The sequence below is a fragment of the Streptomyces sp. NBC_00461 genome (assembly GCF_036013935.1).
Taxonomy (GTDB): Bacteria; Actinomycetota; Actinomycetes; order Streptomycetales; family Streptomycetaceae; genus Streptomyces.
On record NZ_CP107902.1, the window covers coordinates 8273358 to 9196103 of the forward strand.

The following is a 922746-nucleotide window of genomic DNA, read 5'->3' on the forward strand; positions in this document are numbered from 1 at the left end:
CCGGCTCCCGTACTGTGGCGATTGCCGTTTCCATCAGAGAGCTCGTTGCCGACCTCGAAGGCCGCCTTCCCCTACGCCTCTTGCCGGGTGCGGAAGTCCGCGGCGACTCACTGATCGGCCGGACTGATGCGCCGCCCCGTCAGGCGCCTGGGCCGGATCGACACCCACATCTCGCGCTCGCCCCCCGCCCACGGCTCCGTATGGGCCCGATCGGTCAGCCTTCGCACCTCGTCGGGGTCCGTGACAACCCGGGCAGGACCGACGGCGAGCACACTCCAGCCCTGGCTCATGACCTGGTTCACATGGTCGACCTCGAAGGCGACATCCGCTCCCACGGCCGCCGCCGGCGCCGAGCCCGGCGCGGTCCGGAAGACGATGGCGTCGTCGACGACCTCGTAGTTCACGGGGACCACGGCCGGGCCATCGGGTGTCGACACCGCGACGCGCCCCACGCCGTGGGTGGAAAGCCTGGCACGGCATTCGTCGGGCCCGAGATCCTGCAGTTGCGGGCGCAGGAGCGCAATGCCCTGTCCCGGTGGCAGATCGATGCCGCCCCCGCGCAGGGCCGCGGCGCTCGTGCCGAGCGCGTCGGCCAGCCTGATGAGGCTCGCCAGGCTCGGGTCGGCCGGGTGTTCTTCCAGGTACGCCAGGTAATCGGGCGCCATTCTGGCGCGCCGGGCAGTTTCTGCCCGCGTCATTCCCTGCCGCCTGCGCTCGGCGGCAACGCGTCGCCCGATGTCACCCGGGTTGGGCGCTGGGCCCGGCGGTGTCCTGCCGGACAGAGCACCGGCCTGCTCACCCGTTCTCCCGGGCTGGGGCTCGAGGTGACGGATGTGCGCGTCCGGGCCGGGGAACACGAGCGTCACCTCGTCCGTGTCCGACCAGCGCACGTCGTAGGGAGGGGTCCCGTCCTCGTGGTGCAGTCCGACAATCTCGCCGTCGCGCTTGGTTGCGCCGGTGGCCGGGCTTTCGACAACGAGTTGATCGCCGAGTTGAGCTTGCATGATCGCCACCGCTTCCTCGGAATGGTGCTCTACCCAACGTGCCACGCGCGGCGTGTCGCCGCACGGTATGAGAAGCACGCGTCCCGGGGACCAGGACCGGCCGGTCCAGGTCCGAGCGGCCCCCGGCGGGGGCGCGCCGTCAGCTCGTCTTGTGCCCCCACCGCGGACCGACCAGATCCCACTGCCTGCCCCACTGGTCAATGCGCCGCCGGTCGAGCCACCAGCGTGCGGCACCGCCGGCGCCGAAGGCCACGCCGGTCACGGCGAGGGCTGACGCGGCTCCCAGGAATCCCGCTTCGACTGCCGCATCCGTGCGGCTCGGCGGTTGGGTGGTGGGGTCGCCCTGCGTGTCTGTCCACAGCACGATCCTGGATCCGGCCTTTCGTCCGCCGTCCACCAGGGTCTTGCCGGTGTGGGTGGAGCCGTCCGAGAGGGTCCAGCGGACCTTCGCGAGGGCCCGGTAGCTCGTCGCCGCCGCGCGGGGTGCGTCCGTGAGGAGTACGGCCTGTACGGGGGTGCGCTCGGCGCGCTGCTGCGCGAACACGTCGGCGCTCGCGAGGCAGCGGTATCCCGCTTCACCATGGCCGAGTTGCGGGAGAAACACCCCGAAGTCGGCGTCGAGACCAGCACAGTTCGTACGGGGCCGGCGCACGCCCTGCTGGGTCATCGGCGCCCAGCGCCGCCCCGACCGGCTCGGCCCGCGCCTGGGCCCGGTCGCCCACACCTTGCTGCACCGTTCCCACTGCCCCGTGGTCGTCGTGCCGGCCCGATGACCTGTCGGCGGCTGAACAGGCCCGCACTGCAGGGACGTTCGGCCCTGCAGTGCGGGCCGCGCAGCCCCTGCGAGGCCGGTTGACGAAGCGGGACATTAAAAGCGCCACGAGCGATCAATATCCAGCGCGTCACCCCTTGAAAGGGATGAACATCATGGCAGTTCACGAACAGCCCCACCGTCACGTGCGGTTCCACATGCCGTCCGTGCGCAAGGCCGGTGCGGCCCAGCGGCCCGCCGACGGGACCGCCGCCGTCGTCATGGCGGCGACCAGCGCACACGTCCTCGCCGGGCTCCGGGTCCTGACCGGGTTCGTCTTCCTTTGGGCCTTCCTCGACAAGACCTTCGGCTTCGGCTACGCCACCCCGTCCGGCAAGGGCTGGACCGACGGCGGCTCGCCGACCAAGGGCTTCCTCGGCTCGGTCGCCGCAGGGCCGATGGAGTCCACCTTCCACGACTGGGCCGGGGCCGGCTGGGCGGACTGGCTGTTCATGCTCGGACTGCTCGGCATCGGCGTCGCCCTGGTCGCGGGCATCGGTCTGCGGCTCGCGGCCGTGGCCGGCACCGCGATGATGGCGCTGATGTGGGTGGCCGAGTGGCCGCCCGCCAAGCACCTGTCCGACGGGTCGCCGAGCATGTCGACCAACCCGTTCGCCGACTACCACCTCATCTACGCCGTCGTCCTCATCGCCCTCGCGGCCGCGGGCGCCGGCGCCGTCTGGGGGCTGGGCAGGATCTGGGCACGCCTGCCCTTCGTCAGCCGCAACCGCTGGCTGCTCTGACCTCACAGTGCCGACCGTCCCGGACCGGGGCACTGCCGCAGCGCTGCCACAGTGCCCCGGCCTTCTTCCTGTGTCGGAGCAGGGCGGAGTCCCGGACCCGTTGGTCCCGTCCGGCTGTGCTCCGGGGGGCCGACCGGCCCAAGCGCACCCAGCCCAAGCCGGACAGCTGGATCCGAGGTGCAATCCGGGCGCCGAGTCGGCGACCGACCGGACGAGAGGAAGTGACGGGTCATGAGGGAACAGGCACGGTCCCAGGCAGTGGAGGGACCTCCGCTCGGCGATCTCGGGCGCCGCATCGCCGCCCGCCGCACGGAACTCGGCCTGACCCGGAGGGAGACGGCCACCCGGGCCGGCATGGCACCGGGCTACCTCCAGTACCTCGAGGAGCGCCCCGGTGCCGCACCGGGGCGAGGCGTCCTCCTCAGACTCACCGCGGTTCTGGGCACCACCGTGCGGGACCTCACCGGCGGCGACACCGAGCTGCCGCGCGGGCTGGGACAGGCCGCCCGCAGCCCCGGCTTCGGAGAACTGAGCGTCCCGGAGTGCCGGGCCCTGCTCTCGACGCACGGCGTGGGGCGGATCGCGGTGCCCACCGCCTCCGGGCCCGTCGTCGTGCCCGTCAACTACAGCGTCGTCGACGGCGCGATCGTCTTCCGGACCGAGTCCCGCTCCACCCCTGCGCAGTCGTCCGGCTGCCAGGTCGCCTTCGAGGTCGACCGCATCGACGACGCGTTCAGCCGGGGCTGGAGCGTGCTGGTGCGGGGCCACGCCCGGACCGTGACGGACCCCGACGACATACGCCGCCTCGCCGATCGGGCGCGCAGCGCACCGTGGGCGGGCGGGGACCGCGACCAGTGGGTGCGCATCGATCCCCTCGTCATCACCGGACGCTGCATCACGGTGTGACCCGGGACGTTCTCCGGCCCGTCCGGGACCCTTGGCCCCTCATCACAGGCCCTGGCCCGGCGGAGGATGGAGACAACGCTCCAACGCTGTACCCAGGTGAGAGACGGGCCGGCCCATGTACCCGAACGACGGTTTCCGCGAACTCGAACGGCAGGAGTGCCTGCGTCTGCTGGCGAAGGCGCCCGTCGGCCGTATCGTGCACACCCGTCACGCACTGCCCGCGGTGCTGCCCGTCAACTTCTGCGTGGACGCCGACGGCGCCGTCGTGTTGCGCACCTCGGCGGCCTCGGAGCTGGTCCGCGCGGTCGACGGCGTGGTGGTCGCCTTCGAGGTCGACGAGGTCGATGCGGTCGCCCACTCCGGCTGGAGCGTAGTCGTCACCGGATCGGCGACAGTCGTGACCGATCCGGACGAGCACCAGCGCCTGCTCCGGACCGGCCCGCGCTCCTGGGCACCCTCGCCCGAGGAGGTCTTCGTCAGCATCGAGCCCGAACTGGTCACCGGCCGCGAACTCGTGGGCGGACACAGTCTCTACGGGGTGGACCTGTCGTCCTGACATCATCACCGGTCCGGCAGGCCGCTCACGCGCGGGGCGGGCGTGAAGCCGAGCGTCTCCGATCACGCGTCGGGACGGACCGGGAGAGGGGCGACCGGCCCCGACCCGGGGCCGGTCGGCGCCTTGCACCGAGGGCGCCGGCATGTTGAGCTCGGCAGGTGTCCGGAGTGAGGAGGACGCGATGCAACAGACACAGCTCGACGAGAGCACAGTGATCGCGCTGGTCGCCGAGGCCACGGCAGCCCCGTCCATGCACAACGCGCAGCCCTGGCGCTTCCGCTTCGAAACCGCTGAGCGCCTCCTTCTGCTGCGCGCCGACCCGGAGCGGGCCATGCCCGCCTCCGACCCCGACAACCGGGCGCTGCACATCGGCTGCGGTGCGGCCCTCTTCAATCTGCGCGTGGCCGCCGCCCACGCGGGTCTGGGCGCGCAGACGCGGCTGCTGCCCGAGCCGGGGGACCCGTTGCTGATGGCCGCCGTCCAGCTGGTCGGCCCCGCCGGAAAACCGGACCTGGAGGACGATCTCGTTCGGCTGCACCCCGCGATCAGGGAGCGGCACACCAGCCGTCACCCCTTCGCGGAGAAGGACGTCCCGGAAGATGTACAGGCCGGGCTGCAGCAGGCCGCGGCCGCGGAGGGCGGCGTGCTGCTCTTCGCCCGCCCCTGGCACGTCGAGACGTTGCTCGACCTCGCCCACGACGCGGAGAGCCGTGACGCGCTGGACGCCGATATGCGGAAGGACCTCGAGCGCTGGACGCGGCTGGGACCGGAGGCGGACACCGCCGTCGACGGCGTCCCCGAGTACGCGTTCGGGCCGCGCAAACGGGACGGCAAGGCTCCCCTGCGGGACTTCGCGGCCCGCCGGGCGGTGGCCGACCGCGGCAGCACCGTCTTCGAGCACACGCCTCACCTGGCCCTGCTGAGCACCTCCGGCGACGGGCCCGCCGACTGGCTGCGCGCCGGTCAGGCTCTGGAGCGCGTCCTGCTCGAAGCCACCCGGGCCGACCTGGCCACCTCCCTGACCTCCCATCCGCTGGAAAGCATCGACCTGCGCCGACTGGCCCGCGACCCGGTGCAGGGCACCGGCCAGGTGCAGATGGTGCTGCGCCTCGGCTACGGTCCTCACGGTCCGGACACACCCCGTCGGCCCGTGGCCGACGTCCTCGACATCGTGTGACCGCGCCGCGGTGGATCCCGCGGCGCGGTCGGTGTTCGGTGATGCCCTCAGTGTTTGGTGAGGTCGGCGCCCTCGGCGCGGAGCACCTGCAGACGGCGCCGGTACTCCTCCTCGTCGATCTCGCCGCGCGCGAAGCGTTCCGCGAGCAACTGCTCGGGCGAGGCCTGCGTGGGCGGTGCCCATGGCGGGCGGTGCGGCCCTGTCGGCTGCGGGCGGTCGAAGGCGCGCAGGAGCAGCACGAAGGCGGCGATGATCAGCCCCCAGAAGACGATCATGCCGAGGGATGCTCCGAACCACCCCCAGCCGCTCATGTGGTGGTCGTACCAGAACATCATGGTGATCACTTCCTGACGGCGAGGACCATTGAGGACCGGAGTCGGGACACGGCTGCACCGGGGTGCCCGGTCACCACCACGCTCCCGCTGCCCGGCAGGCATGTGCAGGGGCCGGGTTGCCCATGGCGACGGACAGTGGTCCCGGTCGTGTCACCGGGACCACGGTTGTGGCCGTCGCAGCCGTTCGGGGCAGGGGCCGCCGGGGTCACCTCATGGGCCGGGTGGGCCGTTTCTCGGCCCACTGCCGAGGACCGGCAGTTCGACGCACTCCGCCGTGCGGACCACGTACTTGAGCGCGACACCGAACAACCACGGCATCCCGCGAACGCCCTCCTCGATCGGAACGATCCTCGGGCACCCAGTTCCAGCCGTTCATCCCCCAGCCTCATCCGGCACCTCCCGGCAGCCCGGATGTTCTTCAACCAGTCGGACTCCCGCCCGAGTTGACGCCGATCACGGCCGTGTCGCCTGTGCGGAAGGCACGCAGCGGCGTGTGGCGCACCTTGCCGGAGCTGCGGCCGGGGTGTTCGAGATCGGCGAAGGCGAGCCGACCGGCGAGCCGGAGGGTCGTCCGGTTGATGCGGCCGCGTGTGCGGTGAGCGAGGACTCGGGGGAAGGGCACGTGGACCGGGCCTCCCAGGAACAGGGGAATGCGGATGCTCCCATGACGCGCTCCCGTGCATGCCTTCCGACAGATGCCGAGGGCCCAGTCGGGTCCCGCGCTCGACCTGACCGGGGCGACACACCGGCGCCGAGGGTCCCTGTTCCACGTACTGGCCCTGGTGGGCAACCGGCTCCGGGACCAATGGGCCCGCACCGGGGACTTGTGGCCGCTCACCGCCGCCGGGGCTGCGCCAGAAGGATCGATCCCGGATCGACCGATCCCCAGCCACCCGCACAAGGAGCGCAGCCATGTCGAGAACCACACGGAGCGGAGCGGGACCCGCTCCCCCGGCACTGGGGCTGCCTGCCGCATCCGCCCTCGTGATCGGCAGCATCATCGGCACCGGCGTGTTCGCCCTGCCATCGGCGCTCGCGCCGTACGGGCCGATCTCGCTGGTGGCGTTCGTCGCCGTCACGGTGGGCGCGCTGGCGCTGGCCGTGACCTTCGGGGCGCTGTCGAAGCGGGTACCGGCGAGCGGCGGGCCCTACGCCCATGCGCGCGAGGCCTTCCGGGAGTTCGCGGGATTCCTGAACGCCTGGTCGTACTGGATCACCGCGTGGGCCGGGAACGCCGCGATCGTGGTGGCCTGGGTCGGGTATGTCGAGGTGTTCGTCAACACCGGTCACAGGACAGGGATTTCGGTACTCATCGCGCTGGTCGGGCTCTGGATCCCGGCCGCGATCAACCTCACCGGAGTGCGGAACATCGGCGTCTTCCAGGTGATCACCACCGTGCTATCTGCGCAAGCAGGGCATCGAGATCGTCACCATCGCCGGGGCCGAGCTCGGCCGCGGCCGGGGCGGCCCGCGCTGCATGAGCTGCCCGATCGAACGCGACCCGGTCGCCTGATCCCACACCACGAGGACCCGTCATGGCCATCGCCCCGACCGTCGACCTGCGAGGCCGCTCCTACCTGAGCGGACCGGTGACGCACGCGGCACTGCAGCACGCCTCCGCGCCGGTTGCGGTGGTCCCGCACGATTGACGCGCGCGCTCAGCAGACGTCAGTACACGGAGGCCGGCCAGGTGCAGGCCACCGCGACGACAACGCCCACGTCCAGCAGCACGCCGACACTGAGCCACGGGTCGAACCAGACAGCCTTCAGCAGAAGCCCGGTCGAGGCGGCGACCAGAGCTGCGGTGGGCCACCATCCGGTGCCCGCCAGCACTCCGGCACCGGCGATCGCGTACACGACCGCCGTGGTCCAGGCGGCTGCAAGCGCCATGGCCGTGGGCGTCCCCGGGGGCACGCGGGCCACCGTGAGCGCCCACGAGTACCCGGGGACGAACGCGGCCGGCGTGCCGGGCTGCTGCGGAGCCGTCCAGACGCCCGGGTACTGACCGACCTGTGCGTGGTTCTCGAACGGGACGTGACCGCGGACGAGGTCAACGCCGCCTTCCGGGAGGCCGCGGACGGTCCACTGAAGGGAGTCCTGCGGGTCTCCGACGCCCCGATAGTCTCCCGCGACGTGGTCGGCGACCCGGCCTCGTGCGTCCTGGACGCCCCGCTGACCCAGGCGCACGGCGACCTGGTCAAGGTCTTCGGCTGGTACGACAACGAGTGGGGCAACACCAACCGCCTGCTCGACCTCACCGAGTACGTCGCCGCCCGGCTGCCGCGCGGCTGACAGGCGACCGACGCCCGCGGACCCTCCGGATCCCATACCGTCCTCTGCGCTGGACCGTTACCGTGGCACATGACCGACGTGCTCGGCTGTCGGTACAGCATGGGGATCTGGAGGATCACCGGTGGGAAGCCCTGAGCAGCCCTGGGAAGCCCGCGTCCGGCTGCCGCAGCTGAGGCTGGACGAGCTGTTGGAAGAGCTGCAGGCGCGCCTCGACGCGGCCCGCGGTACCCGCGACCGGGTGCACAGCCTCCTGGAGGCGGTGCTCTCGGTCGGCCGGGATCTGAACCTGGAACAGGCGTTGTACAGCATCGTCGAGGCCGCGGCGACCCTGGTGGACGCCGAGTACGCGGCCCTCGGTGTGATCGGCCCCGGCGGCAGGCGGCTGTCGGCCTTCCACACCATCGGAGTCAGCCAGGAGCAGATCGACCGGATCGGTCCCTTCCCGGAGGGACACGGCATCCTTGGGGAACTGATCAACCACCCCGAGCCCCTGAGGCTGGTAAAACTCTCCGAACACCCCTCCTCGTACGGCTTTCCGCCCCATCATCCGCCGATGAACACCTTCCTCGGCGTTCCCATCCGAGTGCGCGACCAGGTCTTCGGCAACCTGTACCTGACCGAGAAGCGCGGCGGGCTGCAGTTCGACGAGGAGGACGAGTCGGTGCTGGCGACCCTGGCTGTGGCGGCCGGTGTCGCGATCGACAATGCCCGCCTGTACGAGGAGTCCCGGCTGCGTGAGCGTTGGCTGCAGGCGAACGCGGAGATCACCCACAGTCTGATGTCCGGCCGTTCACGCACCGAGGTCCTCGGCCTGATCGCCGAGCGGGCCGGTGAGATCACCGGATCGGCCCTGGCGGCGGTCGCGCTGCCCATGGAGGACACCGGGACGCTCGCCGTGGAGATCGCCGTCGGCATGGACGCCGAGGCGCACCGGGGGCTCGTGCTGCCCATGGACCGGAGCCTGATGGGTCTGTCGTTCTCCGCCGCCGCACCGGTCACCAGCGTGGACGTCGGCCACGACGAACGGATCTCCGTGGAACCTCCGCGCTTCGGGGGACTCGGCCCCGCCGCGGCCGTGCCCATCGGCACGCACGAGGCGGGTGTACGAGGCGTGGTCCTGCTGGCGCGAGAAGTCGGTCGGCCCGCGTTCTTGGCGACGGAGACCGAGACCTTGCAGGTGTTCGCCGCGCAGGCCGCCGTCGCGATGGAACTCGCGGAGCGCCGCCAGGATGCCGAGCAGGTCGCGGTGCTCAAGGACCGCGACCGCATCGCCCGGGACCTGCACGACCTGGCCATCCAGCGGCTGTTCGCCACCGGCATGACGCTGCAGAGCGCCGGCCGCTTCATCGAGCACGAGGAGGCCGCAGAGCGCGTGGCGCGCGCGGTGGACGATCTGGACGAGACGATCAAGATCATCCGATCGACCATCTTCGGTCTGCGCGCCCGTGAGGGCGGCGCCGGGACCGGGCTGCGGGCCCGCGTGGTGCGGGTAGCCGGCGAGACGGCGCAGGCGCTGGGCTTTGCTCCCAGCGTGCGGATGGAAGGCCTGCTGGACACCGACGTGCCGGTAGAGGTCGCCGACCACGTCGTCGCCGTCCTCTCCGAGGCCCTGACCAACGTCGCCCGGCACGCCCGGGCGGGCCGCGCCGACGTGGCCCTGGAAACCGACGGACGCGAGGTCCGGCTGACCGTCTCCGACGACGGCGTGGGCATCCCGCCCGACGGCCGCCGAAGCGGCCTCAACAACATGGCCGAACGGGCCCGGCAACTGGGCGGAGCACTCGAACTCGGCGGTCCGCCCGAAGGCGGCACCGTGCTCGTGTGGCACGTGCCGGTGTCACCGAAATAAGAGGCGCGGCACCTCCCCGTAACGAGGACCGTCCTCCCGTCCCGTCGTCCTTCCCGAAGCCCAGGAGGCCCTGCCACAAGGGCCGTTCGGCCTCTGCAGCCCGACCCGGTGCCCGGGCGAGGCTGGTGCGACGGGATCGGAGGACGGCATGCGGGAGGTGCCATGGACGCTTCCACCGCCGCCTCGACATACGCGCTGCGCACCGCACACGAGCGATTCGTGGCCTCGCCCGAAGCACACCGGGGCGTGCGCAGCCTGGTGGCCGAGTCATGGCAGCGCTGTGCGGCGTCGGGGGTACGCCTCGACGGCGACCGTCTGCCGCCCCTGCGCACGACACCCGAGGAACTTCGGACCCGTCCTCTCCGTCATCACCTTCAAGGACGAGGCCGAGGCCCTGGAGATCGCCAACGACACGCTGTACGGCCTCGGGGCCGGCGTGTGGAGCCGCGACACCGGCCGCACCTACCGGATGGGCCGCGCCATCAAGGCGGGCCGGGTCTCGAAGGCGAAGGCGAGCAGTTCCTCGCACGGTTGCGCGGTGTCCACACCGACCACGACGTCGCGGTACGGGGTGCGCGCCGACGGCCGGCCCTCTTCGTCGGGCGCATGGTCGTCCTCCGCGGTCCGGTCGGCGCGAACGAGAACGACGGGCCGGGTCACGCGGGCCACGGTCGCCAGCGCCACCGAACCGGCCAGGAAGCCGCCCAGTCCGCTGAACGCCCGACTGCCCAGGACCAGCAGCTCACCGTCGCCACCCGCTGCGACGAGCGCGTCGGCCGCGGGCCGTGCGATCTGCTCAGCGCTGAGACGGACCTGCGGGTGGCGCTCGTTCAGCTGGTCCATGGCTCCGCGCAGTATGCGCTGCGCCCAGTACCGCGGCGCCTCGAGCTCGGGCAGTGACGACGCGTCGGGCGACAGGCCCTCCCACGCGTGTACCAGGCGCAGGGGACGGCCGCGCCGCAATGCCTCGCCGGCCGCCCAGTCGGCGGCGGCGAGGCTCTCACGTGAACCGTCCAGGCCTACGACAACGGGGCGCAGAACGGCCAACACCTCCCCGGATCGATGTCCGCACACCTTCTGGCGGACCTGTGCACCACCAGCGTTCCGGCGAAGGCCCGTGCCCGGGCACGGGCTGCACGGCCTCGGCAGCGGGTCGAACGGCCCTCTGCGCCTGCTCGGGCCGTGTCCGGCGGACGAGCCCACCGGAACCCGGAATGGGGCCACTCGGCCCATGCCACCGACGGGTCCGTGCCCGAGGCTGAAGGTAGTGCGCGCCACGAGCACACTGCACGCCGCAAGCACACGGGAGGATGCCATGCACGGCACTCCGCACATCGTGAGCGATGTGATGACCCACACTGTCGTCGCCCTCGGCCGCGGAGCGACGTTCAAGGACATCGTGAAGACCATGCAGCGGTGGCGGGTCAGCGCCATGCCGGTGCTGGAGGGCGACGGCCGGGTTGCCGGGGTCGTCTCCGAGGGCGACCTGCTGCCCAAGGAGGCGTTCCGCGATGGCGACCCGGATCGGTACACCCAACTGAGTCGTCTGGCCGACCTGGTGAAGGCAGGCGCGGTGACCGCGGAGGAGCTGATGACCGTACCGGCACTGACCGTCCCGGTGTACGCGTCGCTCGCGCAGGCCGCGCGGATCATGGCGCTCCACAAGGTGAAACGCCTGCCCGTGGTAGATGACGACGGCGCGCTGCAGGGCATCGTCAGCCGGTCCGACCTGCTGAAGGTCTTCCTGCGGGACGACGAGGACCTCGCCGCGGAGATCCGACGCGATGTCGTCGCCCTCCTGTTCCCCGCACCGCTCGATCCGATCCGTGTGCAGGTCCACGACGGAGTCGTGAAACTCACCGGAAGGATCCCGGACACCACCCTCGTGCCCATCACCACGCGCATGGTGCGGGCCGTCGAAGGCGTCGTGGACGTCGACTGCGCGCTCATGGGCCCGCACCGCCGACCCGACCTCGACCCGGACCTGCCGGACGGCGAGACGACCGCGCCGCCATCCGGAGTCGGTGGTGTGGCATGACGCGGTGCCCCAACCGACAGCTGCCGGAAGGACGTTGAGACGCCAGGGCCGGCCGGCCCCCGTAGGGCACCGGTCGGCTCACGCGCGTCCCGCCACGGCGCGGGACGCTGGAAGTGGCGAAAGAGGAGGAGGGAGAACATGACTGGCATGATCGAGCGGCTGCCGGGCTGGCCCACCCTGCCCGACCTGTTCGGCTGGGTGGAGACCGGCTTCCCCGGGGCGCACACCGTCCCCGGGCTGCACGGCATACGCATCGAAGAGCACCTGGCGGACGAGAAGTATGTGCTGCGGGCGGAGCTCCCGGGCATCGACCCCGCCAAGGATGTCGAAATCACCGTCACGGAAGGCGTTCTGACCCTGCGGGCCGAGCGCAGTGAGGAGACGACGCAGAAGCACCGCACGGAGTTCCACTACGGCACCTTCGCCCGCTCGGTGCGGCTGCCGGCCGGCGCCAAGGGCGACGAGGCCACTGCTGAGTACAAGGACGGCGTTCTGACCGTCACGATCCCGGTGCCCGAGACGAAGACGGGCACGAAGACCATCCCGGTGCAGCACGGCTGAATGCGCTTCCGCGCGCAGCGGCACCCGGTGTGCGCGGCCGGTACACCGGCCGCGCACACGTCTGCCCGGACCCGGACCCGGACCCGGACCCGGGCAGACGCAGGGAGAGGAACCATCGGAGTGGCCCGAGCGGTGCTCTCCCGGCTACGGGAGAACGCGGAGCCGGCCGTCGTGCTGGAGCCCTCCCCCGCCCGTCCGAGCCGCCCCTGCCGCATCCACCGCCTCGAACCGGGCACCGCGGCGCTGCAGCGGGCGGGCACGAAGCGTCCGCGCGGCCCGGGCGAAGCCGTCGACGGGGCACGGAAACGCTGGGCCGCCTGCCCGGTCGCCTGGTGGCGTATGCCGTCGACGGCGCGGACACCTCGCAAGGCCGGGGGCTGTCCGAGCCGGTCGCTTCCACGGTCGGACATCTGGCCGAACGAGTCGAGGCGGAACTCGTCCGCCACCGGGTCGCGGCGGCGCGGGACAGGGCCGACGGCGCCCGCGCACGAGTGCCGGGAAGGACCCCACCCGCTTCTCGCGGATCCTGATTGCGCGGTGCACGGCCGCCAGCCGTTTCTCCGCGTCCTTACGGGTCCTTCCCGTCACCTCCAGGACACCACATACACCTCGGGCAGGCCAGGGCCGAACGGCCCCGTCCGGGCCGAAACCTCCGATGAGGAGGCCGTCAGGACCGTGAACGAACCGCGCCCGGCGCAACGCGGGGAAGCGCACGTCAGGCCCGCTCTGCTCAGCTTCCTGGGCGGCATGGGAACGGTGGCTCGACCGGCGCGGTCTGCCCTGCGACGCCGCGGACGTCGGGGCGGTGGCGGTCACCCACGCCCACCTGGACCACCGCGGGTACCTGCCGGCTGCAGATGGAGGCCGCCCTGCACGCCAACGACCACGGAGAACGCCTACTCGTCCGGTGACCGGCGCGGTCGGGACGGCCGCCGCGGAAGACGCGGTCACGGGGCGAGCGAGAAGTAGTTCTCCTCTTCCTGCGTGAAGTGCAGGCGCAGCACGGTGTGCAGCCCGTACAGACAGGCACGCAGGTCGTCCAGCTGCTCCGCCGCGAGACTCCCGTCGGCACTGAGCGCGAGGTGGGTGGCGATACGCCGCGAGAGCCGCTCGATCTCGGCATGGGTGCGGCTCATGGTGGCGGTGGACTCGGGACCGCCGAGGGTGGGAGCGAGCGCCGGATAGAGCTGGTGCTCCTCGGCGTACTCGTGGGGAAGGAGCCGTTCGGTGAGCAGCCGGTGCGCCTTGCCCACCGCGGCGAGGGCCTGCGGGCCGGTGTCGGCCGAAAGGCGGTCGGCAGCACTGCGTACGGCCTCCAGGACGTCCTGCAGGTCGTCGTGCTCGGCCGCGAAGCGGTGGATGAGCGCTTCGGTGGCGGGGGCGAGGGCGGGCCGCGCCGACCGGTCGACGCGCAGGGCACGCAGCGCGTTGAGGATGACGGCGGCGTCGATGCCCTCCTGGAGCAGCGCGCCGACGGCGGGCGGGAGCAGGCCGAAGGCGGCCGCGGCCATGGCGGCGAGCGACATCAGCATGCCGCCGAGGGCGCTCTGCACGGCGATGTGCCGGGCGCGTACCGCGATGGCGACGGCGTCGGCCAGGCGGTCCACGCGGTCGGTGGTCAGGACGATGTCGGCGGCCTCGGAGGAGGCGGTGGATCCGCGTGCCCCCATGGCGACGCCGACGTCGGCGGCGGCGAGCGCGGGGGCGTCGTTGACGCCGTCGCCCACCATGACGGTGACCGCGCGGTCGCGCTCGGCGCGGACCGCGGCGACCTTGCCCGCGGGGCTGAGCTCGGCGCGCACACCGTCGAGGCCGAGGACGGCGGCGACCTCACGGGCGGGCTCGGGGCGGTCGCCGGTGAGCATCAGCAGCCGATCGATGCCCGCCGCTCGCAGGTGGCGCACGGTTCGTGGAGCGTCGGGGCGCACCGGGTCGCGCAGCAGGACGGCGCCGACCGGCCGACCGTCGACGCTGAGCCAGGCGACGGCCGCGTCGTCGAGGAGTGCGCGATTGCCGACGGCCCGGACCCAGGGCGGCTGTGCGCCCGGGGTGTCGAAGCGGCCGACGGTGATCCGGTGCCCGTCCACCGTGCCCAGGGCGCCCCGGCCGGGTTCCTCGGTGACGTCCGAGGGAATCGACAGGGCCAGCCCGCGTTTCCGGGCCGTGTCGACGATGGCCTGGGCCAGCACGTGCGGCGAGTACTGATCGAGCGAGGCAGCCAGGCGCAGGACCTCCGGAGCTGTCCAGTCCGGTGCCGCGGTCACGTCGAGTACGCGGGGGCGGCCGCCGGTGAGGGTGCCGGTCTTGTCGAGCAGCAGGGTGCGGGCCCGGCCGAGATTCTCCAGCGCGCCGCCGTCGCGGATCACGACGCCGACCCGGGAGGCGCGGGACAGGCCGGAGACGATCGCCACCGGCGCAGCCAGCAGCAGGGGGCACGGCGTGGCGACCACCAGGACCGCGACCGCCCGCACGGCGGAACCGCTGATCAGCCAGGCGAGCCCTGCCACCGCGAGGGACAGGGGCAGGAACCAGGCGGCGTAGCGGTCGGCCAGACGCACCACGGGTGCGGATTCCGCGCCCGCCTGCCGGGCCAGGCGGACGATTCCGGCGTAGGTGCTGTCCTGCTCGGTGGCGGTGGCCCGCAGGTCGAAGGCACCGCCCGCGTTGACCACGCCGCTTCGCACGGCTTCACCCCGCGGCCGCTCCACCTGCAGGGGCTCACCCGTGAGCACCGACTCGTCGAGGACGGCCGCGGTGCTCTCCACCAGGCCGTCGACGGGGACCACTTCGCCCGGTCCCACCACCAGCAGATCACCGACGGCGACCTCGGCCAGCGGCACCGTACGCACCTCGGAGTCGATGCGGCGGCGCGCGGAACGTGGTGCGTGCTCCAGCAGGGCGCGCAGGTCGTGGGAGGCGCGCCGCTGGGCCGCGGCTTCGAGGGTGCGGCCGGTGGCGAGCATGAGCGCGATCAGGGACCCGGCCAGGTACTCGCCGACGGCCAGGGTGCCGCCCAGGGCCAGAACGGCGATCAGGTCCACTCCGGCGTGGCCGCGGCGCAGTGCCGCCAGCACCCACACGACGGCGGGTACGACGGCGGAGACCGTACCCAGGCCCCACAGCAGGTCGGCAAGGCCGTCGGCCCCGGCCAGCCAGGCGGCGCCACCGGCCGCGAGGGCGGCTGCCGTGACGGTCAGCAGTACGGGTTCGAGCCGCGCGGACGCGGCTGCCGCCCGCAGGCGGCGCAGCGGTGCTGCGCGAGTGGCAAGGCCCATGGCACACCTCGGTCGTCAGCTGCGGTCCCCGTCCATCACACCGCCCTGCCGGGCACGGGCGGCAGGGGACGAACGGCCCGTAGTCAGGGCCGAACAGACGGGTTGGACCCGGCCGTGCGGGTCATTGCGGTGTGGGCTCGGTGCGCAGGGCCAGGACGGGACACGCGGCGACGGCACGGCGGGCGTGGGCCTGCAGGCGTGTGGGGACGGTCGCTTGTCCGAGGACGGGGTAGCCCCATTCGTCGAGGTCGACGAGCTCGGGGAGGAGCTCGGCGCACAGGCCGTGGCCCGTGCAGGCGATCCGGTCGATGCGCAGGGTGCGGGTGCGGGTCATCGCCATGCCTCCGGGGGCTCTGCGGGTGGCACGGAGAGCACGGCCGGCCGGTGGGCGGCCGGGCAGGCGCCGTGCGTCAGGTGGTGGTCGACGTCGTCGGCGAAGGATCGCAGGGCGGAGGCGGCGAGTCGGGCGGCGCCGTCGGGGTGGCGGCAGGCGCCCCGGTCCGGCAGCAGGCCGGTGCGGCGGCGCAGGCGGGACAGCAGGGCCGGGTCGGCCCGTCCGGCGGCCAGGGCGGTGAAGTCGTCGGCGACCGCGGGCAGTCCGAGGCGGCAGGGGCCGCACTGACGGGCGCTGTGCGCGGCCAGGAAGGCGAGGACCCGGGCCGTCTCGGTGAGCCCGCAGGCGGCCCGTGGAAGCGCGACGATCACGCCCGCGCCCGGCGCGGCGCCCAGCGGGGCCAGGTCGCGCCGGGTGAGGGGAGTGCCGAGGTGTTCCGCCGGGAGCCACACACCGGCGAAGCCGCCCAGCAGGATCGCCTGCAAGGGCTCGGCGGGCCCGCCGGTGCGGTCGAGGACCGTGGCGAGCAGTGTGCCGAGCGAGATCTCCAGGACACCGGGCGCCGCGACCGCGCCCGAGACGGTGACCAGCGTGGTGCCGGGCTCGTCCGGCGTCCCGGCCTGCCGGAACCAGCCGGGCCCGTAGCGGGCGACGAGGGCGAGATGGGCGAGGGTCTCCGCGTTGTGGACGAGCGTGGGGCGGCGTCCGACACCCCGTTCGTGGCTGCGCGGCGGGGTGCTCTGCGGGCGGGCCTCGCCCCCGTTGAGCCAGCGCACCAGGGACGTCGACTCGCTGGAGACGTACGCGTGCGGAAGGCCGTGCAGCCGCAGGGAGACGGCGTCCAGGCAGGCCCGCCTGCGCTCGTCCATGGCGGCGCTGAGCTGCCAGTACTGTGCGGAGCGGGCGCGCGGCACGCAGACGTGCACGATGTCTGCGCCGACCGCCTCCGCGGCCAGGACGGCGCCGTCCAGGACGAGGTGGGGCGCCACGGCGAGCAGGAACTGGTCCTTGTGGCTGGCCGGTTCGCTCTCCATGGCATTGACGACGATCACGGCGCGGCCCCGCCCCCCGGCGACCGCGCGCAGCTTCTGTGCGGTCGGGAAACCGGCGCCGCCGCGGCCGGTGAGCCCGGCCGCCTCCAACGCCCGTATCACCGGCGCGGAGTGGCGGTTGCCGCGCGCCGCGGTGACGGGCGGTGTTCCGTACCGGCGCAGGTGGTCGGTCAGGTCGGCGGGCCGGCCGGTGGCGTACCAGCCGGCCAGGAGGCGGGTGTCGACGGCCACACCGGTGGCCGTAGGAGCCGAGGAGTTCACCGGCCGCCTCCGAGGTGAAGTGCCGTCGTGGCGGCACGCTGGGCCCAGCCGGGCTGCAGTGGCCCGGCGGCCAGGAACGCGGTGAGCACCACCGGTACGGCGCCCGTGGTCACGGCGGCGACGAGGCGTCCGGCGGCCCGCCCGGGACCTGCCTTCGCCAGCCGCCACCACACGGCGACCACCACGGAGGCCAGGCACCCGGCGTAGAGCCACAGCTGCAGGGACAGGCGGGTGTCGGTGCCCGTTCCGACGCCGTGGAAGAGGGCGAAGGGCCAGGCCGCGTAGGCCAGCCAGTGCACGGCCTTCCAGCGGCGCACCCCGATCCTCAGCCGCAGCGCGCTGGTGACCAGCACCGCCAGCAGCAGATCGAACGCGACCGTGCCGAGCCCCAGCCACAGCGGCCGGTAGGAGCCGCCGAACGGCATCACCGTCACCGCCCACCCCAGGTGGACGAACGGATCGAGCACCGCGGTGACCACGTGCACGACGAGGAACACCAGGGTGAGCAAGGACAGATTGCGGTGCAGCAGGCCGATCTCGAAGCGGCCGATGCTGCGGGGTGCGGCGCGTCCCCCGGAGGCGATCCCCAGCACCACGGTCGCGGTGAGCAGCAGCAGCGCCAGGGTGCCGCCGGCACGACTGGCGTACCAGAGCGGGCTGCCCGTCAGGGCCAGGGCCGTCATCGCGCGCCTCCAGGAGCTGCGGCTTCGGTTGCGGGGGCATCGGCCGGCCAGCCGCCGAGACGTACGACTCGGCCGTCCGGGTCGACCAGGCGGGCGGGGAGTCCGGAGCCTCGCAGCCAGTCCTCGGCCGCGTGACCCAGCACGATCGCCGCCGTGCTGGCGGCGTTGGCGTCCACACAGGTGGCGGCCGCGACGGTGACGGTGCGCCAGACGGGCGCGGCGGGTTCGCCGGTGACCGGGTCCACGATGTGGTGCACGGCGCGTCCGGCCCGCCGCCAGGTGCGTACCCGGACACCGGAGGTCGCCAGTGCGCCGGTGGTCACCGCGACGGCGGGGCAGTGGTCCGGCACAGGCCGGGAGTGGTCGTCGGCGAGGGCGATGCGCCAGCCGCCTTCCGGCGGAGTCCCGGCCACCGCCAGATCGCCGCCCAGGTTGACCACCACGCCGCAGCCGGCAGCGGCAGCGGCCCGGCGCGCGGCCCGGTCGGCGGTGAGGGCCTTGGCGGATGAGCCCAGGTCGAGGTACGTGTCCGGAGGCAGGCGCAGCCGCCGGGTGCGCCGATTCCAGCTGATGCTGCGCCAGCCGGGAGCCGGCCTGAACACCGGCAGGGGGCGGACGTCGTCGGGGCGCAGGGAGGAGAAGGTACGGTCGTAGCCCAGCGCGATCACCGCGCGACCGACGGTCGGGTCCACTGCTCCGCCGGTGAGTTCGGCGCTGCGCAGCGCGGCCTCCAACGCCTCGGCGAAACGCTCGCCGACCGTCACCGGGGTGCCCGCGGCCAGGTTCACCCGGGTGAGCTCGGAATCCGGCCGGAAGCGGCTGCACGTCGCGTCCACGGCGGCCAGCTCGGCTCGCAGGACCGCCTCCGCGGCGGGCAGGGCAGGTGGTTCGGTCACGAGCAGCACGGCCGTTGTGCCGAGGGCGGGGAACACCACCTCGGCGGCCGCGGGTGTGGGGGACGGGGGCACGGTCCGGTTCGTCATGACGCCCCCGTCGTGGACTGGGGCTGCTGTTGGGTGGGGGTGGGCGACTGCGCCGGACCCTGCAGGGCAGGCTGTGCGGTGCGGGCCGTCCCCTCGCCTTCGTCGTCATCGCCTTCGCGGTTGCCGGAGTCGTCGCCGCCGCTCCCGTGGGCGGCCGTGGGGGAGGGGGCGGCCGGGTTGTGCACGACCGGTGCCGCCGGGGTGGGCGGCGTCGAACTCCCGGGCAGCAGATGGGTGTAGACGGCGCCGAGGGCGGCGGTGCCGGCGAGGGCGGCGACGGCGATCCACCGGGTGAGGCTGCGGACCCGCGTCACACCGCGATCGCGTGCGCGCGCCGCACCACCGGGCGGGGCGCCCTGGTCGAAGTCGTGAGGCGGAAAGGACATGGCTGCGGCTCCTGGAGGATCGGCGGCCCGAACTCGGCTGCGTTCATCTCCAGGCTGTGCCACCGACCCCCGGGAACCTGCTCACCTCTTCTTCAGAACCGGTAAAGATCTCGGCCTCTCACGCACCGTCCTCCGGCACGGACGCCGCCCGCCGCCCGTGCTCACCTCGCGGCCACAGCGGCAGATCCAGTACGACCGTCAGTCCGCCTCCCGCAGTGTCCTCCAGATCCACGCTGCCGCCGTTGACGGTGACGAGCCTGTGGACGATGGCCAGCCCCAGGCCGGTGCCCCTGGCTTCGGGATTGCCGAACCGGTGGAACGCGACCGCCTTGGTCCCGGCGTCCATGCCGGGACCGTCGTCCCTCACCCGCACCCTGGCGAAGCGGCCGGCCGCCCGATGGGCGACCGTCACGCTCCCGCCATCGGGAACGGCGTCCAGGGCGTTCGCGATCAGGTTGTCGAGGATCTGCTCCAGGTGTCCACCGCCCAGCGAGACGGTCAGGGCGGATCCCGGGGGCGTGGTCAGCAGCACGTCGCGCTCCTCGGCCACGGGCGACCACGCGTCCACGCGTTCCGCCACCACCTCGTCGACCCGGACGGCGACCGGACGCGGGGTCGCCTGTTCGGCGCGTGCCACCGCCAGCAGCCCGTCGACCAGTCGGGACAGCCGGGCGATCTCCCCCTGAGCGGCGGCGAGTTCCTCAGCGGTCTCGCCCTCGGCCCCGGCCGCCAGGACGTCGAGCCGCAGCCGCAAGGCGGCCAGCGGAGTGCGCAGCTGGTGCGACACATCGGCGATCACGGCCCGGTGGCCGTGCACCAGAGCTTCCGTACGGCCCGCCATCGTGTTGAACGTCGCCGCCAGTCGGCGCACCTCCGGCGGCCCCCCGTCGACGACCGCGCGCTCTCCGAGGGCACCCTCGCCCAGCCGCTGGGCGGCGGAATCCAGGGTCGACAGGGGGCGGCTCACCCAGCGGGCGAGGCGCACCGACAGAAGCACGGACGCGGCGAGCCCCAGCAGGCCGATCCCGGCGGACCAGCCCCAGATCGCGGCGATCCGGGCATCGCGGGGCGCGGCGGAACGAGCCAGCACTACGGCACCCGCGGGCCGCCGGACGTCACCTGCCGGTTCCGCGGACAGCAGCCGGCCCTCCATCTCCGGCGGCTCCGGCTCATGCCCGGCCAGCACCCGATCCACCAGCTCGCGTGCCTCCTCACCCTGAGCGGCGGTGCACTCCGTGCTCGCCACCAGCCGCGCGGACGCGTCGTACGCGGCAGCACAGTCCCCGGCCTCGGCCGCGGCGCTCAGTTCCTTACGCATGGCGGTGGCGGACCTGTGATCGGAGAGGTGTTCCTCGGCCGCCGCGGCGATCACCCGGGTGGCTGCCTGCTGGTCGTCGCGGAAGGACACGCGCTCCCGGGCCGTCATCAGCACCCCGAGCGGTACGACCGCCAGCACGAGCAGAACGGTGGTCAGGACGAGGAGCGTCAGGGCGATCCGGCGGGTCACGACTGCTCCTGGAGCCCGTCGACCGCCCCGAGTCGGAACCCGTGCCCGTACACCGTCTCGATCAGCCCTGGCGCGCCGAGCTTCCGGCGCAGCGCCGCGACGTGCACGTCCAGCACCTTCGTGGGGCCGTACCAGTGGGCGTCCCAGGCCCGTTCCAGGATCTCCTGCCGGCTCACCACCCGCCCCGGATCGGCGGCCAGGCACTCCAGGATGCAGAACTCCTTGGGCGTCAGCGCGACCGGGCGGTCGTCCACCGCGACCTGCCGGGTGCGCAGATCGACCGCCAGCGGCCCGTGACGCAGGATCTCCGGCCCGGCCGGGCGCCGGCGGCGCAGCACGGCGCGTATCCGGGCCAGCAGCTCGGCCAGCCCGAACGGCTTGACCAGGTAGTCGTCGGCGCCCTCGTCCAGGGCGAGCACCCGGTCCGCCTCCTCACCCCGCGCCGTCACGGCGATGATCGCGGCGTCCGACCGGGCGCGCAGCCGTCGGCACACTTCGACCCCGTCGATGTCGGGCAGTCCGAGATCGAGGAGGACGACGTCGCAGGACGCGGCCGCCAGGGCCGCCCGGCCGGTGCGGACGCCCTCGACTGCGTATCCGGCCTGCCGCAGGCCGCGCACCAGGGACTCCGCGATGCCTCGGTCGTCCTCCACGACCAGCACTCGCGTCTCTGCGGACGGCCCTGGGGCCCGGCCGTTCATGATTGCGATCCGCCTCCTGGACGGTGTGGTCCGCTGCGTCCGTACAAGATTGCGTCTGCGCCGCCCACGGAGCCCGTCGGCAGGGCCGTTCGACCCACCCTCAGTCGTGCGGAACCACTGCGACGGGGCCCGGCACGTGGTGCAGCGCCGCGTGCGCGACGGGCCCGAGTTTCCAGGTGAGGCGGGACGGGTGCTGCCGACGTCCCACGACCGTGAGCTGACCGTGCGTGGCGGCGGACAGCACCACCTGCGCGGCGGGGCCCATGGTGACCTGCTCGACGACGGGGACGTCGGGGAACTTCTCACGCCACGGCGCCAGCCTGGCCGTGAGCTGCGCGCGTGCCTCCACTTCATGGCGGCCGCTGTCGTGGCCGACGGGCACCGCCTGCGGACGGAACAACGGAAGAGCGCGTACGGCGTGCACGCGGGTTCCGTGCAACTCGGCGGTGGTGAAGGCGAATTCCAGCAGGGGGTCGGCTGCTGCTGCCGGCTCTTGCACGCCCACGACGACCTCGTTCCGCCCGGCTGCCGCCGGGTGTCCCCACCCGGCCTCGACGGCAGGGTCGTCGGCCCGGACCGTGACGGCCGGACACTGGGTCAGGCCCAGGACGTGCAGGCTGATGGAGCCGAGCAGGAAGCTCGCCGCCGAGCCGTGTCCGCGAGAGCCGAGTACGAGCAGGGCCGCGCGCTCACTGTGGTCCAGGAGGGCCTGCGCGGCGGGGGCCTGTACCAGTTGCGTCGTGACGGCCAGACCGTCGTAGCGGTGGACGAGTTCGGCTTCGGCCCGCTGCAGCACTTCCCGTCCGTGCTGCTGTTTGCTGCGAGCTTCTTGGGCGGTGGGCACGTTGAGCGGCTGGGTGGTCCACGAGTGGATCAGAAGAACGGGCAGATGCCTGTCCAGGGCTTCGCTTGCGGCCCACCACGCGGCCGTCATGCCGGCGGGGGAACCGTCGACTCCGACGACTACAGGTCCGGTCATGGCGCACCTCCACTGTCGGCGCGACAGGAACGCGTCGAAAGGGGCGCGGCGCCGCGCGAATGCGGCCCGCTTCCGTCTCTTCCAGGGTCGTCGACGGACCACCTGCCTGGGGAGGGCCGGACGGTGCGCGGATGGGGACCGTCCGGCCCTGTGTGGAGAGGTCGGCCGGAAGGAGGCTGAAGCCGAGAATCGAAGCGAGGCCGACCGGTCGATGCGACCGGGCCGGGAGCCCCGTCGTGCGGCGCTGCCGTCGTCTCCCTCCGTATCGAGCGCGGCTGCGGTTCCCCGGGACGGCGGCCCCAGAGGGGAGAACCATGATGAGCAGCCCGGTTGTCGTGGGAGTGGACGGCTCGCCGTCGAGCCTCGCCGCGGTGGAGGCGGCAGCGTGGGAGGCCGGGCTGCGTGGCGTCGGACTGCGGCTGGTGCATGCCTTCGGGTGGCCGTCGATCCATCTGCCCCATGGAGGGCCGCCCTGGAATCCGGGCACAACCGGAGCTGCGTGAACTGGCCGCCGACATGGTGCTCACCGACGACGACTTCTCGACGATCGTGCGGGCCGTTCGTGAAGGGCGGTCCGTCTACGACAACATCGTCAAGTTCGTCCGCTTCCAGCTGGCCACGAACATCGGGGTCATGCCAGCCCTGCTGGGCGCCTCCCTGGCCGGACTGCCCGCCCCGCTGACAGCGGCCCAACTGCCGTGGATCAACATCATCATGGACGGGCCGCCCGCCATGGCCCTGGCCGTCGACCCCGCCCGCGACGACGTCATGCGCCACCCGCCGCGGGACCCTGAGGAGCGGATCCTGAACGCTCGTCGGTTGTTCGCCATCAGCCGGGCCGGCGCGGTGATGGCCCTCGGCACCGTGGTCCTGCTCGCCCTGGCCCGCCCGGCCTGTGGCACCGACACTGCGCTGACCATGGCGTTCACCGCGTTCGTCCTGTTCCAGTTGTTCAACTCCCTCAACTCCCTCAACGCCCGCGCGGACGACGGCCCCGTGCTCGGCCGCCACCAGTTCCGCAACCGGACCCTGTGGCTGTGCCTGGCCGGTGTCCTTGCCGTGCAGGTCGTCGCGGTCCATCTGCCCTGGGCACGCACGGTCTTCGGCACCGTGCCGCTGGACGCGACGCAGTGGGCCCTGTGTCTAGGCACCGCATCCACGGTGCTCCTGGCCGAGCTGGCCGAGCTGGCCGTACGCGCCGCGCAGTCGGCGCTGCGTGGGTCCGACCGGGCGGTGTGACCGTCGTTCGGGAGGGTTTGGGAGCATCGGGAGCCGGGCCGCTTCTGCCTCGCCCGGGGGGATCTCGTCGTCCCAGGGGCTGGTGGGGCGCCTGCCGGCCCCTGGGCAGCGGCTCGCGGAGGTGTGACCCGCTGTCGGCAGACCGTCACGCTTGGGCGGGACCTGCCAACTGGACGATGCACGGCATGGCAGGGGCGTTCGGCCCCGGTACGGGACCCATGAGCACCTGTCGGCGGCTGTGCAGACACCTCGGGCGAACGTTCCCGTGATCCCAGGATCAACCAGCCCTGTGGCCGCCCCACTGCGGGCCGACCAGGTCCCACTCCTTGCCCCACTGGTCGAAGCGCCGTCGGTCGAGTTGCCACCGTACGGCTGCCCCGGCACCGAGCGTGGCACAACAGACGGCGAGGGCGGCAGCGGCACCGAAGAGGACAGCCTCGGCGGCCGCCACGGCCGGACCCGTCGGCTCGGTGGTGAGGGCTCCGCGGCGGTCCTGCCAGACGGTGACCCGGGATCCGGCCTGCAGACCGGTGCTCACCCGGGTGTATCCGGTACGGGTGACGCCGTCGGGGGCCGTCCAGCGGACCTTCGCCAGGGTCCGGTGCCCCGTTCCCTTGACCGCCGGCACATCGTGTGGGATGGCGCTGACCATGATGGCCTGGACGGAATGCCGCTCGGCGCGCTGGTGTGCGAACTCCTCGTCGGCCGCGTGGGCCGTCACCAGCCCCGCGATGGCGCCTCCCACTGTGATGACGACCCACATCGCCAGGACCATCCAGGCTTCGACGATGTCGTCGTGCCGTCGCAACGGATTGCTCCGCCACCGCCACAGTCGCTTCCTCGTTCCCCTGCTGCCGCGCATCGGTCCGCCCTCCTCGGCCCTCCTCGTCGTCGCCACCCTCCGAAGGTGACGCGGGGCAGCGAGGTGGGACAGGGGCCGACCGGGTGGGATCCGGGGCCGGTCGGCCTGTGCTCGGCCGATCCCCGCTCACCCGTGGAAGGCGCCGGTCGGTCGCCCAACGGGGCCGACCGGCTCGGTCGATCACTTGACGGGGCCGACCGGCCCATGCGGATCCCGCGGACCCAGGACAAGCTGGACGTGCGGGGCAAACCCGGTGACGCGTCGGATGCTCGATTTTCTTGCGGGCCGACGGCGGGTCGCGGGTCAGAGATCCCGTAGGCGATGAGGAGGGCGAGGCGCGACATGAAAGGCTACGTGTTCCACGGCCCCGGGCAGGCCGCCTGGGAAGAGGTCCCCGACCCCGGCATCCAGGAACCCACCGACGCGATCGTGCGGGTCGGTGTCGTCACCATCTGCGGAACGGACCTGCACATCCTCAAGGGCGACGTACCCGAGGTACGGCCCGGCACAGTACTGGGGCACGAGGCGGTCGGCGAGATCGTCGAGGTCGGCAGCGACGTGCGCACCGTACGGCCCGGAGACCGGGTCCTGGTCTCCTGCATCAGTGCCTGCGGGCGGTGCCGTTTCTGCCGTGAGGCCATGTACGGCCAGTGCCGAGGCGGCGGGGGCTGGGTCCTCGGCCACCTCATCGACGGCACGCAGGCCGAGTACGTGCGCGTCCCGTACGCCGACCTCTCCGTCCATCCGTTGCCCAGTGCGGTGGACAGCGAGGACGCCGTGCTGCTGGCCGACATCTTCCCGACGGCCTACGAAGTGGGCGTGCTCAACGGGCACGTACGTCCCGGAGACACCCTCGCCGTCGTAGGGGCCGGGCCCATCGGCCTGGCCGCGATCGCCACGGCTCGGCTGTTCTCGCCCGAGCGCATCATCGCCGTGGACCTGGCGGCGGCCCGCCTGGACGCAGCCGGCAAGCTCGGCGCCGACGCCGTGGCCGACGCCCACGAGGCCCCCGAGCAACTGGTCGCCGACCTCACTGAGGGACTCGGTGCCGACGTGGTCATCGAGGCGGTCGGCGTGCCGGAGAGCTTCGAACTGTGCACGCGCATGGTGCGGCCCGGTGGGCACGTCGCCAACGTCGGAGTGCACGGCAAGCCCGCGACCCTGCACCTGGAAGACCTGTGGATCAAGAACGTGACCATCACCACGGGGCTGGTCGACACCCACTCCACGCCCACCCTTCTGCGGATGGCGGCGTCGGGTCGGCTGCCGACCTCGCAACTGGTCACCCACACCTTCCCGCTCGACCGTATGGAGGAGGCGTACGAGGTCTTCGCCCACGCGGCCGACACCGGAGCGCTCAAGGTCGTCCTCGGCGGGCAGCAGCGCGAGGTCGTCGCCGTGCACGCGGCATGACGGGGGGAAACCACGTCCGCCCGTTGCTGACGCGCGCCGGCCACGCCCGCCGGTGCCGGCCCGCGTCAGCCCTGGGCCAGCACGTCGGCAATCTCCGACGCCCATTGGTCGATCGCTGCCCAGTCGCGGTAGTCCCCGAAGCGGCCTCCGACGAGCCGGAACATGATCCGCCCGGCGCGCGGCAGATGGGCCCGGGTGATGACGCCGGAGAACAGCCGGTGCTCGCGGAAGGAGAGACCGGGCAGACCCTTCTCGATCACCGGGATCTCCTTCGGAGCGATGCGCCGCCACGGCCCGCGCAGGGCGGCCGGCATCCCGACGCTGAACAGCCAGACGGGGCGCGGACCCAGCACATCGAGGTTCTCGCGCACGAAGTCCCTGGCCGGGTCCAGCCAGGCCTGTCCGTGCACGGCACTGCCGAGAACGAACGCCTTGTAGGCGTCCGCGTCGTCCACGGCCTCCATGGGCCTCGCCTCGGCTTTCAGCCCCACGGCGCCAAGCCCGGTGGCCAGGCGCTCGGCGACGCCTCGGGTCGATCCGTGTGCGGTTGTGTACCCGACCAGCACGTCCATGACGTCACCTCGGCATTTCTCGTGTCCCCAAGCGCACAGCCCGTCCCTGATAACCCCTTCTTCACGTCCTGTAGTGCCGATGGTCGTCGAAGGGGTCTGCCTCGCGAAGGCCCGTCTGCCATGGGGACCTGCTCTCCATTCCCCTCAAGCGTCCGGCCGGGACGGCGGACGGCCCAGGGGCTGAGCGGGCGGGCAGCCGGGCCGAACGGCCCTCGATCCCCGTGCGCGCGGTCCTCTCTCGCGCATCCGCGCCTCCCCGGGACGCCGCGCCATGGGCCGAACGGCCCTGGCCGGGGCCGAGTCACCCCTGCTGCCGCCCGGCCGCGGGTGCGACGGTGAAGGTGGAGCCCTGTGCGGGGCTCCCGTACAGACCGACGAAAGGCGGTGGGGAAGATGGAGCTGCCCCTGGTCGTGGGCGTCGACGGATCGGACGGGAGCCTCGCGGCGGTCGACTGGGCCGTGGACGAGGCGGCCCGGCACGGTCTGCCCTTGCGGCTGGTGTACGCCTCGAAATGGGAACGCTATGAGCGTGCCGTTCCGTCCGACAGCCTCGAACGCCCCTCTGAGCGGGTGATGGCAGAGCATGTGGTCGCGTCCGCCGCGGAACGCGCCCGGCTGCGCAACCCGGAAGTGAAGGTCACCGCCGAGGTGGTCGCCGAGGAAGCGGCGTCCGCCCTGCTCCGTGAAGGCCGCAACGCCTCCGTGCTGGTGACGGGTTCACGCGGCCGAGGCGAACTGACGGGTCTGCTCCTCGGCTCCGTGGGACTGGCTGTCGCGGCCCGTGCGCACGGGCCCGTGGTCGTGGTCCGCGGCGACAAGGCCGGCCTGGAGGCCACTCACGAGCGGATCGTGCTGGGTGCGGACGAGCCGGCGACCGGCGGTGAGGCGGTGCGGTTCGCCTTCCGCGAGGCCGAGGCACGCGGATGCACGCTGGACGTCGTGCGCGCCTGGCGCTGCCCCGCCCACGAAGGCGCCGACCACCCCAAGCTGGCCGAGGACCCGGCGCATCGCCACGAGGAGCGGGCGGCCGCCCTGCTCGACGCCCTGGTGGAGGAGGCGGTCGCGGACCATCCGGGGGTCCGGGTGCGCCGCAGCACGGTCGAAGGACCGGCGCGCAAGGTGCTGCTGGGCCGGTCGGCCGCCGCAGACCTGCTGATCGTCGGAGCACAGCGTCGGACCGGTCACGTCGGCCTCCAGCTCGGCCGGGTGGCGCACACGCTGCTGCACCACTCCGACTGCCCGGTGGCGATCGTGCCGCAACAGGCGTGACCGTGCATCGCCCTCCAACCCCCGACACGTCCCGCAGCACGCTCGCACCGGTGCTGCGGGACGTGCACGCCGTCGTCTTCGACACCGACGGAGTGATCACCGACTCGGCCCTGGTACACGCGGCGGCGTGGAAGAAGGCCTTCGACGCCTTCCTGCGCGCCAGCCCGCCCCAGGACCCCGGCCGGCGCCGCCCGTTCGACGTACGGGACGACTATCTGCGATACGTTGACGGCAAGTCCCGTCTGGACGGCGCCACGGCCTTCCTGCACTCACGCGGCGTCGACGCCTCGGCCGAGACGGTGAGCGCGGTGGCGGCGGAAAAGGAGTGCCTGTTCACCGAGCGGCTGCGTGCGCACGGGGCCGACGCGTACCCCGGAACGGTACGGCTGGTGCGTGCCCTGCGCCGGGCCGGAATACCACGGGCGGCGGCTTCCGCGTCCCGCCACGCCGGCGAACTGCTTGCCCACGCGGGGGTACTCGACCTGTTCGACGTCCTCGTGGACGGCGGTGAGGCGGCCCGCCTGGGCCTGCCGGGCAAGCCGCAGCCCGACCTCTTCCTGGAGGCCGTCCGCCGCCTCGGTGTCCCACCCGGTCGCGCCGCGGTCGTCGAGGACGCCCTGGCGGGCGTGGAGGCGGGACGTCGCGGCGGATTCGCCCTGGTGATCGGTGTGGACCGCGCGGCCGGTCCGGACATGGGGGAGAGCCTGCTGCAGCACGGAGCCGACATCGTCGTATCCGACCTCGGAGAACTGGTCGCCCAAGGAGCGTCGAAGTGACGGGCTGGACCTGGGAGTACGAGGGCTACGAGCCCGCCGACGAACGCCTGAGAGAGTCGCTGTGCACGCTGGGCAACGGCTACTTCGCCACACGGGGGGCGTTGCCCGAGTGCGCCGCGGACGAGGCGCATTACCCGGGGACGTATGTGGCCGGCTGCTACAACCGGCTCACCTCCGGCGTGGCGGGCCACCAGGTGGAGAACGAGGACATGGTCAACGTGCCGAACTGGCTGCCGCTGCGCTTCCGCCTTCCCGGGCAGTCGTGGGTCACCCCCGACACCGTGACCGTGCTCGAGCACCGCATGACCCTGCACCTGTCCGCCGGGCTGCTGGAGCGACGGACGCGCTACGACCTCGACGAGGGACGGGTGCTGACGGTCCGTCAGCAGCGCCTGCTGCACATGGCCGACGCTCATCTGGCCGCGCTGCGAACCGAGTTCACGGCAGAGGGCTTCTCCGGCGGGCTCGAGGTCGAGGCGGCACTCGACGGCGGCGTCACCAACGCCGGTGTGTCGCGCTACCGAGATCTGGACGGCCGCCACCTCACCCATGTGCACACGGGCACGGCCGCTCCGGACACCGTGTGGCTGCGCTGCCGTACCCGGACGTCGGACATCCGGATCGGCATGGCGGCCCGCCTGAGCGTCGACGCAACCGTCACGGTCCGCCACGAAGTCCCGCGCGCCCTACAGTTGTTGCGCCTGGACCTGGCCGACGGCCGCACCGCGACCGTCGACAAGACCGTCGCCCTGCACACCTCGCGCGACCCGGCGATCAGCGACCCGCTGTACGCCGCAATCGACCGAGTGACCCGCGCCCCGGGCTTCGACGAACTGGTCGAGTCCCACCTCACGGCCTGGGACCAGCTCTGGCGCCGCGCGGACCTCGATGTCGGCGGAGAGGCCGGCCCCATCCTGCGGCTGCACCTCTTCCACGTCCTGCAGACGCTCTCGCCGCACACCGCCGACCTCGACGTCGGAGTGCCCGCCCGGGGACTGCACGGCGAGGCCTACCGTGGTCACGTCTTCTGGGACGAGCTGTTCGTCCTGCCCTATCTCAACCTGCACTTCCCGGAGGTCTCGCGCGCTCTGCTCCGCTACCGTCACCGGCGACTCGAACAGGCCTGCACCGCCGCCCGGGAGATTGGTCGCCGCGGTGCGCTGTATCCCTGGCAGAGCGGCAGCGACGGGCGCGAGGAGACCCAGCGACTGCACCTGAACCCGCGCTCGGGACGCTGGCTGCCCGACCACTCCCGGCTCCAGCACCACGTCGGCTCGGCCATCGCGTACAACGTGTGGCAGTACTGCGAGGCGAGCGGCGACACCGAGTTCCGGCACACCAAGGGCGCCGAGATGCTGCTGCAGATCGCCCGCTTCTGGGCGGACTCGGCCGTCTACGACGCGGCCCTCGGACGGCATCGCATCAAGGGCGTGGTCGGCCCCGACGAGTATCACGACGCATACCCCGGCGCGCAGGAGCCCGGCCTCGACGACAACGCGTACACGAATGTCACGGCTGCCTGGGTGCTGACCCGCACGCTGGAGTTGGTGGGCTCCCTTCCCGAACCCCGGCGGCGCGAACTCGTCGAGCGCGCAGGGCTGGACGGCGGTGAACTCGAACAGTGGGAGGACGTCTCGCGCACCCTCCACGTCCCCTTCCACGACGACGTCATCAGCCAGTTCGAGGGCTACGGCGACCTCGCCGAACTCGACTGGGACGGCTACCGCGCGCGGTACGGCGACATCAGGCGCCTCGACCGGATCCTGGAGGCGGAGGGCGACACCGTCAATCGTTACCGGGCCTCCAAGCAGGCCGACGTACTGATGCTGGGATACCTCTTCGCACCGGCCGAACTGCAAGGCGTGTTCCGGCGGTTGGGGCTGCGGCTCGACGAGGACACCTGGCGGCGCACCGTCGACCACTACCTGCAGCGCACCAGCCACGGCTCCACGCTCAGCGGCCTCGTCCACGGCTGGGTCCTCGCCCGTGACCGGCGCGCGGAGGCGTGGAAGTTCTGCCAGGAGGCCCTCCGGGGTGACATCGCGGACGTGCAGGGCGGCACCACCGGCGAGGGAATCCATCTGGGCGCCATGGCCGGCACGCTCGACCTCGTCCAGCGTGGGCTGACCGGCCTGGAGACAAGGGGTGGGGCGTTGTGGCTCGACCCCGTGCCGCTGCCGGAACTGTCCTCGTACGGGTTCACCCTGCGCTACCAGGGGCACTGGGGAGTGCAACTCAGGCTGGAGCGCGGTCTGCTGGAGATCGCGGTGCCCTCCTCGGACGGCTCACCGATCGACGTACGACTGCCGGACCGGGCGGTCTGCCTGCAGCCGGGGGAGACGGGGCGGCTGATGCTCGGAGGCTGACGGTGAACTGCGGCCGAGCCCGGCTGGGCATGCCGAAGGGCCGGTCGGTGGGCCCTCGGGGCCCGTACGGCCCAGTGCGGCAGGGGACCGGCGGGAGAAGGCTGGGACCACCTGAAGGGAGGGCTGCCATGAACGGTCCGGTTGTGGTGGGAGTTGACGGCTCGCCGTCGAGTCTGGCGGCTGTGGAAACTGCCGCGCGGGAGGCAGAACGGCGAGGGGTGGGCCTGGAGTTGGTGCATGCCCTGGCGTGGTCCTCGGGTCCGGTGCCGCCCGGTGTCGCGCCTTGGGATCCGGACGGCGCCGGGTTGCGGGACCGGGTGAACGAGGTGTTGACCGATGCCGAATTCCGGGCCCGCAAGGTGGCGCCGCACCTGGCCGTCACACGTGAAGTCCTCATGGGCGAACCGGTGTCGGTGCTGGACTCCGAGGCACGTGCCGCGTCGCTCGCGGTGGTGGGGAGTCATCGCGTGAGCTGGTTGCGGGGTCTGCTGCACGGCTCGATTGCCGGGCATCTGACGGCTCACGGGTCCTGCCCGGTGCTGGTCGTGCGCGGCAGGCAGAACCAAACCGGTCCTGTCGTACTGGCGGACGTGTCGACGGCGGCCCGGGAAGCGGCCGGATTCGCCTTCGCCGAGGCCTCCGAGCGCGGCGTGGATCTGGTGGTCCTGCACCACCGCCATGACCGGCGTTCGTCCGCCGGCTCCCTGTTCGGCCTGTGTGAGAAGTACCCGGAGGTCACCGTGCGCCCTCGGGCGGCCCGGGGCCGCCGTCACCGCGCCCTCGCCGAGGCCAGCGTCAGTGCCCAGCTCGTCGTGGCGGGAGTGCGGCGGTGGCGCGGCACGGCGGCCGCGCTGTCGGCCCCGGACGGCCGTGCGATCGTGCGGCACGCACACTGCTCTGTCGCTCTGGTCCCCTCCGGGAAGCGGTGACCGCTGAGGTCGTGGCGGCGGTGGCCGCGAAACAGGCCCGGCGGAACACACCGCCGGGCCGCCAAACGTCGTGAATCACCGCGCGGGACGGTCTCCCGGTTCGGGCTGTTCCAGGTGCGTGGCGAGAACGGCGGCCTGGACGCGGCGCTGGACGCCGAGCTTGGCCAGCAGCCGGGAGATATGGTTCTTGACGGTCTTCTCCGAGAGATAGAGCCGCTTGCCGATCTCGCGGTTGGTGAGTCCGTCGCCGATCAGCGCGAGGATCTCCCGCTCGCGTGGGGACAGGCCCGCCAGTTCGGGGGCGAGAGCCGGCTCCTCGGTGGGCTCGGCGCGCAGGGACCGCATCAAGCGGGCGGTGGTCGCCGGGTCCAGCATGGACTGGCCCGAGGCGACCGTGCGTACCGCCGAGACCAGGTCCGTACCTTTGATCTGCTTGAGTACGTAGCCCGAGGCCCCGGCCATGATCGCGTCGAGCAGTGCCTCCTCGTCGTCGAACGACGTCAGCATCAGCACGGCCAGCTCCGGCATACGGCTGCGCAGCTCGCGGCAGACGGAGATGCCGTCCCCGTCCGGCAGGCGTACGTCCAGGACGGCCACATGGGGTCGCACCGCCGGAGCCCGGACGAGCGCGTGCTCGACGTTCTCGGCATCGCCGACGACGGAGATGTCCGGCTCTGCCTCCAGCAGGTCGGCAATGCCCCGTCGGACGACCTCGTGGTCGTCGAGCAGGAAGACGCGGATCGGGTCCTGCGCCGTGAACGTGTGTACCTCGGTCATGTCGACCCCTTGTTCCACGGAGGTGTGACGCACGGACTGCGGACCGTGCGTCACGACGATCATCACTCGCCGGGGCCGGACGCACTAGGGCCGACCGGCCCCACTCCTGTCCGCGGCGCGCCCTGACCGGTATCTGCCCGCTCAGGGCCGGTTGGCCCCTCCCATGGGCGACGTCGTGGTGAGACTTTTTAGGTGTGTCCGTGCCCATTACGCCCGTATGGAGGTGCGACCGATGCGGAAGGCCAGACACGTGAAGGTCCTGGGATGGCGCTGGCGGAGCAATCCGCTGGCGGAGCAATCCGCTGCGGAGGCACAGCGACGTGGTGGAGGCGTGGATCGTGCTGGCCGCCTGGACGGTGGCGACGGTGGGGCGGTCGCCGCCGGGGTCGTCGGGGCGCAGGCCGTCGAGCACGCGGTGGAGCAGGATCGGGCGGGACGTCGTCCGGTGGTCGTGGTGCTCGTCAAGGCCGTGCCCGGCAGTGGCCGGGACGTGGTCACCGGTATCAGGTACGACCGGGTGCGGGGGACGGTGCACTGGACCGATGTCAGAGACGGGAAGCGAACCGTCCGTACGGGAACGGTGGACGTGAAGCCCTCGGCGAGGCCGGGGAGCGAGGTGCCGGCGTGGACGGACGGGCGGGGCCGGCTGGTGAGCGCACCGGTGACGTCCGTCGAGGCGTCGACCCGTGTGGTGCTGGCCGGTAGTGGAGTTGGGCGCCGGCCACCGGGCTGGTGGTGCTGGGCGGCGGGTGCCTGGTGAGGTTGCGTGTGCAGCGGCGGGCCACCGAGCGGTGGGGTGCCGAATGGGAGCGGGTCGGGCGGGAGTGGGAGCACACGACCGGCTGAGGCGAAACGGGCCGGTCCGCGGACACCGCGGACCGCTCCTGCACGTCTCAGGCTGTGGTCGAGTCCGGTCCGCCAAGTGCGAACTTCACGTCCACGACCCCCTCGACTGCCCGGACCAGGCGCGCGGCGACGGGCACGAGGGAGGTGTCGCGGACCCGGCCGCCGAGCGTCACGACGCCGTCCCGGACCTCGACCCGTACCGCGGACGAAGGTGCGGGGAAAAGGTACGACACGACTTCCCGCCGGACCTCCTCGGCGATCTCCTCGTCATCACGCAGGAACACCTTGAGCAGGTCCGCCCGGCTGACGATGCCCTCCAGACACCCCGTCTCGTCGACGACGGGCAGACGCTTGACCCGGGCCCGCGCCATGGTTCGCGCGGCCTGCGCGAGTGTGGCGTCCGCGCGGACGGTGAGGGCGGGGGAGGTCATCAGCTCACCGGCGGTGACCGAGCCGGCCTTGGCGAGGTCGGACAGCCGCCGCAACTGCGTGTACCGGTCGGGATCGCTGTCGCGGAACTCCTCCTTGGGCAGCAGATCCGCCTCGGAGACGACGCCCACGACCTGGTTCCCGGTGTCCACGACGGGCACCGCGCTGACCTTCCGGTCCTGCAGGGTCCGCACGATGTCCTTGAAAGCCGCCCCGCGGCGGACGGCGGCGACGGTGCGGGTCATCACGTCACTCACGATGTGCGGGGACGCGTTCACCGCAGGCTCCCGCTGCCGTAAGGGGCATACAGGTCCAGCAGCCGGATGCGGGCCGCCTGGAGGCGGTGGGCCACGACCTCGCCCACCCACCGGGCGACGCTCCGGCCGAACGCGGGATCCTCCCGGCACAGGTCCCGCACGGCGGTGGCGTCGAACTCGTACGTCCGCAGCGGCGTAGCCGCCTCGGCGCCGAGGTGCCAGGTGTACGGGGGGAACAGCCAGGACCAGCCGACGAGTTCGTTGTGCCCGAGGGACTCGATGACGGCGGCCCGGCGGCCGGGCACACGCATGTCGAGGTCGACCGTGCCGGTGCGGATGATCCAGAACCGTTCGGCGCGACCGCCTTCCTCGAAGAGCCGGGTGCTCTGGGGGAACGAGACCTCCCGGGCGATCCGCATCAGCTGCTGCCGGTGCTCGGCAGGCAGCGCCCGCGGCATGCTCGTGGTTGCGGGAGCGTTCATGGCGTGCCTCCAGTAAGGCGTACGGACCTACCAGTTCCAGCGTGTGCGCGAGGCCCGGAACAGACCATGGGCCACCCGACCCCAAGAACGGGCCACCCGGCGGCCTGCTCCACCCCGGTGGCACCCTGTGCCACCCGCCGACCTGCGGTTCGATGGTGGTGAGAGCCACTGGGCAGAGCAGAAGCCCAGAGCGGAAACCCAGAGCAGAAAGGGGTGGAAAACCATGGGTACGAGCCTGACTCCGGAGTTCTGGCGGCAGTTCGCCGTTCTCCTGGTGATCGCCATGGCCGTCACCTTCGTGCTCAGTGCAGCGCTCGACGCGCTGTACCTGCGGTCGCAGCAGCGCCGGGCCGCGCGGCGGGCGTCGGGCACCGGGACGACCGGGGCGCCGCGCCGGCCGGAGCGGCCTGTCGTGCGCACCCCCGTGGGGCGCTGAAACGGCCGGCCCTCACGGCACCATGCGCCCGGGTACGCGGCCACGGCGGTCGGCAGGGCGGGAAAGATCAGCTGCCTGCCCACCGCTTCAGCGAGCCCGTACGCCTCCAGGTCGTCCAGGAGGTCCTGTTCCACCCGGGCGAGGGCGAACACGATTCCGCGGCGGGTGAGTTCGCGGCGCAGGTCGTCGACCGCGTCCAGGGCGGTGATGTCCACCTCCACAGTCGCCGCGGTGTTGAGGACGAACCAGTGGACCGTGCCCATCTGTTCGTAGATGGCGGCGGGCGGACCCCGCCCACCACCTCGTTGGGCCGGTCGGCACCCGGTCGGGGACCTGCGGCCCCTGCAGCATCGACCCCTGTGGCGCCGAATCTGGAAGCACATCCCCGATGAGGAGGCACAACCATGGTGCGCACCGTTGCCGCAGGGCTGGACGGCTCGTCCGAAAGCCGCGCCGCGGTGGAGTGGGCGGCTCGCGAGGCGAAGCTGCGCGGCCTGCCGTTGAAGATCGTCAACGTGTGGGAGCCCGTGCCGGACCCCATGGCCCAGGCCCCCCTGCTCGGAGCCGAGACCCAGCAGCACTGGAGCGAACGCATTCCCCGCGAAACCCTCGAGGGCCTCCGCCTGCGTCACCCCGGCATCGAGGTGACCATGGAGCAGTCGAGCGGCCAGCCCGCCGAGGTCCTGGTCAACGCGGCCGAGGACGCCGAACTGCTCGCCCTCGGCTCCCGCGGCTTCAGCGGCATCGGTGGGTTCATGGTCGGCTCCGTAGGCCTGGCCGTCGTGGCCCACGCCGAGCGCCCAGTGGTCCTGGTCCGCGCCGGTGAGCAGGCGGCGGACGAGCACCAGGCGGACCCGGTGGGCATTCCGTCGGCGGCCGCCCCGTACCGGCCCGTCGTGCTTGGCCTGGATCCCGACGGCCCGGACGACTCGGTGATCGAGTTCGCGTTCGACGCGGCCATCCGGCGCTCCGCGGTCCTGCGGGTCGTCCACGGCTGGAACCTGCCGCCCTACTACACCTACGGCCTGTCCGTCGACCCGGAGTTCCATGACGAGATCGTCCGCCAGCAGTCCGCGGCCCTGGCCGCGGTCGTGCGCCCTTGGCGCCAGAAGTACCCGGACGTCGAGGTCGTGGAGGAGTCCCGCGCCGGAAGCAGGGCCAACCACCTGGTCGACGCCTCGCGAGAGGCCAGTCTGGTCGTCGTCGGCCGGCGCATCCGCCGCAGCCCGCTCGGCGCCCACATCGGCCCCGTCACACACGCCGTACTGCACCACGCCACCGCCCCCGTTGCGGTCGTCGCCCACAACTGACACCCATTCCTGAAGGAGTTGAACCCATGAAGGCAGCGGTCGTACGAGCCTTCGGTGAGCCCCTGGTCATCGAGGAGCGCCCCGACCCCGAGCCCGGCCCCGGCCAGGTCAGGATCCGCCTCGAGGCCTCCGGCCTGTGTCACACCGACATCCACGCCGCCCACGGCGACTGGCCCGTCAAGCCGAACCCCCCGTTCGTGCCCGGCCACGAAGGGGTCGGCCTCGTCGAGAAGCTCGGCGACGCCGTCACCCACCTGAGTGTCGGGCAGCGGGTCGCCGTGCCGTGGCTCGGCCGGGCCTGCGGGCGGTGCGAGCACTGCCTGTCCGGCTGGGAGACGCTGTGCGAGCAGCAGATCAACACCGGATACGGCTGCGACGGCGGGTACGCCGAGAAGATGCTGGCCTGGGCCGACTTCGCCCAGCCGGTTCCCGAGGGTGTCAGCGCCGTCCACGCCGCCCCGCTGACCTGCGCCGGCGTCACCACGTACAAGGCGCTCAAGGTCGCAGGCGTGAAGCCGGCCCAGCTCGTCGCGATCTCCGGCATCGGCGGACTGGGCCATCTGGCCGTGCAGTACGCCAAGATCGCCGGAGCGACCGTCGCGGCGATCGACGTCACCGACGAGAAGCTCGAACTCGCCGCGGAACTCGGCGCCGACATCGTCATCGACGCCCGCAAGCAGGACGTCGGCCAGGTGCTCAAGGAGCACGGCGGCGCTCACGCCGCGATCGCCCTTGCGGTGAACGAGGCCGCGTTCACCGCGGTCAACTCCGGGTTGCGGCGCGGCGGCAAGCTCGTCATGGTGGCATTGCCGGCCCACGGCACGATCCAGGTCCCGATTTTCGACACCGTCCTGAACGGCACCTCGGTGATCGGCTCCATCGTGGGCACCCGGCAGGACCTCGCCGAGGTGTTCCAACTGCACGCGGCCGGCCGCACCAGGGTCATTCACGAGACCCGTCCGCTCGCCGCCGTCAACGAGTCCATCGACGAGGTGCTGCGCGGCCAGGTCAAGGCCCGCATCGTGTTCGACTTCGCAGCGGAAGGGTGACGACGATGGAACAGCCCCTGGTCGTGGGCACGGACGGCTCCGAGCCCAGCCTGCGTGCCGTCGACTGGGCGGCCGACGAGGCCGCGCTGCGCGGGGTGCCGCTGCGGGTGGTGTACGCCTCGCTGTGGGAGCGCTACGAGGGCACCGCGCTCGCTGAGGACCTCGGGAGGCCGTCCGAGGAGGTGCTGGCCGACGACATCGTCGACAGCGCGGCGGGGAGGGCGCGCCGGCGCCATCCGGACCTGAAAATCACGGCCGAGGTGCTGCCGGAGGAGCCCGAGTACGCCCTGGCGCGGGAGGGGCGCTACGCCTCGGCGCTGGTGATGGGCTCCCGCGGCCGCAGCGGTCTCACCGAGCTGCTGCTGGGCTCCGTCAGCCTGTCCGTGGCCGCCTACGCCGAGTGCCCGGTGATCGTGCTGCGCGGCAGCCACGACAACCGGGCGACGCCCGGGAGGCGCGGTCGCGTCGTCGTGGGCGTCGGCGAGGACGGGAAGGAGTCCCCGGCCGTGCGTTTCGCGGTCGAGGAGGCACGACGCCGCGGAGTGCCTCTGGAGGCCGTACGGGCCTGGCGGTGCCCCGCGCACGAGAGCACCGATCACCCGCTGATGGCCGGAGAACCCGCCCGGCTGCACCGGGAGCGGGCCGTGGAGGCGCTGGAGGGCGCGTTGCAGGACGTCCCGGGCGACGTCGAGGTGCACCGCCGCACCGTCGAGGGCCATGCCCGCCGGGTGCTGGTGGACGCCTCGTCCCAGGCCGACCTCCTGGTCGTCGGAGCCAAGCGCCGCGGCGGGCACTTCGGGCTCCAACTCGGCCGCGTCGCCCACGCGGTGCTGCACCACTCCGCCTGCCCCGTCGCCGTCGTCCCGCAGCGGGTGCCGGCGCCGTGACCGGATACAGGCTCGCCGCGTGATCGGAGACGTAGGTCTGCAGATCGCGCGGCGGGCGCCCGTAGCCCGTCGACGGCGCTCGACGGTGCCGCCCTCGCCCGCCGCGTCCCGCCCCGCGAACACGACGACCAGGCGTGCGCCCTCCGCGCGCACCCACTCCTGCAGCTTCACCAACTCCGTTTGCAGGCACAGCAGTTCCTCTCGTACGTCATGCGCGGGACTGTCGCCGCCTTCTTGCAGGCCATGCCGTCTCCACCGCCCGTTGACCCACGTCGATGACTTCCGGAGTCCCTCATGCCCAAGGTCGAACACCTGGATGCCACCGCACTTTCCGACGATGAGCTGCGCACCCTGGACGCCCACTGGAGGGCCGCCAACTACCTGGCCGCCGGACAGATCTACCTGATGGCCAACCCGCTGCTGCGCGAGACCCTCCGGCCTGAGCACATCAAGCCGCGACTGCTCGGCCACTGGGGCACCTCGCCCGGCCTGAACCTCGTGTACACCCACCTCAACCGCGTGATCAAGGCACGCGGGCTGGACGCGCTGTGCGTGTGGGGACCCGGCCACGGCGGCCCCTCCGTACTCGCCAACTCCTGGCTGGAGGGCACCTACAGCGAGACCTACCCGAACGTCGGCCGGGACGCGGCAGGCATGGAACGGCTGTTCCACCAGTTCTCCTTCCCCGGTGGTGTGCCCAGCCATGTGGCACCGGAGACGCCCGGATCGATCCACGAGGGCGGCGAACTGGGCTACTCGCTGTCGCACGCCTACGGTGCGGCCCTCGACAATCCGAACCTGCTGGTCGCCTGCGTGATCGGCGACGGCGAGGCGGAGACCGGGCCGCTGGCCGCCTCCTGGCACTCCAACAAGTTCCTCGACCCGGTGCATGACGGAGCCGTCCTGCCGATCCTGCACCTGAACGGCTACAAGATCGCCAACCCGACCGTGCTGTCCCGGATCCCCGAGGCCGAACTCGACGAGCTGCTGCGCGGATACGGCCACTCCCCGATTCACGTCACCGGCGACGATCCGATCACCGTCCACCGGGCGATGGCACTCGCGATGGACGACGCACTGGACCGCATCGCCGCGCTGCAGCAGTCGGCCCGCGAGGACGGCGTCGCCGAGCGCTCGCACTGGCCCGTGATCGTCCTGCGCACCCCGAAGGGCTGGACCGGCCCCGCCGAGGTCGACGGTGTCCCGGTCGAGGGCACCTGGCGCGCCCACCAGGTGCCTTTGTCAGCCGTACGCGAAAACCCCGAGCACCTGCGGCAGTTGGAGGCATGGCTGCGCTCGTACCGTCCCGAGGAACTGTTCGACGCCGACGGCCGGCCTGTCACCGACGTCCTCGCCTGCGTCCCCGACGGGACCCTACGCCTGGGCGCGACCCCGCACGCCAACGGCGGCCTGCTCGTGCGCGACCTGCCGGTCCCCTCCCTCGACCGGTTCGCCGTGCCGGTGGACAAGCCGGGTACCACCCTCCACGAGCCCACCCGGATCCTCGGCGACCTCCTGGAACAGGTCATGCACGACACCTCGGCCCGCCGCGACTTCCGGGTCGTGGGGCCCGACGAGACCGCCTCCAACCGGCTGCAGGCGGTCTTCGACGCCAGCGGCAAGGCGTGGCAGGCCGAGCACCTTCCGGTGGACGAGCACCTGGACCGGCACGGCCGGGTGATGGAGATCCTCTCCGAGCACACCTGTCAGGGCTGGCTGGAGGGCTATCTGCTGACCGGACGGCACGGGTTGTTCTCCTGCTACGAGGCGTTCGTGCACATCGTCGACTCGATGGTCAACCAGCACATCAAGTGGCTGAAGACATCGAGGCAGTTGCCGTGGCGTGCCCCCATCGCCTCCCTCAACTACCTGCTCACCTCGCACGTGTGGCGCCAGGACCACAACGGCTTCTCCCACCAGGACCCAGGCTTCGTCGACCACGTCCTCAACAAGAGCCCCGAGGTCGTACGGGTCTACCTGCCGCCGGACGCCAACACGCTGCTGTCGGTCGCGGACCACGCGCTGCGCAGCCGCGACTACGTCAACGTGATCGTGGCCGGCAAGCAGCCCTGCTTCGACTGGCTCTCCATGGACCAGGCCCGCGCCCACTGCGCCCGTGGTGCCGGCATCTGGGAGTGGGCAGGCACGGAGAACGGCGGGGAGCCGGACGTCGTCCTGGCCTGCGCGGGCGACGTGCCCACCCTGGAGGTGCTGGCCGCCGCTCAGCTGCTGCGTCGGCATCTCCCCGAGCTCGCGGTCCGCGTGGTGAACGTCGTCGACATGGCCCGGCTGATGCCGCGCGAGGAACACCCGCACGGCATGAGCGACTTCGAGTACGACGGGCTGTTCACCCAGGACAAGCCGGTGATCTTCGCCTACCACGGCTACCCGTGGCTGATCCACCGCCTCGCCTACCGCCGCACGGGCCACAAGAACCTGCATGTGCGCGGCTACAAGGAGTCCGGCACCACGACCACGCCGTTCGACATGGTCGTCCGTAACGACCTGGACCGCTACCGGCTGGTCATGGACGTCATCGACCGGGTGCCCGGCCTCGCCGTGCGCGCCGCCGTCGTGCGCCAGGCGATGGCCGACGCCCGCACCCGCCACCAGGCGTGGATCCGGGAGTACGGCACCGACCTGCCCGAGGTCGCGGACTGGACCTGGAACGCGTGAGCGCTCCGTCGGGGATGTGGCGACGGGCAGTGCCGCGACAGGTCGTCTGTCGGCCGCGGGCTTCGGCGGGGCTGGTGGCGCCCGCGTGGCGGAGCCGCACATCGATGCAGCCCCGCGCCCTTTCACGGGCGCTGCCGTCCCGGCCTTGAGGGCCGACCGGCCCTCCGGCAGCGCCCGGTCAGCCCCTGTGGCCGCCGTCCGTTCCGTTGGACGCTCGAAGTGTCGAGAGACCTGGAGGAGATCCGTGATGACGGACGACGCGCTGACCCGGCCCATGACCCACGCCCTGCTCGCGGACGGCACGACCGTGTGCATCCGCCCGGTGACAAAGGCCGACCACGAGCAGGTGCAGGGGCTCTACGAGGAGATGTCCGCGGAGAACCTGCGCCTGCGGTTCTTCTCGTCGAGCCGGCGGTCCGCCGCCCTGGCTGCCGACCGGGCCTGCGCCGCGCCGCACCCCGGCTACCGGGCCCTGCTGGCCGAGGCGCCGAACGGGATCATCGGCCTCGCCGAGTACGACACCGGCGGGTCCGGAACCACGGCCGAGATCTCGATCGCGGTCGCCGACGGACTGCACCACCGTGGAGTCGGCACGCTTCTCATCGAGCACCTCGTCTCCGCCGCCCGCACCGAAGGCGTCACCACCTTCACGGCCGACGCGCTCAGCGAGAACCGCGAGGTGCTGCGGCTCTTCGCGGACCTCGGCCTGCGCACTGCCCGCCGATTCGAGGGACCCGAGGTGCGCTGCACCATCGCCCTCGACGCGAGCGACACCTACTTCACGGTCGTGGAGGAACGCGGCCGGGCAGCCGACGTGGCGAGCCTTGTGCCGCTGCTGCGACCCAAGGTGGTCGCCGTCGTCGGCGCCGGGCGCAAACCGGGCTCCGTGGGCCGGGCGATCCTGCACCACCTGCACACGGGTGGCTTCGCCGGGCGCCTGTTCGCGGTCAACCCCGCGGCCACGGCGATTCTCGGTGTGCCGTCCCACCCGTCGGTGGGCGCCCTGCCCAGGACGCCGGACCTGGCGGTCCTGGCCGTGCCCGCCGGCGCGGTCGCGGACACTGCCGAGGAGTGCGGCAAGGCAGGCGTACGCGCTCTCCTCGTCGTCACCGCCGGAGTGGACGCCGATCAGGCCCGGGCGCTGATGGCAGCCTGCCGCACCTACGGGATGCGGCTCGTCGGCCCCAACTGCCTGGGCGTCATCAACACCGACCCGGCACTGCGCCTCGACGCCACCTTCGCCGCCGGCCATCCGCGCCCTGGCACTGCGGGCGTCGCCGTCCAGTCCGGCGGAGTCGGAATCGCCCTGCTCGACGGGCTGTCCCGGCTCGGCATCGGCGTCTCCTCGTTCGCGTCCCTCGGCGACAAGTTCGACGTCAGCGGCAACGACATGCTCCAGTGGTGGGAGAGCGACGGCCACACCGACCTCGCCCTGCTGCACCTGGAGTCCTTCGGCAATCCGCGTGCGTTCTCCCGCACCGCCCGGCGTGTCACCCGCCGCATGCCGTTGCTCACCGTCGACGCCGGCCGCACCGATGCCGGCCGACGCGCGGCCGCCTCGCACACCGCGGCCGCCGCCACGCGCACCATGACCCGCGGCGCGCTGTTCACGCAGGCCGGCATCACCGCCACCCGGTCGGTCGGCGAACTCCTGGAAACCGCCTCCCTGTTGCACGCCCAGCCGCTGCCCGCCGGCTCCCGCGTCGCGATCGTGACCAACGCGGGCGGAGCGGGCGTACTCGCCGCCGACGCCTGCGCCGAGGCCGGGCTGAGCCTGCCGCCGCCCACCCCGGAACTGATCGACGACCTGCTCGCCGTACTGCCCGACGGCGCCGCCGTCGGCAACCCCGTCGACGCGACCGCCGCCGTCACCGAGGAACAACTCACCGGCTGCGTGGACCGGATCATGCGGCACAACGGCGTCGACGCCGTGCTGGTCGCCCTCGTCCCCACGGCGGTCGCCGAGGCGACCGGCGAGGACCTCGTCCGTGCCCTCACCCGCGCCCCGGCCCGACGGACCAAACCGATCGCGGCCGTACGGCTCGAACAGGCCCTGCCCGTCGAGCTGTTGCCCTCCGACGGTGGCACCGTCCCGTCCTACGCCGAACCCCAGGCGGCGGCGCGGGCCCTGGCCCATGCTGCCCGTCGCGCGGCCTGGCTGGCACGGCCCGCCGGGACCGTCCCCGACCTCGAAGGCGTCGAAACGGCGCGCGCTCACGCCGTCGTGGAGACCTATCTCGACGCCCACTCGGACGGCGGCTGGCTCGACCCGCGCGCGTGTGCCGAACTCCTGGACTGCTACGGCATTCCCCAGTCGCCGTGGGCCTGGGCCGAGACCGAGGACGACGCCGTCCTCGCGGCCGACGGGCTGCGTGGCGCCGACGGTCGGGTGGTCATGAAGGGCCACTGGCCGGGCCTGCTGCACAAGACCGCGGAGCACGCCGTCCATCTCGACCTGCGCGGCGACTCCCAAGTGCGGGCCGCCTTCCGGGACCTGGAGACGCGCTTCGCCGGCCTGCTCACGGGTGTGGTGCTGCAGCCGCTCGCCGACCGCGGCACCGAACTGTTCGCGGGCGTCGTCCAGGACGAGGTGTTCGGGCCGTTGGCCCTGTTCGGACTCGGCGGGACCGCGACCGAGGTGCTCGCCGACCACGCGGCCCGCCTCGCCCCGCTCACCGACCACGACGTGCACGACCTGATCACGGCCCCGCGCTGCGCCCCGCTGCTGTTCGGCGCGAACGGCGCGCGGCCGGTCGATCTCGAAGGCCTGGAACAACTGCTCCTGCGGCTGTCCCGGATGGCGAGCGACCTGCCGCAGCTGGCCGAGGCCGACTTCAACCCGGTTCTCGCGACACCGAGCGGAGTCCGTGTGCTCGATGCGCGTGTGCGCCTGTTGCCCCGCAGGCCCCAGGACCCCTACCTGCGCCGACTCCGCTGAGAAGGGAACAGCCATGAAGCACAACAAGGTCGGCTCCGTGATGACCACCGAGGTCGTCCGTGCCGAGTACGGCACCCCGTTCAAGGAGGTGGCGCGACTGCTCGGCGAGCACCGCATCAGCGGACTGCCGGTGGTCGACGAGGACGAGAAGGTCATCGGCGTCATCTCCGAGACGGACCTCATGATCCGGCAGGCCCAGACGCCGGACCCGTACGAGCCGAAGAAGCACCACCGTCTCGCCGTTCTCAGCCGCGACGCCAGGACGCGGGCCGTGAAGACCCGGGCCCGCACCGCCGGCCAGCTGATGACCGAGCCGCCCGTCACGGTGCACGCCGACAACAGCATCGTCGAGGCCGCCCGGACCATGGCCCAGTACCACGTCGAGCGGCTGCCCGTCCTCGACGAGGAGAACCGGCTCGTCGGCATCGTCACCCGCCGTGACCTGCTGAGTGTCTTCCTGCGGCCAGACCAGGAGATCCGCAGGGAAATTGTCGAAGAGGTGCTGGTGCGCGCACTGTGGCTGGCGCCCCGCAGCGTCGACGTCTCCGTGGTGGAGGGCGTGGTCACCCTCTCCGGCCACATGGAACGCAAGAGCGAGACGGAGATCGCCGCCTCGATGACCCGTCAGATCGACGGGGTGGTCGCCGTCGTCGACAAGCTCACGTGCCGCCTGGACGACTCGCGCATCCGGCCCGACGAGCAGGCACTCCATGGGGTCGCCGACGACTGGCTGCGCCGGCTGTGAGCTGAAAGGAGGCGGACCGCCATGCCCGCCAACGTGCTGGTCGCCTACGGGACGACCAATGCTCAGGCCGGGGGCGGCGACGGACGGCCCATGTGCCGTGGACCGGCGTGCGCGGAGGGTGAGAGTGGACGGTTCGCGAAAGGCGGGATCCATCATGTCGGTCACCCACGAGAAGCCCGGCCGCGCCGTACTCCACCTGGCCCGCGTCGCCTCCCTCGCGCCCTCGCCGCACAACAGCCAGCCCTGGTTCTTCGCCGAGGAGGGCCACGACCACGGGTTCGAGCTGCATGCGGACGGCGGGCGACGGATGATCCTTACCGACCCGGGCGGCGGGGAGACCGTGATCGCCTGCGGCGCCGCTCTGTTCAACGTGCGGATAGCCGTACGACGCCTCGGCTTCCGGCCCGTCGTTGCGGTCCTCCTCCAGAACGGGCAAGGGCGAGGCCGCGGCGTGCGCGGGCAGCTTCCAGGCGTACACCGCGTGCAGCCGCGCGCCGCGCAGTCGGGCCGCCTCGAAGGCGAAGTCGAGTGCGCTGCCCGCCGGGGTCCGGACGTCGACACCGACGGTCACGTCGGCGGAGGGGCGCGGGGGACCGTTGTCGGCGAGCGTGCCGGGGACCAGGACCACCGGCCCGGCGGAGGCCGTGGCCAGGACCGCCGCGGTCGAACCCACGGTCACTCCGGCGTGCCCGCCCTCGCCGCGCAGGCCGACCACAAGCAGCTGTGCGCCGTCGCCCGCGGTGGGCAGGACCGGACCCGGTGTCCCGGCCAGGATCTTCCCCCGGACCGTCAACGCCGGGTGACGGTCGACGAGTTCGGCCACCACGTGTTCCGCCACAGCCTCGCCGCGGTACGGCCACCGGTGCACCGGATCCGGGGCGTCCGGCGGCACGACGTGCAGCACTCGCAGGGGCAGTCGACGCAACAGTGCCTCGCGCGTGGCCCAGTCGGCCGCGGCACGGCTGCGAGCCGACCGGTCGACACCGGCGATGATCATTCGTTCCATGGTGCGCCGCCTTCCGGGCCGTGGGCCTTCCACGCTGGGCCGTTCCCTCCGGCCCGCGCAGGGGCCGAACGGACCCGGTTGGTGACCTGGCGGCCCATACCTGCCGGTAGCCCACGGGACGACGCTGGTAGTGAGGAGCAGACCGAGCGCAGGAGGTGCCCACCATGCTGGCGCCCGTCATCGCCGGAGTCGACGGTTCAACCGAGAGCCTGGCCGCCGCGGTGGGGGTACCTCCCACGCCCTTAAGGCAGTGGGGGAGGGCCGCCCGCGAGGCGGTACGCCGTGACCGGCCACAGCGGCTCCTGCACGCCTGGAACTGGCACCCGCGCCAGGAGGACGGCGAGATCGCTACGGCCGCCCAGCGGCACCTCGCCCGGCGCGCCCTGCGCCAGCCGGAGGACCGCATTCGCCGCAGCTGCCCCGACACCCGCGTCGAGGACGAACAGGTCGAAGGCCCCGCGACGGCTGCCCTGCTGAAGGCATCCGAGCAGGCCGACCTGCTCGTGCCGGGCTCGCGCGGTCTCAGCAGTTTCACCGGTTTCCTGGTCGGCTCGGTCGCGCTGGGCGTGGTGGCGCGGGCGCCCCGGCCCGTCGTCCTCGTCCGGGCCGGCGAGGAGGCCGCCGACGAGCGCCTTCCGGACGGCCAAGGCAACGCCTCGATCCGCACCGGATACCGGGACGTGGTCTTCGGCATCGACCTGGCCGACCCTTGCGACGAGGTGATCCGGTTCGCCTTCGAGGAGGCCCGGCTGCGGGGGGCGCGCCTGAAGGCCGTGCACGCCTGGCAGCAGCCCTCCTTGATCGGACTCGGCCCCGGCGACCTCGGCCTCGTGGGCGGCCCGGAGCGGGCCGAGGAGCGGCTCGGCTTCCTGACCGCCGTCCTGGAGGTCTGGCGCGAGAAGTACCCCGGCATCGAGGTCGCCGAGACCGTCACCGAGGGCCGCCCCCAGTCCGCGCTGCTCCGAGCCGCCTCCGGCGCGAGCCTGCTCGTCGTCGGCCGCCGCACCACCGACCGGCCCACCGGCCCGCGCACTGGCCCCGTCGCCCACGCCGCCATCCACCACGTCGGCTGCCGTGTGGCCGTCGTACCCCACGACTGAGAGGCCATGATGAGCAAGCCGACGAAGTACGTGTATGAATTCGCCGAGGGCGGCCGGGACATGGCCGCCCTGCTCGGCGGCAAGGGAGCCGGACTCGCCGAGATGACGAGGATCGGCCTGCCCGTCCCGCCCGGATTCACCGTCACCACCGACGCCTGCAAGGTCTACCTGGAGACCGGCGCGGAGCCGCCCGAGCTGGGCGTCGAGGCGGCCCAGGCCCTGGCCGGCCTGGAGCGGGCCATGGGCCGCACGCTCGGAGCACCCGACGACCCCCTGCTGGTGTCCGTGCGCTCGGGCGCCCGCTTCTCCATGCCCGGAATGATGGAGACCATCCTCGACATCGGGCTCAACGACCAGTCGGTGATCGGCCTCGCCAAAATCTCCGGGCAGGAGCGCTTCGCCTGGGACTCCTACCGGCGCCTCACCCAGATGTTCGGCCACACCGTGATGGGCGTGGACGGCGACCTGTTCGAGCAAGCCATCGCCGCACACAAGGCCGACCGGGCGGTCGCCGACGACCACGAACTCGACACCCACGAACTCGCCCTGCTCACGGAGGAGTTCAAGGCCATCATCCGCAAGGAGACCGGCGAGGACTTCCCCCAGGACCCCGCCGACCAGCTCTCTCGCGCCATCCGCGCGGTCTTCGACTCCTGGAACACCGAGCGCGCCCACGTCTACCGCCGCCGCGAACACATCCCCGAGGACCTCGGCACCGCCGTCAACGTCCAGGCGATGGTCTTCGGCAACCTCGGCACCACTGTGACATGTGGAAGCAGCGGCACCGGCGTCGCCTTCACCCGCGACCCCGCCACCGGCGAACGCGGCATCTACGGCGACTATCTGCCCGACGCACAGGGCGAGGACGTCGTCGCCGGCGTGCGCGACGCGCTGCCCCTGAGCGAGCTCAAGTCGCTCGACCCCCGCGCCTTCTTCGAACTCGGCGACCACCTGCGCACCCTGGAGAGCCACTACCGCGACCTGTGCGACGTCGAGTTCACCGTCGAACGCGGCAGGCTGTGGATTCTGCAGACCCGGGTCGGCAAGCGCACCGCCGAGGCAGCCTTCCGCATCGCCCACGACCTGCGCCAGGAACAGACGATCAGTGAAGACGAGGCACTGGTCCGCGTCGACGGCGCCGAACTGACCCGGCTGATGTTCCCCTGCTTCGAGGTGAGGCCCACCGACGTGCCCCTCGCCCATGGCGTGCCCGCCTCGCCGGGCGCCGCGGTGGGAGCTGTCGTCTTCGACTCGGCGGAGGCGGTACGACGTGCCGCGGCCGGCGAACAGGTGGTCCTCGTCCGCCGCGAGACCACCCCCGACGACCTCCCCGGCATGATCGCCGCCCAGGCGGTCCTGACCAGCCGGGGCGGCAAGACCAGCCATGCCGCCGTCGTCGCACGCGGCATGGGCAAGGTGTGCGTGTGCGGCGCGGAGTCACTCGGTGTCGATTTGGCCGCCCGCGAATTCGCCACGGAATCAGGAGTGGTCGTACACGAGGGCGACACCGTCTCCGTCGATGGCACCGCCGGCACCGTCCATCTCGGCGCACTCCCGCTCACCGCGTCCGACGTCGGCCGCGCGCTGGAGACCGGCATCGCTGAGGGCCCGCTCACCGAAGCGGTCCTGGGCGCGCTGGCTCACGCCGACTCCGTACGCCGCCTCGAGGTGCGCGCAAACGCCGACACTCCCGAGGACGCAGTGCGCGCCCGCAGCCTGGGCGCCCGGGGCATCGGCCTGTGCCGCACCGAGCACATGTTCCTCGGCGACCGCAGGAGACTGGTCGAGGCGATGATCCTGGCTCGCGACGACACCGCCCGTGAACAGGCCCTCGCCGCCCTGCTGCCCCTGCAGCGCGAGGACTTCACGGGCATCCTGGAGGCGATGGACGGACTGCCGGTGACGATCCGGCTGCTGGACCCGCCGCTGCACGAGTTCCTGCCCGACCGCACGGAGTTGGCCGTCCGTGTGGCCTCCGCCGCGCACTCGGATCCGCACGATCGTGAACTGCTCACCGCCGTCGAGCGTATGCACGAGCAGAACCCGATGCTCGGCCTGCGCGGTGTCCGCCTGGGTCTGGCCGTGCCCGGCCTGATGGCCATGCAGGTTCGGGCCGTCGCCGAAGCAGTGACCCGCCGCCTCCGCGACGGAGGCCGACCACGCGCCGAGATCATGATCCCGCTGGTCGGAACGGTCGAGGAACTGCGCCTTGCCCGCACGGAGACGGAACGCGTCCTCGCCGAGGTCATGGGCGAGACCGGCATGTCCTTCGACTGCCCGATCGGCACGATGATCGAGCTGCCGCGTGCCGCCCTCACCGCCGCCAGGATCGCCGGGGCCGCCGACTTCTTCTCCTTTGGTACAAACGACCTCACCCAGACGACCTGGGGACTGTCCCGCGACGACGCGGAGGCCACCTTCTTCCCGCTGTACCTGGAGAAGGGCGTCTTCACGGTGTCGCCGTTCGACTCGATCGACCAGGAAGGCGTCGGACGGCTGGTGGAGTTGGGCGTCGAGGCCGGACGGTCGGTCAATCCCCGCCTGGAGACCGGCGTGTGCGGCGAGCACGGGGGTGACCCGGACTCCATCCACTTCTTCCACCGGGTGGGCCTGGACTACGTCTCCTGCTCGCCGTTCCGGATCCCGGCGGCCCGACTGGAGGCGGGACGCGCCGCGCTCGAGGACGGCACCGGGACCAGCGACAGCCGCTGACGGTCCTGCGCAGGCCCAAGGACGGCATGGCCTGACTCCCTCATGGGATGGAGACCGTGCTGGCCCGGACGCGCGTAGGAGCGCCACGGCGCAGGCCTCTCGTGTGGCCGGCCGCCTGTCGGCCACGGCCCATACGCCGGCCACTGGTGACGAGGCGTGTGTCAGCGCGCTGCACACCGAGGGGGGCGATCCTGCTGGGACGCAGCAGCGCGCGCGTTCTCGCTGCGCTGAGTCGCCGGAGTTGGTGCGGGCGGTGATGGACAGTTCCTCGCCGACCACCCGGCACCACACCCTCACGCCGGTGTAGCCGGGCGGGGTCGAACAGCGCACCGAGTTGAGGCTGATGGTGCGGTCGGAGCCGACCAGTCTCGCCTCGCCCAGCGCGAGCGCGAGCGGCTCGCCACCGTGTTGCGGAAGGCCGCGGCGTCAGCCCGCAGCAGATCGCCCTGGCCTGGCTGCTCGCCCACGCCCCGGCCGTGATCCCGGTACCGGGAGCCAGCCGCCCAGTCTCCATCACCGACTCGGCCCAGGCCGCCTACCTCACACTGAGCACAGAGGAACTGACACAGCTTGAGGACGCTCTGCCGGGCGGCGACGGGTCACGCGTCGCCGCATGCCGACCTTGATCCGTGTCCGGGCGGGAACGGGGCCGGCGCCGACCACATCTCAGCTGTCGAAGTCGACGGTGAGCCTGTCGGAGACCGCGAAGGTCTGGCAGGTGAGGACGTAGCCGGCGGACACCTCGCCGGGTTCCAGTGCGTAGTTGCGGCGCATGTCGGCGTCACCGTGGGTGACGAGGGCGCGGCAGGTGCCACAGACACCGCCCTTGCACGCGAACGGCAGGTCGGGGCGTGCCTGCTGGGCACTGTCGAGGACGCTGCGGTCGCGCCGGGCGGAGAATGAGGTGGCCCGGCCGTCGAGGACCACGGTGATCTCGCTCTTCGGGTCGCCGCCTTCCGCGCTGTCACGGTCGGTCGCCGACGATGGGGCGGGCGGTTCGTCCTCCGCGTGGAACAGTTCCCTGTGGACACGGTCGGCCGGGACGCCGAGGCCGGAGAGGGCCTCGCAGGCATCGCGAACCATGCCGTGCGGGCCGCACAGCCACCAGTGGTCGACGTCACGGATGTCGACGAGGACGTCGAGCAGTGCGGTGAGCCGGACGGTGTCGAGGCGACCGGAGAGCAGTTCGGCTTCGCGCGGCTCGCGGGACAGGACGTGGGCGAGCTGGAAGCGGGCCGGATACTGGTCCTTGAGGTCGGCCAGTTCGTCCGCGAACATCACGGTGCCGGTGCGCCGGTTGCCGTAGATCAGTGTGATGCGTGAGGCCTCGTCCGCGCCCAGGACGGACGCGGCTATGGAGAGCATGGGTGTGACGCCGGATCCGGCGGCGATGAGCACATGGTGGCCGAGGGGACCGGCATCGCTGAGATCGGGAGTGAAGGCGCCGGCCGGGCCCATGACGTGAAGGGTGTCGCCGGGACGCACGTCGTGGACGAGCCAGGAGGAGAAGAGCCCCTCCGGTACGACGCGCACGCCGATGCGGGGCGGTGTTCCGGCCGGTGAGCAGATGGAGTAGGAACGGCGCTCGTCGCGTCCGTCGATCTCCCGGCGAAGGGTGAGGCATTGGCCCGGGAGGAAGGCGAACTCGTCGGCCAGATGGTCGGGAATGTCGAGGGTGAGGGCGGCGGCGTCGGAGCACAGCGGCTCCACGGAAGCCACGCGCAGAGCGTGAAAGGCCGGACGGCGGCGGGCCCGAACGGCAGCGGGGGGTGCGGGGTTGGTCATCAGAGGTCCTTGACGTGCGGGAAAGGCTCCAGGCAGGCGCGGCAGCGCCGAAGAGCGGTGCAGGCGGTGGCGGCGAAGCGCGAGAGCTCCTCGGTGTCGATGGAGGCGCAGCGGGGGCAGGGCACGGCTGCCGGGTCGGGGGTCAGGGACAGCCAGATCCGGGTCGGCGCGGAGTCCGCAGGCCGCCGCGCACCGGGCGGCGCGATGCCGTGTTCCACCAGCTTGCGGCGGCCCTCGGCGGTGATCCAGTCGGTGGTCCAGGGCGGGTCGAGCACCGTGACCACCCGCACGTCGGGAAAGCCGGCGGTGCGCAGCCTGGTGGCGACCTCGGCGCGCATCTCCGCCATGGCGGGGCAGCCCGAGTACGTCGGGGTGAGTCGCACGACGACGGTTCCGTCCTGTTCCACCTCGATGCCGCGGAGCACCCCGAGGTCGGAGAGCGTCAGCATCGGCAGTTCGGGATCCGGGACCTCTGCGGCGATGTCCCGGGCGTGTTCCGCCCGTTCCCCGCGCTGCTCCGCTCGCTCCGATGCCGTCACCATGTGGCGTCCGGGTGGGCGCGGGCGACGCTCTGCAGTTCGGTGAGCAGGGGCGCCAGATGCTCGGTGTGGTCTCCGTTTCGGCCGGAGCCCGGGACGCAGGACGCGAACATGTCGTCGCGCGGCATCGCCCCGGACCGGTGCAGTCCGGCCCGGGCGAGCGCGTCGGACAGTTCGAGTCGGGTCCGGTCGGCGACGGTGGCCGGGTCTGCGCCGAGGCGCTCCGCGGTGCGGTCGGTCATCAGTTCGTCCAACCAGGGGGCGATGTCGCCCAGGGCGGCTTCGAGGCGGGCCCGCGACTCGCTGGTGCCGTCACCGAGACGCACGGTCCACCCGGCGGCGTAATGGGCGTGGTAGGCCAGCTCCTTGACGCTCTTCGCGGCGATGGCGGCCAGCACCGGGTCGGGCGCGGCGGTCAGTGCCTCGCACAGGGCCAGCCTCCAGGCGGACATCACCAGCAGGCGGGTGACGGTGAACGCGAAGTCACCGCACGGCAGTTCGGCAAGCCGTACATTGCGGAAGTCGTCCGGGTCGCGGAAGTAGGCGTATGCGTCCTCGCCTCGGCCGGTGCCGTCGGCCTGCCCGGCTCTGGCGTACAGAAGACGGGCCTGGCCGAGCATGTCCAGGCCGATGTTGGCCAGGGCCAGTTCCTCCTCCAGCTCCGGGGCGCGGGTACACCACTCGGCGAGCCGCTGCGCGGACACCAGGGCGTCGTCGCCCAGCGCCAGACAACAGGCGACCAGGTCCGCGGCGTCGACACCGTCGGGTACCGCCTGGTCGACGCCGTGCAGCGGGTCGGTGAAGCCCGTACCGAACGCCCATCGAGCGTTGTCGGCGTCGACGTACAGGTCCTCGTCGCTCATGTGCTCGCTCCTAGATGTGGGGGACATCGTCGGGAATGGTGTAAAAGGTCGGATGCCGGTAGACCTTGTCGCCGCTCGGCGCGAAGAAGGGGTCCTTCTCGCCGGGGGTGGACGCGGCGATGGTGTCCGAGCGCACGGCCCAGATGCTGACGCCCTCGTTGCGCCGGGTGTACAGGTCCCGGGCATGGGTGAGGGCCATGTGGTCGTCGGCCGCGCGAAGGGAGCCGACGTGGACGTGGTTGAGGCCGCGCTTGCCCCGGACGAACACCTCGTACAACGGCCATTGCGCCTGGGTACGAACAGCGGCTTGCGCCGGGACTCCGTCGGTGCCGCTCATGCCGCCGCTCCTTCCCGCACCGGGGCGGCCTGCTTGCGGGCGTGCGCGGCCGCGGCTTCCCGCACCCAGGCGCCTTCCTCGTGCGCGGCACGGCGCCGGGCGATGCGTTCGGCGTTGCACGGTCCGTCGCCGGAGATCACCTGCTTCAGCTCCTCCCAGTCGGGGGTGCCGAAGTCGTGGTGTCCGCGCTCCTCGTTCCACCGCAGTTCCGGGTCGGGCAGGGTGACGCCGAGCTTCTCGGCCTGCGGGACGGTCATGTCGACGAAGCGCCGGCGCAGTTCGTCGTTGGAGTGCCGCTTGATCTTCCAGGCCATGGAACGGACGGAATTCGGAGAGTCGTCGTCGGGTGGGCCGAACATCATCAGCGAGGGCCACCACCAGCGGTTGACGGCGTCCTGCACCATGTCCCGCTGTTCGTCGGTGCCGCGCATCATGGTGAGCAGCAACTCGTAGCCCTGGCGCTGGTGGAAGGACTCCTCCTTGCAGACGCGGACCATGGCGCGTCCGTACGGGCCGTACGACGTGCGGCACAGGGGCACCTGGTTGCAGATGGCCGCACCGTCCACGAACCAGCCGATCACGCCGACGTCGGCGAAGGTCGGCGTCGGGTAGTTGAAGATGGAGGAGTACTTCTGGCGGCCGTCGATCAGGCGCTCGGTCAGTTCCGTACGGTCCGCGCCGAGGGTCTCGGCCGCCGAGTAGAGGTAGAGCCCGTGACCGGCCTCGTCCTGCACCTTCGCGAAGAGGATGGCCTTGCGGCGCAGCGAGGGCGCTCTGGTGATCCAGTCGCCTTCCGGCTGCATGCCGATGATCTCCGAGTGGGCGTGCTGGGCGATCTGCCGGATCAGCGTGGCTCGGTAGCCGTCGGGCATCCAGTCCCGGGGTTCGATGCGCTGGTCGCGGGCGATGGTGTTCTCGAAGGCGGACTCCGGGCTCTGGGGCCCGGGTGACGTGCCGGTCGGGGTGTTCATGGTGTGTGTCCCGGTGTACTCGGTGGGTGGGTGGATCAGCGGCCGTGGAAGGCCGGATCGCGGCGTTCGAGGAAGGCCGTGACTGCCTCCTGGTGGTCATCGGTGGCGCCGAGTCGGCGCTGGACGACGGCCTCGCGCTCAAGGGCCGCGGGCAGGGGAATGGAGGCCGCCGACCGGAGCAGCGCCTTGATCTCCCGGTAGGCGGCGGTGGGTCCCCCGGCCAGGGAGTGGGCCAGAGCCAGCCCTTCGGCGGCGGCGGAGCCATCCGGTACGACGCGGTGGACCAGGCCCCAGCGTTCGGCGTCCGGCCCGGAGAAGTGTTCTCCCAGGAGCATGATTCCGGCGGTCCGCGAGGGCCCGAGCTGGCGGGCGAGGGCGCGGACGACCCCGGAATCGGAGGCCAGGCCGATGCCGGTGAACGCGGTCGCGAAGCGGGCGCCCTCGGCGGCGACCCGCACGTCGGCGCAGAGCGCGATGCCGAGCCCGGCCCCGACGCAGGCGCCCTCGACGGCCACGACCAGCGGGATCTGCAGTGCGTGCAGCTCTTTGACCAGCGGGTTGTAGTCGTTGGGAAGGTTCGCGAAAGCCGTGGCCGGTGCTGTCTTCAGCAACCGGGCGTGTTCCTTGAGGTCCTGGCCGACACAGAAGTGTTTGCCACGCCCCGTGATCAGGGCCGCGCGTACGCCGCGTGCGGTGTCCGTCGTGAGGCGCCGTGCCGCCATGAGGAGCGCGCTGCGCATGTGCGCGTCGAGCGCGTTGCCGCCGGCGGGTCCGCGCAGCTCGATGACGGCTACGGCGTCGGTGATGTCGTAGGACACCCCATAGGGAGCAGGGTGTCCCGGACTGCTCTCCTGAGCCGGAAGGGCCGGGTGGTCGTTCACTGCCATCGGTGGAACCCCTGACCGGTCTTGCGGCCCAGTTCGCCGCGGGCGACCTTCTCGCGCAGCAGTCGGGGCGGCGCGAACCGCTCCCCGAGCGTGGCGTGCAGGTGTTCGGCGATGGCCAGCCGTACGTCGAGCCCTACCAGGTCGGTCAGGCGCAGCGGGCCCATCGGGTGCCGGTAGCCCAGGCGCATGGCCGTGTCGATGGCGTCCGGGTCGGCGACCCCCTCCTCCAGCATCCGGATCGCCTCCAGACCGAGGGCGAGGCCGAGGCGGCTGCTGGCGAACCCGGGCGAGTCCTGGACGACGACCTCCTGCTTCCCGAGGGCGTGCGTCCAGCCGACCGCCGCATCGAGGGTCTCACTCGTGGTCTCGGGAGCGAGGACGAGTTCGACCAGAGCGGAGACGGGCACGGGGTTGAAGAAGTGCATCCCCAGGAAGCGTCCCGGTCGGGTCAGTGCCGCCGCGAGTTCGGTGACCGGAAGGGAACTGGTGTTGGTGGCGAGCACGCACCTTTCTCCCACGGCTTGTTCGGCGGCGGCGAGCAGCCGGGCCTTGAGCGCGGCGTCCTCCGGTACGGCCTCGACGACCAGATCGGCATGGTGGGGCAGTTGTGCCGTCGAGGACACGGCGGTGACCTGGCCCGACACATCGCGGGCCGCGAGTTCGCCGAGCCCCCCGCGCTCGGCGGCCCGCTGCAGCCCGGCGGCGATCCGGTCCAGGGCCACGGCCGCGGTCGCGTCGTCGTGCTCCACGACGACCACGGTGGACCCGGCGGCCGCGAAGGACTGGGCGATACCTGCGCCCATCCGGCCGCCGCCGATCACCCCCACGACGGCGGGTGGTGCTGATGCCGAGGTCATGCCCGGCCTCCGTTCTTCTCCAGGAAGTGCGTCATGCGCTCCGCCTTGTCCCGGCTTTCGAACAGCACGGCCTGGGCGAGGTCGTCGGCCACCGGATGGGCCCCCGGAGCGTCCGTGACGAGCTTGGTGAGCCGCAGGGCGAGCGCCGAGGAAAGCGCCATCCGGTCGAGCAGGGCGTTCGCCTCGGTGATCAGCCGGTCCGCCGGTACGACGTCCATGACCAGCCCGCGGGTGAGCGCGGCAGCCGCGTCGAGGTTCCGCCCGGCGAGCAGGATCTGTTTGGCCACCGACTCACCGACCAGTTCCTTGAGCCGCCAGCACGCACCGGCTCCGGCGAGAATGCCCAGGCCCGGTTCGGGGTTGCCGAAGACCGCGTCCGGTCCGGCGATCCGTAGGTCGCAGGCGTACGCCAGTTCGGCACCGCCACCCAGTGCCCAACCGTCCACGGCGGCCACGGTGGGCAGGGGCAGCCTGCGTATCCGCTCGAACAACCGACTGTTGATCCCCTGCAGCGCGTCGTCCCGGCCACGCCGGCGCAGTTCGGCGATGTCGGCTCCGCCGGCGAACACGCCGCTGTACCCGGTGAGCAGCATCAGCTTCGGCTCGCGCTCCAAGTCCTCGCACACGCGGTGCAGTTCGGCGATCATGCGACCGCTGATCGCGTTGCGGGCCTCGGGCCGGTGCAGGGTGACGACGACCCGGTCGGCGCGCTGTTCGACCAGCAGGGTCTCGTACGCCATGTCCTCCCGCGTGCTCATACGCGCTCCACGAGCATCGAGACGCCCTGCCCGACGCCCACGCACATGGTCGCCAGGCCCCGCTGGGCGTCCTCGCGTTCCATGCGGCCGAGCAGGGTGAGCACGATGCGGGCGCCGGAGCAGCCCAGCGGGTGGCCGAGGGCGATGGCGCCGCCGTCGGCGTTGACGCGGTCCTCGTCGAGCTTCAGCCGGCGGACGACCGCCAGTACCTGGGAGGCGAACGCCTCGTTCACCTCGACCGCGTCGAGATCGTCGACCGTCCAGCCCGCCCGCTCCAGCGCCCTCGCGGTGGCCGGCACGGGCCCGAGTCCCATCAGGCGAGGGTCGACCCCGGCCGAGGCGGTGGTGACGACGCGGGCCCGGGGGGTGAGCCCGTACCGTTCGACCGCCGCCCCGCTCGCCACCACCAGGGCCGCGGCCCCGTCGGACAGGGGGGAGGAGTTGCCCGCGGTGACGATCCCGTCCCTGCGGAAGGAGGTCCGCAGCCCGCCCAGTTTCTCCAGCGAGGTGGCCGGCCGAGGTCCCTCGTCCTGGGTCACCTCGCCCTCCTCCACCGGCACCGGGACGATCTCCTTGTCGAAGCGGCCTGCCTTCTGGGCGGCCTCCGCGCGCCGGTGGCTGCGCAGCGCGAAGGCATCCGCTTCCAGGCGCGTGATGCCGTCCAGGGCGGCGAGTTCCTCGGCGGTCTCGCCCATCGACAGGGTGGTCGCGGCGGGGAAACGCGGGTTGGTGAACCGCCAGCCGAGCGGGGTGTCGTACGTCTCGCCGGGCGGGGCCCATGGCGTGCCGGGCTTGGCCGTCACCCAGGGGGCGCGGGTCATCGACTCCACTCCGCCCGCCACGACCAGGTCGGCCTCACCCGCCCTTATCGTCTGGGCGGCTGACGCGACGGCTGTCAGCCCGGAGGCGCACAGCCGGTTGACGGTGTATCCGGGCACGGTGTGGGGCAGACCGGCCAGCAGCACCGCCATCCGGGCCACGTCCCGGTTGTCCTCGCCGGCCTGATTGGCGGCGCCGAGGATCACCTCGTCGACGGCGTCGGCCGGGACACCGGAGCGCCGTACCGCCTCGCCGACGACGAGAGCGGCCAGGTCGTCGGGGCGTACGGAGGCCAGGGCACCGCGGTGGCGGCCCTGCGGGGTGCGGGCCCCGTCGATCAGATAGACCTCGTCAGGCATTGACCTGCTCCTCGGCGGTGGCGTGACGGCGGGACTGAAGGACCGAGAAGCGTCCAGTGACGAACGCCGGGTCGGTGAGGGCGGCGTTCGCGGCGGGGTTGGCCGCTGTGCCGTGGAAGTCGCTGAACGCGGCGGACTGGTTGACGAACACTTGGCCGGTCAGGTTCTCCGACAGGTGCACGCCCGCTTCCAGGGCGGTCGTCCGCGCCGCCTCCAGCACGGCCTCGTCGGTCGCGTACACGGAAGCGGTCAGCGCGCCGTACTGCCGCACGCAGTCGTGAAGCAGTCGCAGACCGTGCGCGGTGGAGTCGGTGCCGATGACGAAACAGACCGGCCCGAACCACTCACTGGTGTAGGCGTCCTGGTCGGCCTCGGCCTCGGCCTCGAGCCGGACCACCAGCGGGGAACGGACGACCGCGTCCTGGAAGTCCGGGTGGGCGAGTTCCCCCGACGGATGCGCGGTACGGCCGAGCGCGGCCGCCTCCTCCACGCGCTTGAGTACACCCTCGTTCACGATCGCGCCGAGGGTGGCGGCCGCACGCGCCGGGTCACCGAGCAGCTTGTCCAGGGCGGCGCCCAGGTCGGCGGCGAACGCGTCGGCCGTACGCCGCCCCTGGTCGGTCGGGAAGCCCTCGCGGGGGACGAGGATGTTCTGCGGGGTGGTGCACATCTGGCCGCTGTAGAGCGACAGGGAGAACGCCAGGTTGCGCAGCAGCCCCGCGTAGTCCTCCGTCGAGTCCACGACGACGGTGTTGAGACCCGCCTTCTCGGTGTGGACGACGGCCTGGCGGGCGTTGGTCTCCAGCCAGTCGCCGAACTCGCTTGAGCCGGTGAAGTCCACGATGCGCACGTCGGGGTGGGTGGCCAGGGCGGGAGCGGTGCGCTCCTCGGGCTTTTCGGCGGCGAGCAGCACCACATCCGGATCGAAGCCGGCCTCCGCCAGCACCTCACGGGCGATCCGCACGGTGATCGCCAGGGGAAGCACGGCGCGTCGGTGCGGCTTGACGACCACCGGATTGCCGGTGACCAGGCTCGCGAAGAATCCTGGATACCCGTTCCAGGTGGGGAAGGTGTTGCAGGCGATCAGCACTGCCACACCCCGCCCCACGGGGGTGAAGGTCTTGTCCATGACGAGCGGGCCGCCCTTGCGCTGCGGCTTGCTCCAGCGGGCCGCGACCGCGTGGCGCTTCTGCTCGTTCCACGCGTACGCGACCGCTTCGAGGCCCCGGTCCTGGGCGTGCGGACCGCCGGCCTGGAACGCCATCATGAAGGGCTGGCCGGTGGTGTGCTGGACGGCGTGCGCGATCTCGAAGCTCGCCGCGTTCAGCCGTGCGAGGATCTCGGCCGCGACGCCGGCCCGGGTGTCGGGGCTTGCGCGGCGCCAGGCCGCGGCGGCGGCCTTGGCCGTCGCGACGGCCACCTCGGGCACCAGTGCCGGGTAACTGACGCCGAGCGGGAAGCCGTAGGGCGAAACCTCGGTCGCGGGAACAGTGCCGGTGGTGGGGTGCCCCTCAAGGGAGAAGGGGTGGTCGAGGAGGTCGCGGAAGGCGGCCTCGCCCAGGTCGGGCGCCCCGGCTCCGTACGCGGAGGCGCTGGGGGCTTCGGGGTACGGCGTCCAGTAGCCGCGGTCGGCGGCGCCCGCCACCGCCTGGTCGAGCAGTTCCGCGTGGCGGACGAAGAAGTCGGGGTGTTGATCGGTGGTCACCAGGAGCTCCAGGCCGAACGTTCGGTAGGTGAATGGGTGTGGTGCACCCGGACTGACGTGAGGGAAACAGGGGTGGATCAGGCGTCGGCGAGCAGGATCGCGGGGCGTTCCACGCAGTCGGCCACGTAGCGCAGGAACCCGCCGGCCACACCGCCGTCGCAGACCCGGTGGTCGAAGCTGAAGGAGAGCTGCATGACCCTGCGCACGGCCAGCGCGCCGTCCACCACCCACGGCTTGTCCACGATGCGACCCGCTCCGAGCAGCGCGGCCTCAGGGTGGTTGATGATGGGCGTGGATCCGTCGACGCCGAACACGCCGTAGTTGTTGAGGGTGAAGGTCCCACCCGTCAGACGATCGGGCGGCAGGCTTCCTGCGCGGGCGAGCTCGGTCAACCGGGCCAGTTCGAGGGCCAGTTGTACGGTCGTCATGAGATGGGCATCGCGGACGACGGGGACGACCAGGCCGCGCTCGGTCTGGGCGGCGAAGCCGAGGTGCACCTCGTTGAAGCGGAGGATCTCCCGCCGCTCGGTGTCCACCGTGGAGTTCAGCTCCGGGAAGCGTCTCAGCCCGGCAACGCAGATGCGCGCCAGCAAGGCCAGCAGCCCGATGCGGCGGCCAGGTTCGGCGGCCTCAAGTGCCTTCTTGGCCTGGAGCAGTCCGGTCGCGTCCACATCGACCCAGGTGGTGGCGTCGGGGATCTCGGTCCGGCTGCGGGAGAGCTTGTCCGCCACGGCGCGGCGCACTCCGCGCAACGGGATGCGTTGCGGGCCGTCCGCCGCCGGCCGCCCCTGTGGTGCGGGGGTCAGGTCCGCCGACGCCTGCTGGGCAGGAGCGACCGGTGCCGCCTCCGGGTCCGTCGACGTTTGCCGGACCCGCGCGACGGCCTGCTCCACGTCTCGTCGCAGGACGATGCCTGCGGGACCGGAGGGCGCCACCCCGGCGAGATCGATCCCGTGCTCCCGTGCCATCCGCCGTACGAGGGGCGAGACCACCCGGGGAGCGTGCGGCCCGAAGGGCTGCGCCGCCTCCGTGCCCGTGCCGCCTCCTGTCGCGGCACCCGTGCGTCGGCGGCGGCGACGCGGTGCCGGGCCGTGGCCGGTGCCGTAGCCGATCAGAACGTTGCCGGACCCGGCCTGTTCCTCCTCGCGGTACCGATCCGCGGCGGGGTCTGCCGACGCGGATCCGGCGGCGGGCCCGCCGGGCGACGGATCGCCCGAGCCCCCAGCCGTGCCTTCGGCCTCGCCCGGGACTCCGGCACCCACCGTGATCAGTGGTTCTCCCACCGCCAACGCCGTGCCCGCCTCCGCATGCAGTCGCAGCACCGTGCCCGCGTACGGGACCGGCACCTCGACCGCGGCCTTGGCGGTCTCGACCTCGATGACGATCTGGTCGATCGTCACCGTGTCACCGACCGCGACCTTCCACTCGACGATCTCGGCCTCGGTCAGGCCCTCGCCGAGGTCGGGCAGCCGGAACAGCTGCTCCTGGAGCGTTGCGGTGGTCATGCGACCGCTCCCTTCAGCAGATGCCGGGTGTCCGGCTCGTCGTCGAGCTGGAGGCGGTCGACGGCGTCGAGGATCCGGTCGACGCCGGGCAGGTGCGCGTGCTCGAGCTTGGGGGGCGGATACGGGATGTCGAAGCCGGCGACCCTCAGGACGGGTGCGGCCAGCGAGTGAAAGCAGCGTTCCTGTACACGCGCGGCGATCTCGGCCCCGACCCCGGCGAAACCCTGGGCCTCCTGCACGACCAGGCAGCGCCCGGTCCGGCGTACGGATGCCGTCACCGTCTCGTCGTCGAAGGGCACCAGCGTCCGCAGGTCCACGACCTCGAGTTCGATGCCCTCGACCGCCGCGGCTTCGGCGGCGGCCAGGGCCACCGGAACCGACGGCCCGTACGCGACGACCGTGGCGTCGCGGCCCTCCCGCCGGATCGCCGCCCGCCCGAACGGCTGCGCGGCGCGCTGCTCCAGGTCGGTGTCCTCCTTGGACCAGTACAGCTTCTTCGGCTCCAGGAAGATGACCGGGTCGGGGTCGGCCACGGCGTCGCGCAGCAGCCAGTACGCGTCCTCGGGCGTCGCCGGGGTGACGACCTTCAGTCCCGGGGTGTGTGCGTAGTACGCCTCGCTGGAGTCGCAGTGGTGCTCGACGCCGCCGATCCCGCCCGCGTACGGGATGCGGATCACCATGGGCAGCGTGAGCCGCCCCCGGGTCCGGTTGCGCAGCTTGGCGACATGCGAGGCGATCTGCTCGAAGGCCGGGTACGCGAAGGCGTCGAACTGCATCTCCACCACAGGCCGGAAGCCGCCCATGGCCATGCCGACGGCCAGTCCGACGATGCCGGCCTCGGCCAGCGGGGTGTCGAAGCACCGTTGCTCGCCGAAGTCGCGGGTCAGCCCGTCGGTGATCCGGAAGACGCCGCCGAGCCGACCGACGTCCTCGCCGAAGACGAGCACACGCTCATCCTCGCGCAGTGCGTCACGCAGTGCGGTGTTCAGCGCCTGCGCCATCGTGACCTTGGCCATGGCCGTCAGCTCTCCTGGGTGTGAAGTACGGGGGAAGCGGCGTCTTCGGCCAGCTCGGCTGCCAACAGGGCGCGCTGCTCGCGCAGTTGAGGAGTCGGCTCGGCGTAGACGTGGTCGAAGAGTTCCAGCGGGTCGGCGACGGACTCCGTGTTCATGCCCGCGCGCAGTTCGGCGGCCCGGGCCTCCGCCTCCTCCCTCACCGCCGTGATGTACTCGTCGGTCAGTACGCCGCGGGCCCGCAGGTACGTCTCCAGGCGGTCGACCGGGTCGGCGGCCCGCCACCGCTCGACCTCACCGTCCTCGCGGTAGCGGGTGGCGTCGTCGGCGTTGGTGTGCGCGTCCATCCGGTAGGTGTGCGCCTCGACGAGTACGGGACCGTGGCCCGCCCGGGCGTGCTCGACGGCTGCGGTCAGCACGGCCAGCACGGCGACCAGGTCGTTGCCGTCGACCTGCTCGGAGCGCACCCCGTAGCCGATGCCCTTGTACGCGAGTGCGGGCGCCGCGGTCTGCCGGGCCAGCGGCACGGAGATCGCATACTTGTTGTTCTGCACGAAGAACACGACGGGGGTGCGGAAGACGGCGGCGAAGTTCAGCGCCTCGTGGAAATCCCCCTCGCTGGTCGCGCCGTCGCCGACCAGGGCCATGGCCACGCCGTCCCCACCCGTGCGGCGCAGGGACTCGGCCACGCCGGTTGCATGCAGCACTTGGGTGGCCAGCGGGGTGCACTGGGGCGCGACACGGGTGGCGGCGGGGTCGTAACCGCAGTGCCAGTCGCCGCGCAGCAGCGTCAGCACCTCTAGCGGGTCGATGCCGCGGGTCACCAGAGCCACGGAGTCGCGGTAGGTCGGGAACAGCCAGTCGTCGGGGCGCAGTGCCAGCACGGCCCCGATCTGGCAGGCCTCCTGACCCCGGCTGGACGGGTAGACAGCGAGGCGGCCCTGCTTGGTGAGGGCGGTCGCCTGGGTGTCGAACCGGCGGCCCAGGATCATCTGCCGCCAGGCCTCGACCAGGGCCTCGACCGGAGGCTCGGCGTAGTCGGCCGGCTGCCTGGCGACGGGCGTGCCGTCCTCGGCCACGAACCGCACCGGCACGAGGGACGGCAAGAGTCCCTGGACCGTCTGGCGGAGGCTCTTCACGGACATGGAGGGCACTCGCTTTCTCTGGACACTTGACAGGAGAATGGTGACTACCGCGGAATATGTGTTCAATAGCTCCGCCGAACTGGCGATGAACTGCCGAACATCAGGGTCTGGGAGGACAAAGTGTCCGAGGAAAACTCGCCGTCGGCGGCCGTGGCCGGACGAACTGCCGTCCCGCTCGACGACATCGACCGGCAGATCCTGAGCCGGCTCCTCGATGACGGCCGGATCTCGGTCCGCGCCCTCGCCGAGCAGGTACACATCTCCCGGGCGAACGCCTACACCCGCATTGGCCGGCTCGTGGCCGAGGACGTCATCACGGGCTTCACCGCACAGCTCAACGCCCAGCGGGCGGGCCTTGGCACAAGCGCCTACGTCATGCTGGGAATCGAGCAGAACGCCTGGCGCGACATCTCCCGCGAGCTGTGCAAGATCCCGTACGTGGAGCATGTCGCCCTCGTCACCGGCGACTTCGACGTCCTGGTGGTCGTGCGTACCCCGGACAACCTGGTGCTGCGCAAGGTCGTGCTGGAGAAGGTCCAGGGGATCCCCGGAGTGCGCTCCACCCGCACCTGGCTCGTCTTCGACGAGGTGCGGGGCCTCGGGGCCACCTGGACCGACTGAACGCGCCCGCCCCGGTCATACGTCGACCAGCGTGGCGGCGAGGCCGGAATCCGGGAGGGGAACCACAGACGGGTCCGGGATCGGAGCGGCCGGCGGTGCGTGCCGCCGGGAGCCCACCACCCGGAACCGGCCGGTGATGAAGTGGGCTCCCGCGTCCGGCAGTTCGGCGCGCGCCGAGGACGGGTCGGCGGGCAGGTCGTCTAGGTTCTCCACCAGATGCACACCGGCGTCCAGCGCCGCCGTCTCGGCCGCCGCCAGCACCAGCGGGTCGGTGGAGTGCACCGAGGCGTACAGCGCGCCATGCCGCGCCACCGTACGGCGCAGGATCGCCAGGCTGTGCGAGGTCGACTCGGTGCCCACCAGGAAAGAGACGAGCCCGGGCCACTCGCGCGTGTAGACCTGCTCGTCCGAGGCGCGCAGCCGCACGAGCAGCGGGCTGCGCAGGTCGGCACGCGCGTGGTCGGGGTGGGCCACGCGACCGGAAGCGTGCAGGACGGGGCCGTAGCGGACGGCCTCCGCCAGGACGTCACGCACCTCGCCGGCGTGGATCGCACCCAGCACCCTCGCCGCGCGTGCGGGATGCCCGAGCAGCCGGTCCACGGCATCGCCGAGGTCGGCGCCGAGGTCCCGCAGCGTCTTGTGCCCCTCGTCGGTGCTGAAGCCTGACTCCGGCACCAGGATGTTCTGCGGCGTGGTGCGCGCCATTCCGTTGCACCGGCACAAGGAGAGGCCGAGACCCCTGACCAGGCCCCGGTAGTCGTCGGTCGAGTCCATGACCACCGTGTTCAGTCCGGTCCGGTGGGCGAACACGACGGCCTGGCGGGCGTGTTGCTCCAGCCAGTCGGCGAAGCGCGCGCAGCCCGTGAAGTCGACGATGCGCACTGCCGGGTCCGTGGCCAGCCGCCGGTGCACCTGCCGTTCCGGTTCAGCCACGGCCAGCGTGACGAGATCCTGGGAGTGACCGGCCTCCGCGAGCACCTGCCGGGCGACCCGCACGGCGATCGCCAGCGGCAGCACCGAGCGTGGGTGCGGAGCCACCACGACCGGGTTGCCGGTCACCAGGCTGGCGAACAGGCCCGGAAGGCCGTTCCAGAGCGGGAACTCCGAGCAGCCGACGAGCAGCGACACCCCGCGGGGCGCCAGGGTCGAGGTGCCCCGCAGTGGTTGGCCGCCGCCTTCGGCGCTCGCCCAGCGCAGCTCGGTCGGGACGCGTTCCGACTCGGCGAAGGCCTGGGCCACGGTCTCCAGGGCGCGGTCCTGGGCGCGCGGCCCCGCGGCGCGGAAGGCCGCCTGGAGGGGCTGACCGGTGGTGTGGTGCACCGCGAGGGCCAGTTCGTGGCTGCGGGTGTTGAGCCGGCGCAGAATCTCCACGGCGAGCCCGGCGCGCTGGTACAGCCCGGCCGCCCGCCAGCCGGCCGCGGCCCGCCCGGCCGCCGCGACCAGCTCCCTGGGATCACAGCGCGGGTAGTCGATGGCGAGATCGACTCCGTACGGCGACGACTCCGTTCGCACGCGGCCGAGTTCGCCGGGCTGCCCCAGTTCGAACGGCCGCCCCAGCAGCGAGCAGAACACCTTCCCCGCGGTGCGGGTCGACCTCATGCCCGCGTCGGCCGCGTCCTGACTGGTCGCCTCGGTGAAGGGGCGACGGCACTCACCGGCGTCGATCGCGCGAACGACGCTCTGCAGCAGCTCGCGGTGACGCTCGTAGGGACCGGGGCGCACGGCCGTCAGCCTCGCCAACTCGCGGCGAGCGAAAGAAGGGCGTCGTTCTCCTCCGGCACCCCGATCGTCACCCGGACCCCTTCGCCGAGGAACGGGCGGACGATGACCTTCCCGTTCATGCAGTGCAGGGCGAAGTCCCCACTGGTGTCGCCGAGCGGCAGCCAGACGAAGTTGGACTCGGAGTCGGGCACGTCGTGGCCCATCTCCCGCAACCGCCCGGTGACACGCCCTCGTTCGGCGACCGTGAGGGCGGCCCGCCGGGCGACCTCCGCGCCCTCGCCGAGGGCGACGACAGCGGCCCGCTGGGCGAGCGCGCTGACGCTGAACGGCACCTGCGTGCGGCGAACGTGCGCGGCGATCCCGGGCGGCGCGACGCAGTAACCGACGCGCAGGCCGGCCAGTCCGTACGCCTTCGAGAAGGTTCGCAGCACCGCCACGTTCGGCCGGTCACCGAGCAGCGCGAGGCCGTCGGGGACCCGCTCCGGATCGGCGTACTCCCGATAGGCCTCGTCGACGACGATCAGCACGTCCCGCGGCACCCGGTCCGCGAAGTCGGTCAGGGCCCGCGCGCCGACCGCCGTGGAGGTCGGATTGTTGGGGTTGCACACGAAGACCAGCCGGGTCCGGGCGGTGATCGCCGCGGCCATGGCGTCCAGGTCGAGGGCGTGGTCGCGCAGGGGCACCCGAACCGCCGTACCGCCCGCCACCGAGGTGAGGATCGGGTAGGCCTCGAACGACCGCCAGCCGAAGACGACCTCGTCACCAGGCCCGACGACCGTGTGCAGCAACTGCCCGCACACTTCGGAGGAACCCGCGCCCACCGCGATCCGGTCCGGCTCGACCCCATGGTGCGTGGCCAGGGCCTCGACGAGCGAGGCGGCGTGCAGATCGGGATACCGCGAGACGCCACTGGCGGCCTCCGCGAGTGTTTCGGCCACCCCCGGCAGCAACCCGTGCGGTGATTCGTTGCTCGCCAGCACGATGGCCCCGGGCAGCCTGCGGCCCGGAACATAGGCGGGCAGCTGGGACAAAGACGCACGGACACGCACCATGCCGGTCTCGCTTCTGCAGCGCTGGGACCCGAGGCCTGGCCGTCGGGCACTTGACAGGCAAATCGTGAAGAAAGGACGAGGAGCACTCAACCGTTTGGCGAATTCGGCTACGAATCGCCGAAACAGGACAGCTCTTCGGCAAACCGTCTTCCGGTGAGTCCCTCCGGCCCCCCGCTACGAGACGAACAGCGCGCCCTGCGTCGAGCACCGGTTCGGCGCCTTGATCACAGGCCGGACACAGCGTGCAGCCAAGGCGGCCGCCGTGGGCGAAGTGCCAGCAGACTGCTCGCCGTCCGGACCATGCGATGTCCGCGTTCCGCGTACCGTCCCGTACCGATCGAGGGAGACCATGCACAGCACCCAGACCCGCCTCCGCCACGGAGCCCTGGCGGCGAGCGCGGCGGTCCTCGCGCTGCTCGCGGCCGGGTGCTCGAAGGCGTCCGCGGGCGCCCAGGCCGGTGGCTGCCGCGCCGACGTCCACTGGCCGGAACGGGAACAGACCGCATGGCTGCGCACCGCGGTGACCTTCCGCGATACGGCCGACGGGGACAACGCGTCGTACGAAAAGGCGTCGGTCGTCATTGGGGCACAGCCGACGGGTGATGTCCGGCCGCTGTGCCGACCACTGGCCGTGCAGGTGGAGTTCTGGACCCTCACCGCCACCGCGGCGGGATCCGAGATGTCGTTCGTCATGCGCTACCAGCTGTCCACAGACGGCAGCAGAACCCGTACGGTCGGCTTCCCCGTCGGCCTTCCCACCGTCCGGGACGTCACCTGCACCCGGGTCCTTGTGGCGGCGTACCCGGGCCCGCCCCTGACCGACGGCGAACAACCACGGACGACACGGGACCCGGCCGCCACCGGGGACACCGGCGTGCGCTTCGGGACGAAGCGGATCGGCGCTTACCGGCTGCTCCCGGCCCGGGGCCCCGCCCAATGCGACGCGGACCGCTCGACTCCGAGCCCCTCACCCACCGGGACGACGGGCTGGAACATCTACCATCCGTGACGCCGTCACGGCCGGATGGTCGGCCGTAACGACGGTCACAAGAAAGAGGTGACCACGCAGGCATGATCATGCGATCAGGTGAGGAATGGACCACCATGTCGATGAGCGTACGAAGCATCTCCAGGGTGCCCTCGAATCCGGGCTCTGAAGAGGCCGCTGAACAAGGGCAGTTCGAGGGATGGCGCCCGGTGCAAGCCCATGATGCTGGTTGACACCCCGCTGGGCGAGCCGGCCCCGGCCTTGAGCGAAGTCAGCGTCTTCCAGGGCCAGTTCCAGGGGTTGACGGGTGTGCAGGGTCAGCGCCTGTAGCCCGGCTTCGGCTTCTTCCCGCGCACCCCATCGGCCCCGCCGGCCTGACCCATCACGACGACCTCCCCCTCGGCACCCGGCTGTCTGTCCGCTACAGCCCCGAGGACCCCGCGACCTTCGACTTCGCCCCACCCTACGATTCCGATCCTCACGGCAGGGTGATCGTGTGGATCGTCGTGACGATGGCCTGGGGCGCGATCGTCACGCTGGCCAGCTTGCACGCTCTACTCTGAGACCTCCAAGACGGGCCGGGCGGCCGGGCAGTGCGCAGTCCGTGGAGGCAGGGCACGCAGTCCGGTCCCTGAAGTCCCATGAGCGCGCGGTACTCGTGGTGCAGCCGTTCCCGCTCGATCGCCTACCGTCTGACATCGGCCCGCGCACCGGCCGCCTCGTGGAACTGTCCGAGCCGTCCTACGCCTGCAGGCTCGCCGCACAGGTCGTGGCCCTCGACGGCTGGGTCACTGTCCTGCCACTCCTGGAGCGGATCGCGCCCCGCGCAGTAGCAACCGTCGCCGATCAGATGACGAGCTGATCCGCGGCGACGTACGGCACCCTGCCGAGCCGCACGGCACCTCGTGTGCCAGGCCACGGCATCTCAACGCGGGCGCCGGCCGGATCGCTGGGAGCAGCAGGCCCCCTCCCTGTCACCGACGATTGCGAGACTCACTCCATGATTCCGAAGCTGCCCCTGCACGACCCCCGTTGGCGTGACCTTGAGGGTGTGACAGCCGACGAGGTGAGAGCACTCCTGGGGCAGATGGCGTCCACGGCTGCCACTGGGACCGGTGATGAATGGAGGCGGACCTGGACGCACCTGACCGGCGGCCTGATAGACGGCGGAGTCGTTTCCGACGGGGCCTATGCGTCCCTGCCGCATCTCGTAGAGGCGGCAGCGGCCCTGCCTCCGGGGCAGACCGTGGATTTCTGGGTGGACATGGGCTTCATGATGACCGCGGATTACAGGCCCCCCGTCCCGGCCGACCTCGGGGCGGGGTTCAGCGCCGCGCTGCGTCTGGCCGAGCGGGCGGCCACCCGAAGCCTCCTTGCCGCACCCGCGCAGATGTACCCCCACCTCGCGCTGTCCTGTGTGGCCTTCACCGGTCACCACATCGCCCCAGCGCTGCAGCGGCTTCCCGATGGCCAGGAAAGTGAGCTGCTGCTGGTGTGCCCCGGGTGCGGAAGCGATACCGAGATCCCCGAGTTCTTCGTGAACCCGGTGCGTCCGCCTGTCGAGGCTCCACAGCTGCCTGATCCCGCCCCGGTCCGCCAAGGAGAGCATCCCTGGGGTGAGGTCGCCGCGGCTTTGGAGCAGGAGACGCCGGGGGAGGGATGGGAGCCGTTCCTGCGGGTGGCACGCGAAGTCGCGGCGGCGGGCGTACCCCCCGAAACACCGGGGCAGGCCGTCCTGTGCCTGGTCGCCGGCCTGGTCGCTCTCAAGGGCGCCCCGCACCGGGCCGGGAGGGAATGGGCCCGCCGACTGATGTCGCTCACCGGATACTTCCGCTGCTGGGACTGTGAGCGGACATGGACGATCGCTGACGGTCTGGCGGAGAATCCGGACGGTGCGCTCCCCCGGAACCATCTGGCGGAAGCGTGGACGGACTCCGGCTGGTCGGCTGTTACGGGAGAATCGGCGTCGCCGTCGGCGGGCGGAACAGGTGAAGCGGCGACCCGGTTCCGGCGGGAGGGGAACGCTCTGCTTGCGGCCGACGGCACATGCTGGGGCCGTATATCGGTGTTCTCCGATTCCGCGCCCGGTTCCATCGGGGGTGTCGACTCACTGGCGGTGGTATCCCGTTCCGGTCAGCCTGCGCTCGTGGCCGGTGCCGGCGACAGAGGCATGCTGTGCCTGTGGGATGCGGCCGACGGCCGACTCGTCCATGGACCGCTGGCAGGACATCCTGACCGTATCCGCTCGATGACGGTCCTGCCCCGCCCCGACGGCCGCGTCCTCCTGGCAAGCGGCGGCGACACCGGGACGATCGCCGTGTGGGACCCCGTCACCGGGCGGCCGGTTCGCGAACCGGTCGGCAACTGGCCCGGCGGGGTGACCGGGATGTGCGCCGCGACCGTCCCCGACGGTGGGACCCTGCTCGTCACCGCCACCCCCCGAGGCGCGGTCCGGCTGTGGAATCCGGACACCGGTGAGGCCGTCGGGCGCCTCAACCCGTATGGGAGTCCGATCCGTTCGATCGCAGCCGTCCCGATCGCCGCCGGCCATACCCTGATTGCGGCCGCGGACACCGGGGGCCGCATCCACGTGTGGGATCCGGCCGTCGACGACCCCTGGGATCCGGGCGCGGTCGTGCCGCTGAGCAAACGCGCCCTCAGCGATGCCGACCACCGGGCGGCAGCCGTGGCGGTTGTGCCGACACAGGACCGTACCCTGCTGGCCACCGGAGACGACCGCGGTGTGGTCATGCTGTGGGACCTCGCGACCGGTGACCCGGTCGGGGACGGCCTGCCCTCCTCGACAGGCACCGCCGGACTTCCGGTCATGGCCGCCACCACACTGCACGACGGGCGCTCCGTCCTGGTCACCGGCAGCAGACTGGGGCGCCGCCTGCGGGTATGGGAACCGGAGAGCGGCACGGTGCAGCACATCGCCGTCGATGTGGCGGTCACCTGTCTGGCCACTGCAGGACCCGACCTGATCGTCGGACACGACCGCGGAGTCCTCCGACTACCGCTCACACGGCAGTGAACTGTCCATGTGCCGCAGGGCCTGTCCGGGCACGTGCTCCCGCACCACCGGGCCACAAGGACCTGGTCGCGTACGTGCACCGGGGACTACGTGGTTTCACGGATGTGCTCCGAGCACGCCGCATGTCAGGGTCCTGTGTGTCCCGTCCTGCGCGGCGCGCCTGCCCGCGGGATGTCAGCGAGAGCGCGAACGGGCGAGCGGTACGCGGCGAGGGGGAAGCGATGGACGGTGGGCACGTCAGCGACAGGACACTGTGGCGGGTGCCCGGCGGGGGCATCCTCTACCGGACACCCGCGCTGTCCGACGGCACGGTCTACGTCAACGACGGCCTTCTGCGGCTGGCGGCGATCGACGCGGACACCGGACAGCGACGCTGGACACTGAAGCACGACGCCGCGATCGAGTCGTCGCCGGTGGCCGACGCCGGGGCGGTGTACTTCACCGACCTGTACGGCCATCTGACCGCGGTGGACGCGGCGAGCGGCGAGGTGCGGTGGAAGTGGAGATCGCGGCAGTCGAAGATGTCGCTGCCGACGGTCGCGGACGGCATCGTGTACGCCGCACAACGCCACCGGATGTGGGCGGTGGACGCGGTCACCGGCCGACCGCTGTGGAACGTCCAGGTCCACGACCATCGCACCTATCTGAATCCACCGCCGACGGTGGCCGGCGGGGTCCTGTACGCGGTCGAGGGCGGGCACGTGCTGGCGCTGGACATCGCCACCGGAGACAGACGATGGGACGTCTTTCCCCACGGCGGCGGTCAGCAGACCCCGGTGGTGGCCGGCGAGAGCCTGTACGTGGGCAACGGCAAGGGCGTCGTCGCGATGGACGCGGCCACGGGCGAGGAACGCTGGCGGCTGGCCACCGGGGGCACGGTATGGGCGACGCCCGCGGTGGCCGAGGGCATCGTGGCCGCTGGTGTCCGCGGCTGGTACCTGATCGCGGTGGACGCCGAAACGGGCCGGGAACGATGGAGGCTCAAGACCCGCGGTGAGATCCACGGGACGCCCGCGATCGCCGACGGCACGGTGTACGCGGGCAGTCACGACGGGCGCCTGTGGGCGGTGGACGCGGTCACCGGCGAGGAACGCTGGAAGGTCAGAACCACCGAACCGGTGCACTCCGCCCCCTTGGTACGCGGCGGCACCGTGTACATCGACAGCCTCGACGAGCACCTCTACGCCGTACGCGCTCACCAGCCGGGCGAAGCACCCGCCAAGGACGACCGGGCCTCGTCCGCCCACCCGATGCGAACGAGCACCGGCCGAGCATCCGCTCCGGCTCACCCCGCCCCGATCACCGGCACCGTGCGCTGGCGGGCGCCGGCCCCGGGCGCGGGGTACCTCACGCCGGCCGTGGCCCACGGTCTGGTCTACCAGGGCACCTACAGCGCCCTGTTGGCGCTGGATGCCGCCACCGGCCAGGAACGGTGGGAACTCACGACCGGCTACTCGTTCGACTCCATACCCGTGGTCGTCGGTGGAACCCTGTACACCGGCAGCGGGGGGCGCCTGTGGGCCGTGGACGCGGTCACCGGCCGCACCCTGTGGAAACGCAGGACCGACTACGTGAGAAGTACGCGCCCGGCAGTGGCCGAAGGCACGGTGTACACAGCCGGCCGTAACGGATTCCTCTGGGCCACGGACGCGGCCACCGGCCGCAAACTGTGGAAGCGGCGACTGCGGCCGCGCCGCCCGAAGTCCTACACGCAGTTCACCTCCCCGACCGTGGTCGACGGCTTCGTCTACGTCGCCTTCCCGTACGACTCCCTGTGGGCGGTCGACGCCGCCACGGGAAGCAGGCGCTGGGAGATGAAGATCCACCCCGCGTCCTCCACGTCACCCGTGGTGGCCGACGGCACCCTCTTCATCGCCGGCAACCGCGACGACCTGATCGCGATGCACGCCGCCACCGGCGGGACACTGTGGCGGCGGAACCTCGGCAGGTCGACGTATTCCACACCGGCGGTCGTCGACGGGACCGTGTACATGGGCAGCAACCCCTGGTACCTGTGGGCCGTTGACGCGGTCACCGGCGAGGAACGCTGGAAGCAGGAGACCGGAGCCAATCGTCAGTCGTCGCCGACGGTGGCGGACGGGACCGTGTACATCGGCAGCGAGGACATGTCGCTCTGGGCGGTGGACGCGGTCACAGGAGAGGAACGCTGGCGGCTGGAAACCGGCGGGGAGGTCCACTCGACGCCCGTGGTCGCAGACGGGACCGTGTACGTCGGCAGCACGGACGGCTTCCTGTATGCGATTCACGCCTGATCCTGATACTCGAACCGCACCTGGGGCCCTCCTCCGCGACGGACGGCGCTACGAACTCACCCCGCCCACGGCTCCCGCAGCTTGACAGACCGCATCAGGAATCAGTGATTGCATAGTCAGGCTGCCCTCCCCCTGAGCCGCCCACCGGGTGCCTAATCGGAAATGGCGGCGCGCCTTTGCCTGTAGGTGTAACAAGCGTGCGGATCCCGGCTTACCCGTAGCGGCGTAATCAACGATGATGGTGAACGCGAAGTGAACTTCGACGGCACTACTTATGGGTAGCGTTCCCGAACGATCGGTCGGCTGTAATTCTCGGAACGGACGTCATCCCCGTGTCGAGGAGAACGAGAAATGAGCATGACTGGTCCAGCCCGGATGTCCGGCGGTCGTACTGGAGGCGATGGCGAGGCCCCTTTGATGGAGTGCGCCGAGGTCCGTTTTCTCTCCGCGGAAGACGTGGAATCCCTCGTGACGCTCGAAGAAGGCAAATGGGATGAGGATCAGGCCGCTTCCGCGGCGGAGCTCGCTGCCCGTATCCAGGCGTACCCGCAGCTCTGTGTCGGTGCCTTTACCGCCGACGGTGTGGCGCTGGCCTCGCTCTTCATGAAGCCGATCACGGTCGGGGAGTTGCGCGCATCAGCCACCTGGTCCGACTGTGCCGAGGTGCGGACCTCAGACCAGGCAGGTACACGGTCACTGTTCGGTATAAGTCTGAGCAGCATCGACGCGACGGCGGTGATGGCCATATTTGAGTTCTTCTGGCCTTACGCGCTGAAGAGCGGATGGCGTGACATCTATCTCGGCTCGCCCATGCCGGGCCTTCGGGGCTGGAAGATGTCAAATCCGGAAGGGTCGCCGACTTCGTATATGCGCGAGAAGCGTCATGGGATGCCACGCGACCCGCAACTGCGCTACTACTACAACAAAGGCTTCAGGGAAATCCTGGAATGCAAGCCAGGGTATTTTCCCCATCCGGCCTCACTCGACCACGGAGCGTTGCTCCGCGGGCGTATCCCATTGGCCGCCGGCGCCCCGCTGTGGCGTCTCGTGCCGCTGCCCTGGCTCCAATTGATGCGGAAAACTCTTTTCCGGCTCGTTTAGCGGCTTCGGACAACCGTTCAGTCAGAAGAGCAGACAGGAAGAAGTGAACGTGAACGAGGCCGACAGCCGTACCGGGACGACCGCGGATTCCGTGGTCATAGGGGCGGGAATGGCGGGACTGCTGGCCGCGGCCGTCCTGAGCGGATCCGGTCGTACCGTCACCGTCCTCGAACGTGACACCGCCACCACGGTCCCCGCACCGCGCGACGGTGTCCCCCAGGGCCGCCAGCCGCACGTGCTCCTGCACCGGGGACTGTGCGAGATCGAGGAGCTGCTTCCGGGGCTGCGTCAGCAGTTGATCGCCGCGGGCGGGGTGCCACTGGACACGGGCAACCTCGCCTGGCTCGGCGAACGCGGATGGGCCCCCTTCGGCACTCCTGCCTTCGAGCTGGTCTCGGCCACCCGCCCGCTGGTCGAGCACCTGGTGCGGGAGAGGGTGACCGCACTTCCCGGGGTCGCACTGCTGGGCGGCGCCCGCGTCCGCGGCCTGAACCGCCCCGCGAGCGGCGCGGGATGGCTCGTCGAGCGCCATGGTGCCCCGGCCGTCAGGACGGACCTCGTCGTGGACGCGACCGGACGTGGATCCCGTATGCCCCAGTGGCTGGCACAACAAGGGCTCGGTGAGGTGCCCGCCACCTCGGTCGACGCCGGATTCGGCTACGCGGGACGCGCCTACGCCGCACCACCCGGCCATCTCGGCCGTGTCGCGGGCGTTGTCCTGTTGCCCACGGCGGGCTGCCCGGCCGGGGGAGTGGCTCTTCCCGTGGAGGGCGGACGGTGGTTGGTCGCCGCCGTGGGCGCGGCGGAACACCGCCCGCCACGGGATCCCGAAGGCTTCGACGCCTTCCTGGCCCGTCTCCGGGACCCGGCCCTCGCCGACTTCACGGCAAGCGCCCGCCCACTGGGCGACATCGCCGTACACCGCCGCACCGGCAACCTGCGCCGGCACTACGACCGCATGGCATCGTGGCCCGACGGCCTCCTGGTGACCGGCGACAGTCTCTGCGCCTTCAACCCGGTGTACGGTCAGGGCATCACCGTGGCGGCGACCCAGGCGCTGCTCCTGCGACGGGCGTTGGCCACCACCAGGCCGGGCTGGGAGCACCGGCTTGTGCGACGACTCGCCCGTGCCGCCGACCTCCCCTGGGCCATCGCGACAGGCGAGGACCTACGCCACACCGGCGGTGAACGCCGCTCGGGAGTGGACGCGCTGTTCGGCCGCTGGTCGGGCGAGGTCGACCGGCTCGCCGCGCACGGGGACGTCAGGGCCCAGCGCACCCTCGACAGCATCTACCATCTCGTCGGCTCACCGGCCAGGCTGTTCGACCCCGCGCTGGTCGTCTCCGCTGTCAAAGCGCGCCTCATGGGTCTGCCCGCCCCCTCGCCTCGTCCGCCCCTCACCTCCTCGCTCGGCAGAGCAGGTTCACTTCAGGAGAAGACCGGATGAACGTCGCCGTGACCGGACTCGGTGCCACCACACCCCTGGGCGGGGACGTGCCCAGCACCTGGTCCGCCCTGCTGGCAGGAGAGTCGGGGGTCTCCCCGATCACGGAGGACTGGGCGAAGACGCTCCCGGTGCGGATCGCGGCCCGGCTGCGGGTCGAGCCGACCGAGGTCCTGGACCGGGTGCAGGCCCGCCGACTGGACCGCTGTGAGCAGGTCGCCCTGATCGCCGCCCGTGAGGCCTGGGCCCACGCCGGCCGCCCCAAGGTGGACCCGGAGCGACTGGCCGTGGTGATCGGCACCGGCACCGGCGGCGTACTCACACTGCTCGGCCAGGACGACGTCCTGGAGCGCTCCGGCGCCCGCCGGGTGTCCCCGCGTGCAGTGACGATGCTGATGGCGAACGGGCCGGCAGCCGTGGTCAGCCTGGAACTCGGTGCTCGGGGCGGCGCCCACACACCCGTCAGCGCCTGCGCCTCCGGCGCGGAGGCCATCGCCCTGGGCCTGGACCTGATCCGGCTCGGTCGCGCCGACGTGGTGGTGGCGGGCGGCGCCGAGGCCTGCATCCATCCCCTCGTTCTCGCCGGCTTCGCTCAAGCCACGGCGCACTCCACCCGCAACGACGATCCCGCGGGGGCCTCCCGGCCGTTCGACGCCACCAGGGACGGGTTCGTGATCGGAGAGGGGGCGGCCGTGGTCGTACTGGAGCACGTCGATTTCGCGGCCGCCCGCACCGCCTGCCCGTACGCCGTCCTGGCCGGCGCGGGTGTCACCTCCGACGCGCACCACCTGACGTCCGGACACACCGATGGCCAGGCCCGCGCCATCCGCCGGGCACTCACCGACGCCGACCTCGGTGCCGACGACATCGACGTCGTCCACGCCCACGCCACCTCCACGCCGCACGGTGACCTCACTGAGGCCGAAGCTATCGGTGACGCCATCGGCCTGCACGCCGTCGTCACCGCCACCAAGTCCATGACCGGCCACCTCTTCGGCGCCGCCGGTTCCCTCAACGCCCTGGCAGCGATCCTGGCTCTGCGAGACCAGGTTGTTCCACCGACGATCAACCTGCGGGAGCAGGATCCGCAGATCAAGCTGGACGTCGTCACCGGCGGCCCCCGCGCGGGCCGGGTCGGCGCGGCGCTCGTCAACTCCTTCGGTTTCGGAGGTCACAACGCCTGCCTCGTCTTCCTGGCCGGCGCCGGTGGGGGGCAGCGATGATGTCATCACCCACTCCTTCGTTGTCGGCCCGGAACGCGCGCCGCCCGGTGCCGTGGGTGGACCGTGGGGCTGCGGCGCACTGGCCGGCGATCCGGATCTGGCGTTTCGACATACTCGCGGAGATCGTCCCCGAGCTGCCCGTGACGCTCGTGGTGGGCGAACGGGAGCGAGGACAGACCCGGTTCCGAACCACGTCCCTGCCCGCATACCTGCGCGGGCTGGGCACGGACGAGGACAGCCTGCACGGGGCGTATCTGAAGGAGTTCGACCTCCTGCGGGCCGTTCCCGCGCTCCGGGACGATCTGTGCCCGCACGAGTTGTTCCCCCGCCGTGCCGTGACCTCCAGCAGTGCCTGGATCGGGCCGACCGGCGCGCGCACCGGCCTGCACCACGACCTTCTGGACAACGTCGCTGTGCAGTTGGTGGGCCGCAAGCGGTTCCGGCTGCTGCCGCCGGGAAGCGTCCAGCGGGTCGGCGGCCGGTCACCGCGTTATGACAAGTGGGCGCGGCTGTCCCGGCTGACCGCCGACGAGGTGACGGAACAAGCCGCACATCGGGCCGCGGGCGGACCGGACGTGCTCACGGTCGATCTCGACCCGGGCGATGTGCTGCATGTGCCGGCGGGGTGGTGGCACGAGGTGGTGAACCTCAGTCCGGGGGTGCTGCTGAGCGGGTTCCACGGTGTCCAGCCCGCGGTCGGCCTGCTGTGGATGAGGGAATCCGCCCGCCACGCCGCTCACCGTCTGGGTGTCGTCGGCCGCAGGGGCTGCACCTGTCACCCCGAGGCCGTGCTGTAGCTCCCCAGGGCCGGTGGGGTCGGGTCCGGTTCATGACGCTCCCTGGTCCTTCCCCGGTCCCCGACGGTGAAGTACGCCCATCCCACCCCGTTGGGGAGGTCAAGTCCTCGGGCCGTTTGGACGATGGCCGAGCGGGCCGGACACTTCTCGCCGGACGGGATCCAGAAGTTCCAGGGGGAGGCGTTGTGGAGCGGTCCGCCTGCTGGGCGAGTTGGGCGGCGCTCAGGCCCCGACAGCGGACCGAACGCCGTCTACCCCACCGCTCATGATCTGCGGCCGTGGTACGAGGCAGAGCTCGGCCACTCGGGCGATGCCTGTGCGGTCTTTCGACTCTCAGTGAAACTACGTAATTTCCAGTGCGACGGTTCACGCTTGGGTGTCCGGTGCGCAACTGCCCTGGGCACGTTTGCGCAGGGCAGCGGCGATGTTGTCGTGGCCGGTGAGGTGAAGGGCGCCGGCGGCCAGATCGCGCGAGGCTGCCATGGCGTGGGGCGCGGTCCCGGTGCGTATGGGGGGCGTCTTCGGCGAAGGTGTTGGCGGGTGATCTTGCCGGTGGTCACGGGTCCGCACTGACCATCAATCGCTCCGCTGGATCTGATGGCGGGGTGCGGGCGCGCCGGACCGAGGAGGTCCTCGGCCTCGGTCAGGGGCATTCGGCAGCGCTGGTGTTCGCGGATGGCCCTACTGACGCCAACCTGCTTCCTGGTCAGGCCCGGACGGCCAGCAGGCGCCCGTTCTGGAGGCCGAAGTGCAGTACGCCGTTGGCCACCGCCGGGGTGGAGAAGACCGGGCTACCGGTCTCCGCCGTCCACTGCTCCTCGCCCGAGACGGCGTTCAGCGCCACCATACGGCCGTCGTTCGTACCGACGTACAGCGTGCCGTTCGCCACCAGGGGCGCCCAGCGCACCCAGACACCGACCTTGTGCCTCCACCGTCTCTCGCCGGACACCGCGTCGACCGCCCAGAGGTACCCGTCGCTGGTGCCGAAGTAGACAAGGCCGTGGGCCACCGCCGGCGTCGATTTCACCCAGGTGCCGGTCGGTAGCTTCCACCGGACGTGGCCCGATGCCGTGTCCACTGCCCACAGGTGCCGGTCGGGGCTGCCGACGTAGAGGAGACCGTCGGCCACCACTGGTGACGACCAGAGCCCGCTGTGTGTCTTGAGCCGCCACCGAACCTGGCCGGAGGCCGTGTCCAGGGCCCACAGGAAGCCGTCGTTGCTGCCGATGTACACCGAGTTCCCCACCACCGTCGGTGAGGAGCGCACGCCCTTGCCGACGCCGGTCTGCCACCGGCTCTCACCGGAGGCGGCGTCGACCGCCCGGAAGAAGCCGTCGTTGCTGCCGAAGAGGACCATGCCATCGGCCACCACCGGAGTGGACCGCACCAGGCCGTTCGTCCTGAACCGCCACCGCTCCCGGCCCGAGACGGCGTCGACCGCGTACAAACACTTGTCCCAACTGCCGATGTAGACGATGCCGTCGGCGGCGGCCGGCGACGCGGCCACCACACCGCTGGTCCGGAACCGCCAGCGTTCCTCGCCGGTAGCGGCGTCGACGGCCCACAGGAGGAAGTTCCAACTGCCCACGAAAACCGTCCCGTCGACCACTGCCGGGGACGACTCCTTCACCGCTCCACCGGTGTCCAGCTGCCAGCACAAGGCGCCGCGTCGCTGCCCTTCCTCCTCCTGTTGCTCGCCGTCGGCAGCGTCGGTCGGGGCGGAAACGAGGACATACGGTTTCACGACGACCGGCAGGTAGGCGAAGTAGCCCATGACCTCGATCGCGTTGAAAATCCCCAAAGGCACTACGACCAACGCCCACCACGGCGTCAGCTGGCCCACGACGATCGATATCAGCGCAGCAGCGCAGCCGAGCCCTGAGCAACTGGCCACGAAAAGCTCGGTAGTTCCTTTGGCGCGAAGGCCTCGAAATAGCATGTCCGACAACATATGATCGCTCCGCTACCGAATCGGTCAAGATTGCGGAAAACGTCAACGCTGCTTAACCGGGCGGAACTTCGGTACGCACGACCCGTGCTGGGAAGGCCGGGCGGTCAGTTGGCGGACCAACACCGCGACGTGCGTCCGGTCGGCGGTTCCATTGTCTCTGGCAGCCCGGTGGTTCAGTCAGGGCGGCCGGGGGCCTGCGGCGCAGCAATGCACGCAGCCGCAACACCAACTCCCGCAGGGCAAACGGTTTGACCAGATCCGGTACCGCCGCGTCCGGCGCTGCATCCCGCAGGGCGGCCCAGTGCGCTGCAGCCGTCGTCGGCCACCACCACTGAGAAGTGGATCGCACGCTTCGTCTGGGCGGACGCTACCGTCTGGAACAGGCCCTGTGCCAAGGGGAGATGGAGGGGTTATGGCTGGCGCGTGACTGAGCGCATTGCCGGCGGCAGTCGAACACAGGAAAACGCACCGCATTCACCTCACCCGGCAAGATCACCCTTATGAGGTATCTGTCGGTCACGCCGCTACGAGTGATCGCGGGCAACTCTACGATCGGTCGCTCCAAGCAAGCGGTCGGGGGCGGTTCGGCATCAGCGCCGGGATGCTCACGACGCGGACTGGGGGCGCGCGCCGGTGGCCGACGACAGCATCGACAACCATCATGAAGCGGAAGTCATCGTCATCGGGGCCGGTCTCTCCGGCCTGGCCGCCGTGATCGCGCTGCGCCGGGCCGGCTTCGACGACGTTGTCGTGTTGGAGAAGTCCGTCCGCCTCGGCGGGACTTGGCGCGACAACACCTACCCCGGATGCGGCTGCGACGTACCGGCGGTGCTGTACGAGTACTCCTTCGCACCCCACGCGTGGAGCCGGGGCTTCGCCGACCGGTCCGAGATCCTCGACTACCTCGACACCACCGCGGCAACACACGGCGCGCACAAGGCGATCCGCTACGACACCGAGGTGCTGGGTGCCCGCTGGGAGCCGCAAGCGCACCGCTGGAACCTGCGGACCACCTCGGGCACGTACACCGCCCGCGCCGTGATCGTCGCCACCGGCCCCTGGCACCGGCCCCGCCGTCCCGACATCCCCGGCCTCGACACCTTTCCGGGCACCGCCTTCCACTCCGCCCGCTGGAACCACGAAGTCGACCTGACCGGACGGCGTGTGGCAGTGGTGGGCACCGGAGCGTCCACCGTCCAGTTCCTGCCCGAGATCCAGCCGCGGGCGGCGCATGTCGACGTCTTCCAAAGCACACCGCAGTGGGTACTTCCGAAACCCGACTACACCATCCCTCCGGGGCTCCACCGGTACTTCGAACACCACCCGGCAGCGCGCCGCGCACTACGCGGCCTGCACCACTGGACCCAGGAAGCCATCGGATTCCCCCTGCGCCACCCCCGCCTGCTGTGGCCCCTGGAGGCCGTGGCCCGTCTCTATCTGCGTGCGTCGGTACGGGATCGCGCTCTACGCCGGGCCCTTACTCCTGACTACCCCCTCGGCGGCCGCCGCCTGATCACCTCAGGCACCTACTACACCGCCCTCACCCGCAACAACGTACGGCTGCACCCGACCCGCGTGACCGCTGTGGAGGGCTCCGACGTCATCGGCGCCGACGGCACCCGCACCCGCGCCGACATCATCGTCCTCGCGACCGGGTATCACGTCGGTGACATCCCGCTGGCCCCCCAACTGCACGGCACCGACGGCACACTGGCTGAGGCCTGGGCCGACAACCGCCGTGCCTACCTGGGCACCAGCGTCAGCGGATATCCCAACCTCTTCCTGCTCATCGGCCCGAATCTCCTCACCGGCACCACGGCCGTCCCCACCGTCCTCGAAGCCCAACTCCGCTACATCACCGCGGCTCTCAACCACCTGCGCGCCGGCGGGGCGTCCGCTCTGGAGGTCAAGCCCGAGGTCGAAGCAGCCCACCAGCGGTCTCTGCGCGAGGCGCTGCCCAACACCGTCTACAACGCCGCCGGCAGCACCGGTTACTACTTCGGCCTCCCGGGCATCAACACCTTCTGCTGGCCCTGGTCGACGGCCAGGCTCGTCAAGCGCCTGCACGCCTTCGACCCGGACGTCTACACCTGGTCGTTGCCGCTGCCGGCCCAGGCTCAAGCCGACCGCGACGGTGTACCCGCCCACCCCTCGGACCGGCTCCGGTAGGCCCCGGTCACGCGCTCGATCCGGACCCTGTGCCCTGAACGCCCTCACCGCCGGCCTTCACGAGCCGTGTATCGCCCATGTACGGGGGATGTCTAGCCTGGCGCCCGGCGCTGACGTGCCGATGGAGTGGACGGGCCGATGGAGACGCCATGCACGGGATGATCACCGGCCAGCTGCGACGGCAGTCCGTACGGACCCTGACCCTGCTGCTCGGTGTGCTCGTGGCGGCGACCGGGTTCACTCTGCTGACCGGCTCCGTGGCGACGTCGCGGCTTCGGGTGGAGGCTTCGGCGGACGCCACCTTCCGGGCCGCGTACGACATTCTGGTGCGGCCCGCCGGGGCGCGGTCGGCGCGGGAGGCCTCGGCGGGCCAGGTGCGTCCCAACTTCCTGTCCGGGCAGTTCGGGGGGATCACCTCCGAGCAGTGGCGGCAGATCGCGGGGATGCGCGGGGTGGAGATCGCCGCGCCCGTCGCGATGCTCGGCCGTGTCCAGGCCCGTACTCATGCCCGGGGCGATGTGACCGGGCAGATCGATGCCGCCGCCGACCGTCAGGTGCTGCGGCCGCGCAACACCTGGCGGACCGACCGGGCGCTCAGCGTGGCCCAGGAGCCCGGCGCCACGTACGTCTATCTCACCGGAAACCCCGTCGTGCCGCCGGATGCCGGCAGCACCCGCCGGTATCCGGACTGGTCGCACCTCTACACGTACAAAGGGCGCGCTCTGACCGATGTCGGCCTCGCCATCACCGGGGGTGCGACGCCTGCGTTGAAGCGCCCCCGGACCCGGTGACCGGCGAGCCGCTGGACGACGTGAACATCCGCCACCAGGTCATCACGTTCCTCATCGCAGGGCACGAGACCACCAGCGGTGCCCTGTCGTTCGCCCTTCACTACCTGACCAAGCACCCCGAGGTCCTGGCCCGCGCCCAGGCCGAGGTGGACGCCCTGTGGGGCGACACGGACACGCCCGACCCGACTACGGGGACATCGGCAAGCTGACCTACATCCGCCAGGTGCTCAGTGAGAGCCTGCGGCTGTGGCCGACGGCACCCGCCTTCGCGGTGGAGCCGATCGAGGACACCGTCATCGGCGGCAAGTACACCGCGCGTGAGGGCGAGATGCTGATGGTGCTCACCCCGGCCCTGCACCGAGACCCCGCCTGGGGCGAGAACGTCGAGCTGTTCGACCCGGACCACTTCACACCCGAGCAGGAGGAGGCGCGTCCGGTCCACCTGTTCAAGCCGTTCGGCAACGGCGAACGCGCCTGCATCGGCCGCCAGTTCGCGCTGCACGAGGCCACACTGCTGCTCGGCCTGCTGGTGCCCGCTAGCGGCTGATCGACCACAGCAACTACGAGTTGAAGATCAAGCAGTCGTTGACCATCAAGCCCGACGAGTTCACCCTCAAGCTCGCCCGGCGCACCAGCGGCGAACGCCGTCTGCCCGCCGTCGCCGCGAACAGCGCCACCGCCGGCCGGGACAGGTCCGTGGTCCGACGCACCACCGGCACCGCACTGCCCCTCCTGCACGGCTCCAACCTCGGCACCTGCGCGGGTATCGCCCGCGATCTGGCGGCGGACGGCGACGAGCACGGCTTCGCCCCGTCCGTCGCCCCTCTCGACGACGCCGTGGGCCGGGTCACCGCCGACGCGGGACCGGTGGTGATCGTGGCCGCCTCCTACAACGGCAGGCCCACCGACGACGCCGCGGAGTTCGTGACCTGGCTGGAGGGACTGGAGCCCGGCTCACTCGACGGTGTCCAGTACGCCGTACTCGGCGTCGGCGACCGCAACTGGGCGGCCACCTACCAGCGCGTCCCCACGCTCGTCGACGAGCGTCTTGCCGCGGCCGGAGCCACGTCACTGCTGGAGCGCGGCACCGCCGACGCCTCCGGGGACTTCGCGGGCACGGTGGCGCTGGACGGGCGACCTGTGGACCGTCCTGCTGGAGCGGTACGGCGACTCGGCGGCGGGGGCGGTGGTGGCCGCCGAACCGGAGGGGGACCGGGGCCTGTACGAACGCGCGACTCCGCCTTCGCGAAGCCGTCGCCGACCGGACGCCGCCGCCCCTGTCAGGGCACGGTCAGCAGGTGGCCACGCCCGGCAGCCACTCGGGGCCCTTGATGTAGATGACCGTCACCCACGAGCCGTCGGTCAGCTTCGCCCAGGCGTCGTTGGTGTAGCCCTCGGCCGTCACCTGCTGGGCGTGCGCCTGGCACACCACGTTGACCGTGGTCGGCTGCGCGAAGTAGTCGACCACGCCCGCGTTGACGTTCGGCTCGCTGTGCGTGCGCACCCCGGTGCCCCAGGTCTGGAACGCCTTGCTGCCGCCGCTCGGGGGCGGGGTGCTGCTACCCCCGCAGTCCGGGATGCCGGGCAGCGAGGCCGGGCCCTTGATGTAGATGTTCGTCATCCACGAGCCGTCGGAGAGCTTGGACCAGATGTCGTTGGTGTAGCCCTCGGCGGTGACGGTCTCCGCGTGCTCCTGGCACTGGACCGACACCTGGGTCGGGCCGGCGAAGGTGTCCACGACGGAGGAGCGCGTGCTCGGCGTGGTGTGGGTGTGCACCCCCGTGCCCCAGGTCTCGAAGGTCGAACCGCCGTTCGCGGGCGGGGGAGTGGGCGTGCCGGACCCGCTGACCCGTATCGCGCCCGCGTAGTCGCCGCCGGTGCGCACGGGTGCGACCCGGATGTGGGTGCCCGACTCGTACGCCTCCGCCATCTGTCCGCCGCCCAGGTACATGGCGACGTGGTGGATGTGGCCGCTGCCCCAGAACATCAGGTCGCCCGGCAGCAGCGGGGCCGTGCCCTGTGAGGCGGAGAAGCGGGCGGAGGCCTGCGAGCTGTGGAACTGGTCGTCGGACGTGCCGTTGAGCAGGTCCTTGCCCGTCGCCTTCCAGTACGCGTAACGCATCAGACCGGAGCAGTCGAAGCCCTTGCGTTCGTTGTCGTGCAGGCTGTCCGGGTCGGAGCCGTCGTAGTAGCCGTAGGTGGCACCGGGCGTCGCGCCGTGGCCGCCGCCCCAGCTGTACCAGACGCCGATCTGCGAACAGGCCGCGTTCACGGCGGCCTGCGCGGTCGCCGAGGCACCCGGCGAGAGGACGCCGCAGGCGGTGTCCTGGGCGGCGGCGTGGGCCGGCGCCGAGAAGAAGGCGGTCAGGGCCAGGACCGAGGCCCCCAGGAGCCCGCCGCTGGTCCGGCGGCGCGCACTGCTGATCTTCACGGAAGTCTTCCTTCGTCGACGTGACGTCACCGGGCGGCCCGGCGACAGCGGTTGGAGACGGTACGTGCCACTCCCCACCCCCGTGGGGGAGCGGCCGGGGCACTAGTTGTCGAGCGCGGCGCGCATCTTGGCCAGGCCGCGCATGCGGTTGCGCTGGACCGTGCCGCGATGGGCGCCGAGCCTCTCGCCGGCCGTGTCGTGGCTGAGGCCCTCCAGATCCACGAGGATCACCGCCGCGGCCTCCTTCTCGGAGAGCACGCTCAGCAGCGCCAGCGTGGTCGAGGACGCCTCGTACGAGGCCAGTCCGCCGTCCCAGCCCGCCTCCGGCAGCCGGTCGGTGGTCTGCTCCCGGCGGGAGGGGTGCTGCCAGGAGTCGCGGAGCAGGTTGAGGGCGACGGTGCAGGCGTAGGCGTACGGGTGCTGCTGCCGCGTCAGGTTCTGGGCGCGGGCGCGCCGGGAGAGCCGTAGATACGTCTCCTGGAGCAGGTCGTCGGCGTCGTGCGGATTGCCCGTCAGCGCCAGCAGCCGACGGCGCAGCCGCGGCATGTCGGCGGTGAAGGAGGCGTCGAAGTCCCCCGCGCTCATCCGGTCGGCGTCCGTGCGCGACGGTGGCGGGCAGGCTGCGCTGCTGATCTCCAATGCTGTTCCCCCTCGGTCGTACGGTGTGGTCGTGCCGTGCCCGGGCCGGCGGCTGGTCAGGCCGTCGGGCCGGGTGGGGTGGCGGGTCCGTAGCGGGCGGCCGGGGCCTGGCGCAGCAGGGCCCAGTACCGGTCGCCGTAGGACCAGTGCCACCATTCGGTCGGGTAGTTGACGAAGCCGGTCGCGGTGAGGGCCCAGCTCATCAGGGCCCGATTCGCACGCGCCTCGGCGCTGATGCCGGGCGCCTCGGTGCGGCAGGCACCCTCGCTCTCCTCCGGGGTGGCGTTGACCTCGGTGCCGAGCGGCAACTCCTTGCCGTCCTGGTCGCAGAGTGTCAGGTCGACCGCCCCGCCGCTGACGTGCGGCGCCACCTCCGGCGGAGAGATGTAGGCGCTGGCCAGCTCACGGATCCGTTCGGGCGCCGCGTCCGGGTGGGCCAGGCGCATCGTCTGCGCGTACTGCTCGAAGTACCGCCGCTGCAGGTCCGGCGGGCGGTACCCCTCCACCACCAGGAACCGGACGCCGGCCGGCAGCAGGCGCTGCGCCCGGACGAGCCGGCGCAGCGCGCCGGACCGCAGCCGGGCGTAGCTGCCGTCGTCGTCGGCCTGCCGGTGGTCGAGCCGCAATTGGCCCGTGCAGCGCAGGTCGACCAGCGGTTCACCGCATTCGGCCGCCGCGACCGCGGCGACCCGGGGGTCCGAGAGCGTGATGATGTCCGTCACGCACACCAGAGTGGCGGGGACCGCTGCAAATGCTCTGCAGGTTCCCTGCAAGCGGCTCACCAGCACTTCTGCAGCCGGCCCGGGTCACTCGCCGGCGCCCGGCTCTCGTGCTTCGCGGCAGTCCGGTTCCTGGAAGACGGCTGTCGCTTCGGTGTGGGCTGCCAGGGCGGCGGTCTTGTCGCCGTAGGCTGCCCGGACGTGGGCCAGGTCCTGGAGTGTGCGGGCGTGCCAGGGGGTAGGTGCAGGGTCTTCCGTATGGCTGGTGCCTGCTCTGGCACTTCTGCGGCCGGCCCGGGTCACTCGCCGGCGCCCGGCTCTCGTGCTTCGCGGCAGTCCAGTTCCTGGAAGACGGCTGTCGCTTCGGTGTGGGCTGCCAGGGCGGCGCTCTTGTCGCCGTGGGCTGCCCGGACGTGGGCCAGGTCTCGGAGTGTGCGGGCGTGCCACAGGGGTAGGTGCAGGGACTCCCACATGGCCAGTGCCTGCTCCAGTGGCTCTCGGGCGGCGGTGGGATCGCCGGCCGCCAGGTGCCACTCGCCCAGGGTGCGCAGTACCAGCGCCTCGCCGAACCGGTCCTGGCGCTCCCGGGCCACCGCCAGGCAGCGGCCGAGCCGTACCCGAGCAACGTCCGGTCGGCCCTGCCGCAACTCCGTCTTCGCCAGGGACTGTTCGGTGTACATGATCCCGAACGTGTCCTGCAGGCCGGTGAAGATCCGCAGCGCCTCGTGCAGCAGACGCTCCGCCTGGGCCAGGGCGCCCTCGGCCCGGTGGCACAGGGCCAGCGACCGCAGGGTCAGTCCCTCGCCGTGCCGGTCGCCCGCCGCGCGGTACAGCTCCAGCGCCCCCGAAAGGGCGTCCAGCGCCTGTGCGCCGCGCCCCTGTTCCCGGTGCACATAGCCGATGCCGTACAGCACACGGGCACGCGCGCCGCGGTCCGCGGACTCCCCGTACCGCTCCAGCGCCGCGGCCAGCAGCTCGGACGCCTCGGCGTACCGGGCCTGTTCGCGTCGGGCCGTACCCATCCCGGCGAGCGCCAGCGCCGCGCCCCACGGCACGTCGCCACGTGCCTCGAACAGGCGCAGGGCGTCACCGAAGTAGGCATAGGACTCCTCGAACCGGTCCTGTTCGTAACGGAGTTGGCCAAGGCCGGTGAGCAGCCAGGCCTCGCCCTCGCCGTCCCCGCTGCGGCGCATGGCCGCGATGGCCGCGGCGTGCGAGCGGGACCAGGCGTCGAACTGGTTGTACAGCGCGGCCGAGCTGGCGATCAGCGCCCCGGCCAGGTCGCGGGCGGCGCGGTCCATCCCGTGGTCGGCGCAGTACTCCACCGCGGCCAGCAGACAGGCCTGTTCGGCGGCGAACCAGGCCGCGGGCCGCTCCAGCAACTCGTCCTCGGCCCGCGGGTCGAGAGCGTCGAGCGGCCGTACGGCAGCAGGTTCCGGGAAGTACCTGGCCGCTCCGCCCGGACCGCGGGCGGCCGCCTGCTTCGCCAGTCCCAGCCAGCACTCCACCAGCCGCAGCACGGCCGTCGTACGCTCCTCGGCGCTCTCCTCCGACAGACAGCGCTCACGGGCGTGCTCGCGGGCCAGATCGTGGATGCGATAGCGACTGCGCCCGGTGTCGTCGACGCCGATCACGTCGATGAAGTGGCAGTCCACCAGCCGCTCCACGGCCTCCTCGGCCTCCTCCGTGCCGATGTCGAGCAGCGGGGCGGCGATCCAGGCCGCGAAGTCGGGCAGGTCGAGCAGGGCCAGTCGGCGCAGTGCCCGCCGCTCCTGCGTGTCGAGGTCGGCGTAACCGAGTTCCAGGCTGGTGCGCAACTCCAGGTCTCCGGCGCGCAGTTCGTTGAGCCGGCGCCGTTCGTCCCGGAGCCGGTCGGCGAGCCGGCCGGGCACCCAGTGCGGGCGGGCGGCGAGCCGCGCCCCGGCGATGCGCACGGCCAGCGGCAGCCGCCCGCACAGCGAGACGATCTCGGCGGCCCGTTCCGGATCGGCGCCGGTGCGGTCCCGCCCGGCCACGCGGCGCAGCAGTTCGAGCGCCTCGGCCGGGTCCGGCACGGTCAGATCCAGGTGGGCGGCGCCCTCCAGCGCGACCAGCCGGCGGCGGCTGGTGACGAGGACGGCGGAGCCGGGGCCGGGCGGCAGCAGCGGCCGTACGTGGGCCTCGCCGGCAGCGTTGTCGAGGATCAGCAGGATGCGCCGGTGGCCGATGTGGGTGCGGTACAGCCCGGTCAGCTCCTCGACCGACGTCGGCAGCGTCTCCGGTTCGGCGCCCATGGCGCGCAGCAGTCGGGCGAGGGCGTCGGCGGGTTCCAGCGGGGTCGTGTCGGCGGCCCGCAGGTCCACGAACAGCCGCCCGTCCGGGAAGAGTTCGGCGGTGCGGTGGCCGACGTGCACGGCGAGTGCGGTCTTGCCCGTTCCGGACCGTCCGGAGATCACCCCGATCGGCGGCGCGGTACGGCCCGTGTCGTCGACCCCGCCCAGCAGCGAGGTGGCCCAGTCGATCTGCTCACGACGGCCCACGAAGTCGGCTATGTCCGGCGGGAGATGGGAGGGCGCGGGCCGCGTGCGCGGCACCGGCGTGCTCCGGCTCGCGCCCTCCCGCGCCCTGGGATGCCCGGCCGGTCCGTCCGTCGTGCTCCGGGGGTCGGGGCCCAGCAGTTCCGGGTCGTTGGTCAGCACCGCCTTGTGCAGCGCCCGCAGCTCCGGCCCGGGGTCGATGCCCAGCTCCTCGCGCAGCGCCTCACGGCCCTCCTGGTAGGTGCGCAGGGCGTCGGAGACCCGGCCGGTGCGCGCCAGCGCGGTGATCAGCTGGCCGCGCGGCCGCTCCCGGAGGGGATGCGCGGCGACATGTGCGAGCAGGGGAGCGATCGTCCGGTCGGCGCGGCCCAGTTCCAGCTGCAGCGCGAAGGACTCCTCCTGGCCGACGAGCCGCAGTTCCGCGAGTCGGGCCGCCTCGATGCGGGCGAACGACTGGCCGAGCCCCTCCAGAGCCTCCTGGCCACGCCACAGCCCCAGCGCCTCGGACAGCAGCTCTGCGGCCTCCTCGGGGCGTCCCCGCGCGGCCGAGGCCCGGCCCGACGCGAGCAGTTCCTCGAACCGGCGGGCGTCGACCCGGGAGGGGTCGAGGTCGGCCACATAGCCCGGCGGCCGGGTCCGGATCAGCTCCGCCTCGCAGACCCTGGCCAGGGCGCGGCGCACGGCCGACACATGGGTGGCGACCAGCGCGGCGGCGGTCGCGGGCGACTGCTCGTCCCAGACGCAGTCCACGAGCCGCTCGGTGGAGAGCACCTCGCCGAGGTGGACGACCAGCGCGGACAGGACCGCCAGGGGTCTGATGCCGCCGAGCGGGGCCCGTCTGCCTCCCGCCCACACCTCCACCGGACCGAGCAGACGCACTTCGAACATCGTTCCCCGATCGCCGTACCATCCGCCCCGCGGATCACGGCGAAAGATATCGGCGAACATGCCCACGACACGGCGACAGCCGGACCGTCGTGTCCGAATCCGGACGGTCCGGTGTACTCGTGTCGCCCACCCGCGACATCGCTGTTGGTAATGCCTGTTGCCCGTCGACCGGTCGGTCGCGTGCGGCTCTCCGCCCCCCTCACCACTTGGCTGGATTCCGTCCCCCGGGAGAACCGGGTCGCATACAGGGAAGACGGTTCGCCCGCCGCCCTCGTATGACCCCGACCGCGAGAAATAAACCTGCGATTCGAGAGGCATACGGACGGCCGTCCCGAGGCGTCAACGGCTCGAAAGAACAAGCAAGTTCGACCACGCCGGTTCGACCACTCCGGTTCGACCACGCCCCGGGAGCATGCCGATGAAGCGCACCGACGACCCACGCCGGACGGTGGTACCGAGGCAGCGCAGCATGCGACGCACCACCGCCACGGTGGGCGCGATCGCCGCGCTGGCCTCGCTCGTCCTGACCGCCTGCACGGCGGGCACCGACGCGCCCCAGGGCACCTCGCCGGCCGCGCGGGCCGAGGCCGCCGCACACGTCCGGGACCTCACCTACGCACAGGACCTGCGGATCTCCGACGCCGAGCAGAGCCTCATCACGACCTGCATGACGAAGCAGGGCTTCCGCTTCTGGTCGGAGCGGCCGCTGAACCTGGAGGAGAGCCGGCCGGTCGGCTACGTCCAGGACGACATCGACTGGGCGCGCACCCACGGCTACGGCAGCAGGATCATGGCGAAGGAGGACCGCGCCCGCCTGGGCAACCCCAACATCTCCTACCGCAAGTCCCTTTCCCGCTCGCGGCAGCGCGCCTACGACACCGCGATGGACGGCGGCCGGGACGCCGCCGTACTGAAGGCGCGGGTACCGTCCGGCGGCACCATCACCAAGCAGTCCGGCGGCTGCGCCGGCGCGGCCGAGAGGACGCTGTACGGCGACGCGGCGGCCTGGCTCCGGGCCGACGCCACCGTCAGCAACCTGCGGCCGCTGTACGTGGGCAAGCTGCTGCGCGACAAGGAGTTCAAGAGCGCGGTGGTCGCCTGGTCGCGCTGCATGAGCAAGGCCGGCCACCCCTTCCCCGACCCTGACGCGGCACGCCGGGCCACCCGCGACCACAGCGCGGAGCAGACCCGGGCCCAGGAGGCCAGGACCTTCGCGGACGAGACCCGGATCGCGGTCGCCGACGCCACCTGCGCCCGCTCCGTCTCGCTGCGCCAGGTCGGTGAGCGGCGCGAGGCCCACTACGTCGGCGAACTGGCCGGCACGTACGGCGACGCCCTCGACGCCCACCGGCGGATGCGGCAGCACGCCCTCGCCCGCGCCGAGCGGATCGTCCCCGCGCGGGCCTGATCCGGCCGGCGCCCGCCCCCTGATTTCCGTGACCCCGCGTCACGGACAGTTCCCCGCGACATCGCTCGCGGATCGTCACCACGCCCACGCCTCCCACGAGGCGGAAGCAGAACAGGAATCCCTCATGCGCAAACTGACCGTCTCCCTCGCCACCCTGGGCCTCGCGGCCCTCGGCCTCGCCATCCCGGCGACCGCTCACGCGGGCCCGGGCTGCAACGCCAACTGGAACTCGCACGGCCGCGACGGCAACGTCCGCGCCTGGGACGGCACCGACTGCGGCGGGACGCTCCTCGGCGTCACCCCCGGCAACGACCCCGAGTGGGGCGACGGCGACGGACCCTTCCAGGGCTCCGACGTGAACAGTGCCTCGTCGGTCATGAACAGCGGTTTCGTCGGCGGCAAGGACGTCGTGGCCTTCTACTGGCGCGGGCACTACGACGACACGTCGTACGGCTGCCTCAAGCCGGGCGAGAAGTACGTGGACGACCTCAGCCGGAACCGCTACACCAACAACGCGAACATGAACAACTCCATCGAGTCGCACGCCTGGGTGACCGCGAGCGCCTGCGCCCCGGGCTCCTTCATCAGCTGACACCAGGCTGCGGTCGACATCGGGGTGCGGCCACGGCCCGCCGGCATCGTGCCGGCGGGCCGTGCCGTCAGCGGCGCAGCTCGGTGTGGGCGGTCTCCGGCAGCCGCAGGTACACCAGCGAGGACAGCAGACACAGCGTGGCCACGTACCAGGGGAACAGGCCCGCCTGCCCCAACTCCTTGAACAGCGTGCCCACATAGGGAGCGGTGCCACCGAACAGCGCGACCGTCAGCGAGTACGGGAAGCCGATGCCGGCCGCGCGCACCCGAGGCGGGAACACCTCCGCGTTCACGGCCGCGCTGATCGAGGTGAAGCCGGTCAGCAGGACCATGCCCGCGCACTGGACGAGCAGCAGCACCGCGAACGAGTCGCGCAGCGCGTGCAGCAGCGGCACGCTCAACAGGGCGAAGCCCACTCCGAAGAAGAGGAGCAGCGGGCGACGGCCGTAGCGGTCCGAGAGCAGCCCGCCCAGCGGCTGGAGCAGGCCGAAGAAGGCAAGTGAGATCGTGCCCGCGAGCAGTGCGTCCGACGCGGCGACGCCCGCGTTGAGTTGGGCGTACGTCGGCAGATACGACGTCCAGGTGTAGTAGGCGATCGTGCCGCCCGCCGTGATCCCGCAGATGAGCAGCGACTCGCGCGGGTGGCGGCGCAGGGCCTCCAACAGGGCCGGGCGGGGCGCCTGTTGCTGCTCCTCGCTGCGGGTCTCCTGGGCGCCCTGCCGGATCCAGAAGCCGACCAGGCTCAGTACGGCCCCGAAGGCGAACGGAATCCGCCAGCCCCAGCCGTTCATGGAGCCCTCGCCCAGCGTGTCGACGAGCAGGGTCGCGATGCCGGACGCGACGAGCTGGCCGGCCGTCGTGGAGACGTACTGGAAACTGGAGAAGAGACCGCGCCGGCCCGGTCCCGCCGACTCGACCAGAAAGGTCGTCGAGGCCGCGAACTCCCCGCCCACGGACAGGCCTTGGAGCAGACGGGCCAGCACCAGGACCACCGGAGCCAGCACGCCGACCGCCGCGTACGTCGGTGTCAGGCCGACCAGCAGACTGCTGCCGCCCATCAGCAGGATGGTGACCGTCAGCGCCGCCCGCCTGCCGTGCCGGTCCGCGATCGCGCCCATCAGCAGCCCGCCGACCGGGCGCATGAAGAAGCCCACCGCGAACACCGCGAACGTCGACAGAAGCGGTACCAGCGAGTTGTCCGCGCCCTTGGGGAAGACCGCGGCGGCGATGTAGGTGGCCAGGAACGTGTAGGCGTACCAGTCGTACCACTCCACCGCATTGCCCACCGAGGCGGCGAAGAGTTGTCGTACGGGCCGCTTCGTCGACGAGGCGGGTGTCTGCGTCTCTGTCATGATCGCGACCCTCCCCGCGGGGCCGGGGAGGCACACCTCACGGCCGTGGTGGCACACCTCTCGTACCGACGACTTTCACATGGGCGCCACCGGACCCTTCCCTGACGTTTGTTGCTCTTGGAACACTCGCACCGCGCGCAATCCGTCACGTTCCGGCCATCCGTCCTCAGGATGAGAGGCACTCACCCATGTCCGAAGTAAACCGGCGCCGATTCCTGCAACTCGCGGGCGCGACCACCGCGTTCACGGCCCTGTCCAACAGCATCGAGCGCGCCGCCGCGCTGCCCGCGAACCACCGCACCGGGTCGATCAAGGACGTCGAGCACATCGTCGTCCTGATGCAGGAGAACCGTTCTTTCGACCACTACTTCGGTTCGCTCAGAGGCGTCCGCGGCTTCGGTGACCCGCGCCCGGTGACCTGGCCGAACGGCACCTCCGTCTGGCACCAGAAGGACGCGAGCGGCAAGGAGATCCTGCCTTTCCACCCTGACGCGGACGACCTGGGCCTGGCCTTCATCCAGGACCTCCCGCACGGCTGGAACGACGGACATGACGCCTTCAACGGGGGCAAGTACGACAAGTGGGTCCCCTCCAAGGGCTCCACGACGATGGCGTACCTGAACCGCGACGACATCCCCTTCCACTACGCGCTCGCCGACTCCTTCACCATCTGTGACGCGTACCACTGCTCGTTCATCGGCTCCACCGACCCGAACCGCTACTACATGTGGACCGGGTACACGGGCAATGACGGACAGGGCGGCGGCCCGGTCCTCGGCAACGACGAGGCGGGCTACGGCTGGACCACCTACCCCGAGCGCCTGGAGAAGGCCGGCGTCTCCTGGAAGATCTACCAGGACGTCGGCGACGGGCTCGACGCGAACGGCAGCTGGGGCTGGATCCCGGACGCCTACCGCGGCAACTACGGCGACAACTCGCTTCTCTACTTCAACCAGTACCGCAACGCGAAGCCCGGCGACCCGCTGTACGACAAGGCCCGCACCGGCACCGACGCCCGCAAGGGCGAGGGCTTCTTCGACCAGCTCAAGGCCGATGTGAAGGGCGGCAAGCTGCCGCAGATCTCCTGGATCGTCGCCCCCGAGGCCTTCACCGAGCACCCCAACTGGCCCGCGAACTACGGCGCCTGGTACGTCGCTCAGGTCCTCGACGCCCTCACCTCCGACCCGAAGGAGTGGGCGAAGACGGCCCTGTTCATCACCTACGACGAGAACGACGGCTTCTTCGACCACCAGATCCCTCCGTACCCGCCGGGCTCCGCCGCGCAGGGCAAGTCCACCGTCGACGTCGGCCCCGACCTGTTCAAGGGCAGCAGCTCCCACCCGGCCGGCCCCTACGGACTGGGCCAGCGCGTGCCGATGATCGTCGTCTCGCCCTGGAGCAAGGGCGGATACGTCTGCTCCGAGACGCTCGACCACACCTCCATCATCCGGTTCATGGAGACCCGCTTCGGCGTGCACGAGCCCAACATCTCGCCCTGGCGGCGCGCCATCTGCGGGGACCTGACCGCGGCCTTCGACTTCTCCCACAAGGACACCAAGCCGGTCGCCCTGCCCGACACCGACGCCTACCGGCCGCCGGACAAGGACCGCCACCCCGACTACGTGCCGACCCCGCCTGCCAAGGGTGCGCTGCCCAGGCAGGAGCGCGGTCTGCGCCCGGCGCGTCCCCTCAAGTACGCCCCGCACGTGGACGGCTCGGTGGACACCGCCTCCGGGAAGTTCACGCTGACCTTCGCCTCGGGCGCGAAGGCGGGCGCCGCCTTCCTGGTGACCTCCGGCAACCGCACCGACGGTCCCTGGAGCTACACCACCGAGGCCGGCAAGACCGTCTCGGACGCCTGGAACTCGGCGTACTCGAACGGCTCGTACGACCTGACCGTGCACGGCCCGAACGGCTTCCTGCGCACCTTCAAGGGCCCGAACAGGACGGCCGGGCCCGAGGTCACCGCCCGCCACAGCGGCGAGCACGTCGAGCTGACCTTCACCAACAAGGGCTCCGGCACGGTGCGTCTGAAGCTGGCCGGCGGATACGGGTGCCACCCGCGGACCTTCACGGTCCGGCCCGGTGCCACCGTCAGGCACACGGCCGACCTCGCGGCGAGCGGGCGCTGGTACGACCTGACGGTCACCTCCGAGGCGGATGCGGCGTTCCTGCGGCGATTCGCCGGACATGTCGAGAACGGGCGGCCCGGCGTGAGCGACCCGGCGATCATCACGCGGTGAACTGCCGGGTAAAAGCTGAAGAATGGTGCCTCGCGGGGGCTGGCGAGGTGATGGTGGGACCGGGGTAATGTGCCCCGGTGACCACGCATTCGAACACTCCTGCAGGCTGGTACCCGGATCCGCACGGAGCGCCTCAGACCCTCCGTTACTGGGACGGCGCTCAGTGGACCCAGCACACGAACACGGACCAGCAGCAGGCGCAGGCTGCCCAGCAGCAGGCATCGCACCAGGCACCGCAGCACGTGCCGCAGCAGGCCGCGGGTCCGGATCCGCGCGTGCAGCGGCAGGTGCAGCAGCAGGCCGGGGTCGCCGCCGGCGGCCCCGGCGGCGGCAGCCTGTTCACCGAGCCGGTCCTGGTGGTCAACCAGAAGGCCAAGCTGATCGAGGTGACCAACGAGTACACGGTCATGGATCAGAACGGCAACCAGATCGGCTCGGTCACCGAGGTCGGGCAGAGCGCGCTGAAGAAGGCGGCGCGCCTTCTCACCAGCCTCGACCAGTTCATGACCCACCGGCTGGAGATCCGCGACGCCCACGGTCAGCCGCAGCTGCTGCTGACCCGGCCCGCGAAGATCCTCAAGTCGAGGGTCGTGGTGTCGCGTCCCGACGGTTCGCAGGTCGGCGAGATCGTCCAGCAGAACATGATCGGGAAGATCAACTTCGCGATGAACGCGAACGGCCAGAAGGTCGGCGCGATCAAGGCGGAGAACTGGCGGGCCTGGAACTTCGCGATCGTCGACCACGCGGACAACGAGGTCGCCCGGATCACCAAGACCTGGGAAGGCCTCGCCAAAACGATGTTCACGACCGCGGACAACTACGTCCTGCAGATCCACTACCAGCTGCCCGAGCCGCTGCTGAGCCTCGTCGTCGCCACCGCCCTGACTGTCGACACGGCGCTCAAGCAGGACTCGCGCGGCCTCGGCTAGCGGAGGCCGGTGCGGCGGGTCACAGCGGCGTGAGATGACCCGGCTCGGCGGACGGCTGGGGCACCAACGCCGGTTCGGGCGTGGCCGTTTCCGGCCTCAGGGCCAGCACCGCGGCCACCGGGTGCTCCTCGTCGGCCGGAGCCAGGTCCGCAGCGGGCGCCACCCGGGTCAGCAGGACGACACCCCACGAGGCGAGCGCCGCGCCCGCGAGGGCCAGAAGCACACCCGTGGCGCCGCCGCGCAGTCCCTGCCCGAGCAGCGTGAGCCCGATGACCGAGGCCGCCACCGGGTTGGACAGGGTCACCACCGCGAGCGGGGCGCCCAGTCCGCCGCGGTACGCCATCTGGGACAGCAGCAGTCCGCCCACGGCGAAGGCCGCCACCAGCACCGCCACCAGGACGACTTGCGGGCTCAGTGCGGACCCCGAACGGTCCGTCGCGGACACCGTCACGGTCTGCGTGAGCGCGGACGCCACTCCCGAGGCGAACCCGGACGCCGTGGCGTGCCGGAGGCCGGGCCGGGCCCCGGGCCGGGCCAGCATCCCGATCAGCGCGGCCGTGGTTCCCGCGACCGCCACCGCCTCGGTCAGGCTCAGCACCTGCCGGGGCGCCGACCCGGACGCGGTCACCAGCAGTGCGGCCAGCCCGGCAAGCGTCAGGGCCGTACCCCGCCACTCGGTCGCGCTGACCCGCCGCCCGGCCGCCCGCGCCCCCATCGGCACCGCGGCGACCAGGGTGAGCGCCCCCAGCGGCTGTACGACGGTGAGCGGGCCGTACTTGAGGGCGACGACGTGCAGCAGGGCCGCCCCGGCGTTGAGCCCGACCGACGCCCACCAGGCGCCCGAAGCCAGCAGCCGCAGCATGCCGGTGTCGCCGCTGCGGGCGGCGAGCCGCTCCTGGGCGACCGCCGCGGCCGCGTAGGCGACGGCGGAGACCAGCGAGAGGGCGACGGCGACGAGGGTGGCGGTCATCGGCCCGCTCCGACCAGGACGTGCTCCTCGGCCGGACCTTCGGCCGGACGACCTTGGGCCGGTACGAGCTTGTCGGCGCCGCGTCCGGCGGTGCTGACGGTCCGTTGCGGCCGGTGGATCAGCGCGAGCGCGATGCCGAGCATGGCGGTCGCGGCGATCGCGTCGAGCCAGTAGTGGTTCGCCGTCCCCACGATGACCAGCAGCGTCACCAGCGGATGCAGCAGCCACAGCCAGCGCAGACGCGACCGGGTCGCGGCGATCAGGCCGATCGCCACCATCAGGGCCCAGCCGAAGTGCAGTGACGGCATCGCCGCGAACTGGTTCGAGAGATGGTCCGAGGACGGCGGGCCGTACACCGAGGGGCCGTACACATGCGCGGTGTCGACGAGGCCGGTGGCGGCCAGCATCCGCGGGGGCGCGAGCGGGAGGACGAAGGGCAGCACCAGGGCTGCCGAGGTGACCGTGGCCAGGACCCGGCGGGCCCACACGTAGTGCGCCGGGCGCCGCAGGTACAGCCAGACCAGGAAGGCCACGGTGGCGGGGAAGTGGACGGTCGCGTAGTAGGTGTTCGCGATGTGCACCAGCGTGTCGCTGTGCAGGAGGAGGGACTGCACCGACCCCTCGCCCGGCAGACGGAGTGTCCGCTCCAGGTCCCACACGCGATGGGCGTTGTGGAGGGCCTCGCCGGTGTGCCCGGTCGCCAGCTGCCGACCGAACTTGTAGACGAGGAAGAGCCCTGCGACGAGCAGGAACTCACGGACGAGCGGAGGCCGCGCTATCGCGTCGGTCTCACCCTCTGCAGGCTCGGTGCGGGCATTCATCCCCCGGCCCCTTCGCTGACGTGGTGCTTGTGGCGGTACGAGTCGAGACCCCCGGCGTGCCGGGAACTCATCGGTACGCGTCCGTCCCGAAACGAAAGCGTTCCGATACGGCAGTGTACCGATACGTTGGCGTTCCGGTACACTGGCGTATCGATTGAGGTACGACACACTGGATTCAGGGAATAGAGCGGGACTCGAGTGAAGGGGAAGAGCAGATGACGTCGCAGGCCGCGGACGGACCGGAGACGGTCGCCGCCTCGCGCCGCTCCAAGATCACGCCCGAGCGTGAGCGGGAGTTCTTCGACGCCGTGCTCGAACAGATCCGGGAGTGCGGGTACGACGCCGTCACCATGGAGGGGATCGCCTCCAGCACCCGCTGCAGCAAGTCGACCCTCTACCGGCAGTGGAAGACGAAGCCCCAGTTCGTCGTGGCCGCCCTGCGCTCCCGTCGCAAGGCCCGCTTCGGCGACATCGACACCGGGTCGCTCGCGGACGACCTGCGCGAGGCCGCGCGGGCCGTGGGCCGCTGGTCACTGAACGACACCAAGCTGCTGCAGGCGCTCGGACACGCGGTCACCCAGGACGCGGAGCTGGCCAAGGCGCTGCGCGAGGCGCTCGTGGAGCCGGAGATCGCCGCGCTGAAGGAGATCCTGCGGCGCGGGGTGGAGCGCGGCGAGATCGCCGGCGACCATCCGGCGCTCGAGTACATCCCGGCCCAGATGTTCGGCGTCGTGCGCGCCCGGCCCGTCGTGGACGGGGAGTACGCCGACCCCGCATACCTGGTCCGTTTCGTGGAGGCCGCCGTGCTGCCGGCACTGGGCCTCACCTGAGACTCGGGCCGCCGTCCGCGGGATGACTGGACGGTGACCTGATCGCGCCGCACCGTGGGGACGGGGGCGGCGCGCACCCCCCGGCCGGGTGGGACTCCTCTTGAGCGGAGGGAGTCCCGCCCGGCCGACTGTCGTCCTGGGCGGTGTCAGACCGTCTGGCCGTTGCCGCTGCCGGTCGACACCTTGATGCCCTGGGTGATCGTGTCGATGAGCGACTGCTTCTCGCCGACGTCGACACCGAAGCGGACCACCACGATCTGGGCCGCGTTCGCTGGCGAGGGGAACGCGAGGGACTCGACATAGCCGTCCGAACCCTTGCTGGTGACCGCCTTCCAGCGGACCAGGTAGCCCTTCTGCCCGGCGACCGTCACCGCCTTGGACTCCAGTTCGTCGTGCGAGGTGATCGCACCGTAGGTCTTGCCGCCGTAGGACTCCTCGGCGTTCGCCTTGATGTCGGCCTTGGCGACCGCCTCGGCCGTGGAGCCGGGGGTGCGCAGCGCGAGGGCCGGCGCCGAGTACGCGCCGCCCTTCGAGCAGGGCTGGGAGGGCTCCCCGGGGCACTTGTAGGAGTCGTTGGACGTGATCTGCGCGCCCGCCTGGAGTTGCTGGCCGTACCAGCCGTCCGGGATGGGCAGGCTGATGCCGCTCACCGCGTCGGTCACCGAACCTCTGGTGATCTTCGGCGCCTCGGACTGGCCGGGCGCGGGCGACCCGGAACCTCCCGATCCGCCGGACCCGCCCGAAGAACCGCCGTTGCCGCCGTTGCCTCCGTTCGAACCGCCCTGCCCACCGGGCCCGCCGCCCTGACCGCCCGGCCCCTGCGAGCTCGCGCTGCCGCCGCCCGAGCCGCCGCTGTCCGTCAGCGCCCACACGCCCACGCCGATGCTCGCGAGCACCGCAACGGCCACCGCGACGGCGATGCCCGTGCGCAGCCCGCGTCGCGGGGAGGCCGGTGGTTGCGCGGGAAACGCCGGATATGCCGGATACGCCGCTTGGGCCGAGTACGCCGGATCGGCCCCGGCCCCGGCCGTCGGCGACTGCGCCGGGGGACCCCATACGGCGGCCGACCCCGCGGGGCGGGTCTGGTCCGTCCATGCCTTGCCGTCCCACCAGCGCTCGCCGGCGGGACCCTCACTCGTCTGCCCCGGGTCGGGATACCACCCGGGAGGAGTCACCTGCGTCATGCCCCCACCGTATGAGGCGTCGGTGAAAGCGGGATGAGAGGATCCGGACTTCAGCCGAGGACCAGCCGCACGGGCGGCTCCGCGAGCGGTGCCGGCAGCCGCAGCCCGCCCCGCCCGGGCGTGATCGAACCGAGCACGCTCGGGTGCCGCGCCCCGGTGCTCGCGGGCTCGGTGCCCGGCAGACCGTGCCAGGTCAAAAACCCGAGCACCGCGAAGGCGTACGCCTCCTTCGCGTCCGCCGCCAGCCCCAGCTCGTCGGACGTGCGCACCGCCACCCCGGGCAGGCGCTCGCCCAGCATCCCCATGAGCACCGGATTCCGGGTCCCGCCACCGGACACGATCACCTCGGTGGCGCCGAGCGCGCGCACGGCGTCCGCGACCGTCCGGGCCGTGAGCATCGTCAGCGTGGCGACCACGTCCTCGGCCCTGAGCGTCCCGAACCCGGCCAGCGCGTCCCGCAGATACCCCAGGTGGAACAGCTCCTTGCCGGTCGTCTTCGGCGCGGTCAGCGCGTAGTACGGCTCCGCCAGCAACCGCTCCAGCAAGGGCTCGTGGACGCTGCCACGACCCGTACAGCCCCGCCGGCCCGGCGGCGCGAACTCCGTCACCACCGCCACCGCACCACCGAACTCACCGCCCGCGGACAGTCCCTGAAGCACCCTCAGAAACGTCAACAGCCACGGAGCCAGGGCCCCGACGCCGACGTACGTCGGCAGTGCCCCGATCAGCGTCGTCGCGACGGTCATCAGCACGATCACCAGGATCAGCACCGGACGGCGGCCGATCCGGTCACCGAGCCGCCCGAACAGGGCCGCCCCGACGGGCCGGAAGAAGAACGCCAGCGCGAACGACGCGTACGTCCTCACCAGCGCCTCCGCCTCGCCGCCGCCCTCCGGCGTGAAGAAGCGCGCGGCGATGACGGTCGCGAAGCAGCCGTAGGCCCCGAACTCGTACCACTCGACGAAGTTGCCCACCGAACCCGCCGCCAGAGCCCTTACCGTGGACGCATCCCGCACCGCCCGGCGTTGTCCGAAAAACAGCGTCATTTCAGCGCCTTTGACTGTCGGTTACCTTCACACACGCAGATCACAGGCTCCATGCGTCGCCCGCCTGCACCCGCTGTCACCCATCACGGCAACAGGTACCCGGACCGGCCTCCACTTCCGCGAGAGGACGGCTACGCTCGAGATCTGTACGTCGTTCGGGCGACTTGGGGAGGTAATGGGATGACGGAGGTCCGGCCCACGGAGGCCGCCTCGGCCTCCCTGTGGGAGCGCGACGAGGAAGTCGCCGCCGTCGTACAGGCGGTCGAGAACCTGTGCGCCGACCGCTCGTCCTCGGGCAGCCTGCTGGTGATCCGGGGCGAGGCGGGAATCGGCAAGACCGCCCTGCTGGCCGAGACCCGACGTATCGCCGAACGGCGCGGCTGCACCGTGTGGTCGGCCCGCGGCGGCGAGACCCTCAGGTCCGTCCCCTTCAACGTGGTACGCCAACTGCTGCAGCCCGCACTGCTGTCACTGCTGCCGGAGGAGGGACGCGAATACCTCGGCGACTGGTACGACATCGCCGGCCCCGCCCTCGGCCTCACGGAGCCCGGCGAACGCCAGGCCGACCCGCAGGGCGTGTGCGACGGCCTCGTCGCCGGGGTGCGCAGACTGGCCCGCCGGGACTATCCACTGGTCCTGCTGGTCGACGACGCGCACTGGGCCGACGGGGAGACGCTGCGCTGGCTCGCCGCGTTCGCCGAGCGGCTCGACGACCTGCCCGTCCTGGTCGTGGTCGCCAGGCGGCCCGGCGAGGCCAGCGGCGAGAGCGCCCGCCACCTCGAAGCCGTCGCCGCCGCCGCGGGCGGCCCCGACGCCACCCTCAGCGCCCTCACCCCGGACGCCACCGCCGGCCTCACCCGCGCCACCCTGGGCGCCCACGCCGACGCCCCGTTCTGCCGCGAGGTCTGGGCCGTCACCGGCGGCAACCCGTACGAGACCGTGGAACTCCTCGCCAAGGTCCAGGACAGCGAGCTGGAGCCGACCGAGAGCGCCGCCGCCGAACTGCGCGCCCTCAACCGCGCGGCCCGCGGCGGCGGTCTCGTCGCCCGCCTGGAGGAGCTCGGCATCGACGCCACCCGGTTCGCCTGGGCGGCGGGAATCCTCGGCACCGGCATCTCCGTCGACCTGGTGGCCAAGCTCGCCACCATGGGCCACGGCGACGCGGTGCGCTGCGCCGAACTGCTCAAGGACGCCCGCATCCTCACCGAACCCGACCCGGTGAGCGCCCAAGCCGCCGACGGCGAGCTGGAGTTCGTGCACCCGCTGATCGCCACCGCCGTCTACAACTCCATCCCGGACGCCCTGCGCACCGCCATGCACGGCATCGCCGCGCAGGTCGTCGCGGACTCCGGACTCGGCGCCGCCATGGCCTCCCGGCACCTCCTCCAGGTGCACCCGGACGACGACGAGGAACTCGTCGAGCAACTGCGCGAGGCCGCCCGCGAACACCTCGCCGTCGGCGCCCCGGACGCGGCCCGCCGCTGCCTGGAGCGCGCCCTGCTGGAACCGCCGACCTCCGACGTCCACGCGCGCGTGCTCTACGAACTCGGCTGCGCCACCCTGCTCACCGCACCCTCCACCACCATCGGCCACCTGCAGTCCGCGCTCGGTATGCCCGGCCTCGACGGCCACACCCGTGTCGACGCCGTCTTCCGCCTCTCCCAGTCCCTCCTCCACAACGACCAGATGGAGGAAGCCGTCCGCACGGTCGAGGCGGAGGCCGCCCGGCACGAGGCGGGCCCCGCCAGGATGCGGCTGCAGGCCGTGCAGTACATGTGGGAGGGCATCCACGCCGGCGAGTCGACCTCGCCCGGTCGCTCCCGGCGCCTGGCCGACCTCGCCAGCACCTGCACCGGCCGCGACAACTCCGAGCGCGCCCTGCTCATGCTGCGCGGCTTCGACGCCCTGATCCAGGGCGAGAACGCCGAGGAGGTCGTCGAACACTGCGACCGCGCCCTCGTCAACGGCCGCCTCGCACCGGGCCTCGGCTGGACCGACACCGAGTGGGGCATCGAACTCCTGCTGATGCTCGCCAACTCCTACGCCTTCAGCGACCGCCTCGACCGCGCCGACGCCCTCTACAACGAGGGCCTGCGCGCCTACGAATCGGCCGGCTGGAGCGGCGGCCACCTCTCCCTCGCCCATGCCTACGTCGGCCTCGGACACCGCAGGCGCGGCCGGCTCCGTGAGGCGGAGGCGTCCCTGCGCGAGTCGCTGCGCATCGCCGAGCGCGTCGGCCGCCGTCTGCCCCTGTACTGGACGGCCACCTGCAACCTCGTGGATGTCCTGCTCGCCCGCGGCCATGTCGAGGAGGCCTGGTCGATCGCCGAGCAGTACGGCTTCGCACCGCCCTACCCGTCCACCATCGTGATGCCGGACCCACGGTCGGTGCGCGGCAGGCTGCTGCTCGCCGTCGGCCGCACCAAGGACGGCATCAACGAACTGGAGGAGGCCGAGAGGGCGGCCGCCGCGCGTGGCCACCACAACCCGGTCGTCGTTCCCTGGGCGCTCGACCTCGCCCGCGCCCTCGCCACGGAGGATCCGGCTCGCGCGGCCCAACTCGCCACGGATGCCCGTCTGCAGGCCGAGCGGTTCGGCACGGACACGGCCATCGGTGAGGCGCTGAGGTGTGCCGCGGCGCTGGAGACCGGGCAGCGGGCGGTGCGGCTGGCTTCGCAGGCCGTGGCGTATCTGGAGGCCTCGCCCTGCCAGTACGAGCATGCCGCGGCCCGCGTCGAGTACGGCATCGCCGCACGGTCGGTCGCCGAGCTCAACCGGGGTCTGGCGCTTGCCCGTTCGTGCGGTGCGGATGGACTGGTGGCGCAGGCGCGGGAAGTGCTGGAGACCGGGCGAGGGCTGCGCTGATCGACACAGCCGCACAACGACGCGGCCCCGCCCCGTCAAAGGGCGCTACAGCGCCAGCAGTTGCTCGGTGACCGTCGACAGGCGTTTCTGCACTTCGTGGTCGTACGTCGACTCGTGCGCCCTCGACCGGCTCGTGCCGTCGAAGTAGCCGCCCGTGCCCCGGTCCTGGGTCGCGAGGGCCAGCACGCCTGGCGCCCCGTCGGCGACCGTGTTCCAGGGGGTGACGCCGCCCTCGCGCACCATCGCCGTGTCCATGAACGTCGCCGGGTGCAGGACGTTCACCGAGACACCGGTGTCCGCCAACTCCTCGGCAAGGGTGAACGTGTGGGCCGCCAGGGCGAACTTGGCGCGGCAGTACGCCGCGAAGCCGTCGTAGCCACGCCGGAACTCGACGTCGTCGAAGGCGAGGGGCTCCTGGCCGACCGAGCCGACGTTGACGATGCGCGCGGGAGTGTTCGCGCGCAGCACCGGCAGCAGGGCACGGGTCAGGACCACCGGCGCCAAGTAGTTCACGGCGAACCGGAGTTCGTGTCCGTCGGTGCTCAGCTCGCGCCCGGTGCCGGGCGCGCCCGCTCCGACGCCCGCGTTGTTGATCAGCACATCGAGGTCGGGATGCGCCTCGGCGACCTGCGCGCCCAGCTCGCGCACCTGCGTCAGCGAGGCCAGATCGGCGACGAACGGCTCGGCGTCGCCCTCGGCACGCAACTCGGCGACCAGCTCACGGGTCCGGCCCGGGTCGCGGCCGTGGGCGAGGACGACATGGCCGGAGCGGACCAGCTCGAAGGCGATGTACCGGCCGAGGCCGGAGGTGGCGCCGGTGATCAGGATGGTGGACATGCCTCCACCGTAGGCACGCGGGAGAGGCATGTGCGAGGTGCTGCTGAAGCTACGACCAGCAGGGTCACCCTCAGAGGTCGTCGTCCTCCGCCAGCACCCGCTGGGCCGCCGCGAACGCCGAGTTCGCCGCCGGGACCCCGCAGTACACGGCCGTCTGCAGCAGCACCGCACCGATCTCCTCGGGCGTGAGGCCGTTGCGCCGCGCCGCCCGCACGTGCATGGCCAGCTCGTCGTAGTGCCCGTGCGCGACCAGAGCCGTCAGTGTGATCATGCTGCGTTCACGGCGCGAGAGGGTGGGGTCGGTCCAGATCTCGCCCCAGGCGTAGCGCGAGATGAAGTCCTGGAAACGGGCGGTGAAGGGCGTCTGCCGGGCCTGCGCCCGGTCCACGTGCGTGTCACCGAGCACCTCGCGCCGCACCTCCATGCCCCGCTTGGCGCCCCCGCCGAGGTGCGTACGGAGGGCCGTCAGCACGGCCTCCGGGCACTGGGCCGGCGCCAGGTGCGCGGCCCCTGGCAGCTCCACGAGCGCGGCACCCGGCACCGCGTCCGCGATCTCCCGCAGATGGGGCGGCGGGGTCGCCTGGTCCTCGCGCCCGGCGATCAGCAGCGTGCGCGCGGAGATCTCCGCGAGCCGGTCGCGCACGTCGAAGGCGGCCAGCGCGTCACAGCAGGCGGCATACGCGTCAGGGTCGGCGTCCCGCTGGTCCCGCACCAGCTCCGGCACGGTGAAACCGGGCGTGAACCACCTGGCGTCGGCGCTCTCCACGAGCGACCCCACCCCTTCGCGCCGCACCAGCTCGGCCCGCTCCTCCCACGGCTTCGAGCCGTTGAAGTGCGCCGACGAGCAGATCACGGCCAGCGACGACACCCGCTGCGGGTGATGCAGCGCGAGATGCAGGCCGACGGCACCGCCGAGGGACACACCCGCGTAAGCGAACCGCTCGATGCCGAGCGAGTCGGCGAGCGCGAGCACCAGGTCGGCGAGGTCACCGACGGTCGCGCCCGGCCCGATCAGTCCGGGCGCCGAACCGCCGTGCCCGGGCAGGTCCCAGCGCACCACGCGGTGGGCGATGGACAGCTCGGGCGCCACCCTGTCCCACAGGGCGTACGACGTCCCGAGCGAGGGCCCGAGCAGCAGCGGAGGAGCGGAAGTGGGCCCCTCGGCACGGTGGTTGAGGAGTTTCTCGGTCAACGTCGCTCCAGAGCACGGTCGGTGAGGGCTCCGGCGGAGCCGGTGTAACGGGCGGGATCGGTGAGCTCGGTAAGGTCGACGTCCTTCAACTCGGGCTCGTCGGCGAGCAGTTCGTGCAAGTGGCGGCCCTCGGAGTAGGTGCGCCTGGCCAGCTCGGTCAGCAGCGTTCTGGCGCGGGCGCGGCCCAGCACGGCGGCCAGCTCCGCCGACAGTCGCTCCGAGACGATCAACCCGTGGGTGAGGCCGAGGTGTTCACGCATCACGTCCGCGTGCACCCGTAGCCCTTCGGCCAGTTCGGCGGCGTCCCGGGCGGCACCGCCGACCAGACGCAGCAGATCCCTGAGCGGCTCCCACTCGGCGTGCCAGGCCCCCGCCGGACGCTCGTCCTCGGCGGTCATCGACCCGTACAGCGTGGCCGCGAGCTGCGGTGCCCGCCGGGCCGCGGCGACGATCAGTGTGGACCGTACGGGATTCGCCTTGTGCGGCATGGCGGAGGAGCCGCCCCCGCTGCCCTCCGTGACCTCGGCGATCTCGGTGCGCCCGAGGACGAGCACATCCGTCGCGATCTTGCCCAGGGCTCCGGCCGTGAAGGCCAGGCAGCCGGCGAGATCGGCGACCGGGGTGCGTAGGGTGTGCCAGGGGAGGAGCGGTGCGCCGAGGCCGAGTTCGCGGGCGAAGGCCGCTGTGAGGTCCGCGGTGTTCCGGCTGCCGTAGGCGGTGAAGGCCGCCAATGTCCCGGCCGCACCGCCGAGTTGGACGGGCAGGCCGCTCCGTACGCCGATGACTCGGTCGCGTGCGTCGAGCACCAGCGACCGCCAGCCGGCCGCCTTCACCCCGAACGTCGTCGGTACGGCGTGCTGGGTGAGCGTCCGTCCAGGCATCGCGCTGTCGCGGTGGACGGCCGCCGACCGGGCCAGTGCCCGTTCGGTGCGTGCGAGGTCGGCGAGGATCAGGCCCAGGGTGCGCACGGCGACCAGCATCGTCGCCGTGTCCATGATGTCCTGGCTGGTCGCGCCCCGGTGGACGTAGGGCCCGTACTCCTCGCCGACCGCCTTCGTCAGATCGGCGACCAGGGGGATGACCGGGTTGCCGCCCGAGCGGGCCCGCTCGGCGAGGGAGCGTACGTCGAAGCGGTCGGCGTGCGCCGCCTCGGTGACCGCCGTCGCCGCCTCGGCCGGGACGAGCTCGCAGGCTGCCTGGGCCCGAGTGAGGGCGGCCTCCGCGTCGAGCAGGGCCTGCAGATACGCCGTGTCGGCCGTCGCGGAAGCGGCAGGAGAGCCTGCCCACCCGGGGGCGAGCAGGCCGGTGTCGTCAGGATCGACTGGGGGAGTCACCGGAACTCCAGGAAGACCGTCTCGCCCTCGCCCTGAAGTCGGATGTCGAAACGGTATGTGCCCCTGCCCTCGTCCTTCGCGATCAGCGTGTCGCGTCGCTCCTCGTCCAGCCCGGCCAGCAGCGGGTCGGCGGCGAGTGCCGCCTGGTCACCGGGCAGATAGATCCTGGTGAACAGGTGCACCAGCAGCCCGCGCGCGAACACGCACACACTGAGGTACGGGGCGCTTTGCCCGCGCGCGCCCGGACGCAGCGTCCGCGCGTACCAGTGGCCGTTGGCGTCCGTCTGGATGCGCCCCCAGCCGGTGAACTCGACGCCGTTGCGGCCCAGGTAGCCGCCGCTCGCCGGGTCGCGCCGGATCGAGCCGTCGGTCTGCGGAATGTTGCCGTCGGGGTCCGCGCCCCACAGTTCCACGAAGGCGTCGGGCAGGGGCTTGCCCTCACCGTCGTACACGTACCCCTCGACGGTGACCGTGTCCGGGTGGCCGACCGGGGCGATGTCGCCGCCGCCGGGGAAGGGCAGGGCGTGGCCGTAGAAGGGGCCGACCGTGTGCGACGGGGTCGGCAGGACGGTTTCCGGACGGCTCGTGTCGATCTTCGTCATGGCAGGTCAGCGCCCTTCTTCGATCCAGGTGGCGTGCGGCCCGTCGAGCACGATGTCCCAGCGGTAGCCCATCGAGAACTCCGGCACCGACAGGCTGTGGTCGTACGTGGCGACCAGCCGCTGGCGGGCCGCGTCGTCGGTCACCGACTGGATGATCGGGTCGTACGGGAACAGCGGGTCGCTCGGGAAGTACATCTGCGTCACGAGCCGCTGCGTGAACGCCGAACCGAACAGAGAGAAGTGGATGTGGGCCGGCCGCCAGGCGTTGAGGTGCTGACGCCACGGGTACGGGCCCGGCTGCACGGTCGTGAAGTGGTAGTGCCCGTCGGCGTCGGTCAGCGTGCGGCCGACACCCGTGAAGTTCGGGTCCAGCGGAGCGTCGTGCTGCTCGCGCTGGTGGGCGTAACGGCCCGCCGAGTTCGCCTGCCAGATCTCGACCAGCTGGCCGCGGATCGGGCGGCCGTCCCGGTCGAGGAGCCGGCCGGAGACGGTGATGCGCTCACCGATCGGCTCACCGGTGTGCTGGCGGGTGAGGTCGTTGTCGATCTCGGTGATGTCCCGCTCGCCGAAGGCGGGGGAGGACAGCTCCACCAGCTCCGGGTCCTTGCTGACGTCGATGGAGACCGGCGGCTGGTGGGGGTGGCGCAGGACGGAGGAGCGGTACGGCGCGTAGTCGCGGCGCGGCTGGTGCTCTACGGGCGCGCCGTCGGCGATCCGCTTCTCGTACGCGGCGTGCTCGGCCGCGATCTCCTGGTCGATGTCGTGCTGGGTGAGAGTCATTGGGGTTCCTCGGGGGTTCCGCGGGGGGTTCTCAGCGTTCCAGGACGAGGGCGAGGCCCTGGCCGACGCCGATGCAGAGGGTGGCGACGCCGGTGCCGGAGCCGCGGCGGGCGAGTTGGTGGGCGACGGTGCCGGCGAGGCGGGCACCGGAGGCGCCGAGCGGGTGGCCGAGGGCGATGGCGCCGCCCTGGGGGTTGAGGATCGCCGGGTCGAACTCGGGCCATTCGGCCACGCAGCCCAGCACCTGGGCGGCGAAGGCCTCGTTCAGTTCCAGGACGGACAGGTCGTCGAAGGTCCTGCCCGCCTTGGCGAGGGCGCGGTTGACGGCTTCGACGGGGGCGAGGCCGAAGTAGTCCGGGTCGACTGCGTGCACACCGGTGGCCGACACACGGGCCAGGGGTTCGCGGCCGACCGCTTTCAGGCCCTCCTCGTCGACCAGCAGGAGGGCGGCGGCGCCATCGTTGAGCGGCGAGGCATTGCCGGCCGTCACGGTGCCGTTCTCGGTACGGAAGGACGGCTTGAGCCTGGCCATCGCGGTCAGGGAGGCGTCCGCGCGCACCGACTCGTCGGCGCCGAGAACGACCGGGTCGCCCTTGCGCTGCGGGATCGCCACCGGGGCCAACTCGGCGTCGAACAGGCCCTGTTGCTGAGCCGTCGCCGCCTTCTGGTGGGAGGCGAGCGCGAACTCGTCCTGCTGCTCCCGGCTGATCTTGTGCTTGTCGGCGATCCGCTCGGCCGACTCGCCGAGCGGGATGGTCCACTGCGGGTTCATCGCCGGGTTGACCATCCGCCAGCCCAGGGTGGTCGAGTACAGCTCGGTGTGGGCGGCGGGGAAGGGCCGGTCGTTCTTGGGCAGGACATAGGGGGCGCGGGTCATCGACTCCACACCACCGGCCACCGCGATGTGGGCGTCGCCGACGGCGATGGCGCGGGCCGCCTGGATGACCGCCTCCAGGCCGGAGGCGCACAGGCGGTTGACGGTGACGCCGGGCACGGAGGTCGGCAGGCCGGCGAGCAGGGCGGCCATGCGGGCGACGTTGCGGTTCTCCTCGCCGGCGCCGTTCGCGTTGCCGAAGTACACGTCCTCGATCCGGGAAGGGTCCAACTCCGGTGTACGGGCGAGGAGTTCGCGCAGGGCGTGGGCGGCCAGGTCGTCCGGGCGGACGCCCGAGAGGCCGCCGTTGTAGCGGCCGATCGGGGTACGCACCGCCTCGACGATGTAAACCGTGTTCACAGCAGGTCCTCCGCGATCGTCAGCTTGGCGGCGGTCTTGGCGATGACGTCGTCGACGCGCACTCCGGGGGCGACCTCGGTCAACACGAGCCCGTCCGGTGTCACGTCGATCACCCCGAGATCGGTGATGACCCGGTTCACACACGCCTTGCCGGTGAGCGGCAGCGCGCACTCCTGAAGGATCTTCGGTGAACCGTCCTTGGCGGTGTGGGTCATCACCACGATGACCGTGCGGGCCCCGTGCACCAGGTCCATCGCTCCGCCGATCCCGGTGACCAGCTTGCCCGGGACGGCCCAGTTGGCCAGATCGCCCGTCGCCGAGACCTGCATCGCGCCCAGCACGGCCACATCGATGTGCCCGCCCCGGATCATCGAGAACGACAGCGCCGAGTCGAAGAAGGACGCGCCCGGCAACACCGTCACCGTCTCCTTCCCGGCGTTGATCAGATCCGGGTCGACCTGGTCGTCCGTCGGATACGGACCCGTGCCCAGGATCCCGTTCTCCGACTCCAGGATCACCTCCACACCCGGCGGGAGATAGTTCGGGATCAGCGTCGGCAGACCGATGCCGAGATTCACGTACTGACCGTCGGCCAGCTCCCGGGCGGCCCGCCCGGCCATCTGCTCGCGGCTCCAGGCCATCAGCTGCTCACCGTCCGCTGCTCGATCTTCTTGTCCGCCGCCTGCCCGGGAGTCAGGGCGACCACCCGCTGCACGAAGATCCCCGGCAGATGCACGTGATCCGGGTCGATCCCGCCCGGCTCCACCAGCTCCTCCACCTCGGCGATCGTCACCCTCCCGGCCATCGCCGCCAGCGGATTGAAGTTCCTGGTCGACTTGTTGAACACCAGATTCCCGTGCCGGTCCCCGCGCGCGGCCCGCACCAGCGCGAAGTCCGTCCGGATGCCCCGCTCCAGCACGTACTCGGTGCCGTCGAACTCCCGCACCTCCTTGGGCGGGGAGGCCAGAGCGACGCCTCCCTCACCGTCGTAGCGCCAGGGCAGCCCGCCGTCGGCGACCTGGGTACCCACACCCGCGGGCGTGTAGAAGGCGGGGATGCCGGCTCCGCCCGCGCGCAGCCGCTCGGCAAGGGTGCCCTGCGGAATCAGCTCCACCTCCAGTTCGCCGCCCAGATACTGCCGGGCGAACTCCTTGTTGCCGCCGATGTAGGAGCCGGTCACCCGGGAGATCCGCCCCGCCGCGAGCAGCACCGCGAGACCGCTCTCCATCGCCCCGCAGTTGTTCGACACGACTCTGAGCCCCGCCACACCCCGCTCGTAGAGCGCCTGGATGAGCACGTTCGGCACACCACTCAGCCCGAAACCGCCTACCGCCAGCGACGCGCCCTCCGGCACATCGGCCACCGCCGCACCGGCCGTGGCCACCACCTTGTCCATCCGTGAAGCCCCATCCCGTCCGAGCGCCCGGTCACGAGTTAATCAGGGCACTGAGTATTTCGGTGAAGTTTCCTTCACGCTGTCACTGTCGCGGCGAAGCGTCAAGACCCCGGAGAATTACAAGGTCAGAGGTGCGTGCAGGACTGGAGACAGTCGACAGGACGTCCAGGTATCGTTCAGTGCACCAACGAATTCGACCTCGGGAGCGCACATGGCCGCGGTGGACCTCACCACCCACCCCGGGCACCTGGCCCGGCGGCTGCAGCAGGCCCACTACCTGCTGTGGAACACGATGGTCTCGGAGGAGATCACCTCGCCGCAGTTCGCGGTCCTGAACGCGCTCGTCGCCGAGCCGGGCCTGGACCAGCGCACGGTGGGCGAGCGGGTGGGGCTCGACCGGTCCACGATCGCCGAGGTGATCAGCCGGCTCGGCCGCCGCGGGCTGCTGGACAAGGTGCGCGACCCGCAGGACGGCCGTCGTTTCCTGCTGCGCCTCACCGACGACGGCGTGCGCACCCACCGCAAGCTGACCGTGCGCACGGCCCGGATGAACCAGGTCTTCCTGGCGCCGCTGTCCGCGAAGGAGCAGGCGGTCTTCTTTGATCTCATCCGACGGGTCGCCGACGCGGCCGAGGGGCTCCGCAACCCGGCGGAACCCCTCGTGGCGCAGGGGTGAGCGCGCCGCGCTGATCACGAGGCCTGTGCCAGCACCACCCACACCTGGCCCTTCGCGAAGTTGACCGGCTTGCCGTCCTTCGTCGTGAACTCGGTGCCGTCCGTGGCCTTCCCGCGCTCCCAGTTGACGTCGTAGGCCCGCCCGTCGCGCAGGACCTGCGCCGTCCCGGAACCGACCGTCTCGGTGTAGGGCGTGTTGTTGCCGAGGACGTCGTGGAAGGCCGACTTGTGCATCCTCACGTACTGCACGACGACCGTCGCCGGGGTCACGCGCTTCCCCTCGGCCGTCACGGTGGGCGTCCCGTCCATCGCCACCAGGTAGCGGTGGAGGTTCGCGGACCAGGTGAACGTGAAGCCGGCGGCCGGGTAGCGGACCGTGCGGGTGTTCGCCGACTTGCCGCCGGCGGGCGCGGCGCCGTAGCGGAAGCCGGTCGTGAGCGCGTCCGCGCCGGGCGCCGACTTCATCAGACGGGCGGGGCGCAGATAGAGGTTGTGCGGGGCGGCCCTGCCGGGACCGCGGAAATAGGCGTCCGACACCTTCGCGGGCGTCTCCGCCTGCAGTGGCGCGTCGTCGATGAGCGGCAGCAGCTTGTGCTGCGCTCCGGAGAAGGCGAGCAACGGGTCGTGGAACTGGCGCAACAGTTCCAGATCCGACTCGCGGGCACTGCGCACCGGCCCGACGACCCTCGGCAGCGTGCCGGCGTACACCGCCATCAGACGGCTCAGCCCGCCCTCGACCTGTTCCGCGTACACGACGTCCGCCGCGTCGAGCCCGGTCTGGGGCCGGGCCCCGGGCGCGTTGTCGATCTTCACGGCGAGTACGGAGCCCTTGGCCACGGGGCTCTTGCCGACGGCGCTCCTGTCCGGGGCCGGGGTCGGCGTGTGCGCGCGTCCGTCGTCCGCCGGGCCGTGCCCTCCCGTGCAGCCTGCCGCCAGCACGGCCGTCACCGTGGCGGCCAGCATGGCCACCGTCGTCGAGGCGCGTCGCGGGCGCCCCTTCCGTCTCATGCTCACCGTGGCATCACATCCCGTGTCAATGATTGTGCGCTTATACGTTCATTGGTGGCCATACCCGCTCGGTTCTGATTGCGCGCGTTGAATACGCCCATTGGCCCCTGAACCTGCTTCGGGATGCGGCCGCCCGGGTACCCGGGGCGGCACCGCAGGACCGGACACACCGACGCGACAGAGGGAGCCCGACGCGATGAAGGCTGTGACCTGGCAGGGAAAGCGGGACGTACAGGTGGAGGACATGCCCGATCCGAGGATCCAGGAGCCGACCGACGCGGTCATCCGCATCACCTCGACAGGCCTGTGCGGCTCCGATCTGCACCTGTACGAGGTGCTCACACCGTTCATGACACCGGGCGACATCCTCGGACACGAACCGATGGGCATCGTCGAGGAGGTCGGCGCCGGGGTCCCGGACCTCGCCGCGGGCGACCGGGTCGTGGTGCCGTTCCAGATCGCCTGCGGCGACTGCTGGATGTGCCTGACCGGGCTGCCGACGCAGTGCGAGACGACCCAGGTGACCAGTGAGGGCATGGGCGCCGCCCTGTTCGGCTACACCCGTCTGTACGGCGCGGTGCCGGGTGCCCAGGCCGAGTACCTGCGCGTGCCGCAGGCGCAGTTCGGCCCGATCAAGGTCCCGGACGGGCCGCCCGACGACCGTTTCGTGTACCTCTCCGACGTACTGCCCACCGCCTGGCAGGCGGTCGAGTACGCGAGCGTCCCGGAAGGCGGCAGCGTCGCCGTGCTCGGCCTCGGGCCGATCGGTGACATGGCCTGCCGGGTCGCCCAGGTGCGCGGCGCCGGACAGGTGTTCGGGGTGGACCTGGTGAGCGAACGGCTGCGCCGGGCGCACGGGCGCGGCGTAGAGACGTTTGACCTCAGGAGCTTCGACAACGAGAAGGAGCTGGTCACGGCCATCCGCGACCGGACCGACGGCCGCGGCCCGGACGCCGTGATCGACGCCGTCGGCACCGAGGCACACGGCAGCGCGGCCGCACGCCTGGCCCAGCAGGCCTCGGCCATGCTGCCCCGGAAGATCGCCGGCCCGTTCGCCGAGCGCTTCAGCATCGACCGGCTCGCCGCCCTGCACACCGCCATCGAACTGGTGCGCCGGGGCGGCACCATCTCGCTCAGCGGCGTCTACGGCGGCACGGCCGATCCGCTGCCGCTGCTGACCCTGTTCGACAAGCAGATCCAGATCCGCATGGGCCAGGCCAACGTGCGCCGTTGGAGCGACGAGATCCTGCCGTACATCACGGACGAGGACCCGCTCGGCGTCGACGACTTCGCCACCCACCGGCTGCCCCTCACGGACGCGCCGCACGCGTACGAGATGTTCCAGCGCAAGCAGGACGGCGCGGTCAAGGTGCTGATGACGCCCTGAGTCACGCGGGGGAGTTGAGGATCTCGTCCAGGTCGTAGCGCACCGGCTCTTCCAGCTGCGCATAGGTGCAGCTCTCGGGGGTCCGGTCCGGGCGCCAGCGGCGGAAGCGCGCCGTGTGCCGGAAACGAGCCCCGTTCTCCATGTGGTCGTACGCCACCTCGGCCACCCGCTCCGGCGTGAGCGGCACCCAGGACAGGTCCTTCTTGCCCGACCAGCGGCTGGGGGCGCCGGGCAGCCGGGCCGTCTCGTGTGCCGCCTCGTCGGACCAGGCGGCCCACGGGTGGCCCGAGGCGTCCTGAAGGCGCAGCGGCTCCAGCTCCTCCACCAGCTCCGCGCGCCGCTTCATCGCGAACGCGGCCGACACCCCCACGTGCTGCAGGGTGCCCCGGTCGTCGTAGAGGCCGAGCAGCAGTGAGCCCACGACCGGGCCGCTCTTGTGGAAGCGGTAGCCGGCGACGACGACGTCCGCCGTGCGCTCATGCTTGATCTTGAACATGGCGCGCTGGTCCTGGAGATAACGCAGGGTGAGCGGCTTGGCGATGACACCGTCCAGGCCCGCTCCCTCGTACTGCTCGAACCACTGCCGCGCCACGTCGATGTCGGTCGTCGCGGGCGCCACATGGACCGGGGCCGTGACGCCCTCCAGCGCCCTGACCAGGAGGCCGCGCCGGTCGGTCAGGGGCACGTCGAGCAGCGACTCGCTGTCCAGCGCGAGCAGGTCGAAGGCCACGAGCGACGCCGGGGTCTTCCCTGCGAGCATCCGCACCCGGGAGTCGGCCGGGTGGATGCGCTCGGTCAGCGCGTCGAAGTCCAGCCGCCCCTCCCGAGCGATCACGATCTCGCCGTCCAGCACGCAGCGCTCGGGCAGCCGCTCCTTCACCGCCGTCACCAGCTCAGGAAAGTACCTGGTCAGCGGCTTTCCCGTACGGCTGCCCAGCTCGACCTCGTCGCCGTCGCGGAAGACGATCGCCCGGAACCCGTCCCACTTCGCCTCGTACTGCATGTCCGGCGGGATCTTCGCCACCGACTTGGCGAGCATCGGCTTCACGGGCGGCATCACCGGGAGATCCATGCCTAGATTGTGCTCGCATACGCGATGAATCGCCCGGTATGCGAGGTGTACGAGGTGCGCCTACCGTGGCCGCATGGGCGAAGCGGTGGAACTGGAGGCGGGCGGCCGCACCGTCCGGCTGTCCAGCCCGGACAAGATCTTCTTCCCCGAGCGCGGTTTCACCAAGCTGGACCTCGCCCGGTACTACGTCGCCGTGGGCCCCGGCATCCTGCGCGCCCTGCGCGACCGGCCCACCACCCTGGAGCGCTACCCGGACGGCGTGACGGGTGAGAACTTCTTCCAGAAGCGGGCGCCCAAGAACATGCCCGACTGGATCCCGACCGCCCACATCACCTTCCCCAGCGGTCGCAGCGCGGACGAGATGTGCCCCACCGAGGAGGCCGCCGTCGTGTGGGCCGCCCAGTACGGCACCCTCACCTTCCACCCCTGGCCGGTGCGGCGCGCCGACGTCGACCGCCCCGACGAACTCCGCATCGACCTCGACCCACAGCCCGGCACCGACTTCGACGACGCCGTCCGCGCCGCCCACGAACTGCGCGCCGTCCTCGACGAGTTCGGCGGCCTGCGCGGTTTCCCCAAGACCTCCGGCGGCCGCGGCCTGCACGTCTTCGTGCCCATCGAGCCGCGCTGGACCTTCACCCAGGTCCGGCGCGCCGCCATCGCGGTGGGCAGGGAACTGGAGCGGCGGATGCCGGAGCAGGTGACCATCAAGTGGTGGAAGGAGGAGCGGGGCGAGCGCATCTTCGTCGACTACAACCAGACGGCCAGGGACCGCACCATCGCCTCCGCCTACTCCGTACGCCCCCGCCCGCACGCCCCCGTCTCGGCGCCGCTGCGCTGGGACGAGGTCGGGGTCGCCCATCCGCAGGACTTCGACATCGCGACCATGCCCGCGCGCTTCGCCGAACTCGGCGACGTGCACGCGGACATGGACGAGCACCGGTTCTCACTGGAGGATCTGCTCGAACTCGCCCGCCGCGACGAGCGCGATCACGGGCTGGGCGATCTGCCCTACCCGCCGGAGTACCCGAAGATGCCGGGCGAGCCGAAGCGGGTGCAGCCGAGCAAGGCGAAGAAGGCCTCCCCGAAGAAGGCCTCCGCGAAGGAGGCGCCCCCGGCCGAGGCGCCTCCGTCGGGACCTACAGCTCCTTGATCCGGATGTCCCGGTAGGAGATCACGTCCGTCGTGCTGTGCACCTGCAGTCCGATGTAGCCGGAGGCGAACCGCCGCCCGTCCGTGCCCGGGTCGTCCGAGCGCGGCGGAGAGAAGTCCTGGCCGCCGGTGTTGTCGAACTCGTTGATCAGCACGCCGTCGCGGTAGACCGAGTAGTGCTGGTCGACCACGCGGATCTCGTAGTCGTTCCAGGTGCCCTTCTGGGTCACGCCCGCACCGGCGAGCCCGACCCGGTCGAAGCCGTAGACCGAGCCCGTCTTGTACATGTCGCCGTCGGGCCGGTCGAGCACCTGGACCTCGTGCCCGTACTTGATGGCCGCCCACTCCGGCCGTGACTCCTCCGGATGGTCGTGGATCCAGGGGAAGCGGACGAGCACGCCCGAGTTGGCGTTGCCCGTGCCCGGAGCGTCGTCCCGCCACTGGAGGCGGAGGGAGAAGTCCCCGTACTTGCGCTGCGGGAACCACAGCATGCCCAGGCCGTCCGTGGCGGTGCCGCTGGTGATCGAACCGTCGGCGTTGAGGCCGAACGAACCGCCTCCCACCTGCTCCCACTTGGCGAAGGAGGCCGCGCTCCCGTCGAGGATCGGGCGGTAGCCGTCGGTCTGGCCGGGCTTGCCGATCCCGGACTGTCGGGCCGCCTTCCGGACGGCGTCGTACTCGCGCCGGTCTACGACCCCTTCCCTGACCAGCTTGTCGAGGACCGTCTTCACGTGCTTGAGGAACAGCGCGTTCGACGTCCACTCCTTCTCGTCCTCGATCAACTCGTTGATCCGGCACCGGTTGTCGGTCACCCGGTTCGGCACACCCGAGTCGACCGTGCCCACGAAGACCGTCAACCGCTCGTCGTGCTCCGGGCAGTTGGGTGCCGGGACCCCGCCGCCGGGCACGACCGTGAAGCTCACCGTGAGCGCCGCCGACGTGTTCCCGGCCTTGTCGCCGGCCCGGTAGGCGACGCTGTGGGTACCGGCCCGGTCGACGACCACGGGCGCGCTGTAGGCCAGGTAGGGCCCGCCGTCGAGCGAGTACTCGACGCCTGCGACGCCCGAACCGCCCTCGTCCGTGGCGCTCACCGTCACCTTGGCGCTGCCCACGTACGCCCCGTCGGAGTTGCGAGTGCCGCCGACGGTCGCACCGGTCACCGGCGGGGTCGTGTCCTGCGCGGGAGCCGCGACCACCGTGAACTCGACGCTCTTCTCGGCCGACACGTTGCCCGCCTTGTCGGTGGCGCGGTAGCGCACGGCGTGTGTGCCGGGCTGGTGCACCATCACGGGCATGGTGTACGGCTGCCAGGAGCCGGAGCCGACCGCGTACTCGATCGTGTTGACGCCGGACCCGGTGTCGGAGGCGGACACGGTGACGGTGGCCATGTCGACATACGCCCCGTCGGCGTTGCGCTCACCGCTGACCGTCGCCGAGGTCTGCGGCGCTGTGGTGTCGTCGGTCGGTGGTGCGACGACCGTGAACTCGGCGCTCTTCTCGGCGGACACGTTGCCCGCCTTGTCGAGGGCCCGGTAGCGGACCTTGTGGCTCCCGACCTGATCGACGACGACCGGGGCGGTGTACGGCTGCCAGGCACCCGTGTCCCCGATCGCGTACTCGATCCGGTCGACGCCGGAGCCGCCCGCCTCGTCGGTCGCGGTGATCGCCACGCTCGCCGACCCTACGTACTCGCCCTGCGCGTTGCGCGTGCCGGTCACCTGGGCTGTCGTCCCGGGGGCTGTGGTGTCCTCGCCGCCGCCCCCGGTCACCACCAGGATGCCCTGCATCTGCCCGTGACCGGGGATGGTGCAGTGGTAGAAGTAGCGGCCCGGGGTGAGCGTGACCTCGGCGGTGTGGCGGCCGCCCTGGTCGTCGTTCGGGTTGGCGAGGATGTTGAGCCGGACGTCGTTGTTGTACTCCGGGTCCGACGTCTCGAACGTCAACGTGTGCGGCATTCCGGTGGTGTTGCCGGTCGCCGCGCTGTTCTCGAAGACGATGGTCGCCGTACCCGCGACCGCCGTCGTCGGCGCCGAGACGTACTGGGTGATGCCGTCGCCCGCGGTCCAGGTGAGCACCTGAGCGGCAGCGGCGGCGGGGGCCGTCCGTTCGGGCTGTGCGCCGGCGGTCGTCCGGAGCCCCAGCATCATGAGCAGGCCGGCCAACAGGGCTGTCAGGGCTCTTCGCTGCCGCGTCACCGGCCTCATGACCGGCCTCCTCTCGCCAGCTGACCTGCGGCCGGAGTGGGCCCGCCGCCCGTGTAAGTGACCCGCCACAGCGCCGACTTGGAGTCCGAGGTGAAGAAGCCGCGCCCGTAGTCGAGGACGTACAGCGCCCCGTCCGGACCGAACTTCCAGTCCATGAGGTTCTTGATCCCGTCGTTGCCGATCGGCACGATCTTCTTCAACGACTCCGAGTGCACCGGCAGACCGCCCTCGCCCTGCGTCCTCGGATCGGTCACGACCGCGTTGCGCGGCTGGTCGGCGTCGTAGAAGTCACCGACGAACCACTTGCCGTCCCAGTACGAGGGCCACTTGGCCGAGCTGGTACTCGCCGCGTCGTAGCGATAGACCGGTCCGTTCATGGCCGCCTGGCCGCCGCCCTTGAGCCACGGCAGCAGATAGGTGGCCTCGTCCTGTTTGTAGGAGGGGACACCGTTCGCGTCGCGCGGATAGTCCGGGGCGCCGCCCTGGGGCGAGTACCAGATGTTGTTGCCGGTGACCGGGGGGAGCTGGACGAGGCCGTCGTTGTTCGGCGACTCGTTCCTCGGGTGGTCGCAGTCGTACCAGCCGAGCGGCTTCGACGGGTCCGGCAGATTACGGTCCCGGTAGGGCTGCTTGTTGCCCATGCAGTACGGCCAGCCCCGGTTGCCCGCCTTGGTGATGACGGCGAACGTGTCGTACTTGGCCGGCCCCCAGGTCGTCGACGGCGCGCCCGCGTCCGGACCGACCCAGCCCGCGTAGAGGGCGTCCGTCTGCTTGTCGACGAAGATGCGGGCGGGGTTCCTGACCCCCATCACATAGATCTCGCCGCGCGTCTTGCCGCCGCCCTCGTCGGTCTCCCTGCCGGTGAAGAGGTTGCCCGCGGGGAGGGTGTACGTCCCGTCGGGCTCCGGGTGGATGCGCAGGATCTTGCCGTTGAGGTTGTGGGTGTTGCCGGCCGTGCGGCGCGCGTCGGCGAAGGACACGCCCTTGTAGCTGGGCTGCGGGTTGTTGCCGGAGTAACCGTCGCTGAAACCACTGGAGTTGTTGTCACCGGTCGCGATGTACAGGTTGCCCTTGGAGTCCCAGGTCATCCCGCCGCCCGCGTGACAGCAACTGTGCACCTGCACCGGCCACTTGAGCAGCACCTTCTCGCTGCCCAGGTCCAGCCTGTTGGTGGCGAGGTCCAGTGTGAAGCGGGAGACGCGCCGCTCGGCGGTCTGTGTGTCGCGGTTCAGCTGCGAGTGGGGCGTGTAGTGCAGATACACCCAGCCGTTCTGCTCGAAGCCCGGGTCGAGCTCGATGCCGAGCAGACCCTCCTCGACCTTGGTCAGCTCGTCGCCGCCGCCCTTGTTGCCGAAGACGGTCAACTCGCCTGCCAGGGTCACCTTCTTGGTCTTCGGATCGTAGACATGGACCTGTCCCTTGCCCTTGCCGACGTCCGGGTTGTTCCAGTCGGTGATCACGGGCTGGGAGGAGTCGGCGCCGCCGCGCCCGATGTAGAGCACGCGTCCGTCGGGCGCGGTGACCAGGCCGTGCGGCTCACCGATCTGGTCGCTGAGGCCGGGCCGGTTGGGCTGGGTGAGGCGCTCCGCCTTGTAGTTGGCGTTGATCGTGGCCTTGCAGTCGGCCTGCACCAGCCGGGTCGTCCACAGCAGCGCACCGCGCAGATGGTCACGGAAGTCCGTCTCGTCGTACGACGCCACCGTGCCGCCCATGCCCGTGTAGAAGGAGCGCCCGCCGTCATAATCACGGCACCAACTGACCGGATGGTCCCAGCCGTTGGCGCTCGCACCCGGCTTGTACGTCGACTCGCGCACCCGCGCCACGGTGTGCACGTCGCCGGACGGGTTCTTCACCCAGTTCGGCCACAGATCGGGGCGCTTCCATTGCAGCGGCAGGTCCTTGGTCGCCGGATGCTGCCGGTCGCCGACCTCGACGACCGCCCGCTGCACGGCGGTTGGACTGGAAGCGGCCGGCCTGGCGCCGACCAGACCGGTGAACCAGTCGGAGTACGGCTCCGCGCGCGCCGCGTCGTGGACACCGACGAACCCGCCGCCCGCCTCCATGTACGCCTCGAGTCCCGCCTCCTGCTCCGGGTCGAGGATGTCCCCGCCGCCGGTCAGGAACACGATGGCGTTGTAACGGCCCAGCCTGGTCCCGTCGGTGAAGACCTCGGCGTCGTCTGTTGCCTCGGTGCTGAACCGCTGGTCCGCGAGCCCCGACAGGCCGATCTTCTCGATCGCCTCGATTCCGGCGTTCACGACCGGTGACTCGTCCCCGGCCGCCGCGGAACCGTAGAAGACCAGCACCCGTACCTGCGCGCCGCCCGGAGGCGACGTGACGGACATCGTTGTCGCGGACGGCTCGGGCGCCGGGCGCGCGTTCGCGACGGGGCCCGACAGCAGCCCGGCGCCGAGGACCCCGGCCGTCACGGTGGCCGCCCAGGCCCGTCTTCTCGTGTGTCTCGTACTTCCTGCGCTCAACCCTCGTAAGTGCATGGGCACCTCCTCGGTCACAGCAACAACGCCAAGGAAGCTAGACCCCTTTGCATGACTCGCCAATACCTATGACCGCAGTGGCACGAACTTTGTCCCCGGTGTGGATAAACGGCTCGGCGGCCGGTACCGTCTCACAGGTTCATCACAGGTACGTCTCCGCACATCCCGTAACGACGTGGGGAGTTGGGTTCCGCATGGACAGACCAGGCTTCGATCGGCGGCGTGTGCTGCTGGGAGGTGCGGCCGTCGCGACATCGTTGTCGCTGGCCTCCGAGGCCGCCGGCGCCCCCGTGCCGGCCAGGACCGCACCGGCCGGGGGAGAGGTCAAGCGCATCAGGCTGTATGCCGAGAAGCTCGCCGACGGGCAGCTGGGCTACGGCTTCGAGAAGGGCAGGGCATCGATCCCCGGCCCACTCATCGAACTCAACGAGGGCGACACCCTCCATATCGAGTTCGAGAACACCACGGACGTGGCCGCCAGCCTGCACGTCCACGGTCTGGACTACGAAGTCTCCAGCGACGGAACGAAGTTGAACAAGAGCGACGTCGAACCCGGCGGCACCCGCACCTACACCTGGCGCACCCACACCCCCGGCCGCCGCTCCGACGGCACCTGGCGGGCGGGCAGTGCGGGCTACTGGCACTACCACGACCATGTCGTCGGCACCGAACACGGCACCGGCGGCATCCGCAAGGGCCTCTACGGCCCCGTGATCGTCCGGCGCAAGGGAGACGTCCTGCCGGACCGCACGTACACGATCGTCTTCAACGACATGACGATCAACAACCGGCCGCCGCACACCGGACCCGACTTCGAGGCCACGGTGGGCGACCGGATCGAGTTCGTGATGATCACGCACGGCGAGTACTACCACACGTTCCATCTGCACGGACATCGCTGGGCCGACAACCGCACCGGCATGCTCACGGGCCCGGACGACCCGAGCCAGGTCATCGACAACAAGATCGTGGGTCCGGCCGACTCCTTCGGCTTCCAGGTGCTCGCGGGGGAGGGCGTCGGGGCGGGCGCGTGGATGTACCACTGCCATGTCCAGAGCCACTCCGACATGGGGATGGTCGGGCTGTTCCTGGTGAAGAAGCCGGACGGCACGATTCCGGGATACGAGCCCCACGAGCACGGGGCGGCGCACCGGCACTGACGGGCTCCGGCGGCCGCCCGCCGGGCCGAGAGCGCTCTCACCTCCTCGCCCACGCGGAGCTATCCTGATCCGCAGCCGCCGAGGAGGAGCCCGAAGTGACCGACACAGCGCCGCGCCCCACGCTGGAGGCCGTGGCCGCCAGGGCGGGTGTCTCCCGGGCCACCGTCTCACGTGTGGTGAACGGCGGGGACGGGGTCAGGGAACCCCTCGTCGCCCGGGTCCGGCGCGCGGTGGAGGAACTCGGGTACGTGCCCAACCAGGCCGCCCGCAGCCTGGTGACGCGACGACATGACGCCATCGCCGTGGTCATCGCCGAGCCGGAGGCCCGCGTCTTCGCCGACCCCTTCTTCGCGCTTCAACTCCGCGGCATCAGCAAGGAGTTGACGGCCCAGGACAACCAGCTCGTGCTCCTCCTCACCGAGGGCCGGGACGATCACGTCCGCGTCGGCCGCTATCTCGCCGGAGGCCATGTCGACGGCGCGCTCGTCTTCTCTCTGCACCTCGACGACCCGCTGCCCGGCCTGATCCAGCATGCCGGTGTGCCGACCGTGTTCGGCGGCCGGCCCGGCTGGAGCGACGGCCGCGACGGCCGCGGCAGCGCGGTGTACGTCGACTGCGACAACCGCGGTGGCGCCCGTGAGGCCGTACGCCATCTCGTGGGCCTCGGCCGGACCCGGATCGCGCACATCACCGGCCCCCTCGACCAGACGTCCGCGGCGGACCGGCTCGACGGGTTCCGGGACGTCATGGTCGACGCCGACCCCAAGCTGATCGTCGAGAGCGACTTCACCCCGGGCGGGGGTGAGCGGGCGATGCGGCAACTCCTGGACCGCCGGCCCGACGTGGACGCCGTGTTCGCCGCCAACGACCTCACCGCCGCGGGTGCACTGCGTGTGCTGCGTGAGCGGGGGCGTGGGGTGCCCGACGATGTCGCCGTGATCGGGTTCGACGACATGCTGCCGGTCGCCGAGCAGACCGATCCGCCCCTCACGACGGTCCGTCAGGACATCGAGGAGATGGGGCGGTTGATGGCGCGGCTGCTGCTGCGGCGCGTGGGCGCACGTGTCGGCGCCGGGGCGGGGGAGCAGGGTGTCGCTGAGGCGCCGGCCAGCGTGGTACTGCCGACGACGCTGGTACGGCGCGCCTCCGCGTAGCGCTCCGCTGGTGGGGCCGCGATGGGCCGTCTGCCGTCTGCCGTCTGCCGTCTGCCGTCTGCCGTCTGCCGTCTGCGGGTCCGTGGTGGCTGGTTGCGCAGTTCCCCGTGCCCCTGGGGGGTTGTGGTGCGGCGTGTCTCCTTGTGGCGCTCTGTGGGTGGGGGCGCGGTGGGGCGGTTGTCGTCTGCGGGTTTGTGGTGGCTGGTCGCGTAGTTCCCCGCGCCCCTAGGGGGTTTTGGTGCGGCGTGTCTCCTTGTGCGCTGCGTTGAGGGGGCAGCGATGGGTCGTCGGATCGCTGCTGGTCGCGCCCTCGCGGCGGAGCCGCGTATCGATACAGTCCCGCCTGCCCCGTGGCGGAGCCGCATATCGATGTAGTCCCGCCCCCGTGGCGGAGCCGGGTGTCGATACTGTTCCGCCCCTAGAGGGACGCGCTCTTGATCACCGCGAACCTTGCGCCGTGTGGGTCGGTGAGTTTGGCGATGCTTCCCACTCCCTCGATGGACGTGGCCGGCATGCGGACCGCGGCGCCCAGGTTTCGTGCCTTGGTCACGGTGGCCTCCGCGTCGGCGACCTCGAAGTACGGCAGCCAGTACGGGCTGTTCTCGACCGGGTCGTCGGCCAGGGGGACGATGCCGCCGAACATGGAGTCCTCGCCGCCCCCGGCGGGGTTGAGGGTGGTGTACGTGCCCCCGGGGAAGGGCACCGCGGCCGTCTCCAGGCCGAGTGTCTCGTGGTAGAACCAGGCCGCCGCGGCGATGTCCGGGGTGTACAGCTCGACCCAGGTGAGGGTGCCGGTCTCGCTCGCCACGTCGATGCCCTTGGTCCGGCCCGGCTGCCAGATGCCGAACGGCACGCTCGCCTTGTCGGCGATGATCGCCATGCGGCCCTCGCCCATCACGTCCATGGGCCGCATGAGCACGCTGCCGTGCGCCTGCTCGGCAGCCTTGGCGGTGGCTTCGGCGTCCGCGCTCTGGAAGTACACGGTCCAGGACGGCGGGCCCTGCTCGGGCGTGGTCTGCACCCCGCCCGCCACGGTCCTGCCGTCCAGCTGGAAGAAGCCGTAACCACCGGCGTCGGGGCCCGCCGACTGGAAGGTCCAGCCGAAGAGACCGCCGTAGAAGGAGATGGCGCCGTCGATGTCGGATGTGCCGACGTCGAGCCAGTTGGGAGCGCCGTTGACGAAACGGGTGGTGAGCATCCTTGCCCTCCTTGGAAGGGTCCCGTCCTCTGCACTGCCGAGTCTTGCACCGCCCACTGACAATCGCTGCCGGAACGGCTTTCGCCTCCTTCCGCGCGCCGCCGTGTGCCACGGTGTGCGAGGGCGGCACCATCAGGGTGGCCGCGGACCCTGGGGCGCGGCGTTGATTCCGCGTTGATCGAACGTTTTTCGCCGCGCGCCAGGATCTGGCTCATGCACATCGACACGATCACCCCGGCCGACCTCGCCTGGCAGGCCCAGGCTCTGTGTGCGCAGACCGGGGCGGATTTCTTCTTTCCCGAGCCGGGCAGCTCGGTGCGTGAGGCGAAGCGCATCTGCGGCATGTGTGAGATGCGGCCCACCTGCCTCGAGTACGCGCTGCGGAACGACGAACGCTTCGGCGTCTGGGGCGGGCTGTCGGAGAAGGAACGGCTGGAGCTCAGGCGCACGGCGCACTGACGCACCGCGTCCCGGCGGGCGCCGTCGCCGCATCCGTACGCGACGACGAGGCCGGTACGCACGCGCGTACCGGCCTCGTCGTCATCCGCAGTCGGTTGTGCCGTCAGCCGGCAGCGCGCGCCGCCATCCGCGCCTTGCGTGCCGCCAGCTTCTCGTCGAACTTCAGGGCCTCCGCGTCCAGCCCGCCCATGTACAGGCCGAGTTCTTCCTGTGCCTGAAGGCCCTCGGGGCCGAGGCCGTCGATCTCCAGGACCTTCAGGTGGCGCAGCACAGGCTGGAGCACGTCGTCGTGGTGGATGCGCATGTTGTAGACCTCGCCGATCGCCATCTGCGCGGCGGCCCGCTCGAAGCCGGGCATGCCGTGGCCGGGCATCCGGAAGTTGACGATCACGTCGCGCACGGCCTGCATGGTGAGGTCGGGCGCGAGGTCGAACGCCGCCTTGAGGAGGTTGCGGTAGAAGACCATGTGCAGGTTCTCGTCGGTCGCGATGCGGGCCAGCATGCGGTCGCAGACCGGGTCGCCCGACTGGTGGCCCGTGTTGCGGTGCGAGACGCGGGTGGCCAGCTCCTGGAAGGCGACGTAGGCGACCGAGTGCAGCATCGAGTGACGGTTGTCCGACTCGAAGCCCTCGCTCATGTGGGCCATGCGGAACGCTTCCAGCTTGTCGGGGTCCACCGCGCGCGAGGCGAGCAGGTAGTCGCGCATCACGATGCCGTGCCGGCCCTCCTCCGCGGTCCAGCGGTGCACCCAGGTGCCCCAGGCGCCGTCGCGGCCGAAGAGCGAGGCGATCTCGTGGTGGTAACTGGGCAGGTTGTCCTCGGTGAGGAGGTTCACGACCAGCGCGATCCGGCCGAGCTCGGTGACCTTGGACTGCTCCTTGTCCCAGGCCTCGCCGTCCTCGAAGAGACCGGGGAAGTTACGTCCGTCCGACCACGGCACGTACTCGTGCGGCATCCAGTCCTTGGCGACCTTGAGATGCCGGTTGAGTTCCGTCTCGACCACTTCCTCCAGGGCGTACAGCAGTCGGGCGTCGGTCCAGACGGAAGTGCTGCCGAGGTGCGGGGAAGTGATCGTCACAGGAGCTCCAGGGGACGTACGGCAAAGTGGAACAATCCGGCGAGCGGTGCCGGAACTTACGAAAGCGTAGGCTACGAAACCGTAGGTTACGTTGCCGTAGGTTAAGTGCCCTGTAAAGATCCCTGATCAGCACATGTTTCCTAGGGCATCCAAGGATCTGCCGGAGCCTCAGGGAGCGCAGGTCCCAGGGGTGAAAGGGTGAGTCGATCACCCGTCAGGCGTACAGGTCCCTCAGGCGGACCGAGAGGCATGTCACACAGCCCTCGAGCTTCTCGAACTCGCTGATGTCCACCACGACCGGCTCGTGACCGAGATCGGCGAGCAGTTCCGCAGTCTTCGGGGCGCTCGCCGCCATCAGCAGCTTGCTGCCCCCGAGGAGCACCACATGGGAGCCGGCCTCCTCGGGCACCGACAGGAAACGCGGGAACAGCGCCGGCCGGTCCACCTTGGGGATGTGCCCGATGACCGTCCCGTCGGGCAGCGCCGTGACCGCCGACTTCAGGTGCAGCACCTTGCTCACCGGCACGGCGACGACGCGCGCCCCCAGTGGCTCGAAGGCGGCCCGCAGCTGCTGCACGCCGGCCGCGTTGGTGCGCCCGCCCCGGCCGACGTAGATCGTGTCGTCGATCTTCAGCACGTCTCCGCCGTCCAGGGTGCCCGGCTCCCAGATCCAGTTCACCGAGCAGCCGAGGCGTGCCACGGCCTCCTCGACCCCGGCCGTCTCGTCGCGACGGGAGGAGGCGCCGGGCCGGGTGATCAGCGCGACGTTCCGGTACATGACGACCGTGTCCTCGACGAACACCGAGTCGGGGCAGTCGTCCTCCGGAGCCACCTCGACGGTCTCCCAGCCGTGGGTGCGCAGCGCCTCCACGTAGGCCTCCCACTGCTCCACCGCAAGAGCGGTATCGACCTTCTCCCGCTCGACGTGCGTCACCAGACCCTCGGCGAGGCGCGGGCTGGGGCGGCGGACGAGGGCCTTCTTGCTGGGCACGAGGGGCCTTTCGTGTAGGCGGAACGGCGGACCGGGTAGGCGGAACGGCGAACCGGGCCCTTGTGGGGCCCGGTCCGCCATCATGCAGCGCGGATCCATGGACACAAAACCCCCCGTTGCCAGGCTGTGCCCCTCCCGAGATGCGCTACCCCACCTCCTCCGGAGCCGTCTCCCGCAGCTCGCCGTCGAGCAGCAGCCACCGGGTGATGCCGATGGACTCCAGGAACGGCAGGTCGTGACTGGCCACGACCAGCGCTCCCTCGTAGGACTCCAGGGCCGTGGTCAGCTGCCGGACGCTCGCCATGTCGAGGTTGTTGGTCGGCTCGTCGAGCATGAGCAGCTGCGGTGCGGGCTCGGCCAGCATCAGCGCGGCCAGCGCCGCCCGGAAGCGTTCGCCGCCGGACAGCGTGGCCGCTTTCTGGTCGGCGCGGGCGCCCCGGAACAGGAAGCGGGCCAGTCGGGCCCGAACCCGGTTGTTGGTGGCGCCCGGCGCGAACCGGGCCACGTTCTCCGCGACGGACAGTTCGCCGTCGAGCACGTCGAGCCGCTGCGGCAGGAAGCGGAGCGGCACATGCGCGTGCGCCTCGCCCGACACCGGCTCCAGCTCCCCGGCGATCGTTCGCAGCAGCGTCGTCTTGCCCGCGCCGTTGCGCCCGATCAGCGCGACCCGCTCCGGGCCGCGCAGGTCGAGCCCGCCCGCCACGCGCGCCCCGTAGGCGAGCTCCAGGTCCATCAGGGTGAGGACCGTACGGCCCGGCGGTACGGCCGTGTACGGCAGGTCGACGCGGATCTCGTCGTCGTCCCGTACGGCGTCCACCGCGTCGTCGAGCCGCTCCTTGGCCTCGGTGAGCTTCTCCTCGTGCATGATGCGGTGCTTGCCCGCGGACTCCTGCGCCGCGCGCTTGCGTGCCCCCATGACGATCTTCGGCTCGCGTTTCTGCTCGAACATCTTCTGCCCGTACCGCTTACGGCGGGCCAACTTGACCTGCGCGTCGACCAGTTCGCGCTTCTGCTTGCGGAAGTCGGCCTCCGCGACGCGCACCATCCGCTCGGCCGCCTCCTGCTCGCCGGCCAGAACCTCCTCGTACGCGGAGAAGTTGCCGCCGTACCAGGTGACCTCCCCGGAGCGCAGATCGGCGATCTGGTCGACCAGTTCCAGGAGTTCACGGTCGTGGCTGACCACGACCATCACCCCCGGCCAGGACGCGACGGCCGCGTACAGCCGCCTGCGTGCGTACAGGTCGAGGTTGTTCGTCGGCTCGTCAAGGAGCAGGATGTCCGGGCGGCTCAGCAGCAGTGCCGCCAGCCGCAGCAGCACCGACTCACCGCCCGACACCTCTCCGATGGTGCGGTCCAACTCGATCTGGCCGAGCCCGAGTTCGCCGAGTGTGGCGAGGGCGCGTTCCTCCACGTCCCAGTCGTCGCCGACCGTCTCGAAGTGCTCCTCGGCCACGTCGCCCGCCTCGATGGCGTGCAGCGCGACCCGCTGGGCGGCGATGCCGAGCACCTCGTCGACACGCAGCTGGGTGTCGAGCGTGACGTTCTGCGGGAGGTAGCCGACCTCGCCCGCGACGCGGACGGTGCCGTCGGCCGGCGTCAGTTCACCGGCGATCAGCTTCAACAGGGTTGATTTCCCTGATCCGTTGACGCCGACGAGCCCGGTGCGGCCGGGGCCGAAGGCGACGTCGAGACCCTCGAAGACAGGGGTGCCGTCGGGCCAGGTGAAGGCAAGGGACGTACAAGTGATGGAAGTAGACATGTGGCCTCGCGGTTGCTTGATGCGGTCAGGGGCAAACGCGTATCGAGACACCGCAGACCAGCAGACCAATGGCGGGAGAGGAGAGCCCTGAAGCACGGAATGAGCCCTGCTCCGTCAGGACGGCTCGACTGCCGAGGTCGCACGCGGCGGACACACCTCACGGGTGTGACGCGGTGTCTCAGACCTCAGACGAGCAACGTCCCTCTCCAATCGACGGCAACAGAACCGTTGTACACCGTAGGAGAGGGCCGGGACGGCTGTCAACGAATTAACGTGATCCCCGATCCGCCCTCGCTAAGGAGGCCCCGTGCCCCACGGCTCGCTCTCACTGCCCGCCCGGCTCTGTCTGCTGGCCTGGGACACGGAAAGTACCAAGGTCACCGGTGCCGCCCGCCTCCCCCAGCTGGTGCGGGCCGGTGCCCTCACCGAACTGGCCCAGCGCGGTCTGCTCACGGACGAGGACGGCATCGCCACACCCGTCGACATGGACTCCGCCACCGGGGACGCAGCCCTCGACGGCCTTCTGGAGCTGATCCGGGAGTCCCGGCCGCACCGGTGGCGGACGTGGGTGACCCTCCACGCGCGCGTGACCCTGGACGCCGTACGGGAGCAGCTGACCGCACAGGGATATCTGCGGGCGGTGAAGAAGCGGGTCCTCGGGGTCTTCCCGAGCGTGGAGCACGTACTGGAGCAGCCCGCCGTCGTGGACGCGCTGCGCGTGGAGGCGCGGCGGGTGCTCGACGGCCCGGTGCCGGGCGCCGAGGTCTGCGACCGGGATGCGGCCGTGGTCGCCCTGGCCGCCGCCGCGGAGCTGCCCGCGCTCGTGCCGGCCGGCGACCGCGAACGCCACGCGGCGCGCGTGGAGGCGCTGACCGAGCGGGCCGGAGCGGCGGCGCCCGCGCTGCGGAAGGTCGTCACGGAGGTGCACACGGCCCTGACCGCGTCACTGACGGCGGTCGCGGTGGCGACCGGCGAGTGAGGCGCTTGTGGCGCCTCCCGTACATGCCGTGCCCCGAAGGGGCGCGGGGAACTGCGCGACCAGCCACGACGGCCGCGCAGCCGACACACGGCGCATCGCGCCCCCACCAGCGGAGCGCCACGCGCCACGCGTCACGCCTCCCGCATCAGCTCCGCCAGGTCGTGGTCCAGGTCCAGCTGCAGGTGCTCCAGGCCGACGGGGACCAAATTGTTCGTGGCGTCGAGGAAACGGCGAATCTCGTCCGAGCGGACGTGGACGACGGCGGTGCCCTCGGGGGCGTGGAACTCCAGGACGATGCGCTCGTAGCCGTACGGCCGCACACGCACGTCGCCCTGGCCCTCGGGCTCCTCCAGGCCGGCCGTGAGGAGTTCGCGCGAGAAGGTCCAGCAGACGTCCACGCCCTCCAGGGTGGCCGGGGCGGGGAAGGTCATGCGGACTGCGAACGGGTCGCGTCGGTCGTAGTGCAGCTTCGCCGGGATGCTCGACATACGAGGCGCGGCGGCGACGAGACGGGCCTCTACGGGCTGCTCGATGACGGTGGACAACGCCTGCTCCCTTGTGACGGCTGGACGGGCTTCCGGGCGGATCGGTCCGGCACTGCTAGAGACGCTGGAATCAGCCAATCCGTGCATCTGAAATCCGAGTGACCTCCGTCACCGCATCCATTCACAGGAGTGACAAGGTCCACTTACCGTTTCCCGATGGGCACTTGTGGCGACCGCGGCCATCTGGACGGCGCCCGGGCGGTCGGCTAGCTTCGCCCGCCATGAGGCGCTTGGGGAACACGCGACGAATGAGACGTACGTTTCGCACGGTGGCCGCGGGGGCGGTGTGCTCGGCGGCGCTGGCCGCCCTGACCGCCGTACCCGCGCAGGCGCAGGAGCCGGGGAGCCGGGCGCCGCACTGGGAGCTCAAGGACACCGGCGCGGGCGACGTGCGCTTCCGCGGGCTGTCCGCCGTCAGCCGGAACACCGCGTGGGTGGCCGGAACCGGGGGCACCGTGCTGCGCACCACGGACGGCGGGGCGAGCTGGCGGAACGTCTCGCCGCCGGGCGCCGCCGACCTCCAGTTCCGGGACATCGAGGCCTTCGACGCGCGGCGGGCCGTGGTGCTGGCCATCGGCGAGGGCGAGGCGTCCCGCGTGTACCGCACCGATGACGGCGGCGCGACCTGGACCGAGTCCTTCCGCAACACCGACGCCAAGGCGTTCTACGACTGCCTCACCTTCTTCGACAGCCGCCACGGCCTCGCGATGAGCGACCCGGTGGACGGCAGGTTCCGCATCCTGTCGACCGGCGACGGCGGTCGCTCCTGGAAGGTGCTCCCGAGCGACGGCATGCCGGCCGCGCTGGACGGCGAGGCGGGCTTCGCGGCGAGCGGCCAGTGCCTGGTCGCCTCCGGCCCGTCGGACGCCTGGCTGGCCACCGGCGGTGGCGCACACGCGCGCGTGCTGCACTCCCGCGACCGCGGCAGGACCTGGACGGCGGCCGACACACCGATCCCGGCGGGCGATCCGGCCAAGGGCGTCTTCGCACTCGCTTTCCGCGACCGCACCCACGGGCTCGCCGTCGGCGGAGACTACCGGCCCGACCAGCCCTCGCCGCAGGCCGCCGCACGTACCGGCGACAGCGGCCGAACCTGGCAGCCCGCCGCCGAGCCGCCGTCCGCCTACCGCTCCGGTGCCGCCTGGCTCCCGCACAGCCGCACCGCGGCCCTCGCGGTCGGCCCCACCGGCACCGATCTGACCACCGACGGCGGCCGCACCTGGCGGACGGTCGACACCGGCTCGTACGACACCGTGGACTGCACCGCCGACCTCGGCTGCTGGGCCGCGGGGGAGCAGGGACGGGTGGCGCGCCTGGAACGGTGACGCATAAAACGCGAATACGGGTACTCGGTCGCCGGCTGCGGCAGTGGTGACCGTGACGGTCGTGACTGCGGCAGTCGTGACGGCGAGAGGAGTGAGCGACCATGCCCGCAGGCTCGAACTCCAAGCGGGAGCGCCAGTACGAGCACATCAAGGAGAGCGCACAGGACCGGGGCGAGAGCGCCGGACGCGCCAAGGAGATCGCGGCCCGGACCGTCAACAAGGAACGGGCCCGGTCCGGCGAGTCGAAGAGCGCGAGCCGTACGTCGACCCAGGACATGTCGTCCGGTAAGCGGGGCGGACAGCGCTCGGGTCAGGGTTCCCAGGGCCCGACCCGCGACCAGCTGTACAACGAGGCCAAGCAGCGCGGCATCGAAGGCCGTTCGAACATGAACAAGGACCAGCTGCAGCGCGCGCTGAACGCGAAGAAGGGCTGAGCCGCGCGGTTCAGCCGGACGTCGCGCGGTACTGCTCCAGCGCCGGGGCCGTCCGGGTCGCCTCGAACTCGATGATGCGGTACGTGCACACGCCGCCGGTCGAGAACGGGTCTCCGGCGGTGATCTCCTCGGCCCGTGCGCGGTCCTTGACCATGGCGAGGATGATCCCGCCGTCGCGGGGCTCCTTGCGCCCGGCCGCGAGGAAGACGCCCTTGTCGAACTGCTCGTCCAGCCACGCCACATGGGCCTCAAGGAGTCCGTCGACGGCGTCCAGCGGGGCGGTGTAGGTCAGCTCCAGTACGAACATGATCGCGAGCCTACGCCGGCCGGTGCGGGCCCGTACGACCGTCCCCGTCGTGACGACCGTACGCTCGTCCTCATCATGACGACCGTACGCATTCCCGCGGGCTGGCCCGCGACCGAGGACGAGGCCCGCGCCGTTCAGGACGAGCTGCGGGGGCGGGTGGTGCACGACGAGCCGGGACCGCCGCCCGGTACGGGCCATGTCACCGGCGTGGACGTGGCGTACGACGACGAGCGGGACGTCGTCGCGGCCGCGGCGGTCGTATTGGACGCGGCGAGTCTGGAGGTCGTGGCCGAGGCGACGGCCGTCGGCCGGATCTCCTTCCCGTACGTGCCGGGCCTGCTGGCCTTCCGGGAGATCCCCACGGTCCTCGCCGCCCTGGACGCCCTTCCGTGCCCGCCCGGCCTGGTCGTCTGCGACGGGTACGGCCTCGCCCACCCGCGCCGCTTCGGCCTCGCCAGCCACCTCGGCGTCCTGACGGGCCTGCCCACGATCGGCGTCGCCAAGAACCCCTTCACCTTCGCCCACGACGATCCGGGCACCGCGCGCGGCAGTACGACACCGCTCCTGGCGGGCAGCGACGAGGTCGGCCGCGCCCTGCGCACCCGGGACGCCGTCAAACCGGTCTTCGTGTCCGTCGGCCATCGGGTGAGCCTCGACAACGCCTGCGCCCACACCCTGGCGCTGACCCCCGCCTACCGCCTCCCGGAGACGACCCGCAGAGCGGACGCGCTGTGCCGCCGGGCGCTTCAGGAGGCGACGCCGCGCCACTGACCCGCGTGCGCGCCCGGTGCCGTCTGAGTACGTGGACTGAGTACCCGTACGGATGTGGGCGCGGTCCGGCGGTCGGCAGGCTGTGCCGCATGACGACGCACCGAGCCCCGAAGCCCCTCGCCGACCCCAACCGTCCCGTCGAGCGCGCCGTCACGGCCGCGCTGGTCCTCGCCGTGCTGGCGGGGCTCGGCTGGATCGGCGGGATGATCTACACGGTGGCGGGGTGGTCGCTGTAGGTCGGGTTCACCGGCTCGCGACGACCCGGAAGGTGATGCCGGCCCCGCGCAGACGCTCGGTCAGCGCGTCGCCCATCGCGACCGCCGTGGTCACCTGGCCGGCCGTCGGCGGAAGGTCGTCGAAGGCCAGCGACAGAGCCGACTCGGCGAACATCCTGGCCGTCTCGTCGTAACCGGGGTCGCCGCCCGCGACCTCCGTGAACACCCGGCGCCCGCCGCCCTCGCCCACGAAGCGGACCTTGAACCAACTCTTCGCACGCTTCTCGGCGCTCGGGCCCTCGCCGGGCTTGAGCCGGTCCGACAACCAGCGCCGTACGGGCGGCAGTTGGGCGGCCGCGAAGATGCCGCCGACGGCCGCGATCCCGCCCGCCGCGACGGGCAGGTGCCGCACCGCCGCGTAGTGCCGGTAGCGGAAGTCGGGGCCGTACCGCTCCAGGGCCTTCGCCGAACGGCCCACGATCTGGGCGTCGATGGTGGGCAGCGGCAGCGCCCACGCGCCGATCTCCTTCGCGAACCGGGGCAGCCCCGTGGGAGCTGCGGCCCGCCTGCCCACCAGACGCGGCTCGTTCCGCTTGCGGTCCCGCTCGGCCGCCAGCATCGGGCGCACCCGCGAGAACTGGTTGAGCGCCGACGCGAACGTACCGCCCGAGAACGTGGCGTCCGCCGTCACGAACCCGTCCACCGTCAGCGGCACTCCCTCCGGCAGCTGCCGGACGGTGAAGTACGCGCCCAGGTCGTGGGGGACGGAGTCGAAGCCGCAGGCGTGCACCAGCCGGGCACCGGTCTCACGCGCGCGTGCGTCGTGGCGGACGTACGTCAGGTCCGCGAACTCGGGCTCACCGCACAGATCCAGGTAGTCGGCCCCGGTGTCCGCGCAGGCGGCGACCAGCTCCTCGCCGTACGTCACGTACGGCCCCACCGTCGTCGCCACCACGCGCGCGTGCTCGGCGAGTGCGCGCAACGAGGCCGGGTCGGCCACGTCCGCCCGCTCCACCCCGACGTGCTCACCGCCGGGCAGCAGCTCGCGCAGCTGCTCCAGTTTCCGCTCGCTGCGGCCCGCGATCGCCCAGCGCAGCCCCTCGGGCGCGTGCTCGGCGAGGTACCGCGCGGTGAGCGTCCCGACGAAGCCCGTGGCCCCGAAGAGCACGATGTCGTACGGGCGGTCCGCCCCATTCAGCCTGCTCATGACACCCCTCGTCCGCAGCACGCGCCGTTGTCGGTGGCCGAGGCTAGCGTGAGGGGTGCGGAGCCCGACGAGGAGCCCGGAGGTAAGCGGTGACCGTGACCGAAAATGCCCTGAAGAAGTGGGAGAAAGTGCGCGAGTTCGCTCTGGGGCTGCCGGGTGCCGTCGAGCCACGCGGCGGAGCCGCATATCGATACAGCCCCTGGGGCGAGAGCGTCGCGAAGGTCAACAAGAAGGTGTTCGTCTTCCTCGGGGTCGACGACGGCAGCTGTCCGCTCGGCGTCACGGTGAAGCTCAAGGACGACGAGGCTCATGCCCACGCCCTGCCCCCCCCCCGGCGCCGAGCCCGCCGGTCACGGCCTGGGCAGGGCCGGCTGGGTCCGCATCCCGCTGGAGGAGAAAGGGGCTCCGGCGGCGGAGCTGCTGTGCGACTGGGTCGAGGAGAGCTACCGGGTGATCGCCCCGAAGCGGCTGATATCGGAGCTCGACGCGAGCTGAGTGCCGGGGCGCGGGTCTTGCGGTGAGCCAGGCCGCCTGGCTTCCTGTAATTGGCTAAGCGCTTGCTCGCTCAGGGCTTGTGCTGAATGGAACGTGTTCTTAGCATCACTGGTGTTACATCAGTTGTGTCACATCGCTGGGGGCTGGATGACAACGGCTAGGACGCCGCCCGGGCAGGGTCCGCTCACCGGCGTGCGCGTGGTCGAGCTGGCCGGCATCGGGCCCGGCCCGTTCGCCGCCATGCTCCTCGCCGACCTGGGCGCCGACGTGGTGCGCGTGGACCGCCCCGGCGGTGTCGGCCTCGCGATCGACCCGGCGTACGACGTCACCAACCGCAACAAGCGCTCGGTGATCGTCGACCTGAAGTCCGCGGACGGCCCCGCGCGCGTCCTCGACCTCGCCGAACGCGCCGACATCCTCATCGAGGGCTACCGCCCCGGAGTGGCCGAGCGCCTCGGCGTCGGCCCCGAGGCCTGCCACGCCCGCAACCCCCGGCTGGTCTACGGCCGGATGACGGGCTGGGGCCAACAGGGCCCGCTGGCCGACCGCGCCGGCCACGACATCGCCTACATCGCACTCACCGGCACCCTCGGCATGATCGGTGCCCCCGACGCCCCTCCGGCCGTCCCCGCCAACCTCCTCGGCGACTACGCGGGCGGCTCGCTCTACCTGGCCGTCGGCGTCCTCGCCGCCCTCCACCACGCGCGCGCGGGCGGCACCGGCCAGGTCGTCGACGCAGCCATCGTCGACGGCACGTCCCACCTCTCCGCCATGATCCACGGCATGCTCGCCGCCGGCGGCTGGCACGACCGGCGCGGCGCCAACCTCCTGGACGGCGGCTGCCCGTACTACGGCACGTACGAGACGGCCGACGGCAGGCACATGGCGGTCGGCGCCCTGGAACCGCAGTTCTACGAGGAGTTCGTGACCCTTCTCGGCCTCCCGGAGCACACCGGCGCCCGCAAGGACTGGGCCCGCTGGGGCGAGCTGCGCGAGGCGGTCGCCGCCCGCTTCAAGTCGCGCACCCGCGACGAGTGGACGGCAGTCTTCGAGGGCTCCGACGCGTGCGTGGCGCCCGTACTGACGCTGCGCGAGGCCCCCGGCCACCCGCACCTCGCCGCCCGCGGCACCTTCACCGACCACGGCGGCATCACCCAGCCCGCGCCCGCGCCCCGGTTCTCCGCGACCCCCACGGCCGTACGAACCGGCCCGGCCCGGCCCGGCGCGGACACCGCGGACGTGGCGCGCGACTGGGAGGTACCCGACCTCATGAAGGACCGGGAACCCATGAATGACCGGGAACTCGCCGATCGGCGAAGTGCCGACCGGGAACTCGCGAACGACCGGGAACACACGGACGACCAGGAACACAGGGACGACCAGGAACTCGCGAAAGGCCCCGAATGAAGCGGCAGATCTTCGCCCCCGAGCACGACGCGTTCCGCGCGACCGTGCGTGCCTTCCTGGCCAGGGAGGTGCTGCCGTACTACGAGCAGTGGGAGAAGGACGGCGTCGTCTCCCGGGACGCGTGGCGGGCGGCGGGCAAGCAGGGCCTGCTCGGACTCGCCGTGCCCGAGGAGTTCGGGGGCGGCGGCACCACCGACTTCCGCTACAGCGCCGTACTGGCCGAGGAGTTCACGCGCGCGGGCGCCCCCGGGCTCGCCCTGGGACTGCACAACGACATCATCGGCCCGTATCTCACCGGCCTTGCCACCGAGGAGCAGAAGCGGCGCTGGCTGCCCGGCTTCTGCGACGGCTCGCTGATCACCGCCATCGCCATGACCGAGCCCGGCGCCGGCTCCGACCTGCAGGGCATCCGGACCCACGCCGAGGACAAGGGCGACCACTGGCTGCTCAACGGTGCCAAGACGTTCATCTCCAACGGCATCCTCGCCGACCTGGTGATCGTGGTCGCGAAGACGACCCCCGAGGGCGGTGCACACGGACTGTCGCTGCTGGTCGTCGAGCGCGGCAGGGACGGCTTCGAGCGCGGCCGCAACCTCGACAAGATCGGCCAGAAGGCCCAGGACACGGCCGAGTTGTTCTTCAACGACGTACGCGTGCCGAAGGAGAACCTCCTCGGCACGCTCAACGGCGCGTTCGGCCACCTGATGACGAACCTCGCGCAGGAGCGTCTGAGCATCGCCGTCTCAGCGATCGCAGCCGCCGAGCACCTGCTGGAGATCACCACCGAGTACGTCAAGGAGCGCGAGGCGTTCGGCCGGCCGCTCGCCGCCAAGCAGCACGTCCGGTTCGAGATAGCCGAGATGGCGACCGAGTGCGCCGTCACGCGCACCTTCCTCGACCGCTGCATCGAGGAGCACGCGGACGGCTCGCTCGACGCCGTGCACGCCTCCATGGCCAAGTGGTGGGCGACCGAGCTGCAGAAGCGGGTCGCCGACCGCTGCCTCCAACTGCACGGCGGCTACGGCTACATGACCGAGTATCCCGTGGCGCGTGCCTTCACCGACGGCCGCATCCAGACCATCTACGGCGGGACCACCGAGATCATGAAGGAGATCATCGGCCGTTCCCTGCTGGGCTGACCCTCACCCCCGAAAGGCTTATCCGTGAGCACCGAAGCGTATGTGTACGACGCGATCCGCACCCCGCGCGGCCGCGGCAAGGCGAACGGCTCCTTGCACGGCACCAAGCCCATCGACCTGGTCGTCGGACTCATCCACGAGATCCGCGACCGCTTCCCCGGCCTGGACCCGGCCGCGATCGACGACATCGTGCTGGGTGTCGTCGGACCGGTCGGCGACCAGGGCTCCGACATCGCCCGGATCGCCGCCGTCGCCGCGGGGCTGCCGGACACGGTGGCCGGCGTCCAGGAGAACCGCTTCTGTGCGTCGGGCCTGGAAGCCGTCAACATGGCCGCCGCCAAGGTCCGTTCGGGCTGGGAGGACCTGGTCCTCGCGGGCGGCGTCGAGTCCATGTCCCGGGTGCCGATGGCCTCCGACGGCGGCGCCTGGTTCAACGACCCGATGACCAACCTGGCCGTCAACTTCGTGCCGCAGGGCATCGGCGCCGACCTGATCGCCACCATCGAGGGCTTCACGCGCCGGGACGTCGACGAGTACGCGGCCCTCTCGCAGGAGCGGGCGGCGACGGCCTGGAAGGAAGGCCGCTTCGACCGTTCGGTCGTGCCGGTCAAGGACCGCGGCGGACTCGTCGTCCTCGACCACGACGAACACCTGCGCCCCGGTACCACCGCCGACTCCCTCGCCAAGCTGAAGGCGTCCTTCGCGGACATCGGCGACCTGGGCGGCTTCGACGCGGTGGCGCTGCAGAAGTACCACTGGGTCGAGAAGATCGACCACGTCCACCACGCGGGCAACTCCTCCGGCATCGTGGACGGCGCCTCCCTGGTCGCGATCGGCTCCAAGGAGGTCGGTGAGCGGTACGGCCTCACCCCGCGCGCGCGGATCGTGTCCGCTGCGGTCTCCGGCTCCGAGCCCACGATCATGCTCACCGGCCCCGCCCCCGCCACCCGCAAGGCGCTCGCCAAGGCCGGGCTGACCATCGACGACATCGACCTCGTGGAGATCAACGAGGCCTTCGCGGCGGTCGTCCTGCGCTTCGTGCGGGACATGGGCCTGTCCCTGGACAAGGTCAACGTCAACGGCGGTGCCATCGCCCTCGGCCACCCGCTCGGCGCCACCGGCGCCATGATCCTGGGCAGCCTGATCGACGAACTGGAGCGCCAGGACAAGCGCTACGGCCTCGCGACCCTTTGCGTCGGCGGCGGCATGGGCATCGCGACCATCGTCGAGCGCATCTGAACCCCCGGCGGAACCAAGAGACTTCAGAGACTTCTACGGAGACCCCCGTCATGACTCAGAGCACCACCATCCGCTGGGAACAGGACCGCACCGGCGTCGTCACCCTCGTCCTCGACGACCCGAACCAGTCCGCGAACACCATGAACCAGGCGTTCCGCGACTCCCTCGCCGTGATCACCGACCGCCTGGAGGCCGAGAAGGACTCCATCCGCGGCATCATCTTCACCTCCGCCAAGAAGACCTTCTTCGCGGGCGGCGACCTGCGAGACCTCATCCGGGTCACGCCCGAGACGGCGCAGGAGCTGTTCGACGGCGGCATGGCGATCAAGCGCAACCTGCGCCGCATCGAGACGCTCGGCAAGCCCGTGGTCGCGGCGATCAACGGCGCTGCCCTGGGCGGCGGTTACGAGATCGCCCTCGCCTGCCACCACCGGGTCGCCCTCGACGCGCCCGGCTCGAAGATCGGCTGCCCCGAGGTCACCCTGGGCCTGCTCCCCGGAGGCGGCGGCGTCGCCCGTACCGTACGCCTGCTGGGCATCGCCGACGCACTGCTGAAAGTGCTGCTCCAGGGCACCCAGTACACCCCGCAGCGCGCCCTGCAGAACGGCCTGGTCGATGAAGTCGTGGCCACCGGCGACGAGTTGCTCGCCCGGGCCCGCGCCTTCATCGACGCCCACCCCGAGTCGCAGCAGCCCTGGGACAAGCCCGGCTACCGCATCCCGGGCGGCACCCCCGCCAACCCCAGGTTCGCGGCCAACCTGCCCGCCTTCCCGGCCAACCTGCGCAAGCAGACGAACGGCGCCCCCTACCCCGCGCCGCGCAACATCCTGGCCGCGGCCGTCGAGGGCTCCCAGGTCGACTTCGAGACCGCGCAGGTCATCGAGGCGCGCTACTTCGTGGAGCTGGCCGCCGGCCAGACCTCGAAGAACATGATCCAGGCGTTCTTCTTCGACCTCCAGGCCGTCAACTCGGGCGCGAACCGGCCCAAGGGCGTCGAGCCCCGCCAGGTCCGCAAGGTCGTCGTCCTCGGCGCCGGGATGATGGGCGCGGGCATCGCGTACTCGTGCGCCCGCGCGGGCATCGACGTCGTCCTGAAGGACGTGTCCCTGGAAGCTGCCGTCAAGGGCAAGGGCTACTCCGAGAAGCTCTGCGCCAAGGCGGTCTCCCGGGGGCGTACGACCCAGGAGAAGGCGGACGCGCTGCTCGCCCGGATCACGCCGACCGCGGATCCGCAGGACGTGGCCGGCTGCGACGCGGTGATCGAGGCCGTCTTCGAGAACCCCGAGCTCAAGCACAAGGTGTTCCAGGAGATCGAGCACATCGTCGAACCGGACGCGCTGCTGTGCTCCAACACCTCGACGCTGCCGATCACCGTGCTGGCCGAAGGCGTGGAGCGCCAGGCCGACTTCGTCGGGCTGCACTTCTTCTCACCCGTCGACAAGATGCCGCTCGTCGAGATCATCAAGGGCGAGCGCACCGGGGACGAGGCGCTGGCCCGCGCCTTCGACCTGGTCCGTCAGATCAAGAAGACACCGATCGTCGTCAACGACTCGCGCGGCTTCTTCACCTCCCGCGTCATCGGCCACTTCATCAACGAGGGTGTCGCGATGGTCGGCGAGGGCATCGAGCCCGCGTCGGTCGAGCAGGCGGCCGCGCAGGCGGGTTACCCGGCGAAGGTCCTCTCCCTGATGGACGAGCTGACCCTCACGCTCCCGCGCAAGATCCGCAACGAGTCGAAGCGGGCCGTCGAGGAAGCGGGCGGCACCTGGCCGACGCACCCCGCCGAGGCCGTCGTCGACCGCATGGTCGACGAGTTCGGGCGCCCCGGGCGCAGCGGGGGAGCGGGCTTCTACGCGTACGGCGAGGACGGCAAGCGGGCCGGACTGTGGCCCGGACTGCGCGAGCACTTCACCAAGCCGGGCCACGAGATCCCCTTCGAGGACATGCAGGAACGCATGCTCTTCTCGGAGGCCCTCGACACGGTCAAGCTCCTGGAGGAGGGCGTCCTGACATCCGTCGCCGATGCCAACATCGGCTCGATCTTCGGCATCGGCTTCCCCGGCTGGACGGGCGGTGTCCTCCAGTACATCAACGGCTACGAGGGTGGCCTGCCGGGCTTCGTGGCACGCGCGCGTGAGCTGGCCGAGCGGTACGGGGAGCGGTTCGACCCGCCCGCGCTGCTGGTGGAGAAGGCGGAGAAGGGGGAGCGGTTCGCCGACGCACGCTAGGCCCTGAAGGGCCTTGTCCTCAAACGCCGGACGGGCTGAAAATGCAGGTACTTCCAGCCCCTCCGGCGTTTGAGGAGCGGGGTCCGGGGCCGCCCCCCCCGGAACGGAACGGGTAGGGGCGGCGGGGGCGCATCCCACGACCACGACGTAGCGTGGTGCGCATGGCCGGAGAAACCGATCTGAGCAAGCTGCTGAGCGGCATGCGGCCGGAGCTGAATCCGGGCCGCTACGTGTTCACCACCGTCGAGGGAGACATCCCCGCAGGCGTCGCCCCCGTCGTCACGGTCGCCGAGCCGGAGGGCCTGACACTCGTGGTGCGGCAGGAGGAAGCGGACGCGGCCGGGCTCGCCTACGACTACGTGGCCGGGTGGATCACCCTGCGCGTCGTCTCCGCGCTCGAAGCGGTGGGCCTGACAGCGGCGTTCGCACGGGAACTCGCCGAGGCCGGCCTGAGCTGCAATGTCGTCGCCGGGTACCACCACGACCACATCTTCGTGCCCCATGAGCAGGCCGAGCAGGCGGTGGCGGCGCTGAACGACCTGGCCCACCGGTCCGGTTGAGGGACGACCGCGGGACGCTCCGGCGACGTGTCAGGCGGGCCGGCCGTCGTCCGAGGCGGCCAGCCACTGGTGCACCTCTTCCTTGAGCGACCGCTGGAAGGTCGTCAACAGGGCCTGCACCACGATGGGCTCCATGTGCGCGGACAGGGACTTCACGTCCTCCTCGGCCCGCTCGGACACCTCGCCCCTGAACAGCTGCGACAGCTCGTGCGCGGCGGCCCGCGAGTGCTCGATGAGCACCTTGCGCGCCGCGAGGATCGCCTCCTGCGACAGCGGTACGTCGAGAAGCTGGACGGCGAGCCGGAGCAGGCCCGAGTCCACGCGGTGGGAGTCCCCTTCCGGGCGGACCACGTTCATCGCCGCGAGCCGTTCCAGGTCGTCCTCGCCCAGCGGCCGTCCTGCCCGGCGCTGCAGTTCCTCCGCCGTCACCGTCTCCACGCTGTCCGGCGCCCAGGACGCCACCACGGCCCGGTGGACGGCGAGGTCGCCGTCGCTCAGGTCCGGGGGCAGCTGCTCCATGTAGCGCTCGATCGCCGCCAGGGTCATGCCCTGGTGCTGCAGCTCCTCGATCAGCGCCAGCCGGGCCAGGTGCTGCCTGCCATAGTGGCCCACCCGCCGCGGACCGATCACCGGCGGCGGCAGCAGTCCCTTGGTGCCGTAGAACCGGACCGTGCGGACCGTGATGCCGGCCCGCGCTGCCAGTTCGTCGATCGTGAGCGCCGGCTCCCCGGTGTCGGTCGTCATGTGCAGCAGTATCGCTGTCTCACCAACACTGTGAAACCTGTCGGGACGCGATGGCCCTCATGGTCGGACGGGACCGCTGGGAGAAGCACCGCTGTGTGACATGAGCCACCGCATGCCCGGTGCGCCCTCCGGGAAGGGGACCCCTTGGTCCGTGCCGCGAGCAAGGTGGCACGGACCTTGGCACGTACGGACACCGGGCACACCCCGCCCGGGAGCACCAGAGAGTGGTACCACCGTGAGCAAGGACGCCGTACGCACGGCACAGGCCGCCGCCCACCCTGAGGCGACCGTGACGCCCGCCGACGCGGGTGACGCCGGATACAGCAAGGACCTCAAGGCCCGCCACGTCAACATGATCGCCATCGGTGGTGCGATCGGCACCGGACTCTTCCTCGGCGCCGGAGGACGCCTTCACAGCGCGGGCCCGGCGCTCGCGCTCGCGTACCTGGTGTGCGGGATCTTCGCCTTCTTCGTGGTCCGCGCCCTCGGTGAGCTGGTCCTGTACCGCCCGTCCTCCGGGTCCTTCGTGTCGTACGCGCGCGAGTTCCTCGGCGAGAAGGGCGCGTACGTCGCCGGCTGGATGTACTTCCTGAACTGGTCGACGACCGGCATCGCCGACATCACCGCGATCGCGCTCTACACGCACTACTGGAGCCTGTTCACGGACATTCCCCAGTGGACGCTGGCCCTCGTCGCGCTCGCCGTGGTGCTGGCCGTGAACCTCATCTCGGTGAAGATCTTCGGTGAGATGGAGTTCTGGTTCGCGATCATCAAGGTCGCCACGCTCGTCGGCTTCATGCTGATCGGCATCTTCCTGCTGGCCACCCAGCACGAGGTGGGCGGCCGCACCCCGGGCCTGAGCGCGATCAGCGACCACGGCGGCGTCTTCCCGCACGGCGTGATGCCGGTCGTCCTCGTCATGCAGGGCGTGATCTTCGCGTACGCCGCTCTGGAACTCGTCGGCGTCGCCGCGGGCGAGACCGCCGAGCCGGAGAAGGTCGTCCCGCGCGCGGTGAACTCGATCATGTGGCGGGTCGGCCTCTTCTACGTGGGTTCGGTGGTCCTCCTCGCCCTTCTCCTCCCCGGCTCCGTGTACTCGGCGGACCAGAGCCCCTTCGTCACGGTCCTGTCGAAGATCGGCGTCCCGGCGGCGGGCGACGTGATGAACCTGGTGGTCCTCACGGCCGCGATGTCCTCCCTCAACTCCGGCCTCTACTCCACGGGCCGCATCCTCCGCTCGATGGCGATGGCGGGCTCGGCCCCGAAGTTCACGGCGCGCATGAACCGCAGCCAGGTCCCCTACGGCGGCATCCTGCTCACCTGCGCGGTGTGCGTGCTCGGCGTCGGCCTCAACTACCTCATGCCGAGCCAGGCCTTCGAGATCGTGCTGAACGTCGCCTCCCTCGGCATCGTCAGCACCTGGGTGATCATCATGATCTGCCACCTGGTCTTCGTCCGGCGCGCGAAGGCGGGCCTGCTGACCCGCCCGTCCTTCCGCCTCCCCGGCAGCCCGGTCACCGAGTTCACCACCATCGCCTTCCTCATCGCCGTCCTGGCCCTGATGTGGAACGACCCCGAGGTCGGCCGCAAGACCCTCCTCCTCATCCCGGTGATCGCCGTGATGCTGGTGGGCGGCTGGTTCGGGGTCCGGCGCCGGGTTGCGAAGACGGAGGACCGGGAGCTGGCCGAGCTCGCGGAGTAACCAGCGCCACTGTCAGTGGTGACCTCTATGGTGGCGTCATGTCGGAGATCACTTATGTCCGGGGTGACGCCACCGTTCCGTCGGTGAAGGGCGTCAAGGTGATAGCCCATGTGTGCAACGACATCGGGGGATGGGGCAAGGGCTTCGTGGTGGCCCTCTCGCGCCGCCGGCCCGAGCCGGAGGCGGCGTACCGGGCCTGGCACCGCGGGCGCGCGACGAACGACTTCGGGCTGGGCGCGGCCCAGTTCGTGAGGGTCGAGCCGTACATGTGGGTGGCCAACATGGTCGGGCAGCGGGGGATACGCACAGGCAGCAAGGGCGTCCCGGTGCGCTACGAGGCGATCGACGCGGCCCTCGGGCGGCTGGCACAGAAGACCACCGAGCTCGGCGCCTCCGTGCACATGCCCCGGATAGGGTGCGGACTGGCCGGGGGCGCGTGGGCCCGCGTCGAGCCGCTCATCACCGAGCGGCTCGTGCGGCGGGGGATCTCCGTCACGGTCTACGACCATGGGGAGGGCCGGAGTTGAGCTGGACGTCGGTATACAGCCAAGGGGAGGGCTGGAGTTGAGCCGGGACATCGACGTGCTCGTGCTGGGCGGCGCGGGCGTGGACACCATCGTGTACGTGCCGGAGCTTCCGCTGCCGTACGCCGACAGCTACATGATCGAGGACGGGATCCGTACGCGCGCCGGGCAGACCGGTGACTTCGTCGCGCTGGGCCTGGCCGCCCTGGGCCTGCGCACGCACCACCTCGACATGCTCGGCGGCGACCCGGAGGGCGACCTCGTGCGCGCCCTGCACCATGACCACGGCATCGCGCTCACCGCCGTCCCCCAGCCCGCAGGCACCAAGCGCGCGGTGAACCTCGTCAGCCCCGACGGCAGACGGCTGTCCCTCTACGACTCGAGCCGCGCCCGGGACGAGGACCGGTTCCCGGAGCCCCTGCTCCAGGAGCTGGCGGGCGCCTGCCGCCACGCCCACGTCTCCATCACCCAGCCCTGTGCCCACGCCCTGCCCGTGCTGCGCGAGGCCGGCGTCACCCTCTCGACCGACCTGCACAACTGGGACGGTGAGAACCCCTACCACGAGCCGTTCGCGTTCACGGCGGACATCGTCTTCCTGTCCACGGCCGCCCTCACCAACCCCGAGCGCACCATGCGCCGCATCGCCGCCCGCGGCCGGGCCGAGGTGGTCGTGGCCACGGCCGGAGCGAAGGGCGCCTACCTCCTGGCCGACGACGAGCTGACCCACGTACCGCCCGTCACGCCGCCCGCACCGGTGGTGGACTCCAACGGTGCGGGCGACGCCTTCGCCGCCGCGTTCCTCTACGGCTGGCTGAACCGCGAGGCACCTCAGCGCTGTGCCCGGTACGGTGCGATCTCCGGTGCTCACGCCTGCACGGTGCCGTCCACGCAGACGCAGCCCATACGCCGAGAGGAACTCCTGGCAAGGTCGGCCGGGTCGCCCCTCTAGGAGCGCGGGGCGGAACCCGGCAGATCCTCGGTGCACGTTGTTCGTCAGTGCACGCTGTTCGTCGCAGCGATCTTCTTCCAGGACTTCGGCTGCACCGGAGCCTTGGACTCCTTCGCGAGGGACACCGCGTGCGCCGCGGGAGCGCTCGGCTTGGACGGCTGGAACAACCACGCATCGAACAAGGGGCTCAACGACTTCCCGGACACCCGCTCGGCGTACGCCCTGAAGTCGGCGACCGAGGCGTTGCCGTACGCGTGCTCCTGAGGCCACCCCTTCAGAATGGCGAAGAACGCGTCGTCACCGACGGCGTTGCGCAGCGCCTGGACGGCCAGCGCCCCCCGGTCGTAGACGGCGATGTCGAACTGGTTGTCCGGACCCGGGTCACCCGGCGCGACCTTCCAGAAGGCGTCGTCGGCCGGATGCGAGGCGTACACGTAGTCGGCGAGTTCCTGCGTCGTGCCCTCGCCCTCGTGCTCGGACCACAGCCACTGTGCGTACCGCGCGAAGCCCTCGTTGATCCAGATGTCCTTCCAGCCCTTCAGCGACACGCTGTCGCCGTACCACTGGTGTGCCAACTCGTGCACGACGACAGAGGCGTTGGCGCCGTTCGCGAACTGCTTCGGGCTGTAGTACACGCGGGTCTGCGTCTCCAGCGCGTACCCGGTGGTGGTGTTCGGGACATACCCGCCGGCGGAGCTGAAGGGATACGGCCCGAAATAGCCGCTCAGCCAGTCGACGAACTCACCGGTGCGCTCGACGCTCGCCCGCGCGGCCCCGTCGTTGTCGCCGAGGTCCTTGCTGTAGGCGTTCACGACCGGCACCCCGCCCTCCGAGGTGCTCGTCGTGATGTCGAACCTGCCGACCGCCAGCGTGGTGAGATACGTCGCCTGCGGCTTGTTCTCACGCCAGTTGTAGCGGGTCCAGCCGAGCTGTGAACTCGTGGACTGCAGCGTGCCGTTGGAGATGACCTGGGTGCCGTTCGGCACGGCCACGGACACGTCGTACGTCGCCTTGTCCAGCGGGTGGTCGTTGCTCGGGTACCACCACCAGGCCGCCTCGGGCTCGTCGGCCGCGATCGCCCCGTCCGGGGTGCGGTGCCAGGTGTTGAAGCCGTACGCGCTCTTGGTGGAGGGCACCCCGCTGTAGCGGACCACGACGGTGATCGGGGTGCCCTTGGCCAGGGACGCCTTCGGCGTGATCACCAGTTCGTGCTGGCCAGAGGTGGTGAAGGAGGCCTTGGCGCCGTTGACCCGCACTTCGCTGACGTCCAGCAGGAAGTCCAGGTCGAAGCTCGACAGGTCCTGCGTGGTCTTCGCCAGGATCGTCGCCGTCCCCTCCAGCCGATCGGTCGAAGGCTGGTACTTCAGGCGCAGGTCGTAGTGGGAGACGTCGTATCCGCCGTTGCCGTAGGCCGGGTAGTAGGGGTCGCCGATGCCCGGGGCGCCGGGGGAGTAGCTCGCGGCCGACGCCGGGATCGCCAGCATCAAAGACGCGGCAGCGAGTGCGCCCGGCGCGATGATTCTGCGGTGCACGAAAGCTCCAAGTCGTAGGGGCACGAAGTCTGTCTGAAGCCTATTCAGTCCCTGTGGCCCCGGGCATGTCCATGGCATCGCCTGTCACACGATCGCCATTCGGCCGTCACGAGGAACCGTCCCCGTCACCCCCACCCGTCCCGCCGGCGTCCGATTCCCCTCTTCTGCACAGGAGTTGACCCCTGTACCGTCCCGCGCATGCCCATACGCATGCGCTTCACGACCTGGCGACCGCCCGCGGCGGCGGCCGTCGCCGCCCTCATGGCGGCCTTCCTCACCCCGGCGGCAGCCCACGGGGCCCCGCAGAAACCGCGTGAGAGTCAACCCGTCTACTCGTACGCGAACGCCGTCCGCGAGGCCGTATGGGTGGACACCGGACTCGACGGAGACGGCGACGGGAAGACCGACCGCGTCGCCGTCGACATCGTCCGCCCCCGCGAACCCGCCCAGCAGGGCCGCAAGATACCCGTCATCATGGACGCCAGCCCGTACTACTCCTGCTGCGGCCGCGGCAACGAGAGCCAGCTGAAGACGTACGACGCCAAGGGCCACGTCGTCCAGATGCCGCTCTTCTACGACAACTACTTCGTGCCCCGCGGCTACGCCTTCGTCGGTGTCGACCTCGCCGGCACCAACCGCTCCGACGGCTGCGTCGACGTCGGCGGCCGCTCCGACGTCCAGTCCGCGAAGGCCGTCGTCGACTGGCTGAACGGCAGGGCCAGGGCCTACACGACACGCGCCGGCACCAGGACCGCCAAGGCGACCTGGACCAACGGGAAGACCGGCATGATCGGCAAGAGCTGGGACGCCACGATCGCCAACGGCGTCGCCGCCACCGGTGTGAAGGGCCTGAAGACCATCGTGCCGATCAGCGGTATCTCCTCCTGGTACGACTACTACTTCGCCAAGGGCGCCCCGCTCTACGACTCCGGCCCCGACGGGCTCTCGAACTACGTCGACAGCCCCGACGCCCAGGCCAAGTGCGCCGCCGTGCAGCAGAAGCTCGTCGACGGGGCCCCGCGCACCGGCGACTGGACGCCGTTCTGGACCGAGCGCGACTACGTCAAGGACGCGGGCAAGGTGCGGGCGAGCGTCTTCCTCACCCACGGCATGCAGGACCTCAACGTCCGCACCAAGCACTTCGGCCAGTGGTGGGACGCCCTCGCCAAGAACGGCGTCCACCGCAAGATCTGGCTCTCCCAGACCGGCCACGTCGACCCCTTCGACTTCCGCCGCGGCGCCTGGGTCGACACCCTGCACCGCTGGTTCGACCACGAACTCCTCGGCTACGACAACGGCATCGACCGCGAGCCCATGGCCGACATCGAGCGCCACCCCGACCAGTGGGTCACGTCGAGGGTCTGGCCGCCGAGCGGCACGCACACCACCACCCTGCGCCCTGACCGGGGCACCCAGGCGGGCGTCGGCACCCTCGGCCTCACCAAGGGCGACGGCACCGAGACCGTCACCGACAACCCGCAGCTGAGCGAGACCGACTGGGCCGCGAAGATCGGCACCCCGACCCCCGACAAGGCCGGCTTCGTGACCCGGCCCCTCACTCACGACCTGCGCCTGTCCGGCTCCTCCACGGTCACCGTCACCGCGACACCGACCACCCCGACGGCCCACCTGTCCGCCGTTCTGGTCGACCTCGGTCCCGACACGATCCGCGACTACGCCGACGGCGGCGAGGGCATCACCACGCTCACCGACCGCAGCTGCTGGGGTGCGAGCACGGCAGGTGACAGCGCCTGCTTCAAGACCACCCAGGCAAAGAAGACGGCCGTCGACTACACGGTGTTCAGCCGCGGCTGGGCCGACCTCGGCAACTACGCCTCCGACCGCAAGGGCGTCCCGCTCACCCCCGGCAAGGCGTACACCATCACCCTGGACCTCGCGGCCACCGACCACGTAGTCCCGGCCGGACACCGCCTCGCACTGATCGTCGCGGGCACCGACAAGGACCTCATCGACCCGCCGGCCGACAAGCCGACGCTCACCGTGGACCTGTCCCGCACCCAGGCCCGCGTCCCGCTGGTCGGCGGCGCGGCGGCGTTCGCCAACGCCACCTCGGGCAAGCCGCCGGCCGCACCCGCGGCAACGACGCTGAAGGGCGTCCGCGACCCGAGCGCCGCCCACCGCATCCCCGGAGAAGCCGGTTAAGAAGGGCGTGCGGCAGCGTCCTTAAGGGGGGCGGCGCTGTGACATCAGCGGCTCCGCCGCGGGGCGCGACCAGCCACGACGGCGCCGCAGACGATATCGCCGCACCCCCCGCGGAGCGCTAGGCGGCCGGACAAGCCAACCCGGCCGCCTCCTCCGCACACCCCCACGCCACCGTCACACCCGCCCCGCCGTGCCCGTAGTTGTGCACCAGAACCCGCCCGTCCGGCAGGACTTCACGCTCCAGCCGCACCGCGTCCCGTACCGGCCGCAGCCCCACCCGGTGCTCCAGCACCCGCGCCCCCGCGATCTCCGGCCGCAGCGCCGCACACCGCCGTACGATCGCCTCGGCCACCGCCGGATCCGGCGTCGTCGACCACGCGTCCTCGTCGGCGGTGCCGCCCAGCAGGAGCCGCCCGGGCTGCGGGAAGAAGTACGCCATCTTCCCGTCCGCTCCGGTGGTGACGAGCCAGGTGCGGATCCCGGGGTTCTCGACGACGACCAGCTGCCCGCGCACCGGACGCACGGAGGCGTCCGGCACCAACTCGCGAGCCCCCAGCCCCGTGCAGTTGACCACCACCGGCGCCTCGGCCTCCGCGAGGTCGGACACCGTCCGCTCCTCGACCACTCCGCCCGCCGCCAGGAGCCTCTCCCGCAGCCACGGCAGATGAGTCGACATGTCGATGAGCGGCAGCCGTGCCCACAGCCCGGTCCCGGCGTACTCCTCGGGTGTCGAGGCCCGCAGCCCCGGGAGCCGGGCGGCCGCCCACATCACGGCGCTGTCCAGGTCGGTTTCACCCTGTACGCCCTCGACCATGCGTACGCCGGTCGTATCGGGCCGAGCCGCCAACTCCTCGTACAGAGCAAGGGATCGCAGCGCCCAAGTGCGCGCCGCCGCGGCCGGCTTGATCCGGTACGGCCACCACAGCGCCCCCGCAACCGCCGAGGTCGTCCGCTCGACGGGCTCCCGCGTCCACACCCGCACCCCTGCGCCGCGCTCGGCGAGAACGACGGCCGTCGTCAGCCCGATGACCCCACCGCCGACCACGATGACATCGTTTTTCCGTGTGCTCTTCACGCGGGGACGTTAGCGGAATATGTCATGCCGTGCTCAGAGTGCTCCCAGTCTGGGGATACTCACAGCATGTCTGCCGAATACGCGACCTTCGGCCTGGCACCGGCGATGCGTGCCGGTGGAGTTCTCGCCAACGGTGACTACCAGGTTCACCGGGACTTCGTGGACTTCATCGTCGAAGGACGCCCGCTGCTGTTCCAGCTCTCCGACCTCGACGCCGTCTCCCCGCTCGCCTCCGACGTCCCACCCGCGATCTTCACCGAACAGGTCCGCGGCCTCCTCCTGGAGGCGGATCCACCGCTTCCGGACGGCCGTTACATCATCTACGGCTGCCCCGAGTGCGCGGACCTGGCCTGCGGCGCGGTCACCGCGATCATCGAGCGGGAGGGCCAGGAAGGCGAGGACTACGTCTGGCGCGACTTCGCCTGGCAGACCACCGAACACGCCGACCTGGAACTCAACGGCTACCACGGGATAGGGCCCTTCCGCTTCCGGGGCGCCGAGTACCGCGAGGCCCTGGCGGCTCTGCTCGACGGCCTCTCCCGGGGCACGCGTCGCCGGGTCCTGCTGATCGGCGCCCGGGTCGCCCTGCTCGCGAAGCTCGCCGCCGCCCTGCGCACCATCGGCATCGGCGCCGACATCGCCCACGACGTGAACGGCGTCCACGCCGACGAACTGCGCGGCTACGGCGCGGTCGCCTTCGGCCGCACGGTCACCCAGGAGGAACGCGCCGCCGTACGCCGCTCCTTCGAACAGGCCGGCGTCGAGGTGGCGTACGTCGAGGGCCTCGCCCCGATCGTCCCCCTCCTCGTGGCCCAGATCGAACACGCCCTGGACCGCAGCCCGGTGGAGCTGCGCCGGCTGACCCGGCTGGTGGCGGCCGACGGCGAGGCGGGCGTCGAGGTCACCTCGCCCTGCCGGGTCCGCCTGACCGCGTACCGACTGGACCGCCTCTACCGCACCCATGCCCACGAGGTCTTCGACGGCGTCCTCGAACCGGGCCGCCATCGCATCGCCCTGGAGGCCAGGGCGGTGAAGGGGGAGGCCTTCGTGGTGGCGCGGACGGCGGGGAGTGTGCTGGTGGAGGCCATGGCACGCTGAAACGCCGAGGCGGAGAGCGTGCGGTGGCCGGTTAGGATCGACGTCCTGATGACTGCCACTCTCGTCGCCAAGAACCTCGCCGCCGGACACGGCGACCGCTCCCTCTTCGCCGGGCTCGACCTCGTCGTCGCGCCCGGCGACGTGATCGGGCTGGTCGGTGCCAACGGCGCGGGCAAGTCCACGCTGCTCAGGATGCTCGCGGGACTGCTCGCGCCCGAGCAGGGGGAGCTCAGGCTCTCCCCGCCGACGGCGACCGTCGGCCACCTCCCGCAGGAGCCGGACCGCCGCCCCGGCGAGACCGTCCGTGAGTTCCTGGCCCGCCGCACCGGCGTCGCCGAGGCCCAGCGCGTGATGGACGAGGCCACGCAGGCCCTGGTCGACGGCGCACCCGGGGCCGATGACGCGTACGCGACGAGCCTGGAGCGCTGGCTCGACCTCGGCGGCGCCGACCTGGAGGAGCGGTCGGAGGAGGTCGCGGACTCCCTCGGTCTGGCCGTCGACCTGGACCAGCCCATGACGTCCCTGTCCGGCGGGCAGGCGGCCCGCGCCGGTCTCGCCTCCCTCCTCCTGTCCCGCTACGACGTCTTCCTCCTCGACGAGCCGACCAACGACCTCGACCTGGACGGCCTGGAGCGCCTCGAACGCTTCGTCTCCGGCCTCCGCGCCGGCACCGTCGTCGTGAGCCACGACCGCGAGTTCCTCACCCGCACGGTGACCAAGGTGCTCGAACTCGACCTGGCTCAGCAGCAGATCACCCTCTACGGCGGCGGCTACGAGGCCTACCTGGAGGAGCGGGACGTGGCCCGCCGACACGCCCGCGAGGACTTCGAGGAGTACGCCGACAAGCGCGCCGCCCTCCAGGACCGGGCCCAGACGCAGCGCTCCTGGATGGACAAGGGCGTCAAGAACGCCCGCCGCAAGGCGAACAACGACAACGACAAGATCGGCCGCAAGTTCCGCAGCGAGGCCAGCGAGAAGCAGGCCGCGAAGGCCCGCCAGACCCAGCGCATGATCGAACGGCTCGACGTGGTCGAGGAGCCCCGCAAGGAGTGGGACCTGCGCATGGAGATCGCGTCGGCCCCGCGCTCGGGCGCCGTCGTGGCCACCCTGCGGGACGCGGAGGTGCGACGCGGCGACTTCACCTTCGGCCCGGTCACTCTGCAGATCGACTGGGCGGACCGGGTGGCGGTGACCGGGGCGAACGGCGCCGGCAAGTCGACCCTGCTGGGCGCCCTGCTCGGCCGCGTCACGCCCGACGCGGGCCACGCGGCCCTCGGCTCCGGCGTCCTGGTCGGCGAGGTCGACCAGGCCCGCAAGCTGTTCCACGGCACGGAGGCCCTGCTCGACGCGTTCGGCGACGCGGTGCCCGACACCGAACCGGCCGAAGTGCGCACCCTGCTGGCCAAGTTCGGCCTCAAGGCGGACCACGTCCTGCGCCCGGCGGCGACCCTGTCCCCGGGCGAACGCACCAGGGCCGCCCTGGCCCTGCTCCAGGGGCGGGGCGTCAACCTCCTCGTCCTCGACGAACCGACCAATCACCTCGACCTGCCGGCCATCGAGCAGTTGGAGTCCGCCCTCGACGCCTACGAGGGCACGCTCCTCCTGGTCACCCACGACCGGCGCATGCTGGACGCGGTGCATGTGACCCGCCGCCTGGAAGTCTCGGCAGGAAAAGTTACGGAGCGTTAGTCTCACTCCGGGCGCCCGACTCACCCCTCCGTCTGCCGCGTACGCTGACGGCGATTCTTCGTGGGCTACTGGTCAGGGAGTGGTGATGGGCGCCAAGGCGAACCGGTCGGGTGTGCGGATCATGCACGAGGAGGCCCTCTTCGCGCGGATACGCGGGACCCAGGACCGGATCGCGGACGGGATCACCGCCTTCGCCGGAACGATGCAGTTCGTGTATCTGCACGCCCTGTGGTTCGCGGTGTGGATCGTGTGCAACGAAGGGGTGTTCGGCGACGGGGCGGTCTGGGACCCGTACCCCTTCGGACTGCTCACCATGATCGTCAGCCTGGAGGCGATCTTCCTGTCCACCTTCGTCATGGTCAGCCAGAACCGTCAGGCCGCCCGCGAGAACGTACGCGCCGACCTGGACTTCGAGACCAACGTGCGCTCGGAGGTGTGGTCCATCCACATGGGCCGCGCCCTCGGCGTCGACCCCGCGGAGGTCGAACGGCGTGTTCAGGAACTCCTCACGGAAAACCGCGCCCTGATGAACGGCACCGCCCGGCCCTCGGACTGAACATGATCACGCTGCGGTCGCCACCCGGATGTGCGCGCCTGTGTCAGCGTCGGCGCGTGGCCAGACTCGGGTAGTCGAGGACGAATCCGTCGCCGTCGAACTCCAGGTCACTTCTGAAGGCGCCCGAGGAGTAGCGGACCCGGGTGCCCCGCTCGGTGGGACCGAGGTGGGTGTACGTCTGCTGTGAGGGCTGCACGGCCAGGTCCGGCACCGACACCCACGCCATCAGGAACTCCCGTTCGCCGGGCGTCTGATGGAGGCCGTGTCGCAGCACCGGCATGGTGTTGGTGAGCGGGCACAGACCCAGGTCGCAGTCGAGTGCGCCGTCGACGTCCGGCAGCGGCTCGCCGTCCGCGGTCCACCGGCCATGACCGTCGTGCCGCAGGTCGAGGGTGCGGGTACCGGTCCCGGTCTCTGCCGTGACGCTCAGCCGGCGGGTCACGAAGTCCTCGCCCGCATCGAGTTCGTACGAGATCCAGTACGGCTCCGGCACGACCCCGACCGCCCGTCCGCGGGCCCGCAGGGAGCCGTCGGAGAGTTCGGCCCAGGCGGTCTCGTATCCCTTGCTCTCGATGACGTCCCAGGTGATGACACGGGAGATGGCCATGCCGATCACTCTAGGCCTGAAAGGGCGCTGCACGCCCTTTCAGGGGCGCGGGGAACCGCGCGACCGGCCACAACCGGCCCGCGGTTCCCCACGGACTTCCCGCCCAAGGCTCAGCGCTTGCCGTTCTTGGGGTTCAGCAGCCCTGCCTTGCGCAGGGCATCGGCCATCGCACTGTTGGCCGGCGGCGCCGCCTGGCGCGACCCACCGCCCTGACCGCTGCGGCCGCCACCCTGACGCTGCCCTTGCCCTTGCCCTTGCCCTTGCCCTTGCCCTTGCCCCTGGCTCTGACGCTGCCCCTGCCGCTGCTGGGGCGGGCGCCCACCCCGCTGCCGACGGTCACCGCCGCCGCCCTGCTGCTGATCCTGCGCGGCCGCCTCGTCGTCCAGCCGCAGCGTGAGCGAGATCCGCTTGCGCGGAATGTCGATGTCGAGGACCTTCACCTTGACGATGTCCCCGGACTTCACGACGTCCCGCGGGTCCTTGACGAACGTCTTCGACATGGCGGACACATGGACCAGACCGTCCTGGTGGACGCCGATGTCCACGAACGCGCCGAAGGCCGCCACGTTCGTGACGACGCCCTCCAGCACCATCCCGGACGACAGGTCGGCGATCTTCTCCACGCCCTCCTTGAAGGTGGCCGTCTTGAAGGCCGGCCGCGGGTCGCGACCCGGCTTCTCCAGCTCCTTGAGGATGTCCGTGACGGTCGGCAACCCGAACGACTCGTTCACGAAGTCACCCGGCTTGAGCGAGCGCAGCGTCGCCGTGTTGCCGATGAGCGCGGCCACTTCCTGCCCTGACGTCTTCACCATGCGCCGCACGACCGGGTACGCCTCGGGGTGCACGCTGGACGCGTCCAGCGGGTCGTCGCCGCCGCGGATGCGGAGGAAGCCCGCGCACTGCTCGTAGGCCTTGGGGCCGAGCCGTGCCACGCCCTTGAGCTGCGTACGGGACTTGAACGGTCCGTTGGCGTCGCGGTGCGCCACGATGTTCTCGGCCAGCCCGGCGGTGATGCCGGAGACGCGCGCGAGCAGCGGGGCGGAGGCCGTGTTGACGTCCACGCCCACGCCGTTCACACAGTCCTCCACGACCGCGTCCAGCGAGCGCGACAGCTTCACCTCGGACAGGTCGTGCTGGTACTGGCCGACGCCGATCGACTTGGGGTCGATCTTCACCAGCTCGGCGAGCGGGTCCTGCAGCCGGCGTGCGATCGACACGGCGCCGCGCAGCGACACGTCCATGTCGGGCAGTTCCTGCGAGGCGAACGCGGACGCCGAGTACACGGACGCGCCCGCCTCGGACACCATCACCTTGGTGAGGTTCAACTCCGGGTGCTTGGCGATGAGTTCACCGGCGAGCTTGTCGGTCTCGCGGGACGCCGTGCCGTTGCCGATCGCGATCAGGTCGACCGCGTGCTCCTTCGACAGGCGGGCCAGCTTGGCGATCGCCTCGTCCCACTTGTTGGCGGGCACGTGCGGGTGGATGACGTCCGTGGCGACCACCTTGCCGGTCGCGTCCACGACGGCGACCTTCACGCCCGTACGGAATCCGGGGTCCAGGCCCAGCGTCCCGCGCGTGCCGGCCGGGGCGGCGAGCAGCAGGTCGCGCAGGTTGGTCGCGAACACGTGGACGGCCTCGTCCTCGGCCGTCGTGCGCAGCCGCAGCCGCAGGTCGATGCCGAGGTGCACGAGGATGCGGGTGCGCCAGGCCCAACGGACCGTGTCCGTCAGCCACTTGTCGCCCGGGCGACCGCGGTCGGCGATCTGGAACCTGTGGGCGACGATCCCCTCGTACGACGAGGGCCCGTCCGTCGGCTCCTCCGGCTCCAGGACGAGGTCGAGGACCTCCTCCTTCTCGCCGCGCAGCATCGCGAGGATGCGGTGCGAGGGCAGCTCGGTGTACGGCTCGGCGAAGTCGAAGTAGTCGGCGAACTTGGCGCCCGCCTCCTCCTTGCCGTCCCGGACCTTCGCGGCGAGGCGGCCGCGCACCCACATGCGCTCGCGCAGCTCGCCGATCAGGTCCGCGTCCTCCGAGAACCGCTCGGTCAGGATCGCCCGGGCGCCGTCGAGGGCGGCCTGCGGATCGGCGACGCCCTTGTCGGCGTCGACGAACGCGGCGGCGGCCGCGAGCGGTTCGACGGTCGGGTCGCTGAGCAGGCCTTCGGCCAGCGGCTCAAGACCGGCCTCACGCGCGATCTGTGCCTTGGTGCGCCGCTTGGGCTTGAACGGGAGGTAGATGTCCTCCAAGCGCGCCTTGGTCTCGGCGCCCCGGATCTGCGCCTCCAGCTCCTCGGTGAGCTTGCCCTGCTCGCGCACCGACGTCAGGATCGCCGCCCGCCGCTCCTCCAGCTCCCGCAGATAGCGCAGCCGCTCCTCGAGCGTGCGCAGCTGCGCATCGTCGAGCATCTCGGTCGCTTCCTTGCGGTAACGGGCGATGAAGGGCACTGTCGAACCGCCGTCGAGCAGTTCCACGGCAGCCTTGACCTGCCGCTCCCGCACGCCGAGCTCCTCGGCGATCCTGCCTTCGATGGATCCCACGTTGATGGATCCGCTGGACCCGGGTGTCGTCACGATCCCCTACCGCCTTCTCACTGAGGTTGCGCGGCAATTGTGGCAGGTAGCACCGACAATCGTGGATCAGGGCGGCACCCGGGCGGGCCGCGGCGGCGGAATCAGGCCCTGCGGCCGCCCGCGGAGTCCGAGGCCCCGCCGAAGAGCCGGGCCAGGGCCCGGAAGGGCAGGGTGACGACGGTGGCGATAGCGCCACCGATCTGGCGCAGGACGTCGGCCATTGCACGGAACACGAGCTTCCCCTTTCCTCTCCCGGCCGCGGTGACCGGCGGAGATCCGGGTACCTCAGCTGCGGCGGAGCAATCTTCAGCCCTTGCCGATCAGGCCGTCGGGGAACGCGCCCGCGACGGCCGCGGCCCGCGCGAACCCCGCCCCAAGCTCCGTCAGACGAGCGACGCCCTCGGCGCCCAGGTGCTCGTACGGCGCCCGGTCCAGCCGGTCCGTCTCCGCCTCGATCTCAGCCCGCAGCGCGACGCCCCGCTCCGTCAACTCGCCCGCCGCGTCCAGCAGCCCGCGCTCCCGCAGCCGCCCGGCGGCGGCGTCCCACTCCTCCTGGCTCCAGCCGCGGCTGCCGAACACCCACTTCGGCGCCATGCCCTTCCCGGTTGCGGTATGGCTCACGATGGCCTCCAGCCCGTCGAGCTCCGCCGACATCAGGACGGCGAGATGTCCGTCGCCCCGGTGCTCACGCAGCAGCGTGGCGGCGTGGAAGTACGCCAGGTGCGGCTCCTCGGGCACGGGCAGGTCGGCATACGCGGAGTACAGCGGCCGGGCCGAACGCCCACAGGCCTCGGCGGCCCGCAGTGCCAGCCGTGCCGCCTCGGCCATCTCCTCGGACGCGACGGCCTCCTCGCCCAGCAGGCGACGCAGGGTCGCATCGATGGCACGCGCGCGTGCGTCCAGGATCTGCCCGGGCGTGGCGGTCTCCCACACGGCGGGCACAAACCGTGCCACCAGCTCGTACTTGTAGTTGTAGAACGTCGCCGCCACCATGCCCGCCCCGACCGGCCCCAGGGCGGCCGCCCGCGTGGCGAAGTTGACGGCCCTCGGGTGGGTGATGCCGACGGCGCCCATTTCCCTGCCCAGATCGGGCGAGAAGTAGTACGTCGCGTGCAGGGAGTTGAGGGCGTTGTGGCAGCGGCGGCCGGCGTGCGGATCGATGGCGGCAGTAGTCATGACCGGAAGGTTACCGACTGGTTGGTACGGACTCCAGGGGGCCGCGGGATCGGCAGGAAGGGGTGGCAGGACGAGTGGCAGGAAAGGTGGGGTCCTCGTCATTGCGGCCATCGGTCGGACCGCCAAGAATCGAACGCATGCAAACCGTCCTGGTCGTCCTCTTCGACGACGTGCAGAGCCTAGACGTCACGGGCCCGGTGGAGGTCTTCAACGGCGCCGAGCTGCACTGCCCAGGCACGTACCGCATCCGCACCGTCAGCCGCGACGGCCGGGCCGTGCGCACCTCCAGCGGCCTCACCCTGGTCCCGGACCACTGCTTCGCCGACGCACCGCCCGCGCACATCCTGCTGGTCCCGGGCGGTGCGGGCACCCGGCGCCCCGACCCGGGCCTGGTGGCCTGGCTGCGGGAGAACGGCCCGCGGGCCGAGCGCCTCGTCTCGGTGTGCACCGGAGCACTCCTGCTCGCCGAGGCGGGCCTGCTGGACGGCCGACGGGTGACGAGTCACTGGTCGGTGTGCGAGAAACTCGCCCGCGACCACCCGGCCGTGGAGGTGGACCCGGACCCCATCTTCATCCGTGACGGACAGCTCGCCACCTCGGCCGGCGTCACGTCCGGCATCGACCTGGCCCTCGCGCTCGTCGAGGAGGACGTCGGCCGCGAGATCGCCCTCTCCATCGCCCGCCATCTCGTCGTCTTCCTGCGGCGACCGGGAAACCAGGCCCAGTTCAGTGCCCAGCTCGCCGCACAGACCGCGCAGCGGGAGCCGTTGCGCCAAGTCCAGCAGTGGATCACCGAACATCCCGGCGCGGACCTGTCGGTGGACGTCCTCGCGGCCCGCGCCCGGCTCTCGCCCCGCCACTTCGCCCGGGCCTTCCAGACCGAGACCGGCATGACGCCGGGCCGCTACGTCGACCGCGTCCGTCTGGAACACGCCCGCCGTCTGATCGAGGACACCTCCGACGGCATCGAGGAGATCTCCCACGCCTGCGGCTACGGCACCCCGGAGGCGATGCGCCGGGCCTTCGTACGCACGCTCGGCGCGGCGCCCAACGAGTACCGGCGCCGATTCCGCCCGGCGCCCACCCACTGAGCACCGCCCACCGAAGGGGGAACCCATGCAGATCGCGATCGTCCTCTACGACGGCTTCACCGCCCTCGACGCGGTCGGACCGTACGAGACCCTCGGCCGTCTGCCCGACTCCGAGACCGTGTTCGTCGCCGAGCGGACCGGCCCGGTCCGTACCGACAGCGGGAACCTCGCGCTCACCGCCGACAGGACCCTGGACGAGGTGCCGAACCCCGACGTCGTGGTCGTCCCGGGCGGCCCGGGACAGACCGCGCAGATGGACAACAAGGCGCTGCTCGACTGGATCCGCGCCGCCGACGCCACGAGCACCTGGACGACCTCGGTGTGCACCGGCTCCCTGCTGCTGGCCGCAGCGGGGCTCCTCGACGGCCACCGCGCGACCTCGCACTGGCTGGCCCTCGACGAACTGAGGAAGTTCGGCGTCGAGCCCACGGGCGAGCGGGTCGTCACCGACGGCAAGTACGTCACCGCGGCCGGCGTCTCCTCCGGCATCGACATGGGGCTCGCGCTGCTCGGCCGGATCTCGGGCGACGTGGTCGCCCAGGCCGTACAGCTGGGCATCGAGTACGACCCGCAGCCGCCCTACGACGCGGGATCCCCGCAGAAGGCGCCCGCGGACGTCGTCGAGCTGATCCGATCGAGGAGCCGGTTCATCCTCGGTCTGGAACCGACCACGTGAACCGCGGCTGACGGCGCTCCAGGAAGGCGGCGACGCCCTCGGCGGTGTCGCCGCTGCCGCGCGCCTGCTCCGTCCAGTACGTGTCCCGGTCGCCGCGCCCGCTCGCGAACTCCTTCGCCGCGGCCTGGGTGAGCTGCGAGCGGGACACCAGGATCCGGGTGAACTCCGCGACCCGCTTGGCGAGTTCGCCCTCGGGCAGAACCTCGTCCAGCAGGCCGGTGCGCAGCGCCCGCCCGGCGTCGATCAACTCGCCGGAGAACAGCAGGTACTTCGCGGTCGCCGGCCCCACCAGCGACACCAGCCGCCGGGTGGAGGACGCCGGATACACGATCCCGAGCTTCGCCGGGGTCACCCCGAACAGCGACCCCTCCTCGGCGAACCGCAGGTCGCAGGCGGCCGCCAGCTGCGACCCGCCGCCGACACAGTGCCCGCGGACCGCGGCCAGCGTCGGCTTCGGGAAGGCGGCAAGGGCCTCCTCGGCACGCACCGCGAGCGTCTGCGCCTCCTCCGGTGAACCCCGCAGCGTGGAGATGTCGGCCCCGGCGCAGAACGTCCCGCCCTCCCCGGTCAGCACCAGCGCCCGTACGCCCGGGTCGGCCGCGAGGGAGTCGAGCAGCGGCGGCAGGGCTGCCCACATCGCGGCCGTCATGGCGTTGCGCTTGGCCGGGTGGTGGACGACGACGGTGGCGACCGCGTCGGTGACGCCGTGCAGCAGCTGGGGCTCCATGACCCGGATGCTAACCGCACCCCGCGAACACACGATCAAGGAGCCGGCCGCGGGCCCCGCTGGCCGCGACGGCCCGCGGTATGAGTCGGCACCGAGAAGGCGGCCAAACCCGTACAACCCGAATAGTTCGCGAAGGCGGCTGAAGGGGGACAGGAGTAGTCCCACAACTGACCGTGTCATACGCCAACGGTCATAAGTGCTCGATACCTGCTGACTTCTGTTCAGGCATCCGGGGTGGAGCGGGTCGTTATCAACACTCGACGTGTGGTGACAATCGAGCGCAAGGGTGGCGACCGGACGATGGACAACCACGGGCGCGGGTCAGGCCCACGCCCAGAAGGCGACGCCGACGCCGACGAGCCCCGTGACCCGGGGCCTGCGGACCCGTTGCCGTACGAAGGTGTCTGGCGGTTCACCGCTCCCGCCGTCGACGCCTCCGTCCCGCAGGCGCGACACGCCGTACGGGACCTGCTGTACCGCCAAGGCGTGCCCGTCTCCGACGACCTCGTGCACGGTCTGCTGCTGATCGTCTCGGAACTGGTCACGAACGCCGTCAGGCACGCGGCTCTGCTGTCGCCGGTACTCGCCGTGGAGGTCGCCGTCGGCGCCGAGTGGGTGCGGGTGTCCGTGGAGGACAACCACCCTTACCGCCCCACCGCCCTGGAGGCCGACCACGGCCAGACCGGGGGGCGAGGACTGCTCCTGGTGAGCGAGGTCACCCGGGAGGCGGGCGGGGTGTGCGACGTCGAGCACACGTCGAGCGGCGGCAAGGTGATCTGGGCCGCCCTGCCGCTCAAACCCGTACGGGTGCCCTGAAGGGGATCACCAGCCGGCCGACGGGCCGGTCAGCTCCTTGACCGCCGGACGGGCGGCGTCCAGCACGGTCATGAACCAGGACGAGAACGTGTCCTTCGCATGCCGCTCGGCCAGTTCCTCGGGGGTCACGAAGGCCGTCGCGCCGACCTCCTCCGGGTCCGGACGCAGCGCGGACTGCACCAGCCCGACGAACAGGTGGTTGTACTCCTGCTCGACCAGGCCCGACTCCGGGTCGGGGTGGTTGTAGCGGACGGTGCCCGCCTCGGCGAGCAGCGAGGGCGACACACCCAGCTCCTCGTACGTCCGCCGGGCGGCTGCCGCGAAGGGCGCCTCGCCGGGGTAGGGGTGGCCGCAGCAGGTGTTGGACCACACGCCGGGGGAGTGGTACTTGCCCTGCGCCCGCTGCTGCAGCAGCAGCCGCCCGCGCTCGTCGAAGAGGAAGACGGAGAAGGCGCGGTGCAACTGCCCAGGCGGCTGGTGGGCGGCGAGCTTCTCCGCGGTGCCGATCGTGACGCCGTCCTCGTCGACCAGTTCCAGCAAAATCGCGTCTGCGGTGCCGTTCGACGGACTGTGCGTCGCGGTGGCAGGTGTGATCGGCATACCCATCCTTCACATCGGTCTTCGCGCCCCAAGTGTGCCGCACGAATCCGGCACTCCCGGCACTTCACGACGCGCCCGCATGTCCCGCGCGGGGCGCGGGACGCGGCCGTCACCGGTCACATGCCGGAAGAGGGGCCCGGTAGTTGATCGTGCCCGGTGGGATCGGCGGGGAACCGTCCGGGCAGCGCTGTGAGGCTTAACGACGCAGGGTCGCGCCGGAGGGCTGCATTCCGGCCGGGGGGCACCTCATCTGCCTCAATGACACACCTTCGCCTCGTGCTCCGCGTGCCCGCCCGGTTCCAGCTGGAAGGTGCAGTGCGCCACGTCGAAGTGGTCGCCCAGGCACCCCTGGAGCTCGTGGAGCATCTTCTCGTGGCCGATCGCGCTGAGGACGTCGGAGTGGACGACCACGTGCGCGGACAGCACCGGCATGCCGGAGGTGATCGTCCAGGCATGCAGGTCGTGTACGTCCTCGACGCCGTCCAGGGCCAGGATGTGAGTCCGTACGTCCGCCATGTCGACGCCCCTGGGGGCCGCCTCCAGCAGGACGTCCAGGGTCTCGCGCAGCAGCTTGAACGTACGCGGCACGATCATCAGGCCGATGACCAGCGAGGCGATCGGGTCGGCGGTCTGCCAGCCGGTGGCGAGGATCACCAGTGCCGAGATGATCACCGCGAGCGAGCCGAGCGCGTCCGCGGCCACCTCCAGGAACGCCCCGCGCACGTTCAGGCTCTCCGACTGGCCACGCACCAGCAGCGTGAGCGAGATCATGTTGGCGATCAGACCGATCAGACCGAACACGATGGTCAGCCCGCCCTCGGTGTCGGCGGGCGTGACGAACCGCTGGATCGCCTCGTACAGGACATAGCCGCCGACGCCGAGCAGCAGCAGGCAGTTGGCGAGCGCGGCGAGGATCTCGGCGCGGGCGTAGCCGAAGGTGCGGTTCCCGGTCGGGGGGCGGTTGGCGAAGTGGATGGCGAACAGGGCCATGCCGAGGCCGAGCGCGTCGGTCGCCATGTGGGCGGCGTCCGCGATCAGCGCGAGCGAGTCCGCGAGCAGACCGCCGACGATCTCGACGACCATGACGCCGAGCGTGATCGACAGCGCGACACGCAGCCGCCCGCGATACGCCGCCGCAGCGGTGCCGGTGGGCGGCGCATGCCCGTGCCCATGCCCGTGATCGTGCCCAGCCCCCATGACAGCCGCCCTCCTGTGTTCCGCCCGGGATCACAGTGAACTACGGGCGGGGGGTACTGGGCAACGCGGCACTGAACACCGTTGTCATGTGCCCTGACCTGCGGAAACGATATGCAGGTCAGGGCGCCCTCAGTTCTCTTGCCGTGGTGTCACCGGCCGTGGTGCAGCAGCCAGCCCCGCCATGCCGACTCGACCATCTCGCGCACCCCGCGCCGGGCGGTCCAGCCCAGCTCCTCGGCGGCCAGGGCGGCGGAGGCGACCGCGCGGGGCGCGTCCCCCGGGCGGCGTGCCTCGACGAGGGGCGGCCTGCGGTCGCCGCTGACCTCGCCGATGACGGAGATCAGCTCGCGGACGGAGACGCCCTCGCCGCGCCCGATGTTCACCGTGAGGTCACCACTGCGGTCGGCGAGCCGCCGGGCCGCCGCCAGATGCGCCTCGGCCAGGTCGGCGACATGGATGTAGTCGCGGACGCACGTGCCGTCCGGCGTCGGATAGTCGTCGCCGAAGATCCTGGGGGCCTCGTCCCGGGTGAGCCGGTCGAAGACCATGGGCACGATGTTGAAGACGCCCGTGTCGGCCAGCTCGGGCGCGGCCGCCCCCGCCACGTTGAAGTAGCGCAGGCAGACCGTCGAGATGCCGTGCGCCCGCCCCGTCGCCCGGACCAGCCACTCGCCGGTGAGCTTGGTCTCGCCGTACGGGTTCACCGGCGCGCACGGGGTGTCCTCCGTGATCAGGTCGACGTCCGGGTTGCCGTAGACGGCCGCCGACGAGGAGAACAGGAACTTCCTGATCCCGGCCTCCGCGACCGTCTCGAGGAGCGTGGCGAGACCGCCGACGTTCTCCCGGTAGTAGCGGGTGGGCTGCGCCACGGACTCGGCGACCTGCTTGCGCGCCGCGAGGTGGACGACGCCACTCACGCCGTACTCGGCGAAGACCCGCTTCAGCAGGTCGCCGTCGTGCGACGAGCCCTCGACGAGCGGGACGCCCGCGGGCAGTCGTGCGGCGAATCCGGCCGAGAGGTCGTCGAGCGCCACGACGCGCTCCCCGGCGTCGGTCATGGCCCGCACCACATGGGCCCCTATGTATCCCGCTCCGCCTGTGATCAGCCATGTCATGGTCGCCCACCCTATGTCCAGGCCGCACGGCGTTCCTCAATGTCCCGGATGCCTGATGTGGGCACCGCGGTTTGTGGGCGGGACCCCGAATAACCGATGATGATCGCGGCAAAGGCCAGTGGAGGCGGCGTTGATCGGCCCGTGAACGGGCGGTGAACGGCACCCTCCGGGCATCCGATAGCCTCTGCCGACATGCCGCCCGACTGGTGCAGCCAACGGGGCGCCCCCACCATGCACATGACCGGCGCCAGCGCGTCGGCACCCAGGGAGTGAGTTCGGTTGTCGACCGCCATCCTCACCGGTCAGCCGGTCCCCGGATCGTCGATCGAGGGTGATCTGCGGTCCCTCGGCTTCGACGTACGGGTCGCCGCCGACGCCGCCGATGCCGAGACGCTCCTCGCCCAGGTTCCGAGCGACCAGCGGGTCGCCGTGGTCGACGCCCGCTTCGTGGGCCACCTGCACGCACTGCGCCTCGGTCTCACCGACCCCCGCTTCCCGCTCGCCGCGATCCCGGGCGCCGTCACGGCCCAGGCGGCCGGCCGCCAGGCCCTGACCCGCGCGATGGCCCGCGACAACTCCGCGGGCGGCGGTACGGCGGTCGCCGTGGACAGCCTCGCCGACCGCATGGTCACCGCCCTCGACGCCGACGGCGCCGGCGTCCACCGCCCCGAGCTGGGCAGCCTGGTCGCCGAGGTCCCGGCCGACCCGCAGGCCCGCAACGAGGCACGGCAGGCCGTGGCGAACGTCGACGAGGAGGCCGTACGCCTGAAGTCGGCCGTGAAGTCCCGCGACGGCTTCTTCACCACGTTCTGCATCAGCCCGTACTCGCGCTACCTGGCCCGCTGGTGCGCCCGCCGGGGCCTGACCCCGAACCAGGTCACCACCGCCTCCCTGCTCACCGCGCTGATCGCGGCGGGCTGCGCGGCCACCGGCACCCGCGTCGGCTTCGTCGCGGCCGGGATCCTGCTGATCTGCTCGTTCGTCCTGGACTGCACCGACGGCCAGCTCGCCCGCTACTCCCTGCAGTACTCCACGCTCGGCGCCTGGCTCGACGCCACCTTCGACCGCGCCAAGGAGTACGCCTACTACGCGGGCCTCGCGCTGGGAGCGGCCCGGGGCGGCGGTGACGACGTATGGGCGCTCGCTCTCGGCGCCATGATCCTGCAGACCTGCCGGCACGTCGTCGACTTCTCCTTCAACGAGGCGAACCACGACGCCACCGCCAACACCAGCCCCACCGCGGCGCTCTCCGACAAGCTGGACAGCGTCGGCTGGACGGTGTGGGTACGGCGCATGATCGTGCTCCCGATCGGCGAGCGCTGGGCGATGATCGCGGTCCTCACCGCCGTCACGACCCCGCGCATCACCTTCTACGTCCTGCTCGCCGGCTGCGCCTTCGCGGCGACGTACACCACGGCCGGGCGGGTGCTGCGCTCGCTGACGCGCAGGGCGCAGCGCACGGACCGGGCGGCGCAGGCGTTGGCGGACCTCGCGGACAACGGCCCGCTCGCCTCCCTCGTGGCGCGTGCCACCCGCGTCCGCCTCGGCGCCCCGCTGCTGGTGGCGACGGCCGGGACCGCTGTCCTCGCCGTGTCCCTCTTCTCCGGCGTGACCTGGGCGCCCGTCGCGGGCGCCGTCGTCTACACCGTCACCGCCGGTCAGGCCCTGTACCGCCCCCTCAAGGGCGCCCTCGACTGGCTGGTCCCGCCGCTGTTCCGGTTCGCCGAATACGGCACCGTCCTGGTCCTCGCGGCCAAGGCGGACGTGAACGGCGCCCTCCCTGCGGCTTTCGGGCTGGTGGCTGCCGTCGCCTACCATCACTACGACACGGTGTACCGCATCCGCGGCAACGCCGGAGCGCCCCCGGCCTGGCTGGTGCGCGCCATCGGGGGGCACGACGGGCGGACGCTGCTCGTCACCGTTCTGGCCGCGGTCCTCACCGCCTCGCAGTTCAAGGTCGCGCTCACGGCGCTCGCCGTGGCCGTCGCCCTGCTGGTGCTCGTCGAGAGCATCCGCTTCTGGGTGTCCGCTGGGGCGCCCGCCGTACACGATGAAGGAGAACCCGCATGATCGGCCTCGTGCTGGCGGCCGGCGCCGGACGGCGTCTGCGCCCCTACACCGACAGCCTTCCCAAGGCTCTGGTGCCGGTGGGCCCCGCGGGCATAGAGGGCGAGCCCACGGTTCTCGACCTGACGCTCGGCAACTTCGCCGAGATCGGGCTGACCGAGGTCGCGATCATCGTCGGCTACCGCAAGGAGGCCGTGTACGAGCGCAAGGCGGCCCTGGAGCAGAAGTACGGTCTCAAGCTCACCCTCATCGACAACGACAAGGCCGAGGAGTGGAACAACGCCTACTCCCTGTGGTGCGGCCGTGACGCCCTCAAGGACGGCGTGATCCTCGCCAACGGCGACACCGTGCACCCGGTCTCCGTCGAGCGGACGCTGCTCGCCGCCCGCGGCGACGGCAAGAAGATCATCCTCGCCCTCGACACCGTGAAGTCGCTGGCGGACGAGGAGATGAAGGTCGTCGTCGATGCCGAGAAAGGCATGACGAAGATCACCAAGCTGATGGACCCGGCCGAGGCGACCGGCGAGTACATCGGCGTCACCCTCATCGAGGGCGACGCCGCCCCCGAACTGGCCGACGCCCTGAAGGCGGTCTGGGAGACCGACCCGCAGCAGTTCTACGAGCACGGGTACCAGGAGCTGGTGAACCGCGGCTTCCGGATCGATGTGGCGCCGATCGGCGACGTCAAGTGGGTCGAGATCGACAACCACGACGACCTCGCCAAGGGACGGGAGATCGCGTGCCAGTACTGACCCGGCTCATCCCCTCACCCGTCGTCGTGGACATCCGCCCGGGTGCCCTCGACGATCTCGCGTGCGTGCTGGCCGACGAGCGGATCTCGCAGTCGGGCAAGCTCGCCATCGCCGTCAGCGGCGGTTCCGGTGCCCGGCTGCGTCAGCGGCTGGAGCCGACGTTGCCCGGCGCCACCTGGTTCGAGGTCGGCGGCGGCACGCTCGACGACGCCATCCGCCTGGCCGGCGACATGAAGGCCGGGCACTACGACGCGGTCGTGGGACTCGGCGGCGGCAAGATCATCGACTGCGCCAAGTTCGCCGCGGCGCGCGTGGGCCTGCCGCTGGTCGCCGTACCGACGAACCTCGCGCACGACGGCCTGTGCTCCCCGGTCGCGACGCTCGACAACGACGCGGGCCGCGGCTCCTACGGTGTGCCCAACCCGATAGCGGCCGTCATCGACCTCGACGTGATCCGTGAGGCCCCGGTGCGGTTCGTGCGCGCGGGCATCGGCGACGCGATCTCCAACATCAACGCGATCGCGGACTGGGAGCTCGCCAACCGCGTCAACGGTGAGAAGATCGACGGGCTCGCGGCCGCGATGGCCCGCCAGGCGGGCGAGGCGGTGCTGCGGCACCCGGGCGGGGTCGGCGACAACCACTTCCTCCAGGTGCTCGCCGAGGCACTGGTCCTCACGGGCGTCGCGATGTCGATCTCGGGTGACTCGCGCCCCGCCTCGGGCTCCTGCCACGAGATCAACCACGCCTTCGACCTGCTCTACCCCAAGCGCGCCGCAAGCCACGGCGAGCAGTGCGGCCTCGGCGCCGCCTTCGCGATGTACCTGCGCGGAGCCCACGAGGAGTCGGCCTACATGGCCGAGGTGCTGCGCCGGCACGGGCTTCCGGTGCTGCCGGAGGAGATCGGCTTCACGGTGGACGAGTTCGTCCGCGCCGTGGAGTTCGCCCCGCAGACCCGGCCCGGCCGCTACACGATCCTCGAACACCTCGACCTGAAAACCAACCAGATCAAGGACACCTACGCCGACTATGTCAAGGCCATCGGTAGCTGAACTCCGCCCGGTCGTCCACCCCGCGGGGGTCAAGGACCGGCGCAGCGGTGAGCACTGGATGGGACGCCTCTACATGCGTGAGGTGTCCCTGCGGATCGACCGCTACCTGGTGAACACCAGGGTCACCCCCAACCAGCTCACGTACCTGATGACCGTGTTCGGTGTGCTCGCGGCCCCGGCCCTGCTGGTGCCGGGGGTCCTGGGTGCGGTGCTCGGTGTGGTGTGTGTCCAGATGTACCTGCTGCTGGACTGCGTCGACGGCGAGATCGCGCGCTGGAAGAAGCAGTACTCGCTGAACGGCGTCTACCTGGACCGGGTCGGCGCCTACCTCACCGACGCCGCCGTCCTCGTCGGCTTCGGGCTGCGCGCCGCCGACCTGTGGGGCAGCGGCCGTATCGACTGGCTGTGGGCCTTCCTCGGCACCCTGGCCGCGCTCGGGGCGATCCTGATCAAGGCCGAGACCGACCTGGTCGGCGTCGCCCGGCACCAGGGCGGGCTGCCGCCGGTCAAGGAGGCCGCCGCCGAGATGCGCACCTCCGGCATGGCGCTGGCCCGCCGCGCCGCCGCCGCTTTCAAGTTCCACCGGCTGATCCTCGGCATCGAGGCGTCGCTGCTGATCCTGGTCCTGGCGATCGCGGACCAGCTCCGCGGCGACCTGTTCTTCTCCCGGCTCGGCGTCGCGGTGCTGGCCGGCATCGCACTCCTGCAGACCCTGCTGCACCTGGTGTCGATCCTCGCGTCGAGCAGGCTGAAGTGAGCGCCATGAAGGTCGGCGCGGTGATCATCACCATGGGCAACCGCCCCGACGAGCTCCGCGCCCTCCTCGACTCGGTCGCCAAGCAGGACGGCGACCGTGTCGAGGTCGTCGTGGTCGGCAACGGCTCGCCGGTCCCGGACGTCCCCGAGGGTGTCCGCACCATCGAGCTGCCCGAGAACCTCGGCATCCCCGGAGGCCGCAACGTCGGCATAGAGGCCTTCGGCCCCAGCGGCCGCGACGTCGACGTGTTGATGTTCCTCGACGACGACGGCCTCCTCGCGGGCCACGACACCGCCGAGCTGTGCCGCCGGGCCTTCGAGACCGACCACGAACTCGGCATCATCAGCTTCCGCATCGCCGACCCCGAGACGGGGGTCACCCAGCGCCGCCACGTCCCCCGGCTGCGCGCGGCCGACCCGATGCGCTCCTCCCGGGTCACCACCTTCCTCGGCGGCGCCAACGCCGTCCGCACCCAGGTCTTCGCCGAAGTCGGCGGCCTCCCGGACGAATTCTTCTACGCCCACGAGGAAACCGACCTGGCATGGCGGGCTCTCGACGCGGGCTGGATGATCGACTACCGGTCCGACATGGTGCTGTACCACCCCACGACCGCGCCCTCGCGGCACGCGGTCTACCACCGCATGGTCGCCCGCAACCGCGTCTGGCTGGCCCGCCGCAACCTCCCCGCGCTGCTCGTCCCGGTCTACCTCGGGGTCTGGTTGCTGCTCACCCTCGTTCGCCGCCCCTCGCGGCCCGCCCTCAGGGCGTGGTTCGGCGGGTTCCGCGAAGGCTGGACCACCTCGTGCGGACCGCTCAGGCCCATGAAGTGGCGTACGGTGTGGCGGCTGACCCGACTGGGCCGGCCCCCGGTGATCTGACAAGCTCGTTCCTGTTCACGAGGTCTTGCCCTTGCCCGCACGGGCTGCGCATCCCGAAGACGAAAGTTTCCACCAGTGAGTGAGTCAACGCACGACGGCACGGTCACGCTGAGCGTGGCCGTATCGCCCGACGAGGGCCTCGCGGCGCGGCAGCTCGCCGCCAAGTACGGGCTGACCGTGAGCGGCGCCCGGCCCTCCCTCGTCGAGTACGTCCGCCAGCTCTGGGACCGGCGTCACTTCATCCTCGCCTTCTCGCGGGCGAAGCTGACCGCTCAGTACAGCCAGGCCAAGCTCGGCCAGCTCTGGCAGGTGGCGACCCCGCTGCTGAACGCGGCCGTCTACTTCTTCATCTTCGGCGTCATCCTGAACGCCAGCCGGGGCATGTCGAAGGACGTCTACATCCCGTTCCTGGTCACGGGCGTCTTCGTGTTCACCTTCACTCAGAGCTCGGTGATGGCCGGGGTACGGGCGATCTCCGGCAACCTCGGCCTGGTCCGCGCCCTGCACTTCCCGCGCGCCTCGCTGCCGATCTCCTTCGCGCTGCAGCAGCTCCAGCAGCTGCTGTTCTCGATGATCGTGCTGTTCGCCGTGGCCATCGGCTTCGGCAGCTTCCCGGACCTGTCCTGGCTGCTGATCGTGCCGGTACTCGCGCTGCAGTTCCTGTTCAACACCGGCCTGGCGCTGATCATGGCCCGCGCGGGCGCCAAGACCCCGGACCTGGCCCAGCTCATGCCGTTCATCATGCGTACGTGGATGTACGCGTCCGGCGTGATGTTCTCGATCCCCATCATGCTGGCCGACAAGCCGCAGTGGGTGGCGACCGTCCTGCAGTGGAATCCGGCCACCATCTACATGGACCTGATGCGCTTCTCGCTCATCGAGGACTATGGCGCCGAGAACCTTCCCGATCACGTCTGGGCGGCCGCGGGCGGCTGGGCCGCGCTGTGTGCCCTCGGCGGCTTCGTGTACTTCTGGAAGGCGGAGGAGAGGTACGGCCGTGGCTGAGCAGAACCCCGAGCAACCGCAGGGCGAGCGGATCCCCACCGTCATCGCCGACGAGCTGCACATCGTCTACCGCGTCCATGGCGCGAAGACCGGCAAGGGCAGCGCCACCGCCGCCCTCAGCCGCATCATCAAGCGCGGCGAAGAGCGCGGCGTGCGCAAGGTGCACGCCGTCAAGGGAGTCTCCTTCGTCTCCTACCGCGGCGAGGCCGTCGGCCTGATCGGCTCCAACGGTTCCGGCAAGTCGACCCTGCTGCGCGCCATCGCCGGTCTGCTCCCGGCAGAGAAGGGGCGCGTCTACACCAACGGCCAGCCCTCGCTGCTGGGCGTGAACGCGGCCCTGATGAACGACCTGACGGGCGAGCGGAACGTCATATTGGGCGGGCTCGCCATGGGAATGTCCCGCGAGCAGGTCAGGGAGCGCTACCAGGAGATCGTCGACTTCTCGGGCATCAACGAGAAGGGCGACTTCATCACCCTCCCGATGCGCACCTACTCCTCCGGCATGGCGGCCCGTCTGCGCTTTTCCATCGCCGCCGCCAAGGACCACGACGTCCTGATGATCGACGAGGCGCTGGCCACCGGTGACCGCAAGTTCCAGAAGCGCTCCGAGGAACGCATCCGCGAGCTGCGCAAGGAGGCCGGCACGGTGTTTCTCGTCAGTCACAACAACAAGTCGATCCGCGATACCTGCGACCGCGTCCTGTGGCTGGAACGCGGCGAGCTGCGCATGGACGGGCCTACCGAAGAGGTCCTCAAGGAGTACGAGAAGTTCACGGGCAAGTAGTCCACCCCGACCTGGACGGACTGGCCAGGACGCTTCGCAGGGCCCCGCCGGAACTGACCCGGCGGGGCCCTGCGTCTGCAAAGGAAACGTCAACTGGCGCTCGCCCCAGGAATCTTGACGCCAATCGGTGTGTTGTTGTGATGTGCAGGACACCCCAGGGAAGCGCACCGCGTTGTACAACGTAAGCTGTACCGGTCCCGAAACGCGGCAAACTGGGGCGATAATGCGCGACACCCTCAAGCGGGACAGCCGCGCGGGCTGCCGGGCGGCGTGTCCGAAATAGTATGCATTGGGACAACAGTGTAGAACGGGAGATGTGACGGCAATGGCTACGGAAACTCCCCAGCTGTGCGCAGCATGTGCCGTCCCCGCCCCGGGTAGTCACCGGTGACGGGAACCGGCAGGCCGCACACCGGTGACCCGGAGCGCGGCACGCTCGACAAGGCCGCGGGTGAGAACTTCCCCGTGGCGCCGTTCTTCCTGCCCAAGGCCTGGCGCGCCGACCTCATGGCCGTGTACGGCTTCGCCCGCCTCGTCGACGACATCGGCGACGGCGATCTGGCCCCCGGCGGCGCCGACGCGCGTCTGCTCGGCGTGTCGGCCGAGGAGGCCGAGAACCGCCTGCTGCTCCTGGACGCCTTCGAGACGGACCTGAACCGGGTCTTCGACTCGACCCCGCGCCACCCCCTGCTGCGCCGCCTCCAGCCGACCGTCCGGCGCCACACGCTGACCCCCGAGCCCTTCCGCGGCCTGATCGCCGCCAACCGCCAGGACCAGCTCGTCAGCCGCTACGAGACCTACGACGACCTGCTCGCGTACTGCGAACTGTCGGCCAACCCCGTGGGCCGCCTCGTCCTCTCCGTCACCGGCACCTCGACCCCCGAGCGCATCCGCCTCTCGGACGCGATCTGCACCGCCCTCCAGATCGTCGAACACCTCCAGGACGTCGCCGAGGACCTCGGCCGCGACCGCATCTACCTGCCCGCCGAGGACATGAAGCAGTTCCATGTGCAAGAGGCGGATCTCGCCACGCCGACCGCGGGCGCATCGTTGCGCGCACTGGTCGCATACGAAGCGCAACGCGCCCGCGATCTCCTGAATGAAGGCGCCCCCCTGGTGGGTAGCGTCCACGGCAGGTTGAAGTTGCTGCTCGCCGGGTTCGTGGCGGGGGGAAGGGCGGCGATCCGTGCGATCGCCGCCGCGGAATACGACGTACTTCCCGGTCCGCCCAAGCCCGGCAAGGTCCAGCTGCTGCGCGAGGTGGGCGTGACTCTGCGAGGAGAGGGGTGATCCGGACCGTGGAGTCGGAACAACACGTGTCCGCACCGGTACTCGCCGCCTACAGCTACTGCGAGGCCGTCACCGGACAGCAGGCACGTAACTTCGCGTACGGCATCAGGCTGCTGCCGACGCCCAAGCGTCGCGCCATGTCGGCCCTGTACGCGTTCTCCAGGCGCGTCGACGACATCGGCGACGGCGCGCTGGCGGTCGACGTCAAGGCGGCACGACTCGAGGACACCCGGGCGCTGCTGGCCCGGGTGCGCGAGGGGGTGGTCGCCGAGGACGACATCGACCCGGTGGCCGTCGCCCTCACCCACACTGCCGAGACCTTCCCGGTCCCGCTCGACGGACTGGACGAGCTGATCGACGGCGTGCTGATGGACGTCCGCGGTGAGACCTACGAGACCTGGGACGACCTGAAGGTCTACTGCCGCTGTGTCGCGGGCGCCATCGGGCGGCTCTCGCTCGGCGTGTTCGGCACGGAACCGGGAGCGCGCGGCGCCGAGCGCGCGCCGGAGTACGCCGACACGCTGGGGCTGGCGCTGCAGCTCACCAACATCCTCAGAGACGTCCGCGAGGATGCCGAGGGTGGTCGTACGTATCTGCCCTCCGACGACCTCGCGAAATTCGGGTGCTCGGCCGGGTTCAACGGGCCGACCCCGCCGGAGGGCTCCGACTTCGCGGGCCTCGTGCACTTCGAAGTGCGACGGGCCCGCGCTCTTTTCGCCGAGGGCTATCGGCTCCTCCCCATGCTCGACCGGCGCAGCGGCGCGTGCGTCGCCGCCATGGCCGGCATCTACCGCCGTCTGCTCGACCGCATCGAGCGCGACCCCGAGGCCGTGCTGCGGGGCCGGGTCTCGCTGCCCGGGCGGGAGAAGGCGTACGTCGCCGTCCGCGGCCTGTCCGGGCTGGACGCCCGGCATGTGACGCGGAGGACCATCAGGAGGCGCGCCTGATGGACAAACAGGGCCAAGGTGATTCCACCGACGAAAAGCGGCACGCAACCCTCCATGCAGGGACGGCGTCCCTGACTGCAACGGCCTGCTGTTGTGCACGGTTCAACCACGGCGGTCGCGCAGGGGAGGATGCACGATGAGCGACGTCACGCGGTCCGACGATTCGCCCGCGGATCCGGCGGGGCGCTCCGCAAGGGACGCCGTCGTGATCGGTGGCGGGCTCGCCGGCATCACCGCCGCGCTCGCGCTCGCCGACGCCGGAGTGCGTGTCACCCTGGTCGAGGGCAGGCCGAGACTCGGTGGCCTGGCCTTCTCGTTCCAGCGCGGCGAGCTGACCGTCGACAACGGACAGCATGTGTACCTGCGCTGCTGCACCGCCTACCGCTGGTTCCTCGACCGCATCGAGGGGACGGCGCTGGCGCCGCTGCAGGATCGTCTCGACGTGCCCGTACTCGATGTCGACAAGCCCGAGGGGCGACGGCTCGGCAGGCTGAGGCGCGACGCGCTGCCCGTGCCCCTGCATCTGGGGCGCAGCCTCGCTACGTATCCGCATCTCTCCCTAGCCGAGCGGGCCAGAGTGGGGCGTGCCGCGCTCGCGCTCAAGGGGCTCGACCTCGCCGATCCGACCCTGGACACCCAGGACTTCGGCAGCTGGCTGACCGCGCACGGTCAGTCGGCGCGTGCCGTCGAGGCCCTGTGGGACCTGGTCGGGGTCGCCACTCTCAACGCGGTCGCGGGCGACGCCTCGCTGGGGCTCGCCGCGATGGTGTTCAAGACCGGTCTGCTGTCCGACCCGGGCGCGGCCGACATCGGATGGGCGCACGTCCCGCTGGGCGAACTGCATGACCGTCTCGCCCGCAAGGCGCTCGACTCCGCGGGCGTCCGTACCGAGGTCCGTACACGCGTCACCTCCATCTCTACTGACGAAAACGGGCGCCTGCGCGTTCAGGTTCCCGGCGAGGAGCTCCGAGCGGACACGGTGGTGCTCGCCGTACCCCAGCGCGAGGCCCACGATCTTCTGCCGGCAGGCGCCCTCGACGCCCCTGACCAGCTGCTCGACATCGACACCGCGCCGATCCTCAACGTGCACGTCGTCTACGACCGGAAGGTGCTGAACCAGCCCTTCTTCGCGGCCCTCGGCACCCCCGTGCAGTGGGTCTTCGACCGCACCGACGCCTCAGGCCTGCGCGAAGGCCAGTACCTCGCGCTGTCCCAGTCGGCCGCCCACGACGAGATCGACGAGCCGGTCGCCGCGCTGCGCGAGCGCTATCTGCCCGAGCTGGAGCGGCTGCTGCCGGGCACCCGCGACGCAGAGGTGAAGGACTTCTTCGTGACCAGGGAGCGCACGGCGACGTTCGCTCCGACCCCAGGCGTCGGGCGGCTGCGGCCCGGCGCCCGCACCAGGACCCCGGGCCTGTACCTGGCCGGAGCGTGGACCGCCACAGGGTGGCCCGCGACCATGGAGAGTGCGGTCCGCAGTGGCGTGAGTGCGGCGGACGCCGCGCTGAGCGCCCTGGGCCGGCCCCGCCCGAGTCACCTCTTCGACTTCGAGGAGGCGGCCTGATGCTCGATCAGCACGCGGCAGGCCCCCGCACCCCCGGTACCGCAACAAGAGGAGAGACTGTGCCCACTGTGCCCCCGGCCGAGACGGCTGCCGACGCGGTGGACGTGACCGCGCTCCTGGAGCGCGGCCGGACCCTTGCCACACCGGTACTGCGGGCGGCCGTGGACCGCCTGGCACCCCCCATGGACACCGTTTCCGCCTACCACTTCGGCTGGATCGACGCCGAGGGCAACCCCGCGGACGGGGACGGCGGCAAGGCCGTGCGCCCCGCCCTCGCGGTCCTGTCCGCCGAGGTCACCGGCGCCGCCCCTGAGGTCGGCATCCCCGGAGCCGTCGCCGTCGAACTGGTCCACAACTTCTCGCTGCTGCACGACGACCTGATGGACGGCGACGAACAGCGCCGCCACCGCGACACCGTCTGGAAGGTGCACGGCCCCGCCCAGGCGATCCTCGTCGGCGACGCCCTGTTCGCCCTCGCCAACGAGGTCCTGCTGGAACTCGGCACCGTCGAGGCCGGCCGTGCCACCCGCCGCCTGACCACCGCCACCCGCGCCCTGATCGACGGCCAGGCCCAGGACATCTCCTACGAACACCGCGACCGCGTCAGCGTCGAGGAGTGCCTGGAGATGGAGGGCAACAAGACCGGCGCCCTGCTCGCCTGCGCCAGCTCCATCGGCGCCGTGCTCGGCGGCGCGGACGACCGCACCGCCGACACCCTGGAGAAGTACGGCTACCACCTCGGCCTCGCCTTCCAGGCCGTCGACGACCTCCTCGGCATCTGGGGCGACCCGGTCTCCACCGGCAAGCAGACCTGGAGCGACCTGCGCCAGCGCAAGAAGTCCCTGCCGGTCGTGGCCGCGCTCGCGGCGGGCGGTGCCGCCTCCGAGCGGCTCGGCGAGATCCTCGCCGCCGACGCCAAGAGCAGCGACTTCGAGAACTTCTCCGAGGAGGAGTTCGCCTATCGCGCCGCCCTGATCGAGGACGCGGGCGGCCGCGAGTGGACGGCCCAAGAGGCACGTCGTCAGCACACCATCGCCATCGAGTCCCTGCACGCCATCGACATGCCCGACCGGGTACGGGACCGGTTCACGGCGCTCGCGGACTTCGTCGTCGTACGAAAGAGATGATCGTTATCGGTCGAATAACCCTCGCGTAGTCGCCGGCCGGTGTCGCGGGAAGACAGCACCGGCCGACGGCGGACCCACAGCAGCACGATTCGCACGACTGCACTAAGGGGAAGCCATGACAGCGACGACCGACGGAAGCACCGGGGCCCTGCCGCCCCGAGCTGCCGCGGCCAGCGAAACCGCCAGTACGAACCCCGTGGCGGCCGGGGTGCACGACGCCGCCGTACACGCCGTACAACGCTCCACCGACTTCCTGCTGTCCACGCAGGACGCCGAGGGCTGGTGGAAGGGCGACCTCGAGACCAACGTGACCATGGACGCCGAGGATCTGCTTCTGCGGCAGTTCCTGGGCATCCTGGACGAGGCCACCGCGCAGGCCGCCGCCCTGTTCATCCGCGGTGAGCAGCGCGAGGACGGTGCCTGGGCCACCTTCTACGGCGGACCGGGCGAACTCTCCGCCACCATCGAGGCGTACGTCGCCCTGCGCCTGGCCGGCGACGAGCCGCAGGCGCCGCACATGGCGAAGGCCTCGGCCTGGATCCGCGAGCGGGGCGGCATCGTCTCGGCCCGCGTCTTCACCCGGATCTGGCTCGCCCTGTTCGGCTGGTGGAAGTGGGAGGACCTGCCCGAACTCCCGCCGGAACTCATCTACTTCCCCAAGTGGATGCCGCTCAACATCTACGACTTCGGGTGCTGGGCCCGGCAGACCATCGTGCCGCTCACGATCGTGTCCGCGAAGCGGCCGGTGCGGCCCGCGCCCTTCCCCCTCGACGAGCTGCACGCCGATCCGGACAACCCGAATCCGCCCAAGTCCCTTGCTCCAGCGGCCAGTTGGGACGGTGCCTTCCAGCGACTCGACAAGGCGCTGCACCAGTTGCGCAAGGTCGCGCCGCGCAGACTGCGCAAGGCGGCCATGAACACGGCGGCCCGCTGGATCATCGAGCGGCAGGAGAACGACGGCTGCTGGGGCGGCATCCAGCCGCCGGCCGTGTACTCGGTGATCGCGCTGTATCTGCTGGGCTACGACCTCGAACACCCGGTGATGCGCGAGGGGTTGGCGTCGCTGGACCGTTTCGCCGTGTGGCGCGAGGACGGGGCGCGGATGATCGAGGCCTGTCAGTCGCCCGTGTGGGACACCTGCCTCGCCACCATCGCGCTCGCCGACGCGGGCGTGCCCGCCGACCACCCCCAGCTCGTCAAGGCGGCGGACTGGATGCTCGGCGAGGAGATCGTCCGCCCCGGCGACTGGTCCGTGAAGCGGCCCCAACTGCCGCCCGGTGGCTGGGCGTTCGAGTTCCACAACGACAACTACCCCGACATCGACGACACCGCTGAGGTCGTCCTCGCCCTGCGCCGAGTCAAGCACCACGACCCGGAGCGGGTGGAGAGGGCGATCGGGCGCGGGGTGCGCTGGAACCTCGGGATGCAGTCGAAGAACGGTGCCTGGGGTGCCTTCGACGTCGACAACACCAGCCCCTTCCCCAACCGGCTGCCGTTCTGCGACTTCGGCGAGGTCATCGACCCGCCCTCCGCGGACGTCACGGCACACGTGGTGGAGATGCTGGCAGTCGAGGGCCTCTCGCACGACCCGCGCACCCGGCGCGGCATCGAGTGGCTGCTCGCCGAACAGGAGGCGGACGGCTCGTGGTTCGGGCGCTGGGGCGTCAACTACGTGTACGGCACCGGGTCCGTCGTACCCGCCCTCGTCGCGGCCGGCTTTCCCGCCGCGCACCCGGCGATCCGGCGGGCCGTCTCCTGGCTGGAGTCGGTCCAGAACGACGACGGCGGCTGGGGCGAGGACCTGCGCTCGTACAAGGACGTCAAGAAGTGGAGCGGTCGCGGAGCCTCCACCGCCTCGCAGACGGCGTGGGCGCTGATGGCCCTGCTGGCGGCGGGCGAGAAGGGCTCCAACGCCGTCGAGCGCGGTGTCGAGTGGCTCGCGGCCACGCAGCGCGAGGACGGTTCCTGGGACGAGCCGTACTTCACCGGGACCGGCTTCCCGTGGGACTTCTCGATCAACTACCACCTCTACCGGCAGGTGTTCCCGCTCACCGCACTCGGCCGCTACGTGCACGGAGAACCCTTCGCCAAGAAGCCGCCGCTCGCCGAGGTCAAGGGGGGCTGATGAGCACACAGCCCGCCTCGGCCCCGCTGCTGATCGCCTGCGCGCTCGGCATCGAGCACCTCGCCCTGCGCACGAGCGACCGAGGGGGCGCCGGCGGTCCTGTCACCGTTCTGCGCACCGGCATGGGGCGCGAGGCGGCCGAGCGGTCCGTCACCCGGCTGCTGGCCGACCCGGCCCTGCGTGATGCAGCCGTGCTGGCCACCGGCTTCTGTGCCGGGCTCGCCCCCGGGATGCACCCCGGCGATCTGGTCGTCGCCGAGGAGACCCGGGATCCGGACGGAACCGTTCCGTGCGTCGGGACCGACCTCCTCGTCAAAGAGCTCGCGCGGGCCGTGCCCGGGCGTGCCGTCCACACAGGGCCGCTGACCGGCTCTGATCACGTCGTCCGCGGTCACGAACGGTCGGATCTGCTCGCAACCGGCGCGATCGCGGTCGACATGGAATCCGCGGCGACGCTCCTCAGCGCCGTACGCACAGGTGAGCGCCCGGTTGCGGCCGTACGAGTGGTCGTGGACGCTCCTGAACATGAACTCGTCCGGATCGGCACGGTGCGCGGTGGAATATCAGCTTTCCGCGTCCTTCGTTCCGTTCTTCCAGCTTTCTTCGAATGGCACCGTTCTTTGCTGCTCCCCCGGAGGTGAGCCAGATGGCCATGCCGCTGCGCCAGTCCATCAAGGTCGCTACGTACTTGGTTGAACAGAAGCTCCGCAAGCGGGACAAGTTCCCGTTGATCGTGGAGCTGGAACCTCTCTTCGCATGCAATCTGAAGTGCGAGGGCTGCGGCAAGATCCAGCACCCGGCGGGTGTGCTCAAGCAGCGCATGCCGGTCGCGCAGGCCGTGGGAGCGGTGCTGGAGTCCGGCGCGCCGATGGTGTCGATCGCGGGCGGCGAACCCCTGATGCACCCTCAGATCGACGAGATCGTGCGGCAGTTGGTGGCGAAGAGGAAGTACGTCTTCCTCTGCACCAACGCCATGCTGCTGCGCAAGAAGATGGACAAGTTCAAGCCCTCTCCCTATTTCGCCTTCGCCGTGCACATCGACGGGCTGCGGGAGCGGCACGACGAGTCGGTGGCGAAGGAGGGCGTGTTCGACGAGGCCGTGGAGGCCATCAAGGAGGCCAAGCAGCGCGGCTTCCGGGTGACCACCAACTCGACCTTCTTCAACACGGACACCCCGCAGACCATCATCGAGGTGCTCAACTTCCTCAACGACGACCTCAAGGTCGACGAGATGATGATCTCGCCCGCCTACGCCTACGAGAAGGCGCCCGACCAGGAGCACTTCCTGGGCGTGGAACAGACCCGCGAACTGTTCAAGAAGGCCTTCGCGGGCGGCAACCGCAAGAAGTGGCGGCTCAACCACTCGCCGCTGTTCCTTGACTTCCTCGAGGGCAAGGTCGACTTCCCCTGCACCGCCTGGGCGATCCCGAACTACTCGCTCTTCGGCTGGCAGCGTCCCTGCTACCTGATGAGCGACGGGTACGTGCCGACGTACCGCGAGCTGATCGAGGACACCGACTGGGACAAGTACGGCCGCGGCAAGGACCCGCGCTGCGCCAACTGCATGGCGCACTGCGGCTACGAGCCCACCGCCGTCCTCGCCACCATGGGGTCCCTGAAGGAGTCCCTGCGCGCCATGCGCGAGACGGTCTCCGGAAACCGGGATTGACGTCGTGACCGCCATTTCCTTGGGCGTCCCCGAGGTGCCGGCCCGTCCGATCGCCGAGCGGCGCCTGTCGCGGCAGATCCATGTCGGGCCGGTGGCGGTCGGGGGCGGGGCCCCGGTGTCGGTGCAGTCGATGACGACGACCCGTACGTCGGACATCGGTGCCACCCTCCAGCAGATCGCCGAGCTCACCGCGTCCGGCTGTCAGATCGTGCGCGTGGCCTGCCCGACGCAGGACGACGCGGACGCGCTCGCCACCATCGCCCGCAAGTCGCAGATCCCGGTGATCGCCGACATCCACTTCCAGCCCAAGTACGTCTTCTCGGCGATCGAGGCCGGCTGCGCCGCGGTCCGGGTGAACCCGGGCAACATCAAGCAGTTCGACGACAAGGTGAAGGAGATCGCGCGGGCCGCGAAGGACCACGGCACGCCGATCCGGATCGGGGTCAACGCCGGCTCGCTGGACCGGCGTCTGCTGCAGAAGTACGGCAAGGCGACCCCGGAGGCCCTCGTCGAGTCGGCCCTGTGGGAAGCCTCCCTCTTCGAGGAGCACGGCTTCCGGGACATCAAGATCTCGGTCAAGCACAACGACCCGGTCGTGATGATCGAGGCGTACAAGCAGCTCGCCGCCCAGTGCGAGTACCCGCTGCACCTCGGGGTGACCGAGGCCGGTCCGGCCTTCCAGGGCACGATCAAGTCGGCCGTCGCCTTCGGCGCGCTGCTGTCGCAGGGCATCGGCGACACCATCAGGGTCTCGCTGAGTGCCCCGCCCGCCGATGAGGTCAAGGTCGGCCTCCAGATCCTGGAGTCGCTCAACCTCAAGCAGCGGCGGCTGGAGATCGTCTCCTGCCCGTCGTGCGGCCGCGCCCAGGTCGACGTCTACAAGCTCGCCGACGAGGTCACGGCAGGCCTTGAGGGCATGGAAGTGCCCCTGCGCGTCGCGGTCATGGGCTGTGTGGTCAACGGCCCCGGCGAGGCCCGCGAGGCCGACCTCGGCGTCGCCTCCGGCAACGGCAAGGGACAGATCTTCGTCAAGGGCGAGGTCATCAAGACCGTACCCGAGTCGAAGATCGTGGAGACGCTCATCGACGAGGCGATGAAGATCGCCGAGCAGATGGAGCAGGACGGGGCCGCATCGGGCGCCCCCACCGTCTCGGGAAAACCGGCAGTGACGGTGAGTTGAAGCAAGGCACGGACCGAGAGGGGGCCCGAGCGTGACGATGCTGGAGAACATCCGGGGACCACGCGACCTGAAGGCGCTGTCCGAAGCGGAACTCGGTGAACTGTCCGAGGAGATCAGGGAGTTCCTGGTACACGCGGTGGCCAGGACCGGCGGACACCTCGGGCCCAATCTGGGGGTGGTGGAACTCTCCATCGCGCTCCACCGGGTCTTCGAGTCGCCGGTCGACCGCATCGTGTGGGACACCGGCCACCAGAGCTACGTACACAAGATCCTGACGGGCCGTCAGGACTTCTCCAAGCTGCGCGGGAAGGGCGGCCTGTCCGGCTACCCCTCGCGCGAGGAGTCCGAGCACGACATCGTCGAGAACAGCCACGCCTCCACCGCGCTCGGCTGGGCCGACGGCCTCGCCAAGGCCCGCCAGGTGCAGGGCGAGAAGGGGCATGTCGTCGCGGTCATCGGCGACGGCGCGCTCACCGGCGGTATGGCCTGGGAGGCGCTGAACAACATCGCGGCCGCCAAGGACAGGCCGCTGATCATCGTCGTCAACGACAACGAGCGCTCGTACGCGCCGACCATCGGCGGCCTGGCGAACCACCTGGCCACCCTGCGCACCACCGACAGCTACGAGAAGGTGCTCGCCTGGGGCAAGGACGTGCTGCTGCGCACGCCGGTCGTCGGCAACACCGTCTACGAGTCGCTGCACGGCGCGAAGAAGGGCTTCAAGGACGCCTTCGCCCCGCAGGGCATGTTCGAGGACCTGGGCCTGAAGTACGTGGGCCCGATCGACGGGCACGACATCGGGGCCGTCGAGTCGGCGCTCCGGCGCGCGAAACGCTTCCACGGTCCGGTCCTCATCCACTGCCTCACGGAGAAGGGCCGCGGCTACGAGCCCGCCCTCGCCCATGAGGAGGACCACTTCCACACCGTCGGCGTGATGGACCCGCTCACCTGCGAGCCGCTCGCGCCGTCCAACGGCCCCTCCTGGACCTCGGTGTTCGGGGACGAGATCGCCGCGATCGGGGAGGAGCGGGAGGACGTCGTGGCGATCACGGCCGCCATGCTGCACCCGGTGGGCCTCGGCAAGTTCGCCGCACGCTTCCCGGACCGTGTGTGGGACGTCGGCATCGCCGAGCAGCACGCGGCGGTGAGCGCGGCAGGCCTGGCGACCGGCGGTCTCCACCCCGTCGTCGCCGTCTACGCCACCTTCCTCAACCGTGCCTTCGACCAGCTCCTGATGGACGTGGCGCTGCACCGCTGCGGGGTCACCTTCGTCCTGGACCGGGCCGGCGTCACGGGCGTCGACGGCCCGTCCCACAACGGCATATGGGACATGTCCATCCTCCAGGTCGTGCCGGGGCTGCGCATCGCCGCTCCACGCGACGCCGACCAACTGCGCGCCCAGCTGCGCGAGGCCGTCGCCGTCGACGACGCTCCGACACTGGTCCGCTTCCCCAAGGAGTCGGTCGGTCCGCAGATCCCGGCGATCGACCGCGTGGGCGGACTCGACGTCCTGCACCGCGGCCCGGACACGCCCGAGGTGCTGCTCGTCGCCGTCGGCGTGATGGCGCCCGTCTGCCTCCAGGCCGCCGACCTGCTGGAGGCTCGCGGCATCTCGTGCACCGTCGTCGACCCCCGCTGGGTCAAGCCCGTCGACCCGGCGCTCCCGGGCCTCGCGGCCGAACACCGCCTGGTGGCCGTCGTCGAGGACAACAGCCGTGCGAGCGGGGTGGGAGCCGCGGTGGCGCTGGCGCTCGGCGATGCCGAAGTCGATGTACCAGTACGACGGTTCGGCATCCCGGAGCAGTTCCTCGCGCACGCCAAGCGCGGAGAGGTGCTGGCCGACATCGGGCTGACGCCGGTGGAGGTGGCCGGCCGGATCAGCGCGAGCCTCGCCGTCAAGGAGGCCGAGGACACCCTGGCCGTCAAGGAGCAGGAGAACGGCCCAGTCAAGGAGAACGCTGAATGACCAAGGAGTTCGACCTCGGCGCTCTCCTGGCCGAGCGCGGAGCCGAGCGCTACGAGCTGCACGGCAAGTACCTGAACCACCAGCTCCCGCGCATGCTGCACACCATCGGCTTCGACAAGGTCTACGAGCGCGCCGAGGGTGCCCACTTCTGGGACGCGGACGGCAACGACTACCTGGACATGCTGGCCGGGTTCGGGGTCATGGGCCTGGGGCGCCACCACCCCGTCGTCCGCAAGGCGCTGCACGACGTCCTCGACGCCCAGCTCGCCGACCTCACCCGCTTCGACTGCCAGCCGCTGCCCGGACTGCTGGCCGAGAAGCTGCTCAGGCACAGCCCGCACCTGGACCGGGTGTTCTTCGGCAACAGCGGTACGGAGGCGGTGGAGACCGCGCTGAAGTTCGCCCGGTACGTCACCGGCAGGCCGAGGATCCTGTACTGCGACCACGCCTTCCACGGCCTGACCACCGGATCGCTGTCGGTCAACGGCGAGGACGGCTTCCGGGACGGCTTCGCCCCGCTGCTGCCCGACACGGCCATCCCGCTCGGTGACCTCGACGCCCTGGCGCGGGAGTTGAAGAAGGGCGACGTCGCCGCCCTGATCGTCGAGCCGATCCAGGGCAAGGGTGTGCACGAGGCCCCGCCCGGCTATCTCCGGGCGGCCCAGGAGCTCCTGCGCAAGCACAAGGCGCTGCTCATCGCCGACGAGGTGCAGACGGGCCTCGGCCGCACCGGGGACTTCTACGCCTACCAGCACGAGGACGGCGTCGAGCCGGACCTGGTGTGCGTGGCCAAGGCCCTGTCCGGCGGCTATGTGCCGGTCGGCGCCACCCTCGGCAAGGACTGGATCTTCAAGAAGGTCTACTCGTCCATGGACCGGGTGCTCGTTCACTCGGCGAGTTTCGGTTCCAACGCCCAGGCCATGGCGGCCGGCCTCGCCGTGCTGTCCGTGATGGAGAACGAGCAGGTCGTGGCGGGCGCGCGGGTGACCGGCGAGCAGCTGAGGACCCGGCTCGCGGCGCTGATCGACAAATACGAGCTGCTCGCCGACGTCCGCGGCCGGGGCCTGATGATCGGCATCGAGTTCGGCAGGCCCAAGTCGCTGAAGCTGCGCAGCCGTTGGACCATGCTGCAAGCGGCGCGCAAGGGCCTGTTCGCGCAGATGGTCGTCGTACCGCTGCTGCAGCGGCACCGGATCCTCACCCAGGTCTCCGGAGACCATCTGGAAGTCATCAAGCTGATCCCGCCGCTGATCATCGGAGAGCAGGACGTGGACCGGTTCGTCGACGCCTTCACGGCTGTGATGGACGACGCGCACAGCGGTGGTGGCCTGATGTGGGACTTCGGCAAGACACTGGTGAAGCAGGCGGTCGCCAACCGATAGGCATAGCGGCGGGTCTTTTGCCTCTGAGGCAAGAAATTTGCCGCAGAGGCAAATCTCCGGCTGAATGGAGAGCATGAGCTCTCCCGAGACAGAGACAGAGGCCGAGCCGGAGCCCGGGCGCGCGGCACCGGGCTCGTCGGCCGGGCCGGAGGAATTCCTGCCCACCGTCGCACCACAGCTCCGCGCGCTGCGCCGCCAGGCCTCCCTCACCCTGGAGGCCGCGGCCCGCGCCGCCGGACTGTCACCGGCCCATCTCTCCCGGCTGGAGACCGGACAGCGCCAGCCGTCGCTGCCGATGCTGCTCGCCCTCGCCCGTATCTACGGTACGACCGTCTCGGAGCTGCTCGGCGAGACGGTCGCCGACCGGGACGCCGTCGTACGCGCCGCCGACATGGAACCGACCGTGGCGGGCGGCTGGACCTACTGGCAGGCCGGCGCATCAGGCCGCGGCATGCAGGCCCTGCGCGTCCACGTACCGCACGGCTCGCAGGGCGACATCGTGCGCGTGCACCCCGGCGAGGAGTGGCTGTACGTCCTCAAGGGGCGGCTGCGGCTGCGCCTCGGGGACGCCACGCACCGGCTCACCGCCGGAGACAGCGCGCACTTCGACTCGCTGACCCCGCACCGGATCGCCGCCGAGGACCCCGACGGGGTCGAGCTCCTGTTCGTCCACACCCTTCTGCAGAGCCCCACGGCCACGCTGTGCCTGGGCCCGATCACCGGAGACATGGCATGAGCGACAGGAACATGGAGGAGAAGTTCCCTCGCGCCCTGTGGGTGCGCCTGATCGTCTACATCGCGGTGGGACACCTCTTCGCCGCCTTCATCTACCTGCTGTTCTCGGTGGGGGCGAAGTAGACGGAGCGGGCGAAGATCAGTGAGGCAGTGAGGCAGTGAGACAGTGAGGTAGTGAGGTAGTGAGGTAGTGAGGTAGTGAGGTAGTGAGGTAGTGAGGTAGTGCGACAGTGAGGCGGGCTCACCCGTTCAGTCGAGGAGCCGCTCGCGCAGGCCCTCGCGGAATCCCGGGGTGAACTCCAGGCCCTGCTCCAGGTAGGTGTCGACGTCGCCCCACGTCTCCTCGATTGTCTCGAAGGCCGCAGCCAGATACTCGGCGCGCGCCTCGAACAGAGGGCTGAGCAACTCCATGACCTCGGGGGAGTAACCGGCGGCGGAGCTGCCGCTGCGGTGCACCTTGTAGCGGCGGTGCTTGGCGTTCGACTCCAGGTAGTCCGCGATGATCGCCTCGCGTTCCACGCCCAGGGCGAGCAGCGTCACGGCTATCGACAGGCCCGCACGGTCCTTGCCCGCAGCGCAGTGCATCAGCGCGGGCACGCTGTCCTTCGCGAGAGAGCGCAGTACGCGCGCGTGCTCGGCGGTGCGCTCCTTGATGATCGTGCGGTAGGAGACGATCATGCGGTTGGCCGCCTTGCCGTCGCCGAGGATGCCGCGCAGCTGGTCGATCTCGCCGTCGCGGACCATCTTCCAGAACTCGGCGCCGTCCGCGGGATCGGTCAGCGGAAGGTTCACGTTCCGTACGCCCGGCAGCTCGACGTCGGGGCCCTCCAGCTTCTGGTCCGCCGCATTGCGGAAGTCGAAGACCGTGTGCAGGCCCAGGGAGGTCAGGAAGGCGGCATCCTCCTCCGTCGCGTGTGCGAGATGGCCGCTGCGGAACAGCACCCCGTACCGCACCCGCCGTCCGTCCGAGGCCGGGAGCCCACCCACATCGCGGAAATTGCGGACTCCGGCCAGCTCCGGCTCGGTCGACGGGATCTGCTGCGTCACGGGGGCTCCTCCCAGTCAGCCAGGCCGACGGGCTCGTCGGCGGGCACGCTTTCGACGATACGACATGGATTCCTCAGGCAATGAGTTGTCCACAGGCGTTGCCGACAGGCCCCGAAGCACTTGATGATGTTGGCCATTGATCGCACCTGTTCGAATGTGTGAGGGCTTGATGCTGGAGATCTCCGCCAACGGCCGTACGTGGCTCCTCTCAGGGCCGACCAGCAGTTACGCCGTCCATCTCACCGAGGGCGACGAACTGCTGCACCTGCACTGGGGCCCCCGGCTCGCGCTCGCCGACGCCGAGGCGCTCGCCGTCCGCCCGCTGCCCGACTACCGGCCCTTCGAGTCGCAGCTCGACGGCCACGAGGAGTACCCGGTCGAGGGCGGCCCCCGCTTCGCGCGGCCCGCCCTGTCGGTGCGCACCGACGAGCGGCGCGGCACCGAGTGGCACTTCGAGGCGTACGAGGCCGACGGCGGAGACGACGGCGAGCTGCGCCTGCGCTTCCGTGACGGCGGGCTCACGCTCACCCTGCACTACCGGATGCGGCACGACGTCGTAGAACGCTGGGTGACTCTCGACAACGAAGGGGCCGCCCTGGAGCTGCTGCGGGCAGACTCCGCCACCTGGACGCTGCCCGAGCGCGAGGACTGGCGGCTGTCCCAGCTGCATGGACGCTGGGCCGCCGAGTCCCGGCTGACCAGTTCTCTTCTCACCTACGGCGAGAAGGTCCTCGGCAGCCGCCGCGGCCACACCGGGCACCAGCATCTGCCCTGGGTCGCACTCGACACCGACGCCACCGAGGAGCGCGGCGAGGTCTACGGCTGCGCGCTCGGCTGGTCGGGCTCCTGGCGGATCGCAGTCGCGCAGCTCGCGGACGCGCGCGTGCAGATCACCGGCGGCGCCGGATACGACGACTCAGGGCTGCTGCGCCTGGACGCGGGGGAGTCGTACGCGACGCCCGTCTTCGCCGGCCTGTGGAGTGACGGCGGCTTCGGCGGCGCGAGCCGCGCCTGGCACGCCTACCAGCGCGCGTACGTCATCCCGGACGCGGACCGGGACCGGCCGGTGCTGTTCAACTCCTGGGAGGCCACCGAGTTCGACATCTCCGAGGAGCAGCAGGGGACACTCGCCCGGCGGGCCGCGGCGATCGGCGTCGAGCTGTTCGTGGTCGACGACGGCTGGTTCGGCAAGCGCACCAGCGACCGGGCCGGACTCGGCGACTGGACCCCCAACCCCGACCGCTTCCCGAACGGCCTGAAGCCGGTCGCGGACTATGTGCACGCCCTCGGCATGCAGTTCGGCATCTGGGTCGAGCCGGAGATGGTCAACCCGGACAGCGAGCTCTATCGCGCCCACCCCGACTGGGTGCAGTTCCAACCGGGACGAAAGCGGACGGAATTCCGCAACCAGCTCGTACTGAACCTGGCCCGGGAGGACGTCCAGGAGTACCTCTGGGGGCAGCTCGACGGGCTCCTCTCCAGTGCCCCGATCGACTACGTCAAGTGGGACTTCAACCGCTGCTTCACCGACGCGGGCTGGCCCGACGACCCCTACCCGCAGCGGCTGTGGATCGACCATGTCCGGGCGCTGTACGGCCTGTTGGATCGGCTGCGCGCGGCCCACCCGGGCGTTGCCTTCGAGTCCTGCTCGGGTGGTGGCGGCCGGATCGACCTCGGGATCCTGGGCCGTACGGACCAGGTGTGGACCTCCGACAACACAGACCCGCTCGACCGGCTCGCCATCCAGCACGGCTTCAGCCAGATCCACCCCGCGCGCGTGATGGCCGCCTGGGTCACCGACAGCCCCAACACCCAGCTCAACGGGAGGGTCAGCTCGCTGCGCTTCCGCTTCGTCAGCTCCATGGCCGGCGTGCTGGGGGTCGGCGGGGACCTCGCCCAGTGGACCGAGGAGGAGCTGGCCGAGGCCGGCGAGTGGGTGGCCCTCTACAAGGAGATCCGTCCGCTCGTGCAGCACGGAGACCTGTACCGGTTGCGGCCTCCGCGGGGCGGGCTCAGTGCGGTGCAGTACGTGCGTGGCGACGAGGCGGTCGTCCTCGCGTGGCTTCAGGCGCAGAGCTACGGGGAACCCGTGCCGGCGCTGCGATTGCAGGGCCTCGACCCGACAGCGTCGTATGAATGCCGCGAAACGGGCGAAGTTCACAGAGGTGCCGTACTCCTGCATCACGGACTGCGCACCGGGTTGCGCGGTGACCTCGACGCGGCAGTTTTCCGCCTGCGTCGCATTTGACCTGTCTGTCCGAAGTGGCATCTTGATTGAACTTCTGCCGCCTTTGGCCATCTTTAGTGCCGTTCGCTCCTCTTCGCTCCCTTGTGTTCTCTTTTACTTCCCTTCATTCCAACTCGCTCCGGAATAGGGGCTCCTGGGCTGAGGGTGCGTGAGGAGCGTCATATTCGTGACCGAACGTGGCGCGTCATGTCCACGTAATTCACTTGCTTTACAAGGGGGTTTGTCCAAAGGGGCGACCTCGGAATTCACACACGGTCACCGGGATTTCTCGCAAGGGATCAACAGAAACGCATTCGCAGGGAACCATCACTTGTCCCTTTGCGTCCCGGTCGCTTACGTTCGCCACCAATCCGGACGGACGCCCAATCCTGCCGCCGCCCGGTGCCCGCACAACTCACCCGTGAACGGCAGGAGCGGGGGACCCACAGGTATCACTGCCTGTTCCGGTCTCCGGAACGGCTTGGGGTAAAGCCGCGTCAAATGCGCGGCCGGGCATCTCCAGCTCGCACCCGACAGCTCACCTCGTAGGCGCCGGAGAGGAATTCGTCATGCCCGCGAAGGGTAAGCACCGCCGCCCGAAGCCCCAGCGCTTCACCCGTTCCATCGCCGTCGCCGGTACCGGTGGCGCCGCACTCGCACTACCGCTCATGGGTGCCACCGGCGCCCATGCCGCAACAACGCAGTCTGTTTCCCAGTCGGTTTCGCAAAAGACCGTCCAGTCCCTTCCGGCCGTGGAGAAGAAGGCGGCCGAGAAGAAGAGCGCCGCGCACCACGCGGGCGTGCGGACCTATTCGGTGCGGGGCGGCGACTACCTTTCGAAGATCGCCGACCAGCAGCACGTCGCCGGCGGCTGGAAGAAGCTCTACTCGGACAACCGCCGGGCCGTCGGCGGCGATCCGTCGCTGATCCACCCGGGCCTGAAGCTCACGCTCGGCAAGAAGGCCACCGCGACCACCAAGTCGTCGTCCCGGCCGTCTTCTTCGTCCGCGCCCAAGGCGTCCTCGTCCTCGAACAAGACGACCGCCACGCAGACCTCCACCGCCACCGGCTTCACCCTCCCGGTGTCGGGCGCCACCATCGGCACCGGCTACCACGTGCCTGGCAGCATGTGGTCCAGCGGGTACCACACCGGCGTCGACTTCGTCGTCCCGACGGGCACCCCGGTCAAGGCCGTCGGTGCGGGCACGGTCGTTTCCGCGGGCTGGGGCGGCGCGTACGGCAACCAGGTCGTCATCAAGCTCGCCGACGGCTACTACGCGCAGTACGGCCACCTCTCCCAGCTCTCCGTCTCGGCCGGCCAGACCGTGACCGAGGGGCAGCAGCTCGGTCTCTCCGGCGCGACCGGCAACGTGACCGGCCCGCACCTGCACTTCGAGATCCGCACCACGCCGGACTACGGCTCCGACGTCGACCCGGTCGCCTACCTCCGATCCAAGGGCGTAGCGGTCGGCTGACCCACCGCCGACCGCTCCCGCGCGGCTTCGCCAGTGCGTGGGGACGCGGCGCCCGTCACGCCGCCGAAGGCCGGACCCCGATCCCCGGGTCCGGCCTTCGGTGCGTCCGGCTACGCCCGGCCACGTCTGGCTCCGCCTCGCCGCCGGTGCCGCCCTGGCCGCGCGGTTCGCCCCTCAACATCCCTGATCGGAGGCTTATTCCGGGCTTGGCCAACACTTAGACGTGGCTTATCTCACCGTCCGTCAACCCTGTATTACGGTCGCGTAGGTCACATTCGAAGGTGAATCATGGTCGATGTGGCAGACGATTCGAAGAGTGACAGCAGATCAGTGATCGGGTCGTACGTTGCGGTGGGGGACAGCTTCACCGAGGGCGTCGGCGATCCCGGCCCCGACGGTGCGATGGTCGGCTGGGCCGACCGGTTCGCGGTGCTTCTCGCGGACCGGAGGCCCGAGGGCGACTTCGGCTACACGAACCTCGCCGTACGCGGCAGACTTCTCGACCAGATCGTGGAGGAGCAGGTCCCGCAAGCCGTCGAGCTCGCCCCGGACTTGGTCTCCTTCTGTGCGGGCGGCAACGACATCATCAGGCCCGGCACCGACCCCGACGAGGTCGCCGAGCGTTTCGAGCGGGCGATCCTCCGGCTCACCGAAGCCGTGGGCACCGTCATGGTGACGACCGGCTTCGACACCCGTAACGTTCCCGTGCTCAAGCACCTGCGCGGCAAGATCGCCACCTACAACGGTCATGTACGGGCCGTCGCCGACCGGTACGGCTGCCCCGTGCTCGACCTGTGGTCCCTGAAGACCGTCCAGGACCGCCGGGCCTGGGACGACGACCGGCTCCACCTCTCGCCCGAGGGGCACACGCGCGTGGCGCTGCGCGCCGGGCAGGTTCTCGGCCTGGAGGTCCCGGCCGACCCGGACCAGCCCTGGCCGCTGCTCCCGCCGCGCGGCACCCTCGATGTCCGGCGGGACGACGTGCACTGGGCGCGCGAGTACCTGGTGCCGTGGATCGGCCGTCGGCTGCGCGGTGAGTCGTCCGGGGATCACGTCACGGCGAAGGGCGCGCTGTCGCCGGACGACATCAAGATGCGGATCGCTTCGGTCGCCTGAGCGCGGTTGCCGGACGGTGGTGTGCGGGTTGCTCGAGGGTGTGAAAGCGGTTCGTCTGCCGGTAGTGAGTCCTCGCCCAGTGCGGCGAGCTCACTGCTCGGAGGTGGTCAACGCCGCCCGCTCCAGGCCCAGTTCCCGCGCCAGCGCCTCCTCCACCCACTCCTGCGCCCGCGCGCGGGACACCGCACCGGCGTACGACGTCATCTGAACGGCGAGCCCGTCCAGCAGGGCCGTCAGTCGCAGAGCCGTACTCTGCGGGTCCGGGCAGCGGAACTCGCCCGCGGCCACGCCCTCAGCTATCACCTCGGCGATCGCAGCTTTCCACTCCCTGTCGAGGTCCCGTGTGACCTCCTGCAGCGCGGGCTCGCGCAGCGCAGCCGCCCAGCCCTCGATCCACAGGCGCCAGCCCTTGGCCTGGCCCGTCGGCGCGTACCAGCGCACGGCCGACCGCAGTCGCCGCAGCGCCGTGGTCCGGCGGCCGAGAAGCTTGCGCAGATGCCCGAGGTCGTCCTCGGCCGCGAACGTGAACGCCGCGGCGACCAGCTTCTCCTTCGTCGAGAAGTGGTACAGCACCAGCGCGTTGCTCACGCCGAGCGCCGAGGCCACGTCGGCGATCCTGACCGCCGCCACGCCCCGCGCCTCGATCTGCCCGATGGCGGCCCGCAGCAGCTCCTCGCGCCGCTCGGCCACGCTCAACCGCACTCTCGCCACGCGGTCACCCTATTCCGTCGCCGCTCACGGTGCCGGGCGAGGTCATTACTTGGCGAGTTCGGCCGGGTACAGATCGGGCCACGTGATCGCCGCATCACGCCTCCCCGCATCCGGCATCCCGCTCAGGGCGGTGGGCCGTTCGGCGGCCATGAAACCGTGGGTTGTCTGAAGGCCTCCCAGAGCCGGGGGTGAACAGAGCCGAGGACAGCGGTTGGCGGCCCGTCGTCAGCGGTACCAGCCGAACCGTTCCGCGATCACCGGCAGCCGGTCCGCGACGATGGCGTGCGCGGCCGCGCGCGGGGTCGTTCCGTCGGCCTCCGCGCGGGCCAGCATCTGCTCGATCAGGGCGCGCATCGAGCGGCGGGTGTGGGCGAACGCCTCGTCCGCGTCCGGGCCGATGTCGCCGAACAGGGTCCACCACCACCAGGCGTTCGTACCGGAGTTGACGACCACGTCGGGCAGCACGGTCACCCCGCGCGCGGCCAGCAGCTCCTCCGCCTCGGGCAGGACGGGCATGTTGGCCGCCTCGACGACCCAACGGGCGCTGATCTGCTCCTGGTTGGCGACATCGATCGCGTACGAGACCGCCGCCGGCACGAGCACCTCCGCCTCGGCCGACAGCCAGGCGTCGCCGGGCAGTTCGCGGTCGTCGGAGCGCAGGACCGTGCGGTCCACGGTGCCGTACGCGTCCCGCGCGGTGAGCAGCGCCTCGACGTCGAGGCCCGCCGGGTTGGCGATCGTGCCCTTGATGTCGGCGACGGCCACGACGGTGAGCCCCGCGCGCGTGAGGAAGCGTGCCGTGGCCCCGCCCATCGTGCCCAGCCCCTGCACGGCGACCCGCGCCCGCGCATACGGCACGCCCGCCCGGTCCAGGGCCGCCAGCGCCGACTCGGCGACCCCGCAGCCGCCGGCCAGCTCGTCCAGGCCGATGCCGTCCACCTCCACCGCGAACGCGTCCGCGAGCCGCCGCCGCGCCGTCGCCTCGTCGTCCAACAGCGGATACACGGCCTGGATGGACGACACAAGACCCGCTTCCACGGCCGCCCGGTCCACCAGGTCCTGGGTGAGCCCGAGATCCTCTCCGGTGGTCCAGAGGCTCTCGATGTACGGCTTCATGGCGCGCAGGTAGCGCACCAGGAGTGTGTACGCCCCCGGGTCCTGGGGATCGCAGTCGATGCCTCCCTTGGCGCCTCCGAGGGGGACGTAGCGGCCCTCGGGGTTGTAATGCAGCGCCTCTTTCATGGTCATGCCGCGGGCGAGCCCGGCGACCTCGTCCAGGGTGCAGCCCTCGCGCATGCGCAGCCCGCCGCTGGAGACGCCGCGCACCAGCCGGTCGACGACCAGGAAACCCTGGCGGCCGGTGAGGTGATCGGTCCACGTGAGCGACATCAGGGGGGCGGTCATGCGATCTCCTCGCGGATGGTGATCAGGGTGGAAGGTCCGAGGGTGTCGAGGGCCCAGGTGACGCGTGCGCTCGCATGCGAGGAGATCCGCCCACGCGGCCGCTACCCCGGCGACGGCGAGCTGCAGTTGAGGTCGGACATGGTGCCTCCATCAGGCCGTGGGGGTTGCTCACCGACTGACGACTACCGAATCGTACTGAATGCTCATTCAGTATCGGAAGCGGGGGCACTCCCTGTCAACGTGCTGAACGGATCATCAGAAGCCTCCGGTGCGCATCGTGAAGGGAATGGACGACGGCGGTCCGCGGTTCACCAAGCGGCGGGCCCGGGTTCCTGCGGGAGGTGGGCGCGGTGGCGTGCGGGGTGAGCCGGGAGAGCGGCACGGGACCTCTACTTCTACTTCGTAGAGGTCGTTGGTTGTCGCATCTTTGGGCTTTCCTTGGAAAGTGGCCGCCGAGCCCGGACGACACAGGTGTTGTCGGAGGCGCCGACCATAATGGAATGCCTCACCCACTCCACCTGGAGGTACCGTGTCCGGTTTCCGTTCCCTGAGCTCCGGGCTCCGCGCGCTGCAGCCCGCGGCCTTCGGCGCGGACCCGAGCGGTGAGCGCCTTGCGCGCATCCGTAGATCGCCCCACTTCAAGGACGGGGTCTTCCAGAATCCCGGGGGTACCGCCCGGACGCGGCCCTCCGGTTCGGCGGTCGACTTCGCGAAGGTCTTCTTCGACAAGGACGAGCGACCCCGGCGTGCCCCCAAGGGCACGGTGCCGGTGCACCCCACGACGCTCGCCGACATCGCCAGGCCGCCCGTCACTGGGCTGCGGCTGACCTGGATGGGGCACTCCAGTGTGCTCGCCGAGATCGACGGTCAGCGGGTGCTCTTCGATCCCGTGTGGGGTGAGCGCTGCTCCCCGTTCTCCTTCGTCGGGCCCAAGCGGCTGCACCCGGTGCCGCTGCCGCTCGCCGCGCTGGGCCCGGTGGACGTCGTCGTCATCTCGCACGACCACTACGACCACCTGGACCTGCCCACCATCAAGGCCCTGGCCGGCACGGACACGCTGTTCGCCGTGCCCCTCGGCGTCGGCGCCCACCTCGAACACTGGGGCGTCTCGGCCGACCGCGTGCGCGAGCTGGACTGGCACGAGGCGACCAAGGTCGGCGGCCTCACTCTGACGGCCACCCCGGCCCGCCACTTCTGCGGCCGCGGCCTGCGCAACACCCAGCACACCCTGTGGGCCTCCTGGGCCGTCGCCGGCGCCGAGCACCGGATCTTCCACAGCGGTGACACCGGCTACTTCGACGGCTTCAAGGACATCGGTGCCGAGCACGGGCCGTTCGACGCCACGATGATCCAGATCGGCGCCTACTCCGACTTCTGGCCCGACATCCACATGACGCCGCAGGAGGGCATGCGCGCCCACCTAGACCTTCAGGGCGGTGAGCCGCACGGCGTGATGATGCCGATCCACTGGGCCACCTTCAACCTGGCGACGCACCCCTGGGCCGAGCCCGGCGAGGGCACGGTCGCGGCCGCACACGCCACCGGCTCCCGTGCCGCCCTGCCTCGCCCCGGGGAGCCCTTCGAGCCCACCGCGGAGACCATTCCGTCCGAGCCGTGGTGGCGCGCCGTGGCCCAGGCCCCGGCAGGCGGCTGGCCGGCCGCGGACGCCCTGACGGAGGCGGCGACGAAGACGGCCGTCGCCTCCGCCGCCCGCGCCCGGACCGACGCGGATGGCACGGGGCAGGGCAAGTCGGCAGAGGGTACGGGCGAGCCCGAGACCGTGCCGGCGGGCTGACCTCGTCGCGGAGAGCGGCCACGCGCTGACCGGGCGTGCCGGGGCGGGTCATATGTCGTCCCGATGTGCCGGGGGAGCCGTCCGCCCTGGCGCGCTGCGGGGCGACGTGCCGTTTCAGGTGTGGTGGGGGTCGGGTCTCAGTCCGGTGCGGGTCCGTCGACGTTGAACGTGGACTGTCCGGTCCCGGCCCTGGTGACGATGATGTCGGCGGGCTCCGGGGAGGGGTTGCTCTCCCGGTGCACGGCGCCCTTCGGTACGTGGAGGAAGTCCCCGGGACCGGCTTCGACCGTGCGCGAGCCGCCCGGGCCGAACTCCATCCTGAGGGACCCGGTGACGACGTAGATCACCGACTCGTGGTCGCCGTGGTGGTGCCAGCCGGAGACCGCCCCGGGTTCCGTGCGGACGAATCCCGACCACATTCCCTCGGTCGCGAAGGCCTCCTGCCGGTCCATCCCCTCAGTGCCCGGTCCGGGCCTGCGGTCACCGGGACGGGCCACGCGAACCTCGTCGCGTCCCTGGTCCATGACGGCTCCTTCCGCTCGGGCCGTCGAGCGGCGGCCACGTCTCGTCGCCAGGCTAGTCCCGGGCTGCCGGCACCGGAGGAGAGGCACTCGCGGAACCATGGTGTGATGGCGGCGTGAGCCGCGCCGCCGAAGAGACCAATCGCCGCATGCTCAGGGCCCGGGACGCCATGGACCGCGCCTACGCGCAGCCGCTGGACGTGCCGGCCCTGGCGCGGATCGCCCATGTGTCCCCGGCCCACTTCGCGCGCACCTTCCGGGCCACGTTCGGCGAGACGCCCCACCGCTACCTGCAGCGCCGACGCGTCGAGCGCGCCATGTTCCTGCTGAGGGAGACCGACCGCAGCATCACGGACATCTGCTTCGAGGTCGGATTCGGCAGCCCGGGCACCTTCAGCCGCACGTTCCGCGACGTCGTCGGCCGGTCGCCGCGGGAGTACCGCAAGCAGGCCGTCGCCCTGGACGTCCCCACCTGTTTCACGATGGCGTGGATGCGGCCGAGCGCCTGAGAGTCCGCTCGCCCTTCGGCCGGCTGAGCAGTTTTGGATAAGTTTTCGCGGTGCCGGGCTCGTAGCGTGATGCACATGTTCACAGCAATCACGCACTCACAGATCTACGTCCTCGACCAGGACGAGGCACTCGACTTCTACGTCGGCAAGCTCGGCCTGGAGGTCAACACCGACGCCGACCTCGGCTTCATGCGCTGGCTCACGGTCAACGTCCCCGGTCGGCCGGACCGCGAGGTCCTGCTGGAGCGGCCCGGCCCGCCGCGGCTGTCCGAGGAGACCGCGGAACAGGTCCGCGACCTGCTGACCAAGGGCGCGACAGGCGGGTTCCTCATCTTCAGTACCGATGACTGCCGCAAGACGTACGAGACCCTCAAGGCCAAGGGCGTCGAGTTCACCGAGGAGCCCACGGAGCGCCCGTACGGAATCGACTGCGGTCTCCGCGACCCCTTCGGCAACAGCATCCGCTTCACCCAGCCCAAGGGTTGATCGATACGCTGAGTGATGTTCGGGGGATGAATTCCGGGGATGCGGAAGCGCCTTGAAATGGCCCCGGCGGAGCGACGGCGAAACAGAAAAGGGCATTCGGTGAGGGCCGGGGAGCAATCGTTCCCCGGCCCTCACCGTTTTTCCGTGACCGCTTCTGACCAGCTCTGATCGATCCCGCGCCTGCCGAGATCGCGCACCCGCTGGGTTTATCGGTCTGTCGTACGAAGCCTCATACCAGAGCAGGACGCTGTGCGTGGGACTTTGTCAACTGCCCACCGCACATGATGGGTTGACGACTACTGTGAGTGTCCATCGGGCGATGCCTGCCCGTACCGCGCAGCCCGCGCCCCAGGCACCGACGGAACCAGTACGACGAGGACACCGATGTCTCACCTTCGCGCACCGGCCGCACGCGCAGACCGCCGCGAGGGCGGGCGGCACGGACGGCCGGTCGCCCGACCCGTTCCCTCGCTGCCCGAGACCCGCATTCGGCCCCAGCTGATGCGGCTCGCCGTGCTGCCGCCGATCGCGGTCGCCCTGAGCGCCGCGGCGGCGGTCCTGTTCACCGTCCGCTCCACCGGAGCACGGCCCGGCCTCACACTGTGGGGCGTGCTCGCCGGCGCCGCCTCGGTGACCCTCGCGGGCATCCTGATCGCCACCGTGGCCGCCGACCGAGCCGCCAAGTCCGTGAGCGACCGCATCGGCGCCCTGCGCCGCAGCAGCGCCCGCGGCGAGGCCGATCTGCGCGCCCTGGTCGAGTCGCTGCGCCACGGCGAGGCCCCGCCCCGGCGCAAGCCGCGCAGCGGCCCGCCCGACGACGCCGACGACTTCGAACTGCTCGCCGCCGATCTGACCCGAGCGCACGACGGCGCCGTCACCGCCGTCGTACAGGCCGCCCAGCTCTCCAGCCAGGCGGGCAGCGAACAGAAGCTCGAGGTGTTCGTGAACCTCGCGCGGCGGCTGCAGTCCCTGGTGCACCGGGAGATCTCGATCCTCGACGAGCTCGAGAACGAGATCGAGGACCCCGATCTGCTCAAGGGCCTCTTCCACGTCGACCACCTCGCCACCCGGATCCGCCGCCACGCCGAGAACCTCGCCGTCCTCGGCGGCGCCGTCTCCCGTCGGCAGTGGAGCCACCCCGTCTCCATGACCGAGGTACTGCGCTCCGCCATCGCCGAGGTCGAGCAGTACTCCCGGGTCAAGCTGGTGCCCCCGATCGACGGCACCCTGCGCGGCCACGCCGTCGCCGACGTCATCCACCTGCTGGCCGAACTCGTCGAGAACGCCACGGTGTTCAGCGCCCCGCACACCCAGGTTCTGCTGCGCGCCAACCTCGTCACCTCGGGACTCGCCGTCGAGGTGGAGGACCGCGGACTGGGCATGCCGGTCGCCGAGCAGAAGAAGATGAACGCCCTGCTCGACGACCCCGACCAGGTCAATGTCGCGAGCCTGCTCGCGGACGGCCGCATCGGACTGTTCGTCGTCTCACAGCTCGCCCGGCGGCACGGCATCAACGTCCGCCTGCAGACCAACATCTACGGCGGGGTGCAGGCCGTACTCGTCGTACCGCAGGGGCTGCTGGGCTCGAAACCGGGCGTTCCCGGAGTCGCGCCCCAGCCGCAGGGTGTCCCAGGGGCGATGGGCGCGGCCGGTTCGCCCGTGCCGCCGCGATCCCCGCAACCGCCCCTCCAGGCGCCGCCCGCACCCGAGATCGTCACACCGCGCGTCCCGCCCGAGCCGCCCGCACCGCGCCGTCCGCAGCACGGGGAGGCCGCGCGCCCCGCGGCTCCCGCGCCGAACGGCAGCACGCAGGGCGGCAGCACGCAGGGCGGCAACGTGCTCAACGGCAGCACGCCGGGCGGCGCCGGACCGGCACCGCTTCCCATGCGCGGCACCCACCAGGAGCGAGCCAACCCCTCGGAGGCCCTGCCGGGCATCAGGCCGGAGGACCGGCACCTCGTCGCGGACAACGGGACCGCGCCGCCCACGCCCCGCACCGGCACCGTCCGCGGCACCATGGGCAAGCCCCAACTGCCCCGTCGCCGTGCCCAGGAACACATCGCGCCCCAACTGCGCGACGGCCCGGCACCACGCCAGGACAGCGAGTACCTCGTCGGCCACGACCCGGGTCTGATGGCGGCCTTCCAGCGCGGCATCGGCCTGGCAGAGGCCCAGCAGAGCCTGGAGTCGGAGCACACGGGGGAGATGTACACAGCGTCGGAGCACACGGGGGCGATGCACACAGCGTCGGCATACGTGGAGCCGGAACATACGACGGCCTCGGCGCACCTGGAGCCGGAGCCCATGGGACAGGCGCCGCGCATCGACCTGCGCCCCCTCATGGACCCCGCTCACACGGAGCTGTCACCCATGCTCCCGACCTCGTCCCTGGACGCTCGCCACACGGACGTCACCGCCACTTCCCGGCCGTCCTCCATCGACGTACCGCACATGGACCCGGCCCACATAGCCGAGGCGCGCCCCGCGTCCGCGCGTGGCATCGACCACCCCACCCGGCACGACGGGAGCGCACCAGCCGGATGACCACCTTCGCTTCCACCCCCCTCCCCACCCCCGTTCCCACCCCCACCGCTCCCGCAGACCTTCGTACCCCAAGGAGTCGATCCACCATGGCGAGCGATGCGCCGACCGGCCATGTATCCGATCTCGACTGGCTGATGAGCGGCCTCGTGCAGCGCGTACCCCACACAACCAGTGCGGTGCTCCTGTCCTGCGACGGGCTCGTGAAGTCGGTCCACGGCCTCGACCCGGACAGCGCCGACCACATGGCCGCACTGGCCTCCGGCCTCTACTCCCTCGGCCGCAGCGCCGGGGTCCGCTTCGGCGAAGGCGGAGACGTCCGCCAGGTCGTCGTCGAACTCAACTCGACCCTGCTGTTCGTGACCACCGCCGGCTCGGGCACCTGTCTCGCCGTACTGGCAGGCCGCGAGGCCGACGCGGCGGTCCTCGGCTACGAGATGGCGATGCTGGTCAAGAGCGTCCGCCCCTACCTGGTCACCGCGCCCCGCCAGCACTCCGTCGAACCCTCGGCGATGAGGCCTTGAGCGTGGCGACGGTCGGCGACGGGCCATGGCTCGACGACGCGGCCGGTCGGCTTGTGCGCCCCTTCACGGTCAGCAACGGCCGCACCCGGCCCACCATCGCGCTCGACCTCCTGTCGCACGTGATGGCCACGGGAGCCACGCCTCTCGGCTATCTCGGCCCCGAACACGCGCATGCGCTCGACCTGTGCCGCGCGCCCGTGTCGGTCGCCGAGGTGGCCGCCCAACTGAAGCTGCCGGCGGTGGTCACCAAGGTGCTTCTGTCGGACCTCGTCGACTGCGGGGCGCTCACCACCAAGCCCCCCGAGTTCCACCACAACCCGACTGACCGGGCCCTTCTGGAGGCAGTGCTCGATGGACTACGACGACAGCTCTGACCCCTTCCCCACCGCACTCAAGATCCTTGTGGCGGGCGGGTTCGGAGTAGGCAAGACGACCTTCGTGGGCGCGGTCAGCGAGATCGCGCCGCTCAGCACGGAGGAACTGCTCACCACGGTCAGCGCCGCGACCGACAGCCTCGAAGGGATCGAGAACAAGGTCGAGACGACGGTGGCCATGGACTTCGGCCGCATCACGCTCGATCCGGAACACGTGCTGTATCTGTTCGGCACGCCCGGGCAGGAGCGGTTCTGGTTCATGTGGGACGAACTCTCCGAGGGCGCGCTCGGCGCCGTGATCCTCGCCGACACCCGGCGCCTGGAGGAGTGCTTCGCCGCTGTGGACTTCTTCGAGCAGCGGGGCCTCGGCTTCATCGTCGCGATCAACGAGTTCGACGGCTCCTACCGCTACGACCCCGAGGAGGTCCGTGCCGCCATAGACCTGCCCCCGGAGATTCCCGTCGTGCGCTGCGACGCCCGGATCTCCAGCTCCGGAGTCCAGACCCTGCTCACCCTCGTCCGGCATCTCATCGCCCACGCCCCCGCACACGCGCCGAGCCACGGCGCCCACATGTGATCCCCGCACACCGCCACGGAGCCCGTATATGCCCTGCGTCCACAGTGACGGAGCCCGCCCATGACGTACGACCCGGCGCGCCCGGCCGGTCGTCTGCTGCTCACCCCCGAGGACAAGGAGGCCCCCGCCCGGGCCCGGCGCCTGAGCCGACTGGGCCTGGGAGAACACCCCGACCCCGCCCTCGACGCCTACGCGGACCACCTCGCCGAGCTCACCGGGGCGCCGTACGCCATGGTCAACTTCATCGACGAGAACCGGCAGTTCTTCGCGGGCCTGCACCTTTCGAACGTGGCGCGCCCCGTGGTGAAGCCCGATGGCACCACCCCTGTCCTGGGCCGTGAGTTGGCCCGCGACCACGGCTTCTGCCCGCATGTGGTCGTGCGGCGCAAGGCCCTGGTCCTGGAGGACGTCTGCGACTACCCGCGGTTCGCGGGCAATCCGGTCGTCGACGAGTTCGGCATCCGCTCCTATCTGGGCGCGCCGCTGATCGACAGCACGGGGATGGTGCTCGGCACCGTGTGCGTCGTCGACATCGAGCCGCGGCCCTGGGGGAAGCCCGGCCTGGAGACCATCAAGGCGTCGGCGGCGGATCTGGTGGCCCGCCTGGAGCGCAGGGAGGCGGACGGGCTCCCGCTGCTCTGACGGGCAGCCGCCGCTTGCTAGCCGACCGGTCTAGTACTTACGTACACTTGCCGTGTGGGACGCACCAGTGACGCCAGGCAGAAGATCCTCGGTGCCGCGCGCTCGCTCATCGAGGGGCGCGGCTACACGGGCCTGGGCGTAGCCGAGATCTGCAAGGCGGCCGGCGTGCCGAAGGGCAGCTTCTACTACTTCTTCGAGTCGAAGGAGGCCCTGGCGCTCACCGTCGTCGACGAGCACTGGGCCGCCCAGCAGCGCGACTGGGCCCGCGTCCTGGGCGGCGACGCGCAGCCGCTGCAGCGGCTGCGCACGCTCTTCGAGGAGACCGAGGCCGGCCAGCGCGCCGGTCAGCAGGGCTGCGGCACCGTCTCGGGCTGTCTGTTCGGGAATCTCACCCTGGAGCTGAGCAACCAGACCGAGGCCGTCCGCGGGAGACTGCAGGAGATCTTCGACGCGCAGGTCGACATGGTCGAAGCGGTGATCGCCGAGGCCCGGGAGCGCGGCGAGGTCACCGTGGCCGACCCGCGGGAGTCGGCCCGGGCGGTGGTGGCCCAGCTGGAGGGCCAGGTGATGTTCGCCAAGCTCTACAACAGCACCGGCCGGCTGAGTCCCCTGTGGGACAACTGCCGGGCTCTGCTCGGGGCCACGGTCTCCTAGTAACCGCGCCAGACGTTGTCGAAGGCGGCATCCTCGATCTGCCGCCGCTGGCGTACGGCTTCCAGCTCCATCACCGCGTCGCCGACGGCGGCCAGTACGGTCGTGACCGCGTCACCGGCCAGTTCGGCAGCGTCCTCGGCCGGGTCGTCGTGGATCCCGGCGGTGGCGGCCAGGGCGGAGAGAACCGGTTCGCCCGCCGCCCAGCGCTCCTCGGCCCGGCGCCGGGCCGGAGAGTCGACCAGCTCGGTCCGCGCGGTGCGCAGAGGGATGCGGCGGCCACGTGCCCGGGCCGTCACCCCGATCCGCTCCAGGTCGTCGACATAGGCCGAGGACAGTCCGCGGCCCCGCCGCCAGAGCCAGTCCTCGACCGACTCGTAAGGCTCCTGCCGTACGAGCGAGGCGGCGGCCTCGTCCAACAGGCGGTCGCCCGTGGGCGACTGGGCGCTGGGCAGGATGCGGTCGTCCTCCAGCGCGAGCGCCAGCGCCTCGATGAGGTCGAGCATCTCGGCTCCGGCGAGCGCGAGCGACAGGTCGCCCTGTTCCACCGGACGGCTGGGCGCCACGTCCAGGGCGACGATCGCGAGGTCCCGTGCGGTGTTCATGAGCGGCTCCACGTCAGTTGGCCGAGTGCGGGGCGAGCGTGTCGGCGCCGGCCTCTGCGGACCGGGTGTTCTCCGCCGATTCTCGCTGCTGCTGCGGTGCTGTGTGTCGTACTACGACCATGTGGTGCGGGAAGCCGATCCGCAGCACGGCGGCGGCCGCCGCCGCGGCGAGAACGACGAGGGCGGCCAGCAGCAGGGCCTGATGGTAGCCGTGGTGCAGCAGCGGGGCGACGGCCAGGGGGCCCAGGATCTGCCCGACGGAGTATCCGGCGGTCAGCAATGCGACCGAGCGAGGGAAGCGCAGGTGGGCCCCGGTGGCCAGGGCGATGGTGCTGACGCCGATGAAGGTGGCGCCGAAGAGGACCGCCGAGACGAGCGCGGCGGCCGGTGTGCCGATCAGGGCGGGCAGGCCGATGCCGACCGCCTGGACCACGAGCGCGGCGAACAGCAGACCGGGGCGGGACCAGCGGCGCCCGAGCCGGGCCCACAGCGCCGCCGACGGTGCGGCGGCAAGCCCCACCAGTACCCAGGCGCCGCTGCCGACCCAGCCGGGGGAGCCCTGCCCGATCGCCGAGACCAGGAAGGTCCCGGCGACGATGTAGCCGACGCCCTCCAGGGTGTAGCTCACGAACAGCGCACCGAACCAGCGGTGCGTGCGCGCTGCCGTGGCCCCCGATGCCGGGGCGGCCGCCGGTACCACGGCTTCCGGCCACAGGTTCCACGAGCCGGCCGTGAGCAGCGCGGCGAGTGCGGCCGACGCCCACCAGGCGGTCCGCCAGTCGGCCACGGACCGCAGGACCAGCACCAGCAGGCCGGACAGCGCGATGCCGACGCCCACACCGCCGAACGCCCAGCCGGACAGGTGCGGCGGATGTTCCCGCAGATGGTGCAGGAGGGACCCGGCCGCGACGACGAACACCAGGGCGCTCGCCACCCCGGCCACCAGCCGCAGCAGGCCCCACACCGCCGTGCTGTGGGTGAGCGGCATCGCGGCGAGAGTCGCGGTCAGCAGGAGCAGCGAGCAGCGCAGCACGGCGCGGGACCGCACCAGCGCGGGGAGCAGGATGCCCGCGACCGCTCCGATGAGATAGCCGACGTAGTTGGCGGTGGCCAGGTGCGCGCCTGCGCCGGCGGACAGACCCGCCTGGGCGTGCATCAGAGGCAGGATCGGGGTGTAGACGAAGCGGCCGACGCCCATGCCCGCCGCGAGCGCAGCCGCGGCCTGGGCGACGTGGGCCCAGGGGGAGGGGGCACTCATCGCGTGCCGTCGACCCGCCCCGGGTCGTTGGGGTGGGATTCGAGCGGGGTGACGGCGACGGTCATCCACGGGCGCAGCGGCAGCGTGCCGAGCACCTTCTCGTGCAGCTCCGCCTCGTCGGCGGCGCGCCACACGCCGATGCTGCGCAACTCGCCCACGGGGCGCCACAGTCGGGCCAGATGGCCCGTGGCGGCCAGCTCCTTCGCACGGACGGCTTCGGCGGCGCGGCGCCGGTCGGCCTCGTCCTGACCGGTGCCCTCGGGAATGGTGGTGGTGATCTCGACCAGGAACTCTCGCATGATCTCTCTCCGTTGCTCCGTCACTCAGAGGCTCAGTGGCTCAGTCCTCAGTGGCATTCGGAAGTCCGCCGCGACCCTCATCGTGCGCCCGTCACCAGCATCGATGCCACGACCGGCTTCCTCGCTGCTGATAGGCGCAGCCTCCCAGCGCGCGTAGCATGACGCGCGTGGAACTGCGCCAGCTGCGGTATTTCGTCGCGGTCGCCGAGGAACTGAACTTCGGCCGGGCCGCCGAGCGGCTGCTCATCGCGGGCCCCTCGCTCTCCCAGCAGATCAAGGCGCTCGAACGGGACCTGGGGGTACGGCTGTTCGACCGGGATCGCCGCTCGGTGTCCCTCACCCCGGCCGGAGCCGCCCTGCTCCCGCCCACCCGCGCCCTGCTGGACCGGGCCGACGACCTCAAGCGCCGGGCGGGCCGACTCTCGGGCTCCGAGTCCGTACGGCTCGGTTACGTCAACTGGCTTCCTCCGGACTTGACTTCGCGCACGGCCGCGGTGGCACGGGTGCATGTCGACGCATGGGTCGCCCCCTCGCACACCCAGGTCGCCCGGGTCGCTGACGGCAGCCTGGATCTCGCCGTGTGCTGGGTGCGCACCGAGGACCTGGAACGGCTCGGGCTGCGCGCCCGCCTCCTCGGCGCCGACCGGCTCTACGCCGTGGCCAAGGGCGGCGACAGCAGTGACGTACCGGATGTGGCGGCCCGGGACAGCGACGTCCTGATCGACGACGACGTCACCTCCTGGGCGTCCTGGAACGGGTACGCAGAGGAGCTGGCGCAGGTCACCGGGGCCCGTACGGTACGCATCTCCGACGGGGCGATCACCGGCCCCGCCTTCTTCGACCACGTCCGCCGCTGCCACCGCCCGGTCCTCAACTCGCCCAAGGGGCAGACCACTCCGCTCCCGCCCGACCTGGTCCGCCGCGAGATCGTCGCGCCGAAGGTCTACTGGACCTGGTCCCTGGTGTGGCGCGAGAGCGAGGACAGGGCGGGGGTCCTCGCCGCCGTGGACGCCCTTTGCGACGGGGTGGGAGACCTCGGGATCCACGCCCCGGACGCCTGGCTGCCCGCCGACGATCCGTACGCGATCCCGGGCTGACCTGTACTGGGAGGCTGCGCCTCCCGCACAGAAGGAAACCGATCCTTCCGCCTCCGGTCCGCCCGACCTACCTTCCGAATAGTCGACCGGTCGTCTAGTCGGTCCTCCACCGATTCATCGAGGAGAAGGTCACCATGAACGAGGCCACCATGAGCAAGGTCGCGATCATCACCGGCGCGTCGCAGGGCATCGGCGCCGCCCTCGTCGAGGGCTACCGCAAGCTCGGCCACGCCGTCGTCGCCACGTCACGCACCATCGCCCCCGTCGACGACGCCGGCGTCCTCACCGTGCAGGGCGACATCGCCGACCCGGCGACCGCCGAGCGGGTCGTCGCGGCCGCCGTCGAGCGGTTCGGCCGTATCGACACCGTGGTCAACAACGCGGGCATCTTCGTCGCGAAGCCCTTCACCGACTACACGGCCGAGGATTTCGCCGCCGTGACCGGCATCAATGTCACCGGCTTCTTCCACCTCACCCAGCGGGCCCTGCCGCACCTGCTCGCCCAGGGCGGCGGTCACGTCGTCAACGTCACCACCAGCCTGGTCGACAACGCGGACGCCAACGTGCCTTCCGTGCTTGCCTCGTTGACCAAGGGCGGTCTGCAGTCCGCCACCAAGTCCCTCGCCATCGAGTACGCCACCCGCGGCGTGCGCGTCAACGCCGTGTCGCCCGGCACCATCAAGACGCCCATGCACCCGGAGGAGAGCCACGAGTTCCTTGCCGCCCTGCATCCGATGGGCCGGATGGGCGAAGTGGGCGACATCGTCGACGCCGTGCTCTACCTGGAGACGGCCCCGTTCGTCACCGGAGAGATCCTGCACGTCGACGGCGGTATGAGCGCCGGACACTGAAGCACTCGACATCACTTGAGGAGAGAAACCCGCGATGAGCACCGCGACGGACAACGAGACGATCCTGCGTGACGTCCTCGACCGGTGGAAGTCGGCCGTCGACGCGCACGACCCGCAGCGGGTCGCGTCCGCCTTCACCGAGGACGCCATCTTCCAGGGCCTGCACCCCTACAGCGTCGGACGGCACGGCGTCGCCGAGTACTACGACTCCCAGCCGCTGGGCATGAAAGCGGCGTACCGCGTTCTCGAAACGCGACGGCTCGCGGACGACCTGGTACTCGGCTACCTGGACGTCGACTTCTCGTTCACCGACCGGCCCACGCTCCCCGTCAAGCTCGCCGTCCTGGTGAAACGAGGCGACGAGGGCTGGGCGATCCTCCACTACCAGGTGTCCCGCCTGGACTAGCCGTCCGGCCGTCCGGACCGAGGCGCCGGGCACGGCGGTGCGGATCCGCTGATCGGCGACGAGTTCCTGCCGTCCGTACGGGAGGGAGGGCGCACCGACACCTCGCCCGTGGCCGCACGGAAGGCGGTGGCGGCCGGGTTCGGGGCGACCGAGTCGCTGCGTGCCGGCGGTGTCGTACGGGAAGTGCCGTCGCTGGACCCGCAGCCGGACGCCTGCTTCGAGCGCGGGCAGGTGTGAAGCGGAGCTGCGGCGCGGCTTAAGAAATCCTCGATGGACCCCGGGCGGTGCCGTACGGCAGATTGCTGGGTGATTCCACCCCCCTCCCCGGATGCGGACCGCTTCGGCGTGCCCGCATCCGGGACCTCACGCACAGGAGCCGTAGCGTTGAAGGCGCTGGTCAAGGAGAAGGCGGAGCCCGGGCTGTGGCTCGCGGACGTCCCGGAGCCCGCCGTCGGACCCGGCGACGTGCTGATCAAGGTGCTGCGCACCGGCATCTGCGGCACCGACCTGCACATCCGCGCCTGGGACGGCTGGGCGCAGCAGTCGATCCGCACCCCGCTCGTCGTGGGGCACGAGTTCGTCGGTGAGGTCGTGGAGACCGGGCGCGATGTCGCGGACATCGCCGTCGGCGACCGGGTCAGCGGCGAGGGCCATCTGGTGTGCGGCAAGTGCCGCAACTGCCTCGCCGGGCGGCGGCACCTGTGCCGGGCCACGGTCGGGCTCGGCGTGGGACGGGACGGTGCCTTCGCCGAGTACGTCGCCCTGCCCGCCGCCAATGTGTGGGTGCACCGCAGTCCGGTGGACCTCGACGTCGCGGCGATCTTCGACCCGTTCGGGAACGCCGTGCACACGGCGCTCTCCTTCCCGCTGGTCGGCGAGGACGTCCTGATCACCGGCGCCGGGCCGATCGGCCTCATGGCCGCCGCCGTCGCCCGGCACGCGGGCGCCCGCAACGTCGTCGTCACCGACGTCAGCGAGGAGCGGCTGGAGCTGGCCCGCAAGATCGGCGTGAGCCTCGCGCTGAACGTGTCCCAGGCCGAAATCGCCGACGGACAGCGGGAGTTGGGCCTGCGGGAGGGCTTCGACATCGGCCTGGAGATGTCCGGCCGCCCCGAGGCCATGCGCGACATGATCGCCAACATGACGCACGGCGGCCGGATCGCCATGCTCGGCCTGCCCGCCCAGGAGTTCCCGGTCGACTGGGCCCGGATCGTCACCTCGATGATCACCATCAAGGGCATCTACGGCCGCGAGATGTTCGAGACCTGGTACGCGATGTCGGTGCTCCTGGAAGGCGGCCTCGACCTGTCGCCCGTGATCACCGGCCGGTACGGATACCGCGACTTCGAGGCGGCGTTCGCCGACGCGGCGAGCGGCCGCGGCGGCAAGGTCATCCTCGACTGGACCCTCTGACCTCCACAAGGGATTGATGATGTTCGACTCCGTGCGCGACGACCTGCGCGCCACCCTCGACGAGATCCGCGCCGCCGGGCTGCACAAGCCCGAGCGCGTCATCGGCACCCCGCAGTCCGCGACCGTCGCCGTCACCGCGGGCGGCCGCCCCGGCGAGGTCCTCAACTTCTGCGCCAACAACTACCTCGGCCTCGCCGACCACCCCGAAGTGGTCGCCGCCGCCCACGAGGCCCTGGACCGCTGGGGCTACGGCATGGCCTCCGTCCGCTTCATCTGCGGCACGCAGGAGGTGCACAAGGAGCTGGAGGCGCGACTGTCCGCCTTCCTCGGCCAGGAGGACACGATCCTGTACTCCTCCTGCTTCGACGCCAACGGCGGCGTCTTCGAAACGCTCCTCGGCCCCGAGGACGCGGTCATCTCCGACGCCCTCAACCACGCGTCGATCATCGACGGCATCCGCCTGTCCAAGGCCCGCCGCTTCCGGTACGCCAACCGCGATCTGGCCGATCTGGAACGGCAGTTGAAGGACGCCTCCGACGCCCGGCGGCGCCTCGTCGTCACCGACGGCGTGTTCTCCATGGACGGCTACGTGGCCCCGCTCGCCGAGATCTGCGACCTCGCCGACCGCTACGACGCCATGGTCATGGTCGACGACTCGCACGCCGTCGGCTTCGTCGGCCCCGGCGGCCGCGGCACCCCCGAGCTGCACGGCGTCATGGACCGCGTCGACATCATCACCGGCACCCTCGGCAAGGCGCTCGGCGGCGCCTCCGGCGGCTACGTGGCCGCCCGCGCCGAGATCGTCGCCCTGCTGCGCCAGCGCTCACGGCCCTACCTCTTCTCGAACACCCTCGCCCCGGTGATCGCCGCGGCCTCGCTGAAGGTGCTCGACCTGCTGGAGTCGGCGGACGACCTGCGCGTGCGGCTCGCCGAGAACACCGCGCTGTTCCGCAGCCGGATGACCGAGGAGGGCTTCGACATCCTCCCCGGCGACCATGCCATCGCACCCGTGATGATCGGCGACGCGACGAAGGCGGGCCGCCTCGCGGAGCTGCTGCTGGAGCGGGGCGTGTACGTGATCGGCTTCTCGTACCCGGTGGTGCCGCAGGGCCAGGCGCGCATTCGCGTGCAGCTGTCCGCCGCGCACTCGACCGAGGACGTGAACCGCGCCGTGGACGCCTTCGTCGGGGCGCGGGCGGAATTGGAAGGCTGAGCAGGAGCACACGGGGGCAGTCACGTGGGCATTTGAGACAATCGTTCCCATGATCGAAGCGCGGCGGTTGCACATCCTCCGTGCGGTGGCCGACCACCGCACCGTGACGGCGGCAGCCGCCGCGCTGTACCTCACCCCCTCCGCCGTCTCCCAGCAGTTGACGGCCCTGGAGCAGGAGACCGGCCACCGCCTGGTCGAGCGCGGCGCCAAGGGCGTACGGCTGACCCCGGCCGGCGAGATCCTGCTCAGCCACACCAATGCGGTCCTCGCCCAGCTGGAGCGGGCCGAGGCGGAGCTCGCCGCGTACAGCTCGGGCGCGGCCGGCACGGTCACCGTCGCCTCCTTCGCGACCGGCATCGCTCAGGTCGTGGCCCCCGCGATCGCCCGCCTCGCCGAAACGGCGCCGGGCATCCGCATCCGCGTCCAGGACGCGGAGGGCGACGCCAGCCTGCCGATGGTCCTGGACCGCCAGGTCGATGTCGCGGTCGCAGTCGAGTACCGCGGGGCGCCCCCCGCCGACGATCCGCGCCTGATCCACGTGCCGTTGTACGCCGAGCCCTTCGACGCGGTCGTCCCGGTGAGCCATCGGCTGGCCGACGCCGCCGAGGTCCCGCTGGCCGAGCTGGCCAAAGACCCGTGGATCGGCCCCTACCCCGGCAACCCCTGCCACGAAGTGGTGGTGCTGGCCTGCGAGAGCGCAGGCTTCCAGCCCCGCCTCGAACACTCCTCGGACGACTTCCGCGCCGTCGTGGCCCTCGCCTCCGCTGACGCGGGCGTGGCCCTCGTACCGCGATCGGCCCTGCGCGGAATGGACCTCAAGGGCGTGGTCGTGCGCCCCGTGGACGGAGTGGCTCCCACACGGCGGGTCTTCGCGGCGGTGCGGCGCGGTGCTGAGGAGCACCCCCTGATCCGTCCGGTCCTGGCGGCGCTGGAAGAAGCAGCCCGCACATAAGCTCACTCGCTGCCTCACCCGCTGTTTCATTTATGGGATAGATTCCCGGATATGAAACAGACGACGCGAGGCGACGCGGAGTCCGCCCCGGACCCCGTCGACACCCGCCTCGGCGCGCGCCTGGCCGAGCTGCGGGCCGAACACGGCTGGTCCCTGGGCGAGTTGGCGGAGCGCAGCGGCTTGAGCCGCTCGACCCTCTCCCGGGCCGAGCGCGCGGAGATCAGCCCCACCGCCGCGCTGCTGAACCGGCTCTGCCACGTCTACGGACGCACCATGTCCCAACTGCTCAGTGAGATCGAGGCCGAACAGGCCCAGCTGGTGCGGGCCGCCGGGCAACAGGTGTGGCAGGACACGGCCTCCGGCTTCCTTCGCCGCTCCGTGTCGCCGCCCCACGCCGGGCTGCGCGGCGAGCTGGTCGAGGGCCGGCTGACCGCGGGCGCCGACATCGCCTACGACCGGCCGCCCGTGCCCGGACTGGAACAGCACATCTGGGTTCTGGAAGGAGCGCTCGAGGTGACGGCACAGGACGTGGAACACCACCTCGACACGGGGGACTGCCTGCGGCTGCGAGTGTGGGGGCCGACGCGATTCAGGTGTACGGACCCCAGGGGCGTGCGCTACGTACTGGCGGTGGTGCTGCCGTGAACGTGAACCGGCTGGACCGCGGTGAACTGCACGCGCGTGTGGAGGAGTTGGCGGACCTCCTGGTCGACACCGTGGACGACGGCGCCTCCGTCGGCTTCCTCGCACCCCTCGACCGCGCGGAGGCGCGCGCCTGGTGGAAGCAGCGCGCCGTGGGCGTCGCCGCCGGGCAACTCGCCATGTGGGCGGCGTACGACGGGCACCGGGTGGTCGGCACCGTCAGCCTGGCCTTCCCGGACAAGCCCAACAGCCGCCACCGCGCCGAACTGGTCAAGCTGATGGTGCACCGGGGCGCCCGAGGACGGGGTCTCGGCCGCAGGCTCCTGGCCACCGCCGAGGACGCGGCCGCGGCGGCCGGCATCACGTTGTTGCACCTGGACACGGAGACCGACAGCCTTGCCGAGGGGCTGTACCGCTCGGCGGGCTGGACCCGGATCGGCGCGATACCGGACTACGCGGCCGCCCCGGACGGTGTGTTGAGGCCGACGTCGATCTACTTCAAGCAACTGAACTCCGACGCTCTCACCAGGTGATTGTCAGTGGGAGCGGCTACGGTGCGAGGCATGTCGGATGCCGAAGACGTACGCCGTATCTGCCTTGCCCTGCCGGACACGACGGAGAAGATCGCCTGGAGCATGCCCACGTTCCGGGTCGCGGGGAAGATGTTCGCCACGCTGCCCGAGGACGAGACCTCCATCGCCGTGCGCTGCCCCAAGGAGGAGCGCGACGAACTGGTGCTGGCCGAACCGGAGAAGTTCTGGATCGCCGACCACGAGGCACAGTTCGCCTGGGTGAGAGCCCGGCTCGCCTCGATCGACGACGAGGGCGAACTGCGCGACATCCTCGCCGACTCCTGGCGCCAGGCGGCGCCGCCCCGACTGCTCGACGCGCACCCGGAGTTGGGCCTCCCGGGGCAGAGCTGAAATCCCGCGAACCCGTCCCGCTTCACCCGCCCCGCCCCGCTTCACCCGACCTGCACAGCCGCCCGCCGTCCGCCGGAGACGAACCCGCCGATCCGCTCCCGCAGCGACCGGACGTCCAGGCCGTGCGCGGCGATGTGCTCCTCGATTCGGCCGTACCGCCGCAGCTCGCGGCGCCCCACGCCGAGGCCCAACACGCGGTGGGGAACATCGGAGAGTGCGTCGTTCGCGGCCGCGGTCGATGTGCCCGCAAGGTACGGCTCGACGAGGACGACGTCGGTTCCTGCCGTCTCCGTGGCCCGGCGCAGCGCGGCCGAGTCGAAGGGCCGTACGGTCGTCGCGTACAGCACGGTCACATCGAGCCCTTCCGTGGCGGTGAGCACGGCATCCAGCGTCGGCCCGACGGCCACGACCACGCCTGAGCGTCCCTCGCGGACGGTGAGGAACCGCTCCCCGTCGACCGCGAGACCGGCCGGGTTCGACTGCGTGGACAACCGCACATACACCTTGTCGTCACCCGCGGCGACCGCGTGCCGCAGCAGGGTCTCGGCCTCGTCGGGATGCCCCGGCACGTGCACGGTCCAGCCGTCCAGGGTGTCGAGGAGGGCCACATCGCCCGGAGCCATGTGCGTGTACCCGCCGGCGGGCCAGTCGAAGGACGCGGCGGCACTCACCAGCACCGCGCCCACGTCCTGATGCCCCAGATCCAGTTTGACCTGCTCGAAGGGCCGCTCGACGAGGAAGCTCGCGAACGTGTGCAGCACGGGCCGCATCCCGGTCAGCGCCAGTCCCGCGCCGGTCCCGATCAGCAGCTGCTCGCGGATGCCGACGTTCACCACCCGGTCCGGGTGCCGCCGCCGCGCCTCGGTGAAGCCGTCCTTGCCGATCTCGGCGAGGACGACGGCGACGCGTGGATCCTCGTCGAGCAGCCGTGAGACGACGGGAGCGAAACGGTCACGCATGGTGTCCATGGAAGGTCGGGCCTTTCTCGTGGTCGAAAGAGGTGCCGTACGCGGCAGGAGCGGAATACGGCAGGTGCGGTACGGGGCCGGGCTCGGACGTGGGCGGGGGGCTCAGACGTTCTTCGGCTCCACCCGGGCCACGACGACGTGCGGGCGGTCCGGATGCGGAGCGGTGAAGGCGGCGTACAGCGCCTCGTGGTCACGGCCGTCGACGGTGACCGCGGACCAGCCCGCGGCCTCGAAACGGGCGGCGATGCCGCCGGGTCGCGCATGACTGGCGGAGGAGTTGTCGACGACGACGGTGTGCAGCTGCTCCAGCCCGGCGGGCCCGGCGAAGGCGATCGCCTCGTGGTTGCTGCCCTCGTCCAGTTCGGCGTCCCCGATCAGCACCCAGGTCCGCGGCTCACGCAGTCCCTGGGCCCGCAGACCCAGCGCCGTACCCACACCGATCGGCAGCCCGTGCCCCAGCGACCCGCTGCCGATCTCGGCACCCGGAACGAGCACACGGTCGGGGTGGTGCCCGAGCGGAGAGTCGTACGAGCCGAACCCCGGCAGCCAGTCCACGGGTACGAAGCCCTTGGCGGCGAGCACCGCGTAGTACGCCATCGGCCCATGCCCCTTGGAGAGCAGGAACCGGTCCCGCTCCGCGTCGCCCGTCCGCTCCGGCCCCACCCGCAGCACACGGTCGTACAACACCCACAACACATCCAGCGTGGACGTCGCCGCCGGGCCGTGCTTCTCGTCGCCCGTCATCAACCCCATGAGCCGGGGCAGGTCTTCGTAGGCGTAGCCACGCCGCTGTTCCTCGGTGATCGCGTCAGTCATCGTCATACGGACGATCGTGCAACCTCAACCAAACTTCAGGTCAAGCGGACAACTCTCCCCGCCCAGCGATGAATTGGCTTGCCTGCGGAGAAAGGGCTGTGCGAGCCTCGTACCTCATCTCTCTGAAAGGGCTGGTCGTGACGCTCGGCATGGTTCTAGGCGACTCCTCCTCTCGCGCTTCGACGCGGGAGCGGTAGCCCTACCTGCCCTGACACACGCGCCCGTGCTGCGGCACGGGCCGTTTGCCCTGCTCCTCGTCGAAGTGCTCTTCGTGCCCCTGCACGTTCGATCACGAGGAGTACCTGGTGTCCACGATCCACTGGACCGAGATGAACACCCCCCGTTCTGCCCGCTGGCATTCCGAGAGCGCGACACCGCCTCCCAGCCGGGTCATCGCGGCGGACGACCGTATGAAAGCCGACTCCGCCTACCGTCTGGCCTGCGAAGGAACCGCCTTGCTGTGGCGGGGTGACTTCCACAACGCGCGTCAACTGCTGCAAGCGATGGGCCGCCGCATCAACCGCAAACCTTCCCGGCAGAGCGACAGCCCGGCACACTCCTTCCATCTGCACCGCAGGGCCCGCAGCGACCGCGCCCGCGTGCTCGGCAAGCTCCTCGTCCGGCTGGAAGCGGACTACGGCCTGAACCTCCGCAGGGCCCCCGATGTGCGCCAGGCATGCACCGAGGCGTACGGTCCGCCGTCCGAGCCGATGGCTGTCCCGCTCACGGAACTACTGGGCGTGATCGGAGCGCATCAATGGCGGGTGAAGGGCGTGGAGGTGCCGGCCCTCGACGCTCGTATTCACCCGCACTACGGCGTGTTCTCCCCGGTCAGGGGCGAGTACGTCGACCTCGTTGCACATGCACCGCTTCCCGCGCCGGCGGGCCGCCGCGCGAGGCGCCGTGCCGCAATCGACGTCGGGACGGGGACAGGAGTGCTCGCCGCCGTCCTGGTCCAACGGGGGATCGACCACGTCGTGGCCACCGACATCAGCCCGCGTGCCCTGGCCTGCGCACGCGAGAACGTCCGCCGACTACAACTCACCGGGCGCGTCGACATCGTGGGCCCCGGCCTCTTTCCGGACGGGAGGGCGGGCCTCGTGGTCTGCAACCCACCCTGGATTCCGGCCCGGCCCACCTCCGCCGTGGAGCAAGGTGTCTACGACCCGGGCAGCAGCATGCTCCGCGACTTCCTGGACGGACTCACCGCGCATCTCGAACCGGGAGGTGAAGGATGGCTCATCCTGTCGGACCTGGCCGAGCGCCTCGGACTCAGGACGCGCGGCGAACTTCTTGCCGGCATCAAGGCAGCGGGCCTGCACGTGGTGGACAGGATTGACACCCGGCCGCGGCATCCACGAGCGAGGGACGCCGATGATCCCCTCCACGCCGCCCGAGCCACGGAAGTCACTTCGCTCTGGCGTCTCGCCGGCACGTGACGATCAGCGCCGGCTGTCTCCGGGGGCGATCAGGCTGGTGACCTCGGCGATCGCCTCCGGGGAGGGGGAAGCGGAAGTGAGCTGACGGTTACCAGCCCAGCAGAGGCTCGCCGAGAGCCAGGCCGGTGGCGGCGAGCCACTCCTCCTGCACGTCCCGGTTCCTGGTCCCGATGGAGAGGTAGACACCGTGCGTACCCTGGGCCGGTTCGGCGGACTGGGAGGTCCAGACGCTGTTGAGGCACAGCTGGACACCGCACAGCTTGCTGGAGGGCAGTCCGCGCAGCGCGGCGTACCAGCCCACGTCGAACGACAGCGGGCCGACGTCCGCGACCAGGGCGTCGATGTCGGCTTCCCTGCAGTTCTCCTCCAGACGGGAGAGCACGAGCGGCGGCCAGGCGTCACGCCACGGTTCCAGACATATCTCCGGGGGAAGCGGCCAAAGCCCCTCCAACTCGGGTATCAGCTCCACCTGCACCTCGTACGGACTCTCGCCACGCGGCACGCCCAGCGCGTGCAGCCGCCTCCAGAAGTCCTCCAGGCCCGTCTCGGGAAAGCGCATACCGGCCCGTGTCATGAACCGGCCCTCGCGAAAGAACGTGAGCGCGTGAACGTACTGCTCCGCCGTCACGACCTGGCCGATCTGAGGGATGTCCGGGTCGTCCGCCCAATCGGCGAACTCTCTCAAAAGCGCGCGTGCGCGACGCAGAGCGCTCTCCGCGTCCGGTAGCGGCTCCAGTACCTCGTACAGCAACGACATCCCCATGGGCGACCTCCGCGGGCAGCCTAACGACGACCGAGCAGCCCCATCACTTCATTTGACGCGACCGTCGACGCATGGCCTTCCGCGCCGCGCTCGACATGGACGACGCCACCTGGATGCGGGGCCGCGGCTGGGCCCTGGCCACCGGGTTGAACGCCTGCACCTGCTACGCCGCCGTCACCCCCGGGTTGCCGCGCAGACCACCCGGCAGATCACCGAGGCGCTCATCGGCCAGGCAATCAGGAATGCAACGGAAGGCCGAGGGCTCGTCGCCGTCATTCCGGTGGTCAGGCCTGTCGCGCAACCCTGGTCGGCGCACGCAAAAGCCATGCGCGACCATCGACCCGAGTGCGGTATGGTTTCCATGCACGTTCGGCCGGGGGAAACCCCAGGTCAGACGGGCATCGGGACGTGGCGCAGCTTGGTAGCGCACTTGACTGGGGGTCAAGGGGTCGCAGGTTCAAATCCTGTCGTCCCGACCAGCTTCATGGCAGGTCGGAGGCCGTTTTCTCAGTGATGGGAAAGCGGCCTTTGTCGTGCGCGTGAGCGGGCGGTCGCGGGGCAGGGTGATCGCGACGGAATGTCTTGAGCTTGAGCTTGAGCTCGGGCGAGACCGCCAGGCACATGCCCACGCCTCTGCCCGTCCCCGATGGCCGCGCCTCGGCGGAGGCCCTAGCGTCGACACCATGCACTCGCCCCGCAGCGAGCCGGCCGTGGACACGGTGCCCGCTCTGTCCGCCGGGCCGGTCGCGCTGGCCTGGCTGACGCAGTTCCTGGTGGGAACCGATCTCTTCGTGGTGGCGCCGCTGCTCCCTCATATCGCCACGTCGTTCGATGTCTCCGCAGCCAGTGCCGGCCTGCTGGTCACGGCCTTCTCCATCGCCTACGTGGTGGCCTCACCCTTGGCCGGCTGGGTCTCGGACCGATGGGACCGCGCCACGGTCCTGGTCGTCGCTCTGGTGCTGTTCTCCGCCTCGAACGTCGGCACCGCTCTGGCGCCGGGTTTCGGTGTGCTGCTGGTCGCCCGGGTCGTGGCGGGCCTTGCCGCCGCCGCGACCGGCCCGACGGTGTACGCCCTGGTCAGCACCCGTGCGCGGCCTCAGGCACGGGCGCAGGTGCTGGCTGTGGTCGGATCGGGTCTGCTGACCGCCCTGTGGGTGGGCGCGCCGGCCGGGTCGCTCCTGGGGCGGTACGTGGGCTGGCAGGCCGCATTCGTCATCCTGGCGGCGGGCACGTTCCTTCTGGCCTTCCCGCACGCGTTCGTCTGGCGCGCGCTTCCGGTCCCGGCGGCCCTCTCCCCGCCCAGCGCACGGCAGGGGGCCGGGCGGCCCCGTACGGGGATCGCGGTGTCCGCCGTAGCGGTGACGAGCCTGTGGGCGTTCTCCGTGTACAGCCTCTACACCTTCCTCGCCGTCGCCCTGCATGCCGACGGCAGGGCCACCGCGGTGACGTGGCTGCTGGTCGTCTACGGCGTCGGTGCCGTCGTCGGCGGGCAGGTCGGGGGCCGGATCGCGGACCGGGCCGATGCCGTACGGGTCACCGGGGCGGCGCTGGCGCTGACGGCAGCGCTGGAAACCGTCGTGGCCCTGGTGTTCTCCGCCACCTGGGCGCTGGCCTGCGCGTTGGCCCTGTTCGCGTTGGCTGCCTACGCCTTCTTCCCTGCCCAGCAACGCCACTTGGTCGACATGTTCCCCGAGCGGGCGACCGCGATGCTGTCGTGGAACAACAGCGCGCTGTTCGTGGGCCTGTCCCTGGCCGGCGCCGCCGGTGGCCAGATCGTGCGTGCCCTGGACTACCAGGCGTTGCTGTACATCGGCGCCGCCGTGGCCGTGCCGGCGTGTCTTGTCGCCCGTGGCCGGCCGGCCCGGCCCCGTGGGAACGAGGGACGGCCATGAAGCATGAAGGAGAGGCCGTTCCGGGCACGTGCCGTGCGCGCCGCCTGACAGCCCGGGCCGGGGCCCAGCGGTGACAATTTCGCTTGCCGGAGAGTGATCACCACATCTACGGTCGGTCGCATGGCGGACGACGAACTCACGCGCGCGGCACGGCTGCTGGACGCCCAGGCCAAGGCCGAGCGGCTCTTCGCGGAGATCGAGGAGCGCGGACTCGTCGCGCCGGGTGAGGGGGAGCGGGCGGTCAGCGACCGGATCCGGGACCTGGCCAACGAACTGTTCGGCACGACCCGGCACTGGCACAAGCGCATCGTGCGCTCGGGGCCGAACACGCTCATGCCGTACCGGGAGAACCCGCCGGACCGGGCGATCGGCACGGACGACATCGTGTTCGCCGACTTCGGCCCGATCTTCGAAGAATACGAGGCCGACTTCGGACGGACCTTCGTCCTCGGCGACGACCCGGACAAGGGGCGGCTGAGGGACGACCTGGCGGAGATCTTCGCTGCCGCCAAGCAGTACTTCAGCCGCGATCCGGAGATCACCGGGCAACAGCTGTACGCCGAGGTCGAGCGGCTGGCCGCCGAGTGCGGGTGGCAGCTGGGCGGCTGGCACGCCGGGCACCTGGTCGGCGAGTTCCCGCACGAGACGATCGACGGCGCGGACACGGAGTCGTACATCACCCCCGCCAACGACACCCCGCTGCGCCGCACCGACAAGGCCGGGCGCCGCTGCCACTGGATCCTGGAGATCCATCTCATCGACCGGGAGCGGGAGTTCGGCGGCTTCTACGAGGAACTGCTCACCCTCGGCTGAACCTGCACGGGCGGTGTCCTGGATTCACAGAGCGCTTCCCCCTTGATCCCGGACCGAGCCCGGGGACCGTGCCGAGCCCGGGGACCGTGCCGAGCCCGGGGACCGCCCCGTACTCAGCCCAGCCCCCGGGCTCATGCTCTGCTCAGGCTCTGCAGAGATCCCGCTAGTCCACGTCCACCGGGCCGTCGTCCGTCTTGCGGTCCTTGCCCGAGCGGAGCTGGAGCAGCCCGTTGGCGCTGCTCTCATCGGGGCGGCGGTTTTCGTTGGCGTCCTGGTTGCCCAGGTTCTGCCGGACCGAATCGAGGATGGTCAGGCCCTGGGACACCAGGCCCGCGGCGATCTCGCCCAGGCCGTCAGCGCCGTTGAGGACGTTGACGTTGGCGCCGGCCAGACCGCCGGCCGCCTCCTTGACGATCTGCGGGAGCTGGTCGATCAGCATCCGGTCGAGCGCGACCCGGTCGTAGGAGGCGGCTGCCTCCGCCTGGATCTTCATGCGCTGCGCGTCGGCGGCGGCGAGCACCTTGATCCGCTCGGCCTCGGCCTCGGCGGGCTTCACGATCTCGGCCACCAGCTGCTGCTGGCGGAGCTTGGCCTGGCGCAGAGCCAGATCCGTCTGGGCGTCGAGCACCTCCTGCTGGGCATGAGCCTGGGCCAGCGGCCCGGCCTGGGAGGCCTTCGCCTGTGCGCGGTCCACCTCGGCCGAGTACTCCGCCTTGACCACGGCGGTCTGCCGGGCGTACTCGGCCTGGTTGCGGGCCGCCGCCTGCTCCGCCTCGACGGAGGCCTGGGTGGCCTGCGCCTGGGCGATCTGGGCCTGCCGCTGGATGGCCGCCTTGTGCGGCGCGGACATGGCCTCGATGTAGCCGACCTCGCCGTCGTCGATCGACTGGATCTGCAGTGAGTCCACGATCAGGCCGATCTTCGCCATCTCGACCTTCGAGGTGTCCAGGACCTCCGCGGCGAGCTTCTGCCGCTCCGTGACGATTTCCTCGACCGTCATCGAGCCGATGATGGCGCGCAGGTGGCCCGCGAAGATCCGGCCGGTCAGCACCGACATCTGGTCCTGGTCGGAGAGGAACCGCTGGCCGGCGTTGATGATGCTCTCGGTGTCGTTGCCGACCTTGAACGCGATGACGGCGCGGACGTGCAGTGCGATGCCCTGCTTGGTCACACAGGTCTCGGTGACCTCGGCCTCACACATCGACAGGGTGAGGAAACGGGTCTTGCGGAAGATCGGGAGCACGAACTTTCCGTGCCCCGTCACCACTCGGAACGGCGCGCCCCCCAGTCCCCGTCGCCCGCCCGAGATCAACATCGCCTCGTCGGGAGCGGGAACGCGGTATCCGAACATGCTGCTTACTCCTCAATCTGCGCCCGCGGCGTCGCCGCCGAGCGCGTCCAATGGATCCACCCACTCGATGACGCCGACCTCACGACATCCACGCGACTCGATCACGAGCACCGTCGCCCCCGTGGGCAGGGGATCTTCGGACCAGGCGAGAAAGGTTTCGGTACCGCCCCTGACCCGGACCAGGACCTCGCCGGGGCCCGCGGATCCGCGGGTTCCGATGAGTACTGTGCCGGTGCAGCCGATCACTGCCTCGTCCTGCGGCATCATGGCCGCTCTTCTATGTTCTGGCCCACGATTCAGACGATAGACCTACCTGGGGCGGGGACCCAACGGGCCCGCCGGTTCCGACCTCGTCACAGGGACGTATCGTCTCTGTCCGGCGGGGAGTTCGGCCCGCGCGCCATGATCGATTCCTGTCCACGACGGCTTCCGTCACCCGTGCGTCAGCTGCTTGTGTCCTGCCTCTGGCCCCGGGGACATACCGAACGGTATACAGGCTCCGTCGCGTGTGACGCCCGCGCCCCTTGGTGCCGGCTCCGCGCGACGTCCATGTCTCAGGGGCCTCAGGGGGAGGATTCGCATGGCGGACGACACGGGTTCGGGCACAGCTGCGAGACGTCGGCGGCGCGGGATCGCGATGGGGGCGGCACTCGGGGGCTGTGCCCTCGTCGCCGTATCGACGACTCCTGCCGCGGCGCACGGCGGGGGAGGTGGCCGCGACACGCGCTACGTGTCGCTCGGGGACTCGTACACGGCGGGCCCTCTCATCCCGACGCAGGTGGACGCGAACTGCGCCCGCTCCGACCACAATTACCCCTCGATCGTGGCGGCGGAGCGCAGCGTGACCGCGTTCAAGGACGTGAGCTGCAGCGGAGCGACGACCGAGAACATGTGGAAGGCGCAGGGCACCAACGACCCGCAGCTGAACGCCCTGCACCGGGACACCGATCTGGTGACGGTCCAGATCGGCGGCAACGACGTCGGATTCGGCTCCATCATCGCCACCTGCGCTCGTCTCGGCCCCCAGGATCCGACGGGGGACCCGTGCCGGCGCTACTACGCCTCCTCCGGGATCGACCAACTGGCGGTCAACATCGCGCAGACGGCGCCGAAGGTCGACGCGGTGCTGCGGGCCGTGCACACCAGGGCGCCGCACGCGCGGGTGCTCGTCGTCGGCTACCCGGACCTGCTGCCCGACGACGGCAGCGGCTGCTTCCCCTCGGTGCCGTTCGCGGCGGGGGACTTCCCCTATCTGCGGGACACCGGCAAGCGGCTGAACCTGATGCTTCGCCTGGTCGCCGAGTGGAACCGAGCCGAGTACGTCGACACGTACGGCCCCACGCGGGGCCACGACATGTGCAAGTCGCCCGCGGACCGCTGGATCGAACCACTCCAGCCGGCCTCGCCCGCCGCCCCCGCGCACCCGAACGCCAAGGGCGAACAAGCGATGGCGCGTGCCGTGCTCGAACGTCTGGGCAAGGGGCACGGCCGTCACTGAGCGGTGTGCCGCCGATGTTCGTCGGCATTGGTGTGACGTTGGGTACGGGACGGAATGAAAGGTGCTGAACGGGCAACGTTCCCCTTCATGCCCCGTTTCACGCCCCGTACTCACAGCCCCCGGCAGGTGATTCGATGACGACGGCGACCAGGGCGCCCCGGCCGCCGTCCGCCACCGAAACCGCCGCCACCGCCACCACCGAGAGTCCTTCGCCCGCCGCGGCGCCCTCACTGCCCTCCCTCACCGGGCTGCGCTGGGTCGCCGCGCTGCTGGTCTTCGGACTGCACGTGAACAACTTCCGCTATTTCGACGGCACCGCCGGCCGCACGGTCAACTGGGCGTTCGGGGCCGGCGCCACAGGCGTGTCGTTCTTCTTCGTGCTGTCAGGGTTCGTCCTGACCTGGTCCGCCCGTCCGGGCGACCGCGCACCCGCGTTCTGGCGGCGGCGCATCGCGCGCATCCTGCCGGTGCACCTGGTCACCGCCGCGATCGCGCTGCTCATGGCCTACACGCTGGCCCACCAGACGAAGCCGACCCTGCGCCAGGGACTGGCCAACGTCCTGCTGGTGCATTCCTGGTGGCGCCCGTGGTGGCAGACCCTGGACCCGGTCAGCTGGTCACTGGCCTGCGAGGCCTTCTTCTACGCCGCCTTCCCGCTGCTGGCCCTCCTGCTGCGCCGGATCGGCGGCCGGGGAGCGGCGGCGCTGGCCGGGGCGTCGGTGCTGGGGGTCCTGGCACTGGCCTGGGTGGACACGCACCACCTGCTCGGCCAGCCGATCGACTCCCTCCCCGCCGCGCGTCTGCCCGAGTTCGTCCTCGGAGCCGCCGTCGCCCGGCTGGTGCTGCTCGACCGGTGGCGCGGACCCGGCCTGGAGGCCTCGCTCGCCCTGGCGATCATCGGCTACTTCCTCGTCCCGCAGGTCACCGCCGGCTACCCGGCCACCACCTGCACCGTCATCGGCTTCGCGCTGCTCATCCCCGCGGCGGCCGTCGCGGACCTGCGCGGCCTGCCGTCGCTGTGGCGCCACCGGCGACTGGTACGGCTGGGAGAGCTCTCGTTCGCCTTCTACATGGTCCACCTGCTGGTGCTGCGGGCCGGGACCAACGTGCTCGGCGTCAAACCCCGGTACGGCGTGACGGAGGGCCTGGCCGTCACCGCCGTCGCGTTCACCGTCTCCCTCGGCCTGTCCTGGATCCTGTACGAGGCGGTGGAACGGCCCGCGAGACGTCTGCTGCTCCGAGGCCGCCGCCGCACCGACACGCGCCGTCCGGCCGCCCGGCAGCCGGACGCCTAGCGCGCAGCCTCCGGGCGCGAGGTTCACCATGGCGGCCCACGTCGCCGTCGTCGCGGTGGCCCCGGTCGCCGTCGCCTCGGAGGCCCCAGTCGCCGCCGTACTCAAGGCGACCGGGCTTGTCAGCGACGGCCGGACGGCCGCCGTGGCGCGGCTCAGACGCGCGGACGGGCAGCCGGTCCCGGCGACACCGTGACCTCTCGCGGGGAGAGCGCCGTGTGGTCGTCGGGGCACTCGACCACCACCCGGACCGGGGCGCCGCAGTCGCGGTGCCGGATGTCCAGGACCGGGCCCTCGGGATCGCCGACGTAGGTCTCGCCCCACTGCCGCAGGGCCACCAGGACGGGCCACAGGTCGCGGCCCTTGGGTGTGAGGCGGTACTCGTGCCGGGTCCGGCTGCCGCGGTCCTGGTAGGGGACGGCGGCCAGGATCCCGGCCGCGACCAGCTTGCGCAGCCGGTCGGCGAGGACCGCCTCGGAGAGCCCCATATGGCGGCGGAAGTCGTCGAAGCGACGGACCCCGTTGAAGGCGTCGCGCACGAGCAGCAGCGTCCACTTCTCGCCGACCAGGTCGAGGGTGCGCTGGACCGTGCAGTTCTCGGTGCTCGTCTCGAGCCACTTCATACCGCCCATCGTAGGGCACCTGGCTTCATCATTGACAGTCAGCGGAGGAGGCAGCTAGCTTCGAGAAGCAGAGTCAGAGGCCAGGGAGGAACGACAGCCGCATGGAACGCTCTCGTACGTACGACTGGGACGACCCCGCGATCTCGGCGGCCGCCGTCGGGCAGGGCTCCGGCCTGCACTTCCTGCGGGAGATACTCGCCGGTCGGCTGCCCGCGCCGCCGATCGCCGCCACTCTGGGCATGGACCTCGAAGAGGTGGACCACGGGCACGCCGTGTTCTCCATGGTGCCGGGGGAGGAGCACTACAATCCCATCGGCAGCGTCCACGGAGGGATCTACGCGACGATGCTCGACTCGGCGGCCGGCTGTGCCGTCCAGTCCACCCTGCCGCAGGGCATGGCCTACACCTCGCTCGACCTGACCGTGAAGTTCCTGCGCCCGATCACGGCCGACACGGGCAAGGTCCGCGCCGTCGGCAGCGTCCTCAGCAGCGGCCGGCGCACCGCCCTCGCCGAGGCCAGGCTCCTCGACCCGACCGACCGCCTGCTGGCCCACGCGACCAGCAGCTGCATGCTGTTCCCGGCACCGGCTGTCTGAGCCTCGACTCCCGCCGGGCTCGGCCCTGTTGCCGCCGTTCGTCCATGCCGGACATCAGGGCGTCCGAGCATCCGACGGACAGGGAACCCATCCCTCCGCCGCCCACCCATTGCGGGCGTGCCCGGTACGCCAGAGTCTGGGAGCAGTGCCGGGCCGGCAGGGCCAGGCCCAGGGAGGCGGCGATGGTGTCGGACAGCGGTGCGGCGGGTGCCGAACGGCAGCGGCTCCAGGAGGCCGACGTGGCCCGCGCGGCCTGGCGCCGGTGGGGCCCCTACCTCAGCGAACGCCAGTGGGGGACCGTCCGGGAGGACTACAGCCCCGACGGTGACGCCTGGTCGTACTTCACCCATGACCAGGCCCGCTCCCGCGCCTATCGGTGGGGCGAGGACGGCATCGCCGGCGTAAGCGACGACAAGCAGCGGCTGTGCTTCGCGCTCGCCCTGTGGAACGGCCGGGACCCCATCCTCAAGGAACGGATGTTCGGCCTGACCAACGCCGAGGGCAACCACGGCGAGGACGTCAAGGAGTACTACTTCCACCTCGACAGCACACCCACCCACTCGTACATGAAGTACCTGTACAAGTACCCGCAGGGCGAGTTCCCCTACGCCGACCTCGTCGACACCAACAGGGCCCGCGGCCGCGGCGAATTCGAGTACGAGCTGCTCGACACCGGCATCTTCGACGAGGACCGCTACTTCGACGTCTTCGTCGAATACGCCAAACAGGGCCCCGAGGACGTGCTGGTCGAGATCACCGCGCACAACCGGGGCCCCGACGAAGCCACCCTCCACCTGCTGCCGACCCTCTGGTTCCGGCACACCTGGTCCTGGGCCGGCCCCGCCCCCGTACCGAGCCTGCACCAGACCGAGGACTCCGTCCGCGCCGATCACGAGGAACTCGGCCCGCGCCGGCTGTACGTCGACTCCGACGCCCCCGTCCTGTTCACCGAGAACGAGACGAACAACGAGCGCATCTTCGGCAGCCCGAACAGCACGCCGTACGTCAAGGACGGCATCGACCGGTACGTCGTCCACAGCGAGAGCACGGCCGTCAACCCCGCGCGGACCGGCACCAAGGCCGCCGTCCATCACGTGGTGGCGATCCCCGCCGGCGGCAGTACGACCCTGCGGCTGCGGCTGTCCGACACCGAACTCGCCGACCCCTGGGCCGAGTTCACCGCCACGATGGAGGCACGGCGGGCCGAGGCCGACGCCTTCTACGAGGACGTCGTCCCGGACGGCATGGGCGAGGACGAGCGCCGCCTGGTGCGGCAGGCGCTGGCCGGGATGCTGTGGAGCAAGCAGTACTACTACCTCGACGTCGAGCGATGGCTGGCCGAGCACGGCGTCGACCCGCTCGCCGCCGACCCCGGCGTCCGCAACAGCTCCTGGTACCACATGGTCAACGACGAGATCATGTCGATGCCGGACACCTGGGAGTACCCGTGGTTCGCGGCCTGGGACCTCGCCTTCCACACCGTCGCCCTGTCCATGGTCGACATCGGCTTCGCCAAGGGCCAGCTGGAGCTGCTCCTGCGCCGCCTCTATCTGCACCCCAACGGCCAGATCCCCGCGTACGAATGGAACTTCGGCGACGTCAACCCGCCCGTCCACGCCTGGGCGGTCCTGTTCGTCTACGAACTCGAGAAGCACCGCACGGGGCGCGCCGACCGAGCCTTCCTGGAGAACGCCTTCCAGAAGCTGACGAAGAACTTCACCTGGTGGCTCAACCGCAAGGACGTCGACGGCAACAACGTCTTCCAGGGAGGCTTCCTCGGCCTGGACAACATCGGCGTCTTCGACCGCAGCGCCCCCCTGCCGACCGGCGGCCACCTCGACCAGGCGGACGGCACCGCCTGGATGGCGCTGTACTGCCAGAACCTCCTCGACATCGCCATCGAACTCGCCGTGGACAACCCGGTCTACATCGAGCAGGCGCAGATGCTGTTCGAGCATTTCGCCTGGATCGCGGTCGCCATGAACCGCATCGGCAAGGACAACGCCAGCCTGTGGGACGAGGAGGACGGCTTCTTCTACGACGTGCTGCGGCTGCCCGACGGCAGCGCCACGCGGCTGAAGGTGCGGTCCCTGGTCGGCCTGATACCACTGGCGGCGACCAGTGTGATCGGCGGCCGAGCCAACCGCACCTTTCCCGAACTCGTGGAAGGGGCACGGGAGTTCATCCAGCGGCATCCGGCTGTCGAGGCCTTCGTGACACAGTATGCCGCCCCGCACCAGGGCGCCGACGGACGCTATCTGTTCGCGCTGTTCGGCGAGGACCGGCTGCGCCGCATCCTGGCCAGGATGCTCGACGAGGAGGAGTTCCTGGGCCCGCACGGCATCCGGTCCCTCTCCCGCCACCACGCGGAGCACCCGTACCACTTCGAGGTGAACGGCCAGACCTACGGCGTCGGTTATCTGCCCGCGGAGTCCGACTCCGGCATGTTCGGCGGCAACTCCAACTGGCGTGGCCCGGTCTGGTTCCCGATGAACCTCCTGCTGATCCGCGCCCTGCTGAACCTGCACGGCTATCACGGCCCCGGCTTCACCGTGGAATGCCCGACCGGCTCCGGCCGGCAGCTGAACCTGTACGAGGTCGCCCGCGAGATCTCCGACCGGCTCACCGCGACCTTCCTCGTCGGTCAGGACGGCCACCGGCCGGTGCACGGCGCACAGCCCAAGTTCGCCAAGGACCCGCACTGGAAGGACCTGATCCTCTTCTACGAGTACTTCCACGGCGACAACGGCGCGGGCCTCGGCGCCTCCCACCAGACCGGCTGGACCGGACTGGTCGCGGCCACCGCGACACTGTTCCACGTGGTCAGCGCCGACGACTGGCAGCGCGGCGGCCGGGACTCCCTGCGGCCGGTCGACGAACGCTTCACCGGCTCGGGTGACGAGGAGCCCCTGTCATGACGGTCGTGTACGAGATCAACACCCTTGTCTGGCTGGGCGAGTTGAGCGGACGATACGGGCGGCGGGTCACCCTGGGCGACGTACCCGCCGAGGTCTGGGACGAGGTCGCCCGGCCCGGCGTCGACACGGTCTGGCTGATGGGTGTGTGGCAACGCAGCCCGGCCGGCCTCGCGATCGCCCTGCGCGACGAGCCCCTGCGCGCCTCGTTCCGCGACGCCCTGCCCGACCTCACCGAGGCGGACATCGCCGGATCCCCGTACTGCGTACGCGACTACGTCGTCGACGCGACCCTCGGCGGTCCGGCCGGGCTCGCCGAAGCCCGCTCGCAACTGGCCGCCCGAGGGCTGCGGTTGATCCTCGACTACGTCCCCAACCACGTGGCCCCCGACCACCCGTGGCTCACCGCACGCCCGCACTGCCTGGTCCGCGGCACGCGCGACGACCTGGCCGGCGCGCCCGACGCCTTCGTCGAGGTCGACGGGCAGATCTACGCCCGCGGCCGCGACCCGTACTTCGCACCCTGGCCGGACGTCGTCCAGCTCAACGCCTTCAGCGACGACTTGCGCACGGCAGCCGTGGACACGCTCACCTCCCTCGGCGACCAGGCGGACGGTGTGCGCTGCGACATGGCGATGCTGATGATGAACGACGTGTTCGCCAAGACCTGGGGGGACCGGGCCGGACCCCACCCCGCCGAGGACTTCTGGCCGTACGTCATCGAGCGGGTACGAGCGCACCACCCGGACCTCCTCTTCGTCGCGGAGGCGTACTGGGACCTCGAATGGGCCCTGCAGCAACAGGGCTTCGACCACTGCTACGACAAGCGGCTCTACGACCGGCTCCTCCACGAGGACGCCGCCTCGACCCGCGCTCACCTCCAGTCGGACCTCACCTACCAGCGCGGCCTGGTCCGCTTCCTGGAGAACCACGACGAGCCCCGTGCTGCCGCTGCCCTCCCCGACGCCCGCCACCGCGCCGCGGCCGTCACGGTCGCCACCCTGCCCGGCGCGACGCTCTGGCACGAGGGCCAGTTCGAGGGTCGCAAGGTCCGCCTGCCGGTGTTCCTCTCGCGCCGCCCGCAGGAGCCCGTGGACGATCAACTCCGCGCCTTCTACAGCGAGTTGCTGCCCGCGGCAGCCGCCGTATGCGACGGCGACTGGCGTCTGCTGGACACGACCGGCTGGCCGGACAACGACAGCCACCGCAACCTGCTGGCCTGGAGCTGGACCGGCGCCGACACCCGCCACGTGGTGATCGTCAACTGCTCCGACAGCCCGGCCCAGGGCGAAGTGCCCCTGCCCTGGCCCGACCTGGCCGGCCGCCCCTGCCGGCTGACCGACCTGCTCTCGGCACAGACGTACGACCGAGGCGGCGACGAGCTGCTCGCCCCGGGCCTGTTCGTCGACCTGCCCGGCTGGCATACCCACGTACTTTCCCTGATCTGACCGGCGGCCGTGGTAGACAGCGACCATGACCTACGCACACACGGCCGGCGGTCCACGATGACCGCCGGCGTCGACACCCCGGACCGCCGCGGCCGCACCGGCCTGGACCGGACCGGCCTGGATCTGACCGGCAACCCCCGCGTGAAGGTGCGGGACGTGAAGCTGCTCTCCAGCCACTGGTACGTGGAGCGCGCCACCACCTTCGAACTCCAGCGCGCCGACGGCACCTGGAGCACCCAGCAGCGCGAGACGCACGACCGCGGCAACGGCGCCACCATGCTGCTGTACGACGCCGACCGCGAAACCGTCCTGCTCACCCGGCAGTTCCGCTTCCCGGTGTATGTCAACGGTCACCCCGACGGCATGCTCGTCGAGACGCCGGGCGGACTCCTCGACGACGATGACGAGCACCCCGAACTGGCCGTGCGACGCGAGGTGGTGGAGGAGACCGGGCACACCATCGGCGAGGTCCAGCACGTCTTCGACGTCTACATGAGTCCGGGCTCGGTCACCGAGCGCGTGAGCTTCTATGCCGCGGCCTACGGCCCCTCGACCCACACCCACGAGGGCGGCGGCCTCGACGAGGAGGGCGAGGACATCGAGATCGTCGAACTGCCCTTCCGCCGGGCCCTGGAGATGATCCGCAGCGGCGAGATCGCCGACGCCAAGACCATCATGCTGCTGCAGTGGGCGGCCCTGGACGGACCGTTCGCCGCATAGCCGCGCACTCCCTTGACTTCGCGTGCGCTTCAACATGAAGACTCCCGTTCGTACCCGGACACCCGGGTGCGAACGGGAGGACACCCATGAAGTACCGCACGATCGGAACCGACCCGAACAACCGTCGTGAGGTGAGCGCCCTCGCCCTGGGCGCGATGCTCATGGGCTCGCGGACGGACGAGGAGACGTCGTTCGCCCTGCTCGACCGCTATGTCGAGGCCGGCGGGAACTTCATCGACACCTCGGACAACTACGCCTTCTGGGAGGACGGAAGCCAGGGCGGCCAGAGCGAGGAACTCCTCGGGCGGTGGCGGCGCAGCCGCGGCATCGGCGACGAGATCGTCATCGCCACCAAGCTCGGCGCCCGCCCGCTCGCCCCCGGCACCAGCTACACCGACAACCCGGAAGGCCTGTCCGCCAAGGTGATCCGCGAGTCCGCCGAACGCAGCCGGGAACGGCTCGGCGTGGAGAAACTGGACCTGCTCTACGCCCACATCGACGACCCCACCGTCCCCCAGCGCGAGACGGTCGAGGGCTTCGCCGAACTCGTCGCTGAGGGCACGGTCGGCCTGCTCGGCGTGAGCAACCAGGCCGCATGGCGGGTGGAGCGGGCCCGCGCGATCGCGGCAGCTGCCGGTCTGCCGGGTTACGAGGTCCTCCAGTACTCCCACAGCCACCTGCGCCCACGCACCGACGTACCCAGCGACCTGTTCCCGGACGGCAGTCTCGGCCACGCCGGCCCCGACCTGCTCAGCTACCTGCGGTCCGAGCCCGGCCTGACCCTGGTCGCCTACTCACCACTCCTGAAGGGAGCCTACGTCCACGAGGACAGGCTCCCCTCCGACTACGACCACCCCGGCACCCAGGCCCGCCGCACCGTGCTGCACGAGGTGGCACGCGAGACCGGAGCAACCGTCAATCAGGTCGTCCTGTCCTGGCAGCTGACCGGAGACCTTCCGATCATCCCCCTGGCCGGCGTCTCGTCCCTGTCCCAGCTGGATGAGAACCTGTCGGCGATCGACCTGGAACTGACGCCGGAACAGCGGGAACGGCTGGACGCGGCACACTGACCGGACGCGGGGCCGGCGGCAAAGGCCCAGCCCTCGTCGATCCACTCGCCGAGCGCTTCGTCCTGCGTGACGGCGGACGAGGCGACCACGACCCGGCCGCGCATCGGGCGGCCCGTCATGTCGAACAGACGGGCTCCGGCCGGGCCGGCGCGACGGCCATGTTCCCGCGGAGCAGGAAGGGCGATACCGCCGAACGTAACCTTCTCGGCCACGGCGGGATCGGCGGCCAGGCGCTGCCGGATCCGTTCGGCGAGTCCTTCGCCGTACGCCGTGAGGGGCCTCGATCCGGGCGCGCGGACGAGGAAGGGTGCCGTCATCGCCCGCTCCTGCGGTAGCGCGTGTGGACGAGGGGGCCCGCCTGCTCGGCCGACTCGCACTCCAGGTGCACGGGCGGGCCGCCCGCGGGGAAGAGTCGGTCGCCGGTGCCGAGGAGCGTGGGGAAGGTGATCAGACGGTACTCGTCGACCAGGTCCTCGGCCATCAGCATGTGGACGACGCTCAGGCTGCCGATGACGATCACGTCGCGCCGCTCCCGCTTGACCGCGTCCACCACGTCGCCGTCGAGGATCCGGGAGTTCGCCCAGGCCGAGACGTCGGTGAGGGTGCGGGTGGCGACGAGCTTCGCGGCGGCGTTCATGCGTGCGGCGAACGGGTCGTCGCGTCCCGGCCACAGCTGGGAGAACTGCTCCCAGGTGGTGCGGCCCAGCAGCATGACCCCGTCGTCCAGGACGGCCCCGAGCCGGAACTTGTCCCCGGCGACCGCCTCGGGGCCGTGCCGGAACATCCAGCCGCCGCCCGGTGTGCCCCCGCGGCCGTCCGGGTCGGTCACGATGCCGTCCAGCGTGGTGAATGCGATGACGATGACGCTCATGGCGATGTCCTCTCGATCGGTGGTCACCGGTATGTACCGGCGCCACCGGCCGGACTCATCGCCCGCGAGCGGATCCGTTCGAAGAAATCTCGCCGGGCAGGTCGAACGCCTCGAAGACCCGCGGGTCGGCGAACACCACGTTGTGTGCGACCTGCCCGCCGCTGACGGTGAAGACCTGGAGGGTGTGCAGGTGATGGGCGCCGTCCGGAGCCGGCGCGTACGCGGCGAGCGCCGGCTGACCGCCCGCCGTGAGCTGTCGCGTGACCCAGCCCGTCCCGCGCAGCGCGAACACCCGCTCCATGAACAGGCCGTAGTCGCGCCGGCCGCGGTACCACAACGGCACCGGCGGCATCTCCAGCACGGCCGCGTCGGTCAGCAGCCGTACGAGTGCGGGTACGTCGGCCGCCTCGAAGGCCCGCGCGTACCGCTGGACGGCCTCCCGCGCCTCGGCGTCGTCCGGTTCGGAGACCGAGCCCGGACCACCCACGTCGGCAACCGCCGCCCGGGCCCGCTGCAGCGAGCTGTTGACGGCCGCGACCGTCGTCCCGAGCTGCTCGGCGACCTCCGCGGCACTGAACTCCAGCACCTCCCGCAACACCAGCACCGCCCGCTGCCGGGCCGGCAGCACCTGCATCGCGGCCACCAGCGCCAGCCGCAGGTCGGCCCGCGCCTCGACGTCGTAGCGGGCGTCGGGGAACGGCTGGAGCCACGGAATGTCGAAGGCCGGCGTGAGCGGCGCCCCCGGGTCCTCGCTCGGCGCCCCGAGCCCCGACGGCAACGGCCGCCGCGCCCGCCCCTCCAGCGCGGTCAGGCACACATTCGTCGCGATCCGGTACAGCCAGGTCCGCACCGACGCGCGCGAGGCGTCGTACCGCTCACGGGCCTTCCACGCCCGCAGCATCGTCTCCTGCACCAGGTCCTCGGCCTCGTGGAACGAGCCCACCATCCGATAGCAGTACGCCACCAGTTCGCCCCGGTACCGCTCAAGGTCCATAGGCCCATCATGGCGCACCCCTGGCGGGCTCCCGCCCGCTGTGCCTGACTGGAAGCATGAGCCCACTTCCCACAGAGCGGTCCCTGAGCACCACCCCCGAAGGCCTCACGTGGGAGCCCAGCGAGCGCTGGGTGCGCGGCCGCAAGGGCGATGTCACCGTCGTCGACAGCCGGCACCCCGTCCTCGTCTGGGAGCCCGACCTGCCCGTACCGCAGTACGCCTTCCCGCGCGCGGACGTCCGCGCGGACCTTCTGCGCCCCGCCAAGAACCCGCACATCGGCACACACACCGGATCGCAGGTCTTCTACGATCTCGAAGTCGAGGGCGAGATGCTGGCGAACGCCGCCTGGACCTTCGCGGCCGACGACCTGGCCGACCACATCGCCTTCGAGTGGTTCCGGCGCAGCGGCAGGGGACTCGACCACTGGTACGAGGAGGAGGAAGAGATCTTCATCCACCCCCGCGACCCCCACAAACGCGTCGACGCCATGGCCAGCAGCCGCCACGTCCAGGTCGAGATCGACGGCATGCTCGTCGCGGACACCCGCCACCCGGTGCTGCTCTTCGAGACCGGCCTGCCCACCCGGTACTACATCCCGCCCGAGGACGTCCGCCTCGACCTGCTCGAACCCACCGACCACCGCACCGGCTGCCCCTACAAGGGCACAGCCCAGTACTGGTCGTGGCATGCCGGGACCGACGTGCCGCCCAACCTCGTCTGGAGCTACCCGGAGCCGCTGCCCGCGGTGGGCCCCGTCCAGGGGCTGCTCGCCTTCTTCAACGAGACGGTCGACATCACAGTGGACGGGGAACGGCTGGAGCGCCCCGTCACACCGTTCAGTGCGATGCTCAGACCGCGCAGCCCACGTGGGCAAGCGCCTGCTTGAGCAGCACTCCGTGGCCGCCCGGCATCTCGCTCTCCACCGCGGGCGACACGGCCTCCTGCGGGCTGAACCAGACCAGGTCCAGAGCGTCCTGCCGGGGCCGGCAGTCGCCGGTGACCGGGACGACGTAGGCCAGGGACACCGCGTGCTGGCGCGGGTCGTGGTACGGCGTGACGCCGTGCGTCGGGAAGTACTCCGCGACGGTGAAGGGCTGCAGGGACGCCGGGATCCGGGGCAGCGCCACCGGGCCGAGGTCCTTCTCCAGGTGCCGCAGCAGGGCGTCACGGACCCGCTCGTGGTGCAGCACCCGCCCGGAGACCAGCGTCCGGCTGACCGTCCCGTCCGGGCCAATGCGCAACAGCAGGCCGACGCTGGTGACTTCGCCGCTGTCGTCGACGCGCACGGGCACGGCCTCGACGTACAGGATCGGCATACGGGCGCGTGCGAGTTCGAGGTCGTCGGCGCTCAGCCAGCCCGGCGTGGTTTCGGTCATGTCAGACATTGCTTGATCATACTTTCAGGTGGTGCCGGACAGGCGGTAGACCCGGCGGGCATTGTGTGCTCCTGCCCACTCGGCGATGCGCAGTGCGTCGGGCAGGCTCAGTTCGTCGGCGTCCACCCGGTCCTGCAGCAGACCGGCCAGACCCTGGCGGAAGGCGAGCGCGCCCAGACAGTAGAACTCGGCAACACCGTACGCGTCCGAGCTGTACAGCAGCTTGCGGAACGGCGTGATCTCAAGGGCCTCCTCCAGGACGGCACGGGCCCGCACCGGCCCGACGTAGTGAAGGGTGAGGCCCACATCCAGGTACACGTGCTCGAAGACCGCGGCCAGGTAGGCGGCCTGGCGCTGGTAGGGCCAGCAGTGCAGCAGGAGCACCGGGATCGTGCCGCTGGTCAGATGCAGCCAGTCGGTGAGGTGGGTCGGGTCGACCCGGTGCAGACGGATGTCGTTGTCGCCGAAGCCGGTGTGGAGCTGGAGAGGGAGGCCGAGGTCGACCGCGGTCCACAGCAGATGCCGTACGAGCACCGGATCGTCGAGCCGGCCACCGCGCGCCGACCAGCGCCGGGCGGCCGCGGTGACCTCCGCGTCCGAGGGGCGCACGGGGTCCAGGTCGAAGCCGGTGCGGTAGGCGGCCACGGACTTGACCGCCACCACACCCGGCCGCCCCACGGCCTCCCGCGCGGCCGTGCGAAACGCGTCGGCGTACTCGTCGGGCTCGACCCCCTTCGCCGCCACCGCCTCGGCGACGCCCTCCAGCCGTACGACCTCGTACGCCGTGCCGCCGGCGATCCCGGCCAGCTGCGCCGGAGTGGTGAGGCCCTCCGGCGCGTACCCGGTGTCCACGCAGAACGTGCCCGTCCCCGAGGCGGCGAGGAAGCGGCGCTGTACCTCGTGCCGGCCCAACTCGGCCCGCCGGGCCAGGTACACGTCGGCCGACGCGTGCCGCGGCAGGTCGAGCAGCGGGGCGCAGTGGCGGCGGACGGCCACGCCGACGGGGCTGTCGAAGGGCGAGATCCCGGGCCATGCGGCACCCTCGGTGATCAGCTCCTCGAAGCCCTCCCGGGTCAGGTCCGCCGTGACCACACCATGGCAGTGGTGGTCCACCAACGGCAGCGCGGCGAGCGCCTCCCGGACAGCCCCGCCGACCGCGCCCACGTCAGTACTTCCAGCGGTACGCCGCCGCGACCCGCTCGTCGTCCAGCCCGTGGACCGCCGCGATCTCCCCGTGCCGTACGGCGATCACCGCGTCCGCGAGGACCGGCCCGAGCGCGGCCCGCAGCCGTTCGTCCTTGCGGAACTCCTCGACGGACTCGATCAGCGAGGTCGGCAGGCGCCGTACGCCTCGGGCGGCCGCCTCCGTGGGGTCGAGACGGGCCGGATCGCCGGTGATCTCCTCGGGCAGGGGAGCGGACGACGTCAGGCCCTCCAGCCCGGCCGAGAGGAGACAGGCGAGGGCCACATACGGGTTGGCGGCCAGGTCGACCGGCTTCACCTCCAGGTTCGCGGCCTGGTCGCGCAGGCCCGCCGTCCCCGTGACGACCCGCAGCGCGGCCTCGCGGGTCTCGCGGCCCCACGCGGTGAACACCCCGGCCCACTGGGAGGGTTTGAGCCGCAGATAGCTCGCCGGGCTGGGCGCGGTCACGGCCGTGAGAGCCGGGAGGTGACCGAGCACTCCGGCCGTGAACGACTCGGCGTCGGCCGTCATGCCGTACCGGCCCTCACCGCGGGCGTGCAGGTTGACGCCCTCACGCCAGGCGGAGAGGTGGACATGGCCGCCGTTGCCGACTCCCTGGGCGAAGACCGCCGGGGCGAAGGAGACCACGAGCCCGTGGCGCCGGGCCACCGCCCGGATCGTCTGCCGTACCAGCACGCTGCGGTCGGCCGCCGCCACCGGGTCGAGGGCGCCCACCGAGATCTCGAACTGCCCGGCCGCGTACTCGGGATGGATCTGCTCGACGTCCACACCCTGCGTGGCCAGCGCGGCCAGCAGGTCGGCGGTGCAGTCGCTCAGTTCGACCTGGCGTGTCGCGCTGTACGCGGGCCCCGAGAGCGCGGGGACGAACTCGCCGCCCTCCGCCGGGCCTTCCCCGACGGCCCACTCGATCTCGATGGCGGCCTTGAAGGTGAGGCCGTGCCGTTCGGCGGCATCGGAGACGATGCGGCGCAAGGCGGTGCGGCTGCACCCGGGATGCGGCTCGCCCTCCTGCGTGATCCGGTCGACCGGCGCCCACGCCCAGCCGGGCTGCCCGGCCAGGGCGACGAGTTGGTCGAGGTCGGGGTAGAGGCGCAGGTCGCCGTCCGGGGAACCCAGGACGTCGGTGGAGACGATGGAGTCGTTCGCCAGGAACGTGTCGAACACCGGTGACATGCCGACGCCCCAGGCAGCGGCCGAGGCGAGCCTGGCCGTCGGGACCGACTTCACCCGGGCCACACCCGCGGTGTCGACATAGGACAAGACGACGCCGTGCACCCCTTGCCCGGACAGCTCTTCCGCGAGCGCCCCGGCCCGCTCGACGTCACCGGGGCGTCCGCCGGGGACGGGGTCGGCAAGGGTGGTCATACATCCTCCACTGGCACGTCGGCGACGGTCGGCACGTGTGTCAGGGTTTCACGGCCACCGCGCCGAACTGCGGTACCACGGCGGGCGATTCGGAATCGGCGCGCCACCGCGAGCACGACACAAGGCCCGGCTCCAGGAGGTCCAGCCCCTCGAAGAACGCCGCGATGTCCTCGCCGCTGCGGGCGGTGATCGGCGGGGTGGCGTTCTCGTTCCAGAACTTCATGGCCGGGATCTGGCCCGCACCGCCGAGGTCGGCGTCGAAGGTGGGGTGGGTGAGCACCAGGAAGCTGCCCGAGGGCACCTCGGCCATGACGTTCGCCACGATCTCCCGCGCCTTCTCCGTGTCCAGCACGAAGTTGAGGATGCCCAGCATCATCACCGCGACCGGCTTGGTGAAGTCCAGGATTCCGGCGGCGCGTTCGAGGATCGCGGCCGGGTCGTGCACATCCGCGTCGACGTAGTCGGTGACGCCCTCGGGGGTGCCGGTCAGCAGGGTGCGGGCGTGGGCCAGGACGATGGGGTCGTTGTCGACGTACACGATCCGCGCGTCGGGTGCGATCCGCTGGGCGATCTGGTGGGTGTTGTCCGCCGTGGGCAGGCCCGTGCCGATGTCCAGGAACTGCCGCACGCCGCGCTCCTCGGCCAGGAACCGCACCGCCCGGCCCAGGAACCAGCGGTCCGCGCGGGCGATGTCCCGGATGATCGGGAACATCCCGGCGACCTGCTCGCCGACCTGCTGGTCGACCTGGTAGTTGTCCTTGCCGCCGATCCAGTAGTTCCACACGCGCGCGTTGTGCGCCACCCCGGTGTTCAGCCTCGCCGACCCGCCCGGGGTGTGGCTCTCACTCACGACTCAGCTCCTTCGCACGCACCTGTGACCGTCGTCGCCATTGTGCCGCCCGGTGATCACGCTGTCCCGGGAATCGGCTGATCAGGTGTGCGGAATCGGCTGTGCCGATCGCGTCGGCCGCGTCAGCGGGTTCGGCCTGGGCCCGCGGCCGGTGTCTTCCCGGAGAGGACGTCCTTCAGCCGCGGGGTGCCCTTCTGGACGGCCTGCTCGGTGGACTGGTGCTCGTCCCCGTCGAGCCCGCCGGCGGTGACGGTGATGGCGTCGTCGCCGACGCGTACGACGGCGACGTCCAGGGAGAGGGTGGCGGGCGAGCCGTTCGAGGTGCCCTGCACCGTCACGTGCAGATCCTGCCGGGCGTCGCCCACGTCGGGCAGCGAGCCCTGGGTCACCTGGACGGTCCGCTTGCCGCCCTTGGAGTCGATCGCGGTGAACTGGTCGCACTTGACCGGCAGCGTCTTCAGCCAGGCCCAGGAGGCGTCGAGGCGGGCGTGGTCGTAGGCGGCGACCTGGTAGAGGAGGCGGGAGTCGTCCTGCTCGAACCCGGTCAGCGCGGACGCGCCGGACGGTTTGCCCAGCAGGTCGTCGTCGTAGAGGGCGTCGAGGAGTTTCTGGCAGTCGGCGCCGTTCGCCTTCGCGGTGAGCAGGGCGGCGACGTCGACCTTGCCGATGAGGAGGGTGTCGCCCCACTTGGCGGCGTCCTTGACCTGGTTCCAGTCGTCCTCGATGTCGCCCTCGGTGATCAGCGCGGCCTGTGCGCCGGCCTCGGTGAGGCGGGCCGAGGCCGAGGGAGAGGGCGTCTTCGCGGCAAGGGGCGAGGCGGGCCTGGACTCCTCGGCAAGGGGCGACGCGGCGGCGTCGGAGGCCTTGGCACCGGAGCTGTCACCGTCGTCCGAACAGGCCGCGGTGGTCAGCAGCGCGGCCGCGGCCAGCGCTGAAGCCAGCACGCGTACGAGGAGGGACGGACGTCGGGTCATGGCGGATGCCTCCAGAGAAGCCGCGTCAGACAGGGGCTCTCCTCAGCGCACCATCGGCGGCTCCGGCCCACCAGCGCACCGGGCCGTTCGGGGGAGTGCCCGGCCAGGTCGGGGCGGACGTGGGCTGGTCAGGGCGACTCAGGGGGTGGCCCGGCAGCCCGCACCTGTACCCGTCGTCCGCCGCACTCGGGGCAGACCGCCTCCGTGAGCGGCGACCGGACGGCGCGGCCCGCCTCGTCCACGTACTCCTGGGTGGTCAGGCCCAAGGTGTCCAGGGGGTCGGTGAAGAACATGACCCGGAAGCCGGCCTCCCAGGCGTGACCGCAGTTCCCGCAGGCGAACGCGAAGGTCTCCGCCACCTCGCGGGGTTCCGCCGCCATGGGACCGCCCTCCTGCCGTGGCCCGCCGGTTCCTGTCCTCAGCCCACAACGCCGCAGCTCGGACGGCAACTCGAACGCCCCGCCCGGCATGCCCGCACACCCGCCCCCGACCACACTGACCCCATGCCGACGTATCCCAAGGAGTGACCATGCTGCCCGGATTCCTCGCCAGGGCGGTCGAGTTGCTGCTCGGCCGGGAGGGCCGCTCGCTGCATGTGAAGGCGGCGGGCGCCGCGACGGCCGTCCTCGGCGTGGTGATGCTCATCGGCTCGTGGGCCGTCGTCGTCGCCGAGCACGCCGCACTGCGCGCCAATCTGCGGACGTACCCGCAGGCGCTGTGGTGGTCGATCGAGACGGCGACCACCGTGGGGTACGGCGACTTCTTCCCGGTGACCTTCGGCGGCCGGGTCATCGGCACGGTCATGATGATCGTCGGGATCACGACATACGGCATGGTCACCGCCGCACTGGCGACCTGGTTCGTCGGGCGGGAACAGAAACGCCGTCACCATCTCGCCCATCGCGCCGAGGAGTTGACCGAGGAGACCGTCCACGCCCTGCACGAACGCTTCGACCGCATCGAGCGGATGATGGCCGGGAAGGACGAATGACGGCCGGGAAGGACGAGCGCGAACGAGGGCTTGGGCACGCCTTGCTACCGGCGAGTACCCCGCCCTGTCACCTCCCTGACACCTGAGGTACGGTCCCTCCCGAGTCCGCAAGCACCCACAGGTCGCGGACCGTTACGGACGGTGTGGACGGGGGCGGCGGAAGCATGGGATTCCACCTGGTCGACGAGGGCGGCGAAGGGCGCGCGGAGCCCGACGGCACGCCGCTGGAGGCCCTCGCCCCCGAGCCCCTGCTGACCCGGGACTACGAGACGCGCCCAGGGCTCGTCTACGAGCGGCTGCGCGAACGCCACGGCCCGGTCGCGCCGGTCGATCTGCTGGGCGTGCCCGCGTGGCTGGTGCTCGGCTACCGCGAGTCGCTCCAGGTCCTCCAGGACGACGCCGGCTGGCCCAAGGGACTGGAGAACTGGCGGGCTCGCACGGAGGGCCGGGTGCCCGCCGACTGGCCGCTCGGCCCCTCCCTGGAGGTCAACCACGTGCTGATCCAGGGCGGCCCCGGCCATCGCACCCTGCGCGGCGCCTGGGACGTGGCCCTGCGCCCCTTCCAGGATCCGCGCAACCCGCAGGCCAAGCGGCTCAAGTCGGCCGTCACCGGCTGTGCCGACGAGCTGATCACCCTCCTCGCGCAGGGCGGCCGTACGGGCCTGGCGGACCTGTCGGCGCAGTTCTCCCGTCCCCTGCCGCTGATGGCGGCGAGCCATCTGCTCGGCTTCCCCGGCTCGCAGGGCGACGAGGCCCTGATGGACATGTGGCGGGTACTGGACGCCGGCCCGGACGCGGAACCCGCACTGGCACGCCTGCTGGTGACGCTCTCCGAACTGGCCGCCGCCAAGATCGAGAAGCCGGGCGACGACTTCCCCTCCCACCTGCTCGCCGCCCACCCGGACCTCTCGGTCGACGCGCTGGCCCGGGAACTGTTCATGCTGCTGGGCATGACCTCCGACCACGTCGGCATCCTCATCTCCAACACCGTCGTCGAGGTGATCTCCGGGGACGCCGACGGCGGAGTGCGTACCTCCCAGTCCGCCGGCATGGTCCGGGAGACCATGAACCGCGTGGTCATGCGCAAGCCGCCGCTGGTCAACTTCGTGCCGAGGTTCGCGGCCGAGGACAGCCGGCTCGGGAACTACACCATCCGCGCCGGTGACCCCGTGTGGGTCTCGCCCGCCGGCGCGCACGCCGACCCGCTCTTCGCCGGCCGGATGGCACCGGGCTCCAGCATCAGCAGCCGGGCCCATCTGTCATGGGGTGCGGGACCCCGCCAGTGCCCGGCCCGCGAGCTGGCGTCCACCATCGCGGCGGCGGGCGTGAGCCGCGTCTTCGAACGGTTCGGGCACCTGGAGCTCGCCCTGCCCGTCGACCAACTGCCGTGGCGCTCCTCGCCGTTCATGCGGGGACTGCGCTCGCTGCCCGTGCGCTACGAGCTCTCCGGACCGGCGCTGCCGGTACCGACGGCGCCCGCCCCCGGCCTGCCCGACGCACCCGCCGCACCGGACCAGGCCGCCAGGCGGCGATCCTCGCTGTGGCGGTACCTCGCGGGACTGATCCGGTCCTGAAACTGACTGACTTCGGGCTCACCTGAGACTCTGGCGCCACGGACGGCCCCGGCTGTTCAATGGTGTTGAACATGTCCGTCGCGGAGAGGAGCCGCCGTGTCTCCTGCCGCCGTGCCGCCCGTCGGCGCGCGCATCCGGCAGGCCCGCCTCGCGAAAGGCGTGAGCCTGCGCGCCCTCGCGCGGGAGGTCGGCGTCTCCGCGAGCCTGGTCTCCCAGATCGAGACCGGTAAGAGCCAGCCGTCCGTGAGCACGCTGTACGGCATCACCACCGCGCTGTCGATATCCGTGGAGTCGCTGTTCGACGCCTACGAGGACGAGATCGCCGCGCCCCCGGTCGTGACCGCGTCCGCCGGATCCGGCGCTCCCGCTGTTCCGGCCACCGTCCTGCACGCCCTCGCCGCCTTCGCCGCCGACCCGGGGCGGCGCATCGGACCGCTGGTCACGCCGGGGGAGCGGGAGGTGCTGGAGCTGGACTCGGGGGTCGTGTGGGAGCGGCTGGGGCATGTTCCGGGCGCGGACGTCGACTTCCTGCAGGTGACATACCGGCCCGGTGGCTCCTCCTCAAGCTCCGGCGGCCTGATGCGCCACGCGGGCACCGAGTACGGCTGTCTCACCTCCGGCGCGCTCGTCCTCACCCTCGGCTTCGACGAGTACACGCTGGGTCCCGGCGACGCCGTCTGCTTCGAGTCGACCACCCCGCACCGCTACCGCAACGACGGCGCCGAGCCGGCCGTAGGAGTGTGGTTCGTGTTCGGCCAAGGGGCCGGCCAAGACGTTCAGTAGCACTTGACACTCGCGCGGCACGGTCGTCTACTCCGAAGTGGGGGTGGTCGCCATGGCGATCCGTACGTTCGGACCCAATGCAGTCGACTGGGAAGAGCGCATCGACCTGGACCGGCTCCGCAAGGAGCGGCTGGCCAGGCTCCACGAGACGCTGAACGGCTCGTCGCTCGGCGCCGTGCTCAGCTTCGACTTCGCCAACATCCGCTACATGACCGCCACACACATCGGCACCTGGGCGATCGACAAGCTGATCCGCTTCGCCCTGCTGGTGCGCGGCGGCGAACCGGTCGTCTGGGACTTCGGCTCCGCCGCCCGCCACCACCAGATCTACAACCCCTGGCTCGACTACAGCGACGGCAAGGACGGCCCGCCCACCGGCGCCCGGGCCGGCATCTCCACTCTGCGCGGCGCCTTCCACCCGGACGCGGGGATCGCCGAGGACGTGGCCCGCAAGATCGCCACCGAACTGCGCGAACACGGTCTCGCGGGCGAGCCGCTCGGCATCGACGTCGCCGAGATGCCGATCCTGGCCGCCCTGCGCGCCGAGGGCATCGACGTCGTCGACGGCCAGCAGGTCTTCCTGGAGGCCCGCCGCACCAAGACCCGCGACGAGATCTCCCTGCTCACCCAGGCCTGCGCGATGGTGGACGCGGCGTACGAGGAGCTGTACGGCTACCTCCGCCCGGGTGTCCGCGAGAACGAGTGCGTCGGACTCGTCAGCAAGGTCCTCTACGACCTCGGTAGCGAGTACGTCGAAGGCGTCAACGCCATCTCCGGCGAACGCTGTTCACCCCACCCGCACGTCTACAGCGACCGCCTGATCCGCCCCGGCGACCCCGCCTTCTTCGACATCCTGCACAGCCACCTCGGCTACCGCACCTGCTATTACCGCACCTTCGCCGTCGGCAGCGCCTCGCGCGCGCAACGGGACGCCTATGTCCGCTGCCGCGAGTACATGGACCAGGCCATCGCCCTCGTCCGGCCCGGCGCCACCACCGCCGACATCGTCCAAGTCTGGCCGTGCGCCGAGGAGTTCGGCTTCGCCGACGAGACCGCCGCCTTCGCCCTGCAGTACGGCCACGGGGTCGGCCTGTCGATCTGGGAGAAGCCCATCTTCAGCCGTCTGGTCTCCCTCGACCACCCCGAAGTCCTCCAGGAGGGCATGGTGTTCGCCCTGGAGACCTACTGGCCGGCGGCGGACGGCTGGTCGGCGGCCCGTATCGAGGAGGAGCTGGTCGTCACCGCCGACGGCTGCGAGGTCATCACCAAGTTCCCGGCCGAGGAACTGCTGGTCGCGGGCCGCAAGTACTGGACGGTCGGCGGCGAGCTCAACACCCGCCGCGAGTCCCAGTCCCACCTCAACACCCGTACCAACGGGAGCACTTGATGGTCGACCGCGACGAACTCCTCACGCTCTACGAGCAGATGGCCGTCATCCGCCGTACGGAGAAGGCCGCCCACGACCTGTTCCTGTCCGGTCTGGTCAAGGGCACCACCCACCTCGCCGCCGGCCACGAGGCGATCGCCGTCGGCACGAGCGCCGCCCTGCGCCCCGACGACTACGTCTTCGCCACCTACCGCGGCCACCACCACGCGATGGCCCGCGGCGCCACCCCCGAGGAGTGCCTCGCCGAACTCATGAGCCGCGCGACCGGGTTGTGCAAGGCCAAGGGCGGCTCCATGCACCTCACCAAGGCCGACGCCTTCATGCTCGGCTCCTACGCCATTGTCGGCGCCCACCTGCCGATGGCGGTCGGCGCCGCCTGGTCGGCCCGGCTGCGCGGGACACAGCAGCTGGCCGTCGCCTTCTTCGGCGACGGCGCCACCAACATCGGCGCCTTCCACGAGGCACTCAACCTGGCCGCCGTATGGAAGCTGCCCGTGCTGTTCGTCTGCGAGAACAACCTGTACATGGAGTACACCCCCATCGCCGACGTCACGGCGGTGGCCCGGCCCGCGGCCGACCGCGCCCCCTCGTACGGCATCCCGGGCGAGGTCGTCGACGGCAACGACGTGGTGGCTGTCCGGGACGCGGTGGCCGCCCTCGCACGGCGGGCCCGGGCCGGAGACGGGCCCGCCCTCCTGGAGGCCGAGACCTACCGCCACTTCGGGCACAGCCGTGCCGACCCGGCCACCTACCGCCCGGCCGAGGAGGTCGAACGCTGGCTCAAGCACGACCCGTTGGACCTCGCGCGCGGACGCCTCGTCGAGCTGGGGGTGCCCGAGGAGACGGTCACCGCGGCCGACGAACGCGCCCGTGACGTCGTACAGAAGGCGGTCCAGGCGGCGAAGGCCGCGCCGCCGGCCGATCCGGGTGAGGCGCTGACCGACGTGTGGGCGGACGGGGGTGCGGCGTGGCGGACGTGATCAGCTATCGGGAGGCGGTCGCCGAGGGCATCGCGCGGGAGATGCGCCGGGACCCGGCCGTCGTGTGCCTCGGCGAGGACATCGGCGAGGCGGGCGGGGTGTTCAAGACGACCGCCGGGCTGCTGAAGGAGTTCGGGCCCGAACGGGTGTGGGACACGCCCATCTCCGAACAGGCCATCGTGGGTGCGGCGATGGGCGCCGCGATGACCGGGATGCGGCCGGTCGCGGAGATCATGTTCTCGGACTTCCTGGCCTGTTGCTGGGACTACCTCGCCAACGAGATACCGAAAGTCCGTTACATGACGGGTGGTCAGGTCACCGTCCCGCTCGTGGTGCGCACCGCCAACGGCGGCGGGCTCGGCTTCGGCGCCCAGCACTCGCAGGCCACGGAGAACTGGGCGCTGACCGTCCCGGGGCTGAAGATCGCCGCCCCCGCCACGCCCGCCGACGTCATCGGCATGATGGCGGCGGCGATCCGCAGCGACGACCCGGTCGTCTTCTTCGAGCACAAGGGACTGCTGGCGAGCAAGGGAGCCCCCGCGCCGCCGGGGCACGTGGTCGAGCTGGGGCGGGCGGCCGTCGTGCGCGAGGGCGCCGACGTGACGCTGGTCGCCCTCGCCTCCATGGTGCCGCTGGCGTTGAAGGCCGCCGACGTCCTCGCCGGCGAGGGCATCGGCGTGGAGGTCGTCGACCTTCGCTGTCTCGTTCCGCTCGACGTCTCCACCGTCCTCGCCTCTCTCGACAGGACCTCGCGGCTCGTGACCGTCGAGGAGAACCCCTACCAGGGAGGCTGGGGCGCCACCCTCGTGTCGGTCGTCGCCGACGAGGGGTTCGCACTGCTGGACGCGCCCGTGCGCCGGGTGGCGGGGGAATGCGTGCCGCTGCCGTTCGCCGACGTACTGGAGGAACAGGTCATCCCCACCGTGGACAAGGTCGTGGCGGCCGTCCGGAGTCTCGCCGCGTACTGAACACCCCTGACACCCCCGAGGAGGAAGCGCGATGACCGATCGGATACTGCTGCGCGCGGGGCACGTGATCTCGATGGATCCCTCCGTCGGGGAACTGCCGAAGGGAGACGTCCTCATCGAGGACGGCAGGATCGCGGCCGTGCGGCCGGAGATCAGTGCTGACGCCGAGGTCCTCGACATGACCGGGCGCATCGTGATCCCCGGCTTCGTCGACACCCACCGCCACACCTGGGAGGCCCCCATCAGGGGCGTCGCCCCGGACGCCACCCTGGACGACTACTTCGTCGACATCCTCGACACCTTCGCCCCGCTGTACACCCCCGAGGACGTGTACGCGGGCAACCTCGCCGGCGCTCTGGAGTGCCTGAACGCCGGCATCACGACACTGGTCGACTGGTCCCACATCAACAACACACCCGAGCACCCGGATGCCGCGATCCAGGCGCTCGGCGAGACCGGCATCCGCGCCCAGTACGCCTACGGCAGCGCCAACACCTCCCTCGCCGACTACTGGTTCGAGAGCAAGATCGCGATTCCCGGCGACGACGTCCGCCGTATCCGTGCCAAGCACTTCGCCTCCGACGACGGCCTGCTGACCATGGGACTCGCCACCCGTGGCCCCGGATTCTGCGTCAACGACGTCGTCACCTCGGAGTGGACCCTCGCGCGCGAGCTGGACATCCCGATCACCGTGCACGTGGCGATGGGGCGGCTCGCCGGCCGCTTCGGCATGGTCAGGCAACTGCACGACCTGGGGCTCCTCGGCCCGGACACCACCTACGTCCACTGCTGCTACCTCAGCGAGGAGGAGTGGCGGATGGTCGCCGACACCGGTGGCACGGTGTCGATCGCGCCACAGGTGGAGACGCAGATGGGGCACGGCTGGCCGCCCGTGATGAGCGCGATCGAGCACGGACTGCGGCCCTCGCTCAGCATCGACGTCGTCACCACCGTGCCCGGCGACATGTTCACCCAGATCCGCGCGGCCTTCGGCGTCGAGCGGGCCCGGGTCAACGCGGACTGCTGGCAGGCCAACATGCCGGTTCCCAGCACCATGTTGACGGCACGTCAGATGCTGGAGATCGCCACGAGCAACGGCGCGCATGTCGCGGGACTGGAGCACCGCACCGGTTCCCTGACCCCCGGCAAGCGCGCCGACGTCGTCGCCCTCGACGCCACCGCGCTGAACATGGCGCCGGTGCACGACGCGGCCTCCGCGGTCACGCTGTGCGCGGACGTCTCGAACGTCGAGACGGTCATCGTCGACGGCGTGGTCCGCAAGCGCGACGGCAGGCTGACAGCCGACGTCGCGAGGGCCCGACGGCTCGTCGAGGAGTCCCGCGACCGGCTCCTGGCGGCGAAGGAAGCCAAGGCGCAGGAAGCGGTGGCGAAGGACGAAGCGGAGGCGAAGGAGGGGAAGCCGACCGTATGACCCGGCATCTGGTGCGGCGGGCCGCCGACGTGGCCGAGCCGCCGTACGACGCACACGGCTACCGGCGCCGCACGCTGGTCGGCGAGGACGACGGCAGCGTGCACACCGGCTTCGGTCTTTGCGAACTGCGGCCGGACGGTGGGGTGTCGGCGCATGTGCACTCGTACGAGGAGAGCTTCCACATCCTCGACGGGACGGCCGTCCTCGACGCGCCCGACGGCTCGTACCTCCTCGAAGAAGGCGACTACGGCATCCTCCCGGCCGGCGTCCCGCACGCCTGGCGCGGCGCCGGCGACACGGCCGCACGCTGGGCGGACATGCTCGCGCCGGTGCCACGGGCACGCTACGGGCACGACACGCAGCCCGTGCCCGACCTGCCGGCGAGGCCCCCCGCGCGCATCGACGTCCGCGACCCGCGCACCCGCTCCTTCGGCCACTTCGAGCCCGCCCAGATGGACCCGGGCAAACAGTCCCAGGATCTCCTGACCGTCTCGGCGAGCATGCGCACCGCGCTGCTCGTCTACAGCGGCATCACGGTCAGGATGATGGTCGACAGCGACCTCGGTGCGGTCGCCTCCACGATGTTCATGGTGCAGTACGCCCCCGACGGCGTCGCCGGCACGCACGACCACCCCTTCGAGGAGACGTACCTGTTCCTCGACGGCGAGGCGGACGCCGTGTTCGACGGCGAACGGTATCGGCTCGGGCCCGGCGACTGCGCCTGGGCGGGCGCCGGTTGCGTGCACGGCTTCGCCAACGCCGGTCAGGGGCCGCTGCGTTGGCTGGAGACACAGGCGCCGCAGCCGCCGCCGCGTCACTCGTACCGGTTCACGCGCGACTGGGAGTACCTGAGGGAGGCCCTGGAGTCATGAGCAGCGTCCTGGTCGTCGGCGGCACGTCCGGCATCGGCCGTGAGCTCGCCCTCGTCCGCGCCGAGCAGGGCGACGAGGTCGTCCTCACCGGCCGCGACCTCGGTCGGGCCGACGCCGTCGCCAAGGAACTCGGCGCCCGCGGCCTCGCCCTCGACCTGTCCCGACCACGCGAGATCGCAGGGGCGTTGGCGGACGTCGGACACGTCGACCACCTGGTCCTCGCGGGCGTCTCCCGCGACGAGAACCGGGCGACCGACTACGACATCGCCGCCGCCCTCGAACTGGTCACCCTCAAGCTCGTCGGCTACACCGAGGTCGTGCACGTGCTGCGGCAGCGGATCACCGACGACAGCGCGATCGTGATCTTCGGCGGCCAGGCCAAGGAGCGCCCCTACCCCGGCGCGACGACGGTCGCCACGGTCAACGCGGGCGTACGGGGACTGGTGAACACCCTCGCGGTCGAACTCGCGCCGATCCGGGTCAACGCCGTCCATCCCGGTGTCGTGGGCGACAGCCCCTACTGGCGGGACAAGCCGGAGCAGGTGCTGGCCGGTCTGCGCGCCAGGACCCCGACCGGTCGGCTCGCCACCATGGCGGACGTGGTGGACGCCGTGGACTTCCTGCTGCGCAACAGGTCCGTCAATGCGGTGGAGTTGAGTGTGGACGGGGGGTGGCTGCTGGGGTGAGCGGCACGGAACCGCGCATGGCGATGAGCGACACGGAACCGCGTGTCGCGGTGATCGGCACGGGCCGGATGGGCGCGGCCATGGCGGTGCGGCTGCGCGCGGCAGGGTGCGCGGTGACGGCGTACAACCGTACGCGCGCCAAGGCCGAGGCCACCGGGGCCGCCGTCGCCGGCACGCCCCGCGAGGCCGTCGCGACGGCGGACGTCGTCCTCGTCTCCCTCGCCGACGACACGGCCGTGCGGCAGGCGTACGGCGGGGAGGACGGCATCGCCGCCGGGCTGCGCCCCGGCACGGTCGTCGTGGAGACCAGCACCGTCGCCCCGGACACGGTGACCGCCCTGGGCCCGCTCGTCGACAAGGCGGGCGCGGCCCTGCTGGACGCACCTGTCTCCGGCAGCGTCAGCTTCGTAGAACAGGGCAGGCTCACCGTCATGGCGGGCGGGGACCGGTCGGCCCTGGAGCAGGCCCGCGCCGTGCTGGACGTCCTGGCTGCCCACGTCGTCCATGTCGGCCCCGGTGGCACCGGCGCGGCGATGAAGCTGTCGGTCAACTCCCTTCTCCTCGGCCTCAACCAGGCCCTCTCCGAGGCCCTCGTCCTCGCCGAACGCGCCGGTGTGTCCCGGGAGTCGGCGTACGAGGTGTTCGCGTCCGGCGCCGCGGGTGCGCCGTTCGTGCAGTACAAGAGGGACGCGTATCTGCACCCCGAGGACGCCACGGTCGCCTTCACCCTCGAACTCGTAGCCAAGGACCTGGACCTGGTCCTCGCCCTTGCCGAACGACTGGGGGCACCCATGCAACAGGCCGCCGTCAACCGTGGCGTGGTTGCCGATGCCGTGCAACAGGGCTTCGGCGAGCGGGACTTGAGCGCCCTGGCCGACTTCCTGCGCTTCCGGGCCTGACAACGGCCCCGGTGGCCCGATGCCCGGGGCCCTTCCGGCCGGTCATGGTTCAGGTCGTGGTTACGGTCATGGTTTGAGCGGATCGTGGCCGATCGTCATCAGCAGGTGACGGCGGTCGGAGTCCTCGGCCACCGGCTCGTTCTCCAGGTCCGCCTGCTGCTCGACGGTGTCCACGACCTCGTACATCACTCGGAGGTCGTCGTCGGTGAGGTCCGTGCGCCGTTTCTGCAGGATAGCGAGGACGTGCTGCCCGACGGGGCTGCCCGCCTGGTCGGGCAGGGGCTCCGTCACCTCGCCGGCGTCACTGACCCGCAGCCAGGCCGCCAGCTCCTGTGAGGTCATGTTCACCACGCGGTGGAAGTCCTCCCACAGCGCGTCGAGTTCGAGGGCGTCGGTCATCGTGTCCCCCTTTCCGTACGTGTGCGTATGTGCTTCTGCGCTTCGCCGGTCAGCTGTCGCGCGGCCGGTACGGGCCGGCTGGTGCCCGCAGGTACTCGCGCGAGTGCCCAGGGCGAACCAGCGCAAACGCGACGCCCGGCTGCCGACGCGGTCTCACCTGGTCTCAGTCCGTGGACGCACCGTTCGGCTCGTGGGCACGCCGTCCAGGAACCGGGTCAGGTCCGCGAAGACCTCCGCCCTGTTCGTCTCGTTGAAGACCTCGTGCCGGGCGCCGGGGTAGATCCGCTCGGTGAGGTTGCCGCCGCTGAGCTGTTCGACGCCGATGCGGCTGCCGGCCAGAGGGACGAGCCGGTCGTCGTCGCCGTGCAGCCACAGCAGCGGAAGCCGGCCGACGTCGCCACCCTCGGCGACGGTCTCCAGAGTCCGCGCGAACGCCTCCACGGTCGGCCGCTTCATCGGACCGTGCCAGACCAGCGGATCCACGGCATACGCCGCCCCGACCGCCGGGTCCCGGGAGAGCGAGGCCGGGCTGATGGGCGTGTCGGGGATCTCGTCGAGCGCGAGCAGCCGTTCCGGCAGCTCCCAGGCGCCGATCACCGGCCCGGACAGTACGAGGGCTGCGAGCCCCGCGCCGTGGCGCTGGGCGTAACGGGCCGCGATCAGTCCGCCCATGGAGTGGCCGATCAGCACGACCGGCAGGTCCGGGTGGGAGGACCGGGCCAGCCCCGCCACGGAGTGCACATCGCCGACCACGTCCTCGAAGTCCTCGATCAGCACCCGCTCGCCCGCCGACCTGCCGTGGCCCGTGTGGTCGGGCCCGAAGACGGCCGCGCCGTGCCCGGTCAGGACACCGGCCAGTTCCTCGTACCGGCCGATGTGCTCTCCGTAGCCGTGGGCGACCAGAGCGATGTACCGCGGCCTTTCGTGAGGCCACTCGCGGACGGTGATCGAGCCGCGGGTGCCGGGCAGGACGTGCTCGTGGGCGTCGGCCATGTGTCCTCCAACTGCGTCGGTGGAAGGTTCCGGCGATCTTCCCAGGGGGCGGGGCGGAGGTCTATAGTCCAAAACTAGCAGCGCTAATTAAGTTCCTGCGGGTCCGCGCCACCGAACGGACCCCGCAGGTCGAACAGCCCCTACAGCCCAATACAGCCTCGGTACAGCGCGTACGGCCTCGTAGAGCGTCGTCGGTCAGGAGTCCTGTCGTGCGTCCCGTCCACTTCGCGGCCGCCCGCCGCACCCCCATCGGCAAGCTGCGCGGCGCCCTGTCCTCCGTGCGGCCCGACGACCTCGCCGCACACGTGATCCGCGCCCTCGTCGCGGACGTCCCCGCCCTCGATCCGGCCCGTGTCGACGACGTCTACTGGGGCGCCGCCAACCAGGCCGGCGAGGACAACCGCAACGTCGCCCGCATGGCCGCCCTGCTCGGGGGCCTTCCCGAGTCCGTCCCCGGGGCCACGGTCAACCGCCTGTGCGCCTCGGGCCTGGAGGCGGTGACGTCGGCCGCCCGCACCATCGCCGCCGGGGAGGCCGACATCGTCCTCGCGGGCGGCTCGGAGTCCATGAGCCGCGCTCCCTTCGTCCTGCCCCGCCCCGACGAGGCCCTCCCGCACCGCATCGAGACCGTCGACACCCGCCTCGGCTGGCGCCTGGTCAACCCGGCGATGAAGGACCTGCACGGCCTGTTGTCCATGGGCGAGACCGCGGAGGAGGTCGCCGCGCGCCACGGTGTCAGCCGAGAACGCCAGGACGCGTTCGCCCTGCGCAGCCACCAACGTGCCGCGGACGCCCGCAAGAACGGCCACTTCGACGACGAACTCCTGCCCGTGGAGCGCCCGGACGGCGTGCTCGTCGACGCCGACGAGTGCGTTCGCGAGGACACGTCGTACGAGAAGCTCTCGCGTCTGAAGCCCGTCTTCCGCGCCGGCGGCACGGTGACGGCGGGCAACGCCTCGCCGATGAACGACGGCGCCGCGGGCCTTCTCCTGGTCAGCGAGGAGGCCCTCGACGACCTGGGTCTGGAGTCACTGGGCCGCTATGTCGCCGGCGCCTCGGCCGGAGTCCACCCCGACGTGATGGGCATAGGCCCCGTCCCCGCCACCCGCAAGGCCCTGGCCCGCACCGGCTGGAGCATCGGTGACATCCAGGAGGCCGAGTTCAACGAGGCGTTCGCCGCCCAGGCCCTGGCCTGCGTGGACCAGCTCGGCATCGACCCGGACCTGGTCAACCCGAGCGGCGGCGCGATCGCCCTGGGGCACCCGCTCGGCTGCTCCGGAGCCCGGATCCTCACGACACTGCTGCACCGCATGCGCCGCACGGGGGCGGAGCGAGGGCTGGCGACGATGTGCGTGGGGGTCGGGCAGGGCAGTGCGGTGCTGGTGGAGAGGCACTAGAACGCGCGGCTCGTGAGGCGCCTCAAAAGGACACTGCTCGACGCCGGTCAGGGCAATTCGGCCCGTCCGGCGTTTGAGGACGAGGCCGTCCAGGCCGAAGCGGGGGCCTGGGGCGGCTGCCCCGGCACGCCACCGCCGAGTGCCACCCAGCGAGACGGTACTTACACGCCCCGTTGGCTGCACATAGCATCGGTCCCCGCATGAACACGATGACGCTCTGGCACATATCCGGCTGGGAGTTCGCCGCCCTCGCCTTCGCGGCCCTCCTCGTCGGCTTCTCGAAGACCGCGGTGAGCGGGGCCAACACGGTGAGCCTCGCCGTCTTCGCGGCGGTCCTGCCCGCCCGCGCCTCCACCGGCGTACTCCTGCCCATCCTGATCGTCGGCGACGTCCTCGCGGTCCTGACCTATCGGCGGCACGCCCACTGGCCCACGCTGTGGCGGCTGTTCCCGGCGGTCGCGGCGGGCGTGGTCGTCGGCACACTGTTCCTGGTGTGGGCCGACGACGGAGTCGTACGGACGTCGATCGGCGCGATCCTGCTGCTGATGGCGGGCGTGACCGTGTGGCGGCGGCGTACGGCGGAGCCCGACGAGGAGCCGGACTCGGTGGCGACGAAGTCCGGCCGCGTCAAGGCGCGCTCGTACGGCGTCCTCGGCGGCTTCACCACGATGGTCGCCAACGCGGGCGGCCCGGTGATGTCGATGTACCTGTTGTCGGCGGGTTTCCGGAAGCTCGGCTTCCTGGGGACGTCCGCGTTCTTCTTCCTGATCGTGAACGTGTCGAAGGTGCCCTTCAGCGCCGGCCTCGGCCTGATCGACGGCCACTCGCTACTCCTTGACGCCGCACTCGCGGTGTTCGTCGTACCTGGTGCGTTGTTCGGCAAATGGGCTGTGAACCGAATCAACCAGCGCCTCTTCGAACAACTCGTGATCGCGGCGACGATCGTGGGTGGCCTGCAGCTGCTGCTGCGCTAGCCGCCCTCTGCGCACCGCCGTTTTGCGTCGGCCACTGCTCCGCCGGTGGGCGGGAATGCGAGGGCGGCATGCGTTGTTGCACGGGATGTGATTGACATGCTCGGATCAAAGATCCGTGGTGTGGGCGAAGGGAGGACCTCATGGCACGCAGCACCGCGCGCCCCGTCGTCACGCTGAAGTCGACGGCCGGAACCGGTGTCACCTACGTGACCCGCAAGAACCGCCGGAACCACCCCGACCGGCTGGTCCTGCGCAAGTACGACCCGGTGGTGGGCGAACACGTCCCGTTCCGCGAGGAGCGCTGACCCAACCTGCGCCATTCCGGCGCAGGGCTCCGAGGAAGGAAACCCCATGAAGCCCCGCATCCATCCCGACTCCCGGCTCGTGGTCTTCCGCGACCGCGCCGCGGACGTCGCGTTCCTGACCCGTTCCACCGCCGACTCGTCTAAGACGATCGAGTGGGAGGACGGTCACTCGTACCCCCTGATCGACGTCGAGATCTCCTCGGCGTCCCACCCCTTCCACACAGGCAACACGCGGGTCATGGACACCGCGGGCCGGGTGGAGCGCTTCGAGCGTCGCTACGGCCGTGCCATCACGCGTGACTAGGAGAGCAGAACCATGAAGGTGCGCAAATCCCTGCGCTCACTGAAGTCCAAGCCCGGGGCCCAGGTGGTCCGCCGACGCGGCGTGGTCTTCGTCATCAACAAGAAGGACCCCCGCTTCAAGGCCCGCCAGGGCTGACGAGGATCCACACATCAGGACGGCCGCCGGGCACCCCTGCCGGGCGGCCGTCCCGTCATGTGCTCCCCTCGGGGCGGGCCCTGCACGTCCGCCCCCGCACGCGACCTCGTACGCTCGCCCCATGTCCCCCCACGTGCTGATCCTCGGCGGCACCGCCGAGGCCCGCGAACTGGCCGCCGTGCTCGCGGCACGCCCCGGCGTGCGGGTCACCACCTCCCTCGCGGGGCGCGTGACACGACCGGGCGCCCTGGCGGGAGACGTGCGCGTCGGGGGCTTCGGCGGGGCGGCAGGGCTGGCCGACTGGCTGCGTGAACAGCACGTGGACGCCCTCGTCGACGCGACGCACCCCTTCGCCGAGACGATCACCGCCAACGGCGCGCGGGCCGCGGCGGCCAGTGGAGTGTCGTCGGTGGTGCTGCGCCGCCCCGGCTGGCGGCCGGGCCCCGAGGACCGCTGGCACCTGGTCACGTCGCTGAGCGCGGCGGCCGACGCGCTGCCGCGGTTCGGCTCCCGGGCATTCCTGACCACCGGCCGCCTCGGCCTGTCGGCCTTCGCACACCTCGCGGACATGCACTTCGTCGTACGGTCGGTGGAGCCCCCCGAGCCGCCTGTGCCGCCGCACACCGAAGTGCTGCTCGCACGCGGGCCGTTCACGGTCGCCGACGAGACGACGCTGCTGCGCGAGTACCTGATCGACGTCCTGGTCACGAAGGACAGCGGGGGAGAGGCGACGGCTGCCAAGCTCACGGCCGCACGCCAACTCGGGCTGCCCGTCGTGGTCGTACGTCGACCGCCCCTGCCGAGGGGTGTGAGCGCGGTGTCGGACGTGGCGGGTGTCCTGGTCTGGTTGGGCTTCAACTCGTAGAGGGACAAGGGAGAAGGGAAGTCGGACACAGGCCAAGCGCCGCTTGGGCTCACTCCCTTGGGCTCACTCCCTTGGGTTACGGCGCAGCAGATACGTGTCCATGATCCATCCCTTGCGCTCCCGGGCCTCGGCCCGCAACCGCTCGATCCGCGGAGCGGCCTCGCCGATCGGCCCGGAGACGAGGATCTCGTCCGGAGTGCCTATGTACGCGCCCCAGTAGATGTCGATGTCCTGGTCGGCGTACTGCCGGAACGTCCGATGGGCATCCAGCATCACCACCACGTCGTCCACCCCTTCCGGGAAACCCTCGGCGAGCCGGCGCCCGGTGGTGATCTGGACGGGCCGGGCGACCCGGTTGAGCCCCGTACGATGCCGGGCGACGAGCGCGGAGACGCTGCTGATCCCGGGCACGACGTCGTACTCGAAGGTCACGCTGCCGCGCCCCAGGATCTCCTCCAGGATCCCGAGCGTGCTGTCGTACAACGCCGGATCCCCCCACACCAGGAACGCGCCGCTCTCGTCCTCGCCCAGCTCCTCGGCGATCAACTGCTCGTAGATGTCGGCACGGGCACTGCGCCAGTCACCGACGGCGGGGGAGTAGGCCGCACCCCCCGCGCTCCGGTCCCGCTCCGGATCCCGTGCCTCGACCACCCGGTACGACGCCCCGTCCGGGAGGTGCGCGTCGAGCATGTCCCGGCGCAGCCGCGTGAGATCGTCCTTCACCTCACCCTTCTCGAGGATGAAGAACACGTCCGTACTCCGCAGCGCCCTGACCGCCTGCAGGGTGAGCTGGTCGGGGTCGCCCGCGCCGATACCGATGACATGAATCTTTCGCACACCCCGAGTCTGCCGCACGCCACTGACAGTCCGTACACCGCGTCGGCACCGAGCGAATACGGCACGGGCGCGGCATGGCCGCAGCACGGACGCGGGCCCTGCGGCGCAGGTGTTGCTACGGCACCTGCCCGCGCAGCCTCGGCGCCCGCGCCCCGGCATCGACGGCCCGGCCGCCGCCCTCCACGTCGTCCGCCAGCTCTCGCGCCCAGCCGACCAGCCCCACCAGATCCATCCCAAACGGCCGCTGCCGCCCCGACTCCGCCGCCCACTCCGTCACGGCCCCGGCGCCCCGCCGCAGCAGCCGGGCGCCGCCCGTCACATTGCCCCGGGCGGCATGAGTGAGCCCCACGGAGACCTGCGCCAGGCCCCGCCACAGCCCCCGCTCCTCCTCGGGCCCGGACTTCCAGGCATCCTCGAACACCTCGTGCGCATGGAAGGGCTGCCCCGCGTCGAGCAGCTCCTGCGCCTCGGCGACGCTCTGCTCCGGCGTACGTACGACACCCTCGGGCTGCCGGGCCACCCCCTCGGCGCCGTACGGCAGGGGCCGCCCGAGCCCGTCCCGCGGCCGGGCATTGCGCGCCCGCCCCTCGCCGTCCCGGTCCCGCGCCCCGGCCACCCGGCCCGACGGCGCGCTGCTCCTGCGTCCCGTGCTGCCCATACGTCGATTGTCCCGCGCCCCGGGTCCGCTTCGGCGCCAGCCCGGACGTGGGGTAAAGTGCAGTCCGCGCGATCACGCGGTTCACCGCGGAAGCGCACCGGGACGTGGCGCAGCTTGGTAGCGCACTTGACTGGGGGTCAAGGGGTCGCAGGTTCAAATCCTGTCGTCCCGACTGGAGACAGTCGCAAGGTCAGGGCCGGTTTCGGAGGCATCCGAAACCGGCCCTTGATCATTCTTGGGGACCAGTTGGGGACCGGCGTCCTTGACCGAGGTCAGCGGGTCGTTCCAGTTCTCTTGTAGTCCGTCTATGAACGCGCTCCGCCGACCACTCAATTACTTCACATCGGGTGCGGAAAAGAGGACCTCCGCTTGTGCGACTGCCATGCTCACAAGCGCCGAAGGAGGTGGCTGTGACCTCGATCGCGGAGACCCGGGAATCGCCCGCTCTTGCTGTGGATACAACGGCGCAACGGCTCGCGGACCTTGCCGCTCGACAGCGGCGGGCCCTGGCCGGTGGATCCGCGCAGGCGGTGGCTCGGCAGGCGGCGCGCGGCCGCCTCACGGCCCGCGAACGCCTGGCTCGGTTGCTGGATCACCGCGGTCCGTATGCCGCGGGGGCGGCCAGGCTGAACTGATCGTCCGGCGTATCCGGCCGGTCCGGGACTCTGTGGGCAACCGGATCCCTTCCCCCGGGGCGTGCCCCGGTTCACCCAGGTGGCACCCGCGGCATCAGGGGTCATCGGCACCGCGGCGGCCGCTGTCTTCCTCGCGCCGCGGCGGGTGCAGCGGCGCCTGAGCGCATTGGGCCCTGGCGCCGGCACCGCTCCCGATGAATATCCGGGCCCCGCAACGCCTGGATAGTTGGCGGGTTGAGCGCTTCCGGCTCCTGATGTGTGCGAAACGTGAGCCTCCCGGCAGAACTCCCAGGTGGACAGCCGCGACGCGTGAGGCATCCTGATCCGAACGGCGTCCGTTCTGCCCGGAAAATGCTTGGACTCCGTGGGGGCCGGCGCGGGACACTCCCATTCCCTGGCCTGCGCGTACTCGCGCGATGACGTCGCCGCGAGCCGAGCGAGGGCGCTCACTCGACCGACCTCTTCCGCCGAAGCACGCGTGGGCCGCCGTACGACCACACGGGATCGGGATGGGATTACCTGAATCGCGCGAGGATGCGCCGCGCAGGGGCGCGGTACTCCTCGCACTGCGTTATTACGGACGGGAGTTGGCCCGGCTCCGGCGCATGGCGCTGCCCGCCATGCTGCTGCCGGCCCTGGGCAACATCGGCCTCAACTACATCGCGCCGCTGGTCGTCGCGAAGCTCGTCGGCCGGATCGCCGACGACTCCGGAATCGGTATCCGCTCCACGCTGCCCTACGTCCTCGGGTTCGCCGGCGTCCTGCTGCTGTCGGAGGGGGTGTGGCGCATCGGCCTCCACTGTCTGAACCGCCTCGACGCCCTCGGCATCGAGCACCTGTACGTGATCGGCATGGACGAACTGTTCGCCAAGGACGCCGCGTTCTTCCACGACAACTTCGCCGGGGCACTGACCAAGCGGGTGCTGAGTTTCGCCTCCCGCTTCGAGGAGTTCGCCGACACCCTGACCTTCAACATCGTGGGCAGCCTGGTGCCGCTGGCATTCGGCTCGGTGGTGCTGTGGCGCTACGAACCGCTGCTCGTCGTCGGGCTGTTGGTGATGATCGCGCTGACGGCGCTGTGCGTCGCACCGCTCATCCGGCGCCGCCAGGCACTCGTCGACCAGCGCGAGGAGGCCATCGCCCGCGTGTCGGGCCACGTGGCCGACAGCCTCATGAACATGGACACGGTCCGAGCCTTCGCCGCCGAGCACCGCGAGGCCGCCGAACACCGTACCCGCGTCGCCAACTCGCGCCGCCTCATGCTGAGGGCGTGGGACTACGGCAACCTGCGCATCGACACGCTCGTCGCGCCGATGTCCGTCCTGACCAACGTGCTCGGCCTGCTGCTCGCGGTCGCGCTCGGCGGGGGCGAGCACGGCGTCGAGGCCGTCGTGGTCGCGTTCACCTACTACACCAACGCGACGAAGATCATGTTCGACTTCAACCAGATCTACCGCCGTCTGGAGAGCTCGATGACGGAGGCCGCACAGTTCACCGAACTGCTGCTGGTCCGGCCGACCGTACTCGACCCGGCGTCTCCGGAGCCGCTGCTTCCGGCGCCCGCCGACGTCCACTTCGAGCAGGTGACCTTCGCCCACGGGGGCGGAGATCCGCTCTTCGAGAGCCTCGACCTCGCCGTCCGCAGCGGGACGAAGATCGGTCTCGTCGGTCGGTCCGGCGGTGGCAAGACCACGCTGACGCGGTTGCTGCTGCGCATGACGGACATCGACGGAGGCCGGATCCTGATCGGGGGACAGGACATCAGCAGGATGCGCCAGGCCGACCTGCGAGGTCTGATCGCCTACGTGCCGCAGGATCCGGCGATGTTCCACCGCACGCTGCGGGACAACATCGCATTCGCCCGCCCGGACGCCACGGACGCCGAGATCCGCCGTGCGGCCGAGGCGGCGCACGTCACGGAGTTCGCCGATGCGCTGCCGGACGGTTTCCACACCATGGTGGGCGAGCGCGGCGTCAAGCTCTCCGGCGGCCAGCGCCAACGCGTCGCCCTCGCCCGGGCCATCCTGCGCGACGCGCCGATCCTGCTGCTCGACGAGGCGACCAGCGCCCTGGACTCCGAGAGCGAGGTCCTCGTCCAGGAGGCGCTGTGGCGGCTCATGGAGGGGCGCACGGCGCTCGTGGTGGCCCACCGGCTGAGCACGGTCGCCGGCATGGACCGGCTCATCGTCCTCGACCGCGGACGGATCGTCGAGCAGGGCACGCACCAGGAGCTGCTCGCGACGGACGGCGCCTACGCGAAGCTGTGGCAGCACCAGTCCGGTGGCTTCCTCACGGACGGTTCCGCCGACGAGAGTCCCGTCACCGACAGTTCCGTCACCGACGGTTCTGTCGCCGACAGCCCAGCCGGCGCCGACCTGCTCTGAACCGCCCCGAGGAACCCGGACAAGCTCCCACCGTGGACGGCGGGTTGGTCCCCGCCGTCCACCCGGTGCGCCGGCGTCATCCGCCGCCGTCGAGGTCGGCGCGCCGGCGCAGCACCCGTAGTTCGTGGCCGGCGAGCCGCATCTCGTACAGCTTTCCGCGGGCGTTGTCGAAGGGGCGGTGGAGGATCATCATCAGCCGGTCGTCGAACGTGCGGAACAGCATGCCGTGACCGCTGTCGTCGCGGACCAGCGGCCGTTGCTGCTGCCACGGGCCCGTGATGTCACCGGACTCGGAGACCGCGTAGGTCTGCACGTAGCCGCCGCTGATCGTGCCGTCCGCGCCGACCACGTTCTTCTCGTACGTCGACCAGAGCATGAGCAGTGACCCGTCGGGTGTGCGGTACAGCTGGGGGCCGTCGGTGATGTAGGGCGGGAGCTGGTTCGGGGCGCCGGCCGGGATCTGCTCGCCGAGCCAGGACGCGTCCGAGGCCTTGAACAGGAAGACCGGATCTCCGACCGTCCGTGACAGGTCCGGGGCCAGCCGGATCGCCTCCATGGTGCCGTCGACGGTCTGCAGCCACTCGTGCGCGTACACCATCCAGGGCTGCCCGGACGGGTCGACGTAAAGCGTGCCGTCGAGGGTCATGAGGTTCTCGGGCGGTGTGGGGCGGGCCGGGTCGACGACGGTGAAGGGCCCGAGCAGCGAGTCGGAGACGGCGGTGATCGTGCCGCGCATGTAGTTCGCGACCTGGAACGGAGTGCCCCACTGGTTGGCGGGCGGCACAGGAAGCGGTCTGTCCTCGTTGTGCAGCGTCGTGAACAGGTAGTACCTGCCGTCCCGTTCGTGCACCTCCGGCGCCCATCCGCCGTCGCTCGCCCAGAGTTCGCGCTGCTCGGACGCCAGGAAGACCACGACGGGGCGCGTCCAGTCGCGCAGGTCCCGGCTGCGGTAGACCATCGTGCCGGTGCCGTCCACGCCTGACACGGATGGCTCGTTGGACGTGTAGAGGTGGTACGTACGGGTGCTGTCGTCGGCGACGACGAAGGGATCGTGCAGCGGCATGCCGGGAAGCCGCATCAGCTCGTTGTCAGCCACCGTCGAAGAATACGGTCACGCCGTACCGGCGGAACCCGGGGCTCCCCTCCCGGCGATCTCGGTGAATCGGTCGAGCAGCGCGTCCAGCCCCACGGTCAGGCCCTCGGGTCCGCCGGGCTCGGTGAGGGTGGGGGCGGCTGCCCGGAGCCCCGGCAGTTCCTGGGGCGGCATGCGGTGCAGGCCGAGACGGAACGCCGGCTCCTGCTCGTCGGGGTTGTCCACCACGGGCCGCAGCTCCACGGACACATAGCCGAGCAGCCACGCGGTGAAGGCGCGGAAGACGGCCGCCGTGCCGGCGTCGTCGAGCCCGGCCTCCCGGAGCAGGGCGAGCACCCTCTCGTGGTCCTTCAGCACGGCGAGCGGGCGACGCGCGAGCGGCACGGCCAGCATGCGCGTGGTGAGCAGCGGGACCGCCTGGGGGTGGGCCAGGCAGACGTCGTACGTCGCCCGGGCGATCCGGTGGAGTCCGGCCCGCCAGTCGGGCGAAAGGGCGTCCGCGGAGCCGGCTTCGGAGTCCGTGGAGCCGGCTTCGGAGTCGGCGGCCAGGCGCTCCTCGAGTTCGAGATAGAGCGCCTCGACCAGGCCGTCGAGCAGCGCGTCCTTGCCTGCCGCATAGCGGTAGAGCGCCATCGCCTCCACCCCGAGGTCCGCACCCAGTCGGCGCATGCTCAGCGCCGAGAGGCCTTCGCGGTCCACCAGTTCCAGTGCTGCGGCGAGCACGCGCTCACGACTGAGCCTGCCGTAGCGCCCGCGGTCGCTGGCGCGACGCGTCGGGCCGGGATCCGAGCCTTGCGCCATCTCGCGTCTCCTTGCCATACGACCGCGGGACCTCTCGTGGGTGACGGCATCCGTATACGACGTAAACACGGATGCTACTCGGAAGCGGCGCCCTCCCTCCGTTCCCGTCTTGACCCGTATGTCCCGCGCGTCTAATGTACGTATACATCGTAAATATACGGACAAGGCTGTGTGAATTCTCTGTCCAGAGCCGCGACTCCCCAGGGCGTCCTCATCGAGGAGGGCCGAATGAACCGTCCACTGCGCGTCACGGTGGTCACCAACGCCGGAGTCCTCGGCGGTGCGGAACTCTGGCTGCTGTCGCTGCTCGACTCCACCGACCGGTTGGACGTGGACGTGGTGATGCTGGGGGAGGGCCCGCTGGGTGATCAGTTCCGCCGACGGGGGGTGCCCTGCGTCACCCTGCCGACGGGCCGGACCGGAGCGGCGGTCGCGGCGTCCGCGATGTCACTCGCACGCCGGTTGCGGGCCGGCCGGCCGGACGTGGTCCTCGCCAACGGGATCAAAGCGGCATGCGTGTGCGCCCCGGCCGCGTGGCTCACCGGAGTGCGCTGCGTGTGGGCCAAGCACGACTACACCCACCCCCGTCTGATGAAGCTCCTGGCCACGCTCACCGACGACTGCGTGGCGACCGCGGAGGGACTGGTCCTCGCCTCGCTGCACCCGCGGGCCGTACTCGTACCGTTCCCCGCGCCGGAGGGCACCGCGCTGCCCCGCGAGGCCGCCCGCCGGGAACTGCTGCGACACGGTGCCCGGCTCGGAGCGGGCCCCGACGAGTCGCTGTTGCTCACCGTCAGCCGTCTGGTCTCCAACAAGGGCGTGGACGACGCGATCGAGGCCTTGGCGAGGCCCGGGGGAGAGCGTTGGCGACTGGCCGTGGTCGGAGGTGAAGCGCCGACCGAACCGGGCGAGCAGAGCCGGCTCGCCAAGCTGGCCGCCGAGGCCGGAGTGAGCGACCGCGTCGACTTTACGGGCTGGATACCCGACGCCTGGCGGATCATCCCCGCGGCCGACGCGGTCGCGGTGCTGACCAAACCCACCCCGGCCATGCCCTATCCGGAAGGGTTCGGCGCGGTCGCACTGGAGGCCATGCGCTCCGCGGTCCCGGTGATCACCACACCGGGGCCCGTCGCCGACCGGGTCGCGCAACCGGGTGGGGCGCACGCCGGGATCGCCGTGCCGCCCGGCGACTGCCGCGAAGTGGGCCTGGCGCTGCGTCGGTTGACGGACGGCGACACCCGCCTTGCCATGGGCTCGGTGGGACAGCGACTGACCGCTTCCCACCCAGGCCCCGCCGAGTGCGCCGGCCGCTTGGCGCAGGTCCTGTCCGAGGCTGCCCGACTGCCCGGGACGGGGCTGACCGGGACCGCGCCGGTCTCGGTGGTGACCACCGTGCTCAACGAGGCCGGCACGATCGACCGGCTGCTCGGCCCGCTGGTCGGCCAACTCGTGGAGGACGGGGACGAGATCGTGGTCGTCGACGGTGGCTCGGCCGACGACACGGCCGACCGCGTCGAGGCGTGGGCGTCGAAGGACGCCAGGATCCGCCTGCTGCGGCTTCCCGGCTCGGGCATCCCGGCCGGCCGCAACGCCGGTGTGAAAGCCGCCCGCAACTCGCTGATCGCCTGTACCGACGCGGGCTGCCAACCCGGTCCGGACTGGCTGGCCCGGCTGCGCGCGGCGGCGGCGGAGCCCGTCCCGGCCGGCCTCGTCACCGGCGTCTACCGGGTGGACGGCCACGGAGCACTGGCCCGCGCCATGTCGGCGGCGGGCTATCCGGTCCCCGAGGAGGCCCGGCGTCCGGGACCGTGGACACGCGTGTCGGGCCGGCTCTTCGGCCGGGGGTTCGACGCGACCATGCCCACCGGCCGCTCGGTGGCCTTCACCCGCGCTGCCTGGCAGGACGCCGGGGGCTTCCCCGAGCATGTGCGGGCCGCCGAGGACGTGCTCTTCGGCCGTGCCGTCGCCCGGGCCGGTCACCGGGTCGTCCTGGCCTCCTCCGCCGAGGTCCGCTGGGAGCAGCGGCCGACGCTGCGCCGGACCGTGGCGATGTACTTCCGTTACGGCGAGGGCGGCGGACGGTCGGGGGACCCGCGCCTGCTGGGCCGGGACGCGGCCAGAGCGGTCGCCTACGCCGTCGCCCTCGGTGCGGTGGTGACGGGCCCGCGCGCCCGGTCCGTCGCGGCCACGGCGTTCGCGGCGTACGTCTCGCTGCCGCTCGCCAGGGCCGTCCGCCGACGTCACTGGGAGGCGGTGCCCCTCGTCCCCTTCGCGGCGGCCGTGCGCGACCTTGCCAAGGCGGCCGGGGCCGGGCGCGGGCTGGTCCGCCGGGACGGACCGGAGAGGGCCGCCCCGGGCGGTCGGGACGCGGACGGGCGGGAGGCGGATCGTCCGGACGAGGAGGGGCCCCGATGAGTCGCGCTGCGGCGGCCGTGCGACCGCTGGTGCTGATGTACCACGGTGTCGGCACACGCACCGCCCGTCGGGACCCGTTCTGCCTCTTCGTTCCGCCGGACACGCTCCACAGACAGCTGCGAGGGCTCCTCGACCGGGGCTGGACGCCCCTGACCCTCAGCCGGTACCTGCGGGGTGACTTCCCCGCGCGCAGCGTGCTGGTGACGTTCGACGACGGCTATCGGGCCCTGTTGGACGAGGGGGTGCCGGTCCTGCGCGGGCTGGGGTTTCCCGCCACCGCCTTCGTGCTCGGCGGCATGCTCGGCGCCACCTCCACCTGGATGGCCGACATGCCCGACGAACCGCTGCTGGACGCGGACGGCGTGCGCGCACTCGCCGATGCGGGGCTGGACGTCGAATGCCACGGCTGGGACCACACCGACCTGGTGAACGCCGACGCCGCCACCCTCACCCGTCAACTCGGCCGGGCCGCCGCGGTGTTGGCCGACATCACCGGCAGGCGGGCCCGCGCGTTCGCCTACCCCTACGGGGCGCACGACGCCGCCGCACGCAGAGCCGTGGCCGAAGCCGGATTCTCCCTCGCGTTCAGCGTGCACGACGGCGCCGGGCGTTACGCCGTCCCGCGCGTCGACATCAACGCCACCGAGACCGACGCGACCTTCCGGCTCAAGACCTGGCGGGGCTACCCCACAGCCCGCCGGATGTCCGGAGCGGTGCCGTCACTGCGCCCCGCCCTGCACGCCCTGATCGGCCACGCCCACCGACCCTGACCGCGACTAGGGAACCGACGCGTCGCCCGTGGTGCGTTCCATGGAGTCAGGGCCCGCGGACCAGGTGCGGCGGGCGTCGTCGTACACCGTGTACATGCGCTCGACGACGTGACGTACGTCGTGGTGGCGGCGGATGTGCGTCCGGGCCTCCTCGCCGAGGGCGCGGCCGGTCGCGGGATCGGTCAGCAGGCGTGACAGCGCGGCCGCGAGCGCGACCGGTTCCTCCAACGGCACGATGGCGAACGGCACATGACGGGGTGGGAGGAACTCCCGCGCTCCCGGCACGTCGGTGACGACGACGGGGCGGGAGCAGGCCATGGCCTCCAAGGGGGCGAGTGCCATACCCGCCTCCCAACGAGAGGCCAGAACCACGAGATCGGCCGCGATGTACCAGTCGTGAGGGTCGACGACGGCTCCGGCGAAGCAGACACCCGGGGACGCCCGCGCCGCCAGGACCGCACGGTCCGGCCCGGCGCCGACCAGGACCAGCCGCGCCCGAGGGATCAGGTCCTCGATCCGGTCCCAGGCGTCGAGCAGCACGTCCTGCCCCTTCTGACGGCAAAGACGCGCCACGCACACGGCCAGCGGCCCACCGAAGGACACGCCCAGCCGGTGCCGCGCGGCCGCATGCGACGAGGCGTCCGAGGGGTGGCACCAGTCGAGGTCCACCCCATTGCGTACGACGGCGTAGCGGCAGCGGATGCCGGTGGCCAGCCCGTGGGCACGCTCACCCTCGCTGACGCACACCACCCGGTGCGCCCATCGCGCCCCTGCCCGCTCCCACTGCACGACGGCGGTCCGCAGGGCGGCGGTCGCGGCGTCGAACGACCAGGCGTGCGGCTGGTAGACGGTGGGCAGCCGCCCGCGTATCGCCAGCCGGCCGGCGAGTCCCGCCTTCGCACTGTGCAGGTGCACCACGTCCGGACGCACCCCGTCCACGATGCGCCGTACCGCGGCCACCTCGCGAGGCAGCGCAGGACCGGGAGAGCGTACGGCGTCCCACCGCATCACCTGGGCCCCGCGTTGCGCGGCCGTACACGACAGTGTGCCGTCGGCCGGGCACGCCACGACGACCCGGTCGCCGTGTGCGCACTGCCCGGCGGCCAGGTCCGTGACCACCCGGGCGACGCCCGCGTCGCTCGGCTGCGCGATGTGCAGGACGGTCCGCGTCATGGCGCCGCCCCGCCCGAAGCGACCCTGGTGCGCAGCGGTTTGGTGAGCCGCCGTGCCACGGTGCCGCTGAAGCGCACCGCCTCGGCGACCGCGGGCACCGGGTCGTCCCGGCTCAGCCAGGCCCGTTCAAGGTTCCGCCGGGACAGTGCGGCCGGGACCCGGCGTTCGCGCCAGGTGTCCACCGTGACCGACACCGCGTCCAGGTTGCCCACGATGAAGCCCCGGCCGTGGATCTGCGCCCCGTCCGTGATGGCCTGACCCGTCAGGTCCAGGTACATCGCGCGCACCACGTCCAGTTTCCGTGCGGTGGTGAAGAGGCGGAACTGCTGTCCGAACCGCGGGTTGAAGTCCACCAGTTTGTAGCGGCCGTCGCGCCGGTCGAACCGCCAGTCGAGGTCGGCGATCCCGCAGTAGCCGATCGCCCGGCACAGCTCGGCGGCCAGCGTCGCGAGGACGGTGTTGGGCCGGGCCCGTGCCCGGGTGGTGAGGCCTGACCCGGGTGGCCACGAGCGGAGCTTGTGCCCCGTGAAGACGAGCCGGGGCCTGCCTCCCGCACCGCAGTAGAGATGGGTGAACCATTCCTCGGCAACTTCGAGCGGGATGTACTCCTGCACGATGACGGAGGGAGACTCGGCCGCCCCGCACCGGGCGAGCAGCTCGGCCTCGTCGTGGACGACCGTGGTGTGCCCCATGGCGGAGTCGTTCAGCTTGGTGAACGGCTCCCTGTCCTTGAGCACCACGGGGAAACCCCACTCACGGCTCACCGCCGCCAACTCGGCCCGGTCGACCGGCGATCGGGTCCGGGGAGTGGGCACCCCGTACTCCTGGCAGACCCGGTGCAGCCCCTCCTTGCTGGCGAGCGTGCGGGGCAGCGCGGGCGGCACGGGGGGCAGGACGAACCATTCGGCCAGGCGGTCGGCGTTCTCCGCCAGCAGTACCGCCGCCTCGTCCCCCTCCGCCACGGCAACGGTGGGGCGCCCGATCTCCCGGCCGATCCGCACAAGGGCCGACACCAGTTCCGACGGGTCCTCGCGGCCGGTCGTCGGGCGGACGAAGCGGCCGGCGAGATGGCGGGAGAGTGCGGCCGGAGTGAGGGGGTCCTCGACCATGGCGTACGCCGGGACCCCCATGCGTCCCAGGGTGCGCACCACCCCGAGCCCGCCGTGGAGTTGGGGGAAGCGTCCCAGCTTGACGAGCAGTGCCGGTGTCCGGTCGCTCATGAGGTCACCTCAGCATGCGCCGGTCCGGCGCACGACCGCGGACGGCGTCCGCAGCAGGATGGACAGGTCCAGGGCGGGCGACCAGTTCTCGACGTAGCTCACGTCGAGCCGGTCCCGCTCCTGGGTCGGCAGGCAGGAGCGGCCGCTGACCTGCCACAGTCCGCTCATGCCCGGCTTCACCAGCAGTCGGTGACTCGCGTCCTCGCTCAGTGCGGCGACCTCGTCCTTCACCAGCGGCCGTGGACCGACGAGGGACATGTGGCCGGCCACCACGTTGAACAGCTGCGGCAGTTCGTCCAGTGAGGACGAGCGCAGGAACGACCCCGCCCGGGTCACGCGCGGATCGTCGGCGATCTTGAAGAACCGGTTGCTGCCGTAGCGGTTGAGGTGGGCGAGTTCGGCCTTGTGCCGGTCCGCGCCGCGGTGCATCGTCCGGAACTTCAGCAGAGTGAACTCCCGGCTGCCGCGCCCGATCCTGCGCTCCCGGTAGAACGCGGGGCCGGGACTGTCGAGTCGTACCCATGCGGCGACAGCCGCCATCAGCGGAGCCAGCAGCAGGATGCCCAGCAGCGCCAGCAGACGGTCGGTCAGCTCCTTGGGGATGCGGGGCGGTGCGGAGAGCCGGGGGGCGCGCAGGTGCAGCAGGGGCACCCCCGCGACCGGACGCACGGCCAGCCTCCCGGCCGCGACGTCGGCGAGGACCGGTGCGAGCATCAGGTCGACGCCCGCCGCCCGCAGTTCCCAGGACAGCCGGCGCAGTGTGTCGGGGCCCAACTCGGGGCCGGGCAGCGCGACGACCGCGTCGCAGCCGCTCCGCCGAACCGCCTTGAGCACGTCCACGGCACCACCGTCGCGGGCGGCCGGCGTCGTGCGGCAGACGCCGACGACCTGCGGTCCGACACCGTGCCCCCGGCGCAGCGCCGCGATCAACTCGGCGGCGGAGGCGGCGGGTCCGAGCACGAGCACCCGGCCGTCGTTCCGGCCCTCACGGGTGCGCCTCCTCGTCAACCAGCGCAGCCCGAGCGTCATCGCGGCGGCGAGCGGCACCGCGATCATCGCGTCGTGCAGCATCTCGTCGCGCGGTACGAACCACCAGACGGCGCCGGCCGCGGCGGCGGCGAGACAGGCCGCCCGAGCGACCCGGCGAAAGCACTCCGCGTCGGCATCGGGCCCGTACGCCCGCTGCGACGCCTGCAGGAGGAGCCACGCGGGGACGAGCACGGCCGGGACGAGCCAGCGGTGGAGGAGCAGCTGGACCCCGCCCGCGGCGAGGACCGCGGCCACCGCGTCCGTCGCGAGCAGGACCGGCACGGAGGAACCGCCGCGACGGCGCCCGTGCGCGCCCCCGGTCCTCGCCGGTCCGGTGCTGATCGTTTCCTTGAGGACGGCCACGGCTCGCTACCTCACCTCTTGGCCGGTCTTGGCAGACAACCTCTTGATTGCCCGAATGTGTATGTTTACGATGTATATATACATACGCCGGACATGGGGCAGTAGTCAAGAAGTCGCTGATGGGAAGGGCGCCCAGACCATGAAGCCGTCAGGAGACGCCGCAGTCGCCGTGGTGGGAGCCGGTCCCTACGGGCTCTCCGTCGCCGCCCACCTCCAGGCCCGCAAGGTGCCGTACCGGATCTTCGGGGAGCCGATGGAGGGCTGGCGCTCGCACATGCCGCGGGAGATGTACCTCAAGTCGTCCCCGTTCGCCTCGTCGATCTCCGCCCCCGCTCCCGGGCACGGCCTCGGCGAGTTCCGCGCTCAGGAGGGGCGCCATCCGGGCCGCGAGCGGGAACCGGTGCCGCTGTCCGAGTTCGTGCGCTACGGACTCTGGTTCCAGCACACCTGCGTCCCCGAGCTGGAACGGACCGCGGTGCGCCGCGTCGACCGCCCCCACCGCGACCGGTTCCTGCTCACGCTGGACGACGGGGAGGAGTTCGCCGCCCGTGCCGTCGTCGTCGCCACCGGCGTCACCCCCTACGCGTACGTACCGCACGAGTTGACCGGGCTGCGGGAGCACGGCCTCGTCTCCCACACGGCCGACCACACGGACCTGTCGGCGTTCGCGGGCCGGCGCGTCGTGGTGCTCGGCGGCGGCCAGTCGGCCCTGGAGACCTCCGCTCTGCTGTACGAGGCCGGAGCGCAGCCCACCGTCATCGCCCGCACCCGTCCGTCCTTCGGCCCGCCTCCCGAGGCCGACACGGCCCGGGACCGTCCGCTCCACGCCCGGCTGCTGTGGCCGGAGGCCGCGATGGGCACCGGATGGCCACTGGTGCTCTGCAGCCGCGGGCCCGCGGCCATCCGCCACCTGCCGGCCCGCATCCGTGCCCACGTCCTGCGTACGGTCCTCGGACCGTCCGGCGCGTGGTGGCTGCGGGAGCGCGTGCAGGGCCGTGTCCCGGTGCTCTCCGACCGCAGCCTCCGCTCGGCGGCGCGCGCGAACGGCGGGGTGCGGCTGGAGGTGCAGAACCCCGGCGGGGACCTGGAGAGCCTGTACGCCGACCATGTCATCGCGGGGACCGGATACCTGGTCGACACCGACAGGGTGGAACTGCTGAGCCCCCAGCTGCGCCGGTCGGTGCGCAAGCGGGTCGCCGAGCCGCCTCGGCTGGCCGGTGCGCCGGAGCTGTCGGCCGACTTCCAGGCATCGGTGCCGGGTCTGTACTTCGCGGGGCTGGCCGCTGCCGCCACGTTCGGGCCACTGCTGCGATTCGTGTGCGGCACGGGTTTCACGGCCCGTCGGATCAGCGCTTCCCTGGCTGCCGTCGACGCGTCCTGGGGTCCTGGCGTCCCGGCGTCCTAGGAAGCGCCGGCCGTGGCGCGGAAGTCCCGGAAGAGCAGCTCGGTGTTGTCCGCCCTCAGTCCCACGCCGCCCGGCCGGCGCAGCGGGCCGGGGGTGCGGTCCTCGACCGTGAGGACCGTCTTCCCGTCGATGCCCAGTCGCAGCCGCACCGCGCCCGAGGGCTGGTTGACGGCGCTCGCCTCCACCTCGTGCCAGGTGCCGTAGGAGAGGGCGTGCCTGCCCTCGGCCAGGGTCGAATAGCCCTCGTTGTCCTCGTCCTGGGGGCGGCCGACGCCCGCGATCTTGCGTTTGATCACCACCGCGCCGTCGCGGCGGCGGAAGCTGAGCGCGTACAGCTCCCGCGGGCTGCGGTAGCGCAGCCAGACATGCCCGCCGTCCCAGTCCCGGGCCGGAGTACGCGGCGTGGTGACGGGCCGGTCCAGCCGGACCCGTACACGCACCGTCACCGGCCCGAAGTCACGTCGGCGGGTGACCAGCCGGAAGACGGCCGAGTCGGTGTGGCGGGCGGAGTCGGGGCCGGTGTCGTCGGCGTCGGGCACGCCCGTCCAGCCCGCGCCGTCCTTGGCGAAGAGGGAGCCGCTGGTGGTGATCCAGTCGCGGGAGAGCTTCGAGCGCGGTTCTCCCGGGTGGAGGAAGGCGAACTCGTTGGTGACGAGGCCGCTTTGGGCGAAGCGCGGCGCGAACGGGGCGGTCGTCGGCCCGATCGAGGCCACGGCCTTCGGCGATTCCCCCTCGGCCGCGTTCACGAACAGGGCCGTCCCGGTCCCGACGACCGTCGCGGTGACCAGCAGCAGGCCCCAGACGCGGGTGCGCCGGGAGAACCTCCGGCCCTTGGGCCGGTGGCTCGTCCGGCGCTTCGGCTCCCGCTCGTCGCTCATCACTCCGCCACGGGTACGACCTTGAGATGGGTCAGGGGCGGCCAGGAACTCCGGGTGGTGTCGCGGTACGCGGCGTAGGCCACGCCTCCGGTCTCTCCCGCCGCGGGCAGCGTCATCCGGACCGTGCCGTCCACACGGATCACCGTGGACCGGGCGGTCGCCGTGACCGACACGTCGTGCGAGTCGGCCGCCCGCAGGGGACGCGTGCCGACCAGGCGCCGACTGTCGGCGTTCCCGGCGAGCACCTCCAGTCGGCTGTGGGAGACCTGCGCGCAGATCCCCCGCCAACTGCCCACTCTGACCTGAATTGCACCTTTCACTCGCGGATCGTGCAACTTGGAGATGGTGCCGCTCACCGTGTAACCGGTCCACTCCCGCGTACGTGCGGGCTCGTACGCCCCGTAGCCGGACAGGGCGACACGGCCCACCGGCGTGATCACACCGTCCTCGATCTCGAGCGGCGCCCGCACCCCGGACCTGCTCTCCCAGTACGCGGTGGGGGCCGACGGCGCCGAATCGGCCAAGGCCTGCCGGTTGCCGCTCGGCGCAGGGGTCTTCGGGGGCAGCGGGGAGACGTGCAGTGCGCCGAAGGCGGGTGGCGGGGCTCCCGGCCGGTTGCTGCCGACCCGGATGCCGAGGCCCCCGGTGAGCTGGGTGGCGGGGATGCCCTGGGCGACCCAGCCGAGTTCGGTGCTGCCGTCCACCAGGGCCGTGGTGGTGGCGCCCCGCACGGTGACGCTCAGCGTGTGCGAACGCCTCGGCGCAAGCTTGCGTACGACCGCCTTGCGTCCGCCGTGCTCCAGCGTGGCCGTGCCCTGGCTGACGCTGACCACCACCTCGTCCTTGCTGCGGTTGCGCACCGCCACGGACGCCTGGTTGGTGCCGTCCCCGAAGCCGGTGACGGTGGCGTCGACGCGGTAGTCGGTCCAGTCCACGCTCCCCAGGGCGCGATACTCCGCGGAGGCGTAGCGCTGGTCCTTGCCGGGGAAGGGCCGGTGCCCGGTGAAGTCGTCGACCCCGCGCCGGAGGGTGCCGTTGTCACGCGTCCACAGCGCGGGCCGGGTCAGGGGGTCGGTGGCGACGGGCGGTATCTGGGTCCACTGGGAGAGCTTGGAGAGCAGTTCGCCGGTGGTGGTCGAGCGCACCAACTCGAGCCGCTGGACGGTGCGGTCGGCCGCGGCACGGCGGCTGGCGGCGACGGGCGGCAGCAGCGGGTTGGGGGACTTGTTGGACATCGTGGCCGCGTAGTACCGGGTCAGCAGTTCCTGCAGCGTCAGCCCCGGTGGCAGATTGCCGCGCTCCGTGGCCTCGCTGAAGGGATAGGCGAACAGCCGGGGCCTCGGCAGACCGTGGCTTTCGAACTCGTGGAGGTTCTTCCTGACATCGGCGGTCACTCGCGCCCGGTACTCCGAGCGGTTCTCCAGGCGGTGCCGATCCGGCAGCCACAGGCGGTTGGAGAGAGCGGAGTCGCGGTGCCCGCCGGCGGTCGTCTGCGCACGATGGTGCAGGTCGTGGGTGTGGGCCTGGAAGTCCCAGCGGCCGGAGTGGGCCATCCGCCCGATCTCCCGCCAGGACAGGTAGTAGGGACGGTCGTCCACCCGGGAGGTGATCAGGAAGACGGTGCCGTGCAGGTGATGGCGGGCCAGGATGCGGTCGGCGTTGACCCACAGGCCGCGCGGCCCGTCGTCGAAGGTGATGAGGACCGACCTCGGCGGGGCCGGGCCGCCCTTGAGGTAGGTGACGAACTCCTCGGTGGTCATGCTCCGGTATCCCGCCTTCTCCAGCGCGGCCATCTGGGCGTCGAAGGCGGCGGGCGAGACCGCGTACCTGCTGGGGCTGCCGGTGTCGATGTCGTGGTAGGTCAGCACGACGGGGGCCGTGGCGGCAGGCAGGCTCCTGTCCATCCGCGCCGCTGCCGAGGCGGCGGTGGCGTTGACGCGGGGCGCCGGCGGATCGGCCTGCCTGCTCAGGTACTTCTGGTTCAGGTAGTACTGCGTGGCCGCGTAGAACGGCAGCAGGAGCACGGCCAGGGCGAGCGCGATCAGCCCGGTGCGGAGCCACCAGTGGGTGAGCAGGCGGGCGCCTCGCCGCGCCCGGCCCCTCAGGCCGTCGAGCAGAGGTCCCAGCCTCGACAGGGCGCCGGCTGCGGTCACGGCAGGATGCCCCCTCGGGTGAGCACCATCGCGTACAGGAAGGCGACCACGGCGAACGACAGCAACAGCCCTAGCGCGCGCCCGAGTCTGCGCACGTCGAACTCGCGCGGCCTGTTCATCAGGTGGCACTCCTCGACCAGACACCCCGCCGGATGGTGGCGAGGGAGTACGGCAGCATCCAGGCCAGCAGCAGGGTGGAGAGCAGGCCCATCGCCGGCCGGTAGATCCAGTGGTTGTCACCAGGGTTGTCGATCTTGAAGGCGAGGCCGTAGGCGCAGCCCTTGAGGATGATCCCGCACAGGTAGAGCAGGGTGAGGAAGGCCTCCCCGTGGGCCGGCGCCCAGATCATGTGCCGGAACGCCATGAACGGCGCGGCGCTCACCCACAGGACGTGGCCGTAGTAGAGGGTCGCCGGCCCCGGACCCATGTGCCACATGAACGTACCGGTGAAGCACAGATTGCGGATGAAGCTCTTCTTCCAGCGGATCTGCTGCTTCATCAGGGGCCTGAAACGGGGCGGGGCGTTGGTCCACACCTTGGCCGAATAGACGTAGCCGACCCGCCATCTGCGCTCCGGGTAGTCTCGCTCGGTGACGAACGGCGAGTCGGCGTACTGGTGCTTGAGCGCCTGGCCCTTCCACTTCTGCCCGAGGACGTAACCGGTGAGCTGGCGGTCGGTGGAGAAGCGGAAGGGGGCGCCCATGAAATGGTCGTTGGCCCAGGCGGGCAGGTAGTTGAAGATGGCCTCGCGCCGGAACACGGCCAGCGGCCCGGAGACGCAGGTGACGGTCCCGAAGGTGGCCTCGGTCGCCTTCACCACCCGGAACTGGCCCTCGAACCAGACGTCCTGGGCCTTCGTCCAGAAGCTGAAGTCCGCGTTGAGCGCGCGGGCGTGACCGCTGACCGCACCCAGCTCGCGGTGTGCGACGAGTGCCCGCACACAGCGGGCGAGGGCGTCCGGGGCCAGGAAGCAGTCGGAGTCGGTCATGGCGATGATGTCGCCGTCGGCGTCCTCGCAGGCGCGGACCAGGGCACCCTTCTTGCCGAGGTTCCTGTCCAGGCAGATGACCTTGATGTCGAGTTCCGTCTCCAGCCGGCGCAGCACGTCCTGGGTGCCGTCCTCGGACAGGTCGTCGACCACGACGACCTGGAGGTCCGGGTAGTCGCTGGTGGCCATGGAGCGCACACAGTTCTCGATGCACTCCACCTCGTCCTTGACCGCGAGCAGGAAGCTCACCTTCGGTGTGGTGGGCAGTGCGGGAAAACTGTCGCGGTCCTTGGGCCGCTTGCGCATGGGGCGTTCCGACGGATCGTCGTAGCGGGTGTAGGCGAGGTAGAACATCGTGATGGTGCCGAGCAGGACGGTGAAGCCGTAGCTCAGCAGCAGCGGATCGCGCGGCAGTGCGTACGCCCCGCGCGCCAGGATCAGCAGCAGCGGCAGCAGACAGATGAGGACCAGCACGCGGCGTGCGTCGTAGCGGATGTCCGGGTCCATCCGGTCCAGCAGACGGCGCACCACCCCTGGCCGCTGCGGCCGCGCCGAGCGAAGGGGTGGCAGTGGCGGCGGTGCCGGCTTCTGTTTCGGCTTCGGCTGGGTGAGCACACCCCGGCCCGGCCCGGAGTGCTCCGGCAGCGGACCACGGGGCTGCCCCGCGGACGCCCCCGGCCGGGGCGGGGCCGAGGCGGCACCCGCACCGGGGTGCCTGCGGCCGGTGTACGCGGCGCTCACAGGACCGCCTTGGCCTTGAGCGGGCCGAGTCGGTAGGTGGCGTCCAGCACGGACGGCTGATCGGCGAGCCATTCCAGCTCGGTGCCCGGGTGCACCGTGTGCACCACGACCAGGTCCCACGGCTCCGCCTCCGGTTCGGCGACGCCGTCGAGCGTCAGGGGGCCGAGCGTGAGCGTGGGGATCAGCGGGTCCGTGAAGTGCACCTTGGCGCCCTCCGCGGCCAGTTCCGCCAGGATCTCCAGGGCAGGCGACTCGCGCAGGTCCGCGACGCCCGACTTGTAGGAGACGCCCACCAGCAGGATCCGGGCGCCCGAGGTGCTGGTGCCCCGGTCGGCGAGGATGTCGCGCACGCGCCGCACCACCTGCCGGGGCCGGGCCGCGATCGCGGACATCGCCGTCTCGACGAGCGGGGAGGCGACGCGCATGGCACGCAACTGCCAGAGCAGATAGTGCGGATCGCAGGGGATGCAGTGGCCGCCCACGCCGGGCCCGGGATAGTGCGCCACGAAACCGTAGGGCTTGGTCGCCGCCGCCTCGATGATCGGTCGTGGCTGCAGGCCGAGGGCCCGGCAGTCCTCGGCGAACTCGTTGGCCAGCGCGAGGTTGACGGCCCGGAAGGTGTTCTCCCACAGCTTGGTCATCTCGGCTTCCTCGGCCGAGGAGAGCACGTGCACGGCGGGTGCGGTCCGGCGCAGAACGGCCGCGGCCAGGCTGGTGCTCAACTCGCCCATGCCGCCGACCACGCGCGGGGTGCGGTCGTGCGGGTGCTCCGCACGGCCCGGGTCGATGCGCTCCGGCGAGAAGGCCACGAACACGTCGCCGCCGACCTGGAACCCGCGCTCCGTCAGCGGCTGCGCCAGCAGATCGCGGGTGGCGCCCACATACGTGGTCGAGGTGAGGATCAGCAGCTGACCGGGCACGGCGTGCTCGACCACCGAGGTGCACGCCGCGGCGAGGGCGCGAAGGTCGGGCACGAGGTGGCGGTCGATCGGCGTCGGCACACAGATCACGACGGTGCGGGCCCGGGCTATCGCGGCGTGCTCGGACGTGATGGTGAACCGCGGGTCGTCCGCATGGGCCGCGAGGCGCTCGTGGTCGGTGGGCAGCAGATCCACCTCGCCGCGGCGGATGGCGTCCAGCCGGCCCTCGCTGACGTCGACCCCGACGACCTCGTTGCCCGCGGCGAGCAGGGCGAGGCTGGTGGGCAGACCGACGTATCCGAGGCCGACGACGGCGACGGCTGCCGAGGCGTGGTCGAACTGCGCGGACTCGTCCTCGGGCCCGGGGGCGAGATCAAGGACCGCCGTGATGGGAGAGGCGCTGTTCATGCCGATGCCTCCGGGTTGCAGACATGGTGGACGCTATATATTTACGACGTATACGTACATTTTGCCCCATGTGTGCACGGCGTCAAGTGGGCCGAGTTGACTGAAATGTTCTATGAGTTGAAGATGTACGTATACATCGTAAATACTCGACTGCGTCGTGAATGTGCGACTGGCGGCGATCATGAGTGCCCCCATCGAGGACTACGCCCTCATCAGCGACCTGGAGACCGCGGCCATGGTGGGCAGGGACGGTTCCGTCGACTGGCTGTGTCTGCCGCGGTTCGACTCGCCCGCCTGTCTGGCCGCGCTGCTGGGTACGGAGGGCAACGGCTTCTGGCGGGTGGCTCCCGTCGCCCACCGGCTCTGCGCGCGACGGGCGTACCGGCCGGACACGCTGGTCCTGGACACATGGTGGGAGACGGCGACCGGGACGGTGCGTGTCACCGACTTCATGCCCCGGCGGACCGGGTCACCGTGCCTGGTCCGGGTGGTCGAGGGCCTCTGCGGCGTCGTGTCCGTGCGCAGCGAGCTGCGGCTGCGCTTCCACCAGGGCCGGGTCGTGCCCTGGATCCGGGCCGTCGACCGGTGCACCGTGGCGGTCGCCGGCCCGGACGCCGTCTGGCTGGGCGCCGACGGGGCCGTACCGGCGGGCCGCGACGACGCCACGGTCCACGACTTCGCCGTCCCGGCCGGACGGCGGCTTGCGCTGACCCTGGTGTGGTCGCCCTCGCATCTGCCCGAACCGCCCGCGCCGCTGGGCGTCCCGGCCGAGACGTTGCTGAAGGAGACCGCCGACTTCTGGCGGAACTGGACCGCCCGGTGCCGCTACGAAGGCCCATGGCGGGACGCCGTGGTGCGGTCCCTGATCACGCTGAAGGCGCTCACCTACGCCCCCACGGGAGGCATCGTCGCCGCGCCGACGACCTCGCTGCCCGGACGCATCGGCGGGGAGCGCAACTGGGACCACCGCCACTGCTGGCTGCGCGATTCCGCGCTCACCCTGCCCTGTCTGCTGCGCAGCGGCTACCGGGAGGAGGCGACGGCCTGGCTGGACTGGCTGGTGCGGGCCATCGCCGGTACCCCCGCCGACCTGCAGACCGTGTACGGCGTCGGCGGGCAGCGGCTGCTGCCGGAGACCGAGGCGCCGTGGCTGCCCGGCTACGAGGACTCGCGCCCCGTCCGCTTCGGCAACCGTGCCGCGAACCAGTTCCAGCTGAACGTCTACGGCGAAGTCCTCGACACCTTCTGCCGGTCATTGCGGGCCGGGATCCCGATGCCGCCCCATGTGTGGAACCTGGTGGAGGCGATGATGGGCTTCCTGCAGCGGCACTGGCGGGAACCGGACCAGGGACTGTGGCAGGTGCGGGGCCCGCGGCGGCAGTTCGTGCACTCCAAGGTCATGGTCTGGGTGGCCGCCGACCGCGCCCTGCGGATGGGGCGGCTGTTGGGCCGCGACGGCTCCTTCGGCGCATGGCACGCCCTGCGTGACGAGGTGCACCGCCAGGTGTGCCGGGAGGGCTGGGACCCCGGCCGGTGTTCCTTCGTGCAGTCCTACGGCTCCTCGGCCCTGGACGCCTCGGTGCTGCTGATGCCGCGGCTCGGCTTTCTGCCGGCCCGGGACGAGCGGGTGCGTGGCACGCTCCGGGCCATGCGCCGGCTGCATCACGGCGGCTTCCTCCGGCGGTACGCGCCGGACGGCGACGGTGTGCACGGCCCGGAGGGCGCGTTCGTGGCGTGCTCCTTCTGGTATGCCGACGCCCTCGCCGCGACCGGCCGCCTCGCGCAGGCCCGCGAGGTCTTCGAACGTGTGCTCGCCGCCCGCAGCGACCTCGGTCTCCTCTCGGAGCAGTGGGACCCGGACGCGGGCCGCCAACTGGGCAACGCACCCACGGCGTTCAGTCACATCGCGCTGGTGGAGACGGCGTTCGCGCTGGGGGCTCCGGGTCGCGACCGCAGCACCCCGGGCGTCAGTTGTTCGAGTACGGGCGCCGTGCGGCCCCGGCGTACCCGTGCGGGTTCAGCTGCTGGAAACGCCAGGCGTCCCGGCAGATGTCCGCGAGGTTCCGGGTGGGGCGCCAGCCCCAGGCCCGGGTGACGGCGCTCGCGTCGGCGACCAGTGCGGCAGCGTCGCCGGGACGGCGGGGCCCGATCTCGAACGGAAGGGGCTTGCCGCTGGCCTCGGAGAAGACGGCGACCACGTCCAGGACCGAACTGCCCTGCCCCTGGCCGATGTTGAACACGCGCATGCCCGTCCCGTCGGCCAGCCGGTCGAGCGCGACGCGGTGCGCCTCGACGGTGTCCATGACGTGGATGTAGTCGCGGATGGCGGTGCCGTCGGGGGTCGGATAGTCCCCGCCGAAGATGTGCAGCCGCTCCCTGTCACCGACGGCGACCCGCGCCACGTACGGCATGAGCCGGTCGGGGACGCTGCGCGGGTCCTCGCCGAGCAGCCCGCTGGGGTGCGCGCCGGCCGGGTTGAAGTGCCGCAGGCACAGCACGGTGTACTCGGGGCGGTGACGGCAGACGTCGGCGAGGATCTGCTCGCAGATCCACTTCGAGGACGCGTAGGGCGTGGCCGGCCGGACCGGGGTGGCCTCGTCGAGCAGACCGGCGGCGGCGTCGCCGTAGACGGCACACGAGGAGGGGAACACGAGCCGGTGGACGCCGTGCTCGTGCATGGTCCGCAGCAGCGCGGTGGTGCCGCCCACGTTGGTGTCGTAGCACTCGACGGGCGAGGCGGCCGACGCGTGCGCGTATCTGCGTGCGGCGAAGTGCAGGACGGCGTCCACGGAGTGCCGGTCGAACACCGCCGACAGGGCGCGCCGGTCCCGGAGGTCCAGCTCGTAGACGGCGCCGACGAACCGGCCCGCGATCCGCTCCACCCGGGCGAACACCTCGGGTGTGCTGTTCGCGTAGTCGTCGACCGCGATCACCTCGTAGCCGTGGTCGAGGAGCTCGACACAGGCGTGGCTGCCGACGAAGCCCGCCCCGCCGGTGACAAGGATGGTGGACGCGGCCCAGCCGGCCCCCGGACGCGCACGTGCTCGCCGCTCCTTGTCCACGGTGCCTCACCGATGTGCGGAGGTGACGTCGTATGTTTACGACGTATATGTACGACTGTGCGCGCCTCGCTCCCCGGAGTCAAGCGGACCCTGGCGGCGGACCCCCAAGCGGATCCTTCACGGCCTGACGAGCAGCTGGAAGTCGAACGCGTACCGCGACGCGCGGTAGATGTGCGTCCCGTACTCGACCGGGCGGCCGGTGTCGTCGTACGCCGTGCGCTGCATCGTCAGCACGGCGGCGCCCTCCTCCTCGTCGAGGCGGGCCGCCTCCTCGGCGGTGGCGGAGCGGGCGCCGATGGTCTGGCGGGCACTGTGCAGGGTGATGCCCGCGGTGCGCATCATCCGGTAGAGGCCCGTCGACTCCAGGCGTTCGGTGTTGAGGTCGAGCAGTGTCGCGGGCAGGTGGTTGCACAGGAGGGCGACCGGCTGGCCGTGGGAGAGGCGCAGTCGTTCCAGGACGATGACCTCGCTGCCCTCCGCGATGCCGAGTGCGGCGGCGACGTCGGGGGGTGCAGGTCTGTGCTCGTTGCGCACCACCCGGGTGGTGGGGCCCTGGCCGGCCGCCTCCAGGTCGTCGTAGAGGCTGCTGAGCTCCAGCGGGCGCTTGACCTGGCTGTGCACCACCTGCGTGCCGACGCCGCGGCGGCGCACCAAAAGCCCCTTGTCGACCAGGGACTGGATGGCCTGGCGGACGGTCGGTCTGGACAGGCCGAGCCGGGTCGAGAGGTCGATCTCGTTGCCCAGGAGGTTTCCCGGGGCGAGGACCCCGTGCTCGATCGCCGCCTCCAGCTGCTGGGCGAGCTGGTAGTACAGCGGCACCGGACTGCCCCGGTCCAGGGCGAAGTCCAGCGAGTCGAGTGCTGCCGTCGTGGCACGTGGGCCGGCGCCGGTCCTCGCCATGGGATACCTCCCTCTGATGAGCTGACGAATCGTCAGGAGTGGTTGGGGGAACCGAGGTTGATGCCCGCGTCGGACCGGCGGGTGAGGGTCTTCATGGTGCGAGGGCCTTTCAGGTGCGGGGAGTTCAGAGGTGACGGCGCCGGTCGACGACCTGGCGGTCGTACTCCTCGCGGGCGTTCGACGCCGCCTCACGGGAGGCGACCTCGGCCACCGGCACGTCCCACCAGGCCTCGGCCGGGGGAGCGGTCGGGGTGGCGGTGTCGGTCTCGACGTAGACGCAGGTCGGGCGGTCGGAGGCGCGGGCCGTGGCGAGCGCCTCGCGCAGCTCGCGCACCGTCTTGGCGCGCAGGACGTCCATGCCGAGGCTGCCCGCGTTGGCGGCCAGGTCGACCGGGAGCGGGGCACCGGAGAACGTCCCGTCGGCGGCCCGGTAGCGGTAGGCGGTGCCGAAGCGCTCGCCGCCGACCGCCTCGGAGAGGCCGCCGATGGACGCGTAGCCGTGGTTCTGGATGAGCACGAGATTGACCGGCAGGCCCTCCTGGACGGCCGTGACGATCTCGGTCGGCATCATCAGGTAGGTGCCGTCGCCCACCAGGGACCAGACCGGGGTGTCGGGAGTGGCCTGCTGGACGCCGATGCCGGCCGGAATCTCGTAGCCCATGCAGGAGTAGCCGTACTCCAGGTGGTACTGGCGGGGGCTGCGCGCCCGCCACAGCTTGTGCAGGTCGCCGGGGAGCGAACCGGCCGCGTTGATCACGACGTCGTCGTCGCCGACGACCGCGTCCAGGGCGCCGAGCACCTGCGTCTGGGTCGGTACGGCGTTCTCGTCGGGCGCGCTGTAGGCCGCCTCGACCACCTGCTCCCAACGCGCCCTGCCGGCCCGGTACTCGGCCTCGAACCCGTCACCGACGTGGTGGCCGGCCAGCCCGTCCAGGAGCGCCTCCAGACCCGCCCGCGCATCGCAGACGAGCGGGCGCGCCGCCAGCTTGTGGGCGTCGAACGCGGCGATGTTGAGGTTGACGAAGCGGACGTCCGGGTTCTGGAAGAGGGTGTGGGAGGCGGTGGTGAAGTCCGTGTAGCGGGTGCCGACGCCGATCACCAGGTCCGCCGTGCGCGCGATGTCGTCGCTGACCGCCGTGCCGGTGTGGCCGATGCCGCCGAGGTCGGCGGGATGGTCGTGGCGCAGCGAGCCCTTGCCCGCCTGCGTCGAGGCGACCGGGATGCCGGTGGCGTCCACCAGGGCCTTCAGCGCCTCCTCGGCCCGGCTGTGGTGGATGCCGCCGCCCGCGACGATCAGCGGACGCTCGGCGGCCCGGATCGCCTCCAGCGCCTTTGCCAGCTCGAACGCGTCGGGCGCGGGACGCCGTACATGCCATACGCGCTCGGCGAAGAACTCCTCCGGCCAGTCGTAGGCCTCCGCCTGCACGTCCTGGGGAAGGGCCAGCGTGACCGCGCCGGTCTCGGCGGGGTCGGCGAGGATCCGCATGGCGTTCAGGGCCGAGGGGATCAGGGCCTCGGGGCGGGTGACGCGGTCGAAGTACCTCGACACCGGGCGCAGGGTGTCGTTGACGGAGACGTCCGCCTCGGTCGGGTGCTCCAGCTGCTGGAGCAGCGGGTCGGCTGCACGCGTGGCGAAGTAGTCGCCGGGCAGCAGCAGGACCGGGAGGCGGTTGATGGTGGCCAGGGCGGCGCCGGTGACCAGGTTCGTGGCACCCGGGCCGATGGAGGTCGTCACCGCCTGCGCGGACAGGCGGTCGAGCTGCCGGGCGTAGCCGACGGCCGCGTGCACCATCGCCTGCTCGTTGCGCCCCTGGTGGAACGGCATCGCTGCGCCTGGTTCGATGCCTGCCTCCATCAGAGCCTGGCCGAGGCCCGCCACGTTGCCGTGGCCGAAGATGCCCCAGGTCCCGGCGATCAGCCGGTGGCGTACGCCGTCGCGCTCGGTGTACTGGACGGACAGGAAGCGCACCAGGGCCTGGGCTGTGGTCAGGCGGCGGGTGGGGGTGCTCATCAGGACTTCTCCGGGGCCGTGTAGAGGGGGAGGCGGGGGTCGACAGGCTGCTCGGGCCAGCTGTCGCGGACCCAGGCGTGGTCGGGGTGGTCGCAGATCAGCCAGGCGCGCTCGGGCTCGGGGCCCGCCATGACGTTCAGGTAGTACATGTGGTGGCCGGGCACGGCCATGGACGGCCCGTGCCATCCGTCGGGGATCAACACGACGTCTCCGCTGCGGACCTCGGCCAGGACGTCCGTGTTACGGCCCTGCCCGGACGGGGAGACGCGCTGGTAGCCGAGACCGGGGGTGCCGTCGTGGTCGGCGAACTCGAAGTAGTAGACCTCTTCGAGGACGGACTCCTCGCCGGGCCGGTGCTCGTCGTGCTTGTGCGGCGGGAAGGACGACCAGTTGCCGCCCGGCGTGATCACCTCGACCGCGATCAGCTTGTCGCAGTCGAAACCCTGTCCATCAGCGCCTCCGGCGCGGGCGGCCGCGCCGAAGTTGTTGACCTGGCGGGAGGAGTTCCCCGTGCCGCGCAGCTCCACCGGTACGGCCGATGCCGGTCCGTAGCGGGCGGGCAGCCGCCGGCCGCAGCGCGCCCCGGTGAGCGCGAACCGCCCGCCGCCGTCGGACGTGACCGTCGTACGGGCGTCCCTCGGCACGTAGGCGAAGTCGCTGACGCCACTGAACACGCTGTCGCGGCCGGTGAGTTCGAAGGTGTCGTGGCCGAAGTCGTCGGCGGCCGACACCGTGCAGCCGCCGCTCAGCGGCAGCACGATCCACTCGCTGTCGCCGGTGTCGAAGGTGTGCGTGCCGCCCGGCGGCAGCTCCAGGACGCGCAGGCTGGAGTAGCCCCAGCCGGCCTTCTCCGGCGTGATGTCCACGACGTAGGGGCCGCCGAGGGCCTTTCCGGCGGGAAGGTGATACGTCATTGCGTTCCTCCGTGTCACGACAACCACGTCACAGCAGGCCTACGGCCGTGTCGACCGCTGCTTCCACACTGCCCCCGGCCGGGTAGAGCAGCGACCGGCCGACGACCAGGCCCTGCACGGTGGGGAGCTTGAGCGCCTTGCGCCAGCGCTCGTACGCGCCGTCCTGTTCCGCCGCGGACTCGCCCACCTCGCCGCCGAGCAGGACGGCCGGCAGCGTGGAGGTCTCCAGGACCTCGCCCATGTCGTCCGGGTCGTCGGTGACGGGCAGCTTCAGCCAGGTGTAGGCGGAGGTGCCGCCCAGGCCCGAGGCGATGGCGACGGACCTGGTGACGGCCTCGGCGGACAGGTCGTTGCGGACCCGGCCGTCGACGCGGCGGGAGACGAACGGCTCGACGAACAGGGGGAGCCGGTGTGCCGCCATGGCGTCGACGGCGCGGGCGGTGGACTCCAGGGTGGTCAGCGAGCCCGGGTCGTCGTAGTCGATACGCAGCAGCAGCTTGCCCGCGTCGAAGCGCAGGCGGGCGATGTCCTCGGCGCGGTGGCCGGTGAAGCGGTCGTCCATCTCGAAGGCGGCGCCCGCCAGGCCCCCGCGGTTCATGGAGCCCATGACGACCTTGTTCTCCAGCACCCCGAGCAGGAGGAGGTCCTCCAGGATGTCGGCGGTGGCCAGCACCCCGTCGACGCCGGGCCGCGAGAGCGCGACGCACAGGCGCTCCAGCAGGTCCGCCCGGTTGGCCATGGCGAGTGGACGCTCGCCGACGCCGAGCGCACCACGGGCCGGGTGGTCGGCGGCCACGATCATCAGGCGGCCGCTGTCGCCGACGAGCGGGCGCCGGACGCGCCGGGCGGCCGCTTCGGCGACGGCTTCGGGATGGCGGGCCCTGACCGAGACGAGGTCGGGGATGCTGATGGTCAACGAAAGGCTCCGTTCAGGCAGTGGCGCGCGCGAGGAGGTCTTCGACCTCGGCCTCGGTGGGCATCGCGGAGGAACAGGCGAGACGGGAGGCGACAAGGGCACCGGCCGCGTTGGCGTACCGCACGATTTCAGCCAACTCCCATCCGGACAGCAGCCCGTGGACGAGTGCGCCGCCGAAGGCGTCGCCCGCGCCGAGGCCGTTGGCCACCTCGACCGGCACCGGCTCGATCTCGGCGGTGGTGCCGTCGCGGTGCACGGCGAGCACGCCCTTGGGGCCCTGCTTGACGACCGCCAGCTCCACACCGGCCGCCAGCAGCGCCTCGGCGCAGGCTCGCGGCTCGCGGACGCCGGTGGCCACCTCGCACTCGTCGAGGTTGCCGACGGCGACCGTGGCGTGCCGCAGCGCCTCCGCGTAGTACGGGCGGGCCTCCTCCGGGTCCCTCCAAAACATGGGCCGCCAGTCGAGGTCGAAGACGGTCGTGCCCGCCCTGTCGCGCGCCTTGAGGGCGGCGAGGGTGGCCGAGCGGCTCGGCTCCTCGCTCAGCCCGGTGCCGGTGATCCAGAAGACCCGGGTCGCCCGAATGGCGAAGAAGTCCAGCTCCTCGGTGTGTATCTCCAGGTCAGGGGCTTTAGGCTGCCGGTAGAAGTAGAGAGGGAAGTCATCCGGAGGGAAGATCTCGCAGAAGGTCACCGGTGTCGGGTAGGCGGCGACGGGCGCGACCCAGCGGTCGTCGACGCCGAACTCCTTCAGCGCCTCGTGCAGATAGGTGCCGAAGGGGTCGTCCCCGGTACGGGTGATCACCGCGGTGGAGCGGCCGAGCCTCGCGGCCGCAACCGCCACATTCGTCGCCGAACCGCCGAGGAACTTGCCGAAGGTCTCGACCTTCGCCAGGTCCACGCCTGACTGCAGGGGGTAGAGATCCACCCCGATACGGCCCATAGTGATCAAGTCGAAGGGCTGGGCTGACTCGGCCATGCGCGACGCTCCTCGTGTGGGGGTGCGGGTCCCGGAGGGCCTGCCGCCTCCCAGGTGTAGGCCTCGAAGGGCGATGCTGTCAATAGTTTGTACTTACATTCGGACCTGTACGTGAAATGATGTCTTAACAAAGTATTGACAGCGGGCGCGGCCGGGGGTTTGATCCCGTCCCAGGCCAACCGCCGCGTTTGCGGCCGACGACCCGGACATGCCAAGATCCCGGGCCCTGGATCTTCGTGATCCCCCTCTCCCTTTCCCCCCGCAACGCACAGTGAGGTGCCAGGAAAGATGGACCGCTCTTCTCACCCCCGCTCCCGCAGACTCGTACCCGTCGTGGCGGTGGCCGCAGCAGCTGCCCTGACCCTCGCCGGCTGCTCCAGCAGTTCGGGGGGCAAGAAGTCCGAAGAGGGCGGAGGCAACGCCTCGGCCGGCAAGGCGACCACGCCCCGTATGACCGTCGCGCTGGTCACGCACCAGGCTCCCGGGGACACCTTCTGGGACATCGTCCGCAAGGGCGCCCAGGCCGCCGCGGACAAGGACAACATCAAGCTCATCTACTCCGCCGACCCGAACGCGGGCACCCAGTCCAACCTGGTGCAGAACGCGATCGACCAGAAGGTCGACGGCATCGCCGTCACCCTTGCAAAGCCTGACGCCCTGAAGGGCGTCATCGGCAAGGCGAAGTCGGCGAACATACCCGTGGTGGGCCTCAACTCCGGTCTCAGCGACTGGAAGAAGCTCGGCCTGATGGAGTTCTTCGGCCAGGACGAGACGGTGGCCGGTGAGGCGCTTGGCAACAAGCTGAACGCACTCGGATCCAAAAAGGCCCTCTGCGTCATTCAGGAGCAGGGCAACGTCGGCCTCACCCAGCGCTGCGACGGCGTGGAGAAGACGTTCTCCGGCAAGCTGGAGAGGGCCTATGTCAACGGCACCGACGCGCCGTCCGTGAAGTCGACGATCACCGCCAAGCTCAAGCAGGACAGCGCGATCGACCACGTGGTCGCCCTCGGCGCCCCGATCGCGCTGATCGCCGTGCAGTCGGTCGGCGACGCGGGCAGCAAGGCCAAGGTCGCCACCTTCGACCTCAACAAGGAACTGACCGGGGCCATCAGCAAGGGCACCATCGAGTTCGCGGTGGACCAGCAGCCGTATCTGCAGGGCTACCTGGCGGTCGACTCGCTGTGGCTCTACAAGAACAACGGCAACTACAGCGGCGGCGGTGAGCAGCCCGTCCTGACCGGGCCGGCGTTCGTCGACAAGTCGAACGTCGACGTGGTCGCCAAGTTCGCCGCGAAGGGCACTCGGTGATCCGTATGACCCAGCACGCCGAGCCGGCGGTGAAGACACCGCCGGCCCCCGGCCCCAAGGGGAGTGACGGCCGTACGGCCGAACGTCCCCTGATGGTCAGGGTGTTGGCCCGTCCCGAGGTGGGCGTCTTCCTCGGCGCCGTCGCGGTGTACGTGTTCTTCCTGATCGCGGCGCCACCGGTGCGCGACGGCAGCTCGATGGCGAACATCCTCTACCAGTCCTCCACGCTCGGGATCGTGACGATCCCGGTGGCCCTGCTGATGATCGGCGGCGAGTTCGACCTGTCCGCCGGTGTCGGGGTGATCACCTCGGCGCTGACCGCGAGCATGATCAGCTACCAGCTGACGATGAACGTATGGGTCGGCGTGATCGCCGCGCTGGTCGTGTCGCTGGGCATCGGGTTCTTCAACGGCTGGATGGTGGTCAGGACCGGCCTGCCCAGCTTCCTGGTCACCCTGGGCACCTTCCTGATCCTCCAGGGCGTCAACCTCGCGGTGACCAAGATGGTCACCGGCAACGTGGCCACCGACGACATCAGCAACATGGACGGCTTCGACCAGGCCAGGAAGGTCTTCGCCTCCAGCTTCGACATCGGCGGCGTCCAGGTGAAGATCACCGTCTTCTGGTGGCTGCTGTTCGCCGCGATCGCCTCGTGGGTGCTGCTGCGCACCAAGTACGGCAACTGGACCTTCGCGGTCGGCGGCAACAAGGAGTCGGCCCGCGCGGTCGGTGTCCCGGTGGCCTTCACCAAGATCTCGCTGTTCATGCTGGTCGGCTTCGGCGCCTGGTTCGTGGGCATGCACCAGCTGTTCTCGTTCAACACCGTGCAGTCCGGCGAGGGCGTCGGCATCGAGCTGATCTACATCTCCGGGGCGGTGATCGGCGGCTGTCTGCTGACCGGCGGCTACGGCTCGGCGATCGGCCCGGTCTTCGGCGCGTTCATGTTCGGCATGGTGCAGCAGGGCATCGTCTACGCCGGCTGGAACCCCGACTGGTTCAAGGCCTTCCTCGGCGTCATGCTGCTCGGCGCCGTCCTGATCAATCTGTGGGTCCAGCGCGCCATGACCAGGAGGTGACCCGATGACAAGCAACAAGACCGGAACCCACGGAGCCATCCTCCAGGACACCGTGCCCGAGGGCGAGGACGGCCCGATCGTCGAACTGCGCAACGCGGGCAAGTCGTACGGCAACATCCGTGCCCTGCACGGGGTGAGCCTGCAGGTCCGCCCCAGCCAGGTCACCTGCGTGCTCGGCGACAACGGCGCCGGCAAGTCCACCCTCATCAAAATCATCTCCGGGCTGCACCAGCACACCGAGGGCGAGTTCCTCGTGGACGGTGCCCCGGTGCGCTTCTCCACCCCGCGTGACGCGCTCGACAAGGGCATTGCCACCGTCTACCAGGACCTCGCGACCGTCCCGCTGATGCCCGTATGGCGCAACTTCTTCCTCGGCTCCGAGATGACCAAGGGCCCCTGGCCCGTGCGCCGCCTCGACATCGAGCGGATGAAGAGGACCGCGGACGAGGAACTGCGCAACATGGGCATCGTCCTGGACAACCTCGAACAGCCCATCGGCACCCTCTCCGGCGGCCAGCGCCAGTGCGTCGCCATCGCCCGCGCCGTCTACTTCGGCGCCCGCGTGCTGATCCTGGACGAGCCCACCGCCGCGCTGGGTGTGAAGCAGTCCGGCGTCGTGCTCAAGTACATCGCCGCGGCCCGCGACCGGGGCCTGGGCGTCATCTTCATCACCCACAACCCGCACCACGCCTACATGGTCGGCGACCACTTCAGCGTGCTGCGCCTGGGTACCCTCGAACTCTCCGCCGAACGCAGCGACATCACCCTTGAGGAACTGACCAACCACATGGCGGGCGGCGCCGAACTCGCCGCACTCAAGCATGAGTTGTCCCAGGTCAGCGGTGTCGACGTCGAGGAACTCCCCGAAGCCGCCGACCTCACCGGCACCGTGGCGAAGACTCCGGAAGGAACCTCCTGACATGGCCGGCGCCCTGGACCGGATCCGGGTCGGATCGGCGCCCGACTCCTGGGGCGTCTGGTTCCCCGACGACCCCCGGCAGGTGCCCTGGGAACGCTTCCTCGACGAGGTCGCCGAGGCCGGCTACCCGTGGATCGAGCTGGGCCCGTACGGCTATCTGCCGACCGACCCGGCCCGCCTCACCGACGAGATCGCGAAGCGGGACCTGAAGGTCTCGGCGGGCACGGTCTTCACCGGACTGCACCGCGGCCCGTCCGTCTGGGAGTCCACCTGGGAGCACGTCAGCCAGGTCGCCGCGCTCACCCAGGCCATGGGGGCGAAGCACCTGGTGGTCATCCCCTCCTTCTGGCGGGACGACAAGACCGCCGAGATCCTGGAGCCGCCGGAGCTGACCCACGAGCAGTGGGCGCATCTGACCAAGGGCATGGAACGGCTCGGGCACGAGGTGAAGGAGACGTACGGCCTCGACATCGTCGTGCACCCGCACGCCGACACCCACATAGACACCGAGGACCACGTCGAGCGCTTCCTCGACTCCACCGACGACGAACTGGTCAGCCTCTGCCTGGACACCGGGCACTACGCCTACTGCGGCGGCGACAGCGTCAAGCTGATCGAGACCTACGGCGAACGCATCGGCTATCTCCACCTCAAGCAGGTCGACCCGGAGATCCTCGCGGACGTCGTGCAGAACGAGGTCCCCTTCGGCCCCGCGGTGCAGCGCGGAGTGATGTGCGAACCCCCTTCCGGTGTGCCGGAGTTGGAGCCGGTGCTGGCCGCGGCGCAGCGGCTCGGGGTGGAGCTCTTCGCGATCGTCGAGCAGGACATGTACCCCTGCGAACCGGACAAGCCGCTGCCGATCGCCGTGCGGACACGCAAGTTCCTGAGGTCCTGCGGCGCCTGACCGTCCAAGGGGGACGACCATGGCTCAGCCCGGAACACTGCAAGTCGCCGTAGTCGGTACCGGCAAGATGGGCGCCGACCACGTACGCCGTATCCAGGAGGTCACCAGCGGGGCCAGAGTGAGTGCCGTCGTGGACGTGGACGCGGAACGCGCCAAGGCCGTCGCCGCCCGCGTCGACGGCTGCACCGCCTACACCGACCCGGCCGCCGCCATGGCGGCGGCCGATGTCGACGCGGTACTGGTCGCCTCCCCGGGACCCGCCCACGAGGCGGCCCTGCTGGCGGCGTTCGAGCACGATCTGCCCGTGCTGTGCGAGAAGCCGCTCACCCCCGACGCGGCGTCCGCACTGCGCGTGCTGGAGGCCGAGCAGCGGCTGGGCCGGCGCCTGGTCCAGGTCGGCTTCATGCGGCGCTACGACGCCGAGTACATGAAACTCAAGTCCCTGCTGAACACAGGCCAGTTGGGCCGCCCGCTGATGCTGCACAACCGGCACCGCAACGTCGCCTCCCCGCCCGGGTGGAGCAGCGAGATGCTCATCAACGACTCCGTCGTGCACGAGATGGACGTGACGCGCTGGCTCCTCGACCAGGAGATCACCTCCGTCACGGTCCTGCGCCCCACGCCGTCCGCCAACGCGCCGGACGGGATCCAGGACCCGCAGTTCGTCGTCTTCGAGACCGACGGCGGCGCCGTCGTCGACGTCGAGATCTTCGTCAACTGCGGCTTCGGCTACCAGGTCCAGGCCGAGGTGGTGTGCGAACGCGGCACCGCCCGCATCGGCGACGGCCACGCCATGGTCACCAACATGGCCGGCCGCTGGGGCGGGACCATCGCCCAGGACTTCGTCGAACGCTTCGCCGACGCCTACGACCGCGAGGTCCAGGCCTGGGTCGACGCCACCCGCCGCGGCGAGGTCACCGGCCCGAGCGTGTGGGACGGCTACGCGGTGGCGGCGGTGTGCGAGGCGGGGGTGCGGGCGCTGGAGCAGGGCGGCCGGGTGGAGGTGCGGCTGGTGGAGCGGCCGGCGCTGTACCGCTGACGTACTCACGTCTCCGCACGGGTGAAGACGACCCGGGGCTGACCGGGGCCGTTGTACTCCTCCTCCACACGGACATCGAAGCCCAGGCTGCGATGGAAGGCCGTGGAACCCTCGTTGCCGACGGTCGTGATCGCCTTCAGCCGGACCGCGCCCTGACGCCGCGCGGCCTCGGTGAAGGCCGCGTACAACGCGCGCCCCAGACCGATGCCGCGGGCATCGTCCCTCGTCGCGACCAGATGCACGTACCCGGTGCCGTCGGGCGTGACGAAGCCGATGAGATAGCCGAGGATGCCGTCGTCCGAGCGGGCGACCAGACACGTCGACCCGAACTCGTGCACCAGGGGCAGGAGATGGAGGGCGCGCAAGTCGCGCTCGCCCCAGTAGCGGGCGTGGTCCGCCAGGACCTGCTGGATGTCGGTGACATGGGCGGGAACGATCCGTGCGGCCATGGCGCCGATCATGACAGAGTCGGCCGGAGGCGGGTTCAGGCGGTCGCCGTGGTCTGCTCGGCCAGGGCCGCGAGCAGCCAGTCGTGCGCCGATCCGGGGGTCGGCTCCGGACGGCGGCCCGGAGGGGTCACCACCACCGTCACCAGCTCCCAGTAGCGGTCGATCCGCGGGTCGGCCGCGAGCTGCCGCGCCAGCCGCCGGCGGAAGTCCGGGGTGTCCCGGGTGCCGTACGCGCTCGCGTACGCGGAGACGAAGGCGTCCAGCGCCTCGTCGGGGCACGGGGCGAGGTCCCGGCGCAGTCGCACGCCCGCCAGGTCGTACGCCTCGGCGAGGCCCGCATACAGGACGGCCGACCCGCTGGCGCCCGCGGCCCGGTGCGCCTCCGGCTGCGGCTGCCCGGCGCCGCTGCACGGGCGGGTCGTGAGGGCGTGCAGCCGGGCGAACGCGAACACCTGGGCCGGGTCCGGATCGTCCGGCGGCTGCGGGACCGCCACCTCCAGGAACGCCTTGACCGAGCGGGCCGGCATCCGCACCGGCAGCCAGGCACGCCAGAACCGGGCCAGCGGGGCCGTGCTCGGCGGGGCGCTCACCGCACCGATCAGACGCAGCCGGTCGGCCCGCTCCTCGGGCGGACACTCCTGCACCAGCCGCAGCGCGGCCTCCCGCCAGCGCAGGGCCCTCAGCTCGGAGCCGAGTGCGCGCAGCCGGCCGGCCACCGCGTGCTCGAACGCACCGCCCGGCTCGCCCTCCGCCTCGTCGAGGACGCGGCGTACCTCGGGCAGCGGCAGGTCGAGGCCGCGCAGGGAACGGATCAGCCGCAGCCGGTCCAGGGCGCCGTGGCCGTAGCGGCGGTGTCCGCCGGCGCTGCGCGAGGTCTCCGGCAGCAGACCGCGGTCGGAGTAGAAGCGCACGGTCTTGACCGTGACGCCCGCATGTTCGGCAAGCTCCCCGATGCTCCACAGGCCGTCGTAGGACATGGACGGTTGAACCTCCCTCAGGGGGAGTTCCTACGGTACCGGCGAGCGCGGACCTGGCGGAGGGGGCCAGGTCCGCGGACGGCGACGTACTGGAGGAGAGGCTCATGACCGTATTCGTTCTGGTGGCAGGCGCGTTCACCGGCGCACACGTGTGGCAGGAGACAGCCGCGCGGCTGGCCGCGTCGGGCGCGGAGGTGCACTCGGTCGCCCTCACCGGACTCGACGGGTCCCGGCGCGGCACGGGGGTCCGCATCGACCTGGAGACACACATCGCGGATGTGATCGCGGCGATCGACTCGGTGGACGCGGCGGCCGGTGGGGACATCGTGCTGGTGGGCCACGGCTACGGCATCCATCCCGTGGTGGGCGCCGCCGACCGGCGGGCGGAGCGCATCGCCCGGATCGTCTGCCTGGACACGGGGATGCCGAAGGACGGCATCCCTGCCCTGGCCGCGGTGCCCGACCCGGACCTGCGCGCGCAGGTGGCCGAGCGGGCCGGGTCGGAGGCCGGGACGGAGGGGGCCGACGGGGCGCGGGCGCCCAAGTCCCGTGCGGAATGGCAGCGTTGGGGCAGCACGGCCGGCGTGTCCGACACCGCGATGGACCGGCTCGTCGCGCTGGCCGCACCGCAGCCGACGGCCACCCTGCTCCAGCCGCTGCGGCTGACCGGCGCGGTGACCGCGGTCCCCACCACCGGCGTGCTGTGCACCAGGAACGGCGCGAGCATCGCGCTGGTCCAGCAGCTGGTGAGCCTGGGCGACCCCGACCTGCGGTTCCTGGCCGATCCCCGGGTGAGCTTCTTCGAACTGGCCACCGGACACTGGCCGATGCTGTCCTGCCCGACCGAACTCGCCGTGGCCCTGCTGCGGGCCGCGGCCGGCGAGGGACAGCGGCTGAAGCCGGCCGACGACACCCAACCGCCCCCGCATCTGCGGCCGTTCCCGCTGGACGTGCCCGAACTGCCGCGCGAGCGCAGGGGCAACGTCGACCTGTACCTGCCGCCCGACGCCGAGGGCCCGCGCCCGGCGGTGGTCTTCGTGCATGGCGGCCCGGTGCCCGCCGGGGTCCGGCCGACCCCGCGGGACTGGCCGACCCTGATGGGGTACGCCCGCCTCGCGGCAGCGCAGGGTGCGGTGGGCGTCACCCTGGACCACCGTCTGCACGACGTGGCCGACTACGAGCGCGCCGCCGAGGACGTGGCCGCCGCGGTGGAGCTGGCGCGGGCGGACCCCCGGGTGGACGCGGACCGGATCGCGCTGTGGTTCTTCTCGGCGGGCGGGCTCATCATGGCGGACTGGCTGCGGGCTCGACCGGTGTGGCTGCGCTGCGTCGCCGCGACCTATCCGATCCTGGCGCCGATGCCGAACTGGGGGCTGGCCGGCAGCGGCTTCCTCCCCGCCGAGGCGGTGGCGCACGCGGGCAACCTGCCGGTCGTGCTGACCCGCGTGGGCCTGGAGATGCCCGAGATCGCCGTCACCGTCGAGGAGTTCCTGGCAGCGGCCAAGGACGCCGGGACGGACGTCGAGGTGGTCGACGTACCGCACGGCCGCCACGGCTTCGAGACGCTCGCCCCCGTCGAGGAGTGGCGTGACGCCGTCCACCGCGCCATGGGGTCGGTGCTGGCGCGTCTGACGCCGACGGCGTTCGCCTACCCGCCCACGGCCGAGCGCGGCCGCGGCTCGAACCCAGCCGCCCGGTAGCACGCGTCGATCAGCGTCATCGTCGCCACCGCGTCGTCCGCGTCCAGTGGCAGCGCGACACCCTCCCGGACCCGCGCCGCGAACGCCTCCAACTGGTACGTGTACGACGACCGGGTCCCGAGGTGCTCCGTCCGCTCACCCTGTGCCGTACGGATCACCAGCCGGTCGTCGAGCTGGGGGAGGACGAAGTTCGGGGCGTGGACCTCGCCCCGGCTGCCGACGATGCGGCAGCTCATCTCCAGCTTGTCGTACGCCATGTGGCAGCGCGCCGATCCGGTGGCCCCGCCCGGGAACTCCAGGTCGGCGTCGAGCCATTCGTCGATGCCCGGTGCGCCCGCCCGCTCCCCGCCGCGCGCGGAGACGAGTCGCGGCGCGCCGCCCGCCCACGGCGCCAGCATCCGCTGGGCGTGCAGGCTGTAGCAGCCCAGGTCCATCACGGCGCCGCCGGCGAGCGGCAGGGACCAGCGCGGGTCGGTGTCCGCGGGGGCCTGTATCGCGACCGTCGTCTCCACCCGCCGCAGGTCGCCCAGTTCACCGCTTTCGAGGAGCTCGTGCAGACGGCGGGTGAGCGGGTGGAAGAGGTAGTGGAACGCCTCCATGAAGACCGTGCCGGCCTTCGCCGCCGCCTCCCGCACCTCGGCGGCCTCCTCCGCGTTGCTCGCGGACGGCTTCTCGCTCAGGACGTGCTTGCCGGCCGCGAGGGCCGCGCTGTTCCACGGGCCGTGCAGGCCGTTGGCGAGCGGGTTGTAGACGACCTCGACCTCGGGGTCGGCGAGCAGGTCGGCGTACGAGTGAGCGACCCGCTGCACGCCGTGCGCGGCGGCGAAGGCCTCGGCGCGGGACCGGTCGCGGGCGGCCACCGCGACCAGGCGGTGGCCGCCCCTGCGGGCGGGGTCGATCAGGGCGCGCTCGGTGATCCGTGCGGCGCCCAGGACGCCGATGCGCAGGGGTTCGCGGACCGTGTCGCTCATGACTTCGTTCCTCCTCGATGCGTTACTGGTCGTAGGCCCGGCCGTCGACGTGCACGCTCTGGAACTTTCCGGCCGCCGTCTCCTGCTCCTCTGGGACGGTCACCCGGTGTCCGGTGCGCTCCGGATCACGGGCGAAGGGCGAGCCCGCTCGGCCCGTGCCGATGGCGATCACGCTGCGCAGGGTAACTCCTCGCGGGAGACGGCGCGTTCACGAGGTGTGTCGCATACCCGTGATACTCGTGTTCCGGGCGCCGGAGGCCGCCCCGCGCCCGGAACACGAGAACGGTGGGCACGGTCAGGCGGTGCGGACCTCGGCGATCGTCACGGGCCGGTGCTCGTGCAGCGACAGGGTGCACGCGTCGGCGATCCAGCCGGCCTCCAGGGCGTCCGCCACCGTGCAGGGCGAGGGCCGGGTACCGGCGACGACCTCGGTGAACGCGGTGAGTTCGGCACGGTAGGCCTCGGTGAAGCGGTCCATGAAGAAGTCGTGCGGGGTGCCGGCCGGGAAGGACACGCCAGGCTCGACCGAGCGCAGCGGCAGCTTGTCCTCCAGGCCCACCGCGATGGAGTCCTGGAATCCGTGGATCTCCATGCGGACGTCGTAACCGCGCGCGTTGTGGCGGGAGTTGGACACCACGGCGATCGTGCCGTCGTCGAGGGTGAGGATGGCGCCGGTGGTGTCGGCGTCGCCCGCGTCCTTGATGTAGTCGGCGCCCCGGTTGCCCCCGACCGCGTACACCTCGACGACCTCGCGGCCCGTCACCCAGCGGATGATGTCGAAGTCGTGGACGGAGCAGTCGCGGAAGATGCCGCCGGAGGCGGCGATGTACGCGGCCGGCGGGGGCGCCGGGTCCAGCGTGGTCGACCGTACGGTGTGCAGTTTGCCCAGCTCGCCGCTGTGCACGGCGGCGCGGGCGGCGACGAATCCGGCGTCGAAGCGGCGGTTGTAGCCGATCTGGATCGGCACGTCGCTGCCCTCGACGGCCTTGAGGACCTCGACGCCCTCGGCCATCGTCCTGGCGACGGGCTTCTCGCAGAAGACCGGGACACCGGCCTCGACCCCGGCCAGGATCAGCCCGGGGTGGGCGTCCGTCGCGGCCGCGATCACGATGCCGTCCACACCGGCGGCCAGCAGGGCCTCCGGCGAGTCCACGACCTCGCCGCCGAAGCGCTCCGCCGCGGACTTGGCGGCGTCCGCGAACGGGTCGGTGAGCACCAGCGACTCGACCGCGTCGAGTCCGGAGAGGGTCTCGGCATGGAAGGCGCCGATGCGGCCGAGGCCGAGGATTCCGATACGCATGAGCTCCGCTGCTTTCCTGTTTCCTGGTGTGTGGTTGCTGTCCGTTGCCGGGGCTCCGCCCCGGACCCCGATCGCCCTTCGGGCTCGTCCTCGAACTCCCCCGGAGGGGGCACCCCCGGACGGGCTGGAACGGGCATGGATCAGTCCAGGCCGCCCAGGACGTTCTGGTCCCAGTCGATGACCGAACCCGTGACGACGCCCGAGCGGTCCGACAGCAGGAAGACCGCGAAGTCCGCGATCTCGTCCGGCTGGCCGAGCTTGCCCATCGGGAGCCTGGCGGCGGCCTCCTCGCGCCAGTCGTCCTCGGCGTCGTGGAACTTCCGCTGCGTGGCGTCCTCGCCCTCGGTCGCCGTCCAGCCGATGTTGAGGCCGTTGATCCGGATCCGGTCCCAGCGGTGCGCGTGCGCCGCGTTGCGGGTCAGGCCGATCAGGCCCGCCTTCGCGGCGACGTACGGCGCCAGGAACGGCTGCCCGCCGTGCGCCGAGGAGGTGATGATGTTGACGACCGTGCCGGACGCCTTCCGGGAGACCATGTCCGCGACGGCGGCCTGCATCGCGAAGAACGGCGCCCTCAGGTTGATCGCGATGTGCTGGTCGAACAGCTCGGGCGTGGTGTCGAGGAGCGTGCCACGCGAGGTCAGCCCGGCGGAGTTGACCAGGCAGTCGATCCGCCCGTACGCGGCGACCACGTCACCCACGGCGGTCCCCGCCTGCTCGGCGTCCGAGAGGTCGGCGCGCACGAACATCGCCTTGCCGCCGGCCGCCGTCAGCTCGGTCACCAGCGCCTCGCCCGGTGCCGGACGCCGCCCGGTCACGGCCACCACGGCGCCCTCACGGACCGCGGCCCGCGCGATGGCGGCGCCGACGCCCTGGCTGCCGCCGTTGACGAGGACGACCTTGTCGTCGAGAAGTCCCATGACGTTCCGGGTCCTTTCAGCTTTCACGGCGCTCGGCGCCGGCCCGCAGTGCGTCCCGAAGAACCTCGGGCGTCCATGACTCGCGCAGTGCGCGCCGTACGACGTCCGCCTGCGCGGGCGGGGCAAGACCGTCGACCGGCGGATCGCTGTCGAGGTTGGTGGGGAAGGGGTAGCTCTCGGCGCTCGCGGCGATCACGTTCTCCAGCCACTCCTCACCGACCCCCTCGGCGCCGCGCCTGAGCAGCACGGGGAACATCGCGTTCGCGACGGCCTCGCGGTCCACCGTCTCCATGGCCCGCCCGAAGGCGGAGGACACCTGCAGCAGGTTGGCCATGCGGCGGATGTCCGCCGAGCGGTTGGTGCCGGCCGCATGGAACAGCGCGGGGTTGAAGAAGGCCGCGTCGCCCTTGGAGAGCGGGAGTTGGACGTGGTTGGCCTCGAAGTACGCCTGGAATTCCGGCAGTCGCCAGGCCAGGTAGCCGGGTTCGTACCGCTGCGAGTACGGCAGGTACATCGTCGGCCCGGACTCGACGGGCATGTCGCAGTGCGCGACGGCGCCCTGGAGGGTGAGCACGGGGGAGAGGGCGTGCACATGCGCCGGGTAGGCGGCCGCGACCTCGTTGGACAGGAAGCCCAGGTGGTAGTCCCGGTGCACGGTCTGCGCCGCGCCGCCCGGGTTGACCACGTTGACCTGCGAGGTGACCTGGTAGCCGGGGCCGAGCCAGGCCGCCGAGACCAGCGCCAGGATGTCGCTCGCGTAGTAGTCGGCGAACGCCTCGGGGTCGTACAGGGCCGCCTTCTCCAGCGCGTTCCACACACGGTCGTTGGCGCCCGGCCTGGCGAAGTGGTCCCCGGCGTTCGCGCCCGAGGCGCGCTGTTCGGCGATCAGGGCGTCGAAGACCGCGCTGAGCCGGTCGACGACGGACGGGTCGGGGAACGCGCCCTCGAAGACAACGATGCCGGGGCCGTCGGTCAGGGCCCGGACCAGCTCGGCCCGCACGGGGCGCCGCTCGGCCTTGCGCAGCCGCTCGCTGTCGTAGACCAGGACGCCCTGCTCGACGGCGGAGGCATGCGGGTAGTCCGCGAGGTCGGTGGTCCGCTCGACGAGTTCTCGGAAGTCGGCCAGGTCGCAGTCCCGCTCGGACAGCCAGGCGCGGTGGTCCACGGGGGTGGCGGACATCGGCGTCCTTTCGGTCGGGGGGGACGGCACGGCTCTCGGTGACACCGTCGGGCCGCGCTGCCATTCTTGTCATGACAAACCCGTCGAACAACCGGCACGCGGCCATCAAAAACCCCTCAAGGAGCCACCGTATGGGCCATCCCTTCCCGATCCGGGAGATCGCACGTCAGGCGGGCCTCAGCGAGGCGACCGTCGACCGGGTCCTGAACGGCAGGGGTGGCGTCCGTGAGAGCACCGCGCGGGAGGTCCGGCAGGCCATCGCGGACCTGGACCGGCAGCGCACCCAGGTCCGCCTGGTCGGCCGCACCTTCATGATCGACATCGTGATGCAGGCGCCGGAGCGGTTCTCCACCGCCGTACGCGCCGCCCTGGAGTCGGAGCTGCCCTCGCTCCACCCGGCCGTCGTCCGCTCGCGCTTCCACTTCCGCGAGACCGGCCCGGTGGCCGAGCTGACCCGGACCCTGGACCGGATCGCCCGCCGCGGCTCGCAGGGCGTGATCCTCAAGGCCCCGGACGTCCCCGAGGTCACGGCCGCGGTCGGCCGGCTCGCCGAGTCCGGCATCCCCGTCGTCACTCTCGTCACCGACCTGCCCGCAACCGCCCGCCTCGGCTATGTCGGCATCGACAACCGGGCCGCCGGAGCGACCGCCGCGTACCTCATGGGCCAGTGGCTGGGCGAGCGCCCCGGCAATGTGCTCACCAGCCTCAGCAGCGGCTTCTTCCGCAACGAGGAGGAACGCGAGATGGGCTTCCGCAGCGCCATGCGCACCCACCACCCGGACCGCACGCTGGTCGAGATCGCCGAGGGCCACGGCCTGGACGCCACCCAGTACGACCTGGTCCGCGCCGCCCTCGCACGCGACCCGGACATCCGCGCCGTCTACTCGATCGGCGGCGGCAACATCGCCACCCTGCGTGCCTTCGAGGACCTGGGCCGCGAGTGCGCGGTGTTCGTCGCCCACGACCTCGACCACGACAACACCCGCCTGCTGCGCGAGCACCGCCTCTCCGCCGTCCTCCACCACGACCTGCGCCAGGACATGCGCGAGGCCTGCCACATCGTGATGCGCGCCCACGGCGCCCTGCCGCCCGCGGGGCCTACGCTGCCGTCGGCGATCCAGGTGGTGACGCCGTACAACATGCCACCGCAGGCGACGAGTCGAGGAGACGGGTGACGAGGAGACGGGTGACGAGGAGACGAGGAGACGAGTGTCGAGGAGACGGGTGACGACGAGGACCGAGCACGTGGAGATCGAGGGTGTCCGCCTTCTGGCCACGCTCACGACGGGCGGCGAGACGGGACTTCTCGCGCTGCACGGCAGCAACGAGGGCGGTACCGCCGAACTCGCGCGCTCCGTGGCCGAGCGCTGCGGCGCCACCAGCCTGGTCTTCATCCAGCCCGGCGCGCGGGAGCCGGTGCACATCCCGTCCCCGCGGATGGCCGTGGAGCACTGCGCACTCCTGCGGGTGTTCCTGTCCCACGTAGCCGTCACGGTCTCGCTGCACGGCCACATGAGACGGGCGACGCCACGGTCCATCTTCCTCGGCGGGGGCAACCGCCCCGCAGCGCACCTCCTCGCCTCGGGGCTGAGCGCCCTGCACCCGGAGTTCGACCCGGTCACGGACCTCGCGGACATCCCCGCCGCCCTGCGGGGCATGCACGCCAGGAACCCGGTGAACCTGACCCGCGGCGGCGGCGTCCAGGTGGAGCTCCCGCTCTCCGCCCGGACCCGGCGGCCGGGCTGGGACCCGGAGGTCCCCGACACGCCTCCGCCGGCCGTCGTCGACGCCCTGGTCACCGGCGTGGAACTGCTGGCGACCCGGTCCATCACCCGACGCTGACCCACGCGCCGCTCTCCGCCGAGCGCACCATCGCCTCCAGTACGGCGGCACCGTGCACGGCGTCAGCGAGCGTGGCCCCCTGCGGCCTGCCCTCCGCGATCGAGCGCAGGAACCGGTGGGCCTCGATGACCTTCAGGTCGTCGTAGCCCATGGCGTTCGCCGCGCCCGGCTGGAAGGCGCCGTACTCCCCGTCGCCCGGGCCGACGTACACCGTGCTGACCGGCTGGTCCTGGTATGTGGTGCCGCGGCTGACGCCCAGCTCGTTCATCCGGCGGAAGTCCCAGAACACCGCGCCCTCGGTGCCGTGCACCTCGAAGCCGTAGTTGTTCTGCTCGCCGACCGAGACCCGGCAGGCCTCCAGGACGCCGCGGGCGCCGGAGGCGAAGCGCAGCAGACAGTTCACGTAGTCCTCGTTCTCGACCGGTCCCAGCTCGCCGCCCGTGGCGCGGGTGTGGCCGGCGGTCGCGGCGGTGGGGCGGGCCCGCTCGGGGATGAACACGGCGGTGTCGGCGGTCAGGGAGGCGATGTCGCCGAGCAGGAACCGGGCCAGGTCCGCGCCGTGCGAGGCGAGGTCGCCCAGTACTCCGCTGCCGCCGCGCTGCTTCTCGTAGCGCCAGGTCAGGGCGGATTCGGGGTGGGCGGCGTAGTCGCTGAACAGGCGCAGGCGGACGTGGGTGACGGTGCCGATGGCGCCCGAGGAGATGAGCTCACGGGCGGCCTCGACAGCGGGCGCGTTGCGGTAGTTGAAGCCGACGGCGCCCTGCACGCCCGCTCCGGCCACCGCGTCGGCGACCGCCTGCGCGTCCGCCGTGCTCAGCCCGACCGGCTTCTCGATCCAGATGTGCTTGCCGGCCTCCGCCATCGCGACGCCGATCTCACGGTGCAGGAAGTTCGGGGCGGTGATGCTGACAGCCTGGACCCGCGGATCCCTGGCCACCTCGCGCCAGTCCCGGGTCGTCGAGGCGAACCCGAACTGTGCGGCGGCCTCCTCGGCCCGACCCGGCACCTCCTCGGCGACCGACACCAGCCGCGGGCGCAGGCCCAGCCGCGGGAAGTGGTGCGGGACGCGGGCGTACGCCTGGGTGTGCACCCGGCCCATCCAGCCGAACCCGACGACGGCGACACCGAGCGAATCCACCATGACAGCCCCTCTTTGGACCGGTCCACAACCTGTCCAGGCCACCCTGAAGCCCATGCTCAGGGGCTGTCAACCCTCACCGGAGCATCACCGGACCCTTTGACAAGCCATGGCAGCCCATGGAACGGTCCACAGCATGAGAGCGCCGACGATCCGCGACGTGGCCGAGCGGGCCGGGGTGTCCAAGTCGCTGGTCTCGCTCGTGCTGCGCGGCGCCGAACAGGTGCGGCCCGAGAAGCGGGAGGCCGTGCTGCAGGCGGTGCGGGAGCTCGGCTACCGGCCCAACGCGGCCGCGCGCAGCCTCAGCGAGCAGCGCACCCGCACGGTCGGCGTGCTCCTCAACGACCTGCGCAACCCCTGGTTCGTCGAGCTGCTCGACGGCCTCAACTCACTTCTGCACGACCACGGCCTGCGGATGCTGCTGGCGGACGCCCGCCTCAACCGCCGCACCGGCCAGGACCCCGCCGACCCGCTTCTGGACCTGCGGGTGGACGGCCTGGTCGTCGTCGGCACCCTGCCCGACCCGGCAGCCCTCGGCAGGGCCGCCGAGCGCATCCCGGTCGTCGTCGCGGGCGCCCGCGAACCGGCCCCGGCGGGCGTTGACGTCGTGGCAGGCGATGACGAGCACGGCGCGCGACTGGTCACCGAGCACCTCATCGGGCTCGGCCACCGGCGCATCGCGCACATCGCGGGCTACGGCGCCGTCGGCGAACTGCGCAGGCGGAGCTTCGAGGCGACGATGCGGGCGCACGGCCTCGCGGACCGGGCGCAGGTCGAGCCGAGCGACATGACCGAGGAGGGCGGCTACCGCACCGCGGTGCGTCTGCTGAGCCGCCCCGGCCGGCCCACCGCCCTCTTCGCCGTCAACGACATCGCCTCCGTCGGCGCGATCTCGGCCGCCGAGGAGCTGGGTCTGCGCGTCCCGCACGACGTGTCCGTGGTCGGCTACGACAACACGAGCATCTCCCGCCTGCGCCACGTCTGGCTGACCACGGTCGACGGCGCCGGCCACGAGCTGGGCCGCCGCGCGGCCCGCTGCCTCCTGGACCGCTTCGAGCGGCCCGGGGGCCAGGGCCGACTGAGCCTGACGGCACCGACGTTGGAGATCCGCGGCACGACGGCCGCACCGCTCACGGACTGACGCCGTTCACGGCTTGACGCCGTTCCGAGGCTGATGGCATTCAGAGGTTGATGGCGTACGCCTTCCGCAGCGTCTCGTGCACCGTCCACTTCGTACGGTCGCCCTCGCGCAGGACGGCCATGTCCCCGGGCCCCACCGTCAGCGTGGGCCCGCCCTCGACCTCGACGGTCGCCGACCCACTGATGACGACGAACAGCTCGTCGGCCTCCGTGTCGGTGACGACGCCCGGCGTGATCTGCCAGACGCCGCGGATCTGCTTCCCGTCCGCGGACTCCCAGACGACCTTGCCGGTCACCTCCGGAGTCCCGGACACGATCTGCTCCGGGTCGAGGGGCTCGGGCCGGAGCTCGGCGTCCGGGATGTGCACAACGAAGCTGTGGGTCATGGGCCGACCCTAACGAGATCGCCGGGCGCCGTGCGTGGACACTGTGTGCGCTGTCGGCCCAGGCGGGAGGACACTTCGTCGCGACTGGCGGCCCCGCGGACGCCGGGTGATCGTGGAGGGCATGGCGCAGACCACGACGGCCGCCCCCGGGCCACGGCAGCACGACACCCGCGAGGCCGTCCTCTTCGGCGGTGTCTACGGCTCCGTACTGGCCTGCTCCATGGTCGCGGCGCTCAGCCAGTACGGCCACACGTCCCGGGCCAGCCGCCGCTACGACGCGCTCTGGCTGCTGGTGACCGCGCTCGCCTCGGCCCTCGCCCACGGCTACGCCCACTACATCGCCGAACGTGAACCGCACCGTCGCTGGGACGTCCTTCGCACCCTCGTCGACGAGTGGCCCCTGGTCACGGCCGTGCTGCCGACGGTGCTGCTGCTCGCGGGGGCGGGCTGGGGCTGGTGGCCGCCGAAGGGGGTGGAGTACGCGGCGTTCGTCCTGAACATCGTCCTGCTGTTCACGCTCGGCCTGGTGACGGCGCTGAGGTCGCACCGCTCCTCGCCCGTCGCCGTTCTGACCGGTCTGGTGGACGCTCTGCTGGGCGTGATCGTCGTCGTGGCCAACGCGATCATCAAGTGAGGGCGCCAACTACCCCTTTCCTGCCTTAGGGTCTGCGCGTGGGGACGGACATGGACGGCGCCATCGAGCGCCGAGACGCGGACGGGTACTGGCAGTTGGAGGTCGATCTGCTGGACTTCCGGCCGCCGCGGGACTACGTCGCCTGGGATTGCCTCTTCGGCGTGCGCGGGACAGGAGACGTGGAGCGTCCACTGTTCGCCGACCGCGGACTGCCGGACGACGTCTCGGAATCGGTACGGGAAGCAGCCGTCGGCGACTACCAGCACAGCCACACCTACGTGAGCTGGGCCGAGGCCGCCGCGGCCGACTGGGACGCGCCGCTCGCGGCCCGGCCCGCCTGGTACTGGGCGCACAGGTCGGATCCGGCAGGCGAGCACCTCGTACGGGTGACCCCTACCCTGCGCGAGGCCGCCGCCCGCACCTTCGGATCGGACCTGCTCCTCGCGCCACCGGAATGGCCTCCAGGTGCCGAGGTGCCTCTCGACGGCGCGGTGTACCGCCCGGTGGTCCTCACGGCGCGGATGCTCGCCCCGCCGGACGAGGGAACCTGGGCACAGGTGTGGAGGGCCATGCGGGACCTGTCGGCCGGGCACGGCGACGAGGACGTCCGGCTCGTCGTCTGGTTCGGTTGACCCAAGCACCAGGGAAGGGAGCCGACATGACCACAGATGCCACAGACGCCACAGAGGCCACGCGTGCCACCGACACGACGGTCACGGACGAGGCGGTGAGCAGCCTCGACGGCACCGCCGATCCGCGCCTGCGCGAGCTGCTCACCGGCCTGATCCGCCACCTCCACGCCTTCGCGCGCGAGACGCGGCTCACGCAGGAGGAGTGGGAGCGGGCCGTCGGCTTCCTCACGGCCACCGGGCAGTCGTGCACGGACACCCGGCAGGAGTTCATCCTCCTGTCGGACGTCCTGGGCCTGTCGATGCTGGTCGAGACGATCAACGGCGACCGCACCCCCGGCGCCACCGAGTCGACGGTCCTCGGCCCCTTCCACATGACCGAGTCCCCGGTGCGCGAACTCGGCGCGAACATCGACCTGGTGGGCGGCGGCGAGCCCTGCGTGGTCAGCGGCCGTGTGCTGTCCCGCGACGGAACCGCGTTGCCGGGCGCCGTAGTCGACGTCTGGCAGGCCGACGGGAACGGCTTCTACGACGTCCAGCGTCCCGACGAGCAGCCGCCGGGCAACGGCCGCGGACTGTTCACCGCGGACGCCGAGGGCCGCTTCCGGTTCCGCACCTGCGTCCCGAGCCCGTACCCGATCCCCACGGACGGCCCGGTCGGCGACCTCCTGCGCGCGACCGCCCGCCACCCCTACCGCCCGGCCCACATCCACTTCATCGCCTCGGCCGCCGGTCATGTGCCGGTCACCACGCACATCTTCGTCGCGGGCAGCGACTACCTCGACTCGGACGCGGTGTTCGCCGTCAAGCCGAGCCTGGTGCAGGACTTCACCGAGACGGACGATCCTTCGCTGGCGAAGGAGTTCGGAGTCGCGAACCCCTTCCGTCACGCCCGCGTCGATCTCGTACTGGAGCGATCGTGAGGGACGTCCTCGACTTCTCCTACGAGTCCCGGCCCGTACGGGTGGTCTTCCGGCCCGGCGCCGCCACCACCGCCACGGCCGCCGAGGCCGCGGGGCTGGGCCTGCGTCGGCTGCTGGTGGTGTGCGGCAGCCACGGCGCTGACACCGCGCGGGCGGTCGCCGACTCGCTCGGTCCCGCCTGCGTGGGCCTGCACGACGGGGCCCGGATGCATGTGCCCGCCGAGGTCGCCGACCGGGCCGTGGAGGTGGCCCGGGCGGCGGGCGCCGACGGCTGCGTGGCCGTCGGCGGCGGTTCCTCGATCGGCCTGGGCAAGGCGATCGCGCTGCGCACGGGCCTGCCGCTGATCGCCGTACCCTCCACCTACTCCGGCTCGGAGATGACCCCCGTCTGGGGCCTGACCGAACACGGCGTCAAACGCACCGGCCGCGACCCCGTCGTCCTCCCGCGCAGCGTCGTCTACGACCCCGCCCTCACCCTCTCCCTCCCCGTACCGCTCTCCGTCACCAGCGGCATCAACGCGATCGCCCACGCCGTCGAGGCGCTGTACGCCCCCGACACCTCACCCCTGATCGCGCTGATGGCGGAGGAGGGCGTACGGGCCATGGCGGCGGCGCTCCCCGCGCTGGCCGAGGCCCCGGACTCCCTTCCGGACCGCGGCCGTGCCCTGTACGGCGCCTGGCTGTGCGGCTCCTGCCTCGGTGCCACCACCATGGGCCTGCACCACAAGCTGTGCCACGTCCTCGGCGGCACCTTCGGCCTGCCGCACGCCGAAACACACACGGTGGTCCTGCCGTACGCCCTCGCCTACAACGCGCCCGCGGCCCCCGAAGCGGCCGCCACCGTGGCCCGCGCCCTGGACACGACCGACGCCCCGAACGCCCTCAGAGACCTGGCCGAGAGCCTCGGCGCCCCCCACTCCCTCGCCGAACTGGGCCTGAAGGAAGCCGACTTGACCAAGGCGGCCACCCAAACCGTGGGCCAGGCATACGCCAACCCGCGCGAGGTGACCGTGGAAGGGGCGCTTGCCGTGCTGCGGGCGGCCTTTGAGGGCGGCCCGCCGGAGTTCTCCGACGTCTGACTCCTCCAAGATGAGCTGCTTCAGGCCCGAGGTGCTCCTCGAAGTCGGGCGCACCGACCGGCAACCGGCCCCCGTAGAGGACGCGGGGCCGGGACACTGAAGGCATGCACGACACACCTTTCGCCGGCGGCGCCGGTTCCGGGACCGGCGACCGCGCGGCCGAGGACGCGGCCGCGCCCGCGGAGGACCGGGCCGCACCAGGCGCCGCCGCGGCGGCCCGTGGTACTCGGGCCTCCGGGGTGACCACCGCGGGGCGGCGTCCGGTGGGAGTCGGCGTCGGCCGGTTGCGGTCCGTGCTGGTTGCCCCGTTCACCCGTCGTGCCTGGGCCGAGGCCGCTTACTGTCTGGCCGGCTTCCCCGTCGCCGTAGTCGGATTCGTCCTCGTGCTTGTCCTGCTCGCGCTCGGCACCGGCCTCACCGTCTCCCTCATCGGTGCCGTCCTCGGGCTGCTGCTCGTCGTCACGTCGGCCGCTCTCGCCCGCGCCTTCGCCGCCGTGCACCGCGGGCTGGCCGCCAAGCTGCTGGGGGAGAGGGTGCCGGCACCGCCGCCCCTCAGGCCCGCCGGCAGGGCCTTCGCACGGTTGGACGCGCGGCTGCGGGACGCCGCCGGATGGCGCTCGGTGGCGTACGTACTGGTCAAGCTTCCTGTCGCCGCGCTGGAGCTGTACGCCGTGGCCTGGTGGTTCACCGGCCTGCTCAACCTGTCGGCGCCGCTGCGCTGGGCCGCCTTCGGCCGGCGCCCGCAGCACGGCATGGAGGGCGCGCCGACCATCACCCCCATCCCGGTCGGCGACGGTGCCCCGCACAGCACCACCTTCGCCGGGACCTTCGTGCCCGCCGCGATCGGCGTCGCCACGCTCCTCGCGGCGCCCTGGTTCACGCGCGGCATCGTCGCCGTGGACCGCTGGCTGGTGCGCGCTCTGCTGGGACCGGGTGAACTCGCCCAGCGCGTACGGAACTTGGAGGAGACCCGCGCCCTCGCCGTGGACGACTCCGCGGCCCAGCTGCGGCGGCTGGAGCGGGACCTGCACGACGGTGCGCAGGTACGACTCGTCGCGCTGGCCATGAGCCTCGACATGGCGAAGGAGCGGCTGGGCGCGGAGGGCGAACCGGTCGCCGACCCCGAGCGGTTGCGCCGGCTGATCGAGACCGCCCACAGCAACGCCACCGAAGCCCTCACCGAGCTGCGCGACCTGGCCCGCGGCATCCACCCGCCCGTGCTGGACGACGGCCTGCCCGACGCGCTCGCGACGCTGGCGGCACGCAGCACCGTACCCGTGGAGCTGGCCGTGGACGTCCCCCGGCGGCCCACGCCGGCGATCGAGACGATCGCCTACTTCTGCGCCGCCGAACTGCTCACCAACGTCATCAAACACAGCGGTGCCCGCCGCGCGGTCCTCGGCGTCAGCCACGAGGAGGGCCTGTTGCGGCTGCGGGTCACGGACGACGGCCGAGGCGGCGCGACGCTCGGCGCGGGCAGCGGTCTGGCGGGCCTGCTGCAGCGGGTGCGCACGGTCGACGGCACCCTGGACATCACCAGCCCGGAGGGCGGACCGACCGCGGTGACGGTGGCATTGCCCCTGCACGCGTGAGCAACGATCACGGAGCGAGGCCGTGAGAGCATGCCCCTATGCGCGTCGTGATCGCCGAAGATGCCGCGGTGCTACGGGAGTTGCTGGCCGCGATGCTCACCGAGCGCGGCCATGAGGTGTGCGCCGCCGTCGGTGACGCCGACGCGCTGCGAGCGGCCGTGGCCGGGCACCGGCCGGACGTCGGGGTCATCGACATCCGGATGCCGCCCACCCACACGGACGAGGGCCTGCACGCGGCCATCGACATCCGGCGGGAGCATCCCGGTACCGGGGTGATGCTCTTCTCCCAGTACATCGAGACCAAGTACGCCATGAGGCTGCTGGCCGCGGGCTCGGCCGGCGTCGGCTATCTGCTCAAGGACCGGGTCGCCAACGTGGCCGAGTTCACCGACGCCCTGACCAGGGTGGCGGCGGGCGGAACGGCCCTCGATCCCGAGGTCGTCACCCAACTCGCCGGTGCCGGCCGCCGGATCGAGGCACTCGAAACGCTGACGGCACGCGAGCGCGAGGTGCTGGCGCTGATGGCGGAGGGCCGGTCGAACGCCGCGATCGCTCACACGCTGACGGTGTCGGCCGGCACGGTGGAGAAGCATGTGGCCGCCGTCTTCGGCAAGTTGGGCCTCCCGGCGTCCGAGGACGCGAACCGGCGGGTGCTGGCGGTACTGCGCTACCTGGGCGCATGAGCAGCCGGACCTGATGGTCCGAACCCAACTGGTTCTCGGCTGAGAGATGTTCGCGCGTCCAGCTGCTGAGGCGCCGGTTCACCCCAGCTCCTGGGCGCCCCCACCCGCCGGCGGCCGGCAGGCTCAGCGTCCGGCGCGCACCCCGTCCAGCGCGATGGCAAGCACCCGGTCCCGCTGGGCGTCGTCGCCGAAGACCGTCCCGGTGACGCCCGCGACCAACCGCAGCAGGTCGCTGAAGTCCATGTCCTTGCGGGCCACGCCCGCCTCCTGCGCCCGCTCGAAGAGCGGGCCGCCTGCCGCGTACATCGACTCGCGGCAGGCGTCGAAGATCTCGGACTCGTCGTCGAGCGCCTCGCGCACGGCCCGCTTGGTCACCATGTAGCCCGTGAACCGGGCCAGCCAGGAGGTCAGGGCCTCCCACGGCTCCAGGTCGGCGACCTCCTCGGCGACCCGGACGAGTTCGTTGACCTCGTCCGCGTACACGGTCTCGAACAGTTCGCGACGGGACGGGAAGTTCCGGTACAGCGTGCCGATGCCGACCCCCGCGCGACGCGCGATGTCCTCCAGGGACGCCTCGGCGCCGTGCACGGCGAACGCCTCGCGCGCAGCGGTCAGCAGGGCGTCGTAATTGCGCGCGGCGTCCTTGCGATGGGGGCGCTTGGACGCCACGAGCTCACGGACGGGGAACGGCTGGGCCGACACTGCTGCCTCCCGGGGCGGTACGAGGTTGAACCGGAGGTGTGCCTCCGGTACAGTGGAGGGGTACCTCCACTTTAGCAGTGCGGGTGCGCTCGCCGTGGATGCGTGCGGCCGCACGCATCGGCGACGCCTTCACCTCTGCCTCCATTTCCAGCTCCATCTCCACCACCTTTCCGCGACCGCTCACCACCGCGGCCGTCGGCGTGCCCGCTGCCGTCCCATCGGCACTCCGGGTCCGTACGACCGTGGCCCGAGATCCTCGGCCGCACCCCGTTCGTTCGGAGAGGCCCTCCATGCCCCGCAAGTCCGCCCGTCTCACCTTCGCGGTCCTCGCGACCGGTGCCGGTGTATTCGCCATGCTGCAGTCGCTGATCGCGCCGGCCCTGCCGACCGTCCAGCACGCCATGCACACCTCACAGTCCACAGCGACCTGGGTGATGACGGCCTATCTGCTGTCCGCCTCCGTCTTCACCCCGATCCTCGGCCGCGTCGGCGACCTGATCGGCAAGAAGCGCACCCTCGTCGCCGTCCTGCTCGTCGTCCTGCTCGGCTGTCTGCTCGCCGCGCTCGCCCCGAACATCGGTGCACTGATCGTCGCCCGCGTCGTCCAGGGCGTCGGCGGCGCGCTCTTCCCGCTCTCCTTCGGCATCATCCGGGACGAGTTCGCCGCGTCCGAGGTCCCGGGCAGCATCAGCAACCTGTCCGCCGTGATCGCCGCGGGCGGCGGCGTCGGCATCGTCGCGGCCGGCCCGATCGTGTCCGCGCTCGACTACCGGTGGCTGTTCTGGATCCCGGTCGCGGTCGTGGCGGTCACCGCTCTGATAGCCCTGCGCTATGTGCCCGAGTCGCCCAACCGGGCGGAGGGGAAGGTCAGTTGGCTGGGCGCTGGTCTGCTGTCGGCCTGGCTGGTGGCGCTGCTGCTGCCGCTGAGCCAGGCGAGCGTGTGGGGCTGGGGATCGGTGAAGACCGTCGGCCTGTTCGCCGCGGCGGTCGTCCTGTTCACCGCATGGCTGCTCGCCGAGGCCCGCTCCCGCACCCCGCTGATCGACCTGCGCGTCATGCGGCTGCCGGCCGTGTGGACCACCAACGCCGCGGCCCTGCTGTTCGGCGCCGGCATGTACGCGCTCTGGTCCTTCCTGCCCGGCTTCGTCCAGACGCCGAGCTCCGCGGGCTACGGCTTCGGCGCGAGCGTCACGGCCTCCGGGTTGCTCATGCTGCCCATGCTGGTGGCGATGTTCTTCTCGGGCATCCTGAGCGGCCGCCTGGCGCCTGTCGTGGGTGCGAAGGCGCTGCTGACGACCGGTGCCGCACTCGGCGCCCTCGCCCTCGGCCTGCTCGCCGCCCTCCACGACCAGCAATGGCAGATCGCCCTGGTCTCCGGCGTGTTCGGCCTCGGTATCGGCCTGGCCTTCGCCTCCATGGCCAATCTGATCGTCGGCAGCGTCCCGGCCTCCCAGACCGGCGCCGCGACCGGCATGAACGCCAACATCCGCACCATCGGCGGTTCCCTCGGCGCCGCGGTGACCAGCGTCCTGGTCACCGGCCACCTCCAGCCTTCGGGCCTGCCGTACGCCTCCGGCTACACCCACGGCTTCGCCCTGCTGGCGGTCCTGTGCCTGGCGGCGGCACTGGCGGCGCTGCTGGTGCCGGTACAGCGCCCGGGCCGCCTCGCGGGGACACCGCGGGCCGCCTCCGAGGCACCGGCGGCTCCGGAGCCGGTGGCGCCGGGCACCCGAGGCTGACGTCCACGGAGGCGACCCGGATCCACCGGGCCGCCTCCGCCGCGGAGGTCCGGCCGCAGGGACGGTCACAGGGCCTGGTGAGAACACCGGTGTACGTACGGTAAAGTTGACCTGCGCGATCACGCGGTTCACCGCGGAAGCGCACCGGGACGTGGCGCAGCTTGGTAGCGCACTTGACTGGGGGTCAAGGGGTCGCAGGTTCAAATCCTGTCGTCCCGACTGGAGACAGTCGCAAGGTCAGGGCCGGTTTCGGAGACATCCGGAACCGGCCCTTGACCATTGTTGGGGACCAGTTGGGGACCAGTTGGGGACCGGCGTCCTTGACCGAGGTCAGCGGGTCACGACGATCGGACTCGGCAGTGAGCGTGGTGCGCGCAGCACGCTGAGGTGCGCGGAGAGCGCCGCCCCGGCGGCCGTGATCTTGTGTACGTCCGGGTGCAGGTAGCGCTGAGTGGTGGTCAGGGATCCGTGGCCGGCGATGCGTCGCAGGACGTGGACCTGCACGCCTGCGTCGGCGAACCAGGTCAGTCCGGTGTGCCGGAGGTCGTGGCGGCGCAGGTGCTCGTAGCCGAGCTTGGTGACCACGTCGTCCCAGTGTGTGGCGTCGCGCAGGACGGCGGTGGAGATGCGTCCGCCGCGCGGGCCGGTGAACAGGCGGGCGTCGGGATTCGGGGCGGCGGACAGGACGCGCTGGGCGACGAGGGGGCGGATCTCATCGACGAGGGAACCTTGCGGGCCCGCTTGCCCTTGGTGCCCTTGTCGGTCAGTCCGCCGGGCGCGGGTGTGGTCTGGCGTCGAACGGTCCAGATCCACTGGGTGGTGTCGATGTAAGCGCCGCGACTGGCTCTGAGCCGCCCGGCGCCCGGCACATGGCTCGTACCCGTCCGTGTCATGGCGTGTTCAGAGCGTCACTTGATCGGCACTGTTTCAGCACCTGCCCCGCCGTACGATCGACCGCCCGTCAAGTGACCGTCGAAAGGCAAGAGCCCCCGGCATGGCGTACACAGCTCAAGAGCAACAAACCGCGTCCCTGGCAGATCTGTCGTTCGAGGCTTTCGGTGTGATGACGGCTCGGCGCGGGGCCGAGCAGGTGCCTCTCGGTCCTCCACGGCACCGGGCCGTGCTGGGACTGCTGCTGATCCGGCTGGGCCAGGTGGTGCCCGCCGATCAGCTCGTCGACGAACTGTGGGGCGACAGCCTCCCCAGACGCCCGCAGGCCACCCTGCAGACGTACCTGTCCCACCTGCGGCGGGTGCTGACGGGGCGGCACGGGCCGATCGCCCCGCTGCGCTACCAGGCCCCCGGGTACGTCCTGACGGTGGAGCCGGGCACGTTCGACCTGTCCCGGTTCGAGAGCCTCGTCTCCCAGGGGCAGCGCCATGTGGCCGACAGCCGGCTCCAGGACGCCCGCGACGTGTTCGACAAGGCGCTGCGATTATGGCGGGCCGACCCCTTCCTGGACCTCGCGGCCTACACCCCGCTCGCGGAGGAGGCCGCCCGCCTGAGCCTCCTGCGGACCACCGCCGTCGCGGCCCACGCCGACACGCTCCTCGCGCTCGGCGAGGCCGGTGACGCCGTCGCGCTGCTGCGCCGCGAGGTGTCCCTCCAGCCCACCGACGAACGCCTGGTCGGCAGCCTCATGACGGGCCTGTACCGCCTGGGCCGGCAGGCCGAGGCGCTCCAGCTGTACGACCGGACGCGCGCCTACCTCTCCGAGGAACTCGGGGTCGCCCCGGCCCGCGAGCTCCAGCGCGTCCATCTCGCCCTGCTGCGCCACGAACTCGACGACCAGACGCCCGCCCCGGCCGCCGTCGAGGTACGCGTCCGGCCCGGCACCGTGGCCGAGCGGGAGGCGGAGGGGCCCGCGCCGGCGGACGGTCCGGCGGCCGTCCCCGAGGCCGGACAGCGGGATACGGCACCGGCGGCCTGGTCCGCCTTCCCCTGCCGCGACGACGCCCTCGACGCTTTGCGGTCGTCCATCACCGGCGCCCTGCGCGGCAGCGGGCACACCACCGCCGTCGTCGGCGAGGCGGGCGTCGGCAAGACCGAACTGGTGGCGCGGGCCACGGATCAGGCGCAGCCGCCGCACCCGCAGGCGGAGGTGATCCGCGTCAACTGCCGCGGCAGCGAGGGGATGCCCGCCGGCTGGGTGTGGCAGCAGGTGCTGCGGCGGCTCGAAATCCTGTACGGGGTGTCCTTCGACGACCTGCGCAAGCAGTGCGCAGAACGGCATCCGATGACAACGCTGTCGGTACCCCCCTCGGACCAGATGGACTTCCTCGCCCAGGACGTGCTGTGCGAGGCGATCCTCCAGTGCGCCGACGACAGCCCGCTTCTGCTCGTCCTCGAAGACGTGCACCGGGCGGACCGGCTCACGCTCGACGTGCTGGGACTGTTCAGCAGCCGCACACAGGGGCGGCCCGTCAGCGTGGTGATCACGGTCCGCGAACCCGGTCTCGGGGCCGGGCCCGACACCGACGGCCCGCTCGTCGACCTCCTGGCCGACTCCCGCACCAAGGTCGTGCACCTGGACAACCTGACCGAGGACTACGTCCGGGCCGCGGTCACGGCCCAGGCCGGGCCCGGCGTCGACGCGTCCGTCGTACGGGCGCTGTACGAGCGCAGCGCCGGCAACCCCTACCTCCTCGACCAGTTGCTCGCCGACGCCGGCGGGGCGCGGCGCCTGCGCGACCCCCGTGCCGCCGACGTCGTCCGCGCCGGGATCCCGACGGGCGTCCGCAGCATGCTGCGCCGGCGGTTCGCCGAGCTGCCCCCGCGCGTCCTGCACCTCCTCCAGTGCTGCGCCGTGCTCGGCGGCGAGGCGGCGCTGGCCTCGCTGACCGCCATGCTGGACGACGGCGGGGCCGGCCACGACGTCCTGGAAGAGGTCCTGGGGACCGGGCTCATGCGCAGCGACCCCGACGACCCGCACCGGCTCGTCTTCCGCTACGGCCTCATCCGCGATGTCCTCCTGGCGGAGCTGCGCTGCCAGGAGCGGGCGGCCCTGCACGCGCGCGCCGTCGGCGTGCTCGGCGCCCGCCACGGCGGCTCCCCCGAGGTGAGCGAGCAAATGGCCGAGCACGCCTGGCAGGCCGTGCTGGCCCTGCCGGCCGAGGACGTGCTGCCGCACCTCAGGCGCGCCGGCGAACAGGCCATCGGCGACGGCGACTACCGGCGCGCGCAGACCTGGTTCGAGCACGCGCACACTTTGCTCTGCGCCTCGCCCCGGGACGGTGACGCGGCAACCGAGCAGACGCTGGACCTGCGCGCCACGCTCCTCTACACGGTGAGCATCACCCGCGGTTACGGCGACCGGCAGGTGGAGGCCGAGGCCGGGCGCATCCGGAAGCTGTCCGCCGCCACGGCGGGCCGGACCACCGAGGAGGGCGCCATGCTGCTGCAGCAGTTCGCGGCCGAACTGGTCACCGGCCGGCACGCCGAGGGCGCCCGGCACGTGGAGCAGCTGCGCGCCCTCGCCGAGCGGTCCGGCGCCCCGGAGATCCGGTTCTACGAGCGGATCGCGCGCGGGCTGATCCAGCTGCCCAGCGAGACCGCCGACGCGCTCACCTCCCTGACCGAGGCGGAGCGAATGGCCGAGAAGCTGACGCCCGAACAGCGGGACGGCATGATCCGCCGCTCCCAGCACGACCCGCGGTTCCTGGCCACGAACCATCGCGTCCTCACCCTGTGGCTGCTCGGCGCCACCGACGAGGCGCGGGCGCTGTGCGAGGAGCTGCTCGTGGCCACCGGCCGGGACGGCACGCCGGTCGACCATGCGAGCGCGTACTACTTCCACTCCCTGATAGCGGCCCTGGGCGAGGACCCCCACGGGGCGGCGGCCTCCAGCGGCCGGGGCCTGGACATCGCCCGCGCCCACGGGCTGAGCCACTGGACCGCCATGCTCCAGGTGTGCCGGAGCTGGGCGCTCCAGCAGACCGGCGAGGCCGCCGCGCTCGACAGCCTGGAGTCGGCGGTCGCCGAGCTGCGCGAGCGGCGGCTGCTCATCCGGCTGCCGCTCCACCTGGGCCTGCTGGCCCACGCCCAGCACAGCAGCGGGGCGGTCGAGGACGCCAGGCGGACGCTGCGGTCGTCGGCCGCGGAGGTCAGGTCCCGCGGGGAGTTCGCCTATGTGAGCCGCACTCTGCCGTTCACCCGGCTGTGTCCCCTGACGTCCGTTTCGTAGCGGCCGGGTCGTCGGCTCCTTCGCCTCTCAGCCGGGCGCGGGCCTGTCCGGCCTCGGGGTGGCCGAGTCCGTCGAGGATCCGCACCGCCTCCCGCCACAGGGGCAGGGCGGCGGCGCGGTTTCCCCGGGCCTCGTGGGTGTCTCCCATGTGCAGGAGGGTGTCGGCCTCCAGGTAGCGGTCGTTCATGTGCTGGTAGAACTTCAGGGCGCGCTCGTAACAGCGGAGGGCTTCCTCGTGGTGGCCCAGGTGGTGGTGGGCGTAGCCGAGGCTGTCCCAGGCCGCGGCCTCGCCGGTGGCGTCGCCGCTCCCCTTGTGCAGGGCCACCGCCTTGGCGCACACGGCCACGGCCTGCTGGTAGGCGCCGTTCAGGATGTGGGTCCAACCCGTCTCGTTGAGGACGAGCGCCTGTCCGGTGCAGTTGCCGACCGCCCGGTACAGGTCGAGGGCCTGCGCGTAGTGGCGCAGGGCCGCGTCGTGGTCGTCGCGGACGTTGGCCAGGAAGGCCAGCGACCGGTGCGTGCGGGCCTGGCCGCCCTGATCGCCGAGTCCGGTGAACAGGGCCATCGCTTCCTGGAGTTCGGTGTGGGCCCGGTCGTCCTGGGCGAGGCGCCCGTACGCGAATCCCAGGGCCCGGCGGGCCTTCGCCTCGCGGCGCCGGTCCTGGAGCGCGAGGGCGGCGTCCACGGCGATGGACTGGACGTCGATCTGGTCCTGCCAGCGGCCCCTGCGGTCCAGGTACAGCTCCAGGGTCTGGGCCAGCAGCCAGGCGCGGTCCGGGTAGCCCGTGCTCCCGGCCCGCTCCACGGTGGCCAGCAGCACGGGCAGTTCCCGCTCCAGCCAGGCGGCGGCCGAGGCCGGGTCGGTGAGGGGCTCCAGTTCGACGCCCGGTTCGGCGGGGGCGTCGGGGGCGGCGTCGATGCGGTCGGGGGTCAGTGCGGTCGTGGCGGCGTGGGCGCCGTGGACGTAGTGGTCGAGCAGCCGCCGTACGGCTGCTGCGCGCGTGTCGGCGTCGTCGTGGTCCTGGAGCTGCTCGGACGCGTAGATCTTGAGCATGTCGTGGAAGACGAAGCGGTTCGGCAGCGGCCGGATCATCAGGTGGGCGTCGGCGAGTTTGGCCAGCAGCGTCGTGGTCCGGCGCGGCGGCAGCGCGGCCAGGCTCGCCGCGGCCGAGGCGGACAGGTCCGGTCCGGGGTGCAGGGACAGCAGCCGCAGGAGCCTGGCCGCCTCGGGGCCGAGGCCGTCGAGGGACCAGGAGAAGACGGTGCGCAGGTCGGTGTAGGGGTCGTCGTCGGCGAAGGCGTCGAGGCTGTCGTGGTCGGCCCGGAGTTCGGCGGCGATGGAGGCGAGGGAGAAGCCGGGCAGGGTGGCCGCGCGCGCCGCGATGACCGCGAGGGCGAGAGGCAGGCGGTGGCAGAACTCCACGATCGCGTCGACGGCCTCGGGTTCGGCGGCGGTGCGGTCCTGGCCCAGGTGGCGCGCGAGGACCTCACGGGACTCCGCCTCGCTGAGTGGGCCGAGGATCAGGGGGGCGGCTCCGTGGGTGGCGACGAGGCCGCGCAGCTGGGTGCGGCTGGTGATGACGACGAGGCAGGTGCAGCTGCCCGGCAGCAGGGGGCGTACGTGCTGCGAGTCGCGGGCGTTGTCGAGGACGATCAAAACCCGGCGGTCCGCGAGGATGCTCCGGTACAGGGCCATCTGGGAGTCGAGGTCGGCGGGCAGGTGGCGGGCGGAGACGCCGAGGGCGATGAGGAACGAGCGCAGGGCCTCGGCGGCGGTGACGCAGGGTCCGCTCGCGTCGAAGCCGCGGAGGTTGACGTAGAGCTGGCCGTCGGGGAACCGGGGCGCGAGGCGGTGGGCGAGGTGCACGGCGAGGGTCGTCTTGCCCACGCCGGCCATTCCCTCGATAGTGTTGATCACCGCCGAGCTGGTCGCGGAGGCTTCGTCGAGCTTGTCGAGGGCGCTGGTGATCCGGGCCAGTTCGTCCCGGCGGCCGACGAAGGTGCGTAGGTCCAGCGGGAGTTGGGTGGGACGGACCGTAGCCGGCGCGTTCGGCGGCGCGGGGTTCTCCGCCGGCGGGGCTTCCCGGCGCTCGTCCTTCGGTGTCGCGGCCTGTTCCGAGCTGCGCAGTAGGCTCGCGTGGGCAAGGCGGAGCTCGCGGCCCGGCTCGATGCCGAGCTCGTTCTTCAGCCGCAGGCTCATCTCCTGGAACAGGCCGAACGCCTCCGCCTGACGCCCCGTCCGGGCGAGCGCCTGGATCAGCCGGGCGTGCACCGCCTCGTCCAGCGGGTACTGCGCGATCGCCCGTTGCAGCAGGGGCAGGACCGGGGCGGGTGTGCCCAGCGCCAGCATCAGGTCGGCGCCCTCGCGCAGGGCCGCCAGGTGTTCGCTGTCGACGGCGGAGAACAGGGGGTGCACCCGGATGTCCGGGGAGACTCCTTGCGCTGCTTCTCCGCGCCAGAGGGAGAGGGCCTGGGTGTAGAGCTCGGCGGCGGCGCTCACCTCGCCGTCGTCGGTGGCGTTGCGGGCGCGGGCGAGAAGTTCACGGAAGCGCGGCAGGTCGAGGGTGGTGGCGTCGGCGTCGATGCCGTACCCCCCGGCGCGGCGCACCAGCACGGCGCCCGGGGCGCGGGGCGGGAGGTCGGGCTCCAGCAGTTTCCGCAAGGAGCCGATGTGGCGGTGGACGACGTTCACGGCGCTGTTCGGAGGGTCGCCGTGCCACAGGACGTCGACGATCTGGCTCAGGCCGACGGTCTCTCCGGCGTGCAGCAGGAGCAACGCCAGTAAGGCGCGCTGCTTCGGTGGTCCGAGGGGTAACTCGGCGCCTCGCCGCCACACTTTGACCGACCCCAGGACCGCGAACCGCACGTGATGATCCTGGTCTTCTCTCATCTTCACTGGTCCCGGTAGGAGGATCTCGAACGCTCCAACCCTAGTTCGTGATCTTCCTCGCCGTGCGGCCCGTCAACGAGGGTGGCTGGTCCGGGACGGGTGGTCGTAGCGCCGTTCGTTGTAACTGAGCATGTCGAGGAGGCCCCGGGCGGTGAGCCGCTGCCGGTTCCTGGCCAGATCGCGCGCCCGGGGAATCGGCACCCCTGCGGGGTCGGCCCAGGTGAGCCGGCCACGGTCGTCGATGCGGGCCCGGCAGCGGTTCGCGTTGTCCTGGTGTAGGCAGAACGGGATGTCGAGGTGCCCGAGGGCGAACGCGCGGACGAGCGCCTTTCCGACATCGCTGCCGAGGGTCAGCGTGTGCGTGATGATTGCCTGGGCCTCCTCGTAGATCCCGGAGTCCGGAATTCCGGCCGGTTCGGCCACCGCCTCCCGCTCGGCCGCCCTCGCGGCGCGTTCCAGGGCGTCGACGTTCTCCGTGATCGACGGGATTCTGCTGGCCTCCACCGCGGTCTTGACGATCAGCCGCTCGGTCCCGGATCTGGCGGCGAGCCTCGCACTCGCTTCGAGCAGCCCGTACGCCCCCTGTCGGCTGCGGGGATAAACGCCCATGTAGGTGTACAGGACGGCGTGCCAGTCGGTGTCTCCGAGCCATTCCTTCGCCAGCGCGCGCAGGGCGTGGATCGCCTCGATGTCCTGTTGCTGATTCGTCTGCTGGGCGTAGCTGACGGAAATGTCCCGCAGTCCGTGTTCGCGGAAGAACAAGCCTTCCAGAATGCTCAGGGAGATCAGCAGGCTCGGCGGGCACAACTGTCCCAGCATGCAGCCGCCGAAACTCTCCAGATGCACCGGTTCGCTGATTCCCGCGAGCATCTCGCAGCATTCCGCCCAGGCGTCGACGGCTTGTGCCAGAGGGGCGCGGCTGTACGGCAGACAGTAGGAGACAGGGCCGCCTTCGGTGGCGTCGGCGCCGGCCGCCACCAGTCCCTCGAACAACTCGCGGGGCAACGCCGAGCCGTGCCTCACCTGCACCGGGAAGTCGTCGCCCGCGATCCCGGCGAGCACCTCGCGGGTCACCGCCGCGCCGTGGGCCACCAGCGGGAACCCGTTGAGGTCCGCGCCCTTCTCCAGAGCGAGATGGGCCGAGGCGTGATCGTTCACCCGTGTGTAGCTGTCGACGGTGATGGTGCCCACTGTGGCCGCGTCGACGTTCCTGACCGCATCGAGTCCCGCGCGCATCTGCTCGACCGTGCCGAACCCCATGCGCGGCTGGACGACCAGTTTCCCCTCGCTCGACGCCCGCCGGACGAACCGGGTGAAGCGTCCGGGTCCGGTAGGAGGTGCCATCAGGTACTCCGGATTTCCGTAGAGGCGACGCGTTTCGGCGCGGGCGTGCCCAGTCCGAGGCAGTCGAGGAACCGGTCGAGATCGGCGTCCGCCTCGAACACCGCGTCGAAGCCGTTCGCGACCAGTTCCGCCCGGGACCCCGCGTGCCGGGAACCGTGGACGCCGAGCTTTCCCCCGATGACGACTTTCATGGGGGCGAGCCCCGAATGCCCGCGAATCTTTCTGATCAGCCGTAGGCCGTCGATATGGCCGTGCCCGTTGACCGTGCTGATGACCAAGGCGTCCGGACGGATTCTGAGGCATTCGGACATGACCAGTTCGTCCGGAGTGCACGCGCCGAGGTTGACCACCTGTCCGCCGTTCTCCTCAAGCAATAACTGGAGAAAAACGAGGTTCCACATGTGGGAATCCGACGAAACACTGGTCACGACGAATGTCCTTCCGTTTCCACGGGAAACGGAATTCACGGGCGGTTCATCTCGGCCGCTGCCAGGAACGCGTCATTGTCCTCCGCGGTTCCTGTCGTCACGCGCACGCCATCACCCGGATAGGGCCGTACGTCGACTCCGGCCGACGCGCACGCGGCGGCGAACTCCTGGGCACGAGCGCCGAGCGGCAGCCAGAGGAAGTTCGCCTCCGAGGGCGGCACGTCGAATCCCAGGGCGAGCAGCGCGGCGCGGACGCGGTCCCGTTCGGCGGCCGTGTCCTGGACGCGGCCGAGGAGCTCCTTCTCCGCCGCCAGCGACGCGACGGCGGCGGCCTGGGCGACGTCGCTGACGCTCAACGGCATGACCATGCGCTGGACGCGGGAGATCAGGCCGGGCTCCGCGAGCAGGTAGCCGACGCGCAGGCCGGCGAGGCCGTACGCCTTGGAGAAGGTGCGGGCGACGATCAGGTTCGGCCACGAGGTGAGCAGGCGGGCACCGAGGCCGGGGTCCCGCGCGTATTCGCAGTACGCCTCGTCGAGCACGACCAGGCACGTGCGCGGGACGGCGTCGCGGAACCGCAGGAGGTCGGCCTCGCCCGACGCGGTGCCGGTGGGGTTGTTGGGGTTGCAGAGCAGCACCAGGCGGGTGTGCTCGTCGACCGCCGCGGCCAGGGCGTCGAGGTCGTGCCCGTCGTCGGCCAGCGGGACGCGTACCGTGCGGAATCCGGCGAGGTCCGCGAGCACCTCGTAGCCGTCGAAGGACGGCCACGAGTAGGCGACGGCTGCTTCCGGTTCGACGGTCACCGTGAGCAGTGCCTGGAGGAGCGTGATCGATCCGGCGCCCACCGCGACGCGGTCCGGGGAGAGATCGTAGTGCCGGGCGAGTGCGGCGCGCAGCGCTCCGCAGGCCGGGTCCGGGTACCGGTTGGCCTCGGCGGCGGCGCGGGTGATCGCGTCCAGCACGGACTCGGGGGGCTGGAACGGGGTTTCGTTGCGGGCGAGTTGGTGGGCGGGGGCGGGGCGGTCGGGGTGGAAGCCCTCCTCGCCGCCGAGCAGCCGGGCGAGCCCGGCGTCCTGGGGAGCTCCCCCTCCGATGCGCTTCTCCAGGAACTCGGCGATGTCCGCCAGTGTCTTGAGGCCGAACAGGTCCTCGTCGGCGATGGTGACGCCGAGGCGCTGGCTGAGCGCCAGGGAGAGTTCGAAGGTGGCGAGGGAGTCCAGGCCCGCGTCCTCGCGGCTCGCGTCCGGGGACACATGGTCGGCCTCCACCTCCAGCTCCTCGATCATGATCGTCTTCAGCAGTTCGTACACGGGTCCTCCGGTCCGATCGCCGGGCCGCTACGCGTCGGCCGGCTTCCTTCGGGGCGTCTTCCAGCGCTCGGGCACCGCGTTGGTCCGGTGCTCCCAGACGACGTTGTCGTCCCACCACTCCTCGATCCGCCGCAGCTCCGCCCCGGTGTCCGGCTCGGTGAGCCGGAAGACCATCTCGGCGACGGGCCGGCCGAGTCCGGGGGAGCTGCCGTAGAGGCGTCCGACGTCGCCGCAGGGCCGGTAGCTCACCGTCCCCGGCAGCGGGCACGTGTCGGGCAGCGCGCGCAGGACTCCCTTGGCCGGCGGGAACCAGACGAAGCCGAGCCGTTCGCCGGTCGGGCGGATCTCGACATGGTCACCGCGTCCGGCCTGGCCGAGCAGGCTCGCGCCGTAGAAGTTCATATCCAGCACGGCTTCGTGGACGTCGGTGACGAGGGCCGCGCCCGCCCGGCAGGCGATCTCGCAGACGACCACGCGGTCGTCGGCGGTGTGGAACAGTTCGAGGTGGAAGGCGCACAGGTCGGGTACGGCGGGCAGCGCGGCCACGACCTGCCGCGCGGTGCTGCGCAGCCGCTCGGACAGGGGGTGCTCGTCGGGCATCATCCCCGTCATGGTCGGGGCGTCGTAGGCGACCGAGAACCAGTCGGAGTACAGGTTGCGGGAGGGCACCGCCAGCACCACCTCGCCGTCCTTCATGAGGCCGTTGACGTGGTAGAAGTCGCCCTCGACCCAGGCTTCGGCCAGCCGGGGGGTTCCGGTGGCACGCTCCGGGAGGGCGCGCAGGTCCTCTTCGTCCATCAGGACCACGGTGCCGTTCGACGCGCCGGAGTCGAGTTCCTTGACGACGACCGGGAAGCCGACCTTCCACGTGAACTCGGCGAGTTCGTCGTTGGACCGGAACTTGCGCATGGGGGCGACGTCGATGCCCGCCGCCGCCAGGGTCGACTTCATGACGTGCTTGTCCCGGTACGCCGTGGCCGAGTCGAGGCTCTGGCCGGGCAGGCCGAGTTCGGCCCGCATGCGCGCCGCGCGCAGCACCTCGCGCTCGCCGAGCGACAGGATCCGGCGTACGCCGAACCGCCGGGCGAGGTCCAGGAGTTCGTCGTCCGGCAGCTCCCAGAGGTTGGGCACCACCTCCAGGTGGAGGAAGCGCTGTGCGTACGCGGCGATGTCGGCGGAGGGGATGTCCGCTCTCGTGGTCACCACGACCAGCTCCCGCGCGGCGTCGGGGAACCACTCGTGCAGGCGCGAGACGATCTCCTTGGTGTTCAGCAGGAGAAACGGCCCCTGTTCGGCCTTCATGTGCATCCTTCGATCAGTCGTCGTTTCACGGTCTTCCAGGCCGCTCGGGGAAGCCGGCCGCGCACGCGTCAGGCGTCCGTGCCGAAGTAGCGGTCCCCGAAGTCCCCGATGCCGGGCAGCATCCACGCGTCCTCGGTCAGCCGCTCCTCGATGGCGGAGGTCACGATCCGCACCCGCGGGTACTGCTCGCTGACGGCGGTGATGCCCTCGGGGACGGTGATGAAGTTGACGAAGACGATGTTCTCCTCGGGCACGCCGAGGTCCGTCAGCACCCGCAGCGCCGCCAGCGCGGTCCCGCCGGTCGCCATGACCGGGTCGAGCAGCAGGACGTGCCGCCGGGCGATGTCGGCGGGCAGGGCGGTGTAGTAGAGGCGGGCCTCTTTGGTCGTCTCGTCCCGCTGGATGAGGATCTTCCCGATCCTGATCCCCGGGCAGACGTCCCGCAGTTCGCCCTCCATGCTCTCCCCGGCGCGCACCACGGTGACCCCGCACAGCCCGGAGGCGAAGCGCAGCCCCTGGTAGGCGGCGCCGGTCGGGGTGCGGACCTCGTGCGGCTCGAAGGGCAGCAGGTCCATGCCCGCCTCGATCAGCAGGCGGATGATCCGGCGCGAGTAGCGGACGAAGTCCTCGCGGCGGGCGTCCCGGTCGCGGATCGCGGTGTGCAGGGCGCGCAGTTGGTCGGTCTGGGGCAGCAGACGGACGTTGGTGCCGAGGTACTTGTCGATCGAGGGGGCGGTCGGCGCGGTCATGGGGCAGCTCTCCTCAGGCCCTCGGAACGAATTTCACGGGAAGCGAGTCGAACCCCCACAGCAGGTTCGAGCGCAGGCGGCGGACCTGGCCGGCGAGTTCGGCGACCTCGACCCGCGCCAGGAGTTCCTCGAACATCACCGTGAGTTCGAGCTTGGCGAGCGAGGAGCCGATGCAGTAGTGGTTGCCCTGGATGAAGCCCAGATGGCGGTTGGGTTCGCGCTCGATGTCGAAGCGGTCGGGGTCGTCGAAGACCTTCTCGTCGCGGTTGGCCGAGGGCAGCCACGCGACGACGTGGTCCCCGGCGCTGATCAGCTCGCCGCCGAACTCGACGTCCTCGGTCGCGGTGCGCAGCGCGTGCATGACGGGCGAGGTGTAGCGCACGATCTCCTGGATCGCGGAGGGCATGAGGGCGGGCTCGTCGCGCAGGCGGTGCCACTGGTCCGGGTTGTCGATGAGGGCGAGCAGTCCGCCGACAGTGGCGTGCCGGGTCGTCTCGTTGCCGCCGGAGACCAGGGCGTCGCAGTTGTAGAGGATCTCCTGGTCGGTCAGCGGGGCGCCGTCGATCTCGCCGCACACCAGGGCGCTCATGAGGTCGTCCTTCGGCTCCCGCCTGCGCTGCGCGGCGAGGTCCTGGAAGTGGAGCAGGATCTCGGTGTGGGCCTGGATCTTGCGCGCCTCCTCGGCCTCGTCGAGGGCGGTGGAGCTCCAGGCGAAGCGGGTGCGCTCGACCATGAAGTCCCAGTCGGCGGGCGCGACGCCGAGCATGTCGCAGATGACCGAGACCGGCAGTTTCTGGGCGACGCTCGTGAACTCGCACTCCCCTGCGGCCAGCGCCTCGTCGATGGCCTTGGCGGCCGTCCTGCGCATGGTGGCCTCCAGCCGGCTCACCATGCGCGGGGTGAACGCCGAGCTGACGACCTTGCGGATCTTGTCGTGCCGGGGCGGGTCGGTGATGTTGAGCATCTTGCCGGCCGCGGCGGCGAGGACCTGCGGGTCGGAGTCGAGGCGCATCCCGTTCTGGGAGCTGAACACGCGGGCGTCGGTCAGCATGTCCGTGCACAGGCCGTGGGTCATCACCGCCCAGAAGTGCTCCCCGTTGGCCCGCTCGTTGCGGTGGACGGGGTGTTCGGCGCGCAACCGCGACCAGACCGGTCCGGGGTCGGAGTCCCGGTACAGGAGCGGATCGGACAGGTCAACGTTCATCAGCTCTCCCGGTGTCGATCGTGGTGGCGGGACGGAGGACCTCGCGCAGGGCGTGCAGGACGTCGTCCGGGTGTTCTCCCAGGTAGAAGTGGCCGCCGGGGAAGGTGCGGAGCGTGAAGCGGCCCCGGGTCGCGCCGGCCCAGGCGCCCGCGTCGCCGACGCCGACCGCCTCGTCCTGGCGGCCCACGAACGCGGTGACGTCGGTCCGCAGGGGCGGGCCGCCGGCGCGCGGGACGTAGGACTGGACGATGCGGTAGTCGTGGCGGACCGCCGGCAGGAAGGCCGAGCGCATGTCCGGGTCGTCCAGCGGGCCCGCGTTGCCGGAGCCCAGCTCCTTGAGGAGGGCCACGAGCCGGTCGTCGTCCAGGAGGTGGGCGCCTTCCTGTCCGGCGAAGGGGCGCACCCGGCGGGGGGCGCCGCACCCCGAGACCACGAGGTGGCGTACGGCGCCGCCCCGGCTGCCGGCCGTGAGGCGGCGCAGGACCTCGTAGCCGACGACGGCGCCCATGCTGTGCCCGAAGAAGACGGTGGGCCGGTCGAGGAGTCCGCACAGCTCCTCGGTGACCCGGTCGGCGAGGGTGTGCAGGTCGGGCGGGAACTCCTCCCGGATCCGGTTCTCGCGGCCCGGGTACTGGACGGCCCACACCTCGGCCCCGGCGAGGTCCCGGCCGCCCCAGTCCCGGAAGTAGCTGGCCGCGCCCCCGGCGTGCGGGAAGCACACGAGCCGGGCCGGGGCCGAAGGCTCCGGCGGCCCGAAGGTGCGCAGCCAGGGGCTGTCGGGCCGCGCGGCGGCGATCTGTCGCGGTGCCACCGCCGGTCAGCTCCGCCCGGCGCGGTCCGCCGCGCCGTCGCCGGTCGCCCGGGTGACGGCTTCGGCGAGCCCGGCGATGGTCGGGGACTCGAACAGCACGCGGGCCGTCATGGCGACGTCGAACCGGGCGCGGATGCGGGCGATGAGGCTCGCGGCGAGCAGGGAGTGTCCGCCCACCTGGAAGAAGTCGGCGTCGACGCTGATGCCGCGGCGGCCGAGGATGTCCTCCCAGATGTCCGCCAGGACCGCCTCCACGGGGGTGCGCGGCGCGATGTGGACGGCCTCGCCGTCGTCGTCGGGTTCGAGGGCGAGCAGGGCGGTCCGGTCGATCTTCCCGTTGGGGGTCATGGGGAAGGCGTCCAGGACGTGGACCGCCGTCGGGATCATGTACCAGGGCAGCCGGCTCCGCAGGTGGGCGATCAGTTCGGCGGCCGGCGGTGCGGTCCGCTCGTCGGCGGTCACGAAGCACACGAGGGTGCTGTCGGGGCCGTCGCCGGTCACCTGGGCGACGCACCACCGGACGTCCCGGTGCGCGGCGAGCACGGTCTCGATCTCGCCGAGTTCGATGCGGTAGCCGCGCAGTTTCACCTGGTGGTCCCGGCGGCCGAGGAACTCCAGGCAGCCGTCGGCGTCCGCGCGCACGAGGTCCCCGGTGCGGTAGAGCCGGCTGCCGGGCACGCCGGAGAAGGGGTCGGGCAGGAACCGTTCGGCGGTGGTCTGCGGCGCGTTGAGGTAGCCGACGGCCACGCCCGCCCCGCCGATGAACAGCTCGCCCGGCGTTCCCGCCGGGACCGGCCGCAGGGCGTCGTCGAGGACGTACGTGCGGACGTTGTCGATGGGGCGGCCGATCGGGACGGAGCCGTACTCGCCGGCCTCCCAGTCGGCGCCCGGCTCGTGGACCGTCGTGGTGATGGTGCCCTCGGTGGGGCCGTAGACGTTGAACCAGCGGATGTCCTCGCCGACCCGTTTCTTCCAGGTCAGCAGCGCCTGGCGGGCCGCCTTCTCGCCGGCCACGATCATCGTGCGCAGCGCGGACTCCGTGGCCAGCCGCAGCAGACAGTCCTCCTCCGCGACCCAGCTGTGCCAAAAGGCCGTGGGCACGCTCAGGAAGGTCGTGCCGGTGTCGATGACCTGCTGGGTCAGGGCCCGGAACGTCTGGCGCAGGGGGTCGCTGCCGAGGACGAGGGCCGCGCCGTGCAGGAGCGGCGGGAAGATTTCCTCGGCGGCGGCGTCGAAGCTCAGCGGCCTGCACTGCAGGACGCGGTCGCCGGGGGCGAACGCGAAGTGCCGGTTCACGGCGGAGCTGTGGTTCGCCAGGGAGCGGTGCGTCACCAGGACGCCCTTGGGGCGGCCCGTGGAGCCGGAGGTGTGGATGACGTAGGCGGCGTCCGCAGGAACCGGGACGGGGCTGTCCGGCGCGGGCGCGGTGGGCAGGGCGTCGATGTCCTGCCGGTGCTGGTCGAGGCAGACGATCTCGCCGTCGTAGTCCGGGAAGAGCGGGCGAAGCGGCTCCTGGGTCAGGAGCAGGCGTGCGCCCGTGTCGGACAGGACGTACCGCAGCCGCTCGACCGGGTACTCGGGGTCGAGGGGCACGTAGGCGGCGCCGGTCTTCAGGACGCCGAGCAGGGCCGTGATCATCTGCGGCGACCGCTCGACGCACAGGCCCACGAACGCGCCGGGCCCGACGCCGCGCTGCCGCAGGTGTGCGGCCAACTTGCTGGAATCGTCGTCGAGTTGACGGTAAGTCAGCTCCTGGTCCCGCCAGATCAGGGCCAGCGCCTCGGGGGTGCGCGCGGCCTGGGCGGCGAACAGGTCGTGCAGGCAGGCGCCCGCGTCCTTCCCGGCGTCCGGGAGTCTCGCGGGCCGGATGTCCGGCCAGTGGGCGCCGATGTACTCCAGGCACTCCCGGCGGCTCGCCGCCCGGTGCGCGACGCGCCAGCCCGGCGGTACGTCGAGGCCGCCGGCCCACAGAGCGTGCCGGTTCTCGCTGTTCACCAGGACCAGAGAGACACCGTTGTCGTCATGAATCGGGTTGACCACGGCTCGCAGTCCCCTTCGGATGCTAAAGGTGCGGCGTACGGACTGGCGTTGTAGCGGGGGAAGCCCCCCGGGGTGGTGCCCGCACAGCATGTCGCCGCGTCCCTGCAAGGACCTCGCCGCCTCGCTTGCCCCGCCCGCGGCGGCGACCGGTCAGCGCGACGGCGAGCCGTCGGCAAGGCCCCGGTTCCAGGCTGTGCCGCGTAGGGACCACCGCCGCCGGCCTCCGCGGGCGGTCCCAGGGCGGATCACGCCGCACCTTGACGGAAAGGCGACCGTACATGCAAGCAACTGGACGGCTGTCCGTATCGGTCCTCGGCGCCGGACTCATCGGTATGGACCTGGCGACCAAGATCATGCGCTCAGACTGTCTCGACCTGCGGCTCGTCGCGGGGCGGCACGACGCCGCCGAGCTGCGGCGGGCGGCCCGGCGCGGGCTGCCGGTGGCGACCGGGGGCATCCAGTCCCTCGTCGACGCCGAGGAGGACTTCGACGTGGTGTTCGACGCCACCAACGCGTCGTTCCACGCCGAGCACGCGGAGAAGCTCGCGGCGTCCGGGGCGATGATCGTCGACCTGACGCCCAGCAGAGTCGGGCAGATGATCGTCCCGACCGTCAATCGGGAGGACATCGGCTCCCACCGCGACATCAGCATGGTGACCTGCGGCGGGCAGGCGTGCGTACCGATCCTGCACGCGATCGCGAGAGTGCACGAGATCGACTGCGTCGAGGTCGTGACCACGGCCGCCACCCTGAGCGTCGGCCGCGCCTCGCGCCTGAACCTCGACGAGTACGTGCAGACCACGCAGGACGCGATCCGCTGGTTCACCGGCGTCGAGGACGTGAAGGCGCTCGTCAACATCAGCCCCGCCCGGCCCGCGGCCACCTTCAGGGTCGCCATGTACCTGCGGGGCCGGGACCTCACCACCGACTCGGTGCGCGCGCTGGTGACGAGAGCGGCTGACGAGATCCGTACGTACGTCAAGGGATTCGGCGTCAGCGTGTGCACCGTCAACGACTCCACGGCCTTCGTCTCCGTGGAGGTCACCTCGTCCGGCGACCGGCTGCCGCACTACGCCGGGAATCTCGACATCATCAATTCCGCCGCGATCCAGGCCGCCGAGTGTTACGCGGCGGACCGGCTCGCACGGGCAGGCAGGGAGACGGCATGAGCCAGGAAGCGGGCAGGCCGGTCCAGATCCACGACCCGACGCTGCGTGACGGCCAGCACGCCGTGCGGCACAGCCTCGGCGCGGAGCAGTTCCGCGCCTATCTGAAGGCCGCGGACGCCGCGGCCGTCCCGGTCGTCGAGGTCGGCCACGGCAACGGGCTGGCCGCCTCGTCCCTCCAGGTCGGCCGGGCCCGGCTGAGCGACGACGAGATGATGTCGATCGCCCGGGAGACCCTGACGACCAGCAAGCTCGGGGTCCTCATGTTCCCGGGCTGGGCCACCACACAGGACATCAAGAACGCCCTCGCGTACGAGGTCGACCTGGTGCGCATCGCGACGCACTGCACCGAGGCCAGCGTCGCCGAGCGGCATCTTGGCTTCCTGCGCGACGAGGGCGTGGAGGCGCACGGCATCCTCCTGATGACGCACATGGCGAGCCCCGACCAGCTCGCCGAGGAGTGCGCGCGCCTGGTCGGGTACGGCGCCACCGGCGTGGGCATCCTCGACTCCTCGGGGCACTTCCTGCCCTCGGACGTCATGGCCCGCATCGGGGCCATCTGCGCCGCCGTCGACGTGCCGGTGATGTTCCACGGGCACAACAACCTCGGCATGGCCGTGGCGAACTCGATCGCGGCGGCTCAGGCGGGGGCCGGCATCCTCGACGCGTGTGCCCGGGGCTTCGGCGCCGGCGCCGGCAACACCCAGCTGGAGGTCCTGGTGCCGGTGCTGGAACGGCTGGGGTTCCGGACGGGCATCGACCTGTACCGGCTCCTGGACGCCGCGGACATCGCCGGGCGGGAGCTGATGCCGGCGCCGCCCACCATCGACTCCGTCTCCATCGTCAGCGGGCTGGCCGGCGTGTTCTCCGGGTTCAAGAAACCGGTGCTCGACATCGCAGCGCGGGAAGGGGTCGACCCGCGCGACGTCTTCTTCGAACTCGGCAGGCGTCAGGTGGTCGCGGGCCAGGAGGACCTGATCGTGGAGGTGGCGCTGGCCCTGCGCGCCGCCCGGGACGGGGGAAGCCCGGCGGGCCGTGGGACCGGCTCATGCTGACCGTGAACGAGAACTCCCGGTACTTCGTGCCGGCCCCCGCTGTGGGAAGCATCCTCGGGGAGGCCGAGCTGGCCGCGCTGGGCGAGGTCGTCCGCTCCGGCGAGAGCCTCTCGCAAGGGCGGTGGCGGGACGCGTTCGAGCAGGCGATGCGCGAGCACGTCGGCAGCCGGTACGCGATGACCGTCACCAGCGGAACCGTCGCCGTCGCGCTCGCCGTGCACCTGCTGGACCTCGCCCCCGGTGACGAGGTGATCGTGACCCCGCAGACCTTCAAGGCCACCGCCGACCCCTTGCTGGCCCACGACGTGACGGTCCGCTTCTGCGACGTGGAGCCGGACACCCTGAACGTGGACGTCGACTCGTTCGAGTCGCTGATCACCCCGCGGACCCGGGCCCTGATCCTGGTCCACTACGGCGGCCGGCCGGCCCGCATGGACGAGATCATGCGGGTGGCCCGCCGGCACGGCGTCCGGGTGATCGAGGACTGCGCGCACGCGCTGGGCGCCCTCTACCGCGGCCGGCGGCCGGGCGTGCTCGGCGACATCGGGTGCTTCAGCTTCCACTCCAGCAAGAACATCACGACGCTCGGCGAGGGCGGCATGCTCACCTTCGACGACCCCGAGTGGGCCGAGCGCGTCGACCGCATCCGCTCCAACGCCGCCGACGGGGTCCTCGTGCCGTCACCGCTGCTGGCCGGGCCGTACGACCGCTCGGAGCCCTGGATGATGTGGGCGGGGGACTCGTACGAGAAGGAGTGCCTGCGTATGCGGCACCCCGGGAGCAACGCCACGCTCAGCGAGGCCGGGGCGGCCGTGGGGCTCGTCCAGCTGGAGCGTCTCGGGGAGCTGGCCGGGCGGCGGCGGTGGATCGCCGGGCACCTCGCCCAGACGCTGGCGGAGTTCCCGCAGGTGCGGCTGGCCGACGTGCCCGAGGACATCCACCACCCCTACCACCTGTTCACCTTCTTCGTCCGGCCGGGGCAAGGGGTGAGCCGCGACGAGGTGATCCACGCCCTCGAGGACGCCGGGGTCCAGGTGCAGGTGCGCTATTTCCCCCTGCACCTGCGCCCCGAGTGGCGGGGCCGGGGCCACCGGCTCGGCGAGTGTCCGGTCACCGAGCGGCTCTGGTTCCACGAGCAGGTCAACCTGCCCTGCTACCCGTCGATGACCGACGGCCAGGTCGAGCACTTGGTGCTGGCCCTGAAGTCCGCGCTCACCGGACGGCGGGACACCGGCAAGGGCGGCACGTCGAGTTACGAGGAGGCCCGGGCATGACGGAGTCCTATGACGTGGTGGTCGTGGGAGGCGGGCCCGTGGGCCTGGCCACCGCCTGGCAGGTCGCCGAGCGCGGCCACCGGGTGCTGGTCCTGGAGCGGCACACGTTCTTCAACGAGAGCGGGGGCACCAGCGGCGCCGAGCGGCACTGGCGGCTCCAGTACACCCAGGAGGACCTGTTCCGCCTGACGCTGGAGACCCTTCCGCTGTGGCGTGCGCTGGAGAGCCGCTGCGAGCGCCGCCTCATCCACGAGATCGGCAGCCTCTGGTTCGGGGACACCGACGTGGTCACCAACGAGGGCCAGATCTCGGGGACCGCCGCGATGATGGACAAGCTCTCGGTACGCTACGAGTGGCTCAAGGCCACCGACATCGAGCGGCGGTTCGGGTTCCGCGGCCTGCCCCGGGACTACGAGGGGTTCCTCCAGCCCGACGGCGGGACGATCGACGTCAGGGGGACGCTGGCGGCGCTCTTCACCCTCGCCCAGGCGGCCGGCAGCGCCCTGCGCGCCGGTGAGACGGTGACGGAACTCGTGCCGGACGCGGACGGGGTGAGCGTCACCACCGACCGGGGCACCTACCGGGCCGGCAAGGTGGTGCTGGCCTGCGGCCCCTACACCAACGACCTGCTGGAACCGCTGGGCGCGCGCCTCGCGTACTCGGTGTACGAGCTGGCCATCGCGGCCTACCGGCAGGCCCAGCCGGTGGACGAGGCGCCGTTCTGGTTCGCCTTCCAGCAGCCGACGCGGGAGGACACCAACCTGTTCTACGGGTTCGGCCACAACCCGTGGGCGCCCGGGGAGTTCGTGCGCTGCGGGCCGATCTTCGAGGTGGACCCGCTCGACCACCCGTCGGCGGCCACCGGCGTTGCCGACCGGCGCCAGATGGACCGGCTCTCGGGCTGGCTGAGGGACCACCTGCCCACGGTCGACCCCGACCCGGTGCGGACCTCGACCTGCCTGGCCGTACTGCCCACGGACCCCGAACGGCAGTTCTTCCTCGGCACCGCGCGGGACCTGATGACGCACGGGGAGAAGCTCGTCGTCTACGGGGCGGGCTGGGCGTTCAAGTTCGTCCCGCTGTTCGGCCGGATCTGCGCCGACCTGGCCGTGGAGGACTCCACCGCGTACGACATCTCACGGCTCGCCCCGCAGTCGGCTCTCTGACGTGGCCGCGCGAAAGGAAGGTGACAGGGCGTGAGTTCATTCCGTCCCGAGGATCCCGGCCTCCCGAGGATTCCGCCGGATCGCGCGCGGGAGTACCGCGACCGCGGGTGGTGGCGTCCCGAGCGGGTCGACCGGCTGGTGCTGCGGCACGTGGACGAGGATCCCGAGAAGGAGGCCGTCCGCGGCCCCGGCGGCCGGCTGACCCGGCGCGAGCTGGCGGACGCGGTCGCCGGCGCCGCCGCCCGGCTGGCCGGCCTCGGGATCGCGCGCGGGGACCGGGTCCTGGTCCAGCTCCCGAACGACCTGGAGCTGGTCGTCCTGCCGCTGGCGCTGATGCGGCTGGGCGCCCACCCGGTGATGGCGGTGCCCACGCTGCGCCGCCGCGAGCTGCTGGCGGTCGTGGCGGCCACCCGGCCCACGGCCGTGGCCGTACCGCGCCGCTGGCAGCGCTTCGACCATGTCGCGCTGGCGAGGGAACTGCGGGAGAGCTGCCCGAGTATCCGGCGCATCCTGGTCGCCGACCGCACGTCGGACGCCGTTCCCGAAGGCACCGAGGACCTGGTCGAGCTGTGCCGTCCCGATCCCGGGGCGAGGCCCCTGCCGGATCTGGGGCCGCCGCTGGCCGACGAGCCCGCCGTCTTCCTGCTGTCCAGCGGGACCACCGGCCCACCGAAGGCGATCGCGCGCGCCCACGAGGGCTACGGCTACATGATCCGGACGGCCGCCCGGTGGGCAGGGCTGTCGCCGGACACGGTGTACCTCGCCGTCATGTCGGGGGCGCACGGGTTCGTCCTCAACTGCCCCGGAATGTTCGGCGTCCTGGCCTTCGGCGGCCGGGTGGTCCTGGGCTCGCCGGGAGATCCCGGGGCGGCGCTCGACCTCATCGACCGGGAGGGGGTGACGCACACGACGCTGGTGCCCGCGCTGGTCACCCAGTGGCTCAGCGAGGTCGGGCAGCGGGGCCGCGGGCCGACGTCGCTGCGCGTGCTCCAGGCCGGCGGCGCCCGTCTGGAGCCCGCCCCGGCGGCCGAGGCGCACAAACTGCTCGGCTGCACGGTGCAGCAGTGCTACGGCATGAGCGAAGGGCTGCTGACCTACACCGCGCTGGACGACCCCGGTGACGTCATCGCCCACACCCAGGGGCGGCCGGCCTCACCCGGCGACGAGATCCGCATCGTGAACGAGGACGGCACCGTGGTGGCACCCGGCGCGACGGGAGAGCTGCTGACCAGGGGCCCGTACACGGTCGCCGGGTACTACGCGGCGCCGGAGGCCGACGCGCGCGCCTTCACCGACGACGGCTTCTACCGCACCGGCGACCTGGTACGCCTCCACCCGTCGGGCGGGCTGGTGGTGGAGGGCCGGACCGGCGACGTCGTCAACCGCGGCGGGGAGAAGATCTCCGCCGGGGAGATCGAATCGCTGCTCGCCGAGCACCCCTTGCTGCGGGCGGTCGCGGCGGTCGCGATGCCGCACCCGGTGTGGGGGCAGACGGTCTGCGTCTTCGCCGTCCCCTGCGACCCGGAGAAGCAGCCGACGCTGCTCGGCCTGCGCCGCTTCCTTACCGAGCACGGAGTTGCCACGTACAAACTGCCCGAGGAATTAAGGGTGGTGGACGCCCTCCCGATGATCGGCGTCGGCAAGATCAACCGGGTCGCGCTCCGCGCGGCGGCAGCGGACCGGCAGGCCCGAGAGGAACGGGAACCCATCCCATGACCGAGACGCTCGACCACGACATTCCGTCGTTCCCGATGGCCCGCGCGTGCCCCATGCACCCGCCCGCCGAGTACCGGGAGCTGCGCGGGCGGGAGCCGGTCAGCCGGGTCCGGATGCCCGACGGCCAGGTGGCCTGGCTGGTCACCAAGCACGAGCTGGCCCGCAAGCTGCTCGCCGACCCGCGGGTCAGCGCCGACCGCCTGCACCCGGCGTTCCCGGGGCGGCTGACCGCCGAGCAGCGCGCGGCAACCGAGCGCGTCCGCCGGCTCAGCACCCGGCGGTCCATGATCCACCTGGACGGGGCCGAGCACGGGGCCCACCGCAAGATCCTGACCGGCGAGTTCTCGCTGCGCCGGATCGCCGCGCTGCGCCCGCGTGTCCAGGAGATCGTCGACCGGACCATCGACGAGATGCTGGCCGCGCCGCAGCCGGCCGACCTCGTCGAGCACGTGTCGCAGGCGGTGCCGTCGCTGGTGATCTGCGAGCTGCTGGGCGTGCCCCACGAGCAGCGCCGCGACTTCCACGAGTGGGCGGGCATGCTGGTCAGCCGGTCCGTCTCGATACGGGAGCGCGCCGCGGCCTCCGACGCGCTCAACGACTTCCTGGAGGACCTCGTCACCGAGAAGGAGCGGGGCGAGCCCACCGACGACCTGATCGGCCGGCTCATCGCGCGCAACCGGCAGACGCCGGTGATGACACACGACGAGATCGTCGGCACCGCCGTCATGCTGCTGATCGCCGGGCACCAGACCACCGCGAACATGATCTCGCTGGGCGTGGTCGCGCTGCTGGAGAACCCGGAGCACAAGGCGCGGATCGCGGCCGACCCCGCGCTGCTGTCCCCGGCGATCGAGGAGATGCTGCGCTACTTCAGCGTCGTGGAGAACGCGCCCGCCCGGGTCGCCACCGAGGACATCGAGATCGGCGGCGTCACGATCCGCAAGGACGAGGGCATCGTCGTGTCCGGGCTCGCCGCCGACTGGGACGACGAGGTCTTCGAGCACCCGGACCGGCTCGACTTCGAGCGCGGCGCGCGCCACCACGTCGCCTTCGGGTACGGGGTCCACCAGTGCCTCGGGCAGAACCTGGCCCGGGTGGAGCTGGAGGTCGTGTTCGAGACGCTGCTGCGCCGGGTGCCGGGCCTGTCGCTGGCCGTGCCGGCCGAGGAGCTGCCCTACAAGGACGACGCCGGGATCTACGGCATCTACCGGGTGCCGGTGAACTGCTGAGGAGAGGGGCACGCCCGTGCACATCACCGCGGACAGGGAGCGGTGCGTCGGCGCCGCCCAGTGCGTCCTGGCGGCGCCCGCCGTCTTCGACCAGGACGAGGAGGGGCTGGTCGCGCCGCTGACGGTGGATCCGGCCGGGGCGGACGGGCCGGCCGTCCGTCAGGCGGTCCACCTGTGCCCGTCGTCGGCCCTCCGGATCGACGAGGAGTGACCGGGAGGAGCGACGGGAGGAGCGAGGGGCTCCACCGACGGAAGCCGCCGTCCGAGACAGCTCGGGCGGCGGCTTTCGTCGGTGTTCGGCTGTCGGTGTCCGGCCGGGGTTCGTCGGCTACTCGAAGAAGCTCATGGTGACCGACTGCCGCACCAGGCCCCGCCCCGCGGTGACCGGCGCCATCTGGTGCCAGGACGAGGGCGACGCCGAGTAGAACCAGGCGGTGCCTCCCGTCGGGGGCATCGTCGAGGCGGGGCCGGCCGACCTGTCCGGGCCGGACCAGTACTCCTGTTCTCCGCCGCCGTCGGCCGGCCAGTGCTCGTTGGTGTGCAGTTCGAAGGCGAGTCTCTTGTGCTGTTTGCCGGTGTTGAGGTCCTCGAAGTCGCCGTCGACGTGGTGGTAGATCTCGGCCCGGCGGTGGAGCCCGGTGGTGTCCACCCCGGTCTCGCGGCGGAGCCAGTCGGCGAACTCCTCGGACAGCAGGTCGGTGACCAGTTCGCGCCACGGCGCCGCCAGGGGGATGTCATCGGGGGTGAGGCCGGTCTTGTTGTCGGAGAACGGCAGGACGGACGAGCGGTAGCGGCGCCGTACGTCACCGGTCGAGGTGTCGATCCGCTGGAACAGGCCCGCGTCCGGCGCGGTGGCGCCGAGATCGGCCAGGTCGCGCGCGGAGAGCAGACCGGCGCCGCGGAAGTGCCGGAACGGGTGGTCCCACGTTTCGAGCCGGACGTCCAGGTTGATCAAGACTCGCACCTCTCAGCGGCCGGCGTGTGCACCGGTTCGGGTATCAGGGCTGCCCCGCCAGTGTCACCGTCCTGCTTGCCGTGCGATGGCGCGCCGGTTTGCGAAGACCTTGCCGATCCCCGGAAGCGGCCGGGCAGCGAACCGACAAGGGGTCGGCAGGGGCCCGCGGACAGGCTGTGGCCAGGTCGGGTCCCGGCCGTCCGGGGACCCCCGCATCGACCCCAAGGAGGCACCGTGGTGCTGACGCTCGACTCGGCGCTGGAGGAACGTACCCAGCCGTTCCAGCTCTTCCGCGGCCGTGACCTGCTCGACGACGGGCAACTGAAGGAGTTGCTCGCCACCATGCCGACCGCCGACGTCGCGAAGATCGCGGTCGAGGACCCGAAGCACGAGAAGCAGTACCGGATGAACCTCGTGGACCTCATCGTCCTCGAAAAGGAAGCCCCGGTCCTCCCTCGGCTGCCCGCGATCTGGCGCGACCTCGTGGAGGACCTGCGCGGCACCGAGTTCACCGCCTGGCTGGAGAAGTCGACCGGGATCGAACTGGCCGGCCTGCAGCGCAGCATCGGCCTCTACACCCATCGCAACGGCGACTACCTGTCGGTGCACAAGGACAAGCCGACCAAGGCGATCACCGTGATCCTCTACCTGAACCGTGACTGGCCCATCGAGGCGGGCGGGCAGTTCCAGATCTTTGCGTCCCCCAAGGCGGGCCCGACGGAGGAGATCAGCCCGGTCGGCGGCCGGCTGCTTGCCTTCCCGCCCACCGACAAGTCGTGGCACGCGGTCTCGAAGATCGAGCACCCGGAGGGGACCGAGCGGATCACGGTCCAGATCGAGTACTGGCTGACCACCGGGCTCGCCGGCTCCGCGTACCGGCCGCAGAACTGACCGTCCGGCGCCCGGCGCCCACCGTGCCGGAACCGAAAGGACCCCCCATGGGAAAGATCGTGGACGAGCCCGGGAAGATCCTCGTGATCTGGCCCCCGCAGGTGCTCAGCTACTTCAACGCGGGGCACCACCTCGCGCTCTACCAGGTCGCCGGTCACCTGCGCGCCGCCTACCCGGGTGCCCAGGTCACCGCGATCGACGCCAGCGTCGAGCGGCTGACGTGGAAGGACCTCGGCAGCAGGCTCTTCCAGGAGCGGTACGACGTGATCGCCGTGATGAACGAGTTCGACGGCATCGACGGATTCCGCCGGTTCGTCTCCTACGCGCGGGCTCTGGACCCGGACGCCCCGATCGTCACGTTCGGCCGGCTGTCCGGGGTCAACCCCCGTTTCTTCGAGCGCTTCGACATCGACGCGATCGTGGAGAACGGCGACTTCGAGACCGGCGTCGGCGCCGCGATCGAGACCTTCCGCGGCCGTGCGGCCGACGCGGCGGGGGTGCACCTGCGACGCGACGGCTCCTGGGCCGCCCCGAAGCGCCGCGGTGATCTGCTCCCGGCGGAGGACTGGTACCTGCCGACGCCCGACGAGATCCCGTACGCGCACTACGACGCCCTCTACTTCGACGACGCGAACAAGTTCTGCGGCATCCCGCGCCGCCGCGAACTGGTCGTACCGGCGGCTCGCGGGTGCCCGGTCGGCTGCTCCTACTGCGAGGTGCCGCTGATCTACACGCGGAAGGAACGGCGGCTCACGGTCGAGCGGACGCTCCAGTACATCGATGAGTCGTTCGCCGCGGCGCCGTTCGAATACGTGGCGTTCTACGCGCCGACCTTCACGCTGGACAAGAAGTGGATGGAGGAGCTCTGCCGGGAGCTGACCGGCCGGGGGTCCCCGTACCCGTGGAAGTGCGCGACGACGATCCACCACCTCAGCGAGGGGATGATCCGGTCGATGGGGGCGGCCGGCTGCGTCCGGATCAGCGTCGGTCTGGAGACGCTCGACCCAAAGGAAGGCGCGTTGCTGCCCCGTCCGAAGCAGAAGTCCGCGACGGACCTCGACCGGCTCTCGGCCTGGTGCAGGGAATCGGGCATCGAGCTGAACTGCTTCGTCATCGTCGGGCTGCCCGGCACCACGATCGAGGGTGCCGAGCGGACCATCGAGGCCGTCCAGGAGCGCGGCGGCCGGGCCCGGCCGACCGTGTACGCCCCCTGGGAACTCGCGGGCCCCGACCTCCTCGACCACGAGATGGCCGCGTTCAACCGGCAGTTGTTCGTGCCGGGCACCCACGCGCTGACCGACGACGAGCTGGCCCGCGGCTACGACATCGTCTTCGGCAGCCAGCCGGACGTCACGCAGGTGTTCGAGAACATCCCCGCCCGCGCCGCCGGCCCGGCCCTGCGCCCGGTATGAGGGACGAGACGCTCGTGACGGCGCGGGAAGGAACGGGCTCCCCCTTCCTGCGGGAGAGCGCCGGCCGGTTCCGCAACCGGCGTGTCCGGGTCCCCGACGAGATCAACCTCAAGAACTGCGGGCTGCTCGACAGCCGGGCGGCGGAGGTGCACCGGGCCACGCTGGCCGAGTTCGATCCGGACGACGTGCTGACCTACCCCATCCTGGGGCCGGTCTACGGGATGCTGGCCGACCGGTTCGGGGTCGACGTCGACTCCCTCGTCCTCACCGCGGGCAGCGATCCCGGGCTGAACCTGCTGACCCGGGCGTTCCCGGAGGTGTCGCGGATCGTCCTGCACCAGCCGAACTTCGACGGCTGGGCGAAGTTCGCGGCGATCTCGGGCTGCGTCCTCGACCCGGTCGCCCCGGACCCGGGGACGGGGCTGTTCGACCTCCGTGACCTGGCGCGGCGGCTGCGGGCGGGAGCGCCGGCGTTCGTCGTCGTCACCACCCCGCACAGCTTCACCGGGCAGGTGCACGGGGCACAGGAGCTGGCCGATCTGGCGGACGCCGTGGCGGAGCACGGCAGTCTCCTGGTCGTGGACACCGCCTACCTGGCGTTCACCGAGGGCGGCGAGGAGCTGGTGCGCGGGCTCGCCGGTCTGCGGCACGTCGTCCGCGTCAACACGTTCTCCAAATGCTACGGCCTGTCGGGCGCCCGGATCGCGGTGACGGTCGCGCACCCGGCGACCGCCCGCCACCTGTTCGACCTGGACCCGGAGGGCTCGGTCTCCGCTCTGGCGGTCGCGCTGTTGCGGCGGTCGCTGGAGGAGCAGGCCGTCTTCACCGGGATCTGGGCCGATGTCCGGCGGCTGCGGGAGCGGTTCGCGGCCGAGATCGAGCGCGCGGTGCCCGGTTGGCACCCCCGGCCGAGCGGCGGGAACTTCGTGACCTGGGACGTCCCCGGCCCGGAGGCCGCCGAGGCCGCGAGCCGGCACCTCCTGGAGCGGGGGATCGTCGTACGGGACCTGTCGGGCGCGCCGGGGCTGCCGGCCGCCGTACGTATCGCGGTCGCGAACGAGGCCGTCGTCCGTCAGGTCGTCGCCGCCCTGAGTGACCGGTACCGCGAAGGGGTGGCATGAACACCCGGAGGATCATGGTCCCGGGCCTGCCCAACGTGCGCGACCTGGGCGGGCTGCGCGGTCCCGGCGGGGGGTACCTGCGGCGGGGACTCCTCGTCCGGGGGCCGGCGCCGTCACCGGAGACGGCGCCGGCGCTCGGCGGCCTGGGCATCCGGACCATCGTCGACCTGCGCCTGGAGGACGAACGCCGGCAGTACCGGGGGCCCGAGTGCACCGGCGCGAGGGTGCTGCCCCGGCCCGTGGCCGGCGACATGAGCCGCATCCGGGGCAACGTGCGGCCCCTGCCCAGCGACTACCTCGCGAACTACCGCGACATGCTGGCCAGGGCGGCGCCGGTCGCAGCGGAGATCGTGGACCTGCTCGCCGACGGGGCGGAGGTCCCCGTCTACATCTGCTGCGCGATGGGCAAGGACCGCACCGGCGTCGTCAGCGCCTTGGTCCTGCGGGCGCTCGGGGTGCGGACGGCGGACGTCGCCCGGGACTACGCCCTGACCGCCCGCGCCTACCGCGCCCTGCGCAGCGGTGACGCCCGCCCGGGCTGGACCCGCGAGGACACCCTCGCGCAGCTGCGGCTGCGGACCTCCACGCCGGCGGCGACGATGCGCTCACTGATCGCCGGGATCGAATCCGAACACGGCAGCGTCGCCCAGCTGCTCAGACTCCACGGCCTCCGGGAGGAGACCCGGCTGCGCACGGTCGCCGGCGCGTTCACCCACCCTGTCCACCTGTAAGGAAGAAGACGTGTCCCTCGTCGACATCGAGACCATCAGCCGGGCCGAGCTGGAACAGGACCCGTTCGGCCACGCCGTGATCCCCCGCTCGTTCGTCACGGACGCCGTCGCCGAGAACCTGCGCGGCGAGTTCAGTGACGCCGGCTTCGAGGAGTCCGAGCGCACGGACCTGAACCGGTCCGACAAGCAGTACCGGATGTTCAACCGCAACCTCGTCACCGCCGGTGCGGTCGACGAGGACCAGGTGCGCACGCTCCCCGCGAACTGGCAGCAGCTCGTCGCGGACGTCGTCTCCCAGCCCTACCGCGAGGCGCTGTCCGCGCTCAGCGGCGTGGACCTGGAGCGGTGCCTGGTCGAGGCCCGCATGACCCGCTACGCCCGGGGCTGCTGGATCGAGCCGCACACCGACCGCCCGGACAAGGCGGTGACCCACCTCTTCTACTTCAACGACGGGTGGGACCCGGAGTGGAGCGGTGACCTGCGGCTGCTGCGCAGCGCCGACATGGACGACTGCGCGAAGCGGGTGGCGCCGACCACTGGGACGTCCGTCGTGCTCGTCCGCTCGGACCGGTCCTGGCACGGCGTCCCGCCGGTCGCCGACACCTGCCCCGTGGACCGGCGGGCGCTGCTCGTGCACTTCGTCCGCCCGTGACCCCGTTCCGGATCGGCCGGGGGCGGGAGACGCCCGGGAAGCGCATCTACCTGGTGGCGCTGACCGTCGACTGCGTGGGCAACGGCCTGTGGACGCCGGTCGCGCTGATCTTCTTCACCCGGGCGCAGCACCTCCCCCTGGCGCACGTCGGTGCTGCGCTGACGGTCGGCGGGCTCCTCGGCCTGCTGGCGGGACCGGTGAACGGCCTGCTGGTGGACCGGTGGGGTCCGGCGAACGGGGCGGCCCTGAGCTACGCCGTGCGCACCGGGGCGTTCGCGCTGTTCCCCTTCGTCTCCGCCACGTGGCAGGTCGGCGCGCTCGCCGTCGTCGCGGCCGCCGCGGACCGGCTGTTCTGGACGGCCAGCACACCGCTGCTGGCCCGGCTGGTCCCGGCCGAGGCGCTCCTCGGCGTGCTGAGCACGGCGAGCGTGCTGAAAGTCAGCGGGTGGGCGGCGGGCGGCGCGATCGGCGCGACCGCCGGGGGCCTGCTGATCGACAGCGGTACGGGACTGCACCTGGTCGCCTACGCCAACGGCCTCACCTACGCGGCGGCCATGGTCCTGGTGCTCACGGTGCGTCGGCACGTCCGGCCCTCCTCCGCGGCCGAGCCTCCGGCCGACGGGGGGGCGTGGCGGTGGCGCGACCTGCGTGACGACCCCGGCTTCCTGCGGCTGTGCCTGCTGACGCTGTTGCTGGCGTTCGTCTCCGACTGTCTGACGGCGATGCTCCCGGTGGTCGTCATCGTGGTGCTCGGGCAGCCGTCGTGGGTGCCCGGGGTGGTGATCGCCGTCGCCTGCGTGTCGATGGCCGTGGCCCGGCGCCCCGCGGTCGCCTACGCGCGGCGTGTCCCCGCCCCGCGGGTGCTGCGCCTGGCGTGCTGCTTCCTCACCCTCGCGGTCCTCGTCATGGCGCCGTCCGGCTGGGCGGGGCCGGCCACCACCGCGGTCGTCCTGTGCGCGGCGCTGATCGGCACGCTCGGCGACGCGCTGTTCGCCCCGGTCGTCACCACGACGGCGAACGCCGCCGCGCCGCCCGGTCTGGAGGGCCGCTACAACGCGACCTTCCAGACGTCCTTCGGGATCGCGGGCGCAGTCGCCCCGGCGGCCGGGACGGCGCTGCTGGCCCACGGGAACACCGTCCTGTGGCTCGGCTTGGCCGTCGTCTGCGCGGGGACGGCCCTGTCGGTCGGGTTCCTCACGCGGCCCCCCCGGCCGGTAGCGGCGCCCGCACCCGCGCCGCTGCGGCGGATCGTCGTCGGCGGGATCTCCGGCGCGGGCAAGACCACGCTGGCCGCCGCCCTCGCCGGGGCGCTGGACATCCGGCACATCGAGATGGACGCGCTCTACCACGGGCCCGGGTGGACCCACCGGGCGGAGTTCGCGGACGACGTGGAGCGCGCCACGCGAACACCGGCGTGGATCTGCGACGCCCAGTACCACTGGGTCGTCGGCGACCTGCTCGGCGAGCGCGCCGACACGTTCGTCTGGCTCGACCTGCCCCGCCGGACCGTCATGAACCGCGTGCTGCGGCGCTCGGTGGTCCGGGCCGCCACCGGCCGCGAGCTGTGGCACGGCAACCGGGAGACCTGGCGGTCGATGCTGCGCAACCCGCGCCACCCGCTGCGCTGGGCCTGGTCCCAGCACGCCACCCGGCGGGCCGAGACGGCCGCTTTCCTCCGCCTGCACCCCGGCCTCGCCGTCGTCCACCTGACCAGTGCGAGTCAAGCGCGGCAGTGGCTGCGTTCGATCGAGCACCGGCCCCTTTCACCCGCCCCGTCACCACTCAGCGCAGGAGGTACCCCCATGCAGGACCGTCGGCGAGAACCAGCTCCCCCGGGCGAGCCGCTGCTGGAGATCCACGGCGGGAGCCGGCTCTCCGGGTCCGTCCGCACCTCCGGGTTCAAGCACTCCCTGGTCACCACGGTGGCCGCCGCGGCCACCGCGAGCGCGCCGGTGCGCATCGGAAACTGCCCGGACATCGTCGAGACGACGGTGCTGGGCGAGATCTTCCGCGCGGCGGGCGCGCACGCGCACTACGACGGGCCGGCCGAGACGTTCACCGTCGACGCGTCCGCCTGGGACCGCGCGGAGCTGCCGGCCGATCTCGTCGGCCGCATCCACGGCTCGCTCTACTTGCTGCCCGCCCTCGTCTCGCGCAACGGCGTGGCCCGGCTGCCCGCGAGCGGCGGCTGCACGATCGGCGAAGGCCCGCGCGGCAGGCCAGTCGAGCACATGCTGGACGTGATGGGGCGGTTCGGGGTCACCACCCGGCTGACGGCGGACGGCTCCGTGGACCTCACCGCGCAGCGGCTCACGCCGTGCACCATCGACATGCTCGACTACACGCGCAACAAGGCGCTCATGAGCGGGCCCTGCTACAGCGGTGCGGTCAAGACCGCGCTGCTGATGGGCGCGGTCACACAGGGGACGACCACGCTGCACCACCCGTACCTCAAGCCCGACGTGACCGACATGGTCACCGTGCTCCGTGACCTCGGCGCCGACATCGAGTTCGCCGGGCCCGAGACGTGGGTGGTCCACGGGCGGGGCCCGCAGGCGCTGGACCGGCCCGCCGACGTCACGCTGATCCCCGACCTGATCGAGGTGGTCACCTGGATCTGCGCCGGCGTCCTGCTGGCGGACGAGCCGCTGCGGATCACCGGCCCGGGCATCGACCGCGCGGTCCACGCGCTCGCGCCCGAGTTCGACCTGCTGGACCGCATGGGGGTGCGCGTCGACGTCGGCGCCGACGAGGTGACCGCGCACCCGCTGGCGAAGCCGTTGCGGCCGGTGGAGTTCACCGCCATGTCGCGCGGCGTGTTCAGCGACAGCCAGCCCTTCCTGGCCCTGCTGGCGGCGTACGCCGAAGGCCCCACCCACATCAGGGAGGCCGTCTGGGAGCACCGCTTCGGCTTCGCCCCGGAGCTGGAGGCGCTCGGCATGCGGACGGCGGTCGACGACACGGTCCTGCGCGTCGACGGCCCCTGCCCGCCGTACCGGCCCGGCACCGACCTCCACGCCACCGACCTGCGCGCCGCCGCGGTCCTGCTGCTCGCGGCGCTCGCGGTACCGGGCCGGACCACGCTGCGCAACCACCACCACCTGGCCCGCGGTTACCGCGACCTGGTCGAGGACCTGGTGAAGCTGGGCGCCGACATCCGGCACACGACGGCGCCGGACGTCCGGCCGAAGCTCACGGCGGGGGCCGGTGCGGACCCGGCCTGACGTCCTGAGCCGCGACCGCGACGGGGCCCTGCTGGAGTAGGGAGGCCCTGGGCGCGCTCGCCACCACCGCCCGTCCGGGCGGGCGCGTCCCAGCCTCATGAGTCCAGGAACAGCTTCCCCACGTGGCGCCGGGGTCGGGGGGACGTACGCGAGCGCCGACGCACGGTGTTCCGTGTACGGCTCTGGGGACCAGTGTTCGGTGCACGGATCTGCCTCGTAGCGTCGGCCGTGGTGAAGATCTGTGCCCAGAGCGAAGATGTCGCCCTCGGGGGACGGGTAGCTGTACGGCAGTGTCCGCAGAGGTCCGGCCGGTCCATCCTGGTCATGGCGTCGACGCGTCTCACGGAGCGTCTGGCATCAGAGCCATGCCCGCGAGTGGGGACCAGTTGGGGACCACACGGTATGCGCGATGGTGCACGAGGGAGCCTTCCGCTCACCTCCTGCATCATGATTAAGTCTGCTATATCCAGAAAATGGCTTTGACGCTCACTCCTGGGGGTCAAGGGGTCGCAGGTTCAAATCCTGTCGTCCCGACGGTGCGAAGGGTCTTCGCGGGCGAGAGCCCGCGGGGCCCTTTTCGCGTGGCGCGCGGACCACGGACTGCGGGCGGGGGAGTGCCGACCGCGGACAGGTTCGGCTGGCTCAAGGGCTGCTCGGCAGGGCGACGGCACCGTATCGGCTCCGGTCTCGCTCGGGCCGCAAGATAGTAGGGCGTCCTAGTATCTGTGCTCCTCCTCACACTGCCAAAAATACTTGGACGTCCTACTATTTTTCCAAGAGTGCACTCCGATCTGTACCTGGGAAGGCCCCGCCGTGAGCGATCTGCACCGTCCCGTGCATCCTGTCCGCCTGGTCACCGCTTCGGCCCTGTTCGACGGGCACGACGCGTCGATCAACATCATGCGGCGGATCTTCCAGTCCCAGGGTGCCGAGGTGATCCACCTCGGTCACAACCGCTCGGTGCAGGAGGTCGTGGACGCGGCGCTGGAGGAGGACGCGCACGGGGTCGCGGTCTCGTCCTATCAGGGCGGACACGTCGAATACTTCGAATACCTGGTCGAATCGCTGCGTGCGCGGGGAGCGGAGCACGTCCATGTGGTGGGCGGGGGAGGCGGCGTCATCGTCCCCGAGGAGATCACCCGGCTCCGCAACAGCGGGGTGACGATCTTCTCTCCGGAGGACGGGCAGCGGATGGGCCTGGCCGGGATGGTCAACTCGGTGGTGCGGGACTGCGACTTCGACCTGTGGGACGGCAAGCCGGCCGAGGCCGCGGCCGTGGTGGCGGGCGATCGGTTCGCGGTCGCCCGCGCCATCACCGGTGCCGAACTGGGCAAGCTGCCCGCGGAGTTCCTGGCGCAGCTGCGTGCCGCGGCCGGGGCACGGGTGGTGCCGGTGCTGGGTATCACCGGCACCGGCGGTTCGGGGAAGTCGTCACTGACCGACGAGTTGGTGCGCCGGTTCCGCGTCGACCAGCAGGACAAGCTGCGGATCGCGGTGATCGCGGTCGACCCGACCCGTCGCCGCGGCGGCGGCGCCCTGCTCGGCGACCGGATCCGGATGAACTCCCTCGACGGCAACCGGGTGTTCTTCCGGAGCCTCGCCACCCGCGGCAGCCGCGAACTGCCCGAGCACCTGACCGACGTGATCGACGTCGTGAAGGCCGCCGGCTTCGACCTGGTGGTCGTGGAGACGCCGGGTATCGGCCAGGGCGACGCGGCGATCGTGCCGTTCGTCGACACCTCGCTGTACGTGATGACGCCGGAGTTCGGCGCCGCCTCGCAGCTGGAGAAGATAGACATGCTCGACTTCGCGGACGTCGTCGCGATCAACAAGTTCGAGCGGCGCGGCGCGAAGGACGCGCTGCGCGACGTCGGCCGCCAACTGGTGCGCAACCGCGAGGCGTTCGGCATGCGGCCCGAGGACATGCCGGTCTACGGCACCTCGGCGGCCACCTTCAACGACGACGGCGTCACCGCGCTGCACCAGCACCTGAAGACCGTCCTGGCCGAGAAGGGGCTGGTGCTGTCGGAGGGCGCGCTGGCGCCGGTCGACGTACGGCACTCCTCCGGAATCCGGCAGGTGGTCCCCGCGGACCGGGTGCGCTACCTCGCCGAGATCACCGACACGGTCCGCGCCTATCACACCGAGACCGGCCAACTGGCCGAAGCGGCACGGCGGGTGCAGCGTCTGGAGACGGTCGAGGGAGAGTTCGTCGACGCCGGCTTCGACACCGAGAACGTGCGCGCACTGCTGGAGAGCGCCCGCCGGCACCTCCCGTACGAGATCACGCAGCAGATCGAGAACTGGCCCGCCGTCATCGCCTCGTACTCCGGTGACGAGCAGGTGGTGAAGGTGCGGGACAAGGAGATCCGCACCAAGCTCACCCGCGAGTCCCTGTCCGGCAACAGGATCCCCCGCGTGGCCCTGCCCCGTTTCACCGATCACGGGGAGCTGGTGCGGTTCTGGCGCGGGGAGAACCTGCCCGGCCACTTCCCCTTCACCGCCGGGGTGTTCCCCTTCAAGCGCGACGGCGAGGACCCGGCCCGTATGTTCGCCGGCGAGGGCGACCCGTTCCGCACCAACCGCCGCTTCAAGCTGCTCTCCGAGGGCCAGCCCGCCACCCGCCTGTCCACCGCCTTCGACTCCGTCACCCTCTACGGCCGCGACCCGGACGAACGCCCCGACATCTACGGCAAGGTCGGCACCTCCGGCGTCTCGGTGGCCACACTGGAGGACATGAAGACGCTCTACGACGGCTTCGACCTGGTCGCGCCGACCACCTCGGTCTCCATGACGATCAACGGGCCCGCTCCGACCATCCTGGCGTTCTTCCTCAACACGGTGATCGACCAGCAGATCGACCGGTTCCGGGCCACCGAGGGCCGTGACCCCTCGCCCGAGGAGACGGACACACTGCGCGCCCACGCGCTGGCGAACGTGCGCGGCACGGTGCAGGCCGACATCCTCAAGGAGGATCAGGGCCAGAACACCTGCCTGTTCTCGACCGAGTTCTCCTTGCGGATGATGGCCGACATCCAGGAGTGGTTCATCGCGCACAAGGTCCGCAACTTCTACTCGGTGTCCATCTCCGGCTACCACATCGCCGAAGCCGGCGCGAACCCCATCAGCCAGCTCGCCTTCACCCTGGCCAACGGCTTCACCTACGTCGAGGCCTACCTCGCGAGGGGCATGCACATCGACGACTTTGCCCCGAACCTGTCGTTCTTCTTCTCCAACGGCATGGACCCCGAGTACTCGGTGCTGGGCCGCGTGGCCCGCCGTATCTGGGCGGTCGCGATGAAGGAGAAGTACGGCGCGGGCGAGCGCAGCCAGAAGCTGAAGTACCACGTCCAGACCTCCGGCCGCTCGCTGCACGCCCAGGAGATGGACTTCAACGACATCCGCACCACCCTTCAGGCACTCATCGCGATCTACGACAACTGCAACAGCCTGCACACCAACGCCTACGACGAGGCCGTCACCACCCCCACCGAGGATTCCGTCCGCCGCGCCCTGGCCATCCAGCTGATCATCAACCGGGAGTGGGGCCTGGCGATGAACGAGAACCCGCTGCAGGGGTCGTTCATCATCGACGAGCTCACCGACCTGGTCGAGGAGGCCGTCCTGGAGGAGTTCGAGCGGATCAGCGAGCGCGGCGGCGTGCTCGGCGCGATGGAGACCGGCTACCAGCGCGGCCGTATCCAGGACGAGTCGATGCTCTACGAACAGCGCAAGCACGACGGCACCCTGCCCCTCATCGGCGTCAACACCTTCCGCAAACCCCACGCCGACACCGCCGAGCCCGGCGCCATCGAACTGGCCCGCGCCACCGAGGAGGAGAAGCACTCCCAACTGGAGCGCGTCCACGACTTCCAGGGCCGCCACCAGGAGCCGGCCCACGCCGCGCTGGCCGCCCTCAAGGACGCGGCGGTCAGCGGGGAGAACGTCTTCGCCGTCCTCATGGACGCCGCCCGGGTCTGCTCACTGCAGCAGGTCACCGACGCCTTCTTCGAGGTCGGCGGCCAATACCGCCGCAACGTCTGACCGAGTCACCGCGGGCGCTCCTTCTCGTCCTGCGCGCGAGGGAGCAGAGGGCGGTGGTCGCCTGCGGCCATCCGGGTCACCACCTCGGCGAGCTGGGCGCAGGCCCGCGCGATCTCCCGCTGGGTCTGGTTCCGCTCGCTGACCACCGCCGCGAGAAGCAGCGCGGTCAGTGACGCGGAGCCGTTGAACGCCTGCAGGGTGATCATCTCGGTGAGCAGGTCGTGGCCGGAGAACGGGCCCGATTCCCGGCCGGCGGCGATGATCGCAAAGGTCGACACGGCCAGTGCGCAGGGCGCCGCCCCGGCCAGCTGGAAACGGAAGGCCGCCCAGATCAGCAGCGGGAAACCCAGGAACAGCAACGGCGCGCGACCGGTCTCCACGACGCCGATGCCGACCGTGGTGGCCACGAGGAGCAGCCCTTCCAGCCACCGGGCCGGCGAAGCGTCCCGCGGGCGGTGTGCCGAGCGGAGGACGAGCAGGACCGGCGCGACCACCATGACGCCCATCGCGTCCCCGGTCCACCAGACCCACCACGTGGGCCAGAAGTCACCGACGTCCAGCGCACCGGCCAGGACCAGGCTCGACGTGCCCGTCGTCGCGCTGACCAGCATCCCGGCCAGTGCACCGAGAAAGATCAGCGCGAGCGCGTCACGAAGCCGATCCAGAGCGTTGCGGAAACCCGCTCGGCGCAGCAGCGCGTACGAGCAGAGGGGCGCGACGGTGTTTCCCGCCGCGATCGCGAGCACGGCAGGCAGGGACGGCCCCAGCGAGACGTTGACCAGGAACGCGCCCAGGGCGATGCCGGGCCAGACCCGCCGGCCGCGCAGGAGCAGGCTCGCCACCGCGATACCGCTCGGCGGCCAGAGCGGGGTGACCTGGCCGCGCACCAGCTGCTGGAGCAGTCCCAGCTTGGCCGAGCCGAAATACAGGGCGGCGACGGCACAGATCTCCAGGGCGGCAAGGGCGCCGCCCCGCAGCCGTTCGTGCCGCTCGACAGCCATCGGGCGACCTCCGTGTCGACATCGCCCCGGAGCCATCATCCGTCGGATCCTGCGGATCCTCCACATTGCCGGGATCGGCCGGGCTGCCGGCCGGTGTCATCCACGTTTGGAGGATGTCGTGGCTGTCCGCGTGGTCGAACCGCTGCCGACCGCGCCCTGTGGACCCCACCGCCGCCGGGGCAGCGACCGGCGGCGCATATGTTTGACCGGCCCGAAGGGAAGGGTGCCTCGGACCGACCTGCTGATCCCCGGAAGACGTGAGAGAACTGCTGCACATCCACCCGTCGGGCCTCGGCTCGGCGCTGCTGCTCCTGGCGGCCGGGATCGCCTCGGGCCTCGCCGGTTCCATAGCCAGTCTGGCCTCGCTGTTCAGCTATCCCGCGCTGCTCGCCGCCGGCCTCGGCCCTGTGGCCGCCAACGTCACCAACACCGTGGCCCTGTTCTCCAACACGGTGGGTACCGCGGCCGGTTCACGGGTGGAGCTGCAGGGGCAGCGCAGGCGCCTCGTCCGCCTGGCGGCCACGGCGGCGCTGGGCGGGGCGATCGGCGCGGCCCTGCTGCTCAGCACCCCGTCGTCGACCTTCCAGCTGGTCGTACCGTGGCTCATCGCCCTCGGGTCCGTACTGATCCTGGCCCGCGACCCACTGCGGAGCCTGACCGCGAGATACCGTCCCGACTCGGCCTCCTTGCCTCAACTGCCGCTCGCCTGCGCCGTGTTGTTGGTCGGCCTCTACGGCGGATACTTCGGCGCTGCGGCCGGCGTGCTGATGCTGGCGGTGCTCTCCCTGTCCGCGACGGAGCCGTTGCCGGTGACCAACGCCGTCAAGAACATCGCCACCGGCGCGGCCAACGTCACAGCCGCCGTCGCCTACGCCTTTCTCGCCCCGGTCGACTGGGGCGCCGCCGCGGCACTCGGCCTCGGCTGCTTCGCGGGCGCCTGGCTGGGGCCGGTGATGGTACGCCGACTGCCCGAGAAGCCGCTGCGCATAGCCATCGCTCTCGCCGGACTGGCGCTGGCCTGGAGCCTGTGGCGGGACGCGGTCGCGCGCTGACCCGGGCCGGCCGGGGAGGACCAACGGCACTCCGCCAGGGGCAGGTTGTCGGGCAGTCGGCAGCAGTACGACCGTATCGGCGCAACCCTGCCTGAGCGGGAGCTGACGCAGGTTGGTGGCGGTGTTTCTACTGTCGCCTTCTCCAGCCGGTTTCTGCGCTCGCTTTCTGCGCTCGCTTTCTGCGCTCGCCTTCTACGGTCGGTCGGTACGGCGGCGGCGAACCACCAGGATGGCGCCCGTCCCGACGACGACAGCCGCGGCTGCCGCGCCCGCGATGGGCAGGGTCGCGCCGGACCCGGTGCTCGCCAGGTCGCCGTCGACGGTGGTGGAGCCGGAGGCGCCGGTGGCGGAGCCGCCCCCGGTGGACGTGCTGCCGCCCGTGGAGCCTTGGGTGGAGGAGCCGGTGCCTCCGGTGGACGTCGTGGAGCCGCCGTCGCCGCCCGTCGAGCCGGTACCGCCGGTCGAGCCGGTACCGCCGGTCGTACCGCCGGCGGAGGCGGTGAGCGTGATGTCGGCCGTGTCGTCGGCCTTGTTCTTGTCGAACGGGCGGGGCTCCCCGGCGAGCGCCACCGAGCCCTTGGCGCCCGGCACCGCCTTGTCGATCTTCAGCTTGAAGGTGTACGTCTCGCCTTCGCCCTCGTTCTGCCAGGACTCGCTGGTGCCGCACTCGTAGGTGCCGGTGGCCACCTTTTCGCAGAAGCCATGGCCCTTGGTCACCGTCGTACCGGCCGGCATCCTGATCCTGACCTTGGTCGCCGAGATGTCGCCGTCCCGCAGCACCCAGGCCGGGCCCGCGTTGGTGAACTTCACCGAGAGGTCGACCGTGTCTCCGACGGCACCCTTCAGTTGGGCGCCCGTCACCTTGAAGTCGGCCGTGTTGTCCGCGGTGACCTTCACATAGGCGTCGTCCCAGTCGGGGTGGGAGCCGTCGCCGGGAGCGGCGGGGGTGGCGTCGGGCTGCTCGACGAGCTTGACCGCCGGGCCCGTTCCACGCACGGGCTCACTCGCGTTCTCGTCGAGGCCCGGCTCGGTGGTCTCCACCACCACACGCAGCCGGTCGTAGAGCGCACGGTCGAGGGCCTTCAGCGTCAGCGCCTTCTCGGGGGCGTAGACCGAGCCGGGCTTGACGGTCTGGTCGAACTCGCAGACCGCCTCCGACTTGCTCGGTGCCTCGTCGTAGGAAGGTATCTCGTAGCGAAGGCAGTTGGAGGGCAGCCCGGTGTGGCCCAGGCCGCGCGTGACGGTGTACGAGAGCCAGACCTTGTCCGCCGCCGCGGTGCCCGTGTTCGTGAAGGTGACCGGCGGTTCGAAGGTGCTGCCCGGCTTCACGCCGTCGATGGGCGCGATCTTGCCGAGCGTCACGGCGGCCGAGGAACCGTCGTCCGCGACGGCCGGCGCGGCGCCCAGCGAGATCAGGGCGACTGCGCCGAGCGCGCCGGCGGTCTGTCGGAGCGGACGAAGGCCGGAAGAGCTCAGGAGCATGTGGGGGGTCCTCTGGTGAACCATCAATGACGGACGAACGAACTGTGCGGGAACGTGAGTTCCGCTACAGGAGACACGTCCGGGCGTCGGATGGTTGCACTGGGAACGCAGATGCGACGGTGTCGCGCGGGGCCTGTGTGCGGGCTCGTGCCTGGCGCCGTGCCCGGCATCGATGTCCCCCCGGTCCACCAACCTGTCCGCCATGCGGGACGGCCCTCTTGACGTCGTCCCGGGCCGGACCGACACTCACCTAGGAAATCCTAGTGAATAGGTAGGGAAATATGAGGCGTCCGGAGTCGGTCATCGTCCCGGTGAGCCGTACGCCTCTTCTGACCTCCCGCCGTCACATCGATCTGCAGCGAGTCTGCAGTGCGATCAGCCCCCAGGGCTGAGTTGCCCGACGTCGCTTCCGCCGCGCGTACGTCCGCGCCCTCACCCGGGGAGAACCATGTTCGTCACGCCTCTGGCCGCCCACTCGTCCGACCGGTCCACGCCCGCCTTCCGCGGCCGGATCGGCAGCGACGCCCGCAGCGGCCACTACGCCGTACCGGGTCGCTACCGACTCCATCTGTCGACCGCGTGTCCCGACGGCCTGCGTATCGCCGTCACCCACGGCCTGCTGGGCCTGGACACCGTCTGCCCGGCGACCTTCCTGGCCGCCGTCCCCGACACTCCCGAGGGCAGCCACTGCGCCCTGCGTCCGCTGTACGAGGCGAGCGCCCACCGCTACACCGGTCCGGCCGTCGCGCCGGTGCTCAGCGACGACTGGTCCGGACGGATCGTCAGCACCCACGCCCCGGACATCATGCGCGACCTCGCCCGCCGCTTCGGCAGCGACCACCCCTCGCCCTACCCGTGCGGCGCGGAGTCCGAGATCGAGGCCGTCGAGCGCATGTGCCGGCAGGGCATCGAGGGCGCCGCGCAGCGCGCCGGATCGGCCGGCGGCGAGCAGGCGGAGCGCGAGGCGGCACTTGAGGAGCTACTGGAGGCGCTCGGCGCGCTGGAGCGGTGGCTCGTCGGGCGTACGTACATGATCCGTGACGACATCACCGCCGCGGACGTCGAGTTGTGGGTCGCGCTGGTCCAGCTCGACACCGTGCACCGCAACCACCTCGACGCCTCCGCCGTGCAGCGCATCGCCGATCACCCCGTGCTGTGGGCCTACGCCCGCCGTCTCACCGCCCACCCGGCCTTCGGCGCCCACCTCGACCTCGACGGCATCGAGCGCCGTCACCACGCCCGCTGTCAGGGCCTGGAGGCTGCCGGAGCGGCCGTCCAGATCCTGGACTGGGCGGCCCACGCCGCCCACTAGCCGTTCCATTCGATGGACCGGCGTTGACATTCGTTCGGACAACTGTCTTAACTGACGGCTCAGTTTCAGCAAGCGCGAGGCCCACAGGGCCGGAACAGCGACGGTGACGCGATGTACACAGCTCCCAGGACGGCCGCGAGCCGCCTCCCGGGCTGCGTACGGCCGTACGCGAACCCGCTCGTCGCCGACCGCGCCGTCGACCTGCTCCGCGTGAACAGCGCACTGTGTACCGCACCGGGCTGTGCCCGCTGCCAGGGCTGACACCTCTCCGCAGCCCTCGCATCCCCTGACGATCACCGCCCGTGCGGTGTGCCGTCGTCATCCAGCCCCCGGTTCACGTGCACCTCCGTGCGCTACGTCCTGCCGTAGCGCACGGCCGTCGCGGCCCGGGGTGTCCGACTCCGCCGGAGCCCACCATGAGTGAACCCCCAGGCGCCGCCGTGTCCCTCGCCGAGGCACCGCCCGCCGACACCCCGTCAAAACCCCTCACCGCGCAGCGGGTTCTGCCACTGCGGCGGCCGGGGCGCTGGATCGCCACCGCCCTCGTTCTGGTCCTCGTCGCCCAGTTCGTGCACGGCCTGACGACCAACCCCTTCTACCAGTGGGACCGCTTCGGGTACTGGTTCCTGCGCCCGAACATCGTCGACGGCCTGCTCATCACCCTCGAAGTGACCGCCTACAGTGCTGTGTCGGGCCTCCTCGGCGGCATCGTCCTCGCCCTGGCCCGGCTGTCGAAGAGCCCGGTGCTGCGCGCCGTCAGCTGGACCTACATCTGGGCGCTGCGCTCCATCCCGCTGATCGTGCTGCTGCTCTTCCTCTACAACTTCAGCGCCCTGTACAAGACGTTGAGCGTCGGCGTCCCCTTCGGGCCGGCCTTCTTCTCCTTCGACGAGTCGAAGCTCGCCACCGACATGGTCATCGCCGTCATCGGCCTCAGCCTCAACGAGGCGGCCTACGCGGCCGAGGTCGTCCGAGGCGGAATCCTCTCCGTCGACCAGGGCCAGCACGAGGCCGCCTCGGCGCTCGGCCTGCCCAGGAGCTACCAGTTCACGAGGATCGTCTTCCCGCAGGCGCTGAGGTCGATCACCCCGAACTACGTCAACCAGCTCATCGGCCTGATCAAGAGCACCTCGCTGGTCTTCTACGTGTCGCTGCTCGACCTGTTCGGCACCGCGCAGTCCATGGGCGCCACCTACCCCGGCGACATCGTGCCGCTGCTGCTGGTGTCCACCGTCTGGTACCTGATCCTGACGAGCGTCGTCTCCGTCATCCAGTTCTACGTCGAGCGGTACTTCGCCCGGGGCGCCACCCGCACCCTGCCGCCGACGCCGTTGCAGAAGCTCCGCACCGGTCTCACCGACCTGCGAGCCCGTATCCGCAGGGAGGCCGCCGTATGACCGCGAAGACTCTCGATCCTCTGGCGGACGTCGAGGCCGCCACCGTCGAGGTGCACGACGTGCACAAGTGGTACGGCGCCCACCGGGTGCTGAACGGCGTAAATCTGACGGTGCGTCCGGGCGAGGTGACCGTGATCCTCGGCCCGTCCGGCTCCGGCAAGTCGACCCTGCTGCGGGTCGTCAACCACCTGGAGAAGCCGGAGATCGGCCACGTCAGCATCAACGGCGAGCTGATCGGCGTGAAGCGGCAGGGCGACCGGCTCAAGGAGCTGAGCGAGCGGGCCATCCTGACCCAGCGCGGCCGGATCGGTTTCGTCTTCCAGAACTTCAACCTGTTCCCGCATCTGACGGTCCTGGACAATGTCGCCGCGGCCCCGGTCGCCACCGGCAGGCTCAGCAGGCCCGAAGCCCAGGAGCTGGCCCGCGAGTTGCTCGTCCGGGTCGGTCTCGCCGACAGGACCGGCGCCTACCCGCGGCAGCTCTCCGGCGGCCAGCAGCAGCGCGTGGCCATCGCCCGCGCGCTCGCCCTGCGCCCCGGCGTCATCCTCTTCGACGAACCCACCTCCGCCCTCGACCCCGAGCTCGTCGGCGAAGTCCTCGCCGTCATCAAGGACTTGGCGACCAGCGGCACCACGCTCGTCATCGTCACCCACGAGATCGGCTTCGCCCGCGAGATCGCCGACCGGGTCGTCTTCATCGACGGCGGAAAGATCGTCGAGCAGGGCCCGCCCTCCGAGGTCCTCGACAAGCCCCAGCACGAGCGGACCAGGGACTTCCTGAGCAAGGTCCTCTGACCCGCCCGCCCGGCCGCCCCCACGGCGCGCCCAAGACCCCCCCACACACACCGCCCTCATCACCCTCCCTGAGCGACAAGGAACGGCCATGTCCATCCACTTCACCCGACGCAGCCTGATACGCGGCATCACCGCGGCGACCGCCGTCGCCACCCTCGCCACTGGGCTCGCCGCCTGCGGTGGAGACAGCGACGCCGCCACCAGGACCTCCGACGCCGCAGGGAGCGTGACCGTCGGGCAGCTCTCGAACGGCGCCGCCAAGCAGACCAGCCTCAAGGTCTCCGAGGTGAAGTCGATCAGCGCCGAACTGCCCAAGTCCGTGAAGAGCAGCGGCAAGCTGGAGATCGGCATCGGCGCCCTGCCCGCCGGTTTCGCGCCGCTGGCCTACGTCGGCAGCGACCAGAAGACCCTCACCGGCGCCGAACCCGACCTCGGCCGCCTCGTCGCCGCCGTCCTCGGCCTCAAGCCCGAACTGAAGAACTTCACCTGGGAGAACCTCTTCGTCGGCATCGACAGCGGCAAGGTCGACGTCGGGGTCTCGAACGTCACCGACACCGAGGAACGCAAGAAGAAGTACGAGTTCGCCTCCTACCGCAAGGACAACCTCGGCTTCGAGGTGCTCAAGTCCAGCAAGTGGAGCTTCGACGGCAACTACGAGAACCTCGCGGGCAAGACCGTCTCCGTGGGCGCCGGCACCAACCAGGAGAAGATCCTCCTGGAGTGGAAGAAAAAGCTCGAGGGCGAGGGCAAGAAGCTCACCGTCAAGTACTACCCGGACCGCAACGGCACCTACCTGGCGCTGAACAGCGGCAAGATCGACACCTTCTTCGGGCCCAACCCGGGCATCGCCTACCACGTCACCCAGTCCGCGAACACGCCCGGCCCGACGCGCAACGCGGGCACCTATTCCGGCGCCGGCGCCTCGCTCCAGGGCCTGATCGCGGCCACCGCCAAGAAGGACAGCGGCCTGGCCAAGCCCGTCGCCGACGCCATCAACTACCTGATCAAGAACGGTCAGTACGCGAAGTGGCTGAAGGCCTGGAACCTCTCCAACGAGGCCGTCGCCAAGTCCGAGGTCAATCCGCCCGGACTGCCGCTGGACAACTCCTGACCCGTCGTCGGAAGGGGAGCCCGCCCTCGCCCCACCGCGGGCTCCCCGCCCCGAGCCATCAGCACCGGAGCCGTCACCCGATGTCCTCCCACGTCCTGGACAACCCCGCGTGGGCCGCGCTCGCCGGCCCGCACGCCCACTTCGCCGAACGCGTCGGCCGCGCCGCGCGCTATCCGGCCGACATGGCCCCCTTCCATGCCCTCGCCGAAACCGACGACCCCCAGGCCTGGGCGGACCTGGCCGCCCTCGTCGGCCCGGGCGGCACCGCGTCCGTACGCGGCGTCCCCAAGGCGCCGACCGGCTGGGAGACCGTACGCACCGGTCACGGCGTGCAACTCGTCGACACCGGCCTGCGCGCCGGACCCGACCCCGAAGCCGTGCGGCTCGGCCCCGACGACGTACCCGAGATCCTCGACCTGGTCGACCGCACCGAACCAGGCCCCTACCTGCCCCGCACCGTCGACATGGGCACCTACCTCGGCATCCGCCACCACGGCCGGCTGATCGCCATGGCCGGCGAACGGCTGCACCCGCCCGGCTGGACCGAGATCAGCGCCGTGTGCACCGACCCCGCCCACCGCGGCCGGGGCCTGGCCACCCGCCTGGTCCGCGCGGTCGCCGCCGGCATCAAGGAGCGCGGCGAGCGGCCCTTCCTGCACGCCAGGGCCACCAACGCCCTGCACGCCAGGGCCACCAACGCGAACGCGATCCGGCTCTACGAGTCGATCGGCTTCACCCTGCGCAGCCGTACGGTCTTCTCGCTCCTGCGACCCACCGGTGTACCGGCGGCGGCAGTCCTGGAAGAAACGGCATGACCGTGTGGTTGTACCCGTTGAAGGCGATCGACCGGACGGAGGTGCGGAGGGTGACACGTGTGCTCCGCCTCCGTGTCCTGAACCCGCGCCGCTGCGTCCGCCTCACCTCCCGGCCCTATATCGACCTTCAGCGCGTGGCCGGCGCGCTCTGTTGCTCCTGACCCTCCCCCAGCCTTCGGCCGGGGGGACCCCCATCTCCCTGCGGTCGCCCACAGCCGTGCGCCCACGCCCGCGCGCCGGCGATCTCGTACGGACCTCCAGGAAGGCACCCTCGTGTCCTCAACTCCCGTTTCACCTTTGCACCTTGCCGTCGCACTCGACGGCACCGGCTGGCACCCCGCCTCCTGGCGCGAGCAAGTGGCCCGCCCCCGCGACCTGTTGACCGCCGGACACTGGGCCGGCCTGGTGGCCGAGGCCGAGCGCGGACTGCTCGACTTCGTCACCTTCGAGGACGGGCTCGGCCTGCAGTCCTCGCACTACGGCGAGCTGGACGGCCGTACGGACCAGGTGCGCGGCCGTCTGGACGCCGTACTGACCGCGTCCCGCATCGCGCCCCTGACCCGGCACATCGGCCTGGTGCCGACCGTGATCGCCACCCACACGGAGCCGTTCCACATCTCCAAGGCGATCGCCACCCTCGACTATGTGAGCACCGGCCGCGCGGGCCTGCGCGTACAGATCAGCGCCCGCCCGCACGAGGCCGACCACTTCGGCCGCCGCACCTTCCCGCCGATCAGCCTGAAGGAGCTGCGGACCCCGGCCGGACAGCAGCGACTCACCGAACTCTTCGACGAGGCCGCCGACCACGTCGAGGTCGTGCGCCGGCTCTGGGACAGCTGGGAGGACGACGCCGAGATCCGGGACGCCGCCACCGGCCGTTTCATCGACCGCGACAAGCTGCACTACATCGACTTCGAGGGCGAGCACTTCAGCGTCAAGGGCCCCTCCATCACCCCGCGCCCGCCCCAGGGCCAGCCACTTGTCACCGCCCTCGCGCACCAGACCGTCCCCTACCGTCTGGTGGCCCGCCAGGCCGACCTCGGCTACATCACCCCGCAGGACGCCGATGACGCGCGCGCGATCGTCGCCGAGATCCGCGCCGAACAGGAGGCCGCCGGCCGCGCCGGCGAACTCCTGCACGTCTTCGGCGACCTGGTGGTCTTCCTCGACGACGACCAGGCCGCCGCGGAGGACCGCCGCGCACGCCTCGACGCCCTCGCGGGAGAGCCGTACACGAGCGACGCACGTATATTCGCCGGTACGCCCACCCAACTCGCCGATCTGCTGCAGGAGTTGGGGCAGGCGGGGGTCACCGGCTTCCGGCTGCGGCCCGCCGTCGCCGGGCACGACCTGCCCGCGATCACCCGGGGCCTGGTCCCCGAACTCCAGCGCCGCGACGCCTTCCGCACCGCCTACGAGGCCGACACCCTGCGCGGACTGCTGGGCCTGACCCGCCCCGCCAACCGCTACGCCGCAGCCGCCGTCTGAGCCGGAAGGACCACACCGACATGAGCAAGCCGTTGAAGCAGATTCATCTGGCCGCGCACTTCCCGGGCGTCAACAACACCACCGTGTGGAGCGATCCCAAGGCCGGCAGCCATATCGAGTTCGACTCCTTCGTCCAGTTCGCGCGGACCGCGGAACGCGCCAAGTTCGACTTCCTGTTCCTCGCCGAGGGCCTCCGCCTGCGCGAACAGGGCGGAAAGATATACGACTTGGACGTCGTCGGCCGCCCCGACACCTTCACCGTCCTCGCCGCGCTCGCTGCCGTCACCGAACACCTCGGCCTGACCGGCACCATCAACTCCACCTTCAACGAGCCCTACGAGGTCGCCCGCCAGTTCGCCAGCCTCGACCACCTCTCCGGTGGCCGCTCCGCCTGGAACGTCGTCACCTCCTGGGACGCCTTCACCGGCGAGAACTTCCGCCGCGGCGGCTTCCTCCCGCAGGACGAGCGCTACTCCCGCGCCAAGGAGTTCCTGGCCACGACGAACGAGCTCTTCGACTCCTGGCACGGCGACGAGATCATCGCCGACCAGGCCACCGGAACCTTCCTGCGCGACGCGAAGGCCGGCTCCTTCGTGCACAGCGGCCAGCACTTCGACATCCACGGCCAGTTCAACGTCCCGCGCTCCCCGCAGGGGCGCCCGGTCATCTTCCAGGCCGGTGACTCCGACGAGGGCCGCGAGTTCGCCGCCTCGTCCGCCGACGCGATCTTCAGCCGGTACGCAGCCCTGGACGCGGGCCGGACCTTCTACAAGGACGTCAAGAACCGCCTCGCCAAGTACGGCCGCCGACCGGACCAGTTGCTCATCCTGCCCGCCGCGAGCTTTGTCCTCGGCGACACCGACGCCGAAGCGGAGGAGCTGGCCAAGGAGGTACGCCGCCGGCAGGTCAGCGGCGCCACCGCCCTCAAGCACCTGGAGTTCGTCTGGAACCGGGACCTGTCCTCGTACGACCCGGAGGGCCCGCTGCCGGACGTCGACCCGGTGGTGAGCGAGGAGCACATCTCCCGTGGCCGCGCCCAGGTGCGCATGTACCGCGACCCGCTGGCCACCGCCCGCGAGTGGCGCGAACTCGCCGCCGCCAACAACTGGTCCATCCGCGATCTCGTCATCGAGACCGGCAACCGCCAGAACTTCATCGGCTCCCCGGCGACCGTCGCGCGGACCATCAACGACTTCGTACAGGCCGACGCCGGCGACGGCTTCATCCTCGTCCCGCACATCACCCCCAGCGGGCTCGACGTCTTCGCCGACAAGGTCGTCCCACTGCTGCAGGAACAGGGCGTCTTCCGTTCCGAGTACGAGGGGCCCACCCTCCGCGACCATCTGGGTCTCGCACACCCCGACGAGGTGGGCGCCGGCCGGCGGGCCGCCTCGTGAAGTTCCTCGCGATCACCCTGATCGTGCACCGTCCGGACCCGGTCACCGGTGTGCAGAAGCCCACCCACGACCGTTTCCGGGAAGTCCTCGACAACGCCCTGCTCGCCGAGGAGCTGGGCTTCGACGGCTTCGGCGTGGGGGAGTGGCACGAGCGGCCGTTCATCTCCTCCTCGCCGCCCATCGTCCTCAGCCATGTCGCCGCACTGACCGAGCGGATCCGCCTGTTCACCGCCGTGACCACGCTCAGCCAACTCGACCTCCGTGCGAGTCGGCCGCACAACGCCAGAAGCCCCGTCCCGCGCAACTCGGGACGAGGCTTCCATGCGAGCGCTGGGCAGGCCTTGCACCTGCATCTCCCCGCAGGAAGCGGGGCGTCTTTCCTTGGACCACCAACGCATGAGCGGCGACCAGGAGTTGTGGTGACCGGCTCAAGATCAAGTGTAGCGCACTCCTGGAGCTGAGCCGAGCTGCGCTGAGGCCGCGGGCGGGGCTCACTCGCGCCGGCCCCCGGCATGGGCCGGGGACGGTCTCCCTCCCCCGAAGGTGACCGTCCCCGACCGCTCCCCCGGCGCCGGACTGTGGTCCAGCCGACCGCGTGGTGCGGATCCGTGCTGTCACCAGCACATGACCGCTGTCTCCCCCGGACCCACGCGGAGTGCAGACGGACTCGGACGACGTAGCGCCGACTGCCGCGCGAGGGAGCCATAGCGTCCGGTCATGCGCACAGACTGCCGCGACCAGGGCCACGGGCGCCTGAGTCGGGGTCTACTCAAGTCCCCCTGTATCAGGAATGAGTACTCGCACTCATACTCCCGTGACGACCTTTGAACGCGACGCGAAGACCCTTGAACTGCCCTGGCGGTTCACCGGACGTGAGGACGAGCTCGAGCTGATCCGTCGGTCCCTGACCGCGGGCCACCACGGCATCGTGGTGACCGGCCCGGTCGGCTGCGGCAAGACCCGGCTGGTCACCGAGGCCGTGCGGGGCAGCGACCGCGCCCGGGCGGCCGGGACGCCCGAGACCCGGCACATCCCCTTCGCCGCGTTCGCCCACCTGCTGCCCGAGGCTGTCTCGCTGCACCGGGCGGTCCAGCTCCTGTCAGGGGTGCGACTGCTGGTGGTCGACGACGCGCACCTGCTGGACGATGCCTCGGCCGCCCTCGTGCACCAGCTGGCCGTGCACGGCCGCACCCGGCTGGTCGTCGTCGCTGCGGACGGCGGCCCGTACCCCGGCGCGATCTCCCGCCTGTGGACCGGGGAACTGCTCCCGCGCCTGGCCCTGGAGCCATTGCCCCGTGAGGACACGGAACAGCTGCTCGCGGCCGGCGTCGGCGGCAGCCTGGAGCCGCTCACCCTCAACCGCCTCCACCAGCTGAGCCAGGGCGATCTGCGTCTCCTGCGCGACCTGGTGGACGCGGTGCGCGAGCGCGGCCTGCTCACACGCCTGCCCGAGACGGACGCGTGGGCGTGGCGGGGCCCCGTGCCGGTCACGGCGACCGTCCGCGAACGCACCGTCGACGTCCTCGAAGGCCCCAGCCCCGCGGAGCGCAGGACCCTGGAACGCCTCGCCTTCGGAGAGCCGCTGGCCCTGCACCTGGACGACTTCGCCGTGCGAGACCTCGGCGACCTCGAAAACCTTGAGGCCGGCGGGCTGATCCACATCGACGACGACGGCATGGTCCGCCTCCTCCACCCCCTGCACGGCCCGGTGCTGCGCGCCGCGGCAGGCCGACTGCGGGCGAGGCGGACGGCCCGCACCCCGGACCAGTGCGCCGCGGCCCTCGCCGCCGAGTCCGCGGCGCTGACCGGACGGATCGAGCAGGCGGACGTACGGTCGCTGCCGACGCCCGTGGGGGAGTGGCTCGCGCAGGAGGGCGCACCGGTGCCGGCCGGGTACGCGTCCGTACGCGCCCGGTTCGCGCGGCTTCGGGGGGAGCTGCGGGAGGCGGCGGCCTGGGCGAGGGAGGGCCTGCGGGACGCTCCGGACGACGCGTCCTGCCGCGCCGAACTCGCCCTGGCCGCCGCGCAGTCGGGTGACTCGACGACGGCACAGGAGGCCGTGACGGGCTGCCCCGGCCTGGACGAGCCGTCCGCATGGCTGGTCGCGTCCCGCGGAGACATCGACGGAGCACTGGCGGCGATCGGCGAGGCGACGGACGGCATGGAGCAGAGGTACGGCGGGGGCGGCGATCGTATGGCGGGGATCGGCGCCGTCGATGGCGACCTCGGGGTGGGGATCGGTGTCGCCGGCGGCGACCGTGGGGTGGGGGCCGGTGTCGCCGACGTCGATAGCAGGGCGGGGATCGGCGCCGCCGAGGACGACCGTACGGCGGAGACCAGTGTCACCGACAGCGACCGTGGAGGTGCTCCGGGAGGCGCGCGGGGGAGTGGTGGGGCCGAAGCGGGGGCGGCCGTGGGCGGGGGTGGGGTCGTCGCGACGATGGGTGTGGAGGGTGGTTGTTGGGCCGGGGCGGTGCGATCCGATGCTGGAGGCGCGGTCGAACTCGCCTGTGCCGAGGCCGCGTTCGCGCTCTACGACCTCGTACGGCTCGGGGCCCCGGAGAAGGCCGTCGAGCGTCTTCCGGCGGACGGCGTGTTCGCCCGGCATGCCGACGCGCTGGCCCGTGGGGACGGTCCGGCGCTGGACCGGGCGGCGGAGGAGTTGGAGGGGCGAGGGTTCGTGCTGTTCGCCGCAGAGGCGCATGCGCAGGCCGTACCCGCGCACCGCGACCCGCGCGCCGCACGCACCTCACGCACCCGTGCGGTGGCCCTCGCCCGCCGCTGTCAGGGCGCCCGCACCCCGGCCCTGTCCGGCCTGGTCCTGGGTGAACTGACCGCCCGCCAGCGGCAGATCGTCACGCTCGCGGCCGCGGGCCTGAGCAACCGGCAGATCGCGGAGAAGCTCACGCTGTCCATCCGCACCGTGGGCAACCACCTCTACAGCGCCTACGCCCGGCTCGGCGCGAGCGACCGCAGTGCGCTGCCGTGGCTCGTGGAGCTGCCGGACGCGCAGCCGGCCTGAGCCGCGCCCATGAACCGGCGGTCTGACCCCCAGTATTCGGGGGAGGGGTCAGGCCGCCCAGTCATGCCGCAACGCCGCTACGTCGCCTGCGACTTCAGGCCGCTCCGAACGCGGTGAACGCCCACCCCGTCGCCTGATGCAGCGCATCCCCCGGCATCGCGGCGCGTGCGTCGCGCAGGGACTCCGCCAGCGACAGGCCCGAACTCAGTCCCTTGTGCAGGGCGAGCATCAGGGGCACCACCGCGGCGTCGTTGACGGGTGCGCTGCTCGCCACCACTCCCGCCGTGCCGAGCGGCAGCAACGCGGTGACCAGGCCGAGGAGTTCGTCCGCGCCGACCGAGGCGAGGCGGGCGGTGTCGCAGCTGGAGAGGATGATCCGGTACGGGCTGCGGTCCAGGCGTTCGAAGTCGTGGACGATGAGCGGGCCGTCGGCCATCCGCAGCGAGGAGAACAGGGGGCTGTCGGCGCGGAAGGTGCCATGCGCGGCGATGTGGGCGAGCGTGGCACCGTCGAGTTCGTGCAGCACGCGCGGCACGCCGGCGTCGTCGTGTTCCAGGAGGGTCGGCCTGCCGTAGCGGTCGGCGAGTTCGGGCACCTCCGCGCCGCCGGTGGCCAGCCCAGGCCCGCGGACCAGGACGTGCCGACCGCCGGGCGGGGGCTCGGTCTCGTGGGCGCGCAGCCAGCTGCTCGCCGACGGCGACACGCTGAGCACCCGCTCCCGCAGGGACGGCAGCAGCGCCCACGGCACACGGTGCAGCCGGCTCGGCGGTACGACCACGACCGGCCCGGAGCCCAGGTGCGCGGCGGCCGGACCGAGCAGCAGCTCCTCCAGGCGGCGCCCCATCGCCTCGACCACCGGAAGCCGGCCCTCGGCCCCCGGGTGGGCCAGCCGTCGCAGCCCGGCCTGCACATGTTCGGCCTCGGTCTCGGCATCGGCGAGCAGCCCCGTCTCGAACCGGCGCACCCGCCCCTGCCCGCACAGCAGCACCTGGACCCGCCCGTCGAGCACGGCGAGCTCCACCAGCCGCATCTCGCCCAGCCGTTCGAGGAGCCGGGCGGGGTCGAAGCGGCGCTCGGCGCCGGGTGCGTCGCCGCGCATGTGCAGGGTCCGGGAGCGGATCTCCCGCTCCAGCCGGCGTTGTTCACGCTCCAGGGCGGGGATCGACCGGCCGTCCCAGCGGGCCTCCTCCGCGCGGGCGGCGATCTCCCGGAACGCGGTCAGGTTGCCGAGGAGGGCCGGGTCGGCGGGCGGCCGAGTGGGCGGTGCGGACAGCACGGTGGCCCGCCAGCGTTCACTCCAGGTCAGCAGCCGGCGCGGGCTGCCCGAGTCGAGACTGGCCTGCTGGGCCAGCGCGGCCAGCTCCGCGCCCTGCTCGGTGGCCCGCGCCCGAAGCTCCGAGGCGCCCAGCGTCATCCGGTGGTCGTCGAGCACATTCAGCCCGCGCCGACAGGCCTCCAGCACGCCCCGCCCGGAGCCGGACGCGCGGGCCCGCAACGCCTGCGCGGCCCAGCCCGTCATGCGCGCCAGTGGCGGCCCGCTGTGCCGGCTGCGCGCGGCCACGGCCAGATGTCGCTCCGCGTCCGCCGTCCAGCCCAGGCCCAGCGCGATCCGGCCCGCCAGCAGCGACGCCTCCGGGGCGGCCGGCGCGCCGAACGAGGCGAGCCGTTCGGCGACCGCCGCCGCGTCCGCGACCAGGCGTCCCGAGCCGCGCCCGGCGGCCACCTGCGCCTCGATCAGCACCAGTCGGGCGTGCGTCTCCCACCATGGGCGCCGTTGCCCGGCGAACAGCCGCACCGCCAGTGCCGCTCGCGCGATCGCCGTGTGCGCGTCGCCCGCGAGACGGGCCGCGCGCGCTGCCACCAGCAGCAGTTCGGCCTTACGCGTGGACTGGCCGCCGATCTCGTCGAGCGTCCCGATGGCGGTGTCCGCCTCGGCGAGGGCCTCCTGGGCGAGTCCGGCGGCCATCAGGACCTCGCAGCGCCGGATGTACAGCATGAAGGACGGCGTGCCGAGCTTGGCGTACCGCTCCTCGGCCTCGTCGAGCAGGCGCAGCGCGACGGGAATGTCACCCGACCGGAAGGCGGCAAGGCCCCGGCTCTCCACCACGTCCGCCTTGTCGTGCTCCTGGCCGGTGGTGTCCCACTGCGCATGAGCTGCGGTGAAGTCGGCCTCCGCCCGGTCCACCGCGCCGAGCGCCAGATGCACGGTGGCCCGCAGGGTCAGCGCCCGCGCCGTCCAGATGACGTCGTCCGCCTGCCGCAGCACCGGAATCGCCCGGCGTACGTCCTCCAGCGCCTCGCGGTGACGGCCCAGCACCCAGGACGCGTAGGCCCGCCGGAACAGGACACGCGCGCGGGTGTGGCCGCTGCTCACCGCGACACCCCGCTCCAGCGCTGCCAGGCCCTGCCGTGTGCGGCCCGCGTGCACGAGTGCCACGCCGAGGGCGGCCAGGACGTCCGCCTCCCGGTCCGGCGACTGCGCTCGCGCGGCCAGGTCACGGGCCCGGCGCAGATGGTGCAGCGCGACCTTCATGTCGCCCCAGTCCCGCTGCCAGATACCGATCACCTGGTGGGCGACGGAGGCGCGCCACGGTGACGGATCGGCGTCGAGAACGCCCTGCGCCCGCGCCACAGCCTCGCCCGGGTCGGCGAACACCATCGGCAGCAGTTCGAGAACCGAGTCGCTTCCCGCTGTCACTCCACGGATGGTAGTGGCCCTGGTTGCGCCCCACACCGGTTTGGTGCTGTATCAATCGACTGCCCCGAGACTCTGATTGACGACTGTCGCCTCAACGGGAGGACACGCCATGGCACCTCAGCGATTCCACGAGCAGTTCGACCAGATCCAGCGTTCGATGCCCGACGTCTCCCTGGCCATGGGGCCCGACGACGCGGCGGAGTTCATCTACGAGAAGGGTGTGGTGCTCGCCCGTGACGGTGAGGAGGCGCGCCTCGTCGAGGACACCGTGCGCACGCACTTCACCGAGGCGACCGGACTGACCGCCGACCGTGTGCAGCGGGTGAGCCCGGAGACCAACCGCTCGGGCATCACCCGTATCCAGGTCGGCGACCCGGGCCACGGCGACCGGCGCGGCGACCGGGCCGTCGCGCACGCCCTGCGGGCCCTGCGCGCGCAGGAGGGGCGCGCCGAGCGCCGGCTGGTCAGCCGCAACCACGTGGTGTCGATCGCGGTCAACTCCTGTCCGGGCGACGAGCCCGTGCCGGCCCCGCTCACCCAGGGCACCAACCCGGCCGCGGCCGAGGCCGGCCATGACGCGGACACCGCCGTCGGCGTCCTGGTCATCGACAACGGCCTTACGCACGACTACGGAATGGTCCCGCTGCTCGCCCACGTCCAGGGCGACCTGCACGGCGTCGAGACCGACGAGCAGGGCAACCTGCTGCAGTACGTCGGCCACGGCACGTTCATCGCCGGGCTGCTCGCGGCCGTCGCACCCAACACGAACGTCACCGTGCGCAACACTCTCAACGACGCGGGCGCCATCCTGGAGTCCGACTTCGGTCAGCGGCTCTTCGACGCGGTCGACGAGCACGGCTGGCCGGACATCATCAGCCTGTCCGCCGGCACCTCCAACGGCCGCACCGACGGCCTGCTCGGCGTGGAGAGCTTCATGCAGGCACTCCGCGGGCAGCGCACCCTGCTGGTCGCGGCGGCCGGCAACAACGCGAGCGCCACCCCGTTCTGGCCCGCCGCCTACGCCTCCCTGCCCGACTACTCCGACGTCGTGCTGTCGGTCGGCGCGCTGCGCGGCGACGGCGAGTACGGTGCCTGCTTCAGCAACCACGGCTCCTGGGTGAACGCGTACGCCCCCGGCGAGCGCCTCACGAGCGCTCTGACCGGCTTCGACGCGCCCGTGCCGTACCTCTACCAGCACTCCACGTACGAAGCGTGCCGGTTCGGCTTCGGGTACGCGTGCACCTGCCAGTACCCGCGCCACACCGGTGCGTTGAGCGAGGCGGGCACCCCTTCGTCCGCCAAGGCGGACCAGGTGATGTTCGAGGGCTACGCGCACTGGAGCGGCACCTCGTTCTCCGCTCCGGTGGCCGCAGGCATGGTCGCCGCCTACATGACCGCCAACAAGATGAGCGACGCCCGCGCCGCCCGAGTGCAACTGCTCGCGGCGAACACCGGGTTCGCGGAAGTACGCGGGGCGCACGTACCGGCGCTCCGCCCGGCCGGCTGGCGCCCGGGCCCGGTCGTACAGCTCTCACCCGGAGCATGAGGTCCGGAACGGCCCCCTCCACGGCGTACGATGACTTGCCGTACACGAGGGGTGGGGCCGTGGACCGAGCAGATGTCGGCGCGTTGGTCCGGACGGCCGTCGACGGTGACGCGGCGGCCTGGAAGGCGCTCGTGGAAGGGCTGAGCCCACTGGTGTGGTCGGTGGTGCGCTCGCACCGGCTCTCCGACGCCGACGCGCACGAGGTGTACCAGACGGTGTGGTTCCGCTTCGCCCAGCACCTGGGGCGGATCCGCGAACCGGAGAAGGCGGGGGCGTGGCTGGCGAGTACCGCGCGCCACGAATGCCTGAAGGTGCTCAAGAGCTTAAGGCGGCTGACCCCGACGGACGATCCGCAGCTGCTCGACCGGGTCAGTGAGGACCGTACGCCCGAGCAGTCGTTCCTCGATCTGGAGGACGCGGCGGCCGAGACCGAGCGGATCCGGCATCTGTGGCAGGAGTTCGAGGAACTCGGCGATCGTTGCAGGCAGTTGCTGCGGGTCCTGATGGCCTCGCCGACGCCCAGCTACCAGGAGGTGTCCTCGGCGCTGGGCATCGCCGTGGGCAGTATCGGACCGCTCCGCCAGCGCTGTTTGCGGCGCCTGCGGGCACGACTGGAAGCACGGGGGGCGGTGTGAGGGACATGGACGACGACATGAGTGACATGAGCGGCGAGGACGCCTTCGACGGCGAGGACCTGGGTTTCGACCTGCTGGAGGAGGAACTCCGCCGGGCCGCGGCCATCCTGGACCCGGTGCCGCCGGAACTGCGCCGCCTCGCCGTCGAGGCCTTCGCGCTGCACGACCTCGACGCCCGCATCGCCGAGCTGACCTTCGACTCGGTGGTGGACGCCATCCCCGTGCGCGGCGCGACGGACGTACCGCGGATGCTCACGTTCCACGCGGGCGGGGTGACCGTTGACGTCGAACTGACCGCGCAGGGCCTGATGGGGCAGGTGCTGCCGCCGCAGACCGCCGCCATCGAGGTGCTCAGCGGCCCGCAGGCCGGTTCGCCGCTGGAGACCGACACCATGGGGCGCTTCACCTACGACGAACCCCCCGCCGGTCCCTTCGCCCTGCGGCTGCGGACCGGCGAGGGAGTGCTCGTCACGGACTGGGTGACGGCCTGACCGCGGATCCCTCGGCCGCGCCCGGGCGGCTGTCGCGCGGGAGTGCGCCGGGCCGAGGTCAGCCCGACACGGCGTCGACGAGCGTGGCGAGCGCCGAGGCCAGCCGGGTCAGTCCGGGGCCGGTCGGCCCGCCCGGCTCGGTCATGTACGTGTCCCGGCGGATCTCCACCATCAGCGCATCGACGCGCGGCTCCTTCCCGTAGAACTCCAAGGGCACGTACGTTCCGCTGAACGGGCTGTCGAGCCCCGTCTCCCCGCACGCGTCGAACGCCTCGCGCGCCGCCGTCGACAGCTCGGACGGCGTGTGGAAGGAGTCCGTGCCGAGGCAGACCGGCGGACGGGGGCCCGCGCCGTGCAGCTCGTAGGGCAGGGGCGCGCTCGGGTAGGAGTGGACGTCGATGATCACAGCCCGGCCCGTGGCCGCCAGCCGGTCGGCCACCGCCTCGGTCATGGCCCGCGCGTACGGCCGGAAGTAGCGGTCGATCAGCGGCTCGGGGTCGGCGTCCGCGGGCCGCAGCACGTCCCGGTGGGTGGTCCGGGTGTAGACCGCGCCCATCCCGACGGAACTCATCTCCTCCCGCTCGTCCGGGAAGCGCTCCGGGTCGACGACCAGCCGAGAGAGCCGGTTCACGAACCGCCACGGCGCGACGGCGCACCGCTGCGCCGCGGCATCCGCCAGCTCGGCCGTGTGCGCGTCGGTGATGTGGTCCAACTCGCGCTCCAGCGCCGCCTCGTCGAGCACGATGCCGGCCCGCACCTCGGCCGGTATCCGACGCGCCGAGTGCGGCACGTGCAGGATCACGGGGGAGTGGGGGGCGCCGGGCAGGAGCTGGAAGGGCGGGGTGTCAGGGGTCATGCGGCAGGCTCCCGGGCGGGCGTTGTCAGTGGCGTGGTGCACGATCAAGGTGTCACATCGGACGTCCAGGAGGGCGGGGGACCAGCGTGCCCGTCAGCAACCAGCAGGTGCTCACACACCCGTTTCTGAAGGCCCTGTACCGGGACGGCTACTACCAGGACCACCTCGTGGACCGCGGCAGGGCGGTCCTGCTCGCGCTGTGCGAGCGCATCGAGGCCGAGGGACCGGCCGACCTGGAGGCGCTGTACGTCCTGACCCAGGCAGCCACCGAGGAGTTCAACACCCTGCAGGACGCGTTCTGGGAGGCCGACAGCGACATCGAGACGGTGGCGCGCGAGGAGATAGCCGAGGACTTCTGGTTCGTCGCTCAGGCCTACGGCTTCGAGGGCGCCGACGTGGAGGAGCTGATCGCCACCCGAGACTGGTAGCCGATCGCCTCCCGGGACCGGGGAGGGCACGGCTCATTGTCAGACCCGTCGCCTAGCCTCGTTCGCATGACCGTCCACGAGCTTTCGCGCACCGACGCCCGCCGCATCGCCGTACGCGCCCAACTCCTGGACGGCTCACGGCCGGGCGGGCTGCTGGAGCTGGTGCGCGGGCTGACCCTGCTGCAGATCGACCCGATCGCCGCCATCGCTCCCAACGCGGACCTCGTCGCCTGGAGCCGGCTCGGCTCGTCGTACGCACCGGCCGAGCTGAGTGCCGCCCGCGAGAAGCGGTCGCTGCTGGAGCTGCAGGCGATGATCCGGCCGGCCGAGGACCTCGCGCTCTACCGCGCCGAGATGGCCGAGTGGCCCGAGCGGGGGACGCCCTCGTCCTGGCGCGAGTACCACCGCACATGGGTGGAGGCCAACGACGCGTGTCGGCGAGACATCCTCGAACGGCTCGGTGCCGAGGGGCCGTTGCCCTCCCGGACCCTGCCGGACACCTGTGCCGAGCCGTGGAGGTCGAGCGGCTGGACGAACAACCGCAATGTCACCAAGCTGCTCGAACTCATGGTGCAGCGGGGCGAAGTGGCCGTCGCGGGCCGCACCGGAGGCGACCGGCTGTGGGACCTGGCCGACCGCGTCTACCCCGGCATCCCCCCGATCCCGGTCGAGGAGGCGCTGCGCATCCGCGACGAACGGCGGCTGAGTGCCCTTGGCATCGCGCGCGCCCGCGGACCCGAGTGCCAGGTCGAGCCGGCGGACGTGGGCGAGGCGGGTGAGGCCGCTGTCGTCGAGGGTGTCCGGGGCAAGTGGCGCGTGGATCCTGCCCAGTTGGGCCTGCCCTTCGAGGGGCGGGCAGCACTGCTGTCACCCTTCGACCGCCTCGTCCACGACCGCAGGCGCACGACCGAGCTGTTCGAGTACGAGTACCAGCTGGAGATGTACAAGCCGTCCGCCAAGCGCCGCTGGGGCTACTTCGCGCTGCCGATCCTGTACGGCGAGCGGCTGGTCGGGAAACTCGACGCCGCTGCCGACCGCAAGGCCGGGGTGCTGCGCGTCAACGCCGTCCACGAGGACGTGCCGTTCACCGAGGCCATGCGAGCCGAGATCAGCCAGGAGATGGCGGACCTGGCCCGCTGGCTGGAGCTGGAGCTTCTCCTGCCGGCTTGAGGGCTGAGCAGGCCCACTCCCACGCCCGGTGCCCCGGCGGGAACCCCATCGTCGTCAGGGCGCCCAGCAGCATCCCGCAAGCCATGAAGGCCGAGGTCTCGGTGGTGTCGGCACCCAGTGGCGCGTGCACCGTCTCCCACAGCCCGGTCCAGCCGGCCCGGATCGCCTCGCCGAGCGTGTGGTCCCCCTCCGCCTCGGCGGCGGCCACGGCGACGTAGGACTGGAGTTGCATCGCCAGCCGGTCGGGCCGCTCCGTGATCAGCCGGGTGTAGGCCTGCGCCATGGCGCGGCGGGCCTCGGCGCCTTCAAGGCCCCTGGCCGCCGCCTCCATGACCAGGCGGGTGTCCTCCAGGGACCTGAGCGCGGCGGCGACGAAGATCGCCTTCTTGTCGGGGAACAGCCGGAACAGATACGGCTGCGAGACGCCCACGCGCCGGGCGATAGCCCCGGTCGAGGTGGCGTGGTAGCCCTGTTGCGCGAACTCGGCCAGAGCCGCGCGCACCACGGCCTCCCGTCGTTCCGCCGCGCTCATCCTCACCATGCGGACGGGTTCACCCCTCCACGTCCGCCGGGCGGGGCCGGCGCGGGATGCCGAGGGCGCACAGCGCGCCGCCGAACACCACCGCCACGCCGACCCACACCGCGTGGTGCAGCCCGTCGATGAACTCCTGCGGGCTCTGCGTGCTGCCGTACGTCACGAACACCGTGCTCAGCACCGCGATGCCGAGCGCGCCGCCGATCTCCCGCACCGTCGTGTTGGCGCCGGACGCCTTGCCCGCGTGTTCCTGGGCGACCGAACCGAGCACGACGGCCGCCGTCGGCGCGAACACGAAGCCCATGCCGATACCGGCGACGACCATGGGGCCGACGAGGGAGGAGTACGCCGTGTCGGTGTCGGCGACCAGGTTGATCCAGCCGAGGCCGACACCCTGAAGGAACAGCCCCAGCGCCATGAGCCGGCCGCCGCCGACCTTGTCCGTCAGCAGCCCGGCGACCGGGGCGACGAACATCGGCATCAGGGTCCAGGCGAGGGTGCGGACACCCGCCTCCAGCGGGGTGCGCGAGGGCACGATCTGGAGGTACTGGGCGAGCAGGAACAAGGAGCCGAAGACGCCGAAGTACATGGTCGCGGAGACGATGTTGGTGAGCGTGAAGGCGCGTACCTTGTAGAAGGAGAGGGGCAGCATCGGCTGCGGGGTGCGGGCCTCCCAGACGACGAAGGCCGCCAGCAGTACGGCACCGGCCGCGAACGCCCCCAGCACCTTCGCCGAGGTCCAGCCGTCGGTCTCGCCGTGCACGATGGCCCACACCACGGCGCACAGGCCGGCCGCGGCCAGCAGCATGCCCGCCAGGTCCAGGCGCACGGCGGGCAGGGAGCTCTCGCGCAGGGCGAAGAGGACCAGCGGGATGGCGATCACGCAGACCGGCACGTTGATCCAGAAGATCCACCGCCAGTCCAGGCCGTCGACCACCGCGCCGCCCACCACCGGGCCCATCGCCACGGCGAGCCCGCTGACCCCGGACCACACGCCGAGTGCCATGCCGCGCAGCCGCTCCGGCACCGCGTGGGAGAGCAGGGTCAGCGACAGCGGCATGACGGCCGCCGCGCCGAAGCCCTGGATCGTGCGGAAGGTGATCAGCTGCGTGCTGGTGTCGGCCAGGCCGCAGCCGATGGAGGCCAGCGTGAAAACGGCGATGCCGAGCACGAAGACGCGGCGGCGGCCGAACCGGTCACCGAGGGCCGCGCCGGTCATCAGCAGACAGGCGAAGCTGAGGACATAGGCGTTGACGAACCACTGCAACTGCTGGGTGGACGCCTTCAGGTCGACGGCGAGGGTGTGCAGGGCGGTCGACACGACGAGGTTGTCGAGCGCGACCATGAACATGGGCACGCTGCACGCCACGATCGCCAGCCAGAGCGGGATGCGGCGGGCGGCGGGTGCCGCCGGTGTGTCGACCGGGTCGGCGACGGCCGGGTTCTGTTCGGACAGGGTCATGGTGGGATCTCTCCTGGGAGCCGGTGGGGGGGATCAGGCGTCGGTGGGCTGCTGCTCGGCGAGCCGGCGCCGGGCGTCCGTCCAGTCGATGGGCAGGTCGGCCGCCTTGACCTGCCAGAAGGTGAAGACCGAGTCCTTCATCGTGGAGCGCAGCCCGGTCATGATCGAGCGGTGCGGCTCGGTCTTCGCGTACGTGTACAGCGCCTCCTTGTCCTGCCAGGCCGACAGGGTCCAGAAGGTGCGCTTGAACGGCTCCGCGATCAGTGAGGCGCCGTACGCGCCGGGCGCATTGGAGACCTGCCTCCACGCGGCCAGGGACTTGAGGAAGAAACGCGGCACGTCCTTGAGAGAGCGCACCTCCAGACGGGAGGCCATGACGAACGCCTGGGCGTCCGGTGCGGGGGTGGAGACGGTGGTCCAGGGCAGAGTGGGCATGGCTGCGGCCTTCTCCGGCTGCTCGGAGGGATAGAATTAGATACCTCTACTATCCAGACTAGACAGTGAAGGTATCCAATTTCCAGAGCGGAGTCGATTCCGATGCGCATGTCCGAACTGAGCCGCCGTAGCGGCGCCTCGGTCACGACGATCAAGTACTACATTCGCGAGGGCCTGCTCCCGCCCGGACGGCAGACCGCCGCGACCCAGGCCGAGTACGACGATCAGCACCTGCGCCGGCTGCGCCTGATCCGCGCCCTCGTCGGCGTGCGGGGCCTGCCGGTGAGCACCGCCCGGGACGTGCTGAACGCCCTGGCCGAGCACACCGACGACACCCACCGCGTCCTGGGTCTCGCCCTCGGCGCGATCCGGCTGGCCGAGGAGCCCGCGGAAGGCTCGCCGGAAACGGTCGAAGTCGACGAACTGGTCAAGGAGTTGAACTGGAACGTGCACCGGGCGGCACCGGCCAGGGCCGACCTCGCCGAGACCCTGACCTCGCTGCGCACCCTCGGCGCCCCACTGGACCTGCGCACCCTGCTGCCCTACGCCCGCCTGGCCGAACAGACGGCCGCTCTCGACCTCGACCAGCTCGACGGCATTCAGGACCCGTTGGAACTGGCGGAACGGGCGCTGCTGCTGACCGTCCTCCTGGAGCCCGCGCTGCTGGCACTGCGGCGCATGGCCCAGGAGAACGAGTCGGCGCGACGGCACGGTGAGCACTGAACCGCCCCTGGAATCCGTCCGGTTCAGCCCAGTTCGCGCAGCAGCTGGGCCGCCGCCTCCGCGCCCGCCGCGAACGCGGCCTCGTGCGAGCCGATCTGGTCCGGGCCCAGCTGCTTGGAGTGGAAGTAGGACCCGCACAGCTTCACCCGGGTGCCCTCGTTGGCGTCGTAGATCACCGACTGCCGCTCGCGCAGAGCCATGTCGATGACCGGGTGGGTGTAGTCGAACTCGGCGAGGACCGAGGCGGCGTCCACCGGGCCGGGCGGGTCGAGGGTGACGAAGTAGTCCCGCTCGGCCGTGAAGTCCTGCAGCTGGTTGAGGTAGTAGGTGACGAAGCAACGGGTCTCGCCGTCCACCTGGCGTTTGCCGTAGTTCCAGGACATCCAGCTGTCCCGGTCCGTGGGCATCAGGGACGGGTCGGTGTGCAGGACGACCCGGGAACTGCTGTACCGCACCCCTTCCACCGCCGCCCGCTGGGCGTCGGTGGGCTTGTGCAGCAGGGCGAGGGCCTCATCGGCGTGCGTGGCGAGCACCGCGTAGTCGAACCGCTCCGTACCGGACGCCGTGGTCACGGCGACGTGATCCTGCTCCTGCCGCACGGCGACCGCCGGAGCGGAGACGCGCAGGTCGGGGCCGGTCGCCGCGAGGGCCTTGCGGACGTAGGAGATCGAACCGCCGCCCACCGTCCGCCAGTCGACCCGCTGCCCGCCGAGACCGCCCTCGTCATGGCCGACGAAGAATGCGATCACCGTCGCCGCCGGCATCTCCCAGATCAGCTCGGCGGGCACCGACCAGACCGCCGAGCACAGCATGATCAGGAACGAGTGGCGGAACTCCTGGCTGTAGCCGCCCTGGTCGAGGTAGGCGCCCAGCGACATGTTCGCCCGGCCGCGCACGAAGTCCCGGCGGCTCTCCTGGTGGAAGCGGCGCGCCTCCCGCCAGACCGTCGGGAAGGTCGGGTGGTCGGCGGCGTAGCGCTCCTCGATGGCGGACTCGTCCCACTCGAGTTCCTCGGTGCCGAACTCCAGGCCGCTGTCGAGGTCGAAGAACGTGAAGCCGCCCGGGTGGGCAACGGTCTCGACACCCAACTCGTCGAAGAAGGCGGTCAGTTGCGGGTAGTAGCGGCGATTGCAGACGATGAACGCCGTGTCCAGGCCGATGGTCCGGCCGTTTTCCTCGACCTCCACCGTGTTGGCGTGGCCGCCGGGCCGGTGCTCGCGCTCGAAGATCGTGATGCGGGCGCGGTCGCGCAGGTGGTAGGCGGCGGACAGGCCGGCGGGGCCGGCCCCGATCACGGCGACGTTCAGCGGGGTGTGCTCGGGCATGGCAGGTCTTCCTTCCGGGGGAGATGCGGCATGGGGGGCGTGGTCTGCCGGCCCCAGGCGGGGGAGCGGTGGCGAAGGGTGCCGCCGCCCTCGGTCGCCACGGCGATGAGGTGGTTCGGGTAAGGGCGCAGCAGCTGGAGCTGCCATCCCGCGGCGGTGGCCGGCCGGCGGTGGTCGGTGACGGAGAACCGTCCGGCACCGGTCCGCCGGAAGTGCACGCCTGCCGGGCCGTCGGCCAGTCCGACACCGAGGCCCTTGAGATAGGCCTCGGTGAGCACCCATCGGTTGGTCGGGTCGAGGTCCGAGACGGCGGACCGGTAGGGGCCGGACCGGTCGGCGGTGTCGAAGTAGGCGCTCACGAAGCGCGTCTTGTCGGGGTCGAAGGGGACGCGCTCGACGTCCACCCCACAGGCCCGGCCCTGCGTGACCACGCACACGATCAGGCCATCGGTGTGCGACAGGTTGAACCGCAGTCCGTGATCCGGGCGGGGCTCGGGCCGGCCGGTGCGGGTGAGGGCGAACTGCCAGGTGTCCGGCGGCAGTTCGGCGCGGATGCTGAGGGCGAGTCGGCTCAGCAGGCGCCCGCCGAGGAAGCGCCGCCGGGAGGCCGGGCGGCGCAGCCGGTCGTGCCGCTCCCGCTCCGTGGAACTCAGCAGCGCGGTCCCGCCCATACGGGAGGCCAGCTCCGCCACCCCCTGCTCGGGCAGTGTCCACACGTCGATCGCCCGCGTGTCCTCGCTCACCGGGCTTCCGCGCACCGGGCCCCCTCGGCGGGGGCGGTGCGCTCCGCCAGGGTGATCGGCCAGTGCGACAGCAGCCGGTTCTCGCCATGCAGCCGCGTGAGTACGGTCAGGACCTCGTCGGCGGCGGTCGGGTCGCGGTAGGGCTCGTACGGGTGGAACTGCCGGTTCAGCCGCTCCAGTTGGAGCAGCAGCAGGGCGGCACTAGGCAGCGGGACGACCATCGACTCCTGCGAGTGGACATAGGTGTGCACGCACGCGGCGGCCGCGTGCACCAGGCAGTACTCCTGCGCCAGGTCGAACAGCTCGGCCGAGGTGGCGTACCCGCGGCCCAGCTCCGCCCGCAGCCGCTGCGCCTGCTCCTCCAACGGGCCGAGCCTGCCGAGGAGCCCGCCGGCCACGTCGGCGGCGAGCAGCAGCCGGTCGCGGTCCTTGTCGGCCGCCCGGTCGGCGAGCACCCGCAGCCGTACCAGAGCGTCGGGTGCGGCCAGGATCGCGTCGTCGAGGCCGCGGCTGGACAGCTCCTGCAAGTGCGGCCGGTAGAGGGGAAGTTCGGCGTCCATGGCGTAGAGCACGGCGGTGCGCTCCGCGGCCTCGCGGCGCAGCTCCGGGCTCGCCGCACGCGCCCTCTCCAGGAGGGAGGCCAGCTGGTGGCCGATATTGCGCAGATTGACGACGGTGTTGCCGTCGGCGACGTTCGTGACCATCAGGTCCCGCAGCATCTTCTGGTGCATGCCGAAACGGGGATGCGTGCGCAGGAACGTCCGCGCACCGAGCACCACGCTCAGCCGGGAGTGCGTCTGCTCCAGCAGCGTCGGCACCACGTACTTGGCCACCGACGACCACACGCTCACCTGCGCCGGCGAGGCCTGCACGCTGCGCACCGCGCCCAGGCACACCGCGTCCGCCACCATCAGGTCGGCGAAGCACTCGGCGAGTTGGCGCCCGGTGTACGGGGACTCGATCACCGGGGTGTTGAACAGCACCCGGTCCTGCGCGAACTCCAGCGCGGTGCGCAGCGAGGTGTCCACGCCCGACAGGGCGAGGCTGAGGATCACCACCCGCGCCGTCTGACTGGTCTTCAGGGCGATCTCCAGTCCCTGCCCCTCGGCCCCGATGCGGTCGGACTCGGGCACGAACACCCCGTCCATCCGCAGGCCGCTGAGATCCAGGGCCCGCACGCCGTGCAGCTTGAGCAGCGGCGTCTCGCGCAGCGTCTCGGCCTCGGCCCGCCACTTGTCGACGACGAGGATCGAATAGTCCCCGGCGCCCCCGCGCGGCCCGGTGCGGGCGAAGACGACCATGCGGTCGGCGAACGTGGCGTTGCCGATCGGCCACTTCTCACCGGTCACCCGGTAGCCGCCCGGCACCTTCTCCGCGACCACCTCGTTGCTCAGCAGATCGCTGCCGTGCGCGGCCTCGGACAGCCCCCACGCGATGCTGACGCCCCCGTGCACGTCGTCGATCTGCCGGCGCTTCTGCTCGTCGGTGCCCGCGATCCACACCGGCGTGAACGCGGCGTTGGTCAGACCCAGCGCGATCGCGGTCGCCCCGTCCCGGCGTGCGACCAGCCGCATCAGCGTGAACCCGGTCTCCGGGTTGCCGGCCTTGCCGCCCTGCTCGGCGGGCAGCCCGTAGTCGAGGAAGCCCCAGCGGTGCAGCATGCTGACGAAGGCGTACGGGAAGCTGTCGCGCTCGTCGTGGTCCAGTACGGCGGGGAACGACATCCGGCTCGCCGGGTCGCGCGGATCGCCGAGGTACTGTTCGAGCCGCTCGGCGAGTTCGGTCAACTCGGCCTGGGACATCAGGAGTTCTCCATCCGGTGCGAGGCGGGAGCGAGAGGGACGGGCAGGGCGGTCAGCAGCCGGTTGTCGCCGGTGAGCGCCAGGGTGGTGTCCAGGGCGGGCAGCAGGTCGGCGCCCGCGCGGCGGGGATCGACGCCGTCGGCGCGGGCCAGCAGGAAGGCGAGGGCCGCGCGCAGCCAGCCCGGGTCGCCCGGCTCACCGCCGTACAGCGAACGGCCGCGGTTGGCCCACCACAGGTGCACACACGCTGCGGCCGCGTGCAGCCACGCGTAGCGCTCGGCCAGGTCGACCAGGGCGGTGGGGCAGGCGCCGGGCCGCCGTACCGCGGCGGCCTCGCGCTCCAACATGGCCAGCGCGTCGCCGAGTTGCCAGACAAGGGCCGCGGTGCGGTCCTCCAGGAAGTCCGAGACGTCGGGCAGTTGGCCCGTCACGGGATCCGCGCCACGGACGACCAGGTCCAGCCGGGCCGGCTCGTAGGGCGGCAACTCGGCGTCAAGGTCGAAGATCTGACGCAGGGCGTCCTGATCCGCCGCGTCCGCCCGCCTGGCGAGCGAGGGGATCTGCGCCGCGTACGCGCGCAGGTTGGCCAGCGGGCTGGCGTCGATCACCCGGACCACGGTCACATCACGCTGGAGCTTCTGGAACAGCCCGGCGCCCGGCGCCTGTTCGCGCAGCACCGAGCGGGTGGCGAGGACGCCGGCGCAGCGCCGCACCAGTTCGTCCGTGGACTCCGCCACCACATGCTTGGCGGTGAGCGCCCAGACGCTGAACGACCCCGGGGCGACATGGATGCCCCGGGCGGCGGCCAGCGCCACCGCGTCCGCGGCCAGCAGTGCCGCGGAGGCGATCGCCAGGTCCCGGCGTGCGTGCGGTGATTCGGCCAGCGGCCGACCGGCGACCCGCCGCTCGGCGGCGAAACCGAGCGTCAGTCGCAGGGCGGTGTCCGCGCAGCCGAGGCTGCCGGCCATGCTCATCAGGCGTACGGCCTGCTGGGCGAGGACGGCCACTTCGAGCCCCTCACCCTTCTTGCCGACCAGCGCGTCGTCGGGAACCCGCAGCCCGGTGAAGCGCAACCGCGCGGTGTCCACGCCCCGCATGCCCCCGGTGCGGGCGCCGGGTTCACGGACCAGCCCCTCACTCTCCGGGTCCAGCAGGAACGCCGAGAACGCCCCCGGGCCGCGCTTGCCGGTGCGGGCGAGCACATAGACGGCCTCGCAGCGCAGGCCGTTGCCGACCATCCACTTCTCGCCGTACAGCCGGCCGTCCTCGTCGAGCCGCACCTCGCCCGACAGCAGATCGCTGCCGTGGTCGGCCTCGGTCAGCGCGAACGCCACTGAGCCGCCGCGGGTCAGGATGCCCGCCACCCGCCGCCGCTGCTCCTCGCTGCCGTGCAACTGGAGGCAGGTGGCGGCGATGATGCTGAACATGGTCCCGGGCATGACGTTGACGTCCCGGCGGGCCGCGGCGCGCACCAGGGTCATGCTGTCGGCGAAGGAGGCGAGGGTGCCGCCCCACTCCCTGGGCAGGTAGTTGAGGTGGAAGCCCGCCGAGACGAGCGTGCGGCACAGCTCGTCCGGGTGGGCGTCGGCCTCGTCGCGGGCGACGGCGGCCGCGAAGCCGTACGGATTGGCAGGGTCGTCGGGATTCCCGAGGAGCTCCTCGACGGCCTGTGGCGTCAACTCGTTCATCGGGCGGCCTCGGTGAGGGCGGGCAACTCCAGGGGCACGGGCTGGTAGTCGGCCGCGGCGGACGGGATGGTCACGCCCGCGGTGGCCAGCTGGGCGAGGCGGGTGTGGAAGGCGGCGCCGCGCATGAGGTGGTGCGCGACGTCGGCGACCGTGCGGTTCTCGGGGGAGCTGAGGTAGCTGCCGGCGACCCAGGCGTTGAAGCTGCCCATCGAAGGGCCGCACCAGATCTGGTAGTCGGCCGTGCGGTCGGCCTCGCCGGTCACCGCCCAGCGCGAGGCCATGCCCAGGTACCAGCGGAACACCAGCGCCATCCGGCGCTTGGGGTTGTCCGCGGCACGCGCGAGCTGGTCCGGGTCGCGGCGGCTGAAGTACGCCACGCACTCCTGCCAGATCGCCTCCAGCGGGCGGCGGAACAGCTGCGACTCCAGCCGCGCCCGCTCCTCCGCGGGCAACGCCTCCAGGCCGTCGTAGGCCTGGTAGAGGCGGTACAGCTGCTGGGCCCGCATCCCGAACATCGAGCCGCGGCGGAGCACTTGCAGCTCCACACCCATCTCGAACATGTCGGCCGCGGGCGCCATCACGCAGTCCGTGACCTCCGCCTGGGCGAGCAGCGCCCGGGCGGCCGGTGAGGTCCCCGACTCCAGGCAGGACTGGTTGACGGAACCGGTCACCACGTAGGCCGCGCCCATGGTGAAGGCGGCGGCGACGGCCGCCGGGGTGCCGAGGCCGCCCGCCGCACCGACCCGGATGGGGGTGGCGTAGCGGTGTTCGCGCTGGATGTGGTCGCGCACGCGCAGGATGACCGGGAAGAGGGCCGGCAGCGGACGGCGGTCGGTGTGGCCGCCCGAGTCGGCCTCCACGGTGATGTCGTCCGCGAGCGGCACATGGTGGGCGAGCTGCGCCTGCTCCGGGGTGACGAGTCCCTCCCGCAGCAGGGTGTCGACCAGTGCGGCCGGGGCGGGGCGCATGAAGCGTTCGGCGGTCTCCGCCCGGGACACCTTGGCGATGACCCGGTGCTCGGCGACCACCCGGCCGGACGGGTCGCGCCGCAGCCCGGCCAGCCGGTAACGGACCAGGTGCGCGGTTAGCCCGAGGTACGCGGAGGCCTCCACGCACCGCACACCGTGCCGCAGGAACAGCTCGACCGCCTCGCGCTCCAGCCGTTCCTCGCTCGGGCTGTGAATGAGGTTCACGGCGTAGGGCAGCCCGGGGATCTCGGTGGCGAACCGGCCCAGCACCTTCGCGATCGTCTCCGGCAGCAGGCCCGCCGCGCCGAAGGAGGCGAGGAAGCCCTGCCGGGCCAGTGCGATCACCAGGTCGGCGGAGGCGATCCCGCCGGCCATGGCGCCCGCCATGTACGACTGCCGTACGCCGTGCGCGGACCGGAACTCGGCCGAGCCGAGCCGCTGCGGCGGCAGGGCGGGTACGGCGGCCAGGACGGCGGGGCCGTTGCCGCCGGGGCCGGCCGTGCCGCCCGCGACAGCGCCGATCCCGCGCGCCGTCGAGACGATGAACCCGGGCTGCTCCACCTGGGCCAGGGCCTGGTGGATTCCGGCCGGGTCGACGCTCGGACATCCGTGTCCGGACCAGCGGAGAGGGTCCTGTGTCGTGCTCATGGGTAGTCAAACTCCTCGGCTGGGGCGACGTCAGTCGGCTTCGGGACGGACTTCGATGGCTACGTCGGTGAGTTCGTAGATGCGCAGACCCGGCTTCCACAGGTCCGCGTCGGCGATCACCAGCAGCCGGCCGGCCTCCCTGCGGACCTCCTTGACGTGCACGTCGAAGAACAACTCGCGGTCGTCGCGCAGGATCTGGCCGCGGTACTTCCACTGGGTCTCGACGCCGGTGGCCATGGCGAAGCGCGGCCGGGCGATCCCCTCGGCGAGGTTCCCGTCCAGGACGAACAGGCGCATCGCCTGCAGCACCGCTTCGACGCCCAGCGAGCCCGGCATCACCGGGTCCCGGTGGAAGTGGCAGTCGAAATACCACTCGTCGGGGCGGAGGCTGCGGTGCCCGTGCAGATATCCGGCGCCGTAACGGCCGCCGTCGGCAACCAGATCGACCCGGTCGACCAGGTCGAACCGACCGTCGGGCAGACGCAGCTGACCGCCCGCGGGATCGCGGAAGACCGGCGAGTCCTCGCCCAGCTCGATCCGCTTCACCCGGTCGGCCGCCGGCTGCTCGGCCTCGATCCACGTTTTGCGGTACGTGCCGTTGTCCAGGCCGACCTGGTTGGACAGGGCGGCGGCGTTGAAGTAGCCGAAGAGGGACTCGCCGGTGTAGAACACCTCCCCGTCGGCGCTCAGTTCGTACGAGAAGTTCTGCAGTACCGCACCGGAGATGACACTTGTCATCAGCAGCTTCGAGTGGTGCCGGATGGTCTTGCCGCGCAGGTCGATGTCCTTGACCAGGGTCGCCCGGCCGTCGAGGTTACGGATGGCGTACTCCTCCTCGGGCTGGCGGAGCGTGGCGCCCAGGTAGTAGCCGAGGAAGATCGCCGCCTGCAGCGAGCTCTCCATGTAGACGCAGTTCGGCATGTACGGCGAGGAGTTCTCGCGGTAGTACCAGGCGTCCTCCGGTGAGTCGTACTCGGTGGCCATCTCCGCGCCTGGACTCAGGTCGCCGCGCTCTCCGGTGAGGGACATGACCCGGTCGACGAACTGGAAGTCGCCGTTGGGGATGTAGGGGGCGCGGGTGGTGCGGTAGATCTCGAACTCCGGGCCCATCGCCATGTCCAGCAGGCCCTTGGCGGAATGGGCCAGATGGAGTTCGTTGATCATGGCGGCTTCGCCGTTGCGGTTACGACGGCCCAGGAACTTCGGCACGCCGCCGATCTCCGGCCGGTACGGCGTGCCGGGCTTCTCCACGATCTGCAGACCCAGGTTCTGCATCCGCACCACCGGCTTGTCGCCGAGGTAGACGAGGACGTCCGCGATCACGGTCGGCCGCGGCAGCAGCGTCAGTTCGGTGACCTCGACCTCGTAGCGGATCTCGGCGTCCTTCGGGGTGACCTGGCCGCGCACCTGGACGTCGATCCGGCGCCCGGTCACCGTCTGGAAGCGGGCGTCCGGGAGCGTGAGATGCATGCCCTGGTGCATCAGGTAGATCTGCAGCAACTGGACCGCGCCCTCGGCGATCAGCGAGCCGGCGAGCACCGGGTCGTCCGGGAAGTGGCAGGTGAAGTACCAGCCGTCCGGCTGAAGGCGCTTGACCGCGCCGATCGAACCGAGCTCGCAGGGGCCGCCCTTGCGGTCGATGGTGACCTCGTCGACCATGCGCAGCCGTTCGTCCGGCAGCCGCAGCGCCGGGTTGATGCCCGGGTCCTGCGCGTGGTCGGGGCCGAAGACGTCGCCGGGCCGGCCCTGCGCCAGGAGTTCCAGGTCGTGTGCGTCGAGTTGGTGCTTCCGGGCGTACGCCAGCGGCTTGAAGGTGCCCTTGGGCAGCGCTGCCCTCCGGGCGCGGTCCTTGTCGTTGAGGACGACACCGAGCGGGGTCTCCAGCTCCCGCTTGCTGAAGAACCCGGCGCAGGCGTCCTTGAGTTCGAGGATCAGCTCCCCGTCGGCGTAGCAGTGGTAGCTGAAGAAGAAGATCGTGGTGTCGCCCTGGTGGACGAACCGGTCGATGGAGATCTCGTAGCGCAGGGTCTGCCCGGTCGTGGGCAGTCCGCCGTGGAAGATGAGCGAGCTGTCGAGCAGGCGGTAGACCCGCTCGCCCTTGTTGCGGAAGTCGATGCCGAGATAACTGACCAGCAGCAGGTCGCACTGGCCGGACTCCACCGTCACGGCCGGGGGCACCCCGCCGTCGACGGCGTACCAGGCGTCCTCGGGGACGTCGTACTCGGTGGTGATGCGGGACGGCTCCAACACCCCTGGCCTGGCGTCCAGTTCGGTGACGCGGGTGACGAAGTGGTAGGGCGGCGCGGGCAGCCGCACCCGGGCACCGTACGTGTCGATCTCGGCGAAGTCGGGGCCGAAGACCTTGGCCACGGAGCCGGTGGCGAACTCCAGCAGGGCAGCCTCGTCCCAGACGACGCCCTCGTGGACCGTGGGGGGCTCCTGGGCGGGGGGCACCTGCGTCGGGGGCGCCTGAGGGAGGGCCGGGGCTGAAGTGGGCGTGGCAGGAAGGGGGTTGTGGGAGGCCGGCCGGTCGAGGGGAGTCTCGGTGCGGCGGGGAGCAACGGTGCGGCCGAGGGGAGTCCGGGTGCGGCCGAGGAGGGTCTCGGTGCGGTCGAGGGTGGCCTCCTGGAGCACCCGATGGGTTTCCATCACCACCTCGTGGGCGGCCAGCATCTCGCGCCGCAGGTCCCGCACCAGGTCGGCGACGGGGCCGCGGTCGGCGGTGGTGGGGGCGGAAGGCGCAGGCGGACCGGCGAGCGGGGGCGCGGTCACGGCCGGGGTGGCGGCCACCGGCGGCTGCGGGCCGCCCCAGGCGAGGACCGTGACCGGATCGCCGTCGAAGGTGATCACGTCGGAGACTTCCAGGGTCGGGTCGGCGGGCATGTCGGCGGACTCCTCCGGCGGGACGGAAAGGACGGGCACGGGGGGCAGATTCGGCGCGGTCGCCGGGACGGCGGGGGCGGCGGACGGTGCCGGGGTTGCCGGGGCGGCGGGTGTGGGCGTGGTGGAGGGCGGCGGGGCTGGCGGGGCGGCGGAGGCAGGGACCGTGGGCGTCTTCGAGGCCGTCGGAGCGACGGAAGTCGCGGCGGACGGTCTCGCGGTCGCGGGAGCGACAGGTGCGTGGACGACAGGTGCGCGGACGACGGGTGCGTGGATTACGGGCGCTTCGGCGCGGCGGGCACTCGGTGGGGCGGCCGTCTCGCGGGGCGGGTGAGCCGGCGTCGTGCGCTCCGGGCGGCCGGTTCCCGACAGCGCGGCCACGGCTTCACGGGCGATGCGCTGCGGGATGGCCTCTCCCTGGCCCACCCGGATGGTGGGCAGACGGCGGGCCTTCGCGGGCTCTGCGGCCGGCCCGAGCAGGGCGGTCAGGTCCACCGGCAGACCGTGGCCGACGAGCCGGGCCGCCAGGTGGGCCAGCGGTGTGGTGGCCGGAACGCCCCGGCGGTCCACGCAGGCCGCCACGTGCGGGGCGTCGCCCAGGGTGTCCCGGATCCAGCGCGAGCAGGTGGCGCCCGGGCCGACCTCGATGAAGTAGCGGTAGCCCCGCTCGTAGGCCGCCCGCACCAGGCGCGGGAAGTCGATCTCGGAGCGCAGGGTGTGCGCGATGCGCCGGGGGGACTCGGCCAGTCGGTCGGCGTGCAGGGGCTGGTAGTCGTAGGCGCTGAACAGTTCCAGGCCGCCGATCGAGCCGAGCGGATAGTCGTTCATGCGGGCCAGGGCGTCGAGTTCGGGGTCCACGACCGGGCAGTGCATGACGACGTTCACGGGAGAGCGGGCGGCCGGGCAGCCCAACTCCGCGATGAGCGCGCGGCATTGGGTGGGGTCGCCCGCGATCACCAGTTCCTGCGGGGTGTTGACGTGGGTGAGGTGGACGCGGTCGTAGCGGGTGAGCGCCTCGTGCACCGGCTCGGTGGGGGACAGGAGCACATGGGACGCCCACACCTGGGCGTCGGGCGTCTGCTCGGACAGACCCCACGACTCCCGCACCGTGCGCCGCGGTCCGCACAGCCGGTCCTGGAAGACCGGGCTGTCGCTGATCAGGGCGTCACTGCGGCCGGACGGGTCCCAGCCTCCCGTCGCGAACAGCATGCTCGACTCGCCCAGGCTGTAGCCGAACCCGCCGTGCGCGGTGACGCCGAGCACCTCCCGCACGAGCGCGGTGTAGAGGATCGAGAAGCTCGTGCCGGTGGCGAGCATGAACGGGACGTCGTCGCCGAGCCGTTCCTCCAGCCGCATCAGGCCACGCCGGTCGAGTGCTTCCAGCGTGCGGGGGTAGAGGTGGGCGGCGCGCAGCATCCGGGCCGGCTCGGCGGCCTGCCGCTCGAAGCGGTCGAGCAGGCCGGGGAAGGCCCGGAACAGGTCGGCGCCCAGGCCCGGGTAGCTGTTGAAGGCCCCGGGGTAGACCAGCGCGACCTTGCCGGAGGGGCCGATGGGCCGCGGCGTGAAGAAGGAGCCGGCCGGAGTGGCCCACTCCCTGCCCTCGGCGTGAGCTGCCGGAACATCGCGGATCGCCAGCTCCAACTGCCGTATCAGCGCTTCGCGTTCGCCACCGACGAGCACGATGCGCAGCGCCCGTGCCTCCAGATTCTCGGCGGCCTCGCGCGCCAGCACCCGCGGGTCGGCCCCGTCGGTGAGCAGCGCGCGGTGCCGCTCGGCCTCGGCCAGCAGCCCGTCCGGTGTGTCGGCGGCCAGCGCCAGCAGTACGGGACCGCCCGCGCGCTGCCAGTCGGCGGCGGGACGGGGACGTTCGGCAGCCGGTACGGAGGACAGCACGACGTGGGCGTGGGAGCCGCTCGCGCCCACGATGTCCACGGCGGCGTGACGACGGTCCTCGGACCGCTCCCGCAGCCAGGGACGCGAGGCGTCGGGCACGTAGAACGCGGAGTCGGCGAAGAGCTCGGTGAGGTCGTCGGCGGGGCGGCGCCAGCCGGGCGTGCCGGGCAGATAGCCGTGCCGGACGCACAGCGCGGCCCGGATCAGACCGGCCAGCCCGGCGGCGCAACCGGTGTCGCCCAGCTGGGACTTGACGCTGCCGAGCGCCGTGCTGCCGGATCCGTGCCGGTAGACCCGCGACAGGGCGGCGACCTCTCCGCGGTCGGCGTCGGCGGTGCCACCCGCGTGGGCCTCCAGGTATCCCACGTCGGCGGCGGCGACCCCGGCCTCCTCCAGTGCCGACGTCGCGGCCTCGGCCAGGGCGTCGGGTGTGTCGCCGTAGCGCACCGCGACCGCGTCGATCCGGGCGTGCACCCGGCCCGGCAGCGCATCGGCGCGCGTGACGACCATGGCGCCCGCACCGTCGCCGACCCGCCGGCCACGGGAGTCCTCGTTGAAGGACAGCCCCGCCTCGGCGGCCGGCAGGGGGCTTGCCAGCAGGCTTTCGGCTGAACCCGCCAGATCCACGGCGCCGACCAGCACCGCCTCCAACTCCGGGTCGAGCAGCAGCAGTCGGGCGACCTCCAGAGCCTCGGCGGTGCCAGCGCCCTCGGCCGAGAGCGTGAACGAGGGGCCGGTGAGGTTCCACCGGGACGAGATCCGCCCGGCCATGACATTGCCGATGTAGCTCAGGACCTCGTTCGCGCCGATCGGGTCCACCACGGCGTCCCGGGCGACCTCGGCGAGTGCCGCCCGCTGCTCCTCGGTGAGCTGGATCCCGGCCCGGTCGAACTCGGCGCGCAGGAACGCCGCAAGGCCGTACCGGCTCAGCCGGGCGTGCGTGTACGGCTCCAGTTCCGCGGCCACCACGACTGCCACCCGGCGTGGGGCGGGCGTGTCGCGACCCCCGGTGCCGAGCCGGAACCCGGCGTCACGCAGGGCCTCGTCCGCGACCCTGGTCATCAGGGCGTGCTGCGGGTTGTAGATGCGCAAGTCGGCGGGAGGAACGCGGAGTTCGGCGGGGTCGACCTCGACACCGTCGACGAACGCGCCGTGCGGTGCGGTGAGTCCGGCCTGGTCGAGGGTTCCGCCCTCGGTGGCGTCCAGGCCCCGCCAGCGCCGCTCGGGCAGCGGCCGTAGTGCGTCCTCGCCGCGGTGGACGGCGCGCTCGAAGGCGTCCAGGGTCTCCAGCGAGCCGTAGGAAGCCCCGAGGCCCACGACGTCCAGCGCGGGCAGCGTCCTGGGCTCGGCGCCGGCGTGCTCCGCCGTGTCGGGCGCGGCGGAGAGCACGATGTGCGCGTTCGTGCCGCCGAAGCCGAAGGCGGACACCGCCGCCCGTCGGGGACCCGGGGTCTCGGGCCACGGGCGCGGGGAGCGGACCAGGGTCTGGGCGCCGACCTTTCCGTCCGGGGAGCTGATCGGCTCCGCCACTCCGACGGTCGGCGGGATGGTGCCGTCCGCCATGGCCAGCACGACCTTGAGCAGGCTGCTCAGTCCCGCGACGGTGAGCAGATGCCCGATGTTGCCCTTGACCGACCCGAGCAGCGGCACCGGGCCGTGCGCGCCGAAGAACTCCGCGACGGACTCCGCCTCGGTCGCGTCCCCGATGGGCGTGCCGGTGGCGTGGCACTCCAGGTAGTCGACGTCGGACGGGTCGACGCCCGCGTCGGCGTACGCCCGGGCCAGCGCGTCGAGCTGGCCGTTCTTGCGCGGTACGAGGGGGTGGCGGCCGGCGCCGTCGTTCGACAGGCCGATGCCGTCCACCACGGCGTGGATGCGGTCGCCGTCGCGTAGCGCGTCGGCCAGCCGCTTCACCGCGACCATGCCGGCGCCCTGCCCGGTGACGATGCCGCCGGAGCGGCCGTCGAGGGGCTGGCTGAAGCCGTCCTCGGGGTAGGCGTGCAGGTCGGAGAAGGACAGGTGGATCAGGGTCGGGTCGGGTGCGCAGACGGCGCCCGCCAGCACCACGTCCGCCCGGCCGGAGGCGAGGTGACCGCAGGCGAGGCTGAGGGCGTACAGCGCAGACGAGCACGCCGCGTCCAGGCAGTAGCGCGGTCCGCCGAGACCGAGGGCGGCGGCGGTGACCGCGGCGGGCGATCCGCTCACCCGCAGGTTCTCGGGAACGATCGCGTCGCGGCCCACCAGCGGGCGCGCCCCCGGCAGCCCCGCGAGCTCGGGCAGCCCGGCCCGGCGCAGCCCGGCCAGCACGGCCTCCTGCGCCAGCGGGACGCTGACCTTCGCCGAAGTCGGCGTAGGGAACGAGTAGTTGCCCATGACGAGGCCGGTGCGGGCCAGGATCTCGGGGCGGTCGGCCAGGCCGCAGTCGCGCAGTGCCTCGCGGGCGGTGTGCATCGACCAGTGGAAGAGGCGGTCGAGACGGGAGAGGCGGTCGGCGTCCAGGCGGTAGCCGGCCGGGTCGAAGCGGAAGTCCGTGACGAAGCCGCCGCGACGGGAGGTGATGCGGTGGCGGGGGTCGAGGTCACGCTCGTCGAGCGATGCTCCGAAGACCTCCTCGCCGCCGTCACGCCGGCTGTCCGTGCCGGCGCGGAGGTTGTGCAGGAAGTCGTCCGGGGTGTGGGCGCCGGGGAACAGGCAGGAGATCCCGACGATGGCGAACTTGCTCATTGCAGCTGTCTCCTCCAAGGGGCCGGGTCCGGCGGGCGGTCGGGGAAGGCCGTCCGCCGGACCCGGCGGTCCGTAGGTCGGTTCAGCGGCTCGCGAACTTGGCGGCCAGCTGCGGGGTGGACACAAGGGAGACGCCGGTGAACCGCATCAACACGCGTCCGTCGGGCGCGCACGCCGTCACGGTGAGCGCCGCGCTCCGATCGTTCGTCGACTCCGGCTCCACCACCACGAGGAACGGCTCGCCGTCGGGCAGCGCCTCGAACAGGTCGACCCGTGCCACGGCCATCGGCAGGCTCGCCGTCTCCAGGTTCAGCCGCATCCACACCAGCGCGGCCTGCAGCAGCAGGTCGGCGGTGCCGGGCGCGTACCGCTCGCCCCCGAACGCCCCACCGGCGGGCCGGTGTTCGGCCAGCGAGCACTCGATGACCAGCCGCGAGGACTCCGACTCCAGGACCCGGCGCAGCCCGCGCAACGACTCGCCGTGGAACAGAGTGCCGTCGGCGTAGAAGTCCCGCGCGTCGCTGCCGCCGCCGAGGACGGGCAGTCCGGACAGGGACTGCGGCCGCTCGGACGCCGCACCCAGGCTCACCCGGGCCGCGAAGTGCGGCCGCAGGGCCCCTTCCCCGTTCACCGACCGGATCGAGACGTCGGCCTCGGTCCCGTCCGGCGTCGGATTGACGGACAGCTGGAACCGGCAGGCGTCCAGGCCACCGTCGAAGACGACACCCTTGTGGACCGAGAAGTCCCGTATCCGGGCGACGACTTGACCGGTCAGCCGCTCGATGGCGCCCACCGCCCAGCCCAGGGCCGCCGCCGCGGGCAGCACCGGTGCGTCGCCGATGACATGGTCGGCGACCAGGGGATCGGTCACGAGGCCGGACAGGTCACGTTCGACGACGGTCGGCGCGGTGGCTACGGAGTGCTCCGGCGCGGACAGGGGAGTGGTCGGCCCGAGGACGGTGACCACGTCACCCGACCGCTCGGGGGCGAACTGCTCGGTGAACAGCCGCACTCCGGTCCCCTCCGGGATGAGGGTGATGCCGCGCTCCTTGAACACCGCCTTGATCTGCGGCGACACCATTCCGCTGTCCCAGGCGCCCCAGTTGAGCGCGGTCACATGGGCCTCGGGGTGGCGGCGCTTGTAGGCGGTGGCCCAGGCGTTGAGTACCTCGTTGGCCATCGCGTAGTCCGACTGGCCGCGGTTGCCGAAGAACCCGGCCACCGACGAGAACAGCATCACGTGCCGCAGCGGCCGGTCGCCCAGGGCCGCGAGCACCGAACGCAGCCCGCCGAGTTTGACGGCGAACACCCGCTCGATCTCGGCCGCCTTCTTCGCGGAGATCAGCTGGTCCGCGAGGACTCCGGCACCGTGCACCACACCCGTGATGCGGTCCCGGTACGGCGCCAGCGCGGCGGCCGTGGCGGAGACGTCGGTGATGTCGACCGCCAGGTACTCGACCTCGCTGCCCGCGGTCCGTATCTCCACCAGGGTCGCCCGGATCTCGCGCTCGCCGACGACCGACTGGTAGAGCTGCTCGACGCGCTTGGGCGTCGGCTTCTCGCCGGCCTGCCGCAGTTGCTCCACGGCCGCGGCCTTCAGCGCCGCCGCATCGGTGAGGCCGGCGGCCCACGCGGGCTCCGCGCCGAGTGCGGTACGGCCGAGCAGCAGCAGCCCGGGGCGGTGCGTGGCGGCGAGCGCGGCGACGCAGCGGGCGGTGATGCCGCGTCCGCCGCCCGTGACGACCAGCAGATCGTCCGAGGCGAGCACGGGGGCGCCGGTGGCCGGGGCGGCCGGCTCCTCGCCGAGCGTGAGGGCGACCCTGCGGGTGCCATCGTGGCCCACCTGGACCGAGGTTGCGGAAGCGTCGTGGATCTCGGCCAGGACCAGTTCGGCGGCCTGCGCCGGGCTCAGGGCGGGCGCGAGATCCACGGCCCGGCAGAAGACCTCGGGCGCCTCCACGGCGAGGGTCTTCACCAGGCCGCCGACACCGCCGGCCGGGGCCGCCTCCTCGGCCTCTCCGTGCAGGCCGAGGGAGCCGTCGAGCCGGGTGGCGGTCACGAACGCGGCCCGCTGCCCGGTGCCGGCGGCGGCTGTCAGCGGTCCCACGACGTGCTTGGCGACGAGCAGAGCGTGCGCGAGCCGGCGTACCCCCTCCGCCCACGGCAGATTGTCCGCGGCGGCGAAGAAGGCGACAAGACGCAGCGACTCGGCGGCCAACTGCTCGATGTGTGAGGCGAGTTCCTGGGCGCCCCAGCCGGTGAGGGCCGCGTCCACGGCACCGGTGATCCGCTGCGGCACACCGGGCAGGCGCAGCACGCGCACCTGCCAGCCGGCCGCCACGAGTCCGGCCGCCGCGGCCTGTGCGACCTCGCTGCCGTCGTCCACGACGAGCGCGACGGCACCCTGCGGGTAGGCACCCACCAGCCGGTCGGGCACGGGCAGTTCCACCAGCGCGGCCTGCCCACGGCCCAGCGCACCCGGCGCGGGGGCGTCGGCGACAGCGGTCTCGGACGGCGCGTGGGAGCGCTGCGGTTCAGTGGTCGTCGCGCCGGTGAGTCCGCCGACGAAGCCGACGATGTCGCCCAGGGTGCGGAGTTCGGCGAGTTGTTCGGGGCCGACGGGGGTGGGGCTGGGGAACTTTTCCTGGAGGACGCCCATGATCTCGACGCGTTTGATGGAGTCGATGCCGAGGTCGGCTTCGACGTCCATGCCGAGGTCCAGCATGTTGGCCGGGTAGCCGGTCTTCTGCGAGACGACCTCCAGCAGGGTGGCCTTGACGTCGTCGGTGGAGGCGGCGGAGGTGGTGGGCGCGGCGGTCGCCGCCGGTGCGGCGGACGGCGCAGGCGTCGCGGCAGGGCTCGCAGTCACGGCCGTACCGGGGCCGTTGAGCTCCAGGACGAAGCCGACGATCTCGTTCAGCGTGCGGAGTTCGGCGAGTTGTTCGGGGCCGACGGGGGTGGGGCTGGGGAACTGCTCCTGGAGGACGCCCATGATCTCGACGCGTTTGATGGAGTCGATGCCCAGGTCCGCCTCGACGTCCATGTCGAGGTCCAGCGTCTCCGCCGGGTAGCCGGTCTTCTCCGAGACCACGCCGAGCAGTGCGGCGGCGATGGCGCCGCTGTCGACGACCTGAACCGCGGCCGGCGCCGCCACCGGCTCCGGACGGCCGTTCCTGACGCCGCCCAGGCTCAGCACGAAGTTCACGATCTCGCTGAGCGTGCGGAGTTCGGCGAGTTGTTCGGGGCCGACGGGGGTGGGGCTGGGGAACTGCTCCTGGAGGACGCCCATGATCTCGACGCGCTTGATGGAGTCGATGCCCAAGTCCGCCTCCACGTCCATGTCGAGGTCCAGCATGTCCGCGGGGTAGCCGGTCTTCTGGGACACGATCGCGAGTAGCGCCGCCTCGACGCCGTCGGCCGCACCGCCGGTGGCCGTCGGCTCTTCGGTCACGGCCGGCGGCTCCAGGGCCGCGGGTGCCGGGGCGGCCGGAGACGGGGGAAGCGCGGCCGGGGCAGGCGGTGCCACCAGCGATGCCGGAGGAGGCTCGGGAGCGAGTACGGAAGCCGGCACCGCGACGGGAGCGGGTGCCACCGGGGCCGACGCCACCGGGGCCGATGCGCCCAGCTCCAGGGCCGCCATGTCCCGCAGGATCTCGTTGGCCCGCGTATGCGCGCGCCCGATCGCCAGCCCGTGCTCCTTGACGGAGGCCACACCCGGCAGCACCGTGTCGATGCGGCCCTGCTCGTCGGCCCGCTCCAGCAGGCCCATCATGCGCTGGGCGCTGGTGAGCTGGCCGGTGAGGTAGTCGTCGTGCAGCGCCAGGTGGTCGGAGATCAGGCTGGTGAGCCGGTCGTCGGACGACGGGGCGGGGGCCAGGGGTTCGTCTTCCATGAACTCGCTCTCCAGGAAGTCCAGTTGGGCGGACGGCGCCGCTGCCACGAGCGGCGGCGGGGCGGCGGGCGTCTCGGCTGTGCCGGGAAGCGGCGACGGGGCCGCGGCGGCGGGCACGGGGGTCGGCTGCGGAACCGTCACGGGCTGCTGCGGCGCGGGGGCGGCCGGAAGGGAGACGCGGTAGCCGTTCTCCACGGCAGCCCGATACGCGGCCTTACGGGCCTCGGGCACATGGTTGATGCCGTTCAGCGGCACGGTCATGCCCTTGGCCGGCTCGGCGGGCGCGGGCTCCGCCACATAGCGGTCCGCGGTGGCCAACGGCAGGCCCAGTACGGCGAGTTGGGCGAGGGCTCGCTTGAGGGCCGGCTCGGCGTCCCCCTTGTCGCCCGGGTCCAGCTGCACGGCGAAGTGCTCGCGCTCACCGAGGATGCGGCGCACCAGCTGGGTCAGCACGCCCTTGGGGCCGAACTCGACGAAGGTGCGGAAGCCCGCCGCGTACATTTCCTCCACGCGGTCGGCGAACTCCACCGGACTGACCAGCTGGTCGACCAGCGTGCGCCGGTTGGCTTCGACGTCCGGACCGTACGAGGCGCCGGGCGAGTTGGCGTACACGGGCAGGCGCGGGTCGCCGATCTCGGCCTGTGCCACCGCCTGCCCGAACTTCTCCACGGCGTGCGCGACGAACGGTGTGTGGAAGGCGGCCGACACCGGCAGCCGCAGCGCCCTGATCCCAGCCGCCCTCGCGGTCGCCACCAGCCGCTCCACCGCGTCGGTGGCACCGCCCACCACGATCTGGTCGGCCGCGTTGCGGTTGCAGACAATCAACTCCGGGTGCTCGGCGAGGAGTTGGCGCACCTGTTCCTCGGGTGCGGACACGGCGGCCATCGCCCCGGCATCGAAGTCCGGGTCGGCGGGCGGGGCCATCGCCGCGCCCCGGGCGCGGGCCAGCGCGAAGAACGTGTCGTCGTCGACCGCCCCGGCCGCCCACAGCGCCGCCAGCTCGCCGAAGCTGTGCCCGAGGAGCCCGTCGGCGTCGAAGCCCAGTTCGCTCAGATAGCGGTAGTGGCCGGCCGCCAGCGCGCCGATCGCGGGCTGCGCGTACTCGGTGCGGCGCAGTTCGCTCTCCTGAGCCGCACGGGTCACCTCGTCGAAGGCCGGCGGGGGGAAGGCGACCCGGGACACCGGCCGCTCGTGCTCGCCGAACGCGGCGTTGGCCCGGTCGAAGGCGGCCCGCAGCGGGGGCAGCGCGAGCACCGCCGTGCGGCCCGGTTCGACGTACTGACTGCCCTGCCCGGCGAAGAGCGCGGCCACCTTTCCGGTGGGGGCGGCACACGCGCGGAAGTAGATGCCCTTGGGGTGCGACCAGGCGTCGGCGGTGGGCTTGGCCTGCAGCTCGGTCGCGGCCAGGGCGCGCAGTTCGGCGAGCTCGGTGTCGTCGCGGGCGACCAGGGCGAGCCGTGGGTGGCCGGCCGGGGCGGGGTCGGTGCGCGGGTCGGCTCCGTCGGCGACGGCCCGGACCAGGCTATTCATGTCAGGTTCATGCCATGCATAAACCCGGCTCACCGGGAACAGGACCTGAAGGTCGCCGCCGTCGCCGTGCTCCTCCAGCACCACATGGAAGTTGGTGCCGCCGAAGCCGAACGACGAGACGCCTGCCCGCCGTCGGGGACGGCTCGGGTCGAGGACCCAGGGGCGGGTGCGGGTGCCGACGTAGAACGGGCTCTCGGTCCAGTCGACGGCAGGGTTCGGTCGGTCCACGTTGATGGTGGGCGGCAGCAGCCTGTGGTGCAGGGCGAGCGCCAGCTTGATCATCCCGGCCGCGCCCGCCGCCGCCTTGGTGTGGCCGATCTGCGACTTCACACTGCCGACGGCCGCGAACTGCCGCTCCTCGGTGAACTCGGAGACCACCGCGGCCAGTGCCGACAGTTCGGTCGCCTCGCCGACCGCCGTCCCGGTGCCGTGCGCCTCGAAGAGCTCGACGGAGGCCGGGGAGCAGTCGGCGTCCTCGTACGCCCGCCGCAGGGCCGTCATCTGGCCCTCCTTGCGCGGGGCGTAGATGGACTTGAAGCGGCCGTCGCTTGAGGAGCCGATGCCCCGGATCACCGCGTAGATCTGGTTGCCGTCCCGCTCGGCGTCGGACAGCCGGCGCAGGGCCAGCATGCCGATGCCCTCGCCGATGAGGGTGCCGTCCGCGTCCGTGTCGAAGGGGCGGATGCGGCCCGCCTTGGAGAAGGCCGGCGTCTTGCTGAAGCACAGGTACATGAAGATGGTGTTCTCGGCGTCGCAGCCGCCCACCAGCATCATGTCCGAGCGCCGTTCCAGCAGGTCGCTGATCGCCGACTTGACCGCGCCGAGCGAACTGGCGCAGGCCGCGTCGATCGTCATGTTGGTGCCGCCCAGGTCGAGGCGGTTGGCGATGCGGCCCGCGACGACGTTGCCGAGCATGCCGGGGAAGGAGTTCTCCTCCCATGGTGCGAAGGCCAGCTTGAACTTCTCGGCGATCTCCTCCGCGTCCCGGTCGCTCAGCCCGCAGGAGCGCACGACCTCCTTGAGGACCGGCGTCTGCAGCCGGGCGGTCAGCGGCTGGGTGAGCTGGTTGGCGCCGGTCACCCCGAGGACCACGCCCGTGCGGGAGGCGTCGTACCAGTCCTGATCGGCACCCGCGTCCTTGAGCAGGTCGCGCGCCACCACGAGGCTGAGCAGCTGGAGCACGTCGGTGACTTCGAGGGTGTTGGGCGGCAGCCCGAACTCCAGCGGGTTGAAGTCGACGGTCGGAATGAACCCGCCCCGCCTGGCGTACGTCTTGTCGGGCACGGACGGGTCGGGGTCGTAGTGCTCCGACAGGTCCCAGTGGGTGGCTGGGACGTCCTCGATGCAGTCGGCGGCCGAGACGACGTTGCCCCAGAACTCCCGCAGATCACGCGACTTGGGATACAGGGCGGACAGGCCGACGATCGCGATGGGATCCCGCGCGAGCCGGCGGTCGAGGTCAGAAGGATGTGAAGCGTTCACGGAGAAGCTCTCTTCGTCGTACGGCGGGCGCTGGAGCGGCCCGGGGCCGGTCGGTGGCCCTTCGGATGACGTACGGGGATGCGAGCAGGGCAGGGCGGAGCGACGCGCGGACACGCGGAGGGGGGTGAAGGGACGAAGCGGTGGGGATCAGGCGGGGGCGAGCAGGGGAGCGAGCACGCTGAGCGCGTCCGGGCGGTCGAGCATCGTGTAGTGATCGCCCGGAGCGGTGCGCGTGGTGAGGCCGTGCGGGGCGAGCGGCTGCCAGCCGAGCGTCGGGTCGCCCGGGATCAGGCTGCCCTCGGCCTTGACCAGGGTGAGGGGGAGGGGAGCGGGAGCGGGACGGTGGGGAGCCGTCAGGCGGTTGTTGCGCAGCAGCCCGTCGACGTACGTGTCGTAGAGCTTGCGCAGTCCCGGCAGCGGAGTGTCCGGGAGGAGAGCCCCGGCGGCGATACCCGCGTCGAGGACGACGGTGAGCCCCTCGTCGACGCCGAGGCCGGCCAGCCGCCCGGCGGGAACCGGGACGGGACGGCCGCGCTTGGCCCCGAGGTACATCGCGAACCAGCGGAGGAGCAGGTCGGGTTCGAGCGCCTCGTCGGGCTGCTGGTACTCCTCGGTCGGGGCGATGCTGTCCAACAGGACCAGCCGCTCCGGCAGTTGGTCGGCGGGCAGTTGCCCGGTCATGGACAGGGCGAGCACACCGCCGAAGGACCAGCCGACAAGCGTGTACGGCCCCTCGTGCGGCCCCATCGCGGTCAGCAGTACGGCGGACAGGTCCTCCACCGTGGTGGCGGCCCGGCCTCCGGTGAGCGCCGCCTCCGCGTACTCGGGCACCGAGCCGAGGTCGAGCACGGTCAGCCCGGCGCCGGCCGGCAGTGCGTCGGCCAGACCCTGGTACACGGAGGCCGCGAGGGCGCCGGGGTGGACGAGATGCACCGTCCGCCCGCCGGAGGCCGCGGCCCTCAGGACCCGGGCCACCGGCGGCCGTACGTCACGCGGTGGCCGCACGCTGTCCGCTCTCCTCGGCGAGATACGTGGCCAGGTCCTTCACCGTCGGGTGGTACCAGAGGGTGGTCGTGCTGAGCTCGAAGCCGAGCCAGTTCTCCAACTCGCCTGCCAGGATGAGGGCTTCGGTCGAGTCGAGGTCCAGTTCGTCGAAGTACACCTCGCGCGAGACCTCGCCGGTGGCCACGCCCAGACGGTGGGCGATCTTCTCGATGAGCCAGGTCTCCGCCTCGGCGGCGGTCACTGCGGCCATGATGTGTCGTCCTTTCCTGAGTCGCTCCTGGGGGGCGCAGGCGCGCGCCCCAGGAGCGTGCGGTCGGAGATGAGGGCATACGTCGTCGTCGACGGTGGCGCCCAGGGTGATGACGCGTGTTTTGACGCAGGGCTTCGCGGGACGCCGGTGGGGAATGGGGGCGATCGCACCGGAATCAAAAACTCGGTAAGCAGTAAGGGGCGAAGCCGATTTCTGCGAAACGCCGCTACGGTGCGGCGAATGACAACGTGTCAGTAATACGTGGTCTGGTCCATCCCGTGCTCGATCGGTTAAGACTTGCGGGCCCGCAAGCCTGCGATGCTTTTGGTTGGTCGCCCGAAGCACGCAGGCCACAGTCTTGCCAGGTTCTGGAATCTTTAACAACAGGCCTTCCGGCCAGTGGAAAGAAATCCACGTTTACGGGCGTGCGGGTGCCGCGTTCCAAAGTTACGGGGAAGTTAAAAGCCGCCCATGGGCGGCGGGTTACTACTGGTTACCCTTCGACTCACGCCGGAAGGCGCCCGGTGTCATACTCACGCGGCGCGCGAAGAACTTGCCGAAGTTGGTGACTTCGGAGAATCCGAGCTGGCGGGCGATGGCCGTGATGGGCAGATCCGTGTGGGCCAGCAGACGCCGCGCCTCCAGTGCGACCCTGGCGTCGATCACGTCCTTGGCGGAGGTGTCGGCGACGGTCCGGCAGGCCCGAGCCAGGGCACGCGTACTGCAGTTGAGGGCGTTGGCGTAGTCCTCCACCAGCCGCGTGTCGCGGTAGTGCCGGTCCAGTTCATGGCGGAAGCGGAGGAAGAGCTCGCTCTGGTCAGTGCTGAGGGTGCTGGCCTTCATCTGGTGGTGGCGGCTGCGGCAGAGCTGGTCGATGTGGAGCAGTACCACGGCCAGCAGGTGTCTGAGCAGTTCTTCGCCGAACCCTTGGTCGGGTCGCGCGAACTCTTCCTTCAGGACGCTCAGGACCCGCTGGAACACGGGCAGTTCGACAGGGCAGAGCTGCCAGTGCGAGGGGCGCAGGACATCGTCGAGCATGCCCATGTGGACGGTCATCTTGAGCGGGAACGCCTCGGTGAACATGATGACGTCAGCGTCCATGTCCGGCTGGGGGCGGAATCGGATCACCTGGTTGGGCCGGGTCCACAGCAGCGTGCCGGCCTTGCACTCCAGCGGTGTGGAGTCGATCTCGTACGTTCCCCTCCCCGCGGTGACCAGCACGATCTGGTGGAAGTCGAGCTGGTGGGGAGAGGCGAGGAAGTCCATGCCGCCGATGCCACGCAGCTCGCCCAGGCTCGCCATCGCAATGGCGAGGCCCGGTCGGCAGACAGGCATGTAGGGCACGACAGGGATTGGTAACGATGCGAAATCGACCATGAGCGTTCCGGAATCGACCTTTCAGTGTCAACTTTCGGCTTGAATCATAGAGGTGGTCGCCCAACACAGGTAATCCCTGCTCAGCACGTGTCAACGCCGCTCTGCAGTGCATGCGAAGGGACTCTGAACGGGATGATCACCCCCCACTCCGCCGCTCCGGAGCGGTCCGTCGTCGACCGGACGCTCACCATCCTCGGCGCCTTCGACCGGGACAATCCGACGCTGACCCTCAGCGACATCAGCCGGCGCGCCGCACTGCCCCTGGCCACCGTGCACCGCATCGTCAGCAAGCTCCACACCTGGGGCGCCCTGGAGCGGTGCGCCGACGGCCTGTACAGCATCGGACTGCGCCTGTGGGAGACGGCCGTTCTGGCGCCGCGCTCCTCCGCGCTGGTCGAGGCTGCGCAGCCGCATCTGATCGCCCTGCACGGGCAGACCTCGGGCGCCGCGGTGATCGCCATCCGCGACGGCGGCGAAAGCGTGTGCCTGTCCTTCGTCTACGACGACCCCGGATTCCCCCACTGCAGCCCCCAGGGCAGCCGCGTTCCCCTGCACGCCACCGCCGTCGGCCTGGTGCTGCTCGCCCACGCCGACCAAATCGTTCAGAACGAGGTCTGCGATGGCCCCTTGACCGCCTACACCCCGCTCACCCTGACGGACGGCCCCGCACTGAAACGCCTCTTGGGCAGGATCAGACGTGAGGGGCACGCGGCCGTCCACGGCACGCTGGCCGAAGGGCGGGGCGGATTCGCCGTCCCCGTACGCGACGGCCGCGGCGCCGTCGTCGCGGCCGTCGGGGTCGTGGCCCCCTCCGGCATGGTCCACCAGCCGGCCCGGCTTGCCCACCACGTCCACGCCGCGGCCAACGCCATCTCGCAGAGCCTGCGAGCCGTGCGGTCGGCTGCGGCGGAGGTCGGGACATGAGGGGCGACCGAACGAACGCCTGTCGGCACCAGGGCGGGTGACGGTCCGTCAACTTGCTGTCGGCGGCGGCGCTCAGCCGTTCACGCCGACGGCGGCCGGGCCGGGCGGAGCACGGGACGAGTCCGCCCCGGCAGGCGCGATGCCTGCCGGGGCGGAATCAGGAGCGGGCCGTCAGGCCTGCCGCGTCAGCCCAGGGACGCGAGCGCCTCGTTCCAGGTGGCCGAGGGGCGCATGACCGCGGCGGCCTTGGCAGGGTCGGGCTGGTAGTAGCCGCCGATGTCGGCCGGCTTGCCCTGCACGGCGAGCAGCTCGTCGACGATCTTCTGCTCGTTGGCGGCGAGCGTTTCGGCGAGCGGGGCGAAGGCCTTCGCCAGGTCCGCGTCGTCGGTCTGCGCGGCCAGCTCCTGCGCCCAGTACAGGGAGAGGAAGAAGTGGCTTCCGCGGTTGTCGATGCCGCCGACGCGACGGGTCGGCGACTTGTCCTCGTTCAGGAAGGTCGCCGTGGCGCGGTCGAGGGTGTCGGCCAGGACCTTGGCACGGGTGTTGCCCGTGGCCGTGGCGTACTGCTCGAAGGAGGGGACGAGCGCGAAGAACTCACCCAGCGAGTCCCAGCGCAGGTAGTTCTCCTTGACCAGCTGCTGGACGTGCTTCGGCGCGGAACCGCCGGCGCCCGTCTCGAACAGGCCGCCGCCTGCCATCAGCGGGACCACCGACAGCATCTTGGCGCTGGTGCCCAGCTCCAGGATGGGGAAGAGGTCGGTGAGGTAGTCACGCAGGACGTTGCCGGTCACCGAGATGGTGTCCTCGCCGCGGCGGATGCGCTCGATCGACAGCTTGGTGGCCTCGACCGGGGCCAGGACGCGGATGTCCAGGCCCTCGGTGTCGTGCTCGGTCAGGTAGGTGTTGACCTTGGCGATCAGGTTGGCGTCGTGCGCGCGGGTCTCGTCCAGCCAGAACACGGCCGGGTTCCCGGTGGCGCGGGCACGCGTGACGGCCAGCTTCACCCAGTCCTTGATCGGGGCGTCCTTGGTCTGGCAGGCGCGGAAGATGTCGCCGGGGGCGACCGGCTGCTCCAGGACGACGTTGCCGGCCTGGTCGACCAGGCGAACCGTGCCGGCGGCCTTGATCTCGAAGGTCTTGTCGTGGGAGCCGTACTCCTCGGCCTTCTGCGCCATCAGGCCGACGTTCGGGACCGAGCCCATCGTCGACGGGTCGTAGGCGCCGTTGGCACGGCAGTCGTCGAGGACGGCCTGGTAGACGCCCGAGTAGGAGGAGTCCGGCAGGACCGCGAGGGTGTCCGCCTCCTGGCCGTCCGGGCCCCACATGTGGCCGGAGGTGCGGATCATGGCCGGCATCGAGGCGTCGACGATCACGTCGGACGGGACGTGCAGGTTGCTGATGCCCTTGTCGGAGTCGACCATCGCCAGCGCGGGACCGTCGGCCAGCTCGGCGTCGAAGGAGGCCTTGATCTCGGCACCCTCGGGCAGGGCCTCCAGGCCCTTGTAGATGCCGCCCAGACCGTCGTTCGGGGACAGGCCCGCCGCGGCGAGCGTCGCGCCGTACTTCGCGAAGGTCTTCGGGAAGAAGGCGCGCACCACGTGGCCGAAGACGATCGGGTCGGAGACCTTCATCATCGTGGCCTTGAGGTGCACGGAGAACAGGACGCCCTCCGCCTTGGCGCGGGCGACCTGCGCGGCGAGGAACTCGTTCAGCGCGGCGGCGCGCATCACGGAGGCGTCGACGACCTCACCCTCGAGGACCGGTACGGACTCGCGCAGCACGGTGGTGGTGCCGTCCTCGCCGACCAGCTCGATCTTCAGCGAGCCGGCCTCGGAGATCACCGCGGACTTCTCGGTGGAGCGGAAGTCGTTCTCGCCCATGGTCGCGACGTTGGTCTTGGAGTCCGCGGACCAGGCACCCATGCGGTGCGGGTGGGTCTTGGCGTAGTTCTTGACCGAGGCGGGGGCGCGTCGGTCCGAATTGCCCTCACGCAGGACGGGGTTCACGGCGGAACCCTTGATCTTGTCGTAGCGGGACTGGATCTCCCGCTCCTCGTCGGTTTTCGGGTCGTCCGGGTAGGCCGGCAGCGCGTAGCCCTGGCCCTGCAGCTCGGCGACGGCGGCCTTCAGCTGCGGGATGGACGCCGAGACGTTCGGCAGCTTGATGATGTTGGCCGCGGGCGTCTTGGCCAGCTCGCCCAGCTCGTGCAGGGCGTCGGGGATGCGCTGGTCCTCGGTCAGGTACTCCGGGAACACGGCGATGATGCGCCCGGCCAGCGAGATGTCCCGCGTCTGGACCGCGACGCCCGCCTGCGAGGCGTACGCCTGGACCACCGGCAGGAAGGAATACGTTGCCAGGGCCGGGGCCTCGTCAGTGTGCGTATAGAAGATGGTCGAGTCAGTCACCGGGTGCTCCGCTCCACGTCTGCAACATTGCTCGACATCAAGATATCTCGTGATCCCGTCCGGCTCGACAGGGGCCCGGCCCCGCGTCCCACACTCCGGGACCCGATCCGCTGCCCCGCCGTGCAACCAAAGCCGCCGATCTTTGGTCCTGGAAAGAGATCGTGCACTGATCGTCGACGGCCGGAACTGACCTCCCGGCCGCCCGAGCGAAAGCTGACCATGAGATATCGCAGCAGAGTGACGGCCCCTGTGGCCGCCTTGATCGGTACGGCCGCGGCAATGACCACGGGGTCCGCGGCGTACGCCAGTCCTTCGGCCCTGAAGGACGGCGGCACACCCGGCGCCGAGACCCTGGGTGACTCCGTCTTCCCGAGCCTGGGCAACGACGGCTACCGGGTCTCGTCCTACCACCTCGACTTCGCCTACGACCAGACGACGAAGCTGGTCGACGCGGTGGCGACCATCGAGCTGACGACCACTCAGGCCCTGAGCCGCTTCTCCCTCGACGCCCTCGGCCTCGACATCCGCACGGTCCGGGTCAACGGCCGCAACGTCGCCTTCAGGCAGTCCGGCGAGAAGCTGCGCGTCACGCCCGCGACCGCCCTGGCCGCGCAGGCGCAGGCCAGCGTCATCGTGACCTACACCGTCGACCCGCGCGGCACGCTCGCCCACACCGCCTGGGTCGCCACGCCGGACGGCTTCGCGCTGTGCCCGCAGCCGAACTCCGCGCACACGGCCTTCCCGTGCAATGACCATCCCCTGGACAAGGCGGACTTCTCCTTCTGCATCACGGTCCCCAGCGGGCTGCGCGGTGTCGCGAACGGCGTGCTCACCGGCACCAAGAGCCTGTCCGGCGGCCGGACGGCCTACTCGTACAAGTCCCGCTCGCCGATAGCCACCGAGCTGGTGCAGATAACCGTCGGCGACTACGTCATCAAGGACCGGCAGGGCCCGAACGGGCTGCCGCTGCGGGACGTCGTGCCCACCGCCCGCGCCGCCGCTCTCGAGCCGGCGCTCGCCCTCACCCCGAACCTCGTCCAGTGGATCGAGGCACGGCTCGGGGCCTTCCCGTTCGAGACGTACGGGCTGCTGCCCTGCAACTCCGACGCCGCCAACGCCTTCGACTTCACGGGCCTGGAGACGCAGACCCTCACCCTGTACAAGCCGAACTTCCTGCTGCAGGCGGAGAAGAACATCGGCTCGCACATGATGCACGAGCTGGTGCACTCCTGGTTCGGCAACCTCGTCAGCCCCGCCAACTGGGCCGACCTGTGGCTGAACGAGGGCCACGCCGACTTCTACGGGCTGCTGTACCGCTACGAGCGCGGCTGGACCGACTCCCTCGGCCTGACCACGATGGAAGCCCGGATGAAGGACACGTACGCCCGCGGCGACCAGTGGCGCCACGACTCGGGCCCGGTGGCCGCGCCCAACGAGGCCAACCTGTTCGACAGCCAGCGCTACCTGGGCGGCGTGCTCGTCCTGTACGCCCTGCGCCAGGCCGTCGGCGAGGACGTCTTCACCAGGATCGAGCAGACCTTCCTCGCGCGTTACCGCAACTCCGCGGCGACGACGGAGAACTACATAGCCGTCGCCTCGGAGGTCTCCGGCCAGGACCAGTCCGGTTTCCTCAAGGACTGGCTGTACGGCACGAAGACGCCGCGGATGCCCGGCCACCCGGACTGGACGGTCACGCCGGTGCAGTCGGCGCTGGCCTCACCGCACAGCCGCAGGGGCGGGCACTACCACGAGAACTCCGCGACGCTCTGACCGCGGTGACTCGCTGACCCGGGGCGGCCGTTCAGTCGAGGCGGGCGGGGGAGATCTCGCCCGCCTCGACGACCGCCGCCTCGGGGCTGCGCTGCTGCGGGATGGACACCGGCCCCTGCTGCAGCGCCACCGTCCGCGCGGGCGCCGGGATGCGGATGCCCTCCTCGCGGTAGCGCTTGTGCAGTGCCTTGATGAACTCGTGCTTGATCCGGAACTGGTCGCTGAACTCGCCCACGCCCAGGATCACCGTGAAGCCGATCCGGGAGTCGCCGAAGGTGTGGAAGCGGATCGCCGGCTCGTGGTCCGGGACCGCGCCGGTGGTCTGGGTCATCACCTCGGCGATGACGTCCATGGTCACGCGCTCGACGTGCTCCAGGTCGCTGTCGTAGGCGACCCCCACCTGGACCAGGATGGTCAACTGCTGCTCGGGACGCATGAAGTTGGTCATGTTCGACTTCGCGAGCTCACCATTGGGGATGACGACGAGGTTGTTGGACAGAGCGCGCACGGTCGTCTGACGCCAGTTGATGTCCTCGACGTAGCCCTCCTCACCGCTGCTCAGCCGGATGTAGTCGCCGGGCTGCACGGTCTTGGAGGCGAGGATGTGGATGCCCGCGAACAGGTTGGCCAGCGTGTCCTGAAGTGCGAGCGCGACCGCCAGACCGCCGACGCCCAGGGCGGTGAGCAGGGGTGCGATGGAGATGCCCAGCGTCTGCAGCACCACCAGGAAGCCGATCGCCAGGACCAGGACCCGGGTGATGTTCACGAAGATCGTGGCCGATCCGGCGACCCCGGAGCGCGACGCGGTGACCGCCCGCACCAGACCGGCGACCACCCGGGCCGCCGTCACCGTGACGACGAAGATGAGCACCACGGTCAATGCCTGGTTGACGTGGTTCTGGACCGTTCTGGTCAGCGGCAGCGCCGCGCCCGCCGAGGCGGCGCCGCCGACGACCGCGGCCCACGGCACGACGGTGCGCAGAGTGTCGACGATGACGTCGTCGCCGCTCCAGCGGGTGCGGTCGGCGTGCTTGCCCAGCCAGCGCAGCAGCATGCGCAGCAGGAACGCGGCCAACAGGCCCGCCGCCAGCGCGATTCCGGCAATGACCAGGTCGTCCACGGTGAGTGCTCGGTTCACCGGTCGCCCCCGGGGAGCCGATCTGCGGCGAAGGCCGCCGCGGAATACCGGATGTGAAGTCGCGTCACGTTGCCACCTGCTCGACGATTGCGGAAAAGTGCGACCGCTCATCCTGCCGTATACGGCACAGGGGTTCGAACGTCGAGGGCTCCCGGACGACGCGGTTCGGACACTCCACGCGTCCTTACGGGGGGCGGCTCAGATCACCTTCAGCCGGACCAGCGCGCCCAGCGTCAGCGCCCCCGGCAGCAGCGGCAGCCACACCGTGATGATCCGGTAGGCGAGCACCACCGCCGTCGCCACGGCCACCGGGCTGCCGGCCGCCACCAGAGCCACGACCAGCGCGGCCTCCACCGAGCCGAGGCCGCCCGGTGTCGGGACCAGGGCGACCGCGACCGTCGCCGCGAGATACGCCACGGCCATGTGGACGGGCGGCACCGGCAGCCCCAGTGACAGGCCGACCAGGACCAGTCCGGCCGCCTGCAGCGCGGGGAAGGCGAGCGAACCGCCCCAGAGGGCGAGAGCGCGGGAGGGACGGGTGTGCACCGAGCGCAGCTCGCTCAGCGCCGTGCGCAGGAACGACAGGACGGCGGTGCGAAGCCGTCGTACGAGAGCGAGGACGGCCACCGCCACGACCACGACGGCGCCGACGGCGATCAGCAGCGGAAGCACCGACCCGTCGGGCAGCAGCGTGCCGAACCGCAGGGCGCCCGGGGAGGCGAGCAGCAGCCCTGCCAGGAGGCCCAGCCTGGCGACCGACTCCGCCAGCAGGTAGAGGGCGAGCGCGGCGGAGGAACGGGCGAGCGGAATCCCGCACACGGTCATGAACCGCAGGTTGACCGCGCCCGCGCCGAGGCCGGTCGGCAGCAGGTGGTTGGCCGAGCCCGCCGCGAACTGGGTGGCCAGCAGGCGCCTCTTGGGCAGCCGGTCCACGACCGCGCCCTGCCGTGTGCAGGCGGCCGCCACCCAGGTCAGACAGGTCGCGCCGACCGCCGCCAGTAGCCAGGGCCACTCCGCGGCCCGCAGATGTCCGAAGCCCTCCACGAGGACGGACCGGTGCTGCACGGCCACGACGGAGACGAGCAGGAGCGGAAGCAGGCACAGGATCTGCCGGATCACGCGGGCCGGGACGCGTCGGGGGAATCGTCCTGGGGGGAGGGGTCCTCGGGGAAGGTGTACAGCGGTCACATCCCGAGAGGGTTTCCAGTCCGCGCCAACGGCGGGTTGCGGAAGCGGGGACAGCGGCTGAAGGCGGGACAGCGGCTGGAGGCGGGACGGCGGCTTGCGTACGGTCATCGGGTCCTTCGAGCGGGGGGACGTCAGGAAAGGATTGACCTCAATGTTGCTTGAGGTTCTAAGTTCTCTCTCATGAGCATGGAGACCACGGCCTGGACACAGCTGCACAGTGTCATGAACGCCGAGCAGGAACGCCGCCCCTTCGCCCGCGCCACGCTGCGCCGCATCGCCGCCTTCGCCCGTCCGCATCGCGTCCGCATCGCGCAGTTCGTGGCGCTCGGGGTGGTGACCGCGCTGCTCGCCGTCGCGACCCCCGTACTCGCCGGACATGTCGTGGACGCGATCGTGTCGGGCGGCGACGAGGGCGAGGTCGTACACCTGGCCCTGCTCATCGCGCTCATCGCGGTCGTGGAGGCGGCCCTCGGCATTCTCGGCAGGCGGCTTTCGGCGACGCTCGGGGAAGGACTCATCCTCGATCTGCGGACGGCTGTGTTCGATCATGTGCAGCGGATGCCGGTCGCGTTCTTCACACGCACACGTACGGGCGCGCTGGTCTCCCGTCTCAACAACGACGTCATCGGCGCCCAGCGTGCGTTCAGCAACACACTGTCCGGAGTGGTCAGCAACCTGGTCACCCTCGTGCTCACCCTCGCCGTCATGCTGACGCTCTCCTGGCAGATCACCCTCCTCGCGCTGGTGCTGCTCCCGGTGTTCGTCGTGCCCGCCCGGCGCATGGGCAGCCGGATGGCCCGTATGCAGCGGGAGGCGGCGACCCTGAACGCGGCGATGGGCACCCGCATGACCGAGCGGTTCTCCGCACCGGGAGCCACGCTGATCAAGCTCTTCGGGCGCCCGGGGCAGGAGTCCGAGGAGTTCGCGGCCCGCGCGCGCCGGGTCCGTGACATCGGCATCCGCACGGCGACCGCCCAGTCCGCCTTCATCACCGCGCTGACCCTGGTGTCGTCCCTGGCGCTGGCCCTGGTCTACGGCCTCGGCGGCTGGTTCGCCCTGCGCGGCCGCCTCGAACCGGGCGCGGTCGTGTCGTTGGCACTGCTGCTGACCCGCATGTACGCGCCGCTCACCTCGCTGGCCGGCGCACGCGTCGAGGTGATGAGCGCCCTCGTCAGCTTCGAGCGCGTCTTCGAGGTGCTCGACCTCAAGCCCCTCATCGAGGAGAAACCGGACGCGCACGCCGTGCCCGACGGCCCGGTGTCCGTCGAGTTCGACGACGTCCGCTTCGGCTACCCCTCCGCCGACAAGGTCTCCCTGGCCTCCCTGGAGGAGGTGGCGTCCCTCGACACCCGAGGCGGCGCCGAGGTCCTGCACGGCATCTCCTTCCGCGCCGAAGCGGGCCAGACGGTCGCCCTCGTCGGCTCGTCCGGCGCCGGCAAGTCGACCATCGCGCAACTGCTGCCACGCCTGTACGACGTCGACGAGGGCGCCGTACGCCTCGGTGGCACCGACGTCCGCGACCTGACCGCCGCCTCCCTGCGCTCGACCCTCGGCATGGTCACCCAGGACGGCCACCTCTTCCACGACAGCGTCCGCGCCAACCTCCTCCTGGCCGCCCCCACGGCCACCGAGTCCGAGCTGTGGGACGCGCTGCGCCGCTCCCGTCTCGACGATCTCGTACGGTCCCTGCCCGACGGCCTCGACACGGTGGTCGGCGAGCGCGGCTACCGTCTCTCCGGCGGCGAACGCCAGCGCATGACCATCGCCCGCCTCCTGCTGGCCCGTCAGCGCGTCGTCATCCTCGACGAGGCCACCGCCCACCTCGACAACACCTCGGAGGCCGCCGTCCAGGAGGCCCTGACCGAGGCCCTGGAGGGCAGGACGGCGGTCGTGATCGCCCACCGGCTGTCCACGGTGCGGGCGGCGGACATGATCCTGGTGATCGAGGGCGGCCTGATCGTGGAACGCGGCACCCACGAGGAACTGCTGACGGCCGAGGGCCGGTACGCGGAGTTGTACCGAACGCAGTTCGAGGAGCCGGCGGGAGAGGTGACGGAGATCGCCTCGGCGGGGGAGGCTGTGGCGTAGTCCTTGCCAGGCCCCGCACAGGGAGAGTCACGTGACCGACCTCGGCCGTATCCGGCTGTTCCACACCGTCCGCGGACCGGTCGACGCTCCCGTCCTGCTGCTGGTGCACGGCTGGGGCGGTGACGGCCGGGAATGGTCGGAGCATGCCGAGGCGCTGGCGGGCCGGTTCCGGGTGGTGGTGCCCGATCTGCGCGGGCACGGCCGCTCCGAGGTGCCGGCGGAGGGCAACACCCCGGTGGAGATGGCGGCGGACCTGGCCGCGCTGACCGAGGCCCTGGGCACCGGTCCCGTGATCGCGGTCGGCCACTCCATGGGCGGCCAGGTCGTCAACCTCCTCGCCGTCCACCATCCGCACGCCGTACGGTCGGTGATCGCCCTCGACCCTGCCCACGGCGCCCACGGCGAGGAGGTCGAGCAGATCCCCGCCAGACTGGCCGCCTACCGTGAACGCGGCGCACAGGCGGCGGCCGCCTTCGTGGCGGCGGCTTTCGGGCCGGCCGCGCCGACGGGCCTGAGCACCGCCCACGTACGCACCATGCTCGGCACCCCCGGCCACGTCATAGCCCAGGCCTACGCGGGCATGTACATCGACGACGGCGCCGTCGGCATCCGCCCGGCCAGCGAGGCCCACCTGCGCCGCCGCACACAACCGGCGCTGACGGTCTGGACGTCGGCCGAAGCGGCTGCATGGGAGCGCGGCACCCTGCGCACAGCCGCATCCCGCGTCGACCACTGGCCCGGCACCGGGCACTACCTGCACGAGGAACATCCGCGCCGCACGGTCCGCCTGATCGAGGACTGGGCGGACGGCGGGCTTGCTTAACGTGCAACCTGTTGGTTGCGCATCTACTCGGGAACGTGCAACCTGTCGGTAGCGCATCCGGCTGTGACGCAACGATGAGACGAGGCTGCCGTGATTCCCGACACGATCGAACGCACCATCGTGATCAACGCGTCCGTGGAGCGGGTCTGGACCGTACTCACCGAACCCGGATTCCTGGGCCGCTGGTTCGGCAGCGGAGAGCCGGTCAAGATCGACCTGCGCCCGGGTGGCCTCCTCGTCTTCGACCACGGAGTCCACGGCACCATCCCCGCTCGCATCGAGACGGTGGAACCGTCGCGCCTCTTCTCCTGGCGGTGGTCCCAGGGAGCCGCGGGAGAGGAGCCCGACGAGGTCAACGCCACCAGGGTCGAGTTCACCCTGGCGGAGGATGCGACGGGGGGTACGCGCCTCACCATGGTCGAGAGCGGATTCGCGCGGCTGGGACTGCCGGACGACGAGGCAGCCGTACGCCACCGCGCCAACAGCCGGAACTGGCCCGGCAAGCTCGACCGCCTGCGCGCGGACTGCGAACGGATCGCACCGTGACCCGTACCGCCGAGGCCGCCGCGTCCCCGGAGGACGTCCTGGTGGCCGTGGCCGATCCGATCCGCCGGGAGATCCTCGCCGCCCTCACTCGCGAAGGCGGCGCGACGCCGACCTCCTTGGCGGCAGGCCTTCCCGTCACCCGGCAGGCGGTGGCCAAGCACCTGGCCGTCCTCGACCGCGCGGGCCTGGTCCGCGCCCACCGGTCGGGACGTGAGGTTCGCTACGAGGCCGATCTGCGCCCGTTGAAGCATGCGACGAGGTGGCTGGACGACCTCGCCGCCCAATGGGGCAACCGCCTGCGGGCGATCAAGGAACTGGCCGAGAGTGATGCCTCGCCCTGAGGTCGACGGGACGTAACGCCGTAGCCGCCGCCTCTCCGGATCGCCGTCGAGGTCGTGCAACTGGCCGTTCAGACAGAGCGGTTACGGGCTGCCGGCGGCAACCGCCGGTCCCCGGTCGACGCTCTGCCGGCCGAAGCGGTCAGCGGGGGGATCACCCCGCGCCAACCCGGTCGGCAGCGCGACCCGGTCGTCCGCTCCGGCGCCATAAGCCCTTCGAATGTTTCGGAGTCACTCGCGAATATTGCGAGAAGTATTGACGCCGTTCACCGGTTCCCCAATCATCCAAATTGCTCGACACTTCGGCTCCTGTTCGATGTGTCGAACGCGCCAGAGCCGCTCCACTCGCACAGCAGGGCAACTCCGGACCGGGTCACGCCCACCGCAACGACCGAGCCGCAAGGAGCATCCGCACGTTGCACATGTCATGGCCTCATCATTCCTTCTTCAGTCGTCGCGACCGTGAAGCCGTAAGCCCGGACAGCCCCAACAGTCCCCAAAGCCCGGACGGCCTCTGACGGACCAACCCGGAAGCCGCCTACTCAAGGATTACGAGGTCCCCATGCGCAGACGAAGTTTGTTCAGCCGCGGACGTCTGTCCGTGGTGCTCGCCGCGGCGGTCGCGGTCCTGGCCACGTTGGCGGCGATGCTCGTCGCCGGCCCGGCTCAGGCGGCAACCAGCGGCGCCTTGCGCGGAGTTGGTTCCGGCCGGTGCCTCGATGTGCCGAACGCCGGCCAGACCGACGGCACGTACCTGCAGACCTGGGACTGCTCGGGCGGGACCAACCAGCAGTGGACGTCGACGGACAGCAACCAGCTGACCGTGTACGGCAACAAGTGCCTGGATGTTCCGGGCCACGCCACCGCGGCCGGTACCCGGGTGCAGATCTGGAGCTGCAGCGGCGGTGCCAACCAGCAGTGGCGAGTGAACTCCGACGGCACGATCGTCGGCGTGGAGTCCGGGCTGTGCCTTGACGTCACGGGCTCCGGTACGGCCAACGGCACGGCGGTGGAGATCTGGACGTGCAACGGCGGCAGCAACCAGAAGTGGACCGGCCTGTCCGGGACGACCCCTCCCGGCAATTGTTCTCTTCCCTCGACGTACCGGTGGACGTCGACAGGTGCGCTGGCGCAGCCGGCGAACGGGTGGGTCTCGCTGAAGGACTTCACCAACGTGGTGTACAACGGCAAGCACCTGGTCTACGCCTCGAACGTGTCGGGATCGGGGTACGGCTCGATGGCGTTCAGCCCCTTCACGAACTGGTCGGACATGGCGTCGGCCGGCCAGACCGGGATGAGTCAGTCAACGGTGGCGCCCACGCTGTTCTACTTCGCGCCCAAGAAGATCTGGGTGCTGGCGTCCCAGTGGGGTGCGTCGCCCTTCATCTACCGCACGTCGAGCGACCCCACCAACCCCAACGGCTGGTCCTCGCCCCAGGCGCTGTTCACCGGCAGCATCCCCAACTCCGCCCCGATCGACCAGACCCTGATCGCCGACGACCAGAACATGTATCTGTTCTTCGCCGGTGACGACGGCAAGATCTACCGGGCGAGCATGCCGATCGGGAACTTCCCGGGCAACTTCGGCTCGTCGTACACGACGGTCATGAGCGACACGGTGAAGAACCTGTTCGAGGCGCCGCAGGTCTACAAGGTTCAGGGGCAGAACCAGTACCTCATGATCGTTGAGGCTCGGGGTGCGAATGAGCAGCGCTTCTTCCGCTCGTTCACCGCCACCAGCCTCAGCGGTTCGTGGACCCCGCAGGCCGCCAGCGAGAGCAACCCCTTCGCGGGCAAGGCCAACAGCGGTGCCACCTGGACCAACGACATCAGCCACGGTGACCTGGTCCGCAACAACCCCGACCAGACCATGACCATCGACCCCTGCAACCTGCAGTTCCTCTACCAGGGCAAGTCCCCCACCGCGAACGGCCCCTACGACCAACTGCCGTGGCGGCCGGGCGTCCTCACCCTGCAGCGCTGACCGCCTGATGCACGGTGATCGCGATGCGGTGCGGTCGGTCCGCCGACGCGTAGTCGAGCGGTTCACGGCGCAGGCAGACTCCATCTGCTGACCGATACTCACCGCATCAAGGGACCCCAGCCGTGTGTCGGCTGGGGTCTTTCCTCCTCTGACGCACGACCACGCGCGACCTTGTCCAGTGCAACGCGAAAACACCGCCGAGCCGCGGTGGTTGCCGGCTCCTGCCTTCCCGCACGTCACAAGTCGTGCAATGTGATGGCCTAATATCCGAATCGACAACAGAAGGCGTCCTGGCTCGTGTGCACATCCGAGGGAAGGGAGAGGAAACTTGCCCCCCAAGGATCCGGCCCATCAGAACGGCGCTGCTCTCGTCGGCAGACACACTCAGATCGGGTGTCTCTCCGCGGTCGTAAAGGATCTGACCGACGGGCGGGGAACGGTCCTGGAGGTCACCGGCGAGCCGGGGATCGGCAAGACCGCCCTGCTCGCCCTGCTCGCCGAGCGGGCAGCCGGGACAGGGGCCCTGGTGGCGCGAGCCCACGCCGCGCGCACGACGACGCAACCCGGCCAGGTCATCAGAGAGGTGCTGGATGTCCTGGACGCGAGGGACTCCCCGATCGCCCATGGAGGGCTCGGCGCCGGGGCGGGCGCCGAGGTGCGGAGCGTGCTGGGGCGCTGGGCGGCGCGGCAGGGCGGCGTGCTGGTTCTCGACAACGTTCATCTGTGCGACGAGGAGTCGGAGAGACTGATCGCGCAGCTTGTGCGGACACCTCCGCCGGGCCCGTTCGTCCTGGCGTTGGCGCACCGCCCGCGGCAGTCCGGCCCGGTCCTGAGACAAGCGCTCGAAGACGGAGTCGAGACCGGCTCGGTCATCCGCCTGGCCCCGCCCTCCTTGGACCTCCCGGCGATATCCGCTCTGCTCGGCGACGGGGGGTCCCGGGGGCCCCAGACGGACACAACATCCCGGCACGCCTTCTCCCACTCGGCGCAAGACCATGCGTACACCGACTGGCGCGACTCCCCGGCCCCCGTGGTCGACGCCACATACGCCGAGCAGTTGCACGCCGCCTCCGGCGGCAACCCGCGGATGCTGCGGATCCTGGTCGCGGCGCGGTGGGACCCGGACGTGTGGCCGCTGAGCGCCGGACCGGACCGGGACGGCATGCGCCGGGAGGCCGTCTCCGTCGTCACCGAGCTGGACTCCATCACCGCTGACGCCGCACTCTCGGTCCAGGTCGCCGCCGTTCTCGGCGATCCCTTCCTGCCGGACGACGTCGCCGCGGTCTCCGAACTCGGCCTGGAACGAACCCTCGCAGCGTTCACCGAGCTCGTCGAAGCGGACTTGATACGGCCGCTGTCCTGGGGCGGCGGCTACGTCTTCCGACACCCGGTGCTCGGCCACGTCGCCCTGGAGCACGCTTCGCCGTCCCTGCGCGTCAACTCCCACAGGCGGGCCCTGGATCTGCTCACCAGGCGAGGAGCGCCGGTGCTCCGACGTGCCCGGCAGGCCGAGCACCTGGTGGGCGCGGGCAGTGCGCAGGCCCGGCAGGTGCTGGTCGACGGCGCCGCGGAGGCGATGGCCAAGTCCCCGGCCGTCGCTGCCCGTTGGCTGCGCCTGGCACTGGACCACCTGCCCGCCGGGGAAAGGATCAGCGCCCCCCGGGTCGTGCTGGTGCTCGACCACTGCCGGGCGCTCAGTGCCGTGGGCCGCCTGCAGGAAGCCCGTTCCCTGGTGCACGATCTGCTCAGGCATCAGTCGGATCTCTCCGTGGACCTTCGGCTGAGCGCCTACGCCGTCTGCGGAGAGCTGGAGCGGTTGCTGGGCCGCCACCAGGAGGCCGAAGCGGTGGTCCGGACGGCACTGGACCTCGTACCCCGCCCACTGCCGGTTCCCTTGCCGGCGCCGGCGGCCGAACTGATCACCGCATACGGGCGAGTGCAGTTGTTCCGCGGCGCCTACGGCGAGGCACGTGACGTGGTCCGCGAGGCGGCGGAGGCTGCTGAGGCCGGCGGCCCGGCGGCGCCCTACCTGCGTGCCCTTGGCGCCCTCGGCGACACCCAGCTCGGGCTGCTGCCCGAGGCGGTCGCCGAGGTCACCGAGTGCGCGCGGATCGTGGACGCCCTGCCGGACGCCGCTGCCGTCACCATGCCCGACGTCCTGGCGATGCTCGGTTGCGCGGAGCTGTTCCAGGAGCGCTTCCATGACGCCTACCGGCATCTGGAACGAGGACTGCAGGCAACCACGGGTGCCACCCGCAGGTTCATCCGGATCAACCAACTGGTGGCCCTGTGCCATCTCGACCAGCTGACGGGGCGTCTGGAGTCGCTCTGCCGCCGTGCCGGGGAGGCCGAACTGCTCGCCCGGACGAGCGGGGTCGACGAAGCCGCCGGGGTCGCCATGATCCTGCGGGCGACGGGGCTGCTGTGGATACGTCCACGGCGGGACACCGACCGGCTGCTCGAACTCGCCGGGGAAGGGCTTTTCCTCGCCCTGCGCAAGAGGGGCTGGCGGGCAACCGTGGCGGTCGGCCTGCGCGCCCACGCCCAGTTCCTCGGCGGGGATCCGGCAGGTTGTCTGCGCACCCTCGTCGAGGAGGGCGGCCCGCGGCTGCAGCGGCTGCTGCGGGCGTGGCAGCCCTCTCTTCTGGCGCTCGCCTCCGTCGCGGCACTGCGGTGCGGTGACATCGACGCCGCACGCGACTGGGCCAGGGCGGGGGAGGCCGTGGCCGAGGAGCTGGGGCTGTCGCTGCAACAGCAGTACGTGCGCAGAGCCCGCGCCGCGCTCCACGCCGCCGAGGGAGAACACCACCTGGCGGCAGGGCTGTTTCACGAGGCCGCGGAGTCGTTCCGCCGTGCGGGGCTGCCGGTGGAACACGCCTGGACCCTGGTGATCGGGGCGCCTTCGGCCCACGCGGCCCATGGCAGCCAGCAGGCGCTGGAGTGGCTCGACACGGCGGGAAAGGCCGCTCGGGCCTGTGGCGCCGAGCGGATCCGTGAGGAGGCGGCAAGGGTCAGGACCCTGCTGCCCGCGTCATGCGTCGCCACCGGTGCGGCGGTCGCAACGGCGCAGGACGCGAGCGCCCCGGCGACGGTGGTCCTGCTCACCGAGCGAGAGCGGGAGATCGCGGAACTGGCGGCAGAGGGCAAACGCACCAAGGAGATCGCGGATCAGCTCTTCGTCAGCACCAGGACGGTCGAAACCCACCTCGGGAGGATCTACCGCAAGCTCGACATCCCCTCCCGGGCGGCACTGCCGCGCGCACTCGGCCGAGTGGTCCACCGGCCGGCCGTCTGACCGGTCGCAGTGGTCCCACCCAGCGGGCCGCCGACGCCCGGACCGTCCGCCGTGCTGCGGTCAGGAACGCAGCTCGGGCAGCAGTGCCCGGACCGTCGCGGCCATGGCCGGCCAGGCCGCCGCGACCTGTTGATCCGTCAGCGGCGCGAGGCTCTGCACCTCGACCCCGGACACCGGTGTCCTCACCGCACTGCTCGTGGGCGTGATCGCCGAGGCGGCCGCCAGGTGAAGGCGGGTCGGCCGGACGGTCAGGCGGCGGACTGCTCGTGCAGGCGGTGAGCGACGGCCAGGAACAGGTGCAGGTTCGTGATGTCCTTGGCCGCGTGGTGGGACCAGCGGACGGGGTCGCCCGTGGAGCCGGTGGTCATGATGCGGACCAGGCCACCCGAGGCACCGACCTCCCTGACCTTCGGCCAGGGCAGGCTGCCTTTCCCCTGGGCGCTCACGGCCGTGCGGGAGAGCGAGAGCGCTCCGAACGGGACCGTGCCGCCCTCGCGAAGCGTCTCCAGCACGGCCGGCCCCTGTGCGCGCACCACCGCGTCCTGCATCCGGGCACCCCAGACGTCGGGATCCTCGTAGAACTCCGTGATCCGCACCGAGCCATGGCCGGGGGCGCTTGCCGAGTAGACGTACTTGGTCGGTGCGGGGACGCCGTTGATGACCAGCTGGACGATCTCCTGCCGGAGGCGCAGGGAGTCCCAGCGCAGGGCGACCGGCTCGCCGCCGGACGGCGGGTGCACGACCAGCCCCGCCTCGAACAGGTGCAGCCGCTGGGCGGCCCGCTTCCGGCTGAAATCGGGGAAGCGGCGCATGGAGAACCAGTAGTACAGCAGCCCGGGGACCAAGAAGAACGCCATGAGCATGAGGCAGTTGAAGACATGGGCGGCGTACACCGCCCGACGCAGGCGCTTCGGCGCGAACACGCCCTGGAGCGCCCCCAGCCGGTGGCGTACGGCCAGGTCGGCGACCTCGGGCGACGCGGGGGTGAGTGGAGTCATGAGGACGAGCCTCCGAGCCGCGCCCAGACGTGACAACCGTGGATCTACGTAACTCGGTTACGTATCTTCCGCGCGCCGGGCGCCGGCCCGCCTGCTGAGGCTTCGCCTCAAGCGGAGACCGGGGGCCCGACGGCATCCCGGTGATCGAGACAGGACAACCGCCAGACCTGCTTCCAGTGCGAGGCGTACCGCCCGACCGATGCTGAGTGGGTACCGGCGCGAGCTCGGCTGGGGCAGGGGCTGGGGCAGGGGCAGGGGCAGGGGCAGGGGCAGGGGGAGGGTGCTCGCTGCCCGCACCGCGGTCGCGCCCGAGCACCCCGACTGAGCCAGGACCAGGAAAGTCCAGGTACCGGATTACGTCCGCCGGAGAGCGGTCAGTAGCGTCCCTGCCGGCTTTCCGAACCCCGGAACCGGTGGCCGTCGTGGCGACGGCCCACAGGTCGTGGCCGGTGTCGCGGGTGCCCTTGGCGTGGTTGTAGCCGAACTGGAAGTAGAAGGTTCCGGGGTCCAGGGTGATGCCCTCGTTGAGCGTCACGACGTAGTCGGCTCCCCCGTCCGAGGCCTTTGCGGCATGCACCGTGGCCTTGTCCCCGAGCGACGTCGACACGCCGGTGTTCGCCACACCGCCAGTCTGGGCTATGTGCACGACGACCTTGAGCGCGCTGAGCTTCTTGATGCTCGTGACGGTGAGGTTGCTCTGGCTCCAGTACACGTTCGTGGAGTTCACGGACGTCTGGACGGAGAGATAACTGCTCTGCCCGGTCCCCGAGGACGTGACGGTCGCCCGCTGCGGCGAGGCACCGGTGGTGTGCGGCGGCGGCGCGGCGGGGTGATCGTTCTGGGCCTGGGCGGGCAGCAGGCCCGCGGCGGGCAGTGCCGCGGCCTTTGCCGCAGGGTGGCCTTTCGCCGGTGCCGGGGACGGAGCCGGAGTCGGAGTCGGAGCGGTGCCCTTGGAGACCAGGGCCTGCCGACCGCCTGAAGCCAAGGCCCGACGCCGGTGATTCGCCGACATCGAGTCACCTTGAACTGAGCCGCCGAGCCGCCGAGCCGCCGTGCCGCCCGAGCCGGTGATCGAGGAGGCGTGCGAGCGGATGCGCCGCGAACGCGGGTGTTGACCTTCGAACGGGCGATCGGCGGGGTTCATCACGATTAGGTGAATCGCGCCGATTGGCTGCAACCACACACGGCCTTTACAAGTCACACACCTCGCAATTACTGAACCAGGCCTCAGGGGATCCCATGAACGACCAGCAGTACCCGCCGCAGCAGCCCGGATGGGGCGGACCTCAGCAGCCGTACGGGCAGCCTCCGTTCCCCCCGCAGCCGCCGAAGAAGCGCAGCGTCGGAAAGGCCGTAGGCTTCGGCTGTCTCGGCATCGTCGGCCTGTTCGTAGTGATCGCGATCATCGCCGCCATCGCCGGCGGCGGCGACAGCAAGTCGAACAAGTCCAGTAGCCCCAACGGCGTCAAGGCCAGTGCGTCCTCGAAGAAGGACCAGCCCGCTGGCGCCGGCACGGCCAAGAGCAGCGAAACGAAGGCGGAGACGAAGCCCGCGAAGCAGGTCGTCACCTTCAAGGCGTGGGGCACCGCTCCCGCCGGCGCCCTGGGCGGTCTCGACATCGGATACGGATCCGACTCCGACACCCGCAAGGGCACCTTCAAGAACGGCAAGTTCGAGGCCACCCTGCCCCTGAACAAGGACGCCCTGTACTACAGCCTTACCGCACAGCTTCAGGGCTCGGGCGACATCAACTGCTCGGTCACCGTCGACGGCCACACCAAGAAGGGCCACGCGTCCGGCGGCTACAACATCTGCGACGCGCAGCTCAACTCCGGGCTGCTCGGCGGCTGGGACTGACCGCGATGCGCCGCCTCACCGCCGTTGCGGCACTCGCTGCCGCCGCGCCGGCGCCGGCCGGCTGCTCCGGGTCGTCCGACGAGAAGCCTGCAAGGACCGTGACCGTCACGGTGAAAACACCCAAGCTCTCCGCAGCCGAGCAGCAGAAGGCGTGCGTCGACGCGTGGACAAAGCCGCTCCACGACAACGCAGACGCCGGCGTCGACGATGCACCGGCGGAGTGCGCGAAGGTGCCCAGAAGTCACAGCTGAGACATGCCGCCTTCACGTCACCCCCACGGCCACACGATTCCCCCAGCACGCGGTGGGCGGACTCGGACGGGAACTTCGACGAGTCGAAGATGCTGGACTCGTTGGACAAGTAGGGGGAAATCCGTGGGGCCCCGCCTGGTTGGGCGGGGCCTTCGTCATGCGATCGTCAGCGCGCAGCAGTCAACGCCGCGTCGAGTCGGTCACGGAGCAGCCGTGCGGTGGCTGGTGACAGAAGCGCGTCGGCGTCCGCCCCGCCGTCGAACGGCGCGAGCCGGATGTGATCGTCGTGGCTGGTCGTGGCTGGTCGTGGCGACGTCGATGGTGATCGTCGCTTCGCCTTCTGCCCGGTGGTTGGCCGCGTCGTCGGCTCCGTTGACGGCGAGGATGTCGGGTCCGGGGATGCTGGACCAGATGCTCATGTGGTGGGCTCCTCGCCCGGGCGCTCCGTGTCCGCGCCGTAGAAGCCTTCCAGTTGTACGTTCAGCTCCGCCAAGTCCGGATGTTCAGCAAGGTCACGCACCTCTGCCTCCGTGAGCATCTCGGTGAGGCGCCGCATGGACCGGCTGGCCAAGGCTGCTTCGGCCGCCTTCTCCAACTCGGCAGCACGCTTGCGGTGCAGGCCCGCCAGAATGCGGAGCTGCCGCGCTCTCAGTTCGTATCGGTCGGGCTGCTCGCTCATACGCTCTTCTCCTCGCTGCATCCCCGATCATGAGCTCAGTGTGGCCGCGGTGCGGCCCGAGTACGACCCGAATCGAGGAGCCCGGGCCAAGAGCCACCGCAGATAGGTGCCCTCGACGGCCGACTTCAGGATCTTGGCGCTTCGGGCAGAACCGGGAGATGCCGTCCTCGAACACCATCTCCCCGTCGTCCTTCACCAGCTCCTTCGCCGCCAGCCACTGCGCCGGCGACATCCCCCTCCATCTCCTGCTCGCCCAGCAGCCCGCAGCCCGCAGTACCGCTTCATCGCGTGCGCGGCCGTCGCCGTGCCCTGCCCGTCGAAGTGAAACGACGTGCCTGCCTACCCCTCATCGGCCTCCTGGGCGGCGGCTTCGTTGGCGCGGTCGATCTCGGCCATGTGCTCCTCCGCCCAGGTCCGAAGCCCCGCAAGCGCGGCTTCCAGGGACAGCCCGAGTCCGGTGAGTCGGTAGAAGACCCGCGGCGGCACGGTCGGTTCGACCCGGCGCGCCACCAGCCCGTCGCGGGTCAGGCTTCGCAGCGTCACGGACAGCATCTTCTGCGACACGCCAGGCATCCGGCGTCTCAGCTCCGCGAAGCGCACCTCGTCCGGTGCGGCATCGGCGAGCGTCTTGACGGCCATGGACGTCCACTTCGTACCGATGCGGTCCAGCAACTGCCGCGTCGGGCAATGGGGATCGAACAGATCGCCGCGTACCCCGCGACCGGAGGTCTGGGCTCCTCGGGTGGTCACCTGTGGCTCACCACCTTCCCTGAAAGTGCCGTCTAGGAAGCGGTCGGTCAGTTACCTATCGTTCTGTGGTCACCAATGGTAACCATCCGGAGGAGCCGCCATGCCCGTCACCACCGCACACCACCTGCGCCGCATCGCGACGAACGGCGTCCAACTCAATGTCGCAATCGCCGGGGACGGACCCGCGGTTCTCCTGCTGCACGGCTTCCCGCACACCTGGCAGCTCTGGAGCGGCATCATGGGCCGACTGGCCGGGCAGTACCGGGTCATCGCCCCGGACCTTCGAGGCTTCGGTGCCAGTGCACGCGCCGTCGAGGGTTACGACGCAGGCACCCTCGCCGCCGACGCCGAAGGGCTGCTCGACGCACTCGGCGAGCCCTCGGCAGCGGTGGTCGGCATCGACGCGGGCACCGCCCCCGCCGTCCTGCTCGCGCTGCGCCGGCCCGGCCTCGTCCGGCGCCTGGTCGTGATGGAGGCACTGCTCGGCCGCCTGCCCGGAGCAGAGCACGTCGTCGCGGGCGGTGCCCCGTGGTGGTTCGGCTTCCACGCCGTCCCCGGCCTCGCTGAGACCGTCCTGGCCGGCAACGAGGCCCCGTACGTCGACTGGTTCCTCGACTCGGGGACGCTCGGGCGAGGAGTACCCGAGGACATCCGCGCGGCCTTCGTCCACGCGTACACCGGGGGTGAGGCACTGCGCTGCGCGTTCTCCTATTACCGGGCCCTGCCCACCAGCGCGCAGCAGATCCAGGACGCAGTCGCGACGGCTCGGCTGACCATGCCCACCATGGCCGTCGGCTCGCATCCCGTCGGCACCGGGCTCGAACGCCAACTCCGTCCCATCGCCGATGACCTGGTCGGACACCATCTCCAGGACTGCGGCCACATCATCCCTCTCGACCGCCCCGACGCGATATTCGCGCTCCTTGCTCCCTTCCTCTCCGCCGATCTGCCGAAGTGACCGGAGCGGGGCCGAAGGATCACGGTCGGCGGTTCGGGCGTTCGTCCCCACGGTGAGTTGTCCAGGACCGCCGGATCAGTTGTCCCGTGACCCTGGAGACAAGCACATCGACCACCTCGTTGCTGAGGTCGTACTGCCATCGCACTCCGGGCTGGTACTGCAGCGGTAGGCGAGCCCTGCTGTGGCGATCGTCACGAGCGTCTTCGAGAGGCGTTGCGTACGCTGATCGCGGCCGTTTGTGAGGGGCACCCCGGGGCGTGAGGACGACCCCGAGTTCCCTTTCCGGCGCCTGATGCACCGTCAGAATGGTCAGCATTCGGTCAGCGTGAGTCCTGAGAAACCCAGGGAAAGCTGCCCGAATATGCGACTCGTTGTAGGGTGTGAAAATAGCCCTTGACCTGCAAAAACGCAGGCAGGGAGCCTACTTTTGGGAGTGCCCCGATGCTGCGCACGATGTTCAAGTCCAAGATCCACCGAGCCACCGTCACCCAGGCCGACCTGCACTACGTCGGATCCGTGACCATCGACGCCGATCTGCTCGACGCCGCCGACCTGTTGCCCGGCGAGCTGGTGCACATCGTCGACATCACCAACGGCTCGCGCCTGGAGACGTACGTCATCGAGGGTGAGCGGGGCTCGGGCGTGATCGGGATCAACGGAGCAGCGGCCCATCTCGTCCACCCCGGCGATCTGGTGATCATCATCAGCTACGCTCAGGTGACCGACGCCGAGGCGCGGGCACTCGAACCCCGGGTCGTGCACGTGGACCGCGACAACCGCATCGTGGCTCTGGGCGCCGACCCCTCCGAGCCGGTGCCGGGCTCGGACCAGGAGCGCAGCCCGCAGGCCGTGCCCGCCTGACCGCCGAACATCAGGAGCGTGCTCATGAGCGACATCGAGATCCGCGACGACCGGGCGGCGGGCCGCCTGGAGGCTTACGACGGTGCCGACGTCGTCGGCCACGTCGAGTACTTCGTCCTCGAATCCCCCGAGCGCGCCCTGGTTCCCGTGCACACCATCGTGGAACCGGCCCACGAGGGGAAGGGCATCGCGGGCTCGCTCGCCCGTGAGCTGTACGGCATCGCCCAGCGCGAGGAAATCGTCGTGGCCCCGCTGTGCCCGTACGTCGTCAAGTGGGCCGAGCGCCATCCCGACGAGGCCCCCGCGGCCGACCCGGAACTGCTGCGGGCGGCGAAGCGCTGGCTGGTGGCGCACCCGGACCGGTTCTGAGACCGGTACCCGTCTCCCTCGAAGGCTCGAAGGCTCGAAGACTCGAAGACTCGAAGAAAGGCCTCCGCCCGCATGCTGGCCCTCCTGCACACCTCGCCCCTGCACGTCCCGGTCTTCGACGCCCTGCGTGACGAGGACCACCAGGGCCTGGACCTGCGGCACTTCGTCGACGAGGAGTTGCTGGCCCGGGCCCGCCACGAGGGTCCGGAGGCGGTGGCGGACGAGGTGCGGGCGGTGCTGGACAAGGCCGTCGGCGAGGGCGCGCGGGCCGTTCTGTGCACCTGCTCGACCATCGGCGCCATCGCGGAGGCGGCAGCTTCCGGGGCCGGGGTGCCGGTGGTGCGCTCCGACCGTCCGATGGCGGCCGCCGCGGTGGCCGCCGGCTCGCGGATCGTCGTCCTGGCCACCGTGGAGAGCACGTTCGGTCCGACGACGGATCTGGTCGAGGACGAGGCCCGTCGCGCCGGGAGGCCCGTCCAGGTGCGGACCCAGCTCGTCGAAGGCGCCTGGACCCGCTTCGAGGCGGGTGACACCGAGGGCTGCGCCCGTCTTGTGGCAGCCGCGATCGACGCGGTCGCCGACGCCGACGCGATCGTTCTGGCCCAGGGCTCCATGGCCCCGGCGCAGCACCTCACGACGACCACGGTCCCGGTGCTGTCCAGCCCGCGCGCGGGCCTCGCCGCAGGCGCGGTGGCGGTGCGCACCGCTTAGGCCCACCGGCCCTTTGCCGACCTACGGGCGCGTGAGTACGGGGCGGGTGGGTGAGTGGGGAGACCGCTGTCGGGTACGCGGGGAAGTAGTCCAGAGCCGACGCCGAGCGACTCGCCGGAGGACATCATGACCGACCCGTACCCCGACCCCGTACCTCCCGCACCCGGCCCGGACCCCCGGCCGCCGGACCCGTATCCGTCCCCGGTCCCCACTCCGCAACCCCCGTCCCCGGAACCCACTCCACCGCCGCCTCCGCCATCACCGCCGACCCCGACGCCGGACCCGGGTCCCTCCCCGTCACCGGTCCCACCGGGCCCGGAACCAGTCCCGAGCCCGCAGCCGGGACCTCCGCTGACCTGACCCGACCTGAGCTGGGTCTCACGGAGGGTGAGATTTCGTTACTGCGGCCCGCCGGGGTCGAGCGGATCAGCGGAGACAACAAGGCGGGTCTGTACCGCGCCACCGATCCTGATCACGGGCTCGTCAGGGACGAACACGGGCGCCCGGTGGTACAGCTCGTGCGCGAGGCGTACGACTGGACGCGCCTGACCATCGGCGGCGCGTGGCGTGCGCTGTGGCTGTTCGTGCTGCCCTTCCTGCTGGTCAACCTGGTGGCATGGATGCAGCCGCGCCGGCCGTGCGGCACGGACAAACTGCATACCAAAGTGGCCGGGGCGGTCTACGAGTTCGGCGCCCGCCTGCTACCCCTGTCGCTCACCGTGCTGGTCGTGGGGACGTTCGGCCAGTTGGACCAGTTCGCGCGGCAGTGCGCGCGTGACACCACCGCGGTGTCCTGCTCTTCGCCGTGATCCTCGCGATGGCCCTCGGCGTGATCCTCTCCGTGCCGTGGCTGCACAACCACTTCGGTCTCCGGCTGTCCGGCACGTCCCGTCGCGCACAGTGGCTTCTGCGTGTGCGCCGTCTGCCGGGGCGGGACACGCCGCCCCGGCGGACCACCGAGCCGTCACCCCACGGGTGCGCCGGCCAGTGCCGCAGGGAGGAGCGGCCCGCCGGACATCCTGCGGACCGCTCCTTCGGCGGGTGAGGCCGTGTCGTGTCCTGGGCGGACTAGGCGGACACCTCCGACCGGTCCCCGCCCCACAGCGTGTGGAACGCGCCGTCCCGGTCCGTGCGCCGGTACGTGTGCGCGCCGAAGAAGTCCCGCTGCCCCTGGGTCAGGGCCGCGGGCAGGCGCTCGGCGCGCAGGGCGTCGTAGTACGCGAGGGCCGCGGCGAAGCCGGGGGTGGGGACGCCCTGGCGGGTGGCGGCGACCAGGACCTCACGCCAGTCGTCCTGGGCGGCCGCGATCTCCTGGGCGAACGTCTCGTCGGACAGCAGGCTCGGCAGGTCGGCGCGAGCGTCGTAGGCCGCGCGGATGCGGTCCAGGAAGGCCGCGCGGATGATGCAGCCGCCGCGCCAGATGGAGGAGACGGCGCCGAGGTCGATGTCCCAGTCGTACTCCTCGCTGCCTGCCTGGATCTCGTGGAAGCCCTGCGTGTAGGAGACGATCTTCGACGCGTACAGCGCCTGCTCGACACGGTCGGCGAAGGCCCCCGCCTCGGCCTCGGACAGCGGGGACGCCGTCGGGCCCGCCAGGCCGCGGGACGCCTCGCGCAGCGCCGCGTGACCCGACAGGGACCGGGCGAAGACCGCCTCCGCGATACCGGAGACCGGGACGCCCAGGTCGAGGGCGATCTGGACGGTCCAACGGCCGGTGCCCTTCTGCTCGGCCTGGTCCACCACCACGTCCACGAACGGCTCGCCGGTCGCCGCGTCCACGTGGGACAGCACCTCGGCGGTGATCTCGATCAGGTAGGAGTCGAGGCGACCCGTGTTCCAGGTACGGAAGATCTCGGCGATCTGGGCGGGGGAGTATCCGGCCACGTCCCGCAGCAACTGGTAGGCCTCGCCGATCAGCTGCATGTCGGCGTACTCGATGCCGTTGTGGACCATCTTCACGAAGTGCCCGGCACCGTCGGGGCCGACGTGCGTCACGCACGGCGAGCCGTCCTTCGCCTTCGCGGAGATCTTCTCCAGCATCGGGCCGAGGGAGTCGTACGACTCCTTGGGGCCGCCCGGCATGATGCTCGGGCCGTTGAGCGCACCCTCCTCGCCGCCGGAGACACCCATGCCGACGAAGTGGATGCCCTGCTCGCGCAGGTCGTGCTCGCGGCGCCGGGTGTCCGCGAAGTGCGCGTTGCCGCCGTCGATGATCATGTCGCCGGGCTCCAGGAGCGGGGCGAACTCCTGGATCACCGCGTCGGTCGGGTCGCCGGCCTTGACCATGATGACCAGGCGCCGCGGCCGCTCCAGGGCCGCCACGAACTCCTTGGCGGTCTCGGCCGCGATGAAGTCGCCCTCGTCCCCGAACTCCTTCACCAGGGCGTGCGTGCGCGCCGCCGTCCGGTTGTGCAGCGCGACCGTGTAGCCGTTGCGCGCGAAGTTGCGGGCGAGATTGCGGCCCATGACCGCGAGTCCCGTGACGCCGATCTGGGCTGAAGTGCTCATACGGTTTGGCTCCTAAAGGATCCGGTGTCGGTGGTGCCGGTCGTGCCCGTCAGTATCGACCCACCGACCATCCTTGCCTGCCGGTTCGCCGAGCGCATGTCCGGGGTGCCCGACGTGCCGCAGGCAGATACGCACGACGAGCCCCACCCGCCTCAGCCGATCTGCAACTCCCGTGCATTCCTGGTTGCTTGCGGGACAGGGCGGCCGATTGCCGTCTTGTCATGGCCTGTTCGGGGCGCTTACTTTTGGCCCTCGGACGCATGTCGAGGGGGATCTTCATGGCCGTACGCGGCCGGCACCGCCGGTATCAGCCGAAAAGGATCAACCGCGCCTCACTCACCATCACGGTCGGCGGCGCCGGCATGGCAATCCCGCTGATCGGCACCGGCACCGCCCACGCGGCCGACGTGTCCACCTGGAACAAGGTCGCCGCCTGCGAGTCGACCGACAACTGGAGCATCAACACCGGCAACGGCTTCTACGGCGGACTGCAGTTCACGCAGTCGACCTGGGAGGCGTACGGCGGCACGGCGTACGCGCGGCGCGCGGATCTGGCCACCAAGGACCAGCAGATCGCCGTCGCGGAGAAGGTCCTGGACGGGCAGGGGCCGCGTGCCTGGCCGGTCTGCTCGGTGAAGGCCGGACTGACCCGGGGCGGCGGCACCCCGGACGTCCGTCCCGCCGGGGGCACCTCCGAGGGCGGGAGCACCGCCAAGAAGACCTCGGTGCGGGACGTACAGCCGCAGACCACGCCCCAGTCCCGGGCGGGTGCGGCCGAGATGTACACCGTGGTACGCGGTGACAGCCTCTCCGAGATCGCCGACAACGAGCGTGTGCGAGGCGGCTGGCGGCAGCTGTACGCGGCGAACCGCAGGACGATCGGGGCGGACCCCGACCTGATCCTGCCGGGCCAGCGGCTGAAGCTGCACCAGAAGGCCCACGAAACGACCCGCGGCGACTCCAAGTCCTCGACGGAGAAGGCCTCTTCGGTCACCGAGGAGAAAACCTCTTCGGCCACCGAGCACAAGTCCACGACCGGCAGTCACTCCCTCGTCGCCCCGGTCCACGGCTCGCTCGGCACCGCGTACCACGTGGCCGGCTCCTCCTGGTCGAAGGGCTACCACACCGGCGTCGACTTCCCGGTGCCCACCGGCACCACCGTGAAGGCGGTCGCGGCGGGACGGGTGGTCAGCGCCGGCTGGGGCGGCAGCTACGGCTACCAGGTGGTGATACGGCACTCCGACGGCCGCTACAGCCAGTACGCCCATCTGTCGGCGATCTCCGTGAAGGCCGGGCAGGGCGTGGGCAGCGGGCAGCGCATCGGCCGCTCCGGCTCCACAGGCAACGCGACGGGCCCACATCTGCACTTCGAGGTGCGGACGGGGCCGGGTTTTGGTTCCGACATCGACCCTGTGGCCTATCTCAGGGCCGGCGGCGTCAGGATTTGACGCGCTCCCGGTGCCGGTCGTGACCCGGCATCGGGACGTACGAGCCGCCGTAGAAGGGGCCGTAGAAGCGATACCTGGCCGGGTCGGTGGGCTCCGCGTCGTCCTGGTCGTAAGGGTCGTAGGCCACCGCCAGGATCGTGGGGCCCGCCTGCGCGGGGACCAGGACCTCCTCGCGCAGGGCGGCCGTGGCCGGCTGCTCGGGGATCATGGCGAGCAGCTCCTCCACGGGGGTCGGTCCGGCGAGTTCCCCGACGGGCGTCGGTCCGGTGACGGGCTCGGCCGGCTCCTCCGGTGCGGCGGCCTGCACGGCGGCGCGCGCCATGCGCTCCGTCGTCAGCAGGATCAGGCCACCCGCCGCCACCACGCCGCAGCTCAGCGCGAGCGCGGTGCCGGTGGTGCCGTAGCGGAAGGTCTCGCCGAACATCGTGATGCCGACCGCGGCCGCCACCACCGGATTCACGACGGTCAGGGTGGCCAGTGGAGCCGTGAGTCCGGCGCCCCGGTACGAGGCCTGGGACAGCAGCATGCCGCCCGTGGCGAAGACGCCGATCACGGCCAGGGAGGGCAGGTCGGTCGAGGACACGCCGTCGGTCCAGTCGACCGCGACGGTCTTCGTGAACACCGAGGACATACCGAACGCGATGCCGGAACCGGTCGCGAGCAGCATGCTGCGCACCGCCGGGTGCCGGTGGGCTGCCCGGCCCGCGATCATCAGCGTCAGGACCACGCCGCCGGAGACCACGGCCACGCCGACCCGCTGGGCCGTGTCCAGCGACTGTGACTCGGAGGAGCCGACCAGGGACAGCAGACCGGCGAGGCCCACGGTCGCCATGATCGCGCCCCGCCAGGCGGTCGCGCCGGCCTTGCGGCCCACGAACAGCGCCGCCATCGGCAGGGCGAACACGATCGTCAGCGCGCCCAGCGGCTGCACCAGGCTCAGCGGGCCGTACGCCAGCGCCACCACGTGCAGCAGTCCGCCCAGGCCGTTGAGCGCCACCGCGGCCCACCAGGTCGGCCGGCGCAGCGGCGCGTACTCCTGGTCCGGGGAGGACACCGCGACGTGCTCCTGTACGATCGCCCCGCCCGCGTAGGCGACGGCGGAGACGAGCGACAACAGCACGGACAACGCGAGGGCACTCATGAGCTGCTCCTCTGCGTGCGGCGGGGGCGGTGCGCCCTGCGCGACGAACGGTCGGCCTTCATAAGCAACACGATGCCTTGTGGATCTGTTCCCGTCGTCGTCCCTGAGCAGGCAATGGGTCCTACTGCCGATGGAGTACGAATCGGGCGCCGTCCTACCCAAGGTGGGCGACACGGGGTGGAGGCCCCCCAATGGGAACCCCTAGGGCCCTTGGTACTACTGCTCCTCGTGGACCTCGATCAGGATCTCGCCGCCCTCGGACCGCTCGGCGGCTTCTTCGTACTACGCACCGGCGGAGCACCGCATGCGCCCCTGCCGACGCTGGCGGCCGCGTACACGGCGTACACCGACTCGGCGTACACGACACACACGCAGACGACGTACGCGCCATACGCGGACGAAAACCAGTTTTCTGATGCTTTTAGAAATCCTATTACTTTCCGGGTCATAAAGGTCGCGCATTCCCTCCGCGCTCCCGAGATGCGGGTCGCTGCCTCCGTGGCCCAGCAGGGGCTCGCTGCCCGGCTGTGGTCGGTGACGCTCGCCTGCGCCGTCCTCTACGGCGGCATTCCCGACCTGGACCCCGGGCTGGTGCACTGGGACCCCGACGCCGGCGCCCCCGACGACCTGTGGCTCTCCGAGATCCGCCCGCTGCCCGCGGACTCCGCGACCGTCGCGGACGTCGTGCTGGAGGGCCACCTCGAACCGCTGGCGGCGGCCCTGCGCGCCCGCCACCGCATCGCCCCCGGCCTGCTGCGGGGCAACGCGGCATCCGCGCTGGCGGGCGCCGCCCGGCAACTGGACCAGTGGGCCCGCGCCCACGGACACCCGCGGGCCGCCGCGCACACCCGCTCCCTCACCGTCGAGCTCCTCGCGCACCCCCTGCTGTCCGGCACCGGCACGCTCACCGGCACCTCCTTCCGCCGCCGCAGCTGCTGCCTCTACTACCGGGTGCCCGGCGGAGGCTTGTGCGGTGACTGTTGCTTCACACGACCGCCGCGCTCTTCCGCGCACGACACATCTGGGTGACCATGAGAGAACCGGTCGCCGAGAGCTGGGGGTTGCGGGTGCGAGTGGGACTGCTGACCCGGGAGTACCCGCCGGACGTGTACGGCGGCGCGGGTGTTCATGTCGAGTTCCTCGCCCGGGAGTTGACGTCCCTGGTCGACCTCGAAGTGCACTGCTGGGGCGAGGGCCGCGGGGTGGGCGTCATACGCCACCGACCGTGGGCCGCCCTGGACACCGCCAACGACGCGCTGCGCACGTTCTCCGTCGACCTCGCGATGGCCGCCGGGCTCGAAGGCCGCGACCTCGTGCACTCCCACACCTGGTACGCCAACCTCGGCGGCCACCTCGCCAAGATGCTGTACGGCGTACCGCACGTGATGACGGCGCACTCCCTGGAGCCGCTGCGCCCCTGGAAGGCCGAGCAGCTCGGCGGCGGATACGCCCTCTCCAGCTGGGCGGAGCGCACCGCGATCGAGACCGCCGACGCCGTGATCGCCGTGTCCGGCGCCATGCGCGAGGACATCCTCACCTGCTATCCGACGCTGGATCCGGCCAAGGTCCACATCGTGCACAACGGCATCGACACCACCCTCTACCGCCCCGACAGCGGCACCGACGTGCTGGACCGCCTCGGCCTCGACCGGAAGCGCCCGTACGTCCTGTTCGTCGGCCGCATCACCCGCCAGAAGGGCGTGCCCCACCTGCTACGGGCCGTGCGGGGCATCGATCCGGCCGCGCAGGTCGTGCTGTGCGCGGGAGCGCCCGACACCCCGGAGATCGACCGGGAGTTCCGCGAGCTCTACCAGGAGCTGAGCCGTGTGCGTGAGGGCGTGCACTGGATCCCGCAGATGCTGCCGCGCCCCGAGGTGATCCAGCTCCTCACGCACGCCGCCGCGTTCGCCTGCCCGTCGGTGTACGAACCCCTCGGTATCGTCAACCTGGAGGCGATGGCCTGCGGGACTCCCGTCGTCGCCTCCCAGGTCGGCGGCATTCCCGAGGTCGTGGACGACGGCAAGACGGGGCTGCTCGTGGCCGTGGACGACGACTTCGAGGCGGGCCTCACACGGGCACTGGACCAGGTGATCGGCGATCCGGAGGCTGCCCGCCGGATGGGCGAGGCCGGCCGGGAGCGCGCGGTGGGGGAGTTCGGCTGGGACGCCGTCGCCCGCCGTACGGTCCGTCTTTATAAGGACACCCTCAAACTGGGCTAGAACACTCTGGACTGGAAAGGAACACAGCGGCAGGGAGTTCCTCGAACAGGCTTACACCCCCCTGTGCAGGGGCAGGCATGGATCAACCACGGTGAGGGGAGCGGCCATGCGTCGTGGCGGACCTTCGGTGCTCGGGATCGTACTGGCGGGCGGAGAAGGCAAACGCCTGATGCCCCTGACCGCGGACCGGGCGAAACCAGCGGTCACCTTCGGCGGCACGTACCGCCTTGTCGACTTCGTCCTGTCCAACCTCGTCAACGGCGACATCCTGCGCATCTGCGTCCTCACGCAGTACAAGTCGCACTCGCTGGACCGGCACATCACCACCACCTGGCGGATGTCCAGCCTGCTCGGCAACTACGTCACCCCGGTCCCGGCACAGCAGCGGCTCGGCCCGCGCTGGTACCTGGGCAGCGCCGACGCCATCCTGCAGTCCCTGAACCTCGTGCACGACGAGGCGCCCGAGTACGTCGTCGTCTTCGGCGCCGACCACGTGTACCGCATGGACCCCAGCCAGATGCTGGCCCAGCACATGGAGAGCGGCGCGGGTGTGACGGTCGCGGGGATCCGCGTGCCGCGCACCGAGTCCTCGCAGTTCGGCGTGATCACCCCGGGCTCGGACGGGCTGACGGTCGATGGCTTCCTGGAGAAGCCGGCCGACCCGCCCGGCCTGGCGGACGACCCGGAGTGCGTGTTCGCCTCGATGGGCAACTACATCTTCACCACCAAGGCCCTCATCGAGGCCCTGCAGCGGGACGCCGAGGACGAGCACTCCGTGCACGACATGGGCGGCTCGATCCTGCCCCAGCTCACCGAACGCGGCGAGGCGCAGCTGTACGACTTCAGCGCCAACCACGTGCCCGGCGAGACCAGCCGCGACCGCGGCTACTGGCGTGACGTCGGCACCCTCGACGCGTACTACGACGCCCACATGGACCTGATCGCCGAGCGCCCGGCGTTCAACCTCTACAACCGCCAGTGGCCCATCTACACCCACGCCAACCAGCTCTCCCCGGCCCGTTTCAACGCGGGCGGCATGGCCAGTGAGTCCATCATCAGCGCGGGCTGCCTCATCCGGGGCCAGGTCACCCGGTCCATCCTGTCCCCCGGCGTCAGAGTCGACCCGGGCGCCGTGGTCCAGGGCTCCGTCCTGCACGACAACGTCCACATCGGCCGCGGCGCGGTGGTGCGCGGGGCGGTCCTGGACAAGAACGTCGAGGTCCCGCCGGGCGCCACGATCGGCGTCAACCCGGACCGGGACGCGGAGCTGTACACCGTCTCCAAGGGCGGGGTGATCGCCCTGGGGAAGGGGCAGGTGGTGTCGTAGCCGACGGGCCGGTCAGCCGGCTGCCTCCTGCATCGCCCGGAAGTTCTTCATGATGGCCTCGCTGGTGGGCCGCACGTCCTTGGTCGGGCTGAACTGCAGGGCCTCGGTGCCCGGCGCAGTGCGCACGGGGACATGTCCGGGCGGTGCGTAGTACGCGTCGCCCTCCTCGTAGACCTCGTCGTGGTCCGCGTAGTGGAAGATCAGCTGCCCCTTGAAGACATAGCCCCAGTGCGGGCACTGGCACCGGTCGTCGGGCAGTCCCCTGAGCAGGAGCGTGTGATCGACGTTCTCGCGGAAGGTGATGAAGTCCACCGTGTAGTCGTCCAACTCCTCGGACCGGTCGAGAACGATTCCGAAGTCGCCGCCCTGGGTGGCCGTCTCCCTGGATACCTTCGACATCTCCCTCGCCCCTTTCTGCTGAGGGTGCCGTCGCAGCCGACTCGCGCGACACAGGGGTGTCGTCCCCATTCTTCGCCGGTGGCGGTGAGGGGGCCACTCGCGGCCACTCGCCGGTTCCTGCCGCGGCTCGTCACGTCCCGTCCCTTTGTCATGTCCCTGGACGCAATCCGGAATCCGTGTTGTCATGCCAACTGCTGTCCATGACAACGTTGTTATGGGAGGTTCCGTGCACACCAGACGTCTCAGAGACCGGCTCGCCCTCCTGCTCGCAGCGGCGCTCGGCGCGGCCGGGCTGGCCGCCGCGCCCTGTGCGACCGCGGCCGACGACCCGGTGGAGGTCCACGGTCTGAAGGGCGAGTACTACACCCAGTCCGCGCCCGGCGCCTTCGACTTCGACCAGCTCAAGGCGACCGGCTTCGATCCGAATCTCGACTTCGACAACCTCGAACCGAGGCTCGCCCTCGCCACCGGGCAGTCGGACGACGTCAGCGTCCGCTGGACCGGGAAGATCGTCCCGGAGAAGTCCGGCCCCCACACCTTCTCGGTCATCGGCGACAACGGCTTCCGGCTGTGGGTCGACGGGAAGACCGTCATCGACCACTGGGTGGACGACTGGGACCGCGAACAGACCGGTGAGCCCGTCGAGTTGACCGCGGGCAAGGCCTACGACATCAGGGTCGAGTACTTCGAGCACTACGGCGGCTCCAACCTCCATCTGCGCTGGACCGAGCCCGGCGGCAGCAAGGAGCCCGTCCCGCAGTCGGCGTTCCGGCTGCCCGACGGATTCGACTACGACGGTGCCATCGCCACCACCGTCCTCGGCACGGGCCGCACCCTGAAGCTCGACTTCGCCCGGCGCCTCGCCGCACCCCCGGCCGGCCTCTCCGACCACCTCGAAGCGGTGATCGGCGGCGCCAAGTGGCCGCTGGGGACGGCGAAACGGGACCCCGCCGACCCACGCTCCCTCCTCGTAGCCCTCAAGGAACCCGTCGTCGGCAACAAGACCGGCACCGCACACGGCACCGCCGACGTCCGCTACGACGGAAGCGGCGGCCTCACCGGCACCGACGGCAACGTTGTCAAGGGTTTCTGGAGCAGCGGCCCCAACCGCTCCACGTACGAACTGCGCACGAAGTGGGCCGACCAGGTGGGCCCGGACAACGCGCACCCCGAGTACCCGCGCCCGCAGCTGACCCGACCCGACTGGCGCAACCTCAACGGGCGTTGGCAGTTCGCCGCCGCCACGGCGGGCGAGCGGCCGCCCGTCGGCAGGAACCTCGCCGAGCGCATCCTCGTCCCGTACCCCGTCGAGTCCCAGCTCTCCGGCCTCGAACGGCACGAGGACCGGATGTGGTACCGCCGCACGTTCACCGTCCCCGCCGACTGGAGGATCGGCTCCGGCAAGCGGCTGCGGCTCAACTTCGGCGCCGTCGACTGGCGGTCCGAGGTGTACATCAACGGCACCGCAGTGGCCCAACACCAGGGCGGCTACGACAAGTTCAGTGCCGACATCACCGACGCCCTGAGACCCGGCCGCACCCAGGAGCTCATCGTCGGTGTGTACGACCCGACCGACGCGGCCGCCGGCGAGAACCCGCCGCTCGGCAAGCAGCGCCTGGACCCCGGCGGCATCTGGTACACGCCGACCTCGGGCATCTGGCAGACGGTGTGGATGGAGCCGGTGGCGACCGACCACGTCGACTCCCTCAAGCTGACCCCCGACGTCGCGGGCAGCCGACTCACCGTCGAGGCGTGGGGAGTTCGCGACGGCGTGCCGATCACCGCGACCGCGTACGACGGACAGCGCAAGGTCGCCACGGTCCGCGGCCGCACCGGCGCCCCGCTCACCCTGACGATCCACGACCCGCACCTGTGGTCGCCGGACGACCCGTTCCTCTACGACCTGAAGGTCACCGTCGGCGCCGACCGCGTCGGCAGCTACTTCGGGATGCGTTCGATCGCCGTCGAGAAGGTGAACGGCGTCCCGCGCACGGTGCTCAACGGCAAACCGGTCTTCATGATGGCCACCCTCGACCAGGGCTTCTGGCCCGACGGCCTCTACACGGCCCCGACTGACGAGGCCCTGGCCCACGACCTGAAGGTGCACAAGCAGCTCGGCTTCAACGCCGTGCGCAAGCACATCAAGGTCGAGCCCGACCGCTGGTTCTACTGGGCAGACCGGCTGGGCCTGATGGTCTGGCAGGACATGCCCGCGATGACCGCCGGGGTGACCCCGAGTGCCGACGCCCGCGCCGAGTGCGAGCGCGAGATGAAGCAGATGATCGACGAGCACATCAGCAGCCCGTCGGTCGTCATGTGGGTCACGTTCAACGAGGGCTGGGGCCAGTTCGACATGGCCCGCGTCGCCGACCAGGCGAAGGCATGGGACCCGACCCGGCTGGTCAACTCCATGTCCGGGCTCAACCTCGGGGGCCGACGGCGGCACCGGCGACATCATGGATGAGCACGGTTACCCGAGCCCCGCCCTGCCACCCCGTCCGGACGGCCGACGCGCCCTGGTGAGCGGCGAGTACGGCGGCCTCGGCCTCGCGGTCCCCGGGCATGCCTGGTCCGTTCAGCAGTCGTACGTCGATGTCGACCCGGCCACCTACACCGACGACTACCTGGCCCGACTCGCCGAGGTGCACGCCCTGGCCTGCAAGGGCGGCAACGGCGCGGTCTACACCCAGATCTCCGACGTCGAGGGCGAGCTCAACGGCCTGCTGACGTACGACCGCAGGGTGCTGAAGCCCGACGTGCAGCGCGTGAAGGCGGCCCAGCAGGCCCTGATCCGCGACGCGTCCCAGGCGACTCCCGCAGGCTGCCCGACCACCTGAACCCCAGATGCGCATCCCACTGCTCCGGAGGTCTTACCGCATGAGATGGACCCGGCGCCTGCGCCTGTGCCTGGCAGGGGCGGTGGCAGCGTCCGCGCTGTCCGCCGTACCCGCCACCGCGCAGGCCACCGAGCCGAGCGACGCCCAACTCACCGATCTGGTCAACCCGTTCATCGGAACCGAGAACGAGGGCAACACCTATCCCGGCGCCGCCGTGCCCTTCGGCATGGTGCAGTTCTCGCCGGACACCGGCCACAACACCGGCTACGACTACTCCCAGAACCACATCCGCGGCTTCTCCCTGGTCCATCTGTCGGGCGTCGGCTGCGGTCTCGGCGGCGACCTGCCCGTACTGCCGACCACCGGAGACGTCACACAGACCGACAACGCCAGGTACGAGGCCGAGTTCAGCCACGACGACGAGAGCGCGAGCCCCGGCTACTACCGGGTCGGCCTGAAGAGCGGCATCAAGGCCGAGCTGACGGCGACAGCGCGCACCGGCGTGCAGCGCTACACCTTCCCGGCCACCGACAAGGCCAACGTCCTGCTGAACGCGGCCCAGTCGCTGCACACCGGCGTCTCCACCAAGGCCGAGATCCTCGACAGCCGCACCGTGCGCACCGCCATCACCGGGCGCGGCTTCTGCCAGGACACCAAGCCGTACACCGTCTACACGATCACCCGCTTCGACCGGCCCTTCACCGCGTACGGCACCTGGGACGGCACGACCGTCACCTCGGGCTCGAAGAACGGACGCGACGGCGCCTACGTCCGCTTCGACACGACCAGGGACCGTACGGTCGAGGCGACCACCGCCCTCTCCTACGTCGACGCGCACGGCGCGGCGGTCAACCTCCGTGCCGAGGGCGGCCGTTCCTTCGACGCCGTACGCCACCAGGCGCAGCGGACATGGGAGAACCGCCTCGACGACGTGCGCACGCGCGGTGGTGAGGAGAGTCTGCGGCGGACCTTCTACTCGTCCTTGTACCGGTCGTTCCTGGCACCGAACATCGGCAGCGACGCCGACGGCCGCTACACCGGCTGGGACCAGAGGATCCACCGCACCGACGGCTTCACCTACTACCAGAACTGGTCCCTGTGGGACACCTACCGCACCCAGTCCCAGCTGCTGTCCCTGCTCGCGCCCCGCGAGGCCCGGGACATGGCGATCTCGGTGATCAAGATCGACGAGGAGAGCGGCTGGCTGCCCAAGTGGGGCTACGGCACGGTCGAGACGAACATCATGACCGGCGACCCGGTCACCCCGTTCCTCACCAACGCCTACCAGCAGGGCCTGCTCAAGGGCCCCGGGGGATACGAGGAGCGTGCCTACCGGGCCCTGAAGCGGAACGCCGACGGGGTGCCGCCCGCGGACTCGCCGGCCGTGGGCCGGGAGGCGAACAAGGAGTACATCGCCGACGGTTTCGCCCCGTACGTCAAGGGCCGCCCGCATGCGAAGCCGGGCGACTCGGACTACGACCACGGCGCCTCGGCGACCCTGGAGTACGCCCTGTCGGACGCGATGCTCGCCCAGATGGCCCGCGAGCTCGGGCACGGTGCGGACGCCGGCCGCTATGCGGCCCGCGCCCAGAGCTACCGGAACGTCTTCGACCCCTCGACCGGCTTCTTCCGCGCCCGGGACGCCTCCGGTGCCTTCACCGGGCCGGCCGACCCGGCACAGAGCGAGGGCTTCCACGAGGGCACGTCCTGGCAGTACCAGTGGCTGGTGCCGCAGGACCTGCCGGGCATGGTCGGCCTGATCGGCGGCGGGCAGGCGGCCAACGACCGGCTGGACTCGTTCTTCGCCTACGACCGGCTGCTGGCCGACCCGGCGAGGACGGCCCGCGAGGTGTGGGTCAACGGCCCGTACGACTACTACAACGCCGACAAGTACAACCCGCAGAACGAGCCCGACCTCATCGCCCCGTACACCTATCTGTCGACCGGGCAGCCGTGGAAGACGACCGACGTCGTGCACGCGGCGCTGACCCTCTTCACCGACGCGCCGACCGGGATGACCGGCAACGACGACCTCGGCACGATGTCCGCCTGGAACGTGCTGTCGTCGATCGGGATCTTCCCTGTGCAGCCCGGCTACGACACCTGGGGGCTGTCCACACCGGTCTTCGACCGGGTCGACCTGACGCTCGACGGCCGCTACTACCCGCACGGCGCCCTCACCGTCACCGCTCCCGGCACCTCCGGCACCGACCGGTACATCCAGTCGGCCCGCACGGACGGGAAGGCGTACGACCGCACGTACCTGACGACCGGCGGCTTGCGCTCCCTGCGCTCGCTCGCGTTCACGGTCGGCCCGCGCCCGTCTGAGTGGGGAACCTCGGCACAGGCGGCGCCGCCGGCGCTGAAGTGACCTCAGGTGTTGCTTGAGTCCCATCCCTCACATGGGGGTGGGACTTAATCTGCTGTTAACTGTGCGTAGCTTGATCGTACTTGACCGTAATCGCCCTGGGGGGGTTGACTGCTTGCTCACCCTTCGGCGACGCGAGGCAAGCAATTGACTTCTGACCTGCTCGCTCCTCTCGACCTGGCGTTCTGGAACATCGAGTCCCCCGAACACCCCATGCACCTCGGTGCACTCGGGGTCTTCTCGGCCCGCTCACCCACCGCGGGCGCCCATGCCGCCGATCTGCTCGCGTCCCGGGCCGCGGCGGTGCCCGGTCTGCGGATGCGGATCCGGGACGTATGGCAGCCGTTCTCGTTCCGGCCGCTGGCCTTCGGCGGGGCCACCCGGGAGTCCGACCCCGCGTTCGACCCCCTCCACCACGTGCGGCTGCACGCCCCGACAGCGAACTTCCACCAGGACGCGGGCCGGCTCATGGAGTGCCCGCTGGAGCGCGGCCGTCCGCCGTGGGAGGCGCATGTGCTGCCGGGGGAGGACGGCCTCTCCTTCGCCGTGCTGTTCAAGTTCCACCACGCCCTGGCCGACGGGCTGCGTGCGCTGACGCTCGCCGCCGCCGTCATGGACCCGATGGACCTGCCGGCCCGGGGGCCCCGCCGCGAGGAGATCAAGGCCGGGCTGCTGCCCGACGTGCGCAAGCTGCCGGGCCTGGTCCGCGGTGCCGCCTCCGACGTGGCCCGCGCCCTCGACATCGGCGCCTCCCTGGCCGTGTCCAGCCTGGGCGTGCGTTCCTCGGTCGCGCTCACCGCCGAGCCCACCGGCACCCGCCGCACCGCCGGCGTGGTCATCGACCTCGACGACGTGCACCGCATCCGCAAGTCCGAGGGCGGCACGGTCAACGACGTCCTGATCGCCGTCGTCGCGGGCGCCCTGCGCCGCTGGCTGGACGAGCGCGGCAACGGCAGTGACGGCGTCCGGCCACGCGCCCTGATCCCCGTCTCCAAGCGCCGCCCGCGCACCGCCACCCCACAGGGCAACCGGCTCTCCGGCTACGTGATACGGCTCCCCGTCGACGACCCCGACCCGCTCGTCCGGCTCGGCACGGTCCGCGCGGCCATGGACCGCAACAAGGACGCCGGCCCCAACCGGGGCGCGGGCGCCGTCGCCCTGCTCGCCGACCACGTGCCCCCGCTCGCGCATCGGCTCGGCGGCCCGCTGGTCAGCCAGGCGGCCCGGCTCTGGTTCGACATCCTCGTCACCAGCGTCCCGCTGCCCAGCCTCGGCCTGAAGCTCGGCGGAAACCCGGTCACGGAGGTCTATCCGCTCGCCCCGCTGGCCCGCGGTCAGGCGCTGGCGGTGGCCGTTTCCACCTACCGCGGACACGTCCACTACGGGCTCGTCGCCGACGCCAAGGCCGTACCGGACCTGGACCGACTGGCCGCCGCCCTCAGCGCGGAGGTGCAGACGCTGATCACTGCCTGCGGTTCCTGATCAAGACGGGTTTGGAGGACGGGCCCGGCGCTCCGTAAAATTCGCCCTTCGACAGCGGGTGCGATCGGAGCGCCGCTCGGGTGATCAGGGAAACGGCAGCGCGATGACGGTGACAGAGGACGGCCCGGCGGCCATGGACGAGGTCGTGTACGGGCCCGGCATCGACCCGGAGCGGCTCGCCGTCTGCCTCAGTGTGCTGGAGGAACTCGACGAGCTGGAGGTCGACCACCCGGACGCGATCGCCGTGCGAAGGGCCACCGCCGGCGTCTACCGCACGGTCAAGCAGCGCCGCCGCCAGGAGCGCCGGGCCGCCAAGACCGCCCACGACAAGGCGGTCACGGAGTCCACGGCGACCGGCTCCGCCCAGCGCATCGACGACGAGACCGAGGGCATCCTGCCGTCGTCGGTCACCGAGGAGGGGCAGATCGCGGGGATACTCCAGCGCCCGCGCTCCTGCTACACCTGCAAGACCCGGTTCGTCGAGGTCGACTACTTCTACCACCAGCTCTGTCCCGACTGCGCCCGCCTGAACCGCGGCAAGCGCGACGCCCGCGCCGACCTCACCGGCAAGCGCGCGCTGCTCACGGGCGGCCGCGCCAAGATCGGCATGTACATCGCGCTGAGGCTGCTGCGTGACGGCGCCCACACGACGATCACCACCCGCTTCCCCAAGGACGCCATCCGCCGCTTCAAGGCCATGGACGACTCCGCGGACTGGATGCACCGCCTGGAGGTCGTCGGCATCGACCTGCGCGACCCGGCACAGGCCGTGGCCCTCGCCGACCAGGTCGCCGAGGCCGGCCCCCTCGACATCCTCGTCAACAACGCCACGCAGACCGTACGCCGCCTGCCCTCCGCCTACGCCGCCCTGGTCGACGGCGAGAGCGCGCCGCTGCCCGCCGGGGCACTTCCCGCCCACCACGTCATCGGCGCCTTCAACTCCGGCGCGGTCCATGCCCTGACCGGGTCGGCCGCGCTGCCCGCCGGCGTCAGCGGTCTCGACGCCCAGCAGGTCGCCGACCTCGCGCTGGTCGCGGGCAACGCCAGCGTCGCGCGGCACCTCGACGGCACCGCCATCGACGCGGGCGGCCTGGTCCCCGACGTCGTCGACACCAACACCTGGGTGCAGACCATCGAGCAGATCTCCCCGGTGGAGCTCCTTGAGACCCAGCTGTGCAACTACACGGCGCCGTTCATCCTGATCAGCGCGCTGCGGCCGGCCATGGCCGACGCGGCGAAGAAGGCGCCCAGCAAGCGTGCCTACGTCGTGAACGTCTCCGCGATGGAGGGCGTCTTCGGCCGCGGCTACAAGGGCGCGGGCCACCCGAACACCAACGCCGCCAAGGCCGCGATGAACATGGTGACCCGGACGAGCGGCCCGGAGATGTTCCAGAGCGACGGCATCCTCATGACCTCGGTCGACACCGGCTGGATCACCGACGAGCGCCCCCACTACGACAAGCTGCGCCTGGCCGGCGAGGGCTTCCACGCCCCGCTCGACCTGGTCGACGGGGCCGCACGGGTTTACGATCCGATTGTGCGCGGCGAGCAGGGCGAGGACCTGTACGGCGTCTTCCTCAAGGACTACGCGCCCGGCAAGTGGTGATCCACCTGCCGTGACGTGTGGCCCGGCGCCCGTGGGGAACCCGGTTCCTGGTGACACACCGCGCCAGGGAGTGACCATGAGCAGTCACGGCATTGATCCGCGAGCGCACGACGATCCACGCAACCGCTACCCGAGTGACGAGCAGTTCTACGGAAGCGACCGTCCGGACCGCGCCCAGATACCGGAGGACCGCCCCCGCGGAGGCAGGGGAGGAAGCCCGGCGAAGCACCGCGGAACGTGGGCCACGGTCGCGCTCGTCGCAGGCATCATCCTCCTGATCATTCTGGGGATCGCACTGTTCCCGTGAGGGAGCCACTGCCGCCGCCTTGAGGAGGTGGTGCGTATGAGCGAAGACGGTCGTCGACGGCGTACCCCCGAGCGGGGTGCGCCGTCCTGACCCGGGTTCCCCCGTCCACCAGCAGATCGGCGCCGGTGACCCACTGAGCCGCGTCCGAGGCCAGCCACAGCACGGCCCGCGCGACGTCCTCCGGCTCTCCGATCCGCCCGAGCGGCAGCCCGGCGGCCAGCTGCTCCTCGCCCGGCTCCCACACGAACCGCGCCATCTCGGTGCGGACGAGTCCGGGGGAGACGGAGTTGACGCGCACCTTCGGCGCCAGCTCGCCCGCCAGCTGCTGGGTCAGGTGCAGCAGCGCCGCCTTGCTCGTGCCGTAGGCGCCGACGTGGGGCCCGACATGCCCGGCGCCCTCCGTGCAGATGTTGACGACCGAGCCGCCGTGCTCCCGCATCCACGCCCGCCACGCGCACTGCACGAGCCGCAGCGGTGCCTCGACATTGATCGCGAACGCCTCCCGCCACGCCCCCGGATCGGCATCCATGAGCGGCCCGTACGGCTGGTTCGTGGCCGCGTTGTTGACCACCACGTCGATCCGGCCGAACGCCCGCAGGGCCAGCTCCGTGACCTCCCGCAGATGAGCCGGATCACCGACGCTGCCGGCCAGACCCACGCCACCCAGCTCCTCGGCCGTGCCGCGCACCTCGTCCGCGTCCCGGGCGGTCACGCACACCAGCGCCCCCGCCGCGGCCAGCTGCCCGGCGACCGCGCGCCCGATCCCGCGCGTCGCCCCGGTGACGACGGCGGTCCTGCCCTTGAGTCCGTACGACGACGTCATCGCCGTACCGTCTCATGACGGGCCGTCAGTCAACAGCCCCGAGGCGGGAGTTGCGTGCGGCGACGAGTTCCAGGATCGTGCGCCAGTCCTCCAGTACCCCCGCGTCGAAACCGGCGCTGCGGCCCTCCTCGTCCGCCTGGCGCAGGCGCAGCAGATCGTCGTCGTGGGGTGTGTCGGAGCGGTGGTGCTCGCGGACGAGCCGGGAGACCCGCTCGCCGAGCAGGGGCCGTACGGCGTCGGCCGCGCAGCCCGGGTGGGCGGACTCGTCGCCCGGTCGCAGGAGCGGACCGATGACGTGGACCAGGCCCGCCACCTGCAGCTCCTTGTCGGCGGGGCGACGGCGCCGCAGCAGGGCGGCGGTCTGCAGCGCGTGCTGGTGCAGGTCGACCCGGCGACTTCGCAGGCCCGGGGCGTCCCATGAGCCCCGGCAGGCGTACAGCAGATCCATCAGCTCTTCGACACTGCGCAGCTCCATGCGCCAGTCCTCCCGCCGGACAAGCCGTTGCCGTCCGAAAGCAGATCATGGCCGCCTTGCGATTCGGCCAACGGGACTTGAACTGCGTGGCCTGTCCCGCGCTCGCGGCCAGGGTTCTGGCCCCGGCGGTGGCGCTCAGCTCACGGGTGATGTGTCCGCGTCCTCCGGGAGCCGCCGTCCCGTAGAGGCCGAGAAGCAGTGCACGGCGTCCGCGCGGATGGCCACCCGCAGCACTGCCCCTCTGCCGTGGGCGGGGCGTCCCGGGAGCCGGATGACGAGGGCGGCCAGCCCCTCGCCGGTCCACGCGGTGGCGTGGAGGTAGACGACGGCGCCGGTGTCCTCGACCGTCTCGACGACCAGGTCCAGTCCGGCAGTCTCCCGGTCCTCGGGCGGAAGCAGCTCGAATTGCTCGGGCCGGACGCCGAGCACGATCTCGTCGGCGCCTCCGGCTGCGGCCGCCCGCAGGGTGGCGCGGGTCAGCGGTATGTCCAGAGCGCCCAGCCGGGCCCCGTCCGCGGACAGCGGAAGCCGGAACAGGTTCATCGCGGGCGAGCCGACGAAACCGCCCACGAAGGTGTTGGCCGGGTGCGCGTACACCTCCTTGGGGGTCCCCACCTGCTGCAACACGCCGTCCTTGAGTACGGCCAGACGGTCGCCCACCGCCATCGCCTCGGTCTGGTCGTGGGTGACGTACACCGTGGTGATGCCGAGGTGGTTCTGCAGCCGGACGATCTCCGTCCGGGTCTGTGCCCGCAGCCGGGCGTCGAGGTTGGACAGCGGCTCGTCCATCAGATAGACCCGCGGGTCCCGCACCAGCACCCGCCCCGTCGCGACGCGCTGCCGCTCACCGCCCGCGAGTGTCCTGGGCCTGCGGCCGAGGTACTGCTCCAGGTCGAGCACGGCAGCGGCGTGGTCGACTCGCTGCCGGGCGCGCACCTTTGACATGCGGGCGATCTTCAGGGCGAAGCCCATGTTGTCGGCAGCCGACAAATGTGGGAGGAGGGCGTAGTCCTGGAACACCATCGCGATGTCGCGGTCCCGGGGCGGAAGATGGGTCACGTCCCGTACACCGATCAGGACCGAGCCCGAGTCGACCGCCTCCAGTCCGGCGAGCATGCGCAGGCAGGTCGACTTCCCACAGCCGGAAGGACCCAGCAGGACCATGAACTCACCGTCCTCGATCTCGAGGTCGAGCGAGTCGACGGCCGGCCGCTCCCTCGACGGGAAGCGTCGGGTGGCCTTGTCGAAGGTGACAGACGCCATGACATCCCCCTCCCGGACAGTCCCTCGAACCCAGCATGGAACGGGTGTTGCCCTTTCGGCAGGCCTGTACGCCGAACGAGTGACAGAAAAGGGCTCTGAAGTCGGACAATTTACGACAGTAGGCCCAAGTTTTGAGCCCCATAGAGCGGACGTCTGCTCATTTGGTTAATCTGGAGGGGACGGGCAGCATCACCGGGTCCCACCCACACCCACGTCCGTCCCGGGGCAAGCCGGTTCACAGCGGCCTGTTCACGCACGAGTTACCGGCGCCACCGCGTCCGAACTGCTTTCGACTCACACCCGAGCGGGCGTCAGGCGCCGGACCGCAGAGTGACCGGCCAGCCCCGAGGGTGACCCGACACATAAGGAGTGCGCGGTGACACCAGAGAAGACGAATCGCGAACAGCGCCCCAAGGAACGCACGGAGCGCGGCGCCGGCCACCGGCCCGGCGAGATCGGCAGCCTGGACGTGTGGGCCCGGTCCGCCCCGATCCGCCTGGCAGGTTACGAGGACGACCTGGCCGAGCCTCACATCCTGCCCAGCGTGGACTGAGCCACCGGCAGGACTCTCGCGATCGCCGACGGCATGGGCGTGCGACACTCACGCCCATGCAGATCAGAGAAGCCGCGTCCGACGACTGGCCGCGGATCTGGCCTTTCTGGCACCGCGTCGTCGCCTCCGGCGAGACGTACACCTGGGACCCGGACACCTCCGAGGAGGCTGCCCGGGTCCTTTGGATGAATCCGGCCAAACGCGTCTACGTCGTCGAGGACGACACCCGCGCGATCGTCGCCTCGGCCTACGTCACCCCCAACTACGGAGGCCCCGCGGCCCGCGTCGCCAACGCCGGCTTCATGGTCGACCCCGACCGGGCCGGCCGCGGCATCGGCCGCGCCCTCGCCGAGCATGTCCTGACCGCCGCCAAGGCCGACGGATACGACGCGATGGTCTTCAACGCCGTTGTCGAGACCAACCCCGCCGTCCGGCTGTGGACGTCGCTGGGCTTCACGATCCTGGGCACGGTGCCGGACGCGTTCGAGCATCCGCGGCACGGCCGGGTGGGGCTGCACATCATGTACCGGGCGCTCTGAGCGGGCCAAGAGCGCGGCACGCGTGAGCACGACGGTCGGGCCCGGGACGACTCAAAGCCGGTGCACGGATTGAGATCAAGCTAGTCCAACGGTGCCGTCCGCCGCCACGGATGCAGCTTCTCCAGCTGCTCCGCGAGGTCCAGCAGCAGTGCCTCCGCGCCCGGGCGGCCCACCAGTTGGACGGCGCAGGGGGCGCCGGACGGCAGGGCGCCGAAGGGGAGGGACAGGGCCGGCCAGCCGGTGAGGTTCCACGGCGGGGTCAGGGGCGAGTACGTGGTGTTGGCGAGGAGATTGGGAAGCCAGCCGCGTTCGTGCCAGGCCACGGACTTGGGGGAGCGGCGGGCGAGCGTGGGCGTGAGCAGGACGTCGTACTCGGCGAGGAACGGCTCCAGGCGGCGGCGCAGTCGGTCCCGGCTTTCGCTGGTGCGGACGCTGCTCACGAAGCGGCGGCCGACGGCGGCGTGCACCCGGGTGCGGCGGGTGAGCAGGCGCGGGTCCAGGCCCGCCGCGTCCACCGCGGTGCCCGCCGTCCAGTGGGCGAGGGACGTCGTGCTCAGGGAGAGCGGGTAGGGCGGGTCGGCGCGGCGGACCTGGTGCCCGGCCTTGATCAGGGCGGCGCCCGCGTCACGGGCCGCGGTCGTGTACGGCTTGGTGATCGTGACGCCGAGCAGGGGGCTGCGCAGCGATACGGCGATCTTGCGCATGGCGGGCTCGGACGGTCGTACCGCGTCGGTGCCGGCGTCCGCCAGGATCGACAGCATCAGGCGGGCGTCCTCGACCGTGGTGGCGAGCGGACCGTTCTCGGACATGCCGAACCAGTCGCCCTCGCCGATGCCCGCCGGGACCACGCCGTGGCCCGGCTTGATGGTGACGAGACCGCAGTTGGCGGCCGGGATGCGCAGCGAGCCCATCCCGTCGTTGCCGAGTGCGATCGGCACCAGCCCCGCGGCGACCGCGGCCGCGCTGCCGCCCGAGGAGCCGCCCGCCGTGCGTGTCAGGTCCCAGGGGTTGCGGGAGGTCCCGTGCACACCCTCGGTGGTGCCGAAGACGCACAGCTCGGGCACGTTCGTCAGACCCACGACCACCGCGCCCGCCGCCCGCAGCCGGGCCACCGTCACGTGGTCCTCATCGGCGGGCTTGTCCGGCGTCGCGGCGGAGCCGACGCGGTTGGACTCGCCGCGTACGGCGAGGTTGTCCTTGACGGCCACCGGCACGCCGGCCAGCGGCAGTTCGGCGACATCGGCGCGGGAGGCCACCTCGTCCGCCTCGGCGAGCGCCGCCCGGGCCCGCACCACGCGGAAGGCTCCGACACGGGCGTCGAGCCGCTCGATCCGCTCCAGGTGCTCGGCCACCACCTCCCGCGGCGTGGCCCGCTTCTCGCGTACGGCGGCGGCGATCTCGGCAGCGGTCCGGCCGACCCAGCTGGTCACGGGGGCTCCTCGGGAGTGCGGTGAGCGGGCTACTCGTGAGTATGGGAGCACTCTGCCCGGCGGCGGCCCCGCCGTCGAGACCATCGGGTCTTGGACATTCGGGCGGCTCTTCTTGGACTTTTCGCGGGGTGGCTGCGGGGCGCTCGCCCCTGACCTGTAGGTCATCCGATCACTGGGGCAACTGCTGTGCGTGCACGCCTCATTGACAGGACTTCACCGCTCACTCAATGATCAGACATCCGATGAATTGGAGCCGCTCATGAGTCCGTATCCAAGACGTCAGGTCCTGGGCGCCGCAGTGGCGGTCACCGCCTCGACCGCCCTTCCCCTCACCACGGCGACCGGGGCGCATGCCGCCGAGCCCGTCGACGCCCAGGCCGCCGGACGGCACTGGGTCCCCGTCCCCGACCCGGTCCCCGTTCCGCTCGACAGCCTCTACGACAACGACGGCATCGACACCGCCTCCGCCCGCGGCGGCGACTTCGACGGCTCCGGCTACACGTTCCCGGGCGAGGAACTCCCCACGGGCCGCATCGAGGTCGACGGGATCCCCTTCCTCTTCCCGGCCCCGACGGCGGGCGCCAAGAACAACGTCGTCGCGCTCGGTCAGCGCATCGACCTGCCGAAGGGCCGCTATCTGTCGGCCGTCTTCCTCACCGCCGGCAGCTACGGCGACGCCACGGGCCGGGCGACCGTCCACTACGCGGACGGCTCGACGACCACCGCCGGCCTCGGCGGCGCCGACTGGTACGCGGCGGGCGGCTCCCTGTCCGCGCCCTACCGCTACAAGCCGGACGGCACCAAGGACGAGCACGCCGTCGGCATCGGCACCTCGGAGGTGTGGACCGACCCGAAGCGCGAGGCCATCGCCATCACCCTGCCGGTCACCGGCCCGGCCGAGGCCGGCAAGGTCTCCCTGCACGTCTTCGCGCTGTCCCTCCAACCCGTCGCCCAAGGACGGGCGTTGGCCCTGCGCGACGCCCGCTCCACCAACTCCCTGATGGAGTCCACCGGCGCCCAGAGCGTCGAGGCCACCGTGGTCAACGCGGGTACCGTCGCGATCCTGACCGGCGACGACGTGTCCGTACGCGTCGACGTCCCCGGCGCCCGCACCGTCGAACCCGCCCGCATCCACCGCCTCGACCCCGGCGAACAGGCCCGCGTCCGCGTCGGCATCCGCAACCGCACGGGCACCGCTCCCGGAACACAGCAGGACGGCTCGGTGAGCGTCAGCGGCCGGGGCTCCCAAGCGGCGGCGCGAAACAGCCGGTTGACGCTCGGCGTCGCCGACTACCGGCCCACCGAGGCCTCCCTGGCCGGCCACCAGGCGCCGTACTGGTTCAACGGCGCCAAGTTCGGCATCTTCATCCACTGGGGCGTCTACTCGGTGCCCGCCTGGGCGCCGGTCGGCAAGCAGTACGCCGAGTGGTACTGGGACCAGATGCAGGACCCGGTCAACCCCACCCACGCCCACCACCGGGACACCTACGGCGAGGACTTCGGCTACGACGACTTCATCCCGCGCTTCACCGCCGAGAGGTTCGACCCGCGGGCGTGGGTCGAGCTGTTCCGGGACGCGGGCGCGCAGTACCACGTGCTGACCTCGAAGCATCACGAGGGCTTCGCCCTGTGGGACACCAAGGTCTCCGACCGCAACGCCGTGAAGCTGGGCCCGAAGCGGGACCTGGTCAAGGAGCTGTTCGAGGCGTCGAGGCGGTACGCCCCCGAACTCCACCGCGGTCTCTACTTCTCCATGCCGGAGTGGTTCAACCCCGACAACCCCTGGATGGGCCACGCGCCGCGCAACCCCTACACCCTCGACCCGGTCCCCTACACGGGATACACCGCGGGCAAGGACTATGTGAGGGACTACCAGGCCCCGCAGATGCTGGAGCTGATCCACGGCTACGACCCGGAACTCATCTGGTGCGACATCGGCGGCGTGAACGACAGCCTCCACGTCCTCGCCGAGTACTTCAACCACGCCAAGAACCGTGCCCGTCCGACCGACGTGACCGTCAACAACCGCTCGGGCATCGGCTTCCACGACTTCACGACACCCGAGTACACGACGTACGAGAACACGGTCGTCGCCAAGTGGGAGTCCAGCCGCGGCCTCGATCCCTTCAGCTACGGCTACAACCACGAGACCCCCGACGATTCCTACATGACGACCGAGGAGGTCGTGCACAGTCTCGTCGACATCGTTTCCAAGAACGGCAACTTCCTGCTCGACATCGGTCCGCGCGCCGACGGCACCATCCCGGAGATCATGCAGACCCGGCTGCGCGAGACGGGCGCCTGGCTCGCGGTCAACGGCGAGGCGATCTACGACACGACGTACTGGTCGCGGATGGCGCAGCTCGGCGACGACCTGCGGTTCACGGTCCGCCCCGACAAGGCCTTCTACATCCACTCCCTGACCCGGCCGGGCGCGAAGCTCACCGTCGAGGCGCCGGTGCCGGTCCGCGCCGGCGACCGGGTGACGATGCTGGGCCACGACCGGCCCCTGACCTGGACCGTCAGCAACGGGGCACTGGTGATCGACGTACCCGAGGCAGCCCGTAGGGCGGGACGGCACGTGTGGGTGTTCGAGGTGCAGTGGCATGGCTGAGTTCAGAAAGAGACTGGTGCGGCTGCTCGGCCTCGCGGCGGCGCTGACGCTCCTCGTGGCGCCGACCTCGGCGGTCGCGCAGGACCAGGACAAAGCGCCGGTGACCGTACCGGCGCTGACCAACTGGACTGCTGAACAGGGAAGTTACCAGTACGGCACGAAGTCCCTGTACGACCAGAGTTGGGACCCGCGCGGCTTCGAGGGCGAGAAGCTCGCCTCCAGCAGGGGCGTCACCGGCGCGAAGATCAGCCTCTGGCCGGACAACGGCCGTGGCGAGACCGAGAACGAGGTCGCCGTCGGACTCTGGCCCGCGCTGCGGCACATCGCGCAGGCCACCTGGGGTGATCCCCGTCCCGACGCCACGTATGCCGGGTTCACGGCGCGCGGCACGGCCGTCGGGCACGCGCCCGGGTGGCGGGATCTGACGCGGCTTTCGGTGGCGGACGGCAGGTACACCTTCCGTACCGCTGGCAGGTCCTTCGAAGCGCAGGTCACCCGCACCGCCGACGGATACGCGAGCGTGCGTACGGCGGACGGCTGCCTGGAGGTGGGCGGCGGCAAGCTCACCCTCAACGTGCCGCTCCAGCCCGGCGTCGAGGCGACCGGGAAGACCTGCGACCCGGCCGACACCCTGCAGCGCTGGCAGTTGGCGCCCGCGTCCGGCGGCTTCCACCTGGTCGACGCGATCACGCAGATGGCGCTGACCGTGACGGACGACGGCCGGCTGGTGCACTACCCGCCGGACCGGGGCACCTCGGCCGTCTGGCACCTGACCGAGCCTGATGTGGGGAGTTGACCGGGGAGTCCGGGACGCCGTGCGGATCGCGTGGTGTGAGCCGTACCGATCAAGGGTCTGAGGGGGTATCAGCAACGAGGCGGTCACCGGGGTGTCGTCGCTCCGGTGACCGCCTCTTCGCCGAACGGTGCTTCAGGTGCGGGAGCGCCGGTGCCGGCGGATGCGCCAGACGACGAGAGCCACCAGGACGAGGGCGGCCGTGACCAGGGCGAGGGTTCGTCCGACCAGGCCCGCGGCGCGCTCGTAGGCGGCCCCCGCGGCATAGCCGACAAGGACGTTGCCGACGCCCCAGAGCAGGCCGCCGATGGCGTTGTAGAGCAGGAAGCGGCGGTACGGCATGTTCGACGCGCCCGCCAGTGCCGGGACGAGGGACCTCAGGAAGGCGAGGAAACGGCCGACGAAGACCGCGGCCGGACCGCGCCGGCGGATCAGGTCCCGTGCCTTGTCCACGCTCGCTGCCCGTCGGCGCAGGGGGCGGCTGCTCAGCAGCGGCGGTCCCAGGCGCCGGCCGATCTCGTAGCCGACGGTGTCCCCGGCGATCGCTGCGAGGACCACGGCGAGCGTCAGCCAGGCCAGGTCGACGTTGCCCCGCCGGGCCAGCACACCGCCGACGATCACGGCGGTCTCGCCGGGCAGCACGAACCCGAAGAACAGCGCGTCCTCGGCGAACACCAGGGCCACGATCACGACGTAGACCACGGGTCCGGACAGATCGGCGAGCCAGTCGACGAGCGCGTGCATCTGCCGCCTCCCTTCCGTTCCGGTGACGGGTCCGGTGACGGGTCCGCTTACGAGTACCCTTCGGAGGCGGCCTCGTCCGGGGCCGTCCGGCGCAGCACGAAGGTGACCGCGGTCATGGTCAGGACAGGCTCGCCGTGCTGGTTGAGCACCTCGATCCCGGTGTGGACGAGTCCGCGGTCCGGCTTGGAGCGGGAGACGCGGGCTCCAGGACGGTCACCGGGGCAGGTGTGCCGGCCGCCGGCGATCAGCCCCTGGTAGGGGCCCCGCAGCGCGGCCTGCGGATCGGTGTGGATGCCCTGCGGATCGACGGCGCGGGCGAAGCGGAGGATGTCCTCCTCCGTCATGGCGATGCTGCCGAGGAAGTAGACAGCACCCGGCACATAGTCCTCGAAGCGGCGGTCCTCGATGGGCACGGCGAAATCCACGTCGCCGATCGTGTTGGTCGTCGGTGCTGTCATGCGCGGCACGATAGCCGCCGGGCGGGGCGATCCCGGGGCACGACGGGCTCAGGTCGCGACGAGCTCAGGTCTGCTTCAGGACCTGTTCCAGGAAGGTCACCGAGTCCGCGGCCGGTGAGGCGACCAGGCTGAGGCGGTCCATGACCGCGAGATAGTGGTCGACCTCCTCGGGCTTGTCCAGGTACAGGGCGCTGGAGAGCTGCTCCAGGTAGACCACGTCGGGCAGGTCGGGCACCGGGAAGCGCAGCACGGTGATCGGGCCGCCGGCCGCCGCGTGGCCGCCGACGTGGAAGGGCAGCACCTGGAGGGTGACGTTCGGCAGGGCGGCCACCTCGATGAGGTGCTTGAGCTGGTCCCGCATCACGTCGGACCCGCCGAGCGGACGGCGCAGCGCCGCCTCGTCCACCACGACCCACAGCTTCGGCGAGCCAGGCTTGGCGAGCAGCTGCTGCCGGGTCATGCGCAGGTCGACGCGGCGCTGGATCGCGTCCGGGTCGGCGATGGCGTGGCCGAGCCGGATGACGGCTTCGGCGTACGCCGGGGTCTGCAACAGGCCCGGGATGAACTGGACTTCGTAGGTGCGGATGAGGGACGCGGCCTCCTCCATGCCGAGATGCTGCTCGAACCAGCTCGGGAAGGCGTCTCCGTACGCCCGCCACCAGCCCGGTTCGTTGGCGCGCCGCACCGAGTCGAGGAACTCCTGGCGCACGTCCGGGTCCTGGACGCCGTACAGGGTGAGCAGGTCGGCGATGTCGCGCTGTTTGAAGCCCACGCGGCCCAGTTCCATGCGGCAGAGCTTGGCGTCCGAGGCGCGTATGGCCGAAGCGGCCGTGTCCCGGCTGATGTTGAGGGATTCGCGCAGGCGGCGCAGCCGGGTGCCCAGCATGATGCGCTGCACGGTCGGCCCGCCCCGCTGCAGGCTCAGAACATCGGGAACGGAGGGAGCGGGTGCTGGTTGAACTGCCGTCATGGTCATCCCCTTGGCCGCCGCACCGGCTGCGTGTGCATGTGTTCGGGACTCAACCATGGAGGGTAGCACCGTGCCGCCGAACGGCTGCGGTGCGTGAAGTGGCCGGAAGGCGCCGATCGTTGACCAGCGCCTTCCGGCCGTCCGCGAGCGCTGCCCGACTTCAGCGGCCGGGGAGTAGGCCGTCGAAGTCGCCGTCCTTCACGCCGCGGACGAACGCGGAGATCTCGGCGCCCGTGTAGACGAGCGCGGGACCTTCGGGGTGGCGGGAGTTGCGTACGGCGACGCTGCCGTCCGGAAGTGTGGCGAGTTCGACGCAGTTGCCCTCGGGGTTGCTGTGATGGCTCTTGCGCCAGACCACTCCTCTGAACTCGGTGGCAGGCATGCCGTTGCTCACGTGCTGCATCTGAAAGCCTCTTTGAGACGAAGTCGCGGCTGGCTCTGCAATTGCATCTTCAATTGCATCCACGGGTGGTGTGCGGGACGATAGCGCCCGGCCCCCACCCTCGCAAGATCATCTGCAATTGCAGCGGTAATTGCCGATGCACTTGCGTGCGGACTGCTGGACGTAGCACGATACTTCGCACAGGTGTAGCGCTCGGTAGTTCTCTCCGCAGGGGTCCCAGGGGTCGCGATGTCCGCAGAGCAAGTCGCAGAACCGGCGAACCCCCCGCGTATCGAGGCGACTTGGGAATGGCTGTGCCGAGCCGTGGATCACATCGGCAGCCCCGCGCCCGGGCTCAGCTTTCCCCTCGCTCCCGCCTCCGCGGACGGCCTTGGGCCGGCCCACTGTGCGGTGCTCGTCGTCCCGCCCGTTCCCCAATCCGCCCACATCGCCCGCGACTTGATCAGACGGACGCTCGTCGACCGGGCCGCGCACGAACGCGTCGAGGACGTGGCGGTCACCGTGTCGGAACTGGTGAGCAACGCTCTGCGCTACGGCCGGGCGCCGGGCGCCGAGGGGGAGTTGCACCCGGCGCTGTGGCTCGCGTACTGGGACCACTGGTCGTGCGCGGTGTGTGCGGTGACCGACGACAGCGACCTGGTCCCCGTCCCCGTGGAGGCGGACGAACTCGCGGAGTCGGGACGGGGACTGCAGGTCGTCTCGGCGCTGAGCGACAGCTGGGGCTGGAACCCCCGGGCCGACGGCGGAAAGGTCGTCTGGGCCCTGTTCGGGCTCTGACGCCGCGGTCGGGATCCTCTCAGGCCTTGCGGCCGATACCGCAGATCGCGTCCACCTCGGAGGGTGAGCGGCCCACGTCGATGGGCTCGGGGTGCCACTGCGAGGTGGGAACGACCCCCGGTTCCACCAGTTCCAGCCCGTCGAAGTAGGCCGCGATCCGCTCGGGCCCGCGCAGATGGTACGAGCTGGCCGAGTTGGCGTTGTAGACGGAAATGGCCTGGTTGAGCGCCTCGTTGGTGTCGGTGCCGTCGCTCAGGGCGAGGTAGCTGCCCGCAGGCAGCGCGTCGAGGAAACGGGCCACGACGGCGCCCGGCTCGTCGGAGTCGGGGATCTGGCCCAGGATGCCGAGCATGGTCAGCGCCACCGGCCGGCTGAAGTCCAGGGTCCTGGCCGCCTCTTCGAGGATCCGCTCGGGCTCGCGCACATCGGCGTCGAGGTAGGCGCAGGCGCCCTGTGGGGTGCTGGTGAGCAGGGCCTGGGCGTGCACCAGCACCAGCGGGTCGTTGTCGACGTACACGATGCGGCTCTCGGGAGCGACGCGTTGCGCGACCTCGTGGGTGTTGTCGACCGTGGGCAGGCCGGTGCCGACGTCGAGGAACTGGCGGATCCCCGCCTCGGCGGCCAGATGGCGCACGGCCCGGACGAGGAAGCGCCGTTGAAGACGGGCGAGCAGCGCGATGTCCGGGAACATCTGGAGGATCATCTCGCCGGCCTGGCGGTCGGCGGCGTAGTTGTCCTTGCCGCCCAACAGGAAGTTCCACACACGGGCCGAATGCGGCCGGTCCAGCTGCAGCCGGTCGGCCAGCGGGTCTTCGGAGGTCATGGGCAAAGCCTCACATGAAGTAGGCGCCGGTGTCCGGCCGTTCATGCTGTTCGGCCCGCGGGCGCGCTGAGTCCGTCTCGCCGTCGTGCCGCCCCGGCCGGTGCCACCGCGTCAAACGGTCCGGAACGCTGTCGATACCGTGCCACTGTGAGTCTTGATGAGCTGATGGAAGAACAGACCAGTCTTCGCGATGTCCCGTCACCAGCCGCAGGTTCGTCGGTGGCGGGCGCACGCACGACGGCCACCCAAGGGCCGCCCGCGGTGACGGCGGAGTCGTGTTTCCGTATCGCGTCGCTGACGAAGGTCTTCACCTCCACGGCGCTGGTCCGCACGCTACGGGACAAGGGCGTCCCGTTGGGCACACCCGTCGTCGAACTGCTTCCCGCACTCGCGCCGGACTGGCGGGCCGATAAGAGCCTCACCATCGAGCAGATCCTCGTGGAGCGGCCCGCTCACGCCCCGACCTGCGCCCGCAGCCACTCCTCCACTTCCCCTACATGTGCGGCCGCCGCCGCTCGGGCCGCCTCCGGGTCGTGGGCCACCAGGGCCCGGTAGATCGCCGCGTGCTCGCGGCGGGTACGGGCGAAGGCGCCCTCCTCCTGGTAGCCGCGCCACACGCGGGCGCGGAAGGTGCGTGAGGACAGGCCCTCCAGGATGGCGGCCATGGTCTCGTTGCCCGCGGCCGTCGCGATCTCGCGGTGGAAGGCGAGGTCGTGGGCGAGGATCTCCTCGGGGTCGTCGGTGGCATTCATCGCCGTGAGGTGCTTCTCGACCTCGGCCAGCTGGTCGGGCGTGATGCGGGCCGCCGCCAGCGCGGTCGCCGTCGACTCCAGGATGCGGCGCACCTCCAGCAGCTCCACCAGGCGCGGGCCCCGGGAGAGGTCGGCGACCACGCCGAAGGTCTCCAGCAGGTCGCCGGCTTCCAGCTGGGTGACGTAGATGCCGGAGCCGTGCCGGGCCTCCAGGACGCCGAGCACGGTGAGGGCGCGGATCGCCTCGCGCATCGAGCTGCGGGAGATGCCCAGCTGCACCGCGAGGTCGCGTTCGGTGGGCAGTCGCTGGCCGGGCTCCAGACGGCCCCCCGCGATCATGGCCTTGATCTGCTCGATGGCGCGCTGCGTCACCGTGCCCTTCTGCGGAGCGGGCCTGGTCTCGGTCTCCCCGGCCAGGGTCTCGTCCATGCCCACTCCTTCAGTCGCCGGTGCGCCGCAGTCTAACTGTGAAGGTGGTAGGACCACTATGGCTCGAAATCGCGAAAATCCGGCGCCGGCGGGTGTTGTTCGACGGAAGTGGTCTGATAAGTATGCGTGCAACTGCTCGATCACCGTCAATCTCGATCACGCTCGACGAGGAGCTGACAGATGCCCGGCAGCACTGCGCGGAACAACGGACGACACGGCAGGCGACTCTCCTCGTGGGCGGTGCGCACGACGGCCACGGCAGCCGTGGCCACCCTCGCGCTCACGGCATGCGGTAGTACGAAGGACACCGGTTCCGGCAGTACGGGAGGCGGCGGCACCGGCAAGGTCGGGGTGATCCTGCCCCTGCTGACCTCGCCGTTCTGGCAGTCGTACAACGACTACGTGCCGAAGATGGCGAAGTCGCAGGGCGTCGAGACGCTCAAGACGGTCAACTCCAACAGCGACCCCTCGCAGCAGATCACCGACATCAACAACCAGCTCAACCAGGGCGTGAAGGGCCTGGTCGTGGCCCCGCTGGACAGCGCAGCCATCGAGGCCGGCCTCGACCAGGCCGATCGCAAGGGTGTGCCCGTGGTCGCCGTCGACGTGGCACCGGACAAGGGCAAGGTCGCCATGGTCGTACGCGCCGACAACGTCGCGTACGGCACCAAGGCCTGCGACTACCTCGGCGGGCACATCACCAGAGGCAAGGTCGTGCAGGTCATGGGCGACCTGGCCTCGGTCAACGGCCGGGACCGCTCCGAGGCCTTCCGTGCCTGCGTGAAGAAGAAGTATCCGGGGCTCAAGGTCCTGGAGATCCCCGCCAAGTGGGAGTCGGACACCGCGGCCTCCAAGCTCGACACACTCCTCAACGCCAACCCCGACATCAAGGGCATCTACCTGCAGGCCGGCGGCGTCTACCTGGCGCCGACCCTGCAGACCCTGAAGTCGAAGGGGATGCTGAAGAAGACCGGCACCGCGGGCCACATCACCATCGTCTCCAACGACGGCATCCCGCAGGAGTTCGACGCCATCCGCAAGGGCCAGATCGACGCGACCGTCTCCCAGCCCGCCGACGCCTACGCCAAGTACGGCCTGTACTACATCAAGGCGGCGATGGAGGGGAAGACCTTCAAGCCGGGCCCGACCGACCACGACTCGACGATCGTCAAGCTGCCCAACGGCATCCTTGAGGACCAGCTGCCCGCCCCGCTGGTCACGAAGGACAACGTCGACGACCCCAAGCTCTGGGGCAACACGGTCAAATGAGCCTCCAGGAAAGCCAGTTGGTGCCCCTGGTCGAGGCGCGGGGCATCGTCAGGCGCTACGGCCCCATCACCGCCCTCGCGGACGGCCGGCTCACCGTGCTGCCCGGCGAGTCACACGCCCTCGTCGGACGCAACGGCGCCGGCAAGTCGACCCTGGTCAACGTCCTCACCGGGCTCCAGGCGCCCGACGAGGGCACGGTCCGCTTCGACGGCGAGCCCGCGCCCCCGCTCGCCGACCGGGACGCCTGGCGCCGCAAGGTCGCCTGCGTCTACCAACACCCCACCCTCGTTCCGGAATTCACGGTTGCCGAAAATCTCTTCATGGCGGAGATTCACACCGCCAAGTCGACAAGGTTCAGATCCAGGGGCGGCCGGGGGTCCGGGGGTTGTCCCCCGGATGAACACAGCATCAACCGGCAGCCGCTCAGCCGCGGCTTCATCAGCTGGCGCCGGCTCAGGACCGAGGCCGCCGCGCTCCTCGACACCTGGGACGTGCGCGTCGACCCGGAGGCACGCACGGCCGACCTCAAGGTCGAGGACCGCCAGATGGTGGAGATCGCCCGGGCGCTCAGCTTCGGCGCCCGCTTCATCATCCTCGACGAGCCGACCGCCCAGCTCGACAACCGCGAGATCGAGCGGCTCTTCGACCGTATGCGCGCACTGCAGGACTCCGGCGTCACCTTCCTGTTCATCTCGCACCACCTCCAGGAGGTGTACGAGGTCTGCCAGACCGTCACCGTGCTGCGCGACGCCCGCTGGATCACCACGGCGCCCGTCGCCGACCTGCCCAGGGCGGCCCTGGTGGAGGCGATGGCGGGGGAGAGCCTGGAGACGATCGCCGAACAGGCCGTGCAGGAACAGATCGTCGACGACGACGCCCCCGTCCTGCTCGACGCCCGCGGGCTCACCTCGGACACGTACGAGAACGTCGACCTGACCGTCCGGCGCGGCGAGGTGCTCGGGCTCGCCGGCTCCAGCGCCAGCGGCAAGATCGAGTTGGCGGAGGCCTTCGCGGGCCTGCGCACACCCACCGGAGGAACCGCCCGACTCGACGGCGAACAGCTGCAGTTCGGGTCGGTGCAGGCCGCCCTGAAGGCAGGAATCGGCTGCGTCCCGCGCGACCGGCACGGGCAGGGCCTGGTCCGCGGGATGACGATCGGCGACAACACCACCATGAGCGTCCTGGACCGGCTCGGCCGCTTCGGCTTCATCGGCACCGACCGCAAGCGGGGCTTCGCCACCGAGCTGATCGACCGGCTCGACATCCACGCCGAGGGCCCCGAGCAGCCGGTCTCCGAGCTCTCGGGCGGCAACGCGCAGAAGGTCGTCATGGCCCGCGCCCTCGCCTCCGACCCGCGGCTGCTCGTCCTGATCAACCCCACCGCGGGCGTCGACGTGAAGTCCAAGGAGTCCCTGCTCGCCCGCGTGGACACCGCCCGTGAGGACGGCACCGCGGTCCTGGTCGTCTCCGACGAACTCGACGACCTCAGGCGCTGCGACCGCGTCCTCGTCCTCTTCCACGGCCGCGTCGTCGCCGAGCATCCGGCGGGCTGGCGCGACCACGAGCTGATCGCCTCCATCGAAGGAGTGGACCATGGCTGACACCAAGGCGGCCGAGCCCCTCTCGCCGTCGAAGGCTCCCGCTGCGCGGTCGGCCAGGACGGTGCTGCTGCGCCGGGCCCGCGAACTGGCCCTCGTACCGGCCCTGTTGGCGCTGTTGGTGCTCGGCGCGGTGGTCAACGACTCCTTCCTCACCGAGCGCAACCTGATCTCGATCCTGGGCGCCTCCGCCGCGCTCGCCATGGTCGTCCTCGCCGAGTCCCTGGTGTTGATCACCGGCAAGTTCGACCTGTCCCTGGAGTCGGTCGTCGGCATCGCGCCCGCCGTGGGCGCGCTGCTCGTCCTGCCCGCCGCGCAGTCCGGTTGGGGCACCGAACTCCCCTCCTGGCTGGCCCTGTTGGCGATCCTCGTGGTGGGCGGGGCGGTCGGCGCCTTCAACGGTGTCCTGGTCGTCAAGTTCAAGCTGAACGCGTTCATCGTGACCCTCGCGATGCTGATCGTCCTGCGCGGACTGCTGGTCGGCGCGACCAAGGGCAAGACGCTGTTCGGCATGCCCGACAGCTTCTACTCCCTGGCGACGAGCACCTTCCTGACCGTCCCGATGTCGGTGTGGCTCGCGGCGGTCGCCTTCGCCGTCGCCGGGGTCGTGCTGAAGTACCACCGCGTCGGACGCGCCCTGTACGCCATCGGCGGCAACGCGGACGCCGCCCGCGCGGCCGGCATCCGCGTCGAGCGCGTCATGCTCGGCGTGTTCGTCGTCGCCGGCGTCCTCGCCTCGGTCGGCGGGATCATGCAGACCGGGTACGTCGGCGCGATCAGCGCCAACCAGGGCAACAACATGATCTTCACCGTGTTCGCGGCGGCGGTCATCGGCGGCATCAGCCTGGACGGCGGCAAGGGCACCATGTTCGGCGCCCTGACCGGCGTACTCCTGCTGGGTGTCGTACAGAACCTGCTCACCCTCGCCCAGGTGCCGTCCTTCTGGATCCAGGCCATCTACGGCGGAATCATCCTGGTCGCCCTCATGATCGCCCGTGTGACGACGGGACGGGCCCAGGACTGACCCCCTCCGCCCGACCTGCCACCGACCGAAAGGCCCCCTGTGTCCCTGACGCCCGGCCCCTCCTGCCGCATCCTGGCGGTCGACACCTATGACGTCCGTTTCCCGACCTCGCGCGAACTCGACGGCTCCGACGCGATGAATCCGGACCCCGACTACTCGGCCGCGTACGTCGTGCTGCGTACCGATGCCGAGGAGGGGCCGGAGGGGCACGGCTTCACCTTCACCATCGGGCGGGGCAACGAGGTCCAGGTCGCCGCGATCCACGCGCTGCGCCACCATGTGGTCGGACGGTCCGTCGACGAGGTGTGCGCCGACCCGGGGGCCCTGTACCGGGATCTCGTCGGGGACAGTCAGCTGCGCTGGCTCGGACCCGAGAAGGGCGTGATGCACATGGCGATCGGCGCGGTGGTCAACGCCGCGTGGGACCTGGCGGCCAAGCGGGCGGACAAGCCGCTGTGGCGGCTGCTCGCCGAGGCCGACCCCGAGTGGCTGGTCGGGCAGATCGACTTCCGCTACCTCACGGACGCGCTCACGCCCCAGGAGGCGCTGGAGATCCTGCGCCGGGGCAGGCCCGGCGCACAGGAGCGCACGGCCCGACTGCTGGAGCGCGGATATCCCGGCTATACGACCTCTGCAGGCTGGCTCGGCTACAGCGACGAGAAACTCACTCGGCTCGCCGCCCAGGCGATCGCCGACGGCTTCACTCAGATCAAGCTCAAGGTCGGCGCGGACCTCGACGACGACATACGCCGCTGCCGGGTCGCCCGCTCCGTCGTCGGACCGGACATCCGTATCGCGATCGACGCCAACCAGCGCTGGGGCGTCGACGAGGCTGTCCGCTGGACCAAGGCGCTGGCCGAGTTCGACCCGTACTGGATCGAGGAGCCCACCAGCCCCGACGACGTCCTCGGTCATGCGGCGATCCGCAAGGCGGTCGCACCGGTCAAGGTCGCGACCGGCGAGCACGTGCAGAACCGGATCGTGTTCAAGCAGCTCCTGCAGGCCGGTGCCCTCGACGTCCTCCAGATCGACGCGGCCCGCGTCGGCGGCGTCAACGAGAACCTCGCGATCCTGCTGCTGGCCGCCAAGTTCGGCGTGCCGGTCTGCCCGCACGCGGGCGGCGTGGGCCTGTGCGAACTCGTCCAGCACCTGTCGATGTTCGACTACGTGGCGGTCTCCGGCACCATGGACGACCGGGTGATCGAGTACGTCGACCATCTGCACGACCACTTCCTCGACCCGGTGGTGATCCACGAGGGTCACTACACGGCACCCACCGCGCCGGGCTTCTCGGCCGCCATGCGGCCCGAGTCCATCACGCGCTACACCTTCCCCGGCGGCACCTTCTGGGCCGCCGACCTCGACCACAAGAACGGACGGGCGGCATGAGCGACTTCGAGGGGCTCAAGGCCCTGGTCACGGGCGGAGCCTCGGGCATCGGACGGGCGACGGCCGAACTCCTCGCCGCCCGCGGCGCCCAGGTAGCCGTCCTCGACCTCGACCCCACCTCGGTCGACAAGCCGCTGCTCGCCTACCGGGCCGACGTCGCCGACGACGCGGCGGTGCGCGAGGCGGTGGCGGCCGCCGCGGCCGAACTCGGCGGCCTGGACGTCCTGGTCAACAACGCGGGCGTCGGAGCCCAGGGCACCGTCGAGGACAACGACGACGCCGAATGGCACCGCGTCCTCGACGTCGACGTCGTCGGCATGGTCCGCGTCGCCCGCGCCGCCCTGCCGCACCTGCGCCGCTCCGAGCACGCGGCCATCGTCAACACCTGCTCCATCGTCGCCACCGCGGGCCTGCCGCAGCGGGCGCTGTACAGCGCGGCCAAGGGCGCGGTCTACTCCCTCACCCTCGCCATGGCCGCCGACCACGTCCGCGAAGGCATCCGCGTCAACTGCGTCAACCCCGGCACGGCGGACACTCCGTGGGTCAGCCGACTGCTCGACGCCGCCCCCGACCCCGCCGCGGAACGCGCAGCCCTGGAGGCCCGCCAGCCCACCGGCCGCCTCGTCAGCGCCGCCGAAGTCGCGGGCGCCATCGCCTACTTGGCGAGCCCGCTGTCCGGCGCCACCACCGGCACCTCACTCGCCGTCGACGGCGGCATGCAGGGCCTGCGCCTGAGGCCGGTGGGCCGGTGAAGCGCCTCGGCGGCAGCGGGGTCGAGGTCAGCGCGCTGGCCTTCGGCGGCGCCGGCATCGGCAACCTCTACGCGGAACTGAGCGACGAGGAGGCCCACCAGGCCATCGAGACCGCCTGGGACGAGGGCATCCGGTACTTCGACACGGCCCCGCACTACGGCCTCGGCCTGTCCGAACGCCGCCTCGGCGCCGCCCTGCGCACTCGCCCCCGTACCGCCTACACGATCTCCACCAAGGTGGGCCGCCGCCTGGAGCCGTCCGACGCGGGCGGCGACGACCTGGCGGACGGCTTCGCCGTGCCCGCCACCCACCGCCGCGTGTGGGACTTCAGCGCCGACGGCGTACGCCGCAGCCTCGACGCCAGCCTGGAACGCCTCGGCCTCGACCGCGTCGACGTCGTCTACCTCCACGACCCCGACGACCACGCGGAACAGGCCTTCCGGGAGGGCTATCCGGCGCTGGAGAAGCTGCGCGCGGAAGGCGTCGTGGGCGCGATCGGCGCCGGCATGAACCAGGCCGAGATGCTCACCCGCTTCGTCCGGGACACCGACGTGGACGTGGTGCTGTGCGCCGGCCGCTACACGCTGCTCGACCAGCGGGCCCTGACCGAACTGCTGCCCGCCGCCCAGGAGCGAGGCACCTCGGTGGTGATCGGCGGCGCCTTCAACTCCGGCCTGCTGGCCGACCCGCAGTCCGCGGCGACGTACGACTACGCCGTGGCGCCGGCCGAGATACTGCAGCGCGCCCTGCACCTGCAGTCCGTGGCCGAGCGCCACGGCACGCACCTGCGCGCCGCTGCCCTCGCCTTCTGCGCCGCCCATCCGGCGGTGGCCGGCGTCCTGGTCGGCGCGCGCACCCCGGACCAGGTCCACGACTGCGCCGAACAGTTCGCCGCACACGTACCCGCATCCTTCTGGCAGGAGCTCCGCGACACCGGCCTCCTGCCCGCCGCCGCCCCCGTACCCGTCGAGGAACCGTCATGAGAGTCGCCCTGCACACCACGGTCCGCGCGGACCGGATCGCCGAGTACGAGGCCGCGCACCGGGAGGTCCCGATGGAGCTGACGGACGCGATCCGTGCGGCCGGCGTCACCTCGTGGACGATCTGGCGCAGCAGTACCGACCTCTTCCATGTCCTGGAGTGCGAGGACTACGGCCGCCTCCTGGCGGAGCTGGAGAAGCTCCCGGTCAACGTCACCTGGCAGGCGCGGATGGCGGAGCTGCTGGACGTGGTGCACGACTACTCCGACGAGGGCACGGCCGCGGGCCTGCCCGTCGTGTGGGAGCTGCCATGACGGTGGACGCGCACCACCACGTGTGGGACCTGTCGGTCAGGGACCAGTCCTGGATCCCCGAACTCAGCCCGCTGCGCCGGAACTTCACCCTCACCGACCTCGTCCCCGAGGCACGCGCGGCCGGAGTCGACCGTACGGTCCTCGTCCAGACCGTCACCGTGCCGGAGGAAACCCCGGAGTTCCTGGAACTGGCCGCCTCGCACGACCTGATCGCCGGCGTGGTCGGCTGGACCGACCTCACCCGCCCGGACATCGCCGAGGAACTCGCCCGCCTGCGCGAACTCCCCGGCGGCCGGCACCTCAAGGGCATCCGCCACCAGGTCCAGGGCGAGGCCGACCCCCAGTGGCTGCTTCGCCCGGACGTACTCCGGGGCCTGGCAGCCGTGGCCGAGGCGGGCCTGGTCCACGACCTTGTCGTCCTCCCGCACCAGCTGCCCGCCTGTGCCGAGGCCGCCGCCACCCTGCCCCAACTCGCCTTCGTCCTCGACCACTTGGGCAAGCCGCCGATCGCCTCCGGCGCCCTGAAACCCTGGGCCCCCGACCTCCACGCCCTCGCCGCTCTCCCCAACACCTACGCCAAGCTCTCCGGCCTGATCACCGAGGCGGACCCCGACTCCTGGAGCGTGGAAGACCTCCGCCCGTACACCGAGACGGCCCTGGAGGCCTTCGGTCCGCACCGTCTGATGTTCGGCTCGGACTGGCCGGTGTGCACCGCGACGGCGACGTACGGCGAAGTGCTGTCCCTGACAAGGGAGTTGACGAGAGGTCTCGACGCGGAGGAACGCGCGGACGTCTTCGACGGCACGGCGACACGGGTGTACGGCCTTTGATGCGCGGTGGCCCGTCGCGCCGGACTTCAGCCGCGCCGGGCCACCCCCTCAAGCCGCGTCGGCGGAAGATACTCCCGCACATACGTCCGCTCCCAGCAGGCGCCCGTCTCCCGTAGCTCGCGCCAGCTCGTGTACCGGTAGCGGAAGAGGCGGGCGCGGATGTAGCGGGGCGGCGCGTCGGGCGGGAACGGGGACCGGCGCAGCAGCCGCAGCGTGTCTCGGTCGTTCTCCAGCAGCCGTTCCACCAGGGCGCCGAACCACGCCCCGGCGTACGAGGGCGAGAGCGCGGCGAACCACATCAGCCAGTCGAGGCGCAGGTGGTACGGCGCGAACTGGCGCGGCCAGCGCCGTGGATCGCCCGGCTTGCCCTTGAACTCGTACTCGCGCCAGTCCGATTCCTCGTGCGGCACGGCGTCGTCCGTGCCCTCGATCACCACCTCGTACCGCTGCCGGCTGACGCTGCCGAACGCGCCGTAGGTGTTCACCAGGTGGAGTGGGTCGAAGGAGCGGTTCATGACCTGGCGGCGGGAGAGCATGTTGCGGACCGGCTGGTAGCTGAGGGCGAGGAGCAGCGCGGCGACCGCGAGGACCACGACCTCGTACCAGAGGGGGGCGCCGGGCACGGACGGCGCGTCGGCCGGGAGCCCGAGCGCCGAGACGGCGAGTACGACGGTGATCCAGTTCAGCCAGGCGAAGTTGCCCGACAACACCAGCCACAGCTGGGTGACGATCATCAGGGAGGCTGCGGCCGTGGCGACCGGCTGGGGAGTGAACAGCAGTACGGGGACGAGGAGTTGGGTGACGTGGTTGGCGGCCACCTCGACGCGGTGCAGGGGCCGCGGGAGGTGGTGGAAGAACCAGCTCAGGGGACCCGGCATCGGCTGCGTCTCGTGGTGGTAGTCCAGGCACGTCAGCTTCCGCCAGCACGCGTCGCCGCGCATCTTGATCAGGCCCGCGCCGAACTCCACCCGGAACAGGATCCAGCGCAGCAGGAACAGGACCACGATCGGCGGGGCCACGTCGTCGTTGCCGAGGAAGACGGCCAGGAAGCCCACTTCCAGCAGCAGGGACTCCCAGCCGAAGGCGTACCAGGTCTGGCCGACGTTCACGATCGACAGGTACAGCGCCCACGGGATCAGCCACAGCGACATCCCCGCCCCGAGGGGGAGCCGGGAGTCCAGCCCGGCGATCAGCGTCGCCGAGACGGCGCAGCCCGTCCAGCAGCAGGCCGCGAAGAAGCGGTCCGAGTAGTGGAGTTGGAACAGGCTCGGCGCCTGCCTGAAGCGGACCCGGTCGACGAAGCGGGGGACCGGCAGCATGCCCCGCTCACCGATCAGCGCCCGGAACTGCCGCGCCGCCGTCAGGAACGCCACGAGGTACAGGCCGGCGAGAGCCCGCTGGAAGACCAGCCGGCTCCACCAGTACTCGGGTGCGGTGAACCAGTCCACGGCCGTGCGCTCCTCACTCCACATTGTCGCGCCGAACCCTATGTCACGCTCCGTGTGTCCCCCTTCCGCTTCCGTAACCCAGGGGAGCGAAGCGGCCACCGGTGTCGTGGACGGCTGACCACCGATGCGCGACCGGGGAGCCTGGAATTTCTCCCTGCTCCCCGGTCGAAGAATCGGGTGAAGCCTGGCAAGGTGGGCCCATGGTTGATCGGGGCGTGAGCGCCCTGCCTCTCCCGGACGACTGGCCCGCCCACCCGGATCCGATCCTGGCGCTCAACCTCATGGGCAGCTTCGACTGGGACCTGGACAGCGGTCTGTTCCACATGGACGCCCAGGCCCACGAGGTCTTCGACCTGCGCCCGGACGAGTACGACGGCCACCCCGACTCCCTTTCCGTACGGGTGCCCAGATCCGAGGGCTACCGGCTCGACGGGCTGGTCGCGCAGGCCATGAAGGACGGCAGCGAGAACTACGGCGCCTACTTCCGCATCCGCCGCCGCGACGGCACCCTGCGCTGGACCCACACCCAGGGCTACATCCGGCGCGACGAGACGGGCCGTCCGCGCCGCATCATCGGCATCGTCCGGGACGCCACCCAGGAACTGGGCGACAGCGAGGCCCGCCGCGAGCAGGCCGCCCAGGACGCGGCCCGGCGCGAGCAGACCAACGTCGTCCAGCTCACCACGGCCGCCCTCGCGCACGCCCGCACCGTCCAGGACGTCATCGACGTGGTCAAGGACACGCACGGCCTCACCCATCTGGGCGCCACCAGCCTGGTCATGGGCCTGGTCGAGGCCGGCCGCATCCGGCTGATCGCGGAGGGCCCGGCGGGCAGCTTCGTCCCCGGCACTCTCATCACCCGCATCGACGAGCCCTACCCGATGAGCGAGGCCGTACGGACCCTCACGCCCTGCTTCATCGAGTCGCCGGAGGAGTTCGCCGAGCGCTATCCCCTGCTGTGGCCGCACATCACCGACCTCAAGATCACCTCGGCCGCCTATCTGCCGCTGATCGTCCAGGCCCGGCCGATCGGCGCGATGGGCCTGCTCTACAACGACCGGCGCGGTTTTTCCACCGAGGACCGCAACGTGCTGCTCGCCCTCGGCAGCAGCATCGCGCAGAGCCTGCAGCGGGCCACCTTCTACGAGCAGGAGAAGGACCTGGCCACCGGTCTCCAGCAGGCGATGCTGCCGCGCACCATCCCGAGCGTCCGCGGCGCCGACGTCGCCGTCCGCTACCGCGCCGGTACCGCCGCGGGCTCCCTGGCCCGGGACATCGGCGGCGACTGGTACGACCTGATCCCGCTGCCCGGCGGCAAGGTCGGCGCCGTCATCGGCGACGTCCAGGGCCACGACACGCACGCCGCCGCCGTCATGGGCCAGCTGCGCATCGTCCTGCGCGCCTACGCCGCCGAGGGGCACACCCCCGCCACCGTCATGGCCCGCGCCTCCGTCTTCCTCCACGAACTCGACACGGACCGCTTCGCGACCTGCCTGTACGCGGAGGCCGACCTGTCCACCGGGGTGGTCCAGGTCGTCCGCGCCGGACACATCGACCCGCTGATCCGGAGCACGGACGGCAGTTGCCGTCGCGTCGCGGTCCCCGGCGGACTGCCGCTCGGTCTGTCCGCCGAGTTCGGGAGCCTCGAGTACCCGGTCGGCACCCTGGAGCTCGACCCCGGCAACACGCTGCTGCTGTGCACCGACGGCCTGGTCGAACAGCCCGGCGCGGATCTGGACGAGGGCGTGCAGGTCCTCACCGCGCTCATCGCCTCAGGACCGGACGACGTACGGGACCTCGCGGACTGCCTCATCGACGTGGCCGAGGAACGCGGCGGCGACGACGACGTGGCGCTGCTCCTGCTGCGCCGCCGCGCCCTGGACACCGCGCAGCCCGGCGGCCGGCTCCAGCAGCACGTGGCACCCGGCGACCCCGAGGCCCTCACCCAGGCCCGGCACATGATCCGGGCCGCGGTCCGTGCCTGGGGCGCCAAGGAGCGCGCCGACGAGATCGAGCTGGTCGCCGACGAGATGATCACCAACGCGCTGATGCACACCGAGGGCTCCGCGATCGTGACCCTCAGGGTCCTCGGCGGCAGCGACCGCCGCCTGCGGGTCGAGGTCGAGGACTCCTCCAGCGCCCTGCCGCGCCGCCGCGAGGCGGGGGAGTCGGGCGTCTCCGGGCGGGGTCTGCTCCTGGTCGACCTGCTCACGGACGTGTGGGGCGTGGAGGCGCGGGGCGGCGGCAAGTGCGTGTGGTGCGAGTTCATGGTCCCCGGACTCGACTGACCCCCCTGGCACTGTCGGTGCCGGATGGCACTCTGGACGTATGCCGGAACTCCCCGAGGTCGAAGCACTCAAGGACTTCCTCACCGAGCACCTGGTCGGTCACGAGATCGTGCGGGTGCTGCCCGTCGCGATCAGCGTCCTCAAGACGTACGACCCCCCGCTCACGGCCGTCGAGGGCCGTGAGGTCACCGCCGTGCACCGGCACGGCAAGTTCCTGGACCTGGAGACGGACGGCGGCCCGCACTTCGTGACCCACCTGGCCCGCGCGGGCTGGCTGCACTGGAAGGACAGACTTCCGGACGGCCCGCCCCGCCCCGGCAAGGGACCGCTCGCCCTGCGCGTGGCCCTGGAGACGGGGGCGGGCTTCGACCTCACGGAGGCGGGCACCCAAAAACGCCTCGCTGTGTACGTGGTCCAGGACCCCCAGGAGATCCCGGGCGTGGCCCGCCTCGGCCCCGACCCGCTCGCGGACGACTTCGACGAGAGACGCTTCACGGAACTCCTCGGACCCGAGCGACGCCAGATCAAGGGCGCCCTGCGCGACCAGAGCCTGATCGCGGGCGTGGGCAACGCGTACAGCGACGAGATCCTGCACGCCGCGAAGATGAGCCCCTTCAAACTGGCCGCATCCCTCACCCCCGAGGACACCACCCGTCTCTACGAGGCCCTGCGGGCCACACTCACCGAGGCGGTCGAGCGCTCCCGGGGAGTGGCGGCGGGCCGGCTGAAGGCGGAGAAGAAGAGCGGCCTGCGCGTCCACGGCCGCACCGGTGAGCCCTGCCCGGTGTGCGGCGACACCATCCGCGAGGTCTCCTTCAGCGACTCCTCGCTGCAGTACTGCCCCACCTGCCAGACGGGCGGCAAGCCACTGGCGGACCGGAGGATGTCACGCCTGCTCAAGTAGTCGCCGACGCCCCGGAGGGGCGCGGGGAACTGCGCGACCGGCCACGACGGCGCCACAGACGAACGACGGACCCTCGCGGCACCACCAGCTGAGCGCTCAGCCGTGCTGGAGCGTCACGAGGTGCTCCCCGTCCGCGGTGCGCACCTCGTACCGGGCGATCTCACCGGTGTGCATGGCCGAGCTGCCCTGGACGGTGATCGGGCGGGCGTCGTGACGGGGGACGGTCCAGTTGCTGACGATCTGTTCGGAGCCGTCGCGGCCGACGGCGATCAGACGACAGGAACGCGGTCCCGCGCCGTCCTTCACCTCCAGCTTGACCTGGCTGCCCGAGTACTCGTCCTGGGTCGTCACCTGGGCCCACACGCCCGACTTCGCGTCGGTCGCCGCCATCCGTACGGCTGCCTCGCGGGTGCTGCCCTCCGCCATCATCGTGAGCCCGGGCCCGGCCACCCCGATCACCAGGGAAGCCGCCACGGCGTACAGGAAGCGCCGGCGTCCGGCCCGGTGCCGGGTCGCCACCGCGGCCAGCAGCCGGTCCAGCAGCTGCGGGCCGGGCCGGGTCAGGGGACTCACGAACCGTGGCGTCGACCGGCGGTACAGCATCATCTGCCGGGTGATGGGCCCGAATTCGGTCACGGAGGCCGCGCAGCGCGTGCACTCCATGAGGTGGTCCTCGAAGCGGAAGGCGTCCGCCTCGTCCAGCACGCCGAGCGCGTACGCGGCGACGTCGCGATGCCTCTCCTGGGACCTCATGCCGAATCCTCGTGCCGTTGGGTGCGGGTGGGGTTACTCCTTGCTCCCACCGGTACGCACCAGGCAGCCGAATCACTCAAGGCACCTACAGAATCGCAAGCAAGTGATTCGGAGCCGTCAGGGCCGCGGATTGGTCCGAATCTCAACAAGGCTAAAAAAGGTGGATGGCGAGGTGGCCGAGCGGCAGACCCAGTTGCCACGCCTTCGTCCACACCTTCGGACCCTCGTCCTCGCCGACCGCCCCGGCGCCGCCCGGCACCGCGTTCAGGTCGGGCGCGAGCAGCTCGGTCTCCTCCAGCCAGCGCCAGGCCGCCTCGGCAAGTTCCACGTCCGGAGCGGGCCCGCCGGATTCGGCCGCCTCGGCGGCGACCGCGGTCATCCGCTCGCGCACCCAGTCCTGCCACGGCTGGTCGTACGCCGTCAGCGACAGCCAGGTCTCCAGCTGGGTGACCACCCGGATGCCGGGGAGTTCGCCGTCCGTGTCCGAGAGGAAGACGGTCAGCGCCAGGGCGTCCCGCCCGGCGCGGAACTCGAAGGACGTCGGTGGCATCAGGTCGCCCGTCCGCAGCAACTCGTCGGCGATGTACTCGGCGTACAGCCAGGCCATGGGGACGACCAGTTCACCGCCGCCGGTGCCGTCCGTGCTCTCTTGACCTCTGTGCAGCATCCCTTCCTGCCTTCCTCCGGTGCGTGCGCGTCGCCCGACTCCGGGCCCCTGTGTCGGGGCCCCCGAGCCCCCAGTCCGGAACACGGATGAGGACAGCTGATTGCTCAACCGGGGTCCTCAGCAAGGCGCTTTACGGAGGTTTGACTCAGCCGTCGGTTTCACCGCAGGTCGGCTGCATATCCCGGAAGCACCCGGCGCAGGGCGCGCAGCGCGTAGTACGCGCGGGACTTCACGGTACCGGCAGGGATTCCGAGGGTTTCGGCGGCTTCCGCAACACTCGCCCCCTGGAAGTACACGAGCACCAGGACTTCACGGTGCTCCGGAGTGAGTGTCTTCACAGCCTCGCGTACGTCGAGGGCGGCTGCCGCACGCTCGGCGTGGTCGCCGATCACCCGGGCGTTCTCCAGGATCGCGTCCCCGACCTCGGGCGGCCGCGCCTGCCGGGCCCGCCGCGCGTCGATGGCGAGCCGTCGTCCGACGGTCATGAGCCACGGCCGTACGGACTCGAAGTCGTCGGCGCGCAGTGCCTCGGGATGCTGCCAGGCGCGCACGAGGGTCTCCTGCACGAGGTCCTCGGCGCGCTGCCGGTCGCCGTCGCAGAGCCGGAGCAGGAGCGCGAAGAGGGGCCGACCGTGCTCCCGCTGCAGTGCGGCGAGCTCGTGGTCGGCGGTCAGCCCGTTCGTGAGGGTGGTTCCGGCCGTCATGGGCGTATGGCATCGCAGGGGACCGATTTGGGACAGGGGCCGCACCGGGCTCTGCGGCGGACGGTCGATCGCGTCGACGAACGGTTCGACGAACGGTTCCGGACACCGCCGGACGCGGTCCGGGAGACCTCTTCACGGGCGCCGGACGGGCTAATCGGTGGGCCGGGGTTGTTTGGGGGCGCTTGGAAGTTCGTACCTATTTGTCCGTAAATAGGACCACAGTGGGGTGAGCTGATGATTGCACGCAGACGACAGGTGGCCCTGGCCCTGACGGCCCTGCTGGCAGCGGGCGCCGCCTGCCAGGCCCGGCACCACCAACCGTCCACCGCCGGACGGCCGGCCCCGGCCCCGGCCCAGTCCGCGGCCGGCGGATTCACACTGGTCGCCTCCGGCGACATCATCCCGCACAGCACGGTCATCGACCGTGCGCGCTTCGACGCCGGCGACACCGGCTACGACTTCCGTCCGATGCTCTCCGGCGTCGAGCCCGTCGTCTCCCGCGCCGATCTGGCGCTGTGTCACATGGAGACCGTCTACGGGGCGAACGGCGACTACACCGACAACCCCGTCTTCAAGGCGCCGCCCGAGATCGCCCAGGGCCTCGCCGCGACCGGCTACGACGGCTGCTCCACGGCCTCCGAGCACAGCCTCGACGACGGAGTCGACGGCGTCCGCCGCACTCTCGACGCCCTCGACCGCGCGGGCGTGCGGCACACCGGTTCGGCGCGCACCGAGGCCGAGGCGCGCACCGTCACGATCCTGCGCGCGGGCCCCGCCAAGGTCGCCCACCTCGCCTACACCTTCGACACCAACGGCCATCCGCTGCCGCAGGGCCAGCCGTGGGCCGTGAACCTGATGAACGAGAACAGCATCGTCACGGACGCCAGGGCGGCCCGGCGGGCGGGCGCCGACGTGGTGGTCGTCTCCCTGCACTGGGGCACCGAATGGCAGGACGCGCCCGACCCGCAACAGCTCGCGCTGTCCCAGCAGCTGACGGCCTCCCGCACGGGCGGCCGCCCCGACGTCGACCTCATCCTCGGCACCCACGCCCACGTCCCGCAGGCGTACGAGAAGGTCAACGGTACGTGGGTCGTCTACGGCATGGGCGATCAGATCGCCGGCGAGATGACCAACAACGCCGGAGCCCAGGACCCGCGCGGCAACGAGTCCACGCTCGGCCGCTTCACCTTCACCCGGCCCGCCCGGCCGGGAGGCCGCTGGGAGGTCACCAAGGCGGAGTTCGTTCCGCAGATGTTCGACGTCGACGCCGGACGGGTGGTGAACCTCAACCAGGCGCTCACCCAGGGCGCGGAGGTGAAGGCCGCACGCGACGCCATCCGGGACGTGGTGCTCAGCCGGGGCGCCGCGAAGGACGGGCTGACGATGGGGCAGTAGGCCGGCCCACGCCCACGCGGGCCGCCTCTCAGGACGGGCTCGGGGAGGCCGATGCCGACGAGCGGCCCGGCGCGGGCGACGCGGGCGGGTAGCTGGGGTGCAGCGAGGGGGAGAGCGGAGCCAGCGACCTGCACATCGAGGTCGGGAAGGCCGGTTCCCTGCGCTGCACGGTGCGGCAGCCTTCGGCGATCGGTACCCAGCCGGACTTCTCCGCCTTGAAGAACCAGCGGTCGCCGAGCCGGGACGAGCAGCCGGGGGCCGCGTCGCCGTCGCAGGCCGGCCCCGTCCGCCAGGAGAAGTCCATCACCATCCACCTGCCGTCGCAGTCCTGGGAGTCCCGGTAGGTGTGCTCGGGCGCATCGACCGCGATCAGCGCCTGGTCGTAGGAGGCGGCCGTGCAGCCGGTGGCCGGCGGCGTGCAGCCCAGCCGCCCGCACAGCCTGAGCGCGGGCGGCCTGGCGCCCTCGGCGGTGAACTGCACGTCGTTGTCGACGACCACCTCCCGGCCGCCCAAGGGACCGGACAGCCGGACCTTCGTCGTGGCCGACTTCTCCTTGGTGCATCCGGAACGCGTGTCGCCCGACGGCGAGGAGAAGGTGATCTGCACCCGCACGCTGTTCTCCACGGGTTCGGTGAGCACCGCCTTCAGCCCCCGCACGCACGGGCGTGCACCGCTGGGCACCTGAGCGTCGAGGAGCAGCGTGCGGCCGTCGCCGGAGAGACGGGCACCGGTGACGGCCGAAGGTTGCGCGAGGGTCCACGGGACGGGGCCGGTCGGCGATGCCGACGTCCCCCGGCCCGCCACCTGCGTCCCGCACGCGCCGAGCACCAGTACGGCGACGGCACCGAGCACGGCGCTCACGACCGCCCCGCGCGTTCCACCCGATCGCATCCCTGCTCAATCCCCCCGTAACGCACCGGTGTTGCCCCGGATCACGGCAGACTCTAGCGGCGGGCCAGTTCCGACCGCCTGCAGGAGTACCCGAAGTAGATCCCGAACCCGATCAGGAACCACACGGCGAACCGCACCCAGGTCTGCCACTGCAGATACGTGATCGGCCAGATCGAGGCGACGACACCCAGCGCCGGCACGAACGGCATCCACGGTGTGCGGAAGGTGCGCGGCAGATCCGGCCGTCGGTGGCGCAGCACGATCACCGCCGTGCACACCACCACGAACGCCAACAGGATGCCGATGTCGGTGAGTTCGGCCGCCTCGCCGATCGGCAGGAATCCGGCGATGACCGCCGACGCCACCCCGATGATCCACGTCACGCGTGTCGGCACCCGCCACGAGCCGGCCTTCAACGTCGTGGCCCGCCCGCTGTGGGGAGGTGACGCGGCCGAGTGCATCCACTACGGCACGCATTTCAGCTCGATGTTCCGCAGGTGCTGTCCCGACCGCACCACGACGAAAAGGATCGACGCGGACAACCGTATGGCCGTGCTCGCGAAGCTGCGTGAGGAAGCCGTGTCCCGGTGGCCGGGGCCGTGACGCCTACGGCACCACGGTCACCGGCCACCGTCCGGCCTTCACCAGCCGGATGGCCACCGACCCGACGATCCGGTGCCCCGCCTGCTCCGAAGCGCCCACCACCACCGCGTCCGCCTTCAGCTCGTCGGCCGCCTTCACCAGGCCGCCGTACGGGTCACCGCGGAACGTGTGGAACTCCCAGCGGACCTCGAATATCCCCTTCGTCCGCTCGGTCGCGTCCCGGATCTGGGCGACCAGGTCTTCGGCGATCTCGTCCGTCGTCTCCGCGACCGGCACCCCCATGGCCGCACCGGCGGCCATCACCGGCTGTACGTACACCACGGCGAGCAGCGCATGCTGGCGCCGGGCCAGGCCACCGGCATATGCCGCGGCGCGCAGTGAGGAGTCGGAGCCGTCCACTCCGACCACGATGACCTTGGGCCCGTCAGTGCCCCGCTCGAACTGGTGCGAGTGCTGTTCCGTCACGGCTGCGAGGCTATCGGAAGCCCCAGGTCCCCCCGTCATGCGGGACCTCTCGACGGGCGCGGCGGCCGCGCTCTTCCTACAGTCGGAACCATGAGTGCCACAGCGGAGGCCTTGCCGCCCAAGGACACCACCGGCCGGACCCGGCCGCCCGGCCACGGGCCGATGAGCAAGGTGCCCGAGGCCTTCGCGGCGTTCTTCGGCGCCCTCGGACTGCTCTGCGTGCTGCTGGCCCTCATCCCACCGCTGCGCGCCCTGCTGCGCCCGGTGGTCCGCTTCCTCGATCTGCTCATCGTGCCGGTCAGCGCCAATCTCGCCTACGCCGTCTTCCTCTTCCTGCTCGCCGCCGCGACCGCCGCCCGCAAGAAGATCGCCTGGTGGCTGGTCGTCGTCTACCTGGGACTGCTGGTCCTCGACGACGTCCTCGGCGTCCTGGTGGGCCTGTACGCCGAGTCCATCCCCTCCCTCGTCGTCTGCTCCCTCGCGCTGACCCTGCTGATCGTCGCCCGCCGGGAGTTCTACGCCGCCTCCCGCCGCGCCGCCGTCCGCCGCGCCCTGCTCGTGCTGCTCGCCGGACTCGCCGTCGGCATCCTCGCCGGCTGGGGCCTGGTGGAGCTGTTCCCCGGCACGCTCCCACGCGGCCAGCGCCTGCCATGGGCCGCCAACCGGGTCCTGGGCGGCCTGGTCTCGGGCCATTCCTTCGACGGGCACCCACCCCGGGCCCTGTTCTTCCTGCTCGGCCTGTTCGGCGCCGTCGCCCTGCTCAACGCCGCCTCCACCCTGTTCCGTTCGCAGCGCATGGAATCCGCCCTGCACGGTGACGAGGAGCCCCGCATCCGCGCCCTCCTTGGGGCCTACGGCGAGCAGGACTCCCTCGGCTACTTCGCCACCCGCCGCGACAAGGCCGTCGTCTTCTCGCCCAGCGGCAAGGCCGCCGTCACCTACCGCGTCGAGGCCGGCGTCTGCCTTGCCAGCGGCGACCCCGTGGGCGACCGGGAGGCCTGGCCGCACGCCATCGCCGCGTGGCTGGACGTGGCCCGCCGGCACGCCTGGGCCCCCGCCGCGATGGGCGCCTCGGAGGACGGCGCCAAGGCCTTCGCCCGCGCCGGACTCGGCGCGCTGCAACTCGGCGACGAGGCGATCCTGAACGTCGCCGGCTTCGACCTCGACGGCCGCGACATGCGGGTCACCCGGCAGGCCGTGCACCGGGTCCGCCGCACCGGCGCCCACTGCCGCGTCCGCCGCCACGCCAACCTCACCGACGAGGAGATGGAGGCGGTCGTCGACAAGGCCGACGCCTGGCGCGACACCGAGACCGAGCGCGGCTTCTCCATGGCCCTGGACCGCCTCGGCGACCCGGCCGACGGAGACTGCCTCCTCGTGGAAGCCCTCAGTGAGGACGGCCGCCTCCTCGCCCTGCTGTCCTTCGTGCCCTGGGGCCGCGACGGCGTCTCCCTCGACCTGATGCGCCGTGACCGCAGCGCACCCAACGGGGTCATGGAGTTCATGGTCGCCGACCTGTGCGCCGCCGCCCCGAAGCTGGGCGTCCGAAGGATCTCCCTCAACTTCGCCGTCTTCCGCTCGGCCTTCGAGGAGGGCGCCCGCATCGGCGCCGGACCCGTCCTCAGGCTGTGGCGGCGCCTGTTGCTGTTCTTCTCCCGGTGGTGGCAGCTGGAGGCCCTGTACCGCTCCAACGCCAAGTACCACCCCGAGTGGTATCCCCGCTTCATCTGCTACGGCGACACCGGCTCCCTCGCCCGCATCGGCCTGGCCTCCGCCATCGCCGAAGGCTTCGTCTCGGTACCGTCCCTGCGCAAACTCTGGGGAAAGGGGCACCCGAAGGGCGCGTCCAGGCCCGCGACCACCGAGGGCCTGCCGTCGCTGTCGGCGCTCGGCCTCGCCGGAGGGGACGAGGCCGGGCCCGGCGACGGGCATGCCGGCCTGCCCGAACAGGTCCGCATCCGGCACCGCACGCTCGACCGGCTGCGCGCCGACGGCACCGACCCCTACCCCGTCGGCATCCCGCAGCGCACCCACGCCCTCGCCGACGTCCGCGAGGGCGAGAAGGTCACCGTCGCGGGCCGCATCATGCTGGTCCGTGACTTCGGCGGCATCGTCTTCGCCGTTCTGCGCGACTGGTCCGGCGACCGCCAACTCGCCCTCACCCGTGAGGACTCCGGGCCCGCCCTCGACTGCTTCACGGCCGACACCGACATCGGCGACCACATCAGTGCCACCGGCCGCGCGGGCATCAGTGACAAGGGCGAGCCCACCGTCTTCGTCACCTCCTGGCAGCTCATCGGCAAGTGCCTGCGCCCGCTGCCCGACAAGCGCGGGGGCCTCGCCGACCCCGAGGCCAAGGTCCGCATGCGCTACCTCGACCTGGTCTCCAGCCCCGATGCCCGCGCGGTGATCCGCGCCCGCTCCACCGCCGTACAGGCCCTGCGTCAGGGCCTGTTGGAGCGCGGCTACCTCGAGGTCGAGACTCCGATGCTGCAGCAGATCCACGGCGGCGCCAACGCCCGCCCCTTCACCACCCACATCAACGCCTACGACCTAGACCTCTACCTGCGCATCGCCCCCGAGCTGTATCTGAAGCGGCTGTGCGTCGGCGGGATGGAGAAGGTCTTCGAGCTGGGCCGCACCTTCCGCAACGAGGGCGTGTCCTACAAGCACAACCCCGAGTTCACGATGCTGGAGGCCTACCAGGCCTTCGCCGACTACGACGTGATGCTCGACCTCGCCCGGGAACTGATCCAGGGCGCGGCCACCGCCGCCTTCGGCTCGCCCATCGCCCACAAGGACGGCACGGTGTACGACATCTCCGGGTCCTGGCCGGTCAAGACGGTCTACGGCGCGATCTCCGAGGCGCTGGGGGAGGAGATCGACGCGGACACGGACCTGGAGGCGCTGCTGGGGCTGTGCGACCGGGCCGGCGTCCCGTACACCGTCGACGACGGCCGCGGCGACGTCGTACTCGAAATGTACGAACGCCTCGTCGAGGAGAAGACCCAACTTCCCACGTTCTACAAGGACTTCCCGACCGACGTCTCCCCGCTCACCCGCCAGCACCGCAGCGACCCACGGCTGGCCGAGCGGTGGGACCTGGTCGCCTTCGGCACGGAACTCGGCACCGCCTACTCCGAGTTGACCGACCCCGTCGAACAGCGCCGCCGCCTCACCGCCCAGTCCCTGCTGGCCGCCGGGGGAGACCCCGAGGCGATGGAACTCGACGAGGACTTCCTCGACGCCCTCGAATACGCGATGCCGCCCACCGGAGGCCTGGGCATCGGCGTCGACCGGCTGGTCATGTTCCTCACGGGCCTGACGATCCGCGAGACGCTGCCGTTCCCGCTGGTACGCCGCCGCTGACCGCTCACGCCTGCGGTGCGCGCCTCCGGCGCCACCCCCGGAACCCCCGCACACCGAGCGCGAGTTCGCGCCGCGGTGCCGGCGACACGCCGTGACCGGCCGGTTGCTTGGGCCAGGCAGGTGGATTTCTGCCGCCGCTTCGGTGTTGCCGGGGAGCGTCGGCCCGCGGGCGGGCGACTGATGAGTCATGAAGAACGATCAGTTGCTCACACGGCGCCGGGCGTTGATCGCCGCCGCAGCCGTTCTGGGCGCGGCAGGCGCCGGAAGCGCCCTCGCGCTGAGTGGGGGCGAGGAGCCGGTCCGGCCCGCCCCCGCCCCTGCTGCCCCCGCCGCCGGCCCCCGGGCCGGCTCCGCGCTCAAGCCGTCCGCCTACCGTCTCCAGCCCCTGACCGGGTACGGCGGGCCGCCGCGTGCGGCACCCGGCAGGACGCCCGTACGGCACGAGCCGTTCCTGCGCATGTCCGGCCGCGGCCGCACGATGGTGCTGACCTTCGACGACGGCCCCGACCCCCGATACACCCCGCACATCCTGGACACCCTGGCCGAGCACGACGTACGCGCCATGTTCTTCGTGTGCGGGGAGATGGCCGTCGACAACCAGGACCTGCTGGCACGGATGGCCGACGACGGCCACATCGTCGGCAACCACACCTGGACCCACCCCCTGCTGACCCGTCTGAGGCGCTCCCGGATCCGCTCCGAGATGGAGCGCACCAGCGACGTCATCGAGAAGGCCTACGGGGAGCCGCCCGTGTGGTTCCGTGCCCCCTACGGTGCCTGGAACCGCGCGGCCTTCCAACTCGGCGCCGAGATGGGCATGGAGCCCCTCGCCTGGACCGTCGACAGCCTCGACTGGACCACCCCCGGCACCCGCACCATCGTCCACCGCGTCGAGGACGGCGCCGCCCCCGGCGTCGTGGTGCTCTCGCACGACGCCGGGGGCAACCGTTCCCAGAGTGTCCGGGCCCTGCGCACCTATCTGCCGCAACTACTGGATTCCGGCTACCACATCACCCTGCCGAGAAGGCGAAACGCATAACCGGATTCCGCCCGCCCGGTCGGGGAAACTCTCAGCGGGTCTCGACCAGGCGGGCGAAGACGACGACGTTCCCGTCGTAACCGTGCTGCTTCGAGAAACCGCCCCCGCAGGTGATGACCCGCAGTTCCGGTCCGCCTTTGGACGCGTAGACGCGGTCGCCGGGGAAGTTGTTCTTGTCGAAGACCTCGATGCCGTAGATCTCGAATGCGGCCGTCTTTCCGTCCTTGCGGGCGACCTCGACGCGATTTCCCTTCTTCAGGGCGCCGAGGTTGTAGAAAACGGCGGGGCCCTGTTTGTTGTCGACGTGGCCGACCACCACCGCGGTGCCCTTCTCGCCGGGAGAGACGCCGCCGGTGAACCAGCCCGCCAGATTCGGGTCCTCCGGGGGCGGCGCCGCGACCCAGCCGTCCGAGTCCAGGCCCACCGGCAGGACCGGTGCGTCGACCCGGATCGTGGGGATCCTGACCCGGTCGGGCAGGGCGTACGGCAGCGGCTGGACGGTGCCCGTGGCGCCGGGGACCCGGCTGTCGGCGGCGGCCGCGGAGGCGGGCTGCGGCGGACCCACGTCGAACTCTCCCGAGCCGTTCCGAATGAGCGCGAGGCCGGTCAGCAGAACAAGCGCTATCACGCCCCAAGGAGCACGCTTCTTCCGCCGCTCCTCCTCTTCAGCCAGTTCGGCCAACTCGGACGCAGACATTCGTTTCCCCTCTCGACGCGGCCGTCGCCCCGCCATTCGCGCATGAGGACAACGCTAAATGCCGCGGGGGAAACCGGCGACGGGACAGAAGCGAACGGGTGGCTTCCACGCTTCGGTGCGCCATCCGAGTCGCGGCGGACCAGAATTTTCTGACGGTCCGTGACCTGCGGCGATATCCGATTGCGCGGCAATAGCCCGGCGTGTCCTCTCACCAGGACGGACCATCGCCGAAATGCGGGCGAGTCCAGCGCAACTGAGGGTTTTTCTGGGAGACGCTTTCTCGCCGACAGACCGGGGACGGGCCCCGGGGCGTCTTCCGCGGAGGATCACATGAGTACTCATCGTGCCCTGGCGGTCTCTGCCGTCGCGGTCGCCGCCCTCGGCCTCGCCGCGCCGGTGGCCGTCGCGCGGGACGGCATGAACATCAGCCCGACCAACATCGTCGCCCTGCCCAGTGTCATCGCCCGTGGCGGGCAACTGACCATCACCGTCGACGGCTGCCCCGGCGGCGGCACGGCGACCTCGGAGGCGTTCCAGCCCACGCCTCTGACCCCGGTCAGAAACACCAACACGGCCAGGGGCACCGCGACGGTCAACAGGAACGCGCGGACGGGCTCGCACAGCATCACCGTCAACTGCAACGGCAGGACCCTGACGAACCCGGCCGCCTTCACCGTCATCGGAGGCGTCCAGGGCGGTCTCGGTGGCAGCAACTCCAGCGGGGCGACGCCGACCGACGTGGCCATCGGTGGCGGTCTCGTGGCCGCGGCCGTCGTGGCCGGCGGGGTGTTCTGGTTGCGCCGGAGGTCCGAGAGGCGCATCTGACCTTCCGACATGCCTTCGCCCCGGAACCTGTTGAGGGTTCCGGGGCGAAGGCATGTCCTCAGGCGTCGTCCTCGCCGTTGCGGCGGCGCGAGAAGTGGTACGCCGCTCCGACCGAGCCCGCGATGAGCGCCGCGCCCATCCCGATCTCCTTGAGGTCGAACCCGGCGATGCTGCCGCCCTCACCGGCGTGCACGCCGCGGCTGGGAGTGACGGGCACCACCGTGGGGTTGACCGGTACGGGTGTCGGGTGGTGCGGGTGGCCGCCGGCGATGGTCAGATCCGTGGAACCGCTGGCGCCGTCACAGGTGAACGTCACCCGGTACACGGCGCCCGGCTTGGCGTCCCAGTCGACCTTCGCCTGTGCCCAGGAACTGCCCGGCCGGATGGTGACGGTGTCGAACACCGCCGATCTGACCGTCGCCGGTCCCTTGCAGTCGCCGTCCCGGTTCACATGAAGCGTGACCTGGGCACCGGCCGCGACGGTCGAGGGCAGCACGCTGAAGGCGAAGGGTGTGATGTTGTGGCCGTCGCCTCTGGCGACGGCGGCCGGTGCGGAGAGGGCCAGGGCGCCGAGGCCCAGCAGTACGGCCGAGGCGACGCGTATCGCGCGCATGGTGTTCCTCCGGTCCCCGAGGAGCAGCTGCGGACCCTTTCCGCTTTCAGGGGAAATGCACCTCGATGACCGAAACGCTAGGAACAGGTGTGCGTGCGCGCGATCGGAGTAGCGCGAATGGGGCAACCGTGTGGGCCGGCCAGGGGACGGTGACGGCGTGGCGCGCGTCCCCCGGCGCTTCGTCGGGTGAGGGCCGCTCAGGACTGGATGTGCGGGAAGAGGTTCAGGAACGGTGACGCCGAGGCCGTGATGCCCCGGGTGTACGGCGCGTCGAAGTCCCAGATGAGGAACAGCAGGAAGGCGATCAGGGCGGAGAACAGCCCGGCGAGGATCAGTTCGCGCATGGTGCGCCGGATCTGCAGCGCGAAGATCATGCCGATGGTGACCACGGCCCCGGCCAGCAGCCCGAACCACACCACGCCCGGCATGGTCGCCCCCATGGAGTCGGCCCGGGCACTGCGGGCCTGGTCCGCCGCGGTGACCTGGTCCAGGAGCGGCTGGTACGCCTGGGCCTCGAAGTCCGTCTTCGGCTGGTAGTCGGTGACGTCCTGGCGGACGCGGGCGAAGAGTTCGGCACCGCGCGAGGTGAGGCGGCCGTCGTCGGCCATCGTCTTCCACTCGGTGTTGACGACCTGTCCGACATAGGCGTTGACATCGTCCCGAATCCGGTCACGGACGTCGGCCGGATAGACCCGTACCCGCTCCGAGATCTCGTGCAGTGCGACGGCCTCCGCCTGTACGTGGTCCTGGGCGGCGCTGCGCCCCTCCCACACGCCGGCGATGGCCAGGCCCAGGACGATGGCGTACACCACGCCGATCCACATGGTCATGTACTCGATGACGTCAGGGGTGTCGTTGGGGTCCTCGTCCTCGGGCGCGGCCCGGTGTCGCACGAAGGTGATGATGACCACGACGGCGCAGGCGGCCAGCATCGCGAGGGTGAGAACAAGCCATTCCGGCAAGAGATGCCTCCAGAAATCAGCGCGGCCGCAGGGCGGCGACGGCGATCACGGCGGGCGCCGTGATGATCAGGACAAAGACGATCGGTGACGCAGTGCCGTGCGACGGACTCTTGCGTACCGGCGTCCGGTAGTGCGGGTAGGTCACCGGGGCCGCGACCGGACGGGGGGTGGGCTTGGCCGACAGCTTCGGGGTGGGGGGCGGAGCCGGAGGGGTCGGCGCGGGCGGGGGAGTCGGGCTCGGGGTCGGGCGAGGTGGCGCGGGCCGCGCAGGCGCCGGAGAGGGCGAGGCGGGCGGCGGTTCGGGTTTCGGGGTCGGCTTCGGTGTCGGTTTCGGCTTTGGGGTGGGGGTGGGTGTGGGTGTGGGCGCCGGAGGGGGCGGCTTCGGCTTGGGGGGTGTCGGCGAGGGCTTGGGTGTCGGTGTGGGGGGCGGTGTCGGCGTGGGTGGGGGGCACACCGGGGGAGTCGGCCAGGAGAGGTCTCCGGCGACCGCCACCGCCTGTATCCCGTCCGGGCCGGCCGAGGCGTATGCGCAGGCGTCGGCCGTCGCCGCGCCGGCCGGTGCCCCCACCAGCAGCCAGGTCAGCGTCACCAGCGCCAACGCCCTTGCGGCGAAGGTGGTTTGGGTCGGTTCGGGTCCATGCACGACGAAGATCATGAGCCTTGGCGCGCCGAGGCGCGCCGGAGCGCGCCGGGATTGGTCCGAACGGGGGATGAAGGGCGTGCGGTGGTTTGACCGGCGTGCACCCGGGGGGCCGTAAATGCGCACGTATGTGCGAGATGGAGTGCCGGTGTCACGGGTTCCGGAAAGAAATTTGTGAGGCGGTTGAACACAACCGCGGGTCCCATTCGTACCCATGCTCGTGCAGCGGAGCAGCAGGGCGCTGCAACACCGTTGTGATTATGGGGAGTTGTTGACGATGAAGACCTCCTGGCGGAGCGCCTCGTATGTGGTGGGCGCCGCGGCCATGCTGGCCCTGACGACGGCGTGCGGCCAGGACAGCGGCACTTCCTCCGTGGGCAGCCAGAACGTCGGGGCCACGGCCGCGGCGGGCGATTACGGCAGCGTCGCCGCCGGCGGCACGACCGCCGCCAGTCCCAGCAACGGCTACGGGGCCGACGGGCAGGGCTCCGCGGCCCAGCCCTCGGCCGCGGGCAAGCTTGCCGTCACCCAGAACGCCGAACTCGGCAAGGTGCTGACGGACGGCGGCGGTCTGACCCTGTACCGCTTCGACGCGGACACCGCCGAGCCGCCCAAGTCGAGCTGCGACGGCGACTGCGCCAAGACCTGGCCGCCGGTTCCCGCGGACGACGCCACGGCCGGCGCCGGCATCGACAAGGCCCTGCTCGGCGAGGTCACCCGGGCCGACGGCACCAAGCAGCTGACCATCAGCGGCTGGCCCGCGTACCGCTACGCGAAGGACTCCAAGGCCGGGGACATCGCCGGTCAGGGCGTGGGCGGCAAGTGGTTCGCGCTCGCCCCCGACGGCAAGAAGGCCACGCTCGCGAGCCTGCCCGGTCTGTCGGTGCGCACCGACCCCACGCTCGGCAAGATCGTCGTCGACAAGAACGGCATGACGGTCTACCGCTTCCTGAAGGACGTGGCCTGGCCCGACCCGATCTCCAACTGCACCGGTTCCTGCCTGGAGAAGTGGCCGGCCGTCGCCCCGGTCGAGCCCAACGACACCAAGGGCGTCGAGAAGAAGGGCCTGATGGGCTTCACCCGCCCCGACGGCGTCAAGCAGATGACCGTCGACTGCTGGCCGGCGTACACCTTCTCCGGTGACAAGGCGCCCGGGGAGACCAACGGCCAGGGCGTGGGCGGCACGTGGTACGCCATGGCGCCCGACGGAAAGCCGGTCGGCGCGCCGAAGAAGTAGCCGTCACCTCCCCAGGGTTGACTGCACCGGACAGCGCGTACGACCGTGGTCCGCCCCCTCCGCACCGCACGGAGGGGGCGGACCCCTTTGCGTTGTGCCCCTGGAGGGACGGGAGTTGGCCCCGGCGCGGCGCAGTACCGGACGAATGCGGCAAGTGCCACAGGCAGTGACCGGGAACGGACGGTCAATTTCCGTTTCAGCTCGCCCCGTTGGCAGGCGATCAGTAGCCTCAGCTCGAACACCGGATCGCCAACGCCTTGGAGAGATAGATGGAGCGTCCCGCCTGGGCCCCACGAAGCATCGACATCTCGGTGCCCAGTGTCTCCCGCATCTACGACTACTACCTGGGCGGTTCGCACAACTTCGAGGTCGACCGGGACGCGGCCCGCAAGGCGATGGAGTTCATGCCGGGGCTCCCCAAGATCATGCAGGCGAACCGTGCCTTCATGCGCAGGGCCGTGCGCTTCGCCGTGGACGAGGGCATCGACCAGTTCCTGGACATCGGTTCGGGCATTCCCACCTTCGGCAACTCCCACGAGGTGGCCCAGGCGGCCCGGCCCGGCGCGCACGTCGTGTACGTCGACCACGACCCGGTCGCCGTCGCGCACAGCGAGGCGGTCCTCGCGGGCAACGAGGGTGCGGGCGTCGTCGCCGCCGACCTCCGCAAGCCCCAGGAGATCCTCGCGAGCGCCGAAGTGGAGCGACTGATCGACCTGAACCGGCCAGTGGCGCTCCTTCTGGTTGCCATACTGCACTTCGTGGAAGACGAGGACGACCCGTACGGGGCCGTGGCCGAACTGCGCGAGGCGCTCGCGCCCGGCAGCCTGCTGATCCTCACCCATGCCTCGTACGAGGGAATCCCGCTCCCCGCCGAGCGGGCGGCGGGCACGGTGGACGTGTACAAGGACATTCGCAACCCGCTGATCATGCGTTCGCGCGACGACATCGCGCGGTTCTTCGAGGGGTACGACATGGTGGAACCGGGACTGGTGTCGATGCCGCACTGGCGGCCCGAGACGGCACCGGAGGACGAGGATCCTTATGCGTTCTCCGGGTTCGCCGGCGTGGGGCGTACGGCGTGACCGCGGAACCGGACGGGCCTTTCGACAGACTGCGCAGGTTCGCGACGATCTGGAGCCGGGCGGTCTTCCCGGTGACCTCGACGTCGCTGACCCGGCCGGAGTTGGAGCAGCAACTCCTGCCACTGGCCCGGCGGTTGAGCGAGGCGCTGCACACCCGGACGCTCGACGCGGACGAGGGCAGGGCGGTCGGCGCGGCCCTCGTCGGAGCGCACTGCACCGACCCGGAGGCGCTCACCCGCACCCTGGACTGCGTCGACGCCTACCTGGTGCTCTACTGCGGCGAGGACGGCGACCGGGAGGAACTGCGGGCGCGTTCGGCGCGGTTGCAGCACGCCATGGCCGCCGGGTTCGCACAGGCACTGCGCGAACGGACGCTGGCCGAGCAGGAGGCAATCTCCGCGGCGGCCCTGAAGGCGCAGGGCCTGGTGGCGCAGGCGCTGCACGACACCGAGGCCCGCTTCCGCGCGGTCTTCGAGGGCGCGGCCATAGGAATCGGCATCGCCGACCTCGATGGCAACGTCCTGCAAGTCAATGGCGCCCTGCTGCGCATGTTCGGTCTCACCGACCAGATGATCCGCGGCCGCAGGGTCCAGGAGTGGACCCACCCCGAGGACGCGCCGCAGACCTGGACGCTCTACGACGAACTCGTCCGCGGCGAGCGCGAGCACTACCACCTGGAGAAGGCGTTCTACCGACCTGACGGAACGGTCCTGTGGACCAACCTGACGGTCTCGCTGCTGCGCGACGCCGACGGCACCCCGCAGTACCAGCTGGCCCTCATGGAGGACACCACCGAACGCCGGCTGCTCAATCTGCGGCTGCGCTACGAGGCCACCCACGACGCGCTCACCGGCCTGCCCAACCGCACCTTCTTCTTCGAGCGCCTGGAGAAGGCGCTGGGCGCGGGCAGCGGCCAGCGCTTCGGCCTGTGCTACCTCGACCTGGACGGCTTCAAGACCGTCAACGACAGCCTCGGCCACGCGGCCGGCGACCGGATGCTCGTCGAGGTCGCCGACCGGCTGCAGGCGTGCACGACCGCGCCCGGCGAGATGGTCGCCCGGCTCGGCGGCGACGAGTTCGTGGCGCTGACCACCGGCGCCGACACCCAGCACGAGGTCGACGAACTCGCCGCCCGCATCATGAACGCGCTGGTCACCCCGATCAGCGTCGACGGCCGTGAACTCACCGTGCGCGGCAGCATCGGCATCGTCGAGGGGCCGGCGGGGGAGCGCAGCCCGGCGGAGGTGCTGCGCAGCGCCGACATCACCATGTACCGGGCCAAGTCGGCGGGCGGCAACCGCTTCGAGCTCGCCGACGAGGAGGCCGACGCCCGCGCCATCACCCGGCACGGGCTGACCACCGCGCTGCCGACGGCGCTGGACCGGGGCGAGTTCTTCATCGAGTACCAGCCGCTCGTCCACCTCGGCGACGGCAGCGTGCGCGGCGCCGAGGCGCTGGTGCGCTGGCTGCACCCGCAGCACGGCGTCCTCGGCCCGGACCGCTTCATTCCGCTCGCCGAACACACCGGCCTGATCGTCCCGTTGGGCCGCTGGGTCCTTGAGCAGTCGGTGCGCCAGGCCCGCGAGTGGCGAGAACGGTACGACGATGCGGGCCCGCTCCGCATCAACGTCAACCTCTCGCCCTGCCAGCTCACCCACCCCGGCCTGGTCCAGGACACCGTCGACATCCTGGAGCGCGCGGGCGTCGCACCGGACGCGCTGTGCCTAGAGGTCACCGAGTCCGCCCTCATCGGCGCCGACGACGACCTGCTCAAGCCGCTGCGCCGGCTTGCCGAAATGGGCGTGGACATCGCCCTGGACGACTTCGGCACCGGCTACTCGAACCTGGCGAACCTGCGCCGCCTCCCGGTCAGCATCCTCAAGCTGGACCGCTCCTTCACCCAGAGCATGCAGCAGTTCCCGGCGGACCCCGTCGACCTCAAGATCGTCGAAGGGATCGTCTCCCTCGCCCACAGCCTGGACCTCGCGGTGACGGTGGAGGGCGTGGAGACCGGCGCCCAGGCCGAGCAGTTGCGGATACTGGGCTGCGACACGGCGCAGGGCTGGTACTACGCCCGCCCGGGCCCGCCGGACCGGCTGCACGAGTTGGCGCTGGTGGACGCGACGGGCTGAGTCACAGGCACCGACACGGGCTCACCGTTCCAGCAGCATCCGCTGGAGTTCGCGGGCGGCCCGGGGCGGGGCCACGTCGCTGCGGTGTGCCAGGGCGATCGTGCGGTGCAGTCCGGGGCGGGCGAGCGGGGTGACCCGTAGACCCCGCCCGGACCGCGTGGCGACCATGCGCGGGACGACGGCCACGCCCAGGCCCGCCCGGGCGAAGCCCAGCACCGCGTCCATCTCCCCGCCCTCCACCGCGAAGTCGGGTTCGAAGCCCTCGGCACGGCAGGCGGCCACGGTCAGTTCGCGCAGGTCGTAGCCGTGCCGGAACATCACCAGGCGCTCTGACTCCAGATCGGAGACGCGGACCGTGCGTCGGCCCGGACCGCCGGGTGCGGGTGCCTCCGGCGATGACACCACCACCAGGTCCTCGCGCAGCAGCTCCACGGTCGTCAGCGCCGGCGAGGGCGTCGGCAGCGGCAGGACGACCAGGGCGAGGTCGAGGGCGCCGCGGGCGAGTTCCCGTACGAGATCGTGGGAGCCGCCCTCCTCGATCAGCAGCTGGATGCCCGGGTAGCGGTCGTGGAAGGCGCGCAGCACGTCCGGCAGCAGCCCGGTGCAGACACTGGGCGTCGCGCCCAGCCGGACCCGGCCGCTGCGCAGCTGCACCAGCTCCTGCACCTCGTGCCGGGCCGTGTCCGCGTCGGCCAGGATGCGGCGGGCCAGCGGCAGCAGCGCCTCGCCCGCGTCGGTGAGCGTGATGTTGCCGCGCGCCCGCAGGAACAGACCGGCCCCTAGCTCCCGCTCCAGTGCCTTGATCTGCTGGGAAAGGGAGGGCTGCGCGACATGGACGAGCTCCGCGGCCCGGGTGAAGTGCCGGGTCTCCGCGACCGCGACGAAGTACTGGAGCTGCTGGAACTGCATGCCCCGATGATAGCCACAGCCTATGGAATCAAGCCGGACCATGTCTTGGACCGATGAGGCTCTTCGGCCCTAGCGTCTTGAGTCATGGCTCTGGCAACGCGGACGGACCGACGGCCGTCGATGGCGCGCACGGTGTGGGACAGCTCCGTCGGCAAGAAGACGGTGATGGCCGTCAGCGGCGTGATCATGCTGCTGTACCTGGTCGCCCATGTGATCGGCAATCTGAAGATCTTCTTCGGGGCAGGCGAGTTCAACCACTACGCGCACTGGCTGCGCACCGTCGGCGAGCCCTTCATGCACTACGAGTGGACGCTGTGGCTGATCCGGGTGTTGCTGGTCGTCGCGGTCGTCGCGCACGCGGTCTCCGCTTACCAGCTCAGCCGCCGCGACATCAAGGCGCGGCCCAGCACGTACGTGCACAAGAAGGCGGGAGCGAGTTACGCGACGCGCACCATGCGGTGGGGCGGGATCATCCTCGGCCTGTTCATCGTGTGGCACATCCTCGACCTGACCACCGGCACCGTGCACCCGGGCGGCTTCCAGGAGGGCCACCCGTACCAGAACGTCGTGGACACCTTCTCCACCTGGTACGGCAACGTCATCTACATCGTCGCGATGCTCGCCCTCGGCCTGCACATCCGGCACGGCTTCTGGAGCGCGGCCCAGACCCTGGGCGTCGGCAGCCGCGCCCGCGACCGCGCCCTGAAGACCTCCGCAAACGTCCTCGCAGTGCTGCTCACGGCCGGCTTCATCGCCGTACCGGTGGGCGTCATGACCGGAGTGGTGAGCTGACATGACTTCTTATGCCGACTACGGGACCGGAGAGCCGGTCGTCGACGACAAGGCGCCCTCCGGCCACGTCAACGAGCGCTGGGACAAGCGCCGTTTCGAGGCCAGACTGGTCAACCCGGCCAACCGGCGCAAGCACACCGTGATCGTGGTGGGCACCGGCCTCGCGGGAGGTTCCGCGGGTGCCACGCTGGCCGAACAGGGCTACCACGTCGTCCAGTTCTGCTACCAGGACTCCCCGCGCCGCGCCCACTCGATCGCCGCGCAGGGCGGCATCAACGCGGCGAAGAACTACCGCAACGACGGCGACTCCGTCCACCGGCTGTTCTACGACACCGTCAAGGGCGGCGACTTCCGGGCACGGGAGTCGAACGTGCACCGGCTCGCGCAGATCTCCGTCGAGATCATCGACCAGTGCGTGGCGCAGGGCGTGCCGTTCGCCCGTGAGTACGGCGGCCTCCTCGACACCCGGTCCTTCGGCGGCGTACAGGTCTCCCGGACCTTCTACGCCCGCGGCCAGACGGGCCAGCAACTGCTGCTCGGCGCCTACCAGGCCCTCAGCCGGCAGATCGCCGCGGGCGCCATCGAGATGCACCCGCGCACCGAGATGCTCGACCTGATCGTCGTCGACGGGAAGGCCCGCGGCATCGTGGCCCGGGACCTGGTCACCGGGAAGATCGACACGTACTTCGCGGACGCCGTCGTACTCGCCAGCGGCGGCTACGGCAACGTCTTCTACCTGTCGACGAACGCCATGAACTCCAACGCCACCGCGATCTGGCGCGCCCACCGGCGCGGCGCCTACTTCGCCAACCCCTGCTTCACGCAGATCCACCCCACCTGCATCCCGCGCACCGGCGACCACCAGTCCAAGCTGACCCTGATGAGCGAGTCGCTGCGCAACGACGGGCGGATCTGGGTGCCCAGGGCCAAGGGCGACGACCGGCCGCCGAACAGGATTCCCGAGGACGAGCGCGACTACTACCTGGAGCGCATCTACCCCTCCTTCGGCAACCTGGTGCCCCGCGACATCGCCTCCCGCGCCGCGAAGAACGTCTGCGACGAGGGGCGGGGCGTGGGCCCCGGCGGACAGGGCGTGTACCTGGACTTCGCCGACGCCATCGAGCGGATGGGCCGCAAGGCGGTCGAGGAGAAGTACGGCAACCTCTTCGACATGTACGCGCGGATCACCGCCGAGGACCCGTACACGGTTCCGATGCGGATCTACCCCGCCGTGCACTACACGATGGGCGGCCTGTGGGTGGACTACGACCTGCAGACCACCATCCCCGGCCTGTTCGCGGTCGGCGAGGCCAACTTCTCCGACCACGGCGCGAACCGCCTCGGCGCCTCCGCCCTGATGCAGGGCCTGGCCGACGGCTACTTCGTACTGCCGGCCACCATCAACGACTACCTCGCCCGCAACCCGCACCACGAGCCGGTCACCGACCAACACTCGGTCGTGCAGGAGGTGTTGGCGGAGACCGAGGACCGCCTCCACCTGCTGCTGTCCGTCGACGGCGACCGCACTCCCGACTCCTTCCACCGCGAAGTCGGCGAACTCATGTGGGAGTTCTGCGGCATGGCGCGTACGGACTCCGGTCTGCGCAAGGCCCTGGAGCGCATCCCGCAGATCCGCGAGGAGTTCTGGCGGCGCATCAAGGTGCCCGGCACCGGCGAGGAGTTCAACCAGTCGCTGGAGAAGGCCAACCGCGTCGTCGACTACCTCGAACTCGCCGAGCTCATGTGCCTCGACGCACTGCACCGGGCCGAGTCCTGCGGCGGCCACTTCCGCGAGGAGTCCCAGACCCCGGACGGCGAAGCGGCCCGCAGGGATGACGAGTTCGGCTACGCGGCGGCCTGGGAGTTCACGGGCACGGGCGAGGCCCCGACCCTGCACAAGGAAGACCTGGTCTTCGAGTACGTCCACCCCACTCAGCGGAGCTACGCATGAAGCTCACCCTGCGCGTCTGGCGGCAGCGGAACGCCGGCGCCGACGGCGCCATGTCCACGTACGAGGTGGACGGCATCTCCTCCGACATGTCGTTCCTGGAGATGCTCGACACCCTCAACGAGGAGCTCATCCTCAAGGGCGAGGACCCCGTCGCCTTCGACCACGACTGCCGCGAGGGCATCTGCGGCGCGTGCAGCCTGGTGATCAACGGTGACGCGCACGGTCCCGAGCGCACCACCACCTGCCAGCTGCACATGCGGTCCTTCAAGGACGGCGACACGATCGACATCGAGCCGTGGCGGGCCTCCGCCTTCCCGGTGATCAAGGATCTCGTCGTCGACCGCTCGGCCTTCGACCGCATCATCCAGTCCGGCGGCTACATCACCGCCCCGACCGGCGCCGCACCGGATGCGCATGCCGCCCCCGTACCGAAACCGGACGCCGACTTCGCGTTCGAGCACGCCGAGTGCATCGGCTGCGGGGCCTGTGTGGCGGCCTGCCCGAACGGGGCGGCGATGCTCTTCACCTCAGCCAAGATCAACCATCTCAACGTCCTGCCGCAGGGCGCGCCCGAGCGTGAGACGAGGGTGCTCGACATGGTGGCGCAGATGGACGAGGAGGGCTTCGGCGGCTGCACGTTGACCGGGGAGTGCGCCACCGCCTGCCCGAAGGGCATCCCGCTGGTGTCCATCACGAGCATGAACAAGGAATGGCTGCGGGCCACGCGGAAGGCGGCCAAGCGGTAGCGGACCGTTCGCCGGTCGGTGCGGACGGGCGGGGCCGGGAGTGGTGCTCCCCGGCCCCGTCTCGCATGTGTGGGGTCTGTAGTGTTCGTGGACGGGAGACCTCATCCTGGAGCGGGCTCGGCGAGATGGAGGCCCGCGGATGGCTGGAGCGCTGCGCACCGGTGAAATGACGGACACCTTTTGACCGTTCGGGCCATGGCCGAGGCCTCCGCCCGAGCCGTTCAACAAGCTCACACCCGTTCTCTCTGCGCCGGACACGTCAAGGTCAGTCGGCATCGGAAGAACAGGGGCGGCGGACCGCATGACACCGCGTCGCCGCCCCCGTCTCGCCGACCCGGCCCGTGACCAGGAGTAAGCCATGACCGGCGTATCCACGCTCGACCGTCCCCCGCAGCCCACGGCACCCACCCGCTACACCGTTTCCCTCGCCCGTGACGAGGCCGACGTGCGTGCCGCACAGCGGCTGCGGCACGACGTCTTCGCGGGAGAGATGGGCGCCCTGCTGGCCACCCCGCAGCCGGGCCACGACATCGACTCCTTCGACGCCTACTGCGACCACCTGCTCGTGCGCGAGGAGGTGACCGGGCAGGTCGTCGGCACCTACCGGCTGCTGCCGCCGGAGCGCGCCGCCGTCGCCGGACGGCTGTACTCCGAGAGCGAGTTCGACCTGACCGCGCTCGACGCGATCCGGCCCGGCCTGGTCGAGGTCGGCCGCTCCTGCGTCCACCCCGACCACCGCGACGGCGCCGTCATCGGCCTCATCTGGGCGGGGATCGCCCGCTACATGGTGGACCGCGGCCACGAGTGGCTGGCGGGCTGCTGCTCCGTCCCGCTCGGCGACGGCGGCGCGCTCGCCTCCGCGACCTGGGAGCGGGTGCGGGGCAAGTACCTGGCCCCCGAGGAGTACCGGGTGCAGCCGCTGCTGCCCTGGGTCCCGAACGCCGCCGCCTCGGCCACCCCCGCCTCGGCCGAACTGCCCGCCCTGCTGCGCGGCTACCTCCGCCTCGGTGCATGGGTGTGCGGACAGCCCGCGCACGACCCGGACTTCGGGGTCGCCGACCTGTACGTGCTGCTGTCGATGCGCCGGGTCAACCAGCGCTATCTGCGGCACTTCCTCTCGCTCGTGCCGTCCTGATGAGCGTCTGGCTGCCCAGCGCGCCCTGCACCCCGGGGGCGTGCATCGAGCCGACGGGGTCCGCCACGGCCGTACCGCGCGCCGTGCTGCGGATGGCGGCAGTCGTGGTCCTGGTGCTCGCCGGGATCGTGCTGTCGCCGCTCGGCGGGCGCATCCCCGCCGAGCTGGTGAGGCGGTGGAGCCGATGGGTCGTACGGGCCGCAGGGGTCCAGATCCGCATCACCGGCGCCGCCGCGCCCACCGGCGGACTGCTCCTGGTCGCCAATCACATCTCCTGGCTGGACATCCCGCTGCTCGCCGCCGTCCGCCCGGCCCGCATGCTCGCCAAGGCCGAGATCCGGCACTGGCCCGTGGCGGGACCGGTCGCCGCGCGCGCCTCCCTGTTCATCGACCGCGACCGGCTGCGCGCCCTGCCGGACACGGTCGCCCGGATTGCGGACGAACTGCGCGACGGGGGCGCCGTCGCCGTCTTCCCCGAGGGCAGCACCTGGTGCGGACGCGCCCAGGGCGACTTCCGCCGGGCCGTCTTCCAGTCCGCCCTCGACGCGGGCGTTCCCGTCCAGCCGGTCCGTCTGCAGTACCGCATCGCCGGGGGCACGCCCAGCACGGCGCCCGCCTTCATCGGCAACGACTCGCTGCTGGCCTCGGTGTGGCGGGTGGTGACGGCGCGGGGGCTGGTGGCCGAGGTCGACGTACAACAGCCCATCGCACCGGGCAGCCACCACGACCGCCGCTCGCTCGCCCGCGCGGCCCAGCCCGCCGCCACGGCCCAACCGGGTTGGATCCACACGGCGTTGGTGGCCTAGCGATTCGGTTCGCCGGGCATCACCAGGGTCAGGTGACCGGTCCGACGCCCAGGTCAGGGACGGCGACGTCGACTGGCTGCCCGAGGAACTCCGAGGCCGTCTCCCGGGCGAGGGCGACGTCCGTGCCTGGCCACAGGTGGGTGATCAACAGTCAGGCGGCGCCCGCCTGTTGGGCATCCCGACCGGCAAGCCCCGCGGTCAGCGGGCAGGGCGCGTCGGCGGCCGGCATCCGGTTGGGGGTAGGTGGCCTCCCACAGGAACAGATCCGCGCCCTCCGCGAGGCGCGGAATGTCCCGGCTGGGGCCGGTGCCGCCGGTGGGGCGAGCACGCCGCGCGGCGTGCCGAGCCGGATGCCCGCATACGGAGCAGAGGGTTGAGGTCGACGCGGTGGTCCGGGTGCCCATGGCCGATCAGCATGGCGTCGACCGCGTCGACGGTGCTGTGGCGCAGCAGGCGGGGCAGGGTGACGTAACCGGCATCGACCGGCAACCGGAATCCGCCGCCATGGATGGACAGCCGCTGCACGCCCGGACCGCCGAAGGCCACGCCCCGCAGCCGCCGAGAACCGTCAGTCGCATGGCCTGAGACCCTGGCGCCCGAAAAAACCCGGCGACGGGCCGGCGGCCCCCTGTTAGCGTGGCTTCCATGAAGGTCAGGACCTGTTGCAGGCACACCGCAGCCGCGCGAGCGACCAGCTCGCCGGCTGCCGACGCCTGACCTCTCCACCTCTCCCCGGCGGCCGGAAACGGACCGCCGGGTTGTGCTTCCCCTCTGCGCACGTTCGCAGTCTGCTCCCGCGGTGCGGTTTCCGGTCCCATGACCCGAAGGAACCCCGCCATGAACACCGACGAGACGAAACGGACGTTCATCGACTTCTACCGGGAGCGCGGCCACCAGCTCATCACCGGAAGCACCCTGCTGCCGCCGCCCTCGGACCCGGTGCTGTTCACCACCTCCGGCATGCACCCCCTCACACCCCACCTCCAGGGGCGTCCGCACCCCCAGGGACGGCGCCTGATCAACGTCCAGCGCTGCCTGCGCACCACCGACCTCGACGAGATCGGCGACCTCACCCACCTCACCGTCTTCGAGATGCTCGGCTCCTGGTCCCTCGGCGACTACGGCCATTCGCAGAGCCTGCGGTGGGGATACGAGCTGCTGCGCGACGGGTTCGGCATCCCGCGGGAGCGGCTGTACGTCACCGTCTTCGGCGGTGACGGCCGGCTCGGCCCGGACACCGAATCGCTGCGCACCTGGCAGGAGTTGGGGCTGCCCGTGGAGCCGACCGACGACGAGAACTGGTGGTCCAACGGGCCCGTCGGACCCTGCGGACCCGACTCGGAGATCTTCGTCTGGACCGGCGACCCCGACACCCCACCGGAGGGCACCCCCACCACGGACCCGCGATGGGTGGAGATCTGGAACCACGTCAACATGCGCTACCGCCGTCACGAGGACGGCAGCCTCGAACCCCAGCGGCAGCCCGCCGTCGACACGGGCATGGGCCTGGAACGGCTGACGACCGTCCTTCAGGGACACCGCTCGGTCTACGAGACGGACCTGTTCGAACCGTGGATGCGGCTGCTTGCGCCGCTGTGGCGCCTGGACGGGCCGTCGACGCGACTGGTCTGCGACCACCTGCGCTCAAGCATCGTCGTACTCGGCGACGGCGTCCGCCCGTCCAACACCGGCCGCGGCTATGTCCTGCGCCGCCTGATCCGCCGCCTGCTCACCACACTGCGGCGCGAGAACCCCTCGCACACCCTGACCGACCTGCCCGTGGAACTCGTCGGGCACACGCTGGACCACTTTCACCAGTCCTGCGGGTCCGGCACGGTCCGCGAGCTGCTCCTGGACGAGGAAAAGCGGTTCACCAAGCTCCTCGAACGCGGTCAACGGGTGCTCTCCCGGCCGGAGTTCGGCGACCCGCTGAGCGAGGAGGACTACCGGTACCTCCACGACACCCACGGCCTGCCCCGCGATCTGGTCGCCGGTCTGCTCACCACCGACTGACGCCCGTTCCGGGTCTTTCCGGCTTTCCGCACTCGGGAGCCGGAAAGACCCGGAACAACGCGGAACAACACGGAAAGTCCCGGAACGACTCGGTGGCTAGGCTTGCCTCATGTCCGATCATGATCACGTTGACGTTGACCTGGTTCACCTGCGCCCGATCGCCGAGGACGATCTCGATCTGTTCGAGCGTCTTCACGAGGACCGCACGGAGGCCGGGGAGCTCGGCTTCTTCGGCTACCGCAACCCGGGGCAGCTTCGCCGGCAGTGGGTGGAGCACGGTTTCCTCTCCGCTCAGGGCGGGCGGCTCGCCATCGCCGGGGACGACGACACGTTCGTCGGGGAGGTGCAGTGGCACGAGGTGCTGCAGGGCCCGGCATCACCCTGCTGGAACATCGGCGTCTCCCTGCTGACCGCCGAGCGCGGCAAGGGCTACGGCAAGCACGCTCAACGTCTGCTCGTCGAGTACCTGTTCGCCCACACCCGGGTCAACCGTGTCGAGGCGAGCACCGAGGTGACGAACATCGCCGAGCAGCGTGCCCTGGAATGGGCGGGCTTCAGCCGCGAGGGCACGCTGCGCGGCGCCTGTTTCCGCGCCGGCGCCTGGCGCGACATGGCGATCTACTCGATTCTGCGCGCCGAGGTCGCCGCGCAGCCATGAGCCCGCAGCGGGGTGTGCAGCGGATCTTGGTGGTGGGCGTCACCGGCGCGGGCAAATCGACCCTCGCGCAGGCCGTGAGCGCGCGTCTGGACATGCCGTACCACGAGATGGACGCCCTGTACTTCACCGGCCCCGACTGGGCCGTCAACGACAAGCTGACCGAGACGGTGTCGCCGCTCGCGGCCGAACCCCGCTGGATCATCGACTCCATCGGCTATCCGGAAGTCCGTGACCTGCTCTGGGAGCGGGCCGACACCGTGCTGTGGCTGGACTACGCCAAGCGCGTCGTCCTGCCCCGCGTCCTACGCCGCTCGCTGCGACGCACGCTCACCCGCGAGCCGGTCTTCGGCGGCAACACGGAGACCTGGGCGGGCTGGCTCAGCAAGGAGCACCCGGTGTGGTGGGCCTGGTCCCAGCATGCGGGCCGCCGCCGGGAAATCGCCCACCGCACGAGCGATCCACGCTTCGCGCCGCTCCGGACCCTGCGCTTTACGCGCCCCGCCGACACCGCGGCCTGGTTGGCCACGCTCACGCCTGTCGCGGCAGCACCCGGCTCAGATACGGCGCCGTAGCGCTCGCCTCCGCTCCCGCGACCTGTGTCGGCGTGCCCTCCGCGACGATCCGGCCGCCCGCGTCCCCGCCACCCGGGCCCAGGTCGATCACCCAGTCCGCGCCGGCCACCACCGACATGTCGTGCTCGACGACGATCACGGTGTGGCCGGCGTCGACCAGACCGTGCAGTTGGCGCATCACGACCTCGACATCGGCCGGGTGGAGACCGGTGGTCGGTTCGTCGAGGAGATAGAGCGTGTGGCCGCGGCGGCCACGCTGCAACTCGCCGGCCAGCTTGATGCGCTGGGCCTCGCCACCGGACAGTTCGGTGGCGGGCTGGCCCAGGCGCAGATAGCCGAGACCCACGTCGAGCAGCGCGCCGAGACTGCGGGCCACCGCCGGAGTGTCCGCGAAGAACTCCGCCGCGCTCTCCACCGTCAGGTCGAGCACCTGCGCGATGTTCCGTCCCCGGTACGTCACTTGGAGCGTCGCGGGGTTGTAGCGGGCCCCGCCGCAGTCCGGGCACGGCGCGTACGTACTCGGCAGGAACAGCAGCTCGACGCTGACGAACCCCTCGCCCTGACAGGTCTCACAGCGCCCTCCGGCCACGTTGAAGGAGAAGCGGCCGACGCCGTAACCCCGGCTGCGCGCCTCGTCGGTGGCCGCGAACTCCCTGCGTACGACGTCGAAGAGGCCGGTGTAGGTGGCCAGGTTGGAGCGCGGGGTGCGGCCGATGGGCCTCTGGTCGACCGACACCAGCCGCGCCACCCCCGCCAGGTCTTCGGTGATCTCGCCGATGAGCGTGGACTTCCCGGACCCCGACACGCCGGTGACCGCGGTCAGCACGCCGAGCGGGAACTCGGCCGTCACCCCGCGCAGGTTGTGCCGGATGACCGGGCCGACCTTCAACTGGCCGCGCGCGGTGCGCACTTGGCGTACGGGGGCGGGGGAGCGGTCGAAGAGGAAGCGGGCCGTCGCCGACCGCTCGACCGAGGCCAGCTCCGGCACCGGACCACTGTGCAGCACCTCGCCACCGTGCTCGCCGGCCAGCGGACCCACGTCCACCAGCCAGTCGGCGCCGCGCATGACGTCGAGATGGTGCTCGACCACGAACACCGAGTTCCCCGCCGACTTCAGCCGCTCCAGGACGGTGAGCAGGGCCTCCGTGTCCGCCGGGTGCAGACCCGCGGACGGTTCGTCGAGCACGTAGACGACACCGAACAGTCCGGAGCGCAACTGGGTCGCCAGGCGCAGTCGCTGCAACTCGCCCGCCGAGAGAGTGGGTGTCGAACGGTCCGGACTGAGGTAGCCGAGGCCGAGTTCGAGAATCGGCGCGATACGGGAGCGCAGGTCCTCGGTGAGGACGCGGGCGGCCTCGGACGTGGCCTCCAGGGCGGAGGCGAGGTCCGCGACGGGCAGCGCCGCCAGCTCGGCGATCGTACGGCCCCCGAAGGTCACCGCCAGTGCCTCCGGGCGCAGCCTGCTGCCGCCGCACGCGGGGCAGGGCGCGCTGCTGAGGAAGCGTTCCGCCTTGGTGCGCAGGGTGGGGCTCTTGGAGTCGGAGAAGGTCTTCATGACATACCGGCGGGCACTCATGTACGTGCCCTGGTACGGGCGTTGGATCCGGTCCGCGTCGCGTACCGGGTGCACGGTCACCACCGGCTGCTCGTCGGTGAAGAGGATCCATTCCCGCTGTTCGGCGGACAGGTCGCGCCACGGGCGGTCGACGTCGTGGCCGAGTGCGTCGAGGATGTCGCGGAGGTTCTTGCCCTGCCAGGCGCCCGGCCACGCGGCGATGGCACCCTCACGGATCGACAGGGCGGGGTCCGGAACCAGCAACTCCTCGGTCGTACGGTGGACTTGCCCCAGACCGTGGCACTCGGGGCAGGCACCGGCAGCGGTGTTGGGGGAGAAGGAGTCCGAGTCGAGGCGCTCGGCACCGGGGGGATAGTCGCCGGCCCGGGAGAACAGCATCCGCAGGGAGTTCGAGAGGTTGGTGACGGTGCCGACGGACGAACGAGACGTCGGTGCCGAGCGGCGCTGCTGGAGGGAGACCGCCGGCGGGAGCCCGGTGATCTCGCCGACCTTCGGCGCGCCGACCTGATGGATCAGGCGGCGCGCATACGGTGCCACCGATTCGAAGTACCGGCGCTGCGCCTCGGCGTAGATGGTGCCGAACGCGAGCGAGGACTTCCCGGACCCGGACACACCGGTGAACACGGCCAGCACGTCCCGCGGGATGTCGACGTCCACGCCCTTGAGATTGTGCTCACGGGCGCCGCGGACGCGGACGTAGGGGTCGTGTGGGTCGCGCATGAACAGGAACTCCGTACGGGTCTGCGGCCGGGGCGGGACAAACTCCGCGAGTGTATGCGAACGGGCCGCAGCGCGCGCCGGCGCTGCGGTCGCCGTGGGGTTCGCCTCGGCGCAGTGATCAGTCGCTCAGGTCTGGCACTGCTTCGTGGATGCGGGGGACCAGCCGCTCCAGGCGGCGCCGTCGGCCCGGGCGTGCACCCGGATCTCGACCCTCACGGGGGCGCAGATCCGGGTCGTGCTGCCTACCTCGACAGGGCCGATCTCCTGGCCTGCCCCGACGTAGGCGCGACCGCTGCCCACTTTCGCCCAGGAGCCACCATCGGGACGCGAAAACGCCTCGTAGGAGACGTTCAGGCCCCTGGTGCCGGTGTTGCGTGCCTTGATGTACGCCGTCATCTCTCGGGAGGGGAAGCGGCCGACCGACCCGCGCTGAGCACTGATGCAGCCATTGACGGCCACACGGCCGGTCGACGCACCCCCGCCACAGGCGATCCCCACCGCGTGAGCGTTGGCCGGAAGTGTCAGCACCGCGAGCGCGGCCGCACCCAACACCATTCCCGTACGCCTCAAATGCACTGCCATGTCCCTTCTTTGACCGTCTGTACGCTGAAGAGACCATGGTTCGCCTCGCGGCGCGGCATGCAGAGTCACCGACTTCTCACCCGGATGGGTGCGGACCGGGCCCGCAGACCCCTCGCATGCCGCGCCGCCGGCCAATTCGCCTACGTCGCGCGCCAGATCGTCATGTCCACCATCAGGAAGCTGATCCCGGGGGTGTCCCACAGTGCGGTCGACTTCACCTGGACCACGAGCAGCGCGATGTCACCGTTGCGGTGCTTGACGCAGAACTCGCTGCCCGTCGCCGCGGCGGCCAGCGGGAAGCTGTGGGCCGTGGCGCCTCCCATGAGGATGCGGCAGTCATCGAGGGTAGCTCCCGTCATGCCCATCAGCTGGGAGATCGTGCTGGTGTCGCTCTCCAGCGCACAGCCGATCTTCTTGCAGACGAAGCGGAGGTCGCCCCTGCGGTTCTTGAGTTGCGTCCCGTCCTTGAAACTCACCGAGTTCTTCTCGTCCAGCGTCAGTTGGGGGTACGGCTCGGCCCGCGGCGTCCTGGGCGCTGCCGGGGAAGGGTTCGACGCCCCAGGCTTCCCGCCCTCGGAGCCCGTCGTCGACGCGGATGCCGACGACGATGCCGACGACTGTGCGGAAGCTGTCCCACCGGTCGTCGACGAGGCACCGGAGTCCCGGTCGCGGGACCGGTCCCTCGCGTCCATCACCGTCCATGCCAGGCCCGTCAGCAACAGCACGCCTGCCGTCACGGCGGCCGTGAGCAGCGCGGTGCGTCTTCGGCGGGCCCGCCGCTCCGCAGGCACCGTCGGCCGCATCTGCAACTGCGGCTGCGCGAGCAACGGCCGCGCGGGCACCAGGTGCGTGTGCACCGGTTGCGTATGCGTCCGGGTGGGGTCGGGGGCCGGAGCCGGGACCGTCACCTCCGGCCCCGTGACCTGCTGCCAGACGGCAGGCCCCCCGCCCGCGTCGGCATCCCGGCCCAGCCGCTGCCGGCACCACGCGACGACCTCCGCCAGGGTCGCCCGTTCCGTCGGATCGGCGGCCAGGCACCGGGCGATCAGCGGACGGAGCTGTTCGGGCAGCAGGGTCAGGTCCGGTTGCGAGTGCACGATCCGGTAGAGGACGGTGGCAGATGGGCCGTCCCCGTACAGCGGCTCGCCCAGTGCGGCGAACGCCGCCGTCTGACCGAGCGCGAAGACGTCGGTCGCCGACGTGACCTCATCCGCTGTCGCCTGCTCGGGAGCCATGAACTGAGGCGTGCCGACGGCGGAGCCCGTGGCCGTGTGCGAAGTGGCGTCCGCGGCCAGCGAGATACCGAAGTCGATCACCCGCGGCCCGTCGGCGGCCAGCAGGACGTTCGACGGCTTCAGGTCCCGGTGCACGATCCCCGCGCCATGGATGGCCTGCAGCGCCTCGGCCACCCCCGCCATCAGCCACAGCACCGCCGGCACGGGCAGCGGTCCGCTCCGGGCGACGGCCTCCGCCAGCGAGGGCCCGGGCACATAGAGCGTGGCCAGCCACGGCGGTACACCGTCCGGATCGGCGTCGATCAGCTCGGCGGTGTACGCGCCCCGGACCCGCTGGGCTGCCTTGATCTCCCGGCCGAACCGCCGCCGGAACGCCGGGTCGTCGGCCAGCTCCGGCCGCACCACCTTGATCGCCACCGGCCGGCCGCCCTGCGTGTGCGACAGATAGACCCGCCCCATGCCACCGGCACCGAGCCGGGCGGCCAGACGATAACCGGCCACCATGGGCGGATCGTCCGCCTGCAACGGCTGGAACACCTCAGTCGCATGGTTCATCGGCCCTCGTCCCCCTGATCCACTGGCCCGCTGGTCATCCGATGGGTTGACCAACCACAGAACCTTAAAGGCTGTCCTGTGACTGCTGATCGGAAACGGGGTGAAAGTCGGAAACGGGGTGCGAGGGGGGAGCCGCCGGCTCGTCTGCTCGGGCGTCAGGGTGACAACCGAGGGCGGCTCACGCCGGGTACGGAGTGGTGTCGCGTGCCGACCGGAGCGCGCCCGCCCACCAGGCCAGCTGGTCGAGCACCGTCTTGGCGTAGCCGGTTGTCTCGGGGTCGAGGGGGCGGCCGTCCTGCCATGTCGTGAAGTAGTTCGGGAAGGCGAGGCCGTCGCGGACCGTCACCGCGTGCAGTTCGGTGAGCACGTTCTCCAGGTGCAGCACCGCGTGCCGGCCGCCCGCCGCACCGCCGTAGCTGACGAAGGCGACGGGCTTGGCCGTCCACTGGCTGAAGTGCCAGTCGATGGCCGCCTTCAGCGACGCCGGATAGCTGTGGTTGTACTCCGGCGTGACGACGATGAACGCGTCGGCACCCTCCAGGGCCGAGGTCAGTGCCGCCATCCCGGCCGGACGGGGGTATGCGTCGCCGGCGTACTTCGGGGACGCGGCGGGCAACGCCAACGGAATGTCGGAATCGGCCAGATCGACGACCTCCACGTCGAAACCGCCGTGCGTGGTGGCCTGTTCGGCGACCCACGAGGCCACCACCGGGCCGAACCGGCTGTCCCGGACACTCCCGACGATGATCGCCAGCCGGTGCCGGTGCTGGTGCTGGTGATCGTTCGTGTTCTCGTTCTCGTTCTCGTTCTTGTCCATGCCCCTCACGATCGGGCTGCGCCACGACAGCAGCCAGACCGTGCTCAGGCTGGCCCCCACAGGGCCACGCTGAGCCCCTCGCGATCAGCGGGCGGCGAATTATGCTCTCCCCATGGGTACGCCGTTGGGGGACTTCATCCGGGCCAGGCGGGACAGCGTCCAGCCGGAATCGCTGGGGCTGCCGAATCACGGGCGCCGTCGGTCCCCGGGGCTGCGCCGCCTGGATCTCGCCGCGCGGGCCGGCATCAGCGTCGAATACCTGACCCGCATGGAACAGGGCCGTGACCGCAATCCGTCGGTGGCGGTGGTGAACGCGATCGCCGACGCGCTCAGCCTCGACCCGGCCGAGCGCAACCATCTGCGCTACCTCGCGAAGATCACCGGCGGCGAATGCGTCGCCCACGCCCGGCCCGCTCCACCCAGCCGCGACGTCCGCCCCTCGGTCCTGGAGACACTCCGCCTCCTCGAACCGGGCATCGCCGTGGTCACCAACCGGCTCGGCGACATCCTTGCCCACACCAGCGATTACGAGGCGGTGGTGAGCGAGACGGGACTGCTCGACGCCGGCTCCCCGAACCTCACCCGCTACGTGTTCACCGATCCCCGCGCCCGGACGTTCTTCGCCGACTGGGACGACGTAGCCGACCAGCAGGCCTTCGACGTGTGGCTCGCACCGTCCGCCGAGAGCTCCGAGTGGTTCAGCACAGAGCTCGCCCATGCCGCGGGCCTCGACTTCACACGCCGCATGCACCGACACCTCGTTCCGAAACGGGGGGTGCTCCGCCTCCACCACCCGTTCGGCTGCGAACTTCAGCTGGTCCGCGAGACGCTCGAACTCTCCGAGGACGCCCAGCAGTTGATCGTCTTCCTCCCGGCGGACGAGGAGACCGCCCAGGCAGTCGACCGACTCCGGCGCAGGCGCCACGGCCGGCTCCGGGCCATCTCGTAGCCCGTTATCTGCTGGGTATCTGCCGGGCGTCTCAGGGGTATCCGACGGGAATCTGCCCTCGCCTCCGGGCCGCGGCGACATTCGCCGCTCGGGCACCGGGAGTCACTGCCGCGTGGGCAGCTGCCGCAAACCGTTCTCCAGCAGTGCGAAGGCGTGTTCGGCGTCGGCCTCCGCTCCCGGGTACCGCTCGTCGACCGACTCCCCGTATGCCAGGCGTTCGGCGTTGTCCAGGGCCAGCGCCCAGTGGACCGCGACGATTTGGACGGCGGCGAGTCGCGCCGTGAGTTCCGGAGTGTCCGCGGTTTCCCGCAGTGCCTGAGCGAGTGCGCGTTCGCCACCGGTCCTGAACCGTTGCATCCGGGCCACGAGTGAGGGCGTGTCGAAAATCATCCGCACGAGCCTGCGCACCTGGGGGTGGTCGTTGAGCCCGGTGATCGGGTCCCGCTCGCACAGTCCCTTGAGGAAGTGTTCCCGCACTGCGGCCAGCGGGGCGGTGCCGTCCGGGCGGGCCCGCACGACGCGCGCGATCTCGGTCTCGTGGTCGGCGAGGCGATGGACCACGAGGTCCTCCTTCGCCGGGAAGTAGGCGAAGAGTGTCCGCTTGGACACCTCCGCCGCCTCGGCCACCTGGGCCACCGAGACCTGGTGGAAGCCGTGTTCGAGAAACAGCGTGATCGCCGCGTCGGAGATCGCCGCGTGGGTCCGCTGCTTCTTTCGTTCCCGTAGCCCTGGCTTGCCGTCCACGGAGCCACCGTAACAGAAAACTGCCCCCAGGGGATTTCTGCACCTGGTATACATTTACTCCGAGGTGAGAGATGGGATGGAGTGAGGGTGTTGACGTTGACGGAGAGCACGGCCGACGTCGTTGTCGCGGGCGCCGGCCCGACCGGACTGATGCTGGCCTGCGAACTGGCGCTGGCCGGGGTCGAGACCCTGGTCCTGGAGAAGCTGCCCCAGCGCATCGAGCAGGTGAAGGGCGGCGGCATCCAGCCCCGCACCGCGGAGCTGCTGGAGTCGCGCGGGCTGCTGGAGCCGCTGCTGAAGCGGGCCGTGCCGCGTGACCCGGTGGGTGGTCATTTCGCGGCCCTGCCCGTGCCCCTGGACTGCACGCCCTGGCGCACCAGGCACCCTTTCCCGATCGCGATCCCGCAGTGGGAGATCGAGGAAGTGCTCGAAGAGCGGGCGCTCGCCGCGGGTGTGCTGGTTGTGCGTGACACCGCCGTCTCGGCAGTCGAGTCCGATGACGACGGCGTGGTCGTGACGGCGGACGGTCTGCGGGTGCGCGCGAGCCATCTGGTGGCATGCGACGGCGGCCACAGCACGGTGCGCAAGCTGCTCGGGCTGCCGTTTCCCGGCAGGCCCGGCACCCATCAGGCGGTGGTGGCCGACATCCGCCTGTCCGCCGTATCGGCGCACGTGCCGCGGCAGATGGGGCACATGAGCAGCCTGACCCGCCACGCGGGCGGCTACTGGGCCATGCTGGTCCCGCTCGGCGACGACCGGTACCGGTTCACCTTCGGGCGCGCGGACCAGGCGGACGGCACCCGCGACATCCCCGTCACCGCCGAGGAGATCACCGCCGCGCTGCAGACCGTGTACGGCCCGGAGACCACCCTGGGTGCCGTGGACCACTCCTCCCGCTTCAGCGACGCCACCCGGCAACTGGAGCACTACCGCGCGGGCCGGGTCCTGTTCGCGGGCGACGCCGCACACATCCACCCGCCCCTGGGCGGCCAGGGTCTCAACCTCGGCATACAGGACGCCTTCAACCTCGGCTGGAAACTGGCCGCGGTCGTCAAGGACCGCGCCCCGAGCGGCCTTCTGGACAGCTACCACAGCGAACGGAACCCGGTCGGAGCCCAGGTCCTGCACCACACGTCGGCGCAGCGCGTCCTGGCCGACCCGAACCCGGGCGAGGACGTCGCCGCCCTGCGCGACATCGTCATCGACCTGCTGCGCCTGCCCGACACCAACCGCCACCTCGCGGGACTGATGTCCGGCCTCTCGCTGCGCTACGAGCTGCCCGGCGAGCATCCCCTCACCGGGCAGCGCATGCCGGACGCCGACCTGGTGACCGAAGCAGGCCCGACCCGGCTGTCGGCCCTGTTCGGCTCGGGGCACGCCGTCCTGCTCGATCTGACCGCGACCGTCCCGGCCGACCTCCCGCTCCCCCCGCGAGTCGACCTCGTCCGTGCCACCTGCGCCGACGACCTCGGCGCGGCAGCCCTGCTCATCCGCCCCGACGGCTACGTCTCCTGGGCCGCGGACACCTCCACCGCCCGCGCCGACACCCTGCCTGCCGCGCTCGCCGCGCTCACCAGCGGCCTTGCGCAGGTGCACTGAGCGAGGCGGGCGCGCACGGCGGCACGCCACCAGAATGGGCCGTATGGACGCCGAAGCGAAGAACTACATCGACGGGATCGCACCCGAGCACCGCGCACTGTTCGACCGCGTGCACCGGTTGATTCTTGAGGCGTATCCCGAGGCGAACGTCGTGCTGGCGTACGGGTTGCCGACCTACCGGGTCGGCAACCGCAAGCTGCACGTCGGAGTGTGGCAGCACGGGGTCTCGGTCTACGGGTGGGACAAGGACGCGGGCGCGGGCCTCACCTCCCGCCATCCGCATCTCGTCAGCGGCAAGGGGACCATCCGACTGCGCTCCCAGGACGCGGAGGGCGTCACCGACGGGGAGTTGAGCGACCTCATCCGAGCCTCGCTGGGGCCTGGAACCACGCCGTAGCGGCCTCGCGCCGCCGCGTGGACCGGGGCGCCGAGAAAGATCTCGGGCGGCCATGTCGAGAACCCGAGACGGGCTCCGTCCCCGAGGTGAACGCGACCACAATGGGCGCACCAGTACCGAGGAGAACGACGATGGCCAAGTACCTGTTGCTCAAGCACTACCGAGGCGCTCCGGCTCCGGCCAACGACGTGCCCATGGACCAGTGGACGCCGGAGGAGATCTCGGCCCACGTGCAGTACATGCAGGACTTCGCGGCACGCCTTGAGGAGACCGGCGAGTTCATCGAAAGCCAGGGACTGGCCCCCGGAGGGACGTTCGTCCGGTACGACGGTGAGGGGCGACCGCCGGTCACCGACGGCCCGTTCGCCGAGACCAAGGACCTCATCGCCGGCTGGATGGTGATCGACGTCGACACCTACGAGCGCGCCCTCGAACTGGCCGGGGAACTGTCGGCCGCCCCCGGCGCGGGCGGCAAGCCGATCCACGAGTGGCTCGAACTGCGCCCGTTCATGACCGAGCACTGCACCATCACGGAGTGACCTCACCGATGAACGGGGCCCTGCTGAGGAGCCTCACACCGAGCGTGCTCGCCGTCCTCGTCCGCCGGGGAGCCGACTTCGCGGCGGCCGAGGACGCCGTGCAGGACGCGCTCATAGAAGCGGTCCGCGGGTGGCCGGCCGACCCGCCGCGGGATGCGAAGGGCTGGCTGGTCACCGTGGCGTGGCGCAAGTTCCTGGACGCGACGCGGGCGGACGCCGCCCGCCGCCGGCGTGAGGACCGTGTGGACGAGGAGCCGCAGCCCGGGCCCGCGCCCGCGGTGGACGACACGCTGCAGCTCTATTTCCTGTGCGCCCACCCGTCGCTGACGCCGTCGTCCGCGGTGGCGCTCACCCTGCGCGCCGTCGGCGGGCTGACCACCCGCCAGATCGCCCAGGCCTACCTGGTGCCCGAGGCGACCATGGCGCAGCGCATCAGCCGGGCCAAGCGCACCGTCTCCGGTGTGCGCTTCGACCGGCCCGGTGACGTCGCCACCGTGCTGCGGGTCCTCTACCTGGTCTTCAACGAGGGCTACTCCGGCGACGTCGACCTCGCCGCCGAGGCCATCCGGATCACCCGTCAACTCGCGGCCGTGATCGACCACCCCGAAGTGGCGGGACTTCTCGCCCTGATGCTGCTCCACCACGCCCGGCGCGCCTCCCGGACCGCGCCCGACGGCAGCCTGGTGCCGCTGGCCGAGCAGGAACGCGGCCGATGGGACACCGAGTCGATCGCCGAGGGCGTCGAGATCCTGCAGGCGGCCCTCGCCCGTGACCGGCTGGGTGAGTTCCAGGCCCAGGCCGCCATCGCGGCCCTGCACGCCGACGCACTCACCGCCGAGGAGACCGACTGGGTGCAGATCGTCGAGTGGTACGACGAACTCGCGCACCTGACCGACAGTCCCGTCGTGCGGCTCAACCGCGCGGTGGCCGTCGGCGAGGCCGACGGACCCCGCGCCGGGCTGGCGGCACTCAAGGAGCTGGACGAGTCACTGCCCCGCCACACCGCGGTGGCGGCCCACCTCCACGAACGCGAGGGTGACCTGGCCACGGCGGCGCGGCTGTACACCGAGGCGGCCCACAAGGCACCCAACCTCGCCGAACGCGACTACCTGACCCGTCAGGCCGCCCGGCTCAACGCCCGCCGACGGCACTGACGGGCCGGGCCCGGCCTCGGGGCGCCGCCGCCGACGGTGATCACCACAGCCGGGCAAGGCGCCGGTAGGAGTCCAGCAGGGCCTCGCGGTCGTAGGTGCTGGTGGTGACCAGTACCTCCTGCGCCCCCGTCTCCTTCAGCACCGTCTCCAGTTCGTGCGCGACCTGCTCCTCGGTGCCGGCCAGGTGGCCGGTGAGCCCGGCGTCGTAGAAGCCGCGTTCCCGTTCGGTCATCGTGAGGTGCTCGACGCGCTCGGCGGGCGGCAGGGGCGGAAAGGCGCCGTGGGTGCGGGAGTGGGCCATCGACCAGGCCTCCGGGATCAGGAGCCGCCGCGCCTCCTCGGGGGTGGCGGCCACGACGATCGTGCCGGAGATGACGACGTACGGCTCGGGAGCCCAGGGCGAGGGGCGGAAGTGGGCCCGGTAGTGGTCGATGCCGCGCTGCATCCTCTCCCGGTTGCGGAGGTCGCCGATCACCATCGGCAGGCCCGCGCGGGCGGCGATCTCGGCGCCCTCGCCCATGGCCAGCACGAACGGCGGCACCGTCAGGCCCTCGGCCGGCCGCGCATGCACCCCCGTCGGCGAGGTGCCGCGGAACCAGCCGAGCAGTTCCTGCAGCTGCCCTGCGAAGTCGTCGGCGTCGTCCTTGTCGCGCCCCAGCGCCCTGCGCACCCCGCCGGTGAAGCCGACGGACCGGCCGAGACCCATGTCGATACGGCCAGGGAACAGGGACTCCAGCACCCCGAACTGCTCGGCCACGACCAGCGGTTGGTGGTTGGGCAGCATCACACCGCCCGTGCCGACCCGGATCGTCCGCGTTGCGCCCGCGACGGCGGCGGCCAGCACGGTCGGCGCGGACCCGGCGACCCCGGGCACCCCGTGATGCTCGGAGACCCAGAACCGGTGGTAGCCGGCGTCCTCCAGCTCCTGTGCCAGCCGTACCGTGTCGCGCAGCGCCTCGGCGTCGGTGTGACCCTCGCGGGTGCGCGAGCGGTCGAGGACGGAGAAGCGTGTCGAGGCGATCGCGGAGCTCATGGAAGGTTCAACACCTGCGAGCCCGCAGGATTCCTCACGGCCCGATGTCGTGGTGAGGACCGAACGGATCCCCCTACGAGAATGGCGAGAGGTTCAGCGACGACTCCGCACGCGTGCGTCCCGCGGCGGCCGGATGAACTGCAGCTCAAGCGTCACCGGTGGCTCGGCGACACCCGGCCCGCCCGCCGCCGCCCAGCCCGCGATCTCCTCCGTGCAGTCGTCGTCCATGGCGAACCCGACCCAGGTGGCCCGGCCGCCCGCCCGGCGCCCGGCGGCCGAGGGCTGGACGACGATGACGTTCGCCTGGTCGCAGGGGCCCAGGCAGTCGGTCGTACGGACCTGGAAACCGTGCTCGGCCGCCAAGGCGCGCAGCCGGTCCAGCTGCCAGACGTGGTCGGTGCCCGGGTGCTTGCGTGGATCGCCGCAGCAGCAGCCCCGGCACACGACGAGCGTGCAGGGGCGCTGCTGGGCCGCGCCGATCAGGGTGTGGCGGGGGGAGGGAAGAGCGGATGGCATGGCCCAAGCATGATCCATACGCCCGCTGCCCGATGCCACCGGGTGGAGCCCGCCGGACCTGTGGCCTCGTATGCCGTTCCAAGTGCCGCCCGGATCGGGCGAGTTGTCCGTCGGTGCCGGTGGTTCACGCGGACACGGACGGTCCTTCTGCGCCGGCCGCCTCGAAGAGCATCTTCGCGGCCACCGACGTTCCGTCCGTGCGGATCGTGCCGGCCACCGCGTTCGCCCGTGCCCGGGTTCCGGAGGCCAGGGCGGTGGCGAGTACGGCCGACAGGGACTCGACGGTCGGCGTCGGGCCGTCGTGCGCCGCGCCGATGCCCAGCTCGGCCACCCTGGCGGCCCAGGACGGCTGGTCCGCGATCTGCGGAACCACCACCTGAGGCGCGCCGGCCCGGGCGGCCGCGGTCGTCGTGCCCGCGCCGCCGTGGTGCATGACGGCGGCCACCCGGGCGAACAATGCCTGATGGTTGACCTCGCCGACCACGAAGCAGTCGTCCCGGTCGTCCACCGGAGCCAGGCCGGCCCAGCCGCGGGCGAGCAGGACACGGCGGCCGTAGCCACGGACCGCCTCGATGGCCACCCGCGCGAGGTCCTTCGAGAGGTGCAGGGCCATGCTGCCGAAGCCCACGTACACCGGCGGAGCACCGGCGTCCAGAAAAGCCTCCAGCTCCTGCGGGAGCGGGCGTTCGTCCGGCAGGAACCATGCCCCCATCTGCACGATGTCGAGATGCGAGACGTCCTGCCAGGGGCCCAGGACCGGATCCGCCGCCAGCCACGGCCGGTCGGTGAAGGTGTGGTCCCGGACGCTCCGCACCGGTGGCAGGCCGATCGCCGCCCGATGGGTGTTCTCCGCCTCGCCGTACAAGGCGTTCACACGCTGGTCGTCCTGCTCCCACAGCACCTTGAGGTCGCTCTCCTCCTGCGGCGACGGAGTGCCCGGGCGCGCCCCCGGACGGAGGTGCGGCGACGGCAGCCCGAACGGATGGAAACACGCGTACACGTACGGGATCCCCAGCTTCTCGGCCACCGAGCGTGCGCCGGCCGGCATCAACCCGGTCGCCACCAGCACGTCACATCCCTCGGCCGCCGCGGTGAGCGTGTCGAACCGCGCGGCGACCAGCTCGGGCGCGAGCCGGAACGCGTCCGCCGCGGACGGCGGCCTGGTGCCGGTCACCACCGAGCGCACCGTCGGGCCGAGCGGCACCAGCGGCACACCGGCACGGTCCAGCAGCGCCACGAACTCCTCGTCCGGAGGTGCGCACACCCGGACCTCCGCGCCCAGTTCCCGCAGCCGCACGGCAAGCCCCGCCAGCGGTTCGACATCCCCGCGCGATCCCCACGTCGACAACAGCACACGCATGGTTGAATCCCCCATTTCCGCAGGTCCTGGCTTCGGCCGCCCATCCTGCGGTACACCCCGGGCCTTGCCGCAAGCCCCCCGGTGCGCTATACGTTGAAGAGGGCAAGGAGATGGATCCGATGGATCTCCTTGCCGTTTCCTTTGCCGCCTGGTCGTCGGCCATCTCGTGCAGGTACGCCGGTGTCTAGGGTGGGCGGGTGACCGACAGCAGCAAACGCCCGCTCGCCGTGTTCGATTTGGACAACACGCTCGCCGACACGGCGCACCGACAGCGGTTCCTGGAGCGCAAGCCGCGCGACTGGGACGCTTTCTTCGCCGCCGCACCTCACGACCCGCCGATCCCGGAGGGCATCGCGCTGGTGCTGGAGAGCGCGAAGGAGTGCGAGGTCGTCTATCTCACCGGCAGGCCCGAGCGCTGCCGGCGTGACACGCTCGACTGGCTCACCGCACAGGGACTGCCCGACGGGCGCGTGTACATGCGGCGCAACGACGACCGCCGGCCGGCCCGCCGCACCAAGCTGGAGATCCTGCGCCGTCTCGCCCGTACCCGGGACATCCGTGTGCTCGTGGACGACGACGAGTTGGTGTGCGAGGACGCGCAACGGGCCGGCTTCACCGTCGTACGGGCACGCTGGACGGCCCCGTCCGCCGCGCTGGAGGCGGCGCAGGAAGGAGAGGGGCGGACCTGAAACGCCCGCTGGGGGACGGGCCCGTCAGGTCGGGGTTCTGCGGCCGGCCGGTCAGTCCGACTCGTCCAGTCGGAAGCCCACCTTCAGGCCGACCTGCCAGTGCGCGATCTGCCCCTCCTCGATCTGGCCCCTGACCTGGGTCACCTCGAACCAGTCCAGGTTGCGCAGAGTCTGCGAGGCGCGGGTGACACCGTTACGGATGGCCTGGTCGACACTGTCGGGCGAGGTGCCGACGATCTCGGTGACCCGGTAGGTGTGGTTCGACATGCGGGTGCTCCTCTCCGCCGTGACACCTGCGTCACGCGTCACTCCACCGTGCCCCAAGGCGCGGCCGAGCGCGACACGTCGGGGCCTTGCTCCTGCCCGCGTTTGCGCCGCGCGTGCCGTCGGGAGACGGGCCCCTTCGTCCGCGGCGGGCCACTGTCCTCGCCGTGGCCGGGCGGTGGGGTGGTTCCTCGCTGGGTCCAGGCTTCGTGACCGGCCCGCGCTTCCGGGGAATCCTGCCCGGGGAAGGGACCCGCGGCGGCGGCGGCGGTGCGTCGCGGCGACGGGGCGTCCCTGACGGCGGCCAGGGACAGCGTCTCGGCGTCGGGTTCGTCGCTGGGTGTCCGATACGTGATCGTGTCGGGCAGCATGACGAGGGCCGTCGTGCCGGACGGCTCACCTGCGGGGCGTGCGGGGCGCAGCTGGACGCGGATGCCGTGCCGGCCGGCCAGTCTGCCCACCACGTACAGGCCCATGTGCTGGGAGATGTCGGCGTCCACGGTGGGCGGGTTGGCGAGCCGGTGGTTGATCGACGCGACGTCGTCGGCCGGCAGGCCGATGCCGCTGTCGTGGATTTCGAGCATGATGCGCCCGTCGGGCGGGACATCGGCGGTCACCCGGACCTGAGAGTGCGGGGAGGAGAACGAGGTGGCGTTCTCCAGCAACTCGGAGAGCAGGTGGACGAGGTCCGTCACGGCACGGCCGTGGATCTCGGCCTCCGGTATGCCACAGAAGGCGACGCGCTCGTACTGCTCGACCTCGGAGGCGGCCGCGCGGATGACGTCGACCAGGGGCAACGGCTGATCCCACTGGTGGGCGGGTTTCTCACCGCCGAGCACGAGGAGGTTCTCGCCGTTGCGGCGGACGCGCGTGGCGAGGTGGTCGAGGCTGAACAGGTTCGCCAGCTGGTCCGGGTCGGTCTCGTGGTCCTCCAGGTCGGTGATCAGGGCGAGTTGACGCTCGATCAGGGACTGGTTGCGGCGCGAGAGGTTGCTGAAGACCGTGTTGATTTCGCCGCGCAGCAGGGCCTGTTCGGTGGCGAGCCGTACGGCCTCGCGGTGGACGAGGTCGAAGGCGCGCGCCACCTCGCCGATCTCGTCGGTACTGGTGATCGCGATGGGCACGGCGAGCCGGGAGTCGACCTGGCCGGGGGCGGTTCGTGACAGCCGGGCGATCAGTGCCGGCAGCCGTTGCCCGGAGATCTCGATGGCGGCTGCGGTCAGATGGCGCATACGGCTGCTCATCGTGCGCGCCACCCAGGAGGCGAGGAGGAAGGCGATCAACAGGGACGCGAGGACGAGCGCCGCGTTGACGACGGCGTCGCGGCGGGCGTCGTCGGCGATGCCGCGCGCGCCGGCGAGCGCTGTGTCGGTGAGATGGACCTCGACGCCCCGGTAGGCGTCGAAGCCGAGCGTGGAGGCGGCGAAGAACGACTCGGGGGTGATGCCCTCGGCGGCCAGCCGCGCGGGCGTCTTCCCGTCGGCGATCTCGCTGATCATCTTGTCCATGCCGGGTGGCGCGACGTAGGTCCGGCCCGCCGCCCTGGCGTTGGCGGCAGCATCGGCGCTCCGCTGTTCACCCCGGCTCCGCGCGTCGGCCAGCGCCTTGCGCAGCCGTGCCATGTCCTCGGCGGTGCCGGCGCCCGCGTACTCCTGGAGCGCCACGGGTTCGAGGTAGGCGTACGAGCGGAAGGACGCGAGCTGCGACTGGAGTTCACCGGCGGCGAGGGCGCCGCGGTCCTCGACCAGCAGATGAGTGCCGATGGAGCGGGTCAGGGACTTGGCCGCCTGGGTCAGGGAGATGGCGTAGAGCGTCCGGCCGAAGCTGGCCTGGTTGGTGCTGCCGAAGCCCAGCTCGTTCGACATCTCCATCAAGGGGTGCTGGAGCAGGTGGTAGCTCTCCTCCGACCGCACTCCGGACAGGCGTGAGGTGAAGGCGTTCGAGCGTATCGTCGGCAGCTGCTTCTCGCCGGTGCGCACCAGTTGGACCCGCCGCAGGAGGCCGGCGGCCTTCGGCATGTGGCCGACCGCCCGGTCGAAGGCCTCGGCATCCGCGTCCGTGACCTTGCGGGCCCGCACGACCGCGGCGGCGTTTCTCTCGTCCTTCAGCAACGGAACGACGGACACGTCCCGTTCGTTGATCGCGTCACCTGCGTACCTGTTCGCCGCCTGGACCAACTCGGCGACGCGGACCGCGTCGTCGGCGGCCCTCCAGGTGTCCACCGAATGCCTTACTCGTAAGCCTCCCAGGACGAGGGCGACGAGTACCGGGATCAACAGCACGGCTCTCAGGCGCCTGGCCACGGGCCAGTTGCCCGTCAGGGACCGTCGCCGGGCGGCGTCTGCGGTTGGCTGTAACGCGGAGTTCGGCAAGATCGTCCCATCGGTGCTGGATCGCCTCGCGTTCGACGCAGGCCGTGCACCCTCTTAACGTCCCGTGGCAGGGCCATCGTTCAGGCGGGCCTGTGACCTGCCTGAACGATGGCCGCCGCGCGCGTCTCTTCGACTGCCCACCATCCGCGGGGCGGGCGGCTTCGGCACAAACGGCTGATCCTGGTCGTCGACGCCGAGCGGACCGTACGGCGCCCGCGGGCAGTGCGGTGTGCGCGGTCCCGAACGGAGCGGCGCCTGTGGTACGCGTCACCCCCGCGTGTCCCAACCTGGGCCGGAGTGCGAGATGTCCGGGGTGTCGCGAGGATGCCCCTTGACCTCCCGCATTGGTCCATACCAAAATCCGGCACACCCGTACGAGCCGTGCGCTCGTCCCCCCACGTCGGGACCCTTCCCCTGTCCGCCAGGCAGAACAGGACCCCTCGTGAGACGTCGTCGCCTCCTCGCCCTCACCTCCGTCGGCCTCGTCAGCGCATGCGGACTCGAACCCGGCGGATCCGGCCGGCGCACCGTCACCGCCTGGCTGATGAAGGACAGTGCCTCGCAGAGCTTCCTGAGCCGTTTCACCGAGGCGTTCGAACGCGACCACCCGAACCTCCGGCTGGACATCCGCATCCAGCAGTGGACGGGCATCGGCCAGAAGGTGCAGCACGCGCTGGACGCCGACTCCGGGAACGGTCCCGACGTCATCGAGGTGGGCAACACCCAGGTGCCGCAGTACGTCGAAGGCGGCCGACTGCTCGACCTGACACTGGAGTCGTCACTGCGCTGGGGGAGCGAGCGCTGGCTGCCCGGTCTCGCCGAGCCGGGACAGTTCCTGTCCCACCAGTACGGCATTCCCTGGTACGCGGCCAACCGGGTCGTCATCTACCGCAAGGACCTGTTCGCGCAGGCCGGCATCAGGAAACTGCCCCGCACGCGTGCGGAGTGGCTCACCGTGACCGAGACCCTCAACTCCGGTGGCAACCAAGGCATTTACCTCGCCGGGCAGGACTGGTACACGCTCGCGGGCTTCATCTGGGACGAGGGTGGCGACCTGGCGGACGACGGTGACGGCGAGGGCTGGCGCGGCACACTGGACACCCAGGCCGCCCAGCGCGGCATGGACTTCTACCGCCGCCTGCACGCTCTCGGCGACGGACCATCCCGCGCGGACGAGGAACACCCGCCCCAGGCAGGCGTCTTCGCCGCGGGAAAGGTGGCGCAGATCGTCGCGGTCCCGGGGCTCGCCCGCACCGTCGTCCAGCAGAACCCCGATCTGAAGGACACGTTGGGCTTCTTCCCCGTGCCCGGCCGGACCGCCGCCCACCCCGGAGCGGTGTTCACCGGCGGCTCCGACCTCGTCGTACCGAACAACACCCGCGAACGGGACGGCGCCGTCGCCCTCGTCGGCGCACTCACCGGCGCCAAGTGGGACACGGAACTGGCCCGCACCATGAACTACGTCCCCAACAAGAGGTCCCTCGCCAGAGCGGTGGACGGCGAGGAGGGCGTCGCGGCCATGGCGGCCGGGGCCGCGCAGGGCCGGGCAACGCCCAGTACACCTCAGTGGGGTGCCGTCGAGGCGGACAACCCGATCAAGGACTACATGACACGGGTGCTCACCGGGGCCGACCCGGCGACGGAGGCCCGTAGGGCGTCCCGGCGCATCACCGAGGTTCTGAACAGGCTGAACTGAACGCCTGGCGCGGCGGCCGGGAGGGTGCCGCGCCAGGCGCTGCTGCGGCCGGTCGGACGTGTCCGACCGCCTGCGCAGAGACGTTCCGTTCAGGACCCGCGGTTCACGCCCCCGTCGGGGCCACGGCACGGCCCGTCTGCGGGGAGATCGGGCCGGCGCACAGATTGCGGGCGGTCAGCCCCTGCGCGATACGGGGGATCGCGGCGACCGTGTTGGCGGGCCAGTCGTGCATGAGGATGACCTGGCCGTTGGTGAGCCGGCCGGCCGCCGCCACGATCGCGTCGGTGGAGGCGCCGTTCCAGTCCTGCGAGTCCACGTTCCAGATGATCTCGGTGAGCCCGTACCTGGCCTCGACCGCTTTCACCGTCGCGTTGGTCTCGCCGTACGGCGGGCGGAACAGTTTCGGCGTACCGCCCCCGGCGCTCGCGATGGCCTGCTGGGTCCGGGAGATCTCCGAGTCGATCTGAGCCTGGCCGAGCTGGGTGAGATGCGGGTGGGTGTAGCTGTGGTTTCCGACCCACATGCCAGCGGCGACCTGGGCCTTCACCTGGGCCGGGTAAGCGGTGGCGTACCGGCCCTCGTTGAACATGGTGGCCCGCAGCCCGTTCTGCTTCAGCGCGTTGAGCAGTGCGGGCGTGTTGCCGGAGGGACCGTCGTCGAAGGTGAGACCGACGTAGCCGCTGCAGGTGGCGGCCTGCGCCGGAGCGGCGTGCCCGACGAAGCTCCCCGCTGCGGCCAGCGCGACGACGGTCAGTGCCGTCGACAGACGACGTAACGGGACACTCGACGCGGCACTCATCCGGCCACCGTGATGGTGGAGCTTCCGCTGCTCTGGTATCCCTCGGTCGCCATGATCATGTAGTACTTGAAGCTGCCGAGGTTCATGCCGGCGCGGGCCCATGCGTCGAAGTGGTTGCCGGTGGTGATGGTGCCGCCCGTCCGCTTCGATTGCCGCACGCTCCAGTACTGGTTGAAGGTCCTGGTGCCTTCGACGGACGGGGCGTTGTACCGCGTCGTCTGGTAGATGTCGTACGTCCCGCCGTCGCTGCTGACGGCGCCCTTGTACGTTCCCGTGGGCCGGTAGGTGCCCCAATTGTCGACGATGTAGTACTCGACGAGCGGGTTCGACGTCCATCCGTACAGCGCCAGGTAGGCGTTCCCGGACGGGTTGAAGCTGCCCGAGTAGGACACGTTCCGGCGGGCGCCGTTGCTCCAGCCCTTGCCGGCGACGAAGTTCCCGGTGTTCCTCCAGTTGGTTCCGTAGTTGCCGCCGGAGTCCAGGGTCATGGAGACCGTCCCCTGCGCGTCCGTCCAGAACGAGTAGTAGAAGCCGTTGTTGGTGCCGGTCTGGTTCGTGGTGATGACCGTGGCGGCGCGAGCGGTGCCGGGGAGCGCCAGCGCCGACGCCGTCCCCAGCAGCAGGCCGCAGGCGGCCCGGCGGCTCATCGGGTGTGCGGGTGTGAGGTCCATGAGCGGGGTTTCCTCCTCGTGGTGCGAGGGCGGGTATTGGTCCGACAGTGTTGGCCTGTCCCCGTCAAGCGTCAATAGTTTCGGCATTGATCGCGAAACATTCGACTCCTTTTGGACGCCTGATGGGCACTCATTGTGCCGCTCTACCAGGAGAGTTGTTGGTTCTCGTCGAGGGCGATGACTTATGACATTCGATTGAGATCATGAGCCGGTGAGAAAATCTCCGAATGTTTCGATGCCATTCCGGACGACGGGTTTTGGCCTCGCGCGGCCGGGGGCAGCCGATACGCTGGACAAAGGCCGTGAACCGGGGGCGGGGGGCCATGGATCCACGGATGCAGTTGCCGGTGGGCGGGTACGTCTGTGAGCGCGAGCTCGGCCGGGGCGGGCAGGGTGTGGTGTGGCTCGCCCGGGACCGGACGGGGCGGCAGGTCGTGGTGAAGTTCCTGCTGCCGGGCAAGGAGTACGACGAGGTCGCGCTGGCCCGCGTACGCCGGGAGTTCGGTGCGGCGAGCCGGGTCGGTGAGCTGGCCACGGCGCGGGTCCTGGACGCCGACCTGTCCGGACGGCACCCGTACATCGTCAGCGAGTTCGTCCCCGGCCCCACGATCCACCAGCATGTGGCCGCAGGTGGGCCGTTGCCCTCGGGGCGGCTGCAGTCCCTGGCGCTGGCCGTCGCGCACGCGTTGGCGCAGGTGCACCGGGTGAGGGTCGTGCACCGGGACATCAAACCGTCCAACATCCTGCTCTCCGCGGACGGACCGCGGATCATCGACTTCGGTATCGCCCGCGACGACCGGCTGCTCGAGTCGGCGCTCACCACACCGGGCAGCGTGCTCGGCTCGCCCGCGTACATGTCGCCCGAGCAGGTCAAGTCGCTTCGGGTCACCGCCGCCTCCGACGTGTTCTCCCTCGGCGGCACGCTGTACTTCGCCGCCACGGGGCGGCATCCCTTCGAGGGGGAGAGCGACTACGAAGTGCTCGTCGCGGTGTGCGAGCGCGACGCGGATCTCACGGGGGTGCCGGAGCCGGTCCGTTCGGTCATCGCCGACTGCCTGCGCAAGGACCCGGCGGAGCGTCCCACCGCGGCCCAGCTCGTCGCCCGGCTCGCGGGGGCGGCCAAGGAGGCGCCGGAGGACGGGCAGACGCAGTCGGGGGTGGCGTCAGGCCCGCCGCAACTGCCGGCGTCCGGGCACGGGAGCGGCGCCGCCGGCCCCCGCCCCCGTACGAGCGCCAAGCAGCTGCGGCTGTGGGGGTTCGCGGCAGGCAGCGCCGCGGTGGCCGTGCTGCTGGCCGTCGTGCTCAGCACCACCTCGGGGGGATCGCCGACGAAGGGTGGCGGCCCGCGGGTTCATGGCTCGGCCTCCCCGCCCGTCTCGTACACCGATGACCTGACCGACTCGGGCGACTGGTCGCACAAGGACCCGTCCCTCGGGAGGATCACGCACGACGGCGGGACCATGCTGGTGGATCCCAGGCCCGAACTGGAGGTGTGGCCGCAGGCACCCTTCGAGCCGTCCTCCTTCCAGGTGCGGCTGAGCACCCAGGCGGAGTGGTACGGGGGCGAGGGCGGGGTCGGCCTGTGGTGCAACGGCTCGGGGGACTACGAGAAGGGTTCCCGCTGGGCGACCTACCTGACTACCGATCAGGAGGCCCTGATCGTGCGCGAGTTCCGCTTCAAGGGGGCTTTCCAGCATGACCGGGTCGTCGAGGTCGACCTCGCGGACAAGGGTCTGAGAGTGGAGAGTCGGCAGCTGGTCGACATGTCGATGACCTGTTCCTCGGCCGGCCAGGGCCGGGTCAAGGTGGAGCTCGCCGTCGACGGCACCCGGGTCGCCTCGTACACCGGAGCCGCCTTCGACGAGCGGGGCTGCGGTGTGGCCGCCTTCCACTACAGCGCGACCGACCCGAAAGGCACGGCCTTCCACGCGGGCTTCGAGCGCTTCACCGCGTCCGAGCCGTCGGCGTGATGACAGCACACTGACTGCGCACTGACTACGCGCCGATTACTCACTGACTACGCACCGGCAGCGCGAGCAGCTCGCCCGGCTCCTCCGGCGGCGACGAAACGGAACCTGGCCCTCGGGGTATTGCGCGATCGGGGACGTGCAGCCATTATCAGGAATCCTGTTACTTTAACCTTTAAGCGATAGGCGCCCTGCCATGCCACTCAGCCCCCGGACCAAGGCCAGAGGGGTCCAACTCCTCCTCGGCCGCATGATGAGCCGCGTGCACAAGGATCTCCGCTTCACCGACATCTCGAAGCGAACCGAGACGCTGCGGGTGGAGACCGGAGCCGGGCCGGTTGCCTGTACGGTCTACCGCCCGCCGGTCACCGCAGCGACCCCCGCCCCCGTCTACATCAACTTCCACGGCGGCGGTTTCGTGGTGGCCCGCCCCGAGCAGGACGACCACATCTGCCGCTACATAGCCGCCACGGCCGGCTGCGTCGTCATCAACGTGGACTACGCCGTCGCCCCGCAGCAACCGTTCCCCGCGCCCGTCACCCAGGCGTACGACGTGACCGCGTGGGTCGCCGCGAACGGCGCAGCAGGCGACTGGGACGGTTCGCGCCTCGCCGTGGGCGGACACAGCGCCGGGGCCACCCTGACCGCCGCGGTCTGCCGGATGGCCCGAGAACGCGGCACGTTCACGCCCCGGCTGCAGATCATCGACTCGGCGCCGCTCGACCAGGTCGCCGATCCCGCGACCAAGCAGTCCCTCATCGCCAAGCCGCTGCTCACGCCTCAGCTCATGCGGATCTTCACCGCCGCCTACGTGCCGGACCCTGCCGACCGCGCCGATCCCCTCGTCTCGCCCGGGCTGGCCGACGACCTCGCCGGACTCCCTCCGGCCCTGGTCATCACCGCGGAGAACGACCGCCTGCGCGACGAGGGCGACGCCTACGCCAAGGCCCTGGAGGCGGCCGGCGTTCCGGTCACCCACCGTGTCTTCGAGGGCGTCGACCACTACTTCACCCACACCGGCCCGGTGCCGACCGGGAAGGAGGCCATCGACCTGATGGCCACCGCTCTGCGCACCGCGCTGAGCGACTGACACCCGGAACGCCGAGGACATCGGGTGCCGGCGTCATCGCCCGCCGGCACCCGATGTCCCGCGACGCCACCTGCCTGTCAGGGCTGGGTCAGCGCTGCCCCGACGGTCACCGCGCCACGCTCAGCGACAACGCGAATCGGCTCTCCCCATCCGTCCACCAGTGGGCCAACTCCAGCCCGGCCGAGGACAGTTCACTGCGTACGCGCTCCTTGCGGAACTTCGCCGAGATCTCCGTGCGCAGGTCCTCGCCCTCGGTGAAGTCGACGGCGAGGTCGAGTGCGGGAACCTTCACGGTCTGCGCGGTGCGGGACCGCAGGCGCATCTCGATCCACTCGTTGTCGGCGTCCCAGAGGGCGACGTGGTCGAAGGCGTCGGCATCGAAGTCGGCGCCCAACTCGCGGTTGACGACGGTCAGGACGTTCTTGTTGAAGGCCGCCGTCACTCCGGCCGCGTCGTCGTACGCCCGGACCAGAACCTTCTCGTCCTTGACCAGGTCCGTGCCGAGGAGCAGCGCGTCGCCAGGGGAGAGAAGGGAGCGGACCGAGGCGAAGAACGCGGCCCGTTCGGACGGGAGCAGGTTGCCGATCGTGCCGCCGAGGAAGGCGATCAGCCGGGGACCCGGCGTCTCCGGCAGCGTCACGCTCGCAGTGAAGTCGGCGATCAGTGCGTGGACCTGGAGGCCCGGGCGCTCGGCGATCAGGGCGTGCCCGGCCTGGGTGAGCGCGCTGTCGCTGACGTCGACCGGGACGTAGGTGTGCAGGTCGGTCAGCGCGTCGAGCAGGTACCTGGTCTTCTCGGAGGAGCCCGAGCCGAGCTCGATCAGGGTGCGCGCGTGGGTCGCCTCGGCGATCTCGGCGGAACGGGCGATGAGGATCTCCCGCTCCGCGCGCGTCGGGTAGTACTCGTCGAGTTCGGTGATCTGCTCGAACAGGTCGCTGCCGTGGGCGTCGTAGAACCATTTCGGAGGCAGTGTCTTGGGCGTGCCGGCGAGGCCGTGCCGGACGTCGGCGCGCAGCGCGGCCTCCGTGGCGTCCTCGGGCAGGGTGCGGGTGAGAAGGAACGGGCTCACGTACGGGGCTCCTTCGGCAGTGCGGGTGCCAAGGCGTCGCTCGGCTCTTTGAGAGGCTCCTTGAGAGGGGTGAGCAGCACGTCCGTGCGGCTCGCCGCGAGCAGTGTGCGGTCGGGGACCTCCTGCCAGTGCGGGTCGTCGTCGTAGGGCTCGGAGGCGACGACGGTGCTGCGGCCGGGCCGGGACAGGTACCAGAGGGTGTCGCCCCAGGTGGTCGCGGTGATCGTCTCGCCGTTGGTGAGCAGCAGGTTGAGCCGGGAGCCGGGGGCCGCCTCGGCGACCTCCAGGACCGTGTCGGCCAGCGCCTGCCCCTCGTCGTCGCCGCGGCGCAGCCGCGCCAGGACCAGTGCCCACACGAGCGCCGAGTCGTTGCGGGCCTCCAGCGACAGCATGTCGACGGCGGGCAGAGTCGCCACGAGGGGGGCGAGCGAACCCGGCCATCCCTTCACGGCGCCGTTGTGGCTGAACAGCCAGGGCCCCGCGGCGTACGGTGCCGCCGCGGCCTCCGCGTCGGCGCCCGACAGGGTCGCGTCGCGTACGGCGGCGAGCACGGCGCCCGAGCGCACGACGCGCGCCAGGTCGGCGAAGGACAGGTCCGCCCAGATGGGCCCGGCGCGGCGGTACCGCGCCGGCACCGGGTCACCCTCGGCGTACCAACCCACCCCGAAACCATCGGCGTTGACCGTCCCGTACCGCTGCCGCCGCGGTGCCCACGACTGCCGGTACAGGGCGTGCGCGGGCTCCACGAGGAGGCTGCCGAGCGGCTCCTCGGGCCCCAGGTACGCCAGATGACGGCACATCAGATATCTCCCGCGGACCGGGCGGTGCGGAACCCGGAGAAGATCTGCCGCCGGATCGGGTAGTCCCAGTTGCGGAACGTTCCCCGGCAGGCCACCGCGTCCACGGCGAACGAACCGCCGCGCAGCACCTTGTACTCGGGCCCGAAGAACACCTCCGAGTACTCCTTGTACGGGAAGGCCTGGAATCCCGGGTAGGGCTGGAGGTCGCTCGACGTCCATTCCCACACGTCGCCGATCAACTGCCGTACGCCGAGCGGTGATTCGCCCTCCGGGTAGCTGCCGGCCGGGGCCGGGCGCAGATGCCGCTGGCCGAGGTTGGCGTGCTCCGGCGCCGGGTCGGCGTCGCCCCACGGGTAGCGCATCGAGCGCCCGCTCGCCGGGTCGTGGCGGGCAGCCTTCTCCCACTCGGCCTCGGTGGGCAGCCTGCGCCCGGCCCAGCGGGCGTACGCGTCGGCCTCGTACCAGCACACGTGCAGCACCGGCTCGTCGGACGGCACGACCTCCGTGACCCCGAAGCGGCGCCGCAGCCACTGCTTGCCGTCACGGCGCCAGAACAACGGGGCGTTGATGGAGTGCCGGCGGATGTGCGCCCAGCCCTCGGCCGTCCACCAGCGCTCGTTGTCGTAGCCGCCGTCGTCGATGAACGCCTGGTACGCGCCGTTCGTCACCGGCGTCGTGTCGATGTGGAAGGACGCCACCTCGCGCCGGTGTGCCGGGCGTTCGTTGTCCAGCGCCCACGGCTCGCTGGAGGTGCCCATGGTGAACGGGCCGCCGGGGACGAGGACTTCGGCCGGTCCGCCGGCCAGCGGTGCCGGTTCCGGGTCCGGGGCGGTGAGGGCCGGGGGGCCCTTGCGGAGCTGATGGGTGATCAGCATCGTCTCGTCGTGCTGCTGTTCGTGCTGAGCGATCATCCCGAAGGCGAAGCCCGCCTCCGTCAGCCGCGTGCCGTGGAAGTCGGCGCTCTCCAGCAGGTCCATCACCCGCCCGCGCACGTCCGCCGCATAGGTGCGGGCCTCGGCGGGCGGCAGCAGCGGCAGCGAGGGCCGTTCGGAACGCGGGTGCTCGAAGGCGTCGTAGAGGCCGTCGATCTCGGGCCGCATCGCCTCCCGGCCGGCGACCGCCCGCAGCAGCCACAGCTCCTCCTGGTTGCCGATGTGGGCCAGGTCCCACACCAGCGGGGACATCAGCGGCGAGTGCTGTGCGGTCAGGTCGGGCCCCTCGACACAGCTGGTCAGGAGGGTGGTGCGGGCGCGGGCGGTGGTGAGCGTCGTCAGCGCCCGCCGGCGGAGTGCTTCCGCGTCGATGAAGGTGCCCTCCATGACGGTGGCGTCCCTGACGGTGTCGTTCACGGAGGATTCGTCGATGGCGGGGTCGTTCATGTGCGCAGGTCCTTCCCGTGCGGCTTGGGGGTCCCTCCGGTCGGGCGAAGCCGGGACTGGGGGAGGTCCGTGCCGCGCACCCGGTCCAGCAGGTCGTCGGCGGGGCATCGACCCTGGATGACATAGCGGTCCAGATACGCCGCCACGGCGTCCGCGACCGGTGTGGTGGCCCCGAGCCGCGGCAGGGCTTCGAGCGCCGCGGTGAAGCACACGACGGCTGCCTCCTGCAGCTCGGGGTCGGCCAGGCCGTACCGGGCCGCGTCGGTCCACAGCGGATTGTGCGGCGCCGGCAGCCCGAGCGCCCGCTCGGCCAGCGGCTTCACGGTGCGATACGCGGTCTCCGCGGCCTCCGGATCATCGAACAGCGCCGTCGCCACGGCGAGCGGGACGATCCAGCCGTCGTCGCCGGGCTGCGCGTCGATCATGCGCAGTTCCAGGAAACCGCGTGGTCTGACCGGCGGGAACAGCGTCGTGATGTGGTAGTCGAGGTCCTCGCGGGTGGGCGGCCTGGGCGACTGCGACCTGGTCCACTCCCGGAAGGTGAGCCCCTCCGGGACGTCCCAGGGCCCGTCGTCCCGTCGTACGCACATCACCGACGAGTCCATGACGTGCCGGGCCCAGGTGCGGCGCGGGTCGCCGTCCAGCGGGGGCGCGCCCGCCCGGTCGGCGCCTATCTCCATCCACAGCAGCTGGCGGGTGGAGCGCCAGCCGGTGGGCTCACCTCCGGCCAGCGGTGAGTTGGCGAACGCGGCCACCAGGACCGCGCCCAGCTGGTGCGACAGCCACCAGCGCCGCCCGTGGCCGAGCGGCCCTGGCTCCTCGTATCCGGCGTCCAGGCAGACCTGGACGGAGGCCGAGGTGCACATCATGCGGCGACCGGCCGGACCGTTGCGGTCCAGACAGGCCTCCAGGGCGTCGTAGCGCGGTTCGTGCAGGAACCGGCGCGGCCGATGCCAGGGGTCGTGGCCGAAGCCGACGATGCCGAGACCGTGCTCGCGCAGCGCCGCGCGGACGGCGTCGAGGTCGGCGGAAACGGTACCGATGCACTCCATCAGGGAGGTGGCGGGCGACGAGCTCAGTTCCAGCTGGCCGCCGGGCTCAGTGGTGAGCGCCGACCTCAGGGGCACGGTCCGCAGCGAAGCGTAGGCCGCTTCGAGTCGTTCGGGTGTGACGGGGAGCTGCGGTGTGCGCAGCTCGTGGACGAGCCATTCCACTTCGACCCCGACATTTCGGGGTGGGCCGGTCTTGAAACAGATGCCCCGGACCAGTGCCTCCACCTCGGGTGAGGTGAGGGGGGTGCGGGGCTCCGTACAGTCGCTCGCCGGAGCGATGCTCGGCGTATCGGACATGGTGGGAACCTCCTGAGATTCGACTGTGCCGCCGACCGGCCCGTCAGGTGCCCGGACGGCAGCACTCGTCCTACCCAAGACCCTCCCGCCGTATCGCACAAGGGTGCGTATCGGCACGTTCCGGCTCGGTAATCTCCTCGTTCCGAGCGTTTGCTGCGGATTTCCTGGGCGTTCGCGGACGCGGAAAACTCTGTTGCACCGCGTGTCCAGCATCGCCCAGGATCGGTGCATGAGCACGACGGGGGAGCGCGCGGGGCGCGCGAGCATGGCGCACACGGGGGTGGCGCCATGAGCGCGCGCCTGCGTGGCATCGCGCGGCAGACGGAGCAGATCGTGGCGGCCGGGACCTATCGCGCGCCCGACGGGCGCGAGGTCTCGATCGCCACGGCGGTCGAGGCGGCCCGGGCCGGCACGCGCATGCACGGGCCAGATCCGCTGCGGATACCGGCGACCGCCCTCGTCGACACGTTCTTCGAGGTCACGGGCGAGAGCAGCCTGGAGGCCGCGCACCGGCTCGGCGGCCGGACGGCGGTACTGAACTTCGCCTCGGCCCGCAATCCGGGCGGCGGGTTCATGAACGGCGCACAGGCCCAGGAGGAGGCCCTGTGCCGCGCCTCCGCCCTCTACCAGTGCCTTCTGCAGGCCCCGGAGTTCTACGACCACCACCGCGCACACCGTGGCCCGTTCTACACGGACCGTGTCATCCACTCACCCACGGTGCCCGTCTTCCGCGACGACCGCGGCCGCCTGCTCGACGAACCCTGCACGGCGGGCTTCCTGACCGCCGCCGCTCCGAACGCGGGAGTGATCAGACGTACGACGCCGGAGCGCACCGGTGAACTGCCGAAGGCCCTGGGCGTCCGCGCCGAGCGGGTGCTGGAGACGGCCGCGGCCCACGGCTACCCGAGGTTGGTGCTGGGCGCCTGGGGCTGCGGAGTCTTCCAGAACGAGCCGGAGCAGGTGGCGGGCGCCTTCCGCGCGCTGCTCGGTCCGGACGGTCGCTTCTCCCGCACCTTCGAGCACGTGGTGTTCGGAATCCTGGACCGCACGCCGGGCAACACGGTCCGCGGGGCGTTCGTACGGGCGTTTCCTGAGCGTCAACTGCAGCCGTAGGGCCGCGGCGTCGGCCTCCTGAGCGTGCCTGCATTCGCTCGGCTGCCGGGTGGAGAGGCCCCCGCGGACGGGGGGATGCCGCGGGGGACTCTCGCACAGGAAGAGGGAGGAAAGACGGCCCGCGTTCCCGGCGAGGCGTTGTTCTTGCTTCGGCTTCGGCTTCGGCTTCGGCTTCAGCGGGCGCGGCCGATCCGCATGCCGGGGCGGCGGCGGTGGACTGTCAGGTAGGCGAGGCCCTCGGCGCCCGCGGTGAGGCTGCGGGTGGAGCCGTGGGGGAGCCAGAGCAGGGTGCCCGTGGTGAGGGACTGCTCTTCGTCTCCCGGGGTGCCGCCGAGGACGCCGTCGCCCGAGACGACGAGCAGCAGCACGTCCAGGTGAGGTTCCGCGTGCGGGGCGACATGGCGGCCCGGTGCCAACCGGACGACATTGGCGTCGAGTTGGCGTCCGCTCTCGGTGAGCTTCCACAGCACGCCGACATCATCCCCGGCGGCGGTCACGGCGCCGGTGTCGCACAGGATGCGCGCGGTCGCCGCCTCCGGTTGCTCACCGGTGGGTGTCCCGGCCTCGGTCATCGGCTCACTTCCCGCGCCCTCAGTTCCAGCCGTAACGCTCGTGCAGCCGGTGCCGCACCAGGTTGAACCGTCCCCGGTCCAGGGCACAGGCCTCCCGGCGCATGCCGTCCTCGTGCAGCCGCAGGACCCGGTCCACGTCGACCCAGGAGTCACGCCCGGACCGGTCCCACGGGCCGCTGCCGATCGCCACCCACTCCCGGTCGTCGTCGTGCCGCTTGCTGGACAACTGGACGGCGAGCAGGGTGCCGGCCGCCTCGCGGGCGACGACGAGGACGGGACGGTCCTTGCCACGGCCGTCGTTCTCCTCGAAGGGCACCCACGTCCATACGATCTCGCCGGGATCCGGGTCGCCGTCGTGCGCGGGGGAGTACTCGGTGCGCACCGTTCCGACCTCGCGGGGGTGGGCCTCGGTGGTGGCGGTGGGCCCGAAACGGCCCGGGACGTTCTCATCGGTAAACGCAGTCACGCAGGCACCATAGAGGACCCGTCAGCCGGCGGAGTCCCTGCCCTCTTCGCCCAGGCGCTCGACCACGTCCTTGGCCTTCTCCACGCCGGTGTCGATCTGCTCGCTGTACTTGCCGTCCGTCTTGTCGTCGACGAGATCGCCCGCCTTCTCCAGCCCGTCGCCGATGGCCTCGCCGTGTTCCTCGGCGACGTCCTCCGCCTTGTCCTTGAGGTTCTTGAGGGACTCGAACATCAGGGCCTCCCTGCTCGGAGCCGCGCGCAATCGCGCGCCGTGCGCAATCGCGCACAGAGGCGATGCTTCCCCTGCGGAACACCGCCGGGCAAGAGGGCGCGCGAAGCACACCGGGGCACACGGACGCCGGGAACCCCCGAGATCGAGGGCCCCCGGCATGCCGTCCGGCTGTACGGCCTTCTCCTACACGTCCTTCTCCTACACGTCCTTCTCCACCGGCACCTTCTGCGACGGCGGCGCCGCGATCCCGTTCAGGGACGGCGAAGTCCCGTTCGGGGTCGGTGCGTTCTGGTTCATGGAGGCCAGCAGCTGGCGGGCCAGGCCGAGGCCGGTACCGCCCATGGTGAGCGCCTTGGCGAGCATCTCGGCCATGCCGTCGGCGCCGTTGAGCACCACCATGTTGTCGACGCTGCCGAACGCGGACGCGCCGGCCTTGACGATCTCCGGCCAGTTCTCCGCGAGTTGCTGGGCGACGACGGCCTCCTGGTTCTCGGCCAGGGCCGAGGCCCGTGCCTTGATGGCCTCCGCCTCGGCGAGGCCCTTGGCCTTGGTGGCCTCTGCGTCCGCCAGGCCCCTCGCCTGAGCCGCGGCCGCCTCGGCCTCACCGGTGGCCCGCGTGGCAGCCGCCATCGCGGAACCGCGCGACTTGGTCGCCTCGGCCTCGGCACCCGCGGCCGTCTTGACCCGGGTCGCCTCGGCCGCCGCCGCGAGCTCCGTCTCCTTCGCCTTGGCCTGCGCTGCCGAGATACGCGCGTCGCGCTCGCCCTCGGCCAGCGTGCGCTTCTCGTAGGCCTTGGCATCCGCGGGCTTGCGGACGTCCGCCTGGAGCTGCTGTTCGCGCCGGTGCGCCTCCAGTTCGGCGACCCGGGTCTCCTGGACCACGACCTCCTGCCGGGCCGCGGCGTCGGCGAGCGGACCGGCCTGGCGCGCCTTCGCGCCCGCCTTGTCGCGCTCGGCCTGGTAGCCGGCCTGGAGGATCTCGCTGTCCCGGGTGGCCTGGGCCATCCGCGCGAACGACTGCTGCTCGGCCTCGGTGGCGAGACGGTTCGCCTCCGCCTGAGCGATCCGGGCGTCCCGCTGGACGGCCGCCGCGTGCGGCATCGCCAGATTCTGGATGTACCCGGTCGGGTCCTCGATCTCATGGATCTGCAGGGAGTCGACGATGAGCCCCAGCTTCTCCATCTCCGTGCCGCAGGCGGCCCGGGTCTGCCCGGTGAGCTTCTCCCGGTCGCGGATCATGTCCTCGACCGTCAACCCGCCGACGATGGACCGCAGATGACCGGCGAAGACGTTGTGCACCCTCTCCGACATCATCTTCTGCTGGTCGAGGAAACGGCGCCCCGCGTTCGCGATCGACACGAAGTCGTCGCCCACCTTGAAGATGACCACGCCCCGCACCTTGAGCGGAATGCCCTGGTGGGTCACGCAGTCCACATGCAGTTCGGTCTCGTTCAGGTCGAGCGAGAGCTTGCGCACCGCCTGCACACCGGGCAGCACCAGCGTGCCCCGCCCGGTGACGATGCGGAATCCCATGCCCTCCTCCAAGCCCTCCGTGCGGTGCTTGGAGCCGGAGATGATCAGTGCCTCGTTGGGTTCCGCGACACGCCACATCATCTTGAACAGACCGATCAGAACGGCGATGGCAACAACCGCCACCCCCGCAACGACGCCGACGATCATCGGCATACGCCCCCTTTGCATGGTGCCCTTTCGGCACCGAACGAAGGGAGTGTGCTCCTGCCCGAGGCCCGGGTGAAGACGCTGGCCAATCCTTGTCACGTTCTTGACGCAAGCGCTCTCACCTGGGGCTGAGCACGCTCAACTGTCGTACGCGGCCGTGACGTAGACCGTCCTCGGTGGCAGGTACTCCACCACCATCACCACCGTGCCCCGCTCGATCCGGACCGTCCCGGTGGCCGGATAGGCGAGGAAGTGCTCCGCCCCGCCCCGCACCCGGACGATCACCTCGCCGACGAGCCCGGGCCCGACCGTTCCGGTGACCCGCCCCATGAGCCCGACCATCGACGCATCGTCCATGGCCACAGGGTAAGTGCCGAACCGGCCTAGGCCGCCGGGAAGTCGGTGGCGATCTGCTGCGCCGGCCACGCCTCGTGCCAGCGCAGTTGCGCCTCCAGCTGCGCGGCCAGTGAGATCAACAGCGGTTCGCTGCCGTCCGGTCCGAGCAGTTGCGCCCCGACGGGCAGCCCGCCGTCGACGAATCCGGCCGGGACGTTCACGCCGGGCCAGCCCAGCACGTTCCACGGCCAGGCGTACGGGCAGGCGGCGATCATCGCGCGGTCCGTGGCGAAGCCGCTCAGCTGCAGCATCGAGCCGATGCGCGGCGGGGGCGCGGCCGTCGTCGGCGCGAGGACCACGTCGTACGACGCGAAGAAGCCGCCGATACGACGGTGCAGCACCGCCTCCGCCCGCCGTGCCGCCCTGAGCGGCGCCCCGCCGAGCAGCCGGCCCAGCCGGGCGGCGCCGTGGGTGCGCCGGTCGAGCAGCGCGGGGAAGGGCGCCTCGCGGACCCGTTCGGCGAGGCCGACGGTGGCACGGGGGACGAAGGTGAGCCCGATCCGGCCGTACGGCGGGTCGGCCTCCTCCACGACGTGCCCCAACCCGCTGAGTTTCTCGGCGAGTTGGAGTACCTGGGTGCGTACCTGCGGCTGGAGGCGCGCGGGCAGGGCGGTGAACGGCGGCTTGAGGGCGAGCGCGATGCGCAGTCGGCCGGGCTCACGGCCGGCCGCCTCGGAGGCGTTGATGGCGGGGGGCCGGTGCGGGTCGTGCTCGTGGTTGCCACTCGCCGCGTCGAGGAGCAGTGCCGCGTCCGCGACCGTACGGGCCAGGGTGCCGTTGACGGTGATGCCCTGGAAGGACTCGCCGCGCGGCCAGGTGGAGATGCGGCCGCGCTGCGGCTTGATGCCGATGAGATGGGTCCAGGAGGCGGGGATGCGCACGGATCCGGCGCCGTCCGAACCGAGGGCGGCCGGCACGAGACCGGCGGCGACGGCGGCGGCCGACCCGCCGGACGAGCCGCCCGGGGTGTGTTCCGGGCTCCAGGGATTGCGGGTCGCGCCGAACGCGGGTCCCTCGGTGAATGGCCACTGCCCGAACTCGCAGGTGTTGGTCTTGCCGACGATCACGGCGCCGGCCGCCCGCAACCGCCGTACGGCCTCACTGTCCTCGGCGACCGGCGGGAACTGCCCGTCGCAGCCGAAGGCGGTCGGCTCACCGGCCACGTCCGTGTCGTCCTTGACCGCCACCGGGACGCCGAGCAGCGGCCTGCGCACCCCGGCCGCCAGTTCCTTGTCCGCCGCCTCGGCCTCGGCGAGGGCGGCCTCGGCCCGCACGAGCCGGAAGGCGTTGAGGGACGTCTGCGTCGCCTCGATCCGCGCCAGCGTCCGCTCGACGAGCGCCTGGGAGGTGACAGTGCCGTCGGCCAGCGCACGGGCGGTCTCCAGCAAGCCTGCGGAACGGTCGGGCGTCATGCGGCACACCTCCGGGACGGCATCGTCTACCGAACGGTAACGTCCGAAAGCGCTTCGCCGGAACGCCGTGCGGGCGCCTGCAGCCGGATGGGTGTCTACAACGGCGCCGGTGAAGAAGCACCGGCGATGAGCAGACGGGGCGTGCCTGTTCCGTCCGCGCGCACGCTCCACAGGTCGCTGCGGCCGACCTTGCCTTCCGTCGGCAGGGCGTAGGCGACGGTGTGGTTGTCGAGCCAGGTGGCCTGGTCGTCGACGCTGTGGCGTTCGGCCAGCGCCGTCTCCTTGAGGGTCCTCAGGTCGAGGACGTACTCGTGCCAGAGGTCGGTCCGGGACAGGATCCGTTTCTTGAAGGCGACGCGGGTCCCGTCGGGGGACAGGGAGGGACACTCCACGTTCTCGGCCAGGGTCGTCACCGTGCGCCGGGAGAGCGAACCCCGCACCAGGAAGGTCTTGTTGGCGGTGTTGAGGGTGGCGTAGAACGTGTCGTCGTCGGAGGCGAAGGTGACGCCCCAGAAGTTGATGTCCGAAGCGTGGTAGGGCTTGCCGTCCCGGACGACGGTGAAGGTCTCCAGGCTGGGAGTCAGCCGCATGGTGCGGGTGTCCAGGATCGAGGTGCGGGTGGAGAAGAAGGCCGAGGAATAGGACTCGCCGGAGACGAACACGGTCCAGGCGACGAGGCGGCCGCTGGGTGAGACCCGGGCTCGGCTGGGGGTGCCCGCGAGCGGGAAGGTGCGCCGGGTGCGGAGGTTCGCGTCCACGAGCAGGGCTCGGTTGCTCTGCTTGAGGACGCCGGTGGTGGACTGGAGGCAGACGCCCGTGCCGGCGGCCGCGTAGAAGCGCGCGCACTTCAGGTCCGAGGCGATGCGCCTGCCGTCGGGGGCGGCGGAGGGAACCGAGGCGACCGCTGTGCGGTGCGGACCGGCAGCCCCATTGACAAAGACCAGGCGGCTCTTCTGATCGAGCGTCAACGTGCCCGCGCCGACCGCGGGTCCGCCCGCCTGTGGCCGGTTGGCGCGGTCCGCGCGGGCGGCGGCGTGCAGGACGACGCCGGTTCCCACGCCCGCGAGCACCAGGACCGCCGCGACGAGTATGAGCAGGCGGCGGCGCGTGGATGTCATCTGGATCCTTGTGGTTCTTGTCGTTGAGGTGGTCATCGGCTTGATTCGGCCGGTCGCAGCACGATGCTCGCGACGCCCGCGCAGCACAGCAGGCCGATCGCCGAGCCGGCCAGGGCCGGGCCGTCTCCCCACACCGTCCAGGCGGCGCCGAAGGCAAGCGAGCAGCAGAACCGGGCCAGCGCCTGGCTGGTGCCGACGAGGGCCAGGCCGCTGGCGCGCAGACGGTCGGGCACGACGGCGGCGAGGGCGGCAGGGAGCACGCCGTCCGTGGCCGCGTAGAACGTGCCGTGCAGGGCGAGTACGGCAACGGGCAGGGCCGGCGTGGCCGGGGCCCACAGAAGGAGGGCGTAGCCGGTGAGCAGAACCGCGTGCCCGGTGAGGAACACGGTGCGGCGCCCGACCCGGTCGGCCAGGGCGCCGACGGGCACGGCCAGCAGCAGGAAGACGGCGGCGGTGCCCAGCGGCAGCAGCGGGAACCACTCCTCACCGATGCCCGCGCGCCGCTGCAGAAGCAGGTAGACGAACGCGTCGCTCACGGTGGTCAGGCCGAGGAGCGCGGCGCACCCGGCGAGCGCCCGGAGTTGGGGCAGGCGCAGCAGTGCCAGCGCTTCGCGTACGCGGACGGGCTGCCTGCCGTCCGCCACAACTGCTTCGTCAGCCGCGTCGTCAGCCGCGTCACCAACTGCTTCGTCCGTCTTCGGGCCGTGGCGTCTGCCCGGCACGAACAGCACCAGCACGAGCACACCGACGGCGGCGACGCACGCGCTCACGCCGAACACGGCGTCGTAGCCGTCCACCGCCGCGCGCAGGATGAGGAAGGCCGCGAGCGGGCCGAGCATCGCGCCGGTGGTGTCCATCGCGCGGTGCACGCCGAAGGCCCGGCCCTGCCGCGCGGCCGGAGTGGACAGGGAGATCATCGCGTCGCGCGGGGCGGTGCGCAGGCCCTTGCCGGTGCGGTCCAGGGCGAGGACCGTGCCGAGTGCGCCGATGCTGCCCGCGAGCAGGAGCAGAGGCTTGCACAGCGCGGACAGGCCGTAGCCGAGCCCCGCCATCAGCTTGTGGTTGCGCACCCGGTCGGCGAGGTGGCCGCCGGTCAGCTGGACCAGTGCGCTGACGCCGTTGTAGACGCCGTCGAGGGTGCCGAATCCCAGCGGGCTGAAGCCGAGCGTGGTGACGAGGTACAGCGGCAGGACGGCGGTGACCATTTCCGAGGATATGTCGGTGATCAGGCTGACCGTGCCCAGCACGAGGACGACCGGGGCGACCGTGCGCCCCGGTCCGCGTCTTCGGGGCCGGTCGGTGCCCGCCTTCACAGGCGCGGAACGGTCGGTGAGGTACAAGAGGTGGCTCCTGGTGCGGTGGGATCAGTTCTGCCGGCTGCTCTCGTCCCGTAGCCAGGTGCCGAAGTCCTGTGCCCGGATGGCCTTTCTGGCTCCCCGCCGGGCGGCGACCGCTGCCGCGAGGAAGACCACGACGCTCGCGAACAGTTTCGGTTCGCCGCGGACCAGGGCCACGAGATCCGCCTTGCTCGTGCGCGTCGGGACTTCTTCCGGTTCTTGGTGCGGATCGACGGGTTCCTGACGTGGATTGGCCGGTTCCTGATGCCGCTCGACCGGTGTCTGATGCTGTTCGACCGGTGTCTGATGCTGTTCGATCTGGGCGGTGGACACCGCCGCCCGGATCCGTCGCTTGATCAAGTCCCGCCAGGTGCGCGGCGGTTGGATCACGACACGGGCCTCGGCGACCACGAGCCGCTCCTTCGGGGCGAACGCCAGGGAGGCGGCCAGGTCGTCCGCCATCAGCGGCGGCAGCGCCGCGATCCGGGTGTGCCCGGCCTTGGAGACCGCGATGACGCCCCGGCCGAACAGCCCCTCGCGTACGGCGGGGAGACGCCGCCACGCCTGGTAGTAGGCGCGTACCCGCCATGCGCAGGCGGCGAGCGGAATCTCTCGTTCGGGGGCGGTGGCGAGGATGCCCGAGGCCTCGTCCCGCAGCGGCTCGGCCAGCACCCGCACCCCGGCGCCCGTGATCACGACGTCCGCGTCCACGTAGATGCGGGGAAAGCCGCGCGCGTGGTCGTCACCCGCCCGCAGAGCGGCGTGCTTGGACGGGACGGGGATCTCCAGCACCCGCACGCGCGGCCCACGGGAAGCCGCGATCCGCGCGGTGCCGTCCGTGCAGCCATTGCATACGACAAGGATGTCGGTGTCGTCCTCAGGGGCGGAATCGGCCAACAGTGAATCGAGGAGTCTGCCGATGACAGGCGCCTCATTGTGGGCCGGGATCACGATGCTGGTCACGCGGGCAGTATGCCGTCGGTGTCACTAATGCGACATGTGTTTCGTCCAACTGTTCCCGAGACCGCGCCCCGTGGTCTAGATTGACGATCGCCGGACCGGTTTGGGTGGGGAACAGGTTCTTGATGGCATCTCACGGTACGGCTTTGTGAATGGATTTGATCAGACAGGCCAGCATGCTGGAAGCCTGAGGCGGTTGGGGAACTGCCGAAGCTTCCATCACTTTCCAGTGCCGCTTCGTCGAGGGCGCTTCGGTCAGGGGTAGCCGCGCATGTGGTGGGGGGCGCATGACCATTGAGGTCACGCATGAGCAAGTGGTTGTGGAACACAGGCGTCCACAAGGTCGCCGAAGACGTTGGGAACGGAAGTATCGGATCGTTCTGCTGGTCGCGGACGGCTTGGCAGCCGCTGCCGCGGCCTTCCTGATCCACGCTGCCTACGGCCGCTGGGCGGTGGCCCTGGTACTGCCGCCGACCTGGATCCTGGCCATGCTGGCCCACCGCTCCTACGACCGCAGCACGCTGGGTCTGGGCACCGAGGAGTACCGACGGGTGCTGCGAGGCGCCGTCGCACTGCCGGCGCTGGCCGCGGTCGCGCACTGGCTGTTCACCCATGACTCGGGCCTCCTTCATGACATGACCATGGCCGCGATCCCGGTGGCCGCGATCGCCCTGCCGGTCCGGTACCTGCTGCGCCGCCGGCTGCACAGACGGTGGGCGAGGGGCCGGGACCGCAGCGCGACGCTCCTGATCGGGCCGGCGAACGGCATCGTGGAGCTGGTCCGAGTGCTGCGGCGCGGCGGCACGCACGAACTGCAGGCCGTCGGCGTGTGTCTGAGCGACCCGGAAAACGCCGCGGAGGTACGCAAGTTGGGCCTCCCCGTCCTCGGCGGCTTCGGCGACATGAACGACGTCGTCCACGCCCTCGGCGTCAGCACCGTGGTGGCGCTGCCGGTTCCCGACTCCGATTTCTCCGCCCTGCGCCGGATGTCCTGGGCGGCGGCCGCACAGGGCGTCGACTTCCTGCTCGCCCCCGTACTGGCCGACGTGTCCACCTCACGCCTGGCGGTACGGCCCACCAACGGGGTGCCGCTGGTGCGGATCAAGGCCCCCGACCTCTCGCGGACCTCCCGGGTGCCCAAGGAACTGCTGGACCGTTCCTTCGCGGGGGCGCTCCTGCTGCTCCTCGCGCTGCCCATGCTGCTGATCGCCCTGATCGTCCGGCTGGACAGTTCCGGGGCGGCACTCTTCCGGCAGCAGCGGGTGGGCCGGTACGGCGACCACTTCACCATGCTGAAGTTCCGCACGATGCGGCCGGACTCGGAGGCCCTGAGGGCAGAGCTGGAGCACCTCAACCAGAACAGCGACGGCCTGTTGTTCAAGGTGAGGAAGGACCCGCGGATCACCCGGGTCGGCTCGTTCCTCCGCCGCAGCTCGCTCGACGAACTGCCCCAGCTCATCAACGTCGCCCGGGGCCACATGTCGCTCGTCGGCCCCCGCCCGCCGCTGCCCGAGGAGGTCGAGGAGTACACGCCGGACGTCAAGCGCCGGCTGCTCGTCAAGCCAGGGCTCACCGGACTGTGGCAGGTCAGCGGTCGTTCCGACCTGCCCTGGGACGAGGCGGTCCGGCTCGATCTCGGATACGTGGACAACTGGTCGATGGGCCTGGACCTGTCGATCCTGGCGCGCACCGGGTCCGCGGTGGTGCGAGGAACGGGGGCCTACTGATGGACCGAGAGAAGAAGAGGAACCAAGTGACTGAGACCACGCAGCCGTTGGGGGTCGCGGTCGTCGGGGCCGGCTACTGGGGCCCCAACCTCGTACGCAACTTCCAGGCCAGCGACCGGTTCCGGCTGCGCTGGCTGTGCGACCTCGACGTGGACCGGGCCCAGCGGGTCCTCGGCGGCTACTCGACGGTCCAGGCCACCGCCGACTACGCGGCCGTCCTCGCCGACCCCGACGTGGCAGCCGTCGCCGTGGCCACGCCCGCCGGCACCCACCTCGACATCGCCCTGGCCGCCCTGCGCGCCGGCAAGCACGTCCTCGTGGAGAAGCCGCTGGCGGCGACCTACGCCGACGGGATGCGCCTGGTGGCCGAGGCGGAGGAGCGCGGCCTCACCCTGATGTGCGACCACACCTACTGCTACACGCCCGCCGTGGGCCGCATCCGGGAACTGGTCCGCTCCGGCGAACTCGGCGAGATCCACTTCGTCGACTCGGTCCGCATCAACCTCGGGCTCGTCCAGAAGGACATCGACGTGATGTGGGACCTGGCCCCGCACGACCTGTCGATCCTGGACTTCATCCTCCCCGACAACGTCGAGCCCGTCGCCGTGGCCGCCCACGGGGCCGACCCGATCGGCGCCGGCCAGGCCTGCGTGGCCTACCTGACGCTCCAGCTCAACACCGGGGCCATCGCCCACGTGCACGTCAACTGGCTGTCGCCGACCAAGGTGCGCACCACCATGGTGGGCGGCTCCAAGCGCACCCTTGTCTGGGACGACCTCAACCCCGCCCAGCGCGTGGCCATCTTCGACCGGGGGGTGGACCTGGCCTCGCCGCAGGAGATCGGCGCGGACGAGCGCCGGGACATGCTCATCTCGTACCGCTCCGGCGACATGGTCGCGCCCGCCATCGGCGAGAAGGAAGCGCTGCGCAGCATGGTCGACGAGTTCGGCGACGCCATCAGAGCGGGCCGGGCGCCGCTGACCGACGGGCGGGCGGGCCTCAGGGTGCTGGACATCCTTGAGGCGGCGTCCCGGAGTCTCGAATTCAAGGGCGCGGTCGTCGGCCTGCGCGCCGGGCGTTGACCGATCCGAACAGCTGAGAGGTAAGTGCAGTTGAGCAGCGTACGAGGCAAGAAGATCCTGGTCACCGGGGGAGCGGGCACCATCGGCTCCAACCTCGTCGACCTCCTGGCCGAGGGCGGCGCCCGCGAGATCGTCGTACTCGACAACTTCGTGCGCGGACGGCGGGCCAACCTCGCGCGGGCCCTGCCCAGCGGCGTCGTGGAGGTCGTCGAGGGCGACGTCCGGGACGCCGAGACCGTTCGGAAGGTCACCGAGGGCGCCGACCTGGTGTTCCACCTCGCCGCCATCCGCATCACCCAGTGCGCGGAGGAGCCGCGGCTGGCCAACGAGGTCCTGGTCAACGGCACCTTCAACGTCCTGGAAGCGGCCGCGGAGGCCGGGGTCGCCAAGGTGATCGCCTCCTCCTCGGCGTCCGTCTACGGCATGGCCGAGACCTTCCCGACGACCGAGCGCCACCACCCGTACAACAACGACACCTTCTACGGCGCCGCCAAGGCCTTCAACGAGGGCATGCTGCGCAGCTTCCACGCCATGTACGGCCTGGACTACGTGGCGCTGCGCTACTTCAACGTCTACGGCCCCCGCATGGACATCCACGGCCTCTACACCGAGGTGCTCATCCGCTGGATGGAACGCATCGAGGCGGGCGAGCCGCCGCTGATCCTCGGCGACGGCACACAGACCATGGACTTCGTCGACGTCCGCGACATCGCCAGAGCCAACGTGCTGGCCGCCGAGTCGGACCTCACCGACGAGGTGTTCAACATCGCCAGCGGCACGGAGACCTCGCTGAAGGAACTCGCCGAGGGGCTGCTGGAGGCGATGGGGGCCCAGGGCCTGGAGCCGGAGCACGGGCCCGCCCGCGCGGTGAACGGCGTGACCCGCCGCCTCGCGGACACCTCGCACGCCGCCGAACGCCTCGGCTTCACCGCGCAGATCGACCTGCGCACCGGGCTGCGCGATCTGGTCGAGTGGTGGCGCGCGGAGCGGGAGGCGGCCAAGTGAGCACCGACCGCATCCCGGTGATGATCCCCTGGCTCGGCGAGGAGGAGGCCGCCGCCGTCTCCGAAGCCGTCCTGTCCGGATGGGTCGCCCAGGGGCCGAGGGTCGCCGCCTTCGAGAAGGCCTTCGCCGAACGGGTGGGAGCCGAGCACGGCATCGCCGTCAGCTCCTGCACCACCGCCCTGCACCTGTCGCTCGTCGCACTCGGCCTCGGGCCCGGCGACGAGGTCGTGGTGCCCTCGCTGTCGTTCATCGCCACCGCCAACGCCGTCCGATACGTCGGCGCCGAGCCGGTGTTCGCCGACGTCGAGCCGGCCACCGGCAACCTGACTCCGGCCACCGTGGACGCGGTGCGCACCCCGCGTACCAAGGCCGTCCTCGCCGTCCACCAGGGCGGTGTACCGGCCGACGTGCACGCCCTGCGCGCCGCCTGCGCCGACTGGGACCTGCGCCTGGTCGAGGACGCGGCCTGCGCCATCGGCTCGACGGTGGGCGGCAAGCCCGTCGGCCACGGGGCGCTGCTCGCCGCCTGGTCCTTCCACCCGCGAAAGCTCGTCACCACGGGCGAGGGCGGAATGATCACCACGGACGACGCCGAGTGGGCGGCCCGCCTGCGCAGGCTGCGTGAGCACGGCATGAACGCCTCCGCGGCGGACCGCCACGCGAGCAACAAGCCGGTCCTGGAAAGCTACCTGGAAGTCGGCTTCAACTACCGGATGACCGACGTCCAGGCCGCGATCGGCCTGGTCCAGCTGGGCAGACTCGACGCGATGATCGCGCGCCGCCGCGAACTGGCGGCCCGCTACGACGACTTGCTGCACGACGTCCCCGGCCTCACCCCCGTACGCGATCCCGAGCACGGGCAGTCCAACTTCCAGTCCTACTGGGTGCTGCTGGACGAGGACTTCCCCGTCGGCCGGGACGACCTGCTCGCCGCGCTCGCCGAGGCCGGCGTCTCCGCCCGCCGCGGGATCATGGCCGCGCACCTCGAACCCGCCTACGCGGACCACCCGAGCGCACCGCTGCCGGTCACCGAACGGATCACCCGCCGCTCGCTGATTCTGCCCCTGTTCCACACCATGACCGAGGCCCAGCAGGACCGCGTCGTGACCGCACTGCGCGAACAGGCCCGAAGATGAACGAACTTGTCATCGTCGGCGCGGGCGGCTTCGCCCGGGAGACCGCACAGGCCGCCGCGGACGCGGGCGAGTACAAACTGCTCGGGCACCTCGACGACAACCCCGCCCTGCACGGCACCGAGGTGGACGGCGTGCCCGTCCTCGGCGGCTGCGGCCTGGTCCACGACCTGCCCGAGGCCCGGGTGGTGATCTGTGTGGGCAACCCCGGGGACTACGCGGCCCGCGCCCGCCTGGTCCGCAGGCTCGCTCTGCCCACGGACCGCTGGGCCACCGTGATCCATCCGACGGCGTCGGTGTCCGCGACGTCCGAAGTCGGCCCCGGCTCGGTGCTGCTCGCGCACTGCGCCCTGACCGCCGCCGTGCGGGTGGGCGCACATGTCGCCGTGATGCCCCATGTCGTCCTCACCCATGACGACGTGGTCGAGGACTACGCCACGCTCGCCTCCGGCGTCCGCCTGGGCGGGGGAGCGCGGCTGGAACAGGGCGCCTATGCGGGCTCCGGAGCCCTGGTCAGGGAGGGTACGACGATCGGCGCCTGGTCGCTGGTCGGGATGGGGAGCGCAGTTCTCGGCGATGTACCGCCGGGCGAGGTCTGGGTGGGGAGCCCGGCCCGACGGCTGCGCGCCGCGCCCGCGCCCGCGCTGGACGAACTTGCGGCTGAACAGGACATGCGACGCGAACAGGACTCGCGACGCGAACAGTGGGGGGACCGCTGACATGAACCACATTCCGCTCGTGGACCTCAAGGCGGCCCACGAGGAGGTCGCCGACGAGGTACGCGCCGGATTCGAACGAATCCTGGCCAACACCGCGTTCGTAGGCGGCGACGAGGTCCGCCTCTTCGAGCGCGAATACGCCGACTTCGGCCGCGTCGGACACTGCGTGGGCGTCGCCAACGGCACCGACGCCGTCGAACTCGCCCTGCGCGCAAGCGGGGTCGGCCCCGGCGACGAGGTCGTGGTGCCCGCCAACACCTTCATCGCCACCGCGGGCGCGGTGGCGAGAATCGGTGCGCGACCGGTCCTGGTGGACTGCCTGCCCGACACCTTCCTGCTCGATCCGCAGGCCGCACTGGACGCGGTCGGACCCGCCACCCGCGCGGTCGTCCCCGTCCACCTCTACGGGCAGATGGCCGACGTGACGACGCTGACCGCCCAACTGCCCGGCCACGTACGGATCGTCGAGGACGCGGCCCAGAGCCAGGGCGCGGCCCGGGACGGCCGGACGCCGGGCAGCGGCGGCATAGCGGCCACCAGCTTCTACCCGGGCAAGAACCTGGGCGCTTACGGCGACGCGGGCGCCGTGCTCACCGACGAAGAGGAACGCGCCGGCCTGGTACGCGCGATCGCCAACCACGGCGGAGTCGCCAAGTACCGCCACGACGTGCCCGGTTTCAACAGCCGCCTGGACGGACTGCAGGCCGTCGTCCTGCGCGCGAAGCTGGCCCGGCTGGCGGACGGCAACGCGGCCCGGCGGGCGGCCGCGGCCCGCTACGACGAGCTGCTCGCCGGCCTCGCGGCCACCGGCCGGATCGTGCTCCCGGCCACGGCACCCGGCAACCTCCACGTCTGGCACCTGTACGTCGTCCAGATCGCCGACGCCGACCGCGACGACGTCGTCGGCAAGCTCAACGCCGAGGGCATCGGCGCCGGCGTGCACTACCCCGCCCCGGTCCACCTCACCCCGGCGTACCGCCAACTCGACTACTCCCGCGGTGACTTCCCGAACGCCGAGAAGGCGGCGGACCGGATCCTGTCGCTGCCGCTGTACCCGCAGATCACCCATGACCAGCAGCAACGCGTCGTGGAGTCGTTCACCGCCGCGCTCGGAAGCTGACCGGTCCCCGGCGTTCCACGCACCATCCCCGGCTCCACGGGCCGGTCCAGCACAGCACCGCTGAGAGGTACACATGAAAAGTTGGGGCAGACGGATCCGGGGCGGGCGCCTCGCCGTCGTAGCAGGACTGATATTGGCGGTGCTCCCGCTGGCCGGGTCGGCGCAGGCGGCGTCCGATCCGTGCGGGTCGGGCTCGAACCCCGTCGTCTGTGAGAACTCCAAGCCGGGCACCCCGAAGACCGACTGGTTCTCGCCCAACGCCTACGGTGACATCAAGGGCTTCTCCACCAAAGAGAGCGTCCAGGCGGGTGACACCGTCCAGTTCAAGGTCCAGTCGAAGACCTCGTACCACGTCGAGATCTACCGTCTGGGCTGGTACGGCGGCGACGGCGCGCGCGAGATGTCGACCGCGGCCCAGGCGGCCGTGACCTACCCGGCCAACTACACGACCAAGCCCGCCAGTTGCACCACCAAGAGCGGTACCGGCCTGGTCGACTGCGGCAACTGGCCCGTGACCGTCAACTGGACCGTGCCCAGCGACGCCGTGTCCGGTCTCTACATCGCGAATCTGACACAGACCGACGGCGACGGCCTGATGCCGTACCCGTTCGTGGTCCGCAAGGACTCCAGCACCTCCGACGTCGTCGTGCAGACCAGCGACGAGACCTGGCAGGCCTACAACGACTACGGCGGTCAGGACCTCTACGGCGGCACCGGGCCCGCCCCTGACGGCCGCGCCTACGAGGTCAGCTACAACCGGCCGCTGGACATCGGCGGCGACAACGGCATCTACGGCTCCGAGTACATGATGCTGTCCTGGCTGGAGCGCAACGGCTACGACGTCAGCTACACCTCCGGGGTGGACGTGTCGTCGTCGAGCGGCGCCACCCTGCTGAAGAAGCACAAGGTGTACCTGTCCTCCGGCCACGACGAGTACTGGACGCAGAGCCAGTACTCCAACGTCCTGGCGGCCCGCAAGGCAGGCGTCCGGCAGGGCTACTTCAGCGGCAACGAGGTCTTCTGGAAGACCCGGCTCACCCCCAGCATCGACGGCACGAACACGGCCGACCGCACCCTGGTCTGCTACAAGATGACCAAGATGGCGCAGAACAACGGCATCGCCGACCCCAGCGGCATCTGGACCGGCACCTGGATGGACCCGGCCAGTACCGGCTACGGGCAGGACTACCAGCCGCCGAACATCCTCACCGGCTCCATGTTCACGGTGAACGGCTACCGCAGCGACGCCATCACCGTCCCCGGTTCCTACGGCAAGAACCGGATCTGGCGCAACACCTCCATCGCGAACCTGACGTCGAGCCAGACCGCCACCTTCCCGACGGGCACGCTCGGCTACGAGTGGGACAGCGACATCGACAACAGCACCCGGCCCGCCGGGGCGATCGACGTGTCCTCCACGACGGTGGACATCAACGACGCCAAGCTCCGCATGGACTGGGGCAACGTCTACGGCAACGGCACGGCGACGCACAACCTCGTCGAGTTCCGCGACCAGGACTCCGGCGCCCTGGTGTTCGGGTCGGGGACCGTGCAGTGGTCGTGGGGCCTGACCAACGTCCCGACCTACAACCCCGACGACACGGTGGTCACCGAGGACTCCCGGATGCAGCAGGCCACGCTGAACGTCCTCGCCGACATGGGCGTCCAGCCGCTGACCCGGCAGAGCAACCTCGTCGCCGCGACGGCCTCCACCGACACCACCGGCCCGTCCGTCACCGTGACGAGCCCGGCCTCCGGGGTCACCGTCCCGGCGCTGAAGCCGGTCACCATCAAGGGCACCGCCTCCGACTCCGGCGGTGCGGTGGCCCGCGTGGAGGTGTCCACGGACGGCGGATCAACCTGGAAGGCCGCCACCGGCCTCACCTCCTGGAGCTTCAGCTGGACCCCGACGACGCCGGGACCGGCGTCGGTCAAGGTCCGCGCGGTCGACGACAGCGTCAACATCGGCTCCGTCACCACCGTCCCGCTGGCCGTCGGCCCCCAGGCCTGCCCCTGCACCGTCTGGCCGGCCTCGGCCGTGCCCGGCACCGTCAACGCGGGTGACGGCAGCTCCCTGGAACTCGGCGTCAAGTTCCGCACCACCGTGGCCGGTTCCATCACCGGTGTCCGCTTCTACAAGTCGCCCGCCAACACCGGCACTCACACCGGCAGCCTGTGGACCGCCTCCGGCACCCGCCTGGCCACCGGCACCTTCAGCGGCGAGACGGCCTCGGGCTGGCAGCAGCTGAACTTCGCCACCCCGGTCACCGTCAAGGCCAACACCACTTACGTCGCCTCCTACTTCGCCCCCAACGGCGGATACTCCTACGACGGCGGCTACTTCAACGACGGCGCCGCGGGCCTGGCCCCGCTCACCGCACTCAAAACCGGCACCGACGGCGGCAACGGCGTCTTCCACTACGGCTCGACCAGCGCCTTCCCGTCCTCGCAGTCCTCGGGCAGCAACTACTGGGTCGACGTGGTGCTGGACACCTCGACGGCCAGTACGACCCCGCCCACCGTCAGCTCGACCTCCCCGACGTCCGGGGCGACGGGCACATCGATCACGGCACCGGTCTCGGCCACCTTCAGTTCGGCGGTCGACCCCGACAGTGTGACGTTCACCGTGAAGGACCCGGACGGCGCCACCGTGCCGGGGGCGGCCACGCTGCCCGCGTCGAACAAGGTGACCTTCACTCCGTCGACGGAGCTGGAGCTGCACACCACGTACACCGCCTCCATCCAGGCCTCCGACGTGTGGGGCAACGCCATGGCGGACCCGGTGACCTGGTCCTTCACGACCAGTTCCACCCCGCCCGCGGTCACCTGCCCCTGCACGCTGTGGAGTTCGTCCGCCGTGCCGGCCACACCCGACACGACCGGTGACACCAACTCCCTGGAGCTGGGCACTCGCTTCACGTCCTCGGCGGACGGCTGGATCACCGGCGTCACGTTCTACAAGGGCACCGGCAACACGGGCACCCACACCGGCAGCCTGTGGACCGACGGCGGCACGCTGCTGGCCGGCGGCACCTTCACCAACGAGACGGCCTCCGGCTGGCAGACGCTGACCTTCGCCACCCCGGTGGCCGTCACCGCCGACACGCCGTACGTCGTCTCCTACCACGCGCCCCACGGCAACTACGCGGTGGACGGCGGCTACTTCGCGGCAGCCCACCAGTCGTATCCGCTCACGGCCACGGCCGACACCACCGCGCACCACAACGGGCTCTACCGCTACGGCAGCGACTCGGCCTTCCCCAACGGTTCCTACGGATCCGCGAACTACTGGGTGGGCCCCGTCTTCACCGCCGAGAACCCGAGCGCCTCCCTGGCGTCGGCCACCGCCTCGGAGGTGACCGCGGCCTCGGTGGCGCACACCGCCGACGCGGCGAACGCCCTGGTCATGACCGTGGACAAGAACGCCGCGGTGTCGTTGGTGAAGGCGACCGTGACCATTGTGAAGGGGTCCAAGGCCGCCAGGAAGCTCCACGTGACGGCCGTCGTCTCCTACAACCGGGCGACCCACAAGGCGACCGTCGCTCTGTCCGCCCCGTTGCCGGACGGCACCCGGTTCAAGATCACGGTCAAGGCCGAGGACAAGCACCACCACACGGTGAAGTCCGACAGCTGGACCCTGACGAGCAGGACCGTCTTCAAGAAGACAAAGAACTGACCCGTCCGACCGCACCGTCGGTGGTCCGCGCCCAGCCGGGCACGGACCACCGACGGGGATTGGCTTCCCACCGATGAGCAGCGTCAGTGTTGTGATCCCCTGCTACAAGTACGGCCACTTCCTCGCCGACTGCGTGAGCAGCGCCCTGGACGAGCAGGACGGCGTTGACGTCCGCGTGCTCATCATCGACGACGCCTCGCCCGACGACTCGGCCGAGGTCGCGCTCAAGCTCGCCGCCTCCGACCCGCGCATCGAGGTCCTCGTCCACGAAACCAACAAGGGCCACATCGCCACGTACAACGAAGGCCTCATGGAATGGGCCGACGGCGACTACGTGGCCCTCCTGTCCGCCGACGACCGGCTGGTGCCGGGCGCGCTGGTCCGGGCCGCCCGGCTCCTGGACGCCCACCCCGAGGCGGGATTCGCCTACGGGCGCCCCCTGCGCTTCCAGCACGGCGGGCCACTGCCCAAGGCCCGCACCCAGAGCACCGGTTCGGTCGTCTACCCCGGGCAGTGGTGGCTGGAGCGGCGCTTTCGCGAGGGCACCGGCTGCATCACCTCGCCGGAGGTTGTCGTCCGCACCGAACTCCAGCGGAAGGTCGGCGGCTACGACCCCGCCCTTCCCCACGCCGGCGACATCGAGATGTGGATGCGGCTCGCCGCCCACGCCGACGTCGGCTACATCCGCGGCGCCGACCAGGCCTTCTACCGCGTCCACGGCAAGAACATGTCCACCACCGACTTCGGCGGCCAGCTGGACGACCTGCGCCAGCGCCTGGTGGCCTTCGACTCGGTGCTCGCCAAGTGCGGCGACGGGCTGCCCCACGCCGACCGCCTGGCCGACCAGGTCCACACCCGCCTCGCCCGCTTCGCGCTGCGCCGGGCCTACCGGGCCTACGACCGCGGCCGCACCGGCGTCGTACCGGTCGACGCGTGCGTGGAATTCGCCGAGCAGTGCCTGCCGGGATACGCGGCACTACCCGAGTACCGCGCGCTGCGGCTGCGCAGACGCATCGGGCCGCAGGCCATGCCGTATCTGCAGCCGCTGGTGTGGTCGGCCGTGGCCGAGCGAGGGCGGGAGTGGCTGTGGTGGGAGTCCTGGAAGCGCCGCGGCATCTGATGCGGGATCAGTCCGACTCAGTTGGCCACGGGGACCGCACCGGTCTGCCTGCGGCGGCCCGCAGGGGTCTGCCGGCGGCTCATCGCGTACCGGTCGAGCCACAGCGCGCCGACCACTCCGCCGGCCAGACCCAGCAGAGCCGTGCCCGCAAGGCCCCGGCTCTTGGCGCCCTGCACCTCGGCGACGCTCGGGGAGGTGAGGACGGAGGCGGTGATCCGCCCCGCGGCCGGCACCTGCTGGGCGGTCTGCATCTGCTCGACGTGCCGGGTGTAGACGTCGATGACGCGGCGCACCGCCGTCACCGCCGCCTCGGGGCCGGAGGCCTGCGACTGCACCTGCAGGGAGGGGATCAGATAGCGGGGCGTCGCGCTGGTGCCGCTGTTGCGGGGCACGAGATGGTAGGCCCCGTGAACGCCCGCCGCCCGCAACTCCTTTGCCCCGGTGGGGGATTGCAGCTGCTGGACGACCGCGTACGAGACCACGGCGAGCGGCGGCTGCAGATTGGTCAGCTGGTTGGGCTGGTTCTGCGTCACCGGCGGCTTGAGGACGACGACCGCGGAGCCGACGTACTGCGGGGTGGGCCGGACCACGTAGTACGCCCCGGCCACCGTCAGCAGAAACGCGACCACCACGACGTACCAGCGGCGGAGCAGCGCGTCGGCGACGTTCCCAGGCGACATACGAGTTCCTTCCGTCACTCCCGATACTGGCAGGACGCGCGGTGGGATGCCACCGAAAGGAGGGACGCATCATGAGTCTTGGTGAGATATGGGCAATTCTGCGCCGACGGTGGTACTTCATGGTGCCCTTCACCGTGCTCAGCCTGATCGGCGGCGGATACCTGTACGTGACCGTCCCCGTCTCCTACCAGTCGCAGAGCTCGGTCGCGCTGCTGGACTCCTCGGCCGTGGCCCGGCTGGCCCCCACCTTCGGCAACCCCATCTCGAACGCGGGCGGTTCACTCATCGTGACGGCCGACGTGCTGATCAGGACGCTCGAATCGGCCGACGCCGCGAAGGAGTTGCACAACCGGGGCGTCACGGACCCCTACACCGCCGGCTTCGCGCCGGCCAGCGACAGCCCCCTGCTCGTGCTCGGTGTCACCGGCACCGACCGTCAGAAGGTGCTCAAGGAGACCAACACCCTGACGGCCTTCGCAGGTGAGCAGCTCAATGCCCTGCAGGCCGCCGCCAAGGTTCCGCCCGCGTACGCCGTGCAGACCGCTCCCGTCGTCCTGCCGCAGACCCCGGTGGCGAAGTCCAAGAGCCGTTACCAGGGCGTCGCGGCCGTCATCATCCTCGGCGTCGTCAGCGCGTTCCTGCTGTCCATCCTGATGGAGGGCGTCTCGGTGGTCCGCCGCCGGCACCGGGTGGCCCCGCGACGCAAGCAGGCCCGCACGCCGAAACGGGTCCGCGCGGGCATGCTCAGCCGGAGGCTCGACGCCACCGCGGTCCTCACCGTCTACCTGGTGCTGGCCTTCTTCATCCCGTCGAACCTGGCCCTGCCCGCGCTCGGCGGCGTGGGCACCCCCGCCAACGTCTTCGCCCTGCTCGGCCTGATGTGGTACCTGGCGACCTGGCTCGGCGGCCGCATCCTGCCCGCGCCCGGCACCCGGCTGGTGCGGGTCACGCTGTGTCTGCTCGGGGTGGCCGTCCTCGCGGCCTACGTCGCCGACGCGATGCGCGAGAGCTCGCACGAGGAGGTCCTCGGTGCCGACCGAGGGCTCATCGGGTTCCTGGTGTGGGTGTCGCTGGTCGTTCTGACATCGGCGGCCGTGCAGGAGCGCGGCCGGCTGGACGTGCTGATGCGCCGGGTGGTCGTCCTGGCGTCCGTCGTCGCCGCGATCGGCTTCTACGACTTCTTCGCGGCGACCAACATCGCCGACTCCATCCACATACCCGGCCTGCAGACCAGCGTGGCCCAGGTCAGTGTCATGGACCGCGGCGCCTTCACCCGGCCCCGCGCCACCACGGCCCAGCCGCTGGAGTTCGCCGGCATGCTGGCGATCCTGCTGCCCTTCGCGATCCAGCAGGCCGCCGACCCGGTACGCCGCCACCTGCACGTACTGCGCCGCTGGGGCCCCGTGGTCCTCATGGCCGGCGCGCTGCCCCTGTCGGTGTCGCGGACCTCGATCATCGGCGTGCTGCTGGTGGCCGTGGTGATGGTGCCGCGCTGGAAGCCGGCCCGGCGCTGGGCCGCGATCGGTGTGATGACGGCCTCCGTGGCCGTGTTCAAGGTGCTCGTCCCGGGGCTGATCGGCACGATCACGGGCCTGTTCGCGTCGTTCCTGTCCAACTCCGACAGCAGCACCCAGGCCCGTACCGTCAAGTACAGCGCGATCGTGCCCTATCTGAAGGAACACCCGCTGTTCGGACGGGGCTTCGGCACGTTCACCCCGGACCTGTACTTCTTCACGGACAACCAGTACATGCTGGGCCTTGCCGAGATGGGAGTGCTCGGGCTCGTCGCCCTGCTCGCCCTGTTCATCACCGGCATCCACCAGGGCGGTGCGATCCGGCGGCTGGCCCGTACCGAGGCCGACCGCGAACTCGGGCAGGCGTTCTTCGCCTCGGCGCTGGTCGCCCTGGTCATCAGCGCCACCTTCGACTCACTCAGCTTCCCGATGTTCGCCGGCATGTTCTTCCTCATGCTGGGGGCGGGCGGCAGCTATCTGGGCTTCGTCCGGCGCGAGGCGGCTGCCGCCGCCGTCCCCGGCCCCCGTACGACACCGGAAGTCCGCCTTCCCCAACTCGTGGAGTCCCGATGAGTCCCGTCGCCGTCATCGTCGTCACCTGGAACAGCGCCTCGGTGCTCCCCGGGTTCCTCGCCGCGCTCGACGACGGCATGGCCGGCCTCGACTGGCGGCTCGTGGTCGCCGACAACGACTCCGCCGACGACACCGTCCAGGTCCTCAAGAAGCTGGCCCCCGACGCCACGGTCGTCCAGACCGGCCGCAACGCCGGATACGCCGCCGGCGTCAACGCCGCGCTGGGTGCCGCCGGTGACGTCGGGGCCGCGCTCATCTGCAATCCCGACATCCGTATGCGGCAGGGCTGCGCCAAGCGTCTCCTCGACAGCCTCGGCGACGGCGTGGGCATCGCCGTACCCCTTTTGTACGAAGAAGGGCGGGACACGCCGCACCACTCGCTGCGCCGCGAGTCGAGCGTGCTGCGGGCCCTCGGAGAGGCGGTCATCGGCAACCGGCGGGCCGGGCGCTTCCCGCTCCTGAGCGAGCTGGTGACCGACCCCGCCGTGTACCGGCGGCCCACGCGCGCGGACTGGGCCACCGGCGCGCTGATGGCCCTCTCGGCCGACTGCCTGGCCGCCTGCGGTGCGTGGGACGAATCCTTCTTCCTCTATTCGGAGGAGACCGAGTACTGCCTGCGGGCGCGGGACCACGGGTACGCAACCCAGCTGGAGCCGACGGCCGAGGCCGTGCATCTGGGTGGCGACTCCCAGGTCTCGCCCCGGCTGTGGACCCTGCTCACGCTCAACCGCGTGCGGTTGTACGGGCGGCGCCACGGCGCCGTCGCCACCGCCTGCTTCCGGGGCGCCGTGTTCCTGCGCGAGGCGTCACGGGCCGCCCTCGGCAGGAAGGCCAGCCGCGCGGCCGCGGCCGCCCTGCTCCGGCCGGGCGCGCTGCGGGCCACACCCGAACCGTGACCCTCAGCCGGACCAAGTGGTGTAGAAACTCTCGGGGTTGACCAGGTACCGCACCGTCGGGTGCGGCACATGGCGCACGCGGTGGCCGCGGCTGTAGCGGTACACGAGCTCCCAGTCCTCGCGCGGAAGCACGTCCGGTGTCCGGCGCAGACGGCTGAAGTGCAAAGCCCCGTTGCGCCGCGCGACGAACGCGTTGGTGTCCAGGAAGGACTCGCGCGCGGCCCGGCGCCGGTCGAACGGCACGGACAGGATGTCGTGTTCGGTCCCGTCCGGCAGCAGGCGGCGCAGCGCCGTGTAGACGCCGTCGGGACCGCTGGGGGACTCCAGGACCGCCAACGCCCGTTCCAGATGGTCGGGTTCCCACAGGTTGTCGTCGTCCAGGAAGGCCACGTACCGGGAGCGGGTGAGGCGGATGCCCACGTTGCGCACGACGCCCGCCACACCGGTGTTGCGCGCCAGCGAGACGACGAACAGCCTTGGATCGTCCGGGAGTTCGGGCAGTCCGGCGCCGTCGTCGACGACGATGACGACCTGGTCGCGAACGGTCTGGGCCAGGGCCGAGCCGACGGCCGCCCGCAGTGCGTCGGGGCGGCGGTGGGTGGCGATGACCGTGGCGACGAGGGCGTCGGGCACAGGGCCGGCGGCAGCCGCGAGCCGGCGGGTCTCGGCGGTCTCCAGGCGGCGCAGCCGCAGTGCGGAGGGAGCGAGGAGGACCTTGTTGCGGAGCTCGAAGAGGACGATCCAGCCGAAGGCGCGCTTGAGAAGCTCCCAGGGGGCGCGGGCGATGCGGTGCATGATCCTCTTCCTCAGCCGGCCGGCTCGGGGGTGACCGGGGTGCCGTCGGCGAACCGGTTGCCGCGCCAGACGTTGCCGGAGCCGGCTGTGTTCCAGGCGGTGACGGCTCCGTAGTTACCGGAGTTGGAGTGGTAGCGGGTGGAGAAGACGTTGTCCGTGACCGTGATCCCGGTGGCCCCGTCGCCGCCGCCGTAGAGCGCGTAGGCGCCGCCGGCCAGCAGGTTCTTGTCGATGACGGTGTTGGATACATGGCCGGTGTCGGCGAACAGGCCGATGCTCGCGGACGCTCCCCGGTCGACGGCGACCGGGTTGAGTAAGGTGTTGTGACGGATGATCAGTTCGCCCGTGTTGCCGCCGCCGCTGATCACCGCGTCGGTGTGCTGCCACTCGCCGCCGGCGTTGCGGAACGGGACCAGGTCGTGGACGTAGTTGTCGTGGATGTGCCCCTGGCCCATGGAGAGGGCGTTGCCGAACACGGAGACGTCGCACCAGCCGACCTCGACGGAGCTCGTGCCCATGTTGGACACGGCGTAGTCCACGCCGCCGTTGTCGGGGCCCTTGCCGGGGACGGCGGTGATGGTGGTGTGCAGGACGCGCAGTCCGCTGTGACCCGGGCGCAGGTTGACCCCCCACCAGTTGGTGGAGGTGATCCTGGAGTCGATGACGGTCACGTTGTTCGCGTAGATGTCGAGCGAGCCGGTGATGTCCCAGCCCTTGATGACCATGCCGTCGGTCCTGATGCTCAGGTTCCCCGTGGCGTGCGGGGTGAGGCGGATACGGGGGCCGGTGGTGCGGGCGTTCGGGAAGTCGGCTTCCCGGGGTGCCGTGGTGGTGGCGCGAGGCGAGTTGTGGGGGCGGGGACTGCCAGGACTGCCGGAACCGCTGGGACTGCCCGGATCGCTGGGGCTGACGGTGGCCTGGGCCGAGGTGCGGGTGCTGGAGGGTTCGGCGGCCGGGGACGACTCATGAGTGCGGGGAGCAGGGGCGGCCGGGGACGAGCCGGCGGCCCCGGAGCAGCCGGCGGTCAGTACCAGGGCCAGGCAGGCGAGCAGACGGCGCAGCCGTGTCATACGGCCTCCGGTGTGCGGGAGCCGAGCAGGAAGCGGCGACTGGGCAGCACGCACACCACGTAACTGGCCAGCGCGGCGGTGCCGATGACGAACAGGGCGAGGGCGCCGTCGCCGACGAGCCACTTCGCGGCGAGGATCACCAGGGTCATCACGGCTCCCCCGAGGAAGGGCCAGGCGCAGGCTCTGGCGATGTGGGCGAGGCTGATCCCGGCCCGGCCGAGTGCGTGGAGGAACACCGGCACGACCAGCACCGTGGCGACCAGGACATGGCCCTGGGAGACGCCGACGATGCCGCCCAGGCGGGCGCCGACGATCAGGGCCGGGACGAGGGCGACCACCCACAGCCCCTGGACGAGGATGAGGGAGCGGCGCCGGCCGACGGCGACGAGGCAGTCGTAGGCGAGTTCGCAGCCGATGCGGATCAGTCCCAGCGCCATCAGCCAGGGCAGGGCGTTCGCGGCGGGCAGCCACTTGCTCCCGTACACGAGCTGGACGACGGGGCCGGCGAGTCCGCCGAGCAGGACACAGAGGGGGACGGTGCCGGTGACCAGCACCCCCAGGGCGCGGCTGAAGCCCTGGGCGAGGGCCTGGGGGGAGTCGGCGAGGCGCGAGAAGCCGGCGAAGGAGACGCGTCTGGCCGCCTCGGAGATGACCCGGACCGGCCAGCCGGACATGTTGAACGCCAGGACGTAGAAGCCGAGGGCGACTCCGCCGAGCGTCGATCCGACGACCATGGTGTCCACATTGACGACCGCGAGGGCGAGCAGGCTCGCGCCGGCCAGCGGGAGCCCGAACTTCAGCAGCGCGCGGGCCTGTTCGGGGTCCCAGCCGAATCGCAGGGTGCCCGGCGCGGCCAGGGCGGAGCCGACGAGGGCGGCGATGTTGCCCGCGACCGCACCCCAGGCGAAGCTCATCGCCCCCCAGCCGGCGAAGGCCAGCACCAGCGTCACCGCGGTGCTCAGAACGAAGTTGAGCGCGTCGATGACCATCCGCCTGCCCTGCGCGAACTCCCGGGTCAGGAACCCGGCGGGCACCTGGGCCACCCCGTCGATCAGCAGACACAGGCACATCACCCGCAGCACGCCCGAGGCATGGGGCGAGTCGAGCAGCCCGGCGACCGTCGGTGCCGAGACGAACAGGGCGACGTACAGCAGGCCGCTGGACGCGGTGGACAGGGTCAGCACGGTCGGCGCGAAACGGCGGGGATCGCCGTCCCAGCGGACCAGGGCCAGGCTGACGCCCAGCTCGTTCGCCGAGAGCAGCACCAGCAGCACGGTCTGGGCGATGCCGTAGACGCCCCACTCCGCCGGCCCCAGCGCGAAACGCGCCAGCAGGATGCCCGTGGCGAAGTTGCCCAGGCGCATGACCACGGTGTTGATCAGGCTCCAGCGGGCTGCCGAACGGACTTTCCGGCTGAGGGAGTCGGGAGCGACCGCGTCGCTCGTCCCGGCGCTGTCGGGCGCCTCGGATCTCTCGCCCGGCTCGGCTCTCTCACTGTCCGGTGTGCGAACGCTGTCCATGAGTCGATTCCTCTTCCAGCGGCTCGGTGGCGGGTGCCACGGCCGTGGCGGACCGCCCCGTCCTCGGCTGTGCGGCACGTCCGTTCCCGTTCGACCGCGACCAGGCGGGAGGCCGCCGCAGGGCGATCGTCTGTTCCGCGACCGACTCCCCGGCCGGCGGCTCGGCGGCGGTGACCGGCTGCGCGGTTTCGTCGCGCTGCGCGGGCTCCTCCGGCTCCGCCGGCGTACGCGGCCGCCGGCGCGCCTCCACGTAGAAGACGGCGAGCAGGCTCAGCACCAGGCCCAGGGCCCCGGCCATGACCATGTACTCGATCCGCGTCTTCGTCTGCGCCACCGGGTTCTGCGGGGGCACGATCGTCGTCATGCGGATCATGGCCTTCGGCACCACCGACTGCTGCTTCTGGAACTGATCAAGCCGGTCCTTGGCATACGCGGTCAGGATCTTGTTCGAGGACAGGACGGCGGCCTTGTCGGTTCCGGTGACCGTGAGCCACATCAGCGGCCCCTGTGCGTTGTCGGCGAGCTTGGCCTCGAACGTTCCGGTGGCGCCGCGGGACTTGAGCTCCCGGAGCGAGACATCGGAGTTGAGGTTGCGGGCCAGGCTGTCGGCCATGCCGGTGAGCGAGGTCTGGGTGCTCAGGAAGGGATTGCCGTCGTAAGCGACCGTGGCCTTCTGGGAGTTCAGAAGAACCACCGTGCTCTGCGACTGGTAGCCGATCGGCACCAGCAGCACCACGCCGACGATCAGGCCGGCGGTCAGCAGCAGGCCCGGCAACAGGACGTACCAGCGCCTGCGCATGACCCGGAAGATCTCAGCGAGATCCATGGTGGTCCCCCCTAGCGACCAGACGTTCGACGAGCATATGTTGCGAGCGGATCATATGGGGAACGTTCGTTTCGTGGGTCTCGGCTGTTCGATGGTGCTCGGTCGGATGCCGGTGCTCGGCCGGTCGGTCGGTCTCGGCCGGGTGGTCGCGGTGCCTCCCTCCAGCAGCACGTCGGCGATGCGGTCGCTCGCGCGGCCGTCCCACAGGTCGGGCCGGCGCGGCGCGGGCGGCACGTCCAGCACCGCGTTCACGGTGGCCACGATCCGTGCTGGATCCCGGCCGGCCAGCACGTTGGTGCCCTGCTCGACGGTGATGGGGCGCTCGGTGTTGTCCCGCAGGGTCACGCACGGCACGCCCAGCGCGGTGGTCTCCTCCTGCACACCACCGGAGTCGGTCAGCACCACGCGAGCGGAGTCCTGCAGGGCGATGAAGTCCAGATACCCGGCGGGCGGCACGAGGCGGACGCCCCCGGGCACACCGATCTCGGCCAGCCTTCCGGCCGCGCGCGGGTGCACGGGCAGCAGGAGCGGGCAGCGGCCTGCGATCTCGCCCAGGGCCTTCAGGAGCCCGGCGAGCACCTCCGGATCGTCCACGTTGGCGGGCCGGTGCAGCGTGACCAGGCCGAACTCGCCCCTGGACAGGCCGTATCGATGGAGGATGTCCGAGGCGCGGGCCCGTTCCAGGTTGGCCAGCAGCGTGTCGATCATGACGTTGCCGACCAGATGGATCTGGTCCTCCCGGTACCCCTCCGCGCGCAGGTTCACGGCGGCGTCGGGGGAGGGGGCCAGCAGGTAGTCGCTGACCCGGTCGGTGGCGACCCGGTTGACCTCCTCCGGCATGCCCCAGTCGCGGCTGCGCAGACCGGCCTCGACATGGGCCAGCAGCGGCCCTGCCTTGGCGGTCACCAGGGCGCAGGCCAGCGTGGAGTTGATGTCACCGACCACCACCACGATGTCCGGCGACAACTCCTCCAGGAGCGGCTCGAACGCGGTCATCACCCGCCCGGTCTGCTCGGCGTGGGAGCCGGAGCCGACCCCGAGGAAACGGTCGGGCGGGCGGATGCCGAGGTCGGTGAAGAACACGTCGTTCATGGCCGGGTCGTAGTGCTGGCCGGTATGGACGAGGAACACCTCGGCGCCCCGGCGTTCCAGGGCGTCCATCACCGGTTTGATCTTCATGTAGTTCGGTCGCGCCCCGGCGACGCACACGATGCGCGGCATGGCTCAGAGCACCTCGATCGTGGGTCCGGACGGCAGCCGTCTGCGGCAGTCGAGAACGAAGGGGGCGTGCTCGGCGATGAGTTCGTAGTCGAAGCTGTCGTGGTCGGTGAGCAGGACCACCACGTCGGCGGCCGCCAGCTCCTTGGGTGTCGGTTCGACCCGGACCAGCCGGTTGTCCACCGGCAGGCCCTCGACGACATGCGGGTCCGCGGCCCTGACCTGGGCCCCCATGTCGAGCAGCAGCCGGGAGATGCGCAGGGCGGGCGACTCGCGGGCGTCGCCAGTGTTCTTCTTGTACGCCAGACCGAGCAGCAGGATCCGCGAGCCGTTCACGGAACGGCGCCGGTCGTTGAAGAGGTCGCCGATCCGGCGCGCCACGTACTCGGGCATGTGGTTGTTGATGTCGTTGGCCAGCTCCACGAAGCGGAAGCTCTGGCCGAGTTCGCGCTGCACGCGCCAGGAGAGGTAGGAGGGGTCGATCGGCAGGCAGTGGCCGCCGACACCCGGTCCGGGCGTGAACTTCATGAACCCGAACGGCTTGGTGGAGGCCGCGTCGATGGCCTGCCAGACGTCGATGTCCAGGTGGTGGGCGAACATCGCGATCTCGTTGACCAGCGCGATGTTCACATGCCGGAAGGTGTTCTCCAGCAGCTTGGCGAGTTCGGCCTCCTTGGGCGAACCCACTGGCACGACGGTGTCGACGAGTTGCCCGTAGAAGTCCTGAACGGCCTTGAGGGACGTCTCGTTGACACCGGAGACGACCTTCGGGGTCTGCTGGAAACCCCACACGGCGTTCCCGGGATCGATCCGCTCCGGGCTGTAGCCGAGGTGGAAGTCGCTGCCCGCGACCAGGCCCGAGCCCTCCTCCAGGATCGGCGCGAACAGCTCCTGGGTGGTGCCCGGGTAGGTCGTCGACTCCAGGACGACCGTCGCTCCGGGGCGCAGGTAGCGGGCGAGGGTGACCGCCGACTCCCTGATGTACCGCAGGTCCGGCGTGCCCTCGTGCAGCGGGGTCGGCACGGTCACGACGGCGATGTCGAAACCGCCGCAGTCGCGCGCCGATTCGCTCGGGCGGTAGCTGCCGTTGTCCAGTGCCGCCCGGATCCGCTCGGACGACACGTCCTCGACGAAGGACTCACCGGCGGCAAGGCTCTTGATCCGCCGGGCGTCGACGTCGTAGCCGATCACCTCGTGTCCGACCTCGGCTGCCCGAACGGCCAGGGGCAGGCCGACGTATCCCTGTCCGACCACGACGACACGCATCAGTGACTCCTGTTCGCGGGGGCGGCCGACGGGGTGGGCCGGATCAGCTCGCGCGCCGTCATGAGGAGGAAGGAGAGATTGGTGGTGAGGTAGCGCCGGCCCAGGCGGCGCGGCTCCTGCAGCGCGCGGTAGAGCCACTCAAGGCCCCACCGCTGCCAGGAGACCGGAGCCCGCTTGGTGACCCCGGCCAGGATGTCGAAGGAGCCGCCGACCCCGTGCACCACGCGGGCGCCCGTGCGGGCGCCGTGGGCGGCGGTGAAGATCTCCTTCTTCGGCGAGGTCATGCCAAGGAACAGCATGTGGGCGCCGCTTCGCGCGATGCCGTCCGCGATCGGCTCCTGCTCCAGGTCGTCGAAGTAGCCGTTGCGGCTGCCGGCCACCTTCAGGCCGGGGAAGCGGTCGGCCACCTGGAGGAGCATCTGCTCCAGCACGTCCTGCTTGGCGCCGAGGAAGTACACGGGGATGCCCGACGTCTCCGCCTCGGCCAGCAGCCGCAGGAACAGGTCGATTCCGGCCACCCGCTCCGGCAGGGGCGCACGCAGCACCCGGCCGGCCCACACCACGGCCTGTCCGTCGGCGAGGACGAGATCACAACCCGCCACGGCCTTGGCGAGCCGGTCGTTGCGCCGCATGTTCACCAGCTTCGCGGCGTTGACCACCCCGATCTCCAGCTGCCGGCCGTCCCGCACCGCCGCCAGGCAGCGCTGCACGGTCTCGTCCATGGTCAGCGGGTCCAGCTCGACCCCGAACAGCGTCCGACGCCCGCTCATATTCGGCCCCCCTGCCAGGCGTAGAGCATCCAGCCGAACTCGTACGGCCGGCATTCGCGATCCACGGACAGCGGGCGGTACACCCGGTCCAGGGACTTCAGCCGCAGGCCCGGAGCGACCCGGGTGGACAGACCCCGGGCGGCGCGTACGGCCTTCTTCGGGTCGCCCCGGTAGACCTTGCGCCAGGTGGCACCGAGCTCGTCGAGGATCATGGGCTCCCGGTGCTGCGAGCCGGCCAGTTCGGGTACGTCCGTCATCCAGCGCAGGCCCTTGCGGATCGCCGCGCCGAAGTCGGTGCCGCCGGCGTCGGCGAGGTCGAACAGCGCGGTCGGCGCCATCGCGTGCTGGTGGACGCTGTAGACCGGGTAGCCCTCCACGACACCGCCGGTGCGCGCGTCGTAGTGCCACCACCACTGGCCGCCTTCGCCCTGCAGCTCGCAGATGCGCGCCGCGCACGCCTCGGACGCGGCCAGCGCCTCCGGGTCGCCGTCCCCGCTGGCGTGGGCGCGGGCCAGGGCCTGCAGCGGATAGGTCTGGTCGGCGAAGCAGCTCACATGCGCCCGGTACCAGGGCACCAGACCGGGTGCGGTGGCGTGCGGGAACAGCGGACTGTTTCCGATCCGGGCTCGCAGCAGACGGTCCCGGGCCGCGGTGAAACGTCTCTCCACGTCGACCGTGTCACGAGCCGCCGCGAGGGCGGACAGCACCCACGCCGCCTCGACGGTGTACTGGGGCTGGCCCGCCACGTTCAGTGCCTCGACCCGGTCGAGGGCGTCGGACAGTTTGGGATGTTCGGTCTCGGCGGCGGCCCAGGCGATGAGCGCCGCGTCGCCGAGGTTGGTCACCGCGGGCAGCGACTCGACGAGCAGACCCGCGAACTCCTCGGCCGTACGCCCGCCGAGCACCGCGCGCTGGCGGTCCTCGGGGAGGTACCGGGCACCCAGGACGGTGATGGCGGCGTAGCGGGTGCTGGTGCCACGCCGTTCCAGGGTCCAGGAGCCATCGGGGGCTTGCCGCCCGGCCATGGTGTGGACGAAGGCCTCCCCGCCGGGGAGCAGCATGGACGGCAGCCCCGACTCGGCGACTGCGAGCAGCCGTTGGGCGAGTGCGAGCAGCGGCGGGTCCTCGTCACCGAGTGCCGCGAGACGTGTGTTGGTCATCGGTTGGACACACCAACCCCCTGATTTCGCGCAGAGTTGTGAGCGCCGCGACACGGACGGCCGGGCGGTGGAGGCAAGGCGGACGTCAGGCCTCGGAGCGGATGCCGCTCCTCGTTTCAGACACAGGTGTTCCCACCCGGTAACCCCCCCTGGGCACTACTGGTTCGTGTGCCCATTGTGCTTGGGCTGCACAGTTCGTACACATGTTATGCCGGTGAATGTTCGAAGATTTGCGATTTGGCGGAAACCTGAGTCATGCGCGTTCGACGAGTTCGCCGTCCTTCTCGTCGTGCAGCGCGCCCGTCTCGGGGCACTCCCACGTACCCGGTTCGCCGTCCCGCTCGACCAGTCGTACGCCGGCCCGGCCGACCCAGCCGATCCGGCGCGCCGGAACCCCGGCCACCAGGGCGAAGTCCGGCACGTCCCGGGTGACCACGGCACCTGCCGCGACCATCGCCCAACGGCCGACACGCACCGGCGCGACACACACCGAGCGGGCCCCCAGCGAGGCTCCCTCGGCCACCGTCACCGCCACGGCCTCCCAGTCGTCACCGCGCTTCAACCTGCCCTGCGGGTCCACGGAACGGGGGAAGTAGTCGTTGGTGAGGACGGCCGCCGGGCCGACGAACACCCCGTCACCGAGGACCGCGGGTTCGTATACCAACGCGTAGTTCTGGAGCTTCACGTGATCGCCGATCCGGACACCGGGGCCGACATACGCCCCGCGGCCCACGATGCACCCGCTGCCCAGCCGTGCGTCCTCCCGGATCTGGGCCAGATCCCAGACCGTCGTTCCGTCGCCGACCGTGGCACTGTCGTCGACCTGGGCGGTCGGCTGCATCTTGAAGCTCACCGGGCTGAACCTTTCTTCTCGTCGAGCAGAACCGGAGACGCCGCCGCGGGCGCCTCGCGCAAGGGGCGGATGCGGTCGATTCCTGCCAAGCGCAGGTGCTCGTGCCGCACGTGCGACTCGGCGGCGAAGTGGACGACCTGGTCGTGTTCGGCCGTCAGTTTTCCGGCCAGTTGGGGGTCGCAGATGTCGCCCTGGACGAACGCGAAGCCGGGGTGGTCGCGTACCTGGTCGAGGTTGGCCGGGTTGCCGGCGTAGGTGAGCTTGTCCAGGACGGTGATCGCCACATCCCCCGGGCCCTGCGGGCCGAGCAGGGTGCGGACGTAGTGGGAGCCGATGAAACCGGCACCGCCGGTCACCAGGATTCTGGTTGTCATGAGGAGATCTGCACCTTGCTGTGATCGCCGAGGACGAAACGGTGGGCGGCCGGCCTGCGAGGCGCGGGAGTCACCTCGACGTTGCGGCCGATGAGCGAGGCCTCCACCCGTCGGACGCCGCTGACCGAGGAATCACGCAGCATGATCGAGTACTCGATCTCGCTGTCCTGGATCCGGCAGTCGTCGGCGATCGAGGTGAAGGGGCCGACATAGGAGTCGGTGATCACGGTGTTCGCGCCGACGACAGCCGGGCCCACGATCCGGCTGCCCGTCACCTTCGCCCCGGCTTCCACGCGCACCCGGCCGATGAGTTCGCTGTGATCGTCCACCGTTCCGTCGACCCTGCGCTCCAGGGTCTCCAGGACGGAGCGGTTGACCTCCAGCATGTCGCTGACGTTCCCGGTGTCCTTCCAGTACCCGGAGATCATCGTGGAACGCACATCACGTCCGGCGTCGATCATCCACTGCAGGGCGTCAGTGATCTCCAGCTCGCCGCGCCCGGACGGCTTGATCGAGCGCACGGCCTCATGCACGGCCGGGGTGAAGAGATAGACGCCCACCAATGCCAGGTCGCTCTTGGGGTGCCTGGGTTTCTCCTCCAGGCCGACCACCCGGCCGGCCGCGTCCAGCTCGGCCACCCCGAACGCGGTCGGGTTCGCCACCTTCGTCAACAGGATCTGCGCTTGAGGCCGCTCGGTGCGGAAGCCGTCCACCAGATCCGTGATGCCACCGACGACGAAGTTGTCACCGAGGTACATCACGAAGTCGTCCTCGCCCAGGAACTCACGGGCGATCAGCACCGCATGGGCCAGCCCCAGGGGCGCGGTCTGCGGGATGTAGGTGGCGTCGAGGCCGAACGCGGAACCGTCGCCGACCGCCTCCCGGATCTCCTCGGCCGTGTCCCCGACGATGATCCCGACCTCCGTGATGCCCGCCTCTGCGATCGCCTCCAGACCGTAGAAAAGCACCGGTTTGTTGGCGACCGGTACGAGTTGTTTCGCCGACGTATGAGTGATGGGGCGCAAACGGGTACCTGAGCCACCGGACAACAGGAGTGCCTTCACGAGATCACCATACTTTCGACGAACTCGCCGAAGGAAGCATTCCGTTTGTGGGCGGCTTGAACGGGCGCCCGACCACGCCTTCTTCCCCCGGGCCGACGACACCGCTGACCCCGTCATCCCCAGCGCGCCGTCCATCGCCCCGCAGTTATCAGGTCAAGCGTCCCGGACTCTTGACTCGTAAGGCGCCCGCCGCGATTCTCTCCATGCATTGCGCGGGTCATGACAACCTCATGGGTCGGTCTACCCGCCATCCCGCCGACCGAGGGACGTGGGCCGTGACGCTGACTCGACGCTGGTACCGCAGACGCAAGAACGTCACCGTGCTGTCGCTGCTCCTGCTGGTGCTGGCCATGGCCCTCGGCCCCACACCGAGTTCGGCTGCCGCCGGTGACTGGTGGATCCCGACCGCACGCCCCAACCCGGACTCCCGGATCGACGTCACCGGCGAACCGTTCACCGGCACCGACTCCGCGGGCAAGGTCCGCGGGTTCGTCGACGCGCACAACCACCTGTTCTCGAACGAGGCCTTCGGCGGGCGGCTGATCTGCGGCAAGGTGTTCTCCGAGGCGGGGGTCGCCGACGCCCTCAAGGACTGTCCCGAGCACTACCCCGACGGCACACTCGCGATCTTCGACTACATCACCCACGGCGGCGACGGAAAGCACGACCCGGTCGGCTGGCCCACCTTCAAGGACTGGCCGGCGTACGACTCGATGACGCATCAGGCGGACTACTACGCCTGGGTGGAGCGGGCCTGGAGAGGCGGGCAGCGAGTCCTCGTCAACGACCTCGTCACCAACGGCGTGATCTGCTCCGTCTACCCCTTCAAGGACCGCAGCTGCGACGAGATGACGTCGATCCGGCTGCAGGCGAAGCTGACCTACGACCTCCAGGCCTACATCGACAAGATGTACGGCGGCACGGGCAAGGGCTGGTTCCGGATCGTCACCGACAGCGCGCAGGCCCGTGAGGTCATCAAGCAGGGCAAGCTGGCCGTCATCCTGGGAGTCGAGACCTCCGAGCCGTTCGGCTGCAAGCAGATCCTGGACATCCCGCAGTGCAGCAAGGCCGACATCGACAAGGGACTCGACGAGCTGTACGCGCTGGGCGTGCGCTCGATGTTCCTGTGCCACAAGTTCGACAACGCGCTCTGCGGTGTCCGCTTCGACTCCGGCGGCCTCGGAACGGCCATCAACGTCGGGCAGTTCCTGTCGACCGGAACCTTCTGGCAGACCGAGAAGTGCACCGGCCCGCAGCACGACAACCCCATCGGCAACGCGTCCTCCTCCGCCGAGAAGGACCTGCCGGCGGGCGTGGACGTCCCCTCGTACGGCGGCGACGCCCAGTGCAACAAACGCGGGCTCACCGATCTCGGCGAGTACGCCGTGCGCGGCATGATGCAGCGCAAGATGATGCTGGAGATCGACCACATGAGCGTCAAGGCGGTCGGCCGGGCGCTCGACATGTTCGAGGCCGCCTCCTACCCCGGCGTGATCTCCTCGCACAGCTGGATGGACCTGAACTGGACCGAGCGGGTCTACTCCCTCGGCGGCTTCGCCGCCCAGTACATGCACGGCTCGGAGGGGTTCGTCGCCGAAGCGAAGCGCACGGAGGCGCTGCGCGACAAGTACCACGTGGGCTACGGCTTCGGCACCGACTTCAACGGCGTCGGCGACCATCCCGCCCCGCGCGGCGCGGACGCCGCGAACAAGGTGACGTACCCCTTCAAGAGCGTCGACGGCGGCTCGGTCGTCGACAAGCTGACGACCGGTGAGCGCACCTTCGACATCAACACCGACGGTGGCGCCCACGTCGGCATGATCCCGGACTGGATCGAGGACATCCGGCGAGTCGGCGGACAGGACGTGGTTGACGACCTCTTCCGTGGCGCCGAGTCCTACCTGGACACCTGGGGGGCGACCGAGCAGCACCAGGGGTCGGTCGACCTCGCCAAGGGACGGACGGCGACGGCCAGTTCGTCCGAATGGAATCCGTTCACCAGCTACCGGCCGGGGCGGGCGGTCGACGGTGACGGCGGCTCCCGGTGGGCCAGTGACTGGAGCGACGACCAGTGGTGGCAGGTCGACCTGGGCGCCACGAACCTGGTCGGCCGCGTCACGCTGGACTGGGAGCGGGCGTACGGGAAGGCGTACCGCATCGAGCTGTCCACCGACGGCACGAACTGGCAGACCGTCTGGTCCACCACCTCAGGAGACGGCGGCCTGGACACCGCCAGGTTCACCGGCACCCCGGCCCGCTATGTTCGGGTCCACGGCCTCGACCGCGGTACCGACTGGGGATACTCGCTGTATGACGTGGGCGTTCACAGCGCCTGACCGAGGTCGCGACACCCGAGGACACACATGGCACGCATGCCGTCGGCTCAGCGGCGCAGGCAGCTGACGGAAGCGGCGATCAGGGCGATGGCCCGGGACGGCGTCGCCAAGACGACGACCCGGTCCATCGCCGCCGAAGCGGGCGTGTCCCTGAGCGTCTTCCACTACTGCTTCGACTCCAAGCAGGCCCTCGTCGAGGCTGTCATCACCGCCCTCACCGACCACTCCGTGACCGTGGTCAAGCAGGCCCTGCGGCCCAGGACCACACTCGTGGAGACCGTCCGGGCAGGCTTCGAGGCGTACTGGGACCATGTCCGCGCCCATCCCGACGAACACATGCTGACGTACGAACTGACGCAATACGCCCTGCGCGAGCCGGGGTTCGAGCACCTGGCCCGACGGCAGTACGAGCTGTACGGCGACGCCTACACCGAACTGATCGGCCGGCTGCGCGGCAGCATGGACCTCCGACTCCGAGTGCCAGTCGCCACGTTGGCCCGCTATCTGGCCGCCATGACCGACGGCCTGACCCTCAACTACCTCGTTCTCGGCGACGAGTCAGCCTGGACGGACATCCTCGACACCGTCATCGACCACATCGCCGGGCTCGTCCGGGACGACGCCGAGGGGTGACCGTCTCACCGCGAACACGAGGCGCGGCGGACGAGGGCAGTCACTGGCCGGTGGCGGCGGGAGGGTGGTCTCGGTCCCACTGCCATCTCCACATCGCGGAGAGGCGGTGGTCGTGCTCGAAGCCGGGGCGGGAGAAGGAACCGACCCGCTCGATCGCCTGCCCCGTGCGCGGGTCGTCCCGCCTCAGGAGGCCGTAGGCGGCATTGAGCCGCGTACTGAAGTCGTCCTCGTCGAGCAGGGGCACGAGCGCGTCGGCGAGAGCCGCTGTACGGTCCCGGCCCTCCGCGACGGCCTCCGCGACGCCGGCCCGCACCCCGGCCACCGGATCCCGGAGCAGCCCGACGACGGCCTCCGTCACCTCCGGGCTGGAGTCGTGTGCCGCACTGAGCGCCCGGCCGGCCGCGACCCGCACACCCCAGTCCTCGTCGCCGGCCTGCACCAGCAGTGCGGCACGGGCCGTCGCGCTGAAGGAAGCCCGGGAGGAGGCGTCCCAACCGACGAGGAGGCCGGGAACCCGGGCGCGGACGCCGGGGTCCGGGTGAGTGGCGTGCCGGAGTCCGACGGCCTCCGCCTCCCGGTACTCCGTTTCGCTCAGGACATGGAGCACCTCGGCGAGGATCTCGGGGTCCTCCTCGCCTTCCGCGGCCCAGGCGGCGAGCAGTTCGGCCGCTTCCGTCTCGTAGGAGTTCCGCCAACTGCCCTGGGACAGCAGGTAGGAGAAGAGGACGTCGAGGACGAAGCGACGGTGTTCCGGATCCGGGCTGTGCCGGTACGCCATGACGGCCGACCACGTCTGTCTGCTGCGGCGTTCGCTGAGCACCCATCGGGCGGACGCCCATGCGACATGGTCCCGATCGTGCTGCTCCACGGCCCTGGCCACCAGCTCCTCCACCGGCGTCAGGATGCGGAAGGCCCACTCCAGGTCCGTGAGGATCGCGCTGTGCCCGGTGCGCACGGTGCGGTCGCCGAGCGTCAGCTGGGACACCTGGTTGTACTCGTCGTCCATGACCCGGGTCCGATGGGCGGGGCCCGACTCGCCCGTCCTGCGCCGAAGTTCGTCCTCGGCGCCTGGCTCGAGCCACTGCCGGGCCACGGCCAGCAGCCGCTCCCGTTCGGCCTCGGGCAGGCGAAGCCGCGGCTCCCGGCCCAGCACGGCCTGCGTCACCGCTGGTGAGCCGCCCTCTACAGCCCGTACCAGCGGGGTGGTTCCGTCCGGCAGCACTCGGTCGGGATCCGCCCCGCCCTCGACCAACTCATCTGCGACGGCGGCGTCATAGGCGGCGACAGCGAGACACAGCACGGGCAGGCCGTCGGCCGTGACCGTGTCCGGGGCGGCTCCCGCCTCCAGCAGCGCGCTCACGGCCTCTGCGTCTCCCCGCCGGACCGCCGCGACGAGCTGTGCACCGTCCACGCTTCGCTGTCTCCCCGTCTCGTACCGGATGCGCCGGGCGGCAGACGAACAGGTGGTGCCGGCTCAGATGAGGGTAGTTCGGCGGGTCCCTTGTCGCGACCGGATAACACCGACTCCGACTGACTCACAGCCACGGCAGGGGCCGGGCGGTCGGGCTTGGCGCCGGGCCTGCCGCTGGTGACGACGATCGAGGCCGGCTCGCCGGTCGCGGCGCGGCCCAGCCGGACGACGCCGCCTGACTCCACTGACAACCGCTCACGCCCGGCTGCGTCACTTGTTGAGGTCCTGGTCGACGTCACGCTCCAGGACGCGGCGGGCCGCCTCCGCCTCCGCGGCCGGTGGCGACAGTTCGTCGAGGGTGTCGAGGTCGTCGTCCGTGTCCAGTTCCTGCTCCCAGGCCGCCGCCAGGCGTTCCTGCTCCTCGCGTGGCCTGGCACTGACAGCCTCCCGGTGCTCCGGGTCCAGGGCTGTCAGGAATCGTCCGACCGGGTTCGTCGACATGCTGGTCTCCTTGTCATGGAAGGAATGTGCCGTTCTGTCCCAGCATGGCTGAATGCGTTGAAGTCGGACACCAGGAGTGCCCCCACCGAGACGATCAACGCCTCCGGCTGCCGCCACTGTCCGTGGTCGGAGCCGATGCGGCCCGTCCCGGTCCTGGCCGAGCTGCACCACCACGCTTCCCGCGGGACCTGCGGGGGATGCCCGGGTGTCCGGCTCACGCAACGGATGTCACCGGTGCGTCACAGCCCGCTCGGGCCCCACAACTTGAACCGGGCCCCTCGTGTCGAACCCTGCGTTGGCACCGAGACCAGTGCTTTCCGATACCAGCGCCTTCCGAATAACTGACGCATCATCAACATCCAACGGGGGAACCAGACATGACCATCGCCGCGCGCACCACTCGTCGTACCGCAGGCTCCGCCGCCGTCGCAGCGGCCTCGTTCCTGCTGCTGGCGGGAGCCGGCATCCTGGCCGCGCCGACCGCCTTCGCGGGCGTCCCCGGCGGTACCTCCGCCGTCGACCGCAACAGCGACTTCGACGGCGACGGCTACGACGACGTCCTCACCGGAGCCTCGGAGGGCACCGTCGACGGGAAGGAGGGCGCCGGGTACGTGACCGTCCAGTACGGCGCCCCCAACGGCATCGGAACCAACACCACCGTGCCCAAGGGCGAAGTCCAGGTCATCAGCCAGTCGACCAAGGGCGTGCCCGGAACCTCCGAGACCGGGGACCGCTTCGGACAGGCCGTCGCCACCGGAGACCTTGACGGTGACGGCTACGACGACGCCGTCATCGGCGCGCCCGGCGAGGACGAGGGCACCGTGGAGGACGCGGGCCGGGTGACCGTCCTGTACGGGTCCAAGGCGGGCCTCGGCGCCGAGCGCACATCGAGCATCACTGCCGCCCAGCCCACCGAGGGCGCCCGGTTCGGCCTCGCGGTGGCCGCCGCCCGGTTCTCCGGGGACATCGACGGCGACCAGCTCGTCGTCCTCGACCAGAAGGCGGGCCTGCACGTCTTCACCTACCACGCGGGCGTCCTGCGACAGGTCGGCACCCCGAAGTCCACCGGGCACACCCTCCAGGGGGCCTACCTGACCACGGGTGACTACGACCGCGACGGCTTCGCCGACCTGGTCGTCTCCGGCTACAGCCCCGACGACGACTACGTCATGGGCTGGTCCGCCTACTACGCGGGCGGCGCCGAGGGCCTGAGCTACGGGCGCGACCTGCACGGCGGCCTGGGCACGGCCTCCGGTGACATCAACGGCGACGGCTACGACGACCTCGTCGTCGGCCAGCTCAGCGCCGTGGACGAGGCCACCGGTGACGCGGACGCGCCCGGCGGCCTGGTCGGCGTCTACTACGGCGGCGAGGACGGGCCTGCCGGCACCCAGGGCCCCGGCACCGCCCCGCAGTGGTGGTCGCAGAACTCCCCGGGCGTACCCGGTGCGGCGGAGCAGGGCGACGCCTGGGGCAACGACCTGTCCGTCGCCGACGTCGACGGTGACGGCAAGGCCGACGTGGCCGTCGGCGCACCCGGCGAGGACGCGGACGGCGAAGCCGGTGCGGGCGCGGTGTGGCTGCTGCGCGGTTCCGCCAAGGGCCTGACCGGTACCCACGCCCAGTACTTCGACCAGAACACACCCGGTGTCCCCGGCACCGCCGAGGCCGGCGACGGATGGGGCGCGCAGGTGCGGCTCGTGGACACCGACGGCGACGGGCGGGCCGAGCTCGTGGCGGCCGCGCCCGACGAGAACGCCGGCGACGGCGCGGTGTGGCTGCTGCCCGCGAGCGGCAACGGGCTGCTCGCGGAAGGCTCCCGGTCGTACGGCGCCGCCGCCCTCGGCGGCAACGCCCACGGCGCCCACTTCGGCGCGGTGATCGACGAGTAACCCTTCGCGACCTCTGGACGCGCGAACACGGGCTGCCCGCCACGGGACCGGGCGGGCAGCCTGAGCACACCCGATGCGCCCCGCACCGCCACCCGTCCGGCCGTGCTCGTCAGGTGCCGGACGCGGAGGCCTCCGAACCCTGGGTGGCCCTGGCCGCGCGGCGCCGGGTCAGGCGGGTCCGCAGGCCCAGCCGTCCGCCGGTCACCACGAGGGCGATGATCAGGACGATGCCGGTGAACAGGCTGGGGGCCCACTGAGCGGAGGTCGCCAGGCCGAGGCCCACCGTTCCGGTGCCGAGCAGCAGCACGGCGATGACCGTGCCCCATGAGTTGAAGCGGCCCGCACGCAGCTGGGTGGCACCGACGAAGGCGGCGGCGTAGGACGAGAGAAGGTACGGCGTGCCGGCCTCCGGGGAGCCCGAGCCGATCTGGGACGCGAAGACGACGCCCGCGAACCCCGCGATCGCCGAGGACGCCACGAGCGTGAGGAAACGCAGACGGTCGGTGGGCACCCCCTGCAGGCGTGCCGCGTCCGCATTGAAGCCCGTCGCGTACAGGCGTCGTCCGGTGGCGGTGTGCTCCAGGACGAACCACAGCGCGGTGGCCACCAGCAGGAGGTAGAGCACCGGGACGGTGAAGCCGCCGGCGCCCTTCTGCGCGATGCCGGCGAAGGATTCGCGCAGGAGTTTCACGCCCGTGATCGACGTTCCGTCGGTGAACATCGTGATGAACGCCTGGATGAGCGACCCGGTCGCCAGGGTCGCGATGAACGAGTCCACCCGCAGCGTCACCACGACGAGTCCGTTGATCACGCCGATCACCAACGCGGTGCCCATGGCGAGGGCGATCGCCCCGCCGGCTCCGATGTCGGTCGACACGATCACCTTGGCGGTGATGACTCCGCTCAGCGACATGGTGTAGGCCAGCGACAGGTCGAAGACGCGCGCCGCCAGCGGCGGCACCACGCTGAGCGCGACCAGTCCGGTCACCGCGTTGCTGTTCAGCACCTGCTGGAAGGTCGACCAGGTGGGAAACGTGTCCGGCGCCCAGAACGAGAACACGACGATGATCGCGATCCATACGTAGACCGCGCCGATGTTCGTGAACGACAGGGACGTCAGCGCGCGCCGGCCCGTCGAGGGGCGGGCCGGCGGGAGGGGCGGCTCGCCCGCGGGTTCGCCGAGGTCCGGGCCGGTGCCGGTGGGGCCGGTGGTGGCGGTGCTCATGTTTCGGTTCCTTCCATGGCATGGACCAGCGTCGGCTCGGTGATGGCGTCCCCGGCGATCTCCCGGACGACCCGGCCGTCGCGCAGGACGAGGACACGGGTGCACAGCGCGAGCAGATCGCCCACGTCCGACGAGGAGACGATGACGCCCAGTCCCTGGGCCGCCTGCTGCTTGATCAGGTCGTAGAGCTGGAGCCGGGTGGCGATGTCGACACCGGCGGTCGGCTCGCACAGCACCAGCACCTCGGGTTCGAGGGCCAGGCAGCGGGCCATCACGACTTTCTGCTGGTTGCCCCCGCTGAGCGTGGTGATCGGGGCGTCACGGCCGGCCGTACGGATGCCGACCCGCTCCACCCAGCCGTCGACGAGCGCGTCCTCCTGACGGGCGTCGAGCGGACGCCGGCCCGAGCGCAGCCGGGACAGCAGCGGCAGCGTGAGGTTCTCGGCCACGCTGAACTCGCCGACGACACCTTGTCCGGCCCGGTCGGCAGGCACGAGCGGGATGCCGAGCCGGGCCGCACGGGAGACGTCGGTCCACTCGTCGGAGCGGGCGGGGCACCGCAGTTGGCCGTGCACCTCACCGGTCCAGGCGCCGGTGACCACGTACGGCAGCATGTCGTGCCCGGAACCGGCGAGCCCGGCGATGCCGAGCAACTCGCCGCGGGCGAGCGTGAAATCGAGGCCCCGCAGCGGGCCGGCCGTCAACTCCCGCGCCTCCAGCGCCATTTCACTATGGAAGGAAGCGGTCGCTGCAGTCTTCGGGCGAGGGGTGGCCGCCGGTCCCGTGTCCTCGCCTGCCATCAGCGACGCGAGAGTCTGGGGTGTCAGGGCGCCGACCGGGCGAGTCGCGATCCGCCCGCCGCCGCGGATGACGGTCACCCGGTCCGCGATCTGGAAGACCTCGTCCAGCCGGTGCGACACGTACAGCACGCTCGCCCCGCCCCGCCGTACTTCGCGCACGATGTCCAGCAGCTTGGCCACCTCGGTCGGGGGCAGCACGGCCGTGGGCTCGTCCAGCACGAGCAGGCCCTGGCCGCCGTCCCATCCCTGCAGTGCCGCGGCGATGGCCACGACCGTGCGCTGCACGGGGGTGGCGTCGACGAGCGGGCGGCGTACGTCGATGTCCAGGCCGAAGCGGTGGACGAGTTCGACCGTACGGCGCTCCTGCTCGCCCCACCGGATGTTGCCGAAGCGGCTCCGGGCGAAGCCCCGGCTCAGGGCCAGGTTGTCCATCGCGCTCAACTCGCCGACCAGACCCAGCTCCTGGTGGACGAAGCGCAGCCGGTCGTGCTCCGCGCCGAGTTCGAACGGCTCTCCGTCCAGCCGCGCCTCGGCTCCGGGATCGGCCTGGTGGTAGCCGGCGAGAATCTTGATGAGGGTCGACTTCCCCGACCCGTTGGGGCCGATCAGGGCGTGGATCTCGCCAGGGGCGATCTCCAGGTCGACGTCCTGCAGTGCCTGGGTTCCGCCGAAGCGCTTGGACAGGCCGGTGATGCCGAGCACCGGCCGGGCCGGCGCGGTGACCGGTTCCCCGACCGGCGCGGAGCCTGTCTCGGGGCCGGTCATGATCCGCTCCGTACGGCCATGCCGCCTTCGGGGTGGAGGTAAAGCGTGGGATCGGTCAGCTGGACGGACATGTGCGGATTCCCATCTGCGCCTCGTCGCGCTTGCGGGTCGATAACCAAGCTGAAATGACTTCAGTTATTGCGGTGGTGGGTGCCGAGGCGTGCCGCGGCACCCACCGTGACCGTCAGCTCTTGCCCCAGAGCTTCTTGAACTGGGCCTGGTAGTCCTCGACGAGCGGGAACTGCGTCTTGGTCGAGATCAGGTTGTCCTTGGTGATGACCATGAACGGCAGCTTCGCGTCCTGCGTGACCTTCATCGACTGGCCGGTGAAGTGCCGCGCCAGCCCGTCGGCCTGTGCCCACGCGTTCTCGATGTGGTTGAACGCGATGGCGGCCTGCGTCTGGCCGGAGTGGATGTACTCGTAGTTGGTGGCCTCGCCGACGTTGACGACCGTGTGCACCTTGTTCTGCAGCCCGGCGGCCCGCAGTGCGGCCGGCACGCCCACGTTCATCAGAGCCAGCGAGAAGGCGACGTGGGTGACCTTGGGGTGCGAGCGGAGGTAGGACACGACGCGGTCGGGCATGTCCTTGCCGATGGAGCTGATCGGCACGTCGACCTTGTCGTACCCGCAGCCGGAGCACCATTTCTCGTACTCGCTGCGGAAGGTGGAGGCGACGGGCTTGAGGATGCCGTACGTCGGCAGGTCGAAGTAGACGGTGTCCGCCTGGCCGTTGCTGTCGGAGGTCACCCAGGAGGCCATCAGCTTCCCCTCGATGGCCACCACGTCGGGTCCGTCGATCAGCATGCTGATGCCGTCGCCGGCCGTGTCGTCCGTGGAGGACTCGACGACGGGGATGTTCATGTCCATGAGCTGCCCCAGCTGCTTGGCGAAGACGCTCCGCGGGAAGCCGGAGGCGATCACCGCGTCGGGCTTGTCACGCACCGCCTGCGTCCAGGCGGCCTGGACCGACTGCGGGGTGCCCTGGGTGGGGATCTTGTTGACGGTCCAGCCCAGCACCTTGGCGGCCTGGCTGAAGTAGTTCGCCAGATCCTGGCAGGACTGCACGCCGCACAGGATGAAGTCGATCTTCCTGTCGGTCGGGATCGGCTTCCCGACGGGCTGGGTGATGCCGATCTGCGTGGGCCGCTTCGAGTACTGGGCGAGCACCTTCCGGGCCGCGTCGACACCGGCTGACCCGCCGCCCGCGGCCTTCGCGGAACTGTCGGCACCGGCGCTGCCGCCGCACGCGGCCAGGGCGAGCAGCCCGGCGGCGGTGAGCAGAGCGGTGGCGACCCGGGTGCGGCTCGCGGGGGTGGTTGTGCGACTCATGGCACTTCTCCTGTCGACCGGGCGGCGGCTTGAGCCGCGCCTCCATGCCGTGCAACCTGAGTTCAATTCAGGTGAATGTAAGCGGGCGGGAGCCGCTAGGCAACAGTCGTGCGTGGCTTTGGTCGAGGATCGGTCCCGGGGCGCGTGTACGCCTCTTGACATGTACGCCGACCCGGGAGAGGCCGGCGCCCGTCGGCACCCCGGAACGTGTACCGCTCAGTCGGGCACCAGCACCGCCCGCCCCCGCACCCGCCCCCGTCGCAGCCGGCCGAACGCTTCGAGCGCCGCCGACAACGGCAACCGCTCGATCTCGACGTGCAGTGCCCCCGACCGTGCCAGGGCGATGACCTCGGCAAGTTCGGGGCGGGTGCCCCAGAAGGGCAGCGAGAGCCGGAAACCGGGCGGGAGGAATCCCGGCTTGCGTACGGCGACCTGACCGCCGCCGCTGCCGACCAGCGCGAGTTCTCCGCCCGGGCGCAGGAGGTCGACGGCCAGTCGGAGGGTGGCGTCGTTGCCGACGAAGTCCAGTACGGCGTCCGCGCCCACGCCCGCGGTGGCCGCCCTCAGCACCCGTGCGGTGTCCGCCCGCATCAACGTGCCGTCGTGCGCCCCGGACCGGTGGGCGACGGCGAGGGCCTCCTCGCGCACATCCACGGCGAGCACCCGGCTCGGAGTGGTCGCGCGCAGGATCTGGACGGCCAGGTGTCCCAGCCCGCCCACGCCGATCACCACGGCGGTGCTTGCCTCGCCCAGCGCGCCGCGCAGCCCGGCGACGGCGTGATACGACGTCAGGCCCGCGTCGGAGAGCGGTGCCGCCTGATCGGACGGCAGGTCGCCGATCGGCACCAGGTGGCGGGCGGAGGGGACGAGAACGTACTCGGCCATTCCGCCGTCCTGGCCGAGCCCGACGCCGTGCCGGCCGAGTTCGCCGCGCCGGTCGCAGTAGTTGTCCCGGCCGGCCGTGCAGCGGGAGCAGTCGCCGCAGCCCCACGGGCCGTAGATCGCGACACGCTCGCCGATCCGGAGTCCCTCGGCGTCGAGGCCGAGGGCCGCGATGTGCCCGGCGACCTCGTGGCCGAGTGTGAACGGCAGCCGGTAGGGGAGTGTGCCCGGCGCCGAGTCGATCACATGCAGATCGGAGTGGCACAGGCCCACGGCCTCCACCCGCACCAGCACCTCCGCTCCGCGGGGTTCGGGGCGCTGGACGTCGCCGATCGTCGGCTCCCGGCCCCATTCCCTCAGTCGTACAGCCCGCATGTTCACCGTCCCGGGTCTTGTCAGGTAGCCGCCGGGGACGATAACAGAGATGAAGTCAGTTCAAAATCATTGCGTCGAGAGGTTGTGCACGGATGTGTGCGGATGGGCAGCAGGCCAGGTTCCGGGACAAGGTCGCGATGGTCACGGGTGCCGGCTCGGGCATGGGTGCGGCCGTGGCCCGGCAGTTGGCGGCCGAGGGTGCGGGAGTGGTGGTCCTCGCCGATGTGAACGGTGAGAGCGTCGCCGCCCTGGCCGAGGAGTTGCCGGCCGGGCGGGCGATGCCCCTCGACGTGGCGGACGCGGTCGCGGTCGACAGGGCCGTCGAGAACGTCCTGCGCGCATACGGGCGACTCGACGTCGTGGTGCACGCCGCGGGCGTCGACGACCCCGAGGCCAAGCGGTGGATCGCGGACGCGCTCGACGAGGGCCGCCCGCCCGAGGTGACCGACCGGCTCGCCGACGCGGCCTGGCGGCGCGTGATGGCGGTCAACCTGGACGGCACCTTCCATGTGCTGCGCGCCGCGGTGCGGGCCATGCGGCCCGCGGGTTCAGGCGCCATCGTCGTCATCGGCTCCTCGTCGGCCTTCGACACCCCCGTCGGCTATCCCCACTACGCCGCCTCCAAGGCGGGAGTCCACGCGCTGAGCCAGGCCGTCGCCAAGGAGGTCGTGGCGTCCGGGATCCGGGTGAACGTCGTCGCACCCGGTCCGACCGAGACCGGCATGGCCGCCCGCACACCCGCAGCGCTGCGTACCGGCTTCGCCGACCCGCGCGTGCGCCCGTACGCGACAGCCGAGGAGATCGCCGACATCGCCCTGTTCCTGGCCGGTGAAGCCGCCGCGAACCTGGTCGGCGCCGTGCTGCTGGCCAACGGAGGCCGATTCACCGCCTGACCGCCTTACTACCTGACTGCCTGACCGCCCGTCTGCCGGACCCCTGTCGCGGCAGGCGATCCAATGAACACCCGCCGAGGTATTGCCACCCTCGGCATTGCATGCCTACGGTTCATGAATTGAGTTCAGTTTATGTTGTCCGGGTGTTCCTGTGACGTCCGGGCGCCCGGAGCGAGGAGTCGGTCGACGTGGATCAGTTCCTGCTCATCCTGGTGAGCGGTCTCGCCAGCGGCGCGGTGTACGGCCTGATGGGGCTCGGCTTGGTGATCATCTATCGGGCGACGGACGTGGTGAACTTCGCTCTCGCCAGCCTGGCGACCGTCGGCCTGTACGCGGCTCTGGCCCTGTACGACCGCGGACTGCCGCTGCTCCTGGCCGCCGTGGCCGCGATCGTCACCACCGCGGCGGTCGGCCTGGTCGCCCGCGAGACGGTGATCAGACCCCTCGCGCAGGGGGAGCTGCTCTCCGCGCTGGTCATGACCATGGGCGTCTCGCTCATCGCGGAGAGCGTCATCAGCACCATCTGGGACGATCAGCCACGTCTCTTCCCGAGCCTGGTGCAGGGGTCGGTCTCGCTCGGGGGCTCGGCGATCCCCACACAGAGCCTGCTGACCATCGCGGTGGCGGCCGTGGCGATGGCACTGGTGGCGTACCTGTTCGGCCGCACCACCATCGGCACCGCCATGCGCGCCGTCGCCGAGTCCGCCGACACCGCCCAGATCCTCGGTCTCGGTTCGCAGCGCATCGCCCGGATCGCCTGGGCACTCGGCCTCGCCCTCGCCGCGCTCGGCGCCTTCCTGTACGCGCCCCGGGCCGGACTGGTGCCGACGGTGCTCAGCGCACCCCTCTTCCGCGCCTTCGCCGGGATCTTCCTGGGCGGCCTGACCAGCATGTACGGGGCTGTGATCGGCGGGCTGACGGTCGGCGTCCTGGACAACCTGGCCGCGAGCTACGTGTCGGCCGGCTACCGGGACACCTTCGTGTTCTCGTTCACCATTCTCGTGCTGCTGTTCCGCCCCCAGGGGCTGTTCGGCGTGCGCACCTTCCAGCGGGTCTGAGGGAGCGGTCCATGTCCGTCGTCAGTCGTACCAACCTCGCCAAAGCGGCACTCGGACCGCTCGCCGCGGCCGTGCTCATACTCGTGATGAACAGCGGGGCCATCCCGCTCTACCAGGCGTACTCGGTAGGGCTCGCCGCCGTCTACACCGTCCTCGTGCTTTCCGTCAGCCTGCTCGCCGGATGGGCCGGGATCTGGTCGATAGCCCATCCCGCCTTCTTCGCCCTGGGCGCCTACTTCGCCGCGTACGGCAGCACCCATGGCGGGTCCCTCGAACTCGTGGTGCTCGGCGCGACCGGGTGCGCCGCGGCCTTCGGCGCGTTTCTGGGGTTGGCGGGCGCGCGGTTCTCGATGCTCTACGTCGCCCTGCTCACCCTCGCGTTCACCATGGTGTCGCTGGAGGTGATGGGGCAGTGGACCGGCGTGACCGGCGGCGACCAGGGCATCCCGATGGACAGGCTGCACAGCGCCCTGGGCCTCGGCACCGTCGCCAGTGCCGGCACACAGGCGCAGTACCTCGCCGTCGCCACGGCCGGAATCGCGCTCGCGGTCGCCGCACTGGCGAAGCCCAGCGCACTGCGGATGCGGCTGGTAGCCGCCAAGTCCCATCCGCCGGCGGCCCGTTCCATCGGCATCGCACCCGAGGCCCAGTCGGCGCTCGCCTTCGCGGTCAGTGCGGTGTTCGCCGCGCTCGCCGGCGTGCTGCTGGCCCTGGTCGTCGGATTCGTCAGCCCCGACCCGTTCTCGCTGATCCTGGCGATCGCGCTCGTCTCGGCGTGCGTGCTCGGCGGGGCAGGCACCCTGCTGGGCGCGGTCGTCGGCGGCGCCTACCTGACCTGGGCACCCACGGTCGCCGAGAGCGCGGGAGTGGCGCAGCCGATCCTCCAGGGAGTCGTGCTCATCGTCGCCCTGCTGTTCCTGCCCGGCGGAGTGGTGCTCTTCCTCGGACGTACCGCACGCCGACTGCTGCGACGCACCCCGCCGCAGGCCCCCGCCCCCGTGGAACTGTCCGAAGAACCCCCGCAGCGCGTACCCCAGCCCGCCCCAACAGCCCCGGAATTGCTGCGACTTGACAAGATCGCGGTCACTTTCGGCGGCCTGAGGGCACTCGAGGACGCCTCACTGTCCGTGCGGGCCGGCGAGACCCTGGCCGTCATCGGCCCCAACGGCGCGGGCAAGACCACCCTACTGAACGTCCTGTCCGGGCTCGTCGGAGGCGGACGGGTGGCCGGCAGCGCACAGTACCGCGGCACATCGCTGCTGAGGACACGATCCACCGCCCGCCGCAGGCTCGGCATCGGACGCACCTTCCAGCACGCGGAGACCTTCCCCGAGCTGACGGTCCTGGAGAACGTACTGTGCACCCGCCGCCGCGGCACCGCCCACAACCGTGCCAGAGCCGCCGAACTCCTCGACCGCGTCGGCCTCGCGCACGTCGCCGACCGCTACCCGGCCGAGCTTCCCTTCGGCCTGCACAAACGCCTCGACCTCGCCCGGGCGCTCGCTGAGGAGCCCGAACTGCTCATCCTCGACGAGCCGTTCGGCGGCCTGGACGCCACCGAACGCACCCTGCTCGCGCGACAGATCGTGCGACAGCAGCGGCGCGGGACGGCCGTCGTCATCATCGACCACGTCCTGGACGATCTGCTCGCCGTGGCCCACCGCGTGGTCGCCTTCGACTTCGGCCGGCCGATCGGAGAGGGCGCGCCCGACAGGATCCTGGAGGATCCCCGGGTGCGCTCCTCCTACCTCGGAGAGGGCGGAGCACGGGACGAACTCCCCGGCCGCGACGGCGCCGAGCGCGCCGCCGTGCACCTCGACGCGGTGCATCAGGCTTACGGCGGAGTCACCGCCCTGCGCGGGATCAACCTGGCCGTTCCCCGGGGCAGCGTCGTCGGCGTCGTCGGCGCCAACGGCGCGGGCAAGAGCACGCTGGGCCGCATCCTGCACGGCACGCTCCCACCCACCCACGGCCGACGTACGACCTCGGGCGACCTGCGCACCGCGCTCGTGCCCGAGGGACGTTCCCTGTTCAAGACCCTCTCCCTGCGGGAGAACCTGGAGGCCGCCGCGTACGCCGCGGGCATCAGGGGAGCGGATCTACGTGCGCGGCTCGCGGAGACCACCGCCTGGCTGCCGCCGCGGCTGAGCGAGCGGATGGGCGTCGCCGCCGGCGGACTCTCCGGAGGCGAACAGCAGATCCTGGCCATCGCCCGGGCTCTGATGGCGCGGCCGGACCTGCTGATCGTCGACGAACCGGCACTCGGCCTGTCACCCGCGATGGTCGACGAGGTGTACGCCCGCCTCGGCCGACTCGCCCACGAGGGGATGACGGTGGTCCTGCTGGAGCAGTCGCTCGGCCGTGCCGCATCCGCCTGCCACGAGGTGGTCGTGCTGCACGAGGGCTCCGTCGCCGTCCGCGGCGAGCCCGCCGACCCGACGTTCCTCGCCCGCGCCGAACAGGCCTACTTCGACGGACAGGCCGACTTCGACGGACAGGACGACGCTCCGGTCGCCGCGCACGGCTGAGGCAACCCGGCACACCCACCACCCGCACGACCCGAGCACGATGGAGACTCCCATGCACTCCCGTCACCCGGAGATCGATCCCCAGCTGCTGTCCGAGACCGACGAACAACGGGAACTCCGCACAGTGCTGCGCGACTTCTTCACCGAAGTGAGCGGCCCCGAGGAGGTCCGCAAGCACCAGGCCTCTCCCCGCGGGCACGACGAGACGGTGTGGGCCCGGCTGGCGGGTGAGATCGGCGTGCACGGCCTGGCGATCCCCGAGCAGTACGGCGGATCGGGATTCACCTTCGCCGAACTCGCCGTGGCCCTGGAGGAGTCGGGCCGTGCGCTGTGCTGCGCGCCGCTCCTGCCCACCGTCGTCCTCGCCGCCCACGCCCTCCTGCACAGCGCCGACCGCCAGGCCTGCGAGCGCCACCTCCCGCGGATCGCCGACGGCACGCTCACCGCGACCGTGGCCGGATTCCACGACGACGCAACGGACGTCCCGGCCGGCCCCGGCGTCCTCGCGGAACACGGTGCCACGGGCTGGGTGCTGCGCGGCGCCGCGGACTTCGTGCTCGACGGAGCCGGCGCGGACCTGATCCTGGTCCGGGCCCAAACGCCGGACGGCACACGGCTGTTCGCGTGCGAACCGAGTGCGGACACCTGTACACGCACACCGCGCCGCGTCCTGGACGAGACGCGCCGCCAGGCCCTGGTCGAGTTCCGCGGAGCACCGGTCCTGCCGGTGGGCGAACCGGGTGCGGTCACCGCGACGACGCTCGACGCGGGGCGGGCCGCGCTCGCCGCCGAACAGCTCGGCGGAAGCGGTCACGCCCTGGATGCCACCGTCGAATTCGTCAGGCAGCGCAGGCAGTTCGGGCGGCCGATCGGCTCCTTCCAGGCGGTCAAGCACCGCCTGGCCGACGTGCTGGTGGCGCTGGAAGCCGCGCGCTCGGCGGCCGCGTACGCGAGCGCCTGCCTGGCCACGGCCTCGCCGCAGCTGCCGGTGGCCGCGAGCGCCGCCGCCGCGGTCTGCTCGGAGACCTTCCACCTGGCGACGGCCGAGTACGTGCAGCTGCACGGCGGGATCGGCTTCACCTGGGAGCACCCGGCCCACCTGTACGTGCGCCGGGCCCGCAGCAGCGAGGTGCTCTTCGGCACCACGGACCACCACCGCACCCGCCTCGCCGACCTGACCGGCCTGCGATCCGAAAGCGCCGCGTGACACCACACACGGGCCGCGCGCTCACCACGTCGTTTCGCTTCTGCGACGGGCCTGCCGCCCGCCGCAGAGGCGGGGCCCACGCTTCGCGGCGTCTGCGCATCGGGCAGGGTGCAGCCCATGCCCGCACTGCTGTTGGCAGCCGGGAGCGGGTCGGCCGGCCGCGTCAGGCGCAGTTCACAGCGCGGCGGCCCGACTACGTACCAGGAGGTTTTGCGTCCCCAGGCCGATCGCCAGATATGCGTAGAGCGAGACGGTCCCCAGTACGCCGGCCCCGGCCGCATGGTCAATCCACAGGCCCAGCCCGAGGTGTACGCCCACCGAGGCCAGCCACAGTCCGGTAGTGGCCGCTGTCCCCTTGCGAAGCACCCGGCCCTCAGGGTCACGCCAGACCCGCACGGTCCGCGCCCTGACAGCGCCGAGGCACGCCGCGACGGCCAGGCTCACCACCAGGAGGATGACGGGCAGCGCGGTCAGCGACTGATCCCTGACGACTGACCAGACGCCCAACGCGATCCCCGCGACACCCAGGACGCCCAGGCCCCCCGGGGCGATCAGCGAACCGATGCGCCGTACCGGACGGGTGCGCAGTTGCCGACGTATCACCAAGCCGACCACGGCCAGGAGTACAACGACAGCGGCCTCGCCATGCACCTTGTGCACTTCAACTCCCCCGGTGGCTCTGCGCTCGTGCGGCGCAGTACTGCCTGCCCCATTGTGCGTGGGTGTCCGCGGAGCCAATACAGCGGCCCCTGGCGTCAGTTGGCCGCCATGCACGTGGGGTCCGGCCGAAGGTGTGCCCTCCGAGACCGTTGATGCGATGTGCATCACTCTCTGGGTGCCTCGGGTCGGGCATGCGCGATCATGACTGCAATGGACGCTCGTTTCCTTGGTATCGCTGATGTGGTCGAAGCCCCGTCCGTGGCGGTCGTGGTCGACGTCATGCGTGCTTTCACCGTGGCTGCCCGGGCCTTTGCCCAGGGGGCGGAAAAGATCGTTCTTGCCGGGTCGCTGGACGAAGCTCTGGCGCTGAAGGCTCGCCACCCGGATTGGGTGGCGCTCAAGGACGGTCCGCCCGCGCCCGGGTTCGACATGGTCAACTCGCCGGGCCTGCTGCGGTCTGCTGACCTCGGCGGACGGACCGTCGTGCAGAAGACGACGGCAGGGACGGTCGGCGCCCTGGCCGTCAGGGAGGCGTCGCTGGTGCTGTGTGCCGGCTTCGTGGTGGCGGAGGCAACTGCTCGGCTCCTGCGGACACACAAGAGCGACAGCGTCACGTTCGTCGTCACGGGCGAGGGCGGACAGGCTGATGAAGATCTGGCGTGTGCTCAATACATCGCTCGGAGAGTCACCGAGGCGGGGACGGACGCTGCCGAGTTCCTCCGCCGCGCCGCCGAGTCACGAGCCGCCGCCGAGCTGGCGGAGGGGGTGCGTCAAGGAGTCCATCCCGATGACGTCGCACTCTGTCTTGAACTCGACCGGTTCTCCTTTGCCATGGTGGCGGCCTTGGAAGATTCGCTCATGGTCCTCCGTCCGCGCGCGGTACCGTCGCTGACCGACGGCACCCCGATCTGATCTGCTCAGCTCTCGTACGTGTAGAAACCGCGACCGCTCTTACGTCCCAGGTGACCCGCGGCGACCATCCGCTGCAGCAGCGGGGGAGCGGCGTACAGCGGTTCCTTGTACTCCTCGTACATCGACTCGGCGACCGCCTGCGCCGTGTCGAGGCCGATCAGGTCCAGTAGCCGCAACGGCCCCATGGGGTGGGCGCAGCCCAGTTCCATGCCGCGGTCGATGTCCTCCGGGCGAGCCGCACCCGATTCCACCATGCGGATCGCGGCGAGCAGATACGGCACCAGGAGCGCGTTGACGACGAAGCCGGAGCGGTCGGGGGCCTGCACGACCTCCTTGCCGAGCCGGTCGGCCGCGAAGGCGCGGGCGCGGGCCAGGGTGTCCGGGCTGGTGGTGAGGGCGGGGATGACCTCGACCAGCTTCTGGACCGGCACGGGGTTGAAGAAGTGCAGCCCCACGACCTGGGAGGCCCGGCCCGTGACGACGGTGAGATCGACGACCGGGATGGAGGAGGTGTTGGTGGCCAGGACGGCATCCGGGGCGTCGACCACCTTGTCCAACTGCCGGAAGACCTCGACCTTCACCTCCCGGTTCTCGGCGACGGCCTCGATGACGAACTGCCGGTCTGCCAGCTCGCCCAGGTCGTCCGTGAAGCGGAGCCGGGCCATGGCCTGATCACGCTCGGCCTCGGTGAGTTTGCCGCGCCTCAGGCCGCGGTCCAGTGAGGCCACCACGCGGCTGCGCCCGGCGGCTGCCAGCTGCGGAGTCGACTCGGCGACGATGACGTCCAGTCCGTGCAGTGCGGCGACTTCGGCGATGCCGGAGCCCATGAGGCCGCAGCCGATGACGCCGAAGCGGGAGATGTCGGTCATGAATGTCCTTCGCTGGAGGGGGCGGAGTGCGGAGCGCGGGGTGCGGATGCGGGTCGGTCTGTGCTCCCTCCATCCTGAACCGAGGTAGGTGCACCTTTCAAGCAGTCTATTGAAGTCAGTTCAGTTCGGTGGCAATCTCGGAGTGTCGGAAACGGAACGGCACCCCGGAGGGACGATGCTGGCCGCCAGGCTGTACGGAGCCAAGGATCTGCGGATCGAGGAGATGCCCGAACCCGAGCCGGGGCCGGGCGAGGTGAAGATCCGCGTGGCGTACGCGGGGATCTGCGGCACCGACACGCACGAGTACTTCGAGACCCCGCGTGCCACCCACCAGCCCAACCCGCTGACGGGTGCGGTCCTGCCGCAGACCCTGGGCCACGAGTTCGCCGGAACAGTGGTGGCCTGCGGGGAAGGGGTCGACCGGGTCGCACCGGGCGTCCGGGCCTGCGTAAGGCCGATCCGCACCTGCGGGGAGTGCCCCCGCTGCACGGACGGGCTGCCTCATCTGTGCACGTTCCTCGCGGCGATCGGGGTGACCTCGCCCGGCGGCGGACTCGCCCAGTACGTGCTCGCCCCGGCCGACTCGGTCCATCCGCTGCCCGACGGCCTCTCGCTGGAACAGGGCGCCCTGGTGGAGCCCATGGCCGTGGCCCTGAACGCCGTGGAGCGAGCCCATGTGCCCAGGGGTGGCAGCGCCTTGGTGACAGGCGCCGGCGCGGTCGGCATGGGGGCGCTGTTCGCGCTCAGGGCGCACGGCGTCCGTGACGTGTTCGTGTCCGAGCCCTCGCCGTCCCGACGTGCGGCGGCCGAACGGCACGGCGCCCGCGTGCTGGACCCCGGCGAGGTCGACGTGGTCGAGGAGGTGATGGCCGGCACCCGCGGCCGGGGCGTGGACGCCGCCGTCGAGTGCGCGGGGCGACCGGACGCCCTGAACGCCGCCATCCGGTCGGTGGCCGCCCAGGCGCCGGTCGTGATGGTGGCCCTCTACTCGGGGCCGGTCGCCATCGACGCCTCCGTGGTGCGCCTGGCCGAACTCGCCCTGCTCGGCGCCGAGGCGTACCCCGACGGCGTCTTCGAGCGGGTCGTCGAGCACATGGCCGCCGGGCACTACCCGACGGACGGCTGGCTCGACCACATCCCGCTCAAGGACACCGCCGCGGGGCTGCGTGACGTCCGCGAGGGGCGGCGGCTCAAGGTCCTCGTCGACCTTCCCGGGGGACTCGGGAGCCCGACCGCGGCGCGAGCGTAATTGAACCGATCTCGGTCCGGGGGTTGACAGTGGATCAACCACTCCCGAGACTGTAATGAATTCAGTTCAGTTTGGAGGATCGAAGATGGCAGTGGAAGACGAGATCCAGTTCGAGCGTGACGGTCATGTCGCCCGTGTCTGGCTCAACCGACCCTGGAAGAAGAACTGCGTCACGGTGCCGATCCTGGACCGGCTCGACGAGATCATCACCGAGGTCGACGAGGACCCCGAGCTGCGGGTCCTGGTGGTTCGCGGCCGCGGCGGCACGTTCTGCTCGGGCTTCGACCTGGACAGCCTCAAGGCGGAGTACGTGGGCAGGTCGAACGCCATCGACGTCGCGGTCAAGTCCGCGAAGGTGTGCGACCGCCTGTACTCGATGAAGACCCCCTCGGTCGCGGTCCTGGAGGGCCATGTCACCGCGGGCGGCTTCGAGATCATGATCTCCTGCGACTTCGCCATCGCCGTGGACGACGCCAAGATCGGCGACTTCCACATCCGGCGTGCGCTGTTCGGCGGGGCCGGCCCGATCTACCGGGTGCCGCGCATGATCGGCATCCGCAAGACCAAGGAGCTGATGCTCACCGGCAAGCTGCTGTCCGGCATCGAGGCCGCGGACTTCGGCCTGATCAACAAGTCCGCGCCGGCCGACAAGCTGGACGCGACGGTCGAGGACTTCATCTCCGACCTCACCGACAAGAGCCCCTTCACGATGTGGCTCACCAAGATGACCATCGACCGGAGCCTGGACGCGGACACCCAGTCGCTGATGGTGATGGAACACCTGGCCGTCGGCGTCGCCCTCAACTCCGAGGACGCCAACGAAGGTGTCTCCGCGTTCCTGGAGAAGCGCGAACCGAAGTGGCAGGGGCGCTGATCCGGATGACCGGCCATCCGCGGAGTCCGGACGACGGCCTCCAGGGCTCACACTGCTCCGGCTGCTCGGTGACGGTCTACCCCGCGGACGAGGCGTGTCCGCGCTGCGGAGGGCCGGCCCACCCGGCGGCCCTGTCCGGCGCGGGCACGCTCTGGACCTGGACGGTGCAGCGCTACGCACCCAAGTCCCCGCCGTACCAGGCCCCCGCGGACGGCTTCGCGCCGTTCGCGCTCGGCTACGTCGAACTGCCCGAGGGCGTACGAGTGGCGGCCGTGCTCGACATCGAAGACCTCGACCGGGTCCGGATCGGCATGCCCCTCACCGTGAGCGTCGGTGACGGCGTGCCGCGGGCCCGGCCCACAACTGTCCGGGAGGAGGATTCATGAGCACCGACGTCCTGGTCTGCGGCGCCGGACGCACCCCGTTCGGCCGCAGCGAGGCGAGCGGCCGTCAACTGGCGGTGAGCGCGGTGAACACCGCGCTCACCGACGCCGGCATCGACTGGTCGCGGGTGGGGGCGGCCTTCGGCGGCAGCGACAGCGCCGGTCTGGCGGACACCCTGGTGGCCCAACTGGGGCTGACCGGACTGCCGTTCGTCAATGTCAAGAACGGCTGCGCGACCGGCGGCAGCGCGCTGCTCTCCGCCGTGAACGCGATTCGCTCGGGCATGGCGGACGTCGTCCTCGCCGTCGGCTTCGACAAACACCCGCGCGGCGCCTTCGATCCACGGCCCGAGGACTGGGGGCTCGGCACGGAGTACGGCAGCGACGGCCTGATGGTGACCACACAGTTCTTCGGCATGAAGATCCAGCGCTACATGCACGATCACGGCATCACGCCGCAGACCCTCGCGCTGGTCGCCGAGAAGGCCTACCGCAACGGCGGCCTGACCCCCGACGCCTGGCGCCGAACACCGGTCTCCGCCGCCGAGATCCTCGACTCCGGCATGGTCAGCGACCCCCTGACCCGTTACATGTTCTGCTCCCCGGGCGCCGGAGCGGCCGCACTGGTGCTCTGCTCGCCCGAGGTCGCCCGCACCCTGGACGGCCCGTCGGTCACCCTGCGCTCGGCCGCCGTACGCACCCGGCGCTTCGGATCCTTCGAGGTCTTCAGCCCCTGGATCCCCGCGGGCGAGCCGGCCAGTGTCAGCCGTGACGCCTCGGCCGCGGCCTTCGAGGAGGCGGGCATCGGACCCGGTGAAGTCGACGTCTGCCAGCTGCAGGACACCGAGAGCGGCGCCGAGGTCATGCACATGGCCGAGTGCGGGTTCTGCGAGGACGGCGAGCAGGAGCGTCTGATCGCCTCAGGCGCCACGGGGATCGGCGGCGCACTGCCGGTCAACACCGATGGCGGCTGCATCGCCAACGGCGAACCCATCGGAGCCTCGGGACTGCGTCAGGTCTACGAGGTCGTCCAGCAACTGCGCGGCAGAGCCGGCGAGCGTCAGGTCCCCGGCAAACCCAGGACCGGGTTCACCCATGTCTACGGCGCCCCGGGCGTGAGCGCCTGCACGGTGCTGTCCCGCTGAACGGAGGTGGAGAAATAACCATGAGCGGTATCCCGGAACCCGAGGAGTTCCGCGCCCGGGCCCGCCAGTGGCTGGCCACGGTCGCCCGGCCGCGCGCCGCCGGCGGACAGTGGGGCAGCGGCTCCGACTCCGTCGCCGTGTTCGAGAACTGGACCGAGCAACAGGAGCGCGACCACACCGCCCGCACCCGGCAGTGGGAACGCACTCGCCACGACCAGGGCTGGGGCGCACTCAACTGGCCGTCCGCATACGGCGGACGCGACCTGCCCGCCTACTACGAGCAGCTCTACCGCGCCGAGGAAGCCGCCTTCGACGTACCGCACCGCACCGAGGTCTTCCCGGTGACCCAGCAGCTCGTCGCGCCCGCGATCGGTATCTGGGGCTCCGAGGAACAGAAGCGCCGCTGGCTGCGGCCCATGCTGCGCACCGACGAACTGGCCTGCCAGCTCTTCTCGGAGACAGAGGCGGGCTCCGACCTCGCCGCGGTGCGCACCAAGGCGGTGCGGGACGGCGAGAACTGGGTGCTGGACGGCCACAAGGTGTGGACCTCCGGAGCCCGCGTCGCCACCTGGGGCGTCGCGGTCTGCCGCACCGACCCGGATGTCCGCAAGCACGCCGGCATCACCGTCTTCCTGGTGCGCATGGACGCGCCGGGTGTGACCGTCCGGCCCATCCAGCAGATGACCGGCGGCGCCAGCTTCAACGAGGTCTACCTCGACGGTGTCGTCGTGCCGGACACCGACCGGCTCGGACCGGTCGGCGAGGGCTGGCGGGTCACGCTCAGTGTGCTGGCCGCAGAGCGGCTCGACTCCGGCAACCTCGGCCTCGACAACGCCGACCGGGCCCTGGAGCTGGCCAGGCACCTGCCCCGTCCGCTCACCGGCTCCGAACGGCAGCGCGCCGCCGACCTCTACCTCCGCACCCTCGTGCAGCGGCTCATCGGCCTGCGGGTGACCGGCGCCCTCGTCGCCGGACGTGAACCCGGCGCGGAGGCCTCGGTCGGCAAGCTGTACGCCACCGAGACCATGCGCCGCACCAGCGACCTGGTGTCGGAGCTGCTCGGCCCGAGCCTCGTCGCCGACACGGGGGAGTGGGGCACGTACGCCTGGACGGAGCACGTGCTCGGCGCGCCCGGCTACAGCATCGCGGGCGGCACCGACGAGATCCAGCACAACATCCTCGCCGAGCGCGTGCTCGGCCTGCCCAGGGAGCCGGTCCGATGAGCCCGGCCGCGGAGGTGTCGGACCTGGCTGCCCGGGTCCGCCACCGACTGGGCGCGTCCACGGGGGAGTTGACGACCCTGCCGGGCGGCCACTCCGGGCTGACGTACTCGGTCTCGGCCGGGGACACGAGGCACGTCGTCAAGGCCGTACCCCCAGGACAGCGGCCCGTCGGGCGCAACGACGTCCTGCGCCAGGCCCGGGTGCTGGCCGCGCTCGCCGGTTCCGCGGTGCCCGTGCCGTGCGTGACCGCCGTCGACGAGGCCCAACCGGCGTGGTTCGCCATGGAGTTCGCGGCCGGGGAGGCCGTCGAGCCCGTGCTCGACGAGCCGGAGCTGTCCCCCCGGACCGCGCGGGCCCGGATGCTGGCGGTCGCCCCCGTGCTACGCCGGCTGCACGCCACCGACATCCGCACACCCGGGCTCGACCCACCCGAACCGCTCGACGCGGCAGGTGAGCTGGAACGCTGGAGCCGCACCCTGCACGCCGTACCGGCCGAACTGCGCCCGGGAGGCGAGGAATTGCTCAAGCGCCTCGCCGACGAGGTGCCCGGCGGCCTCCCGCCCGTCCTCCTGCACGGCGACTTCCGGCTCGGCAACGTGCTGTGCGTCGGTGAGTGCGCGGTGGCCGTCGTCGACTGGGAGATCTGGAGCGTCGGCGACCCCCGTATCGACCTGGGCTGGTTCCTGCTCTTCGCCGACCACCGCAACTTCCCCCGACTGGGCCGCGCGGTGCCCGGACTGCCCACCGAGGCCGAACTCCTCGACGCGTACGGCGACGGCGGGCCCGCGCTGCCCGACCTGGACTGGTTCCGCGCCCTGGGCCGGATGAAGATGGCCGCGATCATGGGCCACAACCTGCGTCGGCATCGCGAGGGCAAGCATCACGACCCGGACCAGGAGCGACTGCCGCCCACCATCGCCGCGATGATCCGCACGGCGCGCGACATCCTCGCCTGATGCCTGACCGAAGGAGCAATCGTGGATTTCGGATTCTCGCCGAGGGCGAGTGAACTCCAAGGCCGTATGCGGTCGTTCATGCAGGAGCACGTCTTTCCCGCGGAGGCCGTCTACGACCGGCAACTGGCCGGGGCCGACGACCCGCACGCCCTGCCGCCGGTGATGACGCAGCTCAAGGAGAAGGCGCGCGCCAAAGGCCTGTGGAACCTCTTCATGGCACATGGCGACTGGGGCGCGGGCCTGACCAACCTCGAATACGCGCCGCTCATGGAGCTGGCGGGCCGCTCCATCATCGGCCCCGAGGTGTTCAACTGCTCCGCGCCCGACACCGGCAACATGGAGCTGCTCGCGCTGTACGGCACCCCCGAACAGCAACAGCGCTGGCTGCGACCCCTGTTGGAGGCCGAGATCCGCTCCTGCTTCGCCATGACGGAGCCTGAGGTGGCGAGTTCCGACGCCCGCAACATCCGTACGCGTATCACCCGCGACGGCGACCACTACGTCGTCAACGGCCGCAAGTGGTACACCTCCGGGATCCTCGACCCCGACTGCCGGCTGATCATCCTGATGGGCAAGACCGACCCGGACGCGCCCACCCACCGGCAGCAGAGCATGCTCCTCATCCCCCGGGACACTCCCGGCATCACGATCCTGCGCGACCTGCCGATGTTCGGCTACACCGACCGGCTCGGCCACGGGGACGTGCTCTTCGAGGACGTCCGTGTGCCGGTGGAGAACATCCTCGGCGGGGAGGGAGAGGGCTTCGCGATCGCCCAGGGACGGCTCGGGCCGGGCCGTATGCACTACGCGATGCGAGCGGTCGGATTCGCCGAGCGTGCCCTGCAGTTGATGTGCGAGCGCGCCACCGAACGTGTCGCCTTCGGCGGCCCGCTCGCCGACCGGGGCGTGGTGCGCGAGTGGATCGCCCGCAGCCGCATCGAGATCGAGCAACTGCGGCTGCTGGTCCTGAAGTCGGCCTGGCTGATGGACACCGTCGGCAACGCCGCCGCCCGGATGGAGGTCGCCGCCATCAAGGTGGCCGCCCTGGAAGTGGCCCACAAGGTCGTCGACCGCGCCGTCCAGACGCACGGCGCGGCAGGCGTCAGCGACGACACCGTACTGGCCCGGCTGTACTCCATCACCAGGGCATTGAAGATCGCCGACGGCCCCGACGAGGTGCATCTGCGCACCGTGGCCCGCCAGGAACTCGCCCCGTACAAGAAGAAGTCCGACACGAAGGCAGGGGCAGCGTGAGCGCCAACTCCCTCGACGGCAGGGTGGCCGTCATCACCGGCGGATCCCGTGGCATCGGCCTGGGCATCGCCACCGCCTACCGGACGGCCGGCGCGCACGTGGTCATCGCCGCCCGCAAGGCGGCCGGACTCGCCGAAGCGCGCGAGCAGTTGCTGCGGGTCAAGGGCGACGGAGACCTGCACACGGTCGTCGCCAACGCCGGCGAACCCGACCAGGCCGAGGCCTGCGTCGAGGAGACCATGTCCCGCTTCGGGCGGGTCGACATCCTCGTGAACAACGCGGCGACCAACCCTTACCACGGAGACCTGCTCGACCTGGACCTGCCGCGTGCGGAGAAGACCGTACGGGTCAACCAGTACGGGATGATCGCCTGGACCCGCTGCGCCTGGCGCGCCTGGATGGCCGAACACGGGGGAGCGGTCGTCAACATCGCGTCCGTGGGCGGCCTGATCGTCGACCCGCACATCGGTTACTACAACGCGACCAAGGCCGCCATGCTCCACATGACCCGGCAGCTCGCCTACGAACTCGGGCCGCGGGCACGGGTGAACGCGATAGCCCCCGGGCTGATCAAGACCGAACTGGCGCGTGCCGTGTGGGAGGTCCGCGAACCCGTCCTCACCGCCAAGCTGCCGATGCGGCGCCTGGGCACGGTCGAGGACGTCGCCGCCGCGGCACTGTTCCTCGCCTGCGACGCCTCCTCCTGGATGACGGGCCAGACTCTGGTCCTCGACGGCGGAGCGACCGCCCTGCCCATCGGGGTGGACGAATGACCGCGCCCCGCCCCGCTGCCGGACTCTTCTCGCTGGAGGGCAGGACGGCGATCGTCACCGGGGCCTCCGCCGGGCTCGGCGCCCGTTTCGCCGTGGTCCTCGCACAGGCCGGCGCCACCGTCTTCGCCGCCGCACGCCGCATCGACCGCCTCAAGGAACTCGCCGACACCGACGCCCGCATCCACCCGGTGGCCTGCGACGTCTCGCTGGAGGCCGACCGGACGCGACTGGCCGAGACGGCGCTGAGCACCACCGGCCGGATCGACGTGCTGGTCAACAACGCGGCCAGCCCGGGCGAGACGCGTGCGGCGGACGAGTCCCCGGACGCCTTCGCCGGGGTGCTGGACGTGAACCTCACCGCCCCCTTCCACCTGGCGAGGCTCACCGCCGAGGCGCCGGCCCCGGCCGGCGCCAGGAGCATCATCAACGTCGCCTCCATCCTCGGCCTGGTCTCGGCCGCACCCCTCGGCGGCGCGAGCTACTCGGCGTCCAAGGCCGGACTGATCGGCCTGACCCGTGAGCTGGCCGGACAGTGGGGCCGTGACGGCATCCGCGTCAACGCTCTCGCCCCGGGCTGGTTCCGCACCGAGATGACCGCGGACCTCTTCGGCGACGAGCGCTCCAGCCGCTGGGTGGAACGCAACACCCTGCTGCAGCGCGGCGGCGACGGTCACGAACTCGACGGCGCCCTGCTGTTTTTGGCCTCGGATGCCTCCTCGTACTGCACCGGGCAGGTCCTCACCGTCGACGGCGGATGGACCGCGCGATGACTGTGACCCTCGACATCCGGTACGACGGCCTCGCCCGTGTCACCCTGCGCCGCCCCGCCGCGGGCAACGCCATCGACCTGGAGACCGCACACGGACTCCTCGACGTGGCACGAGCCTGCGAACGCGACGCCGTACGGGCCGTGCTGCTCACCGGTGAGGGCAGGTCCTTCTGCGTCGGCGGCGACCTCAGGGAGTTCTCCCGGCTCTCCGGCGAGGCCCTGGAGAAGCACCTGATCGCGGTCACCGACGCCCTGCACGACGCCCTGCGCACCTTCGCCGCGATCGACGCGCCCCTGGTGGCCGCCGTACAGGGAGCGGTCGCGGGTGCCGGCATCGGCCTGGCCGCGGCCGCCGACATCACCCTCGCCGCCGACAACGCCTCGTTCACCGCCGCCTACACCGGCATCGGATACTCGCCGGACGCCGGAGTGAGCTGGTCGCTGCCCCGCCTCATCGGCCCCAAGCAGGCCCTCGACCTGCTGTTGACGAACCGCAGGGTGCCCGCGGCGGAGGCCGCCGCGCTCGGACTGGTCAGCCGGGTCGTCGCCGCCGACCAACTGGCCGCGGAGGCCGCGCGCACGGCCGGGACCCTGTGCCAGGGCCCGACCGCCGCCTTCGGCGCCACCCGCAGGCTCGTCGCCGCCGCCCTCACCTCGGACCTCTCCTCGCAGCTGGACCGCGAGGCCCGTGCGCTCGCCGCGGCCGCCGTTTCCGAGGCGGGCCGCGAGGGCGTGGCCGCCTTCCTGGCCAAGCGGGCGCCCCTGTTCGCACCCACCCCCTTCACGTAACCCCGGACCCCAGGGAGATCCCGTGTCGCAAGCATTCGTCGTCGGCGCCGTCCGCACGCCGGTAGGCCGCCGCAAGGGCACACTCAGCGGCGTGCACCCCGCCGACCTCGGCGCGCACGTCCTGCACGCCCTGCTCGAACGCACCGGAGCCGATCCCGGCAGCATCGACGACGTGTACTTCGGCTGTGTCAGCCAGATCGGCGCCCAGACGGGAAATATCGCCCGCACGGCCTGGCTGTCCGCCGGGCTGCCGCAGCACGTGCCCGGCACCACCATCGACCGGCAGTGCGGCTCCTCCCAGCAGGCCGTTCACTTCGCCGCCCAGGCGGTCGGATCCGGCGCCGCGGACCTGGTGATCGCCGGCGGCGTCGAGGTGATGAGCCTGGTGCCCATGGCCAGTCCCATGTTCGTCGGCGAACAGGCCGGTATGGGCAGCCCCTACGCGGGCGGAGGCTGGCGTGCGCACTTCGGGGAGCAGGAGGTCTCGCAGTTCCGCGGAGCCGAGCTGATCGCCGAGAAGTGGGGCGTCTCGCGCGAGGACATGGAGCGGTTCGCCCTCAGCAGCCACCAGCGGGCCCTCGCCGCACAGGCCGCCGGCGCCTTCGACGAGGAGATCGTTCCCGCCTTCGGTCTCACCGCCGACGAGGGACCGCGCGCCGACACCACGCTGGAGAAGATGGCCGGCCTGAAGACGCTCACCGAGGACGGCCGGCTGACGGCCGCCGTCTCCAGCCAGATCTCCGACGGCGCCGCCGCCCTGCTGATCGCCTCCGAGGAGGCGGTACGCCGGCACGGCCTGACCCCGCTGGCCCGCGTGCACAGCATGGCCGTGGTCGGCTCCGACCCGGTCCACATGCTGACCGGTCCGATCCCGGCCACCGAGAAGGTCCTCGACCGGGCGGCCCTGTCGGTCGACGAGATCGACCTGGTCGAGATCAACGAGGCCTTCGCCTCCGTCGTGCTGGCCTGGCAGAAGGAGATCGGTGCCGATCAGGCCCGGGTCAACGCCTTCGGAGGGGCCATCGCGCTCGGCCATCCGCTCGGTGCCACGGGCGCCCGGCTGATGACCACGCTCGTCCACCAGCTGCGCAGGACCGGTTGCCGCTACGGTTTGCAGACGATGTGCGAGGGCGGCGGCATGGCCAACGCGACCGTGCTGGAGCGGCTGTGACCGGATCCGGCTGGTAACTGAGTTCAACTTGGGTTTACCCTCGGGTACGGACACGGTGAGTGACGGCCATGGAGAGGGAGTATGACGAGGATCGTTGAACCGGAGGCCGGACCGAGGTCCAAGCGCGCCGCCATTCTCGCGGCCGCGGTGGACTGTTTCGGCGAGACGGGCTTCGAGGCCACCAAGTGGTCCACGGTGGCCGAGCGGGTCGGCATCGGACAGACCGCGCTCTATCACTACTTCGAGTCCAAGACGCACTGCCTGCTCACCATCATGCGGATCGAACTGGAGCGTTCGCACGACCGGTTCGTCGAGGCCACCAAGGACGCGGCGGACCCCGTGGAGGCGCTGCGGGCCGCGGTCCGCGCGGCGTACGACGTCTCTCCGCACGAGGTCCTGCAGATGCGCATCCTGCAGAACCACATGGACCTGCTGTCCGGTTCCCGCAGGTCCAAGCGCGAGGAGGCGGAGCGTGTCGCGGCCCGCCAGCTGGTCCAGGTGGTCGAGCGGGACTGGATGAACCTGCTGGTCAAGGGCATGGCTCAGGGTGCCTTCCCGCTGCGGGACGCACAGCTGCTCGGCGCGAGCGTGCTCGGCCTGATCGTCAGCGTGTGGCGGTGGTACCGGCCGTCCGGACCGACGCCGCTGGCGGAGATCGGCGAGCTGATCGAAGGCGCCTGCGTACGGATGGTCGCCACCTGACGTACCGGGAGACCTCGGCTTTCGCGGCCCCCGACGGATGTCCGTCGGGGGCCGCGCCGTTCCCGGGCCGATGTCGGGTGATCGGTTTCGTGTCGGGCCATTGCCAGGCGCGTTTCCCCGGGATTAACATCGGGAACGTAACTGAATTGAACTCAGGTTGATCCGAGGAGGGGTCTTGCGACGACGCACGACACGCTCGCTCACCGCCGCCGCAGCCCTGCTCGCCGTCGTGGTGAGCGCCTGCGGCACCACCGGCCCCTCGGCGTCGGCGGACGACAAGGTCATCAGGATCGGCGCCTGGTTCCCGCTCACGGGGGCGGTGGCCTCCTTCGGCATCCCCGAGCGGGCCGGCGCCGACGCGTACTTCAAGTCGGTCAACGCACGCGGCGGGATCAACGGCCGCAAGATCGACTGGATCGTCAAGGACAACGCCTTCGATCCGCAGCAGACCGTGCAGGTCGCCCGCCGACTCGTGGACCAGGACGGCGTCGTGGCGATCGTCGGGGCCAACGGCACCGCGCAGTCCCAGGCCACCTTCCCCTTCGTACTCGGGCAGCGGAAGGTGCCGGTCCTCAACCCCCTGGGCGGTGACGCCTCCTGGTACGAGCCGCCCCGCGAGGGTCTGTACGGACTGCAGACCCTCTACGAGGACCAGGCCGCCGCACTCGGCGAGTGGGTGGCGCGCGACGGGGCGAAAAAGGTACTCGTCGTCCACAGCGACCCGAAGGCGTTCGTGAACGTCGCCAAGGACATCGCCCCCGCCGCCCACAGGACCGACCCGTCGATCCGCGTGAAACGACTGCCGGTCAAGTTCCAGACCACCGACTACAGCCCCGTCATCAGCAAGGTGAAGGCCGAGAAACCCGACGCCGTCGTCCTGATCCTCGCCTCCGCCGAGGCCGCGTCCTACCTCAAGGAAGCCAAGCTGCAGCACCTGTCCACGCCGGTGTACGGCTACGCGCCCGTGGCGGGACAGTCCACGCTCACCCTGGCCGGCTCGGCGGCCGAAGGCGTCAGGGCGGTGCAGCTGGTCAAGTCGCCGCACGACGACGACCCTGCCATCAAGGAGTTCCGCGCCGCCCTCGCCCGGTACGAGCGGGGACAGCCGGCCGACTTCATCACCCTGTGGGGCTGGGCAGCCGCGAAGGCGTTCGTGGAGATCGCCAAGACCATCGACGGGCCGGTCACCTCGCAGTCGCTGACCGCCGCCTACGCCAGGGCCAAGGCGGTCGACACCGGTGTCGGACCGGTCCTCAACTTCTCCGCGGACAGCCACAACGGCACCCGCGACGTACAGAAGGTCGTCGTCAGGAACGGCCGCTGGGAGTCACAGGGGGACTTCTTCACTCCGCCCACCAGAGACTGACCCGCCATCCGCACCAGCGAGAGGAACCTCAATGACCAGCGTGCTGCGCGCCTACATGGCACGGATGGACAGCGGCCGTCCCGAGCAGGCACTCGAACTGCTCGTGCCGGACTTCCGCTTCCTCATCGTCCTGCCGACGGGAGAGGCCACCGGGCGCTCCAAGGACGATTTCGCCGCCTACATCGCGGGCCGCAACGCGGTCGAGCGGGCCCACGAGATCCTCCGCCGCAGCAGTGACGGTGACCTGGAGACCGTGTACGGGGTGGTGACCGAGTCCGGCAAGACCATCGGGTCCTTCCTGTCGGCCGCCGTGGTCACCCCCGACGGGCGGATGGCCCGCTACCAGTCGTACTTCACCACGACCTACGACCTCATCGACCGGCAGGACTGAGCCATGACGGCACAGACGCAGGTGGACGTCGTCGTCCTCGGCGCAGGCCTCGCCGGACTGAGCGCGGCCGCGACGGCGGCGGCGGAAGGCGCCTCGACCTTCGGCGGCATCGAGGTCGCCGCCGAAGGCACGGTCGTGGACGCGTCCGGCCGGCCGGTACGGGGCCTGTACGCGGCGGGCGCCGACATGGGCGACGCCTACCACGAGGGATACGGCGGCGGACTGTGCCTCGCGGTCGTCTCGGGCAGGCGCGCGGGCCGCCTGGCCGCGGCCCGGACCCGACGACGTACGCCCGTCCCCGCGGCGCACTGACACAGACCAGCAGACCTTCCGAACCAGGGAGCCGAGATGACCGACACATCCACCGCGACCGCCCCTTTCCTAACCGCGTGGTTCGAGATCCTCGACAGCGACGAGCCCCACCGGATCCTGGACCTGATCGGCGACGACTTCACCCTGTCCATCCTGTTCTCCACCGGCGACGGCAACGCCACCGACTTCGCAGGGGACCGCGCCGCGCTGGTCGGCTACCTCGAACAGCGCGAGAGGGGCACGCGCACCCACCATCTGCTGTCCGCGACCACACTGGGCCAGGACGAGCTCTTCCTCGGCGAGGTGCGGCGCGCGGGTGTCCCCGAGGCGAGCTTCGTCGCCGCCGGACGGGTGAACGCGGCGGGCAGGCTGCAGCGTCTGCTGATCGGCCGCTCGTCCCAGATCCGCTTCAACTGAACACGTACGGAGAACAGCATGTACAACCTCGTCCTGCTGGCAGCACGGCCCCCGGAGTGGACGCACGAGCGGTTCATCGACTGGTGGCGCGGCGACCACGCCGAACTGACCTACCGCCTGCCCGGCCTGCGCGCCTGGCGGCACACGGAGATCGACCGGGCGATGGAGCCGAGGTCCGAGGGCTGGGACGGGATCTCCGTGCTCGGCTTCGACTCCCCGGAGGATCTGAAGAAGGCCCTGGCGAGCCCGGAGTGGGCGGCGGCCGTGGCACAGGTGGGAGACATGAAGGGCCGCCGCATCGCGGTGATGGGCCATGAGGCGGAGATGTTCACCGCCTGAGAGGGCCCGTCCGGGGGCCGTCCGGCAACGGCACAGCATGCGAGAAGCAGGGTTCATCACGGCGTCCGGCACAGCGTAGCGAGGAAGATGTATGCGACAGGTAGTTCGGGAGTTCCAGCGAAGGGCCGAGCAGGCGGACTTCGTGGCCGTCGTGGACGACACCGGCAGCCACACCGCGCGTGAACTGCTCGCCGAGGCGGCCCGGCTGGCCGAGGCGATGTTCCCGCGCGGGGCCGGCGGCACCGTCATGCTCCAGGCCGACAACTCATGGCGGACCGTCGCCGCCAGCCTCGCCGTCGGCCTCGGCGGCGGTGTCCTCGCAGTCGTCAACCGGCACACCACATGCGCCGAGTTCGCCGCGGCCTTCGAGGACATCCGGCCGGACGTCGTCGTCGCCGAGCCGTCGGCGCGGGACGAATGGGCAGTGCCCGAGCTGTTGCCGGGCCGGACAGCCGCCGTGCTCGACGGCTGGACCTGCCAGGCCGCACCCGAGCAGCGTGACGTGGCCCGCTGGTCGGGTGGCGTCCTCATCGGACTGACCTCCGGCTCGACCGGGCGGCCCAAGGGCGTGGTGCAGTCCGAGGAGGCCCTGCGCTACGCCGGCCGGAGCACCATCGACATCAACGGCCTGGCCCGCGGCGACGCGGTGGCCGCGATCGTGCCGCTCTCGTCGACGGCCGCCTACTGCTTCGGCGTCCATCTCTCCCTGCTGCTGGGCGGCCCGCTCGTGCTGACGGCGAAATGGGACCGGGCCGTGGCGCTGCGGCGGATGGCCGAGACCCGGGCCCGCTGGACGATGTGCGTCCCGACGATGGCGCTGCAGATGGGCGCCGAGGCGGCCGGCTCGGGCATGCTCGCCGGAGTCCGCGCCATCACCGTGGGCGGCGGACCCATGGACCGCGGTGCCCTCGCCCGCGCCGAACAGTCCCTCGGCACGAAGATCCTCCGCGTGTTCGGCATGTCCGAGTGCCTGGGCCACACCTCGCCCAGGCCCGACGACCCCGAGGAGATCCGGCTGGGCAGGGACGGCCGCCCCTTCCCCGGTACGGACCTGCGGGCCCTCACGCCCGACGGCTCCGAGGCCGGAGCGGGGGTCACCGGACCGGCGCAGGTACGGGGTCCCTCGCTCTTCCTGGGCTACGCCCGCGACGGCGCGGTCGAAGCACCGGAGCTGACCGCGGACGGCTACTTCCCCACCGGTGACCTGCTGTTGACCCATGAGGACGGCACCGTCAGCATCATGGGCCGCGAGAAGGACATCATCATCCGCGGCGGCCGCAACATCGACATCACCGAGATCGAGCGGGCGGTGGCCGGCTACCCGCGTGTGTCCCAGGCCTGCGTCGCGGCCGTCCCCGACGAGGTGCTGGGCGAACGGGTGGCACTGCTCGTCGTCACCGAGGACGGCGGCGGCATCGACCTGGCGGAGGTCACCGGACACCTGGAGGGCGTCGGCCTCGCCAAGGCCAAGTGGCCCGAATTCGTGTACGCCGTCGAGGAGTTGCCCCAGACCAAGGTCGGCAAGCTCGACCGTTCCGGTGCCCGCGCACTGGCGCACCGGCTGCGCGGGCGGGCACCCGACCCGGCGGCCTGACCCGGGGCGCACCGATCCACAGCAGTACACCAGAGCAAGGGAGAGTCATGACAGCGCGGTTCGATCAGGGCCCTTGGGCCCAAGCCGGAGTCCAGACCGTCCAGCCCGGAGTGCACCGCGTCCCCCTGCCCCTGCCCAACGACGGGCTGCACGCCGTCAACGTCTATCTGCTGGAGAACCTCGCCGACGACGACGGCATCGTCATGATCGACGGCGGCTGGGCGATCCCCGAGGCCCGCAAGGCGCTGGAGGAGGCGCTGGCCGCCATCGGCCGCGACCTCGGCGACATCAGCCACATCCTGGTCACCCACATCCACCGCGACCACTACACGAACGCCGTGGAGCTACGACGGCTGCTGGGCTCGCGCGTGTACCTGGGCGCGGGCGAGCGGCCGGGCCTGGAGATGCTCGACCGGCTGCGCAGCGACGAACCCGCCGGCTCCCTGCAAACGCTGCGCCGGGCGGGTGCCGTCGAACTCGCCGACCGCATCCAGGCGATGGACCACGGCGGCTACGACCCGAGCGTGTGGGAGGCTCCCGACCACTGGCTCGGCGCGGAGACCCTCCGCTTCGGCGAGCACGAGCTGCGCGTCGTACCAACTCCCGGACACACCAAGGGACATGTGGTCTACCTCGACGAACAGCGCGGTCTGCTGTTCTCCGGGGACCACGTCCTGCCGCACATCACGCCGTCCATCGGCTTCGAACTGGCCGAACCGGGCGGCCGCCCGCTCGCCGACTACCTGGACTCGCTGCGGCTGATGACCCGGTACGCCGACACCCGGCTGCTGCCCGCGCACGGGCCGGTCGCCGACAGCGCCCACACCCGCGTGGCCGAGCTGCTCACGCACCACGACGACCGGCTGGCCAAGTCCCTTGCGGAACTCGGCGAGAGCACCCTCGACGCGCACGCCGTGGCCCGCGGGCTGGGCTGGACGCGGCGCGAAGTGCCCTTCGCCGAGCTGAGCGCGTTCAACCAGATGCTCGCGGTCAACGAGACGGCCGCGCACCTGGACGTCCTCGTCCTGCGCGGACGGGCCACGGTGGCGTTCGCGGACGGGGTGAACCGGTACACGCGGGTGCGCTGACACCACCACGGGAAAGGCCGGAGGGGCGCGGCGACGGCCGCGCCCCTCCGGCCTTGTCAGCGCGCCGTCCAACCGCCGTCCACGTACAGCTCGGAGCCGGTGACGAAGCTCGCGTCCTCGGAAGCGAGGAACGCCACCGCCCCCGCGACCTCCTGCGGCCTGCCGAGCCGCCCCATGGGGGTGCCCTCGACCATCGCCGCGTGCCGAGGAGTGCCCCGCCACAGCTCGCGCGACAGCGGTGTCTCGATGAAGCCGGGATGGACGGAGTTGACGCGGACACCGCGCGTGGCCCAGTGCAGTGCCGCGTTCTTCGTCATCAGCCGTACGGCGCCTTTGGCCGCGTGGTACGAGAACTGGCTGCCGAATCCGCCGACGGTACCGAAGATCGACGCGATGTTGACGACCGAGCCGCCGCCGGAGCGCTCGATCGCGGGCCCGCCGTGTTTCATGCCGAGCCAGACACCGCCCTGGGTGACGGCGATGACCTTGTCCCAGGACTCCCGCGTCTCCGTCTCCACGGTCCGCATCTCGGCGATGCCCGCGTTGTTGACCAGCACGGACAGGCCGCCGAGTTCGGCCACCACCCGGTCGACGGCACCGCTCCACGCCTCCTCGTCGCTGACGTCCAGCGCAAGGCCGAGGGCTCGCGCCCCGTCGGCCGTCAGATGCTTGGCCAGCTCCTCGCAGCGGCCGGCGTCGACGTCGGTCACCACCACGGTCGCGCCCTCGGCGGCCAGTCGCCGCGAGACGGCCTCGCCGATGCCGCCGGTGGCGCCGGTGACCAGGGCGATCCGTCCGGACAGTCGTTGTTGCACGGCCTCTCCTTCGTTCGGGGCGTCAAGGGTCACGGCAGTAGCTCAAGTCCCGAGCGCAGCAGCGCGGGAGGAGCGGTGCCGAGCTGCTCGAAGCCGGTGCCGACGGTCTGTCCCGCGAGATAGCGGGCATGGATGCCCTCCGCGATGACGGCGAGCTTGAAACAGGCCAGTGCCTGGTAGTACGGCAGCACGAGGATGTCCCGGCCGGACTTCTCGGCGTAGCGCTCGGCCAGTTGGCGTCCCGAGGGGAAGCCGGGGTTGGCCGTCGGGACGTGGCGCGCGCCGAGGACCGGTTCGCAGGCCGGATCCCAGTACATGAGCAGCATCCCGAGGTCGGCGAGGGGATCACCGAGTGTGGCCATCTCCCAGTCGACGATCGCCGCGATCCGCCCGAAGTCACCTACCGCCACAAGGGTGTTGTCCAGGCGGTAGTCGCCGTGCACGATGGCCGGGGCGCCGCTCGCCGGCAGGGAGCGGACCAGGCGGCCGTACAGCTCGTCGAGGTCGTGCAGCGGACGCGTGGCGACCTTGTCCCACTGCCCTCGCCACCGCCGCACCTGACGCTCCAGATAGCCCTTGGGCCGGCCGAACCCGCCGAGCCCGACGTCGTGGGCGTCCACCGAGTGCAGCACCACCAGGGCGTCCACGAGAGCGTCGGCGGCACGGCGCGCGTCGGCGCCGGGCAGGGCGGCGGCCTGGTCGCCGTCGCGCAGCACCACGCCCTCCACGAACTCGACGACGCTGAACGGCGCCCCGATGACCTCCGCATCAGTGCAGGACAGCACCGCACGCGCGACCGGTACGCCGGTGCCACCGAGGGCGGCGACGACGCGGAACTCGCGGTCCATGTCGTGCGCGGTGGGCGTCAGCACCCCCAGTGGCGGCCTGCGCAGCACCCAGCGGTGCGTCCCGTCGGTCACCTCGTAGGTGAGATTGGAGCGCCCGCCCTGCAACAGCCGCACCCGCAACGGCCCTTCGCACTCCGGTACCCGGCGGGCGAAGTAGCGCTGCAGCGCGGGCACGTCCACGCCGACCACCCCCGCCTGTGACGCGGTCACTGCGCGACCGCCCGCTCCCGCGCCGCCCGGACCGCGCGCTTGGCGATGGCCCAGCGGTGGGTCTCGGAGGGACCGTCGTAGATACGGAAGGGGCGCACCTCCCGGTACAGCCGCGACAGCGGGGCGTCGCCGGAGATGCCGAGCGCGCCGCACACCTGCACGGCCCGGTCGACCACCCGGCCCACCGCCTCGGAGACGTACGTCTTGGCGATCGAGGTGTGCTGCGCCGCGCCACGGCCCTGGTCCAGCTCCCAGCAGGCGCGCCACAGCACCGCCCGGCCGGTCTCGATGTCGATCTCGGAGTCGGCCAGCATCTGCTGCACCATGCCGAGTTCGGCCAGTGGCCGGCCGAAGGCGGAACGCCCGGCCGCGCGCTCCAGCGCGATGTCCTGGGCCCGCCGTGCCACCCCGAGCCAGCGCATGCAGTGGGTCATCCGCGCGGGTCCCAGGCGCACCTGTGCGTACCTGAAGCCCTCGTCGACCTCGCCCAGCACGGCGCCGTCGTCGACCTCGCAGTCCGCGAAGACGACCTCGCTGTGCCCGCCGAACAGGCCCTGGTCCAGGGTGTCGATGTTCCGGACGATCTTCATGCCCGGGTTGTCCGCGTCGACGAGGAACATGGTCGCGCCGCCCGGGTCCCCGGGGCCTCCGCTGGTGCGGGCCATGCAGATGGCGAACGTGGCCCCGTCCGCGCCGCTGATGAACCACTTGCGGCCGTCGATCCGCCAGCCGCCCTCGATCCTTGTCGCGGTCGTGGCGAGGGCCCGCGGATCGGATCCGGCGCCCGGCGCGGGCTCGGTCATCGCGAAGCAGGAACGCACCTCACCGGAGGCGAGCGGACGCAGCAGACGTTCCTTCTGCTCCTCGGTGGCCACCCTTTCGAGCAGATGCATGTTGCCCTCGTCGGGTGCCGCGCAGTTCAGGGCGAGCGGCCCGAGCAGCGAGTAGCCCGCCGCCTCGAACACCACCGCCTGCCCGCACAGGTCCAGTCCCAGACCGCCCCACTCGGCGGTGACGTGCGGAGCGAAGACCCCCGCCCCACGGGCCGCGTCCTGAAGCCGTCGGCGCAGCGGCTCCGGCCCGGAATGCACGTTGCCGTCACACGCCTCCTCCTCGGGCACGACCACATCCCGTACGAAGTCGGTGGTGCGCCGCGCTATGTCGGCGACCCTCTTGTCGATCTCGAACCCGATGGCCACGCTTACTCCCGACCTTGGCTACTGACCATTAGCCATCACAAGGGCGTGAACACCCTTATGTCAAGAGTGGCGGCTATAGTGACAGTCCAGCCATGGCCGCATCGGCTAATCATCAATAGCTTCAGGAGTCCGGGTGAGCCCAGTCCACGGGGGGCCGTACGAGCGGTCGCACCGGCCCGCACGACCGGAGGGCGTGCCCACGGCCGACCGTCGGTCGGCGATCCGGCAGTCCGCGCTGCGGCTCTTCGCCGAACAGGGCTACCGCTCCACCACCATGGCCGACATCGGGGCGGCCGTCGGCATCCGCGGCCCGAGCCTGTACAAACACGTGGCCTCCAAGCACGAGCTGCTGGCCGAGATCATGATCGGCACGATGGAGCAGCTCATCGCCGACAACGTCGCCGCCGTCGCGAGCGCCGACCACGTGCGGGAGCAACTGCGCCGCTCCGTCGAGGCGCACATCCGCTACCACGCCCGGCACCGCCTTGAGGCGTTCGTCGGCAACCGGGAGATCGGCAGCCTGGAGGCGCCCGACCAGGAGCGGGTGCTGCGCGGCCGCAGCGACTACGAGCGACGCTTCCGTGAACTCATCGAGCGCGGCGCCGCGGAGGGCGCCTTCCATGTGCAGTCGGCCAGAATCGCCTCGTACTCGATCCTCGACATGGGCATCGGCGTGGCCAGCTGGTTCCACGAGGACGGCGAGTTCTCCGTCGACCAACTCGCCTACCAGTACGGCGACATCGCGCTGCGGATCGTGGGAGCGCGGCCCGAGGAAGGCGTGCGGGCGCAGGACGCACCCGAGCGGCGCTGAACCCCTCCTCCGCCGGGTCTGGGCTACCAACCTGAATTCAGTTAGAGTGCGCCTCATCGCCTAGGAGGTCGCATGTCCTTCGTTCTCATCCACGGTGCCGGCTTCGGGGCGGACTGCTGGGACGAGTTGATTCCTCACCTGAGCGCGGACGCGCTGGCAGTCGACCTGCCAGGTCGCGGAACAAGGTCCGCGATCGCACCCGGCACGGTCACCCTCGCGGACTGCGCCGACGCCGTCCGCAAGGACATCGAGGCGGCCGACCTGCGGGAAGTGGTGCTGGTCGGCCACTCCTTCGCCGGGGTCACGGTGCCGCGCGTCCTGGACCTCGTACCCGAACGGATCCGTCAGGTCGTCCTCGTCTCCGCCGTCGTACCTCCCGACGGATCCCGCGTCCTCGACCAGATCGACCCCGGCGTACGGGAACTGGTAGAGCAGTCCATCACCGCCGGGGTCTACCAGCAGACCCGCGAGGGCGCCGCCGCGATCCTGTGCAACGACATGGACGAGGCGACCGCCGCGTCCGCCCTGGACCGGCTGACCGACGACTCGGCCGCTCTCCTGAACGAACCCGTGGACCTCAGCGGCTACCGCTGGGGCATCCCGCGGACGTATGTGCACCTCACCCGCGACCAGTGCTACGTCGAGGAACTCCAGCAGCGATCCATCGCCCTGCTCCGGGCCGACGTCGTCGACCTCGACACCGGTCACATGGCGATGATCAGCGCGCCGCAGAAACTTGCCGCCGTCCTGAACGCCCTGCACGGCTAGGCTGTGTCCGGCGGATCTTGTGACTGCCGCAGCCTTGGTTCGTTGGCATGCTCATGGGGCGCGGAGATCTCACAAATGAAGAATGGGCCCGGCTGAAGCCGCATCTGCCGAACTCCGGTCAGCGCGGGGGCCATTGGGAGAGTCATCGCAGGGTGATCAACGGGATTCTGTTCCGGCAGCGCACCGGGGTACCGTGGCGGGATCTGCCTGCGCGTTTCGGTCGGTGGAAGACCGTGTACGAGCGGCATCGGCGTTGGTCAGCGGATGGCACATGGGACAAGCTCTTCGCGGCTGTACTCGCCGATGCTGACGCGGAAGGCCGCATCGACTGGTCCATGGTGAGCGTGGACTCCACCTCCTGCCGGGCCCACCAACGCGCTGCGGGAGCACGTAAGAAACCCCCGCGGCTTCCGGGAAAAGACACACGCCCCTGCAGCACCGCCCCGATGAGGGCCTGGGACGCTCACGGGGCGGCCTGACCTGCAAGATCCACCTTGCCGGTGAGGGCGGACGCCGCCCACTCGCCTTGCTGATCACCCCGGGGCAGTGGGGCGACGCTCCGCAGCTCATCCCGGTCATGGAGCGTGTCCGTGTCGCCCGCCGGGATGGCGGGCGACCGCGGACTCGGCCTGGCCACCTCGGCGGAGACAAGGCTTACTCATCCCGCCGCAACCGCCGCTACCTGCGGCGACGCCAGATCAAGCACACGATCCCCGAACCGAAGAACCAGCGGGCCAACCGACAGCGCAAAGGCAGCAAGGGCGGTCGGCCCGCCGGCTTCGACAGGACGATCTACAAACGCAGGAACGAGGTGGAGCGGACGATCAATGCCCTTAAGGGCTTCCGGGCTGTGGCGACGAGGTTCGACAAACGCGCCTACGTCTTCTACGGCACCGTCACCGTTGCCTCGATCCGACTTCGGCTCCGGTCGTGACCCACCGGAGAGAGCTAGTAGTACCCCTTCGCCCCGTCAGGCAGCTCCCTCACGATGTCCGCGTGCCCCGCGTGCCGTCCGGTCTCCTCGACGAGATGGATGAGCACCCAGCGGAGGCCGGCGTTGCCGGACCGGCAGTCGGGGTGGCGGCCGACGTCATCCAAAGCGGCCGCGGCCACGATCTCGTTGCTTCGAGCGCACTGGGCCTCGTACGACGCACACGCGCGGCCGGGAGTGCGCCCCATCGCTTCGAGGGAACCGGATGCGCACCACCGGCCGTCGTTCAGGCCCGGGTGTAGCCGCCGTCGGCGAAGAGTTCGGCGCCGGTGACGAACGACGAGGCGTCCGAAGCCAGGAAGAGGGCGGCCTCGGCGATTTCCTCGGCGTCGGCCAGTCGTCCCAGTGGCACGACGGCCTCGGCGAACCGGTCGACGTCCGGCCCCGCGGCGCGCAGCAGGGCAGGGGTCCGCGTGGGTCCCGGGCTGAGGACGTTGACCCGGAATCGACGCTCTCGCGATTGCCGGGCCCAGTTGTGCACGAGGTTGCTCAACGCTGCCTTCGAGGCGCTGTAGACCTCGAGGTGCTCATTGGGGCGCACGCTGTTGCTTGAGCCGATGACCAGGATGGAGGCGTTCTCCGCCAGCAGCGGAAGCGCCTTCTGGACGGTGAATAGTGGGCCCTTGACGTTGACGGCGAGTGTCAGGTCGACGTTCGCCTCGGTGTGGGCGCCGAGTGCGGCGTCCGCGACGATTCCCGCGTTGGCCACCAGCACGTCGATGCGTCCGGCCTCCTCGCGGACTCGCGCGTAGAGCGCGTCCAGGTCGGCCAGGATCGAGACGTCGGATCGTACGCCGGTGGCCGCAGGACCCATCTCCTTGACTGCCGCTTCGAGGCGGTCGATGTCCCGGCCGGTCACGAAGACCCGTGCGCCCTCCCGGACGAAGCGGTGGGCGATGGCCAGCCCGATCCCGCTGGTCCCTCCGGTGATCACGGCCACCTTCTCCTGCAGCACGCCTGGCATGTCGAACCCCTTCAGTTGTGGAATGGATCGTCCATAACATAGCCAGTAATGGACGATCGAGTCAAGAATGGATAGGCTGAGACCATGCCGAGACCACGCGCATTCGACGAACGCCAAGTCCTGGAGCGGGCCCGGGAACAGTTCTGGGCGACCGGCTATGCAGGAACCCGGATGGACGACATCGCCCAGGCGACCGGCCTGGGCAAGGGCAGCCTGTACGGCGCATTCGGCGACAAGGGCAAGCTGTTCCACCGCGTGTTTGGCGACTGGTGCACCGCAGTCGTTGAGGTGGCCGAAGGGCGGCTGGCAGGTGGCCCGGACGCAGAGGCCTTGGCCCGGCTGTCGGGATACGTGCACCTAATGGCGGAGAACACCGCCTCCGACACCGAGCGCCGCGGGTGCCTGTTGGCCAAGGGCGCGGCGGAACTGGCCCAGCACGATCCGACGGTCGCCGGACGGTCGGCCGAGACCATGACGGCACTGCTGACCCTGCTGCGGACAGAGATCAGCGCAGCCCAGCGCCACGGCGACATCGATAGCGCTGCGGATCCGGAGCGGTTGGCGGCACTGCTGCTGACGGTGGTCCGCGGTATCGAGGCGGTAGGCAAGGCCGGCCTGGCCCCGGAGACGCTGCGGAACATTGCAGACACCGCACTGGCGGTCCTGCCCATGCCCGAGGGGCAGAAACGCCTCGCAAGCGGGCGCAGTCCGGCCCGCGAGAACTAACTTGGTGCCATCACGGCCACATGATCCGCCGGACGGGCCCTAGCTAGAGGAGCGGGCGCGCCTCACGACCGGCTGCCCCGCGGGGGCGTGCGCAGGGCGAGGAGGGCGACATCGTCCTTGCCGGGTGGCTGTACGCGGCGCAGGAGCTGGTCGGTGAAGGAAGCCAGGGGGCGGTGGGCGAGGGCGGCGGCGTGTTGCCGTAGCTGGTTCAGGCCCTCGTCGAGGGTGTGGCCGGGGGCTTCGATGAGGCCGTCCGTGTACAGGAGCAGGGTGGACTCGGGCGGCAGGAGGATGGTGGCGTCGGGACGCGGTGTGGTGACCCCGGTGCCCAGCATGAGACCGTGGCCGTCGGTCAGGTAGTGCGCCAAACCATTGCGGGCGATGAGCAGGGGTGGGGGGTGGCCCGCGTTGGTCCAGGTCAGCTGCCAGTGCCCGTCCCCGGTGTCGGTCACCCGGCCGAGGACGAGGGTGGCCATGGTGACGTCGGTGATGCGCATGATCGCCCCGTCGAGCCGTTCGACGATCCGGCTGGGGGGTTCCAGCTGGGACCAGGCGTAGGCGCGGAGCATGTTGCGCAGCTGGGCCATGCCGGCCGCGGCCTCCAGGTCGTGGCCGACTACGTCACCGATGGCCAGGGCGGTGGAGCCGTCGGAGAGAGTGAAGGCGTCGTACCAGTCGCCGCCGACCTGGGAGGCGTCCGGGGCGGGCAGGTAGCGGACGGTCATCTGCAGTCCGGGCACGCGCGGCATCTGGGGCAGCAGGTGGTTCTGCATGGTTTCGGCGACCTTGCGCTGGCGCTGGTAGAGACGCGCGTTGTCCAGGGCGAGGCCGGCACGGCGGGCGATGTCCTCGATCAGGGGAAGGTCGGTGGTGGCGAAGTCCCCCGGCTTCTTGGCGCGGCCCAGGGTGAGGGCTCCCAGGACCGCGCGGGTACTGCGGATGGGGGCGATGGCCGCGGAGTGGATGCCGGTGGCCTCGAACAGACGACGCTGCTCGACGGCGATACCGGAATCCGGAACTCCCTGGTAGGTCTCGGGTCCGGCCAAGGTGGAGGCGATGCCGCGCAGGGCCCGGGACAGAGGCATCGGCGACTCCTCCGGCACCGGTGGCATGGGGCCCTCCAGGTCCTCGTGGGACGTCAGTGTGCCCCCCTCGGCTTCGACCACGGTGGTGCGCCAGACCTCGTCCCGTTCGGTGATCAGATCGATGACGACCCAGTCGGCCAGCCGGGGCACGACCAGCGTCACCAGCCGCCGCAGCGCCTCGTCGGCGTCGAGGGTGGAGGTCAGCTGGGTGGTGGTCTCGGCCAGCAGAGCCAGTCGTTGGAGTTCGCTCAGCGGCGGCGCGGCCTGTTCCGGACGAAGATCGGGCCGGTGTTCCTGACCAGGGACGTGGAAGACGACGAGCGTGCCGGTGCCGTGGCCTTCGAAGGCGTACGACGTGATCAGCCAGGAGATGCGGAGCAGGGAGCCGTCGGCGTGGGCGAAGTAGTCCTCGTCGGCCTGGGCGGGACGTCCGTCGTGGAACGCCTGGCGCATGCTGCACTGGCTCGCGGGCAGCGGCTGACCCTGGGGCCCGCGGTGCAGCAGGTCGTGGGCGTCGTGGCCGACGAGGTCCGCGGCGGGCCGGCCCAGCAGGTGTGTGGCGCGGCTGTTGGCGGCAACGATATGGCCCTGCTCGTCCACGACGTAGGCCCCGGCCCCGATGGCCTCCAGCGCTTCGGCGACCCCGGCGGGCGGAAGGTGGGGAGGCTGCCTCTGGTCGGTGTCGGTGCTCTCGGCTGCTGCCATGTCCTCGCCTCGCCTCCTGCGTGATCGACTGTTGCCCCGGGCGCCGCTCCTACGGTCGTCGTCGCCTGCCGTCCTCACGTGCCTGGTTTCCCGTATGCCCCGTTGCCCGCGGAGAATCCGCACCATCCGGTGCCTCGGACGGTCCGCACCCGGAGCGGGCCGGCGGGCGCCGAGGGTGGCGGGCGGGTGCAGGCTGGGCATCGCCCACTGGGAGACCGGCGAGCCGCCCCGGATCGCTGCCCCACTCGGGCCATCCAGTCCAGCGCACCGCCGCTGTCGCCGACGGGCACGGGAACCGTGCCCGTCGGTGCCCGACCGCATCACGAACTCCCGTGCGCCGGACCCGCCTGACGGGGGCGCGGCTGATCGGGGACCAGGCGCACGCGAGCGGTGACCTGCTTTCCCCCAGGGCGCGCGGCGGTGTCGAACCGGTCGCAGAGGGCGCGCACGAGGTGCAGCCCGTGGCCGCCGACACGCTGCCGATCACGCGGCTGTGCCACGGGTTGCTCGCGGGACGTGTCCCACACGGTGACGGACAGGTCGGTGGCGGACAGCTCCAGAACCAGACCGCAGGGCCCCGGAGCGTGCAGCATCGCGTTCGTCAGCAACTCGCTGATCACCAGCTGCGCGTCCATGACCGTCGAGGACGGCAGCGGTACGTGGCCCAGGCGGGCGGCGCGGTCCAGGAGGGCCTGGAGCGCACGACGCCCGTCCACCGCGCGCGCAGCGCCCTCGGCGAAGGCCACGCTGAAGCGCAGTGTTCGGTTCCCAGCCACGCGATGCTCATCTGCCGATCCCATGTGATGAAGTCGATGCACCGTCCGGATACCCCTCACCGGGAAAGCCAGGCGCCGGGCCCCGAGGCGCGTGTGCCGCCGACCGGACGCCCCACTCTCGCGCCCCACCTGCTCAGCCCAGACCGGGCGACGGCTTGCCTCCCGCAACGTGCGCCGGTGTCGACCGCGGTGACGCGGCGGGGGAGAGCAGCGCCGAGGTGGCCCTGGCGTGCAGGGAGTCCAGTACCTTGATCTGCCGCTCCGCCCGCCGCAGCAGCTCCTTCAGCCGGGCGGAGTCCAGGCGCTGCTCCTCCGCGGAGGCCGACAGCAGAGTGCGCCAGAGCATCGACTTGCCGCCGACGCCCGTGCGTATGGCTTCGAGCTCGATCAGCACCGTGAGACCGGAACGACGCACCAGACGGCCATTGGGCTTCACCCGTGCGAGCTTCTCGCCCAGCCATGCCCCGTAGACCTTGTATCGCCTCGTGGGGACGTTCAGGTCCGCCATCAACCTGAGCAGGGCCTGCCGGTCCTGGGAGATCTCCGTCGCCAGGCTCCGCAGTTCCGGGCCGTAGACCGAATCGCCGTGCTCCTGGACCATGCGGTGCACCAGTTCGGCACCGCCCGTCGCGCCCGCCAGGTGGTCGTTGAGATAGATGCCGAGGATTCTCCGCGACCCGTTACCCTCGCCGGGATTTCGTACGGGAGCATTCACGGGAGTATTCATCGTCTTCCTCCGCGCTCCGGGGTTTCTGGACGATGAGCGAGTGCCCCTGTCGGCGCGGTCAACCGCGTGGTTCGGTGCCAGGATCGCGAGCGCCGAGCACGAACTCGGCAGGCCAGAGCTTCTGCACCACCTTGCTCAGCAGCGGGTGACCGGACTCGACCACCTCGCAGTAGCGCATCGATCCGTCCTCGTTGCTCTGCCGGCCTTCCAGGACGACAGGCGCGCGCAGCACCTCCTCGCCTCACGGCCCGATCGCGTCGCAGAGCAGACCCTCGAAGCGGTGTCCCGCCAAGGTGTCGGCGCACCCTCTCGACGAACTCCTCGATCACCGGGGCCCGGAGGTGGACCCAGGCCAGGTGGACCACGGTCCGTCCGTCGTCGAGTCGAACCGGGAGACGCACCTTGAGGAAGTTGCCGACTCCGTCCCGCGACCATGATCACCGGCCCTGGACGCCCGCCGGGCCGTCGACCGGCACCCTTGATGGCCGGGCCGCGGGGTGGGCGGCGCACGACCGGCCGAGCCCGCGCGGTCCCGCCGACAGCGGTCGCAGCACAGGCGGGACATCGAGCGCCGGTGCCGCCGTCGTCACAGGCGGACGACGATCAGGGCGATGTCGTCGCGAGCTCCGCCGGACAGGCCGAGGCGGGCCAGCAGGGAGTCCGCGAGGCGTTGCGGGGACTGGGTGCTGCAGTGGCCGAGGACTTCGAGCAGGCGGGCCAGCCCTGCCTCGATGTCCTCGTCGCGGCGCTCGATCAGGCCGTCGGTGTAGAGCACGAGGGTGTCGCCGGGGGCGTACGGCTGGCCGGCCTGGGGACGGGGGACATGGTCGGGGCGGGCGCCCAGGGGCGGGTCGGTGGCCTTGTCGAGGAGCTCGCAGCTGCCGTCGGGGTGCACCAGGACGGGTGGCGGGTGGCCGGCGCTGCTGTAGATGATCAGGTGACTGCGGGGGTCGATCAGGGCCTTGGCGACGGTGGTGTTCAGCGCCCCCTCCACCGACCGGGCGTACAGTCCCAGGACCTCCAGGGCCTGGGCGGGACGCTCCAGCGCGCGGATGGCGGCACTCAGCGCGCTGCGCAGCATGCCCATGACCGTGGCGGCCTCCAGCCCGTGGCCGACGACGTCACCGACGGCCACCGCGAAACGGCCGTCGGCCAGGTCGACGAGGTCGTACCAGTCGCCGCACACGTTCAGCGACCCGGCAGCGGGCAGGTAGCGCACCGCGACGTTCTTGTGCCGGACCAGATCCGGCGCCTGCAGCATCGCCTCCTGCAGCGCGACGGCCACCTCACGCTCCCGGGTATGGGCCAGCCGCAACTCCTCGTTCAGCCGCTGCAACTCGCGTGCCCGCGCATAGAGTTCGGCCTCCAACGCCTCCCGCTCGGTCAGCTGTTCCGTTGGCGGCCGCCGTCCGGCTGTGCGCGTCTGCACGAACGCGGTCACGTCCTCCACCCGGTGGATGATCCAGCGCACCTTTCCGTCCGAGCCGAGGATCGGCGTGTTGATCGGCGACCACCATCGCTCCTCGAACGCCCCGGCCGGGCCGCTCACGGGGATGTCGTACTTCTGCAACGCCATCGTGTCCGGTTCCCGCGCGGCCAGGACACGGTGCAGCGAGGCGCTGAGATTGCGCACGCCGTCGGCCTCCGGATCGGCCGGGTTGTCCGGGAAGGCGTCGAAGATGTGCTGCCCGAGCAGGTCCTCGCGCGTGCGGCCGGTCGCCTCCAGGTAGGCCTGGTTGACCTCCACGATGACCAGGTCCGGGCCCAGTACGAGGTACGGGCTCGGCGTGGCGGCGAACAGCGCCGCGTAGTCCATGTCCACCAGCGCCACCACCTCTGCACCCGGCACCGGCCCCACGCGCCCGGTCGGCGCCCACGGCTCCCGCCGCCCTCTCCAGAGTGCCCCCTCTGCGATCGCGAGCACCAGGCATAGGCACCGCGGGGGAGCCGCTCGGCCTTCGTCACCGGCCGATCGGCGCGTGAGGACACCGCAGTGTGGATACCCGGGAGCGCATGACCCGAGATATCACATCCAGCCACCTCCATCGCAAGGCACGCCGTGACCCGCCACCCGATCGGGCCGACGAGCAGGCCGACGATCGGGCCGACGAGCAGGCCGACGATCGGGCCGAGCCGCGTTCGGATGCCCCCGAAGAGCGGTTCGGACCGGACCCGCAGGTGGAGCAGCGTGCCCCGGACACGCCCATCGACCTGCCCCGACGTTCGTGGGGCGCCGTGCTGAAAGGCAGCTTGCGGGAGTTCAAGGACGACGAGCTGACCGACCGCGCGGCGGCCCTGACGTACTACGGCGTCCTGTCCCTGTTCCCGGCCCTGCTGGTCCTGGTCTCCCTGCTGGGCCTGTCCGGCGCGTCGGCCACCGACAAGGTGCTGACCAACCTCCGGCAGCTGGCCCCCGGCTCGGCCCGGGACATCCTCACGCGCGCGGTCGAACAGCTGCAGGGCGGCGGCGGCCTCGGCTCGGCCATGGCCGTCGTGGGCCTCGTCCTGGCGGTGTGGTCGGCCTCGGGCTACGTCGCGGCGTTCATCCGCACGTCCAACGCCGTCTACGACATGCCCGAGGGGCGCCCCGTCTGGAAGATCCTCCCCATCCGGGTCGGAGTCACCGTCGTGCTCATGGTGCTGGCCGTGGCCAGCGCGCTGATCGTCGTCTTCACCGGCGGTCTGGCCCGCCAGGCGGGCAAGGCGCTGGGCATCGGCGACACGGCCCTGACCGTCTGGTCGATCGCCAAGTGGCCCGTCCTGGTCGTCCTGGTCACGGTGATGATCGCGATCCTGTACTGGGCGAGCCCCAACGCCAAGGTACGCGGCTTCAAATGGATCACCCCGGGCAGCTTCCTGGCCCTGCTGATCTGGCTGATCGCCTCCGCGGGCTTCGCGTTCTACGTCGCCAACTTCGCCTCGTACAACAAGACTTACGGCACCATGGCGGGCGTCATCGTCTTCCTGGTCTGGCTGTGGATCGGCAATCTGGCCCTGCTGCTCGGCCTGGAGTTCGACGCGGAGACCGCGCGGCAACGGGCCGTGGCAGGCGGGCATCCGCCCGGGGAGGAGCCGTACGTCACTCCTCGCGACACCCGCACATGGGACGACGAGGACCGGCGCCGCCTGGCCGGCCCCTGACCACCGCCGGCGGCATCCTTTCGCCTCCCCCACGCGGGTGCCTGATCACTGGTGGACCGACGCGGTGAGGCGTCGTAGTGCGCCGCCCAGCCGCGAGCGCGCCGCACGGTCGCGGCGTCCGCGCTCGGCCCGTAGGTCTCGTGGGAAAGTTCGGCGGCGCCGTCCGTCAACTGGATCCACGCGGCGGCCAGGTCGACGGCCGGGTCTCCGGCGAAGAGGTCGCCGAAGTCGATCACGCAGCAGAAGGCGCCGTTCGAGGTCAGGACGTTGGCCGGGTGCAGGTCGCCGTGCAGGGCCCGCGGGCGCCCCGTCGGGGGCAGGGCGGTGGAAGGCGGTCAGGAAGGCGGCCAGGGTGACGGCCGCCTCCCCTGCACGCGTCGCGGGGGCGCGGCCGGCGGGCTCGCCCGGTACCCAGGTGGTGACGAACCGTAATCTGCAGCGGAAGGCCGGGAGCGAGGGTGGGCCGTTCGGACTGCGAGGTCGTCGCCGAGCCGCCACACCTGGTGGCCCGTCGCGCGTGACCGCCTGGCGGGGGTCAGGCGAATCCGCCGTTGCTCATCAGGAGCTGGCCGTTGATCCACTGGCCCTCCGGCGAGCAGAGGAAGTCGACGAGGTGGGCGGTGTCCTGCGGGGTGCCGAGCCGGTTGAGCGGCGTCTGGCGAAGCACGTGTGAGCGCCCTTCGTCGGTCATCCAACCGGTGTCCACCGGCCCTGGGTTGATCACGTTGGCGGTGACGCCGAGGTGGGCGAGTTCGTGTGCGGCGGCCAGGGTGATGCGGTCGAGGGCGCCCTTGCTCGCGCCGTAGGGCAGGTTGCCCACGGTGTGGTCGCTGGTCAGGCTGATGATCCGGCCGCTGCCCGGCGCGGCGGCGAACCGCCGGCCGTACTCCCGGATCAGCAGCCAGGTGGCGCGGGCGTTGACGGTGAAGTGCCGGTCGAAGCTTTCGACGGTGGTGTCGAGAAGACCGGAGGCGACCGATTCGCAGTGGCACATCACCAGGGCGGAGACGCTGCCCAGGCTGCGCTCGACCTCGTCGAAGACGCGGGCCGGAGTGTCCGGGTCGGCCAGGTCCGCCTCGACGGCCGCGGTGGCGGCGCCGTTCTCTTTGAGGGCGTCGGCGATCGCGTCGGTCGCGCCGGACTCGCGGCCCCAGGTCATGCGCTCGTCGTAGGGGGTCCAGTAAGTGAAGGCGATGTCCCAGCCGGAGGCGGCCAGCCGGCGGGCGATGCCCGCGCCGATGCCGGCGGTGCGACCTGCACCGGTGACCAGGGCGAGCGGGCGGACCGACGGATGGGGCGGCTCGGGAGTGGGGTCTCCTTGGCCGAGGTGTCCTTGGCTGCTGTTCGTCGTCACAGTCCGAGATCGTCCGTGATCGGAACCGCTCGCGGCAACTGCCTTTCTCCCGGAAGGAGTTGGCCCGCTGGACTACCGTGCCTGCCATGACCACGGACAACTGGCAGGCAGACACCCGAACGTCGTACGACACCGTCGCGGTCAGCTATGCCGAACAGGTGCGCGATGCCATCGCCGGACAGCAGTACCTTCGTATGGCTCTGGCGTTGTTCGCCGACAGTGTGCGCGCCGCGGGTGGCGGGCCGGTGGCCGATGTCGGCTGCGGCCCCGGCCACGTCACCGCCCATCTGCACCGGCTCGGTGTCGACGCGTTCGGTGTCGATCTCTCCCCGGGGATGATCGACCAGGCCCGGCGCGACCACCCCGGCCTGCGGTTCGAGGTGGGCTCGATGACGGACCCGGGTCTCCCGGCCGCCTCGGTGGCCGGCCTGGTCGCCTGGCAGTCGCTGATCCACGTCCCCGACGGCGAAGTGCCCACGGTGTTCCGGCACTTCCACCGGGCTCTGCGTCCAGGCGGACCGCTGCAGCTGCTGTTTCACGTCGGCGACGGGTCGCGGTTGAAGACAGAGGGCTACGGCGGTCACCCGATGAGGGTGCATGTCCACCGCCGACGGCCGGACCGGGTGGCAACCTGGCTGCGTGAGGCGGGGTTCGAGATCGAGGCCCAGCTGCTGCTCGACCCGGATGGTGCAGCTCCACAAGCGTTCCTGTTCGCACGCCGGGAGCCTCGCCGGTAGGTCGGAGATCGCGCCCGGACCCGGCGCTACAGCAGGCCGATGTTGGTGAGCGGGAAGTTCCAGTCGTTGCTCTCGACATCGCCGCGGCCGTCCTGAGCCGCGGCCGGTACCGCGAACAGGATCAGCCCGGCGACGACGGCGGCCAGAGCGGCGATCACGCGACGCTTCACGGTTCCTCCTCCACGACGGCAGCAGCGACCACCCTGTGCCGAGCGGGCGGCCCCGCCCGCCCGGACACGCCGCTCGGCCCGTGGATTCAGCCGACCGGTGGCGGCGGCTCTTCGCGACGGCCTCCGTTCGGCAACCGAGCAGCCGGTCGCCGACCAGCACCGCGCAGGCCCCGACGGTCAGCAGCCCGCCGGAGAGGAAGGTGCCCCGCACGCCGGCGAGCGGCAGGACCAGTCCTCCGAGTGCGGCGCCCGCCGCGATACCGGCGTTGTAGGCACCGGAGTTCGCCGCGAGCGCGATGTCCGTGCGGCCCGGCGCGCACTGCAGCATCGCGTTCTGGGCGGTCATGAACACCGGCCCGAGCGCACCACCCATCAGCGCCAGGAACACCACGGCAGCCACCGGGTCGGTACCGGACGCGTACAGGCCGAGCATGCCCACCGCCTGCGTGGCCACGGCAGCGGTCAGTGCGGACCGTGGGAAGCGGTCCAGGAACATCCCGGTGATGCTCACCCCGGCCAGACACGCGACACCGAAGGCCACGAAGAGGACGCTGACCGTGCCCGGGGAGAACCCGCTCACCTCGCCCAGGAACGTCACGATGTAGGTGAAGCCCGCGAACGCCCCGGTGGCGGACAGCGCTCCCGCCGCCAGCACCGTCCCGAACCGGCGGACATCGGGCCTGGTTCCGTAGGCGGCGGGCTCCTTCTCCGGACGCGAGGTCGGCAGCAGGACGGCGACCGTGACGAGTGAGACGAGCCCCAGCGCCGCCGGCGCGCCGATGGGCACCTGCCAGTGGCTCTGCCGGCCCAGCCAGGTCCCGGCGGGGACACCGAGGACGAGGGCGAGCGAACCGGCGACGGACAGCGCCCCGACCACCCCGCCCTTGGACCTCGGGCCCGAAAAGGCCCACCGCGACCGGCCCCGTCACGGCCCAGAACAGCGCCTGGGCCACAGCCGTCAGCAACCGCGCCGCAAGGAGCACCCCGTACGAGGTCGCCGGCGCCGCCACCAGACTGGACACGACCAGCGCGGCCAGCAGTCCGGTGAGCACATGACGTCGGGGCACGGCCCGTGGGACGTGGGCGAGCGGCAGGGACGCGACCGCCACCGTCAGGCCGTAGCCGGTGACCAGAAGACCGACCGCCGGCAGGGAGACCCGCAGGCTCTCGGAGATGAGGTCCAGCAGACCGATCGGCAGGTTCTCCGCCGTGTTGAACGTGAAGGCGGCCAGCATCAGCGCGCCGAGCACCGTCGGCCTCCGCCATGGAGCCGGCGGCCGCCCGACCTCACGGCTTCTTCCCGCGCCCGTCCGTCGCGCCTGTTCTGTGACCCCTTCCATGCAACAAGCGCAACGGACTCACGGGTTCCTCCGCAACCGAATTCATCGGCCGCCTGTCTCAGCCGTCGGACTCCGGCGACGGGATGTAGGCGCCCGGCACGTCGTCCGGCGCGAAGACCTTGCTGTCACCGGGGTACGGCTTGGTCCAGTTGTGCGTCTGGTACCACGTGTAGCGGTTCATCTGCGTGGGGTTGGCGTAGTCGGGCACGGCGCCCGGCCCCGTCAGCCGCTGGTGCTTGGCCCAGGTCTTCCACTGCGCGGCGAGGTTCTGCCTGGCCTCCGGCACCGAGGTGGACGTCGGCGCGGCCGCCGCCTTGGTGTCCTGGGGCGCCGGGGTGTCCGAACCGCAGGTGGGCTGGGGGCTCACGCCGAGGGTCAGGGAGGTCCGGTTGGGCACCGCGGTGAACGGTGTGGTGTTCGCCTTCGGGGTGAACGCGCCGTACATCGGGGTGGCCGCGCTGTCGAGCTGGTTCATCGGGTGCATCCCGAGGATCTGCTCGATGGTGCGGACCATCGTGATCTGCGAGTAGTAGTGGTTGTCGACGGTGCCGTGCTTGGCGTACGGGCTGATCACCTGGACCGGGGCACGGTGGCCGTCGACGTGGTCGAGGCCGTTCTGCGAGTCGTCCTCGACGACGAAGATCGCCGAGTCCTTCCAGTACCTGCTGTGCGAGATCTCGTCGACCATCCTGCCGACCGCGAGGTCGTTGTCGGCGACCTCGGCGGACGCGTTCGCCGGACCGCCGGTGTGGTCGTTGGAGAACCAGAACATGTTCAGGTTCGCCGGACCGTTCTTCTCGAAGTCCTGCTTCCAGATCTGTTCCTTGTAGATGTCCGGGACATCGAGGTCGAACAGCGGGAAGCCCTGCACCGACACCTTGTTGAGCGAGGGGATCGCCGAACCCGTCTTGATCGGGTACGCCGTCTGCTGCCCCGTCGCGTCCATGTTCTTGGTGTCGCAGTACAGGTTCTGCCAGGTCGCGCCGGCCGGCTTGGTCTCCAGCGACTGGAACTCGCCGAAGTCCTTGACGGACTTGCCCGCCGCCTGCGCGCCGGACCAGATGAAACCGGTCTTCTGGTGGCCGAGGGCGTCGTTCTCGGTGTCGTAACTGCGCTGGTACTCACCGGCCGAGGACTCGGTGTACTCCGGGTTGTCCGACTGCATCAGCCAGTTGTGGCCCTCGGCGGAGTTCGTGCCGACGTCGTAGAAGTTGTCGTAGAGCCCGAACTGCGCGGCCAGCGCGTGCTGGTTGGGCGTCACGTTCTCGCCGAACGTCGTGAGCGACGAGTCGCCGTTGCCCTGTGGCAGGTCGCCGAAGACCTGGTCGTAGGTCCGGTTCTCCTTGACGAGCAGGAAGACGTGCTTGATCGTCGAGGGGTCGCCGAGGCGCACCGGGACCGGCAGCGCCTTCGCGTGGCCCTTGCCCTTGGCCGTCAGGACCGAGCCGGGCGTCCAGCCGTTCTGCCTGAATACCTTGGCGGTCTGGGCCCTGATGACGCTGTCGTCCGGCAGCTTGAACTGCGTCAGGCTCGACGTCGTGTCGTGGGTGCCGTGGCCGGCGCCGGCGGTGGGGCGGCGGGCGTCGATGCCGCGGGTGTTGGAGACGACCACCTGCTTGCCGACGGTGGCGATCTCCGAGGGGAAGTAGTCCGTGGGGAGCAGGCCGACATAGCGGGCCGGCTGCTGCGGGGAGGTGTAGCGGTAGACGGCGACCGCGTTGGCGCGGCCGAGCGTCACCAGCAGACGACCGTCGTCGGTGAGCGTCACGGCGTTGGGCTCGTAGCCGACCGACGCCTCGGGCCACGGCTGGGTGGCGATGGTCTGTACGACCCTGTCCTTGGCCGTGTCGATGACCGAGACGCTGTTGTCGGCGGTGTTGGTGACGAACACCGCGCCCTTCTTGGCGTACACCGCGGTGGGGTGCAGACCGACGTCGATGCTCGCGACCGCGACGGACGGGTCGGCCAGGTCGATGACGCTGACCGTGCCGGTGGTGGTGGCACCGGTGTCCGGGTCGGCCGGCACGTCGGTGCCGTAGGAGTTGATCGTGGTGTCGCCGACCCGGGCCGGGCGCCCGCCCTCGTTGCTGACGTAGAGCTTGTCGCCGACCATGGCCAGGCCGCGGGGGGCGGTGCCGACGGCCCAGCTCCGCTTGACGGTTCCGGTGGCCGCGTCGATGGCGACCACCCGGTTCTGGCCGTTGACCGCGGAGTACACGGTGGAGCCGTCGGCCGAGAACACGGCCGCGCCGACCAGCGCGTGCTTGGCGCCGTCGGCCGGGATCGAGACGGTCACCGGGTTGGAGAGCGTGCCGTCCGCGCCCACGGTGAACCTGGTGTAGCCGTCGGTCTGGCCCAGCCACAGCTGCTTGCCGTCGGGCGAGTACGCCGGGCCCTCCTGGCCGACGGAGCCGTTCTTGATGCGCAGGTCGTCGGCCGCGTTGGTGCCGGCCTTCTGCTTCACCTGGCCGGTCGCCAGGTCCATGACCACCAGCGACGCGTCACCGTCGGCGACCGCGGCCGTGAGGTGGGTGCCGTCCGGGCTGACCGCCGACGACATGATCTTGCCGTCGTTGATGACGGTGCGGCTGCCGTACGGCTTGATGTACTGGTCGCTGGAGATGACCTGCCCGTTGGCGGTCTCCTGGGCGACCTGCTGGGTGCCGAAATGCCACGTCGAGGCGACCGCGGCGCCCGTGACGCCGAGCGCGACCGCGATGCCTGCCGTCACCAGCATGGCGCGACGGCCGACGCGTCTGCCGAAGAGGTCGATCCGGTCCTTCTGCTCAACCCGGCGCTGCCGTGTTACCTGCATGGACTATCCCTTCGAGGTGGTGTCAAGCAGGTCGACGCTTCCGTCGAACTGCCAGAGCGGGTTGGGTGCGTCGCCTGTCGAGGTCCGCAGCAGGAAGTAGCCGTTCACTTCCTTCGGCCCGTCGCCGTCGGCCACGAACCGCCCGTCCGAGGTGATGTCGAGCTGGTAGATGGCGGTCCCCGCGACCGGTGCACTGGGGAGATGCCAGGTCACGACGCAACGCCAGTCGTTGCCCGCGCCCTCCTGGGCGGCTCGGCCGTCGCTCTTGGTGCAGGCGGCCGTGGCGCGCAGCTGCGCCTCGGTGACGGCGGGCCGGTGCAGCTGCCGGGTCTGCAGGCGGTAGAGGTGGGCGAACGCCGTGGCGAGTGACCGCTGGACCTTGTCCCGCTCGATGCCCGAGCCCAGGGAGGGGGTGGCCGCGGCGACCGCGGTGACGGTGAGGGCGGTCAGTGCGACCAGCGGCAGCAGCCCGACGGTGAGCGCGCGGCGCCCGGCACCGTCGTAGGCCGGGTTGGTGAAGTCGCGTCGCAGGAACAGCAGAAAGGCCAGCGCGGTCGCGAGCGCAGCCCACACCAGGCTGACCACGACGCCGGTCAGGAGTGGGGCGAGCTGCGCGGGGCCGGTGAACAGACCGTTCCAGGAGATGAAGGCGTAGCCGGGCAGGGCGAGTCGCACGGCGACGGGCAGCGGCAGCATCTGGGCGACCGACATCGCGAGCGCGACGAGCGGGGGCAGCAGCAGCCCCATCGGGGACCGCCCCAGCGCGACCGATCCGAGGAACCCGATCGCGGCGAGGGCCAACGTCGGAGCGAGGGCGCAGCCCCAGGCGAGCAGGACCCGAACGGCCGCGTCCCCCGGCGCCAGCAGATGCCCGTCGAGACCGACCAGCGGCTGGTTGCCGACCGCCACGAGACCGCCGGCCGTGCTGGAGGCGGCGAGCCCCGCCATGAACAGCAGGACGACGGTGAGGCTGGCCAGCGCCTTCGCCACGAAGATCCGCCGGGGCGACCGGACCGCCACCAGCAGATGGCGCCAGGTCCCGAGCCGGTCCTCGACGGCGAACACATCGCCCGCCACCACCGAGGTCAGCAACGGCAGCGCCCAAGTGCCCGCGAAACCGAGCATCACCAGCGGCCCGGCCCACCCCGTGGCGTGCATCCAGCGACCGAATAGGGTGTCGGACGGGAGCGTGCTCTGCCGGCTCACCCCCGCGACGAACAGCGCCGGCGCGATCCAGCAGGCGAGGACCAGCAGGCGGATCCGCCACTGCGAGACCAGCTTCACCAACTCGAAGCGATAGCCGCGCGAGACCGGGACGCGGCGGGCGACGGCGGCCTTGTCGTCGGCGACGGTCGCGGTCATCGGCCGGCCTCCTGCTGGTCCGTGAGGGCGAGGAACGCGGCCTCCAGAGGCGACACCACGGGCGCGAGTTCGCGCACCGCGATGCCCGACCGCACGAGCCCGGCCACCAGTTCGTCGAGGGCGGGCACCAGCGCGCGCACGACGAGCAGCCCGGCGTCCTGCCGTATGCCGGTGCCGTCGACGACCCGGATGCCGGCCGTGTCGGCGGCCAGCCGGCGTGCGGCAGGCAGGTCGGAGGTGCGCAGCCGGTAGTCGAGTTCACGGTTCTCGGCGGCCAGCTTGCTCAGCGGGCCGGAGAAGACGACCCGTCCGGTGGCGAGGATGGTGACCTCGGAGCACAGTGCCTCAAGGTCGTCCATGCGGTGGCTGGAGAGCACGACACCGGTTCCGTCCGCGGCGAGCCGGGTGAGGACGGCGTGCACATGTCTCTTGCCCGCCGGATCAAGGCCGTTGGAGGGTTCGTCGAGCACGAGCAGCCGGGGCTTGGTGAGCAACGCGGCCGCGAGACCGAGTCGTTGACGCATTCCGAGGGAGAAGCCGCGGGTCCGGTCGTCGGCGACATCGGTGAGCCCGACCTCGTCGAGTACGTCGTCGATCCCCGCCGTCCGTGCGTCGTGGCCGCGGAGTCCGGCCAGCGCCGCGAGGTTCTGCCGGGCCGTGAGCGAGGGGTAGAGGCCGGGCGCGTCCACGAAACCGGCGACCCCGTCGGGCGCGGCGAGCGCCCGCTCGACCGGCGTCCTCAGGATCTCCAGCCGGCCGCCGTCGGCGACGGCCAGGCCCAGCAGCAGGCCGAGCAAGGTCGTCTTGCCGGCGCCGTTCGGTCCGACCAGGCCGTGGATCTGACCCTGCGTCACATCCAGGTCGATGCCGTCGAGTGCGACGACATCGCCGAAGCGCTTGGCGATCCCACGGGCCCGGACCGCGAGGAGTCTGTCCATAGTCCCTTCTCCTGCATCTCTCAGGGAACATAGGGACCACGCACAGCGCGGGCGGGGACGGCTGGTTGAACGCCCATGGAACGGATCGTCAAGGCATCGGCAAATGCGCGTGACGGACCGGCCGCTATCGGGCCAGACTTGGGCAACACCGCAGGCCTCGGAGCCCGTACGCAACGCCACTTCTCGTAGTGACCGGGCCGCCCTTCTCGTTCGACATGCACATGGACGACATGGCGCTGAGCGGCAGGCGCGTGAGTGGGTGCGGCTCGTGATCCGTCCAGGGCAGCAAGCCTGCCCGGCCGTTACCCCCAGGGACCTTCCGTGATGCCCTGACCGACGTGATGCTGGGTGCGGACCTCGCTGTCGGAACCACCGGAACGACCGGAGATGCCATGCGCGTTCAGGAGCCCGGCCGGGATCGCCGTGACCCGGAGCGGCCGACGCGGCACTCCGCGCCCGCCGCCCACGACCGTCTGGACCCGGTCACTTCGGAGGGCGCCGGCCCCGCGCGCGTCCCGGGGACGTTCTCTCCGCAGCGCCTCGTCGCACTTCAGCGCGCCGTCGGCAACCGGACCGTGGCCGCGATGCTCGCCGAACGGCACGGTCGCGGCGAGGACCCGCACGCTCACGAAGAGGATCACGCGCACGCCGAACACACCCACGGCGAGCCGGTCCAGCGTGCCGCCACCGTGGACCACGGCCACGAGGAACCCGTGCAGCGTGCCGCCGCGCACACCGTGCTCCGGTCGGCGGGCCGGGCGCTGGAGGCGCCGCTGCGCACCGAGATGGAGGCCCGCCTCGGCGCGGACTTCTCCGGCGTACGTCTGCACACGGGCGCCGTCGCCCAGCGTTCGGCGCAGGAGCTGGGCGCCCGTGCGTACACCTCGGGAGAGAACGTCGTCATCGGTTCGACGGGTGTCGACAAGCACACCCTCGCCCATGAGTTGACGCACGTCATCCAGCAGCGGAAAGGCCCCGTCTCCGGCACCGACCACGGCGACGGACTGCGGCTCAGCGACCCGTCCGACCGCTTCGAGCGGGCAGCCGAGGCGAACGCGAAGCGGGTGATGGCGGCGCCGCCATCACACTCGCACCGGACGGGGGACGAGGGGCAGGCGGACTCGGCCGGTTCGCCCTCCCGCGGAGCGCGGGACACGGGCGGGGCCGGGACCCCCGACGTGCAGCGCGCGGTCGGGTTCGAGTTCGAGGCGCAGTGGAACGTGCGCAGGATGGAGGACGACTCGGAGGATGTCCGCGCACAGCGGTCCCAGGAACGGCAGCAGCTGATCGACGCCAGGATCCTGGAGATCTTTCTCTCCTCCCATTCTCCGTACCACCGGCGGCTCAAGCCGCAGGAGCAGGCGCAGGTGGCCGACGGCAACGCCGACGCGCTGCGGGCCCAATGGTTCGGCCACGACGGCCAGTTGACCGCGGCCGGTGCGCAACGCCTCGCCGATCTCGACGTGACCGACTCAGAGCGCCAGGGCCTGGTGACCACCCTGCTGGTCAGGGGGCAGGTGTCCGAGGAGCCCCTGGCGGGCGAGAACCTCGGCAAGGGGCGGGTCGACGGGCTCGTCGTGGCGGGCAACAAGTTCGACCTGACGGCGGACGCCAGCCCCACAGGCGGCTCCAACCTGGAGTGGATCACCGACCCGCTCACCTCGCTCGCGGAGGTCGGGACGGTCATGGACAACCTGACCGCCATGGCCCGCTACCTCGACGGCCGTCGCGGCGATGCGTACATCCCCTCCGAGGACGTGACCGCGGGCGGCGGGACCCCCCAGTCCCGCCTGCGGATCTACCCGGACGGAAACCCTCTCAGCTTCGCCCCGCAGGCGACGCTCGGGGCGCGCCTGGAGCGTCTGCCGAAACTGATCGACTATCTCGCGAACCGCGAGCCGATGAGTGTGATGGAGCGCGTGCCCGTGCTGGGGGCGGGGCGGGTCAAGGGGCGCGCGCAGGCGTCCGCCGACCTGTCGGCGGGCGGTCTCGGTGAGCTCCCCGCGGCCCGGGCCGGTGCCGACGCCGCGATCACGGCGCTGCTGCCCCAGCTCGGCTTCCAGCCGTCGAGGTCCGACACCAAAGCGCTCACCGGCCTGGTCATGCATCTTGCCGCGTACCTGATCCAGGGTCAGAACCTGCAGCCGGGTGCCAACGCCAAGTCGATCGCCGGGGCCCTGATGGCCCGTACGGACTTCGCCCACGCCTTCAGCCTGCTGTCGCCGAACCTGACGGGCCACTTCCAGGCGAACCGTGACGAGTTCGTCGCTCTCGTCCTGCGGGCGGCGGGGATGACCGGCCGTGGCGGCGAGCGGGTCTTCGGCAACGAGGTCGAGCGAGGTCTGGCCAACGACCGGACCCGGACCACCGTCGAACTGACCCGCAACGCCTGGCTGAGCGCCCTGCCGTCCGGCTCCGACCTGCTCAAGAACTGGGACCACCTGACCGTGGACGAGCGGGACGTGGTGGACGACGAGGACGGCGCCCGAGCCGTCCACAAGTCCCTCGGCGCCCTCGGCGCCCAGCAGAACCTCGTCGGCCCCCAGGGCAACCAGGAGGCGGTCGTCGCCGAACTGCGCCGCATGAAGGACAACGTGCCGACGGCCAACCTGAAGCAGCTGGCCGTCGCCGTCTTCACCCTCGTCGAACAGCTCAACGCCCAGCAGACGTTGCGCTACGAGAAGAGACGTTGACCGCGGCTCTTGGCCGGGGTGTCTCGGGGCCCTGCCCGAGCACGTGCGCCTGCACCTGCGCTTCGTCGAGGCCGTCCCGGCGCCGGGCGTCACCCACCTCCGCTACGACCGACAACGTCGTGGACACCCTCAGCTCGCGCGGCGAGCCGTGGCGGCACCGCGCAGTCCGTGGCCCGATCGGTGGCGGCGACCGTCACCGGCAACGCGGACAGCCGCACGCCCACCTGCGACGGCCCGACCGCGGTGGCCATGCGAGACGCGATGTCCGCCGTCCGCATGGACTTCGCCGAGGCCAACAAGTGGGTGTTCTACGGCATGGCCATCGCCCTCGGCATCGGATACCTGTGCGCCCTGCGCCATCCTGGCGGCCGCGCACAGGACCGCGTCGAGGAGAAGCCCGCACGGGACCCCGTCGAGCGGTGAGGTCCTCAGTTCCTCGACTTCTCAACTCCCCGATGTCTCGCACGCCTTCGCCGCCCCGGAGCACGAGCAGACGTCGCGGGGGTGACGGCGCGCCCCGGGTGGCCGAAGAACGCCTCAGGCCGCGGCGTGAGCCCCCGTATCGCGCTGTGACACGGCCACGTATCCCACGAACCCGATGATCGCGACCGTCCACGCCAGGGTGACCGGCGCCAGACCGAGGCCGAGGCCGCCGCGGGCGTGGCCGAGTGCCATCCAGTCGGCGAGCGAGGCCCCGAGGGGGCGGGTGATGACGTACGCCGTCCAGAAGGCGGTCACCGCGTTCAGGGCGCCGAAGCGGTGGGCCAGGGCGGGCACGCAGATGCCGGCGGCGAAGAGGGCGACCGAGCCCAGGTAGCCGAAGCCGACGGTGGCGGTGAGGTCGCCCGCGGCGGTGCCGAGGGCGAACGTGGCGAGGACGGCCGCCCAGTAGAACGCCTCGCGGCGGCGGGTTTGGACGGTGTGGATGGACAGGGTCCGCTCGCTCGCGTACCAGAGGACGAAGACCGTGGCCAGTACGGCGAGGAAGGCTGGGGCCGACACCCCGTAGGGCACACCGAGGCCGACGTGCAGGACGTCGGCGGCCATGGTTCCGAACACGCTGACCATGACGACCGCGGTCCAGTACGCCCGGGCGACGTACCGGCGGAAGGAGAACTGGACGGCCAGGGAGACCACGAGGCCGAGGCCACCGAGCGCGACCGCCGGAACCGGGCCGAACGTATGGGCCAGAAGGTCCGACGCCGTCTCGCCCATGCCCGTGGTCAGCACCTTGATGATCCAGAAGCAGGCGGTCACCTCCGGCACCTTGTTCGCCAAACGGCGTACGGGGACGAGGGGACGGTCGTCGAGAACGTGCTCTGCGGTCATGATCCGCACGATGGCACTTCGACCCTGAACGCAACCTGAACGGTGCGCGGGGAAGCGACGGCACGTAGTACCGCGGTACGACCCGACCTGCGTGGATCAGTCCCCGGTACCACCGGATCGGGACGTTTCGCCTCCTAGCGTGGTCGGTGAGGCGTCAGGGGCCACGGACGGGCGCCGGTGTCCGACAGGAAGAAACGCGAATGATCGACGCACAGCAGCTGACCAAGAGGTACGGCGAGAAGGCGGCCGTCGACGGGCTGGACTTCACCGTCGAGGCGGGCACGGTGACCGGCTTCCTGGGCCCCAACGGCGCGGGGAAGTCCACGACCATGCGCATGATCGTCGGGCTCGACGCTCCGACGAACGGCTCCGTGACGGTCAACGGTCACCACTACGCCCGGCACCGGGCCCCTCTCCAGGAGGTCGGCGCCCTGCTGGAGGCGAAGTCCGTCCATCCGGGCCGCTCGGCCTACAACCACCTGAGGGCGCTCGCGCTGACGCACGGGATTCCCCGTCGCCGGGTCGACGAGGTGATCGACCTCGCGGGGCTCGGCAGCGTGGCGAGGAAGCGGGCCGGAGCCTTCTCCCTCGGCATGGGCCAGCGGCTCGGCATCGCGGCGGCGCTGCTGGGCGATCCGCAGACGGTGATGCTGGACGAACCCGTCAACGGGCTCGACCCGGAGGGCGTGCTCTGGATCCGCAATCTGCTCAAGGCCCTCGCCGACGAGGGCCGGACCGTGTTCGTGTCGTCCCATCTGATGAGCGAGATGGCCCTGGTGGCGGACCATCTCATCATCGTGGGACGCGGGCGGCTGCTGGCCGACACCACGGTGCGGGACCTCGTTCGCGAGGCGGGCGGCGACACCGTGAAGGTGGCCACGCAGGACCCGGCCCGGCTGCGGGACGTACTCGCGGGCCCCGGTGTCGACATCACGGGCCGCGCCGGCTCCGAGGAGCTTCAGGTGTCCGGACTCACTGCCCGCGAGATCGGCCTGAAGGCGGCCGAGCACGGGATCCCGCTGTTCGAACTGACCGCACGGACCGTGTCGTTGGAGGAGGCGTTCATGAACCTGACCAGAGACGCCGTGGAGTACCACGGCTCCACGACCGGCATCGACACTCTTCTGGCCGACGGGAGGGCGGCATGAGCACCCTCACCGCGACCGTCGAGACACCCTCGGCCACTTCGCGCCGTCCCGCCTACCGGGTGACGGGACGGCGCGTGCTGTCCTCGGAGTGGGCGAAGCTGTGGTCGCTGCGTTCGACGTGGATCACCCTGGGTCTCGGCCTGCTCTTCCTCGTCGCCTTCGGGCTGATCGCCGCGAGCCGCTACAAGTCGGGGATCGACTCCGGCGACATCGACAAGCACTTCGCCGACTCGACGGCCGTGAGCCTGTCCCTGTTCGGCACCAACTTCGCCCAGCTGGCCCTCGGCGTGCTCGGCGTGCTGGTCACGGCGGGGGAGTACTCGACCGGCATGATCCGCTCGACGCTCGCGGCCGTACCGCGTCGGCTGCCCGTGCTGTGGTCCAAGGCGGCCGTGTTCGGTGTGGTCGCGCTGGTGGTCGGCACCCTGGGCGCGTTCGTCGCCTTCGGGTTCGGCAGCGGCATCGTCTCCGGCACCCCCGCCGCGATGAGCCTGACGCACGCGGGAGTTCTACGAAGTCTGCTGGGCGCCGGACTCTACCTCGGCCTGGTCGGCGTGATCGGCACCGCCCTCGGCGCACTGCTGCGCTCGGTGGCCGGCGGCATCTCGGTGCTCGTCGCCGCCCTGATGCTGATCCCGGGGCTGATCTCCCTGCTGCCCAGCTCCTGGCAGGACAACATCAGCCCCTACCTGCCGAGCAACGCTGGCGAGTCGATGTTCGCCCTGACCCACGACGCCACCAGCCTGTCGCCCACGGCCGGGCTGCTGGTCTTCCTCGGCTGGACGGTGCTCGCACTGGCGGGCGCGGCGTACCGGCTGGTGCGCAGCGACGTCTGACCGGCCGCACCATGGGCAGGTGACCACCTTGACGACCACCACCGAAGACGTCACTGGGATGGGACCGCTGGTCGCCCGGCTCGCCCGGGGCGGCCAGCGGCTGCGGCAGGCGGACCGGGCCCGCCCCTGGGTGCTGGACACCGCGGTGGTGGCGCTGGTCTTCCTGATGTTCTGCCTGCCGGACCTGCTGCACGGGGGTGCCGGGGACGGCGACGGTCCACGCCGGTTCCGGCTCGCCGTCACCCGGCTGCCCCTGGCGGCCATGCTGGTTGTGCAGGCCGGTCTGGTGCTGCCGCTGCTGTGGCGGCGGCGCCGGCCCATGGCGGCCTTCACCGCCGTCGCGGTCGTGTTCGTCGTGCAGTGGTCACTGGGCGCCGCGCTGCGTGCGGACATCGCCCTGTTCATCGCCCTGTACAGCCTGGCCCTGCACGGGCATCCACGGCAGTTGCCGTACGCCTGCGGGGTGATGGCGGCGGGAATGGTTCTCGTCGCGGTGCGCATCTCGTCGGCCGTGTCCGTCTGGGACGCGCTGTTCTTCCTGCTCAGCACGTCGATCGCGGCCCTGGCACTGGGGCTGATGGTGCGCATCCGGAGGGCCCAGCTCGCCGGGTTGCGGGAGCGGGCGGCGCGCCTGGAGACGGAACGCGACCAGCGCAGCAGACTCGCGGCCGCCACCGAACGCGCTCGGGTGGCCCGCGAGATGCACGACATCGTCGGCCACAACCTGTCCGTCATCATCACCCTCGCCGACGCCGGCGCGTACGCCACCGACGCCGCTCCCGAACGCGGCAAGGAAGCCCTGCACCTCATCGGCGATACCGGCCGGACGGCCCTGGGTGAGCTGCGACGGGTGCTCGGCGTGCTGCGGGAGGCGTCCGACGTCCCCGCCACGACGCCCGAGCTCAGCCCGCAGCCCGGCCTCGCCGACATCGAGGCGCTGTGCGACGGGGTGCGCACGGCCGGCCTGGAGATCGTGTACCGGACCGTCGGTGAGGTGGACGCCCTGGACCGGGGCATGCAGCTGACCGTCTACCGCATCGTCCAGGAAGCCCTCACCAACACCCTGAAGCACGCCGGAGCCGGAACACGGGTGACACTGTCGGTCATCGTCGAGGACGACCGGCTGGTCATCCGGGTCCAGGACAACGGCCGGGCCGGACGCCCCGGACCATGGAACGAGGAAGGACACGGCTTGGTGGGCATGCGAGAACGCGCGGCGCTCTACGGAGGCGACATCAGCGCCGGCCCCGCGACCGGTGGCGGCTGGACCGTGCGGGCCACCCTCGACCTGACACCCCAGGCAGGTGCCCGGTGACCACGGTGCTCGTCGTGGACGACCAGCCGCTGCAGCGCTACGGCTTCCGGGTGCTGCTCGACTCCATCCCCGAGACGGAGGTGGTCGGCGAGGCCGCGCACGGCGCCGAGGCCGTCCGCAAGACCGCCGAACTGCGCCCCGACGTCGTCCTGATGGACGTACGGATGCCGGGTATGGACGGCATCGAGGCGACGCGCCGGATCACCGCCGCCGGCGGCCGCTCCCGTGTCCTCGTACTGACCACGTTCGACGTCGACGAATACGTGCACGCCGCCCTGCGCGCCGGAGCCAGCGGCTTCCTCCTGAAGGACGCGCGCCCCGAGGAACTCCTCGCCGGGATCCGCGCGGTCGCCGCGGGCGACGCCGTCATCGCACCGGCGCTCACCCGCCGCATCCTGGACGAGTACGCCGAGCACGTGTCCGCCGGCCGGAGCGACGCGAGCGAGGACCCGCGGCTGACCTCCCTCACCGACCGCGAGCGTGAGATCCTCGTCGCCATCGGCAAGGGCTGGACCAACGGCGAGATCGCGGCCCGCTTCGTCGTGTCCGAGTCCACCGTGAAGACCCACGTCGGCCGGGTCCTGGCCAAGATCGGCGCCCGCGACCGCATCCAGGCCGTGATCTTCGCCTACGACTTCGGACTGGCCCGACCGGGCACCGGATGACGGGACGGCGGAGGCGGGCCCGCCGGTAGTCAGGATGCGTTCAGGTATCCGGTGGCACGGTCGGGCCTCATGACATACGAGACGTCACAGACCTCCGCGTCCTAGGCGGCCGGAGCCCAGGCGGAGTCCTCCGGTCGACGGCCGCACTGGAACAAGGTGCCCGAAGTCACCGTCTACTTCTGGATCATCAAGGTGCTGTGCACGACGGTCGGTGAGACGGCGGCCGACCTGCTCAACGAGAAGGCCGGTCTCGGTCTGACCGGTGTGTCGGTGCTGATGAGCGCCCTGCTGGCCGTCGTCCTGGTCGTCCAGTTCCGCACCCGCTCCTACCGCGCGGGCGTGTACTGGCTCGCCGTCGCCCTGATCAGCGTCGTCGGCACGCTGATCAGCGACAACCTGACCGACCGCGACGATCAGCAGGCCCGCGGTGAGGGCCGCCGTGGTGGTGTGCCCCGAGGGGAACGCCCAACCGCTCGCCTGCGCAGCCCAGTCGGCATGCGCCGGGCGCGGCCGGTGGACGGCGGCCATCACCCCGTAGCGCACCGCCTGCCCGGCGCCCAGACAGGCAAGGGCCAGGCATCCGTTCCGGTTGCCACCGAATCGGGGAATGCGTGGCCTTACATGTCGAGGACGATGTCGGTGTCGGGACGGGCGCAGCAGATGAGCACCTGGCCGTCGTCGGGAGGCTCCAGCGGGCTGGGGGAGTAGGTGACCTCGCCGGACAGCAGGGGCGTGACACAGGTGTGGCAGACGCCGGTACGGCAACTCCAGCGGGCGGGGACGTCGCAGGCGTCGGCGAGTTCGAGCACGCTGCCCCGGGAGGCGGGGTAGGGCGTGGTGATGCCGCTGCGGGCGAAGGTCACCGACGGGCCGGTTGCGAGCGGGCCGGGCGGCAGGTGCGGCGGCCGTTCGGACTGCCCCGTCAGACCCGGAGTGATGGAGGGCAGCGCCCCGAACAACTCGGTATGGACGGCCGCGGAGTTGACCCCGGCCGCGGTGAGGGCGGCCCTGACGTCGGCCATGAACGAAGCCGGTCCGCAGACGTAGGCGGACGCGTCGGCCGGGATGGCCAGGGCGATCAGCTTGTCCGTGGTGAGGCGTCCGGGGGTGGCGTGGGTGCGGCGGTACTCGTCGGGTGTGGCGGCGCTGTAGAACACGTGCTCACGGGCGTGCGGCAGCGAGGCGACCAGGGCGTGTGCCTCGGTGGCCAGCGGATGTTCCCGGGGACTGCGGGCCGTGTGAATCCACCGGACCTCGCGGTCGCTGCCACTGGCCGCGAGCTCGTGCAGCATGGCCAGTACCGGAGTGAGGCCGATGCCGGCGGAGACTAGGAGAACCGGGCCGGTCCCTTCGTCGAGGGTGAAGTCGCCGCGTGGTGCTGCCGCTTCGAGGACCGCGCCCGGCCGCAGCCGGGAGGTCAGATAGCCGCTCGCCGTGCCGTGCGGCTCCCGTTTGACGCTGATCCGGTAGCAGCCGTCGCCGTCGCCATCCGGGCCCGAGGACAGCGAGTAGCTCCGCACAGGAGCGGGGCGGCCGGCCTCGGGGACCCGCAGGGTCAGGTACTGCCCGGCCCGGGCGGCCGGGAGCGGGGTGCCGTCCGTGGCGGCCAGATGGATCGAGAAGACCGTCGTGCTCTCGGGAACGATCTTCGTCACCTGCAACGGCCGGAACCCCGGCCACGCGGGCTCGTCGTGCGAGGGCACTCGACCGGCGGTGCCGTTGGTGCCGTCGGTGGCGTCGGGGCCGTTGGTTTCGGCGGCCTTGACCAAGTCGCGGAAAGACTCCTGCCATCCCGGGCTCAGCGCGGGGATCCGGGTCGCGAGGCGCAGTTTGGCCGGGTCGCGGGCGGGGAGGTAGAGCAGTGCGTCGGTGTCGGCCACGGTCAACGCGCCGGGCCCGGTCCGGGTCCTGATGATCCGGTCGCCGGCCTCGATCCGTCCTTCGCGGACGACACGCATGTAGAAGCCGGGGCGATGGTGGCTGACCAGCAGAGCCGGCAGCTGGGGCTCGCCGAGGCGCAGGCCCACGCGGTAGCAGGTGACCCGTGGCTGGGTGACCTCGAACTCCGCCTCGCCGATGCGGTAGCGGTCGCCGATGCAGACCTCGTCGTCGGGCAGACCGTCGACGGTGAGGTTCTCCCCGAACTGGCCGTAGTCGAAGTCGTCGCGTCCGAAGTGCTGTTGCCAGTGCCGGTAGGACTGGATCTGGTACACCAACACCGCGCGCTGCTCACCGCCGTGTCCCTGGGTGTCGCCCTGGCCGTCGCCGTCGATGTTGAGCCGGCGGACCATGGCCGGGCCGGACACGGGCCGCTTCCACACGCCGGTGTAGACGGTTCTGCCCTGCCAGGACACGTTCTGGGGCAGGCCGACGTTGACCGCCAGCAGGCTCGGCGCGCCGGGCGTTCCCTCGTCTGCGAGGGCGGCTGCGAGGGGGATCACGGGTGCCTGCCGAGAGCGGCTTCGTCGAGTGTGAGGTCGCGGTCGACGCCGTGCGAGATCACGTTCTGCCCCGGTTCCAGGCGTAGTCGGGTGCCGTCGAGACACACCTCGACCTTGTCCGGTTCGAACGACACCATTCTGGAGACGCGCCCGACCTCACTCCATGCGTCCTCGTACGACCATGCCCCGCGCCGTGCCGCGTCGACGTCGTAGTAGCTGGCCAGGCCCTTGTACGGGCAGAAGGTCCGGCCCTCGGCCGCGGTGAGCGCGGACTCGTCGACGTCGGCGCGCGGGACGTACCAGCGGGGCGCGAACCCTGACTCGTACAGGACCAGCGGGCGGGTGCTGTCGGCGACGACCCGGTCGCCGACGCGGACGACGAGGTGGCGGCTGGTGCGGCGGATGTCGATGCGGTGGTAGGTGTCGGCGGCGTGGCCGACGATCCGCTCGTCCTCCTCGTAGAAGGCGTCCATGGCCCGCCACGCGAACGCGACCCGCCCCTTCAACTCGCCTGCGTGTAGCGGCAGTTCGGTGTACTGCCAGGCCGCGCGCGGTGCGCTGCGCTCGCCGGTCCGCACGGTGTACCAGGCGGTCGGTCCGAGGTCGCGGTGCCGGGTGGTGTGCTCGCTCGGCTGCAGGGCACCCTCAGCCGTGTCGCCGAGCGGGAAGTAGGCCACCGGGTAGCGGCCCGGCTCGTGCAGCAGTACGACGTCTTCGCTGTCGGCGATCCAGGCACCGCCGTACCGGACCCGCATGCGCCGGCGCGACGGTTCGGCGAACAGCATCCGTTCGGGCAGCGGGTCAGGAACCAGGAACCGGCCGATCGCTCCCGTTGCGAGCGGTCCTTGCTGCCAGGAAAGGCCCATGGTGTCGCTCCTTTCGCGTTCCGTCCGGGCGTACGACGGTCCGGGCGGGAGGGGGGTTGCCAGGTCAGCCGCTCACGCCGCTCAGCTCCGTCCTCCGGTCATGACAGCGACCTTTCGAGGAAGCCGCGGATGGAGCGGGCGGCAGTGTCGAGGTGGCTTTCGAGCAGGAAGTGGCCGCCGTCGAGCAGGCTGATCTCGGCACCGGGGGAGTCGTCGGCGAAGGCGAGCGCGCCCTCGGGCAGGAAGATCTCGTCGTTGCGGCCCCAGACGGCCAGCAGCGGCACCCGGCTGTCACGCAGGTAGGCGTGCAGCTTCGGATACAGCGGAAGGTTGTTGGCGTAGTCGGCGAACAGGGCCAGCTGCACCAGGTCGTTGCCGGGCCGGGAGACCAGGGCGAAGTCGTGGTGCCAGGTGTCGGGGCTGACCAGGCTCTCGTCCGGCACGCCGTGCAGGTACTGCCACCGGATGGCTTCCAGGGTCAGCGCCTGGCCCACCGCCGCCTCGGTCTGCGGGGTCCGGTCCTGCCAGAACTCGCGTACCGGCTTCCAGAACCCCGGCGCGAGTCCCGCCTCGTAGCCGTTCCCGTTCTGGGTGATGACCGCCGTGATCGCGGTCGGGTCCTTCAGCGCGAGCCGCCAGCCCACGGGGGCGCCGTAGTCCTGGACGTACATGGCGTAGCGGGTGACGCCGAGCTGCCCGAGGAGGTCGGACGTCAGGTCCGCGAGGGCGTCGAAGGTGTAGTCGAACTCGTCCGCGGGCGGCGCGTCGGACAGACCGAAGCCCAGGTGGTCGGGGGCGATCACGTGGTACCGGTCGGCCAGCAGCGGGATCAGGTTCCGGAACATGTACGAGCTGGTCGGGAAGCCGTGCAGCAGCACCACGACCGGCGCCTCCTTCGGCCCCGCTTCCCGGTAGAACAGCCGCTGTCCGCGGACGGTGGCGTAACGGTGATGGATGGTCGTCATGTCTGCTCCGCTGGGTGCCGGGCCGGTCACTGCCGACCTCTAACCGTTGTCTGAGTCGTAAGTGGTTACGACTGGAGCCAACCATCAGGCCCATAACCTGTCAAGTGCAAGTTAGTGGTTAGATTGACAAGGTCGCAGAAGCGGCACCCCTGCCCACGACCAACTGACTGCCCGTACGGGAGGCCCAGATCGCCCAGATGCCCCGCGATGGACTGTCCATCGCGGAGATCGCACCCGGTTGTGCCTTGGCGTGAGCCGGCCGCTCAGCCGTCACCGGAGCCAGAGCCAATGTCTGCGCCTGCGCCGTAGAGCGCGGCGATGTCCTTGGACATCGCCCAGCGGCTGTACGTGGGCGACTGGGGCCAGCCCTCGGGTGAGTCCTGCCATTCCTCCTGACGTCCGTACGGCAGGAGGTCGATCAGGGCGAAGCTGTGACCGAGCTGCTCCGTGCCCCGGCCGGCCGTGTGCCAGGTGCGATAGACGGTGTCGCCGTCGCGCAGGAACACGTTGACCGCGAAGCCGCCGTCGGGCGGTGCGCCGACGTCGGCCCCGAACGAGCTGTTGGCGGTCGAGTACCAGGTCATCCGGTTGCCCACGCGCCGCTTGTACGCGAGTGCCTCTTCGATCGGGCCCTGGGTGACGATGACGAATCGCGCATCGTAGTTGTCCAGGAACTCCAGGCGGGTGTATTGCGAGGTGAACCCCGTGCAGCCCGGGCACTGCCATTCCTTGCCGGCGAACCACATGTGGTTGTAGACGATCAGTTGCCTCTTGCCCGCGAAGACGTCCGCCAGCCGAACCGGTCCCTCCTCGCCCTCAAGGGTGTAGTCCGGCATCTCGACCATCGGCAGGCGACGACGCTCGGCGGCGATGGCGTCGAGCTCACGGGTCGCGGCCTTCTCCCGGGCGCGCAGCGCATCGAGCCGGCCCTCCCAGGTTGCGACGTCGACGACGGGTGGAAGTGCGTGGGTGGTCATGGTCCCCTCACAGAGTTCGTGCGCAGCTGTCGCTTGTGGACAGGTAGACCCCACGGGGCCCGGGAACTCATCGGTCGCCACGACCCGTCGAACGGGTCGCCGTGGTCAGCGTGGTCAGCGTGCGATGCGGTGTCTTCTTCCGCCGCGGCGGAAGCGCAGGGCGACGTAGGCGAGATCGGCGAGCAGCACGACGACGCCGATGACGAAGAGATAGAACAGGCCGTGTGCGACGAATCCGATGATGCCCAGGACGAGGGCCACGAGAACGAGGAACAGAAAGAGACTCATCGGCTCTCCCGGCGGCTGCGGTGGCTCAGCGGCGGGCGAGGCGGCGTTCGCCGCCGGCCCCTGGCACGTAGTCGAGTTCGTAGTGCGCGAAGATTCCCGGTTCGTCGGTGGCCGGCAGCTCACCGTCGGTGTCGATCGCGGGTGCCTTTTTGACCACGTCCTTGAGGTGCGCGATCTTGAGATATCCCGGTCCGACGGTCGCGCCGGGCAGCGGCACGAACACCAGACGGCGACGGGTGGGAAGACCCACCGTCACCGTCGCGAAGAAGGGCAGGTCGGTCGCGGTGTCCACGTACACCGCCTCCAGGACACCGATCTTGTGACCGTTGGGGTCGACCACGTCGTGGCCACGCCATTCACGGATGTCGCCCGCCTTGAACATCATGAACCTCCGCAATGAGGTGTACCCCCTATCGCGTTCCTGATGTCCTCGAACGGTGCCGGTCGACGACGTCCGGCGGCTCGTCCGCTACGGCCTCGGAGGCTTGACGGCGATGTCGAGGTAGAAACTGTCGATGCTGCGGACCGCCGCCTCGAACTCCTCCAGGTTCACCGGCTTCGTGACGTAGGCGTTGGCGTGCGGCGGAGGGCAAAGCCACGTTCGACTCGCTGCGCGGGGCCATGACCCGCCAGCAGTCCCACCTGGAGAGCGAGCGGGCGGCGGCCGGCCGGGACCTGCGGGACGCGGTGGCCCTGCGGAACTGGATGTCCGCCGTCATCGCCGGCGTGATCGTCCTGGTGGCGTTCGCCGTCTTCGAGGGACTGCGGCGCGGCATCACCGACCCGCTCAGCCGGCTCGGCGCCGACGCCCGTGAGGCCGGGCGAGGGCACTTCGACCGCCCCATCGTCGGCACCGGCCCGGCCGACCTGCGAAGGCTGGCCTCGGACGTGGAGTCGATGCGCCTGCGCATGGTGGAGGAACTGCAGTTCAGCGAAGAGGCACGCAGCCTGCTGGACGAGCAGGCGGCCGATCTGAAGCGGTCGAACACGGAACTGGAGCAGTTCGCCTACGTCGCCTCCCACGATCTGCAGGAGCCGCTGCGCAAGGTGTCCAGCTTCACCCAGCTCCTGCAACGACGCTACGGAAACCAGCTGGACGAGCGGGCCGACCAGTACATCGCCTTCGCCGTCGACGGTGCCAACCGTATGCAGAAGCTCATCAACGACCTGCTGGCCTTCTCCCGCGTCGGCCGCGTGCACAACGACCACCAGACGGTCGACCTGGACGCCGTCCTGAACAGGACCCTGGACGACCTCAGCGTGGCCGTGGAGGAGAGCGGCACCGAGATCACCCACGACGGGCTTCCCACGGTCGTCGGGGACACCACGCAGCTGACCATGCTCTGGCGGAACCTGCTGTCGAACGCGATCAAGTTCCGCGACCCCGACCGGCCGCCGCGCATCCACGTCGGCGCCACCCGTGTCGACGACCTGTGGGAGTTCGCGGTGAGCGACAACGGCATCGGCATCGATCCGGAGTTCCAGGACAAGGTCTTCATCCTCTTCCAGAGGCTGCACACCAAGGACACCTATCCGGGAACCGGCATCGGTCTGGCGATGTGCAAGAAGATCGTGGAATTCCACGGAGGCACGATCAGGATCGACCCCGACCACCGGCCCGGCACCCGTGTCGTCCTCACCCTTCCCGCTGTCGGCGACGAGTCGACGGCCCCGGAGAGAGGCCCAGCCGTGACCGACCCGGCCGCCGGCCGCGCAGAGCAGTACCACGTTCTGCTGGTGGAGGACGACGACGGAGACGCCCTCCTGGTCGAGGAACTCCTCTTCGACACCGATCTTCCGCACACACTCGCGCGATGCCGTACGGCCGCCGACGCGCACACGGCACTCGAAGCGGGCTTCGTCGACTGCGTCCTGCTCGACCTGCACCTGCCCGACGCCTCCGGAGTGGAGACCGTCCAGGCGATCCAGACGGACACACAGGCCGCCATCATCGTCCTGACCGGGCTGGACGAGCCGCAGGCGGGAGTCGAGGCCCTCGCCGCCGGCGCGCAGGACTACCTGATCAAGGGCAAGGTCGACCCGGACCTGATCCAGCGGGCCGTCCGCTACGCCGTCCAGCGAAAGCAGGCCGAGCGCGCCAACGCCGCCCTCCAGATCGGCCGGCTGCGGGCCGAGGAGAACGCCCGCCTGGAACGCGGGCTGCTGCCCCAACCCCTGTTGTCGTCCTCGGCCGTCACCGCCTCCAGCCGCTACTACCCGGGGCGCGCGCAGGCTCTGCTGGGGGGCGACTTCCTCGACGTCGTACAGACCGACGACGGGCAGGTGCACGCCATCATCGGGGACGTGAGCGGCCACGGCCCCGACGCCGCCGCCCTCGGTGTCTGCCTCCGCATCGCCTGGCGCGCCCTGACCCTCGGCGGCCACCGCGACCAACATCTGCTCCACCTGCTGGAACAGATACACGTCGCAGAACGCACCCAGAGCAACCTGTTCACCACCTGCACGCTCATCACGCTGAACCCGGACCGGGGCATCCTCACCCTGCACCTGGTCGGCCACCACGAACCCCTCCTGGTCACCGCCGACGGCGCGCGAGAGGTCAGCGCGGCCCACGGAATAGCCCTCGGGATCGCCCCCGGGCTGCGCATATGGCCGGCCTCCACGCTCACGTTGCCCGTACGGGGCGCGCTCATCGCCTACACCGACGGCCTCATCGAGGGCTTCGCGGACACCAGCACCACCCGGCTGGGCGTGGAGGGCCTCCTGCAGATCATCGACGCGATCCGGACGCCGGATCCAGGTCTCCACCTCGACCACCTCATCGCCCGAACCCGCACCCTCAACGCGGACCGGCACACCGACGACCTCGCCGTCCTACGACTGGACTGGGACACCGGCACCGACGACGCCCAGTAGACGGCCCGCTGTCACCGGCGCCGCCACTGCGGCGGCCTGTTCGGCGTCCGACGGTAGAGCCGCCACCGCCCGGCGGGCCGCTCGCCCCTGTACCGTACGGCGAACAGGGCCAGCTGCTCGGGGAGCCCGCGCGGGTCGGCGAGGGCTTGGCGGAGCAGGGCGCGTCCCGGGGGCGGCACAGTCCGTCAGTATCGCAGGGCGGTGCCCACCTCGGCCTTCACCTCGCCCGACAGCTTGTGGGTGCTGCGGGCCGTCGCCTCACCGGACTTGCCTGCCGCGACGTCGGAGAGCGTGACCACCACCACGTCGAGGAGGTTGCCGCCGGCGTCCTCGAAGTTGACCTGGATGGCGAAGGACTTGGCGGAGGACGCCGTGTTGTCGGCACTCACGCGCACGGTCGTCCGCCCGTCGCCGTCCGTCGTGGGCGTGCCCAGCTTCACCGAGGCCTTGGCGTCGACGCCACCCTTCGCCTCGTCCAGTTTCCGACCCGCCTCAGCGGTCGCGGACGCGAGTGCCTCGGAGGCGCGCGAGGCGAGGGACGTCGCGGCCGATGCCGCCTTGCTGACCGCGGAGGACGGGTTGGTGTCGTCCGAGCAGCCGGTCAGACTTGCCGCGACGACCACTGCCAGCACCGCACCTGCCTTCCAGCGAGCCATGACGTCTCCTTCGCACTCGGTCCCCCTCTCCCTCCCTCCCGGTCCCAGTGAAGTGCCTGTCGGTGGCGCCCGCATGCCGACGTCACCCGAACGGCAGGGGAGCGCCGCAAGGCCCCACCAGCCGCAATGCGCTCGTCCGGCCTGCCCTATCATCCGTCTCCAGGAGCCGGCAGCCGGCAGCCGGGAGCCGTCGAGGGGGCGCAGGGATGGTGGCAGTACGCATGGCAGCGGCGGTGCTGGTCACGTGGGCTGCGCTGATCGTGCTCCTGCTCGCGCCGTCGCCCCTGCCGGAGCACTGGCGCTACTACATCTACTCCCCGGCGAGCGTGGGTCTGTGGATGCTGGCCATGCTCGTCGCGCCTGTCGTGGTCTGCTTCGCGAAATGGCCATGGATCAAGTCGGGCGGCAGCTGAACCGCGTTTCACCGAGCACGGTGAGCCCCCGAGCCGCGGGCGACGTACGCGACTCGGCATCCTCGGCAGACCTCGCCCGGAACGGGCACGGGCTTTCCCGGAGGCTGGCTGAAAGCTGACGCTGGGCCTTCTCCCACCCGGCCCGCAAGGTCTACTGCAACCTGCCCATCACCGGCCTGTCGGTCGCCGTGGCCCTCTTCATCGGCACCGTCGAACTGCTGGGCCTGGTCGCCGAGAAGGCCGGCCTGCACGGCGCGTTCTGGGACTGGGGCTCCGGCCTGGACCTCAACATCATCGGATACGTCATCGTCGGAATGTTCTTCGCGACCTGGGCGATCGCACTGGTGGACGGCGGGTCTGGCACAGGGACCCACCCCCGCCGAACAGGGCGCCGAGTAGCCGCGCCGCCCATCTGGCAGGTGCGGCCGCGCGAGCCGGGGTCGTACGGAGCCGACACGATGCCGATGCCGACGCCCTACGGCCTCACGCTCACTCCACCTCGCTCGCGATCGCGTTGATTGCCGCGGCGGCGATGGCGCTGCCTCCGCGTCGGCCACGGACGATCAGGTGTTCGAGGCCGGACGGATGCTCGGCGAGTGCGTCCTTCGATTCGGCGGCGCCCACGAAGCCCACCGGAACGCCGATGACCGCGGCCGGGCGGGGCGCTCCCTCCTCGATCAGCTCCAGGAGGCGGAACAGGGCGGTGGGCGCGTTACCGACGGCGACCACCGCACCCTCCAGCCGGTCCCGCCACAGCTCCAGCGCGGCGGCACTGCGCGTCGTGCCCAGCTTCGCGGCCAACTCGGGGACGCCGGGGTCGGAGAGGGTGCACAGCACGTCGTTGTCGGCGGGCAGCCGATTGCGGGTCACGCCGCTGGCCACCATCCTGACGTCGGTGAAGATCGGTGCCCCGGCGCGCAGGGCCTCGCGGGCGCGGGCCACCACGCCGGGCGTGTAGGACAGGTCCCGCACGAGGTCGACCATCCCGCAGGCGTGGATCATCCGAACCGCGACCTGGCTGACGTCGGCGGGCAGGCCCGCGAGGTCCGCTTCCGCGCGGATGGTGGCAAAGGACTGGCGGTAGATCGCCGCGCCGTCCTTCTCGTACTCGTACACCGTGCTTCTACTCTCTCTTACCGGTCATGCATGCGGGCCGCGGCCGGATCGACGGCGACCGTACCCACCATCTCTCGACCGGCGGGCGCATGGCGGCGAGCATACCGACCGGCTCTCGACGGGCCGTTGCCCCACCGCCCGTCGGCCGGGCCCGGGTCCGAGTAGGGGTCCGAGCCCGGGTCAATCCTCCGGTCCGCCGAACGCACCCAGGATGCGCTCGGCGGCGAGTGTCGCCGTCAACTTGCCGTCCCTGACCTGCTGTTCCAGGCTCGGCGCGAGAGCTCGCACGGCCGGGTCCGAGTGGAGGCGGCCGAGGAGTTCGTCGCGGACCATCGTCCAGGCCCAGTCGACCTGCTGGTCGCGGCGTTTGGCGGCGAGGCGGCCGGTCGAGTCGAGGAGGGTCCGGTGCTGTTCCAGCCGCTCCCAGACGGCGTCCAGGCCGGTCGATTCGCGGGCGCTGCAGTGCAGCACCGGCGGAGCCCAGAACGCGTCCTTGCCGTGCATCAGCCGCAGCGCGCCCGCCAACTCCCGTGCGGCGGCCTGGGCGTCGCGCTCGTGCGGACCGTCCGCCTTGTTGACGGCGATCACGTCGGCCAGCTCCAGGACGCCCTTCTTGATGCCCTGCAGCTGGTCACCCGTGCGGGCCAGCGTCAGCAGCAGGAACGAGTCGACCATGTTCGCGACGGCGGTCTCCGACTGGCCGACGCCGACGGTCTCCACCAGCACCACGTCGTAACCCGCCGCCTCCATCACCACGATCGACTCACGGGTCGCCTTGGCGACCCCGCCGAGCGTGCCCGCGGTGGGGGAGGGCCGTACGAAGGCGGAAGGGTCGACGGCCAGGCGTTCCATGCGCGTCTTGTCGCCCAGGATCGAGCCGCCCGTACGGCTGGAGGACGGGTCCACGGCGAGCACGGCCACCCGGTGTCCGAGCGAGGTCAGCATCGTGCCGAATGCGTCGATGAACGTCGACTTGCCCACGCCCGGGACACCACTGACGCCGATCCGCCGGGCCCGGCCGCTGTGTGGAAGCAGTGCGGTCAGCAACTCCTGGGCCAGCACCCGGTGTTGGGGCCGGGTGGACTCGACGAGCGTGATGGCGCGCGCGATGATCGCCCGCTTCCCGACGAGGACTCCCTTCACATAGGCGTCGACATCGATCACAAGTCGTGCCCGAGGCCGGTCGCGAGCCGCTGCACCAGGTCGTGGGCCGCGTCCGGGATCACCGTCCCGGGCGGGAACACGGCCGCCGCACCCATGTCCAGCAGGATCGGCACATCCTGCGGCGGGATCACACCGCCCACCACGATCATGATGTCCTCGCGGCCCTCCTCGGCGAGCTGCTCGCGCAGTGCCGGTACGAGGGTGAGGTGACCGGCGGCCAGGGACGAGACACCGACGATGTGCACGTCCGCCTCGACGGCCTGGCGGGCGACCTCGGCCGGGGTCTGGAACAGCGGGCCGACGTCGACGTCGAAGCCGAGGTCGGCGAACGCGGTGGCGATCACCTTCTGGCCGCGGTCGTGGCCGTCCTGGCCCATCTTGGCGACCAGGATGCGAGGGCGGCGGCCCTCGGCCTCCTCGAAGGAGGACACGAGCGTGCGGGTGCGGTCCACGGACGGGGACTCGCCTGCTTCGTTGCGGTACACGCCGGAGATCGTACGGATCTGTCCCGCGTGCCGCCCGTACACCTTCTCCAGGGCGTCGGAGATCTCACCGACCGTGGCCTTCGCGCGGGCCGCGTTCACGGCCAGCTCCAGCAGGTTGCCCTCGCTGCCGGCGGCCCGGGTGAGCGCGTCGAGCGCGTCCTGGCACACCCGCTCGTCCCGCTCCGCCCGCAGCCGCCGCAACTTCTCGATCTGCTGGGTGCGCACGGAGGAGTTGTCGACCTTGAGGACGTCGATCGCCTCGTCGCTGTCGACGCGGTACTTGTTGACGCCGATGACCGGCTGGCGTCCGGAGTCGATCCGGGCCTGAGTGCGGGCCGCGGCCTCCTCGATGCGCAGCTTGGGGATGCCGGCGTCGATCGCCTTGGCCATGCCGCCCGCCGCCTCCACCTCCTGGATGTGCTGCCAGGCGCGGCGCGCGAGGTCGTAGGTCAGCTTCTCGACGTAGGCGCTGCCGCCCCACGGGTCGATGACCCGGGTCGTGCCGGACTCCTGCTGGATCAGCAGCTGGGTGTTGCGAGCGATGCGCGCGGAGAAGTCGGTGGGCAGCGCCAGTGCCTCGTCGAGGGCGTTGGTGTGCAGCGACTGCGTGTGGCCCTGCGTCGCGGCCATCGCCTCGACGCAGGTACGCGTGACGTTGTTGAACACGTCCTGCGCGGTCAGCGACCAGCCGGAGGTCTGCGAATGGGTGCGCAGCGAAAGGGACTTGGCGCTCTGCGGGTCGAACTGCTTCACCAGCTTCGCCCACAGCAGCCGGGCCGCCCGCAGCTTGGCGATCTCCATGAAGAAGTTCATGCCGATCGCCCAGAAGAACGAGAGTCGGGGAGCGAACGCGTCCACGTCCAGGCCGGCCTCACGGCCCGCGCGGATGTACTCCACGCCGTCCGCGAGCGTGTACGCCAGCTCCAAGTCGGCTGTCGCACCCGCCTCTTGGATGTGATAGCCGGAGATGGAGATGGAGTTGTATCGGGGCATCCGCTGGGAGGTGAAGGCGAAGATGTCGGAGATGATCCGCATCGACGGCTTCGGCGGGTAGATGTAGGTGTTGCGGACCATGAACTCCTTGAGGATGTCGTTCTGGATGGTCCCGGCCAACTTCTCGGGCGCGACGCCCTGTTCCTCCGCCGCCACGATGTACAGCGCCAGCACCGGCAGCACGGCACCGTTCATCGTCATCGACACGGTCATCTTGTCCAGCGGGATGCCGTCGAACAGCTGCCGCATGTCGTAGATGGAGTCGATGGCCACACCCGCCATGCCGACGTCACCGGTCACGCGCGGGTGGTCGCTGTCGTAACCCCGGTGCGTGGGAAGGTCGAAGGCGATCGACAGGCCCTTCTGGCCGGCCGCGAGGTTGCGGCGGTAGAAGGCGTTGGACTCCTCGGCGGTGGAGAAGCCCGCGTACTGGCGGATCGTCCAGGGCTGGTTGACGTACATCGTCGGGTACGGGCCGCGCAGGTACGGCGCGACGCCCGGGTACGTCTCCAGGAAGTCCAGGCCCTCCAGGTCACGGCCGGTGTAGAGCGGCTTGACCGCGATGCCCTCCGGCGTCTCCCAGACGGGCTCGGCCCCCTGCGTGGCGTTCTTCACGGCCGTACGCCACTCGTCGGCGCCGCCGTCGGTGGTCGGGGTCCCCAGCTCGATGCCGGTGAAGTCGGGGATTCCCATCAGGACACTCCCATGCGGTCGAGGGTGGCGGTGAGCACGGCGACGGCGTCGCAGCCCGCGAAGACGTAGGAGTCCACGTCGGTGTACTGCCCGGGCCGGCCGGCGAGGAACACGTGCCGTGCGCCCGCCGCCCTGAGGGTCTGTACGACGCCCTCGGCCTGTTCCTCGTACAGCGCGTCGCTGGAGCACAGGCAGACCTCGGTGGCGCCGCTGTCCTCGAACGTGCCCTCGGTGACGGGCTCGACACCGCCGGCCTGGAAGAGGTTGGCGGCGAAGGTCGTGCGCGCGGTGTGGGCGGCGGCGGGGCCGATGGTGGCCAGGAAGAGACGCGGCCGGGATCCGGTCGCCGCGAGGTGGGCGTCGGAGCGGGCGCGCAGGGCCTCGTACGCCTCGTCGCGCCGCACGCGCGGCAGGCCACCGGAGGATGACGGGGGCGCGGGGGCGCGCTCCACGGGCTTCTCGCCGAGGTGCGGGAACTCGCTGACGCCGGTGATGGGTTCGCGGCGCCTGGCGAGCTTCGCGCTGCGCGCCTCCCACGTGGCCGCCAGGTCCGCACCGAGCCGGCCCGAGCGCAGGGCGGCCGCCTGGCCGCCGAGTCCCTCGATGTGGCGGAAGAACTCCCAGCCCGCGTGGGCGAGTTCGTCGGTGAGCCGCTCCACGTACCAGGAGCCGCCCGCCGGGTCGATCACCCGGGACAGATGCGATTCCTCGACCAGGATCGTCGAGGTGTTGCGCGCGATGCGGCGCGCGAAGGCGTCCGGCAGACCGAGTGCGTGGTCGAAGGGGAGCACGGTGACGGCGTCGGCGCCGCCGACTCCGGCGGCCAGCGTGGCGATCGTCGCGCGCAGCATGTTCACCCAGGGGTCGCGGCGCGTCATCATCACCGGCGAGGTCACCACGTGCTGCAGCTGCGCGCCGGCGCCCGGCGCCCCGCACACCTCGGCCACCCGCGCCCACAGCCGGCGCGCCGCCCGCAGCTTGGCGATGGTCAGGAACTGGTCGGCCGTCGCCGCGTAGCGGAACTCCAGCTGCGCGCAGGCCTGTTCGACGCTCAGCCCCGCCTCGGTCAGCTCACGCAGATAGGCGACACCACTCGCCAGTGAGGAGCCCAGCTCCTGCGCCGCCGAACCGCCCGCCTCGTGGTACGGCAGCGCGTCCACGGTCAGTGCCCGCAGCCCCGGGTACTCCTCGGCGCAGCGCAGGGCGAGGGAGGCCACCGGAGCGAAGTCCGACGCGCTGCCCGTACGAGCCTCGTGCCCCAGCGGATCGGCGCCCAGACTGCCGCGCACCGCCTCCTTGGCGACGCCCCGCTCCTCGTAGATCCGCAGCAACTCCCGTGCGGCGGGCTCGACTTCGCTGCCCGCGTCGAGAACGACAGGCGCCAGGTCGAGGTACACGCCGTCCAAGACCCGGCCGAGCGACGACACCGGGATGCCGCCCTCGCTCTCGCCCAGGACCAGCCAGAGCGAGGTGACGCCGTTCTCCAGGTCCGTGAGTGCCGCGCCGTTGTCGGCGACCGTGTGCCGCTGGCGTACGTCCCAGCCGCCGGCGGTGTTCCCCTCGGCGCGGCTCGCGCGCACGAACGGCGCGAAGCCGGGGAGACCCGGGTCGGGTGCGGCATCGAGCGCGGTGTAGAGGGGGCGGGTGCGCAGCCCGTCCTCCAGCGCGGTGGACAGGGCGTCTTCCGCCGCCGCGCCGGAGACTTCCTTGCCCGACTTGCGCAGGACGCCGGCCACCAGGCCGTGCCACTGTTCAAGGTTCGCGTCAGGGAACTCGGCGGCCAGCGTGAGCCCGTCGTCAGGCAGGACCGTCATGCTCGGATGCTAGGACAGATCGACAAAGGAGCAGCAGAGGGCACGGCTGTGACCTTGCCCTCCATCACATTGTGACCCCGGTCTCTCACCCCCCGACCTTGATCCTCCGGTGGGGTCACGACGGACATCATCCAGGTCATGCGCCCTTGGCCATGTTCCCGTCAGACGGTACTGTCACGGGGTTGTTGACGACGACAGAGCGGAAGCCGGTGAGAGTCCGGCACGGTCGCGCCACTGTGAACGGGACGGCCCCCCGTACGGGCGGAACGCCTCGCGAGTCAGACCCGCAGCTGTCGTCATGTGCACCACTGAGATGGGACGCGTACTCCCGAGGAGGTTCTGCCATGGCGCAGACCGTCGCCCAGCCGACACCCGCCACCCCTGTCGTACCCGCCAAGCTGCCGCTGAACGCGATAGCCCCCTGGGCGGTCTTCTTCGGCGTCCTGATGCTGGTCCTGCTCTATTTCGTCGGCGCCGAGCAGGGCGCCACCTCCGTCGTCTCCGGCGAAGGCGTACACGAGTGGGTGCACGACGCCCGTCACCTCCTCGGCTTCCCCTGCCACTGACGGAGACACCGCACAATGGGGGCAGGCAACTCCCGTACCCCACTGAGTGGTTGAACCACCCACCGCCTTGAGGGCCCCCGGACCATCGGGGGCCCTTTGGCGTCTTCCCGGCACCCCTGTCCGCGTCAGTGTCCGCCCTCGGGCTCCCGCGCTCCGAGCGTCTGCCCCAGCCGCAGGTTCCAGCGCCCCGAGCGTCCACTGATCTCGGTCGCCGTCAGGGGAGGCACATCGAGCCGCCAGAACGTGGCCTCATGCGCCGCGAGGACCCTCACCACCGTGGCCCGCACGATCTCCGGCTCCACCACGACGAGCGTGCGGCCGTCGGTCTGCGCGGTCGCCTCCAGCCACCGGCCGACGCGTTCGCAGAGGGCCCGCACGGACTCCCCGCCGTGCGGCGCCGCGGCAGGGTCCGCCAGCCAGTGGGCCACCTGGTCCGGTTCTTCGGCACTGACCTCGCCGAGCGTCCGGCCCCGCCAGCGGCCCATGTCCATGCCGCCCAGCTCGGGCGCCTCCACGGCGACGAGACCGAGGGCCGAGGCCGTCTCCCGGCAGCGCACCGTGGGGGAGACCAGGACCCGGTCGGCCGCGGACAGCGTGCCGGCGGCCGACCGGGCGCGAGCTGCGCCACCGGCGTCGAGCGGACTGCCGTCGTCGAACCGGGCCTCCCGCACGGATCGGTTCATGGCGGGTGAGACGAAGGTGACGCGGCTGGTCACGCCGTGACTCCTGTTCTGCCTGTTTGACTACTGCGGGGCGACGGACGGCGGACGGCGGGGCGACGGGGCGCCCGTAGGGCACCCCGGTGATCACGCGGAGCGGGAGAGCTGTGCGCGTACCCACTCAGGATCGGGATTGGTGTGCGGCCGGCCCGCCACGACGACGGTCGGCACGGTCTCGTTGCCGTCGTTGGCCGCCCTCACCGCTGTCGCCCCGGCCGGGTCCCGCCAGATGTCGACCCAGTGCAACTGGCGGGCGCTTCGGCCCAACCGGAGGCGCAGGCGGATGCAGTACGTGCAGCCAGGCCGCCAGAAGACGACCGGCCGGCCGTCGACCGCGCTGCGGCGTTGTGCCTCCATCGCACCGACCGACTTCGGGAAGATCAGCGGTGAGTTGATACCCGCGAACAGCACAAACACGACCAGGAGCGCCGCGGCTGCGGTCGGGGCCCCCGCGACGAGCAGAGCAGCCGCAACGAACGAGCCGCAGAGCACGAACAGCATCGGGAGGATCCAAGCGCGCGTCATGAGGACAAGGCTATCGACGAGCCGACACCCGGCGAACGCCGGCCGATCTTCCGGACGGTCACCGGGTGAATCACTTGAGGCGTCGTTCACCGGACCGTGTTCATGCGTGGCCCGAATCCGCCCGGAAGAGCGTGATGGTGAACAGGCTGCGCAGCAGCCGGTCGGCAACTGGGAGGAAAGCCCGGAATCGGAGGGGGAGTCGAGTGCGCAGTGCGTGGGGCGGGCGAGTGACGGAGGTGACCTCGATCGCTCGCAGCCCGTACCGCTCCAGGGAGCGTGGGTCGTCGCAGGCCCACGCCCAGCGGGCCTCCATGTTCTTCTTCACCGCCTGCTGGTGCTGCTTCTCCAGGAGGCTCCTGGGATACGTGTCGACGGCGACGAGCGCGCCAGGGAAGCCTCGCGCGATGCGCGTCAGCGCCTGCGCGGCCTCCTCCTCGGGGAGGTAGACGAGCACGCCCTCGGCGACGAAGAAGTAGGGCCCGGGACTCTCCTCGACCGTGCCCAGCCAGTCCTCGTCCAGGACCGAGGCGGCGATCATCCGGCGGCGCTCGGTGTCGGTGAAGAACCTCCGGCGCAGTTCGATCGTGTCCGGCAGGTCGAGGTCGATCCAGTGCACGGTGCCGTTGTCGACTCGCTCGAACCGGGTGTTGAGCCCTGTGCCGATCTCGACGACCGTCCCCGCCGGGTGCTCGGCCAGGAAGGCCCGCACCCACGTGCCGACGATCGCCGTACGCAGTACCGTGATCGCCGACCCCGGGCCGGGCCCGTACTTGTCACTCGCGTAGTCGATCGCGCCGATCATCTCGACGGCTTTCGGATCCCGCAGCAGCGGCCGCTTCCTGGCGGACTCCCGGGCCCGCGCGGCCAGCGGAATGAACAGCGTCTCCTGAACGGGGCCGAGCCGCACCCGGTGCTTGGGGCCGTTCGTGTCGCTCATGTCAGGCATGGTTCCCATGACAGCCCGCCGGGCGATGGAGCGGTCCGGGCAATGGGCGGTCTGGTCATCCGTGACGACCAGACCGCCACCACGGTCCCTAGGCGACGATGCCGCTGTCCTCGATGACGATCTTCTTGGCCGTGGAGCCCGAGCGGCTGCCGAGGGCCTCGACGGCCTTGACGACGTCCTCGCCCTCGACGACCTCGCCGAAGACGACGTGCTTGCCGTCCAGCCACGGGGTCACCACAGTGGTGACGAAGAACTGCGAGCCGTTGGTGCCCGGACCCGCGTTGGCCATGCTGAGCAGGAACGGCCGGTCGTGCTTCAGCTGGAAGTTCTCGTCGGCGAACTTCTCACCGTAGATGCTCTTGCCGCCGGTGCCGTTGCCGTTGGTGAAGTCACCGCCCTGCAGCATGAACTCCGGGATCACCCGGTGGAAGGGCGAACCCTTGTAGCCGAAGCCGTTCTGACCGGTCGCCAGCTCACGGAAGTTGCGTGCGGTCTTGGGCACGACGTCGTCGTACAGCCTGAAGACGATGCGACCGAGGTCCTCGCCATTTGCCGAAACCTTGAAAAACACGTTCTCACTCATGGCCACGATTCTGCACAACAGGCGCGGCCAGGTCGAACCGGGGCGGGCCAGGGGGTGTGACCGCCGGTCACGGTCGACCTGCCCGGACGCCCGCCCCGCGGTGTCAGCCCTGCATGCGCAGCGCCTGCAGTTGCTCCCCGAGCGGGCCCAGACCGACATCGTGGCGGCGCTCGTCGACGCTCTGCGGATGGCGGATGGGGTACGGGTGCAGCGTCGCCGGATTGATCCGAGTGCCGTAGTACTGCGGCTGGCCGAGGTCGACGGCGCACTGGTCGGCGATGTAGGCGAGGTGGATGGCCGGCGTACGTCCGTCCGCGGTGTCCTGGGCGATCAGATCGCGGCACCTGAGCCGGAAGTCGAGATCGGAGGCGTGCAGCAGGATCATCAGGGCCGCGGTCGACGCGGGCGAGCCGACCAGGTCGGCGTTGGGCCAGCCGTAGCGGCGGACGATCGTCGCGAGGGCCTCGGCGTTGTCCTGGTGGCACTGGGCGATACGGCGCGTGCGCTCCGGCGTGGGTTCCGCCCCGCTCTGGCGCATCAACTCCCTGTCCCGGTCCGCCCTGCGCAACAACTCGGCGGCCAGCGCCGAGGCCGTCGCCGGAGACGCGGGTACCGCCGTGGCCGCCGTTGACATGCAGCCAGAGCGGCCGGAGAGACCGTTTCCGCCACCGTCCAGGCGGCCCGCCGTGCCCTTCACGGGGCCGCCCCCAGTCGTGTGATCGTGAACCACACCCTCTTCCCCGGGGTCCCCGGTTCGGGTGGCGCCGTGCCCCAGCCGTCGGTCAGTGCGCTCACGATGGCCAGTCCGCGTCCCGATTCGGCCGCCTGGTCCACCGCCCGCGGCCGCGGCAGCACGGGCGAGCGGTCGGCCACGACCACGCGCAGCGTGTGCTCGGTGCACTCGATGACGACCGCGACGGTGTCGCCGGGGCCACGGCTCGCGTGACTGACGGCGTTGGCGAAGAGTTCGCCGGTCGCCATGGCCGCGTTGTCGAGTTGCTCGGGATGCGGCAGCAGCTCGGCCAGACGTTCGGTGACCGTGCGCCGTACCGCGGCGGCCCAGGACGGATCGGCCGGAAAGGTGGAGCGGAGGAGTTCGTTCGCACTCGTGGGCACACCTGTGTCGGCGAGCTTCGCACCCGTCTTGGCGAGCAGGACGTGACCGGTCGGCAGGTCGGCGACCGCTCTGTTCCCGTCGTGTGCCGGCGAGGGCGACGGCGCGTGGCGCTGTGCCCTGGATGCCGTCATCGAACCTCCTTCGTACGCAGCCCGGTTGTGGGGTGGCTGCTTCAACGGGCAACCGCCGCAGCGACGATCCGACCGTGGGCCGTCAGGGCCGTCAGGTCGCACGCGTGCAGGGGGGTCAGCCGGCGGGCGGGTCGGCAGGAAGGGATCCGCGGCCGGCGAGGAGCGGCGCCGACGACGGCGCCGACGAATGACGGATGCCTTGGTGGATGCGTTGACTGATGCCTTGTCACAGCCGGTGGCCGGGGCATGGGCCCGCGTCTGGGCCTGCACGCGGTTCGGCTCGGCGGTGCGCGGAGCGACCAGGGAACGGGACATCAGTTCCCTTGGTGTCCAAGGAAGTTGGACACCGTCCAAGCGCAATGTGCGACAGGTCACAGGATCACTATGGCCGCCAACAAACACAGCCCGCAACCTTCGTTCCGATAATTTCAGAACTATCGGCAACGTTCTGTCCGAGTCGTCGGAAGCGTGGCACACTGCACGCTGTGACGGCCTTTCAGGAGGTTGGACGTGAGCGATAACCGCTCGGGCGGCAGCGCGCCGACCGTCCTGCGGATCGTTCTCGGCAAACGTCTGCGGACCCTGCGCGAGCAGGCCGGAGTGTCGTTCGAGGACGCGGCGCGGGTCATCGACGTGACCCCTCTGACGGTCCGCCGTATAGAGAAGGCCGAGGTAGGCCTGCGCATCCCGTACGTGCGGGAACTCCTGCACACCTACGGTGTCCCGGCGACGGAGATCGACGACTTCCTGGCCCTGGCCAGGGAGGCCAACCAGCCGGGGTGGTGGTACAAGTACCGCGACGTGCTGCCCGAGTGGTTCAAGGCCTACGTGAGCCTGGAGAGCGAAGCCAGCGTCATCCGCCTCTACGAACCCCACTACGTCCCAGGCCTGTTGCAGACGCACGACTACACCACCGCGCTCATGCGCGTCGGCTTCCCCAGCGAGTCGAAGGAGGAGATCAGCCGCCGAGTGTCCCTGCGCCTCAGGCGCCAGGACCTCCTCGCCAAGCCGGACGCCCCGACCGTCTGGGCCATCCTGGACGAGACGGTGCTGCGCCGGCCCGTCGGCGGGACCGAGGTGATGCGGGCACAGATCGACCAGTTGATCGAGTCTCTGGCGATGACCAAGGTCCGGATCCAGATCATGCCCGTGTCCGTGGGAGCCCATCCGGGCGCCTTCGGTCCCTTCCACCACTTCCGCTTCGGATTCTCCGAGCTGCCCGACGTCGTCTACGCCGAGAACCTCACCGGCGCCGTGTACGTCGACCGGCCGGAGGAAGTCGTCACCTATCTCGAAGTACTGGACCGGATGGCCGTTCAGGCGGAGCCGGTCGCGCGAACCAGGGACATCCTGGCTGAACTGCGTAAGGAGCTGTGATCCATGGGATCCAACGGCCGTATCTACAGCGGAATGCCCGCCGTCGACCTGGGAAGCGAGGGCTGGCACAAGCCCTGGAGCGGTACCAACGGCGGCAGTTGCGTGGAGGCCAAGCGACTGCCCGACGGCAGCGTCGCCTTCCGCCAGTCGACGGACCCCGACGGGCCCGCACTCGTCTACACCCGCAACGAGATGATCACGTTCCTGGAGGGTGCCAAGGCCGGCCAGGCGGACTTCCTCGTCGCCTGAGCGCCCACCACCACGAGCCGACAACCGAACCACCCGCACGACGGCTCCCGCCGTGCGGGTGCACCGTCCACGCCGAGGAGTCTCCTCGCCGTGCAGGAGGTGGTGCGCGCAGTGCGCCTTCACCCACGAGCGCGTCAACTGCGCGCCGGCGCACGGGAGTTCCCGGATGGTCGTGATCCACGGGTACGGGTGCTTTCAAGTGGTGAACTCCGGCCCCACACGCAGAAGTTGTCGTTAGGTTGGTTACGTACCCCGTGACGCACGGCAGGAGAATCTCCCATGGCAGACAGCCAGTCGACTTCCGACCAGGACGCACTGTCCAAGATCGACACCTCGGTGCCGCACTCGGCTCGCATCTGGAACTACTGGATGGGCGGAAAGGACAACTACGAGGTCGACCGGATCGCCGGCGACGCCTACCGTGAGGTCGCTCCCAACATCGAGACCATGGCCCGTGGCTCCCGCCACTACCTGATCCGCGCCGTCACGCTCGTGGCGGGCGAACTCGGCATCCGCCAGTTCCTCGACATCGGCACCGGCCTGCCGACCTACGACAACACCCACCAGGTCGCCCAGCGCATCGCACCCGAGTCCCGCATCGTCTACGTCGACAACGACCCCCTGGTGCTGCGTCACGCCCAGGCCCTGCTCACCAGTTCGCCCGAGGGCGTGACCGAGTACATCGACGCCGACCTGCACGAGCCCGAGAAGATCATCGAACGGGCGGAAAAGGTCCTGGACTTCGACAAGCCGGTGGCGCTGATGCTCATGGGCATCCTCGGCCACATCCAGGACTACGACGAGGCCAAGTCCATCGTCCGCCGCCTTCAGGCCGCCCTGCCGTCGGGCAGCTACTTCGTCCACTACGACAGCACGGACACGGACGCCTCGCTCAAGGACGCCCAGCAGGGTTACGACGACACCGGCGCCATCCCGTACGTGCTGCGCAGTCCGCAACAGCTCGCCGCGTACTACGACGGTCTCGAACTGCTGGAGCCGGGGATCGTCTCCTGCCCGCTGTGGCGCCCCGAATCCGGCACCACACCCGAACCCACGGACATCTACGGCGGCGTGGCCCACAAGCCCTGAACCGTCACCCGCGATCCCCGAACCGCCACCAGCGGGCCGGGACCCGCCACCCCGGCCCCTGAACAACTCATTCGTTCGGCGGCACAGCGGAGGAAGCGGAGGATCCCGGGTCGGCGGGGGAGCCGACCTCGTCCGCGCGATGGCAGGGCGCCGACGCCTGCCCGTCGCACATCAGGCTGCCGTTGCCCGACGCGGCAGCCTGGCAACGCAGCGGGACGCGGTTGCCGCGCAGCACCTCCCGCACGTCCAGGATCAGGGGAAAGACCTCGTGGTTGCGGTCCTCGCCCTGTTCGTCCCAGGCCCGCTGCTCGGCTTGGACGGCCATCCGGTCCTCGGCGAACACCCTCTCGGTGAAGCGCCTGATGAGGGGCCAGGCGAGATGAAGAGCGCCGGGGATCCCGGGCTTTTCGATCATGAGTAATCCGTAGGCGTGACATCTGCGCTGCTCGGCGTCCTCGGGCACGTACACGGCCCAGAGCCTGAAGGCCGGGCGTTCGGCACCCTCCGGGACCAGATCCAGTGTCTGGTACGGGCATTCGGTGCGGATGGTCATGACGTCACTGGAGTCGCTGCCCCTGAGACCCTCGGCGGCCAGCAGACCGGCGGCGCGATTCTGCTTCCCTCCGGCGTGGGTGAACAGGTACCTGGCCTCCACCGACCGGCCGCGCCCTGCCTGGCGCGTTCGAACGGTGACGACCGGAGGAGGGTCAGGGGAGGACCGCGGCCCCGCCCCAACGTGATCGATTGATCGCTATCATGGAGGTCGTCGCACGAAACCGATCGTGCGAAAAGCGAACGTGCGAGGTGCCGTGCGGCCATGCCCCGGCGGGCGGCCGACGCGGACGGGAGCGGTGGGACATGCGGGAGTCGGCGGAGACACGGCAGGCCCGGATCGCGGAGGTGGTGCGGGAGCGGGGGGTCGCGCGCATCACGGATCTCGCCGACGAACTCGGCGTCTCCGTCGTGACCGTGCGCCGCGACGTCGAGGAACTCGCCCAGCGCGGGGAGGTGCGCCGCGGGCACGGGGTGGCGCGTTCGCTGCGCCCGATGCCCGAGGAGGCCGCCTCCGGGAACGACGCGGTCGCCATGATCGTGCCCGAGAGCAACACCTACCTCACCGAGGCCGTCCAGGGCGCGCGAGAGGCAGCGGAGAAGGCCGGCCTGCGGCTCGCCCTGCACATCACCGCCGGCCACGGCGGGGCGGAGCGCGAGGCCGTGCGGCAGGCGCTGGACGACGGGGCCCGCGGACTGCTCCTGTCGCCGCACTGGCGCACCCAGGAGGAGGCGGACGCGGACCAGTCCTGGCTGTCCGGCCTGGACGTTCCCGCCGTCCTCGTCGAACGGCGGCCCCCCCGGACCAGCGCGATCTACCAGGTGGACTGCGTGCGCACGGACCATGCCTACGGCGTCCATCTGGCCCTCGGGCACCTGGTCGACCTCGGCCACCGGCGGATCGTGCTGGCGGCGCGCGACGACAGCCCCACGGCGCGCATCATCCGCGGGGAGTTCGCCGGACAGACGGCTGCTCGGGGACTGGCCGACGGATGCCGCGCGATCCTCAGTTCGCCCACCGCGGGCCCCGACCCGCTTGTCGCCGACCCGCGCGCGGTCGACCTGGCGGAGCCGGTCGCCGAGTGCGGTGCCACGGCGGTGCTGATCCACAGCGACATGGACGCGCTGGTGCTGGTGCGGGGGCTGCAGGCCGCGGGGATCTCCGTCCCGGGACGGTGTTCGGTGGTCGCGTACAACGACGTCGTCGCCGACATGGGGTCGGTCCCGCTGACCGCCGTGGCGCCGCCCAAGGCGGAACTCGGCCGCACCGGAGTCGACCTGCTGCTGCGGCGGCTCGACATGGCCCGGGGCGGGCTGCGCCCCGGTGCCACGCGCCATCTGGAGCTGCTGCCCGACCTCGTGGTCAGGGCGTCCACCGCACCACCGGCGGTCTGAATGCGACCGGAGGGGCCATCGCCGTTCTTCACGCAGATGTTCGTTTGAGCGTTTGAGTTTCTTCTGTTCGATCTCTTGACGTGTTTTTCGCTTGGCGCCCAGGATGCCCGTAACCCAGCAAAGAAGCGGGAGGGCCCATGCGACATACCCGCAACTCCGTACCGGCGCTGCTCACGATCCTCGCCATGCTGCTCACGGCCTGCTCCGCCTCCGGTGGCAGTGGCACAGCCCAGGCCCGACAGCAGGTCCACCTCACCTTCTGGTCGGCGCTGCGGGGCACCCAGCAGGTCGTCGACGAGTACAACCGCGTCCAGAACAAGGTCAGGGTCGACTTCCAGCAGGTCCCCTCCGGAGCCCAGGGCGGCTACGCCAAGCTCAGCAACGCGGCCCGCGCCGGCAACGCCCCCGACGTCGCCACCATCGAGTACCCCCAGCTGCCCGGCTTCGCCATCGACGGCGTACCGCGCGACCTCACCAGGCTGCTGCCCCACTCGGTGCGCCGCAAGATCCTCCCGCAGGCGCTGGACCTCACCACCCTCGACGGGCACACCTACGCCGTGCCGGTGGACATCGAGCCGATGATGTTCTTCTACCGCAAGGACGTGTTCACCAAGTACGGCATCCAAGTCCCCAAGACCTGGGCGGAGTTCGAGAGTTCGGCCCGCAAACTGAAGAAGGCGCAGCCCCGCTCGCGTATCGCCAGCTTCTTCACCAACGGCTCCCTGCACATGGCCGGGTTCGCCTGGCAGGCCGGCGCCCAGTGGTATCGGACCTCCGACGACACCTGGCGCATCTCCATGGCCGACGCCCCGACCCGCAAGGTCGCCGCCTTCTGGCAGCACCTGGTGGATGAGGACCTGGTGCGCGTCGAGCCGGTGGACAGCCAGCAGTGGCGGGCGCACCTGCAGAGCGGCGAGACCGTCGGCTACACGGCGGGCGCCTGGGCGGCCGGTTCGCTGATGAACTCCACACCCACAGGCAAGGGCAAGTGGGCCGTCGCGCCGCTGCCGCAGTGGGATCCGACCAAGCCGTCGCTCGGCACACAGGGCGGCTCGACCTTCGCCGTCACCAAGGACAGCGGGCACCCCAAGGAGGCGCTGGACTTCATCTCCTGGATGGTCACCAGCCCGGACGCCCTGCGCGCCAAGCTCTCCAGCGGCATCAGCAGCGCCTACCCGGCCGTGCCCTCCCTCGTCCCCGTCGCCCGCAAGGAGATGGACACCGGCTACTACTCCGGCCAGGACATCTTCGGCCTCTTCCAGCAGCAGGCCAAGCTGATCTCGCCCCGCTGGAAGTGGGGGCCACGCATGACCTCCACCATCACCTCCGTCGAGGACGGCTTCGCGAAGGCCGGCGCCGGCAAAGGAACCATCATCGGCGCGCTCCGCGAAGGACAACGCCGGACGCTGCCCGACCTCAAGAGCCTCGGCCTGTCGGTCACTACCAACTGAGGTGCACCCGTGAGCACAGTGATCTCTCCAGGGAAAACGCGAAAGCGGACGGGGACGGCACCGCGGACCGCGAGCGGGGCCCGCCCCCGAAAGGCCGGACGCCGGCAGCAGGCGCTCGCCTGCGTCACGCTCCTGGCTCCGTTCACGGCAGTGCTCGTCGCCGTGTTCCTCGTCCCCGTCGGCTACGCCATCGGTCTCAGCCTCTTCTCCGAGGACCACAAGGGCCTCGGCTTCGGCGGCGGCACCACCGTCTTCACCGGACTGCGCAGCTACCTCGCGGTGCTGACCGACCCGAGCTTCGTCTCCGGGTTCGGCGTCATCGCCCTCTACTGCGTCATCTTCGTACCGGTCGTGGTGGCCGGCGCCCTCGCGCTCGCCCTGCTCCTCGACTCCGGACTGATCCGGCTGCGGCGCACCGCCCAGATGCTGCTGTACGTGCCGCACGCCGTGCCCGGCATCATCGCGGCCGTGATCTGGCTGTACCTCTACACCCCCGGCCTCAGCCCGGTCATCAACGTCTTCGCCCGGGCCGACATCACCATCGACTTCCTCGGACTGCACAGCGTCCTGCCGTCGATCGTCAACATCGCCCTGTGGAGCGGCCTCGGCTACAACATGGTGATCTTCTACGCCGCCCTGCAGGCCCTGCCCCGCGAGGTGATCGAGGCGGCGCGGATCGACGGCGCCGGCGGCATCCGTACCGCCCTCATGGTGAAGGTGCCCATCATCAAGGGCTCGGTCGTGATGGTGTGCATGTTCGCGCTGATCGGTGCGCTGCAGCTGTTCACCGAGCCCATGCTGATGAACCAGGCCACCCCGATGGTCAACTCCCGCTTCACACCGAACATGTACATCTACGACGCCGCGTTCCGCCGTAACAACTACGGCCTGGCCTCCGCGGCTTCCGTCATCCTCCTGATCGTCACCTGCGCACTGTCGTTCGCCGTCACACGCTGGGCGGGCCGCCGGGAACGGAGCACGCGATGACCACGACCCAGCTGACCACCGCCAATAAGCCGACGACCAGGCGCAGTTCGGCGAGAACGAGCAAGCTGACCAGCCGTGCCGTCGCCAACACCGTCGTCGTCCTCGCGGCCCTCTACGCGGTGTTGCCGGGCCTGTGGCTGCTGCTCGCCTCCACCAAGAACGCCGACGCGCTCTTCGGCAGCGACATCCTCTCCCTCGGGAACTTCTCCCTCTGGCACAACCTCAGCGACCTGTTCACCATGGAGGACGGCGTCTACGGCCGCTGGTACCTCAACAGCCTGCTGTACGCGGTCCTCGGCGCCCTCATCGGCTCGCTGATCAGCGTCGCCGCCGGCTACGCCTTCGACAAGTACGAGTTCCCGCACAAGGAGAAGCTGTTCGGGCTCGTCCTGACCGGCGTCATGGTCCCGCCGACCGTCCTGGCCCTCCCGCTCTACCTGGTGGCCTCCGGCATCGGCCTGGTCAACACCTTCTGGGCGGTCTTCATCCCCGTCCTGTTCAACCCGTTCGGCGTCTACCTCGCCCGCCTGCTCAGCAGCGGGTACGTGCCCAACGAGGTGCTGGAGGCCTCCCGGGTGGACGGCGCGGGCGAACTGCAGACGTACGTCCGGGTCAGCCTGCGCATGCTCGGCCCCGGCTTCGTCACCGTCTTCCTCTTCCAGCTCACCGCCATCTGGAACAACTTCTTCCTGCCGATGGTGATGCTCTCCAACCAGCACCTGTATCCGCTCAGCCTCGGCCTCTACACCTGGAACAGCTCCGCCACCGTCTCACCCGAGTACTACCCGCTCGTCGTCATCGGCTCGCTGCTCGCCGTCGTCCCGCTGATCGTCGCGTTCCTCACGCTGCAGCGCTACTGGAAGTCCGGCCTGACCGCAGGGAGCGTCAAGTGACCCACCCCGACGACCAGTTCCGTCGCCCCCCGCGCACCGTGCTCGCCATGGCGCACAGGACCGCACGACAGGTCCTCGACCCGGAGGTACGGGCCCGGCTGGCCGCCCTCACCGACATCGACCCGCAGCTGGTCCTGGACGATCTCACCACCCCCGTCGCGCGGCGCGCGCTCGCCGACGCCGAACTGCTCATCACCGGCTGGGGCTGCCCACCCGTCGACCAGGCGGTGCTGGACTCGGCGCCCCGGCTGCGCGCGGTCGTCCACACCGCCGGGACCGTACGCCACCACATCACCCCCGCCTGCTGGGAACGCGGCCTCGCGGTGTCCTCCGCCGCCGCGGCCAACGCCGTGCCGGTCGCCGAATACACCCTCGCCATGATCCTGCTCGCCAACAAACGCGTCCTCGACACCGCCCGCGCCTATCGCACCGAACGCCGCCGCGTCGACTGGTACGAACGCCACCCCGACGCCGGCAACTACCGCCGCACCGTGGGCATCCTGAGCGCTTCGATCATCGGACGCCGCGTCATCGACCTGCTGCGCCACCACGAACTGGACGTGCTGCTGCATGACCCCTACGTCTCGGACGCCGAGGCGCGCGCGCTCGGAGCGGAGCCGGTCGGCCTGCCGGAGCTGTTCGCCCGGAGCGACGTCGTCAGCGTGCACACGCCGCTGCTGCCCGAGACCCGCGGCCTGGTCAGCCGCGAGCTGCTGGCCCGGCTGCGCACCGGCGGCACACTGATCAACACCGCGCGCGGTGCCGTCGTGGACCAGCGGGCCCTCACGGCCGAGGTGGTGTCCGGACGCCTGAACGCGATCCTCGACGTCACCGAGCCGGAGGTACTGCCCGCCGACTCACCGCTGTTCGACTGCTCCAACGTCGTCATCACCCCGCACATCGCCGGCTCGAAGGGCGGAGAGCTGCGACGCCTCGCCGACCTGGCACTGGCGGAGGTCGAGTCGTACGTCCGTGGCCGGCCCTTCGCCCATCCCGTACGGCCCGAAACCCTGGCCCGCCTCGCCTGACACCTGCAGCCGCTGACGAAGACCGCCGCAACGAACAGGAGACGTGGCCCCGCCATGCCCGACCGTCCCCTCGCCCTCCCCGCCGACGACCGCACCCTCAGCCCCCGCACCGGCTACACCCGCGCCCACTGGGAGGCCGCCGCCGACGGGCTGCTGACCGCGGCCCTGCGCTACGCCACCCCCGGCCACGCCCTGATCGACCTGCCCGGCCCGCCGTCCAGGTCCGGGGTGCGCTCGGACGGCCTGGAAGGCTTCGCGCGTACGTTCCTGCTGGCCGCGTTCCGCACGGCCGGAGCGTCCGGCAAGGACCCGCACGGCTTCCTGGAGCGGTACACCGCCGGTCTCACGCGGGGCACCCGCACCCCCGGGCGCGACGACGCCGAGTCCTGGCCGGAGATCGGACACCACGGGATCCAGGGCCAGCCCATGGTGGAATCCGCGTCCGTGGCGCTGGCCCTGCGCCTCACCGCGCCCTGGACCTGGGACACCCTGCCCACCGCCGACCAGGACCGCGTCGAGCACTGGTTGCGCGGCGCGCTGCGGCACACGCCCGCCCCCAACAACTGGTACCTCTTCCCGCTGACCGTGGCGGGCTTCCTCGAAGCAGTGGGGCGCGGCGACGCCGAGACACAGCGTGCCATCGAGCGCGGGCTCGTCCTGCTGAACGGCTGGTACCAGGGACAGGGCTGGTACTCGGACGGCGACGGCCGCTCCTTCGACCACTACAACGGCTGGGCCCTGCACTTCTACCCGCTGCTGCACGCCCACCTCGTCAAGGACCGGACACTGCTCGGCCAACTGGGCCCGCGGCTGAGGGAGTTCCTCGAAGGCTTCGCCATGCTCTTCGACGCCAACGGCGCCCCGATCCACCACGGACGCTCCCTGACCTACCGCTTCGCCGCCGGCACCGCCGTGGCCCTCGGCGCCCTCACCGGCGAAACCCCGCTCGCCCCCGGCGCCACCCGCCGCATCCTCAGCGGGGCGCTGCGGCACTTCCTCGACCGCGGCGCGCCCGGCGCGGACGGCATCCTCAGCCTCGGCTGGTACGGCCCGCACGCGGCGACCCTGCAGAACTACTCCGGTCCCGGCTCCCCGTACTGGGCCTCGAAGGGCTTCCTCGCACTGCTGCTCCCGCCCGGGCATCCGGTGTGGACGGCCACCGAGGAGAGGGCACCCGTCGAGGGGCCCGACCGCACGCTCGCCCTTCCCGCGCCCGGACTGCTCATCCAGACCACAGGCGCGGACGGCCTCACCCGCCTGCACAATCACGGCAGTTACAAGCTCGACTCCCGCGAGCCGGAGCGCGCGCCCGGCAACCCGCTCTACGCCCGCCTCGCGTACTCCACCCGCACCGGCCCCACCGGTGCCGCCAACGTCCCCGACAACCACATCGCGCTCCAGGCACGCGGCACCCGCAGCGCCCGCCTGCGCATCAACCCCCTGGCCGCCGGCCCCGACTGGCTCGCCTCCTGGCACCGGCCCGTCTTCCCCGACGGCGGCCCCGTCCTCCCCTCGGCCCGCATCGAGAGCTTCACGCTGACCCGCGGCAGACTGGAAGTACGCGTCCACCGCACGGTCGGCGTCCCGCCGGGAACGACGATCCACCACACCGGCTGGGCCGTCGCCCTGTCACCCGAACTCGCCGCCGAAGCAGAACAGACACCGGAGACACAGCTCAACGGTGCAGAAGTGACAAGTCAGTTGCTCGGCCTGCACGGCTGGCCCGCGCAGCGCACGGTCCGCGCCCCCCAGGGCACCGCCTACGGCCCCTGGGCCCTGGTCCCCGAGCTCACCGGAACCGTGGGCGAGTCGGACTCCGGCACGGTGTTCGTCGCCCTGGCCTCCCTCACGGGTGAACCGGACCCGGCCCCCCTCGCCGGACAGGCCACCGCCGAGGCGAACGGCCTCGCCGTCACGATCCGCTGGGCCGACGGAGCCCGTACGGTCATCGATTTCGGCACCCACGACGGTCCCTCCGTCACCGAGGAGCCGTCATGACGCTCCGCCTGGGGCTGTGCTCCGTCACCCTGCGCCACCTGGACGCGGCCGGCGTCATCGAGGCCGCGGCTGACGCGGGCCTGGAGTGCGTCGAATGGGGAGCCGACATCCACGTACCCGCCGGGGACGAGGCCGTCGCCGCCGATGTCCGCGCCGCCACCGAGAAGGCGGGCCTGGCGGTCGCCTCATACGGCTCCTACTACCGGGCCGGACACACCGACCCGGCTGCCTTCGGCGGCGTCCTCCGCTCGGCCGTGCGGCTCGGTGCGCCCCGCATCCGGATCTGGGCCGGCGCCGCGGGCACCGAGGAGACGTCGCCCGACGGGAGGGCGGCGGTCATCGCGGACACCCGTCGCGCGGGGGCGCTCGCGGCCGACGCGGGCATCCACCTCGCGTTCGAGTTCCACCGCAACACCCTGACCGACGGCGCCGACCGTACCCTCCAGTTGCTCGACGAGATCGGCCGCCCCGATGTCCGCACGTATTGGCAACCGCCGCTCGACGTACCCGACGTGGACGCGCTGGTCGGCCTCGACGCCCTGGCCAACCGTGTCGCCGCGGTGCACGCCTTCTCCTGGTGGCCCGCAACCACCCGGCACCCGCTCTCCTCTCGCGCCGCACTGTGGCGGGCGGCCCTCGACCACCTGCGTGGGCAGGGCCAACCCCTGGACGTCCTCCTGGAGTTCGTCCCCGACAACGACGAGAAGGTGCTCGCGCGCGAAGCCCGGACTCTCCGGTCACTCGCAGCCCGATAGATCGATAGATCGGACCTCTCGCACCTCATTGACGCACCACACCCTCATCCCTATGTTGCAACGCGGAATAGCTCCGATGAATCGCTGAGTCTGCTTGGAGGCAACGTGTCCTGCCCCTCCGCTCCCGACCCGTCCAGACGTACCGTCCTCGCCACCGGATCCGCCCTCGGCGGCGCACTGCTGACCTCCGGCCTGACCACCCCGGCGAGCGCGGCCGAGCAGGCCGACCAGGTCGACGAGACCACCACTTCACTCCAGGACCCCTGGCGGAGCGTGCTCGACGACGCCGACATGGTCTGGCAATTGATGCCGACGGACTGGTACGAAGGCCCGTTCCTCGGCAACGGCTTCCTCGGCTCCGGCATCTACGCCGAACCCGGTGCCGCATCGACCGCGGTGCGCTTCAACGTCCAGCACTCCGAAGTGCAGGACCACCGCCCCGAGTTCGGCTCCCTCTTCGGCCTGGCCCGGCTGCCGATCGGACACTTCACCCTGGAGCCGGTGGGCGCGATCACCGGCCTGGACTGGCGACTGTCGCTGCACGACGCCGAGTTGACCGGCACCCTCACCACCGAAAAGGGCACCCTGAGCCTGCGTGCTCTGGTCCACAACGACCGTTCCGTCCTCGCCGTGGAGGTGACACCGAGCGAGGGCGAGCGGGGATTCCGCTGGGTGTTCCACCCGGCCGAGGCGATCAGCCCGCGCGCCGCCTTCAAACCACTGCCGGACGGCTACCAGGGCAACCCACCGGCGCGGGTCGCCGACCATGACGGGGTGAGCGCCGCCGTGCAGCCCCTGCTGGCGGGCGGACAGCACGTCACCGCGTGGCGGGAGCGGACCAGGGGCAGGTCGCGGACACTGTACGCGCACGTGGCGTACTCCCACCCGCAGACCACGGCCCTGGACCGGGCGCTCAGGACGGTCCGCACCACGGCCCAACTCCCGTACTCCGCACTGGCGGTGACCCACCGCGCCTGGTGGCACGCCTACTACCGCAAGAGTTTTCTGTCCGTCCCCGACGCCCGTATCCAGCGCTTCTACTGGATCCAGCTGTACAAGGCCGCCTCCGCGGCCCGCCGCGACGCACCCGTGATGGCGACCAGCGGCCCCTGGCTGGAGCCGACCCCGTGGCCCAACACCTGGTGGAACCTCAACGCCCAGCTGGAGTACTGGCTCATCCACGGCTCCAACCACCTCGAACTCGACGCCATCACCCGGGCGTTGAGCGAATTTAGGGACAACCTGGCCAAGGAGGTGGCGGCGCCGTACCGTGCCGACTCGATCGGCATCCCGCGGACCACCGACCCCCATCTGGTGAACGGCGCGGCCGGCACCCTCACCGGCTACGGCGTCGGCATCCCCGGCCAGGACCCGCCGACCCCCGAAGTCGGCGACCTCACCTGGGCGTTGCACAACGTCTGGCTCAGCTACCGCCACACCATGGACCAGTCGATCCTCCGGGACGTCCTCTTCCCCCTCCTCCGCAAGGCGATCAACTACTACCTGCACTTCACCGAGCCCGGCCCGGACGGCAAACTGCACCTGCCCGCCACCTTCTCCCCGGAGTACGGCGGCGACTCACGCGACTGCAACTACGACCTGATGCTCCTGACCTGGGGCTGCCGCACGCTCATCGAATCCACCGAACTCCTCGGCATAGAGGACCCGTTGGTGCCCCGCTGGCAGGAGGTACTGGCGAAGCGGACGCCGTATCCGACGGACGCCAACGGCTTCATGATCGGCGCCGACATCCCCTTCGCGAAGTCGCACCGCCACTACTCGCATCTCCTCGCCGTCTACCCGCTGTACGAGCTCACCGGCCGCACCCCCGACGAACGCGCGCTGATCGAGAAGTCGCTGGCGCACTGGGTGGGCTTCGAGGGCGCCCTCCAGGGCTACACCTTCACGGGCGCCGCCTCGATGTCGGCGCTGCTCGGCAAGGGCGAGGACGCGCTGAACTACCTCGGCGAACTCATGACCCGCTTCATCAAGCCCAACACCATGTACCTGGAGTCGGGCCCCGTCATCGAGACCCCGCTGTCGGCGGCCCAGTCCCTGCACGACATGATCTGCCAGTCCTGGGGCGGCGTCATCAGGGTGTTCCCCGCGCTGCCCGCCGCCTGGGCGGACCTGGCCGTGCACAACTTCCGTACCCAGGGCGCCTTCCTGATGAGCGCGCACCGCCGAGGCGGCACCACCCGCTGGGTGGAGGTGTTCAGCGAGGCGGGCGCTCCCTGCGTCGTACGGCACGGCATCGCGGGACCGCTCGACGTACGGGACCGACGGGGCCACCCCCTCAGGTACACCGACGCCGGCAGCGGCGCGATCCACCTCACCCTCCGCAAGGGGGAGTCGGCGCTGATCACCACCAGGGGCGACCGGCCCGACCTGACCGTCGCACCCGTACGGCCGAACGGGGACGCGCCCCGCTGGGGGCTGCCGGTCGCCTGAGCACGATCGCGCGGTGGCGAACTGGAACAATGAGGCCTCGCAGTCGTCGCCGACCTCGGCACCACCTCCACCCGCGACCTCCTGCACCGGGCCGAAGAGGTGCTCGGCTTTCTGCCCCGGCTGCGGCGGACCACCGAGGACATCCTGAGCAGCAACCCGGGCATCACCGCATAGCAAGGGAGGGATTCCCAGGGATTCCCAGGGATTGATCCCGCATGTGGTATCGATCGATACCGTTTCAGATGCATGGACGGCTGTAACCTGGCCCCATGAGCGCCGACGGTCCCCCCAGAACCACCACCCCGCGCGCGACCGACCGCCCCGGGGACGCATCGCCCTTCGCGCTCGGCCTGCTGCTGCGCCGGGCGCACTGGCGGGCCGCCGCGGTGATGGGGGAGGCGCTCCGGCCGCTCGGCATCGAGCTGCGGCACTTCGCCGTGCTGATCGTGCTGGTCGACCAAGGGCCCACGGTGCAGCGGGACTTGGCGGCGGCGACAGGGACCGACAAGGCCGGAATCATGCGCGTCGTCGACGACCTGGAGCGCAAGGGGCTCGCCGTACGCAAGTCCGTTCCCGGGGACCGGCGGGCGCGGGCGGTGGAGATCACGCCTCAGGGGCTCGAACTCTTCGACGCGGCCCATGCGGCGGCGCAACCGCAGTCCGAGCGCCTGGTCGCCGGCCTCGGGTCGGGCGATGCGGAGAAGCTGACGGAACTGCTGACCCGGATCGCCCACTCTGGGGACGAAGAGGCGTGAGCGCGCCCACGGAGCGGTTGGCTGCCGCGCGGGCGCGCCGCGTCTGATCCGGCCCGCCCGGTTATGCGGCGAGGCGCTCCGCGAGTTCCTTCGCCTTGGCGCTCGCCTGCTCGAAGGCGCGCTCGCGGGACGCCTCGTAGAGCGGGAGCAGTTCGGACATCGCCGGGTTGCGGGACGCCATGGTGAGTTCCGGGACGATGAACTCGACGTCCAGGCCGAGGGTGTCCTTGAGGACCGCCTCCAGGTAGTTCTGTACGAAGTCGAAGCCCTCGCGCGGGCTGCCCGGCGCGTAGGAGCCGCCGCGGCTGGCGACGACCACGGCCGGAGTGCCCTGCGCCGAGGGGTGCTCGCCCGCGGTGCGGCCGAGCAGAAGCACGCTGTCCAGCCATGCCTTGAGGGTCGACGGGATCGAGAAGTTGTACATGGGCGCGCCGATCAGGACGAGGTCGGCCCGCTCCAGTTCCTCGATGAGCTTCACGCGCGCGGCGAACGCGGCGGACTGCTCCGGGGTGCGCTCCGACGGGGAGACGTAACCGGCTGACCAGGCGGCGGCCGTGATGTGCGGGACAGGGTCGGCGGCGAGGTCGCGGTGGATCACCGTGCCCTGCGGATGCTGTTCCTTCCAGGCCTCGCGGAAGGCGGCCGTGACCGAACGGGACGAGGACGCCTCGCCCGGGAACACGGACGAGTCGAGGTGCAGCAGCGTGGCCATCGTTTTCTCCAGAATGCCGAGCCCGGGGCGGGACGCCGAGGGCTGAAGGGTCGTGCTCAACAATAGTTAAACACGAGAAGGTATCGAGTGATACGATCTTGATCGCAACCAAAGCGGCATGTGTCGAGCGGACGAGGGAGCAGGGGAGCATGGACGTCTACGAGGCGGTCACGAGCCGCCGGGCGGTGCGTGGATTCACCGACCGGGAGGTTCCGAGGGAGACGCTGGAGCGTGTCCTGTCCGCCGCGGCCTGGTCGCCGTCGGGATCGAACATCCAGCCGTGGCACGCCTATGTGCTGACCGGCCGGCCTCTCGCCGAGGTCAAGAAGCGCGCCGGCGAACGCCTGGCCACAGGCGACCCCTGGGACGAGCCGGAGTACGAGCAGTACCCGCCCACACTGAAGTCCCCCTATCGCGAGCGCCGGTCCGCCTTCGGCGAGCAGCGCTACGGCTCACTCGGCATTTCGCGCGAGGACCTGGAGGCGCGTCAGCGAGCCGCCTCCGCGAACTGGGACTGCTTCGGCGCGTCCGCGGCCCTGTTCTGCTACATCGACCGCGGCATGGGCGCGCCGCAATGGGCCGATGCCGGCATGTGGCTGCAGACCGTCATGGTGCTGCTGCGGGCCGAAGGGCTGCACAGCTGCCCGCAGATGGCGTGGGCGAAGTTCCACCGGAGCGTCGCGGAGGTCGTCTCGCCGCCCGGCGAACTCATGCTCTTCTGCGGCATGTCCATCGGGTTCGAGGACGTCACGGTCCATGACTCCCGTACGGGACGGGCGCCGCTCGACGAGACCGTCACGTTCGTCGACGGCTGCTGAGGCCCCGTCCTCCCGGCCTGTGTGCGGCCTGTTTCCTGCCGCGCCCCATAAGTGTTCTTATGTCATATTGCGCACAAACCCCCGACGAAAGGCATGTCATGAAGTTCGCGGTCATCGGCGGTACCGGACTGATCGGTTCGCAGGTCGTCAAGAACCTGAAGGCCGCCGGGCACGAGGCGGTCCCGCACTCGAAGTCCACCGGAGTCGACGTCATCACCGGCCAGGGACTGGACGCGGCGACGGCGGGAGCCGACGTCGTCGTCAACCTGACGAACTCGCCGACCTTCGACGAAGCCTCCCCGGCGTTCTTCCAGACCTCGATGGACAACCTCCTGGCCGCGGCGCACAAGGGCGGCGTCCGCCACTTCGTCATCCTCTCGATCGTCGGCACGGACCAGGTGCCGGAACTGGACTACTACCGCGCCAAGGCGCTCCAGGAGCACATCCTCGCGGACGGGCCGGTCCCCTACTCGATCGTCCGGGCGACGCAGTTCATGGAGTTCATGGACGCCGTCCTGTCCTGGACCACGGAAGGCGACACCGTCCGGCTGCCCGCCACGCCGATCCAGCCGATCGCCGCCAAGGACGTGGCCGAGGCGGTGACGGAGGTCGCCACCGGCGCCCCGCTGAACGGCATCCGCAACATCGGCGGCCCCGACATCTTCAGCCTCGACGAGCTGGGCCGGCTCACCCTGACCCGCAAGGGCGACAGCCGTACGGTCGTCACCGACCCCACCGCCGGCATGTTCGCCGTCGTCAAGGGCGACGTCCTCACCGACAAGGAAGCCCACCTCGCCCCCACCCGCTACACCGACTGGCTCTCCTGACGCGCGGACCGCGGTGCCGGTGACCGGTGCGGTCGCTCCGGGCCCCGGCCGGACGGCCGGCGCCCGACCGGCGACATCCCTCCGGGGGTGCCGGATGATCAGATCGGCTCCGCGCCCCTCGTACCCTGGTCCCCGTGCCGTCCTCCCGCCTCCATCGCGTCGCCGTCCTCGTGCTCGAAGGGGCGAAGCCGCTCGATGTCGGCATCCCGGCGCAGGTGTTCACGACCCGCGCGAGCATGCCGTACGAGGTGCGGGTGTGCGGTGCGGCCCCCGGGCTCGTGACCGGCGGCGACGGCCTGGCGTACCACGTCGCCGACGGCCTCGACGCGCTCGCGTGGGCCGACATCGTGTTCGTGCCCGGCTACCGGTTCCCGGACCGTGAGGACCCGCCGTGGGCCGTCGTCGACGCGCTGATCGCCGCCCACGACCGGGGCGCGCGGCTCGCGGCCATTTCCACGGGCGCCTTCGCGCTCGCCGCCACGGGCCTGCTCGACGGCCGGCGCGCCACGACGCACTGGCATTACACGAAGGCACTGGCGGACAGGCATCCGCTCGTCCAGGTCGACGAGAACGTCCTGTTCGTCGACGCGGGCAGCGTGCTGACCTCGGCCGGTGCCGCCTCCGGCATCGACCTGTGCCTGCACATCCTGCGCCGCGACCTCGGCGTGGCCGCCTCGAACCACGCGGCCCGGCGCCTGGTCGCGGCCCCCTACCGCAGCGGCGGCCAGGCGCAGTACGTACCTCGCAGTGTGCCCGAGCCGCTCGGCGAGCGGTTCGCCGCCACGCGTGAGTGGGCCCTGCACCGGCTCGACGAACCCCTGGGTCTCGAAACCCTCGCCGAGCACGCCGCCGTCTCGCCGCGCACCTTCTCGCGTCGCTTCGTCGAGGACACCGGATACACGCCGATGCAGTGGGTCATGCGCGCCCGCATCGACCTGGCCCGGGAGCTGCTGGAGCGTTCCGAGCGGAGCGTCGAGCAGATCGCGAACGACGTGGGTCTCGGCACCGGGGCGAATCTGCGGCTGCACTTCCAGCGCATCCTCGCCACCACGCCGAGCGAGTACCGGCGCACCTTCACCCAGGGCGAGTAGCCCGCCGTCAGGACGCTCCGGCGGCTTGGCGCGATCCTTGCGAACCATGGCGCTCACGCCACGGCCACGGCCGGACCCCGCGCGCGAGGCTGGTGTCATCAAGGCCTGACGCACAGACATCAAGGGGCATTCATGACTCGCATCGCCATCAACGGTTTCGGTCGCATCGGCCGCAATGTGCTGCGCGCCCTGTTGGAGCGCGACAGCGACCTGGAGATCGTCGCCGTCAACGACCTCACCGAGCCCGCCACCCTCGCCCGGCTCCTCGCCTACGACTCGACGGCCGGCCGGCTCGGCCGCCCGGTGAGCGTCGACGGGAACACGCTCGTCGTCGACGGCCGACGCATCACGGTGCTCGCCGAGCGCGAGCCGGCGCAGCTGCCGTGGGCCGAACTCGGCGTCGACCTCGTGCTGGAGGCGACCGGCCGCTTCACGTCGGCCAAGGCCGCCCGCGCCCACCTCGACGCGGGCGCGAAGAAGGTCCTCGTCAGCGCGCCGTCGGACGGCGCCGACGTGACCCTCGCGTACGGGGTCAACACCGACGCCTACGACCCGGAACTGCACACGATCGTCTCGAACGCCTCCTGCACCACCAACGCGCTCGCGCCGCTCGCCGCGGTCCTCGACGAACTCGCCGGCATCGAGCACGGCTTCATGACCACGGTGCACGCCTACACGCAGGAGCAGAACCTCCAGGACGGCCCGCACCGCGACCCCCGCCGTGCCCGCGCCGCCGGCGTCAACATCGTGCCGACCACGACCGGCGCCGCCAAGGCGATCGGCCACGTGCTGCCCGGCCTCGACGGCAAGCTGTCGGGCGACTCGATCCGGGTACCGGTTCCGGTGGGCTCGATCGTCGAGCTCAACACGACCGTCGCCCGCGACGTGACGCGTGAGGACGTGCTGGCGGCCTACCGTGCCGCCGCGGACGGCCCGTTGGCCGGTGTCCTCGAGTACTCCGACGACCCGCTGGTGTCGTCCGACATCACCGGCAACCCGGCCTCGTCGATCTTCGACTCGGCCCTCACCCGCGTCGACGGCCGCCACGTCAAGGTCGTCGCCTGGTACGACAACGAGTGGGGCTTCTCCAACCGAGTGATCGACACGCTGGAACTCCTCGCCGCCCGCTGAGCCGGACGGACGGTGAGCCGGCCGTCGTCATCGGCCCGGCAACACCCGTCCCAGGCGGGCGAGCGGAGACAGAGCCATGAGCACGGGTGACAGCAGCATGCCCGCCGCTGTCACCAGCAGGCCGGTACGTGGCCCCCACTCCTGCGCGAGGAATCCGCCCAGCAGGGAGCCGAACGGGGTCAGGCCCATGCCGACGAACGTGATCGTCGCCGCGGCACGGCCCTGCATTCCGTCCGGAGTCACGGCCTGCCGTACGGCCATCACGGTCACGGTCACCAACTGACTGCCGGTACCGAACAGGAAGTTGGCCGCCAGCAGCGCCGGAACCGTCACCGTGGCGGAGCCGTGCAGCGCGGGCACGCACAGGAACACACCGTCGCCGAGCGCTGCCGCTGACACGAGCACCGCGCCGTGCCCGAACCGGCACGGCAGCCGGGCGGCCAGCATCGAGCCAAGGAGCGCTCCCGGTCCCGTCGCCGCGAGCGCCAGCCCGACAGCGGCGGGGGATAGGTGCAGCTCCCGCGGCAGGAAGAGCAGATAGACGGTCATCGTGGCCGCGAAGGAGAACTGGAACGCGGCCGAGGCGAGACACACCGTCCGCAGCGAGGCGTCGCCCGCGACGAAACGCAGGCCCTCCTGGATCCGCCGCCCTACCCGAGAGGGTCGTCGCGAGGTCTCCGGCACCGGTTCACGGCGACGGATCCGCCGGATCGACAGGAACGACAGCGCGAAGAACAGTGCGCCGACGGCCGCAGCGATCGGCGCGGACGCCAGTGACACCAGCGCACCGCCGAGAGGGGGTCCGCCGATCTGCGCCGCGGACCGGCTGCCCTCCAGCGCGCTGTTGCCCCGTACCAGCTGATCGCGTTTCACCAGCCGTACCAGAGACGCCTGGTAGGCCACGTCGAAGAACACGGACAGAGCCCCGACGGCGAACGCGACCACGAACAGCGCCGACAGCCCGAGCCGGCCGAGAAGACCGGCCGTGGCGGCGACGCCCAGCACCAGGGTCCGGCCCACATCCGCCAGCACCATCACCGTGCGGGTTCGCCATCCGTCCACCCATGCGCCGACGAAGAGCGAGAGCAGCAGGATCGGCACCTGCCCCACCGCGCGCAGGACGCCCAACTGGCCGGCGCCTGCGTGGAGCGTCAGGACCGCGAACAGCGGCAGCACCACCAGACTCGCGTGTTCGCCGAGTTGGGAGACCGTCTGGCCCACCCACAGCCTGCGGAAGTCGCCGTCCCGCCACAGGCTGGGCGGAACAGGCCGGCCGGAATCGGACACGGCGGAGGAGACGGACGGCATGGTGACCCCTTGGAACGCCGGCAACGAGGCCCGCCCCCCGGCGCTCGACAGGCGCACCGACGGTTCGGGCAGGGAAAGGCTCGCCGTGCCGCGGCATCACAGGCAGCACGCGATGACCGGCCCATCACGGACCAGGACGTCAACGCGTGCGCGAACGACCGACCATGTCTCCTGCTCCTTGGCCATGGCACGCTCCTCGCACGTGCCTGCGGGCAGGCGACAACGTAGCGGGTGATCCCGGCACGGGCCACCGAATTCCCGCTTGCAGTACCGGAGTTGCCTACCTGGCCGGTGGCGGCCCGCTGCTCTCCCGCACCACCAGCTCCGTGGCCACCTCCACCCGCGTCGTCTCCGGCTCCTGTCCCGACAGCAGCCGCAGCACCATGCGGGCGGCCAGCGCCGTCATGTCGGCTATGGGCGTCCGCATGGTCGTCAGACGGGGCGTCACCCAGTCCGCGAACGGCAGGTCGTCGAAGCCGACCACACTGACGTCGTCCGGAATGCGCAACCCGCGCTCGGCCGCCGCCCGGTAGGTGCCCAGTGCCTGATGGTCGCTGCCCGCGAAGATCGCCGTGGGACGGTCGGCCAACGCCAGGAGATCCAGGGCGTGTTGATGGGCGAGAGAGTGGGTGAAGTCGCCGTAGCGGACCAGCTCCGGGTCGAAGGGGAGCCCGGCCTCCGTCAGCGCCGAACGGTAGCCGTCCACGCGGGCACGCGAGGTCAGCCGGCGCTCCGGGCCGCTGATGACGGCGATGCGCCGGTGGCCGAGCTCGATGAGATGGCGTGTCGCGGCAAGCCCGCCGGGCCAGTTGGTCGCCCCCACCCACGGAATGCCGGGCGCGGGCTCGTCGACCGGCGCGACCAGGGCGTACGGGATCCCGAGACCGGCGAGGTCGGCCTGCTGCTCCGGAGCGAGTTCGGGTACGACCAGGATCGCGCCGCGGGTGGGGCGCGTGGCCAGCGAGTCCAGCCACTGCCGCGCCCGCTTCTGCCGCCCGTGCGTCGCCGAGACCACCAGCCCCATGCCCGCTTCGTGCAGCACGTCCTCGGCGCCCCGGATCAGCTCCACCGCCCAGGGGCTGTCCAGCTCGTTGATGACGAGATCGATCAGCCCGCCGGGCGGTGCCGCGGTGGCTGCGGCGCGCGGCCGCGCGAGATAGCCGTGCTTCTCCAGCAGGCGCTGCACCTTGGCCCGAGTCTCGGCCGATACATCGGATCTGTTGTGGAGCACCTTGGAGACGGTGGAGACCGAAACCCCTGCCTCATCGGCGATTTCGGCCAGCGTGCGCCGCCTCGCTTCGCCGGATCCTGTCCGGACCGTTGACGTCATCGGATCAATCTCCTACGTTTCCGGAGCGGTCGCAGATTGCGAAAACTATCGCAATCCAATCCTCCGGCGTAGAGGTGGCAGGTGGTTCTCGATGGAGAGACGGCGTCCGGGCCGGAGGCATCTGCCGGTACTGGCCACGGTGGCAGCGCTGTTGGCCTTCCCCGTACAGGCGCAGGCAGCGGGCCAGGGCCGCATCTACCATGTCGCCCCCTGGGGCAGAGACCACGCGTACGGCTCCCCGTCGAAGCCCCTGCGCACCATCGGCGACTGCCTCTCCCGCGTTCGCCCGGGCGACACCTGCCTCATCCACCGCGGCACCTACCGCGAGCAGGTGACCCCGCCCTCCGGTACGAAGGACGCCCCGATCAACCTCGCCGCGTACGGCGACGGCCCGGTGACCGTCGACGGGACCGAGCCGGTGGCCGGCTGGAAGGACGCCGGCGGCGGACTGGTCGCCGCCGACACGAACCTGCCGACGGACCCCGAGTTCAACGCGGTGTTCCTGGACAACGGGCGTGCGGCGGAAGGCCGTTGGCCCAACTCCGGCTCCGATCCGCTCAACACCACCTGGGCCGAGGCCGACTCCACCTCCACCGACCAGCACATCGACGACACCGACCTGCCGGACGCGGACTGGGCCGGCGCGACCGTGCACCTGTGGGCGGGCTCCAACCCCTGGGCCCAGCAGACCGGCACGGTCACCGCCGGCTCGCCCGGCAAGCTGGACTTCAAGGGCGGCAACCACCGCTGCCCGCCCCTGTGCATGGGCAACCAGAACTACCGCAACTACTACCTCGTGGGCTCCAAGGCCGCCCTCGACCAGCCGGGGGAGTGGTACTACGACACATCCGCCCACCGGCTCTACCTCGTCCCGCCCAAGGGCGGCATGGCCAACCACACGGTGACCGCCAAACACCGCCTGTGGGGAGTGGACCTGTCCAACGCCTCGTACGTCACCGTCCGCGGAATCGACCTGTGGGGCACCTCCCTGCGAACGGGCAGGATGAGTACGGGAGTTGTGGTCGACGCACTGCATGCCACGTACATCTCGGAGTTCTCCACGCTCCCCATGCCGCCGGACGGCGACCTCGCGATCCCGCCCTCCGAGGGGCACATCGTGGCCTCCCGCATCCTCGACTCCGGTGTGCAGATCCTCGGCACCGGCAACACCCTGGAGAACAGCGAGATCTCGCAGTCCGCCGGCGACGGTGTCCTGGTGCGCGGCACCGGCAACACGGTCACCGGCAACTACGTCCACGACGTCGGCTGGATGGGCAGCTACACACCCGGCATCGAGATCAACGGCAACGACCACACGGTCACGCACAACACGGTCCGCCGCACAGGCCGCGCCTCCATCGACACGGCCTGGCAGCTCAACGGCACCGAGTTCCACGGCAACCGCATCGCCTACAACGACCTGTCCGAGGCGATGCGCACCTCCCGCGACGGCTCACCCCTGTACGTCTGCTGCAGCCTGGACGGCACCGGCACCTCCGTGGACCACAACAGCTCGCACGACGCCGACGGCCAGGTCGGCTTCTACGTCGACAACTACTCGGGCCACTTCCTCCTGCACCACAACGTCGCCTGGAACACCGGCACGCGAGGCACCTTCTTCAACGGCCACACCGGCCCGAGCATCGCCAACCAGGACCACAACTCCAGCTACGGCGTGGGCATCAACGGCAACTCCACGCTGCTGAGCGGCGCCACCGACGCCTCCGGCTCGTACTTCAGCAACATCGTCGGACCCATGCCGGTCAGTGCGACCGGGACCGGCGACCCGCGGCCGGTGGTCCGCTCCAACCTCATCACCGACAAAGCCGGCTACACGGACCCCGTCAACGGTGAGCTGTGGCTCACCGACGTCTCACCCGCGATCGACACCGGTGAGACGCTCGACGGCATCACCACCGAAGTCCGCGGCACGGCTCCCGACATCGGTGCCTACGAACACGGCGAGCCGATCTGGTCGACGGGCTGCGACCTCCCCGGCTGCCAACAGCGCGTCCGGCACGGCGCCTGGACCGCGGCCGCGAGCGACGGCTCCGACGCCTTCGCCGCCGTCGACGGAGACATCAACACCCGCTGGACGGCCGCCGCCGCGCAGGCCCCCGGCCAGTTCCTGACGGTCGACCTGGGCGAGCCGAAGACCGTCGGCCGACTCTCGCTCGACGCGGGCCGCGACACCAGCGGACAGCCGTACGGCTTCTCGGTGTCGGTGAGCCGCGACGGCACGCACTGGAGCGGGAGCCTCGCCCGGGTCTCCGGCCGGTCCTTCACTCAGGACGCTGCCTTCCCCGCCCGGACGGCCCGGTTCGTCCGCATCACCCTCACCGCGAGCGGCCCCGTCCCCTGGGTGGTCAACGACCTGCGTCTGTACAGCGACGGGCCCGATGCCTCCGCCACGCTCCAGGCCGAACAGGCGACTTCCATGCACCGGGCGGCACGCACCACGGCCACCACCGGGGTGCTGGGCTCCGGGGACTGGATCGCCTTCCGTCGCGCGGCCGTGCACGGCGACCACCTCACCGTACGGCTCGCCTCCACCTGCACCACCGGCTGCGCGCTCCAACTCCGGCTCGACACCCCGCGCGGCCCGGTGGCCGCGACCCTCCCCGTGCACGCGACCGGCGCCACCACCTGGCAGGAGCAGTCGGTCACCCTGCCCCACCGCGAGACCGGTGTCCACACCCTCTACATCGTCGCGAAGGGCGGCCCTCGCGTCGCGTCCCTCGACTGGCTGACGATCCGGCCATGACGCTCGCCGCTCCGCGCCGGACGCCAGGGAGTCAGCCGGGGAGTCAGAAGAAGCGGGCCTCTGGATATCGAGCCGACGACCCGTCCAACAGGCCGTCGTCGTCCCGGCCGCGCAGCCAGCGGTCGAAGAAGGCGGCGAGACAGGCGCGTTCGGCGGCGATCGCATGCCTCGGCATGATCGTGCCGATGTTCTCGACGACGGTCTTCCGCGGAAGTCCCAGCTGACGGGCGATCTGCGGGACGAGCGCCTCGGCGTCGGTGTACGTCGCGTGTTCCGCACCTCGCAGGCTCAGGCCCCGGTGCCAGCCGCGGCTGTTCCGCCACAGGGCGTCCCAGGACGGCACCGTGCTCAGGTCGTTGCCGTCCTTGCCGATCAGCAGGAAGGGGCGGTCGACGCCGTCGGCGGCAACGGTGGAGAGGTTGCCGACGGTGTCGTCCTCCTGGACGTACGCGAGAACCCCGTCGAGATCGGCCGCCGCCGCGATGCGCGAATCGTCGTGCATGGCCTGCAGGGCGGTGAAGCCACCTGCCGACTGGCCGAACATGCCGATGTGGCCGAAGTCCAGCATGCCGCGCAGCGCCCCGGGGAGCGCACGGGGCAGTTCGTCGAGGACGAAGCGGATGTCGGCCACCCGCACGGCGAGCGTCTTCTGCAGCAGCGCCTTGATGCGCCCCGGGTCCGGGTAGGCCTTGTCGAACTCTGCCGGCAGCACGGAGCTTTCGACACGGCCGCCGGGAAACTGGACGGCCGAGGCGTCGTAGGTGTGATCGACGGTCACCACGGCGTACCCCCGGGAGGCGAGGTCGTCGCAGAGCGTGGTGCCCAGGGAACGCGGGTCACCGGCACCCGGCGAGTAGCAGACGACGGGGAGCGGGCCCATGCCCCGATCGACAGGGGCGCCTTCGTGGGCATGGGTACGCGTGGCCGACCAGTCGACCCGGTTGCCGGGCACATCGGTGAAACTGTTCAAGGCGGCGAATCCGGTGGCCTCGCCGGGGAGCATCTGTGGAGCGGCCGGGTAGCCGCCGACGGCTCGCGCCGGATAGCGGATGCCGATCATGAGTTCCCGGTACGGCTGCGCGGTGATCCAAGGATCGGACCGCGACGCATCGACCAGGTGCAGCGAGACCGTCCCCACCGGGTGCGGTCCGCTGGGCGCGGGCAACGTCAGCCGCACCGGCCCGGCCTTGCGCGATGCGGCGGAGACGGCGGACGAGGCGCGTGCCGGGACGGCGGACAGGGCGACGGCGGCAGCGGCCGACAGGATGACAGAGCGACGGGTCTGCATGACTGAACCCCTTTGGTCTGCACGTGTTCTGCTGTCTGTACGTGTTGAGCGATCACGTACAGACTCGCGGCCCGACATGGCCGCCCACCATCCGGCAAACCGGTCGACGCGTCTGGGGGATTGCCCCCATCGCCGCACTCCATCCCCGGGTGGAGACCGCTCCATCGACCCGTGGGTGGTGGTGATCCACTACTACGCGGAGCACGCTGGAGGCATGGAACCTCTGCGCTCGGCACTTGTCGTTGTCACCGACGTCTGCTTCCTGGTCTTTGTCGTGTCCTGGATCGCGGGTGCCGTCCACTTCGGCGCGAAGAGCCAGGCGGGCCTGCACGGCTGGGTGCGTGGACTGCGTCGCACACTGCCTCGCCGGGTGTTGCTGATCGCAGGCGTCTACGTCCTCTTCACGCTGGTCGGACACTCGCGGGGCTTCTGGCGCCATCTCCAGTACTGGCAGCCCGAGCTAGCACTCCTGGGCGGGCTGCTCGCCATCGCCTCGACCGCTCTGCTGCTGTGGGCCCGCTGGGTCCTGGGCACGATGTGGGCCAGCGTCCCGACGGTCCAGGAGCATCACGAGCTGCGCACGGACGGCCCTTACCGGCTCGTCCGTCACCCCATCTACACGGGACTGCTCGGCCTGCTCCTCGGCGCCACGCTGGCCTGCGGATTCGGTGTCTGGACGGCGTTCCTGGCGGTCGCCGTCCCGTGGCTGCTGCGCCGTGTGCACGTCGAGGACGGGCTCATGGCGCACCAGTTCGGCGCGTCCTACGACTCTTACCGCGCCCAGGTCCCGGCACTGATCCCAAGACTGCGCCCCACCCGGGCGGGCCCCCGCCCGGTCGGCCATGAGCGGCAGTAGCCGCGTTGGCCCGGTTCGGTGGGGCGGCGGATCGCTCAGCCGCCCCACCGAACCGGGCCTGGTGCCCTCGCCCCGAGGTCAGAAGGCGCGGAACTGCGGGCCGTAGTTGCCCGGTGCGTCGGGGATCGGGCGTTCCATCAGCTCCACCGCGGGAGTCTCCAGCCCGCGCATGATGTGGATGGCCGCGTGCAGGGAGCGGTGGCCGCCGCCGGCCCAGGCCGTCTCAAGGGTGCGGAGGAGGCTGTTGTAGGTGGTGTCGAAGCTCTCCAGGAGCCGCCGCACCTCTCCCGGCGGGTTGGGCCACCCGCCTTCCGGAACCGGCGCCATGGGGCGCGCGTCGGGGAAGCGCACGGGCGCGCCGTTGAACTCCCAGTCGCCGTCGTTGTCGCGCAGACGTCGGCCGTGGTAGATCTCGCCGAACGCGTAGTAGTGCGCCGGGTAGTCGTCGTCGAAGGCCGTGGCGGGGGAACTGGCGGTGCCCTCGCCCTGTTCCTTGATGATCTCGATGGCGCGTTCGACGTCGTCGGGAGTCTCCACCGGCTCCAGCACGTCGGAGCCGATGCGCGTGGACAGCTGTCCCCGCGCCGACAGTTCCGGCGCCACGCTCCGGAACGTCTTGAGGATGTCGCTGTAGAAGGTGCCGACGCTCGGCGAGGTGTCGATGCTCCGGGCGAGCGGACGGTGAGGGACTTCGATGCCCATCATCACGTCGTGCACGTACGTCTTGGTCAGGCCCGACAGATAGACGGTCAGCCCGGCGTGCACACCGCCGGGCAGCGGGCCGGGGTAGGTGGGCGCCGCATCCCTGATCCGCGGCCGCCCGCCGATGGCCACGAGCAGGTTGCAGACCACGCCCAGGTGGAACATCTCGTCGCCGACGATGCGCCGGATCAGCCGCGCGGCCTCGCTGCCGCGATCCCTGATGGACCACCAGCCGCACAAGTAGGGCGGGATGGTGGCGAGTTCGAGCGCCACGGCGACCTGGAGGGCCGATCTGAGCCAGTCGTCCCGGCGGCTCTCCTCGGGCACGGCCAGCAGACGCGCCACCGACTGGTGGCCGGGCGCGGCAGCCGGCCCGCTGGCCGACTGCACGGCTGCCTGCACCGGACCGCCGGCCGCCACCGGCGCACCGGCCGCCAAGGCAGCCGACGCCAGGAAGCTCCTGCGCTTGAACGGGGCAACCGTCGGCCTGTCCGAATCATCCCTCGTACCAGTCAATTTCGCCTCAGCTCATAGCAATGGCCCCGCCAGTCTTCGGACGAACGGGACCTTTCCGACAGTTGTGGAAGCTAGCAGCCATGACCGCCGTTCCCGGCGCGCACGGGCCCGGGCGACGTGTCGACCACCCTGTCAGTCCAGCGAGTGGGAGGACCGCCGGGCCACCGGCGGAGGGGTCGGGGGCGGGGTGCCATAGGAACTCCCTATAGCTCCTGTTGACATTTCGTCTTTGCCTCTGATTCCTTTCCGCGCCTACGGTGAAACAGCTCGACGAGGTGCTCACACGTGAATTCTCCGAACATTCCCAGTGTGCGCACGCCGATGATTCTTCCGTCGAGCGAGCAAACATGCGATGGAGAGGACCGGTGGCATGAGCGCGATCGAGAATGGATCGGAAAAGCGTGAACTCGTGGGCAAGCGGGCCCTGGTCACAGGTGGGTCCCGTGGAATCGGCGCGGCCGTGGTGCGCCAACTCCTCGACGCGGGCGCCGAAGTGCTCACGACTGCCAGGTCGGCGACGAGCACGGTGCCGGAGGGAGCCCTCTTCGTGGACGCCGACGTGCGGACACGGGCAGGAGCGCAGGCGCTCGCCGAGGCCGCGCAGAAGGCGCTCGGCGGGGTGGACATCCTGGTCCACAACGCGGGTGGGGCGCGACCTCACCAAGACGCCTCGGTCATCCCCGACGAGGAATGGCAGGACGCGCTGGACCTCAACTACCTGGCGTCGGTGCGGTTGGACTCGCTGCTGGTGCCGGGGATGCGGGAACGCCGTTCGGGGATGATCGTGCACATCTCCTCGGCCGCGGTCCTCGCCCCGTTGGGACAGTTCCTGCACTACACGGCGGCGAAGGCGGCGCTGGAGAACTACAGCCGGGGAATGGCCTCGGAGCTGGCTCCGTTCGGGATCCGGGTCAACACCGTGAGTCCTGGCCGAACCGCCACCCCCGGCGGCGAAGCGACACGGGAGCAGTGGGCGAATCTGAACGCGGCGCCGGGCCGGACCAACGCCGGCGACACCCCGCCGCTGGGGCGCGACGGCCGGCCCGAGGACATCGCCGACGCGGTGCTGTTCCTCGCGTCCGACCGGGCGAGCTGGCTGACCGGGAGCAATCTCATTGTGGACGGCGGTGAATTCCCCAGGGGCTGACGCCGATGCGCCGACGGAATTCCGGAACGCGACTTTCCGTAAGAGGAATTCGTCGGCGCCCGCTTCCTTCCAGGCCTTCAGGACACCGGTGAGAAGGAAGCGGACTCGGACCAGGTTTCCTCACGCAGGAGTTCGAGCAGCGCGGTTTCCGCCGGGCCCGCGCCCTGCCGGACGACGGCGATGACGGGCTGGGACACGACCGGGAACACCGGGCGAACGAGGTGCTCGTGACCGTGGGGCACCGCTGAGGCCGGGACGAGCGTCATCCCCAGCCCTTGGGCCGCCCAGCGCACGGCCGTCGCCGTCTGGGACACACGGGCGGCCGTGGTAGGGGTCAGCCCGTTGTCCCTCAGCACGTTCAGCAGCACGCCGTCGAGCGCGCTGTCGCGGTCGAACCGCACCCACGGCTCCCCCTCCAGATCGCGCAACTCGACCCGCTCCGCGGCCAGTTGCCGATGCCCGGCACCCAGCACCACGACGAACTCCTCGTCGCCGAGGTGGTGGGCGTCGGCGGGACTCCGCTCGCACGCCGCCATCAGGGCGAGATCCAGCACGCCCCGGCGGCACAGCCGATCCAACTCGGCGGAGCTCGGCTCCTCGAAGACACTGACCTCCAGCCGCGGGAAGCGGCGACGCAGCGTGCCGAGCGCGCCCGGCAGTTGCCGCGTGCCAAAGCCCAGCTGCGCCGAGACCACCAGCTCGCCCACCAGCTCGTCGGCACCGGCCCGCGCCGTCGCCCTCGCCCGCCGCGACGCGCTCACCGCGACCTCCGCCTCCCGCAGGAACGCCCGGCCGACCACGGTGGGCACCAGCCCGGTCGGTGTGCGGGCGAACAGCTCCACGCCGAGTTCCCGCTCCAGGCCGCGGATCTGCTGGGACACCGACGGCTGAGCAACGCGCAGCAGCTCCGCCGCTGCCGTCACCGAGCCCTCCTCGGCAACGGCCAGGGCGTACTCGTACTGACGAAGGCTCATCGGCTCCCGTCCCCTCCCTGCGGTCCGACCCCGTGCTGATCGTTGTAAGCAACCCGGTTCCGCCGGCGAAGATTCCCCCGGACACGGCCGGAGCCGATCTGCTCCTGTCCGCGAACAGTGCGGAGACCACCTGCGGAACCGGCATGAGGGCCGGTTAGAGCGGAACCGGCATGACGGCGCAGCGCACCGGCTTGGCGTGCGCCGGGTCGAGGGCGTTGAGGACGAGCCGGTTCACGTTCGGGTCGTAGATGCCACCAGCGTGACCGGTGAGGTCCAGCGGACATACGTTCTGCAGCAGGATGTTGTGCACGGTCGCGCCGGATCCGGCCTTCAGGAACTGGTTGGTGTACGGGGTCACGACCAGGTCGGTGCGGGTGACGATGGTGGTGTAGGTGACTCCGGGCTCGGTGTCGCCGTTGGCGTACAACTGCTGGAGCACCGAGGAGCCGATGGTCTGCTCCTTGGCCGCGGGGCTGTCCAGGCCGAGCGGCTTGCCCACCTTCCCCGCCACGTCCAGTCCCGCGTCGACCAGGTGGGCCAGGCCGGATGCGTTGGTGCCGTGATTGCTGGGGTTGATGCCCACCAGGTGGTGCACCTTCGCGGCGCCGTTCTCGAAGCGCAGGTACCACTCGGGCGTCAATCCGCCGCCCTGGCTGTGTCCGACCAGGTCGACCTTCGAAGCGCCCGTGGCGGACAGCACCTTGTCGACGTAGGCGGCCAGTTGTTTGGCCGAGTCGGGGATGTGGCCGGTCGCCTTCAACAGGGCGTGGGGTGTGCTCTCGCCGTAGTTGAGGGCGAAGACGCAGTGGCCGGCGTTCTTCAACACCGGGGCGAGGCCGCTCCAGCTGGCGAAGGCGTTCGTGAAGGTGCCGTGGACCAGCACCACCGGGTAGGGGTGGGTCGCGGACGGCTTGCAGGTGAAGTCGTTGGTGCCGGCGGGCGAGCGGTCGGGGTCGGGCAGCGAGGCGAGCGCGGCCAGACCTGTGCTGACCGCCCCCAGGTACCCGAACTGGTCGGCCTGGTCGGCGCGCAGGGCGGATGGGGCCTCGGCGGCGACGGGCCGCGGTCCGGGGGGTGCGGCTGCAGCGGCGGGGACGGCGGCGGCGAGACAGGCCGCCGCTGCCAGGGCGGTTCCTGCGGCCTTGAGGATTCGGCGCATCATCGTGCGCACCTCCTGGTGACGGGTCGTCAGCGGGCTCGGAGCGGGCCCAGCTTGGACAGCCGTCACTCCGTGCTCGCGCACGGCGCGCCACGTGCGCCCGTTCGGCGCACGCGCGGTCAGCCGGGCGAGCGGACGGCCCCGGCTACCGGAGGAGGGGGAGAGGACAGGGGGAGGACGGGGAGAGGAGAGCAGGCGCGATGCCGTGCTTTCGGAGGTGCGGCACTGGCGTCTCGTCGCGGGCCGGCGGCCCGAATGCCGACCAGGTGCCGGACCCGCACGCCCCGTTGGCGTCGGCGCGCGTGCCCGCCCGGGGACGAACGGGGTGGATGGGCACCCCGCGCGTCCCCGCCTGCTACGCGGTGGCAGGCAGTACGTGGTCTCCGATCTTGTCGGTGCTCAGGCACAGTGAGCAGACCACCGCGTCGTGGGTGGCGCACGCGGTCACGTCGGGCCGCTCGTAGGGCTGCTGGCAGACGTGGCAGTCGTACGTCGTGGCGCTCGGATTGCCCTCCGCGTCGAGCAGCGGCTCCTCGATGCCGTCGTCGGCGCGGCGGAGGTAGTACCTGCCCTTGGTGACGACGGCCATCAGCGGGGTGAGGACGAAGGCGATGACGGCCGCGGCGACCGGGGAGTACGGCTGCAGGCCGTCGCCGAGTGCATGGAAGTACATGGCGATCGAGAGGCCGGAAGCGGCCACGAAGGCGACGACACCGACCGGGTTGACCGCGTGGAGCATGCCGCGGCGGAACTCCGGCTGGAGCGGGGAGAGCTTCAGCAGGTACTTGTTGATGCCGATGTCCGTGGCCACGGTGACGACCCAGGCGATCGCGCAGTTCGAGTAGAAGCCCAGGATGCTGTTGAGGAAGCTGAACATGTCGGCTTCCATCAGAGCCAGCGCGAAGCCCAGGTTGACCAGTACGAAGACCATGCGGCCGGGGTAGCGCCCGGTGACGCGGGTGAAGGAGTTGGTCCATGCCAGGGAACCGGAGTACGCGTTGGTCACGTTGATCTTGATCTGGCTGATCACGACGAGCGCCACGGCGAGCGGGACGACCATCCAGGACGGCATCATCGCGTCGAACGCGCCGCGGAACTGCTGGATCGGCTCGGGCGCCGCCGTCGGACCGACCTTGGCGAGGATGTAGACGGCGAGGAAGACACCGATGGCCTGCTTCAGCGCGCCGAGCACCACCCAACCGGGGCCGGCCATGACCACCGCGGTCCACCAAGTGCGCTTGTTGGCCTCGGTCTTCGGCGGCATGAAGCGCAGGTAGTCGATCTGTTCGCCGATCTGCGCGATGAGCGAGAGACAGACGCCGGCGCCCAGCAGCACGGAGGCGGTGTTGACGCCGCCTTCGCCGTCGGTGCCCGTGTAGGCGAGGAAGTGGTCGACGGTGCCCGGGTCGGTGGAGATCAGGTACACCAGCGGGGCGACCATGAGCAGCAGCCAGATCGGCGTCGTCCACACCTGGAGCTTGCTGAGCGCCTTCATGCCGTAGATCACCAGCGGGATCACCATCAGGGTGGAGATGGCGTAGCCCAGCCACAGTGGCAGTCCGAGGCCGAGCTTGAGGCCCTGGGCCATGATCGAGCCTTCGAGGGCGAAGAAGATGAAGGTGAAGCTGGCGAAGATGACGCTGGTGAGGACGGACCCGTAGTAGCCGAAGCCGGAGCCGCGGGTGATCAGGTCCAGGTCGATGTTGTAGCGGGCGCCGTAGTAGGCGAGCGGGAAGCCGGTGATGAAGATGACGACCGCTGCGACGGCGATGGCCAGGAGCGCGTTGCCCGTGCCGTGTGCCAGTCCGATGCCGGCGCCTATGGAGAAGTCGGCCATGTAGGCGATCCCGCCGAGCGCGGTCGTCGCCACGACCATCGGGGTCCAGCGGCGGTAACTGCGGGGCGCGAAGCGGAGGGTGTAGTCCTCCAGGGTCTCCTTGGTGGCCTGGCTGGTGGGGGAGTCCGACGCTGTGGCTGTCTGTGGGGAGTGGGTTGCACTCATGATCGACCCTTCGGGGATGAGGTGATGCTCCGGTGGGGGGCGGGCGAGCGGGGGTGTGGGTGCGGTGAGTGGTGGGCCCCGGGTTGGCGTCGTCGGCAGTCGGGGAGGCGCAGGAGGGGAGTCGGAGGCTGGGGCGAAGTCCCCGGATTTCTCGGGCGGTTGGCGTCCTCAGAAACGGCCGGCGTGCAGGGCCATCTGGGTCATGGCCCGCCGGGCGTGCTCCGTCACCACGGCCATCGAGTCACCGACATGGGCGTGCAGGGCCCGCAGTCCCTCGTCGAGCCGTCCGTCACGGACGAGTTCCAGGATCTCGATGTGTTCGGTGATCGTCGTCTCCACTCGGTCCTGGGTGAGGAAGTCGTACCTCCGCACCCGGCGGATCCGTTCGCTGACCGCCACGAGGGCGTCGGTGAGCGCGGGATTGCCGGAGGCACGGGAGAGCTCGGCGTGGAATCTCTCGTCCTGGACGACGAAGCTCGGATCCGGCTCCGGAGGCTGCTTGTGCATCGCGTACCAGTGCTCCAACTCGGCGGCGACGACTGCCGAATCGTGCCGGACGGCCGGATCCTCGATCGCACGCGCGATCCCACGCAGTTCGAGGGTGACCCGCAGCTCGTAGAAATCCTTCAGCTGGGCCAGATTGGGGACCGTGACGAAGAAGCCGCTGTCGCCGCGCTCGATCAGCCCGTCGGCCAGCAGCCGCGCCAGCGCCTCGCGCACAGGCGTCCGCGAGACCCCGAACCGTGCGGCCAGCCGCAGTTCGACCAGCCGTTCACGCGGGCCGAAATCGCCGTCGAGCACGGCCGCGCGCAGCTTCGCGTAGACCGACTCGCGCAGCGACAGCCCGCCTGCCGCCGCCGGACCCGACACCGTGCCCGGCGGCGTATACAGCTTCGAATCCATGGGGGGACACGCTAGAAACCGGTTGTTTCCCGAAGATCCATCGCGTCGTGAACGGCTTGTTTCCGAGATCTCACGCGCCTGGTCGCGGAGGATCGGCCCGCGGCGGGGGATCACCGGCCGGGCGAGTCGACCGTACGACGATCTTGACAGTCTCGGGGAGCCAGTCGAGCCACATCCGAGGCCAGGGAGTCCGGTGCGAATCCGGAGCTGACGCGCAGCGGTGAGGGGGACGGGCGGGGCATGTGACGTCACTGGGAGGAGCCCGTGCCGGCCGGAGGGCCGATGGGGGCGAGCACCGGGAAGGCGCCCCGGCCGGACGAACCCGCCGACTCCGGCTATCCGCGCTCGATCGACAACTGCGGCCGCAAGGTGACCCTGAAGTCGGCCCTGAAGCGCGCAGCCTCCCTCAACCAGGGCACCACGGAGATCCTGCTCTCCCTCGGCCTCGCCGACCGTATGGCAGGCACCGCCACCTGGACCGACCCGGTGATGAAGGGACTGGAGAAGGCGGACTCCGAGGTGCCGCGCCTCGCCGACAACAACCCCTCCTTCGAGAAGGTCCTGGACGCCGAACCCGACTTCGTCACCGCCTCGTTCGTCTCCACGCTCGGCAAGGGCGGCGTGGCGGCCCGCGAGCAGTTCGAGAAGCTGGGCGTGCCGACGTACGTCTCGCCGTCCGACTGGTCGGCCGGCAAGGACAATGACAGCGGCGGCGGCGGATTGCGCAGCAGGCCCCTCACCCTCGACGCCGTGTACGGCGAAGTACGCGGCCTGGCCCGCGCGTTCGGGGTCGAGGCGCGAGGCGGGAGACTCTGAACTCCTCGACCTGATCGCGGCCCTGGCGGTCACCACCGTCCTCGCCCTGCACGACCTCAACCTCGCCGCGATGTACTGCGACCGCCTGCTGGTGCTCGCGGACGGCCGCGCCGTCGCGGAGGGGACTCCGGCCGAGGTGCTGACTTCGCCTCTCATCGAACGGGTCTACGCCGTCCAGGCCGACGTCACCAACGGCCCGGGGTACCCGGTGATCCGCTACCTGCGCCGGGTCAACGAGCCGTAGAGGCCGCCGATGTCGCAGTCATCGCCGTGTCCGATCGCGTCATCGGTCTCCCGCGTCTCCCACGAGTGGTCGGCGGGGGTGTAACCGAGATCGCGGCGCGCCGCGGAGATGTCGAACCAGTGGGCCCGCGTCAGCTCGGCCACCAGGAAGCGTGTCAGCAGCGGACGTTGTCGTCGTCGGGCTGCCTTCGCGGTGACTTCGAGGAGTACGGCAGCGGCTCGTGCGGCCGAAGCGGGGACTCTCCGGACCTCCACGGCGTGGCCGTCGTGCGCCAGTAGCCCCCGGACGGTGTCGGCGAGGGTGCAGGGCCGGCCCTGAGTGATGAAGTAACTGGCGCCTGCCAGCGGAGAGTTCGCCGCCAGTTGTTCCACGGCCAGCACGTGTGCCTCGGCCGCGTCGGCGACGTGCACGGTGTCCACGAGTTGGGAGCCCGCTCCCGGCAGCAGCAGTTCTCCCTTCCGGACCGCGGCGCGCAGACCGGGCAGCAGATGCGGGTCGCCGTCACCCCAGATCAGGTGGGGCCGCAGGGACACGGTCGCCAGACCAGGGCCGTTGGCGGCAAGGACCATCTGCTCCGCTCCGGCCTTGGACCAGGGATAGGGGGCAAGGAAGCGCCGGGGCATGGCGACGGATTCGTCCACGCCCTCCAGGTCCTTCCCGGCGAAGACCACACTGGCACTGGAGCAGTTGACCAGTCGGCGCACACCATGGCGTCGGCAGGCGTCGAGGACGGCCGCGGTTCCCCCGATGTTGATGGACGCGAAGTCCCGTCGCGGCCCCCATACGTCGGCCAGCGCGGCCGTGTGCACGACGGCGTCACACCCGCGTACCGCATCCGCGACGGTCGCGGTGTCGCGGATGTCGCCCAGCACGGCTTCGGCCCCGCCGGGCGGCAGGGCACGGCGGCCGCGTTGCAGGGAACGCACCTGGTGTCCGCGGGCCGCGAGACGCCGGCAGATCTCCGCGCCCAGGAAGCCGCTGCCGCCGGTGACAAGGATCTTCACGCGCGTTCCTCCGCTGCCTGGGCGGCAGGACTCTTCGCTGCCAGCCGGCGACGCGCCCACTCACCGAGGGCGCCCCGTTCGATCTTCGCGTTGTGCCGGATGTCGACAGGGAATCCGGGGTGGAAGACGATCGTCCGGACTTGAGCCCCGCCTTCCAGCGCGGCAAGCGTGCGACGCAGGTCGGCGACGATCCGGCCGCGCTCGGCCCCGCGGCGCGGCCCGTCGGTTTCCACGCACAGGGCGGGCAGAGCCAGCCGGTCACTGCCGGCGTCGACCAGGGCCGTGCGCCGGACACCGTCGACCGCGTTGCACGCCGGCTCGATGCATTCGGTGAACAGGGGGCCGTCGGGACTGGGCACTGCGTGCGCCTTGCGTCCGCAGTACCAGAGGTTCCCCTCGTCGTCCGTGCGGCCGAGGTCGCCGGTGCGGTGCCAGACGTCCGGCCCGTCGGGGATCTTTGCCTGAGCGTCGGCGTCCGGGCGGCCGTAGTAGGTGCGGCTCACCAGCGGGCCGCGCACCGTGATCTCGCCGATCTCGTGTGCGGGCAGCGGTTCGGCCTCCGGCCAGTGGTCCACCGGTCCGGCGTCGGCCGGGATGACGGCCACGGACGTGGCAGGCACCGTCCGGCCCACACAGCGGCCGCCACCTCGTTCGGACGCGGCGCGCGCGTCACGCAGGTCTTGGCCCTCGATCGCACTCACCAAAAGGCACTCGGTGGCGCCGTACACGCTGCGGATCACGGCCTGGTCCGGCAGCGTGCCGGTGAGACGGTCCAGAAGGCCGTACTCCAGCGGAGCGCCGAAGGTGGCGACCGACCGCACGGCGGCAAGAGCCGGTTCCCTGCGGCCGTCGCCGGCGAGCACGGTCATGAGGGCCGGAGAGCCGAGCAGGCTGGTCGCGCCGGTCCGCGCCGCCGCGTGCAGCAGGTCCGCACGACGAGCCCGGCCCGGATGGCGAAAGTCCATCCGGGGGATGACGACGGTGATGCCGAGGGCCGGACCGCCCAGGGCGAAGGGCAGGAAGCCGACGAGCGCCACGGCTCCTGGCCGCGTCCCGAGAACGCCTCCCGTGGCGGCGCACTGACCCACCAACTGCTCGTTGGTGTAGACGACGCCCTTCGGTGTCCCCGTGGAGCCCGAGGTGTAGGCGATCAGCGCCGAATCGTCGCCGGTGGCGTCCAGCGTGGCGCGCGGTGCCGCGCGAGCGAGCGCGGCGAGCGTCGGCCAGGGACCCGGGCCACGGCCGGTGGAGATCACCGTACGCACACTGGCGGGTGTCCACCCGCACAGCACGCGTGCCACATGTGCCGGCGGCTCTCCCACGAATGCCTGCGGAGCGGCCTCCCGCAGACAGGTGCGCAGGGCGTCACGGGGCAGTCCGGGGTCGATCAGCACGGCGCAGGCTCCGAGCGCGGACAGCGCGTACACCGTGGCGATGAGGTCCAGTGGGCGGCGCGTCATGACCACCGTGCGCGTGCCCCGGCCGATGCCCGCGGCGGCCAACGCGTCGGCGGCACTCAGGCATCGGGCGTAGAGGCCGGAGTACGTGACCCGTTCCCGGCGCCGGCCGCGGAACGTGTCGAGGGCGACCGCGGCGGGCCGGGACCGCTTCCCCTGCGAGAGCTGTCCCAGCAGCCCGACCTGCGTGTCGGCCACGGCCGTCACCACGACGCTCCCGTCCCTTCCGTGTGCCGACCCAGGAACTCCCTTACGCACGCCACGACTTCCTCACGCGCGTCCTCCTGTACGAAGTGACCGGCGCGCGGAAACAGATGCGCCTCGGCGGAGGGGAAGCGCCGTAGCCATTCCGCGAGGAAGCGGTGGTCGAAGACCCGGTCCCGGCCGCCCCAGCACACCAGCATGGGCAGGGACGTCAACTGCGGTGCCTCGGCGGGGCCCACGTCGATGAGCGGCCACGCCGGGTCGGCGGCGGTCAGTGGAATGTCCTGGATGAAACGCAGCACCGCCAGCCGCCGGTGCAGGCCGCGATAGGGGCCCACATAGGCGCGGCGTACCGGCCGGGGCAGTGCCGAGGCGACACCCAGGTGGGAGGCGGCCACGGCGAAGGCGTTGGTACGGTGCACCAGCCGGGCCGATGTGCTGCCTCCGCTGCGGATCAGGCGCAGGTACCACGGCAGGCGGTAGCCGAGCGGCATCGGGAAGGCCGCGGAGTTGAGCATGACGATGCGGGCGAGCCAGTCGGGTCGGCGGCGCGCCCACGCCATGCCGATGATTCCGCCCCAGTCGTGCCCGATCAGGGTCCAGCCCCGGTCCGGCAGACCCCGCTCGGTCACCAGGTGCTCCACCAGCCGCTCCAGATCCGCCAGGCGACTGGGCGCGGTGTAGGAGTAGGCGGACTCGTCGGGGCGGTCGGAGCGGCCCATACCGATGTGGTCGGGGACGATGCACCGGTGGTCGGAACGCAGGTCCCGCACCAGGTTGCGCCACATGTAGCTCCAGGTGGGATTGCCGTGCAGCATGAGCAGCGGCGCACCCGTCCCCTCGTCGAGGTAGTGCTGACGCACGCCCCCGTGTTCGAACCAGTGGGGGGCGAAGTCGTAATCGGGATAAGGAAGTTGGGCCTCGGTCAACGACACGGGAGCAGTGTCCGCCCTGGCAGATCCTCCTCGTGCCGCGCGTAACCCCGAGGGATGAAGCCGCCGACCATGATCACTCCAATGGGTGCATGCGGACCGGCTCCCGTTTGCGGTGCGCTGCCCCAACTCCCTTCACTGGCCCGCACCGTCACGCCCGGAACCCGGCAGGAGAACAACACCACTTCCATGACAGAGCCCCGCTGCACCACGATCCGTCGCGTCGCCGTCCATGTTCCCGCGGACCGTCAGACCGGCGCGGAGATCGAGGACGAGGTCCGCTCCCGACACCCCGGCCTCCGCCTGATGCCCGGGCTGCTGCGCCAGATGTACGGCTTCGAGGAGCGCCGTGTGGCGCCTGCCGATGCCTGGCCCTCCGACTTGGCGTCGGCAGCCGCCCGGAGCCTTCTCGACGAGTGCGGCCTCGGCCCCGACGCCGTGGACCTGCTCGTCTTCGCCTCCGCGAGCGAGGACATGGAGGAGCCTGCCACCGCCCACGTCGTGGCTGACAAACTCGGCGTCACGGCACCGGTCTTCGACGTCCAGAACGCCTGCAACGGCGTCCTCAACGCCCTGGAGATCGCCGACGCACTGATCCGAGCCGGCCGCTACCACCGCGTGCTCATCGTCACCGGGGAGCGGGGCACCATGCTCTCCCGCCTCCCGGCACGCGACCGCGACGAACTCGCCCTGCTCCTGCCCGCCCTCACCCTCGGCGACCTGGGCGCCGCGCTGCTGCTGGAGGGGAGCGACCGGCCAGGGCTGCTGGGCACCCGCTTCTCCAGCAACTCGGCCGGTTGGCGGGCCGCCACCGCGACCAACCCCTACTACTCGCCCACCAGCCCGGTGATCTCCCTCCGCTTCGACTCCCAGGCGCTGGCCGCCTCGTTCCAGGGAATGGAGAAGGACATCCTCGACGCGCTGGCCGAGTGGGACCGCAAACCCGGTGACCTCGACCTCGTCTGCGTACACCAGGCATCCGTACCCTTCACCGGCGCCATCCTCGACTCCGTCGGCATCGCCCGCGACCGGGCCGTGGCGACCTTCCCCCGCTACGGCAACGTCGCCACCGCGAGCCTGCCCCTGCAACTCGTCGAGGCCGCACGGGAAGGCAGGCTGCACCCGGGTGCGCAGGTGGCCCTCCTCGGACTCGCCAGCGGAGCCTCCGCCGGAATCGCCCTCGTCGAGTGGCGGCCCGGGCCCGCCTGACGGCGCAGCCACCCCCAGGACCCGCCCCCTACGCAAGGAACACCCCATGCACACCACGACCGACACCTACGGCGTCGTCTGCGCCGCGCTCACTTCCACCTTCCGTATCCCCGAGGACGAGCTGACACCGGAAGTCACCCTGGAACAGCTTGAGTTGGACTCCCTCGCGCTGGCCGAGTTCGTCCTGGTCCTCGAAGAGAACCTCGGCGTGAAGGCCGAGGGCGAGCGCGCCAACCGGAGCACGACGCTCGCCGAGGTGACCGCCTATCTCGACGAGCTGCGCGCCGCCGGGGCGGAGGCCCGGTGACCCGGGACAAGCAGCCGATCGCCGTCACCGGCCTCGGGCTGATCACCCCGGGAGGCCAAGGGGCCGAGGCCGCCTGGGAGGCGGTGTGCGCCGGACGCTCCCTCGCCGCGCGCGACCCGGCCCTGGAGGGGCTGCCGGTGGACTTCTCCTGCCGTCTCCCGCTCTCGGAGGACGACGTCGACCGGTGTGTCGGGCGCAAGTCCTGGCGCATGGGCCGGATCGCCAAGCTCGGTGTCCTCGCCGCACGGGAGGCCGTACGCGACGCGGGCCTGGATCCGGCGAGGTGGCAGGGAGCCCGGGTGGCCACGATCATCGGCTGCGGCATGGGCGGTACCGAGAAGTGGGAGGAGCAGCACCTGCGGCTCGAACGGCGCGGACCCGACCAGGCTTCGCCCCTCTCCATCCCCATGATCATTCCGAACCTGGTGGCCGGTGAGGTGTCCATCGACCTCCACGCCCGTGGTGTGAGCCTGGCGCCGGCCACCGCCTGCGCCTCCGGCGCCACCGCGATCTCGCTGGCCCGCGTCCTGCTCGGCGCCGGCCTGTGCGACATCGCGGTGGCAGGGGGCGTCGAAGCCGCCGTCAGCCGCCTGACCACGGCCGGCTTCTGGCGTATGGGCGCGCTGTCCGAACGGAGCCACGCGGTCGCCGAGGCGTCCCGCCCCTTCGCCGCCGACCGGGACGGCTTCGTGATGGCCGAGGGCGCCGGCGTCCTGATCCTGGAACGCGCCGCGGACGCCGCCGCCCGAGGGGCACACCCCCGCGCCCTGCTCGCCGGGTGCGGGAGCACCTCCGACGCACACCACCCGACCTCTCCGCCGGAGGGCGCCGAAGGAGCGGAAGCGGCTCTGCGCACCGCCCTCGACGAGGCGGGCCTCGCCCCCCAGGACGTGGACCACGTCAACGCCCACGGCACGTCCACACTGCTCAACGACGCCACCGAAGCCACGTTGATCGCCCGCGTCCTGCCGCACCGCCCCAGTGTCACCGCGGCCAAAGGCGTCCTCGGCCACACCCTCGGCGCCGCGGGCGCGATCGAGGCCGCCCTCACGGTCCTGACCATCCAGCACCGACGCGTACCGCCGATCGCCAACCTCCAGGCTCCCGCGCCCGAGTTCGACATCGACTGCGTCACCAAGCAGCCCCGCCCTCAGGACGTACGCGCGGCCGTCAGCCATTCCTTCGGCTTCGGCGGCCACAACGTCGTCCTTGCCTTCACGGCGGCGTGATCACCGCGAACGGTCCCCGGTGTGCCTGAGGGGTGGCCGGCGGACGGCAATGAATTCCCGCCGGCCCGGGGCCGACCTCGACGGCGGCACGCGCACCGCCGCGGAGGCCTGCGGCTCGCGTCCGGGCGTGGTGATCGTCTGAGGCGCGCGCTGGGTTCGGTCCGACTGCAGTGCCGTAGCAGCCGGTTGGTGGCCCTCCGGGCGGGCGTCCTACGAGGGTGATGACGCGAGTCGGCTTGTCAGGCGCCGAGCACCGGGGTGGCAGAGGTGTGGAAGTAGTGGCCCTTGTCGAGGTCTTCGAGGAGGCCGGGGTGGGTCGGCTGCCAGTCCAGCAGTTCGCGGGTCACGGTGTTCGATGCCGGGCAGTCGAGTCCGAGGAAGCCGCCCAGCCAGGAGAAGTGCTCGGCCGCGGCGTCGGGAGCCACGGACGTCACCGGCACATCGAGATGGCGGCCGATGACCTCGGCCACGTCCCTGAGCGCGACGCCTTCCTCCGCGACGCCGTGCAGCACCGTCCCCGCGGGAGCCTTCTCGAACGCCAGCCGGAACAGCCGTGCCGCGTCGAGGCGGTGGACGGCCGGCCAGCGGTTGGCGCCGTCGCCGACGTGGCCGGAGACCCCCTTGGCGCGGGCGATGGCGACCAGGGTCGCCATGAAGCCGTTGTCTCCATCGCCGTGGCAGGTCGGAGAGAGCCGCACCACGGATGAGCGCACGCCGCGCGAGGCGAGTGCGAGTACCGCCATGGCGGTGGTGGCACGCCGGGTGACCGGCGAGCCGTCGACCGCGGCCATGTCCCGCTCGGTCGCCACCTGCCCCGGCTTGAGGCCGGCCAGGCCCGAGGCGAGGACGAAGGGCCGGTCGCTGCCCGCCAGCGCGTCCCCGAAGGTGTCGACGGCGCGGCGGTCGGCCTCGACGGCACCTTGGAAGTCGCCGGTGAACGCTATGTCGTGCTTGAAAGCCAGGTGAATCACCCCGTCCGACGCGGCAGCGGCGCCGCCCAGGACGTCGAGGTCGTCGAGGGTGCCGCGGACCGCTTCCGCCCCGGCGGCGGTGAGTGCGGTGGCGGAGGCGTCGGAGCGGGCGAGCCCCACTACGTGGTGCCCCGCGTCGATGAGTTCGGGAACGAGGGCCGAGCCGATCCAACCGGACGCGCCGGTCACGAAAATGCGCATGGGAAAGCTCCCCGGACTGTCGATGTCAGTGACTGTCATCGAAGCTAACATATGATGTCAGTTGCTGTCATCACGTAGGATCTGCCCATGGGTAGATGGGAGCCGAACGCGCGCGAACGTCTGGCGAAGGCGGCGTTGGAGCTCTACAGCGAGCGCGGCTACGAGCAGACGACGGTGGCGGAGATCGCCAAACTGGCCGGCCTCACCGAGCGCACCTTCTTCCGGCACTACGCCGACAAGCGCGAGGTGCTGTTCGGCGGTTCGAGCGCATTGCAGGAACTGTTCGTGAACGCGGTCGCCGAGGCTCCCGAGGCCGCGGCGCCGATCGATGCCATGGCGGCGGGACTCGCGGCGGTCTCCGAGGTGTTCGTGGACCGCCGCGAGTTCGCCCGGCAGCGATACGCCGTCGTCGCGGCGCACGCGGAACTCCAGGAGCGCGAGCTGATCAAGCTCGCCTCGCTGTCCGCCGCGCTCGCCGACGCACTGCGCGGACGCGGCGTCACGGAGCCGGCGGCGAGCCTGACCGCCGAAGCGGGGGTCGCCGTTTTCAAGGTCGGCTTCGAGCGCTGGATCGCGGCGTCCGAGCAGCGCACCATGGCCCAGGTGGTACGGGAATCCCTGGACGAGCTCAAGGCCGTGACAGCGGGCTCCTAGGGCCCGTTGCCGCTCCTTTATGGGCAAACGTTGCCCGCCGGGGCACTAGCTCGTGAGGATGACCAGTTGGCGGGTCGCCCGGGTCATCGCCACATAGCGGTCGACCGCGCCTTCGACGCCGTCGCCGAACGCCTCCGGGTCGACGAGGACGACCAGGTCGAACTCGAGCCCCTTCGACAACTCGGGGGACAGGGACCGCACGCGGGGCGTCGCCCGGAACGTGGGGTCGCCGATGACGCAGGCGATCCCCTCGGTTTCCGCGGCGAGCCAGGTGTTGAGGATGGACTCCAGATCCGCGGCGGATCCGTGCAGGACGGGGATGTTGTTGCTGCGGATGGAGGTCGGGACGTTGGCGTCAGGCAGCGCGGCCCGGATGACCGGCTCGGCCTCGGCCATGACCTCTTCCGGCGTACGGTAGTTGATGCTCAGCGAGGCCACGTCGATCCGGTCGAATCCGACCCGCTCCAGGCGCTCCTGCCACGACTCCGTGAACCCGTGCCTGGCCTGGGCGCGGTCCCCGACGATGGTGAAGCTCCGGGACGGGCAGCGCAGCAGCAGCATCTGCCACTCCGCGTCGGTCAGTTCCTGGGCCTCGTCGACGACGATGTGTGCGAACGGGCCGGCGAGCAGGTCGGGGTCGGTTTCGGGTGGGGTGTCCGCGTCGACCAGGCTGTTCTGCAGGTCCTGCCCGGTCAGCATCGACATCAGCATGCCCTGCCAGTCGTCATCGGTCCTGATCAGGTTCTCGGTGACCTGGGCCCGGTAGGCGCGTTCGGCGGCGACCGAGGCCTCGTGGCGGCGCTTGCGCAGGGACGCCCGCGAGTCGCCGAGCCGCTGCCGTGCCGCGTCCAGCAGCGGCAGGTCCGACGCCGTCCACGCCTGGGCGTCCGCGCGCTGCAGCTTCCGTACGTCGTCGGGGCCGAGCCAGGGAGCGCACATGCGCAGATAGGCGGGCACCGACCACAGGTCTCCCACGAGGTCGGCCGCTTCCAGCATCGGCCACGCGCGGCCGAGCGCCGCGTTCAGCCCCTCGTCGCGCCGCAGCACTCTGCGGAACAGCTCGGGCGGGACGTCGCCGGTGTACTTGTCTCGCAGGATCTCGACCAGCTTCTCCCAGACCTGGTCGCGCGCCTCGTTGTGCGGGGTGCCCGGTTCCGGGGCGTCGAAGGCCTCGGCCCAGTCGTTCGCGCTCAGCGGGATGTCGCTCAGGTCGACCGTGACCGTCAAGGGCTCGGTGGGCGGTTCCTCGTAGAACCTGACGGCCTTCTCGATCGCTTTCACCATGCCGGCGGACGACTTCAGGCGGGCCACGTCCGGGTCGGTCTCGACCGTCGCCGAGGCCCCTTCGGGGACGAGGTCCCGCAGGATGCAGGTCTGCACACCCTCCTCTCCGAGGCTGGGCAGGACGTCGGAGACATAGGCCAGGTAGGGCCGGTGCGGACCGACGAACAGCACACCGCCGCGACGGTGACCGAGACGAGGGTCGGCGTACAGGAGGTGGGCGGTGCGGTGCAGGGCGACGACGGTCTTGCCGGTGCCCGGGCCGCCGTCGACGACGAGGGCGCCGCGCGATCCCGCCCGGATGATGGCGTCCTGGTCCGCCTGGATGGTGGCGAGCACGTCCCGCATCCGGGACGACCGGTTGGCGCCGAGGCTGGCGACGAACGCGGACTGGTCGTCGAGCGCCGCGTGCCCTTCGAGGCCGTCGGCGGTGAACACCTCGTCCCAGTAGTCGCTGATCCGGCCGCGGGTCCAGCGATACCGGCGGCGGCTGGCCAGCCCCATCGGACTGGCGTGGGTCGCCGCGAAGAAGGGCGCAGCCGCCGGGGAGCGCCAGTCGATCAGCAGTCGGCGGCCCTCGCTGTCGGTAAGGCCCAGTCGTCCGACGTACACGGGCTCGGGGTCGTCCGATGGGACCATGTGCCCGAGACACAGGTCCAGGCCGAAGCGGCGCAGGGTACGCAGCCGACTGTTCAGCCGGTGGACCTCGATGTCCCGGTCCATCGCCTCCTGGCCCATACCGGCGGGCGCCCTGAGCTCGGCGTCGAGGCGGTCGGACAGTTCGGCGATCGTCTGCTCGAGGCACTGGGCGATGGCTGCGAAGTGCTGCTCGTCGCGGCCGGTCAGCGCCGGGTCGGCCTTGGCGGAGAGGCGGTCGGGAAGATCGAACGCACTGGTGGTGAGGGGGTTCATGTCATCGGCTCCGATCTGAGGTCGTTCCCGCGGGGTCCTGCGACGCGCACAGGCGCAGCGGCAGCCGCACCGCGGCGCCGGGCGCGCGCGTCCGCGGCGCGAGTCCCGCCCGGGGCTCGACGTCACCGAGCGCCCCATGAACCGACAACAAAACACGCACTTCTTGGATCTCCCGTTTCCGCAGGTTCTGGCCTCGGCCTGCGATTCTGCGCCATGACCGGGGCCTTGCCGCAAGCCCCCCAGTGCGCTATACGTTGAAAGTGGCAAGGAGTGGAGAACTCCTTGCCTTTGCTTTTTCACCGCCCGATACGCCTGACTTGCCCCTGCCCCTGCCCTTGCCCCTGCCCGACATGGCCGACGCGGCGGTGGCGACGGTCGTCGACCGGTTGCCGGCGGGTTGCGTCCGCCGTCCTCGGCGACCGAGTCAGTCCGGCCGGCGTAGCCCCGCGATGAGGAGTTCGACCAGTCGGCGTGCGTCGTAGTGCGGATCGCTGTCCGCGCCCACGCAGAGGTTTCCGACGCCGCGCATGAGCTCGTAGGCCTCCAGGTCGGATCGAATCTCTCCCGACTCGGCTGCCGCGTCGAGGAGTTGGGTGCACACGGGCACGAGGCGGTCGAGGAAGTAGGCGTGCAGCGTGTCGAAGCCGGCGTTGTCGGACCGCAGCACGGCGGCGAGTCCGTGCTTGGTGACCAGGAAGTCCACGAAGAGGTTGATCCATTTCCCCAGAGCGGCGTGGGGGGTCGGACTGCTCGCCAGCAGGGCCGGACCGGCCTCGGCGCAGGCCTCCACCTGGTGCCGGTAGACGGCGATGATGAGGTCCGCTCTGGTCGGGAAGTGGCGGTAGATCGTGCCCAGCCCGACACCGGCCTCGGCCGCGATGTCCCGTACCGGTGCTTCCACGCCGGACGCGACGAAGACCGCGGCGGCCGCGTCGAGCAGGGTCTCCTTGTTGCGCCGGGCGTCCGCCCGCTTGGACCGGGCGGCCTGCCCCGCGCCCTCGCCGCTGTCGTTCATCGCGCCGCTGCCTCCATGCCTGGGCTTGTAAAGCGGAACAGTGTTCCGTATTGTTTCCGGAACGAGGTTCCGTTTGCTCATGATGCCAGAGCAAGGGGCCCGGAAACCACTGCGCGCGCACTGCCACCGCGCGCTGTCACCGCACGCACTGTCACCACGCTTCATCCGCGATGGAGGAACACAGTCATGCAGTACCGCACCTTGGGCCGCACCGGTGTGCAGGTCAGCTCGCTCGCGCTCGGCGCGATGAACTTCGGTGCCATAGGGCGCACCACACAGGACGAGGCCACCGCCATCGTCGACGCCGCCCTCGAAGGCGGGATCAACCTCATCGACACCGCCGACATGTACAGCGACGGCGAGTCGGAGGAGATGGTCGGCAAAGCCATCGCCGGCCGCCGAGACGACATCGTGCTGGCCACGAAGGCGAGCATGCCGATGGGCAATGAGCGCAACCACCAAGGCAGTTCGCGCCGCTGGCTGGTCACCGAACTGGACAACAGCCTGCGCCGTCTCGGTGTCGACCACGTCGATCTCTACCAGATCCACCGGTGGGACCCCGACACCGGCGACGAGGAGACGCTGTCGGCCCTGACCGACCTGCAACGCGCGGGAAAGATCCGCTACTTCGGCTCCTCGACCTTCCCCGCGTACCGCATCGTGCAGGCCCAGTGGGCCGGACGCGAGCACCACCTGAGCCGTTACGTCACCGAACAGCCCAGCTACTCGATGCTGCAGCGCGGGATCGAGGCCCATGTACTGCCCGTTACCCAGGAGTACGGGCTCGGTGTGCTGGTGTGGAGCCCGCTGGCCTCCGGCTGGCTGTCGGGCGCGATACGCGCGGGCCAGGAGATCACCACCAGCCGCTCGACGTTCATGCCGCAACGCTTCGACATCGCCGTCCCCGCCAACCGGGCCAGGCTCGATGCCGTCGAGCGGTTGGCCGAGATCGCCGACGGAGCCGGCCTGACCATGATCCAGCTCGCGCTCGGGTTCGTGACCGCGCACCCCGCCGTGACGAGCGCGCTCATCGGCCCCCGCACGACGGACCACCTGCACGCGCAGCTCGCCGCCGCGGACACCGTGCTCCCCGCCGACGTACTCGACGCGATCGACGCGGTCGTCCCTCCCGGCACCGACCTTGCCGCGCACGAGAAGTTCGACACTCCGCCCGCGCTGCTCGATCCGTCCCTCCGGCGGCGTTGAGCGGCTGCGCGAACCGAGTCCGGCAGCCACCGGATTCCCGGTGGCTGCGCGAACCGAGTCGGGTATCCATCGGACTCCCGGCGGCTGAAAGGAGCCGTAGTGCCATGTCGCCCACCAGCGGTGTGCCAGGCCACGCGTCACCCCTTCGTTTCGGGATCATGACCGCCCCCATGCAGGTCGACTACCAGGACGTCCTGCGCGTGTGGCGCGAGGCGGACGCGATCCCGCAGATCGAGCATGCGTGGCTGTTCGATCACCTCATGCCCATCGGCGGCGACCCGGGCGGACCGGCCTACGAGGGCTGGACACTGCTCTCGGCCCTCGCCGCCCAGACCCGGCGCCTGCGGCTCGGCCTGCTGGTGACCAGCAACCGGTTCAGGCCGCCCGCGATGCTGGCCAAGATCGCCACGACCGTCGACATCGTCTCCGACGGCCGGCTCGACTTCGGCATCGGCGTCGGCTCACGGCCCCATCCTCCCGAGGCCCGCCGTGAGTACGCGGCACACGGACTGCCCTTCCACGACATCGCCCACGCAGTGGGGAGCCTCGCCGAAGCCTGCACGGTGATACGGCGGTTGTGGACCGAGACCGAGCCGTTCGACTTCTCCGGCACCTACGTCCAGCTCACCGGAGCGTTCGGCAACCCCAAACCCGTACAGCGTCCCCACCCGCCGATCCTGATCGGCGGACGCTCCTCCGCGACACTGCGCGTGGCCGCCGAGCATGCCGACCTGTGGAACATCCCGGGCGGCGACATCGACGACGTCGTCCGCCGCAGCGCTCTGCTGGACCGCTACTGCACCGAGATCGGGCGCGACCCCGCCTCCCCCACCCGCTCGATCCACCTGTCCGTCTCCTACGACCGGCCCGGCCTCACACGGGCTGCGATCGGCGAGGCGATCGACGCCGGTTTCCGGCACATCGTCCTCGGCCTCTCGGCGCCCTATCCCGCCGACGTCGCACACTGGGTCGCCGACCAGCTCATCAGCAAGTGGGCCTGATCCTGATTCCTGCGTCAACACCGGGCAGGAGTACGGGACTTGGTCGTCATCGTCCGCGTCGGGTGCGGGTCGACGTCGGTACCGCCAGGTTCTCGGCCCGGTGGACTATGACGTTGAACGCGCCGTGGTCGCGCTCGATGTGCCCGTCGAGCAGGACGGCGGGGGCTTCGAGCAGGGTGCGGCGGCAGCGTTCCCACACGGGTGGTGAGAAGACCAGGTTGACCATGCCGGTCTCGTCCTCCAGGGCGCCGAAGGCAACTCCGTTGGCGGTGGGCGGGCGTTGGAGGTATTTGGCGAGCCCGCCGAGTCGTACGCGGGTCTGGTCGGCCATGGCGCGGACGGCCGCCGCGGGCAGTGCGCCCAAGTGCTCAAGTCGATGAGGGTGGCCAGATTCATGATCGACACGACTCCCGATGCGTGAACGGTGCTCGTCAGGACAGCGAGCACCGCGGGTCCCGGGGCCAGGCCGCCCCTCAGGCAGGAGCGGACTCGGTCACCGGCACCTCGGCGCCCGGCGCGCAGCTCCACGCTGTCGAGGCCTGCGGCGTATGCGCGGGGATCGTCCCGCCCGCCGGGACCTGACCGCGCCGATGATTGGCGGCGTCCCGCCGGGTCTACAGCTCATGGAGACCGGTCAGGATCGTGATCACGGGAGGTCGAAGTGTCCACATCAGTGCTCGACATGTCGATGTCGCTCGACGGGTACATCGCCGACCCCGAGGACTTCCTCGGCGGCGACGACGGGGAGCGACTGCACAAATGGGCCGACACCGACACCGGCTCGGGTCGCCCGTCGGCGCCGGTCGCACAGTTCATGGACGAGTGGACGGCGGCCGGTGCGGTGCTCGTGGGACGGCGCACCGCCGAGCTCATGGATCACTGGGGCGGCGATCACGGGGGTCTTCCCATTTTCGTGCCCAGCCACCGCCTGCCCGGCCCGGCCGCCCGTTGGGGCTATCCGCTGGTGACGTACGTGCTCGACGGGATCGAGAGCGCGATGGCCCAGGCCAAGGCCGCCGCCGGGGACAAGGACGTCCAGGTGCGCGGCGCGTACACGGCGCAACGCGCGCTCGAGGCCGGAGTGCTGGACGAGGTGCAGATCCACCAGATCCCGGTGCTGCTCGGGCGTGGCCGGCGGTTGTTCGACGTCCTGCCGGCGGAGATCGAGTTGGAGATCCTCCGGGTGATCGACACCCCTCAAGCCACCCACATCCGCTACCGCGTCCGCCGGTGAGTGGGGCGGCCGCCAGCCCGGTGGGAAGCGCACGGTCACGCCTGGCCATGGACGCCTGCACCCGGGGAGCGGGCCGGTGTGGCGAGTGGTGTCCTGAACAGATGCGGGTACCTCGGCGGGGCCCTTGCCATGGCGGACTACAGTGCGTTGATCACCGACTCGGCGCCGCGACCAGCCTCGACGCCGACACACAGAAGTGACCGTCCGGACAAAGGAAGAGCCATGACCACCATCGCCGTCATCGGAGCCGGACCGGGTCTGGGCGCCGCGGTCGGCCGCCGCTTCGGCCGTGAGGGCTTCGACGTGGCGCTCGTCTCCCGTAATCACCAGCGGACGAACGCCCTCGCCGCCGACCTGGCCGACGCCGGCGTCACGGCACGCGGCTACGCCGCCGACGTACGCGACCCGAAGTCCCTCGTGGCGGCCCTCGACGCGGCGCACACGGAGCTCGGCCCGATCGAGGTCCTGCAGTACAGCCCGGTCCCGCAGCGGGACTTCATGCTTCCGGTGCTGGAGACCACCCACATCGGCCTCGTCGGACCGATCGAGTTCTCCGTCTACGGGCCCGTAGCAGCCGTCCGGCAGGTGCTGCCCGGCATGCGCGCGCTGGGCCGAGGCACCGTCCTGTTCGTCAACGGCGGCAGCGCGGTCGTCCCGCACCCCGACCGGGCCGGCACGTCCATCGCCTTCGCCGCGGAGAGCGCGTACGGCCATCTTCTGCACGACACGCTGGCCGACGAGGGCATCCACGTCGGCCAGCTGATCATCCCCGGCGCGATCATCCCCGGGCACCACAGGAAGGATCCGGCCGTCCTCGCGGACACGCTCTGGGAGATGCACCACGACCGGCACGGCTTCCGGCACTTCGCCGACGACCTCGACTCCTGACGAGGGAGCCGCTACGCGTCGCGTCCGCGTGACGAGGCCGCTCCTGCTGTGGTGAGTGGACCGGCGGTCTCGGGATGGGGCGCGCCGAGCGCCCAGTCGAGCGGGGAGCGGCCCGTCCCGTGGTCTTCCCGCAGGTTCGGATCGGCGCCGTACGCCGGTAACGCGCGCACCGTCTCGGTGTGCCCCCGGCATGCGGCCGCGCACAATGGCGTGCCCTCGGAGCCGAGTCCGCCGCTCTCGGTGTCAGGGACGGCTCCGGCCGCCATCAGCAGACGGGCGATCTCGGCTTCTCCGTTCACCGATGCCACATACAGGGGCGTGGTGCCCTCGCGGTCGCCCCGCGGGCGGCGGTGGTCGGGCCGGTTACCGGCCGTCAGGCCGAGGAGGCCGCCGACTGCGTGTCCGGCCGCTCCAGGCGGACGATCACGCTCTTCGAGGTCGGCGTGTTGCTGATGTCCGCGACGCTGTCGAGGGGCACCAGGACATTCGTTTCCGGGTAGTACGCGGCGGCCGAACCCGGCGGTGTGGAGTAGCCGACGACGCGGAAGCCGTCCGCGCGGCGCTCCGAACCGTCGGACCAGATGCTGACCAGGTCGACAAGGCTGCCGTCCGCGAGACCGAGGTCGGCGAGGTCCGCCGGGTTCACGAGGACGACGCGGCGGCCTCCCTTGATGCCCCGGTAGCGGTCGTCCATCGCGTAGGGAACCGTGTTCCACTGGTCGTGCGAGCGCAGTGTCTGCAGGACGAGGTGGCCTTTGGGCGCCTGGAGCATCGTGAAGTCGTTGACGCTGAAGACGGCCTTGCCGCTGGGCGTGCGGAACACCTTCTCGTTGACGGGGTTGGGCAGGCGGAAGCCGCCGGGGCGCCGCACCCGCTCGTTGAAGTCCTGGAATCCGTCGACGACTTGGGCGATACGGTCACGGACGAGGTCGTAGTCGGCCTCGAAGTCCGTCCAGGGGATGTCCGGTTCGCAGCCCAGGACCCTGTGGGCGAGGCGGCTGATGATGGACACCTCGCTCAGGAGGTGGGCGGAGGCGGGGGCGAGTCGGCCGCGCGTGGCGTGGACCTCGCTCATGGAGTCCTCGACCGTCATGAACTGCTCGCCGCCCGTCTGCACGTCCCGGTCGCTGCGGCCGAGCGTCGGCAGGATCAGCGCGGTGCGTCCGCACACCGCGTGGGACCGGTTCAGCTTGGTCGAAATGTGCGCGGTCAGACGGCAGTTGCGCATGGCGCGCTCGGTGGCGTCACTGTCCGGCGTGGCCCGGACGAAGTTGCCCGCGACGCCGAGGAAGAGCTTCGCCCGGCCGTCGAGCATGGCCCGGATGGAGTCGACGGAGTCCAGTCCGTGCGCTGTCGGCGCGGTGAAGTGGAACTCCCGGCCCAGCCGGTTGAGGAAGGCCTGGGGCATGCGTTCCCAGATGCCCATGGTGCGGTCGCCCTGGACGTTGCTGTGCCCGCGGACCGGGCACACGCCCGCGCCCGGACGGCCGATGTTGCCGCGCAGCAGAAGGAAGTTGACGACCTCCCTGATGGTCGGCACGCCGTGCTTGTGCTGGGTCAGGCCCATGGCCCAGCAGACGATGACACTGCGGCTGGCCAACACCCGCTCGTGCACCTGCTCGATCTCGTCCCGGCTCAGGCCGGTGGCTTCCAGGACGGCGTCCCAGGACGTTTCGCGGATGTGCTCGACGAAGGCGTCGTAGCCGGTGGTGTGCTCCTCGATGAACTCCCGGTCCAGGACCGTCCCCGGCTCCTTGTCCTCCGCTTCGAGGAGCAGCAGGTTCAGCGCCTGGAACAGGGCCAGGTCGCCGCCGGGCCGTATCTGCAGGAACTGGTCGGCGATGTCGGTGCCGCGGCCGATGACGCCGCGCGCCTTCTGCGGGTGCTTGAAGCGCAGCAGTCCCGCTTCGGGCAGCGGATTGACGGCGACGACCTGGCCGCCGCGGCGCTTGGTCTCCTCCAGCGCGGACAGCATGCGCGGGTGGTTGGTGCCGGGGTTCTGCCCGACGACGAAGACCAGGTCGGCGTTGTACAGGTCGTCGAGGCTGACGCTGCCCTTGCCGATGCCCAGGGTCTCGTTCAGTGCCGAACCGCTGGACTCGTGGCACATGTTGGAGCAGTCCGGCAGGTTGTTGGTGCCGAAGGCGCGCGCGAAGAGCTGGAGCAGGAAGGCCGGTTCGTTGGCCAGCCGCCCGGACGTGTAGAACAGCGCCTCGTCCGGGTGGGCCAGGCCGCGCAGCTCGTCGGCGAGCAGGTCCAGGGCCTCGTCCCAGCCGATCGGCTCGTAGTGGGTCGCGCCCTCGCGCAGCACCATCGGCTCGGTCAGCCGGCCCTGCTGGTTGAGCCAGTAGTCGGACTTTCGGCTCAGCTCGTCGACCGAGTGCTGCCGGAAGAAGTCCGCGGTCACCCGCCGCGAGGTGGCCTCGTCGCTGATGTGCTTCGCGCCGTTCTCGCAGTACTCGTTGCGGTGCCGCTGACCCGGTGCGGGCTCGGGCCAGGCACAGCCCGGGCAGTCGAAGCCCTTCGCCTGGTTGATGTTCAGCAGGGTCAGCGCGGTGCGCTTCGGCGAGGTCTGGCCCAGCGCGTACTTCAGGGCGTGGACGACCGCGGGGGCACCGGTGGCCCACGTCTTGGGAGCCGTCACGGACAGCTCGCCCTCGTCCGGTTCGTCGAAGTCCCGCATCGATGACCACGCCCTCTCCACTCGCAGCACACTCTTCGCCCGCGCGTCGGGCCAGGTCAAAGCGGAAGTTCCTATCGCCTGAGAGGCCACACCGATCACGGCACCGTGACGGAGGCCACCGGTGCCGTACGGGCCGGTGCGGTGGATCATTGGAACGTGCTGCTCCGCCAACTCGAGTACCTCGTCGCCCTCGCCCGCGCCCGCCACTTCGCGAAGGCGGCGGGGGCCTGCTACGTCTCCCAGCCGGCCCTGTCCGAGGGCATCCGGAAACTGGAGGAGGAGCTCGGCATCCCCCTGGTCCGGCGAGGGCGCAGGTTCGACGGATTCACACCGGAGGGCGAGCGTGTCGTCCTGTGGGCGCAGCGCATACTGGCCGACCGGGACGCGATGCAGGGCGAGATCCAGGCACTGCGAGCCGGGCTGAGTGGCCGGCTGCGCATCGGGACCGTCCCGACCGCGTCCACGGCGGTCGCGCTGCTGACCCAGCCGTTCTGCGCGGCCAACCCGCTGGCGACGGTCCAGGTCTTCGCCGACCTGCAGGCCGAGGACATCGTGAACAGGCTCCGGACGTACGAACTCGACGCCGCGGTGACGTACCACAGCTCCGTCGTGGCACACGACTTCAAGTTCGTCCCCCTGTACCGGGAACGCTACGTACTCCTGATGCAGCGCTCCGCCCCCGACGCGGGCCCCGCCGAGATCTCCTGGGAGGAGGCGGCCCGCTATCCCCTGTGCCTGCTGCACCCCATGATGCAGGGGCGCCAGGTCCTCGACGCGGTGTTCGAGGCGGTGGGCGCCGCCGTGACCCCGCGGGTCGAGACCGATTCGATCGCCTCCCTGTTCGCGCAGGTCAGAGCCGGTCAATGGGCGAGCGTCGTGCCGCACGCCTGGCTCCACGTCTTCGGCGTCCCCGCAGGCATGCACGCCGTCCCCCTGGTCAGCCCGGTCCGCACGGAACGCATCGGCCTGGTCCTCCCGGCCCGCGAGCCCGTCTCGGTGATCGGCCAGGCCCTCATCGACGCCATCGGTCAGGCAGGCGTCGCCGCGACACTGGAGAGGTTGCCCGACTGACCAGCCAGGTGCGCCGCCGCCTGCGACCTGGCTTCACAGAATGCCCACACGACCCCAAGCCGAACTTTAAACCTCAAGCGCTAGGCTCGCTTCCCCTCCCACAGGCACATGACCCCCTACATGAGGCGCCAACTCGGCTGCACCACCGCCTGAGAAACCGGCTCGGCCCTGACGGTCGTGCACGCCGGGTGGCCCGGGGCCGCGACACGGCGGGTGCTGTGTCTAGGGTGCGGAGATGACCTCGCAGACCTACCTCTCCGCATTGTTCTCGCTGGACGGCCGAGTCGCCGTGGTGACCGGCGGCAGTTCCGGCATCGGGCGGGCGATCGCCGGGGCCCTCGCCCGTGCCGGGGCGAGCGTCGTGGTGGTGGCGCGCAAGGAGGCGGAACTGGCCGCCACGGTCGATGAGTTGACGGCCGACGGCTGCCGGGCGGCCTGGGTGGGCGGCGACCTCGGCAGCCGCGACGGCGTGCGGGCGGCGGCCGAGAAGGCGGCCGAGGCCTTCGGGGAACCCGACATCCTCGTCAACAGCGCGGGCGTCAACCTGCGGCCGCCGATGGGGGAGTTGGGCGAGGAGGTCTGGGACACCACGATGGCGGTGAACCTGGAGGCGCCCTATCTGCTGGGCCAGCGCTTCGGACCCGGCATGGCCGAACGGGGCTTCGGGCGCATCATCCACATCACCTCCCAGCAGGCGCACCGGGCTTTCGTTCAGAGCGGCGCCTACGGGGTGTCCAAGGGGGCGCTGGAGTCGCTGGCCCGGTCACAGGCCGAGGCCTGGTCGCCGCACGGCGTCACCTGCAACACGCTCGTGCCCGGTTTCGTGATGACGCCGCTCAACGAGCGCCTGTCGTCCGACCCCGAGAAGGTCGCGGCCCTGGCCGCCCGCACGATGGTCGGGCGCAACGGCCTCGCCGAGGACTTCGCGGGCGCAGCCGTGTTCCTGGCGAGCCGCGCCTCCGCGTACGTCACGGGGCAGGCCCTCTTCGTCGACGGTGGATTGTCTGTTCACTGACGCAACTGTGAGCCGATGAGCAGCGCTTTCACCTCGGCCCGGCGCCCAGCTATAGTCAACAATGCGAATAGGCAATTAGTCCTCCCTTGTCGGCGTGACGCCGGCGGGGCGGAAGGCGGACGGTGCTCGTGGCAGACAACGGATATCTGCGGTACGTCGCCCTGGGCGACAGCCACACCGAAGGCGTCGGCGACGGCGACGACGTCCGGGGGCTGCGCGGCTGGGCGGACCGGCTCGCCGAGCACATCGCCGAGGAGAGTCGGGGGCTGCTGTACGCCAACCTCGCCGTGCGGGGGCGGCTGGCCGGGCAGGTGCGCGCCGGGCAGCTGGCGCCCGCCCTGGCGCTGCGGCCCGACCTCGCCACGGTCGTCGCCGGCGTCAATGACGTGCTGCGACCCCGGTTCGACGCGGACGAGGTCGCCGGTCACCTGGAGGCCATGTTCGCCGCGCTCACCGGGCAGGGCGCCCGTGTCGCGACGCTCACCTTCCCCGACATCGGCCGGATCGCCCCCTCGGCCCGGCTGCTCGCACCACGCGTCGTCGCCCTGAACGCCCGCATCCGGGAGGCGGCCCAGCGGCACGGCGTCGTGATGGTCGACTCGGCGCCCCACCCGGCGGTGACCGACGCCCGGATGTGGAGCGCCGACCGACTGCACGCCAGCCCGCGCGGCCACGCCCTCATCGCGGCCGCGGTCGCCCACGCCCTGGACCTCCCGGGCAGCGACGACAGCTGGACACGGCCCCTGCCTCCCGACGCGATGGCGCGCACCGGCCTGCGAGTCATCGGTGCCGAACTGCGCTGGGCCGGCGGCTTCCTGGGCCCCTGGATCGTGCGGCGGGTACGGGGCCGCTCGTCCGGCGACGGGCGCCTGGCCAAGCGGCCCGAGTTGCTCCCGGTGACCGCGTTCACGGAGGGCCTCGATAGTCGCCCTCTTGACTAATCAACAAGCTGATAAATTGGGCGAATGGCTCTGCGTAACGCGGTGATGGCCGCGCTTCTGGAGGGCGAGGCCTCCGGATACGACCTCGCGAAAGGCTTCGAGGCCTCGGTCGCCAACTTCTGGATGGCCACCCCCCAGCAGCTCTACCGCGAGCTGGAGCGCATGGAGAGCGAGGGGCTCGTCTCCGCCCGGGTCGTCCAGCAGGAGCGCCGCCCCAACAAGCGGCTCTTCTCGCTCACCGAGACCGGACTCGGGGTCCTGCGCGACTACGTCGGCGAGACCCCGGTCAAACCGCTGGCCCTGCGCGACGAGCTGATGGTCAAGGTCCAGTGCGTCGACATCGGAGACGTCGCGGAGTTCGACGCCGTACGGGCTGCGGTCGCCGAGCGCCACGAGCGGGCCACCGCCAAGCTGGCCCGCTACCGGCGCATGCAGGAGCGCATGCTGGACGGCCGCAGCGAGGAGGACTACCTCGCCACCGCCGAGCGCATCGGCCCCTACCTCACCCTGCTGGGCGGGATCGCCCTGGAGCAGGCGAACCTCCAGTGGGGCGAGACCGTCCTCGATCGGCTCGAACGGCGTTCCTCGGCACGCGGCGGCCCGGCGCTGGACCGCCCCGGTCTCCGCCGGTGACCTTTTGACCGGTCGACTTCCTGAGCGGTTTGTGCGGCAACCCGCGCAGCTCCAGGACGGCATGGCCGGCTGTCCTGGCATCGCACCTCGCAGGGGGTGATGTGCTACCTGCGCTGCGCCTGCGGAGCCTGGATCGTCGCACTCACCGATCTCGATGACGGCATGCCGGCGACGGAACGCGGACCCGGATGATGACGTACCACCGCCCAGACGGTCTTGCCCTGCCGCCCCCGGGGCCGTACTCCCCAGGTCTGGGCGAGCTGGTCGACGAGGTGCAGACCGCGCCCCTTCTCGTCGTCCGCCGTCGGCACCTCGTGCAGGACGGGCGGCGCGGAACTCTCGTCGGAGACGGCTATGAAACAGGAGCCGTCGGCCCGCGCCGTCACCGCCATCTCGAACTCGCGCTCAAGGATGGGTCCGTGACGGACGACGTTCGCCGCCAGCTCGGAGGCCAGCAGGACGACCCTCTCCGTCATGTCCTCACCCTTGCCGTACCCCCAGGCGGCCAGATGTTGCCGCACCCGGTACCGGGCGAAGCCGACCGAAGCCGGATGGCGGGGAAGCCGGAACGTCTCCCGTCTCAGCACACGCATCCCTCCCGATGACACCGAAAACGCTCGACACTGGAAGAAGCGCACAGTGACAGATGATTGTCACACCGCACACGATGCGCGGCTGAATCTGGCCATATCTGGACCGTCGGTAACGCGGGACGGCTGCCTGGCCCCGCTCGCGTCGAGGCGCCGTGACAGAAGTCCGGGCCGTGTCGAGCCGTCAAGAAGCAAGCAGCTCAAGGCTGGTGGGGGCCGGCGGCTTCGGTACTCCGGGACGCGGGTCCCGGTCACCGTGCCACCCCCGGGTGACCGTCCGGGCAGCTGTTCGTTCTCGGACAGAATGGCTGACGTGCGCGCTTCGGCCGGCGGCCGGCGCCTCCCCAGCCGTCGAACTCGGCGCCCGGACGCGGAACCCGCTGCGAGGTGCCGTGCCAAAATGGACCCGCCGTTCCTCCTGCTCAGCCGTCCCGCCGACACGTCCGCCGAGGTTGATCCGTGACCAAGCCCGCCGCCGCCCGTGAGCCGCTGCGCCGCAACTCGCGGTCGAACAGGGCACGCATCCTGGCCACGGCCCGACAGGAGCTCGGGCGCAATCCCGACGTCACCCTGGAGGAACTCGCGCGAGCCGCAGGTGTCGTACGGCGCACGCTCTTCGGTCATTTCCCCGGCCGCGCGGCCCTGCTGGAGGCACTCACCGAAGAGGCGTCCGAGACGCTGCGGCTGGCGCTCGTGCGCGGGGCACGGCCCGAGGAGCCGGCCGAGAGGGCGCTCGCTTACTTCGTGCTCTCCCTGTGGCCGGTGGGCGACCGCTATCGGATGCTGCTGGGGCTGGCCCGGCGTGACCTGGGTGCGGAGCGCGTGACCGAGGTCCTGGCCCCGGCCCGTGAGGTCGCCACGGCCATCCTGGCGCGAGGACAGCGGGACGGTGTCTTTCACTCGCATCTGCCGCCCGCCGTGCTGAGCGCGGGACTTGAGGGGATGACGGTCGCGCTGCTGGAGGATGTGAACACCGGGGCGCTGGAGGACGACGGGACCCGTACGGCCGTGGCCACGCTCATCGCGGCAGGCGTGCCGGAGAAGCGGGCGACCGCAGTGGTCGAGGAGGTCGCGGCGACCGTGCCGCCCGGGGAGCCCGTCCCGGAGGCGTGAGCCCCGCAGAGGTGAGGGCCCGGCAGAGGTGACGTCCGGTTCCGGGTGATCTCATACCGGGCACGGATCGGTTGCGGCCCGGACTTCTGGCCCTCTCGACGGCGGGGCTGCGGAAGCATGCGACGCATGAGCCGAGACCGCTACGTCGACTTCCTGCGTGCGTGGGCGATCGTCCTGGTCGTGCTCGGCCACTGGCTGATCACCGCCCTGATGCACGGGCCCGACGGCGAACTCACCGCGCCGGAGCTGCTGGCGCGTGTGCCCTGGACCCAGTGGCTGACCCTGCTGTTCCAGATCATGCCGCTGTTCTTCCTGGCCGGAGGTCATGCGGCGGGCGGCTCCTGGGTGCGGACACGCTCGGCGGGCGGTACGGCGGCCGGCTGGGTGGGGCGGCGGGCCGTGCGCCTGCTGCTGCCGACAGCCCTCTACAGCGGCCTGGTCCTGCTCGCCGTCGCGGTCTGCGCGGCGGTCGGCGCGGATCCGGGCACCCTCGCCCTCGTCGGGTGGGCCATGGCCATGCAGTTCTGGTTCCTGCCGGTGTATCTGCTCCTCAGCGCCCTGACGCCGGTGCTGCACGCGGCGCACCGGCGTTGGGGGCTCGCCGTCCCCGTGGCCATGGCCGCCTTCGCCCTGATCGCCGACGCGCTGGTTCTCACGGTGCACGCACCCTACGTCGGCCTGCTCGACCACGTACTCGTCTGGGGCGTCGCCTACCAACTGGGCTTCTGCTGGCGCGACGGCCTGCTGACCGAACACCGGCCGCTGCTGCCGGCGATGATGGCCGCGGGCGGCGCACTCGCCTACGCGGCGCTGGTCGCCGTCGGCCCCTTCCCGGTCAGCCTGATCCTGGTGACCGGTCAGACGCCCAGCAACACCGATCCGCCGTCCGCGGCGATGCTGTCCTGGGCGGTCGCCCAGGTGGGCGCCTGTCTGCTCGCCGCACCGGCGCTGCGGCGCGTCCTGGAACACGAGCGTGTGTGGCGGGTGGTGCGCCGCATGGGCGGCGTCAGCATGACGCTGTACCTGTGGCACATGCTGCCGGTGCTGGTGGCCGCCGCCGCGTTCTACCTCACCGGCCTCGCGCCCGAGCCCGCCCTCGGATCGGCGGACTGGTGGGCCCTGCGAGCGCCCTGGCTCCTGGTGCTCGGCGTCGTCCTGAGCGTCGCGGTGTCGGCGCTACGGCCGTGGGAGGGCAACCTGATCAAGTGGTACGAGCGGGCCCGCCCCGACACCGGCCCGTACCGCGTCTGGCTGCTGTGGCCGGGCCTGGCCTCCGGCGCCCTCGCCCTGACCCGCTTCGCCACGCGCGGCTTCGCCTACGACGGCCGATTCCCCGCGCTGCCCGCACTGGGCCTGGCCGCGGGCACGGCACTGGTACTGCTCCACCGGCGGCCCGCCGACGACAGCACCGAGCACCGCGAAAACGCCGAAGACGCCGAAGACGCGTTGGAGGAGGCGGCCTGACTCGGGCGCTGAGCCCGGCCGCGGTCACCGACCGGTGATATTTGCCCATCGATGAGCAACAAACTAGTCTGCACATCGATGGGCAATTAACTCGACCGCTAGGAGCCACCGATGCCCTCCCTTGCCAACACCCCCGTGGAGAAGATGGCCGGGCCCTACGCGCGGCGCTGGTGGGCCCTGCTGGTCCTGTGTCTGAGCCTGCTGATCGTGGTCATGGCGAACACATCGTTGATCGTGGCGGCGCCGGGCATGACGAAGGACCTCGGGCTGAGCAGCAGCGACCTGCAGTGGGTCATCGACGGCTACACCGTCCCGTACGCGGCGCTGATGCTGCTCCTGGGCTCGATCGGCGACAAGTACAGCCGCCGCGGCGCACTCGTCGCCGGCCTGGTGATCTTCGCCGGCGGTTCCGTGATGGGCAGCCTGGTCCACCAGACCGGCCTGGTCATCACGGCCCGGGCGATCATGGGTGTCGGTGCCGCGGTGGTGATGCCGGCCACGCTGTCACTGCTCGTCGCGATCTTCCCCAGGAGTGAGCGCGCCAAGGCCATCACGGCCTGGACCGCCACCTCCGGGCTCGCGATCGCCGTGGGCCCCCTGGTTGCCGGGTACCTGCTGGGGGACCACGCCTGGGGCTCCACCTTCCTGATCAACGTCCCCATCGCCGTCGCCGCGGTCATCGGCGCCCTGACGCTGGTCCCGCCCTCCAGGGCGGCGACGATGGGCCGTATCGACTACGTGGGCGGTCTGCTCTCCATCGTCTCCGTCGGCAGCCTGGTCTACGCGACCATCGAGGGCCCGCACTTCGGGTGGGGCGCCGGCCCGATCGCCGCCGCCGTGGTGGCAGGGCTTGGCCTGGTGGCCTTCGTCGCCTGGGAGTTGCGCCACCCGCACCCCATGCTGGACGTCCGCAGGTTCCGGCTGCGTCCCTTCAGCGGCTCCATGCTGGCGGTGCTGTTCTTCTTCTTCGGCACCTTCGGTGCGATCTACTACGCCACGCAGTTCCTGCAGTTCGTCCTCGGCTACGACGCCCTGGAGACCGGGGTACGGCTGCTGCCGCTGGCCGGTGCCGTCTTCGTCGGCGCCGCGATCACCGGCCGGCTGACGCCGAAGCTGGGGATGAAGCCGATGGTGGCGGCCGGCATGGCGATCGGCACGTTCGGCGTCTTCCTGCTCACTCAGATCGACAAGAACTCGACGTACACCGACTTCCTGCCGACGATGGCGCTCCTCGGCTTCGCGATCGGTCTGAGCGTGTCCCCGGCCACCGACACGATCATGGGTTCCTTCCCGGAGAGCGAGCTGGGCGTCGGCGGTGGAGCCAACGACACCGCGCTGGAGCTCGGCGGCTCCCTCGGCATCGCGATCCTCGGCTCGCTGCTCGGCACCGCCTACCGCGACAAGCTGACCGAGATGATCGGCGGCCACCTCCCGGCCGCCGCCCTGGACACCGCCAAGGACTCGGTGGGCGGCGGCCTGGCGGTCGCCGAAGAGGTCGCGAAGAACCCCACCGGCGGGGCGCAGCAGGCGCAGGCCCTGGTCGACGCCGTGCACGAGTCGTTCGCCCACGGCGTCGCCCGGACCAGTCTGATCGGCGGGATCATCATGGCCGCCGGAACGCTGATCGTCCTCGCGGTGCTGCCCGGCCGCCGGACGGCCGGCGAGGCCCGTACCGCGGAGCCGTCGGTGTCGGTTGAGGCGAGCCGGGAGCCGGAGTTCACGGACTCCCACTGACCACCGGGCGAACCGTGGCGCCACCGGGTTGAGTGATTGAAGGTTCAAACTAGTGGTCGGTAGAGTGTGCCCATGTCCACGACGCCACGCTGGCTCAACGCCGACGAACGACGGGCCTGGCTGGCCTACGTCGACTTCTCCACCCTGCTCGCCGACCATCTGAACCGGCAGCTGCGGCGTGACGCCGGTATGACGCACGCCGACTACAGCCTGCTCGCCCACCTCTCCTCCACGCCCGACGGTGTTCTCGGCATGTCCGAGCTGGCCCAACGGCTCAAGATCACTCGCAGCCGGCTCACCCACGCCGTGAACCGGTTGCGCGAAGTCGGCCTCGTGGACCGCAGGGAGGACCCTGACGACGGCCGCGGCCAGCTCGCCGTCCTCACCGACGGGGGCAAGGCCCTGCTGGAGCGGGCCGCCCCGGGACATGTCGACGCCGTGCGCCGGGCCGTGTTCGACGCGCTCACCCCGGAACAGGTACGGCAGTTCGCGGAGATCGGTGAAGCCATCAGCGACGCCCTGCACCGGGCCGAGAGTGCCGAGACCGACCCGGCGGTGCTGCCGTGGCGGCGCCGGTAGTGACCGGTAGTGGCAGGTGACAGGCGAGAGGCAACAGGCCTGCAGGAAGCGGCCGTTGGAGGAGCTAGATGTGCTGGCTGTCGAGGCCTGTGCGTGCCGGCTCGGGGCGGTGGACGCCGCGTGGCCGGTAGCCGAGGTCGTCGGAACGGCCCAGCAGGTCAGCGAGATACCAGATGATCGCGAGCCACATCTCGGTCCCTTGAAGACCCGGTTCGGGGCCGGGGCCCGTGGGCCCGAAGCCGAACCCCCGGCCGTCGTGCCAGCGGGGCAGGACGGCGGCCAGCTGCCCCTCGGCCCAGGCCCGGATCTCGGCCGTACGGTAGCCGTCGCCCCCGGAGCCCGCACCGAGCTGTCGGCTGCACAGCCACAAGGGGTGGATTACGTCCAGCACGTTGCAGGCGTTCTCCCGGCCCGCACCGAAGTGGCGGGAGTCGCGGGCGTGGTCCAGAACCGCGTCCACGACCCGCTCCGGATACGGCACCGGCAGCCCGAACTGGGCGAAGGAGCCGCGCGTCAGCCGGTAGTAGCCGTTGACGACCTGCAACCGCCCGTCCTCGGGCGACGCGCTGCCCCACATGCCGGTCCACGGGTCGGCCCGGGTGACCAGCCAGCCGAACAACGCTTCCGGCGCACCGCCGTCCTGGCCGCCGCTCCCGTCCCCGTGCCGCAGATTCCAGTGCACGGCCGTGGCCCAGGCGTCGATCCATGCACCGGCACCCCACACGCCGTCGCGCCACGGCAACTCCTCGACCCGCGTGATGAGTTGACGTGCCGTCATCTCTCGTGCCCCGCGCACCGGATGACGGAAGGAGGCGCCCAGCAGGTCGAGCGCGTAGCCGACCGACAGGATGTGGTAGAGCGCGGCACCCTCACCGATGAAGCCGTCGTCGTCCGCCGCAGGCGCCGGTTCGCCCAGTTCCGGCACCAGACCGGTCTGCGGATCCTGCGCGGTGTGCAGTCGCCGCACATGCTCGTCGGTGGTCAGCTGCTCGGGCGCCGAGCCCAGCAGCAGGCCGGCGATCTCCACGGCGTCGCAGTGCGCCCGCACGGTGGGTGTCCTACCGGGACGGTCGACGTACCGCTCGCCGTCCCAGCAGCGCGCGAGGATGTCGGCCGCCTGCGCGCGGGCGGTGTCGGCGAACCGGGTCAGCGGGCCTTGGGGAGCCGGAGCGGTGGGAGTCGTGGTGGGGGAGTCCCGGCGGTCGCGGAGGGGACGTGCCGGATTCCCGGCCGCCACCGTCCACGCCGGGAGATCCTTGGTGACGACGGCTCCCGCGCCGATGACGCAGTGGTCCCCGATGGTCACCCCGTCCACCACGACCACGTGCGAGCCGATCCACACGTCGTCCCCGACCTTGATCCCCCTGCTGCTGAGCGGCTGTTGGAAGACCGGACGATCGGGTGCCATCGAATGGTTGAAGCCGAGCAGGGACGTGTGCGCGCCGATCCGTACGCCGTCGCCCAGCACGATCGTGCCCCGCACCGTGGTGAACGGGTTCAGCGTGCAGTCCGCTCCGGTGGTCAACTCCCCGGTGACATAGGCGTGCGCGGCGATGTACGAGTGGTCGCCCAGGCGCAACCGGTCCGGGAACACCGCCGCGGAATGGGCGACGTAGCACCGTTCGCCGATCCCGCTGTCCCCGCCGACTGCTTGCTGCCGCGCCCGCTGGGCATGCCGCTGCTCCTCGCTCGCGGCCTCGGCGAACAGCCACGGACAGTGGTCGAAATGCCGTACAGACGCGTCCTGTTGGTGATCCAGATCCATGAGCCGAACGGTAGGCAGCCAGACGCCCGCCGGGAAGGGGCCGTAGTGGGAAGCATGACTGTCAGAGGCTCGCCGTACTCTCCGGCAGATGACCCTGGAGCGGCTGCTGCACCCGCAGGTGGCGCTGAACCCGCCGTTGGCCGCCGAGGTGTGGGTCTTCGACAGCACGCCGACGCAGGTCCTGCTGGTGCGGCACCGCCGGCGGGAATGGGTGCCGCCCGGCGTTCATTGGGCAAGTCGGTTGTCGGGCAATGATGTGTCGGCTGCCCCGAACTCCGCCTCGCGGCCCGCCCGACAGGGATCAGGCCGTCGAGGACGTCGACGACGAACTGGGACGCGGGGCATGGCTTCGAACTCGTCTCGTGAGTCGTCGTTCAGCACCGTGTACGTATCAGGTGACGGATGCTCAGCGATGGCTGGGCCCGCCGGTCAGTCGATGCCTTCGATGATGCGGAAGTCGCGCTCGAAGCCGTCGGGGAGGGCCACCAGCGCCTTCTGGTATGCCTCGCTCTCGTATGCCGCGACGGCCTGTTCAAGGCTGTCGAACTCGATCAGAACGACGCGTTGCGTGATTCCGGCCTCGTGGGCGACGACTCGACCGCCACGGGACAGGACGCGCCCGCCCCCAGCCTGGACAGCCGGACGGGCCAGCTTGCCGTAGGCAGTCAGCGTCTCAGGGTCCGAAATGGCGGGGTAGACACTGACCCAGTAGCCCTTAGCCATGGAAACCTCCTGTGTTCGGCCGGACACGTCCGCCTTCGAAGTGACACTCAGATCGATCGATCCCGGCGACGGGTATTGCGGTCAGTTGGATCGTCATATGCGCAGGTTAGGGCTTGCTGTGCGGTCGAGGGAAAGACCGGTACGGGATAGACTCAGAACGGATCGTTATCAATCGGCAGGGAGGGCATGTGGCGCCGGATACGGTGAGCCTGCGGTACTTCCTGGTGCTGGCGCAGGAGTTGAACTTCACCCGCGCGGCCGCGCAGATCGGTATCGCACAGCCGGCACTCAGCGCCCGGATGCGCCGATTAGAGGCGGAACTCGGTACGGCCCTGCTGGTCCGCAACACGCGTAGCGTCGTATTGACCACGGCCGGTGCGGCTTTGGCGGAGTCCGCGCCGCCCGCGCTGGCGGCACTGGACCGGGCGTGGGACACCGCCCGAAGCGCGGCGGTCGGTGAACTGGGCACGCTGCGCATCGGATACAGCCTCAGCACCGGGGCCGAGACGGTACCGGCCCTGGTGGACAGGCTGATTCGCGGCAACAGCGGACTCGAGGTCGGCGCGGTCCCGATGGCGACACCGGAGATCTCCCCCGCGGTCGCCGACGGCCGCATCGATGCCGGGATCACCCGCGGTGAACAGCCGGGCCGTGGCGTGCGCCGATTCCTGCTGCGGCGTATGCGCATCGGGGTCCAGCTGGCGCAGCACCATCCGCTGGCCGAACACCCGGAGATCGAGATCGCCGACGCGGCCGCGTATCCGCTACGGCTCCCGGACCGTGCGGCCAACCCCGTGATCCACGATCAGCTGTCCGCACTGTTCCGAGACGCCCGACCACACCCCCGATTCCACACGCCCGCAGTCTCTTTCGACATGTCTCAGCGCGACCTGCGCGACGGGGTCACCCTCGCCCCGGCCGGAGAAGCCGCGGCCACGGCATCACCGGCCGGTCTCACCTGGCGACCGCTGCGAGGCGCGCCCAGCCTGACGATCCACCTGGTCCTCCCACGCGAGCAGTCGCCACTGCACCGTCGCATCCGTGCCGTCGCCAAAACCCTGGCGCGCGAGCTGCACTGGCTGCCGGACTGACGCGCAAGAGGTCAAGCGAGACGGACGCCTGCGGTGGCGAGGCCGAAGACCCTGCGCCCGGCGGACTTCGCGGTGATGACGACGACGGTGGTCTTGCTGAATGTCCGACACGACCAGCCGACACCGAACCGGACAAGCACGGGTAACCGGCGGGAACGCCCGCCGTCCACGGCGTCCATGACGTCGGTCAATGCTTAACGCCAACCACTGTTCCATTGCTCTTACCGACGCCAATTGCATCGGATGCGAATAGGCGACACCCGTCCTGGAAGCGGGCTCAGAACCGAATAGAAGCGGTCCCGCGAGGGGTGTTGGCCTCGCAAGTACGGTAGTGGTCTTGTCGGCGGACATCTGCGGGTCTCACTCCATCGAGCGATTGAACTGCGAAGACTCTCCCGAGTTGCAGCTGATGCGAAATTCTCGCGTCAGATGCGATAGACGGAGAGCAATGGCGGATGGGTGGGGATGGTCTCGTTCCAGGGTCTGCTCGGCTGCACCTGATTGACGGTCTGCCGCTGCTGCGGCCGGACGAGCAGACGACGTCACCGACGACGAGACCACCGTCATCGTCCAGTTGGGAGACCCGCCGTCCCTGCTGCCGGAGCCTGTCGCCGACCTGATGCGGGCATACATCCAGTCCACCAGACCTGCCCTACGCCAGCAGCAGAAGTTCACGGTGGCTCTTCCCCGGCCGCCGGCCCGGACAGCCGATGAACCCGGTCAGCCTCCAAGTCCATCTGCGTGAGATCGGCGTTCCTCCACAGCGTGACAGGGCCTCCACGATCCGACAGCTCCTCCTCCAGGCCGCGGCCCCCGTCATCGCGAAGGCACTCGGCACCACGACAAGACCGCCACCCGACTGGTCACCGAAGTCGGCGGCACCTGGAGCCGATACGCCCCCGGCGACCACACACGGTGATTGACTGGCCGATCAATCACCGCCGCGCGGGCCTTGCACGCTGGGTAAGGCGGTCGACGGTCAGGCGACGGCCGGCTGAACCGTCAAGGTTCCTTCGGCGGTGTCGAGCGTGGCCTGAGTGCCGAGCGGGATGGTCGGAGGATGCAGGCCGTGTCCGGCAGGGAGCCCGCCGAGAACAGGAACACCCAGGCGAGTCAGCCGGTCACGCAGGACGTCGGCGATGCCCCATCCCCCCAGGGTTGGATCATCGGCATCCTGGTCGAAGCCGATGAACTGGCCAAGTGCGACACCGCACAGCCCCTCCAGGGCCCCAGTACGGGTCAGCTGGGTCAGTGCGCGGTCGACCTCTCCCAGCCCTGTACCTCTCTGGTGTTCGAGAAAGAGGATCGCCCCCTCAAGGCTCGGCAGACCGGCTCCGGCTTCGGTGCGGATCACGTCAAGGTTGCCGCCGACCAAGACGCCGGTCGCGGTGCCCTCGACGGTGACCGCCGCGCTGGCTTGGCTGGTGTCCCGGTGGATGATCACGGGGTCAGTGGTCATCAGCGCGCGGCGAAGGGCTTCGGCCGACGCCGGCCCGGACCAGTCGTCGCTCCAGTTGGCGAACGGGCCATGCAGCGAGGACAGACCGCATCGCGCCCACAGGGCAAGGTGGAGGTGGGTGATGTCGCTGAAGCCGACCAAGGGTTTTGGGTCGCGCCGCAGGGCGTCGATGTCCAGGTCGTCGACGATGCGGTATGCGCCTTTGCCGCCCCGGGTGGCAATCACCCCGCGGACTCCCGGGTCACCGAACGCGGAGTTCAGGTCGAAGAGGCGATCCTCATCTCGGCCAGCCATATACCCCCATTGGTCGAAGACGTGCTCGCCCAACTCGACCCGCAGCCCCCATGACGTCAGTAGCTCGACGCCACGGGCGACTCCTTCGCGGCTGGGTGGACTGGCTGGAGAGACGATCCGCACTCGATTCCCGGGCCGTAACCGCGGCGATTGCACGGTCTGATGACTGTCGCAGGTGTCCATGCCGGGATCTTCCTACACCCGCCGAGCCGAAGGTGCGCCGTCTACATCAATCACTACCGTCAATGCAGCCAGGCCGCCGTCAGCGAATACGCGACACCTGAACATGCGAGCTCACCAGTCCCGAGGCCGGGCCACTCACCACGGGCTGCCGATTCGGCTACCGTCCGTTGATCCTTCGCGGAGGCTGGTCAGGCGCGGGTGGGGTCGGTGGCGAAGTGTTCGGGGTGGGTGGCGCGGGTGTGGGCGACGGCGGAGATGGCGAACAGGTGCATGAGGTGGAGGGGGTCGGCGGTGTGGCGGGCCTCGTCGAGGATGCGGTCGACGCGCAGCCTGGTGGGGGTCAGGCCGGTGGGGACGATGAGCTCCCGGAGCATTGTTCACGGGCGGTCCGGCGGGGGCCGGCGGCGGTCACCCGGCTGACGATCAGGTGGGGGTTGTGCAGCGGGGCCAGCGCCGGGAGCGTTCGCGCAGCATCGCGTCGATCACCCTCATTCGGGCCGCCCGCGTCGACGTGCAGGGGGAAGACGGGTGACGTTGGCGGAACTGGAGTACGCACGGGTTCATGCATCGTCACCAGGGCTGTGATCGGGCGAAGCCAGCAGGTAGAAGACCAGTGTTCGAGGTGTCCCTCAAGGGTGTGAGATTCCCGCAATCACTCGCAGATTCCGCGAGCGACCTTCGTAATCTGCTGCTTCATGGGGGAATCCGAAACCCGTTCCCTAAGGGCCGTCCCGTAAATGATCTTTAGCGCGAGAGAGTGAGATCGGCTGACTGGCGGACCGCTCTCTATCCGGCGAGGGCGAGGTTGTGCAGGCGGGCGATGCCGCACATGGCGTGGTAGACACCGTCACCTTTGAGACGGCAGTCTCGCAGTATTTTCCAGCCCTTCATGCGCGCGAAGACGTGCTCGACGCGGGCGCGGACTTGTTTGTGAGACTTGTTGTGCTCCTCTTTCCATGCGGTCAACTCCTCGCCCTTGCGGCGACGGTGTGGCATCACCAGGCCGGTACCGGGGTAGTCGCCGTCGGCAATCGTCGTTGTGGCGCCGACAGCAGCCTTTGCACCGGATTCCTCCCACGCCTTGCAGTCGTTGCGGTTGCCGGGCACGGGCCGACCGACCAGGACGACGAGACGGGTATCGGCGTCGATGACGACCTGATGGTTGGTGGAGTACCGATAGTTCTTGGACTGCTCGGCCACCGTGTGGTCGCGGGTCGGCACCAGAGTGCCATCCACGATCAGCACGGCGTCCCTTGCAAACCGCTTGCGCGGCTGCAGCGCGAGCTTCGGCCCCAGGTCGTCGATGATGCGGTCGGCGGCCGACTTCGACACCCCGAACAACAGGGCGAGCTGGCGCATCGTCAAGTTGGTTCGCCAGTACGCCGCGACCAGCAGCGCCCGATCTTCCAGAGACAGGCTCCACGGCCGCCCCCTGCGAACCGCGTCTGCGCCCGCACGCCGCAGCACGGTCACCAGCTTGGCGAACTGGCGCGGGTTGAGCCCGGTGAACGGGGCTATCCAGGACGACTCCGACGCCGTGATCACACCAGCCACACCGTGATCATCCCACTCCGGCTGATCCCTCCAGCCGGGCGAAGGCGAGGTTATCGGGGACCGCTTCGCGCAGGCTCGCGAAGTGACGGTGTACGCCGGCCACCGCAGCCGCGGTGTTGACGCCCCACACCGTCATACCGGCCCGCAGCCCTGCTTCGACTCCGGACGGGGCGTCCTCAATGACCAGGCAGTTCTCGGGCCGGACACCGAGTTGCTCGGCGGCCAACAGGTAGGGCACGGGCGAGGGTTTGCCTTCTTCCACTGCGGCGGCGTCCACGATGACGCGCGGGATGCGCAGGCCCGTCCGAGCAAATCGCCTGCGCACCCGGTGCTCGTAGTTGGAGGTCACGAGCGCCCACGCCCCCGACGGCAGGGTGCCCAGCAGCTGCGACGCGCCGTCGAACGCCGCATAGACGCCGGACCGGACGTCCTCGTCCTCCAGTTCGTGCAGCGCAGCCAGGCACTCCCTTGGGTCCTGGTCCGGAGCCACCTTTGCGAAGGTCTCCATCGGCCGTGTCCGCAGGGCCACCCGATAGACCTCAGTCGCGTCCAGTCCGTATCGCCCCGCCCAACTTGCCCAGACCCGACGCTGGTTGTCCACAGCGTCGATCAACGTGCCGTCGACGTCGAAGAGGACGCACTTCCTGGGGCCGGGCTGCACACGCTCACTGGTCACGCCGTGATCATGCCAGGAGGGCCTGAAGATCATTTACGGGACGGCCCTTAGCCCCTGGACGTGACGCGGTAGGTCTGGCAGAGGTCTTCTCTCTTCACACCTACCGATCGAGCCGCTCGGGACAGCGGGACGAGCAGTCGTACTTCTTCGACACGCTCGCGGAGTATCAGTGGGCGCGGGATGCGGCCGGGCTGATGCCCGCGTCGATCGACCAACTGGTCAAGCCGGTGATCGAACTGTGCGACCACTACGACGTCGTGCCGTGGCAGCTCACGCCGACGGCGTTGGACCGGTACTTCGCCGGGCCGGGCAAGAGGGCACGGTCGACGGTCCTATCAAAGATCAGCAAGATCGATGCATACTTCGCGTTCCTGGAGCAGCGGTATGCCGGAGAGATCCACCGTCTGTTCGGCGCGATCGTGGAGTCGCCCGTCGATCCGTTCAATCGGCCTCGTCACCGTGGGGACTTCGGGCTGCGGGTGCCTCCCTCGCAGCGAGCCATGCGGGAGTTCTTCGCCGCGTGGCAGGATGCTCTGCCGCAATCCCGCAAGGAGGCCGTGGCCTGCCGGGACTACGTGATGGCGAAGATCGCCTATCTGTCCGGGGTGCGGGCGGCGGAGCTGTGTGGCGTCGCGATGGGGGATGTGCACTGGGAGTCGGGGCGTTGGGGCCGGTTCGTCGTGCAGGGCAAGGGCGCTCGCGGGTCCGGGCCGCGGCCGCGGGAGGCCTTCCTTTTCGAGGAGGGCCGCCAGCTGTTGTGGTGGTACGTGGAGGAGGTGCGGGGCACGTTCCGGGACGATCCGGAGCATTCGAGGGCGCCGCTGTTTCCCTCCGAGCGGCTGCCGAAGCCTGTGGTGGCGCTCAACATGCCCATCGCGCCGGTGGTCGTCCCGGCGACATTCCGGCGGGCGCTGAAGACGGCGTCGCGGCTGTTTCTTCCGGGTCCGGTGGCGGAGCTGTTCCCGCATCTGCTGCGGCACGCGTGCGCGACCCACAACTACGAGCGGGGGATGACGTTGTGGGAGGTGCAGCGGTTGCTCGGGCACGTTTGGACGACCACCACGGTCAATTACCTGGCGACGGCTCAGGCCGATCCAGAGCAGGCGGACCGCTGGCGGCAGTCGGCGGCGCGGGCCGGGCAGCGACTGGTCGCGGATAGGGGGAGTTTGCGATGAAGTGGAATCTGCGCTGGGCGGCGGCCAAGCGCGACATCTGGCGGCCGGTCGATCTGCAGGCGGCCTTCGCGACAGTGGGGTTCACGCCGTCACTGAGCAAAGTCGCCGCGTTGTGGGGCGGCACCCCGGTGACGGTGCGGCTGGACGACCTGGACAAGATCTGCGCGTCGCTTCAGTGCACGGTGGCCGATCTGATGGAGGCCGAGCCGGTGGCCACCGCGGCGGGCCATGAGGAACAGGAGCGGGCGGTCGGCGGCGAGACGGGGCCTGTGCGTCCGGTGCCGCGCAAAGAGGGTCCGCGCAGACTGATGCCGCCGAACTGACCTGGAGGGCTCGGGTGGTGGTGCGTCAGTGCGCACTCTGCATGGACTGGGCAGTGCCCCGGCTGCTCAGCGGGCTGTGCTGGAGCTGTTTCGGCTGGCTGGACAACCGTACGGAGACGGCGCGGTGCCCACGGTGCTGCCGGTTCGGGCGTGTGGACGGCGACGGGCTGTGCCGGCCGTGCGTGATCGCGGTGCGCGAGGAGATCCAGGCCGGATTCGAGGCCGTCTTCCCGGCCGCCACCCAGCTGCACCTGTATGTACCCGGCCTTGGGTTGCGGTCGGCCTGGAACTTGCCGAGGCCCCGGGGCGCGGCCGACCCCTCTCTCGGCCCGCGCAAGGCGAGGCAGTTGGTGGACGATCCGCGGATCTGTCCCGCGGTCGTGCGCGGCCAGCAGACGCTGTTTCCCGTCCGACGGCGCTTCGAGCGAAGCGATGCCCTGCGGATCAGTGCCCGGACATGGCCCGAGGAGCCAATCCTGCAGGTGCTTGCCGAGCAGCGGGCGGCGACAAAGGGCCTGTCGGCGTCGTGGTCGAACATGGTGATGCGGCTGGTCCGGTGCGCACTGGCGATCAGGGACGCCGAGGGCGAGGCCATGGTCGCGCCGGAGATGCTCGATCAGGTGCGGTTGCCGCTGAAGGCAGCGGCTGCCGAGATCCTTGCTCAAGCCGGGATGCTGCGGCCACGTATGGCACCGCCGCCCGCGCCGTGGCCGGTGCGATCCTGCGCGGACTGCGGGTGCTGGGGCATCACCAAGGCCCGGTGCCGCGGCTGCGCCGAGTGGCGGCAGAAACCTGGACGCTATCCGCCGGGAAAGTGCCCGCGATGCCGGCGGGACGCTCTGCCCCTCCATGCCGACGAAGACCTGTGCCGCGCATGCCTGGCCTACGTGCGCGAGTCCGGGCTCGAAACGACCAAGCAGTCCTTCTCCCAGCTCGCCTTCGCCGGACCGCTCGCGCACCAGCTCAAACGGCGTCCTGGGGAACTCGGGTTCGTCGTGCACAACCAGTCGGGCCCTCTCATGCGGGCGCGGGCGCGAGCCCGCGAAACAGCCGCCCGGGAAGGCGGTACGGCCAAGTCGGCACCGGTTGCACCGGGGCAGACGACGCTGTTCTCGATGCCCCGCAAGTGGCCGCGGGATCAGATCCTGGACCGCGCCGAGCTGGCGGTCCAGGCGCAGGAGTTGCTGCACGAGTTCACCGCCGACTACCCGCAGGTTTGGGTTACCGACAAGCACAGCGTGCCGGGCAGCGCGACCGTCGTCCTGCACACCCTGCTGGCCCGGCTGGGTCCGCACACGCCGATCCCCGAACGCGACGTACGCTCTTTGGCCGACACCGTGGCGGCCGGTCCCGCCGCCACCCGCCGGGTGATCTCGTTCCTCAGCGAGCACGCCCTGCTGGAGCCGGACGAACTCTCCGAAACGCCCGGGCAGCTCCTGGCTGATGTACGGCGTCCAGCTATGCCACGCGTCCGCGACCTGGACCAGGAGCGACGCGAGCGGCACGATGCACGTGCCCTGAGCACACAGATCACGCAACTGCCCGAGCCTATGGCGGACCAACTCCATGCCTGGGTGCGCGTCATGCGCGGCCACGGCCGCTACCAGCACCCGCCGGCCGACTTCCGGCGCATTCGCCGCTACCTATACGTCGCGTCGCCCGCCCTGACCTCATGGGCGAGGGCCGGGCAGGACCTGCGGCAGATCACTGCCGATCACATACAGGCCGAACTCGCTCGGCACCAGGGAAATGTAGCTCACGGACTCCTCAGCGTGCTGCGGAGCATCTTCCGGGCCCTGAAACAGGAACGGGTGATCTTCCACAACCCCACCGCTGGGATGCGACTGCCCGCTGGCACCCATCTCCCGCTGCCGCTGTCCAGCGACCGGCTGGCCGGGGCGCTGGACCGGCTCGACGGCCCCGCCGCAAGGCTCATCGTCGGCCTGGTCGCCATCCACGCTGTCCGCGCCGTGGAGGTCGCCCGGCTCGACCTGGCCGACGCAGACCTGAGCCGCCGGACCCTAGCAGTGCACCGGGGCGAGCACATCCACGTCGTCTACCTTGACGACCTCAGTACCCACCTCGTCGCCGACTGGCTGCGCGAGCGGCGCCTCCGCTGGCCCCAGGCCACCAACTCGCACCTGCTCATCACCTCCCAGTCCTACCGGCACCCAGCCTCACCGCAGCTCAGCTACTGCGCGCTGCGGGCCGCGTTCGACCAGATCGGGCTGCTGCCACGGCAGGTATGGGCCGACCGCATCCTGGACGAGGCCCGACAGACCGCCGATCCGGTCCACCTCGTGCGCCTCTTCGGCATCCACCCCAGCATCGCCGTGAAGTACGTACACGCCGCGCACCCGGACAAGACCCTGTCCCGGATCCGCTGACCGGGGGACACCGCTCCGCACCCACGGCACGCGGTGGAAGACGTCCACCATGCCTTCGACCTGGTCCCTGCCGGATCCGATGCTCGCCACACCCACCTCCGATCCCATCCTTCCTTCCGATCATGCGGCGGAGCCCAAGTGGGACGGCTACCGGGCACTCGTGGGCCGGTGGGCCGGTGGGCCGATGGCCGCGTGCTCCGTGTGCGACGCCGATCCGGACAGGACGCTGCACGTGAGCAGGCTGATTCTGGACACGCCGGCCCTACTGGCCCGGTTCCTGGAGCGGCAGTCGCAGTGGCAGGCCGAGATGGTCGGCATCCTCGCCCGGCGCACGGGACTCGATCCCGACGCCGGCCTGCGCCCCGCCCTCGCCGCCGGCGTCGCCCTCACCGCGTTCCAGACCGCGCTGCGCCGCTGGGTGGACAGCGACGGCACCAAGCCGATGGACGAGCTGGTCGATCCTCGACGCGGCGACCCGCATCTTGGAGGAGACGGGGCGCGAGGACGCGCTGTCCCTGCGCGGGGTCGCCCGCGAGGTCGGCATTTCCGCGCCCAGCGTCTACCGGCACTTCAAGGACAAGGGCGACCTGGTCTCCACCGTCCTCGATGCCGCCTACCGCGCACTGGCCGTCGCGATGAGCGAGGCCGGCGAGTCGGCCGCCGCCGCAGGCGCGGACCCGTGGGCGCGCGTGCGGGCCACCGTCACGGCCTACCGCAGGTTCGCCATCGACAAGCCCCGCCGCTACCAGCTGATGTTCAGCCTGGAGTACGAGCCCGAGCGTCGGTCCTCCGCCGACCACCCCATCGACACCGTGCTCCAGGCGTGGACCGATACGGCCGACGCCTACCTCACCCAAGCAGCCCCGGGCCGCCGGGCGGAGGCGCAGGACTTGGGTATCCACCTGTGGACCGCCCTGCACGGCCAGCTCGTCCTGTGGCGCACCCTGCCGAGCCCCGTCGCCGGCAGCGAAGACGTCCTGATCGAACTGTGAGGAGTCCCTGCTGCGACGCCTCCTCCCGACACCGGAGACTCCGAGCCCACCGAGTGACAGGCCAGGAAGGCTTCCCGCTCCCGGAAGGCATGCGGAAGCACCCGATCACTCGTTGAGCGCGGCCAGTTCGGCGGCGTCTGGGCGCAGAACGCGGCCCACAAGGCCGCGGGCATCGCCGGCGCCAGGGTGCTGCAGGACGTCAAGCTGTCCATCGCCGGTTCCGTGGTCCGTTTCGCCGAGACGCACCCCTCCGACGACGCCGAGGTCGCCACGCAGCTGGTCGAGGTCATCGGTCGGATCCACGGCGAGGCCGCGTCCACCGCCGCCTGATCGATGTACGCATGATCGAGGGCCGAAGCCGCATAGGCTCCGGCCCTTCTTCCGGTTCCCGGCCTCAGCTCGCTCGCTCTTTCCGTTCCCCGGCCTCAGCCCAGCTCGGCCGCGCGCCGCACCGCCGTGGCCACGAACTGCTCGATCCAGGCCGCCTGCTCACCCGTGCGCGGACCCAGCATCACCGTCTCGATGCCGAACTTGGCGTAGCCCTCGATGTCCCGGACGAACGTCTCGACGACGTTCTCGGCCGGAGCGTCGCCCATGCAGATCGGAGTCGAACATCTCCGGCACGTGCTCGGCCGAGGCTCCGGCCAGCGCCTCGTGCCACCACAGGACCGGGCCGCGCAAGACCGCTCCCAGCCCTCGACCACTCTGTTGCTCGGCAGACCGTTGCCTCGCCCGCGAGGCAGAGGCTGGGGCCATCAGCTTGCTCACTGCGCCGTGGCGCGGTCGTCCATGGACAGGAAGGAACTCGCCACAAGACCAGGCTCGGCGGATTCCTGCGCGACGCGAGTAGTACGCCTTCGATTCCCGCGCCGGCCGGATCACCGAAGTCCGCGACTGCTACACCTTCACGCCGCTCCGCGCCGACGGCCGGTCCCAGGTCGAGCTCGAGAACTTCGACTGCGGCGCCTGCTGGGGCTACCGCCCGTCCTGCCCGGTGCATCGCCCGCATGCAGACGCCGAGTACGCCAGGAGCGGTGGTGCACAGGCCACCGGCTGCACAGTGACTCGCCGACAAAGCAGGCCGCTGCAGGAGCCGGCACCCGCGGTCGGCCGTTCTCGGGTCGAGGCCGCACACCTGGTGTCAGTGTGCGGCCCCTGGATGGTTGGCTCGCCGGAAGGACGGACTCAGCCGGCCAGTGCGTGGAAGCCGCGTTGGAAGTAGACGGTCGCCGGGTCCTGTCCGAGTCGGACGTCGTGCACGCGTCCCACCAGGATGGTGTGGTCGCCGGAGACGTGACGGTCGTATGCGGAGACGTGCAGGCGCACCGACGCGTCGGGTAGGTAGGGCACGCCCTCGGGGTCGAGGTGGAACTCGTCGCCGGCGAACTTGTCCGCGCCTCGGGTCGCGAACCGGCGGGCGAGCGGTTGGTGGCCGTCGTTGAGGATGTTGACGGTCCAGTGCGTGGAGCGCTCGAACACCGGGTGGCATTCGGCGGTCCGGGACAGGCACACCAGGACGAGCGGCGGTTCGGCCGAGACCGAGGAGAAGGCGCTCGCGGTGAACCCCCAGGGGCGTCCGTCCTCATCCACCGTGGTCACGATGGTGACGCCGCTGGGAAATGAGGCCATGGCCTCCCGGAAGCGTCCGGCGAGTTCGAGGTCGTCGTCGGGTGCGGACACGGGAGTTTCTCTTCTTGTACCGCGCCGGGCGAGGCGGTCATTGCCGGCGAGCCTGTCAGACACGGACGTAGACCTCCATGCCGGGGACTTCTCCGGCCAGGTGGTAGCCGCCGACGAAGTACTGTGCCGCATCGACCTTGGGGTCGTGCTGGGAGAAGGTGCGGATGTTGCGCCAGAAACGGTCGATGTTGTACTTGGCGGCGGCGCTGCGGGTCCCGGTGAGGTCGACGATCCCGGACGCGACCTCGACGGCGATGCTGGTCGCGGCGGTCTTGGCGGAGAGCGCGTCGATCATGAGCTGGGCGATCTCGGTTTTGTCGTGGGCGTTCTCCACGGCACGGACGAGTTCCATCAGCAGGGCTCGGGCCGCGTCCAGCTTGATGCGGAACTCGCCTATGCGCCGGCGGACGAACGGGTCGGTCTGGATCGAGTCGTAGATCTTCACGGTGGGAGTGGTGGAGGCCCTGACGTAGTCGATCGCCGCGTCCAGTGCCCCGTAGGCAGGGCCGAGAACGATGATCGCCTGGCCGGCCTGTGCCATGGGGAACAGCAGGGGGTCGCGCGTGGCCTGGACGGTGTACCAGCCGTCGGGGACGAAGACGTCGTCGTAGGTGATGCGCTGGCTCTGGGTGCCGCGCATGCCCATGACGTCCCAGTCGCCGTGGAGGCGAACGGCCAGGGCGTCGAGCGGGATCAGGGCGGTGACCAGGGACGTCGAGCCCTCCAGTTGGGCGGAGACGCTCGCGTAGCCCTCGGCTGCGCTGCCGCTGTTGCTGTTGAAGGACTTGGTGCCCTTGACCAGCACGCCGCCGTCGACCTTGCGCGCGGTGGTCGGGCCGGTGGCGACACCGGTCTCGGAGGCGGACGCGACGAAGCGGAACCTCCGGCCGGTGGCGATGTCATCTGCCACCTGACGCTTGGTCGCTTCGGGAAGATCGCTGCTGAAGAGCTCGGCCAGGACGACGGAGCCGACGACGGTGTTGAGCAGGACGGCGGCGTCTCCTCGACCGATAGACAGATAGATCTTGTACAGGGCCTCCAGGCCGAACGCGACGCTGCCGTCGCTGTACCCGCCGTATGCGGCCGGGACCTGCAGACGCCAGAAGCCGGCTTCATTGAGCAGCTTCATCGCCTCCGTCGGGTCCTCACTCAGGCTGTCCGAGCGGTTGCCGATTTCAGCCAGCCTGGGAACGAGTTCCGCAGCTTTGTCAACAAGCTCCTGAATTTCACTGTCCATGATTTTCGACTTCTGTCCCATGGCTTTCTCCTCAGAACGGCGGCACCGGGAAATTCCTCGGGTTGACCGCGCCATGAGCATCACGGTATGAGTGACTATCCATAGAAGCAAATAGCTCTTCTGCGTGCGTGCTATAGAATGCTTCTATGGGTCACGTGAGGAGAAACCGATGAACCTGCGCCAGTACGAATACGCCTTGGCCATGGCCGAAGAGGGCTCTGTCACTGCGGCCGCCGCCCGGCTCGGCGTCGCCCAGCCCACGGTCTCCCATCAGGTCGCGGCGCTGGAGAAGGATCTCGGCGTCCGCATCTTCACCCGGATCCCACGCGGAGTCGCGGTGACCGTCGCCGGGCGGGCCTTCCTCAAAGAGGCCGAGATCGCCGTGAGCGCCGCCCGCCGCGCCCGCGCCGCGGCACGTGCCAGCGGAGGCGATCTGACGGGCGAACTCCTCGTGGTCGCCTCAACCGGCCTGGCGACCAACCAGCTTGCCGCCGCCCTGGGAGAGTTGCGGCGCATCCATCCGCGCCTTCATGTGACTCTCGTGGAAGAACCCACGCCGGTGGAGATGGAACACCTCGACCACCTGGGTACGGTCGATCTGGTGCTGTACCACCACCTCGCACCCGAGTGCGGCTACGACGTCCACGAACTGGGCGAGGAGCCGTATGCCGTGATCCTTCCTCCCCAACACCCCCTGCACCGGGCAGACTCCGTACGACTGGAGGACCTGGCCGGCGAGGGCTGGGTGCGGTTCACCCGTGGCGGCCTCCTGGACGAACAGATCGGCCAGGTTCTCAGGCGCGTCGGGATCACTCCCTCGACCGTGGCACGCGCCTCTCAGATCGCCACGGCGGTACAACTGGTCGCGCATGGCCTGGGTGTGACCATGGTCCCCGCCTCCACCGTCCCGCCCCCCTATACCCAGCTGGCCAGGCCGCTGGCCCCCGCCCTCTCCGAACGGGTCCTGGTCGGCGTGCGTCACGACCCGGGGCCAGCCGAAACCGCCCTGCTGGACCTCCTTCGCCAACAGGACTGGTCAACGCCCGCTGCCTTCAGCAGCGCGCGGGCCCTTGCCGCCTCCTCGGCGTGACGCCGACCGGGCTTCCGTGCGCCGCTGAGGAATATCGAGTGTCTTGTCGTCGCGGGTGGCCAGCCCCCGCCATTCCTTGAACTTGTTGATGGCGCGCTCGACTGTGTTGCGGTCTTTGCAGAGCGTGGCGTCGTGGCTGCTTTACCTGATGCATGTCAGCAGCGAGGACCCGGAGGTGGTCGGGATGTGCGAATGCTTCGCCGACGAGGCGGCATTCGAGCGCGCCGTGTCACTGATGACAAGCGGAGGTCACCAAACGTCTCCACGAACTCTGCATCGCAGGGACGGAGGTGTACCGGCTCGGCCTGGTCGCCGGGAAGGGGCTCCCTCGGCGCCTTGAGACAACGCGCGTGCCGACGGTCAGGCGCCGCAGGCCCCGTTTCCGCCGAGGCTGATCATGGCGCGGTACAGCTGCTCCCCGGTGAGCGGCGGTGCCGGCAGTGGGTGGGCGCGGTCGGTTCGGAAGCCGTCGAGCAGGAGGTAGAGGTGGCGGCGCCAGGCGTTTGGGGCGATGGCGTGGGTGGCCTCGGTGACGCGGCTGTGCGACCAGATGACGAAGGCGAGGTCCTGGGGGGTGAGGTCGGGGCGCAGGCTGCCCTGCTCCTGGGCACGCTCGACGATGTGTACGCCGAGTTCGCGGATGCGGGTCTGGGTGCCTGCCAGGCAGGCGCTCTCCGGCAGTCGTATGGAGGCCAGGTCGTTGAACCCCCGGTCCTGTGACTGGAGTTCGCACATGGTCTCCAGGAAGTGGCACAGCCCCGCCCAGGCGTCGTCCATGGTGACGGCCTTCTCGGCGGCCTCCCGCCAGGCGGCCAGCTTCCCGGCGAAGGTTGCCTGCACCAGGTCCAGCCGGGTGGGGAAGTGCCGGTACAGCGTGCCGATGGCCAGCCCGGCCCGCTTGGCCACCTGCTCCAGGGATGCCTCCAGGCCCTGCTCGGCGAAGCAGGAGCGGGCCGCGGTGAGCAGGGCCTCGCGATTGCGCTGCGCGTCGCGCCGCAGGGGGCGGGCAGGGGCCGGGTTTTCGGCGGAGGCGGACGGACGGTCGATGGCCATGCCACTCAGCCTATCAACCGGAGGGCAGCCTCATGTTCTCTGCTACGCTCCAGAACATGAGGCTACCCTCGACTTTCAGTCCTGACCGCTGTCGTGGCGGGAGGTGCCCCTCATCGATCCGACCCGTCCGACCACAGGAGCACCACCCATGCCCGTCATCGCCGTCATCGGGGCAGGCCCAGGCCTGGGCCTGTCCATCGCCCGCCGCTTCGGAAGGGAGGGTTTCCAGGTCGCCCTGGTCTCCCGGACCCAGGACAAGCTCGACGCGCTCGCCGCACGGCTCGCCGAGGACGGCATCGAGGCCGCAGGCTTCGCCGCGGACGTGACGCGTCCCGACTCGCTGCAGTCGGCGCTCGCCGCGGTCGCCGACCGGTTCGGGGCCGTCGACGTACTGGAGTACTCGCCCGCCGACCCCACGTTCGCCGGCGCCGCCGCCGTCGACGCCACGGCGCAGGACCTCCACAAGCAGCTCGACTACTACCTGTACGGAGCGGTTGCCGCGGTCCGTCAGGTGCTGCCCGCCATGCTCGAACGCGGCAGTGGCACCCTGCTGTTCTCCACGGGTGCCTCCTCCATCCGGCCGATCGGCGGCGCGTTCGGCAGCATCGGCGTCGCGGCGGCGGCCCTGCGCAACTACGCCATGGCCCTGGGCATCGACCTCGCCGAGCACGGGGTGCACGCCGCGCACGTGGCGATCGGGGTGTTCATCGGCAGCGGTCCCGGCACCGAGCCCGAGACCATCGCCGAGCACTACTGGGACGCCTACACCAAGCGCGACCAGGCCGAGATCGTCCACACCGCCCCTGGCGGCATCAGATGAGCACCTCCGGCACACCCGCGGCGAACACGGCCGCGCCACCCTTGGTGAAGATCTTCCGAGCCGCCAACAAGGTCGTACGGCCGCTGCTCGCCTCCCGCTTCCACAAACCGCTGAGCGGACGCCTGATGCTGCTCACGTACAAGGGGCACAAAACGGGTCGCGAATTCACGGTCCCCATCGGCTACTTCGACTGGGATCCCGGCACGGTGCTCGCCATGTCCTCCCAGCTCGGCTGGATCCCCAGCATGCGCCAAGGGGCCACCGTCCGGCTGCGCATCCGGGGCCAGGACCACGACGCCGTCCCCATGGTCGTCGAGGACCCTGAGGAAGTCGCCGCCCTGCTGGGTGAGTTCGGCCGGCGCAAAGGACCCAAGGCCGCCAAGGGGCTGATGCTCGGCCTCCCAAGCGACCGGCAGCCCACCGACGACGAGCTGCGCACGGCCGCCGCGAAGACCCGCTTGGTCTGCTTCCGGATGGAGCCCGAGCGGCCGGGCCGGTAGCACTTGTGAAGCGCCGGTTGCACATCGCCCGGCCCGGGGAAAGCCCCCCCGGCTTCACTAACCCCGTCAAGTTCACCGACGGCAACCCCTACGGAACCTCGCACGTGACCGGTGCCCAGGGAGAGATCCCCGTCGACAGCACGGCCCGCGTCTCTGGCGCCTACCAGGGCAAGCGGATCGCCAACGTCGCCAGGACCCTCAAGGCCGGCCGCGCGGCGTGACGCTCACCCGGGCGGGGCCGGAAAAGAAGTCCCGGGCACCGTGCCACGAGGCGCGGGACCGGAAGTTCGCAACAAAGGAGTTTCTGACATGTCAGTTCCCCAGACACACACGGACCGAGTGGCCGTTGTCACCGGCGCCGGACGCGGCATCGGCCAGGCCATCGCCGTCGACCTCGCCGCACGCGGCGCGAGCGTCGTCGCGGTCGACCTCAACAGCCCCGAGGAAACCGTCGCCTTGCTCGCCGACAAAGGACACCCGGTGCTGGGTCTCACAGGCGACGTGTCCAATCCCGACCAGACCGCGGCCGTGGGCAAGGAGGTCGCCGACCGGTTCGGGCGGGCGGACATCCTGGTCAACAACGCCGGCATTTGCCCCTTCCTCGACATCGAGGAGCTGGACTACGACACCTGGCGGCGCGTCATCGCGGTCAACCTCGACTCGCAGTTCCTCATGGTCAAGGCCCTGCTGCCGACCGTGAAGAAGAGCGGCTGGGGCCGCATCGTCAACGTGACCTCCAACTCAATCGTCACCAACGCGCCCAGCATGTCCCACTATATGGCGAGCAAGATGGGCAACATCGGCTTCAGCCGCGGACTGGCCAACGACCTCGCCCCGTTCGGCATCACCGTCAACGCGGTCGGCGCGACCCTGACCATCACACCCGGCGTCCTGAATGCCCACCCGCAGGAAGCCCTCACGGCGGCCGCACAGTCCCAGGCCATCAAGCGCAACGGGCTGCCGGAAGACTTGACCGGCACCATTGCCTTCCTCACCAGCGACGACGCTGCCTTCGTGACTGGCCAGACCATCATGGCCGATGGCGGCTACGCCCGCTGATCCACGTTGAGCGGCCGTAGGCGCGCTGGTCGCAAGCGCCACCGGACCGAGGCGCGGCTGCGGATCGCGACCTGGATCACCGGCTTCTACAACGGCCGTCGGCTACACAGCGTGTGTGGATATCAGAGCCCGATCGACTACGAGCACGACCACCAGGCCAACTCCGCCTTGGAGCTGGCCGCTAAGAAGATCTCCACAGTTCGAGGGGATTGACATTGGCGCGGTGCGCGCGTATGACGTGATCCGGATGCTGTCGAGGGACGGGCGGCCGACCCCGCTGGGGGACGCGATCGCGCACTACGGGCGGATCGCCAAGTCCCTGCACATCCTGCGGCTGGCCGACGAGCCCGGCTACCGCCGCCAGATCAAGGCGCAGGCCAACCTCTAGGAGGGCCGCCACGCACTCGCCCGGAAGATCTTCCACGGCTGCTCGGGGCAGCTCTACCAGCGCTGCCAGGACGGTGTGGAGGACCAGCTCGGCGCGCTCGGCCTGGTCCTCAACGCCGTCGTCCTCTTCAACACGAGGTACATGGACGCCGCGGTGGACCAGCTGCGGGCGGACGGGTTCGACGTCCGCGACGAGGACGTCGCCCGCCTCTCGCCGTTCGTGCGACGGCACATCAACATGCTGGGCCGGTACTCGTTCAAGCTGCCCGGCGGTATGCGCCCGCTGCGCGACAAGGACGCTGCCGACGACGAGTGAGGTCGTACGGCGGCGCGTCGTGGTCGCCACCATCTTGACCTAGGCGTCCGTGCTGGCCAGAGCCCCGCAGCTGGTTCCGCGAGTCGTCACACCGGCCCGGGGCCGCTACGGCTTCGCGGACCCGCTCGGCGGCCCGTCGGCGGGCCCGGTACGCCTTCTGTCGGCAGGCGGGGCGGTCGTAGAGGGCGTCCCGGCGGTGGCCGCGACGGCGGCGTACCCCCACGGTCGGTCAGCGGGCGGTGAGCCCGGTGAGCAGGAGGGCGAGCCATCGGGCGCGGGCGGTGGGTGGCTGGTCGGCGGGGAGGGTGGAGAGCATCAGGTACAGGTCGTCGAGGGTGAAGTCGGCGCGCAGACCGCCCTGGGCTTGTGCGGTGCGGATGAGTGGACCGAGAGCCTGGGTGACGCGGGTCTCCACCTCCTGCTTGGCGGGGTGGGCTGCGTGGTCGGCGCCGAGCGCGTACGCGGCTGCTTTGACGGCGCGGTTGTGGGCGACGGTGTCCATCACGCGGCTGAGGAAGCCGGTGAGCTCCGCCATGGCGGGTGAACCCTGGCTCTCGCGTTGCAGGCACTCTTCGGCGTCGTCGGCGAGTGTTTCGAACGAGGTGGCGACCACGGCTGTGACCAGGTCGCTCTTGTTCGGGAAGTGCTTGTACAGGGTGCCGACCGCGACGCCCGCGGCAGCGGCGATCTGCTCCATCGACACCTCGGGCCCGTGCTCGGTGATCTGCTCATGCGCCGCGGTCATGATCCGGGTGCGGTTGCGGGCCGCGTCGGCACGCAGCGGTCGGGGTGAGGTCATGGAGCCCTCCGGGACCATTTGACGAAAGGTGAATGGTGCTTCACTCTATCGGCATGGCGATCATGACACGTGCCCTCGGGCACACCGACACGGACGTGACCATCCTCGGCTACGGCGCTATGGAACTGGGCGGGCTGCGCAGGGGGCCAGAACTGACCGACGAGGACGCCGGCCGGCTGCTCAACGCGGTCCTCGACGGCGGCATCAACCTGATCGACACCTCGCCCGACTACGGCCGCAGCGAAGAGCTCATCGGCACGCACCTCGCCCACCGCAGGGACGAGTTCTTTCTCGCCTCCAAGTGTGGCTGCCCGATCGAGCCGCCCGCCGACACGCCGCCGCCCTACCCGCACGACTACAGCCAGGCGAACGTCCGCGCCGATGTCGAGCAGTCGCTGCGCCGGCTCCGGACCGATCGCCTCGACCTGGTCCAGGTGCACATGTCACCGAGCCGGGCCACGCTCGAAGAGAACCGCACCGTCGAGATGCTCAAGGAACTACAGGCCGAGGGCAAGGTCCGCTTCATCGGCATGTCGGGCATCCTGCCCAACCTGCCCGACCACCTTGCGATGAACGTCTTCGACGCTTTTCAGATCCCTTACTCGGCCGTGCAACGCGATCACGAGAACCTCATTACCGAGGCGGCGGACAAGGGCACCGGCACGCTCATCCGCGGCGGGGCCGCTCGCGGCGCGGCGTCGCAGGAGAAGAACTGGACCGTCGGTCCGCTCGCCCAGCAGCCGGGTGTCGGCCAGCGCAACTGGGAGACGTCGGGCATCGAGGACCTCATCGACCAGGCAGGCATCGACAAGCAGGAGTTCATCCTCCGCTTCACGCTCAGCCACCCCGGCCTGTCTACCACGATCGTCGGCACCGCGAACCCGGCCCACCTGGCGGGCAACATCGCCATCGCGGAAAAGGGCCCGCTACCGTCCGACCTCTACGAGGAAGCCAAGAAGCGCCTCCCGATGGGGTAAAACTTGCCGGTGTGAGCGAGTGGGTGCTGCACCTGGACATGGACCAGTTCCTCGCCGCCGTCGAGCAACTGCGTCACCCGGAGCTACGCGGGAAGCCAGTCGTGGTCGGTGGGGACGGCGACCCGACCAAGCGCGGCGTGGTGTCGACCGCGTCTTACGAGGCACGGGTACGTCGTCGTCGTTGCCCTCGTCCCGCTCCTGTTGGAACGCGGTACACCTCACCAGCCAGGCCGCCTGGGCCCTAGGAGGTCCGGTGGGTAGCCCTTTGCACGGAGCCAGGCGTCAAGGGCGAGAGCGACGATGTCACCGTGAGGGATGTCGGTGTCGGCGTTGCAGCGGCGGATCCGGCGCTGGAACTGAAGAACTTCAGGGACGGCGTGGTTGAGCTGCCCTCGTTTGGTGTGCCGGTCTTTGATGACGTTCAGGGTGTCCGGGTGCGGCGTAAGAGCGTCGTCGGTTGGCTGGAACTCGGCGTCGAGGGCGTCGGCGATTTCACGCAGTCGGCGGGCGTAGGGGGAGTGATCAGGCACGAGAGCTGCTCCGGTCGGTCCGGCTAGAAGGCTGCTGAAAATCTTGTTGTGGGGCTGTCCGGCCGGAGGCCGGGCGGCCCTTTTGGCTATGCGGTGGCCGGGGCGAGTTGCCAGGTGGTGTTGGTCCGGGTGAGTCCGAGGGTGATCAGTCGGCGGAGGTTGAGGGCGGCGGCGCGGTGGTGGAGCCAGATGTTGTTGGCGATGATGCCGCGGTGGCGGACTCGGCGGTTGCCCTTGGCGACGAGCCAGGCGATGGCACGTTCGACCGGGGGCCGCCATCGGCGGTATTCGGCCTGCCAGACGGGGTCGGCCGCCTCTCGGCGGGCGGCGGTCAGCAGTTCGTGCTGGGGATGGATGTTGAGGGTGCGTCCGGTCTTGGAGGTGGTGCAGCGCCCGTGCAGGGGGCAGCCGGCGCAGACACTCTTGAACTGGGCGGTGCGGGCGCCGTCCGCTTTGACCTGGCCGAGGTTGGCGGTGCGTCCGGCCGGACAGGTCGCGGTGCCGGCCGCTGGGTCGATACGGAAGTCGTCGATGGTGAAGCCGCCGGGGACGGCCTGCCGCAGCGGCGGTGGCTTGATGACCAGGCTGTGGCCGTCGGCCTGTAAGTGTGCGCGCAGGTCGCCTGTGCCGTAGGCGGAGTCGCCGAGCACGGTTAACTCGCCGTCCTCGTCGGCCAGCAGATCGCAGGCAACGGCGGCCTCGTGGTTGCCGGGACCGTAGCCGCTGGTCAGGGCGACGGCGGTGAACAGACCGCTCTCCGGTTCGAAGGACACATGCCCTTTGAAGCCGTCCTGGTGGCGCGTGCGGTTCTTGTGGATGTGCCGGGCGTCGGGATCGACGGTCGACACGGTCCGGTCCGCCACCGTGCGCCTGGCGATGCGCCAGCGTCCGTCGCGTCCGTCGGAGTCCTCGGCGGGTTCCACGTCCTGGCCCGCGACCAGGGCAAGCAGGCCGACCGCGTTCGCCGCCTTCTCGCCCAGGTTCTGCTCGGGCAGGTGCCCGAGCAGGTTAAGGGCATCCGTGACCAGCGCATCGACCAGCGCGGCGCGGGCGGCCTCGTCGTCCCAGGCGATCTTCGGTTTGCCCGGGTCGGTGTAGTCGTGCGCCCGGCAGTGCTCCGCGGCCGTCTCCCCGGCGCCGGGGACCTCGCGGATCACCCGGCGGACGGCGGAGATGATCTGGGTGACGGTGTCCTGGGTGGCCACCGCGTCATCGAGCACGGTGGAGTCCAGCGCGCGCCGCTGCTTGCCCTTGAGCACGCCGGTCGCGGCCACGACTTCCTTGACCTTGGTGAAGATCCGCGTCGGATCGGCCGAGTGACGCAGGCGGCGCCGAAAGTACGTCAACAGCGAGGGATCAAATGCGGTGTCGTACAGGCCGAGCCCGCAAGCGGCCTTCCACCGCAGGTCACACCGCAGTTCCTGGACCGTCTCGAAGTCCGACAGCCCCTGCAGGCTCTGCAGAACCACCGTCGCGGCCAGCACCTGCGGCGGCAGACTCGGCCGTCCGTTGGACGACGGATACATGTCCGCGAACATCCCCGGCGGGAACAACGCCTCGCGATGCTCGGCCAGGAACGCGAACACACTGCCTGCCGGGATCAACTCCCGGCAGCTTTCCCAGACATCCGGCCCGACCATCTCGCCAGCCCATTCACCCTGCATGCCCATAAGACTGGCCCCGACTCCACCGAGCCGGGGCCAGAACCCGAGATTTTCAGCAGCCTTCTAGGCGGATAGCTATCCGCCTACTGGGCTATTGGAATAGTCGGCACGAGGGGCGGCCGCGCCTCGGCGTGGGTTGGCCGCCCCTCGTGCACTGCAGTCCGGCTCAGAAGCCGCGAGCGGTGAGCCACTCGTCCAACGCGACGGAGACGATGTCGCCGATCGGCAGGTGATCGAGTTCGTTGTCCAGTGCGAAGCGTTTGATCCGCCTCTTCAGCTTCAGTGCAGCGGGGACCGACGAGTCGAGGCTCTCGCGCGCGATGATGCGCTGGTTGAGAACGACGGCGGCCTCAGGAATGTCCTTGGGACGGCCGGATCCCTGAGCCCACGGTGTTCCTTCGCTGGCCGCTACTTGCGATTGCACGTCCTGTTCCTGGTGAGCCTGTGGAACATCGGTCCTCACCGGAAACCCGTTGCCGCCTGCCGCCGGAGGAGCTACCGGGCGAAGCGCCACCTCGGCGGCCGAGGCTGCGCCAGGGGCCGCGGACAGACCGTGCTGCGGAACGGGCTCGATCGGCTGCGTGGGCTGGACCGCATGTGCTGCGGGCTCGGGAGCCGGGAGCACACGCGGCACCCGCGTCTCCATTGGCTCCCCAGCGGATTCCATCCTCGCCTCCGGGGCGCCGACGCCCAGCTGGCCAGCGTCTGGCTCCGGCACGAGGCCGCTCCGCGTGACCTCAACGGTCGGCTGGGTGGAGGGCTCCGCCACTTCGGGCGCCGTCTCGGTCCGGCCCCGTGCCGATGCCTCGGCGGGAACGGCGGAAGGTGCGGGCTGCACCTGCGGCTCGCTGGCAGGGGGATGGCCGTCGTCCTGGGGGGTGGCCTGTTCGGCGGCGTACTGCTCGGGGGTGAGCTCGGCGGCCGGGGGAGGGTGCGGCGGGGTCGCCTTCTTGGCCCCTGCGAGGGTGCGGCCGGTGCGGCGGGCCGGGGGTTTCATTGGCTCGGTCATGCCGTGAGCTCCTTCATCAGTTCGGCGTACTCGCTCAGTTCGGTGGGGATCTCGCCGAAGGCCTCCATGTAGTGCACCCAGGAGTGGATGACGGTCTCGGCGAGGGGGAACGGCTCGTCGCGGTCCGGGCCGATGCCCTCGCCCTGGGCGGGCTCCAGCAGCTTGTCCTTGGCCGTGCGGGGCAGGCTTGTGCGGTCGTCGGCCTTGACCAGGACTACGTTGGCGGTGACGTCGCGCTCGTTGCGGGCGGCGGCGCGCTCGGCCTCGTCGAAGGTGGCCACGAGCTTGCGGCGCTCGATCTTGGTGGGGGCGACCGGCACGAGCAGCAGGTTCGCCTCGGTGACCGCCTCGTGGAAGATGCGGGCGCTGCCGCCGCCGGCGTCGACCACGATTGCGCCGAACTCGGCGCGCTTGGCCCGGATGTACTCGGCGATGTCATCGAACGGGTACCGCTCGACGATCAGGTTGGCCGGGATCTCGAAGCCGGCGGCCTGGGGAACCTTGAACCAGTCGTAGGCGGACTGGCTGGTGGCGTCGGCGTCCAGGAGCAGTGTGGGCAGGCCGAGGACACGCGCTTCAGCGCCCCGGGCATCCGTTGGCACCGAGACCCACGGGATCACTGCTGTTGCAGGCTCTGACCGCCGGGAACTCGTCGTAACTCACCGGCTTGCACGAACCCCCGAGGCGGCGATCTTGTAGCGCTCGGGGCGGAGGTCCAGCATCTGGAATTCCAGGGGCTCGGTGGAAGTCCGTCAAGCCGCTGGGCCGTGGCTGCTGTTCAGCGGGCTGCGCGGATCATCACGGTGAGGACGGGCGAGGCCACTGACGGCTGGCTCTGCCCGACGTCCTCGTACCCCCACGACTTGTAGAGCGCGTGGACCTTTCCGTCCCCAGCAGCCGGGTTGACCATGAGGGTTACGAAGGGCTCGTCACGTGTGGCGAGGAGGGCGTCGTGGATACGCCGGGCAGTGCCGGTCTTCCGCCAGGCCGGCCGGACGCCGATCTCCTTCAGGGCTACGACCGGACGCTCGGTGTACTTCTCGGCCGGCGTCGGGCTGGTGCGCTGCCAGTACCGGTCGCCGTGCTCGATGGTGTTGCCGTAGGCGTAGCCGACGGGATGTCTGTCCGCGTACGCGAGGACAGCCGCGAACCCCGGCTCGGTGCTGTGCCGGTCCAGGCGTTCGCCGAACGCGGTGACCGCGTAGTTCGGCAGGTGGAGGAGTGGGGCGCGCACTTCGGCGTACACGTCGAGGAGGTCGCCGCGGGCGGTGTCGAGGTTGGTGAAGGTGCGCAGTTCGATGGCGGGCGCCGTGGTCATGCGGCCATCCTCCAGGTGGCGGAGTGCTCGGTCCAGGTCTGCACGCTGGAGCTTTCCGGCGCGGTGGCGCGCAGGGCGGCACCGAACTCCTGCAGCATGCGGGTGACCCGGGCGTGCTGGGTAGCCGCCTCGGCGGGGACCTTCATCGCGGTGGCCGTGGCGGTGTCGGGGGCGCCCTGTGCGAGCTGGGCGTGCGCGAGCCGGGTCGTGGTGATGGCCCGGGAGCGGATCATGTGGGGCCGGAGGGCGGACAGGCAGCGGTGGGCGTGGTACTCGGCGGTGGAGTAGTCGCCGAGCGCCAAGTGCGCTGACAGTGCCAGGGAGTCCAGTTCAGCCTGGTCGTAGAAGGCGAGCATCCACACCGGCCGGTAGTCGGCGGGGTCTGCGCGCAGCATGGCGTCCTGCGCCTGCTCGAAGGCCCGGCGGGTGCCGGTGCGGTCCTGTGCTGCGCCGTGGATGGCGCCTTGGCGGGCCAGGCCGAGGGATGCGAAGAGAGGGTCTCGGCGGGTGAGGTGCAGGTTGCGGGCGACGTCGTTGGCGGCGAATGCGTCCGCGGGACGGCCCATGTGCCGGTACATGGTGCCTGCGTGGCTCCAGATGCGGAACTTGATCGCCTGGTCGCCGGACATCTCGGCGAGGGCCTGGGCCTCACGCATGTGCGCCTTGGCGATGTCGTAGCGCCGGCCGTCGATGGCGGCCCACATCGCTGAGGAACGGAACGCCGCTGCGGAGGCGTAGAGGCTGCTGCGTACCCGTTGGCTGGCGCTGCCCGCGTTCTGGAGATTCAGGGCCTCGTCGGCGAGCGCGGCGGCCCGCTGCTCGATGCCGAGTTGGCCGCCGTGGCGGTGGTCGCTGGCGATGATCTCGGCGAAGCGCTTCTGTAGACGGTCGACGTCGCTCATGCCGATGCGGCGCGGGGATGCGGTGCCGGGAGCGGCGGCTGCCGCGGCGGCAGCCGCCGCGATGCCTCCGACGAGGGTACGGCGCTTCATGTCGGGGTCCTCCTGCTGCGGTGGGGCTGGGCTGGACGGAGTCCGGCCCCGTGGCACGAACCCTAGAGCGACGGCGGGCAGGCCGCTGACGTCCTCAAGTGCCTTGCGGGTAGCCGATTTGGGCCATGTGACCCGGCCTGCTTTCCAGTCCCGGACCGATGAACCGTCGAGGCCGCCATGTCTCCCGGTCAGTTCCTCTAAGGCCCTGTTCACAGTGTCAGCAAGGCTGTTGGAGCTGTAGCCGTGTTCGGCCATCCACGCCTCGAGAACGGTGTTGCGCGTGGTGTCCATGTCCGCACGGTAGTCCTCACCTCCCTTGCCCCGCCAGGTAAAGAGAAGGTCAAATCGCCCTAGGTTCTTCAGATGGACGGACGGCTGATCACCCTAACCACCGTGCGCAGAAGGGGAGTTGTCTTGGTGTCGGTCGCCCGCTACGCCCACCGTGCGGGCGGCTGTTGACGGCCCGGCCCGCCCCTGAGGTCCCCCGCAGGGGTGGGCTGGGCGCCGAGACGACACGAAGGCTCAACCCCAATGACGAGTCTCATTAAGCCAGTTCAGGCCGCCCCAACCGGCCACCCCGCCTATAGTCAGACCTTCCCGTGCGAGCCGTCCACGGCCCAAATCGGCCGCAAGCTCGTCCATGACGTCCTCGGCGTATGGCACCTCGACAACCTGGCCGACGTCACCGCATTGATCATCTCGGAGCTGATCGCGAATGCCGTCAGGCACACCCCGTGCGACTCGATCCGCCTGATTATTGGGCGACCGAGTGCGACACGGGTTCGCGTTGGGGTGGTGGACCGGGCGCCATCACGTTTGCCGGTGCTCGGGCAGGTCGGGGGAGACGACGAGTCAGGCCGCGGCCTGCTCCTGATCGACGGCATCGCCGACCGCTGGGGCTATGACCTGCACGGCCCGGAGGAGCGCCCACGGTGCAAAGAGGTCTGGGCCGAACTCTTTATGAAGGGCGACGAGTGAAGCCGGTCGTGGCGACCTCGCCCGTGCCGGACGTCGCTCGCCTACGACTCCGCCAGCAGATGGCTATGGAGTGTGCACGCTGCGCCCGGTACCTGGGAGCGAGCGGCGAGATCTTGGGCGAAGTACGTCATCGGGGCCTGCTGTTCCAGCTCTGGGTGTGCGGGCCCACCTGCCGGTCGCCCACCCCTGGACCGCGGACGGGGGCCGAGACATGACCCAGCTCCCCGGCATGCAGGCGCACTGGGTCACCGGTGACTGCTGGCTCGGGTGCGAGCGCACCGGAGTGCCCGTGATCTGGCTCGGCCCACTGCAGTGGGACGGGCAGCACGCCCCGGTCCACGCCTGCGAGCCGTGCCTCGACCGGCTCAAGGCTCAGGCGCTCGCCTACTTCATGGAGCGGAGGCCGGCTGCCGTGTGAGCAGACTCCCGTCTCCGGCCGTGCGGACTGTGTCGTACGGCCGGAGGCGGGCACCACCGCACAACAACATCCCAACCACTCAGAGGAGTTGGCATGACACGCAGCACCGTAGTACCGAGCGGCACTCATGTGAGCCAGCAGACCCCGAGGACGTCGGACGGCTTCGACCTGGACGTGTCCCTCGTCGAGGTCGCCGACCCCGCGGGTCTGGTCAACCTGACCGACGACAACTGCGGGACCACCTGCGGCGCCTGCACCACCAACGTCGCCTGACCCGAGGCTTCACGTCGCTCCGGGCTGGTGCCGCCGCGCCCTGTGGTGTGGCGGCACCAGCCGCCCGTCCCTCACCTACGGAGGTAGTGGTGGCTGCTCCGCGCCCAGCGTTCCGAACCGGCACGATCGCTCTCGTTACGCGCCGTTGCCCGGCCGACACTGCCGTGTCCTCCGCTTCCGGACCTCAACGATCACTCTTCCAACGGGTCCGCCACCCGTGTCGCCTGGCTGCGCGCGGTCTGGGCGAGCGCCGACCTCGCCGAAGCCCTGGAACACGCCAGCCCGGTCCTGGCCGCGCAGGTACGGACCGTGTGCACGGCCGATGAGCCGTCAACGCGCGACGTCCGGCGTGCGGCACTGTCCGTGGCCCGCTACCTATTGCGCTCCCAGCACCGGGCGACGCCGTTCGGGCTCTTCGCCGGTGTGACCGTCGCGGAATTCGGTCCGCAGGCGAGCGCACGCTGGGGTGCGGAGCACGTGGCCGTCGGCCATGCGGGCGCAGAGTGGTTGGCCGCCCTCGTCGAGAGGCTGGAGTCCTACCCCGACCTCCTCGAACGGCTGCCGGTGGTCGTCAACAACACCGTGACGAGCCGCGGGGACCGGCTCATCGTGCCGTTTCAATCCGATGCCCAGGACGATCGGACTCGCGCGGTTGAGGCGTCCCTGGCCCTCACCGAGCCCGTACGCGCGGTCCTCGCCGCAACGCGGGCGCCGGTCCGGGTCGGTGTGCTCGCGCACAAGCTCCAGGCGGAGTTCCCCGAGGCCGGACCGGAGAAGGTGCGCCAGCTGCTGGTAGAGCTCATCCAGCGGCGTGTCCTGATCACGAGCTTGCACACACCCGGCACCGAGACCGACGCCCTCGGGTATCTACTCGACCGACTCGACGCGATCGACACCGACAGCCTCCCCCCGGTCGCGGAGATGCTGCGCGAGCTACGGGCGATCCGGACCGGCCTCAATGAGTGCACTTCGCGGGGCGGGCGGGACAGCGTCGCAGCGCGGATGAGGGCCCTCGTGCCAGGTCTGCGCCGCCACCCTGTCGCGCTCGACCTGCGCCTGGACGCGCAGCTCGTACTGCCGGACGCGGTCGCCCGCGAGATCGAGCGCGCGGCCCTGATCCTGACCCGAGTCAGCGCCCGCCCGTACGGCACCGCGGCGTGGGGCACCTACCACCAGCGATTCTACGAGCGGTACGGCATCGGCACGATGGTGCCGCTCCAGGAAGTCGTCGCGGACAGTGGCACTGGCTACCCCGAGGGCTACCCAGGCACCCCGCCCGGCGCCCGTCGACCTCGCGTCTCCGCTCGGGATGACGCCCTCGTACGGTTGGCGCAGGCTGCCGCGCTCGACGGCCGTGACGAGGTGGTCCTCACCGACGAGTTGATCGAAGCCCTGGACGTAGGGCCCGACGAACCCCGGGTGCCGCCACACCTGGAGGTGGCGGTGCGCGTCCACGCGGCAAGCGTTGGCGAGCTACAGCGCGGGCAGTTCCGGCTGGAGGTCGTGAGCGTGTCTCGCGGCGCCGGCGTCTCCACAGGCCGGTTCCTCAGCGTCCTGGGCACCGCCGACCGTGAGGCCCTGGCCGCCGAGCTGGCTGACCTTCCGAGCGCTGACAGGAACACCGTGCCCGCGCAGCTGTCCTTTCCGCCGCTCCTGCCCGAGAGCGCCCACATCACACGCGCCCCGCGAGTCCTGCCCGTCGTGATCAGCCTCCAGGAACACCGAGCCCTCGCCGACGATGTCCTCACACCTGCGGACCTGGCGGTGGGGTGCGACGGCCGCCGCCTGTACCTGGTCGCCCCCGAGCGCGGCCAGCGCATCGAGGCCGCCGGGATGCACGCGCTTAACCTCCACACGCACACTCCGCCGCTGGTGCGATTCCTCACCGAGTTGTCGCGTGCTCAATGCGCGCAGGTCACCGTCTTCGACTGGGGCGCTGCGGCGTCGATGCCGTTCCTACCGCGCCTGCGGTGCGGGCGCACGGTGTTTGCCCCGGCCCGCTGGCGTCTGGAGGCGACCGAGCAGCCTGGTCGCGCACGCCCTCGGGCCGAATGGGACTCCGCCCTCACCGACTGGCGGGCTCGGCGGCGGCTACCTCGGTGGGTCTACCTCGTGGAGGACGACCGGCGTCTCTTCCTTGACCTCGACGAGGCCGGCCACCGGACGCTGCTGCGCCAGCACCTCGACCGAGTGGGCCTGGCCGTGCTCGTCGAGGCGGCGGAACCGGGGGCGTTCGGTTGGTGCGACGGTCGCGCCCACGAGATAGTGGTGCCGCTCAAGGCCATCCGGCCGCCGGCGTGGCCGGCGCTTCCCGCCCCCACCCCGGCTCGCGCCCTCTCCCCAGCCCAGATGCAGACCCCGGCCGCTTCGTCGGTGTTGCTGGCCACCTTGTATGGAGACGCTCGCCGCCAGGACACCCTGCTCTCCTGCCACTTGCCCGATCTGCTCGAACGGCTCGGTGGCCCGCCGTGGTGGTTCATCCGCTTCCGCGACCCCGAGCAGCACTTGCGTCTGCGCATCGCGCTACCCACGCCGGAGGCGTTCGCCGAGACGACTCGAACCGTGAGCGCGTGGGTCGACGAGCTGCGCGGCGCCGGTCTGCTGGCGGACTTGCGGTACCCCACCTCCTATCGGGAGATGGGCCGTTGGGGATCCGGCCCTGCATGGGACGCGGCCGAGGAAGTGTTCCGGGCGGACTCGCGCGCCATCCTGGCCCAGCTCGCGCAGCCGCGGCGCCCACACGAGCGCACGCTGGTGGCCGCACACACTGTCTCTATCGCCTCCGCCTTCCTCGGCAGCACCCAAGCCGGGATGCGCTGGCTGATCGACCACATCCCGCCCACAGCGCCCGTACCCGTACCGCGCCCGCAGTTCACCGATGCCGTACGCTTCGCTGACCCTGGCGACGCCTGGGCGGCATTGCGCGGCGCCCCCGGAGGAGCGGCGATCGTGTCGGGGTGCGCCGATCGCGACGCGGCGCTCGCCGCGTACCGGCGGCACCTGCCAGGTCCCCACACGCAGGGCATCGCCCTCGATGACGTCCTGACCTCGCTGCTGCACGTTCATTTTGTACGGCACATCGCGGTGAACTTCCCCGAAGAAGAGGTTTGCCTCTACCTCGCTCGCGCTGCCGCCCTGGCCTGGACCGCCCGCACCACTGGGAGGACACGATGACCGCGCAGGCCGGGCTGGACCTGGCCTACGCCGTCGCCGAGCAGCTCGCCGACCCCCACACGGCGTACCTTGGACCAGCGGTCTCTCGTCGGCAGCACCTTGCCTATGGCTTGCCCGGCATCGCGCTCCTGCACATCGAGCGGGCTGCGGCAGACCTGGGGCCGTGGCAGCGCGCCCATGACTGGCTCGCCGCCGCATCCCGCGAACCGCTCACCAGCGGCCACGACAGCCACCCCTTCTACGGGGCGCCCGCCTTCGCGCACGCTCTGGCCTGCGCCGCCGATCACCTGCCCGGCGCCTACCAGCGCTCGCTTGACACTCTCGATCGACAAATGACTGACGACGTGAGCCGCCGCGTCGACGCCGCACACCGCCGCATCGACGCCGGACTCCTCCCAGCGCTCGCGGAGTTCGACACCATTCGAGGCCTGAGCGGATACGGCTCCTACCTCCTGCGCCGCAACCCTGGGAGCGCCGCCCTGCGTGCCGTACTCGACTACTGCGTACGCCTCACCGAACCGATTACACACGACGGCGAGATCTTGCCCGGTTGGTGGACGGACACGGGGCCCTCGGGCCGCCCGGACGACCGTTTTCGAGGCGGACACGCCAACAACGGCATGGCGCACGGCATCGGCGGCGTGCTCGCGCTCCTGGCGCTCGCCGCCACGCAGGGCACCTTCGTCGACGGCCACGACGACGCACTGGGCCGGATCCTGCTGTGGCTGGACCGATGCCGAGAGGACACCGGCCGAGGCCCGGCGTGGCCGTACTGGGTCAGCCGGGACGAGCTGCGCACCGGCCGCCTCACCTCGTCCACGCCGACGCGGCCGTCATGGTGCTACGGCACCGCAGGCCTCGCCCGCGCCCAGCAACTCGCCGCACTCGCCCGCGGCGACGACAGCCGCCAGCTGGACGCCGAGAACGCGCTCGTGGCCGCCCTCACCAACCCCGCTCAGCTCAAGGCCACGACGGACAAGGCCCTGTGCCACGGCTTCGCCGGCATCGCCCACGTCGCCGCCCGTGCGGCCGACGACGCCCACCCCTCGACCGCCGGACAGCTCCGCGCCACGATCCCGGCACTCCTAGCCGCAGTCCACCCGCCGGACACCGACCCCGCACACGCCGCCACGACCCTCATGCAGGACGAGGAGCGCGGACCCGGTCTCCTCGACGGCGCAGCCGGTATCGCACTGGCCGTCCTCGCGCCCAGCACCGCCGAACCGCCCCGATCCACCTGGGACGCCTGCCTACTCATCGCCTGACCCTCGAAACCGAAGGACACCCGCATGCCCCCGGACCGCTCCGACCGCTGGCAACAACACAACATCACCTTCGGCGACCGCGAGAGCGCCCAGCGCGCCATCGTCGAACGCATCGCCCCTGTCCTCCTCGCCGCCGAAAGGGACGGGCAGCTCACCGGCTGGTGGTTCATGAACAAGCAGCCCTGGCCGCTGCGGTACCGCGCGGACGAGCCTTCACCCGCCGTCGAAGCACTGCTGAGCGACCTCGTCCAGGACGGCACGGCCGTGTCATGGCTGCCCTACCTCTACGAACCCGAGACCCACGCCTTCGGCGGGACCCAGGCCATGGGCGTCGCCCACGACCTGTTCCACAAGGACAGCCGCCACCTGCTCACCTACCAACCAGGCCCGAGGCAGCTGGGACACCGGGAAACCACCGTGCTGCTGGCAAGCGTCATGATGCGGGCGGCCGGCCTGGACTGGTTCGAGCAGGGCGACGTATGGGTAAGGGTCGCCGCCCTCCGACCGACCAGCGGCCTTCTGCCCTCTGCGCGAGCCGCCGAACTGGCGCCCGCGATGCGGAAGCTGATGACGGTCGACGCCCAGAGCCTGTGCCGCCCGAACGGCCCGCTCGCCGAGCACAACGAGTGGGTCGCCTCGTTCGAGTGGGCGGGCACCGCGCTCGCCGACCTCGCAGGCCGAGGCGCCCTCACCCGCGGTCTGCGAGCCGTCATTGCCCACCACCTGATCTTTCACGCCAACCGCGCCGGTCTCCTCCGGGTCGACCAAAGCGCCATGTCCAACATCGCACGAGAGGTAATCATGGGAACGAGTGACAACACCGCGTCGACCGACGAGGCAACGTCCGAGGCGGCTAGCGTCAGGGCGGTGAATACCGACACGATCGCCACCCCCACGGCTGACGCCGAACGCCTCCGCAACGCCCTGGTCGACCAGCTTCGCGCGGACGGGCACGCCCGCACGACCGCAGTCGAGAAGGCGCTGCGGACTGTGCCCCGTCACGTGTTCGTGCCGGAGGCGTCGCTTGAAGACGCCTACGCCAACGCACCAGTGCACATCAAGTACGACACCGACGGTACATCGATCTCGTGCGCTTCCCAGCCGGGCGTCGTCGCCCTCATGCTGGACCAACTCGACGCCCAGCCCGGCGAGCGCATCCTCGAACTCGGCGCCGGCACCGGCTACAACGCCGCTCTCCTCGCCCACCTGGTCGGGGAGAGCGGGCACGTGACCACCCTCGATGTCGACGACGACCTTGTGGAGGGCGCTCGCGCACACCTGGCCGACGCCGGTCTCACCAACGTCGATGCCGTGACCCGCGACGGGGCCCTCGGCTACGCCGAAGGAGCACCGTACGACCGGATCATGGCCACCGTGGGCGCTCACGGCGTACCGCACGCCTGGATGCAACAACTCACCCCCGGCGGCCGGCTCCTCGTCCCCCAGCGCCTGAAGGGCACCGTCTCCCGGTCCATCGCCTACGAGCGGCGCGACGGTCGATGGGTGTCTCTCGGTAGCGAGATGAACACCTTCATGCCGCTCCGGCGGGGCATCGCCGACGACGACCGCCGCGTCATCCCGCTCAGCACAGACGGCACCGTCCGGCTTCAGGCCCCCGCCGGGCAGAACATCGACGCCGATGCCCTCGCCGGAGTCCTGGACCAGCCGCGCACCGAGGAGTGGACTGGCATGATGGTCCGCGCCATGGAATCGCCGGAGTGGATGGAACTTTTCGTCACCTGTTCCCTTCCCTCCGGCCTCATCCGGATGTTGTTCCCCCAGAACGCCAAGGGCACTCTGCTCACGGAGGACCCCTACCCCTCGTCGACCGCGGCCGTCGACAAGGGCGCCGTCACCTACCTGGCGCGACGCGTGTCGGAGAAGAAGACCCCCGAGGGCGACAAGCTCTGGGAGTTCGGCGTCATCGGCCACGGCCCCGGCAGCGACGAACTCGCCACGAAGGTCGCCGACGCCATCCGCACCTGGGACCGCGAATACCGCGGCCGCGAGGCCACGTTCGAAATCCAGCCCCTCGACGCCCCCGCCATCGAGCAGCGCCCCGGACTCTTCGCTCTCGACACCCCGCTGAACCGCATCGTCGTCGACTGGCGGTGACGCCCCTTGCGTAGCGGACGGTGCCCGCCGGTGTACGGCTGGCGGGCACCGTCGCCCCAGCACTTCTCACTCACGCCCGGGGAACTCATGGACCCGCACGGACCCATAGCCCAGCGCTTTCCGCTCGTCGCCCGATTCCGGCCCGCCTGTCTTCCCCTGCCCGAACGCGTGGGCGGCCTTGTCGACCTCGCCGAGACGGTGGTGGAGAAGGGCGACCAAGGGCTCGCATCCGCCGTCTACAACCAGGCCGCGCTCATCGCCTCCGATCTCGGCCTGCCCGATCTCGCCCGCGAGATGTGTCACCAGCACGCCGCCGCCTACCTCGACGCGTGCCCCCTGCCCGGCATGAGCGCAATCCGGGGACTGGAACCGGTCGTCAACCTCGCCCGCCTCCAGATCCGCGCCGGCCACACCGACGAGGGACGCCAACACCTACTCGACCTGTACAAGGCCGTCGAGGCAGGCACAGCTGCCCGGTTCGAGGGCGTCGCCGTACCGGCGGACCTCACTGCGACCGACGAGGACCGCCACGAGGTCCGCGCGTGGCTGTGGCGCGTGCTCCTCGCTGATGGGACCCGCACGCTTACCGCCAAGGGACGTTGGGCGGAGGCTCTGAGACACCTCGAGACTCACTGCGGCGTAGGCAAACGGATGCTCGACGGACGCCAAGTTGCCATACTTACTGCCCTCGTTGCAGGTGACACGGCACGGGCAGCTGTTCTCCTTGCTGAAACGATGCCCGGCGATCCGTGGGAGCAGGCCATCACGGCAGGCTTGACCGCCCTGTGCCGCCGCGGCGCCGAGCTGCCGGTCGAAGACCAACTGGCGGCGCTGGCGACCACCTATCTGGAGTGGCCGGCCGAACCTGGGATGACCGTCTTCGACACTCGGCTTGGCCTTACCGTCCTCGACGCGATCGGTTCCGCCGAGGCTCCTACAGCCCACCGCGTCGTCGAGGACCTCCACCGCAGGACGGCCGCCGCCGAAGACGGCTACGCGGCCCGCGAGAACCTGGCGCACCCTCTGTTCACCTCGATCGCCACGGACAGGCAAACCCAGGACTGCCGCGCTCTCGTGCATGCCTGCGCCCTCGGGACAGGGACCATCCCGGACGAACTGCAAGAACAGCTGACGTCGGCTCTAAGCGCCAGCGACATCGTGATCCGGGACAGCCTTGCGCGCCCCTCCAATTCCGGGCGTACAACCCGGTGATCTGCATGAGTGATCAGCCAGGCACCCTCTTCCCTCAGGCAGTCGTGCGCGACCGGGATGTGTGCCCACCTCGGTCAGCTGATCACTGCAGTGCAGCAACGGCACTGGACCATCGGCGTCGCACGCATCGGTGACCGTCCGAGAAGTCGGCCGGATCCACGGCGGGGATCATCAAGGGGCGAGTGGGGCTGTGTGACGAGGCTCCGGCATTCGCCTACGGCAGACGAGAAAATGGCCCACGGGACTGGAACCCCGTCCGCGATCATGTCAACGTACAACGACCCGGAAACACCAGGTCAGCCGTAGGGAGCGGCATTGAACGTCGGTCTGCAAAAGGGGCTGGCCGCTATGGCAGTACGCATCCCGCGCTGCTCGGTCTCACGACCGCGTCCCGCTCCGAGGAGGCCCACCTGTCGAGTCACACCTTCCAATTCGCCCTCATCACGCGCCCTGTCCCGCTCGACGCCGCGAACGCCTGGACTGCTCCGGAGGCGGAGGCTTTGGCGCCATTTCCAAGGCGCTGCCTCTCTGTGTCTGCACGCCAGGATCTTTTGGCGAGGATCTGCTGTAACGCGGACCCCGTCGTGGCCGAGAGGCCCTTACGTACATCGCTGCGCACCGCAGCTCCGCAACGCGCCACGGCGCCTCGGTTGTTGGCGCTGTGAGGTCGTAGGCCGTGACCTCGATCGGTTCACCGGAGGCAGGCTGCCCGTGCTCGTCATGGATGGCGCACCTTCGCCCTCCGCTCGTACCGCCTGGCCTCGTGACCGAGGCGGAAAGGGCGCGATGAGCAGACCTTCGTAGTGCAGGGCGATACATAGCAGAAGATCCCCGGTTACCGAAACCGGGGATCTTCCAGAGCATTGGTGGTGTTCGCATTCGGCTGTGCTTGGCGGTGGAGCCGTGGCGGACGCAGTTGGCAGAGTCGTACGCATCCGAGAGGAGATATTGAGTGGCTGTTGCCAGCTGCTGCTACATCAATGACCAAGCTTTCATGCCCACGGCCACTGTTGCTCGCTACGCAAGGTCTCCTTCCGGACCGCTCGCTTGTGCGCCGAAAGAAAATCATCCGTTGTATCGATGTGTGATACCTGGCTGTGTCTCGTCGTCTGATCCGGGACGGCGGCCGTGCAGAAATGGGATCTCTGCTGCATACGATGCATGCCTGGCTTTCCGGCATGAAGCCTTTCTTAATGTGAAGGTGATATTGCATGGCTCGTCCTCCGGCGCTGAAGCTCACCGAGGTTCTCGCGGAGATTCGTATGAGTCCGTCGGCGTTCTACCGAATGCGCGCTCGCGGGCAGGCGCCCCGCATGATCAAGTTGCCCAATGGTGAACTCCGGTGTCGTCGTGCTGACCTGGATGCCTGGTGGGACATGTGCGAGAGAGATACTGATAATTGGCGATGAGTTACAATGTCCGTTTCTGGGACATACGGGAGCGCCCCGATCGGCGCAAGCCGTTTATGGTCCGGTGGACGGTCAACGGGCGCGAAAAATCAGAGTCATTCATGACCGTCGGGCTCGCCGACAGCAGGCGGTCAAAGCTGATGACCGCGGCGCGCGATGGTGAGCCCTTCGATGAGCGCACAGGGCTGCCAGCGTCCGAGCTGCGAGCTATCAAGCAGCGGACGACATGGTATGACCTTGCGCACGAATACCTCGACCAGCGTTGGGACCGCACGCCGGGAAACACCCGCCGCACACTGGCCGACGCATTCGCCACCATCACGCCTGCCCTTGTGCGTTCTGGCGTGACCTATCCGGAGCCGCGGGTGCTGCGGCGAGCGTTGTACTCCTGGGCGTTCAACAAGAAGGCGTGGGAGAAAGAGCCAGTTGAGGACTGGCGGCAGGCGCTGGACTGGATGAAGCGGAACTCCCTGCCTGTCAGCGCTCTCGCGGAAGCCGATGTGCTGCGACGGGCACTGGACGCCCTGTGCCTCAAGCTGGACGGCAAAGAGGCTGCGGCCAAGACGGCACGGCGCAAGCGGGCTGCGTTCAACGAAGTCCTCAACATCGCTGTGGAGAAAGGTTACTTCACGGAGAATCCCCTCAACGGGCTCAGGTGGCACGCTCCAGCGGTCAACGAGGAAGTGGACCCGGCTGCCGTTCCTAATCCCGCCCAGATTGCCCGGCTGCTCACGGCGGTTGCCCAACAGCGCGGGCGCGGCCCTCACCTGGAGGCCTTCTTCGGCTGCATGTACTACGCGGCGATGCGGCCTGCGGAGGTCATCCATCTCCGGCTCGAACAGTGCCATCTGCCCGAGACCGGCTGGGGGATGCTCAACCTGTCGGGTGGCGTCGTCACATCAGGCAAAGAGTGGACGGACGGCGGTTCGGTGCACGAGGTGCACTCCCTCAAGCGCCGCGCGGCTACCGCGACCCGGCCTGTGCCCATCCCGCCGCAGTTCGTACGCATGCTCCGCGGACACATCGAACGCTTCGGTGTGGCGCCGGACGGCCGACTGTTCCGGAACCAGGCCGGCAACTACGTGGACGCAGCTGCGTACGGCACAACGTGGGCGCGGGCACGGAAGTACGTCCTGACCCGTACAGAACTCGCCTCCAAGCTGGCAAAGCGGCCCTACGATCTCCGGCACGCCGGGATCTCGTTCTGGCTGTACTCCGGTGTGGACCCCGCCGAGTGCGCTCGTCGCGCGGGCCAAAGCATTGAGGTCCTCTTCCGCCACTACGCCAAATTCCTGGACGGCGTCCGAGAACAGGCCAACCGCCTCATCGAGCAGTCCATGCAGGAGTGGGACCGCGTCAGCCAGGGCGCGGAGTCTGAAGGGTGAGTCGGGATTTGGTCCGTGACTGGTCCGGAAGCACTGGTCAGGAGCGGGACAGCAGTGGGAGGAACTGGGAGTTATGGCGTAAGTCGGTCCTTGCCCCGGACGGGTCGAGAGGAAGGCGCCTGACGGGCAAAAGCCCAGGTCAGGCGCCTTTTTTCGTGCCTCTAGAAGAAGCCCAGTTTCTTCGGCGAATACGACACCAGAAGGTTCTTCGTCTGCTGATAGTGCTCCAGCATCATCTTGTGCGTCTCGCGGCCGATTCCGGACTGCTTGTAGCCGCCGAAGGCCGCGTGGGCCGGGTAGGCGTGGTAGCAGTTCGTCCAGACGCGGCCCGCCTGGATCGCCCGGCCCGCGCGGTACGCCGTGTTGATGTCCCGCGTCCACACACCGGCGCCGAGGCCGTACAGCGTGTCGTTGGCGATCTTGATGGCGTCGTCGAAGTCGTCGAAGGACGTCACGGAGACGACCGGACCGAAGATCTCCTCCTGGAAGATCCGCATGCGGTTGCCGCCTTCGAAGATCGTCGGCTGGACGTAGTAGCCGCCCTTCAACTCGCCGTCGTACTCGATGCGTTCGCCGCCCGTGAGGACCTTCGCGCCCTCCTGCCTGCCGATGTCCAGGTAGGAGAGAATCTTCTCCAGCTGGTCGTTGGACGCCTGGGCGCCGATCATCGTGTCGGTGTCCAGGGGGTGGCCCGGCCTGATCAGCTCGGTGCGGGCGACCGCCGCCTGGAGGAACTCGGCGTAGTTGCCGCGCTGGACGAGCGCCCGCGACGGGCAGGTGCACACCTCGCCCTGGTTGAGCGCGAACATGGTGAAGCCTTCGAGGGCCTTGTCGCGGAAGTCGTCGTTCTGCGCCCATACGTCGTCGAAGAAGATGTTGGGCGACTTGCCACCGAGCTCCAGCGTGACCGGCTTGATGTTCTCGGAGGCGTACTGCATGATCAGCCGCCCCGTCGTGGTCTCACCCGTGAACGCCACCTTCGCCACCCGCGGACTGGACGCGAGCGGCTTGCCCGCCTCCACCCCGAAGCCGTTGACGATGTTCACGACGCCGGGCGGCAGCAGGTCGGCGATGAGGCTCATCCAGTAGTGGATGGAGGCCGGGGTCTGCTCGGCGGGCTTGATGATGACCGCATTGCCCGCGGCGAGGGCGGGGGCCAGCTTCCAAGTCGCCATCAGGATCGGGAAGTTCCACGGGATGATCTGGGCGACCACGCCGAGCGGCTCGTGGAAGTGGTACGCCACCGTGTCGTCGTCGACCTCGCCGAGCGAACCCTCCTGCGCGCGGATCACGCCGGCGAAGTAGCGGAAGTGGTCGATTGCCAGCGGGATGTCCGCGGCCAGCGTCTCGCGCACCGGCTTGCCGTTCTCCCAGCTCTCCGCGACGGCGAGCGGTTCGAGGTTCGCCTCCATGCGGTCGGCGATCTTCAGCAGGATGTCGGAGCGCTCGGTCACCGACGTACGGCCCCAGCCCGGAGCTGCCGCGTGCGCCGCGTCGAGCGCCCGCTCCACGTCCTCCGCCGTACCGCGCGCGATCTCCGTGAACGGCTGCCCGTTCACCGGCGACGGGTTCTCGAAGTACTGCCCGCGGGCCGGCGGTACGTACTCGCCCCCGATGAAGTGGTCGTAGCGCGCCTGGTAGGAGACGATCGCGCCCTCGCTGCCGGGCGCCGCGTAACGGGTCATGCTGGCCTGCCTCCTTCGAAGCGCTGCCCGCCGTTGGGCAGCTCCCGTCGGGAGGCTAGGGAAGGCGACGTTGCAACCACGTTGCGTGAATGCCGGGACGGGCCGCGTGCTCTCTACGCCGGCGCGCCTCGTCGCCGACCTGCGGCGGCGGGCCAGTCGGCCGGTGCCGCCAACTCGCCCTCCAGCGCGGTCAGGCGTGCCCGGACGGCCGCTGTCGGGCGCACCGCAGCGAGTGCCCGCCATACGTCGAGGTCGTCCTCGCCCCACGGCGTGTGCGCCCAGTCGGCCAGCAGGTCGGGATCGCGGCGGGCGATCAGCGCCGTACGGAGGCCGTCGGCGAGGCGGTGCCTGAGCCGCACCACCGCCGGGGCCTGGGAACCCGGCAGCAACGGCCCCGCGTACGCCGTCGCGGCACCCGTGACCGCACCGCTCTCCAATCGCCGCTCCACGACAGCGACATCGCACTCGACGGGAACCGTCAGCCGGTAGGGCCGCGAGGACAGCAGACCCGGACCCAGCACCCTGCGCAGCCTGGCCAGTTCGGCGCGCAACGTCACCGGCGTCACCGACTCGTCCTCGTACAGCGCGCACAGCAGCTCGTCGCCGGTCAGCCCCTCGGGGTGACGCGCGAGCAGCACGAGGATCTCGCTGTGCCGGCGGCTGAGCCTGACCCTGCGCCCGCCGCACAGAAGCTGTGCCTCGTCCCGGCCCAGCGCCGTCAGCTCGGGCGTGTCGGCGGCGGGCCGCTCCGGGACGAGCAGCGCCAGCTGGGACTCGGCGGCCCGGGCGACCGCCTGTACGAAGCCCAGACTGTGCGGATGCGCGAGCCCGTCTCCGCCGGTGATGTCCACGGCACCGAGCACCCGCCCGGTGCGCGGATCGTGCACCGGAGCCGCCGCGCACGTCCACGGCTGCACGCGCCGGGCGAAATGCTCGGCCGCGAAGACCTGCACGGGCCGGTCGACGGCGACCGCGGTCCCCGGCGCGTTGGTCCCCATCGCCGTCTCCGCCCACCGGGCACCCGGCACGAAGTTCATCCGCCCCGCATGCCGCCGGGTCGCCGGATGCCCTTCGACCCACAGCAGTCTGCCGTGCGCGTCGCACACCGCCAGCAGATGCTCCCCGTCGGCAGCGAACGTCCCCATCAGCTCACGGAACAACGGCATCACCCGCGCCAGCGGATGCTCGGCCCGGTAGGCGCCGAGGTCACCGTCCGCGAGGTCCACACTCGCCGTGCCGTCGGGCCCCACGCCGGCCCGTGCGGAACGCCGCCACGACTCGGCCACCACCGAACGCACCGGCCGGGCCACCGTGCCCGCCTCGGTGAACGTCTCGTGCGCGCGACGCAGCATCCGCGCGTGCTCGGCAGGATCGGCCCCCGGCTCAAGGGCCACCCACGGATCGGTCAACCCGGCCTCCCCGGAAGGTGATGCGGCTGGGGACATCGTCACTCCGGGTACGCCTACGGACAACCGTTTCGACCACGGTGACCCGAATGACGGTGCTGCCCTCGCGGTCGGCGGAAGAGGTCAGGCGAAGTTGACGAGTCTGATGTAGCGCGTCCAGTCCCAGTTGGGCCCGGGGTCGGTGTGGTCCGTGCCGGGCACCTCGTAGTGTCCGATGATGTGTGCCCGGTCCCTCGGGAGGCCGAATCTGGTGCAGATCGCCGCCGTGAGTCTCGCCGACTGTTCGTACAGTGCGTCGGTGAAGTAGGCGGGCCGGTCGACCCAGCCCTCGTGCTCGATGCCGATGCTGCGCGTGTTGTAGTCCCAGTTGCCCGCGTGCCAGGCGACGTCGGCCTCCCGGACGCACTGCGCGACATGTCCGTCGGCCGAGCGCACCAGGTAGTGCGCGGACACCTGCTTCCGCGGGTTCTGGAAGATGGAGAGTGTGTCGGGGTAGGTCTCCTGTGTGACGTGGATGATCACGCGGTCTACGGGATAGGCCGTGGGGCGGTTCGACACCGTGTAGTTGGAGGTGGTCGCCGGCTGCCACTCGGCGGACGGGTAGTCGACCGCCTGGGCCCGCGCACCGGCCGGCGGGTCGGGAAGCAGCGTGTACGGGACGGCAGCGAGGGCTGCACCCTTTAAGAACCGTCGCCTGGTGGTGCCCGGTCTTGCCCGTTCCATGAAGCCGCGCCTTTCGGTCAGTGGGTGTGGCTCAGCTCGATCCGCGGGTGGGGCTCAGCCCTGCAGGGTCGCCGCGACCTCCCGCAGGTGCGTGTGCACCCCACGGTGAGTCTCGCGCGCGGGCAGCCACTGTTTGCGGATCTTGGCCACGCACGTGTAGTTGGTGTCGCACACGTTGGCCAACGGTGACTCGACCGCCTGGGTCGCGAACTGGTACGCGTCCAGCTCGCTGAAGCCGTAGTCGCGCACCAGCCAATGCACCAGGTCGAGCTGGGATATCCGGAACGCGTCCTCCAACGGGCGTGCCGATCCCGTCGAGATGATGTGCGTGTCCGACTCGATGCGCGGCCATGGTGTGGCGAGCCCCTTGAGCAACTCGACGATCGCCACGGTGTTCATCGCGCACTCGACGGCGACGCCACAGGTCTCGCCCTCACCCTGCCGGGCGTGTCCGTCGCCCAGGCTGAGCAGCGCGCCCTCCACGTTCACCCCGAGGTAGCAGGTGACGCCGGCCCGCATCTCGGGCGTGTCCATGTTGCCGCCGTGCGCGTCGGGCACCAGGGCCGAGCGGACCTCGAGATTGGCAGGGGCCACCCCCACGGTGCCGTGCATGGGGTCCATGGGCAGCTCGGCCTCGATGTCGCTGTCATGGGCCCGGAACAGCGCCGTGCGTCGGGTCCGGTCGAGCTGCCAGATCCACACGGTCTCCGGCAGCGGTGGCTGCAGTGTGGCCGTGGTGTGTGTGGAGGTGAGCGCGCCGAACAGGGGGACCGTGGTGGACGCGGCCCAGTCACGCGCCGGTTCGACCGACACGAAGTGCACCGCGACCGTGTCACCCGGTTCGGCGCCTTCGACGTGGAAGGGGCCGGTCTGCGGATTGAGGAAGGGGAACTCGCATACCTCGGACACCAGGTCCTTCTCGGACCGCACCCGCCCGGCGAAGCAGTCCTCCGTGTACACGTCGAGGACCGTGCCGGGCGCGATGCGCGCCACGGGGGGTGCCCCGCCGAAGGTCCAGGCGTACTCGTTCGGTTCGGGCCGGACGGTCAGGATCCGGGGGTCGCTCATGGGCGCGCTGCTCCGTTCTGCGAAAGGCCGGTGGGGGAGGGGTCGTCGAGGTGGACACGGGCGGTCTCGGCTATACGTCCGGGATGCCGCCGCATCAGCACCAGCAGCACCACGACACCGGCGGCCATCCACACTCCGACGATCGGCCCGGCGTACGACACCGGGGCGGTCAGCTCGGTGACGAAGTCGAAGACGGGCAGGCCCGCCGCGGTGAGCAGCGCGGGTACGAACGCGGCGATGCCGAGCAGGGGCAGCAGCAGCTGCCGTACCGGTTTGAGCAACTCCCGTCTGCGGCGCAGGAAATAGCCGGCGCAGGCGAGGTTCACCACGATGTAGACGCCGATCACGACGGTGACGATCACCGTGGCGAGGAGCAGGAAGGCGGTCACCGGGTCATAGCCCAGCCCCAGTCCCAGCACGGCGCCGACCGCCACCACGCTCTGCACGGCGATTCCGGCGACGGGGGAGCGGTGCTTCGGATGGAGCGTCGCGAACAGGCGGGGCAGGACGTGGATACGGGCCAGGGCGAAGGCCGTGCGCGTGGAGACGGTGGCGCACGCGTTGGCGTTGGCGATCGTGGAGTTCACCACGGCGAGGAAGACCAGCACCCAGAACAGGCCGAACGACGCCCGCGCCACGCCCTCCCAGGACGCCTCGCCGGACGCCCCGAACGTCGCGAACCGGTCCGGCCCGAAGTACACCGTCATGGCGTAGGTCGTGACCACGTAGAAGAGGCCGATCCCGAGGGCCGCGCCGAGGACCGCGCGGTGCATCGTCCGACGCGGGTCGCGCGTCTCCTCGGCGAGCGGTGCCGCCGCCTCGAATCCGGCGAAGGCCAGCACGGTGTACACCGACCCGGCGAAGACCCCGCTGACTCCTTGGTATCCTCCGCCGTGTGTGAAGTGCCGAACACCGAAAGGGTGTTGTCCCCGCCCGCCTTGCCGATCAGCCAGACGGCGAACACAAGGAAGACGAGGACCTCGAAGATTCCGAGGACGGTGCCGAAGCGGGCCGAGGCCCGCACGCCGAAGTACCCCGTCGCCGCGATGATCACGGCACCCGCGAGCGCCCACGGCCACCACAGGTCCGCCGGATACGAGGACCATTCCAAGTGCAGCGTGTCCGCCGTCGTGAAGCCGAGCTGCAGAAGCAGCAGCGGCGGGACCAGCGCCTCCACGAACACGTAGCCCCAGCCGACGAGGAAACCGACAGCAGGGTGCAGCCCCTGCGCCGCATACGTGGACACCGAGCCCGCGGCCGGCAGTTCCCTTGCCAGTTCGGCCACGCACGACGCGGTGAACAGACAGGCCACCAGCGCGATCAGCACGGCGAGTGGCAGGCTCCCGCCGGCGAAGGCCGCACCGGACGGAATGGATGCGGCGACCGCGGCAGCCGGAGCCATGGCGGTGACGCTCTGGAACAGGACCTCGCGCAGCCCGATCGCGTCGCGCCTGAGACCTACCGCCACATCCCCCGACATGTGAATCCCCCTCAATTCACGCCGACATGCCAAGACACCGCCCGACTCGACGGGTGCGTCTCGCGTGATTCACGGTACGGCGCCTGCGAGTTGGGCAGAAGGGCGCGACGTGCTTCGGTGGACGACACCGTCGATGTGGAAAACCTGGCCACCCACATGGGTGAAGCCGGCGCCGGCGGCACCTAGCGCGTGCGGCGCAGGCTCGCCGAGAGATGGTGCTGCAACGGGCGGCCGACCGCGGCCAGATCGAAGGCGAACGTGAGTGTGTCGCCGTCGGTCAGGGTGTAGCGGCGACGGGTGGCGTCGACCTGCTTGGCGGTGGGGGTCAGGGCCACCTCATGGGTGGAGAGGACGACCGACTCCGTCGTCGCACGGCCCACCGCGATCTCCGCGATGCCGGTGGGCTGGGTGATCAGTGCCTCCACCCGGCCGTCGGGCTGAAGCCGCCACCACCCGCTCTCCCGGGCCGCCGGACGCAACGGAGCGTCGTTGGCGTCGAGCAGCCAGGCCCGGGCCTCGTAACGGAGGAAGGGGCGGCCGTCGTGACTGAAGGCCACCTCCTGCGCGTACGCGAAATCCCCGGCGAGCGTCGGATACCCGCCCTGACCACGGCCGTGCCAGGTGCCCAGGAGACCGAGCACCGGCGCGAGCAGCGCGTGCGGTGCGGGAGCCGCGTCCGGCCGGTGACTGTCGGGGTACGGGTGCTCGGGTGCGGGGGCGAAGGGGTCGAACACGGTTGCGCTCCTCGGGTGGTGACGGTGCCGTTGCCGGGCAACGGTTGCGCACCTCGTGTGGTGCCGCTGCCGCTGCCGGGCGAAAGCGTAGAGCGCGCACGGGGCGTCGGTGCGGAAGAACAGGTTCGGCCGATCGAGGCGCGTACGCGATGCCGGTCGGTCCGGGCAACGTGCGGCTGCGCCCGACCCGTCCGCCGTACGGCCTCGCGGGTGTCGGGATCAGGCCCTTTCGGCCACCGCCGCCGGATCGTCAAGGACCGCCCGCACCACCGAGTGCGCCGCCCCCAGCAGCGGTCCCTCGGGGCCCAGCCGCGACACGGACACCGGGCAGGGCGGACCCGCCGTGCGCCGGTCCAACTCGGCCTCCAGTGACGGAAGCAGCCAGGGTGCGAGCCCGGCCAGCGCGCCGCCCAGCACCACGCTCTCGGGGTCCAGCAGATTGACCGCCCCGGTCAGCGCGATGCCCAGCGCGGTACCGGCGACGCGCAGCGCACCCCGTACGTCCTCGTCGCCCTCGGCGGCCCGGCCCGCGAGCAGCCCGACGCGGTCCTCACCCGGTTCCAGGCCGGCGGCACGCAGCACCGCCTCCTCACCGGCGTACTGCTCCAGACAGCCGCGCCCGCCGCACGGGCACGCGGGCCCCTCCGGCTGCACCGGCACATGTCCCAGCTCGCCCGCGAAACCACGCGTCCCGCGAAGCAGCCCCCCGGCCACGACGACCGCCGCGCCGATGCCGATCTCCGCGGACACGTGCAGGAAGTCGCGGGGAGTGCTCTCGCCGAGCCAGAGTTCGGCAAGAGCACCGAAGTTGGCCTCGTTGTCGACGGTCAGCGGGATGCCGGTGGACAGCAGCGCACCGACGTCCGTGTCGTGCCAGTCGAGGTTCGGGGCCCGTACGACGGTACGGGCGTCGCGCGCCACCAGGCCCGGCACGGCCAGCGCGAGCCCCGCGGGCCACAGGCCTTCGCGGTCCGCCTCCGCGACGACCCGGCGCACCAGTCCGGTCAGCTCCTCGATCACCGGCTGAGGGGAGCGGCCACGGTTCGCGCGATGCCGTACGGCTCGCGAACGCACCTGGCCGCGCAGGTCGACAGCGCAGACCGCGAGATGGTCGACGCCGATCTCGGCGCCGATGCCGGCGGGGCCGCGTCCGCTGACGGCGAGCGCCGAGCCGGGACGGCCCACCCGCCCGGGCCGCTCCGGGCCCAGCTCCTCCAGCAGCCCGGTGCGTATGAGCTCGTCGACGAGGGTCGACACCGCCGCCCGGGTCAGCCCGATGCGCGAGGAGACGGCCGCCCGGGAGAGCGGTCCCTCGGCGCTGACGGCGTGCATCACCCGGGCGAGATTGCGGCGGCGCATGCCTTGCTGGGTGTCGGGCAGCACCCGGCCCGGGCCGGCCGGATGCGCCTCGTGCAGCGGTGCGGTCATGCCCCCGTCCTCAAAGGCTCTCGGTGCTCCGCTCCAGCAGCGGGGCCGCGTCGGAGAGTACCCCGGCGATCCTCGCCAGCGTCTCCTCGTCCCGCTCCACCGCCTCCAGCACCGGGCCCGCGGCGGTGTTCCAGCGCCGTGCGACCGCGGCCGGATCCTCGCCGGTCAGCAGGCCCGCTGCCTGCGCCGCCGCGCCGAGCGCGACCAGCTCCTTGGCCTCCGGGACCTGGACCGGGCGGCCCGACAGCCGCCGCACGGTCTGCTGCCATGCCGTGCCCCGGGCGCCACCGCCGATCAGCAGCAGAGGGACCGAGCGGTCCGCGTCCTCGTCGAGGACCAGGTCGAGCGCGCCGAGCAGCGAGTGCACGGCACCGTCGTAGGCGGCCTGCAGCAGCTGTCCTCCGGTGGTGTCGTGGCGCAGGCCGTGCAGCAGACCGGAGGCGCTCGGCAGGTTGGGGGTGCGTTCGCCGTCCAGGTAGGGCAGGAGCGTGACGCCGGAGACGGGTTCCACGGCCTCGCGGTCCAGGCCCAGCAGCGTCGCGACACGGTCGACGGCGAGCGTGCAGTTCAGCGTGCAGGCCAGCGGCAGCCAGTCCCCGTGGGCGTCGGCGAAGCCCGCGACCGTGCCGGTCGGGTCGGCGGGGCGCCGCTTGGAGACGGCGTAGACCGTGCCCGACGTGCCGAGGCTGAGCACCGGCGTCCCCGGACGCAGCCCGAGTCCGAGCGCGGCGGCGGCGTTGTCCCCCGTCCCCGGAGCGACCAGGGTGCCCTTGGAGAACGGCAGGTCGTGGCTGTCGCGCACCGTGCCCGCCATCTCGCCGGGCCGGACCACCCGGGGCAGCAGCGCCGGATCGAGTCCCACATGCGCGAGGATCTCCTCGTCGTACGACTCCGTTCCGGACGCCCACCAGCCCGTCCCTGAGACGTCGCCGCGGTCGGTGGTGCCTTCCCCGGTCAGGCGCTCGGTGAGGTAGTCGTGGGGCAGGCGCACCGCCTTGGCCGCGCGCACCGCGTCCGGTTCGTTCTCCGCCAGCCAGGCCCACTTCGTGACCGTGAAGGACGGGCCGGGCACGCTTCCGGTGCGCTCCGCCCATGCCTTCGGGCCGCCCAGCTCCTCGACGAGACGGCGCGCCTGTGGCGCCGATCGCACGTCGTTCCACAGCAGCGCCGGGCGCACCGGCTCGCCCCGCCCGTCCAGCGTGACGAGGCCGTGCTGCTGACCGCCGATCGACACCGCTGCGGCCTCGTGCGCCGCATCGCCGCACTGGCGCAGGGCCTCGCACAGGGCGTCCCACCACTGGCGCGGGTCGCTCTCGCGGCCGGCCCCGGAGGAGACGGTGTGCGGTGCCTGACCGCTCGCGACGACCTGCCCGGTGGCGGCGTCGACGACGAGCGCCTTGGTGGACTGGGTGGACGTGTCCACGCCGACGACGAGCGGACCCTCGGCTGCTGACATCGGGCTCTCCCTTTTTGCGCGGCTCAACAGGATGTTCCGTGCGACACACCCTGCTCTCTTCCCAGAGATGCGTTCGCATACTAATTTGTAAACCGCCATGACGAAATAGTCGGAGCAAACAAGGAGCCGCGGCATGAACTACCAGCCCACCCCCGAGGACAAGTTCACCTTCGGCCTGTGGACCGTCGGCTGGCAGGGAAGGGACCCGTTCGGCGATGCCACGCGGCGTGCCCTCGACCCGGTCGAGACGGTGCAGCGCCTGGCCGAGCTCGGCGCCCACGGTGTGACCTTCCACGACGACGACCTGATCCCCTTCGGGTCCTCGGACACCGAGCGCGAGTCGCACATCAAGCGATTCCGTCAGGCCCTCGACACGACCGGCATGACCGTGCCGATGGCCACCACCAACCTCTTCACGCACCCCGTCTTCAAGGACGGCGCGTTCACCGCGAACGACCGTGACGTGCGCCGCTACGCCCTGCGCAAGACGATCCGCAACATCGACCTCGCAGCCGAGCTCGGTGCGAAGACCTACGTCGCCTGGGGCGGCCGTGAGGGCGCCGAGTCCGGTGCCGCCAAGGACGTGCGCGTCGCCCTCGACCGCATGAAGGAGGGCTTCGACCTCCTCGGCGAGTACGTGATCTCCCAGGGCTACGACCTGAAGTTCGCGATCGAGCCCAAGCCGAACGAGCCCCGCGGCGACATCCTGCTGCCCACCGTCGGCCACGCGCTCGCGTTCATCGAGCGCCTGGAGCGCCCGGAGCTGTACGGCGTCAACCCCGAGGTCGGCCACGAGCAGATGGCCGGACTGAACTTCCCGCACGGCATCGCGCAGGCCCTGTGGGCGGGCAAGCTCTTCCACATCGACCTCAACGGCCAGTCCGGCATCAAGTACGACCAGGACCTGCGCTTCGGCGCCGGCGACCTGCGCGCCGCGTTCTGGCTGGTCGACCTCCTCGAGAGGGCCGGTTACGACGGCCCGCGCCACTTCGACTTCAAGCCGCCGCGGACCGAGGACCTCGACGGCGTGTGGGCGTCGGCCGCGGGCTGCATGCGCAACTACCTCATCCTCAAGGACCGCGCGGCCGCCTTCCGCGCCGACCCGGAGGTGCAGGAGGCCCTGCGCGCCTCGCGCCTGGACGAGCTCGCCCAGCCGACCGCCGCGGACGGCCTGCAGGCCCTGCTCGCCGACCGCAGCGCCTTCGAGGAGTTCGACGTCGAGGCGACCGCCGCGCGCGGGATGGCCTTCGAGCACCTCGACCAGCTGGCCATGGACCACCTGCTGGGGGCTCGCGGCTGACGGCACGCGCTGCTGGGAGCTCGCGGCCGGGTGCACGCGCGCGTGCGGCGCTGAGCGATCTCCGTGCGGAATACTCCGGAATCATGCGGTCCGTGGCATGAATCCGTATCAAGTTCCGTACGGGGGTCGCCTCATGCCCGATGTGAGGCGACTCTGGACGGTATGGCCATGCCGCCCGTACCGCCCCAGCCGCCCGGGCCGCCGGGTGACACGCCGCCTCAGGGCGGCGGTTTCGGACCGCCCTCCGAAGGATTCGGCCCCGGTTACGGGGCGGGAGGGAGCTATGGCTCTCCTCCGGGCGGCGGCTACGGCCCCCCTCCGGGAGGCGGTGGAAACTACGGCCCCCCTCCTGGCGGCAACGAACCACCCACCTACGGTGGTTGGCAGCCACCGCCAGAACCGCCCAGGAGGCGACGCAGCCCGCTCGTCATCCTCCTGGTCGGCCTCGCGGCGGTCGCGGCCGTGGTCGTCGTCGTCCTCATGGCCTCCGGGAACGACGACTCGCCCAGCAAGAAGTCGCCCGCCGACAGCAGCCAGGGCACCGGCCGCTCGAAAGCACCGTCCCTCAGCATCCCGACCGAAATTCCGAGCGAGCTGCCCAGCGAACTGCCGTCGAAGTTGCCCAGCGAGCTGCCGAGCAGCATCCCGAGCGACCTGGAATCGTTGATCCCTTCCCTGGGGGACGTCGAGTTGCCGTAATGCGAGGTCAGGTGCTGTGCGGCAGGCGCACGTACGTCGCCGTCGTCTCGATCCCGCGTCGACCGTCCACACTCCGCAGGCCGAGCAGCCGCCCTTGCTGCGGCGGATCGCCGGATGGATACGCCCAGGCGGCAGGTTCGTGGCCACCACCGGACACGGCGCCTGGACCGGGACCGATCAGAACTGGCTGGGTGGCGGGGCCCCGATGTGGTGGAGCCACGTGGACGCCGCCACCAACCGCGCCTGGATCACCGAAGCCGGGTTGACCGTGGAACACGAGGAGTTCCTGCCATAGGCGACTCAGGACACGCCCTGTTCTGGGCGCGGCGCCCCGCACAGCCGCTCTGAGTGTTCGCTGCCCTCTTGCCGGTCCTCTTGCCGGTCCCCTTGCGGTGTCCGAGTCACCCGCGGTCCGTTTCAGGCGGGGTCCTCCCCGGGAGCCGGGTCGATCGAGGCAAGAGCCGTCGCGGGGTCCTGGCAGGCGGCTCCGGCGGGGACCCAGCGACCCCGCTCCTTCCGATACGGCCACCAACGCCCGTCCCGCCCCAGGCGCAGCTGGGCCGGTGTGCCGACGACCGTCCACCGGTTGTCCCGCGCCCGTAGCGACGGATGTTCGTCCTCGTCCCAGGCCGACTCCAGAACAGCACGCGCGCGTGCGAGCGTTTCGCCCGTGACGGTCCACGTCTCCTCCAGGACGGACAGCGCGGCCGCCCCTCCGACGCGCCACGCGCGCGTGGCGCGCGTCAGACCCTCCCGGTCACGTCCCGACCCATCGGCCAGCCGGTCCGCCACAGTCCTCTCCGGTGCGCCTGCGGCGAGCCGGACGGCGTCCTGTGCGACCGTCAACTCCGCTTCAGGAACCAATTGTTCCGGCCCGACACGCAGGGCATCGGCGAGCAGGTGATGTGCTTCGACGGCGGTCAGGGCGGCCAGGTATCGCAGGGCGGGCGGGTCCACGCCGGGGCCGGGAGGGGCGTCGGTGTCCAGGGGCGGTGGCATGCCGGGCTCCGGGGGCAGCTCCGGTGGAGTGGGCAGCGGCGGCAGGACGGCGCCGGTCGCGTACGCCTCGGCGGCGTCCACCCCCTCCGGCCCGGAGGGCGCTTCGGACGGCCGGATGCTGCGGGCCTGCAGGGCGTCCAGCACGGCGCGTTCCTCCCGCCCGCGCATCAACAGCAGCACGAACGGATCCTGATCCAGCAGACGCGCCACCTGGTAGCACAGGGCCGCCGTGTGCGCGCAGTGGTCCCAGGCGCCGCAGTCGCACTCCGGCTCCATGTCGCCCATTCCCGGCAGCAGTTCGACACCAGCGGTCGCCGCGTCCTCCACCAGATGCGGCGGCATCTCGCGGTCCAGCAGCGCCGCCACGTGTCCCGCGCGCTCGACCGCCATGTCCAGGAAACGGTCCCACTGGTCGCCGTCCAGCTCCCCCAGCAGAACGTCGGCCCTGTGCACCGTGCGATCGCGGTCGCGGACCACGGCAGTGATGCGTCCCGGGCGCACTGACACCGCTCCCACGGCACCCGCACGCGCGAGACTGCGGCCCGCCTTCAGCTGCTGCAAGTCGAGTGCCCCGTCCTCCAGCGCCCTCAGCCAGGCCAGGCCCCACCACGTGTCCGCGAACCTCCGCCCGTGCGCGGGCGGCAGCGCGGCGAACGTGCGCTCCGTGTCCTTCGCGTGCCGGTTCATCGTGTGCCCCCTCGCAGTTCCACCAAATCGGCCAGCTCCCCGTCCGTGAGCTCCGTGAGCGCGGCCTCGCCGGAGCCCAGCACCGCGTCGGCCAGCTCCCGCTTGCGGGCGAGCATGTCGGCGATACGGTCCTCGATGGTTCCCTCCGCGATCATCCGGTGCACCTGTACGGGCCGGGTCTGCCCGATGCGGTACGCGCGGTCGGTGGCCTGCGCCTCGACGGCGGGATTCCACCAGCGGTCGTAGTGCACGACGTGCTCGGCCCGTGTCAGGTTCAGGCCCGTGCCCGCGGCCTTCAACGACAGCAGGAAGACGGGGACTTCGCCGTCCTGGAAGCGGCGCACCATCGCTTCCCGTTCGCCGACGGGCGTCCCGCCGTGCAGGAACTGCGAGCTGACGCCCCGGGCAGCCAGATGCCGTTCGATGATGCGCGCCATGCGCACGTACTGTGTGAAGACCAGAACGCTCGCACCCTCGGAGAGGATGGTGCCGAGCAATTCGTCCAGCAGCTCCAGCTTCCCTGAACGCCCCACGATCCGTGGCCGCTCCTCCTTGAGGAACTGTGCCGGGTGGTTGCAGATCTGCTTCAGTCCTGTCAGCAGCTTCATGATCAGCCCGCGCCGCGCCATCGTGTCGGAGCCGGAGATCTCCGCGAGCGTCTCGCGCACCACCGCCTCGTACAGGCCCGCCTGTTCCTTCGTCAGGGACACGGCACGGTCGGTCTCGGTCTTCGGCGGCAGCTCCGGGGCGATCCCCGGGTCGGACTTGTGCCGGCGCAGCAGGAACGGCCGTACCAGCCTGGCGAGCCGCTCCGCCGCCGCCGGGTCCTGGCCGCCCTCGACGGCCTGCGCATACCGCGTGCGGAAGGTGCCGAGGTGGCCGAGGAGCCCAGGGGTCGTCCAGTCGAGGATCGCCCACAGCTCCGACAGGTTGTTCTCCACCGGGGTGCCGGTGAGCGCCACACGCGCGCGTGCCCCGATGGAACGCAGCTCCCGCGCGGTCGCCGAGTACGGGTTCTTCACATGCTGTGCCTCGTCCGCCACGACCATGCCCCACGGCACCTCGGCGAGCCTGCGCGCATCGAGGCGCATCGTCCCGTAGGTGGTCAGCACGAACTCCCCGCCGGCCAAGGCGTCCAGGCTGCGCCGCGCCCCGTGGAAGCGGCGTACGGGTGTGCCGGGCGCGAACCTCTCGATCTCGCGCTGCCAGTTGCCCATCAGCGACGTCGGACACACCACGAGCGTGGGACCGGCCGTCGACGGGTCGCTCTGCCGGTGCAGATGGAGCGCGATCAGCGTGATCGTCTTGCCGAGTCCCATGTCGTCGGCCAGGCAGCAACCCAGGCCCAGGGATGTCATCCGGGCCAGCCAACTCAGGCCCCGCCGCTGGTAGTCGCGCAGCGTCGCCGCGAGAGCGGCGGGCTGTGCCACCGGCTCCTGCGCCTCCGGTGCTGCGAGTCGCTCCCGCAGGGCTGCCAGCCACCCCGTGGGGTGTACGTCGATCCGGCGGCCGTCGACCTCGGTGGAGCCCGTCAGCGCGGCACCGAGCGCGTCGATGGGCGTGATCTTGCGGTCCTGCTGGGCGCGGGCGCGGTGCACCTCCTGGGGGTCGATGAGGACCCACTGGTCGCGCAGGCGTACGACGGGGCGGTTGGCCTCGGCTAGCCGGTCCAGCTCCTCCCGCGTGAGCTGTTCGTCGCCCAGCGCGAACCGCCAGTTGAAGGCGAGGAGCGCGTCGGCGGACAGGAACGACGGGGCGTCCGAGGTGCCCCGGCCGGGGTCCGGCTCCCCGTCAGAGGGGCCGATCACCGCGCGGGCGGTGAGGCTACGGGTCAGTTCCCTCGGCCAGTGCACGTCGACGCCGGCCTCGCCGAGGGCTCGGGCGCCTTGTCCGAGGAGCTCGGTGACCTCTTCGTCGGCGAGTTCGACGGCATCCGGCACGCTCGCTGAGAGCAGGGGCGTCAGCGGCGGCCATGACCGTGCCGCCCGACGGAGCGCGAGCAGGGCGTCCATCCGCGCGCGCGGCCCGAACCGTCCGTCCCCGGAACCGGACCAGACCTCGGAACCGGTCCAGACTTCGGAGGCGTCCGCCACGAGCACCGGATGGCTGACGCTGTGCACCTGGAGGACGGCCCGGAAGGCCACCGTGGCGTCGGCCTGCGCCGCATCGGCAAGGCCGGGTGCCTCGATCCGCAACGAGAGCCGTACACCCGCGTCGTGACCCGCGGCGACATCGGCGGCCCACGCGCGCTGTCCGGGCATGTGCTGCGCCTCCTGCGCCGCGTAGGCGGGCCCGCCCGTCACGAGGCGAGCCGCCGGGGAGCGGGGGAGTGTGTCCGCCACCGCGTCCAGGTAGGCGCGCAGCAGCCGCTCCGGGTCGGCCAGCCGCGGCGACCCGGCGCCGTCCGCAGACACTGCCTGCGCCTGCGCCTGCGCCTGCGGTCCGGCGCCGTCCGCAGGCACCGCGTGCGCCTCGGGTGGCATCGCGGCGGCCAGCCGACGGACGCGCTCGATGTCCTCCAGAGACAGAGGGCCGACGCGCCAGGCGTCGTGGTCCCCGGCGGACAGACCCGGCAGCAGCAGTCCGCGCGCCACGAACTGCAGGGCCAGCACGGTGGCCGCACCCCAGAAGATCGCCCCCCTGTGCCCGTGCGGGTCGGTACGCGCACGCGTGAGGACCGGCAACGCCGCCCGTACCGGCAGCAGGACGGCGGGAACCCCGACGCGCTCGACACCGTCGCCGCCGGGCAGGACGACGGTCAGATCCTCGGCGGACCCGGCCGCGAGGAGCGGGGGAGGGGTGCCGTCGGGCCGCCAGAAGGCGACCCGGCCGGCGCGGGCCGGGTCACCGGTGACGAAAACGGCGCAGCAGCGGGCCAGTTCGGAGATCTCGGACGGTGTTGCCGTAGGGATCGACTGCACAGCGAAGCCGCATTCCTCAAATTTGACTACTTGGGCAGGGTCGCCGAGGGTACAGCACTCCGGCGAGCTGTCCGGCACAGCCGCGGGCCATCAGCCCGGACCGTCTCGCTCCGGGGTGTCGACAACCCCCCTACCGGCCACGGGGCTTGCCCCCGCCCCTGGACGGGGGGTGGCGCCATGGCCGGCGAGGGTCGTCGATCCGTACGTTTCAACAGGTCAAACCCATGCCCGAGAGAACCGGAGACCAGTCATGCCCGAGCCCACCACAGCCCTCGCCGAACCCCTGCCGGGAACCCTCGCAGAACCGCTTCCGGGAACCCTCGCCGACCCCCTGCCGGGAGTGCGCGACGCACCGCCTCCCGGAAGCGAGTTCGCGCCCCTCCTGCGCACGGTCAGGGGTCAGGGACTGCTGGAGCGGCGCCAAGCCTGGTACGCGCTCGGCATCGCCACCAACGCACTCGCCCTGGCCGGCATCGTCACGGGCATCGTCCTCACCGGCGACTCCTGGTGGTCGCTGCTGCTGGCCCCGCTGCTGGCCGTCTTCGGCGCCCGCACGGCCTTCATAGGCCACGACGCGGGTCACTCCCAGATCACCGCCGGCAAGAAGGCCGCCCGTGCGATCGGCCTGATCCACGGAAACCTGCTCCTGGGCATGAGCTACGCCTGGTGGAACGACAAGCACAACCGCCACCACGCCAACCCCAACCACATCGACAAGGACCCCGATGTCGTTGCCGACGTCCTTGTCTTCACCGGTGAACAGGCCAAGGAGCGGTCGGGATTCCGGCGCTGGCTGACCCGCAACCAGGCCTGGCTGTTCTTCCCGCTCACCCTCCTGGAAGGCGTCGCCCTGAAGGTGCACGGCTTCCAGGACCTGCGCCGTCAAGCTCCACGGGAGCGCGCCGTGGAGGGCCTGCTCCTCGTGACCCACGTCGCCGCGTACGTGACGCTCCTGGTCAGCTCGATGTCGCCGGGCAAGGCGCTCGCGTTCGCCGCACTTCACCAGGCGCTGTTCGGCCTGCACCTGGGCATGGCCTTCGCCCCCAACCACAAGGGCATGGAGATGCCCGACCCGGGCGGTGAGCGGTGGGGCCATCTGCACCGGCAGGTGCTCACCTCGCGCAACGTCCGCGGCGGCGTCCTGACCGACTGGTTCCTGGGCGGCCTCAACTACCAGATCGAGCACCACCTCTTCCCCAGCATGCCCCGTCCCCATCTCCGGCTCGCCCAGCCCCTGGTGCGCGCCCACTGCAGGGAGTTGGGTATTCCCTATGCGGAGACCGGGCTCGTCGACTCGTATCGGCAGGCCCTGCGGCACCTGCACGAGGTGGGGGAGCCCCTCAGGGCGGAATGACCGAGAGTGGTCTCGGGCGAGACCGTTCACGAACAGGGTGGTCTCAGACGAGAGTGGTCTCGGACGAGGGTGTTCTCGGGCGAGGGTGTTCTCGGACGAGAGTGGTCTCAGGGATGAGTCGGGGTCGTACCTCAGGGACGTCTCAGGGTCGCGGTCCGGAACCGCGGGAGACGCAGGCCCGTTTTCAGGACAGAGAGCGGCAATGGCCGCGAAGGAGGCGACGCAATGTCGAAGAACGCGAAGATCGCCGCGGGAGGTGTGGCGGTCGGGATCATCCTGCTGATCTGGCTGCCCTGGTGGGTATCGCTCCTGATAGTCCTGGGAGTGCCGGCCGCCGCTTACCTCGCGCTGGACCCCTCACAGCGGCGCAGGCTGCGCCGCGCCACCCGCAAGGAGCTCGGCCGCTGACGTACTACCGCATGGGATCGGCCCGGTCGGCCAGCCTGCAGGAGTCGACCACATCGCCGTCCGCGGGCCGTGCGACGGTCTGGTCCGCGGGCGGTCGGGCACCCTGCTCCACCCAGGAGACCAGCACGTCGAACGCCGATCGATAACAGGGCAGGATCGGCCGCAGCCGGTCCGGATACGTGTCGTACAGCCCGTCCACATGTGTCCCGCCCTGGATCGTGTAGTAGCGGTGCAGGGGGCCTCGTCCGCTCGCGTGGACCATGCGCGCGTACACGTCCGAGTCGGCGGCCTTCGGCAGCAGCGTGTCCAGATCGCCGTGCAGCGTGATCAGCGGTCTGCCTATGCGCCCGGTGAGCGACACACGGGCCACTGCCCGGTGGACGGACGCGGGCCGCGACGCATAGTCGTACGCCGCGTCGGTCGCACAGGGCGACAGGATCCGGTCCGGGGTGCTTCCGGCTGACGGGCCGGGACAGCCGGGGTCGTAGGTCGGGTCGAACTCGGCGCGGTAGATCTTCTGCGTGACTCCCCAGTACGCCTTCTCGTGATACGGCCACAGAAACTCGGAGCCACGCGCGAAGCCCACCGCGTACATGTCCTCGTCCCCGGCCGCGCCCCGCATCCGTGCCACCGCGGTGGGCAGGGAGGTGAGCAGGCTCGGCCCGTCAGCGGTCCACAGCGCGCCTTCCCAGTCCACGCCGCCGTCGTACAGTTCCGGGTGGTTCTCCAGCTGCCAGCGGGTGAGATAGCCACCGTTGGAGATGCCGGTCATGTAGGTATGGCGAGGGGCGTGCCCGTAGAGCTGGGCCACGGCGCGCTTCGCCGCGTGGGTGAGCTGGGTGGTGCGTGCGTTCCACTCGGTGACCGCGTCACCAGGGCGGGTTCCGTCGCGGTAGAAGTCGGCGCCGTTGTTGCCCTTGTCGGTCGCCGCGTACGCGTAGCCCTGGGCGAGCACCTGGTCGGAGATCGCGGTGTCCGTCGCGTACTGCTTGCGTGTGCCGGGCGCGCCGGTGACCACCAGGCCGCCGTTCCAGTGGTCGGGCAACCGGATCACGAACTGCGCGTCGTGCCGCCAACCATGGGTGGTGTTGAAGTGCGAGGAGTCCGGGAAATAACCGTCGATCTGCACCCCGGGAACCCCAGAGGGGGTGCGGGTGGCCTTGGCCGTCAGCCCCGCCTGGTCGGCCATGTCGGTGTACGGCGTGCCCGCGAGTCCGGCCGTGGTCAGGTCGGGCAGACAGGTGCTCCGCTGGAAGGCGGCGCCCGGCACGTGCAGCCGCTGCTGGTGGGCGCAGTGATCGCCGCCGAGCACCGAGGCCTCGGCCGGAGCGGGCCCGGCAAGGGCTGCTGCCACCAGCGCGGCGGTGACGAGCGGAGCACCGCGGGACGGACGCATGAGGCCTCCAGGCCAGGACGGGAGGGCAGCGCGACCGCAGGGAGCGGGGCGCCGGGGGGGGCTGCCCCATGGTGTGGTCCGGCCCTCGCGGCAACCATGGGCCGGGACCACATGGAACGCGGCCGCCGTATAGCGGCTTAGTGCGGGGGGCGCGTGTGACGTCCCGTGCGGAGGACGGCGATTGGCGAAGGAGGCCAGGCGAAGGTCAGGCGAAGGTCAGGCGGAGGCCAGGGGGGAGGCCAGGCACTTCTCGGTGAGAGCGCAGGGTGGACCCCGCGTCTCGAACCCCGCCGCGGTACCGCGTGCGGGGCTCGGACCACGGGGTCCTCAGATGGGACGTACCGCCATCTTTTCGAGCGCCTCCAGAAGACCCGGCAGTTCCGGTCCCCGGCCTACCGGCAGCACCTCGCCGGGCTCCGCGTCGAGCAGCACGAACGCGATGTCGTCGGTCCTGGCCACGAGCGACCAGCCCGGACCGTCGGCACGCAGCGTTCGCGCGTCACCCGGAGCGAAGGACGACCGGACCCGGCCGAGAGGCGGCGGCGTGTCCACGTACGCCCGTGCCTCAGCGAGCACGCGCCGCACCCCGCCACGCCCGTTGGGCGCGTCGGCCCGCTCGGCTTGTTCGCCCCGATGGTCCTTCACGGCCTCTGCGCCCTCCGCGCCCTCGGTGGCGGCCGAGACCCCGTTCGGGCTCGCGAAGTCGGCATCGTCGATCTGCTCCCGCCACACCGCCCACTGGAGCGCGATCTCGTCGGCACCCAGGCGTCGCTGCGCGGGCCCCCACGTGCTCGTGTCCGGCGGTGCCAGCGGCGGACCGTCCGCGACCTCGGGGCCGGGATCATGCGGCTCGGGCACGCCGGGAGCGGCGACCGCGACCGCCAGGGGCCAGCCCGGCAGTGCCGCGACGACCGAGCGCTCGCCGGGCGAGAGGTCGTACTCCATCCCGCAGTCCCAGGACGCGATGGCGACCGCGACCAGGGAGACGTCGTCGACCACGACGGTCCACCGGGCGCCGTCGCCGTCCTGGCCGAGCACCAGGCCGTATCCGTCGGCGAGCGGCGCGAGGCCGAGCGCCGCGCAGGCCTCCGGATAGTCGTCGCCCAGCACGCTCGGGAACTTCGCCGGCGTCAGAAGTACCGCTGTGAGCACATAGAGCGCATCGTCCGCGGCGGCGACGGCGTCCTCGTCCGTCCCGGCCATCCCAGCCTCCCCATCGAATCATCCGATCGCGCGCACCCTAGTGCGAGCGGAAGCAGCTTGTCACGACTCACAAGCACACCCGGAGCTGCAGTTTTCCGGCTGGACGGGGCGAATCGACCGCATGTGACGCGGCGCGGTCATGCCGCCGGAAGCCCCAGAAGCTCGCGGGCCACCGTCCCGGGTGACTCGTCGCGCTCCCGCGCGAGCGCGATGACGGCCCTGCAGGCGAGCTCATTGACCCCGAAGGACAGGGCCTCCGGTGACACCCAGCCGGCCGCCTCGTCGATCCGGTCCTGATCGTCCTCCGCGCAGGCCGAGACGTATGCGGCGGCAGCCTCGAAAAGATTGTGTGTACGTTTGTCCCCGCCGCTGTTCACCTCCGCCCGCACGGTGTTGAGGAATCTCGCACAGGACTTGCGCACCCTGCCCCACATGCTGACCACCTTCCCCCTGTGTGGTGTGCCCCGGCAGATCGTTCATCTCCCGCTGTTCAACGTAGAGTTGGAGCTCCGGCTGCAGAAGGGGGACGGGGCGGCGAAGCGCTACCGGCAGCTCGGACAGATCCGGCGGATGGGCCCGTACCGGGACGCTTTTGAGATCTCCCCTGAACTGATCAGCCGTCGAGCGACCTGATCGTGTCGTGCAGCCAGGCGAGTTCGGCCCGGGACGTGGCACGCGCGACGGTCAGCAGCCCGCGGCGGAAGGGGTCGTCCAGCTCCTCGGCGCGCAGGGGCCGGTCACCGTCGTAGAAGAAACTCGCCGGTTCCTCCAGGAAGGCCAGCCTGCGCCGGAGCACGGCCGTTTGTGCTGGGGCGTCGTCGAGGTGGCGGAGGAAGGCGAGCACGGTGAACCACCGGTTCTCGTCGGTGATGTCGCGCTGAGCGGGCTCGGCGAGCCGTCGGCGCAGTTCCTCTCGGCCCTCTTCGGTGAGCGTCAGGACGTGACGTGGAGCGGCCACGGCGCCGGGCTCCGTGGCGCGCTCCAGCAGACCCGCCTTCTCCAGGCGCTTGATCGCCGGGTACAGCGTGCTTTCGGCGACGGGTTTGACGTGGCCGGTCAGCGCGGCGATGCGTTTGCGCAGCTCGTAGCCGTGCAACGGGGCGTCGTACAGGAAACCGAGGATGGCGAGCTCCAGCATGCCCGCATTCTCTCGCACCAGCGCTGTACATCACTTCCTCGATACATCGCTTCCTCCACACCTCGTTTCCTCAATACCCCCTCCCTTCAATACCTCGTATTCTCTATACATCGAAACCGATGTATCCTTCTGGCCGGGCCGAGGACGGCCGCCGTGGTGCCATCAAGCAGGAGGACGCGATGATGCAGGCCGAGTTCGACGGCAAGGGAAGCTGCATCCGGTGGACGGAGACGCCGGGCGACGAACCCGCGCGCGTGTATGTGCACGGACTGGGCTCGGTCTCGGCCGTGTACCACGCGCACATCGCGGCGCGCCCCGAACTCGCGGGCCGGCGCAGTCTGTTCGTCGACCTGCCCGGGCACGGCATCAGCGACCGCCCCGAACACTTCGGCTACGCACTCGAGGAGCACGCCGACGCACTGGCCGCAGTGCTGGACGCGGCGGGTCTGACCGGCTCCGAGCTGGTGGCGCACAGCATGGGCGGCGCCGTCGCCATCGTGCTCGCCCACCGGCGGCCTGAGCTGGTCTCGCGGCTGGTGCTCACGGAGGCCAACCTCGATGCCTTCCCCCCGCCCGCCGCGGGCAGCAGCGGCATCGCCTCCTACGAGGAGGACGCTTTCGTCGACGGCGGCTACGCGCGCGTGCTGGAGAAGATCGGCCCCTTGTGGGCGGCGACCATGCGGCTGGCGGACGCGCGCGCCCTGCACCGCACGGCCGTCGGCCTGAGGCGTGGCTCGGAGCCCGTGATGCGCAGCGTCCTTGAGGAGCTGCCGATCGACCGCGTGTATCTGCAGGGCGAACTCAGCGGTGAACTCGCGGGCAGGGGAGCCCTGGAAGCCTCCGGTGTGCATGTGGTCACGGTGGCCGGGGCGGGCCACAACGTCATGTTCGACAACCCCGACGCCTTCGTGGCGGCGGTGGCAGGCCCGCGCTGAGGCTCAGCCATCCCGTACCGCCAACGCCAGGAAACGGGCGTCCTCGTCGACGTACGAGGTCATGCGCCACCCCGAACCTGCCAGCAAGGGGCCGAGGTTGGCCTCGGCCCGCAGATCGTCCGGGGTGATGCGGCGGCCCTGGCGTGCTGCCAGCGCCGCCCTGCCGATGGGGTGGAACAGTGCCAGCGCGCCTCCGGGACGCACCACGCGGGCCAACTCCCGGAGATTCTCTGTCGGTTGTGGCAGGTGTGCGATGAGCCCTGCGGCGAACACGGCGTCCAGTGACTGCGACCGCAGCGGCAGAGCGGCGACATCGGCGAGCAGCAACTGCCCGTCGCGGTCCCTCCCGGCCCCTACGGCGGCCTGAAGCATGGCCGGGGTCAGATCGGCCCCGACGACCACTCCCGACCGCCCCACGGCGGCACGCAGCGGCGTCAGGGCCCGCCCGGTGCCGCAGCCGGCGTCGAGCACCCGGTCGCCCTCGTGCAGCCCCATGTCCGTGACCGCGGCGGCGTAGGCGGGGCCGTCGTCCGGGAACCGGCTGTCCCAGTCGGCGGCGCGGGCACCGAAGAAATCCTGGACGTGTGTGTGGTCGTCGCTCATGCTCCGCATGGTCCCTCACCGACACGGATGACGCGGCGGTGCACATGTTCGAGCGTGACGCGATCGTTCAGCTACACCTCTGCGCCATATTCCAGCAGCTTTCGAAATGCGCCCCCTTGGTGCGCCCTTGCCCGGACTAGCGTCCCTGGGCCATGGGACACCTGGACCATGCCACCTTCGGCTGGCTGACCCCCGTGCTGTCGTATGTGATGGCTTGCATCGGCGCCGCACTGGGACTGCGCTGTACCGTCCGCGCGCTGGGCGCCACCGGGCGCTCACGCCGCAACTGGCTCGTCACCGCTGCCTCTGCGATCGGCACCGGCATCTGGACCATGCACTTCGTGGCCATGCTCGGCTTCAGCGTCAGCGGCACCGACATCCGTTACGACGTGCCGCTCACCATCCTGAGCCTGCTCGTCGCCATGCTCGTCGTCTGCGCGGGCGTCTTCGCCGTCGGCTACAGCCGGGACCGCACCCGCGCGCTCTTCCTCGGCGGTCTCACCACCGGGCTCGGCGTCGCGAGCATGCACTACCTGGGCATGGCGGCGGTGCGGCTGCACGGCCGTGTCGGCTACGACCCGGCACTCGTCGCACTCTCCGTCGTGATCGCCGTCGTCGCGGCGACGGCGGCCCTGTGGGCGGGCCTCAACATCAAGTCGCCCGTCGCCGTCACCGTCGCCTCGTTGATCATGGGGGCCGCGGTGACCAGCATGCACTACACCGCGATGTTCGCGGTGAGCGTCCGCGTCACACCTTCCGGCCAGGCCCTGCCCGGGGCCACGGCGATGCAGTTCATCTTCCCCCTCGCCGTCGGCCTCGGCTCCTACCTGTTCCTGACCTCGGCCTTCGTCGCGCTGTCGCCGACGACCGGGGAGCGCGAGGCATCCGCCTCGGCCCAGCGGCCGGTCGAGAGCGCCGCCCACTAGCGACGGCCCGCGCGCTGCCGGATCCCTCGGCCCACCCCCGACCCACTCCCGAGCGAGGAGGCCATGCGTACACCGCGTAGGACCCCCAGCCCCGGCGCCGAGGCGCCGCCCCAGCCTCCCGCGCGCGGTCGTCGCGCCCATGCCGGGCCGCCCGCCGACGAGGCCCTGGACGAACCCGCGGGCCAGGCACCGGACGACAGCTACGCGCGCCGGGGCGGCTGGCGCATACGGCCGCGCACCGTGCGAGCGAAGATCGTCTGCCTACTGATGGTTCCGGTCGTCTCCCTGCTGGCCCTGTGGGCGTACGCCACGGTCAGCACGGCACAGGACGTCTCCCGGCTACGGCAGTTGCAGCGCGTCGACTCCAGGATCCGCACCCCCGTCGCCACCGCAGTCGCCGCACTGCAGACCGAGCGCGCGGCCGCCGTGCGCTACGCGACCGACCCGTCGTCCGGACAGAGCGGCGACTACAAGAAGCTCGCGGACCGCACCGACAAGGCCATCGCGAAGCTGCGGCTCGGGGGCGACCACACCGTCGCGGACAGCGAGGAGCTGCCCACCGGGGTGTCCCAGCGGCTCGAGACGTTCGTCGCAGGCGGCGAACGGCTGCGTTCCCTGCGCGCCGCGGTGATCGACCGCCGCGCGGACTGGGATGTCACCTACCGGCAGTACACGAGGACCATCAGCGGCGCCTTCGGGGTGGGCGGCGCACTCACTGGCATCCAGGACTCCGACCTCGGCTCCGACGCGCGCGTGCTGCTCGAGTTCTCCCGCGCGGGCGAGGCATTGGCCCAGGAGGACGCGATGCTGGCCGGTACCCGCCCGAGCGGTGGCCTCAGCGGCGAGCGACTGCGGCTGTTCACCGGCGCCGTCGCCACCCGCCGAGCCCTGACCGAGGCCGCCGTCGCCGATCTGAGCGGCCCGCAGCGGAGCTCCTGGCAGAACCTCGCCGACAGCAGCGGGTACGCGGCCCTGGGCACGGCGGAGGACGCGGTCGTCGACGGCACCCCGGGCCCGCTCACCGCCGCACCCGAGGTCACCTGGGCCACGGCACACACGCGCGTGCAGCACGGTATGCGGACGATCGAGGAGGACGCGGGGCGCGGTGTCGCCGACAGCGCCGCCCCGTTCACGCGCGGCGTGCTCACCCCGGCCGGCGCCGCGGTGCTCTTCGGCCTCGCCGCAGTGGCCGCGTCGCTCGTCATCTCCGTCCGCATCGGACGCGGCCTCGTCGTCGAACTCGTGAACCTGCGCAACAGTGCCCTGGAGATCGCCCGGCGCAACCTCCCCGAGGCCATGCGGAAGCTGCGCGCGGGCGAGGAGATCGACATCCAGGCCGAGGCCCCGCCGGGACCGCCCGCCGAGGACGAGGCCGGACAGGTCGCCGAGGCCCTGGGCACCGTGCACCGCGCCGCCCTGCGGGCCGCCGTCGAGCGCGCCGAACTCGCCAGCGGCATCTCCGGTGTCTTCGTCAACCTCGCCCGCCGCAGCCAGGTCCTCGTCCATCGCCAGCTGAGTCTCCTGGACAGCATGGAACGCCGTTCGGACGACCCCAACGAACTCAGCGACCTCTTTCGGCTCGACCACCTCACCACCCGCATGAGGCGCCACGCCGAGAGCCTGATCATCCTCTCCGGTGCGGCACCCGGCCGGGCCTGGCGCATGCCGGTCTCGCTGACGAACGTGGTGCGCGCGGCCGTGTCCGAGGTCGAGGACTACGCGCGCGTGGAACTACGACAGCTGCCTGAGGCATCGGTCGTCGGCTCGGCCGTCGCCGACCTCACGCACCTCCTGGCCGAGATCGTCGAGAACGCGGCCCAGTTCTCGCCGCCCCACACGCGCGTGCGCGTCATCGGCGAACCCGTCGGCAACGGCTACGTCATCGAGGTCGAGGACCGCGGCCTGGGCATGGGCACGGACAACCTCGTCGAGGCCAACCGCCGCATCGAACAGTCCGAGGCGCTCGACCTGTTCGACAGCGACCGTCTCGGCCTGTTCGTGGTCAGTAGGCTCGCGGCCCGCCACGGGATCAAGGTGCACCTGCGCACCTCGCCCTACGGCGGCACCACCGCAGTCGTACTGCTGCCCACGGCGCTGCTGCACGGCGGGGCGGCGGAACGTTCTCCCGGCAAGGCGGCGGACGCCCGGCGGCCGGCGGAACGCCGGTACGCGCGCCTGCCCGAGTCCGCACCGCACCAGGAGTCCGTCCCGGCGACGGCAGAGCGGCCCGCGCTGGTGGCACACACACGGGCCGCGGCGGAGACGACGCCCGACACCCCACCTCCCGGAGTGACCACCTTGCGCCTGCACCGTCCCCCGGAGGACGCCGAAGAGTCCGACGACCTGCCTCGTCGCGTACGCCAGGCAAGTCTCGCCCCCCAACTACGCGAGCAGCGGACCGAGGAGCCGGCCCGGACACCGGCCTCTCCCCGCGACGAACCGCGCACCCCCGAGGTCGTGCGCGAGCGCATGGCGGCCTACCGCGACGGCTGGACGCGCGGCGGCGGCAGGCAACCCGGCCGCGGTGCCGGGCCGGATCCCACACCGCGCAGCGACAGCAGCGAAGGAGACCGTGCATGATCCAGGACCCGAGCATGAGGGCCGACCCGCGATCCGGTGAACTCGACTGGCTGTTGGACGACTTGGTCCTGCGGGTGAGCGAGGTGCGGCACGCCGTGGTGCTGTCCAACGACGGACTCGCCGTGGGCGCGTCGACCGACCTGCGTCGTGAGGACGCGGAACATCTCGCCGCCGTGGCGTCCGGATTCCAGAGCCTGGCCAAGGGCGCAGGCCGGCACTTCGGCGCCGGCGGTGTGCGTCAGACCATGGTGGAGATGGACGACGGCTTCCTGTTCGTGGCCGCCGCGGGCGACGGCTCCTGCCTCGCTGTGCTCACCGCCGTGACCGCCGACATCGGCCTGGTGGCGTACGAGATGGCACGACTGGTCAAACGCGTCGGAGAGCACCTGTACACCCCGACGCGTGTCGCCGCGCGGCCGCCCGCCGCCCGATGAGGCGAGAGAGTGACGCGCGCACATGAACGTGGACAGGACCGACGCCCCGGTCGAACCGGGCAGTCAGTGGTACGACAGCGAGGCCGGGCCCCTGGTGCGCCCGTACGCCATGACGGGCGGGCGCACCAGGCCCGGCCCGACCGGGGTCCGCTTCGACCTGATCGCCCTGGTCACCCTGGACGCGGGCGCGCCCGGCGCCGAGGACGACACGGGGCTCGGGCCGGAACACCGGGACCTGATCGAACTGTGCCGCACGGAGACCCAGTCGGTCGCGGAGCTCGCCGCGGGATGCGACCTGCCCGTGGGAGTGGTCCGGGTCCTTCTCGGCGACCTGCTCGAACTCGGCTGCGTCACGGTCAGCCGTCCGGTACCGCCCGCCCAGCTTCCCGACGAACGGATTCTGCGCGAGGTGATCGAAGGATTGCGGGCGCTGTAGATGAGAGTTGTCCAATCCCTCGGAGAGGGGACGCAGTTGTGATGATGCCTACCGACGTCGACCGTTGCCGGCACTCCCGAGAGAAGTGATCGATGGTCTCCGAGCACTCCGATGCACAGGGCGGCGAGACGGCCGCACTGGCGTTGAAGATACTGGTCGCCGGCGGATTCGGCGTGGGCAAGACCACTCTGGTGGGCGCGGTCAGTGAGATCAGGCCGCTGCGCACCGAGGAACTGCTCAGCGAGGCCGGCCAGTTGGTGGACGACACCGACGGCGTGGACCAGAAGGTCACGACGACCGTAGCCATGGACTTCGGGCGTATCACCATCCGGTCCGGCCTCTCGCTCTACCTGTTCGGCACACCGGGACAGGACCGTTTCTGGTTCCTGTGGGACGAACTGTCGCAGGGGGCTCTCGGCGCCGTGGTCCTCGCGGACACCCGACGGCTGGAGGACTGCTTCCCTGCGGTGGACTACTTCGAGCACCGGCGCATCCCGTTCGTGGTGGCCGTCAACTGCTTCACGGGCTCCCGCACCTACGGGGCTCAGGACGTCTCACGCGCCCTCGACCTCGACCGGGGAACGCCGGTGGTGCTCTGCGACGCCCGTGACCGGGACTCGGGGAAGGAGGTGCTGATCCGGCTCGTCGAGTACGCCGGGCGGATGCACACCGCCCGGCTTCTCGACTCGGTCGGCTGACCGGGGTGCCGGCCGGCCGCGCTCAGCTCGCGACGGCCTTCTCGGCCAGGACCTTGTCGATCGCGATGCGGACGAGGAGTTCCCCCGGCACGCCGTTGCGCCGCCCGAACTCCTCGGCCCGCTCCTCACCCATGTACCGGGCCCCGATGCGGGCAGCCCAGTGCCTCAGCTGCCCAAGGTCCTCCGAGATCCGGGCACGGCCCTGCAGGACGACGAAGTCGAAGGGCGGCCGGTCGTCGTCGATACACAGGGCGGCCCGGCCGTCGCGAGCCAGATTCCTTCCTTTCACGCTGGTCTTGGCGGTGTTGAACACCAGTTCGTCACCGTCGAGCACGAACCAGATCGGTGTCACGTGCGGGCTTCCGTCGGCCCTCACGGTCGACAGCTTTGCGGTGCGGGTGCCGTGCGAGACGAACGCCCGCCATTCATCGTCGGTCATCTTCTGCGCCATGCCTCCTATCCTCCTTGCCCGGGGGCCGGTCGTGGTGAAGGCTGGCGTGGAGATCCTCCGGCCAGGGGGAGTCGTCACACGGGGAGACCGGACCATGGCACAGAACCAGGGACTTGACTGGCTTTTGGACGACCTGACCGAGCGTGTCGAACATGTGCGGCACGCATTGGTCCTGTCCAACGACGGGCTGGTGACGGGAGCGAGCACGGGCCTGCGGCGCGAGGACGCCGAGCACCTCGCCGCCGTCTCGTCCGGACTGCACAGCCTGGCCAAGGGGTCGGGACGCCACTTCGGCGCGGGCAGAGTACGCCAGACGATGGTCGAGTTCGACGACGCGGTGCTGTTCGTCACCGCCGCCGGCGCCAGCAGCTGTCTGTGCGTGCTCAGCGGGGCGGAGACCGACATCGGCCAGATCGCCTACGAGATGACCCTGCTCGTCAACCGGGTCGGCGAACACCTCGGCGTGGAGGCGCGACAGCCCGAGCGAACCACGACCACGGACATCTGACCTGCAGGTTCGTCGTCCCGATCGGAGTTATCCACAGGCCCGCCACGTGATCCGCCGAAGCGGCTACGGTTTTTCCCGAGGCCGCGCGCACGGCGCGGGCCACGTACTCCACGGGGGAGATCGAACATGTCCGGCAACACTGTCACGCAACCGAACAGCGCGTCCTGCACGCCGAGCCGTGCGGCCCGCGAACTGGGCCTGAAGCGAGGGGAGTTCGACCTCGCCGTCAATCTCGGACACATCGGCACCGTGCCTGACGAAGGAGGCGGGGGCCTACGAGTCACCCGCACCGAGATCGACCGCCTGCACACCGAGGACGGCTTTCCCGGGACACTGAAGCAACGTGTCGAGGCCGTGGGCACGAAGGACGGCGCTGAACTGCTGGCCGTACCACTCGGCAGGTTCACCCGACTGGCCAGGCTCGGTGTGGTCGTACCGGTGACGTTCTACCTCAACCGCTACCGTGCCGTCGTCTGGCTCTATCTGGCCGAGGAGCTACGGCAGTTCGCGGCCGACGAGAACAACGCGCCGTTGCTGAGGGGCCGTACGTCCGCTGGTCTGCGGCAGCAGCTGGCCGAGGGGCTGGATCTGCGACCGCGGACCTGGCGGGGCCGGCACCTCGGTTTCCTGCGGCGACGAGCGGGCGACCATCCGTGGGCGTGTGCGGCGGCCGTGGCCTCTCAGCTCGACGCCGTACGGATCGCGGAGATCGTCCAGGACCCGTACGAGCGCGCCCACCTGAACCGGTTCCGGCCCAGTCCGCCGGCGCACGGCGCACCCGGATCGCCCGCCGCGCACCTGGCCGAGCGTCTCTCCATGGCGCAGGATCCCGGCGAGATCGGCTGGCTGCGAGCCGATCTCGCGCAGGCGGTGGGCGAGGCGCGCGCACGCCAGCCCGCGCCACGCCCGACTCCCGGGCGCGCGGCTCCCGGGCACGGGCGGCCGGCTTCCGCGCTGGCGCCGACGGAAGCATGGGAACTGACGCACCCCACACTCCAGACGGCTGCGCAGCAGAGCCCACCCGAGTCCGAGGAACCGGGATGCTCACGCGGCTTGTTGAGCCGGCTGATGCGCAGAAGCGCGTGAACTACAGCGCCCGGAACAGCCCTTCCTGGACCACGGACACGAGCAGCCGTCCCTGCCCGTCGTAGATCCGGCCGCGGGCAAGACCCCGGCCGCCCGTCGCGATCGGCGACTCCTGGTCGTAGAGGAACCACTCGTCCGCGCGGAACGGCCGGTGGAACCACATGGCGTGGTCCAGCGACGCCATGTCGAAACTCCGCGGGCCCCACAGGGGTTCGATCGGGATGCGGACAGCGTCCAGGAGGGTCATGTCGCTGGCGTAGGTCAGCGCGCAGGTGTGCACGAGCGGGTCGTCGCCGAGCGGGCCGACCGCACGCATCCACACAGCGCTGCGCGGCTCGGCGTCCTTGATCTCCTCGGGCGTCCAGCGCAGCCGGTCCACATACCGGATGTCGAAGGGCTGACGCCGGGCCATCCGCTCCAACTGCTCGGGCAGCTCGCCGAGATGCTCGCGGACCTCCTGCATCACCGTCGGCAGCGACTCGGGGTCCGGGACCTTGCGGGCCGGCGGCAGCTGGTGCTCGAAGGGTCCTTCCTCAGGCTTGTGAAAGGAGGCGGTGAGATTGAAGATCGTGCGTCCCTGCTGCACGGCCGTGACCCGGCGGGTCGTGAAGGACCTGCCGTCGCGCACCCGCTCCACCTGGTACACGATGGGCACGCCCGGCCGGCCCGGGCGCAGGAAATACGCGTGCAGTGAGTGCACGGGACGGTCGCCGTCCGTGGTGCGGCCGGCGGCGACCAGCGCCTGGCCCGCCACCTGGCCCCCGAAGACCCGCTGCAGGGACTCCTGCGGGCTGCGGCCACGGAAGATGTTGACCTCGATCTGCTCCAGGTCGAGCAGGTCGACGAGTCTCTCGGCCGGGTTCGTCATGCGGGGGTTTCTCCTTGGCTCACAGCTGGCCGACATCGGTGACACGGACGATCGCACGGCCCTCCGCGTCGGAGGCCGCGAGGTCGATCTCCGCGCTGATGCCCCAGTCATGATCGCCGTTCGGGTCGGCGAAGATCTGGCGAGCGCGCCACAGGCCGTGCTCCGGCTCCTCCTCGATGAGCAGCAGCTTGGGGCCTCGGGCATCGGGGCCGGTGCCCAGGTCGTCGTACTCGTCCCAGTACTTGTCCATCGCCTCGCCCCACGCGTCGGCGTCCCAGCCGGACTCGGCGTCCAACTCGCCCAGCTCCTCGACGTGGTCGAGGGCGGCCAGCTCGACGCGGCGGAACATCGCGTTGCGGACCAGGACCCGGAAGGCACGCGCGTTGGAGGTGACCGGCTTGACCTCGTCGGCCTTCTCCTGGGCCTCCTCGGCGGTCATCTCCTCCGGGTTGGCGAGCTGCTCCCACTCGTCCAGCAGGCTGGAGTCGACCTGGCGGACCATCTCGCCGAGCCACTCGATCAGGTCCTGCAGGTCCTCGGACTTGAGGTCGTCCGGGATGTTGTGGTCGAGGGTCTTGTAGGCGCTCGCGAGGTAGCGCAGCACGATGCCCTCGGTGCGGGCCAGCTCGTAGAACGACACCAACTCCGTGAAGGACATCGCCCGTTCGTACATGTCGCGGATGACGGACTTCGGCGACAGCGGATGGTCGCCCACCCAGGGATGGCTCTTGCGGTACGTGTCGTAGGCGTGGAAGAGCAGCTCCTCCAGCGGCTTGGGGTAGCTGATGTCCTGGAGGCGCTCCATGCGCTCCTCGTACTCGACGCCGTCAGCCTTCATCGCGGCCACGGCCTCGCCCTTGGCCTTGTTCAGCTGGGCGACGAGGATCTGCCGCGGGTCGTCCAGCGTCGACTCGACGACGGACACCATGTCCAGCGCGTAGGACGGCGACTCCGGTTCGAGCAGTTCGAACGCGGCGAGCGCGAAGGTGGACAGCGGCTGGTTGAGGGCGAAGTCCTGCTGCAGGTCCACGGTGAGGCGGACGATGCGGCCCGTGGCGTCCGGCTCGTCGAGTTTCTCCACGATGCCGCCGTCCAGCAGCGAGCGGTAGATCGCGATCGCGCGCCGGATGTGCCTCAGCTGCTGCTTGCGCGGCTCGTGGTTGTCCTCCAGGAGGTGCCGCATCGCCTCGAAGGCGTTGCCCGGGCGGGCGATCACCGACAGCAGCATCGTGTGCGTCACCCGGAAGCGGGAGGTCAGCGGCTCCGGATCGGAGGTGATGAGCTTGTCGAAGGTGCTCTCCTGCCAGCCGACGAAGCCCTCCGGCGCCTTCTTGCGGACGACCTTGCGGCGCTTCTTCGGGTCGTCGCCCGCCTTGGCCAGCGCCTTCTCGTTCTCGACGACGTGCTCGGGGGCCTGGGCGATGACGAAGCCCGCCGTGTCGAACCCGGCCCGCCCGGCCCGACCCGCGATCTGATGGAACTCACGGGCCCGCAGCGTGCGGACACGGCTCCCGTCGTACTTGGTCAGGGCTGTGAACAGCACCGTGCGGATGGGCACGTTGACGCCGACGCCCAGGGTGTCCGTGCCGCAGATCACCTTCAGCAGACCGGCCTGGGCGAGCTTCTCCACCAGCCGCCGGTACTTGGGCAGCATGCCGGCGTGATGCACGCCGATGCCGTGCCGCACGTAACGCGAGAGGTTGCGGCCGAACTTGGTGGTGAAGCGGAAGTTGCCGATCAGCTCCGCGATCCGGTCCTTCTCCTCGCGCGTGCACATGTTGATGCTCATCAGCGCCTGCGCCCGCTCCACTGCCTGCGCCTGCGTGAAGTGCACGATGTAGACCGGGGCCTGCCTGGTCTCCAGCAGCTCGGTCAGCGTCTCCGTGAGCGGGGTGAGCCGGTATTCGTAGGAGAGGGGTACCGGGCGGGTCGCCGAGCGGACCACCGACGTGGGGCGCCCGGTGCGCCGCGTGAGGTCCTTCTCGAACATCGAGACGTCGCCGAGCGTGGCGGACATCAGGACGAACTGCGCCTGGGGCAGCTCCAGGATCGGGATCTGCCAGGCCCAGCCGCGGTCCCCCTCCGCGTAGAAGTGGAACTCGTCCATGACGACCTGGCCGACGTCGGCGTTCTTTCCGTCGCGCAGTGCGATCGAGGCGAGCACTTCGGCGGTGCAGCAGATGACGGGCGCATCCGAGTTCACGGACGCGTCGCCGGTCAGCATGCCGACGTTCTCGGTGCCGAAGATCTTGCACAGTTCGAAGAACTTCTCCGACACCAGCGCCTTGATCGGCGCCGTGTAGAAGGTGACCTCGTCCCGGGCCAGGGCGGCGAAGTGGGCGCCCGCAGCGATCATGCTCTTGCCGGAGCCGGTGGGCGTCGACACGATCACGTTCGCCCCGGAGACCGCCTCGATCAGCGCTTCCTCCTGGTGGGAGTAGAGCGTGAGACCGCGCTCCTGGGCCCACGACTCGAAGGCTTCGTAGAGGGCGTCGGGGTCGGCGGTCGGCGGCAGCTGATCGATGAGGGTCACGCCCCCATCTTGCCTGGCGTCCTCCCTCATAGGGGAATCGGTTGTCACCACGAAGATCACGACCAGTACGCTGTGACGCCGACGGAGTGTCAGCACACCCGGTCAACTGGACAGCGGCACAAGACGAATGGGGCGGGCAACGGCCATGATGGGACCAGCACACTCACTGTCGGGCGCCGCCGCCTGGCTCGGCGTCGGTGCGGCGGCCGCGGCGACCGGGCACGCCATGCCCTGGCCCGTCCTCCTGGTCGGTGCCCTGATCTGCGCCGGAGCCGCGCTCGCACCGGACCTGGACCACAAGGCGGCCACCATCTCGAGGGCCTTCGGTCCCCTCTCACGCGGGCTGTGCGAGATCGTCGACAAGCTCTCCTACGCCGTCTACAAGGCGACGAGGAAGCAGGGCGACCCGCGCCGCGCCGGCGGCCACCGCACGCTCACCCACACCTGGCTGTGGGCTGTCCTGCTCGGCGCGGGTACGTCGGTCGCCGCCATCACCGGTGGCCGCTGGGCGGTCCTCGCCATCCTCTTCGTCCACATGGTGCTGGCCATCGAGGGCCTGTTGTGGCGGGCGGCCCGGGGGTCCAGCAGCGACATCCTGGTCTGGCTGCTGGCCGCGACCAGCGCGTGGATCCTCGCGAGCGTCCTGGACAAGCCGGGCAACGGATCGGACTGGCTGTTCACGCAGCCCGGCCAGGCGTACCTGTGGCTGGGTCTGCCGATCGTGCTGGGCGCGATAGTGCACGACATCGGGGACGCGCTGACGGTCTCGGGGTGCCCGATCCTGTGGCCGATCCCGGTGGGCCGCAAGCGCTGGTACCCGATCGGTCCGCCGAAGTTCATGCGGTTCCGGGCGGGCAGCTGGGTCGAGCTCAAGGTGCTGATGCCGGTGTTCATGCTGCTCGGTGGAGTGGGCTGCGCGGCGGCGCTGAACTTCATATAGGGGGCGGCCCCCTCGGGGCGGGGCCCGGCTGCTGCGGCCTCACCCCGGAGGGGTCGCGGAGGTCAGTCCCGCCACTGCTCCGTCGGAGCCACCCCGGGAAGGGGCCTGCCGATGGTGGCGAGGGGGATGAAGAAGAAACCCTGGCCGATCGCGAAGGCCAGCGTTGTCAGAGCCTTCTCGTCGTAGTGCCGGGACACCTCGGCGTACAGGTCGGCGGAGACGCGCTCGCCGTGCGGGTTCGGGGTGAGCACGGCCTCGACCAGCGCCAGTGCGGCACGCTCGGCGTCCGTGAAGTAGGGCGCGTCGTGCCACGACGACACCCCCGTGATCCGCTCCTCGGACTCGCCGGCCCGGCGCAGGCTGCCGGTGTGCATGACGGTCAGGTAGGTGTTGCCGACCAGCTGGCCGGTCCGCAGATGGACCAGGTTGATCGTGGTCTGGGGGACCGAACCGTTGCCGACGGCCTTGAAAAGGGCTTCGGCGACCGGCCCGAACTCGGGGACGGTCTTGAGCGGGTTGGGCAGGCGCGACTCAGTGGTCGTTGCGTCCGTGCTGACTGCGTCAGTGGTCATGGCTTTTCCTCACCGGGGTCTTCGAGATCTTCGAACTGCTTCTGTCTCAGTGACGGATCTCGAAGCCCGGATGTGACCGCCGGACGCCAGGAATTCCCGATCGGCCCCGTGCAGCCGCAGGGGTCAGCCGGTGGAACCCCGTTCGGCCCCGCCCCCGTAGCGCCGCTCGAACTGGGCGATGCGGCCCTCCGTGTCCACCGTCCGCGCCTTGCCGGTGTAGAACGGGTGGCTCTCGGAGGAGATCTCCACGTCCACCACCGGGTAGGTCTCGCCGTCGTCCCACTCGATGGTCTGGTTGCTGGTCGCGGTGGACCGGGTCAGGAAGGCGTAGCCTGCCGCGCGGTCGCGGAAGACCACCTGGTGGTAGTCGGGCTGCTTGTCCTGCTGCATAGGTGCTCCTTGACTGGTGGCGACTGCTCAGCCGGACAGGGCGTCCTCGTCGACGATGTGCATCGCGGCCTCCTCGGCGGACGCCGCCGCGCCGTCGATGCCCACGTCCGTGGCGACCATGGCGCTCTCGTCGTCCTCGTGCGCGCCCTCGTCGGGTGCCACGAGACGGCCGGAGCGGGCGGTGCCGACCTCGTTGTCCAGGAGTTCGCCGTCGGTGCCGTCGCAGTCGCCGATGCCGTCGTCGTCGGGCGTCACGAGGTCCGGCAGTTCCTCGGCGAGCCGCTGGTCCAGCGTCTCCCCGTGCCGTCGTTCCGCCGCCGTCACATCGGCACGCTCCACCGCCCATGGTCTGTCCGGAGGGGACCAGCCCCGGTCGAGGGGGTCGTCGACACCATCGTTGACCAGGGAGTCCTCCGAGTCGAGCAGCCCGGAGTCCTCCTGGATCTCGGATCCGTTGGGCTGGTAGACGTCGTCTCCCCATCCGTCGGCGCTGTTCACGGGAACCTCCAGGTGATGGGGACGGCCCGTCTCACCGCGCTGGGCGTCGGACCGCCGTCACGCGGGGCACAGGCTGCACCCGGCAGAACCCACGGTCCCAGGAGCTTCCCCGAGCCGGTGCCGTTATCCAGCCTTCCACCCCTTTTCGTGACTGCGCAACGGCACGGCACGAGGAGGTACCAGGTGCCGGGGACCGGCCCGTCGGTCGGGTGCGGTCGGTCGGCTCCCGTCGATCATGTCCGGTCGGCGTGCACCGGGACGGGACGTCAGCTCCGCAGAGCGGCCGACGACCAGACGTGCCCGTCGTCCGTCACCAGATCGACGCGGTCGATGGCGCCCGCGGATCCGTAGGCGATCCAGGTGGCCCGGCCGGACGGCGGCATCCACCATTGGCCGACGCTGCGGGTGGAGCCGTCCTTGAGGAGGAGACGGCAGGTGTAGTGGGTGCCGGGCCGTCCGTCCGTGATCTGCATGACCACGACGTGCTCGTCGCCGGCACGGCTCGGTTCCACGGTGCCGACCTTCGCCCCCGAACCCGTGACCAGCAGGGCTCCGTGATCGCTCGCGGCCACCTGGACCGGCGCCGACTCGTGGTGCAGGACAGTGGTGCCGACGGCGCCCAGGCAGAGGCCGGCCGCGGCGGCCGCGGCGACCAGCAGCGGGGTCCGGTGGAACCGGCGCGCGGAGGAGGGGCGGCGCAGTTCCAGGCGGCTGAGGACCCGGGCGTCGAAGCCGGGCGGCGCCGCGACCGCGGGGGCCGCCGGCAGTACCGCGTCGACGGCCGCCGACAGATCGTCGTACGCCGAGCGGCAGGAGGTGCACACGGTGAGATGGCGCAGCAGCTCAGCCGGTTCGCCGGGGAGGGTGCCGAGAGCCAGGGCGGTCAGTTCGTCATCGTCAGGGTGATGTTCCCGGGCGTCTGAGTGACGTTTCATCGCGGCTTCCCTCCTTCAACGCGTCGCGCAGTCTGCGCAGGCCGGTGCGGATGCGGGTCTTGGCTGTGCCCAGGGGGATGTGCTCCTGCCGGCCCACCTCGGCGGCGGTGCATCCGCCCAGCACGGCGAGGGCGACCGCGCGGGCCTGCTCGACGGGCAGGACCCGCAGCCGGGCGAGGGCGCGCTCGCTCTCCAGGGCGGCGAGGGCCTGCCGCGCCGTGCCGTCGGAGTCGGTCTCCGCCCGCAGGGTCACATCCAGCAGCCGCTCCAAGGTCTCCGCGAGGACAGGCGTGGAGTGCCGGGCCCGTACGGCGTCGATCGCGGCGTTACGGGTGATGGTCAGCAGCCAGGTGAGCGCCGAGGCCCGCCGGGGGTCGTAGCTCCCCGCCGCCCGCCAGGCCCGTACGAACACCTCCTGGCTCACGTCCTCGGCCAGCGCCGGATCGCGGGTCACGGACAGTGCCAGACCGTAGACCGCGTCCTGGAACCGGCGGACGAACGCGGCCGCCGCCTGCTCGTCGCCCAGTGCGAAGCCGGCGACGAGCGAGGCGTCGTCGACCCGGTCCGCACGCGGGAACAGTTCCACACCCTTGGGTACGTATGGATGGGCCGAAGGGATTGAACGACTGCCGAAAGAATTGAGCGCGAACCGCCCCAATCCGTCGGTGCCGCTCGTCCGTACAACCTCCGTCAGGAAGGACGGAGACATCATGAGGCGAGAGATCATGGGGCGAAGCGGCATCACCGTGGCGGGGTTCGCCATCGCGGCACTCGCGCTGGCCGGCTGCGGCGGAGGAAGCGGGAGCGGGAGCGGAGCCGGTGGCGCACAGAAGGGCAGCCCGGCAGCGGCAGTCATGGACACCTCCACCATCAAGGCCGGTCACTCGAAGCTGGGCGACATCCTCGTCGACGGCAAGGGACGCACGTTGTACCTGTTCACCGAGGACGGCAAGAACACCAACTCGATGAACTGTGACGCCGCGTGCCTCAAGCTGTGGCCGCGCATGGAAGGCAAGCCGCACGCGGGCTCCGGCGTGGACGCCGGTCTCATCGGCACCACGAAAGGAGCGGTCAAGGCACAGGCGACGTATGCCGGACACCCCCTGTACTACTACGCCAAGGACCGTGCGGCCGGCGATCTCAAGGGGCAGGGCATCGACAAGATCTGGTACGTCATGAACACCAAGGGCGCGGCGATCAAGAAGGCCGTCCCGGCGTCGAACGGCTACGGCAACGGCAGCAGCGGCAGTGGCGGCTACTGATGCCGGCCGGGAGCCGCCGCGGTACGGCAGCCCCCGACCGGCTCGGGACACTCACCCGTGCCACGACCGCCACAGCGCCGCGTACGCGCCCTGCGCCGCGACCAGGTCGTCGTGGCTGCCCAGCTCGCTGATGCGGCCGTTCTCCACGACGGCGATCACGTCCGCGTCGTGGGCGGTGTGCAGCCGGTGGGCGATGGCGACGACCGTGCGGCCGTCGAGGACGCGGGCGAGGGACCGTTCGAGGTGGCGCGCCGCACGTGGGTCGAGCAGCGAGGTCGCCTCGTCCAGGACCAGCGTGTGCGGGTCCGCCAGAACCAGGCGGGCCAGTGCGATCTGCTGGGCCTGGGCCGGGGTGAGGGTCAGCCCGCCCGAGCCGACCTCCGTGTCCAGACCGTCGTCCAGCGCACGGGCCCAGCCGTCGGCGTCGACCGCGCCCAGCGCCGCCCACAGCTCGGCGTCCGCCGCGTCCGTCCGGGCCAGCAGGAGGTTGTCGCGCAGGGAGCCCACGAAGACGTGATGTTCCTGGTTGACGAGGGCCACGTGGGAGCGGACCTGTTCGGCGGACATCCGGGACAGCTCGGCGCCGCCGAGGGTGATGCGGCCCTCCCGGGGCGCGTAGATGCCGGCGAGCAGCCTGCCCAGCGTGGACTTGCCCGCGCCGGAAGGGCCCACCAGGGCCAGCCGGGTACCCGGCGCGACCTTGAGGGACACCTCGCGCAGCACGTCCACGCCCTCGCGGTAGCCGAAGTGCACCCGGTCCGCGTGCACGTCACGTCCGTCGGGCGCCGGGGTCCGGCCACCGGCGTCCGGCTCGATGTCGCGCACGCCGACCAGCCGCGCCAGCGACACCTGCGCCACCTGCAGCTCGTCGTACCAGCGCAGGATCAGGTTCACCGGATCCACGAGCATCTGCGCGATCAGCGCGCCCGTGGTCAGCTGGCCCACGTCGATCCAGCCCCGCAGGACGAACACGCCGCCGATCATCAGCACCGAGGCGAGCACGGTCACATGGGTGAGGTTGATGACGGGGAAGAGCACGGACCGCAGCCACAGCGTGTAGTTCTCCCAGGCAGTCCACTCCTTGACCCGGCGCTCCGACAGTTCGATCCGGCGGTCGCCGAGGCGGTGGGCCTCGACGGTGCGCCCGGCGTCGACGGTCTCGGCGAGGGCGGCGGCCACGGCGGCGTACCCCGCGGCCTCCGAGCGGTAGCCGGACGGCGCCCGTTTGAAGTACCAGCGGCAGCCGACCACCAGGAGGGGAACGGCGATCAGGACGGCGGGCGCCAGTGGCGGCACCGTGACGACGAGCCCGCCGAGCAGCAGCACCACCCACACCACGCCGATCGACAACTGCGGCACGGCCTCACGCATCGCGTTCGCGAGCCGGTCGATGTCCGTCGTGATCCGGGACAGCAGATCGCCCGTGCCGGCCCGCTCCAGGACACCCGGCGGCAGCCCGACCGACCGCACGAGGAAGTCCTCGCGCAGATCGGCCAGCATCCGCTCGCCGAGCATCGCCCCGCGCAACCGCACCTCCCGCACGAACACCGCCTGCACGACCAGGGCGAGCACGAACAGCGAGACGATGAGCGGCAGATGAAGCTCCCGCGCCCCGTCCGACACCCGCTGGACGAGGTCGCCCAGCAGCCACGGGCCCGCCATCGAGGCGATCACGGACACCGTGTTGACGGTGATGAGGATCAGGAAGGCACGCCGGTGCCGCCGGAACAGCTCGGCCACATAGGCGCGTACGGTCGCGGGGGCGCCGACGGGCAGCGTGTTCGCCGTCGTCGGGGCCGCCGGGTCGTACGCCGGTGGCGCCACGCCGATCATGCCGTCTCCTCGATCTCTTCCAGTTCGTCCATGTCCAGTAGGCCGCTCGGGGCGGCCTCTTCCTCGGTCTCCCGGGTCACCACGGCCCGGTAGCGGGGCTCGGTGTGCACCAGCTCGCGGTGCACACCGACCGCCGCGACCTCGCCCTCGTGCACCAGCACGACGCGGTCGGCGTGGTCCAGGAGCAGCGGCGAGGAGGTGAAGACCACCGTCGTCCGTCCTTCCCGCAGGGCCCGCACTCCCTGAGCGATCCGCGCCTCGGTGTGCGAGTCGACGGCCGAGGTCGGCTCGTCCAGGACGAGCACCTCCGGGTCGGTGATCAGCGACCGGGCGAGCGCGAGCCGCTGGCGCTGACCGCCGGACAGCGACCGCCCGCGTTCGGTGATCCGGGCGTCCATCGGGTTCGCGGCGTCCAACGACCCCTGGGCCAGCGCCTCCAGGACGTCCCCGCACTGGGCGGCCGCCAGCGAGTCCCGTGCGGCGACGTCACCCGAAGCGGGTACGTCGAGCAGTTCGCGCAGCGAGCCGGACAGCAGCACCGGGTCCTTGTCCTGGACGAGGACAGCCTTGCGGGCCGTGTCCAGCGGCAGCTCGTCCAGCGGGACGCCGCCGAGCAGGACGGACACGCCCTGCTCGGCCGGGTGGCCGCCCAGCCGTTCGGCCAGGCGCCCCGCCGCGTCCGGGTCGCCGCACACCACGGCGGTCAGCCTGCCGGTCGGCGCGAGCAGTCCGGTCGCCGGGTCGTACAGGTCCCCGGACGGGAGGTCGGCCGCGCGCGAACCGCAGGTGTCCGTGGCGCGTTCCAGCGCCAGCACACCCGCCGCCCGCGTGGCGGAGGGCCGCGAGAAGGAGTACGCCATGGCGATCTCCTCGAAGTGCCGCAGCGGATAGGTGAGGATCATCACCGAGCTGTAGACGGTGACCAGTTCGCCGACGGTGATGCGGCCCTGGTGGGCCAGATGGACGCCGTAGAAGACGACCACCACCATCAGCAGACCCGGCAGCAGCACCTGGATCGCGGAGATCAGGGACCACATGCGGGCACTGCGCACGGCGGCGTGGCGGACCTCCTGGGAGGCACGGCGGTAGCGGTCGAGGAACAGTTCCTCGCCGCCGATACCGCGCAGCACGCGCAGGCCGGCGACGGTGTCCGAGGCCAGCTCGGTGGCCCGCCCCGCCTTCTCGCGCTGGACGTCGGCCCGCCGGGTCGCCCGCGGCAGCAGCGGCAGCACCGCGAGCGCCAGCACGGGCAGGCCCGCGGCGACGACGACGCCGAGCGCCGGCTGGTAGACGACCAGGGCGACGCAGACCAGCACGACCGTGAGGGCCGCCGCGGTGAAACGGGAGACGGCCTCCACGAACCAGCCGATCTTCTCGACGTCACCCGTGGAGACGGCGACGACCTCGCCGGCCGCGACACGCCGCGTCAGCGCCGAGCCCAGCTGGGCCGCCCTGCGGGCGAGCAGCTGCTGCACGCGGGCGGCGGCCGTGATCCAGTTGGTCACCGCGGCCCGGTGCAGGAACGTGTCGCCGAGGGCGACGCCCACGCCGGTCAGCGCCAGCAGCCCTCCCGCAAGGGCGAGTTCTCGGCCCGAGCGGTTGACGACGGCCTGGACGGCCGCGCCCACGCAGAACGGCAGGGCGGAGACCGACACGAAATGCAGCAGCCCCCAGGCCAGCGACTTGAACTGACCACCCAGTTGGTTTCGGCCCAGCCACCACAGGAATCGGGGACCCGAGCGGGCGTCCGGCACGCCCGGGTCGGGATAGGGAAGGTCTTGGATCTGCATGACGGATGACGTCCCGGTGGCTCGTGTCAGGGGGCGGTGGGAACTGCGAACGGCGACAACAAACCGTGAAAGGTTCGCCTCGCAGCGTGGTCGAAGGCAACAGGTTTTCTGTGGCGCCGTACAGAATGGGGCGATGCGAAAGAACGGTGCATGTCGTACGGCGGTCGCGGTGGCGGTCCTGGGAACGCTGGCGGTGATGTCGGTGGCCTGCGGCAGCGAGCGACAGGGCGGCGCAGGTGAGAAGGGCACCACGGGCGGCGCGGCCGGCACCCGCCCGCACATCGGAGACCGCACCCGGACCATCCCTGACGTCGGCGACCGTCTGCAACACCGGATCCCCGCCGACTCCGGCCAGGTCGTGGCGGTGTACGGCGAAGGCAGGGACTCCGCGGACTCCACGGTCGTGCTGTACGGCAAGCGCGGCCCGGCCTGGGACCGGATGCGCAGCTGGCCGGCGCACAACGGCAAGAAGGGCTGGACCGCCGACCATCACGAGGGCGACCGGCGCAGCCCGATCGGCGTGTTCACCCTCACCGACGCGGGCGGCGTCCTCGTCGACCCCGGCGCCCGGCTCCCGTACACCCGCGACGCGTCCCTTGAGGCCCCGCGCTGGTGGGCGCGCTCGCACTGGCACGACTTCGACTACGTCATCGCCATCGACTACAACCGCGTCAAGGGCACCCCGCCCGACGACCCGACGCGCCCCGAGGGTGACGCGAAGGGTGGCAGCATCTGGCTGCACATGGACCACGGCAGCGGTACGTCGGCCTGCGTCAGTGTCTCTCGGGAGGCGATGGAGTATCTGCTGCGCACGCTCGACCCGGACCGGCATCCCGTGGTGGTGATGGGGGACAGGGCGGACCTGAAGTCCTCGTACTTCTGACGGAGGCCTCATTGCCAGGAGGCGCCAACTCGCCGTAGAACACCGGCCATGAAGAGACGGATCGTCATGTCCATGCTCGTCGGAGCGACCCTCCTGGCGAGCACCCTCCTGGGGGCGGCTCCGGCCCAGTCCGCCGACGTCCCCGCCGAGTTCGGCACCGACTGGCACGACCCGGTGACCGCTGCCCCGCCGGTCGAGAAGCCCTCCGGCAAGTCCTGCCGGGTCACCCTGGCCGAGGCCCGGTTCCGGGACTTCACGCCGTACAAGGGCACTTACTCCCCGCCCGAAGGCTGCGGCGACCGCTGGGGCAAGGTGGTGCTGCGCCTCGACGGCAAGGTCAAGGGACGGCAGTTCGACCGGCTCGGCTATCTGCACGTCGGAGGGGTCGAGATCCTCCGTACGTCCACCCCCGAGCCCTCGCCCGACGGCATCGGGTGGTCCGTCGAGAAGGACGTCACGCGCTACAGCGACACGTTCCGCGGCAGCCAGGGCGTCGAGATGCTCATCGGGAACGTCGTCGACGACACGTACACGGGCGTGATCGACGTCAAGGTCACGCTCACCTTCTACCCGGCAAGGACGGGCAAGCCGGCCGCCGCGATCCCGGACCGGGTCCTCACCCTCTTGGACGGCAACACCCTCACCACCCCGCGTAACAGCGAACGCATCCTCGCCGAGGTCTACGCCACCGGATCGGGCGGCGGCTGCGAGGAGTTCTGGTACCTGGCGGTGCCCGACTCCGCGCCCTACTCCTGCCAGGCCGACGGCGGCCCGTACCGCGAGGTGCAGATCAAGGTCGACGGCCAACTGGCCGGAATCGCCGCGCCGTTCCCGCACGTGTGGACCGGGGGATGGTCCAACCCCTTCCTCTGGTACGTCGTTCCGGGCCCGCGCGCCTTCGACGTCAAGCCGATCGAATACGACCTGACCCCCTTCGCCGGCCTGCTCAACGACGGCCGCCCGCACCAGGTCCAGGTGTCGGTCGTCGGTGTGCCGGAGGGGCAGAGCGGCTGGAGCGCTCCGGTCAACGTGCTCGTGTGGCAGGACGCCGGGCGGGCGCACGTGTCCGGGAAGCTCACTGTGGACAGGGCGGGTGACCTCGCCAACTCCTCGACGTACACGGCCGGTTCGCCGCAGCGCGTGGACACCGAGGCAGGTCATCGGCTGACCGTCGCCGGGTACGTGGACACCTCGCACGGGCGCGTGACCACCACCGTCGGCCGCACTCTCGCGAGCACCTCCGTCCACCGGTGGACCGACGGCGAGAACACCGACGGCCTCGACGCCACCTGGAGCGATGACCAGACGGTCACCGTCGACGGACGCGGCCCGGCCCGTACGACGCACACGCACCGGACCTACACGATGAACGGCGCGACCACGATTGGCGACGACGCCCGGCTGCGCACGGTGCTGACCCTCGGCGACCGGGCCGCGGTCGTCGAAACGCGCGGCGGCCGGCGGACGGGCTGGTCGCGGCTCGACGACACCGTCACCGGCGATGCCACGTACACGACCGATGTGCCGCGCGACCAGCGGCACGCCGTCGGCACGACCAGCGAGCGGTACCGGCTGTACGGCTCGGCGGGCTGCCATGACCGCACCCTGACCAGCGTCCAGGGGGTGCTCACGGAGGAACGCGACCGCTGCTGAGGCCAGTTGTGTGTGGCGCGTCACGCGGGGCGGGTTTTACAGGGCTGTAACGCGGAGGTCTTCGGCGGGATCAAGAACGCCCTGAGAGTGATCGTCACGGAAGCCGCTTTCCGTATCGCAGAAGTCCTCCCCGGCTTCTGTGTGGTGACGTCCCCCCTCAAGGAGTGCCCCGTGCCGCCGTCCGTACCGTCCCTCCCGCGACGCGTCGCACGCATACTGCGTACCTCACTCTTCGCGCAGGTCGCCTGCGCGCTGGTGCTCGGCATCGTCGTCGGAAAGCTGTGGCCCGGTGTGGCCACGGATCTCCAGCCGCTCGGTGACGGCTTCACCCGCCTCATCAAGACGATCATCTCGCCGCTGGTGTTCTGCGTGGTCGTCGTCGGCATCGCCAAGGCGGGAGACCTGAAGGCGTTCGGCCGGATCGGGCTCAAGGCCCTGATCTGGTTCGAGGTCGCGAGCACGGCGGCGCTGATCATCGGTCTGGTCGCCGCCAACGTCTTCCAGCCCGGCTCGGGCATGCATGTCGACCCGTCCACGCTGAGCACCAAGGCGGTCGACGCGAAGACGGGCGGCGGCTCGCTGCCCTCGACGACCGAGTTCGTCGTCAACGCCCTGCCCACCAGTTTCATCGGTGCCTTCGCCGAGAACTCCCTGCTCCAAGTGCTCATCCTGGCGTGCCTGGTGGGCGCCGCGCTGCTGCACCTCGGCCACACGAAGGTGCCGCAGGTCCTGCCCGCCGTCGAGCAGGCCCAGGAGATCATCTTCGCGATCGTCGGCTTCGTCATGCGGCTGGCCCCGATCGCGGTGTTCGGCGCGATGGCCGTCCTGATCGGCCAGTACGGGCTCGGCGTGATCGAGACCTACGCCAAGCTGATCATCCTGTGCTACGTCGCCGCCGCGCTGTTCATCGCGTTGCTCGCCGTCGCCCTCCGGATCGTCACAGGGCTCAGCCTCTGGAAGTTCCTCCGCTACATCCGCGAGGAGATGCTCCTCGCACTCGGCACCGCGTCCACTGAGTCCGTGATGCCGCGCGTGATGCAGAAGCTGCGCAAGGCCGGGGCCCGCGACGACGCCGTGGGCCTGGTGCTGCCCACCGGCTACTCCTTCAACCTCGACGGAGCCTCTCTCTACCTCTCCATCGGCACGCTGTTCATCGCCCAGGCCGTCGGAGTGGACCTCAGCCTGGGCCAGCAGATCACCGTGGTGCTCGTGCTGATGCTGACAAGCAAGGGCATGGCGGGCGTCCCCGGTTCGGCCTTCCTCGCGCTGTCCGCGACCGCCTCCTCGCTGGGAGCCATCCCGGCCGGCGCGGTGGCGCTGCTGCTGGGCGTGGACCGGATCATGGACTCGATGCGCGTCGTGACGAACCTGCTCGGCAACTGTGTCGCCGTCTTCGCCGTCTCCCGCTGGGAGGGTGCGCTGGATCTGGAGCGGGCGAAGAAGGTGCTGGACGGGGAGTCCGTCCCCGAGGAGGAGTCGTCGGAAGCGGAAGAGGCGGTGTCTGTCGCCGGCTAGCTCGGGGCCGGCTCGTTCGCGGGCGGCTGCGGGTGCGTGTGGGTCGATCGCGCAGTTCCCCGCGCCCCTTTTGGGTGGGACCACTGGTCCGACCTCAAGGGGCGCGGGGAACTGCGCGATCAGCTCCCACACGCAGCCGCCCGCTTGCCGTAGGCCCGCTACCTGCAGCGAAGCTCCGGCGCCCCGTCCACCAGCGTGTCCAGCAACCCGCCCAGCACCTCGCGCTGCTCGTCCGTCAGCGGCGCCAGGATCTCCACGGCGGCCGACCGTCGCGCCCCCCGCAGCTCGCTCAGCGCCTTGTGTCCGTCGTCCGTGAGCTCGATCCGGATCACCCGGCGGTTGGTCGGATCGGGCACCCGGCGCACCTTGCCGCTCGCCTCCAGCCCGTCCACCAGTGAGGTCACGGCCCGGGGGACCACCTCCAGGCGCTCGGCGAGATCCGCCATGCGCGGCGGTGAGCCGTAGTGCGCCAGCGTGCGCAGCAGCCGGGACTGGGCCGGGGTGACGCCCAGGCCGGCCTGTTCGATATGGCGCTTCTGGATCCGGTGCACGCGCCGCGTGAGCCGCAGCAACTGCTCGGAGAGCAGGCTGTCGGCATCGGGGGTGGTCATGCGGGAACAATATCAGGACCTATTTCATTGTGAGCGTAGGTAACAATGAGCTAAGGTCCGTCAGTCGACGCCGCACCGCGCCGGCCATCGTCGTCCCACCCCGTAGGAGCCCATGCATCCCGACCGTGAACCCGGATGGACTCCACCTGCCGGCTCCGATCCCAAGGAGCAACCCCGGCAGGTGCGCCGCATCCTCGGACTCTTCCGTCCCTACCGCGCCCGTCTCGCCGTCGTCGGCCTGCTGGTCGGCGCCTCGTCCCTGGTCTCCGTCGCCACGCCCTTCCTGCTGAAGGCGACCCTCGACACCGCGATCCCGCAGGGCCGGACCGGCCTGCTCAGCCTACTCGCGCTCGGCATGATCCTCAGCGCCGTCCTGAGCAGCATCTTCGGTGTCCTGCAGACCCTGATCTCGACGACCGTCGGCCAGCGCGTCATGCACGACCTGCGCACCGCCGTCTACGGCCGCCTGCAGCGCATGTCGCTCGCGTTCTTCACCCGCACCCGCACCGGCGAGGTCCAGTCCCGCATCGCCAACGACATCGGCGGCATGCAGGCCACCGTCACCTCCACCGCCACCTCCCTGGTCTCCAATCTGACCAGCGTCGTGGCCACGATCGTCGCGATGGTGGCCCTCGACTGGCGTCTGACCGTCGTCTCGCTGGTCCTGCTCCCGGTCTTCGTGTGGATCAGCCGCCGCGTCGGCAGCGAGCGCAAGAAGATCACCACCCAGCGTCAGAAGCAGATGGCCGAGATGGCCGCCACGGTCACCGAGTCGCTCTCCGTCAGCGGCATCCTGCTCGGCCGCACCATGGGCCGCTCCGACTCGCTCACGAAGTCCTTCGCCGAGGAGTCCGAGGGCCTGGTCGACCTGGAGGTCAGGTCGAACATGGCCGGCCGCTGGCGCATGGCCGTCATCACGATCGTCATGGCAGCCATGCCGGCCGTCATCTACTGGACCGCGGGCATCGCCCTCCAGATGGGCGGCCCCGACGTCTCGATCGGCACGATCGTCGCCTTCGTCTCGCTCCAGCAGGGCCTGTTCCGCCCGGCCGTGAGCCTTCTGTCGACCGGCGTGCAGATCCAGACCTCGCTCGCGCTCTTCCAGCGCATCTTCGAATACCTCGACCTGCCGATCGACATCACCGAGCGGGAGGACTCGGTCCACCTCGACCGGATCAAGGGCGAAGTCCGCTTCGAGGACGTCGAGTTCCGATACGACAGCAACGACAGCAAGGGTGCGCCCATCCTCGACGGCATAGGCATCGACGTCCCCGCGGGCAGCAGCCTCGCGGTCGTCGGCCCGACCGGCGCCGGAAAGTCGACGCTCGGCTATCTCGTCCCGCGGCTGTACGACGTCACCGGCGGCCGCGTCACCCTCGACGGGGTCGACGTCCGCGACCTCGACTTCGACACCCTCGCGCGCGCGGTCGGCGTCGTCTCCCAGGAGACGTACCTCTTCCATGCCTCGGTCGCCGAGAACCTGCGCTTCGCCAAGCCGGACGCCACCGACGAGGAGCTTGAGACAGCGGCGAGGGCGGCCCAGATCCACGAGCACATCGCGTCGCTGCCCGACGGCTACGACACGGTCGTCGGCGAGCGCGGTCACCGGTTCTCCGGTGGCGAGAAGCAGCGCCTGGCCATCGCGCGCACCATCCTGCGCGACCCGCCGGTCCTGATCCTCGACGAGGCGACCAGTGCCCTGGACAACCGCACCGAGGCCGCCGTCCAGGACGCCATCGACGCCCTCTCGGCCAACCGCACCACGCTCACCATCGCCCACCGCCTGTCCACCATCCGCGGGGCCGACCAGATCGTGGTCCTCGACTCCGGGAGCGTCGCCGAACGGGGTACGCACGAGGAACTGCTGGAACGGGACGGGCGGTACGCGGCCCTCGTACGCCGGGATGCCCAACTGGAGCCGACGAGCTGAACATATGCCGGGTTTGTGACGATATGCGGGTTACCGTGCCCGCATGCAGAAGAACACTCCGCCACGGAGCACGATTCGACTGACGCGGCGGGGCCGACTCGTCCTCATCGCGACCGGAGCCGTTGTGGCCGGCACCGCCGTGGCGGTGCCGCTGGTGACGCTGGAACGCGACCGGGATGCCAGGCCCACGTCCCTGGTCATCCCGGAGGGCTGGCGCGCGAGCCAGGTCTACGCCGCCGTCGACAAGGGGCTCACCCTGCCGGCGGGCAGCACCAAGAGGGCGCTCGCGAAGGCCCGGCTGAAGCTGCCGAACGACGCGGAGGGCAACCCTGAGGGCTATCTCTTCCCGGCGACGTATCCGCTCGGCAAGAAGGCGACGCCAGAGTCGGTGCTGTCGTTCATGGTCGACACCGCGAACAAGAAGTTCAACGGTGCCCCGGTCGCGGCCGGCGCGCAGCGCAACGCGATGAACGTCTATCAGGCGGTCACCATCGCCAGCATCGTGCAGGCCGAGGCCGCCTCGAAGGCGGACATGGGCAAGGTGGCACGGGTCGTCTTCAACCGGCTGGAGCGTGGGATGCCGCTGCAGATGGACTCCACCCTCAACTACGCCCTGAAGCGCGCCACACTGAAGACGAGCGCCAACGACACGAAGCTCGACAGCCCCTACAACTCGTACCAGCGCATGGGCCTGCCGCCGACGCCGATCGACAACCCGGGCGAGGAGGCGATGCGCGCCGCGATCAGCCCCACCCCGGGCGACTGGCTCTACTTCGTCACGGTCAAGCCGGGTGACACCCGCTTCACCGCCGACTACCAGGAACACCAGCGCAATGTCGCCGAGTTCAACACCAACCAGAAGACCACCGGCACGAAGCCCACGAAGTAGCTTCCCGGTGGTCCCGTGGCCCCGTGGTCCCGTGGTCCCGTGGCGCTCGGGCCGGGGGTCAGGCGGCGACGGGCTTCGTCGGCTCCTCGGCCAGCAGGTGCCGGATGTCCCGTACGGCCGCTCGGCCCGCCCGGTTGGCGCCGATCGTGCTGGCCGACGGTCCATAGCCGACGAGATGGATGCGGGGATCGGCGACCGCGCGGGTGCCCTCCACGCGGATGCCGCCGCCGGGCTGCCGTAGTCGCAGCGGACGCAGGTGGTCGATGACGGCCCGGAACCCGGTGGCCCACAGGATGACGTCGGCGTCGACCCGCTGACCGTCGGCCCACTCCACCCCTTCGGGCGTTATCCGGTCGAACATGGGCCGACGGTCGAGGATCCCGTCCGCGATGCCCTGCCGGATCGCGTCGTTGAGCGGCAGGCCGGTGACGGAGACGACGCTCATCGGGGGCAGCCCCTGCCGCACCCGCTCCTCGACCAGCGCGACGGCCGACCGACCCACATCCTCGGTGAACGGGCCCTCGCGGAAGACCGGCGGCCGCCTGGTCACCCAGGTGGTGGCAGCGGCGTACGGGGCGATCTCCAGCAGATGCTGCGTACCGGAGGCACCCCCGCCCACCACGACCACCCGCCGCCCGGCGAACTCCTCGGGCCCGGGGTACCGGGCCGTGTGCAACTGCCGCCCACGGAAGGTCTCCTGACCGGGATAGCGCGGCCAGAAGGGCCGGTCCCAGGTGCCGGTCGCGTTGATCAGCGCCCGCGTCGACCAGGCTCCGTCCGAGGTCTCGACCAGCAGTCGGCCGCCCTCGCCCTCCCGCACGGCAAGGACGTCGACGGGCCGCCGTACCCGGAGGTCGAAGGTGCGCTCGTACCTGGCGAAGTACTCGGTGATCACCTCGGACGACGGCCGCGCGGGATCCGCGTCCGTCAACTCCATACCGGGCAGCGAGTGCATGCCGTGCACCTTGCCGTACGTCAGCGACGGCCATCGGAACTGCCACGCTCCGCCCGGACCGGGGGAGTGGTCGAGCACCACGAAGTCGCGCTCCGGCTCGAAGCCGGTGCGCCTCAGGTGGTAGGCGCTGGACAGGCCCGCCTGTCCAGCGCCTATGACGACTACCTCGACCTCGACCGCGTTGTTCACGCTTCCACTAACGGCGTCCAGCTCATGGATCTTCCCGAGACGATCCCGAGGCGACGAGCCTCACCGGCCGCTCGCGACGAGGATTGGCGAGCCGCCCCCGCCTGCCGCACGCTCCAGCAGCCCGCGTGCCGCCAGCAGGGGAATCACTCCCTCCCCGAACCAGTACGCCTCCTCCAGATGCGGATACCCGGACAGCACGAAGTGCTCCACGCCCAGCGCGTGGTACTCCTCGATCAGGTCGGCCACCTCGGCGTGGCTGCCGACCAGCGCCGTACCCGCGCCGCCCCGCACCAGACCCACTCCGGCCCACAGGTTCGGGTGGATCTCCAGCTCGTCACGGGAGCCGCCGTGGAGGGCGAGCATCCGCTGCTGCCCCACCGACTCGCTCTTGCCCAGCGCCGCCTGCGCGGCCGCGATCGTGTCCGCGTCGAGGTCGTCGAGCAGCCGGTTCGCGGTCGCCCAGGCCTCGGCCGAGGAGTCCCTCGAAATCGTGTGCAGGCGGATCCCGAAACGGACGGTCCGGCCCTCCTGCTCCGCGAGCGACCGAATCCAGTCGATCTTCCGCTTCACCTGCGCCGGCGGCTCGCCCCAGGTCAGATAGACGTCCGCGTGCCGCGCCGCGACCGGCCCCGCGGCCTTGGATGACCCGCCGAAGAACAGCTGCGGCAGCGGATCGGGCGGCAGCGCCGTCAGCCCGCCCTCGACCTGGTAGTGCGTGCCGTCGAAGTCGTACGGGTGCCCGCGCCACACTCCTCGTACGACCGACAGGAACTCGTCCGTACGCGCGTACCGCTGGTCGTGGTCGAGCCCGTCGCCGAAACGGCGCTGCTCCGCGGAGTCGCCGCCGGTCACGACATTGAGCAGCAGTCGTCCCCGGGTCACTCGCTGATACGTCGCCGCCATCTGCGCGGCGAGTGTCGGCGAGATCAGTCCGGGCCGGAAGGCCACCAGGAACTTCAGCCGCTCGGTGTGCTGGGCCAGTGCGACCGTCGTCAGCCAGGCGTCCTCGCACCAGGTGCCGGTCGGAGTCAGCACCGCTTCGAAGCCCAACTGCTCGGCCGCCTTGGCGATTTGGGCGAGATACTCGATGTCGGGCGGGCGCACGCCGTTGACCTTGCGAGCGGCACCCAGCTCGTTCTGGGCGTACGCGTGCCGGTCGACGAGCGTACGGCCGTCACCGCCGGTCGGCAGGAACCAGTGCAGATGCACGGTCATGTCTCAGCCCTCCGACGCGCGGGCGGGCGTGGTCGAGGCCGGCAGCCTGCCGTTGTACCGCAGATCCACGAAGTCGGCGAAGTCCACCTTCTTCGGGATGAGCTTCAACTCGGTGAAGGCGTCGGCGATCTGCTGCTCGGACGCGATCAGCGGCTTGTCGACGGCGACCGAGATCCGGGTGGCGTTGGTGCGCTTCACGGAGGCCAGCGCAACGTCGTACGGCAGGCCGGTGTCCTTCGCCCAGACCTTCGCCCACTCCTCCTGGTGGCCGTAGACCCACGCCGTGGCCCGCCGCAGCCGCTCCAGATAGTCCTTGATGGCGGCGGCCTTCTTCTTGTCCTGGAGCGCGGTCGGAGCCGCCACCTGGAAGGTGAGCCCGTTGGTCACGCCGTCGCCGGTCGTGAGAACACGACCCTGCTTGCCCTGCAGGATCTGAGAGGTGTACGGGTCCCACACCGCCCACGCATCGACCTTGCCGGAGGTGAACGCGGCGAGCGCGTCGGCCGGCTGGAGGTACTTGACCTTGACGTCGCTCAGGCTCAGCCCGGCCGCCTTGAGGGAGGCGACCAGCTGGTAGTGCGCGGAGGAACCCTGCGCCACGGCCACCGACTTGCCCTTGAGGTCCTGGGGTTTCGTCAGCTTCGAGCTGTTCGGTACGAGGATGGCGTCGCCCTTGGACGTGCCGTGGAAGGCGGCCACCACCGTGATCTTCGAGCCCGCGCCCGCGGCGAAGACCGGCGGGGTGTTGCCGACGCCGCCGATGTCGACGGCCTTGGCGTTGACGGCCTCCAGCAGCGGCGGGCCGGAGGTGAAGGTGGACCACTTGATCTTGTAGTTCAGGTTCTTCAGCTCCCCGGCGGCGCGCAGGATCGCCTCGGAACCGCCCTTCTGGTCACCGACGTTGAGGGTGAGGGAGCCCTTGCCGTCGGTCGCGCCGCCCACGTCCGTCGACGAGTTCCCGCCGCAGGCAGTGAGCAGGAGGGCGAAGGGGAGGAGGAGTGCGGCGGGGACGAGGCGTCGTCGCATCATGGATCCGTTCTGTGTAACTGGAGGCGGGATAAGGCGAGTTCAGGTGGCGAGAGGGGAGTTCAGGCGGCTTTGGCGGCCGTGTCGACGCCGAGCCGTTCCAGCAGTCCGGCACGGAGCTCGGCGAACCGGGGGTCGGTGATGTCACGGGGGCGGTCGAGGTCGATGTGCCGCTCGTGCGCGATGACGCCGTCGTCCATCACCAGGACGCGGTCCGCGAGCAGGACGGCCTCCTCGACGTCGTGCGTGACCAGCAGCACCGCGCAGCCCCGGCGCTGCCACAACTCGCCCACCAGACGCTGAGCCTTGATACGGGTGAGTGCGTCGAGCGCGCCGAACGGCTCGTCGAGCAGCAGCAGATCCGGCTCGCGCACCAATGCCCTTGCGAGGGAAGCGCGTTGGGCCTCGCCGCCGGAGAGGGTCTTGGGCCAGGCGTCGGAGCGGTGGTCCAGGCCCACCTCTTCGAGGGCCTGTTCGGCGAGGGAGCGTTCGGGCTTGCCGGGCAGACCGAGCACCACATTGCGCCACACCCTCTTCCACGGCATCAGCCGCGGCGCCTGGAAGGCCACCGCCTTGCGGCGCGGTACCAGGACCGTGCCCACGATGTCGCGGTCGAGGCCCGCCAGGATGCGCAGCAGGGTGGACTTGCCGCAGCCACTGCGGCCGAGCAGGGCGACGAACTCGCCGGGCCGGACGTCGAGTTGGAGGTTGTCGATGACGGCGCGGCCGTCGAAGGAGCGGGTCAGCCCGTCGACGCGTACCGCCGTCTGCGGGGTCACCGGCCGGTGAACGTCGGTCGCCATTGCAGCAGCAGCCTTTCGAGGGAGCGGACGATGAAGTCGGCGAGCAGGCCGAGGAAGGCGTAGACGATCAGGCAGACCACGATCACGTCGGTGCGCAGGAAGTCCCGTGCCTGCACCATGAGGAAGCCGATGCCGGAGTCGGCGTTGACCTGCTCGGCGAAGACGAGGGCGAGCCAGGCGACGCCGAGGGAGTAGCGCAGCCCGGTGAGCGCGCCGGGCAGTGCCCCCGGCAGTACGACGTGCCGTACGAGACCCCAGCGCGACAGCCCCAACGACTCGCCCGCCTCGATGAGTTGGGCGTCCACGCCGCGGATGCCGGCGTACACGTTCAGGTAGAGCGGGAACGTCACGCCGAGCGTGATGATGGCGACCTTCGGGGCCTCGCCGATGCCGAACCAGATGATGAACAGCGGGATCAGACCCACGAACGGCACGGTCCGCAGCATCTGCACGGGCGCGTCCACGAGGTCCTCGCCGATCCTGAACAGGCCCGAGGCCAGGGCGAGTCCGGTCCCTACGACGGTGCCCAGCAGCAGCCCGAACGCCACGCGCTGGAGCGAGGTGCCCATGGCGGAGGCCAGAGAGCCGTCGCCGATCAGATCTCCGGCCACCTGGGCGATGCGACCCGGCGGGGCGAGCACGTTCGAGGCCAGCGCGCCGGTGGCGCTGAGGAGTTGCCACAGACCGAGCAACAGGAGGGGTCCCGAGGTGCGGCGCAGCCAGCGCGGGACTCGTGTGCGGCGGGAGGAGGCGGGGACGATGGGGGTCAGGTCGAGGGAGGCCTGGCCGTGGGCGTCGCCCTCCGCTTCCTTGGATGCCGATATAGCCGGAATATCGGGTTTGGAGGAGTCGGGCGGGGCATGACTGATGCTCATGAGTGCTCCACGAGGAGGAGAGCGGCCGGTGAGGGCGGGAGAGCGGGAGAAGGCGTGCGTCAGTGCCGCCACGTCACGACTGGGCGTACGGGCAGGGCGAAGCGCAGGTGGAGCGTGGAGTGAAGGGAGAGAAGCGCGTCAGCAGCCGCGACAACAGGCGGCGGAGGCCACCCGCAGCAGGTCGATGTGACCGCGCGTGGTGAGCATGACTGAACGCAACATGCGGCGAAAGTAGCCAGGCCGCCGATGTACGGTCAATGGTGTCTCGCCAAGTGGACCACTCGTATTGGCCGGTGAGCCGGCGTTGAGCCGCGAAACCCGGCGTATGGGCCAGGATGGGGGCATGTCAGATGCCTTCACCACCCGAGTGCTGAACGTCGCCACCGGCTCCACGGAGAGGGTCGTCGACCTGACCCGTGACTGTGAGGCCTTCCTGCGGGAGGCTGCCGCCGGCCGTGACGGCCTCCTCAACGTCTTCGTCCCCCACGCCACCGCCGGAATCGCGATCATCGAAACGGGCTCCGGCAGCGACGACGACCTGATCGCCGCGCTCCACTCCCTCCTCCCCGCGGACGACCGCTGGCAACACCGCCACGGCAGTCCCGGCCACGGCCGCGACCACGTCCTCCCGGCCGTCGTCCCGCCCCACGCGACGCTGCCGGTGCTGGACGGCAGGCTGGAGTTGGGGACGTGGCAGTCGGTCTGTCTGGTGGATACGAACAGGGATAATGCGGAGCGGAAGGTGCGTTTCTCGTTTCTTGCGGGCTCCTGACTGCAACCTCGGTCTCTGGGCGACTCATTTCCTCCGTACCGGAGCCCAGGTTCAACCCTGAACAACAAGCGCCCAGGGACGGCCTGCGACCTGCCCGCCGTTCTCGGGATCCACCGGTTGGAGCCGGGGCGAGCGGCGTACGCGAGGGACATCGTCGTTGTGGAGAAGGCGCTCGAGGTGACGATCGGCGATGGCGGCGCGGTACTGCTGCGCTCCGGACACGTCCGGCGCCGCGAGGAACTCGGCGCCTGGGACCCCGACACGGCCGGCGCGGGCTTTCATGTGGACGCCCTGCCGCTGCCGGCCGAGCGTGGCATCGCGCTGCTCGGCGGAGACGGCGACAGTGACGTACGGCCCTCACCCGTGGACGGCGTGCACTCGCCGGTCCACGCCCTGGCTGTGGCCGCGATGGGGATGCCACTGCTGGACAACTCCGACCTGGAAGCGCTGTCCGCCGCGACCGCGACGGCGGGGCGCTACGACTTCATGCTCGTCGTGGCGCCGCTGAACGTCCCGGGCGGGACGGGCTCGCCCGTCAACCCGGTCGCGGTCCTGTGACGCCGATCCGGTCCGGTCACCGTGTGTGAGGGGCCTTGTGAACGGTGACTCGCGCCTCTAATACCCGTATCCTCATCCATACCAGACATTTCGGAAGAGTTGACTGTCGAAGGCACGAGTGAGGCGGAGCGTGGTTCGGGCCGGCGAAGATCCGATACCGGCGGGGCGTGCGCCAGGCGGCACGGGGCCCGCCAGTTTCCGTGAGCGGTTCCTGCAGGGTGAGCCGGTCGAGACGGGTGTGCGCACGTCGATCCTGGATTCCTGGCGGCGCTGCCGGACCCTGGGGCTGTCGCCGGACCAGTCCGACCTTCCCTTCCGGGAAGACTTCGAACCGGACGGACGGATCGTCCGCGCGGCCGTTCCGGTGCTCGACCGGCTGCAGGCCACGTTCGCCGGCAGCGCGATGAACATCTCCGTCGCCGATGCGAGCGGGACGGTTCTCCTGCGCCGTTTCGGAGAAGCGTCGCTGGCCAGAATTCTCCCGGCCATCCAGAGTGTCCCCGGGTTCGTGTTCGCCGAGAAGGTCGCAGGTACCAACGGCATCGGTCTCGCCCTGGCCGAGCGCCAACCCATCCGGGTCTACGGTGCCGAGCACTTCGCCGAGCGCTCCCAGGGCAGTGCCTGCCGCGCGCTTCCCGTCCGCGACCCGCTCAGCGGCCGCATCGAGGGCGTCCTGTGCTTCGGCTATCCGCGCAGCGCCGAGGACCCGGCGCTGGACACCGTGATACGCAAGGCGGCCGAGACCATCGAGCGGCGGCTGCTGGGGCAGAGTTCCTCGCCTGAGCGCGCTCTGCTGCGGGCGTACCTGGACAGCGGAGCCGAGGCCGCCGCAGGTTTTCGGCACCGCATAGGGGTGCGGGAACTGGCCGTGGAGATGAGCCCCCGCGACCGGGCGATCCTCATGGAGAAGGCCGCCGAGCTGATCGCCTGCGCGCAGCGGGCCTGTGTCGACGTGCCCCTGTCCGACGGCCGTCGGGTCACGCTCGTGAGCCGGCCGATGACGAGTGCCTCCGGAGTGGAGGGCTTCGCCATCGAGGCCGTTGTCCCCGGTCCCTCACCGCGCGAGCCCCTCGCCTTCCCACATCAGGTCCACGAGCCGCTGGGCCTCCCTGCAGAGCTTGCCGTCGCCACCTCCCTCACGTTCTCCGGGGCTGTTCCCGACGTGGCGCCCGGGCGGCTCCACGTCACCCCGCCGTCTGAGTATCTTCCCGGCGCGGAGCACGGCCCTGTCGCCGTGGGCGTCGAGCGCGTCACGGCCGGCGACGGCACGACGGACGAGCACTCCGACTCCCCGCCCCCGGCGAGACGGCTCATGATGGTGGGGGAGCCGCACGTGGGGACCTACGCCCTGGCCGCGCGCCGCCGCCTGGAATTGTTGTCCGAGGCCGGCGTCCGCATAGGCACCACCCTGGATGTGCGCAGTACCGCCCGGGAGCTCGCCGAGTCGGCGGTGCCGCAACTGGCCGACTTCGTCACCATCGACCTGCCGGAAGCCGTGCTCCGCGGCGAGGAGTCCGCCGATCCCCGCAGTGACCTACGCCGTACGGTGGTCCACGGCATCCATGACGACTGTCCCTTCCAGCCGGTCGGCAAGCAGGTCGACTACGGTCCGACGATGCCGCAGTCACGGTGTCTGACGAGCGGCCAGGCAGTGCTGGAACCGGACCTGAAGGCTGCCGCGGGCTGGTTCGGGCAGGACCCTGAGCACTCCGCACAGCTGCTGAGCCACGTCCACTCTCTCATCGCGGTGCCCCTGGTCGCCCGCGGCGCAGTCCTGGGCGTGGCCGGCTTCTACCGCGCGCAGGACTCGCCACCGTTCGGGGACGACGACCGGTTGCTGGCCCAGGAACTGGCCGCCCGTGCCGCACTGTCCATCGACAACGCCCGGCGGTACACGCGCGAACGCGCCATGGTCCTGGCCCTGCAGCGCAGCCTGCTCCCGCACGGTGTGCCGGACCAGGACGCCGTCGAGGTCGCCCATCGCTACCTGCCCGCCGAATCCGACGTGGGAGGGGACTGGTACGACGTCATACCCCTGTCCGGCAGCCGCATCGGGCTCTTCGTCGGCGACGTCGTCGGCCACGGCATGCTCTCCGCCGCCACCATGGGGAGGCTGCGCACGGCCGCCCGCAGTTTCGCCGAACTCGACTTCCCCCCGGACGAGGTCCTCACCCACCTCGACAAACTCGTGGGACGCCTGGACCGGGAGGACCCCGGCGCCGTGGACGCAGGCATCATCGGCGCGACCTGTCTCTACGCCATCTACGACCCGACCACACAGCAGTGCACCATGGCCCGCGCCGGCCATCCCCCGCCCGCTCTGGTCCGCCCCGACGGCACCGTGTGGTTCCCCGACCTGCCCGCCGGACCGCCGCTCGGCCTCGGCGGTCTGCCGTTCGAAGCCGCCGAGCTCGACCTCCCTGAGAACAGCCAGCTGGTCCTCTACACCGACGGGCTCATCGAGGACCGTCACCGCGACGTCGACGTGGTCCTCGATCAGCTGCGCGCCACGCTGGCCCAAGCGAACGGCACGCCCGACGAGACCTGCGAGGCGGTACTCGACACGGTGGCCCCCGCCCACCCCTGCGACGACATCGCCCTGCTCGTCGCCCGCACCCACGCCCTGGACCCCCAGCGGATAGCCACCTGGGACCTGCCCGCGGATCCGGCCCTGGTCAGCGAGGTCCGCGCCTCCGCCACCCGGCAACTGACCGACTGGGGAATCGACGAGGCCGCGTTCGCCGCCGAACTGGTGCTCAGCGAGCTGGTCACGAACGCCATCCGCCACGGCGCAGGGCCCATCCGGGTACGGCTGCTCCACGACCGCACCCTGATCTGCGAGGTCTCCGACACCAGCAACACCGCCCCGCACCTGCGCCGAGCGGCCAGCACCGACGAGGGCGGCCGCGGCCTGTTCCTCGTCGCGCAGCTGACGCAGAGCTGGGGCACGCGCTACACCCAGCAGGGCAAGGTCATCTGGGCCGAATGCGGGCTCGCGGGGGCCTGAGGCGCCGGCCCCGGCGATTCGCTGCTCCGTTGGGGTCACAGAGAGCGGCCACATGTCGGAAAATGTGCAACATGTGCCGCTAATGTCACTGATGCACATCGGGAAGAACACGACAGGTCCAACCCCGGAGAGGTCCGTGCACGAGGCCCACGACACCTCTGCGCATGCGGTCCCGCCCTTCGGGGCGGAACCTCTGGTCCGTGTCCGCGGACTTGCCAAGCGCTTCGGGGGAACCCTCGCGCTCGCCGGGGTCGACCTCGATGTCCACGCCGGCAGTGTCCTCGCCCTCCTTGGTCCCAACGGAGCCGGGAAGTCCACGCTCATCAAGGTGCTCGCCGGCGTCCACCACGCCGACTCGGGGCAGGTCACCGTGGCCGGGCACCCGCTCGGGAGTCACGCCGCTTCCCGGCACATGTCCTTCATCCATCAGGATCTCGGCCTGGTGGAGTGGATGACGGTAGCCGAGAACATCGCTCTGAGCACCGGGTATCCGCGCCGCGCCGGACTGATCTCCTGGCGGCTCACCCGAGAACACTGCACCGAGGCCCTGCGGGCCGTCGCCGGACATCTCGACCCCGACACGCCGATCTCCCGCCTCGCCCCGGCCGAGCGTTCGCTTGTCGCCGTCGCACGAGCCCTGGCGGCACGGGCGAGACTCATCGTCCTCGACGAGCCGACCGCCCGCCTGCCCGCCGCGGACTGCACCCGGCTGTTCCGGGTGCTGCACACCCTGCGCGACCGGGGGCACGGCATCCTCTACGTCAGCCATCGCCTGGACGAGGTGTACGAGGTCGCCGACACCTTCGCCGTGCTGCGCGACGGACGCGTGGTCAGCCACGGCTCGCCGGCGAGCCACACTCCTGCCCGCCTGGTGCGCGCCATCACCGGCGAGGGGCCGACCGATCACCGCCCCGCCACCAACCCGGCCGGCGGCCCGGCCATCCTGACCCTGGACGGGGTGCGCACCCCCGACGCGGGACCGGTCAGTCTGGAGCTCAGGCGGGGGGAAGTCCTCGGCCTGGTCGGCCTCACGGGCGCCGGACACACGGGCCTCGCCCGAGCCCTTGCGGGCGCCCGGCCGCTCCTCGGCGGACGGGCCCTTCTCGGCGGTCGCCCGTACCATCCCCGTACGGTCGCGGACGCCGTCGGACGGGGTGTCGCCCTCGTACCCGGTGACAGACAGCGGGAGGGTTGCCTCGCCGAGCTGACCGTACGGGAGAACCTCCTGGCCAACCCCCGGGCGGGAGGCATGTCGGCGCTGTGCTGGATCAGCCCCCGCCGCGAACGCGCCGAGGCCGGCACCCTGATCGAACGGTTCTCGGTGCGTCCCGACGACAGCGAGGCTGCCATCGCCACCCTGTCCGGGGGGAACCAGCAGAAGGTCATGATCGGCCGGTGGCTGCGGCTGGCCCTGCGCCTGCTGATCCTCGAGGAACCGACGGCGAGCGTGGACATCGGTGCCAAAGCCGCGATCCACCGCCTGCTCGACGAGGCGCTCGCCGCCGGCCTCGCGGTCCTCCTCATCTCCAGCGACTTCGAGGAGGTCGCGGGCGTGTGTCGGCGCGCCCTGGTCTTCGTCCGCGGATCCGTGACGACCGAGCTGACCGGCCCGGCCCTCACGGTCACCGAACTCACGCGGGCGGCTTCGGCCCTGCCCTCCTCCGGAACCGCGGCGAATCCGTGACTGGCTCCCCCTCCCCGGCTGCGCCCCCGCCACGGCCGCGTCGCTCGGGGCCACCGAGGCGACTCGCCCGACTGCACGGCCGTAGCGGGCAACTCATCGGCGCCTACGGCCTCCTGACCCTTACCGCCCTGCTCTTCCTGATCTTCTCCCTCACTCTGCCGCGTACCTTTCCCACCCGGGACACCGTCGACTCGATCCTGTCCAACCAGTCGATCCCGGCCGTCCTCGCGCTCGCCGCGATGGTCCCCATCGTGACCGGCGCGTTCGACCTCTCCATCGGCTACGGTCTCGGCCTGGCGCACGTCATGGTGATGCAGCTCGTCGTGGGCGACGGATGGCCCTGGCCGCTCGCCTGCCTCACGGTGATCGCCGGAGGGGGTGTCGTGGGCGTCCTCAACGGTGTCGTCGTCGAATTCGGGCGGATCGATTCGTTCATCGCCACGCTCGGAACCGGCAGCATGATGTACGCGGTGACCGGATGGGTCACCGGCGGCGGCCGGATCGTCCCCGGCCCGCAAGGCCTCCCGGCCGCCTTCACCGACATCTACGACTCGACGTTCCTCGGCCTGCCGGTTCCCGCCTTTTACGTGCTCGCGCTCGCGGTCGCCCTCTGGGTGGTTCTGGAGCGGCTGCCGCTCGGCAGGTACCTGTATGTCGTCGGGTCGAACCCGCGCGCCGCCGACCTGGTCGGCATCCCGACCCGCAAGTACACCGTCTACGCCTTCGCCGCGTCGGGACTGATCGTCGGCTTCGACGGAGTGCTGCTCGCGGCCCAGCAGCAGATCGGCAATCCCAGCGTCGGCCTCGACTACCTGCTGCCCGCGTTCGTCGGGGCCCTCCTCGGCTCCACCGCCATCAAACCCGGGCGCCCCAACGCCCTGGGCACCCTCGTCGCCGTCGCCGTCCTCGCCGTCGGCCTCACCGGCATCGCCCAGATGGGCGGCGATTTCTGGACGGTCCCGTTGTTCTACGGCGGCACCCTGCTCCTCGCCGTCGGACTGGCCGGCTACTCCGCTCGTCGCCGACTGCGCACCGGCGCGGTCGTCGCCCGCGATTCGCCCGCCGTGACACAGGACGAAGGCACGCCGGGCAGCCCTCCATGACCCACGCCGCGGGCACCGCCAGAGTGCCCGGGCGGCATCCTCCGCAAGGAGCTTCCGTGCACCGCAACCGCAACACCCCCACCGTCCGCAACGCGCGGTCCACTGCCACCGCCCTGGTGGTCGCGGTCTTCGTGCTGGCCGGCTGTGAACGCGGCTCGTCGAGCGGCCCGGCGCACTCCACCTCGGGTCCGAGCGGCTGCCCCGCGGCCCAGACCAGGGCCCAGGCCGCCGTCAGCCGGGCGGAGCGGACCGACATCCCCTGGAACGGTCCGACCAGCGGTCCCACCGCGGTGGCCGGCAAGAACATCGTCTACGTCGCCCAGACCATGACCAATCCCGGAGTCGCGGGCGCCGCGGACAGCGTGCGGAAAGCCGCGCGCGTCATCGGCTGGCACGTCCGGGTGATCGACGGTGGCGGCACCCCCGCCGGCATCCAGGCGGCGATGAGCGAGGCCGTGGACGTCAGACCCTCGGGCATCGTCATCGGGGGCTTCGACCCGGGCTCGACCTCGCAGCAGCTGGCGCGTGCGAACGCGGCAGGCATCCCGCTCATCGGCTGGCACGCGGTCGCGTCCCCCGGCCCCAGCCGGCGCCCCAGGCTCTTCACCAACGTCACCACCAAAGTCGAGGACGTGGCCAGAGCCAGTGCGCAGTGGGTCATCTCGAGCTCCGACGGCACAGCCGGGGCCGTGGTCTTCACCGATGCCTCGATCCCCTTCGCCAAGTACAAGTCCGACCTGATCAGGAAGGAGCTGGCCACCTGCGCGGGGGTAAAGCTGCTGGCGTACGAGAACATCCCGATCCCGGATGCCAGCAGCCGCACGCCCCGGGAGATCTCCTCACTGCTCTCCCGCTTCCAGGAGAGGTGGACCCACTCCGTCGCCATCAACGACCTGTACTTCGCCGATGCCGCCCCGGCGTTCCGCGCGGCCGGCAAGAAGGGTTCCGGCCCGCCCTTCAACATCGGCGCCGGCGACGGCGACCCCTCCGCCTTCCAGCGCATCAACAGCAAGCAGTACCAGGCGGCCACCGTGCCAGAGCCGCTGTCCCTGCAGGGCTGGCAGATCGTCGACGAGTTCAATCGCGCCTTCTCCGGCCGGCCGGCCAGCGGGTATGTGGCCCCCGTCCACATCAGCACGGCCGACAACAGCCACGGCGCCACGACCTGGGATCCGGCGGGATACCGGGAGGCGTACCGGAAGATCTGGGGCACGTGACAGTGGCGGCAGGGACTGGTCAACGTGGCGGGGCGTACTCGGTGAGCAGGAGCGCGACGTCGTCCGCCCTGTCGGGGGAAGCGTGGCAGGCATCCCGCAGCAGCCCGTCGGCCAGATCGTCCAGGCCACCCCCGCCAAGCCGGGCCAGCGACCCCCGGAGTCGCTCGACGTCGGAGCCGATGTCCGAGTCGCGCCTCTCGATCAACCCGTCCGTATAGAGGGCCAGGACCGTCCCGGGAGCGAGACGCAGCTCCGACTCCGGAAAGCGTGCCGTCGCGTCGATGCCGAGCAGTGGGCCGCCGGGCACATCCAGGATCTTGGTGCGCCCGTCGGGCAGGCGCAGCAGGGGCGGGAGATGGCCCGCGCGGACGATGCGCACGATCCCCGAGCGGGGATGCAATTGGGCGTAGCAGCAGCTGGCGAGGAGCACCGGGTCAAGGTCCATGTGGAGCCGGTTGGTGCCGGCGGCGACGTCGCTCGGTCGGTGGCCGGCGGCGACGAATGCCCGCATGGCGCTGCGCAGTTGTCCCATGGCGGCCGCGGCGGGGACGTTGTGCCCCTCGACGTCCCCGACGATCAGTGCGACTTCGTCGCCGGTGGGGATGACGTCGTACCAGTCGCCGCCGATGTCCATCCCCCTGGTGCCCGGCAGATAACGCCCGGTGACGTGCAGCCCCGGCAGAGTGGGCAGCCGGTGCGGCAGCAGCGCGTCCTGCAGGCCGCGGGCGAGGGCGAATTCGGCGTCGTAGAGTCTGGCGCGTTCCAGCGCCTGGCCGATCAGGCCGCCCAGCGCGGTGAGGACTCCGCGCTCCTCGTCGGGGAACCGGTGGATGTCGTCGAAGCCGAGAATGCAGGCGCCGACCGGGTGGTTCGAGGCGATCAGCGGCAGGAACGCCCAGGAGTTGGTGTGACCCACCATGATCCCGGGGTAGCTCTCGCGGAGCTGCTCCCGGGACTCGACGAACAGCGGGACCCCGGAGGTCAGGGCGTCCGTCACGGGCAGCCGGGCGTGCAGCGGGGTGCCTTCGAACCGGGCGAGAAAGCGTTGCGAGTAGCCGCGCTGAGCGAGCAGGTGCAGGCGCTGTTCCTCCACCACGGCGATCGCCAGCTTCTGGCCGCCGAAGGCCGGCAGCAACTGTTCGGCGACGGCATCGAACACCTCGTCCGCGGTGGCCGCCTCGGTGAGGGCGCTGCCCAGCGTGAGCACCCGGTAGAGGGAACCCACGCGCGGGGCCGCGGGCGGAGGCGCCGAGGAGATGGGCGGCCCCTCCACGGTGACTGGTGCACCGGGTCCGGTGCCGGCCGGTACGGGCTGCCGCACTCGTGAGGCCCATCCCGTCATGCCCTGAGCGCCCGGGTGGAGGGAGAAGACCAGCCACTCGTCCGGCGGGCGGCGGACCAGGAAGGAGACCGGTTGCTGGGAGACGGCGGCGGCCCGGTAGCGGTCCTCGTACACGGGATCGGCCAGCCAAGGCAGGATGTCCCAGGGGCGCCGGCCGAGCAGTTCGTCCTGGCGGACCCGCAGCAGATCCTCCAGGCTGTGGTTGGCGTAGGCGAGGCGTCCGTCGGGAGAGAGCGCGAAGAAACCGTCCGCGAGCCGCTCGATCGCCGCCACGGCGGCCATGCCGCTCCCGGAGTCCAGCACGGCGCCGACCAGGTGGCAAGAGGCCTCCGAGTCGTCGGGGCTCTCCGGTACCCGGCCCCACAGCTCGACGACGCGGTGTCCACCATGGCCGTCCAGGATGCGCAGGCGGTGCGCCAGTAGGTGTCCCTCCTCGACCGCGGCGCGGGCGGCGGATCCAAAACCAGGCAGATCCGCCGGCTCGATGTAGGCCGTCAGTGTGGCCACCCGACCGTCGAACGCGCGGGGCGCAATCCCGAAGATCGCGCACAGCTCGTCGTCGGCAGTGAGGGCTCCGGTGTCGAGGTTCCAGTCGAACAGGCCCACCCGGATCGCCGGAGCGCACGGCAGCGGGACCAGTACCGGAGCCGTTCGCTCGTCGTACTCACCGAGCGTGCCGCGGGCCCGCAGTCCTGCGAGGGCGGTGCCCAGCCGGTCGGCGGCGGAGCGCAACTGCCCGCGCTGCGCCCTCGACAGTCCTGTCCCGTCCGGCCTGGGCGTCCACACCACGGCGATGGCGCCGAAGGTCCGCTCGCCCGCCCGTACGGGGACCGATGCAGAGCCGAACGGGTAGGGCAGGGCGATCGAGAGCTGGGGGAAGCGCCGCATCGTCTCCTCCGCGCCGGCCAGGTGGACCATGCGCCCGGAGCGGCACGCCTCCGCCACCGGCATACGGCTGTTGACCGGGATCCGACGCCACCCGCTGAGCAGGGAGGGCGGTGTCCCGCAGGACGCGGCCACGACGAGCGAGCGATGGTCGCCGGAGAGCAGGAGCACGCTTCCGGTATGTGCTCCGGTGACCTCCACGGCATGGACCACGGCCCTCACCAACGCGTCGTCGCGCTCGGGCGCTTCGCCGACACCCGCGGCGCTGAGCGGGTATGAGCTCGATGCCATACCGTTGGCCGACACGCTGCCCTCGATCGTCCATGGAGTGCTTTTCCCAGTTTAGGGTCATTTGCACCTCTCTGTGGATGGATGTCGGGCTGGTATGGGTGAGCCGATTTTGTCCCCGCAGGCCAGACGGAGCGGGGGAACGTTCGCCAGGTTGCCCGATCATGAGCGAGAGCGAGTCGGCCGCCCCAGCGGAAGCTCCTCTCGCCACGGATGCGGGCGTGCTCGCGCCGTTGGGGCGGCCGGCACCTCGGGGGTCGGGCGTTGGCTGCGTGTCCTGGCGGAGTGCTGGATGCGGCCCGTATTGCAAGAACCGAGCCGTGTGTACTCGCCCTCAGGGGTCGAGCAGAATCTCCTGGAAATGCTGGACGTGGTCCTGTCGTGGATGCAGGGTTCCCGACGAGTTGGAAGCTTCTCTGAGCCAGGGCGCCCTGGAGCCGCCCATGGACTGTCAACTGTGGGCCCTCAAGCTGAACCAGGGGTTGCCCTAACGGAGTTTGGTGGATCCGAACAAGGACAACGCCCATCGAAAGGTGCGTCTGAGCTTCCTCGCGGGCGGCTGACTCCGGAGCGCGCGGCTTGGCTGCCTGTGAACCGAGCGTCGGTTTTAGACAATTGTGGCGCGTGTTTTGCCGGCCCTTGCGTTGTCCGCTTCGCCACACGGACCTAGCCTCCCCTGCGGAACCGTGGGAGGGCCGGCATGCTGAAGACCGTCCGAGAGCAGGCAACAGGTCTTACCAAGGATCAGCGCAACGCCTTCGTCGCCGCCTATCTGGGCTGGGCGATGGATGCCTTCGACTATTTTCTGGTGGTTCTCGTCTACAGCGAGATAGCCGACGACTTCCATGTCTCCCTCACCGACATGGCTTTCCTCACCACCGCGACCCTGGTGATGCGTCCGGTCGGTGCCCTGCTCTTCGGCATGTGGGCGGACCGCAGAGGCCGCCGGCTGCCGCTCATGGTCGACGTGGTCTTCTACTCGATCGTCGGCTTCGCGTGCGCCTTCGCGCCCAACTACGCCGTCCTGCTGGTCCTTCGCCTGCTGTACGGCATCGGGATGGGCGGTGAATGGGGCCTGGGTGCGGCGCTGGCCATGGAGAAGATTCCCGCTGAGCGGCGGGGCTTCTGGTCGGGCCTGCTGCAGAGCGGCTACTCGCTGGGATACCTGCTCGCCGCCGTGGCCTTCTTCGGCATCGAACCCACCTTCGGCTGGCGGGGGTTGTTCGCCTTCAGCCTGGTACCCGCGCTGGTCGCCCTGTGGGTGCGCACCCGGGTGGAGGAGAGCGAGGTGTGGGAGAAGAGCGTCCGGCTCAACCGCACTCCCGCCTACCAGGTGTTCAGGAACCCGGCGGTGCTGCGCCGCTTCGTGTACCTGGTGGCGCTGATGACCGCCTTCAACTGGATGTCGCACGGCACTCAGGACGTCTATCCGACCTTCGTCAAGAAGGGTCTGGGCCTTTCCCCGGACACGGCCATCGCCATCGCGGTGGTCTACAACATCGGCGCCATGATCGGAGGCGCGCTGCTCGGTGCCTTCTCCGAAAGGCTGGGGCGCCGCCGCACGATCATGATCGCGGCGGCCGGGGGCCTGGCGGTGGTGCCGTTCTTCGTTCTGTCCACCGCCGTCGGCTGGTTGATGCTCTCCGCCTTCCTGATGCAGGTGTGCGTACAGGGAGCCTGGGGTGTCATCCCCGCGCACCTGACAGAGATGAGCCCGGACGCGATCCGAGGCTTCTACCCGGGCGTCACCTACCAACTCGGCAACCTGATCGCCGCCCTCAACCTGCCGCTCCAGGAGGCCATCGCGGACCGTCACGGCTATCCCGCGGCGATGACGTGGACCGTGGTGCCCGCCCTGGCCGTGGTGATCGCCCTCAGTGCAGTCGGCAAGGAGGCCAAGGGCATCCGCTTCGGTGGCACGGGCCTCCAGACGCCGAGCACGGCACCGGCCGACACGGTCTAGTTCCGGTGCTCGAATGCTCGAACGACACACCGACGGTGTCGGTACTGCGTGACGTAAGTCGTACGAACTGCCTTCAGATGCCCACGTCTTGCCGGAGTGTCCTCGCGGGGTCCCTTCGGCGCCGGCGGCAGCCGCCGTACCCCCTTCTGCTTCACGCACCGTGGTGAGAATCCACGGAATCACCGTGTGTCACCCGCCAATTGCGAACATTTCGCCCTAACTTCCATGGCTGTCGAAGGCGATCTTTCGCGATCGCATCCACTTCACTCCATCGGAGAGAACATGCACATGCTCCGCAAGGCTGCCGTTCTGGTCGTCGCCCTCGGGACCGTCGGGTTCCTGAACGTCGGCGCAGCGCAGGCCCACGGGGGCCAGGACGGCGGCGGTCAAGGCGGCGTGTTCACCGTCCAGCAGAGCACGACTTGCCGGTCCCACGACCTGAACATCGACATCCTCGGCGCGGTCGGACTGCTCAACGGCGTCCTGGGCGGCGCGCTCAACGGCGAGGGCAACCCGGGCGCCCAGGAGGACCACCTGGGCTCGACCATGGGCTGCAACAACGCCGTGGGGAAGTAGGCGGCAGGTCAGACCTTCCCCGGTGCCCGGCCACAGGCCGGGCACCGGGCTTTCTTGTGTCGCGCCGTCAGATCGGAGTGTCGTTCCTTGCCTTAACGCCTCTCGCCGTACTCAGACCCCGCTCAGATCCGCTTTCCGCACCCATTGGGCTGCCCACCGGGTGACAGGCGGGTGAAGCCTGAGCCGCCGTCCGATTCGCGGGGCATGCATGAGGACCGCGGCCCGATCCGGCCGGTCGCGGACAAAAGACGTGCTGGAGGCGAGAGTGATGAACGAACGAGTCGACCTGGCCGACAACCACACCATCAGGGTCCCGGTCCTCATCGTCGGCGGTTCCCTGGTCGGCCTGTCGACCTCGTTGTTCCTGGGACGGCTGGGGGTGCGCCACGCCCTGGTGGAACGGCACTCCGGCACCTCCATCCACCCGCGCGGCCGCGGCAACAACGTCCGCACGATGGAGGTGTTCCGGGCGGCGGGCGTCGAGTCGGCGATCCATGAGGCCGCCGCCACCCTGGCCGACAACCACGGCATCCTGCAGGCGCCCACCTTGGTCGGCGACGCGGGCGAGTGGCTGTTCCGGGAGATCGACCCCGGCGGTGGACTGGCCCGCTTCAGCCCCAGCGCATGGTGCCTGTGCAGCCAGAACGACCTGGAGCCGGTCCTGCTCGACCACGCCAGGGCCCTCGGCGGCGAGCTGCGGTTCTCCACCGAACTCATGTCGTTCGAGAGCGACCCCACCGGCGTCACCGCCGTGGCCAAGAGCCGCGAGACCGGCGAGCACACCACCATCCGCGCCGACTACCTCGTCGCCGCCGACGGCCCCCGCAGCCCCGTCCGTGAGCAGCTCGGCATCGGTCAGAGCGGTCCGGGCGACCTGTTCCACAACGTCAGCGTCACCTTCCGCTCCCGCCGTCTCGCCGACGTCGTGGGCGACCGCCGCTTCATCGTCTGCTATCTGACCAGCCCGGACGCCGACGGCGCGCTGCTGCCGGTGGACAACCGCGAGAACTGGGTCTTCCACGCCCCCTGGCACCCCGAACACGGCGAAACGCTGGAGGAGTTCACCGACCAGCGGTGCATCGAGCACATCCGCCGCGCGGTCGGGGTGACCGACCTCGACGTGGAGATCACCGGCCGGGCGCCCTGGCACGCCGCCCAGCGCGTCGCCCGCAGCTACCGCTCCGGACGGGTCTTCCTGGCCGGTGACTCGGCCCACGAGATGTCGCCCACCGGTGCCTTCGGCTCCAACACCGGAATCCAGGACGCGCACAACCTCGCATGGAAGCTGGCCGCGGTCCTCGGCGGCTGGGCGGGGGAGGGGCTGCTGAACTCCTACGACGCCGAGCGCCGTCCGGTGGCGGAGGCGACCAGCGCCCGCGCCGCCGACCGTTCGGCCGAACACAGTCACCCCGGATTCACCCCACCGCCGGGTGCGGGCGGCGGCCGCCAGCGAGGCATCCTCAACGTGGCGCTCGGCTACCGGTACCCGCAGGGCGCGGTCGTCGGCGCCGATCCCGCCGCAGCGGTCGTACCGGAGAACCTCGACCTGAGCGGTGCGCCCGGCACCAGGGCGCCCCACCTGTGGGTGAAGCGCGGAGGTGAACGGATCTCCACCCTCGACCTCTACGAACGGACCCCGGTCCTGCTCAGCGACGCCGGTGACCCGAGCGGATGGCACGAGGCCGCCACCCGCCTCGCCGACGAGATGTCGGTCCCCGTCCGGTCGTACCGAGTGGGTGCCGGACCCGAGGCCGAACTGGTTCCGGAGGGCGATGTGGACTGGGCGGAGCGCCACGGCACGACACGCGGTGGCGCCGTCCTCGTACGGCCGGACGGGTTCGTCGCGTGGCGGTCGTCCGGGCCGGATCCGGATGCCGGATCGGCGCTGCGCAGGGCCCTGGAAGGCGCTCTGTCACTGGCCTGATCACCCGTTGGGCACAGTCCCGGGTGAGCTGTGCCCGCTTCACCCGGGTGATCGTCCCGACTGGTGGCCGGGCCACGTCTGGCTGACGGTGGATCACGTCGGGGCCCGGTCAAGACAGCTGACCAAGTCCCAGCTGCCGGGCCTGACGGAAGGACCATCAGATGCGCTCTGCTCGCATGATCCTGGCGACAGCGGCGGCCTCGGCCGTCCTCGCCATCGGTGCACCCGGCGCGTACGCCGCCGGGGGCGACTGGGATCACGACGACTCTTCGTACGGCGACGGCTCTTCGCACGGCAAGGAGCACGGCCAGGACACCAAGCACGATTCCCCGCACGGCGGCATGCACACGGGTGGTGGCGCGCTCACCGCGGTGAACGACCGCGACGACTGGGCCACCGCGAAGGACCCGAAGACGGACCCGGAGACCTACAAGGACAAGGACGGCGAGCACGGAAAGGACTCCTGGGGCGGCGACCACGACAGTGACGGTGGCCGCGGCAACGACTCATGGAGTGGCGGACACGAGAAGCCCAGCGGCGGCATGCACACCGGCGGCGGAGGCCTTGCCACACCGTCGGCGACCGCGGGCGGACTGGCGGTACTGGCCGTCGCCGCGACCGGCCTCTATGCGGTGCGCCGCAAAAAGCTGGCCGGAAGCCCGGCCTGATCCATGCCTGATGCGATAGCGCAGCCGCGGCCGCCACCCGTTTGCCCGTGTGGCGGCCCGGCTCGCTGTTCGCATCCCCGGTCCGCCCCGCTGCCGTGCCCGATTGAGGTGATCTCCGATGGCAGCCCCCCCTTCCCCCACCGGTGACGAACCGGTGCCCACCGGCCAGGGATCGTCCCGCTCGGGGGCGATGATGATGTGCGCCGCGGCCGGCCTGCTGCTGGCCGCGAGTTTGATCAGCGGCCAGGGCGAGTCGACCGACGAGTCCAGCCCGCCGGGCGGCCCCCAGTCCGCGGCGACGGCCCCGCAGGCCGCAGATTCGCTGCCGCGGTCGGCCGTGTCGGCACCGCCCGCCGGGCAGCCGGCGGGGAAGCATCTGCCCCGGTCCAGGCCCGTGCGCCTGCGCATTCCGAAGATCTGGGTCGACGCCCCCTTCACCGACCTCTACATCGGCTCGACCGGACAACTGGAGCCACCTCCCGCGGCCGACACCAACCTCGTCGGCTGGCACGTCAAGGGAGCATCCCCAGGCGAGGCCGGAACCGCGATCATCGCCGGTCACGTCGACACCAAGACGTCCGCGGCGGTCTTCGCGAACCTCGGCGAGCTGCGGAAGGGCGACCGGTTCTCCGTCCTGCGGGCCGACGGGCGCACCGCGAACTTCCGGGTCGACGGCGTGGAGACCTTCGACAAGTCGAACTTCCCCAGCGACCGCGTGTACGCCGACACCCCGCAGGCCCAGGTGCGGCTCATCACCTGTGCGGGTGACTACGACCGCTCGGTCCGGGACTACACGGACAACCTGGTGGTCTTCGCCCATCTCGTCTGAGCATCACCCGCGTAGTGCATACGAGTCGCGCTCTTCACGGGACGGGCACACGATCGAGGAACGCTGACGCCGCATCACCGCGGCTCGAACAACCACTTCCGCCTCCGCGAAGGAGATGTGCGCAGGATGACCACCACGTCCGAACGTGTTTCCGGCCCGCTGACCCAGCAGGTGTCGCCACGTGTCTCCCAGTCCGTGTTCGACGGCTCCAGACTCAGGGTCGTCCTGCTGGTGGACGTCTACGACGGAGCCCAGCAGCAGTTCCTGGAGGCGTACGAGCTCCTGTGCAACCAGGTCGCGTCCGTTCCCGGGCACGTCAGCGACCAGCTGTGCCAGTCCATCGAGAACCCCTCCCAATGGCTCATCACCAGTGAGTGGGAGAGCGCCCCGCCGTTCCTCGCATGGGTGAACAGCGAGGAGCACGTGCGGATGGTGGAACCCCTGCACAGCTGCGTGCGGGACACCAGGTCGCTGCGCTTCCACATCGTCCGCGAGACGGGCGGACCGGCCGTGGACACCAAGGCCGGCAAGCGCCGGCTCCAGGCGTCGCCCAGGATCGGCGACGGCATCATCCGCCACGCACTCACCTTCACCGTCAAGCCGGGCAGCGAGGAGACGGTCGCGAAGATCCTCGCCGACTACGCCTCGCCCGACCCCAAGGTCGATGCCGCCACCCGGCTGTGCCGCACGTCGCTGTTCATGCACGGTAACCGGGTGGTGCGGGCCATCGAGGTGCGGGGCGACCTGCTCGCCGCGCTGCGCCACGTGTCCCGGCAGCCCGAGGTGCGCGCGGTCGAGGAGGCCATCAACCCCTACCTGGAGCAGGACCGGGACCTGAACGACCCCGAGTCCGCCCGCGTCTTCTTCACCCGTGCGGCCCTGCCCGCCGTGCACCACGTGACGGCGGAGCAGCAGGACGCGCGGGCCGAGCGGTACGCGCTGTCCTACCCGGCCCGGCCCGGCTGCGGCATGCGCCTGGCCGAGCTGCTGGCCCGGCAGGACGAGGCGGCGGCGGACGACCCGCGCAGCCCGGTCCTGCGCAGCACGATCTTCCAGCGCGATGACGTCGTCGTACGGCTGATCGACGTGCACGGCGGCCTCGACGCCGCCGACCCCGCGCTGGCTCTCGGCCTCCCGGACCCGGGTCAGGCCGCGGAGCTGATGACGTTCACCGGCGACGCGTCCGCACCGAAGGACGGCGAACTCGCGCGCTACGTCGGGCTGGCCCGTATGGACCTCGTCACCGACCGCCGCTCGCCCGACGCCTGATCTGCCGTCACACGCCCGTGGCGGCGGCCACACCCCCACGTCGATGCAGGACCTGAACGGAGGAACGTCGTGATCACATCCCGTCCCAGAATCGTGGATCTCAGCGAGGTCGAGCCCAACCGTCGGCGCGGCGGCGATCTGCGCGCCATGCTCACCCCGGCCACGGTCGGCTCCACCAGCGGATTCATGGGCGTCGCCATCGTCGAGCCCGGCGACCGCATCGGTGAGCACTACCACCCGTACTCCGAAGAGTTCGTGTACGTCGTGTGCGGGGAGCTGGAGGTGGACCTGGACGGCGTGCCGCATACGCTGCGGCCCGAGCAGGGGCTCATGATTCCCGCCCACATGCGCCACCGCTTCCGCAACGTCGGCAACGTGGAGGCCCGCATGGTCTTCCACCTCGGCCCGCTGGCCCCGCGCCCGCAGCTCGGCCATGTCGACACCGAGGAGACCGAGCCCGTCGCCGAGGTGCATTCATGACGAGACGGGTGGCCGTCACCGGCATAGGCATCGTCGCACCGGGCGGCATAGGCGTACCGGCCTTCTGGGACCTCCTGGCGGCCGGGCGCACGGCGACGCGGGGCATCACGTTCTTCGATCCGGCCGGTCTGCGTTCGCGGATCGCCGCCGAGTGCGACTTCGACCCGTCGGAGCACGGGCTGGACGCCGGGCAGACCGAACGGTGCGACCGGTACATCCAGTTCGCCCTGGCCGCCGGGACGGAAGCGGTGCGGGACGCCGGCCTCGAACTCGACCGGGAGGACCCCTGGCGGGTCGGCGTCTCCCTGGGCACCGCGGTCGGCGGCACCACACGACTGGAGCACGACTACGTGCTGGTCAGCCACGGCGGGCAGCGCTGGGACGTCGATGCCCAGCAGGCAGAGCCGTACCTCCACCGCGCGTTCGCACCGAGCACGCTCGCCTCGACCGTGGCGGAGCGGTTCGGGGCGCGCGGGCCGGTGCAGACCGTCTCCACGGGCTGCACCTCGGGGCTCGACGCGGTCGGGTACGCCTTCCACACCGTGGAGGAGGGCCGGGCCGACATCTGCATAGCCGGCGCCTCGGACTCGCCGATCTCCCCGATCACCATGGCCTGCTTCGACGCCATCAAGGCCACCTCCGCGCACAACGACGATCCCGCGCACGCCTCGCGTCCCTTCGACGCCGACCGCGACGGGTTCGTCATGGGCGAGGGCGGCGCGGTACTCGTCCTGGAGGAACTCGAACACGCCCGGGCCCGTGGCGCACACGTGTACTGCGAGCTCGGCGGCTACGCGACCTTCGGGAACGCGTACCACATGACCGGTCTGACCCGTGAGGGCCTGGAGATGGCGAAGGCCATCGAGGCCGCCCTCGACCACGCCAGGCTCGACGGCACGGCGATCGACTACGTCAACGCCCACGGGTCGGGCACCCAGCAGAACGACCGCCACGAGACCGCCGCGGTGAAACGGGCCCTGGGCCCGCACGCCTACGACACGCCGATGAGTTCCATCAAGTCCATGGTGGGCCACTCCCTCGGCGCGATCGGCGCGATCGAACTCGTCGCGTGCGTACTGGCCCTGGCGAAGCAGACCGTCCCGCCGACCGCCAACTACGAAACGCCGGACCCCGAGTGCGACCTGGACTACGTCCCGCGTGAGGCCCGCGCCCGGAAACTGAACAGCGTGCTCTCGGTGGGCAGCGGGTTCGGCGGCTTCCAGTCCGCGGTGGTCCTGTCCCGGCCGAGGGAGAAGACACGATGAGCGAACCCTATCCACGGCGCGCGGCCATCACCGGAATGGGCGTGGTCGCGCCCAACGGCTCCAGCACGGAGACCTTCTGGAAGTCCACCAGGGAGGGCATCAGCGTCCTGGACCGGGTCACCCGCGAGGGCTGCGAGCACCTGCCGCTGCGGGTGGCGGGCGAGGTCCGCGACTTCGACCCGTCGGCCGCGGTGGAGGAACGTTTCCTCGTCCAGACCGACCGGTTCACGCACTTCGCGATGGCCGCTGCCGACCTCGCGTTGGACGACGCCCGTCTCGGCCGGACCGAGACCGACGACTCCCCGTTCTCCGTGGGTGTGGTCACCGCGGCCGGCTCCGGCGGCGGTGCGTTCGGACAGCGGGAACTGCAGCAGCTGTGGAGCAAGGGCAGCCGGTTCGTCGGCCCGTACCAGTCCATCGCCTGGTTCTACGCGGCAAGCACCGGCCAGATATCCATCCGCCGGGGCTTCAAGGGGCCCTGCTCGGTCGTCGCCAGCGACGAGGCCGGCGGTCTGGACGCCCTCGCGCACGCGGCGCGTGCCGTACGGCGCGGCACCGACGTGATCGTGGCCGGCTCGACCGAGGCGCCGCTCGCCCCCTACTCCGTCGTCTGCCAGCTCGGCTACGAGGAGCTCAGCACCGCGGACGACCCGACCCGTGCCTACCGCCCGTTCACCTCCGCGGCCTGCGGATTCGTCCCTGCCGAGGGCGGCGCCATGCTCGTGGTGGAGAACGAGGCGTCGGCCAGGGAACGGGGCGCGCGTGTGCAGACGGTGCTCGCCGGACACGCGGCGACATTCACCGGCGCCTCCCGCTGGGAGCAGTCCCGGGAGGGGCTCGCCCAGGCCATCCGGGGCGCCCTGGACGAGGCCGGCTGTGTCCCCGAGGAGATCGACGTGGTTTTCGCCGACGCCCTCGGAGTGCCGGAGGCGGACCGCGCGGAGGCCCTGGCGATCGCCGACGCGCTCGGCGTGCACGGCACTCGCGTGCCCGTCACGGCGCCGAAGACCGGCATCGGCCGGGGCTACGGCGCGGCGCCCGTGCTGGACGTCGCGGCGGCGGTTCTCGCGATGGAGCACGGCGTGATCCCCCCCACCCCCAACGTCTTCGACATCTGCCACGACCTCGACCTCGTGACCGGCCGGGCCCGTACCGCCGAGTCACGTACGGCGCTGGTCCTGAGCCGGGGACTCATGGGATCGAACTCGGCGCTGGTGCTGCGGCACGGCGCCACCGACGCCTCTAGGTGAGGCGCCGCGCAGCAGTAGAGGAGCAAGCGCATGACTGACCGCATCACCGTGGAAGAGCTGGCCGAACTCATGAAGAAGTCCGCCGGCGTCACCGTCGCCCCGGAGGAACTCCGCGAAGGCGACCCGGGCTTCGACACCCTGGGTGTCGACTCGCTCGGTCTGCTGGGCATCGTCGGCGAACTGGAGAACCGGTACGGCACACCGATGCCGCCCGACGCCGAACGCTCCAAGACGCCCCGTCAGTTCCTCGACCTCGTCAACAGTGCCCTCATGACAGGAGCGTGAAATGACCGGACACACGCAGAACGAGATCACCATCGCGGCGCCCCTGGACCTGGTCTGGGAGATGACCAACGACCTGGAGAACTGGCCGCGGCTGTTCAGCGAGTACGCCTCCGTCGAGGTGCTGTCCCGGGAGGGCCGCAAGACCACCTTCCGGCTGACCATGCACCCGGACGAGAACGGCACCGTGTGGAGCTGGGTCTCGGAGCGCGAACCCGACCGCGACACGCTCAGCGTCAAGGCCCGCCGGGTCGAGACGGGGCCCTTCGCCCACATGAACATCCACTGGCAGTACGAGGAGGTGGCGGCCGGCACGCGGATGGTCTGGACGCAGGACTTCGCGATGAAGCCGGAAGCACCGGTCGACGACGCCTGGATGACCGACAACATCAACCGGAACTCCAAGGTCCAGATGGGCCTGATCCGGGACCGCATCGAGAAGGCCGCCGCCGAGCGCGGGGCCACACCGGGTCTGACCGACTGAGCCGGACGAAGGACGGAGAGCAGTCCCCATGCACCAAGCTCTGATCGTCGCCCGAATGGCTCCGGGATCGGCACCCGACATCGCCAAGGTGTTCGCGGAGTCCGACCGGGGAGAGCTGCCGCACCTCGTCGGGGTGGTCCGTCGCAGCCTCTTCCAGTTCGGCGATGTGTACATGCACCTCATCGAGTCCGAGCGCGAGCCCGGTCCCGCCATCGCCAAGGTCACGCAGCATCCCGACTTCCGGGACGTCAGCGAACGGCTCACCGCGTACGTCAGCGCGTACGACCCCGAGACCTGGCGTTCCCCGAAGGACGCCATGGCGCAGCGCTTCTACCTCTGGGAGCGCGACCCGGCAGGCTGAGCCTGCCGGACATCACCGGTGGCCGGGCCCGCGACGCTGCGGGACCCGGCCACCGGTGGTCTGTGCGGATGCGGTCCGATCACTCCGGGACGTGACAGTCGAAGGCGTGCAGGTAGGGGTTCACCGGTCGGATGTCGTCGATGACCAGGCCCGCCTCGGTCAGCCGGGCCACCATGCTCTGGGTGGTGTGCTTCGCCCCGCCGACGTTCAGGAGCAGCAGCAGGTCCATCCCGGTGCTGAACCGCATCGAGGGCGTGTCGTCGACGAGGTTCTCGATGACCACGACGCGGGCCCCCGGCCCGCCCGCCTCGCGGACGTTGCGCAGCGTCCTGGCCGTGCTCTCGTCGTCCCACTCCAGGATGTTCTTGATGACGTACACGTCGGCTTCGACCGGGACGGCCACCCGGACGTCGCCGGGCACGATGCGCGCGCGGTCGGCGAGGTCGCCTCCCGCACGCAGCCTCGGCACCGCGTTCTCCACCACTCGGGGCAGGTCGAGCAGGGTGCCGTGCATCGAGGGGTACTTGTCGAGCAGGCTCGCCACCACGTGCCCCTGGCCGCCGCCGAGGTCGGCGACCGACGAACTCCCGGACAGATCCAGGAACTCGGCGACGTCCCGGGCCGACTGCACGCTGGAGGTCGTCATGGCGCGGTTGAAGACGTCGGCCGATTCCGGGGCGTCCTCGTTGAGGTAGGGGAAGAACTCCTTGCCGTACAGGTCCTCGACGACGTTGCGCCCGGTGCGCACCGCCTCGTCGAGCCTCGGCCAGGCGTCCCAGGTCCATGGCTCGGTGCACCACAGCGCGATGGCGCGCAGGCTGTTCGGGTCGTCCTCGCGCAGCAGCCTGGAGACGTCGGTGTGCTCGAACGTGCCGTCAGGCAGTTCGGCGAAGATGTCGTAGCAGGACAGCGTGTGCAGCAGCCGGCGCAGGGGCCGGGGCTCGGCCTTCACGGCGGCGGCGAGGTCCTCCACGGTCATGGGGCTGTCGCCGAGGGCGTCGGGGACTCCCAGCCGGGCGGCGGCCCGGAGAGCGGCGGCACATGCCGCCGCGAACGCGAGCTCCCTCAGCCGCATGGACGGCGGTGGGGCGGTCTGTGCAGTCGTCATGTGCCGCTTCCTTCCTCATGGGTTCATCGGGTTGGCCGGGGATCGAGTGGTCAGCACAGTCCCGCGGGCTTGGACGCGCGGCAGTGGTTGTCCTGGAAGGTGTTGCCCACTCCCTGGTCCGTGTTGACGATGTCCGCCGGGGAGTTGCCCCCGAGGACGTTGCCGCTGACGCGGTTGCGGTCACTGGTGACGCCCACGAAGCTCTTGAACAGGACGATGCCGCCGGACAGCGGGGACGCGCCGGCGTTGTCCCGGACCACGTTTCCCGTCACCGTGTTGTCCTCGGCGCCGGTCACGACGATGCCGGAGCCCTGGAGCGCGTCCAGCCGGTCCGTCTTCGGGCACGACTTGTTGTTGCGTACGACGAAGTTGTCGCGCACGGTCACGGCGCCGGCCTTCGGCTTGTTCTCATCACCCACGACGAACACGCCCGCGCAGTTCCCCGAGATGCGGTTCTGCGTGACGGTGAGGTTCCGCAGCCGCCGGACCGTGACGCCGATGCGGTTGCCCTCCAGCCGGTTGCGCTCGATCACCGTGCCCCGGGTGTCGTCGGCGCCGGCCTCCTCCTTGATGGTGTTGGCGAGGAACAGACCCGCGTCGCCGTTGTCCTGGGCGGTGTTGTTCTGGAACACACCACGGACCGAGCGCTCCTGGGCGATGCCCCACACACCGTTCTTCACCGCGGTCACGTTCCGCACCGTCATCCCGTCGGTCGCCATGCCGAACACCCCGGCCCGGGTGAAGCCGGTGACGGTCAGCGAGGCGACGGTGACGCCCTTGACGTTGCGGTCCTTCGTACCCAGCACACAGATGCCGTTGCCGGCCTCGGAGCAGCTGTCCGCGGCCTTCTTGGTGCTCGGCGCGATCACCGTGCCGCGCCCCATGCCCCGCAGGGTCAGCCCGGGCGTGGTCACCTTGACGCTCTCGTGGAACGTGCCGGGGGCCAGCAGCACGGTGTCACCTGACTGGGCGGCGTCCACCGCCTTCTGGATCGACTCGCCGGGCCAGACCACATGGGTCGCATGATGATGTGCGGCCGGCGGAGCGGCACCGAGTCCCGTCCCGACGACCACAGCGGTGCACATCAGGTACGCGCGGTATTTCTTCATATCGCGAACGTTATGACCCGATATGCCGCTCAGTGGCAGGATGGGCCATCCGGCGGCGTGTCACCGTCCGAGTGATTGTTAGCCTGTGGTGTGAACGCCGCCGTCTCCTTCCCGCTCGGTGCCGCGACCACGCTCGCGGAACTCGCCCACGATCCACATCCGCGACTGGCGCTGCTGCGTGCACACGAGCCCGTGTCCTGGCTGCCCGAGCTGGGCGGCTGGCTGGTGACCCGTCGCGACCTCGCGCTGAGCGTGATGCGGGACGCCGAGACCTTCACCGTCGACGACCCCCGGTTCTCCACCGCCCAGGTCGTCGGGCCGAGCATGCTCTCGCTGGACGGCGAGCGGCACACCCGCCACCGCGAACCCTTCAACGCCCCTTTTCGCCCCCGACAGGTGCGGGACGGCTTCGCCTCGTTCATCGAGCGGGAGACCGACCGGCTCGTCACCGCGCTGGAACCGGCGGGTGCCGCCGAGCTGAGGCGCGTCTTCGCCGGACCGCTCGCGGTCGCCGTCGTGACCGAGGCGCTCGGACTGGTGGGCACCAGCGCGGACACGGTCCTGACCTGGTACGACTCCATCGTCCGGTCGGTCTCGGACATCACCGCCGGAAACGAGGCGGGGCCCGCCGGTGCCGCGGCGTACGCGCAGCTGCGTGCCGCGGTGGAAGGCACCGTCGCCGACCGGGGCAGCAGTTCGCTGCTCCTCTCCGCGGCCGGGCGGCTGACGCTGCCCGAAGTGGCGTCCAACGCCGCGGTCATGATGTTCGGCGGCATCGAGACCACCGAGGCGATGATCACCAACGCGCTGCTGCAGCTGCTGGCGAACCCCGGCCAACTCGCCCTGGTCCGCGCCGACTTCGACCTCCTGGACGGCGCGATCGAGGAGTCCCTGCGCCTCGAACCCGGCGCCGTGGTGGTCGACCGATACGCCACCCGGGACATCGAACTGGGCCCCGCCTCGATCCGCCGCGGTGACCCGGTCACCGTCTCCCTCGCGGGCGCCAACCGAGACCCGGCCGTCTTCCCCGATCCCGACCGTTTCGACGTGCGCCGCGCCAACGCCCGTCTCCAACTGGCCTTCGCGCACGGCCCGCACCACTGCATCGCCGCCCACCTGGCCCGCCTGGAGACCCGCATCGCCCTCCAGCACCTGCTCGAACGCCTCCCCGCTCTGCGCCTCGACCCGGACCACCCCACGACTCCGCACGGCCTGGTCTTCCGCAAGCCCTCCACCCTGCACGTGCTGTGGGACAGGCTCGCCTGAGGGCCGGCCGCGGCACGGTCACACAGATCTCCTGACGCCGACATCGTGGCAACGGTCGCCCGCCGCGCGGCGCCGCTCAGGAGCAACTACCCAGCCGGTCAGACGAGTTGAGGCAGTCAATGACTCGGCGCAGGAAGCCTGCCGCCGTGCCGCCGTCGCAGACGCGGTGGTCGAAGGTCAGGGACACGTTGACGACCTTGCGGACCTCGACGCGGCCGTCCGTCACCCAGGGGCGGTCCGTGATGCGGCCAAGGCCGATCATGGCCGCCTGGGGGTGGTTGAGGATCGGGGTGGCGCCGTCGACGTCGAAGCCGCCGTAGTTGTTCAGGGTGAACGTGCCGCCGGTGAGGTGCTCGGCGGGCAGCGAGCCTCGGCGGGCGAGGCCGGTCAGGCGCCGCAGCTCGGCGGCGAGGTCGTCGAGTGCGAGACGGTCGGCGTCGCGGACCACGGGGACGACCAGGCCGTGGTCGGTCTGCGCGGCGAAACCGAGATGCACCTCGGGCAGCCTGAGGAGCTCCTGGCGGCCGGTGTCCACACGGGAGTTGAGCTCCGGGAACGCGGCGAGAGCGTCGAGGCAGGCCCGGGCCATCAGCGGCAGCAGGCCCGTCCCGTGGGTGGTGCGGGCGGCGAGCAGGCGGTCGGCCTCGGTGTCCGCCCAGATGGTCACGGCAGGCGTGTCACGGTGCCCACGGGAGAACTTCTCGGCCGCCGGACCCAGCGGGAGACGGGCGGCGGATCGTTGCGCAGGGACCGGGGCGGCCGACGCGGCGGCGTCTTCGGGCGGCGCGGTCGTGGTCGCCGGCCGCGGCGACTGGTGTCGTCCCGGCCGGGACGACGTGCCGTAGCCGGTCAGGACGGCGCCGGAACCGGCCGTCTCCTGCACGGTGAGCAGCGGCGCGCCCACCCGGACGACCTCACCGGCGAGGCAGTGCAGGGCCGTCACCGTCCCGGCGAACGGACTCGGCAGCGTCACCACGGACTTGGCCGTCTCGACCTCCGCGACGACCTGATCGTGCTCGACGGGGTCGCCCACGGCGACCATCCACTCCAGCACCTCCGCCTCGGCCAGCCCTTCCCCCAGGTCGGGGAGGAGGAACGTCTGCCCGGGTGCGGTGGTGCCGGAGAGCGGCACGGGGCCGCGAGGTCCGCGTACGAAGGCGGGCAGCAGACGGTGGAGGCCGTCGAGCACCCGGCGTACCCCCGGCAGATGGGCGTCCTCAAGCAACGGCGGCGGATACGGGATGTCGAACCCCGTGACCCGCAGCACCGGAGCGCGCAGCGCGTCGAAGCACCGCTCCTGCACCCGCGCCGCGATCTCGGCGCCCACCCCGGCGAAGCCCTGCGCCTCGTGCACCACCAGGCACCGGCCGGTCCTCCGCACCGACGCCTCCAGCGCACGGTCGTCGAGAGGGACGAGGGTGCGCAGGTCCAGCACCTCGACGTCCAGGCCTTCCGCGGCGGCCAGTTGAGCGGCTTCGAGCGCTACGGCGACCGAGGGGCCGTACGCCACGAGCGTGGCGTCACTTCCGGCGCGGCGCACCCCCGCGGTGCCGAACGGCTCGGTGCGGAGCGGGAGTTCGAGCGGCTCCTTGGTCCAGTAGCGGCGCTTCGGCTCCAGGAAGATCACCGGGTCCGGGTCGTCGATCGCCTCCCGCAGCAGGGAGTACGCGTCCGCCGCCGTCGCCGGGGTCACGACCTTCAGGCCCGCCGTGTGCGCGTAGTACGCCTCGCTGGAGTCGCTGTGGTGCTCCACGCCTCCGATGCCGCCGCCGTAGGGGATCCGCACGACCATCGGGAGCGTGAGGGCGCCCCGGGTGCGGTTGCGCATCTTGGCCACGTGGGAGGCGATCTGCTCGAAGGCCGGGTAGGCGAAGGCGTCGAACTGCATCTCCACCACCGGTCGCCAGCCGGCCATCGCCATGCCGACCGAGAGCCCCGCTATGCCGGCCTCGCTGACCGGTGTGTCGAAGCAGCGCCGGTCGCCGAAGGCCTCTCTCAGCCCGTCGGTGACCCGGAAGACGCCGCCGAGGCGGCCGACGTCCTCGCCGAGGACCACGACGCGTTCGTCCGCGCCCAGCGCGTCCCGCAAGGCGGCGTTGAGTGCCTGGGCCATCCCCGTGTCGACCGCGGTCATGTCAGCGTTCCTCCAACTCGGCCCGCAGCAGGGCTTGTTGATCGGTGAGGTGTGGGGGCGGGGAGCCGAAGACGTCGTCGAAGAGGGCCGACGGGTTCAACTCCGGGTCCGCGGCGAGCCGTTCCCGCACATCGGCGGCGTACGCCTCCGCCTCGGCGGTCACGGCCTTCACGTCGGCGTCGGTGAGCAGGCCCTGCTCGCGCAGCGCGGACTCCAGGCGGGCGATCGGGTCGCGCTCCCGCCAGCGGTCGGCCTCCGCGGTGGTGCGGTACCTGGAGGGATCGTCGGCGCTGGTGTGCGGGCCGAGCCGGTAGGTGTGCGCCTCGACGAGCCACGGCCCGCCGCCCGCCCGGGCGTCCTCGACAGCCGTGCCCAGCACGGCGAGTACGGCCGCGGCGTCGTTGCCGTCCACCTGCTCGGAGCGGATGCCGTAACCGATCCCCTTGTACGCCAGGCTCGGTGCGGCGCACTGCTCGGACAGCGGGACGGAGATGGCGTACCCGTTGTTCTGCACCAGGAACACCACCGGCGCCTTCAGCACGCCCGCCAGATTGAGGGCCTCGTGGAAGTCGCCCTCGCTGGTCGCGCCGTCGCCCACGAGCGCGAGGGCGACCGTGTCCGTGCCCTTGAGCCGCTCGCCGTGGGCAAGTCCCGCGGCGTGAGCGGCGTGGGTGGCCAGCGGGGTGCACTGCGGTGCCGTGCGGTGCCGCACCGGGTCGTAGCCGCAGTGCGCGTCACCGCGCAGCAGCGTCAGCGCCTCGACGGGGTCGATCCCGCGGCTGACCAGCGCGACGCAGTCCCGGTAGGTGGGAAACAGCCAGTCCGTGGCGCGCAGCGCGAGCGCGGCACCCACCTGGCAGGCCTCCTGGCCGAGGCTGGAGGGGTGGACCGCGAGCCTGCCCTGCCGGGCGAGCGCGGTCGCCTGCTCGTCGAAGCGGCGCCCCACGACCATCTTCCGGTACGCCGTCAGCAGCGCCTCGGCCGACGGCTCGGGGTAAGTGCGCTCCCGTGAGCCATGCGTGGTGTCGGATTTCGGCACATTGCCATTCGATGACAGAAGGGAAACCGGAACCTGGGACGGAAGCCAGGTCGAGGGATCTGTCCAATCCCCCGCTGTCGTATGCATCGGCGTATCGCCCATGTTCCCGCGACCCCTTTCGTCATGGCTCGTGCGCCTCGGATGCTCTCCGCAGTGAGCGCTTTCTCAACTGCCGGGCGGATACGCCCAAGTGAACCGGAACTGAACAGTCCGCAGGTGGGGGGCTTGGTCGCGGCGACCCGACAGTAAGCGCTTCCCTCGTGTCAACTGCACGTCAGGCAAAGGTAACCCGCAAGTAGCCTGCCCTTCCCGAAGTGCTGGTTCCAATTGATCAGCGAACGCAGCACTGCGGAAGGCAAGCAAAAAATGTCCGGAGTACGCCCGGGAACACGTCATTACACCGTCGTCTGTTCCTCATGCGGAGCCCGATACGAGGACGACGGTCTCCTCCTCGACTGTGACCGTCCCCACGAACCGGCATTCCTGCGCACCGACTACAACAGAACCGGAACCCGGACCGGTGAAAGCGCCGGCCTGTTCCGGCACGCCTCGCTGCTGCCGGTGACTCGCACCTTCCCCGACGTGCCCGGTCCCGTCGTCCACGCCGCCGAACGGCTGGGCCGCCGTATCGGTCTGGACCGGCTGTGGATCGCCTTCAACGGGTACTGGCCGGAGCGCGAGGCGTATCTGCCGACGTGCACGTTCAAGGATCTTGAGGCCTACACGGTGCTGGGCCGGCTGCCCGCCGAGCCGCCCGTGCTCGTGATTCCCTCGGCGGGCAACACCGCCGCCGCCTTCGCCTGGGCGGCCACCCGTCACCAGGTGCCCTGTCTGCTCGTCGTACCCGCCCCCGCCCTGGAGCGGATGCGGTTCCCCGCCCCGCTCGACCCCCGCGTCCGGATCGTCGTCCTCGACGGCACCGCCACCTACAGCGACGCGATCGCCTGCGCCGACCTGCTCTCCGCGTTCCCCGGCCACCACGCCGAGGGCGGCTCGCGCAATGTCGGCCGCCGGGACGGCCTGGGCACCGTCATGCTGGCCGCCGCCGACGCCCTCGGGCGGCTGCCGGAGACCTATGTGCAGGCCGTCGGCAGCGGCACCGGAGCCATCGGCGCCCACGAGGCGGCACGCAGGCTGCGGACGGAGGGCGAGGCTCTGCCCCGTCTGCTGATGTGCCAGAACGCGCCCTTCGCGCCGCTGTACGACGCCTGGCGATGTACCGGCGCGGCACCGGCCGACCCCGCCCCCCGACTCGACCGCGACCGCGCCCCACATTTCGACCGCGACCGTGAGCATGAGCCTCTGGCCCGCGAACTGACCAACAGGCGCCCGCCGTTCACCGTCCGCGGCGGAGTCCGCGACGTGCTCACCGAGAGCGGTGGCGACGTGCTGTGCACCGACAACGTTGCTGCGCTCGACGCCATGGCCCTCTTCGAGGAGGTCGAGGGCATCGACATCGAGCCGGGCGCCGGCGTGGCGCTGGCCGCCCTGGCCGAGGCGGCACGGGCCGGCCGCGTCCGCCGCGACGAACTCGTCCTCCTCAACATCACCGGAGGCGGCCGGGCCCGCCAGGCCCGCGACCTGCCGCTGATACCCGCCGCGCCCTGGCTGCGCGTGCCGTGGCCCGGACGCGACGAGGGCCCGCGGGCCGTCGCCGAACTCGTGGCACGGCAGCTGACCGGCCTCACGGCGGTCACGGAGGCCGCCCGATGACCCTTCCCCACGCCCTGGACGTGTCCGCCGCGCAGCGCTCGATGTGGTTCGGGCAGCGGCTGGACCCCGCCGGGCCCGCCTACAACGTGGGCGAGTACACCGAGATCCACGGACCCGTCGATCCCGTCCGCTTCCGGGCGGCCGTCCAGCAGGTCGTGGCCGCCACCGAGACGCTGCGGGCCCGCTTCACGGCCGACGACGACACCGTCCGCCAGCTCGTCGACACCGACCCCGCCTGGGACCTGCCCGTCGTCGACCTCACGGGCGAAGCCGACCCCCGGTCGGCCGCGGAGGCCTGGACGGCCGCCGACTTCGCCACACCGTTCGACCTCGAACGGTCACCGCTCTTCCGGTACGCCCTGCTGAAGCTCGCCGACGCGCACTGGATCTGGTACCAGCGCTACCACCACATCGCCGTCGACGGCTACAGCTGCTCCCTCGTCGCGGGCCGGGTCGCCGACGCCTACAGCGCCCTCGTCACGGGCACACCGCACACCCCGCCGCCTGCGCCCCTCGCCCCGCTGATCGCCGCGGACGAGGCGTACCGCGCCGGCGAACAGCAGGTGTCGGACCGGGAGTACTGGACGGGTGTGCTCGCCGACCGTCCCGAACCGGTGAGTCTGTCCGCCCGCCCGCCGCACGTCGCCGGGCGGTTCGTCCGCCGTACCGGTCATCTCCCGCACCCCGCGGGGGACTTGGTGCACGCGGCTGCCGAACAGGCGGGCACCCGCTGGTCGCGCGTCCTGCTCGCGGCGACCGCCGCCTATCTGCACCGGCTCACCGGCGCCCAGGACATCGTCCTCGGCCTCGCCGTCACCGCCCGCGCGAGCGAGACCGAACTCGCCACGCCGGGCATGGCCTCCAACGTGCTTCCGCTGCGGCTGACCGTACGACCCGACACCACGGCCCGCGACCTCGTACGACGGACGGCGTCCGCCACTCGCGACCTGCTGGCGCACCAGCGCCACCGCGGCGAGGACCTGCGCCGGGAGCTGGACGGGCCGCAGGACGGGCCGCGGTTCTTCGGCCCCGTCGTCAACATCATGGCGTTCGGGCCGGAGTTGCGGTTCGCCGGGCATGCGACCACCCGCCACAACCTGTCCACGGGGCCTGTCGAGGACCTCGCCGTCAACGTGTACGACCGTGCCGACAGCCACGGCATCCGGGTCGACCTCGACGCCGGCCCCGACCACTACACGGACACCGAACTCGCCGCCCACCACCGTCGTTTCGCACGCTTCGTGGAGCACTTCGCCGCAGCCGTCGTCGCCACCGGCACCCCGGTCGGCCTGGTTGAGGTGACACTGCCGGAGGAGCGCGCCGATGCCCGGCTCGCCGGCACCCCTGCATCCACGGGCGGGGCGACGACCGTGCCGGAGCTCTTCACGGCCCGGGTCGCGGCCACCCCGGACGCCACCGCGATCCGCCACGCCGGAAACGTCGTCACCTACCGGCAGTTGAACGCCCGCGCCAACCGGCTCGCACACCGGCTGATCGCCCTCGGCGTCCGTCCGGAGGACCGCGTGGCGGTCCTGATGGGCCGCTCCGACGGGCTCCTCACCGCGCTGCTCGCCGTACTCAAGGCGGGCGGTGCGTACGTCGGCCTCGACCCGCGCGCACCGGCCGCCCGCACCCGGCAGATCCTGGCGGAGACCGGCGCGAACGTCCTCCTGAGCGACACCGTGCCCAATGAGTCGTACGACAGCCTGGTCATCGTCAGCCCCGAGGACCCGACGCTCGCCGCCGAACCGGACACGGACCCCGCCGTGCTCCCGCACCCGGCGCAACTCGCCTACGTCAGCTACACCTCCGGTTCCACGGGCACCCCCAAGGGCGTCGCCGTCACCCACCGCGACGTGACCGCCCTGGCCGCCGACTCGGCGTTCGGCGACGGCGCGCACACGCGCGTGCTGGTGCACTCGCCGACCGCGTTCGACGCCTCGACGTACGAGATGTGGGTGCCGTTGCTGAACGGCGGAGCCGCCGTGGTCGCCGGGGCGGACGAGGACGTGGACGCCGCTGCCGTCGCACGCCTGACGGAGCGGCATGGACTGACGGCCCTGTGGCTCACCGCCGGGCTGTTCCGGCTGGCCGCCGAGGAGGACCCGGGCTGCTTCGCGGGCCTGCGCCAGGTGTGGACCGGTGGGGAGGCCGTCCCCGCCGACGCCGTGCGCCGGGTACTGGCCGCCTGCCCGGGGCTGACCGTCACCGACGGCTACGGCCCGACCGAGACCACGACGTTCGCCACCTTCCGCCCCTGCGCGGCAGGTGAGCCGGTCCCCGATCCGCTGCCGATCGGCCGCCCCCTGGACGGGATGCGTGCCTACGTCCTCGACGGAGCCCTGCAGCCCCTCCCGCCGGGCACGGTGGGCGAGTTGTACATCGGCGGCCCCGGTGTGGCCCGCGGCTACCTGGGCCGTCCCGGCGCGACCGCCGAGCGCTTCACCGCCGACCCGTACGGCCCGCCCGGCGCCCGCATGTACCGCACCGGCGACCAGGCGCGCGTGACGGCCGACGGCGAGCTGGAGTACCACGGCCGCGGCGACGGCCAGATCAAACTCCGCGGCTTCCGCATCGAGCCCGCCGAGATCGAAGCGCACCTCGCCGCCCACCCCGACGTCACCCAGGCGGTGGCCGCCGTGCGCGAGGACCGGCCCGGCGACCGACGGCTGGTCGCGTACGCGGTGTGCGCGGCCGAGACGCCGGGGGACCGGGGGATCGAGGGTGTCACCTCGGTCTCGGACACCCTGCGCGACCACCTCGCCGCCCGTCTGCCCGACTTCATGGTCCCCTCGGCCGTCGTGCTCCTCGACCGACTGCCGCTGACGCCCAACGGCAAGCTCGACCGGGCAGCGCTCCCCGCCCCGCCCGCCGCTGCCGCCCCGCAGACGCACGCGGCCCCGCGCACCCCGCACGAAGAGGTCCTGTGCGCCCTCTTCGCCGACGTGCTCGGACTGCCCGAACTCGGCCCCCGCGACGGCTTCTTCGCCCTCGGCGGCCACTCGCTGCTCGCCCTGCGTCTGCTGGGCCGCATCCGCACCGCCCTCGGTGTCGAACTGACCCTGCGCGACGTCTTCCAGGAGCCCACGCCGGCGGGGCTGGCCCGGCGGGCGGTCGCCGCCGGGACAGCGGCACGTCCCGCCAGGCGGCCCGCCCCGCGCAAAACGCCGGGCGAGGCCCCGTTGTCGTCCGCACAGCGGCGGCTGTGGTTCCTGCACCGCCTTGAGGGGCCGAGCGCGGCCTACAACATTCCCCTCGCCGTACGGCTGACCGGCACCCGTCTCGACGTGGACGCCCTGCGCGCGGCACTCGCCGACCTGGTCGCCCGGCACGAGATCCTGCGCACTGTCTACCCGGACACCGACGGGCTTCCATGCCAGCGGCTGCTGGAACCGACCACACCGGATCTGCGGGTCGCCGACCACGTCTCCGAGGCAGAACTGGCCGATCGGCTGCGGCAGTTGGCGGGGGAGGGGTTCCGGCTCGACGAGGACGCCCCGTTCCGCGCCCACCTGCTGCCCCTCGGTCCCGAGGAGCACGTTCTTCTCCTCGTCCTGCACCACATCGCCGCTGACGGCTGGTCGCTGGACCCCCTCCTGCTCGACCTGGCGGCCGCCTGTCGCGCCCGGATGGAGGGACGGGAGCCGGGCTGGGCGCCGCTGCCCCTCCAGTACGCCGACTACTGCGCTTGGCAGCACGACCTGCTCGGCGACGCATCGGCCTCCGACCAGGATCGTCAACTCGCCCACTGGCGCGAGGCGCTCGCCGGGCTGCCCGACGAACTCCCCCTCCCCGCCGACCGCCCGCGCCCCGCCCGCGCCACGCACCATGGCGGCGACATCCCCGTCCGCCTGGACGCGGACCTGCACCGGCGGCTGCGCGCGGTGGCCACCGAGACCGGCACGACGGTGTTCATGGTCGTGCAGGCGGGGCTCGCCGCCCTGCTCACGCGCCTGGGTGCCGGGACCGACATTCCCCTCGGCACGCCCGTCGCGGGCCGCGCCGACGAGCTGCTGGACGACCTGGTCGGCTGCTTCGTCAACACCCTCGTGCTGCGCACCGACACCTCGGGCGACCCCAGTTTCCGTGAGCTGCTGAGCCGGGTCCGCGAGACCGATCTGGCGGCCTACGCCCACCAGGAGCTGCCGTTCGAGCACCTGGTGGAGGCCCTCAACCCGCCCCGCTCGCTGGCTCGGCACCCGTTGTTCCAGGTGATGCTCGCCTTCCGCCCGACCGCCGGGCCCCGCCTCGACCTCCCCGGACTGCACGGCCGCACACTGCCCGTGGAGACCGGATCCACCAAGATCGACCTGACGTTCAACCTGGGCGAGCAGCGCACCCCCGACGGCTCTCCGGACGGCATCGAGGGCATCCTCCAGTACAGCGCCGACCTCTTCGACCGGCGTACCGCCGTGGAACTGGCCGCCCGTCTGGAACGCCTGCTGCGGGCCGCGGCCGGTGAACCCGATCGCCCCATCGGTGCCTTCGACATCCTCGGGGACGGCGAACGCCACCGCCTGCTGGCCGAGTTCAACGACACGGCACGGGAGGTACCGGACACCACCTTCCCCCGGCTCTTCGAGGCGCGCGTTGCCGAAGTGCCGGACGCCGTCGCGGCCGAGGACGGCAAGGACTGCCTGACGTATCGTCAACTCGACCTCAGGGCAGAGTGGTTGGCGCGTGTTCTCGTCTCGCACGGTGCCGGTCCGGGACGGATCGTCGCGTTCTCGCTGCCCCGCTCCGTCGATCTCGCGGTCGCCGTGCTCGCCGTCCTCAAGGCGGGCGCCGCGTATCTGCCGCTGGACCCGGAGCACCCGGCGGAGCGCACCGCCCATCTGCTCGCGGACGCCGATCCCGTGTGTCTGATCGCCAGGGACCGGCCCCTCGCCGACCGTCCCACGGGCTGTCCCGTCGTGGATCCCGACACGAGCCCGGACGACCCGGGCCGGCCCCTCCCCGAGGCCCGGCCCGCCGACCCCGCCTACCTGATCTACACCTCCGGCACCACCGGCCGCCCCAAGGGCGTCGTCGTCGAGCACCGCAACCTCACCACCTATGTGGCCCGCTGCGTCGAGGCGTACCCGAGCCTGCGCGGCACCTCGCTGCTGCACGCCACGATGTCGTTCGACGCCACGGTGACCACCCTGCACGGGGCGCTCGCCGCAGGCGGCCGGGTGCACATCGCCGGCTTCCACGACGCGGGCGCGGCACCGGCGAACGGCGGCTACACCTTCCTCAAGGCGACACCCAGCCACCTCCCCCTGCTGCCCGCGCTGTCCCACGACCTGTCGCCGGCCGAGGAGTTCATGCTCGGCGGCGAGGCGCTGGTCGGCGAGGCGCTGCGCCTCTGGCGCCGGGACCACCCCGACGTACGCCTGATCAACCACTACGGCCCGACCGAACTCACCGTCGGCTGCACCGACCACCGCATCGAGCCCGGCGACGACCTGCCGACCGGTCCGGTACCCATCGGCCGCCCCATGTGGAACACCCGGGCGTATGTGCTCGACAGCCGCCTGAACCCCGTACCGGCAGGCGTCGAGGGCGAGTTGTACGTCTCCGGCGACCAGGTGGCCCGCGGCTACTGGAGGCGCCCCGGCCTGACCGCCGAGCGGTTCGTCGCCGACCCCTTCGGGTCGTCCGGCGGGCGCATGTACCGGACCGGCGACCTGGCCGTGTGGCGGGGCGACGGCGCCCTGGAGCTGCGCGGACGGGCCGACGGCCAGCTCAAGATCCGCGGCCTGCGGATCGAGCCCGGCGAGGTCGAGGGCGTGCTCACCGCCCATCCCGGCGTCGCCCAGGCCGCGGTGGTGGTGCGCGAGGACGGGACCGGTGTACGGCGCCTCGTCGGATACGTCGTCGGAGTCGCCGAGGCCGGCTTCCCCGCCCTCCTGGCGCACGCCGCCCGGCAGTTGCCCGCCCACATGGTTCCCGAGGCGCTCGTGGCGCTCGACGCACTGCCGATGACGCCCAACGGCAAGCTGGACCGCGCCGCCCTCCCCGCACCGGCCGCCATCCGTGAGACGACGGGCCGGGCGCCGCGCACTCCCCAGGAGGAGGCCCTCAGGGACCTGTTCGCCGAGGTTCTCGGGGTCCCCGCCGAGGGCGTCGGCGCCGACGACGGCTTCTTCGACCTGGGCGGCGACAGCATCACCTCCATCCACCTGGTGAGCCGTGCGCTCGCCACAGGTCTGCGGCTGACTCCGCGTGACGTGTTCGAGCAGCGTACGGTCGCCGGACTCGCCGCCACGGCGGCTGCGCGACCGGCCACCGGACCCGGCCCGGAACAGGACGCGCCGACCGGCACCCTGCCCCTCACCCCGGCCATGCACCGGCTGCGCGAACGCGGTGGCCCGATCGGGGCGTTCAGCCAGTCCGTCCTGCTCGTCACCCCCGCGGGCGCGGACGAGAAGCGGCTGACGGCCGCGCTGCAGGCCCTGCTCGACCATCACGACGTACTGCGGCTGCGGCTGGAGCCCGACGGCCCGTCGGCGGAGATTCCGCCCCCTGGGAGCGTCGACGCGGCGACCGTGCTGGAACGCATCGGCGAACCGGCCGACTTCGCCGACGTGTTGGACAGATCCGCTTCCCTGCTCAGCCCGCGGACAGGCGAGTTGGTGCGGGCGGTGTGGTGCGATGCCGGCCCGGACCGGCCCGGACGGCTGCTGCTGACCGTTCACCACCTGGCCGTGGACGGTGTGTCCTGGCGCATCCTGTGCTCGGACCTGGCCGCGGCCTGGCGCTCGGAGGAGCTACCCGAGCCGGGGACCTCCTTCCGGCACTGGGCCCGCCTGCTGGAGCGGGAGGCCCGCAGTGCGGCACGGGCGGCCGAACTGGACGTATGGCGCGCCATGTCGGAGTCTCCCGCCCCGCTGCTGGGTGCCCGCCGCCCCGATCCGCAGCGGGACGTCGTCGGCGGGATGCGCCATCTCGCCCGGCAGCTCGCGGCCGACGTCACCACCGAACTGCTCACCACCGTGCCCGCGGCCTTCCACGCGGGACCCGACGACGTCCTGATCGCCGCGCTGGCCGCCGCGTTCGTCCGATGGCGGCGCACCAGGGACGGCCACCCGGCCCTGCTCCTGGACATCGAGCGGCACGGCCGGGAGGACCTCGCCGACGGCGTCGACCTGTCGCGGACGGTCGGCTGGTTCACCAGCATCGTGCCCGCGCGGCTCGACCTGGCCGGAGTCGACCCCGCGGATCCGGCCCAGGTCCTGAAGACCGTGAAGGAACAGCTGAGGTCCGTTCCCGACCACGGCATCGGATACGGCTTGCTCCGTCACCTCGACCCGGAGAACGGGCCGCTCCTCGCGGACCTGCCGGCGGCGGAAGTCGGCTTCAACTACCTGGGCCGAACGGCCCGTTCGGACAACGGCGACCTTCCCCTGGCGCCGGAGACCCTGCGCAACCTGGGCGCCGTGCACGACCCCGCCACACCCGTGGCCCACGGTCTGGAGATCACCGCCATGACCACCGAGGACGGCCGCCTCGACATCACCTGGTCCTGGGCCCCCGGCATCTGGTCCGAGACCGACGTGCACGCCCTCGCGGACGCCTGGCTGACGGAGCTGGCCGCGCAGACCGAAGGCGGCACCGGCGCGGCGGGCGGGCACACCCCGTCCGACCTGCCCCTGGTGTCGCTGTCCCAAGCAGAGATCGACGAACTCGAAGCCGAGTTCGGCAATGAGTGGAGGTAACCCACGGTGACTCGGTCCGGTTCCGGAATAGCCGACATCCTGCCCCTGTCGCCGTTGCAGGAGGGCCTGCTCTTCCACGCCCTGTACGACGACGAGCAGTCCCCCGACCTCTACGCCACCCAGCAGATCCTGGAGCTGACGGGCCCCGTCGACCCCGCCGCCGTACGCGCCGCGGGCCAGGCCCTGCTCGACCGGCACCCCAACCTGCGCGCCTGCTTCCGCCGCCGGGACACCGGGCGGCCCCTGCAGATCGTGCCCACGGACGTCGAACTCCCCTGGGCGGAAGCCGACGTGTCCGCCCTCGGCGAGGACGAGCGCGACAAGGAATGGGAACGGCTGCTGGACGAGGAGCGCGCCCGCCGCTTCGACCTCGCGAGGCCGCCGCTCCTGCGCTACCTGCTGGTCAGGTGGTCCCCGGACCGCTACCGCCTGCTCCTCACCAACCACCACATCCTGCTCGACGGCTGGTCCAAGCAGTTGCTCGTACGCGAGTTCACCGCGCTGCACGCGGGCGAGCACCCCACCGCCCTGCCGTCAGCGCCCGCCTACCGCGACTACCTCGCCTGGCTGGGCCGACAGGACCGCACCGCCGCGGAGACCGCCTGGCGCGACGCGCTGGCGGACGCGGGCGAGCCCACCCTGCTCGCCCCCGGCCGGTCGGGCGCCACCACCGTGCTGCCCCAGGAACTGGTCGTCGAACTCCCAGAGCAGTTGACCAGCGCCGGCGAGGCCACTGCCCGGTCCCTCGGGATCACCCTCAACACGCTCGTCCAGGGGGCCTGGGGCGTACTGCTGGGCCGCCTCACCGGCCGCACCGACATCGTCTTCGGCCAGGCGGTGACCGTCCGCCCGCCCGAGCTGCCCAACATCGCCTCCATGGTGGGCTTCTGCCTCAACACCGTGCCCACGCGCATCCGTTGGGACGAGAACGGCTCCGTCACCGACCTCCTCACCGCACTCCACCACCGGCAGGCGGCCCTGCTGCCCCACCAGCACCTGGGACTCGCCGACATCCGGAGCGCGGCAGGGGGCTCCGGCGAACTCTTCGACACCCTGCTCGCCTTCGAGAACCACCCGGCCACGACCGGCCCGGGAGCGGCCCGCGTCACCCAGCTCACCGGCCGCGACGCCACCCACTACCCCCTCACCCTCGCCGTCCTGCCCGGCCGCCGCCTCGCCCTGCGCCTGTCGTACCGGCCCGACCTGTACGACGAGCCGGGCGCCCGGCGACTCCTCGCCCGCTTCGCCGCCGTCCTGGAGGCCTTCGTGGCGGATCCCGCGCTTCGCGTGCGCGAGGTCGGCATCCTGCTGCCGGGGGAGCGGGAGCGGCTGCTGGGCGGGCCTGCCGGCACGGCCGTACCCTCTTCGGCCACCCTGCCCGAGCTGTTCGCGGACCAGGCGGCCCGCACCCCCGACGCCACGGCCGTGGTGCACGAGGGCACCCGCCTCACGTACGCCGAACTGGACGCGCGGGCCAACCGTCTGGCGCACCTGCTCGCGGCACGCGGCGCGGGCCCGGAACGCCTGGTGGCTCTCGCGCTGCCGCGTTCGCCGGAGCTGGTGGTGGCCGTGCTGGCGGTCCTGAAGACCGGCGCCGCCTACGTGCCGATGGACCCGGAGTACCCGGCGGACCGGCTGGAGTTCATGCTGGCCGACGCCGATCCGGTGCTGTTGGTCACGGCGCCGGACGTGGCAGCCGGCCTGCCCCCGTGCGAGGTCCCCGTGGTCACGCCGGACGAGTCGCTGACGTATCCCGCCACGGCACCCGAGGCACCGTCCCTGAACGGCGACCACATCGCCTACGTCATCTACACCTCGGGCTCGACCGGCCGCCCGAAGGGTGTCGCGATCCCGCACCGGAACGTCGTACGGCTCTTCTCGGCCACCCGGCACTGGTTCGACTTCGGCCCGGACGACGTGTGGACGCTGTTCCACTCCTACGCGTTCGACTTCTCGGTGTGGGAGCTGTGGGGCGCGCTGCTGCACGGCAGCACGCTCGTGGTCGTCCCGTACGCGGTGACCCGTGACCCGGAGGAGTTCCTGCGGCTGCTGGCACGCGAGCGCGTCACGGTGCTCAACCAGACGCCCTCGGCCTTCGGCGAACTCCTGCGCGCGGACGCCGCCCTGCCGGATGTCGGGGGCGAACTGGCCCTGCGGTACGTGGTCTTCGGCGGTGAGGCACTCGACTTCACGCGGGTCGCGGAGTGGTACACCCGGCACCCGCAGGACGCGCCCGTACTGGTCAACATGTACGGCATCACCGAGACGACGGTCCATGTCACTGGCCTGCCGCTGACCGAGGCCGCGGTACGGGACCGGCCGCAGACCAGTGGCATCGGACACGCCATCCCCGACCTGCGCGCCTACGTCCTGGACGCGGGACTGCGGCTGGTCCCGCCGGGCGCGACCGGCGAGCTGTACGTGGCGGGCGCGGGCCTGGCGCGCGGATACCTGGGGCGGCCGGGACTGACGGCCGGGCGCTTCGTCGCCGACCCGTTCGCCGCCGCTTCGGGCCAACTGATGTACCGCACGGGCGACTTGGTCCGGCAGTCGGCCGACGGGGAGCTGGAGTACCAGGGCCGGGCGGACGACCAGGTCAAGATCCGGGGCTTCCGCATCGAACTCGGCGAGGTGGAGGCGGCGCTCGCCGGCCACCCCGGAGTGGCGCAGGCGGTCGTTCTCGTACGGGACGAGCGGCTGGTCGCCTACTGCGTCGGAGGAGACCTCGACCCGGACGCGCTGCGCCGCCATGCGGGGCGCACACTGCCGGACCACATGGTCCCCTCCGCCGTGGTCGTCCTCGACCGGCTGCCACTGACCGCCAACGGCAAGCTGGACCGCGCCGCCCTGCCCGCGCCCTCCCTGCACAGCGGGGGACGCGCCCCGCGCACCCCGCAGGAGGAGATCCTGTGCGGGCTCTTCGCCGACGTCCTCGGCCTGGAACCGCACCGGGTCGGCGCGGACGACGGCTTCTTCGGCCTCGGCGGCGACTCCCTGCTCGCCATGCGGCTCACCGATCGCGTCAGGAGCGCGCTGGGCATCACGCTGCCGGTACGGGCGGTCTTCGAGGCGGCGACCCCCGCCGGACTGGCCGCGCGCCTCAGCGAGAGCGAGGCCGGCGCCGAACGTCCCGAGCTCACGGTGCAGGAACGCGGACACGCCCCGATTCCGCTGCCGTACGCCCAGCAGCGGCTGTGGTTCCTGAGCCGCCTCGACGGCAGCAACACCTACACCGTTCCCTGGGCCCTGCGCCTCACCGGCACCCTCGACCGCCCGGCACTGGAGGCGGCGCTCGCCGACCTCGTGACCCGCCACGAACCGCTGCGCACCCACCACCCCGACTTCCAGGGCACCCCGTACCAGCGGATCCTGGACCCGGAGGCGGGACGTCCGAGCCTCACCGTCGTACCGGTCACCGAGGCGGAACTGCCCGCTCTGCTCACCGCCGCCGCCGGGCACCGCTTCGACCTGTCCGCCGAAGTGCCGCTTCGCGCCACTCTGTTCACGCTCGGACACGACACCCACGTCCTGCTGCTGCTCGCCCACCACATCGCCGTCGACGGCTGGTCCATGGCGCCGCTGATGCGCGACCTGGAGACGGCGTACGCCGCCCGGATCACCGGGGTTGCCCCGGGATGGCGGCCATTGCCCGTCCAGTACGCCGACTTCGCACACTGGCAGCGCGAACTGCTCGGGGCGACGGCGGGAGGAGAGACGGAGAACCTGAGGGGTCGTCAGACCGCCTTTTGGCGTGAGGCGTTGGCTGGCGCCCCGGAGGAACTGCCGCTGCCCGCCGACCGTCCCAGGCCCGACGAGCCCACCGGGCTCGGCGACCGCGCCGAACTCACCCTCGACGCGGAGCTGCACACCGCACTCGCCGACCTCGCCTCGGCCTCCCGGGTCACGCTGTTCATGGTGTTCCAGGCCGGCCTCGCCGCGACGCTGACCAGGCTCGGTTCGGGCACCGACATCACCATGGGCACCCCGGTCGCCGGACGCGCCGACGCCAGGCTGGACGACCTGGTCGGCTTCTTCGTCAACAGCCTCACCCTGCGCACCGACACCTCGGGCAACCCCACCTTCCGTGAACTCCTGGACCGCGTCCGGGACTTCGACCTCGCCGCGTACGCCCACCAGGACGTGCCGTTCGATCTCCTCGTGGATGCCCTCAGCCCGCGGCGCACCCTCGCCCGCCATCCGCTGTTCCAGGTGATGCTGGCCTTCACCGGTCACGCCGCCCACGTCGACCTGTCCCTGCCCGGCCTGGGCGTCGTACGCGAGCCCGTCGAGACCGGCGCGGCCCGCTTCGACCTCTGCCTCTACCTGAGCGAGCGCCGCCACGGCGACGGCACCCCGGCGGGCATCGACGGCATCGCCGAGTACAGCACCGACCTGTTCGACCCGGCCACGGCCCAGCGGCTCACGCGGCGGCTCGTCCGCTTCCTGGCCGCCGTCGCCGCCGACCCCGGCCTGCGTGTCGAGGACGTGGATCTTCCGGGGGACGACGAGCAGCGGCGACCCGGCCGGTGGAACTCGACCGCTGAAGGGATCCCCCCGGTCTCGCCCGCCACTCCGATCCGGGAACAGACACCCGGTAGCCCGGACGCCCCGGCACCGACGAACGACGGACAGCCTGACCGTCAGGCGCCGCCCGCACTCGCGCAGGCACCTGAGGCCGCCGGGGGACAGGAACCGGCGACCCCGGCCGAGCGCATCCTCGCCGGGCTCTTCCGCGAGCTGCTCAAGCTGCCCGAAGTGCCACTCGACGAGGATTTCTTCGCCCTCGGCGGCGACAGCATCACCTCGATCCGGCTCGTGAGCCGGGCAGCGGAGGCCGGAGTCGTGATCAGCGCCCGCGACGTCTTCAAACACCAGACGGTGAAGGAGCTGGCGGCCGTGGCCCGCGGGCCGGTCGGCGCCCGCGCCGACGGTGCCGGCACGGCCGGCGTCCACGCCGCCGACGGTGTGGGGTCGGTTCCGCTCACCCCCATCATGCGGTGGCTGCTCGAACGCGGCGGCCCGATCGGGCGGTTCAGCCAGTCCGTCCTGCTGACGGTCCCGGCTGACGCCGGCCTGCCGCGGCTGACAGACGCCCTGCAGGCGCTGCTCGACCACCACGACATGCTGCGCTCCCGTCTCACCCCGGCCCTGGGACTCGACGTCGCTCCGGCCGGCCGCCTCCGCGCCGCGGACCTGCTCGACCGCAGGGACGTCAGCGGCATCTCCGGCACGGCCGACCTCCACGCGGCCGTGGCCGAGGAGTTCGACCGAGCCCTGGGGCAGCTCGATCCGGAGGCAGGGGCGATGGTCCGGGCGGTGTGGTTCGACGCCGGACCGGACCGGGCCGGACGGCTGCTGCTGGTCGTCCACCACCTGGCCGTGGACGGCGTGTCCTGGCGCATCCTCGTACCCGATCTGAAAGCCGCCTGGGAGGCCGTGGCCGCCGGACGAAGCCCTCAACTGCCGCCCGTCGGCACGTCGTTCCGGCACTGGTCCATGGCGTTGACCCGCCAGGCGCTTGCGCCGTCGCGGGTCGCCGAGGCCGAGCTGTGGCGCCGTATCGCCGACGCCCCGCGCGCCCCGCTGGGCCGGCGCCCGCTGGACCCCGACCGGGACACCGCCGCCACCACGCGCTCGCTGCGGCTCACCCTGCCGCCCGAGACGACGGGACCGCTGCTCACCGGCGTCCCGGCCGCCTTCCACCTCGGTGTCCAGGACGTCCTGCTGACCGGCCTCGCGCTGGCCGTCGCCGACCGGCAGGGCTCCCCGCACGTCCTGCTCGACGTCGAGGGGCACGGCCGCGAGGATCTGGTACCCGGGCTCGAACTGTCGGGCACGGTCGGCTGGTTCACCTCGCTCTACCCGGTCCACCTGGATCTGGGAGGCGTGGACGTGGGCGACGCCCTGGCGGCCGGACCCGCCGCCGACCTCGCCGCCACCCGGGTCGCGGAGCGGCTGCGCGAACTGCCCGACCACGGCGCGGGACACGGCCTCCTGCGCCACCTCAACCCGGACACGGCACGCCAGTTGGCCAAGGCCCCGACACCGGCCATCGGCTTCAACTACCTCGGCCGGTTCAGCGCCCCCGGCACCACCGGCACCGAGCCGTGGGCCTTCGCCCCCGAGTCGTCGGCACTCGGCGTCGGCTGCGACCCCGGCCTCGCCGCCGCCCACGCCCTCGACATCAACGCGGTTGTCCACGACACGGCCACCGGACCGCGGCTGGTGGCCGACTGGGCGTGGCCCGAGGGCGTGCTGACCGAGCAGGAGGTGCGGGCTCTGGCCGAGTCCTGGTTCACGGCGCTCACCGCCCTCGTGTCCCGGGTCGAGGGCGGCGCAGGTCCGTCCGTCGCGGACCTGTCCAGCGACGAGCTCGACGAGCTGACCGCCGGCCTGGACTAGCCGCCCCTCCGAGAAGACCCAGCAGCTTCACCAGCTCCAGCAGAGCCAGAACACAGCGAGACGAGACGACATGACGCAGCCCGGGCCGGTCGACGTACTTCCCCTGACCCCGCTCCAGGAGGGCCTGCTCTTCCACGCTCTGTACGAGCACGAACGGGACGCCTCCGACGTGTACCTCGTGCAACTGGTCTTCGAACTCGAAGGCCCGGTGTACGCCGACCGCCTCCGTGCCTCCGTTCAGGCACTGCTGGACCGCCACCCGAACCTGCGGGCGGCCTTCCGGCGGCGTCGCGGCGGCCAGCCCGTTCAGGTCGTCCCGCACCGGGCGACGCTGCCGTGGACGGAAGTCGACCTGACCGGGCCGGCCCTCGACACCGACATCGACATCGACATCGACATCGACATCGACACTGGCACTGGCACCGACACCGAGAAGGCGTGGGCCGAACTGCTGGACGCGGACCGGGCCCTCGGGTTCGACCCCGCCACGCCTCCCCTTCTGCGCTGCACCCTGGTCCGCACCGGCGAGCGCCGCCACCGGCTGCTCGTCACCCACCACCACATCCTTCTCGACGGCTGGTCGGTCTCCGTACTCCTACGGGAACTGCTCGCCCTGTACGCCGCCGAGGGCGACCCGGCCGTGCTCGCGCCCGTCCCGCCCTACCGCACGTTCCTGGGATGGCTGGAGCGCAGGGACCGTACCGCCGCCGAGGCCGGCTGGCGCGACGCGCTGGCCGATGTGACGGAACCGACCCGACTGGCCCCGACCGCCACGCCGGGCGTCACCGACCCGGCACAGGCCCGCACCGAGCTGTCGGCGGAGACCGGAGCCGCCCTCACGGCACGCGCCCGCAGTCTCGGCGTGACCATGAACACCCTCGTCCAGGGGGCCTGGGCGATGCTGCTCGGCCGGCTGACCGGCCGCGACGACGTCGTCTTCGGCGCCACCGTCTCCGGCCGACCGCCCGAACTCCCCGGGGTCGAGTCGATGGTCGGCCTGTTCATCAACACCATCCCGACGCGGGTCCGGCTGCGGCCCGAGCAGAGCCTGGGCGAACTGCTCCGCGAGGTCCAGGACGGCTACGTCCGCCTCCTCGACCACCATCATCTGGGCCTGGCCGACATCCAGCGGGCCGTGGGCGTCCCGGAACTCTTCGACAGCCTCGTCGTCTTCGAGAACTATCCGGTGGATCCGGAGGCGACCGGCGACGGGCGTGGAGGCGACGGCGGCGCGCTCCGCGTCGTCGGCTCAAGCGGTCGCGACGCCACCCACTACCCCGTGACCCTCGTGGCCCTCCCCGGCACCCGGCCCCGCTTCCGCCTGGCCTACCACCCGGGACTGTTCGAGGCCGGCTGGGCCGACGCCACGCTCGCCCGCCTGGTGCGCATCCTCGAAGCCATGGCGGCCGACCCGGAACTCCCGCAGGGCCGCATGGGGCTCCTGGCGCCCCAGGAACTCCCGCCCCGGACCCAGCTCCCGCCGCCCGCGACCCGTACCCTCACCGACCTCTGGTCGGCCCAGGTCGCGGCCACCCCGAACGCCGACGCCGTACTGGACCGCGGCACCCGGCTCACGTACCGCGAACTGGACGCCCGGGCCGAGCAGTTGGCCGGCCGCCTCACCGCCCTCGGAGCAGGCCCCGAGCGAGTCGTCGGCATCGCTGTGCCCCGTACGGCGGAGCTGATCGTCGCCGTCCTCGCCGTACTGAAGTCCGGTGCCGCCTATCTCCCGCTCGACCCCGCCTACCCGGCCGACCGCCTGGCGTACATCGTCGCCGACGCCCGCCCGGTCGTCGTCCTCGCCACCGCCGAGACGGCGGCGTCGCTGCCGCCGGGCATACCGCTGCTCGATCCCGAAGGTGAGGTGACGGATAGTCAAAGCTGCATCCCCGCAAGCAGATTGACACCGGACAGCCTTGCCTACATCACCTACACCTCCGGCTCCACCGGCCGCCCCAAGGGTGTTCTGGCCACGCACCGCAACGCCGTCGAGTTCGTCAAGTGGACCCATGCGGAGTTCGGCCCCGAGCGGCTGGCGAAGGTGCTGTTCTCGACCTCGCTCAACTTCGACGTGTCGGTGTTCGAGATCTTCTCGCCGCTTCTGTGCGGTGGCCGTGTCGAGATCGTCGAGAACCTCCTCGCACTCACCGGGGGCACCCCTCGGGACGCCGGCCTCATCAGCGGGGTGCCGACGGTCATGGCCACCGTGCTCGCCGAGCGGCCGCCCGTCTCACCGCACACGGTGGCCCTCGGCGGCGAACCGATCCCCGAACAGCTCCGCGCGGACATCGAGGCCGCGTTCCCCGGGGCACGGCTCGTCAACTTCTACGGGCCCACCGAGGCGACCATCTACGCCACGGCCTGGCAGTCCGGCGCCGACCCGGACGACAAGGCGGGTCCGCCCATCGGCCGCCCCCTGGCCCGCAACCTCGTCCACCTCCTCGACCATGCGCTGCATCCCGTGCCCGACGGGGCCGTCGGCGAGGTGTTCGTGGCGGGTGGCGGCCCCGCCCGGGGCTACCTGGGCAGGCCGGCTCTGACGGCCGGGCGGTTCGTGGCCGACCCGTTCGGCGGGCCGGGGGAGCGCATGTACCGCACGGGCGACCTGGCGGTGCGCGGCTCCGACGGACAACTGCGCTTCCTGGGGCGGGCCGACCATCAGGTCAAGCTTCGGGGTTTCCGGATCGAACTGGGCGAGATCGAAGCGGTACTCGCCGCACATGCGGCCGTCACCGAGGCGGCGGCCACGGTGATGGAGCGCGGGCGCGGCGAGAAACAACTGGTCGCATACGTCGTACCCGCCGAGGGGGCGGTGCCGGGAGCCGACGATCTCGGTGACCACCTCGCCCGCACCCTCCCCGCCCACATGATCCCCTCGGCGTTCGTCACGGTCGAATCACTCCCGCACACAGCCAGCGGCAAGCTGGACCGCAAGGCGCTGCCCGCCCCCGACGCGCCGCTCGCCGCGAAGACGGCCCCGCGAACCGAGCGGGAGGAGACCCTGCGCGGAATCTTCGCCGAGGTCCTCGGCCTCGCCCCGGTCCAGGTCGGCATCCACGACGGCTTCCTCGATCTCGGCGGCCACTCCCTGCTGGCCCCACGCCTCACCTCGCGCATCCGTGCCGAACTCGGCGTCGAACTGCCCATGCGCGCCCTCTTCGACACCCCGACCGTGGCGGCGCTGGCCCGACGCATGGCCGAAGGCGATCACCCTGGAGGGCCAGGTCGTTCCGGACATCCCGACCGTGCCGGAGGGTCCGACCGCACCGTTGGGGCCGACCGTTCCGGAGGGTCGGACCGTCTCGGAGGGGCCGACCGCACCGGCGAGTCGAGTGCGGCCCCGGTGGGACCCCTGCTCCCGCTGCGCACCCGAGGCGACCACGAACCGCTGTTCTGCCTTCCCCCGGCCTCCGGCCTGTCCTGGGGCTTCGCCGGGCTGGCCCGCCACATCAACCCCGGCCGCCCGCTGTACGGCCTGCAGTCCCGTGGCCTGATCCCGGGTCAGGACCCGGCCGGCAGCCTGGCCGAGGTGGTCGCCGAGCACACCGCCCTCATCCGCGAGACACAGCCGCACGGCCCGTACCACCTGCTCGGCTACTCCATGGGCGGCCTCGCTGCCTACGAGGTCGCCGTCGGCCTCCAGGCGGCCGGAGAGCAGGTCGCACTCCTCGCGCTGCTCGACTCCTTCCCCGGGGCCTGGATCCGACAGGGCCCCGCCGTGTCCGACCGCCCGGCGCTGCTGCGCAGCCTCCTCACCATCCTCGGGCGGCAGGTGCCCGAGGACGGCACGGAACCGCTCACCGATAGCCGGTTCGCGGAACTGGTCCGCCGCGTACCCGACATGCCCGGCAGCCTCGACGACGCCGAACTGGCCGCCCTGGTCGACGTGACGGCGAACAACCGGCGTCTGCTGGGCGAGTTCGCCCCCACGTCGTACCGCGGGGATCTGCTGTTCTTCACCGCCGCACAGGATCCGGACGCGAGCCCCGACCGGTACCGCACCTGGCAGCCGTACGTCGACGGCCGCATCGACAACCACGACATCCCCTCCACGCACGGAGAGATGACCCGGCCCACAGCACTGGACCGCATCGGCCCGGTACTGGACAGCCGCCTCCGCAAGTAGTCCGCAGTAGTCCGAACCACTGGACGCACCCCCACCACGGAAGGAACCCACGATGACCACCAACCCTTTCGACGACGACAGCATCGAGCACCTGGTCCTGGTGAACGACGAGGGCCAGCACTCCCTGTGGCCCGCCTTCGCCGAGGTCCCGGCGGGCTGGACCGTCGTCCACGGCAGTGCGAGCCGCCAGTCCTGCGTGGACTACGTCGACGAGCACTGGACCGACATGCGCCCCAAGAGCCTGATCAAGGCCATGGGCGAATAGACCCCCGGCCCAGTAAGCCCCCGAACCGGCCCAGTAAGCCCCCCGAAACGATCGCCCCCCCCGCAAGGAGAGACCGGCAGCCATGCCCACGGACAACCCGACCGCCACGACCGCCACGACCAAGCTGGTGTGCCTCCCGTACGCCGGGGCGGGCGCCTCGTTCTACCGCCCCTGGACCGCCCTGGCCGGGGACGCGCTGGAGATCGTGCCGCTCCAACTGCCCGGCCGGGAAAGGCTGATCGACGAGGAGCCCTACCGGGACGTGCACAAGGCCGTCGACGGACTCCTGCCCCAGCTGCGGGAAAAGCTCGGCGACGGCGACCACAGGGTGGCTCTCTTCGGGCACAGCCTCGGTGCCGTGCTCGCCTACGAACTCGCCCACCGCCTGGTCGCCGAGCCAGCCGTCGAGCTCGTCCACCTGTTCGTCAGCGGGTCGCCGCACCCCGGCCAGGGCCGTGAACGGCGGGCCACCGGCCTGTCCGACGACGACTTCCTCGCCCGCGTCGGCGAGTTCGCGGGCTACAGCCATCCCGCGCTCGACGACCCGGAGATGCGCGAGATGCTCCTGCCCACCCTGCGCGCGGACGTCGAGATGCACGAGGCGTACGTACCGAGCACCCACCTTCCGCTGGACGCGCCCGTCACGGTCATTCGGGGCGAGGACGACGCACTGGTCGGTCGCGACGACGCCGCGTCCTGGAACAAGGCGTCCGGCAGCGACTTCGAGCACGTCGAGATCCCCGGAGGCCACATGTATCTGACCGAGTCCGCCCCCGCCCTCGTCCGCGTGATCGTCTCGAAGGCGCTCTAGCCGTCCCCACGCCCCCTTTCGCCCCACGCCCCCTCACCTCCTCATCCCTCGCACTCCTCAACTCAACCCCTTTACGACTCCAGGGAGTTACCCGATGCGGCTGCAAGGCAAGTCGGTCCTCATTACCGGCGCCGCCCGCGGACTCGGCAGAGCAGCTGCGGTCGCCTGTGCGGCCGAGGGCGCGGACCTCACCCTGCTGGACATCTGTGCCGACCTGCCGGGAGTGCCCTACCCGCTGGGCACTGTGGGGCAGTTGGAGCACACCGCCGCTCTGTGCCGGGACACCGGCGCGGCCGTCCTCACCACGGTGGCCGACATCCGCGACAGCCGTGGCATACGGGAGGCGGTCACCCGCGCCGAGGAGCGGTTCGGCCGGATCGACGTCGCCGTCAACAACGCGGGCATCGCCGCGCCCTCGGGCAGACCGGTGCACGAGATCGGAGAGGACGAGTGGTCCCTGATGATCGACGTGGACCTCTCCGGGGCCTGGCGGGTGATCCGTGAGGTCGGTGGGGCGATGAGCGCCCGGCGCGCCGGCAGCATCGTCAACGTCGCCTCCACCGCCGGGCTCGTCGGCTACCGGCACTTCGCCGGTTACGTCGCCGCCAAGCACGCCGTCATCGGTCTCACCAAAGCCGCCGCGCTCGACTTCGCGCCGACGAAGGTGCGTGTGAACGCGGTCTGCCCGGGTTCCGTGCGCGACGACGCGTGGGCCGAGGGCAGGATGCTCGCCGAGATCGCGAGGGCGCTGGAGGTGCCCGTCCACGAGCACGAGAAGACCTTCGTCGAGGCGCAGCCCATGAACGCGCTGATCGAACCCGAGGACGTCGCCGCCGCGATCGTATTCCTCGCCTCGGACGAGTCCCGGCAGATCACCGGGTCGGTCCTGACCGTGGACGGCGGGTTCAGCGCCCGCTGAGACCCCTGCCCCGGACAACGAGATCAACAAGAGCAACAAGAGCAACAAGAACAACAAGAACAACAAGAACAACAAGAACAACAAGAACAACAAGGAGTACGGCCCGTGTCCGCGTTGCTGTCCGATCCCGTCATCCACGCGTCCCACTGCCACGCGCTGCGCGTCAGGTCGGGCCACTCCCCGGACCCCGCGAGCCGAGCGGGGCTGTGGATCGAGGACGTCACCGTGCCGGCGGCGGACCCGCTCGCGGAGCGCCGACGCGCCACCGAACTCGCCCGCCCGAGCCACCGCCCGCGCAGCCTCCTCCTGCGCTACGCCGACGGCCTGTCCGACCTGATCGTCGTCGCACCGCGCGGACGCTGGGACCGTACGGCCCTCGACCGGCTGGCAGCCGGGGAGTCCGTGGCACCGAACGACGCCCCGTCGGCTCCCGAGGCGTCTTCGGCCGCGCCCGCTCCAGCCTGGGGGCTGGGCGGCGACGGCCCCAGCGCCCCTCATGTCGTCGCCCTGGAGGACGGAGGCGACGAGGCGAGCTGGCTCACGGCACTCGCCGTCACCCTGCGCCGCTACGACCCCGACACCCCACCGGTCATCGGCACCGGCCACGGCAGCTTCACCGTCGAACCGGCCGCCACGCTCGGCGAGTCGAAGCCCTCCACCGCGACGGGCTCCGCTCTGCTCACGGGTCTGCTCTTCGACGACGAGGCCGCCGGCTTCGCCGACTCCGACGGATGGGACCACTCGTACGGATCGGACGGTACGTCCCCTGCCTGGGAGGGCGAGACGGAGTACGTGCCCTGCCTCGCGCCGCCGTTCCCGCTCACCGTGTCCGTCCTGAGGGACTCGGGCGGTCTGCGGCTGCGCTGCGACCACCTGAGCAGTCACTTCTCCGCGGAGATCGCGGCCCAGTTCGTACGGCACCTCGCGCATGTACACCAGCAGGTGCTGCACCGTCCGCAGACTCCGCCGGACGACGTCGAGCTGCTCGACGAGGCGGAGCGCGTTCGCACAGCGGCGCTCGGCCGCCCGCCCCGCGACCTCACCACGAGTCCGGTGAGCGTGCCCGGGGCGTTCGCCCGGATCGTGGCGGCGACGCCGGACCGTATCGCCGTGACCGACGGAGACGCCGGCCTGACCTACCGCGAACTCGACGAGCGGGCCGCCCGATTGGCACACGGCCTGCGCGCACGTGGAGTGGGCGCCGGCGATCGGGTGGGCGTGTGTCTGGAACGCTCCGCCGAACTCGTCGTCACCCTGCTCGCCGTGTTGAAGGCCGGCGCGACCTACGTGCCCGTCGACCCCGCCTACCCGGCGGACCGGCTCGTCCACACGGCACAGGACGCGGGTCTGGGCGTGGTGGTCACCCGGCTCCAGGAGTTCCCGGTCGGGGCGGACTGCGTGCAGGTGACCCCAGGCGAACTGATCGACGAGCCGCGTGACGCAGGCCCGGCGCCGGAGGAGAACTCGCGCACTCGGCCCTCCTCACCCGATGACGCCGCCTACGTCATCTACACCTCCGGCTCCACCGGCCGGCCCAAGGGGGTCGTCGTACCGCACCGCAACGTGATCGCCCTGATCGACGCCACGCGCGACGAGTACGCGCTCGGAGAGGCGGACGTGTGGACCTGGTTCCACTCCAGTGCCTTCGACTTCTCGGTGTGGGAGATCTGGGGCTGCCTGCTGACCGGCGGGCGGCTGGTCGTGGTGCCGTACTTCGTGTCGCGTGAACCGGACCACTTCCGTGACCTGCTCGTCGCCGAGAAGGTCACCGTGCTCAGCCAGACCCCGTCGGCCTTCGCCCAGCTCCTGGACGTCGACCACGCCGACGTGTCCGTCCGGCTCGTCGTCTTCGGCGGTGAGCCGCTGGACACGCGGATGCTGCTGCCCTGGTTCGACCGGCATCCCGAGCGGGCCTGCCGGGTGGTGAACATGTTCGGCATCACGGAGACCACCGTCCATGTCACCGAGCAGACCCTCACCCGGAAACTGGCGCTCGCCGCCACCCGCTCCGTCGGGCGCGCGCTGCCCGGCTGGCACCTGTACGTGGTGGACCCGGCCGGCCGGCTGCTGCCGCCCGGGGTGGCGGGCGAGATCTGCGTCGGTGGTGCCGGCGTGGCGCTCGGCTACCTGGGCCAGGAGGAGCTGACCGGCAGGCGGTTCGTACCGGACCCGTTCACCGGCGGCACGATGTACCGCAGCGGCGACCTCGGACGCCTGCGCCCCGACGGGCGGCTCGAACACCTCGGGCGGATCGACAGCCAGGTGAAGATCCGCGGCTTCCGGATCGAGCTCGACGAGATCCGCTCCGTTCTGCTGGAGGACCCCGACGTGCGCACCGCGGCCGTACTGGTGCGCCGCGACGACCCGGCACTCGCCGCCACGGCCAGGATCGACGCCTACGTGACCCTGTCGTCCGGGGGCCACCCCGCCAGGGTCCGCGAGCGGGCCGCCGGCATCCTGCCCGAGTACATGCTCCCTGCCACCGTCACCGCCCTCGACACGCTCCCGCTGACGGCCAACGGCAAACTCGACGCGGCGAAGCTGCCCGCGCCCGCCGTCCCGCGCCCCTCGGGCCGGGACACGGCCCCGGCACCTGCAGGGGCCGACGACGACGACCTCACCGCAAGCCTGACGGAGATCTGGAGCGACGTGCTGGGCGTACCCGTGGCCCCGGACGACGACTTCTTCGAGCTCGGCGGCAACTCCCTGTCCGCCGTCCGGATCGGTGCCGCACTGCGCGCCCGCGGTCTGCCGTCCCTGCGACTGCGGGAGTTGTACCGGCACCCGACCGTCCGGGGAACGGTGGCGAGTCTCAGGGCGATGGACGAGGGGCACGCTCCCCTCAAGTGACGCCGGTGCGCGGTCACTTGAGAGGCCCGTCGGAACACGAATCAGTCACCCTTCTCCTTCGAGTCCCCTTCGAGGGAGTCGAGCCACGCGCGGACGGCCGCCACCGTGGTCCCGGAGTGTTCCTGCAGGAAAGAGAAGTGGTCGCCGGGGACGTCGACCCGCGTGTGCGGCAGCGGCCACGAGGTCCGCCACTCGTCCGCTTCCGCGCCGGCCGCCATCTCCGGGGTCGGCCGCGTGGCGCGGACCAGCAGGGTCGGCGTGGCGACCGGCTCCGGCTCCCAGCCGAGGAACATGCGGGTGTACGCGCCCAGCGCCGCGACCCCGGCGTCCTCGTCCCCGGTGAACTCGTTGCCGCCCAGACGCGGCGCGATGGCCGCGGGCAGGGCCAGCAGCCACTCCTTGTCGCTGTTGCCGTCGTCGACGAGGTACGTGTCCAGCAGCACCTGCGCGACGGGAGCGACCCCCATGGCTTCCAGCCGCCGGGTCACCGTGTGCGCCACGGCGCCCCCGGTGCTGGCCCCGACGACCACGAAGGGCCGGTCGCCCACGTGCCGCAGCACCGACTCGGCGTGCGTGCGGGCCAGCGTCTCCCGGTCGGCCGGGACCGCGTCACCCGCACCGATGCCGGGATGCGGGAATTCAAGTACGTCCAACTCGCCCTGGAAACAGCCGTGGAAGCGGGCGAACTCCCCTTCCGGAGCGGCGAACGGCGGGTGGGTGCCCGTGAAGAACACGAGCACCGGACCGCCCCCGGAACCGGTGGCGCGCCGCAGCGGCGCGAGAGCGTGCCGCCGGCTGTCGGCGCTGTCGAACGTCGCCGCCGCCCAGGACGCGGTGACCAGCATCTGCATCGCGGCGACCACCTGACCGGCCTCGCAGACCCGCCGATAGAGCGAGGAGAGGGACTGTGCGGGCCGCGGGCCGGATGCCTGCCCGGGGCCCGCGGTCTGCCCGCTGTCCGGTGACCGTCCGCTGTCCGCTGCCTGTCCGCCGTCCCGTGTCCGCCCGGTATCCGGTGTTCGCCCTGTGTCCGGCGGCGTCGCGGGCAGGTCGTCATCGAGCAGGCCGAGCACGTGGCGGGCCAGTCCCTGGGCCGTCGGATGCTCGAACACCACGGCGGCGGGAAGCCTGAGCCGTAGCGCCGTGCTCAGCCGGTTGCGGATCTGCACCGCCATCAGGGAGTCGAAGCCCAGCTCGCCGAACGACCTGCCCGCCGGGAGCGCGTCGGCGTCCGGGTACCCGAGCACCTCCGCCACGTCGGCGTTCATCAACTCCGCAAGTACGTCCGTCCGTTGAGCCGCGGGCAACTCGGCGAGCACCTTGCGCCAGGCTCCCGGTTGCCCTGGCTGCTCGGGGCCGGGGAGAGCACTCCCGGCGGCGGGCGTGCGGGGGCGCACCACTCCGCGCAAAAGCGGCGGAAGGGGCTCCGCGGCGGAACGGAGGTCCGCCCGGTCCAGCAGGACGGGCGCCAGCACGGGCTCCCCTCCGCGAAGCGCCGCGTCGAACAGGGCCAGCCCCTGTGCCACGGTAAGCGGCCGGAGCATGTCCCCCTTCCGCTGCTGCGGGCCGGCCATACCCTCCTCGGACTCCCACGGCCCCCAGGCCAGGGAGATCGCCGGCAGCCCCAGCCGGGCACGGTTGCGGGCGAGGGCGTCCAGGAAGGAGTTCGCCGCCGCGTAGTTGCCCTGCCCGGCTCGGCCCAGCAGACCGGACACGGACGAGAACAGGACGAACGCCGACAGGTCCAGGTCCCGGGTCAGCTCGTGCAGGTGCCAGGCCGCGTCCGCCTTCGGCCGGAGCACCGCGGCCATCCGCTCGGGGGTCAGCGCCGCCAGCACGCCGTCGTCCAGAACCCCGGCGGCATGCACCACGGCGGTCACCGCGGGTTCACAGCCGTTGATCACCTCGGCCAGCGCGGCCCGGTCGGCCGCGTCACAGGCGACGATCCGTACCTCGGCGCCCAACTCCGCCAGTTCCGCCCGCAGTTCCTCGGCGCCCGGCGCCTGCGGCCCGCGGCGTCCGGTCAGCAGCAGGTGTCGTACACCGTACGACCTGACGAGGTGGCGGGCGAGCTCCGCTCCCAGCGCACCGGTGCCGCCGGTGATCAGTGCGGTGCCGTCCGGACGGAGGGTCACGCCCGAACTTCCCGCCGCCGCGACGGCCAGCCGTGGCGCCGCCAACTGCCCGTCGCGTACGGCTAGTTGAGGCTCTCCGGTGGCCACCGCCGCGGGCAGCCGCCGCAGTGAGCCGGGCCGGTCGTCCACGTCGACCAGGACGATGCGTCCGGGCAGCTCCGACTGAGCCGCGCGCACCAGCCCCCACACCGCGGCCCCGGCCAGGTCCGGCTCCGGCGAGGTGGCGTCCCGGGTGACGACCACCAGGCGCGAGCCCGCCGTCCGAGGGTCGTCCTGCCAGTCCTGCAGTGTGCGGAGCACCCGGTCGGTCAGTGCGTGTGCGGCGGTGAGGGGATCGGGGTCCGTCGCCGGGCCTACGGCGGTGACGACGACGGTGTCCGGCTCGGCTGGGGCGGAGTCGGGCAGGCCGGAGATCGAACCGCGCAGGTCCAGTCCGTCGTCCACGATCTCCCAGCGCGCGGTGTCCGCGGAACGCTCGCCCGCCACGGCGGTCCACTCGGGGCGGAACAGGGCGCGTCCCGCCAAGTCGTCGACAGCGGCGGGAAGTTCGCGTGTGGTCAGGGCGTCCACTCGGGCCACCGGGCGGCCCGCCGGGTCTTCGAGCGTCACCGCGACCGTGTCCGCCCCGTCCGGAGCGACCCGTACCCGAACCGTCGTCGCGCCCGCCGCATACAGGCGGAATCCGTTCCACGCGAACGGCACCCGGACCGCACCGGAGTCGGGTGCGGATTCTGTGAGCAGCGGTGCGTGCAGTGCCGCGTCCAGCAGGGCGGGGTGGATCCCGAAGCGGTCGGCCGCCACCAACTCCCCTTCGGGCAGGCGGACTTCCGCGAACACTTCGGCACCGCGCCGCCACAGTGCCCGTACGCCACGGAAGGCCGGTCCGTAGGTCAGACCCGTGTCCGCGAGACTGTCGTACGCGTCGGTGAGGTCGATCTCGGTCGCGTCCTGCGGTGGCCACACCGTCTCCCGCGGTGCCGTCGGCTCCGGCGCCGGACCGACGAGCCCCGTGGCGTGCCGGGTCCAGGAGTCGTCCGGTGCGTCCTCCGCGTCCCCGGCGTCCGGCTCGTCCGGCCGGGCGTAGATGTCGACAGGTCGCCGGCCACCATCGTCCGCCGCGCCCACGACGACCTGGAGGCGTACGGTCGTCGCCGGGGGCAGGGTGAGCGGGGCGAGCACCAGCAGTTCGTCGAGCGCGCCGCAACCGACCTCGCCGCCCGCCCGAACGGCCGACTCGACGAACACCGTCGCGGGGACGAGAACCGTCCCGGCGACCACATGGTCCGCGAGCCACGGATGGGCGGTGGGGGAGAGCAGACCGGAGAACACCGTGCGGTCGGTGTCGGGCACGGCGAACCCCGGACCCAGCAGCGGGTGACCCTGCGCGGACGCCGTGAGGTCCGGGGTGCGCGGCGCGTCCAGCCAGTACCGGCGGCGCTGGAAGGCGTACGTCGGCAGGTCCACCCGCCGGGCACCGGTGCCCGCGAACACGGCGGGCCAGTCGACACGCGCCCCGCGCACGTGCAGCCGCGCCACGGCGGACAGAAGCGACTCCGGCTCGGGCTCGCCGCCACGCGCGGCGGCGACGCACAGGACATCACCGGTCAGGCAGTCCTCGGCCGCGGTCGTGAGCCCGGCACCGGGGCCGACCTCCAGGAAGGCCGAGACGCCGTTGTCCCCGAGCGAGCGCACGGCGTCCGCGAACCGCACCGGCCGGCGGACATGCCGTACCCAGTACTGAGCGGAACACAGCTCCCCGGCCTCGGCCAAACGGCCTGTCACGGCGGAGACCATCGGGATCCGCGGCGGCCGGAACGTCAGCCCCTCCGCGACCCTCCGGAAGTCGTCGAGCATGGGCTCCACCAGCGGCGAGTGGAAGGCATGACCGACCCGCAGGCGTACGGTCCTGCGGCCGCGCGCCTCGAACCCGGCCGCGACGGCGAGCACCGTCTCCCGTACGCCGGAGATCACCACCGAGCGCGGACCGTTGACGGAGGCGATCGCCACCCTCACGCCGGCGTTCTCCAGCGCCGCGCGGGCCTCGTCCTCCGTCGCGTGCAGGGCCACCATCGCCCCGTCGGCGGGCAGAGCCTGCATCAACCTGCCCCGCGCCGCGACGAGTTGGGCGGCATCGGGCAGATCCAGTACACCGGCGACGTGCGCCGCCGCCAGTTCCCCCACCGAGTGCCCGGCCAGGAAGTCGGCGCGCACACCCCAGGACTCCAGCAGCCGGAACAGAGCCACCTCGAAGGCGAACAGACCCGCCTGCGTGAAGTCCGTACGGTCCAGCAGAGCAGCCTGAGGCGCACCCCGTCCGGCGGACAGCACCAGGTCCAGCGGCCGCTCCAGATGGCCGTCCAGCTCCCGGCAGACCTCGTCGAAGGCGGCAGCGAAAGCGGGGAACGCGGTGCGCAACTCCGCGCCCATACCCACGCGTTGGGCCCCCTGCCCGGTGAACAGGAAGGCCGTGCGCAGGGCCGGATCCGCGAGGGCCCGCACCGCGTCGATGCTGTCGCCGCCCTCGGCCAGCGCCCGCAGCGCGGCCGTCATCCGTGCCCGGTCCGAGGCCGGGACCATCGCCCGGTGGGCGAGCGCGGACCTGGATGCGGCCAGGGCGAAGCCGACATCGGCCGCCGAGAGGTCCGGCCGGGCCGCCAAGTGGTCCGCGAGACGGCGGGCCTGGGCCCGAAGGGCGCCCTCGTCGGCGCCGGAGAGCAGCCAGGGCGCCGCGACCGCCCCGACGTCCGGCCCGGCGCCGGGCGGCTCGGGCGGCTCCTCCAGGATCACGTGCGCGTTCGTCCCGCCGATGCCGAAGGCCGACACACCGGCCCGGCGCCGTCCGGAGCCGGTCGCAGGCCAGGGCCGCGTCTCCGTGAGCAGTTCCACCCGGCCCGAGGACCAGTCGGCGTGGGGTGTGGGTGTCTGTGCGTGCAGCGTCCGGGGCAGCGCCTTGTGCCCCATGGCCTGCACCATCTTGATGACCCCGGCGACGCCGGCGGCCGCCTGGCTGTGCCCGAGGTTGGACTTGACCGAACCCAGCCACAGCGGCGGTCCGTCCTCGGGCCGGCCCTGGCCGTACGTGGCGAGCAGGGCCCGGGCCTCGATGGGGTCGCCGAGCGTGGTGCCCGTACCGTGCGCCTCCACCACGTCCACCTCGCCCGGGCGCAGGCCCGCCTCGGTCAACGCCCGGGTGATCAGCCGCTGTTGGGCCTGACCGTTGGGAGCCGTCAGACCGTTGGAAGCGCCGTCGGAGTTGACGGCGGAGCCGCGCAGCACGGCCAGGACCGGGTGGCCGTGGCGGCGGGCGTCGGACAGCCGCTCCAGCAGCACGAGGCCCACGCCCTCGGCCCAGGCGGTGCCGTCGGCCGAGGCCGAGAACGACTTGCAGCGCCCGTCGGGTGCGAGATTCCGTTGGCGGCTGAACGCCGTGAACGCATTCGGTGTCGCCATCACCGTGACCCCGCCGGCCAGGGCCAGGGAGCACTCGCCGGAGCGCAGCGCCTGTGCCGCCCAGTGCAGTGCCACCAGCGAGGAGGAGCAGGCCGTGTCGATCGTGATCGAGGGCCCGCGCAGGCCGTGGACGTACGAGATCCGGCCCGAGGCCACGCTGCCGGTCGAGCCCAGGGCCAGATGGGCCTCCAGCTCGTGCCGGGTGAGGCGGCCGGCGTAGTCGCCGTGCATGACGCCCACGAAGACGCCCGTGTCGCTGTCGCGCAGGGCCGCCGGGGCGATACCGGCCCGCTCCCAGACCTCCCATGACGTCTCCAGCAGCAGCCGCTGCTGCGGGTCCATGGCGAGCGCCTCGCGCGGGGCGATCTGGAAGAGGCCCGCGTCGAACTCCGCGGCCGTGTGCAGGAATCCGCCGCTACGTGTGTACGAGGTGCCGGTCCGGTCCGGGTCCGGGTCGTAGAGGGAGGCCAGGTCCCAACCCCGGTCGGTGGGGAAGTCCGAGATCGCGTCCCGGCCCTCCGACACCAACTGCCATAGTTCCTCGGGCGAGTTGACGTCGCCCGGGTAGCGGCAGGCCATGGCGACGATCACCACGGGAGCGTCCGGTCCTGCCTGCGCGGCCGGGTCCGGGGCAGCCGTGGACTCCGGGACGAAGAGCGTGCTGTGCACCTGCCTGGCCAGCGCGGCCGGCGTGGGATGGTCGAAGATCAGCGTCGAGGGCAGCCGCAGGCCCGTCGCCTCGCCGATACGGTCGATCAGCGTCACGGCGCCCACCGACGTCAGCCCGAGATCGGTGAACGGGCTGTCGGCGTCGAGCCGTTCGTGCCCTCCGCCTCCGCCCCCGCCCCCGCAGACGCCGGCCGTCTCGGCGAGCACCGCTTCGCGCAGCGCGCGCTCGCGTCCGTCCGGAGGCAGGGCCAGCAGTCGCAGCCGCAGGGACCCCTCCGTGTCCGTGGGGACAGAGGGGACCGTGGGGACGCCGGCAGCGGGCCGTGCGGCTCCCGTGACGACCGCGTGGCGGACGATCTTGCCGGACGCCGTGCGGGGGACGGCCCCGATCTCGCGGATCTCGACGGGCAGTTTGTACTCCGCCAACCGGGCGCGGCATGCGTCGAGGACCCGCCGCGGGTCGAACCCGTCCGGTCCCGGAACGACGTAGGCCACCGGGACCTCGCCGAGGATCTCGTGCGGCGTGCCCACGACGACGGCGTCCCGCACGCCGGGGCAGCGCAGCAGTGCCTGCTCGATCTCCGTGGGGTGGATGTTCTCCCCGCCACGGATGATCAGCTCGCTGACCCGGCCGGTGAGGGCGAGATGGCCGTGTGCGAGGCGCCGCCCGAGGTCCCCGGTGTGGTACCAGCCGTCCCGCAGGGCCGTCTCCGTCTCCTCGGGCCGGTCGTGGTAACCGGTCATGAGGCTCGGCCCGCGCACCCAGATCTCGCCCTCGTCGCCGTCCGTGACATCGTTGCCGGAGCCCGGATCGACGACGCGCACCTCCACGCCCGGGATCGGCGGCCCGCAGGAACCGTCGAGGCGTGCTCCGCCCGGAAGGTTCGCCGCGATCAGGCCACAGGTCTCGGTGCTGCCGTACGCGTCGAGGAGCGGAGCCCCCAGCAGGTGCTCGACCGTACGGCGCAGAACCGGTGTGCTCGGCGCGCCCGCCACGACGCAGGTCCGCAGGTCCGGCAGGGAAGGGGGCGGCGCCTTGTGGGCCGACGCCAGCAGCTGGTGGTAGGTGGCGGGCACCCCGGCCAGGAGGGTGTAGGAGCCGCCCAGGGCGGTGTGAGGTGTGCGCAGCTCCCGCAGGAGGCCGTCGGGTGGGAGGAGGTCGGCGGTGATCCTGGCACTCGCGCCGACGGCGGTGACGGCCAGGACGGCGAAGGAGTGCCCGAAGCTGTGGAACAGCGGCAGCGGCCACAGCAGCCGGTCCTCGGGTGAGAGCCCGAACAGCGGGGCGTAGCAGGCTGCCGCCGACCACAGCGCGGCGCGCTGCGTGGACACGACACCCTTGGGCCGGTGTGTGGTGCCCGAGGTGTAGAGGATCCAGGCCGGCTCGTCGAGCCCGAGGTCGTCACGGGGCGGCCCCTCCGAAGAGGGCTCGGCGGTGATGGTGGAGAAGAGGACCGTGCCGTCCGGGGCGTCGCCCGGTACCGGTCCCGAGCCGGTGAGTACGACGCGTATCCGGCCGTGTCCGCGGTCGAGGCGGTGCAGGCGGGCCAGGTGCGCGGAATCGGTGACGAGGACCGAGGCGCCGCTGTCCTCGATGAAATGGGCGAGTTCGGCGTCGGACGAGCGGGGATTGAGGGGCACGCCGATCGCCCCGGCCCTGACGACGGCCAGGATGCTCTCGACCATCTCCACGCAGTTGCCCAGACAGATCGCGACCCGGTCGCCGCGCCGTAGGCCCGTGCGGGCGAGGTGCACGGCCAGTCGACGGGTGCGCCGTTCCAACTCCTCGTAGGTGACGGCGCGCAGGTCGTCGGCGAACGCGATGTGGGACGGCGACCTCTCCGCGTGCGTCTTCAGCAGCTCCGGCAGCGGCCGGATCAGCCCGTCGTACGTCATCTTCCCGCCCCTCCGGCGCGTGCCGGGGGCACGACGGCCGTCAATCTCCGTGCAGGCCAACGAGGTTGAGCCTACGGGGAGGGGGCCGCGTGATCGAGACGATGCGGCTCGGTGGCGCGCGGGGTGTCGAGCCGGGCGCAGGGGCGGGCGGTGCGGCGTTCGTGCTCGGTCCGCCCCTGCGGAGGGCTCACTGAGGGCCGGGCTCCGACGGAACCCACTGGTAGCTGCTCAGCTCCTGCGGTGCCTGGTGCTGCATGTGTTCGGCCGCCACGCGGGCTTCCGCCACGACGTCGCCGCGCTCACGTAGCAGGCTTTCGTAGACCGGTTCGTTTCCGGATGGGTCGGGTGTCACAGTCCTGTGGTCCTTAATCGTGTCGCGTGAGTCGTCCGGAGAAACACGGTCACGTACGGCTGTGGCGCGCCGATATGCTTTCTGTGCTCATAGTGAAAATGTCCTGTGACCAGGCCGACGGAGGTCGGTCAGGCGGCCGTGGGCTGCTCCTCCTCTTCCTTGGTGATGCCCACCGTCGCGTCCTGGTCGCCCTTCCCGCGCAGCGCGACCACGCTCAGAAGACAGCAGGCCAGCGCCGCGATGCCGCAGACCACGTAGCCGATGGCGTAGCCGTTGCCGAGGGCCTCCAGGGCGATGGGGGCCGCGCCGCCCGGTGGGGACGAGGGCGGGACCGAGTTGGAGGCGAGGGGGCCGCCCTCCGCCGCCACCTGGCCCGCGGCCGCCTTGACCTCGGCCGAGAGGTGCGAGGAGGCCAGCTTGGACGTGAACTCGTCCGCCGCGCGGCTCAGCGCGATCGCGCCGATGACCGCCGGGCCGAGGGTGAAGCCGAAGTCGCGGAGCAGGCTGGTAGAGGCGCTGGCCATGCCCGCGTAGTGGACCTCCACCGTGTTGACGGCGGTCGACGTGATCGAGGAGACCGTGAGCGCGAAGCCGATGCCGACCAGGCCGATCGGGAGGATGAGCGAGGTCAGCGCGCGGTCGTGGACCGAGAGAGTGGCGGCGAGGAAGTCTCCCGCTGCCATGAGCGCCAGACCGGTACCCAGCACCCACCTCGGGCTGACCTTCTCCAGCAGCCGGGAGATCAGCGGCATCAGCAGCAGCGTCCAGGCGTTGAGCAGGATGAAGGCGAACGAACCCCGCAGCGGGCTCTGGTGCTGGACCGGGCCGAGCCGGATGCTGGTCGCGTAGGCGGTGCCGAGGTAGCTGAACATGCCGACCACCGCGACGAACGACGCCACCGCGAACGCCCGGTTCTTGAACAGGTCCAGCCTCAACAGCGGTGAGGCGGCCCGGTGTTCGGCCACGACGAACAGAGTGATGAACAGCGCCGCCACGACGTAGGCGATCACCACGGGCCTCGCGGTCCAGCCGTCCGCCGGGCCCTGGATCACGGCGTAGAGCAGGGCGAACATACCGACGCCGATGGTGATCTGGCCGGCCAGGTCGAGTGAACGGCCTTCTGGAGCACTGGAGTTGTGCGCCAGCAGCTGGCTGAGCACGGTACTGATCAGGGCCAGGCCGGTGACGATGATGAACGCCCAGCGCCAGGAGCCGTAGTTGCCGGTGATGCCGCCCAGGACGGGGGCGACGAAGCCACCGCTGGAGAGGGCCGCGGCCCAGATCGTGATGGTGCGGGCGCGGTCCTTGGCCGAGTGCGTGCCCGCGGCGATCATGGCGAGCGAGGTGGGGAAGAGGGCCGCGGCGCCCAGGCCGGCTATGGCCTGGCCCACCCAGAGCATGTGGATGCCGGTCGCGGAGGCGGCGAGCGCCTCGCCGACCACGAGCAGTCCACCGCCGCCGACCAGCAGCCGCTTGCGGCCGAAGAGGTCGCCGAGGACGCCGAAGGTCAGCTCCAGGACGGAGACGGGCAGCAGGAACGCGTCCGAGATCCAGGTCAGCTGCGAACCGACGGGGTGCAGGTCCTCCTGGAAGAGCCCGTTCAGCGTGGCCGGCATGGCGAGGGCGATCTGCGCGAGACAGACGGCGAAGCAGCCGGCGATGAGGGTGCCGATGGGCAGTCCACCGGATGGTGGTGAGGCGGTGGTGGAACCGGATTGGGCGCGCGTTTCGGTGGACACGTGAGCTCCCCTTTGAGCGGCTTGTGCGGCTGAGGCGGCTTGTGCTGCTGTGTGCTTTCTGCAGCTTGGGGCGATGCCGGGACGCCGGGAACGCGATGAATGTAGGGCAGTTTTTCGACGACGGTCAATAGATTGCCCAATAACGAAACGCAGGCCTGTCCGCAGGTGGCAAGAGACAGAGACAGCGACAGCGAGTGGGCGGTGCGCGGGCAGGTGCTACGGGGCCGTCGTCCGGATCACGTCCAGCGCCCTTCCGGCCTCCTGGCGGGCCGGCTCCTCGTAGCGGTGCGCCAGCTCGTGGAAGTGCTCCTCCGCGCGGGCCGCGGGCCAGTCCTCGGGCAGGTGCTCGGCCGGCAGGTGCGGGTCCTGGCGGACCTGCTCCAACCAGTCGGTGTGCAGCAGCAGTTGCCGTACGAGCACACCCGTCCCGTCCGCGCCCCGGGCCTCGTCCGTGCCCCACCGCGTCAGGAACGCCTCGTACCCCTTCGCGACGGACTCCACGTCGAACGCCGTGTGCAGGACCGTGCGGGCGTCGGTCGGGGCGACGGCCGTGGCGCCTTGGAAGACCCTCAGATACGGGTCGACGCCGAGTCCCGCGACAACCTCGGGCACGTCCACCGTGCCCGGCGCGACCCACAGGCCGCTCTGCAACGGGCCGAAACCGTTCCACATCAGCCGGGACCGCAGATCGTGCCGCTCGCTGCGCCAGGACTCCGGCAGGGAGAAGCCGACCAGGGTCCAGGTGCCGTCCCAGTCCCGGTTGACGGCGCCGGTGTGCCAGATCCGGTCGTGGCCGTCCCGCAGCACGCGGGTGGCACGGGTTGTCGGTCCGAAGTAGGTCTTACGGCCCCTGCGGTGCCGGTCCAGCAGGCCGCGCTTGACCATGCGGGTGAGCGTCGACCGTACGGCGTCCTCGGTGATCCCGGCCTGCCCGAACACGTCGATCAGGCTGCTCGCCGACACGGCGACGTCCCGGTCCAGGACGTGGATGCCGAAGAAACTCAGCATCAGCGACTGCGGCCGGGGCGCGCCTCCCGCCTGATCGAAGCTGGTCACGGGGCCAGAGTAGATCCGCGCCTGGAATCCGGGGCCGTCGGGGCGGCCGCCGGCCTCACTCGGCGCCTCCGCACGTTCTCCGGTCTCACTCGCCGACCGCGCGCGTTGTGGACGGTGACCTCGCCGGAGTCGACGGCCTGCCGGCAGGCGCGGACGACGGTGAGGGCCTCGTCCCGGAGCACGTCCTCCACGACCTCGATGCCGCGAGCCTCGGACTGCCGGCCCAGTCCGAGCCGACCGGACCCTCGTCGAACGTGGTGATCTCCGCCAGCTCCGGGCCCTCGCCCGCGACCACCGGACCCCGCACCCCGGACCCCGGACCACATGGTCGCGCCGTAACACTGCACGCACGGACGCCAGTTGACGGCCGGCTCGTGCGCCGGCAGCCCGTCGCCCCCGAGGTCCCAGCTGCCGGTCGCGGTCTGGGCCAGGCCCAGCGCGACGACCTAGGCGTGGGCGCTGGAGACGCCGGAGGCGAGCACGACGTTCGCGCCGACGGACACGATCCGTCCTGTCTCCCGCTCGGGGACGAGCGCCGCGAACGGGCCGCCGTCGCCCTCACGCCAGTTGCGGTCGCCTCCTCAACAGGCCCCCTTCATCTCCGCACCTCCACGGAGAGATCGTTGTCGACCGTGTAGTAGGTACACAGCGCGACACCTCCCGCGGTCACCGGCGGGTAGACGAAGACCTCCTTGCGGTCCGCCACGTCGTCGAGGAGACGGGCGAGCCGGATGACAGGTGCCTTCGCCGAAGGCTGCACGAAAACGTTCCAGACACCGCTTCCCGCCCCCGTCCCCCGTTCCGTCGCGGCCGCCAACTCCGCGTGGTCGAGCGTGAAGGAGAAGCTCCGGCCGTCGCTTCCGGCCTGCGGCTCCAGGGTGTGTTCGGCACCGTCGCTCCCGCGCAGACGCAGGCGTACGACGGCTCCCGCGAGGAGCGACGTGCCGTGCAGGCGAGCCCCCACCGTCGTCGACCCCGCCGCCACGTCGACGTCGATGCCGTCGACCTCGGCGTGCGCGGGGCGCAACCAGGCCCGTACCGCGAGACAGCCGTCCTTGGTGACGTAGGGGATCCGGACGGCCACCGGCGACGGCCGGTCACGGAGGTGGCCGTCGACCAGGGCGCGCAGATCGCGCAGGCCGGGGCGCAGACGCTGCCGCTCGTCTCCCGGTCCCAGCAGGTACACGTCCCACCGGCCCTCCGCGAGCACCGGCTGTCCGCCCAAGGCGGCGCGCACGCGTCCCTCGCCGGCGGGCTCCAGGTCCAGGACGTGGAGAGCCTGCTCGGGCCGGCCCTTCTTCGGACGCAGCCGCAGCAGCAACTGCGGCCTTTCGGCCTCGGCGGACGGCAGCGACAGGTCGAGGGTGATCCGGCCGTCCGCGTCGACCGCGCAGCCGACGCGCGGTTCCGTACGCACCCCGGCGCTGCCCCTACCGTCACTCACCACCGCCTCCTCGCAGCGTCCGGCGTACGGTGCCGGCCGAGGTGATCGCGGCGTCGCGGGCCGCGAAGCCCTGGCTGACCAGCGTGTGGTGCACGCGGGCGCGTCCAGTGGCGACCCGCCGGCCCGCTCTTCTCGCCGAGACCGCCTCGTTCAGCAGGTGTTCGGCCTGCTCGACCACCGGGCCGGGAGCGAACCGCCGCGCGTTCTCCAGGGCCGCGCGGCCCGAACGGCGGCGCCGCTCGTCGTCGCGCACCAGGTCCAGCAGCGCCGCGCCGAGCGCGTCACGGTCCCCGACGGGCACCAGTCGGCCGTCGACCCCGTCCGCGATGATCTCGCCGGGGCCGTGGGGACAGTCGGTGCTCACCACCGGCAGACCGCAGCGCATCGCCTCGACGATCGTCATGCCGAACGGCTCGAAGTTGGACGCTGCCACACCGATCGAGCCCTTGACCCACTCCGCCTCCATGGGAGCCGCAGCCCCCATCAGGAACACGTTGTTGCACAGTCCGAGATCCGCGACCAGCCCCCGCAGCCGGTCGTGTTCCTCGCCCTTGCCGTAGATGCGCAGCTGCCAGTCGGGGCGCTCCGCGGCGACCAGCGCGAAGGCCTCGATGAGCAGGTCGTAGCGTTTCACCGGGACCAGCCGCCCGGCCGCGACGACCACCTTCGCGTTGCCGTCCGCGGCCGGCAGCGCCGGATCCGGCACGCTGTTGGGCAGAGCCTGGACCCGTACGCCCGGCAGCCGCATCTTGCGCCGGTAGGCCCCGGCGTCGGCCTCGGTCACCGTGGTGAGCACGTCCAGCCTGCGGTAGGCCCGGCGCAGCGCACCCCGCAGCCGGGGCGAGTGGTTGTCCAGCGTGAGGTGCTCCTGCCCGACCCGGGCGACGTGCCGCGGGGCCTGAAGCGCGAGGTGCACATTGAGGCCCGGCCGGGTGCCGATCACCACGTCGGCGTCGATGGCGGCGAGGCACTCGCGGATCCGCCGGTCGGTCAACTCGCTGTACTGCCGGTACCGGTACTCGGCGCGGGGAAACACCCTCGCCGGCCGCTGGTGCAACGCGTGCTCCTTGTCCTGTCTGAGGTCCACCAGCGGCCGCAGCGTCACCGCCGGGTCCAGGGTGAAGTTCGTACGCTCCCGGTGCCGCAGCACCGAGACGATCTCGACCTCGTGCCGCTCGGCCAGCGCCTGGGCCAGGTTGAACGTGGTGGCGATCGTGCCTCCGATCCCGTAGGCGTTGTGGAGAAGGAAAGAGATCTTCATGCCGGACTGGACCACGGCAACTCCCCTATAGTTGCGGTCTGTTACCACTTCGTAGTCGTCAACCCGGCTGCGGGGGACTACCCGATGTGGACCACCCGGGCCCAGGCGGGCGGCGTGTCCGGCACGTATCCGGGGTCGTCCTCGTCCCAGTTCGCCGAGTGCCGGGAGAACAGATCCACCACCGTCCGGCACGCCGGTCGCATGTCCGGCCACGGCGTCTGACCGTCCGTCAGCACGACCACGACATCGGGGCGCGGCCGCGTGCGCAGCGCCCTGGCGAAGCCCGCGCGCAGATCCGTACCGCCACCGGCCGGCAGGGGAACGCCCTCGGCACGGCACAGCGGGTGCGCGATCCGGGCCGCCGCGTCGCACGGCACCACGGTGACCAGGTCGCGACGGCCGCCCACGGCACGGGCGATCGCCGCGACCTCCAGGAGGGCACTGCCCAGCTCGGTTTCGCTGACCGACGCGGACGTGTCGATGACCACCGAGACCGGGGGCTGCGTGCACAGCAGGCTCGGCAGGACGACGCCGGGCGTCCCGGCCGAGCGCCGCGAGGGCCGGCCGTAGCCGTAGTCCTCACCCGCGCCCGGTCCGGAGGCGGCGGAGCGGACCGCGGCGCCCAGCAACTCCCACCACGGCTGCGGCGGATGGAAGACCTCCTCGGCCCACGTCCGCCACCCTTCCGGGGCGCTTCCCGGAGGGCCTTGAGCCCTGCGCCACCCGGAACGGCACCGCGTCCCGTTCCTGCGCGCCCTCCGGCCCCGGTTCCCACTCCCGCTCCAGCCCGTCCGCGCCGCTGCCGCTGCCGCTGCCGCTGCCGCAGTCCAGCCAGGCCATGCTCTGCGTCCGCGCGCCGAGGGTGAACCGGCGCAGGTAGTCCTCCATGAGCTGCCCCGCGGACAGCCCGGCGGCGCGGGGTCCGTCCCGCGTCCCGCGCGGAGGTGGCTGAGCGTCCTGTTGCCACGGAGTCGGCGATCGCGGAGGATCTTTGCCTCGGTCCGGTATCCACAGGAGCTTCTCGTGACGTACGACATCGCCGCCATCCGCTCCCGATTCCCCGCTCTGCAGGCCGGAACGGCGCACTTCGACGGACCCGGTGGCACCCAGACCCCGGAGCCCGTCATCCGGGCCATCGTCGACGCGCTGTCCAACCCGCTGTCGAACCGGGGCCACGGGGTGCCGGGGGAGCGCAACGCCGAGAGCATCGTCGTCGAGACCCGTCGGGCCATGGCCGACCTGCTGGCCGCGGGCCCGTCGGGGATCGTGTTCGGCCGCAGTGCCACCCAGCTCGCCTACGATTTCTCCCGCACCCTCGCCAAGACGTGGCAGCCCGGGGACGAGGTGGTCGTCACCCGCCTCGACCACGACGCCAACATCCGACCCTGGGTGCAGGCCGCCGAACGCGCCGGAGCCACCGTACGCTGGGCCGAATTCGACCCCGCCACCGGCGAGTTGACCACCGACGACATCCGTGCCGTGCTGTCCGAGCGCACCCGTCTGGTCGCCGTCACCGCCGCCTCCAACCTGATCGGCACGCGCCCCGCGATCACCGAGATCGCCGGCCTGGCCCGCGAGGTGGGGGCGCTCACCTATGTCGACGGCGTCCATTACGCCGCCCACACGCTGGTCGACCTGGAGACGCTCGGCGCGGACTTTTTCGTCTGCTCCGCGTACAAGCTCCTCGGCCCGCACCATGGAGTCCTCGCCGCCCGGCCCGAGTTGCTGGACACCCTGCGGCCGGACAAGCTCCTTCCCTCCACCGACGTGGTCCCCGAGCGCTTCGAACTGGGCACGCTGCCCTACGAGTTCCTCGCGGGCACCAGGGCGGCCGTCGACTTCCTCGCCGGTCTCGACGCGAGCGCCACGGGAACGCGACGGCAGCGCCTGATCGCGGCCTTCGCGGCGCTCGAAGCGCACGAAGCAGGCCTGCGCACCCAGATCGACAAGGGCCTGTCCTCGCTCGACGGCATCACGGTCCACTCCAGGGCGGCCGACCGCACCCCCACCCTGCTGCTGACCTTCGAGGGCCGCTCCACGACGGACGCGTACCGCTTCCTCGCGGAGCGCGGCGTCCACGCCCCGTCGGGATCCTTCTATGCCGTCGAGGCCTCCCGCCACCTCGGCCTCGGCGACACCGGCGGCCTGCGCATCGGCCTCGCGCCCTACAACAGCCCGCAGGACGTCGACCGGCTGCTGACCGGGCTGTCCGACTTCCTCACGCTCTGAGCAGAGGGTCCGGACATCTGACTGTGCCGTCAAGGTCGTGTGGTTGACTACGGCCGTGCTGCACGAATCGGTCTTCCGGACCGCGGATCTCCCGGCGGGCGACCGGTTCGAGGCCTGGACCGAGCGCATGGGCCGCACACATGCGCCCATGCAGCTCGCCAGCGACCGCGCCGCGGACTACCGAGGGGAGCAGCGCCTGGTCGGCCTGGGGGACGTGACCATATGGCCGGCGGCCTTCGACCACCTGGTCTTCCGTCGGACACCGAAGCTCGTCCGGCAGTCCGATCCCGAGGTCTACCACCTCTCCCTGCTGAGACGGGGAGAAGGAGCGGCCAACTGGGGCAGACAGCAGGTCGCCTACCGGATCGACGACATCCACACCAACAGCTCGTCGCGTTCGTGGGAAGTGTGCACCGGCCCCGACCCGGTCGCCCTCATCGGAGTCGAGATACCGCGGGCCCTGGTGCCACTGCCCGCGCACCGGGCGGAGCGGGTGGTCGGCGGCCGGATCTCGGGCCGCGAGGGGGTTGGCGCGCTGCTGGCGCAGTTCCTGGTCCAGTTGGTCTCGGACACCGCGCCCTACCAGCCCCTCGACGCGCCCCGGCTGGGAACCGTCGTCGCCGACCTGGTGACCGCGGTTTTCGCCCACAGCCTGGACGCCGACCGCGAGTTGCCGCCCGAGACCCGCACACGAACGCTGACCCTGCGCATCAAGTCGTTCATCCGCCGCCACCTCCACGACCACGAACTGACACCCGCCCGGATCGCCGCCGCGCACCACATCTCACGCAGCTACCTGTACCGCCTCTTCCAGGCCGAGGGCACCACCGTCGCCTCCTACATCCGCGATCAACGGCTGAAGAACGCCTGCCGCGATCTCGCCGACCCGGCCCTGCGCACGCTGCCGATCCATGCCGTCGGCGCCCGGTGGGGTTACCCCCGCGCCGCCGAGTTCACCCGGGCCTTCCGCACCGCCCACGGCGTTCCACCGAGCGAGTTCCGCGAGGTGGCGTCCGCCGCGGACCGTGCACAGACACCGCCCGGGCGTGGACTCTCCGCCAAGTAGGTGTGGACCGGCCGCCAACGACACAGCGGTGACCTCCTGTGCATCCTTGTGATCACCGCGAGGGAAGTACGAGCGGATCAAGGCGGGGCCAGGACTGCGGGGGAGTCCTGGCCCCGCAGCCATCGGCCCCGGAGGTCAGTCGGAAACCGGCCGCAGGGCGTCGGAGACGGACTTGGCGCCGCAGTGTGCGGTGGCCGCCGTCGACGGGGATCTCGGCGCCGGTGGTGAAGGGCGCGTCGTCGGAGACGAGGAACACCAGCAGCGGGGTGATCTCGTCGACGGTGCCGGTGCGGGCCAGCGGCGTCTCGCGGATGTTCGCCTCGCGGAAGGCGGGCGCGGCGGAGGCGGTCATCTCGGTCTCGATGAAGCCGGGATGGACGGTGTTCACACGGATGCCCCGCGGGCCCAGCTCTACACAGGCCGCCTTCGACAGGCCGCGCAGCGCCCACTTGCCGGCCGTGTACGCGACCGGGTAGTGCCCGGTGAGCCCGGCGGCCGAGCCGACGTTGACGATCGACGAGCCCGGCGGCATCAACGGCGCCAGGTGTGGATGCCCAGCAGCGGGCCGGTGACGTTGACCGCGTGGACGCGGGCGAAGTCCTCGGCCGTGACCTCGCGGAGCCGCGGGCGCCAGGTGACGTCGGCGTTGTCGACCAGGCCGTGGACGTCTCCGTACTGGCAGCGCAGCCCTTCCGCGAGCGCCGCCCACCTCGCCGCGTCGGTGACGTCCAGACGCAGACAGCCCGGAGCCTCGGTCACATCGGTGGCGACGACCACCGCCCCGGCCCGGGTCAGCGCCTCATCGGCCAGTTCATCTGCCCGCTGGTGCTGATCGCGGCCGAGTCAGGCCTCGGCACCCTGGCCGCCGCCGTCGGCCTGCTCGGCCTGACCGCGGCCGTCGTTGCGGCAGGCCTCTTCCTGACCGCCCGGCGCAGGGGCGCGGCCGTCGCACCGTTGCCCAAGGAGCAGGAAGCGGCCCGCGACGGGCGACTTGAGGACGGCGCGGTCCGGTCCGCGCCCTGAGGCCCGACGACGGGGTGCGCGCCGTCGTACAGCGGGCCAAAGGTCGGGTGCAGCAACTGTTCATGGACGTCACAGGTCGGATTGCGCGACGATGACGGGCATACAGCTGATCAGCGTCTCACCGCCCACTGGCAGCAAGCTACTGAGCAAACCCCTGACAGCCCAAGCCGCGCTTGCGAGCCGAAGCCCCTTCGGCTCGGGTGCCGGCCCTCGGAAGGGACGGCCCTTGTCCTCCTCATCCACCTTCCGCTCCGTTCCGCCGACCGCTGACGTCGTGATCATCGGCGGTGGCGTGATGGGCGCCAGTGCCGCGTTCCATCTCGCCGAGGCGGGGGTCACCGACATCGTCGTCGTCGAGCGCGGCGACCTGGCCTGCGGCAGCTCGGGCAAACCGATCGGCGGGGTACGTGCCCAGTTCTCCGACCCGCTCAACATCGAGCTGGGCAGCCGGAGCCTGCGCGCCTACGAGGACTTCCCGCACCGCCCCGGTGCCGACATCCGCCTCGACACCGTCGGCTACCTCTTCCTGCTCACCTCCGACCGGCAGGCCGCGGACTTCGAGGTGAGCGTCAGGACCCAGAACGCGCTGGGCGTACCGTCCCGAATGGTCACCCCGGACGAGGCCCGCGCGCTGTGCCCCTATGTCGACGCCGACGGACTCGTGGCCGCCGTCCACTCACCCACCGACGGCCACGCCCGCCCGGGCCTCGTCGTCCACGGATACGCGGACGCCGCCGCCCGGGCCGGCGTCACCTTCGCCACGCACACCACCGTGACCGGCATCGACACGTCGGGCGACCGCGTCACCACCGTCCACACCGACCGCGGCCGCATCGCCTGCTCCACCCTCATCTGTACGGGGGGCGCCTGGTCCGGGCAGATCGGCGACATGGCCGGCATCGACCTCCCCGTCCGGCCGGTACGCCGCCAGCTCGCCTTCACCGAACCGCTGACGCCCCCGGCGCCGCGTATCCCCTTCACCATCGACTTCGCTTCGTCGGCCTATTTCCACAACAGCGACGACGGCCTGCTGTTCGGCCTCGCGGACCCTCGCCAGCCCGAAGGCTTCGACACCACCTGGACCCCGGAGTGGCTGGAGCTCTTCCGGGCCGCCGTACGCCAACGGGCCCCCGAACTGGCCGACATGAGGACCGTCGGCGGCTGGGCCGGCCTCTACGAGGTCACCCCCGACCACAACGCCCTCATCGGACGCTCCGACGAGCTCGTCAACTTCCTCTACGCCACCGGGTTCTCCGGCCACGGCTTCCTGCAGGCCCCCGCCGTCGGCGAGATCCTGCGCGACCTCCACCTGGAGCGTGAACCCTTCACCGACATCTCGCCCCTCGGCGCCGACCGCTTCCGGTCCGGAGCCGCGACCCGTCCAGAGGCCCACGTGGTGTGAACCCCCCCTCGACCGAAAGGGCACTGTGCACAGCGCTCGTGGATGTCTCGCGAGGTCAACGTCGGCGCCCTGTGCGCGCAGGGCTCCAACGCCCGGCGTGCGTACCTGCGGTCGGTCACCGACACCGTCAACTACTCCGGCCTGCTCGACTGGCCCAGAACGTCAACTTCCCTCAGGAGTCCGGGAGTTCGGGGTGCCGAGCGGATCAACGGCGTCCGGCGATCGCCGTGAGATACCCCCGCAGCATGACCTTCGCCTCGTCGAGGAGTCCCGCGTCCCCCTCCGCGTCGCGCCGGAAGGCCTCCTGAGCGAGCGCGTCGGCCGCCAGGACCGCGGCGTGGCAAGCCCGGGCGAGGGCCTCGTCGTCGTACGCGACGTCCAGGGCGAGGAGAACGCGGCGGAGCCCGTCGGCCACCCGGCGCTTGTGGTCGCGGTCCGCGGCCCGGGTCCGCTCGGTCAGGCCACTGCCGAACCACAGGGCGCGGAAGCCGTGTTCGGTGCGGTAGATCGCGGCGTACTCGTCGAGGAGCACACCGACCGGATCGTCCCAGCGCTGCTCCGCCGCGGCCTCGGCGAAGCTCTCCATGGCGGCCTCCAGTTTCGCGAAGTAGCCGGCCGCCAGGGCGTCGATGATCGCGTCGCGGTCGGGCAGGTACTGGTACAGCGACCCCACCGACACCTTCGCCTCCGAGGCGACACGGGTCGTGGTGAGCGCCTCGACACCGTCGTCGATCAGGACGCGCTCGGCGGCCTCCAGGACCCGGGCCAGCCGGGCCCTGCTGCGCGCCTGCTGCGGGGTGCGGCGCAGGGGAACGCCGGCCCCGCCGATGTCCGCCGTCGGCTCGCCCACGAAAACAACCTCCGAATGTGAACGTGACTTTGTTTCACCTTTAGGTTACGGTCCCGCACATGACCGACTCAACCACGGTGCTGGGTCAGGAACGGGCCGCCGTGGCGGACGCCTGCCGCCGTCTGGGGGCCGAGGGCCTGCTCATCGGCACGGCCGGGAACGTCAGCCTGCGCGTGGGGGAGCGGGTCGCGATCACCGCGACCGGAGCGGTGCTCGCCGAACTCACCGCGGACCAGGTGACGGTGGTCGACCTGGAGGGGACGGTCGTCGGCGGTGCCTTCGAACCGACCTCGGAACTGGACCTGCATCTCGGTGTCTACCGGCGCTACGGCACCGGTGCCGTCGTCCACACCCACGCCCCCATGGCCACCGCGCTCTCCTGCGTCCTCGACGAACTGCCCTGCATCCACTACCAGTTGCTCACCCTCGGCGGCACCGTCCGCGTCGCGCCGTACGCCACCTTCGGCACCCCCGAACTCGCCGAGTCTGTGCTCGCCGCGCTGGAGGGCCGCAGCGCCGCACTGATGGCCAACCACGGCGCGGTCACCCACGCACCCACCCTCGGCAAGGCGGTCGAGCACGCGCTGCTGCTGGAGTGGGCCTGCGGCGTCTACCGGCACGCGGCCGCACTCGGCCCGCCCCGAGTCCTCGACGAGCAGCAGCAACTCGCGGTCATGGAGGCCGCGATCGCCCGCGGCTACGGCACCACCCACCCCGTCTCACCCGAGCAGGAGAGCAACAGATGAAGGTCGTCACGATGGGCGTGCACGTACTGGACGTACTGGTACTGCCGGTGGAGGAGATACCCGAGGGCCAGGGCGCCACCCTGGTGGACGACATCCGGATGACCGCCGCGGGGACGGCCGGCGGCACCGCGCTCACCCTCGCCAAGCTGGGCGCCTCGGTCCGCACCGCCGGCGCGATCGGCACCGACCCGACCGGTGACCTGCTCATCCAGCTCCTCAACAGGGCGGGAATCGACACCGAGTTGCTCGTCCGCCGTATCGACACCTCCACCTCCGCGAGCGTCCTGCCCATCCGCCCCAACGGCGACCGCCCCTCCCTCCATCTGCTCGGCGCCAACATCACCTACGGTCTTGAGGACGTGCCCTGGGACGCGGTGGCCGAGGCCGGCCACCTCCACCTCGGCGGCCCCGAGCTGATCGGCGCCGACGTGGCGGCACGCATCCTGGCGCACGCCAAGGAGCACGACGTGGTCACCTCCGTGGACCTCCTCGCCCCCGGCGAACTCGGCACCTTCGACCAGATCGAGCCGGTGCTCCCCTACGTCGACTTTCTGCTGCCCAACGACGATCAGCTCCTCGGCTTCAGCGGCGAGGACGACCTCGTGACGGGCGCGAAGAAGCTGCTGGCCGGCGGGGCCGGTCTCGTGGCGGTCACCCGCGGCGCCGACGGCGTGCTCCTGGTGACCGCGGAGGGCACCGACACGGTCCCGGCCTTCGAGGTCGACGTCGTCGACACGACGGGCTGCGGCGACGCGTTCTCGGCCGGGTTCCTGCGCGGGATGAGCCTCGGCCGCACCCCGCGCGAGGCCGCCGTCCTCGGCAGCGCCTCGGCCGCGCTGGTGGCCCAGGGCCTCGGCAGCGACCACGGTGACTTCGACCTTCCCGAGGCCGACGAGTTCGCCATGACCCACAAGACCCGCTCGTGAGCGCGGGATGACGGCGGTGTCCCCGATCGAGTGGTGACGCCCGCGGCACCGGCGTACGGTCGGACAGTGGACGGCACCGTTCACTGAAAGCGACACATCATGAGCAGCAGCCCCCAGCCGACCCCCGAAGCACAGGCCGCCACCCGGGAACCGGGTCGCGGGGGAAACGGCGTGGCGCTGCTCGTCATCGCGTCGTGCCAGCTGATGGTGGTCCTCGACATCACCATCGTGAACATCGCGCTGCCGCACATCCAGAGTGCCCTGGACTTCTCCACCACCAGCCTGTCGTGGGTCGTCAACGCCTACACCCTCACCTTCGGCGGCCTGCTGCTGCTCGGTGGCCGGGTCGGCGACATCCTCGGCAGGCGGCGGGTGTTCGTCTTCGGTGTGCTGCTGTTCGCGCTGGCCTCCCTGCTGGGCGGCTTCGCCCAGAACTCCGGTCAACTCCTCGCCGCCCGCGCCCTTCAGGGGGTGGGCGGCGCCATCGCCTCCCCGACCTCGCTCGCCCTGATCAGCACGACCTTCCGCGAAGGCCCCGAACGCAACCGGGCGTTCGGCGTCTTCGCCGCGGTCTCCTCGGGCGGCGGCGCCATCGGGCTGCTCGCGGGCGGGATGATCGTCGAGTGGCTGAACTGGCGCTGGGTGCTGTTCGTGAACGTCCCGATCGGCGTGCTCATCGCCCTCGCCGCACCCCGCTGGATCAAGGAGTCCGAGCGCCACCCCGGCCACTTCGACATCGCCGGCGCGCTGACCTCCACCCTGGGCATGGTGCTGCTGGTGTACGGGTTCATCAGAGCCGCCCAGGAGGGGTGGCGGGACCCGATCACGCTGGCATCGTTCGCCGCGGCCGTCGTCGTACTGGTCGTGTTCATCCTGATCGAGCGGGTTTCCAAGCAGCCCATCACCCCGCTGCACATGTTCGCCGACCGCAACCGCGCGGGCACCTACGGCATCATGCTGAGCCTCGCCGCCGCGATCTTCGGCATGTTCTTCTTCCTCACGCTGTTCGTGCAGGACGTGCTGGGCTTCAGCCCGCTGGAGGCAGGGCTGGCCTTCCTGCCGATCAGCGTGGTGATCGCCGTCGGCGCGGCGCTCGCCTCGCGGTTCCTGCCCAGGTTCGGGCCCAAACCCTTCATGGTGGTGGGCGCCGTCCTCGCGGCGGCCGGCCTGGCCTGGCTGACCCTCACCGACGTGCACTCCACCTACGCGGGCAGCATCCTCGGGCCGATCCTCGTCTTCGGCCTGGGCATGGGCATGGAGTTCGTGTCGCTGACCCTCATGGCACTCTCCAACGTCTCGGTCCAGGAGACCGGCGCGGCCTCCGGGCTCCTCAACGCCACCCAGCAGGTGGGCGGTTCGCTGGGCCTGTCCATCCTGGTCACCATGTTCGGCACGGCCAGCACCAACGAGGCCCACAAACAGATCCCACGCTTCCTGGCCCAGGCGACCCCCGCCGAACGCCTGCGCTTCCGGCGCACCGGCCAGCTGCCGCAGCCCTGGTCCGACGAGGTCCTCACGGCCGGGATCTCGGCCGCCTTCGTCATGGCGGCGATCTTCACCCTGGTCGCCGCGCTGATCGCCGTGGTGGCCATCCAGGTCCGCCCCTCAGACCTGGAGCGCCTCAAGGGCGGGATGGGCCCCGGCTCGATGTGAGACCGGCGTGCGGGGCGCCGCCAAGGGACGCCCGCGTGGTCACCGCCGTTCGTCCTCGGGCTCGCGTTCCGGCTCGGGCTCGGGCTCGGAATTCCTTCCGAAAGCCGCGGCGATGGTGGCGTAGTGAGCTGCGATCGTGAGATTCGTGCCGGCCGTTCCGTCCAGTGTGTCTCCGGACCTCAGGCGCGCCTCGGACAGGAACAGCTTGGCCTTCTCCAGGCAGAACTCGCGTATCCGGGCATCGGTCATGCCGCGGATGTCCGCGTCGGGAACGTCGTTCGGCTGCCGCCGGTGCCATGGTCTGTCGTTCGGCAAGGTGGAGCCCTCCAGTCGGTCGCCGACTCAGTCGGATGAGACAGACTCCCCGCCCCATTCCTCCGGCGCAACATCCACGAGCGTCTGAGAGAACGTCCACTGGTGCCCGGCGGGATCCTCCGCGGTGTACTGGCGCTCGCCGTACTCGAAGTCCGTCGGTTCCATGAGGATCCGCGCGCCGTGCTCCCGGGCCCGCTCGCAGTGGGCGCGGGCGTCCTCCACCCGCACCGTCACCGAGTGCGTGACCTCGCCGGGACGCGGGGGACGGCGGTCCTTGCGGGTGTCTCCGACGATCACGGCCCCGTCTCCGAAACTGAGCTGCGCCCGGTGGCCCTCGCCGATCCGCACACGCTCCTCGAACCCGTAGGCCGCGCCGAGCCAGGCGACCGCCTCGCGCACGTCGGGATAGATCAGGACGGGGATGACGGTCGACGAGGGGATGGAACGGTTCGGCTTCATGACTGGCTCCCGGCGGTCGGACCCAAGACTCTGATTTCGGCCCCAAGACTTTAATCGAGGGGCGGGTCGTCTGCCCGATGTGCCAGGCTGACGGCTCGGATCGTGCCTTCTCCGTCCTTCTCCGTGCGCCTACGAGTTCAACCCGGAGCGTCAGTGACCGCATCTCGCCTGGCTCCGCTGCTGGAGCAGTTCGACTTCGGCTGTGCGCGGCTGGCCGCCCGTATGACAGGGCCGGTGTTGGACAGCGGCGACGGGTCGGACACCGAGGTGGGTGCCATGACCGACGAGGAGTACCTCTGGGAACCGGTGCCGGACTGCTGGTCGGTCCGGCGGCGCGCGGACGGTCCGGGCCCGCGCGCGACCGTGCTCGCCGGCAGCGCGGACGGAGACTGGGGACGAGACGCCGCGCCCTACCCGCACCCCTCGCCGCCGCCCTTCACCACCGTCGCATGGCGTCTGAGCCACCTGAGCGAGATGTTGTTCCTCCGCGCCGATCACACGGCGGGCGGCCACGCCCTCACCCGGGACGACTACGTCGTCAACGGGGACGTGGCCTCGGCCGTATCCGCATTCGACGCCGGGGTCACAGCCTGGCGGAATGCGCTGCTGAGCGTCGACGAGGCGGCGCTCGACACCGTCGGTCACTGCACGTATCCGCACGGCAGCGACCCGGAGGAGCCGTTCGTCGACATCGTGTGGTGGGTCAACCAGGAAGTCCTGCACCACGGGGCCGAGATCGCCCTGCTGCGCGACCTGTACCGCGCCCGACGGCCCTGACCGCGCCGCCGGCAATCAGGGCGTGGGGACCAGCCCCAGTTGCTGGGCCCGCAGGACGGTGCTGATGCGGTCACGGGTGCCGAGCTTGCGGTAGATCTTCTCGACGTGCTTGTGGACCGTACGGTCCGATATGCCGAGCCGCCGGCCGATCGCGGCCGCGGTCAGGGCGTCCGTGAGCAGGAGCAGCACGGTCAGCTCCCGGGGCGTGAGCGCGCACTCCGCGGCCGGTGCACGAGCGGAGCCGCCGTCAGGGGACGGAGCGGCCAGGCGCTGCCAGCGGATCAGGAGCTGCCGCTGCTGCTCCACCGCCGCCAGCAGCGGCTGCAGCTGCTGCGCCGTGCGGACGTGGTCGTCGGAGAAGTCCGCACCGGAGCGGTAGATCATGCATCCGGTGATCGGCGTCGTCGACTGGGGCAGCGGAAGCGCCAGGACGTGGTCCGCGTCGATGACGTCGCCGATCAGCCGCGCCGTCGGACTCGCGGACCACACACGGCCGGCGGCCCGGCGCGCGGTGAGGGGAGCCCGGTCGGACCCGGCCGCGTAGTGGTGCGCGAACGGATACCCCGCGCGCAGCAGGCTCAGGTCCTCCTCGCCGAGCCCGGCAAGCTCGGCGGCGATGCCGGGCGGCATGCCGACGGTGCCCTCGGTCTCGTTCCAGTCGTCGAGTTTGTAGACCAGGGTCTCGCCGCCGCACAGGCCGGGCAGGGCCGTCGCCAGCAGGGGCCACAGCCGCTCCGGCTCACGTTCGTTGAGCGCCGCGACGGCCACCGCCAGCATGCGTTCGTGGGCCTCGCCCAGCACCTGAGCCACGTTCCATCTCCGCTCGTCCGCCGCGTACGCAGTTCTACCCATACCGGCGACGTCATGTGCTGTCGGAGACTTCATCCGAGCAATCCGAGCAACATTGACGTTCTCGGAAGTACTCCAGCACACCGGCGCCACGGCGGCCGCAGCGGGGGGAGACCTGACGCCTGGGGCGGGCGCCGGGATCCCCCACCGTGCGGGGCCGCCGGCGCGGGGGACCGGCGGCCCCGCCAGGGCTCACTCCGGCGCCGGCGCATCCGTACGCATCGCGTCCGAGATCGACTTGACTCCCCCGTGCGCCGTGAGGCCGCCGTCCACCGGAATCTCCGCTCCGGTGATGAACGACGACTCGTCACAGAGCAGGAAGACCACCAGCGGCGCGATGTCGTCGACGCTTCCGCTGCGGCCGAGCGGGGTCTCGCGCAGGGTCGCGTCGCGGAACGCGGGTGTGGCGGCGGCCGTCATCCCGGTCTCGATGTAGCCGGGATGGACGGTGTTCACGCGGATGCCCCGGGGCCCCAGCTCCATGGCCGCGATCTTCGACACCCCGCGCAGGGCCCACTTGCTGGCCGTGTACGCCACGGGGTAGTAGCCGGTGAGCGCGGCGGAGGAGCCGACGTTGACGATCGACGAACCGGGCGGCATCAGCGGCGCGAGATGCTGGATGCCGAGCAGCGGGCCGATCGTGTTCACCGCCTGGACCTGCGCGAAGTCGGCGGTGAGCACCTCGCCGAGGCGCTCGCGCCGGATGATCCCCGCGTTGTTGACCAGCCCGTGGATCTCGCCGTACGACTCCTTCAGCTCGGTGGCCAGCCCGGCCCAGTCGCTCTCGCTGCTGACGTCGAGCCGGCGGACGTTGCCCTCCGGCCGGACGTCGGTGGCGATCACCCGGGCCCCGGCCCGGGCCAGCGCCGCCGCCTCCGCCGCGCCCTGGCCACCGGCCGCGCCGGTGACGACCACGACCTTCCCGGCCAGCCGCCCTGTGTGCTGATCACTCATGCCGCCATACTTCACCACCGTGGCAACCTGAGCTCGTACTCGGGGTGGATCCTCTGCATGTAGCCGGTGTCGTCGCGCGAGCGCATCCCCGAGTCCAGGTACAGCCGGTGCAGTCGGTCGAGGGCGTCGTGGTCCAGGTCCACCCCCAGGCCGGGGCCGGTCGGGACCGCGACCTCGCCGTCACGGAACTCCAGCACCCCGGGGAGGACGACATCGTCGGCCGAGTTCCACGGGTAGTGCGTGTCGCAGGAGTGGTCGAGGTTGGGGATGGCCGCCGCGACATGGGTCATGGCCGCGAGGCTGATCCCCAGGTGCGAGTTGGAGTGCATCGACAGGGCGAGACCGAACGCCTCGCAGACGGCGGCGAGTTCACGGGTACGGCGCAGGCCGCCCCAGTAGTGGTGGTCGGTGAGGAGCACCTGGATTGCGTCCTGCTCGATCGCGGGCTTCAGGTGCTCCCAGGCGATCACACACATGTTGGTGGCGAGGGGGAGCGGCGACTCCTTCGCGACCTGCGCCATACCGGCAATGGTCGCGGTCGGGTCCTCCAAGTACTCCAGTACGCCGTCCATTTCACGGGCGACGTACCTCGACGTCTCCACCGTCCAGGCGATGTTGGGGTCCAGCCGCAGCGGCTGCCCCGGGAAGGCCTCCGCCAGCGCCTTGATCGCGGCGATCTCCTCGTCGGGCGGGAAGACACCGCCCTTCAGCTTGAACGAGCGGAAACCGTAGCGCTGTTGCATCAGCCGGGCCTGCTCGACGATCCCGGCAGGGTCCAGAGCCGCGCCCCAGTCGTCGCCGACCGCCACCCGGCCGTCGAGCGCCGGGTGCTCGGCCCACTTGTAAAAGAGGTACGCGGCGAAGGGCACGGAGTCGCGGACCCGGCCGCCGAGCAGGTCGCTGACCGGCCGCCCGAGCAGCTTGCCCTGAGCGTCGAGACAGGCCACCTCCACCGCGGACATGGTCCAGCCGCGCTCGTGGGAGCTGGGCACCGTCGGCACCAGAGCGGCGTCGATCGCGGCCGCGAGGGCCGTCGTGTCGAAGACGTCCATGCCCACGACGACCTTCGCCGCGGCCTCAAGTCGCTCCAGACGCGCGGTGCCACCGGGAGACTCGCCGAGGCCCACCGTGCCGTCCTCAAGGACGAGTTGGAGGATGACGCGCAGGGCCAGGGGCTCGTGCACACCGTTGGAGTTGAGGAGAGGCGGGTCGCGGAAGGCGATCGGGGTGACGATCAGTTCGCGGATCCTCGTGCCACCCGTGGTGCCGATGTCCGTGGTGCTCATGTCTGTGGTGCTCATGCGCCCACTGCCTCCATACCGTGGTCGATCAGTTTCGCCAGCCGGGCGACATGCTCCGGCGTGGGGTCGAGCAGGGGCGCCCGTACGCCGCCGACGTCCAGGCCGCGGATCGTCACCCCGGCCTTGACGAGTGACACGGCGTATCCCGGGACCTCGTCGCGGAGTTCGACGAGGGGGCCGTAGAACTCGTCGAGGAGCGTGGAGACCAGGGCCCCGTCGCCCCTGGCGAGCGCGGTGTGGAAGGCCAGGGCGATCTCCGGCGCGAAGGCGAACACCGCGGAGGAGTACAGGTCGACGCCGATGCCGCGGTAGGCGGGGGCCGTCATCTCGGCGGTGGGCAGGCCGTTGAAGAACTGGAAGCGCTCGGCGCCGGGGACGGCGCGCACGGCCCGGACGATGCGGTGCATCCGCTCGATGTCGCCGAGGCCGTCCTTGAGGCCGGTGACCTTGGGCAGGGCGGCGATCTCGGCCGCGGTCGCCTCGGTCAGGCGGGCGGTGCCGCGCTGGTAGAAGATCACCGGCAGGCCGCTCGCCGCGGTGACCTCCTCGACGTACCGCACCAGGCCCCGCTGCGGAGCGCTCACCAGGTACGGCGGCAGCAGCAGGAGGCCGTCGGCGCCGGCCCGTTCGATACGGGCGGCCTGGTCCCGGGCAACCAGGGGCGGGCCACCGGCGGCGGCCAGCACGGGCACCCGGCCGCCGGTCACCTCGACCGCGACCCGCGTGGCGCGTTCGATCTCCTCGGACGTCAGCGCGTGGAACTCGCCGGTGCCGCAGGCGACGAACACGCCGCCCGCACCGGCCGCGACACCGGACTCGATGTGCCGCGCGAGCTGTGCCTCGTCCAGCGAGCCGTCCGTGGTGAACGGCGTGACCGGGAAGAACAGCACTCCTTGGAACTTCATGTCTCCCTCGTAACGTACGAGTTGTGGATGTCAGCCCTTGGTGGCCCCGGCAGCGATGCCGGTGACCAGCGAGCGCTGGAGGAGCAGATAGACGACCAGGCTGGGGACGAGCGCGATGACCGCACCGGCCAGCACCACCCCGGAGCCGACCTCGGGGTCGGTGCGCAGGACTGACAGGGCGACGGTGACCGTGTAGTCGGTGGGGTCCTTGGCGGCGATCAGGGGCAGCAGGTACTGGTCCCAGATCATGATGAAGCCGAGCACGCCGGCCACGCCGAGCGCGGGCTTGCACAGCGGCAGGACGACCTGCCACAGCATCCGCAGCTCGCCGACGCCGTCGATGCGGGCGGCCTCCTCGATCTCGGTGGGGATGTCCTTCATGAACTCGGTCAGCAGCATCACCGAGAAGCCCCAGGCGCCGAGCGGCAGGATCACCGCCCAGACGGTGCCCTTCAAGTCCAGCCCCACGACCGGGACATGGCCGAGGACCAGGGACAACGGGATGGCGATGACCTCCTCCGGGAGCATCATCGTCAGCATGAACAGGGTCAGGACCAGGGCCTGGCCGCGGAAGCGGTGCCGGGCCAGGGCGTACGCGGCGAGCACCGAGACCGCCAGCTGCAGCAGCAGCCCGCCACCCGCGATGACCAGCGAGTTGGTGAAGTAGTCCCAGATGCCGCGCTCGCCCGCCACCCTCATGTTCAGCAGCGTGGGGTGGTGCGGGAGGAAGGACAGCGACGAACCGCTGGGGTTCGTGCTGAAGGCACCGGCGATGATGGTCAGGAACGGCGCCGCGAAGATCGCCAGGGCTACCACGCAGAGCAGCACCCGCAGGGCCATGCCCAGACTCGGCCTGTCGCTCCAGCCGAGGGCGGTGTCGAACCGGGCCGGGGTGGTTCGGGCCTGCTTGCCGCCCCGCCCTGCGGGGGAGACGGCGACCTCGTCGGACGGAGTGCGGACGGGGTCGAGGGCGGGTGCGCTCATCGCACGTCTCCCCTCTTGCGGAAGTAGTTGACCGTGACGGTGAGCAGCAGCGTCACGCAGAGCAGCACGACGGAGGCCGCGGAGGCGCCGCCCAGGTCGTTGCGGGAGAAGCCCAGGGTGTAGGCGCGGGTCATCCAGACATCGGTGGACCCGGCAGGGCCGCCGCCGGTGAGGACGTACACCTCGGTGAACACGCGCAGTCCGCGGATGGCGGCGAGCGTGAGGACGACGCCGAGGGCGGGGCGGATCGCGGGGAGGGTGATGTACCGCAGGCGCTGCCACAGCGAGACGCCGTCCATCGCGGCCGCCTCGTACAGGGAACGGTCCACACCGGCGAGTCCGGCGAGGATGATCACCATGTTGTACGGGGCCGCCATCCAGATGCCCATGGCCATGGTCGCCCACAGCGCGGTGTCGGGGTTGTCCAGGAAGGGCACGGGACCGATGCCGAGGAAGCCGAGGGCGCTGTTGACCAGGCCGTCGGAGGTCGGGTAATACATCAGCCGCCACAGCTCGCCGACGACCGCGGTCGCGGTGACGACGGGCAGGAACACGGCCGTACGCATGATCTTCAGCGAGCGCGCCTGGCCCTCCAGGAGCAGGGCGAGCAGGAAGCCCACGAGGATCGCACCGAGCGAGATGCCGACGCCCAGGACGAGGGTGTGGCCGATCGCGTCCTGGAAGCGGTGGTCGCTCAGGACGCGCGTGTAGTTGTCGAGGCCGACCCACTTGTCGCCGAGGAAGGGCCGCACCTTGAAGAAGCTGAGCCAGATGCCCTTGCCCATCGGCAGGAACTTGAAGACGAGGGCGAGCAGCAGTCCCGGGGCCAGGAACAGCCAGGGGAGGGCGGCCTTCTTGCTCGGCCCTCTGCGCCGTGCGGGCGCGGTCACGGTAGCGGTCATTTCAAAAGGTCCTGGTCCTTGAGGTCACCGGCGAGGGTTTCGTTGAGCTCCTTCAGGCCTGAGCGGACGTCACTGCCGCAGTACGTGAACAGGGCGTTGAGGCTGTCGGCGGTGTCCTGCTTGATCGGTGCGAAGTCAGGCGCGTTGGGGAACTGCTCGGACGCGGTCTCGTACGCCTTCTGTACGACGCTCCACCGCGCGTCACCCCGCACCTTGGCCGCGTCCAGCGTGGAGTTGGTGGGGATGCGCACGACGGGCTGGTGGCCGTCGACGCTGGTCATGCCGATCTTCTGGCCCTCGGCGGAGACCAGGAAGGCGGCAAGTTCCCGTTCCTGGTGGGTCTTTCCGGTCCGGGCGCCGAAGTAGACGTTCTCGCCCTCGGCCAGCACGTCGGAACCCGCAGGGCCGGCCGGGGCGGGCACGACCTCGTACGTCTTCTTGCCGAGCATCGTGTCGAAGCTGGTGATGTTGTACGGGCCGGTCATGTACATACCGGCGTTGCCGTCCTGGAAGTTGGTGGCGGTACCGGTGACCGCACTGACGGCGCCCGGCTGGAGGACACCCCGGGCGCCGCAGAAGAGGTTGTCCTTCATCCAGGTGACGGTCCGTACGGCGGCCGCCGAGTCCATCGAGGGGCGGTAACGGCCCTTGCCGTCCGGCTCGATGATCTGCGCGCCGCCCTGCCACAGGAAGCCGGCACCCCACCAGGCGGCATAGCCGTTCATGGCGCTGCCCGGCGCGACGATGCCGTAGGTGTCCTTCCTGCCGTCCCCGTCGGGGTCGCGGCCGGCGAAGGCCTTGGCGACGTCGAGCATCTGCTGCCAGGTCGTCGGTGCCGTCAGCCCGAGCTTCTTCAGCCAGTCCTTGCGGATCATCAGGGTCATCGCCTGGCGGGAGTACGGGATGCCGTAGTGCTTGCCGTCCAGGCCCACGGTGGAGGACCAGGACTTGGCACTGATCTGGTCGTGGCCCGCGATCGAGTCGGGTTCTATCGGCTTGAGCAGACCCTGGCTCTGGTAACTGCCCATCAGAGCCGTGTCGTTGATCATGACGTCGGGCAGGTCCTTGGTGGAGGCCCGCGCCTGGAGCTGCTGGTCGAAGTTGACGACCGGCTGGTAGTCGATCTTGATGCCGGTCTTCTTGGTGAAGGCGGCGAAGACACGGTCGTAGGTGGCGGCCGAGTCCGGATCGCTCCGGGTCCACACCTCCAGCGTGTTCGGGTCGCCGGAACCGGCGCCGCCGGACCCGGAGCCACAGGCGGCCGTCCCGAACGCGAGCCCCGCGGCGGCGAGGGCGGCGGCCAGGCGGCGACGTCGTCGGCGATCGCCCATGAGCACCTCCGTTCTGTTCATATCCATGAACATGTTTCATGGATCTAAATGATCGCCCAAGCTACGAATCGTTTCATCCGGATGTCAAGACATGGCTGAAACATTTCACCAGGCCTCTGCAGACGCCGTGCGACGGTGGGAACGACAGGCGCGCGCCTCGCTCTGGCCGCGGTGGGCGGAGCCTGTCCTGGCCTGCTGTGGGCGGGAGCCTCGCCGTGTCTCGCGCGCAGAGCCGGCTGCCGCTACCGCTGTCCCGGCCGAGCGGCCACGGCGCCTACGAGAACGGCAGGCGGCTCGGCAGACGTACTTCCTGGAGCTCGGACGGGCCGCATCGCCAAGCCGGAGGCCGAGGTCGGGGTGCCGATGTCCGTGTACGGCAGCCTCGCGGGACGACCGTCGGCCGGCCGGGAGCGGAACCCCCTCGCCGAGCCGTGCGCTCATCCGCTCGGGCTCGGCTCGGCGGGCACGCGTCGGCGTGGACTCTTCGACGTCGGAGTCCGGTTGGGGAGGGCTCAGCTGGTTTGCAACGTGCTCGTCCCACAGTGGGAGTTCGTACGCTCACCCCGTCTTCCGGCAGCACGGCGGCACAGGTCAAAGCAGTGCGCGGCCGCCGACTTCCGTGGGCGGCCGCGCACTTCAGCGGACTGCTGGTGTCCCGACTCGACCGGTGTTCCCGACCCTCACGCCGGACGCACGGCGATCCGGATCGCGGCCTCCCCGGCGTTGTGGATCGACTCCTCGCGGATGACCGAGCCCGGACCGGGGGCGTGGATCATCAGGCCGTTGCCGGTGTAGAGGCCGACGTGGCTGAAGTTGTCGTGGAAGAAGATCAGGTCCCCGGGGCGGCTCTCTGCGAGCGGGATCACGGTGCCGGCATTCGCCTGCTCGTGCGGGGTGCGCGGCAGGGCGACCCCCGCGGCCTTCCAGGAGGCCTGGGTGAGACCGGCGTTGTCGTACGACTCCGGCCCGACCGCACCCCACAGGCACGGCCTGCCGATCTGGGCACGGGCGAAGGCCACGGCCCGGTCGGCCTTGGTGCCGACGGGTGTCTCGACGACGGGGACACCGGTGTCGAGCACGGAAGGCTGCATCTGCCAGTCCGCGGCCGCGGGTACGCCGGTGTCGAGTACCGAGGGCTGCATCTGCCAGTCCTCGGCCACGGGGACACCGGTGTCGAGGACGGACGGCTGGAGTCGCCAGTCCCCGGCCGGCGGCACGCCCGTGTCGAGTACCGACGGCTGCTCCAGTCGCCATGCCTCCTCGGTCGAGCGGAACGCCTGCTCCTCCCAGGGGGCGGGAGCCTGGGGGAGTTGGGGCAGTTGGAGCGGCTGGGACTGGGCGGCCATCAGCGGCGCCACGGAAGTCTGCCGGGCCGTGTACCTGTACAGCAGCTCGCTGGCCGCCGCGATCTTGCGCTGGTTGTGCTGCTTGGAGCTGCGCAGCGACGCCTGCTTCGACTCGGGAGCGGCAGCAGGCGGGGCCGTGGAGGAATCCTGCCGCTGTGCCGGTACGGCGGGCAGCGTCGCCGTGGGTGCGGCCGTCAACTCGGCCACCGGACCCTGCTGGGTCTGACCGGCGGGCAGTTCGAGCGCGGGCCGGGCGGCCGGCTCCAGCTCACGGCCGGTACGGGTCTCGGGCGCCGGTGCCGCCGCGCTCTCGGGCCGGGGTCCAGCCGGGCGTGCCGGCGTGCGCCGGGAGGGCGTACGGTCGGCCGGCAGGACGGCCGGGACCGTCGGGCCCAGTGACGAGCGCGCCCCGGCGAACCACTGCCGGGTGATGTCGTCCATCTCGGGATCCGACGTCCGGGTCCGGCCACCGCTCGCCGGGGCGCCACGGCCCCGCGAACTCGCCGACTGCGCCCGGGTGATGTTGTGGAGGCCGGTGTCGGACTCGGCCTGGTCGTAGAGACTGCTCACCCGCTGCCGGACGTCTTCGCGGCTGGGGCCCTCGTCCGCCGTCATCGGTACGGCGTCGGCGGTCTGCGAGAACAGGGCCACCGAGGTGAGGGCAGCGGTCGCGAGAGCGGAGTTGCGCATACCGGGAAGGCCGAAGCCTCCTGGACGCGACGATCGTTCCGGCGCCATGGGAGCCGTACTCCTTCCGTACTCCGCCTACCGAGTTAGCTGTCGGGTTCGGGCGGTCGACTCCGGAAGGCATGCCCTACGGCCCTTGCCCTTGCGGGCGGTTGGGCCGATTCACCCCATCGTTCGGTTGGGTCCCCGGCTCCGGCTGCCACAGGGGCGCACCGGACTCGGCGGAGGCCGCGCGTCCCGACGGGGTTCGCCGGAGGGTCTCGTGCGGCCTGCTGCCAAACTAGCCAACTTGTGCGACTCGTGTGAAGGTTGAAGGCCGGAATGTCCGATACGCTTTTGTGACCTTCGTCGTGACGGTCCGTCAGATCCGAGTGTTGTGCACACAGCGAATCCGGACGGCGACCGACCGTCGCGGACCGACGGCGTCGCGGAAGGTGTAAGGACTCAGGAGCAGAAGTCAGGAACGGGGGCCGTCGCTCCGCTGCTCGCGCTCGGCGTTCCGCTTCTTGATGCGGGCCCCCTCCTTGCGGACCTCGGCCTGGGTGGCACGCTCCTTCTGCAGCCACTCGGGCTGTTCCTGCTTCAGTGCGTCGATCTGGTCCGTGGTGAGCGGCTCGGTGACCCCGCCGCGTGCGAGGCCCGCGATGGAGACGCCGAGCTTCGCCGCGACCACCGGACGCGGGTGCGGCCCGTTGGCCCGAAGCTCGCGCAGCCACTCGGGCGGCTCGGCCTGGAGCTGGTCGAGCTGGGCGCGCGAGACGACACCCTCACGGAACTCGGCGGGGGTGGCCTCGAGGTACACACCCAGCTTCTTCGCCGCGGTCGCGGGCTTCATCGTCTGGGTGGTCTGGTGCGACATCATGGTGCCCAGGGTATCGAGCGTGTTCGAGACCTCCGACCACGGCCGGTAGCCTGGCGGGGTGACAGGCACGGAAGCATCCCAGACGTTCCGGCTCGCGTACGTCCCGGGAGCGACGCCCGCCAAGTGGGTGCGGATCTGGAACGAGCGCCTGCCCGACATCCCGCTGACCCTCCTCGCCGTACCGGCCGACGAGGCGTCCGAGGTGCTGCGCGCCGGTGACGCCGATGCGGGACTCCTGCGCCTGCCGGTGGACCGTACGTTCTTCAGCGCCATCCCCCTCTACACCGAGACGACGGTCGTCATGGTCCCCAAGGACCACCTGATCACCGCGGCGGACGAGGTGAGCGTCGAGGACCTCGCGGAGGAGGTCGTCCTCCATCCGCTCGACGACGTCTTCGACTGGGACCGGCCGCCGGGAGAGCCCGCCTTCGAGCGCCCCGCCACCACGGAGGACGCCGTCGAACTCGTGGCGGCGGGCATCGGCCTCCTGATCGTCCCCCAGTCGCTGGCCCGCCTCCACCACCGCAGAGACCTCACCTACCGGCCGCTCGTGGACGGCCCCGGGTCGGGCGTCGCCCTGGCCTGGCCCGAGGAGGCGACCACAGACCTGGTCGAGGACTTCATCGGCATCGTCCGCGGCCGCACGGTCAACAGCTCCCGGGGCCGCACGGCACCTGCGCCGGAGTCCCAGGGCAAGGGCGGCGACACGGCCTCCGGCCGTCGCAAGCCCACGGCCGCCAAGACGACCGGACGGAACCCTCGCGGTGGATCCGGCGTCTCCAAGGGCGCCAAGCGCAGGAAGCCCCGCCGCCGGGCGTAGCCCCCGGACGGAGTGGTCTCGCCCTGTGCGGCGTGGACCACTTCTACCTGGTCAGGGGGCGTTTTGCTGCGCAGCGGGATGCGGTGCACCGGCGGTGTCGCGGACAGGGGGCGCGCTGCCGGACTGTCGTACGCCCGGGCAGACCGTTCCGGGCAGGGGCGGCTGCGTCGCGAAGCGTGGCGGGTGGCGGTGTTCCTGGGGCGCACGCTGCGGGGCGAGTGGAACGGCATCGTGGTCGATCCCGTGCGGCAACTCCGAAGGCGCGGGCTGCCCGCACTGTCCCTCGCGTTCTTGGCCGCCTTCGGCGTCATCTTCTTCCATGCCCTGGCGCAACGGCCGACCGGTGCCGTGGCGGTCCGGATCCTCGGCGGCGTCAAGGCCGACCTGCCGTGGTGGCTGGCCCTGCTGCGCACGCCGGTGTCGCTGTACGTCCCGGCCCTGGATCTGCCCGTGTGGGCGGGGATCACGCAGTTGTTCCTCGCGTTCGCGCTCGCCGAACTCGCACTCGGCCGGGCCAGGACGCTCGCCGTCGCGTACGCGACCACGCTGGCCGGCACCCTCCTGGTGCGCGTGATGATCGCGCTCGGCCCCGGCTGGGGCGGGCTGGGCCTGCCGCGTGAGATCGGGCAGGTGCTGGACACCGGACCCTCCGCGGCCGTCGTGGGCCTGTTCACCTACGTCGCCGTCGTCCGCCGTGCTCCCATCGTGTTCACGCTCACCGGCGGGTCCATGGTGTGGGAGTCGATCGCCGTACCCAATCTGGCCGGCCGGGAGCACCTGATAGCGGTCGGCGCCGCGATCGTCCTGGCGCTGTTCCATGGACGCGGCCGCGGGCGGACGTCCGGCGGGGTTGCCGTCCCTGTCCTCCGGCACGAGGTGCCGGAGGCGATGTCCCGGCGCAGGTCCTCGGAGGATCACATCGCGGTCGGTTGAGCGCCGGGCGGCGTGTGCGCACCGTGCGGGGAGGTGGTCTGGCTTATCTTCGCCACGGAATCCGACATCCGGAGTAAAAATGCAAAAAACGGATGAACTGGTTGATGTGGCGCCCCCCTCGGCGATCGTCGCCCCGCCCGACGCTCACCCGAGACGGCACGTCACCGGATGGCCCCTGTCCGTCGGCATCGCCACGGCGGCCGGTCTGGTGGCGGTGCTCGTGCTCACCGGCGGCGGGTGGCTGAACCAGCCCGCTGTCGCTGCCTGGCGCACGGTCTGTCTGGCCATCACCGTCCAGGCACTGCCCTTCCTTCTTCTGGGTACGGCCCTGTCGGGGGCGATCAACGCCTTCGTACCGGCCGACCTGTTCACCAGGATCCTGCCCAGGCGCCCCGCACTCGCCGTCCCGGTGGCCGGCGTCGCGGGCGTCGTGCTGCCGGGCTGCGAGTGCGCCTCGGTGCCGGTCGCGAACAGTCTGATCCGCCGAGGCGTCAACCCGGCCGCCGCCTTCGCCTTCCTGCTCTCCGCTCCCGCGATCAACCCGATCGTGCTCACCGCCACGGCCGTCGCCTTCCCGGGAAACCCCGCCATGGTCGCCGCCCGACTGGTCGCCTCCCTCCTCACCGCGGCCGCGATGGGCTGGCTGTGGCTCTGGCTGGGACGCGAGGAGTGGCTGCGCCCCGCAGTCCGGAACACCGGGCACCGGCCGGGGCGCAGCCGCTGGAAGGAGTTCCGCCTCGGCTTCCGGCACGACTTCCTGCACGCCGGTGGCTTCCTGGTGCTGGGCGCCATGGCCGCGGCCACGTTCAACGTGGCGGTGCCGAGCTCGGTCCTCGACACCTTCTCCGGCTCGCCCTGGCTGTCGGTCCTCTTCCTGGCCGGTCTCGCCGTCCTGCTCGCCGTCTGCTCGGAGGCGGACGCCTTCGTCGCAGCCTCGCTCACCGGCTTCTCGCCCACCGCCCGGCTGGCCTTCATGGTGGTCGGACCGATGGTCGACCTGAAGCTGATCGCCCTTCAGACGGGCACGTTCGGCCGGGCCTTCGCGCTCCGCTTCTCCACCGCGACCACGGCCGTCGCCGTCGTCGCGAGCGTCCTGATCGGAGGCGCGCTGCTGTGAAGCGCCACGTACAGGTCCTCCTGCTCGTCCTGACCGGCCTGGGACTGCTCCACACCGCCCTGTTCAGCGACCTCTGCCTGCGCTACGTCAAAGAGGGCCTGCGTCCCGTGCTCATCGCCTCCGGCGTACTGCTCCTGCTGCTGGGCCTCGCGGGAGCCGCGCTGGACCACATGGACCCGGAAGGCGACGACCAGGGACGCAACCACGACCACGACCACGACCATGCCCACGACCACGACCACGACCACGACCATGCCCACGACCACGACCACGACCACGACCACGACCATGCCCACGACCAGGACAGACACGAAGACGATCACGGGCACGACCACTCCACCGCCCCCCGCATCGCCTGGCTGCTGTTCCTGCCCGCGCTCAGCCTGCTCTTCTACGCTCCGCCCGCCCTCGGCGCGTACACGGCCTCGCACGCGAACAACAAGGCCGTGAAGCAGGAGCAGCGGTTCGACCCGCTGCCCGCGACCACACCCCTGCCGCTGACCCTGACGGACTTCACCGCCCGGGTCCAGCAGGACCGGGAACAGGCCATCAGGGGCCGCAGCATCAGCATGACCGGTTTCGTCACCCCGGCAGGACCGGACGGCGGCTGGTATCTGACCCGGATCATCTTCACCTGCTGCGCGGCCGACTCCCAGTCGGTCAAGGTGCGGATGTACGGGACTCCCGCGCCGCCCGCCAACACCTGGCTGGCCGTCACCGGAAACTGGCACCCGCGCGGCACGCTCGGCACGAAGTCCGCGACGGCGGCCCTCGACATCCACCGCACCGAGCGCATCTCGCCGCCCGTCAACGCGTTCACGGACGACCTTCCGCTGACTCCCTCGTGACGAGAGCCCTGGTCCGCCCCGTGCCACCTGCACCCGGCGACCGGCCCGCTCGCGTCCCGCCGCAGGGCGTCACACGGTCGCTCCTGGTCGGCCCTGGTCGCCCTCGGTCGGCGTGGTCCGCGTCCGAGACGCATCCGTGGAGCGGACGAACTCCCGGATGACGCGGGCCAGTTCCGCCGGCCGGTCCAGGGGGAGCAGCGTGTACCCGTCGTCCACCTCGACCAGCCGTCCCTGGGGCAGCAGTGCGGCGAGGCGCCGGCCGTGCTCGGGCGGCATCACCCGGTCCTCGCTCGCCCAGACCACCAGGGCGGGCCGGTCGAAGAGCGGCAGGCGCTCGGCGGCGGCTTCCAGCAGGCGACGGGTCGCCCGGTCCGCCGTACGCAACAGGCGTACGGCGTCCCGGCGGATCCCCGGTTCACCCAGCACCGGCCGCATCCAGCGCGCGCAGGCCGCGTCGCCCCGCTTGGTCAGCCAACCGAACGCGATCGGCAGACGGCGCACGAACCGCACTCTCATCTGCTGCATGAACAGCCCGAACAGACGCGGCGAGAGACGACCGGTGGCCACCAGGACCCGTCCGGTCAGGCCCGGCGGGAAGTTGTCGAACGCGTCGCAGGACACGAGCACCGCCCGCCCCACGCGGTCCTCGCCGTCGGCCATGACGAACTGCACGAGCGCACCGCCCGTGTCGTTCCCGACCAGCGTGACGTCCCGCAGGTCCAGCCGATCGAGGAACTCCGCGACGAGCCGCGCCACCGCGGGCAGCGACAGTTCCGCCTCTGCGCGCATCGGGTGGCGGTGCGCTCCCAGGGGCAGGGTCGGAACGACGCACCGGTGGTCGGCGGACAGGCCGGCCACCGGCCCGTCCCACAGCGAGGCGTCCATCATCAGGCCGTGCAGCAGCACCAGTACGGGACCATCGCCGCCGGTGTCGTCGTAGGCGATCGTGCCCGCGGACAGTTCGATCTCGCGGGTGTCCGCGGTCCGGGTACCGGTGTCCATGGAAGGCCTCCCGTGCGTGTCCGCCAGGTGTCAGCACTCAAGAGGGTCCAGGGCCCCGAAGTGTGACATCGTCCGGCCGCACGCGTCGTCGTGGCGCGTCGCCGGTGGGAGAATCGGCGGCGTGGACCGGGGGATTCTTGAGCGCGAGCCCGAGCTGGAGCAGCTGGCCACGGCCGCACAGGAGGCGGCGGACGGGGCCGGTTCGGTGGCGCTTGTCTTCGGCGAGGCCGGGATAGGCAAGTCGAGCCTGGTCAGAGCAATGCCGGAGCATCTGCCCAGGGGGGCCCGGGTGCTCGTCGGACAGTGCGACGACCTCGCCACCCGGCGGCCCCTCGGCCCGTTCCGCGACCTGGTCGGCAGCGTCGGCGCCGAGCTGGCCCGCGCCGTCACGGAGGGCGGCGACCGCCACCGCGTCTACGAGGCCCTGCACGGCGAGCTTGCCGTGACCCCGCATCCGGCGGTACTCGTCGTCGAGGACGTGCACTGGGCCGACGAGGCCTCCCTGGACGCCCTGCGCTTCCTCGTACGGCGTATGGAACAGCTGCCCGCCCTGCTGGTCCTCACCTACCGCGACGACGAGCTGAGCCGTGGACACCCCCTGCGCCACCTCCTTGGCCAGGTCTCCCGCGCGCCACGCGTGCACCGCCTGCCCCTGGCCCGGCTGTCCCTGGAGGCGGTCCGCACGCTCAGCGCGGCCGGCGGCCTCGACCCCGCCCAGGTCTACGAGGTGACGTCGGGCAACCCCTTCTTCGTCGCCGAGGTCGTCGCCGCAGGCGGCACCGGGGGAGTGCCCCCGACCGTCGTCGAGGCCGTGCTCGCCCGGCTGCGCGGACTGGAGCCGGCCACCGTGGACGCGCTGGAGCAGCTCGCCGTCGTCCCCTCGGCCGTCGAACGTCCGCTGGTCGACGCGCTGCTCAACGGCGGGGTCGCCGTCCTCGCCGCGGCCGAGCAGCGCGGGCTGCTGGCCGTCGCGCCGGAGCGGGTGGCGTTCCGGCACGAGCTGATCCGGCGGGCGGTCGCCGACGCCGTGCCCGCGGCCCGGCGCATCGAGCTCAACCGCACCGTCCTCGCGGCACTCGTCGCCCGGCCAGGCTCCGACGCGGCCCGCATCGTCCACCACGCCGCCCAGGCCGGCGACCAGGACGCCATCGCCCGCTACGGCCCCGACGCGGCCCGGGACGCCGCCTCGGCGGGCGCCCACCGCGAGGCCGCCGCCCAGCTGCGGCTCGTCCTGCGGCAACGGCACCGCTACGCCCCTGCCGACCTCGCGGGCCTCCTCGAACGCTATGCCGTGGAGACCTACACCATCGCCGACTCGGCCGCCGCCGTCACCGCCGAGCGGGAGGCGGTGGCCCTGCGCCGCTCCCTCGGCGACACCCTCGCCCTCGGCGCCGACCTGCGCTGGCTGTCCAGGATCCACTGGTGGGCCGGGGACGCCGACGAGGCGCAGGAGGCCGCCCGCGAGGCCGTCGCCGTCCTGGAGCACGCCGGCGACGACCGGCTGCTGGCGCTCGCCGTCAGCAACATCGCCCAGCTGCGGATGCTGGCCGACCGCTACCCCGAAGCCGTCGAGCACGCCGAGCGCGCCATCGTGCTCGCCCAGAAGACCCAGGACGCGGGGATCCTCTCGCACGCCCTCAACAACCAGGGCACGGCCCGCTGGCGGGGCGGCGACCCCGGCGGGCGGCGCCAGCTGGAGGAGAGCCTGGAGGTCGCCCTCGACGCCGGCGAGGTCGAGCACGCCTGCCGCGCCTACGCCAACCTCATCTGGACCCTGCTCGACACCCTGCAGTTCACCGAGGCCGACCGCTTCCTGACCCCGGCCATGGACCTGGCCGACCGCGCCGAACACCTCGGCTTCCTCACCTACCTCCACGTCGAGCTGGCCATACGCCGGCTCGCCGCCGCCGACTGGGAGGAGGCCGAGCGGCACGCCGAGTTCGGAATCCACGACTTCCTGCCCGCACGCTGCCCGGCACTGACCGTCCTGGCCCGGGTGCGCACCCGCTGCGGCCGCCCCGGCGCCGACGAACTCCTCGCCGAGGCCCGGGAGATCGCCGTACGCACCCGGGAACTCCAGCGCACCGGCCCCGTGGCGGCCGCGCTGGCGGAGGCGGCCTGGCTGCGCGGGGACCTCGACGCCGTGGTGGAGGCCGTGGCCCCGTTCCACGCGCAGGCCCGTGACCTTGCCGTCGTCCCCCACCGTGCCGAGCTCGGCTACTGGCTCACCAAGGCCGGGCATCCCCCGTTCCCGGCGGACGACTCGGGGCATCCGTACGCGCTGCAGGCACGCGGGCAGTGGCGGCGCGCCGCGGCCCTCTGGCACACGGCGGGCTGCCCGTACGAGTACGCCGTCGCGCTCGCGGAGAGCCCGGAGCCCGCCGACAAGCTCACCGCCCTGGCCCGGCTCGACGCCCTGGGCGCCGAACCGCCGGCCCACCTGCTCCGCACCGAGCTGCGCAGGCTCGGCGTGCCCCACGTCCCGCGCGGCCCCGTCGCCGCCACCCGTGGCAACCCCGCCGGCCTCACGGAACGCCAACTGCAGGTCATGCGGCTGCTGGCGCAGGGCCTGACCAACGGCGAGATCGCCGACCGGCTCGTGGTCTCCGTCCGTACCGTGGACAACCACGTCCGCGCGGTCCTCGACAAGCTGGACGCGCCCACACGACGCCACGTCGCCGTCCGCGCGGCGCAGCTCGGACTGCTCGCCGGCCGCGAGACGTAGGTATCCCGCGGGCCCGAGCTGGGTGACGCCCACGGATGCCCGGGCTCGCGCTACCCGAGTAGAACGTACAGACCTACCTGTCTCCTAAAAAAACGGGGGAAATCCGTATGTCCAGTACAGCGGCCCAGGCAGCGCGCAAGGAACTGGCCGACTTCTCCGGAGAACTGATCGGACCCGAGGACTCCGGCTACGAACAGGCCCGCGCCGTCTACAACGCCATGATCGACCGGCGTCCCGCACTCCTCGCACGCTGCGCCGACGCGGACGCCGTCGCCCGCGTGATCGGCTTCGCCCGGGCGCACGACCTGCCCCTCGCCGTCCGCGGCGGCGGACACCACGGCGCCGGTCTCGGCACCGTCGACGGCGGCGTCGTGGCCGACCTGTCGCCCATGAAGGACATTTACGTCGACCCTGCCGCCCGCACCGTCCGGGTCGGCGGCGGCTGCGTGTGGGGCGAGGTGGACCGCGCCACCAACCCGCACGGCCTCGCCACCCCCAGCGGCATCGTGTCCACCACCGGCGTCGGCGGCCTCGCCCTCGGCGGCGGCCTGGGCCACCTGACCCGCAGGTGCGGCCTGACCATCGACAACATCCTCGCCGCCGACGTCGTCCTGGCCGACGGGCAGCAGGTGCGCGCGAGCGCCGACGAGAACTCCGACCTGTTCTGGGCGATCCGCGGAGGAGGCGGCAACTTCGGCGTCGTCACCTCGTTCGAGTTCCGGCTGCACGAGGTCAGCACGGTCGTCGCCGGTCCGACCTTCTGGCCCGTCGAGGTCAGCCCCGAAGTCCTCAGCGCCTACCGGGACTTCCTCCCGAACGCCCCGCGCGAGCTCAACGCCTTCTTCCTGTACGGCACCGTCCCGCCGGCCCCGCCGTTCCCCGAGGACATCCAGATGCGCAAGACGGCCGGCGTCGTCTGGTGCTACGTCGGAGACGACACCGAGGCCGCCGCACGCGAGATGGCCCCGCTGCTCGACGCCCTGCCGACGCCGATGCTGCACGCGGTCGGCCCGATGCCCCACCCCGACCTTCAGGGCATGTTCGACGGGCTCTACCCTCCGGGCCACCAGTGGTACTGGCGCGCCGACTTCGTCAACGAGATCCCGGACGAGGCCGTCCAACTGCACGCCAAGTTCGGTGCCGAGGCTCCGACGGTCCAGTCGACCATGCACCTGTACCCGATCGACGGCGCCGCCCACGACGTGGGCCCCGACGAGACCCCCTGGGCCTACCGCGGCGCCCAGTGGTCCACCGTCTACGCCGGTGTCGACCCCGACCCGGCCAACGCGGACCTCGTCAAGCGGTGGACCGTCGACTACTTCGAGGCCCTGCACCCGTACTCGGCGGGCGGCGCCTACGTGAACATGATGATGGACGAGGGCCAGGACCGCGTCCGCGCCAGCTACGGCGGCAACTACGACCGCCTGGCCCAGGTCAAGGCCGACCGCGACCCGGACAACGTGTTCCGCCTCAACCAGAACATCCGGCCGAGCTGACCGGAACGCCATTCACCTGGCGTCGATGAACGGGCGGTGCCCCGGGCGGGGGACGGGGCACCGCCCGTTCATCGGCGCCAGGATCCAGTCCCGCGCCCCGGCCGGGTCGATCGCCGCGTCGATCCCGAACGCGGCCGCCGCGCACGCCCGGCCGGGCCCGCGATCGCCTTCATCACTGCAAAAATGCCCCGCACGCAGCCAAGTCCGTGCCGCACGCAGCCAAGTCCGTGCCGCGCGCCGTCACTTCCGTGCCGCCCGCCCGATCGCCTCGACCAGCGGCAGCAGCCGCTGCGGGACGCGCTCGCGCAGGGCCACCTCGGTGCGGGTGCGGACGACGCCGGGCAGGCTGATCAGCTTCTGGATCACGTCCTCCAGATGGGCGTTGTCGCGTGCCACGACCCGGGTCAGCAGATCCCCGCCGCCCGTGATCGAGAAGGCCTCCACGATCTCCGGCACCGCGGCCAGCGCGTCCCCCACGTCGTCCAGATTCCCCTGGGTGACCTCGATGTGCACGAACGCGAGCACCGGGTGTCCGAGCGCGGCCGGCGAGAGCGTCGGACCCGTGCCGGTGATCACGCCGTCCCGTTCCAGCCGGTCGAGGCGGGCCTGCAGGGTGCCGCGGGCGACGCCGAGGACACGGGCGTACTCGCGCATGCTGGTGCGCGGCCGCTCCATCAGCAGCCGCAGGATGCGGGTGTCGAGTTCGTCGACGGCCATCGCGCCCGGCCTCCTCGTACATGGACCGATGGCTCGCCCGTGGACGGGCCCGGTCCGGTATGTCTGTGCCAATGGCCCAGCGTATTGGATGGCGCTTGAGCCAGCCGCAGTGTTGATGCTGCAATGAGTACGTCGATGGCGCTGCGGATCCCGCGGCGCCTTTTTCATGCCGTGGTCCGGTCGCGGTCCGAGGGGCGGGGAAAGCAGTGCTGAAGAGGGTGTTCGTGGCTCCGGACCCGGGGCGCACACGGCTGCGTTTCGCCGCGCGGGCCGTGCTCGGCATCGGACTCGCGGTCGTCGTCTGCGATCTGGCCGGACTCTCCCTCGCCGGAGCCGTTACCGGCGGCCTCGCCGCGCTGCTCGCCCTGTTCACCGTCTCCGACGCCACGGTCCGGGGGCAGGCCGTCACCACCGCGCTGCTGCCCGCCGTCGGTCTGCCCGTGTTCACCGCCGCGGCCCAGCTGCACGACCATCCCGTGGCCCGCGACCTCACCTTCCTCGCCGTCATCGGCGTGGGCGTGTACGCGCGCCGCTGGGGCCCGCGCGGGCACAGCCTCGGCGTGTTCGCGTTCATGACCTTCTTCGTGGCGCAGTTCCTGCACGCGACCACGGACCGGCTGCCCGAGCTGTACGCCGCCGTGATCCTGTCCCTGCTCACCGCATCCGCCGTGCGGTTCGGCCTGTGGTGCTACGAGGCCCAGCTGCCCCCGGCGCCCGTGCCCGCCCCGCCCGCCGGCACCGGCCTTGCCCGCGTCACCACGCGCCAGGCCGTCCAGGCCACCGCCGGCGCGGGCTTCGCCCTCGTCGTGGGCCAGCTGGTGTCGGGACAGCGCTGGTACTGGGCCGTCGGCGCCACCTGGTGGATCTTCGTCAACACCGCCTCGCGCGGCGAGACCCTGGTCCGGGGCTTCCGCCGGGTCCTCGGCACGGTGATCGGCATCGGCCTCGGCCTGTTGATCGCCGTCCCCGTGCACGGAGCGGCCGCCCCCACGGCCGTACTCCTCGCCGTCTGCGTTTTCGGCATCTTCTACACGGCCGCGGTGTCGTACACGTGGATGATGCTCTCGGTCACGCTCCTCGCCGAACTCCTCTACGGCCTCCTGGGCGTGCTGAACCCGGCCCTGCTCGCCCTGCGCCTCGCCGAGACAGGCGTCGGCGCGCTCGGTGCCGCACTCGCCGTGCTCTTCGTCCTGCCGGTCACCACGCACACCGTCACCGACGTCTGGATCCAGCGCGCCCTGCGCTGCGTCCACGCGTGCACGGCCGAGGCAGCCGCGCGCCTGGCCGGTTCCGCGACGGCCGACCCGGCGCCACGGGTCGCGGAACTGGACCAGTTGCTGGGCCGCGTGCGGTTCTCGGTCGCACCCCTGGTCCACCCGCTCAACCCGATGCTCGGCCGCAAGCGACGCGCCCGCCGCGTACTCGCTCTCCTCGACGACTGCGCCCGCGAGACCCGAGGCCTGGTCGCCGTCGCGGCCGACCCGGAGGCCTCCCACGACGCCCGCCTGGCAGCCGCCTGCTGGCGCGTGGAGGCAGCGGTCGAGGCGCTCACGGGAGGCGGCGGCAACCAGGTCCCCGCCACCACCGACTCGCCTGCCGCCGAACCCGCTCTGGCTCACCTTCACGGCCTGGAACGGGCCCTCATGGAACTCGCCACCCCTCTGCGGACGCCGTCGGGCTCACCGCTCGTGGGTGCGTGAACACCGACCGACGCATTGCGGCCCGGTCACATCCAACAGGTGTGGTCTAGACCGCTATTGATCGACTGCTAACGTCGCCCCGACGGCACAGGACCGAGAGGGGACAGCGGTGACAGACGGCGGCGGGCGGCGACGACGGGCCTTCATCGGGTCGTTCACGGCAGCGGGAGGCAGCGGGATCGTGACGGCGGCCGTGGCCGCGGACAGCGGCGCCCTGACCGCCCTGAGCAGCGTGGACGGCGTGCCCGACCCCTCGTACCTGGCGCTGGCGCCCGACGCGCGGACCCTTTACGCGGTCAGCGAGACGGCTGAGGGCGCGGTGGCCGCGTACCGGGTCACGGGGAACCGGCCGGCGAGGTCCGGTGCACCGGTGCCGGTCGGCGGCAGCGGCCCCACGCACCTGAGCGTCCACGACGGCCACGTCCTGACCGCCAACTACGGCTCCGGCAGTGTCACCGCGGTGCCCGTCCGCGCCGACGGCACCCTCGCGGGCGCCGCCTCCGACGTCTTCCAGCACCGGGGCTCGGGCCCGCACACCCAGCGCCAGCAGGGGCCGCACGCCCACCAGGTGCAGTCCGACCCGAGCGGGCGGTGGGCCGTCAGCGTCGACCTCGGCACGGACTCGGTCCGGGTGTGCACCCTGACGGACGGCCGCCTCGAACTGCACCGGGAAGTCGCCCTGCGCCCCGGCTGCGGACCCCGCCACCTGGCCTTCCACCCGGCCGGCACGCACGCGTACGTGCTCAACGAACTGACGCCGACCGTCACCGTCTGCCGCTGGGACGCCGCCGACGGCACCCTGGAGCCGCTGACCGAGCGCCACGTGCTGCCCGACGGCCCGGCCGGCGACGCCTATCCGTCCGGCATCGTCGCCGCGCCCGACGGCCGCTTCGTGTGGACCGCCACCCGCGGTGAGGACGTACTGTCCACGTTCGCCGTCGAGGGGGACGAACTACGGCTGGTCGGCACGGTCCCCTGCGGCGGCCACTGGCCCCGCGCGATCGCCGAGTCGGCGGGATTCCTCTACGTCGCGAACGAACGCTCCGGCGAGGTGGCCTGGTTCGCCGTCGACCCCGGCACGGGCCTGCCACGCTACGAGGGCGCGCTCACGGCCCCCGCCGCATCCTGCGTGATCTTCGGCTGACCGACGAGGTATGCCGAAGGGCCCGCTCCGGTTGGGTGGAGGGGGCCCTTCGGTGTCCGTGTGTGGTGCTGTGCGCGGCACTGGGGCGGGCAGGCCTTGCGGCTGGGGTGGGGGGCGGTGTCGGGCGTGGCGGGTTTGCTTGTGGTCCCGGCTGTGTCCTGTGTGGTGTTCGGCTGAGCGGCGAGGTGTATGCCGAAGGGCCCGCTCCGGTTGGGTGGAGGGGGCCCTTCGGTGTCCGTACTTGGTGCCCGCGCGCGTCAGCGGACCGGCGCGCCCTGTGGCTGGGGCGGGGCGATGCCCAGCGCCGTCGTGTACTTGGCCAGCGCGAGCTTGCCGATCGCCGGGTAGGGGCCGAGCGCCTCGGCGGCCGGGCAGCCCGCCTCCTTGGCCGCCTCCTCGATCAGGCCCGCGTCGATCTCCGGCCCTATCAGATACGGCGCGAGGGCCAGCTGCTGCGAGCCCGAGGCACGCAGCTGCTCGGCGATGGCCGCGATCGAGCCGTCCTGGTCCAGCGCCGCCGCCATCACCGGCACGGCGAGACGTGCGGCGAGCAGCATGCCGGTGATCCCGGCTGTCTGAACGGCCTCGTCACCGCCCACCGACGCCAGGATGATGCCGTCCGCGGCGGTCGCCACGGTGAACAGCCGGGCCCGGTCCGCGCGGGCCAGACCGGCCTCCGACAGCCGCACGTGCAGCGCCTCGGCGAGCAGCGGGTGCGGGCCCAGCACATCGGTCAGATCGGCCGCGACGCGGCTGTCCATCACGGCCTGGCGGATACGGCGCAGCAGCGCGCCGTCCGGGCCGGCCAGCAGAGGCACGACGACGGCGACGGGGCCCTCGGGCTCCTTGACGTCCAGACCGGCGGCCCTGGCGTGCTCGAAGCGGGCCGCACGCTCCTCGGCGGCGTGCGCGAGCACGGCCTGAAGCGCGGGGAACTCCGCCTCGTCCCCGTCGAGGTACCCGATCCGCGCGTCCAGACCGGGAAGCTCGGAGCGGGCGATGCTCACGACTTCCTCGGCGAGGCTGCGCGTGGCGGCGCCGGGAGTGCCCGGTACCGCGAGGACGAGCGCGGGCGCGCCCTCGGGAGCCGCCAACGGCTCGGGTCGGCGGTGCCGCCCGGGCTGGCGAGGTCGCGGCATTCGTACTGGCAGGCCGGACGCGGGCCCAGTGGGGGAGCTCATGGCGACGCATGTTACTGGCTTCACGGGCTCCCCTGTTCGGGGAGGGTGCAGGTGAGCGGTATCCGTCCGCTTTTGTCTGATGAGTTACGTACGGTTCAGACAAGATTGGTGGCCCGGGAGCGGTCCCCCGTCCCGGTCACCACACACAGCATCGCCTCATCACCCGGGAGAGTGAGCACCCCCGCCGCGAGGTCGTCGGCCATCCGCACCGAGCCCGCCAGGGGATCACCGGCGGCCGGTACCAGCGCAGCGTGCGGCAGCCGCCGCGACAACTCCTCCTTCAGCGGGACGAGCAACGGGTCGCCCATCCTGAACAGGCCGCCCGTGACGGCCACCCGGGGCTCTCCCGCGGCCGGGCAGACCGCGGCCGCCGACTCGGCCATGTGCCCGGCCGCCGCCCGCAGGATGCCCGCGGCGACCGGATCGCCGTCGGCACAGGCGGCCACGTGGGGCGCGAAGGAGGCGAGGACGGCAGGACGGTCCTGGCGCGGGTAGAGCAGCCCCGGCAGCCCCGGCATCGGGCCGAACATCTCCTCGGCGCGGGCCAGCAGCCCGGCCGAACCGCCGGGACGCCCGTCGTACGCCCGCAGAGCCGCCTCCAGTCCGGCTCGCCCGATCCAGGCACCGCTGCCGCAGTCGCCCAGCAGATGACCCCAGCCGTCCGCGCGGCGCCAGCGCGCCAGGTCCGTGCCGACGGCGATCAGGCCCGTGCCGGCGGCGACCACGGCACCGGCACGTGGCCCGAGGGCGCCCACATAGGCGGTGACGGCGTCGGCGGCGAGGGCGACGGCACGGATGCCGAACTCCCGCCCCAGCGCACCGGGGAGTTCGGCGCGCAGGGCGTCACCCAGCGTGGCGAGCCCGGCGGCACCCACGACGGCCGCGCTCAGCGCGGAAACACCGGTCCCCTCGGTCAACGCCCGCACCATCGGCACCAGTTGGGCCATGAGATGCCCGGGGTCGATGCCCCGGGCTCCGGTACGCACCGGCTCCCGCGACTCCCGCTCCGCGAGCAGACCACGCTCCGTGTTCTTGACGGCGACGCGCAGTCCGGAGCCTCCGGAGTCGACCGCGAGGATCCCCGTCGTGCCCGCCCGCGCTCTGTTGCCCTCCGCGTCCGTACCCGATCCGTCGTCCGTGCCGGTCACGGCAGACGCCAGTCCACCGGCTGTCCGCCCTGTCCGACCAGCAGGTCGTTGGCCCGGCTGAACGGGCGCGAGCCGAAGAAGCCGCGGTCGGCCGACATGGGGGAGGGGTGGGAGGACTCCACGGACGGGAGGCTGCCCAGTAGCGGGCGCAGATTGCGGGCGTCCCGGCCCCACAGGACGGACACCAGGGGCTTCCCGCGCCCGGCCAGGGCGCGGATGGCCTGCTCGGTGACCTCCTCCCAGCCCTTGCCTCGGTGCGCGGCGGGCTTGCGCGGCGCGGTGGTCAGCGCCCTGTTGAGCAACAGCACACCCTGCTGCGTCCACGGCGTCAGGTCGCCGTTGGACGGCTGCGCGAGCCCCAGGTCGGTGTTCAGCTCGCGGAAGATGTTGAGCAGACTGCCGGGCAGCGGACGAACCTCGGGCGCCACCGAGAACGACAGCCCCACCGCGTGCCCCGGCGTCGGATACGGGTCCTGACCGACGATCAGTACCCGTACGTCGTCGAAGGGTTGTTGGAAGGCCCGCAGAACATTCGCGCCGGCCGGAAGGTAGGTTCTTCCGGCGGCGATCTCCGCGCGCAGGAAGTCACCCATCTCGGCGATGCGTCCGGCGACGGGTTCCAGGGCCTTCGCCCAGCCCGCTTCGACGATTTCATGCAACGGTCGTGGTGCCACGGGCGTCACCCTACTGCCGTACGGGCAGCGGAGATCAACCAGTGGCCAAGGCCGCGCGATCCCCCCGTGGAACTCATCCGACCACGGCCGCCCGCACACACAGCACGTCCGGCAGATGGGACGCCAACTGCCGCCAGCTGTCGCCGTCGTCGGCCGAGGCGTACACCTCGCCGTTGCGGTTGCCGAAGTACACGCCCGCCGGGTCGGCGCCGTCGGTGCACATCGCGTCGCGCAGCACCGTCCCGTAGTGGTCCTCCTGCGGCAGGCCCGCCGTCAGCGGCTCCCAGCTCTTGCCCGCGTCGGCCGTGCGGAAGACCCGGCACCGGTGGTCGGCGGGTACCCGGTCCGCGTCCGCGTTGATCGGGAACACGTACGCCGTGTCGCCGCGGTGGGGATGCGTGGCCGCCGCGAAGCCGAACGTGGACGGCAGGCCCTCGCCGATGTCGGTCCAGTGCGCGCCCGCGTCGTCGCTTCTGTACACCCCCCAGTGGTTCTGCAGATACAGCCGGTCCGGGTTCGCCGCGTCCCGTGCGACCTTGTGCACGCACTGCCCGAACTCCGGGTTCGGATCGGGCAGGAACACCGCGGAGACACCGGAGTTGGAGGGTGCCCAGCTCGCGCCGCCGTCCGAGGTGCGGAACACCCCGGCCGTCGAGACCGCGACCGTCACGGCCTGCGGGTCGCGCCGGTCGGTGAGCACGGTGTGCAGGCCCTCACCGCCGCCGCCCGGCACCCACTTCGAGCGGGTGGGGTGCTCCCAGAGCGGACGGACCAGCTCGAAGGTCTCCCCGCGGTCCTCGGAGCGGTACAGCGCGGCCGGCTCCGTGCCCGCGTACACCACGTCCTCTTCCGCGGCCGCCGGGTGCAGCTGCCACACCCGCTCCAGCGAAGCCCCCGTGTCCTTGGGGAACTTGACGGCCGGCCGGGTCGGTTCCGTCCAGGTGCGGCCCAGGTCGTCGGAGTGGAAGACGGACGGGCCCCAGTGGGCGCTGTCACCGCCGGCCAGCAGACGCGGACGGTCCCCGCGGGTGTCGACGGCGACCGAGTACACCGCCTGTGCGTTGAAGTAAGGGCTGTCGTCGAACTCCCATGTGCCACCGCGCCGACGCCCGATGAACAGGCCTTTGCGCGTGCCCACGGCGAGCAGTACCTCGGTCATGCCGAACACCTCCGCTGTGTCTTTGCGGCTTTGCCCCAGACATCGGCCAGTCTGCACCCCGCCACTGACAGTCACCTCTGGAATCGCGGTCACCGCAGGTCAGGGCAGTGGAGCCGGGTTGAGGCGGCGACAACCGGCCGCGTTTACGAAGACGCCCGCGAGAGCAGGTGACACATGGGACCGTCGAGTCGGGGGACTCGACCTGAGCATCCGGCGGCCTTGGCCCGTATGGGATGGAGGTCGGGGGATGGTCGTGCGCGCAGGAGGAGGAAGCCTTCGATGGCGTTCCGTGGTCCGAAGGTGTGGCTGTGGCGCTGGCGGCGCAACCCGCTGAGGCGTCGCGCCGACGCGGTGGAGGCATGGGTCGTGCTCGGTGCCTGGCTGGTCACCGTCCTGGCCGGCGTACTCGCCGGTCTCACGGCCACCGGGGCCGTCGAGGACGGGCTGGCCCGCGAGCGCGTCGAGTGGCGGCAGGTCGCGGCACGGCTCACGGAGAAAGCCCCGGGCACGACGTCCGGCCACTCCGCCACGTCGAGCGGCGAGAAGGTGTGGGGGAAGGTGCGCTGGACCGCGCCGAACGGCACCACGCACACGGGTCAGGTCCGGGTCCGCCCAGGCAGCAGCGTCGGCGCGGCGGTCACCATCTGGACCGATCCCCAGGGCCATCTGGTCTCCAGGCCCGCCACCGCCTCGCAGGCCCAGCTGCGGTCCTCGCTGATCGGCGCGCTGGTGGGCGTGAGCGCCGCCGCGGTTCCCTTCGTCGGCGGCCGGTTCCTGTGCGGCCGTCTGGAACGCCGCCGCATGGCCCAGTGGGACACGGAGTGGGCCCGCTTCGGCCCGCTGTGGGGCCGCAAGACGAGCTGACGCCGACTACGGCACGCACCTGACGATGGCACGGCGACACCGCGTCGCGCTGCGGGCTGACGGCCCGTGTGCCATCGTCTTAGTGATGCCTCGCGTCGGCGCCCACGGGTGCCGGTCCCAGGGCGGAAGAGGTAGCGGTTACTCCAGTTGATGCTGGGCCCCTGGACGCCTCGCGTCGGACAACTACCCTCGCGAACACAACCATTTCTGGCGGAAGGCGGTGCCTCATGGCGGAGCAGACGTCCAGAAGAGAACTGGTCGGCGAACTGTCGGCGGAGTTCCTCGGCACCATGATCCTGATTCTCTTCGGCTGCGGTGTGGTGGCCCAGGTGGTGGCCGCCGGTCTCGGTGACCACGACAGCATCGCCTGGGCCTGGGGCTTCGGCGTCACGCTCGGCGTGTACGTCGCCGCCCGCCTCAGCGGTGCGCATCTCAACCCGGCCGTCACCCTGGCCCTGGCCTGCTTCAAGGGCTTCTCGTGGAAGAAGGTCATGCCGTACGTGCTGGCACAGACCGTGGGTGCCTTCGTGGCCGCGCTGTTGGTGCGCTGGAACTACTCCGAGGTCCTGGCCAAGGTCGACCCCGGCCACACCATCAAGACCCAGTTCGTCTTCTCCACACTCCCGGGCAACGGTGTCCTGCCGGTGAGCGAGTGGGGCGCCCTCCGCGACCAGGTGATCGGCACCGCGATCCTGGTGCTGCTCATCTTCGCGATCACCGACGTGCTCAACACCCCGCCCGGCGCCAACATGGCCCCGCTCATCATCGGCTTCCTGGTCGTGGCGATCGGCATGGCCTGGGGCAGCGACGCCGGATACGCCATCAACCCGGCCCGTGACTTCGGGCCGCGGCTGGCCAGCTTCCTCACCGGATACGGCACGGCATGGCGAGATCAGTACGGCAACATCTACTTCTGGGTGCCGATCGTCGGGCCCCTGATCGGCGGCGTGGTCGGTGCCGCCATCTACAAGGTGTTCATCACGCCGTATCTGACGGGCGAGGAGCCGCAGGAGCCCGGCCGGGTGCCGTCGCCGGAGGGCGAGACCAAGTAGCTCAGAGCGGCTCCAAGTAGCTCCAAGTAGCTCCGAGTGGTTCCGACAAGTGGGACGGGCCGCGGGCGAAGTGCCCGCGGCCCGTCCGATGTGAGTAACCCGATCGACGCGCGGGTGCTAGTGGGCCGCGGTCGGCTGCCCCGGGCGCCGCCTGCGGCGGTGCAGGGCGAACGCGGTGCCGGTCGCGCCGGCCGTGAGGAGACCGGCGGCGACGGCGATCGGCAGCGCAGGGGAGGCGGAGCCGGTGTCGGCCACGTTCTGCGCCCTCAGGTCGTGGACGTAGGGCGGGTAGGCGCCGTGGGCCGAGGTGTTGGTGGCCGTCCCGCTGTGGTGCGGGATGCCCTTCACCGACTTGACCGAGCCGTCCGTGTTCAGCAGCACCTGCTTGTTGTTGGGGTGCCGGAAGTCGAACAGGCCCGTCAGGGAGCCGGCGCGCTGGTCGAAGGAGGCGTCACCGATCCGGCTGGTGTGCCAGTTGTTCTCGATGAACCTGGTGATCGACGCTTGCTCGGTACGGGTGTGGTCGACCGCGTTGACCTTGCTGTACGGGGAGACGACCAGCAGCGGCTGCCGGGTGCCCGGGCCGCAGCGGTCCGCGTAGCCGCCGGCCGCGGCCGGACCGGACTGGCAGGCCGGCCCGTCGAGGGCCTTGCCGTTGGAGCCGGTGGTCGAGTTCTTTGAGCCGTTGAGCACCTTGGCGGCGACGTGGTCGTACCAGCCGTCGGAGTCGTCGTAGGCGAGCACGACCGCGGTGGACCTCCACTCGGGCGACCGCTGCAGCGCGTTGATCTCCTTGATCAGGAAGTGCTGCTCGTCGGTCGGGTCCGAGTAGCCGGCGTGGCCGTCCTGGTACTCGGCCGCCTTCAGGAAGCTCACCGCGGGCAGGTTGCCGGCCTTGACGGTCGCGTCGAAGTCCGTCAGGTCGTAGTTGTGGTTGGCCCGGCCGTTGTGCCCGATCTCGGCGATGCTCTTCGGGGCCAGGTGGTGCGGGTTGGACGTCGACTTGTAGTACTCGAACGGCGAGTGGTGCGGGCTGTAGTCGACGGACGCGGCGCCGCCGACGTTGGTGTGCGTGGTGTCGCACTTCGCGTAGTCGCCCTGCTTGCCGTCCCAGGCGGTGCTGGGCCGGAAGCCGCCCTGGAACCAGCCCCAGCTCACCCCCTTGGCGTTGAGCAGGTCACCGATGTTCCTGCCCTGCATCGACGCCAGCGCGCTCGTCGCGGTGTGGTCCTTGTCCGAGCAGTCGTCGTAGGCGGGGTCCGGGTCGTTGATGACCGTGCCCACGCCCTTGGCGTTGGGGGAGACCACGGCGTACGGGTCCGGTGTCGAGGTCTGCTTCGGGTTCTCCGTGCCGGTGGCCGGGTCGACGGAGATCACGCCGTGGGTCTGGCCGGAGACCAGGTTGAGCGCACCGGGGGTGGAGGGCCCGTACACCGAGCTGAACGACTTGTCGTTCAGCGCGTAGTGCTGGGCGTAGTTCCACAGGGCCGTGACGGTGTTGCCGTCGTAGTAGTCCATCACCAGGCCGGGCTCGCCGAAGAGCCCGGTGCACTTGTTGACCTCGGTGTTCTCGACGTACTTGTCGGCCTTGCCGCCGTCGGCCGCGTACTGCTCGGGGCCGTAGGAATGGTTCTGGTCGCAGGTCATGGCCTGCGAGTTGGCCAGACGCTTCGGCTTGTAGAGGTTCGGGTTCTTCTTCAGCAGCCCGGAGTTGAGGAGGTTGTCGGCCTTCGGGGTGCGCGCCGCCGCCTTGAAGGGGGTGCCGTCGGTGTTGGCGGCCTTCGGGTACGTGGCGAAGTAGTGGTCGAACGAGACGTTCTCGTCGTAGATCACCACCAGGTGCTTGATCGGGGTCGCGGTGTGCGTGCCGGAGTGGCCGTGGCCGGCGGCGGCCGAGGCCGGTACGGCCCCGCCCGCGCTCGCCAGGGCGGCCGCGCCGAGCAGGGCACCCGCACGGGTCAACCCGCGCCACGCCCTTGAGGTTCTGCCTGTGCCGATCATGCTGTCTCGCCTTCCGAGAGCACTGCGTCCACTGAATTCCGTCGCCCACGGCGTATCCGTATATCCGTGGCCAGGACATCTACAGCTGGATCATGGGCAATGGTGACGGCGGGGCGGGGGAGGGGCAATGACGGCTCAGCGAATGTTCGGTCAGGAAATGCTCATCGTATTTTGGTGCGCTCTTGACCGGTATTCGGACAGGCGGCTTCAGGCCAGCAGTGCGCGCCCCAGCCAGTCGGAGCCGTCCCGCACGCCCGGCAGGGCGAAGAAGTAGCCGCCGCCGAACGGGGAGATGTAATCGACCAGCGGCTCGCCTGCCAGCCGCTTCTGCACGGCCTCGAACTGGCGGGCGAGGTCCTGCTGGTAGCTGCAGAACAGCAGGCCCATGTCGAGGTTGCCGTTGCTGTCCGTGCCGCGGTCGTAGTTGTAGCCGCGGCGCAGGATGCGCTGCTCGTCGGTGGATGCGGTGCGCGGGTTGGCCAGCCGGATGTGGCTGTCCAGGGGGATCACGTCGCCCTGGGGGTCCTGCGAATAGTTGGGGGTGTCCTTCTCGTGGCGTCCGTCCAGGGGCGCGCCGGTGTCCCGGGCGCGGCCGAACATCCGCTCCTGCTCGGTGATCGAGACACGGTCCCAGAACTCCACGAGCATGCGGATCAGCCGTACGGCCTGATAGCTGCCGCCGACCGCCCAGTCCGGTTCGCCCGCGCCGCCGCCCACCCACACCAGGCGGTCCATCGCGCGGGCGTCGCGCACGTCGGGGTTGGCGATGCCGTCCTTGAACCCCATGTGGTTGCGGGGCGCGCCCGAGGGACGGGGCGGGCTGATGAAGCCGTCCATGCGCCAGCGCACCTGCATACCGCCGCGGGTGTGCCGGGTGATGTCGCGCAGGGCGTGCAGCACCGTGTCCGTGTGGGCGGCGCACAGCTGCACGCTCAGATCGCCGTGGCACCAGGCGGCGTCGAGGTCGTCGTCGGGGAACGACGGCATCGCGGTCAGCCGACGGGGTCTGCGGGCGGCCAGGCCGTAGCGCTCGTCGAAGAGGGAGGCGCCGGCACCGACGGTGACGGTCAGGGCGTCCGCGGGTACGTCGGGGCCGAGGGTGCCGGAGTCGACGGGCGGGGCGGTGATGCCCAGCTCGTCCTGGCTGCCGCCGGCGGTGAGGTACCGGGCCCGGTCGGTGAGCGTGCGCAGCAGATCGGCCAGCTCGCGACGGTTCTCGGCGGTCGTGTCGAAGGACACGAAGGCCGTGGCGCGCTGCGCCGGGGTGACGATGCCGGCCTGGTGCCGGCCGTGGAAGGCCACCCGCGCACTCTCGTGGGACTGCGCGGCGGCGGACGCGGCTGTGTGGTCCGCGGCCACGAGTCCCGTGCCGGCCACGGCAGCGGCGCCGGCCAGGAAGCCCCGGCGCCCGACGTTGTTCACCGGGTTCACGCGGTCCTCCGTACGTCGGTGAGAGCGGCCACGCCGGACAACCGCTCGACCAGCTCGCCCAGGTCGGCGTCGACCTTCTCGCGCTGGGCGCGGGTCAGCCGGTCCAGGGGCGTCCAGTGACCGTCGTGGTCGAAGCCGTCGAGCGTGCGCCCGGTGCGGGCCATCCACGTGTCGACGCCGGACAGGCCGGTGTCGCGGGTCTTCAGCAGCGGACGCAGATATCCGAGGAGCACGCCGGTGCCGTCGAGGTTGGCGCGGGCGGTGGCCAGATTGGTCCCGCTGCCGTAGTCGGTACGGCCGGTCAGCTCGAATTGCACGCTGTTCTCCAGGATCTCGTGCGCGCGCAGACCGACGTCCGCCGGATCCATCCGCTGGTCGGGCCAGTCGTCGCGCAAGGTGTGCACGGCCCCTGCGAGCCGCTCGGCCGGCCCGCGCAGGCTGCTCGCCGGCTCGCCGTGCCACAGTCCGTACTCCACCCGGTGGAACCCGGCGAAGTCCGTGTCGTGCACCCCGCCGGACAGGCCCGCGGTGGTGCCGTTGATCGCCGCGTCCGCGTCGCCGAACGTGCCGTAGGCGGCACCCATCCGCTCGTACACCAGATGCGCGGTGAGCCAGTCCGTGCGCGCGCTCGTCAGGTCCCCGCGGTCGATCGCGTCGCGCAGCGCGTCGGTCTTCCGCGCCAGCTCGACCGTGCGGGTCCGGATCCACTTCTGGTAGGCGAGGGTGGGCGGGATGAGCTCCTGCTGGGTCACCGGGACGGCGCCCGGACCGCCCGTCGCCGTCGCACCGGTGATGTGCATGGTGGGGCCGGTGACCGCGTCGGCGTCGTCGGGGAGGCACTTGAAGGCGTACGTGCCGTTGCCGAGGGTCACGCGTATCGGGCGCTCGGTGCCCGGCGCGAGTCCCTCGACCTCGCCGTAGACCGCGCCCGTCCTCGGGTCGGTCAGATAGACCTCGGCCGCTGTGCCGGAGCTGTTGCGCAGGTCGAAGACCTGGCGGCCGGGTTCGGGATGGGTCCAGCCGCGGCCGCAGCCGGCGGAGGCGACCTCGACGGTGGTGTGCCGCAGACCGTCGGCCGGCCTCGCCGCGTGGGCGGTCCCGCCGGAACCCCCGGCCGCCAGAACCCCGGCCACCACCGCGGCCGCGGCCACCAGTGCACCGCCCGCGAGCAGCGCGGTGCGCCGCCGGGACGGGCGGGGCGGGGGCGCCACGGGATCGGATGCGGCTTCGGCGCCGACCGCGGTTTCGGACATGCCGGGCCTCCTGGGAGTCGTACGAACGAGGCGGCGTCGAATGATCCTAGGCAGGCCGCGGGACCGCGACCGCGTTTCTGACCTGCTCCTGACCAGAGGAAAATCCAGAATTCGCCCGCGGTTCACCCACCGGCCCGACAACCACCGGACGCCCACGGTGGCCGTCTCCCGTGCGGCGATTCCGGGCGATCCGCCGGTGACGATGGCTACCGCCGCGGCCATGGACGTGCGTTCACCAAGGTGCCCCGGCGCCGCTACTGGATGCCCGCCGAGCATGCGGGCCTGAGCCAGGAGCTCCCCGACTGGCTTTCCTCGACGGAGCCGGACATCGGCGATGCGCGGCTTGCCGAGCGCGTCCTGCTCCGTCTGGACGAGTTCGCCACCAGTCGGCACGCCCTCTCCACGCACGGCGGCACGATCGCCATGCCGTGGCCGCCGTGAGGCAGCCGTGCCGCTGCGCGGACGGCAGAGCGTGGGACGCGGTCGTCACCGACCTGGGCGCTCGCCCCCTCGGACCGTCCCCGCGTCACTCGCCGCGACGGCGGCCGATCCCGACCAGATCCGCAGGACGGACTCGGGGTCGCGGTCGCAACGCCTCAACTTCCTTCCGGCAGCGCACGGTTCAGAACGGTGTCCAGGTCGACCGCGTCGGGCAGGGTGCCGAAGGCATGTCCCCAGTCGCCGCCCAGCCGGGTCGCGCAGAAGGCGTCGGCGACCGCTGACGGGGCGTGCCGGACCAGGAGGGAGGCCTGCAGGGTCAGCGCCATCGACTCCACCAGGCGGCGGGCGCCGGACTCGGAACCGTTGGCCAACTGGCCTTCAAGCCGGACCACGGCGGCGTCCAGCCTGGCGTCCGCCCCCTGCGCCAGGGCGAGTTCGTCGAACAGCGCCTGTGCGGTACCGGGCTCGCGCCTCAACGCCCGCAGTACATCAAGGGCGTTGACGTTCCCGGAGCCCTCCCAGATCGACAGCAGCGGAGCCTCGCGGTAGTGCCGGGGCATGCCCGACTCCTCCACATAGCCGTTGCCGCCGAGGCACTCCAGGGCCTCGGCGGTGAAGGCCGGGCCTCGCTTGGTCACCCAGTACTTGCCGACGGCGGTCGCGATCCGCCGGAACGCCGCCTCACCCGCGTCCCCGCGCACGGCCCGGTCCGCGGCCCCCGCCAGCCGCAGCGTCAGCGTCGTGGCCGCCTCCGACTCCAGCGCGAGGTCCGCCAGGACATTGCGCATCAGGGGCTGGTCGACCAACCGCGCCCCGAACGCGCTGCGGTGGCGCACATGGTGTCCCGCCTCCACGAGTGTCTTGCGCATCAGCGTGGCCGACATCATCACGCAGTCGAGCCGGGTGCAGTTGACCATCTCGATGATCGTCTTGACGCCCCGGCCCTCGGGCCCGACCAGCCAGGCCACGGTCCCGTCGAACTCCGGCTCGGAGGAGGCGTTGGACCGATTGCCCAGCTTGTCCTTGAGGCGCTGGATGCGGAAGGAGTTGCGGCTGCCGTCGGGCAGGATCCGCGGCACCAGGAAACACGAGAGCCCCTCCGGGGCCTGTGCCAGCACCAGGAACACGTCGCACATGGGCGCCGACGTGAACCACTTGTGGCCGCGCAGCGCGTACATGCCGGGCTCAGCGGTCGGCCAGGCAGTGGTGGTGTTCGTACGGACGTCGGAGCCGCCCTGCTTCTCCGTCATCCCCATGCCCGCGAGCAGGCCGCGCTTCTCCGTCGGCACCCTGAGTGCCGGCTCGTACTCCCGGCTGGTCAGCAGGGGTTCGTAGATCTTCGCCAGCTCCGGCTGGGTGCGCAGGGCGGGGACGGCCGCGTACGTCATCGACGTGGGACAGCCGTGTCCGGCCTCGGTGTGCCCCCACACCAACCCGCCCGCGGTACGGGCGACATGGGCCCCGGGCCGGTCCTCCGCCCACGGTGTGGCGGCCAGGCCCTCGGCGACCGCGGCCCGCATCAGGTGGTGCCAGCTCGGGTGGAAGTCGACCTCGTCGACGCGGTTGCCGTAGCGGTCGTGCGTGCGCAGCACCGGCTCGTGGACATTGGCCAGCTCGGCCCACTCCTGCGCTTCCTCGCTCCCGGCCCGCAGTCCCAGCCGCCGGACGCCCTCCTCGGCCCATTCGGCACCCTCGCGGCGCAGCCCCTCCAACAGGGCCGTGTCCTCGGAGGCGTCGTAGGGCGTCAGGGCGGGGGGCTGGTTGGTGACGTCGTGCGTGGCGTAGTGCTGCCGGGGCTGCGTGGGCGCGGGTGTCGGAGCCATGCCGTCATGTTGCATCTTTTCTGCGACCGTAGCAATAGTGCAACAGGAGGGGGTATGTGAAGGCACGCATGAAGGTGCGTACGAAAGAGCACAGGCCAAGAGCGCACGTAAAGTACGGGCTCATGCGGATGAACGTGTCAGTGCAGCCCGGCGAGGTCGACCTGCCGCCGCTGTCCGCGCGGTCGGTCGTGCTGAGCCTGCTCCTGGGCGCGCACCCGCCGGAGCTTCCGGTCAAGGAGCTCGTCCGAGCGGTGGAGCCGTTCGGCGTCGGCGGCTCCACTCTGCGCGCTGCCCTCAGCCGGATGGTGGCCGCCGGTGACCTGCGCCGCACCGACGCCGTCTACGGACTCAGCGACCGTCTGCTGGCCCGACAGCGCCGGCAGGACGACGCGGTGGAGGCGCGCACGCGCGCGTGGGACGGCCACTGGGAGATGGTGGTGATCACGGCGACGGGTCGCGGCCCCGCCGAACGTGCCGACCTGCGCGCCCGGTTGACCACCCTGCGGCTCGCGGAACTGCGCGAGGGCGTGTGGCTGCGCCCCGCCAACCTCAGCCGCACCCTGCCGGAGGAGCTGGAGCAGGTGGCCCAGTCCTACACGGCCCGCCCCGACCGGCCCGCGCGTGAACTGGCCGCGCAGCTGTGGCCGTTGGATACCTGGGCCGTGGCAGCCCGTGCCCTGCTCGCCCGGGTGGAGGCGGCGGATCGCCCGGCCGACCGTTTCACCGCCTTCACCGCGGTCGTCCGCCACCTGCTCGCCGACCCCGTACTGCCCCCCGAACTCCTCCCCGCCGACTGGCCGGGCGAGGCCCTGCGTGCCGCGTACGCGGACTACCAGCGGCAGATCACCGGATCGATCGGCCACTGAATCGGGGCACGGAATGGAGCGGGACACAGGGAAGGGCAGCCCATCGGGTGTCGGCGCGAGGGCGGTGAGTTGACCTACACCGACCGGTGGTACTGGACCGGAACCTGTACATCCGCGCCGAGTTCGCGCGCCGCGTGCCGGGCCCACGAGGGGTTGCGCAGCAGTTCGCGGCCGAGGAGCACGGCGTCGGCCTCGTTGTTGGCGAGGATCTTCTCGGCCTGCTCGGCGTCGGTGATCAGGCCCACCGCGGCGACCGGGAGGGCGGTCCCTGCCTTCACGCGGGCGGCGAACGGGACCTGGTAGCCGGGGCCCGTCGGGATGTGGACGCCGGAGGCGTTGCCGCCGGTGGAGACGTCGAGGAGGTCGATGCCGTGCGCGTGGAGGTCGGTGGCGAAACGGACGGTGTCGTCGGCCGTCCAGCCGCCCTCCTCCAGCCAGTCGGTCGCCGAGATCCGGAAGAACAGCGGCTTGTCCTGCGGCCACACCTCCCGTACGGCGTCGACGACTTCGAGGGCGAACCGGGTGCGGTTCTCGTACGAGCCGCCGTAGGCGTCGGTGCGGTGGTTGGAGTGGGGGGACAGGAACTCGTTGATCAGATAGCCGTGGGCGCCGTGGATCTCGGCGACCTCGAAACCGGCCGCCAGGGCACGGCGGGCGGCGTCCGCGAACTGGCCCACGATCTCCCGGATCTGATCCACCGTCAGCATGGTCGGAACCGGGTGCCCGTCGGCGTACGCGAGGGCGCTCGGCGCGACCCCCTGCCAGCCGTACGCCTCCGGCCCGACCGGCGCGCCGCCCTTCCAGGTGCGGTCGGTGGAGGCCTTGCGCCCGGCGTGCGCCAGCTGGATGGCGGGCACCGTGCCCTGGGAGACGACGAAGCGGGTGATGCGGCGGAACGCCTCGACCTGGGTGTCGTTCCAGATGCCGAGGTCGTACGGCGAGATGCGTCCCTCGGGCGAGACGCCGGTGGCCTCGACGATGATCAGCCCGGTGCCGCCCGCCGCGCGTGCCGCATAGTGCGCGAAGTGCCAGTCGTTCGGGGCGCCCGTCTCCGGCCCCTCCGGGGCGGCCGAGTACTGGCACATCGGGGGCATCCAGACCCGGTTCGGGATCGTCAGGTCGCGCAGGGTGAAGGGCTGGAAGAGGGCGCTCATGACAAGCTGCTCCGTTCTCACGGGACCGAGGTGTCGTTCGTACGATAGGCACCGTAGTACGGGAAGTGTCAAACTACGATGAGTCTCGTACAATGGTCCGTGTGAGTCCCGCCACCGCCACCAGCAGCCGCGACCTGCCGCACCCCGCGCGCGGCGACATCCGGCTGGAAGCCCTGCTGCACGCGCTCTCCGACCCGATGCGGCTGCAGATCGTGCGAGAGCTCGCCGCCGACGGTGACGAGCTCTCCTGTTCGCACTTCGACCTGCCCGTCACCAAGTCCACGACCACGCACCACTTCCGGGTGCTGCGCGAGGCCGGGGTGATCCGACAGATCTACCGCGGCACGGCCAAGATGAACGCCCTGCGCCGGGACGACCTAGACGATCTCTTCCCGGGACTTCTCGACGCCCTGCTCGCCGCCGCCGCTCGGCAGGCCGCCCGCCTCGGCGGCTGAAGTCGCCTTCGAGGGAAGGTGGTTGAAGAGCAGGTTCAGCACGATCGCCGTCAGGCAGCCCGCGCTGATGCCGCTGTTCATCACCGTCTGGAACCAGTCCGGGAACTTCGCGTAGACCGTCGGCACCCCGACCGGGAGCATGCCCACGGCCACCGACACCGCCACGACCGTAAGGTTGTGGTTGTCCTTGAAGTCGACCTGGGCCAGGGTCCGCAGGCCGCTCGCGGCCACCGTCCCGAACATCACCAGACCCGCGCCGCCCAGCACCGGCGCCGGTATCGCCGCGACCACCGCGCCCAGCTTGGGCAGCAGACCCAGCAGCACGAGGATGCCTCCCGCGGTGGCCACGACCCAGCGGCTGCGCACCCGCGTCATGCCGACGAGGCCGACGTTCTGCGCGTACGCCGTGTACGGGAAGGTGTTGAAGACGCCGCCCAGGACCGTCGACAGACCGTCGGCGCGCAGCCCGTCCGCCAGGGAGTGCGGCTCGACCTTCCGCCCGGTCATCTCGCCGACCGCGATCAGGTCACCGGTGGTCTCCGTCATCGTCACCAGCGCCACCACCAGCATCGAGATGATCGCCGAGGCGTGGAAGGTGGGCGTGCCGAAGTGGAACGGCGTGCTGATGCCCAGCCAGTCGGCGTCGCCGACCCCGCCGAAGTCCGTGAACCCGAAGGGGATCGCCACCGCCAGGCCCACCACGATGCCGATCAGCACCGCGATCCGGCCGAGGAAAGCCGGCGCGAACCGCTGCACACCCAGCACCACCGCCAGCACGAAGGCGGCCAGCGCCAGGTTCTTCGGCTCCCCGAAGTCCTTCGAACCGACCCCGCCCGCGGCCCAGTTGCCCGCGACCGGCAGCAGCGAGATGCCGATGATCAGGATCACCGTGCCGGTGACCAGCGGCGGGAAGAAGCGCAGCAGCCTGCCGAAGACCGGCGCGAGCAGCACGATGGCGAGGCCCGCGACGATCACCGAGCCGTAGATGGCGGGCAGTCCGCCACCCGTCGTCCCGATGAGCACCATCGGCGACACCGCCGCGAACGTACAGCCCTGCATGATCGGCAGCCGCACACCGAACCGCCAGAAGCCCACGCACTGGATGAGCGTGGCGATGCCGCAGACCAGCAGATCGGCCGTGATCAGATACGCCAGGTCCGCGGGCGACAGCTTCATCGCGCTGCCCACGATCAGCGGTACGGCCACCGCGCCCGCGTACATCGCGAGCACGTGCTGCAGACCGAAGGCGGCCAGCTGCCGTACGGGTGGGACCTCGTCGACCGGATGGACGGGGGCGGACGTAGCCATGGGCACTCCAGAGCGGCGGGGGAGGGGGTGAGGAAGAGTCGGAACAGCACGAGACCGTATGCGGCTTGCACAGTTTGTTGATTTCCAGGGTGTTGCCGCTGTGTGTACTGCCCACTCGGCGGCTTTCGACGCTGCTACGAGGCCTGCCGCCCGCCCGTCGCCCGCGCCGCCGCCAGCAGTGACTCCCAGTCCGCCAGCTTGACGACACCGCGGCCCAGCGAGGCCCCGAGGGTCGCCTCGGCCCGCTCGATCGCCTGCCAGCCCGCCCACCGGACCGGCTCGACCCCCTCCGCGCGCAGCGCCGCGACCGGATCCCCTGGCAGCTCCTTGCGTACGAGCACGGAGGCGTCCTCCAGCAGGGACATCACCGTCTCCTTCGCGCACGGACGGTTGGTGCCGATCACTCCGGTCGGGCCGCGCTTGATCCAGCCGGCCACGTACTCGCCCGGCGCGACGACGCCCCCGCGCAGGACGCGCCCCGCCAGATGCGGCACGGTGCCGCCGGCCGCGTCGAACGGCAGTCCCTCCAGCGGCACTCCCCGATAGCCCACCGAACGCAGCACCAACTGCGCCTCGATGTCCTCGTACCGTCCCGTGCCCGCCACGCCCCCGCGCCCGTCGGGTTCCGTCCGCTCGAAGCGCACCGCGCCCACCCGGCCGCCGTCGGCGAGCAGTTCGACGGGGCGCAGGAAGAAGCGCAGCCGGATGCGGTGCGGGACGTCCTCGGGAGGCCGCTGGGTCCAGCCGCGCAGCACCTCCACGTTGCGGCGCTGGACCGCAGGCAGCGCGGCCGGATCCGCGCAGGCGGGATCCAGCGCCAACTCGGCCTGATCCACGGTGAGTTCGGTGTCCGGGAGCCCGCCCAGCTCGCGCAGCTCCTTGGTCGTGAAGCGGGCCTGCGACGGGCCGCGACGGCCCACCATGTGGACCTCGCTCACCCGGCTCGCGGACAGCGCGCTGAGCGCCGCCTGCGGCATGTCCGTCGGGCTCAGCTCCGCCGGGCCGCGAGCCAGCATCCGCGTGACGTCCACCGCGACATTGCCCACGCCGATGACCACGGCCGACCGGGCGTCCCGCACGAAACCGTCGTCGGCGGCGTCCGGATGGGCGCTGTACCAGGACACGAACTGTGTCGCCGACCAACTGCCCGGCAGGTCCTCGCCCGGGATCCCCAGGTGGCGGTCCGTGGCGGCGCCCACGCAGTACACCACCGCGTGGTACAGCTCGCGCAACCGGGCGGCCGGCAGCCCGCCGGGGCCGACCTGGATGCCGCCGAGGAAGCGCACCCGCTCGTGCTCCAGGACCGTACGCAGGTTGTTCTGCAGTGACTTGATCTTCTCGTGGTCCGGCGCGACGCCGTAACGCACCAGGCCGTACGGGCACGGCAGCCGGTCCAGGACGTCGACGGACACCCCGGAGTCCAGCTGGACGAGACTCTGGGCGGTGTAGACCCCGCTCGGCCCTGAGCCGACGACGGCGACACGCAACACGGCGGAACTCCTTACGAGAGGAGATCGCTGACAGGTCCAGCATCGCACCGCCCGTGCTGCGCTGACAGGGTGCAGGCACGCCACGGACGTGCGTGTCCGTTCCTGCTGTATGTGATCAAGTGGTTACGTTCCGCGTGTGCTAGAAGCATCCTTTCTTAATCTTTCTGATCGTTGTCTGACGGACGGCACAGTGTCCGTATGGCCCGCGTGGGAAGTGCGGGAGGACGATCGCGCCACGTCGTGGTTCAGCGTCCGGCTGGCGTTCGGCGACGGCGCCCGGGTCGACGCTCTCGCGATGGTCTGCGAGGGCTGCGCCGCGCTGGAGGACGTCCGGGCCCAGCCGGCGCTGTCCCTGGACGACCTCGCGGAGCTCGCCGACTGGATCGAGGAACCGCTCTTCCGCGCGTGCGGCCCGGGGCCGGATCCGACTGCCGGGCCGGACGGATCCGTACCCTCCCGGCGGGCCCGGTCCGGCTGGCCCCGCGGAGTCGAGGGGCGCTGGCTCGTCGCCCAGAAGTACCGCGCGGCGCAGGAGCAGGGCGTCGATCCGGTCCTCGCGGTGATGTGCGCGACCGGCCACAGCCGGCGCAAGTCGCTCCGGCTGATCTCACAGGCCCGCGACTCGGGGTTCTTGACACCACGTCACGCACGGCGCTGACGGGCGCCGTCGCCGGGGCGCCGGGGCGCCGGGGCGCCGGGGCGCCGGAGCATCGGCTGCTGGTGGGAGAGCTACCGGTCGGAGGGCTCCGGCCGGTCGCAGGGTCCCTCGCCGGTCGCGAAGTACCGTGACAGATCCGTCTCGTACGTCCCCTCGGCCGCCGCTCCGGCGTCGGGCGGCACGCCCATCTCCCAGTCGAGCCGGTAGCGCTTGAACAACTCGGCCCGCAGGGTGGTGATCGGCATCGGCACGTTCGGCAGCACGATCGCGTAGACGGCGCCCATCAGCAGGGAACGCAGCATCGGATAGTCGGCGTCGACGTCCCGCGACCCGCGCCGGGCGACGACGTCCCGCAGCAGCTCGGCGAGGCGCTGCTGCTCCGGGCACTGCACGAAGCCCTCCGCCTGCAGCAGCCCGGCCATGTGCTGGCGCATCAGCACCGGACGGTCCCGGCCCAGCCGCAGAATCGCGTCGATGGCCCGAGCCATCCGCTCCCGGCCGTCCTCGGTGCGCGGCTCGCGCTCGACCGCCTCCTCCAGGGTGCGGTGCATCAACCGGTGCACCGCGGACTGCACGAGCTGGCGCTTTCCCGGGAAGTAGTACGACACCAGACCACGCGCCGAGCCCGCTCTGTCCGCGATGTCGCCGAGCGTCGTCGCCTCGTAGCCGTGCTCACCGACCAGCTCGACGGCCGCTTGCAGGAGCCGCTCCCGGGAACGTCTCCGCAACTCTTCATTGACCGAGGCGCTGCGCGGGGACATGCTGTAACTCCTGCGTTGACTGGCTGCCAGCCAACTATACTCAACACGTCCCGATCGGAGTTCCGTAGGGGCTGGTCAGGGCTGCCGTCCGTCTGGGGCGACGCGGGGGATCGTCTCAGGCGGACGGTCTTCTCGCCCAGATGGTGTCCTGAGGCTACTTCCCGAAACCTTCGAACCTTCGTACTCCCGTCGCGCCACATTCCCGCCGTCCCTAAAGTGGGCACGAGTGCCGAGCCGAGGAGGCCTGCGGAGATGGAACAGGACCGGCAGATCCTGGCCAGGATCACGGAGATGGTCGAGGACGAGCGCAAGCTCCGGGAATCCCTCGCGTCCGGCGAGATCGACAGCACGACGGAACACCAGCGGCTCGGACAGCTGGAGCGCGACCTCGACCAGTGCTGGGACCTGCTGCGGCAGCGGCGCGCGAAGACCGAGTACGGGGAGAACCCGGACGAGGCGCGGGCCCGGTCGTCGTCGCAGG

797 protein-coding genes, 3 tRNA genes, 38 pseudogenes and 3 riboswitches (1 of these 841 cut by a window edge) are annotated in these 922746 nt (G+C 71.1%); of the genes and pseudogenes, 458 read left to right on the forward strand and 380 right to left on the reverse strand.

Annotated features, from left to right (window positions below; translation table 11 throughout):
- Positions 1-107 precede the first annotated feature (107 nt).
- Positions 108-1004 (reverse strand): pyridoxamine 5'-phosphate oxidase family protein, encoded by an 897-nt coding sequence (locus OG870_RS38340; RefSeq protein ID WP_266592599.1) that lies wholly within the window; start codon positions 1002-1004, stop codon positions 108-110.
- Positions 1005-1143: 139 nt separating this feature from the next.
- Positions 1144-1671 carry an Rv1733c family protein gene (locus tag OG870_RS38345; RefSeq protein WP_405625558.1) on the reverse strand — a complete coding sequence of 176 codons (528 nt, stop codon included), beginning with the start codon at positions 1669-1671 and terminating at the stop codon, positions 1144-1146.
- Between the two features lie 260 nt (positions 1672-1931).
- Between OG870_RS38345 and OG870_RS38355 the strand changes: the two genes are divergently transcribed.
- The 4 genes from OG870_RS38355 to OG870_RS38370 all read left to right on the forward strand — a co-directional run bounded on the left by OG870_RS38355 (position 1932) and on the right by OG870_RS38370 (position 5197).
- Positions 1932-2558 carry a hypothetical protein gene (locus OG870_RS38355; protein WP_266591473.1) on the forward strand — a complete coding sequence of 209 codons (627 nt, stop codon included), beginning with the start codon at positions 1932-1934 and terminating at the stop codon, positions 2556-2558.
- Positions 2559-2789: 231 nt separating this feature from the next.
- Complete coding sequence (locus tag OG870_RS38360; protein ID WP_266591475.1) at positions 2790-3464, forward strand: helix-turn-helix domain-containing protein; 675 nt, start codon at positions 2790-2792, stop codon at positions 3462-3464.
- 115 nt (positions 3465-3579) lie between these two features.
- The gene (locus tag OG870_RS38365) at positions 3580-4020 is read left to right on the forward strand and encodes a pyridoxamine 5'-phosphate oxidase family protein (RefSeq protein WP_327691959.1); all 441 of its coding nucleotides are present in this window, start codon (positions 3580-3582) and stop codon (positions 4018-4020) included.
- Positions 4021-4201: 181 nt separating this feature from the next.
- Positions 4202-5197, forward strand: coding sequence for an Acg family FMN-binding oxidoreductase (locus OG870_RS38370; protein WP_327691960.1), 996 nt, complete (start codon positions 4202-4204; stop codon positions 5195-5197).
- A gap of 47 nt (positions 5198-5244) precedes the next feature.
- Here OG870_RS38370 and OG870_RS38375 read toward each other — a convergent pair whose 3' ends face one another.
- Complete coding sequence (locus OG870_RS38375) at positions 5245-5532, reverse strand: SHOCT domain-containing protein (protein WP_266525904.1); 288 nt, start codon at positions 5530-5532, stop codon at positions 5245-5247.
- 418 nt (positions 5533-5950) lie between these two features.
- The gene (locus OG870_RS38380) at positions 5951-6154 is read right to left on the reverse strand and encodes a hypothetical protein (RefSeq protein WP_266591481.1); all 204 of its coding nucleotides are present in this window, start codon (positions 6152-6154) and stop codon (positions 5951-5953) included.
- Between the two features lie 362 nt (positions 6155-6516).
- On the opposite strand from OG870_RS38380, the pseudogene OG870_RS38385 reads away from it, so the two are divergent.
- Together OG870_RS38385 and OG870_RS38390 are read left to right on the forward strand one after the other, a co-directional pair.
- Positions 6517-6933: pseudogene (locus tag OG870_RS38385) on the forward strand (amino acid permease); the annotation flags it as partial.
- Positions 6932-7045: pseudogene (locus tag OG870_RS38390) on the forward strand (arginine deiminase family protein); the annotation flags it as partial. The pseudogenes OG870_RS38385 and OG870_RS38390, both read left to right, overlap by 2 nt.
- A gap of 155 nt (positions 7046-7200) precedes the next feature.
- On the opposite strand, the gene OG870_RS38395 reads toward OG870_RS38390, so the two are convergent.
- Entirely contained in the window at positions 7201-7422 is a 222-nt protein-coding gene (locus OG870_RS38395) for a hypothetical protein (protein WP_266525932.1), read from the reverse strand.
- Between the two features lie 111 nt (positions 7423-7533).
- On the opposite strand from OG870_RS38395, the pseudogene OG870_RS38400 reads away from it, so the two are divergent.
- The 3 genes and pseudogenes from OG870_RS38400 to OG870_RS48315 form a co-directional block, all read left to right on the forward strand.
- Positions 7534-7824 (forward strand): annotated as a pseudogene (locus OG870_RS38400) (type I glyceraldehyde-3-phosphate dehydrogenase); the annotation flags it as partial.
- A gap of 121 nt (positions 7825-7945) precedes the next feature.
- On the forward strand, positions 7946-9673 hold the full coding sequence (locus OG870_RS38405; protein ID WP_266591483.1) for a sensor histidine kinase: 1728 nt from the start codon (positions 7946-7948) through the stop codon (positions 9671-9673).
- 148 nt (positions 9674-9821) lie between these two features.
- Positions 9822-10118, forward strand: a pseudogene (locus tag OG870_RS48315) (aldehyde dehydrogenase family protein); the annotation flags it as partial.
- A 17-nt stretch (positions 10119-10135) separates the two neighbouring features.
- Here OG870_RS48315 and OG870_RS38410 read toward each other — a convergent pair.
- Entirely contained in the window at positions 10136-10720 is a 585-nt protein-coding gene (locus OG870_RS38410) for a universal stress protein (protein WP_327691961.1), read from the reverse strand.
- A 268-nt stretch (positions 10721-10988) separates the two neighbouring features.
- Between OG870_RS38410 and OG870_RS38415 the strand changes: the two genes are divergently transcribed.
- Together OG870_RS38415 and OG870_RS38420 are read left to right on the forward strand one after the other, a co-directional pair.
- The gene (locus OG870_RS38415; protein WP_266592607.1) at positions 10989-11711 is read left to right on the forward strand and encodes a CBS domain-containing protein; all 723 of its coding nucleotides are present in this window, start codon (positions 10989-10991) and stop codon (positions 11709-11711) included.
- A gap of 138 nt (positions 11712-11849) precedes the next feature.
- On the forward strand, positions 11850-12272 hold the full coding sequence (locus OG870_RS38420; RefSeq protein ID WP_327691962.1) for an Hsp20/alpha crystallin family protein: 423 nt from the start codon (positions 11850-11852) through the stop codon (positions 12270-12272).
- Positions 12273-13219: 947 nt separating this feature from the next.
- Here the strand turns inward: OG870_RS38420 and OG870_RS38425 are convergent.
- The 9 genes from OG870_RS38425 to OG870_RS38465 form a co-directional block, all read right to left on the reverse strand.
- On the reverse strand, positions 13220-15547 hold the full coding sequence (locus OG870_RS38425) for a heavy metal translocating P-type ATPase (protein WP_327691963.1): 2328 nt from the start codon (positions 15545-15547) through the stop codon (positions 13220-13222).
- 121 nt (positions 15548-15668) lie between these two features.
- Positions 15669-15881 carry a ferredoxin gene (locus tag OG870_RS38430; protein WP_266525637.1) on the reverse strand — a complete coding sequence of 71 codons (213 nt, stop codon included), beginning with the start codon at positions 15879-15881 and terminating at the stop codon, positions 15669-15671.
- Positions 15878-17194: an NADH-ubiquinone oxidoreductase-F iron-sulfur binding region domain-containing protein gene (locus OG870_RS38435; protein WP_266525638.1), complete on the reverse strand. Its 1317-nt coding sequence runs from the start codon at positions 17192-17194 to the stop codon at positions 15878-15880. The genes OG870_RS38430 and OG870_RS38435 overlap by 4 nt, the downstream gene beginning before the upstream one ends.
- On the reverse strand, positions 17191-17877 hold the full coding sequence (locus OG870_RS38440) for a ferric reductase-like transmembrane domain-containing protein (RefSeq protein ID WP_266525639.1): 687 nt from the start codon (positions 17875-17877) through the stop codon (positions 17191-17193). Before OG870_RS38440 ends, OG870_RS38435 begins: the two co-directional genes overlap by 4 nt.
- The gene (locus OG870_RS38445) at positions 17874-18860 is read right to left on the reverse strand and encodes an FAD:protein FMN transferase (RefSeq protein WP_266591489.1); all 987 of its coding nucleotides are present in this window, start codon (positions 18858-18860) and stop codon (positions 17874-17876) included. Before OG870_RS38445 ends, OG870_RS38440 begins: the two co-directional genes overlap by 4 nt.
- Positions 18857-19246: a hypothetical protein gene (locus OG870_RS38450; protein WP_266591491.1), complete on the reverse strand. Its 390-nt coding sequence runs from the start codon at positions 19244-19246 to the stop codon at positions 18857-18859. Before OG870_RS38450 ends, OG870_RS38445 begins: the two co-directional genes overlap by 4 nt.
- A gap of 118 nt (positions 19247-19364) precedes the next feature.
- On the reverse strand, positions 19365-20753 hold the full coding sequence (locus OG870_RS38455) for a sensor histidine kinase (protein WP_266525642.1): 1389 nt from the start codon (positions 20751-20753) through the stop codon (positions 19365-19367).
- Positions 20750-21415 carry a response regulator transcription factor gene (locus OG870_RS38460; RefSeq protein ID WP_405626968.1) on the reverse strand — a complete coding sequence of 222 codons (666 nt, stop codon included), beginning with the start codon at positions 21413-21415 and terminating at the stop codon, positions 20750-20752. Before OG870_RS38460 ends, OG870_RS38455 begins: the two co-directional genes overlap by 4 nt.
- Positions 21416-21554: 139 nt before the next feature.
- Entirely contained in the window at positions 21555-22433 is an 879-nt protein-coding gene (locus tag OG870_RS38465) for a universal stress protein (RefSeq protein WP_266591495.1), read from the reverse strand.
- 317 nt (positions 22434-22750) lie between these two features.
- On the opposite strand from OG870_RS38465, the gene OG870_RS38470 reads away from it, so the two are divergent.
- Together OG870_RS38470 and OG870_RS38475 are read left to right on the forward strand one after the other, a co-directional pair.
- Positions 22751-22936: a universal stress protein gene (locus OG870_RS38470; RefSeq protein WP_443063474.1), complete on the forward strand. Its 186-nt coding sequence runs from the start codon at positions 22751-22753 to the stop codon at positions 22934-22936.
- Positions 22893-23672, forward strand: a complete 780-nt coding sequence (locus tag OG870_RS38475) for a cation transporting ATPase C-terminal domain-containing protein (RefSeq protein WP_443063450.1) — start codon at positions 22893-22895, stop codon at positions 23670-23672. Before OG870_RS38470 ends, OG870_RS38475 begins: the two co-directional genes overlap by 44 nt.
- Positions 23673-23949: 277 nt before the next feature.
- Here OG870_RS38475 and OG870_RS38480 read toward each other — a convergent pair whose 3' ends face one another.
- Positions 23950-24534, reverse strand: a complete 585-nt coding sequence (locus OG870_RS38480; RefSeq protein WP_266591497.1) for an Rv1733c family protein — start codon at positions 24532-24534, stop codon at positions 23950-23952.
- Positions 24535-24876: 342 nt separating this feature from the next.
- On the opposite strand from OG870_RS38480, the gene OG870_RS38485 reads away from it, so the two are divergent.
- Complete coding sequence (locus tag OG870_RS38485; RefSeq protein WP_266843217.1) at positions 24877-25947, forward strand: zinc-dependent alcohol dehydrogenase family protein; 1071 nt, start codon at positions 24877-24879, stop codon at positions 25945-25947.
- A gap of 65 nt (positions 25948-26012) precedes the next feature.
- Here the strand turns inward: OG870_RS38485 and OG870_RS38490 are convergent, their stop codons facing one another.
- Complete coding sequence (locus OG870_RS38490; RefSeq protein ID WP_266525647.1) at positions 26013-26519, reverse strand: flavodoxin domain-containing protein; 507 nt, start codon at positions 26517-26519, stop codon at positions 26013-26015.
- A 393-nt stretch (positions 26520-26912) separates the two neighbouring features.
- Here OG870_RS38490 and OG870_RS38495 point away from each other — a divergent pair, with 393 nt between their 5' ends.
- From OG870_RS38495 to OG870_RS38510, 4 genes are all read left to right on the forward strand, one after another.
- Positions 26913-27788 (forward strand): universal stress protein, encoded by an 876-nt coding sequence (locus OG870_RS38495; RefSeq protein ID WP_266525648.1) that lies wholly within the window; start codon positions 26913-26915, stop codon positions 27786-27788.
- 2 nt (positions 27789-27790) lie between these two features.
- The gene (locus OG870_RS38500; RefSeq protein ID WP_266843215.1) at positions 27791-28564 is read left to right on the forward strand and encodes an HAD family hydrolase; all 774 of its coding nucleotides are present in this window, start codon (positions 27791-27793) and stop codon (positions 28562-28564) included.
- Entirely contained in the window at positions 28561-30930 is a 2370-nt protein-coding gene (locus OG870_RS38505; RefSeq protein ID WP_327691964.1) for a glycoside hydrolase family 65 protein, read from the forward strand. Before OG870_RS38500 ends, OG870_RS38505 begins: the two co-directional genes overlap by 4 nt.
- 128 nt (positions 30931-31058) lie before the next feature.
- Positions 31059-31859 (forward strand): universal stress protein, encoded by an 801-nt coding sequence (locus tag OG870_RS38510; protein ID WP_266927221.1) that lies wholly within the window; start codon positions 31059-31061, stop codon positions 31857-31859.
- A 75-nt stretch (positions 31860-31934) separates the two neighbouring features.
- Here OG870_RS38510 and OG870_RS38515 read toward each other — a convergent pair whose 3' ends face one another.
- Positions 31935-32636 carry a response regulator gene (locus OG870_RS38515; RefSeq protein ID WP_266525654.1) on the reverse strand — a complete coding sequence of 234 codons (702 nt, stop codon included), beginning with the start codon at positions 32634-32636 and terminating at the stop codon, positions 31935-31937.
- 331 nt (positions 32637-32967) lie between these two features.
- Here OG870_RS38515 and OG870_RS38520 point away from each other — a divergent pair, with 331 nt between their 5' ends.
- Entirely contained in the window at positions 32968-33396 is a 429-nt protein-coding gene (locus OG870_RS38520; RefSeq protein ID WP_266591505.1) for a hypothetical protein, read from the forward strand.
- Positions 33397-33529: 133 nt separating this feature from the next.
- Here the strand turns inward: OG870_RS38520 and OG870_RS38525 are convergent, their stop codons facing one another.
- The 3 genes and pseudogenes from OG870_RS38525 to OG870_RS38535 form a co-directional block, all read right to left on the reverse strand.
- Positions 33530-34189 (reverse strand): CBS domain-containing protein, encoded by a 660-nt coding sequence (locus OG870_RS38525; protein ID WP_266525658.1) that lies wholly within the window; start codon positions 34187-34189, stop codon positions 33530-33532.
- Positions 34186-34650 carry a cyclic nucleotide-binding domain-containing protein gene (locus OG870_RS38530; protein WP_266591507.1) on the reverse strand — a complete coding sequence of 155 codons (465 nt, stop codon included), beginning with the start codon at positions 34648-34650 and terminating at the stop codon, positions 34186-34188. The genes OG870_RS38525 and OG870_RS38530 overlap by 4 nt, the downstream gene beginning before the upstream one ends.
- 447 nt (positions 34651-35097) lie before the next feature.
- Positions 35098-35346 (reverse strand): annotated as a pseudogene (locus tag OG870_RS38535) (STAS domain-containing protein); the annotation flags it as partial.
- A gap of 144 nt (positions 35347-35490) precedes the next feature.
- On the opposite strand from OG870_RS38535, the gene OG870_RS38540 reads away from it, so the two are divergent.
- From OG870_RS38540 to OG870_RS38550, 3 genes are read left to right on the forward strand one after another with little or no spacing between them, the layout of a single operon-like run.
- Entirely contained in the window at positions 35491-36396 is a 906-nt protein-coding gene (locus OG870_RS38540) for a universal stress protein (RefSeq protein ID WP_266591509.1), read from the forward strand.
- 26 nt (positions 36397-36422) lie between these two features.
- Positions 36423-37445 (forward strand): alcohol dehydrogenase AdhP, encoded by a 1023-nt coding sequence (gene adhP, locus OG870_RS38545; protein ID WP_266591511.1) that lies wholly within the window; start codon positions 36423-36425, stop codon positions 37443-37445.
- A gap of 5 nt (positions 37446-37450) precedes the next feature.
- Positions 37451-38332 carry a universal stress protein gene (locus OG870_RS38550; RefSeq protein WP_266525666.1) on the forward strand — a complete coding sequence of 294 codons (882 nt, stop codon included), beginning with the start codon at positions 37451-37453 and terminating at the stop codon, positions 38330-38332.
- Between the two features lie 75 nt (positions 38333-38407).
- Here OG870_RS38550 and OG870_RS38555 read toward each other — a convergent pair.
- Positions 38408-38577: pseudogene (locus OG870_RS38555) on the reverse strand (polyphosphate kinase 2); the annotation flags it as partial.
- A gap of 49 nt (positions 38578-38626) precedes the next feature.
- On the opposite strand from OG870_RS38555, the gene OG870_RS38560 reads away from it, so the two are divergent.
- The 3 genes from OG870_RS38560 (at position 38627) to OG870_RS38570 (ending at position 44691) form a co-directional block, all read left to right on the forward strand.
- A complete protein-coding gene (locus tag OG870_RS38560; protein WP_266525667.1) occupies positions 38627-41008 on the forward strand; it encodes a phosphoketolase family protein in 2382 nt (793 codons plus the stop codon).
- 247 nt (positions 41009-41255) lie between these two features.
- On the forward strand, positions 41256-43946 hold the full coding sequence (locus tag OG870_RS38565) for a bifunctional acetate--CoA ligase family protein/GNAT family N-acetyltransferase (protein WP_266591513.1): 2691 nt from the start codon (positions 41256-41258) through the stop codon (positions 43944-43946).
- Between the two features lie 13 nt (positions 43947-43959).
- Complete coding sequence (locus OG870_RS38570; RefSeq protein ID WP_266591515.1) at positions 43960-44691, forward strand: CBS domain-containing protein; 732 nt, start codon at positions 43960-43962, stop codon at positions 44689-44691.
- Here OG870_RS38570 and OG870_RS38575 read toward each other — a convergent pair.
- Complete coding sequence (locus tag OG870_RS38575) at positions 44606-45697, reverse strand: universal stress protein (protein ID WP_266591517.1); 1092 nt, start codon at positions 45695-45697, stop codon at positions 44606-44608. The genes OG870_RS38570 and OG870_RS38575 overlap by 86 nt on opposite strands.
- Before the next feature lie 164 nt (positions 45698-45861).
- On the opposite strand from OG870_RS38575, the gene OG870_RS38580 reads away from it, so the two are divergent.
- The 3 genes and pseudogenes from OG870_RS38580 to OG870_RS38590 all read left to right on the forward strand — a co-directional run.
- A complete protein-coding gene (locus OG870_RS38580) occupies positions 45862-46797 on the forward strand; it encodes a universal stress protein (protein WP_266591519.1) in 936 nt (311 codons plus the stop codon).
- Between the two features lie 9 nt (positions 46798-46806).
- Complete coding sequence (gene ppdK, locus OG870_RS38585; RefSeq protein WP_266592612.1) at positions 46807-49509, forward strand: pyruvate, phosphate dikinase; 2703 nt, start codon at positions 46807-46809, stop codon at positions 49507-49509.
- A gap of 401 nt (positions 49510-49910) precedes the next feature.
- Positions 49911-50135, forward strand: a pseudogene (locus tag OG870_RS38590) (aldo/keto reductase); the annotation flags it as partial.
- Positions 50136-50175: 40 nt separating this feature from the next.
- Here the strand turns inward: OG870_RS38590 and paaE are convergent.
- The 13 genes from paaE to pdhA (OG870_RS38655) all read right to left on the reverse strand — a co-directional run bounded on the left by paaE (position 50176) and on the right by pdhA (OG870_RS38655) (position 63052).
- Positions 50176-51294: a 1,2-phenylacetyl-CoA epoxidase subunit PaaE gene (gene paaE / locus OG870_RS38595; protein WP_266591521.1), complete on the reverse strand. Its 1119-nt coding sequence runs from the start codon at positions 51292-51294 to the stop codon at positions 50176-50178.
- On the reverse strand, positions 51294-51836 hold the full coding sequence (gene paaD / locus OG870_RS38600; protein WP_266591523.1) for a 1,2-phenylacetyl-CoA epoxidase subunit PaaD: 543 nt from the start codon (positions 51834-51836) through the stop codon (positions 51294-51296). The genes paaE and paaD overlap by 1 nt, the downstream gene beginning before the upstream one ends.
- The gene (paaC, locus tag OG870_RS38605; protein WP_266525678.1) at positions 51830-52696 is read right to left on the reverse strand and encodes a 1,2-phenylacetyl-CoA epoxidase subunit PaaC; all 867 of its coding nucleotides are present in this window, start codon (positions 52694-52696) and stop codon (positions 51830-51832) included. The genes paaD and paaC overlap by 7 nt, the downstream gene beginning before the upstream one ends.
- Before the next feature lie 10 nt (positions 52697-52706).
- Positions 52707-53033: a 1,2-phenylacetyl-CoA epoxidase subunit PaaB gene (gene paaB / locus OG870_RS38610; protein WP_266525680.1), complete on the reverse strand. Its 327-nt coding sequence runs from the start codon at positions 53031-53033 to the stop codon at positions 52707-52709.
- Positions 53030-54004: a 1,2-phenylacetyl-CoA epoxidase subunit PaaA gene (gene paaA, locus OG870_RS38615; protein ID WP_266525682.1), complete on the reverse strand. Its 975-nt coding sequence runs from the start codon at positions 54002-54004 to the stop codon at positions 53030-53032. Before paaA ends, paaB begins: the two co-directional genes overlap by 4 nt.
- Before the next feature lie 35 nt (positions 54005-54039).
- Positions 54040-54891 (reverse strand): enoyl-CoA hydratase/isomerase family protein, encoded by an 852-nt coding sequence (locus OG870_RS38620; RefSeq protein ID WP_266591525.1) that lies wholly within the window; start codon positions 54889-54891, stop codon positions 54040-54042.
- Positions 54882-55748: a 3-hydroxyacyl-CoA dehydrogenase family protein gene (locus tag OG870_RS38625; protein ID WP_266525686.1), complete on the reverse strand. Its 867-nt coding sequence runs from the start codon at positions 55746-55748 to the stop codon at positions 54882-54884. Before OG870_RS38625 ends, OG870_RS38620 begins: the two co-directional genes overlap by 10 nt.
- On the reverse strand, positions 55745-56506 hold the full coding sequence (locus tag OG870_RS38630; RefSeq protein ID WP_266591527.1) for an enoyl-CoA hydratase/isomerase family protein: 762 nt from the start codon (positions 56504-56506) through the stop codon (positions 55745-55747). The genes OG870_RS38625 and OG870_RS38630 overlap by 4 nt, the downstream gene beginning before the upstream one ends.
- Complete coding sequence (locus tag OG870_RS38635; RefSeq protein WP_266591529.1) at positions 56503-57684, reverse strand: thiolase family protein; 1182 nt, start codon at positions 57682-57684, stop codon at positions 56503-56505. Before OG870_RS38635 ends, OG870_RS38630 begins: the two co-directional genes overlap by 4 nt.
- Positions 57677-59389 (reverse strand): phenylacetic acid degradation protein PaaN, encoded by a 1713-nt coding sequence (gene paaN, locus OG870_RS38640; RefSeq protein ID WP_266591531.1) that lies wholly within the window; start codon positions 59387-59389, stop codon positions 57677-57679. The genes OG870_RS38635 and paaN overlap by 8 nt, the downstream gene beginning before the upstream one ends.
- Positions 59390-59466: 77 nt before the next feature.
- Positions 59467-60894, reverse strand: coding sequence for a dihydrolipoamide acetyltransferase family protein (locus tag OG870_RS38645; RefSeq protein ID WP_266591533.1), 1428 nt, complete (start codon positions 60892-60894; stop codon positions 59467-59469).
- Positions 60891-61910, reverse strand: a complete 1020-nt coding sequence (locus OG870_RS38650; protein WP_266591535.1) for an alpha-ketoacid dehydrogenase subunit beta — start codon at positions 61908-61910, stop codon at positions 60891-60893. The genes OG870_RS38645 and OG870_RS38650 overlap by 4 nt, the downstream gene beginning before the upstream one ends.
- A gap of 5 nt (positions 61911-61915) precedes the next feature.
- Positions 61916-63052 carry a pyruvate dehydrogenase (acetyl-transferring) E1 component subunit alpha gene (pdhA, locus tag OG870_RS38655; RefSeq protein WP_266525696.1) on the reverse strand — a complete coding sequence of 379 codons (1137 nt, stop codon included), beginning with the start codon at positions 63050-63052 and terminating at the stop codon, positions 61916-61918.
- A 120-nt stretch (positions 63053-63172) separates the two neighbouring features.
- Here pdhA (OG870_RS38655) and OG870_RS38660 point away from each other — a divergent pair, with 120 nt between their 5' ends.
- A complete protein-coding gene (locus OG870_RS38660; RefSeq protein ID WP_266525698.1) occupies positions 63173-63673 on the forward strand; it encodes an Lrp/AsnC family transcriptional regulator in 501 nt (166 codons plus the stop codon).
- 15 nt (positions 63674-63688) lie between these two features.
- Here OG870_RS38660 and OG870_RS38665 read toward each other — a convergent pair whose 3' ends face one another.
- Together OG870_RS38665 and OG870_RS38670 are read right to left on the reverse strand one after the other, a co-directional pair.
- On the reverse strand, positions 63689-65413 hold the full coding sequence (locus OG870_RS38665; protein WP_405625580.1) for an aldehyde dehydrogenase family protein: 1725 nt from the start codon (positions 65411-65413) through the stop codon (positions 63689-63691).
- Positions 65401-66447 (reverse strand): histidinol-phosphate transaminase, encoded by a 1047-nt coding sequence (locus OG870_RS38670; RefSeq protein WP_266591539.1) that lies wholly within the window; start codon positions 66445-66447, stop codon positions 65401-65403. Before OG870_RS38670 ends, OG870_RS38665 begins: the two co-directional genes overlap by 13 nt.
- 349 nt (positions 66448-66796) lie before the next feature.
- Between OG870_RS38670 and OG870_RS38675 the strand changes: the two genes are divergently transcribed.
- The 8 genes from OG870_RS38675 (at position 66797) to OG870_RS38710 (ending at position 77307) form a co-directional block, all read left to right on the forward strand.
- Positions 66797-67456: a hypothetical protein gene (locus OG870_RS38675; RefSeq protein ID WP_266591541.1), complete on the forward strand. Its 660-nt coding sequence runs from the start codon at positions 66797-66799 to the stop codon at positions 67454-67456.
- Between the two features lie 700 nt (positions 67457-68156).
- Positions 68157-68297: a hypothetical protein gene (locus OG870_RS38680; RefSeq protein ID WP_266591543.1), complete on the forward strand. Its 141-nt coding sequence runs from the start codon at positions 68157-68159 to the stop codon at positions 68295-68297.
- Between the two features lie 138 nt (positions 68298-68435).
- Positions 68436-70469: a WD40 repeat domain-containing protein gene (locus OG870_RS38685; protein WP_266591545.1), complete on the forward strand. Its 2034-nt coding sequence runs from the start codon at positions 68436-68438 to the stop codon at positions 70467-70469.
- Between the two features lie 221 nt (positions 70470-70690).
- Complete coding sequence (locus OG870_RS38690; protein ID WP_266591547.1) at positions 70691-72742, forward strand: outer membrane protein assembly factor BamB family protein; 2052 nt, start codon at positions 70691-70693, stop codon at positions 72740-72742.
- Between the two features lie 351 nt (positions 72743-73093).
- Positions 73094-73843, forward strand: coding sequence for a hypothetical protein (locus OG870_RS38695; protein WP_266591549.1), 750 nt, complete (start codon positions 73094-73096; stop codon positions 73841-73843).
- Positions 73844-73892: 49 nt separating this feature from the next.
- Positions 73893-75290 (forward strand): NAD(P)/FAD-dependent oxidoreductase, encoded by a 1398-nt coding sequence (locus OG870_RS38700; protein WP_266591556.1) that lies wholly within the window; start codon positions 73893-73895, stop codon positions 75288-75290.
- Positions 75287-76510: a beta-ketoacyl-[acyl-carrier-protein] synthase family protein gene (locus tag OG870_RS38705; protein ID WP_266591558.1), complete on the forward strand. Its 1224-nt coding sequence runs from the start codon at positions 75287-75289 to the stop codon at positions 76508-76510. The genes OG870_RS38700 and OG870_RS38705 overlap by 4 nt, the downstream gene beginning before the upstream one ends.
- Entirely contained in the window at positions 76510-77307 is a 798-nt protein-coding gene (locus OG870_RS38710) for a cupin-like domain-containing protein (protein ID WP_266525912.1), read from the forward strand. Before OG870_RS38705 ends, OG870_RS38710 begins: the two co-directional genes overlap by 1 nt.
- A gap of 706 nt (positions 77308-78013) precedes the next feature.
- Here the strand turns inward: OG870_RS38710 and OG870_RS38715 are convergent.
- Entirely contained in the window at positions 78014-79201 is a 1188-nt protein-coding gene (locus tag OG870_RS38715; RefSeq protein ID WP_266591560.1) for an outer membrane protein assembly factor BamB family protein, read from the reverse strand.
- 690 nt (positions 79202-79891) lie between these two features.
- Between OG870_RS38715 and OG870_RS38720 the strand changes: the two genes are divergently transcribed.
- The 3 genes and pseudogenes from OG870_RS38720 to OG870_RS38730 form a co-directional block, all read left to right on the forward strand.
- A complete protein-coding gene (locus OG870_RS38720; RefSeq protein ID WP_266591562.1) occupies positions 79892-81427 on the forward strand; it encodes a flavin-containing monooxygenase in 1536 nt (511 codons plus the stop codon).
- 149 nt (positions 81428-81576) lie between these two features.
- Positions 81577-82218 carry a hypothetical protein gene (locus OG870_RS38725; RefSeq protein WP_266591564.1) on the forward strand — a complete coding sequence of 214 codons (642 nt, stop codon included), beginning with the start codon at positions 81577-81579 and terminating at the stop codon, positions 82216-82218.
- A pseudogene (locus OG870_RS38730) lies at positions 82209-83434 on the forward strand (cytochrome P450); the annotation flags it as partial. The gene OG870_RS38725 and the pseudogene OG870_RS38730, both read left to right, overlap by 10 nt.
- Positions 83435-83509: 75 nt before the next feature.
- Here the strand turns inward: OG870_RS38730 and OG870_RS38735 are convergent.
- From OG870_RS38735 to OG870_RS38750, 4 genes are all read right to left on the reverse strand, one after another.
- On the reverse strand, positions 83510-84649 hold the full coding sequence (locus OG870_RS38735) for a C40 family peptidase (RefSeq protein WP_266525722.1): 1140 nt from the start codon (positions 84647-84649) through the stop codon (positions 83510-83512).
- A gap of 102 nt (positions 84650-84751) precedes the next feature.
- A complete protein-coding gene (locus OG870_RS38740) occupies positions 84752-85234 on the reverse strand; it encodes an RNA polymerase sigma factor (RefSeq protein ID WP_266525914.1) in 483 nt (160 codons plus the stop codon).
- Positions 85235-85344: 110 nt separating this feature from the next.
- The gene (locus OG870_RS38745; RefSeq protein ID WP_266525724.1) at positions 85345-86010 is read right to left on the reverse strand and encodes a M15 family metallopeptidase; all 666 of its coding nucleotides are present in this window, start codon (positions 86008-86010) and stop codon (positions 85345-85347) included.
- A gap of 296 nt (positions 86011-86306) precedes the next feature.
- Positions 86307-89411: an AfsR/SARP family transcriptional regulator gene (locus OG870_RS38750; protein WP_266843182.1), complete on the reverse strand. Its 3105-nt coding sequence runs from the start codon at positions 89409-89411 to the stop codon at positions 86307-86309.
- A 469-nt stretch (positions 89412-89880) separates the two neighbouring features.
- Between OG870_RS38750 and OG870_RS38755 the strand changes: the two genes are divergently transcribed.
- Complete coding sequence (locus OG870_RS38755; RefSeq protein WP_266591568.1) at positions 89881-90819, forward strand: hypothetical protein; 939 nt, start codon at positions 89881-89883, stop codon at positions 90817-90819.
- 124 nt (positions 90820-90943) lie between these two features.
- Complete coding sequence (locus OG870_RS38760; RefSeq protein ID WP_266525734.1) at positions 90944-91411, forward strand: hypothetical protein; 468 nt, start codon at positions 90944-90946, stop codon at positions 91409-91411.
- A gap of 67 nt (positions 91412-91478) precedes the next feature.
- Here OG870_RS38760 and OG870_RS38765 read toward each other — a convergent pair whose 3' ends face one another.
- Positions 91479-92762, reverse strand: coding sequence for an MFS transporter (locus OG870_RS38765; protein ID WP_266591570.1), 1284 nt, complete (start codon positions 92760-92762; stop codon positions 91479-91481).
- A gap of 188 nt (positions 92763-92950) precedes the next feature.
- Between OG870_RS38765 and OG870_RS38770 the strand changes: the two genes are divergently transcribed.
- Both OG870_RS38770 and OG870_RS38775 read left to right on the forward strand, forming a co-directional pair.
- Positions 92951-95005 (forward strand): phosphocholine-specific phospholipase C, encoded by a 2055-nt coding sequence (locus tag OG870_RS38770; RefSeq protein WP_266591572.1) that lies wholly within the window; start codon positions 92951-92953, stop codon positions 95003-95005.
- Between the two features lie 77 nt (positions 95006-95082).
- On the forward strand, positions 95083-95934 hold the full coding sequence (locus OG870_RS38775; protein ID WP_266591574.1) for a phospholipid scramblase-related protein: 852 nt from the start codon (positions 95083-95085) through the stop codon (positions 95932-95934).
- A 19-nt stretch (positions 95935-95953) separates the two neighbouring features.
- Here the strand turns inward: OG870_RS38775 and OG870_RS38780 are convergent, their stop codons facing one another.
- Both OG870_RS38780 and OG870_RS38785 read right to left on the reverse strand, forming a co-directional pair.
- The gene (locus OG870_RS38780; RefSeq protein WP_266591576.1) at positions 95954-96904 is read right to left on the reverse strand and encodes a hypothetical protein; all 951 of its coding nucleotides are present in this window, start codon (positions 96902-96904) and stop codon (positions 95954-95956) included.
- A complete protein-coding gene (locus OG870_RS38785; protein ID WP_266591578.1) occupies positions 96901-97725 on the reverse strand; it encodes a phosphatase PAP2 family protein in 825 nt (274 codons plus the stop codon). Before OG870_RS38785 ends, OG870_RS38780 begins: the two co-directional genes overlap by 4 nt.
- Before the next feature lie 215 nt (positions 97726-97940).
- On the opposite strand from OG870_RS38785, the gene OG870_RS38790 reads away from it, so the two are divergent.
- Positions 97941-98555, forward strand: a complete 615-nt coding sequence (locus OG870_RS38790; protein WP_266591580.1) for a TetR/AcrR family transcriptional regulator — start codon at positions 97941-97943, stop codon at positions 98553-98555.
- 146 nt (positions 98556-98701) lie between these two features.
- Here OG870_RS38790 and OG870_RS38795 read toward each other — a convergent pair whose 3' ends face one another.
- Together OG870_RS38795 and OG870_RS38800 are read right to left on the reverse strand one after the other, a co-directional pair.
- Positions 98702-99739, reverse strand: coding sequence for a DUF2510 domain-containing protein (locus tag OG870_RS38795; RefSeq protein ID WP_266591582.1), 1038 nt, complete (start codon positions 99737-99739; stop codon positions 98702-98704).
- Positions 99740-99789: 50 nt separating this feature from the next.
- The gene (locus OG870_RS38800; RefSeq protein WP_266843177.1) at positions 99790-100785 is read right to left on the reverse strand and encodes an anhydro-N-acetylmuramic acid kinase; all 996 of its coding nucleotides are present in this window, start codon (positions 100783-100785) and stop codon (positions 99790-99792) included.
- A gap of 180 nt (positions 100786-100965) precedes the next feature.
- Here OG870_RS38800 and OG870_RS38805 point away from each other — a divergent pair, with 180 nt between their 5' ends.
- Complete coding sequence (locus tag OG870_RS38805; protein WP_266591586.1) at positions 100966-103650, forward strand: ATP-binding protein; 2685 nt, start codon at positions 100966-100968, stop codon at positions 103648-103650.
- Positions 103651-103695: 45 nt separating this feature from the next.
- Here the strand turns inward: OG870_RS38805 and OG870_RS38810 are convergent, their stop codons facing one another.
- From OG870_RS38810 to OG870_RS38845, 8 genes are all read right to left on the reverse strand, one after another.
- A complete protein-coding gene (locus OG870_RS38810) occupies positions 103696-104487 on the reverse strand; it encodes an SDR family NAD(P)-dependent oxidoreductase (RefSeq protein WP_266591587.1) in 792 nt (263 codons plus the stop codon).
- 70 nt (positions 104488-104557) lie between these two features.
- Positions 104558-105679 carry a bifunctional 3-oxoadipate enol-lactonase/4-carboxymuconolactone decarboxylase PcaDC gene (pcaDC, locus tag OG870_RS38815; protein ID WP_266843174.1) on the reverse strand — a complete coding sequence of 374 codons (1122 nt, stop codon included), beginning with the start codon at positions 105677-105679 and terminating at the stop codon, positions 104558-104560.
- Complete coding sequence (pcaB, locus tag OG870_RS38820) at positions 105676-107013, reverse strand: 3-carboxy-cis,cis-muconate cycloisomerase (protein ID WP_266843172.1); 1338 nt, start codon at positions 107011-107013, stop codon at positions 105676-105678. Before pcaB ends, pcaDC begins: the two co-directional genes overlap by 4 nt.
- Positions 107010-107615, reverse strand: coding sequence for a protocatechuate 3,4-dioxygenase subunit alpha (gene pcaG, locus OG870_RS38825; protein ID WP_266591593.1), 606 nt, complete (start codon positions 107613-107615; stop codon positions 107010-107012). Before pcaG ends, pcaB begins: the two co-directional genes overlap by 4 nt.
- A gap of 6 nt (positions 107616-107621) precedes the next feature.
- On the reverse strand, positions 107622-108395 hold the full coding sequence (gene pcaH, locus OG870_RS38830) for a protocatechuate 3,4-dioxygenase subunit beta (RefSeq protein WP_266591595.1): 774 nt from the start codon (positions 108393-108395) through the stop codon (positions 107622-107624).
- 31 nt (positions 108396-108426) lie between these two features.
- Positions 108427-109629, reverse strand: coding sequence for a thiolase family protein (locus OG870_RS38835; RefSeq protein WP_266591597.1), 1203 nt, complete (start codon positions 109627-109629; stop codon positions 108427-108429).
- Positions 109626-110270 (reverse strand): CoA transferase subunit B, encoded by a 645-nt coding sequence (locus tag OG870_RS38840; RefSeq protein WP_266529395.1) that lies wholly within the window; start codon positions 110268-110270, stop codon positions 109626-109628. The genes OG870_RS38835 and OG870_RS38840 overlap by 4 nt, the downstream gene beginning before the upstream one ends.
- Positions 110270-111025 carry a CoA transferase subunit A gene (locus OG870_RS38845; protein ID WP_266591599.1) on the reverse strand — a complete coding sequence of 252 codons (756 nt, stop codon included), beginning with the start codon at positions 111023-111025 and terminating at the stop codon, positions 110270-110272. Before OG870_RS38845 ends, OG870_RS38840 begins: the two co-directional genes overlap by 1 nt.
- Before the next feature lie 211 nt (positions 111026-111236).
- On the opposite strand from OG870_RS38845, the gene OG870_RS38850 reads away from it, so the two are divergent.
- Entirely contained in the window at positions 111237-111701 is a 465-nt protein-coding gene (locus OG870_RS38850; protein WP_266529401.1) for a MarR family winged helix-turn-helix transcriptional regulator, read from the forward strand.
- A gap of 14 nt (positions 111702-111715) precedes the next feature.
- Here the strand turns inward: OG870_RS38850 and OG870_RS38855 are convergent, their stop codons facing one another.
- Positions 111716-112708: a DUF3048 domain-containing protein gene (locus OG870_RS38855; RefSeq protein ID WP_327691965.1), complete on the reverse strand. Its 993-nt coding sequence runs from the start codon at positions 112706-112708 to the stop codon at positions 111716-111718.
- A gap of 196 nt (positions 112709-112904) precedes the next feature.
- Between OG870_RS38855 and OG870_RS38860 the strand changes: the two genes are divergently transcribed.
- The gene (locus OG870_RS38860; protein ID WP_327691966.1) at positions 112905-114095 is read left to right on the forward strand and encodes a zinc-dependent alcohol dehydrogenase; all 1191 of its coding nucleotides are present in this window, start codon (positions 112905-112907) and stop codon (positions 114093-114095) included.
- A 1-nt stretch (position 114096) separates the two neighbouring features.
- Here the strand turns inward: OG870_RS38860 and OG870_RS38865 are convergent, their stop codons facing one another.
- Positions 114097-115167 (reverse strand): ATP-dependent DNA ligase, encoded by a 1071-nt coding sequence (locus OG870_RS38865; RefSeq protein WP_327691967.1) that lies wholly within the window; start codon positions 115165-115167, stop codon positions 114097-114099.
- A 73-nt stretch (positions 115168-115240) separates the two neighbouring features.
- Between OG870_RS38865 and ligD the strand changes: the two genes are divergently transcribed.
- Complete coding sequence (gene ligD, locus OG870_RS38870; protein WP_266591603.1) at positions 115241-116320, forward strand: non-homologous end-joining DNA ligase; 1080 nt, start codon at positions 115241-115243, stop codon at positions 116318-116320.
- Here the strand turns inward: ligD and OG870_RS38875 are convergent.
- Positions 116307-118523, reverse strand: a complete 2217-nt coding sequence (locus OG870_RS38875) for an OmpL47-type beta-barrel domain-containing protein (protein WP_327691968.1) — start codon at positions 118521-118523, stop codon at positions 116307-116309. The genes ligD and OG870_RS38875 overlap by 14 nt on opposite strands.
- A complete protein-coding gene (locus tag OG870_RS38880) occupies positions 118520-121018 on the reverse strand; it encodes a ThuA domain-containing protein (protein ID WP_327691969.1) in 2499 nt (832 codons plus the stop codon). Before OG870_RS38880 ends, OG870_RS38875 begins: the two co-directional genes overlap by 4 nt.
- A gap of 194 nt (positions 121019-121212) precedes the next feature.
- On the opposite strand from OG870_RS38880, the gene OG870_RS38885 reads away from it, so the two are divergent.
- Both OG870_RS38885 and OG870_RS38890 read left to right on the forward strand, forming a co-directional pair.
- Entirely contained in the window at positions 121213-122178 is a 966-nt protein-coding gene (locus OG870_RS38885; protein WP_266591609.1) for a multicopper oxidase domain-containing protein, read from the forward strand.
- Between the two features lie 95 nt (positions 122179-122273).
- Positions 122274-123332 carry a LacI family DNA-binding transcriptional regulator gene (locus tag OG870_RS38890; RefSeq protein WP_266843159.1) on the forward strand — a complete coding sequence of 353 codons (1059 nt, stop codon included), beginning with the start codon at positions 122274-122276 and terminating at the stop codon, positions 123330-123332.
- Positions 123333-123750: 418 nt separating this feature from the next.
- On the opposite strand, the gene OG870_RS38895 is transcribed toward OG870_RS38890, so the two are convergent.
- Positions 123751-124530, reverse strand: coding sequence for a VOC family protein (locus OG870_RS38895; RefSeq protein WP_266843157.1), 780 nt, complete (start codon positions 124528-124530; stop codon positions 123751-123753).
- Positions 124531-124743: 213 nt separating this feature from the next.
- Here OG870_RS38895 and OG870_RS38900 point away from each other — a divergent pair, with 213 nt between their 5' ends.
- A complete protein-coding gene (locus OG870_RS38900; protein WP_266529432.1) occupies positions 124744-124989 on the forward strand; it encodes a WhiB family transcriptional regulator in 246 nt (81 codons plus the stop codon).
- 103 nt (positions 124990-125092) lie between these two features.
- Here OG870_RS38900 and OG870_RS38905 read toward each other — a convergent pair whose 3' ends face one another.
- From OG870_RS38905 to OG870_RS38915, 3 genes are all read right to left on the reverse strand, one after another.
- Positions 125093-126067, reverse strand: coding sequence for an acyl-ACP desaturase (locus OG870_RS38905; protein ID WP_266529435.1), 975 nt, complete (start codon positions 126065-126067; stop codon positions 125093-125095).
- A 214-nt stretch (positions 126068-126281) separates the two neighbouring features.
- Positions 126282-127058, reverse strand: coding sequence for a dimethylargininase (gene ddaH, locus OG870_RS38910; RefSeq protein ID WP_266591615.1), 777 nt, complete (start codon positions 127056-127058; stop codon positions 126282-126284).
- A 145-nt stretch (positions 127059-127203) separates the two neighbouring features.
- Positions 127204-128817, reverse strand: coding sequence for an ABC-F family ATP-binding cassette domain-containing protein (locus tag OG870_RS38915; protein WP_266529441.1), 1614 nt, complete (start codon positions 128815-128817; stop codon positions 127204-127206).
- A gap of 307 nt (positions 128818-129124) precedes the next feature.
- Here OG870_RS38915 and OG870_RS38920 point away from each other — a divergent pair, with 307 nt between their 5' ends.
- The gene (locus OG870_RS38920; protein WP_266843153.1) at positions 129125-129796 is read left to right on the forward strand and encodes a GOLPH3/VPS74 family protein; all 672 of its coding nucleotides are present in this window, start codon (positions 129125-129127) and stop codon (positions 129794-129796) included.
- A 131-nt stretch (positions 129797-129927) separates the two neighbouring features.
- Here the strand turns inward: OG870_RS38920 and OG870_RS38925 are convergent, their stop codons facing one another.
- Entirely contained in the window at positions 129928-130341 is a 414-nt protein-coding gene (locus OG870_RS38925; RefSeq protein WP_266529446.1) for an SsgA family sporulation/cell division regulator, read from the reverse strand.
- A 248-nt stretch (positions 130342-130589) separates the two neighbouring features.
- On the opposite strand from OG870_RS38925, the gene OG870_RS38930 reads away from it, so the two are divergent.
- Together OG870_RS38930 and OG870_RS38935 are read left to right on the forward strand one after the other, a co-directional pair.
- Positions 130590-131666 carry a WD40/YVTN/BNR-like repeat-containing protein gene (locus tag OG870_RS38930; protein WP_266843151.1) on the forward strand — a complete coding sequence of 359 codons (1077 nt, stop codon included), beginning with the start codon at positions 130590-130592 and terminating at the stop codon, positions 131664-131666.
- 101 nt (positions 131667-131767) lie between these two features.
- Positions 131768-132100 carry a plasmid stabilization protein gene (locus tag OG870_RS38935; RefSeq protein ID WP_266529452.1) on the forward strand — a complete coding sequence of 111 codons (333 nt, stop codon included), beginning with the start codon at positions 131768-131770 and terminating at the stop codon, positions 132098-132100.
- A 10-nt stretch (positions 132101-132110) separates the two neighbouring features.
- Here the strand turns inward: OG870_RS38935 and OG870_RS38940 are convergent, their stop codons facing one another.
- Positions 132111-132407 carry a YciI family protein gene (locus tag OG870_RS38940; RefSeq protein ID WP_266843149.1) on the reverse strand — a complete coding sequence of 99 codons (297 nt, stop codon included), beginning with the start codon at positions 132405-132407 and terminating at the stop codon, positions 132111-132113.
- A gap of 75 nt (positions 132408-132482) precedes the next feature.
- Between OG870_RS38940 and OG870_RS38945 the strand changes: the two genes are divergently transcribed.
- On the forward strand, positions 132483-133178 hold the full coding sequence (locus OG870_RS38945) for an endonuclease V (protein ID WP_266843147.1): 696 nt from the start codon (positions 132483-132485) through the stop codon (positions 133176-133178).
- Between the two features lie 89 nt (positions 133179-133267).
- Entirely contained in the window at positions 133268-133414 is a 147-nt protein-coding gene (gene mmpA / locus OG870_RS38950; RefSeq protein ID WP_266529460.1) for a morphogenic membrane protein MmpA, read from the forward strand.
- 7 nt (positions 133415-133421) lie between these two features.
- Here the strand turns inward: mmpA and OG870_RS38955 are convergent, their stop codons facing one another.
- On the reverse strand, positions 133422-134600 hold the full coding sequence (locus OG870_RS38955) for a saccharopine dehydrogenase family protein (RefSeq protein ID WP_266843145.1): 1179 nt from the start codon (positions 134598-134600) through the stop codon (positions 133422-133424).
- Positions 134601-134689: 89 nt separating this feature from the next.
- Between OG870_RS38955 and OG870_RS38960 the strand changes: the two are divergent.
- From OG870_RS38960 to OG870_RS38985, 6 genes and pseudogenes are all read left to right on the forward strand, one after another.
- Positions 134690-135095, forward strand: a pseudogene (locus OG870_RS38960) (MmcQ/YjbR family DNA-binding protein).
- 147 nt (positions 135096-135242) lie between these two features.
- Positions 135243-136502: a CaiB/BaiF CoA transferase family protein gene (locus OG870_RS38965; RefSeq protein ID WP_266843141.1), complete on the forward strand. Its 1260-nt coding sequence runs from the start codon at positions 135243-135245 to the stop codon at positions 136500-136502.
- On the forward strand, positions 136499-137641 hold the full coding sequence (locus tag OG870_RS38970) for an acyl-CoA dehydrogenase family protein (RefSeq protein ID WP_266843139.1): 1143 nt from the start codon (positions 136499-136501) through the stop codon (positions 137639-137641). The genes OG870_RS38965 and OG870_RS38970 overlap by 4 nt, the downstream gene beginning before the upstream one ends.
- Before the next feature lie 24 nt (positions 137642-137665).
- The gene (locus tag OG870_RS38975; RefSeq protein WP_266529472.1) at positions 137666-138880 is read left to right on the forward strand and encodes an acetyl-CoA C-acetyltransferase; all 1215 of its coding nucleotides are present in this window, start codon (positions 137666-137668) and stop codon (positions 138878-138880) included.
- Positions 138881-138930: 50 nt separating this feature from the next.
- Positions 138931-141108 (forward strand): 3-hydroxyacyl-CoA dehydrogenase NAD-binding domain-containing protein, encoded by a 2178-nt coding sequence (locus OG870_RS38980; RefSeq protein ID WP_266843137.1) that lies wholly within the window; start codon positions 138931-138933, stop codon positions 141106-141108.
- A 161-nt stretch (positions 141109-141269) separates the two neighbouring features.
- Positions 141270-141668, forward strand: coding sequence for an ACT domain-containing protein (locus OG870_RS38985; protein WP_266927255.1), 399 nt, complete (start codon positions 141270-141272; stop codon positions 141666-141668).
- Positions 141669-141698: 30 nt separating this feature from the next.
- On the opposite strand, the gene OG870_RS38990 is transcribed toward OG870_RS38985, so the two are convergent.
- Positions 141699-142412 (reverse strand): MerR family transcriptional regulator, encoded by a 714-nt coding sequence (locus OG870_RS38990; RefSeq protein WP_266529480.1) that lies wholly within the window; start codon positions 142410-142412, stop codon positions 141699-141701.
- Between the two features lie 235 nt (positions 142413-142647).
- Here OG870_RS38990 and OG870_RS38995 point away from each other — a divergent pair, with 235 nt between their 5' ends.
- Genes OG870_RS38995 through OG870_RS39005 form a run of 3 tightly spaced genes read left to right on the forward strand, consistent with a single transcriptional unit; the run spans position 142648 to position 145587 of the window.
- Positions 142648-144114, forward strand: a complete 1467-nt coding sequence (locus tag OG870_RS38995) for an amino acid permease (protein ID WP_266591639.1) — start codon at positions 142648-142650, stop codon at positions 144112-144114.
- 38 nt (positions 144115-144152) lie between these two features.
- On the forward strand, positions 144153-144641 hold the full coding sequence (locus OG870_RS39000) for a macro domain-containing protein (protein ID WP_266843132.1): 489 nt from the start codon (positions 144153-144155) through the stop codon (positions 144639-144641).
- Between the two features lie 37 nt (positions 144642-144678).
- Positions 144679-145587: a PfkB family carbohydrate kinase gene (locus OG870_RS39005; RefSeq protein ID WP_266843130.1), complete on the forward strand. Its 909-nt coding sequence runs from the start codon at positions 144679-144681 to the stop codon at positions 145585-145587.
- A gap of 44 nt (positions 145588-145631) precedes the next feature.
- Here OG870_RS39005 and OG870_RS39010 read toward each other — a convergent pair whose 3' ends face one another.
- A complete protein-coding gene (locus OG870_RS39010) occupies positions 145632-147119 on the reverse strand; it encodes a M1 family metallopeptidase (RefSeq protein WP_266529492.1) in 1488 nt (495 codons plus the stop codon).
- Positions 147120-147317: 198 nt separating this feature from the next.
- On the opposite strand from OG870_RS39010, the gene OG870_RS39015 reads away from it, so the two are divergent.
- Positions 147318-149282 (forward strand): Xaa-Pro dipeptidyl-peptidase, encoded by a 1965-nt coding sequence (locus tag OG870_RS39015; RefSeq protein WP_266843128.1) that lies wholly within the window; start codon positions 147318-147320, stop codon positions 149280-149282.
- A gap of 118 nt (positions 149283-149400) precedes the next feature.
- Here the strand turns inward: OG870_RS39015 and OG870_RS39020 are convergent, their stop codons facing one another.
- Positions 149401-150357: an FAD-dependent oxidoreductase gene (locus OG870_RS39020; protein WP_266529498.1), complete on the reverse strand. Its 957-nt coding sequence runs from the start codon at positions 150355-150357 to the stop codon at positions 149401-149403.
- 66 nt (positions 150358-150423) lie between these two features.
- On the opposite strand from OG870_RS39020, the gene OG870_RS39025 reads away from it, so the two are divergent.
- From OG870_RS39025 to OG870_RS39035, 3 genes are all read left to right on the forward strand, one after another.
- Positions 150424-151455: an oxidoreductase gene (locus OG870_RS39025; RefSeq protein WP_266843126.1), complete on the forward strand. Its 1032-nt coding sequence runs from the start codon at positions 150424-150426 to the stop codon at positions 151453-151455.
- A gap of 48 nt (positions 151456-151503) precedes the next feature.
- Positions 151504-153144 (forward strand): ABC-F family ATP-binding cassette domain-containing protein, encoded by a 1641-nt coding sequence (locus OG870_RS39030; protein ID WP_266843124.1) that lies wholly within the window; start codon positions 151504-151506, stop codon positions 153142-153144.
- Positions 153145-153229: 85 nt separating this feature from the next.
- Positions 153230-153700, forward strand: coding sequence for a DUF1003 domain-containing protein (locus OG870_RS39035; RefSeq protein ID WP_266529507.1), 471 nt, complete (start codon positions 153230-153232; stop codon positions 153698-153700).
- Positions 153701-153743: 43 nt separating this feature from the next.
- On the opposite strand, the gene OG870_RS39040 is transcribed toward OG870_RS39035, so the two are convergent.
- From OG870_RS39040 to OG870_RS39055, 4 genes are all read right to left on the reverse strand, one after another.
- Entirely contained in the window at positions 153744-154307 is a 564-nt protein-coding gene (locus OG870_RS39040; protein ID WP_266591649.1) for a putative glycolipid-binding domain-containing protein, read from the reverse strand.
- A gap of 110 nt (positions 154308-154417) precedes the next feature.
- Entirely contained in the window at positions 154418-156877 is a 2460-nt protein-coding gene (locus OG870_RS39045) for a Tex family protein (protein ID WP_266591651.1), read from the reverse strand.
- A 101-nt stretch (positions 156878-156978) separates the two neighbouring features.
- Positions 156979-157110, reverse strand: coding sequence for an LPFR motif small protein (locus OG870_RS39050; RefSeq protein WP_266529516.1), 132 nt, complete (start codon positions 157108-157110; stop codon positions 156979-156981).
- Positions 157111-157183: 73 nt separating this feature from the next.
- Positions 157184-158053, reverse strand: a complete 870-nt coding sequence (locus tag OG870_RS39055; protein ID WP_266529519.1) for an SCO6745 family protein — start codon at positions 158051-158053, stop codon at positions 157184-157186.
- 137 nt (positions 158054-158190) lie between these two features.
- Here OG870_RS39055 and OG870_RS39060 point away from each other — a divergent pair, with 137 nt between their 5' ends.
- The gene (locus OG870_RS39060; RefSeq protein WP_266591653.1) at positions 158191-159144 is read left to right on the forward strand and encodes a GlxA family transcriptional regulator; all 954 of its coding nucleotides are present in this window, start codon (positions 158191-158193) and stop codon (positions 159142-159144) included.
- A 25-nt stretch (positions 159145-159169) separates the two neighbouring features.
- On the forward strand, positions 159170-159820 hold the full coding sequence (locus tag OG870_RS39065) for a DJ-1/PfpI family protein (RefSeq protein WP_266591655.1): 651 nt from the start codon (positions 159170-159172) through the stop codon (positions 159818-159820).
- Here the strand turns inward: OG870_RS39065 and OG870_RS39070 are convergent.
- Positions 159792-160547 carry an enoyl-CoA hydratase/isomerase family protein gene (locus OG870_RS39070; RefSeq protein ID WP_266591657.1) on the reverse strand — a complete coding sequence of 252 codons (756 nt, stop codon included), beginning with the start codon at positions 160545-160547 and terminating at the stop codon, positions 159792-159794. The two genes, OG870_RS39065 and OG870_RS39070, sit on opposite strands and share 29 nt — an antisense overlap.
- Before the next feature lie 300 nt (positions 160548-160847).
- Between OG870_RS39070 and OG870_RS39075 the strand changes: the two genes are divergently transcribed.
- The gene (locus OG870_RS39075) at positions 160848-161363 is read left to right on the forward strand and encodes an ATP-binding protein (RefSeq protein ID WP_266592616.1); all 516 of its coding nucleotides are present in this window, start codon (positions 160848-160850) and stop codon (positions 161361-161363) included.
- Positions 161364-161369: 6 nt separating this feature from the next.
- Here OG870_RS39075 and idi read toward each other — a convergent pair whose 3' ends face one another.
- The 3 genes from idi to galE (OG870_RS39090) form a co-directional block, all read right to left on the reverse strand.
- On the reverse strand, positions 161370-161963 hold the full coding sequence (idi, locus tag OG870_RS39080) for an isopentenyl-diphosphate Delta-isomerase (RefSeq protein WP_266529531.1): 594 nt from the start codon (positions 161961-161963) through the stop codon (positions 161370-161372).
- A 255-nt stretch (positions 161964-162218) separates the two neighbouring features.
- Entirely contained in the window at positions 162219-163160 is a 942-nt protein-coding gene (locus tag OG870_RS39085; protein WP_266591659.1) for a cation diffusion facilitator family transporter, read from the reverse strand.
- 149 nt (positions 163161-163309) lie between these two features.
- Positions 163310-164275 (reverse strand): UDP-glucose 4-epimerase GalE, encoded by a 966-nt coding sequence (gene galE / locus OG870_RS39090; RefSeq protein WP_266591661.1) that lies wholly within the window; start codon positions 164273-164275, stop codon positions 163310-163312.
- A gap of 279 nt (positions 164276-164554) precedes the next feature.
- On the opposite strand from galE (OG870_RS39090), the gene OG870_RS39095 reads away from it, so the two are divergent.
- The 20 genes from OG870_RS39095 (at position 164555) to OG870_RS39185 (ending at position 185675) form a co-directional block, all read left to right on the forward strand.
- Positions 164555-166345, forward strand: a complete 1791-nt coding sequence (locus OG870_RS39095) for a DUF5941 domain-containing protein (protein WP_327691970.1) — start codon at positions 164555-164557, stop codon at positions 166343-166345.
- A complete protein-coding gene (locus OG870_RS39100) occupies positions 166342-167094 on the forward strand; it encodes a phosphocholine cytidylyltransferase family protein (RefSeq protein ID WP_266529541.1) in 753 nt (250 codons plus the stop codon). The genes OG870_RS39095 and OG870_RS39100 overlap by 4 nt, the downstream gene beginning before the upstream one ends.
- On the forward strand, positions 167082-168143 hold the full coding sequence (locus tag OG870_RS39105) for an iron-containing alcohol dehydrogenase family protein (RefSeq protein WP_327691971.1): 1062 nt from the start codon (positions 167082-167084) through the stop codon (positions 168141-168143). The genes OG870_RS39100 and OG870_RS39105 overlap by 13 nt, the downstream gene beginning before the upstream one ends.
- Positions 168121-168900, forward strand: a complete 780-nt coding sequence (locus OG870_RS39110; protein WP_266529546.1) for a CDP-alcohol phosphatidyltransferase family protein — start codon at positions 168121-168123, stop codon at positions 168898-168900. Before OG870_RS39105 ends, OG870_RS39110 begins: the two co-directional genes overlap by 23 nt.
- 5 nt (positions 168901-168905) lie before the next feature.
- Positions 168906-169778 (forward strand): glycosyltransferase family 2 protein, encoded by an 873-nt coding sequence (locus tag OG870_RS39115; protein ID WP_327692360.1) that lies wholly within the window; start codon positions 168906-168908, stop codon positions 169776-169778.
- Between the two features lie 75 nt (positions 169779-169853).
- The gene (locus OG870_RS39120; RefSeq protein ID WP_266591666.1) at positions 169854-170783 is read left to right on the forward strand and encodes an ABC transporter permease; all 930 of its coding nucleotides are present in this window, start codon (positions 169854-169856) and stop codon (positions 170781-170783) included.
- On the forward strand, positions 170776-171567 hold the full coding sequence (locus tag OG870_RS39125) for an ABC transporter ATP-binding protein (protein WP_266529550.1): 792 nt from the start codon (positions 170776-170778) through the stop codon (positions 171565-171567). Before OG870_RS39120 ends, OG870_RS39125 begins: the two co-directional genes overlap by 8 nt.
- Positions 171568-171954: 387 nt before the next feature.
- Positions 171955-172857, forward strand: a complete 903-nt coding sequence (gene hpnC / locus OG870_RS39130; RefSeq protein ID WP_266591673.1) for a squalene synthase HpnC — start codon at positions 171955-171957, stop codon at positions 172855-172857.
- Entirely contained in the window at positions 172854-173804 is a 951-nt protein-coding gene (hpnD, locus tag OG870_RS39135; RefSeq protein ID WP_266591675.1) for a presqualene diphosphate synthase HpnD, read from the forward strand. The genes hpnC and hpnD overlap by 4 nt, the downstream gene beginning before the upstream one ends.
- Positions 173804-173944: a DUF6380 family protein gene (locus OG870_RS48320; protein WP_405625632.1), complete on the forward strand. Its 141-nt coding sequence runs from the start codon at positions 173804-173806 to the stop codon at positions 173942-173944. The genes hpnD and OG870_RS48320 overlap by 1 nt, the downstream gene beginning before the upstream one ends.
- Complete coding sequence (gene hpnE / locus OG870_RS39140; protein WP_266529557.1) at positions 173941-175368, forward strand: hydroxysqualene dehydroxylase HpnE; 1428 nt, start codon at positions 173941-173943, stop codon at positions 175366-175368. The genes OG870_RS48320 and hpnE overlap by 4 nt, the downstream gene beginning before the upstream one ends.
- The gene (locus OG870_RS39145) at positions 175368-176495 is read left to right on the forward strand and encodes a polyprenyl synthetase family protein (RefSeq protein ID WP_266529559.1); all 1128 of its coding nucleotides are present in this window, start codon (positions 175368-175370) and stop codon (positions 176493-176495) included. Before hpnE ends, OG870_RS39145 begins: the two co-directional genes overlap by 1 nt.
- 115 nt (positions 176496-176610) lie before the next feature.
- Entirely contained in the window at positions 176611-178620 is a 2010-nt protein-coding gene (shc, locus tag OG870_RS39150) for a squalene--hopene cyclase (protein ID WP_266591677.1), read from the forward strand.
- Complete coding sequence (locus OG870_RS39155; protein WP_327691972.1) at positions 178620-179261, forward strand: phosphorylase family protein; 642 nt, start codon at positions 178620-178622, stop codon at positions 179259-179261. Before shc ends, OG870_RS39155 begins: the two co-directional genes overlap by 1 nt.
- A 5-nt stretch (positions 179262-179266) precedes the next feature.
- Positions 179267-180289 (forward strand): adenosyl-hopene transferase HpnH, encoded by a 1023-nt coding sequence (gene hpnH, locus OG870_RS39160; protein ID WP_266529565.1) that lies wholly within the window; start codon positions 179267-179269, stop codon positions 180287-180289.
- A gap of 4 nt (positions 180290-180293) precedes the next feature.
- The gene (ispG, locus tag OG870_RS39165; RefSeq protein WP_266591679.1) at positions 180294-181469 is read left to right on the forward strand and encodes a flavodoxin-dependent (E)-4-hydroxy-3-methylbut-2-enyl-diphosphate synthase; all 1176 of its coding nucleotides are present in this window, start codon (positions 180294-180296) and stop codon (positions 181467-181469) included.
- Between the two features lie 31 nt (positions 181470-181500).
- Positions 181501-183435, forward strand: a complete 1935-nt coding sequence (dxs, locus tag OG870_RS39170; protein WP_266591681.1) for a 1-deoxy-D-xylulose-5-phosphate synthase — start codon at positions 181501-181503, stop codon at positions 183433-183435.
- Positions 183432-184817, forward strand: coding sequence for an aspartate aminotransferase family protein (locus OG870_RS39175; RefSeq protein WP_266591683.1), 1386 nt, complete (start codon positions 183432-183434; stop codon positions 184815-184817). Before dxs ends, OG870_RS39175 begins: the two co-directional genes overlap by 4 nt.
- A gap of 73 nt (positions 184818-184890) precedes the next feature.
- Positions 184891-185553, forward strand: coding sequence for a helix-turn-helix domain-containing protein (locus tag OG870_RS39180; RefSeq protein WP_266591685.1), 663 nt, complete (start codon positions 184891-184893; stop codon positions 185551-185553).
- Entirely contained in the window at positions 185550-185675 is a 126-nt protein-coding gene (locus tag OG870_RS39185; protein ID WP_266529579.1) for a DUF6126 family protein, read from the forward strand. Before OG870_RS39180 ends, OG870_RS39185 begins: the two co-directional genes overlap by 4 nt.
- A gap of 126 nt (positions 185676-185801) precedes the next feature.
- Here OG870_RS39185 and OG870_RS39190 read toward each other — a convergent pair whose 3' ends face one another.
- Positions 185802-186599: a tyrosine-protein phosphatase gene (locus tag OG870_RS39190; protein ID WP_266591687.1), complete on the reverse strand. Its 798-nt coding sequence runs from the start codon at positions 186597-186599 to the stop codon at positions 185802-185804.
- A gap of 169 nt (positions 186600-186768) precedes the next feature.
- Between OG870_RS39190 and OG870_RS39195 the strand changes: the two genes are divergently transcribed.
- The 3 genes from OG870_RS39195 to OG870_RS39205 all read left to right on the forward strand — a co-directional run bounded on the left by OG870_RS39195 (position 186769) and on the right by OG870_RS39205 (position 191417).
- Positions 186769-188847: an alpha-galactosidase gene (locus OG870_RS39195; RefSeq protein ID WP_266843101.1), complete on the forward strand. Its 2079-nt coding sequence runs from the start codon at positions 186769-186771 to the stop codon at positions 188845-188847.
- Positions 188848-189223: 376 nt separating this feature from the next.
- Positions 189224-189393: riboswitch (cyclic di-AMP (ydaO/yuaA leader) on the forward strand.
- Between the two features lie 2 nt (positions 189394-189395).
- Positions 189396-190301: a M23 family metallopeptidase gene (locus OG870_RS39200; protein ID WP_266529588.1), complete on the forward strand. Its 906-nt coding sequence runs from the start codon at positions 189396-189398 to the stop codon at positions 190299-190301.
- 330 nt (positions 190302-190631) lie between these two features.
- Positions 190632-191417, forward strand: coding sequence for an SGNH/GDSL hydrolase family protein (locus OG870_RS39205; protein WP_266529832.1), 786 nt, complete (start codon positions 190632-190634; stop codon positions 191415-191417).
- A gap of 90 nt (positions 191418-191507) precedes the next feature.
- Here OG870_RS39205 and OG870_RS39210 read toward each other — a convergent pair whose 3' ends face one another.
- Both OG870_RS39210 and OG870_RS39215 read right to left on the reverse strand, forming a co-directional pair.
- Entirely contained in the window at positions 191508-192128 is a 621-nt protein-coding gene (locus tag OG870_RS39210; protein ID WP_323178538.1) for a TetR/AcrR family transcriptional regulator, read from the reverse strand.
- Positions 192129-192353: 225 nt separating this feature from the next.
- Positions 192354-193532: a glutamate dehydrogenase gene (locus tag OG870_RS39215; RefSeq protein WP_266529590.1), complete on the reverse strand. Its 1179-nt coding sequence runs from the start codon at positions 193530-193532 to the stop codon at positions 192354-192356.
- Between the two features lie 529 nt (positions 193533-194061).
- Here OG870_RS39215 and OG870_RS39220 point away from each other — a divergent pair.
- A complete protein-coding gene (locus OG870_RS39220) occupies positions 194062-195327 on the forward strand; it encodes an MBL fold metallo-hydrolase (protein ID WP_327691973.1) in 1266 nt (421 codons plus the stop codon).
- Between the two features lie 137 nt (positions 195328-195464).
- Here OG870_RS39220 and OG870_RS39225 read toward each other — a convergent pair whose 3' ends face one another.
- Entirely contained in the window at positions 195465-195851 is a 387-nt protein-coding gene (locus tag OG870_RS39225; RefSeq protein ID WP_266591691.1) for a cupin domain-containing protein, read from the reverse strand.
- 113 nt (positions 195852-195964) lie between these two features.
- Between OG870_RS39225 and OG870_RS39230 the strand changes: the two genes are divergently transcribed.
- The 8 genes from OG870_RS39230 (at position 195965) to OG870_RS39265 (ending at position 202155) form a co-directional block, all read left to right on the forward strand.
- Positions 195965-196357 (forward strand): helix-turn-helix domain-containing protein, encoded by a 393-nt coding sequence (locus OG870_RS39230; RefSeq protein ID WP_266529597.1) that lies wholly within the window; start codon positions 195965-195967, stop codon positions 196355-196357.
- A 75-nt stretch (positions 196358-196432) separates the two neighbouring features.
- Entirely contained in the window at positions 196433-196843 is a 411-nt protein-coding gene (locus OG870_RS39235; protein WP_266529600.1) for a VOC family protein, read from the forward strand.
- A gap of 384 nt (positions 196844-197227) precedes the next feature.
- The gene (locus OG870_RS39240; RefSeq protein ID WP_266591693.1) at positions 197228-199387 is read left to right on the forward strand and encodes a sensor histidine kinase; all 2160 of its coding nucleotides are present in this window, start codon (positions 197228-197230) and stop codon (positions 199385-199387) included.
- A gap of 86 nt (positions 199388-199473) precedes the next feature.
- A complete protein-coding gene (locus OG870_RS39245) occupies positions 199474-199908 on the forward strand; it encodes a roadblock/LC7 domain-containing protein (protein ID WP_266529606.1) in 435 nt (144 codons plus the stop codon).
- Between the two features lie 2 nt (positions 199909-199910).
- Positions 199911-200282, forward strand: coding sequence for a DUF742 domain-containing protein (locus OG870_RS39250; protein ID WP_266529609.1), 372 nt, complete (start codon positions 199911-199913; stop codon positions 200280-200282).
- Positions 200260-200859, forward strand: coding sequence for a GTP-binding protein (locus OG870_RS39255; protein ID WP_266529612.1), 600 nt, complete (start codon positions 200260-200262; stop codon positions 200857-200859). Before OG870_RS39250 ends, OG870_RS39255 begins: the two co-directional genes overlap by 23 nt.
- A 60-nt stretch (positions 200860-200919) precedes the next feature.
- Positions 200920-201501, forward strand: coding sequence for a GAF domain-containing protein (locus OG870_RS39260; protein ID WP_266529615.1), 582 nt, complete (start codon positions 200920-200922; stop codon positions 201499-201501).
- Positions 201502-201555: 54 nt separating this feature from the next.
- On the forward strand, positions 201556-202155 hold the full coding sequence (locus OG870_RS39265; protein WP_266529618.1) for a TetR/AcrR family transcriptional regulator: 600 nt from the start codon (positions 201556-201558) through the stop codon (positions 202153-202155).
- Here the strand turns inward: OG870_RS39265 and OG870_RS39270 are convergent.
- Genes OG870_RS39270 through OG870_RS39280 form a run of 3 tightly spaced genes read right to left on the reverse strand, consistent with a single transcriptional unit; the run spans position 202152 to position 204314 of the window.
- On the reverse strand, positions 202152-202757 hold the full coding sequence (locus OG870_RS39270; RefSeq protein WP_266529621.1) for a GOLPH3/VPS74 family protein: 606 nt from the start codon (positions 202755-202757) through the stop codon (positions 202152-202154). The two genes, OG870_RS39265 and OG870_RS39270, sit on opposite strands and share 4 nt — an antisense overlap.
- 13 nt (positions 202758-202770) lie before the next feature.
- Entirely contained in the window at positions 202771-204015 is a 1245-nt protein-coding gene (locus OG870_RS39275) for a YbfB/YjiJ family MFS transporter (protein ID WP_266591695.1), read from the reverse strand.
- A complete protein-coding gene (locus OG870_RS39280) occupies positions 204012-204314 on the reverse strand; it encodes a muconolactone Delta-isomerase family protein (RefSeq protein ID WP_327691974.1) in 303 nt (100 codons plus the stop codon). The genes OG870_RS39275 and OG870_RS39280 overlap by 4 nt, the downstream gene beginning before the upstream one ends.
- Positions 204315-204472: 158 nt before the next feature.
- Here OG870_RS39280 and OG870_RS39285 point away from each other — a divergent pair, with 158 nt between their 5' ends.
- The 10 genes and pseudogenes from OG870_RS39285 to OG870_RS39330 all read left to right on the forward strand — a co-directional run bounded on the left by OG870_RS39285 (position 204473) and on the right by OG870_RS39330 (position 211811).
- The gene (locus OG870_RS39285) at positions 204473-205411 is read left to right on the forward strand and encodes a LysR family transcriptional regulator (RefSeq protein WP_323179466.1); all 939 of its coding nucleotides are present in this window, start codon (positions 204473-204475) and stop codon (positions 205409-205411) included.
- 134 nt (positions 205412-205545) lie between these two features.
- Complete coding sequence (locus OG870_RS39290) at positions 205546-206262, forward strand: SDR family NAD(P)-dependent oxidoreductase (protein ID WP_266591701.1); 717 nt, start codon at positions 205546-205548, stop codon at positions 206260-206262.
- A gap of 34 nt (positions 206263-206296) precedes the next feature.
- Positions 206297-206668, forward strand: coding sequence for a YybH family protein (locus tag OG870_RS39295; RefSeq protein ID WP_266529636.1), 372 nt, complete (start codon positions 206297-206299; stop codon positions 206666-206668).
- A 27-nt stretch (positions 206669-206695) separates the two neighbouring features.
- Positions 206696-206905 (forward strand): annotated as a pseudogene (locus tag OG870_RS39300) (gfo/Idh/MocA family oxidoreductase); the annotation flags it as partial.
- A gap of 147 nt (positions 206906-207052) precedes the next feature.
- The gene (gene tdh / locus OG870_RS39305; protein WP_266591703.1) at positions 207053-208081 is read left to right on the forward strand and encodes an L-threonine 3-dehydrogenase; all 1029 of its coding nucleotides are present in this window, start codon (positions 207053-207055) and stop codon (positions 208079-208081) included.
- A 19-nt stretch (positions 208082-208100) separates the two neighbouring features.
- Positions 208101-209294, forward strand: a complete 1194-nt coding sequence (locus tag OG870_RS39310) for a glycine C-acetyltransferase (protein ID WP_266529838.1) — start codon at positions 208101-208103, stop codon at positions 209292-209294.
- Positions 209295-209343: 49 nt separating this feature from the next.
- A complete protein-coding gene (locus OG870_RS39315; RefSeq protein ID WP_266529640.1) occupies positions 209344-210246 on the forward strand; it encodes a LysR family transcriptional regulator in 903 nt (300 codons plus the stop codon).
- A gap of 51 nt (positions 210247-210297) precedes the next feature.
- Entirely contained in the window at positions 210298-210891 is a 594-nt protein-coding gene (locus OG870_RS39320) for a helix-turn-helix domain-containing protein (protein WP_266591705.1), read from the forward strand.
- Positions 210888-211421 carry a GNAT family N-acetyltransferase gene (locus OG870_RS39325; protein ID WP_266591707.1) on the forward strand — a complete coding sequence of 178 codons (534 nt, stop codon included), beginning with the start codon at positions 210888-210890 and terminating at the stop codon, positions 211419-211421. The genes OG870_RS39320 and OG870_RS39325 overlap by 4 nt, the downstream gene beginning before the upstream one ends.
- Positions 211422-211451: 30 nt before the next feature.
- Complete coding sequence (locus OG870_RS39330; protein ID WP_266529647.1) at positions 211452-211811, forward strand: MmcQ/YjbR family DNA-binding protein; 360 nt, start codon at positions 211452-211454, stop codon at positions 211809-211811.
- Between the two features lie 41 nt (positions 211812-211852).
- Here OG870_RS39330 and OG870_RS39335 read toward each other — a convergent pair whose 3' ends face one another.
- Positions 211853-212779 (reverse strand): transketolase family protein, encoded by a 927-nt coding sequence (locus tag OG870_RS39335; protein ID WP_266591709.1) that lies wholly within the window; start codon positions 212777-212779, stop codon positions 211853-211855.
- A 102-nt stretch (positions 212780-212881) separates the two neighbouring features.
- Positions 212882-213601, reverse strand: a complete 720-nt coding sequence (locus OG870_RS39340; protein ID WP_405625646.1) for a transketolase — start codon at positions 213599-213601, stop codon at positions 212882-212884.
- A 299-nt stretch (positions 213602-213900) separates the two neighbouring features.
- Here OG870_RS39340 and OG870_RS39345 point away from each other — a divergent pair, with 299 nt between their 5' ends.
- Positions 213901-215034 carry a class I SAM-dependent methyltransferase gene (locus tag OG870_RS39345; RefSeq protein WP_266591711.1) on the forward strand — a complete coding sequence of 378 codons (1134 nt, stop codon included), beginning with the start codon at positions 213901-213903 and terminating at the stop codon, positions 215032-215034.
- 88 nt (positions 215035-215122) lie between these two features.
- On the opposite strand, the gene OG870_RS39350 is transcribed toward OG870_RS39345, so the two are convergent.
- A complete protein-coding gene (locus OG870_RS39350; protein ID WP_266591713.1) occupies positions 215123-215797 on the reverse strand; it encodes a hypothetical protein in 675 nt (224 codons plus the stop codon).
- Positions 215798-215865: 68 nt separating this feature from the next.
- Here OG870_RS39350 and OG870_RS39355 point away from each other — a divergent pair.
- The 4 genes and pseudogenes from OG870_RS39355 to OG870_RS39370 all read left to right on the forward strand — a co-directional run.
- Positions 215866-216026, forward strand: a pseudogene (locus OG870_RS39355) (phosphotransferase); the annotation flags it as partial.
- A gap of 173 nt (positions 216027-216199) precedes the next feature.
- Positions 216200-216276: transfer RNA gene (locus OG870_RS39360), tRNA-Pro, on the forward strand.
- 204 nt (positions 216277-216480) lie between these two features.
- Positions 216481-217689 (forward strand): MFS transporter, encoded by a 1209-nt coding sequence (locus tag OG870_RS39365; RefSeq protein WP_266591715.1) that lies wholly within the window; start codon positions 216481-216483, stop codon positions 217687-217689.
- A 120-nt stretch (positions 217690-217809) separates the two neighbouring features.
- Positions 217810-218502, forward strand: coding sequence for a M24 family metallopeptidase (locus tag OG870_RS39370; protein WP_266591717.1), 693 nt, complete (start codon positions 217810-217812; stop codon positions 218500-218502).
- A 163-nt stretch (positions 218503-218665) separates the two neighbouring features.
- On the opposite strand, the gene OG870_RS39375 is transcribed toward OG870_RS39370, so the two are convergent.
- Both OG870_RS39375 and OG870_RS39380 read right to left on the reverse strand, forming a co-directional pair.
- Entirely contained in the window at positions 218666-219853 is a 1188-nt protein-coding gene (locus tag OG870_RS39375; protein WP_266529665.1) for a flotillin family protein, read from the reverse strand.
- Positions 219854-219865: 12 nt separating this feature from the next.
- Positions 219866-220117 carry a hypothetical protein gene (locus OG870_RS39380; protein ID WP_266529844.1) on the reverse strand — a complete coding sequence of 84 codons (252 nt, stop codon included), beginning with the start codon at positions 220115-220117 and terminating at the stop codon, positions 219866-219868.
- A 316-nt stretch (positions 220118-220433) separates the two neighbouring features.
- Here OG870_RS39380 and OG870_RS39385 point away from each other — a divergent pair, with 316 nt between their 5' ends.
- From OG870_RS39385 to OG870_RS39395, 3 genes are all read left to right on the forward strand, one after another.
- Entirely contained in the window at positions 220434-221351 is a 918-nt protein-coding gene (locus tag OG870_RS39385) for an SGNH/GDSL hydrolase family protein (protein ID WP_266591719.1), read from the forward strand.
- 134 nt (positions 221352-221485) lie between these two features.
- Positions 221486-222646 (forward strand): acyltransferase family protein, encoded by a 1161-nt coding sequence (locus tag OG870_RS39390; protein WP_327691975.1) that lies wholly within the window; start codon positions 221486-221488, stop codon positions 222644-222646.
- A 28-nt stretch (positions 222647-222674) separates the two neighbouring features.
- The gene (locus OG870_RS39395) at positions 222675-222839 is read left to right on the forward strand and encodes a hypothetical protein (protein ID WP_266591723.1); all 165 of its coding nucleotides are present in this window, start codon (positions 222675-222677) and stop codon (positions 222837-222839) included.
- On the opposite strand, the gene OG870_RS39400 is transcribed toward OG870_RS39395, so the two are convergent.
- On the reverse strand, positions 222799-223266 hold the full coding sequence (locus OG870_RS39400) for a winged helix-turn-helix transcriptional regulator (protein WP_266529671.1): 468 nt from the start codon (positions 223264-223266) through the stop codon (positions 222799-222801). The two genes, OG870_RS39395 and OG870_RS39400, sit on opposite strands and share 41 nt — an antisense overlap.
- 101 nt (positions 223267-223367) lie before the next feature.
- Between OG870_RS39400 and OG870_RS39405 the strand changes: the two genes are divergently transcribed.
- The 5 genes from OG870_RS39405 (at position 223368) to OG870_RS39425 (ending at position 230015) form a co-directional block, all read left to right on the forward strand.
- Entirely contained in the window at positions 223368-223862 is a 495-nt protein-coding gene (locus OG870_RS39405; RefSeq protein ID WP_266529673.1) for a PaaI family thioesterase, read from the forward strand.
- Positions 223863-224044: 182 nt separating this feature from the next.
- Positions 224045-226780, forward strand: a complete 2736-nt coding sequence (locus OG870_RS39410; protein ID WP_327691976.1) for an MGH1-like glycoside hydrolase domain-containing protein — start codon at positions 224045-224047, stop codon at positions 226778-226780.
- Entirely contained in the window at positions 226777-228225 is a 1449-nt protein-coding gene (locus OG870_RS39415) for an alpha-amylase family glycosyl hydrolase (RefSeq protein ID WP_266591727.1), read from the forward strand. The genes OG870_RS39410 and OG870_RS39415 overlap by 4 nt, the downstream gene beginning before the upstream one ends.
- A gap of 57 nt (positions 228226-228282) precedes the next feature.
- Complete coding sequence (locus tag OG870_RS39420; RefSeq protein WP_266591729.1) at positions 228283-228945, forward strand: NUDIX domain-containing protein; 663 nt, start codon at positions 228283-228285, stop codon at positions 228943-228945.
- An 86-nt stretch (positions 228946-229031) separates the two neighbouring features.
- A complete protein-coding gene (locus OG870_RS39425; RefSeq protein ID WP_266529681.1) occupies positions 229032-230015 on the forward strand; it encodes an aldo/keto reductase in 984 nt (327 codons plus the stop codon).
- A 313-nt stretch (positions 230016-230328) separates the two neighbouring features.
- Here OG870_RS39425 and OG870_RS39430 read toward each other — a convergent pair whose 3' ends face one another.
- A complete protein-coding gene (locus OG870_RS39430; protein WP_266591731.1) occupies positions 230329-230886 on the reverse strand; it encodes a dihydrofolate reductase family protein in 558 nt (185 codons plus the stop codon).
- Positions 230887-230941: 55 nt separating this feature from the next.
- Positions 230942-231880, reverse strand: a complete 939-nt coding sequence (locus OG870_RS39435) for an RNA polymerase subunit sigma-70 (protein ID WP_266529684.1) — start codon at positions 231878-231880, stop codon at positions 230942-230944.
- A 56-nt stretch (positions 231881-231936) separates the two neighbouring features.
- Between OG870_RS39435 and OG870_RS39440 the strand changes: the two genes are divergently transcribed.
- Complete coding sequence (locus OG870_RS39440; RefSeq protein ID WP_266591733.1) at positions 231937-232767, forward strand: DUF427 domain-containing protein; 831 nt, start codon at positions 231937-231939, stop codon at positions 232765-232767.
- On the opposite strand, the gene OG870_RS39445 is transcribed toward OG870_RS39440, so the two are convergent.
- The 6 genes from OG870_RS39445 to OG870_RS39470 form a co-directional block, all read right to left on the reverse strand.
- Positions 232730-233257 (reverse strand): NUDIX hydrolase family protein, encoded by a 528-nt coding sequence (locus OG870_RS39445; RefSeq protein WP_266529846.1) that lies wholly within the window; start codon positions 233255-233257, stop codon positions 232730-232732. The genes OG870_RS39440 and OG870_RS39445 overlap by 38 nt on opposite strands.
- 24 nt (positions 233258-233281) lie before the next feature.
- Positions 233282-234421, reverse strand: a complete 1140-nt coding sequence (locus OG870_RS39450; RefSeq protein ID WP_266591735.1) for an amidohydrolase family protein — start codon at positions 234419-234421, stop codon at positions 233282-233284.
- 1 nt (position 234422) lies between these two features.
- A complete protein-coding gene (locus OG870_RS39455) occupies positions 234423-235826 on the reverse strand; it encodes a glutamine synthetase family protein (RefSeq protein ID WP_266591738.1) in 1404 nt (467 codons plus the stop codon).
- A gap of 40 nt (positions 235827-235866) precedes the next feature.
- Entirely contained in the window at positions 235867-236676 is an 810-nt protein-coding gene (locus OG870_RS39460) for an SAM-dependent methyltransferase (protein WP_266591740.1), read from the reverse strand.
- Positions 236677-236798: 122 nt separating this feature from the next.
- Positions 236799-237650 carry a hypothetical protein gene (locus OG870_RS39465; RefSeq protein ID WP_266591742.1) on the reverse strand — a complete coding sequence of 284 codons (852 nt, stop codon included), beginning with the start codon at positions 237648-237650 and terminating at the stop codon, positions 236799-236801.
- Between the two features lie 128 nt (positions 237651-237778).
- Complete coding sequence (locus tag OG870_RS39470; RefSeq protein WP_266529701.1) at positions 237779-238030, reverse strand: hypothetical protein; 252 nt, start codon at positions 238028-238030, stop codon at positions 237779-237781.
- Positions 238031-238179: 149 nt separating this feature from the next.
- Here OG870_RS39470 and OG870_RS39475 point away from each other — a divergent pair, with 149 nt between their 5' ends.
- From OG870_RS39475 to OG870_RS39520, 10 genes are all read left to right on the forward strand, one after another.
- Entirely contained in the window at positions 238180-238641 is a 462-nt protein-coding gene (locus OG870_RS39475) for a potassium channel family protein (protein WP_266529704.1), read from the forward strand.
- A gap of 164 nt (positions 238642-238805) precedes the next feature.
- Positions 238806-240215: a cytochrome P450 gene (locus OG870_RS39480; protein WP_266591744.1), complete on the forward strand. Its 1410-nt coding sequence runs from the start codon at positions 238806-238808 to the stop codon at positions 240213-240215.
- Between the two features lie 96 nt (positions 240216-240311).
- A complete protein-coding gene (locus OG870_RS39485) occupies positions 240312-240998 on the forward strand; it encodes a helix-turn-helix domain-containing protein (RefSeq protein ID WP_266591746.1) in 687 nt (228 codons plus the stop codon).
- Between the two features lie 52 nt (positions 240999-241050).
- Complete coding sequence (locus OG870_RS39490; protein ID WP_266529713.1) at positions 241051-242385, forward strand: M24 family metallopeptidase; 1335 nt, start codon at positions 241051-241053, stop codon at positions 242383-242385.
- On the forward strand, positions 242385-243365 hold the full coding sequence (locus OG870_RS39495) for a thiamine pyrophosphate-dependent dehydrogenase E1 component subunit alpha (RefSeq protein WP_327691977.1): 981 nt from the start codon (positions 242385-242387) through the stop codon (positions 243363-243365). Before OG870_RS39490 ends, OG870_RS39495 begins: the two co-directional genes overlap by 1 nt.
- A complete protein-coding gene (locus OG870_RS39500) occupies positions 243353-244333 on the forward strand; it encodes an alpha-ketoacid dehydrogenase subunit beta (RefSeq protein WP_266842763.1) in 981 nt (326 codons plus the stop codon). The genes OG870_RS39495 and OG870_RS39500 overlap by 13 nt, the downstream gene beginning before the upstream one ends.
- 31 nt (positions 244334-244364) lie before the next feature.
- Positions 244365-245765, forward strand: coding sequence for an amidohydrolase family protein (locus OG870_RS39505; protein WP_266842761.1), 1401 nt, complete (start codon positions 244365-244367; stop codon positions 245763-245765).
- Entirely contained in the window at positions 245762-246637 is an 876-nt protein-coding gene (locus OG870_RS39510; protein ID WP_327691978.1) for a cupin domain-containing protein, read from the forward strand. The genes OG870_RS39505 and OG870_RS39510 overlap by 4 nt, the downstream gene beginning before the upstream one ends.
- Positions 246634-247323 carry an SDR family NAD(P)-dependent oxidoreductase gene (locus OG870_RS39515; RefSeq protein WP_327691979.1) on the forward strand — a complete coding sequence of 230 codons (690 nt, stop codon included), beginning with the start codon at positions 246634-246636 and terminating at the stop codon, positions 247321-247323. Before OG870_RS39510 ends, OG870_RS39515 begins: the two co-directional genes overlap by 4 nt.
- A gap of 23 nt (positions 247324-247346) precedes the next feature.
- Positions 247347-248222: an NAD(P)-dependent oxidoreductase gene (locus OG870_RS39520; RefSeq protein WP_327691980.1), complete on the forward strand. Its 876-nt coding sequence runs from the start codon at positions 247347-247349 to the stop codon at positions 248220-248222.
- A 66-nt stretch (positions 248223-248288) separates the two neighbouring features.
- Here the strand turns inward: OG870_RS39520 and OG870_RS39525 are convergent, their stop codons facing one another.
- Together OG870_RS39525 and OG870_RS39530 are read right to left on the reverse strand one after the other, a co-directional pair.
- Positions 248289-248621 (reverse strand): DUF3140 domain-containing protein, encoded by a 333-nt coding sequence (locus OG870_RS39525; RefSeq protein ID WP_266529744.1) that lies wholly within the window; start codon positions 248619-248621, stop codon positions 248289-248291.
- A gap of 153 nt (positions 248622-248774) precedes the next feature.
- The gene (locus tag OG870_RS39530; RefSeq protein ID WP_266529747.1) at positions 248775-249614 is read right to left on the reverse strand and encodes an alpha/beta hydrolase; all 840 of its coding nucleotides are present in this window, start codon (positions 249612-249614) and stop codon (positions 248775-248777) included.
- Between the two features lie 209 nt (positions 249615-249823).
- On the opposite strand from OG870_RS39530, the gene OG870_RS39535 reads away from it, so the two are divergent.
- The 6 genes from OG870_RS39535 (at position 249824) to OG870_RS39560 (ending at position 253594) form a co-directional block, all read left to right on the forward strand.
- On the forward strand, positions 249824-251011 hold the full coding sequence (locus OG870_RS39535) for a thiolase family protein (RefSeq protein ID WP_266529750.1): 1188 nt from the start codon (positions 249824-249826) through the stop codon (positions 251009-251011).
- A 200-nt stretch (positions 251012-251211) separates the two neighbouring features.
- Positions 251212-251985, forward strand: coding sequence for a sulfite exporter TauE/SafE family protein (locus tag OG870_RS39540; protein WP_266529751.1), 774 nt, complete (start codon positions 251212-251214; stop codon positions 251983-251985).
- 140 nt (positions 251986-252125) lie between these two features.
- Positions 252126-252290, forward strand: coding sequence for a 50S ribosomal protein L33 (gene rpmG / locus OG870_RS39545; RefSeq protein ID WP_266591760.1), 165 nt, complete (start codon positions 252126-252128; stop codon positions 252288-252290).
- Between the two features lie 46 nt (positions 252291-252336).
- The gene (locus tag OG870_RS39550; protein WP_266529756.1) at positions 252337-252594 is read left to right on the forward strand and encodes a type B 50S ribosomal protein L31; all 258 of its coding nucleotides are present in this window, start codon (positions 252337-252339) and stop codon (positions 252592-252594) included.
- 12 nt (positions 252595-252606) lie between these two features.
- Positions 252607-252729, forward strand: a complete 123-nt coding sequence (gene ykgO / locus OG870_RS39555) for a type B 50S ribosomal protein L36 (RefSeq protein WP_266451931.1) — start codon at positions 252607-252609, stop codon at positions 252727-252729.
- Positions 252730-252850: 121 nt separating this feature from the next.
- On the forward strand, positions 252851-253594 hold the full coding sequence (locus OG870_RS39560) for a cobalt-precorrin-6A reductase (RefSeq protein WP_266591763.1): 744 nt from the start codon (positions 252851-252853) through the stop codon (positions 253592-253594).
- Between the two features lie 63 nt (positions 253595-253657).
- Here the strand turns inward: OG870_RS39560 and cobF are convergent, their stop codons facing one another.
- Both cobF and OG870_RS39570 read right to left on the reverse strand, forming a co-directional pair.
- Positions 253658-254431 (reverse strand): precorrin-6A synthase (deacetylating), encoded by a 774-nt coding sequence (cobF, locus tag OG870_RS39565; RefSeq protein WP_266529758.1) that lies wholly within the window; start codon positions 254429-254431, stop codon positions 253658-253660.
- 115 nt (positions 254432-254546) lie between these two features.
- Positions 254547-255089 (reverse strand): DUF309 domain-containing protein, encoded by a 543-nt coding sequence (locus OG870_RS39570; RefSeq protein ID WP_266591765.1) that lies wholly within the window; start codon positions 255087-255089, stop codon positions 254547-254549.
- A gap of 98 nt (positions 255090-255187) precedes the next feature.
- Here OG870_RS39570 and OG870_RS39575 point away from each other — a divergent pair.
- Together OG870_RS39575 and OG870_RS39580 are read left to right on the forward strand one after the other, a co-directional pair.
- Positions 255188-255261 (forward strand) — tRNA-Pro (locus tag OG870_RS39575).
- Positions 255262-256233: 972 nt separating this feature from the next.
- Entirely contained in the window at positions 256234-258108 is a 1875-nt protein-coding gene (locus tag OG870_RS39580; protein ID WP_266591767.1) for an ABC transporter ATP-binding protein, read from the forward strand.
- A 76-nt stretch (positions 258109-258184) separates the two neighbouring features.
- Here OG870_RS39580 and OG870_RS39585 read toward each other — a convergent pair whose 3' ends face one another.
- On the reverse strand, positions 258185-259186 hold the full coding sequence (locus tag OG870_RS39585) for a glycoside hydrolase family 43 protein (RefSeq protein WP_266529849.1): 1002 nt from the start codon (positions 259184-259186) through the stop codon (positions 258185-258187).
- Between the two features lie 33 nt (positions 259187-259219).
- The gene (locus OG870_RS39590) at positions 259220-260002 is read right to left on the reverse strand and encodes a TetR/AcrR family transcriptional regulator (protein ID WP_266529767.1); all 783 of its coding nucleotides are present in this window, start codon (positions 260000-260002) and stop codon (positions 259220-259222) included.
- Between the two features lie 228 nt (positions 260003-260230).
- Between OG870_RS39590 and OG870_RS39595 the strand changes: the two genes are divergently transcribed.
- A complete protein-coding gene (locus OG870_RS39595) occupies positions 260231-262417 on the forward strand; it encodes a glycosyltransferase (RefSeq protein WP_266591769.1) in 2187 nt (728 codons plus the stop codon).
- A complete protein-coding gene (locus OG870_RS39600) occupies positions 262414-263187 on the forward strand; it encodes a polysaccharide deacetylase family protein (RefSeq protein ID WP_266591771.1) in 774 nt (257 codons plus the stop codon). Before OG870_RS39595 ends, OG870_RS39600 begins: the two co-directional genes overlap by 4 nt.
- 6 nt (positions 263188-263193) lie before the next feature.
- Here the strand turns inward: OG870_RS39600 and OG870_RS39605 are convergent, their stop codons facing one another.
- Genes OG870_RS39605 through OG870_RS39615 form a run of 3 tightly spaced genes read right to left on the reverse strand, consistent with a single transcriptional unit; the run spans position 263194 to position 266972 of the window.
- Positions 263194-264360 carry a glycosyltransferase gene (locus OG870_RS39605; protein WP_266529784.1) on the reverse strand — a complete coding sequence of 389 codons (1167 nt, stop codon included), beginning with the start codon at positions 264358-264360 and terminating at the stop codon, positions 263194-263196.
- On the reverse strand, positions 264357-265580 hold the full coding sequence (locus tag OG870_RS39610) for a carboxylate--amine ligase (RefSeq protein WP_266591773.1): 1224 nt from the start codon (positions 265578-265580) through the stop codon (positions 264357-264359). Before OG870_RS39610 ends, OG870_RS39605 begins: the two co-directional genes overlap by 4 nt.
- 9 nt (positions 265581-265589) lie before the next feature.
- Positions 265590-266972, reverse strand: coding sequence for an exopolysaccharide biosynthesis polyprenyl glycosylphosphotransferase (locus tag OG870_RS39615; protein WP_266591775.1), 1383 nt, complete (start codon positions 266970-266972; stop codon positions 265590-265592).
- Between the two features lie 139 nt (positions 266973-267111).
- On the opposite strand from OG870_RS39615, the gene OG870_RS39620 reads away from it, so the two are divergent.
- Positions 267112-268377 carry an NAD(P)-binding domain-containing protein gene (locus OG870_RS39620; protein WP_266591777.1) on the forward strand — a complete coding sequence of 422 codons (1266 nt, stop codon included), beginning with the start codon at positions 267112-267114 and terminating at the stop codon, positions 268375-268377.
- On the opposite strand, the gene OG870_RS39625 is transcribed toward OG870_RS39620, so the two are convergent.
- The 5 genes from OG870_RS39625 to OG870_RS39645 form a co-directional block, all read right to left on the reverse strand.
- Positions 268374-269255: a hypothetical protein gene (locus OG870_RS39625; RefSeq protein ID WP_266591779.1), complete on the reverse strand. Its 882-nt coding sequence runs from the start codon at positions 269253-269255 to the stop codon at positions 268374-268376. The genes OG870_RS39620 and OG870_RS39625 overlap by 4 nt on opposite strands.
- The gene (locus OG870_RS39630) at positions 269255-271408 is read right to left on the reverse strand and encodes a polysaccharide deacetylase family protein (RefSeq protein WP_266591781.1); all 2154 of its coding nucleotides are present in this window, start codon (positions 271406-271408) and stop codon (positions 269255-269257) included. The genes OG870_RS39625 and OG870_RS39630 overlap by 1 nt, the downstream gene beginning before the upstream one ends.
- Positions 271405-271527, reverse strand: coding sequence for a hypothetical protein (locus tag OG870_RS39635; RefSeq protein ID WP_266529799.1), 123 nt, complete (start codon positions 271525-271527; stop codon positions 271405-271407). Before OG870_RS39635 ends, OG870_RS39630 begins: the two co-directional genes overlap by 4 nt.
- Positions 271527-273011 carry a glycosyltransferase family 2 protein gene (locus OG870_RS39640; RefSeq protein WP_405626975.1) on the reverse strand — a complete coding sequence of 495 codons (1485 nt, stop codon included), beginning with the start codon at positions 273009-273011 and terminating at the stop codon, positions 271527-271529. The genes OG870_RS39635 and OG870_RS39640 overlap by 1 nt, the downstream gene beginning before the upstream one ends.
- Before the next feature lie 122 nt (positions 273012-273133).
- On the reverse strand, positions 273134-274465 hold the full coding sequence (locus OG870_RS39645; protein WP_266529801.1) for a nucleotide sugar dehydrogenase: 1332 nt from the start codon (positions 274463-274465) through the stop codon (positions 273134-273136).
- Positions 274466-274646: 181 nt separating this feature from the next.
- On the opposite strand from OG870_RS39645, the gene OG870_RS39650 reads away from it, so the two are divergent.
- Positions 274647-276560: a glycoside hydrolase family 15 protein gene (locus OG870_RS39650; RefSeq protein WP_266591783.1), complete on the forward strand. Its 1914-nt coding sequence runs from the start codon at positions 274647-274649 to the stop codon at positions 276558-276560.
- Here the strand turns inward: OG870_RS39650 and galE (OG870_RS39655) are convergent.
- The 6 genes and pseudogenes from galE (OG870_RS39655) to iolC all read right to left on the reverse strand — a co-directional run.
- Positions 276451-277470, reverse strand: a pseudogene (gene galE, locus OG870_RS39655) (UDP-glucose 4-epimerase GalE); the annotation flags it as partial. The gene OG870_RS39650 and the pseudogene galE (OG870_RS39655) overlap by 110 nt on opposite strands.
- A gap of 174 nt (positions 277471-277644) precedes the next feature.
- A complete protein-coding gene (locus OG870_RS39660; protein WP_266842740.1) occupies positions 277645-278427 on the reverse strand; it encodes a GntR family transcriptional regulator in 783 nt (260 codons plus the stop codon).
- Positions 278428-278551: 124 nt separating this feature from the next.
- A complete protein-coding gene (gene iolD / locus OG870_RS39665; RefSeq protein ID WP_266842738.1) occupies positions 278552-280438 on the reverse strand; it encodes a 3D-(3,5/4)-trihydroxycyclohexane-1,2-dione acylhydrolase (decyclizing) in 1887 nt (628 codons plus the stop codon).
- Complete coding sequence (gene iolB, locus OG870_RS39670) at positions 280438-281352, reverse strand: 5-deoxy-glucuronate isomerase (protein WP_266842736.1); 915 nt, start codon at positions 281350-281352, stop codon at positions 280438-280440. Before iolB ends, iolD begins: the two co-directional genes overlap by 1 nt.
- A 28-nt stretch (positions 281353-281380) precedes the next feature.
- Positions 281381-282268, reverse strand: coding sequence for a Cgl0159 family (beta/alpha)8-fold protein (locus OG870_RS39675; protein WP_266529814.1), 888 nt, complete (start codon positions 282266-282268; stop codon positions 281381-281383).
- A 13-nt stretch (positions 282269-282281) separates the two neighbouring features.
- Entirely contained in the window at positions 282282-283244 is a 963-nt protein-coding gene (gene iolC / locus OG870_RS39680; RefSeq protein WP_266591789.1) for a 5-dehydro-2-deoxygluconokinase, read from the reverse strand.
- Between the two features lie 288 nt (positions 283245-283532).
- Here iolC and OG870_RS39685 point away from each other — a divergent pair, with 288 nt between their 5' ends.
- From OG870_RS39685 to OG870_RS39705, 5 genes are read left to right on the forward strand one after another with little or no spacing between them, the layout of a single operon-like run.
- Positions 283533-284552 carry a substrate-binding domain-containing protein gene (locus OG870_RS39685; RefSeq protein ID WP_266529820.1) on the forward strand — a complete coding sequence of 340 codons (1020 nt, stop codon included), beginning with the start codon at positions 283533-283535 and terminating at the stop codon, positions 284550-284552.
- A complete protein-coding gene (locus OG870_RS39690) occupies positions 284552-285628 on the forward strand; it encodes an ABC transporter permease (RefSeq protein WP_266592622.1) in 1077 nt (358 codons plus the stop codon). Before OG870_RS39685 ends, OG870_RS39690 begins: the two co-directional genes overlap by 1 nt.
- 4 nt (positions 285629-285632) lie before the next feature.
- On the forward strand, positions 285633-286547 hold the full coding sequence (locus tag OG870_RS39695; protein ID WP_266591791.1) for an ATP-binding cassette domain-containing protein: 915 nt from the start codon (positions 285633-285635) through the stop codon (positions 286545-286547).
- Between the two features lies 1 nt (position 286548).
- Positions 286549-287451, forward strand: coding sequence for a sugar phosphate isomerase/epimerase family protein (locus OG870_RS39700; RefSeq protein WP_266591793.1), 903 nt, complete (start codon positions 286549-286551; stop codon positions 287449-287451).
- A 19-nt stretch (positions 287452-287470) separates the two neighbouring features.
- A complete protein-coding gene (locus OG870_RS39705) occupies positions 287471-288490 on the forward strand; it encodes a Gfo/Idh/MocA family protein (RefSeq protein WP_266842732.1) in 1020 nt (339 codons plus the stop codon).
- Positions 288491-288495: 5 nt separating this feature from the next.
- On the opposite strand, the gene OG870_RS39710 is transcribed toward OG870_RS39705, so the two are convergent.
- Positions 288496-288939 (reverse strand): GNAT family N-acetyltransferase, encoded by a 444-nt coding sequence (locus OG870_RS39710; protein ID WP_266591797.1) that lies wholly within the window; start codon positions 288937-288939, stop codon positions 288496-288498.
- A gap of 35 nt (positions 288940-288974) precedes the next feature.
- Positions 288975-289916: a MerR family transcriptional regulator gene (locus tag OG870_RS39715; protein WP_266591799.1), complete on the reverse strand. Its 942-nt coding sequence runs from the start codon at positions 289914-289916 to the stop codon at positions 288975-288977.
- Between the two features lie 104 nt (positions 289917-290020).
- Here OG870_RS39715 and OG870_RS39720 point away from each other — a divergent pair, with 104 nt between their 5' ends.
- The gene (locus OG870_RS39720; protein ID WP_266591801.1) at positions 290021-291616 is read left to right on the forward strand and encodes an alpha/beta hydrolase; all 1596 of its coding nucleotides are present in this window, start codon (positions 290021-290023) and stop codon (positions 291614-291616) included.
- On the opposite strand, the gene OG870_RS39725 is transcribed toward OG870_RS39720, so the two are convergent.
- From OG870_RS39725 to OG870_RS39745, 5 genes are all read right to left on the reverse strand, one after another.
- Positions 291565-292587 (reverse strand): Gfo/Idh/MocA family protein, encoded by a 1023-nt coding sequence (locus tag OG870_RS39725; protein WP_266591803.1) that lies wholly within the window; start codon positions 292585-292587, stop codon positions 291565-291567. The two genes, OG870_RS39720 and OG870_RS39725, sit on opposite strands and share 52 nt — an antisense overlap.
- Positions 292588-292609: 22 nt before the next feature.
- Positions 292610-292759 carry a hypothetical protein gene (locus OG870_RS39730; RefSeq protein ID WP_266529311.1) on the reverse strand — a complete coding sequence of 50 codons (150 nt, stop codon included), beginning with the start codon at positions 292757-292759 and terminating at the stop codon, positions 292610-292612.
- A gap of 123 nt (positions 292760-292882) precedes the next feature.
- Positions 292883-293887: a Gfo/Idh/MocA family protein gene (locus OG870_RS39735; RefSeq protein WP_266591805.1), complete on the reverse strand. Its 1005-nt coding sequence runs from the start codon at positions 293885-293887 to the stop codon at positions 292883-292885.
- Positions 293888-294027: 140 nt separating this feature from the next.
- Positions 294028-294804 (reverse strand): SDR family oxidoreductase, encoded by a 777-nt coding sequence (locus OG870_RS39740; RefSeq protein ID WP_266529305.1) that lies wholly within the window; start codon positions 294802-294804, stop codon positions 294028-294030.
- Between the two features lie 16 nt (positions 294805-294820).
- Positions 294821-295984 (reverse strand): phytanoyl-CoA dioxygenase family protein, encoded by a 1164-nt coding sequence (locus OG870_RS39745; RefSeq protein ID WP_266591812.1) that lies wholly within the window; start codon positions 295982-295984, stop codon positions 294821-294823.
- 131 nt (positions 295985-296115) lie between these two features.
- Here OG870_RS39745 and OG870_RS39750 point away from each other — a divergent pair, with 131 nt between their 5' ends.
- Together OG870_RS39750 and OG870_RS39755 are read left to right on the forward strand one after the other, a co-directional pair.
- On the forward strand, positions 296116-297159 hold the full coding sequence (locus OG870_RS39750) for a LacI family DNA-binding transcriptional regulator (RefSeq protein WP_266591813.1): 1044 nt from the start codon (positions 296116-296118) through the stop codon (positions 297157-297159).
- Positions 297160-297208: 49 nt separating this feature from the next.
- The gene (locus tag OG870_RS39755; protein ID WP_266591815.1) at positions 297209-297826 is read left to right on the forward strand and encodes a poly-gamma-glutamate hydrolase family protein; all 618 of its coding nucleotides are present in this window, start codon (positions 297209-297211) and stop codon (positions 297824-297826) included.
- On the opposite strand, the gene OG870_RS39760 is transcribed toward OG870_RS39755, so the two are convergent.
- Positions 297813-298967 carry a Gfo/Idh/MocA family protein gene (locus OG870_RS39760; protein ID WP_266591817.1) on the reverse strand — a complete coding sequence of 385 codons (1155 nt, stop codon included), beginning with the start codon at positions 298965-298967 and terminating at the stop codon, positions 297813-297815. The two genes, OG870_RS39755 and OG870_RS39760, sit on opposite strands and share 14 nt — an antisense overlap.
- 133 nt (positions 298968-299100) lie before the next feature.
- Here OG870_RS39760 and OG870_RS39765 point away from each other — a divergent pair, with 133 nt between their 5' ends.
- A complete protein-coding gene (locus OG870_RS39765; RefSeq protein ID WP_266529291.1) occupies positions 299101-300105 on the forward strand; it encodes a LacI family DNA-binding transcriptional regulator in 1005 nt (334 codons plus the stop codon).
- A gap of 40 nt (positions 300106-300145) precedes the next feature.
- Here the strand turns inward: OG870_RS39765 and OG870_RS39770 are convergent, their stop codons facing one another.
- Positions 300146-300490: a cupin domain-containing protein gene (locus tag OG870_RS39770; RefSeq protein WP_266591819.1), complete on the reverse strand. Its 345-nt coding sequence runs from the start codon at positions 300488-300490 to the stop codon at positions 300146-300148.
- A gap of 121 nt (positions 300491-300611) precedes the next feature.
- Between OG870_RS39770 and OG870_RS39775 the strand changes: the two genes are divergently transcribed.
- From OG870_RS39775 to OG870_RS39800, 6 genes are all read left to right on the forward strand, one after another.
- A complete protein-coding gene (locus OG870_RS39775; protein ID WP_266529286.1) occupies positions 300612-301124 on the forward strand; it encodes a hypothetical protein in 513 nt (170 codons plus the stop codon).
- A gap of 38 nt (positions 301125-301162) precedes the next feature.
- Positions 301163-301756: a hypothetical protein gene (locus OG870_RS39780; RefSeq protein ID WP_266529283.1), complete on the forward strand. Its 594-nt coding sequence runs from the start codon at positions 301163-301165 to the stop codon at positions 301754-301756.
- A gap of 26 nt (positions 301757-301782) precedes the next feature.
- A complete protein-coding gene (locus OG870_RS39785) occupies positions 301783-302676 on the forward strand; it encodes a dioxygenase family protein (RefSeq protein WP_266591821.1) in 894 nt (297 codons plus the stop codon).
- Positions 302673-303755 (forward strand): maleylacetate reductase, encoded by a 1083-nt coding sequence (locus tag OG870_RS39790; RefSeq protein WP_266591823.1) that lies wholly within the window; start codon positions 302673-302675, stop codon positions 303753-303755. Before OG870_RS39785 ends, OG870_RS39790 begins: the two co-directional genes overlap by 4 nt.
- Before the next feature lie 104 nt (positions 303756-303859).
- Positions 303860-305347, forward strand: a complete 1488-nt coding sequence (locus tag OG870_RS39795) for a sensor histidine kinase (protein ID WP_266591825.1) — start codon at positions 303860-303862, stop codon at positions 305345-305347.
- Between the two features lie 38 nt (positions 305348-305385).
- Positions 305386-306030, forward strand: coding sequence for a response regulator transcription factor (locus OG870_RS39800; protein WP_266529272.1), 645 nt, complete (start codon positions 305386-305388; stop codon positions 306028-306030).
- Between the two features lie 123 nt (positions 306031-306153).
- Here OG870_RS39800 and OG870_RS39805 read toward each other — a convergent pair whose 3' ends face one another.
- Positions 306154-306732, reverse strand: a complete 579-nt coding sequence (locus OG870_RS39805; RefSeq protein ID WP_266529269.1) for a TetR/AcrR family transcriptional regulator — start codon at positions 306730-306732, stop codon at positions 306154-306156.
- Positions 306733-307022: 290 nt separating this feature from the next.
- Between OG870_RS39805 and OG870_RS39810 the strand changes: the two genes are divergently transcribed.
- Positions 307023-308471, forward strand: a complete 1449-nt coding sequence (locus OG870_RS39810; RefSeq protein ID WP_266591827.1) for an MFS transporter — start codon at positions 307023-307025, stop codon at positions 308469-308471.
- 145 nt (positions 308472-308616) lie between these two features.
- A tRNA-Pro gene (locus OG870_RS39815) sits at positions 308617-308690 on the forward strand.
- Between the two features lie 111 nt (positions 308691-308801).
- Here the strand turns inward: OG870_RS39815 and OG870_RS39820 are convergent.
- A pseudogene (locus OG870_RS39820) lies at positions 308802-309304 on the reverse strand (tyrosine-type recombinase/integrase); the annotation flags it as partial.
- 161 nt (positions 309305-309465) lie between these two features.
- Between OG870_RS39820 and OG870_RS39825 the strand changes: the two are divergent.
- Positions 309466-312654: a BTAD domain-containing putative transcriptional regulator gene (locus OG870_RS39825; protein ID WP_266591831.1), complete on the forward strand. Its 3189-nt coding sequence runs from the start codon at positions 309466-309468 to the stop codon at positions 312652-312654.
- Here the strand turns inward: OG870_RS39825 and OG870_RS39830 are convergent.
- The 9 genes from OG870_RS39830 to OG870_RS39870 form a co-directional block, all read right to left on the reverse strand.
- The gene (locus tag OG870_RS39830) at positions 312620-315544 is read right to left on the reverse strand and encodes an AfsR/SARP family transcriptional regulator (protein ID WP_266591833.1); all 2925 of its coding nucleotides are present in this window, start codon (positions 315542-315544) and stop codon (positions 312620-312622) included. The genes OG870_RS39825 and OG870_RS39830 overlap by 35 nt on opposite strands.
- Before the next feature lie 72 nt (positions 315545-315616).
- Complete coding sequence (locus OG870_RS39835; protein ID WP_327691981.1) at positions 315617-316888, reverse strand: methylaspartate mutase; 1272 nt, start codon at positions 316886-316888, stop codon at positions 315617-315619.
- Positions 316888-317316, reverse strand: coding sequence for a cobalamin B12-binding domain-containing protein (locus OG870_RS39840; RefSeq protein WP_266591837.1), 429 nt, complete (start codon positions 317314-317316; stop codon positions 316888-316890). Before OG870_RS39840 ends, OG870_RS39835 begins: the two co-directional genes overlap by 1 nt.
- 35 nt (positions 317317-317351) lie before the next feature.
- Positions 317352-318626, reverse strand: a complete 1275-nt coding sequence (locus OG870_RS39845; protein ID WP_327691982.1) for a histidinol-phosphate transaminase — start codon at positions 318624-318626, stop codon at positions 317352-317354.
- 27 nt (positions 318627-318653) lie between these two features.
- Positions 318654-319928, reverse strand: coding sequence for an ATP-grasp domain-containing protein (locus OG870_RS39850; RefSeq protein WP_327691983.1), 1275 nt, complete (start codon positions 319926-319928; stop codon positions 318654-318656).
- Between the two features lie 68 nt (positions 319929-319996).
- Positions 319997-320677, reverse strand: coding sequence for a uracil phosphoribosyltransferase (upp, locus tag OG870_RS39855; RefSeq protein WP_266529234.1), 681 nt, complete (start codon positions 320675-320677; stop codon positions 319997-319999).
- Positions 320678-320690: 13 nt separating this feature from the next.
- The gene (locus OG870_RS39860; protein ID WP_327691984.1) at positions 320691-321881 is read right to left on the reverse strand and encodes a cytochrome P450; all 1191 of its coding nucleotides are present in this window, start codon (positions 321879-321881) and stop codon (positions 320691-320693) included.
- Positions 321871-322692 (reverse strand): thioesterase II family protein, encoded by an 822-nt coding sequence (locus OG870_RS39865; RefSeq protein WP_327691985.1) that lies wholly within the window; start codon positions 322690-322692, stop codon positions 321871-321873. Before OG870_RS39865 ends, OG870_RS39860 begins: the two co-directional genes overlap by 11 nt.
- 6 nt (positions 322693-322698) lie before the next feature.
- On the reverse strand, positions 322699-324732 hold the full coding sequence (locus OG870_RS39870; RefSeq protein WP_327691986.1) for an amino acid adenylation domain-containing protein: 2034 nt from the start codon (positions 324730-324732) through the stop codon (positions 322699-322701).
- A gap of 278 nt (positions 324733-325010) precedes the next feature.
- Here OG870_RS39870 and OG870_RS39875 point away from each other — a divergent pair, with 278 nt between their 5' ends.
- The 7 genes from OG870_RS39875 to OG870_RS39905 are packed head-to-tail and all read left to right on the forward strand — an operon-like array spanning position 325011 to position 332549.
- On the forward strand, positions 325011-325901 hold the full coding sequence (locus tag OG870_RS39875; protein ID WP_266529222.1) for an acetaldehyde dehydrogenase (acetylating): 891 nt from the start codon (positions 325011-325013) through the stop codon (positions 325899-325901).
- Entirely contained in the window at positions 325898-326953 is a 1056-nt protein-coding gene (gene dmpG, locus OG870_RS39880; protein ID WP_327691987.1) for a 4-hydroxy-2-oxovalerate aldolase, read from the forward strand. The genes OG870_RS39875 and dmpG overlap by 4 nt, the downstream gene beginning before the upstream one ends.
- A complete protein-coding gene (locus tag OG870_RS39885; RefSeq protein ID WP_327691988.1) occupies positions 326947-328227 on the forward strand; it encodes a DegT/DnrJ/EryC1/StrS aminotransferase family protein in 1281 nt (426 codons plus the stop codon). Before dmpG ends, OG870_RS39885 begins: the two co-directional genes overlap by 7 nt.
- The gene (locus OG870_RS39890; RefSeq protein WP_266842697.1) at positions 328224-329393 is read left to right on the forward strand and encodes an FAD-dependent oxidoreductase; all 1170 of its coding nucleotides are present in this window, start codon (positions 328224-328226) and stop codon (positions 329391-329393) included. Before OG870_RS39885 ends, OG870_RS39890 begins: the two co-directional genes overlap by 4 nt.
- Before the next feature lie 30 nt (positions 329394-329423).
- Entirely contained in the window at positions 329424-331109 is a 1686-nt protein-coding gene (locus tag OG870_RS39895; RefSeq protein WP_266591849.1) for an AMP-binding protein, read from the forward strand.
- A complete protein-coding gene (locus OG870_RS39900; protein ID WP_266591851.1) occupies positions 331106-332338 on the forward strand; it encodes a cytochrome P450 in 1233 nt (410 codons plus the stop codon). Before OG870_RS39895 ends, OG870_RS39900 begins: the two co-directional genes overlap by 4 nt.
- 16 nt (positions 332339-332354) lie before the next feature.
- A complete protein-coding gene (locus tag OG870_RS39905) occupies positions 332355-332549 on the forward strand; it encodes a ferredoxin (protein ID WP_030313923.1) in 195 nt (64 codons plus the stop codon).
- A gap of 117 nt (positions 332550-332666) precedes the next feature.
- On the opposite strand, the gene OG870_RS39910 is transcribed toward OG870_RS39905, so the two are convergent.
- Positions 332667-333293, reverse strand: a complete 627-nt coding sequence (locus OG870_RS39910; RefSeq protein WP_266591854.1) for a 2OG-Fe(II) oxygenase — start codon at positions 333291-333293, stop codon at positions 332667-332669.
- A gap of 234 nt (positions 333294-333527) precedes the next feature.
- Between OG870_RS39910 and OG870_RS39915 the strand changes: the two genes are divergently transcribed.
- From OG870_RS39915 to icmF, 7 genes are all read left to right on the forward strand, one after another.
- Positions 333528-334184, forward strand: a complete 657-nt coding sequence (locus OG870_RS39915) for a prolyl hydroxylase family protein (protein WP_266529201.1) — start codon at positions 333528-333530, stop codon at positions 334182-334184.
- Between the two features lie 47 nt (positions 334185-334231).
- Positions 334232-335596, forward strand: coding sequence for a B12-binding domain-containing radical SAM protein (locus OG870_RS39920; RefSeq protein ID WP_266591855.1), 1365 nt, complete (start codon positions 334232-334234; stop codon positions 335594-335596).
- A 14-nt stretch (positions 335597-335610) separates the two neighbouring features.
- A complete protein-coding gene (locus OG870_RS39925) occupies positions 335611-336717 on the forward strand; it encodes a pyridoxal phosphate-dependent aminotransferase (RefSeq protein WP_266591856.1) in 1107 nt (368 codons plus the stop codon).
- Positions 336714-337448 carry a tyrosine-protein phosphatase gene (locus OG870_RS39930; protein WP_327691989.1) on the forward strand — a complete coding sequence of 245 codons (735 nt, stop codon included), beginning with the start codon at positions 336714-336716 and terminating at the stop codon, positions 337446-337448. Before OG870_RS39925 ends, OG870_RS39930 begins: the two co-directional genes overlap by 4 nt.
- Before the next feature lie 10 nt (positions 337449-337458).
- Entirely contained in the window at positions 337459-338100 is a 642-nt protein-coding gene (locus tag OG870_RS39935; protein ID WP_266591858.1) for a prolyl hydroxylase family protein, read from the forward strand.
- Positions 338097-341324 carry an MFS transporter gene (locus OG870_RS39940; protein WP_327691990.1) on the forward strand — a complete coding sequence of 1076 codons (3228 nt, stop codon included), beginning with the start codon at positions 338097-338099 and terminating at the stop codon, positions 341322-341324. Before OG870_RS39935 ends, OG870_RS39940 begins: the two co-directional genes overlap by 4 nt.
- Before the next feature lie 813 nt (positions 341325-342137).
- Entirely contained in the window at positions 342138-345368 is a 3231-nt protein-coding gene (gene icmF, locus OG870_RS39945) for a fused isobutyryl-CoA mutase/GTPase IcmF (RefSeq protein WP_266591860.1), read from the forward strand.
- A 5-nt stretch (positions 345369-345373) separates the two neighbouring features.
- On the opposite strand, the gene OG870_RS39950 is transcribed toward icmF, so the two are convergent.
- On the reverse strand, positions 345374-346369 hold the full coding sequence (locus OG870_RS39950) for an MASE1 domain-containing protein (RefSeq protein ID WP_266591861.1): 996 nt from the start codon (positions 346367-346369) through the stop codon (positions 345374-345376).
- Between the two features lie 257 nt (positions 346370-346626).
- On the opposite strand from OG870_RS39950, the gene OG870_RS39955 reads away from it, so the two are divergent.
- Positions 346627-347421: a sulfite exporter TauE/SafE family protein gene (locus tag OG870_RS39955; protein WP_266842684.1), complete on the forward strand. Its 795-nt coding sequence runs from the start codon at positions 346627-346629 to the stop codon at positions 347419-347421.
- 192 nt (positions 347422-347613) lie between these two features.
- Here the strand turns inward: OG870_RS39955 and OG870_RS39960 are convergent, their stop codons facing one another.
- Complete coding sequence (locus tag OG870_RS39960) at positions 347614-348903, reverse strand: hypothetical protein (RefSeq protein ID WP_266842682.1); 1290 nt, start codon at positions 348901-348903, stop codon at positions 347614-347616.
- 281 nt (positions 348904-349184) lie between these two features.
- On the opposite strand from OG870_RS39960, the gene OG870_RS39965 reads away from it, so the two are divergent.
- From OG870_RS39965 to OG870_RS40020, 12 genes and pseudogenes are all read left to right on the forward strand, one after another.
- On the forward strand, positions 349185-349295 hold the full coding sequence (locus OG870_RS39965; protein WP_323178536.1) for a putative leader peptide: 111 nt from the start codon (positions 349185-349187) through the stop codon (positions 349293-349295).
- A 56-nt stretch (positions 349296-349351) separates the two neighbouring features.
- On the forward strand, positions 349352-350215 hold the full coding sequence (locus OG870_RS39970) for a glutathione S-transferase C-terminal domain-containing protein (RefSeq protein ID WP_327691991.1): 864 nt from the start codon (positions 349352-349354) through the stop codon (positions 350213-350215).
- A gap of 111 nt (positions 350216-350326) precedes the next feature.
- The gene (locus OG870_RS39975) at positions 350327-350476 is read left to right on the forward strand and encodes a hypothetical protein (protein ID WP_266591865.1); all 150 of its coding nucleotides are present in this window, start codon (positions 350327-350329) and stop codon (positions 350474-350476) included.
- 155 nt (positions 350477-350631) lie between these two features.
- Positions 350632-351612: an amino acid ABC transporter permease gene (locus OG870_RS39980; protein WP_266529163.1), complete on the forward strand. Its 981-nt coding sequence runs from the start codon at positions 350632-350634 to the stop codon at positions 351610-351612.
- The gene (locus OG870_RS39985; RefSeq protein WP_266529161.1) at positions 351609-352406 is read left to right on the forward strand and encodes an amino acid ABC transporter ATP-binding protein; all 798 of its coding nucleotides are present in this window, start codon (positions 351609-351611) and stop codon (positions 352404-352406) included. The genes OG870_RS39980 and OG870_RS39985 overlap by 4 nt, the downstream gene beginning before the upstream one ends.
- 88 nt (positions 352407-352494) lie before the next feature.
- Positions 352495-353517, forward strand: a complete 1023-nt coding sequence (locus tag OG870_RS39990; protein WP_266529158.1) for a transporter substrate-binding domain-containing protein — start codon at positions 352495-352497, stop codon at positions 353515-353517.
- Between the two features lie 80 nt (positions 353518-353597).
- The gene (locus OG870_RS39995) at positions 353598-354332 is read left to right on the forward strand and encodes a GNAT family N-acetyltransferase (protein WP_327691992.1); all 735 of its coding nucleotides are present in this window, start codon (positions 353598-353600) and stop codon (positions 354330-354332) included.
- Positions 354329-354493 (forward strand): putative leader peptide, encoded by a 165-nt coding sequence (locus OG870_RS40000; protein WP_327691993.1) that lies wholly within the window; start codon positions 354329-354331, stop codon positions 354491-354493. Before OG870_RS39995 ends, OG870_RS40000 begins: the two co-directional genes overlap by 4 nt.
- 112 nt (positions 354494-354605) lie before the next feature.
- Positions 354606-355820, forward strand: coding sequence for an LLM class flavin-dependent oxidoreductase (locus OG870_RS40005; RefSeq protein WP_266842676.1), 1215 nt, complete (start codon positions 354606-354608; stop codon positions 355818-355820).
- Between the two features lie 20 nt (positions 355821-355840).
- Positions 355841-357217, forward strand: a complete 1377-nt coding sequence (locus tag OG870_RS40010) for an NtaA/DmoA family FMN-dependent monooxygenase (RefSeq protein WP_266529149.1) — start codon at positions 355841-355843, stop codon at positions 357215-357217.
- Positions 357214-357474 (forward strand): annotated as a pseudogene (locus OG870_RS40015) (LLM class flavin-dependent oxidoreductase); the annotation flags it as partial. The gene OG870_RS40010 and the pseudogene OG870_RS40015, both read left to right, overlap by 4 nt.
- A 557-nt stretch (positions 357475-358031) precedes the next feature.
- Positions 358032-360239: a LuxR C-terminal-related transcriptional regulator gene (locus OG870_RS40020; protein WP_405625707.1), complete on the forward strand. Its 2208-nt coding sequence runs from the start codon at positions 358032-358034 to the stop codon at positions 360237-360239.
- 94 nt (positions 360240-360333) lie between these two features.
- Here the strand turns inward: OG870_RS40020 and OG870_RS40025 are convergent, their stop codons facing one another.
- Positions 360334-362898 (reverse strand): CHAT domain-containing protein, encoded by a 2565-nt coding sequence (locus OG870_RS40025; RefSeq protein WP_266592624.1) that lies wholly within the window; start codon positions 362896-362898, stop codon positions 360334-360336.
- Positions 362899-363046: 148 nt separating this feature from the next.
- On the opposite strand from OG870_RS40025, the gene OG870_RS40030 reads away from it, so the two are divergent.
- From OG870_RS40030 to OG870_RS40040, 3 genes are read left to right on the forward strand one after another with little or no spacing between them, the layout of a single operon-like run.
- Positions 363047-364483: a S8/S53 family peptidase gene (locus OG870_RS40030; RefSeq protein WP_266591869.1), complete on the forward strand. Its 1437-nt coding sequence runs from the start codon at positions 363047-363049 to the stop codon at positions 364481-364483.
- 59 nt (positions 364484-364542) lie between these two features.
- Positions 364543-365118 carry an RNA polymerase sigma factor gene (locus tag OG870_RS40035; RefSeq protein ID WP_266591870.1) on the forward strand — a complete coding sequence of 192 codons (576 nt, stop codon included), beginning with the start codon at positions 364543-364545 and terminating at the stop codon, positions 365116-365118.
- A gap of 17 nt (positions 365119-365135) precedes the next feature.
- Entirely contained in the window at positions 365136-365609 is a 474-nt protein-coding gene (locus tag OG870_RS40040; protein WP_405625709.1) for a hypothetical protein, read from the forward strand.
- A gap of 58 nt (positions 365610-365667) precedes the next feature.
- On the opposite strand, the gene OG870_RS40045 is transcribed toward OG870_RS40040, so the two are convergent.
- Positions 365668-366465: an N-formylglutamate amidohydrolase gene (locus tag OG870_RS40045; protein WP_266591871.1), complete on the reverse strand. Its 798-nt coding sequence runs from the start codon at positions 366463-366465 to the stop codon at positions 365668-365670.
- Between the two features lie 86 nt (positions 366466-366551).
- Between OG870_RS40045 and OG870_RS40050 the strand changes: the two genes are divergently transcribed.
- Together OG870_RS40050 and OG870_RS40055 are read left to right on the forward strand one after the other, a co-directional pair.
- Positions 366552-366893 (forward strand): DUF5713 family protein, encoded by a 342-nt coding sequence (locus OG870_RS40050; RefSeq protein WP_266591872.1) that lies wholly within the window; start codon positions 366552-366554, stop codon positions 366891-366893.
- A 66-nt stretch (positions 366894-366959) separates the two neighbouring features.
- Positions 366960-368063, forward strand: a complete 1104-nt coding sequence (locus tag OG870_RS40055; RefSeq protein ID WP_266529131.1) for a DNA glycosylase AlkZ-like family protein — start codon at positions 366960-366962, stop codon at positions 368061-368063.
- On the opposite strand, the gene OG870_RS40060 is transcribed toward OG870_RS40055, so the two are convergent.
- From OG870_RS40060 to OG870_RS40070, 3 genes are read right to left on the reverse strand one after another with little or no spacing between them, the layout of a single operon-like run.
- Positions 368002-368604, reverse strand: a complete 603-nt coding sequence (locus OG870_RS40060; protein ID WP_266591873.1) for a TetR/AcrR family transcriptional regulator — start codon at positions 368602-368604, stop codon at positions 368002-368004. The two genes, OG870_RS40055 and OG870_RS40060, sit on opposite strands and share 62 nt — an antisense overlap.
- A 10-nt stretch (positions 368605-368614) precedes the next feature.
- Positions 368615-370060: an MFS transporter gene (locus tag OG870_RS40065; protein WP_266591874.1), complete on the reverse strand. Its 1446-nt coding sequence runs from the start codon at positions 370058-370060 to the stop codon at positions 368615-368617.
- A gap of 33 nt (positions 370061-370093) precedes the next feature.
- Positions 370094-370495, reverse strand: coding sequence for a DUF3291 domain-containing protein (locus OG870_RS40070; protein ID WP_327691994.1), 402 nt, complete (start codon positions 370493-370495; stop codon positions 370094-370096).
- Positions 370496-370597: 102 nt separating this feature from the next.
- Between OG870_RS40070 and OG870_RS40075 the strand changes: the two genes are divergently transcribed.
- Positions 370598-371218: a MerR family transcriptional regulator gene (locus OG870_RS40075; RefSeq protein WP_266591876.1), complete on the forward strand. Its 621-nt coding sequence runs from the start codon at positions 370598-370600 to the stop codon at positions 371216-371218.
- Between the two features lie 23 nt (positions 371219-371241).
- Here OG870_RS40075 and OG870_RS40080 read toward each other — a convergent pair whose 3' ends face one another.
- The 10 genes from OG870_RS40080 to OG870_RS40125 form a co-directional block, all read right to left on the reverse strand.
- Positions 371242-372543 (reverse strand): NAD(P)/FAD-dependent oxidoreductase, encoded by a 1302-nt coding sequence (locus tag OG870_RS40080; protein ID WP_266591877.1) that lies wholly within the window; start codon positions 372541-372543, stop codon positions 371242-371244.
- On the reverse strand, positions 372522-373286 hold the full coding sequence (locus OG870_RS40085; protein WP_266591878.1) for a 4'-phosphopantetheinyl transferase family protein: 765 nt from the start codon (positions 373284-373286) through the stop codon (positions 372522-372524). Before OG870_RS40085 ends, OG870_RS40080 begins: the two co-directional genes overlap by 22 nt.
- Complete coding sequence (locus tag OG870_RS40090; RefSeq protein ID WP_266591879.1) at positions 373283-375088, reverse strand: acyl-CoA dehydrogenase family protein; 1806 nt, start codon at positions 375086-375088, stop codon at positions 373283-373285. Before OG870_RS40090 ends, OG870_RS40085 begins: the two co-directional genes overlap by 4 nt.
- A complete protein-coding gene (locus OG870_RS40095; protein WP_266591880.1) occupies positions 375088-376776 on the reverse strand; it encodes an acyl-CoA dehydrogenase family protein in 1689 nt (562 codons plus the stop codon). Before OG870_RS40095 ends, OG870_RS40090 begins: the two co-directional genes overlap by 1 nt.
- Positions 376773-378392 carry a PfaD family polyunsaturated fatty acid/polyketide biosynthesis protein gene (locus tag OG870_RS40100; protein ID WP_266591881.1) on the reverse strand — a complete coding sequence of 540 codons (1620 nt, stop codon included), beginning with the start codon at positions 378390-378392 and terminating at the stop codon, positions 376773-376775. Before OG870_RS40100 ends, OG870_RS40095 begins: the two co-directional genes overlap by 4 nt.
- Before the next feature lie 30 nt (positions 378393-378422).
- Positions 378423-385889 (reverse strand): beta-ketoacyl synthase N-terminal-like domain-containing protein, encoded by a 7467-nt coding sequence (locus OG870_RS40105; protein ID WP_266591882.1) that lies wholly within the window; start codon positions 385887-385889, stop codon positions 378423-378425.
- An 82-nt stretch (positions 385890-385971) separates the two neighbouring features.
- Complete coding sequence (locus OG870_RS40110; protein ID WP_327691995.1) at positions 385972-392793, reverse strand: SDR family NAD(P)-dependent oxidoreductase; 6822 nt, start codon at positions 392791-392793, stop codon at positions 385972-385974.
- Positions 392794-392940: 147 nt separating this feature from the next.
- The gene (locus OG870_RS40115; protein WP_327691996.1) at positions 392941-393798 is read right to left on the reverse strand and encodes an alpha/beta fold hydrolase; all 858 of its coding nucleotides are present in this window, start codon (positions 393796-393798) and stop codon (positions 392941-392943) included.
- Positions 393782-394048, reverse strand: a complete 267-nt coding sequence (locus tag OG870_RS40120; RefSeq protein WP_266591885.1) for an acyl carrier protein — start codon at positions 394046-394048, stop codon at positions 393782-393784. Before OG870_RS40120 ends, OG870_RS40115 begins: the two co-directional genes overlap by 17 nt.
- Positions 394049-394534: 486 nt before the next feature.
- Complete coding sequence (locus OG870_RS40125) at positions 394535-395383, reverse strand: AraC family transcriptional regulator (protein ID WP_266591886.1); 849 nt, start codon at positions 395381-395383, stop codon at positions 394535-394537.
- A gap of 174 nt (positions 395384-395557) precedes the next feature.
- Here OG870_RS40125 and OG870_RS40130 point away from each other — a divergent pair, with 174 nt between their 5' ends.
- Positions 395558-396349: an IclR family transcriptional regulator gene (locus OG870_RS40130; protein ID WP_266591887.1), complete on the forward strand. Its 792-nt coding sequence runs from the start codon at positions 395558-395560 to the stop codon at positions 396347-396349.
- A 185-nt stretch (positions 396350-396534) separates the two neighbouring features.
- Here OG870_RS40130 and OG870_RS40135 read toward each other — a convergent pair whose 3' ends face one another.
- Positions 396535-398754: an NADP-dependent isocitrate dehydrogenase gene (locus tag OG870_RS40135; RefSeq protein WP_266529128.1), complete on the reverse strand. Its 2220-nt coding sequence runs from the start codon at positions 398752-398754 to the stop codon at positions 396535-396537.
- 219 nt (positions 398755-398973) lie between these two features.
- Between OG870_RS40135 and OG870_RS40140 the strand changes: the two genes are divergently transcribed.
- Positions 398974-400524, forward strand: a complete 1551-nt coding sequence (locus tag OG870_RS40140; protein ID WP_266591888.1) for a M1 family metallopeptidase — start codon at positions 398974-398976, stop codon at positions 400522-400524.
- Between the two features lie 31 nt (positions 400525-400555).
- On the opposite strand, the gene OG870_RS40145 is transcribed toward OG870_RS40140, so the two are convergent.
- Entirely contained in the window at positions 400556-401662 is a 1107-nt protein-coding gene (locus tag OG870_RS40145) for a mechanosensitive ion channel family protein (protein WP_266591889.1), read from the reverse strand.
- Positions 401663-401860: 198 nt separating this feature from the next.
- Positions 401861-402850 (reverse strand): lysylphosphatidylglycerol synthase transmembrane domain-containing protein, encoded by a 990-nt coding sequence (locus tag OG870_RS40150; protein ID WP_405625722.1) that lies wholly within the window; start codon positions 402848-402850, stop codon positions 401861-401863.
- A gap of 180 nt (positions 402851-403030) precedes the next feature.
- Between OG870_RS40150 and OG870_RS40155 the strand changes: the two genes are divergently transcribed.
- From OG870_RS40155 to OG870_RS40180, 6 genes are all read left to right on the forward strand, one after another.
- Positions 403031-404938, forward strand: a complete 1908-nt coding sequence (locus tag OG870_RS40155) for an ABC transporter ATP-binding protein (protein WP_266591891.1) — start codon at positions 403031-403033, stop codon at positions 404936-404938.
- 31 nt (positions 404939-404969) lie between these two features.
- Positions 404970-405761, forward strand: a complete 792-nt coding sequence (locus tag OG870_RS40160) for an alpha/beta fold hydrolase (protein ID WP_266591892.1) — start codon at positions 404970-404972, stop codon at positions 405759-405761.
- Positions 405762-405851: 90 nt separating this feature from the next.
- A complete protein-coding gene (locus OG870_RS40165) occupies positions 405852-406307 on the forward strand; it encodes an SRPBCC domain-containing protein (protein ID WP_266591893.1) in 456 nt (151 codons plus the stop codon).
- Positions 406304-406648 (forward strand): ArsR/SmtB family transcription factor, encoded by a 345-nt coding sequence (locus OG870_RS40170; protein ID WP_266591894.1) that lies wholly within the window; start codon positions 406304-406306, stop codon positions 406646-406648. Before OG870_RS40165 ends, OG870_RS40170 begins: the two co-directional genes overlap by 4 nt.
- Before the next feature lie 559 nt (positions 406649-407207).
- Positions 407208-408629, forward strand: coding sequence for a non-reducing end alpha-L-arabinofuranosidase family hydrolase (locus tag OG870_RS40175; RefSeq protein WP_327691997.1), 1422 nt, complete (start codon positions 407208-407210; stop codon positions 408627-408629).
- Positions 408630-408957: 328 nt separating this feature from the next.
- Positions 408958-411924: a helix-turn-helix transcriptional regulator gene (locus OG870_RS40180; RefSeq protein WP_327691998.1), complete on the forward strand. Its 2967-nt coding sequence runs from the start codon at positions 408958-408960 to the stop codon at positions 411922-411924.
- Positions 411925-412172: 248 nt separating this feature from the next.
- Here the strand turns inward: OG870_RS40180 and OG870_RS40185 are convergent, their stop codons facing one another.
- On the reverse strand, positions 412173-412922 hold the full coding sequence (locus OG870_RS40185; RefSeq protein ID WP_327667657.1) for a DUF6585 family protein: 750 nt from the start codon (positions 412920-412922) through the stop codon (positions 412173-412175).
- Between the two features lie 1239 nt (positions 412923-414161).
- Between OG870_RS40185 and OG870_RS40190 the strand changes: the two genes are divergently transcribed.
- Both OG870_RS40190 and OG870_RS40195 read left to right on the forward strand, forming a co-directional pair.
- Positions 414162-414779 carry a hypothetical protein gene (locus OG870_RS40190; protein WP_266842655.1) on the forward strand — a complete coding sequence of 206 codons (618 nt, stop codon included), beginning with the start codon at positions 414162-414164 and terminating at the stop codon, positions 414777-414779.
- Between the two features lie 5 nt (positions 414780-414784).
- Positions 414785-415030, forward strand: a complete 246-nt coding sequence (locus OG870_RS40195; RefSeq protein ID WP_266842653.1) for a hypothetical protein — start codon at positions 414785-414787, stop codon at positions 415028-415030.
- Between the two features lie 200 nt (positions 415031-415230).
- Here the strand turns inward: OG870_RS40195 and OG870_RS40200 are convergent, their stop codons facing one another.
- The 3 genes from OG870_RS40200 to OG870_RS40210 all read right to left on the reverse strand — a co-directional run bounded on the left by OG870_RS40200 (position 415231) and on the right by OG870_RS40210 (position 416459).
- A complete protein-coding gene (locus OG870_RS40200; RefSeq protein ID WP_266529084.1) occupies positions 415231-415449 on the reverse strand; it encodes a hypothetical protein in 219 nt (72 codons plus the stop codon).
- Positions 415446-415709, reverse strand: coding sequence for a hypothetical protein (locus OG870_RS40205; protein ID WP_266591900.1), 264 nt, complete (start codon positions 415707-415709; stop codon positions 415446-415448). Before OG870_RS40205 ends, OG870_RS40200 begins: the two co-directional genes overlap by 4 nt.
- Positions 415710-416048: 339 nt before the next feature.
- On the reverse strand, positions 416049-416459 hold the full coding sequence (locus tag OG870_RS40210; RefSeq protein WP_327691999.1) for a winged helix-turn-helix transcriptional regulator: 411 nt from the start codon (positions 416457-416459) through the stop codon (positions 416049-416051).
- 100 nt (positions 416460-416559) lie between these two features.
- Here OG870_RS40210 and OG870_RS40215 point away from each other — a divergent pair, with 100 nt between their 5' ends.
- From OG870_RS40215 to OG870_RS40240, 6 genes are all read left to right on the forward strand, one after another.
- Positions 416560-417417 (forward strand): alpha/beta fold hydrolase, encoded by an 858-nt coding sequence (locus OG870_RS40215; RefSeq protein WP_266591901.1) that lies wholly within the window; start codon positions 416560-416562, stop codon positions 417415-417417.
- A 441-nt stretch (positions 417418-417858) separates the two neighbouring features.
- Positions 417859-418278, forward strand: a complete 420-nt coding sequence (gene panD, locus OG870_RS40220) for an aspartate 1-decarboxylase (RefSeq protein WP_108012227.1) — start codon at positions 417859-417861, stop codon at positions 418276-418278.
- Between the two features lie 24 nt (positions 418279-418302).
- Positions 418303-418647, forward strand: coding sequence for a GNAT family N-acetyltransferase (locus OG870_RS40225; protein ID WP_266591902.1), 345 nt, complete (start codon positions 418303-418305; stop codon positions 418645-418647).
- A gap of 72 nt (positions 418648-418719) precedes the next feature.
- Complete coding sequence (locus OG870_RS40230) at positions 418720-419358, forward strand: aspartate/glutamate racemase family protein (RefSeq protein ID WP_266591903.1); 639 nt, start codon at positions 418720-418722, stop codon at positions 419356-419358.
- 518 nt (positions 419359-419876) lie between these two features.
- Positions 419877-420167 (forward strand): hypothetical protein, encoded by a 291-nt coding sequence (locus OG870_RS40235; protein ID WP_266591904.1) that lies wholly within the window; start codon positions 419877-419879, stop codon positions 420165-420167.
- A complete protein-coding gene (locus OG870_RS40240; protein WP_266529056.1) occupies positions 420164-420403 on the forward strand; it encodes a hypothetical protein in 240 nt (79 codons plus the stop codon). The genes OG870_RS40235 and OG870_RS40240 overlap by 4 nt, the downstream gene beginning before the upstream one ends.
- A 23-nt stretch (positions 420404-420426) precedes the next feature.
- On the opposite strand, the gene gndA is transcribed toward OG870_RS40240, so the two are convergent.
- On the reverse strand, positions 420427-421866 hold the full coding sequence (gene gndA, locus OG870_RS40245) for an NADP-dependent phosphogluconate dehydrogenase (protein ID WP_266529054.1): 1440 nt from the start codon (positions 421864-421866) through the stop codon (positions 420427-420429).
- A gap of 278 nt (positions 421867-422144) precedes the next feature.
- On the opposite strand from gndA, the gene OG870_RS40250 reads away from it, so the two are divergent.
- Positions 422145-423314, forward strand: a complete 1170-nt coding sequence (locus tag OG870_RS40250) for a transglycosylase family protein (RefSeq protein ID WP_266592626.1) — start codon at positions 422145-422147, stop codon at positions 423312-423314.
- Here the strand turns inward: OG870_RS40250 and OG870_RS40255 are convergent.
- Positions 423304-424455, reverse strand: coding sequence for a DMT family transporter (locus OG870_RS40255; RefSeq protein ID WP_266591905.1), 1152 nt, complete (start codon positions 424453-424455; stop codon positions 423304-423306). The two genes, OG870_RS40250 and OG870_RS40255, sit on opposite strands and share 11 nt — an antisense overlap.
- 210 nt (positions 424456-424665) lie before the next feature.
- On the opposite strand from OG870_RS40255, the gene OG870_RS40260 reads away from it, so the two are divergent.
- The 3 genes from OG870_RS40260 (at position 424666) to glgC (ending at position 428001) form a co-directional block, all read left to right on the forward strand.
- A complete protein-coding gene (locus tag OG870_RS40260; RefSeq protein ID WP_266591906.1) occupies positions 424666-425484 on the forward strand; it encodes a (2Fe-2S)-binding protein in 819 nt (272 codons plus the stop codon).
- Between the two features lie 38 nt (positions 425485-425522).
- Positions 425523-426674 carry a glycogen synthase gene (glgA, locus tag OG870_RS40265; RefSeq protein WP_266592628.1) on the forward strand — a complete coding sequence of 384 codons (1152 nt, stop codon included), beginning with the start codon at positions 425523-425525 and terminating at the stop codon, positions 426672-426674.
- Positions 426675-426780: 106 nt separating this feature from the next.
- The gene (glgC, locus tag OG870_RS40270; protein WP_266529047.1) at positions 426781-428001 is read left to right on the forward strand and encodes a glucose-1-phosphate adenylyltransferase; all 1221 of its coding nucleotides are present in this window, start codon (positions 426781-426783) and stop codon (positions 427999-428001) included.
- Positions 428002-428013: 12 nt separating this feature from the next.
- On the opposite strand, the gene OG870_RS40275 is transcribed toward glgC, so the two are convergent.
- A complete protein-coding gene (locus OG870_RS40275; RefSeq protein WP_266529044.1) occupies positions 428014-428400 on the reverse strand; it encodes a hypothetical protein in 387 nt (128 codons plus the stop codon).
- Positions 428401-428626: 226 nt separating this feature from the next.
- Here OG870_RS40275 and OG870_RS40280 point away from each other — a divergent pair.
- The 5 genes and pseudogenes from OG870_RS40280 (at position 428627) to OG870_RS40300 (ending at position 437000) form a co-directional block, all read left to right on the forward strand.
- Positions 428627-431237: pseudogene (locus OG870_RS40280) on the forward strand (PA14 domain-containing protein).
- Between the two features lie 40 nt (positions 431238-431277).
- Positions 431278-433608 (forward strand): GH92 family glycosyl hydrolase, encoded by a 2331-nt coding sequence (locus OG870_RS40285; RefSeq protein WP_266591908.1) that lies wholly within the window; start codon positions 431278-431280, stop codon positions 433606-433608.
- A gap of 144 nt (positions 433609-433752) precedes the next feature.
- Positions 433753-435087, forward strand: a complete 1335-nt coding sequence (locus tag OG870_RS40290) for a wax ester/triacylglycerol synthase family O-acyltransferase (RefSeq protein WP_266591909.1) — start codon at positions 433753-433755, stop codon at positions 435085-435087.
- Between the two features lie 103 nt (positions 435088-435190).
- Positions 435191-436693, forward strand: a complete 1503-nt coding sequence (locus OG870_RS40295; protein ID WP_327692000.1) for an SDR family NAD(P)-dependent oxidoreductase — start codon at positions 435191-435193, stop codon at positions 436691-436693.
- 76 nt (positions 436694-436769) lie between these two features.
- A complete protein-coding gene (locus OG870_RS40300; protein ID WP_266529031.1) occupies positions 436770-437000 on the forward strand; it encodes a hypothetical protein in 231 nt (76 codons plus the stop codon).
- On the opposite strand, the gene OG870_RS40305 is transcribed toward OG870_RS40300, so the two are convergent.
- The 3 genes from OG870_RS40305 to OG870_RS40315 form a co-directional block, all read right to left on the reverse strand.
- A complete protein-coding gene (locus OG870_RS40305) occupies positions 436972-437823 on the reverse strand; it encodes an SDR family oxidoreductase (RefSeq protein WP_266529028.1) in 852 nt (283 codons plus the stop codon). The genes OG870_RS40300 and OG870_RS40305 overlap by 29 nt on opposite strands.
- Before the next feature lie 25 nt (positions 437824-437848).
- Positions 437849-438298 carry a hypothetical protein gene (locus OG870_RS40310; protein ID WP_266529026.1) on the reverse strand — a complete coding sequence of 150 codons (450 nt, stop codon included), beginning with the start codon at positions 438296-438298 and terminating at the stop codon, positions 437849-437851.
- Between the two features lie 135 nt (positions 438299-438433).
- Entirely contained in the window at positions 438434-439561 is a 1128-nt protein-coding gene (locus OG870_RS40315) for an ABC transporter ATP-binding protein (RefSeq protein ID WP_266842630.1), read from the reverse strand.
- Positions 439562-439937: 376 nt separating this feature from the next.
- On the opposite strand from OG870_RS40315, the gene OG870_RS40320 reads away from it, so the two are divergent.
- Together OG870_RS40320 and OG870_RS40325 are read left to right on the forward strand one after the other, a co-directional pair.
- Positions 439938-440114 carry a hypothetical protein gene (locus tag OG870_RS40320; RefSeq protein ID WP_266529022.1) on the forward strand — a complete coding sequence of 59 codons (177 nt, stop codon included), beginning with the start codon at positions 439938-439940 and terminating at the stop codon, positions 440112-440114.
- A 56-nt stretch (positions 440115-440170) separates the two neighbouring features.
- Positions 440171-440653: a GNAT family N-acetyltransferase gene (locus OG870_RS40325; protein ID WP_266591912.1), complete on the forward strand. Its 483-nt coding sequence runs from the start codon at positions 440171-440173 to the stop codon at positions 440651-440653.
- A gap of 80 nt (positions 440654-440733) precedes the next feature.
- On the opposite strand, the gene OG870_RS40330 is transcribed toward OG870_RS40325, so the two are convergent.
- Entirely contained in the window at positions 440734-442083 is a 1350-nt protein-coding gene (locus tag OG870_RS40330; RefSeq protein WP_266842625.1) for an amidase, read from the reverse strand.
- A 259-nt stretch (positions 442084-442342) separates the two neighbouring features.
- Between OG870_RS40330 and OG870_RS40335 the strand changes: the two genes are divergently transcribed.
- Together OG870_RS40335 and OG870_RS40340 are read left to right on the forward strand one after the other, a co-directional pair.
- Positions 442343-444697, forward strand: coding sequence for an alpha-L-fucosidase (locus OG870_RS40335; protein ID WP_327692001.1), 2355 nt, complete (start codon positions 442343-442345; stop codon positions 444695-444697).
- Between the two features lie 157 nt (positions 444698-444854).
- Positions 444855-445493 (forward strand): annotated as a pseudogene (locus OG870_RS40340) (glycosyl hydrolase family 20); the annotation flags it as partial.
- Between the two features lie 132 nt (positions 445494-445625).
- Here the strand turns inward: OG870_RS40340 and OG870_RS40345 are convergent.
- The 4 genes from OG870_RS40345 to OG870_RS40360 form a co-directional block, all read right to left on the reverse strand.
- Entirely contained in the window at positions 445626-446234 is a 609-nt protein-coding gene (locus OG870_RS40345; RefSeq protein WP_266591915.1) for a DedA family protein, read from the reverse strand.
- Between the two features lie 47 nt (positions 446235-446281).
- Entirely contained in the window at positions 446282-446692 is a 411-nt protein-coding gene (locus OG870_RS40350; RefSeq protein WP_266591916.1) for a MaoC/PaaZ C-terminal domain-containing protein, read from the reverse strand.
- 64 nt (positions 446693-446756) lie between these two features.
- Entirely contained in the window at positions 446757-447662 is a 906-nt protein-coding gene (locus OG870_RS40355; RefSeq protein WP_266529004.1) for a helix-turn-helix domain-containing protein, read from the reverse strand.
- Between the two features lie 160 nt (positions 447663-447822).
- Positions 447823-448065: a DUF397 domain-containing protein gene (locus OG870_RS40360; protein WP_266591917.1), complete on the reverse strand. Its 243-nt coding sequence runs from the start codon at positions 448063-448065 to the stop codon at positions 447823-447825.
- A gap of 228 nt (positions 448066-448293) precedes the next feature.
- Here OG870_RS40360 and OG870_RS40365 point away from each other — a divergent pair, with 228 nt between their 5' ends.
- Positions 448294-448842 carry an ATP-binding protein gene (locus OG870_RS40365; protein WP_266591918.1) on the forward strand — a complete coding sequence of 183 codons (549 nt, stop codon included), beginning with the start codon at positions 448294-448296 and terminating at the stop codon, positions 448840-448842.
- Between the two features lie 19 nt (positions 448843-448861).
- Here OG870_RS40365 and OG870_RS40370 read toward each other — a convergent pair whose 3' ends face one another.
- The gene (locus OG870_RS40370; protein WP_266528996.1) at positions 448862-449665 is read right to left on the reverse strand and encodes an SAM-dependent methyltransferase; all 804 of its coding nucleotides are present in this window, start codon (positions 449663-449665) and stop codon (positions 448862-448864) included.
- A gap of 165 nt (positions 449666-449830) precedes the next feature.
- Here OG870_RS40370 and OG870_RS48325 point away from each other — a divergent pair, with 165 nt between their 5' ends.
- Positions 449831-450220 carry a serine hydrolase gene (locus OG870_RS48325; protein ID WP_353962345.1) on the forward strand — a complete coding sequence of 130 codons (390 nt, stop codon included), beginning with the start codon at positions 449831-449833 and terminating at the stop codon, positions 450218-450220.
- Here OG870_RS48325 and OG870_RS40375 read toward each other — a convergent pair.
- The gene (locus tag OG870_RS40375; protein ID WP_266591919.1) at positions 450118-450846 is read right to left on the reverse strand and encodes a FadR/GntR family transcriptional regulator; all 729 of its coding nucleotides are present in this window, start codon (positions 450844-450846) and stop codon (positions 450118-450120) included. The two genes, OG870_RS48325 and OG870_RS40375, sit on opposite strands and share 103 nt — an antisense overlap.
- A 180-nt stretch (positions 450847-451026) precedes the next feature.
- Between OG870_RS40375 and OG870_RS40380 the strand changes: the two genes are divergently transcribed.
- Genes OG870_RS40380 through OG870_RS40415 form a run of 8 tightly spaced genes read left to right on the forward strand, consistent with a single transcriptional unit; the run spans position 451027 to position 459002 of the window.
- Entirely contained in the window at positions 451027-452115 is a 1089-nt protein-coding gene (locus tag OG870_RS40380) for a sugar ABC transporter substrate-binding protein (protein ID WP_266591920.1), read from the forward strand.
- A complete protein-coding gene (locus tag OG870_RS40385; RefSeq protein ID WP_266591921.1) occupies positions 452112-453716 on the forward strand; it encodes a sugar ABC transporter ATP-binding protein in 1605 nt (534 codons plus the stop codon). Before OG870_RS40380 ends, OG870_RS40385 begins: the two co-directional genes overlap by 4 nt.
- Entirely contained in the window at positions 453709-454737 is a 1029-nt protein-coding gene (locus OG870_RS40390) for an ABC transporter permease (RefSeq protein WP_266528987.1), read from the forward strand. Before OG870_RS40385 ends, OG870_RS40390 begins: the two co-directional genes overlap by 8 nt.
- Positions 454738-454776: 39 nt before the next feature.
- A complete protein-coding gene (locus OG870_RS40395) occupies positions 454777-456126 on the forward strand; it encodes an L-fuconate dehydratase (protein WP_266528985.1) in 1350 nt (449 codons plus the stop codon).
- The gene (locus tag OG870_RS40400) at positions 456123-456878 is read left to right on the forward strand and encodes an SDR family NAD(P)-dependent oxidoreductase (protein WP_266591922.1); all 756 of its coding nucleotides are present in this window, start codon (positions 456123-456125) and stop codon (positions 456876-456878) included. The genes OG870_RS40395 and OG870_RS40400 overlap by 4 nt, the downstream gene beginning before the upstream one ends.
- Positions 456875-457861 carry an aldo/keto reductase gene (locus OG870_RS40405; RefSeq protein ID WP_266842614.1) on the forward strand — a complete coding sequence of 329 codons (987 nt, stop codon included), beginning with the start codon at positions 456875-456877 and terminating at the stop codon, positions 457859-457861. Before OG870_RS40400 ends, OG870_RS40405 begins: the two co-directional genes overlap by 4 nt.
- A complete protein-coding gene (locus OG870_RS40410; protein WP_266591924.1) occupies positions 457858-458172 on the forward strand; it encodes an L-rhamnose mutarotase in 315 nt (104 codons plus the stop codon). Before OG870_RS40405 ends, OG870_RS40410 begins: the two co-directional genes overlap by 4 nt.
- Positions 458169-459002 carry an amidohydrolase family protein gene (locus tag OG870_RS40415; RefSeq protein ID WP_266591925.1) on the forward strand — a complete coding sequence of 278 codons (834 nt, stop codon included), beginning with the start codon at positions 458169-458171 and terminating at the stop codon, positions 459000-459002. The genes OG870_RS40410 and OG870_RS40415 overlap by 4 nt, the downstream gene beginning before the upstream one ends.
- 26 nt (positions 459003-459028) lie before the next feature.
- Here the strand turns inward: OG870_RS40415 and OG870_RS40420 are convergent, their stop codons facing one another.
- Positions 459029-460450 (reverse strand): lipase maturation factor family protein, encoded by a 1422-nt coding sequence (locus tag OG870_RS40420; protein WP_266842612.1) that lies wholly within the window; start codon positions 460448-460450, stop codon positions 459029-459031.
- A gap of 200 nt (positions 460451-460650) precedes the next feature.
- On the opposite strand from OG870_RS40420, the gene OG870_RS40425 reads away from it, so the two are divergent.
- Both OG870_RS40425 and OG870_RS40430 read left to right on the forward strand, forming a co-directional pair.
- Entirely contained in the window at positions 460651-462738 is a 2088-nt protein-coding gene (locus tag OG870_RS40425; protein WP_266591927.1) for a SpoIIE family protein phosphatase, read from the forward strand.
- A gap of 40 nt (positions 462739-462778) precedes the next feature.
- On the forward strand, positions 462779-463642 hold the full coding sequence (locus OG870_RS40430; RefSeq protein WP_266528971.1) for an Fpg/Nei family DNA glycosylase: 864 nt from the start codon (positions 462779-462781) through the stop codon (positions 463640-463642).
- A gap of 96 nt (positions 463643-463738) precedes the next feature.
- Here OG870_RS40430 and OG870_RS40435 read toward each other — a convergent pair whose 3' ends face one another.
- The 3 genes from OG870_RS40435 to OG870_RS40445 all read right to left on the reverse strand — a co-directional run bounded on the left by OG870_RS40435 (position 463739) and on the right by OG870_RS40445 (position 465766).
- A complete protein-coding gene (locus OG870_RS40435; protein ID WP_327692003.1) occupies positions 463739-464395 on the reverse strand; it encodes a zf-HC2 domain-containing protein in 657 nt (218 codons plus the stop codon).
- Positions 464396-464546: 151 nt separating this feature from the next.
- Positions 464547-465062 carry a hypothetical protein gene (locus OG870_RS40440; RefSeq protein ID WP_266528966.1) on the reverse strand — a complete coding sequence of 172 codons (516 nt, stop codon included), beginning with the start codon at positions 465060-465062 and terminating at the stop codon, positions 464547-464549.
- 158 nt (positions 465063-465220) lie between these two features.
- On the reverse strand, positions 465221-465766 hold the full coding sequence (locus tag OG870_RS40445) for a sigma-70 family RNA polymerase sigma factor (RefSeq protein ID WP_266528963.1): 546 nt from the start codon (positions 465764-465766) through the stop codon (positions 465221-465223).
- 234 nt (positions 465767-466000) lie between these two features.
- Between OG870_RS40445 and OG870_RS40450 the strand changes: the two genes are divergently transcribed.
- Positions 466001-467161 (forward strand): CapA family protein, encoded by a 1161-nt coding sequence (locus tag OG870_RS40450; RefSeq protein ID WP_327692004.1) that lies wholly within the window; start codon positions 466001-466003, stop codon positions 467159-467161.
- Positions 467162-467189: 28 nt separating this feature from the next.
- Here the strand turns inward: OG870_RS40450 and OG870_RS40455 are convergent, their stop codons facing one another.
- Positions 467190-468053, reverse strand: coding sequence for a hypothetical protein (locus OG870_RS40455; protein ID WP_327692005.1), 864 nt, complete (start codon positions 468051-468053; stop codon positions 467190-467192).
- Between the two features lie 53 nt (positions 468054-468106).
- Positions 468107-468448, reverse strand: a pseudogene (locus tag OG870_RS40460) (amino acid permease C-terminal domain-containing protein); the annotation flags it as partial.
- On the opposite strand from OG870_RS40460, the gene OG870_RS40465 reads away from it, so the two are divergent.
- Entirely contained in the window at positions 468402-468656 is a 255-nt protein-coding gene (locus OG870_RS40465) for a hypothetical protein (protein ID WP_327692387.1), read from the forward strand. The pseudogene OG870_RS40460 and the gene OG870_RS40465 overlap by 47 nt on opposite strands.
- A gap of 3 nt (positions 468657-468659) precedes the next feature.
- Here OG870_RS40465 and OG870_RS40470 read toward each other — a convergent pair whose 3' ends face one another.
- A complete protein-coding gene (locus OG870_RS40470) occupies positions 468660-469121 on the reverse strand; it encodes a universal stress protein (RefSeq protein WP_266528954.1) in 462 nt (153 codons plus the stop codon).
- 90 nt (positions 469122-469211) lie between these two features.
- On the opposite strand from OG870_RS40470, the gene lysX reads away from it, so the two are divergent.
- Together lysX and OG870_RS40480 are read left to right on the forward strand one after the other, a co-directional pair.
- Entirely contained in the window at positions 469212-472490 is a 3279-nt protein-coding gene (gene lysX, locus OG870_RS40475; protein WP_266591929.1) for a bifunctional lysylphosphatidylglycerol synthetase/lysine--tRNA ligase LysX, read from the forward strand.
- A gap of 187 nt (positions 472491-472677) precedes the next feature.
- Positions 472678-473529 carry a polysaccharide deacetylase family protein gene (locus tag OG870_RS40480; RefSeq protein WP_327692006.1) on the forward strand — a complete coding sequence of 284 codons (852 nt, stop codon included), beginning with the start codon at positions 472678-472680 and terminating at the stop codon, positions 473527-473529.
- 31 nt (positions 473530-473560) lie between these two features.
- On the opposite strand, the gene OG870_RS40485 is transcribed toward OG870_RS40480, so the two are convergent.
- On the reverse strand, positions 473561-474226 hold the full coding sequence (locus OG870_RS40485; RefSeq protein WP_266528945.1) for a class F sortase: 666 nt from the start codon (positions 474224-474226) through the stop codon (positions 473561-473563).
- A 330-nt stretch (positions 474227-474556) separates the two neighbouring features.
- On the opposite strand from OG870_RS40485, the gene OG870_RS40490 reads away from it, so the two are divergent.
- Positions 474557-475051: a hypothetical protein gene (locus tag OG870_RS40490; RefSeq protein WP_266528942.1), complete on the forward strand. Its 495-nt coding sequence runs from the start codon at positions 474557-474559 to the stop codon at positions 475049-475051.
- Positions 475052-475109: 58 nt separating this feature from the next.
- Here the strand turns inward: OG870_RS40490 and OG870_RS40495 are convergent, their stop codons facing one another.
- The 3 genes from OG870_RS40495 to OG870_RS40505 form a co-directional block, all read right to left on the reverse strand.
- Positions 475110-475664: a hypothetical protein gene (locus OG870_RS40495; protein WP_266591930.1), complete on the reverse strand. Its 555-nt coding sequence runs from the start codon at positions 475662-475664 to the stop codon at positions 475110-475112.
- Positions 475665-475861: 197 nt separating this feature from the next.
- Positions 475862-476626 (reverse strand): bestrophin-like domain, encoded by a 765-nt coding sequence (locus OG870_RS40500; RefSeq protein WP_266528937.1) that lies wholly within the window; start codon positions 476624-476626, stop codon positions 475862-475864.
- 16 nt (positions 476627-476642) lie between these two features.
- On the reverse strand, positions 476643-477269 hold the full coding sequence (locus OG870_RS40505; RefSeq protein ID WP_327692007.1) for a hypothetical protein: 627 nt from the start codon (positions 477267-477269) through the stop codon (positions 476643-476645).
- Positions 477270-477543: 274 nt separating this feature from the next.
- On the opposite strand from OG870_RS40505, the gene OG870_RS40510 reads away from it, so the two are divergent.
- The 3 genes from OG870_RS40510 (at position 477544) to OG870_RS40520 (ending at position 481717) form a co-directional block, all read left to right on the forward strand.
- Complete coding sequence (locus OG870_RS40510) at positions 477544-478503, forward strand: SCO0930 family lipoprotein (protein ID WP_266528931.1); 960 nt, start codon at positions 477544-477546, stop codon at positions 478501-478503.
- A 269-nt stretch (positions 478504-478772) separates the two neighbouring features.
- Entirely contained in the window at positions 478773-479585 is an 813-nt protein-coding gene (locus OG870_RS40515) for an SAM-dependent methyltransferase (protein ID WP_327692008.1), read from the forward strand.
- The gene (locus OG870_RS40520; RefSeq protein WP_266528925.1) at positions 479582-481717 is read left to right on the forward strand and encodes a putative bifunctional diguanylate cyclase/phosphodiesterase; all 2136 of its coding nucleotides are present in this window, start codon (positions 479582-479584) and stop codon (positions 481715-481717) included. The genes OG870_RS40515 and OG870_RS40520 overlap by 4 nt, the downstream gene beginning before the upstream one ends.
- A gap of 21 nt (positions 481718-481738) precedes the next feature.
- Here the strand turns inward: OG870_RS40520 and OG870_RS40525 are convergent, their stop codons facing one another.
- Positions 481739-482626 (reverse strand): LysR family transcriptional regulator, encoded by an 888-nt coding sequence (locus OG870_RS40525; protein WP_266528922.1) that lies wholly within the window; start codon positions 482624-482626, stop codon positions 481739-481741.
- A gap of 120 nt (positions 482627-482746) precedes the next feature.
- On the opposite strand from OG870_RS40525, the gene OG870_RS40530 reads away from it, so the two are divergent.
- The 9 genes from OG870_RS40530 to OG870_RS40570 all read left to right on the forward strand — a co-directional run bounded on the left by OG870_RS40530 (position 482747) and on the right by OG870_RS40570 (position 491299).
- Positions 482747-483418 (forward strand): succinate dehydrogenase, encoded by a 672-nt coding sequence (locus tag OG870_RS40530; RefSeq protein WP_266592630.1) that lies wholly within the window; start codon positions 482747-482749, stop codon positions 483416-483418.
- A 1-nt stretch (position 483419) separates the two neighbouring features.
- The gene (locus tag OG870_RS40535) at positions 483420-485369 is read left to right on the forward strand and encodes a fumarate reductase/succinate dehydrogenase flavoprotein subunit (protein ID WP_266591932.1); all 1950 of its coding nucleotides are present in this window, start codon (positions 483420-483422) and stop codon (positions 485367-485369) included.
- On the forward strand, positions 485366-486115 hold the full coding sequence (locus tag OG870_RS40540) for a succinate dehydrogenase/fumarate reductase iron-sulfur subunit (RefSeq protein WP_266528916.1): 750 nt from the start codon (positions 485366-485368) through the stop codon (positions 486113-486115). Before OG870_RS40535 ends, OG870_RS40540 begins: the two co-directional genes overlap by 4 nt.
- 358 nt (positions 486116-486473) lie before the next feature.
- A complete protein-coding gene (locus tag OG870_RS40545) occupies positions 486474-487250 on the forward strand; it encodes a GNAT family N-acetyltransferase (protein ID WP_266591933.1) in 777 nt (258 codons plus the stop codon).
- Positions 487250-488056 (forward strand): lysophospholipid acyltransferase family protein, encoded by an 807-nt coding sequence (locus tag OG870_RS40550; RefSeq protein WP_266591934.1) that lies wholly within the window; start codon positions 487250-487252, stop codon positions 488054-488056. Before OG870_RS40545 ends, OG870_RS40550 begins: the two co-directional genes overlap by 1 nt.
- Positions 488057-488458: 402 nt before the next feature.
- Complete coding sequence (locus OG870_RS40555) at positions 488459-488641, forward strand: hypothetical protein (protein ID WP_327692009.1); 183 nt, start codon at positions 488459-488461, stop codon at positions 488639-488641.
- Positions 488642-488893: 252 nt separating this feature from the next.
- Entirely contained in the window at positions 488894-490069 is a 1176-nt protein-coding gene (locus OG870_RS40560; protein ID WP_327692010.1) for an alanine--tRNA ligase-related protein, read from the forward strand.
- 109 nt (positions 490070-490178) lie between these two features.
- Positions 490179-490727: a GNAT family N-acetyltransferase gene (locus tag OG870_RS40565; protein WP_266591936.1), complete on the forward strand. Its 549-nt coding sequence runs from the start codon at positions 490179-490181 to the stop codon at positions 490725-490727.
- 14 nt (positions 490728-490741) lie between these two features.
- A complete protein-coding gene (locus OG870_RS40570) occupies positions 490742-491299 on the forward strand; it encodes an adenylate kinase (protein ID WP_266529341.1) in 558 nt (185 codons plus the stop codon).
- On the opposite strand, the gene OG870_RS40575 is transcribed toward OG870_RS40570, so the two are convergent.
- From OG870_RS40575 to OG870_RS40590, 4 genes are all read right to left on the reverse strand, one after another.
- Complete coding sequence (locus OG870_RS40575; RefSeq protein ID WP_266528895.1) at positions 491256-493595, reverse strand: excinuclease ABC subunit UvrA; 2340 nt, start codon at positions 493593-493595, stop codon at positions 491256-491258. The two genes, OG870_RS40570 and OG870_RS40575, sit on opposite strands and share 44 nt — an antisense overlap.
- Positions 493596-493721: 126 nt before the next feature.
- The gene (locus OG870_RS40580) at positions 493722-494177 is read right to left on the reverse strand and encodes a hypothetical protein (protein ID WP_266528892.1); all 456 of its coding nucleotides are present in this window, start codon (positions 494175-494177) and stop codon (positions 493722-493724) included.
- 140 nt (positions 494178-494317) lie between these two features.
- A complete protein-coding gene (locus OG870_RS40585) occupies positions 494318-495967 on the reverse strand; it encodes a serine/threonine-protein kinase (RefSeq protein WP_327692011.1) in 1650 nt (549 codons plus the stop codon).
- Between the two features lie 178 nt (positions 495968-496145).
- The gene (locus OG870_RS40590) at positions 496146-496784 is read right to left on the reverse strand and encodes an NADPH-dependent FMN reductase (RefSeq protein ID WP_327692012.1); all 639 of its coding nucleotides are present in this window, start codon (positions 496782-496784) and stop codon (positions 496146-496148) included.
- A gap of 112 nt (positions 496785-496896) precedes the next feature.
- Here OG870_RS40590 and OG870_RS40595 point away from each other — a divergent pair, with 112 nt between their 5' ends.
- Positions 496897-497733 carry a helix-turn-helix domain-containing protein gene (locus tag OG870_RS40595; RefSeq protein ID WP_327692013.1) on the forward strand — a complete coding sequence of 279 codons (837 nt, stop codon included), beginning with the start codon at positions 496897-496899 and terminating at the stop codon, positions 497731-497733.
- Between the two features lie 102 nt (positions 497734-497835).
- On the opposite strand, the gene OG870_RS40600 is transcribed toward OG870_RS40595, so the two are convergent.
- On the reverse strand, positions 497836-498477 hold the full coding sequence (locus tag OG870_RS40600; RefSeq protein WP_327692014.1) for a TetR/AcrR family transcriptional regulator: 642 nt from the start codon (positions 498475-498477) through the stop codon (positions 497836-497838).
- Positions 498478-498564: 87 nt separating this feature from the next.
- Between OG870_RS40600 and OG870_RS40605 the strand changes: the two genes are divergently transcribed.
- The 4 genes from OG870_RS40605 (at position 498565) to OG870_RS40620 (ending at position 502166) form a co-directional block, all read left to right on the forward strand.
- Positions 498565-500076: an FAD-dependent monooxygenase gene (locus OG870_RS40605; RefSeq protein ID WP_405625757.1), complete on the forward strand. Its 1512-nt coding sequence runs from the start codon at positions 498565-498567 to the stop codon at positions 500074-500076.
- A 43-nt stretch (positions 500077-500119) separates the two neighbouring features.
- Entirely contained in the window at positions 500120-500473 is a 354-nt protein-coding gene (locus OG870_RS40610) for a DUF1801 domain-containing protein (protein WP_266591939.1), read from the forward strand.
- 131 nt (positions 500474-500604) lie between these two features.
- Positions 500605-501012: a YciI family protein gene (locus OG870_RS40615; RefSeq protein ID WP_266528873.1), complete on the forward strand. Its 408-nt coding sequence runs from the start codon at positions 500605-500607 to the stop codon at positions 501010-501012.
- An 8-nt stretch (positions 501013-501020) separates the two neighbouring features.
- The gene (locus tag OG870_RS40620) at positions 501021-502166 is read left to right on the forward strand and encodes an RNA polymerase sigma factor (RefSeq protein ID WP_266529335.1); all 1146 of its coding nucleotides are present in this window, start codon (positions 501021-501023) and stop codon (positions 502164-502166) included.
- A gap of 40 nt (positions 502167-502206) precedes the next feature.
- On the opposite strand, the gene OG870_RS40625 is transcribed toward OG870_RS40620, so the two are convergent.
- The 3 genes from OG870_RS40625 to OG870_RS40635 all read right to left on the reverse strand — a co-directional run bounded on the left by OG870_RS40625 (position 502207) and on the right by OG870_RS40635 (position 505075).
- Positions 502207-503199: an LLM class flavin-dependent oxidoreductase gene (locus OG870_RS40625; protein ID WP_266591940.1), complete on the reverse strand. Its 993-nt coding sequence runs from the start codon at positions 503197-503199 to the stop codon at positions 502207-502209.
- 93 nt (positions 503200-503292) lie between these two features.
- Positions 503293-503715: a (2Fe-2S) ferredoxin domain-containing protein gene (locus tag OG870_RS40630; RefSeq protein WP_266528867.1), complete on the reverse strand. Its 423-nt coding sequence runs from the start codon at positions 503713-503715 to the stop codon at positions 503293-503295.
- A 124-nt stretch (positions 503716-503839) separates the two neighbouring features.
- On the reverse strand, positions 503840-505075 hold the full coding sequence (locus OG870_RS40635) for a glycosyltransferase (protein WP_266591941.1): 1236 nt from the start codon (positions 505073-505075) through the stop codon (positions 503840-503842).
- Between the two features lie 197 nt (positions 505076-505272).
- Between OG870_RS40635 and OG870_RS40640 the strand changes: the two genes are divergently transcribed.
- Positions 505273-505764, forward strand: a complete 492-nt coding sequence (locus OG870_RS40640) for a phosphatase domain-containing protein (RefSeq protein ID WP_266528862.1) — start codon at positions 505273-505275, stop codon at positions 505762-505764.
- Positions 505765-505815: 51 nt separating this feature from the next.
- Here the strand turns inward: OG870_RS40640 and OG870_RS40645 are convergent, their stop codons facing one another.
- Together OG870_RS40645 and OG870_RS40650 are read right to left on the reverse strand one after the other, a co-directional pair.
- A complete protein-coding gene (locus tag OG870_RS40645) occupies positions 505816-506031 on the reverse strand; it encodes a dodecin (RefSeq protein WP_266528860.1) in 216 nt (71 codons plus the stop codon).
- A 38-nt stretch (positions 506032-506069) separates the two neighbouring features.
- Positions 506070-508331 carry a sensor histidine kinase gene (locus tag OG870_RS40650; RefSeq protein WP_266591942.1) on the reverse strand — a complete coding sequence of 754 codons (2262 nt, stop codon included), beginning with the start codon at positions 508329-508331 and terminating at the stop codon, positions 506070-506072.
- A 511-nt stretch (positions 508332-508842) separates the two neighbouring features.
- On the opposite strand from OG870_RS40650, the gene OG870_RS40655 reads away from it, so the two are divergent.
- Positions 508843-510096 (forward strand): extracellular solute-binding protein, encoded by a 1254-nt coding sequence (locus OG870_RS40655; RefSeq protein ID WP_266591943.1) that lies wholly within the window; start codon positions 508843-508845, stop codon positions 510094-510096.
- 103 nt (positions 510097-510199) lie between these two features.
- Here the strand turns inward: OG870_RS40655 and OG870_RS40660 are convergent, their stop codons facing one another.
- Both OG870_RS40660 and OG870_RS40665 read right to left on the reverse strand, forming a co-directional pair.
- Positions 510200-510895, reverse strand: a complete 696-nt coding sequence (locus OG870_RS40660) for a polysaccharide deacetylase family protein (RefSeq protein ID WP_266528855.1) — start codon at positions 510893-510895, stop codon at positions 510200-510202.
- Positions 510892-511566 carry a glycoside hydrolase family 11 protein gene (locus OG870_RS40665; protein ID WP_266528852.1) on the reverse strand — a complete coding sequence of 225 codons (675 nt, stop codon included), beginning with the start codon at positions 511564-511566 and terminating at the stop codon, positions 510892-510894. Before OG870_RS40665 ends, OG870_RS40660 begins: the two co-directional genes overlap by 4 nt.
- A 335-nt stretch (positions 511567-511901) precedes the next feature.
- Here OG870_RS40665 and OG870_RS40670 point away from each other — a divergent pair, with 335 nt between their 5' ends.
- Positions 511902-513536 (forward strand): serine/threonine-protein kinase, encoded by a 1635-nt coding sequence (locus tag OG870_RS40670; protein ID WP_266591944.1) that lies wholly within the window; start codon positions 511902-511904, stop codon positions 513534-513536.
- 193 nt (positions 513537-513729) lie between these two features.
- Positions 513730-514623 carry an alpha/beta hydrolase gene (locus tag OG870_RS40675; protein ID WP_266591945.1) on the forward strand — a complete coding sequence of 298 codons (894 nt, stop codon included), beginning with the start codon at positions 513730-513732 and terminating at the stop codon, positions 514621-514623.
- A gap of 106 nt (positions 514624-514729) precedes the next feature.
- Here the strand turns inward: OG870_RS40675 and egtD are convergent, their stop codons facing one another.
- The 4 genes from egtD to egtA are packed head-to-tail and all read right to left on the reverse strand — an operon-like array spanning position 514730 to position 519220.
- Positions 514730-515692: an L-histidine N(alpha)-methyltransferase gene (gene egtD / locus OG870_RS40680; RefSeq protein ID WP_266591946.1), complete on the reverse strand. Its 963-nt coding sequence runs from the start codon at positions 515690-515692 to the stop codon at positions 514730-514732.
- On the reverse strand, positions 515689-516492 hold the full coding sequence (gene egtC, locus OG870_RS40685) for an ergothioneine biosynthesis protein EgtC (protein ID WP_266591947.1): 804 nt from the start codon (positions 516490-516492) through the stop codon (positions 515689-515691). Before egtC ends, egtD begins: the two co-directional genes overlap by 4 nt.
- Positions 516492-517811, reverse strand: a complete 1320-nt coding sequence (gene egtB, locus OG870_RS40690) for an ergothioneine biosynthesis protein EgtB (protein WP_266529332.1) — start codon at positions 517809-517811, stop codon at positions 516492-516494. The genes egtC and egtB overlap by 1 nt, the downstream gene beginning before the upstream one ends.
- Positions 517812-517867: 56 nt before the next feature.
- Positions 517868-519220, reverse strand: coding sequence for an ergothioneine biosynthesis glutamate--cysteine ligase EgtA (gene egtA / locus OG870_RS40695; RefSeq protein WP_266528838.1), 1353 nt, complete (start codon positions 519218-519220; stop codon positions 517868-517870).
- Positions 519221-519508: 288 nt separating this feature from the next.
- Between egtA and OG870_RS40700 the strand changes: the two genes are divergently transcribed.
- Positions 519509-520333 (forward strand): TIGR02452 family protein, encoded by an 825-nt coding sequence (locus OG870_RS40700; RefSeq protein WP_266591948.1) that lies wholly within the window; start codon positions 519509-519511, stop codon positions 520331-520333.
- 173 nt (positions 520334-520506) lie between these two features.
- On the opposite strand, the gene OG870_RS40705 is transcribed toward OG870_RS40700, so the two are convergent.
- From OG870_RS40705 to OG870_RS40745, 9 genes are all read right to left on the reverse strand, one after another.
- Positions 520507-520905 (reverse strand): cupin domain-containing protein, encoded by a 399-nt coding sequence (locus OG870_RS40705; RefSeq protein ID WP_266528834.1) that lies wholly within the window; start codon positions 520903-520905, stop codon positions 520507-520509.
- Positions 520906-520924: 19 nt separating this feature from the next.
- The gene (locus OG870_RS40710; RefSeq protein ID WP_266528823.1) at positions 520925-521371 is read right to left on the reverse strand and encodes a type II toxin-antitoxin system PemK/MazF family toxin; all 447 of its coding nucleotides are present in this window, start codon (positions 521369-521371) and stop codon (positions 520925-520927) included.
- Positions 521372-521392: 21 nt separating this feature from the next.
- On the reverse strand, positions 521393-521602 hold the full coding sequence (locus tag OG870_RS40715; RefSeq protein ID WP_266528820.1) for an antitoxin: 210 nt from the start codon (positions 521600-521602) through the stop codon (positions 521393-521395).
- Between the two features lie 198 nt (positions 521603-521800).
- Entirely contained in the window at positions 521801-523288 is a 1488-nt protein-coding gene (locus OG870_RS40720; protein ID WP_266528817.1) for a flotillin family protein, read from the reverse strand.
- A 132-nt stretch (positions 523289-523420) separates the two neighbouring features.
- A complete protein-coding gene (locus OG870_RS40725) occupies positions 523421-523639 on the reverse strand; it encodes a hypothetical protein (protein WP_266528814.1) in 219 nt (72 codons plus the stop codon).
- A gap of 26 nt (positions 523640-523665) precedes the next feature.
- The gene (locus OG870_RS40730) at positions 523666-525090 is read right to left on the reverse strand and encodes an amidase (RefSeq protein ID WP_266591949.1); all 1425 of its coding nucleotides are present in this window, start codon (positions 525088-525090) and stop codon (positions 523666-523668) included.
- A gap of 95 nt (positions 525091-525185) precedes the next feature.
- Entirely contained in the window at positions 525186-526208 is a 1023-nt protein-coding gene (locus OG870_RS40735; RefSeq protein ID WP_266842589.1) for a TolB family protein, read from the reverse strand.
- A gap of 32 nt (positions 526209-526240) precedes the next feature.
- Complete coding sequence (locus OG870_RS40740; RefSeq protein WP_266842587.1) at positions 526241-527548, reverse strand: MFS transporter; 1308 nt, start codon at positions 527546-527548, stop codon at positions 526241-526243.
- A gap of 24 nt (positions 527549-527572) precedes the next feature.
- Positions 527573-528508, reverse strand: a complete 936-nt coding sequence (locus OG870_RS40745; RefSeq protein WP_266842585.1) for a glycosyltransferase — start codon at positions 528506-528508, stop codon at positions 527573-527575.
- Positions 528509-528903: 395 nt separating this feature from the next.
- Between OG870_RS40745 and OG870_RS40750 the strand changes: the two genes are divergently transcribed.
- The 8 genes from OG870_RS40750 to OG870_RS40785 all read left to right on the forward strand — a co-directional run bounded on the left by OG870_RS40750 (position 528904) and on the right by OG870_RS40785 (position 540087).
- Positions 528904-530232, forward strand: coding sequence for a sugar transferase (locus OG870_RS40750; RefSeq protein WP_266842583.1), 1329 nt, complete (start codon positions 528904-528906; stop codon positions 530230-530232).
- 26 nt (positions 530233-530258) lie between these two features.
- Positions 530259-531314 (forward strand): Gfo/Idh/MocA family protein, encoded by a 1056-nt coding sequence (locus OG870_RS40755; protein WP_266591954.1) that lies wholly within the window; start codon positions 530259-530261, stop codon positions 531312-531314.
- Between the two features lie 24 nt (positions 531315-531338).
- Complete coding sequence (locus tag OG870_RS40760) at positions 531339-532319, forward strand: SDR family NAD(P)-dependent oxidoreductase (RefSeq protein WP_266528797.1); 981 nt, start codon at positions 531339-531341, stop codon at positions 532317-532319.
- Positions 532316-533455, forward strand: coding sequence for a DegT/DnrJ/EryC1/StrS family aminotransferase (locus OG870_RS40765; protein WP_266842580.1), 1140 nt, complete (start codon positions 532316-532318; stop codon positions 533453-533455). The genes OG870_RS40760 and OG870_RS40765 overlap by 4 nt, the downstream gene beginning before the upstream one ends.
- Positions 533452-534171, forward strand: a complete 720-nt coding sequence (locus tag OG870_RS40770; protein ID WP_266591956.1) for an acetyltransferase — start codon at positions 533452-533454, stop codon at positions 534169-534171. Before OG870_RS40765 ends, OG870_RS40770 begins: the two co-directional genes overlap by 4 nt.
- 1 nt (position 534172) lies before the next feature.
- Positions 534173-535291, forward strand: a complete 1119-nt coding sequence (locus OG870_RS40775; RefSeq protein WP_266842577.1) for a DegT/DnrJ/EryC1/StrS family aminotransferase — start codon at positions 534173-534175, stop codon at positions 535289-535291.
- A 139-nt stretch (positions 535292-535430) separates the two neighbouring features.
- On the forward strand, positions 535431-538967 hold the full coding sequence (locus tag OG870_RS40780) for a DUF4082 domain-containing protein (protein WP_327692361.1): 3537 nt from the start codon (positions 535431-535433) through the stop codon (positions 538965-538967).
- A gap of 73 nt (positions 538968-539040) precedes the next feature.
- On the forward strand, positions 539041-540087 hold the full coding sequence (locus OG870_RS40785; protein ID WP_266842575.1) for a glycosyltransferase family 2 protein: 1047 nt from the start codon (positions 539041-539043) through the stop codon (positions 540085-540087).
- Positions 540088-540104: 17 nt separating this feature from the next.
- Here OG870_RS40785 and OG870_RS40790 read toward each other — a convergent pair whose 3' ends face one another.
- On the reverse strand, positions 540105-540767 hold the full coding sequence (locus tag OG870_RS40790; RefSeq protein ID WP_266591959.1) for a hypothetical protein: 663 nt from the start codon (positions 540765-540767) through the stop codon (positions 540105-540107).
- Positions 540768-540838: 71 nt separating this feature from the next.
- Between OG870_RS40790 and OG870_RS40795 the strand changes: the two genes are divergently transcribed.
- Positions 540839-542854 carry an O-antigen ligase family protein gene (locus OG870_RS40795; protein ID WP_266591960.1) on the forward strand — a complete coding sequence of 672 codons (2016 nt, stop codon included), beginning with the start codon at positions 540839-540841 and terminating at the stop codon, positions 542852-542854.
- Positions 542851-543750, forward strand: a complete 900-nt coding sequence (locus OG870_RS40800) for a glycosyltransferase family 2 protein (RefSeq protein ID WP_266528782.1) — start codon at positions 542851-542853, stop codon at positions 543748-543750. Before OG870_RS40795 ends, OG870_RS40800 begins: the two co-directional genes overlap by 4 nt.
- A 3-nt stretch (positions 543751-543753) precedes the next feature.
- Here OG870_RS40800 and OG870_RS40805 read toward each other — a convergent pair whose 3' ends face one another.
- The 11 genes and pseudogenes from OG870_RS40805 to OG870_RS40855 all read right to left on the reverse strand — a co-directional run bounded on the left by OG870_RS40805 (position 543754) and on the right by OG870_RS40855 (position 554666).
- On the reverse strand, positions 543754-544545 hold the full coding sequence (locus OG870_RS40805; RefSeq protein WP_266591961.1) for a glycosyltransferase family 2 protein: 792 nt from the start codon (positions 544543-544545) through the stop codon (positions 543754-543756).
- An 11-nt stretch (positions 544546-544556) separates the two neighbouring features.
- Complete coding sequence (locus tag OG870_RS40810; RefSeq protein ID WP_327692015.1) at positions 544557-545615, reverse strand: hypothetical protein; 1059 nt, start codon at positions 545613-545615, stop codon at positions 544557-544559.
- Positions 545612-547135 (reverse strand): oligosaccharide flippase family protein, encoded by a 1524-nt coding sequence (locus tag OG870_RS40815; RefSeq protein ID WP_266591963.1) that lies wholly within the window; start codon positions 547133-547135, stop codon positions 545612-545614. Before OG870_RS40815 ends, OG870_RS40810 begins: the two co-directional genes overlap by 4 nt.
- The gene (locus OG870_RS40820) at positions 547107-547961 is read right to left on the reverse strand and encodes a chain length determinant protein (protein WP_327692016.1); all 855 of its coding nucleotides are present in this window, start codon (positions 547959-547961) and stop codon (positions 547107-547109) included. The genes OG870_RS40815 and OG870_RS40820 overlap by 29 nt, the downstream gene beginning before the upstream one ends.
- 51 nt (positions 547962-548012) lie before the next feature.
- Positions 548013-549182 (reverse strand): non-hydrolyzing UDP-N-acetylglucosamine 2-epimerase, encoded by a 1170-nt coding sequence (wecB, locus tag OG870_RS40825; RefSeq protein ID WP_266842569.1) that lies wholly within the window; start codon positions 549180-549182, stop codon positions 548013-548015.
- A gap of 3 nt (positions 549183-549185) precedes the next feature.
- Entirely contained in the window at positions 549186-550445 is a 1260-nt protein-coding gene (locus OG870_RS40830) for a nucleotide sugar dehydrogenase (protein WP_266528765.1), read from the reverse strand.
- Positions 550445-551215 carry a WecB/TagA/CpsF family glycosyltransferase gene (locus tag OG870_RS40835; RefSeq protein ID WP_266528763.1) on the reverse strand — a complete coding sequence of 257 codons (771 nt, stop codon included), beginning with the start codon at positions 551213-551215 and terminating at the stop codon, positions 550445-550447. Before OG870_RS40835 ends, OG870_RS40830 begins: the two co-directional genes overlap by 1 nt.
- Positions 551212-552375: a hypothetical protein gene (locus OG870_RS40840; RefSeq protein WP_327692017.1), complete on the reverse strand. Its 1164-nt coding sequence runs from the start codon at positions 552373-552375 to the stop codon at positions 551212-551214. Before OG870_RS40840 ends, OG870_RS40835 begins: the two co-directional genes overlap by 4 nt.
- Positions 552376-552628: 253 nt before the next feature.
- Positions 552629-553216, reverse strand: coding sequence for an acyltransferase (locus OG870_RS40845; RefSeq protein ID WP_405626982.1), 588 nt, complete (start codon positions 553214-553216; stop codon positions 552629-552631).
- A gap of 119 nt (positions 553217-553335) precedes the next feature.
- Positions 553336-553602: pseudogene (locus tag OG870_RS40850) on the reverse strand (GDP-mannose 4,6-dehydratase); the annotation flags it as partial.
- On the reverse strand, positions 553599-554666 hold the full coding sequence (locus OG870_RS40855) for a glucose-1-phosphate thymidylyltransferase (protein ID WP_266591973.1): 1068 nt from the start codon (positions 554664-554666) through the stop codon (positions 553599-553601). The pseudogene OG870_RS40850 and the gene OG870_RS40855, both read right to left, overlap by 4 nt.
- Before the next feature lie 230 nt (positions 554667-554896).
- Here OG870_RS40855 and OG870_RS40860 point away from each other — a divergent pair, with 230 nt between their 5' ends.
- Together OG870_RS40860 and OG870_RS40865 are read left to right on the forward strand one after the other, a co-directional pair.
- On the forward strand, positions 554897-557002 hold the full coding sequence (locus OG870_RS40860) for a galactose-binding domain-containing protein (RefSeq protein ID WP_405625774.1): 2106 nt from the start codon (positions 554897-554899) through the stop codon (positions 557000-557002).
- A gap of 27 nt (positions 557003-557029) precedes the next feature.
- Complete coding sequence (locus OG870_RS40865) at positions 557030-557635, forward strand: TetR/AcrR family transcriptional regulator (RefSeq protein WP_266528749.1); 606 nt, start codon at positions 557030-557032, stop codon at positions 557633-557635.
- Between the two features lie 40 nt (positions 557636-557675).
- Here OG870_RS40865 and OG870_RS40870 read toward each other — a convergent pair whose 3' ends face one another.
- Together OG870_RS40870 and OG870_RS40875 are read right to left on the reverse strand one after the other, a co-directional pair.
- Positions 557676-559046, reverse strand: coding sequence for a HEAT repeat domain-containing protein (locus OG870_RS40870; protein ID WP_266591975.1), 1371 nt, complete (start codon positions 559044-559046; stop codon positions 557676-557678).
- A gap of 270 nt (positions 559047-559316) precedes the next feature.
- On the reverse strand, positions 559317-559547 hold the full coding sequence (locus OG870_RS40875; RefSeq protein WP_266528743.1) for a hypothetical protein: 231 nt from the start codon (positions 559545-559547) through the stop codon (positions 559317-559319).
- 377 nt (positions 559548-559924) lie between these two features.
- On the opposite strand from OG870_RS40875, the gene OG870_RS40880 reads away from it, so the two are divergent.
- Positions 559925-561439 (forward strand): FG-GAP and VCBS repeat-containing protein, encoded by a 1515-nt coding sequence (locus OG870_RS40880; RefSeq protein WP_266591977.1) that lies wholly within the window; start codon positions 559925-559927, stop codon positions 561437-561439.
- A 109-nt stretch (positions 561440-561548) separates the two neighbouring features.
- Here OG870_RS40880 and OG870_RS40885 read toward each other — a convergent pair whose 3' ends face one another.
- From OG870_RS40885 to OG870_RS40900, 4 genes are all read right to left on the reverse strand, one after another.
- Positions 561549-562664 (reverse strand): ABC transporter permease, encoded by a 1116-nt coding sequence (locus OG870_RS40885; RefSeq protein WP_327692018.1) that lies wholly within the window; start codon positions 562662-562664, stop codon positions 561549-561551.
- On the reverse strand, positions 562661-564229 hold the full coding sequence (locus tag OG870_RS40890) for a sugar ABC transporter ATP-binding protein (protein ID WP_266591981.1): 1569 nt from the start codon (positions 564227-564229) through the stop codon (positions 562661-562663). The genes OG870_RS40885 and OG870_RS40890 overlap by 4 nt, the downstream gene beginning before the upstream one ends.
- Before the next feature lie 184 nt (positions 564230-564413).
- Positions 564414-565559: a substrate-binding domain-containing protein gene (locus OG870_RS40895; RefSeq protein WP_266591983.1), complete on the reverse strand. Its 1146-nt coding sequence runs from the start codon at positions 565557-565559 to the stop codon at positions 564414-564416.
- 216 nt (positions 565560-565775) lie between these two features.
- Positions 565776-566816, reverse strand: coding sequence for an NAD(P)-dependent alcohol dehydrogenase (locus tag OG870_RS40900; RefSeq protein WP_266591985.1), 1041 nt, complete (start codon positions 566814-566816; stop codon positions 565776-565778).
- Between the two features lie 92 nt (positions 566817-566908).
- Here OG870_RS40900 and OG870_RS40905 point away from each other — a divergent pair, with 92 nt between their 5' ends.
- The 4 genes from OG870_RS40905 to OG870_RS40920 all read left to right on the forward strand — a co-directional run bounded on the left by OG870_RS40905 (position 566909) and on the right by OG870_RS40920 (position 572502).
- The gene (locus tag OG870_RS40905; protein ID WP_266591987.1) at positions 566909-567709 is read left to right on the forward strand and encodes an SDR family NAD(P)-dependent oxidoreductase; all 801 of its coding nucleotides are present in this window, start codon (positions 566909-566911) and stop codon (positions 567707-567709) included.
- A 188-nt stretch (positions 567710-567897) separates the two neighbouring features.
- Positions 567898-568767 carry a branched-chain amino acid ABC transporter permease gene (locus OG870_RS40910; protein ID WP_266591989.1) on the forward strand — a complete coding sequence of 290 codons (870 nt, stop codon included), beginning with the start codon at positions 567898-567900 and terminating at the stop codon, positions 568765-568767.
- A gap of 11 nt (positions 568768-568778) precedes the next feature.
- Positions 568779-571295: a branched-chain amino acid ABC transporter ATP-binding protein/permease gene (locus OG870_RS40915; RefSeq protein WP_266591991.1), complete on the forward strand. Its 2517-nt coding sequence runs from the start codon at positions 568779-568781 to the stop codon at positions 571293-571295.
- Between the two features lie 52 nt (positions 571296-571347).
- Positions 571348-572502: an acyl-CoA dehydrogenase family protein gene (locus OG870_RS40920; protein WP_266591993.1), complete on the forward strand. Its 1155-nt coding sequence runs from the start codon at positions 571348-571350 to the stop codon at positions 572500-572502.
- A 174-nt stretch (positions 572503-572676) separates the two neighbouring features.
- Here the strand turns inward: OG870_RS40920 and OG870_RS40925 are convergent, their stop codons facing one another.
- Positions 572677-573162 carry a hypothetical protein gene (locus tag OG870_RS40925; protein WP_266591995.1) on the reverse strand — a complete coding sequence of 162 codons (486 nt, stop codon included), beginning with the start codon at positions 573160-573162 and terminating at the stop codon, positions 572677-572679.
- 210 nt (positions 573163-573372) lie between these two features.
- Here OG870_RS40925 and OG870_RS40930 point away from each other — a divergent pair, with 210 nt between their 5' ends.
- Positions 573373-574074 (forward strand): 2-phosphosulfolactate phosphatase, encoded by a 702-nt coding sequence (locus OG870_RS40930; protein WP_323179469.1) that lies wholly within the window; start codon positions 573373-573375, stop codon positions 574072-574074.
- Positions 574075-574079: 5 nt separating this feature from the next.
- Here OG870_RS40930 and OG870_RS40935 read toward each other — a convergent pair whose 3' ends face one another.
- The gene (locus tag OG870_RS40935; protein ID WP_266591999.1) at positions 574080-574943 is read right to left on the reverse strand and encodes a 3-hydroxybutyryl-CoA dehydrogenase; all 864 of its coding nucleotides are present in this window, start codon (positions 574941-574943) and stop codon (positions 574080-574082) included.
- Positions 574944-575118: 175 nt separating this feature from the next.
- Here OG870_RS40935 and OG870_RS40940 point away from each other — a divergent pair, with 175 nt between their 5' ends.
- The 19 genes from OG870_RS40940 to OG870_RS41030 all read left to right on the forward strand — a co-directional run bounded on the left by OG870_RS40940 (position 575119) and on the right by OG870_RS41030 (position 591738).
- On the forward strand, positions 575119-576192 hold the full coding sequence (locus OG870_RS40940; RefSeq protein WP_266592001.1) for an alcohol dehydrogenase catalytic domain-containing protein: 1074 nt from the start codon (positions 575119-575121) through the stop codon (positions 576190-576192).
- 85 nt (positions 576193-576277) lie between these two features.
- Positions 576278-577066 (forward strand): enoyl-CoA hydratase/isomerase family protein, encoded by a 789-nt coding sequence (locus OG870_RS40945; protein ID WP_266592003.1) that lies wholly within the window; start codon positions 576278-576280, stop codon positions 577064-577066.
- Between the two features lie 5 nt (positions 577067-577071).
- Positions 577072-577452 (forward strand): Zn-ribbon domain-containing OB-fold protein, encoded by a 381-nt coding sequence (locus tag OG870_RS40950; RefSeq protein ID WP_266592005.1) that lies wholly within the window; start codon positions 577072-577074, stop codon positions 577450-577452.
- The gene (locus tag OG870_RS40955; RefSeq protein WP_266592007.1) at positions 577449-578594 is read left to right on the forward strand and encodes a thiolase family protein; all 1146 of its coding nucleotides are present in this window, start codon (positions 577449-577451) and stop codon (positions 578592-578594) included. The genes OG870_RS40950 and OG870_RS40955 overlap by 4 nt, the downstream gene beginning before the upstream one ends.
- A 20-nt stretch (positions 578595-578614) precedes the next feature.
- Positions 578615-579817, forward strand: a complete 1203-nt coding sequence (locus OG870_RS40960) for an acyl-CoA dehydrogenase family protein (RefSeq protein WP_266592009.1) — start codon at positions 578615-578617, stop codon at positions 579815-579817.
- Positions 579814-580773, forward strand: a complete 960-nt coding sequence (locus OG870_RS40965) for a phosphotransferase family protein (RefSeq protein WP_266592011.1) — start codon at positions 579814-579816, stop codon at positions 580771-580773. Before OG870_RS40960 ends, OG870_RS40965 begins: the two co-directional genes overlap by 4 nt.
- Positions 580774-580794: 21 nt before the next feature.
- On the forward strand, positions 580795-582027 hold the full coding sequence (locus tag OG870_RS40970) for an acyl-CoA dehydrogenase family protein (protein ID WP_266592013.1): 1233 nt from the start codon (positions 580795-580797) through the stop codon (positions 582025-582027).
- Entirely contained in the window at positions 582024-582800 is a 777-nt protein-coding gene (locus tag OG870_RS40975) for an SDR family oxidoreductase (RefSeq protein WP_266592015.1), read from the forward strand. The genes OG870_RS40970 and OG870_RS40975 overlap by 4 nt, the downstream gene beginning before the upstream one ends.
- Positions 582797-583570: an SDR family NAD(P)-dependent oxidoreductase gene (locus tag OG870_RS40980; RefSeq protein ID WP_266592017.1), complete on the forward strand. Its 774-nt coding sequence runs from the start codon at positions 582797-582799 to the stop codon at positions 583568-583570. Before OG870_RS40975 ends, OG870_RS40980 begins: the two co-directional genes overlap by 4 nt.
- Positions 583567-584358 carry an enoyl-CoA hydratase/isomerase family protein gene (locus OG870_RS40985; RefSeq protein ID WP_266592019.1) on the forward strand — a complete coding sequence of 264 codons (792 nt, stop codon included), beginning with the start codon at positions 583567-583569 and terminating at the stop codon, positions 584356-584358. The genes OG870_RS40980 and OG870_RS40985 overlap by 4 nt, the downstream gene beginning before the upstream one ends.
- 22 nt (positions 584359-584380) lie before the next feature.
- A complete protein-coding gene (locus OG870_RS40990) occupies positions 584381-585529 on the forward strand; it encodes an acetyl-CoA C-acetyltransferase (RefSeq protein WP_266592021.1) in 1149 nt (382 codons plus the stop codon).
- Positions 585530-585610: 81 nt separating this feature from the next.
- The gene (locus tag OG870_RS40995; protein WP_266592023.1) at positions 585611-586231 is read left to right on the forward strand and encodes a TetR/AcrR family transcriptional regulator; all 621 of its coding nucleotides are present in this window, start codon (positions 585611-585613) and stop codon (positions 586229-586231) included.
- Positions 586232-586406: 175 nt separating this feature from the next.
- A complete protein-coding gene (locus OG870_RS41000) occupies positions 586407-587597 on the forward strand; it encodes an ABC transporter substrate-binding protein (protein WP_266592025.1) in 1191 nt (396 codons plus the stop codon).
- A gap of 31 nt (positions 587598-587628) precedes the next feature.
- Positions 587629-587988, forward strand: coding sequence for a nuclear transport factor 2 family protein (locus tag OG870_RS41005; protein WP_266592027.1), 360 nt, complete (start codon positions 587629-587631; stop codon positions 587986-587988).
- A 3-nt stretch (positions 587989-587991) separates the two neighbouring features.
- Positions 587992-588300, forward strand: a complete 309-nt coding sequence (locus OG870_RS41010) for an FAD-binding protein (protein WP_266592029.1) — start codon at positions 587992-587994, stop codon at positions 588298-588300.
- 36 nt (positions 588301-588336) lie between these two features.
- Positions 588337-588717 (forward strand): nuclear transport factor 2 family protein, encoded by a 381-nt coding sequence (locus OG870_RS41015; RefSeq protein ID WP_266592031.1) that lies wholly within the window; start codon positions 588337-588339, stop codon positions 588715-588717.
- Positions 588718-588735: 18 nt separating this feature from the next.
- Positions 588736-589056 carry an EthD family reductase gene (locus tag OG870_RS41020; protein ID WP_266592033.1) on the forward strand — a complete coding sequence of 107 codons (321 nt, stop codon included), beginning with the start codon at positions 588736-588738 and terminating at the stop codon, positions 589054-589056.
- Positions 589057-589147: 91 nt separating this feature from the next.
- Entirely contained in the window at positions 589148-590650 is a 1503-nt protein-coding gene (locus OG870_RS41025; protein ID WP_266592035.1) for a class I adenylate-forming enzyme family protein, read from the forward strand.
- A 47-nt stretch (positions 590651-590697) separates the two neighbouring features.
- Positions 590698-591738, forward strand: a complete 1041-nt coding sequence (locus OG870_RS41030; protein WP_266592037.1) for an MBL fold metallo-hydrolase — start codon at positions 590698-590700, stop codon at positions 591736-591738.
- A gap of 56 nt (positions 591739-591794) precedes the next feature.
- On the opposite strand, the gene OG870_RS41035 is transcribed toward OG870_RS41030, so the two are convergent.
- Genes OG870_RS41035 through OG870_RS41045 form a run of 3 tightly spaced genes read right to left on the reverse strand, consistent with a single transcriptional unit; the run spans position 591795 to position 594810 of the window.
- Positions 591795-592553 (reverse strand): SDR family NAD(P)-dependent oxidoreductase, encoded by a 759-nt coding sequence (locus OG870_RS41035; protein ID WP_266592039.1) that lies wholly within the window; start codon positions 592551-592553, stop codon positions 591795-591797.
- Between the two features lie 29 nt (positions 592554-592582).
- On the reverse strand, positions 592583-593611 hold the full coding sequence (locus tag OG870_RS41040) for a phosphotransferase family protein (protein ID WP_266592041.1): 1029 nt from the start codon (positions 593609-593611) through the stop codon (positions 592583-592585).
- Positions 593608-594810, reverse strand: a complete 1203-nt coding sequence (locus OG870_RS41045; RefSeq protein WP_266592043.1) for an acyl-CoA dehydrogenase family protein — start codon at positions 594808-594810, stop codon at positions 593608-593610. Before OG870_RS41045 ends, OG870_RS41040 begins: the two co-directional genes overlap by 4 nt.
- Positions 594811-594943: 133 nt before the next feature.
- Here OG870_RS41045 and OG870_RS41050 point away from each other — a divergent pair, with 133 nt between their 5' ends.
- The 3 genes from OG870_RS41050 to OG870_RS41060 all read left to right on the forward strand — a co-directional run bounded on the left by OG870_RS41050 (position 594944) and on the right by OG870_RS41060 (position 597323).
- Positions 594944-595621 carry a TetR/AcrR family transcriptional regulator gene (locus OG870_RS41050; protein WP_266592045.1) on the forward strand — a complete coding sequence of 226 codons (678 nt, stop codon included), beginning with the start codon at positions 594944-594946 and terminating at the stop codon, positions 595619-595621.
- Positions 595622-595693: 72 nt separating this feature from the next.
- A complete protein-coding gene (locus OG870_RS41055) occupies positions 595694-596389 on the forward strand; it encodes an alpha/beta fold hydrolase (RefSeq protein ID WP_266592047.1) in 696 nt (231 codons plus the stop codon).
- A 53-nt stretch (positions 596390-596442) separates the two neighbouring features.
- A protein-coding gene (locus OG870_RS41060) for an IS5 family transposase (protein WP_266592636.1) occupies positions 596443-597323 on the forward strand; the annotation gives its coding sequence in 2 pieces (ribosomal slippage) (positions 596443-596803 and positions 596803-597323; 882 coding nt in all).
- Positions 597324-597337: 14 nt separating this feature from the next.
- Here OG870_RS41060 and OG870_RS41065 read toward each other — a convergent pair.
- Both OG870_RS41065 and OG870_RS41070 read right to left on the reverse strand, forming a co-directional pair.
- Positions 597338-597565, reverse strand: a pseudogene (locus tag OG870_RS41065) (mycothiol transferase); the annotation flags it as partial.
- A 41-nt stretch (positions 597566-597606) separates the two neighbouring features.
- Positions 597607-598344 (reverse strand): SDR family NAD(P)-dependent oxidoreductase, encoded by a 738-nt coding sequence (locus tag OG870_RS41070; protein ID WP_266592049.1) that lies wholly within the window; start codon positions 598342-598344, stop codon positions 597607-597609.
- An 84-nt stretch (positions 598345-598428) separates the two neighbouring features.
- Between OG870_RS41070 and OG870_RS41075 the strand changes: the two genes are divergently transcribed.
- Positions 598429-599070, forward strand: coding sequence for a TetR/AcrR family transcriptional regulator (locus OG870_RS41075; RefSeq protein WP_266592051.1), 642 nt, complete (start codon positions 598429-598431; stop codon positions 599068-599070).
- 62 nt (positions 599071-599132) lie between these two features.
- Here the strand turns inward: OG870_RS41075 and OG870_RS41080 are convergent, their stop codons facing one another.
- The 5 genes from OG870_RS41080 to OG870_RS41100 form a co-directional block, all read right to left on the reverse strand.
- A complete protein-coding gene (locus OG870_RS41080; protein ID WP_266842526.1) occupies positions 599133-600860 on the reverse strand; it encodes a SpoIIE family protein phosphatase in 1728 nt (575 codons plus the stop codon).
- 320 nt (positions 600861-601180) lie between these two features.
- The gene (locus OG870_RS41085; protein ID WP_266842524.1) at positions 601181-601636 is read right to left on the reverse strand and encodes an ATP-binding protein; all 456 of its coding nucleotides are present in this window, start codon (positions 601634-601636) and stop codon (positions 601181-601183) included.
- Between the two features lie 133 nt (positions 601637-601769).
- Positions 601770-602363 carry a hypothetical protein gene (locus tag OG870_RS41090; RefSeq protein ID WP_266528713.1) on the reverse strand — a complete coding sequence of 198 codons (594 nt, stop codon included), beginning with the start codon at positions 602361-602363 and terminating at the stop codon, positions 601770-601772.
- Between the two features lie 58 nt (positions 602364-602421).
- A complete protein-coding gene (locus tag OG870_RS41095; protein ID WP_266842522.1) occupies positions 602422-602595 on the reverse strand; it encodes a hypothetical protein in 174 nt (57 codons plus the stop codon).
- Positions 602596-602949: 354 nt separating this feature from the next.
- The gene (locus OG870_RS41100) at positions 602950-604179 is read right to left on the reverse strand and encodes a SpoIIE family protein phosphatase (RefSeq protein WP_266844742.1); all 1230 of its coding nucleotides are present in this window, start codon (positions 604177-604179) and stop codon (positions 602950-602952) included.
- 197 nt (positions 604180-604376) lie between these two features.
- On the opposite strand from OG870_RS41100, the gene OG870_RS41105 reads away from it, so the two are divergent.
- Positions 604377-605504, forward strand: a complete 1128-nt coding sequence (locus OG870_RS41105) for a YihY/virulence factor BrkB family protein (RefSeq protein WP_266842520.1) — start codon at positions 604377-604379, stop codon at positions 605502-605504.
- Positions 605505-605587: 83 nt separating this feature from the next.
- Here the strand turns inward: OG870_RS41105 and OG870_RS41110 are convergent.
- Both OG870_RS41110 and OG870_RS41115 read right to left on the reverse strand, forming a co-directional pair.
- A pseudogene (locus tag OG870_RS41110) lies at positions 605588-605927 on the reverse strand (phosphotransferase); the annotation flags it as partial.
- Between the two features lie 112 nt (positions 605928-606039).
- Positions 606040-606858 (reverse strand): SDR family oxidoreductase, encoded by an 819-nt coding sequence (locus OG870_RS41115; protein ID WP_406348436.1) that lies wholly within the window; start codon positions 606856-606858, stop codon positions 606040-606042.
- Positions 606859-606944: 86 nt separating this feature from the next.
- Between OG870_RS41115 and OG870_RS41120 the strand changes: the two genes are divergently transcribed.
- Positions 606945-607595, forward strand: a complete 651-nt coding sequence (locus OG870_RS41120) for a class I SAM-dependent DNA methyltransferase (protein ID WP_266844738.1) — start codon at positions 606945-606947, stop codon at positions 607593-607595.
- A 26-nt stretch (positions 607596-607621) separates the two neighbouring features.
- Here OG870_RS41120 and OG870_RS41125 read toward each other — a convergent pair whose 3' ends face one another.
- The 5 genes and pseudogenes from OG870_RS41125 to OG870_RS41145 all read right to left on the reverse strand — a co-directional run bounded on the left by OG870_RS41125 (position 607622) and on the right by OG870_RS41145 (position 614220).
- Positions 607622-607765, reverse strand: coding sequence for a hypothetical protein (locus OG870_RS41125; protein WP_266528701.1), 144 nt, complete (start codon positions 607763-607765; stop codon positions 607622-607624).
- A 136-nt stretch (positions 607766-607901) separates the two neighbouring features.
- Positions 607902-609000, reverse strand: a pseudogene (locus OG870_RS41130) (MFS transporter); the annotation flags it as partial.
- Positions 609001-609163: 163 nt separating this feature from the next.
- On the reverse strand, positions 609164-611920 hold the full coding sequence (locus tag OG870_RS41135; RefSeq protein WP_266592055.1) for a bifunctional YncE family protein/alkaline phosphatase family protein: 2757 nt from the start codon (positions 611918-611920) through the stop codon (positions 609164-609166).
- A gap of 3 nt (positions 611921-611923) precedes the next feature.
- Positions 611924-613282, reverse strand: a complete 1359-nt coding sequence (locus tag OG870_RS41140; RefSeq protein WP_266592057.1) for an ABC transporter permease — start codon at positions 613280-613282, stop codon at positions 611924-611926.
- Complete coding sequence (locus tag OG870_RS41145) at positions 613279-614220, reverse strand: ABC transporter ATP-binding protein (protein ID WP_266842515.1); 942 nt, start codon at positions 614218-614220, stop codon at positions 613279-613281. Before OG870_RS41145 ends, OG870_RS41140 begins: the two co-directional genes overlap by 4 nt.
- A gap of 392 nt (positions 614221-614612) precedes the next feature.
- On the opposite strand from OG870_RS41145, the gene OG870_RS41150 reads away from it, so the two are divergent.
- Together OG870_RS41150 and OG870_RS41155 are read left to right on the forward strand one after the other, a co-directional pair.
- A complete protein-coding gene (locus tag OG870_RS41150) occupies positions 614613-616913 on the forward strand; it encodes an eCIS core domain-containing protein (protein ID WP_266592061.1) in 2301 nt (766 codons plus the stop codon).
- A gap of 95 nt (positions 616914-617008) precedes the next feature.
- Positions 617009-617336, forward strand: a pseudogene (locus OG870_RS41155) (MFS transporter); the annotation flags it as partial.
- 114 nt (positions 617337-617450) lie between these two features.
- Here OG870_RS41155 and OG870_RS41160 read toward each other — a convergent pair.
- Positions 617451-618242 carry a COG4705 family protein gene (locus OG870_RS41160; protein WP_327692021.1) on the reverse strand — a complete coding sequence of 264 codons (792 nt, stop codon included), beginning with the start codon at positions 618240-618242 and terminating at the stop codon, positions 617451-617453.
- Positions 618243-618442: 200 nt separating this feature from the next.
- Between OG870_RS41160 and OG870_RS41165 the strand changes: the two genes are divergently transcribed.
- From OG870_RS41165 to OG870_RS41185, 5 genes and pseudogenes are all read left to right on the forward strand, one after another.
- A complete protein-coding gene (locus tag OG870_RS41165; protein WP_266592065.1) occupies positions 618443-619390 on the forward strand; it encodes an ABC transporter ATP-binding protein in 948 nt (315 codons plus the stop codon).
- Entirely contained in the window at positions 619387-620226 is an 840-nt protein-coding gene (locus OG870_RS41170) for an ABC transporter permease (RefSeq protein ID WP_266592067.1), read from the forward strand. Before OG870_RS41165 ends, OG870_RS41170 begins: the two co-directional genes overlap by 4 nt.
- Positions 620227-620284: 58 nt before the next feature.
- Complete coding sequence (locus OG870_RS41175) at positions 620285-621541, forward strand: sensor histidine kinase (protein ID WP_267125380.1); 1257 nt, start codon at positions 620285-620287, stop codon at positions 621539-621541.
- On the forward strand, positions 621538-622206 hold the full coding sequence (locus OG870_RS41180) for a response regulator (RefSeq protein ID WP_266530450.1): 669 nt from the start codon (positions 621538-621540) through the stop codon (positions 622204-622206). The genes OG870_RS41175 and OG870_RS41180 overlap by 4 nt, the downstream gene beginning before the upstream one ends.
- Before the next feature lie 156 nt (positions 622207-622362).
- Positions 622363-622611: pseudogene (locus OG870_RS41185) on the forward strand (hypothetical protein); the annotation flags it as partial.
- Here the strand turns inward: OG870_RS41185 and OG870_RS41190 are convergent.
- The 8 genes and pseudogenes from OG870_RS41190 to OG870_RS41225 form a co-directional block, all read right to left on the reverse strand.
- Positions 622609-622782 (reverse strand): annotated as a pseudogene (locus OG870_RS41190) (phosphatase PAP2 family protein); the annotation flags it as partial. The pseudogenes OG870_RS41185 and OG870_RS41190 sit on opposite strands and share 3 nt — an antisense overlap.
- Positions 622783-622823: 41 nt before the next feature.
- Positions 622824-624647 (reverse strand): MOSC and FAD-binding oxidoreductase domain-containing protein, encoded by a 1824-nt coding sequence (locus tag OG870_RS41195; RefSeq protein WP_327692022.1) that lies wholly within the window; start codon positions 624645-624647, stop codon positions 622824-622826.
- A complete protein-coding gene (locus OG870_RS41200; protein WP_327692023.1) occupies positions 624644-625513 on the reverse strand; it encodes a DUF427 domain-containing protein in 870 nt (289 codons plus the stop codon). Before OG870_RS41200 ends, OG870_RS41195 begins: the two co-directional genes overlap by 4 nt.
- A 98-nt stretch (positions 625514-625611) precedes the next feature.
- Positions 625612-626478 (reverse strand): alpha/beta fold hydrolase, encoded by an 867-nt coding sequence (locus OG870_RS41205; protein ID WP_327692024.1) that lies wholly within the window; start codon positions 626476-626478, stop codon positions 625612-625614.
- Between the two features lie 263 nt (positions 626479-626741).
- A complete protein-coding gene (locus OG870_RS41210; protein ID WP_266530458.1) occupies positions 626742-627455 on the reverse strand; it encodes a DUF899 domain-containing protein in 714 nt (237 codons plus the stop codon).
- Positions 627456-627569: 114 nt separating this feature from the next.
- Positions 627570-627743, reverse strand: coding sequence for a hypothetical protein (locus OG870_RS41215; RefSeq protein WP_266530460.1), 174 nt, complete (start codon positions 627741-627743; stop codon positions 627570-627572).
- A 25-nt stretch (positions 627744-627768) separates the two neighbouring features.
- Positions 627769-628125, reverse strand: coding sequence for a PRC-barrel domain-containing protein (locus OG870_RS41220; protein WP_266530639.1), 357 nt, complete (start codon positions 628123-628125; stop codon positions 627769-627771).
- Positions 628126-628212: 87 nt separating this feature from the next.
- A pseudogene (locus OG870_RS41225) lies at positions 628213-628323 on the reverse strand (response regulator); the annotation flags it as partial.
- A gap of 329 nt (positions 628324-628652) precedes the next feature.
- On the opposite strand from OG870_RS41225, the pseudogene OG870_RS41230 reads away from it, so the two are divergent.
- Together OG870_RS41230 and OG870_RS41235 are read left to right on the forward strand one after the other, a co-directional pair.
- Positions 628653-629381: pseudogene (locus tag OG870_RS41230) on the forward strand (sensor histidine kinase); the annotation flags it as partial.
- Positions 629382-629432: 51 nt separating this feature from the next.
- Positions 629433-630620, forward strand: coding sequence for a PP2C family protein-serine/threonine phosphatase (locus OG870_RS41235; RefSeq protein WP_327692363.1), 1188 nt, complete (start codon positions 629433-629435; stop codon positions 630618-630620).
- Between the two features lie 185 nt (positions 630621-630805).
- Here the strand turns inward: OG870_RS41235 and OG870_RS41240 are convergent, their stop codons facing one another.
- Complete coding sequence (locus OG870_RS41240; protein ID WP_266592079.1) at positions 630806-631276, reverse strand: hypothetical protein; 471 nt, start codon at positions 631274-631276, stop codon at positions 630806-630808.
- 206 nt (positions 631277-631482) lie between these two features.
- On the opposite strand from OG870_RS41240, the gene OG870_RS41245 reads away from it, so the two are divergent.
- Both OG870_RS41245 and OG870_RS41250 read left to right on the forward strand, forming a co-directional pair.
- Complete coding sequence (locus tag OG870_RS41245; RefSeq protein WP_266592081.1) at positions 631483-631689, forward strand: hypothetical protein; 207 nt, start codon at positions 631483-631485, stop codon at positions 631687-631689.
- A gap of 122 nt (positions 631690-631811) precedes the next feature.
- Positions 631812-632036 (forward strand): annotated as a pseudogene (locus tag OG870_RS41250) (HoxN/HupN/NixA family nickel/cobalt transporter); the annotation flags it as partial.
- A 142-nt stretch (positions 632037-632178) separates the two neighbouring features.
- Here OG870_RS41250 and OG870_RS41255 read toward each other — a convergent pair.
- The 4 genes from OG870_RS41255 to OG870_RS41270 all read right to left on the reverse strand — a co-directional run bounded on the left by OG870_RS41255 (position 632179) and on the right by OG870_RS41270 (position 637954).
- On the reverse strand, positions 632179-632805 hold the full coding sequence (locus OG870_RS41255; protein ID WP_266530468.1) for a precorrin-8X methylmutase: 627 nt from the start codon (positions 632803-632805) through the stop codon (positions 632179-632181).
- A gap of 180 nt (positions 632806-632985) precedes the next feature.
- The gene (gene meaB, locus OG870_RS41260; protein WP_266592083.1) at positions 632986-633969 is read right to left on the reverse strand and encodes a methylmalonyl Co-A mutase-associated GTPase MeaB; all 984 of its coding nucleotides are present in this window, start codon (positions 633967-633969) and stop codon (positions 632986-632988) included.
- Positions 633966-636140: a methylmalonyl-CoA mutase gene (scpA, locus tag OG870_RS41265; RefSeq protein ID WP_327692025.1), complete on the reverse strand. Its 2175-nt coding sequence runs from the start codon at positions 636138-636140 to the stop codon at positions 633966-633968. The genes meaB and scpA overlap by 4 nt, the downstream gene beginning before the upstream one ends.
- Positions 636140-637954: a methylmalonyl-CoA mutase family protein gene (locus OG870_RS41270; RefSeq protein WP_327692026.1), complete on the reverse strand. Its 1815-nt coding sequence runs from the start codon at positions 637952-637954 to the stop codon at positions 636140-636142. The genes scpA and OG870_RS41270 overlap by 1 nt, the downstream gene beginning before the upstream one ends.
- A 149-nt stretch (positions 637955-638103) precedes the next feature.
- A riboswitch (cobalamin riboswitch) is annotated at positions 638104-638263 on the forward strand.
- A gap of 35 nt (positions 638264-638298) precedes the next feature.
- Between OG870_RS41270 and OG870_RS41275 the strand changes: the two genes are divergently transcribed.
- Entirely contained in the window at positions 638299-638520 is a 222-nt protein-coding gene (locus tag OG870_RS41275; RefSeq protein WP_266530476.1) for a CbtB domain-containing protein, read from the forward strand.
- A gap of 125 nt (positions 638521-638645) precedes the next feature.
- Here OG870_RS41275 and OG870_RS41280 read toward each other — a convergent pair whose 3' ends face one another.
- From OG870_RS41280 to OG870_RS41305, 6 genes are all read right to left on the reverse strand, one after another.
- On the reverse strand, positions 638646-639236 hold the full coding sequence (locus tag OG870_RS41280; protein WP_266530478.1) for a histidine phosphatase family protein: 591 nt from the start codon (positions 639234-639236) through the stop codon (positions 638646-638648).
- 90 nt (positions 639237-639326) lie between these two features.
- Entirely contained in the window at positions 639327-639764 is a 438-nt protein-coding gene (locus tag OG870_RS41285) for a glutaredoxin domain-containing protein (protein ID WP_266592091.1), read from the reverse strand.
- A 100-nt stretch (positions 639765-639864) separates the two neighbouring features.
- Positions 639865-640701 (reverse strand): class I SAM-dependent methyltransferase, encoded by an 837-nt coding sequence (locus OG870_RS41290; protein ID WP_327692027.1) that lies wholly within the window; start codon positions 640699-640701, stop codon positions 639865-639867.
- Between the two features lie 97 nt (positions 640702-640798).
- Positions 640799-641293, reverse strand: coding sequence for a peptidylprolyl isomerase (locus tag OG870_RS41295; RefSeq protein ID WP_266530484.1), 495 nt, complete (start codon positions 641291-641293; stop codon positions 640799-640801).
- 103 nt (positions 641294-641396) lie between these two features.
- Positions 641397-641927 (reverse strand): DUF6624 domain-containing protein, encoded by a 531-nt coding sequence (locus OG870_RS41300; protein ID WP_327692028.1) that lies wholly within the window; start codon positions 641925-641927, stop codon positions 641397-641399.
- Positions 641928-641986: 59 nt separating this feature from the next.
- On the reverse strand, positions 641987-642541 hold the full coding sequence (locus OG870_RS41305; RefSeq protein ID WP_327692029.1) for an ATP-binding protein: 555 nt from the start codon (positions 642539-642541) through the stop codon (positions 641987-641989).
- Positions 642542-643051: 510 nt separating this feature from the next.
- Between OG870_RS41305 and OG870_RS41310 the strand changes: the two genes are divergently transcribed.
- From OG870_RS41310 to OG870_RS41320, 3 genes are all read left to right on the forward strand, one after another.
- Positions 643052-643918 (forward strand): helix-turn-helix domain-containing protein, encoded by an 867-nt coding sequence (locus OG870_RS41310; protein ID WP_327692030.1) that lies wholly within the window; start codon positions 643052-643054, stop codon positions 643916-643918.
- Positions 643919-643921: 3 nt separating this feature from the next.
- Positions 643922-644167 carry a DUF397 domain-containing protein gene (locus tag OG870_RS41315; RefSeq protein ID WP_266530498.1) on the forward strand — a complete coding sequence of 82 codons (246 nt, stop codon included), beginning with the start codon at positions 643922-643924 and terminating at the stop codon, positions 644165-644167.
- 279 nt (positions 644168-644446) lie between these two features.
- The gene (locus OG870_RS41320; RefSeq protein WP_266592101.1) at positions 644447-645256 is read left to right on the forward strand and encodes an SAM-dependent methyltransferase; all 810 of its coding nucleotides are present in this window, start codon (positions 644447-644449) and stop codon (positions 645254-645256) included.
- A gap of 67 nt (positions 645257-645323) precedes the next feature.
- On the opposite strand, the pseudogene OG870_RS41325 reads toward OG870_RS41320, so the two are convergent.
- Positions 645324-645917: pseudogene (locus OG870_RS41325) on the reverse strand (aromatic ring-hydroxylating dioxygenase subunit alpha); the annotation flags it as partial.
- A gap of 197 nt (positions 645918-646114) precedes the next feature.
- Here OG870_RS41325 and OG870_RS41330 point away from each other — a divergent pair.
- The 9 genes from OG870_RS41330 (at position 646115) to OG870_RS41370 (ending at position 657521) form a co-directional block, all read left to right on the forward strand.
- Positions 646115-647203: a LacI family DNA-binding transcriptional regulator gene (locus tag OG870_RS41330; protein ID WP_327692031.1), complete on the forward strand. Its 1089-nt coding sequence runs from the start codon at positions 646115-646117 to the stop codon at positions 647201-647203.
- Between the two features lie 137 nt (positions 647204-647340).
- Positions 647341-648654, forward strand: a complete 1314-nt coding sequence (locus OG870_RS41335; protein ID WP_327692032.1) for an ABC transporter substrate-binding protein — start codon at positions 647341-647343, stop codon at positions 648652-648654.
- Positions 648655-648663: 9 nt separating this feature from the next.
- Positions 648664-649641: a carbohydrate ABC transporter permease gene (locus tag OG870_RS41340; protein WP_266592105.1), complete on the forward strand. Its 978-nt coding sequence runs from the start codon at positions 648664-648666 to the stop codon at positions 649639-649641.
- Positions 649638-650534, forward strand: a complete 897-nt coding sequence (locus OG870_RS41345; protein ID WP_266592107.1) for a carbohydrate ABC transporter permease — start codon at positions 649638-649640, stop codon at positions 650532-650534. The genes OG870_RS41340 and OG870_RS41345 overlap by 4 nt, the downstream gene beginning before the upstream one ends.
- Before the next feature lie 47 nt (positions 650535-650581).
- Entirely contained in the window at positions 650582-651562 is a 981-nt protein-coding gene (locus tag OG870_RS41350; RefSeq protein ID WP_266592644.1) for a hydroxyacid dehydrogenase, read from the forward strand.
- A gap of 54 nt (positions 651563-651616) precedes the next feature.
- Complete coding sequence (locus OG870_RS41355) at positions 651617-653560, forward strand: DUF2264 domain-containing protein (RefSeq protein ID WP_266592109.1); 1944 nt, start codon at positions 651617-651619, stop codon at positions 653558-653560.
- Positions 653557-654315 carry a sugar phosphate isomerase/epimerase family protein gene (locus tag OG870_RS41360; protein ID WP_266530510.1) on the forward strand — a complete coding sequence of 253 codons (759 nt, stop codon included), beginning with the start codon at positions 653557-653559 and terminating at the stop codon, positions 654313-654315. Before OG870_RS41355 ends, OG870_RS41360 begins: the two co-directional genes overlap by 4 nt.
- Before the next feature lie 105 nt (positions 654316-654420).
- Positions 654421-656766 (forward strand): glycosyl hydrolase family 95 catalytic domain-containing protein, encoded by a 2346-nt coding sequence (locus OG870_RS41365; protein ID WP_266592111.1) that lies wholly within the window; start codon positions 654421-654423, stop codon positions 656764-656766.
- Positions 656767-657035: 269 nt separating this feature from the next.
- Positions 657036-657521: a MarR family winged helix-turn-helix transcriptional regulator gene (locus OG870_RS41370; RefSeq protein WP_266530514.1), complete on the forward strand. Its 486-nt coding sequence runs from the start codon at positions 657036-657038 to the stop codon at positions 657519-657521.
- Positions 657522-657582: 61 nt separating this feature from the next.
- On the opposite strand, the gene OG870_RS41375 is transcribed toward OG870_RS41370, so the two are convergent.
- Positions 657583-658233, reverse strand: coding sequence for an FMN-dependent NADH-azoreductase (locus OG870_RS41375; RefSeq protein WP_266530518.1), 651 nt, complete (start codon positions 658231-658233; stop codon positions 657583-657585).
- Between the two features lie 149 nt (positions 658234-658382).
- Between OG870_RS41375 and OG870_RS41380 the strand changes: the two genes are divergently transcribed.
- The 4 genes from OG870_RS41380 (at position 658383) to gap (ending at position 662100) form a co-directional block, all read left to right on the forward strand.
- Positions 658383-659051 carry a nitroreductase gene (locus tag OG870_RS41380; protein WP_266592113.1) on the forward strand — a complete coding sequence of 223 codons (669 nt, stop codon included), beginning with the start codon at positions 658383-658385 and terminating at the stop codon, positions 659049-659051.
- 98 nt (positions 659052-659149) lie between these two features.
- A complete protein-coding gene (locus tag OG870_RS41385; RefSeq protein ID WP_266530522.1) occupies positions 659150-659878 on the forward strand; it encodes an SDR family oxidoreductase in 729 nt (242 codons plus the stop codon).
- Positions 659879-660012: 134 nt separating this feature from the next.
- Complete coding sequence (locus OG870_RS41390) at positions 660013-660969, forward strand: GlxA family transcriptional regulator (RefSeq protein WP_266592115.1); 957 nt, start codon at positions 660013-660015, stop codon at positions 660967-660969.
- A gap of 132 nt (positions 660970-661101) precedes the next feature.
- Positions 661102-662100, forward strand: coding sequence for a type I glyceraldehyde-3-phosphate dehydrogenase (gap, locus tag OG870_RS41395; protein ID WP_266592117.1), 999 nt, complete (start codon positions 661102-661104; stop codon positions 662098-662100).
- Between the two features lie 27 nt (positions 662101-662127).
- Here gap and OG870_RS41400 read toward each other — a convergent pair whose 3' ends face one another.
- Together OG870_RS41400 and OG870_RS41405 are read right to left on the reverse strand one after the other, a co-directional pair.
- A complete protein-coding gene (locus tag OG870_RS41400; protein ID WP_266592119.1) occupies positions 662128-663408 on the reverse strand; it encodes an MFS transporter in 1281 nt (426 codons plus the stop codon).
- A gap of 280 nt (positions 663409-663688) precedes the next feature.
- Positions 663689-664738 carry a LacI family DNA-binding transcriptional regulator gene (locus OG870_RS41405; RefSeq protein WP_266592122.1) on the reverse strand — a complete coding sequence of 350 codons (1050 nt, stop codon included), beginning with the start codon at positions 664736-664738 and terminating at the stop codon, positions 663689-663691.
- A gap of 91 nt (positions 664739-664829) precedes the next feature.
- Between OG870_RS41405 and OG870_RS41410 the strand changes: the two genes are divergently transcribed.
- Positions 664830-667502 carry a discoidin domain-containing protein gene (locus OG870_RS41410; protein WP_266592128.1) on the forward strand — a complete coding sequence of 891 codons (2673 nt, stop codon included), beginning with the start codon at positions 664830-664832 and terminating at the stop codon, positions 667500-667502.
- A gap of 43 nt (positions 667503-667545) precedes the next feature.
- Here OG870_RS41410 and OG870_RS41415 read toward each other — a convergent pair whose 3' ends face one another.
- Positions 667546-668790 carry an alpha/beta hydrolase family protein gene (locus tag OG870_RS41415; RefSeq protein WP_266592131.1) on the reverse strand — a complete coding sequence of 415 codons (1245 nt, stop codon included), beginning with the start codon at positions 668788-668790 and terminating at the stop codon, positions 667546-667548.
- Between the two features lie 214 nt (positions 668791-669004).
- On the opposite strand from OG870_RS41415, the gene OG870_RS41420 reads away from it, so the two are divergent.
- On the forward strand, positions 669005-669646 hold the full coding sequence (locus tag OG870_RS41420; protein WP_266592133.1) for a methyltransferase family protein: 642 nt from the start codon (positions 669005-669007) through the stop codon (positions 669644-669646).
- Positions 669647-669724: 78 nt separating this feature from the next.
- Here OG870_RS41420 and OG870_RS41425 read toward each other — a convergent pair whose 3' ends face one another.
- The gene (locus tag OG870_RS41425) at positions 669725-670786 is read right to left on the reverse strand and encodes a ferritin-like domain-containing protein (RefSeq protein WP_266592135.1); all 1062 of its coding nucleotides are present in this window, start codon (positions 670784-670786) and stop codon (positions 669725-669727) included.
- Between the two features lie 448 nt (positions 670787-671234).
- On the opposite strand from OG870_RS41425, the gene OG870_RS41430 reads away from it, so the two are divergent.
- Complete coding sequence (locus OG870_RS41430; protein ID WP_266592137.1) at positions 671235-672011, forward strand: oxidoreductase; 777 nt, start codon at positions 671235-671237, stop codon at positions 672009-672011.
- 77 nt (positions 672012-672088) lie between these two features.
- Here the strand turns inward: OG870_RS41430 and OG870_RS41435 are convergent, their stop codons facing one another.
- The 4 genes from OG870_RS41435 to OG870_RS41450 all read right to left on the reverse strand — a co-directional run bounded on the left by OG870_RS41435 (position 672089) and on the right by OG870_RS41450 (position 677049).
- Positions 672089-672985 carry a LysR family transcriptional regulator gene (locus tag OG870_RS41435; RefSeq protein ID WP_266592139.1) on the reverse strand — a complete coding sequence of 299 codons (897 nt, stop codon included), beginning with the start codon at positions 672983-672985 and terminating at the stop codon, positions 672089-672091.
- Positions 672986-673139: 154 nt separating this feature from the next.
- Positions 673140-674147: an esterase/lipase family protein gene (locus tag OG870_RS41440; protein WP_327692033.1), complete on the reverse strand. Its 1008-nt coding sequence runs from the start codon at positions 674145-674147 to the stop codon at positions 673140-673142.
- A 352-nt stretch (positions 674148-674499) separates the two neighbouring features.
- Complete coding sequence (locus OG870_RS41445) at positions 674500-676146, reverse strand: purine-cytosine permease family protein (protein WP_327692034.1); 1647 nt, start codon at positions 676144-676146, stop codon at positions 674500-674502.
- A 168-nt stretch (positions 676147-676314) separates the two neighbouring features.
- Positions 676315-677049 carry a GntR family transcriptional regulator gene (locus OG870_RS41450; RefSeq protein ID WP_266530558.1) on the reverse strand — a complete coding sequence of 245 codons (735 nt, stop codon included), beginning with the start codon at positions 677047-677049 and terminating at the stop codon, positions 676315-676317.
- A 282-nt stretch (positions 677050-677331) separates the two neighbouring features.
- Between OG870_RS41450 and OG870_RS41455 the strand changes: the two are divergent.
- Positions 677332-677862: pseudogene (locus OG870_RS41455) on the forward strand (ABC transporter substrate-binding protein); the annotation flags it as partial.
- A 1-nt stretch (position 677863) separates the two neighbouring features.
- Positions 677864-678109, forward strand: a pseudogene (locus tag OG870_RS41460) (ABC transporter ATP-binding protein); the annotation flags it as partial.
- Here the strand turns inward: OG870_RS41460 and OG870_RS41465 are convergent.
- From OG870_RS41465 to OG870_RS41475, 3 genes are read right to left on the reverse strand one after another with little or no spacing between them, the layout of a single operon-like run.
- A complete protein-coding gene (locus OG870_RS41465) occupies positions 678082-679113 on the reverse strand; it encodes an NAD-dependent epimerase/dehydratase family protein (protein ID WP_327692035.1) in 1032 nt (343 codons plus the stop codon). The pseudogene OG870_RS41460 and the gene OG870_RS41465 overlap by 28 nt on opposite strands.
- Complete coding sequence (locus OG870_RS41470; protein WP_327692036.1) at positions 679110-680768, reverse strand: fatty acid CoA ligase family protein; 1659 nt, start codon at positions 680766-680768, stop codon at positions 679110-679112. The genes OG870_RS41465 and OG870_RS41470 overlap by 4 nt, the downstream gene beginning before the upstream one ends.
- 5 nt (positions 680769-680773) lie before the next feature.
- Entirely contained in the window at positions 680774-681709 is a 936-nt protein-coding gene (locus OG870_RS41475) for an alpha/beta fold hydrolase (protein ID WP_266592149.1), read from the reverse strand.
- A gap of 186 nt (positions 681710-681895) precedes the next feature.
- Between OG870_RS41475 and OG870_RS41480 the strand changes: the two genes are divergently transcribed.
- From OG870_RS41480 to OG870_RS41490, 3 genes are read left to right on the forward strand one after another with little or no spacing between them, the layout of a single operon-like run.
- Positions 681896-682915 carry a 3-oxoacyl-ACP synthase III family protein gene (locus tag OG870_RS41480; RefSeq protein WP_327692037.1) on the forward strand — a complete coding sequence of 340 codons (1020 nt, stop codon included), beginning with the start codon at positions 681896-681898 and terminating at the stop codon, positions 682913-682915.
- 46 nt (positions 682916-682961) lie between these two features.
- Positions 682962-683222 (forward strand): acyl carrier protein, encoded by a 261-nt coding sequence (locus tag OG870_RS41485; protein ID WP_266530577.1) that lies wholly within the window; start codon positions 682962-682964, stop codon positions 683220-683222.
- Positions 683219-684451 (forward strand): beta-ketoacyl-[acyl-carrier-protein] synthase family protein, encoded by a 1233-nt coding sequence (locus OG870_RS41490; protein WP_266842455.1) that lies wholly within the window; start codon positions 683219-683221, stop codon positions 684449-684451. Before OG870_RS41485 ends, OG870_RS41490 begins: the two co-directional genes overlap by 4 nt.
- Before the next feature lie 239 nt (positions 684452-684690).
- Here OG870_RS41490 and OG870_RS41495 read toward each other — a convergent pair whose 3' ends face one another.
- Complete coding sequence (locus OG870_RS41495) at positions 684691-685623, reverse strand: SDR family oxidoreductase (RefSeq protein ID WP_266530581.1); 933 nt, start codon at positions 685621-685623, stop codon at positions 684691-684693.
- Between the two features lie 87 nt (positions 685624-685710).
- On the opposite strand from OG870_RS41495, the gene OG870_RS41500 reads away from it, so the two are divergent.
- The gene (locus OG870_RS41500) at positions 685711-686277 is read left to right on the forward strand and encodes a TetR/AcrR family transcriptional regulator (protein ID WP_266592155.1); all 567 of its coding nucleotides are present in this window, start codon (positions 685711-685713) and stop codon (positions 686275-686277) included.
- 45 nt (positions 686278-686322) lie between these two features.
- Here the strand turns inward: OG870_RS41500 and helR are convergent, their stop codons facing one another.
- Positions 686323-688470, reverse strand: coding sequence for an RNA polymerase recycling motor ATPase HelR (helR, locus tag OG870_RS41505; RefSeq protein WP_266592157.1), 2148 nt, complete (start codon positions 688468-688470; stop codon positions 686323-686325).
- A gap of 424 nt (positions 688471-688894) precedes the next feature.
- Positions 688895-689485 (reverse strand): TetR/AcrR family transcriptional regulator, encoded by a 591-nt coding sequence (locus OG870_RS41510; RefSeq protein WP_266530588.1) that lies wholly within the window; start codon positions 689483-689485, stop codon positions 688895-688897.
- Positions 689486-689671: 186 nt separating this feature from the next.
- On the opposite strand from OG870_RS41510, the gene OG870_RS41515 reads away from it, so the two are divergent.
- Positions 689672-690691 carry an aldo/keto reductase gene (locus tag OG870_RS41515; RefSeq protein ID WP_266592159.1) on the forward strand — a complete coding sequence of 340 codons (1020 nt, stop codon included), beginning with the start codon at positions 689672-689674 and terminating at the stop codon, positions 690689-690691.
- A 158-nt stretch (positions 690692-690849) separates the two neighbouring features.
- A complete protein-coding gene (locus tag OG870_RS41520; protein ID WP_405625845.1) occupies positions 690850-691692 on the forward strand; it encodes an LLM class flavin-dependent oxidoreductase in 843 nt (280 codons plus the stop codon).
- Positions 691693-691738: 46 nt separating this feature from the next.
- Here OG870_RS41520 and OG870_RS41525 read toward each other — a convergent pair whose 3' ends face one another.
- Positions 691739-692056 (reverse strand): hypothetical protein, encoded by a 318-nt coding sequence (locus OG870_RS41525; protein ID WP_266592163.1) that lies wholly within the window; start codon positions 692054-692056, stop codon positions 691739-691741.
- A 297-nt stretch (positions 692057-692353) separates the two neighbouring features.
- Between OG870_RS41525 and OG870_RS41530 the strand changes: the two genes are divergently transcribed.
- A complete protein-coding gene (locus OG870_RS41530) occupies positions 692354-692926 on the forward strand; it encodes a dihydrofolate reductase family protein (protein WP_266592165.1) in 573 nt (190 codons plus the stop codon).
- A 222-nt stretch (positions 692927-693148) separates the two neighbouring features.
- Positions 693149-693814, forward strand: a complete 666-nt coding sequence (locus OG870_RS41535) for an SDR family NAD(P)-dependent oxidoreductase (protein WP_327692039.1) — start codon at positions 693149-693151, stop codon at positions 693812-693814.
- 11 nt (positions 693815-693825) lie between these two features.
- Here OG870_RS41535 and OG870_RS41540 read toward each other — a convergent pair whose 3' ends face one another.
- On the reverse strand, positions 693826-694191 hold the full coding sequence (locus OG870_RS41540; RefSeq protein ID WP_266592646.1) for an ankyrin repeat domain-containing protein: 366 nt from the start codon (positions 694189-694191) through the stop codon (positions 693826-693828).
- Positions 694188-696497 carry an FdhF/YdeP family oxidoreductase gene (locus OG870_RS41545; RefSeq protein ID WP_266592648.1) on the reverse strand — a complete coding sequence of 770 codons (2310 nt, stop codon included), beginning with the start codon at positions 696495-696497 and terminating at the stop codon, positions 694188-694190. The genes OG870_RS41540 and OG870_RS41545 overlap by 4 nt, the downstream gene beginning before the upstream one ends.
- A 156-nt stretch (positions 696498-696653) precedes the next feature.
- Here OG870_RS41545 and OG870_RS41550 point away from each other — a divergent pair, with 156 nt between their 5' ends.
- The 4 genes from OG870_RS41550 (at position 696654) to OG870_RS41565 (ending at position 700157) form a co-directional block, all read left to right on the forward strand.
- The gene (locus OG870_RS41550; protein ID WP_266531132.1) at positions 696654-697568 is read left to right on the forward strand and encodes a LysR family transcriptional regulator; all 915 of its coding nucleotides are present in this window, start codon (positions 696654-696656) and stop codon (positions 697566-697568) included.
- 235 nt (positions 697569-697803) lie between these two features.
- Entirely contained in the window at positions 697804-698583 is a 780-nt protein-coding gene (locus OG870_RS41555; protein ID WP_266592174.1) for an SDR family NAD(P)-dependent oxidoreductase, read from the forward strand.
- 128 nt (positions 698584-698711) lie between these two features.
- Positions 698712-699524, forward strand: coding sequence for an SGNH/GDSL hydrolase family protein (locus OG870_RS41560; RefSeq protein ID WP_266592176.1), 813 nt, complete (start codon positions 698712-698714; stop codon positions 699522-699524).
- A gap of 24 nt (positions 699525-699548) precedes the next feature.
- A complete protein-coding gene (locus OG870_RS41565; protein WP_266531115.1) occupies positions 699549-700157 on the forward strand; it encodes a PadR family transcriptional regulator in 609 nt (202 codons plus the stop codon).
- Between the two features lie 104 nt (positions 700158-700261).
- Here the strand turns inward: OG870_RS41565 and OG870_RS41570 are convergent, their stop codons facing one another.
- Positions 700262-700744 (reverse strand): ATP-binding protein, encoded by a 483-nt coding sequence (locus tag OG870_RS41570; RefSeq protein WP_266531131.1) that lies wholly within the window; start codon positions 700742-700744, stop codon positions 700262-700264.
- Positions 700745-701206: 462 nt separating this feature from the next.
- Here OG870_RS41570 and OG870_RS41575 point away from each other — a divergent pair, with 462 nt between their 5' ends.
- The 4 genes from OG870_RS41575 to OG870_RS41590 all read left to right on the forward strand — a co-directional run bounded on the left by OG870_RS41575 (position 701207) and on the right by OG870_RS41590 (position 705637).
- Positions 701207-701860 (forward strand): TetR/AcrR family transcriptional regulator, encoded by a 654-nt coding sequence (locus tag OG870_RS41575; RefSeq protein ID WP_266531113.1) that lies wholly within the window; start codon positions 701207-701209, stop codon positions 701858-701860.
- Positions 701861-701986: 126 nt separating this feature from the next.
- Complete coding sequence (locus OG870_RS41580) at positions 701987-703324, forward strand: acyltransferase family protein (protein ID WP_266592178.1); 1338 nt, start codon at positions 701987-701989, stop codon at positions 703322-703324.
- 111 nt (positions 703325-703435) lie between these two features.
- Positions 703436-705058 carry an MFS transporter gene (locus tag OG870_RS41585; protein ID WP_327692040.1) on the forward strand — a complete coding sequence of 541 codons (1623 nt, stop codon included), beginning with the start codon at positions 703436-703438 and terminating at the stop codon, positions 705056-705058.
- A gap of 72 nt (positions 705059-705130) precedes the next feature.
- Positions 705131-705637 carry a MarR family winged helix-turn-helix transcriptional regulator gene (locus tag OG870_RS41590; protein WP_266531107.1) on the forward strand — a complete coding sequence of 169 codons (507 nt, stop codon included), beginning with the start codon at positions 705131-705133 and terminating at the stop codon, positions 705635-705637.
- A gap of 64 nt (positions 705638-705701) precedes the next feature.
- On the opposite strand, the gene OG870_RS41595 is transcribed toward OG870_RS41590, so the two are convergent.
- Together OG870_RS41595 and OG870_RS41600 are read right to left on the reverse strand one after the other, a co-directional pair.
- Positions 705702-707402: an acyltransferase gene (locus OG870_RS41595; protein WP_266592182.1), complete on the reverse strand. Its 1701-nt coding sequence runs from the start codon at positions 707400-707402 to the stop codon at positions 705702-705704.
- Positions 707403-707831: 429 nt separating this feature from the next.
- Positions 707832-708125 carry a DUF1330 domain-containing protein gene (locus OG870_RS41600; RefSeq protein WP_266531103.1) on the reverse strand — a complete coding sequence of 98 codons (294 nt, stop codon included), beginning with the start codon at positions 708123-708125 and terminating at the stop codon, positions 707832-707834.
- A gap of 188 nt (positions 708126-708313) precedes the next feature.
- On the opposite strand from OG870_RS41600, the gene OG870_RS41605 reads away from it, so the two are divergent.
- On the forward strand, positions 708314-709216 hold the full coding sequence (locus OG870_RS41605) for a LysR family transcriptional regulator (protein WP_266592184.1): 903 nt from the start codon (positions 708314-708316) through the stop codon (positions 709214-709216).
- Between the two features lie 979 nt (positions 709217-710195).
- On the opposite strand, the gene OG870_RS41610 is transcribed toward OG870_RS41605, so the two are convergent.
- The 4 genes from OG870_RS41610 to OG870_RS41625 all read right to left on the reverse strand — a co-directional run bounded on the left by OG870_RS41610 (position 710196) and on the right by OG870_RS41625 (position 713382).
- Entirely contained in the window at positions 710196-711152 is a 957-nt protein-coding gene (locus OG870_RS41610; RefSeq protein WP_266592188.1) for a S66 peptidase family protein, read from the reverse strand.
- 188 nt (positions 711153-711340) lie between these two features.
- The gene (locus OG870_RS41615; RefSeq protein WP_266592190.1) at positions 711341-711526 is read right to left on the reverse strand and encodes a hypothetical protein; all 186 of its coding nucleotides are present in this window, start codon (positions 711524-711526) and stop codon (positions 711341-711343) included.
- A gap of 412 nt (positions 711527-711938) precedes the next feature.
- A complete protein-coding gene (locus OG870_RS41620) occupies positions 711939-712706 on the reverse strand; it encodes a transposase (protein WP_327692041.1) in 768 nt (255 codons plus the stop codon).
- Between the two features lie 7 nt (positions 712707-712713).
- Positions 712714-713382, reverse strand: coding sequence for an HAD family hydrolase (locus OG870_RS41625; RefSeq protein WP_266592194.1), 669 nt, complete (start codon positions 713380-713382; stop codon positions 712714-712716).
- Positions 713383-713456: 74 nt separating this feature from the next.
- Between OG870_RS41625 and OG870_RS41630 the strand changes: the two genes are divergently transcribed.
- The 6 genes and pseudogenes from OG870_RS41630 to OG870_RS41655 form a co-directional block, all read left to right on the forward strand.
- A complete protein-coding gene (locus OG870_RS41630) occupies positions 713457-714557 on the forward strand; it encodes a tyrosine-type recombinase/integrase (protein ID WP_266592650.1) in 1101 nt (366 codons plus the stop codon).
- Entirely contained in the window at positions 714554-714880 is a 327-nt protein-coding gene (locus OG870_RS41635) for a helix-turn-helix domain-containing protein (protein ID WP_266592196.1), read from the forward strand. Before OG870_RS41630 ends, OG870_RS41635 begins: the two co-directional genes overlap by 4 nt.
- Positions 714881-714921: 41 nt before the next feature.
- Positions 714922-717267, forward strand: a complete 2346-nt coding sequence (locus OG870_RS41640; RefSeq protein ID WP_266592198.1) for a hypothetical protein — start codon at positions 714922-714924, stop codon at positions 717265-717267.
- A gap of 184 nt (positions 717268-717451) precedes the next feature.
- Positions 717452-717667 (forward strand): annotated as a pseudogene (locus OG870_RS41645) (acyl-CoA-like ligand-binding transcription factor); the annotation flags it as partial.
- An 82-nt stretch (positions 717668-717749) separates the two neighbouring features.
- Positions 717750-718259: a TetR/AcrR family transcriptional regulator gene (locus tag OG870_RS41650; protein WP_266592201.1), complete on the forward strand. Its 510-nt coding sequence runs from the start codon at positions 717750-717752 to the stop codon at positions 718257-718259.
- A gap of 120 nt (positions 718260-718379) precedes the next feature.
- Positions 718380-718589: pseudogene (locus OG870_RS41655) on the forward strand (FMN reductase); the annotation flags it as partial.
- A gap of 95 nt (positions 718590-718684) precedes the next feature.
- On the opposite strand, the gene OG870_RS41660 reads toward OG870_RS41655, so the two are convergent.
- From OG870_RS41660 to OG870_RS41670, 3 genes are all read right to left on the reverse strand, one after another.
- The gene (locus OG870_RS41660) at positions 718685-718855 is read right to left on the reverse strand and encodes a luciferase (protein WP_266592203.1); all 171 of its coding nucleotides are present in this window, start codon (positions 718853-718855) and stop codon (positions 718685-718687) included.
- Positions 718856-719444: 589 nt separating this feature from the next.
- Positions 719445-719939: a flavin reductase family protein gene (locus OG870_RS41665; protein ID WP_266592208.1), complete on the reverse strand. Its 495-nt coding sequence runs from the start codon at positions 719937-719939 to the stop codon at positions 719445-719447.
- A 55-nt stretch (positions 719940-719994) separates the two neighbouring features.
- Positions 719995-721068 (reverse strand): acyl-CoA dehydrogenase family protein, encoded by a 1074-nt coding sequence (locus tag OG870_RS41670; protein ID WP_266592211.1) that lies wholly within the window; start codon positions 721066-721068, stop codon positions 719995-719997.
- 277 nt (positions 721069-721345) lie between these two features.
- Between OG870_RS41670 and OG870_RS41675 the strand changes: the two genes are divergently transcribed.
- Complete coding sequence (locus OG870_RS41675; RefSeq protein WP_230213584.1) at positions 721346-722266, forward strand: LysR family transcriptional regulator; 921 nt, start codon at positions 721346-721348, stop codon at positions 722264-722266.
- Positions 722267-722626: 360 nt separating this feature from the next.
- On the opposite strand, the gene OG870_RS41685 is transcribed toward OG870_RS41675, so the two are convergent.
- On the reverse strand, positions 722627-723319 hold the full coding sequence (locus OG870_RS41685; RefSeq protein ID WP_327692042.1) for a TetR/AcrR family transcriptional regulator: 693 nt from the start codon (positions 723317-723319) through the stop codon (positions 722627-722629).
- A 148-nt stretch (positions 723320-723467) separates the two neighbouring features.
- Here OG870_RS41685 and OG870_RS41690 point away from each other — a divergent pair, with 148 nt between their 5' ends.
- The 5 genes and pseudogenes from OG870_RS41690 to OG870_RS41715 all read left to right on the forward strand — a co-directional run.
- Positions 723468-724139 carry an SDR family NAD(P)-dependent oxidoreductase gene (locus tag OG870_RS41690; RefSeq protein ID WP_327692043.1) on the forward strand — a complete coding sequence of 224 codons (672 nt, stop codon included), beginning with the start codon at positions 723468-723470 and terminating at the stop codon, positions 724137-724139.
- Positions 724136-724639, forward strand: coding sequence for a hypothetical protein (locus tag OG870_RS41695; protein WP_266592219.1), 504 nt, complete (start codon positions 724136-724138; stop codon positions 724637-724639). The genes OG870_RS41690 and OG870_RS41695 overlap by 4 nt, the downstream gene beginning before the upstream one ends.
- A 309-nt stretch (positions 724640-724948) precedes the next feature.
- Positions 724949-725698 carry an SDR family NAD(P)-dependent oxidoreductase gene (locus OG870_RS41705; protein WP_327690655.1) on the forward strand — a complete coding sequence of 250 codons (750 nt, stop codon included), beginning with the start codon at positions 724949-724951 and terminating at the stop codon, positions 725696-725698.
- A gap of 6 nt (positions 725699-725704) precedes the next feature.
- A complete protein-coding gene (locus OG870_RS41710) occupies positions 725705-725911 on the forward strand; it encodes a hypothetical protein (RefSeq protein WP_266592223.1) in 207 nt (68 codons plus the stop codon).
- 4 nt (positions 725912-725915) lie between these two features.
- Positions 725916-726401: pseudogene (locus tag OG870_RS41715) on the forward strand (Tn3 family transposase); the annotation flags it as partial.
- Between the two features lie 229 nt (positions 726402-726630).
- On the opposite strand, the gene OG870_RS41720 reads toward OG870_RS41715, so the two are convergent.
- The gene (locus tag OG870_RS41720; protein ID WP_269654781.1) at positions 726631-727200 is read right to left on the reverse strand and encodes a TetR/AcrR family transcriptional regulator; all 570 of its coding nucleotides are present in this window, start codon (positions 727198-727200) and stop codon (positions 726631-726633) included.
- Positions 727201-727253: 53 nt separating this feature from the next.
- Between OG870_RS41720 and OG870_RS41725 the strand changes: the two genes are divergently transcribed.
- From OG870_RS41725 to OG870_RS41735, 3 genes are all read left to right on the forward strand, one after another.
- Entirely contained in the window at positions 727254-728177 is a 924-nt protein-coding gene (locus OG870_RS41725) for an aldo/keto reductase (protein WP_266586894.1), read from the forward strand.
- A 38-nt stretch (positions 728178-728215) separates the two neighbouring features.
- The gene (locus OG870_RS41730) at positions 728216-728422 is read left to right on the forward strand and encodes a Y-family DNA polymerase (protein WP_266588558.1); all 207 of its coding nucleotides are present in this window, start codon (positions 728216-728218) and stop codon (positions 728420-728422) included.
- A gap of 63 nt (positions 728423-728485) precedes the next feature.
- Positions 728486-728734, forward strand: coding sequence for a hypothetical protein (locus tag OG870_RS41735; RefSeq protein WP_266586896.1), 249 nt, complete (start codon positions 728486-728488; stop codon positions 728732-728734).
- Between the two features lie 59 nt (positions 728735-728793).
- Here OG870_RS41735 and OG870_RS41740 read toward each other — a convergent pair whose 3' ends face one another.
- The 5 genes from OG870_RS41740 to OG870_RS41760 form a co-directional block, all read right to left on the reverse strand.
- Positions 728794-730371: an IS1182 family transposase gene (locus OG870_RS41740; protein WP_327692044.1), complete on the reverse strand. Its 1578-nt coding sequence runs from the start codon at positions 730369-730371 to the stop codon at positions 728794-728796.
- A gap of 166 nt (positions 730372-730537) precedes the next feature.
- Positions 730538-731380: a hypothetical protein gene (locus OG870_RS41745; RefSeq protein WP_327692045.1), complete on the reverse strand. Its 843-nt coding sequence runs from the start codon at positions 731378-731380 to the stop codon at positions 730538-730540.
- Positions 731377-731982: a ParA family protein gene (locus tag OG870_RS41750; protein WP_266586900.1), complete on the reverse strand. Its 606-nt coding sequence runs from the start codon at positions 731980-731982 to the stop codon at positions 731377-731379. The genes OG870_RS41745 and OG870_RS41750 overlap by 4 nt, the downstream gene beginning before the upstream one ends.
- A 176-nt stretch (positions 731983-732158) precedes the next feature.
- Positions 732159-732698, reverse strand: a complete 540-nt coding sequence (locus OG870_RS41755; RefSeq protein ID WP_327692046.1) for a GNAT family N-acetyltransferase — start codon at positions 732696-732698, stop codon at positions 732159-732161.
- Positions 732695-733981 carry an XRE family transcriptional regulator gene (locus tag OG870_RS41760; protein WP_327692047.1) on the reverse strand — a complete coding sequence of 429 codons (1287 nt, stop codon included), beginning with the start codon at positions 733979-733981 and terminating at the stop codon, positions 732695-732697. Before OG870_RS41760 ends, OG870_RS41755 begins: the two co-directional genes overlap by 4 nt.
- Positions 733982-734221: 240 nt before the next feature.
- Between OG870_RS41760 and OG870_RS41765 the strand changes: the two genes are divergently transcribed.
- The 9 genes from OG870_RS41765 to OG870_RS41805 all read left to right on the forward strand — a co-directional run bounded on the left by OG870_RS41765 (position 734222) and on the right by OG870_RS41805 (position 745919).
- Entirely contained in the window at positions 734222-734668 is a 447-nt protein-coding gene (locus OG870_RS41765) for an ATP-binding protein (protein WP_327692048.1), read from the forward strand.
- Positions 734669-734879: 211 nt separating this feature from the next.
- The gene (locus OG870_RS41770) at positions 734880-735086 is read left to right on the forward strand and encodes a hypothetical protein (protein ID WP_443063451.1); all 207 of its coding nucleotides are present in this window, start codon (positions 734880-734882) and stop codon (positions 735084-735086) included.
- 93 nt (positions 735087-735179) lie between these two features.
- On the forward strand, positions 735180-735359 hold the full coding sequence (locus OG870_RS41775) for an FxLD family lanthipeptide (RefSeq protein ID WP_327692049.1): 180 nt from the start codon (positions 735180-735182) through the stop codon (positions 735357-735359).
- A gap of 228 nt (positions 735360-735587) precedes the next feature.
- Entirely contained in the window at positions 735588-738533 is a 2946-nt protein-coding gene (locus OG870_RS41780) for a lantibiotic dehydratase (RefSeq protein ID WP_327692365.1), read from the forward strand.
- Positions 738530-739798, forward strand: a complete 1269-nt coding sequence (locus OG870_RS41785) for a lanthionine synthetase C family protein (RefSeq protein WP_327692050.1) — start codon at positions 738530-738532, stop codon at positions 739796-739798. The genes OG870_RS41780 and OG870_RS41785 overlap by 4 nt, the downstream gene beginning before the upstream one ends.
- Before the next feature lie 24 nt (positions 739799-739822).
- A complete protein-coding gene (gene fxlM / locus OG870_RS41790; protein ID WP_327692051.1) occupies positions 739823-741913 on the forward strand; it encodes a methyltransferase, FxLD system in 2091 nt (696 codons plus the stop codon).
- A gap of 87 nt (positions 741914-742000) precedes the next feature.
- The gene (locus OG870_RS41795; protein WP_266586915.1) at positions 742001-743125 is read left to right on the forward strand and encodes a hypothetical protein; all 1125 of its coding nucleotides are present in this window, start codon (positions 742001-742003) and stop codon (positions 743123-743125) included.
- A 1211-nt stretch (positions 743126-744336) separates the two neighbouring features.
- Positions 744337-744534, forward strand: a complete 198-nt coding sequence (locus OG870_RS41800) for a helix-turn-helix transcriptional regulator (protein ID WP_266586917.1) — start codon at positions 744337-744339, stop codon at positions 744532-744534.
- The gene (locus OG870_RS41805) at positions 744531-745919 is read left to right on the forward strand and encodes a tyrosine-type recombinase/integrase (protein WP_266586919.1); all 1389 of its coding nucleotides are present in this window, start codon (positions 744531-744533) and stop codon (positions 745917-745919) included. The genes OG870_RS41800 and OG870_RS41805 overlap by 4 nt, the downstream gene beginning before the upstream one ends.
- A 161-nt stretch (positions 745920-746080) precedes the next feature.
- Here the strand turns inward: OG870_RS41805 and exaC are convergent, their stop codons facing one another.
- The 9 genes and pseudogenes from exaC to xylB form a co-directional block, all read right to left on the reverse strand.
- Positions 746081-747604 carry an acetaldehyde dehydrogenase ExaC gene (gene exaC / locus OG870_RS41810; protein ID WP_327692052.1) on the reverse strand — a complete coding sequence of 508 codons (1524 nt, stop codon included), beginning with the start codon at positions 747602-747604 and terminating at the stop codon, positions 746081-746083.
- A gap of 113 nt (positions 747605-747717) precedes the next feature.
- Entirely contained in the window at positions 747718-749013 is a 1296-nt protein-coding gene (locus OG870_RS41815; protein WP_266586924.1) for a GAF domain-containing protein, read from the reverse strand.
- Between the two features lie 120 nt (positions 749014-749133).
- On the reverse strand, positions 749134-749733 hold the full coding sequence (locus OG870_RS41820; RefSeq protein WP_266527009.1) for an N-acetylmuramoyl-L-alanine amidase: 600 nt from the start codon (positions 749731-749733) through the stop codon (positions 749134-749136).
- 54 nt (positions 749734-749787) lie between these two features.
- Entirely contained in the window at positions 749788-750801 is a 1014-nt protein-coding gene (locus OG870_RS41825; protein ID WP_266586926.1) for an acetamidase/formamidase family protein, read from the reverse strand.
- The gene (locus OG870_RS41830) at positions 750798-751883 is read right to left on the reverse strand and encodes an APC family permease (protein WP_327692053.1); all 1086 of its coding nucleotides are present in this window, start codon (positions 751881-751883) and stop codon (positions 750798-750800) included. Before OG870_RS41830 ends, OG870_RS41825 begins: the two co-directional genes overlap by 4 nt.
- Positions 751781-752281, reverse strand: a pseudogene (locus OG870_RS41835) (amino acid permease); the annotation flags it as partial. The gene OG870_RS41830 and the pseudogene OG870_RS41835, both read right to left, overlap by 103 nt.
- A 182-nt stretch (positions 752282-752463) precedes the next feature.
- Positions 752464-753015: an FABP family protein gene (locus OG870_RS41840; protein WP_327692054.1), complete on the reverse strand. Its 552-nt coding sequence runs from the start codon at positions 753013-753015 to the stop codon at positions 752464-752466.
- A gap of 219 nt (positions 753016-753234) precedes the next feature.
- On the reverse strand, positions 753235-754443 hold the full coding sequence (locus OG870_RS41845) for an ROK family transcriptional regulator (RefSeq protein WP_266586932.1): 1209 nt from the start codon (positions 754441-754443) through the stop codon (positions 753235-753237).
- Between the two features lie 10 nt (positions 754444-754453).
- Complete coding sequence (gene xylB, locus OG870_RS41850) at positions 754454-755899, reverse strand: xylulokinase (protein ID WP_266526994.1); 1446 nt, start codon at positions 755897-755899, stop codon at positions 754454-754456.
- Between the two features lie 133 nt (positions 755900-756032).
- Between xylB and xylA the strand changes: the two genes are divergently transcribed.
- From xylA to OG870_RS41865, 3 genes are all read left to right on the forward strand, one after another.
- Positions 756033-757199, forward strand: coding sequence for a xylose isomerase (gene xylA / locus OG870_RS41855; protein ID WP_266923272.1), 1167 nt, complete (start codon positions 756033-756035; stop codon positions 757197-757199).
- A gap of 462 nt (positions 757200-757661) precedes the next feature.
- Positions 757662-757898, forward strand: a complete 237-nt coding sequence (locus OG870_RS41860; protein WP_266526988.1) for a hypothetical protein — start codon at positions 757662-757664, stop codon at positions 757896-757898.
- A gap of 16 nt (positions 757899-757914) precedes the next feature.
- Complete coding sequence (locus tag OG870_RS41865) at positions 757915-758193, forward strand: hypothetical protein (RefSeq protein ID WP_266586940.1); 279 nt, start codon at positions 757915-757917, stop codon at positions 758191-758193.
- A gap of 122 nt (positions 758194-758315) precedes the next feature.
- On the opposite strand, the gene OG870_RS41870 is transcribed toward OG870_RS41865, so the two are convergent.
- Both OG870_RS41870 and OG870_RS41875 read right to left on the reverse strand, forming a co-directional pair.
- A complete protein-coding gene (locus OG870_RS41870; protein ID WP_266923270.1) occupies positions 758316-759584 on the reverse strand; it encodes an SWIM zinc finger family protein in 1269 nt (422 codons plus the stop codon).
- On the reverse strand, positions 759581-762505 hold the full coding sequence (locus OG870_RS41875) for a DEAD/DEAH box helicase (RefSeq protein WP_327692055.1): 2925 nt from the start codon (positions 762503-762505) through the stop codon (positions 759581-759583). Before OG870_RS41875 ends, OG870_RS41870 begins: the two co-directional genes overlap by 4 nt.
- Positions 762506-762755: 250 nt before the next feature.
- On the opposite strand from OG870_RS41875, the gene OG870_RS41880 reads away from it, so the two are divergent.
- A complete protein-coding gene (locus OG870_RS41880; protein ID WP_266923266.1) occupies positions 762756-763859 on the forward strand; it encodes a fatty acid desaturase family protein in 1104 nt (367 codons plus the stop codon).
- A gap of 225 nt (positions 763860-764084) precedes the next feature.
- A complete protein-coding gene (locus OG870_RS41885; protein WP_266526973.1) occupies positions 764085-764267 on the forward strand; it encodes a hypothetical protein in 183 nt (60 codons plus the stop codon).
- A gap of 4 nt (positions 764268-764271) precedes the next feature.
- Here OG870_RS41885 and OG870_RS41890 read toward each other — a convergent pair whose 3' ends face one another.
- From OG870_RS41890 to OG870_RS41900, 3 genes are all read right to left on the reverse strand, one after another.
- Complete coding sequence (locus OG870_RS41890; protein WP_266841657.1) at positions 764272-765663, reverse strand: tannase/feruloyl esterase family alpha/beta hydrolase; 1392 nt, start codon at positions 765661-765663, stop codon at positions 764272-764274.
- A 327-nt stretch (positions 765664-765990) separates the two neighbouring features.
- A complete protein-coding gene (locus OG870_RS41895) occupies positions 765991-766866 on the reverse strand; it encodes a hypothetical protein (RefSeq protein ID WP_266586950.1) in 876 nt (291 codons plus the stop codon).
- Between the two features lie 137 nt (positions 766867-767003).
- Positions 767004-767300 carry a hypothetical protein gene (locus OG870_RS41900; RefSeq protein WP_266526955.1) on the reverse strand — a complete coding sequence of 99 codons (297 nt, stop codon included), beginning with the start codon at positions 767298-767300 and terminating at the stop codon, positions 767004-767006.
- Here OG870_RS41900 and OG870_RS41905 point away from each other — a divergent pair.
- Complete coding sequence (locus OG870_RS41905; RefSeq protein WP_266586952.1) at positions 767299-767499, forward strand: hypothetical protein; 201 nt, start codon at positions 767299-767301, stop codon at positions 767497-767499. The genes OG870_RS41900 and OG870_RS41905 overlap by 2 nt on opposite strands.
- Here the strand turns inward: OG870_RS41905 and OG870_RS41910 are convergent.
- Positions 767480-768004, reverse strand: coding sequence for a PadR family transcriptional regulator (locus tag OG870_RS41910; protein WP_266586954.1), 525 nt, complete (start codon positions 768002-768004; stop codon positions 767480-767482). The genes OG870_RS41905 and OG870_RS41910 overlap by 20 nt on opposite strands.
- A 179-nt stretch (positions 768005-768183) precedes the next feature.
- Between OG870_RS41910 and OG870_RS41915 the strand changes: the two genes are divergently transcribed.
- Positions 768184-768939, forward strand: coding sequence for an alpha/beta fold hydrolase (locus OG870_RS41915; protein WP_266527671.1), 756 nt, complete (start codon positions 768184-768186; stop codon positions 768937-768939).
- 3 nt (positions 768940-768942) lie between these two features.
- On the opposite strand, the gene OG870_RS41920 is transcribed toward OG870_RS41915, so the two are convergent.
- Positions 768943-769542, reverse strand: a complete 600-nt coding sequence (locus tag OG870_RS41920) for a class I SAM-dependent methyltransferase (protein ID WP_266526947.1) — start codon at positions 769540-769542, stop codon at positions 768943-768945.
- A gap of 152 nt (positions 769543-769694) precedes the next feature.
- Here OG870_RS41920 and OG870_RS41925 point away from each other — a divergent pair, with 152 nt between their 5' ends.
- The 5 genes from OG870_RS41925 to OG870_RS41945 all read left to right on the forward strand — a co-directional run bounded on the left by OG870_RS41925 (position 769695) and on the right by OG870_RS41945 (position 774616).
- On the forward strand, positions 769695-770468 hold the full coding sequence (locus tag OG870_RS41925) for an MHYT domain-containing protein (protein ID WP_266526944.1): 774 nt from the start codon (positions 769695-769697) through the stop codon (positions 770466-770468).
- 63 nt (positions 770469-770531) lie between these two features.
- Complete coding sequence (locus OG870_RS41930; protein ID WP_266586959.1) at positions 770532-773048, forward strand: sensor histidine kinase; 2517 nt, start codon at positions 770532-770534, stop codon at positions 773046-773048.
- Complete coding sequence (locus OG870_RS41935; RefSeq protein ID WP_266526938.1) at positions 773045-773482, forward strand: roadblock/LC7 domain-containing protein; 438 nt, start codon at positions 773045-773047, stop codon at positions 773480-773482. The genes OG870_RS41930 and OG870_RS41935 overlap by 4 nt, the downstream gene beginning before the upstream one ends.
- Positions 773483-773504: 22 nt before the next feature.
- Positions 773505-773918: a DUF742 domain-containing protein gene (locus tag OG870_RS41940; RefSeq protein WP_266526935.1), complete on the forward strand. Its 414-nt coding sequence runs from the start codon at positions 773505-773507 to the stop codon at positions 773916-773918.
- Between the two features lie 92 nt (positions 773919-774010).
- Complete coding sequence (locus OG870_RS41945; RefSeq protein ID WP_266526932.1) at positions 774011-774616, forward strand: GTP-binding protein; 606 nt, start codon at positions 774011-774013, stop codon at positions 774614-774616.
- A 22-nt stretch (positions 774617-774638) separates the two neighbouring features.
- Here OG870_RS41945 and OG870_RS41950 read toward each other — a convergent pair whose 3' ends face one another.
- A complete protein-coding gene (locus OG870_RS41950; RefSeq protein ID WP_266586961.1) occupies positions 774639-775067 on the reverse strand; it encodes a PPOX class F420-dependent oxidoreductase in 429 nt (142 codons plus the stop codon).
- 94 nt (positions 775068-775161) lie between these two features.
- On the opposite strand from OG870_RS41950, the gene OG870_RS41955 reads away from it, so the two are divergent.
- Together OG870_RS41955 and OG870_RS41960 are read left to right on the forward strand one after the other, a co-directional pair.
- The gene (locus OG870_RS41955; RefSeq protein WP_266526926.1) at positions 775162-775575 is read left to right on the forward strand and encodes a roadblock/LC7 domain-containing protein; all 414 of its coding nucleotides are present in this window, start codon (positions 775162-775164) and stop codon (positions 775573-775575) included.
- Between the two features lie 126 nt (positions 775576-775701).
- Positions 775702-776661, forward strand: a complete 960-nt coding sequence (locus tag OG870_RS41960; RefSeq protein ID WP_266586963.1) for a DUF6397 family protein — start codon at positions 775702-775704, stop codon at positions 776659-776661.
- 1 nt (position 776662) lies between these two features.
- On the opposite strand, the gene OG870_RS41965 is transcribed toward OG870_RS41960, so the two are convergent.
- Both OG870_RS41965 and OG870_RS41970 read right to left on the reverse strand, forming a co-directional pair.
- Positions 776663-777529 carry an acyl-CoA thioesterase gene (locus OG870_RS41965; RefSeq protein WP_266526921.1) on the reverse strand — a complete coding sequence of 289 codons (867 nt, stop codon included), beginning with the start codon at positions 777527-777529 and terminating at the stop codon, positions 776663-776665.
- 19 nt (positions 777530-777548) lie between these two features.
- On the reverse strand, positions 777549-780062 hold the full coding sequence (locus OG870_RS41970) for a DEAD/DEAH box helicase (RefSeq protein WP_266526918.1): 2514 nt from the start codon (positions 780060-780062) through the stop codon (positions 777549-777551).
- A gap of 145 nt (positions 780063-780207) precedes the next feature.
- Between OG870_RS41970 and OG870_RS41975 the strand changes: the two genes are divergently transcribed.
- Positions 780208-781002: a metal-dependent hydrolase gene (locus tag OG870_RS41975; RefSeq protein ID WP_266526915.1), complete on the forward strand. Its 795-nt coding sequence runs from the start codon at positions 780208-780210 to the stop codon at positions 781000-781002.
- Positions 781003-781064: 62 nt separating this feature from the next.
- Here OG870_RS41975 and OG870_RS41980 read toward each other — a convergent pair whose 3' ends face one another.
- The 5 genes from OG870_RS41980 to OG870_RS42000 form a co-directional block, all read right to left on the reverse strand.
- Positions 781065-781574: a carboxymuconolactone decarboxylase family protein gene (locus tag OG870_RS41980; RefSeq protein WP_266526912.1), complete on the reverse strand. Its 510-nt coding sequence runs from the start codon at positions 781572-781574 to the stop codon at positions 781065-781067.
- 123 nt (positions 781575-781697) lie between these two features.
- Positions 781698-781964: a type B 50S ribosomal protein L31 gene (locus tag OG870_RS41985; RefSeq protein ID WP_266526909.1), complete on the reverse strand. Its 267-nt coding sequence runs from the start codon at positions 781962-781964 to the stop codon at positions 781698-781700.
- A 27-nt stretch (positions 781965-781991) separates the two neighbouring features.
- Positions 781992-782462 carry a DUF5709 domain-containing protein gene (locus OG870_RS41990; RefSeq protein ID WP_266526905.1) on the reverse strand — a complete coding sequence of 157 codons (471 nt, stop codon included), beginning with the start codon at positions 782460-782462 and terminating at the stop codon, positions 781992-781994.
- 266 nt (positions 782463-782728) lie between these two features.
- Entirely contained in the window at positions 782729-783397 is a 669-nt protein-coding gene (locus tag OG870_RS41995; protein ID WP_266526902.1) for a hypothetical protein, read from the reverse strand.
- Positions 783360-783983 carry a sigma-70 family RNA polymerase sigma factor gene (locus OG870_RS42000; RefSeq protein WP_266586966.1) on the reverse strand — a complete coding sequence of 208 codons (624 nt, stop codon included), beginning with the start codon at positions 783981-783983 and terminating at the stop codon, positions 783360-783362. Before OG870_RS42000 ends, OG870_RS41995 begins: the two co-directional genes overlap by 38 nt.
- A gap of 124 nt (positions 783984-784107) precedes the next feature.
- On the opposite strand from OG870_RS42000, the gene OG870_RS42005 reads away from it, so the two are divergent.
- Positions 784108-784659, forward strand: coding sequence for a COG4315 family predicted lipoprotein (locus OG870_RS42005; protein ID WP_266526896.1), 552 nt, complete (start codon positions 784108-784110; stop codon positions 784657-784659).
- Between the two features lie 51 nt (positions 784660-784710).
- On the opposite strand, the gene OG870_RS42010 is transcribed toward OG870_RS42005, so the two are convergent.
- Positions 784711-786492: an ABC transporter ATP-binding protein gene (locus OG870_RS42010; protein WP_266586968.1), complete on the reverse strand. Its 1782-nt coding sequence runs from the start codon at positions 786490-786492 to the stop codon at positions 784711-784713.
- Complete coding sequence (locus tag OG870_RS42015) at positions 786489-788282, reverse strand: ABC transporter transmembrane domain-containing protein (RefSeq protein ID WP_266586970.1); 1794 nt, start codon at positions 788280-788282, stop codon at positions 786489-786491. The genes OG870_RS42010 and OG870_RS42015 overlap by 4 nt, the downstream gene beginning before the upstream one ends.
- 133 nt (positions 788283-788415) lie before the next feature.
- Here OG870_RS42015 and OG870_RS42020 point away from each other — a divergent pair, with 133 nt between their 5' ends.
- The 3 genes from OG870_RS42020 (at position 788416) to OG870_RS42030 (ending at position 792333) form a co-directional block, all read left to right on the forward strand.
- Entirely contained in the window at positions 788416-789165 is a 750-nt protein-coding gene (locus OG870_RS42020; RefSeq protein ID WP_266526886.1) for a L,D-transpeptidase family protein, read from the forward strand.
- Between the two features lie 48 nt (positions 789166-789213).
- Complete coding sequence (locus OG870_RS42025; RefSeq protein WP_266841670.1) at positions 789214-790818, forward strand: peptide-N4-asparagine amidase; 1605 nt, start codon at positions 789214-789216, stop codon at positions 790816-790818.
- A gap of 171 nt (positions 790819-790989) precedes the next feature.
- On the forward strand, positions 790990-792333 hold the full coding sequence (locus OG870_RS42030; protein WP_266841672.1) for a cation:dicarboxylate symporter family transporter: 1344 nt from the start codon (positions 790990-790992) through the stop codon (positions 792331-792333).
- A gap of 158 nt (positions 792334-792491) precedes the next feature.
- Here OG870_RS42030 and OG870_RS42035 read toward each other — a convergent pair whose 3' ends face one another.
- A complete protein-coding gene (locus OG870_RS42035) occupies positions 792492-792944 on the reverse strand; it encodes a MarR family winged helix-turn-helix transcriptional regulator (protein ID WP_266526877.1) in 453 nt (150 codons plus the stop codon).
- A 112-nt stretch (positions 792945-793056) separates the two neighbouring features.
- Here OG870_RS42035 and OG870_RS42040 point away from each other — a divergent pair, with 112 nt between their 5' ends.
- A complete protein-coding gene (locus OG870_RS42040; RefSeq protein ID WP_327692056.1) occupies positions 793057-794874 on the forward strand; it encodes an ABC transporter ATP-binding protein in 1818 nt (605 codons plus the stop codon).
- Between the two features lie 43 nt (positions 794875-794917).
- Positions 794918-795763 (forward strand): endolytic transglycosylase MltG, encoded by an 846-nt coding sequence (gene mltG / locus OG870_RS42045; RefSeq protein ID WP_327692057.1) that lies wholly within the window; start codon positions 794918-794920, stop codon positions 795761-795763.
- Between the two features lie 58 nt (positions 795764-795821).
- On the opposite strand, the gene OG870_RS42050 is transcribed toward mltG, so the two are convergent.
- From OG870_RS42050 to OG870_RS48330, 6 genes are all read right to left on the reverse strand, one after another.
- Positions 795822-796907 (reverse strand): NAD(P)-binding domain-containing protein, encoded by a 1086-nt coding sequence (locus OG870_RS42050; RefSeq protein WP_266526870.1) that lies wholly within the window; start codon positions 796905-796907, stop codon positions 795822-795824.
- 60 nt (positions 796908-796967) lie between these two features.
- Positions 796968-798122, reverse strand: a complete 1155-nt coding sequence (locus tag OG870_RS42055) for an LLM class flavin-dependent oxidoreductase (RefSeq protein WP_327692058.1) — start codon at positions 798120-798122, stop codon at positions 796968-796970.
- Between the two features lie 3 nt (positions 798123-798125).
- Complete coding sequence (locus tag OG870_RS42060) at positions 798126-799148, reverse strand: ABC transporter substrate-binding protein (protein ID WP_266527669.1); 1023 nt, start codon at positions 799146-799148, stop codon at positions 798126-798128.
- Between the two features lie 62 nt (positions 799149-799210).
- Positions 799211-799951: an ABC transporter ATP-binding protein gene (locus tag OG870_RS42065; RefSeq protein WP_266526866.1), complete on the reverse strand. Its 741-nt coding sequence runs from the start codon at positions 799949-799951 to the stop codon at positions 799211-799213.
- Positions 799924-800826 (reverse strand): ABC transporter permease, encoded by a 903-nt coding sequence (locus OG870_RS42070; protein ID WP_266841681.1) that lies wholly within the window; start codon positions 800824-800826, stop codon positions 799924-799926. The genes OG870_RS42065 and OG870_RS42070 overlap by 28 nt, the downstream gene beginning before the upstream one ends.
- Positions 800827-800964: 138 nt before the next feature.
- Positions 800965-801171 (reverse strand): putative leader peptide, encoded by a 207-nt coding sequence (locus OG870_RS48330; protein ID WP_354006198.1) that lies wholly within the window; start codon positions 801169-801171, stop codon positions 800965-800967.
- On the opposite strand from OG870_RS48330, the gene OG870_RS42075 reads away from it, so the two are divergent.
- The 6 genes and pseudogenes from OG870_RS42075 to OG870_RS42100 all read left to right on the forward strand — a co-directional run bounded on the left by OG870_RS42075 (position 801170) and on the right by OG870_RS42100 (position 809167).
- On the forward strand, positions 801170-801598 hold the full coding sequence (locus OG870_RS42075; RefSeq protein ID WP_266526862.1) for a secondary thiamine-phosphate synthase enzyme YjbQ: 429 nt from the start codon (positions 801170-801172) through the stop codon (positions 801596-801598). The genes OG870_RS48330 and OG870_RS42075 overlap by 2 nt on opposite strands.
- A 75-nt stretch (positions 801599-801673) precedes the next feature.
- A pseudogene (locus tag OG870_RS42080) lies at positions 801674-802156 on the forward strand (cyclase family protein); the annotation flags it as partial.
- A gap of 130 nt (positions 802157-802286) precedes the next feature.
- On the forward strand, positions 802287-805163 hold the full coding sequence (locus tag OG870_RS42085; RefSeq protein ID WP_266841683.1) for a SpoIIE family protein phosphatase: 2877 nt from the start codon (positions 802287-802289) through the stop codon (positions 805161-805163).
- A gap of 136 nt (positions 805164-805299) precedes the next feature.
- A complete protein-coding gene (locus OG870_RS42090; RefSeq protein ID WP_266586981.1) occupies positions 805300-806847 on the forward strand; it encodes a sugar ABC transporter ATP-binding protein in 1548 nt (515 codons plus the stop codon).
- Positions 806844-807950, forward strand: a complete 1107-nt coding sequence (locus OG870_RS42095; protein WP_266526845.1) for an ABC transporter permease — start codon at positions 806844-806846, stop codon at positions 807948-807950. The genes OG870_RS42090 and OG870_RS42095 overlap by 4 nt, the downstream gene beginning before the upstream one ends.
- 56 nt (positions 807951-808006) lie before the next feature.
- The gene (locus OG870_RS42100; RefSeq protein WP_266586985.1) at positions 808007-809167 is read left to right on the forward strand and encodes a substrate-binding domain-containing protein; all 1161 of its coding nucleotides are present in this window, start codon (positions 808007-808009) and stop codon (positions 809165-809167) included.
- A 19-nt stretch (positions 809168-809186) separates the two neighbouring features.
- Here OG870_RS42100 and OG870_RS42105 read toward each other — a convergent pair whose 3' ends face one another.
- A complete protein-coding gene (locus tag OG870_RS42105; protein ID WP_327692059.1) occupies positions 809187-811685 on the reverse strand; it encodes a SpoIIE family protein phosphatase in 2499 nt (832 codons plus the stop codon).
- A 697-nt stretch (positions 811686-812382) separates the two neighbouring features.
- Between OG870_RS42105 and OG870_RS42110 the strand changes: the two genes are divergently transcribed.
- The 12 genes from OG870_RS42110 (at position 812383) to OG870_RS42165 (ending at position 823033) form a co-directional block, all read left to right on the forward strand.
- Positions 812383-813645, forward strand: a complete 1263-nt coding sequence (locus OG870_RS42110) for an MFS transporter (protein ID WP_266586989.1) — start codon at positions 812383-812385, stop codon at positions 813643-813645.
- 282 nt (positions 813646-813927) lie between these two features.
- Positions 813928-814221: a hypothetical protein gene (locus OG870_RS42115; RefSeq protein WP_266526829.1), complete on the forward strand. Its 294-nt coding sequence runs from the start codon at positions 813928-813930 to the stop codon at positions 814219-814221.
- 268 nt (positions 814222-814489) lie between these two features.
- Positions 814490-816145 (forward strand): FAD-dependent oxidoreductase, encoded by a 1656-nt coding sequence (locus OG870_RS42120; protein ID WP_266586991.1) that lies wholly within the window; start codon positions 814490-814492, stop codon positions 816143-816145.
- Positions 816146-816306: 161 nt separating this feature from the next.
- Entirely contained in the window at positions 816307-816813 is a 507-nt protein-coding gene (locus OG870_RS42125) for a hypothetical protein (RefSeq protein ID WP_266526823.1), read from the forward strand.
- A gap of 118 nt (positions 816814-816931) precedes the next feature.
- Positions 816932-817642, forward strand: coding sequence for a class F sortase (locus OG870_RS42130; RefSeq protein WP_266526820.1), 711 nt, complete (start codon positions 816932-816934; stop codon positions 817640-817642).
- 126 nt (positions 817643-817768) lie between these two features.
- Complete coding sequence (locus tag OG870_RS42135; RefSeq protein ID WP_266586993.1) at positions 817769-818911, forward strand: SchA/CurD-like domain-containing protein; 1143 nt, start codon at positions 817769-817771, stop codon at positions 818909-818911.
- 69 nt (positions 818912-818980) lie between these two features.
- A complete protein-coding gene (locus tag OG870_RS42140; RefSeq protein ID WP_266526814.1) occupies positions 818981-819391 on the forward strand; it encodes a cupin domain-containing protein in 411 nt (136 codons plus the stop codon).
- Positions 819388-820656: a beta-ketoacyl-[acyl-carrier-protein] synthase family protein gene (locus OG870_RS42145; protein WP_266526811.1), complete on the forward strand. Its 1269-nt coding sequence runs from the start codon at positions 819388-819390 to the stop codon at positions 820654-820656. Before OG870_RS42140 ends, OG870_RS42145 begins: the two co-directional genes overlap by 4 nt.
- Entirely contained in the window at positions 820653-821906 is a 1254-nt protein-coding gene (locus OG870_RS42150) for a ketosynthase chain-length factor (RefSeq protein WP_266923243.1), read from the forward strand. Before OG870_RS42145 ends, OG870_RS42150 begins: the two co-directional genes overlap by 4 nt.
- 30 nt (positions 821907-821936) lie before the next feature.
- On the forward strand, positions 821937-822191 hold the full coding sequence (locus OG870_RS42155) for an acyl carrier protein (protein ID WP_266526805.1): 255 nt from the start codon (positions 821937-821939) through the stop codon (positions 822189-822191).
- A gap of 1 nt (position 822192) precedes the next feature.
- Positions 822193-822672 carry an SRPBCC family protein gene (locus OG870_RS42160; RefSeq protein ID WP_266526802.1) on the forward strand — a complete coding sequence of 160 codons (480 nt, stop codon included), beginning with the start codon at positions 822193-822195 and terminating at the stop codon, positions 822670-822672.
- A gap of 28 nt (positions 822673-822700) precedes the next feature.
- A complete protein-coding gene (locus tag OG870_RS42165; RefSeq protein WP_266526799.1) occupies positions 822701-823033 on the forward strand; it encodes a TcmI family type II polyketide cyclase in 333 nt (110 codons plus the stop codon).
- A gap of 79 nt (positions 823034-823112) precedes the next feature.
- On the opposite strand, the gene OG870_RS42170 is transcribed toward OG870_RS42165, so the two are convergent.
- The gene (locus tag OG870_RS42170) at positions 823113-824141 is read right to left on the reverse strand and encodes a methyltransferase (RefSeq protein ID WP_266526796.1); all 1029 of its coding nucleotides are present in this window, start codon (positions 824139-824141) and stop codon (positions 823113-823115) included.
- A 50-nt stretch (positions 824142-824191) separates the two neighbouring features.
- On the reverse strand, positions 824192-825250 hold the full coding sequence (locus tag OG870_RS42175; RefSeq protein ID WP_266841691.1) for a right-handed parallel beta-helix repeat-containing protein: 1059 nt from the start codon (positions 825248-825250) through the stop codon (positions 824192-824194).
- Positions 825251-825340: 90 nt separating this feature from the next.
- On the opposite strand from OG870_RS42175, the gene OG870_RS42180 reads away from it, so the two are divergent.
- On the forward strand, positions 825341-826516 hold the full coding sequence (locus OG870_RS42180; protein ID WP_266841693.1) for a cytochrome P450: 1176 nt from the start codon (positions 825341-825343) through the stop codon (positions 826514-826516).
- Positions 826517-826592: 76 nt separating this feature from the next.
- Here the strand turns inward: OG870_RS42180 and OG870_RS48335 are convergent, their stop codons facing one another.
- Entirely contained in the window at positions 826593-828650 is a 2058-nt protein-coding gene (locus tag OG870_RS48335; protein ID WP_405623465.1) for a 2-oxo acid dehydrogenase subunit E2, read from the reverse strand.
- 1 nt (position 828651) lies between these two features.
- A complete protein-coding gene (gene pdhA / locus OG870_RS42195) occupies positions 828652-829776 on the reverse strand; it encodes a pyruvate dehydrogenase (acetyl-transferring) E1 component subunit alpha (protein WP_266587003.1) in 1125 nt (374 codons plus the stop codon).
- 279 nt (positions 829777-830055) lie between these two features.
- On the opposite strand from pdhA (OG870_RS42195), the gene OG870_RS42200 reads away from it, so the two are divergent.
- From OG870_RS42200 to OG870_RS42235, 8 genes are all read left to right on the forward strand, one after another.
- The gene (locus OG870_RS42200) at positions 830056-831402 is read left to right on the forward strand and encodes a cysteate synthase (RefSeq protein ID WP_266923241.1); all 1347 of its coding nucleotides are present in this window, start codon (positions 830056-830058) and stop codon (positions 831400-831402) included.
- Entirely contained in the window at positions 831399-839102 is a 7704-nt protein-coding gene (locus tag OG870_RS42205) for a non-ribosomal peptide synthetase (RefSeq protein WP_266923239.1), read from the forward strand. The genes OG870_RS42200 and OG870_RS42205 overlap by 4 nt, the downstream gene beginning before the upstream one ends.
- Before the next feature lie 6 nt (positions 839103-839108).
- Positions 839109-845504, forward strand: coding sequence for a non-ribosomal peptide synthetase (locus OG870_RS42210; protein ID WP_266923237.1), 6396 nt, complete (start codon positions 839109-839111; stop codon positions 845502-845504).
- Positions 845505-845574: 70 nt separating this feature from the next.
- Positions 845575-849630: an amino acid adenylation domain-containing protein gene (locus OG870_RS42215; protein WP_327692060.1), complete on the forward strand. Its 4056-nt coding sequence runs from the start codon at positions 845575-845577 to the stop codon at positions 849628-849630.
- 52 nt (positions 849631-849682) lie between these two features.
- Positions 849683-849895, forward strand: coding sequence for an MbtH family protein (locus OG870_RS42220; RefSeq protein WP_266526772.1), 213 nt, complete (start codon positions 849683-849685; stop codon positions 849893-849895).
- A gap of 82 nt (positions 849896-849977) precedes the next feature.
- Positions 849978-850706: a thioesterase II family protein gene (locus tag OG870_RS42225; protein ID WP_266923233.1), complete on the forward strand. Its 729-nt coding sequence runs from the start codon at positions 849978-849980 to the stop codon at positions 850704-850706.
- A 94-nt stretch (positions 850707-850800) separates the two neighbouring features.
- Entirely contained in the window at positions 850801-851625 is an 825-nt protein-coding gene (locus OG870_RS42230) for an SDR family oxidoreductase (RefSeq protein WP_266526768.1), read from the forward strand.
- 105 nt (positions 851626-851730) lie between these two features.
- On the forward strand, positions 851731-854475 hold the full coding sequence (locus OG870_RS42235; RefSeq protein ID WP_266587018.1) for a non-ribosomal peptide synthetase: 2745 nt from the start codon (positions 851731-851733) through the stop codon (positions 854473-854475).
- 41 nt (positions 854476-854516) lie between these two features.
- On the opposite strand, the gene OG870_RS42240 is transcribed toward OG870_RS42235, so the two are convergent.
- From OG870_RS42240 to OG870_RS42275, 8 genes and pseudogenes are all read right to left on the reverse strand, one after another.
- Positions 854517-862625 (reverse strand): type I polyketide synthase, encoded by an 8109-nt coding sequence (locus tag OG870_RS42240; protein WP_266587020.1) that lies wholly within the window; start codon positions 862623-862625, stop codon positions 854517-854519.
- A 187-nt stretch (positions 862626-862812) separates the two neighbouring features.
- On the reverse strand, positions 862813-862977 hold the full coding sequence (locus OG870_RS42245) for a hypothetical protein (RefSeq protein ID WP_266526762.1): 165 nt from the start codon (positions 862975-862977) through the stop codon (positions 862813-862815).
- Positions 862978-863105: 128 nt separating this feature from the next.
- Positions 863106-864716 (reverse strand): MFS transporter, encoded by a 1611-nt coding sequence (locus OG870_RS42250; RefSeq protein ID WP_266526760.1) that lies wholly within the window; start codon positions 864714-864716, stop codon positions 863106-863108.
- Positions 864717-864932: 216 nt separating this feature from the next.
- Positions 864933-865772 (reverse strand): PaaX family transcriptional regulator, encoded by an 840-nt coding sequence (locus OG870_RS42255; protein WP_266526758.1) that lies wholly within the window; start codon positions 865770-865772, stop codon positions 864933-864935.
- A gap of 95 nt (positions 865773-865867) precedes the next feature.
- A pseudogene (locus OG870_RS42260) lies at positions 865868-866347 on the reverse strand (nucleoside deaminase); the annotation flags it as partial.
- A gap of 20 nt (positions 866348-866367) precedes the next feature.
- Positions 866368-867216, reverse strand: coding sequence for a hypothetical protein (locus tag OG870_RS42265; protein WP_266841706.1), 849 nt, complete (start codon positions 867214-867216; stop codon positions 866368-866370).
- Positions 867209-868477, reverse strand: coding sequence for a glycosyltransferase family 4 protein (locus OG870_RS42270; protein WP_266841708.1), 1269 nt, complete (start codon positions 868475-868477; stop codon positions 867209-867211). The genes OG870_RS42265 and OG870_RS42270 overlap by 8 nt, the downstream gene beginning before the upstream one ends.
- Positions 868478-868554: 77 nt before the next feature.
- Positions 868555-869386 (reverse strand): annotated as a pseudogene (locus OG870_RS42275) (vWA domain-containing protein); the annotation flags it as partial.
- Between the two features lie 114 nt (positions 869387-869500).
- On the opposite strand from OG870_RS42275, the gene OG870_RS42280 reads away from it, so the two are divergent.
- Both OG870_RS42280 and OG870_RS42285 read left to right on the forward strand, forming a co-directional pair.
- Positions 869501-870706 (forward strand): cysteine desulfurase-like protein, encoded by a 1206-nt coding sequence (locus OG870_RS42280; RefSeq protein ID WP_266526747.1) that lies wholly within the window; start codon positions 869501-869503, stop codon positions 870704-870706.
- Between the two features lie 55 nt (positions 870707-870761).
- Positions 870762-871772, forward strand: coding sequence for a helix-turn-helix domain-containing protein (locus OG870_RS42285; RefSeq protein WP_266527663.1), 1011 nt, complete (start codon positions 870762-870764; stop codon positions 871770-871772).
- Positions 871773-871907: 135 nt separating this feature from the next.
- Here OG870_RS42285 and OG870_RS42290 read toward each other — a convergent pair.
- Positions 871908-872582 (reverse strand): annotated as a pseudogene (locus OG870_RS42290) (SDR family NAD(P)-dependent oxidoreductase).
- Between the two features lie 15 nt (positions 872583-872597).
- Here OG870_RS42290 and OG870_RS42295 point away from each other — a divergent pair.
- A complete protein-coding gene (locus OG870_RS42295) occupies positions 872598-872795 on the forward strand; it encodes a hypothetical protein (protein WP_266841710.1) in 198 nt (65 codons plus the stop codon).
- Positions 872796-873021: 226 nt separating this feature from the next.
- Complete coding sequence (locus OG870_RS42300; RefSeq protein ID WP_266526740.1) at positions 873022-874197, forward strand: NAD(P)/FAD-dependent oxidoreductase; 1176 nt, start codon at positions 873022-873024, stop codon at positions 874195-874197.
- Between the two features lie 205 nt (positions 874198-874402).
- Here OG870_RS42300 and OG870_RS42305 read toward each other — a convergent pair whose 3' ends face one another.
- Positions 874403-875047 carry a TetR/AcrR family transcriptional regulator gene (locus OG870_RS42305; RefSeq protein WP_266526737.1) on the reverse strand — a complete coding sequence of 215 codons (645 nt, stop codon included), beginning with the start codon at positions 875045-875047 and terminating at the stop codon, positions 874403-874405.
- Between the two features lie 59 nt (positions 875048-875106).
- Between OG870_RS42305 and OG870_RS42310 the strand changes: the two genes are divergently transcribed.
- The 3 genes from OG870_RS42310 (at position 875107) to OG870_RS42320 (ending at position 878372) form a co-directional block, all read left to right on the forward strand.
- The gene (locus OG870_RS42310; protein ID WP_266587028.1) at positions 875107-875793 is read left to right on the forward strand and encodes a class II aldolase/adducin family protein; all 687 of its coding nucleotides are present in this window, start codon (positions 875107-875109) and stop codon (positions 875791-875793) included.
- The gene (locus OG870_RS42315; protein ID WP_266841713.1) at positions 875790-876719 is read left to right on the forward strand and encodes a carbohydrate kinase family protein; all 930 of its coding nucleotides are present in this window, start codon (positions 875790-875792) and stop codon (positions 876717-876719) included. Before OG870_RS42310 ends, OG870_RS42315 begins: the two co-directional genes overlap by 4 nt.
- Positions 876720-876818: 99 nt before the next feature.
- A complete protein-coding gene (locus tag OG870_RS42320; RefSeq protein ID WP_266526729.1) occupies positions 876819-878372 on the forward strand; it encodes an MFS transporter in 1554 nt (517 codons plus the stop codon).
- 39 nt (positions 878373-878411) lie between these two features.
- Here the strand turns inward: OG870_RS42320 and OG870_RS42325 are convergent, their stop codons facing one another.
- Together OG870_RS42325 and OG870_RS42330 are read right to left on the reverse strand one after the other, a co-directional pair.
- The gene (locus tag OG870_RS42325) at positions 878412-878687 is read right to left on the reverse strand and encodes a hypothetical protein (protein WP_266841715.1); all 276 of its coding nucleotides are present in this window, start codon (positions 878685-878687) and stop codon (positions 878412-878414) included.
- Positions 878688-878714: 27 nt separating this feature from the next.
- On the reverse strand, positions 878715-879146 hold the full coding sequence (locus OG870_RS42330) for a VOC family protein (RefSeq protein WP_266841717.1): 432 nt from the start codon (positions 879144-879146) through the stop codon (positions 878715-878717).
- Positions 879147-879368: 222 nt separating this feature from the next.
- Between OG870_RS42330 and OG870_RS42335 the strand changes: the two genes are divergently transcribed.
- Entirely contained in the window at positions 879369-879923 is a 555-nt protein-coding gene (locus OG870_RS42335) for a DinB family protein (protein ID WP_405626706.1), read from the forward strand.
- A 15-nt stretch (positions 879924-879938) separates the two neighbouring features.
- Here the strand turns inward: OG870_RS42335 and OG870_RS42340 are convergent, their stop codons facing one another.
- The 9 genes from OG870_RS42340 to OG870_RS42380 all read right to left on the reverse strand — a co-directional run bounded on the left by OG870_RS42340 (position 879939) and on the right by OG870_RS42380 (position 890044).
- The gene (locus OG870_RS42340; RefSeq protein WP_405623453.1) at positions 879939-880733 is read right to left on the reverse strand and encodes a helix-turn-helix transcriptional regulator; all 795 of its coding nucleotides are present in this window, start codon (positions 880731-880733) and stop codon (positions 879939-879941) included.
- Between the two features lie 231 nt (positions 880734-880964).
- On the reverse strand, positions 880965-881726 hold the full coding sequence (locus OG870_RS42345) for an SDR family oxidoreductase (protein WP_266841721.1): 762 nt from the start codon (positions 881724-881726) through the stop codon (positions 880965-880967).
- Between the two features lie 11 nt (positions 881727-881737).
- Positions 881738-883027, reverse strand: a complete 1290-nt coding sequence (locus OG870_RS42350; protein WP_266587039.1) for a glucarate dehydratase family protein — start codon at positions 883025-883027, stop codon at positions 881738-881740.
- A complete protein-coding gene (locus OG870_RS42355; protein WP_266587041.1) occupies positions 883024-883932 on the reverse strand; it encodes a 5-dehydro-4-deoxyglucarate dehydratase in 909 nt (302 codons plus the stop codon). The genes OG870_RS42350 and OG870_RS42355 overlap by 4 nt, the downstream gene beginning before the upstream one ends.
- A 30-nt stretch (positions 883933-883962) precedes the next feature.
- A complete protein-coding gene (locus OG870_RS42360; protein WP_266587043.1) occupies positions 883963-884916 on the reverse strand; it encodes a carbohydrate ABC transporter permease in 954 nt (317 codons plus the stop codon).
- Positions 884913-885818, reverse strand: a complete 906-nt coding sequence (locus tag OG870_RS42365; RefSeq protein WP_266587045.1) for a carbohydrate ABC transporter permease — start codon at positions 885816-885818, stop codon at positions 884913-884915. Before OG870_RS42365 ends, OG870_RS42360 begins: the two co-directional genes overlap by 4 nt.
- Entirely contained in the window at positions 885815-887149 is a 1335-nt protein-coding gene (locus OG870_RS42370) for an ABC transporter substrate-binding protein (protein ID WP_266527657.1), read from the reverse strand. Before OG870_RS42370 ends, OG870_RS42365 begins: the two co-directional genes overlap by 4 nt.
- Before the next feature lie 680 nt (positions 887150-887829).
- Positions 887830-889233, reverse strand: coding sequence for an NlpC/P60 family protein (locus OG870_RS42375; protein ID WP_266587047.1), 1404 nt, complete (start codon positions 889231-889233; stop codon positions 887830-887832).
- 8 nt (positions 889234-889241) lie between these two features.
- Positions 889242-889416: riboswitch (cyclic di-AMP (ydaO/yuaA leader) on the reverse strand.
- Positions 889417-889639: 223 nt separating this feature from the next.
- Positions 889640-890044: a DUF5997 family protein gene (locus OG870_RS42380; RefSeq protein WP_266587049.1), complete on the reverse strand. Its 405-nt coding sequence runs from the start codon at positions 890042-890044 to the stop codon at positions 889640-889642.
- 58 nt (positions 890045-890102) lie between these two features.
- On the opposite strand from OG870_RS42380, the gene OG870_RS42385 reads away from it, so the two are divergent.
- From OG870_RS42385 to OG870_RS42400, 4 genes are all read left to right on the forward strand, one after another.
- Positions 890103-890864: a LysR family substrate-binding domain-containing protein gene (locus OG870_RS42385; RefSeq protein WP_266587051.1), complete on the forward strand. Its 762-nt coding sequence runs from the start codon at positions 890103-890105 to the stop codon at positions 890862-890864.
- 63 nt (positions 890865-890927) lie between these two features.
- Complete coding sequence (locus OG870_RS42390; RefSeq protein WP_266587053.1) at positions 890928-891797, forward strand: hypothetical protein; 870 nt, start codon at positions 890928-890930, stop codon at positions 891795-891797.
- A gap of 79 nt (positions 891798-891876) precedes the next feature.
- Complete coding sequence (locus OG870_RS42395; RefSeq protein ID WP_266526690.1) at positions 891877-892914, forward strand: permease; 1038 nt, start codon at positions 891877-891879, stop codon at positions 892912-892914.
- The gene (locus OG870_RS42400) at positions 892911-893762 is read left to right on the forward strand and encodes a TIGR03943 family putative permease subunit (protein WP_266587055.1); all 852 of its coding nucleotides are present in this window, start codon (positions 892911-892913) and stop codon (positions 893760-893762) included. Before OG870_RS42395 ends, OG870_RS42400 begins: the two co-directional genes overlap by 4 nt.
- 69 nt (positions 893763-893831) lie before the next feature.
- Here OG870_RS42400 and OG870_RS42405 read toward each other — a convergent pair whose 3' ends face one another.
- Positions 893832-894764: an alpha/beta fold hydrolase gene (locus OG870_RS42405; RefSeq protein ID WP_266587057.1), complete on the reverse strand. Its 933-nt coding sequence runs from the start codon at positions 894762-894764 to the stop codon at positions 893832-893834.
- A gap of 121 nt (positions 894765-894885) precedes the next feature.
- Here OG870_RS42405 and OG870_RS42410 point away from each other — a divergent pair, with 121 nt between their 5' ends.
- Both OG870_RS42410 and OG870_RS42415 read left to right on the forward strand, forming a co-directional pair.
- On the forward strand, positions 894886-897489 hold the full coding sequence (locus OG870_RS42410) for an ATP-binding protein (protein WP_266526681.1): 2604 nt from the start codon (positions 894886-894888) through the stop codon (positions 897487-897489).
- A 107-nt stretch (positions 897490-897596) separates the two neighbouring features.
- Positions 897597-898985 (forward strand): FAD-binding oxidoreductase, encoded by a 1389-nt coding sequence (locus tag OG870_RS42415; protein ID WP_266587059.1) that lies wholly within the window; start codon positions 897597-897599, stop codon positions 898983-898985.
- A gap of 240 nt (positions 898986-899225) precedes the next feature.
- Here the strand turns inward: OG870_RS42415 and OG870_RS42420 are convergent, their stop codons facing one another.
- Complete coding sequence (locus tag OG870_RS42420) at positions 899226-899702, reverse strand: Lrp/AsnC family transcriptional regulator (protein ID WP_266526675.1); 477 nt, start codon at positions 899700-899702, stop codon at positions 899226-899228.
- A 206-nt stretch (positions 899703-899908) separates the two neighbouring features.
- Here OG870_RS42420 and OG870_RS42425 point away from each other — a divergent pair, with 206 nt between their 5' ends.
- Together OG870_RS42425 and OG870_RS42430 are read left to right on the forward strand one after the other, a co-directional pair.
- Complete coding sequence (locus tag OG870_RS42425; protein ID WP_266587061.1) at positions 899909-901402, forward strand: FUSC family protein; 1494 nt, start codon at positions 899909-899911, stop codon at positions 901400-901402.
- Between the two features lie 109 nt (positions 901403-901511).
- Complete coding sequence (locus tag OG870_RS42430) at positions 901512-902546, forward strand: lactonase family protein (protein WP_266587063.1); 1035 nt, start codon at positions 901512-901514, stop codon at positions 902544-902546.
- Between the two features lie 257 nt (positions 902547-902803).
- Here the strand turns inward: OG870_RS42430 and OG870_RS42435 are convergent, their stop codons facing one another.
- The 4 genes from OG870_RS42435 to OG870_RS42450 form a co-directional block, all read right to left on the reverse strand.
- A complete protein-coding gene (locus tag OG870_RS42435; protein ID WP_266526665.1) occupies positions 902804-903727 on the reverse strand; it encodes a sirohydrochlorin chelatase in 924 nt (307 codons plus the stop codon).
- Between the two features lie 95 nt (positions 903728-903822).
- The gene (locus OG870_RS42440) at positions 903823-904806 is read right to left on the reverse strand and encodes an N-acetylglucosamine kinase (protein WP_266588569.1); all 984 of its coding nucleotides are present in this window, start codon (positions 904804-904806) and stop codon (positions 903823-903825) included.
- Between the two features lie 65 nt (positions 904807-904871).
- Positions 904872-905549: a uracil-DNA glycosylase gene (locus tag OG870_RS42445; RefSeq protein ID WP_266526662.1), complete on the reverse strand. Its 678-nt coding sequence runs from the start codon at positions 905547-905549 to the stop codon at positions 904872-904874.
- Between the two features lie 73 nt (positions 905550-905622).
- Positions 905623-906708, reverse strand: a complete 1086-nt coding sequence (locus OG870_RS42450) for a WD40/YVTN/BNR-like repeat-containing protein (protein ID WP_266526659.1) — start codon at positions 906706-906708, stop codon at positions 905623-905625.
- A 279-nt stretch (positions 906709-906987) separates the two neighbouring features.
- Here OG870_RS42450 and OG870_RS42455 point away from each other — a divergent pair, with 279 nt between their 5' ends.
- Together OG870_RS42455 and OG870_RS42460 are read left to right on the forward strand one after the other, a co-directional pair.
- Positions 906988-907572, forward strand: a complete 585-nt coding sequence (locus tag OG870_RS42455; protein ID WP_266587065.1) for an Rv1733c family protein — start codon at positions 906988-906990, stop codon at positions 907570-907572.
- A 227-nt stretch (positions 907573-907799) separates the two neighbouring features.
- Positions 907800-908624 carry an MIP/aquaporin family protein gene (locus OG870_RS42460; protein WP_266526653.1) on the forward strand — a complete coding sequence of 275 codons (825 nt, stop codon included), beginning with the start codon at positions 907800-907802 and terminating at the stop codon, positions 908622-908624.
- Between the two features lie 117 nt (positions 908625-908741).
- Here the strand turns inward: OG870_RS42460 and OG870_RS42465 are convergent, their stop codons facing one another.
- The 3 genes from OG870_RS42465 to OG870_RS42475 form a co-directional block, all read right to left on the reverse strand.
- Complete coding sequence (locus tag OG870_RS42465) at positions 908742-910625, reverse strand: phospholipase C (protein ID WP_327692061.1); 1884 nt, start codon at positions 910623-910625, stop codon at positions 908742-908744.
- Between the two features lie 207 nt (positions 910626-910832).
- A complete protein-coding gene (efeB, locus tag OG870_RS42470) occupies positions 910833-912056 on the reverse strand; it encodes an iron uptake transporter deferrochelatase/peroxidase subunit (RefSeq protein WP_327692062.1) in 1224 nt (407 codons plus the stop codon).
- Positions 912053-913309 carry an EfeM/EfeO family lipoprotein gene (locus OG870_RS42475; RefSeq protein ID WP_327692063.1) on the reverse strand — a complete coding sequence of 419 codons (1257 nt, stop codon included), beginning with the start codon at positions 913307-913309 and terminating at the stop codon, positions 912053-912055. The genes efeB and OG870_RS42475 overlap by 4 nt, the downstream gene beginning before the upstream one ends.
- Before the next feature lie 240 nt (positions 913310-913549).
- Between OG870_RS42475 and OG870_RS42480 the strand changes: the two genes are divergently transcribed.
- A complete protein-coding gene (locus OG870_RS42480) occupies positions 913550-913750 on the forward strand; it encodes a hypothetical protein (protein WP_266526641.1) in 201 nt (66 codons plus the stop codon).
- A 155-nt stretch (positions 913751-913905) separates the two neighbouring features.
- On the opposite strand, the gene OG870_RS42485 is transcribed toward OG870_RS42480, so the two are convergent.
- Positions 913906-915573, reverse strand: coding sequence for a DNA alkylation response protein (locus OG870_RS42485; protein WP_266526638.1), 1668 nt, complete (start codon positions 915571-915573; stop codon positions 913906-913908).
- Positions 915574-915695: 122 nt separating this feature from the next.
- Here OG870_RS42485 and OG870_RS42490 point away from each other — a divergent pair, with 122 nt between their 5' ends.
- Positions 915696-916439, forward strand: a complete 744-nt coding sequence (locus tag OG870_RS42490) for a PaaX family transcriptional regulator C-terminal domain-containing protein (protein WP_266587073.1) — start codon at positions 915696-915698, stop codon at positions 916437-916439.
- Between the two features lie 74 nt (positions 916440-916513).
- On the opposite strand, the gene OG870_RS42495 is transcribed toward OG870_RS42490, so the two are convergent.
- The gene (locus OG870_RS42495; protein WP_327692064.1) at positions 916514-917593 is read right to left on the reverse strand and encodes an NADH:flavin oxidoreductase/NADH oxidase; all 1080 of its coding nucleotides are present in this window, start codon (positions 917591-917593) and stop codon (positions 916514-916516) included.
- A 92-nt stretch (positions 917594-917685) separates the two neighbouring features.
- Here OG870_RS42495 and OG870_RS42500 point away from each other — a divergent pair, with 92 nt between their 5' ends.
- Positions 917686-918048 carry an ArsR/SmtB family transcription factor gene (locus OG870_RS42500; protein ID WP_266923205.1) on the forward strand — a complete coding sequence of 121 codons (363 nt, stop codon included), beginning with the start codon at positions 917686-917688 and terminating at the stop codon, positions 918046-918048.
- On the opposite strand, the gene OG870_RS42505 is transcribed toward OG870_RS42500, so the two are convergent.
- Positions 917971-919356: a nucleobase:cation symporter-2 family protein gene (locus OG870_RS42505; RefSeq protein ID WP_266587079.1), complete on the reverse strand. Its 1386-nt coding sequence runs from the start codon at positions 919354-919356 to the stop codon at positions 917971-917973. The two genes, OG870_RS42500 and OG870_RS42505, sit on opposite strands and share 78 nt — an antisense overlap.
- 134 nt (positions 919357-919490) lie before the next feature.
- A complete protein-coding gene (locus tag OG870_RS42510) occupies positions 919491-920846 on the reverse strand; it encodes an FAD-dependent oxidoreductase (RefSeq protein WP_266587081.1) in 1356 nt (451 codons plus the stop codon).
- A gap of 190 nt (positions 920847-921036) precedes the next feature.
- On the opposite strand from OG870_RS42510, the gene OG870_RS42515 reads away from it, so the two are divergent.
- The gene (locus tag OG870_RS42515) at positions 921037-921504 is read left to right on the forward strand and encodes a DUF6214 family protein (RefSeq protein ID WP_266526620.1); all 468 of its coding nucleotides are present in this window, start codon (positions 921037-921039) and stop codon (positions 921502-921504) included.
- 71 nt (positions 921505-921575) lie between these two features.
- Here the strand turns inward: OG870_RS42515 and OG870_RS42520 are convergent, their stop codons facing one another.
- Complete coding sequence (locus OG870_RS42520) at positions 921576-922265, reverse strand: TetR/AcrR family transcriptional regulator (RefSeq protein ID WP_327692065.1); 690 nt, start codon at positions 922263-922265, stop codon at positions 921576-921578.
- Between the two features lie 252 nt (positions 922266-922517).
- On the opposite strand from OG870_RS42520, the gene OG870_RS42525 reads away from it, so the two are divergent.
- Positions 922518-922746, forward strand: partial view of a DUF2630 family protein gene (locus OG870_RS42525; RefSeq protein WP_266587085.1) — the 5' portion only. Its footprint extends 20 nt past the window's final position; the window shows 229 of its 249 coding nt (coding positions 1-229); the start codon lies at positions 922518-922520; the stop codon falls past the right edge of the window.

Bases quoted from the DNA above. Each gene is read 5' to 3' on its own strand.
- OG870_RS38340 (WP_266592599.1), bottom strand. From the start codon at position 1,004: ATGCAAGCTCAACTCGGCGATCAACTCGTTGTCGAAAGCCCGGCCACC.
- OG870_RS38345 (WP_405625558.1), bottom strand. From the start codon at position 1,671: ATGACCCAGCAGGGCGTGCGCCGGCCCCGTACGAACTGTGCTGGTCTC.
- OG870_RS38355 (WP_266591473.1), top strand. From the start codon at position 1,932: ATGGCAGTTCACGAACAGCCCCACCGTCACGTGCGGTTCCACATGCCG.
- OG870_RS38360 (WP_266591475.1), top strand. From the start codon at position 2,790: ATGAGGGAACAGGCACGGTCCCAGGCAGTGGAGGGACCTCCGCTCGGC.
- OG870_RS38365 (WP_327691959.1), top strand. From the start codon at position 3,580: ATGTACCCGAACGACGGTTTCCGCGAACTCGAACGGCAGGAGTGCCTG.
- OG870_RS38370 (WP_327691960.1), top strand. From the start codon at position 4,202: ATGCAACAGACACAGCTCGACGAGAGCACAGTGATCGCGCTGGTCGCC.
- OG870_RS38375 (WP_266525904.1), bottom strand. From the start codon at position 5,532: ATGATGTTCTGGTACGACCACCACATGAGCGGCTGGGGGTGGTTCGGA.
- OG870_RS38395 (WP_266525932.1), bottom strand. From the start codon at position 7,422: ATGGCGCTTGCAGCCGCCTGGACCACGGCGGTCGTGTACGCGATCGCC.
- OG870_RS38415 (WP_266592607.1), top strand. From the start codon at position 10,989: ATGCACGGCACTCCGCACATCGTGAGCGATGTGATGACCCACACTGTC.
- OG870_RS38420 (WP_327691962.1), top strand. From the start codon at position 11,850: ATGACTGGCATGATCGAGCGGCTGCCGGGCTGGCCCACCCTGCCCGAC.
- OG870_RS38425 (WP_327691963.1), bottom strand. From the start codon at position 15,547: ATGGGCCTTGCCACTCGCGCAGCACCGCTGCGCCGCCTGCGGGCGGCA.
- OG870_RS38430 (WP_266525637.1), bottom strand. From the start codon at position 15,881: ATGACCCGCACCCGCACCCTGCGCATCGACCGGATCGCCTGCACGGGC.
- OG870_RS38440 (WP_266525639.1), bottom strand. From the start codon at position 17,877: ATGACGGCCCTGGCCCTGACGGGCAGCCCGCTCTGGTACGCCAGTCGT.
- OG870_RS38445 (WP_266591489.1), bottom strand. From the start codon at position 18,860: ATGACGAACCGGACCGTGCCCCCGTCCCCCACACCCGCGGCCGCCGAG.
- OG870_RS38450 (WP_266591491.1), bottom strand. From the start codon at position 19,246: ATGTCCTTTCCGCCTCACGACTTCGACCAGGGCGCCCCGCCCGGTGGT.
- OG870_RS38465 (WP_266591495.1), bottom strand. From the start codon at position 22,433: ATGACCGGACCTGTAGTCGTCGGAGTCGACGGTTCCCCCGCCGGCATG.
- OG870_RS38470 (WP_443063474.1), top strand. From the start codon at position 22,751: ATGAGCAGCCCGGTTGTCGTGGGAGTGGACGGCTCGCCGTCGAGCCTC.
- OG870_RS38475 (WP_443063450.1), top strand. From the start codon at position 22,893: ATGGAGGGCCGCCCTGGAATCCGGGCACAACCGGAGCTGCGTGAACTG.
- OG870_RS38480 (WP_266591497.1), bottom strand. From the start codon at position 24,534: ATGCGCGGCAGCAGGGGAACGAGGAAGCGACTGTGGCGGTGGCGGAGC.
- OG870_RS38485 (WP_266843217.1), top strand. From the start codon at position 24,877: ATGAAAGGCTACGTGTTCCACGGCCCCGGGCAGGCCGCCTGGGAAGAG.
- OG870_RS38490 (WP_266525647.1), bottom strand. From the start codon at position 26,519: ATGGACGTGCTGGTCGGGTACACAACCGCACACGGATCGACCCGAGGC.
- OG870_RS38495 (WP_266525648.1), top strand. From the start codon at position 26,913: ATGGAGCTGCCCCTGGTCGTGGGCGTCGACGGATCGGACGGGAGCCTC.
- OG870_RS38510 (WP_266927221.1), top strand. From the start codon at position 31,059: ATGAACGGTCCGGTTGTGGTGGGAGTTGACGGCTCGCCGTCGAGTCTG.
- OG870_RS38515 (WP_266525654.1), bottom strand. From the start codon at position 32,636: ATGACCGAGGTACACACGTTCACGGCGCAGGACCCGATCCGCGTCTTC.
- OG870_RS38530 (WP_266591507.1), bottom strand. From the start codon at position 34,650: ATGAACGCTCCCGCAACCACGAGCATGCCGCGGGCGCTGCCTGCCGAG.
- OG870_RS38540 (WP_266591509.1), top strand. From the start codon at position 35,491: ATGGTGCGCACCGTTGCCGCAGGGCTGGACGGCTCGTCCGAAAGCCGC.
- adhP (WP_266591511.1), top strand. From the start codon at position 36,423: ATGAAGGCAGCGGTCGTACGAGCCTTCGGTGAGCCCCTGGTCATCGAG.
- OG870_RS38550 (WP_266525666.1), top strand. From the start codon at position 37,451: ATGGAACAGCCCCTGGTCGTGGGCACGGACGGCTCCGAGCCCAGCCTG.
- OG870_RS38560 (WP_266525667.1), top strand. From the start codon at position 38,627: ATGCCCAAGGTCGAACACCTGGATGCCACCGCACTTTCCGACGATGAG.
- OG870_RS38565 (WP_266591513.1), top strand. From the start codon at position 41,256: ATGACGGACGACGCGCTGACCCGGCCCATGACCCACGCCCTGCTCGCG.
- OG870_RS38570 (WP_266591515.1), top strand. From the start codon at position 43,960: ATGAAGCACAACAAGGTCGGCTCCGTGATGACCACCGAGGTCGTCCGT.
- OG870_RS38575 (WP_266591517.1), bottom strand. From the start codon at position 45,697: ATGGAACGAATGATCATCGCCGGTGTCGACCGGTCGGCTCGCAGCCGT.
- OG870_RS38580 (WP_266591519.1), top strand. From the start codon at position 45,862: ATGCTGGCGCCCGTCATCGCCGGAGTCGACGGTTCAACCGAGAGCCTG.
- ppdK (WP_266592612.1), top strand. From the start codon at position 46,807: ATGAGCAAGCCGACGAAGTACGTGTATGAATTCGCCGAGGGCGGCCGG.
- paaE (WP_266591521.1), bottom strand. From the start codon at position 51,294: ATGACCAACCCCGCACCCCCCGCTGCCGTTCGGGCCCGCCGCCGTCCG.
- paaD (WP_266591523.1), bottom strand. From the start codon at position 51,836: ATGGTGACGGCATCGGAGCGAGCGGAGCAGCGCGGGGAACGGGCGGAA.
- paaC (WP_266525678.1), bottom strand. From the start codon at position 52,696: ATGAGCGACGAGGACCTGTACGTCGACGCCGACAACGCTCGATGGGCG.
- paaB (WP_266525680.1), bottom strand. From the start codon at position 53,033: ATGAGCGGCACCGACGGAGTCCCGGCGCAAGCCGCTGTTCGTACCCAG.
- paaA (WP_266525682.1), bottom strand. From the start codon at position 54,004: ATGAACACCCCGACCGGCACGTCACCCGGGCCCCAGAGCCCGGAGTCC.
- OG870_RS38620 (WP_266591525.1), bottom strand. From the start codon at position 54,891: ATGGCAGTGAACGACCACCCGGCCCTTCCGGCTCAGGAGAGCAGTCCG.
- OG870_RS38625 (WP_266525686.1), bottom strand. From the start codon at position 55,748: ATGACCTCGGCATCAGCACCACCCGCCGTCGTGGGGGTGATCGGCGGC.
- OG870_RS38630 (WP_266591527.1), bottom strand. From the start codon at position 56,506: ATGAGCACGCGGGAGGACATGGCGTACGAGACCCTGCTGGTCGAACAG.
- OG870_RS38635 (WP_266591529.1), bottom strand. From the start codon at position 57,684: ATGCCTGACGAGGTCTATCTGATCGACGGGGCCCGCACCCCGCAGGGC.
- OG870_RS38645 (WP_266591533.1), bottom strand. From the start codon at position 60,894: ATGACCACCGCAACGCTCCAGGAGCAGCTGTTCCGGCTGCCCGACCTC.
- OG870_RS38650 (WP_266591535.1), bottom strand. From the start codon at position 61,910: ATGGCCAAGGTCACGATGGCGCAGGCGCTGAACACCGCACTGCGTGAC.
- pdhA (WP_266525696.1), bottom strand. From the start codon at position 63,052: ATGTCCGTGAAGAGCCTCCGCCAGACGGTCCAGGGACTCTTGCCGTCC.
- OG870_RS38670 (WP_266591539.1), bottom strand. From the start codon at position 66,447: ATGGTGCGTGTCCGTGCGTCTTTGTCCCAGCTGCCCGCCTATGTTCCG.
- OG870_RS38675 (WP_266591541.1), top strand. From the start codon at position 66,797: ATGCACAGCACCCAGACCCGCCTCCGCCACGGAGCCCTGGCGGCGAGC.
- OG870_RS38685 (WP_266591545.1), top strand. From the start codon at position 68,436: ATGATTCCGAAGCTGCCCCTGCACGACCCCCGTTGGCGTGACCTTGAG.
- OG870_RS38690 (WP_266591547.1), top strand. From the start codon at position 70,691: ATGGACGGTGGGCACGTCAGCGACAGGACACTGTGGCGGGTGCCCGGC.
- OG870_RS38695 (WP_266591549.1), top strand. From the start codon at position 73,094: ATGAGCATGACTGGTCCAGCCCGGATGTCCGGCGGTCGTACTGGAGGC.
- OG870_RS38705 (WP_266591558.1), top strand. From the start codon at position 75,287: ATGAACGTCGCCGTGACCGGACTCGGTGCCACCACACCCCTGGGCGGG.
- OG870_RS38710 (WP_266525912.1), top strand. From the start codon at position 76,510: ATGTCATCACCCACTCCTTCGTTGTCGGCCCGGAACGCGCGCCGCCCG.
- OG870_RS38725 (WP_266591564.1), top strand. From the start codon at position 81,577: ATGCACGGGATGATCACCGGCCAGCTGCGACGGCAGTCCGTACGGACC.
- OG870_RS38740 (WP_266525914.1), bottom strand. From the start codon at position 85,234: ATGAGCGCGGGGGACTTCGACGCCTCCTTCACCGCCGACATGCCGCGG.
- OG870_RS38750 (WP_266843182.1), bottom strand. From the start codon at position 89,411: ATGTTCGAAGTGCGTCTGCTCGGTCCGGTGGAGGTGTGGGCGGGAGGC.
- OG870_RS38755 (WP_266591568.1), top strand. From the start codon at position 89,881: ATGCGACGCACCACCGCCACGGTGGGCGCGATCGCCGCGCTGGCCTCG.
- OG870_RS38760 (WP_266525734.1), top strand. From the start codon at position 90,944: ATGCGCAAACTGACCGTCTCCCTCGCCACCCTGGGCCTCGCGGCCCTC.
- OG870_RS38765 (WP_266591570.1), bottom strand. From the start codon at position 92,762: ATGACAGAGACGCAGACACCCGCCTCGTCGACGAAGCGGCCCGTACGA.
- OG870_RS38770 (WP_266591572.1), top strand. From the start codon at position 92,951: ATGTCCGAAGTAAACCGGCGCCGATTCCTGCAACTCGCGGGCGCGACC.
- OG870_RS38780 (WP_266591576.1), bottom strand. From the start codon at position 96,904: ATGACCGCCACCCTCGTCGCCGTCGCCCTCTCGCTGGTCTCCGCCGTC.
- OG870_RS38785 (WP_266591578.1), bottom strand. From the start codon at position 97,725: ATGAATGCCCGCACCGAGCCTGCAGAGGGTGAGACCGACGCGATAGCG.
- OG870_RS38790 (WP_266591580.1), top strand. From the start codon at position 97,941: ATGACGTCGCAGGCCGCGGACGGACCGGAGACGGTCGCCGCCTCGCGC.
- OG870_RS38795 (WP_266591582.1), bottom strand. From the start codon at position 99,739: ATGACGCAGGTGACTCCTCCCGGGTGGTATCCCGACCCGGGGCAGACG.
- OG870_RS38800 (WP_266843177.1), bottom strand. From the start codon at position 100,785: ATGACGCTGTTTTTCGGACAACGCCGGGCGGTGCGGGATGCGTCCACG.
- OG870_RS38805 (WP_266591586.1), top strand. From the start codon at position 100,966: ATGACGGAGGTCCGGCCCACGGAGGCCGCCTCGGCCTCCCTGTGGGAG.
- OG870_RS38810 (WP_266591587.1), bottom strand. From the start codon at position 104,487: ATGTCCACCATCCTGATCACCGGCGCCACCTCCGGCCTCGGCCGGTAC.
- pcaG (WP_266591593.1), bottom strand. From the start codon at position 107,615: ATGACGAAGATCGACACGAGCCGTCCGGAAACCGTCCTGCCGACCCCG.
- pcaH (WP_266591595.1), bottom strand. From the start codon at position 108,395: ATGACTCTCACCCAGCACGACATCGACCAGGAGATCGCGGCCGAGCAC.
- OG870_RS38840 (WP_266529395.1), bottom strand. From the start codon at position 110,270: ATGGCCTGGAGCCGCGAGCAGATGGCCGGGCGGGCCGCCCGGGAGCTG.
- OG870_RS38845 (WP_266591599.1), bottom strand. From the start codon at position 111,025: ATGGACAAGGTGGTGGCCACGGCCGGTGCGGCGGTGGCCGATGTGCCG.
- OG870_RS38850 (WP_266529401.1), top strand. From the start codon at position 111,237: ATGGCCGCGGTGGACCTCACCACCCACCCCGGGCACCTGGCCCGGCGG.
- OG870_RS38855 (WP_327691965.1), bottom strand. From the start codon at position 112,708: ATGAGACGGAAGGGGCGCCCGCGACGCGCCTCGACGACGGTGGCCATG.
- OG870_RS38860 (WP_327691966.1), top strand. From the start codon at position 112,905: ATGAAGGCTGTGACCTGGCAGGGAAAGCGGGACGTACAGGTGGAGGAC.
- OG870_RS38865 (WP_327691967.1), bottom strand. From the start codon at position 115,167: ATGGATCTCCCGGTGATGCCGCCCGTGAAGCCGATGCTCGCCAAGTCG.
- ligD (WP_266591603.1), top strand. From the start codon at position 115,241: ATGGGCGAAGCGGTGGAACTGGAGGCGGGCGGCCGCACCGTCCGGCTG.
- OG870_RS38875 (WP_327691968.1), bottom strand. From the start codon at position 118,523: ATGAGGCCGGTGACGCGGCAGCGAAGAGCCCTGACAGCCCTGTTGGCC.
- OG870_RS38880 (WP_327691969.1), bottom strand. From the start codon at position 121,018: ATGCACTTACGAGGGTTGAGCGCAGGAAGTACGAGACACACGAGAAGA.
- OG870_RS38885 (WP_266591609.1), top strand. From the start codon at position 121,213: ATGGACAGACCAGGCTTCGATCGGCGGCGTGTGCTGCTGGGAGGTGCG.
- OG870_RS38895 (WP_266843157.1), bottom strand. From the start codon at position 124,530: ATGCTCACCACCCGTTTCGTCAACGGCGCTCCCAACTGGCTCGACGTC.
- OG870_RS38900 (WP_266529432.1), top strand. From the start codon at position 124,744: ATGCACATCGACACGATCACCCCGGCCGACCTCGCCTGGCAGGCCCAG.
- OG870_RS38915 (WP_266529441.1), bottom strand. From the start codon at position 128,817: ATGTCTACTTCCATCACTTGTACGTCCCTTGCCTTCACCTGGCCCGAC.
- OG870_RS38930 (WP_266843151.1), top strand. From the start codon at position 130,590: ATGAGACGTACGTTTCGCACGGTGGCCGCGGGGGCGGTGTGCTCGGCG.
- OG870_RS38935 (WP_266529452.1), top strand. From the start codon at position 131,768: ATGCCCGCAGGCTCGAACTCCAAGCGGGAGCGCCAGTACGAGCACATC.
- OG870_RS38940 (WP_266843149.1), bottom strand. From the start codon at position 132,407: ATGTTCGTACTGGAGCTGACCTACACCGCCCCGCTGGACGCCGTCGAC.
- OG870_RS38945 (WP_266843147.1), top strand. From the start codon at position 132,483: ATGACGACCGTACGCATTCCCGCGGGCTGGCCCGCGACCGAGGACGAG.
- mmpA (WP_266529460.1), top strand. From the start codon at position 133,268: ATGACGACGCACCGAGCCCCGAAGCCCCTCGCCGACCCCAACCGTCCC.
- OG870_RS38955 (WP_266843145.1), bottom strand. From the start codon at position 134,600: ATGAGCAGGCTGAATGGGGCGGACCGCCCGTACGACATCGTGCTCTTC.
- OG870_RS38965 (WP_266843141.1), top strand. From the start codon at position 135,243: ATGACAACGGCTAGGACGCCGCCCGGGCAGGGTCCGCTCACCGGCGTG.
- OG870_RS38970 (WP_266843139.1), top strand. From the start codon at position 136,499: ATGAAGCGGCAGATCTTCGCCCCCGAGCACGACGCGTTCCGCGCGACC.
- OG870_RS38980 (WP_266843137.1), top strand. From the start codon at position 138,931: ATGACTCAGAGCACCACCATCCGCTGGGAACAGGACCGCACCGGCGTC.
- OG870_RS38985 (WP_266927255.1), top strand. From the start codon at position 141,270: ATGGCCGGAGAAACCGATCTGAGCAAGCTGCTGAGCGGCATGCGGCCG.
- OG870_RS38990 (WP_266529480.1), bottom strand. From the start codon at position 142,412: ATGACGACCGACACCGGGGAGCCGGCGCTCACGATCGACGAACTGGCA.
- OG870_RS39000 (WP_266843132.1), top strand. From the start codon at position 144,153: ATGTCGGAGATCACTTATGTCCGGGGTGACGCCACCGTTCCGTCGGTG.
- OG870_RS39015 (WP_266843128.1), top strand. From the start codon at position 147,318: ATGCCCATACGCATGCGCTTCACGACCTGGCGACCGCCCGCGGCGGCG.
- OG870_RS39025 (WP_266843126.1), top strand. From the start codon at position 150,424: ATGTCTGCCGAATACGCGACCTTCGGCCTGGCACCGGCGATGCGTGCC.
- OG870_RS39030 (WP_266843124.1), top strand. From the start codon at position 151,504: ATGACTGCCACTCTCGTCGCCAAGAACCTCGCCGCCGGACACGGCGAC.
- OG870_RS39035 (WP_266529507.1), top strand. From the start codon at position 153,230: ATGGGCGCCAAGGCGAACCGGTCGGGTGTGCGGATCATGCACGAGGAG.
- OG870_RS39040 (WP_266591649.1), bottom strand. From the start codon at position 154,307: ATGGCCATCTCCCGTGTCATCACCTGGGACGTCATCGAGAGCAAGGGA.
- OG870_RS39055 (WP_266529519.1), bottom strand. From the start codon at position 158,053: ATGACTACTGCCGCCATCGATCCGCACGCCGGCCGCCGCTGCCACAAC.
- OG870_RS39060 (WP_266591653.1), top strand. From the start codon at position 158,191: ATGCAAACCGTCCTGGTCGTCCTCTTCGACGACGTGCAGAGCCTAGAC.
- OG870_RS39065 (WP_266591655.1), top strand. From the start codon at position 159,170: ATGCAGATCGCGATCGTCCTCTACGACGGCTTCACCGCCCTCGACGCG.
- OG870_RS39070 (WP_266591657.1), bottom strand. From the start codon at position 160,547: ATGGAGCCCCAGCTGCTGCACGGCGTCACCGACGCGGTCGCCACCGTC.
- OG870_RS39075 (WP_266592616.1), top strand. From the start codon at position 160,848: ATGGACAACCACGGGCGCGGGTCAGGCCCACGCCCAGAAGGCGACGCC.
- idi (WP_266529531.1), bottom strand. From the start codon at position 161,963: ATGCCGATCACACCTGCCACCGCGACGCACAGTCCGTCGAACGGCACC.
- OG870_RS39085 (WP_266591659.1), bottom strand. From the start codon at position 163,160: ATGGGGGCTGGGCACGATCACGGGCATGGGCACGGGCATGCGCCGCCC.
- galE (WP_266591661.1), bottom strand. From the start codon at position 164,275: ATGACATGGCTGATCACAGGCGGAGCGGGATACATAGGGGCCCATGTG.
- OG870_RS39100 (WP_266529541.1), top strand. From the start codon at position 166,342: ATGATCGGCCTCGTGCTGGCGGCCGGCGCCGGACGGCGTCTGCGCCCC.
- OG870_RS39110 (WP_266529546.1), top strand. From the start codon at position 168,121: ATGTCAAGGCCATCGGTAGCTGAACTCCGCCCGGTCGTCCACCCCGCG.
- OG870_RS39115 (WP_327692360.1), top strand. From the start codon at position 168,906: ATGAAGGTCGGCGCGGTGATCATCACCATGGGCAACCGCCCCGACGAG.
- OG870_RS48320 (WP_405625632.1), top strand. From the start codon at position 173,804: ATGGACAAACAGGGCCAAGGTGATTCCACCGACGAAAAGCGGCACGCA.
- hpnE (WP_266529557.1), top strand. From the start codon at position 173,941: ATGAGCGACGTCACGCGGTCCGACGATTCGCCCGCGGATCCGGCGGGG.
- OG870_RS39145 (WP_266529559.1), top strand. From the start codon at position 175,368: ATGCTCGATCAGCACGCGGCAGGCCCCCGCACCCCCGGTACCGCAACA.
- shc (WP_266591677.1), top strand. From the start codon at position 176,611: ATGACAGCGACGACCGACGGAAGCACCGGGGCCCTGCCGCCCCGAGCT.
- OG870_RS39155 (WP_327691972.1), top strand. From the start codon at position 178,620: ATGAGCACACAGCCCGCCTCGGCCCCGCTGCTGATCGCCTGCGCGCTC.
- hpnH (WP_266529565.1), top strand. From the start codon at position 179,267: ATGGCCATGCCGCTGCGCCAGTCCATCAAGGTCGCTACGTACTTGGTT.
- OG870_RS39175 (WP_266591683.1), top strand. From the start codon at position 183,432: ATGACCAAGGAGTTCGACCTCGGCGCTCTCCTGGCCGAGCGCGGAGCC.
- OG870_RS39180 (WP_266591685.1), top strand. From the start codon at position 184,891: ATGAGCTCTCCCGAGACAGAGACAGAGGCCGAGCCGGAGCCCGGGCGC.
- OG870_RS39185 (WP_266529579.1), top strand. From the start codon at position 185,550: ATGAGCGACAGGAACATGGAGGAGAAGTTCCCTCGCGCCCTGTGGGTG.
- OG870_RS39195 (WP_266843101.1), top strand. From the start codon at position 186,769: ATGCTGGAGATCTCCGCCAACGGCCGTACGTGGCTCCTCTCAGGGCCG.
- OG870_RS39200 (WP_266529588.1), top strand. From the start codon at position 189,396: ATGCCCGCGAAGGGTAAGCACCGCCGCCCGAAGCCCCAGCGCTTCACC.
- OG870_RS39215 (WP_266529590.1), bottom strand. From the start codon at position 193,532: ATGACCGCCCCCCTGATGTCGCTCACGTGGACCGATCACCTCACCGGC.
- OG870_RS39225 (WP_266591691.1), bottom strand. From the start codon at position 195,851: ATGGACCAGGGACGCGACGAGGTTCGCGTGGCCCGTCCCGGTGACCGC.
- OG870_RS39235 (WP_266529600.1), top strand. From the start codon at position 196,433: ATGTTCACAGCAATCACGCACTCACAGATCTACGTCCTCGACCAGGAC.
- OG870_RS39240 (WP_266591693.1), top strand. From the start codon at position 197,228: ATGTCTCACCTTCGCGCACCGGCCGCACGCGCAGACCGCCGCGAGGGC.
- OG870_RS39245 (WP_266529606.1), top strand. From the start codon at position 199,474: ATGGCGAGCGATGCGCCGACCGGCCATGTATCCGATCTCGACTGGCTG.
- OG870_RS39255 (WP_266529612.1), top strand. From the start codon at position 200,260: ATGGACTACGACGACAGCTCTGACCCCTTCCCCACCGCACTCAAGATC.
- OG870_RS39260 (WP_266529615.1), top strand. From the start codon at position 200,920: ATGACGTACGACCCGGCGCGCCCGGCCGGTCGTCTGCTGCTCACCCCC.
- OG870_RS39270 (WP_266529621.1), bottom strand. From the start codon at position 202,757: ATGAACACCGCACGGGACCTCGCGATCGTCGCCCTGGACGTGGCGCCC.
- OG870_RS39275 (WP_266591695.1), bottom strand. From the start codon at position 204,015: ATGAGTGCCCCCTCCCCCTGGGCCCACGTCGCCCAGGCCGCGGCTGCG.
- OG870_RS39280 (WP_327691974.1), bottom strand. From the start codon at position 204,314: ATGCGAGAGTTCCTGGTCGAGATCACCACCACCATTCCCGAGGGCACC.
- OG870_RS39285 (WP_323179466.1), top strand. From the start codon at position 204,473: ATGACGCGCGTGGAACTGCGCCAGCTGCGGTATTTCGTCGCGGTCGCC.
- OG870_RS39290 (WP_266591701.1), top strand. From the start codon at position 205,546: ATGAACGAGGCCACCATGAGCAAGGTCGCGATCATCACCGGCGCGTCG.
- OG870_RS39295 (WP_266529636.1), top strand. From the start codon at position 206,297: ATGAGCACCGCGACGGACAACGAGACGATCCTGCGTGACGTCCTCGAC.
- OG870_RS39310 (WP_266529838.1), top strand. From the start codon at position 208,101: ATGTTCGACTCCGTGCGCGACGACCTGCGCGCCACCCTCGACGAGATC.
- OG870_RS39315 (WP_266529640.1), top strand. From the start codon at position 209,344: ATGATCGAAGCGCGGCGGTTGCACATCCTCCGTGCGGTGGCCGACCAC.
- OG870_RS39320 (WP_266591705.1), top strand. From the start codon at position 210,298: ATGAAACAGACGACGCGAGGCGACGCGGAGTCCGCCCCGGACCCCGTC.
- OG870_RS39330 (WP_266529647.1), top strand. From the start codon at position 211,452: ATGTCGGATGCCGAAGACGTACGCCGTATCTGCCTTGCCCTGCCGGAC.
- OG870_RS39335 (WP_266591709.1), bottom strand. From the start codon at position 212,779: ATGGACACCATGCGTGACCGTTTCGCTCCCGTCGTCTCACGGCTGCTC.
- OG870_RS39340 (WP_405625646.1), bottom strand. From the start codon at position 213,601: ATGACGATGACTGACGCGATCACCGAGGAACAGCGGCGTGGCTACGCC.
- OG870_RS39350 (WP_266591713.1), bottom strand. From the start codon at position 215,797: ATGGGGATGTCGTTGCTGTACGAGGTACTGGAGCCGCTACCGGACGCG.
- OG870_RS39365 (WP_266591715.1), top strand. From the start codon at position 216,481: ATGCACTCGCCCCGCAGCGAGCCGGCCGTGGACACGGTGCCCGCTCTG.
- OG870_RS39370 (WP_266591717.1), top strand. From the start codon at position 217,810: ATGGCGGACGACGAACTCACGCGCGCGGCACGGCTGCTGGACGCCCAG.
- OG870_RS39375 (WP_266529665.1), bottom strand. From the start codon at position 219,853: ATGTTCGGATACCGCGTTCCCGCTCCCGACGAGGCGATGTTGATCTCG.
- OG870_RS39380 (WP_266529844.1), bottom strand. From the start codon at position 220,117: ATGCCGCAGGACGAGGCAGTGATCGGCTGCACCGGCACAGTACTCATC.
- OG870_RS39385 (WP_266591719.1), top strand. From the start codon at position 220,434: ATGGCGGACGACACGGGTTCGGGCACAGCTGCGAGACGTCGGCGGCGC.
- OG870_RS39390 (WP_327691975.1), top strand. From the start codon at position 221,486: ATGACGACGGCGACCAGGGCGCCCCGGCCGCCGTCCGCCACCGAAACC.
- OG870_RS39395 (WP_266591723.1), top strand. From the start codon at position 222,675: ATGGCGGCCCACGTCGCCGTCGTCGCGGTGGCCCCGGTCGCCGTCGCC.
- OG870_RS39400 (WP_266529671.1), bottom strand. From the start codon at position 223,266: ATGAAGTGGCTCGAGACGAGCACCGAGAACTGCACGGTCCAGCGCACC.
- OG870_RS39405 (WP_266529673.1), top strand. From the start codon at position 223,368: ATGGAACGCTCTCGTACGTACGACTGGGACGACCCCGCGATCTCGGCG.
- OG870_RS39410 (WP_327691976.1), top strand. From the start codon at position 224,045: ATGGTGTCGGACAGCGGTGCGGCGGGTGCCGAACGGCAGCGGCTCCAG.
- OG870_RS39415 (WP_266591727.1), top strand. From the start codon at position 226,777: ATGACGGTCGTGTACGAGATCAACACCCTTGTCTGGCTGGGCGAGTTG.
- OG870_RS39420 (WP_266591729.1), top strand. From the start codon at position 228,283: ATGACCGCCGGCGTCGACACCCCGGACCGCCGCGGCCGCACCGGCCTG.
- OG870_RS39425 (WP_266529681.1), top strand. From the start codon at position 229,032: ATGAAGTACCGCACGATCGGAACCGACCCGAACAACCGTCGTGAGGTG.
- OG870_RS39430 (WP_266591731.1), bottom strand. From the start codon at position 230,886: ATGAGCGTCATCGTCATCGCATTCACCACGCTGGACGGCATCGTGACC.
- OG870_RS39435 (WP_266529684.1), bottom strand. From the start codon at position 231,880: ATGGACCTTGAGCGGTACCGGGGCGAACTGGTGGCGTACTGCTATCGG.
- OG870_RS39440 (WP_266591733.1), top strand. From the start codon at position 231,937: ATGAGCCCACTTCCCACAGAGCGGTCCCTGAGCACCACCCCCGAAGGC.
- OG870_RS39445 (WP_266529846.1), bottom strand. From the start codon at position 233,257: ATGACCGAAACCACGCCGGGCTGGCTGAGCGCCGACGACCTCGAACTC.
- OG870_RS39455 (WP_266591738.1), bottom strand. From the start codon at position 235,826: ATGACCACCCTTGCCGACCCCGTCCCCGGCGGACGCCCCGGTGACGTC.
- OG870_RS39465 (WP_266591742.1), bottom strand. From the start codon at position 237,650: ATGACCCGACGTCCGTCCCTCCTCGTACGCGTGCTGGCTTCAGCGCTG.
- OG870_RS39470 (WP_266529701.1), bottom strand. From the start codon at position 238,030: ATGGCGGCGGAACCCCGCGAGGTGGCGGAGACCTTCGCGTTCGCCTGC.
- OG870_RS39475 (WP_266529704.1), top strand. From the start codon at position 238,180: ATGCTGCCCGGATTCCTCGCCAGGGCGGTCGAGTTGCTGCTCGGCCGG.
- OG870_RS39480 (WP_266591744.1), top strand. From the start codon at position 238,806: ATGGGATTCCACCTGGTCGACGAGGGCGGCGAAGGGCGCGCGGAGCCC.
- OG870_RS39490 (WP_266529713.1), top strand. From the start codon at position 241,051: ATGGCGATCCGTACGTTCGGACCCAATGCAGTCGACTGGGAAGAGCGC.
- OG870_RS39495 (WP_327691977.1), top strand. From the start codon at position 242,385: ATGGTCGACCGCGACGAACTCCTCACGCTCTACGAGCAGATGGCCGTC.
- OG870_RS39505 (WP_266842761.1), top strand. From the start codon at position 244,365: ATGACCGATCGGATACTGCTGCGCGCGGGGCACGTGATCTCGATGGAT.
- OG870_RS39510 (WP_327691978.1), top strand. From the start codon at position 245,762: ATGACCCGGCATCTGGTGCGGCGGGCCGCCGACGTGGCCGAGCCGCCG.
- OG870_RS39515 (WP_327691979.1), top strand. From the start codon at position 246,634: ATGAGCAGCGTCCTGGTCGTCGGCGGCACGTCCGGCATCGGCCGTGAG.
- OG870_RS39520 (WP_327691980.1), top strand. From the start codon at position 247,347: ATGAGCGACACGGAACCGCGTGTCGCGGTGATCGGCACGGGCCGGATG.
- OG870_RS39525 (WP_266529744.1), bottom strand. From the start codon at position 248,621: ATGACCGACGCCCTCGAACTCGACGCGCTGTGGGAGGACTTCCACCGC.
- OG870_RS39530 (WP_266529747.1), bottom strand. From the start codon at position 249,614: ATGGCCGACGCCCACGAGCACGTCCTGCCCGGCACCCGCGGCTCGATC.
- OG870_RS39540 (WP_266529751.1), top strand. From the start codon at position 251,212: ATGAACACGATGACGCTCTGGCACATATCCGGCTGGGAGTTCGCCGCC.
- rpmG (WP_266591760.1), top strand. From the start codon at position 252,126: ATGGCACGCAGCACCGCGCGCCCCGTCGTCACGCTGAAGTCGACGGCC.
- OG870_RS39550 (WP_266529756.1), top strand. From the start codon at position 252,337: ATGAAGCCCCGCATCCATCCCGACTCCCGGCTCGTGGTCTTCCGCGAC.
- ykgO (WP_266451931.1), top strand. From the start codon at position 252,607: ATGAAGGTGCGCAAATCCCTGCGCTCACTGAAGTCCAAGCCCGGGGCC.
- OG870_RS39560 (WP_266591763.1), top strand. From the start codon at position 252,851: ATGTCCCCCCACGTGCTGATCCTCGGCGGCACCGCCGAGGCCCGCGAA.
- OG870_RS39570 (WP_266591765.1), bottom strand. From the start codon at position 255,089: ATGGGCAGCACGGGACGCAGGAGCAGCGCGCCGTCGGGCCGGGTGGCC.
- OG870_RS39580 (WP_266591767.1), top strand. From the start codon at position 256,234: ATGGGATTACCTGAATCGCGCGAGGATGCGCCGCGCAGGGGCGCGGTA.
- OG870_RS39585 (WP_266529849.1), bottom strand. From the start codon at position 259,186: ATGCGGCTTCCCGGCATGCCGCTGCACGATCCCTTCGTCGTCGCCGAC.
- OG870_RS39590 (WP_266529767.1), bottom strand. From the start codon at position 260,002: ATGGCGCAAGGCTCGGATCCCGGCCCGACGCGTCGCGCCAGCGACCGC.
- OG870_RS39595 (WP_266591769.1), top strand. From the start codon at position 260,231: ATGAACCGTCCACTGCGCGTCACGGTGGTCACCAACGCCGGAGTCCTC.
- OG870_RS39600 (WP_266591771.1), top strand. From the start codon at position 262,414: ATGAGTCGCGCTGCGGCGGCCGTGCGACCGCTGGTGCTGATGTACCAC.
- OG870_RS39605 (WP_266529784.1), bottom strand. From the start codon at position 264,360: ATGACGCGGACCGTCCTGCACATCGCGCAGCCGAGCGACGCGGGCGTC.
- OG870_RS39610 (WP_266591773.1), bottom strand. From the start codon at position 265,580: ATGAGCGACCGGACACCGGCACTGCTCGTCAAGCTGGGACGCTTCCCC.
- OG870_RS39620 (WP_266591777.1), top strand. From the start codon at position 267,112: ATGAAGCCGTCAGGAGACGCCGCAGTCGCCGTGGTGGGAGCCGGTCCC.
- OG870_RS39625 (WP_266591779.1), bottom strand. From the start codon at position 269,255: ATGAGCGACGAGCGGGAGCCGAAGCGCCGGACGAGCCACCGGCCCAAG.
- OG870_RS39635 (WP_266529799.1), bottom strand. From the start codon at position 271,527: ATGAACAGGCCGCGCGAGTTCGACGTGCGCAGACTCGGGCGCGCGCTA.
- OG870_RS39645 (WP_266529801.1), bottom strand. From the start codon at position 274,465: ATGAACAGCGCCTCTCCCATCACGGCGGTCCTTGATCTCGCCCCCGGG.
- OG870_RS39650 (WP_266591783.1), top strand. From the start codon at position 274,647: ATGAGTGCCCCCATCGAGGACTACGCCCTCATCAGCGACCTGGAGACC.
- OG870_RS39660 (WP_266842740.1), bottom strand. From the start codon at position 278,427: ATGGCGAGGACCGGCGCCGGCCCACGTGCCACGACGGCAGCACTCGAC.
- iolD (WP_266842738.1), bottom strand. From the start codon at position 280,438: ATGAGCACCCCCACCCGCCGCCTGACCACAGCCCAGGCCCTGGTGCGC.
- iolB (WP_266842736.1), bottom strand. From the start codon at position 281,352: ATGACGTATCACCTTCCCGCCGGAAAGGCCCTCGGCGGCCCCTACGTC.
- iolC (WP_266591789.1), bottom strand. From the start codon at position 283,244: ATGGCCGAGTCAGCCCAGCCCTTCGACTTGATCACTATGGGCCGTATC.
- OG870_RS39685 (WP_266529820.1), top strand. From the start codon at position 283,533: ATGGACCGCTCTTCTCACCCCCGCTCCCGCAGACTCGTACCCGTCGTG.
- OG870_RS39695 (WP_266591791.1), top strand. From the start codon at position 285,633: ATGACAAGCAACAAGACCGGAACCCACGGAGCCATCCTCCAGGACACC.
- OG870_RS39700 (WP_266591793.1), top strand. From the start codon at position 286,549: ATGGCCGGCGCCCTGGACCGGATCCGGGTCGGATCGGCGCCCGACTCC.
- OG870_RS39705 (WP_266842732.1), top strand. From the start codon at position 287,471: ATGGCTCAGCCCGGAACACTGCAAGTCGCCGTAGTCGGTACCGGCAAG.
- OG870_RS39710 (WP_266591797.1), bottom strand. From the start codon at position 288,939: ATGGCCGCACGGATCGTTCCCGCCCATGTCACCGACATCCAGCAGGTC.
- OG870_RS39715 (WP_266591799.1), bottom strand. From the start codon at position 289,916: ATGTCCTACGACGGCCTGTGGAGCATCGGGGAGCTTGCCGAACATGCG.
- OG870_RS39720 (WP_266591801.1), top strand. From the start codon at position 290,021: ATGACCGTATTCGTTCTGGTGGCAGGCGCGTTCACCGGCGCACACGTG.
- OG870_RS39725 (WP_266591803.1), bottom strand. From the start codon at position 292,587: ATGAGCGACACGGTCCGCGAACCCCTGCGCATCGGCGTCCTGGGCGCC.
- OG870_RS39735 (WP_266591805.1), bottom strand. From the start codon at position 293,887: ATGCGTATCGGAATCCTCGGCCTCGGCCGCATCGGCGCCTTCCATGCC.
- OG870_RS39740 (WP_266529305.1), bottom strand. From the start codon at position 294,804: ATGGGACTTCTCGACGACAAGGTCGTCCTCGTCAACGGCGGCAGCCAG.
- OG870_RS39745 (WP_266591812.1), bottom strand. From the start codon at position 295,984: ATGTCCGCCACCCCCGTGGACCACCGCGCCTGGCTGTCCGAGCGGGAC.
- OG870_RS39750 (WP_266591813.1), top strand. From the start codon at position 296,116: ATGGGCCATCCCTTCCCGATCCGGGAGATCGCACGTCAGGCGGGCCTC.
- OG870_RS39760 (WP_266591817.1), bottom strand. From the start codon at position 298,967: ATGGTGGATTCGCTCGGTGTCGCCGTCGTCGGGTTCGGCTGGATGGGC.
- OG870_RS39765 (WP_266529291.1), top strand. From the start codon at position 299,101: ATGAGAGCGCCGACGATCCGCGACGTGGCCGAGCGGGCCGGGGTGTCC.
- OG870_RS39770 (WP_266591819.1), bottom strand. From the start codon at position 300,490: ATGACCCACAGCTTCGTTGTGCACATCCCGGACGCCGAGCTCCGGCCC.
- OG870_RS39775 (WP_266529286.1), top strand. From the start codon at position 300,612: ATGGCGCAGACCACGACGGCCGCCCCCGGGCCACGGCAGCACGACACC.
- OG870_RS39785 (WP_266591821.1), top strand. From the start codon at position 301,783: ATGACCACAGATGCCACAGACGCCACAGAGGCCACGCGTGCCACCGAC.
- OG870_RS39795 (WP_266591825.1), top strand. From the start codon at position 303,860: ATGCACGACACACCTTTCGCCGGCGGCGCCGGTTCCGGGACCGGCGAC.
- OG870_RS39800 (WP_266529272.1), top strand. From the start codon at position 305,386: ATGCGCGTCGTGATCGCCGAAGATGCCGCGGTGCTACGGGAGTTGCTG.
- OG870_RS39810 (WP_266591827.1), top strand. From the start codon at position 307,023: ATGCCCCGCAAGTCCGCCCGTCTCACCTTCGCGGTCCTCGCGACCGGT.
- OG870_RS39825 (WP_266591831.1), top strand. From the start codon at position 309,466: ATGGCGTACACAGCTCAAGAGCAACAAACCGCGTCCCTGGCAGATCTG.
- OG870_RS39830 (WP_266591833.1), bottom strand. From the start codon at position 315,544: ATGAGAGAAGACCAGGATCATCACGTGCGGTTCGCGGTCCTGGGGTCG.
- OG870_RS39835 (WP_327691981.1), bottom strand. From the start codon at position 316,888: ATGGCACCTCCTACCGGACCCGGACGCTTCACCCGGTTCGTCCGGCGG.
- OG870_RS39850 (WP_327691983.1), bottom strand. From the start codon at position 319,928: ATGAAGGCCGAACAGGGGCCGTTTCTCCTGCTGAACACCAAGGAGATC.
- upp (WP_266529234.1), bottom strand. From the start codon at position 320,677: ATGACCGCGCCGACCGCCCCCTCGATCGACAAGTACCTCGGCACCAAC.
- OG870_RS39860 (WP_327691984.1), bottom strand. From the start codon at position 321,881: ATGAACGTTGACCTGTCCGATCCGCTCCTGTACCGGGACTCCGACCCC.
- OG870_RS39875 (WP_266529222.1), top strand. From the start codon at position 325,011: ATGCAAGCAACTGGACGGCTGTCCGTATCGGTCCTCGGCGCCGGACTC.
- dmpG (WP_327691987.1), top strand. From the start codon at position 325,898: ATGAGCCAGGAAGCGGGCAGGCCGGTCCAGATCCACGACCCGACGCTG.
- OG870_RS39885 (WP_327691988.1), top strand. From the start codon at position 326,947: ATGCTGACCGTGAACGAGAACTCCCGGTACTTCGTGCCGGCCCCCGCT.
- OG870_RS39890 (WP_266842697.1), top strand. From the start codon at position 328,224: ATGACGGAGTCCTATGACGTGGTGGTCGTGGGAGGCGGGCCCGTGGGC.
- OG870_RS39900 (WP_266591851.1), top strand. From the start codon at position 331,106: ATGACCGAGACGCTCGACCACGACATTCCGTCGTTCCCGATGGCCCGC.
- OG870_RS39920 (WP_266591855.1), top strand. From the start codon at position 334,232: ATGGGAAAGATCGTGGACGAGCCCGGGAAGATCCTCGTGATCTGGCCC.
- OG870_RS39930 (WP_327691989.1), top strand. From the start codon at position 336,714: ATGAACACCCGGAGGATCATGGTCCCGGGCCTGCCCAACGTGCGCGAC.
- OG870_RS39950 (WP_266591861.1), bottom strand. From the start codon at position 346,369: ATGGCTGTCGAGCGGCACGAACGGCTGCGGGGCGGCGCCCTTGCCGCC.
- OG870_RS39960 (WP_266842682.1), bottom strand. From the start codon at position 348,903: ATGCTCCTGAGCTCTTCCGGCCTTCGTCCGCTCCGACAGACCGCCGGC.
- OG870_RS39965 (WP_323178536.1), top strand. From the start codon at position 349,185: ATGAGGCGTCCGGAGTCGGTCATCGTCCCGGTGAGCCGTACGCCTCTT.
- OG870_RS39970 (WP_327691991.1), top strand. From the start codon at position 349,352: ATGTTCGTCACGCCTCTGGCCGCCCACTCGTCCGACCGGTCCACGCCC.
- OG870_RS39975 (WP_266591865.1), top strand. From the start codon at position 350,327: ATGTACACAGCTCCCAGGACGGCCGCGAGCCGCCTCCCGGGCTGCGTA.
- OG870_RS39980 (WP_266529163.1), top strand. From the start codon at position 350,632: ATGAGTGAACCCCCAGGCGCCGCCGTGTCCCTCGCCGAGGCACCGCCC.
- OG870_RS39985 (WP_266529161.1), top strand. From the start codon at position 351,609: ATGACCGCGAAGACTCTCGATCCTCTGGCGGACGTCGAGGCCGCCACC.
- OG870_RS39990 (WP_266529158.1), top strand. From the start codon at position 352,495: ATGTCCATCCACTTCACCCGACGCAGCCTGATACGCGGCATCACCGCG.
- OG870_RS39995 (WP_327691992.1), top strand. From the start codon at position 353,598: ATGTCCTCCCACGTCCTGGACAACCCCGCGTGGGCCGCGCTCGCCGGC.
- OG870_RS40000 (WP_327691993.1), top strand. From the start codon at position 354,329: ATGACCGTGTGGTTGTACCCGTTGAAGGCGATCGACCGGACGGAGGTG.
- OG870_RS40010 (WP_266529149.1), top strand. From the start codon at position 355,841: ATGAGCAAGCCGTTGAAGCAGATTCATCTGGCCGCGCACTTCCCGGGC.
- OG870_RS40025 (WP_266592624.1), bottom strand. From the start codon at position 362,898: ATGGTGTTCGCCGACCCGGGCGAGGCTGTGGCGCGGGCGCAGGGCGTT.
- OG870_RS40030 (WP_266591869.1), top strand. From the start codon at position 363,047: ATGGCACCTCAGCGATTCCACGAGCAGTTCGACCAGATCCAGCGTTCG.
- OG870_RS40040 (WP_405625709.1), top strand. From the start codon at position 365,136: ATGAGTGACATGAGCGGCGAGGACGCCTTCGACGGCGAGGACCTGGGT.
- OG870_RS40045 (WP_266591871.1), bottom strand. From the start codon at position 366,465: ATGACCCCTGACACCCCGCCCTTCCAGCTCCTGCCCGGCGCCCCCCAC.
- OG870_RS40055 (WP_266529131.1), top strand. From the start codon at position 366,960: ATGACCGTCCACGAGCTTTCGCGCACCGACGCCCGCCGCATCGCCGTA.
- OG870_RS40060 (WP_266591873.1), bottom strand. From the start codon at position 368,604: ATGGTGAGGATGAGCGCGGCGGAACGACGGGAGGCCGTGGTGCGCGCG.
- OG870_RS40065 (WP_266591874.1), bottom strand. From the start codon at position 370,060: ATGACCCTGTCCGAACAGAACCCGGCCGTCGCCGACCCGGTCGACACA.
- OG870_RS40070 (WP_327691994.1), bottom strand. From the start codon at position 370,495: ATGCCCACTCTGCCCTGGACCACCGTCTCCACCCCCGCACCGGACGCC.
- OG870_RS40075 (WP_266591876.1), top strand. From the start codon at position 370,598: ATGCGCATGTCCGAACTGAGCCGCCGTAGCGGCGCCTCGGTCACGACG.
- OG870_RS40080 (WP_266591877.1), bottom strand. From the start codon at position 372,543: ATGCCCGAGCACACCCCGCTGAACGTCGCCGTGATCGGGGCCGGCCCC.
- OG870_RS40090 (WP_266591879.1), bottom strand. From the start codon at position 375,088: ATGTCCCAGGCCGAGTTGACCGAACTCGCCGAGCGGCTCGAACAGTAC.
- OG870_RS40095 (WP_266591880.1), bottom strand. From the start codon at position 376,776: ATGAACGAGTTGACGCCACAGGCCGTCGAGGAGCTCCTCGGGAATCCC.
- OG870_RS40100 (WP_266591881.1), bottom strand. From the start codon at position 378,392: ATGAGCACGACACAGGACCCTCTCCGCTGGTCCGGACACGGATGTCCG.
- OG870_RS40105 (WP_266591882.1), bottom strand. From the start codon at position 385,889: ATGAGCAAGTTCGCCATCGTCGGGATCTCCTGCCTGTTCCCCGGCGCC.
- OG870_RS40120 (WP_266591885.1), bottom strand. From the start codon at position 394,048: ATGGCCGCAGTGACCGCCGCCGAGGCGGAGACCTGGCTCATCGAGAAG.
- OG870_RS40125 (WP_266591886.1), bottom strand. From the start codon at position 395,383: ATGCCTGTCTGCCGACCGGGCCTCGCCATTGCGATGGCGAGCCTGGGC.
- OG870_RS40130 (WP_266591887.1), top strand. From the start codon at position 395,558: ATGATCACCCCCCACTCCGCCGCTCCGGAGCGGTCCGTCGTCGACCGG.
- OG870_RS40140 (WP_266591888.1), top strand. From the start codon at position 398,974: ATGAGATATCGCAGCAGAGTGACGGCCCCTGTGGCCGCCTTGATCGGT.
- OG870_RS40155 (WP_266591891.1), top strand. From the start codon at position 403,031: ATGAGCATGGAGACCACGGCCTGGACACAGCTGCACAGTGTCATGAAC.
- OG870_RS40175 (WP_327691997.1), top strand. From the start codon at position 407,208: ATGCGCAGACGAAGTTTGTTCAGCCGCGGACGTCTGTCCGTGGTGCTC.
- OG870_RS40185 (WP_327667657.1), bottom strand. From the start codon at position 412,922: ATGACTCCACTCACCCCCGCGTCGCCCGAGGTCGCCGACCTGGCCGTA.
- OG870_RS40190 (WP_266842655.1), top strand. From the start codon at position 414,162: ATGAACGACCAGCAGTACCCGCCGCAGCAGCCCGGATGGGGCGGACCT.
- OG870_RS40195 (WP_266842653.1), top strand. From the start codon at position 414,785: ATGCGCCGCCTCACCGCCGTTGCGGCACTCGCTGCCGCCGCGCCGGCG.
- OG870_RS40200 (WP_266529084.1), bottom strand. From the start codon at position 415,449: ATGAGCATCTGGTCCAGCATCCCCGGACCCGACATCCTCGCCGTCAAC.
- OG870_RS40205 (WP_266591900.1), bottom strand. From the start codon at position 415,709: ATGAGCGAGCAGCCCGACCGATACGAACTGAGAGCGCGGCAGCTCCGC.
- OG870_RS40215 (WP_266591901.1), top strand. From the start codon at position 416,560: ATGCCCGTCACCACCGCACACCACCTGCGCCGCATCGCGACGAACGGC.
- panD (WP_108012227.1), top strand. From the start codon at position 417,859: ATGCTGCGCACGATGTTCAAGTCCAAGATCCACCGAGCCACCGTCACC.
- OG870_RS40225 (WP_266591902.1), top strand. From the start codon at position 418,303: ATGAGCGACATCGAGATCCGCGACGACCGGGCGGCGGGCCGCCTGGAG.
- OG870_RS40230 (WP_266591903.1), top strand. From the start codon at position 418,720: ATGCTGGCCCTCCTGCACACCTCGCCCCTGCACGTCCCGGTCTTCGAC.
- gndA (WP_266529054.1), bottom strand. From the start codon at position 421,866: ATGAGCACTTCAGCCCAGATCGGCGTCACGGGACTCGCGGTCATGGGC.
- OG870_RS40250 (WP_266592626.1), top strand. From the start codon at position 422,145: ATGGCCGTACGCGGCCGGCACCGCCGGTATCAGCCGAAAAGGATCAAC.
- OG870_RS40255 (WP_266591905.1), bottom strand. From the start codon at position 424,455: ATGAGTGCCCTCGCGTTGTCCGTGCTGTTGTCGCTCGTCTCCGCCGTC.
- glgC (WP_266529047.1), top strand. From the start codon at position 426,781: ATGCGTCGTGGCGGACCTTCGGTGCTCGGGATCGTACTGGCGGGCGGA.
- OG870_RS40275 (WP_266529044.1), bottom strand. From the start codon at position 428,400: ATGTCGAAGGTATCCAGGGAGACGGCCACCCAGGGCGGCGACTTCGGA.
- OG870_RS40285 (WP_266591908.1), top strand. From the start codon at position 431,278: ATGAGATGGACCCGGCGCCTGCGCCTGTGCCTGGCAGGGGCGGTGGCA.
- OG870_RS40295 (WP_327692000.1), top strand. From the start codon at position 435,191: ATGACGGTGACAGAGGACGGCCCGGCGGCCATGGACGAGGTCGTGTAC.
- OG870_RS40300 (WP_266529031.1), top strand. From the start codon at position 436,770: ATGAGCAGTCACGGCATTGATCCGCGAGCGCACGACGATCCACGCAAC.
- OG870_RS40305 (WP_266529028.1), bottom strand. From the start codon at position 437,823: ATGACGTCGTCGTACGGACTCAAGGGCAGGACCGCCGTCGTCACCGGG.
- OG870_RS40310 (WP_266529026.1), bottom strand. From the start codon at position 438,298: ATGGAGCTGCGCAGTGTCGAAGAGCTGATGGATCTGCTGTACGCCTGC.
- OG870_RS40315 (WP_266842630.1), bottom strand. From the start codon at position 439,561: ATGGCGTCTGTCACCTTCGACAAGGCCACCCGACGCTTCCCGTCGAGG.
- OG870_RS40325 (WP_266591912.1), top strand. From the start codon at position 440,171: ATGCAGATCAGAGAAGCCGCGTCCGACGACTGGCCGCGGATCTGGCCT.
- OG870_RS40335 (WP_327692001.1), top strand. From the start codon at position 442,343: ATGAGTCCGTATCCAAGACGTCAGGTCCTGGGCGCCGCAGTGGCGGTC.
- OG870_RS40345 (WP_266591915.1), bottom strand. From the start codon at position 446,234: ATGCACGCGCTCGTCGACTGGCTCGCCGATCTGTCCGGACCCGTGGTC.
- OG870_RS40350 (WP_266591916.1), bottom strand. From the start codon at position 446,692: ATGACAGCACCGACGACCAACACGATCGGCGACGTGGATTTCGCCGTG.
- OG870_RS40355 (WP_266529004.1), bottom strand. From the start codon at position 447,662: ATGACGGCAGTTCAACCAGCACCCGCTCCCTCCGTTCCCGATGTTCTG.
- OG870_RS40360 (WP_266591917.1), bottom strand. From the start codon at position 448,065: ATGCAGCACGTGAGCAACGGCATGCCTGCCACCGAGTTCAGAGGAGTG.
- OG870_RS40365 (WP_266591918.1), top strand. From the start codon at position 448,294: ATGTCCGCAGAGCAAGTCGCAGAACCGGCGAACCCCCCGCGTATCGAG.
- OG870_RS40370 (WP_266528996.1), bottom strand. From the start codon at position 449,665: ATGACCTCCGAAGACCCGCTGGCCGACCGGCTGCAGCTGGACCGGCCG.
- OG870_RS48325 (WP_353962345.1), top strand. From the start codon at position 449,831: ATGGAAGAACAGACCAGTCTTCGCGATGTCCCGTCACCAGCCGCAGGT.
- OG870_RS40375 (WP_266591919.1), bottom strand. From the start codon at position 450,846: ATGGACGAGACCCTGGCCGGGGAGACCGAGACCAGGCCCGCTCCGCAG.
- OG870_RS40380 (WP_266591920.1), top strand. From the start codon at position 451,027: ATGCCCGGCAGCACTGCGCGGAACAACGGACGACACGGCAGGCGACTC.
- OG870_RS40385 (WP_266591921.1), top strand. From the start codon at position 452,112: ATGAGCCTCCAGGAAAGCCAGTTGGTGCCCCTGGTCGAGGCGCGGGGC.
- OG870_RS40390 (WP_266528987.1), top strand. From the start codon at position 453,709: ATGGCTGACACCAAGGCGGCCGAGCCCCTCTCGCCGTCGAAGGCTCCC.
- OG870_RS40400 (WP_266591922.1), top strand. From the start codon at position 456,123: ATGAGCGACTTCGAGGGGCTCAAGGCCCTGGTCACGGGCGGAGCCTCG.
- OG870_RS40410 (WP_266591924.1), top strand. From the start codon at position 457,858: ATGAGAGTCGCCCTGCACACCACGGTCCGCGCGGACCGGATCGCCGAG.
- OG870_RS40415 (WP_266591925.1), top strand. From the start codon at position 458,169: ATGACGGTGGACGCGCACCACCACGTGTGGGACCTGTCGGTCAGGGAC.
- OG870_RS40425 (WP_266591927.1), top strand. From the start codon at position 460,651: ATGGTTGATCGGGGCGTGAGCGCCCTGCCTCTCCCGGACGACTGGCCC.
- OG870_RS40430 (WP_266528971.1), top strand. From the start codon at position 462,779: ATGCCGGAACTCCCCGAGGTCGAAGCACTCAAGGACTTCCTCACCGAG.
- OG870_RS40435 (WP_327692003.1), bottom strand. From the start codon at position 464,395: ATGAGGTCCCAGGAGAGGCATCGCGACGTCGCCGCGTACGCGCTCGGC.
- OG870_RS40440 (WP_266528966.1), bottom strand. From the start codon at position 465,062: ATGCTGCACAGAGGTCAAGAGAGCACGGACGGCACCGGCGGCGGTGAA.
- OG870_RS40445 (WP_266528963.1), bottom strand. From the start codon at position 465,766: ATGACGGCCGGAACCACCCTCACGAACGGGCTGACCGCCGACCACGAG.
- OG870_RS40450 (WP_327692004.1), top strand. From the start codon at position 466,001: ATGATTGCACGCAGACGACAGGTGGCCCTGGCCCTGACGGCCCTGCTG.
- OG870_RS40455 (WP_327692005.1), bottom strand. From the start codon at position 468,053: ATGCGATCGGGTGGAACGCGCGGGGCGGTCGTGAGCGCCGTGCTCGGT.
- OG870_RS40465 (WP_327692387.1), top strand. From the start codon at position 468,402: ATGACCGCCGACGCCACCCCGATGATCCACGTCACGCGTGTCGGCACC.
- lysX (WP_266591929.1), top strand. From the start codon at position 469,212: ATGAGTGCCACAGCGGAGGCCTTGCCGCCCAAGGACACCACCGGCCGG.
- OG870_RS40480 (WP_327692006.1), top strand. From the start codon at position 472,678: ATGAAGAACGATCAGTTGCTCACACGGCGCCGGGCGTTGATCGCCGCC.
- OG870_RS40485 (WP_266528945.1), bottom strand. From the start codon at position 474,226: ATGTCTGCGTCCGAGTTGGCCGAACTGGCTGAAGAGGAGGAGCGGCGG.
- OG870_RS40490 (WP_266528942.1), top strand. From the start codon at position 474,557: ATGAGTACTCATCGTGCCCTGGCGGTCTCTGCCGTCGCGGTCGCCGCC.
- OG870_RS40495 (WP_266591930.1), bottom strand. From the start codon at position 475,664: ATGCGCGCGATACGCGTCGCCTCGGCCGTACTGCTGGGCCTCGGCGCC.
- OG870_RS40510 (WP_266528931.1), top strand. From the start codon at position 477,544: ATGAAGACCTCCTGGCGGAGCGCCTCGTATGTGGTGGGCGCCGCGGCC.
- OG870_RS40515 (WP_327692008.1), top strand. From the start codon at position 478,773: ATGGAGCGTCCCGCCTGGGCCCCACGAAGCATCGACATCTCGGTGCCC.
- OG870_RS40525 (WP_266528922.1), bottom strand. From the start codon at position 482,626: ATGCAGTTCCAGCAGCTCCAGTACTTCGTCGCGGTCGCGGAGACCCGG.
- OG870_RS40530 (WP_266592630.1), top strand. From the start codon at position 482,747: ATGGCGCGCACGGTGTGGGACAGCTCCGTCGGCAAGAAGACGGTGATG.
- OG870_RS40535 (WP_266591932.1), top strand. From the start codon at position 483,420: ATGACTTCTTATGCCGACTACGGGACCGGAGAGCCGGTCGTCGACGAC.
- OG870_RS40540 (WP_266528916.1), top strand. From the start codon at position 485,366: ATGAAGCTCACCCTGCGCGTCTGGCGGCAGCGGAACGCCGGCGCCGAC.
- OG870_RS40545 (WP_266591933.1), top strand. From the start codon at position 486,474: ATGACCGGCGTATCCACGCTCGACCGTCCCCCGCAGCCCACGGCACCC.
- OG870_RS40550 (WP_266591934.1), top strand. From the start codon at position 487,250: ATGAGCGTCTGGCTGCCCAGCGCGCCCTGCACCCCGGGGGCGTGCATC.
- OG870_RS40555 (WP_327692009.1), top strand. From the start codon at position 488,459: ATGGCCGATCAGCATGGCGTCGACCGCGTCGACGGTGCTGTGGCGCAG.
- OG870_RS40560 (WP_327692010.1), top strand. From the start codon at position 488,894: ATGAACACCGACGAGACGAAACGGACGTTCATCGACTTCTACCGGGAG.
- OG870_RS40565 (WP_266591936.1), top strand. From the start codon at position 490,179: ATGTCCGATCATGATCACGTTGACGTTGACCTGGTTCACCTGCGCCCG.
- OG870_RS40575 (WP_266528895.1), bottom strand. From the start codon at position 493,595: ATGCGCGACCCACACGACCCCTACGTCCGCGTCCGCGGCGCCCGTGAG.
- OG870_RS40580 (WP_266528892.1), bottom strand. From the start codon at position 494,177: ATGGCAGTGCATTTGAGGCGTACGGGAATGGTGTTGGGTGCGGCCGCG.
- OG870_RS40585 (WP_327692011.1), bottom strand. From the start codon at position 495,967: ATGAACCATGCGACTGAGGTGTTCCAGCCGTTGCAGGCGGACGATCCG.
- OG870_RS40590 (WP_327692012.1), bottom strand. From the start codon at position 496,784: ATGGACAAGAACGAGAACGAGAACGAGAACACGAACGATCACCAGCAC.
- OG870_RS40595 (WP_327692013.1), top strand. From the start codon at position 496,897: ATGGGTACGCCGTTGGGGGACTTCATCCGGGCCAGGCGGGACAGCGTC.
- OG870_RS40610 (WP_266591939.1), top strand. From the start codon at position 500,120: ATGGACGCCGAAGCGAAGAACTACATCGACGGGATCGCACCCGAGCAC.
- OG870_RS40615 (WP_266528873.1), top strand. From the start codon at position 500,605: ATGGCCAAGTACCTGTTGCTCAAGCACTACCGAGGCGCTCCGGCTCCG.
- OG870_RS40620 (WP_266529335.1), top strand. From the start codon at position 501,021: ATGAACGGGGCCCTGCTGAGGAGCCTCACACCGAGCGTGCTCGCCGTC.
- OG870_RS40625 (WP_266591940.1), bottom strand. From the start codon at position 503,199: ATGAGCTCCGCGATCGCCTCGACACGCTTCTCCGTCCTCGACCGCTCG.
- OG870_RS40630 (WP_266528867.1), bottom strand. From the start codon at position 503,715: ATGCCATCCGCTCTTCCCTCCCCCCGCCACACCCTGATCGGCGCGGCC.
- OG870_RS40635 (WP_266591941.1), bottom strand. From the start codon at position 505,075: ATGCGTGTGCTGTTGTCGACGTGGGGATCGCGCGGGGATGTCGAACCG.
- OG870_RS40645 (WP_266528860.1), bottom strand. From the start codon at position 506,031: ATGTCGAACCACACCTACCGGGTCACCGAGATCGTCGGCACCTCGCCC.
- OG870_RS40660 (WP_266528855.1), bottom strand. From the start codon at position 510,895: ATGAGTGCCGCGTCGAGTGTCCCGTTACGTCGTCTGTCGACGGCACTG.
- OG870_RS40665 (WP_266528852.1), bottom strand. From the start codon at position 511,566: ATGGACCTCACACCCGCACACCCGATGAGCCGCCGGGCCGCCTGCGGC.
- OG870_RS40670 (WP_266591944.1), top strand. From the start codon at position 511,902: ATGCAGTTGCCGGTGGGCGGGTACGTCTGTGAGCGCGAGCTCGGCCGG.
- OG870_RS40675 (WP_266591945.1), top strand. From the start codon at position 513,730: ATGCCACTCAGCCCCCGGACCAAGGCCAGAGGGGTCCAACTCCTCCTC.
- egtC (WP_266591947.1), bottom strand. From the start codon at position 516,492: ATGTGCCGTCATCTGGCGTACCTGGGGCCCGAGGAGCCGCTCGGCAGC.
- egtB (WP_266529332.1), bottom strand. From the start codon at position 517,811: ATGGAGGGCACCTTCATCGACGCGGAAGCACTCCGCCGGCGGGCGCTG.
- egtA (WP_266528838.1), bottom strand. From the start codon at position 519,220: ATGTCCGATACGCCGAGCATCGCTCCGGCGAGCGACTGTACGGAGCCC.
- OG870_RS40700 (WP_266591948.1), top strand. From the start codon at position 519,509: ATGAGCGCGCGCCTGCGTGGCATCGCGCGGCAGACGGAGCAGATCGTG.
- OG870_RS40705 (WP_266528834.1), bottom strand. From the start codon at position 520,905: ATGACCGAGGCCGGGACACCCACCGGTGAGCAACCGGAGGCGGCGACC.
- OG870_RS40715 (WP_266528820.1), bottom strand. From the start codon at position 521,602: ATGTTCGAGTCCCTCAAGAACCTCAAGGACAAGGCGGAGGACGTCGCC.
- OG870_RS40720 (WP_266528817.1), bottom strand. From the start codon at position 523,288: ATGCCGATGATCGTCGGCGTCGTTGCGGGGGTGGCGGTTGTTGCCATC.
- OG870_RS40725 (WP_266528814.1), bottom strand. From the start codon at position 523,639: ATGGACGATGCGTCGATGGTCGGGCTCATGGGGCGGGTCACCGGAACG.
- OG870_RS40730 (WP_266591949.1), bottom strand. From the start codon at position 525,090: ATGACGCCCGACCGTTCCGCAGGCTTGCTGGAGACCGCCCGTGCGCTG.
- OG870_RS40735 (WP_266842589.1), bottom strand. From the start codon at position 526,208: ATGACATCCACGCGCCGCCGCCTGCTCATACTCGTCGCGGCGGTCCTG.
- OG870_RS40770 (WP_266591956.1), top strand. From the start codon at position 533,452: ATGAACGAACTTGTCATCGTCGGCGCGGGCGGCTTCGCCCGGGAGACC.
- OG870_RS40775 (WP_266842577.1), top strand. From the start codon at position 534,173: ATGAACCACATTCCGCTCGTGGACCTCAAGGCGGCCCACGAGGAGGTC.
- OG870_RS40785 (WP_266842575.1), top strand. From the start codon at position 539,041: ATGAGCAGCGTCAGTGTTGTGATCCCCTGCTACAAGTACGGCCACTTC.
- OG870_RS40790 (WP_266591959.1), bottom strand. From the start codon at position 540,767: ATGTCGCCTGGGAACGTCGCCGACGCGCTGCTCCGCCGCTGGTACGTC.
- OG870_RS40795 (WP_266591960.1), top strand. From the start codon at position 540,839: ATGAGTCTTGGTGAGATATGGGCAATTCTGCGCCGACGGTGGTACTTC.
- OG870_RS40800 (WP_266528782.1), top strand. From the start codon at position 542,851: ATGAGTCCCGTCGCCGTCATCGTCGTCACCTGGAACAGCGCCTCGGTG.
- OG870_RS40805 (WP_266591961.1), bottom strand. From the start codon at position 544,545: ATGCACCGCATCGCCCGCGCCCCCTGGGAGCTTCTCAAGCGCGCCTTC.
- OG870_RS40810 (WP_327692015.1), bottom strand. From the start codon at position 545,615: ATGACACGGCTGCGCCGTCTGCTCGCCTGCCTGGCCCTGGTACTGACC.
- OG870_RS40815 (WP_266591963.1), bottom strand. From the start codon at position 547,135: ATGGACAGCGTTCGCACACCGGACAGTGAGAGAGCCGAGCCGGGCGAG.
- OG870_RS40820 (WP_327692016.1), bottom strand. From the start codon at position 547,961: ATGGATCTCGCTGAGATCTTCCGGGTCATGCGCAGGCGCTGGTACGTC.
- wecB (WP_266842569.1), bottom strand. From the start codon at position 549,182: ATGCCGCGCATCGTGTGCGTCGCCGGGGCGCGACCGAACTACATGAAG.
- OG870_RS40830 (WP_266528765.1), bottom strand. From the start codon at position 550,445: ATGCGTGTCGTCGTGGTCGGACAGGGATACGTCGGCCTGCCCCTGGCC.
- OG870_RS40835 (WP_266528763.1), bottom strand. From the start codon at position 551,215: ATGAGCGGGCGTCGGACGCTGTTCGGGGTCGAGCTGGACCCGCTGACC.
- OG870_RS40840 (WP_327692017.1), bottom strand. From the start codon at position 552,375: ATGACCAACACACGTCTCGCGGCACTCGGTGACGAGGACCCGCCGCTG.
- OG870_RS40845 (WP_405626982.1), bottom strand. From the start codon at position 553,216: ATGCAGCCGACCGCCCAGGTCGACGACAGTGCCACGGTCGGCGACGGA.
- OG870_RS40860 (WP_405625774.1), top strand. From the start codon at position 554,897: ATGGGTCGGTCTACCCGCCATCCCGCCGACCGAGGGACGTGGGCCGTG.
- OG870_RS40865 (WP_266528749.1), top strand. From the start codon at position 557,030: ATGGCACGCATGCCGTCGGCTCAGCGGCGCAGGCAGCTGACGGAAGCG.
- OG870_RS40875 (WP_266528743.1), bottom strand. From the start codon at position 559,547: ATGTCGACGAACCCGGTCGGACGATTCCTGACAGCCCTGGACCCGGAG.
- OG870_RS40880 (WP_266591977.1), top strand. From the start codon at position 559,925: ATGACCATCGCCGCGCGCACCACTCGTCGTACCGCAGGCTCCGCCGCC.
- OG870_RS40885 (WP_327692018.1), bottom strand. From the start codon at position 562,664: ATGAGCACCGCCACCACCGGCCCCACCGGCACCGGCCCGGACCTCGGC.
- OG870_RS40890 (WP_266591981.1), bottom strand. From the start codon at position 564,229: ATGACCGGCCCCGAGACAGGCTCCGCGCCGGTCGGGGAACCGGTCACC.
- OG870_RS40895 (WP_266591983.1), bottom strand. From the start codon at position 565,559: ATGAGTCGCACAACCACCCCCGCGAGCCGCACCCGGGTCGCCACCGCT.
- OG870_RS40900 (WP_266591985.1), bottom strand. From the start codon at position 566,816: ATGCGGGCTGTACGACTGAGGGAATGGGGCCGGGAGCCGACGATCGGC.
- OG870_RS40905 (WP_266591987.1), top strand. From the start codon at position 566,909: ATGTGTGCGGATGGGCAGCAGGCCAGGTTCCGGGACAAGGTCGCGATG.
- OG870_RS40915 (WP_266591991.1), top strand. From the start codon at position 568,779: ATGTCCGTCGTCAGTCGTACCAACCTCGCCAAAGCGGCACTCGGACCG.
- OG870_RS40920 (WP_266591993.1), top strand. From the start codon at position 571,348: ATGCACTCCCGTCACCCGGAGATCGATCCCCAGCTGCTGTCCGAGACC.
- OG870_RS40930 (WP_323179469.1), top strand. From the start codon at position 573,373: ATGGACGCTCGTTTCCTTGGTATCGCTGATGTGGTCGAAGCCCCGTCC.
- OG870_RS40935 (WP_266591999.1), bottom strand. From the start codon at position 574,943: ATGACCGACATCTCCCGCTTCGGCGTCATCGGCTGCGGCCTCATGGGC.
- OG870_RS40940 (WP_266592001.1), top strand. From the start codon at position 575,119: ATGCTGGCCGCCAGGCTGTACGGAGCCAAGGATCTGCGGATCGAGGAG.
- OG870_RS40945 (WP_266592003.1), top strand. From the start codon at position 576,278: ATGGCAGTGGAAGACGAGATCCAGTTCGAGCGTGACGGTCATGTCGCC.
- OG870_RS40950 (WP_266592005.1), top strand. From the start codon at position 577,072: ATGACCGGCCATCCGCGGAGTCCGGACGACGGCCTCCAGGGCTCACAC.
- OG870_RS40955 (WP_266592007.1), top strand. From the start codon at position 577,449: ATGAGCACCGACGTCCTGGTCTGCGGCGCCGGACGCACCCCGTTCGGC.
- OG870_RS40960 (WP_266592009.1), top strand. From the start codon at position 578,615: ATGAGCGGTATCCCGGAACCCGAGGAGTTCCGCGCCCGGGCCCGCCAG.
- OG870_RS40965 (WP_266592011.1), top strand. From the start codon at position 579,814: ATGAGCCCGGCCGCGGAGGTGTCGGACCTGGCTGCCCGGGTCCGCCAC.
- OG870_RS40980 (WP_266592017.1), top strand. From the start codon at position 582,797: ATGACCGCGCCCCGCCCCGCTGCCGGACTCTTCTCGCTGGAGGGCAGG.
- OG870_RS40985 (WP_266592019.1), top strand. From the start codon at position 583,567: ATGACTGTGACCCTCGACATCCGGTACGACGGCCTCGCCCGTGTCACC.
- OG870_RS40995 (WP_266592023.1), top strand. From the start codon at position 585,611: ATGACGAGGATCGTTGAACCGGAGGCCGGACCGAGGTCCAAGCGCGCC.
- OG870_RS41005 (WP_266592027.1), top strand. From the start codon at position 587,629: ATGACCAGCGTGCTGCGCGCCTACATGGCACGGATGGACAGCGGCCGT.
- OG870_RS41010 (WP_266592029.1), top strand. From the start codon at position 587,992: ATGACGGCACAGACGCAGGTGGACGTCGTCGTCCTCGGCGCAGGCCTC.
- OG870_RS41015 (WP_266592031.1), top strand. From the start codon at position 588,337: ATGACCGACACATCCACCGCGACCGCCCCTTTCCTAACCGCGTGGTTC.
- OG870_RS41020 (WP_266592033.1), top strand. From the start codon at position 588,736: ATGTACAACCTCGTCCTGCTGGCAGCACGGCCCCCGGAGTGGACGCAC.
- OG870_RS41025 (WP_266592035.1), top strand. From the start codon at position 589,148: ATGCGACAGGTAGTTCGGGAGTTCCAGCGAAGGGCCGAGCAGGCGGAC.
- OG870_RS41030 (WP_266592037.1), top strand. From the start codon at position 590,698: ATGACAGCGCGGTTCGATCAGGGCCCTTGGGCCCAAGCCGGAGTCCAG.
- OG870_RS41055 (WP_266592047.1), top strand. From the start codon at position 595,694: ATGTCCTTCGTTCTCATCCACGGTGCCGGCTTCGGGGCGGACTGCTGG.
- OG870_RS41070 (WP_266592049.1), bottom strand. From the start codon at position 598,344: ATGCCAGGCGTGCTGCAGGAGAAGGTGGCCGTGATCACCGGAGGGACC.
- OG870_RS41075 (WP_266592051.1), top strand. From the start codon at position 598,429: ATGCCGAGACCACGCGCATTCGACGAACGCCAAGTCCTGGAGCGGGCC.
- OG870_RS41080 (WP_266842526.1), bottom strand. From the start codon at position 600,860: ATGGCAGCAGCCGAGAGCACCGACACCGACCAGAGGCAGCCTCCCCAC.
- OG870_RS41090 (WP_266528713.1), bottom strand. From the start codon at position 602,363: ATGAATACTCCCGTGAATGCTCCCGTACGAAATCCCGGCGAGGGTAAC.
- OG870_RS41100 (WP_266844742.1), bottom strand. From the start codon at position 604,179: ATGGACTACGCGGCGCTGTTCGCCGCCACGCCGAGCCCGTACCTCGTA.
- OG870_RS41105 (WP_266842520.1), top strand. From the start codon at position 604,377: ATGACCCGAGATATCACATCCAGCCACCTCCATCGCAAGGCACGCCGT.
- OG870_RS41120 (WP_266844738.1), top strand. From the start codon at position 606,945: ATGACCACGGACAACTGGCAGGCAGACACCCGAACGTCGTACGACACC.
- OG870_RS41135 (WP_266592055.1), bottom strand. From the start codon at position 611,920: ATGCAGGTAACACGGCAGCGCCGGGTTGAGCAGAAGGACCGGATCGAC.
- OG870_RS41140 (WP_266592057.1), bottom strand. From the start codon at position 613,282: ATGACCGCGACCGTCGCCGACGACAAGGCCGCCGTCGCCCGCCGCGTC.
- OG870_RS41145 (WP_266842515.1), bottom strand. From the start codon at position 614,220: ATGGACAGACTCCTCGCGGTCCGGGCCCGTGGGATCGCCAAGCGCTTC.
- OG870_RS41150 (WP_266592061.1), top strand. From the start codon at position 614,613: ATGCGCGTTCAGGAGCCCGGCCGGGATCGCCGTGACCCGGAGCGGCCG.
- OG870_RS41160 (WP_327692021.1), bottom strand. From the start codon at position 618,242: ATGACCGCAGAGCACGTTCTCGACGACCGTCCCCTCGTCCCCGTACGC.
- OG870_RS41165 (WP_266592065.1), top strand. From the start codon at position 618,443: ATGATCGACGCACAGCAGCTGACCAAGAGGTACGGCGAGAAGGCGGCC.
- OG870_RS41170 (WP_266592067.1), top strand. From the start codon at position 619,387: ATGAGCACCCTCACCGCGACCGTCGAGACACCCTCGGCCACTTCGCGC.
- OG870_RS41175 (WP_267125380.1), top strand. From the start codon at position 620,285: ATGGGACCGCTGGTCGCCCGGCTCGCCCGGGGCGGCCAGCGGCTGCGG.
- OG870_RS41200 (WP_327692023.1), bottom strand. From the start codon at position 625,513: ATGGGCCTTTCCTGGCAGCAAGGACCGCTCGCAACGGGAGCGATCGGC.
- OG870_RS41205 (WP_327692024.1), bottom strand. From the start codon at position 626,478: ATGACGACCATCCATCACCGTTACGCCACCGTCCGCGGACAGCGGCTG.
- OG870_RS41210 (WP_266530458.1), bottom strand. From the start codon at position 627,455: ATGACCACCCACGCACTTCCACCCGTCGTCGACGTCGCAACCTGGGAG.
- OG870_RS41215 (WP_266530460.1), bottom strand. From the start codon at position 627,743: ATGAGTCTCTTTCTGTTCCTCGTTCTCGTGGCCCTCGTCCTGGGCATC.
- OG870_RS41220 (WP_266530639.1), bottom strand. From the start codon at position 628,125: ATGTTCAAGGCGGGCGACATCCGTGAATGGCGTGGCCACGACGTGGTC.
- OG870_RS41240 (WP_266592079.1), bottom strand. From the start codon at position 631,276: ATGGCTCGCTGGAAGGCAGGTGCGGTGCTGGCAGTGGTCGTCGCGGCA.
- OG870_RS41245 (WP_266592081.1), top strand. From the start codon at position 631,483: ATGGTGGCAGTACGCATGGCAGCGGCGGTGCTGGTCACGTGGGCTGCG.
- scpA (WP_327692025.1), bottom strand. From the start codon at position 636,140: ATGGGAATCCCCGACTTCACCGGCATCGAGCTGGGGACCCCGACCACC.
- OG870_RS41270 (WP_327692026.1), bottom strand. From the start codon at position 637,954: ATGACGGTCCTGCCTGACGACGGGCTCACGCTGGCCGCCGAGTTCCCT.
- OG870_RS41275 (WP_266530476.1), top strand. From the start codon at position 638,299: ATGGCGCAGACCGTCGCCCAGCCGACACCCGCCACCCCTGTCGTACCC.
- OG870_RS41285 (WP_266592091.1), bottom strand. From the start codon at position 639,764: ATGACGCGCGCTTGGATCCTCCCGATGCTGTTCGTGCTCTGCGGCTCG.
- OG870_RS41290 (WP_327692027.1), bottom strand. From the start codon at position 640,701: ATGAGCGACACGAACGGCCCCAAGCACCGGGTGCGGCTCGGCCCCGTT.
- OG870_RS41295 (WP_266530484.1), bottom strand. From the start codon at position 641,293: ATGAGTGAGAACGTGTTTTTCAAGGTTTCGGCAAATGGCGAGGACCTC.
- OG870_RS41300 (WP_327692028.1), bottom strand. From the start codon at position 641,927: ATGTCAACGGCGGCCACGGCGGTACCCGCGTCTCCGGCGACGGCCTCG.
- OG870_RS41305 (WP_327692029.1), bottom strand. From the start codon at position 642,541: ATGACGGCATCCAGGGCACAGCGCCACGCGCCGTCGCCCTCGCCGGCA.
- OG870_RS41315 (WP_266530498.1), top strand. From the start codon at position 643,922: ATGGGATCCAACGGCCGTATCTACAGCGGAATGCCCGCCGTCGACCTG.
- OG870_RS41320 (WP_266592101.1), top strand. From the start codon at position 644,447: ATGGCAGACAGCCAGTCGACTTCCGACCAGGACGCACTGTCCAAGATC.
- OG870_RS41330 (WP_327692031.1), top strand. From the start codon at position 646,115: ATGCGGGAGTCGGCGGAGACACGGCAGGCCCGGATCGCGGAGGTGGTG.
- OG870_RS41335 (WP_327692032.1), top strand. From the start codon at position 647,341: ATGCGACATACCCGCAACTCCGTACCGGCGCTGCTCACGATCCTCGCC.
- OG870_RS41345 (WP_266592107.1), top strand. From the start codon at position 649,638: ATGACCACGACCCAGCTGACCACCGCCAATAAGCCGACGACCAGGCGC.
- OG870_RS41350 (WP_266592644.1), top strand. From the start codon at position 650,582: ATGGCGCACAGGACCGCACGACAGGTCCTCGACCCGGAGGTACGGGCC.
- OG870_RS41355 (WP_266592109.1), top strand. From the start codon at position 651,617: ATGCCCGACCGTCCCCTCGCCCTCCCCGCCGACGACCGCACCCTCAGC.
- OG870_RS41360 (WP_266530510.1), top strand. From the start codon at position 653,557: ATGACGCTCCGCCTGGGGCTGTGCTCCGTCACCCTGCGCCACCTGGAC.
- OG870_RS41370 (WP_266530514.1), top strand. From the start codon at position 657,036: ATGAGCGCCGACGGTCCCCCCAGAACCACCACCCCGCGCGCGACCGAC.
- OG870_RS41375 (WP_266530518.1), bottom strand. From the start codon at position 658,233: ATGGCCACGCTGCTGCACCTCGACTCGTCCGTGTTCCCGGGCGAGGCG.
- OG870_RS41380 (WP_266592113.1), top strand. From the start codon at position 658,383: ATGGACGTCTACGAGGCGGTCACGAGCCGCCGGGCGGTGCGTGGATTC.
- OG870_RS41385 (WP_266530522.1), top strand. From the start codon at position 659,150: ATGAAGTTCGCGGTCATCGGCGGTACCGGACTGATCGGTTCGCAGGTC.
- gap (WP_266592117.1), top strand. From the start codon at position 661,102: ATGACTCGCATCGCCATCAACGGTTTCGGTCGCATCGGCCGCAATGTG.
- OG870_RS41400 (WP_266592119.1), bottom strand. From the start codon at position 663,408: ATGCCGTCCGTCTCCTCCGCCGTGTCCGATTCCGGCCGGCCTGTTCCG.
- OG870_RS41405 (WP_266592122.1), bottom strand. From the start codon at position 664,738: ATGACGTCAACGGTCCGGACAGGATCCGGCGAAGCGAGGCGGCGCACG.
- OG870_RS41410 (WP_266592128.1), top strand. From the start codon at position 664,830: ATGGAGAGACGGCGTCCGGGCCGGAGGCATCTGCCGGTACTGGCCACG.
- OG870_RS41415 (WP_266592131.1), bottom strand. From the start codon at position 668,790: ATGCAGACCCGTCGCTCTGTCATCCTGTCGGCCGCTGCCGCCGTCGCC.
- OG870_RS41420 (WP_266592133.1), top strand. From the start codon at position 669,005: ATGGAACCTCTGCGCTCGGCACTTGTCGTTGTCACCGACGTCTGCTTC.
- OG870_RS41430 (WP_266592137.1), top strand. From the start codon at position 671,235: ATGAGCGCGATCGAGAATGGATCGGAAAAGCGTGAACTCGTGGGCAAG.
- OG870_RS41435 (WP_266592139.1), bottom strand. From the start codon at position 672,985: ATGAGCCTTCGTCAGTACGAGTACGCCCTGGCCGTTGCCGAGGAGGGC.
- OG870_RS41440 (WP_327692033.1), bottom strand. From the start codon at position 674,147: ATGATGCGCCGAATCCTCAAGGCCGCAGGAACCGCCCTGGCAGCGGCG.
- OG870_RS41445 (WP_327692034.1), bottom strand. From the start codon at position 676,146: ATGAGTGCAACCCACTCCCCACAGACAGCCACAGCGTCGGACTCCCCC.
- OG870_RS41450 (WP_266530558.1), bottom strand. From the start codon at position 677,049: ATGGATTCGAAGCTGTATACGCCGCCGGGCACGGTGTCGGGTCCGGCG.
- OG870_RS41480 (WP_327692037.1), top strand. From the start codon at position 681,896: ATGACAGAGCCCCGCTGCACCACGATCCGTCGCGTCGCCGTCCATGTT.
- OG870_RS41485 (WP_266530577.1), top strand. From the start codon at position 682,962: ATGCACACCACGACCGACACCTACGGCGTCGTCTGCGCCGCGCTCACT.
- OG870_RS41495 (WP_266530581.1), bottom strand. From the start codon at position 685,623: ATGCGCATTTTCGTGACCGGCGCGTCCGGTTGGATCGGCTCGGCCCTC.
- OG870_RS41500 (WP_266592155.1), top strand. From the start codon at position 685,711: ATGGGTAGATGGGAGCCGAACGCGCGCGAACGTCTGGCGAAGGCGGCG.
- helR (WP_266592157.1), bottom strand. From the start codon at position 688,470: ATGAACCCCCTCACCACCAGTGCGTTCGATCTTCCCGACCGCCTCTCC.
- OG870_RS41510 (WP_266530588.1), bottom strand. From the start codon at position 689,485: ATGAACGACAGCGGCGAGGGCGCGGGGCAGGCCGCCCGGTCCAAGCGG.
- OG870_RS41515 (WP_266592159.1), top strand. From the start codon at position 689,672: ATGCAGTACCGCACCTTGGGCCGCACCGGTGTGCAGGTCAGCTCGCTC.
- OG870_RS41520 (WP_405625845.1), top strand. From the start codon at position 690,850: ATGACCGCCCCCATGCAGGTCGACTACCAGGACGTCCTGCGCGTGTGG.
- OG870_RS41535 (WP_327692039.1), top strand. From the start codon at position 693,149: ATGACCACCATCGCCGTCATCGGAGCCGGACCGGGTCTGGGCGCCGCG.
- OG870_RS41545 (WP_266592648.1), bottom strand. From the start codon at position 696,497: ATGCGGGACTTCGACGAACCGGACGAGGGCGAGCTGTCCGTGACGGCT.
- OG870_RS41555 (WP_266592174.1), top strand. From the start codon at position 697,804: ATGACCTCGCAGACCTACCTCTCCGCATTGTTCTCGCTGGACGGCCGA.
- OG870_RS41565 (WP_266531115.1), top strand. From the start codon at position 699,549: ATGGCTCTGCGTAACGCGGTGATGGCCGCGCTTCTGGAGGGCGAGGCC.
- OG870_RS41580 (WP_266592178.1), top strand. From the start codon at position 701,987: ATGAGCCGAGACCGCTACGTCGACTTCCTGCGTGCGTGGGCGATCGTC.
- OG870_RS41585 (WP_327692040.1), top strand. From the start codon at position 703,436: ATGCCCTCCCTTGCCAACACCCCCGTGGAGAAGATGGCCGGGCCCTAC.
- OG870_RS41590 (WP_266531107.1), top strand. From the start codon at position 705,131: ATGTCCACGACGCCACGCTGGCTCAACGCCGACGAACGACGGGCCTGG.
- OG870_RS41595 (WP_266592182.1), bottom strand. From the start codon at position 707,402: ATGGATCTGGATCACCAACAGGACGCGTCTGTACGGCATTTCGACCAC.
- OG870_RS41600 (WP_266531103.1), bottom strand. From the start codon at position 708,125: ATGGCTAAGGGCTACTGGGTCAGTGTCTACCCCGCCATTTCGGACCCT.
- OG870_RS41610 (WP_266592188.1), bottom strand. From the start codon at position 711,152: ATGGACACCTGCGACAGTCATCAGACCGTGCAATCGCCGCGGTTACGG.
- OG870_RS41615 (WP_266592190.1), bottom strand. From the start codon at position 711,526: ATGCTCCGGGAGCTCATCGTCCCCACCGGCCTGACCCCCACCAGGCTG.
- OG870_RS41635 (WP_266592196.1), top strand. From the start codon at position 714,554: ATGAAGTGGAATCTGCGCTGGGCGGCGGCCAAGCGCGACATCTGGCGG.
- OG870_RS41640 (WP_266592198.1), top strand. From the start codon at position 714,922: ATGGACTGGGCAGTGCCCCGGCTGCTCAGCGGGCTGTGCTGGAGCTGT.
- OG870_RS41660 (WP_266592203.1), bottom strand. From the start codon at position 718,855: ATGGGCGACGCTCCGGCCGAGAACGTCGTCGAGACGTTCGTCCGGGAC.
- OG870_RS41670 (WP_266592211.1), bottom strand. From the start codon at position 721,068: ATGAAGCTGCTCAATGAAGCCGGCTTCTGGCGTCTGCAGGTCCCGGCC.
- OG870_RS41675 (WP_230213584.1), top strand. From the start codon at position 721,346: ATGAACCTGCGCCAGTACGAATACGCCTTGGCCATGGCCGAAGAGGGC.
- OG870_RS41685 (WP_327692042.1), bottom strand. From the start codon at position 723,319: ATGGCCATCGACCGTCCGTCCGCCTCCGCCGAAAACCCGGCCCCTGCC.
- OG870_RS41690 (WP_327692043.1), top strand. From the start codon at position 723,468: ATGCCCGTCATCGCCGTCATCGGGGCAGGCCCAGGCCTGGGCCTGTCC.
- OG870_RS41695 (WP_266592219.1), top strand. From the start codon at position 724,136: ATGAGCACCTCCGGCACACCCGCGGCGAACACGGCCGCGCCACCCTTG.
- OG870_RS41705 (WP_327690655.1), top strand. From the start codon at position 724,949: ATGTCAGTTCCCCAGACACACACGGACCGAGTGGCCGTTGTCACCGGC.
- OG870_RS41720 (WP_269654781.1), bottom strand. From the start codon at position 727,200: ATGACCTCACCCCGACCGCTGCGTGCCGACGCGGCCCGCAACCGCACC.
- OG870_RS41725 (WP_266586894.1), top strand. From the start codon at position 727,254: ATGGCGATCATGACACGTGCCCTCGGGCACACCGACACGGACGTGACC.
- OG870_RS41730 (WP_266588558.1), top strand. From the start codon at position 728,216: ATGGACCAGTTCCTCGCCGCCGTCGAGCAACTGCGTCACCCGGAGCTA.
- OG870_RS41740 (WP_327692044.1), bottom strand. From the start codon at position 730,371: ATGCAGGGTGAATGGGCTGGCGAGATGGTCGGGCCGGATGTCTGGGAA.
- OG870_RS41745 (WP_327692045.1), bottom strand. From the start codon at position 731,380: ATGACCGAGCCAATGAAACCCCCGGCCCGCCGCACCGGCCGCACCCTC.
- OG870_RS41755 (WP_327692046.1), bottom strand. From the start codon at position 732,698: ATGACCACGGCGCCCGCCATCGAACTGCGCACCTTCACCAACCTCGAC.
- OG870_RS41760 (WP_327692047.1), bottom strand. From the start codon at position 733,981: ATGGACACCACGCGCAACACCGTTCTCGAGGCGTGGATGGCCGAACAC.
- OG870_RS41765 (WP_327692048.1), top strand. From the start codon at position 734,222: ATGACGAGTCTCATTAAGCCAGTTCAGGCCGCCCCAACCGGCCACCCC.
- OG870_RS41770 (WP_443063451.1), top strand. From the start codon at position 734,880: ATGACCCAGCTCCCCGGCATGCAGGCGCACTGGGTCACCGGTGACTGC.
- OG870_RS41775 (WP_327692049.1), top strand. From the start codon at position 735,180: ATGACACGCAGCACCGTAGTACCGAGCGGCACTCATGTGAGCCAGCAG.
- OG870_RS41785 (WP_327692050.1), top strand. From the start codon at position 738,530: ATGACCGCGCAGGCCGGGCTGGACCTGGCCTACGCCGTCGCCGAGCAG.
- fxlM (WP_327692051.1), top strand. From the start codon at position 739,823: ATGCCCCCGGACCGCTCCGACCGCTGGCAACAACACAACATCACCTTC.
- OG870_RS41795 (WP_266586915.1), top strand. From the start codon at position 742,001: ATGGACCCGCACGGACCCATAGCCCAGCGCTTTCCGCTCGTCGCCCGA.
- OG870_RS41800 (WP_266586917.1), top strand. From the start codon at position 744,337: ATGGCTCGTCCTCCGGCGCTGAAGCTCACCGAGGTTCTCGCGGAGATT.
- OG870_RS41805 (WP_266586919.1), top strand. From the start codon at position 744,531: ATGAGTTACAATGTCCGTTTCTGGGACATACGGGAGCGCCCCGATCGG.
- exaC (WP_327692052.1), bottom strand. From the start codon at position 747,604: ATGACCCGTTACGCGGCGCCCGGCAGCGAGGGCGCGATCGTCTCCTAC.
- OG870_RS41820 (WP_266527009.1), bottom strand. From the start codon at position 749,733: ATGGAACGGGCAAGACCGGGCACCACCAGGCGACGGTTCTTAAAGGGT.
- OG870_RS41825 (WP_266586926.1), bottom strand. From the start codon at position 750,801: ATGAGCGACCCCCGGATCCTGACCGTCCGGCCCGAACCGAACGAGTAC.
- OG870_RS41845 (WP_266586932.1), bottom strand. From the start codon at position 754,443: ATGACCGCACCGCTGCACGAGGCGCATCCGGCCGGCCCGGGCCGGGTG.
- xylB (WP_266526994.1), bottom strand. From the start codon at position 755,899: ATGTCAGCAGCCGAGGGTCCGCTCGTCGTCGGCGTGGACACGTCCACC.
- xylA (WP_266923272.1), top strand. From the start codon at position 756,033: ATGAACTACCAGCCCACCCCCGAGGACAAGTTCACCTTCGGCCTGTGG.
- OG870_RS41870 (WP_266923270.1), bottom strand. From the start codon at position 759,584: ATGAACCGGCACGCGAAGGACACGGAGCGCACGTTCGCCGCGCTGCCG.
- OG870_RS41880 (WP_266923266.1), top strand. From the start codon at position 762,756: ATGCCCGAGCCCACCACAGCCCTCGCCGAACCCCTGCCGGGAACCCTC.
- OG870_RS41885 (WP_266526973.1), top strand. From the start codon at position 764,085: ATGTCGAAGAACGCGAAGATCGCCGCGGGAGGTGTGGCGGTCGGGATC.
- OG870_RS41890 (WP_266841657.1), bottom strand. From the start codon at position 765,663: ATGCGTCCGTCCCGCGGTGCTCCGCTCGTCACCGCCGCGCTGGTGGCA.
- OG870_RS41895 (WP_266586950.1), bottom strand. From the start codon at position 766,866: ATGGCCGGGACGGACGAGGACGCCGTCGCCGCCGCGGACGATGCGCTC.
- OG870_RS41905 (WP_266586952.1), top strand. From the start codon at position 767,299: ATGCTGACCACCTTCCCCCTGTGTGGTGTGCCCCGGCAGATCGTTCAT.
- OG870_RS41900 (WP_266526955.1), bottom strand. From the start codon at position 767,300: ATGTGGGGCAGGGTGCGCAAGTCCTGTGCGAGATTCCTCAACACCGTG.
- OG870_RS41910 (WP_266586954.1), bottom strand. From the start codon at position 768,004: ATGCTGGAGCTCGCCATCCTCGGTTTCCTGTACGACGCCCCGTTGCAC.
- OG870_RS41915 (WP_266527671.1), top strand. From the start codon at position 768,184: ATGATGCAGGCCGAGTTCGACGGCAAGGGAAGCTGCATCCGGTGGACG.
- OG870_RS41920 (WP_266526947.1), bottom strand. From the start codon at position 769,542: ATGAGCGACGACCACACACACGTCCAGGATTTCTTCGGTGCCCGCGCC.
- OG870_RS41925 (WP_266526944.1), top strand. From the start codon at position 769,695: ATGGGACACCTGGACCATGCCACCTTCGGCTGGCTGACCCCCGTGCTG.
- OG870_RS41930 (WP_266586959.1), top strand. From the start codon at position 770,532: ATGCGTACACCGCGTAGGACCCCCAGCCCCGGCGCCGAGGCGCCGCCC.
- OG870_RS41935 (WP_266526938.1), top strand. From the start codon at position 773,045: ATGATCCAGGACCCGAGCATGAGGGCCGACCCGCGATCCGGTGAACTC.
- OG870_RS41940 (WP_266526935.1), top strand. From the start codon at position 773,505: ATGAACGTGGACAGGACCGACGCCCCGGTCGAACCGGGCAGTCAGTGG.
- OG870_RS41945 (WP_266526932.1), top strand. From the start codon at position 774,011: ATGGTCTCCGAGCACTCCGATGCACAGGGCGGCGAGACGGCCGCACTG.
- OG870_RS41950 (WP_266586961.1), bottom strand. From the start codon at position 775,067: ATGGCGCAGAAGATGACCGACGATGAATGGCGGGCGTTCGTCTCGCAC.
- OG870_RS41955 (WP_266526926.1), top strand. From the start codon at position 775,162: ATGGCACAGAACCAGGGACTTGACTGGCTTTTGGACGACCTGACCGAG.
- OG870_RS41960 (WP_266586963.1), top strand. From the start codon at position 775,702: ATGTCCGGCAACACTGTCACGCAACCGAACAGCGCGTCCTGCACGCCG.
- OG870_RS41965 (WP_266526921.1), bottom strand. From the start codon at position 777,529: ATGACGAACCCGGCCGAGAGACTCGTCGACCTGCTCGACCTGGAGCAG.
- OG870_RS41975 (WP_266526915.1), top strand. From the start codon at position 780,208: ATGATGGGACCAGCACACTCACTGTCGGGCGCCGCCGCCTGGCTCGGC.
- OG870_RS41980 (WP_266526912.1), bottom strand. From the start codon at position 781,574: ATGACCACTGACGCAGTCAGCACGGACGCAACGACCACTGAGTCGCGC.
- OG870_RS41985 (WP_266526909.1), bottom strand. From the start codon at position 781,964: ATGCAGCAGGACAAGCAGCCCGACTACCACCAGGTGGTCTTCCGCGAC.
- OG870_RS41995 (WP_266526902.1), bottom strand. From the start codon at position 783,397: ATGAAACGTCACTCAGACGCCCGGGAACATCACCCTGACGATGACGAA.
- OG870_RS42005 (WP_266526896.1), top strand. From the start codon at position 784,108: ATGAGGCGAGAGATCATGGGGCGAAGCGGCATCACCGTGGCGGGGTTC.
- OG870_RS42010 (WP_266586968.1), bottom strand. From the start codon at position 786,492: ATGATCGGCGTGGCGCCACCGGCGTACGACCCGGCGGCCCCGACGACG.
- OG870_RS42015 (WP_266586970.1), bottom strand. From the start codon at position 788,282: ATGCAGATCCAAGACCTTCCCTATCCCGACCCGGGCGTGCCGGACGCC.
- OG870_RS42020 (WP_266526886.1), top strand. From the start codon at position 788,416: ATGCGAAAGAACGGTGCATGTCGTACGGCGGTCGCGGTGGCGGTCCTG.
- OG870_RS42025 (WP_266841670.1), top strand. From the start codon at position 789,214: ATGAAGAGACGGATCGTCATGTCCATGCTCGTCGGAGCGACCCTCCTG.
- OG870_RS42035 (WP_266526877.1), bottom strand. From the start codon at position 792,944: ATGACCACCCCCGATGCCGACAGCCTGCTCTCCGAGCAGTTGCTGCGG.
- OG870_RS42040 (WP_327692056.1), top strand. From the start codon at position 793,057: ATGCATCCCGACCGTGAACCCGGATGGACTCCACCTGCCGGCTCCGAT.
- mltG (WP_327692057.1), top strand. From the start codon at position 794,918: ATGCAGAAGAACACTCCGCCACGGAGCACGATTCGACTGACGCGGCGG.
- OG870_RS42055 (WP_327692058.1), bottom strand. From the start codon at position 798,122: ATGACCGTGCATCTGCACTGGTTCCTGCCGACCGGCGGTGACGGCCGT.
- OG870_RS42060 (WP_266527669.1), bottom strand. From the start codon at position 799,148: ATGCGACGACGCCTCGTCCCCGCCGCACTCCTCCTCCCCTTCGCCCTC.
- OG870_RS42065 (WP_266526866.1), bottom strand. From the start codon at position 799,951: ATGGCGACCGACGTTCACCGGCCGGTGACCCCGCAGACGGCGGTACGC.
- OG870_RS42070 (WP_266841681.1), bottom strand. From the start codon at position 800,826: ATGAGCATCAGTCATGCCCCGCCCGACTCCTCCAAACCCGATATTCCG.
- OG870_RS42075 (WP_266526862.1), top strand. From the start codon at position 801,170: ATGTCAGATGCCTTCACCACCCGAGTGCTGAACGTCGCCACCGGCTCC.
- OG870_RS48330 (WP_354006198.1), bottom strand. From the start codon at position 801,171: ATGCCCCCATCCTGGCCCATACGCCGGGTTTCGCGGCTCAACGCCGGC.
- OG870_RS42105 (WP_327692059.1), bottom strand. From the start codon at position 811,685: ATGGCATCGAGCTCATACCCGCTCAGCGCCGCGGGTGTCGGCGAAGCG.
- OG870_RS42110 (WP_266586989.1), top strand. From the start codon at position 812,383: ATGCTGAAGACCGTCCGAGAGCAGGCAACAGGTCTTACCAAGGATCAG.
- OG870_RS42115 (WP_266526829.1), top strand. From the start codon at position 813,928: ATGCACATGCTCCGCAAGGCTGCCGTTCTGGTCGTCGCCCTCGGGACC.
- OG870_RS42120 (WP_266586991.1), top strand. From the start codon at position 814,490: ATGAACGAACGAGTCGACCTGGCCGACAACCACACCATCAGGGTCCCG.
- OG870_RS42125 (WP_266526823.1), top strand. From the start codon at position 816,307: ATGCGCTCTGCTCGCATGATCCTGGCGACAGCGGCGGCCTCGGCCGTC.
- OG870_RS42130 (WP_266526820.1), top strand. From the start codon at position 816,932: ATGGCAGCCCCCCCTTCCCCCACCGGTGACGAACCGGTGCCCACCGGC.
- OG870_RS42135 (WP_266586993.1), top strand. From the start codon at position 817,769: ATGACCACCACGTCCGAACGTGTTTCCGGCCCGCTGACCCAGCAGGTG.
- OG870_RS42145 (WP_266526811.1), top strand. From the start codon at position 819,388: ATGACGAGACGGGTGGCCGTCACCGGCATAGGCATCGTCGCACCGGGC.
- OG870_RS42150 (WP_266923243.1), top strand. From the start codon at position 820,653: ATGAGCGAACCCTATCCACGGCGCGCGGCCATCACCGGAATGGGCGTG.
- OG870_RS42155 (WP_266526805.1), top strand. From the start codon at position 821,937: ATGACTGACCGCATCACCGTGGAAGAGCTGGCCGAACTCATGAAGAAG.
- OG870_RS42160 (WP_266526802.1), top strand. From the start codon at position 822,193: ATGACCGGACACACGCAGAACGAGATCACCATCGCGGCGCCCCTGGAC.
- OG870_RS42165 (WP_266526799.1), top strand. From the start codon at position 822,701: ATGCACCAAGCTCTGATCGTCGCCCGAATGGCTCCGGGATCGGCACCC.
- OG870_RS42170 (WP_266526796.1), bottom strand. From the start codon at position 824,141: ATGACGACTGCACAGACCGCCCCACCGCCGTCCATGCGGCTGAGGGAG.
- OG870_RS42175 (WP_266841691.1), bottom strand. From the start codon at position 825,250: ATGAAGAAATACCGCGCGTACCTGATGTGCACCGCTGTGGTCGTCGGG.
- OG870_RS48335 (WP_405623465.1), bottom strand. From the start codon at position 828,650: ATGACCGCGGTCGACACGGGGATGGCCCAGGCACTCAACGCCGCCTTG.
- pdhA (WP_266587003.1), bottom strand. From the start codon at position 829,776: ATGCATACGACAGCGGGGGATTGGACAGATCCCTCGACCTGGCTTCCG.
- OG870_RS42200 (WP_266923241.1), top strand. From the start codon at position 830,056: ATGTCCGGAGTACGCCCGGGAACACGTCATTACACCGTCGTCTGTTCC.
- OG870_RS42205 (WP_266923239.1), top strand. From the start codon at position 831,399: ATGACCCTTCCCCACGCCCTGGACGTGTCCGCCGCGCAGCGCTCGATG.
- OG870_RS42215 (WP_327692060.1), top strand. From the start codon at position 845,575: ATGACGCAGCCCGGGCCGGTCGACGTACTTCCCCTGACCCCGCTCCAG.
- OG870_RS42220 (WP_266526772.1), top strand. From the start codon at position 849,683: ATGACCACCAACCCTTTCGACGACGACAGCATCGAGCACCTGGTCCTG.
- OG870_RS42225 (WP_266923233.1), top strand. From the start codon at position 849,978: ATGCCCACGGACAACCCGACCGCCACGACCGCCACGACCAAGCTGGTG.
- OG870_RS42230 (WP_266526768.1), top strand. From the start codon at position 850,801: ATGCGGCTGCAAGGCAAGTCGGTCCTCATTACCGGCGCCGCCCGCGGA.
- OG870_RS42240 (WP_266587020.1), bottom strand. From the start codon at position 862,625: ATGACGTACGACGGGCTGATCCGGCCGCTGCCGGAGCTGCTGAAGACG.
- OG870_RS42270 (WP_266841708.1), bottom strand. From the start codon at position 868,477: ATGAAGATCTCTTTCCTTCTCCACAACGCCTACGGGATCGGAGGCACG.
- OG870_RS42310 (WP_266587028.1), top strand. From the start codon at position 875,107: ATGACCGACTCAACCACGGTGCTGGGTCAGGAACGGGCCGCCGTGGCG.
- OG870_RS42315 (WP_266841713.1), top strand. From the start codon at position 875,790: ATGAAGGTCGTCACGATGGGCGTGCACGTACTGGACGTACTGGTACTG.
- OG870_RS42320 (WP_266526729.1), top strand. From the start codon at position 876,819: ATGAGCAGCAGCCCCCAGCCGACCCCCGAAGCACAGGCCGCCACCCGG.
- OG870_RS42330 (WP_266841717.1), bottom strand. From the start codon at position 879,146: ATGAAGCCGAACCGTTCCATCCCCTCGTCGACCGTCATCCCCGTCCTG.
- OG870_RS42335 (WP_405626706.1), top strand. From the start codon at position 879,369: ATGACAGGGCCGGTGTTGGACAGCGGCGACGGGTCGGACACCGAGGTG.
- OG870_RS42345 (WP_266841721.1), bottom strand. From the start codon at position 881,726: ATGAGTGATCAGCACACAGGGCGGCTGGCCGGGAAGGTCGTGGTCGTC.
- OG870_RS42350 (WP_266587039.1), bottom strand. From the start codon at position 883,027: ATGAGCACCACAGACATGAGCACCACGGACATCGGCACCACGGGTGGC.
- OG870_RS42355 (WP_266587041.1), bottom strand. From the start codon at position 883,932: ATGAAGTTCCAAGGAGTGCTGTTCTTCCCGGTCACGCCGTTCACCACG.
- OG870_RS42360 (WP_266587043.1), bottom strand. From the start codon at position 884,916: ATGAGCGCACCCGCCCTCGACCCCGTCCGCACTCCGTCCGACGAGGTC.
- OG870_RS42365 (WP_266587045.1), bottom strand. From the start codon at position 885,818: ATGACCGCTACCGTGACCGCGCCCGCACGGCGCAGAGGGCCGAGCAAG.
- OG870_RS42370 (WP_266527657.1), bottom strand. From the start codon at position 887,149: ATGGGCGATCGCCGACGACGTCGCCGCCTGGCCGCCGCCCTCGCCGCC.
- OG870_RS42375 (WP_266587047.1), bottom strand. From the start codon at position 889,233: ATGGCGCCGGAACGATCGTCGCGTCCAGGAGGCTTCGGCCTTCCCGGT.
- OG870_RS42380 (WP_266587049.1), bottom strand. From the start codon at position 890,044: ATGATGTCGCACCAGACCACCCAGACGATGAAGCCCGCGACCGCGGCG.
- OG870_RS42395 (WP_266526690.1), top strand. From the start codon at position 891,877: ATGCAAAAAACGGATGAACTGGTTGATGTGGCGCCCCCCTCGGCGATC.
- OG870_RS42405 (WP_266587057.1), bottom strand. From the start codon at position 894,764: ATGGACACCGGTACCCGGACCGCGGACACCCGCGAGATCGAACTGTCC.
- OG870_RS42415 (WP_266587059.1), top strand. From the start codon at position 897,597: ATGTCCAGTACAGCGGCCCAGGCAGCGCGCAAGGAACTGGCCGACTTC.
- OG870_RS42420 (WP_266526675.1), bottom strand. From the start codon at position 899,702: ATGGCCGTCGACGAACTCGACACCCGCATCCTGCGGCTGCTGATGGAG.
- OG870_RS42435 (WP_266526665.1), bottom strand. From the start codon at position 903,727: ATGAGCTCCCCCACTGGGCCCGCGTCCGGCCTGCCAGTACGAATGCCG.
- OG870_RS42450 (WP_266526659.1), bottom strand. From the start codon at position 906,708: ATGACCGAGGTACTGCTCGCCGTGGGCACGCGCAAAGGCCTGTTCATC.
- OG870_RS42455 (WP_266587065.1), top strand. From the start codon at position 906,988: ATGGCGTTCCGTGGTCCGAAGGTGTGGCTGTGGCGCTGGCGGCGCAAC.
- OG870_RS42460 (WP_266526653.1), top strand. From the start codon at position 907,800: ATGGCGGAGCAGACGTCCAGAAGAGAACTGGTCGGCGAACTGTCGGCG.
- OG870_RS42465 (WP_327692061.1), bottom strand. From the start codon at position 910,625: ATGATCGGCACAGGCAGAACCTCAAGGGCGTGGCGCGGGTTGACCCGT.
- OG870_RS42475 (WP_327692063.1), bottom strand. From the start codon at position 913,309: ATGTCCGAAACCGCGGTCGGCGCCGAAGCCGCATCCGATCCCGTGGCG.
- OG870_RS42485 (WP_266526638.1), bottom strand. From the start codon at position 915,573: ATGGCTCCGACACCCGCGCCCACGCAGCCCCGGCAGCACTACGCCACG.
- OG870_RS42490 (WP_266587073.1), top strand. From the start codon at position 915,696: ATGCGGATGAACGTGTCAGTGCAGCCCGGCGAGGTCGACCTGCCGCCG.
- OG870_RS42495 (WP_327692064.1), bottom strand. From the start codon at position 917,593: ATGAGCGCCCTCTTCCAGCCCTTCACCCTGCGCGACCTGACGATCCCG.
- OG870_RS42500 (WP_266923205.1), top strand. From the start codon at position 917,686: ATGGTCCGTGTGAGTCCCGCCACCGCCACCAGCAGCCGCGACCTGCCG.
- OG870_RS42505 (WP_266587079.1), bottom strand. From the start codon at position 919,356: ATGGCTACGTCCGCCCCCGTCCATCCGGTCGACGAGGTCCCACCCGTA.
- OG870_RS42520 (WP_327692065.1), bottom strand. From the start codon at position 922,265: ATGTCCCCGCGCAGCGCCTCGGTCAATGAAGAGTTGCGGAGACGTTCC.